At 62.7% G+C, this 909,236-nt stretch carries 820 protein-coding genes, 9 tRNA genes, 13 pseudogenes and 1 riboswitch (2 of these 843 cut by a window edge); of the genes and pseudogenes, 399 read left to right on the top strand and 443 right to left on the bottom strand.

Annotated elements, in window-relative coordinates; translation table 11 throughout:
* The 6 genes from rraA to ACMGGN_RS13995 all read left to right on the top strand — a co-directional run.
* Positions 1-193, top strand: partial view of a ribonuclease E activity regulator RraA gene (rraA, locus tag ACMGGN_RS14020; protein ID WP_012313510.1) — the 3' end only. Its footprint begins 299 nt before the window's first position; 193 of the gene's 492 nt are visible here — the last part of the coding sequence; its start codon lies off the left edge, out of view; its stop codon occupies positions 191-193.
* Positions 194-220: 27 nt separating this feature from the next.
* Positions 221-1,216 (top strand): zinc transporter ZntB, encoded by a 996-nt coding sequence (locus ACMGGN_RS14015; protein WP_046786497.1) that lies wholly within the window; start codon positions 221-223, stop codon positions 1,214-1,216.
* Between the two features lie 112 nt (positions 1,217-1,328).
* Complete coding sequence (locus ACMGGN_RS14010; protein WP_115275429.1) at positions 1,329-1,592, top strand: CrfX protein; 264 nt, start codon at positions 1,329-1,331, stop codon at positions 1,590-1,592.
* 2 nt (positions 1,593-1,594) lie between these two features.
* The gene (locus ACMGGN_RS14005; protein ID WP_012313513.1) at positions 1,595-2,419 is read left to right on the top strand and encodes a mechanosensitive ion channel family protein; all 825 of its coding nucleotides are present in this window, start codon (positions 1,595-1,597) and stop codon (positions 2,417-2,419) included.
* A 113-nt stretch (positions 2,420-2,532) separates the two neighbouring features.
* A complete protein-coding gene (gene sigX, locus ACMGGN_RS14000) occupies positions 2,533-3,099 on the top strand; it encodes an RNA polymerase sigma factor SigX (RefSeq protein WP_039603739.1) in 567 nt (188 codons plus the stop codon).
* A 110-nt stretch (positions 3,100-3,209) separates the two neighbouring features.
* Positions 3,210-4,247 (top strand): OmpA family protein, encoded by a 1,038-nt coding sequence (locus ACMGGN_RS13995; protein WP_039603738.1) that lies wholly within the window; start codon positions 3,210-3,212, stop codon positions 4,245-4,247.
* A 97-nt stretch (positions 4,248-4,344) separates the two neighbouring features.
* Here ACMGGN_RS13995 and cobA read toward each other — a convergent pair whose 3' ends face one another.
* The 5 genes from cobA to ACMGGN_RS13970 all read right to left on the bottom strand — a co-directional run bounded on the left by cobA (position 4,345) and on the right by ACMGGN_RS13970 (position 9,956).
* Entirely contained in the window at positions 4,345-5,085 is a 741-nt protein-coding gene (cobA, locus tag ACMGGN_RS13990; RefSeq protein ID WP_174141795.1) for a uroporphyrinogen-III C-methyltransferase, read from the bottom strand.
* A 27-nt stretch (positions 5,086-5,112) separates the two neighbouring features.
* Positions 5,113-6,780 carry a bifunctional protein-serine/threonine kinase/phosphatase gene (locus ACMGGN_RS13985; RefSeq protein ID WP_237859568.1) on the bottom strand — a complete coding sequence of 556 codons (1,668 nt, stop codon included), beginning with the start codon at positions 6,778-6,780 and terminating at the stop codon, positions 5,113-5,115.
* 9 nt (positions 6,781-6,789) lie between these two features.
* A complete protein-coding gene (locus ACMGGN_RS13980; RefSeq protein ID WP_046786493.1) occupies positions 6,790-8,001 on the bottom strand; it encodes a nitrate/nitrite transporter in 1,212 nt (403 codons plus the stop codon).
* 165 nt (positions 8,002-8,166) lie between these two features.
* Positions 8,167-8,742, bottom strand: coding sequence for an ANTAR domain-containing response regulator (locus ACMGGN_RS13975; protein ID WP_039602393.1), 576 nt, complete (start codon positions 8,740-8,742; stop codon positions 8,167-8,169).
* A gap of 11 nt (positions 8,743-8,753) precedes the next feature.
* Positions 8,754-9,956 (bottom strand): CmpA/NrtA family ABC transporter substrate-binding protein, encoded by a 1,203-nt coding sequence (locus tag ACMGGN_RS13970; RefSeq protein ID WP_115275427.1) that lies wholly within the window; start codon positions 9,954-9,956, stop codon positions 8,754-8,756.
* A 128-nt stretch (positions 9,957-10,084) separates the two neighbouring features.
* On the opposite strand from ACMGGN_RS13970, the gene ACMGGN_RS13965 reads away from it, so the two are divergent.
* Positions 10,085-11,110, top strand: coding sequence for a quinone-dependent dihydroorotate dehydrogenase (locus ACMGGN_RS13965; protein ID WP_115275426.1), 1,026 nt, complete (start codon positions 10,085-10,087; stop codon positions 11,108-11,110).
* A 98-nt stretch (positions 11,111-11,208) separates the two neighbouring features.
* Here the strand turns inward: ACMGGN_RS13965 and rmf are convergent, their stop codons facing one another.
* Positions 11,209-11,424: a ribosome modulation factor gene (gene rmf / locus ACMGGN_RS13960; protein WP_003248687.1), complete on the bottom strand. Its 216-nt coding sequence runs from the start codon at positions 11,422-11,424 to the stop codon at positions 11,209-11,211.
* A gap of 562 nt (positions 11,425-11,986) precedes the next feature.
* Between rmf and rlmKL the strand changes: the two genes are divergently transcribed.
* The gene (rlmKL, locus tag ACMGGN_RS13955; protein ID WP_046786490.1) at positions 11,987-14,179 is read left to right on the top strand and encodes a bifunctional 23S rRNA (guanine(2069)-N(7))-methyltransferase RlmK/23S rRNA (guanine(2445)-N(2))-methyltransferase RlmL; all 2,193 of its coding nucleotides are present in this window, start codon (positions 11,987-11,989) and stop codon (positions 14,177-14,179) included.
* Positions 14,180-14,273: 94 nt separating this feature from the next.
* Complete coding sequence (locus ACMGGN_RS13950; RefSeq protein WP_046786489.1) at positions 14,274-16,664, top strand: diguanylate cyclase; 2,391 nt, start codon at positions 14,274-14,276, stop codon at positions 16,662-16,664.
* 63 nt (positions 16,665-16,727) lie between these two features.
* Here the strand turns inward: ACMGGN_RS13950 and dacB are convergent, their stop codons facing one another.
* Entirely contained in the window at positions 16,728-18,191 is a 1,464-nt protein-coding gene (gene dacB, locus ACMGGN_RS13945; protein WP_414156045.1) for a D-alanyl-D-alanine carboxypeptidase/D-alanyl-D-alanine-endopeptidase, read from the bottom strand.
* 187 nt (positions 18,192-18,378) lie between these two features.
* Here dacB and ACMGGN_RS13940 point away from each other — a divergent pair, with 187 nt between their 5' ends.
* A complete protein-coding gene (locus ACMGGN_RS13940) occupies positions 18,379-18,723 on the top strand; it encodes a YggL family protein (RefSeq protein WP_012313525.1) in 345 nt (114 codons plus the stop codon).
* Positions 18,724-18,762: 39 nt separating this feature from the next.
* Here the strand turns inward: ACMGGN_RS13940 and ACMGGN_RS13935 are convergent, their stop codons facing one another.
* The 6 genes from ACMGGN_RS13935 to ACMGGN_RS13910 form a co-directional block, all read right to left on the bottom strand.
* Positions 18,763-22,365 carry a transporter substrate-binding domain-containing protein gene (locus ACMGGN_RS13935; RefSeq protein ID WP_414156044.1) on the bottom strand — a complete coding sequence of 1,201 codons (3,603 nt, stop codon included), beginning with the start codon at positions 22,363-22,365 and terminating at the stop codon, positions 18,763-18,765.
* Positions 22,366-22,373: 8 nt separating this feature from the next.
* Positions 22,374-22,994, bottom strand: coding sequence for a response regulator transcription factor (locus ACMGGN_RS13930; protein ID WP_046786486.1), 621 nt, complete (start codon positions 22,992-22,994; stop codon positions 22,374-22,376).
* 279 nt (positions 22,995-23,273) lie between these two features.
* Positions 23,274-24,605, bottom strand: a complete 1,332-nt coding sequence (locus tag ACMGGN_RS13925; protein ID WP_046786485.1) for a deoxyguanosinetriphosphate triphosphohydrolase — start codon at positions 24,603-24,605, stop codon at positions 23,274-23,276.
* 162 nt (positions 24,606-24,767) lie between these two features.
* Positions 24,768-25,097, bottom strand: a complete 330-nt coding sequence (locus tag ACMGGN_RS13920; protein WP_046786484.1) for a hypothetical protein — start codon at positions 25,095-25,097, stop codon at positions 24,768-24,770.
* Positions 25,094-25,468, bottom strand: a complete 375-nt coding sequence (locus ACMGGN_RS13915) for a phage holin family protein (protein ID WP_115275423.1) — start codon at positions 25,466-25,468, stop codon at positions 25,094-25,096. Before ACMGGN_RS13915 ends, ACMGGN_RS13920 begins: the two co-directional genes overlap by 4 nt.
* A 9-nt stretch (positions 25,469-25,477) precedes the next feature.
* Entirely contained in the window at positions 25,478-25,792 is a 315-nt protein-coding gene (locus ACMGGN_RS13910; protein WP_012313531.1) for a DUF883 family protein, read from the bottom strand.
* 313 nt (positions 25,793-26,105) lie between these two features.
* On the opposite strand from ACMGGN_RS13910, the gene ACMGGN_RS13905 reads away from it, so the two are divergent.
* The 5 genes from ACMGGN_RS13905 (at position 26,106) to ACMGGN_RS13885 (ending at position 29,480) form a co-directional block, all read left to right on the top strand.
* On the top strand, positions 26,106-27,314 hold the full coding sequence (locus tag ACMGGN_RS13905) for an ammonium transporter (RefSeq protein ID WP_174141792.1): 1,209 nt from the start codon (positions 26,106-26,108) through the stop codon (positions 27,312-27,314).
* 74 nt (positions 27,315-27,388) lie between these two features.
* Positions 27,389-27,628 (top strand): glutaredoxin family protein, encoded by a 240-nt coding sequence (locus ACMGGN_RS13900; protein ID WP_039603811.1) that lies wholly within the window; start codon positions 27,389-27,391, stop codon positions 27,626-27,628.
* 104 nt (positions 27,629-27,732) lie between these two features.
* Positions 27,733-28,164 (top strand): D-Ala-D-Ala carboxypeptidase family metallohydrolase, encoded by a 432-nt coding sequence (locus ACMGGN_RS13895; RefSeq protein WP_115275421.1) that lies wholly within the window; start codon positions 27,733-27,735, stop codon positions 28,162-28,164.
* Between the two features lie 71 nt (positions 28,165-28,235).
* Positions 28,236-28,544: a hypothetical protein gene (locus ACMGGN_RS13890; RefSeq protein WP_039603809.1), complete on the top strand. Its 309-nt coding sequence runs from the start codon at positions 28,236-28,238 to the stop codon at positions 28,542-28,544.
* Positions 28,545-28,595: 51 nt separating this feature from the next.
* Positions 28,596-29,480, top strand: a complete 885-nt coding sequence (locus ACMGGN_RS13885) for a pseudouridine synthase (RefSeq protein WP_046786480.1) — start codon at positions 28,596-28,598, stop codon at positions 29,478-29,480.
* A 40-nt stretch (positions 29,481-29,520) separates the two neighbouring features.
* Here the strand turns inward: ACMGGN_RS13885 and ACMGGN_RS13880 are convergent, their stop codons facing one another.
* Both ACMGGN_RS13880 and acnA read right to left on the bottom strand, forming a co-directional pair.
* Positions 29,521-31,086, bottom strand: a complete 1,566-nt coding sequence (locus ACMGGN_RS13880; protein ID WP_115275420.1) for a methyl-accepting chemotaxis protein — start codon at positions 31,084-31,086, stop codon at positions 29,521-29,523.
* A gap of 260 nt (positions 31,087-31,346) precedes the next feature.
* Complete coding sequence (acnA, locus tag ACMGGN_RS13875) at positions 31,347-34,088, bottom strand: aconitate hydratase AcnA (RefSeq protein WP_115275419.1); 2,742 nt, start codon at positions 34,086-34,088, stop codon at positions 31,347-31,349.
* A 223-nt stretch (positions 34,089-34,311) separates the two neighbouring features.
* On the opposite strand from acnA, the gene rlmM reads away from it, so the two are divergent.
* The 3 genes from rlmM to pdxB all read left to right on the top strand — a co-directional run bounded on the left by rlmM (position 34,312) and on the right by pdxB (position 37,692).
* Entirely contained in the window at positions 34,312-35,379 is a 1,068-nt protein-coding gene (gene rlmM, locus ACMGGN_RS13870) for a 23S rRNA (cytidine(2498)-2'-O)-methyltransferase RlmM (protein WP_046786477.1), read from the top strand.
* 867 nt (positions 35,380-36,246) lie between these two features.
* Positions 36,247-36,489, top strand: coding sequence for a sulfurtransferase TusA (tusA, locus tag ACMGGN_RS13865; protein WP_414156043.1), 243 nt, complete (start codon positions 36,247-36,249; stop codon positions 36,487-36,489).
* A gap of 60 nt (positions 36,490-36,549) precedes the next feature.
* The gene (gene pdxB / locus ACMGGN_RS13860; RefSeq protein ID WP_046786476.1) at positions 36,550-37,692 is read left to right on the top strand and encodes a 4-phosphoerythronate dehydrogenase PdxB; all 1,143 of its coding nucleotides are present in this window, start codon (positions 36,550-36,552) and stop codon (positions 37,690-37,692) included.
* Between the two features lie 68 nt (positions 37,693-37,760).
* On the opposite strand, the gene ACMGGN_RS13855 is transcribed toward pdxB, so the two are convergent.
* Positions 37,761-37,934, bottom strand: a complete 174-nt coding sequence (locus ACMGGN_RS13855) for a PA1571 family protein (RefSeq protein WP_174141787.1) — start codon at positions 37,932-37,934, stop codon at positions 37,761-37,763.
* A gap of 203 nt (positions 37,935-38,137) precedes the next feature.
* On the opposite strand from ACMGGN_RS13855, the gene ACMGGN_RS13850 reads away from it, so the two are divergent.
* From ACMGGN_RS13850 to ACMGGN_RS13840, 3 genes and pseudogenes are all read left to right on the top strand, one after another.
* Positions 38,138-39,901 (top strand): ABC transporter transmembrane domain-containing protein, encoded by a 1,764-nt coding sequence (locus ACMGGN_RS13850; protein ID WP_174141786.1) that lies wholly within the window; start codon positions 38,138-38,140, stop codon positions 39,899-39,901.
* 123 nt (positions 39,902-40,024) lie between these two features.
* Positions 40,025-40,822: pseudogene (locus ACMGGN_RS13845) on the top strand (methyl-accepting chemotaxis protein); the annotation flags it as partial.
* A gap of 117 nt (positions 40,823-40,939) precedes the next feature.
* The gene (locus ACMGGN_RS13840) at positions 40,940-41,707 is read left to right on the top strand and encodes a methyl-accepting chemotaxis protein (RefSeq protein WP_414156836.1); all 768 of its coding nucleotides are present in this window, start codon (positions 40,940-40,942) and stop codon (positions 41,705-41,707) included.
* A 53-nt stretch (positions 41,708-41,760) separates the two neighbouring features.
* Here ACMGGN_RS13840 and ACMGGN_RS13835 read toward each other — a convergent pair.
* Together ACMGGN_RS13835 and ACMGGN_RS13830 are read right to left on the bottom strand one after the other, a co-directional pair.
* Positions 41,761-41,837, bottom strand: a tRNA-Pro gene (locus ACMGGN_RS13835).
* 82 nt (positions 41,838-41,919) lie between these two features.
* Positions 41,920-42,141 (bottom strand): YgdI/YgdR family lipoprotein, encoded by a 222-nt coding sequence (locus tag ACMGGN_RS13830; RefSeq protein ID WP_046786473.1) that lies wholly within the window; start codon positions 42,139-42,141, stop codon positions 41,920-41,922.
* Positions 42,142-42,317: 176 nt separating this feature from the next.
* Between ACMGGN_RS13830 and moaB the strand changes: the two genes are divergently transcribed.
* Positions 42,318-42,857, top strand: a complete 540-nt coding sequence (gene moaB / locus ACMGGN_RS13825; RefSeq protein ID WP_039604205.1) for a molybdenum cofactor biosynthesis protein B — start codon at positions 42,318-42,320, stop codon at positions 42,855-42,857.
* On the top strand, positions 42,841-44,067 hold the full coding sequence (gene glp, locus ACMGGN_RS13820; RefSeq protein ID WP_080952126.1) for a gephyrin-like molybdotransferase Glp: 1,227 nt from the start codon (positions 42,841-42,843) through the stop codon (positions 44,065-44,067). The genes moaB and glp overlap by 17 nt, the downstream gene beginning before the upstream one ends.
* Here the strand turns inward: glp and ACMGGN_RS13815 are convergent.
* Complete coding sequence (locus ACMGGN_RS13815) at positions 44,056-45,303, bottom strand: glycosyltransferase family 4 protein (RefSeq protein WP_115275415.1); 1,248 nt, start codon at positions 45,301-45,303, stop codon at positions 44,056-44,058. The genes glp and ACMGGN_RS13815 overlap by 12 nt on opposite strands.
* Before the next feature lie 457 nt (positions 45,304-45,760).
* On the opposite strand from ACMGGN_RS13815, the gene yegS reads away from it, so the two are divergent.
* The gene (gene yegS / locus ACMGGN_RS13810; protein ID WP_217433355.1) at positions 45,761-46,642 is read left to right on the top strand and encodes a lipid kinase YegS; all 882 of its coding nucleotides are present in this window, start codon (positions 45,761-45,763) and stop codon (positions 46,640-46,642) included.
* On the opposite strand, the gene ACMGGN_RS13805 is transcribed toward yegS, so the two are convergent.
* From ACMGGN_RS13805 to ACMGGN_RS13795, 3 genes are all read right to left on the bottom strand, one after another.
* Positions 46,626-47,285, bottom strand: a complete 660-nt coding sequence (locus ACMGGN_RS13805; protein WP_046786470.1) for a response regulator — start codon at positions 47,283-47,285, stop codon at positions 46,626-46,628. The two genes, yegS and ACMGGN_RS13805, sit on opposite strands and share 17 nt — an antisense overlap.
* Positions 47,282-48,172, bottom strand: a complete 891-nt coding sequence (locus tag ACMGGN_RS13800) for a sensor histidine kinase (protein ID WP_115275414.1) — start codon at positions 48,170-48,172, stop codon at positions 47,282-47,284. Before ACMGGN_RS13800 ends, ACMGGN_RS13805 begins: the two co-directional genes overlap by 4 nt.
* Before the next feature lie 461 nt (positions 48,173-48,633).
* Positions 48,634-49,059 carry a hypothetical protein gene (locus tag ACMGGN_RS13795; RefSeq protein WP_196997744.1) on the bottom strand — a complete coding sequence of 142 codons (426 nt, stop codon included), beginning with the start codon at positions 49,057-49,059 and terminating at the stop codon, positions 48,634-48,636.
* A 354-nt stretch (positions 49,060-49,413) separates the two neighbouring features.
* Here ACMGGN_RS13795 and ACMGGN_RS13790 point away from each other — a divergent pair, with 354 nt between their 5' ends.
* Positions 49,414-50,349, top strand: coding sequence for a chemotaxis protein CheV (locus ACMGGN_RS13790; protein WP_046786468.1), 936 nt, complete (start codon positions 49,414-49,416; stop codon positions 50,347-50,349).
* A gap of 55 nt (positions 50,350-50,404) precedes the next feature.
* Positions 50,405-51,208: an MOSC domain-containing protein gene (locus ACMGGN_RS13785; RefSeq protein WP_237859542.1), complete on the top strand. Its 804-nt coding sequence runs from the start codon at positions 50,405-50,407 to the stop codon at positions 51,206-51,208.
* Positions 51,209-51,262: 54 nt separating this feature from the next.
* On the opposite strand, the gene ACMGGN_RS13780 is transcribed toward ACMGGN_RS13785, so the two are convergent.
* Positions 51,263-53,191 (bottom strand): transglycosylase SLT domain-containing protein, encoded by a 1,929-nt coding sequence (locus ACMGGN_RS13780; protein WP_046786466.1) that lies wholly within the window; start codon positions 53,189-53,191, stop codon positions 51,263-51,265.
* A gap of 221 nt (positions 53,192-53,412) precedes the next feature.
* On the opposite strand from ACMGGN_RS13780, the gene ACMGGN_RS13775 reads away from it, so the two are divergent.
* On the top strand, positions 53,413-55,341 hold the full coding sequence (locus tag ACMGGN_RS13775) for an ATP-binding cassette domain-containing protein (RefSeq protein ID WP_046786465.1): 1,929 nt from the start codon (positions 53,413-53,415) through the stop codon (positions 55,339-55,341).
* 88 nt (positions 55,342-55,429) lie between these two features.
* Here ACMGGN_RS13775 and ACMGGN_RS13770 read toward each other — a convergent pair whose 3' ends face one another.
* Positions 55,430-55,870, bottom strand: a complete 441-nt coding sequence (locus ACMGGN_RS13770) for a universal stress protein (protein WP_012313557.1) — start codon at positions 55,868-55,870, stop codon at positions 55,430-55,432.
* Positions 55,871-55,978: 108 nt separating this feature from the next.
* On the opposite strand from ACMGGN_RS13770, the gene ACMGGN_RS13765 reads away from it, so the two are divergent.
* The 7 genes from ACMGGN_RS13765 (at position 55,979) to ACMGGN_RS13735 (ending at position 64,156) form a co-directional block, all read left to right on the top strand.
* On the top strand, positions 55,979-56,416 hold the full coding sequence (locus tag ACMGGN_RS13765; RefSeq protein WP_039601787.1) for a hypothetical protein: 438 nt from the start codon (positions 55,979-55,981) through the stop codon (positions 56,414-56,416).
* Between the two features lie 419 nt (positions 56,417-56,835).
* Positions 56,836-58,983, top strand: coding sequence for a fatty acid oxidation complex subunit alpha FadB (gene fadB / locus ACMGGN_RS13760; RefSeq protein ID WP_046786464.1), 2,148 nt, complete (start codon positions 56,836-56,838; stop codon positions 58,981-58,983).
* Between the two features lie 40 nt (positions 58,984-59,023).
* Positions 59,024-60,199, top strand: coding sequence for an acetyl-CoA C-acyltransferase FadA (fadA, locus tag ACMGGN_RS13755; RefSeq protein WP_414156042.1), 1,176 nt, complete (start codon positions 59,024-59,026; stop codon positions 60,197-60,199).
* A gap of 80 nt (positions 60,200-60,279) precedes the next feature.
* On the top strand, positions 60,280-60,531 hold the full coding sequence (locus tag ACMGGN_RS13750) for a DUF1653 domain-containing protein (protein WP_115275412.1): 252 nt from the start codon (positions 60,280-60,282) through the stop codon (positions 60,529-60,531).
* A 100-nt stretch (positions 60,532-60,631) separates the two neighbouring features.
* Positions 60,632-63,241: a type I DNA topoisomerase gene (gene topA, locus ACMGGN_RS13745; RefSeq protein ID WP_046786461.1), complete on the top strand. Its 2,610-nt coding sequence runs from the start codon at positions 60,632-60,634 to the stop codon at positions 63,239-63,241.
* A 115-nt stretch (positions 63,242-63,356) separates the two neighbouring features.
* Positions 63,357-63,872 carry a DUF6586 family protein gene (locus ACMGGN_RS13740; protein WP_119688575.1) on the top strand — a complete coding sequence of 172 codons (516 nt, stop codon included), beginning with the start codon at positions 63,357-63,359 and terminating at the stop codon, positions 63,870-63,872.
* 50 nt (positions 63,873-63,922) lie between these two features.
* Positions 63,923-64,156, top strand: a complete 234-nt coding sequence (locus ACMGGN_RS13735) for a hypothetical protein (protein ID WP_003248777.1) — start codon at positions 63,923-63,925, stop codon at positions 64,154-64,156.
* Between the two features lie 38 nt (positions 64,157-64,194).
* Here ACMGGN_RS13735 and sulA read toward each other — a convergent pair whose 3' ends face one another.
* A complete protein-coding gene (sulA, locus tag ACMGGN_RS13730) occupies positions 64,195-64,671 on the bottom strand; it encodes an SOS-induced cell division inhibitor SulA (protein WP_012313563.1) in 477 nt (158 codons plus the stop codon).
* A gap of 13 nt (positions 64,672-64,684) precedes the next feature.
* Positions 64,685-65,293 (bottom strand): transcriptional repressor LexA, encoded by a 609-nt coding sequence (gene lexA, locus ACMGGN_RS13725; protein WP_012313564.1) that lies wholly within the window; start codon positions 65,291-65,293, stop codon positions 64,685-64,687.
* Between the two features lie 220 nt (positions 65,294-65,513).
* On the opposite strand from lexA (ACMGGN_RS13725), the gene ACMGGN_RS13720 reads away from it, so the two are divergent.
* Genes ACMGGN_RS13720 through nagZ form a run of 3 tightly spaced genes read left to right on the top strand, consistent with a single transcriptional unit; the run spans position 65,514 to position 67,807 of the window.
* On the top strand, positions 65,514-66,221 hold the full coding sequence (locus ACMGGN_RS13720) for a TetR/AcrR family transcriptional regulator (protein WP_119688577.1): 708 nt from the start codon (positions 65,514-65,516) through the stop codon (positions 66,219-66,221).
* A 40-nt stretch (positions 66,222-66,261) separates the two neighbouring features.
* Complete coding sequence (locus ACMGGN_RS13715) at positions 66,262-66,783, top strand: L,D-transpeptidase (RefSeq protein ID WP_115275409.1); 522 nt, start codon at positions 66,262-66,264, stop codon at positions 66,781-66,783.
* Positions 66,784-66,808: 25 nt separating this feature from the next.
* On the top strand, positions 66,809-67,807 hold the full coding sequence (gene nagZ / locus ACMGGN_RS13710) for a beta-N-acetylhexosaminidase (RefSeq protein WP_172655271.1): 999 nt from the start codon (positions 66,809-66,811) through the stop codon (positions 67,805-67,807).
* Between the two features lie 88 nt (positions 67,808-67,895).
* Here nagZ and ACMGGN_RS13705 read toward each other — a convergent pair whose 3' ends face one another.
* The 3 genes from ACMGGN_RS13705 to mfd are packed head-to-tail and all read right to left on the bottom strand — an operon-like array spanning position 67,896 to position 75,255.
* Complete coding sequence (locus tag ACMGGN_RS13705; protein ID WP_237859540.1) at positions 67,896-71,222, bottom strand: DEAD/DEAH box helicase; 3,327 nt, start codon at positions 71,220-71,222, stop codon at positions 67,896-67,898.
* A gap of 1 nt (position 71,223) precedes the next feature.
* Entirely contained in the window at positions 71,224-71,796 is a 573-nt protein-coding gene (locus ACMGGN_RS13700; RefSeq protein ID WP_115275406.1) for a CsiV family protein, read from the bottom strand.
* 9 nt (positions 71,797-71,805) lie between these two features.
* Positions 71,806-75,255, bottom strand: a complete 3,450-nt coding sequence (gene mfd / locus ACMGGN_RS13695) for a transcription-repair coupling factor (protein ID WP_115275405.1) — start codon at positions 75,253-75,255, stop codon at positions 71,806-71,808.
* A gap of 168 nt (positions 75,256-75,423) precedes the next feature.
* Between mfd and ACMGGN_RS13690 the strand changes: the two genes are divergently transcribed.
* From ACMGGN_RS13690 to sthA, 3 genes are all read left to right on the top strand, one after another.
* Positions 75,424-76,887: a glyceraldehyde-3-phosphate dehydrogenase gene (locus tag ACMGGN_RS13690; protein WP_012313571.1), complete on the top strand. Its 1,464-nt coding sequence runs from the start codon at positions 75,424-75,426 to the stop codon at positions 76,885-76,887.
* Positions 76,888-77,111: 224 nt separating this feature from the next.
* Positions 77,112-78,110: an FAD:protein FMN transferase gene (locus ACMGGN_RS13685; protein ID WP_119688579.1), complete on the top strand. Its 999-nt coding sequence runs from the start codon at positions 77,112-77,114 to the stop codon at positions 78,108-78,110.
* Positions 78,111-78,314: 204 nt separating this feature from the next.
* Positions 78,315-79,709, top strand: coding sequence for a Si-specific NAD(P)(+) transhydrogenase (gene sthA / locus ACMGGN_RS13680; RefSeq protein ID WP_012313573.1), 1,395 nt, complete (start codon positions 78,315-78,317; stop codon positions 79,707-79,709).
* Between the two features lie 48 nt (positions 79,710-79,757).
* On the opposite strand, the gene ACMGGN_RS13675 is transcribed toward sthA, so the two are convergent.
* Positions 79,758-80,474, bottom strand: coding sequence for a glycerophosphodiester phosphodiesterase (locus ACMGGN_RS13675; protein ID WP_046786451.1), 717 nt, complete (start codon positions 80,472-80,474; stop codon positions 79,758-79,760).
* 31 nt (positions 80,475-80,505) lie between these two features.
* Complete coding sequence (locus tag ACMGGN_RS13670) at positions 80,506-81,090, bottom strand: PilZ domain-containing protein (protein ID WP_115275403.1); 585 nt, start codon at positions 81,088-81,090, stop codon at positions 80,506-80,508.
* Positions 81,091-81,183: 93 nt separating this feature from the next.
* Between ACMGGN_RS13670 and ACMGGN_RS13665 the strand changes: the two genes are divergently transcribed.
* The 3 genes from ACMGGN_RS13665 to ACMGGN_RS13655 are packed head-to-tail and all read left to right on the top strand — an operon-like array spanning position 81,184 to position 84,423.
* Positions 81,184-82,434 carry a lipoprotein-releasing ABC transporter permease subunit gene (locus tag ACMGGN_RS13665; protein ID WP_115275402.1) on the top strand — a complete coding sequence of 417 codons (1,251 nt, stop codon included), beginning with the start codon at positions 81,184-81,186 and terminating at the stop codon, positions 82,432-82,434.
* Between the two features lie 7 nt (positions 82,435-82,441).
* Entirely contained in the window at positions 82,442-83,125 is a 684-nt protein-coding gene (lolD, locus tag ACMGGN_RS13660; RefSeq protein WP_172655298.1) for a lipoprotein-releasing ABC transporter ATP-binding protein LolD, read from the top strand.
* Positions 83,126-83,181: 56 nt separating this feature from the next.
* The gene (locus ACMGGN_RS13655) at positions 83,182-84,423 is read left to right on the top strand and encodes a lipoprotein-releasing ABC transporter permease subunit (RefSeq protein WP_414156041.1); all 1,242 of its coding nucleotides are present in this window, start codon (positions 83,182-83,184) and stop codon (positions 84,421-84,423) included.
* A 116-nt stretch (positions 84,424-84,539) separates the two neighbouring features.
* Here ACMGGN_RS13655 and ACMGGN_RS13650 read toward each other — a convergent pair whose 3' ends face one another.
* Both ACMGGN_RS13650 and cinR read right to left on the bottom strand, forming a co-directional pair.
* The gene (locus ACMGGN_RS13650; RefSeq protein WP_414156040.1) at positions 84,540-85,877 is read right to left on the bottom strand and encodes a heavy metal sensor histidine kinase; all 1,338 of its coding nucleotides are present in this window, start codon (positions 85,875-85,877) and stop codon (positions 84,540-84,542) included.
* Complete coding sequence (gene cinR, locus ACMGGN_RS13645) at positions 85,877-86,557, bottom strand: two-component system response regulator CinR (protein ID WP_115275399.1); 681 nt, start codon at positions 86,555-86,557, stop codon at positions 85,877-85,879. Before cinR ends, ACMGGN_RS13650 begins: the two co-directional genes overlap by 1 nt.
* Positions 86,558-86,710: 153 nt before the next feature.
* Between cinR and ACMGGN_RS13640 the strand changes: the two genes are divergently transcribed.
* Together ACMGGN_RS13640 and queF are read left to right on the top strand one after the other, a co-directional pair.
* Positions 86,711-87,214 carry a plastocyanin/azurin family copper-binding protein gene (locus ACMGGN_RS13640; RefSeq protein ID WP_046786447.1) on the top strand — a complete coding sequence of 168 codons (504 nt, stop codon included), beginning with the start codon at positions 86,711-86,713 and terminating at the stop codon, positions 87,212-87,214.
* A 68-nt stretch (positions 87,215-87,282) separates the two neighbouring features.
* Positions 87,283-88,113 carry an NADPH-dependent 7-cyano-7-deazaguanine reductase QueF gene (gene queF / locus ACMGGN_RS13635; protein WP_119688581.1) on the top strand — a complete coding sequence of 277 codons (831 nt, stop codon included), beginning with the start codon at positions 87,283-87,285 and terminating at the stop codon, positions 88,111-88,113.
* A 105-nt stretch (positions 88,114-88,218) separates the two neighbouring features.
* Here queF and ACMGGN_RS13630 read toward each other — a convergent pair whose 3' ends face one another.
* Both ACMGGN_RS13630 and ACMGGN_RS13625 read right to left on the bottom strand, forming a co-directional pair.
* Entirely contained in the window at positions 88,219-88,482 is a 264-nt protein-coding gene (locus ACMGGN_RS13630) for a DUF4404 family protein (RefSeq protein ID WP_012313583.1), read from the bottom strand.
* A 123-nt stretch (positions 88,483-88,605) separates the two neighbouring features.
* Positions 88,606-89,169 carry a hypothetical protein gene (locus ACMGGN_RS13625; RefSeq protein ID WP_046786445.1) on the bottom strand — a complete coding sequence of 188 codons (564 nt, stop codon included), beginning with the start codon at positions 89,167-89,169 and terminating at the stop codon, positions 88,606-88,608.
* 188 nt (positions 89,170-89,357) lie between these two features.
* On the opposite strand from ACMGGN_RS13625, the gene ACMGGN_RS13620 reads away from it, so the two are divergent.
* A complete protein-coding gene (locus ACMGGN_RS13620; RefSeq protein WP_012313585.1) occupies positions 89,358-90,065 on the top strand; it encodes a VacJ family lipoprotein in 708 nt (235 codons plus the stop codon).
* A 51-nt stretch (positions 90,066-90,116) separates the two neighbouring features.
* On the opposite strand, the gene ACMGGN_RS13615 is transcribed toward ACMGGN_RS13620, so the two are convergent.
* Positions 90,117-90,416 carry a PilZ domain-containing protein gene (locus ACMGGN_RS13615; RefSeq protein ID WP_346640215.1) on the bottom strand — a complete coding sequence of 100 codons (300 nt, stop codon included), beginning with the start codon at positions 90,414-90,416 and terminating at the stop codon, positions 90,117-90,119.
* A gap of 269 nt (positions 90,417-90,685) precedes the next feature.
* On the opposite strand from ACMGGN_RS13615, the gene rssB reads away from it, so the two are divergent.
* A complete protein-coding gene (gene rssB, locus ACMGGN_RS13610) occupies positions 90,686-91,870 on the top strand; it encodes a two-component system response regulator RssB (protein ID WP_039602919.1) in 1,185 nt (394 codons plus the stop codon).
* Complete coding sequence (rssC, locus tag ACMGGN_RS13605) at positions 91,867-92,349, top strand: anti-sigma factor antagonist RssC (protein ID WP_039602918.1); 483 nt, start codon at positions 91,867-91,869, stop codon at positions 92,347-92,349. The genes rssB and rssC overlap by 4 nt, the downstream gene beginning before the upstream one ends.
* A gap of 67 nt (positions 92,350-92,416) precedes the next feature.
* On the opposite strand, the gene ACMGGN_RS13600 is transcribed toward rssC, so the two are convergent.
* The 4 genes from ACMGGN_RS13600 to ACMGGN_RS13585 form a co-directional block, all read right to left on the bottom strand.
* On the bottom strand, positions 92,417-94,276 hold the full coding sequence (locus tag ACMGGN_RS13600; RefSeq protein ID WP_414156039.1) for an alkaline phosphatase D family protein: 1,860 nt from the start codon (positions 94,274-94,276) through the stop codon (positions 92,417-92,419).
* A gap of 143 nt (positions 94,277-94,419) precedes the next feature.
* Positions 94,420-95,346, bottom strand: a complete 927-nt coding sequence (tal, locus tag ACMGGN_RS13595; protein ID WP_046787893.1) for a transaldolase — start codon at positions 95,344-95,346, stop codon at positions 94,420-94,422.
* Between the two features lie 248 nt (positions 95,347-95,594).
* Complete coding sequence (dusA, locus tag ACMGGN_RS13590; protein WP_414156038.1) at positions 95,595-96,602, bottom strand: tRNA dihydrouridine(20/20a) synthase DusA; 1,008 nt, start codon at positions 96,600-96,602, stop codon at positions 95,595-95,597.
* A gap of 431 nt (positions 96,603-97,033) precedes the next feature.
* Positions 97,034-97,945, bottom strand: coding sequence for a LysR family transcriptional regulator (locus ACMGGN_RS13585; protein WP_414156037.1), 912 nt, complete (start codon positions 97,943-97,945; stop codon positions 97,034-97,036).
* A gap of 65 nt (positions 97,946-98,010) precedes the next feature.
* On the opposite strand from ACMGGN_RS13585, the gene ACMGGN_RS13580 reads away from it, so the two are divergent.
* The 11 genes from ACMGGN_RS13580 to ACMGGN_RS13530 all read left to right on the top strand — a co-directional run bounded on the left by ACMGGN_RS13580 (position 98,011) and on the right by ACMGGN_RS13530 (position 111,486).
* The gene (locus tag ACMGGN_RS13580; protein ID WP_414156036.1) at positions 98,011-99,387 is read left to right on the top strand and encodes an MFS transporter; all 1,377 of its coding nucleotides are present in this window, start codon (positions 98,011-98,013) and stop codon (positions 99,385-99,387) included.
* A gap of 15 nt (positions 99,388-99,402) precedes the next feature.
* Complete coding sequence (locus tag ACMGGN_RS13575; protein ID WP_323614930.1) at positions 99,403-100,899, top strand: M81 family metallopeptidase; 1,497 nt, start codon at positions 99,403-99,405, stop codon at positions 100,897-100,899.
* 303 nt (positions 100,900-101,202) lie between these two features.
* The gene (locus ACMGGN_RS13570; protein WP_119688583.1) at positions 101,203-101,802 is read left to right on the top strand and encodes a DUF2491 family protein; all 600 of its coding nucleotides are present in this window, start codon (positions 101,203-101,205) and stop codon (positions 101,800-101,802) included.
* 12 nt (positions 101,803-101,814) lie between these two features.
* Positions 101,815-102,240 carry a DUF350 domain-containing protein gene (locus ACMGGN_RS13565; protein ID WP_115275394.1) on the top strand — a complete coding sequence of 142 codons (426 nt, stop codon included), beginning with the start codon at positions 101,815-101,817 and terminating at the stop codon, positions 102,238-102,240.
* 26 nt (positions 102,241-102,266) lie between these two features.
* Positions 102,267-102,968: a DUF1190 domain-containing protein gene (locus ACMGGN_RS13560; RefSeq protein WP_177011126.1), complete on the top strand. Its 702-nt coding sequence runs from the start codon at positions 102,267-102,269 to the stop codon at positions 102,966-102,968.
* 2 nt (positions 102,969-102,970) lie between these two features.
* Positions 102,971-104,128, top strand: coding sequence for a glutathionylspermidine synthase family protein (locus tag ACMGGN_RS13555; protein ID WP_125923185.1), 1,158 nt, complete (start codon positions 102,971-102,973; stop codon positions 104,126-104,128).
* Positions 104,129-104,363: 235 nt separating this feature from the next.
* On the top strand, positions 104,364-104,846 hold the full coding sequence (locus ACMGGN_RS13550; RefSeq protein WP_046787901.1) for a formate dehydrogenase subunit gamma: 483 nt from the start codon (positions 104,364-104,366) through the stop codon (positions 104,844-104,846).
* On the top strand, positions 104,840-106,399 hold the full coding sequence (locus ACMGGN_RS13545; RefSeq protein WP_414156035.1) for a formate dehydrogenase beta subunit: 1,560 nt from the start codon (positions 104,840-104,842) through the stop codon (positions 106,397-106,399). The genes ACMGGN_RS13550 and ACMGGN_RS13545 overlap by 7 nt, the downstream gene beginning before the upstream one ends.
* Positions 106,396-109,275 (top strand): formate dehydrogenase subunit alpha, encoded by a 2,880-nt coding sequence (gene fdhF / locus ACMGGN_RS13540; RefSeq protein ID WP_115275390.1) that lies wholly within the window; start codon positions 106,396-106,398, stop codon positions 109,273-109,275. The genes ACMGGN_RS13545 and fdhF overlap by 4 nt, the downstream gene beginning before the upstream one ends.
* Positions 109,272-109,475 (top strand): formate dehydrogenase subunit delta, encoded by a 204-nt coding sequence (locus ACMGGN_RS13535; protein WP_046787904.1) that lies wholly within the window; start codon positions 109,272-109,274, stop codon positions 109,473-109,475. Before fdhF ends, ACMGGN_RS13535 begins: the two co-directional genes overlap by 4 nt.
* Before the next feature lie 193 nt (positions 109,476-109,668).
* Positions 109,669-111,486, top strand: a complete 1,818-nt coding sequence (locus tag ACMGGN_RS13530) for an ABC transporter ATP-binding protein/permease (protein ID WP_115275389.1) — start codon at positions 109,669-109,671, stop codon at positions 111,484-111,486.
* Between the two features lie 16 nt (positions 111,487-111,502).
* Here ACMGGN_RS13530 and ACMGGN_RS13525 read toward each other — a convergent pair whose 3' ends face one another.
* The 3 genes from ACMGGN_RS13525 to ACMGGN_RS13515 all read right to left on the bottom strand — a co-directional run bounded on the left by ACMGGN_RS13525 (position 111,503) and on the right by ACMGGN_RS13515 (position 115,237).
* A complete protein-coding gene (locus ACMGGN_RS13525; protein ID WP_115275388.1) occupies positions 111,503-112,192 on the bottom strand; it encodes an SOS response-associated peptidase family protein in 690 nt (229 codons plus the stop codon).
* 315 nt (positions 112,193-112,507) lie between these two features.
* Positions 112,508-113,374: a copper resistance protein B gene (locus ACMGGN_RS13520; RefSeq protein WP_115275387.1), complete on the bottom strand. Its 867-nt coding sequence runs from the start codon at positions 113,372-113,374 to the stop codon at positions 112,508-112,510.
* 120 nt (positions 113,375-113,494) lie between these two features.
* Entirely contained in the window at positions 113,495-115,237 is a 1,743-nt protein-coding gene (locus tag ACMGGN_RS13515) for a copper resistance system multicopper oxidase (RefSeq protein ID WP_115275575.1), read from the bottom strand.
* A 297-nt stretch (positions 115,238-115,534) separates the two neighbouring features.
* Here ACMGGN_RS13515 and dmeF point away from each other — a divergent pair, with 297 nt between their 5' ends.
* Entirely contained in the window at positions 115,535-116,530 is a 996-nt protein-coding gene (gene dmeF / locus ACMGGN_RS13510) for a CDF family Co(II)/Ni(II) efflux transporter DmeF (RefSeq protein ID WP_115275386.1), read from the top strand.
* On the opposite strand, the gene ACMGGN_RS13505 is transcribed toward dmeF, so the two are convergent.
* Positions 116,454-117,737 carry an arsenic transporter gene (locus ACMGGN_RS13505; RefSeq protein ID WP_115275385.1) on the bottom strand — a complete coding sequence of 428 codons (1,284 nt, stop codon included), beginning with the start codon at positions 117,735-117,737 and terminating at the stop codon, positions 116,454-116,456. The genes dmeF and ACMGGN_RS13505 overlap by 77 nt on opposite strands.
* Positions 117,738-117,979: 242 nt before the next feature.
* Here ACMGGN_RS13505 and ACMGGN_RS13500 point away from each other — a divergent pair, with 242 nt between their 5' ends.
* The 4 genes from ACMGGN_RS13500 (at position 117,980) to ACMGGN_RS13485 (ending at position 122,473) form a co-directional block, all read left to right on the top strand.
* Complete coding sequence (locus ACMGGN_RS13500) at positions 117,980-120,220, top strand: TonB-dependent siderophore receptor (RefSeq protein WP_115275384.1); 2,241 nt, start codon at positions 117,980-117,982, stop codon at positions 120,218-120,220.
* Between the two features lie 125 nt (positions 120,221-120,345).
* The gene (locus ACMGGN_RS13495) at positions 120,346-120,633 is read left to right on the top strand and encodes an iron transporter (protein WP_174141759.1); all 288 of its coding nucleotides are present in this window, start codon (positions 120,346-120,348) and stop codon (positions 120,631-120,633) included.
* Positions 120,630-122,144, top strand: a complete 1,515-nt coding sequence (locus ACMGGN_RS13490; RefSeq protein ID WP_346640210.1) for a PepSY-associated TM helix domain-containing protein — start codon at positions 120,630-120,632, stop codon at positions 122,142-122,144. The genes ACMGGN_RS13495 and ACMGGN_RS13490 overlap by 4 nt, the downstream gene beginning before the upstream one ends.
* Positions 122,141-122,473, top strand: coding sequence for a DUF3325 domain-containing protein (locus ACMGGN_RS13485; RefSeq protein ID WP_046787912.1), 333 nt, complete (start codon positions 122,141-122,143; stop codon positions 122,471-122,473). The genes ACMGGN_RS13490 and ACMGGN_RS13485 overlap by 4 nt, the downstream gene beginning before the upstream one ends.
* Before the next feature lie 52 nt (positions 122,474-122,525).
* Here the strand turns inward: ACMGGN_RS13485 and ACMGGN_RS13480 are convergent, their stop codons facing one another.
* Complete coding sequence (locus ACMGGN_RS13480) at positions 122,526-123,125, bottom strand: biliverdin-producing heme oxygenase (RefSeq protein ID WP_174141608.1); 600 nt, start codon at positions 123,123-123,125, stop codon at positions 122,526-122,528.
* Between the two features lie 141 nt (positions 123,126-123,266).
* Here ACMGGN_RS13480 and ACMGGN_RS13475 point away from each other — a divergent pair, with 141 nt between their 5' ends.
* Positions 123,267-123,806, top strand: a complete 540-nt coding sequence (locus ACMGGN_RS13475; RefSeq protein WP_046787914.1) for a histidine phosphatase family protein — start codon at positions 123,267-123,269, stop codon at positions 123,804-123,806.
* A gap of 57 nt (positions 123,807-123,863) precedes the next feature.
* Here the strand turns inward: ACMGGN_RS13475 and ACMGGN_RS13470 are convergent, their stop codons facing one another.
* The 4 genes and pseudogenes from ACMGGN_RS13470 to ACMGGN_RS13455 all read right to left on the bottom strand — a co-directional run bounded on the left by ACMGGN_RS13470 (position 123,864) and on the right by ACMGGN_RS13455 (position 127,710).
* A complete protein-coding gene (locus ACMGGN_RS13470; protein WP_012313625.1) occupies positions 123,864-124,649 on the bottom strand; it encodes a sulfite exporter TauE/SafE family protein in 786 nt (261 codons plus the stop codon).
* Positions 124,650-124,810: 161 nt separating this feature from the next.
* Entirely contained in the window at positions 124,811-125,551 is a 741-nt protein-coding gene (locus ACMGGN_RS13465; protein ID WP_371316843.1) for a methyl-accepting chemotaxis protein, read from the bottom strand.
* A gap of 117 nt (positions 125,552-125,668) precedes the next feature.
* A pseudogene (gene mcpA / locus ACMGGN_RS13460) lies at positions 125,669-126,691 on the bottom strand (methyl-accepting chemotaxis protein McpA); the annotation flags it as partial.
* 140 nt (positions 126,692-126,831) lie between these two features.
* Complete coding sequence (locus ACMGGN_RS13455) at positions 126,832-127,710, bottom strand: LysR family transcriptional regulator (RefSeq protein WP_115275378.1); 879 nt, start codon at positions 127,708-127,710, stop codon at positions 126,832-126,834.
* 100 nt (positions 127,711-127,810) lie between these two features.
* Between ACMGGN_RS13455 and ACMGGN_RS13450 the strand changes: the two genes are divergently transcribed.
* A complete protein-coding gene (locus tag ACMGGN_RS13450) occupies positions 127,811-128,239 on the top strand; it encodes a PACE efflux transporter (protein WP_012313628.1) in 429 nt (142 codons plus the stop codon).
* A 14-nt stretch (positions 128,240-128,253) separates the two neighbouring features.
* Here the strand turns inward: ACMGGN_RS13450 and ACMGGN_RS13445 are convergent, their stop codons facing one another.
* The 7 genes from ACMGGN_RS13445 to ACMGGN_RS13415 all read right to left on the bottom strand — a co-directional run bounded on the left by ACMGGN_RS13445 (position 128,254) and on the right by ACMGGN_RS13415 (position 135,991).
* On the bottom strand, positions 128,254-129,315 hold the full coding sequence (locus tag ACMGGN_RS13445) for a hypothetical protein (RefSeq protein ID WP_012313629.1): 1,062 nt from the start codon (positions 129,313-129,315) through the stop codon (positions 128,254-128,256).
* Positions 129,316-129,390: 75 nt separating this feature from the next.
* The gene (locus ACMGGN_RS13440) at positions 129,391-130,071 is read right to left on the bottom strand and encodes a GntR family transcriptional regulator (protein ID WP_046787918.1); all 681 of its coding nucleotides are present in this window, start codon (positions 130,069-130,071) and stop codon (positions 129,391-129,393) included.
* Between the two features lie 16 nt (positions 130,072-130,087).
* Positions 130,088-130,792 carry a FadR/GntR family transcriptional regulator gene (locus ACMGGN_RS13435; RefSeq protein WP_046787919.1) on the bottom strand — a complete coding sequence of 235 codons (705 nt, stop codon included), beginning with the start codon at positions 130,790-130,792 and terminating at the stop codon, positions 130,088-130,090.
* A gap of 44 nt (positions 130,793-130,836) precedes the next feature.
* Positions 130,837-132,147, bottom strand: a complete 1,311-nt coding sequence (locus tag ACMGGN_RS13430) for a C4-dicarboxylate transporter DctA (RefSeq protein WP_046787920.1) — start codon at positions 132,145-132,147, stop codon at positions 130,837-130,839.
* A 288-nt stretch (positions 132,148-132,435) separates the two neighbouring features.
* The gene (locus ACMGGN_RS13425) at positions 132,436-132,921 is read right to left on the bottom strand and encodes an Lrp/AsnC family transcriptional regulator (RefSeq protein ID WP_046787921.1); all 486 of its coding nucleotides are present in this window, start codon (positions 132,919-132,921) and stop codon (positions 132,436-132,438) included.
* Positions 132,922-133,025: 104 nt separating this feature from the next.
* A complete protein-coding gene (locus ACMGGN_RS13420) occupies positions 133,026-134,090 on the bottom strand; it encodes an ornithine cyclodeaminase (RefSeq protein ID WP_346640209.1) in 1,065 nt (354 codons plus the stop codon).
* Between the two features lie 143 nt (positions 134,091-134,233).
* Positions 134,234-135,991 (bottom strand): sigma-54-dependent Fis family transcriptional regulator, encoded by a 1,758-nt coding sequence (locus ACMGGN_RS13415; RefSeq protein WP_346640208.1) that lies wholly within the window; start codon positions 135,989-135,991, stop codon positions 134,234-134,236.
* 223 nt (positions 135,992-136,214) lie between these two features.
* On the opposite strand from ACMGGN_RS13415, the gene ACMGGN_RS13410 reads away from it, so the two are divergent.
* From ACMGGN_RS13410 to ACMGGN_RS13385, 6 genes are read left to right on the top strand one after another with little or no spacing between them, the layout of a single operon-like run.
* On the top strand, positions 136,215-137,309 hold the full coding sequence (locus tag ACMGGN_RS13410) for an ABC transporter ATP-binding protein (protein WP_125923204.1): 1,095 nt from the start codon (positions 136,215-136,217) through the stop codon (positions 137,307-137,309).
* On the top strand, positions 137,309-138,406 hold the full coding sequence (locus ACMGGN_RS13405) for an ABC transporter ATP-binding protein (RefSeq protein ID WP_281868528.1): 1,098 nt from the start codon (positions 137,309-137,311) through the stop codon (positions 138,404-138,406). The genes ACMGGN_RS13410 and ACMGGN_RS13405 overlap by 1 nt, the downstream gene beginning before the upstream one ends.
* Positions 138,403-139,266, top strand: a complete 864-nt coding sequence (locus tag ACMGGN_RS13400; RefSeq protein WP_039603432.1) for a carbohydrate ABC transporter permease — start codon at positions 138,403-138,405, stop codon at positions 139,264-139,266. Before ACMGGN_RS13405 ends, ACMGGN_RS13400 begins: the two co-directional genes overlap by 4 nt.
* A 3-nt stretch (positions 139,267-139,269) precedes the next feature.
* The gene (locus ACMGGN_RS13395; protein ID WP_039603433.1) at positions 139,270-140,070 is read left to right on the top strand and encodes a carbohydrate ABC transporter permease; all 801 of its coding nucleotides are present in this window, start codon (positions 139,270-139,272) and stop codon (positions 140,068-140,070) included.
* Positions 140,071-140,082: 12 nt separating this feature from the next.
* Positions 140,083-140,355 (top strand): DUF2160 domain-containing protein, encoded by a 273-nt coding sequence (locus ACMGGN_RS13390; RefSeq protein ID WP_281868531.1) that lies wholly within the window; start codon positions 140,083-140,085, stop codon positions 140,353-140,355.
* A gap of 38 nt (positions 140,356-140,393) precedes the next feature.
* Complete coding sequence (locus tag ACMGGN_RS13385; protein ID WP_119688604.1) at positions 140,394-142,133, top strand: ABC transporter substrate-binding protein; 1,740 nt, start codon at positions 140,394-140,396, stop codon at positions 142,131-142,133.
* Positions 142,134-142,231: 98 nt separating this feature from the next.
* Here ACMGGN_RS13385 and folD read toward each other — a convergent pair whose 3' ends face one another.
* Positions 142,232-143,086, bottom strand: a complete 855-nt coding sequence (folD, locus tag ACMGGN_RS13380) for a bifunctional methylenetetrahydrofolate dehydrogenase/methenyltetrahydrofolate cyclohydrolase FolD (protein ID WP_039603436.1) — start codon at positions 143,084-143,086, stop codon at positions 142,232-142,234.
* A gap of 259 nt (positions 143,087-143,345) precedes the next feature.
* Here folD and ACMGGN_RS13375 point away from each other — a divergent pair.
* From ACMGGN_RS13375 to ACMGGN_RS13325, 11 genes are all read left to right on the top strand, one after another.
* Positions 143,346-143,422 (top strand) — tRNA-Arg (locus tag ACMGGN_RS13375).
* 42 nt (positions 143,423-143,464) lie between these two features.
* Positions 143,465-143,540, top strand: a tRNA-His gene (locus tag ACMGGN_RS13370).
* Positions 143,541-143,594: 54 nt separating this feature from the next.
* Positions 143,595-143,679, top strand: a tRNA-Leu gene (locus ACMGGN_RS13365).
* Positions 143,680-143,715: 36 nt separating this feature from the next.
* Positions 143,716-143,791 (top strand) — tRNA-His (locus ACMGGN_RS13360).
* 239 nt (positions 143,792-144,030) lie between these two features.
* The gene (locus ACMGGN_RS13355) at positions 144,031-144,330 is read left to right on the top strand and encodes a DUF6388 family protein (protein ID WP_046787928.1); all 300 of its coding nucleotides are present in this window, start codon (positions 144,031-144,033) and stop codon (positions 144,328-144,330) included.
* A 246-nt stretch (positions 144,331-144,576) separates the two neighbouring features.
* Positions 144,577-145,890 carry a trigger factor gene (tig, locus tag ACMGGN_RS13350; RefSeq protein ID WP_046787929.1) on the top strand — a complete coding sequence of 438 codons (1,314 nt, stop codon included), beginning with the start codon at positions 144,577-144,579 and terminating at the stop codon, positions 145,888-145,890.
* 91 nt (positions 145,891-145,981) lie between these two features.
* A complete protein-coding gene (gene clpP / locus ACMGGN_RS13345; protein ID WP_009683825.1) occupies positions 145,982-146,623 on the top strand; it encodes an ATP-dependent Clp endopeptidase proteolytic subunit ClpP in 642 nt (213 codons plus the stop codon).
* A 108-nt stretch (positions 146,624-146,731) separates the two neighbouring features.
* A complete protein-coding gene (clpX, locus tag ACMGGN_RS13340; protein WP_012313645.1) occupies positions 146,732-148,015 on the top strand; it encodes an ATP-dependent Clp protease ATP-binding subunit ClpX in 1,284 nt (427 codons plus the stop codon).
* A 156-nt stretch (positions 148,016-148,171) separates the two neighbouring features.
* On the top strand, positions 148,172-150,568 hold the full coding sequence (gene lon / locus ACMGGN_RS13335) for an endopeptidase La (RefSeq protein ID WP_046787930.1): 2,397 nt from the start codon (positions 148,172-148,174) through the stop codon (positions 150,566-150,568).
* Positions 150,569-150,720: 152 nt separating this feature from the next.
* Positions 150,721-150,993 (top strand): HU family DNA-binding protein, encoded by a 273-nt coding sequence (locus ACMGGN_RS13330; RefSeq protein WP_012313647.1) that lies wholly within the window; start codon positions 150,721-150,723, stop codon positions 150,991-150,993.
* A 183-nt stretch (positions 150,994-151,176) separates the two neighbouring features.
* Complete coding sequence (locus tag ACMGGN_RS13325; RefSeq protein WP_125923208.1) at positions 151,177-153,048, top strand: SurA N-terminal domain-containing protein; 1,872 nt, start codon at positions 151,177-151,179, stop codon at positions 153,046-153,048.
* A gap of 80 nt (positions 153,049-153,128) precedes the next feature.
* Here the strand turns inward: ACMGGN_RS13325 and ACMGGN_RS13320 are convergent, their stop codons facing one another.
* Entirely contained in the window at positions 153,129-154,169 is a 1,041-nt protein-coding gene (locus tag ACMGGN_RS13320; protein WP_046787954.1) for a patatin-like phospholipase family protein, read from the bottom strand.
* A gap of 153 nt (positions 154,170-154,322) precedes the next feature.
* Here ACMGGN_RS13320 and ACMGGN_RS13315 point away from each other — a divergent pair, with 153 nt between their 5' ends.
* The 3 genes from ACMGGN_RS13315 to ACMGGN_RS13305 all read left to right on the top strand — a co-directional run bounded on the left by ACMGGN_RS13315 (position 154,323) and on the right by ACMGGN_RS13305 (position 156,269).
* Positions 154,323-154,601, top strand: coding sequence for a hypothetical protein (locus ACMGGN_RS13315; protein ID WP_012313650.1), 279 nt, complete (start codon positions 154,323-154,325; stop codon positions 154,599-154,601).
* 14 nt (positions 154,602-154,615) lie between these two features.
* The gene (locus ACMGGN_RS13310; RefSeq protein ID WP_414156034.1) at positions 154,616-155,395 is read left to right on the top strand and encodes a CHAD domain-containing protein; all 780 of its coding nucleotides are present in this window, start codon (positions 154,616-154,618) and stop codon (positions 155,393-155,395) included.
* Between the two features lie 76 nt (positions 155,396-155,471).
* Entirely contained in the window at positions 155,472-156,269 is a 798-nt protein-coding gene (locus tag ACMGGN_RS13305; protein ID WP_046787934.1) for an acyl-CoA thioesterase, read from the top strand.
* 3 nt (positions 156,270-156,272) lie between these two features.
* Here ACMGGN_RS13305 and ACMGGN_RS13300 read toward each other — a convergent pair whose 3' ends face one another.
* The 3 genes from ACMGGN_RS13300 to ACMGGN_RS13290 all read right to left on the bottom strand — a co-directional run bounded on the left by ACMGGN_RS13300 (position 156,273) and on the right by ACMGGN_RS13290 (position 159,108).
* Positions 156,273-156,641, bottom strand: coding sequence for an Mpo1-like protein (locus ACMGGN_RS13300; RefSeq protein ID WP_046787935.1), 369 nt, complete (start codon positions 156,639-156,641; stop codon positions 156,273-156,275).
* A 75-nt stretch (positions 156,642-156,716) separates the two neighbouring features.
* Positions 156,717-158,195 carry a methyl-accepting chemotaxis protein gene (locus ACMGGN_RS13295; protein WP_046787936.1) on the bottom strand — a complete coding sequence of 493 codons (1,479 nt, stop codon included), beginning with the start codon at positions 158,193-158,195 and terminating at the stop codon, positions 156,717-156,719.
* Positions 158,196-158,310: 115 nt separating this feature from the next.
* Entirely contained in the window at positions 158,311-159,108 is a 798-nt protein-coding gene (locus tag ACMGGN_RS13290; protein ID WP_281868536.1) for a TatD family hydrolase, read from the bottom strand.
* A 158-nt stretch (positions 159,109-159,266) separates the two neighbouring features.
* Here ACMGGN_RS13290 and ACMGGN_RS13285 point away from each other — a divergent pair, with 158 nt between their 5' ends.
* From ACMGGN_RS13285 to greB, 4 genes are all read left to right on the top strand, one after another.
* A complete protein-coding gene (locus ACMGGN_RS13285; protein WP_115275364.1) occupies positions 159,267-160,673 on the top strand; it encodes a transglycosylase SLT domain-containing protein in 1,407 nt (468 codons plus the stop codon).
* Positions 160,674-160,787: 114 nt separating this feature from the next.
* Positions 160,788-161,222 carry a DoxX family protein gene (locus tag ACMGGN_RS13280; RefSeq protein WP_046787939.1) on the top strand — a complete coding sequence of 145 codons (435 nt, stop codon included), beginning with the start codon at positions 160,788-160,790 and terminating at the stop codon, positions 161,220-161,222.
* 214 nt (positions 161,223-161,436) lie between these two features.
* Complete coding sequence (locus ACMGGN_RS13275) at positions 161,437-161,745, top strand: hypothetical protein (protein ID WP_046787940.1); 309 nt, start codon at positions 161,437-161,439, stop codon at positions 161,743-161,745.
* Between the two features lie 11 nt (positions 161,746-161,756).
* Complete coding sequence (gene greB, locus ACMGGN_RS13270; protein WP_115275363.1) at positions 161,757-162,230, top strand: transcription elongation factor GreB; 474 nt, start codon at positions 161,757-161,759, stop codon at positions 162,228-162,230.
* A 56-nt stretch (positions 162,231-162,286) separates the two neighbouring features.
* Here the strand turns inward: greB and ACMGGN_RS13265 are convergent, their stop codons facing one another.
* Together ACMGGN_RS13265 and ACMGGN_RS13260 are read right to left on the bottom strand one after the other, a co-directional pair.
* Positions 162,287-164,794, bottom strand: a complete 2,508-nt coding sequence (locus ACMGGN_RS13265; protein WP_414156033.1) for an ABC transporter permease — start codon at positions 164,792-164,794, stop codon at positions 162,287-162,289.
* Positions 164,794-165,477 carry an ABC transporter ATP-binding protein gene (locus ACMGGN_RS13260; protein ID WP_012313661.1) on the bottom strand — a complete coding sequence of 228 codons (684 nt, stop codon included), beginning with the start codon at positions 165,475-165,477 and terminating at the stop codon, positions 164,794-164,796. The genes ACMGGN_RS13265 and ACMGGN_RS13260 overlap by 1 nt, the downstream gene beginning before the upstream one ends.
* A gap of 10 nt (positions 165,478-165,487) precedes the next feature.
* On the opposite strand from ACMGGN_RS13260, the gene ACMGGN_RS13255 reads away from it, so the two are divergent.
* From ACMGGN_RS13255 to ACMGGN_RS13245, 3 genes are all read left to right on the top strand, one after another.
* Positions 165,488-166,093 carry an arylesterase gene (locus ACMGGN_RS13255; protein WP_237859939.1) on the top strand — a complete coding sequence of 202 codons (606 nt, stop codon included), beginning with the start codon at positions 165,488-165,490 and terminating at the stop codon, positions 166,091-166,093.
* Positions 166,094-166,151: 58 nt separating this feature from the next.
* A complete protein-coding gene (locus tag ACMGGN_RS13250; protein WP_039601335.1) occupies positions 166,152-166,433 on the top strand; it encodes a hypothetical protein in 282 nt (93 codons plus the stop codon).
* A gap of 131 nt (positions 166,434-166,564) precedes the next feature.
* On the top strand, positions 166,565-167,542 hold the full coding sequence (locus ACMGGN_RS13245; protein WP_046787321.1) for a L,D-transpeptidase family protein: 978 nt from the start codon (positions 166,565-166,567) through the stop codon (positions 167,540-167,542).
* 139 nt (positions 167,543-167,681) lie between these two features.
* On the opposite strand, the gene ACMGGN_RS13240 is transcribed toward ACMGGN_RS13245, so the two are convergent.
* Positions 167,682-167,933, bottom strand: coding sequence for an Lpp/OprI family alanine-zipper lipoprotein (locus tag ACMGGN_RS13240; protein WP_003250288.1), 252 nt, complete (start codon positions 167,931-167,933; stop codon positions 167,682-167,684).
* Positions 167,934-168,450: 517 nt separating this feature from the next.
* On the opposite strand from ACMGGN_RS13240, the gene ACMGGN_RS13235 reads away from it, so the two are divergent.
* Positions 168,451-168,732, top strand: a complete 282-nt coding sequence (locus tag ACMGGN_RS13235; protein WP_046787320.1) for a GNAT family N-acetyltransferase — start codon at positions 168,451-168,453, stop codon at positions 168,730-168,732.
* Between the two features lie 62 nt (positions 168,733-168,794).
* Here the strand turns inward: ACMGGN_RS13235 and ACMGGN_RS13230 are convergent, their stop codons facing one another.
* Positions 168,795-169,871 (bottom strand): 3-deoxy-7-phosphoheptulonate synthase, encoded by a 1,077-nt coding sequence (locus ACMGGN_RS13230; protein WP_046787319.1) that lies wholly within the window; start codon positions 169,869-169,871, stop codon positions 168,795-168,797.
* A 233-nt stretch (positions 169,872-170,104) separates the two neighbouring features.
* On the opposite strand from ACMGGN_RS13230, the gene ACMGGN_RS13225 reads away from it, so the two are divergent.
* The 3 genes from ACMGGN_RS13225 to cysB all read left to right on the top strand — a co-directional run bounded on the left by ACMGGN_RS13225 (position 170,105) and on the right by cysB (position 172,758).
* Positions 170,105-171,052 carry a putative 2-dehydropantoate 2-reductase gene (locus tag ACMGGN_RS13225; protein ID WP_237859941.1) on the top strand — a complete coding sequence of 316 codons (948 nt, stop codon included), beginning with the start codon at positions 170,105-170,107 and terminating at the stop codon, positions 171,050-171,052.
* A 104-nt stretch (positions 171,053-171,156) separates the two neighbouring features.
* Positions 171,157-171,654 (top strand): universal stress protein, encoded by a 498-nt coding sequence (locus tag ACMGGN_RS13220; protein WP_012313668.1) that lies wholly within the window; start codon positions 171,157-171,159, stop codon positions 171,652-171,654.
* 129 nt (positions 171,655-171,783) lie between these two features.
* Positions 171,784-172,758, top strand: coding sequence for an HTH-type transcriptional regulator CysB (gene cysB, locus ACMGGN_RS13215; protein WP_119688611.1), 975 nt, complete (start codon positions 171,784-171,786; stop codon positions 172,756-172,758).
* Between the two features lie 103 nt (positions 172,759-172,861).
* Here the strand turns inward: cysB and ACMGGN_RS13210 are convergent, their stop codons facing one another.
* The 5 genes from ACMGGN_RS13210 to ACMGGN_RS13190 all read right to left on the bottom strand — a co-directional run bounded on the left by ACMGGN_RS13210 (position 172,862) and on the right by ACMGGN_RS13190 (position 178,248).
* Entirely contained in the window at positions 172,862-173,596 is a 735-nt protein-coding gene (locus ACMGGN_RS13210; RefSeq protein ID WP_046787316.1) for a phosphoadenylyl-sulfate reductase, read from the bottom strand.
* Positions 173,597-173,715: 119 nt separating this feature from the next.
* Positions 173,716-175,059, bottom strand: a complete 1,344-nt coding sequence (gene pabB, locus ACMGGN_RS13205; RefSeq protein ID WP_174141620.1) for an aminodeoxychorismate synthase component I — start codon at positions 175,057-175,059, stop codon at positions 173,716-173,718.
* A 131-nt stretch (positions 175,060-175,190) separates the two neighbouring features.
* Entirely contained in the window at positions 175,191-176,171 is a 981-nt protein-coding gene (locus ACMGGN_RS13200; RefSeq protein ID WP_115275358.1) for an alpha-L-glutamate ligase-like protein, read from the bottom strand.
* Positions 176,171-177,706 carry an inactive transglutaminase family protein gene (locus tag ACMGGN_RS13195; RefSeq protein WP_012313673.1) on the bottom strand — a complete coding sequence of 512 codons (1,536 nt, stop codon included), beginning with the start codon at positions 177,704-177,706 and terminating at the stop codon, positions 176,171-176,173. The genes ACMGGN_RS13200 and ACMGGN_RS13195 overlap by 1 nt, the downstream gene beginning before the upstream one ends.
* A 5-nt stretch (positions 177,707-177,711) precedes the next feature.
* Entirely contained in the window at positions 177,712-178,248 is a 537-nt protein-coding gene (locus ACMGGN_RS13190) for an ATP-dependent zinc protease (protein ID WP_046787313.1), read from the bottom strand.
* 294 nt (positions 178,249-178,542) lie between these two features.
* Between ACMGGN_RS13190 and ACMGGN_RS13185 the strand changes: the two genes are divergently transcribed.
* The 6 genes from ACMGGN_RS13185 (at position 178,543) to prpD (ending at position 187,001) form a co-directional block, all read left to right on the top strand.
* Positions 178,543-179,247 carry a GntR family transcriptional regulator gene (locus tag ACMGGN_RS13185; protein WP_046787312.1) on the top strand — a complete coding sequence of 235 codons (705 nt, stop codon included), beginning with the start codon at positions 178,543-178,545 and terminating at the stop codon, positions 179,245-179,247.
* An 8-nt stretch (positions 179,248-179,255) separates the two neighbouring features.
* Positions 179,256-180,146, top strand: coding sequence for a methylisocitrate lyase (prpB, locus tag ACMGGN_RS13180; protein WP_012313676.1), 891 nt, complete (start codon positions 179,256-179,258; stop codon positions 180,144-180,146).
* A gap of 84 nt (positions 180,147-180,230) precedes the next feature.
* Entirely contained in the window at positions 180,231-181,358 is a 1,128-nt protein-coding gene (gene prpC / locus ACMGGN_RS13175) for a 2-methylcitrate synthase (protein ID WP_119688613.1), read from the top strand.
* Between the two features lie 101 nt (positions 181,359-181,459).
* Positions 181,460-184,048, top strand: a complete 2,589-nt coding sequence (gene acnD, locus ACMGGN_RS13170; RefSeq protein ID WP_119688614.1) for a Fe/S-dependent 2-methylisocitrate dehydratase AcnD — start codon at positions 181,460-181,462, stop codon at positions 184,046-184,048.
* A 139-nt stretch (positions 184,049-184,187) separates the two neighbouring features.
* Positions 184,188-185,378 (top strand): 2-methylaconitate cis-trans isomerase PrpF, encoded by a 1,191-nt coding sequence (gene prpF, locus ACMGGN_RS13165; protein ID WP_414156032.1) that lies wholly within the window; start codon positions 184,188-184,190, stop codon positions 185,376-185,378.
* A gap of 138 nt (positions 185,379-185,516) precedes the next feature.
* Positions 185,517-187,001 carry a 2-methylcitrate dehydratase gene (gene prpD, locus ACMGGN_RS13160; RefSeq protein ID WP_115275354.1) on the top strand — a complete coding sequence of 495 codons (1,485 nt, stop codon included), beginning with the start codon at positions 185,517-185,519 and terminating at the stop codon, positions 186,999-187,001.
* Between the two features lie 63 nt (positions 187,002-187,064).
* Here the strand turns inward: prpD and acnB are convergent, their stop codons facing one another.
* Complete coding sequence (acnB, locus tag ACMGGN_RS13155) at positions 187,065-189,674, bottom strand: bifunctional aconitate hydratase 2/2-methylisocitrate dehydratase (protein ID WP_414156835.1); 2,610 nt, start codon at positions 189,672-189,674, stop codon at positions 187,065-187,067.
* Between the two features lie 405 nt (positions 189,675-190,079).
* Between acnB and ACMGGN_RS13150 the strand changes: the two genes are divergently transcribed.
* Together ACMGGN_RS13150 and ACMGGN_RS13145 are read left to right on the top strand one after the other, a co-directional pair.
* Positions 190,080-190,547: a DUF1289 domain-containing protein gene (locus tag ACMGGN_RS13150; RefSeq protein WP_046787307.1), complete on the top strand. Its 468-nt coding sequence runs from the start codon at positions 190,080-190,082 to the stop codon at positions 190,545-190,547.
* Positions 190,548-190,615: 68 nt separating this feature from the next.
* Positions 190,616-191,377, top strand: coding sequence for a hypothetical protein (locus ACMGGN_RS13145; protein WP_161872220.1), 762 nt, complete (start codon positions 190,616-190,618; stop codon positions 191,375-191,377).
* A gap of 27 nt (positions 191,378-191,404) precedes the next feature.
* Here ACMGGN_RS13145 and queD read toward each other — a convergent pair whose 3' ends face one another.
* Both queD and ACMGGN_RS13135 read right to left on the bottom strand, forming a co-directional pair.
* Complete coding sequence (queD, locus tag ACMGGN_RS13140; RefSeq protein WP_012313684.1) at positions 191,405-191,761, bottom strand: 6-carboxytetrahydropterin synthase QueD; 357 nt, start codon at positions 191,759-191,761, stop codon at positions 191,405-191,407.
* 51 nt (positions 191,762-191,812) lie between these two features.
* Positions 191,813-192,892, bottom strand: coding sequence for a hypothetical protein (locus ACMGGN_RS13135; protein WP_196997787.1), 1,080 nt, complete (start codon positions 192,890-192,892; stop codon positions 191,813-191,815).
* A gap of 154 nt (positions 192,893-193,046) precedes the next feature.
* On the opposite strand from ACMGGN_RS13135, the gene ACMGGN_RS13130 reads away from it, so the two are divergent.
* The 5 genes from ACMGGN_RS13130 to ACMGGN_RS13110 all read left to right on the top strand — a co-directional run bounded on the left by ACMGGN_RS13130 (position 193,047) and on the right by ACMGGN_RS13110 (position 197,019).
* Positions 193,047-193,355: a PepSY domain-containing protein gene (locus ACMGGN_RS13130; protein ID WP_046787304.1), complete on the top strand. Its 309-nt coding sequence runs from the start codon at positions 193,047-193,049 to the stop codon at positions 193,353-193,355.
* Complete coding sequence (locus ACMGGN_RS13125; RefSeq protein WP_115275351.1) at positions 193,355-193,669, top strand: PepSY domain-containing protein; 315 nt, start codon at positions 193,355-193,357, stop codon at positions 193,667-193,669. The genes ACMGGN_RS13130 and ACMGGN_RS13125 overlap by 1 nt, the downstream gene beginning before the upstream one ends.
* Positions 193,670-194,338 (top strand): response regulator transcription factor, encoded by a 669-nt coding sequence (locus ACMGGN_RS13120; RefSeq protein ID WP_115275350.1) that lies wholly within the window; start codon positions 193,670-193,672, stop codon positions 194,336-194,338.
* Positions 194,335-195,654: a sensor histidine kinase gene (locus tag ACMGGN_RS13115; protein ID WP_115275349.1), complete on the top strand. Its 1,320-nt coding sequence runs from the start codon at positions 194,335-194,337 to the stop codon at positions 195,652-195,654. Before ACMGGN_RS13120 ends, ACMGGN_RS13115 begins: the two co-directional genes overlap by 4 nt.
* A gap of 207 nt (positions 195,655-195,861) precedes the next feature.
* On the top strand, positions 195,862-197,019 hold the full coding sequence (locus ACMGGN_RS13110) for an HPP family protein (RefSeq protein ID WP_115275348.1): 1,158 nt from the start codon (positions 195,862-195,864) through the stop codon (positions 197,017-197,019).
* Here ACMGGN_RS13110 and ACMGGN_RS13105 read toward each other — a convergent pair.
* Complete coding sequence (locus ACMGGN_RS13105) at positions 196,993-197,859, bottom strand: LysR family transcriptional regulator (RefSeq protein WP_039602801.1); 867 nt, start codon at positions 197,857-197,859, stop codon at positions 196,993-196,995. The genes ACMGGN_RS13110 and ACMGGN_RS13105 overlap by 27 nt on opposite strands.
* A gap of 180 nt (positions 197,860-198,039) precedes the next feature.
* Between ACMGGN_RS13105 and ACMGGN_RS13100 the strand changes: the two genes are divergently transcribed.
* Positions 198,040-199,929: a propionyl-CoA synthetase gene (locus ACMGGN_RS13100; protein ID WP_414156834.1), complete on the top strand. Its 1,890-nt coding sequence runs from the start codon at positions 198,040-198,042 to the stop codon at positions 199,927-199,929.
* 34 nt (positions 199,930-199,963) lie between these two features.
* Here the strand turns inward: ACMGGN_RS13100 and zapE are convergent, their stop codons facing one another.
* Entirely contained in the window at positions 199,964-201,046 is a 1,083-nt protein-coding gene (gene zapE, locus ACMGGN_RS13095) for a cell division protein ZapE (RefSeq protein ID WP_115275347.1), read from the bottom strand.
* Positions 201,047-201,151: 105 nt separating this feature from the next.
* The gene (locus tag ACMGGN_RS13090; protein WP_039602799.1) at positions 201,152-201,394 is read right to left on the bottom strand and encodes a hypothetical protein; all 243 of its coding nucleotides are present in this window, start codon (positions 201,392-201,394) and stop codon (positions 201,152-201,154) included.
* 269 nt (positions 201,395-201,663) lie between these two features.
* Here ACMGGN_RS13090 and ACMGGN_RS13085 point away from each other — a divergent pair.
* Positions 201,664-201,738 (top strand) — tRNA-Gln (locus tag ACMGGN_RS13085).
* Between the two features lie 125 nt (positions 201,739-201,863).
* On the opposite strand, the gene ACMGGN_RS13080 is transcribed toward ACMGGN_RS13085, so the two are convergent.
* From ACMGGN_RS13080 to ACMGGN_RS13070, 3 genes are read right to left on the bottom strand one after another with little or no spacing between them, the layout of a single operon-like run.
* Complete coding sequence (locus ACMGGN_RS13080; RefSeq protein ID WP_115275346.1) at positions 201,864-204,251, bottom strand: hybrid sensor histidine kinase/response regulator; 2,388 nt, start codon at positions 204,249-204,251, stop codon at positions 201,864-201,866.
* Positions 204,252-204,265: 14 nt separating this feature from the next.
* Entirely contained in the window at positions 204,266-204,727 is a 462-nt protein-coding gene (locus ACMGGN_RS13075; protein WP_046787299.1) for a response regulator, read from the bottom strand.
* A gap of 15 nt (positions 204,728-204,742) precedes the next feature.
* Positions 204,743-207,013, bottom strand: coding sequence for an ATP-binding protein (locus tag ACMGGN_RS13070; protein WP_281868553.1), 2,271 nt, complete (start codon positions 207,011-207,013; stop codon positions 204,743-204,745).
* A gap of 318 nt (positions 207,014-207,331) precedes the next feature.
* Here ACMGGN_RS13070 and ACMGGN_RS13065 point away from each other — a divergent pair, with 318 nt between their 5' ends.
* The 7 genes from ACMGGN_RS13065 to ACMGGN_RS13035 all read left to right on the top strand — a co-directional run bounded on the left by ACMGGN_RS13065 (position 207,332) and on the right by ACMGGN_RS13035 (position 213,631).
* Positions 207,332-207,805 carry a spore coat U domain-containing protein gene (locus ACMGGN_RS13065; protein WP_239539370.1) on the top strand — a complete coding sequence of 158 codons (474 nt, stop codon included), beginning with the start codon at positions 207,332-207,334 and terminating at the stop codon, positions 207,803-207,805.
* A gap of 29 nt (positions 207,806-207,834) precedes the next feature.
* On the top strand, positions 207,835-208,371 hold the full coding sequence (locus tag ACMGGN_RS13060) for a spore coat U domain-containing protein (RefSeq protein WP_115275343.1): 537 nt from the start codon (positions 207,835-207,837) through the stop codon (positions 208,369-208,371).
* A gap of 19 nt (positions 208,372-208,390) precedes the next feature.
* The gene (locus tag ACMGGN_RS13055) at positions 208,391-208,924 is read left to right on the top strand and encodes a spore coat U domain-containing protein (RefSeq protein ID WP_115275342.1); all 534 of its coding nucleotides are present in this window, start codon (positions 208,391-208,393) and stop codon (positions 208,922-208,924) included.
* A gap of 9 nt (positions 208,925-208,933) precedes the next feature.
* Positions 208,934-209,437, top strand: coding sequence for a spore coat U domain-containing protein (locus tag ACMGGN_RS13050; protein ID WP_414156031.1), 504 nt, complete (start codon positions 208,934-208,936; stop codon positions 209,435-209,437).
* Positions 209,438-209,480: 43 nt separating this feature from the next.
* Complete coding sequence (locus ACMGGN_RS13045; protein ID WP_115275340.1) at positions 209,481-210,257, top strand: molecular chaperone; 777 nt, start codon at positions 209,481-209,483, stop codon at positions 210,255-210,257.
* 81 nt (positions 210,258-210,338) lie between these two features.
* Positions 210,339-212,663, top strand: a complete 2,325-nt coding sequence (locus ACMGGN_RS13040; RefSeq protein ID WP_414156833.1) for a fimbria/pilus outer membrane usher protein — start codon at positions 210,339-210,341, stop codon at positions 212,661-212,663.
* On the top strand, positions 212,660-213,631 hold the full coding sequence (locus ACMGGN_RS13035) for a spore coat U domain-containing protein (RefSeq protein ID WP_414156030.1): 972 nt from the start codon (positions 212,660-212,662) through the stop codon (positions 213,629-213,631). Before ACMGGN_RS13040 ends, ACMGGN_RS13035 begins: the two co-directional genes overlap by 4 nt.
* A gap of 58 nt (positions 213,632-213,689) precedes the next feature.
* Here ACMGGN_RS13035 and ACMGGN_RS13030 read toward each other — a convergent pair whose 3' ends face one another.
* Positions 213,690-214,838 (bottom strand): M14-type cytosolic carboxypeptidase, encoded by a 1,149-nt coding sequence (locus tag ACMGGN_RS13030; protein WP_119688621.1) that lies wholly within the window; start codon positions 214,836-214,838, stop codon positions 213,690-213,692.
* A gap of 328 nt (positions 214,839-215,166) precedes the next feature.
* Between ACMGGN_RS13030 and ACMGGN_RS13025 the strand changes: the two genes are divergently transcribed.
* Positions 215,167-216,342 (top strand): MFS transporter, encoded by a 1,176-nt coding sequence (locus ACMGGN_RS13025; RefSeq protein WP_115275570.1) that lies wholly within the window; start codon positions 215,167-215,169, stop codon positions 216,340-216,342.
* Positions 216,343-216,385: 43 nt separating this feature from the next.
* Here ACMGGN_RS13025 and ACMGGN_RS13020 read toward each other — a convergent pair whose 3' ends face one another.
* Both ACMGGN_RS13020 and ACMGGN_RS13015 read right to left on the bottom strand, forming a co-directional pair.
* Complete coding sequence (locus ACMGGN_RS13020) at positions 216,386-216,901, bottom strand: DUF4880 domain-containing protein (RefSeq protein WP_174141627.1); 516 nt, start codon at positions 216,899-216,901, stop codon at positions 216,386-216,388.
* Positions 216,902-217,337: 436 nt separating this feature from the next.
* On the bottom strand, positions 217,338-217,649 hold the full coding sequence (locus tag ACMGGN_RS13015; RefSeq protein ID WP_046787295.1) for a DUF6124 family protein: 312 nt from the start codon (positions 217,647-217,649) through the stop codon (positions 217,338-217,340).
* Positions 217,650-217,779: 130 nt separating this feature from the next.
* Between ACMGGN_RS13015 and ACMGGN_RS13010 the strand changes: the two genes are divergently transcribed.
* A complete protein-coding gene (locus ACMGGN_RS13010) occupies positions 217,780-218,442 on the top strand; it encodes a LexA family protein (RefSeq protein ID WP_046787294.1) in 663 nt (220 codons plus the stop codon).
* Positions 218,443-218,475: 33 nt separating this feature from the next.
* Here ACMGGN_RS13010 and ACMGGN_RS13005 read toward each other — a convergent pair whose 3' ends face one another.
* From ACMGGN_RS13005 to ACMGGN_RS12990, 4 genes are read right to left on the bottom strand one after another with little or no spacing between them, the layout of a single operon-like run.
* A complete protein-coding gene (locus tag ACMGGN_RS13005; protein ID WP_414156029.1) occupies positions 218,476-220,428 on the bottom strand; it encodes a biotin carboxylase N-terminal domain-containing protein in 1,953 nt (650 codons plus the stop codon).
* The gene (locus ACMGGN_RS13000) at positions 220,425-221,240 is read right to left on the bottom strand and encodes a gamma-carboxygeranoyl-CoA hydratase (protein WP_414156028.1); all 816 of its coding nucleotides are present in this window, start codon (positions 221,238-221,240) and stop codon (positions 220,425-220,427) included. The genes ACMGGN_RS13005 and ACMGGN_RS13000 overlap by 4 nt, the downstream gene beginning before the upstream one ends.
* A 3-nt stretch (positions 221,241-221,243) precedes the next feature.
* Positions 221,244-222,851 carry a carboxyl transferase domain-containing protein gene (locus ACMGGN_RS12995; protein WP_119688625.1) on the bottom strand — a complete coding sequence of 536 codons (1,608 nt, stop codon included), beginning with the start codon at positions 222,849-222,851 and terminating at the stop codon, positions 221,244-221,246.
* Positions 222,852-222,870: 19 nt separating this feature from the next.
* Entirely contained in the window at positions 222,871-224,034 is a 1,164-nt protein-coding gene (locus tag ACMGGN_RS12990) for an isovaleryl-CoA dehydrogenase (protein WP_012313713.1), read from the bottom strand.
* 216 nt (positions 224,035-224,250) lie between these two features.
* On the opposite strand from ACMGGN_RS12990, the gene ACMGGN_RS12985 reads away from it, so the two are divergent.
* Positions 224,251-225,933 (top strand): AMP-binding protein, encoded by a 1,683-nt coding sequence (locus ACMGGN_RS12985; RefSeq protein WP_414156027.1) that lies wholly within the window; start codon positions 224,251-224,253, stop codon positions 225,931-225,933.
* Positions 225,934-226,019: 86 nt separating this feature from the next.
* On the opposite strand, the gene ACMGGN_RS12980 is transcribed toward ACMGGN_RS12985, so the two are convergent.
* On the bottom strand, positions 226,020-226,181 hold the full coding sequence (locus tag ACMGGN_RS12980) for a hypothetical protein (protein ID WP_012313715.1): 162 nt from the start codon (positions 226,179-226,181) through the stop codon (positions 226,020-226,022).
* Positions 226,182-226,320: 139 nt separating this feature from the next.
* Here ACMGGN_RS12980 and ACMGGN_RS12975 point away from each other — a divergent pair, with 139 nt between their 5' ends.
* The 3 genes from ACMGGN_RS12975 to glgB are packed head-to-tail and all read left to right on the top strand — an operon-like array spanning position 226,321 to position 233,910.
* Positions 226,321-228,339 carry an alpha-1,4-glucan--maltose-1-phosphate maltosyltransferase gene (locus ACMGGN_RS12975; RefSeq protein WP_046787290.1) on the top strand — a complete coding sequence of 673 codons (2,019 nt, stop codon included), beginning with the start codon at positions 226,321-226,323 and terminating at the stop codon, positions 228,337-228,339.
* Positions 228,340-228,381: 42 nt separating this feature from the next.
* Complete coding sequence (treS, locus tag ACMGGN_RS12970) at positions 228,382-231,699, top strand: maltose alpha-D-glucosyltransferase (RefSeq protein ID WP_281868565.1); 3,318 nt, start codon at positions 228,382-228,384, stop codon at positions 231,697-231,699.
* The gene (gene glgB, locus ACMGGN_RS12965) at positions 231,700-233,910 is read left to right on the top strand and encodes a 1,4-alpha-glucan branching protein GlgB (RefSeq protein ID WP_115275329.1); all 2,211 of its coding nucleotides are present in this window, start codon (positions 231,700-231,702) and stop codon (positions 233,908-233,910) included.
* Between the two features lie 56 nt (positions 233,911-233,966).
* Here glgB and ACMGGN_RS12960 read toward each other — a convergent pair whose 3' ends face one another.
* The 12 genes from ACMGGN_RS12960 to ACMGGN_RS12905 form a co-directional block, all read right to left on the bottom strand.
* A complete protein-coding gene (locus ACMGGN_RS12960) occupies positions 233,967-235,043 on the bottom strand; it encodes an autotransporter outer membrane beta-barrel domain-containing protein (protein ID WP_046787287.1) in 1,077 nt (358 codons plus the stop codon).
* 418 nt (positions 235,044-235,461) lie between these two features.
* The gene (gene glgX / locus ACMGGN_RS12955) at positions 235,462-237,615 is read right to left on the bottom strand and encodes a glycogen debranching protein GlgX (RefSeq protein WP_046787286.1); all 2,154 of its coding nucleotides are present in this window, start codon (positions 237,613-237,615) and stop codon (positions 235,462-235,464) included.
* 144 nt (positions 237,616-237,759) lie between these two features.
* Complete coding sequence (locus ACMGGN_RS12950; protein ID WP_046787285.1) at positions 237,760-238,044, bottom strand: DUF2934 domain-containing protein; 285 nt, start codon at positions 238,042-238,044, stop codon at positions 237,760-237,762.
* A 14-nt stretch (positions 238,045-238,058) separates the two neighbouring features.
* Complete coding sequence (locus ACMGGN_RS12945; RefSeq protein WP_281868569.1) at positions 238,059-240,833, bottom strand: malto-oligosyltrehalose synthase; 2,775 nt, start codon at positions 240,831-240,833, stop codon at positions 238,059-238,061.
* On the bottom strand, positions 240,830-242,899 hold the full coding sequence (gene malQ / locus ACMGGN_RS12940) for a 4-alpha-glucanotransferase (RefSeq protein WP_119688632.1): 2,070 nt from the start codon (positions 242,897-242,899) through the stop codon (positions 240,830-240,832). Before malQ ends, ACMGGN_RS12945 begins: the two co-directional genes overlap by 4 nt.
* On the bottom strand, positions 242,896-244,638 hold the full coding sequence (treZ, locus tag ACMGGN_RS12935; protein ID WP_414156026.1) for a malto-oligosyltrehalose trehalohydrolase: 1,743 nt from the start codon (positions 244,636-244,638) through the stop codon (positions 242,896-242,898). Before treZ ends, malQ begins: the two co-directional genes overlap by 4 nt.
* A gap of 14 nt (positions 244,639-244,652) precedes the next feature.
* The gene (gene glgA / locus ACMGGN_RS12930) at positions 244,653-246,212 is read right to left on the bottom strand and encodes a glycogen synthase GlgA (protein ID WP_115275324.1); all 1,560 of its coding nucleotides are present in this window, start codon (positions 246,210-246,212) and stop codon (positions 244,653-244,655) included.
* 535 nt (positions 246,213-246,747) lie between these two features.
* On the bottom strand, positions 246,748-247,578 hold the full coding sequence (locus tag ACMGGN_RS12925) for an alpha/beta hydrolase (RefSeq protein ID WP_046787361.1): 831 nt from the start codon (positions 247,576-247,578) through the stop codon (positions 246,748-246,750).
* Between the two features lie 13 nt (positions 247,579-247,591).
* Positions 247,592-249,919, bottom strand: coding sequence for a TonB-dependent siderophore receptor (locus ACMGGN_RS12920; RefSeq protein WP_256345791.1), 2,328 nt, complete (start codon positions 249,917-249,919; stop codon positions 247,592-247,594).
* Positions 249,920-249,984: 65 nt separating this feature from the next.
* On the bottom strand, positions 249,985-250,914 hold the full coding sequence (locus ACMGGN_RS12915; RefSeq protein WP_414156025.1) for a DUF4880 domain-containing protein: 930 nt from the start codon (positions 250,912-250,914) through the stop codon (positions 249,985-249,987).
* The gene (locus ACMGGN_RS12910) at positions 250,911-251,420 is read right to left on the bottom strand and encodes a sigma-70 family RNA polymerase sigma factor (protein ID WP_046787278.1); all 510 of its coding nucleotides are present in this window, start codon (positions 251,418-251,420) and stop codon (positions 250,911-250,913) included. Before ACMGGN_RS12910 ends, ACMGGN_RS12915 begins: the two co-directional genes overlap by 4 nt.
* 127 nt (positions 251,421-251,547) lie before the next feature.
* Positions 251,548-251,715 carry a DUF6026 family protein gene (locus ACMGGN_RS12905; protein WP_168216561.1) on the bottom strand — a complete coding sequence of 56 codons (168 nt, stop codon included), beginning with the start codon at positions 251,713-251,715 and terminating at the stop codon, positions 251,548-251,550.
* A 167-nt stretch (positions 251,716-251,882) separates the two neighbouring features.
* Between ACMGGN_RS12905 and gnd the strand changes: the two genes are divergently transcribed.
* From gnd to ACMGGN_RS12885, 4 genes are all read left to right on the top strand, one after another.
* Complete coding sequence (gene gnd / locus ACMGGN_RS12900) at positions 251,883-252,902, top strand: phosphogluconate dehydrogenase (NAD(+)-dependent, decarboxylating) (protein ID WP_323613676.1); 1,020 nt, start codon at positions 251,883-251,885, stop codon at positions 252,900-252,902.
* Positions 252,899-254,404: a glucose-6-phosphate dehydrogenase gene (gene zwf, locus ACMGGN_RS12895; RefSeq protein ID WP_115275321.1), complete on the top strand. Its 1,506-nt coding sequence runs from the start codon at positions 252,899-252,901 to the stop codon at positions 254,402-254,404. The genes gnd and zwf overlap by 4 nt, the downstream gene beginning before the upstream one ends.
* Positions 254,405-254,451: 47 nt before the next feature.
* The gene (locus tag ACMGGN_RS12890) at positions 254,452-256,248 is read left to right on the top strand and encodes a glycoside hydrolase family 15 protein (protein ID WP_119688637.1); all 1,797 of its coding nucleotides are present in this window, start codon (positions 254,452-254,454) and stop codon (positions 256,246-256,248) included.
* Between the two features lie 120 nt (positions 256,249-256,368).
* A complete protein-coding gene (locus tag ACMGGN_RS12885) occupies positions 256,369-256,989 on the top strand; it encodes a TetR/AcrR family transcriptional regulator (RefSeq protein WP_012313733.1) in 621 nt (206 codons plus the stop codon).
* 77 nt (positions 256,990-257,066) lie between these two features.
* On the opposite strand, the gene preA is transcribed toward ACMGGN_RS12885, so the two are convergent.
* The 3 genes from preA to hydA all read right to left on the bottom strand — a co-directional run bounded on the left by preA (position 257,067) and on the right by hydA (position 261,310).
* Positions 257,067-258,341: an NAD-dependent dihydropyrimidine dehydrogenase subunit PreA gene (gene preA / locus ACMGGN_RS12880; protein ID WP_414156024.1), complete on the bottom strand. Its 1,275-nt coding sequence runs from the start codon at positions 258,339-258,341 to the stop codon at positions 257,067-257,069.
* Positions 258,342-259,709, bottom strand: coding sequence for an NAD(P)-dependent oxidoreductase (locus ACMGGN_RS12875; RefSeq protein WP_046787273.1), 1,368 nt, complete (start codon positions 259,707-259,709; stop codon positions 258,342-258,344).
* A gap of 161 nt (positions 259,710-259,870) precedes the next feature.
* Positions 259,871-261,310, bottom strand: coding sequence for a dihydropyrimidinase (gene hydA, locus ACMGGN_RS12870; RefSeq protein ID WP_046787272.1), 1,440 nt, complete (start codon positions 261,308-261,310; stop codon positions 259,871-259,873).
* A 616-nt stretch (positions 261,311-261,926) separates the two neighbouring features.
* On the opposite strand from hydA, the gene ACMGGN_RS12865 reads away from it, so the two are divergent.
* Positions 261,927-263,429 carry an NCS1 family nucleobase:cation symporter-1 gene (locus ACMGGN_RS12865; protein WP_119688639.1) on the top strand — a complete coding sequence of 501 codons (1,503 nt, stop codon included), beginning with the start codon at positions 261,927-261,929 and terminating at the stop codon, positions 263,427-263,429.
* Between the two features lie 13 nt (positions 263,430-263,442).
* On the top strand, positions 263,443-264,726 hold the full coding sequence (locus ACMGGN_RS12860; protein ID WP_115275315.1) for a Zn-dependent hydrolase: 1,284 nt from the start codon (positions 263,443-263,445) through the stop codon (positions 264,724-264,726).
* A gap of 76 nt (positions 264,727-264,802) precedes the next feature.
* Here ACMGGN_RS12860 and ACMGGN_RS12855 read toward each other — a convergent pair whose 3' ends face one another.
* Positions 264,803-265,768: a ribonuclease Z gene (locus ACMGGN_RS12855; protein ID WP_237859992.1), complete on the bottom strand. Its 966-nt coding sequence runs from the start codon at positions 265,766-265,768 to the stop codon at positions 264,803-264,805.
* A gap of 62 nt (positions 265,769-265,830) precedes the next feature.
* Positions 265,831-266,397: a lipocalin family protein gene (locus tag ACMGGN_RS12850; RefSeq protein ID WP_080952155.1), complete on the bottom strand. Its 567-nt coding sequence runs from the start codon at positions 266,395-266,397 to the stop codon at positions 265,831-265,833.
* Positions 266,398-266,603: 206 nt separating this feature from the next.
* Here ACMGGN_RS12850 and ACMGGN_RS12845 point away from each other — a divergent pair, with 206 nt between their 5' ends.
* Complete coding sequence (locus ACMGGN_RS12845) at positions 266,604-267,416, top strand: crotonase/enoyl-CoA hydratase family protein (protein WP_115275314.1); 813 nt, start codon at positions 266,604-266,606, stop codon at positions 267,414-267,416.
* A 33-nt stretch (positions 267,417-267,449) separates the two neighbouring features.
* Complete coding sequence (gene nudC / locus ACMGGN_RS12840; RefSeq protein ID WP_119688642.1) at positions 267,450-268,280, top strand: NAD(+) diphosphatase; 831 nt, start codon at positions 267,450-267,452, stop codon at positions 268,278-268,280.
* On the opposite strand, the gene ACMGGN_RS12835 is transcribed toward nudC, so the two are convergent.
* The 9 genes from ACMGGN_RS12835 to yegQ all read right to left on the bottom strand — a co-directional run bounded on the left by ACMGGN_RS12835 (position 268,248) and on the right by yegQ (position 277,050).
* Positions 268,248-269,027, bottom strand: coding sequence for a TSUP family transporter (locus ACMGGN_RS12835; protein WP_115275313.1), 780 nt, complete (start codon positions 269,025-269,027; stop codon positions 268,248-268,250). The genes nudC and ACMGGN_RS12835 overlap by 33 nt on opposite strands.
* Positions 269,028-269,235: 208 nt before the next feature.
* On the bottom strand, positions 269,236-270,066 hold the full coding sequence (locus ACMGGN_RS12830; protein ID WP_174141642.1) for an alpha/beta fold hydrolase: 831 nt from the start codon (positions 270,064-270,066) through the stop codon (positions 269,236-269,238).
* 118 nt (positions 270,067-270,184) lie between these two features.
* A complete protein-coding gene (locus tag ACMGGN_RS12825; RefSeq protein WP_174141643.1) occupies positions 270,185-271,537 on the bottom strand; it encodes a glutamine synthetase family protein in 1,353 nt (450 codons plus the stop codon).
* A gap of 9 nt (positions 271,538-271,546) precedes the next feature.
* Positions 271,547-272,098: a helix-turn-helix domain-containing protein gene (locus tag ACMGGN_RS12820; RefSeq protein ID WP_012313746.1), complete on the bottom strand. Its 552-nt coding sequence runs from the start codon at positions 272,096-272,098 to the stop codon at positions 271,547-271,549.
* Positions 272,091-273,380 carry an NAD(P)/FAD-dependent oxidoreductase gene (locus tag ACMGGN_RS12815; RefSeq protein WP_237859994.1) on the bottom strand — a complete coding sequence of 430 codons (1,290 nt, stop codon included), beginning with the start codon at positions 273,378-273,380 and terminating at the stop codon, positions 272,091-272,093. Before ACMGGN_RS12815 ends, ACMGGN_RS12820 begins: the two co-directional genes overlap by 8 nt.
* A 252-nt stretch (positions 273,381-273,632) precedes the next feature.
* On the bottom strand, positions 273,633-274,631 hold the full coding sequence (locus ACMGGN_RS12810; RefSeq protein WP_115275309.1) for an alpha/beta fold hydrolase: 999 nt from the start codon (positions 274,629-274,631) through the stop codon (positions 273,633-273,635).
* 75 nt (positions 274,632-274,706) lie between these two features.
* A complete protein-coding gene (locus ACMGGN_RS12805; RefSeq protein WP_039604685.1) occupies positions 274,707-275,144 on the bottom strand; it encodes a YqaA family protein in 438 nt (145 codons plus the stop codon).
* Positions 275,144-275,572, bottom strand: coding sequence for a DUF411 domain-containing protein (locus tag ACMGGN_RS12800; RefSeq protein ID WP_115275308.1), 429 nt, complete (start codon positions 275,570-275,572; stop codon positions 275,144-275,146). The genes ACMGGN_RS12805 and ACMGGN_RS12800 overlap by 1 nt, the downstream gene beginning before the upstream one ends.
* A 116-nt stretch (positions 275,573-275,688) precedes the next feature.
* Complete coding sequence (gene yegQ, locus ACMGGN_RS12795; RefSeq protein WP_115275307.1) at positions 275,689-277,050, bottom strand: tRNA 5-hydroxyuridine modification protein YegQ; 1,362 nt, start codon at positions 277,048-277,050, stop codon at positions 275,689-275,691.
* A 128-nt stretch (positions 277,051-277,178) separates the two neighbouring features.
* Here yegQ and ACMGGN_RS12790 point away from each other — a divergent pair, with 128 nt between their 5' ends.
* Entirely contained in the window at positions 277,179-278,243 is a 1,065-nt protein-coding gene (locus tag ACMGGN_RS12790) for an AI-2E family transporter (protein ID WP_046787253.1), read from the top strand.
* A gap of 27 nt (positions 278,244-278,270) precedes the next feature.
* Here the strand turns inward: ACMGGN_RS12790 and ACMGGN_RS12785 are convergent, their stop codons facing one another.
* Entirely contained in the window at positions 278,271-280,337 is a 2,067-nt protein-coding gene (locus ACMGGN_RS12785) for a TonB-dependent receptor family protein (protein WP_119688647.1), read from the bottom strand.
* Between the two features lie 230 nt (positions 280,338-280,567).
* On the opposite strand from ACMGGN_RS12785, the gene ACMGGN_RS12780 reads away from it, so the two are divergent.
* On the top strand, positions 280,568-280,816 hold the full coding sequence (locus ACMGGN_RS12780) for a response regulator transcription factor (RefSeq protein WP_119688648.1): 249 nt from the start codon (positions 280,568-280,570) through the stop codon (positions 280,814-280,816).
* A 7-nt stretch (positions 280,817-280,823) separates the two neighbouring features.
* A complete protein-coding gene (locus ACMGGN_RS12775; protein ID WP_196997821.1) occupies positions 280,824-281,186 on the top strand; it encodes a hypothetical protein in 363 nt (120 codons plus the stop codon).
* Here the strand turns inward: ACMGGN_RS12775 and ACMGGN_RS12770 are convergent.
* Positions 281,183-281,569 (bottom strand): helix-turn-helix domain-containing protein, encoded by a 387-nt coding sequence (locus tag ACMGGN_RS12770; protein WP_119688649.1) that lies wholly within the window; start codon positions 281,567-281,569, stop codon positions 281,183-281,185. The two genes, ACMGGN_RS12775 and ACMGGN_RS12770, sit on opposite strands and share 4 nt — an antisense overlap.
* Positions 281,570-281,770: 201 nt before the next feature.
* Between ACMGGN_RS12770 and ACMGGN_RS12765 the strand changes: the two genes are divergently transcribed.
* A complete protein-coding gene (locus ACMGGN_RS12765) occupies positions 281,771-282,046 on the top strand; it encodes an ogr/Delta-like zinc finger family protein (protein ID WP_080952154.1) in 276 nt (91 codons plus the stop codon).
* A gap of 74 nt (positions 282,047-282,120) precedes the next feature.
* On the opposite strand, the gene nuoN is transcribed toward ACMGGN_RS12765, so the two are convergent.
* From nuoN to ACMGGN_RS12675, 18 genes are all read right to left on the bottom strand, one after another.
* Positions 282,121-283,590 (bottom strand): NADH-quinone oxidoreductase subunit NuoN, encoded by a 1,470-nt coding sequence (gene nuoN, locus ACMGGN_RS12760; RefSeq protein ID WP_115275303.1) that lies wholly within the window; start codon positions 283,588-283,590, stop codon positions 282,121-282,123.
* 7 nt (positions 283,591-283,597) lie between these two features.
* Positions 283,598-285,130, bottom strand: a complete 1,533-nt coding sequence (gene nuoM, locus ACMGGN_RS12755) for an NADH-quinone oxidoreductase subunit M (RefSeq protein WP_046787247.1) — start codon at positions 285,128-285,130, stop codon at positions 283,598-283,600.
* 40 nt (positions 285,131-285,170) lie between these two features.
* On the bottom strand, positions 285,171-287,024 hold the full coding sequence (nuoL, locus tag ACMGGN_RS12750) for an NADH-quinone oxidoreductase subunit L (protein ID WP_046787246.1): 1,854 nt from the start codon (positions 287,022-287,024) through the stop codon (positions 285,171-285,173).
* Positions 287,021-287,329 (bottom strand): NADH-quinone oxidoreductase subunit NuoK, encoded by a 309-nt coding sequence (gene nuoK / locus ACMGGN_RS12745; protein WP_003251446.1) that lies wholly within the window; start codon positions 287,327-287,329, stop codon positions 287,021-287,023. The genes nuoL and nuoK overlap by 4 nt, the downstream gene beginning before the upstream one ends.
* Before the next feature lie 3 nt (positions 287,330-287,332).
* Complete coding sequence (nuoJ, locus tag ACMGGN_RS12740) at positions 287,333-287,833, bottom strand: NADH-quinone oxidoreductase subunit J (RefSeq protein ID WP_012313764.1); 501 nt, start codon at positions 287,831-287,833, stop codon at positions 287,333-287,335.
* A gap of 10 nt (positions 287,834-287,843) precedes the next feature.
* The gene (gene nuoI, locus ACMGGN_RS12735; RefSeq protein ID WP_003251442.1) at positions 287,844-288,392 is read right to left on the bottom strand and encodes an NADH-quinone oxidoreductase subunit NuoI; all 549 of its coding nucleotides are present in this window, start codon (positions 288,390-288,392) and stop codon (positions 287,844-287,846) included.
* An 11-nt stretch (positions 288,393-288,403) separates the two neighbouring features.
* Positions 288,404-289,411, bottom strand: coding sequence for an NADH-quinone oxidoreductase subunit NuoH (gene nuoH / locus ACMGGN_RS12730; protein WP_012273297.1), 1,008 nt, complete (start codon positions 289,409-289,411; stop codon positions 288,404-288,406).
* Positions 289,408-292,122 carry an NADH-quinone oxidoreductase subunit NuoG gene (nuoG, locus tag ACMGGN_RS12725; protein ID WP_046787245.1) on the bottom strand — a complete coding sequence of 905 codons (2,715 nt, stop codon included), beginning with the start codon at positions 292,120-292,122 and terminating at the stop codon, positions 289,408-289,410. The genes nuoH and nuoG overlap by 4 nt, the downstream gene beginning before the upstream one ends.
* A 132-nt stretch (positions 292,123-292,254) precedes the next feature.
* Positions 292,255-293,616 (bottom strand): NADH-quinone oxidoreductase subunit NuoF, encoded by a 1,362-nt coding sequence (gene nuoF / locus ACMGGN_RS12720; protein WP_039602696.1) that lies wholly within the window; start codon positions 293,614-293,616, stop codon positions 292,255-292,257.
* The gene (nuoE, locus tag ACMGGN_RS12715) at positions 293,613-294,110 is read right to left on the bottom strand and encodes an NADH-quinone oxidoreductase subunit NuoE (protein ID WP_012313767.1); all 498 of its coding nucleotides are present in this window, start codon (positions 294,108-294,110) and stop codon (positions 293,613-293,615) included. The genes nuoF and nuoE overlap by 4 nt, the downstream gene beginning before the upstream one ends.
* Positions 294,111-294,112: 2 nt before the next feature.
* Complete coding sequence (gene nuoC, locus ACMGGN_RS12710; RefSeq protein ID WP_115275302.1) at positions 294,113-295,894, bottom strand: NADH-quinone oxidoreductase subunit C/D; 1,782 nt, start codon at positions 295,892-295,894, stop codon at positions 294,113-294,115.
* A gap of 79 nt (positions 295,895-295,973) precedes the next feature.
* On the bottom strand, positions 295,974-296,651 hold the full coding sequence (locus ACMGGN_RS12705; protein WP_012313769.1) for a NuoB/complex I 20 kDa subunit family protein: 678 nt from the start codon (positions 296,649-296,651) through the stop codon (positions 295,974-295,976).
* Positions 296,652-296,661: 10 nt separating this feature from the next.
* On the bottom strand, positions 296,662-297,075 hold the full coding sequence (locus ACMGGN_RS12700) for an NADH-quinone oxidoreductase subunit A (protein ID WP_003251427.1): 414 nt from the start codon (positions 297,073-297,075) through the stop codon (positions 296,662-296,664).
* Positions 297,076-297,803: 728 nt separating this feature from the next.
* Positions 297,804-298,913 carry a hypothetical protein gene (locus tag ACMGGN_RS12695; RefSeq protein ID WP_196997822.1) on the bottom strand — a complete coding sequence of 370 codons (1,110 nt, stop codon included), beginning with the start codon at positions 298,911-298,913 and terminating at the stop codon, positions 297,804-297,806.
* A gap of 163 nt (positions 298,914-299,076) precedes the next feature.
* Positions 299,077-299,541 (bottom strand): DUF1348 family protein, encoded by a 465-nt coding sequence (locus ACMGGN_RS12690; RefSeq protein ID WP_414156818.1) that lies wholly within the window; start codon positions 299,539-299,541, stop codon positions 299,077-299,079.
* A 124-nt stretch (positions 299,542-299,665) separates the two neighbouring features.
* Complete coding sequence (locus ACMGGN_RS12685; protein ID WP_115275301.1) at positions 299,666-300,847, bottom strand: MFS transporter; 1,182 nt, start codon at positions 300,845-300,847, stop codon at positions 299,666-299,668.
* Between the two features lie 75 nt (positions 300,848-300,922).
* Positions 300,923-301,726 carry a 2,5-didehydrogluconate reductase DkgB gene (gene dkgB, locus ACMGGN_RS12680; protein WP_174141647.1) on the bottom strand — a complete coding sequence of 268 codons (804 nt, stop codon included), beginning with the start codon at positions 301,724-301,726 and terminating at the stop codon, positions 300,923-300,925.
* 199 nt (positions 301,727-301,925) lie between these two features.
* Positions 301,926-303,503 carry a hypothetical protein gene (locus ACMGGN_RS12675; protein WP_119688651.1) on the bottom strand — a complete coding sequence of 526 codons (1,578 nt, stop codon included), beginning with the start codon at positions 303,501-303,503 and terminating at the stop codon, positions 301,926-301,928.
* 151 nt (positions 303,504-303,654) lie between these two features.
* Here ACMGGN_RS12675 and ACMGGN_RS12670 point away from each other — a divergent pair, with 151 nt between their 5' ends.
* Positions 303,655-308,889 (top strand): NEL-type E3 ubiquitin ligase domain-containing protein, encoded by a 5,235-nt coding sequence (locus ACMGGN_RS12670; RefSeq protein WP_414156817.1) that lies wholly within the window; start codon positions 303,655-303,657, stop codon positions 308,887-308,889.
* Between the two features lie 72 nt (positions 308,890-308,961).
* On the opposite strand, the gene ACMGGN_RS12665 is transcribed toward ACMGGN_RS12670, so the two are convergent.
* Both ACMGGN_RS12665 and ACMGGN_RS12660 read right to left on the bottom strand, forming a co-directional pair.
* The gene (locus ACMGGN_RS12665) at positions 308,962-309,456 is read right to left on the bottom strand and encodes a DUF934 domain-containing protein (protein WP_115275297.1); all 495 of its coding nucleotides are present in this window, start codon (positions 309,454-309,456) and stop codon (positions 308,962-308,964) included.
* The gene (locus ACMGGN_RS12660) at positions 309,440-311,092 is read right to left on the bottom strand and encodes a nitrite/sulfite reductase (RefSeq protein ID WP_046787237.1); all 1,653 of its coding nucleotides are present in this window, start codon (positions 311,090-311,092) and stop codon (positions 309,440-309,442) included. The genes ACMGGN_RS12665 and ACMGGN_RS12660 overlap by 17 nt, the downstream gene beginning before the upstream one ends.
* 215 nt (positions 311,093-311,307) lie before the next feature.
* Between ACMGGN_RS12660 and ACMGGN_RS12655 the strand changes: the two genes are divergently transcribed.
* A complete protein-coding gene (locus ACMGGN_RS12655; protein ID WP_115275296.1) occupies positions 311,308-312,384 on the top strand; it encodes an ABC transporter substrate-binding protein in 1,077 nt (358 codons plus the stop codon).
* Between the two features lie 266 nt (positions 312,385-312,650).
* Here the strand turns inward: ACMGGN_RS12655 and ACMGGN_RS12650 are convergent, their stop codons facing one another.
* Entirely contained in the window at positions 312,651-312,869 is a 219-nt protein-coding gene (locus ACMGGN_RS12650; RefSeq protein ID WP_115275295.1) for a DUF2970 domain-containing protein, read from the bottom strand.
* A 77-nt stretch (positions 312,870-312,946) separates the two neighbouring features.
* Entirely contained in the window at positions 312,947-316,654 is a 3,708-nt protein-coding gene (metH, locus tag ACMGGN_RS12645; RefSeq protein ID WP_174141649.1) for a methionine synthase, read from the bottom strand.
* 169 nt (positions 316,655-316,823) lie between these two features.
* Between metH and ACMGGN_RS12640 the strand changes: the two genes are divergently transcribed.
* The 5 genes from ACMGGN_RS12640 to ACMGGN_RS12620 all read left to right on the top strand — a co-directional run bounded on the left by ACMGGN_RS12640 (position 316,824) and on the right by ACMGGN_RS12620 (position 322,225).
* Complete coding sequence (locus tag ACMGGN_RS12640; RefSeq protein WP_414156816.1) at positions 316,824-319,124, top strand: fatty acid cis/trans isomerase; 2,301 nt, start codon at positions 316,824-316,826, stop codon at positions 319,122-319,124.
* Positions 319,125-319,237: 113 nt separating this feature from the next.
* Positions 319,238-320,272 (top strand): acyltransferase family protein, encoded by a 1,035-nt coding sequence (locus tag ACMGGN_RS12635; RefSeq protein ID WP_161871547.1) that lies wholly within the window; start codon positions 319,238-319,240, stop codon positions 320,270-320,272.
* A 58-nt stretch (positions 320,273-320,330) separates the two neighbouring features.
* Entirely contained in the window at positions 320,331-320,915 is a 585-nt protein-coding gene (gene nfuA / locus ACMGGN_RS12630) for a Fe-S biogenesis protein NfuA (protein ID WP_012313787.1), read from the top strand.
* A gap of 213 nt (positions 320,916-321,128) precedes the next feature.
* Positions 321,129-321,737, top strand: coding sequence for an SCO family protein (locus ACMGGN_RS12625; protein ID WP_012313788.1), 609 nt, complete (start codon positions 321,129-321,131; stop codon positions 321,735-321,737).
* The gene (locus ACMGGN_RS12620; protein WP_046787231.1) at positions 321,737-322,225 is read left to right on the top strand and encodes a copper chaperone PCu(A)C; all 489 of its coding nucleotides are present in this window, start codon (positions 321,737-321,739) and stop codon (positions 322,223-322,225) included. Before ACMGGN_RS12625 ends, ACMGGN_RS12620 begins: the two co-directional genes overlap by 1 nt.
* Before the next feature lie 33 nt (positions 322,226-322,258).
* Here the strand turns inward: ACMGGN_RS12620 and ACMGGN_RS12615 are convergent, their stop codons facing one another.
* The 8 genes from ACMGGN_RS12615 to ACMGGN_RS12580 all read right to left on the bottom strand — a co-directional run bounded on the left by ACMGGN_RS12615 (position 322,259) and on the right by ACMGGN_RS12580 (position 327,866).
* Positions 322,259-322,486 carry a hypothetical protein gene (locus ACMGGN_RS12615; protein WP_012313790.1) on the bottom strand — a complete coding sequence of 76 codons (228 nt, stop codon included), beginning with the start codon at positions 322,484-322,486 and terminating at the stop codon, positions 322,259-322,261.
* Between the two features lie 40 nt (positions 322,487-322,526).
* On the bottom strand, positions 322,527-323,360 hold the full coding sequence (locus ACMGGN_RS12610) for an AraC family transcriptional regulator (RefSeq protein ID WP_174141651.1): 834 nt from the start codon (positions 323,358-323,360) through the stop codon (positions 322,527-322,529).
* On the bottom strand, positions 323,357-323,671 hold the full coding sequence (locus ACMGGN_RS12605) for an AzlD domain-containing protein (protein ID WP_039605278.1): 315 nt from the start codon (positions 323,669-323,671) through the stop codon (positions 323,357-323,359). Before ACMGGN_RS12605 ends, ACMGGN_RS12610 begins: the two co-directional genes overlap by 4 nt.
* Positions 323,668-324,369 (bottom strand): AzlC family ABC transporter permease, encoded by a 702-nt coding sequence (locus tag ACMGGN_RS12600; RefSeq protein ID WP_046787357.1) that lies wholly within the window; start codon positions 324,367-324,369, stop codon positions 323,668-323,670. The genes ACMGGN_RS12605 and ACMGGN_RS12600 overlap by 4 nt, the downstream gene beginning before the upstream one ends.
* A 96-nt stretch (positions 324,370-324,465) precedes the next feature.
* Complete coding sequence (locus ACMGGN_RS12595; protein ID WP_414156832.1) at positions 324,466-325,119, bottom strand: sel1 repeat family protein; 654 nt, start codon at positions 325,117-325,119, stop codon at positions 324,466-324,468.
* Between the two features lie 198 nt (positions 325,120-325,317).
* A complete protein-coding gene (locus tag ACMGGN_RS12590; protein WP_115275288.1) occupies positions 325,318-326,412 on the bottom strand; it encodes a hypothetical protein in 1,095 nt (364 codons plus the stop codon).
* A gap of 42 nt (positions 326,413-326,454) precedes the next feature.
* Positions 326,455-327,081 (bottom strand): LysE family translocator, encoded by a 627-nt coding sequence (locus ACMGGN_RS12585; RefSeq protein ID WP_039604614.1) that lies wholly within the window; start codon positions 327,079-327,081, stop codon positions 326,455-326,457.
* A 2-nt stretch (positions 327,082-327,083) separates the two neighbouring features.
* Positions 327,084-327,866, bottom strand: coding sequence for a YqcI/YcgG family protein (locus ACMGGN_RS12580; protein ID WP_115275287.1), 783 nt, complete (start codon positions 327,864-327,866; stop codon positions 327,084-327,086).
* 159 nt (positions 327,867-328,025) lie between these two features.
* On the opposite strand from ACMGGN_RS12580, the gene ACMGGN_RS12575 reads away from it, so the two are divergent.
* The 3 genes from ACMGGN_RS12575 (at position 328,026) to ACMGGN_RS12565 (ending at position 332,178) form a co-directional block, all read left to right on the top strand.
* Complete coding sequence (locus tag ACMGGN_RS12575; RefSeq protein WP_046787225.1) at positions 328,026-328,946, top strand: LysR substrate-binding domain-containing protein; 921 nt, start codon at positions 328,026-328,028, stop codon at positions 328,944-328,946.
* 73 nt (positions 328,947-329,019) lie between these two features.
* Entirely contained in the window at positions 329,020-331,380 is a 2,361-nt protein-coding gene (locus tag ACMGGN_RS12570; protein WP_115275286.1) for a DNA polymerase II, read from the top strand.
* A 246-nt stretch (positions 331,381-331,626) separates the two neighbouring features.
* The gene (locus ACMGGN_RS12565) at positions 331,627-332,178 is read left to right on the top strand and encodes a DUF4174 domain-containing protein (protein WP_115275285.1); all 552 of its coding nucleotides are present in this window, start codon (positions 331,627-331,629) and stop codon (positions 332,176-332,178) included.
* A 73-nt stretch (positions 332,179-332,251) separates the two neighbouring features.
* Here ACMGGN_RS12565 and ACMGGN_RS12560 read toward each other — a convergent pair whose 3' ends face one another.
* From ACMGGN_RS12560 to ACMGGN_RS12545, 4 genes are all read right to left on the bottom strand, one after another.
* Entirely contained in the window at positions 332,252-332,755 is a 504-nt protein-coding gene (locus tag ACMGGN_RS12560; RefSeq protein WP_414156815.1) for a DoxX family protein, read from the bottom strand.
* 15 nt (positions 332,756-332,770) lie between these two features.
* Positions 332,771-333,391: a ferric reductase-like transmembrane domain-containing protein gene (locus ACMGGN_RS12555; RefSeq protein ID WP_251962221.1), complete on the bottom strand. Its 621-nt coding sequence runs from the start codon at positions 333,389-333,391 to the stop codon at positions 332,771-332,773.
* Between the two features lie 169 nt (positions 333,392-333,560).
* Positions 333,561-334,847: a sensor histidine kinase gene (locus tag ACMGGN_RS12550; RefSeq protein ID WP_046787221.1), complete on the bottom strand. Its 1,287-nt coding sequence runs from the start codon at positions 334,845-334,847 to the stop codon at positions 333,561-333,563.
* Positions 334,844-335,584 carry a response regulator gene (locus tag ACMGGN_RS12545; RefSeq protein ID WP_039603377.1) on the bottom strand — a complete coding sequence of 247 codons (741 nt, stop codon included), beginning with the start codon at positions 335,582-335,584 and terminating at the stop codon, positions 334,844-334,846. The genes ACMGGN_RS12550 and ACMGGN_RS12545 overlap by 4 nt, the downstream gene beginning before the upstream one ends.
* A gap of 217 nt (positions 335,585-335,801) precedes the next feature.
* Here ACMGGN_RS12545 and ACMGGN_RS12540 point away from each other — a divergent pair, with 217 nt between their 5' ends.
* Positions 335,802-336,077, top strand: coding sequence for a DUF2790 domain-containing protein (locus ACMGGN_RS12540; protein WP_115275282.1), 276 nt, complete (start codon positions 335,802-335,804; stop codon positions 336,075-336,077).
* Positions 336,067-336,603: a thioredoxin family protein gene (locus ACMGGN_RS12535; RefSeq protein WP_115275281.1), complete on the top strand. Its 537-nt coding sequence runs from the start codon at positions 336,067-336,069 to the stop codon at positions 336,601-336,603. Before ACMGGN_RS12540 ends, ACMGGN_RS12535 begins: the two co-directional genes overlap by 11 nt.
* Before the next feature lie 51 nt (positions 336,604-336,654).
* Here ACMGGN_RS12535 and ACMGGN_RS12530 read toward each other — a convergent pair whose 3' ends face one another.
* The 4 genes from ACMGGN_RS12530 to ACMGGN_RS12515 form a co-directional block, all read right to left on the bottom strand.
* A complete protein-coding gene (locus ACMGGN_RS12530; protein ID WP_115275280.1) occupies positions 336,655-337,503 on the bottom strand; it encodes a shikimate dehydrogenase in 849 nt (282 codons plus the stop codon).
* Positions 337,500-337,949, bottom strand: a complete 450-nt coding sequence (gene aroQ / locus ACMGGN_RS12525) for a type II 3-dehydroquinate dehydratase (protein WP_115275279.1) — start codon at positions 337,947-337,949, stop codon at positions 337,500-337,502. Before aroQ ends, ACMGGN_RS12530 begins: the two co-directional genes overlap by 4 nt.
* Before the next feature lie 186 nt (positions 337,950-338,135).
* Positions 338,136-339,473, bottom strand: a complete 1,338-nt coding sequence (locus tag ACMGGN_RS12520) for an MFS transporter (protein WP_115275278.1) — start codon at positions 339,471-339,473, stop codon at positions 338,136-338,138.
* 192 nt (positions 339,474-339,665) lie between these two features.
* Positions 339,666-340,349 carry a FadR/GntR family transcriptional regulator gene (locus ACMGGN_RS12515; RefSeq protein WP_414156814.1) on the bottom strand — a complete coding sequence of 228 codons (684 nt, stop codon included), beginning with the start codon at positions 340,347-340,349 and terminating at the stop codon, positions 339,666-339,668.
* A gap of 278 nt (positions 340,350-340,627) precedes the next feature.
* On the opposite strand from ACMGGN_RS12515, the gene ACMGGN_RS12510 reads away from it, so the two are divergent.
* From ACMGGN_RS12510 to ACMGGN_RS12495, 4 genes are read left to right on the top strand one after another with little or no spacing between them, the layout of a single operon-like run.
* On the top strand, positions 340,628-341,413 hold the full coding sequence (locus tag ACMGGN_RS12510) for a transporter substrate-binding domain-containing protein (protein ID WP_046787215.1): 786 nt from the start codon (positions 340,628-340,630) through the stop codon (positions 341,411-341,413).
* Positions 341,414-341,435: 22 nt separating this feature from the next.
* Positions 341,436-342,101 (top strand): amino acid ABC transporter permease, encoded by a 666-nt coding sequence (locus tag ACMGGN_RS12505; RefSeq protein WP_039604080.1) that lies wholly within the window; start codon positions 341,436-341,438, stop codon positions 342,099-342,101.
* Positions 342,102-342,749 (top strand): amino acid ABC transporter permease, encoded by a 648-nt coding sequence (locus ACMGGN_RS12500; protein ID WP_046787213.1) that lies wholly within the window; start codon positions 342,102-342,104, stop codon positions 342,747-342,749.
* A complete protein-coding gene (locus tag ACMGGN_RS12495; protein ID WP_414156813.1) occupies positions 342,736-343,470 on the top strand; it encodes an amino acid ABC transporter ATP-binding protein in 735 nt (244 codons plus the stop codon). Before ACMGGN_RS12500 ends, ACMGGN_RS12495 begins: the two co-directional genes overlap by 14 nt.
* A gap of 21 nt (positions 343,471-343,491) precedes the next feature.
* On the opposite strand, the gene ACMGGN_RS12490 is transcribed toward ACMGGN_RS12495, so the two are convergent.
* The 3 genes from ACMGGN_RS12490 to ACMGGN_RS12480 all read right to left on the bottom strand — a co-directional run bounded on the left by ACMGGN_RS12490 (position 343,492) and on the right by ACMGGN_RS12480 (position 346,514).
* Positions 343,492-344,268 carry a ParA family protein gene (locus ACMGGN_RS12490; protein WP_414156812.1) on the bottom strand — a complete coding sequence of 259 codons (777 nt, stop codon included), beginning with the start codon at positions 344,266-344,268 and terminating at the stop codon, positions 343,492-343,494.
* A 96-nt stretch (positions 344,269-344,364) separates the two neighbouring features.
* Positions 344,365-345,948 carry a sensor domain-containing diguanylate cyclase gene (locus ACMGGN_RS12485; RefSeq protein WP_046787210.1) on the bottom strand — a complete coding sequence of 528 codons (1,584 nt, stop codon included), beginning with the start codon at positions 345,946-345,948 and terminating at the stop codon, positions 344,365-344,367.
* An 86-nt stretch (positions 345,949-346,034) separates the two neighbouring features.
* Positions 346,035-346,514 carry a hypothetical protein gene (locus ACMGGN_RS12480; RefSeq protein ID WP_115275274.1) on the bottom strand — a complete coding sequence of 160 codons (480 nt, stop codon included), beginning with the start codon at positions 346,512-346,514 and terminating at the stop codon, positions 346,035-346,037.
* Between the two features lie 117 nt (positions 346,515-346,631).
* Between ACMGGN_RS12480 and ACMGGN_RS12475 the strand changes: the two genes are divergently transcribed.
* Positions 346,632-347,132, top strand: a complete 501-nt coding sequence (locus tag ACMGGN_RS12475) for a GNAT family N-acetyltransferase (RefSeq protein WP_115275273.1) — start codon at positions 346,632-346,634, stop codon at positions 347,130-347,132.
* A gap of 86 nt (positions 347,133-347,218) precedes the next feature.
* Here ACMGGN_RS12475 and ACMGGN_RS12470 read toward each other — a convergent pair whose 3' ends face one another.
* From ACMGGN_RS12470 to ribBA, 11 genes are all read right to left on the bottom strand, one after another.
* Positions 347,219-348,556 (bottom strand): OprD family porin, encoded by a 1,338-nt coding sequence (locus ACMGGN_RS12470; RefSeq protein ID WP_115275272.1) that lies wholly within the window; start codon positions 348,554-348,556, stop codon positions 347,219-347,221.
* Positions 348,553-348,987 (bottom strand): pseudoazurin, encoded by a 435-nt coding sequence (locus ACMGGN_RS12465; protein ID WP_115275271.1) that lies wholly within the window; start codon positions 348,985-348,987, stop codon positions 348,553-348,555. Before ACMGGN_RS12465 ends, ACMGGN_RS12470 begins: the two co-directional genes overlap by 4 nt.
* 16 nt (positions 348,988-349,003) lie before the next feature.
* A complete protein-coding gene (locus tag ACMGGN_RS12460) occupies positions 349,004-349,792 on the bottom strand; it encodes an ABC transporter ATP-binding protein (protein ID WP_119688668.1) in 789 nt (262 codons plus the stop codon).
* A complete protein-coding gene (locus tag ACMGGN_RS12455) occupies positions 349,789-350,805 on the bottom strand; it encodes a FecCD family ABC transporter permease (RefSeq protein WP_119688669.1) in 1,017 nt (338 codons plus the stop codon). Before ACMGGN_RS12455 ends, ACMGGN_RS12460 begins: the two co-directional genes overlap by 4 nt.
* Complete coding sequence (locus ACMGGN_RS12450; RefSeq protein ID WP_115275268.1) at positions 350,805-351,815, bottom strand: ABC transporter substrate-binding protein; 1,011 nt, start codon at positions 351,813-351,815, stop codon at positions 350,805-350,807. Before ACMGGN_RS12450 ends, ACMGGN_RS12455 begins: the two co-directional genes overlap by 1 nt.
* 110 nt (positions 351,816-351,925) lie before the next feature.
* A riboswitch (cobalamin riboswitch) is annotated at positions 351,926-352,124 on the bottom strand.
* A gap of 28 nt (positions 352,125-352,152) precedes the next feature.
* Positions 352,153-353,319, bottom strand: a complete 1,167-nt coding sequence (locus ACMGGN_RS12445; protein ID WP_115275267.1) for a DUF1624 domain-containing protein — start codon at positions 353,317-353,319, stop codon at positions 352,153-352,155.
* Positions 353,320-353,740: 421 nt separating this feature from the next.
* Positions 353,741-354,889 (bottom strand): ABC transporter ATP-binding protein, encoded by a 1,149-nt coding sequence (locus ACMGGN_RS12440; RefSeq protein ID WP_115275266.1) that lies wholly within the window; start codon positions 354,887-354,889, stop codon positions 353,741-353,743.
* Between the two features lie 19 nt (positions 354,890-354,908).
* Positions 354,909-355,718 (bottom strand): ABC transporter permease, encoded by an 810-nt coding sequence (locus tag ACMGGN_RS12435; protein ID WP_046787199.1) that lies wholly within the window; start codon positions 355,716-355,718, stop codon positions 354,909-354,911.
* A 6-nt stretch (positions 355,719-355,724) separates the two neighbouring features.
* Complete coding sequence (locus ACMGGN_RS12430; RefSeq protein ID WP_414156811.1) at positions 355,725-356,642, bottom strand: ABC transporter permease; 918 nt, start codon at positions 356,640-356,642, stop codon at positions 355,725-355,727.
* Positions 356,639-357,664 carry a polyamine ABC transporter substrate-binding protein gene (locus tag ACMGGN_RS12425; protein ID WP_046787197.1) on the bottom strand — a complete coding sequence of 342 codons (1,026 nt, stop codon included), beginning with the start codon at positions 357,662-357,664 and terminating at the stop codon, positions 356,639-356,641. Before ACMGGN_RS12425 ends, ACMGGN_RS12430 begins: the two co-directional genes overlap by 4 nt.
* 289 nt (positions 357,665-357,953) lie before the next feature.
* Positions 357,954-359,069: a bifunctional 3,4-dihydroxy-2-butanone-4-phosphate synthase/GTP cyclohydrolase II gene (ribBA, locus tag ACMGGN_RS12420; protein WP_125923280.1), complete on the bottom strand. Its 1,116-nt coding sequence runs from the start codon at positions 359,067-359,069 to the stop codon at positions 357,954-357,956.
* 78 nt (positions 359,070-359,147) lie between these two features.
* On the opposite strand from ribBA, the gene ACMGGN_RS12415 reads away from it, so the two are divergent.
* Together ACMGGN_RS12415 and ACMGGN_RS12410 are read left to right on the top strand one after the other, a co-directional pair.
* Positions 359,148-359,441 (top strand): DUF1330 domain-containing protein, encoded by a 294-nt coding sequence (locus ACMGGN_RS12415; RefSeq protein ID WP_125923281.1) that lies wholly within the window; start codon positions 359,148-359,150, stop codon positions 359,439-359,441.
* 100 nt (positions 359,442-359,541) lie between these two features.
* Complete coding sequence (locus ACMGGN_RS12410) at positions 359,542-360,288, top strand: SDR family oxidoreductase (protein WP_119688675.1); 747 nt, start codon at positions 359,542-359,544, stop codon at positions 360,286-360,288.
* A 10-nt stretch (positions 360,289-360,298) separates the two neighbouring features.
* Here the strand turns inward: ACMGGN_RS12410 and ACMGGN_RS12405 are convergent, their stop codons facing one another.
* From ACMGGN_RS12405 to ACMGGN_RS12395, 3 genes are all read right to left on the bottom strand, one after another.
* A complete protein-coding gene (locus ACMGGN_RS12405; protein ID WP_414156810.1) occupies positions 360,299-362,374 on the bottom strand; it encodes a PAS domain-containing protein in 2,076 nt (691 codons plus the stop codon).
* A 101-nt stretch (positions 362,375-362,475) separates the two neighbouring features.
* Entirely contained in the window at positions 362,476-363,885 is a 1,410-nt protein-coding gene (gene mapR / locus ACMGGN_RS12400; protein ID WP_115275260.1) for a GntR family transcriptional regulator MpaR, read from the bottom strand.
* Between the two features lie 123 nt (positions 363,886-364,008).
* Positions 364,009-364,248 (bottom strand): DUF3203 family protein, encoded by a 240-nt coding sequence (locus tag ACMGGN_RS12395; RefSeq protein ID WP_046787191.1) that lies wholly within the window; start codon positions 364,246-364,248, stop codon positions 364,009-364,011.
* Between the two features lie 192 nt (positions 364,249-364,440).
* Between ACMGGN_RS12395 and ACMGGN_RS12390 the strand changes: the two genes are divergently transcribed.
* Positions 364,441-364,956 (top strand): MgtC/SapB family protein, encoded by a 516-nt coding sequence (locus ACMGGN_RS12390; protein WP_414156809.1) that lies wholly within the window; start codon positions 364,441-364,443, stop codon positions 364,954-364,956.
* Between the two features lie 531 nt (positions 364,957-365,487).
* Here ACMGGN_RS12390 and ACMGGN_RS12385 read toward each other — a convergent pair.
* The 3 genes from ACMGGN_RS12385 to ACMGGN_RS12375 all read right to left on the bottom strand — a co-directional run bounded on the left by ACMGGN_RS12385 (position 365,488) and on the right by ACMGGN_RS12375 (position 367,795).
* Positions 365,488-366,387 (bottom strand): hydroxymethylglutaryl-CoA lyase, encoded by a 900-nt coding sequence (locus tag ACMGGN_RS12385; RefSeq protein ID WP_174141666.1) that lies wholly within the window; start codon positions 366,385-366,387, stop codon positions 365,488-365,490.
* A gap of 20 nt (positions 366,388-366,407) precedes the next feature.
* The gene (locus tag ACMGGN_RS12380) at positions 366,408-366,806 is read right to left on the bottom strand and encodes a MerR family transcriptional regulator (RefSeq protein ID WP_046787188.1); all 399 of its coding nucleotides are present in this window, start codon (positions 366,804-366,806) and stop codon (positions 366,408-366,410) included.
* A gap of 110 nt (positions 366,807-366,916) precedes the next feature.
* Positions 366,917-367,795 carry a helix-turn-helix domain-containing protein gene (locus tag ACMGGN_RS12375; RefSeq protein WP_115275258.1) on the bottom strand — a complete coding sequence of 293 codons (879 nt, stop codon included), beginning with the start codon at positions 367,793-367,795 and terminating at the stop codon, positions 366,917-366,919.
* A 130-nt stretch (positions 367,796-367,925) separates the two neighbouring features.
* On the opposite strand from ACMGGN_RS12375, the gene pobA reads away from it, so the two are divergent.
* A complete protein-coding gene (gene pobA, locus ACMGGN_RS12370; protein WP_115275257.1) occupies positions 367,926-369,113 on the top strand; it encodes a 4-hydroxybenzoate 3-monooxygenase in 1,188 nt (395 codons plus the stop codon).
* A 132-nt stretch (positions 369,114-369,245) separates the two neighbouring features.
* On the opposite strand, the gene ACMGGN_RS12365 is transcribed toward pobA, so the two are convergent.
* Positions 369,246-369,428, bottom strand: a complete 183-nt coding sequence (locus tag ACMGGN_RS12365; protein WP_039604431.1) for a hypothetical protein — start codon at positions 369,426-369,428, stop codon at positions 369,246-369,248.
* A 155-nt stretch (positions 369,429-369,583) separates the two neighbouring features.
* Here ACMGGN_RS12365 and ACMGGN_RS12360 point away from each other — a divergent pair, with 155 nt between their 5' ends.
* Positions 369,584-370,327: a peptidase C39 family protein gene (locus ACMGGN_RS12360; protein ID WP_046787185.1), complete on the top strand. Its 744-nt coding sequence runs from the start codon at positions 369,584-369,586 to the stop codon at positions 370,325-370,327.
* Positions 370,328-370,387: 60 nt separating this feature from the next.
* Here the strand turns inward: ACMGGN_RS12360 and ACMGGN_RS12355 are convergent, their stop codons facing one another.
* Positions 370,388-371,671: an NAD(P)/FAD-dependent oxidoreductase gene (locus tag ACMGGN_RS12355; RefSeq protein WP_012313845.1), complete on the bottom strand. Its 1,284-nt coding sequence runs from the start codon at positions 371,669-371,671 to the stop codon at positions 370,388-370,390.
* 201 nt (positions 371,672-371,872) lie between these two features.
* Between ACMGGN_RS12355 and ACMGGN_RS12350 the strand changes: the two genes are divergently transcribed.
* From ACMGGN_RS12350 to ACMGGN_RS12335, 4 genes are all read left to right on the top strand, one after another.
* Positions 371,873-371,949, top strand: a tRNA-Val gene (locus ACMGGN_RS12350).
* A gap of 160 nt (positions 371,950-372,109) precedes the next feature.
* Positions 372,110-372,186, top strand: a tRNA-Val gene (locus tag ACMGGN_RS12345).
* Positions 372,187-372,338: 152 nt separating this feature from the next.
* Complete coding sequence (locus ACMGGN_RS12340; RefSeq protein WP_046787184.1) at positions 372,339-372,911, top strand: SPOR domain-containing protein; 573 nt, start codon at positions 372,339-372,341, stop codon at positions 372,909-372,911.
* Between the two features lie 197 nt (positions 372,912-373,108).
* Positions 373,109-373,534: a bifunctional (p)ppGpp synthetase/guanosine-3',5'-bis(diphosphate) 3'-pyrophosphohydrolase gene (locus tag ACMGGN_RS12335; protein WP_046787183.1), complete on the top strand. Its 426-nt coding sequence runs from the start codon at positions 373,109-373,111 to the stop codon at positions 373,532-373,534.
* Between the two features lie 13 nt (positions 373,535-373,547).
* Here the strand turns inward: ACMGGN_RS12335 and ACMGGN_RS12330 are convergent, their stop codons facing one another.
* Both ACMGGN_RS12330 and ACMGGN_RS12325 read right to left on the bottom strand, forming a co-directional pair.
* Positions 373,548-373,790: a DUF1654 domain-containing protein gene (locus tag ACMGGN_RS12330; RefSeq protein ID WP_039602925.1), complete on the bottom strand. Its 243-nt coding sequence runs from the start codon at positions 373,788-373,790 to the stop codon at positions 373,548-373,550.
* 169 nt (positions 373,791-373,959) lie between these two features.
* A complete protein-coding gene (locus tag ACMGGN_RS12325; protein WP_046787182.1) occupies positions 373,960-375,048 on the bottom strand; it encodes an asparaginase in 1,089 nt (362 codons plus the stop codon).
* 341 nt (positions 375,049-375,389) lie between these two features.
* Here ACMGGN_RS12325 and ACMGGN_RS12320 point away from each other — a divergent pair, with 341 nt between their 5' ends.
* The 7 genes from ACMGGN_RS12320 (at position 375,390) to ACMGGN_RS12290 (ending at position 382,348) form a co-directional block, all read left to right on the top strand.
* The gene (locus tag ACMGGN_RS12320; RefSeq protein WP_046787181.1) at positions 375,390-376,346 is read left to right on the top strand and encodes a sugar ABC transporter substrate-binding protein; all 957 of its coding nucleotides are present in this window, start codon (positions 375,390-375,392) and stop codon (positions 376,344-376,346) included.
* Between the two features lie 18 nt (positions 376,347-376,364).
* Complete coding sequence (locus ACMGGN_RS12315) at positions 376,365-377,918, top strand: sugar ABC transporter ATP-binding protein (protein ID WP_414156808.1); 1,554 nt, start codon at positions 376,365-376,367, stop codon at positions 377,916-377,918.
* A complete protein-coding gene (locus tag ACMGGN_RS12310) occupies positions 377,915-378,910 on the top strand; it encodes an ABC transporter permease (protein ID WP_125923343.1) in 996 nt (331 codons plus the stop codon). Before ACMGGN_RS12315 ends, ACMGGN_RS12310 begins: the two co-directional genes overlap by 4 nt.
* 4 nt (positions 378,911-378,914) lie before the next feature.
* Positions 378,915-379,937 carry a LacI family DNA-binding transcriptional regulator gene (locus ACMGGN_RS12305; RefSeq protein ID WP_115275255.1) on the top strand — a complete coding sequence of 341 codons (1,023 nt, stop codon included), beginning with the start codon at positions 378,915-378,917 and terminating at the stop codon, positions 379,935-379,937.
* Positions 379,938-379,946: 9 nt separating this feature from the next.
* A complete protein-coding gene (gene rbsK, locus ACMGGN_RS12300) occupies positions 379,947-380,855 on the top strand; it encodes a ribokinase (RefSeq protein WP_115275254.1) in 909 nt (302 codons plus the stop codon).
* Entirely contained in the window at positions 380,852-381,250 is a 399-nt protein-coding gene (rbsD, locus tag ACMGGN_RS12295; RefSeq protein ID WP_012313857.1) for a D-ribose pyranase, read from the top strand. Before rbsK ends, rbsD begins: the two co-directional genes overlap by 4 nt.
* A 90-nt stretch (positions 381,251-381,340) precedes the next feature.
* A complete protein-coding gene (locus tag ACMGGN_RS12290) occupies positions 381,341-382,348 on the top strand; it encodes a nucleoside hydrolase (protein WP_174141670.1) in 1,008 nt (335 codons plus the stop codon).
* On the opposite strand, the gene ACMGGN_RS12285 is transcribed toward ACMGGN_RS12290, so the two are convergent.
* Entirely contained in the window at positions 382,320-382,532 is a 213-nt protein-coding gene (locus tag ACMGGN_RS12285) for a hypothetical protein (RefSeq protein ID WP_012313859.1), read from the bottom strand. The two genes, ACMGGN_RS12290 and ACMGGN_RS12285, sit on opposite strands and share 29 nt — an antisense overlap.
* 285 nt (positions 382,533-382,817) lie before the next feature.
* Between ACMGGN_RS12285 and ACMGGN_RS12280 the strand changes: the two genes are divergently transcribed.
* Positions 382,818-383,138 (top strand): I78 family peptidase inhibitor, encoded by a 321-nt coding sequence (locus tag ACMGGN_RS12280; protein WP_174141671.1) that lies wholly within the window; start codon positions 382,818-382,820, stop codon positions 383,136-383,138.
* Positions 383,139-383,452: 314 nt separating this feature from the next.
* On the opposite strand, the gene ACMGGN_RS12275 is transcribed toward ACMGGN_RS12280, so the two are convergent.
* Positions 383,453-383,665, bottom strand: a complete 213-nt coding sequence (locus tag ACMGGN_RS12275) for a cold-shock protein (protein WP_012313861.1) — start codon at positions 383,663-383,665, stop codon at positions 383,453-383,455.
* A gap of 159 nt (positions 383,666-383,824) precedes the next feature.
* Positions 383,825-384,127 carry a hypothetical protein gene (locus ACMGGN_RS12270; RefSeq protein WP_115275249.1) on the bottom strand — a complete coding sequence of 101 codons (303 nt, stop codon included), beginning with the start codon at positions 384,125-384,127 and terminating at the stop codon, positions 383,825-383,827.
* A 335-nt stretch (positions 384,128-384,462) separates the two neighbouring features.
* Here ACMGGN_RS12270 and thrS point away from each other — a divergent pair, with 335 nt between their 5' ends.
* From thrS to ACMGGN_RS12225, 9 genes are all read left to right on the top strand, one after another.
* Positions 384,463-386,385: a threonine--tRNA ligase gene (thrS, locus tag ACMGGN_RS12265; RefSeq protein WP_046787173.1), complete on the top strand. Its 1,923-nt coding sequence runs from the start codon at positions 384,463-384,465 to the stop codon at positions 386,383-386,385.
* Positions 386,385-386,936: a translation initiation factor IF-3 gene (infC, locus tag ACMGGN_RS12260; RefSeq protein ID WP_174141673.1), complete on the top strand. Its 552-nt coding sequence runs from the start codon at positions 386,385-386,387 to the stop codon at positions 386,934-386,936. The genes thrS and infC overlap by 1 nt, the downstream gene beginning before the upstream one ends.
* Before the next feature lie 60 nt (positions 386,937-386,996).
* Positions 386,997-387,191 carry a 50S ribosomal protein L35 gene (gene rpmI, locus ACMGGN_RS12255; protein ID WP_012313865.1) on the top strand — a complete coding sequence of 65 codons (195 nt, stop codon included), beginning with the start codon at positions 386,997-386,999 and terminating at the stop codon, positions 387,189-387,191.
* 28 nt (positions 387,192-387,219) lie between these two features.
* Positions 387,220-387,576, top strand: coding sequence for a 50S ribosomal protein L20 (rplT, locus tag ACMGGN_RS12250; RefSeq protein WP_003250671.1), 357 nt, complete (start codon positions 387,220-387,222; stop codon positions 387,574-387,576).
* 110 nt (positions 387,577-387,686) lie between these two features.
* Positions 387,687-388,703, top strand: a complete 1,017-nt coding sequence (gene pheS / locus ACMGGN_RS12245; protein ID WP_046787172.1) for a phenylalanine--tRNA ligase subunit alpha — start codon at positions 387,687-387,689, stop codon at positions 388,701-388,703.
* Between the two features lie 31 nt (positions 388,704-388,734).
* A complete protein-coding gene (pheT, locus tag ACMGGN_RS12240; protein ID WP_414156807.1) occupies positions 388,735-391,119 on the top strand; it encodes a phenylalanine--tRNA ligase subunit beta in 2,385 nt (794 codons plus the stop codon).
* A 4-nt stretch (positions 391,120-391,123) separates the two neighbouring features.
* Positions 391,124-391,426 carry an integration host factor subunit alpha gene (ihfA, locus tag ACMGGN_RS12235; RefSeq protein WP_003250679.1) on the top strand — a complete coding sequence of 101 codons (303 nt, stop codon included), beginning with the start codon at positions 391,124-391,126 and terminating at the stop codon, positions 391,424-391,426.
* The gene (locus ACMGGN_RS12230; RefSeq protein ID WP_008100384.1) at positions 391,407-391,763 is read left to right on the top strand and encodes a MerR family transcriptional regulator; all 357 of its coding nucleotides are present in this window, start codon (positions 391,407-391,409) and stop codon (positions 391,761-391,763) included. Before ihfA ends, ACMGGN_RS12230 begins: the two co-directional genes overlap by 20 nt.
* A gap of 98 nt (positions 391,764-391,861) precedes the next feature.
* A tRNA-Pro gene (locus ACMGGN_RS12225) sits at positions 391,862-391,938 on the top strand.
* A gap of 108 nt (positions 391,939-392,046) precedes the next feature.
* Here the strand turns inward: ACMGGN_RS12225 and ACMGGN_RS12220 are convergent.
* The 5 genes from ACMGGN_RS12220 to ACMGGN_RS12200 form a co-directional block, all read right to left on the bottom strand.
* A complete protein-coding gene (locus tag ACMGGN_RS12220) occupies positions 392,047-392,289 on the bottom strand; it encodes a DUF3077 domain-containing protein (protein WP_174141679.1) in 243 nt (80 codons plus the stop codon).
* A gap of 70 nt (positions 392,290-392,359) precedes the next feature.
* Positions 392,360-392,629: a DUF3077 domain-containing protein gene (locus ACMGGN_RS12215; RefSeq protein WP_046787113.1), complete on the bottom strand. Its 270-nt coding sequence runs from the start codon at positions 392,627-392,629 to the stop codon at positions 392,360-392,362.
* A gap of 165 nt (positions 392,630-392,794) precedes the next feature.
* Entirely contained in the window at positions 392,795-393,037 is a 243-nt protein-coding gene (locus ACMGGN_RS12210) for a hypothetical protein (protein WP_346640119.1), read from the bottom strand.
* Between the two features lie 438 nt (positions 393,038-393,475).
* On the bottom strand, positions 393,476-394,198 hold the full coding sequence (locus tag ACMGGN_RS12205; protein WP_046787111.1) for a FadR/GntR family transcriptional regulator: 723 nt from the start codon (positions 394,196-394,198) through the stop codon (positions 393,476-393,478).
* A gap of 269 nt (positions 394,199-394,467) precedes the next feature.
* Positions 394,468-396,201 (bottom strand): IlvD/Edd family dehydratase, encoded by a 1,734-nt coding sequence (locus ACMGGN_RS12200; RefSeq protein ID WP_012313885.1) that lies wholly within the window; start codon positions 396,199-396,201, stop codon positions 394,468-394,470.
* 186 nt (positions 396,202-396,387) lie between these two features.
* Here ACMGGN_RS12200 and ACMGGN_RS12195 point away from each other — a divergent pair, with 186 nt between their 5' ends.
* From ACMGGN_RS12195 to ACMGGN_RS12175, 5 genes are all read left to right on the top strand, one after another.
* On the top strand, positions 396,388-397,695 hold the full coding sequence (locus tag ACMGGN_RS12195) for an MFS transporter (RefSeq protein WP_414156806.1): 1,308 nt from the start codon (positions 396,388-396,390) through the stop codon (positions 397,693-397,695).
* Positions 397,696-397,723: 28 nt separating this feature from the next.
* Entirely contained in the window at positions 397,724-398,713 is a 990-nt protein-coding gene (gene araD1, locus ACMGGN_RS12190) for an AraD1 family protein (RefSeq protein WP_251962309.1), read from the top strand.
* A 165-nt stretch (positions 398,714-398,878) separates the two neighbouring features.
* On the top strand, positions 398,879-400,453 hold the full coding sequence (locus tag ACMGGN_RS12185; RefSeq protein ID WP_237860468.1) for an aldehyde dehydrogenase (NADP(+)): 1,575 nt from the start codon (positions 398,879-398,881) through the stop codon (positions 400,451-400,453).
* A gap of 88 nt (positions 400,454-400,541) precedes the next feature.
* Positions 400,542-401,873 carry an MFS transporter gene (locus ACMGGN_RS12180; protein ID WP_174141685.1) on the top strand — a complete coding sequence of 444 codons (1,332 nt, stop codon included), beginning with the start codon at positions 400,542-400,544 and terminating at the stop codon, positions 401,871-401,873.
* A gap of 9 nt (positions 401,874-401,882) precedes the next feature.
* Complete coding sequence (locus ACMGGN_RS12175; RefSeq protein WP_012313890.1) at positions 401,883-402,839, top strand: 2-hydroxyacid dehydrogenase; 957 nt, start codon at positions 401,883-401,885, stop codon at positions 402,837-402,839.
* A 74-nt stretch (positions 402,840-402,913) separates the two neighbouring features.
* Here ACMGGN_RS12175 and ACMGGN_RS12170 read toward each other — a convergent pair whose 3' ends face one another.
* From ACMGGN_RS12170 to ACMGGN_RS12150, 5 genes are all read right to left on the bottom strand, one after another.
* A complete protein-coding gene (locus ACMGGN_RS12170) occupies positions 402,914-404,077 on the bottom strand; it encodes an AAA family ATPase (RefSeq protein WP_012313891.1) in 1,164 nt (387 codons plus the stop codon).
* A 112-nt stretch (positions 404,078-404,189) separates the two neighbouring features.
* Positions 404,190-404,459 (bottom strand): DUF3077 domain-containing protein, encoded by a 270-nt coding sequence (locus ACMGGN_RS12165; RefSeq protein ID WP_414156805.1) that lies wholly within the window; start codon positions 404,457-404,459, stop codon positions 404,190-404,192.
* Between the two features lie 167 nt (positions 404,460-404,626).
* Positions 404,627-404,869, bottom strand: a complete 243-nt coding sequence (locus ACMGGN_RS12160) for a hypothetical protein (RefSeq protein ID WP_254467535.1) — start codon at positions 404,867-404,869, stop codon at positions 404,627-404,629.
* Positions 404,870-405,298: 429 nt separating this feature from the next.
* Positions 405,299-405,739, bottom strand: a complete 441-nt coding sequence (locus ACMGGN_RS12155; RefSeq protein ID WP_251962311.1) for a hypothetical protein — start codon at positions 405,737-405,739, stop codon at positions 405,299-405,301.
* 168 nt (positions 405,740-405,907) lie between these two features.
* The gene (locus ACMGGN_RS12150; RefSeq protein WP_251962312.1) at positions 405,908-406,450 is read right to left on the bottom strand and encodes an AAA family ATPase; all 543 of its coding nucleotides are present in this window, start codon (positions 406,448-406,450) and stop codon (positions 405,908-405,910) included.
* Between the two features lie 200 nt (positions 406,451-406,650).
* Here ACMGGN_RS12150 and ACMGGN_RS12145 point away from each other — a divergent pair, with 200 nt between their 5' ends.
* Positions 406,651-410,157, top strand: a complete 3,507-nt coding sequence (locus tag ACMGGN_RS12145) for an AAA domain-containing protein (RefSeq protein WP_414156804.1) — start codon at positions 406,651-406,653, stop codon at positions 410,155-410,157.
* Positions 410,158-410,360: 203 nt separating this feature from the next.
* The gene (locus ACMGGN_RS12140; protein ID WP_080765855.1) at positions 410,361-410,933 is read left to right on the top strand and encodes a nucleotidyltransferase family protein; all 573 of its coding nucleotides are present in this window, start codon (positions 410,361-410,363) and stop codon (positions 410,931-410,933) included.
* A 604-nt stretch (positions 410,934-411,537) separates the two neighbouring features.
* On the opposite strand, the gene ACMGGN_RS12135 is transcribed toward ACMGGN_RS12140, so the two are convergent.
* The 12 genes from ACMGGN_RS12135 to ACMGGN_RS12080 form a co-directional block, all read right to left on the bottom strand.
* Positions 411,538-412,413 (bottom strand): alpha/beta hydrolase, encoded by an 876-nt coding sequence (locus tag ACMGGN_RS12135; RefSeq protein ID WP_012313894.1) that lies wholly within the window; start codon positions 412,411-412,413, stop codon positions 411,538-411,540.
* 157 nt (positions 412,414-412,570) lie between these two features.
* Positions 412,571-413,914, bottom strand: a complete 1,344-nt coding sequence (locus tag ACMGGN_RS12130; protein WP_237860475.1) for an OprD family outer membrane porin — start codon at positions 413,912-413,914, stop codon at positions 412,571-412,573.
* An 84-nt stretch (positions 413,915-413,998) separates the two neighbouring features.
* Positions 413,999-414,928 (bottom strand): alpha/beta hydrolase, encoded by a 930-nt coding sequence (locus tag ACMGGN_RS12125; RefSeq protein ID WP_251962314.1) that lies wholly within the window; start codon positions 414,926-414,928, stop codon positions 413,999-414,001.
* 67 nt (positions 414,929-414,995) lie between these two features.
* Complete coding sequence (dmpG, locus tag ACMGGN_RS12120) at positions 414,996-416,015, bottom strand: 4-hydroxy-2-oxovalerate aldolase (protein WP_115275229.1); 1,020 nt, start codon at positions 416,013-416,015, stop codon at positions 414,996-414,998.
* Between the two features lie 2 nt (positions 416,016-416,017).
* Positions 416,018-416,965: an acetaldehyde dehydrogenase (acetylating) gene (locus ACMGGN_RS12115; RefSeq protein ID WP_115275228.1), complete on the bottom strand. Its 948-nt coding sequence runs from the start codon at positions 416,963-416,965 to the stop codon at positions 416,018-416,020.
* 64 nt (positions 416,966-417,029) lie between these two features.
* Positions 417,030-417,461 carry a RidA family protein gene (locus ACMGGN_RS12110; protein ID WP_012313899.1) on the bottom strand — a complete coding sequence of 144 codons (432 nt, stop codon included), beginning with the start codon at positions 417,459-417,461 and terminating at the stop codon, positions 417,030-417,032.
* Positions 417,462-417,464: 3 nt separating this feature from the next.
* Complete coding sequence (locus tag ACMGGN_RS12105; protein ID WP_039601368.1) at positions 417,465-418,235, bottom strand: 2-keto-4-pentenoate hydratase; 771 nt, start codon at positions 418,233-418,235, stop codon at positions 417,465-417,467.
* A gap of 10 nt (positions 418,236-418,245) precedes the next feature.
* Entirely contained in the window at positions 418,246-419,028 is a 783-nt protein-coding gene (locus tag ACMGGN_RS12100) for a 2-keto-4-pentenoate hydratase (protein WP_115275227.1), read from the bottom strand.
* Entirely contained in the window at positions 419,025-420,497 is a 1,473-nt protein-coding gene (locus ACMGGN_RS12095) for a 2-hydroxymuconic semialdehyde dehydrogenase (protein ID WP_046787100.1), read from the bottom strand. The genes ACMGGN_RS12100 and ACMGGN_RS12095 overlap by 4 nt, the downstream gene beginning before the upstream one ends.
* Positions 420,498-420,721: 224 nt before the next feature.
* Positions 420,722-421,540, bottom strand: coding sequence for a tRNA U-34 5-methylaminomethyl-2-thiouridine biosynthesis protein (locus ACMGGN_RS12090; RefSeq protein ID WP_414156803.1), 819 nt, complete (start codon positions 421,538-421,540; stop codon positions 420,722-420,724).
* Between the two features lie 38 nt (positions 421,541-421,578).
* Positions 421,579-422,496: a tRNA U-34 5-methylaminomethyl-2-thiouridine biosynthesis protein gene (locus ACMGGN_RS12085; protein ID WP_046787098.1), complete on the bottom strand. Its 918-nt coding sequence runs from the start codon at positions 422,494-422,496 to the stop codon at positions 421,579-421,581.
* Between the two features lie 28 nt (positions 422,497-422,524).
* Positions 422,525-422,953 (bottom strand): RidA family protein, encoded by a 429-nt coding sequence (locus ACMGGN_RS12080; RefSeq protein ID WP_115275225.1) that lies wholly within the window; start codon positions 422,951-422,953, stop codon positions 422,525-422,527.
* A gap of 130 nt (positions 422,954-423,083) precedes the next feature.
* On the opposite strand from ACMGGN_RS12080, the gene ACMGGN_RS12075 reads away from it, so the two are divergent.
* Complete coding sequence (locus ACMGGN_RS12075) at positions 423,084-423,692, top strand: MarR family winged helix-turn-helix transcriptional regulator (protein ID WP_251962317.1); 609 nt, start codon at positions 423,084-423,086, stop codon at positions 423,690-423,692.
* A gap of 144 nt (positions 423,693-423,836) precedes the next feature.
* Here ACMGGN_RS12075 and ACMGGN_RS12070 read toward each other — a convergent pair whose 3' ends face one another.
* Complete coding sequence (locus tag ACMGGN_RS12070) at positions 423,837-424,391, bottom strand: TetR/AcrR family transcriptional regulator (RefSeq protein ID WP_119688711.1); 555 nt, start codon at positions 424,389-424,391, stop codon at positions 423,837-423,839.
* Positions 424,392-424,520: 129 nt separating this feature from the next.
* On the opposite strand from ACMGGN_RS12070, the gene ACMGGN_RS12065 reads away from it, so the two are divergent.
* The 5 genes from ACMGGN_RS12065 (at position 424,521) to ACMGGN_RS12045 (ending at position 427,995) form a co-directional block, all read left to right on the top strand.
* A complete protein-coding gene (locus tag ACMGGN_RS12065) occupies positions 424,521-425,360 on the top strand; it encodes an alpha/beta fold hydrolase (protein WP_281868695.1) in 840 nt (279 codons plus the stop codon).
* Positions 425,361-425,423: 63 nt separating this feature from the next.
* The gene (locus ACMGGN_RS12060) at positions 425,424-426,425 is read left to right on the top strand and encodes an NADP-dependent oxidoreductase (protein ID WP_414156802.1); all 1,002 of its coding nucleotides are present in this window, start codon (positions 425,424-425,426) and stop codon (positions 426,423-426,425) included.
* Positions 426,426-426,542: 117 nt separating this feature from the next.
* A complete protein-coding gene (locus tag ACMGGN_RS12055; RefSeq protein WP_414156831.1) occupies positions 426,543-426,956 on the top strand; it encodes a thiol-disulfide oxidoreductase DCC family protein in 414 nt (137 codons plus the stop codon).
* Positions 426,941-427,501, top strand: a complete 561-nt coding sequence (folE, locus tag ACMGGN_RS12050; RefSeq protein WP_012313911.1) for a GTP cyclohydrolase I FolE — start codon at positions 426,941-426,943, stop codon at positions 427,499-427,501. The genes ACMGGN_RS12055 and folE overlap by 16 nt, the downstream gene beginning before the upstream one ends.
* A 35-nt stretch (positions 427,502-427,536) precedes the next feature.
* Complete coding sequence (locus tag ACMGGN_RS12045) at positions 427,537-427,995, top strand: DUF3429 domain-containing protein (RefSeq protein WP_115275222.1); 459 nt, start codon at positions 427,537-427,539, stop codon at positions 427,993-427,995.
* A gap of 36 nt (positions 427,996-428,031) precedes the next feature.
* Here ACMGGN_RS12045 and ACMGGN_RS12040 read toward each other — a convergent pair whose 3' ends face one another.
* The 7 genes from ACMGGN_RS12040 to galB all read right to left on the bottom strand — a co-directional run bounded on the left by ACMGGN_RS12040 (position 428,032) and on the right by galB (position 433,737).
* Positions 428,032-428,418 carry a cupin domain-containing protein gene (locus tag ACMGGN_RS12040; protein WP_046787094.1) on the bottom strand — a complete coding sequence of 129 codons (387 nt, stop codon included), beginning with the start codon at positions 428,416-428,418 and terminating at the stop codon, positions 428,032-428,034.
* Positions 428,419-428,489: 71 nt separating this feature from the next.
* A complete protein-coding gene (locus ACMGGN_RS12035) occupies positions 428,490-429,314 on the bottom strand; it encodes an AraC family transcriptional regulator (RefSeq protein ID WP_414156801.1) in 825 nt (274 codons plus the stop codon).
* Positions 429,315-429,338: 24 nt separating this feature from the next.
* Positions 429,339-430,862 carry a Fic family protein gene (locus ACMGGN_RS12030; protein ID WP_046787092.1) on the bottom strand — a complete coding sequence of 508 codons (1,524 nt, stop codon included), beginning with the start codon at positions 430,860-430,862 and terminating at the stop codon, positions 429,339-429,341.
* 74 nt (positions 430,863-430,936) lie between these two features.
* Positions 430,937-431,176 carry a hypothetical protein gene (locus ACMGGN_RS12025; protein ID WP_148708313.1) on the bottom strand — a complete coding sequence of 80 codons (240 nt, stop codon included), beginning with the start codon at positions 431,174-431,176 and terminating at the stop codon, positions 430,937-430,939.
* Positions 431,160-432,245: a 4-oxalomesaconate tautomerase gene (locus ACMGGN_RS12020; protein ID WP_115275218.1), complete on the bottom strand. Its 1,086-nt coding sequence runs from the start codon at positions 432,243-432,245 to the stop codon at positions 431,160-431,162. Before ACMGGN_RS12020 ends, ACMGGN_RS12025 begins: the two co-directional genes overlap by 17 nt.
* Before the next feature lie 2 nt (positions 432,246-432,247).
* Positions 432,248-432,964 (bottom strand): 4-carboxy-4-hydroxy-2-oxoadipate aldolase/oxaloacetate decarboxylase, encoded by a 717-nt coding sequence (locus tag ACMGGN_RS12015; protein WP_115275217.1) that lies wholly within the window; start codon positions 432,962-432,964, stop codon positions 432,248-432,250.
* Positions 432,961-433,737: a 4-oxalmesaconate hydratase gene (gene galB / locus ACMGGN_RS12010; RefSeq protein ID WP_414156800.1), complete on the bottom strand. Its 777-nt coding sequence runs from the start codon at positions 433,735-433,737 to the stop codon at positions 432,961-432,963. The genes ACMGGN_RS12015 and galB overlap by 4 nt, the downstream gene beginning before the upstream one ends.
* A gap of 118 nt (positions 433,738-433,855) precedes the next feature.
* On the opposite strand from galB, the gene ACMGGN_RS12005 reads away from it, so the two are divergent.
* On the top strand, positions 433,856-435,040 hold the full coding sequence (locus tag ACMGGN_RS12005) for a LysR family transcriptional regulator (RefSeq protein ID WP_115275215.1): 1,185 nt from the start codon (positions 433,856-433,858) through the stop codon (positions 435,038-435,040).
* A gap of 167 nt (positions 435,041-435,207) precedes the next feature.
* On the opposite strand, the gene ACMGGN_RS12000 is transcribed toward ACMGGN_RS12005, so the two are convergent.
* Together ACMGGN_RS12000 and katB are read right to left on the bottom strand one after the other, a co-directional pair.
* Complete coding sequence (locus tag ACMGGN_RS12000; protein WP_174141713.1) at positions 435,208-435,768, bottom strand: ankyrin repeat domain-containing protein; 561 nt, start codon at positions 435,766-435,768, stop codon at positions 435,208-435,210.
* Positions 435,769-435,824: 56 nt separating this feature from the next.
* On the bottom strand, positions 435,825-437,366 hold the full coding sequence (gene katB, locus ACMGGN_RS11995; RefSeq protein ID WP_174141715.1) for a catalase KatB: 1,542 nt from the start codon (positions 437,364-437,366) through the stop codon (positions 435,825-435,827).
* A 417-nt stretch (positions 437,367-437,783) separates the two neighbouring features.
* Here katB and ACMGGN_RS11990 point away from each other — a divergent pair, with 417 nt between their 5' ends.
* Positions 437,784-438,857, top strand: a complete 1,074-nt coding sequence (locus ACMGGN_RS11990) for an aldo/keto reductase (protein WP_115275212.1) — start codon at positions 437,784-437,786, stop codon at positions 438,855-438,857.
* A 7-nt stretch (positions 438,858-438,864) separates the two neighbouring features.
* On the opposite strand, the gene ACMGGN_RS11985 is transcribed toward ACMGGN_RS11990, so the two are convergent.
* The 8 genes from ACMGGN_RS11985 to ACMGGN_RS11950 form a co-directional block, all read right to left on the bottom strand.
* Complete coding sequence (locus tag ACMGGN_RS11985; RefSeq protein ID WP_281868700.1) at positions 438,865-439,830, bottom strand: carbohydrate kinase family protein; 966 nt, start codon at positions 439,828-439,830, stop codon at positions 438,865-438,867.
* Between the two features lie 41 nt (positions 439,831-439,871).
* Entirely contained in the window at positions 439,872-441,362 is a 1,491-nt protein-coding gene (gene xylB / locus ACMGGN_RS11980; protein WP_174141719.1) for a xylulokinase, read from the bottom strand.
* Positions 441,363-441,377: 15 nt separating this feature from the next.
* On the bottom strand, positions 441,378-442,853 hold the full coding sequence (locus ACMGGN_RS11975; RefSeq protein WP_414156799.1) for a mannitol dehydrogenase family protein: 1,476 nt from the start codon (positions 442,851-442,853) through the stop codon (positions 441,378-441,380).
* An 11-nt stretch (positions 442,854-442,864) separates the two neighbouring features.
* Positions 442,865-443,977: an ABC transporter ATP-binding protein gene (locus tag ACMGGN_RS11970; protein WP_046785651.1), complete on the bottom strand. Its 1,113-nt coding sequence runs from the start codon at positions 443,975-443,977 to the stop codon at positions 442,865-442,867.
* Positions 443,978-444,041: 64 nt separating this feature from the next.
* Positions 444,042-444,875, bottom strand: coding sequence for a carbohydrate ABC transporter permease (locus ACMGGN_RS11965; RefSeq protein ID WP_012313928.1), 834 nt, complete (start codon positions 444,873-444,875; stop codon positions 444,042-444,044).
* A 10-nt stretch (positions 444,876-444,885) separates the two neighbouring features.
* Positions 444,886-445,809: a carbohydrate ABC transporter permease gene (locus ACMGGN_RS11960; RefSeq protein WP_046785650.1), complete on the bottom strand. Its 924-nt coding sequence runs from the start codon at positions 445,807-445,809 to the stop codon at positions 444,886-444,888.
* 80 nt (positions 445,810-445,889) lie between these two features.
* A complete protein-coding gene (locus ACMGGN_RS11955; protein ID WP_115275206.1) occupies positions 445,890-447,200 on the bottom strand; it encodes an ABC transporter substrate-binding protein in 1,311 nt (436 codons plus the stop codon).
* Positions 447,201-447,342: 142 nt separating this feature from the next.
* Entirely contained in the window at positions 447,343-448,248 is a 906-nt protein-coding gene (locus ACMGGN_RS11950) for an AraC family transcriptional regulator (protein WP_046785648.1), read from the bottom strand.
* A gap of 122 nt (positions 448,249-448,370) precedes the next feature.
* Here ACMGGN_RS11950 and ACMGGN_RS11945 point away from each other — a divergent pair, with 122 nt between their 5' ends.
* Positions 448,371-449,084 carry a GntR family transcriptional regulator gene (locus ACMGGN_RS11945; RefSeq protein ID WP_115275204.1) on the top strand — a complete coding sequence of 238 codons (714 nt, stop codon included), beginning with the start codon at positions 448,371-448,373 and terminating at the stop codon, positions 449,082-449,084.
* Between the two features lie 6 nt (positions 449,085-449,090).
* On the opposite strand, the gene ACMGGN_RS11940 is transcribed toward ACMGGN_RS11945, so the two are convergent.
* The 3 genes from ACMGGN_RS11940 to ACMGGN_RS11930 form a co-directional block, all read right to left on the bottom strand.
* The gene (locus tag ACMGGN_RS11940; protein WP_204917671.1) at positions 449,091-450,041 is read right to left on the bottom strand and encodes a PDR/VanB family oxidoreductase; all 951 of its coding nucleotides are present in this window, start codon (positions 450,039-450,041) and stop codon (positions 449,091-449,093) included.
* 12 nt (positions 450,042-450,053) lie between these two features.
* Positions 450,054-451,121: an aromatic ring-hydroxylating oxygenase subunit alpha gene (locus ACMGGN_RS11935; RefSeq protein ID WP_204917673.1), complete on the bottom strand. Its 1,068-nt coding sequence runs from the start codon at positions 451,119-451,121 to the stop codon at positions 450,054-450,056.
* A gap of 148 nt (positions 451,122-451,269) precedes the next feature.
* A complete protein-coding gene (locus ACMGGN_RS11930; RefSeq protein ID WP_046785644.1) occupies positions 451,270-451,740 on the bottom strand; it encodes a MarR family winged helix-turn-helix transcriptional regulator in 471 nt (156 codons plus the stop codon).
* Between the two features lie 199 nt (positions 451,741-451,939).
* On the opposite strand from ACMGGN_RS11930, the gene ACMGGN_RS11925 reads away from it, so the two are divergent.
* The 5 genes from ACMGGN_RS11925 (at position 451,940) to ACMGGN_RS11905 (ending at position 459,246) form a co-directional block, all read left to right on the top strand.
* Positions 451,940-452,770, top strand: coding sequence for a p-hydroxycinnamoyl CoA hydratase/lyase (locus tag ACMGGN_RS11925; protein ID WP_039604652.1), 831 nt, complete (start codon positions 451,940-451,942; stop codon positions 452,768-452,770).
* 75 nt (positions 452,771-452,845) lie between these two features.
* Positions 452,846-454,294 carry an aldehyde dehydrogenase gene (locus tag ACMGGN_RS11920; protein WP_174141728.1) on the top strand — a complete coding sequence of 483 codons (1,449 nt, stop codon included), beginning with the start codon at positions 452,846-452,848 and terminating at the stop codon, positions 454,292-454,294.
* A 76-nt stretch (positions 454,295-454,370) separates the two neighbouring features.
* The gene (locus ACMGGN_RS11915) at positions 454,371-456,254 is read left to right on the top strand and encodes a feruloyl-CoA synthase (protein ID WP_119688726.1); all 1,884 of its coding nucleotides are present in this window, start codon (positions 454,371-454,373) and stop codon (positions 456,252-456,254) included.
* Complete coding sequence (locus ACMGGN_RS11910) at positions 456,251-457,492, top strand: thiolase family protein (RefSeq protein ID WP_237860495.1); 1,242 nt, start codon at positions 456,251-456,253, stop codon at positions 457,490-457,492. The genes ACMGGN_RS11915 and ACMGGN_RS11910 overlap by 4 nt, the downstream gene beginning before the upstream one ends.
* 14 nt (positions 457,493-457,506) lie before the next feature.
* Positions 457,507-459,246 (top strand): acyl-CoA dehydrogenase family protein, encoded by a 1,740-nt coding sequence (locus ACMGGN_RS11905; RefSeq protein ID WP_414156798.1) that lies wholly within the window; start codon positions 457,507-457,509, stop codon positions 459,244-459,246.
* Here ACMGGN_RS11905 and ACMGGN_RS11900 read toward each other — a convergent pair.
* Together ACMGGN_RS11900 and ACMGGN_RS11895 are read right to left on the bottom strand one after the other, a co-directional pair.
* Positions 459,227-460,237, bottom strand: a complete 1,011-nt coding sequence (locus ACMGGN_RS11900; RefSeq protein WP_414156797.1) for a formylglycine-generating enzyme family protein — start codon at positions 460,235-460,237, stop codon at positions 459,227-459,229. The two genes, ACMGGN_RS11905 and ACMGGN_RS11900, sit on opposite strands and share 20 nt — an antisense overlap.
* Positions 460,234-461,904, bottom strand: a complete 1,671-nt coding sequence (locus tag ACMGGN_RS11895; RefSeq protein ID WP_414156796.1) for an arylsulfatase — start codon at positions 461,902-461,904, stop codon at positions 460,234-460,236. Before ACMGGN_RS11895 ends, ACMGGN_RS11900 begins: the two co-directional genes overlap by 4 nt.
* Positions 461,905-462,152: 248 nt before the next feature.
* Between ACMGGN_RS11895 and ACMGGN_RS11890 the strand changes: the two genes are divergently transcribed.
* Both ACMGGN_RS11890 and mhpT read left to right on the top strand, forming a co-directional pair.
* Positions 462,153-463,544: an alginate export family protein gene (locus ACMGGN_RS11890; RefSeq protein WP_119688731.1), complete on the top strand. Its 1,392-nt coding sequence runs from the start codon at positions 462,153-462,155 to the stop codon at positions 463,542-463,544.
* Positions 463,545-463,580: 36 nt separating this feature from the next.
* Positions 463,581-464,786 (top strand): 3-(3-hydroxy-phenyl)propionate transporter MhpT, encoded by a 1,206-nt coding sequence (gene mhpT, locus ACMGGN_RS11885; RefSeq protein ID WP_046785637.1) that lies wholly within the window; start codon positions 463,581-463,583, stop codon positions 464,784-464,786.
* A 79-nt stretch (positions 464,787-464,865) separates the two neighbouring features.
* Here the strand turns inward: mhpT and ACMGGN_RS11880 are convergent, their stop codons facing one another.
* A complete protein-coding gene (locus tag ACMGGN_RS11880) occupies positions 464,866-465,375 on the bottom strand; it encodes a nucleoside deaminase (protein ID WP_115275193.1) in 510 nt (169 codons plus the stop codon).
* Between the two features lie 34 nt (positions 465,376-465,409).
* Positions 465,410-466,744 (bottom strand): nucleobase:cation symporter-2 family protein, encoded by a 1,335-nt coding sequence (locus tag ACMGGN_RS11875; RefSeq protein WP_237860501.1) that lies wholly within the window; start codon positions 466,742-466,744, stop codon positions 465,410-465,412.
* Positions 466,745-466,930: 186 nt separating this feature from the next.
* Here ACMGGN_RS11875 and ACMGGN_RS11870 point away from each other — a divergent pair, with 186 nt between their 5' ends.
* The gene (locus tag ACMGGN_RS11870; RefSeq protein WP_125924833.1) at positions 466,931-467,845 is read left to right on the top strand and encodes a LysR family transcriptional regulator; all 915 of its coding nucleotides are present in this window, start codon (positions 466,931-466,933) and stop codon (positions 467,843-467,845) included.
* 98 nt (positions 467,846-467,943) lie between these two features.
* Positions 467,944-468,429, top strand: coding sequence for an anti-virulence regulator CigR family protein (locus ACMGGN_RS11865; protein ID WP_115275191.1), 486 nt, complete (start codon positions 467,944-467,946; stop codon positions 468,427-468,429).
* Positions 468,430-468,448: 19 nt separating this feature from the next.
* On the opposite strand, the gene ACMGGN_RS11860 is transcribed toward ACMGGN_RS11865, so the two are convergent.
* Entirely contained in the window at positions 468,449-469,435 is a 987-nt protein-coding gene (locus tag ACMGGN_RS11860) for a 5'-nucleotidase (RefSeq protein ID WP_046785633.1), read from the bottom strand.
* 173 nt (positions 469,436-469,608) lie between these two features.
* Between ACMGGN_RS11860 and adhP the strand changes: the two genes are divergently transcribed.
* A complete protein-coding gene (gene adhP / locus ACMGGN_RS11855; RefSeq protein WP_414156795.1) occupies positions 469,609-470,619 on the top strand; it encodes an alcohol dehydrogenase AdhP in 1,011 nt (336 codons plus the stop codon).
* Between the two features lie 104 nt (positions 470,620-470,723).
* Here the strand turns inward: adhP and ACMGGN_RS11850 are convergent, their stop codons facing one another.
* The 7 genes and pseudogenes from ACMGGN_RS11850 to ACMGGN_RS11820 all read right to left on the bottom strand — a co-directional run.
* Positions 470,724-471,470, bottom strand: a complete 747-nt coding sequence (locus tag ACMGGN_RS11850; protein WP_251962333.1) for an SDR family NAD(P)-dependent oxidoreductase — start codon at positions 471,468-471,470, stop codon at positions 470,724-470,726.
* 12 nt (positions 471,471-471,482) lie between these two features.
* On the bottom strand, positions 471,483-472,169 hold the full coding sequence (locus ACMGGN_RS11845; protein ID WP_012313957.1) for a type 1 glutamine amidotransferase domain-containing protein: 687 nt from the start codon (positions 472,167-472,169) through the stop codon (positions 471,483-471,485).
* Between the two features lie 450 nt (positions 472,170-472,619).
* Entirely contained in the window at positions 472,620-473,243 is a 624-nt protein-coding gene (locus ACMGGN_RS11840; RefSeq protein ID WP_119688739.1) for a glutathione S-transferase family protein, read from the bottom strand.
* 277 nt (positions 473,244-473,520) lie between these two features.
* Positions 473,521-473,925: a hypothetical protein gene (locus ACMGGN_RS11835; RefSeq protein WP_414156794.1), complete on the bottom strand. Its 405-nt coding sequence runs from the start codon at positions 473,923-473,925 to the stop codon at positions 473,521-473,523.
* A gap of 6 nt (positions 473,926-473,931) precedes the next feature.
* Positions 473,932-474,099, bottom strand: coding sequence for a hypothetical protein (locus tag ACMGGN_RS11830; protein ID WP_158621119.1), 168 nt, complete (start codon positions 474,097-474,099; stop codon positions 473,932-473,934).
* A 127-nt stretch (positions 474,100-474,226) separates the two neighbouring features.
* Positions 474,227-474,982, bottom strand: a complete 756-nt coding sequence (locus ACMGGN_RS11825) for a methyl-accepting chemotaxis protein (protein WP_371316831.1) — start codon at positions 474,980-474,982, stop codon at positions 474,227-474,229.
* 102 nt (positions 474,983-475,084) lie between these two features.
* Positions 475,085-476,050: pseudogene (locus ACMGGN_RS11820) on the bottom strand (HAMP domain-containing protein); the annotation flags it as partial.
* Positions 476,051-476,587: 537 nt separating this feature from the next.
* Here ACMGGN_RS11820 and ACMGGN_RS11815 point away from each other — a divergent pair.
* Positions 476,588-477,907, top strand: a complete 1,320-nt coding sequence (locus ACMGGN_RS11815; protein WP_125922854.1) for a Na+/H+ antiporter family protein — start codon at positions 476,588-476,590, stop codon at positions 477,905-477,907.
* A 4-nt stretch (positions 477,908-477,911) separates the two neighbouring features.
* On the opposite strand, the gene ACMGGN_RS11810 is transcribed toward ACMGGN_RS11815, so the two are convergent.
* Positions 477,912-478,922, bottom strand: a complete 1,011-nt coding sequence (locus tag ACMGGN_RS11810; protein ID WP_177010267.1) for a FecR family protein — start codon at positions 478,920-478,922, stop codon at positions 477,912-477,914.
* Between the two features lie 243 nt (positions 478,923-479,165).
* Between ACMGGN_RS11810 and ACMGGN_RS11805 the strand changes: the two genes are divergently transcribed.
* From ACMGGN_RS11805 to ACMGGN_RS11770, 8 genes are all read left to right on the top strand, one after another.
* Complete coding sequence (locus ACMGGN_RS11805; RefSeq protein ID WP_039603231.1) at positions 479,166-479,639, top strand: MarR family winged helix-turn-helix transcriptional regulator; 474 nt, start codon at positions 479,166-479,168, stop codon at positions 479,637-479,639.
* 28 nt (positions 479,640-479,667) lie between these two features.
* Entirely contained in the window at positions 479,668-480,861 is a 1,194-nt protein-coding gene (locus ACMGGN_RS11800; RefSeq protein WP_046785624.1) for an HlyD family efflux transporter periplasmic adaptor subunit, read from the top strand.
* Entirely contained in the window at positions 480,858-482,393 is a 1,536-nt protein-coding gene (locus ACMGGN_RS11795) for a DHA2 family efflux MFS transporter permease subunit (RefSeq protein WP_046785623.1), read from the top strand. The genes ACMGGN_RS11800 and ACMGGN_RS11795 overlap by 4 nt, the downstream gene beginning before the upstream one ends.
* Before the next feature lie 84 nt (positions 482,394-482,477).
* A complete protein-coding gene (locus ACMGGN_RS11790) occupies positions 482,478-482,879 on the top strand; it encodes a hypothetical protein (RefSeq protein ID WP_046785622.1) in 402 nt (133 codons plus the stop codon).
* Positions 482,880-482,991: 112 nt separating this feature from the next.
* Positions 482,992-483,213, top strand: coding sequence for an MbtH family protein (locus tag ACMGGN_RS11785; protein ID WP_012313972.1), 222 nt, complete (start codon positions 482,992-482,994; stop codon positions 483,211-483,213).
* The gene (locus ACMGGN_RS11780; RefSeq protein ID WP_125922856.1) at positions 483,210-483,929 is read left to right on the top strand and encodes a thioesterase II family protein; all 720 of its coding nucleotides are present in this window, start codon (positions 483,210-483,212) and stop codon (positions 483,927-483,929) included. Before ACMGGN_RS11785 ends, ACMGGN_RS11780 begins: the two co-directional genes overlap by 4 nt.
* 57 nt (positions 483,930-483,986) lie before the next feature.
* Positions 483,987-484,538, top strand: coding sequence for an isochorismatase family protein (locus ACMGGN_RS11775; protein ID WP_414156793.1), 552 nt, complete (start codon positions 483,987-483,989; stop codon positions 484,536-484,538).
* A gap of 26 nt (positions 484,539-484,564) precedes the next feature.
* The gene (locus tag ACMGGN_RS11770) at positions 484,565-485,617 is read left to right on the top strand and encodes a DUF1615 domain-containing protein (RefSeq protein ID WP_115275181.1); all 1,053 of its coding nucleotides are present in this window, start codon (positions 484,565-484,567) and stop codon (positions 485,615-485,617) included.
* 58 nt (positions 485,618-485,675) lie between these two features.
* On the opposite strand, the gene ACMGGN_RS11765 is transcribed toward ACMGGN_RS11770, so the two are convergent.
* The 9 genes from ACMGGN_RS11765 to ACMGGN_RS11725 all read right to left on the bottom strand — a co-directional run bounded on the left by ACMGGN_RS11765 (position 485,676) and on the right by ACMGGN_RS11725 (position 493,234).
* Complete coding sequence (locus ACMGGN_RS11765) at positions 485,676-486,545, bottom strand: metal ABC transporter substrate-binding protein (protein ID WP_174141401.1); 870 nt, start codon at positions 486,543-486,545, stop codon at positions 485,676-485,678.
* The gene (locus tag ACMGGN_RS11760) at positions 486,542-487,441 is read right to left on the bottom strand and encodes a metal ABC transporter permease (protein WP_046785616.1); all 900 of its coding nucleotides are present in this window, start codon (positions 487,439-487,441) and stop codon (positions 486,542-486,544) included. Before ACMGGN_RS11760 ends, ACMGGN_RS11765 begins: the two co-directional genes overlap by 4 nt.
* Entirely contained in the window at positions 487,441-488,187 is a 747-nt protein-coding gene (locus ACMGGN_RS11755) for a metal ABC transporter ATP-binding protein (protein WP_046785615.1), read from the bottom strand. Before ACMGGN_RS11755 ends, ACMGGN_RS11760 begins: the two co-directional genes overlap by 1 nt.
* A complete protein-coding gene (locus ACMGGN_RS11750; RefSeq protein WP_012313979.1) occupies positions 488,184-489,086 on the bottom strand; it encodes a metal ABC transporter substrate-binding protein in 903 nt (300 codons plus the stop codon). The genes ACMGGN_RS11755 and ACMGGN_RS11750 overlap by 4 nt, the downstream gene beginning before the upstream one ends.
* A gap of 16 nt (positions 489,087-489,102) precedes the next feature.
* Positions 489,103-489,672 carry a DUF6162 family protein gene (locus ACMGGN_RS11745; RefSeq protein WP_115275567.1) on the bottom strand — a complete coding sequence of 190 codons (570 nt, stop codon included), beginning with the start codon at positions 489,670-489,672 and terminating at the stop codon, positions 489,103-489,105.
* Positions 489,673-489,683: 11 nt separating this feature from the next.
* Positions 489,684-490,004, bottom strand: coding sequence for a hypothetical protein (locus tag ACMGGN_RS11740; RefSeq protein WP_039601114.1), 321 nt, complete (start codon positions 490,002-490,004; stop codon positions 489,684-489,686).
* The gene (locus ACMGGN_RS11735; RefSeq protein WP_046785613.1) at positions 490,001-490,540 is read right to left on the bottom strand and encodes a hypothetical protein; all 540 of its coding nucleotides are present in this window, start codon (positions 490,538-490,540) and stop codon (positions 490,001-490,003) included. Before ACMGGN_RS11735 ends, ACMGGN_RS11740 begins: the two co-directional genes overlap by 4 nt.
* Positions 490,537-491,730 carry a PepSY-associated TM helix domain-containing protein gene (locus ACMGGN_RS11730; RefSeq protein WP_119688747.1) on the bottom strand — a complete coding sequence of 398 codons (1,194 nt, stop codon included), beginning with the start codon at positions 491,728-491,730 and terminating at the stop codon, positions 490,537-490,539. Before ACMGGN_RS11730 ends, ACMGGN_RS11735 begins: the two co-directional genes overlap by 4 nt.
* Before the next feature lie 169 nt (positions 491,731-491,899).
* Complete coding sequence (locus ACMGGN_RS11725) at positions 491,900-493,234, bottom strand: lysine N(6)-hydroxylase/L-ornithine N(5)-oxygenase family protein (protein WP_414156792.1); 1,335 nt, start codon at positions 493,232-493,234, stop codon at positions 491,900-491,902.
* Between the two features lie 200 nt (positions 493,235-493,434).
* On the opposite strand from ACMGGN_RS11725, the gene ACMGGN_RS11720 reads away from it, so the two are divergent.
* A complete protein-coding gene (locus tag ACMGGN_RS11720) occupies positions 493,435-493,866 on the top strand; it encodes a hypothetical protein (RefSeq protein WP_046785610.1) in 432 nt (143 codons plus the stop codon).
* Between the two features lie 59 nt (positions 493,867-493,925).
* Here ACMGGN_RS11720 and pbpG read toward each other — a convergent pair whose 3' ends face one another.
* Complete coding sequence (gene pbpG, locus ACMGGN_RS11715; protein WP_042111355.1) at positions 493,926-494,852, bottom strand: D-alanyl-D-alanine endopeptidase; 927 nt, start codon at positions 494,850-494,852, stop codon at positions 493,926-493,928.
* A gap of 241 nt (positions 494,853-495,093) precedes the next feature.
* On the bottom strand, positions 495,094-495,276 hold the full coding sequence (locus ACMGGN_RS11710) for a hypothetical protein (protein ID WP_012313987.1): 183 nt from the start codon (positions 495,274-495,276) through the stop codon (positions 495,094-495,096).
* Between the two features lie 220 nt (positions 495,277-495,496).
* On the opposite strand from ACMGGN_RS11710, the gene ACMGGN_RS11705 reads away from it, so the two are divergent.
* Positions 495,497-496,318, top strand: a complete 822-nt coding sequence (locus ACMGGN_RS11705) for a shikimate 5-dehydrogenase (protein WP_046785608.1) — start codon at positions 495,497-495,499, stop codon at positions 496,316-496,318.
* Positions 496,319-496,376: 58 nt separating this feature from the next.
* Here ACMGGN_RS11705 and ACMGGN_RS11700 read toward each other — a convergent pair whose 3' ends face one another.
* The 3 genes from ACMGGN_RS11700 to ACMGGN_RS11690 all read right to left on the bottom strand — a co-directional run bounded on the left by ACMGGN_RS11700 (position 496,377) and on the right by ACMGGN_RS11690 (position 497,840).
* Positions 496,377-496,619 carry a hypothetical protein gene (locus ACMGGN_RS11700; protein ID WP_039601125.1) on the bottom strand — a complete coding sequence of 81 codons (243 nt, stop codon included), beginning with the start codon at positions 496,617-496,619 and terminating at the stop codon, positions 496,377-496,379.
* Between the two features lie 109 nt (positions 496,620-496,728).
* Complete coding sequence (gene gloA, locus ACMGGN_RS11695; protein WP_046785607.1) at positions 496,729-497,256, bottom strand: lactoylglutathione lyase; 528 nt, start codon at positions 497,254-497,256, stop codon at positions 496,729-496,731.
* A gap of 224 nt (positions 497,257-497,480) precedes the next feature.
* A complete protein-coding gene (locus ACMGGN_RS11690) occupies positions 497,481-497,840 on the bottom strand; it encodes a histone-like nucleoid-structuring protein, MvaT/MvaU family (RefSeq protein WP_046785606.1) in 360 nt (119 codons plus the stop codon).
* 354 nt (positions 497,841-498,194) lie between these two features.
* On the opposite strand from ACMGGN_RS11690, the gene ACMGGN_RS11685 reads away from it, so the two are divergent.
* Together ACMGGN_RS11685 and cobF are read left to right on the top strand one after the other, a co-directional pair.
* Positions 498,195-499,484: an OprD family porin gene (locus ACMGGN_RS11685; RefSeq protein ID WP_414156791.1), complete on the top strand. Its 1,290-nt coding sequence runs from the start codon at positions 498,195-498,197 to the stop codon at positions 499,482-499,484.
* Positions 499,485-499,549: 65 nt separating this feature from the next.
* Positions 499,550-500,305, top strand: coding sequence for a precorrin-6A synthase (deacetylating) (cobF, locus tag ACMGGN_RS11680; protein WP_414156790.1), 756 nt, complete (start codon positions 499,550-499,552; stop codon positions 500,303-500,305).
* A 44-nt stretch (positions 500,306-500,349) separates the two neighbouring features.
* Here the strand turns inward: cobF and ACMGGN_RS11675 are convergent, their stop codons facing one another.
* Positions 500,350-500,700, bottom strand: a complete 351-nt coding sequence (locus ACMGGN_RS11675) for a response regulator (protein WP_115275172.1) — start codon at positions 500,698-500,700, stop codon at positions 500,350-500,352.
* 249 nt (positions 500,701-500,949) lie between these two features.
* Here ACMGGN_RS11675 and ACMGGN_RS11670 point away from each other — a divergent pair, with 249 nt between their 5' ends.
* From ACMGGN_RS11670 to ACMGGN_RS11630, 9 genes are all read left to right on the top strand, one after another.
* Positions 500,950-504,417, top strand: a complete 3,468-nt coding sequence (locus ACMGGN_RS11670) for a response regulator (protein ID WP_404601168.1) — start codon at positions 500,950-500,952, stop codon at positions 504,415-504,417.
* On the top strand, positions 504,414-505,235 hold the full coding sequence (locus ACMGGN_RS11665; protein ID WP_414156789.1) for a CheR family methyltransferase: 822 nt from the start codon (positions 504,414-504,416) through the stop codon (positions 505,233-505,235). Before ACMGGN_RS11670 ends, ACMGGN_RS11665 begins: the two co-directional genes overlap by 4 nt.
* Complete coding sequence (locus tag ACMGGN_RS11660) at positions 505,232-505,807, top strand: chemotaxis protein CheB (RefSeq protein ID WP_115275170.1); 576 nt, start codon at positions 505,232-505,234, stop codon at positions 505,805-505,807. The genes ACMGGN_RS11665 and ACMGGN_RS11660 overlap by 4 nt, the downstream gene beginning before the upstream one ends.
* Positions 505,801-507,027 carry a hybrid sensor histidine kinase/response regulator gene (locus ACMGGN_RS11655; protein WP_119688754.1) on the top strand — a complete coding sequence of 409 codons (1,227 nt, stop codon included), beginning with the start codon at positions 505,801-505,803 and terminating at the stop codon, positions 507,025-507,027. Before ACMGGN_RS11660 ends, ACMGGN_RS11655 begins: the two co-directional genes overlap by 7 nt.
* Positions 507,028-507,074: 47 nt before the next feature.
* Positions 507,075-507,452 (top strand): response regulator, encoded by a 378-nt coding sequence (locus ACMGGN_RS11650; RefSeq protein ID WP_012313999.1) that lies wholly within the window; start codon positions 507,075-507,077, stop codon positions 507,450-507,452.
* A gap of 126 nt (positions 507,453-507,578) precedes the next feature.
* Positions 507,579-508,553 (top strand): porphobilinogen synthase, encoded by a 975-nt coding sequence (gene hemB, locus ACMGGN_RS11645; RefSeq protein ID WP_046785599.1) that lies wholly within the window; start codon positions 507,579-507,581, stop codon positions 508,551-508,553.
* 91 nt (positions 508,554-508,644) lie between these two features.
* Positions 508,645-510,147: a glycine betaine/L-proline transporter ProP gene (proP, locus tag ACMGGN_RS11640; protein ID WP_046785598.1), complete on the top strand. Its 1,503-nt coding sequence runs from the start codon at positions 508,645-508,647 to the stop codon at positions 510,145-510,147.
* A 34-nt stretch (positions 510,148-510,181) separates the two neighbouring features.
* Positions 510,182-511,072 (top strand): LysR substrate-binding domain-containing protein, encoded by an 891-nt coding sequence (locus ACMGGN_RS11635; protein ID WP_119688755.1) that lies wholly within the window; start codon positions 510,182-510,184, stop codon positions 511,070-511,072.
* Positions 511,073-511,186: 114 nt separating this feature from the next.
* A complete protein-coding gene (locus ACMGGN_RS11630) occupies positions 511,187-511,891 on the top strand; it encodes an SDR family oxidoreductase (protein ID WP_119688756.1) in 705 nt (234 codons plus the stop codon).
* Here the strand turns inward: ACMGGN_RS11630 and ACMGGN_RS11625 are convergent, their stop codons facing one another.
* The 3 genes from ACMGGN_RS11625 to ACMGGN_RS11615 form a co-directional block, all read right to left on the bottom strand.
* A complete protein-coding gene (locus ACMGGN_RS11625; protein WP_046785597.1) occupies positions 511,892-512,509 on the bottom strand; it encodes a riboflavin synthase in 618 nt (205 codons plus the stop codon). It lies immediately after the preceding gene.
* Positions 512,510-512,630: 121 nt separating this feature from the next.
* Positions 512,631-514,697, bottom strand: coding sequence for a maltose alpha-D-glucosyltransferase (gene treS / locus ACMGGN_RS11620; RefSeq protein WP_174141407.1), 2,067 nt, complete (start codon positions 514,695-514,697; stop codon positions 512,631-512,633).
* 88 nt (positions 514,698-514,785) lie between these two features.
* Positions 514,786-515,703: a LysR family transcriptional regulator gene (locus tag ACMGGN_RS11615; protein WP_046785595.1), complete on the bottom strand. Its 918-nt coding sequence runs from the start codon at positions 515,701-515,703 to the stop codon at positions 514,786-514,788.
* Between the two features lie 119 nt (positions 515,704-515,822).
* On the opposite strand from ACMGGN_RS11615, the gene ACMGGN_RS11610 reads away from it, so the two are divergent.
* From ACMGGN_RS11610 to ACMGGN_RS11600, 3 genes are all read left to right on the top strand, one after another.
* A complete protein-coding gene (locus tag ACMGGN_RS11610; protein ID WP_119688758.1) occupies positions 515,823-516,581 on the top strand; it encodes a 5-oxoprolinase subunit PxpA in 759 nt (252 codons plus the stop codon).
* Positions 516,582-516,672: 91 nt separating this feature from the next.
* The gene (locus ACMGGN_RS11605; RefSeq protein WP_174141408.1) at positions 516,673-517,560 is read left to right on the top strand and encodes a 5-oxoprolinase subunit B family protein; all 888 of its coding nucleotides are present in this window, start codon (positions 516,673-516,675) and stop codon (positions 517,558-517,560) included.
* Complete coding sequence (locus tag ACMGGN_RS11600; protein ID WP_174141409.1) at positions 517,557-518,528, top strand: biotin-dependent carboxyltransferase family protein; 972 nt, start codon at positions 517,557-517,559, stop codon at positions 518,526-518,528. Before ACMGGN_RS11605 ends, ACMGGN_RS11600 begins: the two co-directional genes overlap by 4 nt.
* A gap of 75 nt (positions 518,529-518,603) precedes the next feature.
* Here ACMGGN_RS11600 and ACMGGN_RS11595 read toward each other — a convergent pair whose 3' ends face one another.
* The 3 genes from ACMGGN_RS11595 to ACMGGN_RS11585 all read right to left on the bottom strand — a co-directional run bounded on the left by ACMGGN_RS11595 (position 518,604) and on the right by ACMGGN_RS11585 (position 522,991).
* A complete protein-coding gene (locus tag ACMGGN_RS11595) occupies positions 518,604-520,772 on the bottom strand; it encodes a TonB-dependent siderophore receptor (RefSeq protein WP_012314010.1) in 2,169 nt (722 codons plus the stop codon).
* Positions 520,773-520,937: 165 nt separating this feature from the next.
* On the bottom strand, positions 520,938-521,780 hold the full coding sequence (locus ACMGGN_RS11590; RefSeq protein WP_174141410.1) for a TIGR03915 family putative DNA repair protein: 843 nt from the start codon (positions 521,778-521,780) through the stop codon (positions 520,938-520,940).
* Complete coding sequence (locus ACMGGN_RS11585) at positions 521,771-522,991, bottom strand: putative DNA modification/repair radical SAM protein (RefSeq protein ID WP_115275162.1); 1,221 nt, start codon at positions 522,989-522,991, stop codon at positions 521,771-521,773. The genes ACMGGN_RS11590 and ACMGGN_RS11585 overlap by 10 nt, the downstream gene beginning before the upstream one ends.
* Positions 522,992-523,222: 231 nt before the next feature.
* Between ACMGGN_RS11585 and ACMGGN_RS11580 the strand changes: the two genes are divergently transcribed.
* A complete protein-coding gene (locus tag ACMGGN_RS11580; protein ID WP_115275161.1) occupies positions 523,223-524,269 on the top strand; it encodes a class I SAM-dependent methyltransferase in 1,047 nt (348 codons plus the stop codon).
* A 157-nt stretch (positions 524,270-524,426) separates the two neighbouring features.
* Here ACMGGN_RS11580 and ACMGGN_RS11575 read toward each other — a convergent pair whose 3' ends face one another.
* Both ACMGGN_RS11575 and ACMGGN_RS11570 read right to left on the bottom strand, forming a co-directional pair.
* Positions 524,427-525,671: a saccharopine dehydrogenase family protein gene (locus ACMGGN_RS11575; protein ID WP_039602482.1), complete on the bottom strand. Its 1,245-nt coding sequence runs from the start codon at positions 525,669-525,671 to the stop codon at positions 524,427-524,429.
* Positions 525,672-525,703: 32 nt separating this feature from the next.
* Positions 525,704-526,801 (bottom strand): carboxynorspermidine decarboxylase, encoded by a 1,098-nt coding sequence (locus ACMGGN_RS11570; protein ID WP_414156788.1) that lies wholly within the window; start codon positions 526,799-526,801, stop codon positions 525,704-525,706.
* Positions 526,802-527,037: 236 nt separating this feature from the next.
* Between ACMGGN_RS11570 and ACMGGN_RS11565 the strand changes: the two genes are divergently transcribed.
* The gene (locus ACMGGN_RS11565) at positions 527,038-527,496 is read left to right on the top strand and encodes a metallophosphoesterase family protein (protein WP_046785586.1); all 459 of its coding nucleotides are present in this window, start codon (positions 527,038-527,040) and stop codon (positions 527,494-527,496) included.
* A gap of 51 nt (positions 527,497-527,547) precedes the next feature.
* On the opposite strand, the gene ACMGGN_RS11560 is transcribed toward ACMGGN_RS11565, so the two are convergent.
* From ACMGGN_RS11560 to ACMGGN_RS11535, 6 genes are all read right to left on the bottom strand, one after another.
* Entirely contained in the window at positions 527,548-528,465 is a 918-nt protein-coding gene (locus ACMGGN_RS11560; protein WP_125922874.1) for a pyridoxal-phosphate dependent enzyme, read from the bottom strand.
* 89 nt (positions 528,466-528,554) lie between these two features.
* Positions 528,555-529,781, bottom strand: a complete 1,227-nt coding sequence (locus tag ACMGGN_RS11555; protein WP_414156787.1) for an MFS transporter — start codon at positions 529,779-529,781, stop codon at positions 528,555-528,557.
* A 185-nt stretch (positions 529,782-529,966) separates the two neighbouring features.
* Positions 529,967-531,229: an aspartate aminotransferase family protein gene (locus ACMGGN_RS11550; protein WP_414156786.1), complete on the bottom strand. Its 1,263-nt coding sequence runs from the start codon at positions 531,227-531,229 to the stop codon at positions 529,967-529,969.
* 71 nt (positions 531,230-531,300) lie between these two features.
* Positions 531,301-532,206, bottom strand: a complete 906-nt coding sequence (locus ACMGGN_RS11545) for a LysR family transcriptional regulator (protein WP_046785582.1) — start codon at positions 532,204-532,206, stop codon at positions 531,301-531,303.
* Positions 532,207-532,303: 97 nt separating this feature from the next.
* The gene (locus ACMGGN_RS11540; protein WP_046785581.1) at positions 532,304-532,840 is read right to left on the bottom strand and encodes a 2,4'-dihydroxyacetophenone dioxygenase family protein; all 537 of its coding nucleotides are present in this window, start codon (positions 532,838-532,840) and stop codon (positions 532,304-532,306) included.
* Between the two features lie 122 nt (positions 532,841-532,962).
* A complete protein-coding gene (locus ACMGGN_RS11535; RefSeq protein ID WP_414156785.1) occupies positions 532,963-534,372 on the bottom strand; it encodes an amino acid permease in 1,410 nt (469 codons plus the stop codon).
* A 258-nt stretch (positions 534,373-534,630) separates the two neighbouring features.
* On the opposite strand from ACMGGN_RS11535, the gene ACMGGN_RS11530 reads away from it, so the two are divergent.
* Entirely contained in the window at positions 534,631-534,882 is a 252-nt protein-coding gene (locus tag ACMGGN_RS11530; RefSeq protein WP_115275156.1) for a hypothetical protein, read from the top strand.
* A gap of 106 nt (positions 534,883-534,988) precedes the next feature.
* Here ACMGGN_RS11530 and ACMGGN_RS11525 read toward each other — a convergent pair whose 3' ends face one another.
* Positions 534,989-535,255, bottom strand: a complete 267-nt coding sequence (locus ACMGGN_RS11525; RefSeq protein ID WP_346640096.1) for a hypothetical protein — start codon at positions 535,253-535,255, stop codon at positions 534,989-534,991.
* A gap of 307 nt (positions 535,256-535,562) precedes the next feature.
* Here ACMGGN_RS11525 and ACMGGN_RS11520 point away from each other — a divergent pair, with 307 nt between their 5' ends.
* On the top strand, positions 535,563-536,201 hold the full coding sequence (locus tag ACMGGN_RS11520; protein ID WP_414156784.1) for a TetR family transcriptional regulator: 639 nt from the start codon (positions 535,563-535,565) through the stop codon (positions 536,199-536,201).
* Between the two features lie 16 nt (positions 536,202-536,217).
* Here the strand turns inward: ACMGGN_RS11520 and ACMGGN_RS11515 are convergent, their stop codons facing one another.
* The 4 genes from ACMGGN_RS11515 to ACMGGN_RS11500 form a co-directional block, all read right to left on the bottom strand.
* Positions 536,218-539,781: a molybdopterin cofactor-binding domain-containing protein gene (locus ACMGGN_RS11515; protein WP_414156783.1), complete on the bottom strand. Its 3,564-nt coding sequence runs from the start codon at positions 539,779-539,781 to the stop codon at positions 536,218-536,220.
* A gap of 15 nt (positions 539,782-539,796) precedes the next feature.
* Positions 539,797-540,264 (bottom strand): (2Fe-2S)-binding protein, encoded by a 468-nt coding sequence (locus tag ACMGGN_RS11510; RefSeq protein ID WP_046785575.1) that lies wholly within the window; start codon positions 540,262-540,264, stop codon positions 539,797-539,799.
* Between the two features lie 167 nt (positions 540,265-540,431).
* The gene (locus ACMGGN_RS11505) at positions 540,432-540,908 is read right to left on the bottom strand and encodes a MarR family winged helix-turn-helix transcriptional regulator (RefSeq protein ID WP_174141416.1); all 477 of its coding nucleotides are present in this window, start codon (positions 540,906-540,908) and stop codon (positions 540,432-540,434) included.
* A 68-nt stretch (positions 540,909-540,976) separates the two neighbouring features.
* The gene (locus tag ACMGGN_RS11500) at positions 540,977-542,029 is read right to left on the bottom strand and encodes a 2,5-dihydroxypyridine 5,6-dioxygenase (RefSeq protein ID WP_046785574.1); all 1,053 of its coding nucleotides are present in this window, start codon (positions 542,027-542,029) and stop codon (positions 540,977-540,979) included.
* A 327-nt stretch (positions 542,030-542,356) separates the two neighbouring features.
* On the opposite strand from ACMGGN_RS11500, the gene ACMGGN_RS11495 reads away from it, so the two are divergent.
* The 6 genes from ACMGGN_RS11495 (at position 542,357) to ACMGGN_RS11470 (ending at position 548,683) form a co-directional block, all read left to right on the top strand.
* Positions 542,357-543,505 (top strand): FAD-dependent monooxygenase, encoded by a 1,149-nt coding sequence (locus tag ACMGGN_RS11495; RefSeq protein WP_012314029.1) that lies wholly within the window; start codon positions 542,357-542,359, stop codon positions 543,503-543,505.
* Positions 543,502-544,308 carry an N-formylmaleamate deformylase gene (gene nicD / locus ACMGGN_RS11490; protein WP_414156782.1) on the top strand — a complete coding sequence of 269 codons (807 nt, stop codon included), beginning with the start codon at positions 543,502-543,504 and terminating at the stop codon, positions 544,306-544,308. The genes ACMGGN_RS11495 and nicD overlap by 4 nt, the downstream gene beginning before the upstream one ends.
* 13 nt (positions 544,309-544,321) lie before the next feature.
* The gene (locus ACMGGN_RS11485; protein ID WP_115275151.1) at positions 544,322-545,074 is read left to right on the top strand and encodes an Asp/Glu racemase; all 753 of its coding nucleotides are present in this window, start codon (positions 544,322-544,324) and stop codon (positions 545,072-545,074) included.
* Between the two features lie 14 nt (positions 545,075-545,088).
* Positions 545,089-545,730, top strand: coding sequence for an N-carbamoylsarcosine amidohydrolase (locus ACMGGN_RS11480; RefSeq protein ID WP_046785571.1), 642 nt, complete (start codon positions 545,089-545,091; stop codon positions 545,728-545,730).
* A 209-nt stretch (positions 545,731-545,939) separates the two neighbouring features.
* Positions 545,940-547,253 (top strand): MFS transporter, encoded by a 1,314-nt coding sequence (locus tag ACMGGN_RS11475; protein ID WP_115275150.1) that lies wholly within the window; start codon positions 545,940-545,942, stop codon positions 547,251-547,253.
* Positions 547,254-547,390: 137 nt separating this feature from the next.
* Positions 547,391-548,683: an OprD family porin gene (locus ACMGGN_RS11470; protein ID WP_115275149.1), complete on the top strand. Its 1,293-nt coding sequence runs from the start codon at positions 547,391-547,393 to the stop codon at positions 548,681-548,683.
* A gap of 12 nt (positions 548,684-548,695) precedes the next feature.
* On the opposite strand, the gene ACMGGN_RS11465 is transcribed toward ACMGGN_RS11470, so the two are convergent.
* Complete coding sequence (locus tag ACMGGN_RS11465; protein WP_115275148.1) at positions 548,696-550,408, bottom strand: FAD-dependent oxidoreductase; 1,713 nt, start codon at positions 550,406-550,408, stop codon at positions 548,696-548,698.
* Between the two features lie 185 nt (positions 550,409-550,593).
* On the opposite strand from ACMGGN_RS11465, the gene ACMGGN_RS11460 reads away from it, so the two are divergent.
* From ACMGGN_RS11460 to ACMGGN_RS11450, 3 genes are all read left to right on the top strand, one after another.
* Complete coding sequence (locus tag ACMGGN_RS11460) at positions 550,594-551,370, top strand: IclR family transcriptional regulator (protein WP_012314036.1); 777 nt, start codon at positions 550,594-550,596, stop codon at positions 551,368-551,370.
* Between the two features lie 164 nt (positions 551,371-551,534).
* Positions 551,535-552,587: a Gfo/Idh/MocA family protein gene (locus tag ACMGGN_RS11455; protein WP_115275146.1), complete on the top strand. Its 1,053-nt coding sequence runs from the start codon at positions 551,535-551,537 to the stop codon at positions 552,585-552,587.
* A 51-nt stretch (positions 552,588-552,638) separates the two neighbouring features.
* The gene (locus ACMGGN_RS11450) at positions 552,639-553,454 is read left to right on the top strand and encodes a sugar phosphate isomerase/epimerase family protein (RefSeq protein ID WP_119688770.1); all 816 of its coding nucleotides are present in this window, start codon (positions 552,639-552,641) and stop codon (positions 553,452-553,454) included.
* A gap of 93 nt (positions 553,455-553,547) precedes the next feature.
* Here the strand turns inward: ACMGGN_RS11450 and ACMGGN_RS11445 are convergent, their stop codons facing one another.
* From ACMGGN_RS11445 to ACMGGN_RS11430, 4 genes are read right to left on the bottom strand one after another with little or no spacing between them, the layout of a single operon-like run.
* Entirely contained in the window at positions 553,548-555,239 is a 1,692-nt protein-coding gene (locus tag ACMGGN_RS11445; protein WP_346640091.1) for an FAD-dependent oxidoreductase, read from the bottom strand.
* Positions 555,240-555,260: 21 nt separating this feature from the next.
* A complete protein-coding gene (locus ACMGGN_RS11440; RefSeq protein WP_119688772.1) occupies positions 555,261-555,581 on the bottom strand; it encodes an NIPSNAP family protein in 321 nt (106 codons plus the stop codon).
* Positions 555,566-557,299 (bottom strand): FAD-dependent oxidoreductase, encoded by a 1,734-nt coding sequence (locus tag ACMGGN_RS11435; protein ID WP_119688773.1) that lies wholly within the window; start codon positions 557,297-557,299, stop codon positions 555,566-555,568. The genes ACMGGN_RS11440 and ACMGGN_RS11435 overlap by 16 nt, the downstream gene beginning before the upstream one ends.
* 4 nt (positions 557,300-557,303) lie before the next feature.
* The gene (locus tag ACMGGN_RS11430; RefSeq protein WP_414156781.1) at positions 557,304-558,113 is read right to left on the bottom strand and encodes a shikimate dehydrogenase family protein; all 810 of its coding nucleotides are present in this window, start codon (positions 558,111-558,113) and stop codon (positions 557,304-557,306) included.
* A gap of 176 nt (positions 558,114-558,289) precedes the next feature.
* Between ACMGGN_RS11430 and ACMGGN_RS11425 the strand changes: the two genes are divergently transcribed.
* Positions 558,290-559,078, top strand: a complete 789-nt coding sequence (locus ACMGGN_RS11425; protein WP_115275140.1) for an IclR family transcriptional regulator — start codon at positions 558,290-558,292, stop codon at positions 559,076-559,078.
* Positions 559,079-559,111: 33 nt separating this feature from the next.
* Here ACMGGN_RS11425 and ACMGGN_RS11420 read toward each other — a convergent pair whose 3' ends face one another.
* The 3 genes from ACMGGN_RS11420 to ACMGGN_RS11410 all read right to left on the bottom strand — a co-directional run bounded on the left by ACMGGN_RS11420 (position 559,112) and on the right by ACMGGN_RS11410 (position 560,781).
* Complete coding sequence (locus ACMGGN_RS11420) at positions 559,112-559,327, bottom strand: TIGR02450 family Trp-rich protein (protein WP_012314044.1); 216 nt, start codon at positions 559,325-559,327, stop codon at positions 559,112-559,114.
* Between the two features lie 214 nt (positions 559,328-559,541).
* Positions 559,542-559,721 carry a CsbD family protein gene (locus ACMGGN_RS11415; protein WP_012314045.1) on the bottom strand — a complete coding sequence of 60 codons (180 nt, stop codon included), beginning with the start codon at positions 559,719-559,721 and terminating at the stop codon, positions 559,542-559,544.
* A gap of 73 nt (positions 559,722-559,794) precedes the next feature.
* Entirely contained in the window at positions 559,795-560,781 is a 987-nt protein-coding gene (locus ACMGGN_RS11410; protein ID WP_414156780.1) for a hypothetical protein, read from the bottom strand.
* Between the two features lie 195 nt (positions 560,782-560,976).
* On the opposite strand from ACMGGN_RS11410, the gene ACMGGN_RS11405 reads away from it, so the two are divergent.
* On the top strand, positions 560,977-562,452 hold the full coding sequence (locus tag ACMGGN_RS11405) for a PAS domain S-box protein (protein ID WP_115275137.1): 1,476 nt from the start codon (positions 560,977-560,979) through the stop codon (positions 562,450-562,452).
* A 95-nt stretch (positions 562,453-562,547) separates the two neighbouring features.
* On the opposite strand, the gene ACMGGN_RS11400 is transcribed toward ACMGGN_RS11405, so the two are convergent.
* On the bottom strand, positions 562,548-562,796 hold the full coding sequence (locus tag ACMGGN_RS11400; protein ID WP_012314048.1) for a CsbD family protein: 249 nt from the start codon (positions 562,794-562,796) through the stop codon (positions 562,548-562,550).
* A gap of 138 nt (positions 562,797-562,934) precedes the next feature.
* On the opposite strand from ACMGGN_RS11400, the gene ACMGGN_RS11395 reads away from it, so the two are divergent.
* Complete coding sequence (locus ACMGGN_RS11395) at positions 562,935-564,476, top strand: gamma-glutamyltransferase family protein (RefSeq protein ID WP_414156779.1); 1,542 nt, start codon at positions 562,935-562,937, stop codon at positions 564,474-564,476.
* Between the two features lie 74 nt (positions 564,477-564,550).
* Positions 564,551-565,246, top strand: coding sequence for a GntR family transcriptional regulator (locus ACMGGN_RS11390; protein WP_039601266.1), 696 nt, complete (start codon positions 564,551-564,553; stop codon positions 565,244-565,246).
* Here the strand turns inward: ACMGGN_RS11390 and ACMGGN_RS11385 are convergent.
* From ACMGGN_RS11385 to ACMGGN_RS11370, 4 genes are read right to left on the bottom strand one after another with little or no spacing between them, the layout of a single operon-like run.
* The gene (locus tag ACMGGN_RS11385; RefSeq protein ID WP_046785561.1) at positions 565,215-566,462 is read right to left on the bottom strand and encodes an amidohydrolase family protein; all 1,248 of its coding nucleotides are present in this window, start codon (positions 566,460-566,462) and stop codon (positions 565,215-565,217) included. The two genes, ACMGGN_RS11390 and ACMGGN_RS11385, sit on opposite strands and share 32 nt — an antisense overlap.
* A complete protein-coding gene (locus ACMGGN_RS11380) occupies positions 566,459-568,945 on the bottom strand; it encodes an ATP-binding cassette domain-containing protein (RefSeq protein ID WP_414156778.1) in 2,487 nt (828 codons plus the stop codon). Before ACMGGN_RS11380 ends, ACMGGN_RS11385 begins: the two co-directional genes overlap by 4 nt.
* Entirely contained in the window at positions 568,942-569,811 is an 870-nt protein-coding gene (locus ACMGGN_RS11375; RefSeq protein ID WP_046785559.1) for a branched-chain amino acid ABC transporter permease, read from the bottom strand. The genes ACMGGN_RS11380 and ACMGGN_RS11375 overlap by 4 nt, the downstream gene beginning before the upstream one ends.
* A 15-nt stretch (positions 569,812-569,826) precedes the next feature.
* Positions 569,827-570,999: an ABC transporter substrate-binding protein gene (locus ACMGGN_RS11370; RefSeq protein WP_177010296.1), complete on the bottom strand. Its 1,173-nt coding sequence runs from the start codon at positions 570,997-570,999 to the stop codon at positions 569,827-569,829.
* Positions 571,000-571,182: 183 nt separating this feature from the next.
* Here ACMGGN_RS11370 and ACMGGN_RS11365 point away from each other — a divergent pair, with 183 nt between their 5' ends.
* Together ACMGGN_RS11365 and ACMGGN_RS11360 are read left to right on the top strand one after the other, a co-directional pair.
* Positions 571,183-571,581: a nuclear transport factor 2 family protein gene (locus ACMGGN_RS11365; protein WP_046785557.1), complete on the top strand. Its 399-nt coding sequence runs from the start codon at positions 571,183-571,185 to the stop codon at positions 571,579-571,581.
* 102 nt (positions 571,582-571,683) lie between these two features.
* Positions 571,684-572,613: a LysR family transcriptional regulator gene (locus ACMGGN_RS11360; RefSeq protein ID WP_119688778.1), complete on the top strand. Its 930-nt coding sequence runs from the start codon at positions 571,684-571,686 to the stop codon at positions 572,611-572,613.
* On the opposite strand, the gene ACMGGN_RS11355 is transcribed toward ACMGGN_RS11360, so the two are convergent.
* Positions 572,604-573,047, bottom strand: coding sequence for a GlcG/HbpS family heme-binding protein (locus ACMGGN_RS11355; RefSeq protein WP_115275132.1), 444 nt, complete (start codon positions 573,045-573,047; stop codon positions 572,604-572,606). The genes ACMGGN_RS11360 and ACMGGN_RS11355 overlap by 10 nt on opposite strands.
* Positions 573,048-573,049: 2 nt before the next feature.
* Entirely contained in the window at positions 573,050-574,393 is a 1,344-nt protein-coding gene (locus tag ACMGGN_RS11350; RefSeq protein WP_046785554.1) for a metal-dependent hydrolase family protein, read from the bottom strand.
* Positions 574,394-574,650: 257 nt separating this feature from the next.
* Between ACMGGN_RS11350 and ACMGGN_RS11345 the strand changes: the two genes are divergently transcribed.
* Complete coding sequence (locus ACMGGN_RS11345; protein WP_115275131.1) at positions 574,651-575,031, top strand: nuclear transport factor 2 family protein; 381 nt, start codon at positions 574,651-574,653, stop codon at positions 575,029-575,031.
* 74 nt (positions 575,032-575,105) lie between these two features.
* Here the strand turns inward: ACMGGN_RS11345 and ACMGGN_RS11340 are convergent, their stop codons facing one another.
* Entirely contained in the window at positions 575,106-576,263 is a 1,158-nt protein-coding gene (locus ACMGGN_RS11340; RefSeq protein ID WP_414156777.1) for an alpha/beta hydrolase family protein, read from the bottom strand.
* A gap of 182 nt (positions 576,264-576,445) precedes the next feature.
* Complete coding sequence (locus ACMGGN_RS11335) at positions 576,446-577,384, bottom strand: LysR family transcriptional regulator (protein WP_046785551.1); 939 nt, start codon at positions 577,382-577,384, stop codon at positions 576,446-576,448.
* Positions 577,385-577,663: 279 nt separating this feature from the next.
* Between ACMGGN_RS11335 and ACMGGN_RS11330 the strand changes: the two genes are divergently transcribed.
* The 13 genes and pseudogenes from ACMGGN_RS11330 to ACMGGN_RS11270 form a co-directional block, all read left to right on the top strand.
* Positions 577,664-578,605, top strand: a complete 942-nt coding sequence (locus tag ACMGGN_RS11330) for a VOC family protein (RefSeq protein WP_237858203.1) — start codon at positions 577,664-577,666, stop codon at positions 578,603-578,605.
* Positions 578,606-578,617: 12 nt separating this feature from the next.
* Entirely contained in the window at positions 578,618-578,956 is a 339-nt protein-coding gene (locus ACMGGN_RS11325; protein ID WP_371316833.1) for a Rieske (2Fe-2S) protein, read from the top strand.
* Between the two features lie 140 nt (positions 578,957-579,096).
* Positions 579,097-580,221, top strand: a complete 1,125-nt coding sequence (locus ACMGGN_RS11320; RefSeq protein WP_046785548.1) for an FAD-dependent oxidoreductase — start codon at positions 579,097-579,099, stop codon at positions 580,219-580,221.
* A gap of 84 nt (positions 580,222-580,305) precedes the next feature.
* The gene (locus ACMGGN_RS11315; protein ID WP_046785547.1) at positions 580,306-581,976 is read left to right on the top strand and encodes a DUF1302 domain-containing protein; all 1,671 of its coding nucleotides are present in this window, start codon (positions 580,306-580,308) and stop codon (positions 581,974-581,976) included.
* 14 nt (positions 581,977-581,990) lie between these two features.
* Positions 581,991-583,358, top strand: a complete 1,368-nt coding sequence (locus ACMGGN_RS11310; protein ID WP_046785546.1) for a DUF1329 domain-containing protein — start codon at positions 581,991-581,993, stop codon at positions 583,356-583,358.
* Between the two features lie 54 nt (positions 583,359-583,412).
* Positions 583,413-584,474 carry a WD40/YVTN/BNR-like repeat-containing protein gene (locus ACMGGN_RS11305; protein ID WP_251962364.1) on the top strand — a complete coding sequence of 354 codons (1,062 nt, stop codon included), beginning with the start codon at positions 583,413-583,415 and terminating at the stop codon, positions 584,472-584,474.
* Positions 584,475-584,477: 3 nt separating this feature from the next.
* On the top strand, positions 584,478-586,976 hold the full coding sequence (locus tag ACMGGN_RS11300) for an efflux RND transporter permease subunit (RefSeq protein WP_115275125.1): 2,499 nt from the start codon (positions 584,478-584,480) through the stop codon (positions 586,974-586,976).
* Complete coding sequence (locus ACMGGN_RS11295; protein ID WP_414156776.1) at positions 586,966-588,156, top strand: MFS transporter; 1,191 nt, start codon at positions 586,966-586,968, stop codon at positions 588,154-588,156. The genes ACMGGN_RS11300 and ACMGGN_RS11295 overlap by 11 nt, the downstream gene beginning before the upstream one ends.
* Before the next feature lie 70 nt (positions 588,157-588,226).
* Positions 588,227-588,799: a cupin domain-containing protein gene (locus tag ACMGGN_RS11290; RefSeq protein WP_046785541.1), complete on the top strand. Its 573-nt coding sequence runs from the start codon at positions 588,227-588,229 to the stop codon at positions 588,797-588,799.
* Positions 588,796-589,788 carry a fumarylacetoacetate hydrolase family protein gene (locus tag ACMGGN_RS11285; RefSeq protein ID WP_046785540.1) on the top strand — a complete coding sequence of 331 codons (993 nt, stop codon included), beginning with the start codon at positions 588,796-588,798 and terminating at the stop codon, positions 589,786-589,788. Before ACMGGN_RS11290 ends, ACMGGN_RS11285 begins: the two co-directional genes overlap by 4 nt.
* Positions 589,779-590,762: an NAD-dependent epimerase/dehydratase family protein gene (locus ACMGGN_RS11280; RefSeq protein ID WP_414156775.1), complete on the top strand. Its 984-nt coding sequence runs from the start codon at positions 589,779-589,781 to the stop codon at positions 590,760-590,762. Before ACMGGN_RS11285 ends, ACMGGN_RS11280 begins: the two co-directional genes overlap by 10 nt.
* Positions 590,759-591,541, top strand: coding sequence for a cyclase family protein (locus ACMGGN_RS11275; protein ID WP_115275122.1), 783 nt, complete (start codon positions 590,759-590,761; stop codon positions 591,539-591,541). The genes ACMGGN_RS11280 and ACMGGN_RS11275 overlap by 4 nt, the downstream gene beginning before the upstream one ends.
* A 297-nt stretch (positions 591,542-591,838) precedes the next feature.
* Positions 591,839-591,979: pseudogene (locus tag ACMGGN_RS11270) on the top strand (DUF6021 family protein); the annotation flags it as partial.
* A 34-nt stretch (positions 591,980-592,013) separates the two neighbouring features.
* On the opposite strand, the gene ACMGGN_RS11265 reads toward ACMGGN_RS11270, so the two are convergent.
* Genes ACMGGN_RS11265 through ACMGGN_RS11255 form a run of 3 tightly spaced genes read right to left on the bottom strand, consistent with a single transcriptional unit; the run spans position 592,014 to position 597,123 of the window.
* The gene (locus tag ACMGGN_RS11265; RefSeq protein ID WP_414156774.1) at positions 592,014-593,774 is read right to left on the bottom strand and encodes a S8/S53 family peptidase; all 1,761 of its coding nucleotides are present in this window, start codon (positions 593,772-593,774) and stop codon (positions 592,014-592,016) included.
* A gap of 3 nt (positions 593,775-593,777) precedes the next feature.
* Positions 593,778-595,631 (bottom strand): ABC transporter ATP-binding protein, encoded by a 1,854-nt coding sequence (locus tag ACMGGN_RS11260; RefSeq protein WP_046785535.1) that lies wholly within the window; start codon positions 595,629-595,631, stop codon positions 593,778-593,780.
* A gap of 16 nt (positions 595,632-595,647) precedes the next feature.
* Positions 595,648-597,123 (bottom strand): MFS transporter, encoded by a 1,476-nt coding sequence (locus tag ACMGGN_RS11255; RefSeq protein ID WP_204917735.1) that lies wholly within the window; start codon positions 597,121-597,123, stop codon positions 595,648-595,650.
* A gap of 215 nt (positions 597,124-597,338) precedes the next feature.
* Between ACMGGN_RS11255 and ACMGGN_RS11250 the strand changes: the two genes are divergently transcribed.
* Positions 597,339-597,719, top strand: coding sequence for a termination factor Rho (locus ACMGGN_RS11250; protein WP_404601146.1), 381 nt, complete (start codon positions 597,339-597,341; stop codon positions 597,717-597,719).
* A gap of 24 nt (positions 597,720-597,743) precedes the next feature.
* On the opposite strand, the gene ACMGGN_RS11245 is transcribed toward ACMGGN_RS11250, so the two are convergent.
* The 13 genes from ACMGGN_RS11245 to gspE form a co-directional block, all read right to left on the bottom strand.
* Positions 597,744-598,868: a mechanosensitive ion channel family protein gene (locus ACMGGN_RS11245; protein ID WP_414156773.1), complete on the bottom strand. Its 1,125-nt coding sequence runs from the start codon at positions 598,866-598,868 to the stop codon at positions 597,744-597,746.
* Positions 598,869-599,067: 199 nt separating this feature from the next.
* Entirely contained in the window at positions 599,068-601,200 is a 2,133-nt protein-coding gene (gene mtlD / locus ACMGGN_RS11240) for a bifunctional mannitol-1-phosphate dehydrogenase/phosphatase (protein ID WP_119688787.1), read from the bottom strand.
* Positions 601,201-601,599: 399 nt separating this feature from the next.
* Positions 601,600-603,837 carry a type II secretion system secretin GspD gene (gene gspD, locus ACMGGN_RS11235; RefSeq protein WP_414156772.1) on the bottom strand — a complete coding sequence of 746 codons (2,238 nt, stop codon included), beginning with the start codon at positions 603,835-603,837 and terminating at the stop codon, positions 601,600-601,602.
* Entirely contained in the window at positions 603,834-604,343 is a 510-nt protein-coding gene (locus ACMGGN_RS11230) for a general secretion pathway protein GspN (RefSeq protein WP_119688789.1), read from the bottom strand. The genes gspD and ACMGGN_RS11230 overlap by 4 nt, the downstream gene beginning before the upstream one ends.
* Positions 604,340-604,951, bottom strand: a complete 612-nt coding sequence (gene gspM, locus ACMGGN_RS11225) for a type II secretion system protein GspM (protein WP_115275113.1) — start codon at positions 604,949-604,951, stop codon at positions 604,340-604,342. Before gspM ends, ACMGGN_RS11230 begins: the two co-directional genes overlap by 4 nt.
* Positions 604,935-605,984: a type II secretion system protein GspL gene (locus ACMGGN_RS11220; RefSeq protein WP_237858238.1), complete on the bottom strand. Its 1,050-nt coding sequence runs from the start codon at positions 605,982-605,984 to the stop codon at positions 604,935-604,937. Before ACMGGN_RS11220 ends, gspM begins: the two co-directional genes overlap by 17 nt.
* Positions 605,972-606,685: a type II secretion system protein GspK gene (locus ACMGGN_RS11215; RefSeq protein ID WP_237858241.1), complete on the bottom strand. Its 714-nt coding sequence runs from the start codon at positions 606,683-606,685 to the stop codon at positions 605,972-605,974. The genes ACMGGN_RS11220 and ACMGGN_RS11215 overlap by 13 nt, the downstream gene beginning before the upstream one ends.
* The gene (locus ACMGGN_RS11210) at positions 606,682-607,287 is read right to left on the bottom strand and encodes a prepilin-type N-terminal cleavage/methylation domain-containing protein (RefSeq protein ID WP_174141440.1); all 606 of its coding nucleotides are present in this window, start codon (positions 607,285-607,287) and stop codon (positions 606,682-606,684) included. Before ACMGGN_RS11210 ends, ACMGGN_RS11215 begins: the two co-directional genes overlap by 4 nt.
* Complete coding sequence (locus ACMGGN_RS11205; protein WP_174141441.1) at positions 607,284-607,646, bottom strand: type II secretion system protein; 363 nt, start codon at positions 607,644-607,646, stop codon at positions 607,284-607,286. Before ACMGGN_RS11205 ends, ACMGGN_RS11210 begins: the two co-directional genes overlap by 4 nt.
* Positions 607,643-608,083, bottom strand: coding sequence for a GspH/FimT family pseudopilin (locus ACMGGN_RS11200; protein ID WP_046785526.1), 441 nt, complete (start codon positions 608,081-608,083; stop codon positions 607,643-607,645). The genes ACMGGN_RS11205 and ACMGGN_RS11200 overlap by 4 nt, the downstream gene beginning before the upstream one ends.
* A gap of 2 nt (positions 608,084-608,085) precedes the next feature.
* On the bottom strand, positions 608,086-608,508 hold the full coding sequence (gspG, locus tag ACMGGN_RS11195) for a type II secretion system major pseudopilin GspG (RefSeq protein ID WP_046785525.1): 423 nt from the start codon (positions 608,506-608,508) through the stop codon (positions 608,086-608,088).
* Positions 608,509-608,518: 10 nt separating this feature from the next.
* Complete coding sequence (locus tag ACMGGN_RS11190) at positions 608,519-609,718, bottom strand: type II secretion system F family protein (RefSeq protein WP_414156771.1); 1,200 nt, start codon at positions 609,716-609,718, stop codon at positions 608,519-608,521.
* Between the two features lies 1 nt (position 609,719).
* Positions 609,720-611,411, bottom strand: a complete 1,692-nt coding sequence (gene gspE / locus ACMGGN_RS11185) for a type II secretion system ATPase GspE (RefSeq protein WP_115275109.1) — start codon at positions 611,409-611,411, stop codon at positions 609,720-609,722.
* A 481-nt stretch (positions 611,412-611,892) separates the two neighbouring features.
* Here gspE and ACMGGN_RS11180 point away from each other — a divergent pair, with 481 nt between their 5' ends.
* Complete coding sequence (locus tag ACMGGN_RS11180) at positions 611,893-612,135, top strand: hypothetical protein (RefSeq protein WP_115275108.1); 243 nt, start codon at positions 611,893-611,895, stop codon at positions 612,133-612,135.
* Between the two features lie 76 nt (positions 612,136-612,211).
* Positions 612,212-614,866: a beta-glucosidase gene (locus tag ACMGGN_RS11175; RefSeq protein ID WP_346640221.1), complete on the top strand. Its 2,655-nt coding sequence runs from the start codon at positions 612,212-612,214 to the stop codon at positions 614,864-614,866.
* Between the two features lie 8 nt (positions 614,867-614,874).
* Here ACMGGN_RS11175 and ACMGGN_RS11170 read toward each other — a convergent pair whose 3' ends face one another.
* The 6 genes from ACMGGN_RS11170 to ACMGGN_RS11145 form a co-directional block, all read right to left on the bottom strand.
* A complete protein-coding gene (locus tag ACMGGN_RS11170; protein WP_125922909.1) occupies positions 614,875-615,519 on the bottom strand; it encodes a TetR/AcrR family transcriptional regulator in 645 nt (214 codons plus the stop codon).
* A gap of 72 nt (positions 615,520-615,591) precedes the next feature.
* A complete protein-coding gene (locus ACMGGN_RS11165; RefSeq protein WP_281868750.1) occupies positions 615,592-616,932 on the bottom strand; it encodes an MATE family efflux transporter in 1,341 nt (446 codons plus the stop codon).
* 138 nt (positions 616,933-617,070) lie between these two features.
* Complete coding sequence (locus tag ACMGGN_RS11160) at positions 617,071-617,538, bottom strand: DoxX family protein (protein ID WP_119688797.1); 468 nt, start codon at positions 617,536-617,538, stop codon at positions 617,071-617,073.
* Between the two features lie 10 nt (positions 617,539-617,548).
* Positions 617,549-618,304: a DNA-binding domain-containing protein gene (locus ACMGGN_RS11155; protein WP_414156770.1), complete on the bottom strand. Its 756-nt coding sequence runs from the start codon at positions 618,302-618,304 to the stop codon at positions 617,549-617,551.
* Positions 618,301-619,134, bottom strand: coding sequence for a DUF692 domain-containing protein (locus ACMGGN_RS11150; RefSeq protein ID WP_414156769.1), 834 nt, complete (start codon positions 619,132-619,134; stop codon positions 618,301-618,303). Before ACMGGN_RS11150 ends, ACMGGN_RS11155 begins: the two co-directional genes overlap by 4 nt.
* Before the next feature lie 16 nt (positions 619,135-619,150).
* Positions 619,151-619,429 carry a DUF2282 domain-containing protein gene (locus ACMGGN_RS11145; RefSeq protein ID WP_039602319.1) on the bottom strand — a complete coding sequence of 93 codons (279 nt, stop codon included), beginning with the start codon at positions 619,427-619,429 and terminating at the stop codon, positions 619,151-619,153.
* 199 nt (positions 619,430-619,628) lie between these two features.
* Here ACMGGN_RS11145 and ACMGGN_RS11140 point away from each other — a divergent pair, with 199 nt between their 5' ends.
* A complete protein-coding gene (locus ACMGGN_RS11140; protein WP_414156768.1) occupies positions 619,629-620,213 on the top strand; it encodes a sigma-70 family RNA polymerase sigma factor in 585 nt (194 codons plus the stop codon).
* Positions 620,203-620,844 carry a DUF1109 domain-containing protein gene (locus tag ACMGGN_RS11135; RefSeq protein WP_414156767.1) on the top strand — a complete coding sequence of 214 codons (642 nt, stop codon included), beginning with the start codon at positions 620,203-620,205 and terminating at the stop codon, positions 620,842-620,844. The genes ACMGGN_RS11140 and ACMGGN_RS11135 overlap by 11 nt, the downstream gene beginning before the upstream one ends.
* A gap of 36 nt (positions 620,845-620,880) precedes the next feature.
* On the opposite strand, the gene ACMGGN_RS11130 is transcribed toward ACMGGN_RS11135, so the two are convergent.
* Genes ACMGGN_RS11130 through ACMGGN_RS11120 form a run of 3 tightly spaced genes read right to left on the bottom strand, consistent with a single transcriptional unit; the run spans position 620,881 to position 623,521 of the window.
* Positions 620,881-621,462, bottom strand: a complete 582-nt coding sequence (locus ACMGGN_RS11130) for a TetR/AcrR family transcriptional regulator (protein ID WP_012314083.1) — start codon at positions 621,460-621,462, stop codon at positions 620,881-620,883.
* Positions 621,463-621,474: 12 nt separating this feature from the next.
* Complete coding sequence (locus ACMGGN_RS11125; RefSeq protein ID WP_281868755.1) at positions 621,475-622,323, bottom strand: 3-hydroxybutyryl-CoA dehydrogenase; 849 nt, start codon at positions 622,321-622,323, stop codon at positions 621,475-621,477.
* Positions 622,324-622,336: 13 nt separating this feature from the next.
* On the bottom strand, positions 622,337-623,521 hold the full coding sequence (locus ACMGGN_RS11120; protein WP_281868756.1) for an acetyl-CoA C-acyltransferase family protein: 1,185 nt from the start codon (positions 623,519-623,521) through the stop codon (positions 622,337-622,339).
* Positions 623,522-623,689: 168 nt separating this feature from the next.
* Between ACMGGN_RS11120 and ACMGGN_RS11115 the strand changes: the two genes are divergently transcribed.
* Entirely contained in the window at positions 623,690-624,700 is a 1,011-nt protein-coding gene (locus ACMGGN_RS11115; RefSeq protein WP_414156766.1) for an AraC family transcriptional regulator ligand-binding domain-containing protein, read from the top strand.
* A gap of 232 nt (positions 624,701-624,932) precedes the next feature.
* Here the strand turns inward: ACMGGN_RS11115 and ACMGGN_RS11110 are convergent, their stop codons facing one another.
* The 5 genes from ACMGGN_RS11110 to glcD all read right to left on the bottom strand — a co-directional run bounded on the left by ACMGGN_RS11110 (position 624,933) and on the right by glcD (position 629,655).
* Positions 624,933-625,271 carry a hypothetical protein gene (locus ACMGGN_RS11110; protein ID WP_115275095.1) on the bottom strand — a complete coding sequence of 113 codons (339 nt, stop codon included), beginning with the start codon at positions 625,269-625,271 and terminating at the stop codon, positions 624,933-624,935.
* Positions 625,272-625,464: 193 nt separating this feature from the next.
* Positions 625,465-625,866, bottom strand: coding sequence for a heme-binding protein (locus tag ACMGGN_RS11105; RefSeq protein WP_046785513.1), 402 nt, complete (start codon positions 625,864-625,866; stop codon positions 625,465-625,467).
* Positions 625,859-627,094 (bottom strand): glycolate oxidase subunit GlcF, encoded by a 1,236-nt coding sequence (gene glcF, locus ACMGGN_RS11100; protein WP_414156765.1) that lies wholly within the window; start codon positions 627,092-627,094, stop codon positions 625,859-625,861. Before glcF ends, ACMGGN_RS11105 begins: the two co-directional genes overlap by 8 nt.
* Before the next feature lie 9 nt (positions 627,095-627,103).
* Positions 627,104-628,156 carry a glycolate oxidase subunit GlcE gene (glcE, locus tag ACMGGN_RS11095; protein WP_414156764.1) on the bottom strand — a complete coding sequence of 351 codons (1,053 nt, stop codon included), beginning with the start codon at positions 628,154-628,156 and terminating at the stop codon, positions 627,104-627,106.
* Positions 628,156-629,655 carry a glycolate oxidase subunit GlcD gene (glcD, locus tag ACMGGN_RS11090; RefSeq protein WP_046785510.1) on the bottom strand — a complete coding sequence of 500 codons (1,500 nt, stop codon included), beginning with the start codon at positions 629,653-629,655 and terminating at the stop codon, positions 628,156-628,158. Before glcD ends, glcE begins: the two co-directional genes overlap by 1 nt.
* A 196-nt stretch (positions 629,656-629,851) precedes the next feature.
* Between glcD and glcC the strand changes: the two genes are divergently transcribed.
* Positions 629,852-630,619 carry a transcriptional regulator GlcC gene (glcC, locus tag ACMGGN_RS11085; RefSeq protein WP_115275091.1) on the top strand — a complete coding sequence of 256 codons (768 nt, stop codon included), beginning with the start codon at positions 629,852-629,854 and terminating at the stop codon, positions 630,617-630,619.
* A gap of 56 nt (positions 630,620-630,675) precedes the next feature.
* On the opposite strand, the gene ACMGGN_RS11080 is transcribed toward glcC, so the two are convergent.
* From ACMGGN_RS11080 to ACMGGN_RS11070, 3 genes are all read right to left on the bottom strand, one after another.
* On the bottom strand, positions 630,676-631,908 hold the full coding sequence (locus tag ACMGGN_RS11080) for a M20/M25/M40 family metallo-hydrolase (RefSeq protein ID WP_174141453.1): 1,233 nt from the start codon (positions 631,906-631,908) through the stop codon (positions 630,676-630,678).
* 122 nt (positions 631,909-632,030) lie between these two features.
* The gene (locus ACMGGN_RS11075; RefSeq protein WP_012314094.1) at positions 632,031-632,348 is read right to left on the bottom strand and encodes a DUF2388 domain-containing protein; all 318 of its coding nucleotides are present in this window, start codon (positions 632,346-632,348) and stop codon (positions 632,031-632,033) included.
* 126 nt (positions 632,349-632,474) lie between these two features.
* Positions 632,475-632,996, bottom strand: coding sequence for a GNAT family N-acetyltransferase (locus ACMGGN_RS11070; protein WP_174141454.1), 522 nt, complete (start codon positions 632,994-632,996; stop codon positions 632,475-632,477).
* A 146-nt stretch (positions 632,997-633,142) separates the two neighbouring features.
* On the opposite strand from ACMGGN_RS11070, the gene ACMGGN_RS11065 reads away from it, so the two are divergent.
* The 5 genes from ACMGGN_RS11065 to ACMGGN_RS11045 all read left to right on the top strand — a co-directional run bounded on the left by ACMGGN_RS11065 (position 633,143) and on the right by ACMGGN_RS11045 (position 638,571).
* Positions 633,143-633,772, top strand: coding sequence for a glutathione S-transferase family protein (locus ACMGGN_RS11065; RefSeq protein WP_174141455.1), 630 nt, complete (start codon positions 633,143-633,145; stop codon positions 633,770-633,772).
* A gap of 240 nt (positions 633,773-634,012) precedes the next feature.
* Positions 634,013-635,278 (top strand): cytosine permease, encoded by a 1,266-nt coding sequence (gene codB / locus ACMGGN_RS11060; protein WP_174141456.1) that lies wholly within the window; start codon positions 634,013-634,015, stop codon positions 635,276-635,278.
* Positions 635,275-636,492, top strand: a complete 1,218-nt coding sequence (locus ACMGGN_RS11055) for a PucR family transcriptional regulator (protein ID WP_414156763.1) — start codon at positions 635,275-635,277, stop codon at positions 636,490-636,492. The genes codB and ACMGGN_RS11055 overlap by 4 nt, the downstream gene beginning before the upstream one ends.
* A gap of 4 nt (positions 636,493-636,496) precedes the next feature.
* Positions 636,497-637,738 (top strand): cytosine deaminase, encoded by a 1,242-nt coding sequence (gene codA / locus ACMGGN_RS11050; RefSeq protein WP_119688811.1) that lies wholly within the window; start codon positions 636,497-636,499, stop codon positions 637,736-637,738.
* A gap of 98 nt (positions 637,739-637,836) precedes the next feature.
* Positions 637,837-638,571, top strand: a complete 735-nt coding sequence (locus ACMGGN_RS11045; protein WP_414156762.1) for a hypothetical protein — start codon at positions 637,837-637,839, stop codon at positions 638,569-638,571.
* Between the two features lie 16 nt (positions 638,572-638,587).
* Here the strand turns inward: ACMGGN_RS11045 and ACMGGN_RS11040 are convergent, their stop codons facing one another.
* The 3 genes from ACMGGN_RS11040 to ACMGGN_RS11030 all read right to left on the bottom strand — a co-directional run bounded on the left by ACMGGN_RS11040 (position 638,588) and on the right by ACMGGN_RS11030 (position 643,296).
* A complete protein-coding gene (locus ACMGGN_RS11040) occupies positions 638,588-639,130 on the bottom strand; it encodes a WYL domain-containing protein (protein ID WP_251962384.1) in 543 nt (180 codons plus the stop codon).
* 880 nt (positions 639,131-640,010) lie between these two features.
* Complete coding sequence (locus tag ACMGGN_RS11035; protein ID WP_414156761.1) at positions 640,011-641,330, bottom strand: S-type pyocin domain-containing protein; 1,320 nt, start codon at positions 641,328-641,330, stop codon at positions 640,011-640,013.
* 541 nt (positions 641,331-641,871) lie between these two features.
* Positions 641,872-643,296: a PLP-dependent aminotransferase family protein gene (locus ACMGGN_RS11030; protein ID WP_039601970.1), complete on the bottom strand. Its 1,425-nt coding sequence runs from the start codon at positions 643,294-643,296 to the stop codon at positions 641,872-641,874.
* 325 nt (positions 643,297-643,621) lie between these two features.
* Between ACMGGN_RS11030 and ACMGGN_RS11025 the strand changes: the two genes are divergently transcribed.
* Positions 643,622-645,031 carry an amino acid permease gene (locus ACMGGN_RS11025; RefSeq protein ID WP_046785499.1) on the top strand — a complete coding sequence of 470 codons (1,410 nt, stop codon included), beginning with the start codon at positions 643,622-643,624 and terminating at the stop codon, positions 645,029-645,031.
* 3 nt (positions 645,032-645,034) lie between these two features.
* Here the strand turns inward: ACMGGN_RS11025 and ACMGGN_RS11020 are convergent, their stop codons facing one another.
* Positions 645,035-645,214, bottom strand: a complete 180-nt coding sequence (locus ACMGGN_RS11020) for a hypothetical protein (RefSeq protein WP_115275082.1) — start codon at positions 645,212-645,214, stop codon at positions 645,035-645,037.
* A 102-nt stretch (positions 645,215-645,316) separates the two neighbouring features.
* On the opposite strand from ACMGGN_RS11020, the gene tam reads away from it, so the two are divergent.
* Positions 645,317-646,093, top strand: coding sequence for a trans-aconitate 2-methyltransferase (gene tam / locus ACMGGN_RS11015; protein WP_046785497.1), 777 nt, complete (start codon positions 645,317-645,319; stop codon positions 646,091-646,093).
* Here the strand turns inward: tam and ACMGGN_RS11010 are convergent.
* Together ACMGGN_RS11010 and ACMGGN_RS11005 are read right to left on the bottom strand one after the other, a co-directional pair.
* Positions 646,083-646,457 carry a DUF2784 domain-containing protein gene (locus ACMGGN_RS11010; RefSeq protein WP_251962386.1) on the bottom strand — a complete coding sequence of 125 codons (375 nt, stop codon included), beginning with the start codon at positions 646,455-646,457 and terminating at the stop codon, positions 646,083-646,085. The genes tam and ACMGGN_RS11010 overlap by 11 nt on opposite strands.
* Positions 646,458-646,557: 100 nt before the next feature.
* Entirely contained in the window at positions 646,558-647,427 is an 870-nt protein-coding gene (locus ACMGGN_RS11005) for a LysR substrate-binding domain-containing protein (protein WP_115275080.1), read from the bottom strand.
* A 240-nt stretch (positions 647,428-647,667) separates the two neighbouring features.
* On the opposite strand from ACMGGN_RS11005, the gene ACMGGN_RS11000 reads away from it, so the two are divergent.
* From ACMGGN_RS11000 to ACMGGN_RS10980, 5 genes are all read left to right on the top strand, one after another.
* Positions 647,668-648,984: an MFS transporter gene (locus tag ACMGGN_RS11000; RefSeq protein WP_414156760.1), complete on the top strand. Its 1,317-nt coding sequence runs from the start codon at positions 647,668-647,670 to the stop codon at positions 648,982-648,984.
* Between the two features lie 14 nt (positions 648,985-648,998).
* Positions 648,999-650,390 (top strand): FAD-dependent oxidoreductase, encoded by a 1,392-nt coding sequence (locus ACMGGN_RS10995; RefSeq protein ID WP_115275078.1) that lies wholly within the window; start codon positions 648,999-649,001, stop codon positions 650,388-650,390.
* 95 nt (positions 650,391-650,485) lie between these two features.
* Positions 650,486-651,196 carry a YebC/PmpR family DNA-binding transcriptional regulator gene (locus tag ACMGGN_RS10990; protein ID WP_039603624.1) on the top strand — a complete coding sequence of 237 codons (711 nt, stop codon included), beginning with the start codon at positions 650,486-650,488 and terminating at the stop codon, positions 651,194-651,196.
* A 136-nt stretch (positions 651,197-651,332) separates the two neighbouring features.
* On the top strand, positions 651,333-652,277 hold the full coding sequence (locus ACMGGN_RS10985; protein WP_119688816.1) for a LysR family transcriptional regulator: 945 nt from the start codon (positions 651,333-651,335) through the stop codon (positions 652,275-652,277).
* Between the two features lie 200 nt (positions 652,278-652,477).
* Entirely contained in the window at positions 652,478-653,890 is a 1,413-nt protein-coding gene (locus tag ACMGGN_RS10980) for a DOPA decarboxylase (RefSeq protein WP_119688817.1), read from the top strand.
* 35 nt (positions 653,891-653,925) lie between these two features.
* Here ACMGGN_RS10980 and ACMGGN_RS10975 read toward each other — a convergent pair whose 3' ends face one another.
* Complete coding sequence (locus ACMGGN_RS10975) at positions 653,926-655,299, bottom strand: MFS transporter (RefSeq protein WP_046785490.1); 1,374 nt, start codon at positions 655,297-655,299, stop codon at positions 653,926-653,928.
* 493 nt (positions 655,300-655,792) lie between these two features.
* Between ACMGGN_RS10975 and quiC the strand changes: the two genes are divergently transcribed.
* Both quiC and ACMGGN_RS10965 read left to right on the top strand, forming a co-directional pair.
* The gene (quiC, locus tag ACMGGN_RS10970) at positions 655,793-657,700 is read left to right on the top strand and encodes a 3-dehydroshikimate dehydratase QuiC (protein ID WP_012314114.1); all 1,908 of its coding nucleotides are present in this window, start codon (positions 655,793-655,795) and stop codon (positions 657,698-657,700) included.
* Positions 657,701-657,873: 173 nt separating this feature from the next.
* Entirely contained in the window at positions 657,874-658,545 is a 672-nt protein-coding gene (locus ACMGGN_RS10965; protein WP_012314115.1) for a TetR/AcrR family transcriptional regulator, read from the top strand.
* 7 nt (positions 658,546-658,552) lie between these two features.
* Here ACMGGN_RS10965 and ACMGGN_RS10960 read toward each other — a convergent pair whose 3' ends face one another.
* On the bottom strand, positions 658,553-659,560 hold the full coding sequence (locus tag ACMGGN_RS10960) for a GlxA family transcriptional regulator (RefSeq protein WP_046785488.1): 1,008 nt from the start codon (positions 659,558-659,560) through the stop codon (positions 658,553-658,555).
* Between the two features lie 139 nt (positions 659,561-659,699).
* Between ACMGGN_RS10960 and ACMGGN_RS10955 the strand changes: the two genes are divergently transcribed.
* From ACMGGN_RS10955 to ACMGGN_RS10940, 4 genes are all read left to right on the top strand, one after another.
* On the top strand, positions 659,700-660,179 hold the full coding sequence (locus ACMGGN_RS10955; protein WP_046785487.1) for a hypothetical protein: 480 nt from the start codon (positions 659,700-659,702) through the stop codon (positions 660,177-660,179).
* Positions 660,180-660,232: 53 nt separating this feature from the next.
* Positions 660,233-660,445, top strand: a complete 213-nt coding sequence (locus ACMGGN_RS10950) for a PLDc N-terminal domain-containing protein (RefSeq protein WP_012314118.1) — start codon at positions 660,233-660,235, stop codon at positions 660,443-660,445.
* 121 nt (positions 660,446-660,566) lie between these two features.
* A complete protein-coding gene (locus tag ACMGGN_RS10945) occupies positions 660,567-661,061 on the top strand; it encodes a GNAT family N-acetyltransferase (RefSeq protein ID WP_115275073.1) in 495 nt (164 codons plus the stop codon).
* A 136-nt stretch (positions 661,062-661,197) separates the two neighbouring features.
* Positions 661,198-663,297 carry a putative bifunctional diguanylate cyclase/phosphodiesterase gene (locus ACMGGN_RS10940; protein WP_414156759.1) on the top strand — a complete coding sequence of 700 codons (2,100 nt, stop codon included), beginning with the start codon at positions 661,198-661,200 and terminating at the stop codon, positions 663,295-663,297.
* Between the two features lie 26 nt (positions 663,298-663,323).
* Here ACMGGN_RS10940 and ACMGGN_RS10935 read toward each other — a convergent pair whose 3' ends face one another.
* Positions 663,324-664,148 (bottom strand): aldo/keto reductase, encoded by an 825-nt coding sequence (locus ACMGGN_RS10935; protein ID WP_115275071.1) that lies wholly within the window; start codon positions 664,146-664,148, stop codon positions 663,324-663,326.
* A 227-nt stretch (positions 664,149-664,375) separates the two neighbouring features.
* On the opposite strand from ACMGGN_RS10935, the gene ACMGGN_RS10930 reads away from it, so the two are divergent.
* From ACMGGN_RS10930 to ACMGGN_RS10915, 4 genes are all read left to right on the top strand, one after another.
* Positions 664,376-665,254 (top strand): DMT family transporter, encoded by an 879-nt coding sequence (locus tag ACMGGN_RS10930; RefSeq protein ID WP_012314122.1) that lies wholly within the window; start codon positions 664,376-664,378, stop codon positions 665,252-665,254.
* Between the two features lie 312 nt (positions 665,255-665,566).
* Positions 665,567-667,825 (top strand): catalase/peroxidase HPI, encoded by a 2,259-nt coding sequence (gene katG, locus ACMGGN_RS10925; RefSeq protein ID WP_119688822.1) that lies wholly within the window; start codon positions 665,567-665,569, stop codon positions 667,823-667,825.
* A gap of 238 nt (positions 667,826-668,063) precedes the next feature.
* Positions 668,064-669,275: a M24 family metallopeptidase gene (locus ACMGGN_RS10920; RefSeq protein ID WP_115275069.1), complete on the top strand. Its 1,212-nt coding sequence runs from the start codon at positions 668,064-668,066 to the stop codon at positions 669,273-669,275.
* A gap of 114 nt (positions 669,276-669,389) precedes the next feature.
* Positions 669,390-670,724, top strand: a complete 1,335-nt coding sequence (locus ACMGGN_RS10915; RefSeq protein ID WP_237858284.1) for an MFS transporter — start codon at positions 669,390-669,392, stop codon at positions 670,722-670,724.
* A gap of 4 nt (positions 670,725-670,728) precedes the next feature.
* Here ACMGGN_RS10915 and ACMGGN_RS10910 read toward each other — a convergent pair whose 3' ends face one another.
* Complete coding sequence (locus tag ACMGGN_RS10910) at positions 670,729-671,721, bottom strand: GlxA family transcriptional regulator (RefSeq protein ID WP_414156758.1); 993 nt, start codon at positions 671,719-671,721, stop codon at positions 670,729-670,731.
* Between the two features lie 156 nt (positions 671,722-671,877).
* Here ACMGGN_RS10910 and pssA point away from each other — a divergent pair, with 156 nt between their 5' ends.
* Both pssA and ACMGGN_RS10900 read left to right on the top strand, forming a co-directional pair.
* On the top strand, positions 671,878-673,206 hold the full coding sequence (gene pssA / locus ACMGGN_RS10905; protein WP_414156757.1) for a CDP-diacylglycerol--serine O-phosphatidyltransferase: 1,329 nt from the start codon (positions 671,878-671,880) through the stop codon (positions 673,204-673,206).
* 82 nt (positions 673,207-673,288) lie between these two features.
* Positions 673,289-674,455 (top strand): GGDEF domain-containing protein, encoded by a 1,167-nt coding sequence (locus ACMGGN_RS10900; RefSeq protein WP_281868779.1) that lies wholly within the window; start codon positions 673,289-673,291, stop codon positions 674,453-674,455.
* Positions 674,456-674,558: 103 nt separating this feature from the next.
* Here the strand turns inward: ACMGGN_RS10900 and ppnN are convergent, their stop codons facing one another.
* Positions 674,559-675,932, bottom strand: a complete 1,374-nt coding sequence (ppnN, locus tag ACMGGN_RS10895) for a nucleotide 5'-monophosphate nucleosidase PpnN (RefSeq protein WP_046785477.1) — start codon at positions 675,930-675,932, stop codon at positions 674,559-674,561.
* A 50-nt stretch (positions 675,933-675,982) separates the two neighbouring features.
* On the bottom strand, positions 675,983-677,044 hold the full coding sequence (locus ACMGGN_RS10890) for a YeiH family protein (protein WP_125923010.1): 1,062 nt from the start codon (positions 677,042-677,044) through the stop codon (positions 675,983-675,985).
* Between the two features lie 110 nt (positions 677,045-677,154).
* Here ACMGGN_RS10890 and ACMGGN_RS10885 point away from each other — a divergent pair, with 110 nt between their 5' ends.
* Positions 677,155-678,024, top strand: coding sequence for a LysR family transcriptional regulator (locus tag ACMGGN_RS10885; RefSeq protein ID WP_237858289.1), 870 nt, complete (start codon positions 677,155-677,157; stop codon positions 678,022-678,024).
* Between the two features lie 22 nt (positions 678,025-678,046).
* Here the strand turns inward: ACMGGN_RS10885 and pncB are convergent.
* A pseudogene (gene pncB / locus ACMGGN_RS10880) lies at positions 678,047-679,245 on the bottom strand (nicotinate phosphoribosyltransferase).
* Entirely contained in the window at positions 679,242-679,892 is a 651-nt protein-coding gene (locus tag ACMGGN_RS10875; RefSeq protein ID WP_039602273.1) for a nicotinamidase, read from the bottom strand. The pseudogene pncB and the gene ACMGGN_RS10875 overlap by 4 nt, the downstream one beginning before the upstream one ends.
* Before the next feature lie 138 nt (positions 679,893-680,030).
* On the opposite strand from ACMGGN_RS10875, the gene ACMGGN_RS10870 reads away from it, so the two are divergent.
* The 6 genes and pseudogenes from ACMGGN_RS10870 (at position 680,031) to ACMGGN_RS10845 (ending at position 684,759) form a co-directional block, all read left to right on the top strand.
* Entirely contained in the window at positions 680,031-680,735 is a 705-nt protein-coding gene (locus ACMGGN_RS10870) for an NUDIX hydrolase (protein ID WP_046785474.1), read from the top strand.
* A gap of 134 nt (positions 680,736-680,869) precedes the next feature.
* On the top strand, positions 680,870-681,127 hold the full coding sequence (locus tag ACMGGN_RS10865) for an RHS repeat-associated core domain-containing protein (RefSeq protein ID WP_286010437.1): 258 nt from the start codon (positions 680,870-680,872) through the stop codon (positions 681,125-681,127).
* Positions 681,128-681,244: 117 nt separating this feature from the next.
* Positions 681,245-681,763 (top strand): annotated as a pseudogene (locus ACMGGN_RS10860) (transposase); the annotation flags it as partial.
* Between the two features lie 24 nt (positions 681,764-681,787).
* Entirely contained in the window at positions 681,788-683,041 is a 1,254-nt protein-coding gene (locus ACMGGN_RS10855; RefSeq protein WP_231386205.1) for an MFS transporter, read from the top strand.
* A 170-nt stretch (positions 683,042-683,211) separates the two neighbouring features.
* Positions 683,212-683,397: pseudogene (locus tag ACMGGN_RS10850) on the top strand (acyl-CoA synthetase); the annotation flags it as partial.
* A gap of 42 nt (positions 683,398-683,439) precedes the next feature.
* The gene (locus tag ACMGGN_RS10845) at positions 683,440-684,759 is read left to right on the top strand and encodes an OprD family porin (protein ID WP_414156756.1); all 1,320 of its coding nucleotides are present in this window, start codon (positions 683,440-683,442) and stop codon (positions 684,757-684,759) included.
* A gap of 342 nt (positions 684,760-685,101) precedes the next feature.
* Here ACMGGN_RS10845 and ACMGGN_RS10840 read toward each other — a convergent pair whose 3' ends face one another.
* The 5 genes from ACMGGN_RS10840 to ACMGGN_RS10820 form a co-directional block, all read right to left on the bottom strand.
* Positions 685,102-685,392, bottom strand: a complete 291-nt coding sequence (locus tag ACMGGN_RS10840; RefSeq protein ID WP_119688893.1) for a c-type cytochrome — start codon at positions 685,390-685,392, stop codon at positions 685,102-685,104.
* A gap of 21 nt (positions 685,393-685,413) precedes the next feature.
* Positions 685,414-686,205, bottom strand: coding sequence for a hydroxyacylglutathione hydrolase (gene gloB, locus ACMGGN_RS10835; RefSeq protein WP_119688894.1), 792 nt, complete (start codon positions 686,203-686,205; stop codon positions 685,414-685,416).
* Entirely contained in the window at positions 686,202-687,770 is a 1,569-nt protein-coding gene (locus ACMGGN_RS10830) for a GMC family oxidoreductase (RefSeq protein WP_414156755.1), read from the bottom strand. Before ACMGGN_RS10830 ends, gloB begins: the two co-directional genes overlap by 4 nt.
* A 10-nt stretch (positions 687,771-687,780) precedes the next feature.
* The gene (locus ACMGGN_RS10825; RefSeq protein WP_119688896.1) at positions 687,781-688,341 is read right to left on the bottom strand and encodes a tat (twin-arginine translocation) pathway signal sequence; all 561 of its coding nucleotides are present in this window, start codon (positions 688,339-688,341) and stop codon (positions 687,781-687,783) included.
* Between the two features lie 119 nt (positions 688,342-688,460).
* Positions 688,461-688,853, bottom strand: a complete 393-nt coding sequence (locus ACMGGN_RS10820) for a VOC family protein (protein WP_119688897.1) — start codon at positions 688,851-688,853, stop codon at positions 688,461-688,463.
* A 210-nt stretch (positions 688,854-689,063) separates the two neighbouring features.
* On the opposite strand from ACMGGN_RS10820, the gene ACMGGN_RS10815 reads away from it, so the two are divergent.
* Positions 689,064-689,366 carry a ribbon-helix-helix domain-containing protein gene (locus tag ACMGGN_RS10815; protein ID WP_119688898.1) on the top strand — a complete coding sequence of 101 codons (303 nt, stop codon included), beginning with the start codon at positions 689,064-689,066 and terminating at the stop codon, positions 689,364-689,366.
* A gap of 80 nt (positions 689,367-689,446) precedes the next feature.
* Here the strand turns inward: ACMGGN_RS10815 and ACMGGN_RS10810 are convergent.
* The 3 genes and pseudogenes from ACMGGN_RS10810 to ACMGGN_RS10800 form a co-directional block, all read right to left on the bottom strand.
* A pseudogene (locus tag ACMGGN_RS10810) lies at positions 689,447-689,921 on the bottom strand (MMPL family transporter); the annotation flags it as partial.
* A gap of 202 nt (positions 689,922-690,123) precedes the next feature.
* Positions 690,124-690,903, bottom strand: coding sequence for an enoyl-CoA hydratase-related protein (locus ACMGGN_RS10805; protein WP_414156754.1), 780 nt, complete (start codon positions 690,901-690,903; stop codon positions 690,124-690,126).
* Between the two features lie 13 nt (positions 690,904-690,916).
* The gene (locus ACMGGN_RS10800) at positions 690,917-692,440 is read right to left on the bottom strand and encodes a 3-hydroxyacyl-CoA dehydrogenase (protein ID WP_119688900.1); all 1,524 of its coding nucleotides are present in this window, start codon (positions 692,438-692,440) and stop codon (positions 690,917-690,919) included.
* A 191-nt stretch (positions 692,441-692,631) separates the two neighbouring features.
* On the opposite strand from ACMGGN_RS10800, the gene ACMGGN_RS10795 reads away from it, so the two are divergent.
* From ACMGGN_RS10795 to ACMGGN_RS10765, 7 genes are all read left to right on the top strand, one after another.
* Positions 692,632-693,390 carry a GntR family transcriptional regulator gene (locus ACMGGN_RS10795; protein WP_196914430.1) on the top strand — a complete coding sequence of 253 codons (759 nt, stop codon included), beginning with the start codon at positions 692,632-692,634 and terminating at the stop codon, positions 693,388-693,390.
* Entirely contained in the window at positions 693,387-694,013 is a 627-nt protein-coding gene (locus ACMGGN_RS10790; protein WP_414156753.1) for a glutathione S-transferase family protein, read from the top strand. The genes ACMGGN_RS10795 and ACMGGN_RS10790 overlap by 4 nt, the downstream gene beginning before the upstream one ends.
* A 124-nt stretch (positions 694,014-694,137) precedes the next feature.
* Positions 694,138-694,779: a glutathione S-transferase family protein gene (locus ACMGGN_RS10785; protein WP_119688901.1), complete on the top strand. Its 642-nt coding sequence runs from the start codon at positions 694,138-694,140 to the stop codon at positions 694,777-694,779.
* A gap of 16 nt (positions 694,780-694,795) precedes the next feature.
* Positions 694,796-696,007 carry a CaiB/BaiF CoA transferase family protein gene (locus tag ACMGGN_RS10780; RefSeq protein ID WP_119688902.1) on the top strand — a complete coding sequence of 404 codons (1,212 nt, stop codon included), beginning with the start codon at positions 694,796-694,798 and terminating at the stop codon, positions 696,005-696,007.
* Positions 696,008-696,010: 3 nt separating this feature from the next.
* Positions 696,011-696,652 carry a carboxymuconolactone decarboxylase family protein gene (locus ACMGGN_RS10775; protein WP_414156752.1) on the top strand — a complete coding sequence of 214 codons (642 nt, stop codon included), beginning with the start codon at positions 696,011-696,013 and terminating at the stop codon, positions 696,650-696,652.
* On the top strand, positions 696,652-697,539 hold the full coding sequence (locus ACMGGN_RS10770) for an amidohydrolase family protein (RefSeq protein ID WP_119688904.1): 888 nt from the start codon (positions 696,652-696,654) through the stop codon (positions 697,537-697,539). Before ACMGGN_RS10775 ends, ACMGGN_RS10770 begins: the two co-directional genes overlap by 1 nt.
* Positions 697,539-698,303 carry an enoyl-CoA hydratase-related protein gene (locus ACMGGN_RS10765; protein WP_119688905.1) on the top strand — a complete coding sequence of 255 codons (765 nt, stop codon included), beginning with the start codon at positions 697,539-697,541 and terminating at the stop codon, positions 698,301-698,303. Before ACMGGN_RS10770 ends, ACMGGN_RS10765 begins: the two co-directional genes overlap by 1 nt.
* Positions 698,304-698,355: 52 nt before the next feature.
* On the opposite strand, the gene ACMGGN_RS10760 is transcribed toward ACMGGN_RS10765, so the two are convergent.
* A complete protein-coding gene (locus ACMGGN_RS10760) occupies positions 698,356-699,207 on the bottom strand; it encodes an alpha/beta fold hydrolase (protein ID WP_174141475.1) in 852 nt (283 codons plus the stop codon).
* 89 nt (positions 699,208-699,296) lie between these two features.
* Positions 699,297-700,571, bottom strand: coding sequence for an OprD family outer membrane porin (locus ACMGGN_RS10755; protein ID WP_119688907.1), 1,275 nt, complete (start codon positions 700,569-700,571; stop codon positions 699,297-699,299).
* Positions 700,572-700,769: 198 nt separating this feature from the next.
* Between ACMGGN_RS10755 and ACMGGN_RS10750 the strand changes: the two genes are divergently transcribed.
* Both ACMGGN_RS10750 and pcaF read left to right on the top strand, forming a co-directional pair.
* The gene (locus tag ACMGGN_RS10750) at positions 700,770-702,146 is read left to right on the top strand and encodes an MFS transporter (RefSeq protein WP_414156751.1); all 1,377 of its coding nucleotides are present in this window, start codon (positions 700,770-700,772) and stop codon (positions 702,144-702,146) included.
* Positions 702,147-702,178: 32 nt separating this feature from the next.
* Entirely contained in the window at positions 702,179-703,381 is a 1,203-nt protein-coding gene (gene pcaF / locus ACMGGN_RS10745) for a 3-oxoadipyl-CoA thiolase (RefSeq protein WP_196914427.1), read from the top strand.
* A 52-nt stretch (positions 703,382-703,433) separates the two neighbouring features.
* Here pcaF and ACMGGN_RS10740 read toward each other — a convergent pair whose 3' ends face one another.
* The gene (locus tag ACMGGN_RS10740) at positions 703,434-703,631 is read right to left on the bottom strand and encodes a hypothetical protein (RefSeq protein ID WP_147405252.1); all 198 of its coding nucleotides are present in this window, start codon (positions 703,629-703,631) and stop codon (positions 703,434-703,436) included.
* Between the two features lie 178 nt (positions 703,632-703,809).
* Positions 703,810-704,382: a LuxR C-terminal-related transcriptional regulator gene (locus ACMGGN_RS10735; protein WP_119688910.1), complete on the bottom strand. Its 573-nt coding sequence runs from the start codon at positions 704,380-704,382 to the stop codon at positions 703,810-703,812.
* A gap of 305 nt (positions 704,383-704,687) precedes the next feature.
* Between ACMGGN_RS10735 and ACMGGN_RS10730 the strand changes: the two genes are divergently transcribed.
* The 7 genes from ACMGGN_RS10730 (at position 704,688) to ACMGGN_RS10700 (ending at position 712,197) form a co-directional block, all read left to right on the top strand.
* Positions 704,688-706,037 carry an MFS transporter gene (locus tag ACMGGN_RS10730; RefSeq protein ID WP_119688911.1) on the top strand — a complete coding sequence of 450 codons (1,350 nt, stop codon included), beginning with the start codon at positions 704,688-704,690 and terminating at the stop codon, positions 706,035-706,037.
* A gap of 97 nt (positions 706,038-706,134) precedes the next feature.
* Positions 706,135-706,911 (top strand): SDR family NAD(P)-dependent oxidoreductase, encoded by a 777-nt coding sequence (locus tag ACMGGN_RS10725; protein ID WP_119688912.1) that lies wholly within the window; start codon positions 706,135-706,137, stop codon positions 706,909-706,911.
* 87 nt (positions 706,912-706,998) lie between these two features.
* Positions 706,999-708,399, top strand: a complete 1,401-nt coding sequence (locus ACMGGN_RS10720) for a GntP family permease (RefSeq protein ID WP_119688913.1) — start codon at positions 706,999-707,001, stop codon at positions 708,397-708,399.
* Positions 708,400-708,469: 70 nt separating this feature from the next.
* On the top strand, positions 708,470-708,940 hold the full coding sequence (locus ACMGGN_RS10715) for a cupin domain-containing protein (protein WP_119688914.1): 471 nt from the start codon (positions 708,470-708,472) through the stop codon (positions 708,938-708,940).
* 91 nt (positions 708,941-709,031) lie between these two features.
* Positions 709,032-709,334, top strand: coding sequence for a DUF1330 domain-containing protein (locus ACMGGN_RS10710; RefSeq protein WP_119688915.1), 303 nt, complete (start codon positions 709,032-709,034; stop codon positions 709,332-709,334).
* Between the two features lie 322 nt (positions 709,335-709,656).
* Positions 709,657-710,919 (top strand): OprD family porin, encoded by a 1,263-nt coding sequence (locus ACMGGN_RS10705; RefSeq protein ID WP_414156750.1) that lies wholly within the window; start codon positions 709,657-709,659, stop codon positions 710,917-710,919.
* Between the two features lie 504 nt (positions 710,920-711,423).
* Positions 711,424-712,197 (top strand): transporter substrate-binding domain-containing protein, encoded by a 774-nt coding sequence (locus tag ACMGGN_RS10700; protein ID WP_254467726.1) that lies wholly within the window; start codon positions 711,424-711,426, stop codon positions 712,195-712,197.
* A gap of 63 nt (positions 712,198-712,260) precedes the next feature.
* Here ACMGGN_RS10700 and ACMGGN_RS10695 read toward each other — a convergent pair whose 3' ends face one another.
* Both ACMGGN_RS10695 and ACMGGN_RS10690 read right to left on the bottom strand, forming a co-directional pair.
* Positions 712,261-713,673 (bottom strand): purine-cytosine permease family protein, encoded by a 1,413-nt coding sequence (locus tag ACMGGN_RS10695; RefSeq protein WP_119688918.1) that lies wholly within the window; start codon positions 713,671-713,673, stop codon positions 712,261-712,263.
* Positions 713,674-713,960: 287 nt separating this feature from the next.
* Positions 713,961-714,413, bottom strand: coding sequence for an Lrp/AsnC family transcriptional regulator (locus ACMGGN_RS10690; protein WP_039604202.1), 453 nt, complete (start codon positions 714,411-714,413; stop codon positions 713,961-713,963).
* A 109-nt stretch (positions 714,414-714,522) separates the two neighbouring features.
* On the opposite strand from ACMGGN_RS10690, the gene ACMGGN_RS10685 reads away from it, so the two are divergent.
* Both ACMGGN_RS10685 and ACMGGN_RS10680 read left to right on the top strand, forming a co-directional pair.
* The gene (locus tag ACMGGN_RS10685) at positions 714,523-715,137 is read left to right on the top strand and encodes a LysE family translocator (protein WP_237858297.1); all 615 of its coding nucleotides are present in this window, start codon (positions 714,523-714,525) and stop codon (positions 715,135-715,137) included.
* A gap of 117 nt (positions 715,138-715,254) precedes the next feature.
* Positions 715,255-717,420 (top strand): response regulator, encoded by a 2,166-nt coding sequence (locus tag ACMGGN_RS10680; RefSeq protein WP_204917796.1) that lies wholly within the window; start codon positions 715,255-715,257, stop codon positions 717,418-717,420.
* Between the two features lie 6 nt (positions 717,421-717,426).
* Here ACMGGN_RS10680 and ACMGGN_RS10675 read toward each other — a convergent pair whose 3' ends face one another.
* The 10 genes from ACMGGN_RS10675 to ACMGGN_RS10630 all read right to left on the bottom strand — a co-directional run bounded on the left by ACMGGN_RS10675 (position 717,427) and on the right by ACMGGN_RS10630 (position 727,070).
* Positions 717,427-719,610 (bottom strand): response regulator, encoded by a 2,184-nt coding sequence (locus ACMGGN_RS10675; protein WP_204917798.1) that lies wholly within the window; start codon positions 719,608-719,610, stop codon positions 717,427-717,429.
* Positions 719,611-719,715: 105 nt separating this feature from the next.
* Positions 719,716-720,279, bottom strand: coding sequence for an NUDIX hydrolase (locus ACMGGN_RS10670; protein WP_046785469.1), 564 nt, complete (start codon positions 720,277-720,279; stop codon positions 719,716-719,718).
* A 2-nt stretch (positions 720,280-720,281) separates the two neighbouring features.
* Complete coding sequence (locus tag ACMGGN_RS10665) at positions 720,282-721,046, bottom strand: GntR family transcriptional regulator (protein ID WP_012314143.1); 765 nt, start codon at positions 721,044-721,046, stop codon at positions 720,282-720,284.
* Positions 721,047-721,134: 88 nt separating this feature from the next.
* Entirely contained in the window at positions 721,135-721,524 is a 390-nt protein-coding gene (locus ACMGGN_RS10660; RefSeq protein WP_012314144.1) for a carboxymuconolactone decarboxylase family protein, read from the bottom strand.
* 201 nt (positions 721,525-721,725) lie between these two features.
* Positions 721,726-722,211, bottom strand: coding sequence for a flavin reductase family protein (locus tag ACMGGN_RS10655; RefSeq protein WP_039605333.1), 486 nt, complete (start codon positions 722,209-722,211; stop codon positions 721,726-721,728).
* Between the two features lie 13 nt (positions 722,212-722,224).
* Positions 722,225-723,706 (bottom strand): aldehyde dehydrogenase, encoded by a 1,482-nt coding sequence (locus ACMGGN_RS10650; RefSeq protein WP_115275057.1) that lies wholly within the window; start codon positions 723,704-723,706, stop codon positions 722,225-722,227.
* Positions 723,703-724,536, bottom strand: a complete 834-nt coding sequence (locus tag ACMGGN_RS10645; protein ID WP_046785467.1) for an alpha/beta fold hydrolase — start codon at positions 724,534-724,536, stop codon at positions 723,703-723,705. Before ACMGGN_RS10645 ends, ACMGGN_RS10650 begins: the two co-directional genes overlap by 4 nt.
* Before the next feature lie 68 nt (positions 724,537-724,604).
* Positions 724,605-725,201, bottom strand: a complete 597-nt coding sequence (locus tag ACMGGN_RS10640; protein WP_414156749.1) for an amino acid synthesis family protein — start codon at positions 725,199-725,201, stop codon at positions 724,605-724,607.
* 273 nt (positions 725,202-725,474) lie between these two features.
* Positions 725,475-726,518 (bottom strand): LLM class flavin-dependent oxidoreductase, encoded by a 1,044-nt coding sequence (locus tag ACMGGN_RS10635; RefSeq protein WP_115275056.1) that lies wholly within the window; start codon positions 726,516-726,518, stop codon positions 725,475-725,477.
* 66 nt (positions 726,519-726,584) lie between these two features.
* Positions 726,585-727,070: a flavin reductase family protein gene (locus ACMGGN_RS10630; protein WP_012314149.1), complete on the bottom strand. Its 486-nt coding sequence runs from the start codon at positions 727,068-727,070 to the stop codon at positions 726,585-726,587.
* A gap of 316 nt (positions 727,071-727,386) precedes the next feature.
* On the opposite strand from ACMGGN_RS10630, the gene ACMGGN_RS10625 reads away from it, so the two are divergent.
* The gene (locus ACMGGN_RS10625) at positions 727,387-728,790 is read left to right on the top strand and encodes a purine-cytosine permease family protein (RefSeq protein WP_115275055.1); all 1,404 of its coding nucleotides are present in this window, start codon (positions 727,387-727,389) and stop codon (positions 728,788-728,790) included.
* A 109-nt stretch (positions 728,791-728,899) separates the two neighbouring features.
* Here the strand turns inward: ACMGGN_RS10625 and ACMGGN_RS10620 are convergent, their stop codons facing one another.
* Positions 728,900-730,510, bottom strand: coding sequence for a methyl-accepting chemotaxis protein (locus ACMGGN_RS10620; RefSeq protein ID WP_414156830.1), 1,611 nt, complete (start codon positions 730,508-730,510; stop codon positions 728,900-728,902).
* 239 nt (positions 730,511-730,749) lie between these two features.
* On the bottom strand, positions 730,750-731,949 hold the full coding sequence (locus ACMGGN_RS10615) for an NAD(P)/FAD-dependent oxidoreductase (RefSeq protein WP_046785463.1): 1,200 nt from the start codon (positions 731,947-731,949) through the stop codon (positions 730,750-730,752).
* A 265-nt stretch (positions 731,950-732,214) separates the two neighbouring features.
* Between ACMGGN_RS10615 and ACMGGN_RS10610 the strand changes: the two genes are divergently transcribed.
* Entirely contained in the window at positions 732,215-732,754 is a 540-nt protein-coding gene (locus ACMGGN_RS10610; protein WP_414156748.1) for an RrF2 family transcriptional regulator, read from the top strand.
* Between the two features lie 55 nt (positions 732,755-732,809).
* Here the strand turns inward: ACMGGN_RS10610 and ACMGGN_RS10605 are convergent, their stop codons facing one another.
* Positions 732,810-733,496: a GNAT family N-acetyltransferase gene (locus ACMGGN_RS10605; RefSeq protein ID WP_115275052.1), complete on the bottom strand. Its 687-nt coding sequence runs from the start codon at positions 733,494-733,496 to the stop codon at positions 732,810-732,812.
* A gap of 78 nt (positions 733,497-733,574) precedes the next feature.
* On the bottom strand, positions 733,575-734,516 hold the full coding sequence (gene argC, locus ACMGGN_RS10600) for an N-acetyl-gamma-glutamyl-phosphate reductase (RefSeq protein WP_115275051.1): 942 nt from the start codon (positions 734,514-734,516) through the stop codon (positions 733,575-733,577).
* Between the two features lie 125 nt (positions 734,517-734,641).
* Here argC and ACMGGN_RS10595 point away from each other — a divergent pair, with 125 nt between their 5' ends.
* Positions 734,642-735,523, top strand: coding sequence for a LysR family transcriptional regulator (locus tag ACMGGN_RS10595; RefSeq protein ID WP_046785459.1), 882 nt, complete (start codon positions 734,642-734,644; stop codon positions 735,521-735,523).
* A gap of 107 nt (positions 735,524-735,630) precedes the next feature.
* On the opposite strand, the gene ACMGGN_RS10590 is transcribed toward ACMGGN_RS10595, so the two are convergent.
* Together ACMGGN_RS10590 and ACMGGN_RS10585 are read right to left on the bottom strand one after the other, a co-directional pair.
* Positions 735,631-736,281: a TIGR04211 family SH3 domain-containing protein gene (locus ACMGGN_RS10590; protein ID WP_115275050.1), complete on the bottom strand. Its 651-nt coding sequence runs from the start codon at positions 736,279-736,281 to the stop codon at positions 735,631-735,633.
* Between the two features lie 258 nt (positions 736,282-736,539).
* Entirely contained in the window at positions 736,540-737,757 is a 1,218-nt protein-coding gene (locus ACMGGN_RS10585) for a hypothetical protein (RefSeq protein WP_119688924.1), read from the bottom strand.
* 243 nt (positions 737,758-738,000) lie between these two features.
* On the opposite strand from ACMGGN_RS10585, the gene ACMGGN_RS10580 reads away from it, so the two are divergent.
* A complete protein-coding gene (locus ACMGGN_RS10580) occupies positions 738,001-738,480 on the top strand; it encodes a VOC family protein (RefSeq protein ID WP_046785456.1) in 480 nt (159 codons plus the stop codon).
* A 24-nt stretch (positions 738,481-738,504) separates the two neighbouring features.
* On the opposite strand, the gene ACMGGN_RS10575 is transcribed toward ACMGGN_RS10580, so the two are convergent.
* Complete coding sequence (locus ACMGGN_RS10575) at positions 738,505-739,476, bottom strand: AbrB family transcriptional regulator (RefSeq protein ID WP_237858964.1); 972 nt, start codon at positions 739,474-739,476, stop codon at positions 738,505-738,507.
* 216 nt (positions 739,477-739,692) lie between these two features.
* Here ACMGGN_RS10575 and ACMGGN_RS10570 point away from each other — a divergent pair, with 216 nt between their 5' ends.
* Positions 739,693-740,595, top strand: a complete 903-nt coding sequence (locus ACMGGN_RS10570; RefSeq protein ID WP_414156747.1) for a LysR family transcriptional regulator — start codon at positions 739,693-739,695, stop codon at positions 740,593-740,595.
* A gap of 57 nt (positions 740,596-740,652) precedes the next feature.
* Here ACMGGN_RS10570 and ACMGGN_RS10565 read toward each other — a convergent pair whose 3' ends face one another.
* Positions 740,653-741,858: an NAD(P)/FAD-dependent oxidoreductase gene (locus ACMGGN_RS10565; RefSeq protein ID WP_161872965.1), complete on the bottom strand. Its 1,206-nt coding sequence runs from the start codon at positions 741,856-741,858 to the stop codon at positions 740,653-740,655.
* 82 nt (positions 741,859-741,940) lie between these two features.
* Positions 741,941-742,996 (bottom strand): GlxA family transcriptional regulator, encoded by a 1,056-nt coding sequence (locus ACMGGN_RS10560; protein ID WP_119688927.1) that lies wholly within the window; start codon positions 742,994-742,996, stop codon positions 741,941-741,943.
* Between the two features lie 241 nt (positions 742,997-743,237).
* On the opposite strand from ACMGGN_RS10560, the gene ACMGGN_RS10555 reads away from it, so the two are divergent.
* The 4 genes and pseudogenes from ACMGGN_RS10555 to ACMGGN_RS10540 all read left to right on the top strand — a co-directional run bounded on the left by ACMGGN_RS10555 (position 743,238) and on the right by ACMGGN_RS10540 (position 745,299).
* Positions 743,238-744,125 (top strand): O-acetylserine/cysteine exporter, encoded by an 888-nt coding sequence (locus tag ACMGGN_RS10555; protein WP_012314236.1) that lies wholly within the window; start codon positions 743,238-743,240, stop codon positions 744,123-744,125.
* A gap of 96 nt (positions 744,126-744,221) precedes the next feature.
* A complete protein-coding gene (locus ACMGGN_RS10550; RefSeq protein ID WP_012314237.1) occupies positions 744,222-744,542 on the top strand; it encodes a YbjQ family protein in 321 nt (106 codons plus the stop codon).
* 142 nt (positions 744,543-744,684) lie between these two features.
* Positions 744,685-744,873, top strand: a complete 189-nt coding sequence (locus ACMGGN_RS10545; protein ID WP_115275044.1) for a hypothetical protein — start codon at positions 744,685-744,687, stop codon at positions 744,871-744,873.
* 143 nt (positions 744,874-745,016) lie between these two features.
* A pseudogene (locus tag ACMGGN_RS10540) lies at positions 745,017-745,299 on the top strand (hypothetical protein).
* A 57-nt stretch (positions 745,300-745,356) separates the two neighbouring features.
* On the opposite strand, the gene ACMGGN_RS10535 reads toward ACMGGN_RS10540, so the two are convergent.
* Positions 745,357-745,689, bottom strand: coding sequence for a hypothetical protein (locus ACMGGN_RS10535; protein WP_012314240.1), 333 nt, complete (start codon positions 745,687-745,689; stop codon positions 745,357-745,359).
* Positions 745,690-745,987: 298 nt separating this feature from the next.
* Complete coding sequence (ampC, locus tag ACMGGN_RS10530; RefSeq protein ID WP_414156746.1) at positions 745,988-747,127, bottom strand: class C beta-lactamase; 1,140 nt, start codon at positions 747,125-747,127, stop codon at positions 745,988-745,990.
* A 118-nt stretch (positions 747,128-747,245) separates the two neighbouring features.
* Here ampC and ACMGGN_RS10525 point away from each other — a divergent pair, with 118 nt between their 5' ends.
* A complete protein-coding gene (locus ACMGGN_RS10525; protein ID WP_115275041.1) occupies positions 747,246-748,238 on the top strand; it encodes a bile acid:sodium symporter family protein in 993 nt (330 codons plus the stop codon).
* A 15-nt stretch (positions 748,239-748,253) separates the two neighbouring features.
* Here ACMGGN_RS10525 and ACMGGN_RS10520 read toward each other — a convergent pair whose 3' ends face one another.
* Complete coding sequence (locus ACMGGN_RS10520) at positions 748,254-748,847, bottom strand: DUF4157 domain-containing protein (RefSeq protein WP_414156745.1); 594 nt, start codon at positions 748,845-748,847, stop codon at positions 748,254-748,256.
* Entirely contained in the window at positions 748,834-749,397 is a 564-nt protein-coding gene (locus ACMGGN_RS10515) for a TetR/AcrR family transcriptional regulator (protein WP_237858966.1), read from the bottom strand. The genes ACMGGN_RS10520 and ACMGGN_RS10515 overlap by 14 nt, the downstream gene beginning before the upstream one ends.
* Positions 749,398-749,486: 89 nt before the next feature.
* Between ACMGGN_RS10515 and ACMGGN_RS10510 the strand changes: the two genes are divergently transcribed.
* Both ACMGGN_RS10510 and ACMGGN_RS10505 read left to right on the top strand, forming a co-directional pair.
* The gene (locus ACMGGN_RS10510; RefSeq protein ID WP_115275039.1) at positions 749,487-750,218 is read left to right on the top strand and encodes an SDR family oxidoreductase; all 732 of its coding nucleotides are present in this window, start codon (positions 749,487-749,489) and stop codon (positions 750,216-750,218) included.
* 26 nt (positions 750,219-750,244) lie between these two features.
* A complete protein-coding gene (locus tag ACMGGN_RS10505) occupies positions 750,245-750,838 on the top strand; it encodes a 2-hydroxychromene-2-carboxylate isomerase (protein WP_115275038.1) in 594 nt (197 codons plus the stop codon).
* A gap of 57 nt (positions 750,839-750,895) precedes the next feature.
* Here the strand turns inward: ACMGGN_RS10505 and ACMGGN_RS10500 are convergent, their stop codons facing one another.
* The 4 genes from ACMGGN_RS10500 to ACMGGN_RS10485 form a co-directional block, all read right to left on the bottom strand.
* Positions 750,896-751,441 carry a cupin domain-containing protein gene (locus ACMGGN_RS10500; RefSeq protein WP_012314247.1) on the bottom strand — a complete coding sequence of 182 codons (546 nt, stop codon included), beginning with the start codon at positions 751,439-751,441 and terminating at the stop codon, positions 750,896-750,898.
* 76 nt (positions 751,442-751,517) lie between these two features.
* Complete coding sequence (locus tag ACMGGN_RS10495) at positions 751,518-752,720, bottom strand: MFS transporter (protein WP_115275037.1); 1,203 nt, start codon at positions 752,718-752,720, stop codon at positions 751,518-751,520.
* A gap of 84 nt (positions 752,721-752,804) precedes the next feature.
* Positions 752,805-753,338, bottom strand: a complete 534-nt coding sequence (locus tag ACMGGN_RS10490) for a cytochrome b (RefSeq protein ID WP_281868798.1) — start codon at positions 753,336-753,338, stop codon at positions 752,805-752,807.
* Entirely contained in the window at positions 753,335-754,381 is a 1,047-nt protein-coding gene (locus ACMGGN_RS10485; protein ID WP_115275563.1) for a catalase family peroxidase, read from the bottom strand. The genes ACMGGN_RS10490 and ACMGGN_RS10485 overlap by 4 nt, the downstream gene beginning before the upstream one ends.
* Positions 754,382-754,510: 129 nt before the next feature.
* Here ACMGGN_RS10485 and ACMGGN_RS10480 point away from each other — a divergent pair, with 129 nt between their 5' ends.
* Complete coding sequence (locus ACMGGN_RS10480; protein ID WP_046785443.1) at positions 754,511-755,032, top strand: sigma-70 family RNA polymerase sigma factor; 522 nt, start codon at positions 754,511-754,513, stop codon at positions 755,030-755,032.
* Complete coding sequence (locus ACMGGN_RS10475; protein ID WP_046785442.1) at positions 755,029-755,781, top strand: anti-sigma factor family protein; 753 nt, start codon at positions 755,029-755,031, stop codon at positions 755,779-755,781. Before ACMGGN_RS10480 ends, ACMGGN_RS10475 begins: the two co-directional genes overlap by 4 nt.
* Before the next feature lie 159 nt (positions 755,782-755,940).
* Here the strand turns inward: ACMGGN_RS10475 and xthA are convergent, their stop codons facing one another.
* Positions 755,941-756,753, bottom strand: coding sequence for an exodeoxyribonuclease III (gene xthA, locus ACMGGN_RS10470; RefSeq protein WP_115275035.1), 813 nt, complete (start codon positions 756,751-756,753; stop codon positions 755,941-755,943).
* 163 nt (positions 756,754-756,916) lie between these two features.
* Here xthA and ACMGGN_RS10465 point away from each other — a divergent pair, with 163 nt between their 5' ends.
* From ACMGGN_RS10465 to ACMGGN_RS10455, 3 genes are read left to right on the top strand one after another with little or no spacing between them, the layout of a single operon-like run.
* Positions 756,917-757,567: a GNAT family N-acetyltransferase gene (locus ACMGGN_RS10465; protein WP_119688933.1), complete on the top strand. Its 651-nt coding sequence runs from the start codon at positions 756,917-756,919 to the stop codon at positions 757,565-757,567.
* 51 nt (positions 757,568-757,618) lie between these two features.
* Positions 757,619-759,361 carry an autotransporter assembly complex protein TamA gene (locus ACMGGN_RS10460; RefSeq protein ID WP_046785655.1) on the top strand — a complete coding sequence of 581 codons (1,743 nt, stop codon included), beginning with the start codon at positions 757,619-757,621 and terminating at the stop codon, positions 759,359-759,361.
* Positions 759,358-763,032, top strand: a complete 3,675-nt coding sequence (locus ACMGGN_RS10455) for a translocation/assembly module TamB domain-containing protein (protein ID WP_414156744.1) — start codon at positions 759,358-759,360, stop codon at positions 763,030-763,032. The genes ACMGGN_RS10460 and ACMGGN_RS10455 overlap by 4 nt, the downstream gene beginning before the upstream one ends.
* A 10-nt stretch (positions 763,033-763,042) precedes the next feature.
* Here ACMGGN_RS10455 and ACMGGN_RS10450 read toward each other — a convergent pair whose 3' ends face one another.
* The 4 genes from ACMGGN_RS10450 to ACMGGN_RS10435 form a co-directional block, all read right to left on the bottom strand.
* A complete protein-coding gene (locus ACMGGN_RS10450) occupies positions 763,043-763,600 on the bottom strand; it encodes a DUF2589 domain-containing protein (RefSeq protein WP_115275033.1) in 558 nt (185 codons plus the stop codon).
* 73 nt (positions 763,601-763,673) lie between these two features.
* A complete protein-coding gene (locus ACMGGN_RS10445) occupies positions 763,674-764,330 on the bottom strand; it encodes a DUF2589 domain-containing protein (protein ID WP_115275032.1) in 657 nt (218 codons plus the stop codon).
* A gap of 65 nt (positions 764,331-764,395) precedes the next feature.
* Complete coding sequence (locus ACMGGN_RS10440) at positions 764,396-764,776, bottom strand: transcriptional regulator (protein WP_115275031.1); 381 nt, start codon at positions 764,774-764,776, stop codon at positions 764,396-764,398.
* Between the two features lie 275 nt (positions 764,777-765,051).
* Positions 765,052-765,510 (bottom strand): hypothetical protein, encoded by a 459-nt coding sequence (locus ACMGGN_RS10435; RefSeq protein WP_046785436.1) that lies wholly within the window; start codon positions 765,508-765,510, stop codon positions 765,052-765,054.
* A 151-nt stretch (positions 765,511-765,661) separates the two neighbouring features.
* On the opposite strand from ACMGGN_RS10435, the gene ACMGGN_RS10430 reads away from it, so the two are divergent.
* Positions 765,662-765,850, top strand: coding sequence for a hypothetical protein (locus ACMGGN_RS10430; RefSeq protein WP_012314261.1), 189 nt, complete (start codon positions 765,662-765,664; stop codon positions 765,848-765,850).
* Positions 765,851-765,886: 36 nt separating this feature from the next.
* On the opposite strand, the gene ACMGGN_RS10425 is transcribed toward ACMGGN_RS10430, so the two are convergent.
* Positions 765,887-766,261 (bottom strand): fe2+ zn2+ uptake regulation protein, encoded by a 375-nt coding sequence (locus ACMGGN_RS10425; protein ID WP_115275028.1) that lies wholly within the window; start codon positions 766,259-766,261, stop codon positions 765,887-765,889.
* Between the two features lie 223 nt (positions 766,262-766,484).
* Here ACMGGN_RS10425 and ACMGGN_RS10420 point away from each other — a divergent pair, with 223 nt between their 5' ends.
* A complete protein-coding gene (locus ACMGGN_RS10420) occupies positions 766,485-768,776 on the top strand; it encodes an acylase (protein ID WP_115275027.1) in 2,292 nt (763 codons plus the stop codon).
* Positions 768,777-768,894: 118 nt separating this feature from the next.
* On the opposite strand, the gene ACMGGN_RS10415 is transcribed toward ACMGGN_RS10420, so the two are convergent.
* Both ACMGGN_RS10415 and ACMGGN_RS10410 read right to left on the bottom strand, forming a co-directional pair.
* Positions 768,895-769,617 (bottom strand): UDP-2,3-diacylglucosamine diphosphatase, encoded by a 723-nt coding sequence (locus ACMGGN_RS10415; protein WP_115275026.1) that lies wholly within the window; start codon positions 769,615-769,617, stop codon positions 768,895-768,897.
* Positions 769,614-770,114 carry a peptidylprolyl isomerase gene (locus tag ACMGGN_RS10410; RefSeq protein ID WP_039603152.1) on the bottom strand — a complete coding sequence of 167 codons (501 nt, stop codon included), beginning with the start codon at positions 770,112-770,114 and terminating at the stop codon, positions 769,614-769,616. The genes ACMGGN_RS10415 and ACMGGN_RS10410 overlap by 4 nt, the downstream gene beginning before the upstream one ends.
* A 249-nt stretch (positions 770,115-770,363) precedes the next feature.
* On the opposite strand from ACMGGN_RS10410, the gene ACMGGN_RS10405 reads away from it, so the two are divergent.
* Entirely contained in the window at positions 770,364-772,067 is a 1,704-nt protein-coding gene (locus ACMGGN_RS10405; protein WP_115275025.1) for a glutamine--tRNA ligase/YqeY domain fusion protein, read from the top strand.
* Between the two features lie 9 nt (positions 772,068-772,076).
* The gene (gene cysS / locus ACMGGN_RS10400) at positions 772,077-773,459 is read left to right on the top strand and encodes a cysteine--tRNA ligase (RefSeq protein WP_039603150.1); all 1,383 of its coding nucleotides are present in this window, start codon (positions 772,077-772,079) and stop codon (positions 773,457-773,459) included.
* 192 nt (positions 773,460-773,651) lie between these two features.
* On the opposite strand, the gene ACMGGN_RS10395 is transcribed toward cysS, so the two are convergent.
* The 6 genes from ACMGGN_RS10395 to ACMGGN_RS10370 form a co-directional block, all read right to left on the bottom strand.
* Complete coding sequence (locus ACMGGN_RS10395) at positions 773,652-775,043, bottom strand: sensor histidine kinase (RefSeq protein WP_414156743.1); 1,392 nt, start codon at positions 775,041-775,043, stop codon at positions 773,652-773,654.
* Positions 775,021-775,701 carry a response regulator transcription factor gene (locus ACMGGN_RS10390; protein ID WP_046787707.1) on the bottom strand — a complete coding sequence of 227 codons (681 nt, stop codon included), beginning with the start codon at positions 775,699-775,701 and terminating at the stop codon, positions 775,021-775,023. The genes ACMGGN_RS10395 and ACMGGN_RS10390 overlap by 23 nt, the downstream gene beginning before the upstream one ends.
* 239 nt (positions 775,702-775,940) lie before the next feature.
* Complete coding sequence (locus tag ACMGGN_RS10385) at positions 775,941-776,960, bottom strand: branched-chain amino acid aminotransferase (RefSeq protein WP_039602754.1); 1,020 nt, start codon at positions 776,958-776,960, stop codon at positions 775,941-775,943.
* 122 nt (positions 776,961-777,082) lie between these two features.
* The gene (locus tag ACMGGN_RS10380) at positions 777,083-778,675 is read right to left on the bottom strand and encodes an ATP-binding cassette domain-containing protein (RefSeq protein ID WP_414156742.1); all 1,593 of its coding nucleotides are present in this window, start codon (positions 778,673-778,675) and stop codon (positions 777,083-777,085) included.
* Between the two features lie 168 nt (positions 778,676-778,843).
* Complete coding sequence (locus ACMGGN_RS10375; protein ID WP_414156741.1) at positions 778,844-779,203, bottom strand: hypothetical protein; 360 nt, start codon at positions 779,201-779,203, stop codon at positions 778,844-778,846.
* Entirely contained in the window at positions 779,200-779,577 is a 378-nt protein-coding gene (locus ACMGGN_RS10370) for a glyoxalase superfamily protein (RefSeq protein WP_414156740.1), read from the bottom strand. The genes ACMGGN_RS10375 and ACMGGN_RS10370 overlap by 4 nt, the downstream gene beginning before the upstream one ends.
* A gap of 329 nt (positions 779,578-779,906) precedes the next feature.
* On the opposite strand from ACMGGN_RS10370, the gene ACMGGN_RS10365 reads away from it, so the two are divergent.
* The 8 genes from ACMGGN_RS10365 to ureG are packed head-to-tail and all read left to right on the top strand — an operon-like array spanning position 779,907 to position 785,466.
* A complete protein-coding gene (locus tag ACMGGN_RS10365; protein ID WP_125923039.1) occupies positions 779,907-780,740 on the top strand; it encodes an urease accessory protein UreD in 834 nt (277 codons plus the stop codon).
* A 9-nt stretch (positions 780,741-780,749) separates the two neighbouring features.
* Positions 780,750-781,052, top strand: a complete 303-nt coding sequence (locus ACMGGN_RS10360; RefSeq protein ID WP_046787702.1) for an urease subunit gamma — start codon at positions 780,750-780,752, stop codon at positions 781,050-781,052.
* 19 nt (positions 781,053-781,071) lie between these two features.
* Complete coding sequence (locus ACMGGN_RS10355) at positions 781,072-781,389, top strand: urease subunit beta (RefSeq protein WP_039602758.1); 318 nt, start codon at positions 781,072-781,074, stop codon at positions 781,387-781,389.
* The gene (gene ureC, locus ACMGGN_RS10350) at positions 781,386-783,089 is read left to right on the top strand and encodes an urease subunit alpha (protein ID WP_012314277.1); all 1,704 of its coding nucleotides are present in this window, start codon (positions 781,386-781,388) and stop codon (positions 783,087-783,089) included. The genes ACMGGN_RS10355 and ureC overlap by 4 nt, the downstream gene beginning before the upstream one ends.
* A 10-nt stretch (positions 783,090-783,099) precedes the next feature.
* Entirely contained in the window at positions 783,100-783,591 is a 492-nt protein-coding gene (gene ureE / locus ACMGGN_RS10345) for an urease accessory protein UreE (protein ID WP_039602760.1), read from the top strand.
* Between the two features lie 20 nt (positions 783,592-783,611).
* Positions 783,612-784,157, top strand: a complete 546-nt coding sequence (locus ACMGGN_RS10340; protein ID WP_046787700.1) for a HupE/UreJ family protein — start codon at positions 783,612-783,614, stop codon at positions 784,155-784,157.
* A complete protein-coding gene (locus ACMGGN_RS10335) occupies positions 784,157-784,831 on the top strand; it encodes an urease accessory protein UreF (protein ID WP_046787699.1) in 675 nt (224 codons plus the stop codon). Before ACMGGN_RS10340 ends, ACMGGN_RS10335 begins: the two co-directional genes overlap by 1 nt.
* Before the next feature lie 11 nt (positions 784,832-784,842).
* A complete protein-coding gene (gene ureG / locus ACMGGN_RS10330; protein WP_119688944.1) occupies positions 784,843-785,466 on the top strand; it encodes an urease accessory protein UreG in 624 nt (207 codons plus the stop codon).
* Here the strand turns inward: ureG and ACMGGN_RS10325 are convergent.
* The 3 genes from ACMGGN_RS10325 to ACMGGN_RS10315 all read right to left on the bottom strand — a co-directional run bounded on the left by ACMGGN_RS10325 (position 785,429) and on the right by ACMGGN_RS10315 (position 788,648).
* A complete protein-coding gene (locus ACMGGN_RS10325; RefSeq protein WP_231386202.1) occupies positions 785,429-787,009 on the bottom strand; it encodes a sensor domain-containing diguanylate cyclase in 1,581 nt (526 codons plus the stop codon). The two genes, ureG and ACMGGN_RS10325, sit on opposite strands and share 38 nt — an antisense overlap.
* Before the next feature lie 131 nt (positions 787,010-787,140).
* Positions 787,141-787,863, bottom strand: a complete 723-nt coding sequence (locus ACMGGN_RS10320; RefSeq protein WP_115275016.1) for a DUF899 domain-containing protein — start codon at positions 787,861-787,863, stop codon at positions 787,141-787,143.
* A 119-nt stretch (positions 787,864-787,982) separates the two neighbouring features.
* On the bottom strand, positions 787,983-788,648 hold the full coding sequence (locus ACMGGN_RS10315) for an HAD family hydrolase (protein WP_174141488.1): 666 nt from the start codon (positions 788,646-788,648) through the stop codon (positions 787,983-787,985).
* A gap of 93 nt (positions 788,649-788,741) precedes the next feature.
* On the opposite strand from ACMGGN_RS10315, the gene lexA (ACMGGN_RS10310) reads away from it, so the two are divergent.
* The 4 genes and pseudogenes from lexA (ACMGGN_RS10310) to ACMGGN_RS10295 all read left to right on the top strand — a co-directional run bounded on the left by lexA (ACMGGN_RS10310) (position 788,742) and on the right by ACMGGN_RS10295 (position 794,480).
* A complete protein-coding gene (lexA, locus tag ACMGGN_RS10310) occupies positions 788,742-789,359 on the top strand; it encodes a transcriptional repressor LexA (protein ID WP_174141489.1) in 618 nt (205 codons plus the stop codon).
* Positions 789,359-789,979, top strand: coding sequence for a translesion DNA synthesis-associated protein ImuA (gene imuA / locus ACMGGN_RS10305; protein ID WP_414156739.1), 621 nt, complete (start codon positions 789,359-789,361; stop codon positions 789,977-789,979). The genes lexA (ACMGGN_RS10310) and imuA overlap by 1 nt, the downstream gene beginning before the upstream one ends.
* Before the next feature lie 6 nt (positions 789,980-789,985).
* Positions 789,986-791,404, top strand: a complete 1,419-nt coding sequence (locus tag ACMGGN_RS10300) for a Y-family DNA polymerase (protein WP_115275014.1) — start codon at positions 789,986-789,988, stop codon at positions 791,402-791,404.
* Positions 791,401-794,480: pseudogene (locus ACMGGN_RS10295) on the top strand (error-prone DNA polymerase). Before ACMGGN_RS10300 ends, ACMGGN_RS10295 begins: the two are co-directional and overlap by 4 nt.
* A gap of 55 nt (positions 794,481-794,535) precedes the next feature.
* Here ACMGGN_RS10295 and ACMGGN_RS10290 read toward each other — a convergent pair.
* Positions 794,536-795,357, bottom strand: a complete 822-nt coding sequence (locus ACMGGN_RS10290; RefSeq protein WP_414156738.1) for an aldo/keto reductase — start codon at positions 795,355-795,357, stop codon at positions 794,536-794,538.
* Entirely contained in the window at positions 795,345-796,250 is a 906-nt protein-coding gene (locus tag ACMGGN_RS10285; RefSeq protein ID WP_125923048.1) for a LysR family transcriptional regulator, read from the bottom strand. Before ACMGGN_RS10285 ends, ACMGGN_RS10290 begins: the two co-directional genes overlap by 13 nt.
* Before the next feature lie 139 nt (positions 796,251-796,389).
* Between ACMGGN_RS10285 and ACMGGN_RS10280 the strand changes: the two genes are divergently transcribed.
* The 4 genes from ACMGGN_RS10280 (at position 796,390) to ACMGGN_RS10265 (ending at position 800,267) form a co-directional block, all read left to right on the top strand.
* The gene (locus ACMGGN_RS10280; RefSeq protein WP_046787715.1) at positions 796,390-797,088 is read left to right on the top strand and encodes a CoA transferase subunit A; all 699 of its coding nucleotides are present in this window, start codon (positions 796,390-796,392) and stop codon (positions 797,086-797,088) included.
* A 35-nt stretch (positions 797,089-797,123) separates the two neighbouring features.
* Entirely contained in the window at positions 797,124-797,780 is a 657-nt protein-coding gene (locus ACMGGN_RS10275) for a CoA transferase subunit B (RefSeq protein WP_046787689.1), read from the top strand.
* Between the two features lie 148 nt (positions 797,781-797,928).
* A complete protein-coding gene (locus tag ACMGGN_RS10270; protein WP_241805762.1) occupies positions 797,929-799,347 on the top strand; it encodes a short-chain fatty acid transporter in 1,419 nt (472 codons plus the stop codon).
* Positions 799,348-799,490: 143 nt separating this feature from the next.
* Positions 799,491-800,267 carry a helix-turn-helix domain-containing protein gene (locus ACMGGN_RS10265; RefSeq protein WP_196998082.1) on the top strand — a complete coding sequence of 259 codons (777 nt, stop codon included), beginning with the start codon at positions 799,491-799,493 and terminating at the stop codon, positions 800,265-800,267.
* A 19-nt stretch (positions 800,268-800,286) separates the two neighbouring features.
* On the opposite strand, the gene ACMGGN_RS10260 is transcribed toward ACMGGN_RS10265, so the two are convergent.
* Positions 800,287-800,868 (bottom strand): LysE family translocator, encoded by a 582-nt coding sequence (locus ACMGGN_RS10260; RefSeq protein WP_125923049.1) that lies wholly within the window; start codon positions 800,866-800,868, stop codon positions 800,287-800,289.
* A gap of 256 nt (positions 800,869-801,124) precedes the next feature.
* Between ACMGGN_RS10260 and ACMGGN_RS10255 the strand changes: the two genes are divergently transcribed.
* On the top strand, positions 801,125-802,696 hold the full coding sequence (locus ACMGGN_RS10255; protein WP_125923050.1) for a TerC family protein: 1,572 nt from the start codon (positions 801,125-801,127) through the stop codon (positions 802,694-802,696).
* Here ACMGGN_RS10255 and rarD read toward each other — a convergent pair.
* A complete protein-coding gene (gene rarD / locus ACMGGN_RS10250; protein ID WP_115275009.1) occupies positions 802,659-803,546 on the bottom strand; it encodes an EamA family transporter RarD in 888 nt (295 codons plus the stop codon). The two genes, ACMGGN_RS10255 and rarD, sit on opposite strands and share 38 nt — an antisense overlap.
* Before the next feature lie 32 nt (positions 803,547-803,578).
* The gene (locus tag ACMGGN_RS10245) at positions 803,579-805,165 is read right to left on the bottom strand and encodes an EAL domain-containing protein (RefSeq protein ID WP_414156737.1); all 1,587 of its coding nucleotides are present in this window, start codon (positions 805,163-805,165) and stop codon (positions 803,579-803,581) included.
* Between the two features lie 297 nt (positions 805,166-805,462).
* Between ACMGGN_RS10245 and hppD the strand changes: the two genes are divergently transcribed.
* Entirely contained in the window at positions 805,463-806,539 is a 1,077-nt protein-coding gene (gene hppD, locus ACMGGN_RS10240) for a 4-hydroxyphenylpyruvate dioxygenase (protein ID WP_046787683.1), read from the top strand.
* Between the two features lie 16 nt (positions 806,540-806,555).
* Here hppD and ACMGGN_RS10235 read toward each other — a convergent pair whose 3' ends face one another.
* Together ACMGGN_RS10235 and ACMGGN_RS10230 are read right to left on the bottom strand one after the other, a co-directional pair.
* Positions 806,556-807,362 (bottom strand): CSS-motif domain-containing protein, encoded by an 807-nt coding sequence (locus tag ACMGGN_RS10235; protein WP_115275007.1) that lies wholly within the window; start codon positions 807,360-807,362, stop codon positions 806,556-806,558.
* Positions 807,363-807,496: 134 nt separating this feature from the next.
* Positions 807,497-808,180: a type 1 glutamine amidotransferase domain-containing protein gene (locus tag ACMGGN_RS10230; RefSeq protein WP_115275006.1), complete on the bottom strand. Its 684-nt coding sequence runs from the start codon at positions 808,178-808,180 to the stop codon at positions 807,497-807,499.
* Positions 808,181-808,514: 334 nt separating this feature from the next.
* Between ACMGGN_RS10230 and ACMGGN_RS10225 the strand changes: the two genes are divergently transcribed.
* The gene (locus ACMGGN_RS10225; RefSeq protein WP_204917844.1) at positions 808,515-810,503 is read left to right on the top strand and encodes a PAS domain-containing sensor histidine kinase; all 1,989 of its coding nucleotides are present in this window, start codon (positions 808,515-808,517) and stop codon (positions 810,501-810,503) included.
* Between the two features lie 5 nt (positions 810,504-810,508).
* Here the strand turns inward: ACMGGN_RS10225 and ACMGGN_RS10220 are convergent, their stop codons facing one another.
* The 5 genes from ACMGGN_RS10220 to mexE form a co-directional block, all read right to left on the bottom strand.
* Complete coding sequence (locus tag ACMGGN_RS10220) at positions 810,509-812,122, bottom strand: response regulator (protein WP_119688950.1); 1,614 nt, start codon at positions 812,120-812,122, stop codon at positions 810,509-810,511.
* Between the two features lie 92 nt (positions 812,123-812,214).
* The gene (locus ACMGGN_RS10215; RefSeq protein WP_115275003.1) at positions 812,215-813,270 is read right to left on the bottom strand and encodes a tetratricopeptide repeat protein; all 1,056 of its coding nucleotides are present in this window, start codon (positions 813,268-813,270) and stop codon (positions 812,215-812,217) included.
* Between the two features lie 200 nt (positions 813,271-813,470).
* Positions 813,471-814,886 carry an efflux transporter outer membrane subunit gene (locus ACMGGN_RS10210; RefSeq protein ID WP_115275002.1) on the bottom strand — a complete coding sequence of 472 codons (1,416 nt, stop codon included), beginning with the start codon at positions 814,884-814,886 and terminating at the stop codon, positions 813,471-813,473.
* Entirely contained in the window at positions 814,883-818,062 is a 3,180-nt protein-coding gene (locus ACMGGN_RS10205; RefSeq protein ID WP_012314307.1) for an efflux RND transporter permease subunit, read from the bottom strand. The genes ACMGGN_RS10210 and ACMGGN_RS10205 overlap by 4 nt, the downstream gene beginning before the upstream one ends.
* Positions 818,063-818,074: 12 nt before the next feature.
* Complete coding sequence (gene mexE, locus ACMGGN_RS10200) at positions 818,075-819,316, bottom strand: multidrug efflux RND transporter periplasmic adaptor subunit MexE (protein ID WP_115275000.1); 1,242 nt, start codon at positions 819,314-819,316, stop codon at positions 818,075-818,077.
* 230 nt (positions 819,317-819,546) lie between these two features.
* Here mexE and ACMGGN_RS10195 point away from each other — a divergent pair, with 230 nt between their 5' ends.
* On the top strand, positions 819,547-820,668 hold the full coding sequence (locus tag ACMGGN_RS10195) for an MFS transporter (RefSeq protein ID WP_414156829.1): 1,122 nt from the start codon (positions 819,547-819,549) through the stop codon (positions 820,666-820,668).
* Between the two features lie 139 nt (positions 820,669-820,807).
* On the opposite strand, the gene ACMGGN_RS10190 is transcribed toward ACMGGN_RS10195, so the two are convergent.
* Positions 820,808-821,287 carry a GNAT family N-acetyltransferase gene (locus tag ACMGGN_RS10190; protein WP_046787675.1) on the bottom strand — a complete coding sequence of 160 codons (480 nt, stop codon included), beginning with the start codon at positions 821,285-821,287 and terminating at the stop codon, positions 820,808-820,810.
* Between the two features lie 128 nt (positions 821,288-821,415).
* On the opposite strand from ACMGGN_RS10190, the gene ACMGGN_RS10185 reads away from it, so the two are divergent.
* From ACMGGN_RS10185 to ACMGGN_RS10175, 3 genes are all read left to right on the top strand, one after another.
* Entirely contained in the window at positions 821,416-822,045 is a 630-nt protein-coding gene (locus tag ACMGGN_RS10185; RefSeq protein ID WP_237858323.1) for a LysE family translocator, read from the top strand.
* A gap of 21 nt (positions 822,046-822,066) precedes the next feature.
* A complete protein-coding gene (locus ACMGGN_RS10180; protein ID WP_414156736.1) occupies positions 822,067-822,939 on the top strand; it encodes an alpha/beta fold hydrolase in 873 nt (290 codons plus the stop codon).
* 281 nt (positions 822,940-823,220) lie between these two features.
* Entirely contained in the window at positions 823,221-823,481 is a 261-nt protein-coding gene (locus ACMGGN_RS10175) for a DUF1652 domain-containing protein (protein WP_046787672.1), read from the top strand.
* Positions 823,482-823,560: 79 nt separating this feature from the next.
* Here the strand turns inward: ACMGGN_RS10175 and ACMGGN_RS10170 are convergent, their stop codons facing one another.
* Positions 823,561-823,848 carry a hypothetical protein gene (locus ACMGGN_RS10170; protein ID WP_046787671.1) on the bottom strand — a complete coding sequence of 96 codons (288 nt, stop codon included), beginning with the start codon at positions 823,846-823,848 and terminating at the stop codon, positions 823,561-823,563.
* A 313-nt stretch (positions 823,849-824,161) separates the two neighbouring features.
* On the opposite strand from ACMGGN_RS10170, the gene mnxG reads away from it, so the two are divergent.
* The 19 genes from mnxG (at position 824,162) to ACMGGN_RS10075 (ending at position 845,477) form a co-directional block, all read left to right on the top strand.
* Positions 824,162-830,041, top strand: a complete 5,880-nt coding sequence (mnxG, locus tag ACMGGN_RS10165; RefSeq protein WP_414156735.1) for a manganese-oxidizing multicopper oxidase MnxG — start codon at positions 824,162-824,164, stop codon at positions 830,039-830,041.
* Between the two features lie 18 nt (positions 830,042-830,059).
* Positions 830,060-832,042 carry a cytochrome D1 domain-containing protein gene (locus ACMGGN_RS10160; RefSeq protein WP_174141508.1) on the top strand — a complete coding sequence of 661 codons (1,983 nt, stop codon included), beginning with the start codon at positions 830,060-830,062 and terminating at the stop codon, positions 832,040-832,042.
* Complete coding sequence (locus ACMGGN_RS10155) at positions 832,039-832,695, top strand: SCO family protein (RefSeq protein ID WP_414156734.1); 657 nt, start codon at positions 832,039-832,041, stop codon at positions 832,693-832,695. Before ACMGGN_RS10160 ends, ACMGGN_RS10155 begins: the two co-directional genes overlap by 4 nt.
* Positions 832,692-833,357 carry an SCO family protein gene (locus ACMGGN_RS10150; protein ID WP_046787667.1) on the top strand — a complete coding sequence of 222 codons (666 nt, stop codon included), beginning with the start codon at positions 832,692-832,694 and terminating at the stop codon, positions 833,355-833,357. Before ACMGGN_RS10155 ends, ACMGGN_RS10150 begins: the two co-directional genes overlap by 4 nt.
* A 110-nt stretch (positions 833,358-833,467) precedes the next feature.
* Positions 833,468-834,994, top strand: a complete 1,527-nt coding sequence (locus ACMGGN_RS10145) for an ABC transporter substrate-binding protein (protein ID WP_119688959.1) — start codon at positions 833,468-833,470, stop codon at positions 834,992-834,994.
* Between the two features lie 12 nt (positions 834,995-835,006).
* Positions 835,007-835,648 (top strand): SurA N-terminal domain-containing protein, encoded by a 642-nt coding sequence (locus ACMGGN_RS10140; protein WP_119688960.1) that lies wholly within the window; start codon positions 835,007-835,009, stop codon positions 835,646-835,648.
* A gap of 237 nt (positions 835,649-835,885) precedes the next feature.
* Positions 835,886-836,419, top strand: a complete 534-nt coding sequence (locus tag ACMGGN_RS10135; protein ID WP_042111969.1) for a response regulator — start codon at positions 835,886-835,888, stop codon at positions 836,417-836,419.
* Positions 836,420-836,476: 57 nt separating this feature from the next.
* Complete coding sequence (locus ACMGGN_RS10130) at positions 836,477-838,186, top strand: GspE/PulE family protein (protein WP_119688961.1); 1,710 nt, start codon at positions 836,477-836,479, stop codon at positions 838,184-838,186.
* Positions 838,167-838,961: a hypothetical protein gene (locus tag ACMGGN_RS10125; protein ID WP_046787663.1), complete on the top strand. Its 795-nt coding sequence runs from the start codon at positions 838,167-838,169 to the stop codon at positions 838,959-838,961. The genes ACMGGN_RS10130 and ACMGGN_RS10125 overlap by 20 nt, the downstream gene beginning before the upstream one ends.
* A 1-nt stretch (position 838,962) precedes the next feature.
* Positions 838,963-839,505: a PilN domain-containing protein gene (locus ACMGGN_RS10120; protein WP_012314325.1), complete on the top strand. Its 543-nt coding sequence runs from the start codon at positions 838,963-838,965 to the stop codon at positions 839,503-839,505.
* On the top strand, positions 839,492-840,058 hold the full coding sequence (gene pilO / locus ACMGGN_RS10115) for a type 4a pilus biogenesis protein PilO (protein WP_119688963.1): 567 nt from the start codon (positions 839,492-839,494) through the stop codon (positions 840,056-840,058). Before ACMGGN_RS10120 ends, pilO begins: the two co-directional genes overlap by 14 nt.
* Complete coding sequence (locus tag ACMGGN_RS10110; protein ID WP_367903874.1) at positions 840,055-840,552, top strand: hypothetical protein; 498 nt, start codon at positions 840,055-840,057, stop codon at positions 840,550-840,552. The genes pilO and ACMGGN_RS10110 overlap by 4 nt, the downstream gene beginning before the upstream one ends.
* The gene (locus ACMGGN_RS10105) at positions 840,549-842,426 is read left to right on the top strand and encodes a secretin N-terminal domain-containing protein (protein WP_125923071.1); all 1,878 of its coding nucleotides are present in this window, start codon (positions 840,549-840,551) and stop codon (positions 842,424-842,426) included. Before ACMGGN_RS10110 ends, ACMGGN_RS10105 begins: the two co-directional genes overlap by 4 nt.
* Positions 842,423-842,896 (top strand): type II secretion system protein, encoded by a 474-nt coding sequence (locus tag ACMGGN_RS10100; protein ID WP_039601768.1) that lies wholly within the window; start codon positions 842,423-842,425, stop codon positions 842,894-842,896. The genes ACMGGN_RS10105 and ACMGGN_RS10100 overlap by 4 nt, the downstream gene beginning before the upstream one ends.
* 5 nt (positions 842,897-842,901) lie before the next feature.
* Entirely contained in the window at positions 842,902-843,276 is a 375-nt protein-coding gene (locus tag ACMGGN_RS10095) for a type II secretion system protein (RefSeq protein ID WP_039601767.1), read from the top strand.
* Entirely contained in the window at positions 843,251-843,778 is a 528-nt protein-coding gene (locus ACMGGN_RS10090) for a type II secretion system protein (RefSeq protein ID WP_046787659.1), read from the top strand. The genes ACMGGN_RS10095 and ACMGGN_RS10090 overlap by 26 nt, the downstream gene beginning before the upstream one ends.
* Complete coding sequence (gene csgE / locus ACMGGN_RS10085; protein ID WP_046787658.1) at positions 843,775-844,182, top strand: curli production assembly/transport protein CsgE; 408 nt, start codon at positions 843,775-843,777, stop codon at positions 844,180-844,182. The genes ACMGGN_RS10090 and csgE overlap by 4 nt, the downstream gene beginning before the upstream one ends.
* Positions 844,179-844,592, top strand: coding sequence for a curli assembly protein CsgF (locus ACMGGN_RS10080; protein ID WP_012314333.1), 414 nt, complete (start codon positions 844,179-844,181; stop codon positions 844,590-844,592). Before csgE ends, ACMGGN_RS10080 begins: the two co-directional genes overlap by 4 nt.
* Before the next feature lie 33 nt (positions 844,593-844,625).
* Positions 844,626-845,477, top strand: a complete 852-nt coding sequence (locus ACMGGN_RS10075; RefSeq protein ID WP_046787657.1) for a CsgG/HfaB family protein — start codon at positions 844,626-844,628, stop codon at positions 845,475-845,477.
* A gap of 90 nt (positions 845,478-845,567) precedes the next feature.
* Here the strand turns inward: ACMGGN_RS10075 and ACMGGN_RS10070 are convergent, their stop codons facing one another.
* The 4 genes from ACMGGN_RS10070 to ACMGGN_RS10055 all read right to left on the bottom strand — a co-directional run bounded on the left by ACMGGN_RS10070 (position 845,568) and on the right by ACMGGN_RS10055 (position 848,153).
* Positions 845,568-846,290, bottom strand: coding sequence for a ribonuclease T2 family protein (locus ACMGGN_RS10070; RefSeq protein WP_115274981.1), 723 nt, complete (start codon positions 846,288-846,290; stop codon positions 845,568-845,570).
* 113 nt (positions 846,291-846,403) lie between these two features.
* Positions 846,404-847,048 (bottom strand): DNA oxidative demethylase AlkB, encoded by a 645-nt coding sequence (alkB, locus tag ACMGGN_RS10065; protein ID WP_414156733.1) that lies wholly within the window; start codon positions 847,046-847,048, stop codon positions 846,404-846,406.
* A gap of 41 nt (positions 847,049-847,089) precedes the next feature.
* Positions 847,090-847,443 (bottom strand): cupin, encoded by a 354-nt coding sequence (locus tag ACMGGN_RS10060; protein ID WP_046787655.1) that lies wholly within the window; start codon positions 847,441-847,443, stop codon positions 847,090-847,092.
* Between the two features lie 98 nt (positions 847,444-847,541).
* Positions 847,542-848,153, bottom strand: coding sequence for a LysE family translocator (locus ACMGGN_RS10055; protein WP_414156732.1), 612 nt, complete (start codon positions 848,151-848,153; stop codon positions 847,542-847,544).
* A gap of 106 nt (positions 848,154-848,259) precedes the next feature.
* On the opposite strand from ACMGGN_RS10055, the gene ACMGGN_RS10050 reads away from it, so the two are divergent.
* The gene (locus ACMGGN_RS10050; protein WP_119688966.1) at positions 848,260-849,255 is read left to right on the top strand and encodes a GlxA family transcriptional regulator; all 996 of its coding nucleotides are present in this window, start codon (positions 848,260-848,262) and stop codon (positions 849,253-849,255) included.
* Here the strand turns inward: ACMGGN_RS10050 and ACMGGN_RS10045 are convergent.
* The 3 genes from ACMGGN_RS10045 to ACMGGN_RS10035 all read right to left on the bottom strand — a co-directional run bounded on the left by ACMGGN_RS10045 (position 849,222) and on the right by ACMGGN_RS10035 (position 851,905).
* The gene (locus tag ACMGGN_RS10045) at positions 849,222-850,073 is read right to left on the bottom strand and encodes a CAP domain-containing protein (protein ID WP_115274977.1); all 852 of its coding nucleotides are present in this window, start codon (positions 850,071-850,073) and stop codon (positions 849,222-849,224) included. The two genes, ACMGGN_RS10050 and ACMGGN_RS10045, sit on opposite strands and share 34 nt — an antisense overlap.
* A 254-nt stretch (positions 850,074-850,327) precedes the next feature.
* Entirely contained in the window at positions 850,328-850,939 is a 612-nt protein-coding gene (locus ACMGGN_RS10040; protein ID WP_196998102.1) for a cell wall hydrolase, read from the bottom strand.
* Positions 850,940-850,987: 48 nt separating this feature from the next.
* On the bottom strand, positions 850,988-851,905 hold the full coding sequence (locus ACMGGN_RS10035) for an AEC family transporter (RefSeq protein WP_046787648.1): 918 nt from the start codon (positions 851,903-851,905) through the stop codon (positions 850,988-850,990).
* Between the two features lie 206 nt (positions 851,906-852,111).
* On the opposite strand from ACMGGN_RS10035, the gene sodC reads away from it, so the two are divergent.
* The gene (sodC, locus tag ACMGGN_RS10030) at positions 852,112-852,627 is read left to right on the top strand and encodes a superoxide dismutase family protein (RefSeq protein ID WP_046787647.1); all 516 of its coding nucleotides are present in this window, start codon (positions 852,112-852,114) and stop codon (positions 852,625-852,627) included.
* Positions 852,628-852,633: 6 nt separating this feature from the next.
* Here the strand turns inward: sodC and ACMGGN_RS10025 are convergent, their stop codons facing one another.
* The 6 genes from ACMGGN_RS10025 to ACMGGN_RS10000 all read right to left on the bottom strand — a co-directional run bounded on the left by ACMGGN_RS10025 (position 852,634) and on the right by ACMGGN_RS10000 (position 857,392).
* Positions 852,634-853,233, bottom strand: a complete 600-nt coding sequence (locus ACMGGN_RS10025) for an START domain-containing protein (RefSeq protein ID WP_046787646.1) — start codon at positions 853,231-853,233, stop codon at positions 852,634-852,636.
* Positions 853,234-853,322: 89 nt separating this feature from the next.
* Positions 853,323-854,159: a bifunctional allantoicase/(S)-ureidoglycine aminohydrolase gene (locus ACMGGN_RS10020; protein ID WP_012314347.1), complete on the bottom strand. Its 837-nt coding sequence runs from the start codon at positions 854,157-854,159 to the stop codon at positions 853,323-853,325.
* A gap of 200 nt (positions 854,160-854,359) precedes the next feature.
* Entirely contained in the window at positions 854,360-855,031 is a 672-nt protein-coding gene (locus ACMGGN_RS10015; RefSeq protein WP_174141517.1) for a class I SAM-dependent methyltransferase, read from the bottom strand.
* A gap of 44 nt (positions 855,032-855,075) precedes the next feature.
* Positions 855,076-855,627 (bottom strand): YbhB/YbcL family Raf kinase inhibitor-like protein, encoded by a 552-nt coding sequence (locus ACMGGN_RS10010; protein ID WP_174141518.1) that lies wholly within the window; start codon positions 855,625-855,627, stop codon positions 855,076-855,078.
* Positions 855,628-855,675: 48 nt separating this feature from the next.
* Complete coding sequence (locus tag ACMGGN_RS10005) at positions 855,676-855,987, bottom strand: hypothetical protein (protein WP_174141519.1); 312 nt, start codon at positions 855,985-855,987, stop codon at positions 855,676-855,678.
* 112 nt (positions 855,988-856,099) lie between these two features.
* The gene (locus ACMGGN_RS10000; RefSeq protein ID WP_414156731.1) at positions 856,100-857,392 is read right to left on the bottom strand and encodes an MFS transporter; all 1,293 of its coding nucleotides are present in this window, start codon (positions 857,390-857,392) and stop codon (positions 856,100-856,102) included.
* 534 nt (positions 857,393-857,926) lie between these two features.
* On the opposite strand from ACMGGN_RS10000, the gene ACMGGN_RS09995 reads away from it, so the two are divergent.
* Complete coding sequence (locus tag ACMGGN_RS09995) at positions 857,927-858,802, top strand: AEC family transporter (protein ID WP_414156730.1); 876 nt, start codon at positions 857,927-857,929, stop codon at positions 858,800-858,802.
* Positions 858,803-858,837: 35 nt separating this feature from the next.
* On the opposite strand, the gene ACMGGN_RS09990 is transcribed toward ACMGGN_RS09995, so the two are convergent.
* From ACMGGN_RS09990 to ACMGGN_RS09895, 20 genes are all read right to left on the bottom strand, one after another.
* On the bottom strand, positions 858,838-859,470 hold the full coding sequence (locus ACMGGN_RS09990; RefSeq protein WP_115274972.1) for a hypothetical protein: 633 nt from the start codon (positions 859,468-859,470) through the stop codon (positions 858,838-858,840).
* Between the two features lie 128 nt (positions 859,471-859,598).
* Entirely contained in the window at positions 859,599-860,732 is a 1,134-nt protein-coding gene (locus ACMGGN_RS09985) for an HlyD family secretion protein (protein ID WP_115274971.1), read from the bottom strand.
* Positions 860,729-862,378, bottom strand: a complete 1,650-nt coding sequence (locus tag ACMGGN_RS09980) for an MFS transporter (RefSeq protein ID WP_115274970.1) — start codon at positions 862,376-862,378, stop codon at positions 860,729-860,731. The genes ACMGGN_RS09985 and ACMGGN_RS09980 overlap by 4 nt, the downstream gene beginning before the upstream one ends.
* A gap of 119 nt (positions 862,379-862,497) precedes the next feature.
* Positions 862,498-865,014, bottom strand: a complete 2,517-nt coding sequence (gene uvrA / locus ACMGGN_RS09975) for an excinuclease ABC subunit UvrA (RefSeq protein ID WP_414156729.1) — start codon at positions 865,012-865,014, stop codon at positions 862,498-862,500.
* Between the two features lie 62 nt (positions 865,015-865,076).
* A complete protein-coding gene (tssA, locus tag ACMGGN_RS09970) occupies positions 865,077-866,171 on the bottom strand; it encodes a type VI secretion system protein TssA (protein ID WP_404602206.1) in 1,095 nt (364 codons plus the stop codon).
* Positions 866,172-866,265: 94 nt separating this feature from the next.
* Positions 866,266-866,784: an Hcp family type VI secretion system effector gene (locus ACMGGN_RS09965; RefSeq protein WP_012314358.1), complete on the bottom strand. Its 519-nt coding sequence runs from the start codon at positions 866,782-866,784 to the stop codon at positions 866,266-866,268.
* A 143-nt stretch (positions 866,785-866,927) separates the two neighbouring features.
* Positions 866,928-869,423, bottom strand: coding sequence for a type VI secretion system membrane subunit TssM (gene tssM / locus ACMGGN_RS09960; protein WP_414156728.1), 2,496 nt, complete (start codon positions 869,421-869,423; stop codon positions 866,928-866,930).
* The gene (tagF, locus tag ACMGGN_RS09955; RefSeq protein ID WP_414156727.1) at positions 869,420-870,328 is read right to left on the bottom strand and encodes a type VI secretion system-associated protein TagF; all 909 of its coding nucleotides are present in this window, start codon (positions 870,326-870,328) and stop codon (positions 869,420-869,422) included. Before tagF ends, tssM begins: the two co-directional genes overlap by 4 nt.
* The gene (locus ACMGGN_RS09950; protein WP_414156726.1) at positions 870,325-874,131 is read right to left on the bottom strand and encodes a type VI secretion protein IcmF/TssM N-terminal domain-containing protein; all 3,807 of its coding nucleotides are present in this window, start codon (positions 874,129-874,131) and stop codon (positions 870,325-870,327) included. Before ACMGGN_RS09950 ends, tagF begins: the two co-directional genes overlap by 4 nt.
* 30 nt (positions 874,132-874,161) lie before the next feature.
* Complete coding sequence (gene icmH / locus ACMGGN_RS09945) at positions 874,162-874,878, bottom strand: type IVB secretion system protein IcmH/DotU (protein ID WP_012314362.1); 717 nt, start codon at positions 874,876-874,878, stop codon at positions 874,162-874,164.
* A complete protein-coding gene (gene tssK / locus ACMGGN_RS09940; protein ID WP_012314363.1) occupies positions 874,875-876,218 on the bottom strand; it encodes a type VI secretion system baseplate subunit TssK in 1,344 nt (447 codons plus the stop codon). The genes icmH and tssK overlap by 4 nt, the downstream gene beginning before the upstream one ends.
* A complete protein-coding gene (gene tssJ, locus ACMGGN_RS09935) occupies positions 876,215-876,937 on the bottom strand; it encodes a type VI secretion system lipoprotein TssJ (RefSeq protein ID WP_039603565.1) in 723 nt (240 codons plus the stop codon). The genes tssK and tssJ overlap by 4 nt, the downstream gene beginning before the upstream one ends.
* A gap of 25 nt (positions 876,938-876,962) precedes the next feature.
* Positions 876,963-879,560 (bottom strand): type VI secretion system ATPase TssH, encoded by a 2,598-nt coding sequence (gene tssH, locus ACMGGN_RS09930; RefSeq protein ID WP_414156725.1) that lies wholly within the window; start codon positions 879,558-879,560, stop codon positions 876,963-876,965.
* A complete protein-coding gene (gene tssG / locus ACMGGN_RS09925; RefSeq protein ID WP_414156724.1) occupies positions 879,557-880,627 on the bottom strand; it encodes a type VI secretion system baseplate subunit TssG in 1,071 nt (356 codons plus the stop codon). The genes tssH and tssG overlap by 4 nt, the downstream gene beginning before the upstream one ends.
* Positions 880,591-882,411, bottom strand: coding sequence for a type VI secretion system baseplate subunit TssF (gene tssF, locus ACMGGN_RS09920; RefSeq protein ID WP_414156723.1), 1,821 nt, complete (start codon positions 882,409-882,411; stop codon positions 880,591-880,593). Before tssF ends, tssG begins: the two co-directional genes overlap by 37 nt.
* Positions 882,411-882,893 carry a type VI secretion system baseplate subunit TssE gene (gene tssE / locus ACMGGN_RS09915; protein ID WP_012314368.1) on the bottom strand — a complete coding sequence of 161 codons (483 nt, stop codon included), beginning with the start codon at positions 882,891-882,893 and terminating at the stop codon, positions 882,411-882,413. The genes tssF and tssE overlap by 1 nt, the downstream gene beginning before the upstream one ends.
* A 26-nt stretch (positions 882,894-882,919) precedes the next feature.
* On the bottom strand, positions 882,920-884,422 hold the full coding sequence (tssC, locus tag ACMGGN_RS09910) for a type VI secretion system contractile sheath large subunit (protein ID WP_012314369.1): 1,503 nt from the start codon (positions 884,420-884,422) through the stop codon (positions 882,920-882,922).
* A 14-nt stretch (positions 884,423-884,436) separates the two neighbouring features.
* Complete coding sequence (gene tssB / locus ACMGGN_RS09905) at positions 884,437-884,970, bottom strand: type VI secretion system contractile sheath small subunit (RefSeq protein WP_012314370.1); 534 nt, start codon at positions 884,968-884,970, stop codon at positions 884,437-884,439.
* Between the two features lie 62 nt (positions 884,971-885,032).
* Positions 885,033-885,782: a hypothetical protein gene (locus ACMGGN_RS09900; protein ID WP_414156722.1), complete on the bottom strand. Its 750-nt coding sequence runs from the start codon at positions 885,780-885,782 to the stop codon at positions 885,033-885,035.
* A gap of 742 nt (positions 885,783-886,524) precedes the next feature.
* Positions 886,525-887,076: a hypothetical protein gene (locus tag ACMGGN_RS09895; protein WP_046787629.1), complete on the bottom strand. Its 552-nt coding sequence runs from the start codon at positions 887,074-887,076 to the stop codon at positions 886,525-886,527.
* A 130-nt stretch (positions 887,077-887,206) separates the two neighbouring features.
* On the opposite strand from ACMGGN_RS09895, the gene tri1 reads away from it, so the two are divergent.
* Positions 887,207-888,322, top strand: coding sequence for an ADP-ribosylarginine hydrolase Tri1 (tri1, locus tag ACMGGN_RS09890; RefSeq protein ID WP_414156721.1), 1,116 nt, complete (start codon positions 887,207-887,209; stop codon positions 888,320-888,322).
* A gap of 565 nt (positions 888,323-888,887) precedes the next feature.
* Here tri1 and ACMGGN_RS09885 read toward each other — a convergent pair.
* The gene (locus ACMGGN_RS09885; RefSeq protein ID WP_414156720.1) at positions 888,888-889,430 is read right to left on the bottom strand and encodes a hypothetical protein; all 543 of its coding nucleotides are present in this window, start codon (positions 889,428-889,430) and stop codon (positions 888,888-888,890) included.
* An 871-nt stretch (positions 889,431-890,301) separates the two neighbouring features.
* Positions 890,302-891,318, bottom strand: a complete 1,017-nt coding sequence (locus tag ACMGGN_RS09880) for a hypothetical protein (RefSeq protein ID WP_012314376.1) — start codon at positions 891,316-891,318, stop codon at positions 890,302-890,304.
* Between the two features lie 211 nt (positions 891,319-891,529).
* Here ACMGGN_RS09880 and tssI point away from each other — a divergent pair, with 211 nt between their 5' ends.
* The 6 genes and pseudogenes from tssI to ACMGGN_RS09850 form a co-directional block, all read left to right on the top strand.
* Positions 891,530-893,383, top strand: coding sequence for a type VI secretion system tip protein TssI/VgrG (tssI, locus tag ACMGGN_RS09875; RefSeq protein WP_039602380.1), 1,854 nt, complete (start codon positions 891,530-891,532; stop codon positions 893,381-893,383).
* Positions 893,384-893,393: 10 nt separating this feature from the next.
* Entirely contained in the window at positions 893,394-893,978 is a 585-nt protein-coding gene (locus tag ACMGGN_RS09870; RefSeq protein ID WP_039602379.1) for a DcrB-related protein, read from the top strand.
* 36 nt (positions 893,979-894,014) lie between these two features.
* Positions 894,015-894,482, top strand: a complete 468-nt coding sequence (locus ACMGGN_RS09865) for a DcrB-related protein (protein WP_039602378.1) — start codon at positions 894,015-894,017, stop codon at positions 894,480-894,482.
* Positions 894,483-894,488: 6 nt separating this feature from the next.
* The gene (locus ACMGGN_RS09860; protein ID WP_414156719.1) at positions 894,489-898,745 is read left to right on the top strand and encodes an RHS repeat-associated core domain-containing protein; all 4,257 of its coding nucleotides are present in this window, start codon (positions 894,489-894,491) and stop codon (positions 898,743-898,745) included.
* Between the two features lie 10 nt (positions 898,746-898,755).
* Positions 898,756-899,340 (top strand): imm11 family protein, encoded by a 585-nt coding sequence (locus ACMGGN_RS09855; protein ID WP_174142642.1) that lies wholly within the window; start codon positions 898,756-898,758, stop codon positions 899,338-899,340.
* A 290-nt stretch (positions 899,341-899,630) separates the two neighbouring features.
* A pseudogene (locus ACMGGN_RS09850) lies at positions 899,631-900,152 on the top strand (DUF6531 domain-containing protein); the annotation flags it as partial.
* Between the two features lie 46 nt (positions 900,153-900,198).
* Here the strand turns inward: ACMGGN_RS09850 and tnpC are convergent.
* Positions 900,199-901,779, bottom strand: coding sequence for an IS66 family transposase (gene tnpC / locus ACMGGN_RS09845; protein WP_414156366.1), 1,581 nt, complete (start codon positions 901,777-901,779; stop codon positions 900,199-900,201).
* Positions 901,780-901,797: 18 nt separating this feature from the next.
* Positions 901,798-902,157 carry an IS66 family insertion sequence element accessory protein TnpB gene (tnpB, locus tag ACMGGN_RS09840; protein ID WP_033697337.1) on the bottom strand — a complete coding sequence of 120 codons (360 nt, stop codon included), beginning with the start codon at positions 902,155-902,157 and terminating at the stop codon, positions 901,798-901,800.
* Between the two features lie 86 nt (positions 902,158-902,243).
* On the opposite strand from tnpB, the pseudogene ACMGGN_RS09835 reads away from it, so the two are divergent.
* From ACMGGN_RS09835 to ACMGGN_RS09815, 5 genes and pseudogenes are all read left to right on the top strand, one after another.
* Positions 902,244-904,721 (top strand): annotated as a pseudogene (locus tag ACMGGN_RS09835) (RHS repeat-associated core domain-containing protein); the annotation flags it as partial.
* A 410-nt stretch (positions 904,722-905,131) separates the two neighbouring features.
* A complete protein-coding gene (locus tag ACMGGN_RS09830) occupies positions 905,132-905,800 on the top strand; it encodes an Imm26 family immunity protein (RefSeq protein WP_231386199.1) in 669 nt (222 codons plus the stop codon).
* A 297-nt stretch (positions 905,801-906,097) separates the two neighbouring features.
* Entirely contained in the window at positions 906,098-906,262 is a 165-nt protein-coding gene (locus ACMGGN_RS09825) for a hypothetical protein (protein ID WP_231386198.1), read from the top strand.
* A 124-nt stretch (positions 906,263-906,386) separates the two neighbouring features.
* Positions 906,387-906,983: a hypothetical protein gene (locus ACMGGN_RS09820; RefSeq protein WP_174141382.1), complete on the top strand. Its 597-nt coding sequence runs from the start codon at positions 906,387-906,389 to the stop codon at positions 906,981-906,983.
* Between the two features lie 187 nt (positions 906,984-907,170).
* A pseudogene (locus ACMGGN_RS09815) lies at positions 907,171-909,236 on the top strand (RHS repeat-associated core domain-containing protein); its annotated part runs 643 nt beyond the window's last position; the annotation flags it as partial.

Below are 909,236 nucleotides of genomic sequence, written 5' to 3'. Positions count from 1 at the left end.
CGATGTGCTGATCCAGACCAGCGTCGGTGTGCAGGCGCTGGCCAGCCATCCGATGAAGACCGACAAGCGCGGTATCGGCGACCTCAATGTGGCTGTGACCTTCGCCGGCGTGACGTTCCGCCCTGGCGAGTATGTGTATGCCGACAACAATGGTGTGATCGTCTCGCCAAGCCCGCTGGAAATGCCGCAGTGATGCGCCGCACGCGCTGATGGAGCTTTGATGTTCGAGGAAGACAACGCGCAGTGGGGGCTGGTGCACGCCCTGGTGCTCGATGGTAAAGGCGGTGCGCGCTCGATCCCCCGGACCGAGCTGGACGATCTGCAGTTGCAGCCACAGCAAAGCCTGTGGCTGCACTGGGATCGCAGTCATCCCCAGACCCGTACCTGGCTGCAGCAAGAGAGCGGCCTGAGTGAGTTCGCCTGCGACCTGCTGCTGGAGGAAAACACCCGTCCGCGCCTGTTGCCGCTGGCCGATGAACAGCTGCTGTTGTTCTTGCGTGGGGTGAACCTCAACCCGGGCGCCGAGCCTGAAGACATGGTATCGGTACGTATTTTCGCCCAGGCGCGGCGGGTCATTTCGCTGCGCTTGCGGCCTTTGCGCGCCAGTGACGAAATTCTCCGTCTGCTGGACGAGGGCAGGGGGCCCAGATCGGCGTCCGAGTTGCTGCTGCTGATGGGCGAATTGCTCACCGAGAAAGTGCAGGGTTTGGTCAACGATCTGTCGGAGCTGGTCGATCTGGAGGAAGAAAAGGTTGAATCCGACGAACGGTACAGCCCTGAGCACGGCAGCTTGCAGCAGATTCGTCGCCGAGCCGCCGGCCTGCGGCGTTTTCTCGCCCCGCAGCGGGAGATCTATGCCCAGCTGTCGCGCAGCCGCTGGAGCTGGTTCGCCGATGCGGACGCAGACTACTGGAACGAGCTGAACAACAGCCTGATCCGCTACCTGGAAGAGCTGGAGCTGGCCCGTGAGCGGGCCGCGCTGGTGCTGGAAAGCGAGGACCGGCGGCGCAGCGAGCGGATGAACCGGACCATGTACCGCTTCGGCATCATCACCTGCATTTTCCTGCCCATGAGCTTCGTCACCGGGTTGCTGGGGATCAATGTCGGCGGCATTCCGGGGGCGGAAAACCCCTATGGTTTCCTGTTTGCCTGTATCGTCGTGCTCGGGCTTGCGGTGGGGCAGTGGTGGCTGTTCCGACGGCTGCGGTGGGTTTGAATGCTTATTGGAATTCACCGGCCCTGTCGCTGGCAAGCCGGCCGCAACATGAGCCGAAGTGTGACCCGGTGTCTGTCGCTCTCGTCTCTGACTGACATTGCGCGAGGTGCACATGCACGATCCGTTTGAACAATCCCTGCGTGACCTGCTCAACGCGTCGCCGTCCGGTGAGGACCGTGACGACGCTGCGTGCCTGGGTCGCGTGCTGAAAACCGCCAACCGCCAGGTTGGCGCCGGTGACCTGTTCAGCCTGCTTGGCCGCTGGAGCCAGGCGCTGCTGATCGCCGTGAACAATGGCTCGGCGCATGTCGCGCCGGTGCGCCGCACTTCTGCCCGTAACGCTGCCGACGGCAGCAAAGCTGATAAGGCCGATTGAATATGGAACTCGATCTCTGGACCCAGAGCCTGGTCACTGCCATGACCGCCCTATGGACCAAGGTGGCGAACTTCATCCCCAACCTGTTCGGCGCGCTGGTCGTGGTGCTGCTCGGTTTCGTGGTGGCCAAGCTGCTCGATACGCTGTTGTCCAAGCTGCTGGCCAAGTTTGGTCTGGATCGCCTGATGGCCGGTACCGGCTTGACCAAAATGCTCAGCCGTGGCGGCATTCAGGTGCCGATCTCGACCTTGATCGGCAAGATCGTCTACTGGTTCGTACTGCTGATTTTCCTGGTCTCTGCTGCCGAATCGCTAGGCCTCGAGCGCGTCTCCGCAACCCTCGACATGCTTGCCCTCTACCTGCCAAAGGTATTTGGTGCGGCCTTGGTGTTGCTGGTTGGCGTGCTGCTGGCGCAAGTGGCCAACGGCCTGGTGCGTGGCGCTGCCGAAGGTATCGGCCTTGAGTATTCCGCAGGCCTTGGGCGCATTACCCAAGGCCTGGTGATCATCATCAGTATTTCGGTGGCGATCAGCCAGCTCGAGGTCAAGACCGACCTGCTCAACCACGTGATCGTGATCGGGCTGATTACCGTTGGTCTGGCCGTTGCGCTTGCGATGGGGCTCGGCAGTCGGGAAATCGCTGGGCAGATTCTGGCCGGTATCTATGTGCGTGAGCTTTACCAGGTCGGCCAGCAGGTGCGGATTGGAGAGGTCGAGGGGCAGATCGAGGAGATCGGCACGGTAAAGACGACGTTGCTGACCGATGATGGCGAACTGGTGTCGTTGTCTAATCGTGTGCTGCTCGAGCAACGCGTCAATAGCCGCTAATTGTCCAAAAGCTGTTAATGTATGCCGCCGCAGAAATCCGCCCACGTGGCCGAGCGGCGACATTGACCTGACTGTCGGCCAGATCCGTTTTGAATAAAGTTCATTCGCCGCCCATGCGTTACGACCCGCGCGAGCTCACCGACGAGGAGTTGGTGGCGCGTTCGCATGAGGAGCTGTATCACGTTACCCGCGCCTATGAAGAGCTCATGCGGCGCTACCAGCGGACCCTGTTCAACGTGTGCGCGCGTTATCTGGGGAACGACCGGGATGCTGACGATGTCTGTCAGGAGGTGATGCTCAAGGTGCTTTACGGTCTGAAGAACTTCGAGGGTAAATCCAAGTTCAAGACCTGGCTCTACAGCATTACCTATAACGAGTGCATTACCCAGTACCGCAAGGAGCGCCGCAAACGTCGGTTGATGGATGCCTTGAGTCTTGACCCTGTTGAAGAGGCGTCTGAAGACAAGGCACCCAAACCCGAAGAAAAGGGTGGCCTGGACAAGTGGCTTGTGTATGTGAACCCGATCGACCGGGAAATTCTGGTGCTGCGATTTGTTGCGGAACTGGAATTTCAGGAGATCGCGGATATCATGCACATGGGTCTGAGCGCAACGAAAATGCGCTACAAGCGCGCGCTGGACAAGCTTAGAGAGAAATTTGCAGGTATGGATGAAACTTAGCCCCTTGCGAATATCTCTAACGAATCGGCAAGTTCTGCTAGACTTGCCGTCGAGTTGTCCGCCGGATTTTGGTGGGACTGCTTAACTATCACCAGATGGGGATTTAACGGATGAAATTGAAAAACACCTTGGGCTTGGCCATTGGCTCGCTCGTTGCTGCTACTTCGTTCGGCGTTCTGGCACAAGGCCAAGGCGCTGTCGAAATCGAAGGCAACGTGACCAAGCAGTACTACGACAGCGAGCGTAACTTCCAGAACGACGGCACCAACCCTGGTGTTCGCCTCGGTTACTTCCTGACCGACGACGTCTCCCTGGACCTGGGCTACAACGAGACCCACAACGCTCGTGGCGAAGTCTTCAACAAAGACATCAAAGGTTCCAAAGCCAAGCTCGACGCTACCTACCACTTCGGTACCGTAGGCGACGCGCTGCGTCCGTACGTTTCCGCTGGTTTCGCTCACGAGAGCCTGGGCCAGGCCACTCGTAGCGGCCGTGACCACTCCACCTTCGCCAACGTTGGCGCTGGCGCCAAGTGGTACATCACCGACATGTTCTTCGCCCGTGCCGGCGTAGAAGCCATGTACAACATCGACAACGGCAACACCGAGTGGGGCCCGACCGTTGGTGTGGGTCTGAACTTCGGTGGCAGCGGTGGCAAAGTTGCCCCGGCTCCTGCTCCAGTTGCTGAAGTCTGCTCCGACAGCGACAACGATGGCGTTTGCGACAACGTCGACAAGTGCCCAGACACCCCAGCCAACGTTACCGTTGACGCTGATGGCTGCCCGGCTGTTGCCGAAGTCGTTCGCGTTGAGCTGGACGTCAAGTTCGACTTCGACAAGTCGGTCGTCAAGCCTAACAGCTACGGCGACATCAAGAACCTGGCTGACTTCATGAAGCAGTACCCACAGACCACCACCGTGGTTGAAGGTCACACTGACTCCGTGGGCCCAGACGCTTACAACCAGAAGCTGTCCGAGCGTCGTGCCAACGCCGTCAAAGACGTGCTGACCCAGCAGTACGGTGTTGAGTCGACTCGTGTTGACTCGGTTGGCTACGGCGAAACCCGTCCGGTTGCCGACAACGCCACCGAAGAAGGCCGTGCTGTCAACCGTCGCGTTGAAGCTCAGGTAGAAGCCCAAGCCAAGTAATTGGTTGAAGCTTCACTGAAAAACCCGGCCTCGGCCGGGTTTTTCGTGTCTGGAGCATGTAGTTTCCAGGCAAGGCATTAAGCCGATGAACACCGCGTCATCCGGCTGCCGCCATCCGCTGATGGACCTCCAGGTTCCCTGCCACCTCGCCAATCACCAGGATTGCCGGGCTGCGCAAGCTGAACGCCCGCGCATCCTCCAGCATCCCCCGCAAGTCGCTGCGGCACTCGCGTTGCCCGGGCAGTGACGCATTCTCGATCATCGCCACCGGCATCCCCGGCGCCATGCCGCCGTCCAGCAAGCCCTGGCGAATCTGCTCCAGCCTCGCTACCCCCATGTACACCACCAGGGTCGTGCCACCCTGTGCCAGCGCCGTCCAGTTCAGCTCGCTGTCATCCTGGGTGTGCGCGGTCACCAGTGTCACGCCACGGCTGATCCCGCGTGAGGTAAGCGAAATGCCACACTGGGTCGCGCCTGCCAGGCCTGCAGTAATACCGTTTACCACCTCCACCTCGATGCCATGCCCTTGCAGCCACAAGGCCTCCTCACCGCCACGGCCAAAAATGCACGGGTCGCCGCCTTTGAGCCGCACAACGCAGCGGCCCTGCCGTGCGTGGCGCAGCATCAGGCGCTGAATGAACGCCTGGGGCGTGGAGCGGCAGCCACCCCGTTTGCCCACGGCGATCACCCGTGCCTGCGGGCAGTGTTCCAGCACGGCCGGGTTGACCAGGTCGTCGATCATCACTACATGGGCCTGTTGCAGCGCACGCACGGCTTTCAGGGTGAGCAGTTCGGGGTCACCAGGGCCGGCACCGACCAGCCAGACTTTCGCATTCATCAGGGTTTCCTCATCGGCAAGGCGTGCTCAGCCCTTGAACAGGCTGAGCAGCAGTATCAGGTTGAGCAGCAGGGACAGCAGGGCCAGGGTGCGCCAGACCTTCAGTGGCTCCCGTTCAAGCAGTGGGCGTGGATGGCTGTTGAGCGCCTGGCGGTCACCCCGTTCGAGCAGCAGCAACCACTGTTCAGCGGTTTCGAAGCGCTGCGCCGGGTCCGTGGCCACGGCTTGCTGCAGGTTGTGCTGCAGCCATTCCGGCAAGTCGGGGCGATAGCGCGCGGCATTGACCGATTGGCCAAAGCGCGGGCGCTGGAAAGCTTCGACCTCGCCATAGGGGTAATGCCCGGTCAACAGGTGGTAGAGCGTCACACCCACTGCGTAGAGGTCTTGGCGCGGGCTCGGCGGCTGGCCGTCGAAGGCTTCCGGGGCGATGTACGAAGGCGTGCCGGGGAGTTCGTGGCGCGGGTCCTCGGACAGCCCTGGGCAGTACGCCAGGCCGAAGTCCAGCAGGCGCAGTTGGCCGTCTTCGCCCAGGTGCAGGTTGTCGGGCTTGATGTCACGGTGCAGCAGGTTGCGTCGGTGCAGCACACCAACGGCCTGCAGTAACTGGCGGGCCACTTCCAGCCACTGTGCCAGTGGCAACGGGCCCTGCTCGGCCAGCTGGGCGGCCAGGGTTCGGCCGCTGTGCTCGCGCATCACGTAATACAGGTGCTGGCGCTGGCTGGCGGCGTGCAGTTCGGGGAAATGGCGGCCGGCTACGCGGCGCAGGAACCATTCCTCAAGCAACAGCGCCTGGGCAGCGCCCGGCTCTTGTTCGCGTTCCGCGGGCAAGGTTTTCAGTAGCCACGGCTGGCCCTGGCTGTCGCGCACGCGGTACAACAGCGATTGGCGGCTTTGTGCCAGGCGCGCCTCGATCTGCCAGCCATCGATTGCCTGGCCTTCGCGCAGTTCGCGGGGTAAGGGCCATTGCTGCAGTTGAACCAGGGTATCGCCAAGGTTGGCCGTGCCCACGCGCTCGACCCGTACCAGCAGGGCGCTGGCATTGTCCTGGCTGCCATTGTGGTGGGCGCTGGCGACCAGTGTATCGGCGGCCAGTTGCAGGTCGGGCTGCTCGCGCAGTACGGCCTGGATGTGCTGGTCACCCAGGCTGGCCCAGACGCCGTCACTGAGCAACAGGTAGCACTCGCCGGGCTGCAGCTCACCGTCCAGGTAGTCCACCAGCAGGTGCTGGTCCAGGCCCAGTGCGCGTTTGAGCACATGCTGCATGCCGGGTTGGTCCCACACATGGTCTTCACTCAGGCACTGCAGGCGGCCGTCGTGCCAGCGATAGGCGCGGCAGTCGCCGACGTGTGCCAGGGTGAAGCGGCGTCCGCGCAGCACCAGCGCGCTGAGCGTGGTCAGGAGCGGCTGGCTGCCCTGAGCGCGCAGCCAGCGGTTCTGTGCCGACAGCAGGCGGTCCAGTGCCTGCGCCACGCCCCAGGTGGCGGGGGTGGCGTAGTAATCCATGGCCAGGGCCTGCAAGCTGGCACGTGCTGCAAGGCCGCCGTCAGCACATTGGCTGACGCCGTCGGCAAGGGCGAACAGGTAACCCTTGCTGGCGGCAAGCTCCGGCGCCGGGGTGACCAGGCGCAAGGCGTCCTGGTTCTCCTCGCGCGGCCCCGTGGCGCTGGCCTGGGCGAAACTCAGTTGCAGGCTCATCGGTTCGCCTCAGACCCGCGCCGCGGTGACCGCTGCAGAACCCCAGGTGGTGCGCCAGCGCTGCTTGACCCCGTGCAGTCCGAACCAGGCCAGCAGGCCCAGGCTGGCAAACAGCCACAGGCCCATCTGGTAGTCACCGGTGTGCTGCTTGATGGTGCCGAGCCCGGCTGCCAGCAGGAAGCCGCCGATGCCGCCGGCCATGCCGATCAGCCCGGTCATCACGCCGATCTCCTGGCGGAAGCGTTGGGGGACCAGCTGGAACACCGCACCGTTGCCCGCGCCCAGGCCGAGCATGGCGCTGACGAACAACGCCAGGGCCGCTGTGGCGCTGGGCAGGTTGAAGCCGACGGCAGCGATGCAGATGGCGGCCACGCTGTACATGCCAAGCAGGGTGCGGATACCGCCGAAACGGTCGGCCAGGGCGCCGCCCAGCGGGCGCATCAGGCTGCCGGCGAACACGCAGGCGGCGGTGTAGTAGCCTGCCGTGATCGGGCTGAGGCCGTACTGGTCGCTGAAATAGCCGGGCAGGGCGCTGGCCAGGCCGATGAAGCCGCCGAAGGTGACGCTGTAGAAGAACATGAACCACCAGCTGTCACGATCACCCAGCGCCTTGAGGTAGTCGGCCATGGCCTTTGGCTTGGGCCGTTGTGGTGCATTGCGCGCGAGCAGGGCGAACACCACGACCGTCACCAGCAGCGGGATCACGGCGAAACCGAACACGTTGTTCCAGCCAAAGCCTGCGGCCAGCACCGGGGCCAGCAACGCGGCGAAGACGGTGCCGGAGTTGCCCGCGCCAGCGATGCCCATCGCCTTGCCCTGGTGTTGCGGCGGATACCATTGCGAGGCCAGCGGCAGCGACACGGCGAACGAGGCGCCGGCAACACCGAGAAACACACCGAGCAGCAGGGCTTGCTCGTAGGTGTGCACGCCCAGGTACCAGGCACAGGCCAGGGCGACAATCACGATGACCTGGCCGATCAGCCCGGCGGTTTTCGGTGAGAGGCGGTCGACCAGCAGGCCCATGACAAAACGCAGCACGGCACCGGCGAGGATGGGTGTTGCGACCATCAGGCCCCGTTGCTGTGCACTCAGTTGCAGGTCGGTGGCGATCTGTACGGCCAGCGGGCCGAGCAGGTACCACACCATGAAGCTCAGGTCGAAATACAGGAACGCAGCGAACAGCGTGGGCACATGCCCGGATTTCCAGAAGCTGGTACTCATCGAACACCTCACTCGGCAATGCAACGGAAACGAAAAGACGCCGCTACCCGGTCCACTGGCATGGAGGGGTGAGCGACGTCTTTGTCGGGGTTTGTGGGCAACCGCCGTTGGCTACCGGTGCGATATCTTCAGCAAGAGCTGGGCCAACATTGTACGGTCGCCTGCTTACCCCAGCATCTCGTGCATGGCGATGATCTGCTCAGCCACCTGGATCAGCTTCTGCTGGCGGCTCATGGCCTGCCGGCGCATCAGGGTGTACGCCTGTTCTTCGTTGCAGTCTTTCATTTTCATCAGCAGGCCTTTGGCCTGCTCGATGCGCTTGCGCTCGGCCAGTTGCTGGTCGCGGGCCTGCAGCTGGGCCTTGAGCGCCTGGTCGCTCTCGAAGCGGGCCATGGCCACGTCCAGGATTGGCTGCAAGCGGGCGGCGTGGATGCCCTCGACGATGTACGCGCTGACCCCGGCCTGGATCGCCTGGCGCATCACCCCGGGGTCATGCTCGTCGGTGAACAGCACGATCGGCCGCGGCTGGTCGCGGCTCACCATCACCACCTGTTCCATCACGTCACGGTCGGGTGAGTCGGTATCGATCAACACCACGTCCGGGTGCACCATCTCGACGCAGGCGGGCAGGTCGATGGTCAGGTCTGGCGCCTCGATCACCTCGAAGCCGGCTTCGCGCAGTGCAGCCTTGAGGCGGCCGAGCTTGTTCTGGGTATCGTCGATCAGCAGGATGCGCAGCATGTTGGTGACCCTCACAGACCGATACGGGCATCGGGCGTATCGCCCAAGGCGTGCAGGCTGAAGCTGCGGGCGTAGCCGTATGGGTCGCTGCCATCCCAGCGGATACCGTCGATCAGCAGGCTGCTGCGCATGGGCGTGCCAGGGCAAGCCACGCCCAGCGCCTCGGCGGCTTCTTGGTAAAGCGCCAGCTGCTGGACCTGGCGCGCCACGCCGAGGTAGTCGGGATCATCGCGCAGCAGCCCCCAGCGACGGAACTGGGTCATGAACCACATGCCGTCGGACAGGTAAGGCACATTGGCCCGCCCCTGATCGAACAGGCGCAGGGCATGATGGTCCTGCCAGTGGTTGCCAAGGCCGTCCTGATACACCCCGAGCAGCCGCGGTTCGATGTTTTCAATGGGCGTATCCAGGTAGGCGCTGCCGCTGAGCAGTTGCGCGGTGCCGTGGCGATTTTCCTGGCTTTGTTCGATGAAGCGGCTGGCGGCGAGGATCGCTTTGACCAGCGCCCGGGCGCTGTTTGGGTACTGCTCGGCAAAGGTGCGGGCGCAGGCCAGGACCTTTTCCGGGTGGTCGGGCCAGATCGACTGGCTGGTAGCCAAGGTAAAGCCCTGGCCCTGCGCTACGGCGGCGCCTGCCCAGGGTTCGCCGACGCAGAAGCCATCGATCCGGCCAGCCTGGATGTGCGCCATCATTTGCGCCGGTGGCACCACCACGCTATTGACGTCGTGCAGGGGGTGAATGCCTTGGCTCGCCAGCCAGTAATACAGCCACATGGCATGGGTGCCAGTGGGGAATGTCTGGGCGAAGGTCAGTTTTGCACCCTGCTGGTGCACGTGACGTGCCAGTGCTTCAGGTGTGGTCACAGCCTTGCGCTGAAGGGCGGGGGAGAGGTTGATGGCCTGGGCATTCTGGTTCAGCCCCATGAGCACCGCCATGTCGCTGGCCGGCACCCCGCCGATGCCCAGGTGCACGGCATAGACCAGGCCATAGAGGCAATGAGCGGCATCCAGTTCACCGCTGGCCAGTTTGTCGCGCAGGCCGGCCCATGAGCCCTGGCGTTTGAGGTTGAGTGTCAGGCCGTGTTGCTGGGCGAAGCCCTGGGTGGCCGCTACCACAACCGAAGCACAATCGGTCAGGGCCATGAAACCGATATCGAGGCTGGGTTTTTCTGGCGCATCGCTGCCGTTGACCCATGCCAGGGGTGATGTATTCACGTAGATCCTCGCCTGTACTGAATAGGCTGTGTGCAGGCGATGTAGCAACGCATGTGCCAAGGCGCTGTCATGCCGGCCGCACGCTGGCTATAATCGCAACCTCACTCACCCCTGAGCCTTGCCCGCCCATGTATACCCTGGCCCGCCAGCTGCTGTTCAAGCTTTCCCCGGAAACCTCCCATGACCTGTCCCTGGACCTGATCGGCGCCGGTGGCCGCCTCGGGCTCAACGGCGCGCTGTGCAAGCAGCCGGCGGCATTGCCGGTGTCGGTGATGGGCTTGAACTTCGCCAATCCGGTCGGCCTGGCGGCAGGCCTGGACAAGAATGGCGCGGCCATCGATGGCTTTGCCCAGCTGGGCTTCGGTTTTGTCGAGATCGGCACCGTGACCCCGCGAGCGCAGCCGGGCAACCCGAAGCCGCGCTTGTTCCGCCTGCCAGAGGCCACGGCAATCATCAACCGCATGGGCTTCAACAACCTGGGCGTCGATCACTTGCTCGAGCGGGTGCGCGCCGCGCGTTATGACGGTGTGCTGGGCATCAACATCGGCAAGAACTTCGACACCCCGGTAGAGCGCGCGGTCGACGATTACCTGATCTGCCTGAACAAGGTCTATGGCCACGCCAGCTACATCACCGTGAACATCAGCTCGCCCAATACCCCAGGCCTTCGCAGCCTGCAGTTCGGCGATTCGCTCAAGCAGCTGCTCGATGCCCTGGCCGAGCGCCGCGAACAACTGGCCGGCGAGCATGGCAAGCGTGTGCCGCTGGCGATCAAGATCGCGCCGGACATGAGTGATGAAGAAACTGCGCTGGTGGCGGCAACGCTGATGGAATCGGGCATGGATGCGGTGATCGCTACCAACACCACCATGGGCCGTGAAGGTGTGGAAAACCTGCCGTATGGCGGGGAGGCGGGCGGCCTTTCCGGTGCACCGGTACTTGCAAAGAGCACCCATATCGTCAAGGTGCTGTCGGCCGAGCTGGGCGGCAAGATGCCGATTATTGCTGCTGGGGGTATCACCGAAGGCCGGCATGCCGCAGAGAAGATTGCCGCTGGCGCGAGCCTGGTGCAGATCTACTCAGGCTTCATCTATAAAGGGCCGGCGCTGATCCGTGAGGCAGTGGATGCGATCGCCGCAATGCCGCGGGCATGATCACGCAGGCATAAAAAAGGGCCCCGTCAAGGGGCCCCTGGGCCTTAGCCCGCCGCCCGGATGGGGCGTGCATGGTGACTCGAATTCAGTGTCCTCGTTCAGCCAACGGCGTGATTTTCGTTGAGTCTATGGATGCCAGCGGTGCCAGTCATTCCGTCCCAGTTATCACCGCGACCTTCACGCCAGCCGTTGATCCAGGCTTGGCGAACAGAAGGAAGATTGAAGGGGCAAAGTTCGCGGGATTTGCCGGTGACCCCATATTGGTAGCCACGTGAATATGCTCTTTCCAACGGATCACGCTTAAGTCTTCTCATAGGGTGTTGCCCTCACTTGTTGACTGTAATGTCCCGTCGGCCTCTCCGAGGCCGGGCAGAGTCTTTCTGCCGGTTTGCGCCCGCTGCCGGCGTGGCGGGCTGAAAGTGCCACTTCGTTGCGAAGCGGCCTGAGACCAGTTCTAACGAATGCGAGTCACCGAGGGAATGATCGATTTGTCATAAGCACGTAACGTTTCCAAGGGTGAAGGGATAAGTAAATAAATGCGACTCAACCTTGTTTGGCGTTGAGCCCGCTATGGCCGGGGTTTGCTGAACCTTGACGTCATTTCGCCAGCGTTGCGCTGCGATGAAAGAAATATTTGGTAATGCGACGAAGGGTCACATCGACCCTGAAGTCGACAGAAATTTTTTGTACTGCCTGATGATCTAAGCTGTCTCTGCCACTGGCGAGAGCAGATCGATCAGGCGGCCCGGCCCTTCAGCTGCTGCATACTGCGCAGATCAAGGCCACTCGGACGCTTGCTGGAAGGGCGTTCGGGCAAACATCGGCGGGGCGATGCGTCGCTTCGTCACTCAAATAGCCCAAGGCTCTGGAATACACATGTCGGACCGTTTCGAACTTTATCTCACCTGCCCCAAAGGCCTGGAAGGCCTGCTTGCCGAAGAGGCCAAGGGCCTGGGCCTTGACGATGTGCGCGAGCACACCTCGGCCATCCGCGGCGCGGCCGACATGGAAACCGCCTACCGCCTGTGCCTCTGGTCGCGTCTGGCCAACCGCGTGCTGCTGGTGCTCAAGCGCTTCAACATGAAAAATGCCGACGACCTTTACGATGGCGTGAACGCTGTCGACTGGGCCGATCACCTGGCGGCCGACGGTACCCTGGCGGTCGAGTTCAGCGGCCATGGCTCGGGCATCGACAACACCCACTTTGGCGCGCTGAAGGTCAAGGATGCCATCGTCGACAAACTGCGCAATCGTGAAGGTCTGCGCCCATCGGTAGAAAAAGTCGACCCGGACGTGCGTGTTCACCTGCGTCTGGACCGGGGCGAGGCGATTCTTTCGCTCGACCTCTCCGGCCACAGCCTGCACCAGCGCGGCTATCGCCTGCAGCAAGGTGCTGCGCCGCTCAAGGAAAACCTGGCCGCGGCGGTGCTGATCCGTGCCGGCTGGCCACGCATCGCCGCCGAGGGTGGCGCCCTGGCCGACCCGATGTGCGGTGTAGGCACCTTCCTGGTCGAAGCGGCGATGATCGCCGCCGATATGGCACCTAACCTCAAGCGCGAGCGCTGGGGCTTCAGCGCCTGGCTTGGCCATGTGCCGGCCACCTGGCGCAAGGTTCACGAAGAGGCTCAGGCCCGTGCACAGGCCGGCCTGGCCAAACCGCCGCTGTGGATTCGCGGCTACGAGGCAGACCCGCGGCTGATCCAGCCGGGGCGCAACAACGTCGAACGCGCAGGCCTGAGTGAGTGGGTCAAGATCTATCAGGGAGAAGTCGCCAGCTTCGAGCCGCGCCCGGATCAGAACCAGAAGGGCCTGGTCATCAGCAACCCGCCCTACGGCGAACGCCTGGGTGACGAAGCCAGCTTGCTGTACCTCTACCAGAACCTCGGCGAGCGCCTGCGCCAGGCGTGCATGGGCTGGGAAGCTGCAGTGTTCACCGGTGCGCCGGAGCTGGGCAAGCGCATGGGCATCCGTAGCCACAAGCAATATGCGTTCTGGAACGGCGCGCTGCCGTGCAAGCTGCTGCTGTTCAAGGTGCAGCCTGACCAGTTCGTTACCGGTGAACGTCGCGAGGCCCAGGCCGATAGCGGTGATACCCGCCGACCGCTGCCGGTAGCCAGTGAGCCTGCACGCCTGTCCGAAGGCGCTCAGATGTTCGCCAACCGCCTGCACAAGAACCTCAAGCAACTGGGCAAGTGGGCCCGCAAGGAACAGATCGGCTGCTACCGCGTATACGATGCCGATATGCCTGAATATGCCTTGGCGGTCGACCTCTATCAGGATTGGGTACACGTACAGGAGTACGCTGCGCCGCGCTCGATCGACCCGGAAAAGGCCCAGGCGCGCCTGCTCGATGCCTTGTCGGCGATCCCCCAGGCGCTGGGCGTCGACCCGCAGCGCGTGGTGCTCAAGCGCCGTGAGCGGCAGAGCGGCACCCGCCAGTATGAGCGCCAGGCCACCGAAGGGCGCTTCCATGAGGTCAGTGAAGGCGGCGTCAAGCTGCTGGTCAACCTCACCGACTACCTCGACACTGGCCTGTTCCTCGACCACCGCCCAATGCGCATGCGCATTCAGCGCGAGGCCGCCGACAAGCGCTTCCTCAACCTGTTCTGTTACACCGCTACGGCCAGCGTGCATGCCGCCAAGGGCGGTGCGCGCAGTACCACCAGCGTCGACCTGTCCAAGACCTACCTGGACTGGGCGCGGCGTAACCTGTCGCTGAACGGCTTCTCCGAGCGCAACCGCCTGGAGCAGGGTGATGTCATGGCCTGGCTGGAAGCCAATCGCGACACTTACGACCTGATCTTCATCGACCCGCCGACCTTCTCCAACTCCAAACGTATGGAAGGCGTGTTCGACGTGCAGCGTGACCACGTGCAACTGCTCGACCTGGCCATGGCGCGCCTGGCGCCCGGTGGTGTGTTGTACTTCTCCAACAACTTCCGCAAGTTCCAGCTCGACGAGCATCTGGCTGCGCGCTACGTGGTAGAGGAAATCACTGCGCAGACACTGGACCCGGACTTCGCCCGCAACAACCGTATCCACCGCGCCTGGCGCCTGCAATTGCGCTAAAGCGACAGGCAACATTGCGTCGCTAATGGCCAATAGCTATAACTCAGCACAGGGCCATGATTTTCGCAGGACGCTGACGTGACGAGATCGATCTATGTCGAAGTATGGCGTGCGTGCGAAGGTGCTGGGCCTGTGCAGCGAGGCGATGGCTGCCTGGGCAGTGGCATTGGTGGCGTTGGTGGCCGGCAGCTTGCTGTCGATTGCCCTGGCGCTGGCCACGCATGCGTTTTACAAGCAGCAGCTGCGCCAGCGCTTCGAGCTGCTGGCCAGCGAGCGCTATAGCCGTATCGCCGAGCGCTTCGACGACCAGGAACAGCGCCTGGACAGCTTGCGGCGCTTTTTCAGCTTCTCCAACGACATCACTCCACGTGAATTCGACGGCTTCGCCCGCCCCCTGCTGCGGCGCACCCAGGCTTACTCCTGGGCGCCGCGGGTCGAGGGCGCGCAGCGGCGCGACTTCGAGCGCAAGGCCAGTGCCGCCTTGGGGCAGGCCTACCTAATCCGTGACCTGGACGAGCGCGGTAATTGGCACCCGGCGCCGCCGCGCGATCACTACTTCCCGGTGCTTTACACCCAGGCAACCCAGATGCAGGGGCAACCCTACGGGCTGGACCTGCGCGGCCAGGCGGTACGTGACCAGGCCCTGATGCGTGCCTTGGAACCCGGCAGCATGGCAGTGTCCGCGCCGCTGGACATGATAAGTGTGGCACCGGGCTACGCCCGCGGGCTGTTGATGGTGGCGCCGGTATTCTACAGCGCGCAGGCCGGCAACCCCGCAGGGTATGTCATGGCGCTGCTGAACGTGCGGCAACTGATCACGGACGGCTTGCCGGCCATTGCCCAGGACAATCTGGTGGTGCGGATCGTCGATCCAAGTGGGCGCAATGGCCATGAGCTGTTGTTCGACTCGCAGAACCCGGCCGCGCCGTTGGCGTTGGTCAGCACGCAGCTGTTGCACCTGGCCGACCATCATTTCCAGCTTGATATCCGCCCAAGCCAGGTGTTCATGCAGGCCAACCGCTCCTCTGCGGCGCTGGCGGTGGGCTTGCTCGGTGGCCTGCTAAGCCTGTTGCTCAGTGCCTTGCTGTACAACCTGTTCAGCCAGCGGCAACGTGCGCTCAAGCTGGTGGAGCAGCGCACCGCTGAGTTGCGCGTCAGTGAGCAGTCGTTGCGCGAGACGCATAATCAGCTGCGCAGTGTGCTCGATGCCGCTACCCAGGTCGCTATCATCGCGACCAGCCTGAAGGGTGTGGTCAGTACTTTCAATGCCGGTGCCGAGCGCATGCTTGGCTACGCGGCCAGCGAAGCGGTCGGGAAACTGCAACTGGAAGACTTGCTTCTGCCAGAGGAGCTCAGCCTTCGCGCCCATGCCTTGGGCCTGCGCTACGGGCGCCACATCGATGGTGGCCAGGCGATGTTCGCCGAGACCATACAAGAGGGTGGCGCGCAGCCAGGCGAGTGGACTTTGGTGCGCAAGGATGGCAGCCAGTTGTTGGCCAACATGCTGGTGACCGCGGTGCTTGACGAGCAGGGGCTATGGGTAGGTTACCTGGCGATTTGCATCGATGTCACCGAGCGCCGTCGAGTGCACGAGGCGTTGGCAATGCGTGATCGGCTGCTGGAGAAGCTCAGTGCCGAGGTGCCGGGCGGCATTTATCAGTATCGCCTCGACGCTAATGGCAATTCGTGTTTCCCCTATGCCAGTCAGGGCCTGTTCGATATCTACGAGGTCGACCTGCAGTTGCTGCGCGAGGACGCCACAGTGGTGTTCGAGCGCATCCATGCCGATGACCTGGAGCGCGTTCAGCGCTCCGTGCGCTACTCGGCCGAACACCTGTCCCCTTGGCGTGAAGAGTACCGTGTGTGCCTGCCCAGGGCCGGGTTGCGCTGGGTGCGCGGGGAGGCGACGCCGGAAGTCGGTGAAGACGGTTGCACGCTTTGGCATGGCTACCTGACCGATATTTCCGACCTCAAGGGCGTGGAGGAGGACTTGCGGACCTTATCGGTGACCGATGCCCTGACCGGTATCCACAACCGCCGCTACTTCCAGGAGCGGCTGAAGGCCGAACTGGACCGCGCCCAGCGTGATGATCAGGAACTGGCAGTGATCATGCTCGACATCGACCATTTCAAGAGGATCAACGACCAGTACGGTCATGCCGTGGGGGATCATGTATTGCGCAGCCTCTGCCAGCGTATCGGCCAGCGTCTGCGGCGTACGGACGTATTCTGCCGGCTTGGCGGTGAAGAGTTCATGGTGCTTTGCCCTGGTAGCAATGCTGAGCAGGCGCGGCTCCTGGCGATGGAACTGTGGCAAGGGGTGCGCAATGTGCCTGTCGACGGGGTTGGCAAAGTGACTGCAAGTTTTGGCGTGGCCGGATGGCGCCCGGGGGAGGGGGCCGATGCCTTGTTACTGCGGGCTGATGCCGGCGTCTATGCGGCCAAGCAGGCAGGCAGGGACCGTGTCGAGGCAGAGTTGAGCTGAGCGGGCAGTGCGGGCCTCATCGCCGGCTTGCCGGCGATGAAGTTGGTATTTGCCCAAGTCAGATCATGGGTTGACGCCTACCGTCCGGTTAGCGGCTTTGGGCTGGCGATACAGGTCCAGCAGTACCTGGTCGAGTACCTGCGATGCCCCCCAGGGTTTCGGGTCGTTGAGAATCGCCGCCACTGCCCAGGTATTGCCGTTGCTGTCACGGCTGAAGCCGGCAATGGCGCGCACGGTATTCAGGGTGCCGGTCTTGATGTGGCCTTCACCGGCCAAGGCGGTACGCTTGAGGCGCTTGCGCATGGTGCCGTCCATGCCCACCAACGGCATTGAACTGATGAATTCGGCGGAGTAGGGGCTATTCCACGCCGCCTGCAGCAGTGCGGCCATTTCGCGCGTGCTTACCCGTTCAGCGCGCGACAGGCCAGAGCCGTTTTCCATCACCAGGTGGGGCGCGGTGATACCTTTCTTGGCCATCCACTGGCGAACCACGCGCTGGGCTGCGCGGGCATCGTCGCCATCGGCATCGGTACGGAACTGTGCGCCGAGGCTCAGGAACAGCTGCTGGGCCATCGTGTTGTTGCTGTATTTGTTGATGTCACGGATCACCTCCACCAGGTCGGGCGAGAAGGCCCGTGCCAGCAGGCGAGCGCCCTTGGGTACGTTTTCGATGCGGTCACGGCCCTGAATGCTGCCCCCCAGTTCGTTCCAGATCGCGCGCACGGCACCGGCGGCGTAGGTGGGGTGATCGAGCAGCGCGAGGTACGTCTGCGAGTTGCAGCCATCGCCCAGCTGGCCGCTGACCACGACATTCATGCCATCGGCTTGAGGCACCGGGTTGTAGCGTACATCGCCAGTGCATTTTCTGGAGGCAACTGCCTTGACCTGATTGTCGATGCGAATGCTCGCAATGGGTGGCTCGACGGCGACGGTCACCTTGCCGCCATCGTTGCGGGCGACGAAGCGCAGGGCCTTGAGGTTGACCAGCAAGGAGTCGGGCTTGACCAGGAAGGGCTTGTTCACGTCACCGCCGTCATCATTGAAGTGCGGCAGGTTGGGCTGTACGAAGTGGCTGCGGTCCAGCACCAGGTCACCGGTAATGGTGCGAACGCCGTTGGCGCGCAGGTCACGCATCAGCAGCCATAGCTTCTCCATGTTCAGCTTCGGGTCACCGCCGCCCTTGAGGTACAGGTTGCCGTTGAGCACGCCGTTGCTCAGGGTGCCATCGGTGTAGAACTCGGTCTTCCACTGGAAAGTCGGGCCGAGCAGTTCGAGGGCTGCATAGGTGGTGACCAGCTTCATGGTCGAGGCCGGGTTGACCGAGACATCAGCGTTGAACACGGTCGGCGTGCCGGGGCCATTGAGCGGCAGCATCACCAGCGACAGCGCTGTGTCCTGCAGTTTGCTGGCTTTGAGCGCCTGCTGAACCTTGGGGGGCAGCGTGGTGTTGACGGCTGCGGCCTGGATGGGCAGGGCGAACGGCAGGAGCATGCCGGCGAGAACGAGGGGGCGGAGCGATTTGATCATATGAGATTCATACCCTGCGGACGAGGGAAAAAGACATAGGGGCTGTATGAGATGATCGCCCCTCTACGAAATATAGTGCGCATTATGCCCCAAGCGCCGCGCTCATGCGCCACGTTCGACGGAAAAGCGCCGTTGTACTGCGGAAACTGTTAAAGTGCCGCGCGTTATTACTCAAGAGGATTGTTTCATGGCTACCAACCGTTCCCGTCGTCTGCGCAAGAAGCTGTGCGTTGATGAATTCCAGGAGCTGGGTTTTGAATTGAACCTGGGTTTCAAGGAAGACCTGTCCGACGAAGCCATCGATGCCTTCCTCGACGCCTTCCTGGCTGAAGCCATGGACGCCAACGGCCTGGACTACGTCGGTGGTGATGATTTCGGCCTGGTCTGCCTGGCAGAGCGTGGCTCGGTCAGCGAAGAGCAACGCGCCACTGTCGAAGCCTGGCTCAAAGGCCGTAGCGAACTGACCTCCATCGAAGTCAGCCCGCTCTTGGACGCCTGGTATCCGGAAAAGCCGATCAACCCGGCTTCCTGATGCATGGCTGAAGCGGCGCCCGCTCGGGCGGCCGCTTCATCAAGGCTTGGTCAGTTCTCTGGCCAAGGCTTTCTCTACGCGGCGCATGTGCCGTGCCAAAGCCTGTCGCCGCAGTTTCAGCTGTGATGCGGGCAACCCGCTTTGTTCAAGGGCCTCACAGGCCGCCATCAAGTGCTGCGCTTCCAGCATCCGCGCCGCGCTGAGGATCTTGTGTGCCTGCTCGCCGACGGCCTCAGCCTCGAGGTCAGGGTCCAGGGCCATGAGTTTTGTCAGGTCCTGCTGCAGGCTCATCAGCAAGGCCTTGAGAAACAGTTCACGGTCGTTGGGGTTGTCGCCAACGATACTGTTCAGACCTTTGATATTGAATGGTACCTTCGTTGCGGCCTGCTCCCGTTTGGGAGCGATATTCGCCAGGCGTTGGCTGAGTGTGCGCAGGCTGATGGGTTTGAGCAGGCAGTCGTCCATGCCGACACTGAGGCATTTTTGCCTGACTTCGGGCTGGGCGTTGGCGGTATAGCCCAGGATCACGCAGTGAGGGCGCCCGTTTTGGCGTTCTTCGGCGCGCACGGCGGCCGCGAGCTGATAGCCGTTCATGTGCGGCATGTTGCAATCGAGGACGATCACGTCGAATTGCCCTTCACGCCATTTTTCCAGGCCTTCGCGGCCATCGCTGGCAGTGGCCTGGCTCAGGCCCAGGTACCCCAGCTGTTGCGCCATCAGCATCAGGTTGGCCGGGTGGTCGTCGATCACCAGCACCTTCAACCGGGCATCGGGTACATCCATGTCATCGGCTTCCAGCACCTGCGGCGGCAGTGCGTCGACACGTTGCAGCGGTACGCTGAAGCGAACCTGCGTGCCGAAATCCGGCACGCTCTTGATACTCAGGCTTGCGCCCATCATTTCGCACAGGCTACGGCAGATGGCCAAGCCCAGGCCCGTGCCTGCGCGAGCCCCCTGGCTATGCGGGTTGGCCTGAACGAAGGGGTTGAACAGGCGTTGCAGGTCATCGTCGTGAATGCCAATGCCGGTGTCACGCACTTCCAGGTCAAGGCTTGGGGGCGCTGACGGGGCTTCTTCGCGCAGGCTGAGGCTGATGCGCACCTGGCCCTGCCCGGTGAACTTGATGGCATTGCTGATCAGGTTGGACAGGATCTGCTTGAAACGCAGTGGGTCGAGCAGGACGTGGCAGCGTGCGCTGGAGTCGATGACGACGTCGAAGGCCAGGCCTTTTTGCCGTGCCTGGCCATCGAACACGCGGCTCACCGATTCGACCAGCGCCGCAAGGTCGACAGGCTCGGGCGCAAGGGACAGGTGGCCGGACTCGATACGCACGATATCCAGGATGTCACCGATCAGGCCCAGCAGGTCCTTTGCCGAATGGTGGGCGACTTCCAGCGAGGTGCGATCGATCTGCCCTTGATGGGCACGCTTGACCGCCAGTTCGAGCATGCCGATGACCGCGTTCATCGGGGTGCGAATCTCATGGCTGATGGTCGCCAGGAAGGTACTCTTGGCGCGGTTGGCATCATCAGCCAGTTGCTTGGCCTCGCGCAGCTCCTGCACCAGCTTGCGCCGCTCGCTGATGTCGATCCAGCCACCGATGATGCCCTGGACTTCACCGAGTGAATCACGGTACGGCAGTATCCAGTGGTAGATCGTGATTTCGCGATCCTTGAGCCGCAAGGGGCGGTCGATGATCAGCGGAACCCCGGCCGCCATCACCTGCAGATAATCGGCATGGATCTGCCGGGTACTTTCCGAACCCGCGAACAGACTGTCTTCCAGGCGCCTGCCTATGACCTCGTCGTGGGTCGCCTGCACCGCTTCCAGATAACTGGCATTGCAGCTTTGCAGGCAGCCCGCCCTGTCCCGCACGTACATGGGGTGCGGCGTGCCATTGAGCAGTGCGCCCATGAACTCCAGCTGATCGTTCAGGGCGCGCTCGGCGTGCTGGCGCTGTTTGATCTGGCGGCGCAACCGGGCGTTCCACAGCAGCGCCGCCAGCAGGAGCAAAGCGGTCCCCAGCAACACTTTCAAGGCAAGGCGCCTGAAGCCTAGCCAATTGCTGTCATCATGCTGGCTGTAACCACTCCAGCGGTTGTTGATCACCCCCAGTTCTTCCGGCGAAATGCTCAGCAGGGCCTTGTCCAGAATCGATGCCAACTCTGTTGCCTGTGCCGAGGTGGCCATGGCGAAGCTCGCAGGATCGGTACCTACCGTGCTGCGGATGACCAGTTTGGCGTTACCTGCTATGGCGTGGTTGGCATCGATCAAGGTCGTGATGACGGCATCGACTGCGCCACTGCTCAACAGTGCCATGGAATAGTAGGGGCTTTCGGTCTCGATCCAGCCGGTTTGCGGATACCGGGTCGCCAGCAGTTCGGACATCTCGCTGTAGCGGGTAATGGCGATGCGGCGGCCCTGCAGTTGTTCCAGTGAAGTGTACTGGGGCGTTTCGGTGCGCGTGACCAGCACATAGGTGCTTTCCAGGTAAGGTCGGCTGAGTTGCAAGTGCTCCTCGCTCATGTCATCCACGGCAAGCGCTGCGATCATGTTCACGCGCCCGTCCTCAAGCCGGGCGATCATCTCGGCAATGCCGTTGGCACGCTGAACGTCGAAGCGCAGCCCTGTGCGCAGGCGGATCAGATCCAGCAGGTCGGCGGTAATCCCGCGAAAATGGCCATTGCCGTCGAAATAGGACAGCGGTGCGGCCGTCTCGTCGATAGCCACCTGCATCACAGGATGGCGGCGCAACCACTGCTCCTCTTCGGTCGTGAGCTGCAGCTTCCGGTCGCTCAACAGTAGGTCGCTGCCGGCGCTCCAGCGTTTGAAGATGCTGGCGCGCACGGCGGCTGGCTGGCGCTCCAGGGCCAGGTTCACCAGGTCCTTGAGATGGGTATCCTGGGCGCGCATTGCAAAACTGAAACCGACGCTCTCATGTTTGCCGAAGCTTGCCATGCGCAGGCGCGGCAGGTGACCGCGGTTGAGCTGATAGTGAGTGGATATGGTATCGCCGATGAATACGTCAGCCTGCCCGAACGCGACGGCATTGAGGGCTTGGGAAGACGAGCCGAAGGCCAGCAGTTCGGCTTGGGGATATAAAGTGCTGACTTCTTCTCGGGGCAGGTAGTGATACAACATGCCCAGACGCATGCCGTCCATGCCGCGATTGAGCGTGCGGCGTTCGTCTTCGCGGGTCACCAGCACCGGCTGGTCGACGGCATAAGGGTGCGAAAGCGCCAGGCCTTCGCTCGCTGCTTCATAGCCATTGGCGCTGCCGAGCAAGTCGATATCCCCCTTCTTGAGCGCCTCTACTGCGGCTTGCCGATTGGGATAGCGCAACACTCGAATCGGCACTTGCAGTACCTTGCCGATCAGGCTGGCATATTCGGCGGTGAGTCCTTGATAGTCGCGCCCGCCACTGGTTATGTCGAAGGGCGGGTAATCCGGTGCTGACGTGCCCAGCTTCAGGTATTGCCGGCCCATCAGCCATTCCCTCTGTGGCGCGGTCAGTGGCGGCGTTACCGGTGAGGCAGAAGAGCGGGCAAGAAGGGAATACGGTACCGCCTCAAGCTGAGAAGCCTGCGCTGCGCAGCAGGCCAATGACAGTGCAAGGGCCAGCCAGGCAAGGAGTTGCGCCATTTGACACCTCAGACCAGCGCGTTGCGTTTGGCCATCTCGATAAGGTCGACCAAGGTGTCGACCTGGAGTTTCTGCATCAGGCGCTTCTTGTAAGTGCTGACGGTTTTGTTGCTGAGAAACATGCCTTTGGCAATTTCCTTGTTGCTGCGCCCTTGGGCGAAAAGTTGCAGCACCATGAGTTCGCGATCGTTGACCTGCCGGAAAAGCCTGAGATCGGTGTCTGCTGTTTCGTGGCCCGTGTGGATGGCCTGGCTGGGAAAGTAGTTGTATCCGGCCAGTACCGCCTTGATAGCGCTGAGCAGTTCGCTCAGGTCTTCCTGTTTGCATACATAGCCTGCCGCACCTGAGTGCATGCAGCGCACGGCGAACAGCGCAGGCGATTGCGCGGTCAGGATCAGTACCTTCAGCGGCAAGGCCATGGTCTGAAAGCGCGAGAGGACCTCGAGGCCATCAAGCTTGGGGATGCTGATATCCAGAATCACGAGGTCGGGCATTGTTTCGCGGATCATCTGCATGGCGTCCACGCCATTGTCCGATTCGCCTACGACTTTGTAGTTCTGGTTTTCAAGCAGCATACGGACAGCCAGGCGGATGACCGGGTGGTCATCGACAATAAATACGGAGTGCATGTTCAACTTCCCTGCGGCGGATGACGAGGCAGGGGGCACATTAACCCAGTTGCATCTGACATGGGGTGTGAAGTGTGGCGATTAAACGTATATGGGAAATGGCTTACAGCAGAAAGCAATTAGAGCTACGAAGTGTAATGATCTGAATCAGTGTCAAAGGACTCTTGGTAACTTTTTGTTTTGTAAATATTCGTTCTGTTTAACAAGTGGCGGCAGTTGTAGGAAATATCCCTCAATATAATGGGCCGCATGCGCAAAGGCATGCGGCAGTACCCAGGTTCAGGTCGGGCTGGATCGCCCGGTCATCTCGCGGGCCATTTCGCTGGCATAGCTGTCGGTCATGCCGGCGATGAAATCGATCATGCGCAGGTAGGCTTTGTGCAAAGAATCATGCGGGTGTGGGGCGTTGTTACCAATCAGATCGAGTACGCGGCGGCTCTTGAAGGAGGGGGTGCGCCCGCCATGCTGCTCAAGGGCCGCAGCACAGAACGTGTTGAGGAGGATTTCCAGGGTGGTGTAGGCACCGATTTCGTGCAGCGTCTTGCGCTTGTCCTGGAATATCTTGTTGCGTGCCATGTCCTTGGCCTGAAGCACGCAGCGCTTGGCCGGGCCGTGCATGTGCTCGACCAGGTCGCCACTCAACTGCCCGGCAAGCAATGCCTGCTGTTGCTCGACGAAGGCGCTCGCGGCGGCGTTGGTCAGGTGCTCGATGGCTTTGCCACGCAAGATGGCCAGCTTGCGTCGCCGCGAATCTGCAGGGCCAAGCTGGCGATACGTTTCTGGCAAGTCATCGCCCACCAGGTCGAGCAGCAGCGCCTCCACTTCGGCGTACTGCAGCAACTCCATCTCCAGGCCGTCTTCCAGGTCGATCAGGCCGTAGCAGATGTCATCGGCTGCCTCCATCAGGTAGACCAGTGGATGGCGCGCCCAGCGCTGCTCCTCAAGTAACGGCAGGCCGAGCTTGTGCGCGATCTGTTCGAGCAGCGGCAACTCGCTCTGGTAGCAGCCGAACTTATGCTTCTTGTACCCCAGGGCATCAGCGTGCCGGGCGGTCCAAGGGTATTTGAGATAAGTACCGAGGGTCGCGTAGGTCAGCCGGGTACCGCCGTCGAACTGGTGATACTCAAGCTGGGTGAGCACGCGAAACCCTTGGGCGTTGCCTTCGAAGTTGAGGAAGTCGCCGCGCTCGTCATCCGTCATGTCATCCAGCCAGCCGCGCCCTGCAGCCTGCTGGAACCAGTGGCGGATGGCATCTTCGCCTGAGTGGCCGAACGGCGGGTTGCCGATGTCGTGGGCCAGGCAGGCGGACTGCACGATCATGCCCAGATCACTGGGTTCACACCAGTCTGGCAGGCTGTCGCGCAGCGTTTCGCCGACGCGCATGCCCAATGAGCGCCCTACGCAACTTACCTCGAGGGAATGGGTCAGGCGCGTGTGAATATGATCGTTGCTGGAGACGGGGTGGACCTGGGTCTTGCGCCCCAGGCGGCGGAACGCGCCTGAGAAGATGATCCGGTCGTGGTCTTTGTGGAAGGGGCTGCGCCCCAGTTCATCGGGGCTGTACAGGGCTTTGCCCAGGCGCTCGCGGGTGAGCAGGGTGTGCCAGTCCAAGGCTCGCTCTCCTGTAGGTCGAATGGCGTAGCTTCCGGTGTCGCGCAGGGCTATGCAAGCGGAAAATCGATACCGGCCTGATCGTCGGCAAGCCGTCTCTCACAGGTGCTTGCCACGCTTGAAACGCGTGGGTCACCTGCGAGTGAAGACTCTGGAGGTGGCTCAGGAGCGCCGCGAGCCTTGCAGATACACCTTCAACAGCGGCAGCAGCGTAGTGCCCAGGCGCACCAGGCGTGACAGGTTGCCGCTGCGCACCCCCTTGCCGGTCAGAAAGCCCAGCGCAACCACCGCACCAATGCCCCATAGGGGAGCGTGTTTGATGCCCAGGCCATCTTGCAATGAGCCGCCCATGCCACGCAGGCGGTGCAGTGGCTGCAGCATTTGCCCGGACTCCTGGCGGATCTGCTGGCGATGCATTTCCATGCGCAGGCGCAGCAGGGCTTTGCGCAGCTCCCGAGGGTTACGCGTATTGGGTAGTTCAGGCAGGCTCATGGCAGCAGGCGCTCCCGGTCCTTGGCAAGTTCTTCGAGGGTGGCGCCAAACGGCGAGGACTCGTCGAATACCGCCGCCCTCAGCCGTAGGCCGCAATACAGCGCAGCCACACCATAAAACACACACAGGCCGATGATCCCTGCCAGGCGGTAGCTGTCCCACAGCAACACCAGCAGCAGGCCCGACAAGGCTGTCAGCAGCAGCAGTGCGAACACCAGCGCCAGGCCAGCGAACAGCAAAAGGCTCAGGGTGCGTCCTTTCTGCTCCTGCAGTTCGATACCGAACAGTTCGATATGGCTGTGCAGCAGCCCCAGTATCGCGGCGCCCAGGCGCCTGCCCGAGGCACCGGTGCCAATGGCGTCATTCTCCATGGAGGCTCCTTAGCGCCGATTGGCCAACAGGCCGATCAGCAGGCCGACACCTGCGGCTATGCCGATGGCCTGCCAAGGGTTTTCCTGAACGTAGTGCTCGGCACTACCCAAGGCCGCCTGGCCACGCTCACGCACCGATTCCTGAGTCAGTTGCAAGGTTTCGCGGGCCTGCGTGAGGCGCTCGTGGATCTGCTCACGCAGCTCATCGGCCTGGTCGCCCGCCAGATTGGCGGTGTCGGCCAGAAGCTTCTCGGTGTCACGGACCAAAGCCTGGAAGTCCGCCATCAATATCTCTTGTGCAGTCTTTGCCGATTTGCTGGCCATGGTGCTCTCCCTGTGTAGGTGTGTAGGTAATTCGAGTTTCGCTGTGCGCTGAAGGTTCACTTCGTCGCTGGTATGGGCCTTGCTAATGAAGATTGCCACAACGCGGGGCGTAGACCGGAGCGATGCGCCGATACAGGGCGTCGACCCCGGCAGATACCGATAAACCTTAACCCAATCCACGACAAACCCAAGAAAAAACCACGCAGGCTTCGCTCGGTCCACCGTACCCGGGCAATGGGCTGGCACCGATCCGGTGCATGGATGCAGGTTCTTGAACTGTCCTGGTGCCTTTTTTCAGTAGGTCTGCCTTTTCATGGACAACATGCACAGCGCCATGGACTCCCTGGTCCACGGTTCCAACACGCTCTTCATCCTCATGGGCGCCATTCTGGTGCTTGCCATGCACGCGGGCTTCGCGTTTCTCGAAGTGGGCACCGTGCGCCACAAGAACCAGGTCAATGCCTTGTCGAAGATACTCAGCGATTTCGCCATCTCGGCGCTGGTGTACTTCTTCATCGGTTACTGGGTTGCCTATGGTGTGAGTTTTCTGCACCCGGCATCCCAGCTGGCCGCCGACCACGGCTATGCCCTGGTCAAATGCTTTTTCCTGTTGACGTTCGCGGCAGCGATACCGGCAATCATCTCCGGGGGTATCGCCGAGCGTGCGCGGTTCGTGCCTCAGCTGTGCGCCACAGCGTTGATCGTAGCCTTCATTTATCCGTTCTTCGAGGGCGTCGTATGGAATGGCAACTTCGGCGCACAGGCATGGCTGCAGGCGCGTTTTGGTGCGCCTTTCCATGACTTTGCAGGGTCTGTGGTGGTGCATGCGATGGGCGGCTGGCTGGCACTGGTGGCAGTGCTGCTGCTGGGTGCACGGCGTGGGCGGTACCGTGATGGTCGGCTGGTGGCCTTCGCTCCGTCGAGCATTCCGTTCCTGGCACTGGGCTCGTGGATCCTGATCATCGGCTGGTTCGGCTTCAATGTCATGAGCGCGCAGACCTTGCAAGGCGTCAGTGGCCTGGTGGCGATCAATTCGCTGCTGGCCATGGTAGGCGGCACCCTGGCAGCGTTGTTGGCCGGGCGTAACGACCCTGGATTTTTGCACAACGGGCCGCTGGCGGGCCTGGTGGCGATCTGTGCAGGTTCGGACCTGATGCATCCGATCGGTGCACTGGCTACTGGCCTGGTGGCCGGTGTTCTGTTCGTGTGGAGCTTCACCGCCGCGCAAAACCGCTGGAAGATCGACGATGTGCTGGGCGTGTGGCCATTGCATGGGCTATGCGGCGTATGGGGCGGGATAGCCTGTGGCATCTTCGGCCAGGCAAGCCTTGGCGGTATGGGGGGCGTCAGCCTGACCAGCCAGTTGATCGGGAGCCTGGCAGGGGTGCTGATCGCGCTGCTTGGGGGCTTTGTCGTGTACGGGCTGATCCGCGCGGTACTCGGCCTGCGCCTGAGCCATGAACAGGAGTTTCAGGGCGCCGACTTGTCGCTGCACCGCATCGGTGCCACCAGCCAGGATTGAACCAGGTCAGGTGCACATGGGGCGGTAGCGACCTAGAATAGGCTTCTCATCCATGCCAAACCGGGTCCCGCCCCATGCTGCCTGAATGCCAACTCTTCGGCACCGTCGGGTGCCACTTGTGTGAAGTGGCCGAAGCCGTTCTCATGCCTTTCGTCGATCATGGCCTGCTGGTAGAACTGGTCGATATCGCCGAGAGCGAGGCGCTGTTCGAGCGTTACGGGCTTATCATTCCCGTGCTGCGTCGTTGCGATACCTCGGCCGAACTGCACTGGCCGTTCGATCCTGAACAGGTTGTAGCCTTTCTCGCGCAATGACAGCGGCAGGGGAAGCATCGCCTGCCTGCATGAGCTGAACTGTTACCCGAAGATGCCGTGCCGGCGACACACGCCGGAACCTCATCATCGTCGAGAATGCAGTCATGTTCATCACACCAAATTTTACCCTGGAAGAGATGATTGTCTCGCAGGTCGCCGCTCGGGAAGGGCTGGATAATACGCCCTCGCAGCAAGTCATCAGCAACCTGCACCTGCTGTGTGAAGCCCTTGAGCGGGTGCGGGCCCTGTTTGGCCTGCCGGTAATCATCAGCAGTGGCTACCGGTCCCCCGCGTTGAACAAGCGTATAGGCGGCTCCCCGCGCAGCCAGCACCTGCACGGCTTGGCCGCGGACTTCGAGATATTCGGCATCAGTAACCGGGAAGTGGTCCGCCGGGTGAGCGCAAGCGCAGTGAATTTCGACCAGATGATTCTGGAGTTCGACAGTTGGGTCCACCTGTCGGTAACGCCGAGCGTCCCGCGCCGTCAAGTGCTGACCATCCGCAGGGGTACAGGCTACCTGCCAGGTTTGCAGTGAGCAGGGGGTGAATTGACGGCGGGGTATGCAAGTTCGTATGCTGTATATAAATACAGTATCGAGGTAAGCCCATGCTCAATGTCGAGCAACTCAAGTACAGCGTCAACCGCATGCCGGTGGAGCGGGTATGTGACGCCGTGCTGGAACTGCGCCTCGAAGGCTTGGTCACCGATGACCGTACGCCGTTCGGCAAGGTTCATTTCAATACCTGCTTCGCCGAGATCGAGGCGCTGTTCCAGCGGGCCGGCTACCATCGAGGGTTGGATGTGGTGGGTTACCAGGGCTTGCTGTATGCGCTCTATGATCCCGGCCGCTGGGAGCCCGTGCAGGTTCTGCGCTGGCTGAAGGCGCGCAGCGAGGCCATGGTCCAGGCTGGTTGAGCTGGCGGGGTTGGGGGATAATGCCCGGCCCTGCCTGCCCCGAGTCTCGCCATGACCACGCCTTTCGACCCCGCCCGCCAGCAAGCCAGCACGGTCTGCCTGCCACCTGGCAACTGGGCGACGGTACTTGATTGCCTGTGCGACCATTTCAAGGCAATCGAGCGTGCGCAGTGGCTTGACCGCTTTGCTCGTGGCCGGGTGCTCAACGCCGAAGGCCAGGCGATCGCTGCCGACCTGCCTTACCGTCGCGGCATGCGCCTGCACTATTTTCGTGAGGTGCCCAACGAGCGGCCGATCCCGGTAGAGGAAGCCATCCTGCATGTGGATGAGCATCTGGTGGTGGCCGACAAACCGCATTTTCTGCCGGTTACGCCAACCGGCGAGTATGTCGAACAGACGTTGCTGCGCCGTTTGATCCGGCGCCTGGATAACCCGCACCTGGTGCCGTTGCACCGCATCGACCGGCATACCGCAGGGCTGGTGTTGTTCTCGGCCAACCCGCAAACCCGCAGCGCGTACCAAAGGCTGTTCCCCGAGCGCCGCATCGACAAACGCTACCACGCCATCGCCCCGGCCTTGCCCCAGCGTGATTTTCCGCTGGTGCATAAAAGCCGTCTGGTGCATGGCGAGCCGTTTTTCCGCATGCATGAGGTACCGGGCGACGATAACAGCGAAACCCTGGCCGAGGTGCTGGAGAAGCAGGGTGAGCTATGGCGCTACGGCCTTTCGCCGGTGACCGGCAAGACGCATCAACTGCGGGTGCACATGGCGGCACTGGGGGCAGGGATCTGTAACGACCCGTTCTATCCTGAGTTGCTCAAGGTAGAAGATGATTACCAGCGGCCATTGAAGCTGCTGGCACACAGCTTGCGCTTTGCCGACCCGTTGACGGGGGAGGAGCGCTATTTCGAGAGTCGTCTGACCCTCGGTTGGTAGTGCCCCTTCGCGGGCAAGGTCGCGAAGGGGCGCTGGGTTGTCAGCGGTTGAACCGCTCCACCAGTGAGTACTGGCCACCGGCGGTGGTGGTCAATGCTTCGCTGAGCAGCGCCGAATGCTGCGCCTGCTCGGCTGTCTGGTCGGCCAGTTCGGCGATCGTGCTGATGTTGCGGCTGATCTCGTCAGCCACGGCAGTCTGCTCTTCAGTGGCGGCAGCGATCTGGGTCGCCATGTCGGTAATGTTGGCCACCGCCTCGCTGATCCCCATCAATGCCTGGTCAGCCTGCATCACTCGTTCTACACCTTCCTGAGCCTGGCGATGGCCAGATTCCATGGTGAGCACGGCGTTGTTGGCTGTCTGTTGCAGCTTGGCAATCAGGCCATGGATCTGCCCTGTGGACTCAGCGGTACGCTGGGCCAGCTGGCGCACTTCGTCGGCCACCACGGCAAAGCCACGGCCCATTTCGCCAGCGCGGGCTGCTTCAATGGCGGCGTTCAGGGCCAGCAGGTTGGTCTGGTCTGCAATGCCCTTGATCACATCGACCACGCCACCGATTTCGTCGCTGTCCTTGGCCAGTTGCGTCACGGTCTCGCCGGTTTCACCCACGGCCGCCGACAGGCGCTCGATGGCGTCGCGGGTTTCACCGGCGATCTGCCGGCCCTGGCTGGTCAGGCGATTGGCTTCCTGTGTGGCATCGGCGGTGCGCTGTACATGGTTGGCCACTTCCTGGGTCGTGGCGGCCATCTGGTTGACGGCGGCGGCAACCTGCTCGGTCTCGACCCGTTGGCGCTCCAGCCCCGAAGAGCTCTGGTGGGCCAGGACGTCGGACTGGCGTGCCTGGTCGCTGAGGTGTTCGGCGCTGTCCTGCAGGCGGGTCAGGCAGGTTTTCATGCGCGCATCCTGGCTGAGCAGGGCCATTTCCAGGCGTGCCTGCACGCCTCGGCTGTCGGTGTACATCTGCGCGATCAGTGGGTCGGAAGTGGTCTGTTCGGCCAGGCGCAGCAGGCGCTTGAGGCCGCGTTGTTGCCAGCTAAGGCCGAGCAGGCCGAGCGGCACCGACAGGCCGGCGGCCAGGGCGAAGCCCCAGGAATGCCCGAGCCAGTTGCCGATCAGGAAACCGATCTGGCTGACCAGGATGAAGGGCAGCCAGTCCTGCAGCACTGGCAGCCACTTGTCACGGCGCGGAACGGCGGGCTTGCCCTGATTCAGGCGCTGGTACAGGGCTTCGGCGCGGCGGATCTGCTCGGCGGTGGGCTTGACCCGCACCGACTCGAAACCGCTCACCTGGTTGTTGTCGAAGATCGGCGTGACGTAGGCGTTGACCCAGTAATGGTCACCCGACTTGCAGCGGTTCTTGACGATGCCCATCCAGGGCTGGCCTTGCTTGAGGGTCTGCCACATGTGAGCGAACACCGCAGGCGGCACATCAGGGTGGCGTACCAGGTTGTGCGGTGCGCCGATCAGCTCCTCGCGCGTGAAGCCGCTGATCTCGACGAACGCATCGTTGCAATAGGTGATCACACCCTTGGCATTGGTGGTCGAGATCAAGCGTTGTTGGGCAGGGAAAGTCCTTTCCCGTTGGGTAATCGGCTGGTTGTTCCGCATGGGCTGAGTAATCCGCAAGGCTTTCGACAGATATCGGCAAGCCAGTACTTTTATTGAATGGATATTTAACTTCGTTGATCTGGCGCAGGAACGGACTGCGGGGATTACGCTAGCAGGCCCGCACGTTCGCGAAAGATGGCGTCACTATTGCAGGTTTATTGCAGGGAGTGACGTGCAGGTCAAATCATGACTCATTGGCTGGCCAAGAGCCAGCCTCCGGCACAAAAAAGGGGCGCTTTTGCGCCCCGGTCAGCTGGCTTTCAGCTGGCGATCAACTGCCTCAACACATAGTGCAAAATCCCGCCGGCTTTGAAGTATTCCACTTCATTGACCGTATCGATCCGGCACAGTACCTCAATGTCTTGCTGCTGCCCGTCCTCACGGGTGATGCGCAGTTGCAGGCTCATGCCTGGCTTCAACTGAACCCCGGCCAACCCCAGTACGTCGATTCGCTCTTTGCCGGTGAGCCCCAGTTGCTTGCGATCGTGCCCGGCTTTGAACTGCAACGGCAGTACGCCCATGCCGACCAGGTTGGAGCGGTGGATGCGCTCGAAACTCTCCGCCAGTACCGCCTTGACCCCCAGCAGGTTGGTGCCTTTGGCTGCCCAGTCGCGGCTGGAGCCGGTGCCATATTCCTGGCCGGCGATCACCACCAGCGGCGTGCCTTCAGCCTGGTAGCGCATGGCCGCGTCGTAGATCGAGAGCTTTTCCCCAGTGGGCACGTACAACGTGTTGCCGCCTTCTTCACCGGCGAGCATCTCGTTGCGGATGCGGATGTTGGCGAAGGTGCCACGCATCATCACCTCATGGTTGCCCCGCCGTGAACCGTATGAGTTGAAGTCGTGAGGTTCGACGCCTTTTTCGCGCAGGTAGCGCCCGGCCGGGCTGTCGGCCTTGATGTTGCCGGCCGGGGAAATGTGGTCGGTAGTCACCGAATCGCCAAGCAGGGCGAGAATGCGCGCACCCTGGATGTTCTCGATCACCGGCAATGGGCCGCCAATGCCGTCGAAGAAGGGAGGGTGCTGGATGTAGGTGGAGTCGTCCTGCCACACGTAAGTGGCCGCCTGCGGCACTTCGATGGCTTGCCACTGGGCGTCACCGGCGAATACCTCGGCGTACTCCTTGTGGAACATCGCCGTGTCGACCTTGGCCACGGCGTCGGCGATTTCCTGCTGGCTGGGCCAGATGTCACGCAGGTACACCGGCTGCCCGTCCTTGCCGGTGCCCAGCGGGTCACGGGTAAGGTCCAGGCGAACGCTGCCGGCCAGGGCGTAGGCCACCACCAGTGGCGGCGAGGCCAGCCAGTTGGTCTTGACCAGCGGGTGCACCCGGCCTTCGAAGTTGCGGTTGCCTGACAGTACCGAGGCGACGGTCAGGTCGGCGCTGCCGATGGCGGTCTCGATGGCTTCGTCCAGTGGACCGGAGTTGCCGATGCAGGTGGTACAGCCGTAGCCGACCAGGTCGAAACCCAGTTGGTCGAGGTAAGGAGTGAGCCCGGCGGCATTGTAATAATCGGTGACCACTTTGGAGCCGGGCGCCAGCGAGCTTTTTACCCATGGCTTGCGCTGCAGCCCTTTCTCCAGGGCCTTTTTCGCCACCAGGCCGGCCGCCATCATCACACTGGGGTTGGAGGTGTTGGTGCAGGAGGTAATTGCGGCGATTACCACGGCACCATCGCGCAGGGTATAGGTCTGGCCTTGGTGGCTGTAGTCGATCTCGCCGGCCTGGTCGGCATTGCCCACTGCCACACCACCACCGCCTTCGCTTTCCAGGCGGCCGACCTCTTTGGCCAGGGGTTTGGGCTGCAGTTCGATGAAGTGGTCGAACGCCTGGCTGACTTGGCCGAGCGCAACGCGGTCCTGGGGGCGTTTTGGCCCGGCCAGGCTAGCTTCGACTTCGCCCATGTCCAAGGCCAGGGTATCGCTGAACAGCGGTTCCTGCCCCGGCAGGCGCCACAGGCCCTGTGCCTTGCAGTACTGTTCGACCAGTTGCACCGTCTGCTGCGGTCTGCCCGAAAGGCGCAAGTAGTCCAAGGTGACCTCATCGACCGGGAAGAAGCCACAGGTCGCGCCGTATTCCGGTGCCATGTTGGCAATGGTGGCACGGTCGGCCAAGGGCAGGTCGGCCAGGCCGTCACCATAGAACTCGACGAACTTGCCGACCACGCCTTTCTTGCGCAGCATCTGTGTCACGGTCAGCACCAGGTCGGTGGCGGTGATGCCTTCGCGCAGCTTGCCGGTAAGCTTGAAGCCGATCACTTCCGGGATCAGCATCGACACCGGCTGGCCGAGCATGGCAGCTTCCGCTTCGATCCCGCCAACGCCCCAGCCGAGCACGCCCAGGCCGTTGATCATGGTGGTGTGCGAATCGGTGCCGACCAAGGTGTCGGGGAACGCATAGGTGCGCCCATCGGCCTCACGGGTCCATACCGTGCGGCCCAGGTACTCCAGGTTGACCTGGTGGCAGATGCCGGTGCCCGGCGGCACTACGCGGAAGTTGTCGAACGCGCTCTGGCCCCAGCGCAGGAAGGCATATCGTTCGCCATTACGCTGCATTTCGATGTCGACGTTTTCACCGAACGCCTGGGGGGTGGCGTAGCGGTCGACCATCACCGAGTGGTCGATCACCAGGTCCACGGGCGACAGCGGGTTGATCCGCTGCGGGTCGCCCCCGGCCTTGGCCATGGCAGCGCGCATGGCCGCCAGGTCGACTACCGCCGGTACGCCGGTGAAATCCTGCATCAATACCCGCGCCGGGCGGTATTGGATCTCGCGATCGGAACGACGGTCTTGCAGCCAGTCGGCGAGGGCGCGCAGGTCGTCGCTGCTGACCGTCTCGCCATCTTCCCAGCGCAGCAGGTTTTCCAGCAGTACCTTGAGCGACATGGGCAGGCGCTGCAGGTCGCCTAGTTGTCGTGCAGCCTCGGTAAGGCTGAAGTAATGGTAGGTCTGGTCGGCCACCTTGAGGGTCTTGAGGGTTTTCAGGCTATCGAGCGAGGGCATTGCCAACTCCTTATGCACCGGTGCCCGGCATTGGCTGGATGATGCCGGTGTCACCGCTCTGTTTCGGCCCGCACGGTACGGACCTGGCTGAAGAGTCAGGTTAGACCGGTTTGTCTGCCCTGACCCTATTCTGGACCGGCGGGGCATGTCGCAGGTTCCGATCTTCCTTTATCATCGCCGCCCTGCCGGCGCCTGTGGTGCGCCAGCCGTAGTGGAGTGAGAGATGAATACCCTGTTCATGCATTGCCGGCCCGGGTTCGAGGGCGAGGTCTGCGCCGAGATCAGCGAACACGCTGCCCGCCTGGGGGTTGCCGGTTATGCCAAAGGCAAGCCGCAGAGCGCCTGCGCCGAGTTTGTCTGCGCCGAAGCCGAAGGTGCCGAACGGTTGATGGCGCAGCTGCGCTTTGCCCAACTGATCTTCCCGCGCCAGTGGGCGCGTGGCGGCTACATCGAACTGCCTGAGACCGATCGGATCAGCGTGTTGCTCGAGCATCTGGCAACACTGCCGGTGTTTGGCAGCCTGTGGCTGGAGGTGCTGGACAGCAACGACGGTAAGGAGCTGTCGACGTTCTGTCGCAAGTTCGAGGTGCCGCTGCGCAAGGCTTTGGAAAAAGCCGGCCGCTTGGTCGATAACGCCAGCCTGCCTCGCCTGTTGCTGACCTTCATCAGTGGTCGTCGGGTATTCGTTGGCGTTGCCGAGGCGAACAACAGTGCGCTGTGGCCGATGGGAATTCCTCGCTTGAAATTCCCGCGTGAAGCGCCGAGCCGCTCGACCTTGAAGCTTGAAGAGGCCTGGCACCAGTTCATTCCACGGGAGCAGTGGGAGCAGCGGCTGGGCGATGACATGACCGGGGTGGACCTTGGGGCATCGCCGGGTGGCTGGACTTACCAACTGGTGCGCCGTGGCATGCTGGTCACTGCTATCGACAATGGGCCGATGGCAGAGAGTTTGATGGACACCGGGCTGGTTCAGCACCTGATGGCCGACGGCTTCACTTGGCAGCCCAAGCAACCGGTGGACTGGATGGTCTGCGATATCGTCGAGAAGCCGGCGCGCACCACTTCGTTGATCGAGACTTGGTTGGGGGAGGGCTTGTGCCGGGAGGCGGTGGTCAACCTTAAGTTGCCGATGAAGCAGCGATATGCCGAGGTGCGTCGCTTGCTGGACCGCATGGAGGCGACCTTCAAGGCGCGCAAGGTCAAGGTGTCGATTGCCTGCAAGCAGCTGTATCACGACCGCGAGGAAGTGACGTGCCATCTGCGCAGGCTGGACCTGAAACCACGAAAGTAAGCCGTTGCCGTTGCCGTTGCCGTTGCCTTGCTTTTGCTTTTAAGCGCGCGATAGTTCAGACGCCGCAGATTGCGACTTCAGGAGGCCGAGCGCAGGTCTTGCGAAGGGAGGTGACGGGCATGGATGCCCGTCAAGCGCTGCGGCCCATGGATGGGCCGTCAGCGCGGTCCTCCCGGGAGCAAGGCCGGAGCGAGGGAACCCCGGAGCGTAGCGTAGGGGCCGGATGATGGGAGCGGGCGGTTTTTGGTTCCTTTTTGCCAAGACAAAAAGGGACCCGCCGTAAGGGCGGAAAGGTGAGTGAGCGCCGCCACGGCAAATGGATATTCACGCTAGCTGAAAGCCAGAAGCCAGAAGCCAGAAGCCAGAAGCCAGAAGCCAGAAGCCAGAAGCCAGAAGCCAGAAGCCAGAAGCCAAAGCTCATGCGGGGGGGTTCATTCATCCGGGCATATCCATTTGCTGTAGCGACGCTCACCCACCTTTCCGCCCTTACGGCGGGTCACTTTTTGGCAAACGCCCCAAAAAGTAACCAAAAAAGGCTGGCTCCTATCATCCGGCCCCTACGCTACGCTTCGGGGTTCCCTCGCTCCGGCCTTGCTCCCGGGAGGACCGCGCTGACGGCCCATCCATGGGCCGCAGCGCTTGACGGGCATCCATGCCCGTCACCTCCCTCCGCAAGACCTGCGCTCGGCCTCCTGAAGTCGCAATCGGCGGTGCCTGGCATACCGCGCACTTAGAAGCAAAAGCAAAAGCAAAGGCAAAGGCAAAGGCAAAGGTAAAGCAAGCTGTGCTTGCGGCGCAGGGCGTGCAGGTGACTATTGGTCCGCGCCACGCTATGCGCCACAATAGCGATCATTTGCGGAGCACCCCATGACTGACTTCACCCCCGACGCCATCCTTGATGCCACCGGCCTGAACTGCCCAGAACCGGTGATGATGCTGCACACCCACGTGCGCAATCTGGCCGCCGGCGGCCTGCTCAAGGTCATCGCTACGGATCCCTCGACCCGGCGCGACATTCCCAAGTTCTGCAGCTTCCTCGGCCACGAACTGCTGCAGCAGCAGGAAGAGGCCGGTACCTACCTGTACTGGATTCGCAAGAAAGCCGACTGATCCACGCTGGATCGTGCCGGGCATAGCACCTACACTGCGTTCCCCAGACAGGAGAGCGCCATGCTGATAGTTGCCGACGAGAATATCCCGCTGCTCGATGCCTTCTTCGAAGGTTTCGGCGAGATCCGCCGTTACCCTGGCAGGAGCATGGACGCCGCCAGCGTCAAAGAGGCTGATGTGCTGCTGGTGCGCTCGGTGACCAAGGTCGACCGGCAATTGCTCGAAGGCAGCAAGGTGCGCTTTGTCGGCACCTGCACCATCGGCACCGATCACCTGGACCTGGATTACTTTGCCGAAGCCGGCATCCACTGGAGCAGCGCGCCGGGCTGCAACGCCCGCGGTGTGGTCGACTACGTGCTGGGCAGCCTGCTGACCCTCGCCGACCTGGACGGTGCAGCGCTGCCCCAGCGCACCTACGGCGTGGTGGGTGCAGGGGAGGTCGGTGGCCGGCTGGTGCGCGTGTTGCACGGCATGGGCTGGAAGGTGCTGGTCTGCGACCCGTTGCGCCAGGCGGCTGAGGGGGGCGATTTCGTCAGCCTGCAAACTGTGCTCGAACAATGCGATGTGATCAGCCTGCATACCCCATTGCAGCGTGGCGGCGAGCACCCGACCTGGCACCTGCTGGGCCAAGCGCAGCTCGCACAGCTGCGCCCTGGCGCATGGCTGATCAACGCCAGCCGTGGGCCGGTGGTGGATAACGTCGCCCTCCGTGAGTTGCTGTTGGACCGTGAAGACGTGCACGCTGTGCTCGATGTATGGGAGGGCGAGCCGCAGGTCGACCTGCAACTGGCCGACCTCTGCACCCTGGCTACGCCGCACATCGCCGGCTACAGCCTGGATGGCCGCCAGCGCGGCACGGCGCAGATCTACCAGGCGTTGTGCCGCTTCCTGGGTGAGGCCGAGCGCGTGCAGTTGCAGGATCTTCTGCCCAAACCGCCACTGGCGCAGATCGAGTTCGATGGCGAAGCTGACCTTGGCTGGGCCTTGGCGACGTTGTGCCGGGCGGTGTACGACCCGCGCCGCGACGATGCCGATTTCCGTCGCAGCCTGAGCGACGATGCGGCCGAGCAGCGCGCGGCGTTCGACCTGTTGCGCAAACAGTATCCGCCACGCCGTGAAATCGAAGGGTTAGCGGTGCGGTTGCGGGGCGAGGCTCCGCAGTTGGTGCAGATGGTCAATGCCTTGGGTGCAGTGGTCGTTTGACGAGCAGGCAGAACATTCCGGGCAAATAAAAACCCGGCGCCAGCGCCGGGTTTCAAGCAATTCTTCATTCAGCCCTTGCGCACCTTCTTCACCCGGCTTTCCTCGAGGTCCTTGCAGGCCTGCTGGATCATTTGCTCGGTGATCGGTACTTCACGGCCCTGGGCATCGATGATCGATCCGCAGACCTTCGGTTGTGGGGTGCTCTGGGGCTTCTGGGTGTCGCTGCCATGCTGCAAGCTCATCTACAGTCTCCTCATCAGGTCCAATATCAAGGTAAACCTGTGCCGTGACTGGCCTGTGACAGCGGCTCTTGGAGGTCACGACAGCTACAGTCCACCAGAAAGTGCGGCAAACCTCCAGAGGCGTTTTAGAACGATGGGCTATAGGCACTGCCATGCTGGATGAATGGTAGGCTGCTGTTTCACTGTCATTGTGGTCCATCGCCATGCCCGAACCGGTTTCTTCACGTCAGCGTCGCGCCTTGTTTCTCTGCTGGCAATTCATGCGCCCATACCGTCGCCAAGCGCTGTTGGCGTTGCTGGCTCTGGTAGTGACCGCCGGCATTACACTGTCCATGGGGCAAGGCATTCGCCTGTTGGTGGACCAGGGGTTCATGACCCGTTCGGCTCACCAGCTCAATCAGACCATCGGCCTGTTCCTGCTGTTGGTGCTGGCGTTGGCGATAGGGACATTCAGCCGCTTCTATCTGGTTTCCTGGATCGGTGAGCGGTGCGTGGCCGATATTCGCCGCGCCGTATTCGATCACCTGATAGGGCTGCACCCTGGCTTTTTCGAAGACAACCGCAGCTCGGAAATCCAGTCCCGGCTGACCGCCGATACCACATTGCTGCAGGCGGTCATCGGCTCATCACTGTCGATGTTCCTGCGCAACGCCCTGATGGTGATCGGCGGTGTCGTGCTGCTTTTCATCACCAACCCCAAACTCACCAGTATCGTCGTGGTGGCCCTGCCTTTGGTACTGGCGCCGATCCTGCTGTTTGGCCGGCGCGTGCGCAGCCTGTCGCGCCAGAGCCAGGACCGGGTGGCGGATGTGGGCAGCTATGTGGCCGAGACGCTGGGGCAGATCAAGACCGTGCAGGCCTACAACCACCAGGCATTAGACCGCCAACTGTTCGCTGGAACGGTAGAGGCGGCCTTCGCCGTGGCGCGCCAGCGTATCGCGCAGCGGGCCTGGTTGATCACTCTGGTCATCGTGCTGGTGCTGGGCGCGGTGGGGGTGATGTTGTGGGTCGGCGGCATGGATGTGATCGCCGGGCGCATCTCCGCAGGCGAACTGGCAGCCTTCGTGTTCTACAGCCTGATCGTCGGTAGTGCCTTCGGTACTTTGAGCGAAGTCATCGGCGAACTACAGCGCGCCGCCGGCGCGGCCGAGCGTATCGCCGAACTGCTGGCGGCGCGTAGCAGCATTCTAGAGGCCGAGCAGCCGTTTGCGCTGCATCGCCAGCGCGCTGGTGGGCGTATCGAGCTCAAGAACCTGGTATTTGCTTACCCTTCCAGGCCATCGGTTGCCGCCATCGACAACCTGAGCCTGGTCATCGAGCCAGGCCAGACCGTGGCGCTGGTGGGGCCATCCGGCGCGGGCAAATCGACATTGTTCGACTTGCTGCTGCGCTTCTACGACCCCCAGCAGGGGGGCATCCTTCTGGATAACCAGCCAATCACCAGCCTGGCGTTGGGCGAACTACGCCGCCAGTTCGCCCTGGTAGCGCAGAACCCCTCACTGTTCCGCGGTACGGTCGAGGCCAATATCCGCTATGGGCGCCCGCAGGCGAGCCTGGCCGAGGTCGAAGCGGCGGCGCGTGGCGCACATGCCGATGAGTTCATCCGGCAACTGCCGCAGGGTTACCAGACACCGCTGGGCGAGGGTGGTATTGGCCTGTCGGGCGGGCAGCGGCAACGTCTGGCGATTGCGCGGGCGTTGCTGGTGGATGCGCCGATCCTGCTGCTCGACGAAGCCACCAGCGCCCTCGATGCGCAGAGCGAGCACTTGATCCAGCAGGCGCTGCCGAGCCTGATGGCGGGCCGCACTACGCTGGTCATCGCCCATCGCCTGGCCACGGTGCAGCATGCCGACCGCATCGCGGTCATCGACAAGGGGCGCCTGGTGGCGGTGGGCACCCACCGTGAACTGATCGAAAAGAGCCCGCTGTACGCCAGGCTGGCCTCGCTGCAGTTCAACGCAGGTTGACGCATCGAAGGCTTGTAACATTTTTGTAGCAATTGCTTGAGACTATCCCTTCAACTGTTGCGTAAGTGCTCGACCTGGCTGCTATCGATTGATGGCAGCTTTTTTTGGCCTGCGAACGAGGACATGGATGTCTGTGGCGGCGCTGCCAGCGGCACGCTGTTTCCTAAATCCTTGTTCCCGAGATCTGCGATGTTGCGTAAATCCCTCAGAGTACAAATTCTTACCCTGCTCGGCGGCAGCCTGGCGGCGATGCTGCTGATTGCCTTGGTGTGCTTCCAGTTTCTGTCCTCCAGCGTGCGCAGTTATGCCACGCTGGTCGATGGACCACTGCAGGCCTCGCAATCGATCGACGAAGCCAACCTGCAGTTCAAGATCCAGGTGCAGGAGTGGAAAAACGTGCTGCTGCGCGGCCGCCAGCCGGCTGAGCTGGAAAAGTACTGGCAGCAGTTCCAGGCCCGGGAGCAGCAGGTTCAGCAGTTGCTTGGGCAACTGATCGACAGCAGTGATCAGAAGCTCAAGGAGCCTTTGCAGCAACTGCGTGACAGCCATCGGCAATTGGGTGTGGCCTACGCGCAGGGGCGCCAGGCGTTTCTGGCCGCAGGTGGTGACCCGGTCGCCGGCGATCTGGCTGTCAAAGGTGTCGACCGTGCTGCCAGCGAGCAGATGAGCGCGTTGGTCGAGCAGTTGCGCGCCGACGCCCGTGAACGCGCCGACAGCATCAATGCCAGGGCCGAGCGCACGGTATGGCTGGGTATGCTGGTGATGCTCGGGTCGGCACTGCTGGTCGGTTTGCTCAGCCTGTGGCGGGTCAACCGTAGCCTGATCGAGCCGATCAGCCAGTTGATCGAGTACGTAGCGCAATTGAGCCAGGGCCGCTTTGGCGCTCGGGTCGACAGCCGTCGCGAGGATGAACTGGGCCGCCTTGCGCGGGCGGCCAATACCTTGCGTGATTTCCTTGCCGAAACCGTTGGCCGGCTCAAGGACAATGCCCAAGAGCTCGAAGGCGCCAGTGGCCAGCTGCGCAGCATCGCCGGTGACATGGCGCGCGGTACCCATGACCAGTTCCAGCGCACCGATCAGGTGGCCACGGCGATGCACGAGATGTCCGCCACTGCCCAAGAGGTTGCCCGTCACGCCGCCGAAGCCGCGCGCGCGGCCGATGAAGCCGACCACAGTGCCCAGGCTGGCGAGCGGGTAATGCAGCAGACCATCGACATCATTGGCGTGGTCAACCGGGAGATCGCAGGTACTGCGGCGGTAATCCGCGATCTTGAAACTGACAGTTCGCGCATCGGCAAGGTGCTGGAAGTGATCCGTGGTATCGCCGAGCAGACCAACCTGCTGGCGCTCAATGCGGCCATTGAAGCAGCCCGTGCGGGTGAGGCCGGGCGCGGCTTTGCGGTGGTCGCCGACGAGGTGCGCAGCCTGGCTCAGCGCACGGCGGCGTCGATCGCCGAAATCCATCAGATCATCGAGGCGGTACAGTCTGGTGCCTTGGACGCGGTCAAGGCCATCGAAAGCGGGCAGCAGCGCAGCGAGGAGGGGGCCGAGCAGGTGCAGCAGGCTGGGCAGATGCTGCAGCGCATCACCACGGCGGTTGAGGCCATCCGTGACATGAACCGGCAGATCGCCACGGCCGCTGAAGAGCAGACCAGCGTGGCCGAGGACATCTCGCGCAACCTGGTCGAGATTACCCGCATCGCCACAGCCAACCAGGAGGCAGTGCAGCACACCGAGCAGGCAGGCCAGCGCCTGCATGGGCTGTCGGGGCAGTTGGGTGAGGTCACTTCGCGGCTTACCGCGTAGTGCTTATCGCGCATGACAAAAAGCCCGCACAATGGCGGGCTTTTTGAAGGATTTGGTCGGAGAGACAGGATTCGAACCTGCGGCCTTCTCGTCCCGAACGAGACGCGCTACCTGGCTGCGCTACACTCCGATGAACGAAATCCTACTGCATGGTTTTTTCGAACGCAAGCCCTTGTTGTTAAAAGGGCTTAGGCTCAAAACAGGGCGCTCGATCAGAGCTCCTTGACGGTACGAACCTGGTCTTTGTTCAGGCGCGTACGCTTGCCATCAAGTTGCTCGAACTCGTAGAAGCCAGAGTCCTCGTCAAAGGACGGAGTGTCCACAGCCTGGATCTCACGACCGTCGTTCAGGGTGATCACGGTTGGCGAGGCGCAGCCAGCGAGGGCGCCCAGGCCCAGGGCGAGCAGAAAGGCGGGAAGGGTCCGTTTAATCATCGTGTTTCTCCAGTGCGATGGTGCTAGATGACGTTAAGACGCAAGGCGTCTGCGCAAGTTCCTTCTAGAGTGCAGCATAGCGCCAATCGCTGAGTATTGACCTGGGTCTGTCAAGGTTGCCGCAGGGCAGCCTGTGATATAAATGCGGCCATCCCTTTCCCCTGCGATGAACACTCATGAAAGCCAAGGCAGATACCCCCTTCGTGGCCCTGAATATTGCCGTGCTGACGGTCAGCGACACCCGTACCTTTGAAACCGACACCTCCGGGCAGATGTTCGTCGACCGCCTGACTGCGGCGGGCCACCAGCTGGCTGAGCGTAAGCTGCTCAAGGACGACCTCTACAAGATCCGCGCCCAGGTTGCCACCTGGATCGCCGATGACCGCGTGCAGGTCGTGTTGATTACCGGTGGCACCGGCTTCACGGGGCGCGACAGTACGCCTGAGGCCGTGGCCTGCCTGCTGGACAAGCAAGTGGAAGGCTTCGGCGAGCTGTTCCGGCAGATCTCCGTTGCCGACATCGGCACGTCGACCGTTCAGTCGCGCGCCTTGGCCGGCCTGGCCAACGGCACGCTGGTGTGCTGCCTGCCGGGCTCGACCAATGCTGTGCGCACTGGCTGGGACGGTATCCTTGCCGAGCAGCTCGATGCCCGCCATCGCCCGTGCAATTTCGTTGCGCACCTGAAGCAGGCAGCGGCTTGTGAAAGCCGTGGCTGAGGCGCCGCAGGCCCGGCCATTGATGCCGGTGGAAGAAGCGCTGGAGCGCCTGCTGGCCTTGGCCGAGGCCGCGCCGATCAAGGACACCGAAACCGTCCCGCTGGCCGAGGCCGAAGGCCGGGTGCTGGCGACCGACCTGGTTGCCTCGCTCGACCTGCCGCCCTGGCCCAACAGTGCCATGGATGGCTACGCACTGCGCCTGGCCGATTGCCAAGGCCAGCCGTTGCCCGTCAGCCAGCGCATTTTTGCCGGGCACGCGCCCGAGCCGTTGCAGCCCGGCACGTGCGCGCGGATCTTCACCGGCGCCCCGCTGCCGGCCGGTGCCGACTGCGTCGAGATGCAGGAAAACACCGAGGTGCTGGAGGATGGCCGGGTGCGTTTCCTCGAACCGATCAAGCCTGAGCAGAATGTCCGTCCCCAAGGCCAGGAAACACGCCAGGGCGAACAGGTGATGGTCGCAGGAACGCGCCTGGGCCCGATCGAACTGGGGTTGGCCGCAACCTTGGGGCATGCTCAACTGCAGGTGGTGCGTCGGGTACGGGTGGCAGTGTTGTCCACCGGCGACGAGCTGGTCGAGCCAGGTTTGCCACTGGGCCCAGGGCAGATCTACAACAGCAACCGCCGCCTGCTGGTCAGTTGGTTGCAACGCCTGGGCTGTGAAGTGCGCGACATGGGCATCCTGCCTGATGACCTGGTGCGGACTCGCCAGTGCCTGGCCAGCCTGGGTGATGTCGACCTGATCCTGTCCACCGGGGGAGTTTCCGTGGGCGAGGCCGATTACCTGGGCGCGGCGCTGCGTGAGGCGGGCGAGCTGGCCTTGTGGAAGCTGGCGATCAAGCCAGGCAAGCCGCTGACATTCGGGCATTATCAAGGTGTGCCGGTGATCGGCCTGCCAGGCAACCCTGCGTCGACGCTGGTGACCTTCGGCCTGCTCACGCGCCCTTACTTGCTGCGCCGCCAAGGGGTTGCCGAAGTCACTCCGCTACGTTTCGACGTGCCTGCGGGTTTCGATTGGCCCAAGGCCGGAACCCGTCGCGAATACCTGCGGGCGCGGATCGACAACGGCCGGGTGCGCATCTACAAGAACCAGAGCTCAGGCGTGTTGCGCAGCGCCGCCTGGGCTGAGGGCTTGGTGGAGGTGCGCGAAGGCAGCACGCCGCAGCAGGGTGACAGCGTACCGTTCATACCGTTGAGCGAACTACTTGGTTGATCGCCCTAGCCACGGGTCTATAGGTTGCGGGGCGGTGGCAGGCGCTGACTGGGTCAGGCGCATGTGCACGTTCTCCAGTTGCTGCGCCGCCACGCTCCAGTCATGACGATGCCGGGCAAACTGGCGGCCGGCCTCGCTCAGTTGGCACATGCGCCAGGGTTGGTTGAGCAGTTGGGTAATCAGCAGTGCCAACTGGTCACCGTCATCGCTGCCCAGGTAATGCTCGCCGTTGTTCACGGCAAGGCCTGAAACGCCCTTGCTGGTGGTGATCACCGGCAGCCCGGCAGCCATGGCTTCGAGAATCTTGACTTTGGAGCCGCCGGCGTATCGCAGAGGGGCGAAGAACAGCGCCGAGCGCCGCTGCAGTTCGCGAAGGTCAGGGCGATAACCCAGCCATTCGATGCGGGGATCGTTCCAGTGCAGCTTCCATGAGGCCGGCATGGCATGCCCGGCTATGGCCAGGCGCACCGCAGGGTTGCTCATCCACACCTGCGGCAGGATTTCTTCCAGCGCCCATTCGATGGCCTCAAGGTTCGCACCGTATTCGAAGTTGCCGACGAACAGCAGTCGCTGACTGTGCAGTGCGGGACATACCTGTTGGTAATACTCGCAATCCACACCGTTGACCACTACGTTCACTGGGCGCCCGCTGATCTGGCTTATCAGTTCGGCGTCATGGGTGCTCACCGCAACCACTTCGGTGGGCTGGCAGAGTACGCGTTGCTCCCAGCGACGATAGCGCCAACGGTCGAACGCATTGAGCGGGCGCAGCCAAAGTGGCAGGCGATCATGGCAGGCGGCGCCCATCACCGATTCGAGTGTGTGTTCGCTGAGCATGTAGGGCAGGCCGCGGGCCTGCAGGGCTTTTTCGAAGGGTTGGAAGCCGTAGCTGTGCTCGATCTGGATGACATCCCAGGGCTCGTCCAGCAACTGCTCGAAGCGGTGGCGCAGGCAGGGCGCCAAGCCATTGATGATTGCCCGCATGGGGTAGTCGATGATCGGTGAGGCCAGCAGGTTGAGCGGGCTGTGCAGCGCCCGGCGGGGTAGCACGATCAGCCGCTCGACCAGTGGCTCCAGCGTTTCGCGGGTGGCATCGTTCAGCGGGACTTTCGACTGCACCAGCAAGGTGATCCGGTGCCCGTGCTGCGCAAGGGCGCGCAGCAGGTGGTATTGCCGGGTCTTGCTGCCGCTGGTGGTTGGCCAGGGTAGGTAGGGCAGCGTCCAGAGTATGCGCATGAACCACAATCCTCGCTAAAGGCTGCAGACAAAAAACGCGCCCGTGGGCAGTCAGCCAATGGCTACAACCGGGACGCGTCCATACATTTGAGTAAAGCCCACGCTATCGTCTTCGCCCAGGTACTCGCTTGTGTCGATCATGCAGGGGATGAGAACGCTCATTTCACAGTCTCGACTCGGGCGCTGCACGTAGCGCTAATGGGCAGCTTGCGAACTGCCAAGGCTCTGGCGGCAAAAAGTCAAAAAACCGACTTGTTTATTGTGCCTTATCGGTTTTGGCCAAATATTTGTCGATCATGCGCCTGATGGCCGAAGCTTTCAATCCTGTTGATGTGGGCCTGACCGGTTTTTGTTCACATGGGTGTCTGGCGTTGGCGCATGATCAGCCGGTGCATGCAGCAATCTGCCTGCGCCTGTGGTCGAGATCTGCAATGAGCGGTCCCTTGGGAGAAGCGTGATGGGTAAGGCAATGGTGATCCTGCACGGCAAGCAGGCGATGAACGAAGATGTGCGCAAGGCCGTCCTCGCCCAGCGTGAGCGGGGCTGGACGCTGGATGTGCGGGTGACCTGGGAAGCAGGTGATGCCCAGCGGCTGGTTGCCGAGGCGCTGGCGGCTGGCTACACCCATGTGGTCGCAGGAGGCGGCGACGGTACTTTGCGCGATGTGGCCGAAGCCATGGGGCAGGCAAATACTCAGGCCAGCCTGGCATTGCTGCCTTTGGGTACCGCCAATGATTTCGCCAAAGCCGCTGGTGTGTCATTGCAGCCGGCTGAGGCGCTGGCGCTGCTGGATATGCCGGCACGGCCAATCGACTTGGGCAAGGTTGGCGACCAGATGTTTCTGAACATGGCCACGGGCGGGTTTGGCAGTCAGGTCACGGCAAACACCTCCGAGGACCTCAAAAAAGTGCTGGGCGCAGCGGCCTACCTGTTCACCGGGCTGTCGCGCTTCAGTGAGTTGCAGGCCGCGTCGGTGGAGCTGAAAGGCCCGGACTTCCACTGGCAGGGTGACTTGCTGGCGCTGGGCATCGGCAATGGCCGCCAGGCAGGTGGCGGTCAGGTATTGTGCGCCGATGCCCTGGTGGATGACGGCCTGCTCGACATCGCTATCCTGCCGGCACCGCAAGAAGTGGTGGGGGCGCTGCGTGAGCTGCTGGCCGGCGAAGGGCTGTTCGTTCGTGCGCGCTTGCCCTGGGTAGAGATCAAGAGCTCCCAAGGCCTGGACATCAACCTCGATGGTGAGCCGTTACAGGCTGACAGCCTGCGCTTCGAGGCCCTGCCTGCGGCGCTGCGCCTGCATCTGCCGCCAAACTCGCCGCTGCTCAGTCATCCAGGCTGATGATTTTCTCGCGCACGGCAAACAGTACCAGCCCGGCGACATCGTAGATCTGCAGGCGTTTCATGATCTGCGAGCGATGGGTTTCCACCGTTTTGATCGAAAGGGCAAGCCCGGCAGCGATTTCGCGAGTGGATTTGCCCCGTACGATCAGGCGCAGGATTTCCAGTTGCCGTGCAGTGAGGTTATGGCGGTCGATGTTTGGCTGCTTGCCCTGCTGCGCACGCATCAGCGCCTGGTTGATCACCGTGTGGGCGATGGCCGGGCTGAGGTAGCGCTCGCCACTGCGTAGTGCGGCCAGTGCCTGCTCCAGCTCCTTTGCGGTGGCGTCTTTGAGCAGGTAGCCGTGGGCGCCGCTTTCCAGGGCGCGCATGATCAGGTCCGGGTCGGTGTGCATGGACAGGATCAGTACTTTGCAGGTGCTGCCAGAGGCGCGCAGCAGGGTGAGGGCATCGAGGCCGCTGGTCGAGCGCATGGAAATGTCGAGCAGCACGATGTCGGGCGCCAGTTGCTGGGCTTGCTCGAGCAGTTGGCCGCCATCGTCGGCTTCGCCGACCACGGTGTAGCCGGGTATGTCAGACACCAGGGCACGGACCCCGGCTCGAATCAGCGAATGGTCATCGACCAGCAGCAGTCTACAGGTCATCGGATAGCAGGTGTCCTGGCGCGTTCATGGGTGCGTGGTGGCCATGGGAACAAGACCTCGATCCGGGTGCCGAGGCCAAGCTGGCTGGTAATTTTCAGTGTGCCCTGGAGCGCTGTGGCACGCTCCTGCATGCCAGCCATGCCGCGCTGGCCTGCCTCAGCCGGATTGGCGGCGGGGATGAAGCCTTGGCCATCGTCCTCTATCGACAAGCTCAGGCCGGTGGGGCTGCGCTGCAGGCGGATGGTCAGGTTGCGCGCCTTGGCATGGCGCAATATGTTGGTGACCGCCTCTTGCGCGATGCGAAAAGCAGCCATGGTCACCTCCTCGCAAATGCCACCCAGCCTTTGATGGCATTCCAGGCTCCAATGCATGTCGGTGCTGCCTAGCGTGCGCACCAGATGGGCACGCAGGCTGGCTTCCAGGCCAAGGCTGACCAACTGCCGGGGATTGAGGATGGCAGAGACGTCACGCACCTTGCTCAGGGTGTCATCGAGTGTGCTGTGCAGGGCGCCGCATTGCGTCTGCAAATCGCTTGGCAGCCGCCGCTGCAACCACTCCAGCTGCAATTTGGCAGCGGTCAGCAGTTGGCCGATGTCGTCATGCAGTTCGCGGCTAAGGTGCTGGCGTTCGCTTTCCTGGACTTTGAGCATGCGATCGGCCAGTTCTGCCGGGCGCAAGCTGATAGACCTGGCACCCTGGCTCAGGTGCCAGCCGACCCCGAACATTGCTATCAGATGCAACAGCATCAGGCTGGCCGGTATGGCATGGCCGCCGGTGAACAGCAGCAGGTTGGCAAACAGCGACGCCACGCACAGCAATGCAGTCGCCCAGCGCAGCACAGTGGCGAGGGAGCGGCAACGCAGAGCATTCTTCAAGCGTGGGAGCATAGAGGGGAAGCCACTGTAACCTTGCTGATGGAGGCCTTGCGCATGTCTTGCCGCAGGCTTTGGCGTGGTGCTTTCAATATTTGCCAAGTGCGCGTTGAGGCGATCCATATACGGGTGACCGGTATTTGTTAGTGCGCATGGTATCACTTCAGGCCGGTTTGGTCGCGAGCGGGGAATGCTTTGAAACCTCAAGGTTTGCGGGGCGATCAGGGGGGAGCGATGCCTGATTTGAGCAGCAAATAGCCACCATCGATTGGCCTGCTCGGTTCAACTTGCGCGAATCCCGGTAGAACAGGGTGTGGCAACTTTCAGCCCTTCACAAGTTGGATCCTGATTCGGTAAAGCACCGTCGCCTTAGTTGCAAACCGTCAATGACTGCTAGTGCGTTTATCTGCGCAAGTTGGGCGACTGGCCATGGGGCCGGCCTGGTGCGTGCCAGCACATTCGCTACGGGTTTCCTGTCAAGGCGCACACGTTTGCGGCAATGGCTGGTCCAGTGCTTTTGCCAGTTCGGCAAGCAAGTTGGTTTGTTCGCTGGCATCAAGGGCGAGCCGCCCGGTGTGCGCATCGACAAGCTCCAGTTGCCAGGCCAGCAGGGTCAGGCAGGCCGCCAATGCAGGCAAAGCATGATTGTGCAGGTGCAACTGCCTGCAGGCTGGAGCGAGCAGTTGCTGCAAGGCAGAGGCGTATTGGGCGACTTCAAGCAGCCCCAGGCCGCTGGCGCGCCGGGCAAGAGTATCGAGGGTGTTGATGAGGCAATGGCAGGCGTCGGGGTCATTGGCGATCAGTTCCAGGTGCTGAAGGCACTCCTGGGACTGGGTCAGCAACACTTGCGCATCCAGCAGAAAGTCCTGCAGGGCGCTGCTGTCGAAAGCTGAACTGTCCATCATGAGGCCCCGGGCCGCAGCGCGGGAGCGGGTGATGGCCAAGCCGTGTCGTTCGCTAGCAAAAGCCTGACTCCATTCATGCAGTGAGAATGGCGTCACATTAATGGCTAAAGGATAGCGCGAACATCAGGTTGCACCCGGTTGACGCTAAGGGTTTCCCTGATATTGCTCTAGGGGGGCGACAGCTGCTCCAGGCAATGGGCCCAAGGTTGACTGGCTGCAGTAAAGCATGATGTTAATGTGATATCAATTGGCCCGCGAAGCATTTTCGCTCAAGGGTCAAGCTGCGTACGCAACCGCCGATATAGGGTGGATGAACTCACATTATTCCGACTTGAGCCTGGGGGTTTTCCAATGGCTGGCATTCTCGACACGGTAGACCAACGAACGCAACTGGTGGGTGAGAACCGCCTGGAAATCCTGATGTTCCGCCTGGCCGGGCGCCAGTTGTTCGCCATCAACGTGTTCAAGGTGCAGGAAGTGCTGCAGTTGCCCAAGTTGACCTTGATGCCGCAGCGCCACGCGTTTGTCTGTGGCGTGGTCAACCTGCGTGGGCAGACCTTGCCGGTCATCGACCTGTCCCAGGCAATCGGCATGCGCCCGCTGCAGCCGGGGCCAGACAGCACCATCATCGTCACCGAGTACAACCGCTCGGTGCAGGCGTTCCTGGTAGGTGGGGTCGATCGCATCGTCAATATGAACTGGGAAGCCATCATGCCGCCGCCTTCCAGTGCCGGCCGTCAGCATTACCTGACGGCAATCACCAAGGTGGACGAAAAGCTGGTGGAGGTCATTGACGTCGAGAAGGTGCTGGCCGAGATCGTGCCTTACAACGCGAAGGTCTCCAACGACAAGCTCGCTGACCCGATATTGGCTCGCGCCCGTGGCCGCGAAGTGCTACTGGTGGATGATTCCAGCGTGGCGCTGGCGCAGCTGCGTGACACCCTTTCGCAACTGGGGATGAAACTGCATGTTGCCAGCGACGGCCTGAAGGCCTTGCGCATGCTCAAGGGCTGGGCCGATGCAGGCGAAGATGTGTGCGAAAAACTGCTGATGGTGTTCACTGACGCGGAAATGCCTGAAATGGACGGTTATCGGCTGACCACCGAAATCCGCAGTGATGCGCGCCTACGCAAGCTGTACGTGGTGTTGCACACCTCGCTGTCAGGCAGCTTCAACGAATCCATGGTCAAGAAAGTCGGCTGCGACAATTTCCTTTCCAAGTTCCAGCCTGATCGTTTGGTCGAAGTGGTCAAGCAGCGTTTGCTACTGGATTCGACCACTGCGTGATCCTTGCGGCTGCCGGGTATAATCTGGCATTTGGCATGGCACGAGGCAGGCAGGGATGTTTCTGAGCGAGCTGTATCGGTATCCGGTGAAGTCGGGGCAGGCGCAATGTCTGCAGTCTTCACTGGTCGATAATCTGGGTTTGTCGGGTGACCGGCGCTGGCTGGTGGTCGAGCAAGACAACGGACGCTTTCTCACCCAGCGCGCCTGGCCGCAGCTCAGCCAGCTCAAGGCTGGCGAAGGGGCGGCAGGTACGCTGCTGCTGGAGGCCCCGGGCCTGCCAGCTCTGCAGGTGGCGGTGCCGCCTGCAGATGACGGCCTGCGCGGTGTGACCATCTGGCGTGACACGTTGCGTGTGCCGGATGCCGGCGATGAGGCCGCAGCCTGGCTATCGCAATTGCTCGGCAAGCCAGTGCGACTGGTCCACTGCCCCGAGCATCGGGCGCGCTACCTGCCCAGCGGTTATGGCTTGAACAGCGACAGGGCGGCTTTCCCCGATGGTTTCCCGTTATTGCTGATTGGCCAGGGGTCGCTGCAGGAGTTGAACCGGCGCATTGGCCGGCCCATGGAGATGCTGCGTTTTCGACCGAACCTGGTGGTGCAGGGTGCAGAGCCGTTTGCCGAAGATGGCTGGAAGCGCATTCGTATTGGCGGGCTTGAGTTACGCGTGCTCAAGCCGAGCGTGCGGTGCATCTTCACCACGCTGGACCCTGAAACCGGAGAGCGCAGCCCGGACCGGGAGCCGTTGGCCACGCTCAAGACCTTTCGCGAGCGCGAAGGTGACATCCTGTTCGGGCAGAACCTGGCGGTGGATGGCCGTGGTCGGCTTGAGGTGGGGATGGAAGTCGAAGTGCTGGAGTAGTGGTAGCAAGTACCTGCCTCTTCGCGAGCTGGCCCGCGAAGAGGCGGCATTGCTTCACATGTCGTCGAAATACCGCTCGTGCCAATCTACCAACGGCTGGGGTGCATTGAGCTTCTGCCCGTAGATCACCGAGTAAGACAGCACGTTCTGTACATACTGACGCGTCTCGTCGAACGGAATCGACTCCACCCACACGTCAAAGCTTAGGTGCTTGGCACCTTTGAGCCATTGGCGCACGCGCCCGGGGCCGGCGTTGTACGCCGCCGACGCCAGCACCCGATTGCCGTTGAACTGGCCGTGTACCTGGCTCAGATAGGCTGCGCCCAGCCGAATGTTCGTGTCCGGGTTGAGCACCTGGCGCGGTGACGCCAGCGGAATGCTGAACTTGCGCGCGGTTTCCTTGGCTGTGGCCGGCATCAACTGCATGAGGCCGCTGGCACCTACACTGGAGCGCGCATCCTCCATGAAGGCACTCTCCTGGCGTGTGATTGCGAACACCCAGCTTGAGTGCAACCCGCGCACCTTGGCTTCACGCACCAGCGTATCGCGGTGGGCCATCGGGAAGCGGATATCGAGGTCGTCCCAGTACTTGGCCAGGCTGATGGTGCGAATGGCCGGGAAATACCAGCGCAGGTCATAGGCCAGGCGCGCCTGGGCAACCATTTCGTCGCGGCTGAAGTGTCGGCTGACGTGATACCACTCGCGGCGACCGTCGACGATCTGGCCGCGGGCATGGAATTCCAGGGCACGCTGGATTCCAGGAGTGTTACGCACCTTGCTGACCAGTTGCGGGCTCAGCACCAGTGGCCGGTTGTTGAGCTGGTAGGGCGTTTGCGCCCGGTCGGCGGCGAGAAAGCCATAGAAGTCCCGTTCGCGTGCCACGTTCCTGTACAGCAGAAGGCTTTGCGGGTTGTTTGGCTGGGCCAGTTCCAGGCTGCGTGCTTGCCAGTATTGCCAGCGGCTGGTACTGGCCAGGTCCTGCGGCAGGCGCTTGGTCAGTTCGTAGGCATCTTCCCAGCGGCCCAGGCGCAGCAGCAGGCGCAGACGCCATTCGCTGACCGTATTGTCCCGCAACTGCGGGTCGTAGCGCGTCATCAGGTCAAGGGCACGCGGGTCGTAGCGGCGTGCCAGTGTCAAACCGATTTCGCGGGCGATCGCGACTTTTTCGTCCGAGGAAAAGTGCATGCGCTGTGCATAGTCGTCGAGCAGCGCCATGGCACGCTGCGGGTCCTGGCGAGCCAGGCGGCGCAGGCCCAGGCTGACGACATCGGACATGGCCTCGTTGACCGGTGTGAAGCGCGATGGCTGGTTGAGCAGTTCGGGCTTTTGCGCCACATCGATTAACAGGCGGCCTTGCGGGCCAAGCGTGGTCAGCGATTTGACCAGGCTGTTGGCCAGGGAGTAGTTACGCGCCTGCGCTGCCAGTTTGGCGCGGTTCCAGCGCTTGGCCTCGGTCAGCTGACCTTCGGCGGCCCACATGCCGAACAGGGTGTCGCAGGCGGCCGGTTGCGACTTGCCCACGTTCCACAGCTTTTCGGCGCTGGCATAACCTTCGGCGCGCAGGCCATGGCTCAGCTGGTACTGGCCGTTGAGGCAGTCCAGTTCGGTGAAGTTGAGCTTGGGGTCATAGTATTTGACGAAGGTGTTCCACTCGCCGCGTTCGGCCAGCCAGCGCAGCCAGCGCAGTTTCATCCAGTTGGCCTGGGGAAGGTCGCCATGTTTGGCCAGGAACGCTTCTATTTCCTGGTTGCTGGCGCTTTTCAGCCGAGCGGTCAGTTCGTCGTAGGCCAGGTAGGGCGTCAGCGGGTAGTCGCGCAGGGCCTGGGCATAGCGCAGGTACGGGCCCTTGTCGCCCTTGGCCAATGCACGCTTGGCCTCGTCGTAGTACTGACGTTGCTGGGAGAGGTCGATGGCCTGTGCCGCGCTGGCGGTGGCGGCGGTAAGCAGCAGGCAGGAAGCAATCTGTAACAGGCGGCTGCGCATGATACGTCCGGGCAGTTGAACCATGGGAAAGTGACGGCGGAGCCAGCACTGTTGGAAGCTATTGTTCTAGCTTAGCTGTTTGCCGGCAGCGGGTGAAAGCGCTGTGCTTGTATCAAGGCATTAAGTTCGACCGGATGTCGCAATGCCCTGGCAGCGCGGTCAACTTAATGCCGGAACGGGCCAACTCAGGTAGAATGCGCGCCCGCTTTCTGGAGACGAACATGACCCTGCTCAAATTCAGCGATGTGTCCCTCGCATTCGGCGCGATGCCGCTGCTGGACAAAGTGTCCTGGCAGATCGCCCGTGGCGAGCGGGTGTGCATCATCGGCCGTAACGGCACCGGCAAGTCGAGCATGCTGCGCCTGGTCAAGGGCGAGCAGAAGGGCGACGACGGAGAGATCTGGCGCGCACCTGGCCTGAAGATCGGCGAACTGCCGCAAGAACTGCCAGTGGCTGACGAGCGGACAGTGTTCGACGTGGTGGCCGCAGGCCTGGATGGCGTTGGCGAACTGCTTGCCCAATTCCACCACCTGAGCCAGAACATCCAGGGCGACGATGACCTGGAAAAACTCATGCATGTTCAGCACGAGCTCGAAGCCCGTGACGGCTGGCGCCTGCAGCAGGTGGTGGAGAGCACCTTGAGCCGCCTGCAACTGCCTGCCGACAAAACCCTGGCCGAGCTGTCCGGTGGCTGGCGCCGCCGCGTGCTGCTGGCGCAGGCGCTGGTGTCAGAACCCGATCTGCTGCTGCTCGACGAGCCGACCAACCACCTGGACATCGGTGCCATCGCCTGGCTCGAAGAGGCCCTGCGCGGTTTCAACGGGGCGGTGCTGTTCATTACCCACGACCGTTCCTTCCTGCAGAACCTGGCAACCCGCATCCTTGAACTGGATCGCGGCGGGCTGATCGACTGGAACGGTGACTACGCCAGTTTCCTGGTGCACAAGGAAGCGGCGCTGGCCGCCGAAGAGACGGCCAACGCGCTGTTTGACAAGCGTCTTGCCCAGGAAGAAGTGTGGATTCGCCAGGGCATCAAGGCCCGCCGTACCCGTAACGAAGGCCGCGTGCGCGCACTCAAGGCCTTGCGTGTCGAGCGCAGCGAGCGGCGGGATCGCCAGGGCAAGGCGAACATCCAGATCGAGGCCGCCGAGAAATCCGGCAAGCAGGTGATGGTGCTGGAGAATGTCAGCTTCCACCACGCTGGAGGGCCGATGCTGGTCAAGGACTTCTCCATGGTCCTGCAGCGCCAGGACCGCATCGGCCTGCTGGGCGCCAACGGTACCGGCAAGACCACGCTGCTCAAGCTGATGCTCGGTGACCTGGAGCCTACCTCGGGCAAGGTCGAGCGCGGCACCAAACTGGAAGTCGCCTATTTCGATCAGATGCGCCACCAGCTCGATCTGGAAAAAACCGTGATCGACAACCTGGCCGAGGGCCGCGATTTCATTGAAATCGACGGCCAGAACCGTCACGTGCTCAGCTACCTGGGCGATTTCCTGTTCAGCCCCCAGCGTGCGCGCACGCCGGTCAAGGCGTTGTCGGGCGGTGAGCGTGCGCGCCTGCTGCTGGCCAAGCTGTTCAGCAAACCGGCCAACCTGCTGGTGCTGGACGAACCGACCAACGACCTGGACGTCGAAACCCTCGAGCTGCTTGAAGAGGTGCTGTGCAATTACAAGGGCACCGTGCTGATGGTCAGCCACGACCGGGCCTTCCTCGACAACGTTGTCACCAGCACGCTGGTGTTCGAGGGCGAGGGCAAGGTGCGTGAATATGTTGGCGGCTACGAGGACTGGATCCGCCAGGGCGGTTCGCCGAAGCTGTTGGGCGTGACCGAGAGCAAGGGTGGCAAATCCGAGCTCAACAGTGCGGTGGTGGAGAAGCAGGACGAGCAGGTGGCTCCGGCGCCAGCCGCAGCCGCAGCGGATGCCTCGAAGAAGAAGCTCAGCTACAAACTGCAGCGCGAGCTGGAGATGCTGCCTGGGCAGATCGATGCGGTCGAGCAGCGTATGGCGGCGGCCCAGGAAGAGGTCAACGCGCCGGGCTTCTATCAGCGGCCGATCGAAGAGACCTCGGCGGTGCTGGCCAAGCTGGAGCAGATGCAGGGCGAGCTGGATGCCTTGGTAGAGCGCTGGGCCGAGCTGGAAGGCTAAGTCAGTCCTGGCCTCATCGCCGGCAAGCCGGCTCCCCCAGGATCTCTGTGGGAGCCGACTTGCCGGCGACGAGGCCGGGCAGCCTGGATCATTCCTTCTTCTGCAACCGCACCGCCAGTACATCGCACGGCGCGCCATGCAACACGTCATTGGCCGTTGAACCCAGCAGCAACGCCAGGCCATGGCGGCCATGGCTGCCAACCACGATCAGGTCGCAGTTCTGCTCCTTGGCCAGCTGATGAATTTCTTGGCGCGGTTGGCCATAGGTCAGGTGAGAATCACCGCGGTTGATCTCGGGGTATTTGTTGAACAGGCGTTCCATGCGCTCCTTGGCCTGGTCGAACTGTTGCTGTTGCAGCTGCGACAGGTCCATTGGCACGTCACCGCCAAAGGCCATGGCCATGGGTTCGACGATATGCACCAGCGAGACCTTGGCGCCTGTGGGCTCGGCGAGCTTCATGGCTCGCTTGATCACCGGGTCGCACTCTTCGGTGAGGTCGACGGCGACCAGAAGATGTTCGTAAGGCATGAGCTGTACTCCTGACAATCGCGATAGTAGAAGTATGGTCGCTTCGGGCGGGTCTTGCGTGAAACCGAGTAACCCGCTCATTTGCAACGCTTTATGGGATCTACAGATATGACGGTATTGCTGGTGGTGTCAATCCTTGCGCTGATTCTCAGCCCGTTTGCCTGGCTGCGCCAGTCGCGCAAGCAAGGCGAGCAGATGAGCCTGCGCCTGGAGGCGCGGCGCATGGGACTGGCCATGCAACTGGCACCGCAGCAGTGGCCGCACTGGCTGGAAAAAGAGCCGCCCAGCCCCTGCCCGCAGTATCACCGGGCGCGCCGGCGTGGGCGTGAAGACAGCTGGTGCTACTGGCAGGTCAGCCCTGGTGTGTGGTGGAACCAATGGCGTGAAGTGTGTGAGGAACCGCGCCTGAATGATGTTTTCTCACGGCTGCCGGGGACTGTTTACAAGGTCGAAGCCGACAAGCGCATGCTCGCGCTGTACTGGAGCGAGCGGGGTGACAAATCTGTGTTGCAGGATATTGCCTACGCCTTCGAAACCCTCGCCTGACATCGTTTCTGCAGAGCAGAAAAGGCCAGGCAGGCCGGGAAATTCTTGAAGCCAGTCGCAGTGTAGCCAACCTGCAGCGGTGTGCATCGAAAAATGCTGCGGTGTACTTCTTGTGGTCAATCGCTGACATGAATGATCAGCAATCACTGTCATCATGATTTATACCCAGACGCTAGAAAATGACCGGAAAGTCGCGTTTCCACCATGCCTGTGAGCATTTGACAACGCCGACCTTTTCGGAGAATGTGTGCATACCCAAATCAAACGGGCGTATGAATTGAGCGTTTGTATGTCACAGCGCTCATCCAGAATCCCGACTAGCGCGCTGACGGGTGTGCCTGGGCAAGAGCAGCGAAGCGCTGCTTTTCCACCAGCGATCGGCGTGTACAGTTCAGCTTCCATATCGTGGAGATCAGTTGATGATTTACGAAGGTAAAGCCATCACGGTTAAGGCTCTTGAAAGCGGCATCGTCGAACTGAAGTTCGACCTCAAGGGTGAGTCCGTCAACAAGTTCAATCGCCTGACCCTGGACGAGCTGCGCCAGGCCGTCGATGCCATAAAGGCCGACGCCTCGGTGAAGGGCGTGATCGTCAGCAGTGGCAAGGACGTGTTCATCGTCGGCGCCGACATCACCGAGTTCGTCGACAACTTCAAGCTGCCCGAGGCCGAACTGGTTGCCGGCAATCTGGAAGCCAACCGCATCTTCAACGCGTTCGAAGACCTCGACGTGCCGACCGTTGCCGCGATCAACGGCATCGCCCTGGGCGGCGGCCTGGAAATGTGCCTGGCGGCCGACTATCGGGTCATGTCCACCTCTGCCAAGATCGGCCTGCCGGAAGTCAAGCTGGGTATCTACCCTGGCTTCGGCGGTACCGTGCGCCTGCCGCGTCTGATCGGCTCGGACAACGCCATCGAGTGGATTGCCGCCGGCAAGGAAAACCGCGCTGAAGACGCCCTGAAAGTCGGTGCGGTCGACGCCGTCGTCGCCCCTGAACTGCTGCAGGCCGGTGCCCTCGACCTGGTCAAGCGCGCCATCAGCGGTGAGCTGGACTACAAGGCCAAGCGCCAGCCCAAGCTGGAAAAGCTCAAGCTCAATGCCATCGAGCAGATGATGGCCTTCGAGACTGCCAAGGGCTTCGTCGCTGGCCAGGCCGGCCCGAACTATCCGGCGCCGGTCGAAGCCATCAAGTCGATCCAGAAGGCCGCCAACTTCGGTCGCGACAAGGCGCTGGAAGTCGAGGCAGCAGGCTTTGCCAAGCTGGCCAAGACTTCGGTTGCCCAAAGCCTGATCGGCCTGTTCCTGAATGATCAGGAGCTCAAGCGCAAAGCCAAGGCCCATGACGAAATCGCTCACGATGTGAAGCAGGCTGCCGTGCTCGGCGCCGGCATCATGGGTGGCGGCATCGCTTACCAGTCGGCGGTCAAGGGCACCCCGATCCTGATGAAGGACATCCGCGAGGAAGCCATCCAGCTGGGCCTGAACGAGGCGTCCAAGCTGCTCGGCAACCGCGTCGAAAAAGGCCGCCTGACTCCGGCGAAGATGGCCGAGGCACTCAATGCCATTCGCCCGACACTGTCCTACGGTGATTTCGCCAACGTCGACATCGTCGTCGAAGCCGTGGTCGAGAACCCGAAGGTCAAGCAGGCAGTGCTGGCTGAAGTGGAAGGCCAGGTGAAAGAAGATGCGATCCTTGCGTCCAACACCTCGACCATCTCCATCAACCTGCTGGCCAAGGCGCTCAAGCGCCCCGAGAACTTCGTCGGCATGCACTTCTTCAACCCGGTGCACATGATGCCGCTGGTCGAAGTCATCCGTGGCGAGAAGTCCAGTGAAGTGGCGGTCGCCACCACCGTGGCCTACGCCAAGAAGATGGGCAAGAACCCGATCGTGGTCAACGATTGCCCGGGCTTCTTGGTCAACCGCGTGCTGTTCCCGTACTTCGGCGGCTTCGCCAAGCTGGTCAGCGCTGGTGTCGACTTCGTGCGCATCGACAAGGTCATGGAGAAGTTCGGCTGGCCGATGGGCCCGGCCTACCTGATGGACGTGGTCGGCATCGACACCGGCCACCACGGCCGCGATGTGATGGCCGAAGGCTTCCCGGACCGCATGAAGGACGAGCGCCGCTCGGCCGTCGACGCCCTGTATGAGGCCAATCGCCTGGGCCAGAAGAACGGCAAGGGTTTCTATGCCTACGAAACCGACAAGCGTGGCAAGCCGAAGAAGGTCTTCGACGCCACCGTGCTCGATGTGCTCAAGCCGATCGTCTTCGAGCAGCGTGAAGTCACCGACGAAGACATCATCAACTGGATGATGGTCCCGCTGTGCCTGGAGACCGTGCGCTGCCTGGAAGACGGCATCGTCGAAACCGCTGCCGAAGCGGACATGGGCCTGGTATACGGCATTGGTTTCCCTCCGTTCCGTGGTGGTGCGCTGCGTTACATCGATTCGATCGGTGTGGCCGAATTCGTTGCCCTGGCTGATCGGTACGCCGATCTGGGGCCGCTGTACCACCCGACCGCGAAGCTGCGCGAAATGGCCAAGAACGGCCAGCGCTTCTTCAGCTGAGCAGCCAACGCCTTTGAGAGAGTAGAGCGAGATTATTGATATGAGCCTCAATCCAAGAGACGTGGTGATTGTCGACTTCGGTCGCACCCCGATGGGCCGCTCCAAGGGTGGCATGCACCGCAACACCCGTGCTGAAGACATGTCTGCGCACCTGATCAGCAAGCTGCTGGAGCGCAACGGCAAGGTCGACCCCAAAGAAGTCGAGGACGTGATCTGGGGCTGCGTCAACCAGACCCTGGAGCAGGGCTGGAACATCGCCCGCATGGCGTCGCTGATGACCCAGATCCCGCACACCTCGGCCGCCCAGACCGTCAGCCGCCTGTGCGGCTCGTCGATGAGCGCGCTGCACACCGCCGCCCAGGCGATCATGACCGGCAACGGCGACGTGTTCGTGGTCGGTGGTGTCGAGCACATGGGGCACGTCAGCATGATGCATGGCGTGGACCCCAACCCGCACCTGTCCTTGCACGCTGCCAAGGCTTCCGGGATGATGGGCCTGACTGCCGAGATGCTCGGCAAGATGCACGGCATCACCCGTGAGCAACAGGACCTGTTCGGCCTGCGTTCGCACCAGCTCGCACACAAGGCGACGGTCGAAGGCAAGTTCAAGGACGAGATCATCCCGATGCAGGGCTATGACGAGAACGGTTTCCTGAAGGTCTTCGACTTCGACGAGACCTTTCGCCCGGAAACCACCCTTGAAGGCCTGGCATCGCTCAAGCCTGCGTTCAACCCCAAAGGTGGTACGGTCACAGCCGGTACTTCGTCGCAGATTACCGATGGCGCTTCGTGCATGATCGTCATGTCTGGCCAGCGTGCGATGGACCTCGGTATCCAGCCGTTGGCGGTGATCCGCTCCATGGCAGTGGCTGGTGTGGACCCGGCGATCATGGGCTACGGCCCTGTGCCGTCGACCCAGAAAGCCCTGAAGCGTGCCGGGCTGACCATGGCCGATATCGACTTCATCGAGCTCAATGAAGCCTTTGCTGCACAGGCCCTGCCAGTGCTCAAAGATTTGAAAGTGCTCGACAAGATGGATGAGAAGGTTAACCTGCACGGCGGCGCCATTGCCTTGGGCCACCCGTTCGGTTGCTCCGGGGCACGCATTTCCGGCACCCTGCTCAACGTCATGAAGCAAAATGGCGGTACGTTGGGCGTGGCCACCATGTGCGTCGGCCTCGGTCAGGGCATCACCACTGTCTTCGAACGCGTCTGATCGCGTAGCGGGACAGCAGCCGGGGCCTTGTGCCCCGGCTTTTGTTTTTTTACAGAATTTGTTTCAAGAGGGAAGGCGACATGCAGATACAACCAGGCGTATACCGGCATTACAAAGGGCCTGAGTACCGTGTCTTCAGTGTCGCACGGCACTCCGAAAGCGAAGAGTGGATGGTTTTCTACCAATGCCTGTATGGTGACCACAGCTTCTGGGTACGACCACTTTCGATGTTCCAGGAGTCGGTCGAGGTTGACGGCGAGCAGGTGCCACGCTTTGCTTTGGTCAAGGCCGAAGAAGGGTTGCCTGAACGGCTTGGCAAGGCGCACGAGTGAACGACCGCGCTTGACCTCACTCTATTGCCACTATATATAGCGGTGCCGCGTCCGGCACCTGACGCGTTTTTCATCTTCAGATTCAGGAATACTCCGATCCATGGGCAAATCGCTGGTCATTGTGGAATCCCCGGCCAAGGCCAAGACCATCAACAAGTACCTGGGCAACCAGTACGTGGTGAAGTCGAGTATCGGCCACATCCGTGACCTCCCCACCAGCGGTTCGGCCAGCGCCAGCAAAGAGCCGGCCGCCAAGCGTGGCAAGGCTGCGGGTGAGGCGCCGGCCCTGTCGCCGAAAGAGAAGGCCCGTCGCCAGCTGGTGGCGCGCATGGGCGTCGACCCCGAGCACGGCTGGAAGGCCAAGTACGAGATCCTGCCTGGCAAGGAAAAGGTGATCGAAGAGTTGCGCCGCCTGGCCAAGGATGCTGACACCATCTATCTCGCGACCGACTTGGACCGCGAAGGGGAAGCCATCGCCTGGCACCTGCGCGAGGCCATCGGTGGCGACGACACCCGCTACAAGCGTGTGGTGTTCAACGAAATCACCAAAAAAGCCATCCAGGATGCGTTCTCGAAGCCCGGCGAGCTGGATATCGATCGTGTCAATGCCCAGCAGGCGCGCCGTTTCCTTGATCGCGTGGTGGGCTACATGGTCTCGCCACTGCTGTGGGCCAAGATCGCCCGTGGCCTGTCGGCCGGGCGTGTTCAGTCGGTGGCCGTGAAACTGGTGGTCGAGCGTGAGCGCGAGATCCGTGCCTTCATCCCCGAAGAGTACTGGGAGGTGCACGCCGACCTTGGCACTGCCAAGGACGCCAAGGTGCGTTTCGAGGTGACCCGCGAGAAAGGCGAGGCCTTCAAGCCGCTGAACGAAGCGCAGGCCATGGCTGCACTGAGCAAGCTCAAGGCGTCCAGCTACAGCGTGCTCAAGCGTGAAGACCGCCCGACCAGCAGCAAGCCGTCGGCACCGTTCATCACCTCCACCCTGCAACAGGCTGCAAGCAACCGCCTGGGCTTCGGCGTGAAGAAGACCATGATGATGGCTCAGCGGCTATACGAAGCGGGCTACATCACCTACATGCGTACCGACTCGACCAACCTGTCGGTCGACGCGCTGGACATGGCGCGCAGCTACATCGAGCGTGAGTTCGGCAAGCAGTACCTGCCCGAAGCACCGCTGGTGTACGGCAGCAAAGAAGGCGCTCAGGAGGCCCACGAAGCGATTCGTCCTTCCGACGTCAATACGCACCCAACCAAGCTCAGCGGCATGGAGCGTGACGCCGAGCGCCTGTACGAGCTGATCTGGCGCCAGTTCCTCGCCTGCCAGATGCCGCCTGCGCAGTACCTGTCCACCAGTGTGACCGTGGCTGCCGGTGATTTCGAGCTGCGTGCCAAAGGTCGCATCCTCAAGTTCGACGGTTATACCCGTGTGCTGCCTCAGCAGAGCAAGCCGGGCGAAGATGACGTGTTGCCCGAGATGGTCCAGGGTGAAGCGCTCAAGCTGATCCAGATCGACCCCAGTCAGCACTTCACCAAGCCACCTGCGCGCTTTACCGAAGCCAGCCTGGTCAAGGAAATGGAAAAGCGCGGTATTGGCCGCCCGTCGACCTACGCAGCCATCATTTCCACCATCCAGGATCGCGGTTACGTAACACTGCACAATCGCCGCTTCTACTCCGAGAAGATGGGCGACATCGTTACCGAGCGCTTGTCGGAAAGCTTCGCCAACCTGATGGACTACGGTTTCACCGCCGTCATGGAGGAGAGCCTGGATGACGTGGCGCAGGGCGAGCGTGACTGGAAGAACGTTCTGGACGAGTTCTACGGCGACTTCAGCAAGAAACTGCTGACGGCAGAATCAGCCGAAGGCGGCATGCGTGCCAACCAACCGACCATGACCAACATTCCGTGCAAGGAATGTGGGCGGCCGATGATGATCCGGACGGCCTCCACTGGCGTGTTCCTGGGTTGCTCGGGTTACAGCCTGCCGCCCAAAGAGCGCTGCAAGGCCACGGTCAACCTGGTGCCGGGCGATGAAATCGCTGCGGACGACGAAGGTGAATCGGAGTCGCGCGTGCTGTTGGGCAAGCACCGCTGCCCGATCTGCGCCACGGCCATGGATGCCTACCTGCTCGACGAGAAGCACAAGCTGCATATCTGCGGTAACAACCCTGATTGCGTCGGCTACGAGATCGAAGAGGGCAGTTACCGCATCAAGGGTTACGAAGGGCCGAGCCTGGAGTGTGACAAGTGCGGCAGCGAGATGCAGCTCAAGACCGGCCGGTTCGGCAAGTTCTTCGGTTGCACCAACCCTGCGTGCAAGAACACCCGCAAGCTGCTCAAGAGTGGCGAGGCGGCACCACCGAAGATGGACAAGGTGGACATGCCAGAGCTCAAGTGCGAGAAGGTCGACGACACCTACGTGCTGCGTGACGGTGCTTCTGGGTTGTTCCTGGCAGCCAGCCAGTTCCCCAAGAATCGCGAGACCCGTGCGCCGCTGGTGCTGGAGATCGTGCCGCACAAGCATGAGATCGACCCCAAGTACCACTTCCTGTGCGATGCGCCGCAGAAAGACCCCGAGGGTCGCCCGGCAGTGATCCGCTACAGCCGCAAGACCAAAGAGCAATACGTGCAGTCCGAGGTCGATGGCAAGCCTACCGGGTGGAAGGCGTTCTACGACGGTAATGCCTGGAAGGTTGAAGACAAGCGCTGATCGTGTCAGTGATGTAATTGGGGCCGCTTAGCGGCCCCAATTCATTGGTGACAAGTACACGCCGATCCCTGAAACTGCAGGTATTCGCCTTGCAGCCTTAGGGAGGTCACTCAAGATGGCCCAGGAACTCTACACCCGCACCAACCAGAAGCTCTTCTTCGCCGGCCTTGCCCTTGAGTCCATGGCCAAGGCTGTCGACAGCCAGGCCATGAATGCACAAGGCCTGGTGCAGGCCGAGCGCGAATCTGCGCTGTTCCACCTGTATGGCGCGCTACTGGGCTTGTGTCACGAGATTGGCGGCTTTTACCGCCTGCCGGCCGCGCCCAGTGTCGAGCAATTGCTCGCCGATGACGCCCTGAATGACATCGCCATTCCCGAGGTGGCTGAGTTGCTGGAACTGGCCAGGCAGCGGGAAACCTGGCTGGCACAATTGCTCACCGCTTATGCCGATTTGTTCCGACCACCGGTCGCGAAAAAAACCGCGAAAACCGATGTCACTCAGCCACTCATCCAGGCCGTCAACCTCGACGAACCCGAGCAGGCTGCGCTGTCGCGTGAAGAGCTGGAAAGCTGGCGCAACAACCTCAAAGGCCTGGTGAGACGATTCCGTGACGCGTTGAGTGAGTGCTGATATTCGCCTTGGCTGGTACAATACTGGCCTTTCGCGGAGAACAGCCCTTTATGTCTACGTCTTTTCTAGAAATTGTCGAGTTGCCTGATGGCCGAATCGAACTGCGTCGTGCCGAGGACGAAGGCTCCCTGGTAACCCTGGATTTCTCGGAAGACGCCAAGGTATTCCTGCAGGGGCAACACGTTGAGGTTGCCAAGGCCATGCTGAGCGTGGGCGTGCAGATGGCGGGGCGCCTCATGGATGGCGAACTCGAGCGCGACGAAGGGCCGCGCGTACTTCACTGACACCCAGGTTGTTTCGGGTTACAGGCAAAGCCTGAACATCAGCCGAGGCGGATGTTCAGGCTTTGTGCGTTTCCGGCACTGGCTGCACGCAACAGTTGCTGTCGCGCGGTGGCATTTACGCTGCCAAGCCAGCTGACAACCGTGTGGCTACGGCCAAGGCGCAGGGCGTCACAGGCCAGTTGCAGTGCGCTCTGATTGCCGCGCGGCTGCAGCAGCAGAATGCGCTCGCGGTTGAGGCCGGCATCGCGCAACCAGGCCTGGGTCAGGCTGCCCGGCGGTGCGATAAGCGTCAGCCAGCGGGCCTCTTGCTCTTCGCTCAGTTCGCGTAGCACCGGTGCCAGCAAGGTCTGGCAATGTTCGGGTGCGCCACGCAGGGACAGTTCACTGAACAGGTCCGGTTCGCTGTTCTTGCGCGCCTGCTCGCTGGCCTTCAGGCCTGGCAGTACCGGTTGGGCGAGGAAGGCTTCGAACAAAGGAAGCTGTACCTGCTGTTGTGCTTGGACGAACTGTTGCATGACGCCTCCTGGTTCAGCGGCGAATTACGCCGACACTCAAACCTTCGATCACCATTTCCTGCTCTTTCAGGTCGACTTCGATGGGGGCGAAATCGGGGTTTTCGGCGATCAGCCAGACCTTGCTGCCTTCGCGTTTGAAACGTTTGACGGTCACTTCGTCGCCGATACGGGCGACGACGATCTGCCCGTTACGGGCCTCGCGGCAGGTGTGCACGGCCAGCAGGTCGCCGTCGAAGATGCCGACGTCCTTCATGCTCATGCCGTGTACGCGCAGCAGGTAGTCGGCGCGGGGGTGGAAGAAGGATGGATTGATGTTGCAAGATTGTTCGATGTGCTGCTCGGCAAGGATCGGTGCACCGGCTGCTACCCGGCCGATGATCGGCAGGCCGTTTTCTTCGGCCTTGGCTTCAAAACCGGGGATGCGGATGCCGCGGGATGCGCCTGGGGTCATCTCGATCGCGCCTTTGCGCGCGAGGGCCTTGAGGTGCTCCTCGGCGGCGTTGGGCGACTTGAAGCCCAGCTCCTGAGCGATCTCTGCGCGCGTCGGCGGGAAGCCGTTGTCTTCAAGGCAGCGTTTGATGAATGCCAGGATTTCGGCTTGGCGGGGCGTCAGTTTCAACATGGCGGGCGCTCTGTCTTTTTATACAGTGACTGGGATTATATACAGTACTGGATGAGCTGCAAGCTCCACGCGACAAGAAAAAGCGGCGCGCACACCTCTTGCGGCTTGCAGCTTGCAGCTCTGGGCTTTCTAATGGCGACCGCACAGTCACCGAGCCTTGACATCCGTAGGCCTGAAACGTATGTTTCAAACACCTGTTTGTCTGTCTGGCGGAGTAGTCATGGCCCAATCGGAAACCGTTGAACGCATTCTCGATGCTGCCGAGCAATTGTTCGCGGAAAGGGGGTTCGCGGAAACCTCGTTGCGGCTGATTACCAGCAAGGCCGGGGTCAACCTGGCGGCGGTCAATTACCATTTCGGCTCCAAGAAGGCGCTGATCCAGGCGGTCTTTTCCCGTTTCCTCGGGCCGTTCTGCGCCAGCCTCGAACGTGAGCTGGAGCGTCGCCAGGCCAAGCCGGAACAAAAGCCCAGCCTCGAAGAACTGCTGGAAATGCTCGTGGAGCAGGCACTGGTGGTGCAGCCACGCAGCAACAACGACCTGTCGATCTTCATGCGCCTGCTGGGCCTGGCCTTCAGCCAGAGCCAGGGGCACCTGCGGCGCTACCTGGAAGACATGTATGGCAAGGTGTTCCGCCGCTACATGTTGCTGGTCAATGAAGCCGCGCCACGCATCCCTGCGCTCGAACTGTTCTGGCGCGTGCACTTCATGCTCGGTGCCGCGGCGTTCAGCATGTCCGGCATCAAGGCATTGCGCGCCATTGCCGAAACCGACTTTGGTATCAACACCTCCATAGAGCAGGTCATGCGCCTGATGGTGCCGTTCCTGGCCGCTGGCATGCGCGCCGACAGCGGTGTCACCGACGAGGCGATGGCCACCGCACAGTTGCGCCCGCGCAGTAAAACCGCCAGCACCACCGCCAAGGCCTGAAGGCTGGGCGGGGCAGGGCGCTTGGGCTAAGCTAGCGCCCATGCCCGACCTCGATCTCCTGCACATTTCCCTCGCTGACCAGCGCCTCTATGGCTTTGCCAATGGGCAGTTGTGCGTGCGCCTGGCGGTGTCGACCGCACGCAATGGCGCCGGTGAGCGCAATGGCTCCGGCTGCACGCCACGCGGCCTGCACCAGGTGCGAGCGAGGATCGGGGCGGGCTTGCCGCTCAATGCCGTGCTGCGTGGGCGGCGCTGGACCGGTGAGGTCTGGTCGCCGGCGTTGCACGCACAGCATCCCGGGCGTGACTGGGTGCTTACCCGCATCCTCTGGCTCAGCGGTTGCGAGGCCGGGGTCAACCGTCTGGGCGCCGTGGACACGTTCCGTCGCTATATCTATCTGCATGGCACGCCCGACACGGAACCCTTGGGCATACCGCTGTCCCATGGCTGCATTCGCCTGCGCAACACCGATCTGCTTGGCCTGTTCGAGCGCGTACCGGCGCATTGCCCGGTGCGTATCGAGGAGGCCGCATGCCCCCAGTGGGCTTCTTTAAGTCTGTAATGAAGGATTGCCTATGACCGTCAGCCTGCAAGGCTCCCTGATGGTGGATATCGCCGGTAAATGGCTGACCGCCGAAGACCGCCAGCTCCTGCGCCAGCCGGAAGTGGCTGGCCTGATCATCTTTGCCCGCAACATCGACAGCCCGCGCCAGGTGCGTGAACTGTGCGCGTCCATTCGCGCCATTCGTCCCGATCTGATTCTGGCCGTCGACCAGGAAGGTGGGCGTGTGCAGCGTTTGCGTCAGGGCTTCGTGCGCCTGCCAGCCATGCGCGCGATCGCCGATAACGCCAATGCCGAGTACCTCGCCGAGCAGTGCGGTTGGTTGATGGCCACTGAGGTGCTGGCGGTTGGCCTGGACCTGAGCTTCGCCCCTGTGCTCGACCTGGATCACCAGCGTAGCGCTGTGGTCGGCAGCCGCGCGTTCGAAGGCGACCCGCAACGTGCCACGCAGCTGGCCGGCGCCTTCATCCGCGGGATGAATGCAGCGGGCATGGCTGCCTGTGGCAAGCATTTCCCCGGGCATGGCTGGGCGGAGGCGGACTCCCACGTGGCCATTCCGACGGACGAGCGCAGCCTCGAGCAACTGCGCCAGGCAGATCTGGTGCCGTTCTCCCGCCTCAGCGGGCAGCTGGCGGCAGTGATGCCGGCGCATGTCATCTATCCGCAGGTAGACAACCAGCCGGCCGGGTTCTCGCGCCGTTGGTTGCAGGACATCCTGCGTGGCGAACTGGGCTTTGACGGGGTGATCTTCAGTGACGACCTGTCGATGGCCGGTGCGCATGTGGTCGGCGATGCGGCCAATCGGATCGAGGCGGCGCTGAGTGCGGGTTGTGACATGGGCCTGGTGTGCAATGACCGGGCGGCAGCAGAGCTGGCTTTGAGCGCGGCGCAGCGGCTGAAGGTAAAGCCATCGCCGCGGATTGCACGCATGCGCGGGCAGGGTTTTGCGCGGACCGATTATCGCCAGCAGCCGCGTTGGCTGGAGGCGCTAGGGGCGTTGCGCGAGGCGCAATTGGTCGATTGACTGTGCCGGCCCCCACAGGTATCTCGCTGCTGTCCAAGGCAGTGAAAGTCCTGTGGGGGCTTGCCAGCGAAGTAGCCGGGACTGACTGCTAGCGCGCCCGCTTTCCGGGTAGCGGAGCAAACAACGCTTCGATTTCCTCATCCCCCAGACGCCACTGCCCAGCCTCTGCCCCGTCGAGCAAGCTTGCTGCCAGCGCTGCTTTTTCCTGCTGCAGCTGCTGAATCTTCTCTTCAACGGTACCGCGCGTGATCAGCTTGAACACGAACACCGGCTTGTCCTGGCCGATGCGGTACGCGCGGTCGGTGGCCTGGTTCTCGCTGGCCGGGTTCCACCACGGGTCGAAGTGAATCACGGTGTCGGCAGCCGTCAGGTTCAGCCCCACGCCGCCGGCCTTGAGGCTGATCAGAAACACTTCGCTCTCGCCCTGCTGGAACTGCTGCACCGGTGTGCGCCGGTCACGGGTGTCGCCGGTGAGCAGGCTGTAGCGGATCTTGCGCTTTTCCAGCTCTTGTTCGATCAGTGCCAGCATCGAGGTGAACTGCGAGAACAACAGCACCCGGCGCCCTTCGCTGAGCAGTTCTTCGAGCATGTCCAGCAGCGCGCCGAGCTTGCCCTTGTCAGCCTGATTGCCCTTGGTCTCGACCCCTTTGACCAGGCGTAAATCGCAACATACCTGGCGCAGCTTGAGCAGGGCATCGAGGATCACGATCTGGCTGCGTGCCGCGCCATTGCGCGCGATTTCGTCGCGCACTTTCTTGTCCATCGCCACGCGTACGGCCTCGTAGGTATCACGCTGGGCGTCGCTGAGCTCGACCCAATGGACCATTTCGGTCTTGGGAGGCAATTCGGTCGCTACCTGCTCCTTGGTGCGGCGCAGCAGGAACGGGCGGATGCGGGTGACCAGGTGCGCCAGACGTTCCGCGTCGCCATGGCGTTCGATAGGCGTACGGTAATCCTGATTGAAGCGTTTGAGCTCGCCCAGCCAGCCGGGCATGAGAAAGTGGAAGATCGACCACAGCTCGCCCAGGTTGTTCTCCATTGGCGTGCCGGTCAGGCACAGACGCTGGTTGGCCTGCAGCTCGCAGACAGCCTGGGCGGCCTTGCTGGTGCTGCTCTTGATGTTCTGCGCCTCGTCCAGCACCAGTACGCTCCACTGCTGCGCGCGCAGGTGCTCGAGGTCGCGCGGCACCAGGGCGTAGGTGGTCAGTACCAGGTCGTATTCGTGCAGCTTGGCGAAATGCTTGCTGCGGCCGGGGCCGTGCAGGGCCAGGACGCGCAGGTCGGGGGCGAAGCGTTGGGCTTCGTCGAGCCAGTTTGGCACCAGGCTGGTCGGCATCACTGCCAGGGCAGGGTGGGCGAGGCGCCCGTTCTGCTTTTCCAGCAGCAGGTGGGCCAGGGCCTGCAAGGTCTTGCCCAGGCCCATGTCGTCGCCAAGGATGCCGCCGGTGCCCATTTCGCGCAGGGCCTGCAACCAGTTCAGGCCCTGCTGCTGATAGGGGCGCAGGGTGGCGTTGAGCGCTGCGGGCGGCGCGACCTGCAGGTCGCGTGCATCGCGCAGGCGCCGGCCCAGGTCGCGCACATGGGCGCCACCTTCCCAGTGCAGGGGCAAATGTTCGATGTCGTTCAGGCGTGCCGCGTCGGCGCGGTCCATGCGCAGGGTGGGGCCGACGTTGTCCTCGTGCAGGTACAGTTCACCCAGGGTGCCCATGACCGACTTGATTCGCCCGTAGGGCAGGGCGACGCGCAGCGCGGGGGCGTCCAGCCGGCCGCGGTTGAGGTCGATCAGCAGGTGTTCGTCGTCGCTGCGCCGGGCCAGCTCGCTGGGCCGCAGCAGCTCGGGGTTGCTGCGCAGCAGCTGCAGCACGATGGGCAGCAGGCTGTGGCGCTGGCCTTCGACGACGATGCCCAGCTCCAGGTCGAACCATTCATGGCCTGGTGCTTCCTCGATGCTGGCGTACCAGTCGTCCACCTCATGCAGGTTGAAGGCGAAGTCGCGGTGGATGTCGACTTCCCAGCCTGCCTCGCGCAGGCGCGGCAGGCCGTCGCGGGCGAAACGTAGCCAGGCTTCGTCGTCGGGCAGCTGAAGCATCTCGCCCGCGCTGTCTGGCAGCGCCTTGCTTTGCCGGGTGGCGGGCTTGAAGCCCAGCTCGCGCAGTGCCTTGCGCAGTGCCTGCTCGGCCGGGGGCTGGCGGCGGATGCGCTGGCTGGTGGTATCCACCAGTCGGGTCAATGGTTTGTCGTCGCTGCCACTGGCGCGCAGCCCATCGTAGTCGAAGGAAAGGGCGGCGCGGTGTTGCATCTGGCGCTGCATACGCCCGGTCTTGGGCATGTAGGCGCTGAATTCGAGACTGCCAAGGGTCAGCCGGCCCTTGGGCTGGATGTTTTCGATCTGCTCGGTGACCACGGCGGTGGGGGTCGGGACTTGCCGGTTCAAGGCGTTCAGTCGATGACTCAAAGGTACTACCAGGTGTTCAGGTACGGTTGGCGCGCGTGCGAGCTGGCTGGCGATGAAGGGGTCGAGATCATGCTGCAGCTCGCCGGTCTGATGCGAATGCCGGTCGATGTAGTGCAAAGGCTCGATGGGCAGTACCTGCAGCTGCAGGTGCTGGTCATGGTGCCAGGCGCCCCTGTAGCTGCCGTTGTCCAGCCTGACCCAGCGGAACTCGGCATGCAGTTGCGGCCCGGCATGCAAAGGCGTGGGGTCGTCTTCATACAGCAGGCGCCCGGTCGCCAAGGCGTAGCTCAAAAGCTCCGCCCCTTGCTTGCCTTCCAGTTGCGCCAGGGGCGTCAGCGTTTTGCTGCGGGCATCGATCAGGCGCAACAGCCGAGCGTCATCTTCCGTAACGTAACGGGGTGTGTAGTAGATCATCTCCGGCATTGAGGTGATGCGGCCGATTTTCAGCGTACCGTCGGTTTGTAGCGTGCCCTTGATCGGCTCGAGCTGAAAGTGTTCGCTATCGCTGTGAATGCGGTAGTAGATGGCCGGACCTTTGCGTGCCGGTTCGCTACTGGCTGCAGCCTTGGAGGGCGATTCGAGCCCCTGCACCCACAGGTTCAGGTCGGGCGGCAGCGACAGCGCGGCTTGCTCCTGAGTTGCGGCTGCCTCAAGGTTTCCACCTTCGAGCTCCAGTTGCAGCAACGCAGCGACGCAGTGCTTGCAATTCAATCCTACCGGGCAGGAGCAGCTCCCAAAGACGCGCAGGTCGCCGTAATTCAACACCAGCTTGATATCCTGATGGTAAATCTGGCCCGCCGAGCCCTCGCACCTCGCCTCGATGGAATGGCCCTGCAGCGAAAGGATTCGCGTTCGTTCCTGCGCTGCATATTTACGGCCTCGGGCCAGTGCGCCCGCGTCGATAAAATCGACCCAGTCCGGATGGGCTCTGAGCAGTTGCCGTGCGTCGCCCTCAGTCACATCACTGCTCCATCATCTCCGGGTCCATCACCGGCATCTTCCGTGTACCTGGCGGGGTGACCTTCAGCAGCACCGCCAGGTGGCCGCCATCGAGGAAGGTCAGCTGGCCGCCCTTGATGGTGCTGTTGCTCTGTTTGAACTGCTCGCTCTTGAGCACATTGCCGTTGCTGTCGAGCTGGTTGACCCAGAAATTGGCCTCCACGGCGATGAAGCGCCCTTCGGTGATGCTCAGGTTGCCTTCGATCGGGAAGTGGCCGAACTGCTCTTGGCCATCACCCAGGGCGATGCGGCTTGGCGTGTCGCCGACCTGCTGCTGCCAGGCCTTGTGCAGCAGCACGGTGTAGTCGGCCGTGGCTTGCAGGCGGGTGGCTTCATCTTCCAGCGCCAGTGGGCGTTCGGCGCTCTTTTCCAGGCGCAGGGCGCCGGCGCTCCAGTCCTCAGGGGCGTACGGGCTGGTGAAGGCCGGCACGCTGTTTTGCCGCACAAGGATCATTTCCACCTGATAAAGACCTTCAGCGAAGGCGGCCGGCGCGAACAGCGCAAGCAACAAGGTCAGGCAACGGATGGCACGCATGGATCTTCCTTAGGCTGTCTGTGGGGTCAGGCGCTCGAACAGCGCCTCCAGAGTGTTGAAGCGTTCGTCGGGCCGTTCCATCGGTACCAGGAAGCGGAACTGGGTTGCGCCTTCGAACTTGTAGCGTTTTGGCTGGCCCTGGATCAGCTTGATCAGGGTCAGCGGGTCGACTGGGGTTTCGGCCTCGAACTCGAGCTTGCCGCCGTTCGGGCCGGCATCGACTTTCTTGATGCCGAGCTTTTCCGCCTGCAGCTTGAGCTGGGTCAGGCGCATCAGGTTCTTGGTCGGCTCGGGCAGCAGGCCGAAGCGGTCGATCATCTCCACCTGCAGGTCCTTGAGGCCCTCTTCGTCAGTCGCCGAGGCGATGCGCTTGTAGAGGATAAGCCGCGCATGCACGTCGGGCAGGTAGTCCTCGGGGATCAGTGCCGGCAGGCGCAGGTTGACTTCCGGGCCGCCGCCCAGCGGCTGTTCCAGGTTCGGCTGGGTGCCCTTGCGAATGGCCTTGACCGCCCGTTCGAGCATTTCCATGTAAAGGGTAAAGCCCACGGCCTGGATCTGCCCGCTCTGGCCTTCGCCCAGCAGCTCGCCGGCGCCGCGGATTTCCAGGTCGTTGGTGGCCAGCACGAAGCCGGCGCCCAGGTCCTGGGTGTTGGCAATGGCTTCCAGGCGTTTCTCGGCGTCGGCGCTCACTTTTTGCCGCGCCGGTGTCAGCAGGTAGGCGTAGGCCTGGTGGTGGCTGCGGCCGACCCGGCCACGCAACTGGTGCAACTGGGCCAGGCCGAACTTGTCGGCGCGCTCGATGACGATGGTGTTGGCGCTGGGCACGTCGATGCCGGTCTCGATGATGGTCGAGGCGATCAGCACGTTGAAGCGCTTGTGGTAGAAGTCGCTCATCACCTGTTCCAGCTCGCGCTCGCGCATCTGCCCATGGCCGATGCCGATACGCGCTTCGGGGACCAGTTCGGCAAGGTCGGCGGCGCATTTTTCGATGGTTTTCACATCGTTGTGCAGGTAGTACACCTGGCCGCCGCGCAGCAGTTCACGCAGCAGCGCTTCTTTCACCGTGCTGTTGTTGTGCTCCATGACGAAGGTGCGCACCGACAGGCGCCGGGCCGGCGGCGTGGCGATGATGGACAGGTCGCGCATGCCGGCCACGGCCATGTTCAGTGTTCGCGGAATCGGTGTCGCGGTCAGGGTGAGGATGTCCACCTCGCTGCGCAGGGCCTTGAGCTGTTCCTTCTGGCGTACGCCAAAGCGGTGCTCTTCGTCGATCACTACCAGGCCCAGGTCCTTGAAGCGCACATCGTCCTGCAGCAGCTTGTGCGTGCCGATCAGAATGTCGATCTTGCCTTCGGCCAGGTCCGCTGCAGCGCTGGCCACTTCCTTGGCCGATTTGAAACGGCTCATCACCTCGACCGTCACCGGCCAGTCTGCGAAGCGGTCGCGGAAGCTGTTGTAGTGCTGCTGTGCAAGCAGGGTGGTAGGCACCAACACCGCTACCTGGCGGCCGCTGTGCACGGCGATGAAAGCCGCGCGCATGGCGACCTCGGTCTTGCCGAAGCCTACGTCGCCGCACACCAGGCGGTCCATCGGCTTGGCGGCGAGCATGTCGGCGCGTACCGCTTCGATGGCATTCTGCTGGTCGGGGGTTTCTTCGAAAGGGAAACCTGCGCTGAAGGTGGCATAGTCGGCAGCCGGGTCGGCGAATGCGTAACCCTTGCGCGCGGCGCGGCGGGCGTAGATGTCGAGCAGCTCGGCGGCCACGTCGCGGACCTGTTCGGCGGCTTTGCGCTTGGCCTTCTGCCAGGCTTCCGAGCCCAGCCGGTGCAGCGGCGCCAGGGCGTCATCGCTGCCGGTGTAGCGGGCAATCAGGTGCAGGTTGGCCACTGGGACGTAGAGCTTGGCGCCCTCGGCGTACTCCAGGGTCAGGAACTCGGCGGCCTGGCCGTCGATCTCCAGCGTGGCCAGGCCCAGGTAGCGGCCCACGCCATGGTCGATGTGCACCACCGGGGCGCCTTCGCGCAGCTCGGTAAGGTTCTTGATCACTGCATCATTGGCGGCCTCGCCGCGCTTGTCGCGGCGCCGGCGCTGCATCACGCGCTGGCCGAACAGTGGGCTTTCGGCGACCAGGGCGATGGCAGGGTCTTCGAGCAGCAGGCCTTCGTCCAGCGGGGCGATGGTGATCGCAAGGCGCTGGCTGCCGGTGATGAAGTCAGCCCAGCCCTCGACTGTCTGCGGCCTCAGCTTGAGGCGCTCGAGCAGCTCCAGCAGCACCTCGCGACGGCCCGCCGATTCGGCGGTGAACAACACCCGGCCGCTGAACTGGTCGAGGAAGTCGGACAATGCCGCCAGCGGCTGGTTGGCCTTGGCTTCGATGGCCAGGTTGGGCAGGGTGCGGGCGGGGAAGCGCTCACGGCCGGTACCAGGCTCGACATCATCGGCACTGACCACCACGCGCGGCCACTGCTTGAGCTGGGCGAAGCAGTCTTCCACCGGCAGGAACAGTTCAGAAGGCGGCAGCAATGGGCGGCTCAAGTCGCCGCGGCGGTCTTCGTAGCGCCCGCGCACGTCGTTCCAGAAGTGCTCGGCAGCCTGCTCGACGCCCGGCAGCGAGAACACCTGGGTGTCGCTTGGCAGGTAGTCGAACAGGGTCGAGGTTTCTTCGAAGAACAGCGGCAGGTAGTACTCGATGCCGGCGGGGATGATGCCGCTGGCCAGGTCCTGGAAGATCGCGCTGCGGCGGAAGTCGACATCGAAACGCTCACGGAAGCGTGCCTTGAAGCGCGTCACTTCCTCTTTCTGCATGGGGAATTCGCGTGCCGGCAGCAGGCGGATCGAGTCGACCTTGTCGATCGAGCGCTGGGTCTCCGGGTCGAAGGTGCGCAGGGTCTCGATCTCGTCGTCGAACAGGTCGATGCGGTAGGGCAGCTTGCTGCCCATCGGGAACAGGTCGATCAGCGCGCCGCGTACGGCGAACTCGCCATGTTCGTAGACCGTGTCGACGCAGCGGTAGCCAGTGGCCTCCAGGCGTGAGCGCATCTGCTCTACATCGATGGTCTGGCCGACGTCCAGCACCAGGCTGCTGCCGAGCAGGAAGCGCGTGGGGGCCAGGCGGTGCAGGGCCGTGGTGATCGGTACCACGAGGATGCCGTGGCTCAACTCCGGCAGCCGGTAGAGACTGGCGATGCGCTGGGAAATGATGTCCTGGTGTGGCGAGAACAGGTCGTAGGGCAAGGTTTCCCAGTCTGGGAACGGCAGCACCGGAAGGCCGGGGGCGAAGAAGCGCAGCTCCTGCTCCAGACGGTCGGCAGCCTGGCTGTCGGCGGTCAGCAGCAGGGTGAAGCGGCCAGCACTGCTGGCGGCCTCGGCGATGGCAAGGCTGAGGGCGGCACCGGGCAGGTTGCCCCAGGTTTGTTTGCCGGCCGTGGCCGACATTTGCGGTAGGCGCAGAACTGACACGGGAGATTGCACTCCAAGCGTTGCGGCAAAGAGACCGATTGTACCGGTGCCGGTGCGTGCTGTCAGGCTCGGAAAGGGCATGAGCACGGGCTTTGGCTCCCACGACAGGCGCTCATTGCCGGTTACGCGTTGGGGCGTCATAATGTAGCCCCTTTTTTCTCCCCCTACATGTGGAAGGTTCCCGTGACTCAGAAGCCCGACCAGTGTCTTGGTGAGTGGATCGATCGTGAAGCTCTGGCTGAAGCGATGATCCCGCTTATCGGTCAGCTCTACCGCAACAACAACGTGGTGAGCTCGATCTATGGCCGCAGCCTGATCAACCGTTCGGTTATCTCGATCCTCAAGGCCCACCGCTTTGCGCGTCACCGTCAGACCGACGAAACCGAACTGTCCGTCCACGAGACATTCCCCCTGCTCAAAGCCATGAGCGAGCTGAAACTGGGCGCCGCTTCGGTCGACCTGGGCAAGCTGGCCAACAAGTTCAAGCAGGAAGGCAACGGCAAGACCGCCGAGCAGTTCGTGCGTGAAGAACTGGCCGACGTGGTTGGCCAGCAGAACGCTTCGGCGCGCAAGGGCACCGACGTTGTCCTGTACGGTTTCGGCCGCATCGGCCGCCTGCTGGCGCGCATCCTGATCGAGAAGACCGGTGGTGGCGACGGCCTGCGCCTGCGTGCAATCGTTGTGCGCAAGGGTGCCGAAAACGACCTGGTCAAGCGCGCCAGCCTGCTGCGCCGTGACTCGGTGCACGGCCCGTTCGATGGCACCATCACCATCGACGAAGCCAACAACACCATCACTGCCAACGGCAACCTGATCCAGATCATCTACGCCAAGAGCCCGAGCGAAGTCGACTACACCCAGTACGGCATCGACAACGCCCTGATCGTCGACAACACCGGCGTATGGCGTGATGCCGACGGCCTGGGCCAGCACCTGGCCTGCCCGGGCGCTGCCCGCGTGATCCTCACCGCACCTGGCAAGGGCGCGCTGAAGAACATCGTGCACGGCATCAACCACGGTGACATCACCGCCGAGGACAAGATCATCTCGGCAGCTTCGTGCACCACCAACGCCATCGTGCCGGTGCTCAAGGCCATCAACGACCAGTACGGCATCGTCAATGGTCACGTCGAAACCGTTCACTCGTTCACCAACGACCAGAACCTGATCGACAACTTCCACAAGGGCAGCCGTCGTGGTCGCGCCGCGCCGCTGAACATGGTCATCACCGAAACCGGTGCTGCCACTGCTGCCGCCAAGGCGCTGCCGGTGCTCAAGGGCAAGCTGACCGGCAACGCCATTCGCGTACCGACGCCGAACGTGTCGATGGCCATCCTGAACCTGAACCTGGAAAAGGCCACCAACCGCGAAGAAATCAACGAGTACCTGCGCCAGACCGCCATGCACTCGGAGCTGCACAAGCAGATCGATTACGTCAGCTCGCAGGAAGTGGTTTCCACCGACTTCGTAGGCTCGCGCCACGCGGGTGTGGTTGACGCCGAAGCGACCATCGCCAACGATAACCGCGTTGTCCTGTACGTCTGGTACGACAACGAATTCGGTTACAGCTGCCAGGTGGTTCGCGTGATGGAAGACATGGCTGGTGTGAACCCGCCAGCGTTTCCACGCTAATTCGCTTGTAAGGCAATGAAAAAACGGGAACCTTCGGGTTCCCGTTTTTTATGGCTGCACCGGCCAGCAATTTGTAGGAGCGGCCTTGTGTCGCGAAAGGACCGCAAAGCGGCCCCAGGTCTCAGCTGAGCAACACAAATTGCTGGGGCTGCTGCGCAGCCCTTTCGCGACACAAGGCCGCTCCTACAAGGTCGCGCCGGTGCTGGCAACCGAGAACTCAACTTTTGCGCACAGCCCTCCTGTTCATCCTCATGCTGCTGACCGCCTGCAACCAAGGCCCCACCCTGGAGCGCCTCGGTGGCCCTGCCATGGGTAGCAGCTACAGCATCCAGTACGTCCGCGAGCCAGGCGGGCCGGCGCCTGTCCAGGTACAGGCGGCGGTCGAAACGATCCTGCAGGGCATAGATCAGCACTACTCGACCTACCGCGGCGACTCTGCGGTGAGCCAGTTCAATCAGCTCCCCGGCAACCAGTGCCTGGCTTTGCCGTCAGACATGCTCGAACTGGTCACCTTCGGCCAGCACTTGTCCGAACAGAGCGATGGTGCCTTTGACCTCACTGTCGAGCCGCTGCTCGACCTCTGGGGTTTCGGCCCCCAGGCCCGCCATGAGCAGGTGCCAGAACCGCAGGCGCTGGCCAATGCCCGCCTGCGTGTGGGCTACCAGCACTTGCGCATCGAGGGCCAGGCATTGTGCAAGGACGCCCCGGTGCAACTGGACTTCAACAGCATCGCCGCTGGCCACGCCGTGGACCTGATTGCTGCACGCCTGCGTGCCATGGGTATCGCCAGCTTCATTGCCGAAGTTACCGGCGAGCTCAAGGCGGTGGGCGGCAAACCCGATGGCAGCCCATGGCGCATCGCCCTGGAATTGCCCCGCGAAGACCGTCAGATCGCCCGCCAGGTAATACCGGTCAACGGCCTGGGTGTATCGACCTCGGGTGACTATCGGCACTATTTCGAGCAGAATGGCCGGCGCTATTCGCACACCTTCGATGCTCGCCTTGGGCGCCCGGTCGATCATGACCTGGCTGCCGTCACCGTGCTTGATGCCTCGGCGCTGCAGGCCGACGGCTACTCGACCCTGTTGCTGATCCTCGGGCCCGAGCGCGGCTGGGATTTTGCCATCGCTCATGACCTGGCGGCGGTATTGGTGACTCGGGCAGAGGGTGGCTTCGTCTCCCGAGCTACGCCCGCTTTCGAGCGGGCGCTCAAAGGCAGGTGAAAGCGAAAGCAGGGACGGTAGCTGCCAGGGAATCGGTGGATGCACATGTAGTGCAGGCAAAATTGGCCTACGACGCGACCAAGGGTTAATGTGCGCGGCGTTCACGCTTGATTAGACTGCACCCGAATTTTCTCATGGCGCCCCGGCGGCATGATCGAGTCCCGCGGCGACCGTGGCCAGCGGGCCAGTTCTGAAGGAGTACGCATGGCTGTCTACAACTACGACGTAGTGGTGTTGGGTTCCGGCCCGGCCGGAGAAGGTGCGGCAATGAACGCCGCCAAAGCAGGGCGCAAGGTGGCGATGGTCGACAGCCGTCGCCAGGTCGGTGGCAACTGCACCCACCTGGGCACCATCCCGTCCAAGGCACTGCGTCACTCGGTGCGGCAGATCATGCAGTTCAACACCAACCCGATGTTCCGAGCCATCGGTGAGCCGCGCTGGTTCTCCTTCCCGGACGTGCTCAAGAGCGCCGAGAAGGTGATTTCCAAGCAGGTCGCTTCGCGTACCGGCTACTACGCCCGCAACCGCGTCGACCTGTTCTTCGGTACCGGCAGCTTCGCCGATGAGCAGACCGTCGAAGTGGTCTGCCCCAATGGCGTGGTGGAAAAGCTCAACGCCAAGCACATCATCATCGCCACCGGCTCGCGTCCGTATCGCCCGGCCGACATCGACTTCCATCACCCGCGTGTCTATGACAGTGACACCATCCTGAGCCTCAGCCACACCCCGCGCAAACTCATCGTTTACGGCGCCGGCGTAATTGGCTGCGAATACGCCTCGATCTTCAGTGGCCTGGGCGTGCTGGTCGAACTGGTCGACAACCGCGGCCAGTTGCTGAGCTTCCTGGATTCGGAAATTTCCCAGGCGCTGAGCTACCACTTCAGCAACAACAACATCACCGTGCGCCACAACGAAGACTACGAGCGGGTCGAGGGCCTGGACAATGGTGTGATCCTGCACCTGAAGTCTGGCAAGAAGATCAAGGCCGACGCCTTGCTGTGGTGCAACGGCCGCACCGGCAATACCGACAAGCTGGGCCTTGAGAACATCGGCATCAAGGTCAACAGCCGTGGCCAGATCGAAGTCGACGAGGCTTACCGCACCAGCGTGCCGAACATCTACGGTGCCGGTGACGTGATCGGCTGGCCGAGCCTGGCCAGTGCCGCCCATGACCAGGGCCGCTCGGCGGCAGGCAGTATCGTCGACAACGGCAGCTGGCGTTTCGTCAACGACGTGCCGACCGGCATCTACACCATTCCGGAGATCAGCTCGATCGGCAAGAACGAGCAGGAGCTGACCCAGGCCAAGGTGCCGTACGAAGTGGGCAAGGCATTCTTCAAGAGCATGGCGCGTGCACAGATCGCCGGCGAGCCGCAAGGCATGCTGAAGATCCTGTTCCACCGCGAGACCCTGGAAATCCTCGGCGTGCATTGCTTCGGCTACCAGGCTTCGGAAATCGTCCACATCGGCCAGGCGGTGATGAACCAGCCGGGCGAACTGAATAACCTGAAGTACTTCGTCAACACCACGTTCAACTACCCGACCATGGCCGAAGCCTATCGGGTAGCTGCCTATGACGGCCTGAACCGGCTTTTTTGAGCGGCTCCGGCCGGTGGCCTGAGCCGGTCGGGGAGACCGATTTCAGCCCTACCCGAGGGTGGTCTTGGCCAAACCGGGAAAGTCTGTAATCAGGCTGTCCACGCCAAAATCAGCGAGCCGGCGCATCAGTGCCGGCTCGTTGACCGTCCACACCGACACATGCAAACCCTGGCCCTGTGCTTTGAGCAGGCGCTCGGGAGTGCACAATGTCCAGTTCAAGGCCAGCAGATCGCAGCCATAGTTCTGCGCGACCTTCAGCGGGTCGAGCCAGGCGTACTCGGCGACCAGGCCGCGCTTCACGTCAGGCACCAGTTCCAGCGCAGCACCCAGTACTTCCCGCGAGCTTGAGGTGATGGTCACCTTGTCCAGCAGGCCGTACTGCTGTGCCAGTTCCCGAATCGCCAGCACCGTGGTGGCGGCACGGGTCCGCGAGGCGCTCTTGACCTCCAGTTGCCAGTGCTCGAAGGGGCATTTTTCGAACAGTTCTTCCAGCCGTGGGATAGGGCAGGGCTGCACATGGCCCGGGCCGCCCTTGCGTGCGTCGTAGGTGACCAGGTCGGCTGCCGGGTGTTCGACCACCTTGCCGCGCCGGCCGGTGGTGCGCTTGAGGGTAGGGTCGTGGATGACCATCAGCTCATTGTCGGCCGACAGGTGCAGGTCCAGTTCGCAGCGGGTCACGCCGTGGGACAGGCACTGACGGAAGCTGTGCAGAGTGTTCTCGGGCGCTTCGCCCTTGGCGCCGCGGTGGCCATAGATGAGGGTCACGTTCGTTCCTTCAGGTCAAAAATGAAAAGGCTCAGGAGGCAGGGTCGCCCTGTTCCAGCTGCTGGCGCCGTTGCTGCTGTTGGCGCTGCAGGATGTAGCGGGCCAGCAACTGGCGCTGGGCATCGGTCATGTCGGTGAATTCGGTGCCGAGTTCGAAGCTGCCATCGGCGCGCGGGTCGCAGTGGGTAACCTTGCCGCGCAGCAGCAGGCCGTGGGCGCGGGGCATCAACACCATCTTCACTTTGACCCGGGTGCCCGGGGCGATTTGCTGGGCTTGTGCGAATTCGATGCCGCCTTCGGAGATGATCACCCGCTGGGGCTGGCCGATCTCGCCGATCAGGGTTTGCGCGACCACCGCGCTGAGCAGGTCCAGGCGCTTGTTCTGCGCCCGCAGGAACGCCGCCAGGGTGCGGTCCTTTTCGCTTAGCTGACGCAACAGGTGCTGGGACTCGAAGTCGGACAGGTGCAGCTCGCTGAGCAGGTTGAACAGTGGTGAATCATCCTGCAACAGTTCTGGCTCAAGGGCTTCGGCCGCGCTCAGGGGGCTGATTTCCAGTGCGATCCGATCTTCGATGCGGTAGTATTCGCGGCGATCTTCTTCGTCTAATGTCGTCATGGCGAACCCATGGTAGCGGCGGTGGTCCGAGTGTAAAGCCGCCGCAGGCGCCTCGCCACAAGGACGTTCCCTTTCATCCGAACAAGCCCCGACATGTTCAGACCTCTTTTCGCATTCATTGGTACGCGCTACACCCGTGCCAAGCGCCGTAATCACTTCGTCTCGTTCATTTCCCTGACCTCGATGATCGGCCTCGCCCTGGGCGTGGTAGTGATGATCGTGGTGCTCTCGGTAATGAACGGTTTCGACCACGAGATGCGTACCCGCGTGCTGGGCATGGTCCCTCACGCCACGCTCGAGAGCGGCCAGCCGATCAACGACTGGCCTGCCCTTGCCCAACAAGTAAAGCAGAATCCGCAGGTGCTGGCCGTTGCGCCCTATACCCAGATGCAGGGCCTGCTGACCCATGATGGCAAGGTGCAGAAGGTGTTGCTCAACGGTATCGACCCAGGCCGCGAGCGTGAGGTGTCGATCATCGACAACTTCATTCAGCAAGGCCGCCTCGACCAGCTGGCGCCGGGCGAGTGGGGCATCATGATCGGTGACAAGGCGGCCGCCAAGCTAGGGGTGGCCATCGGCGACAAGCTGACCTTCGTCGCCCCTGAGGTCAGCGTGACGCCGGCCGGCATGTTCCCGCGCATGAAGCGCTTCACCGTGGTCGGCACCTTCCACGTCGGTGCCGGCGAGATCGACGGTTACCTGGGCCTGACCAACATCGCTGACCTGTCACGCCTGCACCGCTGGAAGCCGGACCAGGTGCAGGGCCTGCGCCTGAAGTTCGACGACCTGTTCCAGGCACCACGCGTGGCCTGGAGCATCGCCCAGCATTTGGGTGAGCAGGAGTACTACAGCCGCGACTGGACCCGTACCCACGGCAACCTGTACCAGGCGATCCGCATGGAAAAAGCCATGATCGGCCTGCTGCTGTTGCTGATCGTTGCGGTGGCGGCGTTCAACATCATTTCCACCCTGGTGATGGTGGTCAACGACAAGCGCGGTGACATCGCCATCCTCCGTACCCTGGGCGCCACGCCCGGGCAGATCATGGCCATTTTCATGGTCCAGGGTACTGTGATCGGGGTGATTGGCACCCTGATCGGTGCAGTGGTCGGTATCCTCGCTGCGCTCAACGTCAGCGCGGCGATCGCCGGCATCGAGAAACTGATCGGGCACAAGTTCCTCAACGCTGACGTGTATTTCATCGATTACCTGCCCTCGCAGATCCAGGCCCAGGACGTGTACATGGTCTGCGGTGCGGCGCTGGTCCTGAGTTTCTTCGCCACCCTGTACCCGGCCTGGCGTGCGGCCCGCACCCAGCCTGCAGAGGCGCTACGTTATGAGTGAGTCGCGCATGAGTGATAAAGCCGTTCTGAGTTGCCGCAACCTGGGCAAGTCCTACGACGAGGGCCCGGAGTCGGTACAAGTGTTGGCCGGGCTCAACCTCGAACTGCACGCCGGGGAGCGGGTGGCCATTGTCGGCAGTTCGGGTTCGGGCAAGAGCACCTTGCTCAACCTGCTGGGCGGCCTCGATCGGCCGACCCAGGGCAGCGTCTGGCTGGCCGGCGAAGAGCTGTCGGCGCTTGGCGAGCGCGCCCGCGGCCTGCTGCGCAATCGCGAGCTGGGCTTTGTCTATCAGTTCCACCACCTGCTGCCCGAGTTCACCGCCATGGAGAACGTGTGCATGCCGCTGCTGATCGGCCGCACCGCGATCCCCGAGGCGCGTGAGCGCGCCGAGGCACTGCTCAAGCGTGTCGGCCTGGGCCACCGCCTGCACCACAAGCCGGCCGAGCTGTCCGGTGGTGAGCGTCAGCGGGTGGCCATTGCCCGGGCGCTGGTAAACCGGCCGGGCCTGGTGATGCTCGATGAGCCGACCGGCAACCTCGACCACCACACCGCCCAAGGCATCCAGGAATTGATGCAGGAACTGTCCAGCGCATCGCGCACGGCATTCCTGGTGGTGACCCACGACCTCAACCTGGCGCGCCAGATGGACCGCGTGCTGAAACTCGACGACGGTCATCTGGTGGCGATCTGAGCCGCTTGCACGGGGTGGCCTGAGCCGCCCCGCAACTTTTTCAGTGGGTGTTTTACATGTTCAGACCCTTGCCCTTGTTCATCGGTGCGCGCTACACCCGTGCCAAGCGCCGCAACCATTTCATCTCGTTCATCTCGATGACTTCGATGATCGGCCTGTCCCTGGGTGTGCTGGCGATGATCGTGGTGCTGTCGGTGATGAATGGCTTCCAGCGCGAAATGAGCTCGCGCATCCTCGGCCTGGTGCCACACGCCAGCATCCTCGGTGTGCAGCCGCTGGACGACTGGCGCAAGGCTGCCGACGCGGCGCTACAGAACCCGGCAGTGATGGCCGCTGCGCCGATCACCGAGATGGAGGGCATGCTCTCCTACAAAGGTGCGATGCAGCCCATCCAGGTCAGCGGTATCGACCCGGCCGAAGAGGGCAGGGTCTCGATCGTCGGCCAGCACATCGTGCAGGGGCGCCTGCAGGCCCTGCAGCCGGGTGAGTATGGGGTGGTGATCGGCGAGCTGACTGCGCGCCGGTTCCGCCTCAATACCGGCGACAAACTGACCCTGATCGTGCCGGAAATCAGCAAGGAGCCGGGCGGCATCACCCCGCGCATGCAGCGCCTGACGGTGGTCGGCATCTTCAAGGTGGGTGCCGAGCTGGACGGTTCGCAGGCTTACATGCACGTGGCCGATGCCGGCGAGATGCAGCGCTGGGCGCCAGGCCAGGTGCAGGGCGTGCGCCTGAAACTGCACGACCTGTATGCCGCACCGCAGGTGTCCAAGGCCATTGCTGCCAGCCTGGGCGATGCCTACCGCGCCGATGACTGGTCGCACACCCAGGGCAGCCTGTTCAGTGCCATGAAGATGGAAAAGACCATGATCGGCCTGCTGCTGCTGATGATCATCGCCGTGGCGGCGTTCAACATCATCGCCACCCTGGTGATGGTGGTGAACGACAAGGGGCCGGACATCGCCATCCTGCGTACCCTGGGCGCCACCCCGGCACAGATCATGGGCACCTTCATGGTCCAGGGCAGCCTGATCGGTATCGTCGGCACATTGATCGGTGGCGTGCTCGGTGTGATTGCTGCGTTCAATGTCAGCCAGATCGTCGGCTGGCTGGAGCGGGCGAGCGGGCAGCACATCTTTACCTCGGATGTGTACTTCATCAGCAGTTTGCCGTCCGAGCTGCAGTGGGGCGATGTGGCGATCATCTGCACCGCCGGGCTGGTGATGAGCTTCCTGGCGACCATCTACCCGGCATACCGCGCTTCGCAGGTGCAGCCGGCGATCGGGCTGGCTGGTTGATTGCACTGTGGGGCGCTTTGCGCCCCTTTCGCGACACAAGGCCGCTCCTACCGCGATCACGTCAGCTTTGTGAGTGGCCTTGTGTCGCGAAGGGGCTGCAAATCAGCCCACGCGATCTAAAGCGGCTCGCTGAACTCGATTACAAACCGCGTCCAGCCGTCCTTGCACTGTGCCCGGATGCTCCCGCCATGGGCCTGGATGATCGACCGGGTGATTGCCAGGCCCAGCCCCGCATGTTCGCTACTGCCCTCGCGCCGCGCCGGGTCCACCCGATAAAACCGGTCAAACAGCCTAGGCAATGAAGCAGCTTCGATCGGCTTGCCGGTATTGGCCACGCAAACCTTCCCCCCAGGCTCCAGCGTCACGCGTATTTGCCCGCCTGCCGGCGTAAACCGCAGTGCATTGTCGAGCAGGTTGGACAGTGCCCGGCGCAGCATATGCCGGTCGCCCTTCAATGTCGCCTCACCCTCACGCAGCAGCTGCACTTCGTTGTCCTCGGCGAGGGGGGCGTAATACTCCAGCAGCGCGTCCACCTCTTCATGCAACGCCAGCATCGCCTGCCCTGGTGCCAGCAGCCCATGGTCGGCCTTGGCCAGGAAAAGCATGTCGTTGATCATCTGTGCCATCCACTGCAGCTCCTCAAGGTTGCCGTGCAGTGCTTCGCGGTATTCCTCGAGGCTACGGGGGCGGGTGAGGGTGACCTGGGTGTGGGTCAGCAGGTTTGACAGCGGCGTGCGCAGCTCGTGGGCGATATCGGCCGAGAACGCCGACAGGCGCTGGAAGGCGTCGTCCAGGCGCTGCAGCATGGCGTTCACGGTGCTGCCCAGTTCCGCCAGTTCTTCCGGCAGCTGCGCCACCGGCAGGCGGGTGGTCAGCGAGCGCGCCGACACGCTGGCGGCCACCTGGCCCATCTGCCGTAACGGCTTTAGCCCACGGCGCGCGGCCCAGGCGCCGAGCAGTGCCGTGGCCAGCGCGGACAGGCCGACGGTGAGCCAGATGAGGCGTTGCATGCCCTGCAGAAAGTGCTGGTGATGGGTGATGTCGAGAAACAGCGTCAGTCGGGCGCTGTCGTTCAGTTGCACGGCCAGGCTGCGGTAATCGACACCGTCGGCATGCACCGTTGCCAGTCCTGGGCCGGCCGGCGCGTCTGGCAGCGCGTAGCGGCTGGCGTACCAAGGGCTGCCATCGCTGCCATTGATGCGCAAGGCCAGGTCGGCCTGGTGGCTGAGCTCGTTGCGCAGGGCTGCCAGCTGTGCTTGCAGGTCGGCAGGGCGTTGCAGGCCGGAAAGCCGGGTGCGTAAAAGCGACACGCGTGATTCGAGCAGTTGCTGGTCCAGCTCGACGAAATGTTGCTCGCTGGCGCGGTTGAACAGCAGGCCCGCCCCCAGCGAAACGGCAGCGGTACATGCGGCGAACAACAGGGCCAGGCGGCTGCCAAGGGAAAGCCTGCGCATCAGTCGTGGCGCTCCTCGAGCACATAGCCCATGCCGCGCACGGTGTGAATCAGCTTGTTGCGGTGCGGGTCGTCGATTTTCAGGCGCAGGCGGCGGATGGCGACCTCGATGACGTTGGTGTCGCTGTCGAAATTCATGTCCCAAACCTGCGAGGCGATCAACGATTTGGGCAACACTTCGCCTTGGCGGCGCAGCAGCAATTCAAGCAGGGCGAACTCCTTGGCGGTCAGGTCGATGCGTTGGCCTGCACGCTCTGCCCGGCGACGGAACAAGTCCAGGCGCAGGTCGGCCAAGGTCAGCTGCGTCTCCTGGCTGGGGCTGGCACCGCGGCGTAGCAGGCTGCGCACCCGGGCCAGCAGTTCGGAAAAGGCGAAAGGCTTGACCAGGTAATCGTCGGCACCCAATTCCAGGCCGCGCACGCGGTCCTCCACTGCATCGCGAGCAGTGAGGAACAGCACCGGCGTGTCCAGGCCGGCCTGGCGCACCGCCTGGAGGATCTGCCAGCCGTCGCGGCCTGGGAGCATCACATCAAGGATCAGCAGGTCGTGATCGCCGCTCAGGGCCAGGTGCTGGCCGGTTTCGCCATCAGCGACCAGCTCAGTGGCGAAGCCGGCCTCGCTGAGGCCCTGGCTCAGGTACTGGCCGGTGCGGGCCTGGTCTTCGACGATCAGCAGTTTCATGCGGTGTCCAGAATGGGCGCTGTAATGGCTGAAATGATACGTGACTATCCCGGCCTCCACCCAAGCTGACAAAGTTGTAATCTTGCCGTCAGGTAGCTGCCAGTCAGCCCTTTCTAAAGTGGCCTCATATCCGTTGCAAGTACTGGAGTCATCATGAAACACCTGTTCGTCGCCGCTACGCTTGCCCTGTTGAGCCTGCCCACCCTCGCGGGCACCGGCAAAAGCTTCGCTTTCGGCGAGCCGGCCCCGGCGGCCAAGGCCACGCGCACTGTCGAGGTCGTGCTCAAGGACATCGCCTTCGAGCCCGGGAACCTGCAGGTCAAGGCGGGCGAGACCGTACGGTTTGTCCTGATCAACGAAGGCAAGCTGCCCCATGAGTTCAACCTGGGTGACAAGGCCATGCACGCCCAGCACCAGAAAGAAATGATCGCCATGCAAGGCAAGCTGTTCACCGCCGGCATGAGCCACGAGGGTATGGGCCATGGCCAGATGGACCACGGTGCCCATGGCCATGATGCTGGCAATACGGTGCTGTTGCAGCCCGGCCAGCGCGCCGAGCTGACCTGGACCTTCCGCCAGTCGGCGCCCATCGAATTCGCCTGCAACGTACCTGGGCACTACCAGGCTGGCATGGTCGGGGCATTGACCATCGAGTGACTGGCGCTCCAAGGCGGGATGTAAAACCGGTAGACTAAGGGTATTTCCGAACCTTCAGGTCAGTTTCCATGCATCCCGCCGCCGAACATTCCCCGCTGGGCAAATCCAGCGAATACATTGCCACCTACACGCCTTCGTTGCTATTCCCCATCCCGCGCACGGCCAAGTGGGCCGAACTGGGTGTGACCGCCCAGACCCTGCCTTGGTACGGCGTGGATTACTGGAACTGCTTCGAGCTGTCCTGGCTGTTGCCGTCCGGCAAACCTGTGGTGGCGATAGGGGAGTTCGCCATCCCTGCCGATTCGCCGAACATCATCGAGTCGAAGTCGTTCAAGCTCTACCTGAACTCACTGAACCAGACGGTGTTCGCCACCATCTGCGAGTTGCAGGCATGCCTTGAGAAAGACCTGTCGGCTGCCGCTGGCAAGCCTGTGAGCGTGCAGGTGCGCACGTTGGCAGAAGTGGAGGCGCAAGGTGTGGTTGCGCTGCCGGGCCAGTGCATTGATGCATTGGATGTGACCATCAGCAACTACGAGCAGCCGCAGCCAGAGTTGCTGCGCTGCAACCCCGAGCGGGTGGTGGAGGAAACCCTGCACAGTCACCTGCTCAAGTCGAACTGCCCGGTGACCGGCCAGCCGGACTGGGGCAGTGTTGTGGTTGAGTACAAGGGTAGGGCGTTGGACCATGCCAGCCTGCTGACCTACCTGATCAGCTTCCGCCAGCATGCGGACTTTCATGAGCAGTGCGTGGAGCGGATCTACCTGGATTTGAAGAGCCTGCTGCAGCCGGAGCATCTGACCGTGTACGCGCGTTATGTGCGCCGGGGTGGGCTGGATATCAATCCGTACCGTAGTACTGGGGCGATCAGCCCTGAAAACGTGCGGCTGGTGCGTCAGTAAGGTTCGAGTGATTGGGGCCGCTTCGCGCCCCTTTCGCGACACAAGTCCGCTTCTGTAGGAGCGGCCTTGTGTAGCGAAAGGGGCGCGAAGCGGCCCCAGCTATTACTAAATACCCATACTGTGCAGCGAGTTGGCAATGCTGCGCAGAGTGGCGGTGAGGTCGGGATGGTCGGCCTCGAAACGCTCTATGGCCAGGTTCACACCATCGACCAGGTTGTTGTCTGGCGTAGCTTCCTCAAGCTTCAGTTGCGCCTCGATCTGTCTGGCTTCCTCATGCAGCGCGGCCAGCTCCTCATCCGTAAGCGGTATGTTTCGATCCAGTTGCTCGCGCAAGCTGTTCAGGCGCTCTTGCAATTCGCGGGCAGGCATTGGCTGTTCTCCATCAATGGCTTGGCAAGGCATGGACCTCAGCGAAGCGGCAAAGGTTCGCACCTGTCTTCTAGCGTAATCCACTCGCCGTTGCTTTGCATGATCCGTATCAACGCTGCTGTGTCAGGGTTTTTCGCCTTTGCGCCGGCGCAGGGCGATGTCGGTCAGGCAGGTGTCCAGCGCTTCGAGGTGGTCGATCACCGAGTGCACGCCCAGGCGAAACAGGTCCAGCGTGGCCTTGCCCCGTGCCAGCTCCTGCTCCTGCGGGGTCATGGCTTGCCATTGCTGTGAGCCGAGGTCGCAGGACGGGCTGCAGGCGGCCAGGCCGATGGTCCATAGCCCGGCGTTGAGGCCTGATTGCAACAGCCGCGGCTCGCCGCTGACCAGCACGCAGCCGTCCAGGCGTTGGCTGTCCAGCGCCATCAGTGCCTGCCAGCAGGCGTTGGGCGCGGGCAATCGCACGCCATTGGCGGTGTGCCCCGGCAACCACTCCGGCAGCACGCTGGCCAGGCGTTTGCCCTGGGGGCTGCTAAGGTCATCGAGCCAGATACATGGCACCTGTCGGCGGCGCAGGCCGGCCAGGGTTTCGAGGGCGCCGGGGGCGGGCAAGGGGCTGCCGTTGGCAGCCTGGACCAGGCAACCGCGCAGGCCGAACAGCACAGCGGTGAAGGCAGGTGCATCATGCATGGCAGCGTCCCTAAATACACCGCAGGCTATTGGGCGATTGTTACGTCTCTGTGACTTGTAATAGCTGCTCACAAATATTTAGGAAAAATGTGTAAAGGTGTTTATCAGCTCGCAAGCCTCTATACTGCCGCCTTACCTGCGGCGCATGCGTTGCGCCAGCGGCCGAGAAATTCGATGGAGAAACATCTATGCGTAGGATCGGTGCCGGTGTGATCGAGCGAGTCACCCAGGCCTGTGTCTGTGCCAGCTTGCTGCTGGCACCTGTGGCGGCTACCCAGGCTGCCACCGAGGATGATCCCTGGGAGGCGGTCAACCGGCCGATCTTCCGCTTCAACGATGTCCTCGACACCTATGCCCTCAAGCCTTTGGCCCAGGGCTATCAGGCTGTCACGCCCCAGTTCCTCGAAGACGGTATTCACAATATCTTCCGTAACCTGGGCGATGTCACCAACCTGGCCAACAATGTGCTGCAGCTCAAGCCGCATGCGGCGGGTGTTGATACGGCGCGGCTGATCGTCAATACCACCTTCGGCCTGGGCGGCTTCTTCGATGTGGGCACCAAGATGGGCCTGCAGCGCAGCGACGAAGACTTCGGCCAGACGCTCGGTTACTGGGGCTTGCCCAGCGGCCCGTACGTAGTCATTCCGCTGCTGGGCCCGAGCACCGTGCGCGACGGCCTGGCGAAGTACCCGGACGGCTACACCAAGCCGTACCGCTACATCGACCATGTGCCGACCCGCAACTCTATCTTCGCCCTGGATGTGGTCGATACCCGTGCCAGCCTGTTGTCGGCAGAAAAGCTGATTCAGGGTGACAAGTACATCTTCATTCGCAACGCCTACCTGCAGAACCGCGAGTTCAAGGTCAAGGATGGCGAGGTCGAAGACGACTTCTGATTCATGCGTGCACGAAAAAGGCGACCTTCGGGTCGCCTTTTTCGTAACAGATCAATGCATGGCCAGGATGCGCAGGCCAAATTTCTGCTGCCCGCCGGGTTGGTCGGCGATCCAGACTACTTCGGTGCTGGCATGCAGGCCTTTGAGGGCAGGGTGGTCGGAGTCGATCCGTACCTCCAAGGTGTCGCCTACCTGAAAGCGCTGCGGCGCCTGCACCTGCATGCCGCTACTGGACAGGTCCAGGCATACCGCTGCGATCACCTGGCCGGCATGCAGCAGGCTGACGTCGGTGTCGATGCGCATGCGAATGAAGTCGCGTTTCTCACTGTGGTTGGAGGGCGTGTTTGGCATGCTGCATCCTTCTCATCGGGTTGCACAGGTCGCATTCTTATAACTCTCGGTGATTTAGCCTGTAAAGAGCACCAGACTCGACCCATGCATGCTTGAAACGCCTGGCGGATGGGAGTACCGTCTGCGCCTTACACAGTACCTCTGCCGGTTGCCTGGGCCGTGTTCTTGGCCTACAACTCAAGTAGAGTGTTACCACAGAGTATTCCAGCAGTTGGATGTCAGCCTTGCAGACGCCCCTGCACCAACCCAAATCGGCGCCGTTCGCCCACATGCAGAAAATCAGTGCAACGCTGCTGATCATCGATGATGACGACGTGGTCCGTGCGAGCCTCGCCGCCTATCTGGAAGACAGTGGCTTCAGCGTCCTCCAGGCCGGTAATGGCCAGCAGGGGCTCCAGGTCTTTGAAGAACACCAGCCCGACCTCGTGATCTGCGATCTGCGTATGCCGCAGATGGGCGGCCTGGAATTGATCCGCCAGGTCAGTGAGCGCGCGCCGCAGTTGCCGGTGATCGTGGTATCGGGTGCCGGCGTGATGAGCGATGCAGTCGAGGCCTTGCGCCTGGGCGCCGCCGACTACCTGATCAAGCCGCTGGAAGACCTTGCCGTGCTCGAACATTCGGTGCGCCGTGCGCTTGACCGTTCGCGCCTGGTGGTGGAAAACCAGCGTTACCGCGACAAGCTCGAGGCAGCCAACCGGGAACTGGAGGCCAGCCTGCACCTGTTGCAGGAGGACCAGACTGCCGGTCGCCAGGTGCAGATGAACATGCTGCCAGAGAGCCCCTGGGTTGCCGGGGAGTTTGCCTTCGAGCACCAGATCATCCCGTCGCTGTACCTGTCGGGCGACTTCGCCGACTATTTCCGCGTGGATGAGCGGCGCATTGCCTTCTACCTTGCCGACGTCTCCGGGCATGGCGCGTCGTCGGCTTTCGTCACCGTGCTGCTGAAGTTCATGACCACCCGGCTGATGTTCGAATTCAAGCGCAGCAGCAAGCTGCGCGAATTCAAGCCTTCGGAAGTGCTCAGCCACATCAACCGTGGCCTGATCAACTGCAAGCTGGGCAAACACGTGACCATGGTCGGTGGTGTGATCGATGAAGAAACCGGCCTGCTGACCTATGCCGTGGGCGGCCACTTGCCACTGCCGGTGCTGTATACCCCAGGCCAGGCCCGCTACCTGGAAGGCCGCGGCCTTCCGGTGGGCCTGTTCGATGAGGCAACCTACCAGGACCTGGTGATGGAACTGCCACCGCAGTTCAGCCTGACCCTGATGTCAGACGGTATCCTGGATCTTTTGCCAGGGGACACGCTCAAAGATAAAGAGGCCGCCTTGCCGGACATCGTCAAGGCAGCGGGTGGTAGCCTGGATGGGCTGCGCCAACGATTTGGATTGGCTACGCTTGGGGAGATGCCGGATGATATCGCCCTATTGGTGTTAAGCAGGAACCTTCAATGAGTACCGGTAGAATCCAGTTCGCCGAGCAAAGTGGTACCTTCGTGCTGAAATTCGTCGGTGAAGTGCGCCTGACCTTGTGTTCGGCGCTGGATGCGACGATCGAGAAAATCTTCACTGCGCTGAATTTCTCGGCCATCGTCATCGACCTCACCGAAACCGAGAGCATCGATAGCACCACCCTGGGCCTGCTGGCCAAGCTGTCGATCCTGTCGCGGCAAAAGGTCGGCCTGCTGCCGACCGTGGTCACCACCAACCCGGATATTTCGCGCCTGCTGCAATCGATGGGCTTCGATCAGGTGTTCAACATCGTCGATCGCCCGGTGCCGTGCCCGGAATGCCTGACCGACCTGCCATCCCAGGACCAGAACGAAGAGGTGGTGCGCTCCAAGGTGCTGGAGGCGCACAAGATCCTCATGGGCCTGAATGACTCCAACCGTGAAGCGTTCCATGACCTGGTGAACGCGCTGGAGCGGTCCTGATCTACCGCCTCCCTGGGCCTCTTGGCGGTTAAACCCGCGAAGCGGCCCGCAACGGCAACCCTATCGATTAATCCGGCCGCGCAAACTCCGTAGCTTCACCCCCCCGGGCATCCAACTGAAGCACTCGTGCCGGCCGCCCCTGCTCATCGAAAAACACTTGCCCCAGCCCCGCCCCATTCCACAGACGTTCCCCGGCCTTGCTGTGGCTGGGCGTACGCGGCACCACTTCCATCTCCCGCCGCCGGGTAAACCAGTTCAGCGGCGAGCGCGGTGAGTAAAGCCAACGGTTGAGCCGGTCCAGCACGTCCAGCAAGCGGCGGGGAAACTCGTTCTTGATCCCGCTGCTGGTTATCTGCCACAGGTGCGGGCTGCGCTGGCGATGGCGGATCAGCACCTCGTACACGAACGAATAATGCACGTCCCCTGACAGGATCACGTAATGCCCCGGCGTGCGCGAGTGGCGGAAGATATTCAGGATCACCCGGGCGGCACCGCGGTGTGCCATCCAGTTCTCGGCATCCACCAGCAGCGGGTGGCCCAGCCAGCTGAACACTTTCTGCACCGTCTCGATCAGCTTTACCCCGAAGATCGGCGCCGGTGACACGATGATCGCCGAAGGGTGGTCCAGCAACGCTTGCTGCAGTTCGCACAACGCCTCCCAGTCGAGCAGGCCGGAAGGCTTGGCCAGGTCGCTTTCGCTGCGCCAGCGGCGTGTGCGGGTGTCCAGCACCAGCAGGGGCGGGTTGCTGGGCAGGCTGAACTGCCAGCCCTGAAAGCGCAGCAGTTCACCGATCAGATGGTCCTGTTGCTCGCTGTCCAGTTGTGGGCTGGCCAGCGCCTGGCACTGCCCGACCATAGCCTTGCAGCCTTGCGGGTCGTTGCCCCAGGCCTGGCACAGCAGGTAGCCAAGCAGGGCATTGCCGATGATTCGTCGCGAGAATGGATGGCCGTAGGCTGTTTCTTCCCACTGCGCCGAGAGGTTCCAGTCATCGGTGATGTCGTGGTCGTCGAAGATCATCAGGCAAGGCAAATGCGCCATTACCCGCGCCACCTGGCCCAAGTCGTCGGCGAACGCCTGAATCAGCGGCAGTTCCTTGCGGTAGCGCGCCTGGTGCGGGTCGGCAAGGCCCGCAGGCATGTCGAGTGCGACCAGTTGCCAAGGTGTTGGTGACCAGACCAGCAGGTACATGGCCATGATCTCGGCGAAGGTCACCAGATGGTTGTCGGCATTGCTTGAGGAGAAGATCGGTTTGCGCTTGCCGCCGAAGAATCGCTCACGCAGGGTTTCATTACGTTCCTGGGCAGGCAGCAAGTCGGCGCGGTGGTAATAGCTGGCCGGGTGGTCATAGAGCGACCTGCTGTCGGCCACGACCGCGCCGTCCAAGTGTTCATCGAACAGGCCAAGGCGCTCGATCAGCGAATGAATCGCCCGCAACATCGGCCCTGCGACATCATCGGCATAGACTTGGTCGCCGGTCATCAACAGCACGGCCGGGCGCTCTTCGGGGCGCGTACAGGCCTGCAGCAGCCGGTCGGCGCAAAGTAGGCCATCGGCAGCGGGGTGGTGCGGCTTGCGGCAAGAGCCGTGCAGCAACTGGTCCAGGCGGTCGCGCAGCACCAGGCTCGGGCGCCGGCGGCCTGGGTAGAGCAGGTGCGGCGCCCAGCCAGCGATACCTTGGCCATTGATCAGCAGGTCGTATTCGAGTTCGACGTTGCTGGGCAGCGGCTGGGCAAAGTGGATGTCCAGCAGGTGGATGAAGGCGTGCTGGCCGATCGGTACGACCTGGCAATCCACCTTGGCCGCGCCGTCCAAGGTGAACTCGGGCTGCAAGGGTTGGCTGCCGACCAGCCAGATGGCCAGGCGCTGAGGCTCCAGGCGGCGCAGTACAGGGCCGGCGAGAACAAGGGGCAAAGGGGAGGAAGTCATGGACAGCTCTGGTGGCTAATCGGCCCATTCGCGTCGAACCGTCGCGAACAGGCCCTTGAATTCAAGACGCTTTTTGAACGGCTAAAGCAAAGCGGGCGGAAAATGCTGAACATTCACCGCCCGCCTGGCAAACCGGATATGTATCAGGCTTTGTCAGCCATCAGCTTTTCCAGCTTCTCCTGGTCACGGGCGAACTGGCGAATGCCCTCGGCCAGCTTCTCGGTACCCATGGCGTCTTCGTTCATGGCCCAGCGGAACTGGCTTTCGCTGAGCACCTGCTTGGCCTCGCCGGCATTGCCCGGCTTGAGCACCTGCGGCAGCTCGCCCTGGTCATCGCTCAGCTGCTGCAGCAGCTCCGGGCTGATGGTCAGGCGATCGCAGCCTGCCAGTTGTTCGATCTGGCCGATATTACGGAAGCTGGCGCCCATGACCACGGTGTTGTAGCCGTTGGCCTTGTAGTAGTTGTAGATGCGCGTGACCGACTGTACGCCCGGGTCTTCGGCACCCACGTACTCCTGACCGGTGCTTTTCTTGTACCAGTCGTAGATACGGCCCACGAACGGCGAAATCAGGAATACACCGGCATCGGCGCAGGCCTGGGCCTGGGCGAAGGAGAACAGCAGGGTCAGGTTGGTCTGGATGCCTTCCTTCTCCAACTGCTCGGCGGCGCGGATGCCTTCCCAGGTGGAGGCCAGCTTGATCAGCACGCGGTCTTTGGAAATGCCGGCGGCCTGGTAAAGCTCGATCAGTTGGCGTGCCTTGCTTAGCAGTGCCGGTTCGTCGAACGACAAACGCGCATCCACTTCGGTGGAGATGCGCCCAGGGATCACTTTCAGAATGCCTGCGCCCACCGCCACGGCGAACTTGTCGCACGCCAGGTCGACATTGCCCTTGGCATCGCTTTTTACCTGCTTTAGCAGGTCGGCATAACCTGGGATGGCGGCAGCTTTTAGCAGCAACGAGGGGTTGGTGGTGGCATCGACCGGCTTGAGGCGGGTGATGGCGTCCAGGTCCCCGGTGTCGGCGACCACGGTGGTGAACTGCTTGAGTTGTTCCAGCTTGGAAGTCATGGCGTGCTCTGTCCTGTGCGATGTTTCGACATTACCCGAGCCCCGACGGCCGCTCAAGGGGCCAGTGGGGCGGTGGCGAATTGTCTGGGGTGATGATTCGAGTCACCAGCCAGCACGAGGTTCCCCACCGCCCTTGAAAGCTTCCCCCACCCTCTGTGGGAGCGGGTTCACCCGCGAAGCAGACGCCACAAGAGCAGTGCGGCCCCTGTGGCAGCCGGCTTGCCGGCGATAGGGCCCGCCAGACCACCTTACCGCCCCTGCAACAACTCCGCCGCTTGGTCAAACACCACCAGCGGCTCCGGCGCCTTGTGAATATCCGCCGACAGCAACTGCCGGAACCGCCGCGCCCCTTTGAAGCCCTGGCCCAACCCTAGAATATGCCGGGTGACGTGATGCATCGCACCGCCACTTTCCATATGCGCCACGATATAGGGCCGCAACTGCGCCATCGCCTCGCTACGGCTGACCACCGGCGCATCACTGCCAAACAGCAGCTGATCCACCTCAGCCAGCACATACGAGTTGTGGTACGCCTCGCGCCCCATCATCACCCCATCGAACGTCTCCAAGTGCATCTGGCACTCGGCCACGGTCTTGATGCCACCGTTGAGCACAATCTCAAGGTCCGGGAAGTCCGCTTTCAACTGCGCGGCCACGTCGTAACGCAGCGGCGGAATCTCACGGTTCTCCTTCGGCGACAACCCCTCCAGAATCGCGATGCGCGCATGCACGGTGAAACTGCGGCACCCGGCGTCACGTACCTGCCCGACGAAGTCGCACAGCTCGGCATAGCTGTCACGGCCATTGATACCAATGCGGTGCTTGACCGTCACCGGCGTCGACACCGCATCACGCATGGCCTTGACGCAATCGGCCACCAGCGCCGGGTGGGCCATCAGGCAAGCGCCGATCATGTTGTTCTGCACCCGGTCGCTCGGGCAGCCGACGTTGAGGTTGACCTCGTCATAGCCCGCTTGTTCGGCCAGGCGCGCACAGGCTGCCAGGTCGGCCGGCACACTACCGCCCAGCTGCAGGGCAAGCGGATGCTCGGACACATCGTGGCGCAGGAAACGGTGCGCGTCGTTGTGCAGCAGGGCGCCAGTGGTGACCATTTCGGTGTAGAGCAGGGTGTGCCTGGAGAGCAGGCGCAGGAAGAACCGGCAGTGGCGGTCGGTCCAGTCCATCATGGGGGCAACGCTGAAGCGGCGGGATGGCTCAGGGCGCGTGGTTTGTGGGGTTGCGATATCTAGGGGCATTCAGGTCTACGCATTTTGGTACCAATCATTTCAGGCTTTTGGTGTGACGTGGGAGCCGATGTACCGCTTGCTCACGTGTGTAACGCTGAAAAAATGGCGAGTCATACAAGCAAAGAACAAGGCCGATGGTGCGGTGGGCTTCACCGTCACAATCAGCCTCAGAAAAAGGATGGCCTAGTTTACCAAGAGTGCTGGATGTTCGCCCGCCCAAAGGACGTTTGGGGCAAGGTGCAGGGACGAAGGGGCCGGCGGGTAGAAACTGCTGTGGTTTTACTTACCCGCTGCAGCGATAAAGCCTCATCTCTGGGCTCGCGGGCTGGATGAGCCGACTTCGACCGAGTACACGCTCAACGAACTGTGTTGCCAGCGACGACGAGTTGGCGTGCGGCCAGCTTGTTTCATTCATTTGCTTAGGTTGCGGGGTCGCGTGTTCATGTGCGGAATATTGAAATCCTGTTCTTGATCCATTTTATGAATTCTTCAGCCCCTAACGATAGAATGCCGTCTTTTTTTACAAGTAGCCTGGCGCTGATATTGTTGAAAAGTTCATGTTTTAGCTTCAGCGTGGCCAGATCACCCAAGCGAGTATCATTCAGTGCTGAGAACTCCCCCATAAAAGTGACGGCATCACTGTTGATGACAAAGCGACGCAGCGCAATCAGGGAGTTGGTAACCAGGGCAGGGGCTATCACCAGGTTTTCCAAATGAGCGATATGTTGGAGGGCTTGTCCAATTCCGAACTGCAGCGGCATTATCGCCAACGGGTACTGCATCAAGTCGACCAGTTCAATGGGCTCCCTCAGGTTGGTCAGAGGATGATCTGACCTTATAAGCAAGCGCAGCGGCTGCTGAGCCGAGGCAATGTATTTTATGTCTGCATGAGCAGGAGGGTTGTAGGCTATCCCCAGGTGCGCTTTACCACTCGCTACCTCCTCTAGCACCGCGCTGACCGGAAGCACGTCGAGCGTCATTCTGATACCAGGGTATGCGCTGCAGAAGTCACCGAGCACCTCGTCAATCAGCACGTCAACGAACCCCTCGCTCAGTACAACCCGCACATCGCCTTCCTGAAGACCTTTCAGTGCGCCCAAGCGCTCCTCAAGCTGCTGCTGTTGAGCCTGGCATCCTCTCCAGAAGTCCAGCAGCAAGTGAGCGGCTTCGGTTGGCTTGACCCCCCGCGCTTGACGCTCGAAGAGAATCGAGCCTATCTCATCCTCGAGTAGTTTGACTTGCCTGGTGATGACGGAGGGGGAGGTGTTCAGGCTCTCTGCGGCGCCGCGTACGGAGCCTTGGGTGAGCACCTCGTAGAAATACCTGACGCGCCGCTGATTCAGCTCTCTCATGGTGCTGGGATGCTCCCGAATGGTGCTGTTGCCCAAAAGGCAACGATACAGTAAAAAAGTTGCTCTTGCTGCTCTGGCTGGTTGCTTCAGAATCGAAAAAAACAACAGACCGTGGTGTCGGCGCGATGAAAAAAACAAACGTTCGAACACATGATGTTTCCGCTATCTATAAAAAGATTGATCTAAGAGTTCTACCTTTCTTGCTCTTGTGCTATCTGGTTGCGTACCTCGATCGTGTCAATGTCGGTTTTGCGAAGTTGCACATGCAAAGTGACCTTGGCCTCTCGGACGCAGCCTATGGTCTAGGGGCAGGGATTTTTTTCATCGGTTATGCAATTTTTGAGACCCCCAGTAATTTGCTGCTGACTAAGATTGGTGCCCGCAAAACACTCAGTCGGGTGATGGTGCTCTGGGGGGGCACCTCTTCCTGCATGCTCTTCGTGAATAGCGAGACGTCATTCTATGTATTGAGATTCTTGCTCGGTGTATTCGAAGCAGGCTTTGCACCTGGGATGATTTACTACTTGACCCTTTGGTACGGGCGTGAACGCTTGGCGCGGGTTATGGCGGTAGTGATGTTGGCGGGTCCTATCGGCAGCATCATCGGCTCGCCGCTCAGTACGTGGATCATGGCCGAATTCGAGAGCGTGGGAGGCTTGAGGGGCTGGCAGTGGATGTTCCTGCTCGAAGGCCTCCCTGCGGTTGTGCTGGGCGTGGTTGCGCTTAAGGTGCTTAGTGATACACCAGCCGCTGCTCCTTGGCTGACGGACGCGGAGAAGACGCTGCACTCGACGCTCGTCCAAACTGAAGCGAGTGATCATTCATCGCTCAGAACGGCCCTCAAAGATCCTCGGATCTATCTGATGGCAGCGGGCTATTTCTGCCTGATCAGCGGAATTTACGCGATGAGCTTCTGGCTCCCATCGATCATCCGTGACAGTGGGGTAGATGACCTGATGACGATTGGGTTTTTGGCGGCGATCCCCTACGTCGGGGCGATCATCCTCATGCAGATTCTGAGTCGTAGTTCCGACCGCAGGAATGAGCGCAGATGGCACACCGCGATTCCGGCAATCCTCGCTGCTGCGTGCTTGGCTGGCTCGACGGTTTTCAAAGATAACCTGGCCGCCGCCCTTACCTGCCTGTCATTCGGCACCGCACTTATGTGGGCTGCCTACACGGTGTTCTGGGCTATCCCCCCTCAGTACCTGAAGGGCACCGCTGCGGCAGGTGGTATTGCGGTTATCAATACGATCGGCCTGATGGGGGGATTCGTCAGCCCTACCTTGATTGGCTACCTCAAATCGCTCACAGGTACTACGGAGGCGGGGATCTTCGCAATGGTCCTCCTGGTTGCTGTCGGGGCCTTGCTACTGGCTGCGAACCGGCCTCCGAGCACAACACGACCCGCCAATTCCAATGCGGCTGCGGCTCAAGAATAGGAGATTGAAACTAGCATGGCTCTACGTATATTGGTCGCTGGCTTCCAGCACGAAACAAATACATTTGCGCCTACAAAGGCTGCTTACGAGAACTTTGTTCGAGGGGAGGGGTTCCCTCAGATGGCTCGCGACGTCGAGCTGTTTGAACTGAAAAATGTAAACATCCCGGCGGGTGGCTTTTTGCTGGAAGCTGAGCGCTTGGGCTTCGAAATCATTCCCGTCGTCTGGGCAGGCGCCAGCCCGTCAGCCCACGTTACTGAAGATGCTTACGAGCGCATCGCAGGTGAAATTGTTCAAGCGGCGGCAGCGGCCAAACCCGATGGCATTTACCTGGATTTGCACGGTGCAATGGTTGCCGAAAATACAGATGACGGTGAGGGAACATTACTCGAACGGTTGCGCGCCGTCGTGGGGGACAGCACACCGATCGTCGCGTCCCTGGATCTTCATGCGAATGTCACAGAGCGCATGCTCAGCAATGCTGATGCTTTAACGGCGTATCGCACATACCCCCACATTGACATGGCTGAAACAGGGGCTCGTGCAGCACGGCTGCTGAAGAAACGTTTTGAGGTAGGAGCCCTTCATCGCGTGAGTCGACGCCTGCCATTTCTGATTCCGATCAATGGCATGTGTACCATGGTCGAGCCCGCGTTGAGTTTCTATGAGGAATTGGCCAGTCATGAGAGTGATGCGACGCACCTGTCATTCGCTCCAGGTTTCCCCGCTGCAGATTTCGGCGAGTGTGGCCCGGTCATTTGGGGGTACGGTACTGATGAAGGTGCGTTGCTAAAAGCAGTCGAGGCGCTATGCCAAAAGATTGTTCAGGAGGAATCTCTCTGGGAGGTCTCATTCCTCTCTCCGGATGAGGCGGTGCAGTTAGCCATGTCGATTGCCAAGACTGCTAGCAAGCCAGTCGTGATTGCCGACACTCAGGACAACCCTGGCGCCGGGGGCGATTCGAACACTACCGGAATGATCAAAGCGCTACTACGCAATGGCGCAAAGCGTGCGGCTGTTGGGCTTATGTTCGATCCTGCTGCCGTGCAGGCCGCAATGGCAGCCGGCATTGGTGGTCACATTGAGATCTCGCTTGGCGGTCAATCGGGCGTGCCTGGCGATTCACCGCTCGAAGCTGAGTTCGAAGTGGTGCATTTGTCTGATGGCCGCTGCCGCTTTGATGGGCCGATGATGAATGGGATGTTGGCTGACGTTGGCCCGGTCGCCTGTCTGAAGGTAGAGGATGTGCTCATTGCGGTTAGCTCGAGCAAAAGCCAGATGCTCGATCGGAATTTGTTTCGGGTCGCTGGCATACAGCCAGAAGACATGGCCATTGTCATCAACAAGAGCTCTGTTCATTTTCGAGCGGATTTTAGCCCCATCGCAGCGAGAATCCTCGTCGCCAAGGCGCCTGGACCGATGAACGCGGACCCCGCGGATTTGCCCTGGAAGCACCTTCATGAAGGGCTCAGGCTCAAGCCCAATGGGGTTCCTTTTAAACGTATCGCCTAAAATCAGGCAAGGGCAGCGCCTCGTTTGGGCCATGTTTCAAAGCTGCCTGTTCAGGTCAATAAACCCGCGTACTTAGGTGTGGCGGGTTTTTGTTGGCCCTACAAAAGGCATCAGATTTTTACCTTTGGCTTGTAGTTCTTTTCTGAATCACCCTTTCCTCGCCCTTAAGCCATTGCGATGGGAAACCCAGCCCCCTAGTCTCGCCGGGCCGCTGCAAAAAACAGCGGCCGTGCCTGCAGTCTCGAAAAACTCGCTAATATGTCGCCCCCCAGCAAGGAAAGCCGCGACCCCAAGGAGTATTCGATGTCGCTTTTACACCAGGCCAGCCTGCCATTTGGCCTGCGCAGTGGCAGCAACTTCACGCCTGCCCATTCACTGAAACCGTTGCTGGACGGCATCTCTGAGCTTCAGGTGCCTGGCCCGGAAGCGGTCTGGGCCATTGGCGAGGTCGACCTCGGCCAATCGGTGCGCCTGTTGCGTTTCTACCTGGACAACGAAGACTACTGGTTGCAGGTGCTGATGAACGGCGCCGTACCGGGCGATATCGTGCTGTTCGGCTACCACAGCGCAGTACCCGTCCATGACCAGGCGCACCTGCAACGCCTGACCGGCAGCGTGCCCAAGGCCGGAATGCCGATCTTCGAGCACGAAGGCAGTTTGTACTCCCGGCAATGGGGCCGCGAAGCGGGGCTCGCCGAATGGGTTGCGCTATGCGAAGCGGTTACCAGCCCCGAGGCACGCTACCGCATCCAGCACCGGTCCATGCTGTATGCCCGTGACACCGGTTTGCCAGGCCGGCGCGAATTTCTGCTGCTCTCGGTCGAAGAAGATGAGCACGGAGCGCTTACCTACACCACCTCGCTGGGTATCACCCTGTTCCCCACGGACTTTCACGTAACCTGACAAGGATCTCCCATGCTCGACGCTTTGCGCCTGTCCCTCAACGCCTCGGCGGTGACGGGCTTCATCCTCTATATCAGTGTGGCCCTGCTGATGTTCTGGCTGTTCCAGTTCATCTATACCCGCCTCACGCCGCACCGCGAGTTCGCCCTGATCCGCGAAAACAACCCGGCGGCCGCTATTGCGCTGGGTGGTTCGCTGATCGGGTTTTCGCTGCCGGCCAGCAACATCATCGCCTACAGCGTCAGCATTCTCGATTTTGTCGCCTGGGTGGTGATCGCAGCTGTGGTGCAGTTGATTGCCTTCGGCCTCACCAGCCTAGTGCTGCGTGGCCTGTCACGGCGCATCGCCCAGGGCGAGATGGCAGCTGCCATCTACGCCGCCAGCGTGGCGATCAGCGTGGGCTTTCTGAACTCGGCCTGCATGACGCCTTCGGCCTGAGCGGGAGGATGCCAATGAAATCGCCGATGAAACGTAGCTCCTTCAAGCTGGTACTGGCCGGTTCGTTACCACTGGCGCTGACGGCCTGTGGTCCGCAGGAACAACTGTATACGGTCAGCCAAAAGGTCAATTACGACACCGTCGCTGCCTGTGTAGATGACAGAGTGCCGAACGCTATCTGCACCGATGCCTACCAGCAGGCGCAGAGCGACTATCAACGCCAGGCGCCAACGTTCGCGTTCCAGAGCGAGTGTGAGGCGCAGTTCGGTGCAGGCAATTGCCAGGCCACCGTCGGTGGGCGATACATGCCGCTCATGAATGGGTTCGAGTTGGAAAGTGCCGCTGAGGTGACCCAGTCACAACTTGACGCTGGCTACGCTCAGGGCGGGGGCTATGGGCATGTGGCCAGCGCAGCGGTGGCCGGTATCCTGCTCGGGCAGGTGGTCAGCAACAGCGACCGTCGTTTTCGCGCACAGCCTTTGTATGCCAACCGCAGTGGAACGCGCCTTGGGCCGCACAATGGGGCCTTGGGTGGAATCCAGCGAGCCAGGGAGGATGAACAAAACAGCAGTGGAGGTTCGTCCGGCGGTGGCGGCGGTGGCGGCAGATGGAGCCGCAAGGAATCTCATCCAGCCTCGTCGGCATCGATCACCCGTGGTGGTTTTGGCAGCCAGGCCACAGCCCGTAGCGGCTGGGGTGGCAAGTCCGGCAGCTTTTTCGGGGGGTGAGCATGCGCAAGGTCGAGCTGGCAGAGCGCCCCGACTGGCGCGCGACTGCCGAGCGTGAGGGGTTCGCCTTCCACACCATCGATGGCGAGCGTTACTGGGACGAGCGCGGTTACTACCAATTCAGCGAAGCCCAGGTGGTGCGCGACCTGCAAGCACCGACCGAAGCGCTGCACGCCATGTGCCTGGAGGCGGTCGGGCGCATTGTCGACAGCGAAGCGCTGATGGCCCGCCTGGCCATCCCGCCGGCCTTCTTCGACCTGGTGCGCAGGTCTTGGAAGCAGGCACAGCCCCACCTGTACGGGCGCTTCGACTTCAGTTACGACGGCAATGGCCCGGCGAAACTCATCGAAGCCAATTACGATACGCCAACCTCACTTTACGAGGCGGCCGCTTTCCAGCTGATCTGGCTGGAGGAGCAGATAGCGCGTGGGCTGCTGCCTGCACACGCCAGCCAGTTCAATACCCTGGCTGAAGACCTGGTGCAGGCGTTTGCCGCTATGCCGGGGCAGGGCGCGTTCTATTTTTCGACCATCTCAGGCTCGCTGGAAGACCGTGGCACCACGGATTTCCTGCGCAGGATGGCCGAGCATGCGGGTGTTCGCACACGGCATATCGACCTGGAAGACATCGGCCTGCACGACAACGGCCGGTTCGTCGACCTGCAGGGCCAGCCCATCCAGCGCCTGTTCAAGTTGCATGCCTGGGAGCATATCTTTCATGAGGACTTCGGCCAGGCGATCACCGGCTGCGACACGCAGTTCGTCGAGCCGCCGTGGAAGGCACTGATCTCCAACAAAGGCATCCTGCCGTTGTTGTGGGAGTGGTTCGAGGGGCATCCGAACCTGCTGCCGGCCTTCGTCGACGACAACCCGCAGGCCCCGGTGCCCAAAGGCTGGGTGCGCAAGCCGTACTTCTCCCGTGAGGGCGCCAACGTGGATATCCGCACCGAGGATGGCCGGCGGGTTTTTGAAGACGGGCCTTATGACGATGCGCCCTATATTCTGCAGGCTTTTGCACCTTTGCCGAAGTTCGCTGACAGTTACACGCTGATTGGTTCGTGGGTGATTGGCGACAAGGCCTCGGGGCTTGGCATTCGTGAAGATGATTCGCTGATCACCAAGGACAGCTCGCGCTTCTTGCCGCATGTGGTATTGGGCTGACCGGCCCTCTGGTCGGTTTCAGGATGCGCCTGGTCGTTCGCGTGCATCCCTTCGGCGCCACAAGTGCCATGCTTGTGGAATGCCCCTGAGCCCAGTGCGCGCAGACGCACGGCCACCGGCAAGGAGGCCACCGACAACCACGCAACCGTGACGTGGGCGGTGTGCCGCAGCAGAACACGCCGGTCACCTGCCCACTACAACAACAGGCGGGGGCCGTGATGCCGAGGTCCGCTGTATGCCTGATCAATTGCCCCACCTGCCCGTGATCCACAGTATCCTGAGTCGCCACCAGGACACCCCCGGCGCGCTCTTGCCGATCCTGCATGCCGTGCAGGAAAGCATTGGTTTCATCCCCGATGCCGCCGTCGCTGACATTGCCCATGCCCTCAACCTCAGCCTGGCCGAGGTGCGCGGGGTAATCAGCTTCTACCACGATTTCCGCACCGCGCCGCCGGCCCGCCATACCCTGCGCCTGTGCCGCGCCGAGTCGTGCCAGAGCCGTGGCAGTGAAGCACTGGCCGCGCAGCTGCGCGAACAGTTGGCGCTGGATGACCATGGCACCAGCGCCGATGGCGCCATCAGCCTGCGCCCGGTGTACTGCCTGGGCGCGTGCGCCTGCTCGCCGGCACTTGAACTCGATGGCCAGGTGCATGCGCGCCTGACCCCTGAGCGCCTGCGCTCGCTGGTCAACGGTTGCCTGGAGGACACAGCATGCTGAAGCTGTTCATCCCCTGCGACTCGGTGGCCCGCGCCGTGGGCGCAGATCAGGTTGTCGAGGCGTTGCAGCGCGAGGCCGAGCAGCGCCAGTTGGCGCTGGACATCCAGCGCACCAGTTCGCGTGGCCTGTATTGGCTCGAACCACTGGTAGAGTGCGAGCGCGCTGGAGGGCGGCAAGGCTTCGGCCCGGTCACCCCTGAGGATGTGCCTGCGCTGCTCGATGCATTGGCGGCAGAACCCGGCAGCCATCCATTGGCGCTCGGGCCGGTGGAAGCGCTCCCTTACCTCAAGACCCAGCAACGTCTGCTGTTCGCCCGCGCCGGCATCACCCGGCCATTGTCGCTGGAGGACTATCGCGCCCACGGCGGCTTTGCCGGCCTTGCGCAAGCCGTTGCGCTGGGCGGCGCCGAAGTGGTCGCCGCCGTGCTCGATTCTGGCCTGCGCGGCCGCGGCGGCGCAGCGTTCCCGGCAGGTATCAAATGGCGCACCGTGCGTGACGCCGGGGCAGGGCAGAAGTATGTGGTGTGCAACGCCGACGAAGGCGACTCGGGTACCTTCGCCGACCGCATGCTGATGGAAGGGGACCCCTTCTTGCTGATCGAAGGCATGATCATCGCCGGCCTCGCGGTGGGTGCCGACAAGGGCTTTATCTACGTGCGCTCGGAATACCCCGACGCCATCCGCGTGCTCGATGAGGCCATCGTCATCGCCCGCGACGCCGGTTATCTGGGTTTCGACGTGGCCGGTAGCGGTCAGGCCTTCGACCTGGAAGTACGCGTGGGCGCGGGTGCCTATATCTGCGGTGAGGAAACCGCGCTGCTCGAATCCATCGAGGGCAAGCGCGGCATCGTCCGTGCCAAGCCACCGCTACCGGCCCTGCAGGGCCTGTTCGGCCTGCCGACGCTGGTGCACAACGTACTCACCCTGGCCTCGGTGCCCACCATCCTGGCCAAGGGCGCAGCGTTCTACCGCGACTTCGGTATGGGCCGTTCGCTTGGCACCATGCCGTTCCAGCTGGCCGGCAACATCCGCCATGGCGGCCTGGTAGAACGTGCCTTCGGCCTGACCCTGCGCGAGCTGGTGGAAGGCTACGGGGGCGGCACCGCCAGCGGCCGGCCGCTCAAGGCTGCCCAGGTCGGTGGCCCGCTGGGTGCCTGGGTGCCGCCCAGTCACTTCGATACCCCACTGGACTACGAGGCCTTCGCTGCCATGGGCGCGATGCTGGGCCACGGCGGCGTGGTGGTGGCTGACGACACCCTGAACATGGCCAGCATGGCGCGTTTTGCCCTGCAGTTCTGCGCCGAAGAGTCGTGCGGCAAATGCACGCCTTGCCGCATCGGTTCTATCCGCGGCATGGAGGTGGTCGACCGCCTGATCGCCAGCAGCGACCTCACCGACCGCCATGACCAGGCCCTGCTGCTGCGCGACCTGTGCGACACGATGCAATACGGCTCGCTATGCGCCATGGGCGGCATGACCGCCTACCCGGTGGCCAGCGCCCTGAAGTACTTCCCGGCCGATTTCGGGCTGACCACCACGGAGGCCGCGCAGTGATCAATTACTTCGACCCCGAGACCGATCTGGGCACCCCTGAACGCTACGGCGATGTGCAGATCAGCCTGAACATCGACGGGCGCAGCGTGAGCGTGCCGGCGGGCACCTCAGTGATGCGCGCCGCCGCCCTGCTGGGTACCAGCATCCCCAAGCTGTGCGCCACCGACAGCCTGGAGGCCTTTGGCTCCTGCCGCATGTGCATGGTCGAAATCGACGGCATGCGCGGATACCCGGCGTCCTGCACCACGCCTGTCAGCGAAGGCATGGTGGTGCGCACGCAGACACCACGCCTGGCCGACCTGCGTCGCAATGTCATGGAGCTGTACATTTCCGACCACCCGCTCGACTGCCTGACCTGCTCGGCCAATGGCAACTGCGAACTGCAGACGGTCGCCGGCCAGGTCGGCCTGCGCGAGGTGCGCTACGGCTATGACGGCGCTAATCATCTGGCTGAGCAGAAGGACGTGTCCAACCCGTACTTCGATTACGAGCCCAGCAAGTGCATCGTCTGCAGCCGCTGCGTGCGTGCCTGTGAGGACATCCAGGGCACCTTCGCCCTGACCATCACCGGGCGCGGCTTCGAGTCGCGGGTGGCGGCAGCCGGTGGTGACAACTTCCTCACCTCCGAATGCGTGTCGTGCGGCGCCTGCGTGCAGGCCTGCCCGACGGCTACCCTGACCGAAAAAAGCCTGGTGCAGAGCGGCCAGCCGGAACGAGCGGTGATCACCACCTGCGCCTACTGCGGCGTGGGTTGCTCGTTCCGTGCGGAAATGAAGGGTGACCAGTTGGTACGCATGGTCCCGGACAAGAACGGCGGCGCCAACCACGGCCATGCCTGCGTCAAGGGCCGCTTCGCCTGGGGCTATGCCACCCACCCTGATCGCATCACCAGACCGATGATCCGCAAGCATGTGGATGACCCGTGGCAGGAAGTCAGCTGGGACGAGGCCGTCACCTACGCGGCCAGCGAGTTCCGGCGCATCCAGCTCAAGTACGGGCGCGACTCCATCGGTGGCATCACCTCCAGCCGTTGCACCAACGAAGAAGCCTACCTGGTGCAAAAGTTGGTGCGCACGGCGTTTGGCAACAATAACGTCGACACCTGCGCGCGGGTTTGCCATTCGCCCACCGGCTATGGCCTCAAACAGACCCTCGGCGAGTCGGCGGGTACCCAGAGTTTCGATTCGGTGATGCAGGCCGACGTGATCCTGGTGATCGGTGCCAACCCTACCGATGCCCACCCGGTGTTTGGCTCGCAGCTCAAACGCCGCCTGCGCCAGGGGGCGCGGCTGATCGTCATCGACCCGCGGCGCATCGACCTGGTGGATTCGCCCCACGCCCGTGCCGAGTTGCACTTGCAACTGCGCCCTGGTACCAACGTGGCCATGCTCAACGCCTTGGCCCATGTGATCGTTAGCGAGGGGCTGCTGGCCCAGCGCTTCATTGACGAGCGCTGCGAGAGCGAGGCCTTCGCCCGCTGGCGCGACTTCGTCAGCCTCGCGCAAAACGCCCCTGAAGTGCAGGGCCCCGTGTGCGGCGTGCCCGCCGAGCAGATCCGCGCCGCCGCCCGCCTGTATGCCACAGGCGGCAACGCGGCGATCTACTACGGTTTGGGCGTGACTGAACACAGCCAGGGCAGCACGGCGGTGATGGGCATCGCCAACCTGGCCATGGCCACCGGCAATATTGGCCGCGAAGGGGTAGGGGTAAACCCCCTGCGTGGGCAGAACAATGTGCAGGGCTCGTGCGACATGGGGTCGTTCCCGCATGAGTTGCCAGGCTACCGGCATATCTCCAACGAGGCCGTGCGTGCCGAGTTCGAGCAGGCCTGGGGTGTGACTCTGCAGCCCGACCCGGGCCTGCGCATCCCCAACATGTTCGAAGCGGCGCTGGACGGCAGCTTCAAGGCGCTGTACTGCCAGGGTGAGGACATCGCCCAGAGCGACCCCAACACCCAGCACGTCACTGCCGCGCTGCGGGCCATGGAATGCGTGGTGGTGCAGGACATCTTCCTCAACGAGACGGCCAAGTTCGCCCATGTGTTCTTGCCGGGTAGCTCGTTCCTGGAAAAGGACGGCACCTTCACCAACGCCGAGCGCCGTATTTCGCGGGTACGCAAGGTGATGCAGCCGCTGGCCGGCAAGGCTGACTGGGAGGCCACCGTGGCCTTGGCCAATGCCCTGGGCTACCCGATGAGCTACCGCCACCCGTCCGAGATCATGGACGAAATCGCCCGCCTGACACCAACCTTTCACCGCGTCAGCTACGCCGAACTCGACCGCCATGGCAGCCTGCAGTGGCCGTGCAACGACGCAGCGCCCGACGGCACGCCGACCATGCACATCGATCAGTTCGTGCGGGGCAAAGGGCGCTTCATGCTCACCGGCTATGTGCCCACCGACGAGAAGGTCAACAGCCGCTACCCACTGCTGCTGACCACCGGGCGCATTCTCAGCCAGTACAACGTCGGTGCCCAGACCCGGCGCACCGCGAACGTCGCCTGGCATGCTGCCGACTGCCTGGAGCTGCACCCCACCGACGCCGAAAGCCGCGGCATCCATGACGGCGACTGGGTCGGCATCGGCAGCCGCGCCGGGCAGACGGTCCTGCGTGCCAAGGTGAGTGAGCGCGTGGCGCCGGGGGTGGTGTACACCACCTTCCACTTCCCCGAGTCCGGCGCCAACGTGATCACTACCGACAATTCCGACTGGGCCACCAACTGTCCGGAGTACAAGGTCACGGCGGTGGAGGTGGTCAAGGTGTTCCACCCGTCGCAGTGGCAAAAGCGCTACCAGGACTTCAGCGATGAACAGCGGCGCCTGCTCAAGGAGCGCCGCACGGCCGACAAGCCCGAGCAGGCCGAGGTACGCCGATGAGCATCGAAAACCTGGTCAAGATGGCCAACCAGATTGCCCATTACTTCGACAGCGAGCCTGATCATGCGTTGGCGGTGAAAGGGGTGCAGCAGCATTTGCAGAACTTCTGGACCCCGGCGATGCGCAGGCAGTTGGGGGAATGGGCCCAGGCCCATGCAGGGGAGGGTTTGGACCCCAAGGTGGTGGAGGCCTTGGCTTAGCGTTTGTCTGCGCTGCCCCCGTCGCCAGCAAGCGGTGGGACTCCGGGACTGCCCTCGAATCGAGTGCAATTCCTGTGGGGCCGGCTTGCCGGCGATAGGGGCGGTGCCGACAAAATGAAATGTCCGTCATGAATGCCTGACCAAAGCCGGCGCAATGCTACGCTCGCGTAAACACTCGTCACGGATACCCACCATGGACATGAACTGGCACCAGGCCCTGCAAGAGAGCCTGAGCTGGCTTGCAATCGCTTCGTTCATCACCCTGATCGGCTTCACTGCCGCCGCTGCGCTGGCTGTGCGCTACACTCGCTGGGGTAGCCAGTTCTGGCAGCTTGCCGGGCCCTATTTCTCCTTCAGGCGCAGCTGGCGACCGCTGCTGGTGTTTGCCGCACTGCTGGTGCTGACCCTGTTTTCGGTACGCATGAACGTGCTGTTCTCGTTCTGGTACAACGGCTTCTACAGCGCCCTGCAGGCCCTCGACCAAACCGCCTTCTGGTACTTGCTGGGCGTGTTCGCGGTATTGGCCACCCTTCATGTGCTGCGTTCGCTGTTCACCTTCTACGTGACCGAGGCCTTCAGCATCCGCTGGCGGGTCTGGCTGACCGAGCGCCTGACCAACGACTGGCTCCACGGTGACGCCTATTACCGCGGCCAGTTCCTCGCCGAGCCTGTAGACAACCCCGACCAGCGAATCGAACTGGACGTCAACGCCTTCGTCACCAATTCGGTAACCCTGGCGCTGGGCGCGGTCAGCGCGCTGGTGTCGCTGGTGGCGTTCACCGCCATCCTCTGGGGGCTGTCGGCGCCGCTGGCGGTAGCAGGTGTGGAAATCCCCCGGGCCATGGTGTTTGCCGTGTATGTGTATGTGCTGATCGCCACCTGGATCGCCTTCCGGCTCGGGCAGCCGTTGATCCGCCTGAACTTCCTCAACGAAAAACTCACCGCCAACTTCCGTTATGCGCTGATGCGCCTGCGTGAGAACGCTGAGAACATCGCGTTCTACCAGGGCGCGCAAGTGGAGCGGGGGACCTTGCTGGGCCGCTTCGGTGCATTGATCGTCAATGTCTGGGCACTGGTGTTCCGCAACCTGAAGTTCAGCGGTTTCAACCTGGGCGTCAGCCAGGTGGCAGTGGTGTTCCCGTTCATCCTCCAGGCGCCGCGCTTCTTCAGTGGCGCGATCAAGCTGGGCGATGTCATGCAGACCTCCCAAGCGTTTGGCCAGGTGCAGGATGCGTTGTCGTTCTTCCGCGAGTCCTACGACACCTTTGCCCAGTACCGCGCCACGCTCGACCGTCTGACCGGGTTTCTCGATGCCAACCAGCAGGCCAGCACCTTGCCGCGGGTCAGCACCCAGGAACAGGCGCAGGCCCTGGATATCTCGGGTTTGCAGGTGATGCGCCCCGACGGCCACGCGTTGATCGCCGACCTCGACTTGCGCTTGCAGGCCGGCCAGGCGCTGCTGATCAAGGGCCCGTCGGGCAGTGGCAAGACCACCTTGTTGCGCGCCCTGGCGGGGCTGTGGCCTTACGCCGAGGGTGAGGTCAGGCGGCCCACCGGCACCGAGGCGCTGTTCCTCTCGCAGCGCCCGTACCTGCCCCTGGGGGACCTGCGAACCGCCATCGCCTACCCGGCTGACAGCAAGCCGGAGGACGAGGCGCGCATGCAGCAGGCGCTGCGCCAGGTCAACCTGGCCCACCTGGCTGAGCGGCTGGCGGTCAGTTGCGACTGGTCGCATATCCTCTCGGTCGGTGAGCAGCAGCGGCTGGCGTTTGCCCGGGTGCTGTTCAACCGGCCGCAGGTGGTGTTCCTCGACGAGTCCACCTCGGCGATGGATGAAGGCCTGGAGCATGCGTTGTATTCGCTGCTGCGCAATGAAATGCCGCAAACCTTGCTGGTGAGTGTCGGCCATCGCAGTACGTTGGCCGGGTTCCATACCCACCGGCTGGAAGTGGACGGGCAGGGTGGTTGGTCGCTGCTGGAGCAAAAGCCGGAGGTAGCGTTGCAGGTCTAGGAGGCCTGTACCCTGTTCAGGGCTGCATCACGATCAACTGCGCGCCTTCATTACGGACATTCCCTACGGCCTCGCCCACCGCAAACCATTCAAAGGCTTCTACCGGAAGGCACCGCTCGCGTGCCAACCGCTCGGCCTCCTCGGCAGGCACTTCCAGGTCGATCCACGCCCGCGCATCCGCCGGCCCCAGTACCAGTGGCCGGCGGTCATGGATATCGACCATTCCTGCATCACTCGCTGCGGTAATGATCACGAACCCATCCCCTTCGTTCGGCTCCAGCCCTGAACGTACCTGAGCCAGCGCGGCCATGAACATCGGTGCCTGGCTTTTCAGGCGGATGAAGTAGGGCTGCTTGCGCCTGGGGTCGTGCGGGTCGCTCACCCATTCGTACCAGCCGTCTGCCATGACCAGGGCCCGGCCTTGAGGCCAGAGTGCCTTGAAGAAATTGCCGGCGGTCACGGTTTCCACCCGTGCGTTGATCGGCGCAGGCCTCGGGCCCTTGGCCCAGAACGGTGCCCAACCCCAATGGCAGGGGTCGATGCGCAGGCCATCGGCGGTGTTGTGCAAAACCTGTACGCCGCTGCCAGGGGCCACGTTGTAACGGCCAATGGGCACGTTGTCGTAACCGCTGATCACGTCCTGCCCGGCGTCCAGTTCACGCAGGTAATCGGCCTGGCCCTGATACTGGGCGAAGCGTCCGCACATGGCATGTCCCCCACTCGTCGAAATGTCTTACGCCCGATCGACCCTACAACGGCCCCAGTGTTATCTGTTCATTCATACAAATGCCCGCCGTCGGCCGCTGATCACAAGGAGCATTCCATCTCGCTGGTTGCGTTGTTCAACCTGCGTGCGCTGCACAGGTACTTGGTCAGGATAGACGGCGACAGCATGAAGGGTGCCGGCATCTTCAAATACCGACCAGTTCACCAGGCCGATGTAGGGCGCGCCCAGAACTGCCGCTTTACCTAAAGCCCCCGCCGACACCAGCGTTGGAGTTGTTCTTTGTATGTCGAGTTCTCAGAACCACATGCGAATGCCGGCAACGAAGCGCGCTTCGTCCACGTCCCCGCCTTCATCACGGATGAAGTCGGCGGTTTTGCCGTAGGAACGACTCCAGGTAACGCCTATGTAGGGTGCAAACTGGCGGACAATTTCGTAGCGTAAGCGCAGTCCGGCTTCCGTGTTGGCCAGACCAGTGCCGACCGCGCGTTGCGGATCGTTCTTGCCATAGAAGTTGGCCTCAGCGGTTGGCTGAAGGATCAAGCGATTGGTCAGCAGTATGTCGTACTCACCCTCCAGGCGGACGGCAGTCTGACCGTTCTCACCTATGAAAGCCGTCGCTTGCGCTTCGAAGTCGTACAGCGCCATGCCCTGAATACCGAAGGCTGCCCAGGTCTGGGGCGATTCCGGCTCGAAGTCCTGCCGCAGACCGGCGACTACGTCCCACCATGGGCTGATCGAGCGGCCGTACAGGAGCTGCAGCTGCGCATCTTCAGTTACCCCGTTGGTGCGCTCGCCCTCCGCGCGAATCCAGAGCCGGTTGACGTCGCCGCCCACCCATCCTGATGCATCCCAGGCAAGCGTGCTGCCTTCATCGGCGTTCTGGTATTCCAGCTGGTCCAGCAAGAAAAACCCGTTGATCCCGCTGTCATCCATTTTGTGCCCGTCAAGCGGGGGAAAGGCAGCCTGGCGGTCGGCGTCGGTCAGCACTGGGATCGGCGTGCGGGCGGTCGAGGCGGGGGTGGCTTTGGGCTGGCTGTGACCCATTGCCGAGTGATCCATCCCGGAATGATCCATTTCAGCGGCGATGCAGGGCGAAACGGCCAGCACGCCAAGAGAAACGGTCAGTGCCAGCAACGATGGTCGTGCAAAGCTATCGGCCATTTTTCCCTGCCTCAGCTATGTCGCTACCCTGTGATTCCAGCATCATGCTGGGATTGATGCCTTCATGGTTCAGGGAAAAGGCGCTTCGCTTCATTGGTTTGCTCATCTCGTCTCTCCTGTTCATTCGTCTACGCGCACTTCTCGGAACATGCCCGTTTCCATGTGGTACATGAGGTGGCAGTGATAGGCCCAACGCCCTAGCGCATCGGCGGTTACCCGATAGCTTCGTTTCGCGCCGGGAGGCATATCGATCGTGTGCTTTCGGACCATGAAGTTGCCATTCTCATCCTCCAGGTCGCTCCACATGCCGTGCAGGTGGATGGGGTGAGTCATCATGGTGTCGTTGACCAAGGTGATGCGCAGGCGCTCGCCGTATTTGAGCCGCAGCGGCTGGGCATCAGAGAACTTGATGCCGTCGAACGACCAGGCGAACTTTTCCATATGGCCGGTGAGGTGCAGTTCGATAGTCCGGCCCGGTTCACGGCCATCCGGGTCGATGAAGGTGCTTCGCAAATCCGAATAAGTGAGCACACGACGGCCATTGTCACGAAGCCCGATTCCTGGGTCGTTCAGCTTGGGCGTCGGGGTCATGGTCTGCATGTCGACCAGCGGGTTGTTTGTTTCCGAGGCGGGATGGCTTTGCATGGCACTGCCAGTCGTCATGCTGCCGTGATTCATGCCGGCCATGCTGTCATGGTCCATACCCGCCATATTGTTGTGCTCCATGCCGGCCATGTTGCCGTGGTCCATCCCCATGTCGCTCATGGAGATCAAAGGCCTTGGGTCTAAAGCAGGCACCGGGCCTTGCATGCCCTCGCGAACAGCCAGGGTGCCTCTGGAATAGCCAGTGCGATCCATGGATTGGGCAAAGAGGGTGTAAGCCTGCTCGTTTTCAGGCTCGACAATGACATCGTAGGTTTCGGCAACCGCGATGCGGAATTCATCGATCGACACAGGCTTGACGTACTGCCCGTCGGCTGCGACAACCGTCATCTTCAAGCCGGGTATACGCACGTCGAAATAGGTCATGGCGGAGCCGTTGATAAAGCGCAGCCGGATTTTCTCGCCTGGCTTGAATATTCCAGTCCAATTGTCATTGGGCGCCTTGCCGTTCATGAGGTAGGTGTAGGTATACCCACTCACGTCAGCAAGATCGGTTGGGCTCATCTTCATCTCAGCCCACATCTTCCGATCGGCTACAGCGCCAGACCAGCCTTTCTCACTCACGTCATCGACGAAATCGCCAACCGTCCGCTTGTGGAAGTTGTAGTAGTCCGACTGTTTTTTGAGCTTGGACAGGACCTGCGCCGGATCTGCGTCGGTCCAGTCGCTGAGCATGACGACGTAGTCACGGTCGTAGGTGAAAGGCTCTGGATCCTTCGCATCGATCACTAGCGCACCGTAAACACCGATCTGCTCCTGCAAGCCCGAGTGGCTGTGGTACCAGTAGGTGCCGTTCTGGTGAACCTTGAACCTGTATTCATACATGCCATCCGGGGCGATGCCATGGAAGCTCAGGCCCGGTACGCCGTCCATGTTTGCCGGCAGAATGATCCCGTGCCAGTGGATGGACGTATCCTGTTTCAAGCGATTGCGCACGCGCAGCGTGACCGTGTCGCCCTCTCGCCAGCGAAGAATCGGTCCCGGCAGCGAGCCGTTGATGGCCATTGCCGTACGCGCTGCGCCGGTAATGTTCACCGGGAGCTCCCCGATGTACAGGTCAAAATCGGTGCCGGTCAGTACGTTGGGTTGGCCAGGGCTGGTCACGGCCCAGACCGGCGTGCGCCACATGCCCAGCCCACCCAGTAGTCCGGTAGCAGCGAGGCCCGTGACGAATGAGCGTCTCGTGGTTTTGCTTTGCATGCCGTTGCGTCCAGTCAGGTAGATCACTGATATCCAGGCTGCGACTTGGGCAACCATCCCGTTTCAATTGAGCTCTCACTCCGCCTGATAGGCGCTGGTCTCGGGTTCAGGCTAGCTACCGGGCGCTGTCAGCAAGCTGAGCCCGACATTACTTTTCCGTCAGCTTCTGGTTGAGTGCCATTCTTGTTGCACACTGAAGGGCAACCAAGGGGGGAAAGGTCTGACCTAACTGGAGCGCGCACAAAACGTTGAAGACCCATTCGATGCCGATTCGGCGGTATTCAAAGTGAGCAGGCCATGAGCACGACTGATTTCGAACATAGCCACAACTTCTTGGGCACCGCCCACGATGACAATGCCAAACGAACATTGTGGGTAGTGATGCTCACCGTGGTGATGATGGTCGGTGAGATTGCCGCAGGCTATGTCACGGGATCGATGGCGCTTTTGGCAGATGGTTTCCATATGGCAACCCATGCGGGCGCGCTGGGAATTGCCGCTGCGGCCTATGCTTACGCCCGCAAGCATTCGGCAAGTGCTGCCTACAGCTTTGGCACCGGTAAAGTGGGTGACCTTGGAGGGTTCGCTTCTGCGTTGATTCTTGGTTTTGTCTCGTTAGGCATCGGTATCGAGTCGGTTCTGCGACTATTTCAGCCTACCCAAGTGCAGTTCGGGATGGCGACCCTGATTGCGATCGTTGGTTTGCTGGTCAATATCATCAGCGCCCTTCTTCTGGCCGGCGGCGGTCATGATCACAGCCATTCGCATGGGCATCACACCCATTCGCATGGAGATAACAACTTGCGGTCGGCTTACGTCCATGTGCTCGCCGATGCGGTCACGTCGGTCATGGCGATCGTCGCGCTGCTGGCCGGTAGATACCTTGGCTGGATATGGCTCGACCCGGTCATGGGGATCATTGGCGCTGTTGTGATTGCACGCTGGGCGTGGTTGCTGATGAAGGATACTGCGGCCGTATTGCTTGATAAGACCGATAACCCTGTCGCCGAAGAAATCAGGGAGTTGCTTGGCCAAGCCGGCGATTTGCAGATCACCGACCTGCATGTCTGGAAAGTGGGGCCTCAAGCGCATGCTGCCATCGTCAGTGTGCATGGCCCAGAGGTGCTCTCTGCCGATGACGTTCGGGCTGCGTTGACGCCTGTACATGAGGTCACTCACCTCACGGTCGAATACAGGGCAGTGGCCTGCGGCGTTTTCAAAGGCTCAGGCGCACCGCCAACGCTGCCAAGGTCACCAGCAACACCGGCACCGTCAACAACACCCCAACCTTGAAGTAATACCCCCAGCCGATGGTCACGCCCTTGCGCGCCAGCACATGCAGCCACAACAGCGTGGCCAGGCTGCCGATCGGGGTGATCTTCGGCCCCAGGTCGCAGCCGATCACGTTGGCATAGATCATCGCTTCGCGCACCACACCCTGCGCCTCGCTGGCATGAATCGACAGCGCCCCGATCAGCACGCTGGGCATGTTGTTCATGACCGACGACAGCAGCGCCGCGATCAGGCCGGTACCCAGCGAGGCTGCCCATAGCCCGTGCCCGGCCAGCCAGCTCAGCACATTGCCGAGCGAGTCGGTGAGGCCGGCATTGCGCAAGCCGTAGACCACCAGGTACATCCCCAACGAAAACACCACGATCTGCCACGGTGCCTCGCGCAGCACGCGGCGGGTGGAGATCACATGGCCCCGGGCGGCAACGGCGAACAGTACCGCCGCGCAGGTTGCGGCCACGGCACTGACCGGGATGCCCATGGGCTCGAGCACGAACAGGCTGGCCAGCAATGCCAGCAGCACCGCCCAGCCGACACGGAACGTTGCGCGGTCGCGCACGGCCATTGCCGGCACCTTGAGGTCCTCGGTGGCATAGCGCAGCGCAATGTCGCGGCGAAAATACAGCCACAGCACCAGCAGCGTGGCTGCCACTGCTACCAGGTTCACCGGCACCATCACCGCGGCATAGGCGTTGAACCCCAGATCGAAGTAGTCCGCCGAGACGATGTTCACCAGGTTGGATACCACCAGTGGCAGGCTGGCGGTGTCGGCGATGAAGCCTGCACCCATGACGAAGGCCAGGGTCGCCGCCGGGGAGACGCGCAGCGCCAGCAGCATCGACATGACGATCGGGGTGAGGATCAGCGCCGCGCCGTCATTGGCGAACAGCGCCGACACCGCCGCGCCCAGCAGCACCATGAAGGCGAACAGGCGGCGCCCATCCCCTCGTGCCCAGCGCGCCACATGCAGCGCCGCCCATTCGAAAAAGCCCGCTTCGTCCAGCAGCAGGCTGATGACGATCAGGGCGATGAAGGTGGCGGTGGCGTTCCAGATGATGGCCCATACCGTGGGGATGTCATGCAGCGATACCACGCCGAACACCAGGGCCAGCACGGCGCCGAGTGTGGCGCTCCAGCCAACGCCGAGGCCTTTGGGCTGCCAGATGACCAGGGTCAGGGTGAACAGGAAGATCAGAGCGGCTGGGAGCATGGAAACGCTGTCTCATCTCAGGGGAGAGGGGCAAAAGTGACTGTACACGGGCTGGCTACGCGTCGGAAAAGTTCCGGTGCAAACATGTAAGTTTCGTAAATAAGATTTAAACCCATTTGAGAATAACTATATTTACCAACCCTGTTGGCCCCCGAATAGTGTTTGCGAGGCCGGTGGGCGCGGGCCTTCCGGCTTCCTGGCAGGGATGTGCCCTTCGCTTACCCATCGCAGGAGATGTGTCAATGCAGTGCAGAACTTCACCCAACAGCCTGGCCCTGGCGTTTGTCGCGTTGGCGTCACCGGCCATGATGGCGACCGCCGCTGAAACAGTGGAGCGCAGCCCTGGTGAGGTGCTGGAAATGCCGGTGGCCGACGACGCACTGGTGATCCAGGACACCCTGGTCACTGCAGAGCGCGAGGCACGTCAGGCGCTGGGTTCGTCGATCATCACTGAAGAAGACATCAAGCGTCGCCCGCCGGCCAACGACCTGTCCGACATCATCCGTCGGGAGCCGGGGGTCAACCTGACTGGCAACAGCGCCAGTGGTGCGCGTGGCAACAACCGGCAGATCGACCTGCGCGGCATGGGCCCGGAGAACACCCTGATCCTCATCGACGGCAAACCGTCCAGCGCGCGCAACGCCGTGCGCTACGGCTGGAACGGCGACCGCGACACCCGCGGCGAAACCAACTGGGTGCCGGCCGAGGCGGTCGAGCGCATCGAAATCCTGCGCGGCCCCGCGGCGGCGCGCTACGGTTCGGGCGCCATGGGCGGGGTGGTGAACATCATCACCAAGCGGCCCTCCGAGGCGTTCAAGGGCAGCCTCAACCTGTTCACGCAAATGCCGCAAGACAGTGCCGAGGGTGTCAGCCGTCGTGCCAACTTCAACCTCAGCGGTGGGCTTACCGACAACCTCGGTTTCCGTATGTACGGTGGCCTGGCCAAGACCGACGCCGACGACCTGGACATCAACGCCGACCACGCCAACAGCGCGCTGGTCGCCGGCCGTGAGGGCGTGCGCAACAAGGACATCAACGGCCTGCTGAGCTGGCGGCTCAACGACGAGCACCGCCTTGAAGCCAGCGCCGGTTACAGCCGCCAGGGCAACCTCTATGCCGGCGATACCATGAACAGCAACGGCGGCAGCAATGTCGACCTGATCTCCAGCCTGTATGGCCACGAGACCAATGTCATGCAGCGCAACACCTATGACCTGACCCACCTTGGCGATTTCAGCTGGGGCACCAGCAAGACCAGCCTGGCTTACGAATACGTACGCAACTGGCGTCTCAACGAAGGCCTGGCCGGTGGCCCGGAAGGTGCGATCAACGACAGCGGTGCAGCCATGTCGCGGCTGCGCAACACTCGCCTGAGCAGCGAGGTGAACCTGCCGTTTGCCATGGGCAGTACTGAACATGTGCTGACCCTGGGCGGCGAGTACCTGTACGAATCGCTCAACGACCAGGGCTCGTTCCGCCCCCAGAGCTTCGACCCCAGCGGCGGTGGCAGTGACGTCATCAGTGGCTTCGACCGCAGCAACTCGAAGATGACCGCCAAGAGCTACGCGTTGTTCGTCGAGGACAACATTGTGCTGGGCGACACCACCGTCACCCCGGGCCTGCGCTTCGACCACCACGAAACCTTTGGCGACAACTTCAGCCCCAGCCTCAACCTGTCGCACAAGCTGACCGATGCGCTGTCGGTCAAGGGCGGTATCGCCCGGGCCTACAAGGTGCCGAACCTGTATCAGTCCAACCCCAACTACCTGCTCTACAGCCGTGGCAACGGTTGCAGTGTGCAGCAGAGCAACTCCGGGGGCTGCTACCTGCAGGGCAATGCCGACCTCAAGCCGGAAATCAGCGTCAACAAGGAAATCGGCCTGTTGTACGACCGCGGCACCTGGCGTACCAGCGCGACGTACTTCCGCAACGATTACAAGAACAAGATCATCGGTGACACCGATGTGCTTTACACCATCAACAGCGGCCGCCGCGTGACCCAGTGGGAGAACGCCGGCGAGGCACGTGTGGAAGGCATCGAGGGCAACCTGTTCGTCGAACTGACCCCGGTACTGGACTGGAACACCAACCTGACCTGGATGCTCGACAACGACAACCGCGAGACGGGCGAGCCGCTGTCGGTGATCCCCGAATACACGGTCAACAGCACCCTGGACTGGCGCGCCACCGACAAGCTTTCGTTCCAGGTGGCCGGGACCTACTACGGCAAGCAGAAGTCGCCGACCTACAACTACCGCACCCAGGAAGACTACGACGCCGAGGCGCAGCAGGATGTCGAGGCTTACGGGCTGGTGGATGTCAGCACCGGGTACAAGTTCAACGCCAACTATGACGTGCGGGTGGGCGTGAACAACGTGTTCGACAAGCAGATCTATCGCGGTGGCAATGCCAGCAGCTCGGGTGCCAACACCTACAACCAGCCGGGACGTGCGGTGTTTGCTTCCTTGAATATCTCGTTCTGATGCAGGGGCCGCGCTGCGGCCCATTCGCGGGGCAAGCCCGCTCCTGCAGATACCCCACGGGCGCAAGCGCAGTGGTGTACCTGGGGAGCGGGCTTGCCTCGATGTGACTACCAGGAAATACCCCAATGAACACTAAGACCGCCTGGTTGCAGATCCTCTCGCGCAGCAGCGCCGCGCTGTTGGGCGGCTACGCGCTTACCTATGCCGCCACCGCCTGCCTGGCGCGGCTGCTGCCCCTGTCACCTGCCGATGCGGTCATCGTCGCGACCCTGCCGGCCTTCATTTTCTACACCGCAGCCATCCTCTGGGCCTTTGCCAGCCGTGACGCGGTGCGCGCCTGGCTACCGCTGGCCCTGGCTGCGCCCCTGGCGTTGATCGGCTTCTGGCCCCAGGCGCTGGAGTGGCTGGCATGAAGAACACCTTCACTCAATCGATGGCCTGGCTGCACACCTGGGGCGGGCTGATCTTCGGCTGGCTGCTGTTCGCCATCTTCGTCACCGGCACCCTGGCGGTGTTCGACAAAGAACTGAACCACTGGATGCAGCCGGAAATCCCGGCCAGTGAAGTGACCCAGGCCGATGCCGCGCGGCGCGCCATTGCCTACCTGCAAGCCCATGAGCCGCAGGCCGGCAACTGGGGCGTCAGCCTGCCCACCGATCGTTCGCCCGGGCTGCGGGTGTCTACCGGTGAGCGGCGCCATGGCGGCGGCGTACAGCTCGACCCGCAGACGGGCGAGGCCATCGAGGTACGCGACAGTGTCGGCGGCAATTTCTTTTTCCGCTTCCATTTCACCCTCGACCTGCCGCGCAACTGGGGCATTTTCGTGGTCGGTGCACTGGCGCTGGTGATGCTGGCGGCGCTTGTCACCGGCATTGTCATCCACAAGAAGATCTTCAAGGAGTTCTTCACTTTCCGGCCGAACAAGGGCCAGCGCTCCTGGCTGGACTTTCACAACGCCAGTGCAGTGCTGTTGCTGCCATTCCACCTGATGATCACCTACACCGGGCTGGTGATCTTCATGCTCATCTACATTCCTGCAGGTGTCGATGCGCTGTTCGCCGGGGACAACCGGGCCTACTTCAAGGCCCAGGGCAACGCCCGCCTGGAGCAGCCAAGGGGCATGGCCAGGCAGCCCGCGGAGCTGGCCGATGTGGTACCGCTACTGGCCCAGGCGCAGGCACGCTTGGGGCCCATAGCCGGTTTCAATATCCGCAATCCCAACACTGCCGGGGCACGGATCGAGGTCCGCCCTGAACTGGGTAATCGCATCGCCCTGTCCAAGGGGCAGGCCATGGTATTCGATGGTGTCAGCGGCCAGTTGCTCAGCGATGTGACTGAGTGGCGTGCGCCCCCCTTGACCCAGCGGGTCATGGTCGGCCTGCATTTTGCCCAGTTTGGCGGGTACCCGATGCGTTGGTTGTACTTCGTTTGTGGCGTCATCAGCTGCGTGATGATCGCCAGTGGCCTGGTGCTGTTTTGCGTGAAGCGTGGGCGCAAGTACGCCAGCGCGCAGTTGTCGGCGCGGCGTTGGTACCGGGTGGCCGAGGTGTGCAATGTCGGTTTCGTTGCCGGTTTGCTGCTGGCCTGTGCCGGCTTGCTCTGGGCCAGCCGCCTGCTGCCGGTCGAGCTGGTACAGCGCGAAGCCTGGGAGGTGCGGGCGTTCTTTGGTGTATGGCTGCTGGCGCTGTTGCATGCGGGTATCAGGCCTGCGCGCCGGGCGTGGGTGGAGCAGTTGGGACTGACGGCACTGCTGTGCATGGGCCTTGGGCTGTTCGGTGGGCTGGCGGATGCCTTGCGCCTGGGCGTGGCAGCTTGCGCACTGGTGCTGGGGGTATTGCTCGGTGTGGTGGCGTGGCGCGTGCAGAATGCCGAGCCGGCGCCGCTTGCACGCAAGGCAGGGCGCAGCGTGGAGGCAGGCGCATGATGATGCTGATCGCGGGCGGCACGCTGTTCGCCTATGCCGGCATGCTTGGCCTTTGCCAAGGCCTGGAGCGGCACTACAAGCAGGTATGGCAGCGGGCTTGCCCGCGGCCATTGCGCGTGGTGCTGCGTGGCGCTGGCTGGCTGGCACTGATGATCAGCCTGTTGCTCTGTGCCCAGGCCTGGGGCTGGGCCATGGCGCCGGTGGCCTGGTTGGCGATGATGTCGCTGGGGGCAATGCTGCTGGTCGTGCTGTTGCCGTATTGGCCGCGGCTGGCGGTCGGGCTGGCGGGGTTGGTGCCGGGGTGGGTGCTGCTGCAGCTGTTTGCCTGAGCGGGCCCCATCGCCGGCTTGCCGGCGACAGGGTCAGAGCGAGCAGGCCTCTTTAGCCGGGTTTTTGGTTCAGCACGTTGCGTTGCCCAAGCCAGCGCTCGAAGCACTGGAATGTTTCGATGGCCGCCTGCACGGTGGCGGCCTGCGCTGCAGGTGCTGTCGAGGCCTGGCCAAGGCGGTCGAGGAAGCTGCGCCAGTAGTTGCCGGTCCGCGCACCGTATACATCTAAAAAACCTGTGCCGCTGGCCGGGTCGAGACCCAGGCGTTCGGACATTGCCTTTTTGAGTACCTGGCCGCCCAGGGTCGAGCCTTCCATTACGTACATCACACCCAGCGCGCTTGCCTCATCTTTGATGGCAGGCAGCGCCTGGCACAGGGGCAGGGCATCGATGTCGGCGGCGCTCAGGTGCAAGGCTTGCAGGTCCAGGGTGAGAGCCGGTGTCTTGGCCCTCACGGGTTCCTGATAATCGCCCAGCCGCGCTTCGAGAGGGGCGTGGAACCCGTAGTAGGCTTGCAGTAGCCGGCTGTAGGCAGCGGCATCGAAGTTCGCTGCAAAAAATGGCAGGCGTGCTTCGAGCGACTTGTGGCAGTCGCGTGTGCCCTCGCGCAGGGCTAGCAGCAACGGGCTGGGAGAGGAGGAGCTGGCTGGCATTCGGGTCGGCTCTAGTGGCATTTCGCCTAATTTGGACTGGCCATCGTAACGCAGTGTTCCTCCAGGGCTGCGACATTGTTGCGGAAAAAATAACCTCGGCGTGCTAAACCAGTCGGCCGTCCCCTGCGAAGAAGCCGCCTGGTGAAAGCCGTACACCTGACCTTGATCTGTCATGCCCTGACAACGGCCCAGAAGACCGGGCGCTTGCACCGCCCTGACGACAGCATCTTGCCGCTGCACGCCCAGCCGTTCGCCGTGGCGCCTGAAACGCGCATGCTGACCGCGCCGGAGCAGCGTGCGAGGGCAACGGCGGCAGGTTTTTCGATGCCGGTGCAGGTCGAGCCAGCGTTGGCCGATTGCGACCTGGGGTGCTGGCACGGGCTGGCATTGAAACAATTGCAGGCTGAGCAACCGCAGGCGCTGGCGTTGTGGCTGGACGACCCGCACAGTGCGCCGCATGGTGGTGAGTCGTTTGCCGAGCTGTGCCAGCGCATGGCGGGGTGGCTGGCGGCATTCGATAAACCGGGCGAGTGGGTGGCGGTGACCCATCCCATGGTGATTCGCGCGGTGCTGGTGCAGGTGCTTGGTTGCCCCCTGGCTGCCCATCGGCAGATTGATGTGCTGCCTTTGTCACGTGTGCAGTTGAGCTTTACCGGGCGATGGCGCTTGCGGCTCGGGTGAGGTGTGGCTTGTGATGGCGTGAGGGCCGGCTAACCCGTCTCACGCCAAACCCTTTCCTCAAAACGCCAGCTTGTACCCGATCAGCAACAGCATCCCCGCCAGGCAGGGCCGCAGCACGCGGTCGGAGATCCGCCCGGTGAGGTGGCTGCCCAGGTAGATGCCGGGCAACGAGCCGAGCAGCAGGTAGCCCAGCAGCGACCAGTCCATGTTGCCCATGCCGGCGTGGCCCAGGCCTGCGACCAGGGTCAACGGCACCGCGTGGGCGATCTCGGTGCCCACCAGGCGCCGGGTGACCAGGAACGGGTAAAGCAAAAACAGCGCCACGGTGCCCAGGGCGCCGGCACCGATCGAGGTGAGGGTGACCATGACACCCAGCACCACGCCGGTGAGTACGGTAAGGATGTTTAGGCTACGGTCGCTGAGTTGGTAATGGTCACCGGCATGGCGGTTGGCGAACGCTTGCAGCCGCGACTTGAACAGGATTGCCAGTGCAGTGAGGATCAATACCACCGCCAGGCCCTGCTTGATGATGCCATTGAGCGCCGAGGTGTCGGTGTGCAGGGTGCTCAGGAACCACAGGGTCAGCGCTGCTGCCGGGACGCTGCCCAGGCTGAGCAGGCCGGTGATTCTCCAGTCGATGTTCTTGTTGCGGCTGTGCACCCACACGCCACTGGCCTTGGTGATGGCGGCGTAGAGCAGGTCGGTGCCGACAGCGGTGGCCGGGCTGATGCCAAACCACAGCAGGATCGGCGTCATCAGCGAACCGCCACCGACGCCGGTCATGCCGACGATGAACCCCACAACCAGCCCGGCTATGGTGAAACCGAAAGAACCTACATCCATACGCTACTCGACTGCCCAGCTTTGCCCGTGATCGGATGGGTGCCAGCATATAGGTAGTTTATATAGCCAAATAGACTTGTTCGTTATTAGGTTATAACTGCCTGAGCTTCAGCGCCGGCACGCTCATCCCCTGCAGAAGGCGAGCGTGCCGGCACATCCCCTCAGATGCGGAAGCTGCCCACCAGTTGCTTCAAACGCCCGGCCTGCTGCGCCAGCGCATCGCAATGCTGCAGTGTCTGGTTGAGGTTCTCTACCCCTTGCTGGTTGAGCGCATTGATCTGGGTGATGTCCAGGTTCAGGCTCTCGACCACGGCGGTCTGCTCTTCGGTAGCGGTGGCCACCGACTGGTTCATGCCGTCGATCTCGCCGATGCGCTGGGTCACGCTGGCCAGGCGAACACCGGCCTGGTTGGCGACCTGCACGGTCTGTTCGCTGGACACCTGGCTGGTGTTCATGGTGTGCACCGCCTCACGCGAGCCGACCTGCAGGCTGGTGATCATGCGGTGGATCTCTTCCGCCGATTCCTGGGTGCGGTGCGCCAGGTTGCGAACCTCGTCGGCGACCACGGCAAACCCGCGCCCGGCTTCACCAGCACGGGCCGCTTCGATCGCGGCGTTGAGCGCCAGCAGGTTGGTCTGCTGGGAGATGCCCTTGATCACGTCGAGGATCTTGCCGATTTCGTCGGTGCTGGCATTGAGCGTTTCGATCTGTTCGCAGGATTCGCTGATGCGCTGCGACAGGGCGGTCATGGCGTTGATCGCTTCTTCCACCACTTCGCGCCCGCCATTGGCCTGCTCGCTGGCGCCGCTGGCGTGCTGCGAAGCGTCGGCAGCGTTGCGTGCGATTTCCTGAGTGGCGGCACCCAGCTGGTTGATGGCCGCAGCGACACTGTTGGTGCGCATGCTCTGCTCTTCGGAACCGATGATCGAGGCATTGGAGGCGTTGACCACCTTTTCCGACAGGTCGTGCACCAGCCGCGTGGCCGACGAAACTTCGCTGATCGAGGTGTGAATGCGTTCTACAAAGTGGTTGAACGAGGTGGCCAGCTCGCCGAACTCGTCCTTGCGCTGCACGTCAAGGCGGCGGGTCAGGTCGCCTTCACCTTCGGCGATGTCGCGCATGGCGCGGCCCATGGTGGTCAGCGGGCGCATCAGCACCGGGATCAGCAAGCCCAGCAGCCCGGCGATGGCCGCCACGGCAATGACCATGGCGATGATCGCCGAGGTACGGAACTGGCCCAATGCGGCGTAGGCCTTGTCCTTGTCGATCGACAGGCCGATATACCACTGGGCAGACGGCAAGCCGGCCACCGGGGCAAAGGAGATCAACCGCTGTTGGCCATCGAGGGTGACATCCTGCATGCCGGGCTCCACGCGCAAGCCAGCGCCTGGGTAGATGTCCTTGAGGTTCTTCATCACCTGGTCTTTGTCGGGGCTGACGATCACTTGGCCGCTGCTGTCGGCGAGGAAGGCGTGGCCGATGCCGCCGAAGTCGACCGAGTTGATGATCTGCACCAAGGTATCGAGGGTCAGGTCGCCGCCGACCACTCCGAGCATTTCGCCGTCACGCTTCACCGGCGTGGCGATGGTCACCATCAGGCCACCGACGGCGCCCTGGTAAGGGGCTGTTAGCACGGTCTGCCCGGCGTTTGCGGCGGCGCCGTACCACGGGCGCTGGCGTGGGTCGTAACCGGCCGGCATCTGGGCATTGGGGCGCTGGGTGAACACACCATTGGCCTGGCCCAGGTAGGTGAACAGGAAATTTTGCGTGTAGGAAGGCTGCTCGATCAGCCCGGCCAGGGTATCGCCCGTCCCTTGTTCAGCAATGTCCTGTGCCAGGTTCTCCAGCACCAGGATGCGCCCGCTCATCCAGTTCTGCACGCTGCTGGCAGTCAGCGCACCGGACTGCTGCACCGACGACTCGATGTTCTGGGCGATGGTGTTGCGTTGCAGGTAATCGTTGTAGAGCGTGAACAGGGCAAAAGCCAGTACCACCACGCCGCACGCGCTGAGGAGGATTTTGTGGCGAAATTTCAGGTTCATGTTTCGAGACCTTGAGCCATGGAGGGAAGGGCACTGCGCGCTTGTGGCGCGATGGGCCTGTCCACTCTGATATCGGCAAATCTCTTAAAAAATTGAAGCACTTACGTCATCAGGCTGAGGCGATTTCGACGGACGGTGCGCTAGCAGTTGGCTAGCTGTTCGATCAGCAGACGCGCCGCTTGGCGCAGCGGTTGCTGCCTGCGCCAGAAGGCGTGAATCGGCAACTGAAGTTCGTTGCGGGTATTGCCAAAACGCAGGCGCACCAGGCGCCCTGCCTCGATCAGCGGCGCCACCCTGGCCAATGGCAAATCGCCCCAGCCAAGGCCTGCTTCGACCATTTGCACGGCGAAGTCGAAGCTGTCGGTGGACCAGTGCGTGGCGCCGATCAGCGCGCGCGGGTCGGCCAGCGGCAGGTCGCGGCTGCGCACCAGGATCTGGCGCACGTTGATCAGGTCTTCCAGGTAGCGGATGCGCCCGTCGCGCAGTGCCGGGTGCGCCGGTGACAGGGTGGCAACCAGCGATTCTGTACCAATGTGCTGGAACCCCCGGCGGGCATCGACATGCAGGCCGGCGAAGGCCAGGCACAGGTCGGCACGGCCGCTGTCGAGCAACTGCAATGCGTCTTCCTGCGGGGCGCTGAGCAGCTGGATGTCCAGCAGCGGGTAGCGCTCGCCCAGGCTGGCGATGGCGGCAAACAGCGGGCGCTGATCGATATCCGGGACCACGGCGAGGGTCAGGCTGCTTTCCAGCCCTTGCGACAGCTCCAGTGCGTGCACTTGCAGAAGCCCCAGTTGCTCGGCGATCAGCCTGGCGTGTGGCTCTAGGGCCAAAGCCTGGGCGGTAGCGTGAACCTCGCGCGGGCCGCGCTCGAACAGGGGGTAGCCCAGTTCGGCTTCAAGGTTGCCGATGGCCATGCTGACAGCGGATGGTACCCGGCCAAGGGTGCGTGCCGCAGCGGAAAACGAACCCCGGTCGAGCACGGCGAGGAACAGCTGGATGTTGTCGCTGGAAAAGTTCATGTCGGCCTCCTATCAGTGAATCTGAAAGCTACCGACTTTGTCTGTCAATAAATTTGAAGCATCCTTTCGCCCTTCGCTTGATTCCACATGAGGTAAACCCGTGCAGGGACTGAAACGCAAACTGGTCTACGTGACTTTCTACGAGCTGATTGGCTTGTGTATGTCGACGCTGGGGCTGGCTTACTTGTCCGATACTCAGGCTTCGCATACTGGACCGCTGGCGGTGATGATCACCACCATCGCCATGCTCTGGAACCTGATTTACAACAGCTTGTTCGAGTACTGGGAGAGCCGCCAAGCCAAGCGCGGCCGCAGCGTGGCGCGGCGGGTGGTGCATGCTGTCGGTTTCCAGCTGACCCTGGTGGTGTACCTGATCCCGCTGATTGCCTGGTGGCTGGGCATGAGCCTGGTCGAGGCGTTTCTGGTGGACCTTGCCTTTATCATCCTGGTGCCTTGCTACACCTTTGCCTACAACTGGGCGTTTGACCGGATATTCGGGTTGCCGGCATCGGCCATGGCCACCGCCTGAGGGTGTCGGTACCGCTATGGCGGCAGGCGAATCAACAAGGGTTCCTGCCGCGCAGGTTGTTCCGGTTGCACTGCCTGGTCCACTGGCCGCGGCGCACTGGCCAGCAAACTGTCCTCGACCTGCCCTGACAGGTAGTACACCCCCGCCATGGCGCCGCTCTGGCGGTTCTCCATCAATTCTTGCCATTCCTGATTGAGCGCCACGTTGAGGATCACCCGCAATTGCTCGACCATCTCCGGGTGATCGCGATCATGAGTGATCATGCCGTAGCCTGCCGCCGCCACCGAGATCATTGCCCCGGCCACCTTGCCTACCGCACTGGCCACTGCGCTGGCAATGCCGCGAGGGGCCAGGGTGGCGCCAAGCTTCTCGCTGGCGCGGGTGGCCACCGACGACAGGCCTACGTCGGTCTGCCCGGGGCCCTTGGCCGCTTGCCGGTGCAGGTGGTCGCGCAGGGCGAGCCAGGCGGGTTGCTGATCGAGCGGCTTGGCTTTGAGCAATTGATAGAGGCTGGCGTTGCGCGCCGGCGGCGGCCCCAGGGCAATGGCCGGGACCCGGTTCAGGCGCTGGCTGAGCTGATCGGGTGGGGCGTTGTAGCGCTGGATGATGGCCGGCAGTTGCTGGCCAAAGAGTTGCAGGTACAACTCGCAGGCGCGGTCGCGGATGACTTCGGGGTTGATCTGCTCGGCCACCGGCTCGATCACCCGGTTCTGGTACTGTTCCTGCAGGTACAGGGCCAGGCGTTTTTCCGCAGGCTCGCGGCCCTCACCGCTGTTGAGCTTGTACCAGGCGACCTTGAGGGTCAGCCATTGCTGGGTCCAGTAACCGGTGAACCAGGGAATGAAGTCGCTTTCGGTACGTTGCTGTACCTGTTCTTTCCATACCCGCATCGAGCGCCGCGCATAGTCGTTGGCCGAGCCTGCGGCGCCTACCGATGCATCGATCAGTTCCTGGTCGATGCGTTGCCAGGCGGCGGGGGTCAGCACGGCGGGCGGTGGCGGGGCAGGCGGGCGCTTGCCGGCGCAGCCGCCGAGGGCCAGCAGAAGGCAGAGCAGCACGAGGATGCGTGGGTTCACACGACCGCCTCCCGGGTTTCGAGGCTGGGTGGTTAACCGAGTATAGGGCCGGTGATCGGCTGCGCATGCGCCCTGTCAGGCGAGGTCGAGTTTTTCTTCCAGGCGGTCCAGGTGCTCATCCATCAGTGCAAGCGCGGCTGCCGCGTCACCAGCCTCCACGGCATCGATGATCGCCGCGTGCTCTTGCCAGGCACAGTGGTCGCAGCAGGGCGATTCATAGCGGGCGATGATCAGTGAGGTCATCGGCACCAGACCGTTGAGAAAACGTGCCAGCGGTGCATTGGCGGCCACCTGGGCAAGCTTGAGGTGGAATTCGCCGCCCAGGCGGATTGCCGCGCAACGTTCGCCCCGCTCGTGGTGCTGGCGCTCGCGCTCCACCAGCGAACGCAGTTGGCGGATCTGCGCCGGCCGCGCGCGTTGCGCTGCCAGGCTGATCAGGGTGGTTTCGGCCAGGCGCCGGGCGCTCAGCACCTGGCGCGCCTGTTGTGGATCAGGGGCGGCCAGGTGCGCGGTGTGGCTGGGGCGCTGTACCACCACTTGCTGGTCCGAGAGGCGCCCGAGTACCCGGCGGATCACCGTGCGGCTGACGCCGAAGGCGTTGCCCAGTGCCTGCTCGGGCAGCAGGCTGCCGGGTGGCAAGCGCTGCTCGAGAATCGCGTCGAACAGGCGGGGGTAGATCTGCTCGGCCGACAGGCGGGTTTCGCCGGCCCCGAGCAGGGCAGGCAGGTGGGGGGCGGCGTGGGCGCAGGCGGTCATGGTCGCTCTCCTGGGGTCATTGGCGCGGATGGTCATCCGGGATGTTCAGTTCGATGCCCATCCGCTGCCCTTCGGCAAGGATGTGCTGGCGCATCTGGGCGCTGGCCTGGGCGCTGTTGCGGTCGCGAATGGCGCGTACCACGGCTTCGTTTTCCTTGAGCCGAGCAGCAAGGTGTTCGGGTGAGTTGCGCAGCATGTTGGCGCTTTGCTTGAGGGCATTGCCGGTCTGCTGTACCACGCTCTGGAAAATCGGGTTGGTGGTCAGCGCGAACAGCGCCTCGTGGAAGGCGATGTAGGCCTTGGCCCCGGCATCGCTGTCATCGGCATCCAGCGCTTCGCGCATGTCCATCAGGGTCAGGCGTAGCTGGCCGATGTCCTGGCTGTTGGCCGATTGCGCCACCAGGCCGACGATGAACGGTTCGAGGGTGTAGCGCAGCTCCAGGACATCGGCCAGGCTCGCCGCAGCGCTGCTGTCGACGCCTGGCTCCAGCACGGCCGTTTCGGCATCCAGCACCAGCACGCCCTTGCCCGGCATGGAGCGCACCAGGCCGAGGGTCTCCAGCACGGTCACGGCTTCGCGCAGGCTGGGGCGGCTGATGCCCAATTGTTCGGCCAGCTCGCGCTGGCCAGGCAGCATGTCGCCGGAGCGCCACTGGCCGCGGGCCAGGGCCTGGCGCAGTTTTTCCACCACTGAGTTGACGACGGTCGATGAGCTGATCACGGTTTTCTCCTGAAAGGGCCGGCGTCAGCGCCGGCCACGTGGGCTCAGAATTCCTGTTGATGGGCGTTGGGCTGCTTGCGAGGTGCATGGGCAAAGCCGGGTTTGCCATCGAGCACGTTCTGCGCACGCTCCAGATCGATGTCTTTTTCCCAGCGGGCAATGGCCACGGTAGCCACGCAGTTGCCGATCAGGTTGGTCAGCGCCCGGCCGATGCCCATGAACCAGTCCACTGCCAGCACCAGCACCAGGCCTACCACCGGGATCGCCGGCACGGCGGTGAGGGTGGCGGCGAGGATCACCAGTGCCGAGCCTGGGATGCCGTGAGCGCCTTTGGACGTCACCAGTGACACCAGCAGGATGGTCAGCAGGTCGGTCATCGCCAGCGGCGTACCGGTGGCGTTGGCGATGAACACGATGGCCAGGGTCAGGTAGATGGAGAAGCCGTCAAGGTTGAACGAGTAGCCGGTCGGGATCACCAGGCCAACGGTGGAGCTGCCAATGCCCAGGTGCTCGAGCTTGCGCATGATCTGCGGCAATACGGCATCGGAGGAAGCGGTGCCCAGGACGATGGTCAACTCTTCGCGCAGGTACTTGATGAAAGGCAGCAACTTGAGCCCCGACACGCGCATCACGGTGCCCAGGATGATCAGCACGAAGCCCGCACAGGTCAGGTAGAACAACGCTACCAGGCCACCCAGGTGCTGCAGCGACTCCAGGCCATATTTGCTGGTGGTGAAGGCGATGGCGCCGAAGACGCCGATCGGCGCCAGGCGCACGATCATGCCCATGATGCGGAAAATCACGTGGCTGAGTTCGTTGATCAACCGCGAAATACCGGCGGCCGAGTCACCCACCAGGTTCAGCGCGCTGCCGAACAGCACCGAGAACAGCAAGACTTGAAGGATGTTGTTGTCGGCGAAGGCGCCCACCACGGAGGTGGGGATCAGGTCCATGAAGAACGCGGTGGCGCCATGGATATGCTGGCCGCGCTCGGCCAGGCCGCTGGCGTCGGCAGCAGAAAGCTGATCCAGGTGGATGTTGGCGCCGCTGCCGATGCCACTGGTAAAGGCGAACACCAGGCCGATCACCAGGGCGATGGTGGTCAACACTTCAAAGTAGATCACCGATTTCAGGCCGATGCGCCCGACTTTCTTCAGATCGCCGGCACCGGAAATGCCGCTGACCACCACGCAGAAGACGATCAGGCCGATAAGCATCTTGATCAGCTTGATGAAGCCGTCGCCGAGGGGTTTGAGCTGCAGGGAAAGGTCGGGAAAACTGAGGCCGCAGGCGATGCCGAGGGCAAGGCCGAGCACAACTTGCAGGAAGATCGAACGCGAGCACCATTTGAGCATGGGAGTGATCTCTGATCGGTGTCCTTGCTTCGGTGCCGCACGGGGCGAAAGAGCGCAGGACTTATTTATTTTTGTGGTCTTACCGGTTTGTTCAGCGCGAAGTCATAAAAGCGCGAAAAATCCGAATATGCAAGGTTTTTTGGCCTTACCGGTCTGACCAGTTGTGGGGCATTTCGGCTTGCCAGGCTCTAGTTCGGTGCGTGCTGCAGATTGAGGTGATGCGCCGTTGGCCGGCATTTGCCAATACCTGCAGGGTGTTAGCAATCTGCCTGCCAACTTCTTGCCCGATCAGGGCGGCGGGGCGATGCTCTTGACCGAAGCCAGTTCAGGGTGGGCCACCAGCTTGTCGATGTGCAGGGCGTCGTCGTTCATCCAGCTTTCGCTCAGCACCCGATAGTGCTCCATGTCGCGACAGCGCACGCGCAAGCTGTAGTCGAAATGGCCACTGATCAGTTGGCATTCATGAACGTCAGGGCAGGCCAGCATGGTTGCCTCGAACGCCTTTTGTGCGGACCGCCCGCGCAGGTTGGAAAGGGCTACGAGTACCAGCAGTGACAGCCCTGGTGCGAGCTTCTGCGGGTCGATGATTGCGCCATAACCGCGGATCACGCCGCGCCGTTCCAGCTTGCGTACGCGTTCCAGGCAGGGGCGCGGAGTAAGATGCACCAGGGTCGAGAGCTTTTCGAAGGTGATGCGGCCATCGACGCGCAGTATGTCGATGATGGCTTGGTCGATGCGGTCCAGCGGGGCAGAGGTGGCGTCCTTGGTGTCCATGCGCGGTGCTTCTTTTTTCAAGGCGGGGCATGGACAGGTTAGGCGGTTATCGGGTGATCGTCCTCACGCGCCGGCGATTGGGCTGCGCAGCAGCCCAAGGTCCGTCAGGCGCAGGCGCTGTCGGCCCGGTGCACTGAACGAACCGCCACCACCCGCGGTTGCAGCAGTGCATACAAGTCCTTGGGGTTTTCCAGAACCGGCACCAGCCCGATATCCTGGCCGATCCCTAACGTGAGCGCTGTATCGAGCACATAGCGCAGCGCCGAATAATCTTCCAACGCAAAACCTACCGAATCGAACAGGGTCACCTGATCGGCATTCTCACGGCCCTGAACAAGGCCTGCGACCACCTGCCAGAAAGCGAAGACTGGCGAATCGGCCGGCATTTGCTGGATTTCGCCTTCGACCCGGCTTTGCGGCTCGTACTCAACGATCACCCGGGCCCGCTCGACGATGTCGCGGTGCAGCTCGGTCTTGCCCGGGCAGTCGCCGCCCACGGCGTTCAGGTGCACGCCCGGTTCGATCATGTCCGGCGTGAGGATGGTCGCGTACGTCTTGTCCGCCGTGACCGTGGTGACGATATCGGCACCGCGCACGGCATCGGCGACGCTGTGGGCGACGATCACCTTGAGCCCTGGGCGGCCCGTCAGGTTGGCCACCAGCTTCGCCGTGGCTGCAGGGTCGATGTCGAACAGGCGGATCTCGTCGATGCCCAGCAGGGTCTTGAAGGCGATGGCCTGGAATTCGCTTTGCGAGCCGTTGCCGATCAGCGCCATGCTGCGGCTGTCTTCACGCGCCAGGTAGCGGGCGGCGAGTGCCGAGGTGGCGGCGGTACGCATCGCTGTGGTCAGGGTCATCTCGCTGAGCAGCAGCGGCGCGCCGGAGCCGACGTCGCTCAAGGCGCCGAAGGCCATCACCGTGGGCAGGCCGAGGCGGGTGTTCTTCGGGTGGCCGTTGACATACTTGAAGGCATACCGGCTGGAGTCGGAAACCGGCATTAGTTCGATCACGCCGTCCGCCGAATGATTGGCCAGGCGCGGGCACTTCTGGAAATCGTGCCAGCGCAGGTAGTCCTGACGAATGTACTCGGCCATCTCCACCAGGCAGCTGGCCAAGCCTTTGCGGTTGACCAGGCGGGCGAGGTCTTGCACATCGATGAAGCGGGTCATGGCATCTCCCTGCAACTTGCGGGTTGGGCTGTAGGGATATTGTCGGGCGATCAGGGCGGGAATGCCGGCCGAAAAAGGCGGTGCGGGCAGCGGGTCCGGCTGACTTCAGGGCCCGGGCAGCCGAATCGGCTGTCGGCCCCCGGTCATTGCTCGCGAAGGCGTTTATACAGTGTCGTTCGGCTGATCCCCAGGCTCCGGGCCACGGCCGAGAGGTTGCCATTGGCCCGTTTCAGCAGGCTTTGCAGGTCCGCCTCATCGTCACTGCAGTCGCTCGCCACCGCGCATCCTTGTGCTTCAGCCAGAAAGCCGGCGGGCAGATGTTCGACGCCGACCGGCCTATCGCCTGCCAACGCCAGGGCCACCTGCATCACACTCACCAGCTCGCGCACATTGCCCGGCCAGGGGTGGCGATCAAGCAGCTCAAGGATAGGCTGCCCCAAGCGCTGGGGTTGGTGAGGGTCGCGATAACGTGCGTGGATGCGCTCGATCAATGCTCGCCGGTCAGTGCGCTCGCGCAGCGCCGGCAACACGACCGCCATTGCCGCGATGCGGTAGTAGAGGTCTTGGCGAAAGCGCCCCGCACGCACCTCTTCGGTCAGGTCCCGATTGCTTGCCGAGACCACGCGGATATCCACCGCTACCGGTTCGCCGCTGCCCAGTGGCTGAATGCTGCGCGATTGCAGCACGCGCAGCAGGCGGGCCTGGGTCGGCAGCGGCATGTCGCCGATTTCGTCGAGGAACAGGACGCCCTTGTCGGCCTTGCGGATCAGCCCGGGGTTGCCCTTGTGATGAGCACCGGTGAAGGCGCCCTTGTCATAACCGAACAACTCCGATTCCACCAGTTCTGCAGGAATCGCCGCACAGTTGACCGCGATCAACGGCTGGCGGGCACGGCTGCTGGCGCGGTGCAGGGTCTGGACGAAGACTTCTTTGCCGACGCCGGTTTCACCCTGGACCAGCAGCGGGATGTCTTTTTCCAGCATCAAGCTGGCCTGGGCCAAGGCCTTTTCCATGCGTGGATCGCCACTGTGAAGTGTTGAGCGTGGGGGGCTTTGCCGGGGTGCTTGCCACTGGCAGTGGAAGCGGTTGCGCCCGGCTGCCTGCAAAGCGAAGGGTTGCTGCTGGGGGTGGGCAAGCAACTGGCACAAGGGGATCTGGAACAGTTGCTCGACGTTTTGTTGCAGCGGGTTGCCGCCCAGCAGGCTGTCGGCTCGATGATTGGCGGCGAGTACCTGGCCACGCTCATCGAATACCAGCAGCCCGGCCCAAGGGCTGTCGAGGTTGTCGCAAGCGCTGTTGAACAGCAACTGCGCGTGCTGCTCGGCATGCTGCGCAAGGATCAGGCGATTCTCCAGGCTTTGGCCCATCATGCGTACCAGGCCGAGGGTCTGGGTGGCTGGCAGGTAGCCGTCGCTGGCCACGTCGAGTACCCCGACCAGTTGCCGCTGGGCATCGTACAGCGGGGCTGCGGCGCTGGACATGTAGCGGTTCTGGCGCAGGAAGTGTTCGTCCTGGCCAACATGGACGGGCTCGGCGCAGACCAGCGCGGTACCCAGCGCATTGGTGCCCACGCCCCGTTCGTGCCAGTGGGCACCGGCACTGAAACCGTGCTGGTGCTGGGGGCAGACGAAGCGTCGCGAACCCCAGGTCTCGAGCAGGCAGCCGTTGGCGTCGGCGAGCATCACCAGGTAGCTGGCATTGCCCAGCAGGTGCGCGTACTGCGGCAGCACGCCATCGCGGGTGTGTTGCAACAGTGCCTGGCGCCGCTCCAGCAGGGCGCTGAGTTCGGCCTTGGTCAGGCAATCGAAGTCGGGGGCGCTCTGTGGCTGCAGGCCGTGATCGCGGCAGCGCGCCCAGGAGGCCTGGATCAGTTGGGCATGGGTCGAAGTGGCGGTGGCCATGGGCCTGTCCTGTGTGATTGTTGTTATCAGCCGACCGCTGTTGAGTGTCGTCCACCGTTGTTCATTGTCAAACCCGCCACTGTTCAGGTGTTCAGCGAAAGTGTTCAGTTGTGAATCGCTGCTGGCCTGTCGGCACCGTCAAAGCCGCAGGCCAGAGGGCCAGAGTGGAACTGGCACGGAACTGGCTGTCTGTGCCGGACAACCACAATAACAAGGTCCTGCCATGTCTCTGGTGCTGGAACAGGTCAGCCGCAGCGTCGATAACCAGCCCTGGATCATCGACGCGTCCCTGCAGTTCGAGCCTGGCTCGTTCAACGTGCTGCTTGGCCGGACCCTGGCCGGCAAAACCAGCCTCATGCGCCTGATGGCCGGGCTCGACCACCCCGACCGTGGCCGCGTGCTGATGGCGGGTGAAGATGTCACTGGTGTGCCGGTGCGCCGGCGCAATGTGTCGATGGTGTATCAGCAGTTCATCAATTACCCGACCCTGAGCGTGTACGAGAACATCGCCTCACCCCTGCGCCAGGCGCGCCTGGCCGAGCCGGACATCCGTCGGCGCGTGCAGGAAACTGCCGAAATGCTGCGTATCGAACCCTACCTGCAACGCTTGCCGCTGGAGCTGTCTGGCGGCCAGCAGCAGCGCACGGCGATGGCCAGGGCGCTGGTCAAGGATGCCGGGTTGATCCTGTTCGATGAGCCGCTGGTCAACCTCGACTACAAGCTGCGCGAAGGGCTGCGCCAGGAGCTGCGCGAGTTGTTCGCCGCGCGCAACTGCATTGCCGTGTATGCCACCACCGAGCCCAACGAAGCGCTGGCACTGGGCGGCACCACCACCCTGGTGCACGAGGGGCGAATCGTCCAGAGCGGGCCGACGGCCGAGGTCTACCAGCGGCCCGGCAGCGTGCTGGCCGCCGAGTTGTTCAGCGAGCCGCCGATCAACCTGATACCGGGGCGTATCAGTGGCAATGAGGTGAGCCTGGCCCAGGCGGTGCACTTCGCCCGCAATGTCGACCTGCACCGCCTGGGCGACGGCGATTACCGCTTTGGCGTGCGCCCCAGCCACCTCACCCTGGTGCCGGCGCACGATGACGACCTGGAACTGGCGGTGCGGGTGGAACTGGCCGAGATCAGCGGTTCCGAGACATTTCTGCATGTGCGTAACGAGCACTGGCCGATGGTCCTGCACCTGCCGGGGGTGCACGAGTATCAGGTGGATACGCCGATCCGTGTCTTCATACCCACCCACAAGCTGTTCGTCTTCGACAGCGCCGGGGCACTGGTACAGGCACCGGGCCTGCGCCAGGCAAGGAGCGCCTGATGGCCGAAATCCGCCTGCGCCAACTGGCGCACAGCTATAGCCGACAACCCGCCACCGAGGGCGACTACGCACTGCATCAACTGGAGCACGTGTGGGAGCAGGGCGGCGCTTATGCGTTGCTCGGGCCTTCCGGGTGTGGCAAGTCGACCTTGCTGAACATCATCTCGGGGCTGCTCACGCCCTCCCATGGCCAGGTGCTGTTCGACGGCAAGCCGGTCAATGACCTTTCGCCGCAGCAGCGCAACATTGCCCAGGTGTTTCAGTTCCCGGTGGTGTACGACACCATGACGGTGTTCGACAACCTGGCGTTCCCTTTGCGCAACCAGGGCCTGGACGAAGCCAGGGTGCGCACGCGGGTCGAGGAAATCGCCGAAGTGCTCGACCTGGGCGCAGTGCTGAAGAAAAAGGCGCGCAACCTCAGCGCCGACGAAAAGCAGAAAGTGTCCATGGGCCGTGGCCTGGTGCGCGATGACGTCTCGGCCATCCTTTTCGACGAGCCGTTGACGGTGATCGACCCGCACCTGAAATGGAAGTTGCGGCGCAAGCTCAAGCAGATCCATGAGCAGTTCAACATCACCATGATCTACGTGACCCACGATCAACTGGAGGCTTCGACCTTCGCCGACAAGATCGCGGTGATGCATGGCGGGCGCATCGTCCAGTTCGGCACCCCGCGTGAGCTGTTCGAGCGGCCACGGCATACCTTTGTCGGCTACTTCATCGGCAGCCCGGGGATGAACCTGATCGACGTGCGCGCCGACGCGGCGGGGGTCGCGTTCGGCGATGTGCACCTGATACTGCCCGACGGCCTGCGCGAACGCTTGGCGGGCACGCGCGGCGGGCGCCTGCAAGTGGGCATTCGCCCGGAGTTCGTGCAACTGTGGGACAGCCCATTCGAGGGCGCCTTGCCTGCGCGAGTGCTGGACGTCGAGGACCTGGGCACCTATCGCATCGTCACCCTGGTGCTTGGCGGCGTGGCGCTCAAGGCGCGCCTGGCAGAAGATCGCCCGGTGCCGGTGGCACATGCCTGGGTCAGCCTGCCGACGCAGTGGCTGCTGCTGTACGTCGACGATCTGCTGCTGGAGGCCATGCCATGAACAAGGTGCCGAACAACAAGGCCTGGTGGCTGGTGCTGCCGGTGTTCCTGCTGGTGGCGTTCAGTGCCGTGATGCCGATGATGACGGTGGTCAACTATTCGGTGCAGGACATTTTCGACCAGTCCAGCCGCTACTTCGTCGGCGCCGACTGGTACCGCCAGGTGTTGCGCGACCCGGCATTGCACGATGCCTTGCTGCGCCAATTCATCTATTCCGCCTGCGTGCTGCTGATCGAAATTCCGCTGGGCATCGGCATCGCCCTGACCATGCCGACCAAGGGGCGGCTGGCTTCGGTATGCCTGATCGTCATGGCCATCCCGCTGCTGATCCCGTGGAATGTGGTCGGCACCATCTGGCAGATCTTTGGCCGCGCCGATATCGGCCTGCTCGGTGCCACGCTGGCCAAGCTTGGCGTCAGCTACAACTATGCCGGCGACCCGTTCGACGCCTGGCTCACCGTGCTGGTGATGGACGTCTGGCACTGGACATCACTGGTGGCGCTGCTGTGCTACTCGGGCCTGCGCGCCATCCCCGACGTGTACTACCAGGCCGCGCGCATCGACCGGGCATCGGGCTGGGCGGTGTTCCGGCATATCCAGTTGCCCAAGCTCAAGAACGTGCTGCTGATCGCGGTGATGCTGCGCTTCATGGACAGCTTCATGATCTACACCGAGCCGTTCGTGCTCACCGGAGGCGGGCCGGGTAACGCCACCACCTTCCTCAGTCAGACCCTGACCCGCATGGCGGTCGGGCAGTTCGACCTGGGCCCGGCGGCGGCGTTCTCGCTGGTGTATTTCCTGATCATTCTGCTGGTGTCGTGGCTGTTCTATACCGCCATGACCCACGCCGACAAGGACTAGGCCATGAGTACACGCAAGACGCTGGCCCTGCTGCTGTACTTCTTCTTCCTGCTGGTGCCGATCTACTGGCTGCTGAACATGTCGTTCAAGAGCAACACCGAGATACTCGGTGGCCTCACCCTGTGGCCGCAGGCGTTCACCCTCGACAACTACCGGGTGATCTTCACCGATGCCAGCTGGTACAGCGGCTACATCAACTCGCTGTACTACGTGTGCCTGAACACGCTGATTTCACTGCTGGTGGCGCTGCCGGCGGCCTATGCCTTCTCGCGCTACCGCTTCCTCGGTGACCGCCACCTGTTCTTCTGGTTGCTGACCAACCGCATGGCGCCGCCTGCGGTGTTTCTGCTGCCGTTCTTTCAGCTCTATTCGTCCATCGGCCTGTTCGATACGCACATTGCCGTTGCCCTGGCCCACTGCCTGTTCAACGTGCCGCTGGCAGTGTGGATTCTCGAGGGGTTCATGTCGGGCGTGCCGAAGGAGATTGATGAAACCGCCTACATCGATGGTTACAGCTTCCCGCGTTTCTTCGTGAAGATTTTCATTCCGCTGATCGGCTCCGGCATCGGCGTGACGGCGTTTTTCTGCTTCATGTTTTCCTGGGTCGAACTGTTGCTGGCGCGCACCCTGACTTCGGTGAACGCCAAGCCGATTGCCGCCGTGATGACCCGCACGGTGTCTGCTTCGGGCATCGACTGGGGCGTGCTGGCGGCGGCAGGGGTGTTGACCATCCTGCCAGGCATGCTGGTGATCTGGTTCGTTCGCAACCATGTGGCCAAGGGCTTTGCCCTGGGCCGGGTGTGAGGAGGGCAACGCATGGAGTGGATGGCCTGGACCTTGCCCACGGCGCTGTTCTTCGCCGCCGTCGGCGTACTGCTGCTGTGCATGACCCTGTTCGAACTGCACCGCCCCTGTGTGGAGCGGCGTGGCTTTCTGCCGATCGTCACCAGCCGTGGCGACCGGTTGTTCATCGGCCTGTTGGTCAGCGCCTACCTGCACTTGCTGGTAGTCGGGGTCAGCGACTGGCCTTTATGGGTGGCCTCGCTGCTGTCGCTGGGCTGGCTCGTGGTGGTGCTGCGCTGGGGCTGAGCGACGGCTCCGGGGAATAACTCAAACGGGAGAGCACAATGTTCCATAACAAACACAACCGGCGACATTTGACCCTGGCCGCGATGCTGGTACTGGCGGGCGTACACGGTGCGGCGTGGGCCGACCAGTACGAGGATGCGGCGTCGAAATGGATCACCAGCGAGTTCAAACCGTCGACCCTGACGCCGGAGCAGCAGTTGGCCGAACTCAAGTGGTTCATCAAGGCCGCCGAGCCGTTTCGCGGGATGAAGATCAATGTGGTGTCGGAAACCATCACCACCCATGAGTACGAGTCCAAGGTGCTGGCCAAGGCCTTCAGCGAGATCACCGGGATCCAGCTGACCCACGACCTGCTGCAGGAAGGCGACGTGGTGGAGAAGCTGCAGACGCAGATGCAGTCGGACAAGAACATCTACGACGGCTGGGTCAACGACTCCGACCTGATCGGTACGCACTTTCGCTACGGCAAGGTGGAGTCGATCACTGATCTGATGGCCAACGAAGGCAAGGACTACACCTCGCCGACCCTGGACCTGAAGGACTTCATTGGCATTTCGTTCACCACCGCGCCGGATGGCAAGGTTTATCAGTTGCCCGACCAGCAGTTCGCCAACCTGTACTGGTTCCGCGCCGACTGGTTCGAGCGGCCCGAGCTCAAGGCCAGGTTCAAGGAAAAGTACGGTTACGAGCTGGGCGTGCCGGTGAACTGGTCCGCCTATGAGGACATCGCCAAATTCTTCACCGAAGACGTCAAGGAAATCGATGGCAAGCGCGTCTATGGCCACATGGACTATGGCAAGAAGGACCCTTCGCTGGGGTGGCGCTTCACCGATGCCTGGTTCTCCATGGCCGGTGGTGGCGACAAAGGGCTGCCCAATGGCTTGCCAGTGGACGAGTGGGGCATCCGCGTGGAGGATTGCCACCCGGTAGGGTCCAGCGTGACCCGCGGCGGCGACACCAATGGCCCGGCGGCCGTCTATGCCACGCAGAAGTACGTCGACTGGATGCGCGCCTATGCGCCCAAGGAAGCGCAAGGCATGACCTTCTCCGAGGCCGGCCCGGTGCCTGCGCAAGGCAACATCGCCCAGCAGATCTTCTGGTACACCGCCTTTACCGCCGACATGACCAAGCCGGGGCTGCCGGTGGTCAACGCTGACGGCACGCCGAAGTGGCGCATGGCGCCCTCGCCCAAGGGGCCATACTGGGAGGAGGGGATGAAGCTGGGCTATCAGGACACCGGCTCCTGGACCTTCTTCAAGTCCACCCCCGAGAAGCAGCGCCTGGCCGCTTGGCTATACGCCCAGTTCGTCACCTCCAAGACCGTGTCGTTGAAAAAGACCATCGTTGGCCTGACGCCGATCCGCGAGTCGGACATCAACTCCCAGGCCATGACCGACCTGGCGCCCAAGCTTGGCGGGCTGGTGGAGTTCTATCGTAGCCCGGCACGGGTGCAATGGACCCCGACCGGGACCAACGTGCCGGACTATCCTCGCCTGGCACAACTGTGGTGGAGCCATATCGCCGAAGTGGCCAGTGGCGAGAAAACGCCGCAAGAAGCGCTGGATGGCTTGGCCCGGGATCAGGACCGCATGATGGAGCGGTTGCAGCGCTCCAATGCCCAGGCCACCTGCGCGCCTAAGCTGAACCCTGAAAAAGACGCACAGTACTGGTTCGACCAGCCGGGGGCGCCAAAACCGAAACTGGCCAACGAGAAGCCCAAGGGCGAGACGGTCAGCTATGACGAGCTGCTGAAATCGTGGGAGGCGGCGCGCAAGTGACCGGCTAGGGACCCAAATGGGTTCATCGTCGGCAAGCTGCTGAATCCAAGGCAAAAAAACGGCACCTGCCAGAGGTGCCGTTTTCATTTCACGCAAGCTTACTTATGCAGCTCTTCTGCCGCATACAGCGTGTTTTCCAGCAGGCAGGCCCGGGTCATCGGCCCTACGCCGCCCGGCACCGGCGTGATCCAGCCCGCGCGGGGCAGGGCGGTCTCGTAGACCACATCGCCGACCAGCTTGCCGTCTTCCTGGCGGTTGATGCCCACGTCGATGACGATGGCGCCTTCCTTGACCCACTCACCCTTGACCAGCCCCGGCTTGCCGGCAGCCACGACCACCAGGTCGGCACGGCCGACATGACCGGCCAGGTCCTTGGTGAAGCGGTGGCAGACGGTCACGGTGCAGCCGGCCAGCAGCAGCTCCATGGCCATCGGGCGGCCAACGATGTTGGAAGCGCCGACGATCACGGCGTCCATGCCATACAGGTCCTGACCGGTGCTTTCGAGCAGGGTCATGATGCCTTTAGGGGTGCACGGGCGCAGCAGCGGAATACGCTGGGCCAGGCGACCGATGTTATACGGGTGGAAGCCATCGACGTCCTTGTCCGGACGGATGCGCTCGAGCAGCAGCGATGCATCCAGGTGTGCAGGCAGCGGCAGTTGCAGCAGGATGCCGTCCACTGCCGGGTCGTCGTTGAGGCGGTCGATCAGCTCGGTCAGGGCTTGCTGCGTGGTTTCGCTGGGCAGATCGAAGGCCTGCGAAATGAAACCGACCTCTTCGCAGTCCTTGCGCTTGTGCGAGACATAGACTTGGGAGGCGGGGTCGGTGCCGACCAGGATCACCGCCAGGCCCGGCGTGCGCAGGCCTTGCTGGCGACGCTCCTCGACACGTTGAGCGATCTGCTTGCGCAGGTTGGCGGCGATCGCCTTGCCATCGATTAGGTGTGCAGTCATAGACGCGTGATTAACCATCGAGAAAGGAACAATAAAGAGGGCGCATTCTCGCACGACACGGCCCGAGGGCAAAGGCGGGTGGTCGGGCAAATGCCCTAACCCCTTAAATAATTTAAATTTTTTATAGAAAGGTGTTGACGCTTATACGGGTCGCCTATAAGATTCGCCGCACTTGTCGGGCACAGCCTAGCACTGGTTGGCGAAGTCGGGCAGAATGAGTGGTTTTAGTATTGCTCGTTCGGTTAGGCTTTACGCTTATGCGCCCGTAGCTCAGCTGGATAGAGCATCCGCCTTCTAAGCGGATGGTCGCAGGTTCGAGTCCTGCCGGGTGCGCCATTAGGCAGCTTGGGCAAGCAAGTGAGGCAGTAAAGCGATATGGTGGGCGTAGCTCAGTTGGTAGAGCGCCGGATTGTGATTCCGGTTGTCGTGGGTTCGATTCCCATCGTCCACCCCATATTCTTCAGAGGCGCCTTGATTGTAGATCTGGCGCCTTTGTTTTAAGCGTTATGCGGACGTGGTGAAATTGGTAGACACACTGGATTTAGGTTCCAGCGGCGCAAGCTGTAAGAGTTCGAGTCTCTTCGTCCGCACCATGTTTATGTAAGGTTGTACCGTAACACCGCAATATGGTGGGCGTAGCTCAGTTGGTAGAGCGCCGGATTGTGATTCCGGTTGTCGTGGGTTCGATTCCCATCGTCCACCCCATATTTTCGAAGGCGCCTTGATTGTATGATCAGGCGCCTTTGTTGTTTCTGCGTTATGCGTACGAGCGTGTAACTATGCAGCCTCGTCGGCAAGCCGACTCCTGCAGGGGCGCGCAGTTCTTGAGGCCTGCGCAATACCTCTGACAGCCCTTGCAATCCTCTGGCGACACCCCAATAAAAGCTGATAGATTTCAGTCGGTTGAAATACCGGCTGGATTAGGCCAGCAAAGGATTAATCCAATGATTGCAAAAGAAGCCCGTCAGGCGCTGGCGCTTCAGCGCTTCGCCGAGGCCAATCCGCAACTGCTCGAGGAAATCCGTGGGCTGGATGCGCGCGAACAGGCCCAGCAGATCGAATGGGCGTTCGAGGATGCCGCCGACCAGCAGGGCATCCAGCCTTGGGAGCTGGCGCTGCAGTTGATCGCCGAAAGCCCCGAGCAACTGCAGGCCATGCGCCTGGAGACCCATCGCGAAGTGGCCCAAGCGCTGGGTATGGCTTGGGAAGAGTACTGCCAGTTCAATGAAATCGACCCTGAATAAGGGCGTTTTTGCGGGCTGTAGTTGTTTGACAAAGTATTACGGTTGCGTGCCGCCGACGGCGTTGCGCAGCCTGCATATATATAGAGGCCCGGCGATACGCCGTGCGGGCCTTGCAAGCTAATCGACCGGCGTGGTTTCCCGTCGTCCCGGGTGGGGTGACTTCTGGTGCGTGACTCACTAGAATGCTTGCCCTTGATTCTGGAGTCGGGCTAACGCCGGCTAACGTCTGTGCAACGAGGAATATCCATGCAAGTTTCTGTTGAAAACACTTCCGCTCTCGAGCGCCGCATGACCATCGCCGTTCCGGCCGAGCGCGTCGAGAACGAAGTCAACAAGCGTCTGCAGCAGACTGCCAAGCGCGCCAAGGTCGCGGGCTTCCGCCCAGGCAAAGTGCCGATGAGCGTGATCCGCCAGCGTTTCGAAGCCGATGCCCGTCAAGAGGCTTTCGGTGACCTGGTCCAGGCTTCCTTCTACGAAGCCATCGTCGAGCAGAAGCTGAACCCGGCTGGCGCGCCTGCTGTAGAGCCGAAGTCCTTCGAAAAGGGCAAGGACCTGGAGTTCGTCGCCATCTTCGAAGTGTTCCCAGAGTTCGCCGTTGCCGGCCTGGAGTCGATCAGCGTCGAGCGCCTGAGCGCCGAAGTGGCTGATGCCGACCTGGACAACATGCTGGAAGTGCTGCGCAAGCAGAACGTGCGCTTCGAGGCCGTCGAGCGCGCTGCCGAGAAAGACGACCAGGTCAACATCGACTTCGTCGGCAAGATCGACGGTGAAGCCTTCGCCGGTGGTTCGGCCAAGGGTACCCAGCTGGTACTGGGCTCCGGCCGCATGATCCCAGGCTTCGAAGACGGCCTGGTTGGCGCCAAGGCTGGCGAAGAGCGCGTTGTCAACGTGACCTTCCCTGAGGATTACCAGAACCTGGACCTGGCTGGCAAAGCTGCCGAGTTCACCATCACCGTCAACAGCGTTTCGGCACCTCAGCTGCCAGAACTGAACGAAGAGTTCTTCGCCCAGTTCGGCATCAAGGAATCGACCCTGGAAGGCTTCCGCGCCGAAGTTCGCAAGAACATGGAGCGTGAACTGCGTCAGGCGATCAAGACCAAGGTGAAGAACCAGGTCATGGACGGTCTGCTGGCCGCCAACCCGATCGAAGTGCCGAAGGCTCTGCTGGAAAATGAAGTCAACCGCCTGCGCGTCCAGGCTGTTCAGCAGTTCGGTGGCAACATCAAGCCTGAGCAGCTGCCGGCCGAGCTGTTCGAAGAGCAAGCCAAGCGCCGTGTGGTGCTGGGCCTGATCGTCGCCGAAGTGGTCAAGCAGTTCGAACTGAAGCCGGACGAAGGCAAGGTTCGCGAAATGATCGAAGAAATGGCTTCGGCTTACCAGGAGCCTGAGCAGGTCATCGCTTGGTACTACAAAAACGACCAGCAGATGAACGAGGTACGTTCGGTTGTACTGGAAGAACAAGTTGTAGATACTGTTCTGCAGAAAGCGACTGTGACCGACAAATCGGTCTCGTACGAAGAAGCCGTAAAACCAGCGCAGGCTCCTGCCGAAGCTGAGTAAGGCGGCCCTCTCGTAGGAAACCCCCACAAGCCAGCCTTCGCGCTGGCTTGTGCGTATTCAAGCCATGACTATTTGGGAGTGAGCGCAGGACATGTCCCGCAATTCTTATATTCAGCAGAGCTCTGACATCCAGGCCGCAGGCGGCCTGGTCCCGATGGTTATCGAGCAGTCCGCCCGTGGCGAACGTGCCTATGACATCTACTCGCGCCTTTTGAAGGAGCGAGTGATCTTCCTGGTCGGCCCGGTAGAGGACTACATGGCCAACCTGGTAGTGGCGCAGATGCTGTTCCTTGAGGCGGAAAACCCGGACAAGGATATCCATCTTTACATCAACTCCCCAGGCGGCTCGGTAACGGCTGGCATGTCGATCTACGACACCATGCAATTCATCAAGCCGGACGTCTCGACCATCTGCATCGGTCAAGCCTGCAGCATGGGTGCCTTCCTGTTGGCCGCCGGTGCCAAGGGCAAGCGTCACTGCCTGCCTAACTCGCGGGTGATGATTCACCAGCCGCTCGGCGGCTTCCAGGGCCAGGCGACCGATATCGAGATCCATGCCCAGGAAATCCTCAACATCAAGGCGCGTCTGAACGAGCTGCTGGCCTACCACACCGGCCAGGATCTGGAGACCATCAAGCGCGACACCGAACGTGACAATTTCATGAGCGCCTCGCGCGCGGCCGAGTACGGCCTGATCGACTCGGTATACGACAAGCGGCAACTGGCCTCCTGAACCCAGGTGCCAGAGCAGGCAGGCGCCCAAAGCGCCTACCTGCGGACTTGAAAAAGCCCGCAATTGCCTTCATCTTGTGTTGCAAGCCTACCGGATTGGATCGATCGAATGACTGACACCCGTAACGGCGAGGACAGCGGCAAATTGCTTTATTGCTCCTTCTGCGGCAAAAGCCAGCACGAAGTGCGCAAACTGATTGCCGGGCCCTCGGTATTTATCTGCGACGAGTGCGTCGACCTGTGCAACGACATCATCCGAGAGGAGGTGCAGGAAGCCCAGGCCGAAAGCAGCGCGCACAAATTGCCTTCGCCGAAAGAAATCAGCGGCATCCTGGACCAGTATGTGATTGGTCAGGAGCGCGCCAAGAAGGTGCTTTCGGTAGCGGTGTACAACCACTACAAGCGCCTGAACCAGCGTGACAAGAAAGGTGACGAGGTTGAACTCGGCAAGAGCAACATCCTGCTCATCGGGCCTACAGGCTCGGGCAAGACCCTGCTCGCCGAAACCCTGGCTCGCCTGTTGAACGTGCCGTTCACCATTGCTGACGCCACCACCCTGACCGAAGCCGGTTACGTGGGTGAGGACGTCGAGAACATCATTCAGAAACTGCTGCAGAAGTGCGACTACGATGTGGAAAAGGCCCAGATGGGCATTGTTTACATCGACGAGATCGACAAGATTTCGCGCAAGTCGGACAACCCGTCGATCACCCGTGACGTTTCGGGTGAAGGCGTGCAGCAGGCACTGCTCAAGCTGATCGAAGGCACCGTTGCTTCCGTTCCGCCGCAAGGGGGGCGCAAGCACCCGCAACAGGAATTCCTGCAGGTGGATACCCGCAACATCCTGTTCATTTGCGGTGGCGCCTTCTCAGGCCTGGAAAAGGTCATCCAGAACCGCTCCACCAAGGGTGGCATCGGTTTTGGCGCTGAAGTACGCAGCAAGGAAGAGGGCAAGAAGGTTGGCGAGTCGCTGCGTGAAGTCGAGCCGGATGACCTGGTCAAGTTTGGCCTGATCCCCGAGTTCGTCGGCCGTCTGCCGGTTCTGGCAACCCTCGACGAGCTGGACGAGGCTGCGCTGATGCAGATCCTCACTGAGCCGAAGAACGCCCTGACCAAGCAGTACGCCAGGCTGTTCGAGATGGAAAGCGTTGACCTTGAGTTCCGCAGTGATGCGCTCAAGGCCGTCGCACGCAAGGCCCTGGAGCGCAAGACTGGCGCCCGCGGCCTGCGTTCGATCCTCGAGGGCGTTCTGCTCGACACCATGTATGAAATTCCTTCGCAGAAGGAAGTCAGCAAAGTGGTGATCGACGAGAGCGTCATCGAAGGCACTTCGCAGCCGTTGCTGATCTACGAGAACAGCGAGCCGCAAGCCAAGGCCGCACCCGACGCCTGAGTCGGTCAGGTGGCAGCAAGCAAGAAAGGGGCCCATGCGGGCCCCTTTCTGCTTTTCCTGTGCAAGCGCTTGTAATTTCCCAGGCGTGCCCCCACATTAGGTCCAAGCATCATTTTCACCGGTTTCCGGCCATAAGGCCGCTGTAGAGGCGAAATCATGAAGACCACCCTCGACTTGCCTCTTTTGCCATTGCGCGATGTCGTTGTTTATCCGCACATGGTCATCCCACTGTTCGTGGGGCGTGAGAAGTCCATCGAGGCCCTTGAGGCTGCGATGACTGGCGAGAAGCAGATCCTTCTGCTGGCCCAGAAGAACCCCGCCGACGATGATCCGGGCGAAGACGCCCTGTATCGCGTCGGTACCGTCGCTACCGTGCTGCAACTGCTGAAGCTGCCTGATGGCACCGTCAAGGTGCTGGTCGAGGGCGAGCAGCGGGGTGCAGTCGAGCGCTTTACCGAAGTTGAAGGGCACATCCGTGCCGAAGTTTCCCTGATCGACGAAACCGACGCCGCCGAGCGCGAGTCGGAAGTCTTTGTGCGCACGCTGCTGTCGCAGTTCGAGCAGTACGTGCAGTTGGGCAAGAAAGTCCCTGCCGAAGTGCTGTCGTCGCTGAACAGCATCGAGGAGCCTGGGCGCCTGGTCGATACCATGGCCGCACACATGGCCCTGAAGATCGAGCAGAAGCAGGAAATTCTCGAGATCGTCGATCTGTCCACCCGTGTCGAGCATGTGCTTGCGATGCTGGATGCTGAAATCGACCTGCTGCAGGTCGAGAAGCGTATCCGTGGCCGGGTCAAGAAACAGATGGAGCGCAGCCAGCGCGAGTACTACCTGAATGAGCAGATGAAGGCCATTCAGAAAGAGCTCGGCGATGGCGACGAAGGCCACAACGAAGTCGAAGAGCTGAAAAAGCGCATTGAAGCCGCTGGCCTGCCGAAAGATGCCCTGGCCAAGGCTCAGGCGGAGCTTAACAAACTCAAGCAGATGTCGCCGATGTCGGCCGAGGCCACCGTGGTGCGGACCTACCTCGACTGGCTCGTGCAGGTGCCGTGGAAGGCCCAGAGCAAGGTTCGACTGGACCTGTCCAAGGCTGAGGAAATTCTCGATGCGGACCATTATGGCCTTGAAGAGGTCAAGGAACGCATCCTCGAATACCTCGCCGTGCAGAAGCGCGTGAAGAAAATTCGCGGCCCGGTGCTGTGCCTGGTTGGCCCGCCAGGCGTGGGCAAGACCTCGCTGGCCGAGTCGATCGCCGCTGCGACCAACCGCAAGTTCGTGCGCATGGCCTTGGGTGGCGTGCGTGACGAGGCCGAGATTCGCGGCCACCGTCGGACATACATCGGTTCGATGCCAGGCCGCTTGATCCAGAAGATGACCAAGGTGGGTGTGCGCAACCCGCTGTTCCTGCTCGACGAGATCGACAAGATGGGCAGCGACATGCGTGGCGACCCGGCCTCGGCGCTGCTGGAAGTGCTCGACCCTGAGCAGAACCACAACTTCAACGACCACTATCTGGAGGTCGATTACGACCTCTCTGACGTGATGTTCCTGTGCACCTCGAACTCGATGAACATCCCGCCGGCGCTGCTTGACCGCATGGAAGTCATTCGCCTGCCGGGTTACACCGAGGACGAGAAGATCAACATCGCGGTCAAATACCTGACACCCAAGCAGGTCAAGGCCAACGGTTTGAAGAAGGAAGAGCTCGAGATCGACACCTCGGCGATCCGCGACATCATCCGTTACTACACCCGCGAAGCCGGCGTACGTGGCCTTGAGCGGCAAATTGCCAAGGTTTGCCGCAAGGTCGTCAAGGAACATACCGGCCAGAAGCAGGTCAAGGTCAAGGTCACCAGTGAGCAGCTCGAGCACCTGTTGGGTGTGCGCAAGTTCCGCTACGGCCTGGCCGAGCAGCAGGACCAGATCGGCCAGGTGACCGGCCTTGCCTGGACCCAGGTGGGTGGCGAATTGCTGACCATCGAGTCGGTGGTCATCCCTGGCAAGGGCCAGCTGATCAAGACCGGTTCGCTCGGCGACGTCATGGTCGAGTCGATCACCGCAGCGCAAACCGTAGTCCGCAGCCGCGCCCGCAGCCTGGGGATTGCCGCCGACTTCCATGAGAAGCACGACGTGCACATCCACATGCCCGAGGGTGCTACGCCCAAGGATGGCCCGAGCGCTGGTATCGGCATGTGCACCGCGCTGGTGTCGGCGCTGACGCAGATTCCAGTGCGTGCAGATGTTGCCATGACCGGTGAAATCACCTTGCGTGGGCAGGTATTGGCCATTGGCGGGTTGAAGGAAAAACTGCTGGCGGCACACCGTGGCGGGATCAAGACGGTGATCATTCCAGAGGAGAATGTTCGCGATCTGAAGGAGATTCCGGAAAATATCAAACAGGATCTGCAGATCAAACCGGTCAAATGGATTGACGAAGTCCTGCAAATTGCGCTGCAATACGCCCCGGAGCCCTTGCCAGATGTGGCTCCTGAGATTGTCGCGAAAGATGAAAAGCGCGACGGCGATGCTAAGGAACGAATTAGCACGCATTAGTAGTTTTTGGCTGGGGGGCTTTCCTTGACAGTATTTTCGGGGCCTTGCTATAAAGCGGCACGCTATTGTCACCAGGCCACCCAGCGCACGTTTCATAAGCTTTTCATTACATACTTAGAAACAAACTCAATAGAGAAATAAGGGGACTTAGAGTGAACAAGTCGGAACTGATTGACGCTATCGCCGCATCTGCTGACATCCCGAAAGCTGTAGCCGGCCGCGCGCTGGATGCAGTAATTGACTCCGTGACTGGTGCCCTGAAAGCAGGCGACGACGTCGTTCTGGTTGGCTTCGGTACCTTCTCGGTCAAAGAGCGCGCAGAGCGCGATGGCCGTAACCCGCAAACTGGCAAGACCATCAAGATCGCTGCTGCCAAGGTTCCAGGCTTCAAGGCTGGCAAAGGCCTGAAAGACGCCGTCAACTAAGTCGTCTCTTTCAGCCGGACCCGGCCTGGCCAGGTCCGAGCACGCTGAAGGCGGGTCGCAAACGTTCCCGCCTGACACGTTTGCTAAGAAAAGGCGCATCCTCGGATGCGCCTTTCTTTTATCAGGATTCTACCCACGCTCCGCGGTTGTCGACGCAGTGGTACAGCCGTTTCTGGGGGACGCATGCTGCAAAATATCAGGGACAATTCACAAGGTTGGATTGCCAAGACCATCATCGGCCTCATCGTCGTGCTGATGGCGTTGACGGGCTTCGAGGCCATTTTCCAGGCCGCCAGCCATAGTCAGGACGCCGCCAAGGTGAACGGCCAGACCATCAGCCAGAACGAGCTGAGCCAGGCGGCCGACATGCAGCGCCGCCAGCTGATGCAACAGCTGGGCAAGGATTTCGACCCGGCACTGCTGGACGAGAAATTGCTGCGCGATGCCGCGCTCAAAGGGCTTATCGAACGCAAGCTGCTACTGCAGGGTGCCGAAGATGCCAAGTTCGCCTTCAGTGAGGCCGCGCTGGATCAAGTGATCCTGCAGACGCCGGAATTCCAGGTTGATGGCAAGTTCAACGCTGACCGTTTCGATCAGGTCATCCGCCAGATGGGCTATGGCCGCTTGCAGTTCCGCCAGATGCTCGCCGAAGAAATGCTGATCGGCCAGGTACGCACGGGTATTGCCGGCAGCAGCTTCGTGACCGACCAGCAGGTCGACGCCTTCGCTCGCCTGGAAAACCAGACCCGCGACTTCGCTTCGTTGACCTTCAAGGCCAACCCGGCTGCGGTCAAGGTCAGCGATGACGAGGTCAAGGCCCATTATGAACAGCACGCCAAGGAGTTCATGACGCCGGATCAAGTGGTCATCGACTATGTCGAGCTGAAGAAGTCGGCATTCTTCGATCAGGTGAAGGTTACCGACGACGAGCTCAAGGCCCAGTACGAGAAGGAAATCGCCAACCTGGCCGAACAGCGCCACGCTGCGCACATCCTTGTCGAGGTCAATGACAAGGTCACCGATGCCCAGGCCAAGGCCCGCATCGAAGAGGTCGAGCAACGCCTGGCCAAAGGTGAAGACTTCGCCAAACTGGCCAAGGAGTTCTCCCAGGACCCGGGTTCGGCCAACAGTGGTGGCGACCTTGGCTTCGCCGGCCCGGGTGTGTATGACCCGGTCTTCGAGGACGCGCTGTACAAGCTCGACGATGGCCAGGTGTCTGCACCGGTGCGTACCCAGTTCGGTTATCACCTGATCAAGCTGCTGGGCAAGCAGGCGCCGGAAGTCCCGAGTTTTGCCAGCCTGAAGGACAAGCTCACGCGAGACCTGAAGACTCCGCTGGTCGAGCAGCGCTATGTCGATGCCAGCAAGCAGTTGCAGGATGCTGCCTACGAGGCTGCCGACCTGGCCCAGCCCGCCCAGGACCTGAACCTCAAGGTGCATACGTCGGCGCCATTCGGCCGTGAGGGCGGTGAAGGCATCACGGCCAACCGTGCCGTGGTCCAGGCTGCGTTTTCCGAGGAAGTGCTGGAGGAGGCTGCCAACAGCACCGCCATCGAGCTGGACCCGGAAACCACGGTGGTATTGCGCGTCAAGGAGCACCGCAAGCCGGAGCAGATGCCGCTCGAAGCCGTGGCCAAGAAAATCAGCGAACACCTGGCCAAGGAGAAGGCAACCGCCGAGCTCAAGGCCAAGGCGGACAAGCTGATCGCCGGCCTGCGTGACGGCTCGGTCGCTACCGATACTGCCCAGGAAGGCCAGAGCTGGAAGGCCTACGAAGCAGTCACCCGCAGCCAGGACGGTATCGACCCGGCCGAGTTGCAGGCACTGTTCCGCCTGGCCAAGCCGCAAGCCAAGGGCAAGCCGGTATATGGCAGCGTGGTTCTGGCCGATGGCAGCCTGGTCGTGCTGCAGCTCAAAGGTGTCAACGAAGGTGCCGCCGCCAGCGCTGAAGAGAAGCAGCAGATCCGCCGCTATCTCGCTTCGCGTGCGGGCCAGCAGGACTTTGCGGCATACCGCAAGCAGCTCGAAGGCAGTGCGGACATCACTCGCTACTGAGTGACTGTCTGGTAATGAAACAGGCCGCATGATGCGGCCTGTTTCGTTTCTGTGGCACGGGCGTAAGCGCCGGGTTCGCCTCAGCGCTTTTCCCCCTCATAGTTATCCAGCGTATCCCGCGCAATCTCCCGGCCCAAGGCAATCAGCTCCGGCGCCTTGTAGAACTCGAAGAAGCGGCATACCCGCTTGGGCACGTTGATCAGCACGTCCGGTGGATACCCCGCGATCTTGTATTGCGCCAACGACGTCTGCATCACCTCGAAACTCTGGTTGATCAGGTCCAGCAGCGAAGCTGGCCCCACGTTGTCGACGATGATCGACCCTGTGGCTGATTTTGGGGCGCCCTCGCTCTGCGGTGCCGCCGCCGGTTGCTGCGCTTCGGGGTCGGCCGCATCGGTCAGCCAGGGGTTGGGTGGAATCAGGCCCTCGCCGGTGATCTCCTGCTCGATGCGCATCAGTTCCTCGACGGGCTTGCGCCGAAACGGCATGCGCGACCCCAGCGAATTGATCAGCGCGTCAAAGCGCATCCTGAATGCTGCCGGCCGCTCGATGACAGGCAACTGGTATTGCTTCTGGTTGGTGGAGTTGAGGTTCACCGCAATGATCATGTCGCAGTGGCTGGACACCACCGGCACGATCGGTAGCGGGTTGAGGATGCCGCCGTCGACCAGCATGCGGTTGCCTTGCATTACTGGCGTGAACAGGCTTGGAATTGCCGCCGAAGCGCGCATTGCCTGGTGCAGGCAGCCTTCCTGGAACCAGATCTCCTGCTGGTGGGTCAGGTCGGTGGCCACTGCCGTGTAGGGGATGCGTAATTGCTCGATATTGATTTCGCCAACGATCTTGCGGATTTGCCCAAACACCTTGTCGCCGCGAATGGCACCAAGGCGGAAGCTGACATCGACCAGACGCAGTACGTCCAGGTAATCCAGGCTTTCGATCCAGTTGCGGTATTCATCGAGTTTGCCCGCCGCGTATATGCCCCCGACCACCGCGCCCATCGAGCAACCGGCAATGCAGGCGATCTCGTAGCCGCGCCGTTCGATTTCCTCGATCACGCCGATATGGGCGTAGCCCCGAGCGCCCCCCGATCCCAATACCAGTGCTACACGTTTGCTCATGATCATCCCCGGCTTTTGCATCCATGGTCCTACAATGCACCGAGCGTTGCCTGTGCTTCAATGTAGACTCTAGGCAAAACGTGCCGGGCGCGGCACTTTTCAGGTGCCCACGCGTCGAACAGCCACTCTATTTGAACCTCTGAGGTATTACCGATGAAAGCCTGGATCTGCCTTCCTCTGATTGCCCTGGCCCTTGCCGGCTGTGCGGGCAAGACGGCTTACCGTGACAGCTGCGCGTCGCAGCTCGATGCCGCCTGGAAGGAGCTTGACCTGGCCAAGGCTGAAGGCTTTGCCGGTACTGTCAGCTATTCCAAGGCTTTGTCGCTTTTGACCGGGGCCAAGACCCAGCAGCAGTTCGAAGGCTTCGAAGGTTGCACCAATAAAGCCGAAAAGGCGCGTTTCTACATTCGTGAGTCGCGCGCCGGGCGCTGACCGAGGAGCGCTGTATGTCCAGCATGCTCGACCATGTGGTTGCCCAGGTAGTGGCCTTGCAGGTGCGCCTGCTGGCTTGTCGCGAGCGCCTCGCTGCCGATACCGACAGCGAAGCCTTGCACGATCTGCGCATAGGCCTGAGGCGTTTGCGCAGCCTGTTGCGACCGCTGAGGGGCTTGCCGGGGGTCGAGCAGTTGGAGGACGCTGCGAAAGCCCTTGGTACCTTGACCACACCGCTACGTGACCGTGAGGTACTGGCGGCCGAGTTGATCAAGCGCGGCGTTGCCCAAGCGGGGCAGCGGCGTCTGCAAGGGCGCACTGCTACCTTTGCCGGCGTGGCCACCAGCCCGCAACTGAGCCGGGTACTGGCAATCCTCGATGCCTTCCCGCTATTTCTGCGCGCAGCGGGCCGTGAAGGGTTGGCCAAGTCACTGCGCAAGCGTGTCGACAAACGCCTGGTCAAGCAATGGCGCAAGCTGCAGGAAGCCTTGCAGGACCCGGCCCACGACCGCCACCGCCTGCGCCTGTTGATCAAACGTGTGCGCTATGGCGACCAGGCCTATCCGCAACTCGATCATGCCGGCAAGCCGCTGCAGCGCATGCTAAAACAAGCCCAGGGCGATTTGGGTAACTGGCATGATCGCTTGCAATGGCTGTTGCAGGCTCAATCGCATGCGGATCTCGCGCCCTGCAAGGTCGATTGGGAGCAGGAGCTGGATGACGCCGAACGCCAGTCCGACGTGACACTGGATGCCTTGCAGGCAGCGCTGCAGCGGCGCAAGCCCGGCAAATGACCGATATGCGGGCTGTTCGACGCAAGGTTGCTCGCTAGTATTGGCTGACACCTTTCGCTGCTGCAGGAGCCGGCCCATGAATTTCAACCAACTGCTCGACGCCGTGCGAGCACACCCCGACGGCGTCAGTGTTCCGCCCAACTGGGCCCAAGGGCGTGCCGCATTCGGTGGCCTGATGGCCGCGATGGTGTATGAGGCCATGCGCCTGAAGCTCGCCGATAGCCGCCCGGTGCGTTCCCTGGCCATCAGTTTCGTCGCCCCCGCCGCTCCCGACGTGCCAACCCGTTTTGAAGTCGAAGTGCTGCGCGAGGGCAAAGCCGTCAGCACCCTGCTTGGTCGAGCGATTCAGGATGGCCAAGTGGTGACCTTGGTACAGGGCAATTTCGGCGCCGGGCGGGCATCGGTGGTGAATGTTCCTGCAGTGCCGGCCATGGAGATGAAGGCGCTTGAGGATGCCGCTCCTGAGCTTCCTTACATCAAAGGCGTCACACCTGAGTTCATGCGCCATGTTGCCCTGCGCTGGGCGGTTGGTGGGTTGCCGTTCAGTGGCAATCAGTCACGGCACATGGGCGGCTGGGTGCGCTTGCGGGATGTTGCCCAGGAGCAGGTCAACGAGGCCCACCTGTTAGCGCTGGTCGATGCCTGGCCGCCCAGCCTCATGCCTTACCTGAAGCAGCCCGCAGCAGGCAGTACGCTGACCTGGACCATCGAATTCATCCAGCCGGTAGCCAGGCTGTCGACGTTGGACTGGTGCCGCTACTGCGTCGAGACGGAACACGCCCGCGATGGTTACGGGCATGCCGCAGCTGCCCTGTGGACGGCTGAAGGTGAGTTGCTGGCATTGAGCCGGCAGACGGTCACAGTGTTCGCTTGAGATTCAACGCCGATGTTTGTGCCGTTCGCGCCAGGCGCGCCACCAGGCACCACTGAGCACAAAACGGGGGAAGGTGATGAATTGCTCGGTCAGCAGGCGCTGCACGGCGTCCTTGCGGTTGGCGAACGGTTCTGGCTGCTCGGCCTCCAGGCGGTGGCCCTGACGCTGCAGGCCCAGGCCGGCGATCAGGGAAATGATGCCGACAGCAATCTGGCCAAGGTCCAGGGCGAACAAGCCTGACAGCACCAGTAGAGCGCCAAGGATGAACAGCGGCACGGCAATCAGGTGCAGCACCAGGTTGGTCGGGTGGCGGTGGTTGTGGTGATAGCCGCGCCATTGCCAGGCGGGCAAGTTGGGCAGTCGTTTGCTCATGGGCAGTTCCTCGCGGTCATGCCCAAAGCTTAGTGCGGCCCTGTGTTCACAGCCAATCGAGGCTGGCTATGGTGACTATAGTTTGAGCTGGCCGATGGCCTTGTTCAGCTCGCCGGCCAGGGTCGCCAGTTCGCTGCTGGTGGTGGCCGAATCGACAGTCTGCTGCACGGTTTCCTCCGTGACGTCACGGATGCTGACTACTGCCCGGTTCATTTCTTCCGCCACCTGGCTCTGCTGCTCGGCGGCGACGGCTATCTGGGTGTTGCTCTCGCGCATCTGCGCCACGGCGCCGGTAATTTCGGCGAGCGCTGCGCCGGCTTCCTTGGCCTGGCGCACGCAGTCGTCAGCTTTGTAAGAGCTTTCCTGCATGAACTCCACCGCATCGCGGGTACCGGCCTGCAGGTCTGCCACCATGCCGGTGATCTCGTCGGTGGAGGTTTGCACGCGTTTGGCCAGGCTGCGCACTTCATCGGCGACCACCGCAAAGCCACGGCCCATTTCGCCGGCGCGCGCTGCTTCGATGGCGGCATTGAGCGCCAGCAGGTTGGTCTGTTCGGCAATACTGTGGATGACGTTGACCACGCCATTGATCTTCTGGCTGTCCTCGGCCAGTTGGCGGATCATTTCGGCGGTCTGCTGCACACCGCTGGATAGCCCGGCAATCGAATCCTGCACCCGGTTGACCACATTCTTGCCGCTACCAGCGAGGGTGTCGGCGGTCTGCGACAGGTCGCGGGTGGCACCGGCATGCTGGGCGATATGGTGCACGGTGGCGGACATCTCGTTGATCGCCGTGGCTGCCTGGTCGGTCTCGCTTTGCTGGCCGAGCATGCCGTGGCGAACTTCGTTCATGCTCGTGGCCAGGCGCGCGGCGCCCGAATCGAGTTGCGCGGCTGTGCGTGCCACGGTGCTGACCACGCGGTGGTAGGTCGACTGCATGGCGTTGAACGCGCCTGCCATCTGGCCCACTTCGTCTCCGCAAGCCAGAGGCACGCGGGCCGACAGGTCACCGGTTTTTTCCACGTGCAGCATGACGTCCTTGAGGGTGTTGAGTTGGCTCAGCAGGAAGCGGATCAAAAGTTGCGAGGCGCAGAGCATGGCCAGCATCAGGATCAGCACACAAACCGCGTAGTTGGCAAAACGCTCGAAGAACACCTGGCGCACGCTCGGTGCCTGGGCCAGTACCGCCACCTGCTCGTCGCCATGGCGCAGTACCTGAGCACCCCGCAGCGGGTTGTTACCGAAGAGCCAGGCGGCCGGGAGTGCTACCCAGCCTTGTGCATTACGCAGTGCATCCAGGCTTTGGCCGGCAAAGGTCGGGGTTTGGCCGGGTTGCCAGGTGATCACGTTGGCCTGGCGGGGCAGGGCAAGCCCTTGCGGCCAGGCGGCCAGCAGCTGTGCCTGGGATTGCGCCTGGATCTGCACAGCTTCGGCGCGGGCTCGCTGCTCCAGGTGCACGGCATAAAGCACCAGCATCAAGGTGGTGACAAAGGCCACTGCGTTGACGGCCCAGAACTTGTACTTCAGGGAAATATTGCTAAGCCAGGCACCCATGGGTAGGTCTTCTCTGAGTTGAGCGGAAACATTATTGGCAAGGTGCCATCATTGTGCCCGCTCACGCCTGGGAGGTTTTGACGTGTATCAACAAACCGTTTATGCCCGATCAAGCTCAGGTCAGCTGGAAAAATGCCCGAGCCGTTGCAGTGGTGTGCGCCGCGGTATCTTCAACACGTTCACCCCGGTGCAACGCTACCTCCCGCAGCACCTCTGGCAAAAAAGCCGGCTCGTTGCGCCCGCTCTTCGGTTTCGGTCGCAGACTGCGCGGCAGCAGATACGGGGCATCACTCTCCAGCATCAGGCGCCCTTGTGGGATATTGCCCACCAGCGGATGCAGGTGCGTGCCGCGGCGTTCGTCACAAATCCACCCGGTGATGCCGATGTGCAGGTCCATGTCCAGGTAGGCGAACAGTGCGTCGCGCTCGCCGGTGAAGCAATGCACCACGGCGGCTGGCAGGTGGTCGCGGTAGTCCTTCACAATCGCCAGCAAGCGCTCGCTGGCATCACGCTCATGCAGGAACACAGGCAGGCGCAACTCGGCGGCCAGCGCCAATTGAGCTTCCAAGGCTTTTTCCTGGAGTGGGCGAGGGGAGAAGTCGCGGTTGAAGTCCAGCCCGCATTCGCCTACGGCGCGCACACGCGCTTCATTCAGTAACTGGCGCAGTCGTTGGTCGCTGTTGGCGTCCCACGCTTTGGCGTCGTGCGGGTGTACGCCGGCTGTGGCGAACAGGTGCTCGCTTGCGGGGTCCAGCTGCTGGCACAGCTCTAGCGCCTGCTCGCTGACCGCGAGGCTGGTGCCGGTAAGGATCATCTGCACTACGCCGGCTTCGATGGCGCGCTCGACGATGGCGGCCTGCTGGTTGTGGAAACTGCTATTGGTCAGGTTGACGCCGATATCGATCAGTTGCATGGTGCTACCTCGTGCCGCGGGACGGCCAGCATAGCAAAAAGCGCGATTTCCGGGAAAAAGCCAAGAACTTCAGGCTTTTGCGATGGTCTTTTGCCGTCATTTATCACGAGTTGCTCGCACACATGGATGCTGCCCACCGACCTCGGATACGTCTTCGCATGCTGCGATACCTGCTCGCCCTGCTGCTGGCGCTTGGCCTGATGAGCGTCGGTCCCGCCTACGCACGCCTGCCGGGGCCGCAGCAGAACGTGCCGGTGAGCAAGGCCCGTGACCTTGAACAGATCCGCAGCAGCAAGGTGCTGCGGGTACTGGTCAACCAAAGCCGCAACAGTTCCGGTGAGGTCAAGGGCGAGCCCGTCGGCATCGAGTACTACCGCTTGCGTGCGCTTGAGCATTACCTCAACGCCCGGGCCGGCGACGGGCAACAGGTGCGGCTCAAACTCATCCCCAGAGCCAAAGAGCAACTACTCGGGGCCCTGCAGCGCGGTGAGGGCGACCTTGCCGCCCCGGGCGAATTGCTCGACCCGAGCCTGGTCGGTGGCGTGAACAGCAGTGCTCCGGTCCTGGACCAGGTGCCGTTGTGGCTGGTCGGGCGCAAGGGCGAGCGCAGTTTCACCCGCGTCGAGCAGTTGTCCGGGCGCACCGTGGCGTTGACCAGTGCCAGTGCCGCCGGCGCGCTGATCCAGCAGATCAACCAGCACCTGGCGCTGCGCAAGCGCCCGCCCGTCAAGATCGAGTGGGTCGATTCGACCCTGGCGGTGGAGGACGTGCTGGAGATGGTCCAGGCCGGCATCTATCACCTGACCGTGGTGGAGCGGCCGATCGCGCTGCGCTGGGCCCGGGTAATGCCACGCCTGCGCCTGGATAGCCGACTGCAACTGGGCCCGCCGCAAGCCATGCGCTGGTATGTGCGCCGAGATGCGACGCTGCTGCAGGCCACGGTCGATCGTTTTCTGCAGGGCTACCGCGCGCCGGAGAACCAGGACGCTGCCTTCGAGCGCATCTACCGGCGCCAGTACCGCGTGCACAACCCGCTTGCGCGCAAGGACCGTCAGCGCCTGGCTTCTGTGCGCGCGGTGCTGCAGAAACATGGCCAGGCGCAACAGATCGACTGGCTGAACCTTGCTGCGTTGGCCTTCAAGGAGTCGACCCTCAACCCGGCGGCGCGCGGCAGTGGCGGGGCGCATGGCCTGATGCAGATCACTCCTGCAGCTGCCCAACGGGTCGGGGTCAGCAATACCGCAACGGTGGATGGCAATGTCCAGGCCAGCGCCCGTTACCTGGCGTTGATCCGCCGCAAGTTCTTTGCCAGCCCGAAGATCAACGAGCGTGAGCGCATGGCCTTTGTGCTGGCCGCCTACAACCTTGGGCCCGAGCGGGTCCAGGCCATGCGTGTCGAGGCTCGCAAGCGTGGCCTCAATGGCAATCAATGGTTCTTTCAGACTGAACGGGTCGCGATGGAGCAGGTGGGCATGGGGCCGGTGAACTTCGTCAACAGCGTGAACAAGTACTTCCTGGCGTTCAACCGTGAGCGTGCGGTGCTGGAGCGGAGGGGGAATCGCTGATAAATCGATTTATTTGATTGGTATGCTGGGTTTTTTGCGATTTATATATCTCTCATGTCGATTATTATGGCGCCCATCCCAACACAACATCCCAGCTTTCAAGGAAGTCACCCAATGAACAACGCAATCATTAAACTGCTCTCCACCCACGCTGGCCTGGGCCTGAGCGTGGTTCGCATCCTGGTCGGCATCATCTTCATGGCGCACGGTGCGCAGAAACTCTTCGGCCTGTTCGGCGGCTACGGGTTGGAGGGCACCGGCCAGTGGATGGAGAGCATCGGCCTGGCCCCCGGCTACCTGATGGCCCTGCTGTCCGGCAGCGCCGAGTTCTTCGGCGGCCTGGCCCTGGTGATCGGCCTGCTGGCTCGCCCGGCGGCGCTGGCACTGAGCGTAACCCTGGTGGTGGCAATTTTCTCGGTACACATCGGTAACGGCCTGTTCATGTCCAACAATGGCTATGAGTTCGCCCTGGCGTTGCTGGCGGGTACCGTCGCGGTACTGATCGAAGGCGCTGGTCGCTTCTCCGTAGACCGATTGATCGCCCGCTGACAGCTCATGCTGCAGGCCTCAAGTTGATGACTTTCAGCTTGGGGCTTGCAGCTTGCCGCGTGTAGCTCTAGCATACCGCTTGCGCCGATTTAAACAGCTACTTGCGGGGCGCAGGAAAACCCAGCCCCGGGTCATCCGAAATACCGCTAAAGCGCTGGTTCGGTGACGCCTCCCACCGCTGCCCAGCGGGATTTGCGAGGCGGAGAAACACTCCATGAGTTGCCCACGTACCAGTGTCTGCTTGAGCCCACTGCCTGCCAGCCAGGCCACCCGCACACCGCGCATTCTGCTCGGTGGCCAGCATCAGCCTACTCTTTTGCGTCATCTCGAAGGCTTGTCCCGTCGCAAAGGCCAGGCCCGCGCCTTCCTCATCCAGTTTGCCGAAACCGCGTGCCGGCTGGAGCAGTTTGGCAACGACCGCTTCGATCTGGCGGTGATCCAGGCACCTGCCGCGCAAGACGCTGCCGAAGTGATCGGCCACCTCACCCGCATCGCACGCCAGGGCCTGATTACCCGACGCTGAGGAACCCGCTGTTGAGTACCAATATCATCACGACAGAAGGCCATGAAGCTCTGAAGAAAGAGCTGGACCATCTGTGGCGGGTGTATCGCCCGGAAATCACCCAGAAGGTGGCTTGGGCTGCCTCGCTGGGGGATCGCAGCGAGAATGCCGACTACCAGTACAACAAGAAGTTGCTGCGTGAGATCGACCGTCGGGTCCGATACCTGCGCAAGCGCCTCGAAGACGTCAAGGTGGTTGCCTATTCGCCGCAGCAGGAGGGCAAGGTCTTCTTCGGTGCCTGGGTGGAGATCGAAAACGATGACGGCGAAGCCCTGAAGTTTCGCATCGTCGGGTACGACGAGATCTATGGACGCAATGACTATATCTCGATCGATTCGCCCATGGCGCGGGCCCTGCTCAAGAAAGAGGAGGGTGATGAGGTGCTGGTGCATACACCTACTGGCGAAGCGACCTGGTATGTAAGCAGCATAAGTTACGAGCAGTAAGCGTTCAGCTGCAAGCCGAGGCGTATCTGCTCATGCTTGCAGCTTGCAGCTTAAGGCTATCCCTCCCGCAGCACCGCCAACGGGCTGGCATTAAGCGCCCGCCGAGTCCCCAACACACCAGCCCCTCCTACCAGTAGCGCGCCCGCTAGCGGCAGTATCAGCAGCCACGGATGCGGGCCCCACTGCAGGTCGAACGCATAGCGGTAAAGCACCAGGGTAATCAACTCACAGCCTAGCGCTGCCAGGGCGCCACTGGCCGCACCCAGCAGCCCGAACTCGATACGCCGCGCTTTCACCAGCAACGGTCGAGCAGCGCCAAGCGCGCGCAGCAATGCGCCTTGGCGAATGCGTTCATCCAGCGTTGCCTGCAAACCTGCGAACAGCACGGCCAACCCCGCTGCCAGGACGAACAGCAATACATATTCCACCGCCAGGGTAACCTGGGCGAGGATGCTGCGCAGCTGCTCCAGCAAGGCATCGACTTGCAGGATGGTCACCGCCGGGAACGCCCGCGACAGGGCCACCACATCCAGGTCATGACCCGGCGCGAGGTAGAAGCTGGTCAGGTAGGTGGTCGGCAGCCCCTGCAGGGTGCCGGGCTGGAAAATCATGTAGAAGTTCGGCTGGAAGCTGTCCCAGTGCACGCTGCGCAAGCTGCTCACTCGCGCCTGGCGTTGTTCGCCGCCAATGTCGAAGGTCAGCAGGTCGCCCAGTTGCACCTTCAGGCTGGCGGCAAGTTCCGCCTCGACCGAAACGCCGGGGATTTCATCACCAGCCGGTAGCGCCCGCCACCAGTTGCCGGCGGTCAAGGCATTGCCTGCGGGCAGGTCGGCGGCCCAAGTCAAGCTGAGGTCGCGCTGAACGGCGCGCTCGCCGGCGGAATCCTTGCTGACGATCTGTTGCACGGGTTGCTCGTTGATCTGGATCAGCCGGCCAGGCGTCACCGGGTACAGCGGTGCGGAGGCTGCGTTCACCTCGTGCAGGCGCTGGGCGAAAGGCTCACGGTCGTCGGGCAGGATGTTCAGGGCGAAATGGTTGGGTGCGTCCTTGGGCAGTTGTGCCTGCCAGGTGTCGAGCAGCTCGGCGCGCAGCAAGGCGACCAGGGCCATGGCCAGCAGGATCAGGCCAAACGCCAGTGCCTGGCCCGCGGCAGCCATGGGGTGGCGCAGCAACTGGCCCAAGCCCAGGCGCCAGGGCAGCGGGGCGCCTGCCAGCAGTTGCCGCAGGCTACGTAGCCCAAGCAGCAGCAGGCCGCCCAGTGCCAGCGCGGCAAGCAACCCGCCGCCTAGCAGGGCGAAGGTCAGCAGCAGGTCGAGGCTCAGGCGCCACATGATCAGGCCCAGGGCGAACAGGGCGGCGCCGTAGACCAGCCAGCTGCTGGGTGGCACGGGCAGCAGGTCGCGGCGCAGTACACGCAGTGGCGGCACCTTGCCCAGGGCGGCGAGCGGGGGCAGGGCGAAACCGGCCAGTGCGACCAGCCCGGTGGCGATGCCGGCCAATGCCGGGAGGATGCCGCCAGGCGGCACCACGCTCGGCAGCAGGCCGTGCAACAGGTGGAACAGGCCCAGTTGCGCCAGCCAGCCGAGCAGGGCACCGACCAGCGCGGCCAGCAGGCCGAGCATGGCCAGTTGCAGGCAGTACAGGCCCAGCGCTTGGTGGCGGGACAGCCCCAGGCAGCGCAACAGTGCGCTGGCGTCCAGGCGCCGCGCCGCATAGCGGCTGGCCGACAGTGCCACGGCGACGCCTGCCAGCAGCACCGCTACCAGGCTGGCCATGTTCAGGTAGCGTTCGGCCTTGCCCAGGGCACCCCCGATCTGCCGGTTGCCATCGCGGGTGTCGAGCAGGCGCTGGTTCGCCGCCAGGTTCTTCTCCAGCCCCTGGCGGTACTGCGCCAGGGCCTGTGCATCGCCGCGCCACAGCTCACGGTAGCTGACCCGGCTGCCGGGCTGAATGACCCCTGTGGCCTCCAGGTCGGCGAGGTTCATCATCACCCGCGGGGTGAGGCTATAGAAGTTGTTGGCACGGTCCGGTTCGTAGGTCAGTACGCGGCTCATGCGCAGGGTCTTCATGCCGACGTCGATGCTGTCGCCGATGCTCAGGCCAAGGGCAGCCAGCAGGCGCGGTTCGACCCAGGCCTCGCCCGGCGGCGGGCCGCCACCGGGTGTTTCCATGGCATACGGCGCCGGTGCACTGCGTACCTGGCCACGCAGGGGGTAGGCGCCATCGGCGGCCTTGATGCTCGACAGCTGGATGCCGGCATCACCACCGACCACGCTGGTGAACTCCACCACCCGGGCGTGGCGCAGGCCCAGGGCGGTGCCGGCGTCTACCTGTTCCTGACGCGCCGGCGCACTGCCTTGCAATACCAGGTCGGCGCCAAGGAACTCGCTGGCGCGCAACTGCATGGCGCCGTTGAGGCGGGCACCGAAATAGCCGATGGCGGTGCTGGCGGCAACAGCCACCAGCAGGGCGAAGAACAGCACGCGCACTTCGCTGGCGCGGATGTCGCGCAACAACTGGCGCAGCGCCAGGCCGCACAGGCGGGAAAGCGGCATGTGCTTCATCAGGCCTCCACCGGCGCCACCAGGCGGCCTGCTTCGAGTCGTATCAGGCGCCGGCAACGGCTGGCCAGGCGTTCGTCATGGGTAACCAGAACCAGGGTGGTGCCGCGCTCCTTGTTCAGGTCAAACAGCAGGTCGCTAATGCGCTCACCGGTATGGCTGTCGAGGTTGCCGGTAGGTTCGTCAGCGAACAGCACCGCCGGTTGGGCGGCGAAGGCGCGGGCGATCGCCACCCGTTGCTGCTCGCCACCGGACAGCTGGCGTGGCGTGTGGGTCAGGCGCTTGCCCAGACCGACCCGTTCAAGCAAGGTGCGGGCTTGTTCGCGAGCATCGCGACGGCCGTCCAGCTCCAGTGGCAACATGACGTTTTCCAGTGCATTGAGGCTGTCGAGCAGCTGGAACGACTGGAACACAAAGCCGACATGTTCGGCGCGCACCCTGGCGCGTTGGTCTTCGTCCAGTGGGCCCAGGTCGTGTCCGGCGAGTATCACCTTGCCGGCGCTGGGGCGGTCCAGGCCGGCCAGCAGCCCGAGCAGGGTGGATTTGCCTGAGCCCGAGGCGCCGACGATGGCCAGGCTGTCGCCTTGGGCGAGGTCCAGGGACAGTGCGTGCAGGATGGTCAGATCACCTTCCGCACTGGGGACCACTTTGCTAAGGTTCTGCGCAACGAGAATGCTGGGGCCCATGGAGAATCCAATGCGAGTGTGGTGGTTGAGTGCCGGTCTGGCCCTGTATTGCCTGACCCAGAGCGCGGCGGCGGGAACGTTGCTGGTTGTCGGCGATAGTATCAGCGCCGGTTTTGGCCTGGATACCCGCCAGGGGTGGGTCTCTTTGTTGCAGACCCGGCTCAGGGACGAAGGTTTCGATGATCGGGTGGTCAATGCGTCGATCAGCGGCGACACCAGTGCAGGGGGCCAGGCGCGGCTGCCGGCGCTGCTTGCAGCGCACAAGCCCAGCCTGGTGGTGCTGGAATTGGGCGGCAACGACGGGCTGCGCGGGCAGCCTCCAGAGCAATTGCAACAAAATCTTGCCTCGATGATCGAGCGGTCACGCGAGTCCGGGGCCAAAGTGGTGCTGTTGGGCATGCGCCTGCCGCCCAATTACGGGGTGCGCTACACCACGGCGTTCGCCAAGGTTTATGAGCAGTTGGCAGCGCAGAAACAGGTGGCACTGGTGCCGTTTTTCCTCGAGGGCGTAGGGGGTGTGCCGGAGATGATGCAGGCCGATGGCATCCATCCGGCGCAGGGTGCCCAGCAGCGGTTGCTGGAAAATGCCTGGCCGGCGATAAAACCCTTGCTGTGACGCTTTAAACGGGGCCGGCTTTCGGCTAATGTTGCGCCCCCCGTTTCGAGAGCCCCCAATGCCGCGCCCTGCCTGGTCCTTGTATGCCTACCAACTGATCGAGCCCGATGAGCAGCTCGATCTGTTCGCCTGCCAGGAAATCCGCGTCCACCTTGTCGCCCGCCAGCTCGAACTGGGTGTGCCGGTCGACCGAACCCTTTGTGGGGGCTTGCTGCCTGCACAGCCACGGTGGTCCGGCGTGCCGCGTTCGATCTATCGTGACGGCCGCCTGTGCGACCTCTGCCGGGCGATTCTCGACGCCCAGCGCCGCGGCATGCGTCCGGTATGGCCACAGCTTTGACACGGCCCTGGGCCTGAAACTCCGAGCGCCTTTCATCATCTGAAACGCATGGAAACCGCCAGTGGCTCCCGCTTGGCACGGTGCGGGTGTACAATCGATTCTCTTGACCCACCTTTCGAAGGATTTACCGGATGTTGCCGCGCTTTCCCGCCGTCACCCGCTGCCTGACCCTGGCCGGCCTGCTGGCAGCAGGCCCCGCCGTTGCACTGGAGCTGCCGCTGCCGCCTCCGGGAGAAGACGTCGTTGGCCAGGTACAGGTGATCAAGGCCAAGTATGAGGACACCTTTGCCGACATCGGCACTGCCAACGACCTCGGCTACCTGGAGATGATCGCCGCCAACCCGGGTGTCGACCCATGGCTGCCGGGCGCCGGTACCGAGATCATCCTGCCGACCCGCTACGTGCTTCCGCCGGGCCCCCGCGAGGGCGTTGTCATCAACCTTGCTGAATACCGGTTGTACTACTTCCCGAAAGGGCAGAGCGTGGTGTACACCTTCCCGCTGGGGATCGGTCGTGAAGGCTGGGGTTCCCCCATCGCCAACACCAAGATCATTGCCAAAACCCCAAACCCGACCTGGACGCCACCGGCTTCGATCCGTGCTGAGCACGCCGCCGACGGTGACATCCTGCCAACCGTGGTGCCGGCCGGGCCAGACAACCCGCTGGGGCCTTACAAGTTCACTCTGGGCGTGCCGGGTTATCTGATTCACGGTTCGAACAAGAAGTTCGGCATTGGCATGCGCACCAGCCATGGTTGCTTCCGCATGTTCAACAATAATGTGCTGGAGCTGTCGAAGATGGTCCCGGTCGGTACGCCGGTGCGCATCATCAACGAGCCGTACAAGTTCGGAATCAGTGGTGGCAAGGTATACCTCGAGGCGCACACACCGCTGGACGATCACGGCGACCCTTCGGTGGTCGATAAGCACACTGCTGTCATCAACGCGCTGCTCAAGCGCGAAGACCTGGCCAACAATGTGCGCATGAACTGGGACATGGTCCGCGACGTGGTCGCTGCCGAAGATGGCATGCCGGTGGAAATTGCCGTGCCCGTCGATAACCAGGGTGCAGCTCCCATGGTGTCGAGTATTCCTCCAGAACTGCAGTAAGCCCTTGAGCGATAGGGCTGAAGCCTGCCCAGGTCAAACGCCTGGGCAGGCTTTTTCATTTGTGCTGTTTGCTTTTGTAGCGGCAATAAAAAAGCCGACCCCACAAGTGGGTCGGCTTCTTAACAATCCGTGAGGACTATTACTTGCGGCTGGCTTTGTCCAGCATACGCAGAGCGCGCTCATTGGCTTCGTCAGCGGTCTGCTGAGCCTTCTGAGCGGCTGCCATTGCATCGTCAGCCTTACGGTAGGCTTCGTCAGCACGGGCCTGAGCGCGAGCTGCTGCGTCTTCAGTCGCAGTCAGACGAGCTTCGGTTTCTTTGGATACGCTGCTGCAACCGGTAGCCAGAACTGCGGCCAGAGCCAGAGCAGAGAATTTCAGAACGTTGTTCATCGTGTTCCCCTTCAAGGACTTTCTATTAAATAGCCATCTCTCAGGAAAGAGAAACTGGCCGGCGTACATAGTACCCATTACTTGTAGTAAGTAAACTGACTCAGCGCAAGAACGGTAAAAAAAATGTTGCCCAAGGGTGCTTGACGAGATTTTCAGGCTTTTTGTGAGCACGCTGTGCAGGCGGCGCAAGCGATTGTTGTATGGGAACTTTTTTGTTGAACTAACGGTGACTTTAAGGGTCGTTGTACGTCTAAAGCCCAAGAGTGTCCGGCTGAGTTTGCAGGTCAGTTCGTACAGGGGTTCGAGCTCATTGCCGTGACTTTTAACCGATGCCACCTTGAGCAATCCGGGGTGTCGCGCCTACTATTTGATGGCCCGGTCCGGCAGAACCATTGCAATCGGCCTGCGGTCCAAGGGGCAAGAGGTGGCATAGGCGCTGCACGCATTGGTTCCTCTGCCGGATACATCACCATCGATTAAGGTAAAGGTCTGCCCAAAAGGCCTGCGAGGAGTAGTGATGAGTGAAGCGCTGACCATCCACCATGACCAGGCCGGTCATCAGTTCGAGACCAACGTGGACGGTCATCGTGCCTACCTGACGTACATGGATCTGGGCAAGCAGACGCTGGATATCTATCGCACTTTCGTCCCCAACGCCTTGCGCGGCCGCGGCATCGCTGCAGCACTGACCGAAAGGGCCTTGGAGTATGCGGACCAGATGGGCTACACGGTGATTCCTTCCTGCTCGTACGTCGAACGCTACATGGAGCGCAAGCAGCGTCATTCGAGTAAAGCCTGAACCTGCTGACTGCACATGCGAAAACGCCGGGCTAAGCCCGGCGTTTCATTTTGTGGCCACGTTCAGCCGCGCTTGCGCTTGGGCAGTACATCCTTGAGCTTGGCGTGCATGCTGCGCAGGGTGTTCTCTGTGGCAGACCAGTCGATGCAGGCGTCGGTGACCGATACGCCGTACTGCAGATCTTCCAGGTTCTTCGGGATCGACTGGGCGCCCCAGTTCAGGTGGCTTTCGACCATCAAGCCAATGATCGACTGGTTGCCTTCGAGGATCTGGTTGGCGACGTTCTCCATGACCAGCGGCTGCAAGGCCGGGTCCTTGTTGGAGTTGGCGTGGCTGCAGTCGACCATGATGTTGGCCTTGATCTTTGCCTTGGCCAGGTCCTGTTCGCACAGGGCGACACTTACCGAATCGTAGTTCGGCTTGCCGTTGCCGCCACGCAGCACTACGTGGCCGTAGGGGTTGCCCTTGGTAGTGACGATGGATACGCCGCCTTCCTGGTTGATGCCCAGGAAACGGTGCGGCTTGGATACCGACTGAAGGGCGTTGATGGCCACGGTCAGGCCGCCATCGGTGCCGTTCTTGAAGCCGACCGCCGAGGACAGGCCCGAGGCCATTTCACGGTGGGTCTGGGATTCGGTGGTGCGCGCGCCAATGGCCGACCAACTGATCAGGTCTTGCAGGTACTGCGGCGAGATCGGGTCGAGCGCTTCGGTGGCGGTTGGCAAGCCCATTTCGGCCAGATCCAGCAGCAGTTGGCGGCCGATGTGCAGGCCGTCCTGGATCTTGAACGAGTCATCCAGATAAGGGTCGTTGATCAGGCCTTTCCAGCCGACCGTGGTGCGCGGCTTCTCGAAGTAAACACGCATTACCAGATACAGCGTGTCGGAAACTTCCTCAGCCAGCACCTTGAGGCGCTCAGCGTATTCGTGAGCGGCCTTGATGTCGTGGATCGAGCACGGGCCGACCACTACGAACAGGCGATGGTCTTTCCCGTCGAGGATATTGCGCACCACTTCGCGGCCGGCAGTAACGGTCTGCAAGGCTTTGGCGCTGAGGGGGATTTCCTTCTTGAGCTGATCGGGAGTGATCAAGGTCTCGTTGGAGGCAACGTTAAGGTCGTCGATCGGTAAATCAGCCATCGTGTTACTCGTCAGGTCACGGTGCCGGCCGCCAGCAATCCCCGTGCGGCCCAGCAGCAAGAATGTTCGCAGCGGGGAGCCGAACCTTAGCGCGTTACTGGGGGCGCGACAATGGGCTGCAGTGCGCCTGTGCAGGGTTTTTCCCTGGTGCAACAGGCTTGTCCTGCTATTTGGGTGCGCAAAATGCCTCAACAGGTGTAGAAAAGCACACCGACATTTATCAGGAGATCAGCATGGACCCTCGCAAACCACGCATTGGCATTATTGGCAGTGGTGCCATCGGCGGCTTTTATGGCCTGATGCTGGCGCGGGCCGGGTTTGACGTGCATTTTTTGCTGCGCAGTGAATTTGCGCAGGTTCGGGAGCATGGCCTGAGGCTGGAAAGCGCCGTGCACGGCGACTGGCGCATGCCGGTGCAGGCTTATGCCAGCGCTGCCGACATGCCGCCGTGCGATTGGTTGCTGGTGGGTGCAAAGGCGACCAGCAATGGCGAATTGGCGGCGCTGATTGCGCAGGCATCGGCACCCGATGCCAAGGTGGTGCTGCTGCAGAACGGGTTGGGTGTCGAGGAGCAGTTGCGGCCAGCGTTGCCCGGCAATCTGCACCTGCTCGGTGGCTTGTGCTTTATCTGTGTCAACCGGGTGAGCCCTGGTGTGATACGCCATCAGGCGCTGGGTGCGGTCAACCTGGGCTATCACAGCGGGCCCGCCAGCGACGGGGGGCTGAGCATCGTAGAGGAGGGCGCCAGGCTGTTCCGCGCCGCGGGTATCGACTCCCAGGCCATGGACGACCTCGGTCAGGCTCGCTGGCAGAAGCTAGTGTGGAATGTCCCCTACAACGGCCTTTCGGTGTTGCTTGGTGCCAGTACCTTACCGCTGATGGCAGATGCCGACAGCCGTGAGCTGGTTCGGGCGTTGATGGCTGAGGTGGTCCAAGCGGCCGCCGCCTGTGGTCACGAGTTGCCTGCCGGTTATGCCGAGCACTTGTTCCGGGTCACCGAGCAGATGCCCGACTACTGGCCGAGCATGTACCACGATCACGTCCAGCAGCGACCGCTGGAGCTTCAGGCTATCTATGCCGAGCCTCTGGCCCGGGCGCGCGCTGCGGGGTGCAGCGTGCCGCGCATGCAGATGCTCTACCAGGCACTGGCCTTCGTCGATCGCGCCAATCGCGCCGGCTGAAACCTCTACAGCCCGCATTGGCAGTGCGCCGGGCGGCCGAGCGAGCGCCCGGCGCGCTGCTAAGCTGAAGCTTGCTCTGCCGCCACGGCAGTCGAGGAGGTCGAATGATCCGCTCCATGCTGTACGCCACCGACCTCGGTGTCTACGCCCCTTTTGTCATGCAGCATGCCTTGGCCCTGGCCCGCACGTTCGGCGCGGAACTGTATGTGATTCATGCCGTAGAACCCATGGGGCAGTTCGCCGAATCCCTCCTGCAAAGCTACCTCGATGAGCAGACGCTCGATGCGTTGCATAGCGAGGGCGTCAATACGGTGATGGCCAACATCGAGCAGCGTGTGCTGGAGAACTTTCGCGAGGAGCTGGGCGAGGACGCGGACCTGGCGGTGATCAAGGCGGTCCGGGTGCGCCAGGGTGATCCGGCGCAGGTCATCCTGGAACAGGCGCAACGTTTGAGCGTGGACTTGCTGATTTTCGGCAGCCACAGCGCCGGTGCTGGGGTAGATGTGCCGATTGGCCGAACGGCTGTGCGCTTGCTGCAGTTGTCTGCGGTGCCGGTGTACATGGTGCCGCTTTCGCAGCATCTCGGCCGTAGGAAAACGTGAAGCTGATGGTGGGCAGTTTCGGAGCGGCATGTAACAAAATAGTTCTAGTTTTATTTCGAGAACCACTAATATAGTTATATCCCGTCGCTGCCTGCTGCCGCTGACTTACCGCTGATTCGAGGGAAACCTATGAAGCTTCAACAACTGCGCTACATCTGGGAAGTGGCGCACCACGACCTCAACGTCTCCGCGACGGCGCAGAGTCTGTACACCTCTCAGCCGGGGATCAGCAAACAAATCCGCCTGCTCGAGGATGAACTGGGTGTTGAAGTCTTTGCCCGCAGCGGCAAGCATCTGACCCGTGTCACTCCGGCAGGTGAGCGCATCATCAACACCGCTGGTGAAATCCTGCGCAAGGTCGAAAGCATCAAGCAGATCGCCCAGGAATTCTCCAACGAGAAGAAGGGTACGCTGTCCATCGCTACCACCCATACCCAGGCTCGCTATGCGCTGCCGCCGATCATCAGTAGCTTCATCAAGCAGTACCCGGAAGTCGCCCTGCATATGCATCAGGGTTCACCCATGCAGATTGCCGAGATGGCTGCGGACGGTACCGTCGACTTTGCCATTGCCACCGAGGCGCTGGAGCTGTTCGGCGACCTGATCATGATGCCGTGCTACAAGTGGAACCGCTGCGTGGTGGTGCCGCAGGGTCACCCGCTGGCCAAATTGCCGAAGCTGACGCTGGAAGCTGTAGCCGAATACCCGATCGTCACCTATGTATTCGGGTTCACTGGCCGCTCCAAGCTGGATGAGGCCTTCAATCACCGCGGCCTGACGCCGAAGGTGGTGTTCACTGCTGCTGACGCCGACGTGATCAAGACTTACGTGCGCTTGGGGCTGGGCGTGGGCATCGTGGCCAAGATGGCGGTGGACAGCAAGCTGGACAGCGACCTGGTGGCGCTTGATGCCAGTGAGCTGTTCGAGGCCAGTATCACCAAGATCGGCTTCCGCCGCGGCACCTTCCTGCGCGGTTTCATGTGCGATTTCATTGAGAAATTTGCGCCGCACCTGACGCGTGAAGTGATGGCCAAGGCGATCCAGTGCCACAACAAGCAGGAGCTCGAAGAGCTGTTTGCCGGTGTCGAGTTGCCGGTGCACTGAAAAAGTAGCTTCAAGCTTCAAGAAAGAGCAGAAAGAGCAGCCCATGTGGGCTGCTCTTTCTTCTTGGGACTTGCAGATTATAGCTTGAGGCTTGCAGCTGCCTTCAGGCCTTGCTGATCAGGTTGCCGGCGTGCAGCCCGCATTCCTTCTGGGTCGACTCTTCCCACCACCAGCGGCCTTCACGTTCGTGCTGGTTCGGCAGTACCGGGCGGGTGCAGGGCTCGCAACCAATGCTGATGAAGCCGCGTTCGTGGAGGCTGTTGTACGGTAGCTCGAGCATCCGGATGTAGCCCCAGACTTCCGCGCTGGTCATCTGCGCCAGCGGGTTGAATTTGTACAGGGTGCGTTCCGCTGTGGAGAACGCGCTGTCGATTTCCAGTGCTGCCACCTGGCTGCGGGTGCCTGGGCTCTGGTCGCGGCGCTGGCCGGTGGCCCAGGCGCTGACAGTGGCGAGCTTGCGCCGCAGTGGCTCGATCTTGCGGATGCCACAGCACTCGCCATGGCCGTCCTTGTAGAAACTGAACAGGCCCTTTTCCTGAACGAACGGGTCGAGTTTGGCACGGTCCGGGCTGAGGATCTCGATTGGCAGACTGTACTGCTCACGCACCTGGTCGATGAACCGGTAAGTCTCAGGGTGCAGGCGGCCGGTGTCGAGGCTGAACACCTTGACCTGCTTGTTCAGCTTCCAGGCCATGTCGACCAGCACCACGTCCTCGGCACCGCTGAAAGAAATCCACAGGTCGTCGCCGAAGTGCTCGAAGGCGAGCTTGAGAATGTCCTGCGGGGATTTGCTGGCGTAGGTCGCGGCCAGGGCGGCGACGTCGAAGGGTTGGCTCATCAGGCGGTTTCCATCTTGGCTGTGGCGCTGTGCGCTCGTAATGAGGTGATGGTAACAAAAAATGGCAGGCTAGACGCTGTGCCTGCACCGGCCCTGGGCCGGCGCAGGCAAACGCTGGGTCACAGGCTTTGCAAGGTCTCCATCAATACCCGTACCTTGGCGATCGATTCTTCGTATTCCGATTGCCAGTCGGAGTCCGCCACCACCGCGCCGCCGCCCCAGCAGCTGACCTGCCCATCCTTGACCAGCAGGCTGCGAATGGCGATGGAACTGTCCATTTCACCGCGCACATCCACGTACAGCAAGGACCCGCAATACAGCGCGCGGCGGCTGGGCTCCAGCTCGTCGATGATCTGCATGGCGCGAATCTTGGGGGCGCCGGTGATCGAACCGCCTGGGAAGCTGTCGCCGATCAGGTCCAGGGCGTCCTTGTCGGTGGCCAGTTGCCCGGTGACGCTGCTGACCAGATGGTGCACGTTGGGGTAGCTTTCCAGGCTGAACAGCTCTGGCACCTTCACCGAACCGATCTGGCAAGTGCGGCCCAGGTCGTTACGCAGCAGGTCCACGATCATCAGGTTTTCCGAGCGGTCCTTGGGGCTGTGGCGCAGCGCCTCGGCATTGCGGGCGTCTTCTGCCGGGTCGGCAGAGCGCGGGCGGGTGCCCTTGATCGGGCGGGTCTCCACTTGCCCCTGGCTGACGCGGATGAAGCGTTCTGGAGAAAAGCTCAGCAGTGCGCTGCCGTCGGCCAGTTGCTGGTAGCCAGAGAACGGCGTCGGGCAGGCCTTGCGCAAGGCCTGGTAGGCGCGCCAGGGGTCGCCCTGGCAAGGTGCGCGGAAGCGTTGGGTCAGGTTGATCTGGTAGCAATCGCCGGCCTGAATGTAGCGCTGTACCTGATCGAATGCTGCCTCGTATTGCCCTGGCTGCAAATCACCCGTCATGGCGGCGAGCAGGCGGAAATCGCCGCTTGCAGCGTTGTCGGTGTCTTCAAACAAGGCGATGAGGCGCTCGCGCTCGTCATCAGCCAGCTGGGGGTGGAACACCAGTTGGCTGGTGCCATGCTGGTGGTCGGTCACCAGCGCCCAGCCATACAACCCAAGCTGGGCGTCGGGCAGGCCGAGGTCATCCGTGGCGAGGCAGGGCAGGTGCTCCAGGCGTCGGCCGAAGTCGTAGCTGAGGTAGCCGATCAGGCCGCCGGCAAATGGCAGCTCGACACCACCGGGCAACTGCGCAGGGCCCAGTTGTTTCAGGCTGGCGCGCAGCCGTTGCAGGAAGGCCCGGCCATCTTCGTCGGGCAGCACCTGCAAGTGTTGCAGCGGCCAGGCGCTGAGCAGGTCGAAGCGGCCGCGCTCGGCGCCTGGGCGGGCGCTGTCGAGCAGGATCGCCCCGGGCGCCTGGCGCAGGCGGGCGAAGTACGCGGCGGGGTCGGGCTGATAGGGCAGGGGGTAGAGCGTACAGGTCGGCATCAGTGTGGACGGCGATGTAAAAGCGAGGAGGGCGATTGTAGACCTGCGCAGGAAATGCGCCTAGCGCCAGTGTGACTTTCAGGCAGTGGGTTGAAGCCATCGCCGGCTTGCCGGCGATGGGGGCAGAGCTATCAGCCCGGATGCACGTGCCCGAACAGGCTTTGCGCGACCCGGACACGCTGTTCGGCATCCTCGGTCACGCCGTCCTTGGCCAGCGCCTCGATGTGCGCCTCGATGGCATGGGTGCGTTGGGTCAGCCCGGTGTCGTTGGCGATCTGGATGTTCAGGCCAGGGCGGGCATTGAGTTCGAGAATCAACGGCCCCTTGTCCTGGTCCAGCACCATGTCCACACCGATGTAGCCCAGGCCGCACAGCTCATAGCAGCCGGCTGCCAGCTTCATGAAGCCGTCCCAGTTCGGCAGCTGTACGCCATCCACCGCATTGGTGGTGTCCGGGTGCTTGCTGATGATGTTGTTCAGCCAGGTACCGCGCAGGGTCACTCCGGTGGCCAGGTCCACACCTACGCCGATGGCGCCCTGGTGCAGGTTGGCCTTGCCGCCGGACTGGCGGGTCGGCAGGCGCAGCATGGCCATTACCGGGTAGCCCATCAGCACGATGATGCGGATGTCCGGCACACCTTCGTAACTGATGCTCTTGAAGATCTGGTCGGGGGTTACCCGGTACTCGATCAGCGCGCGGTCGCGGTGCCCGCCGAGTGAGTACAGGCCGGTCAGGATGCTGGAGACCTGATGCTCGATCTCTTCATGGCTGATGATTTTGCCGGAAACGGTGCGGTAGCGGTCCTCGAAGCGGTCGGCAATCACCAGGATGCCGTCACCGCCGGCCCCCTGGGCCGGCTTGATGACGAAGTCGTTGCGCCCGCCGATGATCTCGTGAAGCTTGTCGATCTGCTTCTCGGTCTCGATGATGCCGTACATTTCAGGCACGTGAATGCCCGCTGCCAGCGCACGCTCCTTGGTGATGATCTTGTCGTCGACGATCGGGTACAGGTTGCGCTTGTTGTACTTGAGCACATAGTCGGCATTGCGCCGGTTGATACCCATGATGCCCCGGGCCTCCAGGGCTTTCCACGTCTTGATCAGGCCAAACATCAGGCGTCAGCCTTCTTCAGGAATGCCTTGAAGCGCACCAGCTCGGTCAGGCGGTAGCCGCGGTAGCGACCCATCGCCAGCATGAAGCCCACCAGGATCAGCAGTACCGCCGGGAAGGTGAAGACGAAGTACACCAGCTCCGGCACCATCATCAGCAGGTGGGCAAGCGACGCTGCGAACAGGGTGCCGATCGCCACTTTCATGGCATGACCGCCGCCACGTTCTTCCCAGGTGATCGACAGGCGCTCGATGGTCATGGTCAGGATCACCATCGGGAACAGCGCTACCGACAGGCCGCGTTCCAGCCCCAGCTTGTGGCTGAACAGGCTGATGGCGGCAATCAATACCACGACGAAGGTCAGTACCACCGAGAGGCGCGGCAGCATCTGCAGCTTGAGGTGCTCCAGGTAGGAGCGCAGCGACAGGCCCAATGCGGTGATCACGGTGAACAGCACGATGCCGAAGCCCAGCTGGGTCTCGCGGAACGCCAGGGCGATCAGTACCGGTGTGAACGTGCCCAGGGTCTGGATGCCGATCAGGTTGCGCAGGACCAGGATCACCAGCACGCCGATCGGGATCATCACCATGATCATGAAGGTCTGCTGGGTCTGCAGCGGCAGGCCGTACAGCGAGTACTCGAGGAAGTCGGCGTCGGTGTTCTCGTCGGTCAGCTTGGCCAGGCGGATGGCGTTCATCTCGCTGTTGTTCATGCTGAAAGTGACGTTGGCTTTCTTGCCGCCATCGACGGTGACCAGGTTGTCATCACCGGTCCACCACAGCAGGCGGTCGCTGGGCAGGCCCTGCTCACCGGTGTCCGGGTTGAAGTACAGCCAGTCGCTGCCGTTGAAGCTGCGCAGCCAGAGCTCGGGGGACTGCGGCGTATCGGCCACCAGGCGGATGGTATGGACCTTTTCCATCGGTACATGCGCGATCGACAGCAGCAGGTCGATGACCTGGGCCTTCTTCATGGGCGAGGTATCGCCGGCCAGCAGCAGCTTGACGTTGTCGTCGTTGAGGTTGTTCACCCGCTTGATGGTTTCGCTGACGAAGGTCTCGACGTCGGCCGAGTGCTGGCGGATCGGCGCCATCAGGGCTTCGGCGGCGATCTTCTCGGGGCCTTCTACGGCAAGGCTGTCACGGAAGGTCGGGCCTTTGATGGCGGCCTTTTCGCTGCTGTAGCGCTTGGTCAGCACCAGGCGGTAGTAGAGGGTCTGGTTGCCGCTGGCGCGGCGGGCCGACCAGGTTACCTTGCGGTTGCCATCGGCGCGGTTGACGCTGACCCCGTAGTTGTTGGAGATGAAGCTCTCGTTGAGGCTGACATAGTCGCGGTTCAGCGGCGGTACGAACATTTGTACCTTGACCGGGTCCTTGCTGCTGGCGACGAACTCGACCTTGGCGTCGATGTTCCAAAGGTCGTCGGTTTCGTCTTCGGTCACCGGGATGCCGAGGAAGAAGATCTGATAGGCCGTGACCGCCACGCCCAACAGCACCAGTACGGTGATCAGGACTTTCAGATGGAGGGTAAGAGAGCGCATCGGGATTACTCTGCTTTGGGAGCGTCGGTGGCACAGGCAGGTTTGCCGGCCGCGTATTTAAGGCTTGGGTCGACCAGCGCGTCGAAGTGCTTGAGCGCCTCGGAACCGATCAGCAGCGGGAACTGGAACGCGCTGCGGTCGGTGAGGTTGACTTCGATGGTGCGCAGGGCCTGGCCCATGCAGATTTCGAGTTCGATGACCGGGCGGGCGGTATAGGCCTTGCCCGATTCGGCATCATAGTCGCCTGCGCGGCGCTTGATCTTGCTGACCCGCGCCAACGGGCGTTCGATGGGGTGCGAATGGGCGGCATCTATCGCCAGGTAGAAACGCACCCAGCTCTCGCCGTCGCGCTTGAAGCGCTTGATGTCGCGGGCACTCAGGGATGCGGTCTTGGCGCCGGTGTCGAGTTTGGCGGCCACTTCCAGGTCGAGGTCCCCGAGGCGGGCGTATTCGTTAAGACCGTACACGGTCTTGCCCGCCGCCTGGCCAAGGGCCGGCAGCAGGGTGAGGCATGACAGCAATAAAACGGGTGTAAGTCTCATAGTCCTGGCGCGGTGCTGTGCAAGGTTCGGGGCAAGGCGACTGGCAGGTACTGCGCAAGCTTCCTCGGTTCGTCTGTCAACAACATGAATGGATGACAGAAACGCTATCCATACTCCGTTGGAGGCGCGGCATTCTATCACGCCGATGCCTTGGCGCCAGCGCGTCGCGATCTGACAACGCCATCACTCACTAAGTTCGCGCTCAGACAATTGTCGACAATGTTCATTTTCTCTTTGACTGAATGGGCTTGTTTCGCTAGTTTCTCCTCAATGGCTTATCAAGGTGTCAACAATATGCTGGACCTCATTACCCCCAGCCCTTCAGCGCCGGATGAAACGGAAACCTTGTCCGAGCATGTCTTCCGGCGCATCCAGGCCGCGATCGTCAAGGGGGAAATAGCCCCGGGCAGCAAAATCTCCGAGCCGGAGCTGGCGCGCACCTATGGCATCAGCCGTGGCCCGCTGCGTGAGGCCATCCATCGTCTGGAGGGCCAGCGCCTGCTGGTGCGTGTGCCACATGTAGGTGCGCGCGTGGTGTCGCTCAACCATGCCGAGCTGATCGAGCTGTACGAAATCCGTGAGTCGCTGGAGGGCATGGCTTGCCGCCTGGCGGCCGAGCGCATGAGCCAAGGCGATATCGACGAGTTGCGCCGGGTGCTGGACACCCACGAACGCGACGCGGCGTTCCAGGCGGGGGTGGGTTACTACCAGCAGGAAGGCGATTACGACTTCCATTACCGGATCATCCAGGGCAGCGGCAACCAGACCCTGGTCAAGATGCTCTGCGGCGAGCTGTACCAGCTGGTGCGCATGTACCGCATCCAGTTTTCCGCCACGCCCAACCGCCCGCGCCAGGCCTTCGCCGAACACCACCGCATTCTCGATGCCATCGCCGATCGTGACGGCGAGCTGGCCGAACTCCTGATGCGCCGCCACATCGGTGCGTCCAAGCGCAACATCGAGCGTCACTACCTGGACGCCAACAATAATAGCCTTTGAGGTGAGAAATGACTGTGAAGAGCACCCCCGGTCAGCGTTTTCGCGATGCCGTTGCCGCCGAACATCCACTGCAGGTGGTCGGCGCCATCAACGCCAACCATGCGCTGCTGGCCAAGCGCGCCGGCTTCAAGGCCATCTACCTGTCCGGTGGCGGTGTCGCCGCCGGTTCGCTGGGCTTGCCGGACCTGGGCATCACCGGTCTTGATGACGTGCTGACCGATGTGCGGCGCATCACCGACGTCTGCGACCTGCCATTGCTGGTAGATGTCGACACCGGCTTCGGTGCCTCGGCCTTCAACGTTGCGCGCACGGTGCGTTCGATGAGCAAGTTCGGTGCCGCCGCCATCCATATCGAAGACCAGGTAGGCGCCAAGCGCTGCGGCCACCGGCCGAACAAGGAAATCGTCTCCCAGCAGGAGATGGTCGACCGCATCAAGGCTGCGGTCGATGCCCGTACCGATGACAGCTTCGTGATCATGGCACGTACCGATGCCCTGGCCGTGGAAGGCCTGAACGCAGCGCTCGACCGCGCCGCCGCCTGCATCGAGGCCGGCGCCGACATGATTTTCCCTGAGGCCATTACCGAACTGCAGATGTACAAGACCTTCGCCGACCGGGTGAAGGCGCCGATCCTGGCCAACATCACCGAGTTCGGTGCCACGCCGCTGTTCACCACCCAAGAGCTGGCTGGCGTGGACGTGTCGTTGGTGCTCTACCCGCTGTCGGCGTTCCGCGCCATGAACAAGGCGGCCGAGAATGTCTACACCGCGCTGCGTCGCGACGGCACGCAGAAGAATGTGATCGACACCATGCAGACCCGCATGGAGCTCTACGATGCCATTGGCTACCACGCATTCGAGCAGAGCCTCGATGCCTTGTTTGCGCAGAAAAAAGGTTGAGCCAATGCCGGCGATAGGGCCGGTACAGGCACCCTGATTTAGCCAGAACGATATCCATAACAAATTCAAGAAAGGAGAAACACCATGGCCGAAGCAAAAGTACTCAGTGGCGCAGGCCTGCGTGGCCAGGTGGCCGGCCAGACCGCTCTGTCGACCGTCGGCCAGGCCGGCGCCGGCCTGACTTACCGGGGTTATGATGTGCGCGACCTGGCAGCAGGCGCCGAATTCGAAGAAGTGGCCTACCTGCTGCTATACGGCGAGTTGCCCAGCAAGGCAGAACTTGCCGATTACAAACACAAGCTCAAGGGCCTGCGCGACCTGCCGCAGGCGCTGAAGGAAGTGCTCGAGCGCATCCCGCGCGACGCGCACCCGATGGACGTCATGCGCACCGGCTGCTCGGTGCTGGGTACGCTGGAGCCGGAGTTGACCTTCGACGCCCAGCACGACAAGACCGACCGCCTGCTGGCGCTGTTCCCGGCGGTGATGTGCTATTGGTACCGCTTCACCCACCATGGCGTACGTATCGACTGCACCAGCGATGAAGACACCCTGGGCGGGCATTTCCTGCACCTGCTGCACGGCAAGAAGCCGAGCGAGTTGCATGTCAAGGTAATGAACGTTTCGCTGATCCTGTATGCAGAGCACGAGTTCAACGCATCGACCTTCACCGCCCGGGTCTGCGCCTCGACGCTATCGGACCTGTACTCCTGCATCACCGCGGCCATCGGCTCGTTGCGCGGCCCACTGCACGGCGGTGCCAACGAGGCGGCGATGGAGCTGATCGAGCGCTTCCAGAACCCGCAGGAAGCCACCGCAGAGTTGCTGCGCATGCTCGAGCGCAAGGACAAGATCATGGGCTTTGGCCATGCCATCTACAAAGAGTCCGATCCGCGCAACGAGGTGATCAAGGATTGGTCGAAGCAGCTGGCCGACGCAGTCGGTGACAAGGTGCTGTTCCCGGTCTCAGAAGCCATCGACAAGACCATGTGGGAGCAGAAGCGTCTGTTCCCCAACGCCGATTTCTACCATGCCTCGGCGTATCACTTCATGGGCATCCCGACCAAGCTGTTCACCCCGATCTTTGTCTGCTCGCGCCTGACCGGCTGGGCAGCGCACGTGTTCGAACAGCGCGCCAACAACCGCATCATCCGCCCGAGCGCCGAGTATGTCGGCGTCGAGCAGCGCCAGTTCGTGCCAATCGAGCAGCGCTGAAACAACAGGCCCTATAGCGACCCTGTGGGAGCTGGCTCCCACAGTGATTGCAGGGCCTGTGCGTTCATCCACGACCGTACCGTGACCGAGCCGATAATTTTATGAACACTGCATACCGCAAAGCCCTGCCAGGTACTGACCTGGACTATTTCGATGCCCGTGCCGCGGTCGAGGCCATCAAGCCCGGTGCCTACGACAACCTGCCTTATACCTCGCGCGTGCTCGCCGAAAACCTGGTGCGCCGCTGCGACCCTGCAACCCTGAACGCCTCGCTCGGCCAGCTGATCGAACGCAAGCGCGACCTCGACTTCCCGTGGTTCCCGGCTCGCGTGGTGTGCCACGACATCCTCGGCCAGACCGCGCTGGTCGACCTCGCCGGCCTGCGTGACGCCATCGCCGAGAAAGGTGGCGACCCGGCGGCAGTCAACCCGGTCGTGCCGGTGCAACTGATCGTCGATCACTCGCTGGCCGTCGAGTGCGGTGGCTTCGACCCGCAGGCCTTTGACAAGAACCGCGCCATTGAAGACCGTCGCAACGAAGACCGCTTCCATTTCATCAACTGGACCAAGAAGGCGTTCAAGAACGTCGATGTGATCCAGCCCGGTAACGGCATCATGCACCAGATCAATCTGGAGAAAATGTCGCCGGTGATCCACAGCGATCGCGGTGTGGCCTACCCGGACACCTGCGTGGGCACCGACAGCCATACCCCGCATGTCGACGCGCTGGGCGTGATCGCCATCGGCGTCGGCGGCCTGGAAGCTGAAAACGTCATGCTGGGCCGGGCCTCGTGGATGCGCCTGCCGGAAATCGTCGGCGTGGAGCTGCGCGGCAAGCTGGCGCCCAACATCACCGCCACCGACCTGGTGCTGGCCTTGACCGAGTTCCTGCGCAAGCAGAAGGTGGTTGGCGCCTACCTTGAGTTCTACGGCGAAGGTGCACGCGCCCTGACCCTCGGCGACCGTGCGACCATCTCCAACATGGCACCGGAATATGGTGCAACCGCTGCAATGTTCGCCATCGACCAGCAAACCATCGACTACCTGAAACTGACCGGCCGTGAAGATCAGCAGGTGAAGCTGGTGGAAACCTACGCCAAGGCCACGGGCTTGTGGGCTGACGCGTTGGCCACGGCCGAATACGAACGCGTGCTGAACTTCGACCTGTCGAGCGTGGTGCGCAACATGGCCGGGCCGTCCAACCCGCATGCCCGTGTTGCCACCAGTGAGCTGGCAGCCAAGGGCATCGCTGGTGCCTGGGACGAGATACCGGGGCAGATGCCTGACGGCGCAGTGATCATCGCTGCGATTACCAGTTGCACCAACACCAGCAACCCGCGCAACGTGATCGCCGCTGGCCTGCTGGCGCGCAATGCCAACAAGCTCGGCCTGGCGCGCAAGCCGTGGGTCAAGTCGTCGCTCGCGCCCGGCTCCAAGGCCGTGCAGCTGTACCTGGAGGAAGCGGGGCTGGAGAAGGAGCTGGAGCAACTGGGCTTCGGTATCGTCGCCTTCGCCTGCACCACCTGCAACGGCATGTCCGGTGCTTTGGACCCGGTGATCCAGCAGGAAATCATCGACCGTGACCTCTACGCGACGGCGGTGCTCTCGGGCAACCGCAACTTCGATGGGCGCATCCACCCGTACGCCAAGCAGGCATTTCTCGCTTCGCCGCCGCTGGTGGTGGCCTATGCCATTGCCGGCACCATCCGCTTCGACATCGAGAAGGATGTACTGGGCGTAGTCGATGGTCAGCAAATCCGCCTCAAGGACATCTGGCCAAGCGACGAAGAGATCGACGCGGTGGTGCGCGCTGCGGTCAAGCCGGAGCAGTTCCGCAAGGTCTACATCCCGATGTTCGCTATCGAGCAAGACCGTGGGCCGAAAGTGGCGCCGCTTTACGAGTGGCGCCCGATGAGTACCTATATCCGCCGCCCGCCCTACTGGGAAGGCGCCCTGGCCGGTGAGCGCACGTTGCGCGGCATGCGTCCGTTGGCGGTGCTGCCCGACAACATCACCACCGACCACCTGTCACCTTCCAATGCCATCCTGCTCGACAGCGCGGCGGGTGAATACCTGGCCAAGATGGGCCTGCCGGAGGAGGACTTCAACTCCTACGCCACGCACCGCGGCGACCACCTGACGGCGCAGCGTGCCACCTTTGCCAACCCCAAGCTGTTCAACGAGATGGTGCGCAAACCCGATGGCAGCGTGCAGCAGGGTTCGCTGGCGCGCCTGGAGCCGGAGGGCAAGGTGACCCGGATGTGGGAAGCCATCGAAACCTACATGCAGCGCAAGCAGCCGCTGATCATCGTTGCCGGTGCCGACTATGGGCAAGGCTCGTCCCGCGACTGGGCGGCCAAGGGCGTGCGGCTGGCGGGCGTCGAGGCGATCGTGGCCGAAGGCTTCGAGCGCATTCACCGCACCAACCTGGTGGGCATGGGCGTGTTGCCGCTCGAATTCCTGCCGGGCACCGACCGCAAGACCCTGGGCCTGGATGGCAGCGAGACCTATGACGTGGCAGGTGAGCGCAAGCCGCGTGCAACCCTGACGCTGGTGGTCACGCGCAGCAATGGCGAACGGGTCGAGGTACCGGTGACCTGCCGGCTCGATACCGCCGAAGAGGTGTCGATCTACGAGGCGGGCGGGGTATTGCAGCGCTTTGCCCAGGATTTCCTCGAAGCCACCGCCTGAGCTTGAAAAGCGGGGCCGCGTTGCGGCCCTTTCGCGACGCAAGGCCGCTCCAACCGGGGTTGTAGGAGCGGCCTTGCGTCGCGAAGGGCTGCAAAGCAGCCCCAAGGGTATTTCGCCGGACTATCAGGACAGCACAACCATGGCACACGCACCACAAATCAAGATCCCCGCCACCTACATCCGCGGCGGCACCAGCAAAGGCGTGTTCTTCCGCCTGCAAGACCTCCCTGAACGAGCCCAAGTCCCAGGGCCGGCCCGTGACGCACTGCTCCTGCGGGTCATCGGTAGCCCCGACCCCTACGCCAAGCAGATCGACGGCATGGGCGGCGCCACCTCAAGCACCAGCAAAACCGTGATCCTGTCGCAAAGCGCCAAGCCCGACCACGACGTCGACTACCTGTTCGGCCAGGTAGCCATCGACAAGGCCTTCGTCGACTGGAGCGGCAACTGCGGCAACCTGTCTGCTGCTGTCGGTTCGTTCGCCATCAGCAGTGGCTTGGTCGAGCCGTCGCGCATCCCGCGTAATGGCGTTGCCACCGTGCGTATCTGGCAGGTCAATATCGGCAAGACCATCATCGCTCATGTGCCGATCACCGAGGGCGAAGTGCAGGAAACCGGCGACTTCGAACTCGACGGTGTGACGTTCCCGGCGGCTGAGGTGCAACTGGAGTTCCTTGATCCGGCGGCCGATGAGGGCGAAGGCGGCGGGGCGATGTTCCCTACCGGCAACCTGGTGGATGACCTGGAGGTGCCCGGTGTCGGTACCTTCAAAGCCACTTTGATCAACGCGGGGATCCCGACCATTTTCGTCAATGCCACCGATATCGGTTATGCCGGTACCGAGCTGCAGGATGCGATCAACGGCGATGCCCAGGCGCTGACGCGTTTCGAGGCGATCCGTGCCCATGGCGCCGTGCGCATGGGGCTGATCGAGCATGTCGACCAGGCGGCCGGGCGTCAGCACACGCCGAAGGTGGCTTTCGTTGCGCCGCCAAGCACCTACACTGCGTCCAGTGGCAAGGCTGTCGAGGCGGCTGACATCGACCTGCTGGTGCGTGCACTTTCCATGGGCAAGTTGCACCACGCGATGATGGGTACTGCTGCGGTGGCCATCGGTACCGCTGCTGCCATTCCAGGTACGTTGGTCAACCTCGCTGCTGGCGGGGGCGAGCGCAGTGCCGTGCGCTTCGGCCATCCCTCCGGCACTTTGCGGGTCGGGGCTCAGGCCAGCCAGGTGGATGGTGAGTGGACGGTCACCAAGGCAATCATGAGTCGTAGTGCCCGGGTGTTGATGGAAGGCTGGGTAAGGGTGCCTGGCGACAGCTTCTGACGCACCATTGGCGCTTGGCTTTGAATCAGCAGGGCCGCTGCGCGGCCCGTCGCTGGCAATCCGGTTCCTGCATTGACCGTGTGGGAGCCGGTTCACCGGCGATGGGCTGCGTAGCAGCCCCAATCAAAGGAGCTGCAAATGAGCGCCAACGTGGACCTGAACGAGCGTCCTGACTACGACGGGGTGCTGCAAACCCTTGCCGATTACGTTCTCACCTACCGCGTCGAATCCCTCGAGGCGCTGGACACCGCGCGCAATTGCCTGATGGACACCCTGGGCTGCGGCCTGTTGGCCCTGCGCTTTCCAGAGTGCACCAAGCACCTCGGCCCGCTGGTGGAGGGAACAGTGGTGCCCAATGGCGCCCGGGTGCCCGGCACCAGCTACCGGCTCGACCCGGTCAAGGCCGCCTGGGATATCGGCTGCACCGTGCGTTGGCTGGATTACAACGACACCTGGCTTGCCGCCGAGTGGGCCCACCCTTCCGATAACCTTGGGGGGATCCTCGCGGTGGCCGATCACCTGTCGCAAAAACGGGTGGCCAAGGGTGAAGGCCCGTTGCTCATGCGTGAAGTGCTCGAGGCGATGGTCATGGCCCATGAGATCCAGGGTGTGCTGGCGCTGGAAAACGCCTTCAATCGTGTCGGCCTCGACCACGTGCTGTTGGTCAAGGTGGCCTCCACGGCCGTGTGCGCCAAGCTGATGGGGGCCAATCGTGAACAACTGCTGTCGGCCCTGTCCCATGCCTTTGTCGATGGCCAGGCGCTACGCACCTACCGCCATGCACCCAACGCTGGCTCGCGCAAGTCGTGGGCCGCCGGCGATGCTTCGAGCCGTGGTGTGCGCCTGGCCGATATCGCGCTGCGTGGCGAGATGGGGGTACCCGGGGTGCTGACCGCGCCGCAGTGGGGCTTTTATGACGTGTCGTTCAGCCATACCAACAAGGACCTGGCGCTCAAGCCGTCTGCCCAGCAGACGCTGCGGGTACCGCAGGCGTTGGCCAGCTACGTGATGGAGAACGTGTTGTTCAAGGTCAGTTTCCCGGCCGAGTTCCACGCCCAGACCGCCTGCGAAGCCGCGGTCAGCCTGCACCCGCAAGTGCGCAACCGCCTGCACGAAGTCGACCGTATCGTCATCACCACCCAGGAATCGGCCATTCGCATCATCTCCAAGGTCGGCCCGCTGGCCAATGCTGCCGATCGCGACCACTGCCTGCAGTACATGGTGGCGGTGCCGCTTATATTCGGCCATCTGGTGGCCGAGCATTACGAAGATGCCTTCCACGCCGCCCACCCGAGCATCGACCGTCTGCGCGAAAAGATGGAGGTGGTCGAGGACCCTCGTTTCAGCCGTGAATACCTGGAGCCGGACAAGCGCTCGATCGCCAATGGCTTGCAGGTGTTCTTCAAGGATGGCAGCAGTACCGAACAGGTGGTGGTGGAGTACCCGGTCGGGCACCGGCGCCGGCGCGGCGAGGGCATCCCTTTGCTGGAGGCCAAGTTCAGGGACAACCTGGCGACGCGGTTTGCGCCTCAGCGTTGCCTGGAGATTTTCGAGCTGTGCGAGGATCAGCAGCGGCTGGAGGGTGCGGCGGTGCACCGGTTTGTGGATTTGTTCGTGATCTGAGGCGAGCAAAAGCAAAAAACCCCGGCATTGATGCCGGGGTTTTTTCTTGTAGCGTACCGCTGATTACGCTTGAACAACCGGGATCTTGGCGTTGGCCGCAGCTTCGCGGAACTCGGCGATCTGGTCGAAGCTCAGATAGCGGTAAACGTCGGCAGCCATGCTGTCGATGTCTTTCGCGTACTGCATGTACTCCTCGACGGTCGGCAGCTTGCCGATGATCGATGCGACAGCAGCCAGCTCGGCCGATGCCAGGTAGACGTTGGTGGCGTCGCCCAGGCGGTTCGGGAAGTTACGGGTCGACGTGGAGACCACGGTCGAACCGGTCTGCACACGTGCCTGGTTACCCATGCACAGCGAGCAGCCTGGCATTTCCATGCGCGCACCGGCCTTGCCGTAGATGCCGTAGTAGCCTTCTTCGGTCAGCTGGTGGGCGTCCATCTTGGTTGGCGGAGCCAGCCACAGACGAGTCGGAATACCGCCCTTGACCTTCTCCAGCAGCTTGCCGGCAGCGCGGAAGTGACCAATGTTGGTCATGCACGAACCGATGAACACTTCGTCGATCTTCTCGCCCTGTACCGACGACAGCAGGCGGGCGTCGTCCGGGTCGTTCGGCGCGCAGAGCACAGGCTCCTTGACGTCGGCCAGGTCGATTTCGATGATTTCGGCGTATTCGGCATCGGCGTCAGCCGACAGCAGCTCAGGCTTGGCCAGCCAGGCTTCCATGGCCTGGGCGCGACGCTCCAGGGTGCGGGCATCGCCGTAGCCTTCGCCGATCATCCAGCGCAGCAGGGTGATGTTCGACTTCAGGTACTCGGCGATGGCCTTTTCCGGCAGCTTGATGGTGCAGCCGGCAGCGGAACGCTCGGCCGAGGCGTCGGACAGTTCGAACGCTTGCTCGACGGTCAGTTCGTCCAGGCCTTCGATTTCCAGGATGCGGCCGGAGAAGGCGTTTTTCTTGCCTTTCTTCTCGACGGTCAGCAGGCCCTGCTGGATGGCGTAGTAAGGGATGGCATGCACCAGGTCACGCAGGGTGATGCCTGGCTGCAGTTTGCCCTTGAAGCGCACCAGGATCGACTCTGGCATGTCCAGCGGCATGACGCCGGTGGCGGCGGCGAAGGCCACCAGGCCGGAACCGGCCGGGAACGAGATGCCGATCGGGAAACGGGTGTGCGAGTCACCACCGGTACCGACGGTGTCAGGCATCAGCATACGGTTCAGCCAGCTGTGGATGATGCCGTCGCCTGGGCGCAGCGACACGCCGCCACGGGTGCGGATGAAGTCTGGCAGGGTGTGGTGGGTAGTGACGTCGATCGGCTTCGGATAGGCCGCGGTGTGGCAGAACGACTGCATCACCAGGTCAGCGGAGAAGCCCAGGCACGCCAGGTCTTTGAGCTCATCGCGGGTCATCGGGCCAGTGGTGTCCTGGGAGCCGACGGTGGTCATCTTCGGCTCGCAGTAAGCACCTGGGCGCACGCCCTGGCCTTCGGGCAGGCCGCAGGCACGGCCGACCATTTTCTGAGCCAGGGTGAAGCCCTTGCCGGAATCGGCAGGCTGCTCTGGCTTCTTGAACAGGTCGGATGCACCCAGGCCCAGCTCGGTACGGGCTTTTTCGGTCAGGCCACGGCCGACGATCAGCGGGATACGGCCGCCAGCGCGGACTTCATCCAGCAGTACTTCGGTTTTCAGCTCGAAGCTGGTGACCAGCTCGTCGCTGTCGTGACGGCGTACTTCACCTTTGTATGGGTAAACGTCGATGACGTCGCCCATGCCCAGGTTGGTGCAGTCGCATTCGATCGGCAGGGCACCGGCGTCTTCCATGGTGTTGTAGAAGATCGGGGCGATCTTGGTGCCGAAGCAGAAGCCACCGGCGCGCTTGTTCGGCACGTACGGGATGTCGTCGCCGAAGAACCACAGCACCGAGTTGGTGGCGGATTTGCGCGAAGAACCGGTACCGACCACGTCACCGACATAGGCGACCGGGAAGCCTTTGGCCTTGACCGCTTCGATCTGCGCCAGCGGGCCGACCGAGCCCGGCTGCTGCGGCTCGATGCCGTCGCGGGCCATTTTCAGCATGGCCAGGGCGTGCAGCGGGATGTCAGGGCGCGACCAGGCGTCCGGGGCAGGGGACAGGTCGTCAGTGTTGGTTTCGCCGGGCACCTTGAACACGGTCAGGGTGTACTTGTCGGCGATGGCCGGACGCGAGGTGAACCACTCGCCGGCAGCCCAGGATTCCAGCACGGCCTTGGCGTGAGCATTGCCCGCCTTGGCTTTTTCGGCCACGTCGTGGAAAGCATCGAACATCAGCAGGGTGTGCTTGAGCTTTTCGGCCGCGACGGCGCCCAGTTCGGCGTCATCCAGCAGCGCGACCAGCGTTTCGATGTTGTAGCCGCCCTGCATGGTACCCAGCAGCTCGGTGGCGTGCTTGCGGTCGATCAGTGGCGAGTTGGCTTCACCCTTGGCCACGGCAGACAGGAAAGCGGCCTTGACGTAGGCAGCTTCGTCGACTCCTGGTGGAACGCGGTGGGTGATCAGGTCTACGAGGAAGGCTTCTTCGCCGGCCGGCGGGTTTTTCAGCAGCTCGACCAGGCCTGCGGTTTGTTCGGCGTTCAGCGGCTGGGGCACGATACCCAGGGCGGCACGCTCTTCGATGTGTTTGCGGTAGGCTTCAAGCACAGTTATTACCCTCATCAGTGGTCCCTAAAGGGAGTCCGGGACGCTCATCCAGCATTCTCTGCACCCATGCGCCATCACGGCTTCTTGGGCCGCCCAGCCAGGGTCGCAGAGAATCCTTACAGAAGCTGCTTTCAAAGTTTTACGCCTGCAGAACGGGGGCTGATGAGGGCTGGCGCGGGCATGCGAGGGGTGCATGGCCCGGGCCAACGCCGTTCTACCGGATCAACTGTGCTCGTGACGCTTTGAAAACAGCTTCCAACGGACATTGTTGCCTTGAAAAGGCGGGATGATTCTACGGCAAATTGTCGCAGAAGGTAAGGCGGCGAACATGACTTTAACGAGTGACCCTGGTTAGACAAAGGGCTAACATGGGCCTGTGTTCCACCGCCAAGCCGTTGTTTTTCCATGCCCAACCAGTCCATCAAGACCCCTTGCGTCGGCCTTTGCTCCACGGTGTATGGAGACACGGTGTGCCGTGGCTGCAAGCGTTTCCATCACGAAGTCATCCACTGGAACGCTTACGACGACGATCACAAGCGTGCCGTTTTGCTGCGCCTGGAACAGTTGCTGGTGCAGGTGATGATGGCCAAGCTGGAAGTGTTCGATACGAACCTGCTGCGTCAGCAGCTGCAGCAGCGCTCCATCCGCTTTGTCGAGCAGCAGTCTGAGTATTGTTGGGCGTATCAGCTGATTGCACGCGGTGCCCGCCTGATTCGCGACCTGGAAGCGTACGGGATGGCGTTGCTGCCCGAGTTTCGGGACTGGGAGCTGCCGCAGTTGCGCGATGCCATCGACCGCGAATTCTTTTTATTGTCCGAGGCGCATTACCAGCGCTATATCGCGCCGGGGTTCCTGCGTACCGAACTGAGGTAAGCCTTCTTCCTGCCCCCTGCCTTGAAAAGGCGCCACTGTGCGTTTTTTATCGAGCGTAGGGAGTATGGATGATGGCGGAGCTTTGTTTTGAGCCGCTGCTGAGTTTTACCGCGACATGCCGCTGGCAATTGCTGGATGCACCGTTGCGGGCCGCCCAGATTGACGATGATGAAATCACCCGGCCGTTCTGGGTCGAATTCGATGACTGGAACGGTGACGATGGTTGGCTGATGACCAGCCTGGACTACGGCGAGGAAATGTTGCAATCGCTCCTGATTGACTCGCTATGGGGGCGCGAGGCTCGTAAGCGTGCGTTTTGTGACGCTTTCTGGTTTGGTGTCTATCGACTTGCAACAGGCTTCGTTTACGAGATCCGCCCGGCATATGAGGGCAATAACGTCGACCGTTGGCCTTCACTGGAATACTGGCTCGACGTCAGTCGGAACGGTTATCTGGGCTTTTACCCGGCGCGTTCGGATGCCGGTGTGTGCAAGGACGACCCCGCCAGTCTGGCGTTGCGAGACCCCTTCGGGACATCCGTGGTGCTACCCGCCGACCCGCCTGTCGATCTGGAGACGGCACTGTACAAGCTGACCGCCGGGCGGCGAACGCCACTGTGGCACATCCCTGGCCTGGATCCACAGGAGTTGCAAGAAGGGCAAGTGCTGTTGAACCTGAAGCTGTATAGCGCAGACGGTCGGCAAGTGAGGCGACGGGTGGAGCGGGTTGCATACCTCAACAACCGTCGAGGCGAGCGTGGCCAGTTCAGCCTGCAGGTGTCTAACCCTTGTGTGCCGCCTCACCCTCGTCCGCTCGTTGCCAAGGCTTGACCCCGTGCTCGTGTAGCGCAGCGCCAGTCAATCGCCGCTGTATTCGCAGCCGCTGGTGCAGGTTTCATGAATACGCACCTTGGACAGCTCCGGCAGCAGCGGCTTGACCTGCTCCCAGATCCACTTGGCGATGACCTCGCTGGTGGGGTTTTCCAGGCCTGGAATATCGTTGAGGTAGTTGTGATCCAACTGCTCGTAGATCGGCTTGAAGATCGCCTTGATCTCGGAAAAGTCGCGGATCCAGCCGGTATGCGGGTCAAGCGGGCCGGTCAGATGCAGGCCGACCTTGAACGAGTGGCCATGCAGGCGGCCGCATTTGTGCCCGGCCGGGACGTTAGGCAGGCGGTGGGCCGATTCGAAGGTAAATTCCTTAAAGATTTCCACGGTCAGAACTCTGTGTGTATCGAAGATGCGCGCAGTCTACCAGCATGGTCGCTACAAGGCTTGCAGGCGTTCGTGCAGCCGCCCGGTGGCGATCAGCTCCAGCAGTTCGTCACCCAGCCGCTGGCTTTCGGCAATGGCCTGGTACCAGTAGCGTTTGCGGCTGGGTGCATCGCCCATGAAACGCTTGAAGTCGTTGCGGTCGGGCAGCTTGCCGAAGGGCAGTGCGGCCAGGTACTGCGGTGACGGCGTCACCAACAGCACATTGCGCAGGCGCGTGGCATCGCCCTTGCGCCATGGCAGCGCCTTGTCGAACCAGCCAGGCACGACCTTGTCGGTGAAATGCGGGTAAAGCACCAGGTCGTCGCCGCGGTATGGCAGGTCGAGGTGATAGTCGAGCAAACCGCCGTCGCGGTAGGTGCCCGCACCCGCACCGGGGATGTCGCGCACGCCTTCCATGACCATCGGGATCGAGCCGGACGCGAGCAGGGCGTGGCGCAGGTTGCCCTGGCCCAGTGGCAGGTAGCGTGAGGGAAAGTCTGTGAGTTGATCCAGCGGCGGGGCGGCACGCTCATCGTGCAGGATGACCCGTTCGAAATGCCGGCCCAGGCGTGAGCGCCCCAGCAGATTGCTGGCGATCACCGAGCCCAGCCCCATCCCCAACCGGCCGCGGTGGTCGTGGGCAAGATGGCCGTGGCTCTTCACCACCAGGATGTTCAGGCGGTAGTGCGGGTTTGCCAGGATCTGCCCATCGCGCCCTTGCAGCAGGTCGTCGAGCATTTGCTGGCAGCTGCGGCTGATCTGGGCTGCGGTCACACCTTTGGCGAAGTCCTGTTCGGTATACAGTTCACCGAGGCGGCGGATGCCAGCGATCGGGTCATCGAGGCAGGCGCTGGCGAAGCGCCAGGAGCCGATCGATGCACCGATCAATGCCCGTTGGCGGGGCGCCGATGGCAGCCACTCGCCGAACAGCGCCAGGTCCAGCCCCTGAATCCCCAGTGGTTTGGGCCCGCCAGCGGCACCCGGTACCACACCGACATCCGCTGCCTGCAGCCCGCGTTCACGGATCTGCTGCAGGGCACGTTTGCCGGCCTTGAAGGTCAGAGCCGGGTACTTGATATGGATGGCGCTCATGGGCGGCCTCGCAATTCACAGGTGGGCCATTATAGGGAATCGCATGGTGGATGCGCTGCGCTATCATGGCGCCAGCTGTTTTCAGGTTGAGTTAAGGACCGGTGGATAATCTTAACTCCGTAGACAAATTGCACACCTCGATGGAGAGAACCTGATGAAAACCCTGACTGCCTTGTTCACTGCCGCTGCGCTTGCTTTCGGTGCCAACGTCGCCCTGGCCAAGGACGTCCAGCCTGACGAAGTGGTCAAGCTGGTGAATGCCAAGACCATCAAGTCGCTGGATGAGCTCAAGGCCACTGCCGTTGCCAAGCACCCGGGCGCCACCGTCACCGATTCGGAGCTGGAAAACGAATACGGTCGCTACATCTACAAGGTCGAGATGCGTGACACCCAGAACGTCGAATGGGACGTTGACCTGGACGCCAAGACCGGTGAAGTGCTGAAGGACGAACAGGACCGCTGATGATCCACTTGACCCGGTGGGCGCGCTACCTGGCGCTCTCGCTGCTGGCCGTCTGCTCCTTGGCCGTTGCTCGCGACCTGGATCAGGATGAGGCCCTGCAGTTGCGCCAGAAAGGCGTGATTCTGCCGCTCGAGCAATTGCTCGAGACCGCCCTGGGGCGCCACCCCGGGGCGCGGTTGCTGGAGGCGGAGCTGGAAGAAGACGATGATCGCTACGAATACGAAGTCGAGCTGCTGACCACCGAAGGCGTGGTGCGCGAGATCAAACTCGATGCCAGCACCGGTGCCCTGCTCAAAGACGAGGAAGACGACTGAATGCGCCTGTTGCTTGTCGAGGACAACGTTCCCCTGGCTGACGAGTTGATTGCCGGCCTGCAGCGCCAGGGCTACGCCGTGGACTGGCTGGCCGACGGCCGGGACGCGGTATACCAGGGCCAGAGCGAACCCTACGACTTGATCATTCTGGACCTCGGCCTGCCGGGGTTGCCGGGGCTGGACGTGCTGGCGCAGTGGCGTGCAGCAGGTCTGGCCACGCCGGTGCTGATTCTGACCGCACGGGGGTCATGGGCCGAGCGCATCGAGGGGTTGAAGGCTGGCGCCGACGACTACATGAGCAAGCCCTTCCACCCTGAAGAGCTGCAGTTGCGCATTCAGGCGCTGCTGCGCCGGGCGAAGGGCCTTGCCAACCAGCCCCGTCTTGAAGCCGCCGGGTTGCACCTGGACGAAAGCCGCCAGTGCGTGAGCCGCGAGGGGGTGGACATCCAGCTGACCGCTGCGGAGTTCCGCCTGTTGCGTTACTTCATGCTGCACCCTCAACAGATCCTCTCCAAGAGCCACCTGGCCGAGCACTTGTACGACGGTGAAACCGAGCGTGACTCCAACGTGCTCGAAGTGCACGTCAACCATTTGCGCCGCAAGCTGGGCCGCAGTGTCATCGAGACCCGCCGCGGGCAAGGCTACATCTACGCCGGGAGCACCGGGTGAAATCGATTCAGGCACGCTTGAGCCTGGGCCTTGTAGCCGTATTGGTGGTGGTCGGGGTGGTGCTTGCGCAGCTTACCTTGTGGTTGTTCGAGGCCGGTTTGCAGCGCTATCTGGAAAACGGCCTGCGCAAGGAAAGCGAGAACCTGCTGGTGGCGCTGGTGCGCGGGCCTTCGGGGTTGCAGTTGGATGAGCGGCGCATTTCCGCCGCCTATCAACGGCCGTTTTCCGGTTACTACTTCCGCATCGATTTCGACAAGGGCACCTGGCGCTCGCGCTCTTTATGGGACCTGGACATGCCGAAACCGGCCGCGCCCGGTCTCTCCGATAGCCACGAGCTGGGCCCGGAAGGCCAGCAGTTGCTTGCGCTGCGTGCCGATTACCGGCGGCTGGGCCAGGACATTTCGATCAGCGTCGCCCAGGATTACTCGCCTGTGCGCGAGGGGTTCCGGCGCCTGCAGCAGATCGGCCTGGGGATGGGCCTGGTGGCGCTGATCCTGGTGCTGGTGCTGCAGCGCATCACCGTCACCCGTTCGTTGCGCCCGCTGGAGCGGGCGCGTCAGCAGATTGCTCAGTTGCAGCAAGGCCAGCGCTCGCAGCTCGATGCCCAAGTGCCCAGCGAACTGGCACCGCTGGTAGGTCAGATCAATCATCTGCTCAGCCATACCGAAGACAGCCTGCGCCGTTCGCGCAACGCGTTGGGCAACCTGGGTCATGCATTGAAGACGCCATTGGCGGTGCTGCTGAGCCTGGCGTCCAGCGAGCGCCTGAATGGCTTGCCCGAAGTGCGTGCGCAACTGCGCGAGCAACTGGAGCAGATCCAGCAGCGCCTGGCACGCGAACTGAACCGGGCGCGCCTGGCCGGGGATGCGCTGCCTGGCGCTCAATTCGACTGCGATACCGAGCTTCCGGGGTTGCTCGCCACCTTGGGAATGATCCATGGCGAAGGCTTGCTGCTCGAGCGCGATGTACCGCCAGGGTTACTGCTGCCTTGGGACCGGGAGGACTTCCTGGAGCTGCTTGGCAACCTGTTGGATAACGCCTGCAAATGGGCTGACAGCGAAGTGCGCCTGGGCATAGCCCCGACCACCGAAGGCTATCAGGTGTGGGTCGACGATGACGGTCCGGGCATACCTGAAAGCCAGCGCCTGCAGGTGCTGGAGCGCGGTTCGCGGCTGGATGAGCAAGTGGATGGGCATGGCCTGGGGCTGGGGATCGTGCGGGATATCGTCGATGCCTGGGGTGGGTCTTTGGCCTTGCTCCAGAGCCCTTTGGGCGGGTTGCGGGTGAGTATCGATTTACCGCGCAAGGTGCGCTGACCCTCTCTGGCCCTGTCGCCGGCAGCAGCACTGCAAAAAAACTGCAGTACAGCCGCATTTTTTTGAATTGGCCCAAGCCCGACACTGGGCGGCACAATCCCCTGACGAAACCCTGCGGTTTCCATCTCTCCACGGACGGAGCCCCTAGGGCCCAGGCCAGTTCGGCTGGGCTTTCTTTTGATCAGAACCACAAACACGATTACTTGAATGACTGCCTTGCGTTCCGAAAGTCGCCTGCAGCGGCTGTTGCCGTCGCCCCTGAATATTCCTCCAAAACAATGGCTGCGTGCCGGCATCGGCGCGCTGCTCGGTTTGTTCCTCGCCGGCTGGTTGACCGGTATGGCCTACGGGCCTGGTATCGCCTTGCACCTGCTGGGCCCTCTTGCGGCTTCGGCAGTGCTGGTGTTCGCCGTGCATTCCGGGCCGTTGGCCCAGCCCTGGCCAGTGCTGGGCAGCTATGCGCTGGCGGGCGCAGTGGGCCTTGCCATGCGCGAGGGGTTCGGCCCCCACCTGTGGGTTGCGGCGGCTGCCTTGGGCATCTCGCTTTTGCTGATGTGCCTGTTGCGCTGCCTGCACCCGCCGGGTGGCGGTGTTGCGGTGAGCGCGGTGCTGGCCGATTCAGGGCTGACGGCGCTGGGCGACCACCTGCTGGAGCCCGTGTTGCTCAACGCGCTGATTCTGGTGACGGTGGCAGTGGTCTACAACCGTTTGACCGGCGTGCATTACCCCAAGGGCGCTGCGCCACGCAAGGACCAGCACCACACCCACGACCCGTTGCCCAGCGAACGGGTCGGGGTCAGTGGTGCGGACCTGGATCAGGCGTTGGAAGAGTTGGGTGAGTTCGTCGACGTCACCCGCGATGAACTGGAGCGCATCATCCTGGCCACCGAGCAGCATGCCCTGCAGCGCAGCCTCGGCGGGATCACCGCAGCTTCGGTGATGTCCCGCGATGTGCAGTTCGCCGCCCCCGACACCACCCTGGAACAGGCCTGGAAGATGCTCGCCAGTCATCACCTGAAAACCCTGCCGGTGCTGCAAGAGGGCAAGCTGGTGGGTATCGTCAGCCTTAGCGATCTGCTCGGTCCGGCCATGCAACGTGGCCGGTTCAGTTGGCGGGGGCTTTTCGCGGGCAAGGCCGTGCGTATGGAGCAGGTGATGAGCCGGCAGGTCATCAGTGTCAGCAGCCAGCACCCATTGCAACGCCTGCTGCCCCTGCTGTGCGAGCAAGGGCTGCACTGCCTGCCGGTGATCGATGGCGACCAGTTGGTCGGTGTGATCACCCAGACCGACCTGATCGCCGGCCTCAAGCGCCAGCTGCTCAGTGGCGCTGGCAGCGTTTCAGATCAGCGGGTCCCAGCGTTGTGACCAATCGCTGGCGCCGGAGGCCACCAGCCGGCGCAGCACCGCGAAGGCCTGTTGCAGGGCCTCGCTGTCGCGTTTGCGCGGGTAGACAAGGAAGGTCGGGTAGGTGAACTCCGGGGCTTGCGGTACCCGCTCGAATACCCCGCTGTCCAGATACGCCTGCACCACGCGGGTACGGAAATAGCCGCTGCCGCCTTTGTCGAGAATGAACTGCAGGGCCAGCGGCCCGAGGTTGAAGCTCAGCGCCGGTCGCGCGCAGTCGGGCAGGGCGGCGTCGTGCTGGCGGCGGAAGGCCTCGCCCCAGTCGATGTAGATGTACGGGTCGGGTTGCTCGACCCGGCGTATGCGGATCAGCTTCTCTTCCATCAACTGCTCTACCTGCAGGCCCGGGCCGTAGGTGGGCTGATAGACCAGTGCGGCGTCCAGCAGGCCCATCTCTACCTTGCGCAGCAAGGACTCACCGTCGCTGACCTCGCTGCGGATGGCGTGGCTGGGTAATGCGCAGTGCAAGGCGCTGACCCAGTCGAGCAGCATCGGGTTGCCCAGGCTCACTTCTGCCCCTACGTGCAGCACTTGCTGGCAGCCCTCGGGCAGCGGCAGGTCACGGCGCGCCGCCTCCCACGTCTGCACCAGCTGGTTGGCATAGCTGACGAAGGCTTCGCCATCACTGGTCAGGCTGGCGCCGTTGCGGCTACGCACGAACAGCTGGCAGCCCAGTTGCTGCTCGAGGCGCTGCACGCGTGCGGTGATGGCGGTCTGTGACACGAACAGGCGCTCGGCGGCGGCGACGAGGCTGCCGCACCGTACGACTTCCAGAAACGTTCGGGCCTGCTCGATATCCATGGGCTGCTCTGTGGCGGGAAGGGTTGCCTATTCTAGAGGCTTTGCACCGTTATGGGGCGCTTTCGCCAGCGCTGCAAATCTGCATATGCGTTGTGACTTTAGTCCCATGGCGGCCGGTGCGTGGCGGTCCATACTCAAGGCTCGCCCTTCAATAACAACAAGTACCGGGTTGCCATCAACATGACCTACCAGCACAGCTACGCCCATTCCATTGCCGACCCTGCTGCCTTCTGGGCCGAACAGGCCGAACATCTGGCCTGGTACCGCAAACCCACCCTGACGCTGCAGGAAAACCCGGACGGCACCCATCGCTGGTTCGCCGACGGCCGCCTGAACAGCTGCTACCTGGCCCTCGATCGGCAAATCGAGCTGGGCCGTGGCGAGCAGATGGCGTTGATCTACGACTCCCCCGTGACCGGTGTGCAGCAGGCGTTCACCTACAACCAGCTGCGTGACGAGGTGGCGCGCCTGGCCGGGTTGCTACGCCAGCTGGGGGTGGGCAAAGGCGATGGGGTGATCATCTACATGCCGATGGTGCCGCAGGCGGCCATGGCCATGCTCGCCTGCGCGCGTATCGGTGCGGTGCACTCGGTGGTGTTCGGTGGCTTTGCAGCCAACGAGCTGGCCCTGCGTATCGATGATGCGCGGCCAACGCTGCTGCTGACGGCGTCCTGCGGCCTGGAATTCGACCGGGTGATCGAGTACAAGCCGCTGGTCGACCGCGCGCTGCAACTGGCTCACCATCAGCCGCGCCACGTGCTGGTGCTGCAGCGGCCCCAGGCCAGCGCCCGGTTGCAGCCAAACCGCGACCTTGACTGGCAGCAAGCGCTGGTAAATGCCGAGCCGGTGCCTGCGGTCGAGCTGGAGTCGGCAGACCCGCTTTACATCATGTACACCTCCGGTACCACGGGCAAACCCAAGGGCATCGTCCGTGAGAACGGTGGCAACGCGGTCGCCCTCTGTTATGCCATGCGCCACATCTACGGCATGCAGGCCGGTGATGTGTGGTGGGGTATTTCCGATGTGGGCTGGGTGGTCGGCCATTCGCTGATCGTCTATGGGCCACTGATGAGCGGCTGCACCACGGTGTTCTACGAAGGCAAGCCGATCCGCACCCCGGATGCGTCGGCCTATTGGCGCGTGGTCGAGCAGTATGGGGTCAATGCCTTGTTCTGTGCACCGACCGCCATGCGGGCGATCCGCAAGGAGGACCCGGATGGCGAGCTGATCCGCCGGCATGACTTGAGTACGCTGCGCCAGTTGTTCCTGGCCGGGGAAAAGCTCGATTCCAGTACCCACCAATGGCTGGAACGGGTTACCGGCAAGCCGGTGCACGACCATTGGTGGCAGACCGAGACCGGCTGGCCAGTCACCGCGCCATGCGTGGGGCTGGAGGGCAGCGCGGCGCGTCCGGGTTCGAGCAACCGCGCGGTGCCGGGTTATCACGTGCGTGTGCTGGATGACGATGGGCACTTGCTGGGCCCGAACCATCAGGGCGCCATCGTCATCGCTCTGCCGCTGCCGCCCGGTTGCAGCCAGACCTTGTGGGGCGATCATGAGCGCTACCTGCAGGCTTATCTGCAGACTTACCCGGGTTACTACCACACCGGTGATGGTGGCTACCTGGATGACGATGGCTTCGTCTACATCATGGGTCGAACCGATGATGTGATCAACGTCTCCGGCCATCGCCTTTCCACCGGCGAGATGGAGGACCTGGTGGCGTGCCACCCTGCGGTGGCCGAATGCGCGGTAATCGGTGTGCATGACGAGATCAAGGGCCAGGTGCCCTTGGCGCTGGTAGTGCTCAAGGACGGGGAGGGCATTACCGAGGCGCAACTGTTGGTGGACTTGGTGGGCAGGGTGCGTGAAGCGATCGGCGCGTTGGCCTGCTTCAACCGGGTGCGCTTGGTGAAACGGCTGCCCAAGACCCGCTCGGGCAAGATCCTGCGGGCGGTGCTGCGCAAAATTGCCGATGGCCAGGCGTATGTGCCGCCCTCGACACTGGATGATCCGGCGGTGCTCAGAGAGATCGAAGCGGTGCTGGCGGATCTGCCCAGGGCAGGCTGACCGGTTGGCCTGGCTAGCGCGTGAATGCGAGGGTTCAGCCGATGAAGTCCTCCGGCCCCACCTGATGCAACTGCCCCAGCCGGCTGCGGGTGCGCATCAGGTCGGCAATGGTGCCGCCAAGGCTCTCTTCCAGCCGCCGCTGCCCGATCACCGTCACCTGGCAGTCCTGATCGTACAGCACATCCACCAGGTTGACGAAGCGCTGCTGCGCTGCCAATGAGCACTCCGAGAGGTCATCCAGCCCGTCGATGATCCAGGCATCATATTGCTGGGCAAGCTGCAGATAATCGATCACTGCTGTGGGCTGCTCGCACAGGTCGTCAAAGGCGAACATCACCAGCCTGCCGTGACTGGCGAGCGCGCGAAGGTTGCGTTTGTTCACCTCAAGCGTGAGCGGGTGCGCGGGCGGCACCTTCAGCGCAAGGCGCTGGGCCGCATCGCCCGGCCATACATAGTGGCCCTGGGTAAAGCGCTGGTGTTCGCGGTTGGCCGGCAGGCTGCGAAAGTCTGTGTCGCCGCCCACTTCAAGGACCTCCATGCGGCCATGGATCAGGCGGATCACCGGCAGGAATCGCTCGTGATACAGCGGGTTGGGCAGCAGGCCCTCGGGGGCGTAGTTCGAAGTCACCAGCACGAAGATGCCACGCGCGAACAAGGCATTGAACAGGCGGGTGAGCAGCATGGCATCACCGATGTCATGCACATGGAATTCGTCGAAACACAGCACCTTGCAGTCGCCCAGCAATGCGTCCAGCGTGGCGCCCAGGGCATCGTCCAGCAGCCTGTGACGGTGCATGCCCTGGTGCAGGCGGGCAAAAAAATCATGGAAGTGCAGGCGTTTTTTCGCCTCGATCGGCACTGCCTGGAAGAAACCGTCCAGCAGCCAGCTCTTGCCGCGGCCAACCGACCCGTACAAGTAAAGGCTGCGTGGTTCGCCTGGCAAGCGGGCAAGCTGCTCGGCCATGGCCTGGATGACCCGGCGCTGGCCCGCGCTGAGCTGGTAGCCACGGCTGCGCGCCTTGTCTTCGAACCATGCGAGCAGATCGCTCTGGCTGGAGGTGGCGGGTCGCAGGCGTTGGCCCAGTTGGCGCAGGGGGGAGGGGATCCAGGCAGACAAAAGCTAAGTTCCTTGGGCACAGGAAGGTCAGTGCGCAGCTTGCCCCAGGTCGGCCCTTTTAACCAATAGAAAAAGTGCGGGGCTTCTATCAGTTGGCCGGATAACTCAAACCTTGCGTTCCAGTTGACGCTCGATCATGTACTTGATGGCCAGCCGACGCTCCTTGAGGTGGCGCAGGTCGTCGTCCTGAAAGTTACCTGCTGAAATCGCCTCGGCAGCCAGTACCTGGTTGTCGATGTCGACGTACTCGTCGAGCATTCGGTCAAGGGTCTTGTCCTGTTGACGGCGCTGCTGGACGATCTCGCGGGGGTAGTGCAGGTCCTGGTACAGGTCGTGGGAAACGGGCATGGCATCCTCCTTGGTCAATGCAAATGGCTTATCTGATTGGAAGGGCGCGATGCGATTGTGTTGAAGCCAAGCGGATTAAATGCGACGGATGGTCGTTTTGCGGCGTGTGAACGGCCCGCAAAACACTAACCTGCTGTTTTAAAGCATTTTTTTTGCGCAAGGGGCTTCCCAGGTGCAAAGAATGTTGTTAAAGTGCCGCGCATTCCAAGACAACAACCCAGTTGTCACTCAGTTGGAATGGTCAGAGCAGCTAACGCTGCATCCGATACAGGGGCGTCGCCAAGCGGTAAGGCAGCAGGTTTTGATCCTGCCATGCGTTGGTTCGAATCCAGCCGCCCCTGCCATTTTCTCGTTAAACATCCATTCCTGATTCAGTGCAGATGATATCGGCGCTGGGTTTTTTCGTTTCTGGCGTTTGCGCAGGCCCATCGTCGACTGACGACAATGGGCCCTGTCAGCTACAGCGCGATTACCTGTTCACCCGCAGCAGTTCATCCAGCACGCGGGCCAGTTCCTCAGCCTGCACCGGCTTCTGCATCACCAGGCTGTCCGGCAAATCCAGCCCTTCCAGCTCGGCATACCCGGTCAGAAACACCACCGGCAAGCGCGGATGCCGTTCACGTGCGGCCAAAGCCAGTTGGGCACCGTTGAATTCGGGCATGGCAAAGTCGGTCAGCAACAAGTCGATCTCGTCGTCCAGCTGGGCCAATGCCTGTTCGCCGCTGTGTGCCTGGCGTACCTGATAGCCGTACTGGCGCAACACATCGCCGAGCATGTCGCGCACCAGGTGGTCGTCATCCACCAGCAGCACCGTGCGGTCGCGGCCACTGTCGCTGATGGACTGCGACGCAGCCGGGATCACCGGGTCCGCCGCCAGCTCATGCTTCACTGCGGGCAGGTAAACGGCAACCTGGGTGCCATGCCCAGGCGCGGTGTCGATGCGCACACCGCCACCAGACTGCTTGGCAAAGCCGAACACCTGGGCCAGCCCCAGGCCCGAGCCTTTGCCGATGTCCTTGGTGGTGAAGAAGGGTTCGAACACCTTGGCCACCACCTCTTCGCTCATGCCGCAGCCGGTGTCGCGGATGCTCAGCATCACGTACTCGCCCGGCTCCGGGTCTTCCGGCCGCTGCGGGCGGGCCTTGATCCGGGTATTGCGTGTGGCCAGCGTCAACTGGCCACCGTCGGGCATGGCGTCGCGGGCGTTGATCGCCAGGTTGAGAATGATCATTTCGGTCTGGGTCGGGTCGGTCAGCGCTTGCCACAGGCTGTGGTCCAGGTCCAGGCGCACAGAAATGCTCCCGCCCAAGGTGCGGCGCAGCAATTCCTCCAGGCCGCCCAAGGTGCGGTTGAGGTTCAGCGGTACCGGTTCCAGGCGCTGGCGGCGGGAGAAGGCGAGCAGCTGTGAGGTCAGCTTGGCGCCGCGTTCACCCGCCTCGCGGATATGCGTCAGGCGTTTGCGCGCTTTTTCCAGGTCACCTTTGTCCAGGTCGCGCTCAAGGAAGCTTGAGCCGGTAAGGATGACTGTCAGCAGATTATTGAAGTCGTGTGCAACACCCGCCGTGAGCTGGCCGACCGCCTCCAGCCGTTGCATCTGCTGCAACGCTGCCTCTATGCGCTCGCGCTCGGTGATCTGTTCGCGCAGGCGGTCGTTGGCGTCGGCCAGGCCCATGGCTGCTTCGCGCTCGCTGGTGATGTCGCGGGCTACCACATAGAGCAGCGTGTCTTCCGGTACCACCACCCATGACAGCCAGCGCAACTGGCCGCCTGCATGCTGGATACGGCCGACGAAGCGCGCGCTGGTGCGGCCATGGGCGAGGGCGGCGAGTTCGGTCAGCAGCGCTTCTTGGTCCGGTTCGGGCAGCAACTGCAATAACGAGGTCTGGCTCAGGCGTTCGCGCGAGAAACCCAGGCTGGCCTCCCAGGCAGGGTTCAGTGCGACCGGTGTGAGGTCTTTGTTGAGCACCGCGAGCAAGTCCTGGGAAAGCTCCCAGGCCCGGTCACGCTCGCGGGTACGGCGCTCGACCCGCTCGCCGAGCATTTCGTTGAGCTGTTTGAGCGCCTGGGTCGCCAGGCGCTGGGCGTGGATGTCCTGCAATACGCCCGAAAAGCGTGTGCAGCGGCCATCGACAAACTGGCTCTGACCGCTGCTGAGCAGCCAGCGCGGTTCCAGGCCGTTGGGTTGGGCAATGCGAAATTCGGCCCGGTAAAGCCCGTCGCTGTCCGGGCGCATGGCGTATTCCACCGTTTCGCGCACCCGTTGCACGTCTTCTGGATAGATGCCGGCATAGAAAACGTCAAGGCTCATCTCGGTGTCTACCGGCAGACCGAACAGCGTCTTGCAGCGGTCGTCCCAGATCAGCAGCCCTTCTTCCGGGCGAAAGTCCCAGGTACCCATGCCGGCTGCATCGATGGCAATCCGGGCGCGTGCCTCAAGGTCCGCAAGGGCTTCTTCGGCACGGCGCCGACGCTGACGTTCCTGCACTTCGGTAAGCGCCCTGCGCACTGCCTTGGGCAGCAACGACAGGTTTTTCTTCAGTACATAGTCGGTGGCACCCAGGCGGATCATTTCCACCGCGTGCTCCTCACCGTATATGCCCGACAGGAAGATGAACGGCGTATCCGGCGCCAGGCGCTGGGCGATGGCCAGCACGTCGGTACCGGACGAGCCGGGCAGCACGCAGTCGCAAAGGATCAGGTCATAGCTGGCTTCGTGCAGGGCATGCTCGGCGGCAACATGATCGAATACCAGCTGCGACTGCAGCTGCAGTCCGCTGCGCTCCAGGCTCAGCAAGGTCAGCTCGGCATCCAGCGAGCTGTCTTCGACCATCAGTAATTTGAGCGGCGTTGGCAGCATGTTCGCGGCGGGCCTCAGTTGCTGCCACGCCGGTTAAGGCGTAGCGAGCCAGGTGGTGGTTCGTTGAGCACGGCCCAGAACACGCCGAGGTCGGAAATCGCCGCGACGAACTCCTTGAACTCCACGGGCTTGACCACGTAGGCGTTGACCCCCAGTTCATAAGCCCGCAGCAAGTCGGGCTCTTCCCGCGACGAGGTCAGCATCACCGTCGGGATGCTGCGCAGCTCGGGGGTGGCACGCACCTCCCTTAGCACTTCCAGGCCATCGACCTTGGGCAGTTTCAGGTCCAGTAGCAACACGGCGGGGTTGCCGTCGTCGCGCGCGGCATAGGCGTTACGCCGTAGCAGATAGTCGAGGGCATCAGCGCCGTCGCGCAGAACGATGACCTCGTTGGCCAACTGGCTACGCTCCAGGGCCAGGAGCGTCAGCTCCAGGTCCCGGGGGTTGTCTTCTACCAGCAGGATAGGTTTGAGCATGATTGAACCGGTGCCTCAGTTTGTTTCTGGATGACGTGGAAGAGTGAAATGGAAGCTGGCGCCCTGGTCGACCTGGCCTTGGGCCCAGACTCGTCCATCATGACGTTCGATGATCCGCCGCACGCTGGCCAGGCCGATCCCGGTGCCCTCGAAGTCCTCCATGCGGTGCAGCCGCTGGAACACCCCGAAGAGTTTGTTGGCATAGGCCATGTCGAAGCCCACGCCATTATCGCGAATATAGACTTCGATTTCCTCCGCGTGCTGGTGTGCGCCGATTTCGATGCGCGCAGGTTCGCGGCCACGGGTGTACTTGATAGCGTTGGCGATCAGATTATGCAGCGCCAGGTTGATGAACGCCGGGTCACCGATCACCTTGGGCAGCGGTGCGACGTCCCAGACGATCTCGCGCCCTTCATAATCGGGCGCCAGTTCCTGGCGGATGGCTTCTACAAGCGCATTGAGGTCAACATCCGACAGGCGTAGGGCCGAGCGGCCCATCTGCGAGAAGTTGAGCAGGTTATCCACCAGGCTGCCGGCGAACTGCGCAGCTTCCTCGATGTGCTTGAGAAAGCGCCGGCCGCGTTCACTCAGGCCCTGGCCTTCGATCTCGCCTAGCAGTTCGGTGTAACCGGCGATATGCCGCAACGGTGCGCGCAGGTCGTGGGACACGCTGTAGCTGAAGGCTTCGAGCTCCTTGTTCGAACGGCGCAGCTCGTTGGCCAGTTGCGCCAGCTCTTCGGCCTTGCGCAGGACAATGCCGAGCACGGCGGTGCGCAGTTCGACCACGCCTTCGATCGTCAGCGGGTCCCACGGCTCGCAGTAACCGCCCAGCTGTTCCTGCCAGTGTTCGAAGCTGTGCCGCGGGTTTAACGCCCCCTGCGGGCCTATCTGTTTGTCGGGCCGCCCGGCCCAGTTGACTATGCGTACCTGTTCGGGCCGGAACCACAGCAGGTAGTGCGAGTGGATCTGGGAAATGGCCACTGCCAGCACGCCACCGGCATGCTCGGCCAGCTCGGGCAGTTCGTCGATGTCGCGGCGCACATTGTCACTGTGGAACACCGTCTCATCATCACGCTGGGCCAGCCAGTGCACCAGCGCAGTGACCTGTGCTGCCGGCGGCGTCTGGCCAATCAGGTCGCAGCGCTCGGCGGAAATGACCGCCGCGCCGCTCGCCCCGGCGAAGGCCAGCAGCACCTCGGGCAGGGCGCGCAGGCCCTCGCTGACACTGTCATGGTCGGCCATCGAGGAGATCATGCGTACGATGTGCTGGCGCAGGTCGAGCAGCTTCCGGGTATTGGCGTGGGCCTCACGCGACTCGATCTGCAGCGACAGCACACTGGCCAGCAGCTCGCAGGCTGTGCGGGTGCGCAGGTCGACCGGTCGAGGTTGCTCGTGGTGGCACGACACCAGCCCCCACAGTTGCCCATCGACCACGATCGACAGTGACATCGACGCCAGGGTGCCCATGTTGCGCATGTACTGCAGGTGCACCGGCGATACGCTGCGCAACGCGGCGAAGCTCATGTCCAGCGGTTTGCCGGTGCGCGGGTTGGCCGCCGGCACCAGCGGTGAGGCCTGGTAGTCGGCATCTTCGATCACGCGAATGCGGTTGACCCGATAGAGCTCGCGGGCCTGGCGGGGAATGTCCGACGCGGGGAAGCACAAACCCAAGTAGCGTGGATAGCCGGCATCAGCCACTTCAGCGAGCACCTGGCCATTGCCCTCTTTATCGAAGCTGTAGGCCTTTACCCGGCCAAAACCGGTGATTCGCTTTATCTGCAATACAGTCTGCTGCAGCAACGCTTCCAGGGTTGCGGCGTTGTTCAGGCTACTGACGAAACCCCGCACCAGGGGGTAATAATCGCCTTGGTCGACCGGGCCGACAGGCTGACGAACGGGCTCGAACTCAGCGATCAGTACCTGATCATGGCGATGGGTCAGCAGGCGCAGCCGGTCGTTGCAGGGTGCCCCATTGCGCAGGAGCACATCGCCGATGTGGAAGGGGAATACATCGTCGCCGGGCAGGCGCTCAAGATGGGAACGCAGATCGAAACTGTCGCTGACCACGTCGGCGAAGGTGCATCCCACCAGCTCAAGGGCGGGCACACCGAGCCAGCGTTCGACATTGTCGCTGGCCTGGAGGATACGCAGGTCCTGTTCATCCAGCACCAGCAGAAAACCATGTGGCTGGATGCTGCCGGGTACCTGGATCGGCTCCTGGGCGCAGCGTTCCACGGCTTCGGCGAGTGCGATGTCGGTGGTCGTCAATGGATACGCTCCTGTCATGTTCGTCCATGCATGGCGCGCATGCGTCTGATGCGGGCTCGGTGGCTGCTGCGCACCGTAACAGAATGCGCACTGCTTTGCCGGCCTATGGCCATTGGAGGTACTGGAGGCGCTTGGGTTCGATGCCAGCCGAAAATTTCTTTGCTGTGACCGGCTAACGGTCTAACCCTTTGTTGTTACTACCAAAGAATGGCGTGGAGTGGGCACAGGCAGGCCACCGGCTGCTACGCTCAGACTCAGGACGGAAAAACTAGGGACGTGTCAGTGAAGGGACGCTTTGTGGCCGTACTGTGGGGCCTGTTGTTGAGTGGCAGTGCCATGGCAGCGGACTTCCTCGTGGAGGTGCGGGTGCAGGTGCAACGGGGCTGCATGCTGGTCAACCAGCAGCGTGAGGCGGGGGCGCAGGCCCTTGGCCGGATCGACCTGGGCGTTGCCGCACGCCTGGACGGGCCTGATATGCCCTTGAGCGGGGTGCTGCTAAACCAGCGCCCACCGCGACTGGAATGCAACCCCGACACGCCCTACCAGGTACGTGTCGACGGTGGCCAGCACGGTGGTGCCGGTGAACTGCGCTTCTTGGCCAGTAGCGACGCCAGGGCCCGGCCGATTCCCTATCGCCTGTACCGCGACGCGGCCTGGCGCGAGCCTGTGGTCGTGGGCCAGCCCCACGCCGCACGTGTGCCGGACAGCGGTACGGTCGAACTGCCACTGTACGCCCGGATCGACAAACTGGCCTGGGTGCCGCACGCCGGTGTGTACGCCGACCTGCTCAAAGTCACGGTCACCTGGTAGCGGGCCACTATGCACAAGGACGTCACGCCATGAACCGTACATCCATCCTGTTGCTCAGCCTGGGCCCGTTGCTGTTGCCCAGTGGTGCAGCACATGGCACGACCACCGGCTTTATCCAGGCGCGTCTGGTGATCAGCGCAGCGTGCCAGATCAGCAGTGGCGACCAGCCCCCGGCCACACTCGGCAACCCGGGGCTGATGGACTTCGGCGAGCGTGGTCCGAACTGGGACCAGCCGCTGCGCAGCCGGGTTGACGAGGCAGGCGGCGAGGGCAGCTTGCAGATCAGCTGCACGCCCCAGGTCAGGGCCTTCAATGTGCGCATCGACGGCGGCCTCAATGGCAGCGATGGCGTACGGCGGCTCAGCAATGGCCGTGAAATGATCCCCTATCAACTGGCGCTCGACCCAGGCGGTAACAGCCGTTATGGCATCGGCCAGGCGCGTGCCTTCACGATCAGCAGCACCGAACAGATTCCGATTCCCATCTTCGGCGTAGTGGTAGCGCAACCGCGTGCGCTGCCGGCCGGGCTGTACCGCGACACGCTTAGAGTGACTCTGGACTGGTAATTCACGCAAGGAGACCCCGATGCGAACGAACCTCACCCACTGGATGCTCGCTGGCCTTGGCCTGGCGATGGCATGCCACGCCCAGGCCGCTACGGTGACCGGGACCATCAGCTCCACCCTGACATTGACGTCGGCGTGCCAGGTCAATGGCACCACAGGCACCTCGGGGTTGAACTTCGGTACCCTCAGCTTCGGCACCCAAGAGGCGCTGTTCACCACCGCCAACGGTGAGGTGCTCGGTGGCGGCGGCGGTGCGATGAGCATCCTCTGCTCCGCAGGTACGGTGCCAGCCATTCGCGTGCGAGCGGGGGCCAACGACGGTGCATCGGATGGCGGCACCCGGGCGCTGGCAGACGGCAACGGCAACTTCGTGCCTTACGACTTCTATACCGACACCGGGCGCACCCAACTGTTGGACATCGACGGCACCATCACGCTGCCGACCAGCACCGGGGTTGCTCAGACCGTCAACCTCTACGGTCAGGCACGCGGCAAGGCGGGGCTGCCGGCAGGGGTATACACCGATACGGTGGCCGTCGAGCTGTCGTTCTGAGCCGCGGCCATGCGCTATTGGCTGGGTGGCTGCCTTGCAGGCCTGGGTGCGCTGCTGGCGACGCCACTGAATGCCGCAACCAGCAGCACCTTCCAGGTCACGGCGACGATCACCGCAGGCTGCCTGGTGGTGGGCGGCGTCACCCAGTATGGCGTGCTCGACTACGGGACGCAGTCGGCCTTGTCGACCGGGGTCCTCAGTACCTCATTGGGGGGCGCCACAGTGACCTTCCAGTGCACGCCCGGCGTGAGCCTGAGCATGAGCCTGGACGGTGGCCAGAACGTGGTGACCGGCACGCGCTTCCTCAAACGCAGCGGCGGCACGCAGCTGCTGGCCTACCAACTGTACCAGGACGCGGCCTACAGCCAGAGCATCGCAGTGGGCCAGAGCGTGACGCTGAACAACAGCGACCCGACGACGATCAAGCTGTCGGTGTATGGCCGCACGCAGCTCACCGGCCTTGTGCCGGCCGGGACTTACACCGACGTCGTGCAAGTGACGGTGACCTGGTGAAACACCGGGGCCCCTGACAATAAAATAAATCAAGGAGAGCGGTATGCGGGCAAGCGCGAAGTGGGCGCGGGGTTTGATCGGGTCATTGCTGCTGGCGAGCTTGCCGGCGGGGGCTGCCACCTCGGTGCTGATCTGGCCGATAGACCCGGTGCTGGAGGCTGACCAGAAGGCCGGCGCGCTGTGGCTGGAGAACCGTGGCAGCGCTCCGGCGAGCCTACAGGTGCGGGTTTTCGCCTGGCGTCAGGGCGACATGCAGGAGCAGTTCCAGGCCCAGCGGGAGATCATCGGCAGCCCGCCGGTAGCCACCATCGCCCCCGGCCAGAAACAACTGATCCGCCTGACCCGCACTGGCAGCTCACCGGCCGGCCAGGAGCAGGCTTACCGCATCATCATCGACGAAATTCCCTCGCCACTGCCCTCGGACAACGCCAGTCAGGGCGCTACCGCAGCCATCCGCCTGCAGATGCGCTACTCGGTACCGTTGTTCGTCTATGGCGAAGGCTTGTGGGGCAAGCCGGACCCGGAGGGCAAGCGCAGCGCCAGCGGCGTAGGCAAGCCGCAACTGAGCTGGCGGCCGGTGACGGTGCAGGGCAAACCCTATGTAGAACTGCGCAACACCGGCCCGGTGCATGCCCGGCTGACCGATGTGGTGGTGCAGCAGGGCGGCCAGGCAAGGCCACTGGCCGAGGGGCTGCTTGGGTATGTATTGCCCGGGGCCAGCATGCGCTGGCCGGCACCGGTTGCACCGAACAGCAGTGGCGTACTCAAGGGCAGGGTGAACGGTCAGGAGGTGGCCGAAGCGATCCGCCAAGGGCAATGAAACCACTATTGAATGAATGTCAGGGGCCAGGGAGGACCCGGCGATGGTCGGAATGCGTGTGTGAAATGGCTGTCGCAGGCGATGCGCCGCTGGTGCCTGGGGCTCGCGGTAATCGGCCCCGGCCTGGTGGTGGCCGACGAGCTGCCGCCGCCGCCCACCGAGGCCGCCGCCATTGCCGACGCCACACTGTATCTGGACCTGCTGGTGAACCAGGTGCCCAGGGCTGAGCTGGTGCCGGTGCAGCAGCGCGCCGGCGGGCTGTTCCTCGACAGCCAGGTGCTGCGCGCTGCCGGCATCGCCCTGCCGGGCAATCCGCAAGGCGAGGTGGCCCTGGATACCGTCGCGGGCCTGCACAGCGACTACGACAGCCAGAACCAGCGCCTGCTGCTGCAAGTGCCACCGGCCTGGCTCCCGGACCAGCAAGTCGGCGACCGTAACCTGTACCCGGCCAGCGATGCGCGCAGCAGTTTCGGCGCGTTGTTCAACTACGACCTGTACCTCAACGACACCGACGAGGGTGGCACTTACCTGGCTGCGTGGAATGAGCTGCGCCTGTTCGACAGCTGGGGCACCTTTGCCAGCACCGGCCAGTGGCGGCAGTCGTTCAACGGCGCCGCGGCCGACGACAGCCGCCAGGGTTTCCTGCGCTACGACACCACCTGGCGCTTCACCGACGAGCAGCGCCTGCTGACTTACGAAGCGGGCGACTTCGTCACCGGTGCGTTGCCCTGGACCAGTTCGGTGCGGGTAGGCGGCCTGCAGTTGTCGCGTGACTTTGCCGCCCGCCCTGACCTGGTCACTTATCCGTTGCCTGCTTTCGCGGGAGAGGCGGCGGTGCCGACCTCACTGGATCTGTTCATCAACGGCTACAAGTCCAGCACCGCCGAGTTGCAGCCAGGCCCCTACACCCTGACCAACGTGCCGTTCATCAACGGTGCCGGCGAGGCCGTGGTGGTTACCACCGACGCACTTGGGCGCCAGGTTTCCACCACGTTGCCGTTCTACGTCACCAGCAGCCTGCTGCAAAAAAGTCTGTCGGATTTCTCGATGGCCGCCGGCAGCCTGCGCCGAGACTATGCAGTGCGCGACTTCAGCTACGGGCCCGGCGTCGCCTCGGCCAGCCTGCGCCATGGCGTCAGCGATTTCTTTACCCTCGAAAGCCATGTCGAAACCGCAGAGTCGTTGCTGCTTGGCGGTGTGGGCGCGAATGTGCGCCTGGGCACGTTCGGTGTACTGAACGCTGCGACGGCGCAGAGCCAGTACGATGGCGAAAAGGGCCACCAGGTCGCCCTCGGCTATCAGTACAACAGCCAGCGCCTGGGTTTCAGCTATCAGCGCTTGCAGCGTCATGGTGATTACGCCGACCTGAGCCGGGTCGACAGCCTGGACATGCAATTGAGCCAGCGCAGCGAGCAGGTCACCCTGAGCCTGAACCTCGACCGCTTCGGCAGCCTCGGCGCGGGCTACTTCGATGTGCGCGCCGGTGACGGCTCGCGCACCCGGCTGATCAACCTGAGCTGGAGCAAACCGCTTTGGGGCAATAGCAGTGTCTACCTCTCGGCCAACCGTGAGGTCGGCGACAGCCAATGGGCGGTGCAGGCGCAATGGGTGATCCCGATCGACTTCAGCGGCACCCTGGCCGTGAGCATGGAGCGCAGCAAGGAAGGCGAGGATTTGCAGCGGGTCAACTACAGCCGCGCGGTGCCGGTGGGCGGTGGTGTTGGCTACAACCTTGGCTACGCCACTGGGGGTGATCGCGATGCCTACCGCCAGGCCGACGCCACCTGGCGCTTGCAGTCGGTGCAATTGCAGGCCGGCGTGTACGGCAGCAGCGGCGAGATGACCCGCTGGGCCGACGCCAGCGGCTCGCTGGTGTGGATGGACGCCGGGGTGTTCGCCGCCAACCGTATCGACGATGCCTTTGTGGTGGTCAGCACCGGCGGCTATGCCGATGTGCCCGTGCGTTACGAAAACCAGGAGATCGGCCGCACCGACCGCAACGGCCACCTGCTGGTGCCGTACAGCAGCGGCTACTACCGCGGCAAGTACGAGATCGACCCCATGGACCTGCCACCCGATGTGCTCGCGGCGCAGGTGGAGCAGCGGGTCGCGGTACGCCGTGGCAGCGGCTACTTGCTGGAATTCCCGCTCAAGCGCGTGCTGGCGGCGAGCGTCGAGCTGGTCGATGGCAACCAGCAGCCGCTCAAGCTGGGCAGTACGGTCAGCCATCGTGAAAGTGGCAGCCAGGCGGTGGTGGGCTGGGACGGACTGGTGTATCTGGAGAACCTCTCAGCGCACAACCACCTGCAGGTTGGGCTGGAGGGAGGAGGGCAGTGCCAGGTCGAGTTCGACTTGCCGCAGGCAGAAGGCTCCATCCCGTTGATCGGCCCGTTGGTATGCCGATGAGGAGGGGGTTGCTCGGCCTGGTGATCGCAATGCTATGGCTGCCGGCGGGTTCGGTCTGGGCGCTATGCTCGTCCGTCGCGACCGCGCCAGCGGCGTTCGGCACCCTCAACTCAACGCTGGTGCGCACTGCCATCCAGAGTGCTTCCACCATCAATGCGGGTTTGCAGTGCACCGGGTCGTTGTTGTCCCTGCTAGTGAGCAGTGACCACTTCTACCTCACCATTACATCAGCTACCAGCGGGCTGGTGGGGCCGACCGGGGATGTCATCCCGTATACGATCTATGCCAATAATACGACCAGCTACCCCATCACCCGCAGCGCGCAGTTCGACTTCGCACGCAATGGCCTGATCGACGCCCTGGGCCTGCTCAATGGCAATTCCCCTAAGTCTGTGCCGCTGTATCTGAAGACTACGGTTGGCGCCAACGTGGCCGCCGGCGTCTATACCGAGACGCTGAACCTTGCCTGGGTCTGGAACTATTGCTCGGGCATTGGCCTGGGCAATCTCTGCCTGGGGCGCGACACGGGCGCGGGGAACCAGACCCTCACGGTGACCCTGACGGTAAGTAATGATTGCCAGATCACAACGCCGACCATCAGCTTTGGCAGCGCACCGGTAGTGGCGGGGTTCGGCACGGTTAACCAGAGCGTGAACCTTTCCTGCACCAAGGGCAGTAGCTACACGGTCGGGCTGGATGACGGGCAGAACGCATCTGGCGGGCGTCGGAGGATGAAGTCTGCTGCCAACGACTACCTGGCCTACGACATCTTCAAGAGCGCGGGCGCGGTACGTTGGGGAGCAGTGGGTGGCGCGCGGCGTTCCAGCAGCGATGCCAACGTCAACCCTGGGGTGGGGACTGGCACCGGTAGCCAGGTGTTCAACTACAACGCCAAGGTCTATACCGACCAGGCGACACCGCCGGCGGCGACCTATACCGACAATGTGATACTCGATGTGCAGTTTTGACCGGGTATGTCTGCGCCGGCCTCTTCGCGGGCTTGCCCCGCGAAAAGGCCGGCACTGATCAGCGCAAATCGTCAGCCATCTTCAGCAAGGTCTCCAGCACCGCCCCTGCCAATGCCTTGGACCGCTCTCCCGACCAGCCGGTCACCGGGTTGGGCGCATCGTCATGGTCCTTGAACGGCATCTCAAGGGTCAGCGACAGGCAGTCGTACGCCATGCCCACCGCATTGCACGCCAGTGTCGTATTGGCCTGCCCAGGCTCATCGCGGGTATAGCCATACTTGGTCTGGAAGTCAGGCGTAACGCTGCACAAGGTGCTGCGGAACTGCTCCTCAAGCTTGGCCAGGCGTGGCGTGTACCCCGGGTTACCCTCACACGCTGCGGTGAACACGTGCGGGATTTCTTCATCCCCATGCACATCGATGAACGCATCCACCCCGTACTGCTTCATCTGCGCCTGGGCAAAGAACACCTCCGGGCTAGCCTCGACGCTGGCGTCCTGCCAGGCCCGGTTGAGGTCCTGGCCTTTGAAGTTGGTGCGTAGGTGGCCGAGGAAGGCGCCATCCGGGTTCATGTTTGCGATCAGGTACAGGTCAGCCTTGGCCAGCAGTTGCTGGACGACGGCGTCATTGGCTTGAAGACGGTCGATCACCCCCTCCATGAACCACTCGGCCATGTGCTCGCCCGGGTGCTGCTGGGCGATCAGCCATAGCTTGCGTTTGCCTGCGGCTCCGTCGCCTGCGCGCAACAGCGGAATGTCGCGGCCCTGTACGCTGCGGCCATGGGCCAGCAGTTCGACACCGGGAATCTGCTGGGCACGCTCGATCAACTGGTTGTGGCGCGCACGCGGGTAGGGCTCGAAGTAGGCGAACCAGATCTGCTCCTGCTCGGCTTTCACTTCGAAGGCCAGTGCCTTGCCATCGAACTGGCTGGGCACACGGAACCAGGTTTGCTGGTCGTAGGAAGCCACGGCGTTGTAGCCGGCCCAGGCGTTCTTGTAGGAAGACTCGCTGGCGTTGTCCAGGCTGAAGCGATGGGCCTGACCGGGCGTGAGGCCGCTGACCTTGAAGTGGAACCACTGGAAGTGGCCGCTGTGGGTGTCCGGGCGAATGGCCAGGTGGACCTGGGCAGGGTTACTGGCATCCAGTACCTGGATGTTGCCGGAATCGAAAGCGCAGTCGATCTGCAGAGGGGACAGCGTCACGGTCATTGGCGTGGCTCCTTGGGCTTTGTTGTGGGGGTACTGTACACCCCTCGTGGGGGAGGCTGTGTACAAAAAACAGCACCCTCAATGATTTCCTATTGTTGGGAAGTTAATTGCAGGCTGATTAAGCAGTTGATAGATCGAACTGGAATGGGCGGGTCAGGACGGACTAGTACGATGTTGGGTTCAAGAATCCTACACGTTTTTAGGGTATTTCATTCAGTAATCCCGCTTGTGTGTATTGCCTGTGTGGGTTCGTATATGCATTGAAAAAATAGTGGAACGGTTAGGCGTGTTGGCCAGCGCCCTGTCGTCAGTAACCGGAGTGGGTGGCGTGCCTGCAAAAACTTCTTTCCTGTCGATTTTGCTCATTCTTATCAGTCTGCTGGGTGTATTCCCACTCGACGTCATTTTGCCTTCTGTTCCGCAGATGGCTGAGTATTTTGCAGTCGATACAAAGCGCATTGCCTATTCAGTGAGTTTATTTGCGCTGGGTGTGGCTCTATCCCAAGCGGTGATCGGCCCGCTTTCCGATTGTGTGGGAAGAAAACGCTTGCTGATCGCTGGGCTCTTGGTAGGCATCGCAGGGGCAATCGGCTGCATACGCACCACTCACTATGAGACCTTCATGGTGTTTCGCCTGTTGCAGGCCATGGGCTGTGGCTGTTTCGTACTAAGCCAAGCGCTGGTGCAGGATAGTTACAGTGGCCAGCAGCGCAATGCGATGCGAATTCTGCTGACCAGTGCAAGCGGCGTCTTTATCGCGTTGTCGCCGTTAGCAGGCAGCGTGCTTCAGCAATATTGGGGGTGGCAGGGGAGTTTTCAGGTATTTGTCATGCTGGCAGTATTGGTGCTGTTACTTTGTTTGATGTTATTGGGTGAAGATAGAGCCTCTCGCTATCGGGGAGGTTTTTTGCCTGGCTATTGCCAGATTCTGAAGGACAGAAAGTTTCTTGTGTATTCGATCTTCTCCTGTTTGGCATTTGCCTGTCACTTTTCATTTGTTGTCGTATCCCCCTTGTTGCTGATGGGGCCGCTAGGGTTGACGGAGTTCGCCTTCTCCATGGTGTTCCTCTTGTATGGGTTGGCCTACATGGTCGGCGGTGTAGTTGCCAATTCGCTGAATCGAAGTATGAGTACACAGGCGCAGATTGGTTGTGGATTTGCACTGATAGGCACCGCTGGCGTAGCCCTGCATCTTGCCATTTCAAGCGGTGAACTGGTGCTCATCGATCTTGTATTGCCATTAACCTTATGCACAATCGGCACGACGATCGTCCGCCCGGCTGCAACCACGTACGCACTCAGTCGGCATCCCGATCGCGCAGGGGCTGCTGCATCGGTCAGCAACACATTGCTCTATGCGTGCGGTGGGGGCGTTAGCCTGCTGGTGGCTTCATCAGGAGAGGTGAGTTTGGCAATGCATCTGGCAGTGAGTTTTATAGCCTCTTGCCTATCAGGCTGGTTGCTCCTTGCCTGCGTGTCCGGGCTATTCGGACATAAGCCTTGATTTGGCAGGGGTACTGGCTTTGCATCCTGCCGACCCTGACGGCTTACGCCCAGTAGCCAAACAGCACCAGCGCCGCCACGCCCAGCCCTACTGCAATCGAACACCCACCCAACGAAATCGCCGCTCGCCCTTGCCGATACCAGCCATCGTGCCCCAGCTCCCTCGCTGGGGCGAGCAGGCTGCGCCAGCGCAGTTCGGTGTCATGGAAGGCTTGCAGGTGCGCTGCATCGGCGTCCAGCCAGCGCCGAAAATCAATGCGCTCGCAGGTGGTGACCTCAGGGCTCTGCAACCGTACATACCATTGGCTGGCAGCGCTGGCCACAGCATCACCGTGCGGGCGGGCCGTTTGCAGGGCCTGGTTCATGTGCCGTTCGATGCTCAGCAAGGGCAAGTCGAGGCGCCTGGCGATAACGGCGAAGTCCAGCTGGTCCAGGCGATTGAGCAGGAACACTTGCTGAACGCGGCGTGGCAAGCGCTTGAGCCCGTGCAGCAGGGCATCCTCGGCGTCGTGGCCGGTAGCGGGCGTTGGGTGCTCAAAAGGCAGCAGCAGGCGGCTCATGGTCAGCTCCTTGCTCAAGAGTAGGGGTGGGGGCATCTTCCGTGATGCGAAACCAGCTTAGTAGAAACGAGATTGATTCTCAAGTGCTGATTCCGCAAAGTTTTGTAATGAGCGTTCACGCCCTGACACACTTTTGCTATCATCGCGGCCATCAAAGATCTTCATTAGCCTGAAGAGCCAAAAAAAAGACCCGGCAAAAAGCCGGGTCAAAAACCGTGATTAGCCTGATGAGGAGATAATCTGAGAGCGACCTAAGCTCCAGGTTATCCAGCAGATCTCGCGATCAGCTGAGTGCAATAATAATCGTTATCATTTGCCAGTCAAATGATTTTTCACCTATCCGGTAAAAACTTTTGCTGGAGCACTCCCTTGTCCCGGCAATCGGGGCCCCTTGCCGTTACCTGGCCACCACGTCTCTCCCTATTCCAGTTCCAGTCTAAAGACCGCTCTGCACGGTCCGCTTGTGCTCCAGCAGCGCCCTGGCCATGTCCATCATGTGCATCAGTGCAAAGGTCAGCTCGCGGTGGCTGCCTTCCTGATGGGTGGCGGTTTCATGGGCGGTGGCGGCCGCGCAGCGCAGCAGCGCGATGGCGTGCTCCTGGGCCTGGTCTGCGGTGACGCCTTCGTGGAGTGTCCAGATCTTGTTGTCGATGCTGGGGCGCGGCGGGTTGGGGTTGAGGTAGTAGTCGAGGGCGCGGCGGGCTGCTTCGCTGTCGAGTTCTGTTTCGTCGTTTTTCGGTGGTTTCATCGCGATACCTTCTGATTTCCCTTCAAACACAATGAAATCAGAGCATAGGTCAATCTGTACTATTAATCCTGTCACAAATAATTCAGAGTGTGTATTGAAGCGGCTAATACAGTCCGTATTGTTGCCGCTCATGGAAAACTGGAACGCATTTCTCAAGCGCTACAAGCGCGAACATAATCTCAGCCAGCTCAAGCTGGCCGAACGTCTGGGCATGACTCAGGGCGGCGTGGGCCATTGGCTGCGTGGGACGCGGCGGCCAACGCTGATCACCATCAACGAGAAACTGGAAAAGCTCGGGTTGGTGTACCTGGAGGCCCAGGTCATGGTGGTTGAACGTGAGGTCAATGACCTCACGCGTGAATCCAGGGGCACCTACGGCCCCGCACGGCCTTTGTCGGTTGAGGCGCTGCGTTATGCAAGCTTCCGTTTCCCTGTGCTGAGCTGGGCTGATCTGCAGGGGCCTTTACCTGAAAAGAGCGACCTGCACGAACAGACTGACTATATGCCGGCGGGTAATGCATTTTGGCTGGCAGTGGAAAACGACTCGATGAACGCCGCCAGTGGCAAGAGCGTGCCGGAAGGTATGCGTATCCTGATCGATACGGGGCTCGAGGCGCAGCCGGGCAAGTTGGTGATTGCCAGGCAGCCGGGGCGCTTGGCGGTCTTGCGGCAATTGATCGAAGAGGGTGGGGAGCGGATGCTCAAGCCCCTGAATACCCGTTATCCGACGGTTTTGTGTGAGCCAGGGTGTGAGTTTCTCGGGGTGGTTGTGCGGGTGCACGGCTCCTTCTAGATTGCCGGGGCCGCAAAGCGGCCCTTGCTTGCATCACTCCACCAGTTCGACCAGCACCGTCCCTTCGCTGACCATATCCCCTTCCTGGCAAAACAACGCCTTCACCGTCCCACCCTGCGGAGCGCGGATGCTGTGTTCCATTTTCATCGCCTCCAGCACCACCAGCGCAGTCCCTGCTTCCACCGCCTGGCCCGGCTCCACCAGTACCCGCACGATGCTGCCATTCATGGGCGCGCCCAGCCCGCCCTGATGGCTGTGGCTGGCTTCGGCCTCGGCGATCGGGTCGAAGGCCTCGATGGCATGCATTTCACCATCCCAGCGCAGGTATAGCGTGCCACCGCGGCGCACTGCCAGGTAACGCCTGCGCACGCCGCCTTGATCATGCCCGAGCTGTTCGCCGTCCAGCTGCCAGGCCAAAGTAGCGCCGTGCTCAAGGGTAACTGCCTGGCTTTCGCCGCCGCTGCGCAAATGCAGGCTGCTGTGCGCTGGCAGGCCCAGGCGCAAACCCGTGCGCCCAGCCCAGGGGGAGCGGTTATCGTCGTCACGCTGATGCGGCGCCTGGCCCTGCAGCCAGGCTTCTCCTGCGGCTTGCCAGAAGCCTGCGGGCAATGGCTGCGGTACCGGCAGCAGTACCTCCTGATGACGTGGAATAAAGCCTGTATCCAGCTCGGCCGCCGCGAATGCGGGATGGGCGAGGATGCGGCGCAGGAAGGCAATGTTGGTCTTCAGCCCGCCGATGGCGAACTCGTCCAGCATCGCCAGCAAGCGCAGGCGTGCCTGTTCACGGTTTTCGCCCCAGGCGATCAGCTTGCCCAGCATGGGGTCATAAAAGGATGAGACTTGGTCTCCCTCGCTTACCCCGCTGTCCACCCGGCGACCTTCGCCAGGTGCCGACTCGCGGTACAGCGTCAGGGTGCCTGTAGCCGGCAGAAACTCATTGGCCGGGTCTTCGGCATACAGGCGCACCTCGATAGCATGGCCGATCAGCGGCACCTGCGCCTGGGTAATCGGCAGCGGCTCGCCGCAGGCGACGCGGATCTGCCAGGCCACCAGGTCCAGGCCGGTGATAGCTTCGGTCACCGGGTGCTCTACCTGCAGGCGGGTATTCATCTCCATGAAGAAGAACTCGCCACGGGCATCGAGCAGAAACTCCACGGTGCCGGCACCGACATAACCGATGGCCTGGGCGGCGCGCACCGCCGCTTCGCCCATGGCCCGCCGCAATTCAGGGGAGAGCCCCGGCGCAGGCGCTTCCTCGACTACTTTCTGATGGCGGCGCTGGATCGAGCAGTCGCGCTCATTAAGGTACAGGCAGTTGCCGTGCTGATCGGCGAACACCTGGATCTCGACGTGGCGGGGCTTGAGCACGTACTTTTCCACCAGCATGCGCGCATCGCCGAACGACGACTGCGCTTCACGCTGGGCCGAGGCGAGGGCGTCGGCCAGCTGGCTTTCTTCCTCCACCACTTTCATGCCCTTGCCACCACCCCCGGCGCTGGCCTTGAGCAGCACCGGGTAGCCGATGCGCTCTGCGGCGGCGCGGAAGGTTTCCAGGTCTTGGGCGTCGCCGTGATAACCCGGCACCAGCGGTACGCCGGCCGCTTCCATCAGCGCCTTGGCTGCCGATTTGCTGCCCATTGCATCAATGGCGCTGGCCGGCGGGCCAAGGAAGATCAGCCCGGCGTCCTCGATGGCACGGGCAAACCCTGCGTTCTCCGAAAGAAAGCCGTAGCCTGGGTGAATGGCCTGGGCGCCGCTGGCTTTGGCCGCTGCGAGCAGCTTGTCGATCACCAGGTAACTGTCAGCGGCCTTGCTGCAGCCCAGGTCGACACGGATATCCGCCTCGCGGCTGTGGCGGGCGTCGCGGTCGGTGGCGCTGTGCACGGCCACGGTGGTCAGGCCCATGGCCTTGGCGGTGCGCATCACCCGGCAGGCGATTTCCCCACGGTTGGCGACCAGCAGGGTGGTCAATGGCGTGCGGCTCATGGGCGCGGCTCCTTGTTGGGCTCGGTTTGCCAGGCGGGGCGACGTTTTTCCAGGAAGGCGCGCAGGCCCTCCTGGCCTTCGGCGCTGACACGGATACGAGCAATGGCGTTTTCACAGTAGCGGCGCAGGGCAGGGCTGAGCTCACCGTCATCGACTTCGCGCAGCAGGTCCTTGGTGGCGCGCAGTGCCTGCGGGCTGTTTTGCAAGAGGTTGTCTACCCAGGCCTGTACCTGCACTTCCAGCTCACTGGCCGGGTACACCTCTGCCAACAGGCCCAGTTCCCGGGCCCGTACGCCGCTGAAGCGTTCGGCGGTCAGGGCATAACGGCGCGCGGTACGCTCACCGATGGCCTTGACCACGAACGGGCTGATCACCGCCGGGGCCAGGCCGATGCGCACTTCGGACAGGCACAGCTGCGCATCCTCGGCGCCGATGGCCATGTCGCAGCAACTGATCAACCCCAAGGCGCCGCCAAAGGCCGCCCCCTGGACAACGGCCAGGGTGGGTACCTTCAGGCGATGCAGGGCGTACATCAGTTCGCCCAGTTCACGGGCGTCATCCAGGTTGGTGTTGAAGTCCAGTTGTGCCGATTGCTGCATCCACGCCAGGTCTGCGCCAGCGCTGAAATGGCGGCCACGGCAGCGCAGCAGCATGAAGCGCAGGCTGGCGTCGTCGGCCAGTTGCCCGAGGGCGACGATCAGCTCGCGGATCATCTGTGCATTGAATGCGTTGTTCTTGTCCTCGCGGCTCAGCCACAGGGTGGCGAAGCCGCGCGGGTCACGGATCACTTCGAGGGTGCTGAAATCGCTCATGGGTCACATCCGGAAAATGCCGAAGCGGCTCTGTTCGATCGGTGCGTTCAGCGCGGCGGACAACGCCAGGCCAAGCACGTCACGGGTCTGCGCCGGGTCGATGACGCCGTCGTCCCATAGCCGGGCGCTGGAGTAGTAGGGGTGACCCTGGTGTTCGTACTGGTCGAGAATCGGCTGCTTGAGCCTGGCCTCATCCTCGGCGCTGAAGGCCTGGCCGCTGCGTTCGCTCTGCTCGCGCTTGACCTGGGCCAGCACCCCGGCGGCCTGTTCGGCCCCCATCACGCCAATCCGCGCATTGGGCCACATCCACAGGAAGCGCGGATCATAGGCGCGGCCACACATGCCGTAGTTGCCAGCGCCAAAGCTGCCACCGATGATCACCGTGAACTTCGGCACCTGGGCGCAGGCCACGGCGGTGACCAGCTTGGCGCCGTGCTTGGCGATGCCGCCTTCTTCGTACTTCTTGCCGACCATGAAGCCGGTGATGTTTTGCAGGAACAGCAGCGGGATGCCGCGTTGGCAGGCCAGTTCGATGAAGTGCGCGCCTTTTTGCGCGGCTTCGGCGAACAGGATGCCGTTGTTGGCCAGTATCGCCACCGGGTAGCCGTGCAGGTGGGCAAAGCCGCACACCAGTGTGGTGCCGAACAGTGCCTTGAATTCATCGAACACCGAGCCATCGACCAGCCGCGCAATGACCTCGCGTACGTCGAACGGTTGCTTGGCATCCGCCGGTACCACGCCATACAACTCGTCGGCGGCATACAGTGGCGCCACCGGGGCCAGGCACTGCAGCTTGCCCAGCTTGTGCCAGTTGAGGTTGGCCACGCTGCGCCGGGCGATGGCCAGGGCGTGCTCGTCATTGTCGGCATAATGGTCGGCCACGCCGCTGGTGCGGCAGTGCACATCGGCACCGCCGAGGTCTTCGGCGCTCACCACCTCACCTGTGGCGGCTTTCACCAGTGGCGGGCCCGCCAGGAAGATGGTCGCCTGCTGGCGGACCATGATCGCTTCGTCGGCCATGGCCGGCACATAGGCGCCGCCTGCGGTGCACGAGCCCATGACCACGGCGATCTGCGGGATGCCCAGCGCGCTCATGTTGGCCTGGTTGAAGAAGATCCGCCCGAAATGTTCGCGGTCGGGGAACACTTCATCCTGGCGCGGCAGGTTGGCGCCGCCGGAGTCCACCAGGTAGATGCATGGCAGACGGTTCTGCTGGGCGATGGTTTGCGCACGCAGGTGCTTTTTGACCGTCAGCGGGTAGTACGAACCGCCTTTTACGGTGGCGTCGTTGGCCACGATCATGCATTCCACGCCTTCGACACGGCCGATGCCCGCGATGACGCCGGCAGCGGGCACGTCTTCGCCGTACACCTCATGGGCGGCCAGCTGGCCGATTTCGAGAAATGGCGAGCCCGGGTCCAGCAGGCGATCGATACGCTCACGCGGTAGCAGTTTGCCCCTGGAGGTGTGCCGTTCTTGGGCCTTGGGCCCGCCGCCTTGGGCAATGTGGGCGAGCAGGCCGCGCAGGGCCTGGACCTGTTCGAGCATGGCCGCGCTGTTGCCGGCGAATTCCGCCGAACGCGGGTTGATCTGGGTGTGCAAGGTAGCCATGTGCGCCCGTCCCTTGTGCTCAGCGGGTTTCGTTGAACAGTTCGCGGCCGATCAGCATCCGGCGGATTTCGCTGGTGCCGGCGCCGATCTCGTACAGCTTGGCGTCGCGCAGCAAGCGGCCCGCCGGGAATTCATTGATGTAGCCGTTGCCGCCGAGAATCTGGATCGCTTCCAGGGCCATCTGCGTGGCGCGCTCCGCCGTGTACAGGATCACCCCGGCGGCGTCCTTGCGTGTGGTCTCGCCACGGTCGCAGGCCTGGGCCACGGCGTACAGGTAGGCGCGGCTGGCGTTCAGTTGGGTGTACATGTCGGCGATCTTGCCCTGTATCAACTGGAACTCGCCGATGCTCTGGCCGAACTGCTTGCGGTCGTGGATGTACGGGACCACCAGGTCCATGCAGCTTTGCATGATGCCGGTGGGGCCACCGGAGAGCACCACGCGCTCGTAGTCCAGGCCGCTCATCAGTACGCGCACGCCGCCGTTGAGCTGGCCGAGGATGTTTTCTTCCGGCACTTCGACGTCATCGAAAAACAGCTCGCAGGTGTTGGAGCCGCGCATGCCCAGCTTGTCGAACTTGTTGCTGCGGCTGAAGCCTTGCCAGTCGCGCTCGACAATGAACGCTGTGATGCCGTGGGCGCCCTTGTCCAGGTCGGTCTTGGCGTAGATCACGTAGGTGTTGGCATCCGGGCCGTTGGTGATCCAGGTCTTGCTGCCGTTGAGCACGTAGCGGTCGCCGCGCTTTTCGGCGCGCAGTTTCATCGACACCACGTCGGAGCCGGCGTTTGGCTCGCTCATGGCCAGCGCGCCGATGTGTTCACCGCTGATCAGCTTTGGCAGGTACTTGAGCTTCTGCTCATGGGTGCCGTTGCGGTTGATCTGGTTGACGCACAGGTTGGAGTGGGCGCCGTAGGACAGCGCCACCGAGGCTGAGCCACGGCTGATTTCTTCCATCGACACCACGTGGGCCAGGTAGCCCAGGCCGGCGCCGCCGTATTCTTCCGGTACCGTGATGCCCAGCAGGCCCATGTCGCCAAACTTGCGCCACATGTCGGCAGGGAACAGGTTGTCGTGGTCGATCTGTGCGGCGCGTGGCGCCAGCTCGGCGGCGACGAAGGTGCGCACCTGGTCACGGAGCATGTCGATGGTTTCGCCCAGGGCGAAGTTCAGGGAGGGGTAATGCATGGGGCACCTTCTTGTTCTTGAAATTAGGAAACACCGTAGCTCAGCAAGCGGTAGCCATTGGCTATGAGCGCTATGTCGTTTTCACCTTTACGTTAACGTAAACCTGCGATCCGTCGGTGTCAATCCGGTCATCACCTTTACGTAAACGTAAATCTGCGCCACAGTATTTGTCGCTTGCTTGAGCCGTGCCCAGAACAACCACAAGAAGGGACACCCATGAGTCAACCCAGCTACACCCAAGGTCGTCAGGACCTACCCTTGCTGACCCTGACCATTGGCCAGGCCTTCGATGCGACCGTGGCCCGTTACGCCGATGGCGAAGCGTTGGTGGTGCGCCAGCAGGGCCTGCGTTTCACCTGGCAGCAGTTGGCCGAACAGGTCGATGTCCATGCCCGGGCGTTGATGGCCCTGGGTGTCGACAGGGGGGACCGGGTCGGCATCTGGTCACCCAACTGCGCCCAGTGGTGCATCCTGCAGCTGGCCAGCGCCAAGGTCGGTGCGATTCTGGTCAATATCAACCCGGCCTACCGGGTGGGCGAGCTGGAGTACGTGTTGCGCCAGTCCGGCTGCCGCTGGCTGGTGTGCGCCGATGCCTTCAAGACGTCCGATTACCATGCCATGGTCAAGGAGCTGATACCGGGGCTGGCTGCAGTGCTGCCCGGTGACTTGGCCAGCGAGCGCCTGCCCGAGCTGCGCGGGGTGATCAGCCTGGCCGGCAACCCGCCCCCAGGTTTTCTGGCGTGGCATGCGCTGGGCGAGCGGGCAGGGGAGACGGCTGTTGAGGCTTATCAGGCTCGCCAGCGCAGCCTGCAGTTCGATCAGCCGGTGAACATCCAGTACACCTCCGGCACCACTGGCGCGCCCAAGGGGGCGACGCTCAGTCATTACAACATCCTCAACAACGGTTTCATGGTTGGCGAAAGTCTGGGCCTGACCAGCACCGACCGCATGGTGATCCCGGTACCGCTGTACCACTGCTTTGGCATGGTCATGGCCAACCTTGGTTGCATCACCCATGGCAGCACCATGATCTACCCCAGCGACGCCTTCGATGCCGAGCTCACTCTGCGTGCGGTCGCCGAAGAGCGCGCCAGCATCCTCTATGGCGTGCCGACCATGTTCATCGCCATGCTCGACCACCCGTCGCGCCAGCACCTGGACCTTTCGACCCTGCGCAGCGGCATCATGGCCGGTGCCACCTGCCCGATCGAGGTCATGCGCCGGGTCATCGACCAACTGCACATGGCCCAGGTGCAAATTGCCTATGGCATGACCGAAACCAGCCCGGTGTCCCTGCAGACCGGCCCCGACGATGACCTGGAGCTGCGCGTGACCACGGTTGGCCGCACCCAGCCCCAGCTGGAGACCAAACTGGTGGATGCCGACGGCTGCATCGTGCCCAGGGGCGAGATCGGCGAATTGTGCACCCGTGGCTACAGCGTGATGCTCGGTTACTGGGATAACCCGCAGGCCACGGCGGATGCCATCGATCCTGCAGGGTGGATGCACTCGGGCGACCTGGCGGTGATGGATGAAGATGGCCATGTGCGCATCGTCGGGCGCAACAAGGACATGATCATTCGCGGTGGCGAAAACATTTATCCGCGCGAGCTCGAGGAGTTCTTCTATACCCACCCTGCAGTGGCGGACGCCCAGGTGATCGGCATCCCGTGCGATAGGTATGGCGAGGAAGTGGTGGCCTGGATCAAGTTGCATCCCGGCCACAGCGCAACGGCTGAAGAGTTGCAGGGCTGGTGCAAGGCGCGCATCGCGCACTACAAGGTGCCACGGCACTTCTGTTTCGTTGACGAGTTTCCCATGACGGTGACCGGCAAGGTGCAGAAGTTCAAGATGCGCGAAATCAGCGCGGCCTCGCTTTCAGCAGTACCGGCTGGGTAATTCAGCCAGGGCGCTGGCCGCGCCGAGTGATACCCGTGCACGGCCGGCAGCACCGTTGCAGGTGCATCGCTTTCCCTCGTCTATCCTTAAGCCTTCACCGGTGGCTCCTGGCTCGGCGGGTCGCCGACCGTCGGCGGCTCGGTCGGCTTGATCGGCAGCTCGTCCGGGTCCTCTTCCGGCACGGGCGGCGGCAGGCTCGGGTCGTCGATGTTGGGGTCGGGTGTCTCTGGTGGAATGGGAATGTTCATGGCCTGACCTCGCAGGGTGAATGAGAGGGTGGTGCAGGCTTTGATACGTGGCTGCGCCGTTTGCTCAATTTTTTTGAACCCCCTGCGTGGACGATGGCTCTGAACCCTTACCGCCAATGCCAACAGGGAGCCAGGACCGATGTCGCGCAACGAGCCCTTCGAAAGCGTACCAATGGCGAACGATCACCCCGACCAGGCCATCAGCCTGTCCCAGGCGCTGCTGGCGCCGCGCATCGTGATCGAGGATACCCAGCCCGCACTTGACGGTGGCGGTTTCGCCGTCAAGGCCATCAGCGGCCTGCCGGTTGCAGTCAGCAGCAAGGTCTACAGCGATGGCCACGATCGCCTGGCTGTGATGCTCAAATGGCGGCAGGCCCATGGCCGGCGCTGGCACTGCGTGCCCATGCATTCGCCGGGCAACGACCTGTGGCTGGCCGAATTCACCCCCACCGAACTCGGCCCGCACCTGTTCAGTATCGAGGCCTGGATCGATCCGTTCGCCACTTATTGCCACGACCTGGAGAAGAAGTTCCACGCCGGCGTCGACGTGAAGCTGGAACTGGAAGAGGGCCGCCAGCTGCTCGGCAAAGGCGCAGAGCGCAGCGAGGGCGAACTGCGCAAGCAGATCGAGGCACTGCAGGCTCAGTTGCCCACGTTGGCCCAGGCTGACCAGGTGGCGCTGCTGCTGGATGCGCAGGCGTCGCGCCTGATGACCGAGGCCGAGCACCGCAGCTACCTCACCTGCAGCCGCGAATTCCCGGTCGATGTCGACCGCCCGGCCGCGCAGTTCGCCAGCTGGTACGAGCTGTTCCCGCGTTCGATCACCGACAGCCCTGAGCGCCACGGTACCTTCAACGACGTTCACGAGCGTTTGCCGATGATTCGTGACATGGGCTTTGACGTGCTGTATTTCCCGCCCATTCATCCGATCGGCAAGCAGCACCGCAAGGGCCGCAACAATGCCTTGCGTGCTGAGCCCAACGACCCGGGCAGCCCCTACGCCATCGGCAGCCCCGAGGGCGGGCACGATGCCATACACCCGCAGCTGGGCACCCGGGAGGACTTCCGCCGCCTAGTGGCCGCCGCCGCCGAGCACGGGCTGGAGATCGCCCTGGACTTCGCCATCCAGTGCTCCCAGGACCACCCGTGGCTCAAGGAACATCCCGGCTGGTTCAGCTGGCGCCCCGACGGCACCATCCGCTATGCCGAAAACCCGCCGAAGAAGTACCAGGACATCGTCAACGTCGATTTCTACGCCGCTGACGCCGTGCCGTCGCTGTGGCTGGCCCTGCGCGATGTGGTGGTGGGCTGGGTCGAGGAGGGGGTAAAGACCTTCCGCGTCGACAACCCGCACACCAAACCGCTGCCGTTCTGGCAATGGTTGATCGCCAATGTGCGCAGCCAGTACCCGGACGTGATCTTCCTGGCTGAAGCCTTCACCAAACCGGCGATGATGGCGCGCCTGGGCAAGGTGGGTTACGCCCAGAGCTACACCTATTTCACCTGGCGCAATACCAAACAGGAACTGCGCGAGTATTTCGAGCAGCTCAATCAGCCGCCCTGGAGCCTGTGCTACCGGCCCAACTTCTTCGTCAACACGCCGGACATCAACCCGTTCTTCCTGCACACCAGCGGCCGTGCGGGGTTTCTGATCCGCGCCGCGCTGGCGACCATGGGGTCGGGGCTGTGGGGCATGTACTCGGGCTTCGAGCTGTGCGAAGGCACACCCCTGCCGGGCAAGGAAGAGTACCTGGATTCGGAGAAGTACGAGATCCGCCCGCGCGATTTTACCCAGCCCGGCAACATCATTGCCGAAATCGCCCAACTCAATCGCATCCGCCGGCAGAACCGCGCCCTGCAGACGCACCTGGGCGTGGCGTTCTTCAACTGCTGGAACGACAACATCCTGTATTTCGCCAAGCGCACGCCCGAGCGCGACAACTACATCCTGATAGCGGTCAGCCTCGACCCGCACAACGCCCAGGAGGCCAGCTTCGAACTGCCGCTGTGGGAGCTGGGGCTGGACGATGACGCCGACACCCTGGGCGAAGACCTGATGAACGGCCACCGCTGGACCTGGCATGGCAAGACCCAATGGATGCGTATCGAACCGTGGCATCAGCCATTTGGTATCTGGCGCATAGAAAAGGCCCGATAAGCCCCTGGGCGGCGCTGAACCCGCAATTGAAAGGAGTCGCACATGGCCAAGCGTTCCCGCCCGGCAGCCTTCCTCGACGACCCGCTGTGGTACAAGGACGCCGTGATCTACCAGCTGCACATCAAGTCGTTCTTCGATGCCAACAACGACGGTATAGGTGACTTCGCCGGCCTGATCAGCAAGCTCGACTACATCGCCGATCTTGGCGTCAACACCCTCTGGCTGTTGCCGTTCTACCCCTCGCCACGGCGCGACGACGGTTATGACATCGCTGAATACAAAGCCGTACATCCCGACTACGGCAGCATGGCCGATGCCAAGCGTTTCATCGCCGAGGCGCACAAGCGCGGGTTGCGGGTGATTACCGAGCTGGTCATCAACCACACCAGCGACCAGCACCCCTGGTTCCAGCGCGCCCGCCATGCCAAGCGCGGCAGCAAGGCCCGCGACTTCTACGTGTGGTCGGATGACGACCAGCAATACGACGGTACGCGGATCATCTTCCTCGACACCGAGAAGTCCAACTGGACCTGGGACCCGGTGGCCGGCCAGTACTTCTGGCACCGCTTCTACTCGCACCAGCCGGACCTGAATTTCGACAACCCGCAAGTGCTCAAGGCCGTGATCGGGGTGATGCGCTTCTGGCTGGACCTGGGCGTCGACGGCTTGCGCCTGGACGCCATCCCCTACCTCATCGAGCGCGATGGTACCAACAACGAGAACCTCCCCGAGACCCACAAGGTGCTCAAGGCGATTCGTGCCGAGATCGATGCCAATTACCCCGACCGCATGCTGCTCGCCGAGGCCAATCAGTGGCCCGAGGACACGCGCCCGTACTTTGGCGAAGGCGATGGCGACGAGTGCCACATGGCCTTCCACTTCCCGCTGATGCCGCGCATGTACATGGCCTTGGCCATGGAAGACCGCTTCCCAATCACCGACATCCTGCGCCAGACCCCGGAAATCCCGGCCAATTGCCAGTGGGCCATCTTCCTGCGCAACCACGATGAGCTGACCCTGGAGATGGTCACCGACCGCGAGCGCGACTACCTGTGGAACTACTACGCCCAAGACCGTCGCGCGCGCATCAACCTGGGTATTCGCCGCCGCCTGGCGCCGTTGCTGCAACGCGACCGCCGGCGCATCGAGCTGCTCACCAGCCTGCTGCTGTCGATGCCCGGCACGCCGACCCTGTACTACGGTGACGAACTGGGCATGGGCGACAACATCTACCTGGGCGACCGTGACGGTGTGCGTACCCCCATGCAGTGGTCGCCGGACCGCAACGGCGGTTTCTCCAAGGCCGACCCGCAGCGCCTGGTACTGCCGCCGATCATGGACCCGCTGTACGGCTACCAGACTGTCAACGTCGAGGCGCAGGCCCACGACCCGCATTCGCTGCTCAACTGGAACCGCCGCCTGCTGGCGGTGCGCAACCAGCAGAAAGCCTTCGGCCGCGGCACCTTGCGTACGCTCACCCCGAGCAATCGCCGCATCCTGGCGTACATCCGCGAGTACACCGATGCCGAGGGCAACAGCGAAGTCATTCTGTGTGTTGCCAATGTGTCGCGTGCGGCGCAGGCCGCAGAACTTGAATTGTCCCAGTACGCCGACAAGGTGCCAGTGGAGATGCTCGGCGGCAGCGCCTTCCCGCCGATCGGCCAGCTGCCGTTCCTGCTGACGTTGCCGCCTTATGCCTTCTACTGGTTCTTGCTGGCAGCGCACGACCGCATGCCCAGCTGGCATGTTCAAGCTACCGAGGGGTTGCCGGAATTGACTACGCTAGTGCTGCGCAAACGCATGGAAGAGCTGCTCGAAACGCCTTCGAGCGATACATTGCAAGGCGCGATTCTGCCGCAATACCTGCCCAAACGGCGCTGGTTCGCCGGCAAGGAAGGGCCTGTCGACCAGGTGCGCCTGTGTTACGGCGTGCGCTTGGGCACCGCCACGACACCCGTGCTGCTCAGCGAAATCGAAGTGCTGGGCGATGGCGTGGCCAACCGTTACCAGTTGCCGTTCGGGCTGCTGCCTGAAGACCAGATCAGCAGCGCGTTGCCGCAACAACTGGCGCTGTCGCGGGTACGCCGTGGCCGTCAGGTGGGCCTGATCACCGATGCCTTTGTGCTCGAACCCTTCATTCGCGCTGTGCTGCGCGCCTGCCAGGACGGCCTGCGCCTGCCCTGTGGCAATGGCCAGGGCGAGCTGCGCTTCCACTGCACCGAACCGCTGGCCAGCCTGGGCCTCGATGAAGACAGCGCTGTGCGCTACCTGAGCGCCGAGCAGTCCAACAGTTCGGTAGTGGTGGGCGATCGCGTGGTGCTCAAGCTGATCCGCCGGGTCAACCCGGGGGTTCACCCGGAGCTGGAAATGAGCGCCTACCTCACCGCCGCCGGGTTCGCCAATATCTCGCCACTGCTGGCCTGGGTCAGCCGGGTGGATGAAATGGACGCACCGCACCTGCTGATGATCGCCCAGGGTTATCTGAGTAACCAGGGCGACGCCTGGGCCTGGACCCAGAACACGCTGGAGCGGGCCATCCGCGACGAGATGGAGCCATCCAGCAACGATGGTGAAGCGCATACCGACGCACTGGCCGAGCTCAACGGTTTTGCTGCCTTGCTTGGCCAGCGTCTGGGCGAGATGCATCTGTTGCTGGCCGCCCCGACCGACGACCCCGCCTTCCGGCCGCGCAGCAGCGATGGCGAAGACAGCGAGCGCTGGGCACAACAGATCAGCAGCGAGCTCTGCCATGCCCTGGACTTGCTGGCGCAGCACCGCGACAACCTGGACAACGACAGCCAGGCGTTGGTCGACGACCTGCAACAGCAACGGGAAGGCCTTGCCCAGCACATCGCAAACCTGGCCAGGCAGGCCCAGGGTGGCCTGCTGATGCGGGTTCACGGCGACCTGCACCTGGGTCAGGTGCTGGTGGTGCAAGGGGATGCCTACCTCATCGATTTCGAAGGCGAGCCTTCGCGTGCGCTGCAAGAGCGGCGGGCCAAGCACAGCCCGTACAAGGATGTCAGCGGCGTGTTGCGATCCTTCGACTATGCTGCTGCGATGATCCTGCGCAGCGCCTCGGCGGTAGACGCTTCCGAGGCGGCACGGCAGGCTCGTCAGCGGGTCGCCCGGCAGTACCTGCACCAGTCGCGCCATGCCTTCGTCGAAGCCTATGGCCTGGCCACCGCCGCCATGCCTCACGCCTGGCAACAGGCCGAGGGCGAACGCGCCGCACTGGAACTGTTCTGCCTGGAAAAGGCCGCCTACGAGATTACTTATGAAGCCGAAAACCGGCCAAGTTGGCTGGCCGTGCCTTTGCATGGCTTGCATGGATTGATCAGTACCTGGGGAGAGTCATAGATGAATGCAACCACGCGTGATAACGGTGGCCTTCGGCAGCGGGAGCTCGATGCCCTTGCCCGCGCCGAGCACGCCGATCCTTTTGCAGTACTTGGCCCCCATGGCGATGGCGCGGGCGGGCTGTGGGTCCGCGCCTACCTGCCAACTGCCCTGAGCGCCCGGGTGCTGGCCCGCGATGACGGGCGTGTGCTTGCCGAAATGCAGCAGGGCAGCTTGCCCGGGCTGTTCACCGCGCACCTGGATGATGCACAGCCGTACCTGCTGCAGATCGTCTGGGCCGGTGGCGAGCAAGTGACCGAAGACCCGTATAGCTTCGGCCCGCAATTGGGCGACATGGACCTCCACCTGTTTGCCGAGGGCAACCACCGCGACCTGTCCGGGCGCTTCGGCGCCCAGCCCATTGAGGTCGACGGCGTCCATGGCGTGTGCTTTTCGGTATGGGCGCCCAATGCGCGGCGCGTGTCGGTGGTGGGCGACTTCAACAATTGGGACGGCCGTCGTCACCCGATGCGCCTACGGCACAGTGCCGGGGTGTGGGAACTGTTCGTGCCGCGCCTGGGCGTAGGCGAAACCTACAAATTCGAGGTGCTGGGCAAGGAGGGCGTGCTGCCGCTGAAGGCCGACCCGCTTGCCCGCGCCACTGAGCTGCCGCCCAGCACCGCATCGAAGGTGGCCGGCGAACTCAGCCATTCATGGCAAGACCAGGAGTGGATGGAACACCGCGCCCAGCGCCATGCCTACAGTGCGCCGCTGTCGATCTATGAACTGCACCCAGGCTCCTGGCAGTGCGAGCTGGATGACCTGGGTGAAGTGTCACGCTTCTACAATTGGCGCGAACTGGCCGAGCGCCTGGTGCCCTATGTGCAGAAGCTCAACTTCACCCACATCGAGTTGCTGCCGATCATGGAGCATCCGTTCGGTGGCTCCTGGGGCTACCAGCCCTTGTCGATGTTCGCGCCGACCTCGCGCTACGGCACGCCAGAAGACTTTGCCGCGTTCATCGACGCCTGCCACCAGGGCGGTATCGGTGTGATTCTCGACTGGGTGCCGGCGCATTTCCCTACGGACGAGCATGGCCTGGCGCGCTTCGACGGCACCGCTCTTTACGAGTACGACAACCCCCTGGAGGGCTTCCACCAGGACTGGAACACGTTGATCTACAACCTGGGCCGCAACGAAGTACGCGGTTTCATGCTGGCTTCGGCACTGCACTGGCTCAAGCACTTCCATATCGATGGCTTGCGGGTCGATGCGGTGGCCTCGATGCTGTACCGCGACTATTCGCGCAAGGCTGGCGAATGGGTGCCCAACCGCCATGGTGGGCGCGAGAACCTGGAGGCCATCGATTTCATCCGCCACCTCAACGGTGTGGCCGCCCATGAAGCGCCGGGCGCGCTGATCATCGCCGAAGAATCCACTGCCTGGCCGGGTGTCAGCCAGCCCACCCAGCAAGGTGGCCTGGGCTTCGCCTACAAGTGGAACATGGGCTGGATGCACGACACCCTGCACTACATCCAGAACGACCCGGTGCACCGCAGCTATCACCACAACGAGATGAGCTTCGGCCTGATCTATGCCTATTCCGAACATTTCATCCTGCCCATTTCCCACGATGAAGTGGTGCACGGCAAGCATTCGCTGATCGACAAGATGCCCGGTGATCGTTGGCAGAAGTTCGCCAACCTACGGGCTTACCTGACCTTCATGTGGACTCACCCGGGCAAGAAGCTGTTGTTCATGGGCTGTGAGTTCGGCCAATGGCGGGAATGGAACCATGACCACCAGTTGGACTGGTACCTGCTGCAGTACCCCGAGCACCAGGGCGTGCAACGCCTGGTGGGTGACCTGAACCGGCTGTACCGTGACCTGCCGGCATTGCATGAGCAAGATTGCCAGCCGCAAGGTTTCCAGTGGCTGATCGGTGATGACGCGCAAAACTGTGTGTATGCCTGGCTGCGCTGGAGCAGCAACGGTGAGCCATTGCTGGTGGTGGCCAACTTCACCCCGGTACCGCGCGAGGGGTATCGGATTGGTGTGCCGTTCGGTGAGCGCTGGCAAGAGCTGCTCAACAGCGACGCCGAGTTGTATGCCGGGTCGAATGTGGGCAACCTTGGCGCGGTGGAGAGTGACGAGGTCGCCAGCCACGGGCAACCGCTTTCGCTGGCCCTGAACCTGCCGCCGCTGGGTGTACTGGTGATGAAACCCGCCTGATCCTTGGGCCTGAGTTGGCCTCTTGGCGGGCTTGTCCCGCGAAGAGGCCACACTGATCACCAGCGCATCCTGACCCCCAGGCTGCCGATCAACCCATTCAGATCGTTGTCATCCACATCACTGCTGTAATCGGCACTGACAAACAACGCCATGGAAGGTGTCACCCGCGCCACCAGGCCCAACCCCAGTTCCACCGTGGTCGAATAGCGCGAGCCGGATATCTTGTCGACCTGGTCCAGCTTGACCTCGTCGGCATCGCTGAAGTCATACCAGACGTTGGTCCGCACATACGGTTCGATGGGCATTCCCCGCACTTCGTAGCGCCCGGACAACTTGGCACCGACCCGGCCGCTCCAGGTTGGCTGGCTGTCGAACGCCTGCAGCGTCTCTTCCTGCACCTGGTTGCCAGGGAAGAACTGCTGGTTGATCAACTGTGCCTGGGGTTCGATCACCCAACTGCCACCCAGGCGGATCGGGTACCCCCCCTCCACGGAAAACGTCATCGCATGGCCGCTGTCGTTCACCCGCTGGCCCGTCTCGCCCCGGCCCAGCACATCGATGCGCGTGCCCATGGCTACAGCGTCCACGTGCCAGCCCTGATCATGGGTCATGCTCCAGTACACCCCCAGGCTCTCGCCGCTGAGGTTCACTGCATTGCGCTGCTTGTCGCCGAGCATCACACGGCTGCCCTTCAAGCTGCTTTGCAGATTGTTATGCCCCACGAAAATGCCCGCGCGGTGCACATTGCCGCCGCTGGTTTCACGCACGAACAGGTCCGGGCCAATCGTCAGTTGCTGGCTGGGTGCTTCCAGCTGCTCGGGGGCCTGCGCACCCGGGCGAGGTGTGCCCGGGAAAAACTGCGCCCATTGGCTGGCTATCAGGTCGGGCGCCAGCGGGCCATGGCGTTCGGCCATCTTGTTGCTGAAGGCTGTCAGTGTACCCAGGCTCAGGCCGCTGGCGCTGACGGGGTCAAGCGACAGCTGAGCCATTGCCGGCTGCTGCAGGAACAGGGGGGAGCTGGGGTCGTCCAGCAATGGGGAGGCGAAGGTTTCCACCGGGGTTGCCAGAAGCATCGACGTGGAAACCGCGTAGAAAATACGGTCGAAGCGCAACGGGTTCGAGGTGCTTTTCATGGCGGATCTCCTGTGTTTTTGTTGTACAGCCCAAGGACCTGGCCTGTTGTCACGAGCTGTACGGCTAAACACAGGGCGACCCAAACCAGTACGCCAGCTTTCTCAAGCACGCACGAAGGCGCGAGCTAAAGGCCCGGCGCAATTTTTTTACGACTAGATAATCTTTAGCTAAGGAGAGGTAAGGGCTTGCGTCAAGAAAGTGTTAAACAGGCGGGGAGCTTCAGGGCGCAGAGTTAACATCATGATTTCTGGCGAAAACACTACGCGCATAGCGGCGTTCGCTATTTCCTGCACCCTGGCTATGCCGAAACATTGCTAGCGCCGCTGTTACGCCGGGTGCGAGCCGTGCGTCCAAGGTGGCCAGGCGCAGCCGGCCCTGAGATCCGTTCGGTCCAGGGCCGGTTGAGCCAACCCCGGTTCAGTCCTCCTCGCGCTGCAGCACCATCAGCAGCAACGAGCGCCCCTGGACCTGGAACGTGCTGTCGAATGGCAAGTGTTGCCCTTTGCGCAGTTCCGGCCGGTCGGTGTCCACCAGGCAGCTCCAGTAGTCACCGTCCGGTACCGTCGGCAGCAGGAACGGCACCACATCGTGGTGCGCATTGACGATCAGCAGCACCGTCGCCTCCGAACCCGGCCGGGCGATGCCGCTGACCTGGGCGCGGCCGTCGATCAGCATGCCCAGGCAGCGCCCATGCGGGTCTTCCCACTGCTCCACACTCATCTCGCTGCCGTCGGGCGCCAGCCAGGTCACGTCCTTGACCCCGATCGCCTCGTTGTAGTCGCCGACCAGAAAGCGTGAGCGGCGCAGCACCGGGTAGGCCAGGCGCAGGCGGGTCAGGCGCTTGACGAAGGCCAGCAGGCCTTTGCCTTCTTCGTCCAGGTCCCAGTTGACCCAGCCGATCTCGCTGTCCTGGCAGTAGGCATTGTTGTTGCCGTGCTGGGTGCGGCTGAACTCGTCGCCAGCGACGATCATAGGGGTGCCTTGGGCCAGCAGCAGGGTGGCGAAGAAGTTGCGCATCTGGCGCATGCGCAGGGCATTGATTTCAGGGTCGTCGGTGGGCCCTTCCGCGCCGCAGTTCCACGACAGGTTGTTGTCGGTACCGTCCTGGTTGTTCTCGTCGTTGTCTTCGTTGTGTTTGCCGTTGTACGACACCAGGTCGCGCAGGGTGAAACCGTCGTGGGCAGTGACGAAGTTGACCGAGGCATAAGGGCGCCGGCCGCGGTTGTTGAACATGTCGCCCGAGGCGGTCATGCGCGAGGCGAAGTCGGCCAGCTGGCCTTCGTCGCCTTTCCAGAAGGCGCGCACGGTGTCGCGGAAGCGGTCGTTCCATTCCGCCCAGCCCGGTGCGAAGTTGCCCACCTGATAGCCGCCTGGGCCGCAGTCCCATGGCTCGGCGATCAGCTTGACCTGGCTGAGCATCGGGTCCTGACGACAGGCGACGAGGAACCCGTGGCGTTCGCTGTAGCCGTCGTGGTAACGGCCCAGGATGGTCGCCAGGTCGAAGCGGAAGCCGTCCACGTGCATCTCGCCAGCCCAGTAGCGCAGCGAGTCGGTCACCAGTTGCAGCACGCACGGGTGGCTGAGGTCCAGGGTGTTGCCGGTGCCGGAATCGTTGATGTAATAGCGTTTGTCATCGGGCATCAGCCGGTAGTACGAGGCATTGTCGATACCGCGCATGGACAGCGTCGGGCCACGCTCGTTGCCCTCGGCGGTGTGGTTGTAGACCACATCGAGGATCACTTCGAGGCCGGCGTCGTGCAGGTGCGCGACCATTTCCTTGAACTCGGCGATCTTGCCGCTGGCCAGGTAACGCGGGTGCGGGGCGAAGAAGGCGATGCTGTTGTAGCCCCAGTAGTTGTTCAGGCCTTTGTCCAGCAGGTGCTGGTCATTGACGAAAGCGTGGATCGGCAACAGTTCGATGCTTGAAACGCCAAGGTCCTTGATGTGCTTGAGCAACTCGTCGTTGGCAAGGCCGGCGAACGTGCCGCGCAGTTTTTCCGGCACGGCAGGGTGGCGCATGCTGATGCCGCGGGCATGCGCTTCATAGAGGATGGTGCGCTCCCAGGGGATCTGTACGCGCTGGTCGCGGCCCCAGGTGAAGGCCGGGTCGATGACTTTGCATTTGGGTACGAAGGGCGCGCTGTCGCGCTCGTCGAACGACAGGTCGCCGTCGGGATGGCCGATGGTGTAGCCGAACAGTGCCTCGGACCATTTCAGGCTGCCGACCAGTTGCTTGGCGTAGGGGTCGATCAGCAGTTTGTTGGGGTTGAAGCGGTGGCCGTTCTCTGGCTCGTAGGGGCCGTAGACACGGTAGCCGTATACCAGGCCTGGGTGGGCGTCAGGCAGGTAGCCGTGGTAGATCTCGTCGGTGTACTCCGGCAGCTCGATGCGCTCGAGTTCCTGCTCGCCTGTGGAGTCGAACAGGCACAGCTCGACTTTGGTGGCGTTGGCTGAGAACAGGGCGAAGTTGACCCCCAGCCCATCCCAGGTGGCGCCGAGCGGGAAGGGCATGCCCTCGCGCAGGCGGGATGGTGCGATGGAGCGGGTTTTCTTGGGAATGCGGGGGCTCATGGCGGTCCTCGGATGGCCGTAGGGAAGGGGACGGATGGTCCTTCAGTCGCGGCCCCATCGCCGGCAAGCCGGCTCTCACCGCAATCCCAGGGTCTTTGAGATCTTTGTGGGAGCCGGCTTGCCGGCGATAGGGCCGGGACCGGCTTAGCCAGCAGCCGGCTTCTTCACCGTCTTGGGCTTTTTCGCAGCGGCCGGTTTCACCCCTGGCAGCGCCGCAGCCTTGGGCTCGGCAGGTGCTTTTGGCGCCGCCGCGACCTTGGGCTTGGCGGCGGCCTTCTTGCGCGGCGCAGCCTTGGGCGCCAGTGCCTCGGCCTCGGCCAGCTTGCGGGCCATGTCCCAGTGGCGCTCTTCCTCGCCTACAGGCTTACCTTCAGACTCCCAGATCTGGTAGGCAAATTCGCGAATACGTTTTTCATCGACACTCATCATGACGCTCCTGATGCTCAAGATTGTTGTATCAACACATTGACCGGAAATTCCGACAGCACGGCGCTCAACATCAGCTCCTTTGAAGGGCTGACCACCGCACTTGGGAAAAGTCCCATCGAGTTGGCAGGCGACAAGGCAAACGGCAGAATCACCCGGGTGTCGTCCCAGTTCTGTGCCGGGATCAACGGTGTAGCAGCGCCGCCCAACAGGCCGCTGGCCAGGCGCGGGGCGACGACGATGGCGCGGTGTTCCTCACCCAGCCGGGCAAAGGCCACGACCTTGTCGGCATGGCGGCCCTGCACGTTCAGCGGCAGGTAGGCACCGCGGCGGAACAGCTCGGCGTGGGCCTGCCGGCAATCCAGCAGCCGCGCCAGCAGCGCCTGCTTGATGCGGCCGTCGCGCCAGTGCGCCAGCAGCTCTGCCACGGGCAGGGCGTCGTCCAGCGTGCGACGCCTGCAAGCGTAGTCCACGGGGCGGCGGTTGTCGGGGTCGACCAGGCTGAAATCCCAGTACTCATTGCCCTGGTAAAGGTCTGGCACGCCGGGCACGGTGCTGCGCAGCAAGGCCTGGACCAGGCCATTGAGGGCGCCGGGGGTGGCGATCGACTGCGCCGCGTCGGCCAGGGACTGGCGTAACTGCTGGTTCTCGCGGCCGAGTAACAGGCCATCGACATAGGCGGCGCAGGCGGCCTCGTAGGCTTCGTTCGGCGCGTTCCAGCTGCTACGCAGCTTGGCTTCGCGCAGCGCCTTCTGCTGCCATTGGCGGATGCGCCCGGCATAGTGCTGCAGGGCGTTATCGTCGTGCAGGTCAAGGTCCAGGGGCCAACTGCCCAACAGCGTCTGCAACAGCAGCAACTCGTCGCCCGGGCTCGGCGCAACGCCGTCGTCCAGCTGTTCACGCAGCGGAGCAGCCAGCTCGCGCCAGTGCTCCACGCGGCTGGCGAACCAGGGGCCGCGTTCGCTCAGCACGGCCAGCCGCGCGCGGGTGTCTTCGCCGCGTTTGTGGTCATGGGTGGCGGTGGCCAGCAGGTTGTCGGGGAAGTCGCGCAGGCGGCGCTGGGCCTCGTTGTGGAAGTGTTCGGGGCCGGCACTGAAGCGCTCGGCCTCGAAGCCTACGTCATTGCGCGACAGCAGGCGGGCCGAGCGATAGAAGGTGGTGTCCTCCACGGCTTTGGCGGCGCTGGGCGCGGTGAGCTGTTGAAAGCGCACGCAGGCATGGCGCAGGTGCTTGCGCGGCCGGCCGGGGGGCAGTGCGCGCCATGCCTGGCCGCCGAGCCATTGTTCAAGCTGCTCGAGCAGCGGCCAATCGGCTTCGCTGAGGTCGTGGCGGGCATTGGCCAAGGCCTGCTGGAAGAATTTCTCGTCTTCGGCCGGGCGGCCGCAGGCATTGAAATACGTGCGGTACACCGGGTAGTGGGCAACCAGCGCCTGCAACGCGCGGCGGATCGCCCCAAGGGTCAGGTCGCGGGTCATCAAGTCGTCGCGCGCGACGTGCAGCAGCGCCTGGGCCACCGACTCGCAGTCGCCGGCCAGGCTGGCATTGAGCACCAGATGCCGGGCCTGGCGGACTTCCTCCGGAAAGTCCGGGCGCTCGCTGACAGTGGCCCACAGCTCGGTCAACGGCGCTTCGCCGGCGGGGTCGTGCTGCAGCAGCGAGACCTGGTTCATGAACTCGTAGCCGGTGGTACCGTCGGTGAGCCAGTCGCGATGCAGGTGTTCATCGGTGCCGAGAATCTTCTCGACGTAGATCGGGAAATGCTCAAGCGCCGCATTGAGGGGGCGCCTGGCAAGCAGACCGTCGACCCGCCGGCGCAGCTTGCGGCAATAGCCGCGTGGGTCGGCCAGGCCGTCGATATGATCGATACGCAGGCCATCGACCAACCCTCGCTCAATCAGCTCGAACAGCTTGGCATGGGTCGCCTCGAATACCACCGAGCGCTCTACGCGCAGACCGCCCAGCTCGTTGATGTCGAAGAAACGCCGCCAGTTGATGTCGTCGGCGGCAGTGCGCCAGCTGGCCAGGCGGTAGGTTTGGCGTTCCAGCAGCAGGTGCAGGCGTTTGAAGCCGCTTTCGGTGCGGCTGTCGAAGGCGAGCAGTGCAGACTGCAGGTCGGCGCCCTCGCGCACCAGGCGGGCCAGTTCGGCTTGCACCGGCAAAGCCGCTGCCAGCGGGTCGGCTGCATCGTTCAGTGCGGTGAAGTGCTCGGCCAGGCGCTGCAGGGCAGGCTCGGGGCTCAGGGAAAGAATCCAGCCATAGTCAACCGGGCAGATCGGGAAGCGGTGCTCGTAATGGGCCACCTGCAGCACGCCGTGTTGCTCGTCGAACTCCAGCGGAATTTCGCCATTTTTCAGCGCCGCGCCATAGTCACAGCCCAAAAACGGCAGCAATAGCTGGCCGGCCAGCAGGGGGTCGCTGGAGTGCCACTGGATATCGAAGAACTCGGCGTAGGGGCTGCGCCGGCCCCACGCCAGCAAGCTCTGCCACCAGGGGTTGTCGGCGCCGCCGACGGCCATGTGGTTGGAGACGGTGTCCAGGATCAGGCCCATGCCGTGCTGGCGCAAGGCGGCCACCAGTCGCTCCAGGGCGGCCTCGCCACCGAGCTCCGGGTTGACCTGGGTCGGGTCGACCACATCGTAACCGTGGCGCGAGCCGGCGCGGGCCTTGAGGATCGGCGAGGCATACAGGTGGCTGATGCCCAGCTGGGCAAAGTAGGGCACCAGCGGCAGTGCATGGTCGAGGGTGAAATCGCTGTGCAACTGCAGACGCAGGGTGGCGGACAACGGCTTCATCGGTCACGCTCCCAGGCTTGTTCGCGGGCCTGGGCCAACAGCTCCAGGCGGCGCGCGGCATCTTCATCGTCGAGCAGTTCGCGCACCGGGGGCGCGAACCGCCGGCGCCAGTTGGGGTGGCCTTCGGTCGTGCCAGGGAGGTTGGGTTGCTCTTCACTGCCGAGCAGGTCTTCGAGCGGGATCAGCACCAGCGGTGCGCGGGTGTGACCAACGTAACGGATGGCAGCATCGATCAAGTGGTCGTTGTCCTTTAGTGGGCCGTAATTGGCTTGCAGGGTGCGGCGCAGGCCGTCACGCTCTTTCTGTCGCGCCTGGCGCCAGTGCAGCTCGGTGGCGTCATCGATCAGTTGCAGGCGCTGGCTCCAGTCGATGTCGCGGCTTTGCAGCCAGCCGGCCAAGGGCGCCAGGTCGTGGGTGCCGGTGGTGGCCAAGGCTTTGTCCGGCCAGTCGAGAATCGGCGTGAAGTGGCCGGGCTGGGCCTGCTCGAAAGGCAGCACGCGCATGCCCAGCACGGCCTTGTCCGCCAGTTGTTCGCGCAGGCCTTCAGGCACGGTGCCCAGGTCTTCACCAAGGATGATTGCCTGGTGCCGCACCGACTCCAGGGCCAGCAGGCGCAGCAGGTCCTCCAGCGGATACTGCAGGTAGGCCCCTTCGTCGGGCTTGCAGCCACGGGGGATCAGCCACAGGCGGCGCAGGCCCATCACATGGTCGATGCGCAGGCCGCCGGCATGGGCCAGGTTGGCCCGCAGCATTTCGATGAAGGCGCGGTAGCCATTGCGTTTGAGGCCTTCGGGCGAGAACGCGCAGATGCCCCAGTCCTGTCCGCTGCGGTTGAGGATGTCCGGCGGGGCGCCAACCTTCAGGTTGGCCAGCAACTCGTCCTGGCGGCTCCAGGCCTGGCTGCCGGCACCGTCGGCGCCCACCGCCAGGTCGGCGATCAGGCCGACCGCCATGCCGTTGCCACGGGCGGCTTCCTGCGCGCGCTGCAGGCTGCGCTCGGTCAGCCACTGGCAGAACGCATGGAACTCGACCTTGGCGGGATACGCGCTGGCGAAGGCCTCCACTTCTGGGTGATAGGGGTCGTGCCAGGCGCTCGGCCAGTTGCGCCAGTCGGCGCCCAGGCCGTCGTCCACGGCTTGTGCCTGCAGCACTTCAAAGCGGCAGTGGTGCTCCAGCGCCTGGCCACCGGCCTCGCGGAAGCTCTCGAAGTCTTTGCGCAGGGGGTGATCAGCCTGGATGAAATTCTGGTACAGGGCGTCGAGCAGGCGCAGGCGGGCGTCGGCGGCGCGTGGCCAGTCGACCAGCGGGCGTTGCTCGAGGTCTTCCAGGGTTTGCTCCAGGCCACAGGCCACGACGGCCATGCGCACGGCACGTTCACCGAGCACGGCAGCGGGGCTGGCATACAAGGGGTTGAGCAGCAGGCGGCTGGAGGGTGAGTAGGGGCTGTAGTGTTGCTGGTCGAACGCCGACAGGGCGTGGATCGGGCTGATGGCGAGGGCGTCGGCACCACGCTCTGCGGCGCTGCGCGCCAGTTGCTCCAGGGCCAGGCAGTCGCCGTAGCCGCCATCACCTGGGCGGCGCAGGCTGTAAAGCTGCACCGCAATGCCCCAGCAGCGCGGTGGCGGCTGTTCGACAGCGTCCTCCAGGCTGTGGCAACGCAGCGGCGCCACGGCCACTGTGAAAGTACGGCCATCGATATCGACGCGGTGATAGCCCAAGGGCAATGCGCCAGGCAGTTGTGCCTGGTTGTCGAGGGTCAGGTCGAGCTGGCTGTGGTCTTCCAGGGTGCAGCGGGCGGCGCTGCCTGCGCTGAAGTAGCGCGCCAGTGCCAGTGGCCGGCCCAGGTCGGCAGTCAATAGCGGCGGTAAGTGTTCGCTGTCTTCGGCGGCGTCCACGGCGCGCAGGCTGTCCTGGAGGGCGCGGTCGTCACTGGCCGGGTGGCCAAGCGCTTCAAGGACCTTGCGCAGCACGTCGTCGCTGACCTGTTGTGGCCTGTTGTTGGCGTCGATCCAGTCGCGGGCCAGCCCTACGCGGGCGGCCAGGCGGTGTAATGCAGTTTCACTCATGGGCGCTCCTGGCCAGGTGCAAGCAGGCTGACCACGCAGCTGTACGCAGACAGTGCGGTGTCGGGGTGCGTGGTATCGCTACTGTCGAACAGGCGGTGTTCGGCTGCGGGCAGTTCGACCGGCTGTGGCGTGGCGGCCAGGTTCAGGTCGATGCGCAGGGTGTTGCCATTGCCCAGGCGCCAGCGTGCGGTCAGTGCCTTGTCGCCCAGCACGTCGGTGCCCAGCGCACGGCTGCCAGGCAGGTACGGTATGACATGGCGCCGGCGCAGTTCGAGCAGTTGCTGATAAAGGCCGTGCCAGCCGGCGATCACTTCCTGACGCTGTGGCCGTGAGGCCTGGAATGTCTGCTCGGCATTGGGGTCGGGGATGCGCTCGCGCTGCTCGGGATCGGCAAACGCGGTGAAGTGGGCGAATTCGCCACGCCGACCTTCGCGCACGGCATCGGCCAGCTCGTCATGGAAGTCGGTGAAGAACAGAAACGGCCGGCAACTGCCATCCTCGTCACCCATGAACAACAGCGGGATCATCGGCGACAGCAGCAACAGGCCGGTAGCGGCGCGCAGGGCAGGGACCGGGCACAGGCGTGTCAGGCGTTCGCCCAGGGCGCGGTTGCCGATCTGGTCGTGGTTTTGCAGAAACAATACGAACGAGCTGGGCTCAAGGTGGCCACTTGGTTCGCCGCGCGGCTGGCCATGGCGGTTGGCCTGGCCCTGGAACACGAACCCTTCGGACAGGCAGCGGGCCAGCTTGTTGATCGGCAGGTCCTGGTAGTCGGCGTAGTACCCTTCGGTTTCACCCGTGAGTAGCACGTGCAGTGCATTGTGGCCATCGTCGTTCCACTGGGCGTCGAAGCCCTGTTCCAGCAGGAACGCCTGATTGTGCTCATTCTCCAGCATCAGCCACACCTGGCGGCCAGGCTCCACCGCAGCGCGTACCCGTTGCGCCAGCTCGACCAGGAAGTCGGGCTGGTCGATGGCATGCACTGCATCCAGGCGCAGGCCGTCGCAGCGGTAGTCGCACAGCCACATCAGAGCGTTCTGGATGAAGAACTCACGCACCTCTGGCCGGCGGAAGTCGATGGCTGCGCCCCAGGGCGTCTGCCGGTCCTCACGGAAGAACGGGCTGGCGTACTGGTGCAGGTAGTTGCCGTGCGGCCCAAAGTGGTTGTAGACCACGTCCACCACTACCATCAGGCCCTGGCCGTGGGCGTTATCGACCAGCGCGCACAATTGCTCAGGGCTGCCATAGCTGTGTTGCGGCGCGAATGGCAGCACGCCGTCGTAGCCCCAGTTACGCTCGCCAGGGAACTGCCCCAGCGGCATCAGCTCGATGGCGCTGATGCCAAGCTCTGCCAGGCGCGGCAGATGCCGGGCGACCCCAGGGTAGCCCTCGAGCACGCCGACGTGCAGTTCCTGAATCACCGCTTCGTGCCAAGGGCGGCCTCGCCAGGGGTGTTGCCAGGCGTAAGCCTGGGTATCGACCACCTGGCTCGGGCCCTGCACGCCTTCGGGCTGGTAGCGCGAAGCCGGGTCGGCCACCCGCAGCTCGCCGTCGATGCGATAGTGGTAACGGTCACCGGCCTGGCACGGGGCAACGCCGGTATACCAGCCATCTGCGTCGGGCAGCAGCTCGATCGGCGGCTGCTGCTCCAGTTCCAAGCTCACGCTGCGCGCATCCGGCGCCCATAGGGCGAAGCGCGCCGACGTGGCGTCCAGTAGGTGTGCGCCATGCCTGTGCATCTTCGATTCCCCGCTCAGTAGTGGCTCAACTGTGCCTGTTTGACCAGGTCCTCGTAGAGGCGGGCGTAGGGTTCGACCGCCTGGCACCAGTTGAACGGCTGGGTCATCGACAGGCAGCGCATGGCGTTGAGCAGGTTTTTCTTGCCGTAGACATAGAAGGCACGGCTCAGCGCTTCGCGGTAACTCTCCACGGTCGACTCATCGAACAGGAAACCGGTGACGCCATTCTCGATCGTGTCGGCCAGGCCTCCGGTGTTGCGCGCTACGGGCAGTGAGCCAAAACGCTGCGCATACATCTGGCTCAGGCCGCAGGGCTCGTAGCGTGATGGCATCAGCAGGAAGTCGCTGCCGGCGAACATCCGCCGCGCATCGGTTTCGTTGAAGCCGATACGCACGCCGATGCGGCCGGGATGGCGCAGGGCCAGCTCGCGCATGGCCTGCTCTTCTTCAGGCTCGCCACGGCCGATGATCGCGATCTGCCCGCCCTGTTCGACGATGTAGTCGGCCACGCCCAAGGTCAGGTCCAGGCCTTTCTGGAACACCAGCCGCGAGACTACGGCGAACAGTGGCCCTTCGCTTGGCTCGAGTTCGAACAGGCGGCGGACTGCTTCGGCATTGCGCGCCTTGCCATCCCAGTCGTTGATGCTGAAGTTGTGCTGCAGATGCTGGTCGGTGGCCGAATCCCAGCTTTCGTCGATGCCATTGGGGATGCCGCCGAGCAGGCCTTGCTGGGCCTTGCTGGCGAGGAAGCCATCCAGGCCGCAGCCGAATTCCGGCGTGGTGATTTCGCGGGCGTAAGTGGCACTGACGGTGGTGATGTGGCTGGAGTAGGCCAGGCCGGCCTTGAGGAAGGACAGCTTGCCGTAGAACTCCATGCCTTCCTGCTGCATGGCATGGTCAGGGATCGCCAGCTCCGGGCTGCAGGCGCGGCTGTACACACCTTGGTAGGCCAGGTTGTGAATGGTGAACAAGGTCGGGGTGCTCAGGCCGCGCCAGTGCATGTAGGCCGGGGCCAGGCCTGCGGGCCAGTCATGGGCGTGCACCACTTCGGGCTTCCAGTGGATCTTGCCTTCACCGGCGGCAATCTCGGCCGCGGCAAGGCCAAGGCGGGCGAAGCGGATGTGGTTGTCGGGCCAGTCGCGACCGTTGTTGGCACCATAGGGTGTGCCGTCGCGCTGGTACAGTTCAGGGCAGATCAGCACGTAGATGACCAGGCCGTCAGCCATGTCCATGCGGCCGATCTTGCACGGCGGCAGGGCCGCATGGCCGCCGAGTTCGCCGACGATATGAATGGGGTTGTCGCTTTCCATCACCTGGCTGTAGCCGGGGATCAGCACACGGACATCGTGCAGGTGCGCCAATGCCCGCGGCAGTGCTGCCGAAACGTCACCCAGGCCGCCGGTCTTGATCAGGTCGGCAATTTCGGAGGTGACGAACAGGATCTTGCGTTTGTTGGGGTTGTGCTGGCGCTGGGCGCCGGGTGCCTTGACTGTCGTGGCGAAATCCGGGGTGAGCGGTTCGCGGTTTTCCGGTTTGAATGAATCTACGTGAGGTTCGACAGCGGCACTGATCATACTTCTCTCCGTCCCTATGGTGTGGCCGAGTGCTGGCACCCGTTTGCTTTATTTCGTGCTGGTTATCTCTGTTTCGTGTCTTCGTAGTGCGGTCCTTGCCCCAAGGTCGTGCGCGCAGGCACGGCGCGATCGGCATTCCCGCCGAAAGCGTTTGGTCTGGAAGGAGTGAGCGGGCTGCAGCGAGGGGTATCCCATTGCTTTGGCCTACTTAAAGTTCCTGACCCGTCGCCTTTTGCAAAAGTTCGACTTTTTTCATGTCGCCTCTTCCCTGAGCAAATCGCGGGCCGAAAGCTGAGTGTAGGAGACCGGAAGTAAAAAAGGTGACCCACTGGTCACTTTCGTTATGACGCGAGATAGACGCAAACGTTGGCGTGTGTCATCGCTTTGAGAAGGGGTGTTCCAAGAGAGGGCGCAGGCAAAATTCGGGGGGCCATTTTGTGGCGAAAAAGGGTGTATGCACCGTTAGGGTGCACGGTGGGGCTTACCCATTTTGGCCTTCTCGCAGGTCGATCTGCGAAAAGGCCGACACCTGCAGCTAGAACCTGCGGGTACTGATCAATTCATCCAGGACCCGTGTCGGCACCCTGAACGGCACCGACATGTGATCTTCCCCAGCCTCGAGCTGGAAATCACTGCGCAGCCCGTACTGCGACAGTGCCTCCAGGCGCAATTGCAGGGCCCGGGCATCCTGAATCTCCTGGGGCATCTCGCGGTCACCGATCAATAGCGTAAGGCTGCTATGGGTCAGGTCCAGTTGCCCGGCGTGGGCACGCTGCATGAATGTCCGCTCATGGGCCATCAGGTAGCGGTCACGCCACCACAGGCTCGGGCTGATGGCGATCACGTGCTGGAACAGTTGCGGTCGGGTAAACAGCGCATACACGCCGAACATGCCACCGAACGAATGCCCGACCAGGCTGCGCTGGTCCTGATCGACCTTGAAACGGGCATTGACCTTTGGCATCAGGCGTTTTTCGATGAAGTCCAGGAACAGGTCCTGGCCACCTTGGGGTGGTTTGTTGCGCTCGGCAGGTTGCGGTGGCGACAGGTCGAAGGCGCGGCGTTCGAAGTCCAGTGGGGTGTCGCTGGGGTAGCCGATGGCGACCAGTATCGCGCCGCGCAGCCGGTCTTGAGCGCGCTTGGCGGCATGAAACGCCGGGAAGTAGGCGTTGCCGTCAAGCAGGTAGATCACCGGGTAGCCGCCGGTCCAGGGCACATCGCCCTCCGGCAGGCTGATCATGATCCGGTATTCGCGGCCCTCGGCACTTTTCATCGACCATTGCTCGGTACCGTCCAGCGTCACCGGCGCGGCGTGGGCCAGGCTGGCAAGCAGCGCAGTGCCCAGCCAGATCATCAATGTGCGCATTTTCATCCCCCCTTTACCAGCGATAACTCAGGCTGGTGACCACGCTGCGCGCTTCACCCCGGTAGCAGTAGCCCTGCTGGCAGTTGATATAGCGTTTGTCGAACAGGTTGCGCGCATTGAGCGCCAGGCGAACGCCGTCCAGGCCGCCGCCGAAGTCGTAGTGCACGCCGGCATCGACCAGTGTGTAGCCTTCGTTCTTCACGGTGTTCTGTGCATCGCCGTAGTTGCTGCCGGTGTAGCGGGCACCGCCAGAGACGCCTACGCCCATCGGCAGGCGGTAGTCGAGCCAGACAGAAGCAAGATGGCGGGGAACGTCCAGTGGCTGCTTGCCTTCATTGCCATCGTTGCTTTCAGTCACTTCGGGGTCGTTGAAGCTGTAGCTGGCGGTCATCTTCAGCCGGTCGCTGAGGTCGGAAACGGCTTCCAGTTCCAAGCCCTTGGAGACCTGCTCGCCAGTGGCGATACTGTTGATCGGGTTGGCCAGGTCGCGGGTCAGCACGTTCTTCTGGGTCAGGTGGTACAGCGAGGCGGTGAGCATCGTTGCGCTGCCTGGTGGCTGGTACTTCAAGCCCACTTCGTATTGTTCGCCTTCGGTGGGTTTGTAGGCACCGCTGCCACTCTGTGGCTGGAACGAGGTGGCGTAGCTGGCGTAGGGTGCCAGGCCGTTGTCGAACAGGTAGAGCGCGCCGACCGAGCCAGTGGTGGCTGAGTCACTGGTCTTGCGGTTGATGCCGCTGAGGTTGTCGCTGCGCCGCACGTGCACGAAGTCGCGGCGCAAGCCGGCCGAAAGCCGCCAGCGGTCGAGGTCGATCTGGTCCTGCAGGTACAGGCCGGTGCGTTGCTCCAGGCCATCTTCGTCCGCCAGCGGCGTACCCGGTTTGGCCACCGGTTGGTGGTAGTCGGGCGCGAAGCGGTCGATCGACGGCGCCGGGCCGCTGGCATACGACAATGAGGTGTCGATCCAGCCGTAGTCCACGCCGGTCAGCAAGGTGTGGTGCAGGGTACCTGTTGCAAAGCGGCTGACCAGGCGCGTGTCGGCCGAGACACTCGACATGTCTTCGTACACACCGATGGCATCGCGATCGAGGATGTGCCCCTCGCGCTCCTGATAGGGTTGCAGGTACTGGTTGGTGGTATCGACCTGGCCGTAACGCAGGTTCTGCTGGAAGCTGAAGGTGTCGTTGAAGGTGTGCTCGAATTCGTAGCCGAAGGTCCATTGGCGCTGTTGCAGCTTGTCGAAGTACTCGTCACCCTGCCAGAAATCGGTCAGGTGATCGCCCTGCTGGTAGAGCATCGGTGAGGCGGCTGTCTCGCGTTCCTGGTATTGCGCCAGCAGTGTCAGGCTGGTGTCTGGGTCGATCTGCCAGGTCAGCGAGGGTGCGATCAGGCGCACGTCGTTGTTCAACTGCTCGATATAGTTTTCGGCATCGCGGTACACACCCACAACGCGGTATAGCAGGTCGCCGGACTCGTTCAGCTTGCCACCCAGGTCGAATTGCCCTTGTTGGTGGTTGTAGTTGCCCGACTGGATCTGCACTTCGTTTTTTGCCTGCAGGCCAGGGCGTTTGCTGACCCGGTTGACCATGCCGCCGGGGCTGATCTGCCCGTACATCACCGACGACGGGCCTTTGAGCACTTCGATGCGCTCCAGGTTGTAGGCTTCGGTCTGGTACAGCGACAACCAGCCGCTGCCGGGTTGGCGCAGGCCATCGAGAAAGTCCGCGCCCATGGTGGTTTCGAAGCCACGGATGCTGATCATGTCGAAACGTGGGTCCAGGCCTGATGCGCCTACCCGTACACCGGCAGTGTAGGCCACGGCATCCTCGACGCGGTCGACCTTGCGGTCGGCGATCTGCTCGGCGGTGACCACGCTGATGCTCTGCGCGGTTTCCAAGATGGGCCGGTCGGTCTTGGTGGCGCTGCTGGCGTTGCTGGCGAAGTAGCCCTCGACGGGCGCGAAGGCGCTTTGCGAGGCGGTTGCGTCGATGCTTATCGGCTCCAGTTGCAGGCTGGCGTCGCCCTGGCCTGGCAGCACGACATAGCCGGCGCTGGACTTGTGCAGTTGCAGGCCACTGCCACTGAGCAGTTGGTTCAGCCCGTCTTCCAGCGGGCCGCCACCGGCCAGCCCTGGGCTGTTCAGGCCGCGCACGGCCTCCGGCGAGAAGGACAGGGTGATCCCGGCACGTTCAGCGAAGGTGCTCAGCGCCTGCCCCAAGGGGCCTGCCGGGATGCTCGGCGCGGTCGCTGTAGCGGCCAGCGCAGCGCCGGCGTGCAGGGCCAACGCAAGGTACACGGCACGTGACAAGGTTCGGGAGCAGCGGGGCGGTCGGGCAGGCAGCATGAAGCGATCCATTCGAGGGGGTGATCATCCCTAACCGGATGAGCGCGTGAAGTCCGACAGTTTTTTCATGCCTGGGATGAAATACGCACCCACCAGCGTGTGCGTTGGTCGATACGCACAGGCAGCAGGTGGGCGATGTTGTCCAGCAGTGCCCCCGGCTGGTCGAGGTGGAACACGCCCGACAGGCGCAGGTCGGCCACTGCCGGGTCGCAGCGCAGCCAGCCACGGCGGTAGCGAGCGGCCTCGGCGAGGAAGTCGGCCAGGGGTATATCGTTGACGATCAGCAGGCCGCGGCTCCAGGCGAACGGATCCAGGGCGCCGCCGCCCAGAGGCGCCAGTCGCGAGGGGTAGAGCGCAAGGCCGCTGCCAGCCTGCACCCGCTGCGAGCCCGCAGCGGCAGTCACCAGCACTTCACCGCGTTCGACGTGCAACTCGCTGTAACCAACGCGCTCGCGCAGCACGGCGCGCGCCTGGTGGCCTTGGCAAACGCCCTGCTGGCAGCGCACGCGCCAGTCGGCGCCATCGACCAGCATTTCGCCACTGCGCAGGCGGATTTCCCTGCCATGCAGGTCAACGGCGCTGTCAGTGTTCAATTGCAACTCGAGGTCGCCGTTCAGGCGCAACTGCCGCTGTTCGCCGACACCGGTGGTGAAGTCACTGCGCCACGCGGGGGGCGCAGTGCCGATCAGCAGCGTGGCGCCGCCCGCTGTCAGGCCCAGGCCCAGCAGCTTGAGGGTGCGGCGGCGGCTCAGGTCGACGTCGGCCTGGCGCAGCACGGCAGCCGTGCAAGTGGCATCGGGCAGGTGCCCGTTGTGGAAGTGCCCGCTGACCTGCTGCATGCGCTGCCAGGCCAGGTCATGCCGTGTATCACGCAGCCGCCAGGCATTGAACTGGCTGAACACCTCGACATTGCCCGGGCTGGCCCGCAAGCGCATCTGCCACTCGATGGCCGTACGCACGATGGCTTCAGGCAGCCGCTCTGGCGCGGCGGTCACTCGAAGCACAGCCGGTAGCAGTGCAGCAACGCGTTGGCCACGTGGCGCTCTACCGTGCGGCTGGAAACCCCCAGCCGTTCGGCTATTTGCGCATGGGTCAGGCCGCCCAGCTGGTACAGCAGGAAGGCGTCGCGCACGGTGGGTTTGAGGCCATCGAGCAATTGCGCGATGCGCTCAAGGCACTGCATGGCCTCGTGGCGCACGTGCGGGGACGGGTAGCTGGCCTCGGGCAACTGCGCCAAGGTTTGCAGGTAGGCGCGCTGCAGTGCATCGCGCCGCCAATGGTCGACCACAAGGCCGCGGGCGATGCGTACCAGCAGAGCGCGGGGCGCCTGGGTACTGATCGGCTGGTTGCGCACCAACAGGCGTACGAACGTGTCCTGGGCCAGGTCTGCGGCCTGTTGCGAGCAGCCCAGCGAACGCTTCAGCCAGCTGTGCAGCCAGCCGCGCTGGGTGTCGTACAGGACCTCAAGCGGAATGATCGCATCCGTTTCATGCACTGCCATGCAACGCCCCGGGCCAGGTGAATGGAGAAAGCGCGCACGATAAACGCGAATCGTTCCCAATTCAAACTTTTTTCTGTGGGGGCCAGCAGTGTGGGAGCGTTAACGCTCCCACCAGGGGGAGAATGAATCAGAGGCTTACAGGTTCATCGCCGGAGCGCGCCCGCTCCAGCTGCATGTGCAACTGAGCGACTTGCTGGCGCAGTTGGTCGCGTTCGTCCTTCAATTTACGCAGCTCATCACGGCGCACGGAGACATAGAGGGTCTGGGTTGGAGTGGCAGGCATCAAGGTACCCATGTAAACACCTCGCGGTTTTGGCTGGTGACAATCAAAGCGTAGTCGCTTCACGCGGCGGGCATTCTGAATTCTTTCACTGCTCATTGGAACTTTTTTGTTTAACGTTGTCTCGCCGTTCGTCGCTGAACCCTCGGGCGGTGTGCTGGACTAATCTGAAACGCTGGACTGTGTTGTCATTCATTTTTCAAGGGGAGCATCGGCTCATGCAACTGGGAATCGTCGGGCTGGGCCGCATGGGCGGCAATATTGCAAGGCGGCTGATGCGCGCCGGGCACCGCACGGTCGTGCACGACCGTAACCGTGATGCAGTCGTCGGGCTGGAAGGCGAGGGCGCCCAAGGGGCTCACGACCTTGGCGCGCTGGTGCAGAAGCTCAAGGCGCCGCGGGCGGTATGGGTAATGCTGCCGGCGGGCGAACCTACCGAGCAGACCATCGCGCAGCTGGCCGAACTGCTGGAACCGGGCGATGCGATCATCGACGGTGGCAACACCTTCTACAAGGACGACATGCGCCGCGCCGCCGAGCTGGCCAAGCGCGGGCTGCATTACCTGGACGTCGGTACCTCTGGCGGTGTGTGGGGCCTGGACCGTGGCTACTGCATGATGATCGGCGGTGAGAAGGACGTGTTCGAGCGCCTAGAGCCTTTGTTCAAGGCGCTGGCCCCGGGCGTTGGCGACATTCCGCGCACCCAGGGGCGCGAAGGTGAGCACGACCGCGCCGAACATGGCTACATCCATGCAGGCCCGCCCGGCGCCGGGCACTACGTGAAGATGGTGCACAACGGCATCGAATACGGGTTGATGCAGGCCTACGCGGAAGGCTTTGACCTGCTGCGCAGCAAAGGCGGCGATGAGCTACCGCAAGAACAGCGCTTCGACCTGAACGTCGCCGAAATTGCCGAGGTATGGCGCCGTGGCAGCGTGGTCACCTCCTGGCTGCTCGACCTCACCGCCGATGCCCTGGTGGCCGACCCGCACCTGGCGCAGTTCAGCGGCTCGGTATCGGACAGTGGCGAAGGCCGCTGGACGATCGACGCAGCAGTCGAGCAGGCCGTGCCGGTACCTGTCCTGTCCAGTGCGTTGTTCGCCCGGTTCCGCTCACGCCAGCAGCAGGGCACCTACGGCGACAAGGTCCTCTCGGCCATGCGCCTGGGCTTCGGTGGCCACGTCGAGAAGAAAGGCCAATGACCCGACAGACCACTCCTGCAGCCGGCCCTTGTACCTTGTTCCTGTTCGGTGCCAACGGTGACCTGGTCAAGCGCCTGCTGATGCCGGCGCTGTACAACCTGGGCCGGGACGGCCTGCTCGACCGCAACCTGCGCATCGTTGGTGTGGACCATAATGCCGCCACTGCCGATGAATTCGCCGAACGCCTGCACGCGTTCATGCGTGAACGCGACAAGGGCGGCGAGGGCGCGGCCAAGTGCCTGGACGAAAAACTTTGGGCGCGCCTGGCCAAGCGCCTGGACTACCAGACCGGCGACTTCCTGGACCCGGCCACCTATACCGCGCTGGCCAAGCGCATCGACAAGACCAGCCATGGCAACGCCATTTTCTACCTGGCCACCTCGCCACGCTTTTTCCCCGAGGTTGCCCAACGCCTGGGGGATGCCGGCTTGCTCGACGAGTCTGGTGGTGGCTACCGCCGGGTCGTGGTGGAAAAACCCTTCGGCACCGACCTGGCCAGTGCCGAGGCGCTCAATGCCTGCCTGCTCAAAGTGATGAGCGAGCGGCAGATTTACCGCATCGACCATTATCTGGGCAAGGAGACGGTGCAGAACATCCTGGTCAGCCGTTTTTCCAATGGCTTGTTCGAGTCGTTCTGGAACAACCACTACATCGACCATGTGCAGATCACGGCCGCCGAAACGGTGGGCGTCGAGACTCGCGGTGGGTTCTATGACCACACCGGTGCCTTGCGCGACATGGTGCCCAACCACCTGTTCCAGTTGCTGGCGATGGTTGCCATGGAACCGCCTGCAGCCTTTGGCGCAGATGCCGTGCGCGGCGAAAAAGCCAAGGTGATCGGCGCTATCCGTCCCTGGTCGACGAAGATGGCCCTGAAGAACTCCGTGCGCGGCCAGTACACCGCGGGCAAGCAGGGCCGCAAGCGCCTGGCCGGGTATCGCCAGGAGGACAGGGTGGCGGCCGACAGCCAGACCGAAACCTACGTGGCCCTGAAGGTGATGATCGACAACTGGCGCTGGGCCGGCGTGCCGTTCTACCTGCGTACCGGCAAACGCATGAGCGTGCGCGACACCGAAATTGCCATCTGCTTCAAGCCTGCGCCCTACGCGCAGTTTCGCGAATCGGAGCTGGAGCGGCCCAAGCCCAACTACCTGAAGATCCAGATCCAGCCCAACGAAGGCATGTGGTTCGACCTGCAAGCCAAGCGCCCGGGCCCGGAACTGGTGATGGAAAACGTCGAGCTGGGGTTCGCCTACAAGGACTTCTTCAAGATGACCCCGGCCACGGGGTACGAGACCTTGATCTACGACTGCCTGACCGGCGACCAGACCTTGTTCCAGCGTGCCGACAACATCGAGAACGGCTGGCGTGCGGTGCAGCCGTTTCTGGATGCCTGGGCGCAGGACGGCGAGGTGCATGAGTACCCGGCGGGCGAGGATGGGCCAGCGGCCGGCAATGAGTTGCTGGCCCGTGACAAGCGCGAGTGGCACCGGTTGGGATGATCGCACGGCCCACTGTGTGGGCCAGACAGTTGCATTAAGGAGATCCAATGCCTGCCCACATCGAAGACTATGCGCTGCTCGGCAACTGCCGCAGCGCCGCCCTGGTCAGCCGTGACGGTTCCATCGACTGGCTGTGCCTGCCACGCTTCGATGCCCCCGCCGTGTTCGCGGCGCTGCTGGGCAATGAAGAAAACGGTCGCTGGCGCCTGGCCCCCAGCGACTCCATCGAGCATGTCAGCCGGCGCTACCAGCAAGATACCCTGGTGCTGGAAACCACCTGGGTGACTGCCAGCGGCCGCGCCCGTGTGCTGGACTTCATGCCGCTGGACGACGTCAATTCGGTCGTGCGCATCGTCGATGGCATTGCCGGCGAAACCAACTTTGAAATGGACCTGGTGATGCGCTTCGACTACGGGCGCAGCGTACCCTGGGTGGAAAAGCTCGACCCGCTGACCCTGAGCGCCGTCGCCGGCCCCGACCGGCTGATCCTGTGCAGCACGGTGGCCTCGCACGCCCGCGACCACCACACTGTCGCGCGCTTTCGGGTGTGCGCCGGTGAGCGCCAGGTGTTCAGCCTGCGCCATCAACCTTCGCACCTGCCGGTACAGCCCGACTGCGATATCGAACATGCCCTGGCGCATACCGTCAGCCAGTGGCAGGCCTTTGCCGCCCGCTGCCCGGATGTCGGCCCTTACAGCGCGAGCGTGCGCCGTTCATTGCTCACCCTCAAGGCCATGACGTATGCCCCTACCGGCGGCATCGTTGCGGCCGTCACCACCTCGCTGCCCGAAAGCATCGGCCACGAGCGCAACTGGGACTATCGCTTCTGCTGGCTGCGCGATGCCACCATGACCCTGCTGGCGTTCATGAACCTGGGTTACTTCGACGAAGCGCAGGCCTGGCGTGAGTGGCTGCTGCGTTCGGTGGCCGGCAACCCGGAGCAGATGCAGATCATGTACGGCCTGGCAGGGGAGCGAGACCTGCAGGAATACACCCTGCCGTGGCTGGCCGGGTATGAGCACTCGCAGCCGGTGCGGGTGGGCAACGCTGCCGCTCAACAGCGGCAGCTGGACATCTACGGCGAGGTCGCCGACGCCATGGCCCAGGCGATAAAGGGCGGGTTGCCCAGGCACCCACGCAGTGCGGCGATTTCCCGCCTGATCATGCCCTACCTGGAGCGCATCTGGCGTGAGCCGGACGAAGGCATCTGGGAGGTGCGTGGTGGCAGGCAGCACTTCGTGCATTCCAAGGTCATGGCCTGGGTCGCATTCGACCGCGCGGCAGGGTTGGCTGAGACCACCGAGGAGGGCAGCGAGCGCGGGCAGTATTACCGGCAGGTGGCAGATGAAATCCGCCGCGAGGTGTGTGAGCAGGGGCTCGATGCCAAAGGCCTGCATTTCGTCCAGGCCTATGGCTCGAGCGAAATGGACGCCAGCCTGCTGCAGATCGCCCTCACCGGGTTCCTGCCGGCCCAGGATGAGCGGTTTCTGCGCACGCTCGAACAGATCGAGCAGCGCCTGCTGAAAAACGGTTTGCTGATGCGCTATGACAGTGACCGCTGCAGTGACGGCCTGACGCCGGGTGAAGGGACGTTCCTGGTCTGTTCGTTCTGGTTGGCCGATGTGTATGTGCTGTTGGGGCGCCAGGGCGAGGCGCAGGCGCTGTACGAGAAGCTGACCGGGCTGTGCAATGACGTGGGTTTGCTGGCCGAGCAGTACGACCCGGCAGGCAAGCGCATGCTGGGCAACTTCCCCCAGGCGTTCAGCCACATCGGCATCATCAACACGGCGCTGAACCTGCACCGGGCGCAGTGCCCGGCAAGGGATCGGGCCCAGTGTGGTTGAAGGGCATGGCTACTCGTATTCAGCGAAATGACCGGAGTAGACTAGTGCCAAGAGCAATCGACAAGGAATACGCATGAGCGTTCGTCGCCATGAGCTGGCAGCCAGGGCATCGCAATTCTGATGGCCAACCACAAGATCGAAATTCGCCGTCGCAATATCGAGAAGATCCTCGTGGCCGCAGAAAAAGTGTTCGCCGAGAAGGGCTACGGCGCAACGTCCATGGGTGATATCGCCGAACAGGCCGAGCTGCCGCGCTCCAACCTGCATTACTACTTCAGCACCAAGGATGAGCTGTTCCGCGCAGTGCTGCAGGACCTGCTGGATGTGTGGAAGCAGGACGCACTGTGCTTCGAGAACTTCGACGACCCCCGGGTGGTGCTGACCAGCTACATTCGCGCCAAGATGGGCCATTCGCGCTCACGGCCGCTGGGCTCGAAGATCTGGGCCGAAGAGATGCTGCATGGCGCGCCGCTGCTTGGGGTGAGCCTGGATGACAGCCTGGTGCCCTGGGCGAAGCTGAAGGTAGACAAGATTCGCCGCTGGGTGGAGGAGGGGCGCATCCTGCCGGTGGAGCCTTCGGCGCTGCTGTACATGATCTGGGCTTCGACCCAGCACTATGCCGACTTCGGCTACCAGGTGGCGGTGCTCAATGGCGGAGAACCGCTGTCGGACCTGGCGTTCGAGAGTGCGGTACAGACGGTGACGAGTGTGATCCTGCGCGGTATCGGCCTGGAGCCTTGATAAGTGCATCGCGGGTCGTGTAGGAGCGGCCTTGTGTCGCGAAAGGGCCGCAAAGCGGCCCCGGCGATTCCCAGGCGTCAGCTCGCTTCGCGGTAGGGGTTGCGCGGGTCCTGCGTCCAGTTCAGGTATGGCTTGCCGGTATCCTGCGCCACCATCTCGATGCAATCTTCCACCGGGCAGGTGATCTGGCACAGGTTGCAGCCCACACATTCGTCTTCGATCACGCTGTAGGCGTGGGTTCCGTCAGCCTTCAGCGTACTGGCAATGGCCTGGTGCGAGGTGTCCTCACAGGCGATATGGCAGCGCCCGCAACCGATGCAGGCATCCTGGTCGATGTGCGCCACCGATTTGTAGTTGATGTCCAGGTACTTCCAGTCGGTGGTGTGCGCCACGGCCTGGCCGCAGAATGCTTCAAGGTTGTGGTGCCCGTGCTGGTCCATCCAGCGCGCCAAACCGTCCTTCATGTCCTCGACAATACGAAAACCGTGCAGCATCGCCGCAGTGCACACCTGCACCGCGCCACTGCCCAAGGCAATGAATTCGGCCGCATCACGCCAGTTGCCGATACCCCCGATGCCACAGATCGGTAGCCCGCGCGTTTGCGGGTCGCGGGCAATCTCGGCGACCATGTTCAGGGCGATGGGTTTGACCGCCGAGCCGCAGTAGCCACCGTGGGTGCTCTGATCGCCGACGATCGGGTGGGCGACCATGCGGTCCAGGTCGACGCTGGTGATGGAGTTGATGGTGTTGATCAGCGACACGGCATCGGCGCCACCGCGATGTGCCGCACGCGCCGACTGGCGGATGTCGGTGATGTTGGGCGTGAGCTTGACGATCACCGGCAACGCGCAGTGCGTCTTGCACCAGCGGGTGACCATTTCCACATACTCCGGCACCTGGCCGACCGCCGCGCCCATGCCGCGCTCGGGCATGCCATGCGGGCAGCCGAAGTTCAGTTCGATACCGTCGGCACCGGTGGCTTCCACCAGCGGCAGGATGAATTTCCATGATTCTTCGATGCACGGCACCATCAGCGATACGATCAGCGCACGGTCTGGCCAGTCCTTCTTCACCTGGGTGATTTCGCGCAGGTTGATTTCCAGCGAACGGTCGGTGATCAGCTCGATGTTGTTGATGCCCTGCACCAGCCGGTTGGCGCCGTAATGCGCCGAGTAGCGCGACGACACGTTGACCGCTGCCGGGTCCTCGCCCAGGGTCTTCCAGACCACGCCGCCCCAGCCGGCTTCGAAGGCGCGGACCACGTTGTAGGCTTTGTCGGTTGGCGGTGCGGAGGCCAGCCAGAAGGGGTTGGGCGCCTTGATGCCGGCGAACACGATAGACAAGTCGGCCATTTATGCAGCCTCCACATTGAGCATGAGTTGGGCATGGATAGCTTCGGCGGCCAGCTTGCCATGTTGCACGGCCTGGACGGTGAGGTCCTGGCCCAGGGCGGTACAGTCGCCACCGGCGTAGACGCCCGGCAGGCTGGTGCGCATGCCCTCGTCGACGCGAATGCGCTCGCCGTCGCGGGCCAGTTGCGCAGCCAGCGGGTCGTTAAGGCTTTGTTCGTCGAAGCGTTGGCCGATGGCTTTGAAGATGGCATCGGCGGCCAGCTCGAAGGTCTCACCGGTGTCGCGCAGGCGGCCATCGGCCAGTTCGGTGCGGGCGAAGCGCATGCCCCGCACGCGGTTGTCGTCGTCCAGCAGCACGGCGTCGGGGCGCGCCCAGGTGTGCAGACGCACCTGGTTGGCCTTGGCGATGTCCTGCTCGTGGCCGGTGGCGCCCATGTCGGCGTAGCCGCGGCGGTATACCAGGTTGACATCGCGGGCACCCAGGCGGCTCATCTGTACGGCCATGTCGATGGCGGTGTTGCCTGCGCCGATCACCAGGCAACGCTCTGCCAACGGCAGTTGCGAAAGATCATCCGCCTGGCGTAGCTCACGGATGTAGTCGGTGGCGGCGAGCATGCCGGGCGCCTCTTCGCCAGGCAGGCCGAGCTGGCGTATGGCGTTCAGGCCAAGGCCGAGGAATACCGCGTCGTACTGATCACGCAGCTCTGCCAGGCTCAGGTTGTCGCCCAGGCGGTGGCCGTGGCGCATTTCGATACCGCCGATCCCGAGCAGGAATTCCACTTCGCGCTGGGCATAGTCGTCCACCAGCTTGTAGCGGGCGATGCCGTACTCGTTCAGGCCGCCGGCCTTGTCGCAGGCCTCGAACACCACCACCTCGTGGCCATGCATGGCCAGGCGATGTGCGCAGGACAACCCGGCGGGGCCTGCGCCGACCACGGCGATGCGTTTGCCGGTGGCTGGCGAGCGTTTGAACGGGTGCTCGGTGAAACCGGCATTGTCCAGGGCATAGCGCTGTAGCTGGCCAATCAGTACCGGTGCGCATTCCTGGGCGTTGTTGCGCACGCAGGCCTGCTGGCAAAGGATCTCGGTGGGGCACACGCGGGCGCAGCTGCCGCCCAGGATGTTGGCCGAAAGGATGCGCTCGGCGGCACCTTGCAGGTTCTCGTCGCTGATACGGTGAATGAACGAGGGGATGTCAATTTCGCTCGGGCATGCGTTCACGCAGGGCGCGTCGTAGCAATACAGGCAGCGGGCGCTTTCCACTGCGGCCTGGCGGGCGGTGAGGGGTGGCGCGAGGTCACTGAATTGCTCGGCCAGCTGGTCGGCGCCGGCCCGGGGGCGCGGCAAGTGGTTCAGGGCATCGATCACGGTTGTAGCCTCTCTTTTTTTTAGGGCTTGGGCGGGGGGGCGCCATGCGCCCCAATCGCCGGCAAGCCGGCTCCCACAGGTACAGTGATGTCCCTGGGAGTGATGCCGCCCCTGTAGGAGCTGGCTTGCCGGCGATGGGCTGCGCAGCAGCCCCAACAGCTTCAGCGCTGGACGGGTATCGGGCGCTGCTGCTCGGCGCGGCGGCCCAGGACCTCGTACACCGAGGGATACGCCGGGCGCTCCACGTAACGCCCCGCGCCAGGTTCGGCACGCAGGTCGCCATCGGCCCAGACCACGCGGCCCTGGCTGATGGTGTGGCTGGGAATACCGCGCACGGTGCGGCCTTCGAAGATGTTGAAGTCAACACGCTGGTGGTGGGTTTGCGCGCTGATGGTGCGCGTGCCCTGTGGGTCCCACAGCACCAGGTCGGCATCGGCGCCGACGCGGATGGCGCCCTTGCGCGGGAACAGGTTGAAGATCTTCGCGGTGTTGGTGGAGGTCAGCGCGACGAATTCATGCATCGACAGCCGCCCGCTGTTGACGCCAGCGTCCCACAACACCGCCATGCGGTCTTCGATGCCGGCGGTGCCGTTGGGGATGCGGCTGAAGTCGTTGCGGCCCATGGCTTTCTGCTCGGCGCAGAAGCAGCAGTGGTCGGTGGCCGTGGTGTGCAGGTTGCCCGATTGCAGGCCGCGCCACAGGGCTTCTTGATGCTCGCGCGGGCGGAACGGTGGGCTCATGACATAGCCTGCGGCGGTGGCCCAGTCCGGGTCGCGGTAGACGCTGTCGTCGATCAGCAGGTGCCCGGGCAGCACTTCACCGTAGACCGGCTGGCCCTTGGCCCGGGCATAGGTGATTTCGTCCAGCGCTTCACGGCTGGAGATGTGTACCACGTACAACGGCGTACCAATGGTTTCGGCGATGCGGATGGCACGGCTGGCAGCCTCGCCTTCGACTTGCGAAGGGCGCGACAGCGGGTGCGCTTCGGGGCCGGTCAGGCCTTGGGCGAGCAGTTTTTGCTGCAGGTGGTAGACCAGCTCGCCGTTCTCGGCGTGCACGGTGGGTACCGCGCCCAGTTGCAGGCAGCGCTCGAAGCTGGCGACCAGGGTGTCGTCGGCCGCCATGATCGCATTCTTGTAGGCCATGAAGTGCTTGAAGCTGTTCACGCCATGTTGGGTGACCAGCTCGCCCATTTCTTCGGCGACCTGCTCACTCCACCAGGTGATGGCAACGTGAAAGCCGTAATCGGACGCGCTCTTTTGCGCCCAGCCGCGCCAGGTGTGAAAGGCCTCCAGCAGCGATTGCTGCGGGTTGGGGATAACGAAGTCGATGATCGAAGTGGTGCCGCCGGCCAGCCCGGCGGCAGTGCCGCTGAAGAAGTCCTCGCTGGCCACTGTACCCATGAAGGGCAACTGCATGTGGGTGTGCGGGTCGATGCCGCCGGGCATCAGGTACTGGCCGCTGCCGTCAAGGATCTCGCAGTCGGTAGGGGCTTGCAGGTCTTTGCCAATGGCGCGGATCTGGCCATCGACACACAGGACATCAGCGGGGTAGCTCTCTTCGTGGGTGACCACGGTGGCGCCACGGATCAACAGGGACATGCCGTCTTCCTCGCAGGCTGACCGGTCTGTGCCGGTTCTTCAATTGTTATGCGCCAGTGGCTGGAGGATGAATTTCAATCCTGTCAGGCCTGACAAGAATGGAATTTAGATGCTCATTGTGGATTGTTCAAGAAAATAATTTATGAGCTTATAACTTCTATAACTAATTGTTTTTTAACGATTAATTTCAATAATCACCAAAATGGTGAGGCCTTTCACCATTTTGACGCACTTGACAAGAAGCCAAATTGGTCAAGATTTTCCATGCAAAATCAGCTGCTTGAAACCTGGCCGGGAGGCGCAAGGCGCGCCACTGAAAAACCAGGCTGCACCAGTTTGAAACCTGATGCAGGGGCCAGGGCCGGCCCATGGCGCTGACAGCGGCAGGCGAAGGCATGACCGTGCCATCGCGGCAAGCGGATCAATGCCTTGCAGATCAGTTGATTACCTGCGGTCGGCGGCGGCCGGCCGGGCAGCCGAAGGCCAGCCCGGCACGTATTTTGAGTACGGCCACAACCGCCAGGCCGGACCGCAGGAGCAGTACTGGTGGTGTATGTACTCCGGCCATCGCGTTAGCCCGATGAGCAGACAATTAGAAAAATCTGGAGAAGGCCCCATGCAACAGAGCAGATCGCAAGTGATCGAGCAGGATGGCCTGTTCGAGCTGTCCGCAGGCAGTGACGTACTCGACAGCCCGCGCTACAACCACGACATCGCGCCCACAAAAGTGCACCAGCGCACCTGGAACACATGGCACATCACCGCATTGTGGGTGGGCATGTCCATCTGCGTGCCCACCTACACCCTGGGCGGCGTGCTCACGGCCTACTTTGGCCTGAGCGTGGGCGAGGCGTTGCTGGCGATCCTGCTGGCCAACCTCATCGTGCTGATCCCGCTCACCCTCAACGCCTTCCCCGGCACCAAGTACGGCATTCCCTTCCCTGTGTTGCTGCGTTCATCGTTCGGTATCTTCGGCTCCAACGTACCGTGCCTGATACGCGCGGTGGTTGCCTGTGGCTGGTTCGGCATCCAGACGATGTTCGGCGGCTTGGCCATTCACCTGTTCCTGGGCTCGATCTTCGATGACTGGAAAGCGCTCGGTGGCACCGGTGAAGTGATCGGCTTCATGGTGTTCTGGGCCCTCAACCTGTGGGTGGTGTTGCGCGGCGCCGAATCGATCAAATGGCTCGAAACCCTGTCGGCGCCGCTGTTGGTGGCGGTCGGCTTCGGCCTGCTGTTCTGGGCGTTGCCGCACATGTCGATGACCGAGCTGCTGGCCCAGCCGCCCAAGCGCCCGGAAGGGGCGAGCGTAGTGAGCTATTTCTGCGCCGGGCTTACCGCGATGGTCGGTTTCTGGGCCACTTTATCGCTGAACATTCCGGATTTCAGCCGCTACGCCAAGAGCCAGAAAGACCAGATCCTCGGGCAGATCTTCGGCCTGCCACTGACCATGTTCCTGTTCGCCTCCCTGGGCGTGGTGATGACCGCCGCCTCGGCGTCGCTGGTGGGTGAAACGGTGTCCGACCCGGTGAGCCTGATCGGCAAGATCCAGAGCCCGGGCTGGGTGGCACTGGCCATGGCGCTGATCGTCATCGCTACGCTGTCGACCAACACCGCGGCCAACATCGTCTCGCCGACCAACGACTTTCAGAACATTGCCCCGCGCCTGATCGGGCGTACACGTGCCGTGTGGCTGACAGGTTTCATCGGCCTGGCGCTGATGAGCCACGAGCTGCTGAAAAAACTCGGCTGGATCGTTTCCGACATCAGCCTGGAGAGTGTCTATTCCAACTGGCTGCTGGGGTACTCCAGCCTGCTTGGGCCGATTGCCGGGATCATGGTGGTGGACTACTTCCTGATCCGTCGGCAGAAGCTGGATCTGGCCGGCCTGTACCGTGATGACGTTTACCCGGCCTGGAACTGGGCAGGGTTTGCTGCCTTTGCGCTACCTGTGGCACTGACCGTGATGGCCATTGGTAACAGCAGTTTCAGCTGGTTCTACGACTATGGCTGGTTCACCGGGTCGCTGCTTGGCGGGGCGTTGTACTACGCCCTGGGCGGCTTGGCGGTGCGTGGGCCAGTGCAGCCTGTGATCAATGCAGACAACAAAAACGCCTGAGGAGGCCTGACCCATGACCGCAGCCCAACAAGCCCTGCTATCGACTGAACGCCACGTTAACAGTGACCGCCTGTGGCAATCGCTGATGGACCTCGCCCGCCTCGGGGCCACACCCAAGGGTGGTGTCTGCCGCCTGGCGCTGACCGACCTCGACCGCCAGGCCCGCGACCTGTTCGTCGAGTGGTGCGAGGCGGCCGGTTGCAGCGTCAGTGTCGATGCCGTCGGCAACATCTTTGCCCGCCGCCCTGGGCGCAATCCCAAGCTGCCACCGGTGATGACCGGCAGCCACATCGACACCCAGCCCACCGGGGGCAAGTTCGATGGCTGTTTCGGGGTGATGGCGGGCCTTGAGGTGATACGCACCCTCAATGACCTGGGCATCGAGACCGAAGCACCGCTGGAAGTGGTGGTATGGACCAACGAGGAAGGCTCGCGCTTTGCGCCCTGCATGATGGGCTCGGGGGTGTTTGCCGGCAAATTCACCCTGGAGGAAACCCTGGCCAAGCGTGACGCCCAGGGCGTGAGCATGGGCGAGGCGTTGACTGCCATCGGCTACGCCGGCCAGCGGGCAGTGCTTGGCCACCCGGTAGGCGCGTATTTCGAAGCCCATATCGAGCAGGGACCGATCCTTGAAGACCAGGCCAAGACCATCGGTGTGGTGCTTGGGGCGCTGGGGCAGAAGTGGTTCGACCTGACCTTGCGCGGCGTTGAAGCCCATGCCGGCCCTACGCCGATGCACCTGCGCAAGGATGCACTGGTCGGCGCTGCGGCGGTGGTGGAGGCGGTCAACCGGGCGGCGCTGGGCCATCAACCGCATGCCTGTGGCACGGTCGGTTGCCTGCAGGCCTACCCGGGTTCACGCAACGTGATCCCGGGCGAAGTGCGCATGACCCTGGACTTTCGTCACCTCGAAGGTGAGCGGCTGGACGCGATGATCGCCGACGTGCGGGCAGTGATTGAAGCCACCTGTGACAAGCACGGGCTGAGCCATGAACTGGTCCCCACGGCCGACTTCCCAGCGCTGTACTTTGACCGCAGTTGCGTGGATGCCGTGCGCGATGCTGCGCAGACCTTGGGCCTGCCGCACATGGATATCGTCAGCGGGGCAGGGCATGACGCGATCTTCCTGGCCGAGTTGGGGCCGGCGGGGATGATCTTCGTGCCTTGTGAAAACGGCATCAGCCACAACGAAATCGAGAACGCCACCCCGCAAGACCTGGCAGCGGGCTGTGCGGTGTTGCTGCGGGCCATGCTGGCGGCGTCGGAGGCGATCGCCAGCGGGCGGCTGGCGGCTTGATGCCTGAGCGTCCCATCGCCGGCCCGCAGATCACAAAACCGATGGAGAACAGCGCGATCATGTCGCTTGGGATTTGCTAGGTACCCGTGACGCGGCCCAGGCACCCATCGCGCCCGATATGGTAACGCTGCAGGTCCTGGGCCAGGGTCAGGTTGCCGCTGTAATGGGCCTGCGCCTCTTCCCTTACCTCGTCGATGCATGGGCTGCGCCGAGGGTCCGGCTGATAGCGGGCACTGAAGTGCGTCAGCACCAGGTTGCGCACACCGGCCGTTTCGGCGAAGCGCGCCACCGCTGCCGCACTGCTGTGGCCGAAGCTGACACCTGTGCGGGCGATGATCGGTTGTGTGAATGTCGCTTCGTGCACCAGTACATCAACGTCTTTTGCCGCCTCGGCCAAGAGGTCGGGGTTGTCATTGTCGCCGCAGACGATCACCCGCCGTGCCGGCCGCGAGGCGCGCAGGTAGTCGCGGCCATGCAGCACGTGCCCGGCATGCTCCACCGTGAGGCCCTTGGCAAGGTCGCCCCACAGCGGGCCGCGCGGGATACCTTCGGCAGCCAGGCGCTGCACGTCAAGGCGCGGCTCGGGGTTGAGCTCGGTGAACACGAAAGCGACGCTGGGCACCCGGTGCGATAGCTGTACGGTGCTGACGGCAAGGGTATCGCTGCGCCATTCGCCCAGTTGCTCGACCGCCAGCAACCGCAGTTCGAACGCCAGGAAGGTATCACTGGCAGCCAGGCTCAGGCGCACCCAGTCGTGCAAGGCGGCCGGCAGCACCAGGTCCAGCGGCGCCGTGCGCCCGCTCATGCCGGCGCTGGCCAGCAGGCCTGGCAGGCCGAAGCAATGGTCGCCGTGCACATGGGTAATGAAGATGGCGCGCAGGTCGCGGACCGACAATGAGGTATGCAGCAGTTGATGCTGGGTACCTTCGCCGCAATCGACCAGGTACCAGTGGCTGCCGCTGGCTTCGATCACGGCGGTGGCGCTGACGTTGCGCGCCTTGGTGGGCACCCCGGCCGAGGTGCCCAGAAACAGCAGGTCCAATGACTGACTCCAAGTTTGATTAGGCGCTCACCCTGGCCCGAGCGAACCAGGGCGTCGATGAATCAGGGTTTTACTGCATCATCGCCCTGCCGCCAGATCAGCTCGCTGGTGTCATAACCCTGTTTCTGGGCAATGGCCAGCATCTGTTCGCGGGTCTGGTCGTTGATGACCGGGGTGCGTGACAGCAGCCACAGGTATTCGCGGTTGGGGTGCCCGACCAGCGCTACGCGATAGTCCTTGTCGTGATACAGCACCCAGTATTCACCCTTGGTCAAGCCTGGCGCCAGGCGGCTGAACCAGTTGTCGAAGGTGACCCACAGCTTGTCGGTCTTGCCCGGCTGCTGCGCCTCGGCGATGCCCTTGGCCTCGTTCCATTGGCCGTCCTTTTCCTTGCAGCGGTTGGTCACATCGATGCGACCGTCTTCGCGCAAGCCATAGTTGGCTTCGGACTGCACGCAGTTGCGCTGGAAGAACATCGGCAAGCGCGCCTGCTCGTACCAGGTGCCCTGGTAGCGCTGCAGGTCGACCTGCTGTGTGGCCGGTGGCGCACGATGCTCATCGCTCGAACCGGCGCAGCCCGCCAGGGCCAGTGTCATGCAGGAAACAATCAGGGCTGTACGCATCGCCATGGCAAACCTCTTGGGAAGGGATGAAGAGCTTACCTGTGTTTCGATGCGTGTGCGGGGCAAAAGTTGTATGGGTTTTTTTGTGCAGGGCAAACCTCTGTCGCAGGCGCCTGAGCAACCCGGGCAAGTCCCGCTTTTGGCACAAGTACGGCAACCAGGCTGGGTTAACATCCGCGCAGTGAACCTTTATCCCCGCAGGAGTGCAGCCCGTGACCGAGTACAGCGCATTCAAGGTCGAACTGACCGACAACATCGCCCATGTGCAGATCAACCGCCCTGAGAAGATCAACGCCATGAATGCTGCCTTCTGGGAAGAGATCGTCGATATCTTCCAGTGGGTCGACGACACCGATGCGGTGCGCGCCGTGGTCATCAGCGGCGCGGGCAAGCATTTTTCCTCGGGTATCGACTTGATGATGCTGGCCTCGCTGGCCGGCCAGATGGGCAAGGACGTTGGCCGCAACGCGCGCCTGCTGCGCCGTACCATCCTGCGCCTGCAGGCCTCCTTCAATGCCGTGGACAACTGCCGCAAGCCCGTGCTGGCGGCCATCCAGGGCTACTGCATTGGCGGTGCCATCGACCTGGTGTCGGCCTGCGACATGCGCTATTGCAGCACGGACGCGCAGTTCTCGATCAAGGAAATCGACATGGGCATGGCCGCAGACGTCGGCACCCTGCAACGTTTGCCACGTATCATCGGCGACGGCATCATGCGCGAGCTGGCCTTCACCGGGCGTAACGTTGCGGCCGACGAGGCGCTGCGCATCGGCCTGGTCAACCGGGTCTATGATGATCATGCTGCATTGCTCGACGGGGTCTTTGCCATTGCCCGCGAGATTGCCGCAAAATCACCGATCGCTGTAGCGGGCACCAAGGAGATGCTCAGCTACATGCGTGACCATCGCATCGATGATGGCCTGGAGTACATCGCCACCTGGAACGCCGCCATGCTGCAGTCCGAAGATTTGCGCGTGGCTGTGGCGGCGCACATGAGCAAACAGAAACCGACGTTCGCCGACTGACCGGGCCGGGGGACGCAGTAAAGGAACCCCGACATGTCAGCACGCTGGACTAGCGCAGTACTCGACCCGCAGATCACCGGGGGCTGGGCTGTCGCCCGCAGCCCGGAAGGGTTTTTGGTGGACGCCAATGGCGCGCTGTTCCCCCGCGACTGGCTCAAGCGCCAGGACCTGGATGTGCTGGCCGAGCACGGCATCGGCCATTTCGACGGCGAGCCGGTGTTCCTGCTGGAGCTGCGCAGCGCCGCCGAGGTGCCCGGTTGCGGCTGGCGCGGCTTGCGGGCATTCATGCTCGAAGGTGATTTCGATCTTTATAAAGTGCTTGGCTACGCCGCGCAGATCGGCACCTGGGCGCGTGAGCACCGTTTCTGTGGCAGCTGCGGCCAACCGATGATGCAGATCCGCTGGGAGCGGGCGATGTACTGCCAGCCCTGCGACCTGCGCAGCTACCCACGCATTTCGCCGAGCATGATCGTGCTGGTGACCCGTGGCGACGAAATCCTGCTGGCCCGGTCGCCGCGCTTCGTCACTGGCGTTTACAGCACCCTTGCAGGCTTTGCCGAACCAGGCGAATCGGCCGAGGACTGCCTGGTGCGCGAAGTGCGCGAAGAAGTGGCGGTGGAGGTGCGCAACATCCAGTACGTCGGCAGCCAGTGCTGGCCGTTCCCGCATTCGATGATGCTGGGCTTCCACGCCGAGTATGCCGGCGGCGAGATCGTCATGCAGCCGGACGAGATCGAAGACGCCAGGTGGTTCAACGTGCACGACCTTCCACCGCTGCCAGCCGGGCGCTCCATCGCCCGGTACCTGATCGATCTGTATGTCGCCAGGCGTTCAGGCCTGCCCGAACCAGTGTTGCCACGCTAGGCGCACGGTCAGCGCCAGCACCACGGTGATGAACACCGGGCGGATGAACTTGCTGCCGCCGCTGATCGCCGTGCGTGCGCCGAAGAACGCACCCACCATCACCGAAAGGCCCATGCACAGGCCGACGACGTAATCCACCTGCCCGGAAATGATGAACACCGTCAGCGCCGCGATGTTGCTGACGAAGTTCATGCTGCGCGCCACGCCGCTGGCGCGGACCAGGTCGATGGGGTAGAGCAGCAGCGTGCTCACGGTCCAGAAAGCACCGGTGCCGGGCCCGGCCACGCCATCGTAGAAGCCCAGGGTGAAGCCCTGCGGGAACTGCCACTTCTTCTTGATCGGGGCATCGGCATCCAGCGGCGCTTTGGGCGTACCCCCGAACAGCAGGTAGATGCCGCAGGCGAAGACGATCACCGGCAGCATCTTGTTCAGCCATTCGGCCGGCATGTAGTGGGCGACGACCGCGCCGATCAGCGCGCCGACCAGGGTGGCGAACAAGGCCGGGCGCCATTGCGCCGGGTGGAACAGCTTGCGTTTGTAGTAGGTGAAACCGGCGGTGGCCGAGCCGAAGGTCGAGCTGAGCTTGTTGGTGCCCAGCACCAGGTGTGGCGGCATCCCGGCGGTGAGCAGTGCCGGGGTGGTGAGCAGGCCACCGCCGCCAGCGATGGCGTCGATGAACCCGGCGACGAAGGCGACCAGGGCGAGGATCAGCAGGGTGAGTGGTTCTACGGTGAGTTCGAAGGGCATGGGTGTCTGGCAGGCAGGAGGCAGGCAGGGTGCGGCAAACTGCCGCGCTAGAAGGGCACCATGGTAATCCCGGGCGGGATGCGTTGCCAGTGCCGGCCTCTTCGCTTGGCAAGCCCGCCCTCACAGGTTTTGCACAGTACTCAAGACCGGTGATAGTCCTGAGGGAGCAACTGTCTTGCCGGCGATGAGGCCAGCGCGGAAGATCACGTCAGCTTCGGATAAAGGCCAGCAAGTCCGCATTGATCACATCGGCATGGGTTGTCGGCATACCGTGCGGGAAGCCCTTGTAGGTCTTCAATGTGCCGTTGGGCAGCAGCTTGGCCGACAGCGGGCCGGAATTTTCATAGGGAACGATCTGGTCATCATCACCATGCATCACCAGCACGGGCTGCTGGATCTTCTTCAGGTCTTCGGTGAAGTCAGTCTGGGAAAACGCCACGATCCCGTCGTAGTGCGCTTTGGCGCTGCCGATCATGCCTTGGCGCCACCAATTGGCAATGACCCCTTCGGCCGGCTCGGCACCGGGCCGGTTATAGCCATAGAACGGGCCGGTCGGCACATCGCGGTAGAACTGTGCCCGGTTACTCGCCACCTGTGCCTGGAACCCGTCGAAAACCGACTTGGGCAAGCCGCCAGGGTTGTCTGGCGTTTGCACCATCAAGGGCGGTACGGCGGCGATCAGCACCGCTTTGGCCACCTTGTCGCCTGGGTAGCGGGCCATGTAGCGCACCACTTCGCCGCCTCCGGTGGAGTGACCGACATGCACCGCACCCTGAATACCCAGGTGCTCGACCACGGCGGCCACGTCATCGGCGTAGTGGTCCATGTCATGGCCGTCCCATACCTGGCTGGAGCGGCCGTGGCCACGGCGGTCGTGGGCGACCACTCGAAAACCTTGGCCAAGGAAGAACAACAGCTGCGTGTCCCAGTCGTCTGCGCTGAGCGGCCAGCCATGGTGGAAGTGGATGACCGGCGCATCGCGCGGGCCCCAGTCCTTGTAGAAGATCTGAACGCCATCCTTCGTGGTCACGTAGCTCATGGTCGTGTCTCCTCTGTGCAGGGGGATTGCCGAGTGAGCTATTCAGAATAGGAGAGTTTTCTGTCTTGTCAGTACCGGCCTCTTCGCCGACAAGCCGGCGATGAGGCCAGTATCTGTCTCAAAGGAACCACCGGTACTCGCGGGCACTCACCTCCTGCATGAACGCCAGGTGGTCCTGGCGCTTGTTCTCGCAATACACCATCACGAACTCTTCCCCCAGCCCTTCATTTACGGCCGGGTGCCCACGCATGGCTGCGACTGCGCTGGGCATGTCCTTGGGAAAGTCGACCCCGCTGGCGCGATCGTCATTGAGCGGCGCAATTGGCTCCAGCGCGGCATCCAGCCCATGCTCCATACCGCACAAGATGGCCGCCAGCACCAGATACGGGTTGGCATCTGCCCCCGCCAGGCGGTGCTCGATACGCACATTGCAAGCATCCGACTCGGGGATGCGCAGGCACGCATCACGGTCCTCGAAGCCCCAGCTGGCGCGGCTGGCGGCATTGACCATGGCGCCGTACCGGCGAAACGCATTGTGGTTGGCGGCGAATATCGGCATGCAGTGCGGCAGCAAGGCCAGGCAACCGGCCACTGCATGGCGTAGCGGGCGCTGCTGGTCGGCCGCCAGCAGGTTGTTGCCGGCCTTGTCGTACAGGCTGACATGCACGTGCATACCGCTGCCTGGCGCCTGCAGGTAGGGTTTGCTCATGAACGAGGCGCGCAGCCCGTGCTTGAGCGCCACGCCACGCGTGCTGCGGCAGAACAGGGCGGCCCAGTCGGCGGCACGCAGGCCGTCGTCGCAGTGGCCGAAGTTGATCTCGAACTGGCCAGGGCCGAGCTCGGCGGTGATGACGTTGGCGTCGACCCCTTGCGCGTTGGCGGTTTCGACCATGTCGCGCAGCACGTCGCTGAACCGCGACAGCCGTTCGATGTGCATGTTGGGCTGGTCGTCCGCGTCATCGCTGAACGGGTCGCGGGGGAACTGCGGCAGCCCCTGCTTGAGTGCCCGGTCGAACAGGTAGAACTCCAGCTCGAACGCCACCACCGGGCGAATGCCGCGCCGTTCCAGGCGCTGCAGCACACGGGCGAGCACCTCCCTGGGCTCGAACTCGATGGGTGAGGCGGTGCCGTCGGAGCTGATCAGCATCTGGCCCAGCGGTTCGCGCTCCCAACTGACCGGCTTGAGTGTGCCGGGCACCAGGCGCCGCAGGGCGTCCGGGTCGCCGTCGTTGAAGCAGTAGTCGCCAATCGGGAACAGCCCGCCTTGCACGCCCAGCAGCACGCAGTTCTGCGGCAGTTTCAGCGGGCAGCCGGCGGCAACCTTTTCGAGCATGTCGATGGGGTAGCGCTTGCCGTAGAAATGCCCGGGGATGTCCAGGCTCAGCAGGTCGACGTGGCGTACTTCGGGGTAACGGGCGCGGAAGGCACGTACTTCGCTGAGCAGATCGGCAAAGCCTGTCGTTGTTGTCATGCTGTGCTCTCATCGGAAGACCCAGAGGACACGGGTCGTCTGGTCAGTCAGGTTGGCGTAGCGGAAATGGCTGTGCGCAGGGAGCTGGAAGCTGTCGTTGGGGCCGAGTGTGACGGCGTCCGGGTGGCCATCCAGCCACAGGGTCAGTGCGCCTTCGAGAACGAAACCGCCTTGCTCGGCGCTGTCGTCCAGGTGCCCCTCGCCACTGCTGGCGCCGGGTGCCAGGTGGCTTTCGAGCATCGCAAAGCTGCCGTTGAGGGTCGGCGAGACCAGCACATCGCTGATGCCTTCGGCGTAGTAGATCGTGCGCCGTTCACCGGGGCGGGTGACCCAGTCGAGTTCGCGCGGTTGGCTGGCCTGGTAGAAATAGGTGGTGGGCACGTGCAGCGCTTCGCTGATCGCAGTGAGGTCGGCCACGGTCGGCTGCGACAGGCCGCGCTCGACCTGGGACAGAAAGCCCAGCGAGCGCTTGACCTTGATCGCCAACTCGCCGAGGGTCAGCCCGCGGTGCTTGCGCAGGCCACGAATCAGCAGGGCCAGGCCCTGGGCGTCTTCAGACATGATCGCGCATCCGGTACCAGGCCTTGGCTGCGGCCTCCAGCGGGGCAGCCAACAGGTCACCGCCCGGGAAACGGCCATTGTCGATGCCCTGGTACAACGCCAGCAGGTCGTCGTCGCCCAGGATCGCGTCGCTGACCGCGCGCGCCGCTGCCAGGGTTGGCAGCACGCCATGGCCGGAAAAGCCCTGCAGCCAGTAGCGCTGGCCGTCGCGGCCGATGTCCGGGGTGCGCTGGATGCTGCAGTCGATATGCCCGCCCCAGGCATAGTCGATGGCAACGCCCGCCAGTTGTGGGAACACACGCTCAAGGTAGGGGCGGGTGGCGCTGGCCACGTCCTTGGGAATGCCGCCCAGGTAGGTGCAGCCGCCGCCGAACAGCAGGCGGTGGTCCGGGGTGAGGCGGAAATAGTCCGGTACGAACTGGTTGTCGATCACGCAACTGTTGCGTGGTAGCAGCGACCGGGCGAAATCCGCGTCCAGTGGCGTGGTGGCCACTTGATAGGAGCCCACCGGCAGCAGCCGGCGCGACAGGTTGCGGTCAAGGCGGTCGATGTAGGCGTTGCAGGCCAGCACCAGCACCTCGCCGTGCACTTCGCCATGGTCGGTGCGGGCGATATAGCCATTGGCGCTCTGCTGGTAGTCGAGTACCTGGCTTTGCTCGAAGATCTGCCCGCCGGCAGCCTCGATCGCGCTGGCCAGGCCTTGGGCCAGTTTCAGCGGGTTGAGGTGCGCGCCCTTGGCGTCGTACAGGGCAGCCTGGTAGCGCGGGCTGTCGATCCACTGGGGCAACTCGTCACGGCCGATAAGGCGCAGGGCCTGGTAGCCCCATTTCTGTTCGGCATCAAGCAGGGCTTGTTCCAGCATTTTCACCCGGCGTGGCAGCACCGAGGTCCAGAGGCTACCGGCCCGGTAATCGATATCGAAGCCGTGCCGCTGCGGCAGTTCACGCATTTCGTCGGCAGCCCAGCACATGCTGTCCCACAGGCGTCGGCTGCGTTCCACGCCCAAGGCTTTCTCGATGGGCGGCATGTCGCACGACCAGCCCAGCAGCGCCTGGCCACCGTTGCGACCGGATGCGGCCCAGGCCACCCGGCTGGCTTCCAGCAGGGTCACACGCTTACCCGCCAGGGCCAGGCGCAGGGCAGTGTGCAGGCCGCTGAAGCCGGCGCCGATGATGATCACGTCGGTGTCGTGCCGGCCTTGCAGGGTAGGGCGCAGGGGAATGCTGGCAGGGTAGGTGCGGGCGTAATAACTGGCGACGTGCTGGGCGGATTGCCTGAACATGCCTTGGCCTCATGAAATTTTTTATGATTATTTTCATGAAAATTTAGCAGGGAATTTTCATTGCGCCAGTCGATGAATCGCACCCACCAGGCAAGGCATGGTAACCATCGCCTATCATCAGTGGCGCGCTGCAACAAATGCGCGGGGGTGCCCGCGATGCGCCGCGACGGCTGCGTTCAATCCAAAGGGCGCAGCAAATGCCCGTGGCATGCCCCCGGCAGCCCCCGACACCCAATGCGCCCCATCATATCCTCAGCGCCCAAGCCACTCGATCAGGGTGTTGTTGAAGCGCCGTGGCTCCTCGATCTGCGGCGCGTGCCCCATGCCCTCGAAGGTCACCAGTTCGCCTTGTGGAATCAGCTTGGCCACGTGCGGCCCCAGCTCCTTGTACTTGCCCAGCCGCGCCTTGACCTCGGGCGGTGCGATGTCACTGCCAATGGCCGTGCTGTCCTGGTCGCCGATCAGCAGCAGGGTTGGCATCTTCAAGTCTTTGAACTCGTGGTACACCGGCTGGGTGAAGATCATGTCGTAGATCAGTGCCGAGTTCCACGCCACGGCTTCATGCCCAGGGCCCTTGTTCAGCCCCGCCAGCATCTGTACCCAACGCTCGTACTCAGGTTTCCAGCGCCCGGCGTAATAGGTCTTGCGCTCGTATTCACGCACGCCGTCGGCATCGAGCTTGAGTTCGCGGGCATACCACTGGTCCACCGTGCGGTAGGGCACGCCGAGGGCCTTCCAGTCTTCCAGGCCGATCGGGTTGACCATGGCCAGGCGCTCGACCTGTTGTGGGTACATCAACGCGTAACGGGTGGCGAGCATGCCGCCGGTGGAATGGCCGAGGATGATCGCTTGCTTGACGCCCAACTGCTCCAGCAGGGCATGGGTGTTGCTGGCCAATTGCTGGAAGCTGTATTGGTAATACCCTGGCTTGCTTGAAGTGCAGAAGCCGACCTGGTCGGGCGCGATGACCCGGTAGCCGGCCTGGCTCAACGCATCGATGGTGGTTTCCCAGGTGGCGGCGCAGAAGTTCTTGCCATGCATCAGCACCACGCTATGGCCGTTGGCCTGGCCTTTGGCAGGCACGTCCATGTATCCCATCTGCAGGCTCTGCCCCTGGGACTGGAAGTCGAAATGCTTGAGGGGGTGCGGGTAGCTGAAGCCTTCGAGCTGCTTGCCGTAGGTGGGTGATTCGGCGGCGATGGCGGGGGCGCCGATGAGGCAGGCAAAGGCCAGGGCGGTTGCGCGTAGCATGGGGGCACTCCGTGTAGGACCATGTAGGAATTGGCGACTTTAGCAGCCGCACAGGCACCTTAAACGTTAAAGGTGTTACCAGGCATGAAACCAACCCAGGGTAATCACGGCTACGACCATGTAACGCCCGCCCTTTGCCAGCGTGACCAGCAGCACGAAACGCCAGAACGGCTCACGCATGATCCCGGCAATCAGGGTCAACGGGTCGCCGATCACTGGCATCCAGCTCAGCAGCAACGACCATTGCCCCCAGCGCTGATAGCGTTGCTGGGCGCGTTCGAGTTGACGGGCGCTGAACGGGAACCAGCGCTTGTCGCGCAGGTGTTCGATGGCCCGGCCCAGCAACCAGTTGACCACCGAACCGAGCACGTTGCCCAGGGTGGCGACCAGCAACAGGGTCAGCCAGGCGTCGGGTTGACGCAGCAGCAGGCCCACCAGTACCGCCTCCGATTGCAGCGGCAGCAATGTGGCGGCGCCAAAGGCGCTGAGAAACAGCGCCCAGAGGCTCAGCATCAGTAGTTGGCGACTACGGTGTCCTGGCCATCCCGGGTTACCCCGATGACTTGATAGGCGTCCTTGCGATCACCCATTTCCATGCCTGGCGAACCCACCGGCATGCCAGGCACGGCCAGGCCCTTGAGGTCGTTGCGCTTGGCCAGCAGGCGCACCTGCTCGGCCGGGACGTGGCCTTCGACGAACTTGCCGTCGATCACCCCGGTGTGGCATGAAGCCAGCCGCGGCGCCACGCCGAGCCGCTGCTTGACGGCGCTCATGTTCGGCTCGACGTGGTCGTTGACGGTAAAGCCATTGTCACGAAGGTGGCTGATCCAGGCCTTGCAGCAGCCACAGTTGGGGTCGCGGTAGACGTCGATGGTCTCGCCAGCCTGTGCCAGGCCGGTGATGGCCAGCAGGCCGAGTGCGATCAGGTGTTTATGCAGCATGGTCGAACGACTCCTATGGGTAGGCAGGCGCCCCGCCCGCCATGCAAATGAGCTGCAGGATAGCGCAGGCGGCTTGCAGGCGCGATGTGCGCTGGCATGCTATCGGCCAGCAACTGTCAGCTGGCTGAACTGGACATTACACCTTTGTCAGCCAGTTCGTCCTGGCACAGGTCGCGCATCAGCAAGCCGTATTCCAGCGCTACCTGCTCCGGGATCGGCAGGTAGACCACATGGCCGTCCCCGGGCGCCACGTCGATGGCCTGCTGCTGACGACCGTACAGGTTGTGCAGGTCGAAATGATAGTTGCCGCGCGGGGTCATCAGCTCCAGATGATCGCCTACTGCGAAGCGGTTCTTCACCTTGACCTCGGCCAGGCCGTCCACCCGTGCACCGGTCAGTTCGCCGACGAACTGCTGGCGCTCGGACAGCGAATTGCCCCGCTGGTAGTTCTGGTACTCGTCATGCACATGGCGGCGCAGGAAACCCTCGGTGTAGCCACGTTGGGCCAGCGATTCGAGGTTGTCCATCAGGGCCCTGTCGAAGGGGCGCCCGGCAGCGGCATCGTCAATGGCCTGGCGGTACGACTGCACCGCACGGGCGCAGTAGAAGTGCGACTTGGTGCGGCCCTCGATCTTGAGGGAGTGCACACCCATGGCAGCCAGCCGCTCGACGTGCTGGATGGCGCGAAGGTCCTTGGCATTCATGATGTAAGTGCCGTGTTCATCTTCGAAGGCGGGCATTTCTGTACCGGGGCGATTGCTTTCGTGCAGCAGGAACACCTGATCGGTCGGTGCGCCCAGGCCCAGCGTCGGCTCGACCTCGCGCACGATGTCGCCGGCAGCGTTTTCGGTAGCGGGAGTCGCGTTGTACTTCCAGCGGCAGGCGTTGGTACAGGTGCCCTGGTTGGCATCACGCTTGTTGAGGTAACCCGACAGCAGGCAGCGCCCAGAGTACGCCATGCACAGGGCGCCATGGACGAACACTTCCAGTTCCATGTCAGGCACGTGCTGGCGGATTTCGCCGATCTCTTCGAGCGACAGTTCCCGCGACAGGATCACCCGGCTCAGGCCAAGTTGCTGCCAGAACTGCACGCTGGCCCAGTTGACCGTATTGGCCTGTACTGAGAGGTGCACTGGCATCTGCGGGAAGTGCTGGCGCACCAGCATGATCAGGCCGGGATCGGACATGATCAGCGCATCGGGCGCCATGTCGATCACCGGCGCCAGGTCCTTGAGAAAGGTCTTGAGCTTGGCGTTGTGCGGCGCGATGTTCACCACCACGTAAAAGCGCTTGCCCTGTGCATGGGCCTCCTGGATGCCCAGCGCCAGGTTGGCATGGTCGAATTCGTTGTTGCGCACCCGCAGGCTGTAGCGGGGCTGGCCGGCGTAGACCGCGTCGGCGCCGTAGGCGAATGCATAGCGCATGGTCTTGAGGGTGCCGGCAGGGGCCAGCAGTTCAGGCTTGGCGGGGATGTTCATGTGCGCACCGGGCAAAGGCGCGGATGCTAAGGCCGGCCTGCGTTGCGCGTATTGATTTGAATCAAGGTGGGCATGGCACTTTTACCAAAGTGGTGTGCACTAATGTTCAGCACTCACGAGGAACCGCCATGAACCAAACCGCTTTGCAGAACAAGGCCCTGGCAGTATTGCTGGCGCTGGTGACCATTGCCTTCGGCTGGATCCTGCTGCCGTACTATGGCGCCATCTTCTGGGCGGTGATCCTCGGCATCCTGTTCGCGCCGCTGCAGCGAAACCTGCTGATGCGCTTTGGCAGGCGGCGTAACCTGGCGGCGGCGACCACCTTGCTGATTTGCCTGTTGGTGGCCATTTTGCCAGTGATCATCACCAGCGCCTTGCTGGTGCAGGAGGGCGCCACCCTTTACCAGCGGATCGAGAGCGGGCAGCTGGATATCGCCGGCTATGTCGAGCGCGGCATGAACATGCTGCCGCCTTTCATGCAGCACAGCCTGGACAGCATGGGCATGGGCAACCTGGAGGGGCTGCGCGACAAGATCACCAAATGGGCCACCCAGGGCAGCGAGATGCTGGCCACCCAGGCCTTCAGTTTCGGCCAGGGCACCTTCGAGTTTCTGATCAGTTTCGGCATCATGCTTTACCTGTTGTTCTTCTTTCTGCGTGAGGGCGCGGACGTGGCGCGGCGGGTACGCCTGGCCGTGCCGCTGCCAGAGCACCAGAAGCGCCGCCTGCAGTTGAAGTTCAACCGTGTGGTGCGCGCCACGGTGAAGGGCAATGTGCTGGTGGCGATCACCCAAGGCGCCTTGGGTGGTTTCATCTTCTGGGTGCTGGATATTCCCAGCGCGCTGGTCTGGGCGGTGATGATGGCGTTTCTGTCACTGCTGCCGGCAGTGGGCGCGGGGATCGTCTGGGCGCCGGTGGCGGCGTATTTCCTGTTGACCGGGGCGATCTTGCAAGGGGTGATCCTGACCGCGTTTGGCGTGCTGGTGATTGGCCTGGTGGACAACCTGCTGCGGCCGATCCTGGTGGGCAAGGATACGCGTATGCCCGACTACCTGATCCTGGTGTCCACCTTGGGTGGGTTGGCCGTATTCGGGCTCAACGGGTTTGTGATCGGGCCGCTGATCGCGGCGCTGTTCATGTCGAGCTGGGGGATTTTCGCCGCGACCAAGCCGCAGGTGCAGTTGCCTCAATAGGGGCTGCCACGCAGCCCTTGCAGCGTTTCAACGCAAGCTGTACGAAACCCCGGCGTATACGCCAAACCCTTCCCCTGGCGTCGACCGGGCAATGTCTTGCCCTGCATCGTCGTACCCCGGCGTTACCGTCGCCGCATAGCGCTTGTTGGTCAGGTTGCGCAGGTCCAGCCAGGTCTGCCAGTCCTGTTTCGGCGAGTCCCAGCCCAGGCGCGCACCGAGCAGGGCGTAGGCGTCGGCGTGGTAACTGTTGGCGTAATCGACTTGCACCTTGGACGCCATCTGCGTGTTGACCCCGGCATGGAAGCCGCTTGGCCAGTCGTAGCGCAGTTCGGCCTGGTAGTAATGCATGGGAATGCCAGGCAGGCGGTTGTCGCCGAAGGTGTCATCGTCCCGGTAGTGGAAATCACTGAACGTGTAGGCCTGGCGCAAGCTGAGCTTGCCAGTGCCAGGGTGCTCCCAGAGGGTGCTGTCCAGGCCGGCTTCGACGCCCTGGTGCACGGTGGCGCTGGCATTGACCTCCTTGGCCGGGAGGCCTGCCTCGATTTCAACGGCCAACAGTTCATGGCGCACTTGCGAGTAGTACCAGGCCAGGTCCCAGCGGCCCAGGGCCGAATCGCCGCGCGCGCCCAGTTCCAGCGTGGTGGCTGTCTGGTTTTGCAGTTCGATCGGCTGCGTGGCGACCGTGGAGCTCCAGATCAGTGACCATGGGTGGGGTGGCTCGACGGACCGGCTCAGGTTGCCATACACCTGCAGTTGCGGGTTGATGTCGTAGCGCAGGCCCAGGCGCGGTGCGTAGTCCCAGTCATGCTGGCTGACCTTGCCACCGTTCTGTGGATAGGTGACTGCGCTTTCACGGCGGGTATAGATCATCGCCAGGCCAGTGGTCAGCCACAGGTCTGGGATCAGCTCCAGATCGTTGCCGACATGCAGGACAGTATCCGACCCCTGATAGCTGAAGTCGCGGCTGCGTGCGCCGAAGTTGTCGCCAGTGGTACGGGCAAATTGCGAGGCGCCGCTGTTGGGCAGGTGCTTGGTGGTTCGCCAGCCCACGGTGGTGTTGCTCTGATGGCCCAGCAAGGTGTCGCGGCGCATGTAGTTCAGGGTGCCGCTGACATCGGTGTAGGCGACCTTCAGGCGCATCGGGCCTTCGCGCAGGTCCATGGGGAAGTCGTGGTACACCAGCCCGGCTTCCACCCGGGCATCGTCCTCAAGGTAGAAGGTGGTCTTGTTGGCCACCCAGGTACTGCCCGGTTGCGGCCGGCTGTCGTCGCGCGCCAGGTAGGCGGCGTTTGCGGCACGCGGGTCGTGCTTGATCTGGTCCTTGGTCAGGCGCCCGGCCAACTCATTCTCGGTTTCCCGGTAGCGCAGGTAGAAGCGCGTTTCCAGGTTGGGGTTGAAACGATAACCCACGTTGGCGGCGATGCCTTTGGCGCTGCCGCTGCTGTGCGCCTGGTAGCCGTCGTATTCCGAATCGGTGAGGGCCACGTAGTAGTCGAGGTTGCCCAATACCTGACCCGAGCTGACGTGCCTGTGCTGATAGCCGCGGCTGCCGGCCTCGTACCGCACCTGCAATGGCGCGGCGTCGTAACCGGTAGGCGTCACATAGTTGATTGCGCCACCCAGTGCCAGCGCGCCCTGATCGAAACCGTTGGCCCCTCTCAGCACTTCGGCGCGGCTCAGCCACAGCGGCTCGAACAGCTCGTAAGGTGTACCGCCCGGGCCGGTCAGCGGCAGGCCGTCGAACATCGTGTACACCCCTGAACCGTGGGCTCCGGGCGCACGGTTGATGCCTGACCCGCGGATGGACAGCTTGATGCCATCGTTACCTGCAGACTGTGCGAACACCCCAGGCTGGTAGGCCAGCACGTCCTGGTTGCTGGCCACCCGTCCTAGCCCCACACGCTGCATGTCCACCAGGTTGCTGGCGCCGGGTACTGCCTGCAGGCGCGCGCGGGCGTCTTCCAGTTCGCTATGTGCTTCGTCACTGATCAGCACTTCGCCCAGTTCGACCGCAGGTGCAGCTGACGCGTGCTGGGCGACTGTGAAAAGGGCCACAAGGCCAAGGCAAGGTGAGGGGGGCAACACGGGGCGCATCGTACAACTCCAGGTGAAAAGGGCAGGCAACGGCGTTGTGACGAGCGAAACGCCGTGCAGAGCACGGAGAGTTTCACTTAATTGAAAGCAGCCATTTGAGGACGGGTGTGTAGGACGGCGATTTACAAACCGTATGAATGGAACACGTGTTTTGGGATTCGTAAGGTGGAGTCCTACCGCGTCAGCCTGATAGCTGACGTGAACTGGCGATGATTTTTTGGAGTTCGGTGATGAGTGCCAACACGCAACAGATCGAAGATAGCCATGCGGATACGCCTATTCGCCTGACCCCCAGAGAGCAGCAGGTATTGCTGTGGTGTGCCTATGGCAAGAGTTCGTGGGAAATCGGTCGGATCCTGCAGTGCCAGGAGTCGACGGTAAATTTCCATGTGGGCAACATCATGCGCAAATTCGATGTATCCACGCGGGTCGCCGCCGTGATCAAGGCCATTCGCTACGGCATGCTTGCAGAGCAGTGAGGCACTCATGAGTGAAGTCGCATTGATTGATGGTGCCCTGTCCTGCGTTGTGGAGTGGCTCGAGCGCGACGGGCGGGTGCTTTTCGGTGCAGTGTTGGGCGCTTTACTGGTCAGCGCGGCACGTGATCGGCTGGTCATCGTTTCGCGCAAGCGGCTTACGTTGGGCAAGCAAGCCTTGCTGGCCCTTCTCACCGTTGGCGTGGGCTACCTGTTCGAGCCGCTGTTGCAAGCTTTGGCCCCCATGCTTTCGCGGGGCATGGCTGCTTTCGTGGCGGCGGTCGTGGTGGTCCCGATCAGCCTCAAGGTCATGGTGTGGCTGGACTCGGTGGACCTTCGGGAAATCGTGCAGCGTTGGCGCCGGCGCAGTTAGCCTTCGGAGGTATCCGGCACACGGTAGGCAAGTGCATCCAGTTTCTTCTCCAGCTCCTGGATGCGCTGTTTGTCCTTGATGTACAGCAGCGTGGCCTCGCGGTCGGCGAATGAAAGGCTGCGCAAACGTTCGAGGATGTCATCTTCCCAGCTTTCACCTGTGTGCAAGGTACGCTCGCGCTCACCCATCAGCAGCCAGTCCAGCGAGCAGGCATGCTGCCGGGCCATATCTACGCATAATGAGTATGGAATGCTCTCGCGTACCTTCCAGCTGCTCAGTGTCTGCGGGCTTATACCAAGCGCTCGGGCCAGCTGAGCGTCGCTTTCGGACTGGGTAAGTTGCTTGAGGCGGGCCAGCACCGAGGCGAAAAAACGGCTACTCATAACAGATATCCATTGCTGGTTTAATGACATTCCCTGGGCTTAAACTACTCGTTATGAATAATAACCCTGCAATATGAGGAACTTTATCGGCATGAACAGCAGTTTGATGAAAAGCCTTTCTTATACAGTAGGCAATACTGACACAAATGGACGATCAACCTTACAGCTTCTGCCATTGCTCGGCCTTAACAGGTATCTACCGTGAGTACTTACAAACTGGTCTGCCCTCACTGCCATAGCCGGATGCGCATACGCACCAGCGAAGGTCGCCATATTTTCCTTAGAGTGGCCTATTTGCAATGCACCACGGAGGCGTGTGGCTGGTCGGTGAGGGCCGAGTTCGAAATGACCCATGAACTGTCACCCAGTGGAATGCCTAATCCGGATGTGTACTTGCCATCGGCCAGCAGTGATTTACGCAGGACGGCACTGCGCCGCAGTGACGATGTTGCGTCAGGCAGGCAAGCGGAACGGTAGCGTAGCCGGCACGGTTTGCAGCGCAGATAAAAAAACACCCCGCATGAGCGGGGTGTTTGCTATTGCCTGTTCGATCAGCCGATCAGTTGCAGGCCAGCCTGCTGGACCATTTCCAGCAACGGCTGCGGGTAGACACCCAGTACGAAGGCGAGAATGGCGATCGCCAGCAGCATGACGCCGCCAGTGCGCTGTTCCCACTTCAGCGGCGCATCGTGGCGGCGCAGGTTCGGCTCGACCAGGTACAGGGTGACCATCACACGCAGGTAGTAGTAAACGCCGATGGCGCTACCGATCACCAGGGCACCGACCAGCCACCACAGGTGCGACTCGACGCCAGTGGCGATGATGTAGAACTTGCCGATGAAGCCAGCGGTCAGCGGGATACCGGCCAGCGACAACATCATCACGGTCAGCACTGCCGTCAGGTACGGGCGGCGCCAGAACAGGCCGCGGTACTCGTACAGGGCATCGGCGTCACGGCCGCCGTAAGGCGAGGACATCAGGGTGATGACACCGAACGCACCCAGGCTGGTGATCACGTAGGTGACCAGGTATACGCCCATCGCTTCCATGGCCAGGCCCTTGCTGGCGATCAGGGCGATGAGCAGGTAGCCGAAGTGGGCGATGGACGAGTAACCGAGCAGACGCTTGAGGTTGCTCTGGGTCAGCGCCAGCAGGTTACCGACCAGGATCGAGGCGACTGCGATCACCGCCAGAACGGTGCTCAGCACGCCGCTGCTGGCAGCAGGGGAGAGCATGAACAGGCGTACGACCACGGCGAACACCGCGACCTTGCTCGCGGTGGCCAGGAACGCGGCGACTGGCGCCGGGGCGCCTTCGTACACGTCCGGGGTCCACAGGTGGAAAGGTACCAGCGACAGCTTGAAGGCCAGGCCGACCAGCATCATGCCCAGGCCCAGCTGAGCCACCAGGCTTGGCATGCTGGTGGCGGCCAGGGCTTTGCCGATCTGGTCGAAGCTCAGGCTACCGGCATCGGCATACAACAGCGCCATGCCGAACAGCAGGAAGGCCGAGCCTGCGGCCGACAGCACCATGTACTTGATACCGGCTTCCAGCGAACGCTTGTTGAAGAAGGCGTACGCCACCAGGCCGTAGACCGGCACCGACAGCAGCTCCAGGCCGATGAACAGGCCGGCCAGGTGGTTGGCACTGACCAGCACCAGGCCACCGAGGGCCGACATCAACAGCAGCAGGTAGAGTTCTTCACGGTTGCCGGGGAAGCCCTTGGAGCCTTCACCGAGATAGGCGTGAGCCAGTGTGACGCAGGCCAGCGTGGCCACCAGTACGATGGCCATGTACAGGCAGGCGAACTTGTCGATGGTGATTAGCGAAGTGACCGCCAGCGGCGCGACCTTCAGCGCCGGCAGGATCGACAGCAGGGCCAGGTTCAGGCCCACGGTGGACAACAGGAAGGTCTGCGAGTGGTTGCGCTTCCAGGCGATCGCCAGCATCACCACCACCGTGGTGATGGTGGTGATCAGCATCGGCGCCAATGCGATGAAGTGTTGAGTGGTGAATTCCATAGCGCTCTTACCGGGCCGAAGCGAGTTGAGTGAAAGCGGAGCCAAGCCACTGCTGCACACCGCTCATGGTGGCGGCAGAAGTGTCGAGGAACGGCTGCGGGTACACACCAAGCACGATCAGCAGCACCGCAAGGCCCAGCACCATGATCAGCTCGCGGCCGTCCATACCGGCCAGCACGGTGTCGCTCTTGCTTGGACCGAAGTAGGCACGGTGGATCATGATCAGCGAGTAGACCGAGCCGAAGACCAGGCCGGTGGTTGCGATCACGGTGATCCATGGCACGCTGGCGAAGCTGCCGATCAGGATCAGGAACTCGCCGACGAAGTTGCCGGTGCCTGGCAGGCCCAGCGATGCAGCGGCGAAGAACAGGCTGATGGCGGGCAGGTAGGCAATGCGGTGCCACAGACCACCCATCTGACGCATGTCACGGGTGTGCAGGCGCTCGTACAACTGGCCGGACAGGATGAACAGCGCGGCAGCCGACAGGCCGTGGGCCAGCATCTGGATCACCGCGCCTTGCAGGGCCTGCTGGCTGCCGGAGTAGATGCCGATCAGCACGAAGCCCATGTGCGAGACGCTGGAGAAGGCGATCAGGCGCTTGATGTCGGTTTGCGCGAAGGCCAGGAAGGCACCGTAGAAGATACCGATCAGGCCCAGGGTCATGGCGATCGGGGCAAACTCGGCCGAGGCGTTCGGGAACAGCGGCAGGGCGAAGCGCAGCAGGCCATAGGCCGCGGTTTTCAGCAAGATGCCCGCCAGGTCCACGGAACCTGCGGTCGGTGCCTGGGCGTGCGCATCAGGCAGCCAGGAGTGGAACGGCACCACCGGCAGCTTCACCGCGAAGGCGATGAAGAAGCCCAGCATCAGCAGGTATTCGACGCCAGCCGGCAGTTCGGCCTTGAGCAGGTCGCTGTAGTTGAAGGTGAGCACGCCGGTGGTGTTGTAGTTGACCAGCACCAGGCCAAGGATCGCCACCAGCATGATCAGGCCGCTGGCCTGGGTGAAGATGAAGAACTTGGTGGCGGCGTAGATCCGGGTCTTCTTGCCGTCTGCCGAGCTGTGACCCCAGAGCGCGATGAGGAAATACATCGGCACCAGCATCATTTCCCAGAAGAAGAAGAACAGGAACAGGTCCAGGGCCAGGAATACACCGACCACGCCGCCCAGGATCCACATCAGGTTGAGGTGGAAGAAGCCGACGTGGCGCTGGATTTCTTTCCAGGAGCACAGCACCGAGAGCACACCGAGCAGGCCGGTGAGCAGGATCATCAGCAGCGACAGGCCATCGAGGGCCAGGTGGATGCTGATGCCGAAGCGCTTGATCCACTCGACTTTGTATTCGAGTGCCCAGGCAGGTTCGGCGCCCGGTGCAGGGGCCAGGGTGTAGTCGCCGGTGCCCCACAGCCACAGGCCGATGCCGAGCAGCAGGGACATGGTCAGCAGCGCGATCCAGCGCGGCAGGGTGGAGCCGAAGCGCTCACCCAGCCAGCACAGGAAGCCGCCGATGAAAGGGATCAGGATCAGCCAAGGCAAAATCATGACGGGTTGGTTTCCTTTGGCAAAGTCGCAAGATTCATAGTCATACCGCAGCCACTACCACAGCGCCGAGTACCAGCACGGCGCCGACGGCGATCGAGGCGGTGTACCAGCGCAGCTGGCCGGTCTCGGTCTTGCTCATGGCGACGTGGCCGCCACGGGCCATCCGAGGGATCAGGCCGATGCTGCGGTCAACCGGGTCCTTGCGCAGGATGTGGCTGATCAGCAGGTAAGGTTTGACGAAGAGCTTGTCGTAGATCCAGTCGAAGCCCCAGGCGGCGAACCACCAGGCCGAAAGGACGCGGCCGATGCTGCTGTTGGCGACGGCGCTGGCGAAGCGGCGCTTGCCCAGGAACAGCAGGGCCGACAGCAGGATACCGGCGATGGCGATGGCGCCCGAGGCGATCTCCAGCGAGTGCTTGGCTTCACCGCCGGCATGGCCGGCGCTTTCAGGCAGCACGCCTGCCAGCGGTGGGTGGATCCAGGCGCCGACGAAGGTCGACAGCACGATCAGCACGCCCAGCGGCAGCCAGTGGCTGATGCCGTGGCCGGCGTGGGCTTGGGTCTTGGCTTCGCCGTGGAAGGCGATGAAGATCAGGCGGAAGGTGTACAGCGAGGTCATGAACGCACCGACCAGGCCGGCGTACAGCAGGCCGGTATTGCCGCTGGCGAAGGCTTCCCAGAGGATCTCGTCCTTGGAGTAGAAGCCTACGGTCAGGATCGGCAGGGCGGCCAGGGCGGCACCACCGACCACGAAGCTGGCGTAGGCCAGCGGCAGTTTCTTCCACAGGCCGCCCATCTTGAAGATGTTCTGCTCGTGGTGGCAGGCAACGATCACCGCACCCGAAGCAAGGAACAGCAGGGCCTTGAAGAAGGCGTGGGTCATCAGGTGGAAGATTGCCGCGTCCCAGGCACCCACGCCCAGCGCCAGGAACATGTAGCCGATCTGGCTCATGGTCGAGTAGGCGAGGATACGCTTGATGTCGGTCTGCACCAGCGCGGCGAAACCGGCCAGCACCAGGGTCACGCCACCGACCACACCGACCAGGTGCAGGATGTCCGGGGCCAGCAGGAACAGGCCGTTGGTACGGGCGATCAGGTACACGCCTGCGGTCACCATGGTGGCGGCGTGGATCAGTGCCGAAACCGGGGTAGGGCCTGCCATCGCATCGGCCAGCCAGGTCTGCAGCGGCAGCTGGGCCGATTTACCGACCGCGCCACCCAGCAGCATCAGGGTTGCCAGGACCATCCAGGTGTCGCCCGCCTGGAATTTCTGCGGTGCCAGCACCAGCAGCTCCTGCACGTTCAGGGTGCCGAGCTGGACGAACAGGATGAACAGGCCGATGGCCAGGAACACGTCGCCGATACGGGTGACAATGAAAGCCTTGAGTGCTGCATTACCGTTGTTGCGGTTGCTGTAGTAGAAACCGATCAACAGGTAAGAGCACAGGCCCACCCCTTCCCAGCCGAAGTAGATGAACAGCAGGTTATCGCCCAGGATCAGGAACAGCATGCTGGCGATGAACAGGTTGGTGTACGAGAAGAAGCGCGAGTAACCGGCTTCGCCACGCATGTACCAGGAGGCGAACAGATGGATCAGGAAGCCTACGCCGGTGACCACGCCAAGCATGGTGACCGACAGGCCGTCCAGGTACAGGGTGAAGTTCGGCGCGAAGCCGTCCACCGACATCCACTGCCACAACAGCTGGCTGTACGCGCCGCCTTCAGGCGGGGCGACATTGAATTGCCAGATGACGTAGGCCGCCACGGCGGCCGAGAGGCCGACCGAGCCGACGCCGATCAGGGCGGACAGGTTCTCCGAGAACCGCCCGCGCGAGAACGACAGCAGCAAAAAGCCGATCAGGGGGAAGACGAAAGTCAGGAAGAGAAGGTTCATCCGCGCATCTCACTGGCAGCATCGATGTCGAGAGTGTGGAAGCGGCGATACAGCTGCAGCAGGATCGCCAGGCCGATACTGGCCTCGGCGGCTGCCAGGCTGATCACCAGAATGAACATCACCTGGCCGTCGGGCTGGACCCAACGGGCACCGGCGACGACGAACGCCAGGGCAGAGGCGTTCATCATGACTTCCAGGCTCATGAGCACGAAGAGGATGTTGCGGCGGACCATCAGGCCAACCAGACCTAAGCAGAACAGGATGCCGGCGACCGCCAGACCATGCTCGAGAGGGATAGCACCCATGATTTACTCCTTCGCCTCGTTGCGGCCCAGGTGGAAGGCGGTGACGGCTGCGGCGAGCAGCAGCATCGAGGCCAGTTCGACCACCAGCAGGTACGGGCCGAACAGGCTGATGCCCACTTCTTTCGGGCCCACGGTGGTGCCGCTGATGCCGGCCCCGCTCGGGGTGACGAACAGCACGTACAGCAGCTCAAGCAGCAGCAGGGTGCCGAGTATCACCGGCCCTGCCCATATGCCGGGCTTGAGCCAGCCGCGTTCCTGGGCGACCGAGGCCGGCCCGAGGTTGAGCATCATCACCACGAAGACGAACAGCACCATGATGGCGCCGGCGTAGGCGATCACTTCCAGGGCGCCGGCGAACGGCGCACCCAGGGCGAAGAAGATCATTGCCACGGAAATCAGCGAAATGATCAGGTAGAGCAGGGCGTGCACGGGGTTGGTGCCAGTGACCACCCGAAGGGTGGAGACCACGGCGATCCCGGATGCGAAGTAGAAAGCGAATTCCATCTTTCTGTCCTTATGGGAGCAAGCTCTTCACGTTGATCGGCTCGGCTTCGTTCTGTGCAGAGCCTTTCGGCTTGCCAGCGATCGCCATACCCGCAACACGGTAGAAGTTGTAGTCAGGGTTCTTGCCGGGGCCGGAGATCAGCAGATCTTCTTTTTCGTACACCAGGTCCTGACGCTTGAACTCGGCCATTTCGAAATCCGGAGTCAGCTGGATTGCGGTGGTCGGGCACGCCTCCTCGCACAGGCCGCAGAAAATGCAGCGCGAGAAGTTGATGCGGAAGAACTCCGGGTACCAGCGGCCGTCCTCGGTCTCGGCCTTCTGCAGCGAGATGCAGCCGACCGGGCAGGCCACCGCGCAGAGGTTGCACGCTACGCAGCGCTCCTCGCCGTCGGGGTCGCGAGTGAGGACGATACGGCCGCGGTAGCGCGGCGGCAGGTACACGGGTTCTTCGGGGTACTGCAGGGTGTCGCGCTTGCGGAACCCGTGGGAGAACACCATTGCCAGGCTGCGCAGCTGAGTGCCGGTGCCCTTAACGATGTCGCCGATATATTTGAACATGGGTCAAATCCTCACTGGGCCGCGACGGCTGGCGTGTTGTAAAGCACGATCGCAGCGGTCACCAGCAAATTGATCAGGGTCAGCGGCAGGCAGAACTTCCAGCTGAAGTCCATCACCTGGTCATAGCGTGGGCGCGGGATCGAAGCGCGCAGCAAGATGAACAGCATGATGAAGAACGCGGTTTTCAGCGCGAACCACAGGAACGGCACTTGCGGCAGGATGCCGAACGGGCCGTGCCAGCCACCGAAGAACAGGGTCACCAGCAGCGCCGAGATGAGGATGATGCCGATGTACTCACCGACGAAGAACATGCCCCATTTCATGCCGGCATACTCGATGTGGTAGCCGTCGGCCAGTTCCTGTTCCGCTTCTGGCTGGTCGAAGGGGTGACGGTGAGTCACGGCAACGCCGGCGATGAAGAAGGTGCAGAAGCCGAAGAACTGCGGAATGATGAACCACAGGTTCTGGGCCTGGTATTCAACGATGTCACGCATGTTGAACGAGCCCACCTGTACCACCACGCCCATCAGCGCCAGGCCCAGGAACACTTCGTACGACACGGTCTGTGCCGAGGCGCGCAAGCTGCCCAGCAGGGCATACTTGTTGTTCGACGACCAGCCGGCAAACAGCACGGCGTAGACCGACAGGCCGGCCATGGCGAAGAAGAACAGCAGGCCGATGTTCAGGTCGGCAACGCCCCAGCCCGGCGTGATCGGGATGATCGAGAAGCCGATCAGCAGCGCGCTCATGGCCACGACCGGCGCCAGGGTGAAAATCATCTTGTCGACGAAGGGCGGGTTCCAGTCTTCCTTGAAGAACATCTTCAGCATGTCGGCGGCGATCTGGAACATGCCGAACGGGCCGACGCGGTTAGGACCGTAGCGGTCCTGCCACCAGCCCAGCAGGCGGCGCTCGACGAAGCTGAGCAGGGCGCCGCAGACCACTACGGCCAGCAGCACCACGATAGCCTTGACGACCTGGATGATCACATCGATCACTTCGGGGGTGAACCAGCTCATTGTGCTGCCTCCTGCAGACCTTCGACGGATGCACCGAAGATGGCCGGCGGGATGCCGGCCAGGCCTTTGGGCAGCGCGACCAGGCCAGCGCCCAGTTCTTCATTGATGCGCAGCGGCAGGCGCAGGGCCACACCGGCCACGTTCAGGCTCAGCAGCGCGCCTTCGTTGACGCCCAGGCGGTCGGCCTCGGACTTGGCCAGTGCCACGTAGGCGGCAGGGATGCGCTCTTGAACCGGTGCAGCGCGCGAAGAGCTTTCTTCGCTGCCGAACAGATGGAAGAACGGTACTGCGGTCCAGGTGCCACGGGCCGGGTTGAAGGCGCCCGGAATGGTGTTGAACCAGGTCAGGCGATCGCCTTGCGATTCGATCAGGCGCACGCCCGGGTCACCGGCACGCAGGTGGCCACCGACCTCGTCCTGGAACTTGTTCCAGGCTTGCGGCGAGTTCCAGCCCGGCGACCAGGCGAACGGCACCTGCTGGCGCGGTTCGGCGGAGCCCGAGTAGCCTTCCATGGAGAAGGCGAACGCGGTGTCCTTGTCCTGCGGGGTGCGTGGCTCGTGCACGCTGATGTTGGCGCGCATCGCGGTACGGCCGGAGTAGCGCAGCGGCTCACGGGCCAGCTTCATGCCCTTGATGCGGAACGCCGCAGAAGGCGCCGCGTTGACGATGCCGGCCAGTTGCGGGGCAGCTTCGGCGCAGGCGCTGGTGACGTGGTCCAGCTGGGTCCAGTCGACCGGCTTGTTCAGCAGGGTGGCACGCAGGGCGTGCATCCAGCGCCAGCCTTCGTGGACCAGGATGCTGCTGTCCAGGTACTGCGGGTCGAACACCTGGAAGAAGCGCTGGGCACGGCCTTCCTGGCTGACCAGGGTACCGTCGCCTTCGGCGAAGGAGGCCGCCGGCAGCACCAGGTGGGCGCGCTCCAGGGTGGCTGTGTTGGAGTGGTCGGCGACGATCACGACCTTCGCAGCTGCCAGGGCGGCATCGACCTTGGCGGCCGGTACGCGGGTGTACAGGTCGTTTTCCAGCACCACGATGGCGTCGGCCTTGCCGCTGATGACCGCATCCAGCGCGGCATCGGCGGACTCGCCACCGAGCATGGCCAGGCCGAGGCTGTTGGCCTCAGGTACCACCAGGCTCAGCGAGCCGTTTTTCTCGCGCAGCTTCAGGGCCTTGGCGATGTTGGCGGCAGCCTCGATCAGCGCCGGGTCGGCCAGCGAAGTACCGGCAACCACCAGCGGACGCTTGGCGGCGACCAGGGCGTCGGCGATGCGCTTGGCCAGGGCCAGGGCTTCGTCGTCCAGGCCTGCAACGGCCGGGGCACTCGGGTCGATGGCGTGGGCCACAGCGAAACCGATGCGGGCCAGGTCGGCGGGGGCGGCGTGCACGCATTCTTCGGCAACGTCGTCCAGCTTGGTTTCAGCCAGGCTGGCGATGAACAGCGGGTACAGCGCGTGCTGGCCGATGTTCTTCACCGCGGCGTCGAGCCAGGGCTGCACTTTCATGGCCTCGGCCATGGCTTCAGCCTTGCCTTTGGTGGCCTGGCGCACGGCCAGGGCAACGCGGGCGGCGGTCTGGGTCAGGTCTTCGCCGAGCACGAACACCGCGTCGTGGTCTTCGATGTCGCGCAGAGTCGGCACTGGCAGCGGGCTGTTGTTCAGCACGTCCAGGGCCAGACGTACGCGGGCCAGCTCACCGGCTTCCATACCCGAGTAAAAGTAGTCGGCACCGACCAGCTCGCGCAGGCCGTAGTTGCTTTCCAGGCTGGCGCGGGGCGAGCCGATACCTACGATGGTACGGCCGCGCAGCAGGTCGGCGGCCTTGTCCAGGGCGGCGTCCAGGCCCAGTTTGGTGCCATCGGCCAGGCGTGGCTGGCGTGGGCGGTCGGTGCGGTTGACGTAGCCGTAACCGAAGCGGCCACGGTCGCACAGGAAGTACTGGTTGACCGAACCGTTGAAACGGTTTTCGATCCGGCGCAGCTCGCCGTAGCGCTCGCCCGGGCTGATGTTGCAGCCGCTGGAGCAGCCGTGGCAGATGCTCGGGGCAAACTGCATGTCCCACTTACGGTTGTAGCGCTCGGAGTGGGTCTTGTCGGTGAACACGCCGGTCGGGCAGACCTCGGTCAGGTTGCCGGAGAATTCGCTTTCCAGCACGCCGTCTTCAACGCGGCCGAAGTACACGTTGTCGTGGGCGCCATAGACACCCAGGTCGGTGCCGCCTGCGTAGTCCTTGTAGTAGCGCACGCAGCGGTAGCAGGCGATGCAGCGGTTCATCTCGTGAGCGATGAACGGGCCGAGGTCCTGGTTCTGGTGGGTACGCTTGGTGAAACGGTAGCGGCGCTCGTTGTGGCCGGTCATTACCGTCATGTCCTGCAGGTGGCAGTGGCCGCCTTCCTCGCACACCGGGCAGTCGTGCGGGTGGTTGGTCATCAGCCATTCGACGACGCTGGCGCGAAATGCCTTGGATTCGTCATCGTCGATGGAAATCCAGGTGCCGTCGGAGGCAGGGGTCATGCAGGACATGACGATACGACCACGGGTGTCGTTCTCGTCGGTGTACTGCTTGACCGCACACTGCCGACAGGCGCCAACGCTTCCAAGCGCCGGGTGCCAGCAGAAATAGGGGATGTCGAGGCCGAGCGACAGACACGCCTGTAACAGGTTGTCTGCACCGTTGACTTCGAGCGCTTTGCCGTCTACGTGGATAGTGGCCATTGTTCAAAGTTCTTCGTTGGCCCGCGTGAGCGGGCGTGGCTAATGGAAATCTGTAAGCCTGCGGCCTGCCGCGAATCGTTCGGGCCGGCCTGCAGGCTGGCGGGTGGCACGGACCACCCGCGTTCTATCTTTTTATGCGCCGACTACAATCGGCTTTGCCAGGTTCGGGCGCAGGGTGCCAGCGCTTTCAGGCGCCACACCGGCCTCGAACTCCGAGCGGAAATATTTGATGGCACTGCCCAGCGGCTCGACGGCACCGGGTGCGTGAGCGCAGAAGGTACGGCCTGGGCCGAGGAAGTTCACCAGACCCAGCAGGGTCTCGATGTCTTCGGCACGGCCCTGGCCATTTTCCAGGGAACGCAACATTTTCACGCTCCACGGCAGGCCGTCCCGGCAGGGGGTGCACCAGCCGCACGATTCGCGGGCGAAGAACTCTTCCATGTTGCGCAGCAGCGAAACCATGTTGACGCTGTCGTCGACCGCCATGGCAAGGCCCGTACCCATGCGGGTGCCGACCTTGGCGATGCCGCCGGCGTACATCTGCGCGTCGAGGTGCTCGGGCAGCAGGAAACCGGTACCGGCGCCGCCTGGCTGCCAGCACTTGAGCTTGAAGCCGTCGCGCATGCCGCCGGCGTAGTCTTCGAACAGCTCACGGGCGGTCACGCCGAACGGCAGCTCCCACAGCCCCGGGTTCTTCACCTTGCCGGAGAAGCCCATCAGCTTGGTGCCGTGGTCCTCGCTGCCTTCGCGGGCCAGCGACTTGTACCAGTCGTTGCCGTTGGCGACGATGGCCGGCACGTTGCACAGGGTCTCGACGTTGTTCACGCACGTCGGCTTGCCCCACACACCCACGGCGGCAGGGAAGGGCGGCTTGGAGCGCGGGTTGGCGCGGCGGCCTTCCAGCGAGTTGATCAGTGCGGTTTCTTCACCGCAGATGTAGCGCCCGGCACCGGTGTGCACGAACAGCTCGAAGTCGAAGCCCGAGCCGAGGATGTTCTTGCCCAGCAGGCCGGCAGCCTTGGCTTCATCGATGGCGCGGTTGAGGTTCTTCGCCGCAGTGGTGTACTCGCCACGCAGGAAGATGTAGCCGCGGTAGGCCTTCAGGGCGCGGGCGCTGATCAGCATGCCCTCGACCAGCAGATGGGGCTGTTGCTCCATCAGCATGCGGTCTTTCCAGGTGTTGGGCTCCATTTCGTCCGCGTTGCACAGCAGGTAGCGGATGTTCATGGATTCGTCTTTGGGCATCAGGCCCCACTTCACGCCAGTGGGGAAGCCCGCGCCGCCACGGCCCTTGAGGCCGGAGTCCTTGACGCTCTGCACGATGTCGTCGGCGGACATTTCTGCCAGTGCCTTGCGGGCGGCAGCGTAGCCGTTCTTGGCCTGGTACTCGTCGAGCCATACCGGCTCGCCGTCGTCACGCAGGCGCCAGGTCAGCGGGTGAGTTTCGGCCGAACGCGCGATGCGGTTGGCCGGGCCGAAGGAAGTGATGGTCATACGTAACCCTCCAGCAGCTTGGAAACGCCAGCAGGCTGCACGTCGCCAAAGGTATCGTCATCGATCATCAGCGCCGGGGCCTTGTCGCAGTTGCCCAGGCAGCACACCGGCAGCAGGGTGAAGCGACCGTCCGCGGTGGTCTGGCCCAGGCCGATGCCCAGTTCGCTCTGGATCTGGCTGACCACCGACTCGTGGCCGCCGATGTAGCAGACCATGCTGTCGCACACACGAATGATGTGGCGGCCGACAGGCTGGCGGAAAATCTGGCTGTAGAAGGTGGCCACGCCCTCGACGTCGCTGGCAGGGATGCCGAGCACTTCGCCGATGGCGTAGATGGCGCCGTCCGGCACCCAGCCGCGTTCCTTCTGGACGATCTTCAGGGCTTCGATGGACGCCGCGCGCGGGTCCTCGTAGTGGTGCATCTCGTGCTCGATGGCCGAGCGCTCGGTTTCGCTCAGGGCGAAACGGTCTGTCTGGATAAGCGTGCTGTTCATGCTTAGCGGTCCACGTCAGCCATAACGAAGTCGATACTGCCCAGGTACGCGATGAGGTCCGCGACCATGCTGCCTTTGATCACCGAAGGGATCTGCTGCAGGTGCGGGTAGCTCGGGGTGCGGATCCGGGTGCGGTAGCTCATGGTGCCGCCATCGCTCGTCAGGTAGTAACTGTTGATGCCCTTGGTCGCTTCGATCATCTGGAACGACTCGTTGGCCGGCATGACCGGGCCCCACGAGACTTGCAGGAAGTGCGTGATCAAGGTTTCGATGTGCTGCAGGGTGCGCTCTTTCGGCGGCGGCGTGGTCAGCGGGTGATCCGCCTTGTACGGGCCTTCCGGCATGTTGCGCAGGCACTGGTCGATGATGCGGATACTCTGGCGCATCTCCTCGACACGGACCATGCAGCGATCGTAGGCATCGCCGTTGTGGGCCAGCGGCACTTCGAACTCGAAGTTCTCGTAGCCGGAGTACGGGCGCGCTTTGCGCAGGTCGAAGTCGCAGCCGGTGGCGCGCAGGCCGGCACCGGTGGTGCCCCATTCCAGCGCTTCTTTGGTGTTGTACGCGGCAACGCCAATGGTACGGCCCTTGAGGATGCTGTTCTGCAGGGCAGCCTTGGTGTATTCGTCCAGGCGCTTGGGCAGCCAGTCGACGAAGTCCTTGACCAGCTTGTCCCAGCCACGCGGCAGGTCGTGAGCGACGCCGCCGATGCGGTACCAGGCCGGGTGCAGGCGGAAACCGGTGATCGCTTCGATCACGGTGTAGGCGCGCTGGCGGTCGGTGAAGGTGAAGAACACCGGAGTCATGGCGCCGACGTCCTGGATGTAGGTACCCAGGAACAGCAGGTGGCTGGTAATGCGGAAGAACTCGGCGAGCATGATGCGAATCACGTCGACCTTCTGCGGCACCTGAATACCTGCCAGCTTTTCTACCGCCATTACGTACGGCAGGTTGTTCATCACCCCGCCCAGGTAGTCGATACGGTCGGTGTAGGGGATGAAGCTGTGCCAGGACTGGCGCTCGGCCATCTTCTCGGCACCACGGTGGTGGTAGCCGATGTCCGGTACGCAGTCGACGATCTCTTCGCCGTCCAGCTGCAGGACGATACGGAACGCACCGTGGGCAGACGGGTGGTTGGGGCCCAGGTTGAGGAACATGTAGTCCTCGTTGGCGCCCTGACGCTTCATGCCCCAGGCTTCCGGGTTGAAGCGTGCCGATTCCTCTTCAAGCTGCTGCTTGGCCAGGGTCAGGCTGTAGGGGTCGAACTCGGTGGCGCGGGCCGGGTAGTCCTTGCGCAGCGGGTGGCCTTCCCAGGTCGGCGGCATCATGATGCGGCTCAGGTGTGGGTGGCCGGCAAAGTCGATGCCGAACATGTCCCAGACTTCGCGCTCGTACCAGTTGGCGTTTGGCCAGATGCCGGTCACGGTCGGCAGGTTCAGGTCGCCTTCGCTGAGCGACACCTTGATCATCACGTCGCTGTTACGCTCGACCGACATCAGGTGGTAGAACACACTGAAATCGGCGGCAGGCAGGCCGCGACGCTGTGTGCGCAGGCGTTCGTCGACACCGTGCAGGTCGTACAGCATGCTGTATGGCTTGGTGACGCCGCGCAGGAAGCTGAGCACCTCTTTGAGCTGGGCGCGCTTGACCCACAGCACGGGCATGCCGGTGCGGGTTTCCTGGGCGACGAATGCTTCGGCGCCAAAACGGTTGTGCAGTTCGACGACCACATCCTGGTCGTCAGCCTTGTAAGGCGGAATGAAAATAGCGTTGTCCGCTGTCATGGTCTCGGTCGCTTTGGGTCAACGTTAAGAATGAAGCCAGGCCGCCGGCTCCTTCGGGAGCGGGCGGCAGGTCGCTGGATCAGACTTCGTCGGGGCTGCGCAGGTTGGTTACGGCAATGCGCTGCTCACGACGCAGGTCTTTCTGGGCTGGCATCTCGGCACGGTAAATACCTTGATCACCAACGACCCAGGAAAGCGGGCGTCGTTCTTGGCCGATCGACTCCTGCAGCAGCATCAAGCCTTGCAGGAAAGCTTCAGGGCGTGGCGGGCAGCCAGGCACATAGACGTCCACAGGGAGGAACTTGTCGACCCCCTGAACGACCGAGTAGATGTCGTACATGCCGCCGGAGTTGGCGCACGAGCCCATGGAGATGACCCATTTGGGTTCGAGCATCTGCTCATACAGGCGCTGGATGATCGGCGCCATCTTGATGAAGCAGGTACCGGCGATGACCATGAAGTCGGCCTGACGCGGCGAGGCCCGGATGACTTCGGCGCCGAAGCGGGCGATGTCGTGGGGCGCCGTGAAGGCCGTGGTCATTTCCACGTAACAGCAGGACAGGCCGAAGTTGTACGGCCAGAGGGAGTTCTTGCGCCCCCAGTTGACCGCGCCACGCAGCACATCTTCGAGTTTCCCCATGTAGATGTTCTTGTGGACCTGGTCCTCTAGCAGCTGGTCGGTAACGGTTTCCCGTTCGCCGACCGGGTACTGCTCGTTGGGCGCATCCGGATCGATTCTGGTGAGATTGTATTGCATTGCCAAAGCCTCATTGTTTCAGCTTCGCTTGCCGCTTGCGGCGACCTTCGGGAGCCCAATCAAGTGCCCCGACGCGCCAAAGGTAGACAAGACCTGCCAACAGAATTGCTATGAAAACGAGCGCTTCGACGAATCCGGTCCAGCCGCTTTCGCGGACGGACACAGACCATGCAAAGAGAAAGAGGGCTTCGATATCGAAGATCACGAACAGCATCGCGACCAGATAGAATTTGGCGGAAAGGCGCAGGCGGGCGCTGCCGACGGGCAGCATGCCGGATTCGAAGGGTTCGTTCTTGGCGCGGCCCCAGGCCTTGCTACCGAGCAGGCTGGACAGGCCGAGCATGAAGGCGCACAGGCCGACGACACCCAGGAGGAAGATGGCAAAGCCCCAGTTGTGGGCGATGAGTCCTGCCGAATCGGACATGCTAGAGATCCTTATACAGAGACCCAGCTCTGCAGTCTGAAATAAGTAGAGCGGCGACGTGGTGTCGCAGGTGCAGTGACCAAATGTCGCAGCTGAATCAATCGCGCTGATTTTATGGGTAAACCCGGTGCAAGTAAAATTTCTGTCGCAAATTTATTCGTAGGATTAAGAACAAAATCCGCTCGTAACTGGCTGAAAGCCTTGAAATTCGGGCATTGCGTGCGTTTTTGCCAATTATGTTTCTTGCAAAGAGTAACGAAGTGCAACTTTAGTAATGATAATTAATAGCATTTGTTCTGGTGCTTTTGATTGACTGTTCCGTGGCTTGTAAAGCTCGTCTGGCAATTTCCCTCTGCTTGCAAATGCGAAAGGCTCGTGTTCTAGCAGCTTGCGGTGCGGCTTGTGCCGCTCTGGGTCAATACTTTATCGATTTAGCGATGACCGGCTGATGAGCGGGTGGGGCAGGCGGCTCGACAGTACCAGGAGGCAGGCGCCGGGTGCAGGCAGCCTGCCACACGCCAGGGCGCGTCAGCGCATGGCACTGATGGCCAGGCGTACTGCTGCGCTGTCGCAAGCGTAGACCTTATTTTGCGGTTTGTGCTGATGCCTTTGGCGCTTGAGGGCGCCGTTGGAGGCATAGCGAATGGAATGCGGCGCCCGCCCACATCGTCAAGGGCGTGAAAACCTCAAAAAAGGCCTCCCGGCGTCAGGGTAGGCCAAGGGTGGGTTTACGGGAAAATGATCTTGCTGTAGGCAAACTCATTATCACCCCGTTTGATGCCTGCCTCGGAGGTTGTCACCTCAACGCGGTCATCGTCGTGAACAACGATGATCTGGTGCGCATCCAGGACCTCTACACCTTCGGGCTTGTTGCTGAACACCAGCGCACTGCCGTCTTCGCGTGTCAGAAGTTTGGGCGTGCCCGGCTTCCCCGCTGTGAACGGTACGGCCCATAGAAAACCACCTATTTCAGTGGATTTTTTGCCCGCAGCATCAACGGATTGCTGCTCGAAGCTGGTCACCGCGTAGAGTCTGTCTTTGTTGAACCGGTCATACTCGATACCTGATAGCCCGAGTGTCTTGCCTTGCGCCTGGAGGTTGAAGTTCTGGATGGTTTTGAACGCCTCCACAAGCTCCATGGTTCCATTATTGAACTTCACATGCGCTGAAATAAGTAGAAAGCCGAAATACGAGTCAGCACTGCTGTTTCCCTGTTTGCGAATGCCGATGATCAGTTGGCCATCTGCCGCTTTTTCGTGCGCCGGTTCGCTCGGCGCCATGGTAATGCCTTCGATTTGAAAGTAAGGCGCACCAATGGCTTCGCTGATCTGTTTGCGCAGTCTAATTGAGCTTGTTACCCCGCCTCGTGATGAGGGCGACAAGGGTTTTGCAGCTTCAGGATCGTCCACGGGCCAGTACAAGAGGGTGCTGAGTGTGTCAGCACGTGGATCTTGTTGGGTACCGGCTTTGTTGAAGGCGGTGCTGGCGATGATGTATCGGCCATCCAGCGTCTTCGTCAGCGCCTCGTATTTATCGGCTTCTTTTAACGCATCCCCAGGCAGCACCGCAGGCTCACCACTGATTTTGCCCTGCTCAAGGTCAAGCGTGAACAGGGCCGGCCCCCCCGTGGCAGGCAAGCGTTTGTCGTTGGCCAAGAGCAGTTTTCCATTGCTCTCAACCACTGCCGATACTTCACAGTTGACGGAGGTTTCAGGGGTAAAACACGCTGCAGTGTGATGTTCGACGGTTGCAATGCGTCCTGGCAGTTCAGCTGCCGGTGCGTGGGGCGCTGCGCCGGCGAGGCCGGCAACCAGCATGATAATTGCTCGCTTTTCCATGGGCACTGTCCTTGTGGGAGTGGGAACGTTGCGCAGAAAAGCGTAATGGGAGGGAGAGAAGCCGGAAACTGGCATTTTTGGCAGTAGCCGTTCGACATGATCCACACGCGGACGACCTGATGTCATTGCCAGCAGGCGCATCGACCCTCTGCCCCCAAGGCGGTCAGAGCCCCAGTTCGCTGAGCCCCGGATGGTCGTCCGGGCGACGTCCCAAGGGCCAGCGGAACTTGCGGTCCGCTTCGGCGATAGGCTGCTCGTTGATGCTCGAGTGGCGATTGTGCATCAGGCCATCGGCGGCGAATTCCCAGTTTTCGTTGCCATAGGCACGGAACCACTGACCGCTGTCGTCGTGGTATTCGTAGGCATAGCGCACCGCAATGCAGTTGTCGGTGAATGCCCACAACTCCTTGATCAGTCGGTACTCCAGTTCATGGTTCCACTTGCGGGCCAGAAAGGCTTGGACCTCGGCACGGCCCCGCGGGAACTCGACACGGTTACGCCATACGGTATCGGGGGTGTATGCCAGCGATACCTTGGCCGCGTCACGGCTGTTCCAGCCATCCTCGGCCAGGCGGACTTTTTCGATGGCGCTTTCGCGGGTAAAGGGAGGCAATGGAGGGCGGGACATGGGGGGGCTCCTTGGCGGTGGTTGGCGTAGAGGAGAGTACTGCTGTAGCGGCATTGGGGGGAATGGCTGCAACGGGCACTTCATAATTGCGCCCGTTGCAAGAGTGCAGCGCTTGCGCCAGCGGCTAAACCGCGGCGCCCAAGGCCTTGTCGACAGCCTTGCCGCGCCCGCCCAGCCATACCAGCACCAGGGCCGCCGCCGCCAGCACGCCGCCGGCCATGGGCACTGCGGCATAGCCCAGGTCCAGGCTGATCACCGTGCCACCCAGTGCCGCGCCAACGGCATTGCCAAGGTTGAATGCGCCGACGTTGATTGACGATGCAAGCCCTGGTGCCTCGATGGCGGCAGTCATGACGCGCATCTGCAAGGGCGGCACCACGGCGAAGGTGAACACGCCCCAGACCAGCAGCGCGACGGCCGCACCAATGTGGCTGCCCAGTAGCAGCGGCATCAGCAACATGATCAGCGCCAGAGCACCGAGGAAGATGCGCGCAGCGCCGTCCAGCGACCAGTCGGCCAGGCGCCCACCCAGGCTGTTGCCCAAGGTGAAACCGACACCGATCAGCACCAAGCCGAGGGTGATGAAGCTGTTTGAAGCGCCGGTCAGTTCCGCCAGCACCGGCGCTACGTAGGTGTACAGGGTGAACATGGCACCGGCGCCAAGCACGGTGGTAGCCATCGCCAGCAGCACGCTGGGGCGGGCGATGACCGCCAGCTCTTTGCGCACGTGGGGCACGCTGCCACGCTCACCTTTGGGCAGCGCGTACCACAGGGCGGCCATGGCCAACAGGCCGAGTACTGCAGTACCGGCAAAGGCCATGCGCCAGCCGACCTGCTGGCCGACCCAGGTCGCCGCAGGTACGCCGCCGATATTGGCGATGGTCAGGCCCATGAACATCGTTGCCACGGCACTGGCCTGTTTGTCCTTGGGGACCACGCTGGCGGCGACCACTGCGCCCAGGCCGAAGAAGGCACCGTGGTTGAGGCTGGTGACCAGCCGCGAGGCGAGCAAGGTGTAGTAGTCCGGGGAGAGTGCCGAGAGCAGGTTGCCGAGGGTGAAGATGGCCATCAGCGCCATCAGTGCGGCGCGTTTGCCAAAGCGGCTGAACAGCAGGGTCATGATCGGCGCACCGACCATCACGCCGATGGCATAGGCGGTAATCAGCATGCCCGCGCTGGGGATGCTCACATCGACGCCTTGCGCGATTACCGGCAGCAGGCCCATGGGCGTGAATTCGGTGGTACCGATGCCGAAGGCGCCGATAGCCAGGGCAAACAAAACCCGTTTTGGGGAAAGCGTGCTCATCAGGAGCTCCGGTTCAAAGGTCAATGAGCAGTGGTACCGGCCAGGAACAGGCCGGTACCGACATGCAGCGGGTAATCAGTCCCAGGCGGGCGCCAGGCCATCCGGGCTGACTTCACGGCCATTGCGCTCGAGCGAGGCGATGCGCGCCATGTCGTCGGCATCCAGTCTCAGGCTGCAGGCGAGCAGGTTGCTGGCCAGGTTCTCGCGCTTGGTGGAGGAGGGGATCACTGCGTATCCCTGCTGCATGGCCCAGGCCAGGGCCACCTGGGCGACCGTGGCCTTGTGCTTGGCGGCGATCTCGGCCAGCACCGGGTCCTTCAGCACTTTGCCGTAGGCCAGGGTCATGTACGAGGTGAGGGTGATGCCCTGATCCTTGAGGTAGGCAGCCAGTTTGGCGTTTTGCAGGTAGGGGCTGAGCTCGACCTGGTTGGTGGCGATTTCGTCTTTGCCGACCACCTCGATGGCTTGGCGGGTGAGTTCGATATTGAAGTTTGACACGCCGATCTGACGGGTCAGGCCGAGTTTTTTGGCTTCGGCCAAAGCTGTCATGTACTCGGCCAGTTCGATGCCCTTGCCTGGGGCTGGCCAGTGGATCAGCAGCAGGTCGACGTAGTCGGTACGCAGCTTGGCAAGGCTCTCGCGCAAGCTTTGGGCAAGCTTGTATGCGCCATGGTTGTCGACCCAGATCTTGGTGGTGATGAACAGCTCGCTGCGCGGTACGCCGCTTTCGGCAATGGCCTGGCCTACGTCGGCTTCGTTCTTGTAGATCTGCGCGGTGTCGATGGCGCGGTAGCCCAGCGCCAGGGCGGACTTTACCGAGTCGATGACGGCCTGGCCGGTGAGGCGGTAGGTGCCAAGGCCGAAGGATGGAATGCTCATGGGGCTGCTCCTGCTGAGTGATTGAGGTTGAACCAGAGCTTGGGCGCCCTGCTGCCGACCTCGTTCGAATGGGGAGCAGTGTGCAAGTTTTGCAGGGCTTGATTAAGACGGCACAACGCCAAGGTCTTTTGACCAGAAATCACGAGTCATCCCTGGGCTCGTGATTCGAACGCCGTGAATAAGCCCTGTCAGTCTCGACTCACGTGGTGATCTGCCCAGGAGCCGACTGCAGTCGCCACAGATGGCCCATGCCAGCCACTTGCTCTTGCAGCGTAGAGGCCAGCCCTGCACGCCGTGCAGCCCGATCCTGGCTGAGCATCTCGTCAAGCATGTCCAGCAGTTCACGAGACTGGGCTGCCGCTGCGCTATGGGTCGTATCGTCCTGCAGCACGCCCTCCTGATAGGTGCGCACGCGCTCTTTCTGGCTGGCCTCTTGAGTCGCGGTCGCCTCGACCAGGGCGTTGTCGGCGAACGCCAGGCGAGTGCTGCTGCGGGATTGGTCGTCAATCGTGTGATAGCTGTAGTTCTGCGTTTTGTTGTCGCGGGTCAGGGTCAGGCCGACGAGCGGGTTCAAGCCTTCATGCCAGGCGGCTTTCATGCTTGCCTGTTGCGCCTGCTCCACGGCCAGGTTCGCTGCCGGGCCTTGCAGAGTGGTCGATTGCGAAACCTTGTAGTCGAAGTGGTCCACTTCTTCAGGCCGCATCGGATTGATCTTCTGTTCGGTCTGCGTGATCGCGGCATCGAAGTCGGCCAGGCCGCTCAACAGCAGGCGGCTGGCCGTGTTCTGCGCCAGGTCATGGCCTGCAGGGCGCTTGCTGGTATCGTCCACGCTGTTGAGCTGGCTGAAGGCATCCTTGAACAGTGCCATCAGTTGCGCGTCACCATGGCCGCGCTTTTGTGCTGCGTCGAACTGGGTCAGGTAATTGGCCACAGCTGCCTGACGCTGAGCCTGGCTGCCCAGCAGCGCGCCGCCCTGGGTGTCGAGGTTCATCCTGACCGTGCCGTTGGCGCCTTGCAGTGTGAGGTTGCGGGAATCTTCGTTCAGTTGCAGGTCGAAGGTTTGCTGGTCGCCGCCGGCATTCTGCAATTTGGCATTCAACTGCAAGCCGGTGAACAGCGCCGGGTCGAGCTTGACCAGTGCGCCCAGCTGCAGGCTGGGTGGTTCCTGGGTCAGCCCGTTGAGGGCAGCCTGGAAGCTGTTCGCAAGCGCTGCCAAGCCTTTGAGCTCGTCAGTGGTCAACGTACCGCCTTGCACGTCGGCATCCACGGCCAGGCCGTTGGTGCTGCTGTAGAGCCCCACCGTCACGGTGGCGCCTGAGCCGGTAGTGAGGTTGAAGCTGACGCTGCTGGTGGCGTGTTCGCGCAACCTGGCCTGCTGCATGGCCAGCAGCAACGGGTCGGTTGTCGCGCCATCATCGATCGCCAGCCCGGATTGCGAGATACGCTGGCCACCGCTGGCCGCCAGTTGCTCCAACAGGGCAGCGCCAAGCCCTTGGAAGCGCGCTGCTGGGGAGGAAGCCTGAATGGCGCTCAGCATGTACATGCTGAGTTTGTCGATGCCGTCCTGCTCCCACACATACTGTGTCTGCGCTTTACCGAGGGTACCTTTGGCCGTGTAGGTCTGGGTGTCGACGCGGCTTTCTTGCTGGCCAAGGCTTACCGCCGTGCTCGGGGATGTCATCGGCGCTTCTGTCGGCAGGGTGGCTGGTACCTGAGGTGCACGGTGGGTGATGTGGGCGACAGGGGTCAGGCGCACCACTGAGGTGATCGGGTTCATCGCCAGCTTCCTTTCTGGTCAGCAGTTGTAACTGTTATCGGCAGGGCTTGTGCAAACGTGAACGTCTGTCACGTAGGCAGGTTGCAATAGTTAACGCAAAAGCCTCGTCACGCGGTGGTGCAATCGCTGTTTTGCGCCCTAGGAGCCCGCGATGCCCAGTCAGCCGTTCACTGATGACTCCACCAATGCCTTGATTGCCAGTCGCTTGCCCGCCTGGCTGACCGAACTTGCGTCCGACACCCTCAACAGCTTGCTCCAGAGCCAGCAGCGACAACAGCAGCTACAGCATCAGTTGCACGAATGGCTGGCGCGGATCACCCCACTCGATGCATTTGCCGAGCCGCTGCTGCGAGAAGCTCTGCAGGCGGAACATCAACTTGGTGTCGATGTGCGTCGGGCCACGCTGCGGCGCAGAACCCTGCAGCGATATCCCTCGCATGTTGCGCAAGTGCCGGATGGGGTCAAAGAGCAGATCTACCAGCACAGCCTGCTGCAATCGGCGTTGCATAACTTTACCGAAGGTGAAACGTTCGCCACCAGCATCATGCAGGGCACTGCGGTGCTGGATGCATCAGGGAATGCTTGCGCGCTCTCGCCCAAAGCATTCTTTGCCCTGTGCCGCTCGCTCGACCTGGGGGGGCGTTACCAGGCGTACCTGCGCGCGCAGTTGACGCCCGGTGGTGAAGCGGGGAAACAACTGAGCACGCTGATCGAGGCAGGTTATCGCACGAGTCTCGAGGCGGCGCTGAGGCTGGCACTGGTCAATGGTGAAATAGCAAGGCATGCCTATGAACACTGTGCCCCGCTGATTGACTTGATCTCAGCTACACCCCCCTCCATCTCTGGGCTGCGGCCCATGCAACTGCGTGTGTTCGGCCGGCTGGTGCGGGGCGCGGTGGCGTTCGAGATAACCCATCAGCGCGCGACCGGTGACGAGTTCGAGGGCATATTGTGCTGGATCCCTGATGATCCTCAAGGCCCGCTGACCTGGTATACCTCTTGGGCATCGCTGTTCATGACGTTGGGTAAACAGTTCCGTTTGCCCGGTTACGTCGAATTCTTCGAACGCTTTATCGGTGAGCGTGACCGGAGTGCCTACACCCGTGCCTTGACCCAGGCGCTGAGTGATACTGCCGAGAATGTGCCGGTCCAGCTCGATGGTCGTTACGAGCCTATCGAGCAGCCGTTGTTCGAATACCTGCGCCGCCAACTGATCGACACCCTTTTGGACAATGCCAAAGTGCACGCCATACCCACTGCCGAAGTGGACGCGCAGCAGCGCGACAGGCGCCTGCATTTCTACCTGAGCTTTGCCATCGATGCGTTGGGCCTGGCGAGCTTCGCGCTACCTGCACTGGCTTTGCCATTGCTGGGGATCACCGCGTTGCAGGTGGCTGACGACGTGTACGAGGGCTATGCCGATTGGCGCTTGGGGGACCGCCAGAGCGCGCTGGAGCACTTGTATTGCGTAGCGCAAACCGTGGCTATGACAGCAGTCAATGCCGGCGCAGGCGCGGCTTCGCACCGCCTGGTGGAGGATGCTCGCGTCGCAGATCTAGTGCCGGTCTACACGGATGAACATACATTGAAGTTGAGTGACCCCAGGCTGCCAGGCTATGCCGTCCGAGACCGAGGAGCAGTCGGTGAGTTGATCAGTCTGCAAGGTGCAGAGTATGTGCGTACACCCTTGGCCAGCCATTTGACCTACCTGGAAGCTCAAACGCAGCAGCGTCGCATCCGCCATCCCGTGCGTCCCAATGCTTATGCGCCGCTGCTCGAGGGCAACGAGGGCGCTTGCTGGCAGCATGAACTGGAGACGCCCCAGGAATGGCACGCCAGCGCTGAGCTGTTTCAGGACCTCGACGCGGGCTGGGGGCACCTCGATGAGCAGGCCATACACGCGGTGATGCGGGCAACGGGGTTCAACCAGGACCAACTGCGCCGTTTGCATGTGGAACAGGCACAGGCGCCGGCGCGCTTGCACGATGCGGTGCAGAGGCAGCAGTTGCACGCTCAGCGGCCAGAGCTGAACGGGGAGGCCTTCGAGCGGCAGCTGCAGGCTCAGCAGCCCATGCCCGGCGAAGCCGAAACCCTGCTTCGCCGGGACTTTCCCGGCCTGTCGGTAATGGGTGCGCGTGAGATCATCGAACATGCGCCCGAGGACCAGGTGGAGCATATGCTCGCGCACCAGCGTGTGCCGTTGGCCTTGGCCGAGCAGGCGCGCTGGTACGTGCGCGATACGCGCCTGGACCGCGCTTGTGCGGGCCTGCTTCAAACCGCAGCAATCAATCGTGATACCGAGCAACTGGCATTGGGCATGATCGCCGAGCGCGCACCGTGGCGAGGAGTGCGCATCGAGCTGCGCGGTGACACGCTGTCGGGTGAAATGACTGCGTCGGCCGGAGCGCAAGCGGCCAGCGAGGTACGCACCGTGCTTCGAACGGCCCAGGGGTATCAGGCGCTGGATGCGCGTGCAAACCCGTTGCCATTGGCCAGAGCTGACGACAGCCTGTTCCAGGCCCTGTTGCTGCAGCTCGATCCCTGGCAGAAACGAATGTTGGGCGATGCCAGCGACGCCCCCGAAACACTGGCCCAGGCCATGTCGCAATGGGCCAGCGAAGAACGCGAGCTCGCCGCTTCACTGTTGCGCATGGCGCCAGTCGGCCTTGGTTTCAGGCCGCCGGTACGGCTGGGCGACGGGCGCCTGGGTTACCCCTTGAGTGGCCGTGGCGAAAGCAGCAATCGCGCATTGCGTCGGGGTATTCAACGGCTGTTCCCCGATTTCGACGAAAGCGCGATGGAGCAGTTTGAGCAGAACGCCCGCACGCTTGGGCTGACACCTTGGAATCACTACCTGCGCCTGTGTGAAGAGCTGCGAACGCTTGATCAGGCGTTGGGGCTGTGGCGTCGGCAATCGTCGGGGCCGATTCAGTTGATCCGGCGGGCGCGCATGGCACGGCGGATTCGTCACGCCTGGCAACGTCGCACTCACGACACTGACGGCCATCCTGCGTTGATTCTGGAGGGTTCACGCCTGGGTAGTCTGCCCGAACTGCCGGAGCGCGTTCACTTCGACCATGTGACTTCCCTGGTACTGCGCAATCTTGATCTGACGGCGCTCAGCGAGGGCTTGCTCGCCCGCTTTCCCAATGTACGGCGCCTGGACTTGTCTTCCAACCGGCTGACCTCGATACCGGATACCAGTGCACTGGCACAGCTGGAACAGCTCGATTTGCGTAACAATCGCATCGTCGACATCAGTGAAGCGCAGGCCGGCTGGTTACGCGCCAACCCCGGCTGCGCAAGCTTGCAGGGCAATCCGCTATCACCGGTTGCACTCGAGCGGCTGGCGATCGAGCCTGAAGCGATCGGCCAGCAGGGCGCAGAGGGCATTGCCCCGTGGCTCGAAGGGCTGACCGAGCGCGAGGCTGCGCCGCGTCGCAGGTACTGGCAGGCGCTGGCGCAAGAGCCAGGCTGCGAAGAGTTCTTTGCTTTTCTCACAGCGTTGCTGCAGACCGAAAAATTTGCTCTTGAAACCGAAGACATGCGGCGTCGTGTGGGTGAGCTGCTTTATGCCATGTACAACCATGCTCATATTCGACGGGCGGTATTCCATCAGGCAGCGGTACCAGGCGCAGGCGCCGACCTCGATGCCTTGATCGTCCACCTGCAGGTGGCGTTGCGCACCGATGGCGTGCGCGGTAGGCAAGTCGAGCAAGCGCTGCGCAGCCTGGGCCGTGAGTTGTTCAGGCTTGATCAGGTGAACCGCTTCGCTGAGCGGTACATCGAAAGCCTGAGCCAGCGCTCGGTGCCCTTCAAGCCAAGTGAGATTTACCTGGCCTTCCGGGTACAGCTTGCAGAGTCGCTGGGTATCTACGGCCAACCGACCTATCTGAGTTTCAAGCATGTCGCCAACGTGGCGCCGGACCAACTGGTCGCAGCCGAGGCCGCGGTGTACGAGGCCGAAACAGCTGAGGCGCTGAGCCAGTTCCTGGCTCAGCAGGCATTCTGGCAGGATCATGTACGGCTCGCGTACGCCGATCAGTTCGCGGCCATACGGCAAGCCTACACAGAACGGCAAGCCGCACTAGCGGCCAATGGCGAGCAAGAGCAGGCACCGAGCAATGCAGGCGCTGGAATTGCAGAGCAGCGCACGCAGGAGGAGGTCGCGTTGACGCTGGCGCTGGCCCGCGGCAACTACCGGACGTGGTATCGACTCGAGCTACCTCATGGTCCTGGCTCGCGCGCGTTTGCCCATCTGTCGAGGCGTCTGGACAGTAGCCTGGCGATGTGGTGCGGGGAGCCTGGCGACCCGGAATATCTGGCGCGGTCCTATCTGGCGGGTGTCCTGCGCCATTTCTGGCAGTCGGATTACAGCAATGATGTCCCGCCCCGGCGTTCGAGCAGCGAAGGGTGGACCGTCAGTTCTTTACCCGTGCTGCCCCCAGGCATCATGTTTGAACAAATACGTGACCTGTCAGTGTGCAACCATCAGATTACGGTTATCGAGGCTGATTTCCTGCGTCGTTTTCCCAATCTGGAAACAGTCGACTTCTCTGGCAATTGCTTGCGAACGCTTGATGGACTTGAGCACTTGCCGCGGGTGCGCACATTGAACCTTGGCGGCAACATGCTCGAAACGGTGCCGGGGTTGCAGTACTTGAGCGAATTGAACGCTCTGGACCTCAGTGGCAATCAACTTGCCGATCTACCGGCTGGCATCGAGCAGTTGACCGAACTGACCCATCTGGACCTCTCCTTCAACCAGATCGCTGCGCTTGATGGGCGGATTGGGCAACTGGCAAGCCTTGAAAGCTTGCAATTGAGCGGTAATCTCCTGAGTGCGTTGCCGGACAGTATTGGCAACCTTGTGCAACTGAGCACTCTCGATGTCGCAGCGAACCGCTTGCTCACTGTCCCGGCACAGTTGAATCTTCTGGGCAGGTTGACCCAGCTCTTCATGCAGAACAATCTCATAACACTCGACGCGCAAAGCCAGTTGCGGCTGGAATGGTTCTCCAGGCTGGAGGTGCTAAACCTTGACGCTAACCCATTAGGGGTAGCGCCACAGTTGCGCTACAACGTTCACCTGCAGTACGTGTCGTTGCGTGCCACGGGCCTTCGCAGTTTTCCTCTGGCGTTGCTGCAGCGCCAGCCAAACCTGGTCGTAGACTTGCGTGGCAACCGGATCGTGACATTGAGCGAGGAGGCGTTGAGCTGGGTCGAAGCGCACCCGCACACGGTCAACCTCGAACAGAACCAGCTGAGTGAGGCGGTCATGGAGCGCGTGCGTGAAGCAATGGCTCGGCTGCGGGCAGAACGGGACGGGGCTGCAGAACTGGATCCCTGGGGGGTAAGCAGAAGGCCCATTGACCGCAGGGGTTGAAAAGCCGTGCAGCGAGGTGGCTGCATGAACTGGAGCATGGCCCACCGTGCGGTGGGCCATGCCGGGAGACGATCAACGGCGGCGGAACAGCGGTAGCGGCTCGTCGGTGGCGGCCTGGTAGGTCACCGAGAAGTCCTTCAGCCCTTGCAGGGCATCTTCCGGGTCCTTGTCGGCACGGATGGCGAAGGCATCGAAACCGCAGCGGGCCAGGTAGAACAACTGGTCACGCAGTACGTCGCCAATGGCGCGCAGCTCGCCCTTGAACTGGTAGCGGTCGCGCAGCAGGCGCGCATTGGAGTAGTTGCGCCCATCGGTGAAGGCCGGGAAGTTCAGGGCGATGACCTGAAAGTACTGCACGTCATCACCGATCTCTTCCGCTTGTTCATCGCTGTCCAGCCACACGCCCAGGCCACCGTCGCGAGCCTTGAGCATATGGGCATGGTCACGCCACAGTTGCAGCGGGACGATGTAGTCGTCGCAGTTGGTCAGTTCGTCGATCGTGGTTTCCTTGGGCAGCAGGTGCCAGGTTTCGTCGACGATCTGGTTGTTCTTAATGATTCGCTGCATAGACGCGTTCCTTGAAAGGGTCGATGCCGATACGCTGGTAGGTGTCGATGAAGCGCTCTTCCTCGGTACGTTGCTCCACGTACACGGCGATCAGCTTCTCGATCACGTCGGCCATGTCGTCCTGGGCGAAGGACGGGCCAAGGATCTTGCCCAGGCTCGCGTCGCGCGCGGCGTTGCCGCCCAGGGACACCTGGTAGAACTCCTCGCCCTTCTTGTCCACGCCGAGGATGCCGATGTGGCCGACGTGGTGGTGGCCGCAGGCATTCATGCAGCCGGAGATGTTCAGGTCGATCTCGCCGATGTCGAACAGGTAGTCCAGGTCGTCGAAGCGGCGCTGGATGGATTCGGCGATCGGGATCGACTTGGCGTTGGCCAGCGAGCAGTAGTCACCGCCAGGGCAGCAGATGATATCGGTCAGCAGGCCGATGTTCGGCGTGGCGAAACCTCCTTCGCGCAGCTCCAGCCACAGGGCGTGCAGCTGACGCTGCTCGACGTCGGCGAGGATGATGTTCTGCTCGTGCGAGGTGCGCAGGAAGCCGAAGCTGTAGCGCTCTGCCAGGTCCGCCACGGCGTCCAGCTGCTTGTCGGTCAGGTCGCCCGGGGCAACGCCGGTGGGCTTGAGCGACAGGGTCACGGCCACGTAGCCAGGGCGCTTGTGGGCGCGGGTGTTGCGCGAGCGCCAGCGGGCGAAGCCTGGGTATTCGGCGTCCTGGGCGCTGTAGTCGACGTTGTCCAGGGCCAGGTAGTCCGGGTCGATGAAGTGGCGCGAAACACGCTGTACTTCTTCTTCGGTCAGGGTGGTGCTGCCGCCACGCAGGTGGGCCATTTCGGCCTCGACCTTCTCGGCGAACACTTCCGGGGTCAGGGCCTTGACCAGGATCTTGATCCGCGCCTTGTACTTGTTGTCACGACGGCCGTAACGGTTGTACACACGCAGGATGGCGTCCAGATAGCTGATCAGGTCTTGCCACGGCAGGAATTCGTTGATGAATGAACCGACCACCGGGGTACGGCCCAGGCCGCCACCGACCAGCACGCGGAAGCCCAGCTCACCGGCAGCGTTGCGCACCGGCTCCAGGCCGATGTCGTGCACTTCGATGGCCGCGCGGTCTTCTTTCGAGCCGTTGATCGCGATCTTGAACTTGCGCGGCAGGTAGGCGAATTCCGGGTGGAAGGTGGTCCACTGGCGGACGATCTCGCACCAGGGGCGCGGGTCGATGATTTCGTCTGCGGCAACACCGGCGAACTGGTCGGTGGTGGTGTTGCGCAGGCAGTTGCCGCTGGTCTGGATCGCGTGCATCTGCACGGTGGCCAGTTCGGCAAGGATGTCCGGGATGTCTTCAAGTGCCGGCCAGTTGTACTGCACGTTCTGGCGGGTGGAGATGTGGGCATAGCCCTTGTCGTAATCGCGGGCGATCTTGGCCAGTGTGCGAACCTGGCGGGCGTTCAGCTGGCCGTAGGGCACGGCGACGCGCAGCATCGGGGCGAAACGCTGGATATAGAGGCCGTTCTGCAGGCGCAGAGGGCGGAATTCTTCTTCGCTCAGCTCACCGGCCAGGTAGCGGCGGGTCTGATCACGGAACTGCTTGACGCGGTCCTCGATGATCCGCTGATCGTACTCGTCGTATACGTACATAAAAGTCCTGTCTCAGGCTGCATGCAGCTATTCGCGCGCACGGCCGCGCACTCCGGTTCGGAGCGGGGAAACGATATCAGGTTGCGTTTATGCGCTAAAGTGATGTTTTTGCATATGAAAAGAACCAAACGAACTAAGTGAGATTGACTGGCGTTTATCCGTCACTCAGCGCCGCAGGTTTATACTCGCGGGTTTGTTGGTAAGGATGTAACCGCATGCTCAAGGCATTGTGCTACAGCTTGTGCCTGAGCCTGCCGCTGGCAGCCAGCGTTCAGGCCGCTTCGGTGGTTTTCCTCAATCCGGGCCTACCCGCAGAGACGTTCTGGGTCAGTTACTCGCGCTTCATGCAAGCGGCGGCTGATGACCTGGGCATGGCGCTGCAGGTGCAATACAGCGCCCGTAATCCCGAGCGCGCCCTGAGCCAGGCCCGGGCGGTGCTCAAGGGCCCGCAGCGCCCGGAATACCTCGTGCTGGTCAACGAGCGGTACGTTGCGCCGCAGATCATTCGCCTGGCGCAAGGTAGCGGGGTCAAGCTGTTACTGGTCAACAACGGGCTGACCGCCAGCCAGGCGAGCAGCATTCAAGCCCAGCCCGCAAAGTACGGCGCTTTGTTAGGGGCCTTGACGGCCAATGACGAGCAGGCCGGTTACCAGATGCTGCACCAGATGGTCGCTTTGCTGCCGCCCAGTAACGAGCCGGTGGACCTGGTGGCTTTCGCCGGGCTCAAGACCACGCCCGCCTCGCAGTTGCGTGAAGAAGGCATGCGTCGCGCTTTGGCCGACTTCCCTCAGGTGCGCCTGCGGCAGGTGGTTTACGGTGGCTGGAACCGCCAGCGCGCCTTTGAACAGGCGCAGCAGTTGCAGCAGCGCTACCCGGATATCAAGCTGGTGTGGTCGGCCAACGACGAAATGGCCTTTGGCGCCATGCGCGCGTTCGAGGCTGCGGGGCGCAAGCCTGGGCAAGATGTAGTGTTCAGCGCCGTCAACAGCTCCCCCGAGGCCTTGAGAGCGCGTATCGAAGGGCGCCTGGGGGTGCTGATGGGTGGGCATTTCAGTCTCGGCGGCTGGGCCATGGTCATGCTGCATGACGATGCCTATGGTGTGGATATCGCACGGGATGGTCAGCGCGACCATGTGATGCCGGTTTTGCAGTCGATCGATCCAGACAAGGCAAAGCGTTGGCTCAAGCTGGCGGAACAGGACGACTATGGTGTCGACTTCCAGCGTTTCAGCGCCCAAGGACGCCCGCCGACTTACCGGTATCCCTTCCTGACGTCACCTGTCGACTACTGAAAAACCCTGCTTGAGAGAAGGGCATTGCTCGTCTTAACTGCTGGTTGTGAAGTGCATTCCCATAACCACTACAAGAGGCAATGCAATGGGAAATACAACCAAGGTCCGCAAAGCTGACAGCAGCGTCGATGCCTGGGCGATCCTCTGCCTGATCGTCCTGGTGGTGGTCACTGCCGTGTACTGGGTCAGCCACCAATAGCCTCAGCTCCAGGCCGTGATGCAACTTGAGCCGCCCGCGCAAGGGAATTACGCGGGCGGGTTGCGTTTCAGTGGGCGGTCAGGTGCAGCGCCAGTCGTACCAGGCCGATCAGGATCAGGATGAACACCAAGGTGAACAGTGCGCCCAGCGCGATGAAGTGGCTGGCCTTGCCATGGGTAAAGTCGCGCGCGCGGTTCTTGCCGCTCTGCACACCCAGCGCGGCGGCCAGGATGCTGTGCAGCATCTGCCAGAAGGTAGGGGGTTTGCCTTGACTGGAATCGTCCATGCTGGCTCCTTGGATATTCAGAGGCAATCAGGGACAGTGTAGATGGCAAATGGGGCCGCAAAGCGGCCCCACGAACGTCAGCTGTCGTACCCCAGGTTCGGTGCCAGCCAGCGCTCGCTGACGCTGACATCCTGGCCCTTGCGTGCGCTGTAGCTGTCGATCTGGTCCTTGTCGACCTTGCCCACGGCAAAGTACTGCGCTTTCGGGTGAGCAAAGTACCAGCCGCTGACCGCCGCAGCCGGGAACATGGCGAAGTGCTCGGTGAGGAACACGCCGCTGGGGCCGGTTTCACCAATGGCTGTGCCGTCGAGCAGGCGGAACAGCGTTTCTTTTTCGGTATGGTCCGGGCAGGCCGGGTAGCCTGGGGCAGGGCGGATGCCGCTGTACTGTTCCTTGATCAGTGCCTCGTTGTCCAGGTGCTCGTCGCGCGCATAACCCCAGTGCTCTTTACGCACCTGCTCGTGCAGCCACTCGGCGCAGGCCTCGGCCAGGCGGTCGGCGAGGGCCTTGACCATGATCGAGCTGTAGTCGTCGCCCTTGTCCTGGTAAGCCTTGGCCACTTCCTCGGCACCAATGCCGGCGGTGGTGATGAAGCCACCCATGTAGTCGGTGACGCCGCTGTCTTTGGGCGCGACAAAGTCGGCCAGGGAGAAGTTCGGCTTGCCATCGGGCTTGATGGTCTGCTGGCGCAGGTGGTGCAAGGTGGCCAGGGGCTGACCGTTGTCGTCGTAGACCTGAATGTCGTCATCGGCAACCTGGTTGGCTGGCCAGAAGCCGAACACGGCGCGCGCACTGATCAGCTTCTCGTCGATCAGTTTGTCGAGCATCTCGCGGGCATCCTTGTACAGCGAGGTTGCCGCTTCACCCACCACTTCATCGGTGAGGATGCGTGGGAACTTGCCGGCCAGGTCCCAGGAAATGAAGAACGGCGTCCAGTCGATGTACTCGGCCAGGGTGCGCAGGTCGATGTTGTCCAGCACCTTGACGCCTGTGAAGGCAGGGACCGCCGGCTGATAAGCGGCCCAGTCGTATTTCGGCTTGGCCGCCACGGCCTGCGCGTAGCTCAGGCGCTCGGTGCGGGCACTGCGGTTGGCAGTGCGTTCACGCACTTCGATGTAGTCCAGGCGGGTTTTTTCAACAAAGTCGGGCTTGAGTTCCTTGGACAGCAACTGGGTGGCCACACCTACCGCGCGGGAGGCGTCGGTCACATAGATCACCGCATCGTTGCTGTACTTGGGCTCGATCTTGACTGCGGTATGGGCCTTGGACGTGGTGGCGCCGCCGATCATCAACGGCAGCTCGAAGCCCTGGCGCTGCATTTCCCGGGCAACATGAACCATCTCGTCCAGCGACGGGGTGATCAGGCCGGACAAACCGATGATGTCGCACTTCTCGTCGCGGGCGGTCTGCAGGATCTTCTCTGCCGGTACCATCACGCCGAGGTCGACGATGTCATAGCCGTTGCAGCCCAGGACCACGCCGACAATGTTCTTGCCGATGTCGTGCACGTCGCCCTTGACCGTCGCCATGAGAATCTTGCCCTTGGCTTCGGGCTTGTCGCCTTTTTCGGCCTCGATGAACGGGATCAGGTGGGCCACGGCCTGCTTCATCACCCGCGCCGACTTGACCACCTGCGGCAGGAACATCTTGCCGGCGCCGAACAGGTCGCCAACCACGTTCATGCCGCTCATCAGCGGCCCTTCGATGACTTCGATCGGGCGCGCACATTGCTGGCGGCACTCCTCGGTGTCTTCGACGATGTGTGCGGTGATGCCTTTGACCAGCGCATGTTCCAGGCGCTTGCCGACCGGCAGTGAGCGCCAGGCTTCGTTCTCTACTTCCTTGGTGGCGCCGCCGCCTTTGTAGTCGTCGGCGATGGCCAGCAATGCATCGGTACCTTCGGGGGTGCGGTTGAGCACCACGTCCTCGACCCGCTCGCGCAGCTCGGCCGGGATCTCGTCGTAGATTTCCAGCTGGCCGGCGTTGACGATACCCATCGTCAGCCCGTTGCGGATGGCGTGGAACAGGAACACCGAGTGGATCGCCTCGCGCACCGGGTTGTTGCCGCGGAACGAGAACGACACGTTGGACACGCCGCCCGAGCTCAGCGCATGTGGCAGGTGGTCACGGATGTAGGCGCAGGCCTCGATGAAGTCCACGGCATAGTTGTTGTGCTCTTCGATGCCGGTAGCGACGGCGAAGATGTTCGGGTCGAAAATGATGTCTTCCGGCGGGAAGCCGACTTCATTGACCAGGATGTCGTAGCTGCGCTGGCAGATTTCCTTCTTGCGCGCGGCGGTGTCGGCCTGGCCGACCTCGTCGAAGGCCATCACCACCACGGCCGCGCCGTAGCGTTTGCACAGGCGGGCGTGGTGCTTGAATTGCTCGACGCCTTCTTTCATGGAGATCGAGTTGACGATGCCCTTGCCCTGAATGCATTTGAGGCCTGCTTCGATCACTTCCCATTTCGACGAGTCGATCATGATCGGCACGCGAGAGATGTCCGGCTCGCCTGCAATCATGTTGAGGAAACGGACCATGGCGGCCTGGGAGTCGAGCATCCCTTCGTCCATGTTGATGTCGATTACCTGAGCACCGGCCTCTACCTGCTGCAGGGCGACCTCCAGCGCTTCGGTGTAATTCTCTTCGCGGATCAGCCGGGCGAACTTGGCGGAGCCGGTGATGTTGGTGCGCTCACCGACGTTGACGAACAGCGACTGGCGGTCGATGGTGAACGGTTCCAGGCCCGACAGCCGGCAGGCCTTGGCGATTTCCGGGATCTGGCGCGGCTTGTATTTGGCCACTGCCTCGGCGATGGCCTGGATGTGCCCGGGCGTGGTACCGCAGCAACCGCCGATGATGTTGAGGAAACCACTGGCCGCGAACTCTTCGACCACGGCAGCCATCTCGGCCGGGGTTTCGTCGTACTCGCCGAAGGCGTTCGGCAGGCCGGCATTGGGGTGGGCGGAAACGTGGGTGTCGGCCTTGGTCGACAGCTCTTCAAGGTAAGGGCGCAGGTCCTTCGCGCCCAGCGCGCAGTTCAGGCCGACGGAAATCGGCTTGGCATGGCGTACCGAGTTCCAGAACGCTTCGGTAGTCTGGCCGGACAAGGTACGGCCCGAGGCATCGGTGATGGTGCCGGAGATCATGATCGGCAGTTCGATGCCGTCATCTTCGAACACCTGCTGCACGGCGAAGATCGCTGCCTTGGCGTTGAGCGTGTCGAAGATGGTCTCGATGAGGATCAGGTCGGCGCCACCCTCGATCAGCCCGCGGGTCGCCTCGATGTAGTTTTCCACCAGTTCGTCGAAGGTGACGTTGCGGTAGCCGGGGTCGTTTACGTCCGGGGAAATCGAGCAGGTGCGGCTGGTCGGGCCGAGCACGCCGGCAACGAAGCGTGGCTTGTCCGGCGTTTCCAGGGTCTTGGCGTCCGCCACCTGGCGGGCGATGCGTGCGCCCTGGACGTTCAGCTCGTAGACCAGCGACTCCATGCCGTAGTCGGCCTGGGAAATCTGCGTGGCGTTGAAGGTGTTGGTTTCGAGAATGTCGGCGCCAGCGTCCAGGTACGCCTTCTCGATGGCAGCGATGACATCGGGGCGGCTGAGCAGCAGCAGGTCGTTGTTACCTTTTACATCGCTTGGCCAATCGGCGAAGCGCGTGCCACGATAGTCGTGTTCCTCGAGGCGGTAACTCTGGATCATAGTACCCATGCCGCCGTCGAGGATCAGAATGCGCTCATTGAGTGCGTGCTGGAGTGCTTGGAGACGAGCGCTGCGGTCGGACATAGGAACTACCTGGTCGGGCGAATATCAGAAGGTGCGGAATCATAACAAAGCTGCGCGGTTTTTAGGCGCATTGGCCATTCGCATGAATTTCGTTCATGTTGCGCCGTGAAGCACCCATGGTCGACCAGGCAAACGTGATGGCTTTTCTAGAACCCAGGACTTTCGGCACATGGTGCATCGTTTTCTTGTCGGCGCTTTCGCGCTGCTGCTCAGCAGCGTCGCGCTCGCACAAGCCCCCCAATCGAGCGCGGTAATTTCCTACACCCGGGACATTCAACCGATTTTCACCGAGAAGTGCGTGGCCTGCCATGCCTGCAACGACGCCGCCTGCCAGCTGAAGCTGGAGAGCCCCGAAGGCGCAGTGCGTGGTGCAACCAAGGTACCGGTGTACCAAGGTGAAAGGAGCAAGGCAGTCCCGACCACGCGGCTGTTCTACGATGCGCACAGCGAAGAGCAGTGGCGCAAGAAGGGCTTCTATTCCGTGCTAGACGGCCAGGGCAGCCAGGCCGCATTGATGGCACGCATGCTGGAGCTGGGGCACAAGGCGCCGCTTACCCCCAACGCCAAGCTGCCCGACGATATCGTCCTGGGGCTCGCGCGCAACAACATGTGCCCGTTGCCCCATGAGTTCGATGCCTATGCCGGCGCCCACCCCAAAGAGGGTATGCCGCTGGCGGTCACTGGCCTGACCGATAAGGAATACCAGACCCTGCAGGGTTGGCTGGCTGCAGGTGCGCCGGTCGAGTATGAGCCCATTCAACCCAGCGCGGCCGAGGCCAAACAGATTGCCGACTGGGAAGAACTGCTCAATCGACCGGGCTCTACCGAGGCCTTGGTCGGGCGCTGGCTGTACGAGCATCTGTTCCTGGCGCACATCCATTTCGTCGGCGGCGAGCAGGGCCACTTCTTCCAATGGGTGCGCTCGCGCACGCCCAGCGGCCAGCCGGTCGACCTGATTGCCACGCGCCGCCCCAACGACCCGCCGGGTACCGACTTTTATTACCGGTTGATTCCGGTGCAGGGTGTGATCGTGCATAAAACCCACATCACCTACCCGATGGGGCCGCAAAAGCTCAAGCGCGTGAAGCAGCTGTTCTATGCCGGTGACTGGCACGCCAGCGCGCTGCCGGGGTATGGGCCGCGCCACCGGGCCAACCCGTTCGAGACCTTCGAGGCGATCCCGGCGGTGGCGCGCTACCAGTTCATGCTGGACAACGCCGAGTACTTCGTCCGCACCTTCATCCGCGGGCCGGTGTGCCGTGGGCAGATCGCTACCGATGTGATCCGCGATAACTTCTGGGCGCTGTTCCAGGAACCGGCGCACGACCGCTACGTCACCGATGCGGCGTACCGTGGCCAGGCCACACCGTTGCTCGCCATGCCGGGCCAGATCGATGACGTGGGCAGTGTGCTCAACCTCTGGCATGCCTACCGTGACAAGCGCAACGAGTATGAAAAACTGCGTCGCGAGGCCTACGCCGAAATGCCGGCGCCGGGCTGGTCGACCCTGTGGGCCGGCAACGACAATGCGCTGCTCAGCATCTTCCGCCACTTCGACAGCGCTTCGGTGACCAAGGGCCTGGTCGGCGATGTGCCGCTGACGGTGTGGCTGTTCGACTACCCGCTATTCGAACGCACCTATTACCAGCTGGCGGTCAACTTCGATGTATTCGGCAATGTCTCGCACCAGTTGCAGACGCGGCTGTACTTCGACCTGATCCGCAATGGTGCCGAGGTCAACTTCCTGCGCCTGATGCCAGCGGACCAGCGTGGTGCAATTCTCAGCGACTGGTACCAGAACAGCGGCAAAGTGAAGATGTGGCTCGACTATGAAGACATCGACACTGACACGCCGAGCGGCATCAGGCTCGACCCACGCGACCCCAAGCGCGACTTCGGCCTCAAGCTGCTGCAGCGCACCGGCAGCCTGAACGCTGCGCCCGACCCGATCAACCGCTGCCAGGGTGCTTACTGCTCGCGGCCGCAGATGAATGAAGAATTCCGTAACGTCGAGCAGTCGCTCAGCCGTCTCGTATCACGCCCGGCCGCAGGCCTTAAGGTGATCAACCAGTTGCCTGAAGCCACCCTGCTGCGCATCGAAGGGCAAGGCGGCCAGCGTCAGGTCTACAGCCTGCTGCGCAACCGTGCACACAGCAATGTCGCGTTCCTGCTGGGCGAGGCCGCGCGCTACCAGCCGGGGCTCGATACCCTGACCTTGTACCCCGGGGTGCTCAGCAGTTACCCGAACTTCATCTTCAACATCCCGGCGGCGGATGTGCCGGAGTTCGTCGAAGACATGGAATACGCGCGCGACGATGCCGCCAGGTTTGAACGTATCGTCATGCGCTGGGGCGTGCGCCGCAGCCACCCGCAGTTCTGGCGTTACTTCCACGACCTGAGCACCTATATCAAGGAAACCCAGCCGTTGGAGTCCGGGGTGCTGGACATGAACCGCTACGAGAACCTCTGATCGGTTGCGCTGACCTTTCCGGCACACCTGCGGTCGGAAAGGTTGGGTGGTCCGGGGCTGCCAGGCAGCCCCCACTGTGGCCTCAATGCACCAAGGCAATCGCAGGGTGATCCATGCTGTATTCGCTTCAGGCACTGCGGGCGTTCGCCGCCTGGGTGGTGGTCTGCCACCATTTCATGCAGATCTTTTTCGACTTCCATGCCACTGGCCCCATCGGCCAACTGCTCACTGACCGCGGCGCCGTGGGCGTCGACATCTTCTTCGTCATCAGCGGGCTGGTAATCTACCTTTCGACCCGAGACAAGCCCGTTGAGCCGCGTCGGTTCCTGCTCAACCGCGCGTTGCGCATCGTCCCTGCCTACTGGTTCTACACCCTGTTGATGGCGCTACTGCTGCTGGCCTTCAGCCAATGGATGCCACACCAGGCATTCACCTGGCATCACCTGCTGCTCTCGATGCTGTTCATTCCGGCAGAGAACCCCGGTGGCTACGGCCTGTACCCGACCTTGAACGTTGGCTGGACGCTGAACTTCGAGATGTTCTTCTACCTTTTGTTTGGCCTGGCATTCCTTGTCCGGCAGCGCCACCAGTTGCTGCTGGTGACCGCTGCACTGCTGCTGGTCAGCGAAGTGCTGGGCCGCCTTGGCGTGCTCAGCCGCTTCTACAACAACGGCATCATCTACGAGTTTCTGCTCGGTATCGGCATCGGTGTGCTTTATCGCCGCGGCCTGGTGCGCGAGGGGTTGTGGTTGCCGCTGGCGGTGCTGGGCGTGGCGGGCTACGCGATCTACCACCTGGACGCGTCCCAACGGCTCTTGCATTGGGGCCTTCCCGGTGCACTGATAGTGCTGGCATTTGTAGCGCTTGAGCCGTACTTCCAGGGCAACCGGCTGCTCAAGGCATTGGGGGACTGCTCGTACTCGGTGTACCTGATCCACGTACTGGTGCTGTACGCGGGCTGGTTCGCCAGCCAGCGCCTGCACTTGAACCCCTACCTGGTCTTTGCGCTGTGCGTGCCGTCCATTGGACTAATGTCGTGGTTCAGCTACCAGTGGCTGGAGCGGGGCCTGTACCGGCGGATGCAGGCGTGGCTGGCGGCACCGCGGGAGCAAACGCCGGCGTTTGCTCTTTCCCGAGTCAAATGCTAGGACTTTGTTCGAAGGCCAGCTTGGCGTACACTTGGCCGCAAGTCTGTGAGGAACTTCCATGAGCGCTATAACCATTACCGACGCCGCCCATGATTACCTGGCCGATCTGCTTTCCAAGCAGAACACGCCTGGCATCGGCATCCGCGTTTTCATCACCCAGCCGGGCACCCAGTACGCCGAAACCTGCATTGCCTACTGCAAGCCGGGCGAAGAAAAGCCTGACGACACCGCCGTGGGTCTGAAGAGCTTCACTGCCTACCTGGATGCCGTCAGCGTGCCGTTTCTGGAAGACGCGCTGGTCGACTACGCCACCGACCGCATGGGCGGCCAGCTGACCATCAAGGCGCCGAACGCCAAAGTACCGATGGTCAACGAAGACAGCCCGATCAACGAGCGTATCAACTACTACCTGCAGACCGAGATCAACCCAGGTCTGGCCAGCCACGGTGGCCAGGTCAGCCTGGTGGATGTGGTCGACGACGGCATTGCCGTGTTGCAGTTCGGTGGTGGTTGCCAAGGCTGCGGTCAGGCCGACGTAACCCTGAAGGACGGCATCGAGCGGACCCTGCTCGAACGCATTCCGGAGCTCAAGGGCGTGCGGGATGTGACTGACCACACCCAGAAAGAAAACGCGTACTACTGATCGGTAGTTCGGCGACCGGCTGGCCACAAGCTCCTAGCAACAAACTGTTACGGATTCAACCCCTGCGACAACAGGCCGCAGCCCGTGTTTAAAGGGCTGCAAGCCATCACCGCCTTGGTCGGGTAGAAGCGCTTGGGGCGTCATGCCAGAATGCCCCGGTTTTTCGGCCGGCCCGTCCCGAGGGTCGGCACCTTCCCTTTAAAGGATGGTTCCATGAATGATCTGTTGACCCGGCGCGCAGTCGTCGCCGGGATGGGCGTTCTCGGGCTCGGCCTGCTGGCAGGCTGCAACCCGGCCCGAGGGCTCGAGTTCAAGTACGGCAAGAACATGAGCAACGAAATCCTGGGGCGCAAGTTCCGTCTCAAGGATACCAAGGGCAACGACGTCACCCTGTCGAGCTTCTACGGCAGCATGCCGATGATCTTCTTCGGGTTCACCCAGTGCCCGGCAGTCTGCCCGACCACCCTGGCGCGAGCGGCGCAAATCCGCAAGCAGCTCCGGGGCCGCGACCGCGATCTGTTCCAGGTGGTGTTCATCACCCTGGACCCTGAGCGCGACACCCCCGAAGTGCTCGACGCCTACGTCAAGGCCTTCGACCCCTCGTTCATGGCCCTGACTGGCACCCCGGAGGAAATCGCCGAGGTGGCCAAGGAGTTCAAGGTGTTCTACGAGAAGGTCCCGGCCGGTGATACTTACACCATCTCACATTCGTCCACCAGCTACGTCTACGACACGCGTGGCACCCTGCGCCTGAGCCTGGGCCATTCCCTGAACGCCAAGGAATGCGCCGAGGACCTGGTCACCCTGATGGAGATCTGCTAATGGCTGTTTCACTGCACCCGTTCAAGCGCGGCCTGGCCGCTATTGCGCTGCTGGGCCTGGCGCTGCCGGCTTTGGCCCAGACCACCGTCAGTGATGCCTGGGTACGTGCCAGCGTACCGCACCAGCAGTCCACCGGTGCGTTCATGACCCTGACTGCCAGCAGCGACAGCAAGCTGATAGGGGTGGCATCGCCTGTGGCCAAGACTGTGCAAGTGCATGAGATGACCATGAACGGTGATGTGATGGGCATGAAACAGGTCGAGGCCGTGCAGCTGCCAGCCGGCAAGCCGGTAAGCCTGGACCCCAATGGCTATCACGTGATGTTGATGGGCCTGACGCAGCAGGTGAAGGAGGGTGACAAAGTCCCGCTGACCCTGACCGTGGAAGATGCCAAGGGTGGCAAGGAAACCTTGGAAGTGCAGGCAGAGGTACGGGCGCTCAACGCCGAGATGGGCGGTGGGCACGACCACATGCACATGAAGCACTGATTGACCCGGGGCCGCTAAGCGGCCCCACTTCATTCAGCTGCGAAAACGCGGCAGCGGCCTTTCCAGGGTCAGCGAGGTCAAGGTCTTGCGGACCTGGGCTTCGTCGGCCTCCAGGGCCTTGAGGCTTGCGCGGATCTTGCCAGCGGCGGGCACGTCACCCTGCCGGTCGATCCAGTCGGCGATCTCTTTGCAGGCACTGCTCAGGCAGGCCTGGCGCTGGTTCATCAACGATATGAGGGTGGTGAGCTCTCTTTCGGACATGGCAGGATCCTCCAATTCAGCCATGTCAGTGTAGCAGCAGTTACCTTTGCAGGCAGGCGGTGCGATAGGCCCCTGGCGTCACGCCATAGGCCTGTTTGAATTGCCGGCTTAAGTGGCTCTGGTCAGCGAAGCCCAGGTTGAAAGCCACGTGGGTCGCAGCCACGCCGCTCTTGAGCATTTCCCGGGCACGGGCCAGGCGCCGTTGCTTCAGCCAGGCATGCGGTGGCAGGCCGGTGGCCTGGCGGAACACCCGGGCGAAATGGAACGGCGATAGATTAACCGCGCCCGCCAGTGCTTCGAGCGATGGCGGTTCTGCCAGTTGGCTCTCCAGCAGCTCGCGGGCGCGGGCTACGGCCAGTGGTTCGTGGCCAGGGGGAGCGGGTTCAGCGCATTGCCCGTGTCGTTGTACCAGGGCCAGAACCGCCTGGCGCCAGGCGGTCTGTTGCTGCAGGGCACTGGCGCTGGCTTCGGACAGCTGATGCAGCTTGCTGAAGGCCATGGCCAGGGCCGGGTCCTGGATCACGCTGTCCTTGAAGCAGGGCATGCCGTGGCGGCCCAGTTCCAGCTCGTCGAGCACGCCGGTCACCCGTTCATGCTCCGGATAAAACCCGCGGTAGCGCCAGCCAGCCTCATGGGCTGTGGCGCCGGTATGCAGTTCGTCAGGGTTGATCAGCACCATGCTGCCCACGGGCGCCAGGTGCTCGCTGCCGCGGTGCCAGAAGCGCTGGGCACCCGACTCGATCACGGTGAACACGTAACCCTCGTGAACATGTGGGGCGAAGCGTTGCTGAATGTAGCGCGCATGCAGCATCTCGACATCGCCCAGCGCGGGCGCCTGCCAAAGGTGGGTTTGTTCGCGCAGGGGCGTGCTCATGTCAGCCAGCTGCGCAGCAGGAAGAAGATCAACATGCTCACCAGCATGCTCAGCAATACACTGCGGGTCAACAACACCAGAACGATGGCCACTACAGCCCCCAGCAGGTAGGGGTTGAGCGGGCTCAGGTCCAGCTGGTGGCCGGGCAGGAAGACGATAGGCCCGCAAATGGCGGTGAGCATGCCCGGCACGGCAAAACCCAGAAACTGCCGGGCATTGGAGCTCAGGCGCAGCGGTAGGCGCGGTTCCAGGAAAGCGTAGCGATTGAGGAACACTACGGCGCCCATGGCAAAGATCAGTAGCCAGGTCATGCGCGGCCTCCGGAAAATTTCTGGCAGACAAATCCGGCAGCCATGCCCAGCAGGCCAGCGGCTACCAACGCGGTTTCCCAGTGCCAGTAGCTGAAAAGCACTGAACAGAACAGCGACACCGCCACGCACACTACCGTGGCGAGGTTGCGCACCAGTGGGGCGATCAGGGCGACAAAGGTGGCGACAATGGAAAAATCCAGACCCAGCTGGTCCAGATGCGGGATGTTCTGGCCCAGCACGATCCCGGCCAGGGTGAACAGGTTCCAGGCCACGTAGAAGGTCAGGCCGACACCTAGCGCGTACCAGCGGTTGAATTGCTGTTGGTCATAGTGGCTGGTCAACGCGAAGAACTCATCGGTCAACAGGAAACCCAGGCCCAGGCGCCAGCGCAGCGGCTGGTTCGACAGCACCGGGCGCATCGACAAGCCGTAAAGCAGATGCTGCGAGGTGAGCAGCAGTGTGGTCAGCAAAATCGACAGCAGGTTGGCGCCGCCCTTGAGCATGCCGATGGCTACCAGTTGCGCGGCGCCAGCGAACACGATCGCCGACAAGCCCTGACCCTCCCAGGCACTGAGGTTGGCCTCGATGGCCATCGAGCCAGCAAGCAGGCCCCAAGGGGCAACGGCCAGCGATAACGGAACAATGGCGATGGCGCCGTGCAGAAAAGCTTGGCGGGCAATAGGCGGACTGCTTTGCATGATGGCTGCAACACTGTTGTTCGGCAGCGCAGCATGCCAGAGGGCGGGGCAGGTGGCTTGAACGATCTTGCTGGTTTGCCACTGCCAGAACAACGTTCAACGCTGGCTGGTCAACCGCCGTTGTGCTGCTGCGCAACCATTGATTTCCACCGCCTTTTGCAGCAAGTCCCGGCGGTGCTGCGGATCGAGGTCGCCCAGCAACCGATACACCTCGGCCTGATAGTCGCGTTGACGCCCCCACTGCATTTCCAGCCCTTGTGGCTGGCTGCGGCTGCAAGCCAGCCGAGTGGCCGGTTGCGGGTAGTAGGGCGCATACAGCGTGGCCATGCCCGGGATCGCTTCGAGCGCTTTGCGGTAACGGGGGCTGGCGTTATACGGTGGGCACCAGGTGGCGATCGCCGTCGCGGGTGGGGCAAAGCCCTGTTGTAGGCTGGCCTCGAGCAAGGGGCATGCAGCATCAGGGATTTGCGCCGCTGGCAGGTAGGTCGTGTAGTACAGCGCCAGGCGGTATTGGGCCACGGGATGGCCGAGTTCCACTGACTTTTCAAGCAGGGCTACCGCAGTTGGAAGCGTACGGGCCATGGCCTGGCCCTGGCGTTTGAGTTCCGGATCGCCGCCAATGGCAGTGCGCAGCGTGTTGGCGTTATCGTCCTGGTTATCGGCCTGCTCCAGCAATGGCAGGGCTTGGCGATAAAGCAGGTCGGCATGCGGGTCGATACGCACGTCGAGCGCTTGTGCGGCAAACGGCATCAGCGAGATGAGTAGTGCGGGCACGCGGGCGAAACCACTCACAGGCAGGCCTCACTGGCACCACAGCCCGGATAAGTGGAAAGGTACTGGTAGACGGCTCGGGTGTTCATGACAAGTACACGTTCGCCTCTGGCGTATCGGAACGACGGCCTATTCTAGCCAACCGGAAGCCCCGACCGAAAGGGCAACGCACATTTGTCAGACGAGCTTGATCGGTGTGACCTTGCGTTGAGCATGTTTTTCCTGGGCCAGGCCCAGTTTGGCGGTGATCACCTTGGCCAGCGCATTGTTGCCCAAATCGTTCAGGTGCAAGCGATCAATGAACAGCTCGGCCCCGAATACAGGGGAGCTGCTGAGCATGCTGTTCATGTCGTAACACGGCACCGGATCTGCCTGGCTCTTGATGCGCCTGAAGAAGGCCATGTGCAGTTGACTGTCGAAGGCGCCTTCAAGCAGTCGGTCGAAGTTGGTCGGTTGCTGTTCCAATGCCGACAGCATGGCTCGCTCTCCGGCAGGCAGCGTTTCACGGCACCATGGCAGCAGCGGTTGAAGAATGAAGGTAAGGGTGGCGTGGCTGTCGGCAAGCATGCGTTCCCACTGGCGCAAGGTGCGGCCAATGCTGTCGGCAGCATGCGCCAGGCGCTTCTGCGGGGCGGACAAGGGCCAGGCGGGCACCGGCGTGGGCCGGCGCGGGGCAAGGGCCTGGCCGAGGCGTTGCCACAGCGAGTCCCGGCGTGCCGGGCCGGTAGGCAGCATGCCTTCGTTGAAACTGTTGAGGTATTGCTGATAGGCCTTGGCGTGCAGTGCAGCGTGTGGGCCGCCCAGCACCTCACCCAGGCCCTCGTGGGCCAAGGTGTTGATCCCGCTGAGCACCACCACGTGGCCGACTTCGCCAAAACGGTGCTGATGGGTGAGAAACAGCAGCAGTTCCTGGCTGGCATTGAGCCCACAGCCAGCCAGGCTCAACCACACTTCCCCGGTGAGCATCGACAGCTGTGATGCCACCGTATTCTCATCGGAACTGGCACCGATGCCCAATGCGGTCGAACCGCCGACGAGCAAGTTGACACGGCCGGTGCTGCCATACTCGGCGGCCGAGAATCGCTTGCCGGCGCAATGGCTGTAGCGCAAACCGAGCGCATCGGTGTTGATGGTGCCGGAACGGTAGCCGCTTTCGTGCACGTGCAGGGTGTGCGGGGCACGGCGGCTGCCCAGTTGCAGGAAGCGCTGGTAGTCGAGCGACAGTGGCGCAGGGAGGCCCGGGCCGAATGTTGCGGTATTGGACGGGCTCATGGGCGCTCCTTGTTGTCCGGCGTGGCGTCTCGCACCGAGGCGTCAGCCCGCCAGCTCTTTGATGTTGTAGGCCAGGCCGCCGACGGCGATCAGCAACAGGGCAACCCCCGAGGCCAGCGAAATCATCCGGTTGCTACGCTGCGAGGCGATCTTGCCGATGGCAAAGATGTAAAGGCTGAGCACGGCGAAGTCGATGGCTACCCACAGCAGGGACAGCACCATCATGCTTTTGCCGAACGATTCGGTGATCTGGATGAACTGTGGGAAGAAGGCGATGAAGAAGATGATGTCCTTGGGGTTGGAAATACCGACCATGAAGCCTTGCCACAAACCGCCACGCCCGGCTTTGGGCGTTTGCGCCAGCGTCTCGCAGGCAGGCGCCTGCAGGCATTCGCGCAGGGTGCCTACGGCGATGTAGCCGATGAACAGGCAGCCGAGCAGGCTCATGCCGCTGAGCCAGGCCTTGTCGATGGCTGCACTGGTGAGGATGACCCAGGCCGCGGCGCCGATCAGTACCAGGGAAGCCCAGTTGGTGCCCACGGCGGTGAACATGGCCTTGCGCGAGCCAGAGGCTGCGGCGGTGTTGACGATCAATGCCACCACCGGGCCTGGTGTGGCGATCAGCAGCAGTACGGTCAGGGCGTAGGTAGCGGTCAGTGCGGTATTCACGGTCAGTTCTCGATCTGGGTGTCGGTTGTTGCGTGGACGTGGGCATGAAAGGGGCAGCGCGACGGGTTGAGCGAGCCTGCTTCCTGCAGTTGGTATTGCTTCCATTCGAAGTTGTCGGCCTGGCCGAAGAAGCCCAGGCTGTCGGGCATCACGCCGTCGTTGTAGTGCTGCACGCGTTCGCGGATGCGTGCACGGATGCGCTTGCCGCTCTCGGTGCCGGCATTGGCCACTTCGTCGAAGTTTTCCCGCGGGTTGATGACGAAGGTGATGTGATTGCCCAGGTTGCGACTTTTCATTTGATGGTGGCCGGGAAAGTTCATGTTGATGAACAGTGCCATGCCGGCGTAGCAGAACGACCAGCCACTGTCGTGTGGGTCGGCCGGGATCGCTTGCGGCCATGGGTGCGGGTCACGGGCATGGACGCCGCGCAGCACCTTCCAGGCCAGCGCCTGCTGTTCGGCCAGGCTGCTGTCGGCGGCCGTTTCGAGGAACACCACCAGTGGGCTGCCAATGCGTTGCTTGACCGGCACCGTTGCTATGGTGCGCACGTATTCGGCCAAGCCTTGTGCGATGTCATCGGCGAGCTGTTCGGCGCGGGCGAAAAGGATGTGGCAGGATTCACCGGCCACCGCCTTGCGCCCGAACAGGCACGGAAAGTCAGGGTTTGCGAGGATGTTGCGAAAATGCTGTATGGTTTTGTGCGTCCAGTGATGCGTGTTCCGGACATGTTCAGCGGCCAGCTCTAGCGCATCCAGGCGATAGCAGTTTCCATAACCCGTAAACATGATTTCCCCAGGCGTGAATTAGCAGAAAGTTCAAGACACATGCAGGCAGGTTATTGGCTTATCTTGGTTGTTTACCTGCATTTTCTGAGGCGTACCTTACGTTGTAAAACGCGTGGTACTATGACCTACTATTAGTCTCACTCATGCTTCGGGGGAATCATGTCGGAACGGATCCAGGCGTTGCACGCTCTGCGTGCCTTCGAGGTCGCCTCACGTTACGGGTCGTTCACCCGTGCGGCCGAAGAGCTGGCACTGACCCAAGGCGCCGTCAGCCACCACATCAAGACCCTCGAGGGCCTGTTCGGCTGCGACCTGTTCGAGCGACGTGGGCCCAAGTTGAGCCTCACCGAACATGGGCGCCTGCTGGCCCAGGAGCTCAAGGTCGGCTTCAAGATCATCGAAAACGCCTGTGCACTGCTGCGCCAGGACCGCTACGGCCTGCGCTTGAAGGCGCCCTCGACGCTGACAGTTCGCTGGTTGTTGCGGGCGCTGGATGCCTTCAAGAAAGTCGATGACAGCTGCAGCGTGCAATTGTCGAGCGTCTGGATGGACATCGACACGGTGGACTTTTACTCCGAGCCCTACGATTGCGCCTTCCTCTTGTCCAACGGCCGGTTTGCCGCCGACATCGAGAGTTTCAAGCTGTTCGACGAATGGCTGATTCCGGTGTGCCACCCGGACTACATGGCGCATGAGCAGCCGGCACTGGGTGACCTGCGCCAGTGTGAACTGCTGCATCCTTCGTCGGATCGGCGCGACTGGCGGCGCTGGCTGGCGCGCATGGATGCCCTGGACATCAGCATCGATCAGGGCCAGGTGTTCGACACCCTCGATCAGGGCATTTCTGCGGCCCAGCAGGGCTTGGGGATTTCCGTGGTCGACCTGGTGCTGGCCAGTGCCGACCTGACCGCAGGGCGCCTGGTCACCCCGTTCAAGCATGCAGTGGCGACCGGAGACGGGTATTACATGACCTGGCTCAAGTCCAGCCCCAAGGCGCGGCAGATGCACAAGCTGCGCGATTTTCTGCTGGGGCAGGTGCCGCCATTGGCCTACAAGGACATCAACTACCTGTATGGCTGATTGCCCGCACAGGCCCCCCGCGCAAGGGTAGAATCGTCGCATCCGACCTATCCGTCGCACCGAGGACAACGCAGTGGAGTTGCAGCAGGGCTTTGTCCTGACCCGGCATTGGCATGACACGCCCCAAGGCACCTGCGTGGAGTTCTGGCTGGCCACCGACCAGGGGCCGCGGCTGTTGCGCCTGGCCCCGCAGGAGTCGGTGGCGTTCATCCTGCAGGCGCAGGTCGAGCATGCGCGGCTGTTGCTGGCGGGCGAGGCCGGTGTCGAAATCAGGCCCCTGCGCCTGCAGGATTTCCAACATCGTCCGGTGCTGGGCGTGTATTGCCGTCAGCACCGGCAACTCATGCAACTGGAACAGCGCTTGCGCGGTGCCGGCGTCGAGGTGTTCGAAGCTGATATCCGACCCCCCGAACGCTACCTGATGGAGCGCTTCATCACCGCCGCCGTGCAGTTTACCGGCCAGCCTGATGCCCAGGGTGTCATCTGCGAGGCTCAGCTCAAACCCTTGGCGCACTACCGCCCGCCGCTGCGCCTGGTATCGCTGGACATCGAGACCAGCGAGCGCGGCGAGTTGTACAGCATTGCGCTGGAAGGCTGCGGCCAGCGGCAGGTGTTCATGCTAGGGCCCGCCAATGGCCAGCCCGACGCCGTGGATTTCGACCTGCACTACTGCAACGACCGGGCGGCACTGCTCGACTGCCTGAACCAGTGGATGGCCAGGCATGATCCGGATGCGATCATCGGCTGGAACCTGGTGCAATTTGACCTGCGCCTGTTGCATGAGCACGCCAAGCTGCTTCAGGTGCCGTTGAACCTGGGGCGTAACGGTGCGCCCATGACTGTGCGCGCCCACGCCAACCGTAGCCATGTGTTCGCCGATGCGCCCGGCCGCTTGTTGATCGACGGCATCGAAGCGCTGCGCTCGGCCACTTGGAGCTTCCCTTCGTTCAGCCTGGAAAACGTCGCTCAGGCATTGCTGGGGGAAGGCAAGGCGATCGACACGCCTTACCAGCGCATGGACGAGATCAACCGCATGTTCGCCGAGGACAAGCCGTCGTTGGCGCGTTACAACCTCAAGGACTGCGAGCTGGTGACGCGTATTTTTGCGCATACCCGGCTGCTGGAGTTTCTGCTGGAGCGCTCATCGGTGACCGGGCTGGCGGTAGACCGCAGCGGTGGCTCGGTGGCAGCGTTCTGTCACCTGTATATCCCGCAGATGCATCGGCTGGGCTTCGTCGCGCCCAATCTGGGCAGTCGCCCGGATGAAGCCAGCCCGGGTGGTTTTGTCATGGACTCGCGCCCGGGGCTCTATGACTCGGTGCTGGTGCTCGACTACAAAAGCCTGTACCCCTCGATCATCCGTACTTTCCTGATCGACCCGGTAGGCCTGGTCGAAGGCCTGCGCCAGCCGGATGACACGCACTCCGTCGAAGGCTTTCGCGGCGGGCGTTTCTCGCGCAGCCGGCATTGCCTGCCCGCGATCGTCGAACGGGTCTGGCAGGGCAGGGAGGAGGCCAAGCGTGAAGGCAACGCGCCGCTATCGCAGGCACTCAAGATCATCATGAATGCGTTTTACGGGGTGCTCGGCTCAAGCGGTTGCCGCTTCTTCGACCCGCGCCTGGCGTCTTCGATCACGATGCGCGGGCACCAGATCATGCGCCAGACCCGCGCGCTGATCGAGGCACGAGGTTACGACGTTATCTACGGCGACACCGATTCCACCTTCGTCTGGCTCAAGGGTGCACAGGGTGAAGAGGCGGCGGCGCGCACCGGCCACGCGCTGGTGGCCGAGGTCAACCTGTGGTGGCAGCAGCACCTGCGTGAAACCTGGGGCCTGGAAAGCGCGCTGGAGTTGCAGTTCGAGACCCATTATCGGCGGTTTCTGATGCCGACCATCCGCGGCGCCGACGAGGGCAGCAAGAAGCGGTACGCCGGCCTGGTTCAGCGCGCCGACGGCAGCGAGGACATTGTGTACAAAGGCCTGGAGTCGGTGCGCACCGATTGGTCGCCCTTGGCCAGGCAGTTCCAGCAGGCGTTATATGGGCGAATCTTCCGTGGCGAGCCGTACCGTGACTATGTACGCGGGTTCGTCCAGCAGACCCTGGCCGGTGAGCTGGATGAGCTGCTGATCTACCGCAAACGCCTGCGCCGCCCGTTGGCCGACTACCTGCGCAATGTCCCGCCGCATGTACGCGCAGCACGCCTGGCCGATGAGTACAACAGCCGCCTGGGGCGTGCCCGGCAATATCAGAATGGCGGCTGGATCAGTTACGTGATCACCACAGCCGGCCCTGAGCCCATGGAAAACCTGCAGTCGCCGATCGACTACGACCACTACCTCAGCCGCCAGTTACAGCCTGTGGCCGATGCCATCCTGCCCTTTGTCGGTGATGACTTTGCGGCGTTGACCGACCGTCAGCTGTTGCTGTTCTGAGTGCCGGCTCAAGCGCCCCCTTCAGGCGAGCGAGAAGGAGCGCAGGTTGCCGTTAGTGGCTTTGGGCTATGCTGAGTTTGGGTATCGGCCGTTTCCGAAAAGGCTGCCATCCTGGTATCGGTCACCATTGGAAACCGCCAGTTACTTTTCCCTGGCCCTCTGATGTTCGAAGTGGTTTAGGCTCCGGGTCGGATTTTTCTCCGTGATCTGTAGTCACTGTTTTATCGAGACAATAAGGAGATGCGTATGCTCGTCCGGTCACTGACCCTCGCCACCCTGCTCGCCGTCACTGGCCCTCTGTTCGCCGCCGACAGCGACGCTCCGCTGGCCAAGGAACTGGGCAAGGCACGACCATTGGTGATCATTGCCCCCAGTTCCGCCGACCCGACCTTGCGGGGGTTGAACGATGCCTTGAAAGACCCTGCCACCCAGGCTGCGTTCAAGGAGCGTGGCCTGGTGATCTACAGCGTCGCCAACATGATGGGCAAGCGGGAGGACAAGAACCTCGAGCAGCAGACCACCATGGCGCTGATACGTGAGCTCAAGCTTGGCGCCAGCAAGGGCACCAAGGTCATCCTGGTGGGTAAAGACGGTGAGCGGCACATGCTCAAGGATGACGAAACAGGTGAAAAGATCGACCCGCAGGCCATCATCAAAGCCGTCGATGAGCTGCCGGCCAGCGAAAAGGCCGTGACTGCACCGGAGCCTGTCGCTGCGGCAGCAGAGCCCAAGGCCAAGGACAGCAAACCCGCCAAACCGGCCAAGCCGGCAGCGCCGCCCAAGCCACTGGAAGACTGACGTCAGCTACGCGTATCACCCCTGGTAGGACAGCAAAGGGCTCGTGGGCTGTACGCTCCGGGCCCTTTGCATTTCATGCTGTTCGGGCCTGGACCGTGATCTGCCGTTTGATCCAGTGATCAATGCTTAGCTTCCCGGCACCTTTGAGCAGCAATGGCAGCAGTGCAACCAGGTAGATCAGGGGCAGCTTGTAGTTGCCGAACCCTAGATCGGTGATGGCGTAACCCTTCGCCAATTCTGCCAGGTCCGACCAGTGCGCAGGCCAGTGCACCGCTGCGATCGCTACGACGGTTACCACCGCCAGCCCCGCCGCCGCCAGCCGTGTGCCAAGGCCCAGTAGCAGTAGCAGCGGCAGGACCAGTTCAGCCCACATCGACAGTTGCCAGTTCAACTCCGCTGGCAGCAGGCTGAAGGGCAGTGGGAAGCTCCCCTGTATATCGCCGAACCAGTTGCTGCCGTTGAATTTCTCCAGGCCGGATTCGAAGAACTCCCAGGCCAGAAACATCCGCAATGGCAAATCAGCGCCCCAATCTGCGAGACGGTCGAGGGGAGTCAGGGTGCGAGTCAGCGTGGTCATGGTCTGTTCTCTTCTTCAGGAAAGGGCCGTGGCGTTACGACGCTTGTACAGCGCCAGCTTGGCGGTGAGCTTGAGGGCGATGGCGGTGAACATCAGGGCAAAGGCCAGCGGATACCAGCCACCCATGGGAATGCGGTTGTAGAACGACAGGCAGAACACGCCGGCCAACACCCACATGCCGGTGCTGTGCAAGGCTTTCCAGGCACGGCCGCCGAGCAGGCGCATGCTCGGCTTGAAGGAGGTAAGGGCCAGCAACAGCAGGAACAGGTAGCCGATGCTGCCTGGCAGGCTGGAGGTAGCGGTGCGGCCGGCCCAGAACAACTCGGGAAAGTGCTGGGCGTAGCGGTAGATCAGCAGGCCGTGCACGGTGTGCGAAAAGGCAAAAGCCAGCCCCAGGAAGCGCCGCTCGCGCAAAACGCGACGGCTGCTTGGGCCGGGCAGCAAGGCCACCAGCGTCGAGGCCAGGAACGTCATCAGGAACAGGGCGAAGGAACTGCGTGCGGTAGCGCGGATAGCGCTGCGCAGGCCATCGGAACCGAGCGGGTGGCTGGCCAGGACCACGGCGGTCATGAGCAGAGTAAGGCCGGCCAGGACGGTGAACAGCTTCCAGCCGGAGGGAAGGGCGATGGCTCTCATCGAAGAGGCTCCCGGTGTGTCAAAGTGTGACCGGGAGTGTGGCGGTACGGCGTATCTGCAGTGTGTCGGCGCAGGCTGTATTGTGTATCGGAATGTAGTGACAGGTGGTGTAGGCCAATTTCACCCGTGCAGGCGCGGCGCGCAGCACCGCGTCAAGGACGGCAGCGTTTCACTTCAGCTCGATTTGTGCGCACAGGCCTCCGCCCTGGCGATTGCTGAGGACCAATTGCCCGCCCATGGCCTGCATCAGTTGGTGGGCGATTGCCAGGCCCAGGCCGGTGCCCCCGGTACTGCGGTTGCGCGAGCTTTCCACCCGATAGAAGGGTTTGAGCACTTCGCCGAGCTCTTGCTGGGGGATGCCAGGGCCTTCGTCCAGCACGCGTATCACGATACGTCCCTGCTCACGGCTGACCTCCAGTTGCGCCTTGCCGGCGAACTTCAGGGCATTGTCCAGCAGGTTGACCAACACCCTGCGCAGCGCATGCGGGCGCGTTTCCAGCAAACTGCCGGTACTGCCGTGGCGCTCGACCTGCGCGCCGCTGTCCTGGTAATCGAACACCACGCTGTCGAGGAACGCGTCGAGGTTGATGCGGCAGGGCGGCTCGGTGTTGATATCCATGCTGCGGGCATAGGCTACGCCTTCGCGGACCAAGTGCTCCATGGCATCCAGGTCATGCCACAACTTGTCCTTCTCGACTCCCTCGTCCATTACCTCGACCCGGAGTTTCATACGCGTGATCGGGGTTTGCAGGTCATGGGAAATCGCTGCCAGCAACTGCATGCGTTCCTTGAGGTAGGCAGCGATGCGCGCCTGCAAGGCGTTGAAGGCGACGGCGGCGAATTTCACTTCGCGCGGGCCGCTTTCGTCCAGCAACATGCCGGGCTTGTCCGGGTCGAGGTCGTCAAGCGCCTTGACCAGGCGTGTCAGCGGGCCGATGGCCAGGCGCACGGCCAGCCAGGTACAGAACAGCAGCACGGCAAGCTGAATGAGCAGCACCAGCGGCAGCCAAGTGGCGATCGGCACGGGGGCCGGGGTGACATCGATGGTCAGCGGGGCGCCGTCAGCCAGACGCAGGTGGGCCTGGAAGTGTGCGTTCGGGCCAGGTATCTCCTGGAAGGTCAGGCGATACTGGCTACCGATGGCCTTGACGATCGAGTCGGCGGCCATGGGCGGGTCGTCGCTTGGCATCGCCGCACCCGTTACGCCAGCGTCAAGCCGATAGCGGTAGGTGCGCCGCTCCAGGCGGGGCAGCCAGGCCGGGCGTTCAGCGGCGGGCAGGCGGTCGAGGATGGCCACCGAAGTGGCGACGTCCTGTTCCAGATTGCTGAGCATCATCGAGCGGCTGCTGATATAGCGCTCATAGGCCTGCAGGCTGAACGACAGCCCGTAGGCCAGCACCAGCCCGGTGATGAAGATCAGTGCCAGGCGCGAGGCGAGGGTGCGCGGCCACTTCATGATGGCGACTCGAGCAGTTGCACTGGCAGCGAGAACACATAACCTTCGCTGCGCACCGTCTTGATGCAGCTGGGCTCGCGCGCGTCGTCGCCCAAGCGCTGGCGCAGGCGGCTGACCAGCAGGTCAATGGAACGATCGAAGATATCGGCCTCGCGGCCCTGGGTCAGGTTGAGCAACTGTTCGCGGCTGAGCACCCGTTGTGGGTGGTCGAGGAACACGCGCAACAGGCGGTATTCGGCGCCACTGAGGGCCACCAGCGTGCCTTCGCTGTCGAGCAGGTGGCGCGCGGTGGTATCCAGACGCCACTGGCCGAAACGGATCAGGCGGCCGCTTTCGCTGATGGTCAGGTTGGGCGGCAGCATGCGTGTGCGGCGCAGCACGGCATTGATGCGAGCCAGCAGTTCACGGGCTGAGAATGGCTTGGTCAGGTAGTCATCGGCGCCCATCTCCAGGCCGATGATGCGGTCGGTCTCGTCGTTGCGCGCGGTCAGCATCAGCACAGGCGTATTGCGGTGCTTGCCGGCGCGCAGTTCGCGGCACAGCAGCAGGCCGTCATCGCCCGGCATCATGATGTCGAGGACGATCAGGTCGACGCTGTTGGCTTCGAGGAAGGCGCGCATCTGCCGGCCGTCGGCGACGATGCTGGTGCGCAGGCCGTTCTTCTTCAGGTAATTGCCGACCAGTTCGCGGATTTCGCGGTCGTCGTCGACGATCAGGATGTGATCGACATGTTCCATCGGTGGGGTCCTGTGCAAGGGGAATGGGCGCAGTGTACCGAGCAGGTATGAGCTTGCCTGCAGAGGTTTGTATTGCAGTGTATCTGGTGGCGCATCAGATACAGCAGGAGGCAGGGCGCAGGGTCAGGCGACACATGCCCGATACCTGGCGAGCGTGAAATGGCTCTCACCGGGGAACACAACTCCCCACCCTCAGAAGATCCACAGGAGAGATGCCATGAACATGAAAACCCTCGCCAGCGCCAGCCTGTTCGCCGTGCTCAGCCTCGGCACCCTGGCTGCCCAGGCATCCACGCAGCCGATGGAGGATGCCAGCGTCATGCAATACCGCTACGGCGACCGGCTGGATATACAGAAAGTGCTGTCGGTGAAGGATGATCAAAGCGATGCCTGTGGCCTGGTCAACACCCGTATGGATTACATCAACTCCCAAGGCCAGCGCCAGAGTGTGCAGTACCGCACCTATGCCACGAGCGGTTGCCATGACAACTGAGCGCCGCTCGTTGTTGAAAGTGGGCGGCGTCGCCTTGGCGCTCTTGGGCCTGGGCCTTGCCGGCCACCTGGCAGCCCGCGACAGTTACGGCGCGATGCCATCGCTGTCCGGGGCCAGTGAGTGGATCAACTCGCCAGCGCTGGATACCAAGGGGCTAAAGGGCAAGGTAGTGCTGGTGGACTTCTGGACGTGGGACTGCATCAACTGCCAGCGCAGCCTGCCGCACGTCAACGACTGGGCCCGGCGGTACGCCGATCAGGGGCTGGTGGTGGTGGGCGTGCACACGCCGGAGTACGACTACGAGCATGATGTCAGCCAGTTGAAACGCAAGGTGGCCAGCCTGGGGATCGCTTACCCGGTGGCGGCGGACAACGATTATCGGGTGTGGAATGCCTGGGGTAATCAGTTCTGGCCTGCGCATTACTTTGTCGATCGCCAGGGCCAAGTGCGGCATGTGCACTTTGGTGAAGGTGACTACGACGGGCAGGAGAAGGTGATAAAGGCGTTGCTGGATGAAAAAGGCTGAGGTGTTTACCGTTCCTTTCGCGAGTAAACCCGCGAAAGGAACGGCACGGGCTCAACCGAAGCTGGCGAAATGTGCCTGCATGCGCTCGGCATTGGCCTGGCGGCCACTGAACAGTTCGAACGCTTTCACCGCCTGGAACACAGCCATGTTGCTGCCATCCAGGGTCCGGCAGCCCAGTGCCCGTGCGGCGCGCAGCAGCTCGGTTTCCAGCGGGAAATAGATGATCTCCGCCACCCACAGCCGGGCATGCAGCAGCTCGACCGGCAGCGGTGTGCCCGGCAGTTTGGCCATGCCGACCGGCGTGGTGTTGACCAGCCCGTCCGCTTCGGCAATCTCAGCCGCGAGGTCCGTGCCCACAATGGCTCTGCCTGCGCCGAAATGGCCGTTGAGGTTGTCGACCAGCGCCTGGGCACGCGCTGCATCGACTTCGAACAGCACCAGCCGCTCGACCCCTTCGCCCAGTAATGCATGGGCCACTGCCGAGCCAGCACCGCCGGCACCCATCTGCACCACCTGCCGGCGCGCGACGTCGGGCAGGCCGCGGCGCAAGCCCTCGGCGAAGCCCAGGCAGTCGGTGTTATGGCCTACACGCTTGCCGTCCTTGAGGACCACGGTGTTGACCGCACCGATACCCCTGGCCTCATCGGACAGCTCGTCGAGCAGCGGCAGGATCGCCTGCTTGAACGGGTAGGTGATATTGAGCCCGGTGAAGCCTGTGTGCTGGGCCGCTTCGAGCAATTGCGCCAAGGCGCTGTCTTCCAGTTGCAACTGGTCGGCGTCTATCAGGCGGTAGAGGTAGCGTAAGTCCTGCGCATCGCCTTCATGTTCATGCAGGGCAGGGGTGCGCGACAGTTGAATACCACGGCCGATCAGGCCGGCAAGGATGGCCGGCTGAGTCATGCTGCCTGCTCCTGGAGCATTTCGGCGAAGTGCGCCAGAGCCATGCGGTAGCCGTGGCTGCCCAGGCCGCAGATCACACCAACCGCGATCGACGAGACGAACGACAGGTGGCGGAACGGCTCGCGCTTGTGCACGTTGGAGAGGTGCACTTCGATCACTGGCACCTCGCTGGCGACCAGCGCGTCGCGGATGGCCACCGAGGTGTGGGTCCAGGCACCGGGGTTGATCACGATACCGGCGCAGCGACCACGGGCAGCGTGGATCCAGTCGATCAGATCGCCTTCGTGATTGGTCTGGCGGAATTCGATTTCCAGGCCGTGGGCCTGCGCGGTGTCTGCGCAGCTCTGAGCCAGGTCAGCAAGGGTTTCACGGCCGTACTGGGCAGGCTCGCGGGTACCCAGCATGTTCAAGTTGGGGCCGTTGAGCACGAGGATAAGGGGCTTCATGGCGGGCATCACTTTGTTGTTGTTGAATGCCCGTATGTTTGTACCACCTGGTTAGTTTCGTCAATTGGGTTGGCTGTCGCATCGTGGAAAGTGGGCGATTATCGGACCCGGAGTATCGCGTTCTCAACGCGGGTATGCCCTTTGAAGCGCCTTTTGTTGCGAAAGGGCTGCAATGCAGCCCCACTCTCAAACGGTGCTGGCGGCCGCGCGACCCACTTCATCCCCGGCTGTTTCTTCATGCAACGATATTCGCGAGGTTTCTGGCAGCGCCAGCCCACCCACCAGCGCCACCAGCGCGATGACCACCAGGTAGAACGCTGGCGCCAGGCTGCTGCCGGTCTGTCCGATCAGCCAGGTCGCCACCAGCGGTGCGGTGCCGCCAAACAGCGTATAGGCCACGTTGTAGGTAATCGCCGATGCGGTGTAGCGCGTACGGGTCGGGAAACTCTCCGAGAGCAACGCGGCGGTCACCACACCACTGCAAAGTGCGCCTACCGCCAACAGGATGACCCCCACCAGCGCAGCCGTCACCGACCCGGAACTTGCCAGCCAATAAGCCGGGAATACACAGACCATTACCCACAGGCAGGTGAAACCAATGGTCTTGCGCCGCCCGACCCGGTCCGAGAACGCGCCGGCCAGCGGACAACCGATGGCGGCGAACACCAGCGCTACCGTTGTCACCAACAGCGACTGGGCGCGTGTCAGGTTGCCGACCATTTGCAGGTAGGTGGCGAAGTAGGTAGTGAACATGTAGAACGACAACGCTGTAAGCGAGATGAAGGCACCCAGATTGCGGATGGCCCGGCCGTGGTTACGCAACGTGTCCTTGAGCGGCGAATGCTCATGGGTCTTGCCTTGAGCGATGGCCTCGCGAAATGCCGGGGTTTCCTCCATGCGCCAGCGCAGGTAAAGGCCCACCAGGCCCAGCGGCGCCGCCACCAGGAACGGTATGCGCCAGCCCCAGGCCGCCATCGCTTCGGCCGACAGGCTTGCCTCAAGGCCGTAGGCGATCACCGCCGCACAGGCGAAGGCAGAGAAGGTCGACACGGGCACGAAGCTGCCATAGAAGGCCCGCTTGTTTTGCGGTGCGTGCTCCATCAGGTACGCACAGGCACCTGCATACTCACCGCCTGCGGAGAACCCCTGCAGGCAGCGCGCAAGGGTCAGTAGCGCGGGGGCGGCAAGGCCGATGCTGGCGTAGGTCGGCAGCAGGCCGATCAGTGTGGTGGAGCCGGCCATCAGCAGGATGGTCAGTGACAGGATGCGTTTGCGTCCCAGCCGGTCACCCAGCGCCCCGAACACGATCCCGCCCAGTGGCCGCAAGGCGAAGGCCACGGCGAAAACGGCAAAGGTCTTCAGCAAGGCCACGCTGGCATCGCCGCTGGCGAAGAACTGGCTGGCGATGATCGTTGCGAGAAAGCCGTAGACGGCAAAGTCGAACCATTCGACGAAGTTGCCGATGGCCGAGGCGGCGATGACCCGGCGCAGAGTGGCGGGGGATACCTCGTGAGATGCGGACATAGGGAAACGCTCCGGTTTCAAAGGCAGCCTGGCGGATTAGCGAAGCGGTCTGGCCGCTTCGTCGTTGTTGTTGCAGGCAGTAAACCGGCGCGGGCGCGAGGGCGCTTCTTCGAGGGCGACGCCCAGATATCTGTTTTGACCGCGTGCGCCCATTCGTGGCCAAGCCGCGGTCAGCCCGGCAATGAGTGGGTGTTATACCGAAAACACCACCCCGGTACGCGAAGCCGCGTTGCGAATATGCTCCTGCATCGCCTTCTGCGCCGCCGCCTGTGAACGGCGAGCCAGGGCGCGCAGGATCTTGCGGTGCTCCTGCCAGGTTTCCATCGCCCGTTCCGGGCGGATGAAGGGCAGCTTCTGGCTTTCCAGGAAAATCTCCTGGCTGGCGGTGATCGCCTGCAGCATGGCGTGGTTGCCGCAGGCTTGCAGCAACTGCTGGTGAAAGGCGAAATCCAGCCGTGCGGCGGCTTCGAAGCGGCCCGCGCGCAATTCCTGATGCATCGCCTCTACATTGACTTCCAGGCGATCGATGTCGTCCGCAGTCAGTGCCAGTGCCGCCTGCCCGGCAGCGAAACCTTCCAAGGCGTAACGCAGCTGGAAGGTGTCGCTTGCAGAGACCTGTTCGGCATACGGCCAGGCAAATGCCGAAGGCGCTGGCGCCTGCACGAACACACCCTTGCCCGGCTGCACGCTCACCAACCCCAGAGCGCTGAGGGAGGACAGCGCTTCTCGCAGAGAGGCCCTGCTGACCCCCAACTGCTCGGCAAGGTCGCGCTGCGAGGGCAGGGCATCGCCGGGCTGATAGCCGCCGTCTTCGATCAATTTGCGGATGCCTTGCAGGGCCTGTTCGGGGACGGCGCGGGGTAGGGTGTCGAGCATGCTGTTCAGACCGGTCGGAGGGCGATGACCTTGGCTTTTTACGGCCATTGTCAGGCGCTTGCAAGCATTGCTCCGCGCTGATGCAGGCAAATGCGGCCTTGCACAAAAGCGGGGCGTGACGGCGGCGGGGTAAGCGGGCAGGCAAGCAACTGTTCAGACCAGTAAGACCGTTCAGCTCAGGGCTTGCGCACGTCAAGCCGGTGCCAGCACGGACGTTGGCATGGCCCGTGCACTGGCCAGCCAGCACTCTTTTCCCTGGTTACCTGCGAGGCCACACCATGAAGACATTCCGCACCTTGTTCCTGGCCAGCCTGTTCTGCAGCAGCGCCCTTGTGCTGCCAACCGCCCAGGCTGATGCCCTGGCCGACATCAGCGCCCGTGGCGTGCTCAAGGTGGCAGTGCCCCAGGACTTCCCGCCTTTCGGCTCGGTCGGGCCAGACCTCAAACCCCGTGGCCTGGACATCGACACTGCACAACTGCTGGCAGACAAGCTGGGTGTGAAGCTGGCCCTGACCCCGGTAAACAGCACCAACCGCATACCGTTCCTCACCACAGGCAAGGTCGACCTGGTGATTTCCAGCCTCGGCAAGAACCCGGAGCGTGCGGCAGTGATCGATTTCTCCCGGCCCTATGCGCCGTTCTACCTGGCCGTATTCGGCCCGGCCGAGGTGGACATCGCGGGCATCGACGCCGTCGCTGGCAAGACCATCAGCGTCACCCGCGGCTCGATCGAGGACATGGAACTGAGCGCCGTAGCGCCAAAGGGGGCGGTGATCAAGCGCTTTGAAGACAACAACTCGACCATCGCCGCCTACCTCTCTGGCCAGGTCGAACTGATCGCCAGCGGTAGCGTGGTAATGGCCGCCATTGCCCAGAAGAACCCGGCCAAGGTGCCGGTGGTCAAGGTCAAGCTCAAGGACTCGCCGGTTTATGTGGGCCTGGCCAAGAACGAGCCGGCGCTGCTGGACAAAGTCAATGCCACGCTCGAAGCCGCCAAGGCCGACGGCAGCCTCAACCGCAATGCCGAAAAATGGCTGAAGCAGCCGCTGCCGGCCGACCTCTGAGCTGTACCCGGAGTTTGCCACCATGGCCTATGAATTCGACTTCGCCCCCGTGCTGGCCCAGGCCCCCCTGTTGCTCAAGGGCGCCTGGTTCACCCTGCAGCTGACGGTGGTCGGCACCTTGCTGGGCGTGGCCATCGGCGTGCTCGGCGCGGGGGTTCGCGCCTGGCGTGTGCGCCCCTTCGACATGCTGTTTGGCCTGTACGTGGAACTGATCCGTAACACGCCCTTCATCGTCCAGCTGTTCTTCATCTTCTTCGGCCTGCCGGCGCTGGGCATTCGCCTGACCGAGTGGCAGGCGGCGGTGCTGGCGATGGTGATCAACCTGGGTGCCTACTCCACCGAGATCATCAGGGCGGGCATCCAGGCCATTCCCAAAGGCCAGCTGGAAGCGGCAGCAGCCTTGGCCATGAGCCGCTTCGAGGCGTTTCGCCATGTGGTGTTGCAGCCTGCCCTGGCCAAGGTATGGCCGGCACTGACGAGCCAGATCGTGATCGTCATGCTCGGCTCGGCGGTGTGTTCGCAAATCGCCACCGAGGAGCTGTCGTTCGCCGCCAACTTCATCCAGTCGCGCAATTTCCGTGCATTTGAAACCTACCTGCTGACCACCGTGCTGTACCTGATCATGGCCATCGCCTTGCGCCAGTTGCTGGCATGGGTTGGGCAACGTCTGCTGATGGGGAGACGCTGAATGGACTTCACCTTCTGGGACATCCTGCGCAACCTGCTGATCGGCCTGCAATGGACCTTGCTGTTGTCGCTGGTGGCCTTCTTCTTCGGTGGCCTGGCCGGGCTGCTGGTGCTGGTCGCACGCATTTCTCAATGGCCGTGGCTGCGTGGCCTGGCGCGGGGCTACATCGAGCTGTTTCAGGGCACGCCATTGCTGATGCAACTGTTCATGGTGTTTTTCGGCATTGCCTTGTTCGGCCTGGATGTGTCTGCCTGGATGGCGGCTGCCATCGCCCTGACCCTGTTCACCAGTGCGTTTCTCGCAGAGATCTGGCGCGGCTGCGTCGAGTCCATTCCAAACGGCCAGTGGGAAGCGTCCGGCAGCCTGGCGCTGAGCCGCATGGAGCAGCTGCGCCACGTGATCCTGCCACAGGCGTTGCGCATTGCCGTGGCACCGACCGTGGGCTTTTCGGTGCAGGTGGTCAAAGGCACGGCGGTCACCTCGATCATCGGTTTCACCGAGTTGACCAAGACCGGCGGCATGCTGGCCAACGCCACCTTCGAGCCGTTCATGGTCTACGGCCTGGTTGCGCTGGGCTATTTCATCCTCTGTTACCCGCTCTCGCTGAGCGCCCGTTATCTGGAAAGGAGGCTGCATGCCCCTGCTTAGAGTGTCCGCGCTGCACAAATACTACGGCGACAACCATGTACTCAAAGGCGTTGACCTGAGCATCGAAGAGGGCGAGGTGGTAGCGATCATCGGCCGCAGCGGTTCGGGCAAAAGTACCTTGTTGCGCACGCTCAATGGCCTTGAGTCGATCAGCGATGGCGTGATCGAAGTGGACGGTGAATACCTCGATGCCGGCCGCGCCGACTTGCGCGCGCTGCGCCAGAAAGTGGGCATGGTGTTCCAGCAGTTCAACCTGTTCCCACACCTGAGCGTGGGCGAGAACGTGATGCTCGCGCCCCAGGTGGTGAAGAAGGCCAGCAGGGCCCAGGCGCGGAAACTGGCTGAACAGATGCTGGCGCGGGTGGGCCTGGCGGAAAAGTTCGATGCCTACCCCGACCGGCTTTCCGGTGGCCAGCAACAGCGGGTGGCGATCGCGAGGGCGCTGGCCATGTCGCCCAAGGTGCTGCTGTGCGACGAGATCACCTCGGCGCTCGACCCCGAACTGGTCAACGAGGTGTTGGGCGTGGTGCGCCAGCTGGCCAGTGAAGGCATGACCCTGATCATGGTCACCCATGAAATGCGCTTTGCCCGCGAAGTGGGCGATAAACTGGTGTTCATGCACCATGGCAAGGTGCATGAAGTGGGTAACCCGCGTGAGGTGTTTGCTGCACCGAAAACGGCCGAACTGGCCAATTTCATAGGCTCAGTGGTATCGGCCTGAGCCTTTCTCGGTCGGTGCAGCTCAGGCAGCCCGCTCCAGCGCATCGAGCAGGTCGACGAACTCCATCGCCAGTTTGTGCCGTGGCGCCAAGTGTACCAGCGGTACCGACGCCAGGTGCGACTCTCGCATCTTGATCGAGCTGCTCAAGTACACCGGCAGCACGGGCATGCCCTCGCTGCGCAGTTGGTCAACCAACGTCTTGTGCAACGCGGTGCGGCCGGCGAACTGGTTGACCACGACGCCTTCCACTTGCAGCGCCGGGTTGTGGTCCAGGCGCAGCTCCTCGACCTCGGCCATGACACTGTGCAGCGCCTGGCGCGAGAAGCTGTCGCAGTCGAACGGGATCAACAGGCGCTCAGCCGCCACCAAGGCGCTGAAGGTATAGAAGTTGAGCGCAGGTGGGGTGTCGATGTAGATCCGTTCGTAGTCCTCGTCCAGCTCCAGCAACAGCTTGCGCAGCTTGTTGATCTTGAACTTGCTCTCAAGCTTGCTCTGCAAGTCGCTGAGGTCGGGGCTGGCGGTCACCATGTGCAGGTTGCGGTAGCGGGTTTCGGTGATGGCCACCCGGTGCTTCTTGCCAGCAGCGGTGACGGGCGACAGCGTCTGGCGAAAAAAGTCGGCGATGCCGGCGGGGATGGCGTCGTTGGTGAGGCCAGTGAGGTAGTAGGTGGCGTTGGCCTGTGGGTCGAGGTCGACCAGCAACGTGCGATAACCCTCCGCGGCACTGGCGGCGGCAAGGTTGCAGGCGATGCTTGACTTGCCCACGCCACCTTTCTGATTGAAAACCACACGACGCATGAGACGCTCATCCATGAAGAAGGGAAATGTCAGGTTGGGGTCAATCCTATGACCAATACACGACAGTTTTATGACAATACTTGTTACATCTTTCCTTCAGTGCCCGCCAGCTTCGCTGCACACCTGATTTCGCCCTCCGCGCTTGGCCCGGTACAACGCGCTATCCGCCTGGCTGAGCGCTGCACCCGGCTCGCGATCCTGCTTGGCGTGCCAATGCGCCACCCCCAGTGAGATGGTCACAGCGCCTACCGGTTCTATCGCGGTGTCCTGCACCATCACGCGCAGTCGCTGCGCCACCGTTGTCGCGACTACCAGGCCGGCCCCCGGCAGCAGCATCAGGAACTCCTCCCCACCGGTCCGGCACAGTAGGTCACCTTCACGGCAACAGCCGCGCATGATTGCGGCCAGGCGCTGTAGTACCTGGTCCCCGACATCATGCCCATGCCCATCGTTGATCCGTTTGAAGTGGTCGATATCCAGCACGATGACCGAAAACGCGCGGCCTTCGGCCTCCAGCAGCGACAGCTTGAACTCCAGGCTGCGGCGGTTGCCCAGGCCGGTCAGCGGATCGGTCTGGGCATCGCGGTTGAGCCGGCCGATGCGCTCTTGCAAGAGGTTCAGGCCGAACAGCATGGCCCGCTTTAGTTCCGCAGCCTCGAAGTACCAGGCATGTACCCTGTGCAGCCGTTCGGCGTTGCCGGTGCGGTCCATGGTGCGGGCGCCGGCGGCCAGTTGCCAAAGTGGCCTGGCGATGGTCAACGCCAGCCACCACAGCAGCAGGCTGCCCACCAGTGCCAGGGGGGCCGAGATGCCCATGACAGTGAGAATCAGATGACTCAACGGCGCCACCGTTTGCGCCAGCGGTTGTTGCGCCACCACGCCCCAACCGGTACTGGGCACTGTGGCGAAGCCCGCCAGCATGGCTACCCCTTGGCTATTGATGACCTGCCGCGTGCCGTGCTGCAGTTCGGTCAGCTGGTCGATCAGGGTATTGCCTTCGACCACGCTGCCTACCCGTTCGGCATTGGGGTGATAGAGCAGGCGGCGGTTGCGATCGACCACATAGAGGTAGGAGCCGTCCTTGTAGAAATGCTCGCCCAGCAGGCTGTTGAGTATGTTGCGTTCGCGCAGGTACAGGCTGCCGCCGACATAGCCCAGGTAGCGGCCGTTGGCATCGAAGATCGGCTGCGACAGCGCCACCACCAGGTTGTTGGCCGCCGACAGGTAGGGCGTCGACACCAGGGGCCGGCGCTCGCGCAATGCCTCTTCAGTACCGGGCGTCTGTACCTTGCGGCCAAGGTAATGGCGCAGCGCAGCGGGTGAAATCGCCCTCACGATACCTTCGGCATCGACCACGAAGGTGGAGTTGAAGGCCATGCTCTGGCGCAGCAACCGTGTGGTTTCTGCTTCCAGCGCAGCGCCGTCGGCCAGTTGCCGCCCCTGCACACTGGCGCTGAATGACAGCTGTTGCAAGGCAGTGGCGATGAAGGTTTCGGTGATTGCCGCCAGCTTCGCCGCATATACCCGGTTGGCCTCCAGGGCGTTATCGATCAGCAACTGGCGCTGCACCCGGTAGCTGGCGAAGTAGCTGGCACAGAGCATCACCAGGGCTGTGAGTGTGCAAAGGCTGAGGATCAGCGTGCGCAAGTCCAGGCGCAGTCCATGCTTGGCGTGTGGCAATCCAGACCTCACTGACGCAAAAGAAATAACCTTACTCGTTATGGGCTTGCACCGCTACGGGAGGGATGTGGGGCTGTCGCAATCGTTCAGGAACCGGCGTTTTCCAATGCGTCCAGCTCGTCCTGCACCCGTTGCAGGCGCTGCGCTGCGAGTGCCTGGGCCTTTTCATCGCGTGCTGTCTCGCGCATCAGCCGGGTAAGTTTCGCGCTCAGTTGCTGGCCGTCCTCGGTCTGCTCCAAGGCCTTGGCCTTTGCCGGGTCCCGAGTCACCTCGACGATAGTGGCGAACTCGGCGTCACTGAAGTTCTTTTCGCTGTAGAGCTTGAACAGGTCCTGGCGCTGATCCTCGACCGTGAGGTGCTTGCGCAGCACGCTGCGGATTGTTTCTTCGTCGAGTTGCGGGTGGCTGCGGGTCAGCAGCAACGCCATGCGGTCGATGTTGTGCTCATAGGCCTCCTGCAAGGGCAGGCTGGCCACGATCTGCTCTTCTCGAGTCGGTTTCTGGTCGCAGGCGGTGAGGGCAGCGGCGAACAGCAGGGGCAGCAACAACTTGCAGAGGCGGGGCATGGGCTGGCCTTGGGCGCGTTTCAGGCCGGGGATTATAGCGAGGTCGGGCCGACCATGCATTGCGCCGTCCGATGCTGTAGGGTAGAAACACGTTCCCCAGGCCATCGCTTCAACCCCATGCCCGACTGGACCTTGCAATCACCCGGCCGTGACGCCATCGATGAAGTCGTTGCCTTCGTCGACAGTGCCCGACGCGAGCTGTTCCCCATGCTCGCCCATTCGCCTTTGCCCAAAGACCTGGCCCATTTCGAGGCGACTTACCTGGATGGCGACGGGCACTTTCTGGAAGCCCGTGATCGTGGCACGTTGATCGCAGTCATTGGCTACCTGCCCTATGACCATCGCTTCCACCAGCTCGACTACCACGGCAAACGCGTCGTCGAAATCGTGCGCCTGTTCGTGCTCCCCGAATACCGGCGCAACGGCCTGGCCGCGGCATTGTTCCAGGCCTTGCGTGAGCACGCCGTCGAGGCAGGCGTTGAGTGTCTGTACCTGCACACCCATCCGTTTCTGGCAGGGGCGATCCGGTTCTGGGAGCGGCAGGGCTTCACGGTGATCAACGTAGAGGATGACCCGGTGTGGCGGACTACGCACATGGAGCAGTACCAGGTCATTTAGGAACTTTCCTGCTTTGCAGTGACGAGGGTGGATACCCGCAACGCCAAGGGCCTCATCAAACCGGCGCACAAGGAGGATGAAACCACTCAGAGCCCGCCCGACAACGGCCACTCCACGGCCAGGCGGATCTGGTTGCCGTCCAGTTCCGCCTGCGCCGTATCCCCGCGGTGCACATTGTGCCTCAGTGAAAACGCCGTGCCCTTGGCCTTGCCACTCTGTACCACATACCGCGCCTCAAGGTCCCTCTCCCAGTGTTTGCCACCCTTGCCATAGCCCAGGTACGCATACCCGCCGTTGGGGTCCACGTGCGTGCCATCGATATCGAACCCGCGCACATACAGCGCCGTCAGGTTCAACCCCGGCACCCCATAAGCGCCCATGTTCAGGTCATAGCGCGCTTGCCAGGACTTTTCGTTGGGTGCGTTGAAGTCAGACATCTGCACGGCGTTGGCAATATAGATTGCACCGCGGGTCACGTAGTCGAACGGCGTGTTGCCATCCACCTGCTGCCAGCCCAGGCTGAAAGCATGGGGGCCTTGGCTATAGCGCGAGACCAGGCTCCAGGTGGTGTTGTCGATGCGCCCGGACAGCGCTTTGCCGGTGTCGGTGGTGCGGTACAGGTTGAGGTCCAGGCTCAGGCTGCGCCGGTCATCCAGTGCATGGGTGAGGGTGCTGCCCAGGTAGTGCTGGTTCCAGGTGTCTTCATAGCGGGAGGTGTACAGGCTGGCGCTCAAGGCAGCGCTGGGGTTCCACACCGCACCGGCGAGGTCGAAGCTGTTGCCCTGGCGGGCGTTGGAGTAGTTCACCACGAAGCCCTGGTCATGGCTTGAAGCATTGCGGTCGGTGCTTTCGTTGAAGTGCCCGGCAACCAGCTTGACCTTGTCGATTTCATTGCTGGTGAGGAAAAAACCGGTGGCGGTTTCGGGTAGCAAACGGCTGTCGGAAGAGCTGAATACCGGCGTTTTCACTCGCTGCTCACCATAGGAAAGCACTGTGTCGGACAGGCGAAGCTTCAGAGCGGCACCGCCGCGGCTGTATTCGTTTTTAGGGTGGCCATCGTTGTCCACACCGAGTAGGCGAGCCTTGCCGGTTCGACCTCCACCGCTGTCGAGTTGTACGCCAAGGTAGGCATGGGCATCGACGCCAACACCGATCAGGCCCTGGGTAAAACCGGACTGGAATGTACCCATCAAACCGTAGGCCCATTCCTCGGCCAGGCCATTGCGTTCACTGCGGGGTTTGTAGGCATTGCGGGCGGCACTGTTGCGCCCGCCATGCTTGTAGTCACGCTGGTCGTAGACCGTGCGGTTGAGGATGCTCCAGCTGCTGTCTTCGACCAAGCCGTTGCTCTGCGACTGTGCGGATTCAGCCAGCGCCAAGGGCGCCAGGCCCAGCAGTGGCAGGGCCAGAAGCAAACGGTTCATTGGCCGGCCTCCAACTGCTGCAGTTGGGCTGCCAGGCGCGTACGTGCCCGCGCAGGCAAATCCGCTGGCAATTCGGTCAAGCCGGTATCGCCCACCTGGATCAGCATCACCATACCCATGGCCAGGTGTGGGATGCACTGGACGCCGTACACCCCTGGCACCGTAAAGGTCTGCTCGAAGGGCTGGTTCAGCTTGCTCTTGAAAGCCTCGGCGCCTACCGGCAGCAACCTGGGCAGGCTGGCCGCGTTGTGGCCGCTCTGGGTCGGCACGAAACGTACCGTATCACCCGGTGCGATACGCAGGTGGTCGGGCTCGTAGACCATGGCACCGGCCGCGCCGCGGGTGAGCATCTTCACTTCGTGCACGTCGGCCAGCGCAGCGTGAGGTAGCAGAGCGTTGGCGAGCAGCAGGACGGTAGTGCGCAACAGCATGCGGGAGCTTCCTGGTTCAGGGGGCGCGAAAGCGCAGGATGCGCGCGCCGTCGAAGGGGTCGGTGAGGTAGTGGGCATGTACGCCGAAGGTGCTCAGCAAACGCTCGGGGGTCAGTACCTCCAGCGGCTTGCCGAGGGCCACCAGACGGCCGTGTTCGAGCACCGCCACGCGGTCGCAGGTCAGCGCCTGGTTCAGGTCGTGCAGGGCCACCAGGGTGGTTACCGGCAGCGCCTGTACCTGTTGCAATAGGCTCAGCTGGTGCTGGATGTCGAGGTGGTTGGTCGGCTCATCGAGCAGCAATACCTGCGGGCGCTGGGCAAGAGCGCGGGCAATGTGTACGCGCTGGCGTTCGCCACCGGACAGCGAGCTCCAGATGCGCGTGCGCAGGTGCGAGGCATCGAGGTCGGCCAGGGCCTGCTCGACGACCGCGCGATCCTCCTGGGAAAACGGCGCCAGGGCGGACAACCAAGGGGTACGCCCTAGCGCCACGGCGTCGAACACGCTGATGGCGTCGAGGGTGTCGGCCTGTTGCTCGACCAGCGCCAGGGCCTGGGCGATGCGCCTGCGCGGCAGGCGCGCAAGCGGCTCGCCGAGCAATTGCACGCTGCCGCTATGCGGCGTGCGCAGCCCGGCCAGCAGTTTGAGCAGGGAGGATTTGCCGGAGCCATTCGGGCCAACGATACCAAGGGTTTCACCTGCGGCGATCGTCAGGTTGATATCGCGCAGCACGGGGGTGCCCGACAGTTGCAAACCCAAGCCCTGGCAGGCGAGCGGGGCGACCTTTGGGGGTGTCATGGCCGTCATGCGCGCCCCCTGCGGCTGACCAGGATCAACGCAAACACAGGTGCGCCGATCAGCGCTGTGACCACGCCCACTGGAATCACCTGGCCGGGGATCAGCGTGCGTGAAAGCATGTCCGCAGCGATCAGGAACAGCGCACCGCCCAGGGCGCTGGCCGGCAGCAGGCGGCTGTGGCCTGGGCCGAGCATCAGGCGCAGGGCATGCGGGATGACCAGCCCGACAAAACCGATGGCGCCGACGATGGACACCATCACCGCCGTCACCAGCGCCGCGCAACTGATCAGCAGCAACTGGCTGCGCCGCACTGCAATGCCCAGCGACGCCGCCGAATCGGTACCGAAGGTGAAAGCGTCCAGTGTGCGCCGGTGCCACAGGCACACCACCAGCCCGAACAGCGCCACCGGCAGCGCCAGCCATACTGACGGCCAGCGCACGCCACTGAGGTTGCCCAGCAGCCAGAACAGGATGCCGCGAGCCTGTTCGGCCGTGGCCGATTTGGTGATCAGAAACGCCGTCAGGGCGTTGAACAGTTGCGAGCCGGCAATCCCTGCCAGGATCACTTGGGCGTTGTTGCTGCTCGGGCCGGCTGCGCGGGCCAGCACCAGGACCAGGGCGAAGGCCGCGACGGCGCCGACAAAGGCGCCGCCCGACATGCTCAGGGCAACACTGCCCAGGCCCAGCAGGCCTACCAGCACGGCGCCGGTCGAAGCCCCGGCCGACAGGCCCAGCAAATAGGGTTCGGCCAGCGGGTTGCGCAGCAGCGCCTGCAGGATCACCCCACAGGTCGCCAGCCCTGCGCCACAGGCTGCGGCGACCAGCGTGCGGGTCAGGCGGTAGTTCCAGACGATACCGGCGTCGATCGGGTCGACCGGGTAACCGGCCTGCCACAGGTGGTTGGCCAGTACCTGGTACACCACGCTGGGTGACACGGTGGTCTCGCCAATGGCGGTGCCGGCAAGCAGCGCGCCGAGCAGGGCAACCAGGGCCAGGGCGCAGCAGGGCAGCTTACGGTTCATCACGGCGCCGCTTTACCGCTGGCGAAGGCTGCCGACAGGGTCTGCAGGCCCCGGAACAGGCGGATACCGGCCTGCATGGCATCGGCGTCGAGGATGATGATGCGGTTGTTCTTCACGGCATCCATGTGCTGGGTTACCGGGTCGCTGCGCAGGAATTCGAGCTTCTTCTGGTAGTCGTCGGCCGGAAAGCGGCGGCGATCCATGCGGGCGATGATCAGCCACGTAGGGTTGGCCTTGGCGATGGTTTCCCAGCCCACCGTGGGCCACTCTTCGGTGGACTCGACCACGTTGCGTACACCCAGGGTGCGCAGCATGAAGTCCGCCACGCCCTGGCGGCCCGCAACGTAGGGGTCGATGTCGAGGTCGGCGCTGGAGAACCAGAACAGTGCCGAAGTCTGGCTCAGGTCTTTGCCGGCCAGTTGTTGCCTGGCGCTGTCCAGGCGCGCCTTGAGGTCGCTGTTCAGTGCCGCGCCGCGGTCCTGGACGTCGAAGATTTCCGCCAGCTGGCTGACGCTCTTGTAGATGCTCTGGACCTGAAACGCCTGTAGTCGCGTGCCATCGGCCCCCACCAGGTTGTCCTTGCCTTCGCAGTCTGAGGGCAGCAGATAGGTGGGGACCTTCAGTTCGTTGAACTGCTCACGGGTCGCGACCACGCCCTGGGCGCCGACCATCCACTCGAACTGCACCGCCACCAACTCTGGTCGCTTGCCCACCACTGCTTCGAAGCTCGGGTCGTTGTCGGCCAGGCGCGGCACCTTGTCGTTCTGCGCCTTGTATTCGGGCAAGACGTTGTTGAACCACAGCGATGTGCCGGCCAGTTTGTCGCCCAACCCCAGCGCGTAGAGGATTTCGGTGCCGGCCTGGCCGATGGTGACTGCGCGCTCGGGGGCGTGGGTGAAGGTCTGCGGCATGCCGCAGTTGTCCACGGTCAGCGGGTAGTGCGTGGCGGCGGCCTGGGCAGCGCCGGTGAGGCTCAAGCCGGCGAGCAGGGTGGCGAAACGGGACAGCATGCGGGGCGATCTCCTATCGGACAGTTCACGGAAGGAACGCACGGACAGGCATCGCCGCGCCCCTGCAGGCGACAGGGGCAACTCTGATGGCCAATCCCGGACACCCCGCCGGTTGGTGAATGTAAGCCGGCAGGTCTCCTGACTGGTGCGTCATCACCCGGCTCCGGCCTTCCCGGATCGGCTGATCCAGTGGCATCGATGGAGCGGGCTCGGCACCTACAGTTGCGGGGGCAGTTCCGTTTGGCGCGCCTGGGCGGCCTGGGATTCCCTATTATTTCCGTGGTGGAAACCGGCGGCCCGCATGGTAGACCATCAGGCAGCCGGTGAAAACGCTAAATCAGAAGTACTTGAGCCAGGTGATGTCGCGTCGGCGCGCCTTGAGCCTGGCGAACCAGCGCACCGGCAGGTACAGCGCCATGGCCAGCAGCACAGCACCCAGCCACACCGCGCCAATGCCGTCAAAACCGAAGTAGTCGCCGTGATTGCGGCCGAACAGGGCGACGCTGGCCAGGTACATCAGTTTCAACACGTACAGGTGCAGCAGATAGAAGAACATCGGTGCCGCGCCAAACACCGCCAGGGCACCGATCCAGCGGGCTTGCCCTGCGCGCTCAAAGGCGCGCAGCAACAGCAGGCCGCAGCCCAGGGTCAGGGCCAGGAACAACAACGAAGGCGGGTATTTGGTGATGTTGAAGAAACTCATCACGGTCTGGGTAAGCGTCGGGTAGCCGCTCCACGGCGCTTCGCCGTAGCCATTGAGCATGCGCAGCGCCATGAAGCCGAGCAGGGCGATGACCCCTGCCAGCAGCAGGCGGTACTGACGCTGGCCGGCATCGCTGCCACGGGCGAACCAAGGGCCCAGGCCATAGCCCAAGGCAATGACGCCGATCCACGGCAGTACCGGGTAGGAGGTGCGCAGGCGCAGGCTTTCAGAGAGCTCCAGCCAGCCACGGTCATGCAGGATCGCCCACGGCACATGCATCGCCGACTCAGCGCCAAAGTGCAGGCTGTCGAGCAGGTTGTGCCCGGCGATGATCACTGCGCCCAGCACAACCAGCGCCGGGCGCGGCAGCCATACCAGCAGCGACAGGGCGATCATGCTGACCCCGATGGCCCAGATCACCTGCAGGTAGATGACACTGGGCGGCAGCTGGAAGGTCCAGGCGAAATTCACCAGGGTGAACTCCAGCACTACCAGGAACAGGCCGCGCTTGAACAGGAACGCCGAGACATCGCTGCGGCCCTGATACTTCTCGCCGTACAGCCACGCTGACAGGCCAGTGAGCAGTACGAACACTGGTGCACATAGGTGGGCCAGGGTGCGGCTGAAGAACAGGGACGGGTCGGTGGCGTCGATGCTCATCGGGTCGCTGACTTGGCGGTGCAGGAAAAATGTCTCGCGGACGTGGTCGAGCAGCATGAACAGGATCACCAGGCCGCGCAGGGCATCGATGCTCTGCAGGCGTTGGGTGAGCTGAGTGGGGGTGGCGGCGGCACTTGTCATGGAGGGGTCGCAGGCAGGAATGGATGTCAAATGAAACGTTATCTTATAACTATTTCATTTGTGCCGGGTAGTGGTTTTTGCAGTGGCGGTTCAGCCGTCATCGCCGGCAAGCCAGCTCCTACTGGGTTTGCGCTGAGCTCGAGAGCAGCGGGGTCCCTGTGTGGCCGGCTTGCCGGCGATGAGGCCGATACAGTCAGCTCAAATCTGAAGCTGTAAGCCACCGTCGCCAAGTGCGACTGCGGCACGCAGTCGCCTCCAGGTACAAACACCACGGGCTTGAGAGGGCAGCGCCGGACTTGTCGTGGCCCCCGACGCACCGGCTCCCGTTTCACCCCGCGCGCGGCGGCGCAGGATGCCTGAAACTGGCGCGCGTATGACTATTGGGCGGGATGCGCGTCAATCATTTACCTGCTGCTGATGCTCAGTGCGCGCCGGCCGACTTGCTCAGGTCGCTTTGCGCCCATTCGGTGTAGATGCAGGCATCTGCAACCGCCCAGCGGACCTTCACGGTGTCTCCGGGCTGCATGGACATACCCGCAGCCGACAGTGCTTTCACGGTCAGTTCAGTACCGCCCGGGGTCATTACATGGCAGGTCTGGCTTTCGCCGAGGAACAGCACCTCGCCGACCTTGGCAAGCACTTCGTTCCAGCCCGCGGGCAACGGCTCGCGTGCAGCCTGGTCGGCGGTGAGTGCCAGGGCCTTTTCCGGGCGTACCATGATCAGCGCATCCTGGCCCGCCGCCAGGCCAGGCGTCAGGCGGATCGCTACTGGCTGGCCTTCGAAACTGCCGGCACCGTTGCTGCTGGCCGTGATGCGCAGGAAGTTGGAGTTGCCCAGGAACGAGGCGACAAAGGCGTTGGGCGGGTTCTGGTAGAGGTCATAGCCGGTGCCCAGGCCGACGATCTTGCCGTGGCTGAAGATGGCGATGCGCTGGGACAGGCGCATGGCTTCTTCCTGGTCGTGGGTGACGTAGACGATGGTGATGCCCAGCCGGCGGTGCAACTGGCGCAGTTCATCCTGCAGGTCTTCGCGCAGTTTCTTGTCCAGCGCGCCGAGTGGCTCGTCCATCAGCAGGATGCGTGGTTCGTACACCAGGGCGCGGGCAATCGCCACACGCTGTTGCTGGCCGCCCGACATCTGCGAGGGTTTGCGATGGGCGAACGCCTCCAGTTGTACCAGCTTGAGCATGGCGTCGACCCGCTTCTTGGTTTCTGCCGCGCCGAGCTTGCGGATGGCCAAGGGGAAGGCGATGTTGTCACGCACATTCAGGTGCGGGAACAGCGAGTAACGCTGGAACACCATGCCGATGTCGCGCTTGTGCGGTGGCACATTCACCAGCGACTGGCCCTCGACCAGAATCTCGCCGCTGCTGGGCGTCTCGAACCCGGCCAGCATCGACAGGGTGGTGGACTTGCCCGAGCCGCTGGAGCCGAGGAAGGTGAGAAACTCGCCGTCCTGGATTTCCAGGTCGAGATTATCCACGGCGGTGAAGTCACCGTAATGCTTGTTCAGGCCGCGCAGGCTGACCAGGGTCTTGTTGTGCGCGTTGTCTTTGATCACTGCACTCATTGTTGTTTTCTCCGGGCGCTCAGGCGTTCGTTTCGGTGCGCCGGCGCAAGGCGGCGGCAATGACCATGACCATCAGCGACAGGCCGATCAGCAGCGTCGAGGCGACGGCGATCACCGGGCTCAGGTCCTGGCGCAGGGTGGTCCACATCTTCACGGGCAAGGTTTGCAGGTCGGGGCTGGCCATCATCACGCTCAGTACCACCTCGTCCCACGAGACCAGGAAGGCAAACAGGCCGCCGGCGATCATCCCCGGGCGAATGGCCGGGAAGGTCACCTTGAAGATCGCTTGCAGGCGTGAGGCGCCGCAGATCACCGCGGCATCCTCGATCGACTGGTCGAACAGCTTGAGCGAGTTGATGATCGAAATGATGGTGAAGGGCAGGGCGACGATCACGTGGCTGACCACGAAGGCGAACAGCGTGCCGGTATAGCCGAGCTTCAGAAACAGTGCATACACCGCCACGGCAATGATCACCAGCGGCACGATCATCGGCATGGTGAACAGCCCGTAGAGCATTTCGCGGCCGGGGAAGCGGCCACGCACCAGGGCGAATGCAGTAGGCAGGCCCAGCAGCACGGCGGCGATGGTGGTCAGCACGGCGACCTTGAAGCTGGCCAGGGCGGCGTCCATCCACTCCGGGTTGGCGAAGAACTGCGCATACCACTTGAAGGTCCAGCCTGGTGGCGGGAAGACCAGCCACTGCGATGAGCCGAACGACAGCAGGATGATGAACACTACCGGCAGCAGCAGGAACGCAGCAATCACGCCGGTGGTCAGGTACAGGCCCGTGCGCAGCGGGCGCCCCATGGCATTGGGAGACAGAAGCATGGCGGTTTACCTCGCGTTGCCGACCGGTGATTCCGGTTGCAGCTTCAGGTACAGGTAGAAGAGCACCAGGGTGATGACCACCAGCAGTGCGGCGGCGGCGCTGGCCATGCCCCAGTTAAGGAACGATTGCACCTGCTGGATGATGAATTCGGGCAGCATCATGTTTTGCGCGCCACCAAGCAGTGCCGGGGTGACGTAGTAGCCCAGCGACATGACGAACACCATCAGCGCACCGGAGAACAGCCCCGAGCGGCACAGTGGCAGGAACACCTTCCAGAAGTTGGTCCAGGGGCTTGCGCCGCAGATGGAGCCGGCCTGCAGGACCATCGGGTCGATGGCGTGCATGGTCGCCTGCAGCGGCAGCACGATGAACGGGATCATGATGTAGCTCATGCCGATCACCACGCCGGTCAGGTTGTGCACCATTTCCAGCGGGGCATCGATGATGCCCAGCGCCATCAACGCCTTGTTGATCACCCCCGAGCCCTGCAGCAGCACCAGCCACGAATAGGTACGCGCCAGCAGGCTGGTCCACATCGACAACAGCACGATGTTCAGCAACCAGCGGCCCCAGCCGTTGGGCACCAGGGTGATTGCCCAGGCCAGCGGGAAGCCCAGCAACACGCTGATCAGGGTGACGACGCCGGCCACCGAAAAGGTGTTGAACAGTACCCGCGCATACGCCGAGTTGGCGAACAGCTGCTCGTAGTTGCCCAGCCCCGGCACCGGCTCCAGCACGCCGCGCAGCAACAGGCCGATCAGCGGGGCGAAGAAGAACAGGCCAAGGAACAGCAGGGCGGGCAACAGGTTGCGGCTGCCTTTCCAGCGCTGGCCGAGGCTCACGCGGCGCGGGGCCGTCCCCGGAGCGCCGGTGCCCGTGGGGGCACCTTGCGCGTTTTGCAGGGCATTGATGGCGACTTTCATTTCACCAACCACTCATTCCAGCGCGCGGCGATGGCCTGGCCGTTCTTGGCCCAGTAGGCGAAGTCCAGGGTGACCTGGTCCTGGGCGTAGGCGGTCGGCAGGTTCTGCGCGAGGTCTTTGTCGAGTTTGGCCACGCTGTCCAGGTTCACCGGCGCGTAGGCGGTCTTGTTGGCGAACTCGGCCTGGCCTTCGGCGCTGCTGGCCTGGGCCAGGAACTTCATGGCCGCGTCCTTGTTCTTGGCGCCCTTGGGGATGACCAGGAAATCGGCCATGACCAGGTTCTGCTTCCAGCTCACGCCCACCGGCGCTCCATCTTGCTGCAGGGCGTAGACGCGGCCGTTCCAGAACTGGCCGAGCGAGGCTTCACCGGAGGCCAGCAGCTGCTGCGACTGGGCACCACCGCCCCACCAGACGATGTCTTTCTTGATGGTGTCGAGTTTCTTGAAGGCGCGGTCCAGGTCCAGCGGGTAGAGCTTGTCGGCTGGCACGCCGTCGGCCAGCAGGGCCAGTTCCAGTACGCCGGGGCTCGGCCACTTGTACAGGGCGCGTTTGCCGGGGTAGGTCTTGGTGTCGAACAGCGCGGTCCAGTCCACCGGCTTGTTGGCGCCGAGCTTGCCTTCGTTGTAGCCGAGCACGAACGAGAAGAAGAACGAACCGACGCCATGGTCGGAGACGAAGCGTGGGTCGATCTTGTCGCGCGCGATGGTGTTGAAATCGAGGGGTTCGAGCAGGCCTTCACTGGCGGCACGCAGGGCAAAGTCGGCTTCCACGTCGACCACGTCCCACTGCACGTTGCCGCTCTCGACCATGGCCTTGAGCTTGCCGTAGTCGGTCGGGCCGTCCTGCACCACTTTGATGTTGGTCGATTTGCTGAAAGGTACGGCCCATGCTTCTTTCTGGGCGTCCTGGGTGGTACCGCCCCAGCTGACGAAGTTGAGGCTGTCGGCGGCCTGGGTGGCCTGACATGCCAGGGTCAGCAGGCTGGCGGACAGCACTGCGGTTACACGTTTGCTCAACAGCATGGTTACGCCCTCGTTGCTTTTTGTTATTCGAGGCGGGCTGGTAGTGCGCCCGCCAACAGTATTCGGGGAGCAGCTAAAACAATGTGTCGGTGGCCGTTTGGTGAGTGTAGGTGGCGGCCTGTGATTTCAAGGTCTACGGGATATCATATTATGGTATTCCAAGATTTTGGCAAGAGCGGGAGGCTACCGGCCATCACTCTTTCTCGCCTCGAAGCTGCAAGCCTCAAGCTGCGAGCTTCAGGTCAAAGCAGATCGCGTTGCGCCGCAGATCCGCTTTAACTTGCAGCTTTCAGCCCTGGGGCTCGAAAGGTATGCTCTGCACCACTTCCAGCTCATACCCGGCCAAGCCCGCATACTTGAGCGGTGGGCCCAGGTGGCACAGCTTGCCAACGCCCAGGTCCTGGAGAATCTGCGCGCCGGTGCCGACTTCCGAGTACACCTTCGATTGCCCACGCTGGTAGGGGCGCAACGGCTGGGTCAGTTGCGGTATGCGCTCAAGCAGCGCCTGCGACGATTCATGGTTGGCCAGGATCACCACCACCCCGGCACCTTCCTCAGCGACCTTCTGCAGCGCAGCCCACAAGGTCCAGTTGGCCGGCCCGGCATATTCGGCACCGACCAGGTCGCGCAGCGGGTCGATTACGTGCACGCGCACCAGGGTCGGCTGTTCGCGGTGGATATCGCCCATCACCATGGCCATGTGCACACCGCCTTCGATACGGTCTTCATAGGTCACCAGGCGGAAGGTGCCGTGCACGGTCGGCAGTTCGCGTTCACCAATGCGCTTGATGGTCTGCTCGGTGCTCAGGCGGTAGTGGATCAGGTCGGCGATGGTGCCGATCTTGATGCCATGCCGGGCGGCGAACACTTCCAGGTCCGGTCGACGGGCCATGGTGCCGTCGTCGTTGAGCACCTCCACGATCACCGACGCCGGGGCAAAACCGGCCAGGCGTGCCAGGTCGCAACCCGCTTCGGTATGGCCGGCGCGGTTCAGCACACCGCCTTCGCGGGCGCGTAGCGGGAAGATGTGGCCGGGCTGCACCAGATCCTCCGGGCGGGCATCGGCGGCCATGGCTGCAGCCACCGTGCGTGCCCGGTCGGCCGCAGAAATACCCGTGGTAACCCCCGTAGCGGCCTCGATCGATACGGTGAAGGCGGTGCTGAACGCACTGCCGTTGGCCGGTACCATCTGCTCAAGCCCCAAGCGCTGACAATGCTCGTCGGTCAGTGTCAGGCAGATCAGGCCCCGCGCTTCGCGGGCCATGAAGTTGATGGCCTGAGCGTCGCAGCGCTCGGCGGCGATCAGCAGGTCGCCTTCGTTCTCCCGATCCTCGTCGTCAACCAGCAGCACCATCTTGCCTTGGCGGTAGTCCTCGAGGAGTTCTTCGATCGTGTTGAAAGCCATGCTGCACGCTCACTGTGAATGGGTGATTATTATGGTATACCATCATACACAAATAGTTTTGCAACAGGAGAGTAGCGGATGAAAGCGTATTGGATTGCCCACGTGGACGTGACCGACCCGGAGCAGTATCAGCAGTACACCCAACGTGCGCCCGCCGCCTTTGCCGCATTCGGCGGGCGGTTCCTCGCCCGGGGCGGGCGCAGCGAGGCGCTGGAAGGGCGGCCAACCCCCCAGCGCAGTGTGGTGATCGAGTTCCAGACCTACGAGCAGGCGCTGGCCTGCTATCGATCCGAGTTGTATCAGCAAGCGTGCAGCCATCGCCAAGGGGTGGCCAAGGCAGAGGTGATCATCGTGGAAGGGTTCGAGCCCTGAGCTCGGGCTGATATCGCCTGACCTGTTGTGCTGGGTCATTCCCAGCGGCTGGCTTTTCCCCTATTGTCGACGCTATCTTTCCAAGCGATTTGGCAGGGCCATGGAGAAAGTCATTGTCATCACCGGCGCCAGCCGTGGCATCGGCGCCGCCACCGCCATGCAGGCCGCCCGCGAGGGTTACCGCATCTGCATCAACTACCACGCCGATGACCAGGCCGCGCAAGGCATTCTTGCCCAGGTGCGCGCACTCGGCGCCCAGGCCATCTGTGTGCGTGCAGACGCCAGTGTCGAGGACGAGGTGATCCAGCTGTTTCATCGCGTCGATGAAGAGCTAGGCCCCGTCACCGCACTGGTGAACAACGCCGGCACCATCGGCCAGCAAAGCCGTGTCGAAGGCATGTCGGAGTTCCGCCTGCTCAAGGTGATGAAAACCAATGTGGTCGGGCCGATGCTTTGCGCCAAGCACGCATTGCTGCGCATGGCACGCCGCCACGGCGGCCAAGGCGGGGCCATCGTCAATGTGTCATCGGTCGCTGCGCGCCTGGGCTCACCCAACGAATACGTCGACTACGCCGCCTCCAAAGGTGCCCTCGATACCTTCACCATCGGCTTGGCCAAGGAGGTGGCAGGTGAGGGGGTGCGGGTCAATGGCGTGCGCCCAGGCTACATTCATACCGCCTTCCACGCCCTGTCCGGCGACCCCGACCGTGTCGCCAAGCTCGAGCCTGGCTTGCCCATGGGACGCGGCGGCCGCCCGGAAGAAGTGGCCGAGGCGATTCTCTGGCTGCTGTCAGACAAGGCGTCTTATTCCACTGGCAGTTTTCTCGACCTGGGCGGCGGGCGCTGAGCGCCACCGCTCACGGCTGCCTGGCCGCCAGCAGTTGATGGACGCACTCGGCCAGCGCATCCAGCTCGAACGGTTTGCCCAGTACATGGCTGCCTTGCAGCAACTGATCGTCTCCCAGCGCCACACTGTTGTCATAGCCGGTGATGAACAGCAGTTCAAGGCCGGGATACTGTTGCCGGTAGCGCTCAGCCACCTGGCGACCGTTGGGGCCGTCGGGCAGGCCGATGTCGCTTAACAGCAGGTCCGGCCGCTCGCTGCCTTGCAAGTGTGCCAGGGCGGCAGCGCCAGTCTCGAAGGCTTCGACCTGATAACCCTGTTCTTCCAGCACCTCGCGGATCACCAAGCGCAGAGCTAGCTGGTCTTCCACCAGCACGATGCGCTGCCCGCCCGCACGGTGCCTATCCAGTGAGCCGGTCTTGGAGGGCAGGGCCTGCTGCACGGGCTGTGCGTGATGGCGCGGAAGGTACAGTTCAACGCGTGTGCCCTTGCCGGGTTGAGAAAGCAAGCGTAACTGCCCGCCAGACTGGCGCACGAAACCGTAGGTCATCGACAACCCAAGGCCGGTGCCCCGGCCGATGGGTTTAGTGGAGAAGAACGGGTCGAAGGCGCGTGCAACCACTTCCTCGCTCATACCGCAGCCGTTGTCGACAACGCTGAGGCGCACGTAGTCGCCGCAGGGCAACCCTAAAGGGCGTGCCTGATCGCTGTCGAGCGCCACATTGTCGCCATGAATGCTGATGACACCACCGTCAGGCAGCGCGTCGCGGGCATTGATGCACAGGTTGAGCAATGCGCTTTCCAATTGTGGCGGGTCGATAAAGGTTGGCCAGAGTTCAGGCGCGAACCGGCTGTGCAGGGAAATGGAAGGGCCGATCGTTCGGCGCACCAGCTCTTGCATGTCGCCCAGCAGCGCCGCCACCTCGGTGGAACGTGGTTGCAGGGTTTGCTGGCGCGAAAATGCCAGCAGTCGGTGCACCAGCGACGAGGCGCGTTTGGCCGTACTGTTGGACAGTTCGAGTAAGTTTTCAAGCCCGGTATAGCGCTGTTGTCGCAGGCGCAGCTGGATCAGTTCCTGGGTATTGAGGATGCTGCCCAGCAAGTTGTTGAAGTCATGTGCGATGCCGCCGCTAAGCTGCCCGACGGCCTCCATTTTTTGCGCCTGACGCAGGGCCTGCTCTGCGTTGGCAAGGCGTTGCTGCTGCTGTACCCGCTCGCTGATGTCGTAGGCGAACAGGTAAGCACCCATCGGGGTACCTGCAGCATCGCGCAGGGCATTGAAGCGCAGTTCATAATGGCGCTGGTCCGGCGGCTGGCCGAATGCACCGGTTGCGGTGAACTGCTCGCCCTGCAGTGCCCGTCGCCACAAGGGCAGGATCGCATCCCGGTCTGCGGCATTGTCACCCATCAGGGGGGGCATGCAGGCGCCGACTACCGGTGTCTGACCATACAGGAACCGGAAGTCCTCCCTGGCCTTGCGATTGACGGCCAGCCAGTGCATGCCGCTATCGAGCACATGCACGTTGGCTGCGCTCTGGTCGATAAGCTCTGCGAACAGGCTGCGCTGTGCCAGGGCTTCGCTGACCCTTTGCTCCAGGTGCGCATTGAGCTGCTCGAGGGCCTGCTCGGTCTTGCGTCGCTCGGTGACATCCTTGAACAGAACCGCAACCTGCCGGCGCTGCGCCGGCTCGACGCGAAAGCTGCTCACTGACAAAACGCGGCCGCTGGCTCGCAATTCCTGCTCGAATTGCAGGGGGGTGCCTGTATGCAGCACTGGACCGTAGCGGGCAACCCAGGCGTCGGCTTCATCAGGCAATATGTCGCGCATTTTCTGGCCGGTCACGTCAGCGATGCCGGCATGCCTGGCATAGGCCGGGTTGACGAGCACGTGCACGTAATCACTCAGCGGGCCATGCGGGCCGTCAATGAATTCGATGATGCAGAAGCCTTCATCCATGCTCTCGAACAGAAAGCGGTAGACATCGAGGCCCAGATGCGGGTGTTGCTGCAGTTCGGCTTCAAGCTGCGCGTTACGGCGGCGCAGGGTTGCGATTTCCTCGCGCAGGGCGAGCATCTCGTTCAGAGGCATTGGCGACGTCCGGCAGCGGTGCGTGGCCAGACTTTAACGCGACGGCTCTGGTACGCCTAGCCGCCATCTCGCCAGATTGCGCACGAGTGGGCAGTTTGCCGTCAGAATGAGCGGATGATGCGGCCCAGGGTTTCCATGGCCCGTTCGGCGGTGTCGCCCCAAGGGGTGCCGTAGTTCAGGCGGATGCAGTTGCCAAAGCGGCGGGTGGGCGAAAATATAGGGCCCGGAGCGATGCTGATGCCTTGGGCCAAGGCCATGTGGAACAGTTTGAGTGCATCTATCCGTTCGGGCAGTTCCAGCCACAGAAAGTAGCCGCCAGAAGGCTGGCTGACTCGCGTCTGCGGCGGAAAATACCGCGAGATGGCGGCGAGCATGTTGGCTTGCTGGCCCTCCAGGGCATAGCGCAGTTTGCGCAAGTGGCGGTCATAGCCGCCGTGTTCCAGGTAGTCGGCAATGGCGGCCTGGGCCGGCATCGAGGCGCACAGCGAGGTCATCAGCTTGAGCCGTTCGATCTTCTGGGCAAAGCGCCCGGCGGCTACCCAGCCAATGCGGTAACCGGGCGCCAGGCTCTTGGCGAACGAGCCGCAGTGCATCACCAGGCCTTGCGTGTCGAAGGCCTTGGCGGGCTTGGGCGCCTGCTGCGAGTAATACAGCTCGGCGTAGACGTCGTCCTCGATCAGCGGCACCTGATGGCGCTGCAGCAACGCCACCAATGCCTGTTTCTTCGCCTCGGGCATGCTCGCGCCCACCGGGTTCTGGAAGTTGGTCATGCACCACACGGCTTTGACCGGGTGCTTTTCCAAGGTCTGGGCGAGCGCGGCCAGGTCCATGCCTTCGCGCGGCTGCACGGGTATCTCCACTGCCTTGAGCTTGAGCCGTTCCAGCACCTGGAGGCAGGCGTAGAAGGCCGGTGCTTCGACCGCCACCAGGTCACCCGGCTCGGTGACCGCCTGCAGGCACAGGTTCAGTGCTTCCAGCGCGCCGTTGGTGATCAGCAATTCCTCCATGGGCAGCATCAGCCCGCCGACCATGTAGCGCAGGGCGATCTGCCGGCGCAGTTGCGGGTTGCCCGGTGACAGGTCGGTGACCACCATGCGCGGGTCCATGGCCCGGCTGGCGCTGGCCAGCGAGCGCGACAGGCGCTGCAGCGGGAACAGTTCCGGGCTGGGGAATGCCGACCCGAACGGCACGGTGTTCGGGTCCTTGATCGACTCGAGTATCGAGAACACCAAGGCGCTGACATCCACGTCAGTCGATTCGCTCAACGGCTCCATTGGCTGTGGCTCGCTGAACTGACGCGGTGCATGGGCAGTGACGAAATAGCCTGAACGCGGCCGTGCGCGGATCAGCCCGCGGCGTTCAAGCAGGTAGTAAGCCTGGAACACGGTCGACGGGCTGACCCCGTGCGTCTGACTGGCGTAGCGCACCGAAGGCACGCGCTGGCCGGGGCCGAGCACGCCGGAGCGGATCAGTTCGGCAATGTCATCGGCAAATCGTTCGTAGCGTTTCATGAGGGCTCGGCAAGCAGGGTGAACAGGCAATTCACCCACACTATGGCCCCGAAGCGGTTTTCAGTACAGGCTCAGGCCATGCACCAAAAACCGGATCAGTTGCCGGGCAGTGCTTCTGCCGCGCTAGATTACCGAGCCAGGAACGCTCGCCTTCAAATGCTTTCGGCTGTCCACGGCACCGGCGACGGTCAGCGCGTCGGCTTCGGCTTCGGTGATCGGGACACGCTGGCCTGCGAGCAGTGCCACAGACATGTGCAACTGCTCATCTGTAACGATCTCGATGTCCGGGCCATCGCCTTCGATGCGCAGGTCTTCGCCTATGAGGGTGCAGCGGCGGGTGCTTTCTTCGATTTCGACGGGCATGGGATGGTCCTCCGGGTTGCGGTTACAGGTGTGACCGCGAGCGGTAGCAGGTTGCTGCATCAAGCTGCTGCACGGCACTTTATCGGGTGTGCACGGGTCAACCCACAAAGGCGCCTCTGCCGGCCTTTTCGCCTGCATTGCTCGTGAATGGAAGGTGGGGGCAGCACACAGCTTGCGTCTGAGAAACGACCCATGGACCTCATCTGGCAAACCATTCAAGCAGAATTCGCCGACATCACCGAAGTGCGCGACGTCACCCGTATCATCCTGCGCCTTTTGATGGCAGCCATTCTGGGGGCCGTTCTGGGCTTCGAGCGCGAGCACAAAGGCAAGTCCGCTGGTGTGCGTACACATATGCTGGTGTCGATGGGCGCTGCATTATTCGTGCTGGCGCCAAGCATGGCCGGTGCCGATGAGCAGGCCTTGAGCCGGGTGATCCAGGGTATCGTCGCCGGTATCGGTTTCCTCGGTGCCGGCACCATCCTCAAAGGTAATGGCCGCGATACCAGCCACGTCAAAGGCCTGACCACGGCCGCCGGCCTGTGGATGACGGCGGCAATCGGTACCGCTGCAGGCATGGGGCGTGAGGCGACGGCGCTGATCAGCACAGTGCTTGCGCTGCTGGTGCTGGCCACGATGCCGATAGTGGTGGAGAAGGTCGAGGGGCAGGACGAGGAGAAACAGCAGGAGGAGGGCAGGAAGCACTGAGGGGAGCCGAAGCTCCCCTCAAAGCGTTGTTGCCTGCTCTTTTCTTATTATTGAGGCCGGCCTTTTGTTGTTTTTGTAGGCCTGCCTTGGTGTTGCGGGTGACCCCCAACCGGGGTCAAGAGCAAACGTATTTTTTTGAGCGCTGACCTGCTTTCATCCTGGGGATCCGATGCTGACTGCCGCTACCTTGAGGTAGTTTTATTGTTCTGTGCCAGACCGCGGGGCGAACCCCTGAAAAGCGTGTCTACTCCAAAAAAATCTGCTTGCTGCGCCTCTGCCGTGTTGTTCTTGTTATGTCAGAGCCGTTACATGTTGTTTTTATTGGGTATCGCATTTTTTGTTGTTGTTGTACCAAAGATATAGCAGGTGCCGTGCCAACTTTTTAAAACCCTTGAAAATCAATGGTTTGGCCTGATTCGCATGATTTGGGTGCCGTGAAATTCTGTCGAATTGTTTCCCTGTTACCCGATTTTTTGCTGACGGCTGTGGGGGCGGTAACACTCACCCACACATACGTGACAACCGTGTGAATCACTGTGCGCTGCGTGCCCGCGCCACACGAGAGCCGTTGGCCCGGCCCAGCACCTTGCTGATCCGCTGCCCGGCGGCGATCAAGCGGCCCAGGTCGATGCCGGTTTCAATCCCAAGCCCTTGCAGCAGGTACACCACATCCTCGCTGGCGATATTGCCCGTTGCGCCCTTGGCATAGGGGCAACCCCCAAGGCCGGCCACCGAGCTGTCGAACACGCTGATGCCTTCGAGCAGGCTGGCATACACGTTGGCCAGCGCCTGGCCGTAGGTATCGTGGAAGTGGCCGGCCAGTTGCTCGCGCGGCACGTGCGCCGAAACTACCTCGAACAGCCTGCGTGTATCGCCTGCGGTGCCAGTACCGATGGTGTCGCCCAGAGAGACTTCGTAGCAGCCCATGTCATGCAGGGCCTTGGCCACAGGGGCGACCTGTTCGGCACTGACCCTGCCTTCATACGGGCAGCCGAGCACGCAGGAAACGTAACCGCGCACCCGCACACCGTGGCTGCGCGCCGCCTGCATGATCGGCTCGAAACGCTGGAGGCTCTCACTGATCGAACAATTGATGTTGCGCTGGGAGAACGCTTCGGAGGCGGCGGCGAACACTGCCACTTCCTTCACCCCGGCCGCCAGGGCGTCTTCGAAACCCCGCAGGTTGGGCGCCAGGGCCGCATAGGTAACACCCGCGCGTTGCTCGATAGCGGCAAACACGTCGGCAGAGCCGGCCATCTGCGGCACCCATTTGGGCGAAACGAAACTGCCGACTTCAATGTAGGCCAGCCCGGCGTCGGTAAGGTCGTCGACCAGGCGCACCTTGTCCGCGACACTGATGGGCTGGGCTTCGTTCTGCAGGCCGTCGCGAGGGCCGACTTCGACCAGGCGGACTTTTTCGGGCAAAGGCATGGTGGGGTTCCTGTGGCGGGTCAGCGGTTGTCGTTATTGTTCAATGTTGCGGCCAGGGCCTGTTCGCAACGTTCCTGGGCGGTGTCCAGCTCCAGTTGCATCTGGTGAATATCGAGCATCTGTTGCTCAAGCTGGGCGCGGCGCTCGGCGATCTTTGCCAGCATGCTGTTGAGTTGCTTGAGGTTACCGCTGCTGGGGTCGTAGAGCTCGATCAGTTCACGGCATTCGGCCAGCGAGAAACCGATGCGCTTGCCGCGCAGTATCAGTTTCAGGCTGACCTTGTCGCGTGCCGAATAGATGCGTTCCAGGCCGCGGCGCTCGGGGCTGAGCAGGCCCTGTTCCTCATAGAAACGTATGGCGCGGGTGGTGATGTCCAGCTCGCGGGAGAGGTCGGAAATGCTGTAGGTCTGGCTGCTCATGCGTGGGCTCGGCGTGGAGTATGGCGGTATCCTGAATGCAGGTTGACGTATACGTCAAGCAGGGTGTTGCGGGTGTGTCGCTCTTTGCTGTCCAGTACAGGCATTGCCAATCAATCAGGCTGCACCGAGCGACGATAACCATTGGGTGTCCGCCCACTCAAGCGCTTGAAGAACCGTGCAAAGTAGGTCGGATCACTGAACCCCAGGCTGTCCGACAACTGCCCGATGCTCATGCGTGTGTAGATCAGGTTTCGCTGTGCCTCCAGCAGCAGCCGCTGGTGCACCAGTTGCAGTGCGCTCTGCCCGCTCAATGCCCGGCACAGCTGGTTGAGCTGCAGGCTCGGGATCTTCAACCGCGCGGCAAAGTCCTCCACCGACAGGTGCTCACGGTAGTGCGCTTCGACCAGGCGCAGGTATTGCCCCAGCAACTGACGGTCACGTTCGTCGCGGTTGCGCGGCGCCTGGCCCAGTTGCTGGCGACGGCTGATCCACACCATCAGTGCGGTCACCAGGGCTTCGAGCAGGGGCGCGCGTGCCGGAGCATGGCCCTGGTATTCCTGCTGCAGCGTGTCGATCAGGCTGCGCAGATGCACACGGTCCTTGCCCAACGGGTAACAGGCAGGCTTGGCCAGCACCCCCAGCGGTGCACCCAGGCGTTGCTCGAGGTTGGCTACCAGCGCGGTGCCGAAGGTCAGCACATGCCCCTGGATATCGGCACTGAAGCGAAAACCGTGCACGGTCAGCGGTGGCACCACCTGGATTGCCGCTTCGCCAATGGCACTGCGCACGCCCTCGATCTCTACCTGAGCCTGGCCACGTTGCACATACAGCAACTGAAACAGTTCGGCGTGCTGGTGCGGTTTGATTTCCCAGTGGTGCAGGCGGCTGCGGGCCGGGATCGACTCGCAATGCAGCAGGTCCGTACCGGGCCATGCCTGGTTTTCGCCATACAGCTGAAACAGCGGGACGCCGGGGAGTGACGATTTCATGAGCGGCTGGCCTGTCCGTTAATCGAACGCTTTTTATAAAAGTGCAGGTTTTGCATCGGATAGCACAGCTATTGCGCCTGTGCTGCCCGTAAAAATGCAGCTAGAAATCTAATAACACGAGAGAACAACAATGAAAACTCAGGTTGCAATCATCGGTGCAGGTCCGTCTGGGCTTCTGCTTGGTCAACTGTTGTACAAGGCCGGGATCGACACCGTCATTCTTGAACGTCAGACGCCTGACTATGTACTTGGCCGCATCCGTGCCGGTGTGCTCGAACAGGGTACCGTCGACCTGCTGCGTGAGGCAGGTGTTGCCGAGCGCATGGACCGCGAAGGGTTGGTGCACGAAGGTGTCGAGCTGCTTGTAAGTGGCCGCCGCCAACGCCTGGACCTCAAGGGCCTGACCGGAGGCAAGACGGTCATGGTCTATGGCCAGACCGAAGTGACTCGAGACCTGATGCAGGCGCGCGAAGCCAGCGGTGCGCCGATCATCTATTCGGCCAGCAATGTCCGGCCCCACGAGCTCAAGGGCGAACGGCCGTACGTAACCTACGAGAAGGACGGCCAGACCCATCGCCTGGACTGCGACTACATCGCCGGCTGCGACGGCTTCCATGGTGTTTCCCGCCAGAGCATCCCCGAAGGTGTACTCAAGCACTACGAATGTGTTTACCCGTTCGGCTGGCTAGGAATGCTGTCCGATACGCCGCCAGTGAACCACGAACTGATCTACGCCCATCACGAGCGTGGCTTTTCGCTGTGCAGTCAGCGTTCGCAGACACGCAGCCGCTACTACCTGCAAGTACCGCTGGATGAACGCGTGGAGGACTGGTCCGACGAGCGTTTCTGGACCGAACTCAAGGCCCGTTTGCCTGAAGACGTGGCAGCGCGCCTGGTCACCGGCCCGGCGCTGGAAAAGAGCATTGCTCCCTTGCGCAGCCTGGTGGTCGAACCCATGCAATATGGGCACCTGTTCCTGGTCGGTGACGCCGCACACATCGTCCCGCCCACCGGGGCCAAAGGCCTCAACCTGGCGGCTTCGGACGTGAATTATCTGTACCGCATCCTGGTCAAGGTCTACCGCGAAGGGCGCACCGACCTGCTGCAGCAGTACTCGCCCTTGGCGCTGCGCCGCGTGTGGAAAGGCGAGCGCTTCAGCTGGTTCATGACCCAGTTGCTCCATGACTTTGGTGAGCACAAGGATGCCTGGGAGCAGAAGATGCAGGAGGCGGACCGTGAGTATTTCCTGTCCTCACCTGCGGGGCTGGTGAACATTGCCGAGAACTATGTGGGGTTGCCGTTCGAGGATGTGGTTTAGGGGCAGTGCATTTAGAGCGCTTGCGATCAAAAAAGAGGCCTGCAGGTTAATACCGGTCAGTTAGCGTTAGCAGGGCTGCTATGCAGCCCAATCGCCGGCAAGCCGGCGATTGGGCCTCGGAAATTGCGAAGATCAATGCGCCTGCGCGTGACGGCGCACCCGATTGACCGGCTGCTGCTTGGCCGGAACCTGCGGTGGCAGGTGGTGATGGTGCTGTGCATGACGCCGCACGATGCGTAGTACACCCCAGAGCATGGCGGCAGCGACGCTAAGCCACATACCTACCAGCATGAGGATTGCCATGGTCAGGCTCATGTCTACCTCCTTCTCTTGGGCCAGCTTTCGGCTCACCCTCCAGATATTGCTTAGTCTAGCTCCCCCCGCGTGACGTTCCATCTATCGCAGGTCTATTGCTTGGTTCGTTTGGTTCCAAGCCCGCACCGGGCTATACCCACGTCGCCTGGCGCCCTATGATCGTGGGTCAAGGCCGGGCGTTGCCAGCCTGGCGCCAGAACAAGCGAGTGTCCATGGTGCAAATTTCCTTCAAGTCCCGGGTTTTCGAGCCACGCCGCCTGATGGTGGCCTGCCTGCTGGCCGCGAGCCTCTCAGGCTGTGCCAGCGCGCCACCGGCCGCCGTCAAGGGCGTTGCGCAGCGGGTCGAGATCAGCAGCGTGCCGTTCTACCGAGGCAACGCCAACCACAGTGGGGCCATGGCGCTGGCGGCGTTGCTCTCGCAGCAGGGCGCGCCGATCACCCCAGGGCTGCTGGACAAGCCACTGAACCTGCCGCAGGGCGCCGAGTCGCTGGGCACCGGCATCCCGCGCGTGGCGCGCGATTACGGCAGGGTCGTATACCCGCTGGACAAACAGCTGGACGCCCTGTTGACCCAAGTCGCTGCAGGCAACCCGGTGCTGGTGCGTTTTCAGGAAGGTTCGGCGTGGTGGAGCGAGCCGCGCTATGCGGTGCTGATCGGTTTTGACCGTTACAAGCAGCGGGTGCTGCTGCGTTCAGGGATGCACCGGCGGCAGATGATGCCCTTCGATGATTTCACCTCGGCGTGGGCGCAAGAGGGGAGCTGGGCGATACTGGTACAGCCGCCACGGCAACTGCCGGCCCAGGTGGACCGGCAGCGCTGGCTGCAGGCTGCCGACGAGTTGGCCCGTGCGGGCCAGGAATTGGCGGCTAAGCAGGCCGTGGACAGCCTGGAAAGGTAAGCCACCCGTACTGGCCTGATCCGCGGCAAGCAGGCGATCAGGCCAGTGCTGGCAACATCATCAGAAGCCCAGACGGTCGCGCAAGCTGTAGTACCACGCACCCAGGGCGCTGAACGGTACGCGCAGCATCTGGCCACCCGGGAACGGGTAGTGCGGCAGGCCGGCGAACGCGTCGAAGCGCTCGGCCTGGCCGCGCAATGCCTCGGCCAGCACCTTGCCCGCCAGGTGGGTGTAGGTGACGCCGTGGCCCGAGCAACCCTGCGAGTAATAGATGTTGTCGCCGATACGGCCAACCTGTGGCAGACGTGACAGGGTCAGCAGGAAGTTGCCGGTCCAGGCGTAGTCGATCTTGACGTTCTTGAGCTGCGGGAAGGCCTTGAGCATCTTCGGGCGGATGATCGCTTCGATGTTGGCCGGGTCGCGTGCACCGTAAACCACACCACCGCCGAAGATCAGGCGCTTGTCGCTGGTCAGGCGGTAGTAGTCGAGCAGGTAGTTGCAGTCCTCGACGCAGTAGTCTTGCGGCAGCAGGGTGCGGGCCAGTTCCTCGCCCAAGGGCTCGGTGGTGATCACTTGAGTCCCGCATGGCATCGATTTGGCCGCCAGTTCCGGCACCAGGTTGCCCAGGTAGGCGTTGCCGGCGACGATGATGAACTTGGCGCGCACCTTGCCCTGCGGGGTGTGCACAACCGGGTTGGCGCCACGCTCGATGCGGATGGCCGGGGTCTGCTCATAAATGATGCCGCCCAGCGACTCGACCGCGGCAGCTTCGCCCAGGGCTAGGTTCAGCGGGTGGATGTGGCCGCCGCTCATGTCCAGCATGCCGCCGATATAGCTGTCGCAGGCGACCACTTCACGGATGCGCTTCTGGTCCATCAGCTCCAGCTGATTGTGGCCGAAACGTTCCCACAGGCGCTTTTGCGATTCCAGGTGGCCCATCTGCTTGGAAGTCAGCGCAGCGAACACGCCGCCATCCTTCAGGTCGCACTGGATGTTGTACTTGGCTACACGCTCACGGATGATGCGGCCGCCTTCGAAGGCCATGTGGCCCAGCAGCTGTGCCTGCTTGGGGCCGACTGTGCGTTCGATGACGTCGATGTCACGGCTGTAGCTGTTGACGATCTGGCCGCCGTTGCGGCCCGATGCGCCGAAGCCGACCTTGGCCGCTTCGACGATGCTCACCTTGAAGCCGTTTTCCAGCAGGAACAGGGCGCTGGACAGGCCGGTGTAGCCTGCACCGATGATGCACACATCGGTTTCCACCTCACCCTGCAGCGCCGGACGTGGCGGCACCGGGTTGGCCGAGGCGGCGTAGTAGGACTGGGGGTAGGGGGTATTGGCCATGCTCGAGAAACCTCGTGTTTTATATTTTTAACGAATGTACCGATGCTATCAATAATAATAAACACCCGCTAGTCGTCCGTTGAAAATCCTTTACTGCTCCTTGGCCGGCGCTTCTCTATAAAGAGGTTAAGATTCAGTAGGTTAGCTCGAAAAAAAGTGTTGACAGCGGTTTTGGATTGCGTAGAATGCGCACCACACGACAGGCACATAGCTCAGTTGGTTAGAGCACCACCTTGACATGGTGGGGGTCGTTGGTTCGAGTCCAATTGTGCCTACCAAATCTCAGAAAGGGCGATCCGAAAGGGTCGCTTTTTTTGTTTGTGGCTTCTAAAGAAGGCCGCGCGCCACAGGTGGGGCAGGCTTCTGAAAGTTTTTGATTTTTTTGAAAAAAACGCTTTACAGGTACGCATGCGGTGACTAATATGCGCACCACACGACAGGCACATAGCTCAGTTGGTTAGAGCACCACCTTGACATGGTGGGGGTCGTTGGTTCGAGTCCAATTGTGCCTACCAAACATCAGAGAGGGCGATCCGAAAGGGTCGCCCTTTTTGCATTGTGCGCGTCCGGTGGGTGGCCGGTATGTAGCAAGGTGTAACGTATGGTCGCGGTCCGGGCCATGGGCCGCCATGCTAGAATCCGCCGCTTCGAAACGGGAGGTACACGCGTGCGCAAACTGGCAGTGGTAATGGCAGTGCTGGCCCTGGTGGGCTGTGAGAACGAGGTCGAAGGTGTGCACAAGCAGGTGGCTGAGCACCTGCACAACCCCAAGACCGCCAAGTTCGGCAACGTGCGGATCGACACCAAAGGCACCATTTGCGGTCAGGTGCGTGGCAAGGACGATGCCGGGCAGTACGAAGCCTACCGCAGCTACGTCGCCGTCAAGGGTGAGGGTGGCCAGTACGACATTATTGTCGACGACAATGGCAACAACCTGCGCATCCGCGAAATCTGCGGCGGCGCCGAGTTACAGCGCCGCGCCGAGGCCTTGGCCGATCAGCCTGCCCCCCAAGGCTGGGATGTCGAGGTGATCCAGGGCGCCAACATGGGTGCATTGAGCGACATGACCGCCCGCCTGATCGAGAAGGGCATCCCGTCCTCGGTCGAATATCGCAATGGCAAGCCGGTGGTGCTGCTGGGGCCGTTCCCTACCAAGGAGGAGGCCGAGGCACGCAAGGCAGAGGTCATGGCCAAGCTGGGCACGGATTCGGTTGTCATTCAGCACGGTGCGCAGCGCTGACTTTGTAGCATGGCCTCTAGTGTGGGAGTCGGCTTGCCGGCGATCACCGGCGCAGCCGATGCCATGCACTGAGGTGCCTGCATAGAGGCGAGCCGCCTTTTCCCGCTGGCTGTGAAAGCGCCGGAACAGACGCCTGTCATCTGTAACCCGACCCGTCTATGCTTGCTCTGTGAGACGGCTGAAACGGGGAGGGCCTCATGTCTACACTGGAGCGGGCCATCGTGGTAGCCACCAGAGCGCATGAAGGGCAATACGACAAAGGCGGTGCGGCGTATATCCTGCACCCCCTGCGGGTGATGATGCAGGTGTCCACGCCCGAACAGCGCATCGTCGCCGTGCTTCACGACGTGATCGAAGACACGCCGCTGACACTTTCCGATCTTGCCCGCGAGGGCTTCACGCTAAAGATCCTGGCCGCCTTGCTGGCCTTGAGCCGGCGTGATGGCGAAAGCTACGAGGATTTCGTCGTGCGCCTTGGCTGCGACCCGCTGGCGCGTACCGTCAAAATGGCCGACCTGGCCGACAATAGCGACCTTTCACGCATCGCCTGCCCAGGCCCGGCCGACCTGGCACGGCTGGCCCGTTATCGGCAGGCCAGCGCCTACCTGCAGGCACTGGCCTAGGCCCCTTGCGCGGTCAATCGTCCTTCGGCACCGTCCAGAAAATCTGCACACCGCCATCGTCGCGGTGGGCGAGGGTGACGTTGTCGTTCTCGGCGATCTCCTCGAGCAGGGTTTCCCAGTCGTCGGGCGACTCCTGTTCCAGGCGGAAGATCAGGGCGGCGCGGCTACGTTGAGCGATGGGGCTGTTGATGATTTTCTGGATACGCGTACCCAGTTGTTCATAACTGCTCGGCGTTGCAGGGGCGGTACTGGCCACGGGGCTTTTCCTTGTTTTGCTGTATGCGCGTACAGTATTTCACTGTCAGGTATTTCGCAACTGCGTGTAAGGTAAAAAAGCGGAGGGCTGTGGGTGGCCGATCCGTGGCGAGTTAAACCGCGAAAAAGGGCCGGTGTAGCCAGCACACCAGCCCCTTGTCATGCAGCAATCAGTATTCCCAGAAAATCCGCTGCAGCTCTTTGCTGTCCTGGGTCTTGGTCATTGCCACCATTGCCAGGATCCGCGCCTTCTGTGGGTTCAGGTCGTGCGCCACAACCCAATCGTTCTTGTCATCCGGCTGCTCGGCGTTGCGCAGCACGAAACCGCCCTGGTTGACGTGCGACGAGCGGATGATCTGCACGCCATCCTTGCGCAGCTCCTGCAGTGCCGGCACCACGCGCGACGACACCGATCCGTTGCCGGTACCGGCATGAATCAGCGCTTTCGCGCCGTTCTGTGCCAGTGCCTTGTAGGCCGTGTCGGTCACGTTGCCATAGCCGTAGGCGATGTCGACCTGCGGCAGGCTGCTGATCTGCTTGATGTCGAATTCCGAGTTGACGGTGTGACGCTTGGCCGGCAGGCGGAACCAGTACGATTTGCCTTCCACCACCATGCCCATCGGGCCCCAGGCGCTCTTGAACGCTTCGGTCTTGATGTTGACCGCCTTGCTCACGTCGCGGCCTGACTGGATCTCGTCGTTCATGGTCACCAGTACGCCCTTGCCGCGGGACTGCTTGTCGCTGGCCACGGCCACGGCGTTGTACAGGTTGAGCATGCCATCGGCCGACATGGCGGTGCCCGGGCGCATGGAGCCCACCACCACGATCGGCTTGTCGGTCTTCTCTACCAGGTTGAGGAAGTAGGCGGTTTCTTCCAGGGTGTCGGTGCCGTGGGTGATGACGATGCCGTCGACGTCCTTGCTTTCGGCAAGTTCGGCGACGCGCTTGCCCAGCTTGAGCAGGTCGTCATTGCTGATGCTTTCGGAGGCGATCTGCATCACTTGCTCGCCGCGCACGTTGGCAATGCCGGCAAGCTCCGGCACGCCGGCGATCAACTTGTCGATGCCCAGCTTGGCCGCTTGGTACGTGGCACTGTTGGCAGCACTTGCACCGGCGCCGGCAATGGTGCCGCCGGTTGCGAGGATGACCACGTTGGCCAGCTTCTGTTGGGTTTGGGCTTCTTTCGCCGAAGCAGCGGTTGGCAGGATAAGCAGCAACGCCAGGGCGCTGGGTGCGAAGGTCTTCAGTGCAGCATTCATATTATTGTTCTCTCTTCCTAAAGGAGATTTTGCTGTGTCGCACAGGGTGCAAGGCAGTTTTCGTACCATCCTTGGTAGGGCGCTGTAATTTCCTGTATGCCGCTGTGGCTGTGGGCCGGGCTTGACATGAAGAGCGTGCAGGCGGCCCCTCGAATTCGGCAATCCGAACAAACATAGGAAAACCTGTTCGGTTTTTCGGAAGAATCCAAGATAATCTGCGCCAGAAGCAACGCAGCCCCCGGCAGCGAAACGGATTTGACAAAACCTCATCCTGTTTCCATAGTTAGCCAACGCAAACGTTTGCGATCCGATAAAAACCACAAGATTCGGAGTCATCTCCCATGAAACTGCCGTTCCCCGGTCGTCTGCTGGCGCTCGCCGTCATTTCATCGCTGTCGCTTGCCCTGCCTCTGTCCGCCGCCCATGCCGAAGACAAACCCAAGGTCGCCCTGGTGATGAAGTCGCTGGCCAACGAATTCTTCCGCACCATGGAGGACGGCGCCAAGGCCTACCAGAAAGACCACGCCAACGAATTCGACCTGGTGGCCAATGGCATCAAGGACGAGACCGACACCGGCAACCAGATCCGCATCGTCGAGCAGATGATCGCCACCGGCGCCAAGGCGCTGGTCATCGCACCGGCCGACTCCAAAGCCCTGGTGCCAGTGATCAAGAAGGCCATGGACGCCGGCATCACGGTGGTCAACATCGACAACCGCCTGGACCCCGACGTACTCAAGAGCAAGAACCTCAGCGTACCCTTTGTCGGCCCCGACAACCGCAAGGGCGCCCGTCTGGTGGGTGACTACCTGGCCAAGGAAAAGCTCAAGGCCGGTGACCAGGTCGGCATCATCGAAGGCGTGCCGACCACCACCAATGCCCAGCAGCGCACCGCCGGCTTCAAGGACGCCATGGAGGCGGCGCAGATGAAGATCGTCTCGGTGCAATCGGGCAACTGGGAAATCGACAAAGGCAACGCCGTCGCCGCCGCCATGCTCAACGAGTACCCCGACCTCAAGGCGCTGCTGGCCGGCAACGACAGCATGGCCCTGGGCGCTGTCTCGGCGGTGCGCGCCGCCGGCAAGACCGGCCAGGTGCAAGTGGTGGGCTACGACAACATCAACGCCATCAAGCCCATGCTCAAGGATGGCCGCGTGCTTGCCACCCTCGACCAGGCGGCCAGCCAGCAGGCGGTGTACGGCATTCAGGCGGCATTGCAGATGCTCCAGGGCCAGAAGCCGAACGTGGACGCCGACAACGTCATCCAGACCCCGGTCGAACTCATCACCAAGCCTTGACGGCCAGGAGACATGGCCATGCCTGTAACGGCCAATGAAGTGCTGCTCACTGCCAGCGGCTTGGGCAAGAGCTACGCGCAACCGGTGCTGGGCGACGTCAGCCTGGCCCTGCGCGCCGGCGAAGTACTGGCCCTGACCGGCGAGAACGGCGCTGGCAAGAGCACCCTGTCCAAGCTCATCAGCGGCCTGGAAACGCCCACCACCGGGCATATGACTTTCCGCGGCCAGGCCTATGCGCCTGGCAGCCGCAGCGCCGCCGAGCGCCTTGGCGTGCGCATGGTCATGCAGGAGCTCAACCTGCTGCCGACCCTGACCGTGGCCGAAAACCTGTTCCTCGACAACCTGCCCAGCCGCTTCGGCTGGATCAGCCAGAAGCGCCTGCGCCAACTGGCCACGGCCGCCATGGCACAGGTTGGCCTGGACGCCATCGACCCGGACACCCCGGTGGGCGAACTGGGCATCGGCCACCAGCAGATGGTGGAGATCGCCCGCAACCTGATCGGTGACTGCCATGTGCTGATCTTCGACGAACCCACCGCCATGCTCACCGCCCGCGAGGTGGAGCTGCTGTTCACCCAGATCGAGCGCCTGCGCCAGCGCGGCGTGGCCATCGTCTACATCTCCCACCGCCTTGAAGAACTCCAGCGTGTGGCGCAGCGCATCGTGGTGCTGCGCGACGGCAAGCTGGTGTGCGACGAGCCGATCCAGCGCTACAGCAGCGCCGAGCTGGTCAACCTGATGGTCGGCCGCGAGCTGGGCGAACACATCGACCTGGGCCGCCGGCAGATCGGCGCGCCGTTGCTCAAGGTCGACCGGCTGTGCCGCGGCGACAAGGTGCGTGACGTGTCGCTGCAGGTCAGGGCAGGGGAGATCTTCGGTATCTCCGGGCTGATTGGTGCCGGGCGCACCGAGCTGCTTCGCCTGATCTTCGGCGCCGACCGCGCCGACAGCGGCAGCATCGAAATCGGCCAGCCACTCACGGCGGTGAACATCGACTCGCCCAAGGCGGCGGTCAAGGCCGGTATCGCCCTGATCACCGAAGACCGGAAGGGCGAAGGCCTGCTGCTGACGCAATCGATCAGCGCCAACATCGCCTTGGGCAACCTCGCCGCGCTGTCCCGCGCCGGGGTGGTCGACGGCGACGCCGAAAAGGCCCTGGCCGAGCGCCAGATCAATGCCATGCGCATTCGCAGCGCCAATGCCGCCCAGGCGGTCGGCGAACTGTCCGGTGGCAACCAGCAAAAGGTGGTGATCGGCCGCTGGCTGGAGCGTGACTGCCAAGTGTTGCTGTTCGACGAACCCACCCGCGGCATCGACGTGGGCGCCAAGTTCGACATCTATGGCTTGCTGGCCGAGCTGGCACGCCAGGGCAAGGCCCTGGTGGTGGTGTCCAGCGACCTGCGCGAGCTGATGCTGATCTGCGACCGTATTGCCGTGCTGTCGGCCGGCCGCCTGATCGACACCTTCGAGCGCGACCACTGGAGCCAGGACCAGCTCCTTGCCGCCGCTTTCGCCGGCTACCAGAAACGTGACGCCCTGCTGCACGACGCAGCGCCCAGGATGGATGCATGAAAACCACACCTCTCGACACACAGGCCGGCGCCCCCGCGCGCCGCAGCGGCACCTACTTCGGCCTCGGCACCTACCTGGGCCTGGCGGGCGCCTTGCTGGCCATGATCGTGCTGTTCTCGTTGCTCAGCAGCCACTTCTGGTCGTACGCCACCTTCAGCACCCTCGCCAACCAGATCCCCGACCTGATGGTGCTGGCCGTGGGCATGACCTTCGTGCTGATCATCGGCGGCATCGACCTGTCTGTGGGGTCGGTGCTGGCGCTGGCGGCATCGGCAGTCAGCGTGGCCATCCTCGGCTGGGGTTGGAGCGTGCTGCCGGCCGCCTTGCTCGGCATGGCTGTCGCCGCACTTGCCGGCAGCATCACCGGTGCAGTCACGGTGGCCTGGCGCATCCCGTCGTTCATCGTCTCGCTGGGCGTGCTGGAAATGGCCCGCGGCTTGGCCTACCAGTTCACCGACTCGCGCACCGCCTACATCGGCGATGCCTACGCCTGGTTCTCCAACCCGATCGCCTACGGTATCTCGCCGGCCTTCATCATTGCCTTGCTGGTGATCATCCTCGCCCAGCTGGTGCTGACCCGCACCGTGTTCGGCCGCCACCTGATCGGCATCGGCACCAACGAAGAGGCCGTGCGCCTGGCCGGCATCGATCCGCGCCCCTACAAGGTGCTGGTGTTTGCCCTGATGGGCCTGCTGGCAGGCTTGGCCGCGCTGTTCCAGATTTCCCGCCTGGAAGCCGCCGACCCCAATGCCGGCGCCGGCTTGGAACTGCAGGTGATCGCCGCCGTGGTGATCGGCGGCACCAGCCTGATGGGTGGGCGCGGCTCGGTCATCAGTACTTTCTTCGGTGTGTTGATCATCTCGGTGCTGGCCGCAGGCCTTGCACAGATCGGCGCCTCAGAACCCACCAAACGCATCATCACCGGGGCGGTCATCGTCATCGCCGTGGTGCTCGACACCTACCGTAGCCGGCGAGCAGGCCGGCGGAACTGAAAACATGGCAACCATCAAAGACGTCGCGGCACTCGCGGGCATTTCCTACACCACAGTGTCCCATGTACTGAACAAGACCCGCCCGGTCAGCGAACAGGTGCGGCTGAAGGTCGAAGCGGCCATCGTCGAGCTCGACTACGTGCCCAGCGCCGTGGCGCGTTCGCTCAAGGCACGCACGACGGCCACCATCGGGCTGCTGGTGCCCAACAGCGTCAACCCTTACTTCGCCGAGCTGGCGCGCGGCATTGAAGATGCCTGCGAGCGCAACGGCTATTGCGTGATCCTGTGCAACTCCGATGACAACCCGCAGAAGCAACGCAGCTACCTGCGCGTGCTGCTGGAAAAACGCATCGACGGCCTGGTGGTGGCGTCGGTGGGCGAGGACAGCGACCTGCTGCAGAGCCTGGCCTGCGTGCGTACCCCGATGGTCATCGTCGACCGCGCGCTGGAAGGCGTGGACGCCGACCTGGTGCGCATCGATCATGAGCAGGGCGCGTACCTGGCCACCCAGCACCTGCTGGAGCTTGGCCATCGCGACATCGCCTATATCGGCGGCCCGGCTGCGACCGGGGTCAGCCAGCTGCGCCTGGCCGGCTTCCACCGCGCCATGGCCGAGGCGCAGGTAGCCGTGCAGGGGGCGCACATCCTGCAATGCGACTTCACCAGCCCAGGCGGCCATGCGGCGGCCGGGCAGCTGCTCGACGGCCAGCGGCCCACGGCGATTTTCGCCGGCAACGACATGATCGGCTTCGGTGTGCTGCGTGCGGCTGCCGAGCGCAACATCAACGTGCCGGGCGAGCTGTCGGTGATCGGCTTCGACGACATCGAGCTGAGCCGCTACGTGTACCCACCGCTGACCACCGTCGGCCAGTCGATCCGCGAGCTCGGCGAAAGTGCAGCGGCGCTGTTGCTGTCACGTATCGCTACGCCCCGCCGCGATGGCGCAGAGCAACGCATCGTCGCCCCGCGCATCGTGCTGCGCGAGTCCACCGGGCCGCGCCCGGACCTGTTCAATGATTACCGCTAAGGAATGCCCATGAGTGCCAAGGTAGTGGTGGTCGGTAGCCTCAACATGGACCTGGTGGCCCGCGCCGAGCGGCTGCCACGTGCAGGCGAAACATTGGCCGGCGAAAGCTTTTTCACCGTGCCGGGGGGCAAGGGCGCCAACCAGGCGGTGGCCGCAGCACGCCTGGGCGCAAGCGTGGCCATGATCGGCAACGTCGGCGCTGACGCCTACGGCCAGCAGTTGCGCCAGGCCCTGGAAGTGGAGGGTATCGATTGCCAGGCGGTGAGCGAGTGCCCAGGCGTCTCCAGTGGGGTGGCGCTGATTACCGTGGATGCCGCCAGCCAGAACTGCATCGTCATCATCCCCGGCGGCAACGGCCAGCTTACCCCGGCAAGCGTGCAGCGTTTCGACGCGCTGCTGCAGGCTGCCGAGGTGATCATCTGCCAGCTCGAAGTGCCTGCCGACACCGTGGCCTGGGCCTTGGCGAGGGGGCGTGAGCTGGGCAAGACGGTGATCCTCAACCCGGCCCCGGCCACCGGCCCGTTGCCCGCGCAGTGGTTCGCCCATATCGATTACCTCATCCCCAACGAAAGCGAGGCCGAGGCGCTGGCCGGTGAGCCGGTCAACGACCTGGCCAGCGCCCGCCGTGCCGGCGAGCGCCTACTGCAACTGGGCGCCGGCAAGGTCATCGTCACCCTTGGTGCGCAGGGCGCGGTGTTGGTCAGTCGAGATGGCAGCCGGCACTTCCCGGCGCCGCAGGTCAAAGCGCTCGACACCACGGCAGCGGGCGACACCTTTGTCGGCGGTTTTGCAGCCGCGCTGGTGCGCGGCCTGGAGGAGGGCGAAGCGATCACCTTCGGCCAGCGCGCTGCGGCGCTGTCCGTCACCCGCGCCGGTGCACAGCCTTCGATCCCGACCCTGGCGGAGGTGGCCCCATGAAAAAGACCGCGCTGCTCAATATTGCCCTGTCGCGCACCATTGCCGGGCTGGGCCATGGCGATATCCTAGTGATCGGCGATGCCGGGTTGCCCGTGCCGCCGGGGGTCGAACTGATCGACCTGGCCTTGACGCCGGGCATTCCCGACTTCGCCAGCGTGCTGCGCGCTGTGCTCAGCGAGATGCAGGTGGAGCGCCATGTGCTGGCCGAAGAGATGCAGAAGGTCGTGCCGCCCGGCCTGGTCGAGATCGAGCGTCTGCGCGGCAAGCTCGGCAAGCGTGAATGGCTGAGCCATGAGCAATTCAAGGTGTTGTCGCGCAGTGCGCGCGCCGTGGTGCGTACCGGCGAGTGCCAGCCCTACAGCAACATCGCCCTCATAGCTGGCGTAACCTTCTAGTTCCCAGTCCAGTCTGTGGGGGGCGGCTTGCCGGCGATGGGCCGCCAAGCGGCCCCGACCGCTTCACCACCAAGGCAACAGGAGTGCCCCATGCTCAAACCTCTGCTACAAGGACTCGCCCTCATGGCCGCAGCCGCCACCACCACGCTCCAGGCCGCACCCCGCGACCTGATCATCGACACCGACCCCGGCGCCGACGATGTGGTCGCACTGTTCCTGGCCATGGCCTCGCCGGACGAACTCAATATCCGCGCCATCACCACCGTCGCCGGCAACGTGCGCCTCGACAAAACCTCGCGCAACGCCCGCCTGGCCCGCGAGTGGGCCGGCCGCGAAGACATCCCGGTGTACGCCGGGGCAGGGCGCCCGCTGGTGCGCACGCCCATCTACGCTGCCGAAGTGCATGGCGAAGAAGGCCTGACCGGTGTCCCGGTGCATGAACCGAAAAAGCCCCTGGCCCCGGGCAATGCCGTGCAGTACCTGGTCGATACGCTCGGCGCTGCCGAACCCCGCAGCATCACCGTGGCCATGCTCGGCCCACAGACCAACCTGGCCCTGGCTCTGATCCAGCGCCCGGACATCGCCAAAGGCATCAAAGAGGTGGTGGTGATGGGCGGCGCCCACTTCAACGGCGGCAACATCACCCCGGCGGCAGAATTCAACCTCTACGCCGACCCGCACGCTGCCGAGGTGGTGCTGGCCAGTGGCGTGCCACTGACCTACCTGCCACTGGACGTCACCCACAAACTGCTCACCAGTGACGCCCGCCTCAAGCAGCTGGCAGCCGTGAACAACCAGGCCAGCAAGCGCGTGGTGGACATCCTCAATGCGTACATCAAGCACGACATGGACTTGTACGGCATGCCCGGCGGCCCGGTGCATGACGCCAGCGTCATTGCTTATCTGCTCAAGCCCGAGCTGTTCGGCGGGCGGCGCATCCACATGAGCGTCGACAGCCGCGAGGGCCCGACCTTCGGCCAGACCGTCGCCGACTGGTACGGCGTGCTCAAGCAGCCGGCCAACGTGATGTGGGTGGGCGAGGGCGATGCCCAGGGCTTTTTCGACCTGCTCAGCGCGCGCCTGGCTCGATTGCAATAGCGGCGTGCGGTGCGTAGCGCTCGAACACCTGGTCGATGAAGTTGCGCGCCGCCTCGCTGCCCAGGTCGCGCACAAGCAGGTCCAGGGCGATCAATACCAGCTCTTCTGGCGTGCTGGGGCTGTAGGCGCTCTGGCCCTCCGCCCATTTGACCTTGATGTCGGCGTCGATGCTGTGGTGGCTCATGAAAGGCTCTCGTTTGGGCCTGTGGCGGAGGGGCGAACACCTGACCCTGGTGTTCGCAGCAGGCACTGTGCCTGCACTTCTTAAAGTAAATCATCACTTTGCGTCAATGGCTCTTCGACTTAAGAATAAAAAGCCTGCCCAAGCAAACCAACTGCGTGGTGCAAAATCCGGTCACGATTGCCTTTCGCCATGCGCGGTGAGTTCGGGCAGACTTGTGCGGTTTTGCAACGAATTCAGGGTGGAACTGTCGGAACAGGCAGTTCCCAGATCTATTTAGGAGGATTCATGTTCCGTACCCGTGCTTCCCTGGCAACCTTGCTGGTCGCTGCTGTGCTGGCTGGTTGCAGCACTGGTGGCAACTCTGACGGCGGCAGCGCCCCGGCTGCAGCTGCAGGCAACGACGGGCGCTGCGAGGCCAGCGGTGCCGATTTCGCCATTGGCAAGCAAGGCAGTGCCGACCTGCTCGAGCAGGCGCGCAAGGCCAGTGGCTCACAGATTGCCCGTATTCTCAAGCCACATGACATGGTGACCCTGGAGTACCGCTCCGAGCGCCTCAACCTGAATGTGGACGAGCAGGGCAAGGTGACCCGCGTCAACTGCGGTTGATGCAGCCCCTACGAGGTGCAGGCGTGTGCTGCCCTGGTTAATGCCCATGCATCTATTGATGAAGCCTCAGCCTTCTCATCTGTCGGCGATAATGCAGCTCCAAATACGGCACGCCCCCCGTAGGAGCGGCCTTGTGTCGCGAAAGGGCTGCGAAGCGGCCCCAGGTTTCTAGCTCCGCCGCTTGAAATGCCGGGGCCGCTTTGCGGCCCTTTCGCGACACAAGGCCGCTCCTACGAAGGGCAGGCGTATGCTGCCCTGGCAAACGCCCATAAAAAAACCCGCCACAAGGGCGGGTTTTTTTACAGCTATCCGAATTACTCCGGACGAACCTGCGCAGCCTGCATACCCTTCTGGCCTTTTTCGGCAACGAAGGAAACAGTCTGGCCTTCTTTCAGGCTCTTGAAGCCGTCGGATTCGATGGCTTTGAAGTGAACGAACAGGTCGTCGCCGCCGCCTGCTGGGGTGATGAAGCCGTAGCCTTTCTCATCATTGAACCATTTGACGGTGCCTTGTTGGCGATTGGACATGGGTGAATCTCCAGAACATTTAATTTTCAGTGGTGCAATGTGGCCGAGGCTACGGAGCACGGACACCATAATAGTCTAATTCTGCGCCTGTAGCGTCTTTTACCTTCGCAGGATGCTGATCCAGGGCAAATAAAGCCCGGAAAGCCCTCTGCGCATGGCTCATTTCGGCTTGCAGGCCGCTTGCACGACGGTCTGTGCCTTCTGCATCAGCTTGGCGTCAACGCCGTCATTGCTGTCCAGGTCTTCGATCTCCTTATCAGTGAAATTATCTTTGATGGCTTGCGCGCCGCACGAACAATGCTTGTCTGCAGTTGCAGCGTCGACACCTTGACCTTGCGCCACCTGTTTGCATTGCGTCATGTAGGCACCCTCCTTGCCGGCAGGGAAGTTGCCAGCGGTGGCTGCCATGGGCAGCAGCAGGGCGCCAGCGGCCGCCAGGGCCAGAAGAGACGGAACTCGCATAACCAGACACTCCTTGGGTTAAGGTCTCATCAAGAGTAGGTTGCTTCCCAAAGTCTGATAGGAAATTTTCCGTGTAAGTTCACCGCTACCGCGTAATTTCCAAATATTTCTGCGCTGCCATGCAACCCCCGTGCTAGCATGCCCGGCTTGCACCTGCACACGTGCAGCGTGCAACTATCTTTTTACTTTCCAGTCACTCAGGTCCCCCTGGCAAGCCGAAAGGCTCCTGCCACTGTGAGGCAGGCTTCCTTCAAGGAAGGCAGGTCGGATCTTGTACTGGCTCATCCCAACCCATGTGACCTTTGGTAGGGGTCACCACTAGGAGAGGAGGCGCCATGCCCACTATTACTCTTCCCGATGGCAGTCAACGCGCGTTCGATCACGCGGTATCCGTAGCCGATGTCGCCGCTTCGATCGGTGCCGGCCTGGCCAAGGCCACCGTTGCGGGCAAAGTCGACGGCAAGCTGGTCGACGCCTGCGAGCTGATCACCCACGACGCCACCCTGCAGATCATCACCCCTAAAGATGAAGAGGGACTGGAGATCATCCGTCACTCGTGCGCCCACCTGGTAGGCCACGCAGTGAAACAGCTGTACCCGACCGCCAAGATGGTCATCGGCCCGGTCATCGACGAAGGCTTCTATTACGACATCGCCTACGAGCGCCCCTTCACCCCTGAAGACTTGGTCGCCATCGAAAAGCGCATGCAGCAGCTGATCGAAAAAGACTACGACGTCATCAAGAAGATGACCCCGCGCGCCGAAGTCATCGACGTGTTCAAGGCCCGTGGCGAAGACTACAAGCTGCGCCTGGTCGAGGACATGCCCGACGAGCAGGCCATGGGCCTGTACTACCACGAAGAATACGTCGACATGTGCCGTGGCCCGCACGTGCCGAACACCCGTTTCCTCAAGGCATTCAAGCTGACCAAGCTGTCCGGCGCCTACTGGCGTGGCGATGCCAAGAACGAGCAGCTGCAGCGCGTGTACGGTACCGCCTGGGCTGACAAGAAGCAGCTGGCTGCCTACATCCAGCGCATCGAAGAAGCCGAAAAACGCGACCACCGCAAGATCGGCAAGCAGCTCGACCTGTTCCACCTGCAGGAAGAAGCGCCAGGCATGGTGTTCTGGCACGCCAACGGCTGGACCGTCTACCAGGTGCTCGAGCAGTACATGCGCCAGGTCCAGCGCGAAAACGGCTACTCGGAAATCAAGACCCCGCAAGTCGTCGACCGCATCCTCTGGGAGCGTTCCGGCCACTGGTCCAACTACGCCGAAAACATGTTCACCACCTCGTCGGAAAGCCGTGATTACGCGGTCAAGCCGATGAACTGCCCGTGCCACGTGCAGGTGTTCAACCAGGGCCTGAAGTCGTACCGCGACCTGCCGCTGCGCCTGGCCGAATTCGGTGCCTGCCACCGTAACGAGCCTTCCGGCGCCCTGCACGGCATCATGCGCGTACGTGGCTTCGTGCAGGACGACGCGCACATCTTCTGTACCGAAGACCAGGTGAAGAAAGAAGCCGCCGACTTCATCAAGCTGACCCTGGACGTGTACAAGGACTTCGGTTTCACCGACGTCGCCATGAAGCTCTCCACCCGCCCCGCCAAGCGCGTGGGTTCCGAAGAGCTGTGGGACCGCGCCGAAGGTGCACTGGCCGACGCCCTGAACGAATCCGGCCTGGAATGGGAATACCAGCCAGGTGAAGGTGCCTTCTACGGCCCTAAAATCGAATTCACCCTGCGCGACTGCCTGGGCCGTAACTGGCAGTGTGGTACCCTGCAGTACGATCCGAACCTGCCAGAGCGCCTGGACGCCAGCTACATCGCCGAAGACAACGCGCGCAAGCGCCCGGTGATGCTGCACCGCGCCATCCTCGGCTCGTTCGAGCGCTTCATCGGCATGCTCATCGAGCACTATGCCGGCGTGTTCCCGGCGTGGCTGGCACCGACCCAGGCCGTGATCATGAACATCACCGACAAACAGGCCGATTTCGCCCTTCAGGTTGAGAAATCTCTGAACGGTAGCGGTTTCCGTGCCAAGTCGGACTTGAGAAATGAGAAGATCGGCTTTAAAATCCGCGAGCATACTTTGCTCAAGGTCCCGTACCTTTTGGTTATAGGGGACCGCGAAGTCGAAACGCAAACCGTCGCTGTGCGTACTCGCGAAGGTGCAGACCTGGGCTCCATGCCCGTCGCCCAGTTCGTTGAGCTTCTGACACATGCGGTTTCCCGGCGTGGTCGCCAAGAATCGGAGTAATGACTATTAAGCGTGAAATGAGAAACGATAAACGTGCTGCACCGAAGGCCCCGATCAACGAGAATATCTCGGCCCGCGAGGTTCGGTTAATTGGCGCAGACGGCGAGCAGGTTGGCATCGTCTCGATTGATGAAGCGCTGCGTATCGCTGATGAAGCGAAGCTGGACCTGGTTGAAATCTCTGCAGACGCGTTACCGCCTGTCTGCAAGGTCATGGACTACGGCAAGCACCTCTTCGAAAAGAAGAAGCAGGCTAACGAAGCCAAGAAAAACCAGAAGCAGATCCAGATCAAAGAAATCAAGTTTCGTCCAGGGACGGAGGATGGGGATTACCAGGTAAAACTACGCAACCTGGTACGTTTCCTTACCGATGGGGACAAGGCCAAGATCTCTCTGAGATTCCGTGGTCGTGAGATGGCCCACCAGGAGCTGGGCATGGAGCTGTTGAAGCGGGTTGAAGCTGACCTCGCCGAATACGGCACCGTTGAGCAGCATCCGAAGATGGAAGGACGCCAGCTTATGATGGTCATCGCCCCCAAGAAAAAGAAGTAATCTCCCGGGCACGGCAGGCCTGATGATTATGTGTAATTTTATCGAATGCGGAGTTCCAACATGCCAAAAATGAAAACCAAGAGCGGTGCTGCAAAGCGCTTCCTGAAGACCGCTACCGGCTTCAAGCACAAGCACGCTTTCAAGAGCCACATCCTGACCAAAATGTCGACCAAGCGTAAGCGTCAACTGCGTGGTAGCAGCTTGCTGCACCCGTCTGACGTCGCGAAAGTCGCGCGCATGCTGCGCGTTCGTTAATTCTGGTCAAAGATAGAGGAAGTTACTCATGGCTCGTGTAAAGCGCGGCGTTATCGCTCGTAAGCGTCACAAAAAAATTCTGAAGCTGGCTAAAGGTTACTACGGTGCACGCTCGCGCGTATTCCGCGTAGCCAAGCAGGCAGTCATCAAGGCAGGCCAATACGCCTACCGCGACCGTCGCCAGAAGAAGCGTCAGTTCCGCGCACTGTGGATCGCTCGTATCAACGCCGGTGCCCGCACCAACGGTCTGTCTTACAGCCGTCTGATTGCTGGCCTGAAAAAGGCGTCGATCGAAATCGACCGTAAGGTTCTGGCTGACCTGGCAGTGAACGAAAAAGCGGCGTTTGCTGCAATTGTCGAGAAAGCTAAAGCCGTTCTGGCTTAAGTACCCACGACAATCATCCGGCAGCGTTCTGCGCTGTCGGGTGTAAAACGTCATCGATAGGGGAAGAGCCTTCAAAGCTCTTCCCCTATTTTCGTATCTGGAGTCTGTACATGGAAAACCTGGACGCGCTGGTCTCCCAAGCCCTTGAGGCCGTGGAGCGCGCTGAAGACATCAATGCCCTGGAACAGATCCGGGTTCAGTATCTTGGCAAAAAAGGCGAACTGACCCAGGTGATGAAGACCCTGGGCAACCTGCCAGCCGAAGAGCGCCCGAAAGTCGGCGCGCTGATCAATGACGCCAAAGAGCGCGTCACCGAAGTGCTCAACGCACGCAAGGCAGCCTTTGAAGAAGCCGAACTCAGCGCTCGCCTGGCCGCCGAATGCATTGATGTGACCCTGCCAGGCCGTGGCCAGGCCACCGGTGGCCTGCACCCGATCACCCGTACCCTCGAACGCATCGAGCAGTTCTTCACCCACATCGGCTACGGCATCGCCGAAGGCCCCGAGGTCGAAGACGACTACCACAACTTCGAAGCGCTCAACATCCCCGGCCACCACCCGGCCCGGGCGATGCACGACACCTTCTACTTCAATGCCAACATGCTGCTGCGCACCCACACCTCGCCGGTGCAGGTGCGGACCATGGAGTCCACCCAGCCGCCAATCCGCATTGTGTGCCCGGGCCGCGTTTACCGCTGCGACTCGGATATCACCCACTCGCCGATGTTCCACCAGGTCGAAGGCCTGCTGATCGATCGCGACATCAACTTTGCCGACCTCAAGGGCACCATCGAAGAGTTCCTGCGCGTGTTCTTCGAAAAAGAACTGGCCGTGCGCTTCCGCCCGTCGTTCTTCCCCTTCACCGAGCCGTCCGCCGAAGTCGATATCCAGTGCGTGATGTGTTCCGGCCAAGGCTGCCGCGTGTGCAAGCAAACCGGCTGGCTGGAAGTGCTGGGCTGCGGCATGGTGCACCCGGACGTGCTGCGCATGTCCGGCATCGACCCTGAAGAATTCCAGGGCTTCGCCTTCGGCATGGGCGCCGAGCGCCTGGCCATGCTGCGCTACGGCGTCAACGATTTGCGTCTGTTCTTCGACAACGACCTGCGGTTCTTAGCCCAATTCCGCTAGGCCCAATCGACGCAACTTTCAGGAGAACAGCATGAAATTCAGTGAACAGTGGCTGCGCGGTTGGGTAAACCCGCAAGTCTCCCGTGACGAACTGGTCGCCCGCCTTTCCATGGCCGGCCTTGAAGTCGACAGCGTAACCCCCGCTGCCGGCCAGTTCAGTGGCATCGTCGTGGGCGAAATCCTCGCCACCGAACAACACCCCGACGCCGATAAACTGCGCGTCTGCCAGGTCAGCAACGGCCAGGAAACCTTCCAGGTCGTCTGCGGCGCCCCCAATGCGCGCCCGGGCATCAAAATCCCGTTCGCCATGATCGGCGCCGAACTGCCGGGCGACTTCAAGATCAAGAAGGCCAAGCTGCGCGGCGTCGAGTCGTTCGGCATGCTGTGCTCGGCAGCAGAGCTGCAGATCAGCGAAGAAAACGACGGCCTGCTCGAACTGGCTGCCGACGCCCCGGTAGGCGAAGACATTCGTCAGTACCTGAACCTGGACGACGCCAGCATCGAAATCGGCCTGACCCCCAACCGCGGTGACTGCCTGTCGCTGGCTGGCCTGGCCCGCGACGTCAGCGCCCTGTACAACGTCCCGGTCACCCGCCCGGTGGTGCCGGCCGTACCGGCTGCCCACGACGAAGTGCGCCCGGTCGAAGTCAGCGCCCCGGCCGTGTGCCCACGCTACTTGGGTCGCGTCATCCGCAACGTCGACCTCAGCAAGCCCACCCCGCTGTGGATGGTTGAACGCCTGCGCCGCAGCGACGTGCGCAGCATCGACGCCGCCGTTGACATCACCAACTACGTGATGCTCGAGCTCGGCCAACCGATGCACGCCTTCGATCTCGCCGAAATCAACGGCGGCATCCGCGTACGCATGGCCGAAGAGGGCGAGAAGCTGGTGCTGCTCGACGGCCAGGAAGTCGCCCTGCGCGCCGACACCCTGGTCATCGCCGACCACACCCGCGCCCTGGCCATTGCCGGCGTGATGGGTGGCGAGCACAGCGGCGTCAACACCGAAAAAACCCGCGACCTGTTCCTCGAAAGCGCCTTCTTCGAGCCGATCGCCGTTGCCGGCAAGGCCCGTTCCTACGGCCTGCACACCGACGCCTCGCACCGCTACGAGCGCGGCGTCGACTCGCAACTGGCCCGCGAAGCCATGGAGCGCGCTACCGCACTGGTGCTGGAGATTGTCGGCGGCGAAGCCGGCCCCATCATCGAAGCCGTCAGCGAACAGCACCTGCCGCAAGTCGCCCCGGTGACCCTGCGCGCCGAACGCATCACCCAGATGCTCGGCATGGAGCTGCAGGCCGCCCAGGTCGAGCAGATGCTCAACGCCCTGGAGCTGACCACCACGGCCAACGGGGCAGGGGAGTGGACCGTCAAGGTGCCAAGCCACCGCTTCGACATCAGCCTGGAAGTCGACCTGATCGAAGAGCTGGCCCGCCTGTACGGCTACAACAGCCTGCCTGTGCGTTACCCGCAAGCGCGCCTGGCGCCCAAGGCCAACCCGGAAACCCGCGGTGAGCTGCCCAACCTGCGCCGCCTGCTGGTCGCCCGCGGCTACCAGGAAGCCATCACCTACAGCTTCATCGACCCGAAGCTGTTCGAGCTGTTCACCCCAGGCGTAGAGCCGCTGCTGCTGCTGGCCAACCCCATCTCCAGCGACATGGCCGCCATGCGCGCCTCGCTGTGGCCGGGCTTGGTCAAAGCCATGCAGCACAACCTCAACCGCCAGCAAGACCGCGTGCGCCTGTTCGAAAGCGGCCTGCGCTTCGTCGGCCAGCTGGGTGACCTGGAGCAGCAGCCCATGATCGCCGGCGTTGTCACCGGCAGCCGCCTGCCAGAAGGCTGGGCCAACGGCCGTGACAGCATCGACTTCTTCGATGTGAAAGCAGACGTCGAAGCCCTGCTGGGCTACTCGGGCGCCCTGAGCGACTTCACCTTCGCCGCCGGCAAACACCCCGCCCTGCACCCAGGCCAGACCGCTGTCATCCAGCGCGACGGCAAGGAAGTCGGCTACCTCGGCGCCCTGCACCCGGAAGTTGCCAAGGCCCTGGGCCTGGACCGCCCGGTGTACGTCTTCGAGCTGGTGTTGGGTGATGTGGTCGAAGGCCGCTTGCCGAAATTCAGCGAACTCTCCAAGTTCCCGGAAACCCGTCGCGACCTGGCCCTGATCGCTGGCCGTGACGTGGCCGCCAGCGCCGTGCTTGAAGTAATTCGTGACAATGCAGGCGAATGGCTTACAGACCTCAGGCTGTTTGACGTCTACCAGGGTAAAGGTATTGATCCTGATAGAAAAAGCCTGGCCGTCGGCTTGACCTGGCAGCATCCATCGCGCACTCTTAACGACGATGAGGTGAACACTACCCTGCAAAACATCCTCACCTCGCTTGAACAAAGGTTGAACACCACGTTAAGGAAATAACGGCATGGGTGCTCTGACGAAAGCTGAGATGGCCGAAAGGCTGTACGAGGAGCTGGGGCTTAACAAGCGTGAGGCCAAGGAGTTGGTCGAGCTGTTTTTTGAAGAAATTCGGCACGCACTTGAAGAGAACGAGCAGGTCAAGTTGTCCGGTTTCGGCAACTTCGACCTTCGCGACAAACGCCAGCGGCCGGGCCGCAACCCCAAAACAGGGGAAGAGATCCCGATCACCGCACGGCGCGTCGTCACCTTTCGTCCAGGGCAGAAGTTGAAGGCCCGGGTTGAGGCCTATGCTGGAACCAAGCCATAACGACGAACTGCCCCCCATACCGGGCAAACGCTACTTCACCATTGGTGAAGTCAGCGAGTTGTGTGCCGTAAAGCCACACGTGCTGCGGTATTGGGAGCAGGAGTTCCCTCAGCTCAACCCCGTGAAGCGGCGGGGCAATCGGCGGTATTACCAGCGCCAAGACGTGCTGATGATCCGCCAGATTCGCGCGCTGCTTTATGACCAGGGGTTCACCATTGGCGGGGCGCGGTTGCGGCTCTCCAGTGATGAGGTGAAGGATGAGTCAAGCCAGTACAAGCAGCTGATTCGGCAGATGATTGTTGAGTTGGAGGATGTGCTGGTGGTGTTGAAGAAGTGAGCTAGAGCCGATGAATGGAATTTTTTGAAAAAAAGCTTCCATTTATCAAAAGGTTAGGGTAGATTTCTCATCGTTCTCAGATGTTATGAGAATGTAGTCGGGGCGTAGCGCAGCCCGGTAGCGCACTTGCATGGGGTGCAAGGGGTCGAGTGTTCGAATCACTCCGTCCCGACCAAAAATCCCCAAAAATCCAGTTACTATCTAGTAACTGGATTTTTTTATGCGTGAATTTTGGCTCAACTTTCGAGATAGTTTAGTTTCAGCTTCAAGCGATCGTTCCCATTCACCTCTTCAGGTTCAGCTCAATCTTTTCCAACAGCGCCCTGACCATCGCACTCAGGTGATACGAAGCCCAGATCATCTGTCGGTTGCCAATCATCACGCCGGTGATATTCAAATGCCGTGCACAGTCCATCAACTTGGTTGCTTGCTCGATGGCGTAGCTGGGCGGTATTCCCGGTGCGATGGTGAACATGTTGCGACGCGGCGTGCCGATCTGGTCGCCTTTGTGTTTAGCTGCCGTCATGAGTGATTTTCCGCAATCGTTTCGACTTGAACTGGCCCCTTCCAAGAGGCCAGTAGCGGCACTCGAATATCTACTGCTGCATCCCCAGCTCGGCATCATCGAGCAGCGCCTTTGCCAGAGCACTTAGGTAGTAGGATGCCCAGATCAATTGCGGGCTGTCTTCCATCAAGCCGGTTATGGTCAGGTCACGCACACAGCCCATCAACTCTGAGGCTTGCTCCCTGGCATTCTGGCAGGGGATACCAGGTGCGATGCAGAACAGCGGCTGAGTTTGGCCTTCTGCCTGATAGAACATGGTTTTGCCGGGTGTGGTTTTTTCGGTTGTGCTGTCTTTCGGCATGAGTTGGTTCCCTGAAAATACGGGTGCCTGGGCTGGCCCTATCGCCGGCAAGCCGGGCTCCCACAAGTTCACCGGGCCCCTGAGGGTCGTCTACAACCTCAGGGGCGGTGCCGTGTGGGGGCGCTAGCCTTCGAAAGAACCAGGCCAGACTTAACGTGATGCGGCTTAGTGCAGCGTTCCTTGCTCTGTCGGCATTTGCACTTGCGCCAACGCGACCTCAAGCAATTTGCGCAAGGTTTCGAGCTCGTGCATGGAGGTCATGATCAACAAGGAGGAGGGCGACTTGGGTTGCATCATCATCGCCTGCTGGGCCACGGCTTCGGCGCAAAGTGCGTAATCTGCAGCCAGCATCAGCGTATCTTCGAGGGCGTGGAGACTGTGGGGTGGATCGGGCACTATCTTCAGCATTATTTGGTCCTCAATGAAGCGACCAGCGCTTGCTGTCAAACAAGTGGAGGCAGCTGTGTATGGGTTGACAGACCGGTGAAGACCAAACCGGCGCACACGGGGTGCCCCACACACAGCCGCCATAGGCATCGCTGCGTGTTTGGTCGTCATCAGCCTGTCAAAGCTAGTCGTTGATATGCAACGACTGGCCGAGACTAAGATGCTGATAAAACGACCGCAACGAAAAACAGGCGGCGGCAGTATCTTTGGGAAATACCCTACAGGAAAGGGGTTAAATCTGATCTTTTCAGGTGCTCGCTGTAACAGCTTGTAAGTGCAGGCAGCCGAAATTCAGGGTTGTGCCTAGTGAGAAATGCGCACGATGGGAGTTCCTTGCCTGCAACTGACTCCACCGCCCCTTGTACTGGGTAACCAGCGCCAGCAATCAGCAGCTTTGCTTCAGCTAGTCGGGTCTTGCCCCAACACCTTGCTCAACGCCACACGCGCATCTTCAAGCTGCACCAGCGAAGCATGCCGTGCACCCAGCGCGTCGCCGTTCTGGATAGCCGTGAGAATCGCCTTGTGCCGGGGCAGGGCGAGTTGGTTGAAGTTCGGCCGCTGGTTGGAATAGCGCACCGATTCGCGCAGGGCCATCGAGAGCATGTTGCACAGGTAGGCCAACAGGTCGTTGTGGGTGGCGTCGGCGATGCGGGCGTGGAAGTCCAGGTCGGGTTGCAGGCGCTCTTCATGGGTGCGCGCGGCTTCCATGCGCTGGTAGGCCTCGGCGATCGACTCGACATCCTCGGGGGTGGCGTTGGTGGCGGCCAGCGCGGCGGCGGCGGGTTCGATAACCCAGCGCACGCTGGACAGGGTGTTGAAGAAGTCCTTTTGCGGGGTGGCCTGCATCAGCCAGTGCAGCACGTCGGGGTCGAGCATGTGCCAGTCATGGCGGGGCCTTACCAATGTGCCGACCCGTGGGCGGGCTTCGACCAGGCCCTTTGCGGTCAGGGCGCGCATCGCTTCGCGGAACACCGGCCGGCTGATCGCGTAGCTTTCGCACAGGCTGGCCTCGGAGGGCAGCTTTTGCCCGGGTGCGAGTTGGCCGGATACGATTTGCAGGCCGAGGTCCTGGACCAGGGTGGCGTGCATGCTTTTGCGCGTGGTGGGCTGGCGGTAGTTCATGGGGGGCGCGGGAGGTCCTTCGAGCGAGGTGGGCATCATAGCATTAGTGGGTGGCGGGGGGCCTGTGGGGCAGGTGTCATGCAGGCAGTTGCAGCCATCGGTTTGCACTGCTTCAAGGTATGCGTGGGATGTGTAGGAGCGGCCTTGTGTCGCGAAAGGGGTGCGCAGCGCCCCCGGCAATATCAGCCTGATGCATGAATTGTGGGGGCGCTGCGCACCCCTTTCGCGACACAAGGCCGCTCCTACCGGGGGGAGGTGTTGAGAGTTGGTTAGTGCGAATGCTTGGGCACCGCCGCGCCACGGCAGCCAACCAGGAAGTCGAAATCGCAACCTTCGTCAGCCTGCATCACATGGTCCAGATACAGCTTCGCATAACCGCCACTGATCAACTGTGGCGGTGCTTGCAGGTCGGCCAGGCGGCCAGCCAGTTCCTCGGCAGAAATGTCCAGGTGCAGCCGGCCTTCCTTGCAGTCCAGCTCGATCCAGTCACCTTCGCGCACGGCTGCCAATGGGCCGCCCGCAGCAGCCTCGGGTGCCACGTGCAGCACTACGGTGCCGTAGGCAGTACCGCTCATGCGGGCGTCGGAGATGCGCACCATGTCGGTCACGCCCTGGGCCAGCAGCTTGGCGGGCAGGCCCATGTTGCCGACCTCGGCCATGCCCGGGTAGCCCTTGGGCCCGCAGTATTTCATCACCAGCACCGAATTGGCGTCCACGTCCAGCTCAGGGTCGTTGATGCGCGCTTTGTAGTCCTCGAAGTTTTCGAACACTACGGCGCGGCCGCGGTGCTGCATCAGCGCTGGGGTGGCCGCCGACGGCTTGAGCACCGCGCCTTTGGGCGCCAGGTTGCCGCGCAGGATGCAGATGCCGCCATCGGCCACCAGCGGTTTGTCGAGCGGGCGGATGACTTCTTCGTCATACAGCGGCGCGGCCTGGCAGTTGTCCCACAGGCTCTTGCCGTTGGCGGTCAGTGCGGTGGGGTTGGGCAGCAGGCCATGCTCGCCCAGGCGGCGGATGACTGCGGGCAGGCCGCCGGCGTAGTAGAACTCTTCCATCAGGAAGCGGCCCGATGGCTGCAAGTCGACCAAGGTCGGTGTGCCGCGGCCGACGCGGGTCCAGTCTTCCAGTTGCAGGTCTACGCCAATGCGCCCGGCAATCGCCTTGAGGTGGATCACTGCGTTGGTCGAACCACCGATGGCGGCGTTGACGCGGATGGCGTTCTCGAAGGCTTCGCGGGTGAGGATCTTCGACAGGCGCAGGTCTTCGCGCACCATGTCGACAATGCGCATGCCTGACAGATGGGCGAGTACGTAGCGGCGGGCATCCACCGCCGGGATGGCGGCGTTGTGCGGCAGCGAGGTACCCAGCGCTTCGGCCATGCAGGCCATGGTCGAGGCGGTGCCCATGGTGTTGCAGGTGCCCGCCGAGCGCGACATGCCGGCCTCGGCCGAGAGGAACTCGTTGAGGTCGATCTGGCCGGCCTTATAGGCCTCGTGCATCTGCCAGACGATGGTGCCGGCGCCAATGTCCTTGCCTTTGTGCTTGCCGTTGAGCATCGGCCCACCAGTGACCACGATCGCCGGCACGTCGCAGCTGGCGGCGCCCATCAGCAGCGCCGGGGTGGTCTTGTCGCAGCCGGTCAGCAGCACCACGGCGTCCACCGGGTTGCCACGGATCGCTTCTTCCACATCCATGCTCGCCAGGTTGCGGGTGAGCATGGCGGTAGGGCGCAGGTTGGACTCGCCACTGGAAAACACCGGGAACTCCACCGGGAAGCCACCAGCCTCCAGCACGCCTTTTTTGACGTGCTCGGCAATCTTGCGGAAGTGGGCGTTGCACGGGGTCAGCTCCGACCAGGTGTTGCAGATGCCGATGATCGGCTTGCCCTGGAATTCGTGGTCGGGGATGCCTTGGTTCTTCATCCAGCTGCGGTACATGAAGCCGTTCTTGTCGGCGGTACCAAACCATTGGGCGGAGCGCAGGGGGCGTTTGTTATCAGACATAAGCGGGGCACCTAATTAGTATTACTATTTGTCGTTATGAGGCTGACTCTAGCGGCTAAAAAGGCATCTGTGAAGGGTTGTTGTTTTAAATAGTAATACTATATGATCGATTCGCCAGGTTAGCGGTCTGCCAAAAAGCCCCGGCCAGGTGCTGTGCCCATTACAAGAACAATTGGAGACATCGCCATGATTCAGGAGCAGCGGCTCGTCCGCCTGATCACACTGAAACTCATCCCTTTTCTGGTTCTGCTTTACCTTGTGGCCTATGTCGATCGTTCGGCGGTGGGCTTTGCCAAGCTGCACATGGGCGCCGACATAGGCCTGGGTGACGCGGCATATGGCCTTGGCGCCGGGCTGTTCTTCATCGGTTATTTTCTTTTCGAAGTGCCGAGCAACCTGTTGCTCGACCGCTTCGGTGCACGTCGCTGGTTCGCCCGCATTTTGCTGACCTGGGGCGCGATCACTGTCGGCATGGCGTTTGTCACCGGGCCCAACGGCTTTTATGTGATGCGTTTCTTGCTGGGGGCCGCTGAGGCGGGCTTCTTCCCGGGGGTGCTGTACTACATCACCCAGTGGTACCCGGTGCGCCATCGCGGCAAGATCCTCGGTTTTTTCATTCTCTCGCAGCCGCTGGCCATGCTGATCACCGGGCCGCTTTCGGGTGCGCTGCTGGGGCTTGAGGGCATCTACGGCCTGCATGGCTGGCAGTGGTTGTTCATCTGTATCGGTACCCCGGCAGTGCTGTTGGCCTGGCCCACCTTGTGCCTGCTGCCGGACGGCCCTGCCAAGGTGCGCTGGCTCAGCGACGAGCAACGCAACTGGCTGCAGGAGCAGTTGGCCAACGACCTGCGCGAGTTCGGCCAGACCCGCCATGGCAACCCGCTGCATGCCCTTAAAGATGGCCGGGTGCTGTTGCTGGCGCTGTTCTACTTGCCGATGACCCTGAGCATCTATGGCTTGGGCCTGTGGCTGCCAACGCTGATCCACCAGTTTGGCGGCAGTGACCTGGTCACCGGTTTTGTCTCGGCGGTGCCCTACCTGTTCGGCATCATCGGCCTGCTGATCGTGCCGCGAAGCTCCGACCGCCTGAACGACCGCTATGGCCATCTGGGCCTGCTGTACGCACTGGGTGCCGTCGGCCTGTTCTTCAGCGCCTGGCTGACGGTACCGGTGCTGCAGTTGGCCGCGCTGTGCCTGGTGGCGTTCGCGCTGTTCTCCTGCACGGCCATCTTCTGGACGCTGCCGGGGCGGTTCTTCTCCGGTGCCAGCGCTGCTGCGGGCATCGCCTTGATCAACTCGATCGGCAACCTCGGCGGTTACCTGGGCCCGTTCGGCATCGGCGCGCTGAAGGAGTACACCGGGCAGCTGTCGTCGGGCCTGTATTTCCTGGCGCTGGTGATGCTGTGCGGGGTGCTGCTCACGGGCGTGGTCTACAACCGCCTGGAGCGCCGCCAGCGCCTGGCTTCCACGCGGGCGGCCGAAGCCTCCCGCTAACCTTTGCAACCGACAAGCGAGCACAAGCATGCGACTGATCCAATTCGAAACCGCCGCCGGCGCGCGCCGCGTGGGCGTGGTGGAAGGCGAGTACGCCCTTGAAGTACTGGGCGCCGCCAGCACCCGTGAGCTGGCCCTGCAGGCCATAGCCGCTGGCCGTGACCTGGCCTGCGAAGTGCAGGCCGCCGGGCTGGGCGAGCGCCATGACTACCTGGCCCTGCTGGCCGAAGGTCGCGTACTGCCACCGCTGGACCACCCGGACTCTGCCCACTGCCTGGTGACCGGTACCGGCCTGACTCACCTGGGCAGCGCCGCCACCCGCGACAAGATGCACCAGCAGCAAGCCGAAGGCGCCGTCACTGACAGCATGCGCATGTTCCAGTGGGGCCTGGAGGGCGGTCGGCCGCCAGCGGGCGAGGAGGGCGCGCAGCCGGAGTGGTTCTACAAGGGCGACGGCGGCATCGTCGTGCGCCCCGGCGCCGACCTGCCGCTGCCGGCCTTTGCCGAAGATGCCGGCGAAGAGCCGGAGCTGGTCGGGCTGTACCTGATCGGTAGCGACGGCACGCCATACCGCCTCGGCTACGCCTTGGGCAACGAGTTTTCCGACCATGTGATGGAGCGGCGCAACTACCTGTACCTGGCGCATTCCAAGCTGCGCGCCTGCAGCTTCGGCCCGGAGCTGCGCCTTGGGGCATTGCCGGCTCACCTGGAAGGTACCAGCCGCATCCTGCGCGATGGCCAGGTGCTGTGGAGCAAGCCGTTCCTGTCGGGTGAGCAGAACATGTGCCACAGCTTCGAGAACCTCGAGTTCCACCACTTCAAGTACGACCAGTTCCTGCGTGCTGGCGATATCCATGTGCACTATTTCGGCACCGCCACGCTGTCGTTTGCCGACGGCGTTCAGGCGCGCCCGGGCGATACCTTCGAGGTCAGCCTCGATGCCTTTGGCCAGCCGCTGCGCAATGGTATTGGCGCAGCGTCCGGGCAGCGTCGCCCAGGTGTAGTGAAAAGCCTTTGAGCGTGTTGCCGGTCAGTCGATGAAGTCGGGACGGCTGTGCGGTCCATCGCCGGCAAGCCAGCTCCCACAGGTACCGCGCAAACCTCAAGATTTTGCGCGGCCCCCTCTGCCCTGACTGACCGCCATGCGCCACTGAGCCCTCTTTCTTTGTTACAGGAGTCAACCATGTCTGGAAGCAACTTCATTGGCGGCCAGCGCAGCGCTGCCGGCAGCGTACGCCTGCAAAGCCTGGATGCACGCACCGGCGAAGCATTGCCGGTGGTCTTCACCCAGGCCACCCCTGAGGAGGTGGCCGCCGCCGCCCAGGCCGCCGAAGCAGCATTTGCCGAATACAACGCCCTGGCGCCAGAGCGCCGCGCGCAGTTTCTGGAGGCCATTGCCGACCAGCTGGACGCGCTGGACGATAGCTTCGTCGCCACGGTGTGCCGCGAAACTGCGCTGCCGGCTGCACGCATCCAGGGCGAGCGTGGCCGCACCAGCAACCAGATGCGCCTGTTCGCCAAGGTACTGCGCCGTGGCGACTACCTGGGGGCGCGCATCGACCGCGCGCAGCCACAGCGCCAGCCACTGCCACGCCCTGACCTGCGCCAGTACCGCACCGGCCTTGGCCCGGTGGCCGTGTTCGGCGCCAGCAACTTCCCGTTGGCGTTCTCCACGGCCGGCGGCGACACCGCCGCAGCACTGGCTGCCGGCTGCCCGGTAGTGGTCAAGGCCCACAGCGGCCATATGGCCACTGCCGAGCTGGTGGCTGAAGCCATCGAGCGTGCGGCGGTGGCTACCGGCATGCCCGCTGGCGTGTTCAACATGATCTATGGCGCCGGTGTCGGTGAAGCGTTGGTGCGCCACCCGGCGATCCAGGCGGTCGGTTTCACCGGTTCGCTCAAGGGCGGCCGTGCCCTGTGCGACCTGGCCGCAGCGCGCCCGCAGCCGATCCCGGTGTTCGCCGAAATGAGCAGCATCAACCCGGTGCTGGTGTTGCCTGCGGCGCTGCAGGCCCGCGGCGAGCAGGTGGCCAAGGAACTCGCCGCATCGGTGGTACTGGGTTGCGGGCAATTCTGCACCAACCCCGGGTTGGTCATTGGCATTGCCGGTGAAGCGTTCGGCACCTTCGTCGCGGCACTGGCTGCGCAAATGGCCGACCAGCCAGCGCAGACCATGCTCAATGCCGGTACCTTGCGCAGCTATGCCAGCGGCGTACAGCGCCTGCAGCAACACCCGGGCGTGCGCCATCTGGCCGGTGCCGAGCAGGTTGGCGACCAGGCCCGGGCACAGCTGTTCCAGGCTGATGTGAGCTTGCTGCTCAACGGCGACGAGCTGCTGCAGGAGGAGGTTTTCGGGCCAGCCACGGTGGTGGTCGAAGTGGCCGACGAAGCCGAACTGCGCCGCGCCCTGCAAGCCCTGCATGGGCAACTGACCGCCACCCTGATCGCCGAACCGGAGGACTTCCAGCGCTTTGCCGCGCTGGTGCCGCTGCTGCAGCGCAAGGCCGGCCGCCTGCTGGTCAACGGCTACCCGACTGGCGTCGAGGTGTGCGATGCAATGGTGCATGGCGGGCCTTACCCGGCCACCTCCGATGCCCGTGGTACCTCGGTCGGCACCCTGGCCATCGACCGCTTCCTGCGCCCGGTGTGCTACCAGGACTACCCGGATGCGCTGCTGCCTGACGCCCTGAAAAACGCCAATCCACTGGGCCTGCAACGCCTGGTCGACGGCCAGCACAGCCGTGATGCGCTGAGCTGAGGCAGGGTGCTAGCGCTGTATACCCGCCGGGCTATGCCCCGGCGGGCTTTCGACCGACACCGTAAAACAACAAAAAGAGGTTGCAGCCATGCCGAGTCGTTCCCTGCCCGCCGACCAGGTCGCGTGGGAGTCACTGGATAGTCGTCTGTTTCGCAAGATCAGCTGGCGCATTGTGCCGTTGTTCATCGTGTGTTTCCTGTTCGCCTACCTAGACCGGGTCAATATCAGCTTCGCCAAGCTGCAGATGCAAAGCGCGCTGGGTTTCAGTGACGCTGTGTACGGGTTGGGTGCGAGCCTGTTCTTCGTCGGCTACTTCCTGTTCGAGGTACCGAGCAACGTGCTGCTGCACCGCATCGGCGCACGTATCTGGATTGCCCGCATCATGATCAGTTGGGGTTTGACCTCGGCGGCAATGATGTTCGTCACCAGCGAAACCTGGTTCTACGTACTGCGTTTTCTGATCGGTGTCATGGAAGCCGGCTTCGTGCCCGGCGTGCTGTACTTCTTCACCCAGTGGTACCCCAGCGACCGCCGTGCGCGCATCAACGCCTATTTCAAGAGCTCGATCTGCCTATGCGGCATCGTTGGCGGTCCGTTGGCCGGGTTTATCCTCGGCCACTTCGACGGGGTAAACGGCCTGGCCGGGTGGCAGTGGCTGTTCCTACTCGAAGGCCTGCCATCGGTGCTGCTCGGCCTACTGGTACTGTGGCTGGTCACTGATCGCATCGAAGATGCCCGGTGGCTTGACGGCGAAGAGAAACGCTACCTGCGAGAGCGTCTGGACGCCGAGCCCAAGCCCAGCGGTGGCAGCTCGATCAGGGCGATTCTGCGTGAGCCCGCTTCGCTGGCGCTGTCGGCGATCTATCTGTGCCTGGTCATGGCGCTGACCGGGTTACTGTTCTGGATGCCCCAGTTGATTCGCAACGCTGGGGTGGACGATGCACTGGATATCGGCCTGCTGACCATGATCCCGTACCTGTTGGCAGTGGTGGGCAACCTGCTGATCGGCCGCAGCTCCGACCTGCGCGGCGAGCGCCGCTGGCACATGGCGGGTTGCGCAGCCATGACTACCGTTGGCTATGCCTTGTGTGCCGGTTTCAACGCCCAGCTGTTGGTACTGATGCTGGGCATGAGCCTTGTCATGACCGGGATCATCGCCTGGATGCCGATCTTCTGGACCTTACCGCCGAAATACCTGGCCGGGTTGGCCGCAGCGGCGGGTATCGCGTTGATCAACTCGATCGGCCAGCTCGGCGGCATCATTGCGCCTTACATGGTGGGCAAGGTCCGCGATGTCAGCGGCTCGGCGACGCCCGCATTGTGGCTGCTGACGGCGGTCAGCCTGCTGGCGGTGGTGCTGATTGTCTGGGCCGTGCCACGCCGCTTGTATGCGGTTCAACCTGAATCGCGCACCCACTGAGGAGGTTGCATGCAACGTGTCGTTTCTTTCGGGCCTATTTCCAGCGCCGAGGTGCTGGCCGACCTCGAACAGCGTTACCACTTCCGGCGTTTCGACCAGCCGTTGGCTGACCGCGACGGCTTCCTTGCGGCCTTGGCCACTGCCGACGGACTGATCGGCAGTACATTACCGCTGGATGCTGAGCTGCTCGACCACGCGCCTTCGCTCAAGGTGATTGCCAGCGTGTCTGCTGGCTTCGACAACTACCCCTTGGGCTATCTGCGCGACCGCGGCATCTGTTTGACCAATACCCCCGATGCGGTGACCGAAACCACCGCCGATACCGGGTTCATGCTGCTGATGATGGCCGCGCGACGCGCATGCGAGCTGGCGCAACTGGTGCGTGACGGCGGCTGGACTCAGGGCATCGATGCCTCGCGCTTCGGCATGGATGTACACGGCAAGACCTTGGGCATCGTCGGCCTTGGCCGGATTGGTGCGGCCGTGGCCAGGCGCGCGCACTTTGGTTTTGGCATGCCGGTGCTGTACAGCGGCAACAGCGCCAAGCCCGAGTATGAAGCGGAGTTTGCGGCAAGGCGTGTGCCGCTGATGCAGTTGCTGGGCGAGGCGGACTTCGTCTGCGTCTGCGTGCCGCTGAGTGCGGCCACCCATCACCTGTTCGGCCGCGCGCAGTTCGCCGCTATGCGCGCCGATGCCGTGTTCGTCAACATTGCCCGTGGCGCGGTGGTCGACGAGCGCGCGCTGCTAAAGGCGCTGGCCGAAGGGCAGATCCGCGCGGCTGGGCTGGATGTGTTCGAGCTAGAGCCGTTGCCCGCGAGTTCGCCATTGCTGGCCTTGCCCCAGGTGGTTGCCTTGCCGCACATTGGTTCCGCCACCGTCGAGGCACGTGCGTTGATGGCGCGTACCGCAGCGGCCGAACTGGCGGCGGTGCTCGAAGGTAGGGCACCAAGGCATCCAGTGCGATAGGGAGCGCGCAGGAGCGGCCAGCTCCTGCGTTGCACGCCTTGGCATTCGGGGCTTGAGGCTGGGTGCCGTCGTGGTCAGTCAACCCACCGCCACAGCGGTTCATCCAGCAACCCAACCCCGCGTAGCTGTGTCTGCCCCTGAACCTTCTCCAGCTCCAGCACATTGCACCCGTCACACGCCGACAGCGCCTCAATCAGCGGCGCACTGTGCGACACCACCCAAACCTGGCTCCGCCTCGAAGCGCGAATGATCAACCGCGCCAGCGCAGGCAGCAGGTCGGCATGCAAGCTGGTTTCCGGCTCGTTAAGCACCATCAGTGACGGCGGCCGTGGCGTCAGCAACGCAGCCATCAACAACAGATAACGCAACGTACCATCCGACAATTCACCCCCACCCAGCGGGCGCAACAGCCCATGCTGATGCAGCCGCACGCTGAACAGCCCACCCGGCGGCGCATCAATCTCCAAGCGGCTACCGGGAAACGCGTCATCCAGTGCCGCTATCAGGTCTTCAACCTCGCCAATCTCGATGATGGTCTGCAACGCCGAGGCAAGGTTACGCCCGTCATGATGCAGCACCGGCGAGCGCGTCCCCAGCTGCGGTTGGCGGCAGGGTGCGTCGCGGTCGATGCGGAAGTGATCGTAGAAGCGCCAGCTGTTGATGAACGCCCGCAGCTCACCAATCTCCGGCGCCTGCCGTGGCCGGCCCACGATGTTGAAAAAGCTCTCGCAGCTGTCGGCATGTTGATCGAGCACCGTCCAACTATTGCCTTCCCGCGCACGAACCATGGCGTTCTTGCGCTCAACCAATAAGGACGATGGGCGATAAGCCCCAGCGCCCCAGATGGCTTCGCACTTGATCTCGGGGTCGAGCATGAATGCGGTGGGATAGGGCAGGGGTATCGGCAAGCCCAGCGAGATGGCAAAGCCGAAATCCTCGGTGGCGAAGCCCAGGCGCAGGCGTTTGGCCTCGCTCGGATGCTGGCCTTGGATGGGCACTTCACCGCGCTTCATGCGCGCACTCATCTCTGGCCCAGCCCACCAGGTCGAATCCAGCCCGCCTTCGCGGGCAAGCGCTTCGATCACGCCGCCCTGGGCGGTCTCGGCGAGCAGGCGCAGGGCTTTGTACAGATTGGATTTGCCGCTGCCGTTGGCGCCGGTCACCAGGTTGAGTTGGCTTAAAGGCAACACAAGGTGGTTGATGGAGCGGTAGTTGCCGATGGCGAGGGTGGTGAGCATGCGGTGCGTCCCAGGTTTAACTCAGTGCCTGATTGTGGGCGAACTGCACGTGCCTTACTACCGTTCAGCACGGTTTCGGGAGGGCGGCGTGGGCCTGCAGGTAGGGGTGTGTTCACGGGGTTTTCATCATGCCCAGTTCGGCATCATCGAGCAGGGCCTTGGCCAGGGCGCAGAGGTAGTGCGAGGCCCACAGCAGCTGGGGCTTGTCTTCCATCAGGCCGTCGATGGTCAGGTCGCGGGCATAGCCCATCAGTTCCGAGGCCTGTTCGCGGGCGCTTTGGCAAGGGATGCCGGGCTCGATGCGGAACAGGGGGTGGGTCTGGTTTTCACCTTGGTAGAAGGTGGTTTTGCCGGCGGTGAATGCGGTTTCTTCGGTGGCCATTTTTTGATCTCCCTGAAGGTGTAGCTGCCTGGGCTGGCCCCATCGCCGGCAAGCCGGACTCCCACAGGTTTCACCGGGCGTCTGAGGGGCGTCTACAACCTCAGGGGCGGTGCTGTGCGAGAGAGCTAGCCCGTGAAAGAGCCAGGCCAGGCAGATCATGATGAGGATTAATGCAGCGTCTGCGGGTCGGCTGGCTTTTGTATTTGGGCCAGTGCTGACTCGAGCAATTTGCGCAGGGCATCGAGCTCGTGCATCGAGGTCATGATCATCACGGACACGGGTGATTTCGGCTGCATCAACATCGCGTGTTGGGCAACGACTTCGGCGCAGAGCGCGTAGTCGGCAGCCATCATCAGTGTGTCTTCGAGGGAGTGGGGATTGTGAGGCGGATCGGGAACGATCTTGAGCATGATGAAACTCCAACGTCGAACGGTGGAGCTACCACGGCCTTGCTGTCAAACAATGAGGTGGCAGCTGTACGCGGGTTGACAGACCGAGACGTTGGCACTCGGCGCACCAGAGGGTGCCCGCACGTACAGCCACCATAACAGTGTGCACATGTGGACAACGAAGACGGTCTGTCAAAACCGGTCGCTGAATTGGCAGCGACCGGCCGAGACTAGAATCCACATTGGCCATGTGCAACGAAAAATGGGCGGCGGCAGTATCTTTGGGAAATGCCCTACAGGAAAGGGGTTAAATCTGATTTTTCCGGCTGTTCGATGTAACAGCTTGTAACGCGGTGGCAGTCAAAATTCAGGGCTGGGCAGAGTGGGCGGCATGCCAGTCAGCGCTCATTTCTCTTTTTCCACCCGTGCCCCGAGAAAACTGAAGAGGCCTCATTCAGCTGCTGCCACAATACCCTCTTCTGAAGCCTGGCGCGCTCTTCGGTGAGTCACAAGGAGCATGACCACCGCAGTCAAACCAGGCATTGGGTAGAACAACACAAAAACTGAATACCACTCCAGTTCATTCAATTCGCTGACCCAGCCCAAGCCCCCTGCCAAGATCAGCCCCCAGACCAGCGCAATGATGACTGCAGCCATAACTCGCCTGTCCTTGGGTAGTTTCGGCTCGCGAACCATGGCTGCCGCATAGGCCTTCCAGCACCCCCACAGACCGAACGTGGAAATCAAGAAGACGGGTACCACAAACTCCGGCACCTTGAAGAGCATTACTGCCAAAAACAGCGTGGCCCCGATGAAGGAGTAGGTGACCGGCGCGATGCCAATGAGCGCGCCCAGTGTCAGAAAAATTCGAAGTTTGGTGAGCTTGGTCATGCCAGTCCTTGAGTGATTACGGCAGCTGCGTCCGGGTAGCCACATTGAGCGGGGAGCATAGGGGCACGCGCTACAAAATCAAAGTGTGGGGTTTGACAGGCCGCACGCACGATCACCAAGCGCTACGGCTCTGCGTATGTGATATCCATCGAGTATGGGGTAGGCGACTTAAACTCCACTGATCATCGAGCCAGGTTCGCGCCGGGCTGCTGGCAGCCTATCGAGAAACGCCCTGATTCCTCGCTTCCCTCGCAAGTGAATTGTAGGCACCTGTGCCCCGAGCTTAAGGCGAACTGCTTCGATACCAGGTCGGTAATTCCGGTCGAACGTCCACACGAACTTGAGAAATTCCAGGTCGAACCTTTCCTCACAACCTTCCGCACGATCAGGCCGTGGCTGGATGCGAAGCAGGCGTAACAGCACCCGAATGAAACAGGTGAGCTTGGGCGTGTCGAGCCAGATGATCAGGTCCGCTCGCGGCAAACGCAGGTCGAAGGTACGGCGCGCATAGTTGCCTTCACACACCCAGGCGTCACCAGCAACGGCATCGCGTACACGGTCACGGAACTGTTCGGCGTCAGGTTCCGCCCAGCCGGGCTCCCAGAAGAGTTTGTCCAAGTGAACGACGGAAAGCTCCAGGTGTTCTCCCAAGGCGCGGGCAAGGGTGGACTTGCCGCTGCCGCCGTTGCCCAGAATGACGATTCGTTGCATGGTGACTTCCTGTCGTAGGCAAAAGAACGATTGTATGGCGGTGGTTGAGCAACCCCAAGGCTAATGGATGGCAATCAGCCATTGACAGCCTTCCATTCGCTAAAGACCATCCGGATCCAGGCGCGCTTCACCAATGTGCAGCGTTACCCCATCCGCTTTCGACCGCAACATTGAGTGCCGGTCCGTAACAGATCAGGACGATGAACGACTACGCCCTAAAACTCGCCAATTACTGGCGCACCTCCCTCGCCGACGCTGAAAACGGCAATGGCGCGCTCAACTCCAGGCAAGCCGAAGCGCTCACCCCGGTCGGGATGGAGCATGTGCAGAAGGGTGGTTTGCCAGAAGAACTTGCAGCCAAGCTGTTTGCCGATGAGGCGCCAGACGCTTCGACCATAAAAGTCACGCTGCGCCCTTGGGTTTATCTGTCACAGCGCGAGCACGGCAAGGTTCGGACGGGCTTGCCTGCAGCGGTCACCCCGCTGATCTGTACCGTATTGGTGTGCCGTGATGGGCGCCTTTACCCGACCACACAAGCTTTAGTGCCGCGTGACATTCTTGAGCCGCTGGACAAGGACACTTTCTTCATCGGGGCACAGTCTGCGCTGGATGACTTTTTGTCGGTCGAAGAGGTGCCCGCTTTCACACCGCCGGGTGAGGGGGAAATAATCGACATTGAGCAGCATCTTGAACAGTGGCGTAAGTTTTACGCGTTCTGCCTGCGGATGGCCCGTGAGGTCGGTAAGGGGTGGGATGCGGCCGAAGACGGCATGAAGCCGGCCAAGTACAGCTTGCTGTTCAAAGAAGACAAACCTGACGGCTTCAGCAAGAACATCGTCAACCTCTACGACTACCTGCGTCAGCATAAGCCCGATGCCCCGTTGTTCGAGCGCTTCGCCCAACGTCACCCAAGCCCGGACGAGCCTTGCTTGCCCGCTGGTAGCCTTTTTGCCGCGCGCTTGGGCCACGCTGGTGACGAATACGCACTGGCCCCTGCCCAGCGTGATGCCTTGGCGCATCTGGTGGCCGGGCAGGCGGGCGATGTGCTGGCAGTCAATGGTCCACCGGGCACGGGCAAAACCACACTCGTGCTGTCGGTGGTCGCCTCGCTTTGGGCGAAGGCCGCTGTGGCAGGTGGCGAGCCTCCGGTGATTGTCGCCAGTTCCACCAACAACCAGGCGGTGACCAATATCATCGCGGCTTTCGGCAAAGACTTTGCCGAGGGCACCGGACCGTTGGCGGGCCGTTGGTTGCCTGGCATCAATAGCTTTGGCGCCTACTTCCCGAAGGCATCGGCCGAAGCGGAGCTTTCCGGTGTCTACCAGACCAAGAGCTTCTTTCATGAGTTGGAGTCTTGCGCCTATCTGGACAAGGCCAAGCACGCCTACTTGGTACAGGCGGCAGCGGCTTTCCCGGGTGTTCAAGACCTCGATGTCGAGCGTACGGTCGGGTTACTGCAACAGCAAATCAAGGCGCGCCAGCAGCAACTTGCCGATATCGAGCAGGCGTGGGCGGCGCTCGTCCGCGCTCGGGAGGCGCTTCGCGTTGCGTTGGGGGATGACCCACAGGCCACTCTGCAGGCCCGACAAACCGCTCAGCTCGACCAGCTGCAGCAACTGGGCACTGCACAGAAGCGGCTCAAAGATTTCAAGCATTACCTGGCACATGAGTCACTGTTCTACAGCCTGTTCAGCTGGATTCGCCCCATTGCCGCCAAGCGCCTTCGCCTGGCCAAATTGCAGCTCGATGGCGCCGATGCCGAGCTGCAGAACGCTGCGACTTTGGGCGAAATCGAAACGCGGCTTGAAGCTGCGCAGGCCCAAGCGGGCCAGGAGCATCAGCGGCTCACCCAACTGCTGCAAACCGCTCAGCAACTGTTCGAGGCTGAACAACAGCGGCTGCACGGTTGGCATGGCGCGATCAGCTCGCTGGCTGATGCGGCCGGCCAGCCTGCTGCCCAGGCCACTCTGGAGGACTGCGACCGCTGGGCCGATACGTCACTGCGTTTCGAAATATTCCTGCTGACTACCCACTATTGGGAAGGGCGTTGGCTATTGGAAGTCAGCGAGGAGCTGCAGGAGATACTCGACAGCCGCAAGAAAACCGGTGCCAAGACGCTGATCAAGAACTGGCGCCGTTGGATGAAGCTCACGCCTTGTGTGGTCTCGACCTTTTTCAGGCTACCCAAGGAGCTGTCGTGCAAGCGCTACGACGACGGTGATTACATCGACGACTATCTGGTCAACTTCATCGACTTGCTGATCGTCGACGAAGCTGGGCAGGTGTTGCCGGAGGTCGCCGCGCCGTCGTTTGCCCTTGCTCGCCAGGCGCTGGTCATCGGCGACACCCAACAGATCGAGCCAATCTGGTCGATCCCGGCCAAGGTGGATATCGGCAACCTCACCAGTGCTGGGCTGGTTTCGCACACCCATGCCGAGGAGGACTACGAGGCCTTCTGCAAAGCCGGGCGCAGTGCCGCAAGTGGCAGCGTGATGGCCATCGCTCAGTCTACCAGCCGTTATCACTACGATCCCGACCTTGCCCGGGGTATGTACCTGTACGAGCATCGCCGCTGCTATGACTCGATCATCGCCTTCTGCAATACCCTTTGCTACAAGGGCAAACTGCTGCCTCGCCGGGGGCGGGCAGCGCAGGAAGGCTTACCGGGCCTTGGCTACCTCCATATCGACGGCTTGTGTGAGCAAAACAGCCATGGCAGCCGCCAAAACCTGTTCGAGGCGCAGACCATTGCTGCGTGGCTTCACGCCCATGCAGATGAGCTGAAGCAGTGCTACCCGCAAAAATCGCTTCACGAGATCGTTGGGGTGATAACGCCATTCGGGGCCCAAAGCCGCGCCATCGCCGAGGCATGCCAGGCATTGGGCCTGAACGCTGGAAAAGGGGCAGACCAGATCACTGTCGGTACAGTGCATTCGTTCCAGGGCGCAGAGCGGCCGGTAGTGATTTTCTCGGCGGTATATTCCAAGCATGCCGATGGCGGTTTCATTGATCGTCGCGACGGTATGCTCAATGTGGCAGTGTCCCGGGCCAAGGACAGCTTCCTGGTGTTTGGTGACATGGATCTGATGGGTCAGGTGCCTGTCAGCAAACCGCGCGGGCTACTGGCGAAGTACCTGCTGGCCGACCCTGCCAGTGAGTTGCAGTTCGAGCATCAGCCCAGGCAAGACTTGCACACCGCGAGCACGGGATTAAGTCATTTGCACGACTGGTGGCAGCATGACCAGTTCTTGAAAGACACACTGCAAACGGCCAGCCACCAGGTTCAGATCATCACGCCGTGGGTCAAGTTGGATTGCCTGTTCACTACAGGGGCGCTTGAGCAAATGCGTGCAACGGTGGATCGCGGCGTCAAGGTCGAGGTGTTCACCGACCTGCAGCTCAATACTGAAATTTCAACCCGAAAACCTCAGGGTGAGCCGCAAAAGGTCGCGGCGTTCAACGCTACCTTGGCGGAGTTGAAAACCCAGGGTATTCCTGTTCGTATCGTCAATAAGGTACACAGCAAGATCGTCATGGCCGATCAGAGTCTTTTGTGTGTCGGTTCATTCAACTGGCTGAGTGCTCAGCGTGAAGGGGATTACGTCCGTCACGAGACTTCAATGGTTTATCGAGGTGTCGACGTGAATGACGAGATCGAACTCAATCGCACCAGCCTGGCCAGAAGAACGGCATCTTATTCGGGTTGAAAAAGGTTTTTCACGGATTGTCGGGGGGATTGAGAGCTGGGGCTTTGACGCCCCGGCTTAGTGATCCAGGACGGTTGGAAGGACGCTTAAATTCTTACCTGAAGCGCGTGTTGACGCGCTTACCGACACAGAGGGCAAGTGGGATCGGGGAGTTGCTACCGCATCTGTGGATGCCGACCTAGCTTCGATAAGGTGATTTCAAGGTGGACTATATTTCAACAATCCAAGCAGTTATTTCGGATGACCCTGTTCGGCGAAGGTTGCTCGAAATTGTACGCTCCTTAAACTTGCCCGACTGCTGGATAGGAGCAGGTTTCGTTCGAAACGCGGTTTGGGATCATTTGCACGGTAACGCAGCATCTCCGGTTTCAACAGACGTTGACGTTATCTGGTTTGACGGCATGAACTGCACCCCCGAACAAGATGATGCTTTGGAAGCAATCCTCAGAGGCCAATACTTGAACGTACAGTGGTCTGTGAAAAACCAGGCGAGAATGCATGTTCAGAACGACGACGAGCCCTATCAATCGGCGACCGATGCAATGCGTTACTGGCCAGAAACCGCCACGGCGGTAGCGGTAAGACTACGAGAGGACGGAACATTCGAAATCGCTGCGCCGCTGGGGCTCGACGATCTTTTTGACTTGACCATCCGGCCAGTAGGGAGGTTCGCCACGGATAAAGCAGCTATCTATCAAGACCGCGTCAAGTCCAAAAGCTGGTTGGATGTTTGGCCAACGCTGACGCTCTGGGAGCCGCCTCCAGGTTCTACCTAGAAGGTGGTTTTGCCCACGGTGAATACGGTTTCTTCGGTGGCCATCATCAGCGTGTCTTCGAGGGAGTGCGGATTGTGAGGCGGATCGGGAACGATCTTGAGCATGATCGAACTCCAACGTCGAACGCTGGAGCTATCACGGCAATGCCGTCAAGCAATTGGGGTGGCAGCTGTACGCGGGTTGACGGACCGAGACGTTGGCACTCGGCGCACCAGAGGGTGCCCGCACGTACAGCCACCATGACTAGTGTGCACATGTGGACAACGAAGACGATTTGTCAAAACCGGTCGCTGAATTGGCAGCGACCGGCCGAGACTAGAATCCACGTTGGCCATGTGCAACGAAAAATGGGCGGCGACAGTATTTTTGGGAAATGCCCTACAGGAAAGGGGTTAAATCTGATTTTTTCGGCCGTTCGATGTAACAGCTTGTAACGCGGTGGCAGTCAAAATTCACGGCTGTGCAGCGTGAAAAATGACCACCGCGGCGGGCTTTCTGTTGTGGTGTCTTTTGACGTGGATTGGCTTCCTGGAAGTACGGGCGCCAATGCTGGCCCTATCGCCGGAAAGCCGAATCCCGCAGGGTTCACCAAGCTGAGTACTGCCTACAAACCCAGCCATCGAATGATCCGCTGAAACATTGGTCCGCTTCCTGCTGCCAGATCGTCGAGGATATTGAAATGGTCCAGATCCAGGGCCAGCAGCTCCACCGGCACGCCTCCCTCGATGCAGGCCTGGGCATAGTCGATGGTCTGGCGACGGAACTCGGCGGTCTCACGAAGCCCGTAGGGCAGCATCAGAGGTGCCAGTTTCCGGGGAATGTGCAGGATCGGGCTCAGAGCCTCGGCCGACTGCCAGGTAAAATCCAGCGTCTTGGCCAGAAAGGTGTGCGGCAGTGGGCGCAGGTCATACACCCCGCTGACCGCGATGGCGCCCAAGTAGGGCTGTGCGGGCAAGCCATAGTCGCCGACCCAGTCGGTGGCCAGCAGCTCGACGACACCATGGGCGCCTGCCGAATGGCCGACCACGACGATGCGCTCACGGTCGATGCCGAACCGTTCGGCGTTGCGCCACATGAAGCTGAACGCCGCGCGGTGCTGGCGCACGATCTCGGCGATGGCGACCTTCGGCGCCAAGGTGTAATTCTCCACAACCGTGACCACGCCTTGCGCGGCCAGGCCCTTGGCGACGTAGCTCCACTCCTTGCTGGTGGTCGCTCGCCAGTAGCCGCCATGGACAAAGAAGACCGCCGGGCGCAGGGCCTCGTTGACGTCCTGTGGCGGGAAGAACACATCGAAAGTCTCGTCCAGGGTCGGGCCGTAGGGCACGTCCAACTGGTTGGGCAGTTCGGCGCGCACGGCCTGGCTTTGCGCGATGAACTCCCGCACATAGCCGTCGAAATCCGTCACCGAGGCCTCGATGTCGTATTGCTCGTCGAGTTGGGCGGTGGTGGTGAAGTCGTTGTAAAGAAAGGTTGTCATGCAGGCATGCTCCAGGCACGAACTCTCGGAGGCCAGCCCCTTGGTAATGGGCCCGCCAGGGTCACGGAAATACCCGCTTGAGCCTGTACGCGCCGCTTTAGGCGCGTACAGGCCCTGCGCAAGATAACGCCAGCGAGCAATAGGGCAGCGTTATCACTTAGAAAATAGAAAAGGGCATTCTGAGAATAACCCTCAGCTCATCAAAGTTACCCTCGGCCTGGTGGCTGCTTGCGCGGTGCCAAGCGTAACCTGCAAGAATACTTCCACCCTTTAATTCGCCAGATTGAAATGTGTAACTCCCTAAAAGGCCGGTTTCGTTATGGCGTTCGTTGTCCTGAAGCAGCGAAGCCGTGTAAACCCCCTTTGGGCCCCCGTCATAGCCCGTTCCATCAATACCCCAGCCCCGGGTGTGCCAGAGTATGCTTTTAAATCCAGGAACGCCGTAAGCAGCCCAGTCATTTATATATTTGACCTGAAAGGAGGTTTCGTTCGGGCCGTTAAAGTAAGAAACCATGGTGTTCGGTAGCTCAATGGCATTTGACTCTTTCACGAAGTCAAAGAATTCATCACCCACAATTTTCTGAAGGCCGAATTCCACTGAGTGGTTCTTGAAGCGCGGGGTGATGGCCAGACCAAATGCCTGCTGATCGATAGGGCCAGCTTCTTCCTTCCCGCTTGATTTTGTATTGTACATCGATAGCTTCACCGATGTGGTGAGCCCTTTCGATTGGAATGTCTGTGCCAGGCCAAAATATTGCCTGTCCCAAATATCCTGAATGCGCGAAATATAAACACTGGTTTTCAGGCCGTTCGCGCTAGTGTGGTCCCCGCCAAAATAAGCGGTCCAATCACTGGTGACCGGGCGCATGGCGTATTGCAGTCCGATGTCTTCGGTGCCTGCAGCATAACGTGGCGCCATTTTTGAGAAGTAACCAGACTTTAACACCAGGCCATCAAAGGATGAGTTTTCAACCGACAGCCCGTCGAAAGAGGCAGGAACAGTACGAGTATCCGAAAAATTCATGACAGGCGTGGCCACCTGGTGACGGCCGATTTTTACGTCGGTCTCGGCGGCTCGCAACTTGACTGCGGCAACGCCCAAGCGACTCCATGTAGGTTGTACATCACCATCGCTGTTCACCAGCATTCTGTTACTGCCCCCCGCAGCGTCACCCGTGTCGCGTTCTAACGCGACGACAGAATAGGCAGCAAGATCCAGTCCTACCCCCACGGGCCACGAGGTGTAGCCGGACTCGAATCCCAATTTGAAACCTTGCTGCCAGGCCACTCGGTCATGCGAAGCCTGCGGGCCTTCGTCCGTTTTATACCGATATACGGTGTTGCGTCTCCCGATTTCCTTGGAATACCACTGGCGGGTATCAAGTGTAAGAGAGCTTCCCTCGAAGAAACCGCTTTTCGCCTCGGCCAGTGCTTCAAAGCAACAAACCACTCCAGGTAAAAAGCATGACATGGCGACCACGTTTTTTATGCGGACAGACATAGAGGTAGCCCTCGATTGTTATTGTTTGGAAAGGCAGGGGAGGTGGTTATCCCGGCGTGCGATTGCGCCGGGCTAATGCTTTTTTTATTGGGCGAGTTCGGTCGTGTATTCGATGATCTTTTTTGTCACTTCGCCATTGGATGTGTCTACGGGCACAAAATGATTGGAAGAACACAGGGCATCATACTTCGAGTTGGCTCCAGCGGCGGTGGCACGCTTCACGTAATCAAGAACGGACGGGAAGCGGTCGCTTTGGTTTGTAATGAAAACCTGCGGTACCTTTATGATTGGCATCTGGGTGGGCGATACTTCCTGAAGTCGCGCCTGCAACTCCTTTCCCTGAACGTGGCCTAGCACTTTCGGCTGTATGTCTTTGCCGCGAGGGAGTTGAGCATGCCATGCCAGGTCAACAACCCCGTCCAGCACCAGCACGCCGCTGATCGACAAAGGGTTTTTCACATAGAGCTCAGACTGCGCCTTTAACAGATTTCGCCCAGCCAACCATAAAGCGTAATGCCCCCCCGAAGAATGGCCGAGTGTCACGGTTCTTCTGAGATTCAAGGGGTATTTTTTGGCCAGTTCGCGTAAATGATCAGCAGCCCCCGCAACGGATTTGAAGGAGTTGGGCCATTCGCCATAGCTGCCTACCCGGCTGTATTCGATGTTCCACGTTGCAAAACCCGCCTTGGTCAGCATATCAGCGACTGGCGCCATGTAATCCAGGCCTACATCAGCGCTCCAACGCCCGCCATGGATAACAATCACCACGGGGAAGGGCCCTTCGCCCTGCGGCAAACGAAGGTCCCCAAAGTTGTCCAAGCCTTTTCCATAAAACTCACGGTGGACGTCACCCATCACCGCAGGTGCACGCTTTACCGTATCTTGGAACAGCGACCATTCCTCCTGCGGGGCAGGTACAGGCAGTGGGCTTTTACAAACAATATTATGTTCTGCCGCGCTGATATTCATGGCGACAGAAGCCAGCAACAAAGAAATAGCGGTCTTGTTAATCATTATAAGCCTTTCCTGTCATGCGCATTGATGTTCACAAGTTCATTGAATTTTTGCCAAGTGGCAGTGTTCATCCTTGATTGAGCAAATCCAGGGCGACATCGACGATCATGTCTTCCTGGCCACCGATCATGCGGCGCTTGCCCAGTTCAACCAGAATGTCGAAAGTCGACAGGCCGTATTTGGCCGCGGCCGCCTCGGCATGGCGCAGGAAACTTGAATAGACCCCTGCATAACCCAAGGCCAGCGTTTCCCGGTCTACCCGCACCACCCGTTCCTGCAGGGGACGGACAATGTCTTCAGCGGCATCGATCAGCTTTTTCACGTCGCAGCCGTGGTTCAGGCCCATGCGCTCGGCGGCGGCGGCGAATACCTCGAGCGGTGCGTTGCCGGCCCCGGCGCCCATGCCGGTCAGGCTGGCATCGACGCGATCGCAGCCGTGCTCCAGGGCGACCAGGCTGTTAGCCACGCCCAGGCTGAGGTTGTGGTGGGCGTGCATGCCGGTCTGCGTCGCTGGGTCAAGCACGTCCTTCAAGGCCTTGAAGCGCTCGGCGATGTCCCACATGTTCATCGCGCCACCGGAATCCACAACGTAGATGCATTGTGCACCGTAGCTTTCCATCAGTTTGCCCTGCCTGGCGAGGCCAGCCGGGGTCTGCATGTGGCTCATCATCAAGAAGCCCACGGTGTCCATGCCCAGGGACCGGGCGTATTCGATGTGTTGGCGCGAGACATCGGCCTCGGTGCAGTGGGTGGCCACGCGCACGATCCGCGCGCCAGCATCGTAGGCGGCCTTGAGGTCGTGCACAGTGCCAATGCCCGGTAGCAGCAACGTGGCGATGCGGGCGCGCTGCACCACTGCGGCTACCGCGGCGATCCACTCAAGGTCGGTATGGGCACCGAAGCCGTAATTGAAGCTCGAACCCTGCAGGCCATCGCCATGGGCGACCTCAATGCTGTCGACGCCGGCTTGGTCCAGGGCCTGAGCGATGCACGCGACCTGTTCCAGGCTGTAGCGGTGACGCACGGCATGCATACCGTCGCGCAGGGTCACGTCTGAGATATGGATCTTTTTGTTCGTGTCGATCATCTTCACAACCCCTGATCAGTGAACTGCGCCTGGGCGATACGTTCAGCGACGGTCAGCGCCGCGCTGGTCATGATGTCCAGATTGCCGGCGTAGGCCGGCAGGTAGTGCCCGGCACCTTCCACTTCGAGATACACCGCGACTTTGATGCCGGTGCTCCAGCCAAGGCCAGGGATGTTCTGCCGGTTGTTCTCGGTGAAGTGCTCGAACTGAACGTGTTGTTTGAGGCGGTAACCCGGCACGTAGCGGTTAACCTCGGCCACGCGCTGCTCGACCGCGTCTACGATGGCTTGGGTGTCGGCGTCCAACGGCACGAAGCAATACACCGTGTCGCGCATGATCAATGGCGGCTCGGCCGGGTTGAGCACGATGATCGCCTTGCCGCGCGCCGCGCCGCCGACCTCGACGATGGCGCGTGAGGTGGTCTCGGTGAATTCGTCGATGTTGGCACGGGTGCCGGGGCCGGCCGACTTACTGGAGATTGCCGCGACGATCTCGGCATAATGCACCGGCGCCACGCCCGCCACCGCATGCACGATCGGGATGGTCGCCTGGCCGCCGCAGGTGACCATGTTCAGGTTCGGCTCGTGGGCATGCTCGGCGAAGTTCACCACCGGGACGACATACGGGCCGACGGCTGCAGGGGTGAGGTCGATGATGCGTACCCCATGGGCACGCAGCTTGCTGTCATGCACCTTGTGCGCCCCAGCGGAGGTGGCATCGAAGGCGATGCGGATTTCCTTGAAATTGGGCAGCGCGAGCAGCCCGTCGATCCCGCCTGCGGTGGTGGGTACACCGAGGCGCTCAGCGCGGGCCAAACCGTCTGAGGCCGGGTCGATACCCACCATGGCTCCCACCTCAAGCGTATCGGAGCAGCGAAGGATCTTGATCATCAGGTCGGTGCCAATGTTGCCAGAGCCGATGATCGCTACCGGTATGCGAGCAGATGACATCTGTTCTTCTCCTTTGCAGTGCAGACAACCGTATCGGGTGATATCTGCACATCTACGAGTTGGTTCAGCGCAGCGGCTTGTAGGCCACAGCCTTGATTTCGATGACCAGATGCGGGTGCGGCAGCTGGTGCACGGCGACGGTGGTGCGGGTCGGACCGTCGGCATCGAAAAACTGCCCGTACACTTGGTTGTATTGGGAGAAGTCGTTCATGTTGACCAGATAACTGCACACTTCCACTACGTCCTCCAGGTCGGCACCGACACTGCGCAGGATGTCGCGGATGTTGTTCAGCACCTCGCGGGTCTGTGCTTCGATGCATGGGCGTATGCGCCCAGAGGCGTCCGGCTCTGCACCGGCGATGCTGTTGTCCGGGCGCCGCGAGCTGGTGCCAGAGACGAACAGGAAGTCACCGGCACGCTTGACGTGGGGGAAGGCCCCAAGCGGTGTGGCTTTGCCGTCTACTACCCGGGCGTGGGTCTGCGATTTGTCGCTCATGGCTTATTCCTCGCGCAGCGTTTCAAACGCTACGCTTCCCAAGTCCTGAAATTCGCAGCGCACCGCTACGCCTGGGCGAAGCGCCACGGCCGCCGTCGCCGCACCGGCCAGTACCAGGCTGCCGGGCTCGAGCGCCTCGCCTTGTTGCGCCGCCAGGCGCGCTGCTGCTACCAGTGCGCGTACCGGCGCGCCGAGGATCGCCGCCGTGCTGCCCATCTCCACCGCGCGGCCATCGAAACTCATCACAAGCCCCAGGTTGCCCAGGTCAGTGTCCGGGCGCTGCCAGCCGCCGACCACGAAGCCGGACGATGAGGCGTTGTCGGCCACCACGGCGGGCAGCGAGAACTTGAAGTTGCAATAGCGCGAGTCGATCACCTCCAGTGCCGGCGCCACCGCTTCCACAGCGGCCAGGGCCTGCAGCGGCGTAACGTGCCCTTCAAGGCGCTTGCCCAGCAAGAAACACACCTCTGGTTCGACGCGCGGGTGCACGTAGCGAGACAGGTCGATGCTGCCCCCTTCCTCGATCCACATATCTGAGGTCAGCCGCCCCCAGATCAGGTCGGACACGCCCATCTGCGCCATCTTGGCGCGGCTGGTAAAGCCCATTTTGACGCCCACCTGGCGCGCCCCACGGGCCAGGCGCTTCTCGATCAGCAGGCGTTGAACCGCATAAGCCTCTTCCAGGGTCACGGTATCTTCGCCGCCTAATTGCAACGTGGCCTGGGCGTACAGGGCGGCATCGTCGAGGCGCTTGGCAATACGTTCAATTTTCATGCAGATCACCTCAGCTAGCGGAATCGAAACAGGCCCGGACACTGCCCAAACCTTGGATACGTGCCTCGAAAACATCACCGGGCGCAACGCTTACCATTGGCCCCAATGCACCGCTGAGCACCACGTCGCCGGCCCGCAGCGGGGTGCCCGCCTCGACCAGGGTACGGGCCAGCCAGAGTGCAGCATTGAGCGGGTGGCCAAGGCACGCGGCCCCTACGCCGAATGAAACCGGCTCGCCTCGGCGCTCCATGACCATGCCGGCCAGGCGCAGGTCCAGATCACCGAGCTTCACTGGCCGCTGGCCGAGCACGTACAGCCCTGCCGAGGCGTTATCGGCGATGGTGTCGAGGATGCTGATGTTCCAGTCGGCGATGCGGCTGCCGACCACTTCTATGGCCGGCAACACATAGGCGGTAGCCGCCAGCAGGTCGCTGAGCACGATCTGCTCGCGGTCCAGGTCGTGTTCCAGTACCAGCGCCACCTCAGCCTCACATTTGGCCTGCATGAGGCGGGGCCAGGCGATCGTCTCGCCGTCGCTGACTTCCATGCTATCGAGCAGTGTGCCGAAGTCAGGCTGATTCACACCCAGCTGCTGCTGCACCGAGTGCGAGGTCAGACCGATCTTGCGCCCGGTGATACGTCGCCCGGCACTCACCTGGCGTTGGGTATTGAGCTGCTGCACCTTGTAGGCGTCGGCGATGGCATCAAGCTGATCGCGCACCGGCGACACCGGTTCACCACTTCTTGCCGCTTGGTCGAGCAGGTCGGCCACCTGTTGATGTCGTTCGGTCATTGTTCGCTCTCCTGGTCAATGCGCACGCAGACGTTGGTCAGTTCCGAATAGAAATTCAGCGAATGCATGCCGCCCTCGCGGCCGATACCGGACAAGCCGGCGCCACCGAACGGCGTGCGCAGGTCGCGCAGGAACCAGGTGTTCACCCAGCTGATGCCCACCCGCATGGCTTCGCTGACGCGGTGCGCGCGGCTCAGGTTGCTGGTCCATACCGTCGCGGCCAGGCCGTAGCGGGTGTCGTTGGCGCGGGCGATGACTTCGCGCTCGCTGTCGAACGGGGAAATGTGGCAGATGGGCCCGAAGATCTCCTCGCGCACGCAGCGCGCATCATCCGGCAGGCCCGTAATTACCGTCGGCTCGACCCATGCGCCGTTGTCGCGCGCGTCACCAAAGCGTGGCACGCCGCCACCGGCAATGAAGGTCGCGCCTTCCTGGCGGGCCAGTTCGAAGTAGCTCAGCACCTTGTCGCGGTGTTTGGACGAGATCAGCGGCCCCATCTGGGTCGCGGCTTCGTGAGGCCAGTCAACCTTCATTGTCTTGATGCGCTCTGCAAGGGCAGTGCAGAAGCGCTCGAACAGCGGGCGTTCGACATACACCCGCTCAGAGCACAGGCAGACCTGCCCGCTGTTGAGGAACAGCGCGCGCATCATGCCGTCGATCATCTTGTCGAAGTCGCAGTCGGCGAAGATGATCGCCGCGTTCTTGCCACCGAGCTCGAACGACACCGGCTTAACCCCTTCGGCGGCGGCGCGCATGATGGTGGTGCCGGTACGCGATTCGCCGGTGAAGGTGATGGCGCTGATGTCCGGATGGCGCGAAATGAATTCGCCCGCCGAATTCGGGCCGAAGCCATGTACCAGGTTGAACACACCATCCGGTACGCCGGCGGCTTGCATCACCTCGGCCAGTAGTGTTGCGGTGCCAGGGGTGTCTTCCGAAGGTTTGACCACCACGGCGTTGCCACAGGCCAGTGCGGGCGCAACCTTCCACGTCAGCAACAGCAGCGGCAGGTTCCAGGGCGAGATCACCCCGACCACACCCAAGGGCTTGCGGGCTGCGTAGTTGAGCGCGTAGGCGCCATCTGGCAGGTCCAGGCGATGGCTGTCCAGCGGTGCGGTAGCGAGTATGTCTGCGAAGGTGCGGAAGTTGGCGATGCCACGCGGCACGTCGATCACGGAGGCCATGGACAACGGCTTACCAGTGTCGGCCATCTCGGCGGCAAGGAAGTCCGCCTGGCGGCGTTCCATTTCGTCCGCAATTTTGCGCAGCACGGCCACACGGTCGGCCGCAGTGGTACGGCCCCAGGCGCCGGCAACGGCACGATGCCCGGCTTTGACCGCTTCGTCTACAAGGTCCCCGTCAGCCTCATGGACCAGGGCTACCAGGGAGCCGTCGACCGGGCTGATATCTTCGAAGGTATTTGGGCTCTCGACCCAACGACCATTTACGTAATTGCGATAGTGTTTCATGACTGACCTCGATGACACGGCTGACAGCGAGCTGTGGCGGGCTCGCGTGATTGCTGCAGGCCTGGCCCGGCGAATCGCGGGCGCAGGCGAGCGCTGCTTGCGTTGCTCGGGCAACGCAAACGGTCCTGGGTGAATGGTTCGATCAGTACGCTTGACGGCCGTGGCTACCGCCGGGTCGGCGCACTTGGCAGGGCAGCGCTAGCGGCTGCGCTGCTGCATACAAGTCAACAGGGGTAAAACTGCACCACGGCGGCACCACTGCCATACAACGCGCCGTAGTGATGAACCTTGGCTCCCTGGAAGCGCCCGCCTAGCGCACCGAGCAGCCAATGGAAATGCTTGAAGCCCATATCGACTCGGGCCTGTGCAGCGTAGGTGGGCAGCGCCTCCCGCAGCCCATCGACGTCACCGGTCTCAATCAGCGCCAGCACCTGACGATTCCAGGCATCTTCCTCGGTGTGTACGATGCGGTCGTCGCAGGGTTCGATTGGCTTGGTGAACAGGCTGCCGGACAAGCCGCCAACCCCCACCACTGCCACACGCTTGTCCTGCTCGGCAGCGCAGGCCACGGCGATCGCCGCCAGTTTTTCGGTGGCTTGGGCGTTGTCATAGAGATTGTTGGACGCCACCACCAGTGGCAGCCCTTCAGTGCCCACACACAGTGCGGTGCTAGCGACGATCGTGCCAGTGTCAATCGGGAAGCCTTGGTAGTCAGCGCCACGGGCATTCACGCCTTGGGCACGGCATGCTTCGATGCAGGCGTTGGCCAGCGTCACATCGCTGTAAAGGTCATAGGGCAGCTCACCGAATTCGTGCCAGTTTTCGTCGACGTGAATGTCTTGGCTGCGTCGACGGGTCAGCCAGATTTCATCCAGCACTGCGAACCACTGGGTGGAGTAGACAAGCACCACGTCCGGCTCAGAGGCCTTCAACGCGACACCTGCCTGTTGCATTGCACGCTGAAAACGCTGCCAGTTGGGCACGTCGGGGCACAGCTGGGGCAGTGGGCTGCCAGGAACCAGGAAGGCCGATACAACAGTCATGGTCGTTTCACCTGAGAAATAAGACGGGATTGAAGCGTTCAGATGGCTTGGGTCGCGGCACGAGCGAGGCCGGCCTTGACGAGGTTCCACTCCATCACCGCGTTGCCGGTGCCGATCACCGTCCCGTAGCCGTGCAGTTGCGCCGCCAATTCCGGGTACTGCATGGCTGCGTGCATCCAGGTGAACGCGCCGGACTTCAGTTCGGCGAAGGCCTCGTCAATGAACTGCGGCAGCAGGCGGAACACTTCTTTCATCTCCCCGCGGCGCATGAGGTCAATCATGCGCATGTCCCACTGGTAACCCAGCTGGCTCTGCGGATGCTCCTTGGTCATGTCTTCCGGTGGCTCTGGCTCTTGGTGGAAGTGCCAATGCGACAGGGTATTGGAGGCCAGCAGCACCGCGCGTTTGCCAGACTTGATGATTGCTTCGCGGGTGGCCTTGCCCAGTAGATCCATCTCCACCTGGCCTTCTTCCATGCTCAGGTAATACGGCGTGTTGTTGGCCGAAACCGATACCACCGGGATGTCCCACTGCGGGCGGATCATGTGCAGCGTGGTGATAGTGCCGTAGTCGACGCGAAATCGCGGGTTGCGCATCATCTTGGTCTGCAGGCCCACCTTGCGTCCTTCTTCGCAGCAAGCCTCGGCCAGTTCCACATCGAACTTTATCGAGTAGTCGAAGCGGAACAGGTTGGGGAATATGGGGTCGACCGAGCGGCCGGCCAGGTGCTCGACCCCAATGAAGTGGTGTCCCACAGAGGTAATCCAGTGTGGCGAATGCACCAACAGCACATCCGGCTTGAGCGCCTCGACACTCGCGCGCGCCCGTTCGTAGGCCCAGCGCAATTGTTCCCAGCCCCCCTTGGCACGCGGCTCGTTCTGCACAGGGTTTTCTGCATAGAGGATATGGGGTGGGTGGGGGGCCAGAAACCCGCTGATAATTTCACCGTTTGCCATGTGGCTTCTCCTGGTTTTATTGTTTGTATCAGGGCAGTGAAGGATCGACCGCGAATTGGAATTCCATCTCGACCAGCGCACCCAGCGGAAGCGCCGTTACCCCTACACTGGTACGTGCAGGAGGGGTCGCACCCTGGAAAAACGCCTCCCAGTGCTGATTGATCAGGCCGAATTGGCCAAAGTCGGCGCAGTAGATCCGCGCCAGCATCAATTGCTCCAGGGCTATTCCCAATTCATTGCACAGGCCTTTGAGGTTGGCCAGGATCTGCCTAACTTCTGCGGCCATGCCGCCAACCACCAGGCCGCCATGGGCTGGGTCGAGCCCAACCATGCCAGAAACGTGGATGAAGCCACCTGCCGATACCACGGGGCTGTAAGCAAAATGCGGTGCGGGTAGCGTCCGGCTGATCAGGGGGGTCCACGCGCTATGTGTTGCCGCAGAGGTCGAGGAAGACATTTTTTGTTCTCTTTAAGTACGTATACGTCCTAAACGAGATAAATCCTATGGCTGGAAAGAGATGCTGTCAATCGATTTGTAGGACAATTCCTCGGCTAAAATCGTACGTGCACTGGCATTTTGCTCAGGCTTGAATCCTCCTGGCGAAGCGCCAATACTTAACTGGCTGATTTGCCAGATAAATAGTACGTGCACGTACACAGTCATCGATCCCAAGGATCGCAACCCGCAAGGAATGACCGGACAACCAATGCCGCCCATACGCACGCCTTCTCCCGCAAAACTCTCCCCGCAAAGCCAGGCGCTTGTCGATCAATTTCACCTTGAAGACATCGTTTCCCACCTGCTGCGGCGGGCTCACTTCATGGCGGAGGAACGGTTCAACACAGCGTTCGCCGGAGAGTCGATCACCCCCAGACAGAAAGCCGCATTGATTGTGGTGTCGCAGCACCCCGGCCTGACCCAGAACGCACTGGCCGGCCATTTGTTCATGGATCGCAACACTGTTGCCGAAATGGTCAAGAGGCTGTGCGCCAGCGGCATGCTGGTGCGCACCAGCGCCAAGAGCGACCAGCGTGCGTACCAGTTGTATTTGGGCAATGAAGGCGCTGAACTGCTGGAGCGCGTACTGCCGCGTGATGCTGAAGTGGAAAGGAAATTGCTGGAACGGTTGCCTGATGAATACCGGCCGCTGTTCCTGAAGTGCCTGAAGCTGATTGTCTCGCCTGAGGAGGCGTGAGCCGCCCCAGGTTCACCTAGTACCTGAGGTGCCTTGCAACCTCAGGGGCGGCCTTGGAGACCGCTACGGCAATCGCTCGACGCCCGTCGCCAGCCAGAGGGTGGTGAACAATCGGATCGAAATGGCATGGAGTCCGCAACAGCCTCAGGACCCCAGCTTGCCCAGAATCTTCTCACGACAAACGCTGAGCACCTCATCAGCCAGTGGAGAGTCGTCCGGGCAGGCGCGAGACAGAACCAAGGCGCCGAGGGCATGTGCGAAGGTATCGATGATTTCAGCACGGCTTGCGCCAGGCTCTTCATTTTTGCCTTGTAAAACCTCCAGCAATTCTTCGATCCCAGCGCCGTAAGCAGCTTTGATCTCATTGGGCTGGCGTGCAGCGTCTGCGCCCAGCGCCGCTAGCGTGCAACCTTTGCCTTTCTCATCGCGGTGCTCGCGGGACAGGTAGAAATTGACGAAGTCGGCCAGCTGGATGCCCTGCATCTGCTCGACCGTCTTGTTGATCCCGCAAGTGGCTGCTTCGCCCATCAAATCTGCCTTGGACTTGAAGTGCTTGTAAAACCCGCCATGGGTGAAGCCGGCGGCAGCCATGAGGTCTGCAACACCGACGCCGTCATAGCCGCGCTCGCGAAACAGCCTGGAAGACGTTTCCACGATATGCGCTCGGTTAGCTTGTGCCTGGGCCTTTGTGACCTTCATTTCGTTGCTCTCTCTGCTATCAAGCCAACCAATAGCATACATTGATGATGTTCATCATCAAAGGCGTTGACGGTTTCGATTACGATCATCATCATTAGGTCGTATCTTCCACTGAAAGAGCAAACCGTCATGAGCCATACCCATCTCACCGTTCCGACCCGCACAGTTGAAATAGGCGGCGACACGTTCACCTACCGCCGCTGGGGCAACCCTTCTGGTGTGCCGCTGGTCTTCATCGCCCATTTCCGTGGCGGGCTCGACCACTGGGATCCGATCATCACTGATGGTCTGGCGGCGGGGCGCGAAGTGATCCTGCTGAACGGTAGAGGTGTGGCTTCATCGTCGGGCACTCCGGCCACCACCATTGAGCAAATGGCGGATGACATTGCAGCAGCCATCAAGGCCTTGGGGCTGACGCAGGTCGACCTGCTCGGTTTCTCCATCGGTGGCTTGCAGGTTCAGGAAGTGGCACTGCGTCACCCTGGGTTGGTGCGCAAGCTTGTGCTGCTCGGCACCGGTCTGCGCGGTGGTGATCCGAGCATGGCAGAGGGTGTGAGAGAGGCCGCTTCGAACCCCGTCCCCACCATCGAGAACTTCCTGTTCCTCTTCTTCGGTCGCTCGGAAGCTGCCAGGAAAGCGGGCCTGGCGTTCTGGGAACGGCGCAACCAGCGTGCCGATCAGGACACCCCAAGCTCGGTTGAGCTCGCAATGGCTCAGGGCGCTGCATTTGCAGCCTATGTCCAGTCGGCACAGGGTGAGAACCGCTTTTCTTACCTCAGCGAAATCAAGCAGCCTACCTTGGTGGTCAATGGCGTCGACGACGTCATGATCCCTTCGATCAATTCGTGGCACCTGGTACAGAACATTCCAGATGCCCAGTTGCTGATCTACCCCGACTCCGGTCACGCCGCGCACTTCCAGTTCCCTGAGCGCTTCCTGAAACACGCCCTTCAGTTCCTGGAAGAGTAAGGCAGCGCCTTGCCCGATGACCCAGCCCATCGGGCACGTCTATATTTTTGGAATTTTAAGAACATGAAAGCGTTTCTGATCGATCGCTACGGCAAAGACGTCGTTGGTGATATCACTGAAGTTCCAGAGCCCCAGGTGGATGATTTCGACGTTCTGGTTGAGGTTCATGCCGCAAGCGTGAACGTCCTCGATATCAAAATCAGGAAGGGCGAGTTCAAGCTGATCCTGCCGTTCAAGATGCCTCTGATCCTGGGTAACGATGTTGCTGGCACTGTGAAACGTGTCGGAGGGAAAGTCAGTCGTTTCCGGGTAGGGGACGAAGTCTACGCACGGGTAGACCAGGCGCGTATGGGTGGCTTCGCCGAGTTCGTGGCGGTCAGCGAATCTGCTGTTTCACTCAAGCCTGCCAACCTGAACATGGAAGAAGCGGCCTCGCTGCCATTGGTGGCTCTCACGGCCTGGCAGGCGTTGGCGGAAATGGCCAAGGTTCAACCGGGCCAGAAGGTTCTGATCCAGGCCGGCTCCGGTGGCGTCGGTAGCATCGCCATTCAGGTCGCCAAGCACCTGGGAGCATTCGTTGCCACAACCACGAGTACCGGCAACGTGTCGTGGGTCAAGGCGCTGGGTGCGGACGTGGTGATCGATTACAAGACGCAGCGCTTCGAGTCGCAGCTGAGTGATTACGATGTCGTGCTCAGCGGACTGGGCGGTGACGTTCTCGAAAAATCTCTCCATGTATTGAAGCCGGGTGGTTTGTTGATTTCCATCTCAGGCCCACCCACCCCCGAGTTCGCAGAACAGCTTCGCCTTTCCTGGCTGTTCAGGCAGGTCGTTCGTTTGATCAGCCGAGGGATCAGGAAAAAATCGGAGCACAAGGGCGTCAACTACAAGTTTCTGTTCATGAGGGCGAGTGGTGCGCAACTGGCTGAGCTGGCCAGGCTGGTTGAAGCCGGGGTCATCAAGCCCGTGATGGATCGCGCCTTCGCGTTGGGCTCGACAGCTGATGCACTGGCATACGTGGCCGAAGGTAGAGCCAAAGGTAAGGTCGTGGTGAAGGTGAAGTGATCACCTGAGTAAAGGTCAGTGACAGCGGCGCGCGACAGCCAGGTGTACGGCTGTATTGCGATTTTCCTGGTTTCGGCTAACTTATACAAAAACCTGTACAAAGATGAGAGGTTGTACATGTATTATCAGTGGCCCCTGACGCTGTACTTCGATGGCGCCTGCCCTTTGTGCGCCAGAGAGATCGCGTTCCTGCGCAGGAAATCGACCGAGGCAAAGCTCATTCTGGTTGACATCAGTGCTGGTGATTTCGATGCAGAGGCATTGAGCTTGACGGTTGAGCAACTGAGGTCATGCCTGCATGCAAGGTTCGTGAACGGGCACTGGGTCACAGGCTTGGACGCCACCTTGTGGAGTTGGCGGGCTGCCGATGTGGGAGGGTGGGTCGCGCCACTGTCCTGGCGCACGTTACGCCCCCTGTTTTCAGTTTTCTACAGGCTGTTCTGCCGTTTGAGGCCACATCTGGCCTGGCTACCACATCCCGATGGCGGGCACCGCTGTAGCGGTGAGGAGTCCAAATGTCACATTCGTTAGCCGAGCACTATCATGAAATCCTCGTCGGCGTTGGTGAAAACCCGCAGCGCGAAGGGCTCCTGGAAACGCCCAAGCGTGCGGCCAAAGCGATGCAGTACTTGTGCAACGGGTATGGCCAGAATCTTCAAGAGGTCGTGAACGGCGCTTTGTTCGAGAGTCAAAACGATGAAATGATTGTCGTTCGTGACATAGAACTCTACTCGTTATGCGAACACCACATGTTGCCCTTCATTGGCAAAGCTCATGTCGCGTACCTGCCAACAGGGCGCGTATTGGGGCTTTCCAAGGTCGCGCGCGTTGTTGACATGTTTGCCCGTCGTTTACAGATACAGGAAAACCTGACGCGGCAAATTGCCTATGCCATTCAGGAAGTCACGGATGCCGCAGGGGTTGCAGTCGTGATTGAAGCCAAGCACATGTGCATGATGATGCGCGGTGTAGAGAAGCAGAACTCGGTGATGATTTCATCGGTGATGTTGGGTGAGTTTCGCGACTCCGCTTCGACTCGCCACGAATTCCTCAACCTCATTGGCCGACACAATTGACACGCGATGCTGAGCCGTCGCCAAGGGGTGTCCAAATGAGTTCAGTTACTGCTGCTTTACCTTCAAGCCGCTTTGCAGTGCTGGGTTACGGTGGCTTGCTGCCGTTTGTTGGTTTGACGCTGCTCATCGTTTTTTTTGCTGAATACCGAGGTTTTGCCTCGATCATGCTGGTCAGCTATGGCGCTGTGATATTGAGCTTCGTTGGCGCTCTGCACTGGGGTTTCGCCATGACGTTAGAGGGTTTGCCCGCGAAGCAGCGTCGCGAGCGGCTCGTGTGGAGCGTCATACCGGCCCTGATCGGTTGGGTTGGCACGCTGCTACCTGTGCCATTGGGTTGTTTGGTGTTGACCTTTGGTTTTATCGGGCATCTTTGGCAGGATCGCCAACTGGCGCAAGCTGTGCCTGGGTGGTTCATGCCGATGCGAGTCCATTTGACGGCGGTCGCAAGCCTCTGTTTGCTGCTCAGTGCACTTGCGATAGCAATGGATTTTTGAAACCAGAAGCACTCCTTGATGAGTGATTTCCAGCGCTCATATCCAGACGTCGTTCACAGCGGTGCGCTCCCCACCTTCATGGCCGGTATTCAGAACGCCTCGCGGCTCGATCATCATCAGTTTTGCTTCTCCCTGCGCCGCTGTCCTGTGCTCCACCCCACGGGGCACCACATACAACTCGCCTGGGTTCACATAAACGCAGCCCTCCGGTAAATCGATGCGCAAGGTGCCTTCGAGCACAAGAAACGCTTCGTCGGTTTCCGGGTGTGAATGCCAGATGAATTCACCTTCTATTCGCACAACCTTGAACTGGTAGTCGTTCATTTCGGCGACCACTCTCGGGCTCCACTGCTGGTCGATCAGCGAAGCTTTCTGGGCAAGGTTTACAGGGCATGTTGCAAGTTGCGGGTTGGAGTTGGACATGGCGGATCCTCATGGGTTGAAGTGGCCAGCCTATCGAACCTACACCAGGCGTTCTTGTACGATCCTGCACGTCAGCGGGCAGGTCGCAAGCGCTCCAGCCAGCGCAACGGTGGCACGCCATAGCTACGTGTGAAGTGGCGTGTCATGTGGCTCTGGTCGTGAAAGCCTGCCGCCAGGGCTGCATCAACCAAGGTGAAGCCATCGAGCATCAGCCTGCGCACAGTGTCCAGGCGCCGCAGGGTCACAAAGCGGTAGGGGCTGGTGCCGTAGAGGGCGCGAAAGTCGCGGGACAGGCTCCATTGTTCGCGGCCGCTTGCCTGCTCCAGCATCTGCAGGGTGATGCCCAGGTGGAGGTGCTCCATGATGAATGCCCTGGCGCGCTCGGCCGCGCGGTAATCCAGGCGTTTGCGGCCGCGTGGCTTACCGCCCACCGCACGCAACGCCATCGCCAGGTCGTACACGGCGTCCTGCTCCTCCAGCGTATCCAGCGGGTGGTCCAGTGCCTGCACGAAGGCTTCACTGGCGCGGTACAGGCGCGGGTCGCTGGACAGCCCGCCAGCAATGAAGGGCAACGGCTCACCGCCGAGCACGTTCTGGATCAGCGCGGGGTCGATGTAGGCCATACGGTAGCGAAAACCCGCTTCAGTCCCGGCCATGCCATCGTGCACCTCGTCAGGGTGCAGGACCAGCGTATTACCCGGTAGGCCGTGGCACAGCGCCCCTTTGTAGTGAAAGCTCTGCACGCCGGCGAGGGTGCGGCCGATCGAGTATGTGTCGTGACGGTGAGGGTCGTAGCCGTGGCTACCGAACCACGCTTCGATCCGTTCCACACTGCCAGGGTGAGCGCTACGGATGACCCAGACGGGGGTGGCTGCGTGGCTTGCTTTTCGTTCCATGAATAGACGCTCTGCGACCCAACACTATGCATCCGTCTGTGGCTCTGCGCCCTGTTGCGGCTGAGCGGCTGAGCGTTGGGCGGCAAGCACCTGTTGCGCCGTCAGCTCGATATAGTCGAACACTGCCTCGGGGACCCTGTACAGGTACTGCTTACGCCGATTGTTCGACACGCTCCCGCCATTGCTCAGGCACATCATCACCAGGTTTGCGAGGTCGCTGCCGCGAACATCGAATCGCTCATCTACGGCCCTGTAGACGGCGTCATAGTTTTCCAGAAAGGCCGTCTCATCGCGCAGCTCGACCTCTAGCGCCCGCTTTGCCATCAGGCAGGTGAATACAACGCACTGCGTTGCATCCCAGAATCGATAGATCGCGTCAGCGCCGATGAACTCAAATGTAAACTGCTCGTGATCGATCCAGTGCACTTGCCAGTATTCACGCACGGGCCCGGAGTATCCTTGAAGTGTCTCCAGATACAGGCGCTCTTCGCGTTTCATCGCAACCGAAACTGGGAGCAACAGGCCGTTTTCAAGCGCCCCGGAATGGCAAAGAGCCTGGTGGATCAAAAAGCGCGACAAGCGCCCGTTTCCATCCATGAACGGGTGGAGGAACACGAACCCAAATGAAATGATGCTTGCCGCCACAAGCGGATCGATTTGGGTAGGGCCTTCATTAGCGAAGCGCATCAGGCTTTCCATCAACTCGCGGCACAGGCCCGGGGGAGGGGGTACATAGGTCACCCCGGCTGCTCCATGCATGCCATTGCTAAGGTGGTTCTGCTCGTGTCGAAATGCCGCCGCAAGGTCCAGAGGGTTTGCCACAGTGGCGTTCTGTAAAGTAACCAGATAATCCTCAGTCAGTGGGTGGCGCTCATGGGCCTGGCGCAAGAGCTTGATGAAGCGGCGGGATTTATCTTCGGTTGGGGCTTCCTTCTCGATTGCAAACGAGTCCTGGGTCTCGTGCAGATACGCCCAGTTGATAGCCCTGTCCATCATCAGCGGAGGGAGTGAACCGATGAAGTTCTTCGCCTTGCCGAGAATGTCATGCTCGAGAAGCTCTGTAACTTGCGCAGTGCGCTCTACGGTCGCGCAGTAAGTCAGATCTCCGAGCCCGTTGAACTCCACCCGCCACTTCGAATTTCGCTCACCTGGTCGCGTAATGTACTGTTCTGGGTCGAATAGCTGAGCGAAGCCGCCGCGTACAGGTGAAGGCTGCTCAATGTCTTCACCGGTGAAGGCTTCCCGGAGATAGCAGGCCTTACGGATATAAACGCCATTGGGTGATGCTTCCAGCGCTTGCGAAAAACGTTCAGCTGGGATCTGTGGCAGAGCCTGGGCGAGAATTGAAAGGTTGATACCTTCGTGCTTGAGCGCAAAAAGCACATTCCCAAGCAGGTCGTCCTCTGAGGGCGCCATTCGATGGGGCACCGCGAGCGTGTTCCCGATTTTCTCAATCCGGGTGACCGGTTGTACGATCGCAGGGCGCTTGAGTGCGACCGCAGAGATCTGCAGCCTATCGAGTAGTAGCGAATATCCCGCTGCCCGCATGTACCTTTCCTTCAGTTTGGGCGTGAGCGCTGTGTTTTTTTTAAGTCAGCTCACAAAATCTTCAGATTTCGCGATTATGCCGTTTTTTTCTTCACTTTCCACAGGGCATGTGAGGTGGGCTCGCAACGTTCGAAATCTGTGCTTGGGTTTTTCTTCAGTTCTGACCAGTGTGGCGAAATTTTCTTGCCGAGGATGCAAAAATCTTCAGTTATGCAACCGAAGCAGTTTTTTTCTTGAGTTTTTGATGCGCCGCGCGGGCGGCGCTCGACCTCAAGGGTGCTGAAGAAACTGTGGCAATCACTGCTGCGGCCCACCCCATACATCCCGACCAACACACACAACCCCATCAAACAGCAAACGCGCCGTCCTCACCAACCCGCACCCCGTGATCACGCCACGTTCCAAGCTGATCTCCACTGTAAATTCGCCGCTAGGATGCTCCACCGCCAAACGCTGGATATCACCGCCGCACGTGCTGGCAAGCCCCTGTGCAACCGACCCTTCGATCAAACAGGCCGTGGCGACACTCACCGCGCCAAACACCCCGATGGACGCATGGCAACGGTGCGGAATGAACGAGCGGGTGTTGACCGTGCCGCCGTTGCGCGGTGCCGACAGCAGGCACATCTTTGGCACATTGCGCTGGCTGACATCACCCAGGTTCATGCGTGGGCCCAGCTGCAGGCGGATGGCTTCAAGGCGCGTTTTCAGTGCACTGTCGGCATCCAGCGTTTCGCACGGCTCGTAGCCGGTCACGCCAAGGTCTTCGGCACGCAGCAGCACCACCGGCATGCCGTTGTCGATGCAGGTCACTTCCACGCCATCGACCCGGTCGCGGCTGCTGCTGGTCGGCAGCAGGGCTCCACAGCTGGCGCCGGCCACGTCGGCAAACGTCACCACCAGCGCCGCCGCCCGGCCCGGCACGCCATCGATACGGGTATCGCCGGCATACTCCACCTGGCCATCGGTGGTCGGCACCTGGGCCACGGCGAGCTGCCCGGTGTTTTCCATGAATATACGCACCGGTGTGCTCGCGCCGCTGGCGGCCACTAGGCCGCGCTCGATGGCGAAGGGCCCGACGCCGGCCAGGATGTTGCCGCAGTTCTGCCCGTAGTCCACCCGCGCTTCGTCCACTACCACCTGCGCGAACAGGTAGTCGACGTCGACGTCCTCGCGCTGCGAGGCGCGGATGATGGCGACTTTGCTGGTGAGCGAGTCGGCGCCGCCAATCCCGTCGATCTGCCGGGCATCGGGCGAGCCCATCACCGCCAACAGCACGCGGTCACGCAGCGGGCCAGGGGCGGGCAGGTCGTCATGCAGAAAATAGGCACCCTTGGAGGTGCCGCCACGCATCAGCAGGCAAGGTATGCGGGTCTGGCCCATGTTCAGCCTTCCAGGTCAGTGAGGTGCTCGACATAACGCAGGCCCTTGGCTGCCAGGCGCGGGCGCATCTCGTAAATGTCCAGGCCAAGCTCGCCGGCGGCCAAGCGCAGGCGTTTGCGTTCTTCCAGGTCGGCGCGTTGGGTGGCGGCTTCGAGTACCCCCTGGGCTTCGCCATGGCGCACCACCACGACGCCGTCGTCATCGGCAACCACGATGTCGCCGGCATTGACGAGCTGCCCGGCGCACAGCAGCGGCAGGTTCACCGAACCCAGCACTTCCTTCACCGTGCCTTGGGCGTTGATGGCGCGCGACCACACGGCAAAGCCCATGTCGCGCAGGGTCTGGCTGTCGCGCACGCCCGCGTCGATCACCAGGCCGCGCACGCCGCGGGCCTGCAGCGAGGTCGCCAGCAGGTCGCCGAAATAGCCATCGCTGCACGGCGAGCTGGGCGCCACCACCAGTACATCGCCCGGCCGGCACTGCTCCACGGCCACATGGAACATCCAGTTGTCGCCAGGGGCCACCAGCACCGTAACCGCGCTGCCGGCCACTGCCACACCTTGCTGGATGGGGCGCACGGCGGTACTGAGCAGCCCTTTGCGACCTTGGGCCTCATGCACCGTGGCCACGCCCAGCCGGCCCAAGGCATCGATCAGTTCCTGCTCGACGCGCGGGATATTACGTACCACGATGCCGGTCTTTCCGATCAGCCCGCTCATGCCAGGTTCTCCGTCACCCGTGGGAACACGCTCTGCAGGCCTTCGGCGTAGACGATGTTGCGTGCGCTGGTGATGCCCACGTTACGCTTGGCCTGCACGCCGCGCTGCAGGGCCACGCGGGTGTAGTACTCCCAGAGGTGTTCCTGGCCGGCCATGCACTGGATGGCGGCAAACTTTTTGTCCCACACCGGGGTGATGTCCAGGAAGGTGTCCGGGCGCCATTCGCACTGCTCGGGCTGGTGCGGCTCAAAGGCGTACACGGTCGGTGCACCAACGATCTTCTCGCCCGGCTTGTAGCCTTCGGCCTGGGCGATGATGCGGGCTTCCTGGGCCAGGTTCATGGCCAGCGGGTGGTCGTAGTTGTAGGGGTCTTTCAACGAATGGCTGAGCACGAACTCCGGTTGTACCCGGCGATACACATCGGCCAGGCGGAACAGGGTGTCCTTGTCGGCGCGCATCGGGTAGTCACCGATATCGAAGAACTCCACGCTGGCGCCGAGGATTTCGGCCGCCGCCATGGCTTCCTCACGGCGTGCGTCCTTGACCTTGGCTTCGGTCATTTCACCCTTGCGCCACAGTTTGGCAGACTCGCCACGCTCACCGAACGACAGGCAAACCACGTGCATGGCATAGCCTTGCTCAGCGTGCAGCGCAATGGCGCCACCGGCACGCCAGACAAAGTCGGCCGAATGTGCACTGACCACCAGGGCGGCTTTTTGTGGGGTATTCATTGTTCGTAGGCTCCTGCAGTGGGGGTTGACGCAGGATGTCATCGGCCTGCGCACTGCACTAATGCGTTCACTTGCAACGGCTATGCGTTTTATTTATTGCCTGGCAAGCGGGGTAGGGGCATAGTCGCCCCAGTCACGAGCCGAGCGCCGGGGAAGCCTTATGATCGACGTCGAACTGCCCAACCTGATGCAAGTACGTGCGTTCATCCGGGTCGCCGAGTTGGGCAGCGTTTCGCGGGCAACGCAGGTGTTGTTCCGTGCTCAGTCCGTGGTCACCCGCGCCATCGCCGAGCTGGAGGCGCGGTTGGCTGTCCCGCTGTTCGAGCGCCATGCCAATGGCATGCGCCTGACCGACTATGGCGAATGCCTGCTGCCGCGTGCACAGCGGGTGCTGGCGGAACTGGACGGTGTGCCGGGGTTGCTGGGCACCGCGCAGGGCGAGCCCCTGTATCTGTTTCAGGCGCGGCGCCTGCAGGTGTTCGTGAAACTCTGTGAAACACGGCACATGCAAACCGTGGCGCGGCACTTCGGCCTTAGCCAGCCGGCCGTCAGTGCTGCGTTGAAAGTGCTCGAAGGCGGGTGCGGGCAGCCCTTGTTCGTGCGCACGTCGCGCGGCCTGCAGCCCACTGTGGCCAGCCGGGACATTCTTTTCCCCATCCGCCGGGCGCTGAACGAGTTGCGCCACATGGACAGTGACCTGAGTGCGATGCAAGGCACCCTGCGCGGGGTGGTGCATGTCGGCGCGTTGCCGTTGGGCCGCTCGCGCATTCTGCCGGAGGCCATTTTGCGTTTTACCGCCCAGCATCCACAGGTCCGGGTGGTGACCAACGAAAGCCCGTTCGACCTGCTGGCAACCGAATTGCGGGTGGGGGATGTGGACTTCGTGCTGGGCGCCTTGCGGCCTCACGACTATGCCAGCGACCTGGTGGGCGAGCCGCTCATCAAAGAGGAAATGGTGCTGCTGGCCCGCCGGGGGCACCCGTTGCTGCACACACACCTGACGCTCAAGGGCGTGCACCAGGCGCGCTGGGTGTTGCCGCGGGCCGGTTCGCCGGCGCGCGGGCTGCTCGACAACTGCTTCGCCGCTGCAGGCCTGGCAGCACCGTGGCCGGTGGTGGAAAGTGCTGATCTGGCGGTTATCCGTGGCCTGCTGGTGCGTTCAGACATGCTGGCGGCGGTGTCTGCGCACCAGTTGGCTTACGAGATTGCCAGCGGCGAGCTGCAACGCCTGCCGCTGGCACTGCCCGGTACTGCCCGCGCCATCGGCCTCATGCAGCGCAGTGGCTGCCTGCAGTCACCGGCGGCGGCCGCGCTGATGGCTTGTATCCGCCAGGTGATCACCTAGCATGCCTGAGCCGGACTGGGGGCCTGGAGCGCGCTCAACGGGCGACGTCGGTCAGTTTGGCGCTTTCCCGGCGACCGAGTAGCGGAATTATCTTACGCAATATCCAATTTTCTTATCGCAGCTCCCTGGCGGTGTGCTGGCAGGTGGCATTGCAGAATGCGCAGCCCTCAGCGTTGCGCCGATACGCCGTTGAGCTCACCCTGTTGCAGGCTTTGCACGCTGTTGCCCAGTGCATCTGTTGCTTCGATATCGGCGCCATGGGTGGTCAGCGCGTCGAGCAATTCCTTGCGCTGAAACATGGCCGCATACATGGCGGCCGTCTGTCCCGCGCCATTGCGCTGGTCAGGGTTGCACGTGGCGTCGATCAGCCGCCTGGCAATGCGCACCTCGCCTTTGAATATCGCCCCCATCAGTGCGGTGTTGCCCCGCTTGTCCTGGGCGCATGGGTCGGCGCCGGCCGCCAGCAGTTGTTCCACGGCTGCTTGCTGGCCGTGGTAGGCCGCCAGAATAAGGCCGGTGTAGCCCTTTTCATCAGGGGTATCCAGGTTGTAGCCCGCCTGGATGAATGTCTTGAGCATTGCTTCATCCCCGCGGCGTGCGGCCCCGAAGAAGTAGTCGCGCAACCGCTGCTCGGTGTTGGTGTCTTGCCCTTGGGGCGGCAGCGGCTCTTGTGCCTGGGCGGTGAGAATCAGCAAGCCACACACGGCTGCCATCATCCATTTGTGCATGGTGTTTACCTGCGTATAAACGAAGAGCGGGCCGTCGGCCCGCTCAGTCATGGCACTCAGTCCTGCAGCTTCGCTGCCAGCTGCTGAACGCGCTTGAGGTCTGCCTTGGCCACTTTGGCCAGGCCTGCACCGTAGTCGCTATCGGCCTTGTAGAAGAACGACAGCATGATGTAGCGGCTTTCCTCGTCAGTCACTGCCAGGGCCTGGCCCAGGCTGTTGATCAGGTCGGTCTGTTCCTTCTTGTTGTAGGAGCGGAACAGCTCGCCGGTCTGCTTGAAGTTCTGCTCGCGCTGGATCTTCGCCTGCTGGGTGCTGCCCACCAGCGCGGTCGGCACATAGCGGGCGCTGGTCTGTTCTTCACGCGGCTGCAGGCGGCTTGGCTGGTAGTTGACCCCCGTGGTGGTGTGGCCCGCGTTGGCCTGGCCATCCTGGTTGACGTTATTGACCGGGATGCGCGGCTGGTTGACCGGCAAGCTCAGGCCGTTGGCGCCAATGCGGTACATCTGGGTGTCGGCATAGGCGAACAGGCGTCCTTGCAGCAGGCGGTCTTCAGACGGTTCGATACCTGGCACCAGGTTGGACGGCGCCATGGCGACCTGCTCGGTTTCCTGGAAGAAGTTGTCGACGTTGCGGTTCAGCACCATCTGGCCGATCTTGCGCTCTGGCACGTTCGGCCAGATCTTGGTGGCATCGAGCGGGTCGAAGTCGAACGTGGCCAGGTCTTCGGGCTTGAGCACCTGGATGTACAGGTCCCATTTGGGGAACTTGCCGTCCTTGATCGCGCTGACCAGGTCGTTGGTCATGTGGCTGTAATCACGGCCCTGGACCTGCTCGACTTGTTTGGGGTCAAGGTTTTTCTGGCCTTGCAGGCTCTTCCAGTGGAACTTCACGTAGTGCACTTGGCCTTCGCTGTTGACCAGCTTGTAGGCGTGCACGCTGTTGCCGTCCATTTCGCGGTAGCTGGCCGGGGTACCCTCGTTGGAGTACAGCAGCGTCAAGGTGCGGGTGGCTTCTGGTACGTGGGAGAAGAAGTCGAAGCGGCGGGAGTCGTCATCGAGGTTGGTGCGTGGGTCAGGCTTGAACGCGTGCACCATGTCCGGGAACTTGATGGCGTCGCGGATGAAGAAGGTCGGGAAGTTGTTGCCTACCAGGTCCCAGTTGCCGTCTGCGGTGTAGAACTTGGTGGCGAAGCCGCGTGGGTCACGCAGGGTTTCGGGCGAGTGGTTGCCGTGCACCACGGCAGAAAAGCGCACGAACACCGGCGTTTTCTCACCTGGGCGGAAGACTTTGGCGATGCTCAGGTCGCTGATGTCGGCGCTGGCGGTGAACTCACCGTGCACCCCGGTACCACGGGCGTGCACCACCCGCTCTGGAATGCGTTCGCGGTCGAAGCGCTGCAGCTTCTGCAGCAGGTTGGCGTCTTGCAGCAGCACCGCGCCGTTGGCGCCGGCCGTTTGCGAATTCTGGTTGTCACCAACCGGTGCACCGCTGTCGCGGGTCAGGGTCGCGGCCTGGACGGACATCGTCAGCAGGCTGGCGGCCAGGCTTGCTGCAACCAGCAGGCGGCCGGGTTGGAAATGCTTTAGCACAGGGGTCATCGAGAAGCTCCATAGGCTCAATCGGGCGTTTTTGAATGCGCCCGCAGAGGATAATGAGCGTGGGATGCCCTCCTAAATTGATCCTGCGCATCAGCACGATTGGCAATTTCAATGCAGCTTTTTATGCCTTTTTTGCTAGATGAGAGCTGACGGTACGTCGGCCCCGGTATCCCGTCTGGCGCTGAGTGAATCCTGGACGTTAAGCGATTTGGGCCCGCTTTGCGGCCCATCGCCGGCAAGCCAGCTCCCACAGTCCAGCGCAGGCCTCCTGAACTGCGCGGTCCGTGTAGGAGCCGGCTTGCCGGCGATGGGCTGCGTAGCAGCCCTGAAACGCTTAAGGGTAACCAATCAGATTGAACGTTTCAGCAATCCATCCCGTCGGTACTTCCAAGTCGTTCGCATTTGGAGGCACTACCCATGAAGTACCGCGCACTCGGCAACACTGGCCTGCTGGTTTCTGAACTGGTGGTCGGCACGGTCCCGTTCGGCGGGCGTGGCGCATTCGAGAAAACCGGCAGCGTGGACGTGGCACTGGCCCGGCGCATGTTCGACATGGCCTTCGACGCCGGGGTCAACCTGGTCGACACGGCAGACCTGTACTCCCACGGCCTGGCCGAAGAAATCGTCGGCCAGGCGCTGGGTGAGCGGCGCCAGTCGGTCATCCTCGCCACCAAGGCGCGCAGCCCGATGGGGGACAACCCCAACGACAGCGGCGCCTCGCGCTATCACCTGATCCGTGCCTGCGAGGCCAGCCTCAAGCGCTTGGGCACCGACCATATCGACCTCTATCAGATCCACAACTGGGACGGCATCACGCCTGTGGAAGAGACCTTGGCCGCCCTTGAGCACTTGGTGCAAAGCGGCAAGGTGCGTTACTTCGGCACGTCCAACTACACCGCCTGGCAGATGATGAAAACCCTCGGCAGTGCTCGGCTCAACGGCTGGCAGCAGCCGGTTTCCCAGCAGATCTACTACACCCCCGAAGCCCGTGAAGCGGAGTACGAACTGCTGCCGATGGCACTCGACCAGGGCCTTGCCACGCTGGTGTGGGGGCCGCTGGGGGAGGGCTTGCTGACCGGCAAGGTGCGGCGCGGGCAACAGACGCCGGCCGGTACCCGCCAAGGCAACGATTGGCCGGAACCCTACGTGCATGACAAGGAGCGGGCCTACGACATCATCGAGGCGCTGATCGAGGTGGGGCGCCGGCATGGCTGCTCACCGGCGCGGGTGTGCCTGGCCTGGCTCAAGGACCGACCAGGCATCACCAGTGTCATCACGGCCGGGCGCACGGCCGAGCAGTTGCACGACAACCTGCAGGCGGTGGAGCTGGTGCTGACAGGCCAAGACCTTGAACAGATCGAGCGGGTGACGCGGATCGCGCCGCAGTATCCGTACTGGCATCGCATCGCCGCGAAAATGGACCGCATCGACCCGGCGGAGGCGCCGTTCATTGCCCTGCATCGGCAAACGATGAAGCAGCACAAACCCTGATCCGCAATCAGCCCGATGTACCGCTGGCCTGTGGCATGCACGAAAGCTCGCCTGCAAACGGCAGGTCCGGCCCGGCCCTGGAACAGGTCACCGCCGCCGCCCCAATGGCGTAGGCCAGCATCGCATCGACCGTCTCGCGCGCCAGCATCGCCACACCCATCGGGCTGTCCGCACCCAGCCGAGCCAGGCAGGCCAGCACGGCCGCCTGGAACGTATCCCCGGCCCCCACGGTGTCGCGAACCGGCAGTGAGCTGTCCGCCGGCCGGTGCCACGACCCGTGCGCACAATGCACGCTGGCACCCTCAGCCCCGTGGGTCACGAACACCAGCCGGCAGCGCTCGTTCAACCAGCCACGGGCTACCTCGCCAGCGTCGCGCCCCGGGTACAGCACCTGCAGGTCTTCCTCGCTGGCCTTGATCAAATGTGCATGCGCAGCAAACGCTTCAACGCGCCTGCGCCACAGCGCCACATCAGGCTGCGGATTCAGGCGTACGTTCGGGTCCAGGCTGATCAGCCGCTGGTCGCGTTCGCGTTCCACCAGTGCCAGCAACGTGTCGGCCACGGGTGTCACCACCAGTGTGTACGATCCCACGTGCAGCCCGCGCACGCGCTCATCCAGTACCGGCAGATGCTCAAGCCGCACCTGCCGGTCGGCGCAGCCTTCGCCGCGGAACTGGTACTGCGCCGAGCCGTTGGCATCCAGGCCGACCATGGCCAGGGTGGTGGGTGCATCGCTGGTCACCAGGTGCTGGCAATTTACGCCTTCTTCCTCCAGTACCCGGCGCAGCCGTGCGCCGAGGTGGTCGCTGGACAGCCCGCCGAACAACCCTGCGGCAACGCCCAGCCTGCGCAGGCCGACGGCGACGTTGAACGGCGAACCGCCGGCAATCGCGGTAAAGCCCAGTTCTGCGCTGCGCGTGCTGTTTTCCAGGCTGAACACATCGAACAATGCCTCGCCACATACCAAATACATGAAGTTCTCCCAAACAGAAAAGCGTAAGGACAGTACCGCGATCAATGCGCAGGCAGGTGATCCAGGTAGCGTCTGTAGGCCACACCATAGGCGGCCTGCTGCGCCAGACGTGGCAGGGTGCGGGTGCTTTCGTCCAGCTCGACGCAGCGTTCGCACAGGGCCTGCAGGCTGTCGCCGTGGCCCAGTTGGCGGCCAAGGCTCCAGGCAGCCTGAATTGCCGCCCCCAGCGCGGCGGCTTCGGTCTGGCGCGGGCACACCACCGGCAGGCCGAGCAGATTGGCCAGTACCTGGCGCCACAGCTCGCTTTTTGCCGCTCCGCCCACCAGGCGGATTTCGCTGCCCTGCAGGCCGCTGGCGTGCAGCAGGTCCAGGCCATAGCGCAGGCTGAAGCAAGTGCCTTCGAGCACGGCCCGGCACAGGTTGGCGCGTGTCAGGTTGGCGCTGGTCATGCCATGCAGGCTGGCGCTGGCAGTGGGCAGCGCGGGTACCCGTTCGCCATCGAAGAATGGCAGCATCAACAGGCCTTCGGCACCGACCGGGGCTTGGGCGGCGAGGGCCGTGAAGCGGGTGAGGTCCAGCTCCAGCAGGTCACGTACCAGCGCGCAGGCGTTGGTCAGGTTCATCGTGCAGACCAAGGGCAGCCAGCCACCGCTGGAGGCGCAGAAGTTCGCCACCTCACCCTTGGGGTTGAACTGGGCATGGTCGGCGTAAGCTGCCAGGGTACCCGAGGTGCCCAGGCTGAGGGTGATCATGCCAGGGCTGATATTGCCGGTACCGATGGCGCTGAGCATGTTGTCGCCGCCGCCGGTGGCCACCCAGGCGTGAGGGTTCAGCCCCAGGCCTGCGGCGGCCTGCTCGCGCAGCGGGCCGACGCAGTCGCCAGGGGCGAGCAGCTCGGGCAGTGCCGCCAGCAGGCGCTCGCCCGGTTCGATGTGTTGCAGCACATCGGTTGCCCAGCTGTTGTGGTGCACGTTGTAGTAACCGGTGCCAGACGCATCGCCCGGCTCGCTGCAGGCGCGGCCTGTCAGCCAGTAATTGAGGTAATCGTGGGGCAGCAGCACATGGGCCAGGCGGGCGAACAGGTCGGGGAAGTGCCGTTTGCTCCACAGCAGCTTGGATACGGTATAGCCCGGCGCAATCACCAGCCCCAGGCGTTCGATCGAGCCTTGCGGGCCGCCGAGCGCGTTCAGCAGTGCCTGGTTTTCTGCCGTGGTTTCGGTGTCGCACCAGAGCTTGGCCGGGCGCAGTACCTGGCCTTGGGCGTCCAGCATCACCAGGCCATGCTGCTGGCCGGATACCGCCAGCGCACGGATGGCCTGGCCATCGACGCCGGCCTCATGCAGCGCGCCAGCGACTGCCGTGTGCAGGGCGGCGAGCCAGTCGGCCGGGTCCTGCTCGCGGCGCCCGTCGCGGCCCCGTGCAGGCGCGTGCGCGGCACTACCAAGGCCCAGCACCCGGCCACTGCCGGCGTCCAGCACCAGCGCCTTGGTACCTTGGGTACCGCAATCAATGCCGAGAAACAGTCCGTCCATTGCGTGTGCTCCAGGTCAGTCGCCAAGCACTCGGCGCAGCGTCTCGCTCACGCCAACCTCACACAGGCTGTCATACAGGCGCTCGAAAGCGCTGACGAAGGCACCGGAGGCGGGGATGACCGTGCCAAATATCGTTTCGTCGCCCAGCACCCGGGCAGCCAGCCCGTCACGCTGCACCACCCGTGCCTGGCACTGGCCCGCGCGTGGGTCGGGGATGGCATAGGCGCTGCCCTGTTCGTCTACCCCACCCAGGTACAGGGCCCAGGCCGCTGCCACCAGGGCCACGCGGTCCAGCGGCTGGCCCTCGGCAATCAGCTGGTTGGCGGTGGGGACGATGTACTTGGGAAACTTCGATGAGCCGTCCGAGCACACCCGCTCCAGCTGGTCGGCGATGGCGCGGTTGGCGAAGCGCTCGGTGAGGCTGTCCTTGTAGCGTTCCAGGTCGATGCCCGGCGCCGGGGCAAGTTGCGGGGTCACGTCCAGGTCCATGAACGTGCGCATGTAGCGGCGCAGCAGTGGGTCGGCAAGGGTTTCGTGGACCAGGCGGTAGCCCTGCAGGAAGCCCAGGTAGGTCAGTGCCAGGTGGCTGCCGTTGAGCAGCTTGATTTTCATTTCTTCATAGGGCGTGACGTCGTCGGTGAACTGCACACCGACCTTTTCCCACGCCGGGCGCCCGGCTACGAATTTGTCTTCCACCACCCACTGCAGGAACGGCTCGCACACCACCGGCCAGGCATCCTCGACGCCGTGGCGCTCGAACAGTCGTTGGCGGTGGTCGCTGCTGGTCATTGGCGTGATGCGGTCGACCATGGCGTTGGGGAAGCTCACGTGCTCGCCTATCCAGTGGGCCAGGTCCGGGTCGAGCAGCCGGGCAAAGGCCAGCAGGGCCTTGCGCGCGACCGCGCCATTGTGCGGAAGGTTGTCGCAGGACATCACCGTGAACGGCCCCACGCCGGCCTCGCGGCGCCGCCGCAGGGCTTCGCAGAGAAAGCCGAACACGCCTTGCGGGGCCTGCGGGTTGGCCAGATCGTGCCGGACCTGCGCCAGGTCGGCGCGAAACTCGCCGGTGCTGTCGTCGATGCAGTAGCCGCCTTCGGTGATGGTCAGCGAGACGATGCGGACGCCGGGCTCGGCCAGTTTGGCCAGCAGCGCTTGGGCATCGTCCTCGGCCAAGAGCATGTCATTGAGGGCACCGATCACCCGCACTTCGGTGTCGGGTCGGTCGTCCAGCACGAACAGGGTGTACAGGTAGCCCTGCGCCGCCAGGGCGTCGCGCATGGCGCGGTCTTCGCTGCGCAGGCCGGCGCCGCAGATGGCCCAGTCCAGGCCTTCGCCGCGGTTCATCAGGGCGTCGGTGTAGGCCGCCTGATGGGCACGGTGAAACCCACCTACGCCAATGTGCACGATGCCCTGGCGCAGCTGCGAGGGCGCGTAGGAAGGGCGGGCGACCGTGGGCGCCAGCAGGTCGAGGTGGTGCGGGTCGAGTTTCATCGTGTACGTCCTCAGGCCGCTTGCTGCAGGCGTTTGTCCAGGGCTTGGCCGTTGCTGTCGAACAGGTGGCAGTGGCCTGGGTCGAAGGCCAGTTCCAGGGGCTCGCCGAAGGCCGGCGCAAAGTCGCCGCGCACCCGTACGGTGAGCATTTCCCCGGAGCCGGCACGTACATGGCAGTAGCTGTCACTGCCCAGGCGCTCACTGACGTCGGCGGTCACCTGCAGCAAGCCGGGTGTGCCGTGCCCGGCGCTGGCGATGTTCAGGTGCTCCGGGCGGATGCCCAGCGTCACGGGGCTGCCAGCGGGCAGGCCGTCTGTGCACAGTGCCAGGCTGACACGGGCGCCGCATTCAAGGGTGACCTCGCACGAGGTGCCCTGGCTGTGGCTCACGTGGCCGCGCAAAAAGCCCATTTTCGGGGTGCCGAGAAAGCCTGCGACGAACAGGTTGGCCGGGTGGTGGTACAGCTCCAGCGGCGAGCCGACCTGCTCGATGCGCCCGCCGTTGAGCACCACCACCTTGTCGGCCAGGGTCATCGCTTCGACCTGGTCGTGGGTCACGTAGATCATGGTTGCAGCCAGCTCCTGGTGCAGGCGCGCAAGCTCCAGGCGCATCTGCACGCGCAGGGCGGCGTCAAGGTTAGACAGCGGCTCGTCGAACAGGAAAATCTTTGGGTTGCGCACGATCGCCCGGCCGATCGCCACCCGCTGGCGCTGGCCGCCAGACAGTTGGCGGGGTTTGCGTTCAAGCAGCGGTTGCAGTTCTAGGATGCGCGCGGCGTTGTCGACTTTGGCCTGCACCTCACGCTTGTCCACGCCGGCCAGGTCCAGGGCGAACGACAGGTTCTTGCGTACGGTCATGTGCGGGTAGAGCGCGTAGGTCTGGAACACCATGGCCAGGTCGCGTTTGGCCGGGGCGGTGTCAGTGATGTCGACGCCGTCCAGGGTGATGTGGCCGCCGCTGACCTCCTCAAGGCCGGCGATCAGCCGCAGCAGTGTCGACTTGCCACACCCGGACGGGCCGACGAACACCACGAACTCACGGTCGCGCACCTCCAGGTCGATGCCCTTGATGATGGCGTGGCCATCGAAGCCTTTGTGCAGGTTGCGGATCTTCAGGTCAGCCATGGCGAATGTCCTCTGCGGCGGCCCGCAATAGGGGTGATTGAGCAGGTGTCGTGTGGGGGGCGGTTCATTTCACGGCGCCGAACGAAAGGCCGCGCACCAGCTGCTTCTGGCTGATCCAGCCGAAAATCAGGATGGGCGCGCAGGCCAGGGTCGAGACGGCCGAGAGCTTGGCCCAGAACAGCCCCTCCGGGCTTGAGTAGGAGGCCACCAGCGCGGTCAGTGGGGCGGCAGCCGAAGAGGTCAGGTTGAGCGACCAGAACGCCTCGTTCCAGCACAGGATCAACGACAGCAGCACGGTCGAGGCCAGCCCGCCGCGAGCGATCGGCAGCAACACGCGGACGATTTCCTGCCAGGTGCCGGCACCGTCCAGGCGCGCGGCTTCAAGGATGTCCACCGGGATGTCCTTGAAGTAGGTGTACACCATCCACACCACGATCGGCAGGTTGATCAGGGTGTAGACGATGATCAGCGCCAGGCGCGAGTCGAGCAGGCCGAACTGTTTGGCCAGCAGGTAGATCGGCATCAGCACGCCCACCGGTGGCAACATCTTGGTCGACAGCATCCACAGCAGCGTGCGCTTGGTATGGCGGGTTTCGAAAAAGGCCATGGAGTAGGCCGCCGGCACAGCGACAAGCATGCACAGCGCGGTCGCCGAGAAGGCGATCAGCACCGAATTCCAGGCGTAGGCGAAGTAGTCGCTGCGCTCGTTGATGTGCAGGTAGTTCTCCAGCGTTGGCGCGAAGATGAACTGTGGCGGTGTGGCGAAGGCGTCGAGCTCGGTCTTGAAGCTGGTCAGCAGCATCCAGAAGATCGGGAAGAAGATCACCAGGGCGATGCCCCAGCACAGCAGGCCGATCAATGCGTCGCGCAGGCGGCGGGTTTGCTTGAGTGGCAGCATGGCGGGCTCCTCAGCGGCGCTCGGTCAGGTTCTTGCCGATCATCCGTATCAGCACGATGGCGGCGATGTTGGCGATCAGCACGGCGATCAGGCCGCCGGCCGAGGCCATGCCGACGTCGAACTGCAGCAGCGCCTGGTTGTAGATCAGGTAGGCGAGGTTGGTGGACGCATAGCCCGGGCCGCCGCTGGTGGTGGTGAAGATTTCGGCGAACACCGACAGCAGGAAGATGGTCTCGATCATCACCACCACGGCAATCGGGCGGGCCAGGTGCGGCAGGGTCAGGTGCCAGAAGATCGCCAGCGGACCGGCGCCGTCCAGGCGCGCGGCTTCTTTCTGTTCCAGGTCCTGCGACTGCATGGCGGTCATCAGGATCAGGATGGCGAACGGCAGCCACTGCCAGGAGACGATCAGGATGATCGAGAGCAGCGGGTAGTGCGCCAGCCAGTCCACCGGCTGCGCGCCGAACAGCCGCCACACGGCCGCGAGAATGCCCGACACCGGGTGCAATATCAGGTTCTTCCACAGCAGCGCGCTGACCGTGGGCATGATGAAGAACGGTGAAATCAGCAGCACCCGCACCACGCCGCGCCCCCAGAACTCGCCGGCCTCCAGCAGCGCCGCGATGAGCACGCCGAACACCACGCTGATCGCCAGCACGCTGCCGACCAGGGTCAGGGTGTTCAGGGCGCCGGGCATGAAGCCTGGGTCGGTGACGAAGTACGCGAAGTTCTCCAGGCCTACGTACGCATTTTCGCCCGGGTACAGCAGGTTGTAGCGGATCAGCGAAAAATACAGGGTCATGCCCAAGGGTACGACCATCCACAACAGCAGCAGCGCCACCGAAGGGCTGACCAGGAACCAGCCCGGCCCGACGCGGCGTTTGCCGGGGCGTGCGGTGGCGAGGGTCGGGGTATCGAGGGCCGAAGTGTCCATGGCGACTCCGTGTGCAGCGAAAAGGGCGGACGGCAGCCGTCACCGCGCCAGGCGTTGGCGCGGCTCAGGCCACGGGTGGGCTACTTGGGATAACCGGCGCGCTTCATCTCGCGTTCGGTGGACTGCTGGGCGGCGGCAAGCACCTGGTCGACCTTCATCTGCCCGGTCAGGGCGGCGGAGAACAGCTTGCCGACCTGCGTCCCAATGGCCTGGAACTCGGGAATGGTCACCAACTGAATACCCACGTACGGCACGGGCTTGAGCGTGGGGTGGTTGGGGTCAACGCGCTTGAGCGACTCCAGCGTCACCTTGGCGAACGGCGCTGCGGCCAGGTAGGCGTCGCTGTAGGTAGAGGCGCGGGTGCCTGGTGGCACGTTGGCCACGCCTTCCTTGTCGGCCACCAGTTTGCCGTAGGCTTCAGACGTGGCCCAGGTGCTGAAGGCCTTCGCCGCGTCCTTGGCCTTGGAGCTGCTGGGGATGGCCAGCGCCCAGGAATACAGCCACGAGGCGCCCTTGTCGGTGACCTCTTTTGGCGCAAAGGTGAAGCCGACCTGGTCGGCGACCTTGCTCTGGGTCTTGTCGGTGACGAACGAGCCGGCAACGCTGGCATCGACCCACATCGCGCACTTGCCGCTGTTGAACAGTGCCAGGTTTTCGTTGAAGCCGTTGCTCGACGCGCCTGGCGGGCCGTACTGCTTCAGGGTGTCGACGTAGAAGTTCAGCGCGTTCTTCCACGCGCTGCCGGTGAATTCCGGCTGCCACTGTTCGTTGAACCAGCGTGCGCCAAAGGCATTGGCCACGGTGCCGATCAGCGCCATGTTCTCGCCCCAGCCGGCCTTGCCGCGCAGGCAGATGCCGTACTGGCCCTGGTCGGGGTGGTGGAGTTTGGCGGCAAATTCACCCAGCTGGGTCCAGGTCGGTTGCTCGGGCATGCTCAGCCCAGCGTTCTGGAACAGGTCCTTGCGGTAGTAGGTGATCGAGGCCTCGGCGTAGAAGGGCAGGGCGTACAGCGTGCCGTTGGCCGACAAGCCATTGCGCACAGACGGGAACACGTCGTCGAGGTTGTAATCGGCCGGCAGGTCCTTCATCGGCTCCAGCCAGCCTTTGGCGCCCCACAGTGCGGCTTCGTACATGCCGATGGTCAGTACGTCGAACTGCCCGCCTTGGGTGGCGATGTCGGTAGTCAGGCGCTGGCGCAGCACGTTCTCTTCAAGCACGACCCACTTGAGCCTGATGTCCGGGTGCTGCTCTTCGAACACCTTGGCCAGGCGCTGCATGCGGATCATGTCGTTGTTGTTGACCGTGGCGATGGTCAGCGTTTCGGCGCCCTGGGCCATTAGCGGCAGGCTGAGGCAGGCAGCGGCCAGGCAGGCCTTGATCGCGTCGTTCATCTATGAACTCCCTTACCGGGCCGGCTGACGGCACGGAAGACATTATTATTTTTGTGTCGCTGGCGCTGATTACACCCCCGCGTGGCGCAGCCCACAAAGCTTGGGCTGCACGCTGGCTGATACTTTTTTGCAGTTGTTGCGCTCAGTGATGGTTCTGCTCGGTCAGCCGCTGGATCACCAGGCTGCGATAGTCGGAGGGGGTCATGCCTTTGAGCTGTTGAAAGCGCCGGTTGAAATTGGACAGGTTGCTGAAGCCTGATTCGAAGCACACCCCGGTCACCGGCAGGTCGCTTTTGGCCAGCAGTTCGCAGGCCTTGCTGACCCGCAGGCGGTTGACGAACTCGACAAAACCGCGCCCGGCCGCCTGTTTGAAGAAGCGTGAGAAGTAGGTGGGGGTCATGCCCAGGTGCTCGGCCACTTCGTTCTGGGTCAAGTCCTGGGCGTAGTGCTGGAAGATGTAGTTCACCGCCCGGTTGATGCGCTCGACGTTGTGCTCGTCAGCCAGGTGCGAGGAGGTGACCGTGGACAACAACTGGTAGTCCTCGCAGCCGGCCAGCTGTTCCATGAGGATAAAAAAGTATCCAAGGCGGGTCATGCCGCGGCTGTGCGCGATGCGTTGCAACAATCGGCGGCTCTCGGCGATCAGCGCGGGGTCACGGAACTCGATGCCGTAGTGTGCGCGGGCCAGCAACGGGCTGAGCTGGTGCAGTTCAGAAAATGCCCGGCTGCCGCTGTGCAGCACCTCGTCCGTGAAATTGACCAGCATGTCGCGCTGGCTGAATACCTCCCCAGGGCCGGCCTGGCTGATCCAGTTGTGCGGCAGGTTGGGCCCTGTGAGGAAAAGCGTGTTCGGCGCGAAGCTGCCGATGTAGTCGCCGATGAACACTTTGCCGGCGCTGGCCACGATCAGGTGCAGTTCGTATTCCTTGTGGAAATGCCAGCGCACCAGCGGGCTGGGAAAGCCATGCTGGCGGTAGATCAGAGAGTCGCCCTCGTGATCGTCCATCAACTCGTAGGACGGGTCGCTGACTTTGCTCGTTCTGGGCATGGCGCTGCTGGGCTCCGAAGGACGAAGTATCATCGTAGCCTGAACAGGGCAGGTGTCACAGAGCGCCAAGCGCGCCCGCGCTTGCGGTAAGATGCACGCTTCTGTCTCTGGAACCTCCCTGGATGAGCAAGCCCGGTCAAATGGTGCTGATCGCGTTGCGCAAGATGATCGCCTCGGGCGAACTGGCGGCTGGCGCGCGGCTGATGGAAGTGCCTACCGCCGAACGGTTCGGCGTCTCACGCATGCCCGTACGCATGGCGTTTCGTACCCTGGAGCAGGAGGGCTTGCTGGTGCGTTGCGGCGGCCGTGGCTTCCAGGTGCGTTCGGTCAGCGCCGACGACATTGCCGGCGCGGTGGAGGTGCGCGGTGTGCTCGAAGGCCTGGCTGCCCGCCAGGCCGCTGAGCGCGGCCTGCTGCCCGCGGCGCGCGAGGCGCTGCAGCGCTGCCTGGTCGAAGGCGACCTGTTGTTCGACAAGGGGTATGTGACCGAAGAGGACTTGCACGCCTATCACGACCTGAACATGCGCTTTCACCAGGTGATCGTCGAGGCCAGCCACAACCCGGCCATCGCCGATGCCCTGGCGCGCAACGACCACTTGCCGTTCGCTTCGGTCACTGCGCTGGCGGTGGACCGTCACGACCTCGCCCGTGAATTCCGGCGCTTCAACTTCGCGCACATGCAGCACCATGCGGTGTTCGATGCGCTCACCCACGGCCAGGGTGCCCGCGCCGAGGCGATCATGCGCGAACATGCCAATGCCACGTTGCGCTATGCCGAAACCTTTGGCGCGGCCACGGCGGACGAGGGCATGAAGGTGATCCTGCCCCCGTCCTGAGGCGTTTTACAGGTCCAGTACCAGCAGGGGCGTCTTCGCCCGCGAACAGCACGGCGTGAATTGGTCGTTCAGGGCCTGTTCCTGCTCGGTGAGGAACAGGTCGCGGTGCTCTGGCGTGCCCTGCAGCACACGCGTCAGGCAGGTGCCGCAAATACCCTGTTCACAGGAGACGGCGATCTCGATGCCGTGGCGTTCCAGCACCTGCACCACGCTCTGGTCGGCCGGCACCTCGAACACTTGGCCGGTGCTGCCTACCTGCACCGAGAAGCTGCCGTCGTCGCTGTTTGCAACCGGCGCTGCGGCGAAGTACTCGCGGTGCAGGTTGGCCTGCTGCCACCCCAACTGCTTGGCAGTGTCCAGCACGTGCTGCATGAAGCCGCCAGGCCCGCACACGTAAAGGTGCACATCGCCCTGCGGGCTGCCCAGCACTTGGGCGATGTCCAGGGCGGTCTCCGGCTGCTCGTCAAAATGTACGAACAGGCGGTCAGCGAAGGGTGCGGCGCTCAGGCGCTCGACAAAGGCTGCGCGGTCGCTGGAGCGTGCACAGTAGTGCAATTCGAAATCGTCGCCGTTGCAGGCCAGTTGCTCCGCCATGCACAGCAGGGGCGTTATGCCGATGCCACCGGCGAACAGCAGGCTGCGCCGGGCGCCCTGGGCCAGCGGGAACAGGTTGCGTGGGGCGCTGATGCGCAGGCGGTGGCCAGCCTGCACCTGCTCGTGAAGGCTGCGCGAACCGCCGCGTGAGGCGGGGTCGTTGAGCACGCCGATCAGGTAGCGGTGGCGTTCTGCTGGGTGGTTGCACAGGGAATACTGGCGCACCAGCCCGTCCGGCAGGTGCACATCGATGTGCGCGCCGGCGCTGAAGGGCGGCAGTGGGCTGCCATCGGCGGCCGCCAGCTCGAAGCTGCAGATGCCCTGGGCTTCGTCGTTGCGGGATACCACTACGGCATCGATCATGGCGCGGGCTCCTCAGGCGGGGGTGGTGTGGGTGGCGATCACGTGCGGTTTGGGCGCGTGCTCTTTGGCGATCAGCCGCTCCAGCACCTTGCGCGCCTGTACGCCGCCGGCGTCGATGTTGAGCTTGAGCAGGTTGCGCTCGGGGTAGGCGAGCAGGTTCTGCTGCTGGCGTTCGAGCATTTCCAGGTCTTCGCTGAAAATCTTGCCCTGGCCTTCGCGGATGCTCGCGGTCAGGGCCTGATCGTGGGCGGCAAAATTGCGCGCCATGCCCCAGAAGTACCAGATCGAGGTGTCGCTCTCGGGGGTGATGAAATCGACCACGATGCTCGAGGCCTTGTGCTCGGCCGGGGCGTGGTAGCCGCCGTGGCCTGCATGGGCCACGCCCACCTCGATCAGTACATGGCTGGGCGGGGTGAAGCGGCAGATCTGCCAGCGGTCCACCGGCACGTCATCGGCCAGGCCGTTGCCGCGCAGGGCCATGCGCCAGAAGGGCGGCGGCATGATGTTTTCCATGTGCCGGGCGGTGACCACTTCGTCGCCGCTCACCGTGGTGGCCGGGGGCGCCTCGTCGATTTCCTTCTGGCCGATGCTGGAGGCGTGCACATAGGTTTCATGGGTGAGGTCCATGAGGTTGTCGATCATCAGGCGGTAATCGCAACCGATGTGGAACAACCCGCCGCCATAGGCCCATTCGTCGCTGGCCGCCCACGGCAGGTGCGGGATCAGGGCCGGGTCAGCCTGGGTTTGGTCACCGGGCCAGACCCAGATGAAGCCATGGCGCTCGACCACGGCGAAGGCCTTGTTGCAGGGGAAGCCCCGCACCCGTTGGCCAGGCATGGCGACGGCTTTGCCATCACAGCCCATGACCAGCCCGTGGTAGCCGCACACCAGGTTGCCGTTTTCGACAAAGCCCAGCGACAAGGGCGCGCCGCGGTGCGGGCAAAAGTCTTCTACGGCGGCGACGCGGTTTTCGTTACCACGGTAGAACACGATCTTCTCCCCGCAAATCTGCCGGCCCAAGGGCTTCTCGGCGATTTCGTCAGGGGTGCAGGCGACGTACCAGGTGTTTTTCGGGTACATGAAGGACCTCCAATTGTTGTTGTTATTTAATGGATCCATTAAGGCCTGAGCTGAAAGGCTGGTCAATGGTTAATCCCAACAAAAATTGGAGGCTGTGCGATTATCGTACGCTTAATGGATCCATTTGGCGGATTGGGGATGAATGGCCCTATTCCTTGTAAATTTTCGTCAGCAGCCGCAGCAGTTCTGTGCGCTCGGCTTCTTCAAGGCTGCCAGTAGCCTCCCGATCGCTGTCGCTGGCGATCTGTTTGAGCTCCTTGAGCATCGCTTCGCCCGACTTGCTCAAGAAAATCCCGTAAGAGCGCTTGTCCGGCTTGCACCGCACTCGCACGGCCAGCGCACGCTCTTCCAGTTTGTTCAGCAGCGGCACCACCTGCGGCGGCTCGATCGCCAAGGCGCGCGCCAGGTCCGCCTGCATCAGGCCCGGGTTCTGCTCGATGATCGCCAGCGCAGAGAACTGCGCCGGGCGCAGGTCGTAGGCCGCCAGCCGGCTGATCAGGTGCTGGAACAGCTTCAGCTGGGCGCGGCGCAACGCGTAACCGAGCAGGTCCTCAAGGACCGTGTCGCCAGGGGGCGTGGGCAGGGAAGCGGTGTCGTCGGTTCGGGCAGACCTTGCCATCGGATTGCATGCTCCTGTGTCATGAGTAAGAAAGTTACCCAGTTTGCCTGCGCTGGCTCAATCCGGCTAGTGAAGCTCAGGCTAAAAAGCTTCTCAACCGGCTGGAAGGCAAAGATAATTTTCATAATAGTTAATTGACATAACTAATTTGCCGGATTAGTTTGATGGTCACCACCTCGAACAACAAGAGTGCAGAACCATGAGCAAATACGAAGGCCGCTGGACCACCGTGAAGGTCGAACTGGAGTCGGGCATCGCCTGGGTAACCCTCAACCGCCCGGAAAAACGCAATGCCATGAGCCCCACCCTGAACCGGGAAATGGTCGACGTGCTGGAAACCCTGGAGCAGGACGCCGACGCCGGCGTGCTGGTGCTGACCGGGGCCGGTGAGTCGTGGACTGCAGGTATGGACCTCAAGGAATACTTCCGCGAGGTCGACGCCGGCCCCGAAATCCTTCAGGAAAAAATCCGCCGTGAAGCCTCGCAATGGCAATGGAAGCTGCTGCGCATGTACGCCAAGCCGACCATCGCCATGGTCAACGGCTGGTGCTTCGGCGGCGGTTTCAGCCCGCTGGTGGCCTGCGACCTGGCCATCTGCGCCGACGAGGCCACCTTCGGCCTGTCGGAAATCAACTGGGGCATCCCGCCCGGCAACCTGGTCAGCAAGGCGATGGCCGATACCGTTGGCCATCGCCAGTCGCTGTACTACATCATGACCGGCAAGACCTTCGGCGGTACCAAAGCCGCCGAGATGGGCCTGGTCAACGAGAGCGTACCGCTGGCCCAGCTGCGCGAGACGACCCGCGAGCTGGCGCTGAACCTGCTGGAGAAGAACCCAGTGGTGCTGCGTGCAGCCAAGAACGGCTTCAAGCGTTGCCGCGAACTGACCTGGGAGCAGAACGAAGACTACCTCTACGCCAAACTCGACCAGTCCCGCCTGCTGGACACCGAGGGCGGTCGCGAGCAGGGCATGAAGCAGTTCCTCGACGACAAGTCCATCAAGCCGGGCCTGCAGGCTTACAAACGCTGAGGGCCGGGGCGGGCTGTGCCGCCACTGGCCACAGCCTGCGGATATTTCTCTACAACCACAACAAGAGGGATGAGCATGTTGCAGGTGCCTTTGCTGATTGGCGGGCAGTCGCGCCCCGCCAGCGATGGACGAACCTTCCAGCGTTGCAACCCGGTCACCGGTGAGGTGGTGTCGCAAGCCGCTGCCGCCACGCTGGCCGATGCCGATGCCGCGGTGGCCGCCGCCAGCGCAGCGTTCCCGGCCTGGGCCGCGCTGGCGCCCGGTGAGCGGCGCAGCCGCTTGCTGGCCGGCGCCGACCTGCTGCAGGCGCGGGCTGCCGAGTTCATCGCCGCGGCCGGCGAAACCGGGGCCATGGCCAACTGGTATGGCTTCAACGTGAAGCTGGCCGCCAACATGCTGCGCGAAGCTGCGGCCATGACCACGCAGATTACCGGTGAGGTCATCCCCTCGGATGTGCCCGGCAGCTTCGCCATGGCCCTGCGCGCCCCGTGCGGTGTGGTGCTGGGCATCGCGCCGTGGAACGCCCCGGTGATCCTCGCCACGCGGGCCATCGCCATGCCGCTGGCCTGTGGCAACACCGTAGTGCTCAAGGCCTCCGAGGTCAGCCCGGCGGTGCACCGATTGATCGGCCAGGTGCTCCACGATGCAGGCTTGGGCGATGGCGTGGTCAATGTGATCAGCAATGACCCGGCCGATGCGCCCGCCATCGTCGAGCGGCTGATCGCCAACCCTGCGGTGCGCCGCGTCAATTTCACCGGCTCCACCCAGGTGGGGCGCATTGTCGGCGAGCTGGCTGCACGGCACCTGAAACCTGCCTTGCTCGAACTGGGCGGCAAGGCGCCGCTGTTGGTGCTCGATGACGCCGACCTGGACGCCGCCGTCGAAGCTGCAGCGTTTGGGGCCTACTTCAACCAGGGCCAGATCTGCATGTCCACCGAGCGCCTGGTGGTCGACAACCGCATCGCCGACACCTTCGTCGACAAGCTGGCGGCCAAGGTCGGCGGGCTGCGCGCAGGTGACCCGCAGGTGAGCACGTCGGTGCTCGGTTCGCTGGTCAGCGGTGCGGCCGGCGAGCGCATCAAGGCGCTGATCGACGATGCCGTGGCCAAGGGCGCACGCCTGGTATGCGGCGGCCAGCTGGACGGCAGCATTTTGCAGCCCACCCTGTTGGACAACGTCGACGCAAGCATGCGCCTGTACCACGAAGAGTCCTTCGGGCCGGTGGCAGTGGTGCTGCGCGCCGAGGGCGATGAAGCCTTGCTGACGCTGGCCAACGACTCCGAGTTCGGTTTGTCGTCGGCCATCTTCAGCCGCGACACCAGCCGTGCGCTGGCCTTGGCCCAGCGTGTGGAGTCGGGTATCTGCCACATCAACGGCCCGACCGTGCATGACGAGGCGCAGATGCCCTTCGGTGGGGTCAAGGCCAGCGGCTACGGCAGCTTCGGCAGCCGCACCGCCATCGATCAATTCACCCAGCTGCGCTGGGTCACCCTCCAGCATGGCCCCAGGCATTACCCCATCTAGGCAACGCGCACCATCGGCCGCCGCCCGCACCGCCGGGCGGCGGCAGGCTGTACAACAATAACAAGGAGCAACCTGCGTGAATAACCAAGCCCGCACAGGGGCGACCGCCCCTGGTCAAAGCCCGCGCTACCGGCAGGTGTCCATCGGGCATCCCCAGGTGCAGTTCAGCGAGGCCGACGGCATCCTGCGCATGCAGGCCGTCGAGCCCCTGGCGCCGCTGCCGGCGCGCCTGCTTGACCGGCTGCTGCACTGGGCCGCACAGCGCCCGGACACCACCTTCATTGCCGCGCGTCAGCCCGACGGTGCCTGGCGCACAATCACCTACGCGCAGATGCTCGTGCAGGTACGTACCATCGCCGCCAACCTGCTGGGCTTTGGCCTGAGCGCCGAGCGGCCGCTGGCGCTTTTTTCCGGCAACGATATCGAGCACCTGCAGATCGCCTTGGGCGCCATGTACGCCGGCATCCCGTATTGCCCGGTGTCGCCGGCCTACGCGCTACTGTCCCAGGACTTTGCCAAGCTGCGGCATGTGTGCGAGGTACTGACGCCGGGGTTGGTGTTCGCCACCGACACCCAGCCGTTCCAGCGTGCCTTCGACGCCGTGCTGGACCCATCGGTGGCGGTGGTGAGCGTGCGCGGCCAGGCCGCCGGCCGCCGGCACCTGAGCTTCGACAGCCTGCTGCAGCCGGGCGACCTTGCACCAGCCGATGCGGCGTTTGCCGCCACCGGGCCCGACACCATCGCCAAGTTCCTCTTCACCTCCGGCTCCACCAAGCTGCCCAAGGCGGTCGTCACCACCCAACGCATGCTGTGCGCCAACCAGCAGATGCTGTTGCAGACCTTCCCGGTGTTCGCAGAAGAGCCGCCGGTGCTGGTGGACTGGCTGCCGTGGAACCACACCTTCGGCGGCAGCCACAACCTGGGCATCGTGCTGTACAACGGCGGCAGCTTCTACCTGGACGCCGGCAAGCCCACCCCGCAAGGCTTCGGCGAAACCTTGCGCAACCTGCGCGAGATTTCCCCCACAGCCTACCTGACCGTGCCCAAGGGCTGGGAAGAACTGGTCAAGGCGCTGGAGCAGGACGCACAGTTGCGTGAAGTGTTCTTTGCCCGCATGAAGCTGTTCTTCTTCGCCGCAGCCGGGCTTTCACAAAGCGTGTGGGACCGCCTGGACCGCATTGCCGAGCAGCACTGTGGCGAGCGTATCCGCATGATGGCTGGCCTTGGCATGACCGAAGCGGCGCCATCCTGCACGTTCACCACCGGGCCATTGTCGCTGGCAGGCTACGTGGGCTTGCCGGCACCGGGGTGCGAAGTGAAGCTGGTGCCGCTGGACGGCAAGCTGGAGGCGCGCTTTCGCGGCCCGCACATCATGCCCGGCTACTGGCGTTCGCCGCAGCAAACGGCCGAGGCGTTCGATGACGAGGGCTTTTACTGCTCGGGCGATGCCTTGAAGCTCGCCGATGCGCAGCAGCCCGAACAGGGCCTGATGTTCGATGGGCGTATTGCCGAAGACTTCAAGTTGTCGTCGGGGGTGTTCGTCAGTGTCGGGCCGCTGCGTAACCGTGCGGTGCTCGAAGGCTCACCCTATGTGCAGGACATCGTGGTGGCTGCGCCGGACCGCGAATGCCTGGGCATCCTGGTGTTCCCGCGTCTGCCCGAATGCCGGCAACTGGCCGGGCTACCGGCTGCGGCCAGCGATGCCGAAGTGCTCGGCAGCGGCGCGGTGCGCAGCTGGTTCGCCGCTTGGCTGGAGCGCCTGAACCGTGACGCCCAGGGCAACGCCAGCCGGATCGAATGGTTGTCACTGCTGGTAGAGCCGCCATCGATCGACGCCGGGGAGATCACCGACAAAGGCTCGATCAACCAGCGTGCGGTGTTGCAGCGCCGGGCTGACAAGGTAGAGGCGCTGTACCGTGGCGAAGACCCAACCGTGCTGCCCGCGCAGGCGCGCCCGTGAGCAGCGCCGGGCTGTGCACTGTGTTCGACGATGTGGCCATCGTGCAGATGGTGCGCACGCCGTGGGTCGACCTCGGCGGTGCGCTCGCCGCGGTTTCACCGATCGACCTGGGCATCAAGGCCGGGCGGGCGGTGCTGGCGCGCGCCGGCATCAGCCCGCAGGCGGTGGACAGCGTGCTGGCCGGCAGCATGGCCCAGGCCAGTTTCGATGCGTACCTGCTGCCGCGCCATGTCGGGCTGTACTGCGGGGTGCCGCAAGCCGTGCCCGCGCTGGCAGTGCAGCGCATCTGCGGCACCGGTCTCGAGCTGCTGCGCCAGGCCGGGGAGCAGTTGCGCAGTGGTGTGCAGCAGGTGCTGTGCGTGGGCGCCGAGTCGATGTCGCGCAACCCGATCGCGGCGTATGAACACCGTGGCGGCTTTCGCCTTGGCGCGCCGGTAGGGTTCAAGGATTTTCTCTGGGAGGCGCTGTACGACCCGGCTGCCGGGGTGGACATGATCGGTACCGCAGAAAACCTGGCACGCGCGCATGGCCTTGGCCGAGAGACCGTGGATGCTTGGGCGCTGCGCAGCCATCAGCGTGCGCTGCAAGCCCAGCAGCAGGGCTGGTTCGACGAGGAAATCGTCGAGGTCACGGCAGAGGCTTTCAGTGCTGAAGGCTGCCTGCCACGTGGCATCGAACTGCCACGCGGCGTGGCCCACGTCAGCCACGACAGCCACCCGCGGCCGACCGATGCCACAGCGCTGGCCCGCCTGCGTGCGGTGCACGCCGGTGGCGTGCAAACCGCCGGCAACAGTTGTGCAGTGGTCGATGGCGCGGCGGCGGCGTTGGTGACGCGTTTTTCCGCGTGCACCCAGCCACCGTTGGCACGCTTGCTGATGGCCACGGCCGTGGGCGTGCCCCCCAGCACCATGGGCATTGGGCCGGCCCCGGCCATTGCCTTGCTGCTCGAACGCAGTGGCCTGCGCCTGGAGCAGATCGACCGCTTCGAAATCAACGAAGCGCAAGCCGCCCAGGTACTGGCAGTGGCCCAAGCGCTGCAACTGGATGTGGAAAAACTCAACGTGCATGGCGGTGCCATCGCCCTGGGCCACCCCTTGGCTGCCACCGGCCTGCGCCTGGTGCACACCCTGGCCCGTCAGTTGCGCCAGGGCAACCTGCGTTATGGCATCGCTGCGGCCTGCATCGGCGGCGGCCAAGGCATGGCGGTGCTGATCGAAAACCCCCACTTCGCGGCTTGAATCCGAGGACTCCCATGGCTTGGAAGGCTCCCCTGCAGGACATGCAATTCGTGCTGGAGCATTGGCTTAGGGCCGAACAGGAGTGGCAGCACCTGCCAGCCTACGCCGACGTCGATCTCGAGCTGGCCCTGCAAGTGCTGCAGGAGGCCGCCCGCTTCAGCGAACAGGCACTGGCGCCGTTGAATGCACCGGGCGACCGCCAGGGCTGCCGCCTGGAGCAGGGCAGGGTGCGCACACCGGACGGCTTTGCGGCGGCCTATCGGGCTTACGTGGACGGCGGCTGGCCGGCGCTGGCCTGTGAGCCCCGGTTCGGCGGCCAGGGCTTGCCGTTGGTGCTGGATGCGGCGGTTCAGGAGATGCTCTTTGCCAGCAACCATGGCTGGGCCATGTACACCGGCATCGCCCATGGCGCCTACCTGTGCCTTAAGGCCCATGGCAGCGACCAATTGCAGGCGCGTTACCTGCCCGGCATCGTCAGCGGCGCAAGCCTGCCCACCATGTGCCTGACCGAGCCGCAGGCCGGCAGTGACCTTGCCTTGCTGCGCTGTCGTGCCGAACCGCTGGGCGACGGCAGCTACGCGGTCACCGGCAACAAGCTGTTCATTTCCGGGGGCGACCACGACCTGACCCGCGACATCCTGCACCTGGTGCTGGCGCGTTTGCCCGATGCACCGGCAGGCAGCCGTGGGCTGTCATTGCTGCTGGTGCCCAACGGGTTGGAGGGCGGTGTGGGCAACGGGGTGCAGTGCGATGGCCTTGAGCACAAACTGGGCATTCGCGGCAGCGCCACCTGTGCGCTGCGCTTCGAGGGGGCCAAGGGCTGGCTGGTGGGGCAGGCGCACGGTGGCCTGGCGGCCATGTTCGTGATGATGAATTCCGCCAGGTTGCACGTCGGCCTGCAAGGGTTGGGGCACGCCGAAGCGGCTTGGCAACTGGCCCGTGACTACGCACTGGAGCGTCGCCAGATGCGCGCCCCCGGGCATTCGCCGGGCGCCGCTGCCGACCCCATCCACCTGCACCCCGCCATGCGCCTGACGCTACTGGAGTTGCGGGTGCGCACCGAAGGCATGCGCAGCCTGGGATACTGGACGGCGCACTGGCTGGATGTGGCCGACGCCTCTAATGACCCTGCCCAGCGTGCCAAAGCGTCGACCCTGGCGGCGTTGCTGACGCCGATCATCAAGGCGGCGTTCACCGACTATGGTTTCAGCCTGTCGAGCAAAGCGCTGCAGGTGTTTGGCGGCTATGGCTACACCTGCGAATTCCCCATCGAGCAGGTGCTGCGCGACAGCCGGATTGCGATGATCTACGAAGGCACCAACGAAATTCAGGCCAACGACCTGTTGTTGCGCAAAGTGCTGGGCGATAGTGGTGAAGGCTTTGCGCTGCTGCTGGGCGAGCTGCGTGCCGAGGCCGGGGCCGGCCAGGGCGGCGCTGCCGAGGCGCTCGGTATGGTCTGCGACCGGTTGCAAGGGGTGGTTGCCGAGGTCGAGCGTAGTGCTGCGCACGGCCCGGAATACCCCTACCGCGCGGCCGGGGCGTTCCTGCAGTTGTGCGCCACGGCACTGCAGGCCTTTGCCTGGGCCCGCACCGTTCGCTGCCTCGAGGCGTTGCCGGCCGATGCGTCGCTACGGCGCGAGAAGCACGAAAGCGCCACCTTCTTTTTCAACTATCTGCTGCCAGACTTCGACCGGCAGGTGGCAGCCGTCGAGGCGGCCGCCTGCCCATTGCCGTTCATTGGCGAACCGTTCTGAACCCCACGTGCGAGGTCGCGATAAAGGCCGGCTGAGGCTGGCGCGCCGAGGGCCGGTAACGCATGCACAGGTCTGCCGAGCACAGGTGCGAGCCGCCTTTGATCACCGCCACCGGTATGCCCGGCTCGGCGGGGTCGTAGCTTTCGCTCAAGGCGGGGCCGGGCGGGTCCAAGGCCGCGTCGCGTTGCGCATCGTGGCCCGGGCGATAACCGGTGCGGGTCAGCTCCCAGACATTGCCCCCCGCATCGAACACGCCGAACCGGTTGGCCGGGAAGCAGCCCACCGGTGAGGTACCGGTGAAGCCGTCAGCGGCCGTGTTGTTGTAGGGGAACTGGCCCTGCCAGGTGTTGGCCATCAGCTTGCCCTTGGGCAGCTCAGTCTTGCCCCAACTGAAGTCGGCATCTTCCAGCCCGCCACGCATGGCGTATTCCAGTTGCGCTTCGCTGGGCAGGGCACGGCCAGCCCAGCGCGCGTAGGCTTGTGCATCTTCCAGTGTCACTTGCACCACCGGGTGGTTTTCAAGCCCTGCCAGGTCACTGCCAGGGCCCTGCGGGTGTCGCCAGCTGGCCCCTGGCACAAACTGCCAGCCCGGGTTGAGCACCTTCGGCCCCTGCTGGAACACCATTGCGCCCGGCACGCGCAGCGTGTCGGGCAGGGTGGGGTCCACCTCGGCGCTGATGCCCCGTTCGGCCTGTGTAAGGTAACCGGTAACTGCCACGAACCGGGCGAACTGGGCGTTGGTGACCGGGTGCCTGTCGACCCAGAAGCCCGACACCTTTGCCGCGTGTGGCGGGCCTTCTTCATCGTAGAAACGGTCGGAACCGAAGATGAACGCGCCGCCCGGCACGTGCACCATGCCATCGTGCCTGGCGGGCAAGCCGCTGTAGCCCTCGCACAGCAGTACCGGCGCCGGGGCTTGTGGCCAGGCGCCGTAGGCCACGGCGAGTAAGCCGGCGGCGACCAACGCGCAACCGGCTACCCGCGCAATCATGGCTTGCTGGCCAGGGGCATGGCGGGGCTTGCCGGGCGCCCGTCAGCGTCGATGGCGATATTGCTGCGTTGGGCATAGGCCTTCCAGTCGCGCAGCAGGTCGCTCACCTGCCGGGGGTGTGCGGCTGCGATGTCATGGTGCTCGCCAGGGTCGTTGCTCAGGTCGTACAGGTGCCAGGCCGGGGTGCCATCGGTGGCATCCCACAGCAGTTTCATCGGCCCTTTGCGCAACGAGGCGCTGCCGTTGATTTCCCAGCCCAGGGCCTCGTCATGGGCGTGGATCCGGGTGTCCTTGCCTTGCAGGTAGTCCAGCGCCGAGGTGCCCTGCGGCGGAACGATGGCGCGGTCGCGGTAGTTGATGCCGGGCATCGGCGCGCCGGCCAGTTGCAGCAGCGTCGGCATGATGTCCCTGACACTGGCCAGTTCATCGCTGCGCCCGGCCTTGATGGTGGCCGGGTGGTAAACGAAGGCGGGCACGCGGATGCCGCCCTGGTAGGTGGTCATCTTGTAGCGGCGGCTGGGCAGGGCGCTGACCTGGGCCCAGGCCGAGCCGATCATCAGGAACGAATCACGCCGCCCGTAGTTGGCCAGGCGGGTATCGAAGTTTTCCTTGATCCAGTTGGGGTCGACGCGGGTGGCATTTTCCGGCCCGTTGTCGGACATGAACAGCACCAGTGTGTTGTCCAGTTCACCGGTTTTGCGCAGGTGGTCGACCAGGCGCCCGACCTCGGCATCCAGGGCCGCCACCATGGCCGCGTAGACCTCCATGGTGCGCGCCGATTGCTGTTGCTGCTGTTTTGTCAGTGATGCCCAGCCCGGTACGCCCTCCAGTTGCGGCTCCAGCGGGAAGTCCGCTGGCACCAGCCCGGCCTTGCGCTGACGCGCCAGGCGCTCGCGGGCAATCACCTCATAACCTTGGTCGTAGCGGCCGCGGTATTGCGCCAGGTATTCATCCGGTGCCTGCAAGGGCCAGTGCGGCGCGGTGTAGGCGGCAAAGGCAAAGAAGGGTTTGTTGCTGGCCTTGCCGTCGTCGATGGCGGCGATGAGGCGGTCGGTGAACCAGGTCGTGGAGTAGAAGTCGTCGGGCAGTTCGATGGGCTCGCCATTGTGGCGGAAGGTCGAGCTGTAGTTGGGCTGCAGCGCCATGTTGGCCTGCTTGAAATGCGCGGCGCCCCCTTCGAGCAGCACGTAGGCCTGGTCGAAACCACGGTTCTGGGGCTGCTGCGCGGGCTGCATGCCCAGGTGCCATTTGCCGGAGATGTAGGTGCGGTAGCCAGCATCGTGCAGCAGTTCTGCCAGGGTGGCGACATTGCTGCCCAGGACCCCTTCGTAACCGGCGCGCACCTGAGCGCCGGCCGGCAAGCGTTTGCGTGCTTCGGCCATCATGCCCAGCCCGGCCAGGTGCGGGTCGTTGCCAGACATCAGCATGGCGCGGGTAGGGGAGCAGCTTGGCGCGGCATGGAAGTCCAGCATCAGGCGGCCGTCGGTCAGCAGTTTGTCCAGGTTGGGCGTCTGGATTTCGCTGCCCAGGGCCGACAGGTCCGAGAAGCCGAGGTCATCGGCGACGATCAGCAGAATGTTTGGTTGTTTAACGGTTGGCGTGGCCATGGCCTGGCTTGCGCCGAGCATGAGCAAGCCGAGAGCGGCAAGAGGTTTGAGGCAGTTCATGGGGATGCTCTTTTTGTTTTGATTAGAGTCGTGGCGGCGTGCCCGCAAGGTAGAGAGCCCGCAACGTCCATGGTAACGGCCATTTCTACGGCTGCGCAGGCGCCTGTGAAAAAAACGTTCGATAAACGAACGCTGGATCTGCCTGATATCAGGTAGTTTCAATCACCCTATTGACGGCAAGATGGTTAACAAAAATAATCGTTAACAGAGTTATCCAATTTCATAAAAACAAGTAAAGGGAAATTCTGATGACCAGGCCGTTGAACCGGTGGTGGGTGCCCGTTGTACTGCTTTCGATAGGCCAATGCGTGCAGGCGGCCAGTCCGCTTGAACAGAGCCGGCCAGGCCGGCCCGGCGCGCCTCGCTGGGTTGAGGACTATCGGTTCCTGGATGCCCCGGCCAAGGCCAGCGACCCATTCGATGGGGTGCGCTACCATCGCTTGTCCGAGTCGGCCTGGCTGCAGCTGGGGGCCGAAGCCCGTTACCGGGCCGATGTATTCAACAAGCCTTTTTTCGGCTTGCGCGGGTTGAACGACGACTCCTATTTGATGCAGCGCTTGCAGGCGCACGCCGACCTGCATCTGTTCGATGATGCTGTGCGCACCTTCGTCCAGGTGGAGAACACCCGGGCGTTCGGCAAGGACCTGTACTCCCCAAATGATGAAAGCCGCAATGAAGTGCGCCAGGCCTTCGTCGATTTCAACCATGATTTTGCCCAGGGGCGTTACACCACCCGCATCGGCCGCCAGGAGATGGGGCTTGGCGACCAGGCTTGGGTCACCTACCGGGACTCGCCCAACATCCGCTTGAGCTTCGACGGCGTGCGCGCCAGCCTCAACCTCAAGGACGGCCGCAAGCTCGACGCCTTCGCGTTTCGGCCGCTCAAGACCGGCGAGGACAGCTGGGACGATGGCAGCAACAATGCAGTCAAGTTCTATGGCCTGTATGGCACCTTGCCGCTGACGGCGGCCTGGAACATCGACCTGTTCGCCTTCGGCCTTGAAACCGATGACCGCAGCCTGGCCGGTGAAGCGGGCGACGAGCAACGCTATACCTTTGGCACGCGGGTGTTTGGCCGCCAGCAGGCGCTGGACTGGAGCTGGAACCTGGCCGGGCAGACCGGGCACCTGGGCAATGCCTCGATTCGTGCCTGGGCGCTGTCCAGCGATACCGGCTACACCTTCGCGCACGCCTGGCAGCCCCGGCTGGGCATGCGCATCGACGCCGCCAGCGGGGACCGCGAGCTGGGCGATGGCAAGGTCAACACCTTCGACCCGCTGTTCCCGCGCAACGGCGTTTATGGTGAGGCCAGCCTGACCACCTTGAGCAACATCATCGTGGTGGGGCCGACGTTCGGCTTTTCACCTTGGCGTACCTTGCGCTTCGAACCGGGCGTCTTCGAAGTGTGGAAGCAGCGTGCAGAAGACGGTGTGTACATGCCCGGCATGAGTATGTTGGCCAATACCCGTGGCACCGGGCGCCATGTGGGCACCATCTACCGTGCCAACACCCGTTGGCTGGCAACACCCAACCTGACCCTGGACGTCGACCTGAAGTACTACGACGTCAGTTCCGCCATCAAGGACGCCGGAGGGGAAGATTCTTCGTTCATCTCGTTACGTGCCACGTTCAGGCTTTGATCCTAACCCAACGCATAACAACAAAAGGGCTTACCCATGCGTGATTCATCCCCTTCTTCAAGCAAGCCGGTGCTTACCATCGGCCTGTGTTTTCTCGTGGCATTGCTCGAAGGCCTCGACCTTCAGGCTACCGGCATCGCCGCACCGCACATGGCCAAGGCGTTCGCGCTGACGCCGGCGATGCTTGGCTGGGTGTTCAGTGCAGGGCTGCTGGGGTTGCTGCCCGGTGCATTCATCGGCGGTTGGCTTGCCGACCGGCTGGGCCGCAAGAACATCCTCATCGTGGCGGTGCTGTTGTTCGGCGGCTTTTCGCTCGGTACCGCCCTGGCCGACAGCTACGCCTCGCTGCTGGTCGCTCGACTGATGACGGGCCTGGGCCTGGGTGCCGCGTTGCCCATCCTGATCGCCCTGGCCAGTGAAGCGGCGCCCGAGCGGCTGCGCAGCACCGCGGTGAGCATCACGTATTGTGGCGTGCCCCTGGGCGGCGCCATCGCTTCGATCATCGGCATGGCGCCGTTGGGCGAAGACTGGCGTGTGGTGTTCTACGTGGGTGGTATCGCACCGATCGTCATCGCTCTGGTGCTGGTGGTATGGCTGAAAGAGTCCCAGGCGTTTCGTGCTCAAACCGGTGAGAAGGTTGCCGGCCAAGGCATGCTGGCCCAGCTGTTCGGGCCGGGGCATGCAAGCCGCACCCTGCTGCTGTGGGTGGCGTGCTTCTTTACCCTGACCGTGTTGTACATGCTGCTCAACTGGTTGCCGTCGTTGTTGATCGGGCAAGGTTTCAGCCGCCCACAGGCAGGCACGGTGCAGATCCTGTTCAACCTCGGCGGTGCGGCGGGCTCGTTCCTGACCGGGCGGATGATGGACAAGGGCCACGCCCGCCGCGCAGTGTTCATTGCGTACATCGGCATGCTGGCGGCGCTGGCGGGGTTGGGCCTGTCGACGAGCTTTGCCTTCATGCTGGTGGCCGGGTTCATTGCCGGCTACTGCGCCATCGGCGGCCAACTGGTGCTGTACGCACTGGCGCCGACCCTGTATTCGACCCAGGTGCGGGCCACTGGGGTGGGCGCTTCGGTTGCCATCGGGCGCTTGGGTTCGATGGCCGGGCCGTTGGCGGCGGGGCAGATCCTGGCCGCAGGGACGGGCGTAGGCGGGGTGCTACTGGCGGCTTCACCAGGCCTGGTGGTGGCTGCTGTGGCCGCACGGGCATTGCTGGCCAAACGTAACCGCCAACCGCAGTAAGCTGCCTGCAGGCGGTTCAAGGTGCCAGGCAGTTCGGTGACCCTGCCTGGCACTTCTTGGGCTCAGTGTGCGGCCATGCTCATTTCCAGAACCCCTTGTGCGCAGCCGCTGCTTCGTCCTCCAACAGCGGGCCGTGCACGATCACATCACGCTGACCACGGGCGAACACCTCACGGCACGGCAAGGAAAACGTCGGATTTTCCGGGTGGTCCCCGGTCAGCCCGAGCAGCGTATGTTCCGACAGCGCATACACCACCCGGCCAATACCGGTCCAGTACACGGCACCGGCGCACATGCAGCAGGGTTCGGCGCTGGTGTAGAGCGTGCAGTTGGCCAGTGCTTCGGGCGGCAGGGCCTTGGCTGCCAGGGCCGCAGCGACCAGTTCGGCGTGTTGGGTGGGGTCGCCTTCGGGCGGCATGGAGTTGTTGCCAGCGCTGGCGATCACCCGGCCTTCGGCATCGGCGACGATGGCCGCGAAGGGGTGGCGACCGCGAGCTTTGGACTGCTCTGCCAGGCGCATCGACTGGCGTAGCAGGTCCAGGTCGAGGGCGGACAGGTCGGTGGCAACTGGCGTGTAGGGAGTGGTCATGGATGCTCCTGGGGATAGGCAGGGGTAAAAGGGCTCACTTGGCCACGCTGGCATCGGCGCGGTCCGGGTCTGTGGTCTTGTCGTCATTGAGCAGCAGGTTGAGCGTGATCGCCGTGATCGCGCCGAGGAAAATGCCGCTCTCCAGCACCAGCTTGAGCGGGCCGCTCAGGTGATGGAAAAGCGCCGGGAACGACATTGGCAACACGCCGACGCTGATCGAAACGGCGACGATGATGCCGTTGCGGGTACCTTCGAAAGGCACGCGTGAAAGCGCCTGGATACCGGCCACCGTGGTCATGCCGAACATGACGATGGCGCACCCGCCCAGCACCGGCGTGGGCACGGCGGCGATCAGCGCGCCCAGTTTAGGAAACAGCCCCATCAGCACCATGATTGCGCCGGCAGCGGCGACCACGAAGCGGCTCTTGACGTTGGAAAGCGCGATCAGCCCGGTGTTCTGGGTGAAGGCGTTGTACGGGAAACTGTTGAACAGCCCGCCGAGCATCGTCGACAGGCCGTCTGCCCGGAAAGCGTTGCCTAGTGTGCTGGTATCTGTGGGCTTGCCGACCAGTTTGCCGATGGCCAGGCAGTTACCCGTGGTTTCGGCCATGATCACCAGCATCGCCAGCACCATGATGAGGATTGGCGTAGTGGAGAACTGCGGCGCACCGAAGGCCATGGGTGGGCTCAGCTCGAACCAGGCGGCTTCGCTGACCTTGCCGAAGTGCGTCATGCCAAAGGCTGCGGCCAGCAGGCTGCCGCACAGCAGGCCGATCAGCACGCTGAGGTTGCCGATAAAGCCCGAAAAGCGCGCATACACCAGCAGCGTGATGGCGACCGTCGCCATGCCCAGCAGCAGGTTGGCGGGGTTGCCGAAGTCCGGCGCCCCCGGGTCGCCGCCACCCAGCCAGATGGCCGCTGCGGGCATCAGCGAGATACCGATGATGGTGATCAGGCTGCCGATCACCACCGGTGGGAAGAAGCGCAGCAGTCGGCTGAACAGCGGCGCGAGGCCGATGGTGATGGCGCCGGCGGCAATCACGGCGCCAAACACCTCCTGAAGGCCGAACTGCTTGCCGATCATGATCATCGGTGCCAGCGCGATGAACGAGCAGCCTTGGATCAACGGCAGGCGCGCCCCGAAGCGCCAGAAACCTAGGGTCTGGATCAGTGTGGCGATGCCCGAGGTGAACAGGTTGGCGTTGATCAGCGTCACGACCTGCGCCTGGGTCAGGCCCAGTGCGCTGCCGAGGATGAGAGGCACCGCGACCGCGCCGGCATACATCACCAGCACGTGCTGCAGGCCAAAGGTGAACAGTTGCCGCAGCGGTAATACTTCGTCTACAGCGTGGACCTTGCTTGGGCTCATGGCGTGAATCTCCTGAAGGTGCGGCTCTTTTCGTTGTTTTCGGCGCCTGGAGTGACACGCAGCGCAGGGTTCGAACAGGGCAGCTGCAAGCGTGGTCGAGGCCGATGATCCGGCGAAATGAACGATGGAACAAATGAATAACCATCGTTAGCATCGATGGATCATGTGGCAGGGCAGGGGGTTGGGATGCGCTTTTCGCTGGAGCAATTGCAGGTGTTCGTCGCCGCAGTACAGGCGGGCTCGTTTTCGGCAGCGGCGCGGCGCCTGGGGCGTACCCAGTCCACCGTCAGCGCTGCAATCAGCAACCTGGAAACCGACCTGGGCGTGGAGTTGTTCGACCGCAGCAGCCGCATTCCGGCATTGACCGCCGCCGGGCATAAACTGCTGCTGCGGGCCGAGGGCATCCTTGAGCGTTGCTATGCCCTGGAGGGCAGCGCCGACAACCTGGCGCAGCAGGCCGAGCCTGCGCTCACGCTCGCCATCGAGGTGCCGTATGGGTCACTGATCCCGGTGTTCAAAGCGTTCGATCAGGCGTTCCCCTTCGTCGACTTGCTGATTCGCCACCCGGTGCACGGCGATGTCAGCGAAATGGTGCTTAAGGGTGAGGCAGACCTTGGCATCGCTTTTTCCCAGCCGGGCTACCCGCCTGCATTGGCCTTCCAGCAGCTGGGCAAACTGATCATGGCTCATGTCTGCCACGCCACCCACCCGCTGGCGCAACTGCAAACCTGCACCTTCGCCGACCTGCACGCCCACCGCCGCCTGGCCTTCTTCGCCCACGCGCAAAAGCTGCCCAGCAGCGAATACTTGCGTACCGCGCAGCTCTGGCAGGCCGAGAGCTACCTGGCGCTGGTGGAAATGGTGCGCGGTGGCCTGGGTTGGGCGACCCTGCCACGGCAGTTGGTGCAGCGGGAGCTGGGTGCCGGTGAGCTGATCGAGTTGCAGCTGCAGGCCTATCCGCACACCGACTGGTTGGTCGGCGTCGACCTGCTTTGGCATCAGCAGCGCCGGCCGGGCAGGGCTGCCCTGTGGTTGCGCGATTGCCTGCAGCGCACCAAGGTGTTCGAGCTGGACCGGCGCGGCATGCCTACCACGTTGTAGGCGCCATGTGCTGAGCTTCCCAGGCGCGCTGGCCTGCTATCGATGATTGCAATGTCGTCTACATTTCAACAAACCTCTACACCGCAAAGGATGCTCTCATGGCCAAGTTGAACGCTCTGATTGCCGCTGTAACGTCAGTGGCATTGCTCGCGGCGTCGGGCGCTGCGCTCGCCGACCCGGGTAACGGCAAAGGCAACGGTAATGGCAACGATAAGGGGCATGGGCAAGGCAAGGGGCAGGCCCCGCATGCCCAAGGGCAAGGCAACGCTGGCGGCAAAAAGGGTGGCTCGGGTAGCGATGACTGGCATGGCGGGCCGTCGATCGACCGGGGGGATGTGCTGGGCATTCTGGGTGGCCACCGCAGCTATTGGAGCCCGGGCCCAGCATTACCGCCGGGCATCCAGAAAAACCTGGCGCGCGGCAAGCCACTGCCGCCTGGTATCGCCAAGAAGCTCGATGGCCGGCTGCTTGGGCAGTTGCCTCATTACGACGGATACGAGTGGATGCAGGCCGGGGTTGACCTGATCCTGGTAGCTGTCGCCACGGGGATCATTTATGAGGTGGTGAACGGGGCGTTCGATTGAAGTGGCTGAAGCGGCGCTTTCAACCCATCTTCAAGCGTGCCGTGGTCGTGTTGACCACCTCGCTCGGGCGCCGCTCTAGCGTTTTGTTGGCTACCCCAAACGGCACATGCACCATCGGCAAATCCCCTGCCGCCGACATCAGATGGCTGCGCTGGTCATCGAAGAACATGTGTGGTTTGAGAATCGACAGCACGCGGCTCTTCTCCATTCCCCCAAGAAAGAACGATTCATCCGGTGAAACACCCCAGTCCTTCAAGGTCGTCACCACCCGTTCATGTGACGGGGCATTGCGCGCGGTGACGATGGCGATACGCAGGATGCGTTTGTATGCCGGGTCCTGCACCAGCTTCTGATCTTCGAGCGTGCGAATCAGCGAAAGCTTGCGATACAGGTCCGCCAACGGCCCCGGCTGGTGCGGAATGGCCTTGTGCGCATGTTCATGGGCCTGGAATTCATTCAGGTCCTGGCGCTCTTTGTACACGCTCTCCGCTTCGTCATCGGCAATCACCCCATCGAAGTCGAAGGCCACCCGCAATTCGGTGTCGATCTCGTCATCATAGATCTTGCTCGGCAGCACCAGGCCGGCGGGGTAGTCGGCGTCGATGGCACGCTGCACGTCGCCTTCGTGGGCGCTGAGAAACAGCGAGGCGTTGAAGGCGGGGATGTATTCGTAGGGCGAGCGGCCGGACATGAATGCGGCACGGGTGATATCCAGGCCGTAATGGGCGATGGAGCGGAACACCCGCAGGCCGGTTTCGGGTGAGTTGCGCGACAGCAGCACCACTTCTACCGGCAACTGCTCCGGGAAGGCCTTGTTGATGCTCAGGAAGCGGCGGATGAAGGGGAATGCCACACCTTTGGGGAAGGGCACGTCGAGGTTGGCTTCCTGGTGTAGGCGGTAGGCTTCCACGCCATCTGTCTGGTAGATATCGTCCGAGACGGTCAGGTCGAACAGTGCACTTGAGGCGACGCCGACGACGAGTTTCTGTTCGATGGGGTAGGGCATGGCGGGCTTCCTGGTGATGGTGCAGGGGCGCCTTGTCAGCAGGCTAGGCTCGAATCCTAGCAAACCCGGGCACCTACCGTCTCAGACCCTGACCTGCAGCAAGTCCTGCGGCCAAACCACCACTATGCTGAACCCTTCAACTCAAGCTCACTCAAGTAATCAAGGAGGCATTCATGAAAGCTGCAGTTGTTGCAAAAGGGCGCCGTGTGGACGTGGTGGAAAAAACCCTGCGCCCGCTTGCGCACGGTGAAGCGTTGCTGAAGATGCAGTGCTGTGGCGTGTGCCACACCGACCTGCACGTCAAGAATGGCGATTTCGGTGACAAGACCGGTGTGATCCTCGGCCACGAAGGGATTGGCGTGGTGGTGGAGGTAGGGCCGGGCGTCACTTCGCTCAAGCCGGGCGACCGGGCCAGCGTGGCGTGGTTCTTCCAGGGCTGTGGGCACTGCGAGTACTGCAACAGCGGTAACGAAACGCTGTGCCGTGAGGTGAAGAACTCGGGCTATACCGTCGACGGCGGCATGGCAGAGGCGTGCATCGTGGTGGCCGACTACGCGGTAAAGGTGCCCGAGGGGCTCGACTCGGCTGCCGCCAGCAGCATCACCTGCGCCGGTGTGACCACCTACAAAGCGGTGAAATCGTCCAACATCCGCCCCGGGCAGTGGATTGCGGTTTACGGCCTCGGTGGGCTGGGCAACCTGGCCCTGCAGTATGCGAAGAATGTCTTCAACGCCCGGGTCATCGCGATCGATGTGAATGATGAGCAACTGGCGTTCGCCCGTGAAATGGGCGCCGACCTGGTGGTCAATGCGCGCCGTGAGGATGTAGCCAAAGTCATCCAGGCGCAAACCGGTGGCGCGCATGCGGCCGTGGTGACGGCGGTGTCGAAAAGCGCGTTCAACTCTGCAGTCGATGCGCTGCGTGCCGGTGGCCGGCTGGTGGCTGTCGGGCTGCCGCCGGAGGCCATGAGCCTGGATATTCCGCGGTTGGTGCTCGATGGCATCGAAGTGGTCGGGTCACTGGTCGGTACCCGCCAGGACCTGGCTGAAGCCTTTGAATTTGCCGCGCAAGGCAAGGTGGTGCCGAAGGTGACGCTGCGGCCGATCGAAGACATCAACGACATTTTCGAAGAGATGCTGGCAGGTAAGATCAAGGGTCGGATGGTGATCAACTTCGCGGATTGAGCAGTGCCCTGTCAGGTGCATGGGGCGGGGTTTTCAGCGCTGTCTGGATCGAGCGCCAGAACACCCGAGCCATGCACCCGTCACTGTCTTCAACCTTGGCAACATCACCAGGTGATCGGCTGACCGTCCCACGCCCAGAAGCTGCCACTGTCCGCCGGCCCAAGCCGGCCAATCTGCTCCAGGATGCACTGCGCCGCGAACGCAGGTTCAAACAATTGCTCGGCGGGCACATTGGCCTGAAACGGTTGGGAAAGCTGCGTATCGGTGGTGCCGGGGTGCAGCACCAGCACCGTGGAAGCTGGGTTGATGCGTTTGAGTTCGATGCTTGCCGTATGCAGCAACTGGTTCAACGCGGCCTTGCTGGCGCGGTAGCTGTACCAGCCGCCCAGGCGATTGTCGCCGATGGACCCGACCCTGGCCGACAGCGCGGCAAAGGTGCAGGGCTGCTTGCGCAGCAGCGCCAGCAGGTGCTTGAGCAGCAGCACCGGCGCGAACGCGTTGGTCGCGAAGCTGGCCTGCAGGCCAGCCAGGTCGAGTTGGGCCAGGGCCTTTTCCGCCTTGGCACCGTCGCGCTGCAGAATGCCCAAGGTGCTTATGACCAGATCAAGGTGCGTGCAGGTGCGGCCGACCTCACGGGCCAGTGCTTCAAGGGACTGTTCGTTGCGGGCGTCGCAATCGATGCACACCAGGCGCTCGCCATGTGCAGCGGCGAGCGCGGCCAGGGCTTCGCTGCCCCTGGCCTGGCGCGACACCGCCCACACCCGCGCCATGTCATCGCGTGCCAGCAGCTGTTTACAAAGCGCCAGGCCGATGCCCTGGCTGGCGCCGCAGATGAGTGCGTTCAGCGTCATGGTGCAGCGGCCCTATTCGCTTGCCAGGCGCTTGAGCAGCGCCGTGGCCACCGCCTCGGACGATGCCGGGTTCTGCCCGGTGATCAGGTGCCCGTCCTCGACCACATGGCTTGCCCAGTCCGGGCCCTTGGAATACTCACCGCCATTGCGCTTGAGCATGTCCTCGACCAGAAATGGCACTACATCGGTCAGCCCGACCGCGTCTTCCTCGCTGTTGGCGAACCCGGTCACTTTCTTGCCCTTGACCACAGGATGGCCGTCTGGCGCGTTGACGTTCTTGAACACACCCGGCGCATGGCACACGGCGGCAATCGGTTTGTTGGACGCATAGAAGGCTTCGAGCAGCGTCTTGGAGTCCTTGTCCTCGGCCAGGTCCCACAGCGGCCCATGGCCACCGGGATAAAACACGGCGTCGAAGTCGTAAGGGTCGATTTCGCTCAGCGGTACTGTGTCGGCCAATGCCATCTGCCCCTCGGTGTCACTGCGAAAACGCCGGGTCGCATCGGTTTGCGCATCGTCCTCGTCGCTCTTGGGGTCCAGCGGCGGCTGCCCGCCTTTGGGCGAGGCGAGCGTGACGTCTGCGTTGGCGTCGATGAACACGTAGTAAGGTGCGGCGAACTCCTCCAGCCAGAAGCCGGTTTTTTTGCCGGTATCGCCCAACTGATCGTGGGATGTCAGCACCATCAGGATCTTTTTCATCTGAGCCTGTTCTCCAAACATGAATGGGCAGCGCGCCGTTCGCCCTGCATTACTGTGGGAGGGCGCAGCAGGGCAGACGTTCCCTGCGCAGCAGCATCCTGTGTTGTCAGCTTCGCGCAGTCTGCGGCCATACCACGGCCTGGCAAAGCAAGTATGTCCGATATCCTGCGGCAGAATGCAGCATCGCCCTTGCTGGTGATGCAGGCGCTGCGGTGTATGGCACCGGCTTTGCCGGTGATCGCCGGCAAGCCGGCTCCTACAGGAGTGGCGTCAGCTGTAGAAATTGGATAAGCCAGTGCCCCGCAAGGTGGTGAAACGGGTTGGATGCCATGCCTTATGGCCGGCGCCGTACCTCGTGTGTGTGCCGGCTTGCCGGCGCTCACCGGCGAAGCCGGTGCCTGTCGAGCTTCAGCCGTTACGCCGGCCTGGCCCTCGTGGTTGACGCTACCCCTACGCCATCCCGTTGCGCCCATGGGCCAGGAAGCCTGCACGCTCGCTCAACCGTTGGTAGTAATCCCGCACCGCCGGCAGGTGAGGGTGCTCGAAGGGCGTTTCGAACCAGCGATTGACCGAAAGCCCGATGGGGATATCGGCCAGCGTAAAGCTGTCACCGGCCACATAAGCACCGGTCGCAGCCAACTGCTGCTCGAGGATTCGCATATGGCGCGACCAGTCTGCGCACCCGGCGGCCAGCGCCTGGGCATCCTGGTGCGCGGGTGAGTGACGCACCAGCGACATGAACGCATAGCTCCACGAGCGGTTCAGGTCCGAGGCCTGCCAGTCGATCCATTGATCCACCCTGGCCCTGACCGTGGCCTCGGTGGGGTACACCGGCGCATCGCCATAACGCGTGGCCAGGTAGCGGATGATGGTGTTGGACTCCCACAGCGTGAAGTCGCCGTCCTGAATCACCGGGACCATGGCGTTGGGGTTCAGGGCCAGGAAGGCGGGCGTGTCGGTGGGCTGGAAGCCTGCGCCCCAGTCTTCGCGCTCGAAGGGAATATCGAACTCGATGCAGGCCCAGAGGACCTTGCGCACGTTGATGGAAGAATCCCTGCCCAATATCCGTAGCATGCTGTAGTCCTTTTCCGGGAAGAGCCGATCGTCAACCACGGCACTTCTTCGGTCAAGCGTAAAGCGCAATGGGCAGTAGCGGCCATGCACCCCCACCTAGGCACCGATTCGGTCCCCGGCGAGACGGCCGTTACCGAGGCCTTGCAGCCTTGGTGTTACGCCCATTCTGGCGTTTAGCATTTGGATGGATCGCGGGCAAGAAACCCGGCAGCCGGCTACGCTCACTACTTGAGAAACATTCTGCAACATTAGGCCAGCAGGCCCTGAAGGATCACGTTCACCGCTGCTGATGGATGGTCGCGCTGGTTTGGCAGGTCGCCCCATGGGGGGCCGCAAAACACAGGTTGCCGCAAGCAATCTGTGCAACTCCAAGCGGAGGATCATCATGCTCAGGAAATGCTTGTTGGCTTTGGCCATCGGGGCTGTGTTGTCGGCTTCGGCGGTATTGGTGCCTGACACTATCGGCAATACTTCGAATGCGTATGCGAAGGATGGTGGTGGTGGTGGTGGTGGTGGTGGTGGCGGTGGTGGCGGCCACGGTGGGGGTAGCGGTGGTGGTGGCCACGGCGGTGGGGGAGGTCACGGAGGCGGCGGTCACGGCGGTGGGGGGCATGGAGGCGGCAGCGGTGGCAGTGGCGCAGGCCACGGCGGTAGCGGCCACAGCGGTGATGGCGGCGGTCATGCTAGCTCAGGTCGCGGTGAAAGTGGCCGCAACGGGGCGGATGATGGGGCCAACCATGAAGCGAATCACGAAGCCAGTCATGGTGTGGGTGAGGCCCACGGCGTAGGGCATGGTGCTGATGATGGGGTCAATCATGATGTCGGGGATGATCATGGAGGTGATCGGACCTGACATTCACTCACCTCATGCAGCCCGATCCTGTCGCCGGCAACCCGGCCACAGGCACCCCGCTGCATGTCAGCTGTTGCAGGCCTCATCGCTGGAATGTTTGCGTAGCCATGCCAGTGATGAGAAGCACCCGTCAGACGCGGAACTGGTCCATCAACCCCTGCTGCTGGTTGGCCAGGCTGTTGAGCGACTGGCTGACCCGCGCCGACTCGTTGGCCTGCCCGGACAACGACTCGGTGACATCGCGGATGGTCGCGACATTGCTGTTGATCTCTTCGGCCACTGCGCTCTGTTCTTCGGCGGCGGAGGCGATCTGCAGGTTCATGTCGGTGATCACGGTCACGGCCTGGCCGATGCGCTGCAGCGCGGTGACGGCCTGGCCGACCTGCTCCACACCGCCCTGGGCCTGGCGGTGGCTGTTGTCCATGGCGCCGACCACCTCGCGGGTGCCGGCCTGCAGGGCTTCGATGACCTGGCGGGTTTCTTCCACCGACTCCTGGGTGCGCTGGGCCAGGTTGCGCACTTCATCGGCGACCACGGCGAAGCCACGGCCGGCCTCACCGGCACGGGCGGCTTCGATGGCGGCATTGAGTGCCAGCAGGTTGGTCTGCTCGGCGATCGAGCGGATCACCTCCAGCACCGAGCCGATCTTCTCGCTGTTGTGGGCCAGCCCTTCGACCTCGGCCATCGCATGGCTCATGTCTGCTGCCAGTGTGTCGATGCTGCGGGTGGTGCGGTCGATCACCGCCAGGCCTTCGCGGGTCGCCTGGTCTGCTTCACGGGCGGCCTGTGCAGCCTGTGCGGCGCTGCGGGCGACATCCTGGGCCGTGGCGCTCATTTCGTGCGAGGCGGTGGCCGCCTGGTCGACCTGGCGGTATTGCTGTTCCATGCCGGCGCTGGTTTGCGTGGCAATCGCCGAGGACTGGTCGGCGGTGCTGCGGGCCGCCTGCACCGAGCGTTTGACCTCGGCGATGGTCGGCTGCAGTTTGTCCAGGAAGCGGTTGAACCAGCCGGCCAGTTCGCCGAGCTCGTCCTGTTTGTCATAGGTCAGGCGGCGGGTGAGGTCGCCTTCACCACTGGCGATGTCCTTGAGCATGGCCGCCACCCCGAGGATCGGCCGGGTCACGCCACGGGCCATCAGCCACACCAGCAGCAGGCCGGCAATCGCAGCGCCCAGGCCAAGGCCCAGCTCCAACAGGGTGCCGCTGGTGTTCAGGGCGTCGAGCTCTTGTTTCAGCGCCTCGGCCGGCCCGGTCAGGGCGTTTTCCGGCACATCCAGCAGCACACCCCATGGCTGGGCGCCAGGGATCGGCTGGAACGCCGCGAGTACCTTGAGGCGTTGCTGGTCGTGGTGGACGCTCAATTTACCTTCGGCCAGCTTGCGTACCAGTTCGGCGCCTTTGCTGGTGTCGACCTGGTCGAAACGCTGGGCCAGCTTGCTGGCATCGGCACTGTAGCCGGCCAGCAGGCCCACGGGGCTGAGAATGCCGACCGTGGTGCGGCCCTCGTACAGGCTGCGGCTGGCTTCCTGGCTCAGGGCCTGCAGGCTGTTGAGGTTGATGTCGATGGACAAGGTGGCGATCACCTTGCCGTTGACCGCCAGCGGGAACACGATGCTGGTCATCAGCACGCGGTGGCCGTCGATGTCGTAGAAGTACGGCTCCACCACGCAGACCTTGCCGCTGCTGCGCGGGCACACCCACCAAGTGTTGGCGGGCTGGCCGCTGGGGCCGATCTCGGTGTTGGCCATGTCGTGCTCGGGCAGGGCCATGGCGGTCAGCTGGCCCACGCGCGGCTGCGACCAGTACAGGGCGAAGCGGCCGGTCTCGTTGCTGCCAAGCTCGGCTTGGCCGGTGAAGAGGCTGTCCTTGCCGTCCAGGGCATTGGGTTCGAACACCAGTGACAGGCCCAGCAGGTCGGGGTTGGCCTGCAGGGCTGCACGAACCTGGCGGGTCATGTCTTCGCGCAGGTCGTAGGCATCCAGGAAGCGCTTTTCCGCCTGTTCACGCAGGAACAGCACCTGGCGGGCGAACCCGGCGCCGTACTGGTAGGCATCCATGAACTGGCGGCTGATGTTCAAGGCCTGGACCTCGCCTTGCGACTCGATGCGCGCCTGCGCTGCCTCACTGAGCATCTTCTCGCTGCTGGCTTTGACCAGGTCCGAGCTGTGGTCCATGCGGTACAGCGAAAGGCCGACGAGCAGTGTGACGATGCTGGCCAGGCACAGGCCGGCAAGCAGGGTGATCTTCCACTGGATGGAAAGTTGTCGCAAAGGCATGGGGCGTCCCTTTTTTGAGGGTAAGGGTTTGGCTTTGGATCTTGGGTGGGGCTCAATCCCTCTGCTATATCGGCGGCCCCGGTTTTTTCTTTATTCAAACATTCAATTTAAATTTGCCGGCCCGCGTAATACGCCGCCGCCTGGCGCTTTTGACATCTGTGCGCCAGTGCTGCAGAGTGCGCGCTTTTTGTCTGCAGCTACGAGGAAAGCCAAACCATGAATGCAGTGATTGCCGCGGTAGGCATCATGCTGATACTCAGCCTGTCGCGCGTGCACGTGGTCATCGCCTTGATCATCGGCGCCCTGGCCGGTGGCCTGGTCGGTGGCCTGGGCATCGAGGGCACGCTCAAGGCCTTCAACGGCGGCCTGGGCGGTGGCGCCACGGTGGCGTTGTCCTACGCCTTGCTCGGCGCCTTTGCCGTGGCGATTGCCAAGTCCGGTCTGGCCCACGCCCTGGCCGACCGTGCGCTGGCGATGATCGACCGCCAGGGCCATGCCAGCGGCGGCAAGGTCAAGTGGCTGCTGATCGGCCTGATGCTGGTGGTGGCGGTGTCGTCGCAGAACATCCTGCCCATCCACATCGCCTTCATCCCGCTGCTGGTGCCGCCGCTGCTGTACGTGCTGACCCGTCTGCGCATCGACCGCCGGCTGATCGCCTGCGTGATCACCTTTGGCCTGATCACGCCGTACATGTTCCTGCCGGTAGGGTTTGGCAACATCTTCCTCAACGAGATCCTGCTGGCCAACGTTGCCCGCGCAGGCGTGGACGTGAGCGGTGTCAACGTCACCCATGCCATGGCCATTCCGGCGGCGGGCATGCTGGCCGGCTTGCTGCTGGCGGTGTTCTTCAGCTACCGCAAGAAGCGTGACTATGACCTGGCGCGCATCGAGCAGGTCGAGCAGGCCAGCGTGCAGTACAACCCGCTGACCCTGCTGGTGGCGGGGCTGGCGATCGCTGCGGCGTTCATCGTCCAGCTGTGGCTGGACTCGATGATCATAGGCGCCATGGTCGGTTTCCTGATCTTCTCGCTGTCGGGCATCGTGCGCTGGAAAGACACCGACGGCCTGTTCACCGAAGGCATGAAGATGATGGCCATGATCGGGTTCATCATGATCGCAGCTTCGGGGTTCGCCGAGGTGCTCAAAGCTACTGGCGAGGTCAACGGCCTGGTACAAACCTCGGCGCAATGGATCGACCACAGCAAGGGCGTGGGTGCCTTGCTGATGCTGTTGGTGGGGTTGCTGGTGACCATGGGCATCGGTTCGTCGTTCTCGACGGTGCCGATTCTGGCGGCGATCTTCGTGCCCCTGTGCGTGCAGCTGGGCTTCGACCCGCTGGCCACGGTGTGCATCGTCGGCACCGCCGGTGCTCTGGGCGATGCAGGCTCGCCGGCATCGGACTCGACCCTTGGGCCAACCTCGGGGCTCAACGTCGATGGCCAGCATCACCATATCTGGGACACCGTGGTACCGACGTTCATCCACTACAACCTGCCACTGATGGCGTTTGGCTGGCTGGCGGCGATGACGCTCTAGCGCATCAGCCCTTGTCGGGCGGCGGGGAAATGCGGTTGAGGACGGTGCTGCCGTCCTTGCTGCGGGTCAGGTACACCGGCAGCACCTTGGGCAGGTTGTCCACCAGGCGCTTGACTTCACGGGTGTTGTAGATGCCGCTGATGCGGATGCGGCCGGTGCTGGCATCGGCCAGCAGCAGGGGCGCATCGAGGTAGCGGTTGATCACTGGCAGTGCCTGTTCGAGGCTGAGGTTGTCGAGCACCAGCTTGCCGCTGCGCCAGGCCAGGCTGTTGCCATAGTCTTCGCTCTGGGCCAACTGCGGCTCGAAGTCGCCGGTGCGATAACTGGCCTGCATGCCTGGGCCAAGGCGGTAGCCGCCGGTGCTGCCGTCGCTGCTGACCAGCACCGAACCCTGTACCAGGGTGACCTTGACCTGGTCCTGATACTTCCACACGTTGAACTGGGTGCCAGTGACCCGGGTCTGGCCGTGGCCGGCACGGACGATGAAGGGGTGGGTGCTGTCATGCTGCACCTTGAAGAACGCCTCGCCTCGCTTGAGCGTGACCTGACGCTGGTCCTTGTAGTTGAAGTAGGTCAGTTCGGTGTTGAGGTTGAGCTCCACCGTGCTGCCGTCGCTCAGTTGCACGGTCCGCGCCTGGTCGCCTGCTTCAACGTGCTGGTAGTGGTTGGGTAGCCAGCCCTGCTCCCAGCCAACCCAGCCCGCCAGCGGCAACACCAGCAGGGCGATGGCTGCTGCCGAGGCCATGGGCCGCCAGTGGCGGCGTTGCCGCGCCATAGTGCGTACAGGTGGGTTGAAATCGATGACCGTGGCGTTGCGCGGCAGCAGGTCGGCGGTCTGCCAGATTTCCAGCATCGCCTGGTATTCATCAGCGTGGCGCGGGTCCGCTGCCAACCAGCGTGCGAATGTTTCACGCTCGGCCTGGGTGCAATCGTCGGCGTGCAGGCGCATGCACCACTGCGCGGCGGCGTCGGTGATGGCATCGTCTGGGCTGGGACTGAGGCGGTCTTGGTTCATTGCGGCTCCGGGTTTTGCGCATTCTACCCCTGCGAGGGGCCTCCCGAGAACCAAGGTAATGGCGAATGACTATCAGTTATGTGTATTTTGATCGGTTTCGCCAGGATTTTCCAGCGTTTGAGAACCCTTCCCGGCACCCACCAGGCGTATGGTCCTGGGCTATTTCCATAGCCCCCTAATGAAAGCTTTGACATTTGCTGCCTAGGCAGTAATATTTTTACACAATTGCCCGAGCTGCTGCCGATGTCCCATTTCACCCCGCAAAACTTCCAGTCCTGCGCCATCGGCATGCTGCTGGGCCGTGCGGCGATCCTCAAGGACCGCATTCTCGACTGGCACCTCGAATCAGAAGGCGTTACCGCCGCGCAGTTCAAAGTGTTGATCATCGTCACCCAGTACCAGGTGGATACGCCGGCCGAGCTGTGCCGCTACCTGGGCCTGGACAGCGGCTCGATGACCCGCATGCTCGACCGCCTCGAGCACAAGGGCCTGATCTTGCGCAACCGCTGCGCCGACGACCGTCGCCAGGTACGCCTGGCCCTGACCGCCGAAGGCCAACGCCTGGCCGACCGCTTGCCCGAGATCGGCGCGGCGGCGATGAACGAACTGGTCGGCGTGCTGCAGCCTGACGAACTCAAGACCCTTGAAGGCCTGCTGGCCAAGGTCCTGCTCGGTGCCGGCGACCCTCTGACGATCCGCCGCTTCGGCGATCGTTGATTCCTGTTTCATATTCCAAGGTATTGTCATGGCCAATAACGCAGACACCTCAACTCCCTCCGCCGCACCCGAACCGTCGCGCAAGCGCAAAGTCTGGCTGCTTGGCCTGTTGCTGGTGGTGCTGCTTGCCGGCGCTGGCGCCTGGGCCTGGTACAGCCTGATCGGGCGCTGGCACGAAAGCACCGACGACGCCTACGTCAACGGCAATGTGGTGGAGATCACCCCGCTGGTCACCGGCACCGTCACCAGCATCGGCGCCGATGACGGCGACCTGGTGCATGCTGGCCAGGTGCTGTTGCAGTTCGACCCGGCCGACAGCGAGGTGGCCCTGCAGGCCGCGCAAGCCAATTTGGCCCGTACGGTGCGCCAGGTGCGTGGCCTGTACAGCAACGTCGATTCCCTCAAGGCCCAGTTGCAGACACGCCAGGCCGAGCTGCAGAAGGCCCGGCAGAACTACAACCGGCGCAAGGTGCTGGCTGACAGCGGTGCGATCGCTGCTGAAGAAATCTCCCATGCCCGCGATGACCTGACCGTGGCCCAGGCCGCCGTCAACAGCGCGCGCCAGCAGCTCAATACCAGCACGGCGCTGGTGGACGACACGGTGGTGTCTTCGCACCCCGAGGTCATGGCCGCCGCCGCCGACCTGCGCCAGGCTTACCTGGACCACGCACGCACCACGCTGGTGGCGCCAGTCACCGGTTACGTCGCCAAACGTACCGTGCAGCTCGGCCAGCGTTTGCAGCCGGGCACCGCGACCATGGCAGTCATCCCGCTGGACGAGGTGTGGATCGACGCCAACTTCAAGGAAACCCAGCTGCGCGACATGCGTATCGGCCAACCCGTGGAAATCAGCGCCGACCTGTACGGCAGCGACGTGAAATACAGCGGCACCGTCGACAGCCTGGGCGCCGGCACCGGCAGCGCGTTCGCCTTGCTGCCGGCACAGAACGCCACCGGCAACTGGATCAAGATCGTCCAGCGTGTACCGGTGCGCATTCACCTCAGCCCGGACCAGCTCAAGGCCCACCCGCTGCGCATCGGCCTGTCCACCGTGGTCGAGGTCGACTTGCACGATCAGAGCGGCCCGGCCCTGGCCCAACAGCCGCCGCAGCAGGCCAGCTACACCACCCAGGTGTACGACCGTCAGTTGGACGAAGCTGACCATCTGATCGCTCGGCTGATCCACGACAACAGCGCCCCTGGCAAGACGGCGCAACGATGAGCAACAACGCTGCGGCGCAGTTCACCCCGCCGAGCCTGCTGCTGACCACCATAGGCCTGTCGCTGGCGACGTTCATGCAGGTGCTCGACACCACCATCGCCAACGTGGCCTTGCCGACCATTTCCGGCAACCTGGGGGTGAGTTCCGAGCAGGGCACCTGGGTGATCACCTCGTTTGCGGTGAGCAATGCCATCGCATTGCCGCTGACCGGTTGGCTCAGCCGGCGCTTCGGTGAGGTCAAGCTGTTCATCTGGGCCACGCTGCTGTTCGTACTGGCGTCTTTCCTCTGCGGTATCTCGCAGTCGATGCCGGAGCTGGTGGGCTTTCGTGTGCTGCAGGGGGTGGTGGCCGGGCCGCTTTACCCGATGACCCAGACCTTGCTGATTGCCGTCTATCCGCCAGCCAAACGGGGGATGGCACTGGCGTTGCTGGCGATGGTCACGGTGGTGGCGCCGATTGCCGGGCCGATCCTGGGCGGGTGGATAACCGACAGCTACAGCTGGCCGTGGATCTTCTTCATCAACGTGCCGATCGGCTTGTTCGCGGCCGCAGTGGTGCGTCAGCAGATGCGAGCACGGCCGGTGGTGACCAGCCGCCAGCCCATGGACTACATCGGCCTGCTGACCTTGATTGTCGGTGTGGGCGCATTGCAGGTGGTGCTCGACAAGGGCAATGACCTGGACTGGTTCGAGTCGTCGTTCATCATCATCGGCAGCCTGATTTCGGTCGTGTTCCTGGCGATATTCATCATCTGGGAGCTGACGGACCGCCACCCGGTGGTCAACCTGCGGCTGTTCGCGCACCGTAATTTCCGCATCGGTACCATTGTGCTGGTGGGGGGCTATGCAGGCTTTTTCGGCATCAACCTGATCCTGCCCCAGTGGCTGCAGACGCAGATGGGCTACACCGCCACCTGGGCAGGCCTGGCAGTGGCACCGATCGGCCTGCTGCCGGTGATCATGTCGCCGTTCGTGGGCAAGTACGCGCAGCGTTTCGACTTGCGGGTGCTGGCGGGGTTGGCGTTCCTGGCCATCGGTGCCAGCTGCTTCATGCGCGCGGGCTTCACCAACGAGGTGGACTTCCAGCACATTGCCCTGGTGCAGCTGTTCATGGGGATTGGTGTGGCGCTGTTCTTCATGCCGACCTTGAGCATTCTGCTGTCGGACCTGCCGCCGCATCAGATCGCCGACGGGTCTGGCCTGGCGACGTTCCTGCGCACGTTGGGCGGCAGTTTTGCGGCGTCGTTGACCACGTGGATCTGGATCCGCCGGGCGGACCAGCATCATGCCTACCTGAGCGAGAACATCAGCCAGTTCGACCCGGCGACGCGGCACACGCTGGAGCAACTGGGCGGGGCAAACCCGCAAAGCTATGCGCAGCTGGAGCAGATACTCAACGGGCAGGCCTACATGATGTCGACGGTGGATTACTTCACCTTGATGGGCTGGGTGTTTGCCGGGTTGATTCTATTGGTGTGGTTGGCCAAGCCGCCGTTTGCTGCCAAGGCGGGGCCGGCTTCAGCGGGGCATTGAGCAGGCGCGGTTTTGGGGGCGGCGCTCAATTTTGCGCAAGCGGTTGGCGCACGCTCTTTCGCCGCGACGCGCTATGCTTGGCCCATGAGCACAGCACTTGCCTTACGCCAACCTTGCCCACCTGGCGCCTGTGACTGCGGCCGCGAGCACCTGGCCGCGCAGCCGCCTGCGGCCCAGCGCATCCTCCTGCTCACCCGCCAGGAGGAGAAGCGCCTGATCGAGCGGCTGGAAAACCTCAAGGACCTTGAAGACCTGCAGCGCTTGCAGGCCAGGCTGTACGAGAACCTGGGCATTCGGCTGCATATCGCGCCCGGTTACAACGAGGTGCGTACCATGCGCGGGATAGTCATCGAACTCGATGACCAGCCTGGGTTATGCCGCAAGACCCGCCAGTCGATTCCGGCGGCTATACGGCGCGGGTTGGAGCGCAATCCGCAGGTGGCTTATCGCTTGCTGGATACCCATGACTTGCTTAGGGATGCTTGAGGCCCAGAAGTTGTCATGCCCAAACGCTAATTTTTCGGATGTTTCCTACGTCTACCAGAGAGCCGCCCTACGCCAAGCGCGTACCGGCATCCATCACTCAAGGAGACAGGCAATGACTTCCGTTTTCGACCGCGACGATATCCAGTTCCAGGTAGTGGTCAACCACGAAGAGCAATATTCCATCTGGCCCGACTACAAGGCGATCCCCAACGGCTGGCGCGCTGTGGGCAAGAGCGGGCTGAAAAAGGACTGCCTGGCCTACATCGACGAAGTCTGGACCGATATGCGCCCGCTGAGCCTGCGCCAGAAGATGGCGGACGCTGCCGCACAGTGACCGCGCTCAACCTGCTGTGCCTGCCTTATTCCGGGGCCAGCGCCATGGTCTACAGCCGTTGGCGGCGCAAGCTGCCAGCCTGGCTGCAGGTACGCCCGGTCGAGTTGCCCGGGCGCGGTGCGCGCATGGGCGAGCCGCTGCACACCGACATGCAGGCCTTGGCCCGGCAACTGGCAGCCGAACAGCGCCAGGCCGCTGCTGCGCCGTATGCGCTGCTTGGCCATAGCCTGGGGGCGCTGCTGGCCTTCGAGCTGGCCCACGAGCTGCAGGCGCTGGGGTGCCCGCTACCGGTGGCGCTGTTCGCTTGCGGTACTGCGGCGCCCACCCGGCGTGAGGACTATGACGGCAAGAACTGGCGTGAGCCCAAGACCGATGACGAGCTGCGCAATGAACTGCGGGAACTCAATGGCACGCCGGAGGAGGTGCTGGCCAATGCCGAGCTGATGAGCCTGACGTTGCCGATCCTGCGGGCGGATTTCCTGCTCTGTGGCCGTTACAGCTACCGACCAAGGCCTGCCTTGGCGTGCCCGCTGCATGTGCTGGGCGGGCAAGACGACCGCGCCAGTGAAGAGCAACTGCGGGCCTGGGGCCAGGAAACCCAGGGTGCATTCACCTTGCAGATGTTTCCGGGCAGCCACTTCTTCATCCATGAGCAGGAGGACCGTGTGCTCACGGCGCTGGCTGCAGCATTGGAGCCCCATCGGCTTTGCGCCTGATTGACGTTGCCGCTTGCCTTGGGGATGCTAGGCGTTTTCCCAGGCAAGAGGCAGACAATGCTGATCGATCCTAACCAGGCCACGTTGCTGGTCGTCGACATCCAGGAAAAGCTCATTGGCGCGATGAGCGACGCCGAGGGCACCCGCGCCCGGGCACGCTGGCTGCTGGCAGCATGCGCCGATCTCGCACTGCCGATCGTCATCAGCGAGCAATATCCCAAAGGCCTGGGGCACACCCTGCCCGAGCTTCTCGCCGCCGCCCCTGCAGCTGAAATCGTGGAAAAGACCCATTTTTCCTGCGTTGCGGCCCAGTGCCTGCCAGCCAGCCTGTTGGCGCGCGAGCAAGTAATCGTGTGCGGCATGGAAACCCACGTCTGCGTGCTGCAGACCGTGCTCGGCCTGCTGGGCCTGGGCAAGCAGGTGTTCCTGGTCGAGGATGCCTGCGACAGCCGTACCTTGGCCAACAAGGCTGCAGGGCTTGCGCGGATGCGGCACGCCGGGGCGCAGGTAGTCACCCGCGAAATGGTGCTGTTCGAGCTCATGGGCAACGCCAGCCACCCGCAATTTCGCCACATCAGCAAGACCTATCTGGTCGGGGAGCAGCCCTGAACGGCCGGCTGCTGGCTGCCGGGTTGATGGCCCTGGCGCTGCTGCAGGGCTGCGCCGGGCGTCGTGAGGAAGAGCCTGAGGCCGACCCTGCCAAGGTGCGTGCCCAACTGGTGCGCTTGTTGCCAGCCCAGGCCAGGGACCGCGAGGGCTGGGCCAGGGATATCCAGGTGGCGTTCGAAGCCCAGCGCATAGCCCCGAGCAAGAGCAACCTGTGTGCGGTGCTGGCGGTGACCGAGCAGGAATCGACCTTCAATGCCGACCCGCAGGTCCCCAACCTTGGGCGCATTGCCCGTGCCGAGGTCGACCGCCGCGCGGCGAGCCTGCATATCCCGCGGTTGCTGGTGGACGGTGCACTGAATACGGCTTCTGGCAATGGCCAGACGTATCAGCAGCGGCTGCTTGCGGTGCGCAGTGAGAAGCAACTGAGTGCGCTGTACGACGAATTCATTACCGGCCTGCCGCTGGGCCGGACCTTGCTGGGCGGGCTGAACCCGGTGCACACCGGTGGGCCGATGCAGGTTAGCGTCGAGTTTGCCGAGCAGCATGCCAAGGATTACCCCTACACCTACGACGGCACCATACGCCAGGAGGTCTTCAGCCGTCGTGGCGGCATGTATTTCGGTATCGGCCATTTGCTGGGTTACCCCGCGCACTATGAGCGCCAGCTCTATCGCTTCGCCGACTTCAACGCGGGCTGGTACGCCAGCCGTAATGCCGCGTTTCAGGCGGCCCTGAGCAAGGTGACGGGCGTGCCCTTGGCCCTGGATGGTGACCTGATCGCCCCCGGCGCGATCATGCCCGGCAGCACCGAGCAGGCGGCGCGCAAGCTGGGTGTGAAGCTGGGGCTGCGTAACCCGCAGATCCGCAGCCAGCTGGAACTGGGTGACAGCCTGGCCTTCGAGGACAGCAAGCTGTACAGCGGGGTGTTCGCCCTGGCTGACGCAGCCGCAGGCAAACCGGTGCCGCGCGCCAAGTTGCCGGGGATCGAACTGAAAAGCCCGAAAATCACCCGCAAGCTGACCACGGCGTGGTTTGCGGGGAGGGTGGATGAGCGGTATCAGCGGTGCATGAAACGCTAGGGCTGTCTGCCCTGGCCCGATCGCCGGCAAACCGGCGATCGGGCAGGTACAGGCTGCATCACCCTTTGCTCAGCGCCCCGACCACCTGATCGACACTGGCCTTGAGCCCGGCCACGGCGTCTTGCGGGTCACTTTCCACCACGAGCAACGTGGCCCCCGAGGCCTTGATCACCTCGGCCACTGCCGCATCCGGCTGCCGATGGTCCAGCACCAGCGCCACATCCTGGTTCTTGAGGTTCTCGCCCAGTGCCTTGAGCGCGGCGTCGTCCCACTTGCCCTCGGCCGGCAGTGCCTGTTCCACCACATCCAGGTTCAGGCCGCTGGCCAGGTAGCCCAGGCGCTCGGACAGGCTGACCACGCTGAGGTTGTCGATTTGGGCAAGCTTGGTCTGGCTGCTGGCGGTCAATTCCAGCAACTGGCGCTTGAGCCCCGCCAGGTTGCCCTGGATCTTCGCCTTGTCGGCGGGCGCCAGGCGTTCCAGGTCGTTGGCCAGCACGTCGGCCATGCGCCCAAGGTTGGTCGGGTTCAGCCAGGGGTAGGCGTTGTAGGCGTCATCGCCACTGACCGCGATGCCCGGCAGGGCACCGTCCACCGGCCGCGCTGCATCGATTTCGACGATGCGGATATTGCTGCGCCGGGCCATGGGGTACAGCGGGTCGTCACGCCAGATCGAGCGCAGGCCAATCACCGCATCGGCCTGCTGCGCCGCTTTGGCAAGGCTCGCGCCGCCACGGCTGCTGAAGTACGAAGGCTGGCGGCTGGCCGGCAGGTTGGCCGGCGCGGCGCGCTTGAGCTGCACGGCGGTGCCGTCGAGCAAGGCCGCAGCCAGGCTGTGGGTCACCGGCAGGGTGGTCAGCACCTCGGTGGCGAGGGCGAACGAGGGCAGGCCGGTGAGGGCCAGCGCCAGGGTGAGCTGTTTCAGGTTCATGCCGGGTTTCCTTGCAGGCGTGGGACGAGGGCGCGGGCCAGAGCCGCGAGGGCGAAGCAAATGCCGGCAACCAGGATGATCGCGGCACCCGACGGTACCGGCAGGTCAAAGACGATCGGCATCAGGATGCCCAGCAGCGTGCTCAGGGTGGCGATCAGAACCGAGATGAAGAAAAAGCCTTTGAGCGACTGGCTGACCAGGCGTGCGGCAGCGGCCGGAATCACCAGCAACGCACCGACCAGGATTGCCCCGATCACCTTCACCGACGCCACCGTTACCAGCGTCACCAGCACCACGAACAGGTAGTCCAGGGTCTTCACTGCCACCCCGCGTACGGCTGCCAGTTGCGGGTTGAAGCTGGCCAGGATGATGCGGTTGTACAGCGGCAGGGCCAGCGCCAGCACCAGGGCAGCGACGATGCCCAGCACCACCAGGTCCTGCGCGCTGACCGTCAGTACCGAGCCGAACAGCACGTTCTCGAGGATGTGCACGTTGATCTTGCCGGCCAGCATCAGCAGCAGGCTTGCCCCGAGTGCCAGCGACACCGAAAGGAACACCCCGATCAGCGTGTCCGGCGACAGCCCGGTGCGGTTGCGCAGGAAGTTGAGCAGGATGCCGAACAGCAGGCAGTAGCCGAACAGGCTGCCGTAAGGCCCGGTATAGGGTTCGCCGAGCAGGATGCCGATGGCCACCCCGGTCAGGGCGGCATGCCCGACCGCTTCGGAGAAGAAGGCAAAGCGCTTGACCACCACCAGGGTGCCCAGGCCGCCCAGTACCGGGCCGATCATCAGGCCGGCGAGCAGTGCGTTGATCACGAAACCGTAGGCCAGTGCCTCGGGCAGGTAGCCAGCGCCGGCCCATTCCTGGACCAGTTGGCGGAATGCTTCGTAGCTCATCAGGTGCGGCCCTCGCTGCGCGGGTGGACGGAGAACAGGCTCAGCAGGCGCTCCGGGGTAAGGGCTTGGGCAGGTGGGGCGTCGAACAGTACCTGGCGGCTCAGCCCGGTGACCCGGTCGGCCAGGCGCAGCACCGCTTGCAGGTCGTGTTCGATCCACAGCACGGTGGTGCCGGCCTGGCGCCAGCCCTGCAGCAAGTGCTCGAACACCCGGATGCCGGCTTCATCGAGCGCCGACATGGGCTCGTCGAGCACCAGCAACTGCGGCTCAGGGATCAAACCCTGGGCCAGCAGCACGCGCTGGCGTTCGCCGCCCGACAAAGCGCCCATGCGCCGCTTGCGTTTGTCGAGCATGCCGACCTGCGCCAGCGCTGCGTCGATGGCCGGTTGCACGCGGCGCGAAAGGCCGAGAAAGGCTGGGCGGCGTTGGCACATTGCGGCCATGAAGTCGTCCACGGTCATCGGCAGGCCACGGTCGAACTCCAGCGCCTGGGGGACGTAACCGATCACCTGCTGCTCGCCCGGCCAGTGCAGGGTCAGTTGGCCCTGGTGTGGCATCTGCCCGAGCAGGGTCTTGATCAGCGAGCTTTTACCGCCGCCGTTGGGCCCGACGATGGCATGTACGCTGCCGGCGGCGACGCTGAACTGGACCTGTTCCAGGATGCGCGTGCGGCCAAGCGTCAGGTCTATGCCAGCGAATTCGATGCCGGGCCCGCCGCGCACCATGAGGTTGGCGGCCGCGGTCATGCGCGGTTCTCCTGAATGGCGCGGACCACGGTGTCGAGGTTGCGCTTCATCTCTACTTCGTATTTGTCCTTGGTGTACTCGCCGTAGGAAATGTGCGTCAGCGGATACAGGCGCACACCGGACTCACGCTGGATGGTCTCGACATAGGCCGACGGGAAGTCCATCTCCGAGAAGATCACCTTGACGTCCAGCGCCTTGAGCTGGTCGATGGTTTTCTTAAGCTGTGCCGGGCTCGGTTCGATGCCGTGGGCCGGCTCCACCACTGCCGTGACCTCCAGGCCGAAATCGCGCACCAGGTAGTCGTAGGCTGCATGAATGGTGGCCACACGGAAGTTGGCGCCGGGTGCCTCGGTGACCTTGGCCAGCGCCTCGGCGCGCAAGCCGCGCAGGCGCTTGGCATAGGCGCGGGCGTTCTGGGTGTAGAACCTGGCGTTGTCCGGGTCGAGCTTGCCCAGTTCACGGGCGATGTTGTTGACCTGGGCAATGGTGGTGCTGATCGACAGGAAGGTGTGCGGGTTGACCACTTTGCCGGCACCGCGGGCGGCGATGCCGGTGGCCGCCAGCAGCGGCACGTTCTGGTTGGCTTCGATGGTCTTGATGTCGGGCTTTTCACTGGCAGCGATCATGCGGTCGGCGAAATCGTCATGGCCGACGCCGTTGAGCACCACCACGTCCAGGCTGCCGATACGCTTGATGTCCTCGGCGCGTGGCTCGTAGGCGTGCGGGTTGAAGCCTGCGGGAATCAGCGGTACCACTTCGGCCTTGTCGCCGACGATATTGCTCACATAGCTGTAGTACGGGTGCAGGGTAATGCCGATGCGCAAGGGCTTGCCGGTGTCGGCCAGGGCCAGGGCCGGTAACGCGAGGGCCAGGAGCAGGGTGAGGGCGGAGCGCAACATGGGGAATTCCTTGGGTTCAGTGACGGTGTTCGCGGGTGACCCCGGCGTCGTAATGGCTAGCCACTTGCTGCCAGCCAGCGGCGATCAGGGCTGCCTGGCCAAGGTCGTCCGGCATCACCGCGGCGCTGTCGCGGCGCAGCCAGACGTCAGGCTGGGCGCTGTGCTCGTGCGGCACGATCAGCAAAAAGCTGCCGGCGACCTGCGGGGCCTGGCTGCGACCCAGATAGGCGCCAGCCTCCAGCCACTGCCATTGGTGGCTGCCACGGCTCTGGCTGCCGGCGTCTACCACGAACGGTGGCAAGCCTTCCTCGGCCAACGACGCCACACTGGGTACGGCGGCGGTTTCTTCGCGCAGCAACTGAACCTCGTCGAATGCGACGCGAAGGTCGGTATAGATGCCTTGTTCGGCGGGCGTCAGGTCGCGGCGGGCGTCGATCTGGTGGCTGGCGATGGCCTGCTCGTCTTCGCGTTCACCGCGCAGCAGCACCACGCAGGCGGCGACGATGACGATCAGCAGGCTGACCAGCAGCACGTAGAGGGTTTCGTGCCCGGCGCCGGCGGGGCGCACCACCTGGGTACGGCTCAGGGTAGGGCCGCTCATGGTTGCGTGATGTCGGCGTAGTCGACTTCCACCACGTGGCCGGGGCCGGCATCGAACAGCACGTAGAACTCGCCGTCGGGGCGCTTGAAGGTAAGCGTCGAGTCATCGCCCAGCTTGCCGCCGACCAGTACCTGTTCGTCATAGCCGATCACGTCCAGGGTCACGCCCGGGGCGCCGCTGCCGTCCGAGAAGCCACCGGTGCATTTGACCTGGCCGCCATCGAGCTCTTCGCACTCGCACATCGGGTTGTGGGCCAGGGCCGGGCCTGCGGCCAGCACCAGCAGGGGCAGGGCGAGCCTGCGCATCATGTGCTTCATTTCTTGCCTCCTTGTTTTTCGAGCCAGGCCACGGTGGCTGGCGAAGCCTTGCTCAGCGGGACCGATGCCTGATGCATGCTGCCGTCCCAGCCTTCGAGGGTGATCCAGATCTGCGCGTCGGGCTTGGTGCGCGCAGGGATCGGCAGGTTGGTACCCATGCGGTAGGGCGCGCCGAAGAAGATGGTGCCGGCGGCGCGCAGGCTGCGGGGTTTGCCGATGCGCAGGTACACGGCTTTGACGTCGTTGATGCAGGCTTTGCAAAGCGCGGCGTTGAAGGGCTTGAAGTAGCCCGCCGGGCCGTCGGCGCGGGGCGCTTCGCTGCGCAGTTCGGCCAAGTCCAGGCTGTAAGGGCCGACCTGAATATCGCTGATCTGGTTCACGCCCAAGCCGGCATCACCGCGAAACAGCTTGGCGTCGGCGAAATACTTGGGCATGAAGCCCAGCGGGATGAGAATCAGCAGAATGTTCAAGTGAAAGCGCCACTTCAGCCACCACTGCTTGAGTGGGCGGGTGGGCAGGGCCTGGGCCTGGCTCATGGGCGGATCTCCACGGGGGTGTCGCTGGCGGTGGCGCGGGGCGCACGCTCGCTGCGCTTGAGGGCGGCGGCAGTCGCCTGGGCGGTACGTTTGGTCCAGATCAGCAGGCCGCTGAACACCATCAGCGTCAGGACCAGGCCGAAGAAGAACCAGATCAGTTTGACCGGCAGGCCGCCAAAGTCGCCGGTGTGCAGTGGGCGCATGGATTCGGTGACGAACTCCAGGGCGGAGCGGTCGCTGATCAGGAACTGGCTGTCGACGTTGCGCGTATAGGGGTTGATGTTGGCACTCTGGAACATCAGCGGGTACCAGCCCGGGCCGTTCAGGGTGATATGGCTGTAGGCCGTGGCGGGCAGCGAGATGGCGTTGATTTCAAGGCCCGGAATGGCCAGGCCGGCGATGCGCGCCGCTTCGTCCAGGTCGATCCGTGGGGCAGGGCTGCCATCGGCGGTTTGCGGTACATCTTCCCGGGCGATCACAGGTGTGATCGGTTGGCTGGAGATCGTGATGTGGTTATCGAACAGGATCGCCTGGATCAGGAACCAGGTGCCGGTGATGGCAATGACCGCGATGAACCAGATCGACCAGACCCCGGCCAGGCGATGCAGGTCGCCCCAGAAAATGCGCGAGCCGTGGCCGGTGCGAATGGGCTTGAAGAAGCCTTTCCAGAACTTCTTGTACACCACCAGGCCAGTCACCAGCGAAGCGAGCATCGGCAGGCCCAGCAGCGAGACCAGGTACCAGCCCCAACTGAAACCGTTGGTGAAGGGCACCAGCCACCAGCCGTGCAGGGCACGGGTGAACGCCTCGAAGTTGAAGTCCGGGACCTTGCCCTGGATGGCCCCGGTGTAGGGGTTGACGTACAGCGTCGGGCTGCTGCCGTCGGGCAGGGTAACCCCGGCGTTGAGCGCAAAGTGCGAACCGTCCGGCTGCCTCAGTGTGCGCACCACCATATCCGGTTCGGCCTTGTGCAGGGCGTCGAGCACTTGCTGGAAACTCAGGCGTTCGGCGCTGTCGTCGGGCTTGTTGGCGCGCACATCGGCGTTGGCCAGCCAGACGATTTCCTGGCTGACCACGGCAAGCATGCCGGTGAAGCAGACGATCAGCACGAAGAACCAGATCGGCAGGGCGAGCCAGCTATGGACCAGGAACCACAGCTTGGACTTGGATTTTTTGGTTGATTTGGCCATCGGTCGGTCTTCTGAAAATGAGGGTCGAGCATATGCCCAACCACAGGGGCTGCATCTATAAAGACGAATGAGAATGGAAATCCTGCCTATTTAAATGCAAGCAAATGTTTCAGAAAAGCAAAAGCCGACAGGGCGCGGGGCGCCGTGTCGGCTTGAAGGCCGCAGAGGGTCAGGCGCTGGTGAGGGCGACCGGCGGTTGCGCTTTGCCGTGTCGGCGGGCGAGGTCCTGGTACAGCGCCTGGCCGATTTCGGCGGCACGGGACGGCAGTACCGACAGCAGGGTGTCGCTCAGGCCATGGCTGCCCTCGCAGAAACCTTGCAAGTAAACCGACGCTTCGAGGTCCGGGCTGGACAGTACCCGGTAGTTGCGGTCGACGTTGAAATCCTTGAGGTAACCGGCCAGCGGTGCCAGCAGGTCGCGATGCGAGCGGCGCTCGTAGCCGGTGGCCAGGATGACAGCATCGTAACGGTGGGTCTGATGCTGGTCGGTGGCCAGGTCGCGCAGGGTGAGTTCGATGCCGTCGCGGGTGGCGACAACCGCTTCCACCTGGCGACGGCACAGCACGTTGTGGCGCACCTGATGCGAAACCTTCTGGCGGTAGAGGATGCCGTAGATGCGCTCGATCAGGTCGAGGTCGACCACTGAGTAGTTGGTGTTGTGGTATTCACCCAGCAGCTTGGCGCGCTGCTCGGCCGGCTCGTTGTAGACCAGGTCGGTGTAGTCCGGCGAGAAGATCTCGTTGACGAACGGGCTGTCGTCCGCAGGCTTGAGCGCTGAACCGCGCAGTATCATGTCGACCTTGACCGACGGGTAGCTGTCATTGAGGTCGATGAATGCTTCTGCGGCGCTCTGGCCAGAGCCGATTACCGCGATGCGCATCGGTTTGCCCTCGGCGCATGGCAACTTTTGCAGGCTGCTCAGGTACTGGGAGTGGTGGAAGACGCGCGGGTCGTCCTTGAAGGCGCCGAATTTTTCCGGGATTTTCGGCGTACCACCCGTGCCGACCACGACCGAACGGGTACGCCGGGTGTATTCACGGCCTTGCGCATCTTGAGAGACCAGGCGCAAATGCTCGACACGGCCAGCCTTCACTTCCGGCTCGATGCGCAGCACTTGCTCGCCATAGACGGCTTGAGTGGCGAAATGCTCGGCTGCCCAGCGCAGGTAATCGTTGTACTCCAGGCGGCAGGGGTAGAAGGTGCCCAGGTTGATGAAATCGGCCAGGCGCTGCTTCTGGTGCAAGTAGTTGACGAAACTGTAGGGGCTGGTGGGGTTGCGCAGCGAGACCAGATCCTTGAGGAAGGATATCTGCAGTTCGCTCTGGGTCGCCAGCGTTTCACCATGCCAGCGGTATTGCTTCTGCTTGTCGATGAACAGCGCGTCGAGGGCGCGGCCTTGGGTGTGGGCGAGTTCCTCCAGGGCGATGGCCAAGGCCAGGTTGGAAGGGCCAAAGCCCACGCCGATCAGATCCTTGATGGTTTCCGGGTTTGAAGACTGGCTCATGGCTGCGATCCCATAATGGTCGAATGTGTGCGCCCGCCGGGGCTCCGGCGCCTGCGTGAGTACATTGGTTGGAACGAGCCATGTACCGGGGAATTTACTGGGGGCATTGCGCACAGCTCGTGCAGCCGGGCTAAAGAAGTGCGCCGCGTGGCCGATAGGCAGGTCAACGCAAGGACCTATTTCAAGGCAGGGACCGGAACATGGCAGGTATCGCGGCAATCACCATCAACAACGTTTCGGCGCAGGCCGCCGGCAGTGCTGAAACGGTAAAAAGCGAAGACGCACAGAAAAGTGGAGCGTCGGCCGCGTCGGCAGAAACGCCCAAGGCTCAGGGTGGCGGCGGTGCGCAAGGTGCGCAGCAAAGCGATGAGAGCTCGGAGCCTGCGCACATCAAGCAATTGCGCGAGATGATCAAGCAGCTGCAAAAGCAGTTGGCCGAAGAGCAGAAGCAGTTGGCCAACCTGATGGCGCAGAAAATGGAAGAGACAGCCAAGACCGCTGCCGTGAGTGCCAGGCAGGCGAGCATTACCACGCTCAATGGCCAGATCATGACCGCCACGTCGCAACTGCTCGAAGCGTTGCAGGAGACGGGTGGCAGCACTGCGGGTACGGTCGTCAGCACTCAGGCCTGAGCCTATGTGAGCCGGCCCGCCTGCGGATAACGCCGCAAACGGGCCAGCCCCTTGAGGCGTTACTCTGCGGCCAGGCGGCTCTTGTTCTGCCGGTCCGACTTGTACTGCATCGCCACTGCCGGTGCCGGCTTGGCTGTGCCGGTCTCCAGCCACTGGCGCATGCGGCTTGCATCGGCAAAGTGGGTGTACTTGCCGAACGCATCGAGGATCACCATGGCCACCGGGCGGTTGTCCATGCGCGTCAGCAGCACCAGGCAATGCCCGGCCTCATTGGTGAAGCCGGTCTTGGTCAGCTTGATGTCCCAGTTGCTCTTGTTGACCAGGTGGTCGGTATTGCGAAAGCCCAGTGTGTAGTTGGGTTTGCGGAAGGCCACGGTTTTTTCGCGGGTGGTCGACAGCTCGCTGAGCATCGGGTATTTGCGCGACGCCATCAGCAGCTTGGCCAGGTCGCGGGCGCTGGAGACGTTCTGCGTCGACAGGCCGGTCGGCTCGACATAGCGGGTGTGCGCCATGCCCAGGCTGCGGGCTTTGGCGTTCATTGCCTTGATGAAAGCCGGATAGCCCCCTGGATAGTGGTTGGCCAGGGAGGTGGCGGCGCGGTTTTCCGACGACATCAGGGTAATGAGCAGGGTTTCGCGGCGGTTGAGTTGGCTGCCCAGGCGCACGCGCGAGTACACCCCTTTCATGTCCGGGTTGTTGGCGATGGTCATGGTGAGCATCTCATCCATGGGCAGCTTGGCGTCCAGCACCACCATCGCGGTCATCAGTTTGGTCACCGAGGCAATCGGCACCACGCGGTCGGCGTGGCTCGAATACAGTTCCTTGTTGGTATTGAGGTCGATCAGCAGGGCGCTGCCGGAAGCCAGATGCAGCTTTGAAGGGTCGCGTTGAATCTGGGCTGGGGGTTGTGCAGCAGCGGTCGACGGTAGGGTCGCGGTACCTGTGAGCAACAGCAGCAGGCTGAGGATGGACAGGGATGTTTTCACGTTCAGGCTCACTAAAAGTTGGTATGTCGTTGGCTGTGCAAGGGTTTCCCCCAAAAACCGCTCGCATTCTGGAGTATGGCTCAGCGGCTGTCGAATGCTCGTGGAGCCACCCGGTCGAAATGAAAAAACCTTCATGCTGTAACGGTTATTCTGCCTCCGTTCGTCGGTTTCGCGCCGGCAAAAAAAGACCCGCCAAAGGCGGGCCAGAACAGGGCAAAGAGCAACGCACAACACATTCGTTTCAAGCGAGCAGGCAATCGTCCTTCAGTCGATCGGCAAGGGCCTGGGCTGATGCACGGGTGGCCAACGGTCCGCTCACCGCTTCACCGTTACGCACCAGGTACCAGCATGCCAGCAGGCCCTGCTCACGCAGAGTAGAGGGAACGGCGCTGCCGACGACGGACATGATCTGGATAGTGGCCATGTGGACCTCCTGTAAAACATGCCGCTACCTTACGCAGTGGCCGGCTCGGTTTGAAATCGACTCGCTCAATAGTGCTCATCAGCTTTATCAACTGTTCACTACTATGGCTCTTGCCTCTGTCAGCTGAGCGCAGGGAAACGGTAAAGGTTGTGTAAGGGACGATGAACGGGTGGGTCTGTTACGCTGAACAAACGTTTCAGTTACGAACAAGGAGCAGGTCATGACGGCAACTCCCAGCAGGGACACCGTGCTGTGCATTTCCCTGGCCGGCCGGCCAGGTCACTTTGGCGTTCGCTTTCATAACCACCTGTACCGGCAGTTGGGCCTGGATTACTACTACAAGGCGATGAGCACCGATGACTTGCCGGCCGCTGTGGCGGGTATCCGCGCGCTGGGCATCCGCGGCTGTGGTGTTTCCATGCCGTACAAGGAGGCCTGCATGGCCTTGGTCGATGAGGTTGACCCGTCAGCGGCAGCCATCGAGTCGGTCAACACCGTGGTCAACACGGCTGGTCATCTGAAAGCCTACAACACCGACTACCTGGCAGTACGGCAGTTGCTCGAACAGCATCGTGTCGACCCGTCTACAGCCTTTGCCCTGCGCGGTAGTGGTGGCATGGCCAAGGCGGTGGCCAGTGCGCTGCGCGATGCCGGGTTCAAGGAGGGCATCATCGTCGCCCGCAACGAGCAGGCGGGGCGCCAGTTGGCCGACGTTTGTGGCTATCGCTGGGTCGCTGAGCTGGGTGACCGGTGCCCGCCGATGCTGGTGAACGTGACGCCGATCGGCATGGCGGGCGGGCAGGAGGCCCATGAGCTGGCGTTCAGCGAGAACGCCATTGCTGCGGCGCAGCGGGTCTTCGATGTGGTGGCGATGCCGGCGCAGACGCCCTTGATCCAGCGGGCGCAGGCGCTTGGCAAGCCGGTGATTACCGGCCTGGAGGTGATCGCGTTGCAGGCACTGGAGCAGTTCGTGCTGTATACCGGCGTGCGACCTGCCCGAGAGCAGGTCGAGGCTGCAGTGGCGTACGCCCGGGACGTCTAGATCCTCTTCTGCGGCCTCCTCGCGGGCAACCCGGCGAGAAGGCCGTCTGTGCGCAAAATCAGAACGCCTTGTGCCCCTTGTCCAGCTGCTCGTCCACCAGGGCCCGGCCATGGGCCAGCGACACATGCTGAGCGTTTTCAAGGTCAGAGAAGAACTTCATCGGCATGGATAAACGCTTGCTGGTATGGCCTTGCGGATCGGTGATCAGGCAGCCCGCAGAATAGGGCAGAGGGGAGTCGGGGTGAGGCATCACGCTGGCGGTGATGGTGTGGTCGCGGTATTCACAGTGAAGAGATTGCATCGTCCTTACCTCGCTGTGGCTAGTGAAGCTGTTACTTCCATATACCACAGCGAGGGGCCGGGAGTTCCCGGCCTGACGAGCGCGAGCCGACGAAGCTCACACTTTCGGATCAGCCCTTGAGCTCAGAGGGCTGAATCACTTCGACCCAGTAACCGTCCGGGTCCTTGACGAAGGCCAGATGGTTCATGCGCCCGTCTGCCAGGCGTTTCTGGAACGGCACGTTCAGCTCTTCGAAGCGGGCGCAGGCAACACGCACGTCCGGCACCGAAATGCAGATGTGGCCGAAACCACGTGGGTCGGTGTTGCCGTTGTGATAGGCGAACGCGGGGTCGTTCTCTGTACCGTGGTTGTGGGTCAGCTCAAGCACGCCGGGGATCGATTTCATCCACTGATGGCGCTCGGCGTCGTCGGCTGGAATCTGCGCCGGGTCTACCAGGGCCAGGAAGTACAGGCTGAATTCCGCTTCCGGGAAGTCGCGCTTGTCGACCAGGCGAAAGCCCAGCACACGGGTGTAGAAGTCCAGCGACTTCTCGATGTCCTTGACCCGCAGCATGGTGTGGTTGAAGACGAATTGGGCAGTGGCGGCGTCGGGCTGTGCGGTGACGCCAGGCAGGTTTTGCAGATCGTGCAGGCTCATGGGTACTCCAGAGACGAGGCTGGCACCGGGGCCAGCGGAACAGACAGGAGGGCCATGATACGGCAGTGAACCGATTGCGCAAATGAAAGCGCCCTGCACGAGTGCAGGGCGCTGGAATTAGAGGCCCGCGTGTGCGGGCGCGTGATGGGGTCGCTAGTCCTTTAGCTGTCTCGATATTGAGCCAGCCCTTGTGAAAAAAGTGTGAAGCAAGCGTTGACGTTTCATCAGCGCAGCCAACTTTCCACCGTGCCGGCCCCGTACTGTTCTTTCCACGCCTTCAGCCCGCGATGGTTACCACCTTTGGTCTCGATCAGCTCGCCGGTGTGCGGGTTTTCATACACTTTCACCACGCGTGGGCGGCGTTGTTGCTTTGGCGCATTGGTTGCGCCCCGGGTGACGGCCTTGGGGTCGAGGATGGCGATGATATCGCGCAGACTTTTGTCATAGCTTTTCATCAGGCCGACTAGTTTCTGCTCGAATTCGATTTCACGTTTTAGGCCGGTATCCTTTTTCAGCGCCTCCAGTTGAGCCATCTGTTCCTGGAGCGCTTTTTCGGCAGCACGAAACTCTGCAAGTCTGGACACTGTAATCACTCCTGTACGTCATCTGTGGCGGGGCGTGACGAACATTGAAGAGAAATAACGCCGGCCACGCGGGTGGGTTAAACTGTTCGCTGATGACGAGTGTAGACACTTGTGACAATTGGGTAAACCGCAAACTTTTCCAAATAAGACGGGAACTTTACAAGTTTTCCGGGCGCATAATTCCGGTGGGTACAGGCCGTCGGCCCGGCGCATCTAGACCATGGTCCAATGGTGCGCGCCAGAGCCTTTTCGCGATTATTTCTGATGATGGCCGAGCATTGTTCGGCCGCGTCTGGTCTGCGCCGCGTGCGTTCGCCGTGCATTGTTTCTGTCTTTCTCTGGATGTTCCCTCGCATGTTTGCCTCTTTTCCTCTCGCCCCCGGGCGCCGAGTTGCCGGCCTGTTGCTGATGTGTGCCGGCACGCACGCCCAGGCCGCCGGTTTTCTTGAAGACAGCCGTGCCAAGGTCGAAGCACGCACTGTTTATTTCAACCGGGACTTTCGTGACGGCCACAGCACTTCCAGCCAAGGTGCGTCCAAGCGCGAAGAGTGGGCACAAGGCTTCATTCTCAATGTGCAGTCGGGTTATACCCAAGGCCCGGTAGGCGTTGGTGTGGATGCTGTGGGCATGTTCGGTATCAAGCTGGACTCCAGCCCGGCGGACAGTAACAGCGGTTTGTTGCCTTCTTCCGGCCATGACCCCAGGCGCGCTGCCGACCAATACGCGAAGATGGGCCTGGCTGCCAAGGCCAAGGTGTCCAATACCGTGCTCAAATACGGCTCGATGATGCCGGATGTACCGTTGTTGAAATACAACGACGGTCGCCTGTTGCCCACCCTGTTCCACGGCGCCATGCTCACTTCAGAAGAAGTGCACGACCTGAAGTTCACACTGGCCCGCCTGAACAAGTACACCGCGCGCGACTCCACCGACCGCCAGGACATTCGCGTGCATTGCAAGAACAAGCGCTATGCCTGCGATACCCAAGCCGACCACTTCGACCTGGCAGGGCTGGATTACCGGTTCAATGACCGGTTCAGTGCTCAATACCAAGTGGCCAGGCTGGAAAACATCTACCGTCAGCACTTTCTCGGCCTGATCGCCAGCCAGCCGCTTGCGCTGGGCAGCCTGTCGGCCGACCTGCGCCTGATCAAGAGCGATGACATCGGTAACGCCCGAGCAGGCCAAATCGACCATCGCGCCTTCAGTGGCATGCTCGGCTATAGCCTTGGCGGCCACAAGGTCAGTGCAGGCTGGCAGCGCATGTATGGCGAAAACGCCATGCCGTACCTCGATGGCAGCAACCCGTACCTGGTCAACTATGCGCAGGTCAACGACTTCGCCGCCGCGCAGGAGCGCTCATGGCAGTTGCGTTACGACTACGACTTCAAGGCCCTGGGCGTGCCGGGCCTGACGTTCTTCACCCGCTATATCAATGGCGACCACATCAAGGTCCCAGGCAGTGACGCCCAAGGCAAGGAGTGGGAGCGCGACACCGAGCTCAAGTACCAGGTACAGAGTGGTACCTTCAAAGATGTCAGCGTGCGCCTGCGCAATTCTACCTACCGCAGCAACTACGAAAAGTGGGCGCGTGACATGGACGAAACACGGGTCATCGTCAGCTACAACTTCTCGCTCTTCTGAGTGCGCTTTGCCAAACACCGGCGGTCGGCCGACAATGGCTGCTGGTTTTTGTTCAGGGCCAAGCCATGAGAGACCTGTTGTTGATTGGTATCGGCCCAGGCGACCCGCGCCAGGTGACCTACGAGGCTGTCGAGGCGTTGCGTCGCGCCACCGTCTTCTTCGTACTGGACAAGGGATCGGACAAAGACGAGCTGGTTAGCCTGCGCAAGGCCATTGTTGAACGCTACAGGCCGCAGGGCGGCTACCGCCTGGTACAGGTGGCGGACCCGCAACGCGATGCTGAAGCGGCCGACTATGTGGCTGCGGTCCAGGACTGGCATCGCCAGCGCGCGGCGCTGTATGCCCGGCTGATAACCGATGAAATGTGCAGTGAGGATATCGGCGCCTTTTTGCTGTGGGGCGAGCCTGGCTTGTATGACAGCACCCTGCGCATTCTGCAGTTGGTTCGCGAGCGTGGTGTGGCACTGCGCCTGCAGGTCATCCCAGGCATCAGCAGTGTGCAGGCGCTGGCGGCGCGGCATCAGGTGCCGCTGAACCGTATAGGCGAGCCATTGGTGGTTTTACCGGGGCGGCGCCTGGCGCAACAGGGGCAGATTGACAACGTGGTGGTGATGCTCGACGGGCAATGCGCATTTGCCCAGGTCGACGACCCTGGGCTGCTCATCTACTGGGGGGCTTACCTGGGAACGGAGGACGAAGTGCTGATCGCCGGGCCTTTGCAGGCGGTGAAGGGGCGGATTCTGCAGGTGCGCGAGGAGGCGAGGGCGCGCAAGGGGTGGATCATGGATACCTATCTGTTGCGGCGCGAGTCATGGACTTGAGCCGGCCTCTTCACGGGTAAAACCGCGAAGAGGCGCCACCGATGTCACGGCGTACCCAAAATCCCCACCACTTTATCGCGCAACTGCTCGATGCTGAACGGCTTGCCAATCATGTGCATCCCTTCGGGCACATCGAGGCTTTCGGCGTAGCCGCTGGCAAACAGCACTGGCAGCGCTGGCCGGATGGCGCGGGCCTGTTTCGCCAGTTCTTCGCCGCGCATGTCCGGCAGGCCTACATCGGTCATCAGCAGGGCCAGCGCCTTGTCTGGGTCTTGAAGGATCTTTAGCGCGGCACTGGCGCAGTCCGCCTCGAGGGTCTCATAGCCCAGTTCGTCGAGCACATCGACCATCAACATACGGACGATGTCGTCATCTTCGACTACCAAGAGGTGCATTTTGTGATCCTGTACCAGAAGAATGTCTTTATTCTGTGCGCCGGCCAGCGTCAGAAGTTCCGTGAGGATACCGATCGTTGCGATTGGATGGAACGATTGCTGAAGGTAACCTTCAAATACTGGCTAAATGCCCTGTCGCGGCCAGCAAAGCTGGTTAGACTCGCTGTTAACCGGTGAGCGCGGCGGCATACAAGAACAGGCTTTATCCGCCACACCGTTCAATGGACTTTTTCGCTCGGGCGTTTTCAAATGATTCAAGCAGCCTCGATGGACCAGCAAAGCTTCCGCAAGCTGTTGAGCCGCAACATTGGCTTGCCCCTGGGGGTGGGCCTGCTCGGTGCCGTGGCTTTCGTCGCGGTGATCAACTACCTGCTGTCGGCCATGCAGTGGGTCGAGCACACCGATCGGGTGATCGGCAATGCCAACGAAGCGGTCAAGCTGTCGATCGACATGGAAACCGGCATGCGCGGGTTTCTGATCACCGGTGACGAGCGCTTCCTGGACCCTTACGAGGTCGCCAAACCGAAGATTCAGGGTAGCCTCAACAGCCTGCGCGGTATGGTCGAGGACAACCCTCAGCAGGTCGACCGCATCGACCGCTTGATCGCCCTGCAGCATGCCTGGAATGAGTTTGGCGGCGAGATGATCAACCAGCGCCGCGATGGCGGGGATTACCGACAGTCGGTCATCAACGGCCGCGGCAAGCGCATCACCGACGAGATCCGCAAGGAATTCGACGACCTGATCGGCACTGAACAGCAGCTGCGCATGGCCCGCAACGAGAAGGTCAGCAACGTTACAGTGACCGCCATTTCAGCGTTCGTGCTGTTGATCGTTGGCCTGAGCGCCTTGTTGGCTTACCTGGGCCGCCGCGACCTGATGGCGCTGTCGACCAGCTACGATGACAACCTCAAGGCCCAGCAGCGCTCGGCCGAGCGCCTGGAACACCAGGCCTGGTTGCGCAACGGTCAAACCCAGCTGGCCGAACAGGTGCTGGGGCAGCTGACCCTGCCGATGCTTGGCGAAAACATCCTGCGCTTCTTCGCCAGCTACCTGGGCAGCGTGGTGGGTGCGCTGTACGTGCGCGACGGCCATGGGCGCCTGGTGCGCGTCGCCAGCTATGGCCTGGACGCCGAGGAGCAGGGCCGCGAACAGGTGCTGGCCGCCCACGATGGCCTGCTGTCTCAGGCAGTGCGCGAAGGCCGCCTGCTGCGCCTGGATGACCTGCCCGAGGACTACTACCGCCTCAGTTCCGGCCTGGGGAGCGGCTTGCCGCGCAGTGCCTTGCTGATGCCGGCCATCGACGATGGCCAGATCAACGGTGTGATCGAACTGGGCTTCCTGCGCCCACTGCAGGAGCGGGACGATGAGCTGATGGAGCGGGTTGGTGGCAACCTCGGCATGTCAATCGAAAGCGCCCGTTACCGCCAGCGCCTCCAGGAAGTGCTGGCCGAGACTCAGCAGCTCAACGAAGAATTGCAGGTGCAGCAGGAAGAACTCAAGACTGCCAACGAGGAGCTTGAAGAGCAGTCCCGCGTGCTCAAGGAGTCCCAGGCCCACCTGGAGACCCAGCAAGCCGAGCTTGAGCAGACCAACGAGCAACTGTCCGAGCGTACCGATGCCCTGGACCGCAAGAACGACGAGCTGATGCAGGCCCAGCAAGAGTTGCAGGCCCGCGCCGATGAGCTGCAGCGTTCGAGCAAGTACAAGTCCGAGTTCCTCGCCAACATGTCCCACGAGTTGCGCACGCCGCTCAACAGCTCGCTGATCCTGGCCAAGCTGCTGGCGGAGAACGGCGAGGGCAACCTCAGCGCCGAACAGGTCAAGTTCGCCGAGTCCATCTATTCGGCCGGCAATGACCTGCTCAACCTGATCAACGACATTCTCGACATCGCCAAAGTCGAGGCCGGCAAGCTTGAAGTGCGCCCCGAGACCACTCAGCTGGAGCGCCTGGTCGAGGGCCTGCGCGGCATGTTCCTGCCGCTGGCCGAGCACAAGGGCCTGGCTTTCGAGGTCAACGTCGAGCCCCATGTACCGGTGACACTGTTCACCGACCGCCAGCGCCTGGAGCAGATACTCAAGAACCTGCTGTCCAATGCGATCAAGTTCACCGACCACGGCCAGGTCAGCCTGACCATCAGCCACCAGGCAGGCACCGGCATTGTCTTCGCCGTGCGCGATTCCGGCATCGGTATCGCCGCCGACCAGCAGCAGGCGATCTTCGGTGCCTTCCACCAAGTCGATGGCAGCAGCAACCGCCGATACGGCGGCACCGGGCTGGGCCTGTCGATTTCCCGCGACCTGGCGCATTTGCTGGGTGGACAGATCAGCGTCGACAGCAACCCTGGCCAGGGTAGTGTGTTCAGCCTGACCATGCCGGAGCGCTACGAAGCCGAGGTCGAGGAGGTCGAGGCCCACAGCCTGCGCCCGGCAGTCGACACCTTGCCGCCGGCGCCCAAGGTCGCCACGGCAGCATCGCCGAAACTGCCTGCACCGACCTTCGCCGATGACCGCGAGCACGCCCCGTTCGGCAACCGCTGCATCCTGGTGATCGAGGACGAGCCGAACTTCGCCCGTATCCTCTTCGACCTGGCTCACGAACTGGGCTACAGCTGCCTGGTGGCCCAGGGCGCCGACGAGGGCTTCGCGCTGGCCGCCCAGTACATTCCCGATGCGATCCTGCTGGACATGCGCCTGCCCGACCACTCCGGCCTCACCGTGTTGCAGCGCCTGAAGGAGCTGGCTGCCACCCGGCACATCCCGGTGCACATCATATCGGTGGAAGACCGCGTCGAGGCGGCCATGCACATGGGCGCTGTGGGTTACGCGGTCAAACCGACCAGCCGCGAAGAGCTCAAGGAAGTGTTCGCTCGCCTGGAAGCCAAGCTCACGCAGAAGCTCAAGCACATCCTGCTGGTGGAGGATGACGACCTGCAGCGTGAGAGCATCGCCCGCCTGATCGGCGACGACGATATCGAGATCACCGCCGTGGCCCTGGCCCAGGACGCCCTGGCGTTGCTGCGCGAGAACATCTACGACTGTATGATCATCGACCTCAAGCTGCCCGACATGCTCGGTAATGAGCTGCTCAAGCGCATGACTGCAGAAGATATCCGCTCCTTCCCACCGGTGATCGTCTATACCGGGCGCAACCTCACCCGCGAAGAAGAAGCCGAGCTGCTCAAGTATTCACGCTCGATCATCATCAAGGGGGCCCGCTCGCCAGAGCGTTTGCTCGACGAAGTGACGTTGTTCCTGCACAAAGTCGAATCGCAGCTGTCCCATGAACGCCAGCGCATGCTCAAGACCGCGCGCAGCCGTGACAAGGTGTTCGAAGGCCGCAAGGTGCTGCTGGTGGACGACGATGTGCGTAACATCTTCGCCCTCACCAGTGCCCTGGAGCACAAGGGCGCCATCGTCGAGATCGGCCGCAACGGGCGTGAGGCCATCGAACGCCTGGAGCAGCATGACGATATCGACCTGGTGCTGATGGATGTGATGATGCCGGAAATGGACGGCTTCGAGGCTACCCGCCTGATCCGCCAGCAGCCGCGCTGGCGCAAGTTGCCGATCATCGCCGTGACCGCCAAGGCGATGAAGGATGACCAGCAGCGCTGCCTGCAGGCTGGCGCCAATGATTACCTGGCCAAACCGATCGACCTGGACCGCCTGTTCTCGTTGATCCGTGTGTGGCTGCCGCAACTGGAGCGAATTTGATTAGCGAGCGCAACACCGACATCGAGATCAGGCTGCTGATCGAGGCGATCTACCTCAAGTACAGCTACGATTTTCGCAACTACTCCGGCGCTTCGATCAAGCGCCGGATCCTCCATGCCCTGCGCCAGTTCGATTGCCTGACGGTGTCGGCCCTGCAGGAGCGGGTGCTGCACGACCCGGGCATGTTCATGCAGTTGCTGCAGTTCCTGACGATCCCGGTCAGCGAGATGTTCCGCGACCCTAGCCACTTCCTTGCCCTGCGCAACGAAGTGGTGCCGCTGTTGCGCACCTGGCCGTCGATCAAGATCTGGATCGCCGGCTGCAGCACCGGCGAGGAGGTGTACTCGATGGCCATCCTGCTGCGCGAGGAAGGGCTGCTCGAGCGCACCATCCTGTATGCCACCGATATCAACCCGCGTTCCCTGGACCGGGCCAAGCAGGGCATCTACTCGATGCAGAGCATGCGCGAGTACGAAGCAAACTACCGCCTGGCCGGCGGGCGGCGCGATTTTGCCGAGTACTTCACCAGCGCCTACGGTAACGCCATCATGGACAGCAGCCTGCGCGACAACGTGACCTTCGCCGACCATAGCCTGGCCACAGACAGTGTGTTCTCCGAAACCCAGCTGGTGTCCTGCCGCAATGTGCTGATCTACTTCAACAAGGAGCTGCAGGACCGCGCCCTGGGGCTGTTCCATGAGTCCTTGTGTCACCGTGGCTTTCTGGTGCTGGGCAGCAAGGAATCGGTGGATTTCTCCGCTTACAGCGACCGCTTCGAGCCGCTGGTCAAGCCCGAACGGATCTTCCGGAAATCATGAAGGGCGTGAGCGCGGTGGTGATCGGTGCCTCGGCGGGCGGCGTGCAGGCGCTGTTTCAGGTGCTCGGCGGCCTGCCGCCGGCATTCGTGACGCCTGTGCTGTGCGTGCTGCACCTGCCCGATGACCGCCACAGCCATCTGGCCGAAGTGCTGCAGCGGCGCCTGCACAGGCCGGTACGTGAGGCTCGGGACAAAGAGGCCATCGCCCCTGGCCAGATCTACGTGGCGACGCCTGGTTATCACCTGTCGGTCGAGCAGGATTTGAGCCTGTCGCTGAGCCAGGAGGAGCCGGTGCATTTCTCGCGCCCGGCCATTGACTTCCTGTTCATCTCGGCTGCCGATGCCTATGGCGCGGGCCTGCTGGGTGTATTGCTCACAGGCGCCAACGAGGACGGTGCCAAAGGCCTTGCCTACATCAAGAACAGCGGCGGCCGGACCGTGGTCCAGGACCCCCGCGACGCCCAGGTGGCGCTGATGCCGGAGGCCGCATTGGCGCTCCACCAGCCCGACCTTATTCTTTCTTTGAGCGGCATCGGGCAATTGCTCGCCAACCTGGAATCCAGCGCATGCTAAGCCACATCCCCGCCAAACTGCTGATCGTCGACGATCTGCCGGAAAACCTCCTGGCCCTGGACGCCCTGATTCAGGGCCAAGACCGTGAGGTGCACCAGGCCCAGTCTGCGGAAGCCGCCTTGTCGTTGCTGCTGGAGCACGAGTTTGCCCTGGCCATTCTCGACGTGCAGATGCCGGGCATGAACGGCTTTGAACTGGCCGAACTGATGCGCGGCACGGAAAAGACTCGCAATATCCCGATCGTCTTCGTCACCGCTGCCGGGCGCGAGATGAATTACGCCTTCAAGGGCTACGAAAGCGGCGCGGTGGACTTCCTGTACAAGCCGCTAGATACCCTGGCGGTGAAAAACAAGGTCACGGTGTTTGTCGACCTTTACCGCCAGCGCAAAGTGCTCGACAGGCAGTTGCAGGCCCTTGAGCGCAGCCGCCAGGAGCAGGAGCTGCTGCTGACGCAGTTGCAGGTGGCGCGCAGTGAGCTGGAGCATGCGGTACGCATGCGCGACGACTTCATGTCGATCGTAGCGCACGAGGTGCGCACGCCGCTCAATGGCCTTATCCTCGAGACCCAGCTGCGCAAGATGCACTTGGCCCGCGGCAGCCTGGAGGCGTTCAGCGCCGACAAGCTGCAGGCCATGGTCGAGCGCGACGAACGGCAGATCAATAGCCTGATCCGTCTGATCGAAGACATGCTCGATGTGTCGCGCATCCGCACCGGCAAGCTGTCGCTGCGGCCAAAGCTGTTCGACCTCGGCCAGCTGGTGCGTGGCCTGGTAGAAAACTTCACCGCCCAGGCCACCGCGCTGGGCACGCATATCGATCTGCAGCGCTGCGATGGCCTGCAGGGTGAGTGGGACGAATTCCGGATTGAACAAGTACTGGCCAACCTGTTGTCCAATGCCTTGCGTTATGGCGAACGCCAGCCGGTCGAGGTTCGGGTATTCGAGCAGGCGGGCATGGCCTGCGTGCAAGTGCAGGATCACGGCATTGGCATCAGTGGCGTGAACCAGCAACGGATCTTCCAGCAGTTCGAGCGCGTGGCCACTCAGCAGGCCAGCGCCGGGCTGGGGTTGGGGTTGTATATCTCGGAGCAGATCGTCCAGGCCCATGGCGGGCAGATCCAGGTGCAGAGCGAGGAAGGCAAGGGCGCCACCTTCAGCCTGCAATTGCCGCTGACGCGGCTGACCGAACAAAACGACCAGGTGCGGGCAACCTCTGCCTGAGCCTGGGGTCCGATGGCCAACTGTATGAATTTCAAGGCGCTGTTGTCATGAGTGAAGATGCACAAGATGTGGTTTTGGTGGTCGAGGATGAACCGGCAATCCGGATGATCCTGCGTGACTACCTGGCAGGCGAGGGCTATCACGTACTGGTGGCCGAGGACGGTGAACAGGCGTTCGCCATCCTGGCGAGCAAGCCGCACCTGGACCTGATGGTCACCGACTTCCGCTTGCCCGGCGGCATTTCCGGCGTCGAGATCGCCGAGCCTGCGGTGAAACTGCGACCGGACCTGAAGGTGATCTTCATCAGCGGCTACCCGGCGGAGATTCTCGAGTCGGGCAGCCCCATCGCCCGCAAGGCGCCGATCCTGGCCAAACCGTTTGACCTGGATACCTTGCACAAGCAGATCCAGGACCTGTTGCGCTGAGGCCGTGTACCGGGGCTGACCGCCCCGGCTATTGCCCCTGATGCAAGGCACAATCTCGTCATTGAGCCTTTTCACTGAAGCTCAACAGGCATATGGTGTACGCCGTCCATATTCCCTGGAGCTGTCATGTCCAATCTTTTTCCTTCCGTTCGCCCCCGCCGCCTGCGCCAGAACGAGTCGCTGCGCACGATTTTCCAGGAGACGGAATTCCGCCTCGAAGACCTGATCCTGCCGATCTTCGTCGAGGAAGGCATCGACGACTTCGTACCGATCAGCAGCATGCCGGGGGTCAACCGTATTCCCGAAAAACTGCTGGCCCAGGAAATCGAACGCTACGCCCGCGCCGGCATCAAGTCGGTGATGACCTTCGGCGTTTCGCACAACCTCGATGCCACCGGTAGCGATACCTGGAACGAGAACGGCCTGGTGGCGCGCATGGCACGCATCTGCAAGGACAGCGTGCCGGAAATGGTGGTGATGTCCGACACCTGTTTCTGTGAGTACACCAGCCACGGCCATTGCGGCGTGCTGCACGACCATGGTGTGGACAACGACGCCACCCTGGCCAACCTGGGCAGGCAGGCGGTGGTCGCTGCCGCGGCCGGTGCCGATTTCATCGCACCGTCGGCGGCGATGGACGGTCAGGTTCAGGCCATCCGTGGTGCGCTGGATGCCGCGGGCTTTCACGACACCGCGATCATGGCCTACTCCACCAAGTTCGCCTCGTCGCTCTATGGCCCGTTCCGTGAAGCCGGTGGCACCACGCTCAAGGGCGACCGCAAGAGCTACCAGATGAACCCGATGAACCGCCGCGAAGCGGTGCGCGAGTCGCTGCTCGACGAGCAGGAAGGCGCCGATGTGCTGATGGTCAAACCGGCGGGTGCCTACCTGGACGTGATCGCCGACATTCGCGCTGCGTCGCGTTTGCCGCTGGCGGCTTACCAGGTCAGCGGTGAGTACGCGATGATCAAGTTCGGCGGCTTGGCCGGCGCCATCGACGAAGGGCGAGTGGTGCGCGAGAGCATCGGCGCGATCAAGCGTGCCGGTGCCGACCTGATCCTGACCTACTTCGCCATGGACCTGGCCCGCGAAGGCATCTGAGGCCAATACACGCGAGAAATCGCTGAGTGTGGAATTATTTTGTGTCCCTGTGTATCTGATGCCAAAGAGCCTCAGTGACAGGGACACAGGGATGAAATCACGCAAGAAAACCGTCAAGCCGATCGGCTTGAAAGACATCACCATCGTCGACGACGCCAAGATGCGCAAGGCGATCACTGCCGCTGCACTGGGCAACGCCATGGAGTGGTTCGACTTCGGCGTTTACGGCTTTGTCGCTTACGCCCTGGGCAAGGTGTTTTTCCCCAACGCCGACCCCAGCGTACAGATGATCGCGGCCTTGGCCACCTTCTCGGTTCCGTTCCTGATTCGCCCGCTGGGCGGGCTGTTCTTCGGTGCCCTGGGCGACAAGTTCGGCCGACAGAAAATCCTCGCCGCGACCATTGTGATCATGTCGCTCAGTACCTTCGCCATCGGCTTGATACCGTCCTACGCCTCTATCGGCATCTGGGCGCCGATCCTGCTGCTGCTGGCGAAAATGGCCCAGGGCTTCTCGGTGGGTGGTGAATACACCGGCGCCTCGATCTTCGTCGCCGAATACGCACCCGACCGCAAGCGCGGCTTCCTCGGCAGCTGGCTGGACTTTGGCTCGATCGCCGGCTTCGTCCTTGGCGCGGGCGTGGTGGTGCTGATTTCGACCTTCCTGGGCGAGGAAAAATTCCTTGAATGGGGCTGGCGTCTGCCGTTCTTCCTGGCCTTGCCGCTGGGCATCATCGGCCTCTACCTGCGCCATGCGCTGGAAGAGACCCCGGCGTTCCAGCAGCATGTCGAAAAACTTGAACAGGGTGACCGCGAAGGCCTGGCATCGGGGCCCAAGGTGTCGTTCAAGGAAGTCGCCACTAAACATTGGCGCAGCCTGGTGACGTGCATTGGCGTGGTGATCGCCACCAACGTCACGTACTACATGCTGCTCACCTACATGCCCAGCTACCTGTCGCACAACCTGCACTACAGCGAAGACCACGGTGTGCTGATCATCATCGCGATCATGGTCGGCATGCTGTTCGTGCAGCCGATCATCGGCCTGCTCAGCGACAAGTGGGGCCGCCGCCCGTTCATCATCGTCGGCAGTGTCGGTCTGTTCGCCCTGGCCATCCCGGCCTTCATGCTGATCAACAGCGGTGTGCTCGGGGTGATCTTCGCCGGCTTGCTGATCATCGCCGTGTTGCTCAACTTCTTCATCGGCGTGATGGCTTCGACCCTCCCAGCGATGTTCCCCACCCACATTCGTTACAGCGCCCTGGCCAGCGCCTTCAACATTTCGGTGCTGATCGCCGGTCTGACCCCAACCCTGGCTGCCTGGCTGGTAGAGAGCACCGGCGACCTCTACATGCCGGCCTACTACCTGATGGTGGTTGCCGCCATCGGCCTGATTACCGGCCTGACCATGAAAGAAACCGCCAACAAGCCACTGCGTGGCGCCGCCCCGGCGGCATCGGATATCGATGAAGCGCGTGAGCTGCTGCAGGAGCACCACGACAACATCGAGCAGAAGATCGAAGACATCGACGAACAGATTGCCGAGCTTGAGGCCAAGCGCAAGTCGCTGGTGCAGCAACACCCGCGCATCGAGTAAGGTACAAGGCCAGTTCTCCCAGTAGATAAACTGTATGGCCGAAGGGTTTTCCGCGCTGCCGCCGCTCAATGGGCTACGTGTTTTCGAGGTGGTGGCGCGCCACCTCAATTTCCGCCTGGCAGCCGACGAACTTGGTGTAACTCAGGCCGCCGTGGCGCAGCAGATCCGCGGGCTTGAAGCGAACCTGGGGATCAAGCTGTTCGAGCGCTTGCCCAGGGGCCTGAGCCTGACAGGCGCCGGCCAGCGTTACAGTGTCGATATCCGCAGCGCCTTTGCCTTGATCGGCAGCGCCACCCAGGCGTTGCGCCCGGATGCGTCGCACCTGACGGTGAGTGTCACACCGACCTTCGCGGCAAAGTGGCTGATCCCCAGGTTGTCGTCTTTTGCGCAGCAGCACCCGGACATCGATCTGCAGGTGCTGGCCACCGACCGGCTTTGCCAGTTCCGTCCAGAGGGCGTGGATATTGCCGTACGTTACGGCGTGCCACCGTTCGGGCCGGCACTGCATACCGAGCTTTTTCTGGCCCAGCGCGTGGTAGCTGTCGCCAGCCCGGCGCTGCTCGAGCAACTGGGCAAGCCCGAGGATCTGGAGCAGTTACAGCGTTACCCGTTGCTGCATGATGCCCACAACTTCTGGCCGGACTTCATCGCCGAGGTATTCCACCGGCATTTGCCGCCGGGTGCGAAGAATGTGCGGTTCAACCAGACGTCACTGGCCATCGATGCAGCGATTGCCGGGCAGGGCCTTGCCCTGGCCAGCGAGTTTTTCGTCCACAGCGACCTGCGCGCCGGGCGCCTGGCCCTTGCCTTTGACCAAGTGTTGGACTTGCAACGGGCGTTTTACCTGGTGTGGCCGCGTAATGCCCACCAACCGCCGGCACTGGCAACGGTGCGGGCATGGCTGCTGGCGCAGGCGATGCTTTAATACAGTAGAAAATCTATCGTTTAGTCGAAGCTTTTCTGGCTCTCTGGCAACGCAGGCCTGGTGCTAGTCTGGGCCCATTACCCATGCACACCGCAGGGTTGACCCGGAGGCTTCATGTCCAACGAAAAAGTAGCAATCGTGATCGCCGGCGGCAGCGGTATGGGCGCCGCGGCAGCCAGGCGCCTGGCTGCCGACGGCTTCAAGATCGGTATCCTGTCGTCGTCTGGCAAAGGCGAGGCGTTGGCCGAGACGCTGGGCGGGATTGGCGTGACCGGCAGCAACCAGTGCAACGACGACATCAAGCGCCTGGTCGATGCCGTAGTCGCCAAATGGGGCCGTATCGATGTGCTGGTCAACAGTGCAGGCCACGGCCCGCGCGCGCCGATCCTTGAAATCAGCGATGCAGACTGGCACCAGGGCATGGAGACCTACCTGCTCAATGTCATCCGCCCGACGCGGCTGGTCACGCCAATCATGCAGCGCCAGCAGGGTGGGGTAGTGATCAACATTTCCACCGCCTGGGCCTTCGAGCCGAGTGAAATGTTCCCCACCTCGGCCGTATTCCGCGCGGGCCTGGCGGCGTTCAGCAAGATCTTCGCCGACACCTATGCTGCGGACAACATCCGCATCAACAACGTACTGCCGGGCTGGATCGACAGCCTGCCGGCCACAGACCAGCGTCGTGGCAGCGTGCCGCTCAAGCGCTATGGCAGCAGCGAGGAAATCGCCGCCACCGTGGCCTTCCTGGCCAGCGATGGCGCGGCGTACATCACCGGGCAGAACATCAGGGTCGATGGCGGTATTACCCGCAGCATCTGATCAGGCACGGGCCAGCGTGGCTTTGAGTGTGCGCTCCACCACATCGACCAGGACCATGGTCTGGTGGTCCACTTCGATGTTGATCAGTTCACCGGCCTGGTAGTTGGCGAAAGTGGTCTGGCGCAGGGTTTCCGGGATCAGGTTGATGGTGACCAAGGTGTCGTCCACGTCGGCGACGGTCAGGCTGCAGCCGTTGACCCCGAGAAACCCGCGTGGGAACACGTATCTGGCCCACTGCGGCGGCATGCGGAAGGTGATGAAGGCGCCGGTTTCCTTGATCGACAGCTCGACGATCTCGGCGGTGGTGGCGACGTGGCCGGCCATCAGGTGGCCGCCGACTTCGGCGTTCATTTTCGCCGAGCGCTCGATGTTCACGCCTTGGCCTGCCTTGAAGCAGCGCAGGTTGGTGCGCTCCAGGGTGGCAGTCATGGCGTCGAACTTCACGTGGGTGCCGTCAATTTCGGTGACCGACAGGCAGGTGCCCTCGACACTCACGCTGGCGCCGATCTTCAGGTCGTCGAGCAGTTCCGGGGTAAGGTCGATGGTGAACTCGTTGTGGCCCGGGTAGGTGGTCACAGCAAGCAGGGGGCGGACGGCCTGGACGATGCCGGTGTACATGGAATTTGCTCCTGGGCGCGGTAAATGATGCCCGGAAACTATGCCCCTGGAGCTTTAAAAGCAAGCCGGGCGGACCGTGAGCGCCGGCAACCCGGCGCCCACAGGTGTAGCTGATACAGCCTCAGACGTGCCCACTGCTGTTGACGATTCTCAAGCACAAGGCTTCATACGGGTCCAGGTTGATCATCAGCCGCCCATCCTCGGTCAGGTCGCCTTCGACCGTCTCGTTGATCATGTCCACCACCGTCCCGGGCGTGAAGCCGGTCAGCAGCAGCTCTTCAGCGATCACCTCCTGCCCGAAGTTCAGCGCACTGATCTGGATGCCACGCCCGGCCGGCAGCTCGTGCACCATCACCAGCAACCCCGGGCTGCTGACCTCGGGCACCAGTACCTGGCGGCTGCTGGCAATACCGTAGGCCTGGCGCACGGCGAGCAGTTTTTTAACTTTGCTGGCGAACGAATCGCTGCTTTCCAGCTGCTGGTCGAGGCTGCCGTACAGTGCGCGTGCGCGCGGCATGCCACGCACCGATGCCTCGGCCTGCGCATCGAGCCCGGCCAGGTCGTAGCCGCCACGGTGGATCCAGCGGGTATCGCCATCGGCCATCTTTTGCGCCACCGCCTCGGCCGGCAGCGGCAGGGCGCCGACCAGGTCCCAGCCCGACAGTGCGACCACACCGGGCTGCATGGCGTTGTACATCACCAGCAACAGGTGCACCTTCTGGATCAGCTCGACATCCGCCGGGCCAATCTGGTCCAGGTCACGGATGCCCAGCGCCGCCGTGATCAGGCTGGCGGTGGTGCAGGAGATGCCGTTGGTGACAAAGCGCAAGTTGTAAGGGGCGTGTTCGCCCGAGAGGCGTTCGTAGATTTCCTCGCGGATATGTTCGCGCAGGATGTTGCCGGGCAGGGTCTGGCCCCGGTACAGGTACATGTCATGGGCGTGCAGGGTCCAGAAGTGCACCAGCTCGACGGTGAGTTCGTCGTGGTTCTGCAGGGCGTGAATCAACGACGCCGGGTCGATGCCGAAGCCGTGCATTTCCTTGAGCATCAGGCGCAGGAACTCGGTATCGCCGGTCAGCAGCGCATGCTGGTAAGCCGGGCGGGTGATGAAGTCATAGGACAGGTCGGCGCCGCCCTTGGACATCTGCGCGATGTCGTCCAGGGTCAGGTTCAGCTCCTGGAAGCTGAACCCGCCGGCCTTGCGGATCATGCCACCGATCAGTTGGTTACCGACGATCGACAGCGGGTGGCTTTCTGACCAGGCGGTACCACTGGCGCAGGTCTCGACCCCGAGAAAACCGTTGGCATCCAGGCGTAGGCCGCGCGCGCCCAGGCAATCCAGCGCGTGCAGGGCGTCGCCGATGATCATTTGCTGGGCGGCAAAGCTTGGGTCCAGCCAGTTCAGCGACGGCTGGCCATCCTTGAAGTAGTGCAGGTAGACCCAGCGCCGCGTCTTGCCATCGACACCGGTGATCGGTGGCGTTGCGCTCCAGTCGGTCTCCTTCACGCCAGGCTCGAAGAAGATCACCCGTTGCAGCTGGCCGACGATGTAGTGGTGTGCCTTGAGTTCGTCGCACTGTGCGGGCAGCAGGTTGACCGAGTCGCGGCCAGGGGGCACGTCTGGCAGCAGCGGCCAGTCTTCCTCGCGGATCTCGACCATGTGGTACAGCCCTGGATAGGCGCCGTGGGCCAGCTCGGCCAGGCGGAAATCGGCGCCCTTGCCGGTGTGCGAGGGGATCAGGTCATCGATGGTCACGGCATTGTGCGCCGCCGCCATGCGGCTCATCTGCACCAGCTCTTGTTCACTGCCGTAGAGCGGGTCGATGTCGAAGCTGATGCGGTCGAAGTTGCCGTCCACGCTGGGGGTGAAATCGCGCCCGCTGACACCGCCGGACTGTTTGATGGGGCCGGTATGAATGCCCTGCACGCCAATTTCCGACAGGCGCTTCCACAAGGCTTCGTGGCCCAGCGCGCCGAGCACCGAGCAGCCTTCAGGCGCGATGATCGCGTCGGGGTAGACGGTGAGCCATACCGACGCAATGTCGGTGGCGCGGCGTGGCTGCGTTTCGGCGTAGGGGTTCATCCACAGGCGCGATTGCCCGGAATACAGTCGGGCCCGCTCCTGCGAGGCCTTGAGCATGGAACGCTCTTCGAGCCATTTGACGTATGACGGGTCTGGTTGAGTCATTTCGCGTCCTCTCTGCGTGGCGGCACCGGCCAAGTTATGACGACGACGGCGCCGGAACGTTCGGCTCAGGTCTCAAGGCCCTGGCCATTCAGCGCCGAGCCGACAACTGTTGCGGCGCCAGGAAAGCACCATGGAAGTAGTCGCGCAAGGCCTGCATCGCCGGGCTGAATGCCCGCTCGCGGTGCCAGGCCAGGCCCACGCTCATGGGCGTTACCGGGTCGCTGATGGTCACGGTCTCGATGCGCTTGCCTTCGAGCGACCAGGGCCGGTGCACCAGGTCCGACAGGATCGCCACGCCGCTGCCATTGGCGACCATGCTGCGCACCGCCTCGACCGAACTGGTGCGCACCCGCACGCTGGGCCGCTGGCCGGCCAGCTCCCAGTAACGCATGGCGCTCTGCTCGGCTTCGTCCACGGTCAGCAGGATGAACGGCTCACGCGCAACATCGGCCAGGCTGACCGTAGAGCGCTCGCACAATGGATGGTGGCTGGGCAGCCACAGCCGGCGCTCGGAGTTGAACAGGGTTTCGGACACGATATCCGGGTGGGTGAGGTTGGCGGTGAGCACCACCGCCATGTCGAAGCGGCCTTCCAGCAGGCCTTGCTCGATGGCGCTGCGCTCCTGCTCGTGTACCTGCAGGTTTACGTCCGGGTGCCAGTGTTCCAGGCGTTGCAAGTGGTGCGGCAGGAAATAGCCGATCACCGTGTAGCTCGCCGCCAGGCGCAGCAAGCCACTGGCGCGCACGTCCGGCAGCGGGCTGTTGAGTGCGTCATCGACACTGCGCAGGATCACATAGGCGCGGTTGAGAAAATGCCGGCCCGCATCGGTCAGGCTCATGCCTTGCGCCGAGCGCTGGAACAACAACACCCCGAGCATTGCCTCCAGTTCCTTGATCGCGGTAGTGACCGCTGATTGGGAAATGTTGAGGTGGATGGCGGCCTGGGAGATCTGGCCGATCTCGGCGGTGGCGACGAAGTAGCGAACCTGGCGCAAGGTCAGTGACACGGGAGACTCCTGGGTATCTGTTTTTCAGAAGACACCTTATCTGTTTATAGATCTTCCCAAGGGGGTTGTGGAGAATCTAACGTGACCTTCACACCGTCACAAGCACCGGGAGCGTAGGCATGCAGGCAGTAGACTTCAATTCTGACATGGGCGAGGGTTTCGGCCCGTGGACCATCGGCGACGGCGTCGACAACGAACTGATGGCCTTCATCAGTTCGGCCAACATCGCCACCGGCTTTCATGCCGGCGACCCTGGCACCATGCGTCGCACCGTCGAGCGGGCCAAGGCGCTGGGCGTGGCGGTAGGCGCTCACCCGGGGTTTCGTGACCTGGTCGGGTTCGGCCGCCGGCACATCAACGCGCCGGCCCAGGAACTGGTCGACGACATGCTCTACCAGTTGGGCGCGCTGCGTGAAATCGCCCGTGCGCAGGGCGTGAAACTGCAACACATCAAGCCCCATGGTGCCCTGTACATGCACCTGGCCCGTGATGAGGAAGCCGCCCGGTTGCTGGTGCAGAACCTGCAGGTGATCGAGCCGCAGCTGTTGCTGTACTGCATGCCTGGCTCGGTGATCTGCCGGGTTGCGCAGGCGCTCGGCCAGCCGGTGGTGCGTGAGTTCTATGCTGACCGCGAGTACGACCTGAGCGGCTCCATCGTGTTTACCCGCAATGTGCGTGGCCATGAGCCGCAGGCGGTCGCCGAGCGCGTGCTGCGGGCTTGCCGCGAGGGCGTGGTACGCACGGTCGAGGGCCAGGACCTGGCCATCGAATTCGACTCGATCTGCCTGCACAGTGATACTCCCGGCGCGCTCGACCTGGTCGAAGCCACACGCGCAGCGCTTGACGCCGCCGGCATCGAGGTGCGCACGCCCCGTTGAGGTTCAAGGCACCCGGTGCCCAGACACCGGTGCCGCTGCACTGCATTGTTTTTGCCTGCCTTACGATAAAGATTCCAAAAAAGGAGCAGACATGGCCGAGCCGCTTGCCAGTACCCCGATCCGCTACAGCTTTGGTGCCGACGAGCACCTGTTTGCCGAGGTCAGCGACAGCATGTCGCTCCAGGCCTTCTTCAAAGGCATGGCCGTCACCCGGGCGGTGGAGCGCCTGGCGCTGGAGGGCGTGCTGGACATTTGCCTGGCCAACGCCTCGTTCCAGATCCGCTTCGACCCCGACCGCATCGCCCCCGATGTGCTGCTTGCAGCGGTGCGCGGTGCAGAGGCCGAGGCGGTTGCCGAACGCGCGTTGCACACCCGGATCATCGAGATCCCGGTGCTGTACAACGACCCCTGGACCCATGAAACCCTCATGCGCTTTCGCGACCGCCACCAGGACCCGAACAGTACCGACCTCGAATACGCGGCGCGCATCAATGGCCTGACCGATGTCGATGCGTTCATCGCCGCGCACAGTGGCGCGCCTTGGTTCGTGTCGATGGTCGGCTTCGTCGCCGGCCTGCCGTTCATGTTCCAGATGGTCGAGCGCGAGCGCCAGTTGCAGGTGCCCAAGTACCTGCGCCCACGCACCGACACGCCAAAGCTGACCTTGGGCCACGGCGGTTGTTTCGGTTGCATCTATTCGGTGCGCGGGGCAGGGGGCTACCAGATGTTCGGCGTTACCCCGGCGCCGATCTACGACCCGCAGCAGGGCCTGAACTACCTGAAGGAGCACATGGTGTTCTTCCGCCCAGGGGACATCGTGCAGTTCAAACCCATCGACCGTCAGGCCTACGACCAGGCGGTGGCGGATGTCGAGGACGGCCGTTTCGACCTGCGCATTCGCCCGGTAGAGTTTTCCCTCGATGCTTTCCTGGCCGACCCGGTCGGCTATCCCAAGTCGTTGCAGGAGGTGCTGGCATGATCAAGGTACTCAAACCTGGCCTGGCAACCTCGGTGCAGGACCTGGGCCGGGAAGGCTATTACCACCTGGGTATCCCGCCCTCCGGTGCGCTTGATCAATATGCGTTGCGCGCCGCCAATCAGCTGGTCGGCAACCCGGCGGGTACTGCTGGCCTTGAATGTGCGCTGGTGGGGCCGGAGCTGGAGTTTCTGCAGGATGCCGTAGTGGCGGTGTGTGGCGCACAGATGCCGGTGCTGCTCGATGGCCGCGAACAGCGCCCTGACACTTCGTTTGCAGTCAGGGCAGGCCAGGTGCTGCGCTTCGCCTTCCCCACAGCCGGGGCACGTGCTTACCTTGCAGTTGCGGGCGGCATCGATGTGCCAGAAGTGCTGGGTAGCCGGTCCACTTACGCCCTGGGCGCGCTGGGCGGTTTTCACGGCCGTAAGCTGCTGGCAGGCGATGTATTGCCGGTCGGTGTACCCAGCGCCAAAGCCCGTGCAGGAGCCAGTTTGCCAATGGCGCTGCGCCAGGCACTGGGTGGGGAAGTGGTATTGCGCGTGGTGCCGGGGCTGTACTTCCACCGCCTGACTGATGCTGCGGCGAAAAGCTTTTTCACCGATGCCTGGACGGTGGGCTCAGAGGCCGACCGCATCGGCTACCGCTACAAGGGCGGCAACGCGCTGAGTTTCCAGCCGCGAGAGCAGCCATTCGGCGCAGGATCGGACCCGTCCAATATCGTCGACAGCTGCTACCCGATCGGTTCGATACAGGTGCCAGCCGGGCTGGAACCGATCATTTTGCACCGCGATGCGGTGTCTGGCGGTGGGTACGCCATGATCGGCACGGTGATCAGCGCCGACCTGGACCTGATCGGGCAGATGCAGCCGAACCAGCAGGCGCGGTTCTTGCCGGTGAGCATGGAGGATGCGCTTGAGGCGCGGCGGTCTTACAAGAAGAGGCTGGGGTATCTGAGCAAATTGTTCGGCTGATTCGTGGGGTGCCTGTACCGGCGTCTTCGCGGGTTGTGCTGCGAAGCGTCCGGTACAGGCTGGCAACCCGTCAGGTCAGAAGCTGTACTTGGCCGTCAGCATCATGTTGCGCGGCGCGCCCCAGGTGTCGCCGGCATAGTTGACCGAGTTGGCCACAGCCGAGTAGTACTTGCGATCGAACACGTTGTTGGCGTTGAGTTGCAGGTCGAGGTGCTTGTTGACCTGGTAGCCGGCCATCAGGTCGGTGACCGCGTACGACCCCTGGACCAGGCGGTACTCGCTGCCATCGGCAACGGTGAAGTCGTTGTAGATGCGGCTCTGCCAGGAGATGTTGCCACCGATGCGCAGCTTCTCAAGCGGGCCCTCGAAGCGGTAGGTGGTGGTCAGCTTGAACAGGTGCTCGGGGGTATCGGTGTCGAAGCGCTGGTTGACGTTGCCTGGGTTGGCGGCGTCCTTGAGGGTGTGGACGCGGGCATAAGTGTAGCCGGCACCGACCTGCCAGTTGCGGGTCAGCGCACCTTGCAGCTCCATGTCGATACCTTGGCTGCGTACCTCGCCAGAGGCGACGTAGCAGTTGGTCGGGTCGCTGCAGCCGGCCAGGTCGGTCTGCGAAACGCCACGGTTTTCCTGGTCGATACGGAACAGCGCCACGCTGGCATTGAGGGCGCCATCGAAGTACTCGCCCTTGACGCCGATTTCATAGTTCTTGCCCTCGACCGGCTTGAGCGGGCTGCCGGAAGCGTCCTTGTACTCCTGCGGGTTGAAGATGTCGCTGTAGCTGACATACACCGAGTGATGATCGTCCAGGTCGTAGATCAGGCCCGCGTAGCGAGTGACGTTGCGCGTGACTTTGTAATCGGCGCTGGCACTTTCCTTGTTGTCATAGTCATACCAGTCCAGGCGGCCGCCCAGGATCAGCTTCAGCGGATCGGCCAGGCTCAGCCGGGTGGTCATGTACACGCCTTCCTGGGTGGTGACTTCGCGTACGTTGTTGGTGTGCACGAAGTTCGGCTTGCCGCCATCGATCGGCCAGTTGGTGTCGTACGGGCTGTAGTTGCGTGTGTCCATGTCGTAGATGCGCTTGCTGGCGCCCACCACCAGCTCGTGGGTGCGGCCAAACGCTTCGAACGGGCCGCTGACGAAGCCGTCAAGGCCGGCCTGGTTTTCCTGGTGCTTGGACTGGTAAGCGGTGCGGGACAACGGCTTATTGAGCCCGGCCCAGCGCGACTGGTAGGAGCCGGTGAAGGTGCCGTCTTGCTGGGAATAGTTGGCGTTGACCTGAAGTTTCCAGTCATTGGCCAGGCGCTGCTGCACTTCGGCGAATACGGTGTTGATCTCCTGATCCTTGTTTTCCCAGTCACTGCCTGGGTTGTAGGAACGCGAGAAGTCCATGTGGTGGCCGTTCAGGGCGGTTGGCATGGCGCCCCAGAAGTTGTTGGTCTGGTCTTTCTGGTGAGAGAAGCCGAGGGTCAGTGTGGTGTCTTCGGACAGGTCCGCCTCGGTGATTGCATAGAACAGGCCGTGGTCTTGTTCGACGTCATCGATGTAGCTGTTGGCCCCCCGGTATGACGTCACCACGCGGCCGCGCAGTGTGCCACTGTCGTTGAGCGGGCTGGAGGCATCGATTTCGCCGCGGTAGTCGTCCCAGCTGCCAGCGGCGCCGGTCAGGGTGACCTTCTGTTCGGCCAGCGGACGCTTGCGTACCAGGTTGATGGCCGCCGAAGGGTTGCCGGAGCCGGTGATCAGGCCGGTCGCGCCGCGGACGATCTCGACGCGGTCGAACATGGCCAGGTTAGGCTGGGCGCCTACGGTATACGGCTTGTAACCGCTCGGAATGCCGTCGTACATCAGGTTGTCGATGTCAAAGCCACGCGAGATGTAGTTTTGCCGACCTGGACCGCCGGAATAGTCAAGGAACAGCCCTGGCGTGGCCTTGACCACGTCGTTGATGCTGGTCATCGCCTGGTCGTCCATGCGCTGACGGGTAATCACGGTCACCGCCTGCGGTGTTTCACGCAGGCTCAATGGCAGCTTGGTGGCGGTGGCCATGGAACCTGTGGTGTAGGACTGCGAACCCTCGGTGGTGCTGCCCAGCCGATCGGAGCTGATCTCGGTGGCGCCCAACACCAGCGTGGTGGGCTGGTCGTCTTCGGCCAAGGCCGGTGTGACGATGGCCATGCACACGGCCATGGCGAGCAGGTTGCGGGCAGGGAGATGGCGCGAGGGCGCGAGTGGCGACGGCATTGGGGGTGGGTTCCTGTACATTGTTAAACGTTATTGAAAGTGTGTATGAGAACGATTAACAATAAGTTTGTCAGGATTTGCCTGCCCTTGAAAGATTGGGATGCAGGAATTTTTACCTTTTTTTCACATTTGTGGCGGTGGCCGGGCGGCTTCGTGCAGAGGGGATCAGGGTTCAGTGCGGTTTATCGTCTTGCCCTGCTGCACAGCCACTTCCGCAGCCTGGCCATCACGTTGCTTGCCTTGGCGCGCCAACCCTTCCAGTTGCGGGATCAGCATGCCTTCGGGCAAATGTCGCCAGAAACGCCCCGGCATGTGCAGGCGCAAGGCATCCGGGTTGAGGCGGGCGGGGTTGAAGGTATGGCGGTAGTAGGTCCGCCACAGCTCGGCACCCGGGTCATCGGCATTGCGCGCCCACTGCCGCCAGGCGTCCGGGCAGTGCCGCTGGTAATCGAAACCCTGGCCGTCGAAGCGAATACCGTCCTGCGGTGTGGCGATCAACCAGCGCTGGCGCCCCAGGCGGTCGGCGAAGTGCGCGCTGGCACTGGGCAGAATGTCATGGGCCGGCTCGTGATAGGCCACCAGGTCCAATTGCAGCTGCTCGGCAAGTGCTGGCGGCAAGGGTACGAAACGCACGAATGCATGCAGGTGATGTGCTTCACGGCTGACCTGCTTGATACGCCGGTGCAGTTCACTGCCCAGGCGGTCGCCCGCAAGCATTGCCGTGCGGTCACCGTGGGCCACGCGCCAGAGCACTTCGTACAGCAGGTTCCAGCGTTGCTCGCCCCGGTAGCGCGATGCCTGTTCCAAAAGGCTCAACAGCGCTGCCGGTACCTTGGCGCGGAACGGGCCGGGCCCGTCTGGCAGGGGGGCAGGCACCGCCAGCAGGTCGTCGATCGGCCCTTGCGACCAGGTCACTTGCGCCGGGTCGATGCCGTGCCCGAGCAGCGTGCGGGCCTGGTCGCGCCAGGTGCTGAAGTGCTCGTCACAGTCGAGCGCGATCACCCCCACAACCCCATCTGCACCGGCGCCTGTGGTTCACGCAGGCGCTCGCGCAGCAGGCCGCTGCGCAGCTCCGCCTGGCCTGGGCGGTAGTCGCTGGTGATGATGAATGGCCGGGCCTTGTCGAGCACGCAGCGCAGCTGGATCAGGTCGTCGTAGCGCACGCGCCGTTCACGGCGCAGCGCCACCAGCCGCTGCACACTGCGCAGGCCGATGCCGGGGATGCGTGCCAACAGTGCGGGCTCGGCACGGTTCACATCCAGCGGAAACACCTCACGGTTGGCCAGCGCCCAGGCAAGCTTGGGGTCTATGTCCAGCGCCAGGTTACCCTCCTGGCCAAGCAACTCACCCGCTTTGTAGCCATAGCCGCGCAACAGGAAGTCTGCCTGGTACAGGCGGTGCTCGCGCAGCAGCGGTGGGGCTGCCAGCGGCACGCTGCCGGGGCTGTCGGGTATCGGGCTGAAGGCTGAGTAATACACGCGCTTGAGGCCGTAACCCTGGTACAGCGACTCGGCGTTGCGCAGCAGTGTGCTGTCGTCAGTGGCGTCGGCGCCGACGATGACCTGGGTGCTTTGCCCGGCCGGGGTGAAACGCGGTGCCTTCGGTTCGCCCGCCACGGCTTGCTGCCCCTGGTGGATCACGCCCATGGCCTGGCGAATGGTGTGAGCGTGTTTTTCCGGTGCCAGGCGCTTGAGGCTGGCATCGGTGGGCAGTTCGATATTGACGCTGAGGCGGTCGGCCAGGCGCCCGGCTTCCTCGATCAGCAGTGGGTCGGCGTCGGGGATGGTCTTGAGGTGGATGTAACCCCGGAAGTTGTGCTCCTCACGCAGCAGGCGCGCCACGCGGATCAACTGTTCCATGGTGTAGTCGGCCGAGCGGATGATGCCGGAGCTCAGGAACAGGCCGCTGATGCAGTTGCGCCGGTAGAAATCCAGGGTCAGACGCACCACCTCCTCGGGCGTGAAACGTGCCCGCGGCACGTTGCTGGAGCGGCGATTGACGCAGTATTGGCAGTCGTACAGGCAGAAGTTGGTCAACAGCACCTTGAGCAGCGAAACGCAGCGCCCGTCCGGTGTATAGCTGTGGCAGATGCCCATGCCATTGGTGGCGCCCAGGCCCTCGCTGCCGCGCGAGCTGCGTTTGGGCGCGCCACTGCTGGCACAGGACGCGTCGTACTTGGCGGCATCGGCGAGGATGCCAAGCTTGGCAATGAGCTGCATGGGGGTGTCTCGTGATACTGAATATTCATACAGTATTTTGAGAATGGACTGAATGCAAGTGGCGCAGCAGCCCTATCAAACGTTCCGACCCGCTCAGTCAGGACATCTAAACTTACAAACAGCCCGCTGCGGTTTCCATAACGGCGGGCTCTCACACCTTAATCCGACCACCGCGACCCCGGATCAGACATCCCTCGCTGACGGTGGCCTTCTTGCAGAGGAGGGCAGGTCATGGACGAGGCAAAGCTTCAGGATTTCATGGGCAAGCTGGTGGGAGACATGGGCGCTGCGGCGACCCTGGCCAATGTGATACTCGGCGACGAACTGGGGTTGTACCGGGCCATGGCTGATAGTCAGCCGGTCACCCCCGAGGTGCTGGCGGCCCGGACCGGCTGCCACCCACGGCTGGTGCGCGAATGGCTCAACGCCCAGGCCGCGTCCGGCTATATGGTCCATGACCAGGGCAGTTTCGTGCTGCCCGAGGAACAGGCCATGGCACTGGCGCTGGAGGACTCACCGGCCTATATGGCGGGTGGCGCGGCGGTGGTGGCCGCGCTGTTCCACGACAAGGACAAGCTGGTGGCTGCCATGCGCGGTGATGGCGGGCTGGCCTGGGGCGACCATCACCCCTGCATGTTCAGCGGTACCGAGCGTTTCTTCCGGCCCGGCTATCGCACCTTCCTGGTGGCCGACTGGCTGCCGGCGCTTGACGGAGTGGTGGCCAAGCTGCAGGCCGGCGCCAAGGTCGCGGATGTCGGTTGCGGGCATGGCGCTTCGACGCTGGTCATGGCTCAGGCGTTTCCGGCATCGACCTTCATCGGCTATGACTACCATGCGCCGTCCATCAGCACGGCCCGCGAACGCGCCAGTGAGGCCAGCTTGACCCAGCGGGTGAGTTTCCAACAGGCGTCGGCCAAGGATTACCCGGGCAGCGATCATGATCTGGTGTGCTTCTTCGATTGCCTACACGACATGGGCGACCCCGTTGGCGCTGCACGGCATGCCTACCAGGCGTTGAAGCCCGGCGGCACGGTGATGCTGGTGGAACCCTATGCCGAGGACACGCTGGACGGCAACCTGACGCCGGTCGGTCGCCTGTTCTATGCCGCGTCGACGTTCATCTGTACACCGAATTCGTTGTCCCAGGAGGTTGGGCTGGGGCTGGGTGCACAGGCCGGGGAGGCGCGCTTGCGGGCGGTGTTCGAGGAGGCGGGGTTCACGCAGTTCCGGCGGGCGACACAGACACCGTTCAACCTGATACTGGAAGCCAGGAAGTAGGCGTAGATCAATGCTGGCCTCATCGCCGGCAAGCCGGCTCCCACTGGCTAACCACTGCTCTGAAGGCCAGTGGTGTTCCTGTGTGCCGGCTTGCCGGCGATGAGGCCGGTGCAGACAAAAAGAAGGGGCGCCCTGTTGGCGCCCCTTCTCTTGCTGCTTAGGCTTCAGCGTCCCAAGGACGATCGCCTTTTTCATCTTTCACGCGGGTCGGCAGGCCCATGACGTCCAGCGCCTTGAGGAACGGCTCGGCTGGCAGCTCCTCGACGTTGACCATGCGCTTGGCATCCCACTCGCCACGGGCAACCAGCAGGGCTGCAGCCACTGGCGGTACACCGGCGGTGTAGGAGATACCCTGGCTGTCAGTCTCGGCGTAGGCCTCTTCATGGTCGGCCACGTTGTAGATGAACACTTCACGCGGCTGACCATCCTTGGTGCCCTTGACCAGGTCACCGATGCAGGTCTTGCCGGTGTAGCCCGGGGCCAGCGAAGCCGGGTCAGGCAGCACGGCCTTGACCACTTTCAGCGGCACCACTTCCAAGCCTTCAGCGGTCTTGACCGGTTGCTCGGAAAGCAGGCCAAGGTTCTTCAGCACGGTGAACACATTGATGTAGTGCTCGCCGAAGCTCATCCAGAAGCGCACGTTCGGCACGTTCAGGTTCTTCGAGATCGAGTGGACCTCGTCGTGACCGGTCAGGTACAGGTTCTGCGAACCCACGACCGGCAGGTCGTCGGTACGCTTGACCTCGAACATGGTGTTGCTGGTCCACTGGCTGTTCTGCCAGCTCCATACTTGCCCGGTGAACTCGCGGAAGTTGATTTCCGGGTCGAAGTTGGTGGCGAAGTACTTGCCGTGGGACCCGGCATTGACGTCGAGAATATCGATCGAATCAATGCTGTCGAAATACTGTTGCTGCGCCAGTTTTGCGTAGCTGTTCACCACACCCGGGTCGAAACCGACGCCGAGAATGGCGGTGATGTTCTTCTCTTGGCATTCTTCGAGGTGTTTCCACTCGTAGTTGCCGTACCAGGGCGGCGTCTCGCAGATCTTGCCCGGTTCTTCGTGGATCGCGGTGTCCAGGTAGGCGACACCGGTATCGATGCAGGCACGCAGCACCGACATGTTGAGGAAGGCGGAGCCCACGTTGATCACGATCTGCGATTCGGTCTCGCGGATCAGTGCCTTGGTTGCCTCGACATCGAGGGCGTTGAGCGAGAAGGCCTGGATGTCGGCGGGTACCTTGAGGCTACCCTTGGCCTTGACGCTGTCGATGATGGCCTGGCATTTGGAGATGTTCCGCGACGCAATGGCAATACGACCGAGTTCGTCGTTATGCTGCGCGCACTTGTGGGCCACCACCTTGGCGACACCTCCTGCACCAATGATAAGAACGTTCTTCTTCAATTTATCCCTTGCTCCTTACTTGATAGCCGGTCTTACGACAGGCTGGAAACGTAGTCTTCGAAACCGAACTCGCGCACCACTTCGACGCTGCCGTCGAGCTGCTTGACCGCGATGGATGGCATCTTCAAACCGTTGAACCAGTTTTTCTTGACCATGGTGTAACCCGCCGTGTCGATGAACGACAGGCGATCGCCGATGGCCAGCGGACGATCGAATTGGTACTCGCCGAAGATGTCGCCGGCCAGGCACGATTTGCCGCAGACCATGTAGGTGTGCTCGCCATCGTTGGGGGCCATCTTGGCGTTCAGCCGGTAGATCAGCAGGTCGAGCAGGTGTGCTTCGATCGAGCTGTCGACCACCGCCAGGTGTTTGCCGTTGTACAGGGTGTCGAGCACGGTCACTTCCAGCGAGGCGCTGTTGGTGATGGCCGCTTCGCCCGGCTCCAGGTAGACCTGCACGCCATACGTCTGCGAGAAGGCTTTCAGGCGCGCGCAGAACGCATCGACGGCATAGTCTTCACCGGTGAAGTGAATGCCGCCACCCAGGCTGACCCACTCGACCTTGTGCAGCAGGTGGCCGAAGCGCTCTTCGATGTGCGTCAGCATCTTGTCGAACAGGCCGAAGTCACCGTTCTCGCAGTTGTTGTGGAACATGAAGCCGGAAATCTGCGAGATGACCTTCTCGATCTTCTCCGGGTCCCACTCACCGAGGCGGCTGAACGGGCGGGCCGGGTCGGCCAGCAGGTAGTCGGAGCTGCTGACCTGCGGGTTGACGCGCAGGCCGCGGACCTTGCCTTCGGACTGCTCGGCGAAGCGCTGCAGCTGGCCGATCGAGTTGAAGATGATCTTGTCGCAGTTCTCGAGCATTTCCTCGACCTCGTCGTCGGCCCAGGCCACGCTGTAGGCGTGGGTCTCGCCGGCGAACTTCTGGCGGCCGAGCTTGAGCTCGTACAGCGACGAGGACGTGGTGCCGTCCATGTACTGCTGCATCAGGTCGAAGACCGACCAGGTGGCGAAGCACTTGAGGGCAAGCAGAGCCTTGGCACCGGAGTGTTCGCGCACGTAGGCGATCTTCTCCATGTTGCTCAGCAGCTTGGTTTTATCGATGAGGTAATACGGCGTCTTGATCATTTAAAGGCCCCCGGCCAGGCCGGCCAAAAAAAGGACACGCATTGTGCCTTCACTTGCTGCATACCGAAAGGGCGAGATATGCATTTCGTCGAGGTCGTTGCCGACAGGCCGGAATTTTTCCGATTGCGGCGAGCTCATTGGAACAGGCCAGTATGACCATCCTAATCACCGGCTGCGCATTTGAAGGAGAATCCGATGAGTAGCTGCAACGCAGCAGACCCGCACAGGAGCCATGAATGAAAACTGGCGTCATCTCCGACACCCACGGCTTGCTGCGGCCCGAGGCGCTTGATGCGCTGGCCGGTTGCGAACTGATCGTGCATGCCGGTGATATCGGCAAGCCTGAAATCATTGAGGCACTCCAGGCGTTGGCGCCCGTGCAGGTGGTGCGCGGCAACAACGACCTGACGCTGCCCTGGGCAGCTCGATTGGCCGATCAGCGATACTTCGACATGCAGGGGTGGCAGACACTGCTGGTGCACGACATTGCCGATGTACCGGCCGAACTGGATGAGGCGGTGCGCGTGGTGATCACTGGGCATTCGCACAAGCCATTGATCGACTGGCGGCAAGGGCGCTTGTACCTGAACCCCGGGAGTGCCGGGCCGCGGCGGTTCAAGTTGCCGGTCACGGTGGCGGTCATTGACATCGAGGGCGAGCACCTGGCGCCGCGCATCATTCAATTGCTTGGGTGATGCTCTGCCCTGATCGCTAGCCTGCCGGCGATCAGGGCCGTGAAGGCAACCTCAGGCGACCTGCTTCAACCAGTCCTGAATCTGTTTCAGCGTGGCCGTAGCCCCCCCACAAACGACCACCAGCACATTCTGGTAACCGTCCAGCTTCGCGGCCTCATAAGCCAACGCCAATGCCGCCCCGCAGGCAGGCTCCACCAGCACCCGATGGTCCGCCAGAAACCGTTCGCATGCTTCAAGCGCCGCGCGATCACTGACCAGAACGCTGTGCACCGGGTGCTCCTGCACGCACGCCAGGGCCTGGTCGGCAACACGCTTGGCGCCCAGCGAGGTCGCCACCGATGTGAGGCGCTCCAGCTCTACCGGGTGACCTGCCTGTACCGCCGCGTGCAGCGAGGCCGCCCCGTCGGTTTCCACCGCCAGCACAGGGACATCGTTCCAGCCGTTGCGCCTGAGCCCTTCGACCACGCCACTGAGCAGGCCGCCGCCGCCCACCGACAGCACCACCGCATCGGGCTTGTACCCGGTTGCCGCAACTTCATCCACCAGGCTGGCATGCCCGGCCCACAGCAGCGGGTCATCGAAGGGGTGAATGAAGGCATCGTCCGGCCCGACCAGGGTTTGCGCCAACGCGTTGGCCTCCTGCCACGAGCTGCCATGCACCACCACCTTGGCACCCTCCTGGTGCAACAGTTCCTTGGCGCGTTCGGTGGTGGTCTCAGGCACTACCACCGTGACCGGCACACCCAGCTGGCGCCCGGCGTAGGCTACCGCCAGGCCGGCATTGCCACCGGACGAGGACACGAAGTGGCGGGCGCCCCGGGCATGGTGCACTTCGCAGGCATGGCCCACCCCGCGCAGCTTGAACGAGCCACAGGGCTGAAGCGCGTCGAGCTTCAGCCAGATCGAGCGGCCAGCGGCCAGTGACAGCGGGCGGGATTCGATCAGAGGGGTGTGGATATGCAGGGTCATCGCGTAGCTCCATGCTTCGGGTAGGGGTCAATGGTAACGCGGGATGCCAGGTGTATGTCGTTGAATTCGTGGTGATTGCACCCTGCCTGTCAGCAAGCCTCGGCCACAGCGCTATTGCTGACGCTGCGCCCCAGCACCAGCACCGTGACGAACCCGCAGCCCACCAGCGCCGTGGCCAGACTCAGCAGCACCGAGCTGCCCAACTGGTCGACGATCTGCCCGCCGAAGAACGAGCCCAGCGCGATGATCACCTGGAACATGGCGACGAACAGTGGCATGCCGCGTTCGACATCCTTGGGTGCAACGACAAACATCCAGATGCTGGCACAGGCCGGGAAGGCGCCGAAGGCGAAGCCCCAGAGCGCGATCAGCATCGCCGCGCCAGTCATGCCAGTGGCGAAGTGGGGGAACAGGGCGGTGCTGATGCCGATCATCAACGCGACCAGCAACAGGGTGTGACGCACGCTTTGGTTGGCGGCGAAACCGGCAAAGATATTGCCCATCACCCCGGCCACGCCAAACAGCAGCAACAGCGAACCGATGGTCGGCCCATCGAAACCGGAATTCTGTTTGAAGAAGGGCGCGACGTAGGTGTACGCGGCAAAATGCGCCAGGCCGATCAGCAATACCGCAATCAGGCCCACCCGGGCTTGTGGGTTGATGAACAGCGCCGGCAGGTCACTGATGCGGATGGCCTTGTCCGGGTTGAGCCGCGGCAGCAGCAGGATCTGCGCCAGCAGCACCGGTACGCCTACCAGGGCGGTGACCAGAAAAGTCATGCGCCAGCCCAGCAGGCCACTGAGCCAGGTGCCTACCGGCACGCCCAGCACAGTGGCCAGGGTCACACCGACCATGATGATCGAGGTGGCCTGGGCAACGCCCACCCCCTTGGGTGCCAGGCGGCCGCTCAGGGCAATGGCGGTAGCCCAGAAACCGCCGATGCTGATGCCCAGCAAAACGCGGCCGAACAGCAGCAGGTTGAAGTCGCTGGCGTAGGCCACCACCGCATTGGCAATGATCATGATCAGCGTCAGGCCGATCAGCAGATAGCGCCGGTCCAGTGCACCGATGCCCACCGACAGCAAGGGCGCGGCGAGGGCGGCCATGATGCCGGGCAGGGTGACCATCAGGCCGGCGTGGCCTGCACTTATGCCCAGGTCACTGGCGACATCGTTCAATACGCCTACCGGCAGAAACTCGCTGGTTACCAAAGCGAAGGCACCCACGGCGACCGAGAGTATCGCCAGCCACTGCTGTTTGACGCTTTGCTGACTGTGTTCGGGGAGGCCACTTGGGGCCGGGCTGGTATTTGACATGGTGCGGGGTTCCAGAAGGGGAGTGTCGCCTTGAGCAGGCGCGTGGAGCGGGGAGAATTCGGGGAGGAGTATACGGGGCCTGTCTGCCAGGCCGACAGGCGGGTCTTTCGATAGTGATCATCAGTGCGATTGATAAGGCGCCCATGCAGGCGCCTTTCTGATTGCTTGTGTGCTGCACCCTCACGTCATCGGGTGTTGACGCCACCCTTTGCAAAACGTGGAGCCAGGCGAGCTGCCGCCGCTTCGAACGCGTGCTTCATCTGTTCGACGACTTCATCGCTGTGCTCGAACGACAGGTAGATACGGCCATACGGCGAGGGCATCACCAGCACGCCCTCGGCACGTAGCGCCAGGTGCAGCGCCTGGCTGAACGCGGCGTCGGCGAACGCGGCGGCTTCTTCATAATCGGAGGGCGCGCGTTCGCATGGCCAGATGGCGAACACGTTGCCGTAGCCACTGGTGCTGATGGTGATGCCCTGGGCCTTGAAGATCGCCTGCACGGCGTGGCGCAGCTTCTCGCCACGCTCGATCAGTTGTGGGTAAGCGGCGCTGTCCAGTGTTGCCAGCGTGGCGAGCACCGCTGCGCAGGCCATCGGGTTGCCGCTGAAGGTTCCGCCGCGCAGCACCTTGCCCTCTTCGAAGCCCGCCAGAATGTGCGGTTTGCCGACGATGGCCGATACCGGCACGCCGTTGCCGATGGCTTTGCCGACGCTGGCGATGTCCGGGTCAAGGCCTGCCTGCAAGCTGGCCAGGCCGGCATGCAGGCGAAAGCCCATCAGCACTTCGTCGCTGATCACCAGTGCGCCATGGCGATGAGCCACGGCCTGCACATGCTGCAGGTAACCTGGCGCCGGCATGATGCAGCCGGCATTGGCGAGCATCGGCTCCAGCAGCACGGCAGCGATGTCCTGGTCCTGCGCGAACAACCGCTCCACATCGTCGAAGTCGTTGAAACGCAGCAGTGTGGTACGGCCTGTCGAGGGGCGCTCGCCATTTGCGAACGCGGCTTCGGGCGAGCCGACGTTGCCGAAACTGACATCGTCGAACCAGCCGTCGAAACCGGCTGCCATCTTGGCGATTCGCCCGCGCCCGGTGTAAGCGCGGGCAGCGCGGCAGGCCAGGTGCACGGCCTCGCTGCCGGAGTTGGTGAAGATCACGCGGCTGAGTGCGCCGGTGTGCGCTGCCAGCGCACTGGCAGCAGCATGTTCGCGCACGTGGGCCCAAGAGGGCGATGCGGAGTCGCCCAGGGCCTGGGCCACCTGCGCATTGACGCTGTCATCGGCATGGCCGAGCAGTACGGCGCCGAAGCCCAGTGCGGTATCGATGTAGCGCTGGCCCTGGTCATCCCACAGGTACGGGCCTTTGCCGTTGCGGATGAACAGGGCCTGACCGTCGAGTGCCGGCAGGATACGGGCGGCGCTGGAAACATCGCCTACGAGATTGCGCATGAGTACCTCTGTGTAATGGTGCGCAGCAGGGCTGACGGCGGGTCAGGTTCTGCTGGCAGGATTTCGTCCCCTCAGCGGGTGTTCCACGGGCTGCTGGCGAGCTTCTGTTCGAGAAAGTCGCGGAACACGCGGATTCGCGGGCTGAGGTGTTTGCGATTGGTGTAGATCATGTAGAGCGGTTCGACGCTGTCCTGGGCGTATGCCTGCAGCAGAGGGACCAGGCGGCCCTCCTGGATGTCCTGGCCAATATGAAACTCCGCCAGGCGCACGATGCCGGCGCCGCCCAGCGCCAGGTCGCGCAGCAGGTCGCCCTGGGCGAACGTGGCCTTGGGAACCACCGGTACGGTGATGGCCTGGCCATCGACCACGAACCCCCAGGTGTTCCACACGCTGCTGAAACCAAAGGAAAAACAAGTGTGCTGCAACAGCTGCCCAGGGTGTGCAGGTGTGCCGTGCGCGGCCAGGTAGGCGGGCGATGCACAGAGGATCCAACGGCTCTGGCCGATCTTGCGGGCGATGCGCGAGGAGTCGGGCAGCACGCCACTGTGGATCGCCACGTCCAGCCCTTGGTCGAACTGGTCGCTGAACTGCGCGCCAACCTGGATATCCACGGTCAGCCCCGGGTAGGCGGCAAGGAACTCCGGCAGCCAGGGGATGATCTGGTGCTTGGCGAAGGTGGTCATGGTGTGGACCCGCAACGTGCCACTGACGCGGGTGGGAAAGGCTTCGGCCAGCGAGTCGGCTTCGGCCATGGCATTGCTGACTGCCCGGGCGCTGACCAGGTAGGCGGCACCTTCCTCGGTCAGCGTCAGGCTGCGGGTGCCACGCTGAAACAGGCGCACCTGCAGGCGGTCTTCCAGGCGCGAGATCAGCTTGCTGATGGCCGACGGGGTCATGCCGCAAGCACGCGCCGCAGCAGAAAAGTTGCCGTGTTCGGCAGCGCCGAGGAAGGCCAGCAGTTGTGAGTAGTTGTCCATGTTCTGCCTCCGGTGATCAGCAGAATGCTGGCAGCGCCGCGTCGGGGTGGCAACCCGCGTGCATCGGGATACGCGGGTCGGGTGGCGTGGTGGCCGTTCAGCGAATGAACTGCTCGATGTAATCGTCCGGCAGGCCGAGCGCCTTGTAGTGGGCGCGGGCGGCCTCAAGCTTGGTGAACACGTCCTCGTACCCCACGGCGACCCCTTGTGGGTCGACATAGGTGTAACCGCCTTGCACGTGGAACCAGGTGATCATCTCTTCGACGTCCTGCGGCACGAACAGGGTGTGCGTTTCGCCTGGTGGCTCGAAGGCGAACGAGCCTTCCTCGGCGACCCAGTCGTGCTCCAGGTAGTACCAGCGGCCCTTGAGCACCAGTGCGTGCACGCCGCCGGTGTGGCGGTGACGCGACAGCACACCGCTCTGGCGCACCCGCAGCAGGTTGATGTAATAGCCGCCAGAGACGCTCAGCAGCAAGGGCTTGAACGATACCGAAGCGGTCACCGGGACCCACAGTTGGTCGTCTTCGAGCCACTTGCCGAGTACACCGGGGTGGACCATGTCGGGGGACATGAACGGTACTTGCGGCAGTTGATAGGGGATGGCCAGTTCGTCGGGTTTGGGGGCAATGCTCATGAGGGCTTCCACAGTTGAGTTTCTTGAATCCCCGGCCCGTTCAGGGCCGGGGTTGCAGGCAGCTTAGGGATGCGCTGCAGGGCGAAAAAGGGCTTGCTCGGCACAGCTGCTGTGACGCGGGGTCACGGCTGGCAGGCCTCGAACTGCAAGGCGCTGCGCTGGGCCGACAGCGCCGGCTGGCGCTTTTGCAGGTAGACGCCGATGGCCACCAGCACGGCCGTCAGCCCCAGGGTGCTGAGCAACTCGGCCCGCTGGCCGGGGAACGCCGCCATGATGGCGAACACGCTGACGATCAAGGCGATGGTGAACAGGGTCAGCCAAGGGAACAGCCACATGCGCACCGCCAGTGGCCTGCCCAGGGCAACCAGCTTGCGGCGCATGCACAGTTGGGTGATGGCGATCACCAGGTACATCAGCAGGGCCAGTGCACCGCTGGTGGCCAGCAGGAACTGGAACACCTGGGCCGGCAGCAGATAGTTGGCGGCCAGCGCCGCCAGTGCGGCCGCCGAGGTCAGGGCCACAGCCAGTAGCGGCACGCCCTGGGCGGTGGTGCGGGAAACAGCGTCGGGCGCATCGCCGCGGCGCGCCAGTGAATAGACCATTCGCGACGCCGTGTAGATGGCCGAGTTCAGGCAGCTGGTGACGGAAACCAGCACCACGATGCTCATGATGCCCGGCGCCCAAGGGATGTTCATCGCGTTCAGCACCGCCTGGTACGAGCCCTGGGCCAGGCCCGGGGCGTTCCACGGGATCAGGCACACCACCACGAACATCGAGCCGAGGTAGAACAGGCCCAGGCGCCACACCACGGCCCGGATGGCCTTTTTGATGTTGGCTTTGGGGTCGGGTGATTCGGCGGCGGCGATGGTCACCACCTCGCTGCCCTGGAAGCTGAACATCGCGGTCAGCAGCGCAGCGACGATGGCCACGTTGCCGTTGGGGGCGAAGCCGCCGTTGGCGTACAGGTTGCTGATGCCGCTGGTGGCCGAGCCGGGCATCAGGCCCAGGATCGCCAGCACGCCGAGCCCGATGAAGCTGACGATCGACACTACCTTGAACAACGACAGCCAGTACTCCAGCGTACCGAACGAACCGACACTGAGGCTGTTGCACAAGACCAGTACCAAGGTCATGGCAAAGGCGGTGAGCCAGTGCGGCAAGCCCAGCCAGTCACCCAGGATGTTGCCGGCAACGATGGCCTCGATGGCGATCACCAGCACGTAGAACCACCAGTACAGCCAGCCAATCGAAAACCCGGCCCAGCGCCCGATGGCCTGGTCGGCGTAGGAGGAAAACGAGCCGGTGTCTGGCCGCGCCGTGGCCATCTCGCCGAGCATCTGCATGACCAGCACCACGATCGCTGCGGCAATCAGGTACGCCACCAGTACCGCCGGCCCGGCGGTGACGATGGCGTTGCTGGAGCCCACGAACAGGCCGGCGCCAATTACCCCGCCGATCGAGATCATCGTGACCTGCCTGCCTTTCAAGCCCGTCCCCAGCTTGTTGTTTGTATTGCCTTGATCGCCACGCATCGGCTTGCACCTCGGTTGCTCGCTTGTTGTTGTCATGGGCCGTCTGCGCAACGGCCGTGCAGGGTCACCTTAAGCGGCAAACGTGTGTGGGATTAGCCGGCCAGGCGTCACACCGGGTGTGAACACAGTTCATAGTTGAGCAGGGCAATACCCGGCAGGCAGGGCATGGCCACGCAGTCGGTCCGATATAACCCTGTTGCCGGATGGGAAGGCGCACACTCGAAACAGCCCAGGACTTCTGGGCGTTGAGAGGTGCGTATGACCACTGGCAAGCGCTTCACGGATAACGATGCCCCAGGTGCCAAACCCCATGAGGACGCAGACTGGCCAACCGGGGAAGACGACGAGGACAGTGAGCAGGACGAGCGCTCCAAAGCACAGGCTTCTGATGACCATAGGGATGAGAAGGCGCGCACGGAAGGCGAAAGAGGTTCGGGTCGGCCGGACCCGTCCAGGGCTTCTGAGGCTGAACGGTACAGCTATCAGCCTTGGCAAAAAATCAAGCCGTGATGGCCCCGGCCCAGGGTCAGGCGCCCTGGGCCTCTGTATACCCGATGGGTTCACACCGGTGCATCAGCGCCTGCCTGCTCGAGCAAGCCACTGGTCTGCAGGTGTCTCAGTGCTTGTCGGTGAAGTGGTGAGGGTAAAGCACCCGGTCAAGTTCCAGCTTTTCAGCATCCCCCACGCGCTTGCGTACTTCAGCGTAGAACTGCTGGCTCTGGTTCTGGAACCTGATGTAATCGCGGCTACAGGCCTTGAGCGCTGAGCTGAGCTGCTCGCCGGTCAGCCCCTGTGCGTGCTTTTGCGAGGCAAGATAAGCCTGCCAGCTGTTTTCCACCTGCTGCAGCCCCTGAGCGAGCGCTGTTGTCTCGATTGTCGCCATTGCTGCACCCTCTTTGAGCCGTTAACGGCCCGTCGGTGTGGATCGCCCGAGCGACGATGGACCTGCGATGCTTTGCCGGGCACTGGTGTGGCCTCGGAAACCCGAGCTTAGCCTGTTTTCACGAGGGCGCCTGCACCGTGCGCCAAACGGCGGCGGGCGCACGCGGCACGTAGGCGAGCAGCCGGCATCGTGATGATGCGTCCGGGCGCAGTGCTGTCGATGGTTGGCGCTGCACCTGAAAAAGCCGCGCAAAGGCCCAACGTCTGTGGCAGTGTTAGGCATCTGGCCAGCCCTACAGTGGTTCCACATGCAAACTCGCAAAACCGGTGTTCGCGCCCAGCAGGCAGACCGCACCAGGCACAACATTCTTCAGGCGGCGGTGAAGGTCTTCAGCAAGGAAGGCTTCACTGGCGGGCGCATCGAGCAGATCTCCTCACTGGCAAACTCCAATGACCGGATGATCTACTACTACTTCGGCAACAAGGAAAAGCTGTTCATCAGCGTGCTGGAGCACATCTACGCAAGCTTCAACCAAGCTGAAGCCAAGCTGCGACTGGACCTTTCCGACCCCGAGGCGGCACTGCGCGAGCTGGTGGCGTTCATCTGGGACTACTACGTGCGCCATCCCGAATTCGTCACCCTTCTGGCCACGGAGAACCTCCATCAGGGCAAGCACGTCAGGCAGTCGCAAAACCTGAAGGGGCTGTCCGGCGAGGCGGTCGGCGTACTGCGGCCGATCGTCGAGGCGGGCCAGGCCAAGGGCGTGTTCCGCACGGATATCGACATCAGGCACACCTACCTGATGATTGCCTCGCTCTGCTATTTCTATAACTCCAACCGCTACACGCTCAGTTCGTTTCTTGGCGTGGACCTGGCCGATAAACAGGCCAAGTCCGACTGGCTGGCGTTCATCAGCGACCTGGCCTTGCGCGGGCTGCGCTGCTGACGGGCAAGCGCACGGGTCAATGGCTGCCGGGGTTGGCGCGCACCTGAGCGCTCTTGGCCACCAGCCCCTCCCAGGCCGGCTTTTGGGCCGCGAAGCGCTGGCGCAGGTAAGCGGCAAGGTCCGCCACCTGGCGGTTCGACAAACTGTCCTTGAACCCTGGCATGTAGCCCAGCTCACGTGTCGCCGGCGCCGGTATGCCGTGCAGTATCACGCGCAGCAGGTTGTCCGGCAGGTCGCTGTGAACATTGCTGTTCACAGCCATGGACGGGCTGACCCCGAACAGCTTCGGCCCCAGCCCGTCGCTGTGGCAGGCCATGCACGCGCCCTTGAACACCCGCTCGCCATTGCTCAGGGACACCTGGGTGTCGACTTGCGCTGGCGCCTTGGCTGCGACCGCTTGCGGCGTGCCGTCCAGTGAGGCCAGGTAATGGGCAATGGCGCGTACATCGCTTTGCGGCAAAGTCGCCAGTTCGCTGACCACCGGCCCCATGGGGCCGGCAGCCACGCCATGCTTGTCGGAAAAACCGGTGCTCAGGTAGGTGAACAGTTCATTCTCGCTCCAGGGTGTCGATGACTTGCCCAGGGCATTGAGTGCAGGCGCTTCCCAGCCATCGACCATGCCGCCGGCAAGGTAGCTGTTGCCGCTTTTCTCCGCGCCCATCAGGTTGCGTGGCGAGTGGCACGCCGCGCAGTGGCCGAGCCCGTCGACCAGGTAGGCGCCGCGGTTCCATTGCTCGCTGCGCTGCGGGTCGGGCTGGTATTCGCCGCGCTTGAGAAACAGCGCGTTCCAGCCGGCCATCAGGGGGCGCTGGTTGAACGGGAAGCGCATCTGATTGGCCGAGGGCGCCTGGTATACAGGCGTTTGCGACATCAGGTAGGCGTACAGGGCCTGCATGTCGGCGTCAGTGATGTTGCGAAATGAGGTGTAGGGGAAGGCCGGGTACAGGTGCCGGCCGTCGCGGCTGATGCCTTCGCGCATGGCCCGCTCGAAGGCGGCGAACGACCACCGGCCGATACCGGTATCCGGATCGGGAGTGATATTGGTGCTGTAGAGCGTACCGAACGGAGTCTCCATCGCCAGGCCACCGACATTGACCTTGCCGCCTTGTACCGTATGGCAGACAGCACAGTCGCCGGCAGCAGCCACTTGGCGCCCGCGCTCGAGCATCGAGGCCGACCAGCTGCCAGCAGCAGGTGGTGTCACCGGGGCGATTTCAGCGCGCCAGGGCAGGGCGGTAGCGGCCATGCCCAACGCGGCGCCGAACACTCCGGCGATCGAGCCGAACCACCATTTCGAGCGCTTCGGCGCGGGCTGTGCCGGCGCCGGCCCGTCGGAGCCCTGGCCATCGCCACTCAGTGCCTCGCGCACCCGCTCAGCCGTGATCGGCAGCTCGCGGAAACGAATGCCGGTGGCATCGAACACGGCGTTGGCGATGGCTGCTGCACTGGGTACCGAGGCTGATTCACCGCTGCCCATCGGCGGCTCGTGTTGGCGCGGCAGCATCATTACATCGATGGCCGGCACCTCGGGGAATGTCAGGATCGGGTATCCGCCCCATTCCTTGCTCGCCACCGTCGATTCTTCGAAGCTCACCTGCTCCTTGAGCACGCGGCTGGTGGACTGAATCACATTGCCGTGTATCTGGTGCCGCACCCCGTCGGGGTTGACCATCATGCCGGCGTCATGGCCGATGACCACACGTGTCACGGCGACCTCGCCGGTGCGCCGGTCCACTGCAACATCGGCGACCCAGGCCGCCCACGCAGCCCCGAAGCCCGGGAACTTGCTGTGGATGTAGCGTGCATAGGCGAAACCGCGTCCGCGCAACACATCACCTTTGGCGGGTGTCTGCATGGGCTCGGTGCGCGGCTGCCAGCCGGCGCGCTCGGCCGTGGCTTTGACCAGGTCGATGGCGCGCGGATCGCTGAGGTGCTTGAGGCGGTACTCGACCGGGTCGACGCCTGCTGCAAAGGCCAGTTCGTCGATGTAGGACTCATGGGCGAAGCTGTTGGGCATGGCCGACACACCACGCATCCACGAGGCGCGCACCAAGGGCGTCATGTCATTGATGGTGACGCGCATGTGTTCGTAGTCATAGGGTGGGATGGAGGTGCGGTCGCCCATTTCGAACAGTGCCGGTACCGGCTCCACGGCGCCTGTGAGCAGCAGGGCGAGTGTAGGTGCACCGTTGGAGGGGTAGCTGGTCTGGAAGTCGTAGGCGGCGACCGTGCCGTCGGCATTCAGGCCGCCATCGATTTCCATCAGTTGCGCGGTACCCTTGGGTTCCCAGGCATGCTCCTGCTCGCGGGTCAGCTGCACCCGCACCGGGCGGCCGACTGCACGCGACAGCAGCACTGCATCGGCGCAGACGTCGTCCGCGCAGTTTCGGCCATAGCAGCCGGCCGCTTCCATGCGTATGATCTCGATGCGTTGTTCGGCACAGTCCAGCAGCCAGGCCAAGTCTGCGCGCAGCAGGTGCGGGTTCTGGGTGCCCGACCAGACGCGGATCTGCCCGTCGGTGTAGTCGGCGAGCGCGCAGGAGGGGCCAATCGAGCCATGCAACTGGTAGGGCCAGAGATAGCTGCGGCTCAGGCGCTGGCTGGCGTTGGCGATGCCGGCGTCGACATCGCCCTGGTCCAGCACGGTGCGTTGCACACGGGGGTTGTCGCGGATTGCTTGAGCGACATCGCTGAGGTCGGGCAATTTGCCGGTGAGCGGCTTCCAGCTGAGCTTCAAGTCGTGGGCGGCGCGGATCGCCTGCTCCTCACGCTCGGCAACCACACCGACGAAGTCACGGATGACCACCACCGCGACCACCCCCGGCACATGGGCAATAGACGATTCGTCCACTGCCAGCAGGCTGTTGCCGACGAACTCGCCACTGTCGTGGCCTGCATAGGGCGGGCGGATCACCCGGCCATGCAGCATGTCGGGCAGGCGCATGTCGTGGACGTAGGTCAGCTCGCCGGTCGCCTTGCCAGGGATGTCCACCCGTGCCGCGCTGCGACCCACCAGGCGGTAATCCTCGATGGCCTTGAGCGGCGCATCGTCGGCAATGTGCAGTTGATGGCGCTGCCCGCCGACCAGGTCGGCAAAGCTCAGGGTGCGGCCATCTTCGGTAATCAGCATGCCGGCCTCCATGCGCAACGCCTGCACCGGGCAGCCCAGGCGCAGGCTGGCCTGTTCCAGCAGGAAGCGCCGCGCCGTTGCTGCGGCCTTGCGCAGCGGCACGGCGGAAATCTGCAGGGTCGCGCTGGCGATGGTGGCGCCCTGGTTCGGCGCCCGCTCGGTATCACCCAGCACCATGTGCACCTGGTCCATGCGCAGGTCGAGTTCTTCGGCAACGATCTGAGCCAGCGAAGTGCGGATGCCGGTGCCCAGGTCAACGTGGCCATTGAAGGCGTAGACCATGCCGTCATCGCTTACGGCAAGAAACAGCGCCAGCTCACGCGCCTTGACCGTGGGTGTCACACCCTTGGCCACAGGGCCCGAGGGCGGCGTGATCTGGTCGACGATCAGCAGAACGCCGGTTTTGCTCATGAGCTGGTCGCGGGTGGGAACGTGTTGGGAGTGGTTCATGTTCTGCTCCGGGTCTCAGGCCTGGCGGCCGGCAGCGCGGCGCACTGCGCGCAGGATTTCGACATGGGTGCCACAACGGCACAGGTTGCCTGACAGTTCGTTGCGGATCTGTTCGTCACTGGCGTCGGGGATGCGGTCGAGCAGGGCCTTGGCGGTCATGATCATGCCGTTCATGCAGTAGCCGCACTGGGCGGCCTGCTCATCGATGAACGCCTGTTGCACCGGGTGTGGCGCGGCCTTGCTGCCCAGGCCTTCGAGGGTGGTGATGTCGCGGTTGGCGGCGCCGGACAGCGGGATCACGCAGGCGCGTGCGGCCACGCCGTCGATGATCACCGTGCACGCCCCGCACTCGCCCAGGCCGCAGCCGTACTTGGGGCCGTTCAGGCGCAGGTCGTTGCGCAGGACCAGGAGCAAGGGCGTGTCGGCCATGGCGCTGACTTCGACATCCTGGCCGTTGACCCGCAGGGGGAGGGTGATTTGCATGGTTGGCTCATCTCTGGAAGTTTGCATGCCGTTCAAAAGCGAGTACCTGCGCTACCAAACCACTCAAGTGGTGCGCTTGTTTAGGTAAGTACTCACTACATGAAATGTTCAGGCAAGAAGCAGGCCAGGGACGATTCCGTAGGGGTTGCTCGGGGTATTGGGCGCGCTCAGCCCGCCTGATCGTCCCCGTCGATCATCTTGCGCAGCAGAAACAGGATCGCCACCCGCTCTGCGGCGTTCAGGCAGCCCATGCTCAGTTCACTGATTTGCCGGGCGCAGGGGATCATCGCATCGAGCAAGGCTGCGCCACTGTCGGTGAGCCCGACAATGACCTTGCGCCGGTCATCCGGGTCTGGTGACAGCTCGATCAGCCCGCGTGCCTTGAGGCGTTCGACAATGCCGCGGATGGTCGCCTGATCGACGGCGGTGGCCTTGATCAGTTCGGCTTGGGAGCTGGGGCCGTGGTCGCGCAGGGCGCACAGGGTGACGAACTGGATCGAGGTCAACTGCGGGTCGCACGCCTGTTGCTGGAAAATCGCGGTGTGCCGTTGGTAGGCCTTGCGTAAAAGGTGGCCGACCTGTTCGGTCACGTCGTAGGGGGTAGTGTCGGGTGCAGCGGGAGCGGGGGTGTTTTTATTCGACATGGGTTGGCTTGGGCTGTGTGGGTTGGCTGGCCGGCCCCCCGGAACGGGGCGCCGGGCCAGTATAACCACTATCGCGCCTTGGACTCCTCAGGCGCGACCACATCACCGGCCAGCACCACGGCCTGGTCATCCAGGTAGATATCGCAGTTGCGCAGCGGAATATCCAGATGGCAGGGGGTCTTGCGCTTGCCCCCGACTTCGGTGTTGGGGCCGGTGGAGAACAGGAAGTTGCCATAGAACGCGCGGGCATCCATGCACATGCCGTCGTTGCGGTCGTGCAGCCCCATGGCGGTCCACTGGGCACGCGGCTGCAGGCCCCAGCCGATATGGGAGATGCCGTAGACCTCGGGGTCGTTGAAGTACTTCATGTAGTCGCGCAGGTACTCGGCCTCGAAGCCGCCATGGATGCCGGTAATGAAGCCTTTCTCGATCTCCAGGGTGATGCGCTCGCGGCAGTAGTTCTTGAACGGCAGGATGATGTCGCCAACATCCAGTACCAGCGTGCCTTCGGCGCTGTCCTCGTTCGGCCAGGTGAACAAAAAGCCGCTTGGCCAGTGGTCCCAGCGGCCGGGCTCGTCGGCATAGCCGTATTCGGTAACGGCCGGGTATTGGCCCAGTGGGGCGTGGAAATCACTGCCGGCCCTGGAACGCACCTGCATCGTGCGGGCTTGCTTGAGCTGGGTTTCGGCGGCCAGCACGCGGCGCTTGTCGTCTTCGCTGGGCAGCATGCGCGCCAGGACTTCCGGGGGTTCGACCGCCAGCAGTATGCGCGTTCCGGTCTTCAGGATCTGCTCCTGCTCGGGTGAGTGCAGCAGCATCATGGTGTCGACGACCAGGTCGGCGGCTTCCAGCGCCCGCTGGGCTGCCAGGTTGCCGGTCAGGGCGGTGTCGCCGCAGTAGGCGGTCATGTCGTTGCCCATGGCCGTGGGGTGGTTGAACGCGGGCAATTCCACGGCGTAGACCTTCGCCTTGAGCCGCTGCGCCGCTTCCATCGCGGCACTGACCGTACGCGGGTCGGAGTAGTGGCTCTTGAGCACGGCGACGCTCTGCGTTTCGTCCACCCGGGACAGTTTGAGTACGTGTTCGAACATCTGGGTCAGTTCTGCGTTGCTAACCGGCATCAGCTTTCTCCTGGCAGGCCTCGATGAAACCGAAATGCCGCACCGCAGTGGTGCGGGGCGCTTTATCTCGGTGCGAATTAATAGTGTGTACGCCCTATATGCATTGATGAAAGCGTATCCGGCCTGCAAGCGCAAGTGGTGCGTTGAAACGTTACGAATCCACACATAGCCTAGATAATGCGGTGACATCTAGCCGACTTGCCGATTTCGATCACCCGTTTGAATTTTTTTGAATATTCCCCTTCCCAATAAAAAAATACAGCGTATACACTCTAATTCGTCAGGCGGTTCGGCTGACCACATCACAGAACAAGAGGGGACATACCTATGCGGGGCAGGCAGAAAATCGCAATCGTCGGTGCAGGATTGGGCGGGGCAGCCGCCGCCACTTTGTTGCAGCAGGCCGGCTTTGAGGTCGACGTGTACGAGCAGGCACCGGAGTTCACCCGCCTTGGCGCGGGTATTCACATCGGCCCTAACGTGATGAAGATATTCCGCCGCATGGGGTTGGAGCAGAAGCTGGAGCTGATGGGGTCGCACCCGGATTTCTGGTTCAGCCGCGACGGCAACACCGGTGACTACCTGGCGCGCATCCCGCTGGGTGATTACGCCCGCCGTGAATACGGTGCCTCGTACATCACCATTCACCGTGGCGACCTGCACGCCCTGCAGATCGATGCGATCAAGCCGGGCACCGTGCACTTCGGCAAGCGGCTGGAGAAGATCCTGGACGACGGCGATCAGGTACGCCTGGACTTCGCCGACGGCACCCACACCGTGGCCGACATCGTCATCGGTGCCGACGGCATCCATTCGCGCATCCGTGAAGCGCTGCTGGGTGTCGAGGCGCCGATCTACAGCGGCTGGGTGGCTCACCGCGCACTGATCCGCGGCGAGCATCTGGCGCAACATGCCGACGTGTTCGAGGACTGCGTGAAATGGTGGACCGAAGACCGCCACATGATGGTCTATTACACCACCGGCAAGCGCGACGAGTACTACTTCGTCACCGGCGTCCCGCACGAAGCGTGGGACTTCCAGGGCCCGTTCGTGGACAGCAGCCAGGAAGAAATGCGTGCTGCGTTCCAGGGCTACCACCCCACGGTGCAAAAGCTGATCGACGCCACCGAATCGATCACCAAGTGGCCGTTGCGCAACCGCAACCCGCTGCCGCTGTGGAGCCGTGGCCGCCTGGTGCTGCTGGGGGATGCCTGCCACCCGATGAAGCCGCACATGGCGCAAGGCGCGTGCATGGCCATCGAGGATGCGGCGATGCTCACCCGTTGCCTGGAAGAGACCGGGCTGTCCGACCACCGCACCGCCTTCGCTCTGTACGAGGCTAACCGCAAGGAACGCGCTTCGCGGGTGCAGGCGGTCTCCAACGCCAACACCTTCCTCTACACCCAGGAAGACCCGGCATGGGTCTATGGCTACGACCTCTACGGCCAGGCGCTCAAGAGCGGGGAGGCAGCATGAGCACCTTCGTCGCCGGCGGCAACGTCAACGCCAACGGCATCCGTCAGCATTACCTGCGTTACGGCGGCAAGGGCCCTGCACTGATCCTGGTGCCGGGCATCACCAGCCCGGCGATCACCTGGGGCTTCGTCGCCGAGCGCCTTGGGCAGCAGTTCGACACCTATGTGCTGGATGTACGCGGCCGCGGCCTGTCCGCGAGCGGGCCTGCACTGGACTATGGCACCGATGCCTGCGCTGCGGACATTCCGGCGTTCGCAGTGGCGCTGGGCCTGGCCAGCTATCACCTGGTCGGCCATTCGATGGGCGCGCGTTTCGCCATCCGCGCCGCCGCGCAAGGGGCGCCCGGGCTGCAGCGCCTGGTGCTGGTCGACCCGCCGGTATCCGGGCCGGGTCGGCGCGAATACCCGAGCAAGCTGCCGTGGTACGTCGACTCTATCCGGCAGGCCTGCAGTGGCATGAGCGGTGACGACATGCGCGCCTTCTGTGCAACCTGGACCGACGAGCAGCTGGCGCTGCGCGCCGAGTGGCTGCACACCTGCCACGAGCCTGCGATCGTGCGTGCCTTCAACGATTTCCACCAGGTGGACATCCACCAGGACTTGCCCCACGTGCGCCAACCGGCATTGCTGATGGTGGCGGGGCGAGGCGGGGTGATCCAGCCCCAGGACATCGCCGAGATCCGTGAGCTCAAGCCGGACATCCAGGTCGCTCACGTCGACAACGCCGGCCACATGATTCCCTGGGATGACCTCGAAGGCTTCTTTGCCGCCTTCGGTGATTTCCTGGGCCACCCCCTTGTCTGAAGGAGCACGCGACATGACCAAGCCCTACCGTATCGGCCAGATCGTGCCGAGTTCGAACACCACCATGGAAACCGAGATCCCGGCGATGCTCCTGGCCCGCCAGGCGATCCGCCCGGAGCGCTTCACCTTCCACTCCAGCCGCATGCGCATGAAGCAGGTGAAGAAGGAAGAACTGGCGGCGATGGACGGCGAGTCCGACCGCTGCGCAGTGGAACTGTCAGACGCCAAGGTGGACGTGCTCGGCTATGCCTGCCTGGTGGCGATCATGGCCATGGGGCTGGGGTACCACCGCCAGTCAGAGAAGCGGTTGCAAAAAGCCACTGCCGACAACGACGCACTGGCGCCGGTCATCACCAGTGCCGGTGCGCTGGTGGAAGCCCTGCACGTGATGAAGGCCAAGCGCATCGCCATCGTCGCGCCCTACATGAAGCCGTTGACCGAACTGGTGGTCAACTACATCCGTGAGGAAGGCTTCGAGGTGCAGGACTGGCGCGCGCTGGAAATCCCCGACAACCTCGCCGTGGCCCGTCACGACCCGGCCAACCTGCCGGGCATCGTCGCCGGCATGAACCTTGAGGGCGTCGATGTGGTGGTGCTTTCAGCCTGCGTGCAGATGCAGTCGCTGCCGGCAGTCGCCAAGGTCGAGGCGCAAACCGGCAAACCGGTGGTCACCGCTGCCATCGCCACCACCTACGCCATGCTCAAGGCGCTGGACCTGGAACCGGTGGTTCCGGGCGCTGGCGCCTTGCTGTCGGGCGCCTACTGAATCGGGAGACGAACATGAGCGACGCACAAAGCGCCAGCGACAACTACCAGGGCGTATGGGGTCAGCGTATCGGCTTCGGGCGCAAGGCAGCCCTGCTGATGATCGACTTCATGCAGGGCTACACCACCCCCGGTGCGCCGCTCTACGCCCCCGGCGTGGTGACGGCGGTCGAGCAGGCTGCCGTGCTGCTGGCATTGGCCCGGGACTGCGGTACGCTGGTGGTCCATACCAATATCCGCTACCAGGCCCCGCATTTTGCCGACGGCGGCGTGTGGGTACGCAAGGCGCCGGTAATGAAGGACATGGTCGAAGGCAACCCGCTGGCGGCGTTCTGCGAGGCCGTCGTGCCACGGGCTGATGAGCCGGTGCTCACCAAGCAGTACGCCAGCGCGTTCTTCGGCACCAGCCTGGCACCGCTGCTGCATGCACAAGGGATCGACACCGTGGTGCTGGCCGGCTGCTCCACCAGTGGCTGCATCCGCGCCAGTGCGGTGGATGCGCTGCAGCACGGCTTGCGAACCATCGTGGTGCGTGAGTGCGTCGGTGATCGCCACCCCGCGCCGCACGAAGCAAACCTGTTCGACATCGACAGTAAGTACGGCGATGTCGTCAGCCTGCAGGAAGCCATGGCGCAACTCCAGCGCCTGGCCAGCTGAAACCGCACACCTTGCACCCATAACAATCAAGTAACGGCGCGGGAAGCCCGTTGCATGACCGTCCGCTGTGCGGGCGGCCACCCCGCAGGAGCACCCGGGGTCTTGTGACGCCATCCTCAAACGCCGCGTATAGTGCGCGGCGCGCCCGGAGCGTCGAAAACTGCTGGCCTGAAAACAAAACCACAAAGTCACCCGCCAGGAGACAGGAAATGCCAATTGCGAATGCAACAGCGGTCCACAGCGACATCGACCAATCGACTCAAGCGCTTTACCGCAGGATCACCTGGAGGCTCATACCGTTCCTGTGCTTCTGCTACCTTGCGGCCTACCTGGACCGCATCAACGTCGGCTTCGCCAAGCTGCAGATGCTCGAAGACCTGCAGTTCAGCACCGCAGCCTATGGCTTGGGGGCGGGCCTGTTCTTCGTCGGCTACATCATCTTCGAGGTGCCAAGCAACCTGGTCCTGCAGCGCGTCGGTGCCAAGCTGTGGATCGCCCGCATCATGATCACCTGGGGCCTGCTCTCGGCCTGCACCATGTTCGTCACCACCACCACGCAGTTCTACGTCCTGCGCTTTCTGCTTGGGGCGGCCGAAGCGGGCTTCCTGCCGGGGGTGCTGTTCTACCTGACCATGTGGTACCCGACCTATCGGCGCGGGCGCATCATCGCGCTGTTCATGATCGGGCTGCCGCTGTCGAGTGTGATCGGCGGGCCGATCTCGGGCTGGATCATGGGTCACTTCGACCAGGTGCATGGCCTGCAGGGCTGGCAATGGCTGTTCCTGCTGGAGGCGATCCCCAGTGTGCTGCTGGGTGTCCTGACGTTCTGGGCATTGCCGAACAACTTCCAGCAGGCCAAGTGGCTGTCCGCAGACGACAAGGCACAACTGGCCGCCGACCTTGCCGCCGACGATGCCGAAGGCAAGGGCAGCAAGCACAGCTTCCGCGACGGTTTCTTCAACCTGAAAGTGTGGATGCTCGGTGGCATCGATTTCTCGATCCTGCTGAGCGCCTACGCCATGGGCTTCTGGATGCCCACCTTCATCCGCGACGCCGGTGTCAGCGATACCTTCCATATCGGCCTGCTCACGGCGATCCCGAGCCTGGCGGCATTGCTTGGCATGTTGATGATCGGTGCCAGTTCCGACCGTCATCGCGAACGCCGCTGGCACATCATCGTGCCCTTCATCATCGGTGCAATTGCCATGGCCAGCAGCACCCTGTTCAGCCAGAACCTGGTGATGACCGTGCTGCTGTTCGCCATCGCCTCGGCAGCCATCATCGGTGCGGTGCCGGTGTTCTTCAGCCTGCCGGCGACCTTCCTCAAAGGCACCGCTGCGGCGACCGGTTTCGCCCTGGCGTGTTCGCTGGCCAACATCGCGGGGCTGGTGAGCAACTCGCTGATGGGGATGGTCACCGACCTGACCGGCACCTCCCATGCGGCGCTGTGGGTGTTCGCCCTCTGCTTGCTGCTCAGCTGCTTCCTGGTCATCGCCTTGCCGGCCAAGCTGGTCAACCGATAACGGCCTGACCCTTCGCGTCACGGCAGTGCAAGCGGGCCAGCCAGCCCGCTTGAAGACCCTTCCAAAAACACTCCGCGCGGGTGGCCTCAAGGCCACTGCGGCGGGGAGCTGTTGCCCGAATCCAGGAGTCGTTTCAAATGCCCGTTAACATGCCACAGCGTCATTCCCCGACCGCGCGCCTGGCTGGCGGCTGTATCGCCGCAGCCCTCTGTGCTGAAGCGACGGCCGAAGAGGCCGGTTTCATCGAGGGCGCCAGTGCTACGCTGCAAGCGCGCAATTATTTCTTCAGCCGCGATTATGCCGATATCAAAGGCGCGAGCACCCAGTCGCGCACCCAGGAGTGGGCCCAGGGCTTCATCCTCAATGCCACCTCTGGCTACACCCAAGGCCCCATCGGCGTTGGCATGGACGTCACCGGGCTACTGGGCCTCAAGCTCGACAGCAGCCCCGCGCATGCCAGGTCAGGGCTGTTGCCCAGCCTTGACAGCGGCCAGTCGGCAGACGATTACAGCCGCCTTGGCGCGGCGGTGAAATTCAAGGTGTCGCGCACCGAACTGAAGGTGGGCGAATTGATGCCCAACCTGCCGGTGCTGCTGTTCAGCGACCTGCGCCTGCTGCCGCCGACCTACCAGGGCGCCATGCTCGAGTCCCGCGAGTTTGCCGGGTTGACCTTGAGCGCCGGGCAGTTTCGCTCCACCAGCCTGCGCGACTCCTCCAACAGCCAGAAGATGTATGCCCTGGTCAATGACCCGATCAACCCTTCACGGTTGGCGCGATTCACCAGTGATCGTTTCAACTATGTCGGCGCGGACTATGCGTTCAACGACAACCGTACCCAGGTCGGCGTGTGGCAAGCGCAACTGGAAGACATCTACCAGCAGCGTTTCTACAGCCTCAAACACGCCGAACCTTTGGGTGACTGGACCCTGGGGGTGAATGCCGGCTACTTCGATGCCCAGGAGGATGGCCGGCAGATCGCAGGCCGTTACGACAACCATGCACTGTTCAGCCTGTTCTCGGCCAAAACGGGTGGGCATACCTTCTATGTGGGGTACCAGCAGATCGGCGGGGACGACGGGTTCATCCAGGTTGGCGCCAACACCAACCCGATGGGCAATACCCTGCCCACCTATGAGTTCGCAGCGCCCGGTGAGCGTTCGTGGCAGGTTCGTCACGATTACAACTTCGTTGCGCTGGGGATACCCGGGCTGACCTCGACGCTGCGCTATGTAAAGGGGCGTGACGTGGAGACCGGCCTGGGCTTCGAGGGGCGTGACCGGGAGCGCGATCTGGACCTTGCCTATGTGGTGCAGAGCGGCCCCCTGGCCGGGCTGGGGGTGCGGGTTCGCAACGTGACGGCCCGCTCGAACTACCGCACGGACATTGACGAGAACCGGTTGATCCTCAGTTATACGGTAAAGCTGTTCTGACCCCGGGCTGGCTTACTCCTGCGCCTGGGCCCCGGCGATATGCCGACCGGCCACATAACCGAACGTCAGCGCCGGGCCCAGGTTGATACCCCCGGACGGGTACCAGCCGCCGAACACGCTGGCCATGTCGGTGCCCGCTGCATACAGGCCGCCGATGGGCTGGCCGTGTTCATCCAGCACACGTGCGTGGCCGTCGGTGCGCAGGCCGGCGAAGGTGCCGAAGCAGCCGGGCTGCACCTTGACCGCGTAGAACGGGCCTTGCTCGATCGGCGCGACGCAGGGGTTGGGCCCCTTGTGTTGGGGGTCGCCCTGTTTGCGGTTGAACGGGGTGCTGCCGCGCCCGAACTCAGGGTCCTGGCCTTGGCGCGCGTGGCGGTTGTACTCGGCCACCGTGGCACTCAGCCCCGCAGGGTCGATGCCGCAGGCGCGGGCCAGCAGTTCCAGGCTGGCACCGCGCTTGAGGTAGCCGCTGCGCAGGTGTGGCCACACCGGCAGCGGGGCGGGGCGGGCGTGGCCAAGGCCATACCGGCGCAGGAAGCGGTGGTCACAGATCAGCCAGGAGCAAGCTTGCTCGTCTTGCGGTACGGCGTCGAGCATGGCGGCGACATAGTCGTAGTAGCCGTGCGCCTCGTTGACGAAGCGCTTGCCGTTGGCCAGCACACCGATGATGCCCGGCTTGCCGCGTTCGATGATGTGCGGGAAGTGGCCGACGCTGCCATCACGGTGCGCTACCTTGGACACCGGGGCCCAGGCGACCGCCGACTTCAGGTCGGTGGCTACCACGCCGCCGGCTGATTCGCCCAGGCGCAGGCCGTCGCCGGAGCACGACGGCGGCGGCAGTGCGAGGTTGTCGTGGCCACTGGCATCGCGCGGGAACAATTGCCGGCGCCGCACGGGGTCGTGAGCAAAGCCACCAGCGGCCAGCACCACGGCTTTGGCGCGAAGCGTAATGTCGCCCTGCGCTGTACCGATCACCGCGCCACGCACCTGGCCGTCCTCCATCAGCAGGCGTTTGGCTGGCGCAGACTCAAGCAGGCGCACGCCCAGGTCTTCGGCCGACTTGGCCAGGCGCGCCACCAGTGCCACACCGTTGACCAGGTGCATGGCCCGGCCATGGCGGGCAAGGTGGTACAGGTGGCGACTGAAGCGCTTGCACACATGCCAGAAGGCGCGGGGCGAGCGGGTCATGTTGAGAAAGGCCGCAAGGTCGGCGCCAGCCATGATCGGCATGCCCATGAACGAGGTTTCGCGCAGTGTCCTGCGCAAGCGTGGCAACAGCGCACCGAGTTCGCGGGCGTCATAAGGGGCGGCGATGACCTGGTGCCCACCGGTGGCGGCGCCAGGAGTGTCGCCGTGCATGTCGGGGATGGCGTTGCCCTCAGCGAACTGCAGGGCCGTGTGTTTCTCGAAAAAGGCGACCATGTGCGGGCAGGCTTCGAGAAAGGCGTCGATGCGCTGCGCATCGTAATGCGCGCCCAGTTCGTTGCGCAGGTACGTGCGTGGCTGCTCGATGTCTTCTTCGATACCGGCGCGGCGCGCCAGCGGGTTGCGCGGCACCCAGGCCCAGCCGCCGGACCAGGCCGTGGCGCCGCCGAACACCGGGTCTTTTTCCACAAGGGTAACCCGCTGCCCATGCCAGGCAGCCGTGACCGCAGCAGCCAGCCCGGCGGCGCCGGAGCCAATGACCAGTACATCGCATTCGGCTTGCAAGGTGTCGGTGGGCATTGCGGGGTCTCCGGTATTATTATTGGAACAAGGTTCCATATTCTTCTTGGTTGACCCGCCGGGATGCAAGTGACGCCAGCAAGTAGTGGTCGATAAACGGACACTTCAGCGCTGGTCAGCTGCGGTGGCCAACGAGATATGGAATCATCTTCCAGAATTTGCCTTCTTTATCAGGAAACCCTGTCATGGCCGGTAGTCAGATCGAACGCGCCTTCAGTCTTGTAGAAAGCCTTGCCGCCGAGCCCCAGGGCCTGGGCCTGCAAACCCTGGCTGACCAGCTTCAGATCCCCAAGAGCGCAGCCCATCGCATGCTCGCTGAACTCGCGCGCCTGGGCTACGTACGCCAGAACCGTGACAACAGCCGCTACCAGTTGTCCGCCAAGCTGGTGGCGCTGGGCTTTCGCTATCTGTCCAGCAGCGGCGCCGACATCATTCAGCCGATACTCGACCGCCTGGCCCAGGAAAGCGGCGAGCTGGTACGCCTGGGCGTGATCGACGGTGCCCGCCAGACCTGGATCGCCAAATCCCAGGGCGCGCGGTCCGGTTTGCGTTACGACCCGGACATGGGCCGCGATGCGCCCCTGTTCTATACCGCCTCCGGGCATGCCTGGCTGGCCAGCCTGAGCGATGACGAGGCGCTGCAGATGGTCCTGCGCCAGGGCATTGCCGACCCCGAGCAATTCGGCCCCAACGCGCCGCGCTCCACTGAACAGTTGCTGAGCTACCTGGCGGGCGCCCGTGAGCGGGGTTATGCCTGGGTCGAGCAAACTTCGGCAGTCGGTACCTCGGCCCTGGCTGCGGTGGTGCGTCGGCCGCAGGGTAATGAGGTCATTGGCGTGCTGAGCATTGCCGGGCCCAGTGCGCGCCTTTCGCAAGCACGCCTGCCGGAGCTGGCGCCGTTGTTGTTGGCGGCGGTGGAGGAGTTGTCGGCAGCCAGTCAGGCGAGTGAGTTGTTTGCCTGACATGCACGGCAGCACGGGCCTGCCTCTGAACTTTCCGGTCGATTACCGCCCACTCTATGCCCAGCGTCCTTTTGCAAAGCGGACCGCAGTTCTAAATTAGCGATAGCTGATTTTGGAACTGGGTTCCGAAGTTGCCAGAACAACAATGAAAAGAGGACCGCCCGTTGAACGCACCCCTTCGCATCGCCCTTATTGGCGCCGGCATCATGGGCCGCCAGCATTACCAGCATCTGAGCCAGGTGCCGCAAGCGCAGTTGTGCGCGGTGGCCGACCCCGGCCCCCAGGCTGAAGCCTTCGCCGCCGAGTGCGGGGTGGCGTATTTCGCCGATCACCGGCAGATGCTGGAGGTTGTGCGCCCCGAGGCCGTGATCGTGGCCAATCCGAACAACCTGCACGTGGCCACCGCCCTCGATTGTGTCGAAGCCGGCGTGCCGGTATTGGTAGAAAAACCGGTGGGAGTGCACCTGGATGAAGTGCGGGCGCTGGTGGAGGCGTCGCGCCGCTGCGGCGTGCCGGTGCTGGTCGGCCACCACCGGCGGCACAACCCGCTGATCGCCAGCGCGCGCGGCGTGATCGCCGAAGGGGCCTTGGGCCGGTTGGTCAACGTCACCGCGCTGTGGCAGTTGCAAAAGCCCGACAGCTATTTCGACACACCGTGGCGCCGCGAGCCCGGCGCCGGTTTCCTGCTGACCAACCTGATCCACGACCTCGACCTGCTGCGTTACCTGTGCGGTGAGGTGGTACAGGTGCAGGCGTTCACCCGTAACCAGGTGCGCGGCTTTGCCAACGAGGACAGCGCGGCAGTGTTGCTGGAGTTCGCCAACGGCGCGCTGGGTAGCCTGACCGGCTCCGATGCGGTGGCAGCGCCGTGGAGCTGGGAGCTGAGCTCGGGAGAAAGCCCGGTCTATCCGCGCCAGGCGGACCAACCCTGCTACCTGCTGGCCGGCACCCGGGGAGCGCTGAGCATCCCGCAGCTCAAGCACTGGCAGTACGCCGAGGCAAACTCGGGTTGGCATACACCGTTGCTGCAGAGCGAGGCGGGCATCCCGGCGGGGGAGGCATTGACCCTGCAGTTGCAGCACTTTGTCCGTGTTGCCCGTGGGCAGGAAGCGCCACTGACCGATGCCGCTGACGGTGGCCGCACCTTGGCGTTGATCGAGGCGATCCGCCAGGCGGCCGCCACCGGCCGGGCTTGCGCGCCAGAGACAATCGTGTGAGCCGCGTGAGCGTTCTTTCGCCCCGTACCCATTTGCCCGCAGGTAACCCGCATGACTGATCGAATCTTTTCCCTGGCCGCGCTCACCGTACTGGAGCTGTCACCCCCGGCAATGGTCGAAGCCGCCGCCCGTGCCGGTTACAGCCACGTTGGCCTGCGCTTGCTGCCAGCGACCAGCGAAGAGCAGCACTTCCCGCTGGTTACCGATGCCGAGCTGCGCCGCCAGACCCAGGCGCGCCTGCGCGACACTGGCATCAAAGTCCTGGACCTGGAAATCCTGCGTCTCAAACCCGACACCTGCGTGGCCGATTTCGAGCCGATGCTGGCGGTCGGTGCCGAGCTTGGCGGCAGCGAACTGCTGGTTGCCGGCAACGACCCGAGCGAGGCGCGCCTCACCGAGCGCTTCGCTCAATTGTGCGACCTGGCTGCCGGCTACGGTATTCACCCGCATCTGGAGTTCATGCCCTGGACCGACGTCCGTGACCTGCAACAGGCCATGCGCATCGTTGCCAACGCAGACCGCCCGAACGCTTGCGTACTGGTGGATGCCTTTCATTTCAACCGCTCCGGGTCGTCGCTCGACGACCTGGCGCGCCTGGCCCCGCAGCGCATGCGCTACGCCCAATTGTGTGACGTGGCTGGGCCGGTACCGGCTGACATGGATGAAATCCTGCGCCAGGCCCGTAACGAGCGGCGTTTTCCGGGGGAGGGTGATGCCGACCTGGCGGGCCTGTTGCGCGGGTTGCCAGCGAGTGTTCCGTTAAGCCTGGAGATCCCCACGCGGCAACTGCTGGAGCAGGGCGTCAGTGGCGAACAGCGTGCGCGTATGGCACTGGAAAAGGCCCGGGCGGTATTGGCATTGATTTGAGCCAAGGGGCCGCTTTGCGGCCCATCGCCGGCAAGCCGACTCCCACAGGTAAAGCGCAGACCTCAAGAACTGCGCGGTTCCGGCAGGAGCTGATCAGGCCTGTCCGGGCTGCGGTGATCCGCACAGCGCCAGGCCCGCGAGGTACCCAAAGGTCATCCCGGGCCCCAGTGTGATACCGCCACTGGGGTAGTGCCCGCCCATAACGCTGTGCATGTCATTGCCCACGGCAAACAGCCCCGGTATGGCTTGCCCTGCACCATCGAGCACCCTCGCCGAAGCATCGGTGCCCAGCCCGGCAAAGGTGCCGAGGCTGCCCGGCAGCAACTTCACTGCATAAAAAGGGCCGCGCAGCAGGGGCCGCAGCGAAGGGTTCGGCGCCTGTTCAGGCTCACCCTGCGCCCGGTTGTACGCCGAGGCGCCGCGGCCAAAGTCAGGGTCCACGCCCTGCGCCGCATGCTGATTGAAACGCGCCACAGTGCCCTGCAATTGCTGGCCATCTATGCCACAACGCGCGGCCAGTTGCGCCAGGTCGTTGCCGCGCAACAGGTAGCCACGCCGTTCATAGAAGCGGGCAGGGAAGGGAAACGGTTTGGCCCAGCCGATGCCATAGCGACGCTGCGCGGCGTGGTCGCAGATCAACCAGGCCTCATAAGGCTCGCCCTCTGGCGTAGCGGCGAACAGCGCATTCATGAAGTCGTGGTAGCAGTCCGCCTCGTTGACAAAGCGTCGGCCGTCACTGCGCACTGCAATGAAACCAGGCTTGGCGCGGTCGATCAGGTGCGGGAAATGCCCAGCGCGGCCATCGCCGCGCGGCACCTGCGATACCGGCGCCCAGGCACCGGCATGGGCCAAGGTGGTAGCGACCTGGGCGCCAGCCTGCTCTCCCAGGCGCAGGCCATCGCCGCTGTTTTCCGGCGGCGCGGCAGAGTAATGGCCAACCCCGTCGGGCGCGTGCGGCATCAGTTGCGCGATGCGCTGGCGGTCATGGGCAAAGCCGCCACAGGCCAGCACTACGCCACGCCGCGCCTGGATCAGCTGGCCATCGGCACACTGCGCGCCGCTGATGCGTGCCCCTCCCAGCAAGGCAATGGCCGCTTTGTCGGTCAGCAGCGTGACGCCCAGGTCCAGGGCACTGCGTAGCAGGCCGGCCACCAGCGCGTTGCCGTTGACCAGTTGCAGACCGCGCCGGTGCCGCAACAGGTCGCGCCCGTGACGCAACAGGCGTTTGGCCACATGCCAAGCCGCCCTGGGCGATTGGCGAGCATTGAAGAAAGCCGCCATGTCCGTGCCACCGGCGATGCCCATGCCGGCCAGGCTGACGATGTCCAGCGGTGGCCGCAGCCTGTGTATCCAGGGCCCGAGCAGGCGGCCGTCATAGGGCAGTGCACACAGTGCTCGCCCGCCGTGGGCGCTGCCGTCGCCTTCACGCATGTCGGGGAGCTTCGTACCGCACTGGAACTTCACGCGGGTGTGCTGCTGGAAGAACGCCACCATTGCGGGGCCATGGCGCAGGAACGCCAGTTGGCGTGCGTCCAGTTCAGCGACGCGGGTCTGGGCACGCAGGTAGCGCTCTGGTGCATCGTCGGTTTCGACCAGGCCTTCGGCCACGGCCAGCGGGTTGCGCGGTATCCATAGCCATCCGCCCGACCAGGCGCTGGTGCCGCCAAGCCGGGGGGCTTTTTCCGCCACGATCACCTTCAGGCCGTGGTGCGCGGCGGTAACCGCCGCAGCCAGGCCGCTGGCACCGGAGCCGATGACAAGTACGTCACACTCAAGGGGTTGCATGGGTGCACTCCGGTTCCGTTTTCACTGCAGCGGCGAGAAGCCTGTAGGCCGCAGCAGGCGTGATTGCAGCCGCAGTACGGCGCCCAGTTCACGGTTGCGCCGTGAAAACTCCGCCCAGCGCGGGTCTGCGGCCATCGCCGCACGGCGTTCGCTGCGTTGGTCCAGGCTGGCATAACCCCAGATGTGCACCACCTGGTTCACCTCACCGAATTCGCTGGTGAAGAAGCCGACCAGGTTGCCCAGGTGTTCGCACTGCACCGCCAGTGCGTGGCTTTGGTAGAGAGCCAGCCAGTCAGCCATTTTCAGTGGGTCGAGGGTGTAGGTTCTCATTTCGTAGTACATGGGAGCGTCTCCATTTCAGGGCTGTGGGCTTGCAGGCGTTCAGCGATATGGCTGGCAGCGATCCAGCCGAAGGTGAGGGCAGGGCCGAGGGTGATCCCTGGGCCTGGATAGGTGCCATTCATCAACGCGTTCATGTCGTTGCCGGCGGCATACAAGCCTACGATCGGCGCACCGGCGCGGTTGAGTACATTGGCGTTGGCGTCGGTCACCAGGCCGCGCGCGGAGCCAAGGTCGCCGGTGTGAATACGGATGGCGTAGAACGGGGCCTTGGCCAGTGGCGCCAGGCACGGGTTGGGCTTGTGCTGCGGGTCGCCCATGTAGCGGTTGTAGCTGTTGCCGCCCTTGTCAAATTGCCGGTCGATGCCGCTGCGGGCGTCGGCGTTGAAGCGCTCCAGTGTTTCCTGCAGCACCTGCGTGGCCACGCCCATGGCCCGGGCCAGCTCTTGCACTGAGCCGGCGCGGTGCAGGTAGCCGGCTTCGATCAGGGCCGTGTTGTCCACCGGTTTGGGCCGTGCCAGGCCCAGGCCGTAACGGTTCATGGCCTGGGCGTCACAGACCAGCCAGCAGGTGCTGATGCCGTTGGCGAACATGGCCTGGACGAAGTGGTGATAGGAGTTGGATTCGTTGACGAAGCGCCGCCCGGCCGGGTCGAGCGCAATGACCCCTGGCTTGGCGCGGTCGGTGACCAGGTGCGGGAAGCGCTCGCGCTCACCACTGGCATGGCGCCGCTCGGAAACCGGCGCCCAGAAGAAGTTGGCGACCAGGCCCTCGCCCTGGGCTGCATCCACCGCCTGGGCAAGGCGCAGAGCAGCACCGTCGTTGCTGGGCGGGGACATGCTGAGGTGTGGCGCGTCAGGGGCCGGCCGGTAGGCCGCAGCCAGCGCACCCGCAGCAAACCCGCCCATGGCGCAGACCACACCGCCGCGGGCATGGACCTGGGTGCGGCGGCCCTCATGCTGTACTTCCACGCCGGTGACCGTGCCGTGCTCGACGATCAGTGCCTGCGCTTCGCTGCGCAACCACAGGTGCGCGCCGTGGGCAAAGGCTGTGCTGGCCAGGCGGGCGACCAGCGCGTTCCCCGTGGTCAGGCGCGTGCCACGGTGGTGGCGAACACGGTCCAGTGCGTAGCGCGCCATCAGTTTCAGGCAATGCCACAGTGACCGGGGTGAGCGGCGTAGGCTCAGGAAGTGCTGAATGTCCTCGCGGTTGACCATCATTGCGCCGAACAACAGCATGCCCGGTGGTGGCATCTTCAAGTCCTTGAAGCGCGCGCCGAGGCGGCGGCCGTCATACTCGACCATTTCCAGCGCCCGGCCGAACGCCGTGGCGCCGGGTGCGTCCGGGTAATAGTCCGGGGAGTGCGGGCGCAGTGCGTAGCGCAGTTCGGTGTTGTGCTCCAGCCAGCGCAGCGCCTGGTGCCCGCGCGCGATGAAGGCGTCCACCAGTTCGGCGTTGTAGCCGGTACCGATGATGGTTTTCAGGTAGGTCCTGACGGCCTCGGGCGAATCCTGGGCACCGGCGGCGCGCGCCTGATCGGAGCCATACAACCATGCTGCTCCGCCGGAGATCGCCGAGGTACCGCCAAAGTGTTCGGCCTTTTCCACCACCAGGACCTTCAGGCCCAGGCGTGATGCCGTGGCGGCGGCAGCCAGGCCACCGGCGCCGCTGCCGAGCACGACCAGGTCGTACACCGGTTGCGCGTTTTCGATAGGGGGCATGGTCTCAGATCTCCAGTGGCGTGACGCCCATGAAGGCGCCCAGGTGGCCAAGCTGCGCAAAGGCCATTTGCGCGCCAGTCTGGACTGCGCAGCCGCGTTCGCGCGCCTGTTCCAGCAGCGGGGTGATTTCTGGCGAAGTAACAACGTCGGCCACCAGAGTGGCGGGTTTGAGCGTGCCCAGCAGGGCAGCGGGCAGCGGCAGCTCGCCCGTGCCGCCCATGCCCACGGGCGAAGCGTTGACCACCAGGTCGAAGGCGTCCAGCGCGCTGTATGCAGTGGTGATGCCGACGCCAGGGAAGGCCTTGCCCAGCAGCTCGGCAAGTGCTGCAGCGCGCGACGTTTCCGGGTCGCTTAGGGTGACCTGGGCGACCCCGGCCTCACCCAGTGCGTAGGCAATGGCACTGCCGACGCCGCCGCAACCAATGACCAGCACTCGCTTGCCCGCAGGGTCGAAGCCGTGCTTGCGTGCTGCGCCCAAAAAACCTGCGCCGTCTACGTTGTCGCCATACAGGCGGCCATCGTTTTCGCGCCGTACCACGTTCACCGAGCCCAGGGCTGCTGCACGTTCGCTCAGGCCGTCCAGGCGGGTGGCAAATGCCTGCTTGTAGGGCACGGTCACCACGCAACCGCGCAGGTTGCGCCAGCCGCGCAGGGTGTCGATAAAAGCGTCCAGCGCGGCGTGCTGCAAGTCGATGGGCAGCATGGCCAGGTCAAGGCCATTGTTGCTGAACCAGGTGTTGAAGTTTTCAGGCGATTTCACCTGGGCGATGGGCGAACCGACGATGGCGACCAGCGCTGTCGAACCTTTGATCATGGTGACTTCCGTTTGGGGTGTTGTTATGGAAGTCAGGGTGATGCGGCAGCGGCGTTGTCACAATGCGCTTGCCAACGGTTTGATGCGATAATCGCATTGATAAAGCGATATTCGCAGCATAGGCGCTGTTTAGCACTGCTCAGCGGCACGATTCTCCCCACTCACGAGTGCAGCCAATGGACAAACCCCAGACTCACCCCCGCGACCTGATTGCCGGTTTACAGAAAGGCCTGGCGCTCATGCAGCTGTTCAACGCCGAGCAGCCACGCCTGACAGTGCCCCAGGCCGCCAGGCAAGCAGGCCTTACGCCCAGCGCAGCGCGCCGTTTTCTGCTGACCCTGGTGCATGAAGGCTTCGCCGAAACCGACAACCGTCACTACTGGCTGACCCCCAAGGCCCTGCGTATCGGCCAGGCCTATGTGGACTCGGCGCAGTTGCCACGCATGCTGCGCCCGATCGTCGAGCAAGTGGCGCGCCAGACCCAGGAGCATGTCTCGGTGGGCACACGCGACGATGATGAAATCATCCACTTGGTGCGCAGCCGCTACAGCCACATCGCATCACTGTCGATACGGCCCGGCTCGCGGGTGCCGATGTACTGCACTGCCGGCGGGAGGGTCTGGCTGGCGGCTTTGGACCAAGCGCAGCGCGATGACTATTTCGCCCGTAACCCGCTACACCCGCTGACGCCCTACACCCAGACCGACAGGGCGCTGCTGGACGCGACGTTGCAGCAGGTGAGCGAGCAGGGCTACTGCATCGTCGATCAGGAGTTCGAAGTCGGCATGCGCGTAATCGGCGTGCCGTTACTGGACCGGGCGGGGCAGCTCAAGGCGACACTGACCATCACTACCCATGCATCGCGGCTGAGCATGGATGAGATACGGCTGCGTTACCTGCCACCGCTCTATGAGGCGCAGGCCTTGCTGAAACCGGTATTTGGCTCACCGGGGAGCGTGTGTTGAGCACGATCGGGGCCGCAGCGGATCAGGCCGTTTTCACTGCCAGCCCATCAGCCATACCTCGGGGTCGCGCAGTACCCGCCAGTCCAGCCACTGGCTGCGCTTGCTGTGTACCGCTTCCAGTTCCACACGCAGCACATGCCCCTCTTCATCCAGCTCCAGGTCGGTCACCAGAAAGTGCTTTTCGCGGTTCTCAGGGTGTCGCGCTGTCCATTTCGAGAGTTTCAATTTGCCAGGGTTGAAGCGGTTCATCATTGCTCCTTGGGCGAGAGTGCGGCCTGCATGCTGATCGTTATACAAACAGACAAGTAGCTGATGATACTTGCACGGGAAGCATTTGGTCGGTCGATCGCTGTGCGCAATGGAGTGCTCGCGTCATGGCTCGGCCGTTGGCCGAGAAGGGTATGCCGCCAAATAGCAAACGGCCGCCCTCAGGCGACCGTTTGTATAGGCTCAAGCGCAATGGTCAATCCTTGCTGACCGCGTCCTTGACATCAGCGACTACCTGCTGAGCTTCGCCTTTTTTCTCCTGCACCTTGCCTTTGACCTCCAGCTCCGTGTTGCCAGTGGCTTTGCCTACGGCTTGTTTAACCTTGCCGACGGCTTCGTTGGCCAAGCCTTTTACTTTGTCCGAAGTGCTGCTCATGGTCGTTCTCCTTCAACAGACATCAGTGAAACGTGGGTTGGGTGAAGCGTTCATACAGCGTTTGCGTTGCGACTCACACCGTGGCGACGCGGGTCTTGCGAGACGTCAGCGCGAAGCGGCCTACGCCAAAACTCAAGGCGGCACCGATCAGCAGGGTTACCAAGGTGCCCCAGGCGGCTTTCGATACGTTGCTGGCGGCTACCTGGGCGGCTTCGCGAGCCTGTTGCTCGGCCTGCTCTTTGAGCACTTTCACTTGCTCGGCGGCCTGTTGGTAGGCACGGGCGTAGTTATCGACCACCTGCTGGGCCTCCTGCTGGCTCTTGCCGGTGCGCGTAGCGACGATGTTGACCAAAGCTTGCTTGTCTGCCGCGCTCAGGGCAGGTTCACCGGCCTTGCGCACCCGCTCGAACCACTGCTTGAGCTGGTCGACGGCCTGGGTCGGGTCCTCGGCCGCGACGCGCCCTGCCGACTCTCCCTGAGCCTGGGCCTGATCGGCCTGCTGCTCCAGGGACGAAGGGGCCAGTTCAGCCTTGCCGGACTGCGCCAAGGTTTTGTTCAACTCCGCTTCCAGGTTGTCCCAGTCCAGCGAGATGCCATTCTTGTTCAGTTGCTCCTTGATGCCCTGGCTCACACTGGGTGCGGCGGCGGCGACACCGTCAGCTGCCAGCGACAGGCCTTTGCCAGCGATATTGCCGGCAGTGCCAACCACGGTGCCGGCCAACGAAGCCAGCAACCAGGTAGCCAGCAGGGTGGTCACCGTCCAGCTCAACAGGCCATGCAGGCCGCCGCGGGTGGGCGCGGTACGCCCGGCGACCCAGGCACCGGCTGCGACCGAGAGCAGGGTGCTGATGAACAGCCACACCCCAGCGCCGGTCCCAAAGCCCTGCAGCGGATTGCCGTCGGCCATCGGGTTCATGGCTCCGGCGCCAATGGCCGTGCCCAGTACGCTGAGTACCAGGTAGCTGGCCAGGGCGATGGCGCCGCCTGCAAACACGGCGCTCCACGATACCCGTAGCGGGCTGACAGCGTTGGTTGGGGTGGTCACATACGATTCAGTCATCTATGCATCCTCGTGGGTAAGTTCCGGCAGCACCGGCAACACAGGCCAGGTGCAACGTCAGGGCCAGTTTGCAGGTCACATGCAAGGCTGTATTGGCGCATCCGCACCTGATCGATTAGTGCATTCGCACCAACCCTGGCCCGCCTGCAGCGTTTAAGCTCCAGGCCATGCAGAACTACCGATTGGAGACACTCTATGAGCGACGCCGTGCTTGCCCGCGAGACCAACCGCCGCCAGCTTCAGCAAATCATCGCCGGGCTGTCCGATGGTGTGATCCTGCTGGAGGTCGACCAATCCATCATCTGGGCCAACGAAGCGGCTTTGCGCATGCACGGGGTCGACAGCCTGGAGCAACTGGGCAGCAACGCTGAGGGTTATCGCGAACGCTTTGCCCTGCGCTACCGCAACAATCACCCCCTTGAAGCCGAGCAGTACCCTATCGCCCGCGTGGCTGCGGGGGAGGTGTTCAGCGACGTGATGGTAGAGGTGCTTGCTGTTGGCGACGATGAAGCGCGCAGCCGCGTGCACCGCGTGCGCAGCATGGTGCTGGAAGACAGCAAGGGCGAGGCCGAATCGCTGGTGCTGATCCTGGCCGATGCCACCGAGTGGGCCAGCGCCGAGCAGCGCTTCGAAAAAACCTTCAATGCCAACCCGGCCCCTGCAGTCATCTGCAGGCTCAGCGACCTGCGCTTCATCAAGGTCAACCAGGGCTTTCTGGAAATGACCGGCCATATGCGGGAGAACGTCATTGGCCGTTCGGTCTACGAAGTGGATGTGCTGGAAAACGCCGAACGCAAGGAGTTGGCTATCGAACGCCTGATGGAAGGGGCGACCATCCCGCAGATGCAGGCTGAACTGCGCTTGCCCGATGGTGGCAGCAAACTGGTGATCGTTGCCGGGCAACCGCTGGACATGCATGAAGAAGATTGCATGCTGTTTTCATTCACCGACCTGGAGCCCCGGCGCAAGGCGGAAAATGCCCTGCGCCAGAGTGAGGAGCGCTTTGCCAAGGCCTTTCGCCTGAGCCCTGTGCCCACCCTGCTGTGCAGCGCCGACAGGCAGCAACTGATCGATGCCAATGAAGCCTTTCTGGACACCTTGGGTTACGCCGCCCAGGAGCTGATAGGCAAGACAGTGGCCGAAATCGACTTCATGGATGATCGGCGTGTGGCTACCCAGGTGTTCGATGCGCTGGAAAAGACCGGGCGCATCGAAGGGCTGGACCTTAAGCTGCGAAAAAAAGGCAATGACCGGCTCGACTGTGTACTGCAGGCGGACACCGTCAGCTTGCAGGACACCCCGTGCTACCTGTTGGTACTGATGGACATTACCGAGCGCAAGCGTTCTGAGCTGGAGTTGGTCGAGGCGATAGAAACGGTGATGCAGGATGCGTCATGGTTCAGCCAGACCTTGATCGAGAAACTGGCCAATGCCAAGCGCATCAACACAGGGCGTTTACCAGATGCATCGTTTACCGACCTGACCCGCCGTGAGCGCGATGTGCTGGCGCTGATCTGTGAAGGCCTTGCCGACAAGGAAATCGCAACGCGGCTTAACCTGGCGCTCAATACCGTGCGCAACCATGTGGCAACGGTGTACTCCAAGCTCGATGTTCACAGCCGCAGTGAAGCCATTGTCTGGGCGCGCGAACGACGGCTGTTCACCCATTGATTCGCCTCGGTACAGTCTGCTCTCGCGCTTGCCGAGGCTGCTTGATGCCAAAGGGCTTCAGATGCCTCGAAGCCCTTGGACCGACCTTTTGCTTATCAGCGACGCAGCAGGCGGCTCACCACCAGGGTGAGCGCGGCGCCGATTGCCAGGGCGGTGATGGGCTTCTCTTTAACGAAGGTGGAGACGTTGTTCAGTGCGTCACCATAGGTTTTGGTCAGTTGGCCTGCGACCTGGCGGCCATCACCCTCTGCCTCCAGGGCCGGGTCCTCGAACAGCCGGCCCACTGCGCTCTGCGCCTTGCCAGCGACTTTCTGTGCAACACCTTCAACTTGTTCGCTTTTCATAGTGATCAAACCTTCCTAGTGAGTGGCAATGGGAACGCACAAGGTTAGGGAGCGGGGGGTGGGGATTAGTTCAAAGCGGTTTTGGCAAATGGGAACGATCCTTGCTGATTGCTAGCAATATCAGAAAAGGAGCTAGCAATGAACGAGTCCCTGGTCGCCCACTCCCGCGGTGGCGTGCTGTGCACCCCGCACCCCTTGGCAAGCGCGGCGGGCCTGGAGGTGCTCGACGGCGGGGGGAGCGCAATCGATGCAATGCTCACCGCCAGTGCCGTGCTGGCGGCGGTGTACCCACACATGACGGGCCTGGGCGGTGATGCACTGTGGTTGCTCCATGACGATCAGGTACGCACCATCATCGGGATCGGCCAGGCCGGGATGCGCTTGCCCGCAGCAGGCGCGATCAGCCTGCGCGGGCCTGGCTCCGTCGGGACCACGGCCGGGGCCATGGCCAGTTGGGCGCAGGCCAAGGCAATCAGCGAGCAGTGGGGGTCGCGGCTGGGCTGGGCCGACCTGCTGACTGGCGCCGCAGGGTTGGCCCGCGACGGGGTTGAGGTATCCCCCTCGCAACTGTTCTGGCAAGGGCAGCGCGCCAGCCTGATCAAGACACTGCCCAGCCTGCAGCCATTGTGTACGCCCCAGGGTGGCCGTCTGCGCCAACCCGCGCTGGCCAACAGCCTGGAGCACCTGGCGCGGCGTGGCCCAGGCGACTTCTATCATGGGGAACTGGCAGAAGCCTTTGGTGTGGCGTTCGACGCGCTGGGCTGCGGCCTGAGCGTCGAAGACTTGCGCGCCACCCGGGCCTGCCTGGCGGCGCCTATCTCCATACGCTATCGCAATGGCCGGCTGTACAACGTCGCGCCACCCACCCAAGGCCTGTACACGCTGCGCGCCATGGCTGCCCTGCAGGCTGTGAACCTGGGCGAAAACGGCACGCCGCGCTACTACCACCTGTTGGTCGAAGCCATCAAGCAGGGCCTGCTGCAGCGCAACGCTCAACTGCATGACCCGCTCGCCAGCGGCTGGGACTTCGAGCACGCGCTTGCTCAGCCTGCCGCGACCCTTGACGAGCAGCGTGCGACGCTTTGGGGCGAGCCTGGGCAACCTGCCGACACTGTGTGGATGGCCGCCACCGACCGCGCCGGGCGCAGCGCCTGCCTGATCCAAAGCCTGTTCCATGATTTCGGTTCCGGTTGCATCCTGGGCGATACCGGCATCCTTTGGCACAACCGCGCGGCAGGTTTCAGCGCCCAGCCGGGGCACCGCAATGCCTGGGCGCCCGGCAAGCGGCCGGCGCACACACTCAACCCGTCGGCCTACCTGGCCGATGATGGGCGCCGCTGGTTCTTCGGCACCCAAGGGGGTGACGGCCAACCTCAGACGCAGATGGTGCTTGCCACCCAGTTGATCGACTATCAGCAGCCTGCCGAGGTGGCGTTGCGTGCACCGCGGTTTCTGCTTGGGCGCAGCTTCTTCGACAGCACCGACAACCTCAAGCTGGAGGCCGATATCGGCGAATCGGTGGTACAGGGGCTGGTCGACCGGGGCCATCAGGTCGAGACCACGCCTGCGCTCAGCCCGTTGATGGGCCTGGCCGGCGTGATCGCCATCGGCCCTGACGGCCAGCGCACTGCTGCCTACGACCCGCGCAGCCAGGGCAGCGCCCTTGGCCAGCAGGACTGAACCGCGCCGATTGCCGCAATGCCTGGCCCGGCGGATAATGCCGGCCCAATGCGTTTGAGGGTTTAGAGGTCTCGATGAAAGGCAAGACGGTCAGTAGCAAGCAACAAGAAGTCCAGCGCATCGCCGAGATGCTCGCCAAGGCCATTGCCCAGCATCGCCTGCGCCCTGGCGTGCGGCTGGTGGAGGCGCACATCGTCGAAACCCTGCAGGCCAACCGCAACCACGTGCAGGCTGCGCTGCAACGCCTGGCCATGCAGCGCATCGTCGACATCGAGCCCAACCGCGGCGCCACCGTGGCCCAGCCCAGTGCCCGCGAAGCACGGGAAATCTTCGCCGCACGCCGCGCCGTGGAGCGGGCGATCGTCGAGGCCATCACCCCGGCCCATGTCGCCGAGCATCAGGTGCGCATCGAACAGCACATGCACAACGAGCGCGCCGCCACAGCCAGCACCGATCGCCGCGCCATCGTCCGCGAACTCAGCGAGTTTCACCTGTTGCTGGGGGAGGTAAGCGGTAACCAGGTGCTGGCCGATATCCTCGGTAACCTGATGGTGCGCAGCTCGCTGATCGTCGCCCTGTACCAGCGTGGTGACAGCCCGCCCTGTGCCTCGGACGAGCACCAGGCGATCATCGATGCGTTGCGCGCCGGTAATACCCAGGCGGCCGTGGACGAAATGATCGCGCACCTGGACGAACTCGAGGGCCAGTTGGCCCTCGAGGATGTAGCTGCGCCTGAGGTCAACCTGCGTCAGGCACTGTCAGGGCTGTGAGCTGTGCCGGGAACAGCTCGGCGGGTGGCCGGCTGAAGGTCTGCCGGCCCTGTTTGAAACCCATCAGCGGCGCGGCGATACGGCCGATCACCTCGGCCGGCGAGGGTGCATCGAACACCACGAAGTCGGCTCGGCAACCCGGTTCCAGGCCATAGTCGGCAAGGCGCAGCAGGCGCGCCGACTGGCGTGAGATCCAGCCCAGGCACAGCAGTAGTTCCTGCGGCGTGCCCAGTTGGGCGACGTTGGCGTACAGGTTGGCCTGACGCACCAGAGAGGCATCGCCGTAGGGCGTGAAGGGGTTGCCGATGTTGTTGCTCGACAACGAACAGGTCACCCCGCACTGATGCAACTGCGCCAGCGGTGCCAGCCCCCGGGGCTTGTCATGGAAGCGGTCACGGCCGGTGAGGAACAGGTCGGTGGCCGGCAGGCAGGTGACCTGCACGCCGGCTTCGGCCAAGGCGTGGCCCATACGCATCAGTTCGGCCTGCGGCAGTGCCGAGAGCTTGGTCACATGGCCAACGGTGACCCGGCCCTGCCAGCCATGCTGGTGGGTGCAGCGGATCACCTCGCCCAGGGTCATGCCGGCGACCTGCAGGTCGAAGTCCAGGTGCAGGTCCAGGTCGCGATCGTAGGCCACCGCCAGTTCGAACAGCCGGCGGATCTGTGCAGGCGGGTCGGCGTCGGTGTAAGGGCAGCCGCCCAGCACTTCGGCGCCTTCGTCCAGGGCCTGGCACAACAGGGCTTCGGTCCCGGGGTTGTCGAGCATGCCTTCCTGCGGGAACACGCAGATCTCCAGGGTCACGGCCCAGGCGTAATCAGCCTGCAGCCTGCGGATGGCGCGCAGGCCGGTCAGGCCGATGCCGGGGTCGATCTCGACATGGGTACGCATGTGCGTGGTGCCTTGCACGATGGCTTGCTCCAGCACTGCCGCGCCGCGCGCGTACACATCGGCCTCGGTGAAATCGGCTTTGGCCAGGCGGGTCTGGGCGATGGCTTCGGCCAGCGTGCCTTCGCGCAGCTGGCAGCGCGAAAGGATGCAGGCCTTGTCCAGGTGGATATGGGTTTCGATCAGGCCGGGCAACACCAGCCGGCCGCCGAGGTCGAGTTTGGGCGCCGGCCGGCTCAGCCGGGCCACGAACCGGCCGTCTTCGATCAGCAGGCGGCTCAGTGCCGGGCCGTCGCCCAGGCGCACATTGATCAGTTCCAGGTGGTTCATGCGGCGGCTCCTGCGCCCAGGTAGGCGGCTTCCAGTTGTGGGTCGCCGCGCAGGTGCTCGGCGCTGCCCTGTTTGACGATACGGCCTGTTTCCAGCACGTAGGCACGGTCGGCCACCTGCAGTGCCAGGTTGGCCATCTGATCGACCAGCAGTAACGTCACCCCTTCGTCGCGCAGGGCGGCGAGGGCGTCGTACAGCTCGCCGATCATCGCCGGGGAGAGGCCCAGGGACGGTTCGTCGAGCAGCAGGATGCGCGGCTTGGCCATCAGCCCGCGGCCGATCGCGACCATCTGCTGCTCACCGCCCGAGAGCAGCCCGGCCGGGCTGTCGATACGCTCGCGCAGGCGGGGGAAGCGTTTGAGGATCGCGGCAATCTCGGCGTCGGCATCGACGGCATCCTGGCGCACATTGGCCCCCAGCAGCAGGTTCTCACGCACGCTCAACTGGCCGAACAGCTGCCGGCCTTCAGGGACCAGGGCCAGGCCAAGGCGGGCGATCTGGCTGGCATCCAGGCTTTCGATGCTGCGGTTGTCCAGCACGATGCTGCCGCCACGCGGCCTGTGCAGGCCGGCAAGGGCCTGCAGGATGCTCGATTTGCCGGCGCCATTGGCGCCCAGAATGGCGATCAGCTCGCCCGGGTTGACCACCAGGTCGACGCCTTCGACCACTGGCGCCGCGCCATAGTCGATGCACAGGTCGCGCACGTGCAGCACGGCATCACGCGAGCCTGCCCAGGCCTGCGCGCGCGGCTGGGCCTGGTACTCGGTGCCACCCAGGTACGCGGCAATCACCCGTGGGTCAGCGCGCACCTGTTCAGGCGTGCCCCAGGCGATCGGTTTGCCGGCGTCGAGCACCAGTAGCTTTTGCGACACTGCCATCACCAGCGGCATGTCGTGCTCGACCAGGATGATCGCCAGGTTGAAGGCGGCCAGGCGTTGCAGCAGCGTGGCCAGGCGGTCGGTGTCCTGTCGGCCGAGGCCGGCGGCAGGCTCGTCGAGCAGCAGCACCTGCGGCCGGCTGGCCAGGGCCCGGGCAATCTCGACCAGGCGGCGGTCGACATGGGGCAGGTCATCGGCGGCGACGTGCAGGTTGCCGCGGTAGCCGACCAGTGCCAGCAACTCAATGGCCATGCCTTTGCGTGTGGCTTGCTGGCATGGCCAGGGCCGTTCGATGGCCCCTTGCTGGAAGGCCAGCAGCAGGTTTTCAAGCACGCTCAGCTCACCGAACAGTTGGGTGGTCTGATACGTACGGGCGATACCGGCGCGGGCGATGCGCCAGGCCGCTTGCCCGGCCAGCTCCCCGCCCAGGTGGATCGACCCGGTGTCGGTGCGGTAGAAACCACTGATCAGGTTGAGCACCGTGGATTTGCCCGCACCATTGGGCCCGATCAGGCTGGTGATGTTGCCAGGCAAGGCCTGCAGGCTGACTTGCTGTGCGGCCTGCACCCCCCCGAAACGGATGCCGATGCCCTCGACCTTAAGCCCATGCCGCGCACCACCGGCGAAGAACGCCCGCAGCGCCGCCGTGTCGGGCTGTGCCGTGACCGGCTCGTGTCGCGGCCGCCAGAAGCGCTTGGCCAGGCTGCCCAGCACACCGCGTGGTGCAGCCCACAGTACTGCCAGCAGCAAAACCGAAAATGCCAGCAAGCGGTACTCGGCAAAGTCGGCCAGCAATTCGGGCAGCAGCACGATCACCAGTGCACCGAGCACTGGCCCGAACAGCATGCCGGCGCCACCCACGATCACCGCCAGGACGAACAGGATCGACTGCGAGAACGGGAACGCCGCGGGGTTGATGAACATCAGCACCGGCGCTACCAGTGCCCCGGCCGCCCCCGCCAGGCCTGCCGACAGGGCAAAGGCCAGGGTCCGCGTCTGCACCGGGTTGATCCCCAGTGAACGCGCGGCGATCTCCGAAGCCTTGACCGCACGCATTGCCAGGCCCCAGCCGCTGCGTTGCAGGCTCCAATAGAAGACCAGTGCGGCCAGCATCAGCAGCACCGAAGCCAGTGCCAGCAGTAGTGCCGGGTCCAGCGTGCCGAGTTCAGGCAGCGGGATGCCCATCAGGCCATTGGCCCCTCCGGTGACGCTGCGCCACTCGATCAGGCCGTTGTGCACCACCAGCGCAAAGGCAATGGTGATCATCGCAAGGTAAGGCCCGCTGACCCGTAGCGCCGGGATCGCCAGCAAGCCACCCAGCACCGCGCAGCCGAGGCCGGCCAGGGGCAGGGCGGCCGAAAGCGGCAGGCCGGCCAGCGTCAGCAGTGCCGACAGGTAGGCACCGATGGCATAGAAGGCGATGTGCCCGAAGGACATCTGCCCGGACAGACCTATCAGGATGTTCAGGCCCACGCCGACGGTGACCGCCAGCGCGTACAAGGTCAGGATCAACAGCCAGTAGCTGTCCAGGCCCAGTGCCAGGCCAAGGCAGGCGACCCCGAACAGGGCCAGGCCGAGGGGGGCGAGTCGCTCGCGCATGGTCATACCTTTACCCAGAGTTTGCGGCCGAACAGGCCGTCAGGACGTGCCGCGAGCACCACGATCACCAGTGCAAAGCACAGCAATTGCGTGAACGCAGAGCCGAAATACAGCGTGACCACCGCCTCGAGCAGGCCAAACAGCAGGCCTGCGGCAAACACCCCACCGGCACTGGCGATGCCGCCCAGAATGGCCACGGCGAAAGCCTTCAGACCGAACAGCGTGCCCATGTCCGCGTGCACGCTGTACAGCGGTGCGATCAGCAGGCCCGCCAGCGCCGCGAACACGGTCGACAGGGCAAAGGCCGCCGCCACCACGCGGTTCACTTCGATGCCCATCAACCGCGCTGCCCGTGGGTTCTGCACGCAGGCTTCCAGGCGCAAGCCCAGTTGCGTGCGTCTGCGCACCCAGTAAAGCGTGGCCGCCACCGCCGCACCGGCCAGCGGGATGGCCAGTTGCACGGCATTCAGGCTGCTGTCGCCCAAGTCCAGGCGCAGGCTGGTCAGGGCACTGCCGAACTGCCGCGGCTCCTTGCCGAAGGTGAACATCGCCAGGTTGTCCAGCAGCAGCCCGCCCGCCACCGTCGCCATCAGCCAGGCGTCCGAGCCACGGGCATGGAACGGCCGCACCAGAAAGCGCTCGATGGCCAGGCCCAGCACCGCGCACAGCAGCAGGGTAGTGGGCAGTGCCAGCCACAGCGGCCAGCCCCAGGTCACCGCCAGGCTGTAGCCCAGCACGGCGCCGACCATCATCGCGCTGCCCTGGGCAAAGTTGACCGTGCGCGACACGGCATAGGTGAGGTGAAAGCCCAAAGCCAGCAGCGCATACATGCTGCCCAGGCCCAGGCCGCTGACCAGTGCGGTGGTGATCATGTCGAGGGCCTCCGCTCAGGGCGTCACGGGCACGATGGTGTCGCCATCGAAGCGGCTGAAGATGTAGTCGTCAGGGCCCAGGGCATCGTGGCGGTCAACGCTGAACGGCTGCTGGTAGTGTTTGATCAGCCCGTCGTAGTCGCTGATGGCATAGAAGCCGTCACGCACCTTCGTGCCTTGGGTGTCCTGGGCCTTGTCGATCGCCAGGCCCACCAGGTGCATGGCGTCGTAGGCGTTGGCGATGCCCACGGCCGGGGTCACGTCGGCCAGGGTCTTGACCTGTGGGTAGCGCTGCTTGAGTGCGGCCAGCAAGGCATCGCCGCGGGCGCTGTTGTGGGCGCTGAAGACAAAGGTCTGGATGAAGTGCACGCGCCCGGCGTCTGGCCCGGCCAGCTCGCCAAAGCGGCCGCCGGCCGGGCCCCAGTGCGACACCACCGGCACGTTCCAGCCCATCTGCTGGAGCGACTTGACCACCTGCGCCGACGGGCCGACGTTGCCGACCAGCAGCAGGGTGTCGACACCTGCGCTTTTCAGGCGGATGAGTTGCGGCACCATGTCCAGGTCGCTGTCTTCAAAGCGCTCGGCCGGCGCCTGGGCCATGTCGCGGCGGGCCAGGGCCGCGTTGAGCCCTGCCAGGTTCGACTCGCCCCAAGGGTTGTTGGCCAGGATCAAACCCGGTCGTTTCATGCCCTGGCGCAGGCCATAGGCGACCAGCGCTTCATCCACCTGTTCATCCACCGCCGACACGCGGAACACGTAGTTGTCCTTCGCGCCGTTCTCGGTGATCTTGGTGCCTGCCGCCCAGATGCCCATGAACGGCGTTTTCAGTTGGTTGGCCAACGGTACGATGGCCAGCGACACCGGGGTGTCGAGGCCGCCGAACAGCACGCTGACCTTCTCCCGCTGGATCAGCTCGCGCGCCGCCAGCATGCCCTTGGCCGGGTTGCTTTCGTCATCGCGGCGCACCAGCTCCACCGGGCGGCCCAGCAGCCCGCCTTTGGCATTGATTTCGTCGATGGCCAGGGTGAGGCCCCGGGTAAGGGCCTCGCCGGACTTGGCCGACTGCCCCGACAACGCGGCCACCAGGCCCACCTTGATCGGCTCGGCAGCCTGTACCCAGCCTGTGCAGCAGGCCAGGGAAAAGGCTGCGCAGGGCAGCCAGCGACGTAGCAAGGAACGGCTGAACATGGTTCGAACTCCTGATTGCTAGCAATTTATAAAAATGTGCTAGCAAAACAGGTGCCATTTGGAAAATACTTCGGGCACCCCGTGTTTTGGGGCTTGCGCCTTGGCTTCAGCGCCCTCGCGTGCACTGCATCAAGGCATCGTTCGGGGCCGACGCCCCGTTCTGGACACCCTCGGAGACTTGCAATGACCGAAAGCAACAGCGCCGTACAGATCGTGCGCGACTTCCTCGCCGCCTCCATGGCCCCCGACCCGGTGCGCGCCGCCACGTTCATGAGCGACGACGTGCGCATCACCTTTACCGGCGGCCGCGCCATGCCCACCCCCACCGACATCACCGCGTTCAACGGCGCGCGTTACACCTGGGTGAAGAAGCAGCTGGGGCAGTTCGACTGGTGCGAGCGCGAGGACCACACCGTGGTGTATTCCAATGGCACGCTGTACGGGCAGTGGCCGGATGGCCGCAGCTTTTCCGGCAACCGTTACCTGGACCGCTTCGAAGTGAAGGCGGGCAAGATCGTGCGCATGGATGTGTGGAACGACAGCGCGGAGTGGATGCTGGTGCCGGAGATTGGCAAGGCTTGAGCGCGGCTACTGCTGCGATGCAGCCCGATGTATCGCGCAGGGCGATACCTGGTAGTGCGAAAACCGCATCGTGAGCGCACCCCTGTCGGGTATAAGTTGCCCATGCGCTATCGACGTCTTGATCTCAACCTGCTGGTCGCCCTGGATGTGCTGCTCGAGGAGTGCAGCGTCAGCCGGGCGGCGCAGCGCCTCAACCTTGGCCAGTCTGCCACCAGCGCTGCGCTGGGGCGCCTGCGCGAACATTTTCAGGACCCCCTGCTGATCCCGCTCGGGCGCGGCCTTGAGCCCAGTGCCTTGGCGCGGCAGCTGGCACCCAGAGTGCGAAAGGCACTAAGCCTGGTCGGGGAGGTGGTGCAGACGTCCCTGGACTTCGACCCCGGCCGCTGTGAGCGGCGCTTTACCCTGGTGGCGTCGGACTATGTGGCGGCCACTGTCATGCCTGCGCTCAGCCGTGTACTGGCGCGCCTGGCGCCCGGCATATCGCTGACGGTTCGCGACCTGCCGCTGTCGCGTGACGGTGACGTGGTTGCCGAGGCACTGGACTATCGCCGCAGCGACCTGGTGGTCGTGCCCCAGCGGCGCATAAACCCGCGCTACCCCCACTCAGTGTTGCTCGAGGATGAGCTGTGCTGCGTTGTTTGCGCGCATGCAGTGGCTTACCAGGCGGGCCTTGACCTGGCTGAGTTCTGTGCAGCCGCGCATGTCGTGCGCGAGTTCACCGATGGCCAGAACCTCTCGCTCGACACCCAGCACCTGCGTGAAATCGGCATCGAGCGGCGTGTGGCCGTGGCGGTGCAGAGTTTCGCGCTGATGGGCGACTTCGTCGCCGGTACGCCGCGCATCGCTACGTTGTTTCGGCGCCAGGCCCAAGGGCTGGCGCGTCATCATCAGCTACGGGTACTGCCATCGCCCATCGCCTTCCCGGTGGCTGTGCAAGTGGTGCAATGGCACCCGCAACAAGCATCCGACCCGGCCCTGAGCTGGCTGCGACAGGTGCTGACCGAGCAGGCGGCCGGGGTAGATCACGCCTGAAGGTCGCCCGTGTCACCGACAAGGCCCAACTCTTCGATGGCCAGCAAGGCGCAACGCTCATCGTTGTCCGAGGTGTCACCGCTGACGCCGATTGCCCCCAGCAGGTGCCCCTCGGTGTCGCGCAGCAGAACACCGCCGGGTACTGGGATCACGTGGCCTTGGGTCAGGCTGTTGATCGCGTCGAAGAATGCTGGCATCACCTGAGCGCGCCTTGCCAGCTCCCGGCCACCGAAGCCCATACCCAGGCAGCCGCTGGCTTTTGCGGTGGCGATCTGTGGGCGCAAGGCGCTGGCCTGCTCATCGCGCAACAGCGCCAGCGGGTGGCCTGCAGCATCGAGCACGGCGGCTGCCAAAGGCCGCACGCCCAAGGCCCGGGCGTGTCGCAGCGTAGACGCGGCAAGCCGCGCGGCGGTTTCGAAATCGAGTGTCTGCATGGTCACTGGCTCCATTTGCCAAGTTCGGCTACACGGTCGCGGGTGTAGAGTTCGGTCCATTTCAGGGAGTTGAAGTCCGAGACCTGCTTAGGGTTGTAGGGCGTGCGTTGCAGGCGCACCGGCTGGCCTGCCTTGTACACCGCCTGCAGGCGGTTGCGGTCTTGCAGGATGCGGATGTCGTCAAGCGGCGAGCCGTCGAGGATCAACAGGTCGGCCTGTTTGCCTGGCTCCAGGGTGCCGAGCGTTTCACCGCGTGGCATCAGGCGTGCGCCGACATTGGTCGCAGCGTGCAGCGCTTGTGCCGGGGTGAAGCCCAGGCGCGTGACCAGCAACTCCAGTTCACGCGCATGCCACTCACCGTAAGGGGTAACGGCAAAACCGCTGTCGCTGCCGCAGGCGAACGGAATACCGGCCGCCTTGGCGCGCTTGAGCACCGGCGTGCCCAGTTCCAGCGTGCGGGCACAGTAGCCGGCGTAGCCTGTGGTCACCGCCGGGTCGTGGGGCTGGCAGAAATCTACGGTGTTCTGTGGGAAGGTCATGGTGGGCGCCAGCACGCTGCCTGCCTCCAGAAGTGCTTCGATGCAGGCGTCGTCCATGTAGAAGGCATGAAAGACCAGATCGACGCCTGCCTTGGCCGCGTACATCACGGCTTCGCGGCCGTAGGCATGCGTCGCTACCCGGCAGCCGAGGCGGTGCGCTTCGTCGACCATTTCGCGGGTTTCATCGGCTGTGAAGGCGGCGATGATTTCACCGTTGGGGCGGCGGTGCGTACCGTCCATGGCGATCTTGATCAGGTCGACGCCATCCTTGGCCTGTTTGCGGATCTGCGCGATGGCTTCGGTACGGCTGGTGACCAGCGCAGCGGTGAAGTATTCCGGTGCGCCGACGCGGCTGGGAAACCAGTCGTTGAGGCTTTGCCGGTTGGTGATCACGCGGCTGCTTGCCGCGATGCGCGGGCCTTCGAAGAGCCCGGCGTTGACCGTGTTGCGCACGGCGATGCTGAGCTGGCCGCTGTCACCCGGGCAGACCATCGAGGTGACCCCGGCAGCCAGCACGTGCTGGGCGAAGAACATGCCGCGCAAGGCGCGGAATTCGTCGCTGGTCCAGATGTCGATGTCTTCCTCGCTCTGGGCGTTGCCGAACGCCAGGTGGGTGTGCACGTCTACCAGCCCCGGCATGACGAAGTCGCCGCGCACTTCGCGGTCACCGGGCAATGGGCGTGGCGCCTGGGCCGTCGCGCCAACATGGCGTATCAGGCCGTTTTCGATGATCAGCGTCTGTTGCTGGCGTGCCTGAAGGCTGGCGCCATCGAACAGGGTGGCGCAGTGAAGGTGCAGGGCGCTCATGGTCGGGTTCTACTCGTCTTGTTGTTTCCGGCAGGCTATGTGCCTGCGGCGGCAGGCACCATCAGATCCTGTCGTTGGCCACCCATCGATGGCATCGATACCTGCCGCAACCCCTGTGGCTGCCGGGTTGCCCGGGCCGGCAGGGGGCAATGGCCAGGTATCGTCAGTGTCGATGGCAGGCATGGATATCCACGATTGTTCCTTGTGCTGGGGGTGAGGTGAGGATGTGCCGCTCAATCAATCCTGAAGGAAGTACCATGAAGGCTATTCGTGATGAGTTGCTGAGCCTTGAAGCCGAACGCCAGCGCGCCTTGGTCCACGAGGACCATGAGCAGCTCGAGGTGCTGTTCGACGATGATCTGCTTTATGTCCACACCACGGGGCTGGTGCAGGACAAAGGACAGTACCTGGATTATGCCCGCAATGCCGTGCGCTACCTGGCCGTGGATCGCGGTGAGCTGACGGTGCGGGTGTTTGCCGACGGGCTGGCGCTGATGAGCGGGGTGCAATGCAACCTGCTGCAAAAACGCGGCGGCGGCGAACCGGTGCGCGCCGAAGGTTTCGCCACGCAGCTTTGGGTCAAACGGGAGAAGGGGTGGCGGATCGCATCATTCCACGGTACGCGGGCACCGGCCTGATGACGGCATGAACCGCTGACAGGCACCGGGGCAGTCGCCATAAAGGCTGCCCCGGCACCTTCACCAGCAAGGGTTCAGGCGGTATGCCCGCCGAGCGTTTGGGCAACCCAGTCGGCGATGAACTGGCCGGCATTGATGCTGTTGTCGAAGCTTGAATGCTGCACGCCGCCTTCGCGCTCAGTGAAGACCTTCAATTCGCGCTTGGGGCTGTTGACCAGCTGCTCGTAGGTGCGATGGGCCCACTTGAGCGGGATCTGCGAGTCCTTTTCGCCGTGGGTCACAAGGAAGGGGACGCGAATGCGGTCGAGCACGCCATCAAGGTGCACGTTTTCGGCAATGGTCATGAATTCGTCCATATCCTTGGCGCCCCAGACCCAGCACACGTGCGCCCAGTAATGCGGCACCGGCAAGTCGCCTTCCTTCTCCAGGCGACGCTTCTGTACATCCCGCCAGTCGTGGTTGGCGCCCCACACCACACCGCAGGCGAAGCGCGGTTCGAAGGCCACCGCACGTGGGCAGTAGTAACCCCCCAGCGATACCCCTTCCATACCGATGCGCTTGGGGTCGACTTCCGGGCGGGTTTCCAGCCAGTCCACTACGCGGCTGGCCCAATGCTCGCTGTCGTAACGCGCGGTCAGGCCTTGCAGGCGCAACGCCTCGCCCGTGCCGGGTTGGTCGATGATCAGCGAGGACACGCCACGTTTGGCCAGCCACGCTGGCAGACCGACGCGGTACTTCATCTCTTTGGTCGAATCCAGCCCGTTGACCTGCACCAGCAGTGGTGCCGGGCCGGTCGTGCCTTCGGCGCGCACGAGCAGCCCGCTCAGATGCTGGCCTTCGTAGGGGATTTCCACCCGCTCGCAGTTTTCCCTGGACAGGTCGATGCCGCGGGCGAAGGTCTCGAGAAAACGCTGGTACAAGGCCTCGCGCCCTGGCGCACCATGCGCCTGCAGGCGTTCGCAGGTCAGGTAGTAAGTGGCGGCGCGGTTGTATTTTTCGCCAGCGGACAGGCATCGGCCTGCGGCCTCGTCTTCTTCAGCCAGGGCGCAGAGCTTGTCGGCCATCTTCGACCAGGTTTCGCGAAACGCCTGGGTGCCGGCTGCGTCGGGTTGCAGGGCCGCCTCCTGCAGCGGCGCGCACATCGCTTCGATCTCGCCCAGGCGGGCGCCCATTTCGATGGCCAGGTCCACCGAGAGATTCCAGACATAGTTGGTGGGGAAGTAACGGAACATTGTTGTTGTCCTTCTGCGGTCGTTGAGTCCGGCGCCTGACAATTGCGACAGGTACGCAAGGCGCTGTCCGAAGGCAAGGTACGCAGACACGGCGAGGTGGGGCCAATCGTGAACAGGGATGCGAGGTATCGCCAAACGCGATGCCCCGGCGACGTTGCGCCGGCCGGGGCGATGGCTGCCGGTCAGGCGCTGGCGAGCAGGGCGTCGGGTTGCTGGTCGACATGCTGAATGAAGTCGCTGATGCGTTCACGCAACCAGCGGTGCATGGGGTCGCCCTCCATGCTGCGGTGCCAGAGCATGAATTCGCGCATCACCGGGATCTTCACCGGTGGCGGCAGGATGCGCAGGGGCAGGTAGCGGGCATACAGCTGCGCCAGGCGTCGGTGCATGGTGGCCACGCGGGGGGTGCCTACCAGCAGCTGCGGCAGGGTGTTGAAGTCGTTGGTAATCACTTCCAGGCGGCGGTTGAAGCCGTACTGGTTCATGAACCAGTCCTCGATGCTCAGGTGCCGGTTACGGCCAAAGCCCACCGAGATATGCCCCATCTGCATGTACTGCTCCAGCGTCAGGCTCTCGCCGACCTGCGGATTGTCGCGCCAGACCACGCACACGTGGTCTTCCTCGAACAACAACTGCGACGGGTGGCCATCGATGAGGTAACGCTCGGGCACGATCATCATGTCGACTTCGCCGCGCATCAAAAGCTCGGCGCTGTTGTCACCGGGGCTGATCATTTCAAAGGTGATGTGCGGCGCCTGAAGGTGGATTTTCTGGATGACCTGGGCAAACAGCACGCTGATCAGGTAGTCCGAGGTCACCAGGCGCAGGTGCCGTTTGCTGCTCGAGGGGTCGAACACCGGCTTGGCGGTAATCGAGGAGCGGATGGTCAGCAGCACCTCGCGCACCGGCTGGGCCAGCTCCAGTGCATAGGGTGTGGGCTGCATCTTGCGGCCGACCTGCACCAGCAGTTCGTCCTCGAAAAACGTTCTCAAGCGGCCCAGCACCCCGCTGGTGGCCGATTGCGTCATGTGCAGGCGTTCAGCGGCACGGGTGATGTTCTGCTCTTCGAGCAGGACATCCAGTGCGACCAGCAGGTTCAGATCCAGGTGGTGAAAGCGCATGGTGATAGCTCACGGTTCTTGTAGTTATTTTCGCGATACCTTCCCGCCGCATTGCCGATACGTCAAGGCCAATCCGCTGTCCACCCGAGCCAACGCCAGGCGCCATGGGCTTGCGCACAGGTATCGCGATTACCGATGCCTCGCATCCTGACTCGCGATTGGTCAGCCTGGCCGATCAGCCAGCAATCTGCCCTCCAGTCGAGCGGCCTGCCCGCCGCGCCGACCTGCTACCGGTGACCCTGGCTGGCACCGAACAACAATTTCAATGGAGTGGTAGCCATGAACATTCTTGGACTCGACGCACTGGTATTCGGCGTCGACGATATCCAGGCCTGCGCCGATTGCCTGCGTGATTACGGCCTCACAGCCGTACAACTGGATGCCGACGGTGGCCGTTTCGAAGCACTCGACGGCACTGCGATCATCATCCGTCACGGCGATGACCCCCACCTGCCGCCGGCGCTGGGCCCGACCCCATCGCTGCGTGAAACCGTTTACGGCGTGGCAGCGACGCAGGACCTTGAGGCCATCGCCGACGAGCTGGGGCGCGACCGCGAGGTGCGCCGTGACGAGCAGGGTGTGCTGCACAGTGTCGACGACCTGGGCTTTGCCATCGCCTTCCAGGTCTCCTGCAGACGCAGCTTCCAGGCGCCGGCCGACCTCACCAACGCTCCCGGTAGCGCGCCGCAGCGCCCCCTCAACCAGTTGGGCATCACGCTGGACATGCCAGCGCAGCCGCGCACCTTGTCTCATGTGGTGTACTTCGTGCCCGATGCGGCCAAAGGCGAAGCCTTCTATCGCGACCGCCTGGGCTTCGTCACCACTGACAGCTTCATCGGCGTCGGCCCGTTCATGCGCACCGCTGGCATGGACGATCACCACTGCCTGTTCATGATCCAGACGCCGCCACACATGCAGGGCTGCGAGCATTTCACCTTCCATATGGGCAGCGGCACGGAAGTGCTGCTGGCCGGCAATCGCTTCCAGCAAAAGGGCTGGACCAGTTTCTGGGGCCCGGGCCGTCACCTGCTGGGCTCGAACTGGTTCTGGTACTTCAACAGCCCGCTGGGCTGCCACATCGAGTACGACGCCGACATGGACAAGCATGACGATGAGTGGGCGGCGCGCCAGGCACCGATGTCGGCCGACAACTCGCAGCTGTTCCTTTTCGCTTCGCGGGAGAAGTGGGCGCCCGGTGGCCCACCGCCAAAGCAGCCCTGAGCTGTGCCTTGCGTGGCGCTGTGCCCGCTCGCGGAACTGAGCGAGGGCAAGGCACGCGGCTTCGACCCGCAGGGCAGGGGGGCAGACAGCCTGTTCGCCCTGCGGCACCGCGGCGTTGTGCGTGTTTACCGCAACCTGTGTCCGCACCTGCTGGTACCGCTGGAGTACCGCAAGGACCGCTTCCTCAGTGCCGATGGCCAGTGGGTGGTCTGCTACGCCCATGGCGCACGCTTTCGGCCTGACGATGGCACCTGCGTTCACGGCCCTTGCCGTGGCGATGCGCTGCAGGCGCTTGATCACCGCGAGGTGGACGGCTGGCTGGTAGTGCCGCTGCAACAGTTGCACCCCTGAGGTATCGCGCCGCGTGATAGGTCGCATCCCAGGACTCGATTGGTCAAAGCCCGGCGCTGCCGGGAAGCTGTGCCCAAGGCACAGGAAATGCCCGCCGCCCACGCTGCGGCGAACAACAAGAACAAGACGTGAGGGATGCCATGAATACTGTGAGCAACGTACTGATCGTGGGCGGCGGGATTGGCGGGCTGTGCGCCGCCATCGCGCTGCGCCGCAAGGGGATGGCGGTCGACCTGGTCGAACTCAAGACCGAGTGGACCGTCTACGGCGTCGGCATCATCCAGCAGAGCAACGTGGTGCGCGAGATGCACCGCCTGGGGGTGCTCGATGCCTACCTGAGCGCGGCCTACGCCTTCGAGGACGTAGCCATCTACACCACTGAAGGCCACCAGCTGGCGCGTATTCCGGGGCAGCGCCTGGCCGGCCCGCAGTACCCGGCCAACGTCGGTATCTCCCGCCGTGCCTTGCACAAGGTGCTGAGCGAAACCGCCATCGAACTCGGTACCCAAGTGCGCCTGGGCACCTCTGTGGAGAGCTTCGAGCAGGATGCCACTGGCGTGGACGTGCTGTTCAGCGATGGCCGCCAGGGGCGCTATGCGTTGGTGGTCGGTGCCGATGGCCTGTACTCGAAGATCCGTGGTTTGCTGTTCGGTGATGCCTACCAGCCGCAATTCACCGGCCAGTCGGTATGGCGTCACAACTTCCCGCGCGCAGCCGGTATCGACCACCTGGCCAATTACCAGGGCCCCTCGGGCAATGCTGGGCTGGTGCCGCTGGCCGACAACCTGATGTACCTGTTCACCACTTCCCACGAACCGGGCAACCCGTGGATGGACCCGGCCGGGCTTGCTGCTGGCCTGCGCCAGCGCCTGGCGGGGTTTGGCGGGTTGATCGGTGAGCTGCGCGAACAGATCCGTGACAGCGCAGAGGTCGTCTACAAGCCACTGGAGGCGGTGTTCGTCGACGAGCCCTGGTACCGCGGCCGCGTGCTGCTGATTGGCGATGCGGCCCATGCCACCACACCGCACCTGGGGCAGGGTGCGGGCATGGCCATCGAAGATGCCGTGGTGCTGGCCGAAGCGCTGACCGCCGGCGGCAGCCTGGACGAGCAGTTGCAGTGCTTCATGGGCCGCCGTTTCGAGCGCTGCAAGTTCATCAGCGACATGTCGCTGCTGGCGGGCGAGAAAGAGGTCCAGCGTGACCCGTCCTTTGACCGCATCGGCCTGGTCAAGCAGATGCTGGAGGTCACGGCCCGGCCGATCTGATACCTGTGCCCGGCGCACCCTGCCTTGCTGGCGCGCCGCGACGCATGCCAACACCGACACAAGAACAAGAAAGAGGAAACCACGATGTTGACTCGTAAAGGTGCAACCGCCCGGCCGTTGCCGCCGCTCAAACCCCTCACCCTGGCGATTTTCGCGCTGGCGGCCAGCCAGGCCCAGGCGCTGCAATTCGATACTGGCAACCCGGACCTGAGGGTACGCTGGGACAATACCCTCAAGTACAGCGCCGCCTGGCGCACCCAGGATGCCAGCAGCAAACTCACCGAGGGGCAGACGGCACTGAACCTGGATGATGGTGACCGCAACTTCGACAAAGGCCTGATTTCCAACCGGCTGGACCTGCTGTCAGAGCTGGATGTGACCTACGGCAACGTCGGCGCCCGGGTCAGTGGCGCGGCCTGGTATGACGATGTCTACAACCAAGGTACCGACAATGGCGACCCCAGCCGCGCCAACAGCTATTCGGTAGATTTCGACGAGTTCACCGATGACACCCGTACCTTGCACGGGCGCAAGGGCGAGCTGCTCGATGCGTTCATCTTTGGCAAGGCCGAGATCGGTGAGCTGCCGGTGTCTGGCCGCCTGGGCCGTTACGCCATGCAGTGGGGCGAGAGCCTGTTCTACGGCATGAACGGCATCGCCGGGGGCATGGCGCCGGTGGATGTGGTCAAGGGCCTGTCGGTGCCCAACACCCAGTTCAAGGAGCTGATCCGCCCGGTGCAGCAGATTTCCGGGCAGTTGCAGCTGACGCCGGATGTTTCCCTGGGCGCCTACTACCAGTTCGAGTGGGAGGCCAACCGCCTGCCGGCAGCCGGTAGCTATTTCTCCAACGACGACTTCTTTGGGGACGGCGCAGAGCGCATGTTCGTTGGCGCGCCGGTGTTCCCTGGTGGCCAGCCACTGGCCTTCTATCATGGCAACGACAAGGAAGCCAAAGACTCGGGGCAGGGCGGTGTGCAGTTGCGTTGGCGCACCGAGACCGTGGACTGGGGGCTCTATGCCATTCGCTTCCACGACAAGTCACCGCAGCTCAACGTACGCCCCGACTTCGCCAACCTCGACCCGGTCAGTGGCAAGGCCGGCGAGTTCTACTGGGTGTACCCCGAGGGCATCGAGGCACTGGGCGCCAGTTTTTCCACCACCCTGGGCAACTTCAACGTCGCGGGCGAGCTTTCCACCCGTTGGAACCAGCCACTGGCCTCGACCAACCAGCATGCACTGGCGACGGGCGAGGTGATCGACAACGACGACAACCCGGTCTACGCCACCGGCCGCACGCTGCATGCCAACGTCTCCTGGCTGGCGAGCCTGGAGCCTAACTTCATTGCCGCCGAGTCTACTTTCCTGGGCGAGATTGCCTGGAACCGGGTGATGAGCGTGAGCAAGAACGCCGACGCCGTCGACCCCAACGCCGACCGTGACGCCACCAGCCTGCGCCTGGTCTTCGAACCGATGTACCGGCAGATCTACCCAGGCCTGGACCTCTCGGTGCCGATCGGGGCGAGCTACACCAACGGTGCCTCCATGGCCTTGGGTACCGGCTTTGGCACCGACCATGGCGGCGACCTGAACATCGGCCTGAAGGGCAACTATCTCAATACCTGGAGCCTTGGCCTGACCTACACGCACTACTACGGCCCCGAAAACACCTTCCTCGATGCCGACAACAACTACACCTTCGAACAGTCGCTCAAAGACCGCGACTTCATCGCCTTCACCGTCAGCCGTACCTTCTGACCGAGGACTACCCGATGAAACACAACAATAAAGTCGTTTCCCTGTTCACTGCCCTGAGTGCCTCGCTGCTGCTCGCCCACGGCGCTTTTGCCGCGGTGTCCCCCGAGCAGGCGGCAACGCTCAAGACCACACTGACCCCATTGGGCGGCGAGCGTGCCGGCAATGCCGACGGCAGTATCCCCGCCTGGACCGGCGGTTACACCCAGGTCGACGCCGCTTACAAGGACGGCGGCAAGCGTGGCGACCCGTTCGCCGCTGACAAGCCGCTGCTGACAATCACTGCGCAGAACATGACGCAGTACGCTGACAAGCTGACCCCAGGCATCCAGGCGATGCTCAAGAAGTACCCCGACAGCTACCGGTTGGACGTGTACCCGACCCACCGCAGCGCTGCCGCACCGCAATCGGTGTATGACGCAACCTTTGCCAACGCCACCAGCGGCAAGTTGGTGGACGGCCCTGCCGGCGCCATGCCCGAAGGCGCCTCCGGGGGCATTCCGTTCCCGATCCCGGGCAATGGCGTAGAAGCCATGTGGAACCACCTGCTGCGCTGGCGCGGGGCCTCGTGGCACGCCAGCTTCAACCAGTACCTGACCACCGCCGACGGCAAGCACGTGCTGACCAACGATTCGCGCGCCGATTTGCAGATGCCCTGGTATCTGCCTGGGGGCAGTGGTGACAAAGGTGTGTTCTGGTCCATCCGCATGACCAACGATGGGCCGCCATTGCGGGCGGGCGAGGCCATCACCGGCCTTGAAAACCTCAATGCCGATAAAGCGGCGGTGTGGACCTACCTGCCTGGTCAGCGCCGCGTGCGCCGCCTGCCCAATGCCTGCTGCGACACGCCGACCCCAGCTACAGCGGGGGTGATGAGTTTCGACGAACTGTACGTGTTCAACGGCCGCCTGGACCGCTTCGACTGGAAGCTGGTGGGCAAGAAAGAGATGTACATCCCCTACAACGCCAACAAGGTGTTTACCGCCGCCAACGCCGAAGCGCTGCTCGACCCGCATCACCTCAAGCCACAAGCCATCCGCTGGGAACTGCATCGGGTGTGGGTGGTGGAGGCGACGCTCAAGGAGGGCCAGCGTCACGTGATGCCCAAGAGCACCTACTACCTCGATGAAGACACCTGGGCGGCGGTGCTGGGTGAGCGATACGACGCACGCAACCAGTTGGCCAAAGTGGTCTGGACCTCGCCGGTGGTACTGCCTGACCTGCCTGGCGTGGTGACCCTGACCAACGGCTTCTATGACCTGCTGTCCGGCGCGTGGTTTGCCGGCGATCTGTTTGCCGGCAAGCAGGAGCAGTACCGCATCGTGCCGCCCTACAAGGACTCGGTATTCACCGCCGATGCCATGGCGGGTGAGGGCGTGCGCTGAGCAGGCGCATTGCACCTGGGCTGTATCGACTACAAGAACAAAAGGTTGCGTGCGATGAACAAGATGCTCCATGGCTGGCTGCTGGCCGCCTGTTGCGCGCTGCCCCCGGCCTACGCCGGCGGTAGCGTGGATGTGCTCTCGCAGCCCGCAGTGCAGGGCCCCCAGGCCTTGCGAGCGGTGTTGCAGGATGTGGCCCGTGCCGGCACGCGCCTGGTGTCGGTGGGCGAGCGTGGCGTGGTGCTGCTCTCGGATGACAACGGCAAGGCCTGGCGCCAGGCCAAGACCGTGCCGGTGAGTGTCAGCCTGACCGCGGTGCAGTTCGTCGACGAGCGCAACGGCTGGGCGGTTGGCCACGCCGGCGTAGTGCTGCGCAGCGAGGATGGCGGCGAGCACTGGACTTTGCAGCTCGACGGCAAGCGCGCCGCTGCGCTGGAGTTGCAGGCAGCCGAGGCATCTGCTGATGAGCGCCGTTTGGCCGCGGCACAACGGCTGCTGGCCGACGGTGCCGACAAGCCGTTGCTGGCGCTGAGCTTTGCCGATGCGCAGCACGGCCTGGTCGTGGGCGCCTACGGCCTGGCCATGATCACGGCCGACGGCGGGCGCAGCTGGCAGTCCGGCATGGGCCTGTTGCCCAACCGCCGCGGCCTGCACCTGTATGCCTTGGCACGTCAGGGCGCTGACGTGTATGTCGCCGGCGAACAGGGCCTGCTGCTGCGTTCGCGCGATGCCGGTGCTCATTTCGAGGCTTTGCAAGGCCCTTATGACGGGAGCTACTTCGCTGCCAGCGTGCTGCCCAACGGGCGGCTGCTGGTCGGCGGGTTGCGCGGTTCGTTGTTTGCCTCCGATGACGGCGGTGCCAGTTTCCAGGCGTTGGCCAACCCGATTCCTGCTTCGCTCAACGGCATCCGCGTCGCCGGTGATCAAGTGTTGCTGGCCAACCAGGCCGGGATGCTGCTGCGCAGCAGCCTCAGCGACTTTGCCGCGCATCCCTTGCCGGTCTCCGATGGCCTGCCACTGACTGCCGCCACCACTGCCGCCGACGGTTCCATCGTCGCCGTCGGCATGGCCGGTGCACGCCGCCTGGCACCTTCTTCTTCCTCTTCCACGAAGGACTGAGCCATGCATGCCATGAATCCGCCCGCGCCTTGCAGCGGCCGTCTCGATGACTTCGACAACATGTCCGGGTCGCTGCTGGAGCGTGCGCTGTTCAACCACCGGGCGCTGGTCCTGCTGTTGTGCCTGGCCGCGACCTTGCTGCTTGGCTGGCAGGCCACGCGCCTGACGCTCAACGCCAGTTTCGAGAAGACGATTGCGCGCGATCACCCATTCGTCCACAACTACCTGGAACACCGCCAGGAACTTGCCGGCCTGGGCAACGCGGTGCGCATCGCCGTGGCCAACCCCAGTGGCAGCATCTACGACAAGGACTATCTGCACAGCCTGCAGCAGCTCAACGACGCGGTGTACCTGCTGCCGGGCGTCGACCGTGCGGCGATGAAGTCGCTTTGGACCCCCTCAACCCGCTGGGCCGGGGTGACCGAGGAGGGCCTGGAAGGCGGCCCGGTGATCCCCGACGGCTACGACGGCGGCCTCGCGAGCCTCGAAGCGCTCAAGCGCAACGTCGAACGCTCCAACGAGATCGGCCAGTTGGTGGCCTTCGACCAGCGTTCGAGCATCGTCTACGTGCCGCTGCTGGAAACGACGCCGGACGGCAAGGCGCTTGACTACACCGCCTTCGCCAGCGAACTGGAAACCCTGCGTGAACGCTTCCAGCAGCAGGGTGTGCAGATTCACATCACCGGCTTCGCCAAGGTGGTGGGCGATCTGATCGATGGGCTGAGGCAGATCCTGCTGTTCTTCGCCGCCGCCATCGCCATCACGGCTGTCGTGCTCTATTGGTACACCCGATGTGCGCGCAGTACGGCGCTGGTGGTGACCTGCTCACTGGTGGCAGTGATCTGGCAAATGGGCCTGCTGCCGGTGCTGGGATACGAACTGGACCCGTACTCGGTGCTGGTTCCGTTTCTGGTGTTCGCCATCGGCATGAGCCATGGCGCACAGAAGATGAACGGCATCATGCAGGACATCGGCCGCGGCATGCACCGCCTGGTGGCGGCGCGCTTCACCTTCCGCCGGCTGTTCCTGGCCGGGCTCACTGCGCTGTTGTGTGATGCAGTGGGTTTTGCGGTGCTGATGATCATCCGTATCCAGGTGATCCAGGACCTTGCCGTCATCGCCAGCCTCGGCGTGGCGGTGCTGATCTTCACCAACCTGATCCTGCTGCCGGTGCTGCTTTCCTATGTCGGCGTCAGCGCCCGAGGTGCGCGCCGTAGCCTGCGCGCCGAAGAAGCGGAGGCGAGCGGGGCGCAGAAGCACGCGATGTGGCGCCTGCTGGACCACTTCACCCGGCGCCGCTGGGCGGCGTGGTGCATTGCACTGGCGGTACTGATGGCCGCTGGCGGATTCGCCGTGAGCCTGCACCTGAAGGTCGGTGACCTGGATGCTGGCGCCCCCGAGCTGCGTGCGGACTCGCGTTACAACCGCGACAACGCCTTCATCACCGAGCATTACGGTGCCAGCAGTGACGTGTTTGCGGTGATGGTGCGCACGCCAGCCGGCGGCTGCTCGGCCTACGATACCCTCAAGCGTGTGGACGACCTTGACTGGCAGTTGCGCGGCCTGCCGGGCGTGGACTCGACCAACTCACTGGCGCTGCTCAACCGCAGGGTACTGGTTGGCCTGTCTGAAGGCAGCCCGAAGTGGTACGAGCTGGTGAACAACCAGGCGACCCTGAACATGGTCACCGCCAACGCCCCGCGCGGGCTGTACAACGATGACTGCAGCCTGCTCACGCTCTATGCCTACCTCACTGACCACAAGGCCGACACGCTTGCGCGGGTGGTGGACAGCGTGCAGACCTTTGCCCGCGACAACGACAGCGAACAGGCCACCTTCCTGCTCGCTGCCGGCAGCGCCGGCATCGAGGCCGCCACCAACCAGGTGGTGAAACAGGCCAACCGCGACATGCTCTGGTGGGTTTACGGGGCCGTCATCCTGCTTTGCCTGGTGACCTTCCGCTCCTGGCGTGCGGTGCTTTGCGCGGTGTTGCCGCTGGTGCTCACCTCGATCCTTTGCGAAGCGTTGATGGTGGCGTTGGGCATCGGCGTGAAGGTGGCGACCTTGCCTGTGATCGCGCTCGGCGTCGGCATCGGAGTGGACTACGCGCTCTATGTGATGAGCATCGTGCTGGCCCAGCTGCGACAGGGGGCGAGCCTTTCCCAGGCGTATTACCGCGCGCTGCTGTTCACCGGCAAGGTGGTGATGCTGACTGGCGTGACCCTGGCCATTGCGGTGGGCACCTGGATCTTCTCGCCGATCAAGTTCCAGGCAGACATGGGCGTGCTGCTGGCCTTCATGTTCGTGTGGAACATGGTCGGGGCACTGGTCCTGCTGCCGGCACTGGCCTACTTCCTGCTGCCGCAAGGCCAGGTGCGTTCGCAGGCGGATCCGGTGTTGCCTGCTCGTGAGCCTTTGTCGCAACAGTGCCTGGCAGGCGCTGAACTCACCCCGCGCCAGGCGAAGCTTCATTCGCTGGAGGAGGTGAGCCATGGCCGCTGAACGTATCGCCGGCAGTGTTCAGGCGCTGCTATTGCTGTTCGGCAGCTGCCTGCCGGTGCTGGGGGCAGTGCTGATCGCGCCTGTGCTGCCACGCATGCAGATGCATTTCACCGAGACGCCCGGCGTCGCGGTGCTGGTACCGGTCGTGCTGACGCTGCCTGCGCTGGTGATTGCGTTGGCGGCACCATGGGCCGGGATGCTGGCGGACCGTGTCGGCCGACGGGCTTTGCTGCTCGCCAGCATGCTGCTTTACAGCGTCTGCGGGGTGCTGCCGCTGTGGCTGGATTCACTTGGCCTGATCATCGCCAGCCGCGCCGGCATTGGCCTGGCCGAAGCCGGGATCATGACCTGCTGCACCACATTGATGGGTGACTACTTCGATGGCCAGCGCCGGGAGCGACTGTTTGCCCTGCAAATGGTCGCCACCTCGCTGTCAGCGGCCCTGTTCATGGGGCTGGGCGGGGCACTGGGCGAGAACAGCTGGCGTACGCCGTTCGCGCTGTATGCAGTCGGCGTGCTGTGCCTGCCGCTAATGGCCTTGCTGTTGTGGGAACCTAAGGCCCGCCGTGTCGAACCTCAACACGCCCAGGCTTCACGCTTTCCCTGGGCCGCCTTGGCGCCGATCTACCTGCTGACCGGCCTGGCGGGTGTGAGCCTGTTCATCGTACCGGTGCAGGTTGGTTACCTGCTGCAACTGCTGCAGGTGGATGCGCCCCAGCAGGTGGGCATGACCATGGGCGCCAACCAGCTCGGCGTGCTGGCCGGCGCACTGGCCTTCCGTTTGCTGGCCCGCCAGCCTGCTGGCCGCCTGCTGGCGCTGGGGTTTGCCACGGCGGGGCTTGGCGGCGGGCTGATGGCGCTTTCCACCAGCCACGCAATGGTGGTGTTGGCCGTACTGGGCAATGGCCTGGGCGTGGGCCTGTTGCTGCCCACCCTGATCAGCCAGGTCATGCAGCACGTCGGTTTCGACCAGCGCGGCCGGGCCACGGGCGGCTTCACCGCAGCGATTTTTGCCGGTGAATTCATCAGCCCTTTGCTGGTGCTTGCGCTGACCGGCGGCGCGGCGCCGCATCTGCCCCAGGCGCTGCTACTGGTTGCCCTCAGCCAACTGATCCTGGCGCCGCTGTGCCTGCTGCTGTTGCGTCGCGCCCGCGCGGCGGGCGCAGTGGGGGCGCTGTGAACGATCAGCTTTACAACACAGGCCCAGGTGCCGCCCCTGGCACCGGCCACGGTAATTGACAGGAGACAGCATGCAGTCACTTGCAACCTTCAAACGCGTCGTCACCGGCCACGACTCCCAAGGGCAGGCGGTAGTGGCCAGTTGTGGCCCTACGGCGCATGACTTTGCGCTCAAGGCGGTGCCTGGCACGGTGTTCTACGAAGTGTGGAACAGTGCCGGCAGCCCGGCGCTGCTGGATAACGGCGACGACCCGACCGCCCGGCCCCTGCAATTGAGCCCCGGCCCGTTGGGCAGTGTGATCCGCGTGGTGGATATCCCGCCGGACAGCCTGCAGAACCAGGTCAGCGCTGAGCAGGCGGCGGCCGCCTTCGCCGAAATCGGCGAAGCGCATGCCGGCACCGGCAACGCTGATTCAAAGCACAAACTGATGCACCGCACAGAAACCCTGGATTACGGGATCGTCACTGAAGGTGAGGTGTGGCTGGTGCTGGACGGCGACGAGGTACACCTCAAGCGGGGTGACATCGTCGTGCAGCGCGGCACCAATCATGCCTGGAGCAACCGCACCGCGCAGATGGCCCGCATGGTATTCATCCTGCTTGACGGTCGTTACGCCGAGCAGCTCAAGGAGGTGCTGCCATGAAGCTCGCCACACTCAATGACGGTAGCCGCGCTGGCCGCCTGCTGGTGGTTGCCCGCAACCTGGAGCGGGCGGTGGAGGCCAGCAGCATCGCCGCTACGCTGCAGGCTGCCCTGGACGACTGGGCGCAGGTCGAGGGCGACCTGCAGCAATTGTATGAGCAGCTCAACGCCGGGCAGGCCCCGGGTGCGTTCGACCTTGACCTGGCACTGCTCGCCGCGCCGCTGCCCCAGGCCAGGCAGTGGCTGGACGCTTCATCCTTCCTCAGCCACGGCGAGCTGATGCAGAAGGCCTTCAACCTGGACCCCATCGATGGCGTCGAGCACATACCGTTGATCTATCAGGGGGCCGGCGACGACTTTCTTGGGCCGCGGGCCGACATTCCCTTGCCCAGCGAGGCCCACGGCATCGATTTCGAGGGCGAGTTCGCGGTGCTGGTCGACGACGTGCCCATGGGCTGCCCGCCGGACCGGGCCTTGCAGCATGTGCGTCTGGTGCTGCAACTCAACGACGTCAGCTTGCGTGCACTGGCGCCCAGGGAAATGAAGACCGGCTTCGGTTTTGTCCAGGCCAAGCCCGCCAGCAGCTTTGCTCCGGTGGCGGTTACCCCCGACGAACTCGGCGACGCCTGGCGCGACGGTCGTGTGCACCTGCCGCTGAACGTGGAGTGGAACGGCGAGTGGTTCGGCCACCCCCATGGCGGAGCCATGCATTTCGGGTTCCACCAACTGATCGCTCACGCGGCGCTGACCCGGCGCCTTAGCGCCGGGACCTTGATCGGCTCGGGTACCGTGTCCAACGCGGACCGTTCCGTAGGGTCGGCGTGCATCGCTGAGCGCCGTGCCATTGAAACCATCGCCCACGGTGCACCGCGCACGGCCTTCATGCGCTTCGGCGACCGCGTGCGGATGGAGGCACGGGACACCTCAGGCGAGGTGCTGTTCGGCGCCATCGAGCAGCGTGTGGTGCCGGGAGGTTGGCAATGCGCGTGATGGTCAGCGGGGCCAATGGCTTCCTCGGTCGCCAGCTGGTAGGGCGCCTGCTGGAGGCGGGGACGCTGCGCGGGCAGCGTATCCAGGCGTTGCTGGTGCTGGACCAGCAACTGGACGGGTTACCCGACGATGCGCGGCTACGGCGCCATTATGGCAGTGTCACCGACCCTGCCTTGTTGCGCCGGGCGCTGGCCGATGGTGTGGATGTGGTGTTCCACCTGGCCAGTCTGCCCGGGGGCGCCGCAGAGGCGCAGTACGAGCTGGGTTACCAGGTGAATCTGCAGGGCAGCCTGGAGCTGCTCGACCAGTTGCGCAATGCCCGGCGACCGCCAGTGCTGGTGTACGCCAGCAGCGTTGCGGTGTATGGCGGCGATCTACCCCAGCGCATGGATGAAGACCAGCCGGCCTCGCCGCAACTGTCCTATGCGGCCCACAAACGCATGGTGGAAATCGCACTGCAGGACCTGGCGCGGCGCGGCGAGGTGGATGGCCGCGCGCTGCGCCTGCCCGGCATCGTCGCCCGGCCGCGCGAGCCGAACGGCCTGCGCTCGGCGTTCATGAGCGACTTGTTGCACGCCTATGCGGCTGGCGAACCCTATACCTGCCCGGTCTCGGCTCAAGCAAGCGCCTGGTGGATGTCGGCGCGCTGTTGCGTGGACAACCTGCTGCATGCCGCCGAACTGCAAGACCCGGGCTACGGGCGGATCTGGCAGTTGCCCGTGCTGCACTTGTCGATCGCCCAGGTGCTTGCCGGGCTGCAGGCCTGCCTTGGCGACGAGAACCATGCATGCATCAGCTTCGCTCCCGAGCCACACCTCGAAGCGCTGTTCGGTCGTTATCCACCCTTGCGCACAACCCAGGCCCGCAAGCTGGGCTTCTGCCATGACGGCTCAGTGCTTGGCCTGCTGCGCAACGCCCTTGATCTGCCACCGCGCCGCAGCATTGCGGCAACCCGTAAAGGAATGTGTGCATGAACGTGAACAAGCGTCGCTTGCTGGACCTTTCTGTAACCCTGGACAACAACCCTTACACTGACCCACCGCCTTTGCTGCCAAAGATCGACTACATGGACCACCAGCAGGGCTGGCCGGAAATGGCCGCGATGTTCCCTGGCCTGCGCAAGGAAGACCTGCCGGGCGATGAGTCGTGGGCAGCTGAACGGCTGCAGATCACCACCCACAGCGGTACGCACATGGATGCGCCCTGGCATTATGCGTCCACCACCAATGGCGGCGAGCGGGCGTTCGGCATCGATGAGCTGCCTTTGGAGTGGTGCCTGCAGCCGGGTGTGAAGCTGGATTTTCGCCACTTGCCGGACGGCCACGTGGTGACGGCGGCGCAGGTGGAGGCCGAACTGGCTCGCATCGGCCATCAACTGCAGCCGCTGGACATCGTGCTGGTCAATACCCGCGCAGGCAGCCTGTTTGGCCAGCCCGGCTACCTCGAAGCCGGGGTTGGCATGGGCCGCGAAGCGACGCTTTACCTGTTGGAGCGGGGGGTAAGGGTGGTCGGCACCGATGCCTGGAGCTGGGATGCACCGTTCAAGTACACCCGTGAACGTTTCAGCGCCACGGGCGATGCGTCGATCATCTGGGAAGGCCACAAGGCTGGCCGCGACATCGGGTATGGGCAGATGGAGAAACTGGCCAACCTGGAGCAGCTTCCGGCCTATGGCTTCATGGTCAGTTGCTTCCCCTACAAGATCCGCCAGGCATCCGCCGGGTTCGTTCGAGCAGTGGCCATCTTCGATTAGCAAGGCTGGCGGCCAGCCGCCGAGCTGGCCGCCCATCCCGGCACAACGATGGCGAGGTGAACTTTATCGGGCGTCCAGGCTTCCTCTGTTACAGCAGCGGTTGCCCCGGTGGGGCAGCCAGCGCTGCATCACGCCAAAGGTTGAGGAGGGGCAATGAAGACGCAAAGCACGCTAGCGCCTGAAAAAGCAGGCCAGGCAAAGGGCCAAGGTGAAGTAGAGCGGGACAACGATGCCCGTCGGCCAGACGGCTCAAGCGGTACGGCGCATGATTCCACCGCGCAGCAAACCGCGCGAGGCAAGGGGCCGCACTCGTCCGAACACGCCGACACCGAGGATGACCTGGGCTTTGACCCGGACTCACCGGATCTGGACGACCCGCAGGTCGATCCCCAAGGGCCGGCCAAGCCGCCCAGGGATGTGGAGAAAAAGGCAACATGATCGAGGCCGTGAGCGCGGATGTGCTGGGTGATGCTCAGCGCACCCGCTCACGGCTTTGTACCGAAAGCTCCAGGGCTTTTTGCATGTCCAGCCGCGCAGAACGCCCCACGTCCCGGTCATGCAACTGAAAGTTGCGCTCGGAGGGCAGGATCGGTGCGGTGAGGTCTTCGGCGTCCTCTCGCTCGAAGTCGTGATTGCCGCCAATGGTCATGGCGCTACGGCGCAGCAGCATGCGCAGCTGCTCGGGCTGCAACTGCGGGTTGATCGACAGCATCGCGGCCACAAGGCCTGTGACCATCGGGGTGGCATAGGACGTGCCGCAATGCACCGCGCCGGGCTGGCCTGCCTGGCGGGTCGAGGCGTGGGCGCAGGCTGCGGCGGTGATGTCGACGCGCATGTCTACATTCGAGGTGCTGCGCTTGACGGCGTAGTTCGGTGACTCGACAGGGGCAGAAGCCTGCCCGCTACGTTGATGGCCGCCCACCACGAGCAATTGTTCGGTGATGAAGGAGGAGGGCAGGCGATACTCGTCGGTGCCCGAGAACGAGGCGCCGTTGCCGGCCGAGTTGACCACGACCACATCCGGATGGGCCTTGCGCAGCCAGAGAAAGAACTCCTCGAGCAGCTCTTCATAGCCGCCCATGGCAATCCCGGAGCGCAGCAGGGAATCCACCTCATCGCCTTGCACGTTGCGCGCACCGACGCGGTGAATGCCCCAGCTCCAGTTGAGTACGCGCACGCCGTCCTCGACCAGGTTCACCGATGCGGCGATGTTGGCGGTGATGCCGGCATCGGAGTTGCGTTCGACAATCACCTCGAAACCACCTGCCGCCTTGTCCAGCCCCCGCAGGAAGCCGGTGTTGCCCCCGTCATCCCAGCCGGCGGCAAGAATGCCGGCGACGGTTGTGCCGTGGTTGTCCGGTTTGCTGGCATCCTGGGCATACACGCAGGTGCGGTGCCCCTCGCAGGCGCCCAGGTAGTCGGCGAAATCTGCGGTATCGAAGTCGACATTGCGTTCGATCACCCCGACCCGAACCGGGGTGGGCAGCACCGGCACCTGGCGGCCCGGGATGCGCCGCTGATAGTAGTGCACCGCATCGAGGAAGCGGTTGGCAGCCCATTCGTCCGAGCCTTGCGCAGGCTTGCTGGCCCCCGGTGCCTTGGGGGCGGCGTGTTCTGCCTCTTCGGCCGCCGATTCCTCCACCACCACCGCATCCACGCTGGTTTCACCGCCCAGGCGCAATACCAGCGCGTCACGCTGCACCAGGTCCTGGGCGGGCAGGCGCAACTGATACAGGTTCAGAGGAGCGATGCTGCCCACCACCTTGGCCCCGTATTTGCGCGCCAAACGTTCGGCTTCCTGGCGGCCGTCGTGGTCCTCTTCTATCAGCACGCTGACCAGATCGACATAGGTGGTCAGGCCATCCATGTTCCTGGCCACTTCCTTGGGCCCTGCGGCCAGCACATGGTTGTTGTGCAGGGTAAGCCAGGCGGCATTGCTGGCACGCGGGCCGTCCTGCAACCACAGCGGGCCGCTTTGCACGGCCGTGCCGTCCAGTTGCAGGCGCAAGGTATCCCCCTGGCGCTGGACACGCTCCGGGGCCACTGCCTTGCCGCTGAGCAGCAGCTGCGGCGTGGCCTGGCCAAGCCCTTGCACGCGCAGGCACCAGGTTTGCTGCTGGTTGTCCATCAAGTCGCCGCAGCGTTTGAGCTGTTGCAGGCGCAACGGCTGCTCGGCGAGCGCAGCGGTGCTGACAGCCAGCGCCAGGGCAAGGGCAATCCGTGAATGGCCCATGGCTTACTCCATGGCCTCGGCCACGCCCTGATCCTCACCCAGGAAACCACCGCTCTGGTGCTGCCACAGCCTGGCATAGGTGCCGTTCCTGGCGAGCAGTTCGCTGTGGGTTCCCTGTTCTATGATGCGCCCCTCGTCCATGACGATAAGCCGGTCCATGGCGGCGATCGTCGACAGCCGGTGGGCGATGGCGATAACCGTCTTGCCTTCCATCATTTCATTGAGGCTTTCCTGGATGGCGACCTCGACTTCCGAATCCAGCGCGCTGGTGGCTTCATCGAGCAGCAGGATCGGGGCGTTCTTGAGCATGACCCGGGCGATGGCGATGCGTTGGCGCTGCCCGCCTGAAAGCTTGATGCCGCGTTCACCCACCAAGGTGTCATAGCCGCTGTGGCCTTGCCGGTCGCTGAGCTGCTCGATGAATGCGTCGGCCTGGGCGTTGGCTGCGGCGCGGCGGATCTGTTGCTCGGTCGCATCTGGGCGGCCGTAGGCGATGTTGTCGCGGATGGAACGGTGCAGCAGGGAGGTGTCCTGGGTGACCATGCCAATGGCGCTGCGCAGGCTGTCCTGGGTGACCTTGGCAATGTTCTGCCCATCGATACGGATTTCGCCGCTGTCGACGTCGTAAAAACGCAGCAGCAGGTTGATCAGCGTGGACTTGCCCGCACCGGAACGGCCCACCAGGCCGACCTTTTCGCCTGGGCGAATGTGCAGCGTCAGGCCATCGAGTACCTGACGTTCGCCGTTGTAGTTGAAGCTGACATTGTCGAAGTCCACCGCACCGCCAGTGGTCTTGAGCACCCCGGCGTTCGGTGCATCCTGCACCTTCGGGCCGCGCGTGAGGGTTTCCATGCCATCCTGCACGGTGCCGATGTTCTCGAACAGCGAAGTCATCTGCCACATGATCCAGTGCGACATGCCGTTGACCCGCAGTGCCATGGCGGTAATCGCCGCAACGGCGCCCGTGCCCACTTCGCCCTGGTGCCAGAGCCACAGGGCATAGCCGCCAGCGCCAGCGATCAGGCCGACCACCAGCGCCTGGTTGACGATCTCGAACTGGCTGACCAGGCGCATCTGGCGAAAACCGGTGAGCTTGAAGTCTTCCATTGCCGCCCGCGCAAAGTGCGCTTCACGCTTGGAGTGCGAGAACAGCTTCACCGTAGTGATGTTGGTGTAGGCGTCCGACACTCGCCCGGTCATCGACGAACGCGCGTGGGCCTGCTCCTGCCCCACTTGCCCCAGGCGCGGCACGAAGTACAGCATGGCCAGCCCGAACAACGCGACCCAGGCAATGAAAGGCAGCATCAGCTTGAGGTCGAAGCCGCCGGCCAGGGCGATGATCGCGATGAAATACACGCCGATGCCCGGTGCGATCTCGATGATGGTGAACAGCACCTCGCGCACCGCCAGGGCCGTCTGCATCACTTTGGTGGTGACCCGGCCGGAAAACTCGTCAGAGAAGAACGACAGGCTCTGACGCAGCATCAGCCGATGGAAGTCCCACCGCAGCCGCAGCGGCAGGTTGATTGCCAGTACCTGGTGCTGCACCATCGTGCGCAGCGCCACCAGGCCTATGCTGGTCAGCAATACGATGGCGATGCCCCACAACACCCGGGTTTCCTGCCCATCGGCTGCGCCGCCCGCCTGCCAGGCCGAAAGCAGGTCGACGACCTGCCCCAGGAAGGAAAACAGCCAGGCTTCATAGATCGACACCCCGGCGCTTAGCAGCGCAAGCGCAAGCACATAGCCACGCGCGCCTCGCGTGCAGGCCCACAGGAAGCGCAGCAGGCCAACCGGGGGTGGTGGAGCCTCGTCGGGTGGGAAAGGGTCGAGCCGTCGTTCAAAGGCGCGCAGCATAAAGTCTCCGAATGGGTCAGGTGTCGCTCACTTGCGACAGGGGTCTGGCCACGTGTTCAAGTGGCCGTTGTTCTGCCGCCACGCCCCACAGCGCCTGGGCCAGTGCCGCGATGATCATCAACGCTGCGCCGATCAGGTAGCCGTACAGGACATTCAGGCGCTCACCGGTCTCGATCAGCGCGCCGAACAGGGTCGGGCCGATCAGGCCGCCAAGCCCTGTGCCGAATGCATAGAATACGGCAATGGCCAGCGCGCGGATTTCCAGGGGGAAGGTTTCTGCCACGGTAAGGTAGGCCGAACTGGCGGCTGCCGAGGCAAAAAAGAAAATCACCATCCAGGCAATCGTCTGCTCGGTCACATCGATCAGTTGCTGCTGGAACAAGTAACCGCTGCCGGCCAACAATACCCCGGAAAGCAGATAGGTCGAGCTGATCATGATGCGCCGCCCGACCACGTCGAACAGCCGGCCCAGCAGCAACGGCCCGCAGAAATTGCCCAGAGCGAACGGCAGGATGTACCAGCCCACCTGGGCAGCCGGCACGTTGTAGAAGTCGGTCAGCACCAGGGCATAGGTGAAGAAGATCGCGTTGTAGAAAAAGGCCTGGGCGGTCAGCAGTGTCAGCCCGACCAGTGCCCGCCGCCGGTGCACCACGAAGAGGCTGTGGAACACCTCGCGCAGGGGCGTGTGATCGCGTGCGCGCAGGCGCAGGGCCGGGCTTTGCAGCGGGGGAATGGCGATGCCGCGCTGGTGGTAATGGCGCTCGATGGCGGCGACGATGCGTTCGGCCTCTTCCGGCTGATTGTGAATCATCAACCAGCGTGGGCTTTCCGGTATCCACAGGCGCATCAGCAGGATCAGCAAACCGAGTACCGCGCCGATGCCGAAACACAGCCGCCAGCCCAGTTCGCCGCCCAGCACCGCCGGGTCGAGCAAAATTACTGCGCCCACCGCACCCAACGCTGCACCGATCCAGAACGTGCCGTTGATGGTCAGGTCGACCCAGCCGCGATAGCGCGCCGGGGTGAATTCCTGGATGGTCGAATTGATGGCGGTGTACTCACCGCCGATGCCGGCCCCGGTGAGCAAGCGAAACAGCAGAAAGCTCCACAGGTCCCAGGCGAACGCCGTGGCAGCCGTTGCGCCGATGTACAGCACCAGCGTGATGAAGAACAGCTTGCGCCGCCCCAGGCGGTCGGTTAGCCAGCCGAACAGCAATGCACCCAGTACGGCTCCGGCGATGTAGGCTGCGCCTGCCAGGCCGATCTGGATATTGGTCATTGCCAGCGTCGGGCTGGCCTTGAGGGCGCCCGACACCGAGCCGGCCAATGTCACCTCAAGGCCGTCGAGCAGCCAGGTGATGCCCAGCGCCATGACCAGCAAGGTGTGAAAACGCGTCCACGGCAGCCGGTCGAGGCGGGCCGGAATGTCGGTGCTGTAGAAGCGCTCCTGCGCAGAAGCGCCGGCTGGTTGCTGCAAGGCGTGGGTCGTCATGGCACGTCCTGTTGGCTGACGGGGCAGGGCTGTTGGGTCAGCGTCTTTCAGAAGAGCCCATAGGCGGATAAAAGTTTGATTCGTTTCGCTCGGGGCAGGCCATCAGCCCAGTTTGGCATGCCACGGTGAACATTCACGGCCCCACGCCCTCAAAATCACAGGGTCTCAAGGTTGTGCCTGCAGCCCGGTATTCCATCCACAGAGGAGTAAATGTCATGCCACGTGGAGACAAGGACAAATACACCGAAAAGCAAAAGCGCAAGGCTGAGCACATAGAAGAAAGCTATGAGCATAAGGGGGTCTCCAAGGATGAGGCCGAGGCTCGCGCATGGGCTACCGTCAACAAGCAGTCTGGAGGTGGCGAGAAAGCTGGGGGCTCAGGCAAGAAGACCACGCCCGGCGAAAAGAGCACCGCGCGTTCTGATTCCGCCAGGCGTGCGGCCAAAACCCGTCAGGGCCATGCCCGCGCATCAGGCTCGTCCCTGGAGACCCAGACCAAGGAAAGCCTGATGAAGGAGGCCCGCAGCAAGGACATCAAGGGCCGCTCCAGCATGACCAAGGCCCAATTGGTCGAAGCCCTGCGCAGGCACGGTTGAAAGCGGCCAGAGCCCAAGTGCCGCTCAGGCCTCCTTGAAGCCCCGCCCCTCGATGCCCTGGCCCAGGGCATCGGCCCCTTGCGGCAGCGCTGTGACCTTGATCGCCCGCACCGGTACCGCGAATGTTGCGCCGATTCTGGAGAACCGTTCGAGCAGGCGGAAGTTGATGGCCTGCTGGATGTCCATGTAGAGGTTGTAGCCTGGGTCCTTGACGATGTAGACGCATTCGAACTCCAGCGCCTCCTTGCCGAAACCGCGCAAGTGGGCGCGGTCGAAACGCGCCTGCTCTTGTGCCTTGATCGCTTCCTCGACAATGGCCGGGGCTTTTTTCACGGCCTCGGTCGGGGTGTCGTAAGACAGGCCGAACTCAAAGACGATGCGCCGCTCCTGCAGGCGCTTGTAGTTCTGGATGGTGCTGCTGATCATGCTGGCGTTGGCCATGACGATCTGCTCACCGCCCAGGCTGCGGATGCGCGTGGTCTTCAGCCCGACCTGTTCGACGGTGCCGGCCAGTGCGCCGATGACGATGAAGTCGCCCACCTCGAACGGCTTGTCCACGGCAATCGCCAGCGAGGCGAACAGGTCGCCGAGGATGTTCTGCACGGCAAGCGCAACGGCAATGCCGCCCACGCCCAGGCTTGCGACGAAGGCGGTGATGTTCACGCCCAGGTTCGACAGCATGGCCAGCAGTACCACCGACCACAGCAGCACCCGTGCGCCCCACCCCGCCAGGGTGGCCAGGGCGCTGCCCTGATTCAGGCCCGCGGTGCTGTGCCGGGCGAAGTAACGGTTAAGGCCCAGGCCGATGGCGCGGTTGACCCACAAGCCGATCTGCAGCGCCGCCACCACGAACCAGAGGCTGCCCACCCGGCTCAGCCAGCGCTCGGGCAGGTCGAGCATGCTCAGGCCTACCAGAACAGAGGCAAGGAACAGCAGGAAGTTGCTGGTGCCGGACAGCACTTTGGCCATTACCTGGCTCAGTGCGCCGTCATGCTCGGACCAGCGTTGCACCCGCCTGAGCAAAAAACTGATGGCCGCCCGGGTGGCCAGGAAGGTCAGGGCGGCGACAGCCAGTGCCAGCAGCAGGTTGAGGATGGAAATACCGAACACGGTGGTGTCGGTGAAAAATTCGATGATGCGATCGTTCATGAGCGATTGGCCTCCTGGTTGCCCTTGAGTGAATTCGCACGTGCAGTTCATCGGACGCCGACAGGGCGTGAGAGGTCGATCGGATTTTGGGTTTTTCTCGGCCTTTGCATGCCTTGAGCGCTTCGACGCCCTTGAGAGCGAGCGCCGCGCGGGCGGCGCTCGCTCTCAAGGGCGTCTGCCTATCACGACGAACCAGGCCTCACTGCGCCGCGTACATCACTGAATCCTGCTCCTGCTGCAACTGCCTGAAATTCCCTGCAATGGCCTCGATCAGCGCCGCGTCGCCAACCGGGTCCAACCCCGGGTAAGGCTTGCCGTTGTAATCGCCCTTGTGGGTAAGCACAGCCTCGACGCTTTCGCCATTGTCCTGGTAAAGCCGCTTGATGGTCTGCGCTTCCAGGTCTTTGCTGTCTTTGCAGCGCAACGCATAGTGAATGCCAAGTGCTGCCCCGAATGCCAGGCCGGGGGTTTCGATGCCGTGCTTGTGGGCAAGGTCGATGCTGCTCAGGATGCGCTCGTTGCGCTGAAGCTTGCGCAGTGGGTCGCGCCCCACACGGGCGCAAGGGTCTTTGAACGACGTTTTGCAGCGCTCCAGGAAGGTGCTGGCAAAATCGCGCACCGCCTCTGCCATGTCGGCATTCTCAGCCACCAGTGCTGGCGCGACTTCCTGGCCGATCAGGCGCTCGGCCAGTTCACTGACCCGGTCGTCGCCCATGGCCTGGCCAACCCAGTCATAGCCCAGCAGGCTTGCATACCAGGCAATGATGGCGTGAGGGCCGTTCCACAAGCGGTTCTTGATGACCTGGATCTGGGCGATGTCGGCGACCGTTTTCACCTGGCGCAGACGCTCCAGCAGGTCACTGCCGCGCTCCACATACAACGGCATGTCCGGCTCGCTGTTGAACAGGATCAGGTGCAGCTGGCTCATCGCGTTGCTGGACTGCGCGAAAGGCCGGAATCGACAGATCAGGCGCTCGTATTCAGGTACCGGCGCGGATGGTTTGCTGGCCGGTGCAGGCTCGTCGTCGAGGCTGTTCTGGAACATTTGCGACTTGATGCGCAACTGGCGGACCAACGCCTCGTTGCTGAGCTTGGACACGATGCGGCTGACCACCGTTTCAGCGAAATGGGTCTTTTGCAGGATCTGTTGAGTGATGTCCGGCGTGCACAGCAACTCCAGCTCCGCCTGCACGTGCAGGCGCACGAACGCGGCGCCACCGATCTTGTTCAGCACGATCAGGATGGTCAGGTCACGGCCCCGGCGCTCGAAGCGTCGCAGCAAGCCTTGGGCAATCACCTTGGCCTGTTTGCGGATGGCCTGCTCCGGCAGGCTCAGGCCGATGATTTCTGCCGCGTTGTACATGTCGATCACCGCCTCGGCATCGTCCATGTCGATCATGCGCACATTTTCGATGGTCTGGTCGAACGAGGTGGCGCCGTAACGCACGCTGTAACGGCCAAACGCAGAAACGGTCTCGCGCAGCATGCGCGAACGGGTGGCGGCGATGATTTCACATGGCCGGGTGTAGCCGTCCCAATGGGAAAATACCTGGGTCAGGTAACCGCCGCCGATGGCGCCGAACCCGTGAATGCCGACACGGAACTGGTTCAGCGACGCTGGAAAGGGCTCTTCAAGCTGCGGCATGCCCAGGTCAGGCACGCACTCGCTCAAGTCGGCGAGGAATTCATTCATGCTGCGGTAGGCTTTCAGCGCGCCCGCTTTGACTTCAGCGGCCGGCGGCTTGATGTCTTCGATCAGGATCGCCTGGCCTTCGGCACGGATGGCCGAAAGCATGCCGTTTTCCGAGTCTTCGACCATGAAGCACTGGCTCGGCTCGCAATTGAGTGCGGTGGCGGCGCGCAGGAAGATTTCGGGGTGGGGCTTGCCTTGGCTGACTTCGTCGCCACACACGGTGATGTCGAAATACTTGAGTACATTGGCATTGATCAGGTACTCCTCGGCGATGGCGCGGCGGCTGGAGGTGGCGACCGCCATGGTCAAGCCAGACTTGCGTAGCCGCTCCAGCACTTCCAGCAAGCCGGCCTTGATCGGTACGCCGTGATTGCGCACGTACTCCAGCTCAAGCTCATCGGCGCGCTGGCGGATCTGGGCGTACGGGAAGCCGTCACCGTTGTGGGCCTTGGCGAGGGCCTCGGCTTTCTTCGCGCTCAGGCCCAGCGAGCCGATCAATGTTTGCTCGCTCAGCGCCTTGCCGGCAATTTCCAGCGACGCTTGTTTCAACGTCTTGAAGCGCAGGCGCTCGGTATCGAACATGGTGCCATCCATATCGAAGATGGCGCTGAAAATGCGTTTGCCCTGAAAAAAGATCATTCGGTATTGCCCCTTGGTGAATCGTGATTCATCTCGGCTTGCAGACGGGTACAAGCGAGCATTGCGAAAAAAACCGCTGCTTGAGCTGTCAGGTAGGGGGCATGCGATCGACAGGGCCGCGCACCGGCGCGACGTAGAAATAAGGGGGGACAGAGCGGGGAGTGCAGAGGATGTCTGCGAGCTTCGAGGCAGCTCGGGCGCCTTGTTTGACTTCACGCCCACTGGCTGCAGATCGGTTTGCAGACAGTGAGCGCAAATAGCGATGGATACGTGTGATTCCTGGCATGGGGTACTTCGCTTCCTTTGTTTGTAACTGGGATTCCTTTTTTACCCTTGCACGGATGCGCAGTCACATGCAACCGGCAAGGGCGGAGCAGGGTGCCATGCACGCTTTGTTCTTTACTTGTTCAGCGCTGCTTGCTCCCTGAGCACCTGCATCTGCTGGCGATAATCTGCGGTGACCTGGCGCGCCTGTTCAGGGTTGTTCACGACCCTTGGCGTGATCAGCACGATCAACTCGGTACGGTCACGGCTTTTGGAGGTGCTGCCGAACAGCCAGCCCAGCCCGGGTATGCTCGACAGGCCCGGCACACGGGTATCGGATTGGCCGTTGTCCTGCTTGATCAGGCCCCCCAGCAGTACCGTCTGGCCGCTTTGCACTGCCACTTGGGTCGATACCGCACGGCTGGAAATGCGCGGGTTGGGCTGGGTGGTGGTGACGGCGCTGTCGTCGGCGTCGCTCACTTGCTGTTGAATGTCCATGTACACCAGGCCACCGGGGTTGATCCGGGGCACGACATCGAGAATGACACCGGTCTGCACGTATTCGACACTGCTCAGGGTGGCATCGGAGTCGCTGGTGTTGACGGTGGTCTGGCTGATCGGAATGTTGTCGCCGACCTGGATCTGCGCCTGCTGGTTGTTCAGCACCACCAGCGAGGGGGCCGAAAGCACCTGTGTCAGGCCGCGTGTTTCCAGCGCGCGCAGGGCCACCTGCAGGTTGCTGCTGACGAAGGAGTAGAACATCGAGGCGCTGCCCAGCGCGACGCCACCGGCACCCAGTGCACCTTGGCTGCCGCTTTCGTTGGCGACGGTGGTGCTGGACGAATTGCCCGCCAGGCGGCCCAGGTACCACTGCACGCCCAGGTCCAGATCGCCGGTGAGCTTGACTTCGAGGATGCGTGTTTCGATCTGCACCTGCAGCGGCGGGCTGTCCAGGCGCTTGATGGCCGATTCGATCTCTTTCCACTGGGCTGGCCGCGTGCGTACCAGCAGCTGGTTGCTGCTTTTCTGCGCGGTGATGCGCACCGACTCTTCAAGGCTCTTGGCCGAGCCGTCGCCCGGCTCGGCGCTGCTGGCCTGGGTTTGCTCAGTGTCCTCGTAGTCATCCTCCGATGGCGCCTGGCCGATACTGGCCCGGGTGCTCATGCCAGTGCCGCCCAGGCCTTGGGCCGACTGGCCGCCGGTGCCGTTGAGCGAGGTCAGGCTGGTGGTCTTGAGCCCTGGCGCGACGCTGGCCGCCTTGTCGTCGGTTATCTGCCCCGAGCCATAGATCTGGCGCAGATAACGGGCAAGGTCAGTTGCTTTCATGTTGCGTACGTCGTACACGAACAGCTGTGGCTCGTTGCCACCGCCTTCATCGATGGTGCGGATCCAGTCGCCGACTTCCTGCAAGTACTCCGGTTGCGCAGAGATGGCGACGATCGAGTTGGTGCGTTCGTTGGGCATGAACCTGACCATGTCCGACAGTGGCATGCCGCTGTCGGGCCCGAACAGCTTCTGCAGCTGCGGCATGAGCTCGGCCACCGAAGCGCGTTGCAGGCCGTAAACGCCAATCGACATGCCCTTGAGCCAGTCGACGTCGAAGGTGTCGATGGTGTCCTGGTAGTTGGCCAGTTCATCGGGGGTGCCCGCCAGGCTGATCACGTTGCGGGCCGGGTCGACCAGCAGGAAGGCATTTTCACGCACGAAGGGCTTGAGCAGCTTCTGCATCTCGCTGGCACCGATGTAGCGCAGCGGGTAGAGCCGGGCGGCGAGGCCCGTGGCAGGCTGGGCGACCGGCACCTGTGGCACCAGTTTGCCGGCGACGGCCTTGTCGGCCGGCAGGATCACATAGCGCTCGCCCTGGCGGATCATGGCGTTATCGGTCCACGACAGCAGCGTTTCCAGAATCGACAGTGCCTGCTGCTTGGTGACCGGCTTGGAGGTGGAGAAACTGACGCTGCCTTTGACACCTTGGCTGATGCTGTAGTTTTCATGCAGCAGGTCGCCCATGACGCTGTTGATCACCGCCTCGATGGGCTGGTCGGTGAAGTTGAACACGATATCGCCTTGCTCATCCTTCGCGGCGGGGGGCGTTGCCGAGGCCTTGCGGATGAAACGCTGGTTGCCGGTGATGATCTGCCGGCCAGGCGCGGTGCGCGGGGCCGTAGCAGCGGGCGGGGCAGCGGGCTCGAGGCTGGTGACCACAGGTGCTGGGGCGTCGGCGCCGTTGAAGGCTTGCTGCAGCAGCGCCGGGTCGGTGTGCAGGTCACGTTGCGTGGTGGCGCAACCGGCCAGGGCGACGGCGACACTCAGGCCGAGCAATGGCGCACGCAGAGTAGGGAATGGGTGGCGTGAAGGAGCTTGCATGGTCATGGGGTTTCAATACGCGGAAGAGTGATGGCGGAGGCCTTGGACGGCGGCGGCAGGCGCAGCAGTGGCATGCTCAGGGTGTGCTGTTGCCCGGCACGGGTGAAGGTTGCGCTCAGCGCGGTCAGCCGGGTGAGGGTCCAGCCGCTTGCCAGCGTGCTGCCCAGCGCAACCTTGCTGGCTGGTTTGCGGCCTTCGCGCAGGTAGGCCCAGCGCGACTGCCCGTCGAGTACCACGCCGGTCAGCGTCAGGTTGGCCAATGCAGGGCTGTGCTGGCCTTGCTGCTGTGGGTCGGGCTGACGGTCAACGCTGAAGATTGGGTGCGCCCAGGTGGCGGCACGCACTGGCTGGGCAAGCTCGACCAGTGGCGCGGGTGGCTGGTGGGTGGGGGGTGCTGACGGCTTTTGCGCCGGCAGCCACTGCGGTGGGTTTGGCGCGACAAGCATCCAGGCGACCACGGCGAGGGCACTGACATTGGCAGCCAGCAGCACCAGATGAGCGGCACGCATCATGAGTCGCTTCCTTCTGCTGGCTGCGCGTGCAGGTAACCGCGTATCAGCAGGTGAACTTCCAGGCGCCCGGCAGGCCCCTTGGCTGGCGCCGCAGCACTGCGGCGTATGCTCAGCTGGTCGATGAACAGGCTGGGCTGGCCGTACTCCAGTGCATGCAGCAGGGCCGCCAGCGGTTCGATGGCGCAGGCCAGCGTCAGGCTGACCTTGACCGGGCGATAAGGCTCGGCCTGGCCCTGCTCGGCGGGGGCGATGGGCATGCGCTGGGTGATGTCGCAGCCGGGGCCGACGTGCGCCTGCGCCTTCACCTGATCGACGGCACGCTGCATCAGGTCGGCGGCTACGGCGTTGGGGTCTTCGCCCGGCAGCAGGCTGTTGCGTTGGGCGGGGTCGTTGCGGCTGCGCTGCAACTGGGCCTGCAGTTCAGGTTGCTGAAGCATTAGGCTGGCATAGCGCCGTTGCTGCTCGCGCAACGTCTGGGCTTGCGCGTCCAGGCTGCGCAGGGGGGCGAGCAGCAGGCATTCGAACACCAGGTACCAGGCCAGCCAAAGCAACAGCGCGAGCACGCCCAAGGCGCAGAGCTTGCGTTCTCTGCTAGTGAGCGGGCGCATGCGGCACCTCCTGGCTGAGCTGGGCGGTGATGGAAAAGCGCTCGCGGCCCGTGGTTTTGTCTGCCTGGATGATGCCTTTGAACTGCGCGTGCTCAAGCGTGGTGCAGGTCTTTACCTGCGCCAGCAAGGCACTGGTGCGTTCGCTTTGGCCAGTGAACGTCACCTGCGTGCCATCGCTCACTTCCAGCTGCTCTATCCAGGTGTCGTCGCCCACGCAGGCGGTGAGGTCGGCCAGCAGCGCCGTGACAGTGGGGCGTTGTGCCTTGAGGCTGGCCAGGTAAGTCGAGGCGCCCAGCGTGGTGTCCAGGGCCTGGCGCAAGTGCTGCACCTGCTGGGCGGCCTCGCGTTGTGCCGCCACTTCGCGCTGCATGGCCTGGACCTCGCCTTGGCGGCGCTCCAGCCAGGCTGCGCCAAGCATTACGCAACAGGCTGCGCAGCCAAGCCACAGCCACCGGCCCAGCTGGCCTGGGCGTGACCGCGTGCGGGCGCTTTCGGCCGGCAGCAAGTCGATCATCAGGCGTTCGCCGCGGGCGTCCAGTGCATCGATGCCGACCAGGTGCACACCCTGTTCGCCACAGGCAACCAGCAGGGTGTCCAGGGTACTGCGTGCGATGGCCACCAGTTCAACCTGGGCCTGTGGTGCGCGGCGCTGCGCCACGCGGGCGACAAAATGGACCTGGTCGGCGGTATACGGCGTGTAGCGATCGATTTCGTAGGCCAGCACCTGCATCAGGTTGCGCGTGGCGGCAACGGGCAGCTCGATGTGCTGCGTCAGCACGTGCGAGGCAGGCAGCAGCAGAACGGCAGGCTGACCGTGCTGGCAGTCGGCAGGCAACGGCCATGGCAGCACCTGCGGCGTATTACCGTTGCCAAGGCGCGCGGCGACCGCCTGCGGGAGCATGCCCAGCAGCTCGGCCCGCCATGCGCTGAGCCAGTGCCGGGCACGGCTGGCCCGCCAGCGTGCCTGGTAAAGCTGCTGTTGGCTGCCCCAGCGTGCCGCACAGTGTTTTGCCAGGCGGATCAATCCTGCCACCTCAATACCCGGTAAGGCTTGCCACCGGCGTAGGCCGGCAGCAGCACGAAGGTTGCCTTCAGGCGTGACTGAAAGCCGCCGGGCAAGGTGGCCTCGCTGGTGACGGTGAGGATCGGCCCGCCATCCGGCGCGGGGCCGTGATAGTGGGGCAGGCCCAGCACACTGGCCAGTGTGGGTGATGCCAGGCTGGGGTCGGGCTGGGTATTGCCCGACCAGACGGTGATGAAGGGCAGGGCACGGTCATAGACGGCGTAGCTCATGCCGGGCAGTTCGCGAAATTCTTCGAGCATTCGCAGGGGTACCTGGTTGCGCCTCGTCCTTAAAGCCTGAGTGATGATTTTCGAGCGTTCGGCGGTGGCGCCACTGGCACGCAGCAGTTTTGCCAGGCTCGTTGAAGGTGTTGCGTTGAGGTCCAGCTTGCCCCGTTCGCTGACCACACTGATGTGCAGCGTGCTGCCTGCAAAGTGGGCCACGTGGACTTGGCCATCGGCGAGCCAGCGCGCCTGGCCGTCGCGCAGCAGGTTGGCCACGGCCAGGTTGAAGCCTGCCTGGGCGGCGAGCCCGGCCTGGGTCTGGTTGCCTTGCCAGCGGGCCTGGCGCTGCTGCAGTTGGACCGATACCGCCAAACCGCCGAGCAGCACGCTCAGCAAACCGACGACCCAGAGCACCAGCAACAGGGCCGCGCCGCGCTGGCGGCTCATGGCCGGCCACCGTCGCCGGACAGGTCAAGCAGCAGGTTGACCTGCAGCAGTGGCCAGGCCTGAGTGCCTTGCAGTTGCACCGCCACGCGCACTGCCTGGGGCAGGCGCTCTGGCCACGGCCACTGGGGCATCCAGCCGGTGGCTTTGCCCAGCGGGGAGTAGCCGCGGTAATTCAGGTGCAGCCCTTTGACCCCCTCCAGCAAGCGCTGGGGTTCGCCCCAGGCCTGCAGGCGTTGACCTTGCAGCCTGGCCAACCGGATCTCCAGGCGCCCTTGACGCAGTTGCAGACGCTGGCGGTAGATCCCCCCGCCTACAGAGCTTGGCAGCGGGGCGAAAAACACTACCGTGTCGTTTTGCCCATCGAATGTTGCGGTGTGGGCGCCCTGGCCGGTCGCTGCGGTCAATGGCAACACCTGGCCCAGTGCCTGGCGCAGGAACCGCTGGGTTGCACGCAGTTCATCGAGCCGGGCGCTGTAGCGCTCGGCCTTTGCCACTGAGCGGTGGGCCGCCACCAGGGCGCTACCGACCAGGCCCAGCAGCAACCCCAGCAGGCTGATGACCACCAGGATCTCCAGCAGGGTAAAGCCTGCCTGGCGCTTCATGTTCCACTGCCTGGCGCGCGTGCGCGCAGGGTGCTGTAGCGCCAGGTGTGCCCGCTGTCGATCAGGGTCAGGTCCAGCCGGTACAGTTCGAGGCGTGTGGGCACTGCCTGTTCCAGGGTGACGTCCAGCACCCAGTCGATGCCCTGCCAGCTACCCCGTTGCTGGCCTACGGCAAGCGGGCCCAAGTCGAAGTCGTCCAGCAGCGAACGCGCCGCCGCATTGTGGCGGTCACTGCGCTCTACCTGCGCCAGTGAGCGGCTGCTCTGGGCGAATGCGCCCAGCAGGATGCTCGAGGCCACCACCAGCAGGGCAATTGCTGCCAGCATCTCCAGCAGGGTGAAACCGCGCTGACGGTTCATGGCAACTCCCGCACTTGCACACTGCCGGTGAGCCAGCTGACGTCGATGCGCCAACGCGCCTGGCCGCGGCTGATCAGGATGTTGCCGCCGCTGGCCGCGCCATCGGGGTAGAACTCAAAGCCCGCCCCCAGGCCGCGGGCCGTCTGCAGGCGCACGGTGAAGTCTTCGGGCCAGCCCTGGGGCGTGCGCCCGGGTGCCTGCACCTGCCTGCGCTGCAGATCGAAGCTCGCGCGCACCGGTTGCCCGCTGGCGATGGCTTGCACACGGGCGCTACGCAGCGCCGACACCATGTTTGCCAATGCACTGCGCTCATGGGCCACCAGCATGCCCCGGCCAATGCCAACGGCCAGGATCGACGTGGCAACGCCGACCAGGACGATGACGATCAGCAGTTCGAACAGGGTAAAACCGCGTTCGCGGGGCGGGCGGGCTGCCATGGTTATTCCCAGTTGCCCACGTCGGCCTTGTAGCCTTCGCCACCGACCGCGCCATCCTGGCCGAGGAAGATCAGGTCGAAGCTGGCGTGGCTACCGGGGAAGTGGTAAGCGAAACCATGGCCAAAGGGGTCGACCAGGTCCGAGGGCTTGGCATACGGCCCGGCCCAGCGGCTGGCGTTGGCCGGCTTTTTGAGCAGTTGTTCAAGGGTTGCCGGCGGCGCCCCGACATCCAGGGCATAGCTTTCGACCTTCATGCTCAGGCTGGCCAACTGCGCCTTGCCGGCACCGTACTTGCCCTTGTCGACATTACCGCCGACCTGGCGCACCACGATGGTCGCGACAATGCCCAGCAGCACGATCACGGCAAGCATTTCGAGCAGGGTGAAGCCCGCTTGGCGGGCGTTGAAGCGTTGCTTGGAGGGCATGGGCGGTTTCCTAGATATTGCTGGTAAGGCTCATCAGCGGCAGCATGATGGCGAGCATGATTGCCGCCACCATCACCGCCATGACGATGGTCAGGGTGGGCACCAGCGCCGCGAGCAGGCGGTCGATGGTGCGTTTGGCTTCAAGGTCATAGACATCAGCGACTTTGAGCAGCATCGCGCCGAGGGTGCCCGACTGCTCACCGACTTCGATCATCTGCAAGGCAAGCTCCGGCAGCAGGGCCTCTGCCGATAGCGCAAGGCTCAGGCTGCTGCCTTGCCTGACCTGGTCGGTGGTGCGCTCCACATGCTCGCGCAGTGCATGGTTGGCACTGACTTCGCGGCCGATCGCCAGTGAACCGAGCAGGGTGACGCTGTTGCTCAACAAGGTGCCCAAGGTGCGCGCCAGGCGTGCGGTTTCCAGGCGCTGCAGCAGCGGGCCGAACAGGCGGTTGCGCCACAGGCGCAGGTCCTGGGCGATGCGCCTGCGCGGGTCACGCCGTGCGGCCAGGCCAAGCCATCCGGCGCCGAGCAGCGTCAGCAGGCAGGTCAGCCCCCAGGCATTGACGAATTCGCCCATGGCCAGCACGGCGCGGGTCACCAGCGGGATGGGCACGCCCAGGTCCTGGAAGATCGGTACGAATTGCGGCACCACATAGGCCAGCAGCAGCGCCAGCGAGCCGACCACACCGATCACCAGGAAAGCCGGGTAGATCAGCGCGTTGATCACTTCGCCACGCAGTTTGTGGCTTTGTTCCAGGTAGCCGGCAAGCTGGGCCAGGGTCACTTCGAGTACACCGCCGGCCTCGCCGGCCCGCACCAGGCTGGTGTAGAACGGTGAGAAACTGCCGGGGTGTTCTTCAAGCGCCTGGGACAGCGGCAAGCCGGCTTTGACCTGCTCGCGCACCCGCTCCAGCACGGCCTGGGCGGCGGGCCTGCGCACGTTCTTCAGTACGGTGCGCAGCGCCCGGTCCAGGGGTTGCCCGGCGCTGAGCAGGGTAGTGAGCTGCTGGGTGATGGTGATCAGTTCCACCGGCTGGAACACGCTGCGCGCCTTGCCCGAACGCAGCAGGCGGCTGCCCTGCCTGAGCTGCAGGATGAGCAGGCCGCGCCGTTGCAACTGGCGAGCGGCGTGGTCACGGTCACTGGCGTCCAGTTCGCCTTGCTGCTTGCGGCCTTCGCTGTCGAGCGCGGTATAGGAAAAGGTCGGCACCTCAATCACCACCCGTGACGCGCAGCACTTCTTCAAGCGAGGTGACGCCGGCCAGGGCCTGGCGCAGGCCGTCCTCATAGAGGGTCACCAGCCCGTTGCGACGGGCGTGGGCCTCCAGTGTGGCGGCATCGGTCTGGCGCATGAGCATGCCGCGCAGGTCTTCGTCCATGACCAGCAGTTCGGTGATCGCGCTGCGCCCATGGTAACCGCCGCCCGGCGCCTGCTCGTCTGGGCGGTACAGCATGATCGGACGCTGTTGCGTATAGCGGGCCAGTTGGTGGCGTTCGACCAGTTCGGCCGGTGCCTGGAAGGCGATACGGGTGGCCGGGTCGAGGCGGCGCACCAGGCGCTGGGCAAGGATGCCCTGCAGGGTGGAGGCGAGCAGGTAGCCTTCGACGCCCATGTCCAGTAGGCGGGTGATGCTGGCGGCGGCGCTGTTGGTGTGCAGGGTCGACAGTACCAGGTGCCCGGTCAGCGATGACTGGATGGCGATGCGGCAGGTTTCCAGGTCGCGCATTTCACCGATCATGATCACGTCCGGGTCCTGGCGCACGATCGAGCGCAATGCCGTGGCAAACCCCAGGCCGATGGCAGGCTTGACCTGGATCTGGTTGATGCCGGTGAGCTGGTATTCGACCGGGTCTTCCACGGTGATGATCTTGCGCTCGGCGGTGTTCAGGCCCGACAACGCGGTGTAAAGGGTGGTGGTCTTGCCCGAACCGGTGGGCCCTGTGACCAGGAAGATGCCATGGGGGCGCGCCAGCAGATGCTCGATGCTGTGCAGGGTGGGGCCACGGATGCCCAGGCTGGCGAAGTCGAAACTCACGGTTTGCCGGTCCAGCAGGCGCATCACCACCGACTCGCCGAAACTGGTCGGCACGGTCGAGACCCGCAAGTCCAGTTCGCGGCCCTGAATGCGCAGCATGATCCGCCCATCCTGCGGCAGGCGGCGCTCGGCGATGTCCAGCCGGGCCATGATCTTCAGCCGCGAGATGACCGCCGCGGCGTAGCCGGCCGGTGGTGCTTCGCCTTCGACCAGTACACCGTCGACCCGGTAGCGCACTTTCAGCTGGGTTTCGAAAGGTTCTACGTGGATATCCGAAGCGCGACGGTCGACGGCGTGTTGCAGCATCAGGTTGACCAGGCGGATCACTGGCGCCTCGGAGGCCATGTCCTTGAGCTGTTCGATGTCGCCTTCGTCGATGCTGTCGTCGTCCAGGGTCTGGATCAGCGCGCCCATGGCCGAGCGGCCTTCGCCGTAGGCCTGTTCGATCAGGGCGGTGATCTCGTCGCTGGTCCCTACCACCAGCTCTACCTGTTTTGCCGCCTGGTAACCGAGTGCGTTCAGCGCGTAGGCCGAAAGCGGCACGGCGGCGGCGACCTGCAAGTGGCTGCTGCTTTCGCTGAGGGTGACCACGCCGTAGTGGCGGGCAAAGCGTTCAGTGGCCACAGGCGGTGAGTCGACACGCTGCCTGTCCAGCCTGGGCACGCCCAGCAACTCGGCGTAGGCCGCGGCCATTTGCTGCTCTCTTACTGCACCCAGGCGCAGCAAGGTGCGCAGTTTTTCATGTTCGCCCATTGCCTGCGCCACGCCCAGGCGTGCGGCACGATTCATATCAGCCGGTTGCAATGCGCCAGCATTGAGCAGCCACTCACATATATCGTCAGCAGAGGGGATAGTTGATTTCATCATGATGGCTTAGTGCAAGTGCTGGCTATATAGCGGCACTTTACTACTTGTCAGGCCTGAGGTGGCCCGGAGAATACTTTGGAATTTTAACCGTTGCAACAGCCTATATTTTTGGTTTGTTCAGTATGAATTAGCTGGCTGTTTTCAACGGTCTCGGAAGCATATCACCCCGCTAAACCTAATTGCAACTAGGTTTAATAGAAGGTTGATTCTTGCTGTAAATTCTCAAAAAAAGCATGAAAAAACCACGATAACAATAAATATTGGAATCTACGAATACATTTGTGCTCTTAGCATGTGTTTAATGTAATTCTATTCTTTATATTTCGATGTTATTTGGCGTGGTTTTTTTGGTTTTTTGATGCGTTGCCCACTGTGCACTTCATGAGCGCTTGAACTTTTCACTTAACTGCCCAGACTTACGCGCCGGCCGGGCGCTGTTTGCGGCCCGCTAATCCCTGCATTCTTTTTTGAGAACTATTCGATGAATAGACTACTGCTGCCGTTCGCCTGTTCGGCACTGCTGGCCACTGTGCCAAATGCCTTCGCAGATACAAACGGCGCCACTTCTGGTACAGCGGCTTATGAAGCCCGTGAACAACTGGACAGCCAGCGCGAGCAACTGTCCGGTGTCAGCGATGTTGCAAAGGGCGCCACTGATGCCAATGCCTTTGTCGACGCGCCGGTAGACACCGCTGATGCGCCGGCGCTGGTCAGCCAGCCGTAAGGCCGCAGGTTTGCCTGCTCCCATTCTGTTCTTGAGGATTCAACCCGTGAAACATTTCAAACAGGCCGTGAGCCTGATGGCGCTCGGCGTCATGCAGGCCTCGGGCGCTTTGGCGGCCGGGCCGGCCACCGGCAACGAGGTGGAGGCCCGGGTCAGCTCCATCCTGGACAACATGAACCAGGCCGAGAAGATCAACTTCACCCGGGTCAACGACGGCCACATGATCCCGTCGCTGCTCAAGTGGGGGATCCAGGGCACGGTGGCGTACGACTCGTCCATGGGCGTGCACGTGAATAACGCCACCTTTGGCGCACAGTACCCTTCGCAGTCGGCCCTGGCCGCCACCTGGAGCATCAACCGGGCCAAAGAGTTCGGCCTGGCCATTGCCTATGAAACGCGTATTTCCGGCGGCCAGCAGATGCTCTCGCCCGGGGTGAACCTGTACCGCACGCCCTACAACGGGCGTTCGGCCGAATACGTCAGTGGCGAGGATCCGTTCCTTGGCGCGGTGCTGGCGCCGGCCATCGTCAACGGCATCCAGGCCCAAGGGATCCAGGCCAGTGGCAAGCACTACCTGGCCAACGAGCAGGAGGCCAATCGCCAGGCGGTCAATGTCGTGGCCGATGAGCGCACGCTGCGTGAGCTGTACTTGCCCGGCTTCGAGTCGATGGTCAAGAACGCCAACGTGGCGTCGATCATGTGCGGGTTCAACAAGGTCAACGGCGACTACGCCTGCGAAAACCACCACCTGATCACCGAGGTGCTCAAAGGCGAGTGGGGTTATCAGGGCACCGTTATCAGTGACTTCAATGCCATTCACGACCCGTTCAAGGGCGCATGGGCCGGCACCGACCTGGACATGCCTTCGGGCCTGCAGTTCACCGAGGCCAACCTGCTGCCGTACCTGTGGAGCGGCCAGCTGACCCAGAACGTCATCGACGACAAGGTCAAGCGCAACCTGCGCGCCGTGGTCAGCTACGACTTCCAGGAAAACCTCAACACGGCAAAGACGCTGGAGCACACCGAGTATGGCCAGCGCGCCTCGCTGAACGCTGCACGTGAAGGCATCGTGCTGCTGCGCAACGCCGATACCGCTGCTGGCAAGCCGCTGCTGCCGCTGGCGCGTACCGCCAGAATCGCAGTGATCGGCGACTGGGCCAACCAGGCGCCTGCCTCGCCGTTCGGTACCGCCAACTCGCCACCCAACAGCTACGTGACCGAACTCAGCGGGCTGCAGCAACTGGCGTCGAACAGCGCCAATGTCACTTACCTGTCGGCGTTGAGCCTGAACCCCAAGGCGGCAGTCTGGTACCAGCCGACCTCGTCCGGCAGCGGCGTCAGCAATGCCGGGGTGAAGGCCGAATACTTCAGCAACACCAGCCTCAGCGGCAACCCGGTACTGACCCGCATCGAGCCGGGCGTGAACCTCAACTGGACCACCAGCACCAATGAAACCAGCACCGGCACCACTGCCGTGTCCGGCTTCAGCCCGACGGCGGGGGCGTTCTCCGCACGCTTCAGTGCGACGATCAAGCCGACCGTCTCGGGTGCGCATGTGTTCAAGGTGCGCGCCGACGGCCCTTACAAGCTTTGGGTCGATGGCAAGCTGGTGGTGCAGAGCGACGGCGTGCCGTACTCCTCTGATGTGGTCAACGCGCTGACCACCTCGGGCAAGAGCGCTGCCCTGGTGGCGGGCAAGTCCTACAACGTCAAGCTTGAGTACCGCCGTGTGCAAGGCAACTTCACGCCGGCACTGGGCGGCCTGGCAGGCGTTCAGATGAGCTGGGCGTCCCTGCGACCGCCGAAGGATATCGCCAGCTACGACGCCGTGGTGATCGCCGCAGGCACCAACTACGAGAACGAGGGTGAAGGCTCCGACCACGACTACGCGCTGCCGGACCAGCAGGCCGAGTTGATCAAATTCGTCACCAAGGCCAACCCGAACACCATCGTCGTCACCCATGGCGGCGGCGTGGCCGACATGCAGCCGTGGGCCAAGAAGGTTGGCGCAGCGTTGCATGCCTGGTTCCCGGGGCAACAGGGTGGCCAGGCACTGGCTGAAATCCTGTATGGCAAGGTGAACCCGTCGGGCAAGCTGCCGGTGACCATCGACAAGAAGATCGAAGACAACCCAAGTTACGCGTCCTACCCGGACCCGGCCGCCTACCGTGGCGACAACCCGCTGACCGAGATCGACTACAGCGAGGGGCTTTACATGGGGTACCGCGGCTATGACAAGAAGCACGCCAAACCGCTGTACCCGTTCGGCTTCGGCTTGTCGTACACCACGTTCGGCTATTCGGACTTGAAGCTCTCGACCAATGTGATGACCCCAGGCAACACCGTGAACGCCACGTTCACCCTGACCAACACGGGTGACAAGGCGGGCTTTGAGGTCGCGCAGCTGTACATTCAGCCGATCGACCCGCAAGTCGACCGCCCGAAGAAGGAGCTCAAGGGCTTTACCAAGGTGTACCTGGAGCCGGGCCAGAGCAAGACCGTGAGCTTGCCGATCGACTCGCGCTCGCTGGCGTACTTCGTGCAGAACACCGACAGTTGGGACGTCGATGCCGGCAAGTTCAAGGTGTGGGTCGGCCCGGACTCGGAAAACCTCACGCTGCAGCGCACGCTGGTCACGCTCATGCCGCAACACTTGACCACGCGTGACAGCAACCCACTACCGGCACCGCTGCAAGCGGCGGTGCAGGTCAGCGACAGCCAGGCTTACTGACCGTCGCACTAGGCCTTGATGCAAGAGGCAAGGCGTAGCAGGTAGGCGTCGAAGACCGCTTCGACGTCGACCTGGTCCGGGGCGCGCAGCCACTGGATCTGCAGGCCATCCATCACGGCGAAGATCTCGGTCGCCAACGCCTTCGCATCAATGTCCTTGCGCACTTCGCCATGCTCGACCAGCGCCGCCAGGTGCGCCTGGGCGTGGGCGTGGGTCAGCGCGAATTTCTCCTTGTACCAGGGCCAGGCCGGGTGCTGCTCGGACAGGCTTTCGACGCTGATCATCATCGAAGCCTGGCATTCAAGCAGGTTCTGCACGCTGAAATTCATACTCATGCGCACGAAGGCCAGGAAGTTCGCAAGCGTCGGCGCCATCTCCAGCTCGGCAAACTTCTCCGTCACTCGCCGATCGCGCCGATCGAGCAAGGCCTGCAGCAACGACACCTTGTTGGGGAAGTGGTGCAACAGCCCGACCGTGGTGATGCCGGCGATTTCGGCCACATCGCGCATGGAGGCCGCCGCATAACCGTCTTTGGCGAACACGGCGGTGGCCGCATCCAGCAGGGCGGCGCGGCGCATCTCGCCCTTAGGGGCGCGGCGGCGTTTGGTGACCGGTGTGCTGGACGCTTCGCTTTCGTGATCCTGACCTGACATAAACCAACTTCAAGCTGTGGTGGGTGGTGTGCCGGTTCCGCTGAAGCGGCGAGGGCGATTATGGCAAAAGTTCTAGGGTTCGTGCGCCCGGTATGCGCCTGGGCGGTTGATCAGGATGGCCGTGGCGACGCTGGCCAGTGCGACCAGGGCATTGCCGACCCACAGCCCGAGCATGACGCCGCTGGCACCCTGCAGCGCTGCGCCTGCGGTGACGAAGGGCAGGGTGCCCAAGGTGGCGCGAAGCCAGGCGTAGAAGGCCACCCACCCTGCCTGGCCACGGCAGATGAACAGCGAAATGGCGATGAAGTCCAGGCCCATGATGACCCACAGCCCCGGCCCGTACCGGCACAGGTCCTCGATCAGCGCCTGCCCCGGGCCTGACAGCGCGAAGGCATGGCCAAGCCACGGCGCGGCGCTTGCCAGCACTGCCCAGGCGACCAGGCCGTACACCACCACCAGCCTGGCGGCGCTGTGCAAGGCTGCCTGTGAACGCGCATGCCGGTGCGCGCCCAGGTTCTGTGCCAGGATCGGCACCAGCGCGCCCGGCAAGGCGAAGTACAGGCAGTAGGTAATCTGCAGCACTCTGTCCATCACCGCCATGCCGGCCATGACCGAGACCCCGAACAGCGCCAGTTGCGCCATGGTGTAGGTCAGGGCAACGGGCATCGCCAGATTAGCGAGGGTGTAAGGCAAGGCAATGCGCATGATGCGTGCGCCATACAGCCGCAGCAGGCGTAGGCGTATGCGCGTGGCAAGGCCGACATGGGCCCTGACCAGGTACAGGCCCGTCAGGCTGCCTGCTGTGGCGGCCACCAGGCAGGAAAGGCCGGCGCCCAACAGTTTCAGGTCCAGACCAAAGATCAGTATCGGGTCGACGATGGCCAGGCAGGCGGCACTGGCCAGCACCACTGCCAGCGCGCGCCCGCTCAAACCTTGCGCCCGGAGCACTTGGGCCGTGGCCTGAGTGAGTGCCATCAGCACCGACGCCACCAGCGTCATGGCAATGAATTGCCGGGCAAGCGGTGAGGCGGGCGCATCGGCCCCCACCAGGCCGGCGAAGAAGTCCAGGTTGTACCACTGCAGTGCAGACACACTGGCCGAGACCAGCGCGGCGAGGATCAGCATGTGGCTGGTCAGCACAGGCACCGAGGCGCTCGAACCCTGGCCGACCCTGCGGGAGATCATGGTGCCTGCAGCGACGACAATGCCTGCCACCAGGCTTGAATTGAAAAAGGCCAGGGTCTTGGCGATGCCTACCGCAGCAATGAGTACTTCGTCATGCAGCAGGGCGACATACGTGAGCGTGAGAATGTCGGTCAGGAAAATCGCCAGCAGGCTCAGCGCACTGGTAAACGCCATTACCCGTACGTGGTGGGTCAATGAACCTTGGGTGAATGTGGCGGGGTGCTTCATCTTGGGGGGGACCGCTAGGGTGGGTGCAACAGTGCGGTACCAAGACAACGTGGGCTGCGAAGAGTTTAATGGAAAAGCCGCGTGAGTGTTCTTCAGCCGACACGCTGCAACTGCCAAGTGGTAGCTGGCCGGTTGGGCTCAATGCAGCCGTAGCAACCGGTCCAGTGACAGAGCGCCGGCACCCCGGCCTATCAGCAACAGCAGCAGGCCAGCCCACGACAGGTGGGTAGGCCAGGCGTCCGGGTAGACGAATATCTGGATGACCGCTGTCATGCCGAGCAGGGCAAGCGCTGAAAGCCGGGTGAACAGGCCCAGCACCAGTAGCAGTGGGAACAGGTGCTCGGCGTAGGTTGCCAGGTGGGCTGCGAGCCAGGGCGAAAGCAGCGGCAAGGCATACTCGCTCTGGAACAGCTCGTAGGTACTGGGCGTGATGCTCAGCAGACCCTCGACCTTGGTGCGGCCTGACAGGAAGAATATCGAGGCGATGCCCAGCCGCGCGACCAGGCACAACGCACTGTCGTTGAGCAGCCGTTGCAGGCAGTCGGCAAGGCCGTTCCAGCGTTGGCGCAGGCCAATGGGTGGAGCTGGGGGGCGCAGGGTGTCCATGGCCGTTCCTTCAATCGAATGAAAGCGGGAGAAAGACCCGGGCCTGCATCAGGCGACCGAGCAGGCTGGTGAAGTCGAGGCCAGGCTGGCGTTGCAGGGCAAGTTGCGAGGCGCCTTCCAGTGTGTGACCGGCTGCGCAGGCATCCAGGAACGTGCAGCCACCGGCCTCGAGTGGCTGATGGTTCACGCCGTCCTGGTCGGCGCTCAACAGTGCGCCTTCTGCCACCCAGGGTTGCGACTGTGGCCATGGCAGGCCTTCGCGGCTGCAGCGCCACAGGCTAAGGGCCGGGTTAGCGGCGAACCACTGCCAGCGCACGTTCTGGCGCGGCCGCAGGTGGCTGCGACCCAGGTCACTGGCCGTCATGCCTGCCAGGTCGGACAGGGCCAGGCAAGGTTGCTCGGCGGCGGCGAACACTTCGCACCAATACCAGTCCAGGCGTGCGACATCGGCCAGGTAGGGCAGGCCGTGGCTGGCCTGGCTGTCTTGCAGAAACGCCGCGAACGTCGCACCGTAGCGGATCAGCCGTGCGTCGTCAGGTGGGGTGTGTTGTGCGTAGGCGGCAGCGGCTTGCTGCATCCAGCCGGCGCCGACCAGAGTTTCGACACTGGGGAAGTTGGCGCGCAGTGCGTCCACGCAGCCGGCCATCACGGTATTGCGGTAGACCGCGAACGCCGGCTGGCGTGTCAGGTTGTGCAGCAGCGGAGCAGGGCGCAGGTAGAGTGCGTCGATGAAGGCATCCTGGAACTGGCCAAGTGGCAGGTTCATGGCAAGGCTCCTGCGTGGTCGAGGGTCGACTGGGCAATCGCCCGTTCGGCAAGCAGTTCATCGAAGGCGGGGAGGTTGCCGTCGCGTTCGATCAGTGTCGGGCGCGCGCCGATGCGCGCGATCAGCCGGCGGTACAAGGCCCAGACCGGTTCGGCAATGGCTGTATCGTGCGAGTCGATGAGCAGTGCGCCTTGGTCGTCGTGGCTGTGGCCGGCCAGGTGCACTTCGCTGATGGCATGGGCCGGGAAGCGGTCGAGGTAGCCCTGGGCGTTGAAACCCAGGTTGTGGGCGCTGACATGAACATTGTTGATGTCCAGCAACAGCGTGCAGCCGGTGCGGCGCACCAGCTCGCCGAGGAACTCGATTTCGTCCAGGTCGTGCCCTTGCAGCTGCAGGTAGTGGCTGGGGTTTTCGATGGCGATGCAGCGCCCCAGGGCATCCTGGGTGCGCAGGATATTGTCACTGATGCGTGCCAAGGCTTCGTGGCTGCGGGGGAACGGCAGCAGGTCGGGGTGATACTGGTCACGCCAGGTGGACCAAGCCAGGTGCTCCGACACCAGCACCGGGTTTACCTGGTCGATCAGCACGCGCAACCGGCGCAGGTGGGTGATGTCCGGTTCGGCGTCCGCTGCCAGTGACAGCGCAACGCCGTGCAGCGACAGCGCATGGCGTTCGGCCATGCGCTGCAGCCACGCCAGGCGCGGCCCGCCGACCATGTAGTTCTCTGGATGCACCTCATACCACAGGCCTTCTGCATCGCAGGCCAAGGCCTGGGCAAAGTGTTCAGCCTTGAGCCCGAGCCCGGCGCCCAGAGGGGCAGTTCGGTTCATGGTCGGCGGCCTCTGCTCAAGACTTGATCGGGGTCAGTGAACCCATGCCATTGGGCGTCTTGATCGAGGTGCAGGTGCCGGCCGGGACGTTTTTCCAGGCCATGCCGTCGTAGTCTTTTTTGGAGCTGCCTGCGCAGCTGGTGCCGGCACCGGCTTTGCAGTCGTTCTTGCCGGCCATGGCGACGCCGTAGCATTTTTCCATGGCTGCACCGTTGCTGGTGGTATCGGCGGCGGTGGCGACGCTGGCCATGGAAGCAAGGGCCAGGGCGGCAGTGGTAAGGGCGAGGGTATTCATGGGGGTGTCTCCAGAGAATGGGGCCGTGGTGATGTACCGAAGGCTCATGGACTAGTTCGCGGTGGCCGCTGCTGCGGTTACAGGCCCGCGAAAATATTTTCAGGTTGCTGCATTTCACCTGACTCATGCGCTGAAAAGCGCAGCAGCGGCTAAGGTTCGATAAAAGAAAAAACTACAGACGGTGTAACCTTGGCCCCCCATGCAGCGAACTAACTCTCAGGACCACCTCGGCGCACGCGAGTCGCAGTTGCAGGGCTTGCTGCTGCGCGGGCTGGCGGGCGATGCACGGGCCTACCGCGAATTCCTTGCGGCGCTGGCGCTGCATGTGCGTGGGTTTCTGCGGCGGCGGCTGCAGCGGCGCCCGGCCGAAATCGAAGACTTGCTGCAGGAAGTGTTGCTGGCCGTGCATAACGCACGTCATACCTACCAGCCGCAACAGCCGTTGACGGCGTGGGTACAGGCGATTGCCCGTTACAAGCTGGCAGATTACCTGCGCCGCTATGCGCACCACGACGCGTTGCACGAGGTGCTGGAAGACGACAGTGACTTGTTCGCCACCAGTGATGAAGCGCCTGCCCAGGCCAGCCGCGATCTGGGCAAGCTGTTGGGGCGGTTGCCGGCGCGCCAACGCTTGCCCATTGTCCACGTCAAGCTGGAGGGGCTGTCGGTGGAGGAGACTGCGCGTATCACCGGGCTTTCCTGTTCGGCGGTCAAGGTGGGGATACACCGGGGGCTCAAGGCGCTGGCCAAGCTGATTCGAGGCAGTGAAGAGCATGAAGACTGATGAACTGATTACCCTGCTGGCTGCTGGTGAAGCGCCGGTGGGCCGTCATGCGCTGGCACGGCGCCTGGCGCTGGCGTTGCTAGCAGGCACACTGGCTGCAGTGCTGATGACGGTGGCCGTCTATGGCGTGCGCAGTGACCTTGCCGAAGTGGCGCGTACGCCGCTGTTCTGGGCCAAGCTGGCCTTGCCCGCCAGCTTGGCGCTGCTAGGGCTGTGGTTGACGCAGCGCCTGGCCAGGCCCGGTGTACGCGGCGCAGTGGTGTGGCAACTGCTCGGGCTACCGTTGCTGCTGGTCTGGTTGGGAGCAGCGATCAGCCTGTTCGGGGCTCCGGTCGAAGCCCGTGCCGATTTGATCTTTGGGCGTACCTGGCGCACCTGTGCGTTGAACATCACGCTGCTGTGCGTGCCGGTGTTCATCACCCTGTTCTGGGCATTGCGTGGCCTGGCACCGACGCGGCTGCGCCAGGCTGGCGCAGCCGCGGGCCTGCTCGCCGGTGCGACCGCAACCTTGGTTTACTGCCTGCACTGCCCGGAAATGCAGGTGCCGTTCTGGGGGATCTGGTACGTGCTGGGAATGTCGGTGCCCACGTTGATGGGAGCAGTGCTTGGCCCGCGTTTGTTGAGGTGGTGAAGATGTAGAGCCTGGCTGATCGAGCGATACGGTGGGCTAGCGCAATGTTCGCTCAATTCCCCCAACCAGCAGGCTTTCCATCAACCCCAACCCTTGTTCCTCAGGCAAAGCCTTCAGCATCCCAGGCAACTGGTTGAGCAACGTCGCCACCACCTGCGCCGTCGCCGCCAATGCTGCGTCGGGCAGTTTCGCCTGTGGTGCGATCAACCGCAGCAACCCTGTCTCGTAACGTTTGCGCAACAACGCCAGGCGCGTTTGCTGCGCTTCGCTCAGGCAGCAGAAATCCCGGGCGGCCAGGCGAAACTGCAGGGGCCGTTCGGCATGCAGTTGCCAGTGCGCTGCAATCAGGCAAGCCAACGCCGAACCCCCGCGCGCCATAGCGCGGCGGCCAGGCTCCAGGGTTGCCTGCAGCTCCTCGTACAACTCTTCGATCAGGTCGTACAGCAAGTCCTGCTTGCTCGGGAAGTGGTGATACAGCGAACCTGCGGTCACGCCCAGATGTGCCGCCAGTTCGCGCATGCTCACCTGGCCGAAGCCCTTCTCGGCGAACAGCGCCATGGCCCGGTCACGTCGCTCTTCAAAATTGGCACAGCGCATCGCGGCATTGACCGGGGGCATGCTGTTAGCTCCTCAGTAGGTGAAGAAGCCGCGGCCGCTCTTGCGCCCCAGCCAGCCGGCCGCGACCATTTCCTTTAGCAGTGGGGCAGGGCGGTACTTGCTGTCGTTGAAACCCTCATGGAAGGCTTCCATGATCGCCAGCAAGGTGTCCAGGCCAATCAGGTCGGCCAGCGCCAGCGGGCCGATCGGCTGGTTGCAACCCAGGCGCATGCCGGTGTCGATGTCCTCGGCACTGGCCAGGCCCTCCTGGCGCACGAAGATCGCTTCGTTGATCATCGGCACCAGGATGCGGTTGACCACGAAGCCCGGGCGGTTCCCGGCAGTGATCGGTGTCTTGCCGAGCTTCTCGGTGACCAGCAGCGCCTGGGCATAGGTGCTGTCGCTGGTTTGCAGGCCACGGATGATCTCGACCAGGGCCATCATCGGCACCGGGTTGAAGAAGTGCACGCCGATGAACCGCGCAGGGTGCTCGATACTGGCCGCCAGCTGGGTCACCGACAGTGACGAGGTGTTGGTGGCAATCAGGCAATCGGGCGCCACGTTGGCAGCCACTTGCTGGAGGATGCGTTGCTTGAGCTGCAGGTTTTCGGTCGCCGCCTCGATCACCAGTTGCGTAGTGCTCAATTGCGCGTAATCGGTGCTGGTGCGGATGCGCGCTTTGGCTGCGCTGGCACGCTCGGCATCGAGGGTACCCTTGTTGACCTGGCGCTCCAGGTTTTTGCTCAGGGTGGCTACGCCGCGCTCTAGTGCGGCCTCGGCGACATCCACCAGCAGCACCTGATAGCCGGCCACCGCGCAGACTTGCGCGATGCCGTTGCCCATGGTGCCGGCGCCGATCACGGCGATCTGTTCAATGCTCATGTTGCAAGTTCCCTCAGACGCGCTCGAAGACGACGGCGATGCCCTGGCCGCCGCCAATGCACATGGTGGCCAGCGCGTAACGGCCCTGGACACGCTGCAGTTCATGGATGGCCTTGGTGGCGATGATCGCCCCGGTGGCACCCACCGGGTGGCCCAGGGAAATGCCGGACCCGTTCGGGTTGACCTTCTCCGGGTCGAAGTCCAGCGCGCGGGCTACGGCACAGGCTTGGGCGGCGAAGGCTTCATTGGACTCGATCACGTCCAGGTCGCTGATGTTCAGGCCGGCCTTTTCCAGCGCTTTGCGTGTTGCCGGGATAGGCCCCAGGCCCATCAGCTCGGGCTCGACGCCGGCATGGGCATAGGCTACCAGGCGCGCCAGCGGCTTGAGGCCCAGGCGGCGTACGGCGTCACCGGTCGCCAGCACCAGGCCGGCAGCGCCGTCGTTGATGCCGCTGGCGTTGCCGGCGGTAACGGTGCCGTCTTTCTTGAAGACGGTCTTCATGCCGGCCAACTGTTCGGCGGTCACATCGCCGCGTACGTGTTCGTCAACGGCAAACTCGACGGTGCCTTTGCGGGTTTTCAGTTCCAGCGGCACGATCTGGCTAGCGAAGCGGCCTTCAGCGATGGCACGGGCGGCGCGGCGCTGGCTGGTCATGGCCAGTTCATCCTGCATCTGGCGGGTGATGCCGTGCTTGGCGGCGACATTTTCCGCCGTGATGCCCATGTGGAAGTGTTCGAACGGGTCCTGCAGAACGCCGACGGTGTAGTCGATGCCTTGCAGGTCGCCCATGCGTGCACCCCAGCGGGCCTGTGGCAGCAAGTAAGGGCCACGGCTCATGGACTCGGCACCGGCGGCCAGGGCTACATCGGCATCACCCAGCAGCAGGCACTGCGTAGCGGAAACGATGGCCTGAAGGCCCGAACCGCACAGGCGGTTGACATTGAACGCCGGGGTTTCCTTAGGGATACCAGCGTTCATCGCGGCGACCCGCGACAGGTAGGCGTCGCGTGGTTCGGTGGGGATGACATTACCCATGACCACATGGCCGACCTGCTCTGGGGCTACGCCCGAGCGCTCGAGGGCGGCGCGGCTGATGGCGGTGGCGAGGTCTGCCAGCGGCAGGTCCTTGAGCGAGCCACCAAAACCACCGATGGCGGAACGGACGGCACTGACGACGTAGATTTCTGCGCTGCTCATAGAGGCTCCGATTGCGAAGGCATGGCGGGAGCGGGCCAGGCTCTGCGAGAATGGCCGGCGCTCCCTCGTTGAGTCCGAGTCTAGGCAAAGGCCCTGTTCCAGCCTATGCCGGATCTGTTCAGTCAACCTGGCACTTTTTGCCACTCAGCATAGACAGCGAATAACGCCATGCGCGATAGCGATTCGGTCGCCGTGTACTTTCTCAATGCCATGTTTCATGCCCTGCGCGACCAGCCCTTGGTGCGTGACGCCCATCTGCGTGCGGTGGGCATCGACCCGGCGCTGCTCGATCAGCCACAGGCCCGCGTACCGGCCAAGGCGTTCGCCCAACTATGGCTGACGCAGATCCAGCTGCTGGACGATGAGTTCTTTCGCCTCGACAGCCATGGCATGCCGCTGGGGAGCTTTGCCCTGATCTGCCGCGGCCTTATCCAGGAGCCGAACCTGGACAAGGCACTGCGCCAATGCTTGGGCAATTTCAGCCTGTTCCTGCATGACCTGCGCGGCAGCCTGACGGTGCGCGCCGGGCGCGCGGTGATCAGCGTGCACTCGGACATTGCCGACCCGTTGACCCGGGTTTATGCCGAAGAAACCTATCTGGTGCTGGTGGTTGGCCTGCTGTGCTGGCTGGCCGGGCGCCGTCTGGCCATTGACCGCACCGAGCTTGCAGTGGCGCGTCCGGCCCAGGACGACGACCTGCTGCTGTGGGGGCCGGACTTACGCCTGGGTAGCGGGCGCACCGAGGTTGAGTTCGACAGCGCCTACCTGCGTCTGCCGGTGGTCCAAGACTTGGCCGGCCTTAAAACTTTCCTGCGTAGTGCGCCCCAGGGCCTGGTGATCCGCTTTCGCAACCAGAATGGGTTGGTGGCCCAGGTATACCGCCACCTGCGCGCCCGGCGCTACGGGCAATGGCCGACCCTGGCGGCCCTGGCTGAGCAGCAGGGGATCAGTGCCAGCACTTTCCGCCGCCAGTTGGAGCGCGAAGGGCGTTCGTATCAGCAGATCAAGGATGAGGTGCGTCGCGCCATGGCGTTCGAGCGTTTGCGTGAGGGGGTGATGAGCATTGCTGAAATCGCCGAGCAGGCGGGGTTTCAGGAGCCCAGTGCGTTTCATCGGGCGTTCAAGAAGTGGACGGGGCAAAGCCCGGGGAGATATCGGGCTAGGTTGGTTGGGCAGTAGCGTTGGCCCAGCCTGGCCGGCCTCAGCGCCTGCACGGCCCAGCCATGGGCCGAAGCGCTTGACGGGCATCCATGCCCGTCACCTCCCTGCGCAAGACCTGCGCTCGGCCTCCTGAAGTCGCAATCGGCGGTGCCTGGCATACCGCGCACTTAGAAGCAAAAGCAAAAGAAAAACAAAGCAAGGCAAACATGAATCAACGGCACCGCAGCAGCGTCCCAGTCGCCTGCTGGCTTCAGAATCGTGCGGTACTCACCGTGATATAGCCCTTGTCCAGCAGCGCAATGCGGATCACCGTCTCATCGGCTGGCGCCTTGCGCTTTTGCTTGATGCAAACGCCCTCGACACCAATGGCACGGATGCGGTGCGCGATGAGGCGGCCACATGCGTCGAAAAACAACTCGCTGGCCAGCAACTCGATGCGTTCGATCAGCCCCCGCGTGCGCTCGTCGGTGGCACAAAAGAACAGTACTCCCGACCAGTGCGGGTCGTCGTCAGGGTTGCTGACATCATGGGCCAGCAGCTCGCGCAGGGCGCTGCGCAACTCGGCAGTGGTGCGGGTGTGTGGATGCATGCGCAGCTTCCTCTGGGACACAAGTGCCGATCATGTTTTCCATGGTGGTGCGCGGCAAGTAGGACGCTTCCGAGAGGTTGGGTAGGAATTTTCTGAACGTGTAGAGAGGGGTCGGGTGGCTTGCAAGCGGTCGACCTGCAAAAGCCAACCGCGGCCCGGCTCTTCTGTTGGCGGGGAGCTGTCAAGGCGCGGATTACGTGATGGCCGCCGCCCCGGCCTTGGCCACCTGGGCATCCTGTTCAGGCTTGACCCCGGATACACCGATGGCGCCGACCACCTGGCCATCCACCCGCAACGGCACGCCGCCCTCCAGGCTGGTCAGCAGCGGCGCGGTGACGAACGCGGTGCGCCCGCCGTTGACCATCTGTTCGTAATCGCGCGTTTCCTTGCGGCCCAAGGCCGAGCTGCGAGCCTTTTCAACGGCGATGTAGGCGCTGGCTGCCGCGCAGCCGTCCATGCGCTCCAGGCCAAGCGGATGGCCGCCGTCGTCGACCACCGCGATGGTGACCTTCCACTGGTGCGCCAGGGCCTCCTGGCGGGCGGCTGCAAGCAGGCGGGCAACTTCGACCTGGCCGATCACGGACTTGCTATGCATGGCTGTTCTCCTGGTTCAGGGCTGCTTCGACGATTTCGATCCAGTGCCGTACCGGTGTGCGTCCGGCACCGTCGAGGTGGGTCTGGCAACCGATGTTGGCGGTGGCGATGAGTTGCGGCTTGCCGCTTTCCAGCGCGTTGAGTCGGTTGTCGCGCAGTTGCCGCGACAGTTCGGGCTGGGTCAGCGAGTAGGTCCCGGCAGAGCCGCAGCACAAATGGCCGTCGGGCACTGCGGTGAGGGTGAAGCCAAGCCGGGCCAGCAGGCTCTCCACCTGGCCGCCGAGCTTGAGGGCGTGCTGCAGGGTGCACGGGCAATGAAAGGCCAGGCGTTGTTCGGCGCACACGCCCAGTTGCTCGACCGGCTCGTTGCGCAGCACTTCCACCAGGTCGCGCGATAGCGCGCTGACCCGCGCAGCCTTGGCCGCGTAAAGCGGATCCTTCTCCAGCAGGTGGCCGTAGTCACGCACGAAGGCGCCGCAGCCGCTGGCGGTCTGCACGATGGCTTCGGCACCCGCTTCGATGGCGGGCCACCAGGCATCGATGTTGCGCCGGGCACGCTGCAGGCCTTGCTCCTGGGCACTGAGGTGGTAATCCACTGCGCCACAGCAGCCAGCTTGGCGTGCTGGCTCGACGCTGATGCCCAGGCGGTCCAGCAACCGCGCGGTGGCGGCGTTGGTGTTGGGTGACAGGGCCGGCTGTACGCAGCCTTCAAGCAGCAGCACGCGGCGCGCGTGGCGCACCGCCGGGCGCTTGCCAGGGGAGGCCACCTGGGCGGGCAACTTGCTCTTGAGTGCGCCCGGCATCACTGGGCGCAGGGTTTGGCCTGCGCGGGTCAGCGCCTTGAACAGCGCCGGGCGCGGCACCACTGCGCGCAAACCTAGGCGCAGCAGGCGCTGGCCGACCGGGCGGGGCACTTGCTGCTCGACCACGGCGCGGCCGATGTCCAGCAGGTCATGGTATTTGACCCCTGACGGGCAGGTGGTCTCACAGTTGCGGCAGGTCAGGCAGCGGTCCAGGTGCAGTTGGGTACTGGCGGTGACCGGCGCACCTTCGAGCACTTGCTTGATCAGGTAGATGCGCCCGCGCGGTCCGTCCAGTTCATCGCCGAGCAACTGGTAGGTGGGGCAGGTGGCCGTGCAGAAGCCACAGTGCACGCATGCGCGCAGGATGCTCTCGGCCTCTTCGGCGCGGGCCAGGCGCTTGGCGGTGTCGCTCAGGTTGGTTTGCATGGCGTGGCCTCACAGGTCCGGGTACAGGCGGCCAGGGTTGAACAAGCCCTGGGGGTCGAGTTGGCGCTTGAGGGCGTGGTGATAACGCATCAGCGCGGCCGGCAGTGGTGCACTGCTGTGCTCGCCTTGGGCATAGCCGGTGGCGTGGCCGCCGGCCTTGGTCACCTGCTCGCGGATCGCCGCTGCGGGGGCGTTGGACTTCAGCCAGCGCTGCGCGCCGCCCCAGTCGATCAGCTGGCGCCCCGGCAGGTCCAGTTCGGCGGTGGCAATGGGCACCGATAGGCGCCACAGCGGTTCGGGGCCCTCGAAGAAGGCCAGGCGCTGCTCGCGCAGGTCACTCCAGAACGGGCTGTCGAGCACGTCGCCGCCCAGGCGCTGGCGGGCCGATTGCACCGAGCCCTCACCGCCTTCCAGGCGCAGGTACAGTGCTTCACCGTCGTGGCAGGCTGCGCTGATCGGCAACGGCTGCTGACCCCATTCGGCCAGTTCGGCCAGGGCCTGATGGCGGTCCATCGGCAGGCGCAGGCTCAGGCATTGCCGGGGCCGTGGCAGCACCTTCAGCGACACTTCGGTCAGCAGGCCCAGGCAGCCGAAGCTGCCGGCCATCAGCCGCGAGACGTCGTAACCGGCGACGTTTTTCATCACCTCACCGCCAAAGCGCAGCAGCTTGCCGTGGCCGGTAATGACCCGCGTGCCGAGTACATAGTCGCGTACCGACCCGGCCCAGGGCCGACGGGGCCCGGACAGCCCCGCTGCTACCATGCCGCCCAGGGTCGCCCCGGCGCCGAGGTGGGGCGGTTCGCATGGCAGCATCTGCCCGGCCTCGAACAGCGCCGCCTCGATCTCTTGCAGTGGCGTACCGGCGCGAGCGGTGAGCACCAGCTCGGTCGGGTCGTAACTGACGATGCCGCGGTGGCCGCGGGTATCGACGAGCTCCCCGACCACCGGGCGCCCCAGCATGGCTTTGCTGTTGCTGCCCTGAATGCGCAGCGGGGTGTTCAGGTTCAAGGCCTGGTTGACCTGTTCGAGCAGGTCCTGGCTCATATCGCGGTCCAGGCTCATCAGAAGCGCTCCAGGTCAGGGAAGGGCAGTTGGCCGTGATGCACATGCATGGCACCGAACTCGGCGCAGCGGTGCAGGGTGGGGATGTTCTTGCCCGGGTTGAGCAGCCCTTTGGGATCGAACGCTGCCTTCACGGCATGGAACAGGGTGATTTCGTCGCTGTTGAACTGCGCGCACATCTGGTTGATTTTCTCGCGGCCCACGCCATGCTCGCCGGTGATGCTGCCGCCCACTGCCACGCACAGTTCAAGGATGCGTCCGCCGATGGCTTCGGCGCGTTCCAGTTCGCCGGGCAGGTTGGCATCGAACAGGATCAGTGGGTGCATGTTGCCGTCGCCGGCGTGGAACACGTTGGCAACGCGCAGGCCGTACTGCGCGGACAGTTCGCTGATGCCCTTGAGCACGCGCGGCAGTTCGCGGCGCGGGATGGTCCCGTCCATGCAGTAGTAGTCCGGCGAGATGCGCCCCACCGCAGGGAATGCGTTCTTGCGGCCTGCCCAGAAGCGCACGCGCTCGGCCTCGTCGCAGGCCAGGCGCACCTCGCGTGCGCCGGCCTGCTGCAGTACCGCTGCCACACGCTCGCAGTCGTCCTGCACGTCGGCCTCGACACCATCGAGTTCGCACAAAAGGATCGCCGCAGCCTCGACCGGGTAACCAGCGTGGATGAAGTCTTCGGCGGCGCGGATCGCCAGGTTGTCCATCATTTCCAGGCCACCGGGGATGATCCCGGCAGCAATGATTTCGGCCACGGCCCGGCCGGCGTCTTCCACGCTGTCGAAACTGGCCAGCAGGACCCGGGCGACCTGGGGCTTGGGCAGCAGTTTGACGGTCACTTCGGTGACGATCCCGAGCATGCCTTCGGAACCGGTGAACAGTGCCAGCAGGTCGAAGCCTGGGCTGTCGAGGGCATCGCTGCCCAAGGTCAGGCGTTCGCCTTCGACGGTGAGGATCTCCACCTTGAGCAGGTTGTGTACGGTCAAACCGTACTTCAGGCAGTGCACGCCTCCGGCGTTTTCAGCGACATTGCCGCCGATGGAGCAGGCGATTTGCGAAGAGGGGTCTGGCGCGTAGTAAAGGCCATAGGGCGCCGCTGCCTGGGAAATGGCCAGGTTGCGCACCCCCGGCTGAACCCGGGCGAAACGGCCTTGCGGGTTGACTTCAAGAATGCGGTTGAAGCGTGCCATGACCAGCAGGATGCCCTTGGCCAGTGGCAATGCGCCGCCTGACAAGCCCGTGCCGGCACCACGCGCCACGACGGGCACGCCGCGTAGGTGGCAGAGCCTGAGCAGCGTCTGCACCTGCTCCAGACGCTCGGGCAGCACCACCATCAGGGGCACGGTGCGGTAAGCAGAGAGGCCGTCGCATTCGTAAGGTGTGAGGTCTTCGCCCCGATGCAGGATCTCAAGGTCGGGCAGCGCTTCACGCAAGGCCTGCAGCAGGGCCGGCTGGTCCACGGCAGGCAGCGCGCCATCGACCCGTTCGTCGTAGAGAATGTTCATCAGGCTCACTCAACGGCAGTTTTTGTTGTTGTGGGTAAACCGTTCACCCCCGCAGCCTGCGCGCCCCGTTGCCTCAGGTCGAGCCTGCAGCGCACTGGTCCTACCAGTTTTTCCGGCAGGTGCTGGTTATTTACCGGTTGGGATGCGTAGATTGGCGCAGGCTATGGAAGTGGTCCTACCAGTTGAGGGGGTGCACATGGTTGCTGAAGGCAAGGCCAAGGTCGCCGACCAGGTTGCCGAGCGGGTCGAACGGTTGATCGTCGAGGGTGTGCTCAAGGTGGGGCAGGCCTTGCCTTCGGAGCGACGCCTGGTGGAAAAGCTCGGCTGTTCACGCTCGGCACTGCGTGAAGGCCTGCGCATCCTGCGCGGGCGCGGCATCATCGACACCGAGCAGGGGCGCGGTTCGTTCGTCGCCGACCTGACCGGGCAGCAGGTGGGCGTCACCCCGCTGATGCACCTGTTCAGCTCGCAACCGCGCACCTTGTTCGACCTGTTGGAAGTGCGCGCGCTGCTCGAGGCCGAGTCCGCACGCCTGGCAGCGTTGCGTGCCACCGATGTTGATCGCCTGCTGATCCGCCGTCGCTACGAAGACATGCTCGCCGCCCACGCAGCGCCCGAAGGGCTGGATGCGCGTGAGCACGCCCACCGCGACCATGCATTCCACCGGGCAATCAGCGAGGCCTCGCACAACCCGGTGCTGGTGCACACCCTGCAGTCGCTCAGCGACCTGACCTTGAGCACGGTGTTCGCATCGGTCAACAACCTGTATTGCCGCCCCGCGCAGAAGCGCCAGATCGACCGCCAGCACGCGCGGTTGTATCACGCAGTGATGGAGCAATTGCCGGAGCAGGCGCAGCGGGCGGCGCGAGAGCACATCAACGGGATTCGCGACAGTTTGCGCGAGATCGAGCAGGAGGAGCAGCGGCTGGTGCGGGCGACCATGCGCATGGACGGGTGGGGGTGAAGTGACCCTGAGGGCGCCGGTTTGCCGGCGCCCTCAGGGTCGTGACAGAAATACCTTTATTGCGCCAGATGCCGGATCATCGCGACCGTCAAGTACAAGCGCGGCGCCACACTGTTCAGCTCGATGTACTCATCGTCCCCATGCAGCCCCGCGCCGACCACGCCCAGGGTTTCCAGCACCGCAGGCTTGTCGCTGCCCGGTACGTAGGCATAGCCGGCATCGGTGCCGAAGCGCATGGCAATCGGCTCAATCTTGTGGCCGACTTTGGCGTACAGCTGCTGGGCAGTCTGGGCCAGCTTCGCCGATGCGTCATTGCGTGCCAGGGGTGGGCGGCCTTTTTCGACGGTGACGGTCGCTTGGGTATCGGCGACCAGCAGTTTTTTCACGATGCGCTGAGCGTCGCTCTGCACCCGGTCGGTCTCGCTCAGGTCCGAGTAGCGCATGTCCGCTTCGGCAGTGGCCAATGCCGGGATGATGTTGGCCTTTTCGCCGGCTTTGGCCAGGGTCCAGTTCACCGTGGTGCCTTTGCTGGCATCACCCAGGTCTTTGAGCTGGAGCAACTGGTGGGCCAGTTCGGTCAACGCGTTGCGCCCCTCTTCGGGGGCCGAGCCTGCGTGCGAGGCACGGCCCTTGACCTCGAGCCTGAGGCGGTTGATGCCATTGGTGGCGACCGTCACGGCGTCCTTGTCCGGTGGCTCGTAAGAGAACACGTAGTCATGCTTGCGCGCCAGTTCGGCGATGATCTGTTTCGACCCGGCCGAACCCATTTCCTCGTCCGGGTTGAACAGCACGGTGAGCGTGCGGTAACCCTTGAACTCTTGCTGTTGCAGCAGTTTGAGTGCATGCAGGATCATCGCCACGCCACCCTTGGCGTCGGCAACGCCCGGGCCGTAGGCGCGTGGGCCATCCACGCGGAACGGGCGCTTGGCCACGGTGCCAGGGACGAAGACGGTGTCGTAGTGGACCATGAGCAGGAAATCTTTGCTGCCGGTACCTTTGAAGGTGCCGACGATGTTGTCGCCCACTGACGGTTTGGCGGAGTGGGTTTGCACCTGGGCACCCAATGCCTCGAGGCGCTGGACCAGCGCGGCGCTGACTTGTTCAAGGCCGGGCTCGGTGCCGGTACCGGTGTCGACCGAAACCAGGCTCTTGAGGGTTTCAAGGTAGGCTGCCTGTTCGCCTTGGGCTTGCTTGAGCAGGTCCTGGGGAGAAGGTTGGGCAGCGGTTGCCTGGGTACAGGCGATCAAAAGCGCCAGGGCGATGGCGTGGGGAGGGCGGGGCAAAGGCATCGGTTCTTCCTTGTCGTGGTGGACCGTTGAGCCTAGCCCCTCAAGCGTGTACCTGCCCGGGCAAATGCAGCCTTTTCGCGGGCACGCCCCGGGGGGCGGCCCGCGAGAAAGTCATACAGGCCTCAGTGGTGAGCCATTGGGTCGTCTTGGGACAATATGGCTCGAGCCAGCTCTTCATCGCTGGCCTGCAAGCCAGGATTGTCCTTGCGTGCCTGTTCCAGCGCCGATTCCACGTAGGCGCCTCGAATAGCACCACCGCTGGCGACGAATGCAGACAACTCGTCACGGGCGGGGATGATCCGTTTGTCATCCTTGAAAGTCGAATACAGCGAGGCGGATACACCGGCCGAGGTAGCGACGTCGCCCGCATCGACGCGGGCCATGGCAGCACCGGCAGGCAGCAGGAGCAGCAATGCAGGTGCGAGGAATAGGTGGCGCATAGCGTGTTCTCCAATAGCGTGAAGCCCAAGGGAAATACCACTCAGTGAGTAAGATGGCGCAACTGGGGTGGTAGTTCCCTTGGTGGAACATTACCGTCGAGCGCGGATTGACAAAGCTTCCAGCCCTTATGCTGGTGAGCGTCGATACAGCGGGCGTGGCATGCTCGGATCGAGTTCGGTGAGCCTGGAGCCGGCTATGACGAAACCGGCGCGCTCTGCCAGGCGCTGGCTGGCCTGGTTGTCGATATCGGTGGTCAGCCACACCGGCGTTGCGATGGCATCGAGCAGGCCGGTCAATGCTTCGCGCATCAGCCCCTTGCCACTGAACGCCTGGCTGGCCCAGTAACCTACCTCGTACTCTGCGTTGCCCGGGCGCAGACCGATGCAGCCGATGACTGCGTCACTGTCCGCGTGCAGCACGAAGTACCGCTTTTCGGCTGCGGGGTCGAGAAATTCACCGGCACTCAGTTGCAGGCTCTCGCGTACTTCCTGCAGCGTCCAGTCAGGTTTGGCCCAGGCCAGGAAGGGTTGGTGCAGGGTGTAGCTTTCGAGCAGGGCCTGGCGCAGTTGCGCTGCAAGGGCCGGGTCGGGGCGCACCAGGCGGGTGCGCGGGGTGCTCAGGGAGCAAGGGAGTGTGGGGTAGGGCATACGGGCCATCCTGGCATGAGGGGGTATCACTCTACTTTGCGCGTATTGCATTGACCGTGTCGAGCGGGCGTGGTCTGCTCGGCTTGACGACCCATTTGCGATCCCCACCAACAGCGCCATCGACCCTGGGAAAATGAAGGACCACCATGCCCGACTACAAACTGCACTGCTTCGCCGAATCCGGTAATGCTTATAAAGCTGCCCTCATGCTCGAACTCACCGGCCAGGCCTGGCAGCCGGTGTTCGTCGATTTCTTCAACGGCCAGACTCGTGAGCAAAGCTGGCGTGATGAGGTCAACGAGCAGGGCGAGGTGCCGGTGCTGGAGCATGCGGGCCAGAAGATCACCCAGTCGGCGCTGATCCTTGAATACCTCGCCGAACGCACCGGCCAGTTCGGCCCGCGCGATGACAACGAAAAGCGCGAAATCTGGCGCTGGATGCTGTTCGACAACCACAAGTTCACTGCCTATTACGCGGCGCTGCGGTTCATTTTCTGCCTGAAGAACGCTGGCGAAACACCGGTAACCCAGTTTCTTCGCGAGCGCGCCACGGCTGCTTACCGGGTGGTCGATGCGCACCTGGCGAAAACGCCCTATATGGTCGATGGGCGCCTGACCATCGCCGACCTGTCGCTGGCGGGCTATGTGTTCATGCCGGAAGATACCGGCATCCCGTTGGCACAGTTCACCCATATTGAAGCGTGGAAAGCGCGTATCCAGGCGCTGCCGGGCTGGAAGCATCCCTATGAACTGATGCCACGCACAGCGCCGGTCTGATCGGCCGCGTCGTACTTGAGGGCGGCCGGGTGAAAACTACCCAGCCGCGTCCTGCTTTGGTGCGCGGCGGCCTCAAATTGAGTCAACAGGCACATAAAAAACCATCAAGAACGGACCATTCTGTGCAACCTGCACACTATTTGTCATGCCGTGCGCCTGCTATTTCGCCGTACATCGGCCAGCAAAAAGCGGCCCGTATATTGCTCTAGCTGCTCCAACCTAAACCCGGAGCACCTGACAATGAGTTCCCCCTCCGAATTCCCGCTTTGCGAGGCGCCGCAGCACGCCCGCAAGGGCCTTTTGCCAATCGCCATGGTCCTGTTCAGTTTCACCTTCTTCACCGGCACGATGTTCGCCGGGGGCAAGCTGGGCATGGCCTTCGGGTTCATCGACATGCTCTGGATCGCCACCCTCGGCAACACGCTGCTGGCCCTTTACGCCGCCGCGCTGGCGTTCATCGCTTCGCGCAGCGGGCTCAACACTGTACTGATGGGCCGCTTCTGCTTCGGCGAGGCCGGCAGCCGGCTGTCGGACTTCCTGCTCGGTTTCGCCGAACTGGGCTGGTATGCGTGGGGCACGGCCACTGTGGCGATCGTGCTGGTAAAGCTGCTTGGGCTGGCCGAGGGCTTCACCGTGCCGTTGATGGTGCTGTTCGGGTTGGGCTTCAGCATCACGGCATTGGTCGGTTTCAAGGGGCTGGACCTGTTGTCGCGGGTATCGGTACCGCTGATGTTCGCCCTGTTGATCGTCTCCATGGTAATCGCCACCCGCGACGTGGGTGGCCTGCAGCAACTGGCGGCGCTGGTGCCGCATGAGACCATGACCTTCTCGGCAGCGGTGACCATGGTCTTCGGCACCTTTGCCAGCGGCGCCACCCAAGCCACCAACTGGACGCGCCTGTCGCGCAGCGGGCGGGTGGCGGTGACGGCCAGTGTGGTGGCATTTTTGCTCGGCAACGGGCTGATGGTCGTGGCCGGCGCATGGTGCGCGATGGTCTACCAGCAGGCCGACATCGTCGAGGTGATGATGCTGCAGGGGCTGTCGTTCGCAGCGGTGGTCATGCTCTGCCTCAACCTGTGGACCATCCAGGGGCCGACCATCTACAACGTTGCCGCCGCAGCGTGTCACCTGGTGCGTAGCGAACGCCGGCGCACGGCAACGCTGGTGGCGGCAGGGGTGGGCATCGTGTTGGCGATCGGTGGCATGTACGAGTTGCTGATTCCCTTCCTGGTATTGCTGGGTTCGATCATCCCGCCGGTGGGTGGGGTGATCATGGCCGACTTCTGGTACCGCCACCGTGGCAAGTATCCGGCCCTGGCCACGGTCAGCCTGCCGCGCTATAACCTGCTGGGGCTGTTCGCCTATGGGGTCGGTGCGCTGGCGGCCTATGCCTCGCCCTGGGTGGCGCCATTGGTGGGTATCGGCGCCTCGGCGCTGTGCTACATCGTGCTGCTTGAACTTGGCGGCCGACGCCGGGCACTGGGCCAGGCGCGGGCCGAGCCGTGAGCCTGGCCCTGGAAGAGATCCTGCACCTGCCCGGCCTGCACGAGATGAGCGTGCGGGCTGGTGCACGCAACCTGCAGCGCCGGGTGCGCTGGCCCTACGTGGCGGAGAACGAGGGCATCGCCGAATGGGTGATGGGCGGTGAGCTGGTGTTCGTCACCGGCATCAACCACCCTCGTGGCGAGGGCAACCTGCTGAGCCTGGTCGAAGACGGCGATGCGGTGGGTATCGCCGGCATGGTGATCCTCACGGGCGGTACCTTCATCCAGTGTATTCCGGCCGCGGTAATCGAGCGCGCCGAGCAGTTGGGGCTGCCACTGATCGAGCAGCCCTATGCCCTGAAGATGGTGGTGGTCACCCACCTGATCGGTACCGCACTGGTACAGATGGCCCAGGTGCGCCGCTCGCGCAACGACATCCTCGGGCAACTGCTGACCGGTGACTATCCAAGCCTGGCCATCGCCCGCCAGCGGGCCGCGCACCTGCAGCTCGACCTGGACGGGCCGCGGCGTTTGGTGGCGTTGCGCTTGTCGGCGGTCGACGGGCTGTTCGAGCGGCATGGCCTGGCCAAAGGCGAACGCCTGTGGCAGGACACCCGCCAAACCCTGGAAGACCGGCTTGAAGCCTGGTGCCGGGCCCGGGCCGGCGCGGTCACCGCGCAACTGGCCGGTGACCTGTTCGTGTTGCTGCTGCCCGATACCCCGGACTTGCGTGCAGCCTTGGCCGGCCTGCACCGGCAGTTGGCCGCGCAGGCAGGTGAGATGGGGCTGTTCATGGGCCTGTCGAGCCTCGCCGAGGACTGTGGCCATTACCGCCAAGCCCTCAACCAGGCGCGTCAGGCCCTGGAGGTTGCGCAAAACCTGCGCCCGGCCACCGGCTTGTGCGACTTCAGCGAGCTCGGTGTATTGCGCCTGCTGCAGGGCATCGTCGACCGTTCGCTGATCGATGACTTCGTCGCCCAGACCCTCGGCCCGCTGCGCGCCCCCGGGCGTAAACAGCCCAACGCACTGCTGCACACCCTCGACGCGCTGCTCAAGGAAAACGGCAACGGTCTCAAGGCCGGGCAGCGCCTGGGTTTGCACCGCAACACCATCAACCAACGGATGCAACGCATCGAGCAACTGAGCGGGCAGTCCCTGGACGACCCGCTTTTCCGTATGAACGCTGCGGTCGCTATGCTGATATGGCGCATGACCGAAGCCCAAGGCAAGGAGTAACTCCATGAACATCATCAACGCACGACTGCGCGGTAAGCCCGGCCTGATGCGCATCGAACTGGACGGCGAGCGTATCGCCGCCATTGTGCCCCAGGCCAATGCCGTCATGCCCGCCAGCCCCGACGACCTGGACGCCCAACAGAACCTGGTGGTGCCCCCCTTCGTCGAGCCGCACATTCACCTCGATGCCACTTTGACCGCCGGTGAGCCGAACTGGAACATGAGCGGCACGCTGTTCGAGGGGATCGAGCGCTGGGCCGAGCGCAAGGCAATCACCACCCACGACGACATCAAGACCCGCGCCAAGAAGACCATCGGCATGCTCGTGGACCATGGCATCCAGCATGTGCGTACCCATGTGGATGTGACCGACCCCAAGCTCACGGCGCTCAAGGCGATGGTCGAGGTGCGTGAGGAGGTGCGCGAGCTGATCGACCTGCAGATCGTCGCGTTCCCGCAGGAAGGCATCGAGTCGTACGCCAACGGCCGTGCGTTGATGACCGAGGCGGTAGCGATGGGCGCCGACGTGGTCGGCGGCATTCCCCATTTCGAGAACACCCGCGACCAGGGCGTGTCGTCAGTGAAATTCCTCATGGAGCTGGCCGAGCGTACGGGCTGCCTGGTGGACGTGCATTGCGACGAGACCGACGACCCGCAGTCGCGCTTCCTCGAGGTGCTGGCCGAAGAAGCGCGGGTGCGCGGGATGGGGGCACGGGTGACCGCAAGCCACACCACGGCCATGGGTTCCTATGACAATGCCTACTGCTCCAAACTGTTCCGCCTGTTGAAAATGTCGGGCATCAATTTCGTTTCGTGCCCGACCGAGAGCATCCACTTGCAGGGGCGCTTCGACAGCTACCCCAAACGCCGCGGGCTGACGCGTGTGGCCGAGATCGACCGGGCAGGCATGAACGTGTGCTTCGGCCAGGATTCGATCGTCGACCCCTGGTACCCGCTGGGCAACGGCAACATCCTGCGCATACTCGAGGCAGGGCTGCACATCTGCCACATGCTGGGCTACGAAGACCTGCAACGTTGCCTGGACCTGATCACCGACAACAGTGCGCGCACGCTCAACCTTGGCGAGCGCTACGGCATCGAGGTGGGGCGCCCGGCGAACCTTTTGTTGCTGTCGGCGCCGGACGACTATGAGATGGTGCGCAGCCAGGGCCATGCGCTGGTGTCGGTGCGCCACGGCAAGGTGCTGATGCGCCGTACACAGGCGCAGGTCGAACGGTTCGCCTGAAGCGGGAAGGGGCCACTGAGTGCTTGCCTGGCGACGCTGAACTTGGCACCCTTTGTGGCCGCCGAACCGTCCATGCCGTGACAGAAGGAAACCTACCGTTGAGTTGGGACAAAATCGGGAAACTGCTCGTAGCCCTGTTGCTTGGCCTGATGGTCTGGCTGGTGGCCTACGTGGTGCTCAAGGACAACGCCCGCCTCGAAGCTTCCCTGACCTATTCCTACCTCACCTACCCAAGCCAGTTCAGCGAGCGCATCAGCAAGACCAACGAACAGCTCAAGTACGAGCGGCTGCAGCCTCGCATCGCCGGCATTGGCCAGGGGGCGCTGAGCCAGGATCAGGTCGACAGGCTGATCGACCTGGCCCAGGCACCCTACGCCCAACTGTTCGCCAAACCGTTCGAGGCCGGGTTGGTGGACCACCGTACCGGCTTGCTCATAGAGCTGCGCAACACCGGTCACACCGAGGTGCGCGAGGTCAAGGTGCGCCTGCCGGCCAAGGGTTTGGTGCAAGTGCGCGACGGCTCAGGCAACGACACCCTCTACGAGGCCCCCACGCCCATGGTCGAGATCCCGGTCATCGAGCAAGGCCGGGCGTGCAAGGTGTGGGTGTATTTCGATGCCGACTACACGCAGATCCGCCAGGGGGGTATCAGCATCAGCCATGCCGACGGTGTGGCGGATGTGCAGGTGTATCGAGAATTCATCGGTTTCCCGGCGTTGGTGGCGCGCTACAGCCGGGAGCTGATGGTGCTGCTTGGTGTGCTGGGGCTCAGTGTGCTGGGCCTGGGCTACGCCTGCCTCGCGCGGTCACGCAAGCCTATATTGCCCTCCTGATGGCGTCACCTGGCGCTTAGTGGCCGCCGTCGTGCAGGGCCAGGCTTTGGCGCAACTGCTCGATCACGGCTGTGCGCAATGCCTCTGGCGCCTGTACACGTATGGAGCCCGCCTGGGACAGCAGCCAGCCCATCAACGCGCGGCTGTCGTCGACAGTGGCATCCAGGGTCGCCCCGCCGTTGCCGTGCGGGGCCAGGCGCATGTCATCTGACAAGGGCTGGTCTTCCAGGCGCCGCGCGAGGGCGTCATCCACCCAGGCGCGCAATTCGATCTGCCGGGCAGGGCAGAGCGCATCCGGCTGCAGCAGTTGAGCCTCACCCAGGTTGCGGCCTGGCTGCCAGTACCAGCCGTAGGGCATGCCCTTGTTGTTGCAGCGTAAATGGAACAGCGACGCAAGCTCATTGAGGTCACGTTCCACCGTGCGTTTGCTGGTCTTGTAGCCGACCTTGGCCAACGCGGCCTGCAACTGTGTGGAGCTCATGCCCGGATGGCGGTCGGGCAGCAATTTGAGCAGTTGCCACTGGCGGGCGATCGTGTGGCGGGTAGAGTTGCTGGGCAAAGGGCTCGTCCTTGAAGTTCAGGCGTGGTGCATGCCTGAATGATGGCAATTGGCTATTGCCGCGAGCATACCCGTTCAGTGAATAGGATCCAAGTTCAGCAGGATGAGTGGCCTGTGCACTTGTTTCACGATTCGGCGCCACCCCATGCTCAGGCAGGCAGGCAGGCAGGCAGGCAGGCAGCCGCTGCCAAAGCCGGCGATCACCATGCAGCGCACTATTCAGCTTGAGGTTGTGCTGGATGCGGGGAAGGACTTTGGCGCCAAGGTGCCGGTGTTGTCGCGCTCTAATTTGGCAGCCGGCGCCGTGTTGTGACGTCAAGCTGCCCAGTTCAACTTGTTAGAGTTGCTATTTTTAATTAGAGGGCAGTCGCATTCATCGACCTCGTGCTCAAGGCTGAGTGAATTTGTATTTTTTCTCTAGGAAAAATTGGGGAGGGGTCCATTTGGGGCCTTTCGAGTACCCGCCGCCTTTTTGTACTATTAATCCATCGGAGTGCATCTTTTTTATTAGATCGATCAGGCCGAGGCAGTTGCCAAGAGAAACCCAGTTGTTACGCTCGTATAATCTGTCTATTTGCGGGTGGGAAATGCTGTTTCCTCGAGTGAGGAATAAAATGACGTCCCTAGGTGCTTCGTTTTGTACTATGTCGTCTATGGTGTTCATTAGTAATCTCTTTGAAGTTGTTTTCGGTCTGCTTCCAAAGCCTCTGGTGTATATAGTAGTTCGGCTTCTGAGCTAAGTTGGTAGTCTTCTAGAGTGGCGGCGTGAGTGTTGTTCCACGCCTCTCCATGATCGTTTGGCAGAATTCTATCAGCGATACCGAGGGCGCGGAAGCGCTCAAGCTCCCTCAGTTCATGGGTGACAAATCGCTTGTCTGTGTCAGATAGGTGCTATCTTGCCGTGTAAGATTTTTTCAAGCCTATCTATCATGACGACATTAGCTTCAGATGGATCGAAGCGACTTATGTGTAATTTTACAAGGTCGACTCCCGCTTGGGTGAAGGTGGCTTCTCGCCAGTCCAGGCGTTCGATAGGCCCGCCTGCTTTGTCTGGATTGTAGGCCCTGCCGCTGTATGTGCCTATAGTTGTAGCGCCGGGATACGGCGAATTGAATACGATATATAACGGCGGCAGGCCAGACTCTACCGGGAAGCAGTAAATGCAATCTCTGGGATTTTGGGGTTCATTTGCGGGGAAGGGCGTCGCCGCGCTGCTGGCCGTTTCGAGATTTACACCCTTATAGGGGTTGGGCTTGACGGGTATGCCTGGAGATGTGGTCGAAGAGCCACCAGCGACATGAATGGGGAATGTAAGTCGTATCGGGAAGTCCCTTGATGGGGCCGAGACGTAACTGTTACTCGCTTCATCGAATATGAGGGCGCGCACGGGTATCTGGTGCGCTGCATCTGCTGTATTCAGATGCCTCGTAAGGATGTAGGTGTCGAGGTCAGTGTGGATTCGAAGCGGGGACTCAAGGAGACCTTCGGTTGTAGCAAGCTCATTAAGGTTCTCGGGTAGGTCAGGGATCAGCAGCTCTGCCGGGATGCTCAAGGCCGAATCATGGTACAGGTCAGAGTTCCCTAGTTCGGGGGAGTAAAGGACACCGCCGATACCCAGTCTGAAAATTCGCAATGCTGCAGCTTCGGCCATGTTAATCAGTCTACGTCCTGCATACTTCAGTCCGAATTCAATGTATCGACTTATTGCTATGGGGCCTTGGGTTGTGCCTAATTGAATTGTTGGGTTCGTCGTCAGGATGATGGTGTTGCTGTGAGGGCGCTCCTGGTTTCTGTTTTGTAGAACTGATGTTGCTGTATGGTGAGTTTTTTCCAGCTCTCTCAAAACCTTCTTCAGGCAACGCTTCAGCACAATTTCGATTTGGGCGGCAGTGAGGCTGATTGCGAGTTTGTACAATGCCTCTTCAATTATGAAGAATTCGCTTTCTTCTTCGATGTATACGTATGCCGTGACCTCGAAAAACTGGGCCAAGGTCTGGTCGTTTGGGGCGTAAACATGAATGCCGTTGTAGAGGTCTGTGTGCTGGCCTGCCTGACGACGAATTTCGCTGTAAAGAAGCAGGAGCAGTGCCTTTTTTGCAAAGAGCTTGCCGGCGGTTTCGCTGTGAGTCTGGTCAATGTCTAGATACTGCTTTTCCAAGTAGGTTGCAAGACCGGGTTCCCCCGCAGGAAGACGTTTCAATGCTGTTGATCACATTCTGCGCAATACTTTCAGCACTCTCCAAAAGCGCATTGTCAGTAAGCGCTGTTATGTCTGGCGGCGTTATTGGTATTGTGAAAGGCTGTTTCCATGAGAGCAAGGTTCCGAAGTCATAATCAAAAGGCGCGGAGGAGTATATTTCGTCAAGTTCAGGGTTTGTTATGGTTCTGCGGGCAGTCATTTCTCTTTCCTGTGATGCAGGTTTGGAGAGAAATATGATGTGACTGTTGTCACCCAAGACTAAGATGGAATTGGTTCTTAGGCCACTTTCATGGCCCTGACTTTATTCGCCCAGGCATTGGGAGTGGCGCCGCAGCGACTGAGGGTGCGTTCGAAGACTGGGCAGCGAGGCATGAGCAGGGCTGTGGTTATCGGCCCCGGTGTTTACCTACGCAGAGGTATTGTGTGAACACACGATGTGCCTGCTCATAGCACCCTGCGGATAGAGCGCCGCGCGCGGCGCTCGCTGTCGCAGACGCTGGAAATGCCGCGGCGAGCAGCCCCACAGCACAATCCCTGAGCCCTAAATCCCCGCCCGGCGCACGTGCTTCACCAACACCTTCTCCAACAACTCCCACATCGCAGGGTCGGTACTGAACGCCACGTTGAACCGCATCCACCCGGTCGGCTTGGCATCGACCATGAACAACTGCCCGGGCCCGAGCATGATGCCTTTCTCCAGCGCATCATCCAGTAGCGCTGCGCTGTCCGGGATGGCCGGGTGGCGGGTCCAGATATACATGCCTTCATCCGACTCGATGAACAGCTCGAAACCCAGCCGGTGCAGGTGCCGGCCAACTTCCTGGTGGGCCTCGGCCAGGCGCTGGCGCAGGCGCTTGAGGTGCTTGCGCCAGCGGCCGTCGATGATCGCGGCATACACCACACGCTCCATCACCTGCGAGGTGGTCAGGCCCGAGCGCATCTTCAGGTGCAGCAGCTTCTGCGCCAGTTCCGGGTTGGCCAACAGGTAGCCGACCCGCACGTTGGGCGAAATGCTCTTGGAGTAGCTGCCCACGTACACCACCTGCTGCAGGTGGTCGAGGCTGGCCAGGCACGGCTGCGGCTCGGCGACCATGTCGGCGTACAGGTTGTTTTCCACCAGGCGAAAGCCGTGCTGGCTGGCCAGTTGCAGCAAGCGGTGCAGCTGCGCCAGCGGGGTGCGCGAGCAGGTCGGGCTGTGCAGGTGCGGCTGAGTGAAGAAAGCCGTCGGGCGGTGGTGCGCCAACAGCTGCTCGAGGTGGTTGAGGTCGTAGCCGTTGGGGGTGCGCGGCACGCCGATCAAGGTGGCGCCCTGGGTGCGCAGGATGCTCATCAGGTTGGGGTAGCCGGGGTCGTCCACCAGCACCACGTCACCGGGGCGCACAAGCGTGCGCACGGCCAGGTCCAGAGCCTGGCTGGCACCGTGGGTGAGCATCAGCTGGGCGGTGTTGGCGACGATCGACAGTTCCTGCTGCAGGTTCTGCGCGGTCAGCGCGCGCAATTCCGGCAGGCCCATCGGGTCGCCATAGCCGGACAGCTCCAGCGGGCTGCCGGCAACCTGGCGCAGGCCGCGGCGCAGGCCTTCTTCGTACATCCAGTCGTTGGGCAGCCAGCCGCAGCCCGGTTTGAATGGCAACTGACGGGTCTCGAAGATCTGCTGCAGGTACCATTCGGAGTTGAACGATGGTCGACTGGCGTCGGCCTCGGCGCTGTGGTTGTCCAGCAATTCGGCCGCCGCGCGGTTGACGAAGAACCCGGCATTGCCCTTGCTCACCAGCAGCCCCTGGGCGACCAGGCGGTCGTAAGCCTCGACCACGGTGAAGGTGCTCACCGAATAGGTCGCGGCAAACGCGCGGATCGACGGGACCTTGGCACCTGGCTTGAGGGTCTGGTTGTCGATCAGCTCACGCAGCCCGTCGATGATCTGGTTGACCAACGGCGTCGAGGAGTCTGGGTGTAATTCAAGCATTCGGGGGCCTTGAGGGTGCGTAACGGCAGGCGCCTGCAGGGTGTATTGCATCGGCGACCTGTACAGTGCAGTGCGACTTTCATGCCACTGTGCATGGCTCTATGTGTCGGACATTTTTACATTAGGTGTCAGATAGCGCCACATAAAGCATGTTCAGTTCGCTCCAGGGGCAAACCCAGGGGCGCGTCAGCAGGCCGCCATGGAAGGCCTGCGTGTGTAACAGCACACCTCCTGCCCGCATTAGCACTGATGTACAGGTGAGGCCGATGACCATCGCGGTCTTACAGTTTTCCTTGGATAAAAAGAAGCACGGGGTACACAACTGATGGACGCAACATCCACAACCACCACCGCGAACAGCGGGCACGAGAGCAAACTCAGTGCCTCGCTCAAGTCGCGCCACCTGACGATGATGTCGATCGCCGGGGTTATCGGCGGCGCCTTGTTCGTCGGCTCCGGCAGCGTGATCCACAGCGCCGGCCCGGCTGCTGTCCTGGCCTACCTGGCAGGCGGCATCCTGGTGGTACTGATCATGCGCATGCTGGGTGAAATGGCGACTTCGTCGCCCGACACCGGTTCGTTTTCCACCTACGCCGACCGCGCCATTGGCCGTTGGGCCGGTTTCACCATCGGCTGGCTGTACTGGTGGTACTGGGTCATCCTCATGGCCTGGGAAGCTTATGTGGCAGGCAAGATCCTGCATGGTTTCTTCCCTGATGTAAGCGTCAACGTGTTCGTGCTGGCCACGACCCTGGTGCTGATCACCGTCAACTTCTTCAACGTCAAGCACTACGGCGAGTTCGAGTTCTGGTTCGCGTTGATCAAGGTGATCGCGATCGTCTGCTTCCTGATCGTGTGTACCGCAGCGGTGATGAACATCTGGCAGTTCGGTGAAGTGCGCGGCATCACCCACCTGACCGCCGAAGGCTTCATGCCCAATGGCATCACCACGGTGATCGGTGCGTTGCTTGGCGTGATGTTCGCCTTCCTCGGTGCCGAAATCGTCACCATCGCCGCATCCGAAGCCAAGGACCCGGCCACCCAGATCGTCAAGGCCACCAACTCGGTGGTGTGGCGTGTATGCCTGTTCTACGTCGGCTCGATCTTCCTGATCGTCTGCCTGGTGCCGTGGAACGACCCGCACCTGGGCGTTTCCGGTTATGGCGCCTACCGCCGCACCTTGGAACTGCTGGGTGTGCCGTATGCCGAGCTGTTGATGAACTTCGTGGTACTGACGTCGGTGAGCAGCTGCCTGATCTCGGGCCACTACACCGCTTCGCGCATGCTGTTCTCGCTGGCACAGCGTGGCGATGCGCCGTCGTTCTTCAAGACAACCCGCGCCGGTACCGGCGTACCGGTGAACGCGATTATCGGTTCGTGCGCCGTGGCCGTGGTGTGTGCGCTGATCAACTTCAGCGAGACCCTGCGCCCGAAAGACGTGCTCGATACACTGATGAACACCACCGGCATGATCGCTTTGCTGGTGTACCTGGTGATTGCCTTCTCGCAGCTGCGCATGCGCCGCAAGCTGATCGCCGAGGGCAAGGAAGTACGCCTGAAGATGTGGCTGTTCCCGTGGCTGACCTACCTGGTGATCGCCTTCATCGTCGCCGCACTGGTGACCATGGCCTTCATGCCTGACTACCAGATCCTGGTGATCTCCACCGGCATTGCTGCCGCCGTCGTGGTGGCCATGGGTGTGGTGCACCAGATGCGCAGCGCCCGCAAGCACTAAGCGCTAGTGGTTGCCCGAAGCGGCCGGCTCCCTCGTGGACCCGGCCGTTTCGCGTTGATGGGCGGGAGTTTTGTCCGCTGGCATGTGAAAGCGCCCGTTCATCCACGGTGAGCCGAGGAGGGCGGCGGCGCTGATCAGGGCCAGTAGGGCCAGGGCGAGGAATGGTTTCATGGGCATGCGCATAAGGGGCTGACTTCAAGGATGAGCTAACAGTTCCCGCGACAGGGCCCGTACAGGCGACAGATGGCTTATGCTGAGCACATTGCCCGCCAAAAGGAGCCCCTCATGGCCTGGTCCGCCACCCAGTATTCCCTGTTCGAAGACGAACGCACCCGTGCGGTGCGCGACCTGCTTGCCGCGGTGCCTCCCCGCCCGGTGCGCCACGCTACCGACCTGGGTTGCGGCCCTGGTAATTCCACCGAAATACTGCTGCAGCGCCACCCCGATGCCCAGGTGACTGCCCTGGACAGCGACCCGGACATGATCGACAAGGCGCGCGCACGCCAGCGCCTGCGCATCCCCAGGGTGCGTTGCGAAATTGCCGATATCGCCCACTGGACCGCCCCCGAACCGCAGGACCTGATCCTGGCCAACGCTTCGCTGCAATGGGTGCCCGACCACGGTTCGCTCTACCCGCACCTGGTGCGCCAGCTGAGTGAAGGTGCAAGCCTGGCCGTGCAAACCCCGGACAACCTCGACGAGCCGGCCCACCGCCAGTTGCGCGAGATTGCCGGCCGCGGCCCCTGGGCCGAAAAATTCGCCGACCTGAGCTTGCCGCCCCGGCATAGCGCAGCGTTCTACTACGACCTGCTCAGCCCGCTGTGTACGCGGGTGGATGTGTGGCGCACGACCTACCATCACCCGTTGACCGGTGGCGCCGAGGCCGTGGTGGAGTGGTTCAAGGGCTCGGCCCTGCGGCCTTATCTGGCAAGGCTGGACGAGCAGGAGCAGGCGAGCTTCCTGCAGATGTACTTGCAGGCCATGCAGCACGACTACCCGGCGGCCACCGACGGCAAGGTGCTGCTGCCGTTCCCGCGGCTGTTTGTGATTGCTACGCGGTAGGTGAATGGCGCCAGCGCCAGATCACGTAGCTATAGATGCCGAGGTTGACCAGCAGCACGACGCCGCCCAGCAGCCACTGGATCTGCGGCGTCAACCCGGCGGGGTAGATCAGCGGCCAGATGTAGTGCTCGACGAAGCCGCCGTGGTAGCCGGCATCGCCTGCGGCGAAACGCATGCGGTTCTCCCAGCCGGTCAACGGGCACTCCAGGTGCAGGCCCTCAACCGCCAGGCCCCAGGCCAGGGCGGGCAGGTGGATGAGCAGGGCGGGGCGCCATCTGAGCGTCAGCAGGCCGCCGAACAGCACCAGCAGGATGAAGGCCAGGTGCAGCAGCACCAGCGTGTCGGCGGCTAGACGGAAAAACATGGGATGCACATTAGAGAGGAATGTATACCCAGCATAGTTATGAAGGCTCAGCGCAAAACCAGTGGGAGCTGGCTTGCCGGCGATAGGGCCGGGAAGGCCCCTACAAGCTCTCCTGCACCACCTGCAGGAACGTCGCGACCACCCGCCGCGTACGCTGCTCGCTCAAACACACCAGTGTCTCGGTGAGGTGCCGCTGGCAATCGACAATGGGCAGCGCGCACACCCGCGCATCGGCGCCGAACTCGGCGGCCGACACCACCCCCACGCCAATCCCCACCACCACCGCCTCGCGCGCGGCCTCGCGGCCTTCGACCTGGATTGCCGCGCGTATTCGCAACCCGGCGCGTTGCATTTCTTCCTCCAGTGTCTGCCGGGTCACCGAGCCAGGCTCGCGCAGCACCAGCGGCGTGTCGTCCAGGTCCGCCAGGCTGATCGAGCCACGGCTGGCCCAGGGGTGGTTGTGCGAGACGAACGCCACCATCGGGTCGCGGCGCAGCGGCATGCAGTGCAGTCGCTCATCGTCGACATCGCGCCCTAACAGTGCCAGGTCAGCCTGATAGCTGAACAGCCGGGCCAGGGACTCGTCGGTGTTGCCGGTCTCGACCTTGACCTGGATGCCCGGGTAGCGCTGGCAGAAGCGTGCGATCTGCGGCAGCACATGCACCGGCGCATCCACCGCCAGCACCAGGCTGCCGGTGTGCAGGGCGCGGGAGTCCTGCAGCAGTTCGTGGGCTTCGGCCTCACAGGCGAACAGGCGCTTGCTGATGCCCAGCAGGCGTTCGCCCAGGTCGGTCAACTGCACCGAACGCTTGTTGCGGTGGAACAGCAGCACCCCGAAGCGCTCTTCGAGCTTGCGCACCTGGTCGGACACGGCCGGCTGGGTCAAAAACAGCTTTTCTGCCGCCCGGGTGAAGCTGCCGTGCACGGCCACTGCGTGGAAAGCCCTGAGTTGAGCGTGGGACACCGACATGTGGACTCCAGTAACAAGCTGAGCTTATGTGTGAAATACGATAAATCGATTTTATTTATCAGTCACCACCTGTTTCCATACTGACCAACCCAGCGCTGCCACAAGCGGCCGCCGGGCATGGCGCGCACCCCTGCGCCATCTGACCAGATGACGAGCCACGTCATGCAGTGCGCAACACAAAAACAAGACAGGCGTTTATTCACATTCTGCCGGCACACTTGAGCAAGAGGTCAGACGCACATGAATCACTCCCTAGCCGCGCTGAAACGCTGGCGCATTCAGATATTCGCTATCACCTGGCTGGCCTACGCCGCCTTCTACTTCACCCGCAAGGCTTTCTCGGTGGCCAAGCTCGGCATTGGTGAAGACCCGGCATTCATGCTCGACAAGGCCTCCATGGCCAACCTCGACGCCATCTACCTGGCCGCCTATGCCGTGGGCCAGTTCACCTGGGGCATGCTGGCGGACCGCTTCGGCCCGCGTGTGGTGGTGCTCGGTGGCTTGTTGATCTCGGCGGCAGCAGCAGTGGTGATGGGCAGTTACGCGACCTTCCCGATCTTCGCCACCTGCATGCTGATCCAGGGCCTGGCGCAGTCCACCGGCTGGGCCGGGCTGTGCAAGAACATCGGCAGCTTCTTCCCTGCCGTTCAGCGCGGCCGGGTACTGGGGTTGTGGAGCTCGTGCTATGCATTTGGCGGCCTGGTCGCCTCGCCGTTCGCCGGCTGGTGGGCCTATACCCTGATCGGCAGCTGGCATGCGGCATTCTTCTCCAGTGCCGCGGTGGTGGCGGCGGTGGCGGTGCTGTTCTTCTTCCTGCAGCGCAACAAACCCGAGGATGTGGGCTTGCCGGCGGTCGAGCCCGAGCCGCAGAGCATGGCCCCGGCCGGCAGCCTGTGCAGTGTGTGGACGCCGCTGCGCGAGATCTTGCGCAACCGCACGGTACTGACCCTGGGCCTGGCGTACTTTCTTCTAAAACCGGCGCGTTACGCGATCTTGCTATGGGGGCCGGTGATCGTCTTCGAGCAGATGCCCACCGTCGGCAAGGTAGGTGCTGCGATCATCCCCACGGCCTTTGAACTGGCCGGGCTGCTGGGCCCCATCATCATCGGCCTGGCATCGGACAAGCTGTTCGGCGCCCGGCGCATGCCGGCCTGTGTGATCAGCCTGGTGCTGCTGACCGTGGCCCTGGCGGCGTTCATGGCAGCCATGCACAGCGGCAGCATCGCCATGGTGGTTGGCCTGCTGTTCTTCATGGGCCTGACCCTGTACGGGCCGGACTCGATGATCAGCGGCGCGGCGGCCATCGACTTCGGCACCGCCAAGGCCGGTGCCACGGCAGCCGGTTTCGTCAATGGCTGCGGTTCGGTGGGCGCGGTGCTCGGCGGCCTGTTGCCCGGTTACTTCGACAGCGTCACGGTGTTCATCGTGTTCGCTGGCTGCGCACTGTTCTCGGCTCTGGTGCTGCTGCCGCACTGGAACAGCCGCCCGGCCAGCGCAGCCCAGGCCAATGATGTGGCGCCCAACACCAGCATGGCGATCAAGCCACTGCGTACCTAAAGGAAAGCGAGCGAATGAGACCCTTCTGGCTGCAACAGGCCCTGGATTGTGAACAGGACGCGGTATGCCCGCCACTGCAAGGCGATGCCCGCTGCGACGTGTGCATCGTCGGCGGCGGCTACACGGGCCTCTGGACCGCGCTGATGCTCAAGGAGGCGGTGCCGGCGCTGGACGTGCTGCTGATCGAGGCTGACATCTGCGGTGCGGGCGCCAGTGGGCGCAACGGTGGTTGCGCGTTGTCCTGGTCGGCCAAGTACTTCACCCTCGAGCGTCTGTTCGGGGTGGCCGAAGCGGTGCGCCTGGTAAGCGAGTCAGAGCGCAGCATCGGTGCCATTGGCGCGTTTTGCGCGGCCAATGGCATCGAGTGCGACTACCGCCTGGACGGCACACTGTACACCGCCACCAACCAGGCCCAGGTGGGTGCAACCGATGCGGTGATCGCTGCGCTGGAGCACAAGGGGATCAATTCATTCGAGCGTTTGCCGCTGGATGAGGTGCAGCGCCTGGCCGGCTCGGCGCGGCACCTGGAGGGCTGGTTTTCGCCGGCCGCCGCCACCGTCCAGCCTGGCCGGTTGGTACGCGGCCTGCGGCGTGTGGCATTGCAGCGCGGCGTGCGCATTCATGAAGGCACGGCCATGACCGGCCTGGAGCACGGCGCTCCGGCGCTGGTGCGCACGGCCCACGGCACGGTGCGTGCCGACCGCGTGGTGCTCGGCCTCAATGCCTGGATGGCGCGTGCCTTCCCGCAGTTCGAGCGCAGCGTGGCGATCGTCTCCAGTGACATGGTGATCACCGAACCGTGCCCCGAGCTGCTGCACGAGATCGGCCTGAACAACGGCATCAGCGTGCTGGACTCACGGATCTTCGTGCATTACTACCACAACACCTCCGATGGTCGCCTGATGCTCGGCAAGGGTGGCAACACCTTCGCCTATGGCGGGCGCATGCTGCCGGTGTTCGATCAACCCTCGCCATACCGGCCGCTGCTGCGTGAGAGCCTGGCCGATTTCTTCCCTGCCTTGGCCCAGGTACCGCTGGCGGCCAGCTGGAACGGCCCCTCCGACCGCTCGGTGACCGGGCTGCCGTTCTTCGGGCGGTTGGACGGGCAGGGCAACGTGTTTTATGGCTTCGGCTACTCTGGCAGCGGGGTAGGGCCGTGCCACATGGGCGGGCAGATCCTCTCGTCGCTGGCGCTGGGGCTGGACAACCCGTGGACCCGCTCGCCACTGGTCAAGGGCCCGTTGGGGCTGTTCCCGCCGGAGCCGATCCGTTACCTGGGGTCGCTGATGGTGCGCAATGCAATCCGGCGCAAGGAGCGCGCCGAAGACCGGGGGCTGCGGCCACGCCACCTGGACGTGCGGCTGGCCCGGTTCGCAGCGGCGGCGGGCAAGGCCGACAAAGCGTGAGATTTCTTGTCGAACACTGGCCCGAGGGCGTATAAACTGCTCCCACTTTTTGGCCGGTCGCTTCCTGAACCGGCCGCTGAAACAAGAGAGTCGACATGGGCGCACAGTGGAAAGCCAAGCATAGAGAAACAGCTGCCAATGCCAAGGGCAAGATCATGGGCAAGCTGTCCAAGGAAATCCAGATCGCAGCCAGGTCGGGCGCCGACCCCGACATGAACCCACGCCTGCGCCTGGCCATCGTGCAAGCCAAGAAGGCTTCCATGACCCGCGAGACCCTGGACCGGGCAATCCGCAAGGGCGCGGGCCTGGACGGTGATGCCGTGCAGTACCAGGCGGTGACTTACGAAGGTTTCGCGCCGCACCAGGTGCCGCTGATCGTCGAGTGCCTGACCGACAACGTCAACCGCACCGTCGCGCAGATTCGCGTGCTGTTCCGCAAGGGCCAGCTGGGTGCCAGCGGTTCGGTGGCCTGGGACTTCAACCATGTGGGCCTGATCGAAGCCATGCCCGACGGCGATGCCGACCCGGAAATGGCCGCCATCGAAGCCGGTGCCCAGGACTTTGAAGAAGGTGAAGAAGAGGGCTCGACCCTGTTCATCACGGACACCACCGACCTGGATGCAGTGCAGAAAGCCCTGCCCGAGCATGGTTTCACCGTCTCTTCGGCCAAGATCGGCTACACCCCGAAGAACCCGGTGAGCGCTGCCAGCCTCAGTGCCGAGGCACTGGCTGAAGTCGAGGCGTTCCTCGAAGCGATCGACGAGAACGACGACGTACAGAACGTCTACGTTGGCCTGACCGAGTAAAAGCCGGGGCCGCTTTGCGGCCCAATCGCCGGCAAGCCGGCTCCCACAGGTACAGTGCAAAGCTCAGGTTCTGCGCGGTACTTGTGGGGGCCGGCTTGCCGGCGATTGGGCCTGTGTTCAGCCTGGGGAAGCCTGTATGAACCCAACCTTCGCCTCCCTCAGCCTCGCCCACCTGCGTACCCTCGACTGTCTCCTGCAGCTGAAAAACCTCAGCCACGCCGCCGAGCGCCTGGGCGTCAGCCAGTCGGCGTTGAGCCGCCAGCTGGCACACCTGCGCGAAGCCTTCGACGACCCATTGCTGGTGCGCCAGGGCCGTGGCTACGTGCTCAGTGAGTACGCCCAAGCCCTGGTCGAGCCGCTGCGCCAGGTGCTTGAAGAGCTTCAGGCCCTGCGCCAGCCGGCCGCGTTCGATCCGGCCCGTTGCGAGCGGCGCTTCTGCCTGGCCGCGTCCGACTATGTTGCAGAGCACATGCTGCCGCTGCTGGTGGCGGCGCTGGAGCAGGAAGCACCGGGCGTGAGCATCGACTACCGCACCTGGCAGGCCGGGCAATACGCTTTGCTCGCCAGCGGCGAGATCGACCTTGCGACCACGCTGTTCGACGAATCGCCGGCCAACCTGCACGGTCGCCTGCTTGGCGAGGACCGTGCGGTGTGCCTGATGCGCCGGGACCATCCGCTGGTGGCCTGCGAAGTGCTGAGCCAGGACGACTACCTGGCCTTCAAGCACGTGCGCATCTCCGGCGGTGGCGACAAGGACAGCTTCATCGACCGCCACCTGCGCACCCAGGGGCTGCAGCGGCGCATCAGCCTGGAAGTGCCGTTCTTCTCGGCCACCGTGCAGGTCATTGGCAACAGCCAGGCGCTGGCGACGGTGCCCGAGCATATTGCCCGCCAACTGTGCCGGCTGCATGGCCTGGCCTGGCGGCCGCTGGGATTTGTGGAGCATACCCAGCGCTACTGGGTGGTGTGGCACCAGCGCCTGCAGGCGTCGGCCGAGCACCGCTGGTTGCGCAACCGGGTGTTCGAGCTGTGGCGCCAGTCACAGTTCGGCGTGCAGGGTGGGCATGCGGCTTTGCCATAGCAGGTATGCGCCAAGCGGGGTTATTGGCGTGGCGGCAGGCGCCTAGACTGGGGCCCTTGTGCTGTTGGTGATGCCCCCATCGCCGGCAAGCCGGCTCCCACAGGTGCCCAGAGCCTTCAAGCCCAGTGCAGTACCTGTGGAAGCCGGCTTGCCGGCGATGGGGGCGGGCCTGACAGCGGACAACCCACAGGAGACCGCGCGTGACCCCAGAACAATTCCGCCAGTACGGCCATCAATTGATCGACCTGATCGCCGATTACCGCCAGACGGTCGGTGACCGCCCGGTGATGGCCCAGGTCGAGCCCGGCTACCTTAAAGCTGCCTTGCCTGCCGGCGCCCCGCAACAGGGCGAGCCGTTCGAAGCGATCCTCGATGACGTCAACACGCTGGTGATGCCAGGCCTGTCGCATTGGCAACACCCCGATTTCTATGGCTACTTCCCGTCCAACGGCACCTTGTCCTCGGTGCTCGGCGATTTTCTCAGCACGGGCCTGGGTGTGCTGGGCCTGTCATGGCAATCGAGCCCTGCGCTGAGCGAGCTGGAGGAGACCACTCTGGACTGGGTACGCCAGTTGCTGGGCCTGTCGGGGCAGTGGAGCGGCGTGATTCAGGACACAGCGTCTACCAGCACCTTGGTCGCGCTGATCTGTGCCCGTGAACGTGCCACCGACTACGCCCTGGTGCGTGGCGGCCTGCAAGCCGAAGCCAAACCGCTGATCGTGTATGTCAGCGCCCACGCCCACAGTTCGGTGGACAAGGCCGCGCTGCTGGCCGGTTTCGGCCGCACCAACATCCGCCTGATCGCCACCGACGAGCAGTTCGCCATGCGCCCCGATGCCTTGTTGGCGGCCATCGAACAGGACCTGGCTGAAGGCAACCAGCCCTGCGCAGTGGTCGCTACCACCGGCACGACCACCACTACGGCGCTGGACCCCTTGCGCCAGATTGGCGAAATCGCCCAGGCCCAGGGGCTGTGGCTGCACGTTGATTCAGCCATGGCCGGCTCAGCGATGATCCTGCCCGAATGCCGCTGGATGTGGGACGGCATCGAGCTGGCCGACTCTGTGGTAGTCAACGCGCACAAATGGTTGGGGGTGGCGTTCGACTGTTCTATCTACTACGTGCGTGACCCGCAGCACCTGATCCGGGTGATGAGCACCAACCCCAGCTACCTGCAGTCGGCGGTCGATGGTGAGGTGAAGAACCTGCGTGACTGGGGCATCCCGCTGGGGCGTCGCTTCCGCGCGCTGAAGCTGTGGTTCATGTTGCGCAGCGAGGGGGTCGAGGCGTTGCAGCAGCGCTTGCGGCGCGACCTGGACAATGCCCGTTGGCTGGCCGAACAGGTTGAGGCGGCAGGGGAGTGGGCGTTGTTGGCGCCGGTACAGTTGCAGACCTTGTGCATTGTGCATCGGCCTGGGGGGCTGGAAGGGGAGGCGCTGGATGCGCATACCAAGGCATGGGCTGAGCGGCTCAATGCCTCCGGTGAGGCTTATGTCACGCCGGCGACCTTGAACGGGCGCTGGATGGTGCGGGTTTCGGTGGGGGCGCTGCCCACTGAACGCGAGCATGTCGAGCGGTTGTGGCAGCGCTTGCAGGCAGTGGTCAACGGCTAAAATGCTTGGGGCCGCAGTGCGGCCCCTTGCGTCTGTCAGTGGCTCACTGTCTGAAGGCTACCCTTGCGGCTGGCCTCATAGGCTTCCTTGTCCATCGGCTTGGCCTGCGGGTTGCCCAGGTCTTCCATCGCCAGGCGATGGGTTTCCGGCGCGACATACGCTGCCAGGGCACATACGCAGGTGATGAAGAACGCCAGGCCGCCAACCACCAGCGGAATGTTATCCGAGCCTGGTGGCGCTACCAGGGCGAACAACGCCGGCAGCATCGCAGTCAGCATGGTGCCGATGTTCTGGGCAATGGCCATGGCCGACACGCGGTAGCGGGTGTTGAACAGCTCAGGGAAGAAGCTTGGGAACACCGCGTTGTAGCCTTGGTAAACCATGCCCCACATCAGGATCGAGGTAGCGAAGGCCAGCGGCACGTTCTGGATGCTGATTGCATACAGGTAAACGAAGGCCAGCAGGCCCGAGCCCAGGCAACCGGCGATCATGGTCGGGCGACGGCCGATCTTGTCGGAAAGATTGCCCACGAACGGGATAACCAGCACTGCAACGATGTTGCCCACCACTGGGATCCACAGGTACACGCTCTTGTCGAAGCCGATGCCGTAGGCCGGCTGTACCGCGTAGGCCGCGCCGAAGATGGTGGCAACTACCGGGATCACGTTCATCAAGGCCATGAACATCACCAGCACCATGTGCTTCCAGCTGTGGCGGAAGGCCTCGCTGATTGGCGACTTGGCAACCTTGTCCTGCTTCTCTTCCTTCACGAAGGCCGGAGTTTCGTGCACTTCCTTACGGATGATGAAGCCTGCGATCAGCACGATGGCGCTCATCAGGAACGGAATGCGCCAGCCCCAGTCATTGAACGCCTCGCTGGGCATGAAGTAGGCCAGTGGCAGGAACACCGCCGCCGCCATTACCTGGCCGGCCTGCACGCCCTGCAAGGTAAAGCTGGCGAAGTAGCCGCGCCGCCCGAACGGTGCGTGCTCCATGATCATCGAACTGGCCCCGGAGATTTCGCCGGCCACGGCAAAGCCCTGGACCAGGCGCAGCAGCACCAGCAAGGCCGGGGCGAGCATGCCGATATCGTGGTAGGTAGGCAGCAGGCCCACGGCCATGGTCGAAATGCCCATCAGGAACATGCACAGCAGCAGCACGTTCTTGCGCCCGCGGGTATCACCCCAGTGGCCGAGCACGAAGGCGCCGACCGGACGGGCCAGGTAACCCACGCCGTAGGTGGCCAGCGAGGCGATGATCGCCATCTTGGGGTCGGTGTTGGGGAAGAAGATCTGCGGGAAGATCAGTGCCGCAGCCTGGGCATAGATGAAAAAGTCGTAGTACTCGAGTGCCGAGCCTATCCATCCGCTGGCGGTCGCTTTCTTGGCTTGAGAGCTGGAGTTAGCCATCGTTGTCTCCGTTGTTTTTGTTGGTCGCCGCACAGCCGGTGCCGTCAGGCGGCAAGCCAGTGGGTGTGCGATCGCTATCGGGAGTATGTGGGTGCTTAAAGGGCCGACGATCGCGAGCCAAGTCTGTTTGAAGACAACGATCGAGCAGGTGCGGGTTGCAAGGCGAGGGATGTTTGCATAGGTCTGTACCCGTTTTATTGAACTTATTATGTCGTGGCGCTGGGCTTGTGAGCGCAGGTTGTGCCGAACGGCCACTGGGCAGAAAGTGGTGGTCGGTGTGCCTGCGTCTGGTCTCATGGTTGCGCAGGGGTGGCAGTGAATCAATTCGCCAAAACGGGTTTTGTGCGGTAATCGAACGCAAAACTAACCGTTCCGTACAAAGTGATTGCTGCCATGACTTTACCTGCGAATAATTCATCATGCCAAGAAGTCTGATGGTGTGTTGCTTAGCCCCAGCTTCCAGCCCAGTAGCCCCATAACAAGGAATTCCACCATGCAGCGTTCGATAGCCACCGTGTCCTTGAGCGGCACACTGCCGGAAAAGCTCGAAGCCATCGCCGCCGCCGGGTTCGACGGCGTCGAGATCTTCGAAAATGATCTTCTCTACTATGCCGGCAGCCCGCGCGAGGTGCGCCAGATGTGCGCCGACCTCGGCATCGCCATCACCCTGTTCCAGCCGTTCCGCGATTTTGAAGGCTGCCGCCGCGACCGCCTGCAGAAGAACATCGACCGCGCCGAGCGCAAGTTCGACCTGATGCAAGAGCTGGGCACCGACCTGGTGCTGGTGTGCAGCAACGTGCAGGCCGACGCCCTGGGCGAAGAACAACTGCTGGTGGACGACCTGCGCCTGCTCGCCGAGCACGCCGGCCAACGCGGCATGCGCATCGGCTACGAAGCCCTGGCTTGGGGCCGTCACGTCAACACCTACCAGCAAGTGTGGAACCTGGTGCGCCAGGCCGACCACCCGGCGCTGGGCGTGATCCTCGACAGCTTCCACACCCTGTCGCTCAAGGGCGACCCTGCCGCGATCCGCGATATCCCCGGCGACAAGATCTTTTTCGTGCAGATGGCCGACGCGCCGATCCTGGCCATGGATGTGCTGGAGTGGAGCCGCCACTTCCGCTGCTTCCCGGGGCAGGGCGAAATGGACCTGGCCGGTTTCCTCGCGCCGATCCTGGCCACCGGTTATCGCGGCCCGCTGTCGCTGGAAATCTTCAACGACGGCTTCCGCGCCGCACCACCGCGCCAGAACGCCGCCGATGGCCTGCGTTCGCTGTTGTACCTGGAGGAACAGACCCGCCTGCGCCTGCAGCAGGAGGGCACCGCGATCGAGCCGGGTGTGCTGTTCGCACCGCCCGCCGCCAGTACCTACGACGGCGTGGAATTCCTCGAATTTGCCGTGGACGAAGCGGTCGGCGCGCGTCTGGGCAGCTGGCTCAAGCGCCTGGGTTTTGCCGACGCCGGCAAGCACCGCAGCAAGGACGTACGCCTGCTGCGCCAGAACGACATCAACATCGTGCTCAATGCCGAGCCCTACTCCTTTGGCCACAACTTCTTCGAGGCCCACGGCCCATCGTTGTGCGCCACCGCGCTGCGGGTCAAGGACGAGCACGCGGCGCTGCAACGCGCCACCGACTTCCGCGGCCAGCCGTTCCGTGGGCTGGTCGGCCCCAACGAATGTGAGGTGCCTGCAGTACGCGCCCCGGATGGCAGCCTGATCTACCTGGTGGAGCAGGGCAAGGAAGGCCCGTCGCTGTACGACACCGACTTCCGCCTGGACCAGAGCGCCAGCAGCACCGGTGGCCTGCAGCGCATCGACCACATGGCCCTGGCCTTGCCGGCCGAGTCGCTGGACAGCTGGGTGCTGTTCTACAAGAGCCTGTTCGACTTTGCCGCAGATGATGAAGTGGTGTTGCCCGACCCGTACGGCCTGGTCAAAAGCCGCGCCCTGCGCAGCCAGTGCGGCAGCCTGCGCCTGCCGCTGAACATCTCGGAGAACCGCAACACCGCCATCGCTCATGCGCTGTCGAGCTATCGCGGGTCGGGCGTTCACCATATCGCCTTCGATTGTGCCGACATCTTCAAGGAAGTGGCGCGGGCGAAGGAAGCCGGTGTGCCGTTGCTGGAAATTCCGCTCAATTACTACGACGATCTGGCGGCGCGTTTCGATTTCGACGACGAGTTTCTCAGCGAGCTGGCGTACTACAACGTGCTGTATGACCGCGATGCCCAGGGCGGCGAGCTGTTCCACGTGTACACCGAGGCGTTCGAGGACCGGTTCTTCTTTGAAATCATCCAGCGCAAGGGGGGGTATGCCGGGTACGGTGCGGCCAACGTTCCTGTGCGGTTGGCGGCAATGGCCAAGCGGCGCAGCGGAGCGGCGCGCAAGCCGGTGCTGTAACGGCCCAAGGGTTCACGGCCTGTGAGATCGGGCGCTGCCTGTGCAGCGCTTGATCAAGGGGCTCAGGCTGGGCCCCCGCCAATCCTGCCCACCCGATCAACAGCGCGCTTCCTTCCAACCCTCCACTCACGGATAATCCCGTCCAAATCCCAATAAATACCCCGTGAGCAGCTATGAGCAATCCCGTTGCCCCCCTCGGCCAGCCCGAGATCGAAGGGACACGCAAGTCGCGCAAGAACAACCCTGAAAAAACCCGCGAGGACATCCTCCAGGCCGCCATCAACGAGTTCGTCCAGCAAGGCCTGGCGGGCGCGCGGGTGGATGCCATCGCCGAGCGCACAGCCACCTCCAAGCGCATGATCTACTACTACTTCGGCAGCAAGGAGCAGCTGTACGTCGAGTGCCTGGTCAAGCTGTACGGCGACATCCGCAAGACCGAGCACCGCCTGGACCTGGAGTCGCTGCCGGCCGAGCAGGCCATCCAGCGCCTGACCGAGTTCACCTTCGACCATCACGACCGCAACGTCGATTTCGTGCGCATGGTCTGCACCGAAAACATCCACTACGGCGAGTACGTGAAGAAAACCCCGGCCATCCGCGAGATGAGCAGCCTGGTGCTGCAGGCGCTGGGCCGCACGCTGGAGCGGGGCGTGCAAGAGGGGGTGTTCCGCCCAGGCATCGAGGTCATCGACCTGCACATGCTGATGAGCGCGTTCTGCTTCTATCGGGTCTCGAACCGCCATACTTTCGGCGATATCTTCCAGATCGACCTGCTGGATGAGCAGGTCAAACTGCGCCACAAGGCCATGATCTGCGAAGCAGTGATGCGTTACATCCAGGCCTGAGTGCCGTTCACTCGCCCAGCCGTTGCTCACGTGACGGCGGGTAGCCGAAGTAGGCCGCGTAGCACTTGCTGAAGTGCGACACCGAAACAAAGCCACAGGCCACCGCAACCTCCATCACCGACAGGTCGGAGTACTGCAGCAGGCGGCGGCTCTTGGTGATGCGCAGTTCCATGTAGTAGCGCCGCGGCGAGGTGCCCAGCTGGGCCTGGAACAGGCGGTCGATCTGCCGCCGCGAGCGGCCGCTGTAGGCCGCCAACTGGTCGAGGCTGAGGGTTTCCTCGAGGTTGTTCTCCATCAGCTCGACGATGGTGCGGAGGTGCAGGCTCATCGACTTTTTCGCCCCCGGGCCGACCTGCCGGTAGCGGGCGCCAGAGAACGACAGGATTTCTTCGACGCCTTCTGCCAGGCCGTCACCGTAAAGGCGGCGGACCAGGCCGAGCATCAGTTCCATGGCGCCATTGGGGCTGGCGGCGCTGAGCCGGTCACGGTCCAGGGTGAAGCTGGCCGGGGTGATGCGTGTCTGCGGGCTGCGCTCGGACAGGCTGGCGCGCTGCTCGGGGTGGATACTGCAGCCATAGTCATCCAGTACCCCGGCGCGGCCAAGAAACCAGGCGCCGTTCCATAGCCCGCCCAGGGCCTTGCCGTGGGCGGCGCAGTCATCCAGCAGGCGGTCCAGTTCGGGGTACTTCAGCGGTGTGCGCAAGCCTCCGCAGATGATCAGCAGGTCAAGTGCTTTCAGTTCGCTGGCAACAAGGTCAGTGGCCACCAGTTCCAGGCCCAGGTCGCTCAGTACCCGGTCGCCGTCCAGCGACAGTGGGGTGAAGCTGAAGCTGTCGGCGCGCAGCAGGTTGGCGGTGACCAGCACGTCCATGGCCACGGTGAAACTGGCCATGGAGAAGTGTTTGAGCAGGACGAAGTCGACGCGGTAGGGCGCCTGGGGGCTGCCCGCGGTGGCCTTGAGCCGCAGCATGTTGGTGGTGCTGGTCTTCTTGCTGAACTGGCGTGGGGTGGGCACTCTGGACTCCGCTTCCTGGATGGCCTGGCGAGTGTGGCCGGTAGCCAGGGGAAAGACAATCGCCTGGGTGGGCCTGTGGTATTGGAGGTCGTATTGAGGCAACTGGGCTATGCTGGCGCCTCCCACCTGGAGAACCTCGATGAAATACGCCGTCGCCCTGTTGTTCAGCCTGCTGCCACTGGTGGCAAACGCCCTGCAAACCGGGGAAAAGCTCGCACCGTGGACGCTGCTCGACCAGCATGACCAGCCCTATACCCTGGACGCCGGCACGCATGTGCTGCTGGTGGCCCGCGACATGGACGGCGCCAAGCTGGTGAAGGCGGCCCTGGCTGAACAGCCCAAGGGCTACCTGGAGTCGCGCGATGCGGTGTTTGTGGCGGATATCCAGCGCATGCCGGCGCTGATCAGCAAGCTGTTCGCCATCCCGGCCATGCGTGATTACAACTACCGGGTTATGCTTGATCGTGAAGGGCAGGTGGCCAGCCGCTATCCTGGGCAGGAAGGCAAGGTGCTGTGGTTGCAGCTTGAGCAGGGTGCGTTGGTCAGCCAGCAGGAGTTCGCTGATGCGAAGGCTTTGAAGGCTGCACTGGAGAAGGCCCAGGCAAGTAAATCCGAATGAACCCTTGCCGCTGGCAGTAACCCAACCCTTTACATGCCAACGGGAGAGTGCTCATGGAAATCGGAACGATCTGGATCATTGTCGCGGCCTTGGTCATCTTGCTGGAGATCTTCGCCATCTGGCACATCATCGGCAGCGAACGGCGCGCGGAGCGCAAGATGCTATGGATCGTCTTCGTCGTCTACGCCCCGTTCCCCGGGTTGCTGTTCTGGGCCTGGCGCGGGCCGCGGGCAGTGAAGGGCAGGGCGGTACTGCAAGAAAAGTGAGGGGCACGGCATCAGGTGCGGGGCGCCTGATGCCGTTCATGGCGCTGAGTTGAGCCATAATCTGGGGGCCGGTACTTTCAACATGAAAGCCTTTCAACCACCCCAGTGCCCGAGCCCCCCCATGCTGCCCATCGAATTGCTCACCACTACCCGCGACCAGGCCGACCTGATCCGTAATCTCTATCAGTTCTATGCCTACGAGTCCTCTGACTGGGAGCAGGAAGACGTCGAGGTAGACGGGCGCTTCTACATTCACGAAGAGCACCTGCAGCGCTATTGGCTTGCAAACGGTTGGAGCGCAAACCTGGTACTGGTGGATGGTTTCATTGCCGGTTTCGTGCTGGTCGAGCGCAGCGAGCTGCCTGGCATCAATGCCAGTGAGCTGGCCGACCTGTTCATCCTCAAGCGCTACCGCCGGCAGGGTATTGGCCGTGCGGTCGCGCTGCAGTTGCTCAGCGGTGCCGGAGACTGGCTCCTGCGCTGCTATGCGCCGGACCCCACAGCCGTTGCCTTCTGCAAAGCCGTCGTGGCCGACTTGCCGCGGCCGGTGCAGCAAATCGTGCTGGGTGATGACCCGGACCTGCTCACCTACAAGGTTACGTCCGCTTACCACTGAGCGGCGCTGGCAAAAAACTGTGAACCGCTTCACAAAATCCATTCAAGCGGCATAATGCCATTACCTCGTATTCAAGACCCGGTCGCTCTGGCCTGGGGTTCCTTTTCGTGCGCGTTGCAGGTTCAGGGAAATTTTCATGTCGCTAGTCGCAAGCCCCGACATCATGTATCGGCTGTTGATCCAGAGCGTGGTGGACTATGCCATCTACCTGCTCACCCCCGACGGTATCGTCGCCAACTGGAACCCGGGCGCCCAGCGGGCCAAGGGTTACCTTGCCGACGAAATCGTCGGCAAGCACTACTCGCTGTTCTACAGCGAAGCCGAGCGCGTCGCCGGCCTGCCCGAGCAGAACCTTGCGCAGGCGCGCGACACGGGCCGCTTCGAAGAAACCGGCGCACGCCTGCGCAAGGACGGCTCGACCTTTCATGCCCACGTGGTGATCGAGGCGGTGCGCGATGACAACGGCCATCTGATTGGCTTCGCCAAGGTCACCCGCGACATTTCCGAGCGGCGCCAGCAGGAACTGGAGCTGTTGCAGGCCAAGGAGCTGGCTGAACAGTACAGCCAGGAGATGACCAAGCTCTCGCAGTTCCTTGATTCGGTGATCGCCAACATTCCCGCCAGCGTTATCGTCCAGGACCTGGAAAGCCAGCGCATCCTGTTGGCCAACCAGCAGGCCGAACGCCTGTTCGGTGGTCGCGGCAGCAGCATGATCGGCCAGTTGCCGGGTGAGTGCCTGGCACCGGCTGCGGCTGACTACCTGGAACAGCAGCTCGCCCGTGGCGCGCGCAACCCCAAGGGTTATGCTGCTGAAACCCGGGTCGATACCGCCTGTGGCCCGCGTACCTTGCGCAGCCGCGCACTGCTCAGCCAGAACCGCGAGGGCCAGGCCGACTATGTGTTGTTCGTGGCAGAAGACGCCACCGAGGAACTGGCCGCCCACGCCCAGATCCATCACATGGCGCACCACGACGCGCTGACCGGTTTGCCCAACCGCACACTGTTCAACGAGCGGCTCAAGCAGGCACTGGTGCGCGGCCAGCAGAGCGAAAAGCTGACCGCAGCGCTGTGTCTGGACCTGGACAACTTCAAGAACATCAACGACTCCCTCGGCCATGCTTTCGGCGACAAGCTGCTGCGCGCCCTGGGCAAGCGCCTGCGCCGCGAGCTGCGCGAGCAAGACACCCTGGCCCGTTTGGGCGGCGACGAGTTCGCCGTGGTGCTGACTGGCCTGGACGGCCGCGAGGCTGCCTGCAATACGGCGAAGCGCCTGATTGACGCGATTTGCCCGCCGTTCCAGATCGAAGGCCACCAGTTCACGGTGGGTGTGAGCATCGGCATCGCCATCGCCCCCGATGACAATGAACAGGCCGAACAGCTGCTCGGTTACGCCGACATGGCCCTCTACGAAGCCAAGCGCAATGGCCGTAACCGCTTTGAGTGCTTCCACGTCGAACTGGATGTCGCCGCCCGCCAGCGCCGCCTGGTCGAGACCGACCTGCGCACTGCGCTGCACCTTGGGCAGTTGCACCTGCATTACCAGCCGATAGTGGACCAGCAGACCAGCAGCGTGACTGGCTACGAGGCGCTGTTGCGCTGGGAGCACCCGACCCGTGGCATGGTCATGCCCATGGACTTCATTCCCATTGCCGAGGAGACCGGGCTGATCCACGAACTCGGCACCCGTGCGCTGAACCTGGCGTGCCAGGAGGCGGCCAGTTGGGACAGTGAGCAGACGGTGTCGGTCAACCTGTCACCGGTGCAGTTCAAGAACGCCAACCTGGTCCATACCGTGGCGCTGGCCCTGGCCGACTCGGGCCTGGCGCCCCAGCGCCTGGAGCTGGAAATCACCGAATCGGTACTGCTGGGCAACAGCGAGGAGAACGTGCGTACCTTGCGCGCGCTGAAAGACCTGGGGGTGTCGATTTCGCTGGATGACTTCGGCACCGGGTATTCGTCGCTCGGTTACCTGCGCTCGTTCCCGTTCGACCGGATCAAGATCGACAAGTCGTTCGTGCATGACATGTGCGACAGCCGCGAGGCGATGTCCATCGTCCGGGCGATCACCGAACTGTCCAACAGCCTGATGATCAAGACCACGGCTGAGGGTGTGGAGTCCGAGGAGCAGATGCAGCGCCTGGCGGCGGAGGGGTGCTCGCACTTTCAGGGTTATCTGTATGGGCGGCCGGTGCCGGCGGGGGAGCGGTTGAAGCAGGTGGCTGTGGCGGTGGGTTGAAGGGGCCGCAAAGCGGCCCCTGGCATTCAGCTGTTCCAGTCCGGCGCAAAGTCTGGGTTCACCACCCGCTGATCCTTTGGCAACCCGGCAATCAGCGCCCGATCCTGATCATCCAGGCGCACATCCAGCGCCGCCAGGTTGCTCAGCTGGTTCTCGCGGCTGCTGGCCTTGGGGATCACCGCCACGCCGTCCTGGTCCAGCAACCACTTGAGCGCCACTTGGCTCGGCAACACACCATGCTTGCGGGCGATGTCCTGGATCACCGGCTGCGCCGCCGCCCGCCCGCGGGCCAGCGGGGTATACGCCGTTAGCAGCAGGTCGTGCTGGCGGGCGTAGTCGAGCAGCGGTTGCTGGCTGAGCAGCACGTGGTATTCCACCTGGATCGCCGCCAGCGGCGCGCCCAGCGTTTCGATCACTTGGCGCAGCAGGCCGAGGGGGAAGTTGGCCACGCCGATGCTGCGTACCTTGCCCTCGTCACGCAGGGCCACCAGCGTCTCGATGCTGCGGGCCAGGTCCCAGTCCTTGCCGGGCCAGTGAATATGGAACAGGTCGACCTGCTCGGTGCCCAGGGCGCGCAGGCTGTTCTCCAGGGATTGGCGCATGGCCTCGGGCGCCAGGCGGTCCCACCAGACCTTGGTGGTCAGGTGGATCTGTTCGCGTGGCACGCTGCTGTCGCGCAACGCCTGGCCAACAGCAGCTTCGTTGTCGTAGGCGGTGGCGGTATCGATGTGCCGGTAACCCAGCTCCAGTGCCTGGTGAACTGCACGCGTGCACTCGGCGCCGGTCATCGGCCAGGTGCCCAGGCCGATGCTGGGTAGGTCGAGGCCGTTGCGGGTGGTGAGCCTATGCATGAAAACTCCTTGTTCGGGTTCGAGGGCCACGTTCGATGGTGCGCGTTTCGCCTGTCAGGGACCACGAGTAGGGAGCTGAAAGTGGTCGATCAGCGAACGGAAAACACATTGGCTTGAACCGGCGTGTCAATTGACCTTCCTTAAGTCGTCGTATCTCTTCTAGAATCCCTGTTGTCGCACTGCCTTCACCTGGCGCTGCATGCCGCAGCGCCGCCATCGAGAACGCCATGAGTTCCAGCACACCGCTGTCCGGAGTCAACCACCCCCTGCGCGGTATCGCCCTGGTGGTGGTGGCCACGTTCCTGTTCGCCAGCCACGATGCCTTGTCCAAATTCCTCGGTGGGCTATACCCGATCATCATGGTGGTGTGGGCCCGCTACCTGGTGCACACGCTACTGATGGCCGGCATATTCCTGCCCAAATCCGGCCTGAATGTGCTGCGCACCCGGCGCCCGGTGCTACAGACGTTGCGCGCGTTAAGCTTGCTAAGCACCAGCCTGCTGTTCACCACCGGCTTGCAGTACCTGCCGCTGGCCGAGGCGACCTCGGTCAACTTCCTGGCCCCGGTGCTGGTCACTGCGCTGTCGGCGCCGCTGCTCAAGGAGCGGGTCACGCCAGGGCAATGGGTTGCGGTGGTGCTGGGCTTCATCGGCGTGCTGGTGGTGGTGCACCCCGGTGGCGCGATGTTCACCCCGGCAATCCTGTACCCCTTCGGCTCGGCGCTAGGCTTTTGCTTCTACCAGTTGCTCACGCGCATACTCGCCGCCCATGACAGCCCCACCACCAGCAACTTCTACGCCGGGCTGTGCAACACGCTGGTGATGAGTGCGTTGGTGCCGTTTTTCTGGGAGCTGCCGCGCTGGGACCACGCGCTGCTGATGCTGGCATTGGGCGGTTTCGGCATGAGTGCGCACCTGCTGCTGACCCAGGCCTTCCGCCACGCCGCGCCGGCTCTGCTGGCGCCGTTCAGTTATTGCCAGATCGTGTTTGCCGGCTTGCTGGGGTTGCTGATCTACGGGCAGGTGCCCGATAGTACCACCTTGCTGGGTATCGCCATCATCTGCCTGAGTGGGCTTGGGGCTGCCTGGATGCAACGCAGGAAGTGAGCCGGTGGCAGGGGGCGCTGTCGCCTGCCCGGCAATCCTGACAGAGCCTACCTATCACCCTCCAATAGCCACTCTATTAGAAGTCTGCCCAAGCTCGACTAGTCTTGATCGTGGCCCTGCGAATTCCCCTGCGGGCGGCGTCAGAGCACCTGGGTGCAAGACCCTGCCGCCACGCCGTGACAGCTTCGCAAGCCCCTGTCGGAACGTGACCGACCTGACCTGATGAGGGGTAGGCATGAGCCCATGTGCTCGGCTCAAAGAACACCTGGCATAGACCGGAAATCTGGATAACCGACCCAAAGGTAACCGCAGATGTCGAACGAATCGAAATGCCCGTTCCATCAAACCGCAGGTGGCGGCACCACCAACCGAGACTGGTGGCCTGACCAGCTCAACCTCAGGATTCTCCACCAACATGGCGCCAAGTCCGACCCGATGGACCCGGACTTCGACTACGCCAAGGCGTTCAAGAGCCTCGACTTCCAGGCGCTCAAGCAAGACCTGACCGCCTTGATGACCGACTCCCAGGACTGGTGGCCGGCCGACTTTGGCCACTATGGCCCGTTGTTCATCCGCATGGCCTGGCACAGCGCCGGCACCTACCGCATCGGTGACGGCCGTGGCGGCGCCGGCTCTGGTCAGCAGCGTTTCGCGCCGCTCAACAGCTGGCCCGACAACGTCAGCCTGGACAAGGCGCGGCGCCTGCTGTGGCCGATCAAGCAGAAGTACGGCAACAAGATCTCCTGGGCCGACCTGATCGTGCTCACCGGCAACGTCGCCCTGGAATCGATGGGGTTCAAGACCTTCGGTTTCTCCGGCGGCCGGGCGGATGTGTGGGAGCCGGACGAAGACGTGTACTGGGGTTCGGAAAAGGTCTGGCTGGGCGGCGACACCCGCTATGGCAAGGACCAGGTCAAGGCCCAGGCGCCCGGGCAGGGGGACCTGGTGGCCGAACCCGCCAAGCATGGTGAAGAACAGAACCGCGACCTGTCGGCCGAGCGCAACCTGGAAAACCCGCTGGCCGCCGTGCAGATGGGCCTGATCTACGTCAACCCGGAAGGCCCGGAAGGCAACCCCGACCCGGTGGCTTCGGGCAAGGATATCCGCGAAACCTTCGGCCGCATGGCCATGAACGATGAAGAAACCGTGGCCCTGATCGCCGGTGGCCATGCCTTCGGCAAAACCCATGGCGCAGGCCCTGCTGATAACGTCGGCCCCGAACCGGAGGCCGCCGGCCTTGAACTGCAAGGCCTGGGCTGGGCCAACAAATTTGGCACCGGCAAGGGTGGCGACACCATCACCAGCGGCCTGGAAGTGACCTGGACCTCTACGCCAACGCGTTGGAGCAACGAGTACTTGAACAACCTGTTCAACTTCGAGTGGGAACTGACCAAGAGCCCGGCCGGTGCCCATCAGTGGCAGCCCAAGGAGGGCAAAGGCGCTGGCACCGTGCCGGATGCCCATGACCCAGGCAAACGCCACGCACCGTCCATGCTCACTTCTGACCTGGCCCTGCGCTTCGACCCGATCTACGAGCCGATTGCCCGGCGCTTCAAGGACAACCCCGACCAGCTGGCAGACGCCTTCGCCCGTGCCTGGTACAAGCTTATCCACCGCGACATGGGCCCGCTGGCACGTTACCTCGGGCCGGAAATGCCCAACGAGGAACTGCTCTGGCAAGACCCGCTGCCCAAGGCCGATCAAGCGTTACCCAGTGAGCAGGACATTGCCGCGCTCAAGAGCAAGATACTGGCGTCGGGATTGAGCGTCGGTGAGCTGGTATCCACCGCCTGGGCGGCCGCCTCGACGTTCCGTGGTTCCGACAAGCGCGGTGGCGCCAACGGTGCGCGCCTGCGCCTGGCGCCGCAGAAGGACTGGCCAGCCAACCAGGGCACGGGCAAAGTGCTGGCGGCACTGGAGCAGATCCAGGGTGAATTCAACAACGGTGGCAAGCACATCTCTCTGGCCGACCTGATTGTGCTGGCCGGTACCGCCGCTGTGGAAAAGGCCGCCAAAGATGCCGGCTACGCTGGCAACGTGCAATTCCGCCCGGGCCGTGTCGACGCCTCCCAGGAACAGACCGATGTCGAGTCGTTTGCTGTGCTCGAGCCACTGGCTGACGGCTTCCGCAATTTCACCAAGGCGCGTTACAGCGTCAAGGCCGAGAAACTGCTGCTGGATAAAGCCCAGTTGCTGACCCTCACCGCGCCGGAACTGACCGTGCTGATCGGCGGCCTGCGGGTGCTCGGTGCCAACCATGGCGGCAGCAAGGACGGCGTGTTCACCGACCAGCCTGGCACCCTGAGCAATGACTTCTTCCGCAACCTGCTGGACATGGGTGTGGAGTGGAAGGCCACCTCGGGCGACAACGAAAGCTTCGAAGGCCGCGACCGCAAGACCGGGCAGGTGAAGTGGACAGGCACCCGTGTGGACTTGGTGTTCGGCTCGCATGCGCAGTTGCGGGCGCTGAGCGAGGTGTATGGCAGCAGCGATGGCAAGGACAAGTTCGTCAAGGACTTCGTTGCGGCTTGGGTGAAGGTGATGGAGCTGGATCGTTTTGATTTGAAATAAACGCGATGACTGGGGCTGCTTTGCAGCCCAATCGCCGGCAAGCCGGCCCCCACAGTTACACCACAAAGCCTGAAGGCGGTGGAGTGCTTGTGGGGGCCGGCTTGTTTGCAATGGGGCAGTGGCCATCGCGCCAATTCCAGGTCGGATAGGTACAAAAGCGTCCTCGTTCGTTCTGCTGCAATGCATCTCAGGCGGCCGGCCTGAAACAGCGTGCTCACAACGACAAGGAACACCGACCATGCAAATGCCCCAGACCCTGAAGATCCGCAACGGCAACAAGGCTAAACCGACCTTTTCCGCACAGGAATACGCCGCCCGCCATGCCCGGCTGCGGGCCTACATGGCCGAGCAGGATATCGAGGCGGCGATCTTCACCTCGTACCACAACGTCAACTACTACAGCGACTTCCTCTACTGTTCGTTTGGCCGCCCTTATGCACTGGTGGTGACCCACGACAAGGTGGTGTCGATCAGCGCCAACATCGACGGTGGCCAACCTTGGCGTCGCACGGTCGGTACCGACAACATCGTCTATACCGACTGGCAGCGCGACAACTATTTTGTGGCCATCCAGCAGGCGCTACCGCTGGCGTCGCGTATCGGCGTGGAGTACGACCACCTCAACCTGCAGAACCATGCCAAGCTCGCTGCCTGCTACCCAAGGGCCGAGCTGCTGGACATCGGTGCGCCCTGCATGCGCATGCGCATGATCAAGTCCGCCGAAGAACAGGCGCTCATTCGCCATGGTGCGCGGGTGGCCGACATTGGCGGTGCGGCGGTGGTCGAGGCGCTGCAGGACCAGGTGCCGGAATATGAAGTGGCACTGCATGCCACCCAGGCGATGATCCGCGAGATCGCCCGCAGTTTCCCCGACAGCGAGTTGATGGACACCTGGACCTGGTTCCAGTCCGGGCTCAACACTGACGGTGCGCACAACCCGGTGACCAGCCGCAAGGTAAACCCGGGCGACATTCTCAGCCTCAACTGCTTCCCGATGATCGCCGGCTACTACACCGCACTGGAGCGTACGTTGTTCCTGGGCCACTGCCCGGACGAGCATTTGCGCCTGTGGCAAGCCAACGTCGAAGTGCACGAGGCAGGGCTCAAGCTGGTGCGCCCGGGCATGCGCTGCTGCGATATCGCCCGCGAGCTGAACGAGATCTTCCTGCGCCATGACCTGCTGCAGTACCGCACCTTCGGCTATGGCCACTCATTCGGCACCCTTAGCCACTACTACGGCCGTGAGGCAGGGCTGGAGCTGCGCGAGGATATCGATACGGTGCTGGAACCGGGCATGGTGGTATCGATCGAGCCGATGATCATGCTGCCCGAAGGGCTGCCGGGGGCAGGGGGCTACCGCGAGCATGACATCCTGATCGTCAATGAAACGGGTGCCGAGAACATCACCAAGTTCCCGTATGGACCGGAGCGCAACATCATTCGCAAATGATGACAGGTGCCGGCCTCTGCGCGAATGAAGAGGCCGGCACAAACAACACAATAACAACTAACTGTATGACCTTCAGACCCTGCCTCCAATTAGAAGAACCAGAGGGTATCCGTCATGTCCAGCACCACCCTGAATGCTCCCACCCTCGCCGGTGCCAACCAAGGCGCCGAACGCCAGGCCCTGCGCAAGGCCGCCCGTGCCAGTTTCATGGGCAACTTCGTCGAATGGTTCGATTACGCGGCCTACGGCTACCTGGCGACCATCATCGCCGCCACCTTCTTTCCGCAAACCGACAAGACCAGCGGCCTGCTGGCGACGTTCGCGGTATTCGCCCTGTCCTTCCTCGTACGCCCGCTGGGCGGGGTGGTGTGGGGCCATTTTGGCGATCGCCATGGGCGGCGCAACGCGCTGTCACTGTCGATCCTGATCATGTCGATCTCGACCTTCTGCATCGGCCTGCTGCCGGGGTATGCGCAGATCGGCCTGTGGGCACCGTGCCTGCTATTGCTGATCCGCCTGGTGCAAGGTTTTTCCGCTTCGGGCGAGTATGCCGGCGCTGCGGCGTTTCTCGCCGAATACGCACCGCCTGGCCGACGGGGGCTGTACACCAGCATCGTGCCGGCCAGCACCGCAGCCGGGCTGTTGTTCGGTGCGGCATTCGTCGCGGCCTTGCATGAGCTGCTCAGCACTGAAGACTTGCACAGCTGGGGCTGGCGCCTGCCATTTTTGCTGGCGGCGCCGTTCGGCCTGGTGGGGCGTTATATCCGCATGAGCCTGCAGGACACACCCAAGTTCCTGGAGATGGAACAGCGGCTGGAAAGCAAGGCCTGCATGACCCCGGCGCCGATCCGCGAACTGCTGAGCCGGCACCGCCGCAGCCTGGCCATCGGTATCGGGGTTACCTGCCTCAATGCTGTGGCGTTCTACCTGCTGCTCAGCTACATGCCCACTTACCTGTCGAATGAAATGGGCATGAGCGAGCGTGACTCGTTCATCGCCTCGACGGTTTCCCTGGCCACCTACATCGGCCTGATCTTCCTGATGGGACGCCTGTCTGACCACTTTGGCCGCAAGACCATGCTGGTAGTTGCTTCACTGCTGTTCCTGGGGTTGACCGTGCCGCTGTTCAAGCTGCTCGATGGCCAGCCCCTGCTGGTGGTCCTGGCGATCCAGATCTTCTTCGGGGCGATGCTGGCGATGAACGACGGCACCTTGCCGTGCCTGCTTGCGGAAATCTTCCCCACCCGCGTCCGTTTCAGTGGCTTTGCCTTGAGCTTCAACCTGGCCAACGCCTTGTTTGGCGGGACGGCACCGTTCATCGCCACCTGGTTGATTCATGTAACCGGTAGCAAACTGGCGCCGGCCGGGTACCTGCTGGCGGCGGCGCTGGTGGCGCTGGTGGCCATGTTGATGTGCCGGGAAACGGCCCATGACGAACTGAAAGACTGAGGTATCAGTGCAACGATGCCTGCCGCCGTTCCCCCAGCGGCGACAGGCCAAAGAAGCGGCTGTAGCTCTTGGAAAAATGCGCCGGCGAACTGAACCCGCATGCCAGCGCCACCTCCCGCACTTGCACGTCGCTGCGCAACAGCAATTCCCGCGCCCGCGACAGCCGCAACTCCAGGTAATACTGGCTGGGCGTGCGCTGCAAATACTTGTGGAACAGCCGCTCTAGCTGGCGCACGGTCACCTCGTTGAGGCTGGCCAGTTCCTCCAGCGCCAGCGGCTCCTCCAGATTGGCCTCCATGATCGCCACCACTTGGCTAAGCTTGGGCTGGGCACTGCCCAGCAAGGTGCGCAACGGTACGCGCTGCCGTTCGCGCTCGCCGCGCACACGGTCGCACAGCAGCAACTCGGCCGCCTTGGCGGCGATGTCCTGGCCGCCGGCTTCGCGGGCGACCAGTTGCAGCATCATGTCCATGGCCGCAACGCCACCGGAGCAGGTGTAACGGTCGCGGTCCAGTTCGAACAGTTGGCTGGATATGACGATCCCGGGGAAATGCGTCTGCAGGGCCTCGATGTCCTCCCAGTGGATGGTGCAGCGATAGCCTTTGAGCAGGTCGGCTTTGGCCAGCAGGTAGCTGCCGGTACAGATGCCCCCTAGCGGTACGTGCTGGCGGGCCAGTTGGCGCAACCAGTCGATCAGGGGCCGGTTACCTCGGCTGCGGTCGATCGGGTTGGCCCCGACCACGAACAGGGCATCCAGCGGCGGGGCGTCGGCGATGGCATGGTCAGGCAGGATGCGCATGCCATTGCTGGCCATCACCGGCGCCTCGTTGGCAGCGAGCAATACGGTGCGGTAGAGGGGGCGGCGGGCGGCCAGGTTGGCCATGCGCAGGGTTTCCACCGCCGACGCCAGGCCGATGGTGGTGAAGTTGGGCAGCACCAGAAAACCGAAGGTCTTGGCTGGGCAAGGCGAGACGATTGCAGAAACGGGGTGGACCATTGCGATCTTCCTGTGCAAGCTGAGGCGTGATTCGTCGGGGGCAGTGGAAAACAGGCCTCGCATGTTTCTTGTTGTTATGGGTCGTTGCCCGGTCGATCTTACACCCCGGCGTGATGGCCAGGAATGGACCTGAATGCAGACAGAAGGTGAAGCTATTTGAACCCCGAATCCATGCTGGCGGCGCTGCCAGGTTTCGCCATCGCGCCGCAGGCCATCCAGGTGTTGCCCGATGCCGCGGCCTATCGCGCCTGCTTGCTCGAGCGCATCGGCGCTGCGACCCGGCGCATTGTCATTGTCGCCTTGTACTTGCAGGAGGACGAGGCCGGGCAGGAAGTGCTGGATGCCCTGTACCAGGCCAAGGCGGCGCGGCCGGGCCTGGAGATCGTCATCGTGGTCGACTGGTTTCGCGCCCGCCGTGGCCTGCTGGGCGCCGGGCGCCAGCCGGGCAATGCCGCCTGGTACCAGGCCCAGCGGGAGCTGCGTGGGTTGGACGTGGTGATTCATGGCGTACCGGTGCAAACCCGGGAGTTGTTCGGCGTGCTGCACCTCAAGGGCAGCGTGATCGATGACTGTGTGATCTATACCGGCGCCAGTTTGAACAACGTCTACCTGCACCGTTTCGACCGTTACCGCCTGGACCGTTACCACCTGTTCCAGTCGCCTGCGCTGGCCGATGCCATGGTCGGCCTGGTACGGCGCCTGTTGCACCACACTGCTACACCGCGCCTGGACCTGCCGGCGCCACCGACCAACCGCAGCCTGCGCGGCGATATTCGCCGCCTGCGTGCGCGGCTGCGGCGCATGGCGTATGACGCACCGGCTGCCGTTGCAGGGCAGGGCCTGCGGGTGGTGCCATTGCTCGGCGTTGGCCGTGGCAACCCGCTTAACCGCGCGGTGTGCGCGCTGCTGGCTGCGGCGCGGTCACAGATCATCATCAGCACGCCTTATTTCAACCCGCCCCGGGTGGTGATGCGCGAGATCGACCACGCCCTGGATCGCGGCGTGCGGGTGGAACTGATTGTCGGCCACCGTACGGCCAATGATTTTTATATCGCACCCGGCGAGCCATTCAGCGCCAGTGGCGCGTTGCCCTATCTGTATGAGGATAACTTGCGGGCCTTTGTCCGGCGGCGCCACGCTGGCATCGTCAGCGGCCAACTGGTGGTTCGGATCTGGAACGACCCTGGGCATACCTTTCATGCCAAAGGCGTCTGGGTCGACCAGCGTTACTCGTTGCTGACAGGCAACAACCTCAACCCGCGCGGGTTCAACCTGGACTTGGAGAACGGGCTGCTGATCGACGACCCGCAGGGCGAATGGACGGTGCCGCGGGAAGTGGAACTGGAGGGCATTCGCCGGTTTGCACCGAAGATCGGCTCGGCGCATGAATTGGGCGTCAAGGCAGAGCACCCCAAAGAAGTGCGCAGGTTCTTGCGCCGCTTGCGTTTCAGTCGCCTGGAGCCGTTGATCAAGCGGGTGTTGTGAGCCGTTTTTACCTCTCTGAAAAGTCATGGCAAACGAATACAATCAGCCGTTTTCCACGTTAACCAGACAGGCCAACACTTTCATGGCGCTTGATCCACCCACGATGCTGACCATCACCATCGCCCTGGCTGCCGCCGCAGCCTTGTACCTGGCGATCGAGTGGCGCAGCGTCCGCGAACCCTCGCTGCTGTTCTGGAGCGCGGGTTTCGCTACCATCACCATCGGCTCCACCCTGGCCCTGCTGCGCGGGATCGGCCTGCTGTTGATCGGTATCTGGTTCGCCAACGGTTTGCTGGTGGTGGCGCATGCGTTCTTCCTGCTGGGGGTGCTGCGCTTTACCCAGGCCCGCCTGTCATGGGGCTGGCTGCTGATCGTCGTCGCCTGGTTTGCCTTGCTGCTGCTGCCCGTGGGGCCTCAGTGGTCGAAGGTCATGCTGATGGTCAATTCGCTGCTGGTGGCGCTGCTCACGCTCAAGGCCAGCCTGCTGTTGCGCCCGCACGGCAAGTCGTTGAGCGTGGGGGCGGTGCAGTTGCGTTATGTGCTGCTCATCCATGGCCTGTTCTATGTGGTCAAGGCGGTCATCGCGGTGACGCCTGGCACGCTGATCGACCTGGCAACCTTCGGTGGCCTGATCATTCAGGTGTCGCTGGTCGAGGGGGCCATGGCGATCATGCTGATCGCCCTGTCGATGACCGGTACTGTGCGTTATCGCCGTGAAGAGCGGATCGCCCGGCTGGCTGCCCGCGATCCGTTGACGGCGTTGTACAACCGCCGGGCGCTGGAAGTCCGCGCCACGCACCTGTTCAAGGACGTGAGCCCGGCCCGGCCTGGGGCGCTGCTGCTGATAGACATCGACAATTTCAAGCTGGTCAATGACCTGCATGGCCACGCGGCGGGCGACCGGCTGCTGGTCACGCTCAGCGAGATGATCCGTGCGGTGTTGCCGGAGCGGTCACTGGCGGCGCGGCTGGGCGGGGATGAGTTCGTCATTCTGCTCAGCGATGCCAGCAGTGAGCGGGTGGTGGAGCTGGGCGGTGTTTTGCGTAGCCAGTTCCAGCAATTTGCCGAGCAGGCAATGCCGACCCCGCAGGCCGTGACCCTGAGTATTGGCGCCAACCTGTTCGACCATCCGCCGGCGAGCCTGGCGGCGTTGATCGAGCAGGGTGATGTGGCGCTGTATCAGTCCAAGCGTGGCGGGCGTAACAGTATTCGCCTGGTTGACCGCAGCGAGATGAACCCGGTCAGGTAGCGTTTCAACCGGCCCTCACAGGTACCCCGCTGCTCTCAAGCTCAGCGCAAACCCAGTGGGGGCCGGCTTGCCGGCGATGGGCCGCAGTGCGGCCCTGTTGTCTTCAGGTCACAACCTGATAGCAAGGCACATACTCCGCGCCACCCGGCAGCTTCATCCGGTGCTGGTCGACAAACGCCTGCAACAGGCGCCCCAGCGGCTCCAGTACCGCACTTTCCCCGCGGATCTGATAGGGCCCGTGCTCCTCGATCAGGCGGATGCCCTTGTCCTTGACGTTACCGGCAACGATGCCGGAAAACGCCCGACGCAGGTTGGCGGCCAGTTCATGCGGCGGCAGGTCGCGGCGCAGGGCAAGTTCCGCCATGTTGGCGTGGGTCGGGTCGAACGGGTGCTGGAAGCCGCCGTCGATCTTCAGCAGCCAGTTGAAGTGGAACGCGTCGTTGCGCTCACGGCGGAACTGCTTGACCTCCTTGAGCCCTTCGACCATCTGCCGCGCGACCTCGGCCGGGTCATCGATGATGATCTGGTAGTGGCGCTGGGCGGCCTCACCCAGGGTGGCACCAACGAAGGCATGTAGCTGCAGCAGGAACGGCTCGGCGCTGCGCGGCCCGGTCAGCACCACCGGGAAGGGCAGGTCCTGGTTGTCCGGGTGCATCAGAATGCCCAGCAGGTAGAGGAATTCCTCGGCAGTACCGGCGCCCCCTGGGAAGATGATGATGCCGTGGCCGACCCGTACGAAGGCTTCCAGACGCTTCTCGATGTCCGGCAGGATCACCAGTTCGTTGACGATCGGGTTGGGCGCCTCGGCGGCAATGATGCCCGGTTCGGTCAGCCCCAGGTAACGGCTGCCGTGCATGCGTTGCTTGGCATGGGCGATGGTGGCGCCTTTCATCGGCCCCTTCATCACGCCCGGGCCGCACCCGGTGCAGATGTCCAGCTTGCGCAGGCCCAGTTCGTGGCCGACCTTCTTGGTGTACTGGTATTCCTCGCTGCTGATCGAATGGCCGCCCCAGCACACCACCATTTTCGGCTCCACGCCCGGGCGCAGGGTGCGTGCGTTGCGCAGCAGGTGGAAGACGTAGTCGGTGATGCCCTGGGAGCTTTCCAGGTCGATGCGCTGGCTGGCCAGCTCGCTTTCGGTATAGACGATATCGCGCAGGGCGCTGAACAGCATCTCGCGGGTGCTGGCGATCATTTCGCCATCGACGAAGGCATCGGCGGGTGCATTGAGCAGCTCCAGGCGCACGCCGCGGTCTTGCTGGTGGATGCGTACCTCGAAGTCCTTGTAGGCCTCGAGGATGGTCTTGGCATTGTCGACATGGGCGCCGGTGTTGAGGATGGCCAGGGCGCACTGGCGGAACAGGGTGTAGAGGCTACCGGTGCCGGCTTCACTCAGTTGCTGGACTTCACGTTGCGACAGCGTCTCCAGGCTGCCTTTGGGGCTGACGGATGCATTGATGACATGGCGTTGGGGCATCTAAGTCTTTCCTGTGCAGGTAAAACATCCTTCTTTGACAACACCATAAGTCATGCGAAGAGCTTTTGCACACCCAGCGTAATCGCCAGCCCGCCGCCGAGCAGCCACAGGTTGAGAATCGCCCCGGTCACCAGCGCCCGCGGGCCGGCCTGGCGGATCTGGCTCAAGCGTGTCTCCATGCCCAGTGCGGTCATGGCCATGGTCAGGGCGAAGGTGTCCAGGCTGTTGACCGCTTGGGTCACGCTGCCTGGCAATACCTGCAGCGAGTTCACCAACACCAGCGCGAGGAAGCCGAAAGCGAACCAGGGCATGGCGATGCGGCCGTTGCCTTGTGCCTGGCCCGGCAGCCGGGTACGGCTGATCCAGACACCCACCACCAGCAGTACCGGCACCAACAGCATCACCCGGGTCATCTTGACGATGGTAGCGATGTGCGTGGCCTCGGGGCTGACATTGCTTGCCGCGCCCACCACCTGCGCGACTTCATGAACGGTGCCGCCCAGGAACAGGCCGGCACCCAGGGTATCGAGCGGCAACCAGCCGCTGTTGATCAGTAGCGGGTACAGGAACATCGACAGGGTGCCGAACAGCACCACGCTGCCCACTGCCATGGCACTCTTGTGCGGTGCGCTGCGCAGCGCCGATTCGAAGGCCAGCACTGCTGCGGCGCCGCAAATGGCGCTACCGGCGGCGGTCAACAAGGCGGTATCGCGGTCCAGTTTGAGCAGCTTCATGCCGCACCACAGGCCGATCAGCAGAGTGCTGACCACCACCAGCAGCGAGACCGCAAGGCCTGACCAGCCGACCTCGGCGATTTCCTGCAGGCTGACACGCAGGCCGAAGAAGGCCACCGCGATGCGCAGTAGCCCGCGGGCAGAGAAATTGATGCCCGCCGCCCAACTGGCCGGTACGCCATCACGCAGGGCGTTGCCGTAAAGGGCACCGGCGACGATGCCGACGATCAGCGGGCTGATGCCCAGGTTGGCGATAACGGGCATGGCCGCCAGTTGGGTGACGGCGAACGCGAACAACGCGACGAACAGGATGCCGTTGAGCCGCCCTCGGGTAGAGAGGGTAGGGGCAAAGGCAGGGTTGGACGGTACCGTGGCCATGTGAGTCCTCCGGACGGTGAATCGACAGGGCCTACTTTAATTTGGTTATAAGCTTATAAAAAATCGTAATTCAGGATGGAAAATATCCGTTTAGCTGATATTTTGCATTCATGACCCCGGAACAGCTGATAACGTTTGCCACCGTTGCCGAGCATGGCAACATCAGCCATGCGGCGTTGGCCTTGCATCTGTCGCAGCCGGCTGTCTCTGGCCAGCTCAAGCTGCTGCAGGACGCATTCGGCGAGCCTCTGTACCAGCGTGCCGGCCGCGGCGTGCGGCTTACTGCGGCCGGCGAGCAGCTGCTGGCCCATGCCGAACGCCTGCGCGAAACCTTTCGCCAGGCCCAGGCACTGCGCGACGCCCTGCGCGCTCTGGAGCGCGGCACCTTGCGCATCGGTGCCAGCACTACGCCCGCCAGCTACCTGCTGCCTTACCTGATCGCCGACTTCCATGCGCAATACCCCGAGGTGCAGGTGAGCACCTTGCACGGCAATACCGCAGAGATCGTCTCGGCGCTGGGTAGTGTGGACATTGCCCTGATCGAAGGCCCGCCCGGGCAGGAACTGCCGCTGGGCACGGGTGTCACGCCGTGGCGTGAGGACGAAATCGTCGCCATCGTGCCAAGCGCTCACCCGTTGGCCAATCAGGCGGGCCAGACGCTGGAAGCCTTGGGCAGCTACCCCTTGGTGCTGCGTGAAAGCGGCTCCGGGGTTCGGCAGATCGTTGAACGGGCGTTTGCGCGCAGTGGCGTGGCCATGCGCGTAGCCTTGGAAATTGCCGGCGTCGAAGGGGTGAAGGAGGCCGTACGGGCGGGGATGGGCATCGGCTTCGTTTCGGCGATGTCGATCAGGCATGAGGGGGGCGCACTGCAGCGATTGCACATCGCCCCGCAGCCGTTGGTCAGGCACTTTTCCATCCTGCTGCCGCATGCGGCCACGCCCTCGCGGGCGGCGGCACGGTTCATGGCGCTGTGTACGTGACACTCATGATATATGACAGTGCTCAAGCCACTTTGAAGACATGTTTAAGGTACGCCACGAAGTTCTCATCGCGGCATTGGGTCTTGCCTGGGCTGTCACTGATCTTGGCTACCGGCGCGCCGTTGCAGGCCGTCATCTTGATCACCATGTTCATTGGCTTGACGCCGGGGATATCGCAGGTCAGGTTGGTGCCGATGCCAAAACTCACATTGATGCGCCCGTGCAAGGCGCGGTACAGCCCAAGCGTCTTGGCGAAATCCAGCCCGTCGGAAAATATCAGCGTCTTGCTTTGCGGGTCGATGCCCAGTTTCTGGTAGTGGGCGATGGCCTTTTCGGCCCAGGCCAGCGGGTCGCCCGAGTCGTGGCGCAGGCCATCGAACAGCTTGGCAAAGTACAGGTCGAAATCGACCATGAACGCGTCCATGGTGATGCAGTCGGTCAGCGCGATGCCCAGCAACCCACGGTATTCGCGTACCCAGCACTCAAGCGCGGCAGCCTGGCTGTCGACCAGGCGCGGGCCGAGTTGCTGGTGGGCCATGAACCATTCGTGGGCCATGGTGCCGATGGGCTTGAGCTCGTATTCGCGGGCCAGGTGCACGTTGCTGGTGCCGACGAAGCGCCCCGGGAAATCGCGTTTGAGGGTATGTACCACGGTTTCCTGTACACGGTACGAGAAGCGCCGCCGGGTGCCGAAATCGGCTAGCTGCAAGCCCGCCAGCTCATCGGCACTGGCATGGGCCTTGAGCCAGTCCAGTTTCTGGTCAGCCGCTCGCCCACCTGTTCCATCACCACTTCGCGATAGCGGTAGCGGTTGCGTACCTCGCTGATGATCGCCAGCAGCGGGATCTCGTAGAGAATTACATGCAGCCACGGCCCGCGCACGCGGATCGCCAGTTGCCCGGCGTCATCCAGGCCGACCTGGACATAGCGCAGGTTGAAGCGGAACAGGCTGAGGAAGCGGATGAAGTCCGGCTTGATGAACGGGATTTTCTCCAGATACGCCAGTTGGTCGTGGGTGACTGTGACGTCTGCCAGTTGCTCCACCTGATAGCGAATTTCAGCCAGGTAAGGCGAGAGGTCCTCGCCGTTACGGCAGCGAAACTCCCATTCCACTTCTGCGTTGGGGTAGTTGTGCAGCACCGCCTGCATCATGGTGATCTTGTAGAAGTCGGTGTCCAGCAGGTTCTGGACGATGCGTGGGCCGAAAACGCTTTCGCTCATGGGCGGTCTTCCTTGATCAGAGAGAGCTGGTGGTCGAGCGCGGCCTCGTCGCCGCAGAGGATGACGCCCTCGGCTGCCAGTGCGCCGCACGCGCTGATGGCGCCTTCCTGGGTCAGGGCGCGGCAGGCAGGCAAGTACAGGAGTACCTGGAAGCCCGCCTGGCGCAGCTGCCGGGCGGTGGTCTTGACGCAGTAGTCCAGGGCCAGGCCACCGACGATCACCGCGCCCACCTGCTGCACCTTGAGGTATTCGATGACGCCCGTTGAGCGGCGCTCGGCCAGGTCGTGGTAGCAGGCACCGTAAGGGTGCAGGTCGGGTTCGACGCCTTTCCACACGAAGTAGTCGTAATCGATGGGGGCGGGCAGGCCTGGCAGCAGTTCGAAGCCCGGCGTACCTGGCACGCAGTGGCTGACCCAGGTCAGGTCGGCATTGGCCAGCGTCAGCGGTTGCAGCATTTGCCCAGGTTCTGTGACCACCCACGCGGCATTGGCCGGGTGCGCGTCCTTGCTGCCCAGGCGCAGGTCGGCGCGCAGGGCCATGGTGTTGAGGTCGGCGGCGATTTCATTGCCTTCGGGCACCGGCAATTCCTGTGGGGCATTGGCGGTGAAGCCGTTTTGCGCGTCGACATCGAAACTGGCGATTTTCATGGGGCTCTCCTCGCTGGGCTGGTTATATAATTCACCTGGTGATATAAGTGTGTCAAGCACACGTCCTGCAGTTATCGATGCTTGCCCCAGTTAAGCGCTCTGGTGGAATATTGCGTCATTGAGCAGTGGAGCCTTTTAGTGAGTACAGCCGAAGTCCTGGCCAGCGTCGATATCGTCGCGCTGCGCCTGGCCCCCGAAGCCCAGCATCTGCAAGTGTTGTTGCATCGCCGCGAGCGCGAGCCCCATGCCGCTCAGTGGGCTCTGCCCGGCGTGCTCGTCAATGGCCGCACCCCGGACACCAGCCTGGAGGCCGCCGCCGAGCGCGCGCTGGGCGAGAAGGCCCGGGTGCTGCCGCGTTACCTGGAGCAGGTAGGCACCGAAGGCAATGCCTTCCGCGACCCGCGCGGTTGGTCGTTGAGCACCTATTACCTGGCCTTGCTTGACCCTCGGCAGCAGGTCGAAGGTGACCAGTTGGCCTTTTTTGACCTGGACAGTGTGTTGGGCCGCAAGGTGCTGCTGCCGTTCGATCACAACCTGCTGGTGGAGCGCGCCCGCGAACGGTTGGCGAGCAAGACGGTGTACAGCAGCCTGCCGCTGAACCTGCTGGCCGAGAAGTTCACGGTGCTCGATGCATTGGGGGCGGTGCAAGCGTGCCTGGGCCAGGCCGTGAACAGCACCTCGCTGCGCAAGCGCCTGGAGCGCCTGCGTGAGCTGGGTTGGGTGCGCGATACGGGGGAGAAGAATCAGCCGCGGCTCGGCAGGCCCCAGCAGTTGTATCAATATACGCCGCAGGGAGATCGGCCGTTCATGTTCGACCGTAGCTTACTGCCGGAAGGTGCCTGATGGCCTGGACCGTTCTGTGATTGTGAACTTGGCTCACTTATGGCGGACGGGAAGAGCGACCTGATAAAACTGCCAGTGGGCAGTTCGTTGAACTTCGGAGTAGCTTGAATAACTCTGCACAGTCTGACGCCAGAGTGAACGACCTTGATCGAAAACAGACGCTGGCATCGGATGGCGGCGAGACTTGCAAGATAACCTACTCGCCTTATGGCTCTTCCGCTATTGTCCAACGGGCGCCGATGATAGGGTTCGTTGGGCAGAAGCTTGATCCCGCGAGCGGTTTCTATCCGTTGGGCAATGGCCATCGATGGTATGCACCACCAATCAGAAGATTCACCAGCCCTGACGCCTTGAGCCCATTTTGGGCGGTCATGACCCGGGAAGTGGTGTAACTGAACCAACCGAAGGCGCCCTGCGGGCGATAGAGAATGGTCATCGTGGTTCGTGGCTAACGTTGAGTTTGCGGACTTTACCTTAACCAAGAGAACCACGATGACCAAGCCCGCTATGACGCCCACGAAGGGCTCAAGGCGGCTGTTTCCAAGGTATTCAACGCGACCAGGCAGCGCTGCCGTGTGCATTTCATGGGCAATGCCATGGCCCACGTCGGCAAAGGTCACCGCACCATGGTAGCGGCGCTGCTGCGCACGGTCTTCGCCCAGGACAGCCGTGCCGAATGCCATCAGCAATGGCGGTTGGTCGCCGATCAACTGCGCGAAAAGTACCCGAAGATCGCGACGCTCATGGACGGCTGTGAGGATGAAGTGCTGGCTCACATGGCGTTTCCCAAGGCACACCGGCAGCAGTTACACAGCACCAACCCGCTTGAACGGCTCAACGCTGAAATCAAACGCCGCACCGATGTCGTGGGGATTTTCCCCAACGATCCGGCCATCACACGGCTGGTAGGCGCGATGCTGCTGGAGCAGAACGACGAGTGGTGCCTGCAAAGACGTTACATGCAGTTGGAGGCCTTCGAAGCGGTCAGCGATAATCCACAAGCCAAGCTGTCAGCTGTGATCAACTAAACGGCGAACTCAATGGCCAGAGCCATGATGAGTTACACCACTTCCTGGGACACGATCCCAGCCATCATGGCTGACATGCAAATTGACGCAACCAGTGCCGGCGTGATGGCTGGCTCAGCACTGTTTGGCACAATGCTGGGGGCAATTTTCTTGGGCACTCTGGCAGACCGTATTGGTCGGCCAAAGATGATCGCAATCTGTGTAGCTCTCTTCAGCATATTCACCGCTGCAGCAGGTTTCACTGACAACCCGCTGACCTTCAGTATCATGCGCTTCATCGCCGGCCTGGGGATCGGCGGCGTGCTGCCTATCTGCACGGCGCAGATGGGAGAGTTCTCGCCCTTGAAAGTTCGCACCCGCCTGGTGACCATCGTTTTCGCGGGCTATTCGGTGGGAGGAATTTTGGTAGCGCTCACTGGTAAGCAACTGATCGAAAGCTACGGTTGGCAATATGTGTTCTACGTGGCAGCCCTACCAGTAGTTTTGATTCCCTTTATACTGAAGACCATGCCCGACTCTATCGGCTTCATGTTGAAACAAGGTCGGGATGACGAGTTGAAAGTCATTGCCCGTCGCCTCCGTCCTGACCTTATGATCAAGGATGACACTCAGCTCGTCGGCAACCCTCAAATTGTCTCTGCCCAAGAGAAGCCTGTACGAAGCCTTTTCCAGGAAGGGCGTGGATACAGCACCGTCATGATTTGGATGGCATTCATGACCGGGCTTTTCATGGTGTACGCGCTCAACTCATGGCTCACCAAGCTGATGGCCATGGCGGGCTTCAGCCTCGGCTCCGCCCTGAATTTTGTTATCGTGTTCAATCTCGGTTCGATCTTCGGTGCAATTTTCGGTGGCTGGCTCAGCGATAAATTCAGCATCAAGCACGTCTTGGTGGTGTTCTACGTAGTGGGCGCGGTTGCACTCACGCTACTGGGTTATACGCGCTCTACTGAACTGCTCTTCGTCGTAGTGTTCATCGTGGGTGCCTCGACGCTCGGTACCCAGCTTCTGGCCTATGCATACGCCGGAGATTTCTATCCCTCCACCATCCGCTCCACTGGGGTCGGCTTTGCGTCGGGCGTCGGTCGCATCGGGGCGATTGTCGCGCCTGTTTTGATTGGTGCACTCGTATCGATGGCCTTGCCTCTGGAGCAGAACTTCATGGCAATCGGTCTCGCCGGACTGATAGGTGCTGTTGCTGTGACCATGATCAACCAATCTCGCGCGGACTCCGCTGTGGTGAGGAAGAAGGCCACTGTTTCACACGATCTGACCTAACCGTAAATCTGAGAGACAGGTTCAAATGCTTACTCATCGCTTGTGCCAATCATCGGTAGGTTCGGACGAGACGGCTCTACAGCCTGTTGGGGAGCAGTCGAAGCGATAAGCAAAGGATTGCATGAGCTGCATGGCCGGAATTATCGTTTCTCGTTTAATTAAAGCCGGGCCATGTCCAACCCTCGGAGCGTGCAATCATTGAGTTCTGTCAGGAGCGATTCGCGCGGTTTAAGTGTCCTCGTCGAGTGATTGTCCAAGAGCTTCTAAAAACTGCAACTGGCAAGGTTCAGAAATGCATGCTTCGAGAGTTGGCCGGAAGTCGGGATGCAATCACTGGATTGGTGATAAATGGTTAATTCGTCAGCAGCGCTTTGATCCTATCCAAGGGCAGAATCTACATGAGGCGCTGGTGGGCGGCTCATGCTCAAGCACACAACAAGAACAAGGTGCCTGTGATGTCTATTTTTTCTCAAAAATCGTTGGTTTGTTCGGTAGTACTGTTAGTCGCGCCTTATGCTTCTGCCGCGTTCGTGGACGACTTCAAAGGCAATTTCGAGCTTCGGAATTTCTATTACAATCGCGATTTTCGCAATGATGGAGCTGCGCAGTCCAAGCGCGATGAGTGGGCACAAGGCTTTATTCTGAACCTGCAGTCTGGCTTCACAGAAGGGCCAGTGGGTTTCGGTATCGATGCCATGGGCTTGTTGGGGGTTAAGCTTGACTTTAGCCCTGACAGAACGGGGTCTGGGCTGCTTGCCTACGATTCCGGCAGGAATGTGGAAGACGAGTACGGAAAATTTGTGGCTACCGCTAAAGCGAGGGTAGGCAAGACTGAGTTGAGGGTAGGAGGGGTGAATCCTCTAATGCCTCTCCTCTGGAGCAATAATAGTCGCCTACTGCCTCAGGTTTTTCGCGGGGGGTCTTTGACCGTCAACGATATCGATAAATTGACGGTAACGGCTATCAGGGTAAACGCCGTGAAGCAGCGTAATTCCACCGATTTCGAATCCCTCACAGCTACTGGCTATGCTCCGGTTGAGGCTGATCACTATAACTACATGGCATTGGACTTCAAGCCAGCAAAGGACATGACATTCAGCTTGCACGCCGCCGAGCTTGAAGACCTCTACAAATCCTACTTCGCGGGGATTAAAGTTATCCAGCCAGTTTCGGAAGGCAATGTGATCGCGGATGTTCGCCTGTTCGATGCTAGCGAAACCGGCTCCAAAAAATTAGGTGAGGTGGACAACCGGACGCTGAGTAGCTATTTCGCCTACAGCATTAAAGGGCACACCATCGGCGGCGGTTACCAAAAGGCTTGGGGCGACACGCCATTTGCGTTTGTAAACGGCACAGATAGCTACCTATTCGGCGAATCGCTGGTCAGCACATTCACTGCCCCCAACGAGCGCGTCTGGTTCGCGAGGTATGACTTTGACTTCGCTGCTTTGGGTGTGCCTGGCTTGCTGTTTACCACCAGGTACATGAAAGGGGATGATGTTGATCCTACTCTGCTGACAAGCCGCCAAGCCGCTTCTCTGCGTCTAAACGGGGACGATGGCAAAGAATGGGAGCGGGTCACTGACATCTCTTATGTCATCCAGAGTGGGCCTGCAAAGGGCGTTTCGTTCCAATGGCGTAACTCTACGAACCGATCGACCTATGCGGATAGCGCTAATGAAAATCGATTGATCATGCGTTATACCTTTAACTTCTAAAGTGGTGTAACGGGCCGAACCTGCTAATCGGCCCTTTCCACATCATCCCCAGGCGAAGGCTTCGTTCCCTCCTGTGGAATTGATCCAGCGGCTCGTGAAAAGCGAGGTGCAGGCGCTTCATGGAGAACGCCATCAAGGAGAAGCTGCATATCAGTTATTTCTCAAGCGGCGAGGCGTTCGTCCCGTAGAGGCTTTGGGACGATAAGTCACCGGAACACCAACGCTGGGAATTGCGGGGGAAGGCACCCTTTGCCCAAGTGATGCTCGATAGATGCTTTGGGTGCTCTACTTCAGCGTTGCCTACAGAAATGACTCTTTTCAAAGCACAGCTCCTTTCAGTCCTCAGCGAGACATCCAGCCTATCGTTGCCATGAGGTCTTCGTCGCTGCAGTCACTGCAGAGTCCACGTGGTGGCATGACACTCAATCCTTTCACCACATTTTTGAGCAGTACGTCTTGCCCTTGAGCAAGGCGGGGTTTCCATGCAGTGGTATCACCTTTTTTGGGCGCGTTTGGGAGTTGTCCGTTGTGGCACATGGCGCAGGATTTTGCGAATACGACCTCAGGCTCTTGAGCCGCTTGGGCAGTAGCAATCATGAAGGCTGTCAGGGTAATCAGCAGTGTTTTTTTCATAGGTGATCTTCTTCTTGTTGTTCAGAAATTGTCTTTCCACTTGCGTAAGGCTGCAAAGCATTCCTCGGCAGATGTGATCTTCAGTCCCGCGTAGCGTTGGACAGCCTCAACGATTCCCGCTTCCCGCACACGCAAGAACGGGTTAGATGCGCGCTCAACGCCAATTCGGGTAGGTAAGGTGCACTGTCCACGGCCTCGGACTTCGCAGGCTTCAGCCAAGAGCTCGGCGATTTGGTGATTGTCTGGGTCTACAGCCAAAGCAAAACGCAGGTTGGAGAGGGTGTACTCGTGTGCGCAATATACCTGCGTCTCCTCCGGTAGCGCTGCGAGACATTCGAGCGACGTCAGCATCTGCATAGGCGTACCCTCGAACAGGCGGCCACAGCCGGCGCTAAACAGCGTGTCGCCGCTGAACAGCGCTTTCTCATCAACCAGGTGATAGGCCACGTGCCCTGAAGTATGGCCAGGCACTGCGATCACATTGATGGTTCGTCCTAATACCTGAATCAGATCGCTGTCCTTGAGTGGCCGATCCCTGTAAGGGATCGGCTCGTTCTCGGGGCCATGGACGCGAAGATCGAATGCAGACTTCAGTTTTTTCACACCACCCACATGGTCGCTGTGATGGTGAGTGATCAGTACATCGGTGAGCGCCCAACCGGGATGTTCTTCCAGCCAAGCTTGAACGGGTCCGGCATCGCCTGGATCTACAACTGCACAGGCCTGGCTTGAGTGATCGGCCAGAAGCCAGATGTAGTTGTCGGTAAATGCTGGGAGAGCGTAAATCTCGAGGCGCTTGGCGGAAGTAGTCATGCCGCATGCGTCCTCAAAGCATCGGCAATGTACTCAGCCTGACGAATCGCAAGGCTAACGATTGTCAGAGTAGGGTTCTCGGCTGCGCTGGTGGTGAACTGACTGCCATCCGAAATGAACAGATTCGGGACTTCATGGCTTTGCCCGTATTTGTTGCAGACGCCATCGGCTTCCTTGTGGCTCATGCGACAAGTGCCCATGTTATGAGTCGAGGGGTAGGGGGGGACGCGGTGAGTCTTCAGTGCGCCGACAGCTTCATATACGGCGCTACCTTGCCGATAGGCGTGCTCTCGCATTGCGATATCGTTGGGGTGGTCGTCGTAGTGCACGTTTGCTACTGGAATGCCGAAACGGTCTTTGACGGTATCGCTTAGGGTGATGCGATTGCTTTCCCGGGGCATGTCCTCACCGACCAGCCACATGCCAGCCAGATGCGTGTAGTTGTCCATAACTCGGGTAAAGTCGCGCCCCCAGGCACCAGGGTTGAAGAACGCTGCCATGAAGGAGGGGCCGAGCGAGATGGTTTCCATTTCGTAGCCACCGACAAAACCTCTGTCGGGATTGAAGTGCACCTCGTCACCTATAAGCCCGGCCATGATGGTGCCCCGGTAGAAATGCACCGGATCTTTGAATTCCGCGAATACTGAACCGGTGGTGTGGCGCATGTAATGTTTGCCGACCATTCCGGAACCGTTGCCAAGGCCATGAGGGAACAATGTGCTGGTCGAATTGAGCAGCAAGCGGGGAGTTTCGATGGCGTTACCTGCTACTGCTACAAGGCGCGCTTTTTGGCGTTGCAGTCGCCCTTGCGCATCTGCGTAGACCACACCAGTCGCGCGACCCTTTGCATCATGTTCGATTTTCACCGCGTGAGCCTGTGTGCGAAGCTCAAGCTTGCCAGTGGCCTCGGCCGCCGGAATTTCGGTGTAGAGTGTTGACCATTTTGCCCCCATTTTGCAGCCTTGGAAGCAGAAGCCGAGTTGCATGCATTGAGCACGCCCTGCGCGGGCGCGGCTGTTGATCGCCATGTGGCCGGTACTGCATTTCTTGTAGCCAAGCTTGCGAGCACCGTTATACATCACCTGAAAATTGTTGTTCCCCGGCAGGCCTGGAATCTCGTTGGTGCGCGTCACGCCCATCTTGTCTTCTGCCCTTGCATAGAAGGGTTCTAGGTCTGCGAGCGTCAGTGGCCAGTCGAGCAGGTTCGCGTCTTTGATGTCACCATAGGTTTGGCGCGCTCGAAATTCGTGTTCTTGGAATCGCAGGCTGGCACCTGCCCAGTGGGTAGTCGTTCCGCCCACGGTCTTGCAGATCCAAGCTGGAAGGTTTGGAAAGTCCTTGGCGATTTGCCATGAACCCGAAGTCGTCCGTGTATCGCTCCAGGACAATTGCTCGAACGAAGGCCATTCGTCATTGATGAAGGTTGCTGAGGATTGCCGCTGGCCGGCTTCTAGTAAAACGACCGGGATTCCCTTCTGACACAACTCATTGGCCAGAGTCCCGCCACCCGCGCCAGAACCGATGATCACCACTACCGAGTCGTCGTCAAAGCTGAATGTAGTCATGTGCGGATCCTCAGGAAAACGCGGGGGGGCTGGCTTCGGTAGGGGCTGCAGGCAGCCATTTCAGATCGTTGAAGCCGCGCATCAAGTAGCCACCTTTGGGGAAGGAGGCTCCCTCGTAGCCAAAGTGCTGGTAGGCGAGTTCGTTGCTATAAAGGGCATTGACCGACACTGATCTGACCAAAGTGAAAAAAGGGGTGTTCTGGATGGACTCAAGCGCGGCCAATTGGCGCCCCTCATCCAGATCCAGCCAGGCGCCACCTGCTGATTTGTCTAGCTCGCTCAGGCCTTGCTCAAGCAGGGGAAGAATGGAGGGGTCAGTCATGGCGCGGTCGTCCAGCGCCTTGATCGCGAAAGCGTACACAGCATCTTCCATCCGATCGTGAGGATAGATGCGGCGTACCATAACGATTAGTCGCGCGGCCACAGTGTTGTTCAGCATTTTCATTTCGAGCGCCCAGGTTGTACTGGGAGCAAGGAGAGCTATGGGGCCGGACGTGAAAAGCAGTGTACCCAAAAGAATTCCGCCGCTGCCTTTGAGGAAGCCACGGCGGCTGGCTTGTAGATCGTTCATGCGGTTCTCCTTTTTGTTCTTATTAGGAGCCTGACATCACGGGTGCTGCGTGAGAGGGGGGCGCGTTTTTCAGACGGTATTGATCGACTACATCTGAACGTCAGATGCTCGAGATTGGGCTATTCATAGTGGCCGGCGCGCTGCAACACTTCGATCTTGTAGCCATCAGGGTCTTGAATGAAAAAGAAGCGAGCGAGCATCTCTTCACCGCGCTTGAATTCCTTGATGGGGGCAGGGGAAAGTCCCATTTCGTTCAACCGAGTGTGATGCTGATCGAGGTCATCTACTGCGAAGGCCACATGGCCATATCCGCTACCGTGGGTGTAGCCGTCCTGGCCCTTGTTCCAGGTCAGTTCTATTTCGGTGCCGCTCTGCTGATCGCGCAGGTAGACGAGGGAAAAGTCGTCGAACTCGAGGCGATGGGATTCCTGCAGGTCGAATGCTTGTCCGTAGAAACGCATGGAGGCATCCAGGTCACCTACGCGGATCATGGTATGGAGGAATTTCGGCATGATCAGGCTTTCCTGTGGTGTTGTTATGCACTCAGGATGGCAGCATGAAAATCTGGCGGGTAATAAGTGGCTATTACGTAGCCCCCCCGGCAGCAAAATGGGCGCGTGTAATAGCGGTTTATTACCCGCGTGCTGCTTTGGGGAGGTACCTTCAGGCTTGGGCCTATTCCCTCGATTGCGACTTAACCAGGTAGATCCAGCGGAGGCGTTATGTGTGAGCTGTATGTGAAGGCAGACCCGATTCTCTATGAGTCGCGCTCGCGCTCCTTGCGTATTCGGGGCGTAGTCACCACCTTGCGTCTGGAAAACCAGTTCTGGGACATCCTGACTGAGATTGCTGAAACGGATGGTGTCAGCACCAACCAGCTCATCGCAAAGCTGTACGAGGAAGTCATGGATTATCGCGGAGAGGTAGTGAATTTTGCATCCTTCCTGCGGGTAAGCTGCACCCGATACCTGAATCAGAAGCAAGCGGTAAATAAAGTAGTTCCATTCTCTATCGCTGCCGGTTGATTCTATCGGTAGCCGAGCAACTCAGCTGTCCGTTGGGCGGTCTTGAGATACCGACCCGCTGTGACACGGGTCGGTGGTGATCAAAGCAGCACCTGTCCAGTTTTTGAATGAGCACCAAGGTGGTGATTTGTTAGGAATAGCCTTGCCAGAGCTGGAGTCAGGATAAGAGCGCCCAGCATGTTCCAGATGAACATGAAGGCCAGCAGTATGCCCATGTCCGCTTGAAATTTGATGGGCGAGAGTGCCCAGGTAGCCACCGCAATTCCCAGCGTGACGCCGGTCAGGATCACGACCTTTCCAGTCGACAACAAGGCATGGTAATAGGCGCGCGATAGCGTCTCACCATTGCGTAGGTTTGATCATCAACATCTGCACATTTGCCTTCTTCACGACGATGTTGGTTGCGGCCTCAATCCCGGCATTACCTGCTGCGGACATGAACTGAAGGGTTTCGCTGTTGTTCGCTGCTGCGAAAGTCTCAACTGTATTCACCACGCGGGTGAGGGTGTCTGCTTTGTGGTCAGCGAGGAAGACATTGATGGTTAGCAGATCACAGTTCTGATTGAACAGTTCTCTTGAGGCGCGCGTAATGATGGCGTTGAGCAGGCCTTGGTTTCGAGGAATTTCGTACCAGGTGAGGCTACCCTCATTCATTCCTGCAGCAGCCTGCTTGCTCAACGCAGCGAGGGAGGTAGTCGTAAAAAGATGCACTTTACCTATCATTTCCAGGGGCAAGGAAGAGATCGAAGTGATCAAGTCAGCGTCCTTGATATACCGGTTTCCGCTTTTCCATGAATGCAGCCATTCCTTCCTTTTGGTCGTTGCTGTCGAATAATTGCACGAATGCACTCCGCTCCCGCTTTAACATGCTATGGAGTGGTGCATCCTCACCTGTTGCGAGTAATTCCTTAATAGCGAGCACTGCAAGCGGAGGTTGAAGTGCTATTCGGGCAGCGATAGAACATGCCCGTTCTAGCGCAGCCCCTTCTTCACACAATTCTGAAATCATTCCGGCACTGAACGCCTGCTCGGCAGTCAGTGGATCACCTGTGAGGGTAAGCAACGCTGTACGGTATTTACCAATTGTCCGGAGCAATCGCTGTGTGCCACCTGCTCCCGGCATGATGCCTACGTTAATCTCTGGCTGACCCAGGCGCGCTGTTCTCGAGGCGATAATGATATCGCATGCTAAAGCGAGCTCGCATCCGCCACCAAGCGCATACCCCTCGATCGCGGCTATAACAGGCTTTTTGCAGTAGTCCACGACTTCGAATAGTCGCCCAGTTTTCAGTTCAATGTGTTGAGTCGGGGTCATGTCTCGCATCTCGGCGATATCTGTCCCAGCAACAAAATACCCCCCGGCTCCCGTTATTACCAAAGCATGAACGCGAGAGTCGGCTGCGAGTGTCTCTACAGCTAGTGCTAGTAGTTGTTTGATTTCCAGGTTCAGAGCATTTCGACGCACTGGTCGGTCTAGGGTGATGATGGCGTAGCCATCCTCGTGAATTTGCTGTCGAACTGGGTTTGAGGAAGTCATGTGGGGCCTCAATTCAGAGTTGTTTCCAGAAAGTGTTTGTCTGCGCCTTGCGGCGGAGTAGTGCACTGGCGCGATAACGTCCATCTGGGTAAGCGCGTGCCAAGTTGTCTAAAACTGTGACCACATTCTGATTGCCAAAACCGTCCGCCCAGCACAGTGGGCCGACTGGGTAGTTGACGCCTTTGAGCATGGCGAGGTCGACATCCTGCGAAGAGGCAATGCCATGACTAACGGCTTCCGCAGCCTCGTTCGCAAGCATGCAAAGTGTTCGAGTGACGAGCATCCCCGCAGCGTCGTCAATCACTACAACCTGCTTACCTAGCGCTTGGAAAAAGCCAATCGCGCTATCCAAGGAAGCTCGCTCACATGTTTCTGCTTTGCTGAGAACGACGAGGGATGCAGCTTCGTGACCGGTGGAGGCGTCGAACAATACGACTTGATCCAGGTTTTGGCTGAGGGCTATTTCGGTTGCGGTCAATCCGAGGCAAGGTCGTATCTGGACGCCATCGACGATTAGATAGCCTTCACCATTGTGTGTTTCGATGCGGCAACCATGCCTCTCAGCCAGGCGCCCCAAAATTTGAGCACCAGGGAAATCGCCAAATTGCTGCACCAGGTTTGGCGAAGAGCAGGTAGGTTCGAATACGATCTCATTCTGGCTGGTCGATTCGTCGTATCGGTAGAATCCCCGTCCACTTTTCCGACCGAGCCATCCCGCGTCTACCAGTGCTTTCTGGATAAGTGAAGGGCGGTAGCGAGGGTCTTGGAAGAAGGCATCGTAGATGCTTTGGGTCACTGCGAAATTGGTGTCGTGACCAATAAGATCCATCAGTTCCAACGGCCCCATGCGAAAACCACCCGCATCGCGCAAAGCGGCATCAATGACACCAATGGAAGCGACATTGTCCTGCAAGGCGAGGAGGGCTTCAGCGTAGAACGGGCGGGCGACGCGGTTAACGATGAAGCCTGGAGTTGATTTGCACTCAACAGGGCTTTTGCCCCATTTCACTGCGAGCTCGCTGATCTGGGCTACCACTGTGGCACATGTGGCTTCGCCTTTAACCACCTCTACCAGCGGTAGCACTGTTGCTGGGTTGAAGAAATGCATGCCGATCATCCGCTCCGGCTTTTGCAACGTAGCCGCGATCGCTGTGATCGAGATTGATGAGGTGTTGCTGGCCAGGATCGCACCCTCTCCAACGATTCCCTCAAGCGCTCGGAAAAGCTCTTGCTTGATTTCAAGGTTTTCAACAATGGCTTCAACCACTAACGAACATGAAGCAAGCTCGGTCAAGCTGGTTGCAAGGGTCAGGCGTCCTAGGCATGCGTCGCGTTGATCAGCAGTTAGGTGCCCACGTTTGACCCAGCGATCAAGCGATGATGTCACCGTCTCGGCCCCCTTGGTTAACGCTTGTTGGCGAGTATCGTGCAGGTAAACTGGATGTCCCGCTCGTAACGCCACCGCGACGATGCCCGCACCCATAGTGCCTGCCCCTATGATGCCAATGCTGGCTGATGTACTCAGTGCGGTGCTCATGACTGATATCCGTTTGACAGTGTGAGTGTTGCGTCACTGTACGGACATGGCGCCATAAAGGTCAATAGGATGACCTATGGAATTATAGGGGCTTAGGTTGAAAAGGCTAATAATGTAACTCTATGGTTTATGCGATACTGCCCTGACGCGATTGACGCATGCCCTGAGGGGCTCACAGGTGAGACGAATTGATGAAAGACATGGATGCATTGGCTGGCAAGTCAGGCATTGATTTCAGCCGAAGTGGGGTTGCTCGTTACATCCAGCTGGCCACATTATTCCGGCGTAGAATCGAGCAAGGTTTGTGGCCGGTGGGAGATCAGATTCCCACCGTCGATGACCTTGCAGCGGAATGTAGCGTCGCACGCGCTACGGTAAGGCAGGCATTGGACATCCTCGAAGAGGACAAGCTGATACGTCGCTTCCGTGCGAAAGGAACCTTTGTTATCCAGCAGCCACAAGAGCAAATGTGGTGTGAAGTCCCCACTGACTGGTCGGGGCTTCTGCTCTCTCCCGAAGGGGTTACGACTGAGGTGCTGTCCTTCGACGTCAAGGCTCAACCCGTTAATGTGCAGCACAAAATCGGTGAAATGGCGCCGGAATACAGGTGCTGGAGACGCCGTCATCTGCGAGACGGCAAGCCGTACTACATTGGGAACGCTTTCATTGATTCGCGGCTGGTGCGCAAGATCCCAGCGAAGCTGCTCGAAACCCACACTACCTTGCGGATCCTCAAAGATCTGCCGGGCCTTACGCTCAAAGAAGTGCACCAGACCATCACCATTGGCACTGCTGATTTGGCAACTGCAGAAGCTCTAGAGATCCCACTCAATGCGCCTGTCGCCTACTGCTACCGGTCTGCCATAGATGATCAGGGTCGTCTGGTCTTCGTTGGGGATGGGGTCTATCGGGGTGACGTGGTCAGGCTCGACGTCAAGGTTAGCGTATGACTGCCTTGATGACCCTTCATTGGTCGCCACTTTCGCCTTTCGTCCGGAAGGTTATGTGCGTGATCCATGAGCATCAGTTGCAGGACGAGGTGCGCTGCGTGCGCACCAAGGTCTCGCGGCACACACCCAATGACTCACTGACGACGATCAACCCGTTGTTGCGCATTCCAACGTTGGAGCTGAGCGATGGCATGGCCTTGTTTGACTCGGTAGTGATCTGTGAATACCTGGATACCCTGGGGCATGGCCCACGGCTTTACCCATACTCGTCCGATGCGCGCTGGCAGGCGCTGCGCTGGCAGGCGTTGGGGGACGGTTTGTGTGACACGCTGATCCTTTGGCGACATGAGCGTGACCGACCTGACTCTCAGCAACAACAGGACTTTCTGAAAGCCTCCGCACTTAAGCTCTCGTCAACTTTGCAGATGCTGGAGAAGGAGGTCGAACAGCTGGACGCTGCTCGTTACGGTATCGGACATATCGCAATCGGATGCGCCCTGGGCTACCTTGCAGTTCGGTTTGACGACCTGGTGTGGCGCGACAAATACCTTCTCCTGGCCCACTGGCAGCAACGCTTTGAGGCGCGCGATTCCAGTCGTTTGACTGCACCTCTTCAACCCTGAAAAAAATCGATGAATTAGGGATGGTAAGCTCTTTTCAGATGAGTCTATACTGAAAAGGTCATAAAGATAGCACATAGGATCAAAAGTGACCTTTGCCCCCTCTTCAAGCAGCGCAAGCCAGGTTATGACTCTTCACTGGTCACCTCGCTCTCCGTTCGTACGTAAGGTGATGATCGTACTTCACGAAACGGGTCTTCTCGACCGCGTCACCTGCGTGCGGAATGTGGTCGGTATGAGTCAGCTCAACGAGCAGGTCATGCACGACAACCCCCTGAACAAGATCCCGACATTGGTTCTGGAGGATGGCCGAAAGCTGTACGACTCTCGTGTCATCTGTGATTTTCTGGACGAGCTTCACGGCGGAGCCAAGTTAATACCCGCAGATCGCGCTCGGTATATACAAGCTATGACCTGGCAAGCGTTGGGCGACGGTTTTATCGATGCGCTGTTGTTGTGGCGCAATTGGTATATCGACCGTGGCTTGTCATACGACTGTACAGACGATCCCTTCCTCAATGCGTTCAACCTGAAATGCATTGCGGTGCTAGCTGCGTTGGAAGCCCAGGCAGCAGAGCTTGAGGCCGCGCCATTCGGGCTTGGCCATATCTCTATCGGATGTGCTCTTGGCCAACTCGATTTTCGATGGGCCTTCATTGATTGGCGCTCCGACCACCCAGCCCTCGCGCAGTGGTATCAGCGCTATCAATCTCGACCCTCCGTCATTGCGACCATGATTCGTGACGACAACGCGCCCAGCGCGCCCTAACTCTGGAGTCCATAACATGGCAGGCCCACTTTCACATATCCGTGTACTCGATCTGAGCCGAATCATGGCAGGCCCTTGGTCAGGGCAGGTTTTGGCTGACCTTGGCGCAGATGTAATCAAAGTCGAGCGTCCCGACGTCGGTGATGATACCCGTACCTGGGGGCCTCCTTTCTTGACAGACAAAGAAGGCAAAGCGACGAAAGAGGCGGGTTACTACCTTTCGGTCAACCGTGGTAAACGCTCCGTCACCGTCGATTTGGCTGACCCGGCTGGACAAGAAGTCGTGAGGCAGCTTGCCGCAGCTTCGGACATCGTATTGGAGAATTTCAAGGTAGGTACGTTAAGCCGTTACGGCCTTGGTTATGAAGACCTCAAGGCCGTCAAACCCGATATCATTTACTGCTCCATCACCGGTTTCGGTCAAACAGGCCCGAAGCGTGACAATGCCGCATACGATTTCATGATTCAGGCCATGGGCGGTTTGATGAGCGTGACAGGGGAGCGAGATGATCTTCCTGGCGGCGGCCCGCAAAAAGTCGGTATTCCGATTGTCGATATCATGACCGGCATGTATGCCACCGTATCGGTTCTGGCCGCACTCGCTCACCGCGATCGCACAGGTGAAGGTGAGTACATCGACTTGGCCATGTTGGATGTGCAAACAGCTGTACTGGCCAACCAGGCCATGAATCACCTGGTATCGGGTAAGACGCCGCAGCGTGCAGGCAATCGCCATCCGAACATCCAACCACAAGATGTTTTCAAGTGCGCTGATGGCCATATCGTTCTGGCGGTAGGTAACGACGGTCAATTCCGTCGGTTCTGCGAAGTCATTTCAGAACCAACGTTGGCCGATGACCCGCTGTACGCTACCAACCAGGCTCGGGTCGACAATTTGCCTTCGTTGCTCCGCATCATTTCTAAACGGCTTGCTGAGCGTCCACTGCAGGAGTGGCTGCTCGCTTTGGAAGCGGCAAAGGTGCCGTGTGGCCCCATCAATACTGTGCCGATGGTTTTCGCTGACGAACAGGTCAAATCACGAGAAATGCTACGGGAACTTCCCCACCCACTGGCAGGTGTCGTACCTCAAGTGGTCAGTCCGATTCGCATGCGCAACTCCACCTTGGATTTCAACCGTGCTCCGCCATTGTTGGGCGAGCACACGGTTGAGGTGTTGAGTGAGCTGGGAATCAAGATAGATGTCCCATCCGCCGTCTCGCAGGAGTGAGTCATGGCCAGAATTCCGTTGTTTGATGCTCGCACCATGTCTGAGGCGCAGGCTGAGGTTTATGAAGCCGTTGTACGTGGCCCTCGCGGGCGACTCGTAGGGCCTTTGCGGGCAGCTATGCATAACCCAGTTTTGGCTGACCGCTGGCAGCGCTTGGGTGAAGTGTTGCGTTACGACACTGTTCTCCCGAAGCGCCTCAGTGAGCTGGCTATCTTGGTGACTGCCCGCCGCTGGAACGGGCAGCTGGAATGGCATATCCACGCCGGTGATGCTGCCACTGCCGGTTTGGAGAGTCCGATCATTGAAGCAATCGCTGCGGGTGATGCTCCAGTCTTCGAAGACTCGGAGGCTTGGGACATCTATACATTCGCTCGACAGATGCAGCTTCACGGCGATGTGCAGGAAGATGTGTACGAGCGCATACATGAGCGCTGGGGGACGGTTGGGGTGGTCGAGTTGTCATCGGTGATTGGCTACTACACGCTGGTAGCCATGACCCTGAACGTCCACCGCATTCCGCTACCTGATGGCGTCAAAGCCCCCTTGGATGTGCCAACCGATACCCACTGCGGATTGCCCAGTCTGACAGCGCCTGCGCCGGCCAGATTCCAGGATTGCGCGCAGCCCGCGACGGGGGAGTGCTGATGGATACGATTGAGCCGCGCATGCCGGCCCGTACATCTCGAGTAGTGCCCGCTGGTGCGTGTGACGTTCACAGTCATGTTTTTGGCCCTCTCGAACGCTTTCCAACTGGTGCGGCGACCTATGCGATCCCGTTGGCGACGCCGTCGGTCTATCGACAGATGCTGGACAGCGTCGGGTTGGACAGGGGCGTCCTTGTTCAGCCGGCGCCTTACGGAACCGATACTCGCGCCTTGGTTAATGCACTTGATGCGCTGCGTGGCCGTGCGCGAGGCATCGCTGTAGCTGATTCAGGTATCAGTGATGCCTCCCTGGATGTTCTGCATCGTGCTGGGGTGCGCGGATTGCGCTTCATCGAGATGCTCGACCCCAGTAGTGGGAAGCGCTACGCAGGCAGCATTGGCGTAGATACTCTGCGCCAACTGGCTCCACGCATGCGCGAACGCGGCTGGCACGCACATATCTGGGCCAAGGCTCAGGACTGTCCAGATGTCTACGAATCAGTCAAAGATCTCGATATGCCGATCGTGTTCGATCACATGGGGCAATTTGACGTAACGACTGGGGTCGATGGGGCCGCTTTCCAGCGCTTCCTGGGCCTGCTCGAAAGTGGACAAGTTTGGACAAAGCTGTCGCTGTGTCGTGTGTCTCGGCAGTCCCCTGTATATGCCGAGCTAGAGCCGTTTCATCGGGCCTTGGTGAGCAAACGTCCCGACAGACTGCTGTGGGGATCTGATTGGCCATTTGTTCGCATGGCTGATGCATCGCCGGATGTTGGACAGTTGCTGGATGTCTTCATGAATTGGGTAGGAGATGAAGCAATCATTCGTCAGATTCTGGTAGATAACCCTGCCCATCTTTTCGGTTTCGATATTGAGGGAAGAGAGTGATGCAAGACTTGAAGCTTGAGATCAACGATGGCGTTGCCGTAGTCACTTTGGATCGCGCGCCGGTGAATGCAATCACCCTGGCCCACTACCAAGCCATCGGGGAACTGTTCACCCAGCTGGGTGACGATCCGTCAGTCAACTGCGTGATCTTTACTGCTGCCGGCGATCGTGCATTTTGTGCTGGCCTGGATTTGCATGAGTTCCTTGCTGCCACCGTTGATGAGGATCCTGCTCGTGCCGCTGTAGTCCGGCAATGCTTTGCTGCTGTGCGGCAGTGCGCGGTGCCGGTGATTGCTGCAGTGAATGGCCCAGCGCTGGGAGCAGGAACGGTACTTGCTGCCGTATGTGATATCCGCCTGGCATCGGAACGAGCCAAGTTCAGCATGCCGGAGATCAACGTTGGGCGCTGTGGCGGCGGCGCGCACCTCGGGCGTTTGATCGGTCAGGGTAACCTACGCAAAATGTTCTTCACTGGACTGCCAATTGATGCGGCTGAGGCACTGCGCATTGGCCTGGTAGAGGAAGTTCTACCTCATGAGGAATTGTTGTCGCGTGCGCTGGAACTGGCTCGATTGATCGCAAGCAAGAGCCCACTGGGCCTGCGTATGGGCAAGGCTTCACTGAACGAGATCGAGTTCATGCAAGTGGAAGATGGATACCAGGTAGAGCAGAGCTACAGTACACGCCTGATGGCGACCGAGGATGCTCGTGAAGCTACACGGGCAGTAGTGGAGAAGCGAGCGCCGGTATTTGTCGGGCGCTGATTGCACTGCGTAAAAAAGGGAGATCAGCAATGATCTCCCTTTTTTATCAACGCTACTTAGGTAACCCATCAGCCCAATCAGCAATAGCATCGGCTGTTTCCAAGGGCTTCTCTGCCGGTAACGCATGGCTCGCATTTGGAATGACCTTGACGGTCACACGATCTCCAAACTCATCTTTGGTTTCCATGCGGGAGCTCTCGGGACGAAACGGATCCGAGCCAGCCTGTAAGTCCAGAATCGGGGCGCTACCTCCCGCCCAATAGCTTTCTTTAGGTGTGTTGGCTCGCGCTTCACGCTGGCTCCAAGTGACTTCTGGATGCCAGCCGGTAAGCCAGTGGCCGGGATCATTGCCTTCGGCGAAGAACGCCAAGCGCAAAGCAGCGAGCTTTTCATCACGGGATGTTTCCTCAGAATTTATCCGGGTAACTGCCTCTGAAAGCTCACTCGGCCACTGACGAGCGCCACCAGCGAGCAGCACGATCCCGCGAACATCCCCTGGGTGGTCGCTCGCGACGGTTTTAGCTATCCATTGTCCGTACGCATGCCCTGCAACAATTGCAGGGCCTCCCTCGGCGGCAATGACTTTGGCAAAGTCATTGCCAAAGTCGTGAAAAGTCACGTTTTTCATCGGCCCACTACTGCCTGCGATACCCCTAGGTTCAGGCAAAACGACTCGATAACCCCGTCTCACCAGTTGCTTGGCTAATGGAGCAAATTCGGCGCTGCCCCGTCCGGTGGATGCCAGGATCATGACCAGCGGGCCTTCGCCTTGTACTGAGTAAGCGATCGTGGCGTCTGCATTCTGGATTGAACGGTGTTGGAGATTATCCTGCGACCAGGCAATTGGTATGAGCGCAATGGCCCAGATAGAGCTTAGTGATGCGACTGATTTCGACAGTTTCATTGTTACACCTTCGTATGGTAACGGGGCACGAGCGCTCCCATCCCGACACTAGGTGGTCAGGATGGGGGAGGGGGCCGAGTGCCGAGTGCTTAGAACTTGAAGCTGTAGTCGACGATCAGCCGATCCTGGTCGCTGTTTCGCTGGTAATTGCTACGCATCACGCCATGGCGCCAACGCACGCCGAGGTCTCTGAATGTTCCGCTTTGCACCACATATCCAATATCGGTATCGAGCTCACGCTCGCGACCTTCTTGCTGGAAACCCACCACTTCTGCGTCATCGCTCTTCACATAACGCACGGTTAGCATCAGCCCTGGGATGCCTGCGGCAGCAAAGTTGTAGTCATATCGAGCTAGCCACGAAGCTTGGTTCTGCTTTGCGAAATTGGTGATCATCATTTCTGTATGCAGATAGGTCGCGGTACTTTCGAGCTGAGGGTATGCGCCCTTGCCATCTACCTTCTGATACCCGGCTTGCAGCGTGTGGCCATTCCACTCGTACCCAAACAGCCCACTGTAGATCCAGTTGTCGATAGACCCTGCGTCGCCGGAGCCAGCTTCTTCAGAGGCAAACAACCTTATGTCACTGACAATGCGTCCTGGCCCTGCCGGCAATTTGCCTTTGATTCCGATGAAGTGTTGGCGATAAACGTCCTGCAGCTCTCCGATGTTGTAGCTGAGCACCACATCCTTGCTGACTGCGTAGTCTGCAGCTGCATATTTGAAGTCACCGTCATCGGTGCGTGGGTACTGTCCATTTGCGTAGGCAATACCGATTCCCTGGTAATCGGTCGAGTCGCGATGACGAGCTCGATCAAGCTTACCGGCTCTGAGCGTCAGGCCAGATATCGAGGTATTTGTTACTTGGGTACCCTGAAAATCTTGAGGGAACAGCCGCGTGGTGCTTGGTTGCAGCACTCCCAGGTTGGGGTTGATAGTGCCGAACAGCACTTCAGTATCTCTGTAGAGCCTGAGCTTCGCTGTCAGCGCGAGTTTGCTGTACTCGTCTTGGGACTCTCGAGCATAGCTGGGGCCTCCAGGGCGGCTTTCGGCGTTACGCGGCAGCAGTCCGGAGCCGCTTCGCTCAGGACTTGAGTCGAGCTTGAACCCCGCCATCAGGGCAGCATCCAGCCCCAGGCCAATATCTCCATCCGTATATCCAGACTGGAACCGAAAGGTCAGACCCTGTGCGGCTTCTTCTACGCGGTTTTGCCCGGTTCCATCGCGGTAATCATTTTGAAAGTAGAACGTTTTTGAGTCGATCGAGGTTTTGCTGTCCTCGAGAAACGCGGCTTGTACGCCTGAGGATGCGGCCAAGGTGAGCGTGGTCAGCGTCAGCAGCTGCCGGTTCAGGTTTGTTGTCATTGTTACCTGTCCTATGTGGGGGCGTTTCTGTCAGCTGACGTTGAGTCAGCTCTCGACAATTACCGGCGAGGACGACCAAAAAGTCAATAGGCTATAGGAATGACCTATTGACTTTTAGGCGTTGCGGGGGTCTCATGCAACACAGCAAGCGCCCAAGGCTTGGCTGATAGCCGTACACTGAGCTGGCACGCTCATGTGATGGCAAAACTGATAACAACAACAGGGCAACCCACAATGATCACAGCGCGCAATAGTGCAGATGCCGTCCAGGCGTTCACCGACGAACAGTTCGCTCAGCGGACGTTCGCACGAGTGAAATGGAAGATCCTGCCACTGCTCATGATCTGCTACGTCTTGGCACTGATTGACCGGAATGTCATCGGCTTCGCCAAGCTCGGCTTCATGACTGACCTTGGTTTCGGCGAGATGGTGTTCGGCATTGGTGCCGGAATCTTCTTCGTCGGATACATCCTTTTTGAAATTCCGAGCAACCTGATGCTCCAGCGCATCGGTTTCCGCAAGACGGTACTCCGCATCATGATCATGTGGGGAATCGCCTGCGCGGCGTTCTCAATGATGCAAAACGAGATGCTGTTCTACATTCTGCGCTTCGCGCTGGGTGTGGCTGAGGCAGGCTTCTTCCCCGGTGTGTTGTTGTTCCTGACACTTTGGGTTCCGCGCAACCGCCGAGCCAGTGTCACTGCAATGTTCATGGCTGCAATCCCTATCTCGGGAATGATCGGTGGCCCATTGGCGGGCGGCATCATGCAGCATCTGGATGGTTTGTTCGGCCTCAAGGGTTGGCAGATCCTGTTTCTGGTAGCCGGCCTGCCTGCCTGCGTCATGGGTGTCGTCACCTACCTGTTGCTCGATAACTCGCCCAAAGAAGCCAAGTGGCTTTCTGATCAAGAGCGCAAAGTCATTCTTGATGAGTTGGCTGCAGATGACACCAGCAACGCCAATGAACACCATTCACTCTGGGGGGCGTTCAAAGACAAGCGTGTCTATGTACTGGCGTTCACCGCGTTGGCGGTTTTCAGTGGCGCGGTTGCCGCTGCATTCTGGGTGCCAACAATCATTCGCAAGACTGGCGTAACTGATCTGTTCCATGTCGGTCTGCTGTCTGCGCTTCCCTTCATGGTCGGCATGATCACTCAGTATTTGGTAGGTAAGCATTCGGACAAAGTGATGGAGCGCCGCTGGCATGTAGCGATTTGCTTGAGTGTCTCGGCGATTGGTTGGTTGACGCTGGCCATTCTCCAACCCAATACCACAGCCTCGGTAATTCTTCTGGTAATCGCCACAGCATCCGTTCTTGGCGCGACCGGCCCGTTCTGGACACTCCCCGGCAGCCTGCTTACTGGCAAGGCAGCAGCAGGCAGCATCGCCTTGGTAACCACTTTGGCAGGTGTTGGTAACGTATTTATGCCAGCCATTGTAGGTGCATTGATTGACCTCACTGGCAGCATGGCCGCGTCGCAGGCTGCTTATGGCGTTCTGATGCTCACAGGCGCCGCAACAATCGTGTTGGGTACTCCGGCTGAAGCTGGTAGGCCAGTCACCAAAGCCAACTGATTCGATTCGAGACTTGAACAGGAACCATCCACATGCATGATGTTTTCATATGCGATGCCGTTCGTACCCCAATCGGGCGTTTTGGTGGGGCCTTAGCGGGAGTGCGAGCGGATGACTTGGCAGCTGTTCCTCTCAAAGCCTTGATTGAGCGCAACCCTGGAGTAGATCTGAACGCTATCGAGGAAGTGTTCTTGGGTTGTGCAAATCAAGCCGGCGAGGACAATCGCAATGTTGCGCGCATGGCGGCGCTCCTGGCCGGGCTGCCTGAGAGTGTGGCCGGGGTGACGCTGAACCGGCTGTGTGCTTCAGGACTTGATGCTGTTGGCACTGCATACCGAGCTATTGCTTGCGGCGAGATGGAGCTGGCTATTGCGGGTGGCGTCGAGTCGATGTCCAGAGCTCCATTCGTGATGGGGAAGGCTGAGACAGCTTTTTCTCGTGCCATGAGTATTGAGGACACAACGATTGGTTGGCGCTTCGTCAACCCTGCGATGGCCGAGCATTATGGCGTCGATAGCATGCCGCAGACAGCTGACAACGTCGCTGCGCAATATGGCGTTTCCCGTGAAGAACAGGATGCATTTTCTAGCCGTAGTCAGGCACGCGCGGCGGAGGCTCATCGCAGTGGGTTCTTCTCTGAAGAAATCGTCCCTGTAGTAGTCCGTCACCGGAAGGGCGAGCGGATCGTTGACCAGGACGAACATCCGCGTCCAGAGACCACCATCCAAACATTATCAGCGTTAAAGCCGGTTAACGGCCCTGGCAACACTGTTACCGCAGGCAATGCGTCGGGAGTCAACGATGGTGCAGCCGCCATGTTCCTCGCAAGCGCTGCTGCGGTCGAGCGCCATGGCCTCATCGCTCGCGCACGTGTACTGGGTATGGCTAGCGCAGGGGTCGCTCCACGGGTGATGGGTATTGGGCCAGTGCCAGCTGTTCAGAAGTTGCTTGCCAGAATCAATCTTGAAATCAGCGACTTTGATGTCATTGAGCTCAACGAGGCCTTTGCCAGTCAAAGTCTTGCCGTGGCCAGGGCGTTGGACATCGCAGATGATGCCAAGCAGCTAAATCCTAATGGCGGCGCCATCGCCCTTGGTCATCCACTTGGCATGAGTGGTGCTCGCCTGGTGATGACGGCGGTGCATGCCTTAGAAAAACAGGGTGGACGGCGTGGCTTGGCGACAATGTGCGTTGGAGTAGGCCAAGGCTTGGCGCTTGCGCTAGAACGCGTTTGATAGGTATCTCAAGCCAGGCTTGCCTGGCTTTCCTGCAAGAAGAATTGTAGCGCTATACAAAAGCTCGCGCTGCTTCACTGTCTTGGGTTAGTAAATACCTGAACCAAGCGGTCATGTAGCCATCTCCCTTGTACAGCATCTCGCCGTGATCTGCCTGTTTTCGGCGTGCCATTACACTTAAACCATTTCCTTTCAGGCTTTGATACTGCGCATAACTGTTCTCAAGCTTGGCGGGAAAATTGCTGTCCAATTTTCCAGTCCCGGCTATACCATTGGTGAAGTAAGAAAGCTAGGCTTATTGCAAGCGGAGATGCATGCTGCCGCTCAGGTAATTATTGCAAATCCGAGTTTCATCTGACGTTTCCCTTGCGGCTTACTGTAATACAGCTTTTCCTTGATGCAAATAACAGTTTTGGAAATTTGCAGTGTCAGTCCAGTACGATAATTTTGGAGACAAGTTCCGCGCTGTTCTTGGCCTTGAGCTTTTTCATCAGGCGAGCACGGTGAACCTCTACAGTGCGATGAGAGATATTCAGTCTGCGGCCAATCTCTTTGCACGTAAGCCCGTTCACAATGTCTACCGAAATCTCACGCTCTCGGGGCGTGAGGTTTACAGCCGTGCGGATAGCACGATCAACCCGCTCGAAGTGCCAGACCATCAGTTGGAATGGATCCTCCGGTGTCAACGTGAAACCGCTTGCCCGGGCCCAGAACACTTCCCCGTTGCGGTGTTGCATGAAGCGCTCATCTGAGTAAGCGCCGTTCTTCGCGTGCCTCAGCCAGTTCAAGCTCCGCTCCCCTATATCGCGGAAATCGGTCTGCGAAGGATAGAGCTTGAGCAGGAGCTCTCCGATGAGTTCCATCCGCTCAAAGCCAAAAAGGCTGCCGAAAGCCTGGTTCACCTCCAGGATGCGGCGATTCGATGTGATCACCTGTGGGGCCGGAGAGACTTGAAAACCAATCCGTTCAAGATCTTGTGGCTGAAGTAAGTGATCACTCATCGGGGGCCTTCTAAACGCTTAGGGCGAACCCACATCGTAACACGCATGGCGCTACTCGTACGTGTACGTAGTTGCACGAATAGCGGTGTCCTGGTGGGTGATGCAGTCTAAAGCCAGCTCTCGGACTTGAAAAATGACCGGTGCCATCGTCGGTTATCTGCATGAATCAGGTCGGCCGAGAGGACGCCGCCCCATTTCAGAGGAGAAGGAAGTTAAGGCTGCAAGAGGCCGCCGGCCGATAGCAGGCCTCTCAGAAAATAATTTACGTGTGTAGTCCATGAATAAAAATAAAAGAGGATACAACGATGAGTGATGGATCTGAAGGTGTAGTTCGACAACGTAGGCGTGCTTTCATCGGTGCTACCTCGGGGCACCTCATCGAGTGGTATGACTACGGTGTCTATGGCTTCCTGGCTGTTTACATCGGCCAAGCTTTCTTCGTATCAGATGATCCAACAACAAGCTTGCTGAGCAGCTTCGCAGCCTTCGCATTGAGCTTTTTCATTCGGCCACTGGGCGGTCTCTTTTTCGGGCCGCTCGCGGACAAAATCGGACGGCGGCGTACCTTGATCACGGTCTTGGTAATGATGTCCGGATCCACCTTCCTGATCGGTCTTGCTCCAACCTACGAATCAGTGGGTATCGCTGCACCCATCTTGCTAATACTGATTCGCTGCATTCAAGGTTTTTCAGCGGGTGGAGAAATCGGCACGATTACGAGCTTCATCTCCGAATACGCTGGGCCTGGCCGTAGGGGGTTCTCAACTTCCTGGTTGATGGTAACTGCTGTATTGGGCTTGGTGTTGGGCGGAGTCGTAGCCAACGGCATGACCTACCTCGTTGGTGCGGAGTCGATGCAGAACGGGGGATGGCGGATCCCATTCCTGCTTGCCGGCCCTATGGGTTTGGTATCGATGTATATTCGGCTAAAGCTGGAAGACAGCCCTGAATTCCTGGCTCTACTTCACTCTGGTGGAACGTCCAAAGCACCGCTGCGGGATGTGTGGCAGTGGAAGCGCTCGATCGCGTTGGTTTTCTTCATTATCTCCCTTCACAGTTCGATTTTTTACTTGGTACTCACGTTTGCCTCGACGTATATGTCGAAAATTCTGGGTTTCAGTAGTGGGGTGACGCTTCTTTACGTTTTCAGCGCTAGTATCACTTCGGCTGCTGTGATGCCTCTAGGCGGTATGTTTACTGATCGCTATGGTCGGAAAGGCTTTCTCTTGGTTGTGGCTGTTCTTGCAACCTTGGCAATGTATTGGCTGTTCCATTCTGCTAAAGGTGCGACCCCGCTCACCTTCCTTGTACCACTAATGGCCGTAGCGATTTTGTTCGGGCTTTATGCCTCATCGACCTATGCCACAATGAGTGAGTTACTGCCGACAAAGGTACGCTCAACCGGTATAGCTATCGCTTACAACCTACCGGTAGCAATGTTCGGCGGAAGCGCGCCCTTGATCTCTACGTGGTTGATTCAGTCGACAGGCGATCTTTCGTCCCCATGGTACTTCTACGTATCCACAGGTATTGCTTCAGTCGCCGCGTTGTTGTTCTTGCGAAAGAGTGATTTTGTAGGTGACAAAGCTGTTGCGCAGTCAGAGCCGAGCCAGCAAGCGCACGTTTTGCTGCGTGGACAAGGTATCTCTGGTTAGGGTGTAGCATTCGGAATGCATGGTGTAGTTGTTTTATGTTCGCACGGGCAAAGCTCACCCGTGGCTGTAAATTGAAGAGTAATTTGAGGAGACTGTCATGGGTTTTGAAAATAAAACTGCGTTTGTTACCGGCGCCGGGTCTGGCATTGGTGAGTCTGTGGCTGTAGCGCTCGCTGCTGCAGGCGCTAAGATCGCAGTTGCTGATGTAAATCTGGAAAACGCTGAAAAGGTAGCTTCTGCTATTCGTAATAGCGGCTACCAAGCAAAGGCAATCTCCGTTGATGTATCTAATCCAGAATCTGTAGAGAAAGCATTTTTCTTAGCGGAATCTTGGTACGGAGAAAGCACGAATATTCTTGTCAACAGTGCTGGCATATTAGGTCTTCACAGCTTCATTGACTACCCCGCTGACCTGTTCGTAAAGGTTTTGGCAGTAAACGTCACTGGGGCATTTCTTTGCGCACAACGAGCGGCAAAAAGCATGGTCGCACTCGGCTGCGGCAGAATCATCAACATCGCGTCGATAGGTGCTGAGCGAGCAGGTATTGGCCGAACGGCTTACGGGACGTCCAAGGCAGCCATGGCTGGCCTTACCCGTCAACTCGCAATGGAGCTGGGGCCGCACGGCATTTCCAGCAATGCCATTGCTCCCGGGCCGGTGCTTACGCCTCTCACTCAGGAAAGCTATACACCTGAAACCATCCAGGCTTACAGCTCAATGATTCCAGCTGGACGACTTGGAATGCTGGAAGAAATGACCTCAGCAGTCTTGTACCTTGCATCTGATGCAGCAGCTTATATTAACGGTGTTCTGCTTCCTGTTGATGGTGGTTATCTCGCAAGCGGTGTTGCCAAAACCGGCAAGCTGGGGTAGTCCCTGCACGCTAGGGGGATGAGCATCCCCCTAGGCGTTTAAGCCTAGTGTGACCCGTACAATAAAAATAATGCAGTGAGGTACTGAATGTCCGTTTTTATAGCACTGGCTGCCTTAGTGTTCTTAATGGTTATGGCCTACCGAGGCTACAGTGTAATACTCGTAGCTCCTGTTGCAGCAATGGGAGCAGTATTTCTGGTTGACCCATCTTCTGTGGCGCCAGTCTTCTCCGGTGTATTTGTGGAGAAGGTTGCTACGTTTGTTAAGTTGTATCTCCCTATTTTCTTGCTGGGTGCTGTTTTCGGGAAGGTAGTCGAAATTTCCGGCTTCTCGGAGGCCATCGTTTCCTCCGCTATTCGTCATTTTGGTAAGTCAAAGGCGAATTTGGTGATTGTCGCTGTATGCGGCTTGATGACCTATGGAGGTGTTTCTGTCTTCGTGGTCGTTTTTGCCGTATACCCATTTGCAGCGGAGCTATACAAGCAGAATAATATTCCTAAGCGGCTGCTGCCAGGAGCGCTTGCGCTTGGCTCATTCTCATTCACCATGGATGCGATGCCAGGTACTCCACAGATCCAAAACATCATCCCAACCACATTCTTCAATACAACCTCGTGGGCGGCACCGATCCTAGGTATATGCGGATCACTGTTCGTTGTCACTATAGGTCTCCTTTACCTTGAGTATCGTCGCAAGTCGGTTACGAAGACAGGTGAAGGTTATGGCGAGGGACACATAAATGAGCCTGAACGGACTCAGTTGGCATCCCTTCCAAGCCCTGCATTGGCCATCATCGCGCTGCTGATCGTGGGTGTTACCAACTATCTGTTGTCCACCTACATACCGCATTGGTTTGAGTCGTCATTCACAGTGGAGAGCAGCCTGTTCCCTGGCGCTACAGGCACGATAGCCGGGAAAACTTCGAGTGTTGCGGCCATCTGGGCGGTAGCGGGAGCTTTGCTCTGTGGAATTTTGTTCGTCTGCATCGTTGCTTTCAGACAGGTCAGCACTCGCTTCGCCGCAAGCACAAAGCAGGCGGTATCTGGCGCTTCCTTGGCGGCACTGAACACAGCCTCCGAATATGGCTTTGGCAGTGTCATTGCTATTTTGCCTGGCTTCGTTGCTGTGAGTGGTGCTTTGCAATACCTCACTGATCCGTTGATCAAAGCCGCAGTTTCTGTAAGCACACTAGCTGGGATTACTGGCTCTGCGTCTGGAGGCTTAAGTATCGCCCTCGCGGCGATGGGCGATCAGTTAACCAATGCTGCAAATGCCGCCGCTATACCCTTAGAAGTTATGCATCGAATAGTATCTATGGCCAGTGGTGGTATGGACACATTACCCCATAATGGCGCGGTTATCACCTTGCTGGCTGTTACCGGATTGACCCACAAGCAGTCGTATCACGAAATTTTCGGCATAACAATTATCAAAACGCTGGCTGTGTTTTTTGTGATCGCTCTCTATTACGGTTTTGGTCTGGTGTGAGTGCTCTAGTTCAGGGGATCTTTTAAATGATTGGGCGTTAGCCCTGGCTGTCAAAGGTGAGGAGAAAGTAATGAGCAATATTGATCCGAGTTCAATTCCTCAGGTAGGAATTCCTGATGAGGTTGCCGAGCTGCTGCAGAAGCTTACCCACGCTACTCCCGAGAATGCACCATTTGTCGCAGGACGTCGGCATTTTTTCAAATACCGAGACTTGGGGCTGACTGATGCTACTGGAGGATTGGCGCGTGCTCAGGTTACTTGTGCGACGGATGTGATGGAGGAGACTGGTTGGCACTATCACATCTGCGATGTGCATTTTGTCTATGCGCTGCGCGGATGGATCGATCTACAGTTCGAAGACGGGCGTACCATCCGGGTGAACACAGGTGAGTCACTGTTCATTCCACCAGGGCTCAAGCACAACGAGACAGCGATTTCGCCTGATTTGGAGCTTTTTGAAATGTCTGTGCCGGCCAAGATGGGCACTGTAGCTTGCGACCCGCCGGCCCACCTGCCAAAGGGTGCTGCTGAAGGCGTCTAGGTATAAGGAGTTCAAAGCGGGGCGAAATAGGTAGGGACTGCCCCGCTTAGAAACTTTTAATTATGATTGCTAAATACCCGAGGTTTTTAGTATGGGTGCTAAGGGCTACCTTTTTGCGGAGCTCACCGTTCACGACCATGAAGTCTTTTACCATGAGTATATGGAGAAGGTGCGTCCGATCCTAGAAAGCTGGGAAGCCAACTTCCTCATATCGACTAACTCTCCTGAAGTCATCGAGGGCAAGCGTTTAGTGCCCAGGGTGATTCTACTTGAGTTTTCAACTTTGAAAAAGGCTCGAGACTTTTACTACTCAGAAGAATACCAATCCATCATTCAGCTCCGGTTTGACGCTTCAGTAGCACACCTTTACATCATGGAAGGATGTGCGGGCTAGGCCTGAGCAGAAAGGACAAATATCGGTACTGGAGGTAGGCTAGATTCGATCCTCGGGACTCGCCATGATCGAGCTTTGTCAGGTGTGATTTGTGCGATTCAAGTGTCCTTGCGGGCTGGTTCCTGAGGATCTACTAATAACTGCAGACGATATTGTTTTAAGGGTTACTCTCCCGGGGATAGCTGGAAGCCGAGATGAAATTGCTCTATTGGCTTCTAATGAGCAAGCTGTCGGCGGGTATAACTCTATGTAGGGTTGGAATTGTTTGGGTCGTTTATCGATGATCCATGCTCAAGCACAAAACAATAACAAGGTGCCTGTGATGTCTGTTTTTTCTCAAAAATCGTTGGTTTGTTCGGTAGTACTGTTAGTCGCGCCTTATGCTTCTGCCGCGTTCGTGGACGACTTCAAAGGCAATTTCGAGCTTCGAAATTTCTATTACAATCGCGATTTTCGCAATGATGGAGCTGTGCAGTCCAAGCGCGATGAGTGGGCACAAGGCTTTATTCTGAACCTGCAGTCTGGCTTCACAGAAGGGCCGGTGGGTTTCGGTATCGATGCCATGGGCTTGTTGGGGGTTAAGCTTGACTCTAGCCCTGACAGAACGGGGTCTGGGCTGCTTGCCTACGATTCCGGCAGGAATGTGGAAGACGAGTACGGAAAATTTGTGGCTACCGCTAAAGCGAGGGTAGGCAAGACTGAGTTGAGGGTAGGAGGGGTGAATCCTCTAATGCCTCTCCTCTGGAGCAATAATAGTCGCCTACTGCCTCAGGTTTTTCGCGGGGGGTCTTTGACCGTCAACGATATCGATAAATTGACGGTAACGGCTATCAGGGTAAACGCCGTGAAGCAGCGTAATTCCACCGATTTCGAATCCCTCACAGCTACTGGCTATGCTCCGGTTGAGGCTGATCACTATAACTACATGGCATTGGACTTCAAGCCAGCAAAGGACATGACATTCAGCTTGCACGCCGCCGAGCTTGAAGACCTCTACAAATCCTACTTCGCGGGGATTAAAGTTATCCAGCCGGTTTCGGAAGGCAATGTGATCGCGGATGTTCGCCTGTTCGATGCTAGCGAAACCGGCTCCAAAAAATTAGGTGAGGTGGACAACCGAACGCTGAGTAGCTATTTCGCCTACAGCATTAAAGGGCACACCATCGGTGGCGGTTACCAGAAGGCTTGGGGCGACACGCCATTTGCGTTTGTAAACGGCACAGATAGCTACCTATTCGGCGAATCGCTGGTCAGCACATTCACTGCCCCCAACGAGCGCGTCTGGTTCGCGAGGTATGACTTTGACTTCGCTGCTTTGGGTGTGCCTGGCTTGCTGTTTACCACCAGGTACATGAAAGGGGATGATGTTGATCCTACTCTGCTGACAAGCCGCCAAGCCGCTTCTCTGCGTCTAAACGGGGACGAGGGCAAAGAATGGGAGCGGGTCACTGACATCTCTTATGTCATCCAGAGTGGGCCTGCAAAGGGCGTTTCGTTCCAATGGCGTAACTCTACGAACCGATCGACCTATGCGGATAGCGCTAATGAAAATCGATTGATCATGCGTTACACCTTTAACTTCTAAAGTAACGAAAAGGGCTGGCTCTGCCGAGTCGGCCCTTCCTTCGGTGACCGCCTCACCACTGAAGCTGATAACAACGTCACTGGCAGCGGCGAATTTTTCAATGGCGCTAGCCAGAGTACCCGCCGAGATACTGTAAGCAACAGGCTCTGCCCAAACAGTGGCTTTGTTCAGCAGCGAGCCGGAGAGGTTAACTTCGAGCGCAGCTTGGTGGGTGCTGATGGTTGAGCAAGCCAAGCGAGCGGACATCCATTGACTCTCGTTCAATGTAATGCGCAGGCTCCCCTTAAAAAATGTATTTTTAATAGGATTTTTCGCATAATCCGCTAGAAGCAAGTGCTTCAGATGTTATCGAGCTGGCTGTGGAGTTATCGAATTCAGAATATGGTTACTGGAGCAGCAGCAGGAAAGTAGAGGGCTGGTGGCCCTAATTTTCATTGACGTTCCCCACCCTCGCTCTGCCCAGACCAATGGCGGCAGCGACCATGCTCACAAGGACCCGACCGCATGAAAGCTCCTTTGACCTTCTGCCTATTGGCAGCCATGACCGGTAACGCAATTGCCGCGCCCACCGCTTCGCGCCTCGATGAGGTCCTTCAGCGCGGTACGCTCAGGGTCTGTACGACTGGAGACTACAAGCCTTATTCGTCCCTGCGCGCGGATGGCAGCTATGAAGGTATCGACATTGCCATGGCTCAGTCTCTGGCCAAGAGCCTCGAGGTGAACATCCATTGGGTGCCCACTACTTGGAAAACCCTGATGCCGGACTTTCTGAGCCAACGCTGTGACATTGCGGTCGGCGGCATTTCAGTGTCACTGGAACGGCAGAGGAAGGCATTTTTCAGTGAGTCACTGGGCGTCGACGGCAAGATCCCGCTGGTACGCTGCGCCGATGTGCGGCTTTATCAGACGGTGGCGCAAATCAACCAGCCCCAGGTCAGGGTGATCGAACCCGCCGGCGGCACCAACGAGGCGTTCGCACGCGCGCATCTTGGCCAGGCGCGCATACGTCTGCACGATAACGTGACGATTTTTGACGAGCTGCTGTCTGGCAAGGCCGATGTAATGATTACCGACGCCAGCGAAGCGCGTTATCAGCAAAAGCTCAAACCCGGGCTGTGTGCGGTCAACCCGGAACGCGCCATGCAGTACAGCGAAAAGGCCTTCCTGCTGCCTCGTGATGATGTGGCCTGGAAGGCCTACGTCGATCAGTGGTTGCACCTGAGCGTAGCCAGCGGAAGCTACGACAGCATCACTGAGCCGTGGCTGGCGGCGCCCTGAGCTGTCACAACCGCCCGTTTCCAGGCGATTGTCATTGCGCCAGGCCCTGGCGCATCTGCCTGATCAGCTTGCGGCCGCGAGCTTGGCGCTGGTCTGGCGACGGCGATAGGCACTGTCGCGGCTCGCCAGCCACCAGTACAGCGGCGAAGTGATCAGCAGGCCCACCAGCCAGGACAGGTCGGCACCGTTGATGTGCTCGGAGATCGGCCCCACGTACAGCGGCGTGTTCATGAACGGAATCTGCACCACGATACCCACTGCATAGGCGGTCAGCGCCTGCGGGTTGTAGCGCCCGTAGATACCGCCATCGACCTTGAAGATCGACTGGATGTCGTAGTCGCCCTTGTGAATCACGTAGAAGTCGATCAGGTTGATCGCGGTCCACGGCACCAGCACCACCAGCAACACCAGCACCATGTCGACGAAGTGGCCGATGAAGTCCGCCGAGGCGAACACCGCCACCACGCAGCAGGCCGCCAGCACGATCAGCGACAGTACCGCACGGCTCTTGGCTGTGGGGATCCAGCGGTAGGCGAAGGTCTGGATCAGGGTGATGATCGACAGCACTGCGCCATAGAGGTTGAGGGCGTTGTGGCTGATCACGCTGAGCAGGAAAAGCACCAGCATGATCGGGCCGAGGGTGCCGGTGGCGAGTTTGACCGCGTCCATGGTGTCCATGCCGGCGGGGATCGCCAGCACCGCCACGGCGCCAAAGATGAACGACAGGCTCGAGCCCAGTGCCGACCCAAGGTAGGTGGTCCAGAAGGTCGATGAGACCTTCACGTCAGCCGGCAGGTAACGCGAATAGTCCGACACGTAGGGAGCAAAGGCGATCTGCCACAGCGCCGCCAGCGACACGGTGGCCAGCCAGCCGGCCAAGTTGAAGCCCCCGCGGGTGAGGAAATCGTCGCTCTGCACGTGGGTGAAGATGTAGCCGAAACCGATCACGATGCCGATGCCCAGTACCCAGGTGCCGATGCGGTTGAGCACGTGGATGAAGCGATAGCCGATGATGCCGATGATCCCCGAGCCCAGCGCGCCGATGACGATACCTACCGGTACCGGCACGCTGTCTACCACGCCATGCAGCGATTTGCCGGCCAGGACGATGTTGGAGGCGAAAAAGCCGATGTACATCACGCCGGCGATCACCACCACGAGGAGTGCCCCGAGCGAGCCGAACTGGGCGCGGCTCTGGATCATCTGCGGGATGCCCATTTGCGGGCCCTGGGCCGAGTGCAGCGCCATCAGCACTCCGCCGACCAGGTGGCCAACCAGAATGGCGACGATGCCCCACAGCAGGTTCAGGTGAAACAGCTGCACGCCGAGCGCGCCGGTGACGATGGGCAGCGGCGCGATGTTGCCGCCGAACCACAGCGTGAACAGATCCCTTACCTTTCCATGGCGGTCTTGCGGGGGCACGTAGCCGATCGTGTGTTTTTCTATGAGGGGTGCCGAATTGGCTGCACTGGTCATGACTGACTCCAAGGCAAGGTTGGGCATCGGGTGCTGCCCGGGTGCGTGCCGGCGAAGGGCGACGCGTTCTTGTTGGAGCGATGATGCGGGGTGCGGGGGGAAGGAGAAATTAGTAAATATGTGCCCATAAACCTTAAAAAACCTAAGGCTGACAAAAGGTTAAGGGGCCAGTGGTTGCAAGGAGCGGGCCACCGGGCTGGGAGGCCCGGGTTTGGCAGGTTTGGGCTGGTACGGGTTCAAACGGGTGTGTGGTGTTGGTGCGAGCTGCCCGATTGAAGTGCATGCAGTTACATCGGCAGCATCCGGTCCTGAATCACCTCTTTCATCACCAGGGTCGAGCTCAAGCGCTTGACGTTGGGAATGCTGGTCAGCTGTTCGTCATACAGTTTCTGAAACGCCGGCAGGTCTTTTGCCACGACATGCAGCAGGTAATCCGGGTCGCCGAAAAGCCGCTGCGCCTCGACGATCTGCGGTATTTCGCCCAGTGCCGCCTCGAAATCCGCGACCGGCTGGCGGGTGACTTCGCGCAACGTGACGAACACCAGCGCGGCGAAGTTCAGCCCCAGGGCGCTTGGTGCCAGGCGAGCGTGGTAACCGAGGATGGCTCCCGATTCTTCCAGTGCCTTTAGCCGCCGATGGCAAGGCGACAGGCTCAGCCCCACGCGATCAGCCAGTTCGGTAACCGACAAACGACCATCTTTTTGCAGTTCGGCAAGTATCTTGCGGTCTGTCCTGTCCACGGAGAAGAATCTTCCATCAATAAGGCTTGAAAGGGAAATATACGAAAGATAATTCCTTGATGGAATCCGTACGCTTTCCTCACTCCAAATCCACTGAAGGAAGATTCAAGTGGCAATCAGTGTGCTGACGGCGTTCTGGGCCGTGTCATTGCTGTTCGTGATCACCCCCGGTGCAGACTGGGCTTACGCCATCTCGGCCGGCATGCGCGGGCGCTGGGTGATGCCTGCGGTGGCCGGCATGCTGTCCGGGCATTTTCTGGCAACCCTGATCGTTGCAGCTGGCGTGGGTAGCCTGGTTGCCGGGCATCCGCTGGCCTTATTGTTGCTGACCTTGGCTGGCTGCACCTATCTGCTCTGGCTGGGCGGCAACCTGTTACTGAGCCCGGCGGTACCGCAAGGAGGGCAGGGTGATGCAGGCGATAGCGGCTCGCGCTGGGCGCTCAAGGGTTTCTGCGTGAGCGGGCTCAACCCCAAGGTGTTCCTGCTTTTCCTGGCCTTGCTGCCGCAATTCACCGACCCACAGTCGAGCTGGCCGGTGCCTGTGCAGATCCTGCTGCTCGGCCTGGTCCACCTGTGTAGTTCGCTGGTGATCTATCTGCTGGTCGGCTATGGCGCCAAAGCCGTCCTGAGTACCCGGCCGGAGGCGGCGAAGTGGGTCGGGCGGTTATCGGGAACGGCGATGATCCTGGTGGCGCTGGGGTTGATGATCGGGCAACTCGGCTGATGCTGCGCATGCTCGCCTGAGCGGGGGAGTAATTAACGGCCAATCCCTGGGAACGAACTGTTTATTGCACATCTCTTATCATCAGATGGATGGCAATATGCCCGGGACTTCCCAGACATGAAACCGCTTCAACGACACGAAACCCCCAATCCGCTACCACACTTCCTGCTCAATGGCGGTGCCATCGGCACACTGCTGCAGACGATGGACTGGAGCGACTCGCCGCTCGGCCCGCCTGAAGCATGGTCGCCCCACTTGCAGGCGGTGATGGCCACATTACTGCCGGCCCAGGCGCAGTTCGTGCTGTTCTGGGGTGAGGCCTTTGCTGCGCTTTACAATGACGCCTATGCGCCGACCATTGGCAGCAAGCATCCCCACGCACTGGGGCGTCCAGGCAAGGAGTACTGGCGCGAACTGTGGCATGACCTCGAGCCGTTGCTGCGCGGTGTGCGTGAGACTGGCCAGACCTTCGCGGCTAAGGATCGCCCCTTTTATATAGAACGCCACGGATTGGGCGAGACGGTGTACTTCGATGTGTCTTATTCCGCGGTGCGTGAGGCCGATGGTACTGTCGGCGGCGTGTTGTGCCTGGTCACCGAGACCACCGAGCGGGTGCGCCTCCAGCAGAACCAGGCGTTCTTGCTGGAGTTGGGCCGCACGTTGCCCGGGCTGGGCGAAGCAGACCGCATCGAAGCCTATGTGGTGAGCCGCCTGGCCGAGCACCTGGGGGCGGCGCAAGTCTGTTTTGGCGAAGATCAGGGCGATGGCGCAGGTTTCAAGGTCGCGCACGATTGGGCTGAGGGCGTGCCATCGCTCGTCGGCCAACACCACTATGCGACTTACGGCGCATCGCTGCATGAGCAGTTGGCGGCAGGGCAGGTGGTGCAGCAAGCGCATGACAGCGCAACGTCACCCCTGAGCGGCCTATGTTCCACGCTGCATGTACCGGTGCTGCGTGGCGGTCGCCTGGAGGCCATGCTTGGCGTGCACTTTCATAGCCCGCGCCAGTGCCTTGAAGAGGAATGCCAGTTGGTGGCGGAAACCGCCAAGCAAGGCTGGGCGGCCATTACCCATGCCCGCGCAGAACGCGCCCTGCACCTGCTCAACGACAGCCTGGAGGAGCGCGTCACGGCGGCACTCGCCCAGCGTGAGGCTGCGATGCTGCAGTTGCACGAAGCGCACAAGCTGGAAATGATCGGGCAGTTGACTGGCGGCATCGCCCATGACTTGAACAACATGCTCACGCCTATCATCGCCTCTTTCGAGCTGCTGCGCCGGCAGCCGCACTCCGAACGTGCCCCGCGCCTGATCGACGGGGGGCTGCAGGCTGCCGAGCGTGCGCGCAATCTGGTCGGGCGGTTGCTCAGCTTTGCCCGCCGACAAACGCTCAAGCCACAGGCCGTGTCGTTGGCCGCTCTGGTAGAGGACATGCACGAGCTGCTGGCCCGATCACTGGGGCCGACAGTTGCCGTGCAGGTACAGATTGACCCAGCCCTGCCTGCAGTCCTCGTAGACCCCCATCAACTGGAACTGGCGCTGCTCAACCTTGCGGTCAACGCCCGCGACGCCATGGGCGACGGTGGCACCTTGAGGATCTGCGCAGGGCTTGAGGCCGACGGGCCCCCAAGGCCTGCGGGCCTCACTGAAGGGACGCTGGTGTGGCTGCAGGTTCGCGACAGTGGCAGTGGCATGGACGAAGATCAGTTGCGCCGCTGCGTCGAACCGTTCTATTCCACCAAAGGCGTGGGAAAGGGCACTGGTCTTGGCCTGCCGATGGTCCAGGGGCTGGCCGTACAGTCTGGTGGCGGCTTCCAGATACGCTCGCAGCAAGGGGAGGGTACCGTTGCCACGTTATGGCTGCCGAGCAGCGATGTGGCTGCGGTGTGTCGTGACAGTGAAATGGCCGAGGTGCCGCTTGCCGACGGTGCACTTCGGGTGCTGCTGGTGGACGACGAGGAGATCGTGCGCCATGCCACAGCGCTGCAGTTGCGTGAACTGGGTTATCAGGTGACCGAAGCCGCCAGTGCCGCTGCAGCGTTGCAGCTGGTGGAGAAGGGCTGGTGGCCGGATGTTCTGGTGACCGATCATGTCATGGCTGATATGACCGGGGTGCGGTTCGCTCAACGGATGCGCGAGCGTCAGGCTGACCTGCCAGTGCTGATCATTACCGGCTACGCCAACCTGACACCGCGCGAACTCAAGGGCTTCGAGGTGTTGCGCAAGCCGTACCGGCGCGCAGAACTGGCGCAGAGTGTGGCGCGCTTGCTTACCGGCAAGCCTTGACAGCCATCAGGGCCCCAGCACCTTCCCAAGCAGCAGGCATACCTGCTCTGCCGAATAGGGCTTTGCCAGGAATGTGAACCCCTCATGGCCGCCTTCGGCAATCGCGTCGCTGTAGCCGGAGGTGAGGATCACAGGCAATTGCGGGCGCTGGCGGCGTAGCTCGCGGGCCAGGGCCAAGCCGCCCATGCCGGGCATCATCACATCGGAAAATACCGCATCGAAATCTTCCGCCGCGCCGTCCAATTCCCTCAAGGCCTCTTCCGCAGAGTTCACCCAGCTGATCCGGTAGCCGTGGTCTTCGAGGATCTGTGCGGTGAAAGTGCCCAGGTCCGGGTCGTCCTCCACCACCAATATTCTTCGCCGCGCGCCACTCACCAGCGGTTGGCTGGCCTCTGCGGCCGCATTGGCCTGCTCGGCAGGCTGTTCCACTTGTGGTAGGTACAGCGTAAAGGTGGTCCCTTGGCCCTGGATGCTGGCTACCTCTACATCGCCCCCTGATTGCTTGGCGAAGCCGAACACCTGCGACAGTCCAAGCCCTGTGCCTTCGCCGGGCGCCTTGGTGGTGAAGAACGGGTCGAAGATACGGTCGAGCAACTCGGCGGCGATGCCGACACCGCTGTCCACCACCGAGATGGCGGCAAACGGCCCTGGGTGCTCTTGATGATCGCGCAGGCCAGACATGCTTTGGTTGGGCAGCAGGCGCAGGTGCAAGGTGCCTTCGCCAGCCATGGCATCACGGCCGTTGAGCATCAGGTTGATCACTGCGGTTTCCAGTTGGCTGAGGTCGGCGCGGATGTGGCATGGCGTCGATGGCAACTCCAGTTTTACCTGGACCCGCGCGCCCGTAGCGGCATCAAGCATGTCGGCCATGGCCTGCAGGCGCGATCCGGCTTCGAGTACTTGGGGGCTCAATGCCTGACGACGGGCGAAGGCCAGCAGCTGGCCGGTCAGCTTGGCGCCGCGGTCGACCGTGTCGGTCATGGTCTTGAGATAGCGTTCGCGACGGCTTTCGTCGAGGTTCGGCCGCTGCAGGAAGTGCAGTGACGAGCGAATGATCGTCAGCAGATTGTTGAAGTCATGGGCCACGCCACCGGTCAGTTGGCCGATGGCTTCGAGCTTCTGTGCCTGTCGCAGTACCGCTTCGGTATGCAACAGCTGAGCGGTGCGTTCTTCGACCCGGTGTTCCAGGCTGGCGTTGAGCGATTCCAGTGCGGCCAGCGCCTCGCGCACTTCGGCATGGGCCTGGACCCGCTGAATATGCGCCCAGCAACGTTCCGTCACTTCTCCGATCAGCGCCTGCTCGTAAGGCGACCACCGCCGTGGCGCCTTGTCGTGGATGGCCATCAGCGCGGTGAGTCTGCCTGCCTTGATCAATGGCATGCAGATGGTTGCGGTAATGCCAATGGCCTGAAAGGTGGCGGCTTCCTCACTGGGCAGTTCGCTCAGGTTGTCGGTTATAACCAGCGGCAGGCCATTGCGCAGCCGGCTGACCGCCAGGCGGCCAAAGTCGCCCAGGCGGTAGTGGCCCACCAACCGTGGCGAGCCGGGTGCTACAGAGTCGCCGCAGATGGTGAAGCCATCTTGGTCTGCATCCATCACGGCGTACGCACAGCTGGACAGCTGCAGGTGCTCCACCAGCATGCCGGTGGTGATGGTCATTACCCGGTCCGAGTCGGTGGCATTGGCCACCGCCCGGCCCAGGTCGTCCAGAAACGCCAGCCGCTGGTTGGTGACCACGCTGGCGGTCGTTTCGGTGACTGTGTCGAGCATGCCCACCACTTCGCCGTTCTGGTCGCGGATAGGGCTGTAGCAAAAGGTGAAGTAAGCGCACTCCGGGCCACCGTTGCGGTCGATGGTCAGCGGGAAGTCCTCGATATAGACGGCTTCACCGCCCAAGGCGCGTTCGGCCATGGCCTCGATGTCGGCCCAGGCTTCCTGCCATACTTCGCGAAACGGCTTGCCCAACGCTTGCGGTTTTTTGCCAAGAATTGGCAGAAATGCGTCGTTGTGCAGGGTGAGCAGGTCTTGCCCCCAGAGAATTGCCTGAGGAAAGCGCGAGGCCAGGCACAGGGCCACGGTGGTCTTGAGTACGTCAGGCCAGGTCTCGATCGGGCCCAGGGAGGTGGTGCTCCAGTCGTGATTGCGAATGCGTTCGGCCATCAGCCCGCCGCCGTCCAGCCATTTAGCCATGTGTGCTCTGCCCATCCTTCTGCCGGGGATGATAAGGGTGCACCGAGAATAGCGGATTGGCGAGGGCTTTATGCAGCCTGCACCGGTGATGAGGCCGCAGCAGGCTCAACGAATGAAGTGCACCTTGCCGGTGTCGTCATTGCCCATGTAGATCCCGTACACCCCAGCCTGCCGCTCGAGGATGTAACGCTCGAGAATCTGCCGTATCGCCGGGTAGTAGATCTCTTCCCAAGGGATCTGGTCGGGTTCGAAGAACGTGTAGGTCAGCGTCTCGGGCCCGTACTGCCCGGTTTCCTCGGTAGCGATGGCGCGAAAGATGATGTACACCTCGCTGATTTTCGGCACGCTGAAGATCGAGTAGGGCGAGACGATTTCGGCACGCACACCGCTTTCCTCCCACACCTCACGCAGCGCTGCCTGCTCGGTGGTTTCGCCGGCCTCCATGAACCCGGCCGGCAATGTCCAGGTGCCTGGGCGGGGCGGGATCGCCCGCTGGCACAGCAGGTACTTGCCATCGCGCTCGATGATGCAGCCGGCGATGATCTTCGGGTTGATGTAGTGGACATAGCCGCACCCGGTACAGTGCAGGCGCTCGTGGGTGTCGCCGTCGGGAACGCCCCGGGCCAGTTCTGTGGTGCAGTGCGGGCAGTAGCGCGGGGCGTTGGGCATGGTCAGCGGCCTATGCGGGGTTCTATACGGGGTTCCTTGAGGGCCAAAGGCTCGACCATGTCGCGCACCTTGGTGTTGTCGTCCTGCTTCTGGCGCAGGTAGTCCAGCGCCACCTTGGCGGCGGCCCGCACATGATCGACCGAGGCCTGGTGGGCGACCAGCGGGTCGCCACTCTTGATGGCGTCGACGATTTTTTCCATTTCAAGGTTGCTGGCGCCACGGCGGTTTTGCTGCGACACCGAGGTGGCGCGCAGGTAGCTGATGCGGGCCTGCAGCTGGCGCAGCTGTTGCGCTGCGACCTGGTTGCCGGAGCCTTCGAGCAGCACTTCGTAAAAGCCTTGCACCGAGTCCAGCACCTGTTGCAACTCGCCTTCCTCGAGAGCCTCGCGGTTGACCTCCAGCGCCCGCTCCAGGGCCCGGATGTCCTTGGCTTTGGCATTGAGGGTGAACAACTGCACGATCAGGCCTTCGAGTACACAGCGCAGCTCGTAGATATCGCGGGCGTCTTCCAGGGTGATGATGGCCACGCGTGGGCCCTTGGCATCGGCGAATTCCACCAGGCCTTCGGACTCCAGGTGGCGCAGGGCTTCACGCACCGAGGTACGGCTGACGCCGAGGCGGTCGCAGAGGTCGCGCTCGACCAGGCGATCGCCCGGGAGCAGGTGGAAATTCATGATCGCGCCGCGCAGTTTGTCGAGCACGATTTCACGCAGTGTTACGGGGTTGCGGTTGACCTTGAAGCTGTCGTCGAGTGGCTGGCGTTTCATCAGGTGCGCTCTTTATGAGGCTGTTTCGCCAACATCGCGGAACACCCCGAACCGAGGTGCTCCCTGCAGTGGTTCGAACAGCCCGTTGTTAACGGGTTGACTCCGCATCGGCTTCGGCGAACGCCTCGCGGGCCAGGCGGAAACTGTCCACCGCCGCGGGCACGCCGCAATAAATGCCGACCTGGAGCAGGATCTCGCGAATCTGTTCACGGCTCAGGCCATTACGCAAGGCGCCGCGAATATGCAGCTTGAGCTCGTGGGGCCGGTTGAGCGCGGAAATCATGGCCAAGTTTATCATGCTGCGCTCTTTGAGCGACAAGCCATCGCGGCCCCAGACATGGCCCCAGCAGTACTCGGTAACCAGCTCCTGCAAAGGCTTGGTGAAGTCGTCGGCGTTCTGGATCGAGCGGTTGACGTAGTCCTCGCCCAGCACCTGCGTACGGATCTGCAGGCCTTTTTCGTACTTTTCGTTGCTCATTGCCTAGCTCCGAATCAAAAGAGGGGCCGCAACCAAGGGTGAGAGGGTCGCGCGGCCCCTGAAAAAGAAGTATCGGGGCCGCTTTGCGGCCCAATCGCCGGCAAGCCGGCTCCCACAGGTACAGCACAGGCTTTCATCACAGTGGAGATCCTGTGGGAGCGGGCTTGCCGGCGATCGGGCTGCGCAGCAGCCCCAAGGGCATCAGCCCAGCGGCGGCAGGGCGCCCAGTTTGCCTCTGTGATAGACCATCGGGGTCACCGGGTCAGCGGGCAGCACCAGGTTTTTCACCGCGCCGACGATGATCGCGTGATCACCGCCGTCGTATTCGCGCCACAACTCGCACTCGATGATCGCCGTGGCCTTGGCCAGCAGCGGGTTGCCCAGCTCGCTCAGGTGCCACTCGATGCCCTTGGCCTTGTCCTTGCCTTTGCCAGCGAAGGCATAGGCCTCGGCGGTCTGCTCGGCGGACAGCAGGTGGATCGCGAACTGCTTGCTGTCCCGCAGGATCGGGTAAGTATCAGAGGCGTAGTTGGGGCAGAACAACACCAGCGCCGGGTCTATCGACAGCGCACTGAACGCGCTGGCGGTGATGCCGACAATGGCGCCGTCGGCGTCCAGGGTGGTGACCACCGTGACCCCGGACGGGAAGGAGCCCATCACGTCTTTGTAGATGCCTGGTTCGATCATCGTGTATTACCTCTTAGCGCATCACAAACGGGTCGGGCATCGGCGCGGTGGACAGGTTGATCCACACGGTCTTCAGCTCGGTATAGGCCAGCACCGAATCGATGCCGCTTTCACGGCCGTAGCCGCTGTTCTTGAAGCCGCCGATCGGTGCCATGGCCGACACTGCGCGGTATGTGTTGACCCAGATGATCCCCGAACGCACGTCACGGGCCAGGCGGTGGGCACGGCCCAGGTCGCGGGTCCAGATGCCGGCAGCGAGGCCGAACTGCGAGTCGTTGGCAATGGCCAGGGCCTGTTCCTCGGTCTTGAAGCGGATGACCGCAGCGACCGGGCCGAACACTTCTTCCTGCATGATGGTCATCGAGTTGCTGTCGCACTCGAACAGCGTCGGCTCGTAGTACCAGCCTTCGCCCTCGACTTCGGCACGCTTGCCACCCATGTGCAACTTGGCGCCTTCAGCCTTGGCCGCAGCAACCAGGCCTTCGACCACGGCCAACTGCTGGGCGGTGGCCATCGGGCCCATTTCGCTGGCTTCGTCCTGGGGGTTGCCGATGCGGATGCGCTTGGCCCGCTCGATCAGGCGGGCAACGAACGCGTCGAAGATCTCGTCCTGTACCAGCAAACGTGAACCTGCCACGCAGCTTTGCCCGGAGGCGGCATAGATGCCGGCCACAGCGCCGTTGATGGCACTGTCCAGGTCGGCGTCGGCGAAAATGATGTTCGGCGACTTGCCGCCCAGCTCCAGCGACAGTTTGGCGAAGTTTTCGGCACTGCTGCGCACCACGTGGCGAGCGGTGGCGGCGCCGCCGGTGAAGGCGATCTTGCGCACCAGCGGGTGGCGGGTCAGCGCAGCGCCGGTGCTGGGGCCGTAGCCGGTGACCACGTTGACCACGCCCGGCGGGAAGCCAGCTTCCAGGGCCAGGCGGGCCAGCTCGAGGATGGTCGCCGAGGCATGCTCGGAAGGCTTGAGCACGATGGTGTTGCCGGCGGCCAGGGCTGGCGCCAGCTTGATCGCGGTGAGGTACAGCGGGCTGTTCCACGGGATGATCCCGGCCACCACGCCGATTGGTTCGTGCACGGTGTAGGCGAACAGGTCCGGCTTGTCCAGCGGCAGGGTGCCGCCTTCGAGTTTGTCGGCCAGGCCCGCGGTGTAATGGAAGAACTCCGGCAGGTAACCGACCTGGCCACGGGTTTCGCGGATCAGCTTACCGTTGTCACGGCTTTCCAGCTGAGCCAAATGTTCTTTGTTCTCGGCAATCAGGTCACCCAGCTTGCGCAGCAGTTTGCCCCGCGCAGTGGCGGTGATGCTGCGCCAGGCTTTGCTGTCGAACGCACGCTGGGCGGCCTGGACGGCCAGCTCCACATCGGCTTCATCAGCGTCGGGCAGTTGCGCCCAGGCCTGGGCGGTGGCCGGGTTGAGGCTGTCGAAGGTCTTGCCGCTCTGGGCATCGAGCCATTGGCCGTCGATGCACATCTGGAAACGAACGAGGGTCATGCAACAATCCCCTTGGCGGATTCGGTGAGGGTGCGGGCTTGGCTGAGGAAATCCAGAAGCATCTTGTTGACTTCACGGGGTGCCTCCACCGGCATCATATGCCGTTGCTCGGCGAGGACCACACTTTGCGCGCCAGGAATGCTGGCAGCGAGCTGGCGGGTCATGGCCGGGGTGGAGCCCGAGTCGAGTTCGCCGGTGGCGATCAGTGTCGGCACCTGAATGCTGCCCAGGTCACCAGCGCGGTACATGTCCTGGGTGGCGAACAGCGAGTAAGTGGTGTGGTAACCCTGCGGGTCGTTGCTCGCCAGCACCTGGCGAATCGCGGCGACCTGCGCCGGGTTGGCTGCCTTGTATTCCCGGCTGAACCAGCGGTCGAGCGCGGCGTCGACGTTGGCGTCGGGGCCTTGCTGGGCAGCCTGGGCCGCGCGTGCGATGACGCCGGCGCTCTGTTCCGGGCTGCGGTTGAACACGCTGTTGAGTACCACCAGCGCAGACAAACGCTGCGGGTAGTTCAGGGCAAAGGCGCGTGCGACCAGGCCACCCATGGAGAAGCCGATCACGGTCGCCTGGGCGATCTGCAGGTGGTCGAGCAGTTCTGCCAGCTGGGCGGCGTAGCCTTCCAGGCCGGTGTCGGCGGCAGGCAGTGCGCTCTGGCCATGGCCGAGCATGTCGTAGGCAATGACGCGGTAGTCGTTGGCAAGGCCCACGAACTGCCCGCCCCACATTTCCTTGTTCAGGCCCACGCCGTGGATCAGCACCACGGGTTGGCCCTGGCCTTGGGCCAGGTAACTGGTCCCGGCCGGTGTACGTTCAGCGACAGGCTGAATCATGGAGGGCGCTCCTTGAAGGTCGGGCGCGGCGGGTAAGCACGCCACGCCCCGGCCCGTCTTGGTTGTTGTTATTGAGCGTTGGCTTTTTCGGCAGCCAGTTCTTCCAGGTCGATATAACGGTTGCCGATGCGCGGGTGCAGGCGGCCGCCGTCGGCAGCGCCCAGTACCACGACGATTTCGTCGGCACGCGGGGCGTCTTCGATCTGCATTTCCAGGGTGATGTAGTGCGAGCGCAGGCCTTCGTCGTCCTTCTGCATCATCGGGATCTGGATCGAGGTGCCCGGGCCGCCGCGCTTGTTGGTGAAGCTCAGGTAGCTCTTGGCTTGTACGGCTTCGCGGTAATGGTTGCCGAAGCGCAGGGTGTGGATCACCGCCGAAGCGTGCTCGATCTCGCCATCGGCGCCGACCACGGCAGCTTTACCGTAGGCTTCGATCTTGTCGGCGCCACCGCTGGCAGCTGTCAGGCGCTCGACCATCAGCGCACCCAGCTCGGAGCAGTTGGCGCGGATTTCCGGCTTGAGGTCTTCAACGAAGCCGCGGCCGGCCCATGGGTTCTTGATCACCACGGCCAGGCCGACCATGGTCACCGGCTTGTCGGTGGCCTTGCCGCCTTCGATGCGGGTCTCTTCGGAGTAGGTGACGATCTTGCGGATTTCGAAACTCATGAGGGGCTCCTGGTGAGGGTTATCAGCTCTTGTTGTCTGATGGTATACCATAATATTTGTTGTGCAAGAGGCCGCTGGAAATTTCTCTGATGAGGAGACGAAAGGCGGCGTGAGCAGGCCTCGAGCCACAAGCGGCAAGCTCCAAGCCACAAGCACGCGGACGAGCACGTACGCCCTTGCTTGCAGCTTGCAGCTAAAAAAACGCCCGCTCGCGAGGGCCATGACGGCCCCCGGGAGCGGGCTGATCCCGCAACGCTTTCAGGCAATGGGAATTCAGGCGAACGCCGGCACCACTTCCTTGATGAACAGCTCGAGCGACTTCTTCTTCTCGGCGTGGGGCAGGCTGTTGTCGCACCAGAAGCTGAACTCGTCGACGCCCAGTTCCTGGTAGTACTTGATGCGCGCGATGATTTCTTCCGGGGTGCCGATCATGGTGTTCTTACGGATGTTCTCCAGCGCGAAGGCCGGCACCTCGGCGAACTTCGATTCGGGGCTTGGCTCCAGGAAGCCGTTGACCGGGACCGTCTTGTTGCCGAACCAGGCATCGAAGGTGCGGTAGAACCGCGAAATGGCCTGGGCGCCGACTTTCCAGCCATCGGGCTCCGACGGGTTGTGCACGTGGGTGTGGCGCAGCACCATCAGTTGCGGGCGCGGCACCTCGGGGTTGTTGTCCAGCGCAGCCTGGAACTTGTTTTTCAGGTCCAGTACTTCTTCATCACCCTTCATCAACGGGGTGACCATCACGTTGCAACCGTTTTTCACCGCAAAGTTGTGTGAGTCCGGGTCGCGCGCAGCGATCCACATCGGCGGCATGCCCTGCTGCACCGGCTTGGGCACACTGGTGGAGGTGGGGAAATTGTAGACTTCGCCTTCATGGGCGTAGTCGCCTTCCCACAGCTTGCGTACCGCTGGGACCATTTCGCGCAGGGCCTTGCCGCCGTCGGTGGCTGGCATGCCATTGGCCATGCGGTCGAACTCGAACTGGTAGGCGCCACGGGCCAGGCCCACTTCCATGCGGCCGTTGCTGATCACGTCGAGCAGGGCGCACTCGCCGGCCACGCGGATCGGGTTCCAGAACGGTGCAATGATGGTGCCGGCGCCCAGACGGATCTTTTCGGTGCGGGCGGCCAGGTAGGCCAGCAGCGGCATCGGGCTTGGCGAAATGGTGTATTCCATGGCGTGGTGTTCGCCGATCCACACGGTGCTGAAACCGCCGTTTTCGGCCATCAGGGTCAGTTCGGTGAGGTCTTCGAACAGCTGGCGGTGGCTGACCTGTTCATCCCAACGTTCCATGTGTACGAACAACGAAAATTTCATGGGGCATTCCTCGCAGCTTGAAAGTCTCGCCTGGCGTGCCAGGCGTCAGTAATAACGTTAGGCGTCTCAGGCGAAGGCGGGCAGGCTGGCCATTTTGCCGCGGCAGTAGACCATCGGCCGTGGGGCCTGCTCGGGAACGATCAGGTTGTGCACCTTGCCGACCATTATCGCGTGGTCGCCACCTTCATATTCACGCCACAACTCGCATTCGATCACCGCAGTGGCCCCCGCCAGCACCGGGTTGCCCAGTTCACTCAGGGTCCACTCGATGCCGGCGGCCTTGTCCTTGCCCTTTTTGGCGAAGGCGTAGGCTTCAGCCTGCTGTTCACCGGAGAGCAGGTGAATGGCAAAGCGCTTGTTCTTGATCAGCACAGGGTAGGAATCGGAACTGTAGTTGGGGCAGAACAGCACCAGCGGCGGGTCCATCGACAGGGAAGAAAAGGCGCTGGCGGTAAGGCCGACGATCGAGCCGTCGTCGTCCAGGGTGGTGATGACGGTGACGCCTGAGGGGAAGGAGCCCAAGACGTTCTTGTAAACGGTTGCGTCGATCATGGCGTGTACCTCGAAGGGGGTAGCGGTGGGCCGCTTTTTATCGTTGATGTGTCTGATGGTATACCGTAATACTCGTTTTGCAAGCGGAATTTTTAGTGCTGTAAAAAACATGATGAATGGCTCAAGGCCGCATGAAATGGGGCTTTGCTGAAATAATCAGGGCGTGGCCTCGGCTGCTGAACCGGATCAGTAAGGGTTTTTAAAACCGAATCAGTGTTGTCAAAAGCTTGGAATACCATAATATGGTCCGCAGCTGAGAGGCCGCCTAGACGCGGTTTCCTTACAAAGATAAAAACGACCTTTCGAGCTGAAAACCATGTCCCAACCGTCATCGCAACACCAGTTTGTCGAGAATCACACGGTCGATTACGTTCCACCTGCCGAGCGCCATGGGAAGGCGCGCGACCTGTTCACCCTCTGGTTCAGTACCAACATCGCGCCACTGCCTATCGTCACCGGCGCCATGGTGGTCCAGGTATTTAACCTGAACCTGCTGTGGGGCCTGATCGCCATCGTGCTGGGCCATCTGATCGGGGGCGTGGTCATCGCCCTGGCCTCTGCACAGGGACCGCAACTGGGCATCCCACAGATGGTGCAGAGCCGCGGCCAGTTCGGCCGGTACGGTGCCCTGCTGATCGTGTTCTTCACGGCGTTGATCTATGTTGGTTTCTTCATTTCCAACATCGTGCTGGCAGGCAAGTCGATCCACGGCATTGCCCCAAGCGTGCCGATGCCCACGGCGATCGTCATCGGGGCCCTGAGCGCGACGGCGATCGGTGTTATCGGCTACCGCTTCATTCATAGCCTGAACCGCATTGGCACCTGGGTGATGGGGTCGGCATTGCTGGCCGGTTTCATCATGATGTTTACCCAGGAACTGCCCGCCGACTTCTTCAGCCGAGGCGCGTTCAACCTGTCCGGCTTCATTGCCACCGTATCGCTGGGCACCATCTGGCAGATCAGCTTCTCCCCGTACACCTCCGACTACTCGCGCTACCTGCCCAAGGAAGTCGGTATTGCCAAGCCGTTCTGGGCCACGTACTTCGGCGCCACCCTGGGCACCATCCTGTGCTTCAGCTTTGGTGCGGTGGCGGTGCTGTGCGTGCCCCAAGGCACCGACGCGATGGATGCGGTCAAGCAGGCCACCGGCTGGCTGGGCCCGATCCTGATGGTGCTGTTCCTGCTCAACATCATCAGCCACAACGCCCTCAATCTCTACGGCGCGGTGCTGTCGATCGTCACCGCCATCCAGACCTTCTTCGCCCAATGGACGCCCAGCATCAAGGTGCGGGTAATGCTGGCTGCAGTGATCCTGGTGGCGTGCGGGATGGTTGCGCTGAATGCCTCGGCGGACTTCATCGGCCACTTTATCGGGCTGATCCTGGCGCTGTTGCTGGTGCTGGTGCCGTGGGCTTCGATCAACCTGATCGACTTTTACCTGATCAAGAAGGGTGAATACGACATTGCTTCGATCTTCCGCGCTGACGGCGGAATTTACGGGCGCTTCAACCCCCACGCGATCATTGCCTATGCGTGCGGGATTCTGGTGCAGTTGCCGTTTGCCAACACGTCGCTTTATGTAGGGCCCTATTCGAACATTGTCGAGGGCGCGGACTTGTCCTGGCTGTTCGGCTTGATCGTGACGGTGCCGTTGTATTACTGCCTGGCTACGCGGGGCAAGGCCGAGAAGGTTGTGCGGGCTGTCAGCGCCAAGGGGTAGGTGCCCCGGGGCTGCGTTGCAGCCCTTTCGCAACACAAAAGCTCAAACGTTTGCGTAGGAGCGGCCTTGTGTCGCGAAAGGGCCGCAACGCGGCCCCAGCAGTTTCAGCTCAGACTTTGAACTGCGCGACCATGCCGTTCAAATCAACCGCCAGGCGCGACAAATCCTGCGCCGCCGCACTGGTCTGGTTGGCGCCCGCCGAGGTCTGCATCGCCAGGTCGCGGATGTTGACCAGGTTGCGGTCCACCTCCCGCGCCACTTGTGCCTGTTCTTCCGAAGCACTGGCGATCACCAGGTTGCGCTGGTTGATCGAAGCGATCGCCTCGGCAATCACTTCCAGCGCCTGCCCGGCACCCTGTGCCACTTCCAGCGTACCGGTGGCACGCCCTTGGCTGCTGTGCATGGCCGTCACTGCCCGCTCGGTACCGTTCTGAATCCCCGCGATCATCTGTTCGATCTCTGCGGTGGACTGTTGGGTGCGGTGAGCAAGGGCGCGCACTTCATCGGCGACCACGGCAAAACCACGGCCCGCCTCACCGGCACGTGCGGCTTCGATGGCCGCGTTGAGGGCCAGCAGGTTGGTCTGGCCGGCAATCGCGCCAATCACATCGAGCACGCGGCTGATCTCGTTGGCATTGCTGGCCAACTGCTCGATTTCGGCAGAGGTGCCGGTAACGTCATCGACCAGGTGCTGGATCGAGGCCAGCGCCTGGTTGACCTGCTCGCGGCCATCGCGTGTGGTGCGGTCGGCGCCCTGGGACGCATCGGCGGTGCTCACCGCGTTGTTCGCCACTTCTTCTACGGCGGCGGTCATCTGGTTGACGGCCGTGGCCGCCTGGTCGATCTCCGCGCTCTGCTGGTGCAGGCCACGGCTGGTATCTTCGGTAACCGTGTGCAGCTCTTCCGAAGCCGAGGCCAGCTGGTCGGATGAGGCCGCAATTTTGCGAATGGTATCGCGCAGGCTTGCCTGCATGCGGCTCAGGGCACGCAGCAGCAAAGCCGGCTCATCGCGGCCGGTAACCGTGATGTCCTGGGTCAGGTCGCCGGTGGCGACACGTTCGGCCACGGCCACGGCATCTGCCAATGGCACGACGATGCTGCGGGTAAGCACGGTGGCAATGGCCACCAGGGCGATCATGATCACCAGCAGAGAGCCGATAATGGCTGCGAAGGCTTCGTCGGCCACGTCACTGCTGCGCTGCGAGGCTTGTTCGGCACCGTTGCTGTTGTAAGTGATCAAGGCCGACAGGGCTTTCATCATGGTGTCGGCGTACTGGGTGAGCGGGCCGCTGATCTGCTGCTTGGCCTCGGCCATGCGGCCGGCGGCAATGTCTTTGAGTACCTGTGACTGCAGGCCGAAGTACTGTCGATGGGCGGCGATCAATGTGTTGAACAGGGCACGGTCATCGGCGGCGATGATGGTGGCTTCATAGTCCTTCAGGCCGTTGTTGAGTTGTTCATTGATGCCTTTGAACAACTCGATGTTGCGCATGCGCTCGGTGGGGCTGTCATCCAGCGCGGCGCGCAGGGTGATGGCGCGGGCGCGGCCGAGGTTGGTACTGATGTCACCGAGGGCGACCACGGCGGGCATCCAGGTGACCCGGATTTCGTCCGTGGCCTTGTCCATCTGCCGGGTTTCATAGAGTGCGATAAGGCCCATGACCAGGACCAGGGCGCCCAACAGGGCAAATACGCTGGCAGCGCGAATGCCGATCTTCATATTCCGTAACTGCATGGAATGTTCCTTGACGGTGGTGCGCAATCAAGCAAATGGGCACACACCCGGTTCACCGGGGCGATGCCAAGCGCTCAATGTGCTGCAATATAGTTATGTGCCTCACCTCTGATTATTGTTTTTCAGAATAGTGCCATATTGCCATCATTGTTGACCAGACATTCAATGCAGCGTCATCTGCTGACAAATCCGTCATTTATTGACGGATCTGTCAGGAAGTTACGTCAAACGATCGGAATCAATGGGTCGGCGGCCGCCAGGGCCAAGGCACGGTCAGCGGCTGGCGGGTAGATCCATACGCTGTTGATCTGGCGCTTGAGGGCCTTGCCTTCCTGGCCCTGCAATTTAAGTTCGCGCTCCCAGCCTTCACTGAACGCCGCGCCCCAGCCGCCCAAGTCCAGGCAGGTGACGTACTTGGGTTGGCGATACACCACCGGCTGTTCGCCGAGCAGGTCGGCCATGGCATTGTTGCCTGCGTAGCGGCCCATGGGGATGGCGTGCTGGCAGGTCATCAGCGCATGGTTGCCCAGTTCGTCGACGGCTGCCCAGGCGGTGTCACCCGTGGCGTAGATGTGTGCCTGGCCAACCACCTTGAGGTGGTCGTCTACCTTCAGACGGCCGAAGGTGTCGCGCTCGCCCGCTACCTGGGTGGTCAGCGGGCTTGCCTTGACGCCCACGGTCCAGATTATGGTCTTGCTGGCGATATACTCGCCGTTGTCCAAGGTGACGCCACCGGCATCGACGGCAACCACCGAGGTGCCGGCCAACCACTCGACGCCCGCCTGTTCGCAAGCCGCGACAATCGACGGCGTGATGCCCTTACCCAGCGCGGCGCCAACCTGGGCACCTCGATCGACCACCAGCACGCGCACCGCAGCGTCACCGAGTACGGCACGCAGGCGGGCAGGCATTTCAGTAGCGGTCTCGATGCCCGTGAAACCACCGCCGCAAACCACCACGGTGTTGCGTGCCGGTGAGGCGGGCAGGGCGGCCAGGCCCGCCAGGTGCTGCTCGAGACGCACGGCCGACTCCATCTGGTCGACGTCAAAGGTGTGTTCGGCCACGCCTGCTATCGCCGGGCGTGCCACCTGGCTGCCGGCTGCCAGGATCAGGCGGTCATAGGCGATCTGCTGGGGCAGGCCGCTTGCGTCGGTGTAGCTCACGCTGCGCCCTTGGGCGTCGATGGTCTGCACATGGCCTGCGAGGAACTGCACACCCACGGCTTCGAACAGCTCACCCACTGGCGCCTTCATGCCATGCACGTCGGCTTCGTAGAAGCGTGGCCGGATACGCAGTTCAGGCTGGGGCGCCAGCACGCTGATGCTCAGGTCGTCGCGCCGGGCCTGGTCGAGCAGGCGGGCGGCGCTCAAAGCGCTCCATACACCGGCAAAGCCGGCACCGATGATCAAAACGTTAGATTTCATGAGGATGCTCCGTGGGTAAGGGGGGCTTCGACGGGTGTGTGTCTGTGCGAAACAACTACGACTGTATTGATCGTAGTTCTATCGTGCAACTCTTTTTTCCAGCCGAGCCTTGGCCGAGAAGTCGCCCTGAGCGCTGAAAGACTTATGAATAAAGGGTTGGATAGGTATTCTCAGGGAGCACGACTAGCGACCAATGGCATTTCATGGCTTTGCCATTGCACGCCGGTAAGCGTAATATTGGCGACAAGTTTGGTCGGAGATTTATATGTCGCTCTACAGTGCTGGCGTTGAATACGGCATCCATTGCCTGCTGTACCTGGTGGACGAGCGCGGTGACACCCGCGAGTCGAGTGTTCGCGACCTGGCGCAGTTGCAGGGGGTGCCGCAGGAATACCTGGCCAAGGTATTCACCAAATTGGCCCGGGCCAATTTGGTGGCAGCGACCGAAGGCGTGCGGGGGGGCTTTCGACTGGCCCGGCCGTCGGACGAGATCACCGTGCTGGACATCGTCAATGCCATTGACGGGCCGAAGAAGATCTTCGACTGCCGCGAGATCCGCGAGCGTTGCACGCTGTTCGAAGGCTCACCGCCCGGTTGGGCCACCGAGGGCACCTGTGCGATCCATGCAGTAATGCTGGGGGCGCAAAAGCGGATGGAAGAGGCCCTGGCGCAGCAGACTATCCTCGACCTGGCACGGCGCTTCGGGCGCAAGGCACCGGCGCAGTTCGGCCAGCAGGTCAGTGACTGGATTGGGGAGCGGCGCGATGGCAAGGGTGGGGGAGATATTCCGGTGAGTCAGGTCTAGCTCAAGTGCTTGTTCAGGCCTGATCGCGGGGGCGCCCGCGATCAGGCCCCCACGGTCAATGCACCGTCTTGCGTTGCCTCACACAGGCGCGGGCCTGCTCCGTCAGCTCATCCAGCCACTCATCGCGCTGCTGCTCGGCTTCGATCATCGCATCTTCACCCTGCTGATTGAGCAGGTAGGTATGAATCTGGTGCACTTCAGTGGCCTGGTAAATCGGCGCGATATCCAGGCGGCCGATCAGCGCGCCGCTGGCTTGGCCGGTGCTGCTCATCAACACTTGCGGCCCACTGGCGGCCACCACCTGCATGCCCCTCGCTTCGAACCATGGCACCTGGTTGGCAAAGGCGTTCAGTTCGACGCTGGCAAAGCGTGCCTGCACATCGGCCAGCAAGGCGCGGCCGATACCTTGCCGGCGATGCCCGGGCACCACGGCGAGAAAGGCCAGTGCACAGGCCTGCGCATTGTCCTGGGCCGGTAATGTAAGGGCGAAACCGAGCATCTGGTCCGGCGCTTCGGCGTCCAGTGCCAGGGTCAGCTCCACGGCAAGGCCGCGAGTACCGTCCATGGCCTGCAGGTACTGATGCACCTCCATGCCGACGCCGTATTGGTACAGAGGGTACAACGGGTTGTCGGCACGAATGGCGACGCTGCTCAGTTCGCCGACATGGTGGATCACCAGTTCACGGATCTGGTTCTGGAAGGATTCGGGCGGCACGCTGTCGAGGCGGCTCAGAATGAACATCGGTGGACGGGCTCCGGCGGCTGTTGTATCGCCCCGCACCGGTTGATGCGGGGCGCACAGTCTACCCCTTTTTACCTGTCAGCCGTGTGCCTGCGGTGCTGCGACCATCAGCTCGAGGTTTTGCACCGCCGCGCCCGAAGCGCCCTTGCCCAGGTTGTCGAATACTGCCGTGAGCAGTACCTGGCCGTGTTCGGGGTTGGCGTACAGGGCCAGGCGCAGGTCGTTGCTGTCGTTCAATGCCTCAGGATCCAGCGGCGAGGCCGCCCCCTGCTGGTGCAGTGGGGACACCATCACGTGGCGTGCGCCCTGGTAGTGCCGTTCAAGGCATGCCTGCAATTGCTCGGCGCGGATCTGGCCTGGCAGCAGGCGCAATTGCAGCGGGATGCTCAGGACGATGCCCTGACGATAGGCCGCATAACCAGGCAGGAACATCGGCCGGGCTGCCAGGCCGGCATGCAGCTGGATTTCCGGTACATGCTTGTGCGCCAGCTCCAGGCCGTACATCTGCAGGGTGGGCGCCCGCTGCGCCCCGGGCTGCTCATGGCGCTCGACCGCCGCACGGCCACCGCCGGAATAGCCGGAGATGGCATGGATGCTCAGCGGGTAGTCGGCGGGCAACAGGCCAGCCTGCACCAGCGGGCGCAGCAGGGCGATGGCGCCAGTGGGGTAGCAGCCGGGGTTGCTGACCCGCTTGGCCAAAGCAATGCGCTCGGCCTGCCGCGGGTCCAGTTCAGGCAGGCCGTAGACCCAGCCGGGGGTGGTGCGATGCGCGGAGCTCGCATCGATCACCCGCACCGCCGGGTTGCGGATGGCCGCCACGGCCTCGCGCGCGGCGGCGTCGGGCAGGCAGAGCAGGGCGATGTCAGCGCTGTTGATAGCGTCGCTGCGCCGTTGCGGGTCCTTGCGTTCGGCCTCGGGCAGGGTCAGCAGTTGCAAATCGGTGCGCCCTTGCAGGCGGGCATGGATCTGCAGGCCGGTGGTGCCTTGGTCGCCGTCGATGAAGACAATAGGGGTGCGCATGGTCGGGTCCGTTCAAAAGGAAGATGGCCTATGCTCGCCTGTCGTCTTGGTAAATAAAATTTGAATATCATGATGCAGACGTTCATATTTTCTGAACGAAATGTACCCTGAACCGGCCCACCCCCATGCGTGAAATCAGCCTCGATCGCCTCCGCACCCTTGTGGTCATTACCGACCTGGGGTCATTCGCCGAGGCTGCGCGCCAGCTCAACCTGGCGCCGCCTACCATCAGCCTGCACGTGGCCGAGCTCGAGGCGAGGGTCGGTGCGCCGCTGTTGACCCGCAACCGCAACCAGGTGCGCCCCACCGCCATCGGCGAAACCCTGTTGGTACGTGCCCGCCGGCTGTTGGCCGATGCCGACCTTGCCTTGGATGAAGTGCGGCGCCAGGTCGAAGGCCTGACCGGTCGGGTGCGCCTGGGCGCCTCGACCGGCGCCATTGCCCACCTGTTGCCCCAGGCATTGGAGCACTTGCGGGTGGCACATCCAGGCATCGATGTGCAGGTGCAGGTGCTGACCTCCCAGGCTTCCCTGCTGCGGCTGCGCGAAGGCGCCCTGGATATCGGCCTGGTGGCTTTGCCGCAGGTGGCGGGCAAGGGCATCAAGGTCACCGCCTGGCGGCGCGACCCGATCCTGGCCTACGTGCCGGCCGACTGGCAGCCGCCGGCCAGGGTTACACCGGCCTGGCTGGGGCAGCGAGCGCTGATTCTCAATGACAGCAGCACCCAACTGTCGCGGGTGACCGCAGAGTGGTTCGCTGCCGCCGGGTTGTATCCTGAGCCGCGGATCGAGTTGAACTACAACGACGCGATCAAGAGCCTGGTGGGTGCCGGTTATGGCGCTACCTTGCTGCCCCAGGAAGGCGAGATGGCCGAACTGGACCGGCGCATTGCGCGCCGGCCGCTGCGCCCTGGCTTGTGGCGGCAACTGGGGATTGCCTGCCGGGAAGGCGAGACCGAACGGGCGACGAGGTTCGTACTGCAGGCGCTGGAGCGGTTGCGGCAGTAAATGGCGCGGGCAAGCCCGCCGTTCAGGAACCTCGTTCTGGGGCTTATGGAGCCGGCTCGCCGGCGATCAGGCCGGTACTGGCAACCCGTTGCCTGGCCGGACAAGCCTCAGAACCAGCGGTCGTTCTTCTTGCGACCACGGGTCAGCGCCGGCAGGATCAGCCCCGCCAGCAGGCCCGCGCCGGCAATGCTGCCGCCGTAGACCATGTAACGCATCATTACCTGTTTGTTCTCATCGCCTAGGCGTGCCTGAGCGTCGCGCAGGTTCGACTGGGTCTGATCAAGCTGTTCGTTCAATGCCTGGTTGCGTGCTTGCAGTTCGTCGACCAGCTTTTTGCGCGAGTCGAGGGTTTCCTGCATGCCCTGCACGCGGTTCTTCCAGCTGTCGTCGATGGTTTTCAGCTGCCCGGACAACTGCGCTACCTGTGCGTCAAGTTCAGGCAAGCGCTCACCCTGGCCCGGGACCGATTGCAGGTCGCTGGAGAGGATCCACACCAGGTCACCGTTCTGCCCGCGCACCTGGCTGTAGTTGCCCTGACTGCCGATGAGGGTCAGCTTCTGTCCGGATTTGAGTGTGCCGACGATGCGATGGCCGTCGGTAGGGCCGCTGCGTACATAGGTGCTCAGGCTGTCACTGACCCAGCGCGCATCGCTGGCCGGCTCTTGGGCATGCACGGGGGCGGCGAGAGCCACCAGAGCGGCGATCAGGGTGCCGCGCAGGGCAGGGAGGGCGAGGGAGGCTGGGCGGGATTCAGGCATGTTGGGTCTTCGCTGCATCAGGAAAAATAGGCCCGGTGACGCTGGAACGTTGGCTGGGCCGGCGAACCGGTCGGTGGATTGACCGTCAGCGAAAGACCGCATTTTTGCAAGCAGGTTCACTGCTGGGGGTAGGAATTGTCTGCAGGATGTTGCAAAGGGCGGGCTAGAGCGCCTCGGCGAACAGGCTGCTTCGCGTGTCGGAAGCGGCCTGTTCGCGGGATCGTCAAGGGCCTGGAAAAAACCCTGAAGTGATTGCCGTTATGCGCCACGACAGGGAAGCTGCTCGATGTACTCGGCAATCCTGCGCCGCAGGCCGTGATCCGCCTGTCGCAGGAGTACATCGAACAGCACACGGCTGTAGTGGTTGAGCACTGCGTTGCTGGCGTAGCTGCACGGGCTGAACTGCCACTGCTCCCTCACGGCCCGTTCAGCCGCCGCCAGCATGTTGGCGGGAATGGTGCTGCTGGCATGAAGCGGCGTGACATGGCTGCGCGCCCTGTAGGCAAGCGCGCCGTGCACCGCGCCGTCGACAAGCGACCAGGCAGACGCTACTGGCAGCATACCGAGCAGTTGCGCGACAACCCGCTCGGCCTTTGCGCTAGCTTCGAACGGCAGGCCATGCGCAGCGCAGCGCGAAGCAATGCAGGCAAACACCTCTTCAATCGCCAAGGTTGTGATTGCCTCGCTGAGCTCTTCGCGCCACTCGGGCCGGGGGCCTGCGCCCAGCAGCTCAAGCAGCGCGCGATGCAGCGGCGTCAGGCGGGCACGTTGGTGCCCGTGCAGGCTTACATTGACCACCCAGTACACTTTGTCACGCCATGCCTTGGGCGTTGGGTCATTGCTGAAACATACCGGCGGCGAATCAGGGTCGACCAGCAGGATCAGGTCTTCTTGCAAAGCCTGCAGCAGGTTTGCATCCATGGTCTTGGACGGGCTGAGACATTCATCGCCAGTGGGATGCTCTGCCGGGAGCAGGCGGTCAAGCTGTTTGTCCATTCGCACCTCGAGCAGGGCCAGCAGTTGCAGCTTGCGGGTTATCGAAAGGCTGCGCAGAGGTATCGGCCGGCGTCTGGCCAGTGACCAGTGCTCCCTTATGCGTTGGCGCTGTTGTGCTTGCAGCTCCAGCCTGGCCTGTTGGCGCGCCGCCAGGCACGGTTGGCACGCGCAATCGCGGCGCCACTGGGTACGCCCGGGGAAGTAATGGCGATGCTCGCAGGTTTTGCAGAAGGCCATGTTTTCGTGGCAGCTCGAAGCTGTGCGGCTTTTGCGCCGCTCGAACAGGCTGGTTTTGCAGTAGGGGCAACGCAGGGCAGCGCAGGGCAGGGGCGGGAACGCCTTGATCAGGCTGCTGGGTGCCACGTCAATGGCGTAGCGCTTGAGCAGGTGTGCAATCTTTTCACCGCTGATGTATTCGCTGTACAGCGCCTCGACCTGTTCAGCGGTAAGGTGCTGCAGCTTTGCTTGGAAGTCCGACAAACCTGAATCTCCCTGAAAAAAGTCGGTTATAGGCCGCTTTGGAGATGATCGTGCTTGCCGGATGGATAAGTGAAGCGTGCGAAGACTCGATAATTCTCCGCTGCGTGTAGGGATTTTCTGATTTGGCCAGGCATCGGCAATCACTGCGCTTGACGCACTCCGATCAAGCGTGCGCCCCGCCCATCGCCGTGCCGTGCCCAGGGGCTAGACTGAAAGGTCCCGGCCTCTCCCTGGAGCCTTGCCATGACTGCCAAGAACACGATTTGCCTGTGGTTCGACCACGACGCGCAAGACGCTGCGAACTTCTACGCCAGCACTTTCCCCGACAGCAAGGTGATCGCGGTGCATCAGGCACCGAGTGATTACCCCTCAGGCAAGGCGGGTGATGTGATCACGGTCGAATTCACCGTCATGGGCATCCCTTGCGTGGGGCTCAATGGCGGCAAGGCGTTCAGCCACTGCGAGGCATTTTCGTTTCAGGTCAGCACTGAGGACCAGGCCGAGACCGACCGACTGTGGCACGCCATCGTCAGCAATGGCGGACAAGAAAGCGTCTGCGGCTGGTGCAAGGACAAGTGGGGAATATCCTGGCAGATCTGCCCAAGGATCCTGATCGAAGCCATCGGCAACCCGGACCGGGCGGCGGCAAAGCGGGCGTTCGAGGCGATGCTGGACATGGGCAAGATCGATGTGGCCGCAATCGAGGCGGCGTTGCGCGGCTGACCGTCAGCGCAAGGCGCGATCAGGTCATGCCTGTGTCATTCGAATGATCTGCCGAGCACAGAAGGCCCCGGTAAGAATCACGCCAAACAAGCGCAAGGTCTGCATCGCCAGCACCAACCCGACGTCGGCATGCGTCTCGACCGCGATGATCGCCATGGCATCCAGCCCCCCGGGGCTGGTGGCCAGGTACATCGACAGAAAGTCGGTATCCATGGCCATTGCCAGTACCCAGGCACAGGCGGCACACAGGATGATCAAGGCCATGGCGCCTGCAATCATCGTCGGCAAGCGCTTCCACACATAGCGCACGGTCTGCCGGTCAAAGCGCAGGCCTATGTAGCAACCGATGGCGCCATAGGCGAAGGCCAGCAGCGGTGCGGGCAGTGTGATCGTCAGCACGCCGCCCAGTTGCAGCGCACCGCCGAGCAACAGCGGCATCAGCAGGGCGCCGGCCGGCATGCGGCTACCCACCAGCATACCGAACAGCACCACGCCAACGCTGAGTGCCGTGTCGAACAGGTTCGGGCTTTGCATCACCGCCGGTGAACTGGCCACGGCGCCGTTGCCCGGCGTAGCGCCCAGCAGGTGGCTGACCAGCGCACCGATCATCACCACGCACACCACCCGCACATATTGCATGGTCGCCACCACCCGGGCGTCGGCGCCGTTTTCTTCGGCCATCGATACCATGGCCGAGGCCGCACCGGGCGCGGTTCCCCACGCAGCCGTGCTGCCAGGTATGCCACCGAAACGCACGGTACCGAGCCCGACCAGAGCGCTCAGGGCAACGGTGATGAAGGTGGCCACCAGCATCATGTGCCAGGAGTGCGCCATGCAGACCAGCACAGCCCAGGTCACCGAGTGTGCGACCAGCAGGCCAACACAGCCTTGGCCGAAGCGGAACACCTGGCGGTGCATGCTCAAGCGTGCTCCGGATACGCCAAACGCAATGGCTACCAGCATGGGGCCGAGGAACAAGCCGGCCGGTACGGCCATGGCATGCAGCAGCTGGCCGCAGGCACCGGCGCAGGTCAGCAGGGCTAGCCACAGGATGGGGGTTCTGGAAGAGCCTGGGAGGGCAGTCTGCAACGGGGATACTCCTTGCGTAGCGACAACGCGGGCTGGCAACGCCAGCGCAGAAAATTATCGACTGCGTAATCGATCAAGTCTATTTTCTACTTTTGATGAATCCATAACTGAAATTCATGAATCATGGGCCTGCGCGATCTCACCTACTTCGAAACCATCGCCGAACTCGGCCATCTGGGCCGAGCCGCAGAAAAGCTCAACCGCAGCCAGCCGGCACTGACCAAGAGCATTCAACGGCTTGAAGAGTCGCTGGGCACCCGGTTGTTTCAGCGCGACGGCCGCCGCATCAAACTCACCGATGTCGGCAAGCTGTTGCTGGCACGGGGCAGGCAACTGCAGCTGAACATCGCCGAAACCGAGCGTGAGGTGCGCGATTTTGCCAATGGGCTGGTGGGTAACATTCGCCTGGGCTGCGCGGCGAGCATGGCCGACCACTTGCTGCCCCACCTGACCGCCGCCTTGCTCGAACGGGCGCCTGAGGTAACCCTGAAGCTGTCTATCGCGCAGGACGATGTACTCAAGGAGTCGCTACGGGCGGGGCGCCTGGATGTGATCATTTCGCCGCAGCTTGCCGATGACCCGCAGTTCACCACGCATGCCATCCTTGAAGATGAGGCGATCGTGGTGGCCAGCGCCGAGCATCCGGTGTTCTGCGGGCCCATCGAGCTAAAGGACCTCTGCCAGTACCGCTGGGTGCTGGCAGGGCCGACCGTTACAGCGCGGCGCTGGATCGACAATGTATTCATCAGCCACCAGTTGCCGGCGCCGCAAGTGCAGGTGGAAACCAACGCGATTTCACTGTTGCCACGGCTGATCGCCCGAACGCGACTGCTCAGCTTTGTCGCACGGGAAACGCTGGAACACGGGTTGGGGATGACGTGGTTGCGCGAGGTGCCTCTGCAGCAAACCACCATGCGCCGGACCGTGGCGGTGTCCGTGCGCACCGACGGCTACCTGTCGCCGGCAGCCGGGGCGCTGGTAGCGCTGCTGAAGGAAAAGGGCCCAAGCTTCTTCGAGCGGGATTGAACTGCTTGCGCGGCGCAGGTGTTGCCGCGCTGCCAAGCGTGGGCCATGGATGCTGGGTCAGGCCACTGGTATGGTCGGGTCCGCCGCCGCCAATGCTGCCTGACGGTCCGTGGCCGCCGGCGGATAAATCCAGATCGAGTTGATCTGCGACTTCAGCACCTTCGCTTCGGCCTTGTCCGTGGGCGGGGAAACCGTGCGTTCCCAGCCTTCGGTGTATACCGCGCCCCAGGCACCCAGGTCGAGGCAGGTCACATACTTGGGCTGGCTGTAGGGCATGGGCGCCACGCCAATGAGTTCGGCCACAGCGTTGTTGCCCGCGTAACGCCCGAGCGGGATGGCATGCTGGCAGGACATCACCGCGTAGTTGCCCGCCTCATCGCAGGCTGCGTAGGCCACGTCACCGGCGGCATACACCGCATCATTGCCCTTGACCTTGAGGTTGCCATCCACGTGCAGGCGGCCTTGGCGGTCGCGTTCGCCGCTGATCTGCTCGGTCAACGGGTTGGCCTTGAAGCCCACGGTCCAGATCACTGTACCGGCCTCGATGCGCTGGCCGTTGTCAAGCAGTACGCCTTCGGGGTCGACCGAGGCCACGCTGGCCGCGCAGATCCATTCGATACCCAGTGACTCGCAGGCCTGCTCGATAGAGGGGCGAATGCCGTCGCCCAAAGCTGCACCGATTTTCACGCCGCGGTCGACCACCACCACGCGCAGCCGTGCCTGCTCGCCAAGGATATTGCGCAAGCGCGATGGCAGCTCGGTCGCGGTCTCGATGCCGGTGAAGCCGCCGCCCGCCACTACCACGGTATTGCGTGCAGGGGTGTCGGGCAGGTTGGCCAAGGACTTGAGGTGGGCCTCAAGGCGTGCGGCACTGTCGATCTTGTCGACATCGAAGACATGTTCGATGCCGACCATGTCCGGGCGGTTGAGAACGCTGCCGCAGGCCATGATCAGGCGGTCGTAGGGCAGGCTGCACTCGGTGCCGCTTTGGGTGCGGTAGCTCACACGCTTGCCGGCTTCGTCGATGTGGAACGCCGTGCCCTGCACGAAACGCACGCTCACCGCCTCGAACAACGCCTGCAACGGCGCAGCCATGGTGTGCACGTCGGGCTCGTAGAACCGTGGGCGCACATGCAATTCGGGCTGAGGCGCGAGCAGCGTCACCTCGATATCCGTACGGCCATGCAGGTCCAGTTGGCGGACAGCGCTCAGGGCGCTCCACAGGCCGGCGAAACCTGCGCCAATGATCAGGATGTTTTTCATCGTTGTGCTCCTGGAAGGTCCGGATAGAACAAGGTAGCCCTTGTTTGCGATCAACGATGCTACGGGCGACGAAGCGCGGGCCCTAGGCCAAAGAACCCTGAATTTCGGCCAGCGGCACGCTGCGGGCGAAGCGCGCACGGTAGTCGCGCGGGGTGACGGCCAGGTGGCGCTGGAAGGCAAGGCGCATGCGTTCTTCGCTACCGAAGCCGCACAGGCGGGCGACCTGCTCGATGTGGCTGTCGGTGTTTTCCAGCTGGCGCCGGGCCGCCTCCAGGCGGAACACCTCGATCGCCTTGGCCGGTGTGCGGCCGGTCTTCAGTTTGTACACCCGGGTGAAATTGCGCAGGCTCATGTGCGCCTGTTCGGCCAGGCACTCCACGCTCAAGCGTGGGTCGCCCAGGTTCTCATTGAGCCACAGGTGCAGGGCTTCGAACTCCGCGCAGTCCTGGCCTTGCAGCTTGAGCAGTTCGCTGAACTGCGCCTGGCCGCCCGGGCGCTTGAGAAACACCACCAGTTCGCGCGCCACCTGCATCGCGACGTCGCGGCCGCAGTCCAGCTCGACCAGCGCCAGTGCCAGGTCGATCCCTGCACTCACACCCGCCGAGGTCCACAGGGTACCTTGCTGAACGAAGATCGATTCGTGGTCGACCTGCACGGCCGGGAAGTCGCGCCGCAACACCTCGCACATGGCCCAGTGGGTGGCAGCACGACGGCCGTCGAGCAGGCCGGCACTGGCCAGCAGGAACGTGCCGCTGCAGACCGATGCCGTGCGCCTGGCGTGCTGGCTGGCGCGGCGCAGCCAGGCCACCAGCGGACCGTGCTCGGGAAGGCTGCGGATGATGTCCGGCGCGCCGGGTACGATCAACGTGTCGACGGCCTGGGCCATGGCATCATCCAGGCGCTCGGTGGCCACCACCAGGCCTTCGGCGGTTGGCTGCAGGCCACCGTCGAGGCTGGCAGTATGCAGGCGGTAGCCGGGCAGGCCGCGCTCGGCCATGGCCTTGGTGGCTGCCCAGAACACGGTCTGCGCGCCGCTGAGGTCGAGCAGGCCCATGGCGGGGTAGGCAACGAAGACCACCACCCGAGGCTGGTCGACGGGTAACAGGGGAGGGTCGAGTTGCCCTGCGATATCGGTCATGGTGTGGCCTGATTGAAACGAAAAGTGGCGCTTGACTATTGGGTCACCGGGCGCCCCAAGGTATGAGTTGGTCGCGCTGTGCAACGTTACAGGGAGGTTGAGTCAGGGTGAACGCCCGAGCCCGTTCCAGAATATCTGTACTGTTGCGCAAGGCCGAAGCCTAACTGTGCCGGTCCAGCATGTGCAAATGGCTTTATGCTGTAACGAAATATGTCTAGAACGCCTGAAGAAGGAAGCTGCAATGCCGCTCAAGGACCTGCTGATTGCCCTGGTGGTGATCGTCGCCTGGGGAGTCAATTTCGTGGTCATCAAGGTGGGCCTCGATGGCCTGCCGCCGATGCTGTTGGGGGCGTTGCGCTTCTTGCTGGTTGCGTTCCCGGCGATCTTGCTGGTCAAGCGGCCGAAACTGCCGTGGCGCTGGCTGATCGCCTATGGCGCCACGATTTCCCTGGGGCAGTTCGCCTTCCTGTTCCAGGCCATGTATAGCGGCATGCCGCCAGGCCTGGCGTCACTGGTGTTGCAATCCCAGGCTTTCTTCACCCTCGGGTTCGCTGCGCTGTTTCTGGGTGAGCGCTTGCGCCTGGCGAGCCTGCTGGGTTTGCTGGTTGCAGCCAGCGGGCTGGCGCTGATCGGCAGCGAGGACAGTGGCCACGTGCCGATGGTGGCGCTACTGCTGACCTTGTGCGCAGGCGCAATGTGGGGCATGGGCAATATCATCACACGGCGGTTTGGCTCGGTCGACCTGGTGGCGCTGGTGATCTGGGGCGGGCTGATCCCGCCGCTGCCGTTTTTGGCCCTGTCTTGGTGGCTGGAAGGGCCCGAGCGTATCGGCCATGCGCTGGCCAATATCAGCTGGAGCTCGGTGCTGGCGCTGATCTACCTGGCGTTCGTAGCCACCATGCTCGGCTACAGCTTGTGGAGCACGCTGCTGTCGCGGCACCCGGCGGGTAAGGTCGCGCCGTTTTCGTTGCTGGTGCCGGTGATTGGCTTGAGCTCTTCCGCCTGGTTGCTGGGTGAGCGGCTGACGGCAGTGCAGGGGTGGGGGGCGCTGTTGGTGATGCTCGGGCTGCTGGTCAATGTGTTCGGACCCAAGCTTGGCCAGCGGTTACGGGCTGCGAGCGCTCAATAATGGTTGTGTAGAGCCGTTCGGCCCTCTCCCGGGTAAACCCGAAGGGCCGATGCTTTGTTAGACTCGGGCTCTTTTGTCACGCCACCGGAGCCTGCGATGATCATATCCACCACCAGCCAGCTCGAAGGCCGGCCGATTGCTGAATACCTTGGCGTAGTCAGCTCCGAATCGGTGCAAGGCATCAACTTCGTGCGCGATTTCTTTGCACGCTTTCGCGACTTCTTCGGCGGCCGCTCACAGACGCTGGAGGGCGCACTACGCCTCGCCCGCGAGCAGGCAACCGAGGAACTGAAAGCACGGGCACGGCAGTTGCAAGCCGATGCAGTGGTGGGTGTGGATTTCGAAATCAGCATGCCCTCAGTGCAAGGCGGCATGGTTGTAGTGTTCGCCACGGGCACCGCTGTGCGCCTGAAATAAAGGCATTGTGCCACTTGTCGGCTCCGGGTGGTTTGCCCGAGCAGTCCGTAAATGACCGGCTAGTCTCACTTTCACAGGCTGCGTTTTTCCAGGCAAAACCCTTCACTTGCCGGCGCGGTCGCCACTGAAATGGAGACAGGGCATGAGTGAGTCCTTTTTCGAAGACATGAATGATGCGTTCCCTATCAACAGCCAGGTGCGCTGCGGTCAGGCAGCGTTTCGCCTGGGCTTTGCCCACATGACGCTGGATGATTCGCAGCAGCTGCAACCGGCACATCTGCAACGCAGCAAAAAGGGCCGCTTCACGCCGAGGGTTGCGCCGAGAAAGTGACCCCGTTCACATAACCCCGCACCCTTCGCGGGGTTTTTTTGTTCCTTGTTTGATCTTGCTCATGGTAACGCTGGGTTGTGCTCGCCGAATCGATGCAGCTGTGGTCTTCTGCCTGGGGATCTCAGGAAAGGAGCACTGTTTGCATGCGGGTCAGGGAAGAGGCTTACTGGCAGTGGGCCGATGCGCAATTGCACTGCCGCAGCCACGATGAAGCACTGAGCGATGGCACCACCATCGATGTACAGGTGCGCCTGTCACGGCTGGGCGCCACGCAACTGTTCCTTGGGCTATACGGCCAGGACGGCAAGGCGTTGCTGGAAGAGTATTACCCGGCACGCCCGGGTGAGACCATGACACGTGCTTTGGGCCAGGGCGCTGGCGACCGGCGCATTGGCATTGCCGCAGCGACAGCGTCGCCAGGCATGAAAAAGCCCGGCCTATGCGGGCCGGGCTCAGGAAGTGGTGTGGCAGCTCAATGAAGGGTCAGTTGAGCGGCTCGATCACCTTGACTGCCTGCCGCTCACGGGCGGCGGGCCATTCTTGTTGCAGGGTCTGCAGCACGCGGCCAACGAACTCGGTGTCGGCGGCGGCCTTCTTACCGACGTAGCCCTGGCCACGGCGGTAGACCTTGAAGCGGGCACGCATGCTGGGCAGGTGCTCTTCGAATTCATCTTCGATGGTGTTCGGCGGCAGGCGGTCGAGGCGCACTTCGCCGGTTTGGCTGACCCACAGCAGGTGGTCGTCGAGGCTGTCCTTGCGCATGGCAAACAGCTGGGCCAGTTGGTCAATTGTGGGATTGTTGTTCAAGTTCATCATAAAGCCCCCATTACCCATTTTTGTTGGTGATTTTCACAGTTGGCGCTACAGCATGTAGCGCACTACCAAGGCTGCTACAGCAGCATCGCAACAGGGGCTTTCTCACGCTGCCTTTTGGACAGTTCCCTCTCCACGGACGGCCTGCGTTACCGCGCAGGCCATCTGGAACACCCTTGCCACCGCTCCCGATCAGGGAGACGGCTTCATCATGCCCAAGCGCGATGAATGGCGTCAACCGTTTTGTAGTGAATATTTTTTTCCACTACATCTTGTCGGACAATCCTGCTCGGGGTGCCTTTCAGCGGTCAATGCCGGAGAGGATCCGGTAGGCCGCACGCACGCGTTCTTCGTTGGGATAATTGCGGTTTGCCAGAAGAACGATGGCCTTGCCTTCGGCCGGAATGAACGCGGCATAGGCGCCAAAGCCGCCCGTGGCGCCGGTCTTGTTGTACCAGGCCTGGGGCAGGGCGGGGCGTGTCGGGTTCAGACGCTGGGTGGCCTGAGGCTCCCGAACCATCCGTGAACCGTTGCCATCGACCAGCGTATCGAGCGCTGCGGGGTAGGGGTAGCGTTCCCATCCCAGGCCTTGGGTCATTGCACCGACCTGGAAATAGCCCGCCTGGGTAATGGCGGCCGCCTTTCTCAACGCAGGCGACAGCTCGGCTGGCTGCATGTGCAGGCGCACGTAGCGCAGCAGGTCGCTGGCGCTGGTCTTGATTGCGTAGGCCTCATCGGCATATGGGCCCGGGCTGACGTGCACCGGCCGGTTTTGTGCGTCATACCCTTGGGCATAGAGGCCCTGCGCGCTGGCAGGTACCTGCAGGTAGGTGTGTTTCAGGCCCATTTGTGGCAACAGGCTTTTGGTCATCAGTTCTGCGAATGGCTGCTGCTGCGCGCGTGCTGCCAAGTCGCCGAACAGCCCCAGGCTTGGGTTCGAATAGCAGCGCTGGGTACCATGTTCAGCACGGGGCTTCCAGGTTCGGAAGAACTCCAGCGCTTGCTCGTCAGTCTGGACAGCGTCAGGGAACTGCAGGGGCAGGCAGTCGGCGCTGTACGCCCCCAGTTCGAGCACACTGGCTTTACCCAGCGACGTGCCGGCAAGGGCTGGCTGGTAGCGTTGGGCCGGTGCGTCGAGATCAAGCTTGCCTTCGGCGCTGGCCAGCGCGGCAAGGGTAGCGGTGTAGGTTTTGCTCAATGAACCGATCTCGAACAGCGTATCGGCGGTGACGGGTTTGTTGTCGGCCTTGCTGGCCACGCCGTAGCTGAAGTAGTGCGCCTGGCCGTTTACGTACAGGCCTACGGCCATGCCGGCGATGTCCTGGTCATGCATCAGTGGGCGAATGATCTCGTCGACCTGGGCCTGCAGGGGGGCGGCTGCGTTTGCCGTGGCGGCGATCAACGCCAGCGCGGTAGCTGCAGTGAGGGGAGCGAAGTGCATGCAACGATCCTTTTCAGTCTGTGTCCGTTGAGCGACACCGGTGGGGGTTCCAGCGTTAGCGGGAAAAAGCCCAAGACCTTATCGTCTGTCATTGCACAACGACAAGACGGAAACTGTTATGAAGTATTTGCGCATGTTGTTCGACAACTTCACCCTGGCCTTGCTCGGGGTAGTGCTGATCGCCACCGTGTTGCCCTGCTCTGGTAATGGCGCGGTGTATTTCGGCTGGTTGACCAACCTGGCCATCGGTCTGCTGTTCTTCCTGCACGGTGCCAAGCTGTCGCGCGAGGCGATCATCGCCGGTGCCGGGCACTGGCGCCTGCACTTGCTGGTGTTCTCCTGCACCTTCGTGCTGTTCCCGTTGCTCGGCCTTGCCTTCAAGCCACTGTTCGTGCCGCTGGTGGGCAACGAGTTGTATCTGGGCGTCCTCTACCTGTGCGCTTTGCCGGCCACTGTGCAGTCGGCCATCGCCTTCACATCGTTGGCCCGCGGCAACGTGCCAGCTGCCATTTGCAGTGCAGCGGCGTCCAGCCTGATCGGGATCTTCCTGACGCCGCTGCTGGTGATGCTGCTGTTGGGGGCTGGGGGCGATACCGGGTCGGGCCTGGATGCAGTGCTGAAAATCACCCTGCAGCTGTTGGTGCCCTTCATCGCCGGGCAGATTGCGCGGCGCTGGATTGGCGCATGGGTCAAGCGCAATGCGCGCTGGCTCAAAGTGGTGGATCAGGGCTCGATCCTGCTGGTGGTCTACACCGCGTTCAGCGAGGCGGTAGTGACGGGCTTGTGGCACACGGTATCGCCGCAGCACCTGGCGGGCTTGTTCGCCGTATGCGGGATTCTGCTGGCTGTAGTGCTGTACGGTACCCGCTTGCTGGGCAAGGTGTTGGGCTTCAGCCTGGAAGACCGCATCACCATCCTGTTTGCCGGCTCCAAGAAGAGCCTGGCCACAGGTGTGCCAATGGCGCAAGTGTTGTTCGTGGGCAGTGGCATCGGCGCCATGATCTTGCCGCTCATGCTGTTCCATCAAATCCAGTTGATGGTGTGTGCGGTGCTGGCGCAGCGGTATGCCAGCAGGGTGGAAGAGGGTGAGGGGGCTACTGCTTCCTCCTGATGAGGCCGGTGAAGGCTAACGAGCCTGCCCCGAACTGCGCTGGCGCAAGGCCTTGCCGACCTCGGCCTCGATCTTGTAGGCCGGCTCTTCGAGCGCCTCGTAATTGCGCGTATAGCGACGGGCGAATTCCTCTACCCCCAGTTCCTGATACTGCTGCACATGCTTGAGCTCATGCGCCCACAGTGCCACGTTGTCCTCTGCATCACTGGCATGGCGGAAGATGATCGTGTCGATCAGCGTCACCGCATTCACATCCGGGTTCTGCAGCAGGGCATTGGCGGCGCTGATCTGCTGCTCGTCCCCAACCCGATAGCGCGCTGCATCGAGCACGGCAAAGTCATACCAGCCCTCAAGCTGGGCTCGGATGTGCAAGGGGATCGGTTCACTGCCGTTGGCGGTAGCTTCATCGCGGGCCTGGCGCAAGGCGAAGGCCAGGCTGCTGGAGGCCATGACCTCGACGTCCTTGAGCACCTGGCCGGCCTGGCCAAGGTCGATCGGCGCGCAGAAGCAACCCATCAGGCAGACCTGATACTGCCCTGGTGGGCAGGCCGGCTCGGCCGAGGCCGTAGTGCTCAGCAACATTGCACACAGCAGGCTAGCAGCTCTCATTCAGAGCCCTTTCGACGCAACTTCGATTGGCTTGCAGAAGCTGGGTCTGGACCGACTCGCTGGCCAGCATGCGCCCGATCACCAGCGCCCCGACACACTGGCTGATCAGCACCCAGGCCAGGGCTTCATCCTCCAGCGTCTGGCTCCACGCACTGTGCAGGCTCACCAGCCAGTGCTCGGCTTCTTCACGCACCGGCCGTTCGGCGCGGGCGATCTCCACGCCCAGTGGCGGCAGCGGGCAACCGCCTTCGGGATTGTGCAGGTGCGCCAGGCTCAGGTACTGCTGCAGGCAGCGCACCAGGCGTTCGCGGCTGGCGCCCTGATTGGCCAGGCGTGCCAGCGGGCTGTTGCACAGCTCTTGGCGGACCACTTCGGTAAACAGGTCGTCCTTGGACGGGAAGTGGTTGTAGAAGGCGCCGCCGGTCAGGCCGATGGCTTTCATCAGCCCGGCCACGCCGGTGCTGGCAAAACCGCCGCGCTTGGCCAGCGCACCGCTGCTGGCTAGCAGCTTGTCACGGGTTTGTTGCTTGTGTTCAGTTGAGTAGCGCACCTGAAAAACCTCGCGGGCGGGCTTGACGATGCCGGTGATCGTAACATAGCGTTCGTTTACTAAACGATCGTTCATCAATTGAGGCGCGCATGACAGAACAACAAAAAGTGGTGCTGGTGATCGGTGCGGGAGATGCCACTGGCGGCGAAATCGCCAAGCGCTTTGCCCGTGAGGGGTACATCGCCTGCGTCACACGGCGTCAGGTCGAGAAACTGCAACCCTTGGTGGAAGAGATCCGTGCTGCCGGCGGGCAGGCACACGGTTTCGCCTCCGATGCACGCAAGGAAGATGAAGTCGCCGAGCTTGTCGAAACCATCGAGCGCGATATCGGGCCGATCGAAGCCTTCGTTTTCAATATTGGCGCCAATGTCCCCTGTAGCATCCTTGAGGAAACCCCGCGCAAGTACTTCAAGATCTGGGAAATGGCCTGCTTCGCAGGCTTTCTCACCGCCCAGGCGGTGGCACGGCGCATGGTCGTGCGTGAGCGCGGCACAATCCTGTTTACCGGTGCCACCGCGGGCACCCGTGGCGCAGCCGGGTTTGCGGCCTTCGCCGGAGCCAAGCATGGCCTGCGGGCTTTGGCGCAAAGCATGGCGCGTGAGTTGGGGCCGCGCAATATCCACGTTGCCCATGTGGTGGTGGATGGCGCCATCGACACCGCATTCATCCGTGACAGTTTCCCCGAACGCTACGCCCTCAAGGATCAGGACGGCATTCTGGATCCGGCGCACATCGCCGACAGCTACTGGTTCCTGCACGCACAGCCACGCGACGCCTGGACCTTTGAACTCGACCTGCGCCCGTGGATGGAGCGCTGGTAAGCCCTACCCTTAAAGGAGTGCGTTGCATGAGCAAGACCGTGGAGTTCTTCTTCGACCTGGGTAGCCCCGCCAGTTATCTGGCCTGGACCCAGCTACCGGCGCTGTGCGCCCGCCATGGCGCAGCATTGCGTTACCGGCCGATGTTGCTTGGCGGCGTGTTTCAGGCCACAGGCAACGCGTCGCCAGTGATGATCCCCGCCAAGGGGCGCTACATGTTCACCGACCTGGCGCGGTTTGCCGCGCGCTATGGCGTGCCGTTCGGGCTGCCGCCTGGCTTTCCCATCAACACCTTGGCCTTGATGCGTGGCCTGGTGGGCACGCAGTTGCGCGCGCCGGAACGCTTCGACGCTTTGCTCGCGGCGCTGTTCAACGGGTTATGGGTACAACGGCGCAACCTTGGTGATGTCACCGTATTGGAGCAGGTGCTCGCTGAAGCCGGTTTTACCGCCGCTGAATTTCAGCTGCTGACTGGCGACGAAGAGGTGAAGGCGGCATTGAAACAGGCGACAGAAGAGGCTGTGGAGCGCGGGGTGTTTGGTGCGCCGACCTGTTTTGTCGATGGCCAGATGTACTTTGGCCAGGATCGTCTGGACTTCGTGGCGGATGCACTGAAGCTTTGAGCGCTGCGGGCTGTTCGCGGTGCTGGCCGCGATCAGCCCGGCCCATTGGGCCTTGAATCAGAAATTGGCCGGCGTGTTGGCGCTGATGATCTCCGCCTCGTCCTGACCAATGTTCTTGAAGCTGTGCGGCAGGGTAGTGGGGATGTAGTAACCATCGCCGGAGTTCAGAACGCTGACCTGGCCATCGACCCACAGTTCCACGGTGCCCCGTGTGACCAGTCCGCATTCTTCGCCTTCGGCATGCACGATCGGCTCACCCGAATCGGCACCCGGTGCATACAGTTCACGCAGCATGCGCATCTGCCGTGCCTCGACGCTGGCACCGACCAGCAGCATGCGCAGGCCATTGCGGCCCAGGTCGGGCTGCTCGCTGGCGCGGAACACGAAGCGCTCTTCCCGTACCGGCTCGTCGAAGCTGAAGAACTCTGCCAAGGTCATCGGGATGCCTTCGAGCAGTTTTTTCAGGGAGCTTACCGATGGGCTGACGCGGTTCTGCTCGATTTGCGAAATGGTCGAGTTGGTGAGCCCGCTGCGGCGGGCCAGTTCGCGTTGGGAAAGGTTGTTGCGTTCACGCACCAGTTTGAGTCGTGTCCCCGTGTCCATAGCCGCCTTGTAATCAGAGGTGTTAAAAATAATGGGCGCATTAAAACACACTCTGCACGCTCGCGCGCTGTGCTTGTCAGGCGCGTGAGCGCGGCATAGGCCACAGCCCGACCAGCAGCAACAGCACAGCCACCACCAGGAATGGCAGGCGTGGGTCGAGGGCGTAGATCAGTGTCCCGGCCAGCGGGCCGATCACCGCGCCCATACCTTGAGCTGCGCCGATGGAGCCGGCGGTGGCGCCCTGTTCTGAAGCGTGCATGGCATTGGCGGCGAGTGCCGAGAACGCCGGGAAGACAAAGCCCATGCCGGCGGCAGCGACAAAATAGCACCCCCACAGCCACGGCGCGCTGGTAGCCAGCGAACCGGCGGCAAAGCCCAGTGCCGAAACGCTGGCGCCAACGCGGATCATCTTCAGCGGTGGCCATTCCAGCTGGCGCAGGATGACTTGTGACAGGATCAGTGCCACCCCGACGGTGGTCAGGGCGATGCCGGCAGCCTGGGCGGCCTCTGCCGGCCCCAGCTGCAGGCGGTCAAGGGCGAAGAAGCCGACGATGATCTGCGACACCGTCACGCTGAGCATCGCGCTGAATGCCACCAGCAGCGGCCGGCGCAGGCGCGGGTCGCTCAAGTGCACCGGGCTGGGCGCATGGCGATGGGCCAGGGGTTGTGGCTTGAGTTTGAACAGCAGGACCAGAAACGCGCTGGCAGGCAGCAGCGACATCACATGGAAGGGCAGGCTCAAGCTGTACCGTGCCAGCAATGCCGCCAGCGCCGGCCCGAGTACCAGGCCCACGGCATTCGCTGCACCCAGCGATGCCATGGCACGGGCGCGCTGTTGTGGCCCGACATGATCGGCGATCAGCGCATTGCAGCCCACCGGGATGGCCGCGTAGAAGGCACCGATGCAGCCGCGCGCGAGCATCAGGCCGACGAACGCCAAGGTAGCCCCGGGCAGCCAGCGCAATGCGCCTTCGACGAACAGGCACAGCAGCCAATACGCCACCGTGAAGCCGGCACTGCCCAGCAACAGGATGCGTCGGCGGCCCAGGCGGTCGGCTGCGCGGCCCCAGGGGCGGGCCAGCAGCACCCAGACCACACCTGACACAGTCACCGCAGCGCCAGCTTGCCAGGTGGCCATGCCGAGCAGTCGGGCGATGGGCCCGATCAAGGCGACGAATGCCATCATCGCCATGGTGCAGGCCATGTTGGCCAGCAGCAACGGGCGCGTGTCCAGTGTACTGGCGGTGGTCAAGGGGGCAGGGTCCTTTGCGACATTCATTGGGCAGTCCAGGGCAGTTGAACAGACGGCGTGCAGATCGATGAGACATTCAGCGTTGCGGGCCAGCCCATGCACCGCATGCCGTCAGTCACTGCGGCGCAGCGGCCCTGGCCACATGCTACGCAATACCCCGTCCCGGCGCACCAGTGCATGCATCAGCGCCGCGCCCAGGTGCACCAGTACCGTAGCGAACAACAGGTAGCCGGCCCAGCCATGCGCCTGGCGCAACATTGCGTACAGTTGCAGGTCGTGCGGGGCGATCGCGGGCAGTTGCAGCGGGCGCGGATACCCGCCTGCCGACAGCATGGCCCAGCCCAATAGCGGCATTGCCAGCATCAACGCGTAGAGCAACAGGTGCGATGCGCCTGCGGCGAGCCGCTGCAGCGCGGGCAGGTCTTGTGGCAGAGGGGGGTGAGGAAGGCTCAGGCGCAGACCGATACGCACGATCACCAGAAGCAGCAGCGCCAGGCCCGTGGCCTTGTGCAACCCTACCAGCACCGGGTGGCGCAGCGACAGGTCGCCAACCATGCTCACGCCAATGAACAGCATGGCGATGATCAGAATCGCCATCAGCCAATGCACCAAGCGGGCAAGGGGGTGGAAGGCTTCGGGTTTCATGGGCGGGCTCCTGCGCCGAGGGATTCGCGGCTGCGGCGGTTGAAGGACTCCGAGTAGGCCGCCGAACGGGCAGCGAGAATCGGGTCATTGGAAGGCTGGATGCCGCTGGGCAGGATCAACGGGTCGAAATTCAGGTCACGGCAAGCGCCTTGCTCCGGTGCATCCACCTGTTCGATGACCAGGGTGCCGGCATCTACGCTGCGCCGTTCGGCGGGCCAGGGCTGGGCCGGGTTGTCCTGTGCATCGCCGGGGTTGGCCAGTACAAGCCGCAAGGTCCAGCGCAACGGCCCCTGGGTCAGGCGTTGCTGCAGGTCATGCTGCAGGAACTGTTTGTCGTCGACCTTGCCGGGCAGGGCAGCGAAAGGCGTTTGTGGCTCGAGCTGCCAACGCACCGGGTGCGCAGTGCCACTGGCGTCGATCAGGCGGAAGGCATTGATGCTGTGGTACTGGGTGTTGGCGAAACTGTCGCTGGGTTTGTAGCTTGCGGCCCATTGGCGGAAGGCAGCGCTTTCCGGGTGGGCGGCAAAGAAGGCCTGCTGCTTTGCCGGGTCCGGCTTGCCGGTGGCAGGGTCTGGCGCGTTGGCCAGCACCTGGTCGTAAAACCCTTGTGGTGTGCTGATCGCCAGCACAGGGGGGTTGTTCATCCCGGTGCGCCAGACTTGGCCGTCGTCGGTGCTCAGCTCAATTGCCAGGCTGCGCACCGGTATGCCCGTATCGGGGGCGAACGGGTTGGCGCCACCGATGGCGAAGCGGCCGATTACCGGTACCCGATCCTGGGTGAACGCGCGTGCTGTCGACAGCGTGGCGGCCTGGCCGCTGGGCTGGAAGTAGCCGCTGACGCACAGGCCTTTCGCGTGGTTCTTGCGATAGCCCGGGTAGTGGCCGGCCTGGGCTTCGAAGGTGTCGATGATGCGTTGCGGAGTCAGCTGCGGCCCGCCGATCCAGCCTGCGGCGTAGGCAAAGCCTGCGCCCAAAGCCAGCATCACGGCGCCAATGCCGGCCAGGCGCAGGGCCTTGTCCGGGCCGTGCAAGGGTGAGTTCATGGTGTTCATCCGGTTCAGTGAAGATGCCGGTACGACGGGGCAGGGAACTATTTATTCCATCGATGGGAATAAATTTTGTGGCGGCGCGTCTGCCCCCTACACTGACAACCCCCGAGCCGGTACCTTGCCATGCACGACCTGGACGAACAGCAGTGGCGCGAGTTGCTGCAGCGCCTGCGCCGCTTTGCCTTGTGGCTGAGCCGCGAACCGGGCAGCGCCGACGACCTGGTGCAGGGCACTGTAGAACGTGCCCTCAGCCGCAGCAGCCAGCAACGTGATGCCGATGCGCTGCGTGCCTGGTTGTTCACCATTCTTTACCGGCTGTTTCTCGACGGTAAACGCCGTGAGCGCCTGCATAACCGCTGGCTATCGTGGTTCGGCCGCGCGGAGCAGGAAAGCGAAGCGCTCGGCGGTAACATCGAGAGCATCGTTCTGGCCCAGGCCGACCTGCAGGCCTTTGCCCGGCTATCGACCGAACAGCGTGCCTTGTTGCTGTTGGTGAGTGTCGAAGGGCTGAGCTACAAGGAGGCGGCCCAGGCACTGGGCATCCCCATCGGCACAGTGATGTCGCGCCTGTCACGTGCCCGTGCCGCCTTGCGTGAACTGACTGAGGGCAACCCCCAGCCCCCGGCCTTGCGGAGACTGAAATGACGCGCCTGATACCCAGCGAAGACGAACTGCATGCCTATGTTGACGATCGACTCGAGCCGACGCGGCGTGCCGAGGTGCAGGCCTGGCTGACGGCCAACCCTGAGCAAGCTGCACGTATCGAGGCCTGGCGCAACGATGCTCGACGCTTGCGCACGGCCCTGGCCGGGTTTGGCGATCAACCTAGGGCGGCGCAGTTGGATCGGGGCCAGTTGCAGCGGCGTGTGCGTCAACGGCGCCAACGCCGCCTGGCTTCGGCTGCGGTTTTGCTGCTGGCACTGGGCATAGGCGGGGTGGGTGGTTGGCAGGCCCGGCAGGTCACGCTGGCAGGGAACGAGTTGCCCATGGCTGACGCCGTTCAGGCGCACCGCTTGTTCGCCGGCAGCGAGGCGCTGGATATCCAGGCCAGTGACCCGACGCAGTTGCGCGACTGGCTGGGCAGGCATTTCAGCAGGGTGGGGCAGCTGCCTGACCTCACCGGCTACGGGTTCCAGCCTGTGGGCGCACGATTGTTGAGCAATGAGCAAGGGCCAGCGGCGTTGCTGGTGTTCCAGGACCGCCAAGGGCAGCGCATCAGCCTGTTCCTGCGCTCACCTGGGGAGCGTTTCGAGCGCATGCCGCAAGGGCAGCGTGTCGATGGCCAGCTGGAGGCGAGGTATTGGTCGCATGGGGCCTATAACTTTGCCCTGGTCAGTGCGGCGGATGATGTGCGCGGGGCGGGTGTGGGGGAGGCCTTGCGGTTGGGCCTTTAGTGTCGGTCAGCCCCCCCGTCGCGACGCGTCCGCTGTGGGGGCCGGCTTGCCGGCGATCACCGGCAAAGCCGGTGCCATGCACCGCAGTGCCTGCATCGCTGCGAGCCGGTTCACACGACAAGCGTTGGGCTGCCTCACTCGTGAAGGCGCCGGAGCCTGTCAGCTCAATTCAAGCCAGATCGGCGCGTGGTCCGAGGGTTTTTCCATTGCGCGCAGCTCATAGTCCACACCTGCGGCCTTGATCCGCGGCACCAGGTGCTGCGAAGCCATGATCAGGTCGATGCGCAGGCCACGCTTGGGCTCGTCCTCGAAGCCGCGGCTGCGGTAGTCGAACCAACTGAAGCGGTCCGTTACTTCTGGATGCAGGTGGCGGAAACTGTCCACCAGCCCCCAGCCCTTGAGGCGCTCCATCCACTCGCGTTCCTCGGGGAGGAAGCTGCATTTGCCTGTCCTCAGCCAGCGTTTGGCGTTGTCCGGACCGATACCGATGTCGCAGTCCTGGGGCGAGATGTTCATGTCGCCCATTACCAGCACCGGTTGGTCCTGCTTGAACTGCCCCTCCAGCAACGCCTGCAGGTCGCTGTAGAAACGCTGCTTGGCCGGAAACTTGGTGGGGTGGTCGCGGCTTTCGCCCTGCGGGAAGTAACCATTCATGATGGTGATCGGCGTGCCATTGGCATCAGCGAACGTGCCCCAGATGAAACGGCGCTGGGCGTCTTCTTCGTCTGTGGCAAAGCCTTTGAACAGGCTCAGCGGCGCCTGGCGCGAGAGCAGGGCGACGCCGTAGTGGCCTTTCTGGCCATGGTAGTGCACGTGGTAGCCCAGGGCCTGAACGTCGGCCAAGGGGAACTGATCGTCGCTGACCTTGGTTTCCTGCAGGCCGATCACGTCCGGCTGGTGCTTTTCGATCAGCGCCGCCAGCTGGTGCGGGCGGGCCCGCAGGCCATTGATGTTGAAACAGACGATCTTCATGGAAAGACAATCCCGGTAAAAGGCCGGATGCTAGCCGACATCGTCCCTGATCACCAGCGTGGCGGCTTCGCGAAGGCGCTGCTAACGTGCACTCAAGGGGGGAACGATGCGCCGTGGGGCTCCTCCAAGGCACTGTATGCCCATTCCAGGAGGACTGCCCGCAATGCCCGAAGCCACTGCCGCCCAGGCTCGCATCTGCACACTCGATGATGGCTACAGCCGTGAGGCACGCTCACTGCTGTACAACGCCTACCTGAAAGAGCCCACCTTTGCCTACATCTTCGAGGCCCAGCGCCCTGGCTATGAACGACGCTTGCGCGTGATGGTGCGCGAGTGGGTACGACAGCATTTCTACCTGCAGTTGCCGGCCATTGGCCTGTTGCTGGATGACCGCCTGATAGCGTTGGCGCTGATCGTACCGCCGCAGCGCCGGTTGGGCGTGGCCGACAGCTGGGCCTGGCGCCTGCGCATGCTGCTGGGCACCGGGCAACGCTGCACCCGACGCTACATGGATTATCAGGCGGCGCTGGTCGGTTGCCTGCCGACAGAACAGGTCCACATGTTGCCGCTCCTGGGTGTGCACCCAGCATTTCGCGGTCAGCACTATGGCGAACAATTGTTACAGGCCGTGCACGACTGGTGCGCAGAAGACCCCAACACACAAGGCGTGGTGCTGGATTCGGGCAACGAGCATTACCTCCCGTTCTATGAGCGCCAGGGGTATGAGGAGATTGGCGAGGTGGCTGTAGGGCCAATCCGAGAAAGAGTGTTTTTTCATCCCTGTCCGGTATCTTCAATTCCCCCGACAGCATGAAAGCCCGCCAGGCGGCTCCCTTGAGCGCCTGGCTCTGGTAGCATGCGCCGCATGACGTATTCAGGAAGACTGACTTGGGGCCTGGTTTTCTGGGCCGCCAGTTTCACAGCATGGGGGCAGAGCGAATTGCTTGTGCAGGTAAACCCTGCCAACAAAGCGCTCAAAGCCAATGTCGAAGGCTACATAGGTACCCTGGGTGACCGCGATGAAGAGGCGCTTTTGCGCTTCAGCCGCGGGGCGCAGGAGCAGGCGCGAAAAGCGGCGCAAGCGCTTGGCTACTATCAGGCGCAGATCGATAGCGAGGTCAGGCCGCCTGCCAAGGCCGACCAACCGGCGAAGCTGATCCTTCATATCGACCCGGGTGAGCCTGTGCGCTTGCGCAACGTAACCGTGCGCATCGAAGGGCCTGCCAGCGAGATGAAAGCGTTTCGCGTACCCGACAGCAAAGCCCTGCGCGCCGGTGAGCAACTCAACCATGGGCTGTACGAGGACGCCAAACGGTTGATCCAGAACCAGGCGTCGCGCTACGGCTTCTTCAGTGGGCATTTCAGCCGCCAGCGCCTTGCCGTCGACCCGCAGGCCGGGGTGGCCGATATCGAACTGGTGTATCAGAGCGGCCCACGCTATCGCTTGGGTGCGGTCAGGTTCAGTGGCGACACGCCGCTGGACGAAGAACTGCTGCAGCGCATGGTCTCGTTCGAACCGGGCACGCCATACGACTCCGAACTGATCGCTGAGCTGAACAACGACCTGCAGTCCAGCGGCTATTTCGAGGGTGTGCGGGTCGATGCTGCGCCCACTGCCGCAGTGGCTGAGCAAATCCCCGTGGACGTGCGCCTCGATACCCGCAAGCCGCGGACAATGGGGCTTGGCCTGGGTTACTCGACGGATGTCGGGCCGCGCGGCAAAGCCAATTGGACACGCCACTGGGTCAACCCCCAAGGTCACAGCTACGGCTGGGAAACAGAACTTTCAGCCCCACGGCAAAACGTGGGGCTGTGGTACGACGTGCCCCTTGACCCGCCCCTGACCGACAAGTTGCGTTTCGCTGGCGGCTATCAGAATGAAGAGATCGCCGGTACAGACACACTCAGCAAGCTGCTGACCGTGGGGCCGGAATGGCACAGCAAGCTGCCCAGTGGCTGGCAACGGGTGATCTCGCTCAAGTACCAGCGTGAAGAGTATCGCCTTGGCGACGATTCGGGCCTGAGCAACCTGCTTATGCCGGGCGTAAGTTTCTCCTACCTGCGCAGCGACAACCGCATCGACCCGCACAATGGCTACCGCCTGCAGTTCGATACCCAGGTGGCCAAGGAAGGGCTGGTGTCCGACACCAACCTGTTGCATGGCAACGTGCTGCTCAAGGGCCTGACCACGCTCGGGCACAACCACCGCTTGCTCGGCAGGGTGCAGTTCGGTGGCAGCGCCACCAACGGTTACAAGAACAACATCCCGCCATCGCTGCGTTTCTTCGCCGGTGGTGACCAGAGCGTGCGCGGCTACGACTATCAGACGCTGTCGCCAAAGAACAGCGACGGCGACCGTATCGGTGGCCGCTACTTGGTGGCAGGCAGCGTCGAATACCAGTATTCGCTGACCGAGAAGTGGCGTGTGGCGACATTCGTCGACCAGGGCAATTCGTTCAACACGCTGGAGCTGCCGAGCCTCAAGACCGGGGTCGGTATCGGCGTGCGCTGGGTTTCGCCGGTCGGGCCATTGCGCCTTGACCTGGCCAAGGCCCTTGATGACGACGGTGGTATCCGCCTGCACTTCTCCATGGGGCCTGAGCTGTGATACGTGTGTTCAAATTCATTCTGCTGGGCCTGCTTGGCAGTGTGTTACTGGTTGTTCTGGCGCTGGCAGCGTTACTTGGTACCGAAAGCGGCAGCCGTTGGGTACTTGGGCGCGTGCCAGGCCTGCAGGTCGATAACTTTCAAGGGCGCCTTGCGGGCAGGTGGCAGGCGAGCCAATTGACCTGGGCTGACGGCGGCAACCGCGCCGAAGTGCTGGCTCCGCTGCTGAACTGGACACCTGGCTGTTTATTGCGGGCAACGCTGTGCATCGATCAACTGCATGCCCAGCGTATCGACATGCTGTTCGCGCCGAGCGAACAACCTGCCGACAGCGGGCCGCTGCAGTTACCGGTTTTGCGGCTGCCGGTGGCCATCGAGCTGGGTGACGTCAAGGTTGGCCAGGTGCGCCTCGATGGCAGCGACCTGCTCGGCGATCTTCACCTGGCGGCGCACTGGACTGCCACAGGGCTGCAGATCGACAGCCTGCAACTGCAGCGCGATGACCTGCAATTGAATGTGCAGGGCGATCTGCAACCCGAGGGTGACTGGCCGGTGCAACTGCAGGGGCAGGTGCACCTGCCTGCGGTGCAAGGGCAGGCCTGGCAACTGGCACTGACCGCCAAAGGCGAGTTGCAGAAAACCCTTGAACTGGATGCGACCAGCAGCGGTTATCTCAACGCGCGTCTGACCGGTGAGTTGCAGGCACTGGCCGAGCACTTGCCAGCCAGGTTGCAGCTGCGCTCCGATGCCTTCAAACCCGCGCAAACGCTGCCGGACACGCTGCAGCTCAATCAGCTCAAGCTCGACGCCGAGGGCGATTTGCTCAAAGGTTATCAGTTGTCTGGTAGCGCCAGCCTGCCGGCAGAACAGGCACCGATCGCCCTGCTGCTCAAGGGCAAGGTAGATGCCAAAGGGGCGAACGTTCAGGCGTTGGACCTTTCTGCCAGCGACGCTCAGCACGTGAAGCTGCAGGCCAGCGCCGACTGGCAGCAAGGCCTGGTGGCCGATGCTCAGCTCGACTGGCAGGATTTCCCGTGGCTACGTCTGTACCCGTTGGACGCGCCGCCAGATGTCACGCTCAAGCGCTTCAACGCGCAGGTGCAATACCGCGATGGCAGTTACCAGGGTACTTTCAATGGCGACCTCGACGGCCCAGCCGGAGCCTTTACGTTGGCCAGCCCTTTCGAGGGTGACCTTGGCCAGGTGCGCCTGCCGCAATTGGCCCTGACCGCCGGGCAAGGCAAGGCAGCCGGCAGTGTCGCGGTGCGCTTTGCCGATACCCTGGCCTGGGATGTCGACCTGCAGTTGTCGGCACTCGACCCCGCCTACTGGCTCGCCGAACTGCCCGGTACCCTGGCCGGTCCGTTGCGCAGCAAAGGTGAAATGAAGGGTGAGCAGCTCACCCTCGATGCCCAGCTTGATCTAAAGGGCCGCCTGCGCGGCCAGCCTGCGATGCTCAAGGTACAGGCCGAAGGCGCCGGGCAGAACTGGACCCTCGGTGCGCTGGCCGTGCAGTTGGGTGACAACCGCATCAACGGCAGTGGCAGCCTGCAGCAGCGCCTGGCCGGGCGTGTCGACCTCGACCTGCCCCGGCTCGGGCAACTGTGGCCCGGGCTGCGAGGCCAGGCCAAAGGGCGGCTGGATGTCAGCGGCACGCTGAGCGCTCCCCAGGGTACCCTCACCCTGCAAGGCCAGCAGTTGGCGCAGGAGCAGAACCGTATCCAGCGGCTTGACCTCAATGCACGCCTGGACAACGCCCAGCGTGGCGTGATCAACCTCAAGGCCAATGGTATTCGCCTGGGCGATACCGCGTTGGGCACCTTGCAGGCCAACGGCAAGGGCGATATCCGCCAGCAAGCCCTGACCCTGGGCCTCGATGGCCCGCAGTTGAAGCTTGACCTGGGGCTCGACGGCCAGTTGAACAAGGGGGATTGGCGTGGCCGGCTGGCCAGCGGCAGAGTCCAGGCCGGTGGCCAGGACTGGCAGTTGCAGGCGCCGGCCCGCCTGCAGCGCCTGGCCAGCGGCCAACTGGACTTCGGTGCCCACTGCTGGCGCTCCGGTCAGGCCAGCCTGTGTGGCGAGGATCAACGCCTGGCACCAGAGCCACGCCTGCGTTATCACCTCAAACAGTTCCCGCTGGACAGCCTGGCCCAATGGCTGCCGAAGGATTTCGCCTGGCAGGGGCTGCTCAATGCTGACGTCAATCTGGACATTCCAGCCAGCGGCCCCAAGGGTGTCGTGCGTATCGATGCCAGTGGCGGCACCCTGAGGGTGCGGGACAATGGGCGCTGGATCGATTTCCCTTACCAGGCGCTGCGCCTGGACAGCACCCTGGCGCCTCGCCGCATCGATACACGGCTGAATTTCCGTGGCGAGCGCCTCGGCGAGTTGAGCCTGAACGCCCGTCTCGACCCGCTGGGGAAAGACAAGCCGCTGTCGGGTGACTTCCGCCTCGCCGGTCTGGACCTGTCGGTTGCCCGGCCTTTCGTACCGATGGTCGAGCGCCTGGCAGGCCAATTGAATGGCAGTGGCCGATTGTCCGGCACCTTGCTGGCGCCAAAGGTCAACGGCAACCTGATGCTCAGGGGTGGCGAGGTCAGTGGTGCTGAGCTGCCCGTCAGTTTGCAGGACCTGTCGCTGCAGGCCTTGATCGCTGGCGAGCAGGTTCAGCTCAACGGTGGTTGGCGCAGTGGCGAGGCGGGCCGTGGCCGGCTGAGCGGAGACCTGACCTGGGGCCAGGCCCTGGGCATGAACCTGCGCCTGCAGGGCCAGCAGTTGCCGGTTACCGTCGAACCCTACGCAACACTTGAGGTAGCGCCGGACCTGAGCCTGCGCCTGATCGACGACAAACTGGCGGTGACCGGCAAGGTGCTGGTGCCCAAAGGCAAGATCACGGTGCGCGAACTGCCGCCGTCGACCGTGAAAGTATCGGACGACACCGTCATCGTCGGCCACCAGACCGAAGAAGGCAAAACGCCCATGGCGATGGCCATGGACATTGATGTAGAGGTTGGGCAAGACAAACTGTCGTTCAGCGGTTTTGGGCTTACCGCCAACTTGCTCGGTCATGTACACATCGGCGACAACATGGACACCCGTGGTGAGTTGAGCCTGGCTGACGGACGCTACCGCGCCTACGGTCAGCGCCTGACCATTCGCCGTGCGCGCTTGCTGTTCGCCGGGCCCATCGACCAGCCTTACCTGGACATCGAAGCCATTCGGCAAGTTGATGACGTGATCGCCGGTATTCGCCTGAGCGGCAGTGCCGAGCAGCCTACTACCAAGGTGTTTTCGGAGCCGGCGATGAGCCAGGAACAGGCGCTGTCCTACCTGGTGCTGGGCCGACCGCTGGGCACTTCGGGCGAGGACAACAACATGCTTGCCGAGGCGGCCCTGGGCCTGGGCCTGGCTGGCAGCGCAGGAATCACCGGCAGCCTCGCGTCAAGCCTGGGTATTGACGATTTCCAGTTGGACACTGAGGGCTCGGGCAACTCCACCAGTGTGGTGGCTAGCGGTAACCTGACCGAGAAACTGAGCTTGCGATATGGGGTAGGGGTGTTCGAGCCGGCCAATACCATTGCGTTGCGCTACAAGCTGAGCAAGAAGGTCTACCTTGAGGCGGCGAGTGGCCTGGCCAGTTCGCTGGATATTTTCTACAAGCGCGACTTCTGAAGGGGCGCCATCACCGCACGGTGGCGGCCTCGATGAACTCATTGGTTTCAGGGGCAGGCGCAGTGGGCGGCTTGCGGGTGGGGTTGATCAGCTTGGTATATTCCTCGATCAGCCGGTTGAGCGCCTCGGGTGGCTCGCTGGCTTGAAACTGCATGCGGATCTGTACCTCGTCCGGGTCTCGCGTTTCCCCCTGGCGGCCCTGGGCGCCAATGGTGACCTTGAAGGCCGCAGCGCCGCCGGCCTCCTCATTCGCCTGCATCGCACGCAGCGCCTCCGTGCCATTGACCCGCACAGAGAGGTCGACCTGCATGCGCTCCAGAGCCAGCCCCTTGGGTGAAACCAGGGCGAACAACGGCACGCGTATCACATGCTTGTCGTCCATGGCGACCTCGACCATCTTGGCTTTCATAGGAGCCCCGAGCGCCTGCGGATCGATGTCGAAAAAGTGATCGAACAGATTGATGTACTGCTGGGCAATCAGGCTATTGGTTGCCGCAGCGGCTTCCTGCAGGCCACGGGTGATATCCCGCAGGTCAATCGCGGTCATGGGGGCAGGGTGGTTGTCCACTCACTTGTCTCCTTGGTACACGGGGAGCCCCGCTGTGTTCAGCGAGGCGGACATTTTGAGACAGGGCGAAGGATCAGGGAGTGGTGGCACCTGCAGAGGCGGTGCTCGCTGTATCGTCCTTCAGTACGTCAGCATCGGAAATCGCATCCGTGCTTATCAGGGTCGAGTTGGGTACCACCGTCGGTTTGGTGGCAGCATCGGTGAGGAAATCGATGACCCTCATCACCGCCTCTGGTGGATCCTGGCGGCGCAAGGTGGTGTTGAATGCATAGCGGGCACGGGTATCGGACTTGCGGGTCTGCGTGGACTTGTGGCTGATACTGCCCTTCATGTCCAGCTTGAAAGGGCCCCAGCCCAGCGAGGCGGCCATGTCACCACCTTTGCTGGACTCACTGAAATCCTCGGCCGCTTGGCTGATGGTCAGTTCGAACTCGACCTTGCCTTCTTCAATGACAATGTTCGGGTGGGTAATGGCCGCCAGCAGCGGGACCTTCATGGACTTGCTGACGACGCCTTTGTATTCGCCCTGTTCGTTGACGATGGTCTCGTCATAGTCGAACTGGATGGCAACCGCTTTGCCATCCTGTACGCAGACCTGCATGAGGAAGTCCGCATAGGATTTGCTCGCAGTGACCTGAGCCTGAACCATGGCTTGTAGCGGCCCGGCGATCATACGGTCCATGGGCAAGGCGTTGATGACCGATCCGATAAGGCTGTTGTCTAGGGACATTGCTGGATTCTCTTTCTCTGTTGGATGATGCAAATACGGCCGTCAATGCGGCCGGGTGGGGGTCGTCAGCGCGTGCAAGGCTCCTGGCGACGGATATTGCCGATCTGGCGCAGGCTCAGGCCGTACTTGTCGGCCAGCAGGCTGCGTGACAGCCCTTCAGCGCTTTCTTTCTGGATTTGCAGGTTGCGCAACTGCCGCAGGAAGTGGTCTGGCTTGGGGATTTCCAGTGCTACACCGGCAAACCGCTTGATCAGGGCGTCCAGAGCTTCGCCAGGGAGCACGTCGGCGAGCTTGGTGCGCTCACGATGCTTGGGGATGTATTTGGGCCTTCCGCCGAAGGCGCAGGTCAGTTGGTAGGCGTTTTCTATGCCGATACATTCGATCAGTGACTGCAACGAGTGCGGCAGAAGGCTGATGTCGATGGCTGTGAGATCTGGCAATTCCATGTGGTGCTCCCTCGCGGTAGATGGGGCGCGATGCTTTGATGAGCCGCAATGGCGGGTCAGCGATTACCATCGGCGTTCTGTCGTTGGCGTGAGAGGATTGTCAGTGAGTGACGAATAACGTCGCTAGGCGCCAAGTGGTCCAGCTGTTGTAGCCTCGGGGAGCAAGATTTGAAGGCAACGATTTCGCGTGTTGTAGGACATCGCTCTGGCGTTGCCCTACAGCCGTTGATACTCAGGGGGGCACTTTTCCGTGAGGCAACTGGGTGCCAGTACCCTCAACCGCAGGGGTAAACATGCATCAAGCTCACGTTGCGCAGGTAGGCGTGGGGCCAATCGGCCATTGTTTGAGGCAGACTGCGCCAGTCGACCACGAGGCAGAGGGCACTGAGAGATTGCTTATCGTGCCGGCCCAGCACTTTACCGGGGAAGGATCGGCGATAGAGCGCAAGGGTCTTGCCCACTGCTTCGACTTGTCCGGCGTTGGCCAAGGTTTCGTAGGCGAGCCTTGGCAACTGCGGCTGCTCGATTGTGAAATGGGCGTGGCCGGGCCTTGCGAGCAGGTGCCCGGCTGCCCTTGTTCGATGCCATAACTGTTGCCATTGGTTGCTGCCGGCGTAGTCCGCCAGTTCGCGGCCCATTTTGAGCAATTGCTCAGGTGGTATCTGGCGGATATCCAGGGCGTGGGTGGGGAGAGAGGGCAGTAACAACAGAATGAGCAGGGCGGGCTTGAGCATGGAGCCTCCAGCATGGGCGGTAGGGAGGCCAATGCTTTCAGGCTTGAGGTGCCACGCTAAGCAGGAAATGCAGCGCCGAAAGCCATGGGCGTTGTATCATTGGCCCGGCTCGTTGCGAGCCATTTGCCCCCGATGTTGCAAGGAACTATCGATGACACACGTGCAGCGCCTCAAATATTCGATTCTTATCATCCTGGTGGTGCTGGGCCTCATGCTGGGCCTGTCACATCTGCAAAAACAGGGCACCATCAGTGAACAGACTTTCCAGCTGCTGGCCATCGCCATTGCGGTAGTGGTGGTCGTGATCAACGGGATCCTGCGGCGCAAGGTCAAGCCCTGACCCGTACCGGCCGGCCAGGTATGGCCGGCCATGCGCTCAGCGTGCAGAGGGTTGCTCGAGCACGGCGCGCGCTTGCGGGTTGAGGCTGTAGCACTTGTCGTTGCCCAGGTTGATCACGCCCTCTGCGCACAGCCGCTTGAGCACCTCCCGCACACTGAGAAACGACAGCGGAATATCCAGTTGTTCCAGATGCGCGTGCACACCGCGCACGCCAATGCTGCGGCCGGAGCGGCCGGCGCTGTGCAGGGCGTCGATCACTTTGAGACGAATCAGGCTGGTACGCAGCCCATAGGTGCGCAGCAACTCGCGGATCTGTTCGTTGCCGACACGCTCTTCCCCGCAGGCGTCCTGTCCATTGGCCGCTTTGGCCGGGGTTCGCCCGGTCTGAAGTGAGGATTGCGGGTTGTACATGTGAATGCTCCTTTTCGTGGACTTTCCCGAAATATGGGTGCCTCACTTACTAGGACGAATGAGAACGGAGAATCTGCAGCCTTTGCGCAAAAAAAAGATTCTCTGCCGGTCTCATGAAGACGAATCTGTTTCTCCTTGTGCGTAAAATTTTCATGTGGGCGTTCGTCTGATTGGGAATGATCCCAGAAGCCGAGGAGTGCCCGTGCTCTCAATTTCACGTCCCATGACCTGCGCTGGCCTTGCGGCCGCGCTGGTTGTCTCCAGCATGGCCGCGCAGGCGTTGGAACCCAAGTCTGATGCCACTGCGCAAATTCGCCGTACCAGTTTCGGCGTGCCGCATATCGTGGCCAAGGATGAGCGCGGCCTGGGTTACGGCATCGGTTATGCCTATGGCCAAGACAATCTGTGCCTGCTGGCCAATGAAGTGCTGACGGTCAACGGTGAACGTTCGCGCTTTTTTGGCGCGCAGGGCAAAACCCTCGAGCAGCGCGATAACCTGACCAGCGACCTGTTCTTCACCTGGTTCAATACGCCGACTGCGGTCAACAGCTTCCTGCAGGCCCAACCTGCTCAGGTGCGTGATTTGCTGGAGGGCTATGCCAGTGGTTTCAACCGCGCCTTGGCCGAGCGTCGTAGCCAAGGGCTGCCGGCAGAGTGCGGGGATGGTCAGTGGTTGCGGCCGATCACCAGCCTGGACCTGGTCAAGCTGACCCGCCGTCTGCTGGCTGAGGGTGGGTTGGGCCAGTTCGCCGAAGCGCTGGCGGCTGCCCGGCCGCCGCAGTTGGCGAGCCAGCAGGCAGCGCCCACGTTTGGCGAGGCACTTGCCCAGCAGCAGCGCTTCGCTTCGGAGCGCGGCAGCAACGCCGTTGCAGTGGGTGCGGAGCGTTCGGCCAACGGCCGCGGGCTGTTGCTGGCCAACCCGCATTTCCCCTGGATGGGCGGGATGCGCTTCTACCAGATGCAACTGACCATCCCTGGCCGACTGGACGTCATGGGCGCCGCACTGCCTGGCTTGCCGGTAGTGAACATCGGTTTCAACCGTCACCTGGCCTGGACCCACACGGTCGATACGTCCAAACACTTCACCCTCTATCGACTGCAACTGGACCCCAAGGATCCGACCCGCTACCTGCTCGATGGCAAGTCCCTGCCGCTGACGCGCCAGGCTGTGAGTGTCACGGTCAAGGCTGAGGATGGCACGCTGAGCCAGGTGCAGCGCCAGGTCTATAGTTCGAGCTTCGGGCCCGTGGTGCAGTGGCCAGGGCGCCTGGACTGGGACAGCAAAGCGGCCTACAGCCTGCGCGACGCCAATCTGGAAAATACCCGCGTGCTGCAGCAGTGGTATCGCATCAACCGGGCCGATAGCCTGGCGGCACTGAAGGGCTCGGTCGAGCAGTTGCAGGGCATCCCCTGGGTCAATACCTTGGCCGTCGATGCCGGTGGCCAAGCGTTGTACCTTAACCAGTCGGTGGTGCCTTATGTGGACCAGCAGATGCTGAGCCAGTGCAGCAACCCGGCGGCGCAAGGGCCGCTGGTGGTGCTCGACGGTTCGCGCAGCGCCTGCCAGTGGAAGGTCGATGCACAGGCAGCGCAGCCTGGCATCTTCCCGGCGCATCTGTTGCCCAGCCTTGCGCGCAACGATTTCGTGCAAAGCTCCAACGATCCGGCATGGATGACCAACCCCGCCCAGCCTTTGACGGGGTACTCGCCGCTGATCAGCCGCAGCGACCAGCCCTTGGGCATGCGCGGGCGCTTCGCGCTGGAGCGCCTGCAAGGCAAGGCCAAGCTGGGCATGGAGGACCTGCAGCGTATGGTGATGGATGACGAGGTCTACCTGGCCAGCCTGGTGCTTCCAGACTTGTTGCAATGGTGCAAAGGCGCTGAGGCCGATTTGCAGGCACTGTGTACGAGCCTGGCGAGCTGGGATGGCAAGGCTGACCTGAACAGCGGCATTGGCCTGGTGCACTTCCAGAACATCGTCGACGCCTTGGCCAGGTATCCGCAAAGCTGGCGTGTGGCCTTCGACCCGGCAGACCCGCAACACACGCCGCGTGGGTTGGCAGTGGAGCAGGCGGCGGTGCGCAAGTTGCTGCGCGAAGCGGCGCTGGCCTCACTGCAGCAGGTAGCCAAAGCCGGCGTTGCTGAAGACAGCCGTTGGGGGCAGATCCAGCAGGCGGCCGATGGCACACCGGTGCCGGGCGGCCCGCAGGGCTTGGGGGTGTATAACGCGATCTACAGCGTCCCGCATGGGCCGGGCAAGCGGCTGGTGGTCAGTGGCACCAGTTACTTGCAACTGGTCAGCTTCACCGATAAGGGGCCCCAGGCGCGCGGGTTGTTGGCCTTCTCGCAGTCCAGCGAAGCCGCATCGGCGCATGCGAGCGACCAGACCAAAGCGTTCTCGGCCAAGCAGTTGGCGCACATCCCGTTCACCGAGGCGCAAATCAAGGCTGACCCCGAGTATCGGCAGTATGTGATCAGTGAGCGGGACAAGGGGGCAGTGGCGAGCCAGCCTTAAGTTACAAACCTGTACCGGCCTCATCGCCGGCAAACCGGCCCACAGGTATCAAGGATAGTGGCGTACCTGTAGGCGCCGGCTTGCCGGCGATGAGGCCGGTATGGCGAAGCTATCAGTTTCAGGAAAACTCGAACGGCTCCAGCTGAAAGCCCTGCGCATCCACCTGCAGGGTCCAGCCGCGACGGTCCCAATCGCCCAGCACGATGCGCCGGGCAGGCTCCCCGTTCACCACCAGCTTGTGGATCGCCGGCCGGTGAGTGTGGCCATGCACCAGCGTTTTCACGCCATGTGCCGCCATCACCGCTGGTACTTCTTCTGGTGTGACATCGACAATTTCGGTGGCCTTCATGCGCGTTTGTGCACGGCTTTCGTTACGCAGCTTGCGCGCCAGCTTTTGCCGGGTGGCAAGCGGCAAGTGCCGCAGAATCCACAGGCTCAACGGGTTGCGCAGATAACGGCGCATTTTCATGTAACCGATGTCGCGGGTGCACAGGGTGTCGCCATGCATCAGCAAAACCTGCTCGCCGCCCAGGCTGATCACGCTGGGGTCGGCCAGCAGGGTGCAGCCGGCGGCCTTGCAGAAAGCCTCGCCAATCAGGAAGTCACGGTTGCCGTGCATCAGGTACACGGCGGTGCCGCTGTCGCTCAGCTGGCGCACGGCCTGGCAGATCGACTGCTGGAACGGCGTCATGGCATCGTCGCCGATCCAGGCTTCGAAGAAGTCGCCGAGGATGTACAGCGCCTTGGCATGGCGTGCGCGGCCGTCGAGCAGATCAAGAAACGCCCGGGTAATGTCCGGGCGTTCTTCTTGCAGATGCAGATCAGAGATCAGCAGTATCACTCAACGATCTCGGCTTTCTCGATGATCACGTCGTCTTTTGGTACGTCCTGGTGGCCAGCCTTGGAACCGGTGGCGACCTTTTCGATGGCGTCGACGATTTCACGGCCTTCGGTCACTTCGCCGAATACCGCGTAGCCCCAGCCCTGGGTGTTCTTGCCGCTGTGGTTGAGGAAGTCGTTGTCGGAGGCGTTGATGAAGAACTGGGCCGAGGCGGAGTGCGGCTCCATGGTGCGGGCCATGGCAATGCTGTACTTGGTGTTCTTCAGGCCGTTGTCAGCTTCGTTCTGGATGCTGGCGCGGGTTTTCTTCTGGCTCATGCCCGGCTCGAAGCCGCCGCCCTGGATCATGAAACCCTTGATCACACGGTGGAACACGGTGCCATCGTAGTGACCGTCCTTGACGTACTGAACGAAGTTTTCCGTGGTGAGCGGCGCTTTCTCGGCGTCCAGTTGCAGGACGATAACGCCGTGGTTGGTGGTCAGTTTGACTTTGGACATGCTGGAATTCGCTCTTTCAAGGCATTCGGGAATTAGGGTGCGCAGTGCGCCTGTAGTCACCTGACGCAGGATCGGGCGACCGCGACACATGGCGCGCACTGGCCATTTTGCCAGGCCGCGACAAAAAGCTGCGATAAAATCACGGCAGTTTGTCCGAGCCTGGCTGTCAGCAGCTTGACTGCTTCGGCTATGATAGGCCCTTTGATTCAATCGGCCTACCCAGGCCGGACACGTGCATTCAAGGATCCTATGAGCAAGCCCACTGCCGACAACGCGCCCAACGCCGCTGCCAAAGGCGCCCCCGCCGTCCCTGCGAACTTCCTGCGGCCGATCATCCAGGCCGACCTGGACTCGGGCAAGCACAGCAGCATCGTCACTCGTTTTCCGCCGGAGCCCAATGGCTACCTGCACATCGGCCATGCCAAGTCGATCTGCGTCAACTTCGGCCTGGCCAAGGAGTTCGGCGGCGTCTGTCACCTGCGCTTCGACGACACCAACCCGGCCAAGGAAGACCAGGAGTACATCGATGCCATTCAGCGCGACGTCAAATGGCTGGGCTTCGACTGGGCCGGCGACGTGCGTTATGCCTCGAACTACTTCGACCAGTTGCACGACTGGGCCGTTGAACTGATCAAGCGTGGCAAGGCCTATGTCTGTGACCTGACCCCTGATCAGGCCAAGGCCTACCGTGGCAGCCTGACCGAGCCAGGCAAGAACAGCCCGTTCCGTGAGCGCAGCGTCGAAGAGAACCTCGACCTGTTCGCGCGCATGAAGGCCGGCGAGTTCAAGGATGGCGAGCGCGTGCTGCGCGCCAAGATCGACATGGCCTCGCCGAACATGAACCTGCGCGACCCGATCCTGTACCGCATCCGTCATGCCCACCACCACCAGACCGGTGACAAGTGGTGCATCTACCCCAACTACGACTTCACCCATGGTCAGTCCGATGCCATCGAAGGCATCACCCACTCGATCTGCACCTTGGAGTTCGAAGGCCATCGGCCGCTGTACGACTGGTTCCTGGACAACCTGCCGGTACCGGCGCATCCGCGTCAGTACGAGTTCAGCCGCCTGAACCTGAACTACACCATCACCTCCAAGCGCAAGCTCAAGCAGCTGGTCGACGAGAAGCACGTCAGCGCCTGGGACGACCCGCGCATGTCGACCCTCTCGGGCTTCCGCCGTCGCGGCTACACCCCGGCCTCGATCCGCAACTTCTGCGAGATGGTCGGTACCAACCGCTCCGACGGTGTGGTCGACATGTCGATGCTCGAATTCAGCATCCGTGACGACCTCGACCGCACCGCGCCGCGCGCCATGTGCGTGCTGCGCCCGCTGAAGGTGGTCATTACCAACTACCCTGAAGGCCAGGTCGAGCAGCTCGAGCTGCCGCGCCACCCCAAGGAAGACATGGGCGTGCGCGTGCTGCCCTTCGCCCGCGAGCTGTACATCGACCGCGACGATTTCATGGAAGAGCCGCCAAAGGGCTACAAGCGCCTGGAACCGGCCGGTGAAGTGCGCCTGCGCGGCAGCTACGTGATCCGCGCCGACGAAGCGGTCAAGGACGCCGAGGGCAACATCGTCGAGCTGCGCTGCTCCTACGACCCGGACACACTGGGCAAGAACCCCGAGGGCCGCAAGGTCAAGGGCGTGATCCACTGGGTGCCGGCAGACGCCAGTGTCGAATGCGAAGTGCGCCTGTACGATCGCCTGTTCCGCTCGCCGAACCCGGAAAAGGCCGAGGAGGGCGCCAGCTTCCTCGACAACATCAACCCGGACTCGCTGCAAGTGCTGACCGGCTGCCGTGCCGAGCCGTCGCTGGGCCAGGCGCAGCCTGAAGACCGCTTCCAGTTCGAGCGCGAAGGCTACTTCTGCGCCGACCTCAAGGACAGCCAGCCGGGCCGCCCGGTGTTCAACCGCACCGTCACCCTGCGTGACTCCTGGGGCAGCTAAGGAACCACCGTGCTTACCATTTACAACACGCTGAGCAAAACCAAGGAAGTCTTCAAGCCGCTCGATGGCAACAAGGTGCGCATGTATGTGTGCGGCATGACCGTGTACGACTATTGCCACCTGGGCCATGGCCGCAGCATGGTGGCCTTCGACCTGGTCACCCGCTGGCTGCGCAAGAGCGGCTATGAGCTGACCTACGTGCGCAATATCACCGACATCGACGACAAGATCATCAACCGGGCCAACGAGAACGGCGAAACGTTCGACGCGCTGACGGCCCGCATGATCGATGCGATGCATGAGGACGAACGGCGCCTGAACATCCTCAAACCGGACCAGGAACCGCGTGCCACCGACCATATCGCCGGCATGCACGCGATGATCCAGACCCTGATCGACAAGGGCTACGCCTACGCGCCGGGCAATGGCGACGTGTACTACCGGGTCGGCAAGTTCGTCGGCTATGGCAAGCTGTCGCGCAAGAAGATCGAGGACCTGCGCATCGGTGCCCGCATCGAGGTCGACGAGGCCAAGCAGGACCCGCTCGACTTCGTGCTGTGGAAGGGCGTCAAGCCGGGCGAACCGTACTGGGATTCGCCCTGGGGCCCAGGCCGTCCGGGCTGGCACATCGAGTGCTCGGTGATGTCCACCTGCTGCCTGGGCGAGAGCTTCGACATCCACGGTGGCGGCAGCGACCTGGAGTTCCCGCACCACGAGAACGAAATCGCCCAGAGCGAAGCGGCGACCGGCAAGCAGTACGCCAACGCCTGGATGCACTGCGGCATGATCCGCATCAATGGCGAGAAGATGTCCAAGTCATTGAACAACTTCTTCACCATCCGTGACGTGCTCGATGTGTATCACCCGGAGGTGGTGCGCTACCTGCTGGTGGCCAGCCACTACCGCAGTGCCATCAACTACTCCGAAGACAGCCTGCGTGATGCCAAGGGCGCCCTGGAGCGCTTCTATCACGCGCTGCGTGGCTTGCCACGTGTGGCGGCCAAGGGTGGTGAGGCATTCGTCGAGCGCTTCAGCGTGGCGATGAACGACGACTTCGGCACCCCCGAAGCCTGCGCCGTGCTGTTCGACCTGGTGCGCGAAATCAACCGCCTGCGCGACAGCGACCCGGATGCGGCTGCCGGCCTGGCCGGTCGCCTGCGTGAGCTGGGTGATGTGCTGGGTGTACTGCAGCTGGAGGCCGATGACTTCCTGCGTGCAGGGGCCGAGGGCAAGGTCGATGCGGCTGAAGTGGAAGCACTGATCCAGGCGCGCCTGCAGGCGCGTGCCGACAAGAACTGGGCAGAATCCGACCGTATCCGCGACCAGCTGACCGCCATGGGCGTGGTGCTGGAGGACAGCAAGGGCGCGACTACCTGGCGTCTGGCTGACTGATGATGTGAAGGGGCCGCTTTGCGGCCCCATCGCCGGCAAGCCGGCTCCCACAGGTATTGTACAGGGCTTGAAGGTTGCGCGGTCGTAGTGAGAGCCGGCAAGCCGGCGACAGGTATTGCGCAGGGCTTGAAGGTTGTGCTGTCGTGGTGGGAGCCGGCTTGCCGGCGATGGGCTGCATAGCAGCCCCCGCTTTTACCTGGGCAACCCCGGCAACGGGCAATGCAACACCAGCTTAGCCCCACCCAGCTCACTGTCACCCACCTCCAGCCCAAACCCATGCAGGTCGACGATCGCCGCAACGATCGACAAACCCAGCCCGAACCCCGGGTGGCGGTGGCCTTCCTCGCTGCGATAAAAGCGCTTCAGCACGGCAGTGCGCTCTTCTTCCGCAATCCCAGGCCCACTGTCCTCGATAGCGATATGCACGCCTGCTTCGTCCTGCGTAGCCGTAATGGCCACCTGGCCACCTTCTGGCGTGAACTTGATGGCATTGCCCACCAGGTTGGCCAGCGCTTCGAACAGCAATTCACGGTCCCCATGCAGCGCCGGCAAGTGCTCAGGCTGTTGCAGGTGCAGGCGAATACCGCCATCTTCGGCCAGGGGCAGGTAGAAATCATGCAACTCCACCAGCAGCTCACGCGGGGCCAGCTGAACGAAGCCAGCGCGGCGCTGGCGATCCTCCAGTTCACTGATGCGCAACAGGCCGCGAAAACGTGCCATCAGGGTATCGGTTTCGCCGATGGCCTGGTCCAGTGCCTCGGCTTGTGCCGAGTCCAGCCCGGTCTGCTGGCGGATGCGGTACAGCTGTGCACGCAGGCGAGTGAGTGGTGTGCGCAGGTCGTGGGCAATGTTGTCGCACACGCCCTTGACCTCATTCATCAGCCGTTCTATCCGGTCAAGCATGGCGTTGACGATGGCGGCCAGCATGTCCAGCTCGTCGCGCCGGGCCGACAGCGGCAGGCGGTGGGTGAGGTCGCCGGCGACGATCAGCTCTGCCTGCGCCTGTATGGCCCGAATGCGTTTCAAAGGCCTGCGGCGCAGCAGGTACCAGCCGGCGAAGCCTGGGATCAGGGTCAGCGAGATGCCCCATAGCAAGGCGTGCAGGATGATGCGTGTCACCACGAACAACGAGCCGTTGTCGCGCAGCAGTACCAGCCAGCGGCCGTCCTGAACCTTGATTGCCACCGCGTCGCAGCTGTCACGCGGCATGTGCGGGTCATCGGCGTCCAGGCACCGCTCGAGTTCATGCACCTTGCCGTCCAGGCCGAGTTCCGGCGGAATTGCACGGATACGCCCGCCGATCGGGTTGAGCTGGGCGTCGAACAGGCCGTAGGCATCAAAGGCGCGCTCCTCGAACGCCTGGCTGGCGATCAGCGCGTCGTCCAGCTGCTTGCCGCTCATGTGCGCGAACAGGTGCTGGCGCTGCAGCATGGAGTGGCGGGTCAGCTTGTTCAGGTAGCTGGACACCTCGAAGTACAGCACCCCCATGAGGATGCTGCTCCAGGCCACGAAGAGGAAGCTGTACAGCGCCAGCAGGCGGCTGGTCGAGGAGCTCCAGCCCTTAGACGGGTTCAGCAATGGCATAGCCGGAGCCCCGTACGGTACGGATCAGCGGCGACTGCCCGGGGGCATCGATCTTCTTGCGCAGGCGGCCGATATGCACATCGATCAGGTTGGTGCCAGGGTCGAAGTGGTAGCCCCAGACTTCCTCGAAGATCATCATCCGCGTGATCACCTGGCCGCTATGGCGCATCAGGTACTCCAGCAGCTTGTACTCGGTGGGCAGCAGGTTGAGCGTCTGTTCGCCGCGGCGGGCCTCATGGCTGATCAGGTCCAGTTGCAGGTCGGCGACCTGCAGTCGGGTCTGGGTCATCGGCACGCTATTGCGCCGCAACAGCACTTCCACCCGTGCGGCCATCTCGTCGGAGGCGAACGGCTTGGTCAGGTAGTCGTCGCCACCGGCACGCAGGCCTCGCACACGCTCATCGACGTCGGACAGCGCGCTGATCATCAGGATGGGCGTTGCGATTTTCAGGTTGCGCAGGGTGGTGACGATGGTCAGGCCATCGACCTCTGGCAGCATGCGGTCCAGGGTGATCAGGTCGTAGCCGCCGCCGATGGCCTTGGCCAGGCCTTCACGGCCATTGTCAGCCCAATCCACTTCCAGACCGTGGCTGGTGAGTTCGGCGACGATTTCCTGGCCGGTGACGGCGTCGTCTTCGATGGTCAGTACGCGTGGCATGCTGGTTCCTGGGCGTCTAGTGGAGGCTTGATTGTGCCAAAGAATAGACTGCCGGGAATTTAAGAAAAATTCATCTGGCTGCAGTTTCTTTGTTGCGGGGCAAACTCGCTTGCTCAATGTCTAAAGATGACGCAATCCCTGTGGTAGCGGGCTTGTCGGCGATGGGGCCGTAACGCTCAGCCAAAAAAAGGGGCATGCCAGCGTCTGGCATGCCCCGTGGTTCAGCGTGGCGCGATGGCTCAGGCGACCTTGACGATCCAGCCCGCCGGCGCTTCGACGTCGCCGCTCTGGATACCGGTCAGCTCGTTGTAGAGCTTCTGGGTGACCGGGCCAACCTTTTCCAGGTCATGGAACACGTGCAGCTTGCCGTTGTACTCGATGCCACCGATCGGGGTGATCACCGCGGCGGTACCGCAGGCACCGGCTTCGATGAAGCGGTCGAGCTTGTTGATTTCAACGTCGCCTTCGATCACGGTCAGGCCCAGGCGCGAGGACGCCAGTTCCATCAGCGACAGGCGGGTGATGCCTGGCAGTACCGAAGCTGATTTCGGGGTGATGAATTCGTTGTTGGCGGTGATGCCGAAGAAGTTGGCCGAACCGACTTCCTCGATCTTGGTGTGCGTCAGCGGATCGAGGTAGATGGCGTCGGCGAAGTTGGCTTTCTTGGCTTCAGCACCTGGCTGCAGGCTGGCCGCATAGTTGCCGCCGACCTTGGCCGCGCCGGTGCCTTGCGGCGCTGCGCGGTCGAAGCTGGAAATCTGGAAGTTGTGCGGCTTCATGCCGCCTTTGAAGTAGGAGCCAACCGGGATGGCGAATACCGAAAAAATGAACTCCGGGGCGGTGCGCACGCCGATGTTGTCGCCGGTGCCGATCACGAACGGGCGCAGGTACAGGGCACCCTTGCCGTGTGGCGGGACGAATTTCTCGTTGGCCTTGACCACTTGCTTGCAGGCCTCGATGAACACATCGGTCGGCACGTGCGGCATCAGCAGGCGAGCGCAGCTGCGCTGCATGCGGGCGGCGTTCTGGTCAGGGCGGAACAGGTTGATCGAACCGTCCTTGCAGCGGTAGGCCTTGAGGCCTTCGAAACACTGCTGGCCATAGTGCAGGGCAGTGGAGCCTTCACTGATGTGCAGCACGTTGTCTTCAGTCAGGGTGCCTTTGTCCCACTCACCATTGCGCCATACGGACAGGTAGCGCTTGTCGGTCTTGATGTAGTCGAAACCCAGCTTGTCCCAGTTAATGCTTTCGTTACTCATGACACCCTCGATTGTCTTGCAAGTGCCCGATCGCTCGGGCTGCTGTTATATGCGCACCTCGCCACGATAATACATCCGCTGCGGATCGGGAACGGCCAGTCACGAATTGGCGGCTATCTGGGTCATGGTGACGCCGATGGCAGGTGCAGGTAAGCGTCCAGCGCCAGTTGCTGGAGAAACACTGAATCATGGGAAGCCACCAGCATCGCCCCCTGAAACTGCCGTAGCATGGCCTCCAGCGCTTCCAGCGACGGCAGGTCCAGATGGTTGCCGGGCTCATCGAGCAACAGCAGGTCCACGCCGCGTTTGCGATAAAGCACGCCAGCCAGCGCTGCCTTGAGCCGCTCACCGCCGCTGAGCAAACTGCTCGGCAGCTCGATGCGTGCGGCATCGAGGCCTAGTTGAGCCAGCCGTATGCGCAGAACGCCGGATGGCAGTGTCGGGTTAGCCTCGCGCAGGTGTGCCAGAACGGTCTGCTGCCCAGGTAATGAACTGCAGTGCTGGTCGAGCATCGCGACTTCGCCGCTCATCCGAGCGCTGCCGGCCTGGATGGGCAGCGCTTCGCACAGCACCTGAAGGAGTGTTGACTTACCACTGCCGTTGGGACCGACCAGTCCGAGCCGTTGGCCCAGGCAAAGGTGCAGGTCGATCGGTTCGGTACTGCCGCGAGGCAGCACAAGCCCCTGCAGTGCCAGCACTTCACGACCAGGGTGCGATTGAGGTGTTGGCGCATGAAGAATGATCGCGCTGTCGCGCTCTACCTGGCGCGCCGCTTCCTGCACCTGCGTTTGCAGGGCCTGCAGGGCATCGTTGTGATTGCGACGCTGTTTGCCAGCCGTGGCCTGGCTACGTTGCTGCTGGCGGTCGATGAGTATCTTGGCCTGGTTGGCGTGCTTGGCGTGGTGGCTGGCACGTGACTGGTGGCGTTCAAGGCGCTCCCGTTGTTCGTGCAACGTTTTGGCGGTGAGTTGGCGCTCATGCTTTGCGCGGACCAGTTGTTGCTGAGCCTGTTCGCGCTGTTCGGCCTTGCGCTGGGCATAGAAGCTGTAAGGCCCCCCGAATGCCTGCAAGCCAAGGCTCGACAGTTCGACGATGCGCGACATGTGTTCGAGCAAGCTACGGTCATGGCTGATAACCAGCAAGCCCCGGTCCCAAGCCGTGATCATGGCCAGGAGCTGAGCGCGGCCTTCGCTGTCCAGGTGGTTGCTGGGCTCATCCAGGATCAGGTAATCGCTATCGCTGAGCCAGGCACCGAGCAGGGCGACGCGCATAGCCTGGCCGCCGCTGAGCTCGGCAGCGGGGTAATCGGGGGTGAGGTGACCCAGGCCGTGGCGATCCAGCAGGATGTGCAGCCGCTCACGAATGTCCCATTGATCGCCCACAGTGTCGAAATCGTAAAGGTCGATGCTGCCTTTTTCGATACTTTGCAACGCAGCGATCACCTGCCCGACCTGGGCTAGATCGGCGACGGTGGTACTGTGCCGGATCACTTGCTGGCCCAGGTGATGAACCCTGCCATGGCGCGAGCAACGGCCGCTGCTGGGCAAACGCTGGCCGGCGAGTATCTGCCCGAGCAGGCTTTTGCCCACGCCATTACGCCCGACCATGCCGGTCGGGCGTTGGTCAAAGCACGCGTTGAGGTTGGTAAACAGTGGCTTGCCATTGGGCAAAACCAGGGAGACGCTGTCCAGCGTCAGGAACGACGTATTCGTCATGCACAACTCCACTCATGCCGCGACATCTCCGGAGCAAACCAGAGGCTGAAGGCTGGCCGTCGAAGGGACGGCGGCATCAATGGCGCATTGGACGAATACCTCCTGTAGTGAGATGCAAGAGCCTAGCGCAAAGGCGAGGGGAGGTAAATCACCGCTCGCCGGTTGGCCTCAACGCCCCTGCAAGCGCTTGTTCCAGTCGCCTGCGTGGCTTCGTTCGCAGGCTTCTTCACTGTCGAAGCGCACATGCCATGCTGGGTGATCCAGCCTTATACCTGCCTCGTCCAGCGCCTGGGCCGTCAGCTTGAGCATGCGTACCTTCGCATCACCCGCCAGCGCTGCGGCCTTGTCGACCTCGCGCTCGAATACCCAGGTAATGCGCAAGCTGGCAGGGAACTGATCAGGGTCCAGGCGATGTGTCAGCCAGCTGAACCCGACGATTTGCGCCTTGGCCGTTTCGCAGGCGTCGGTCAGGCACGCCACCAGTTCACGCTCAAGGCGCGCCAATTCGCGTTTGCCCAATGCTTTCATTGCGCGGCCTCGTCATCGATCTGCTGGCAGAAACGCAACAGGTTACCGAACGGGTCACGTATCTGCATCTGCAGGCCCCAGTCGACACGCTCGGCCTGAGGGCGGGCGTAGCTGTACTGTTTGTCCAGCAGTTCACGTTCCAGCGCCAGCAGTTCATCGGTACGGGCAAACACCGTCGAACCTGGGCAGGCGTCGCCGTGATGCTCGCTCAAGTGCAGGACCAGGCCGTCGCGGTGGATTTGCGCATACCAAGGCAGGTCCGGGCTGAAGCGGTGCTCCCAGTCCAGGGTGAAGCCGAGGAAATCGAGGTAGAACTCCTTGGCCTTTTCGACCGAGAAAATGCGCAGGATGGGGATGGCTGGGGCGAGAGGCATGGCTGTTCCTTGGCCGTGGGCGGTACTCAAGTGGATTGCCAGTCTACTGATTGTCACGGCGGACTGTCTTGTTCGCGGCGCAATACCCTGGCTAATTCGAGCACCGAAACAGGGCTGGTGAGTGCCCTCGTGTCGTGCGTCATGACCCGGCATGCCCCACGCCAGAGCCTCGCGCAATATGTTTCATGTGGCTTCACCTGCGTAGTTGGCCCGCAAACTGCTATATCCCAGCCAATCGAATTTGATCGAGTGGTCAAGCCTGCAGCACGTCAGTGCGCGGCGGTGATCCTTTTAACGGCCGCCAGGCCGTGGATATCAGGGGCTATAGGATGTTGCTGGCCGAGCGCGTCGAACAATCTGAACAGGATGCAGGCTGGAGTGCCCACCTGCAGTTGCGCTTTGTCGAGCGTGGTGGTGTGACTCGTCTTGGTGCGCGCCGCCATTTCGGCCCGCTTTTGGTGCAGCGACCGTTCTACCCGGAAGGTGCGCCGTGCCACGTCTATGTGCTGCACCCGCCAGGGGGCATCGTTGCCGGTGACCGCCTGGAGCTGGATATTCAGCTAGAGCCTGGCAGCCATGCATTGCTGACCATGCCCGGCGCCAGCAAGTTTTATCGAAGTATCGGCCCAACCGCGTGGCTGACCCAACGTTTCCATCTGCAAGCGGGCAGCACCCTGGAGTGGCTGCCCCAGGACAGCATTTTCTTTTCCGGTGCTCGCGCCAGCCTCGACAGCCGCTTCACCCTTGAGCCCGGTGCCCGCCTGCTGGCTTGGGAAACGCTGTGCCTGGGCCGCCCGGTGATGGGCGAACGATTCGATCAGGGCGCGCTGGACAGCCGTCTGAGCATCGAGTTGCCCGATGACCCTGGCTTGTGCGAACGCCTGCGCATCACCGGTGGCCAGCTCGACAAGCTCGGCGGCCACCCGTTGCTCGCTACCTTCTGTGCGTCCCCGGCAGACCCATCCGTGCTGGAAAGGGTGCGGCCTCTGCTCGAGGAACTGAAAACGCCCGCCGGCGCCACCTTGCTGGGTTCGCTGCTGGTGATTCGCCTGCTGGACCACGACAACCAACATCTGCAACACACCCTGCAGCGCCTCTGGCACGTGCTGCGGCCGGCCGTTCTCGGCCTGCCGGCGTGCCCGCCGCGCATCTGGGCCACCTGAGAGAGCGCCATGGAGCTGACCCCGAGAGAGAAAGACAAACTGCTGCTGTTCACCGCCGCACTGTTGGCGGAACGGCGCCTGGCCCGTGGCCTGAAGCTCAACTACCCGGAGGCGGTGGCGCTGATCAGTGCCGCCGTGCTCGAAGGCGCCCGTGATGGCCGCACGGTAGCCGAGCTGATGAGCCTGGGCCGCGAAGTGATCGGCCGCGATCAGGTCATGGACGGTGTTCCCGAGATGCTCCATGACGTGCAGGTCGAAGCCACCTTCCCTGACGGCACCAAGCTGGTGACCGTACATGACCCCATCGTCTGACCTGGCCGAGGAGCCCAGCATGATCCCAGGTGAAATCCAGGTCGCCGCCGGCGACATCGAACTCAACGTCGGCCGTGCAACGGTCAGTGTCAAAGTGGCCAATCATGGCGACCGGCCGGTGCAGGTGGGCTCGCATTACCATTTTTACGAGGTCAACGAGGCGCTGGTGTTCGACCGCGAGCCTAGCCGCGGCTTTCGCCTCGACATCCCGGCCGGCACTGCCGTGCGCTTCGAGCCGGGCCAGGCGCGTACCGTGCAATTGGTAGCCTACGCCGGCAAGCGCGAGGTGTATGGCTTTCAGGGCAAAGTGATGGGCGCACTGGAGGGCCAGGCATGAGCCGCATTTCGCGTCGGGCCTATGCCGACATGTTCGGCCCTACCGTCGGCGACCGCGTGCGCCTGGCCGACACTGCCCTGTGGGTGGAGGTCGAGAAGGACTTCACGGTTTACGGCGAAGAGGTCAAGTTCGGCGGCGGCAAGGTCATCCGCGACGGCATGGGGCAGGGCCAGATGCTTGCAGCCCAGGCCATGGACCTGGTGCTGACCAACGCCCTGATCATCGACCACTGGGGCATCGTGAAAGCCGATATCGGCGTCAAGCACGGGCGCATCGCTGCCATCGGCAAGGCCGGCAACCCTGACGTGCAACCGGGCGTCACCGTGCCGGTCGGCCCGGGCACCGAAGTGATCGCGGCCGAAGGCAAGATCGTCACCGCCGGGGGCATCGATTCGCACATTCACTTCATCTGCCCGCAGCAGGTGGAAGAGGCGCTGACCAGTGGCGTCACCACGTTCATCGGCGGCGGCACCGGGCCGGCCACCGGTACCAACGCCACCACCTGCACCCCGGGGCCCTGGTACCTTGCGCGCATGCTCCAGGCGGCCGACAGCCTGCCGATCAACATCGGCCTGCTGGGCAAGGGCAATGCTTCGCGACCTGAAGCGCTGCGCGAGCAGATCGCTGCAGGCGCGGTGGGCCTGAAGCTGCACGAGGATTGGGGGTCTACCCCGGCAGCCATCGACTGCTGCCTGAGCGTCGCCGAGGAAATGGACATCCAGGTGGCGATCCACACCGATACCCTCAACGAATCCGGTTGCATTGAAGACACCCTGGCCGCCATCGGTGATCGCACCATCCATACCTTCCACACCGAAGGGGCCGGCGGCGGCCATGCACCCGACATCATTCGCGCGGCGGGGCAGGCTAACGTGCTGCCGTCCTCGACCAACCCGACCCTGCCCTATACGGTCAACACCGTCGATGAACACCTCGACATGCTGATGGTCTGCCACCACCTGGACCCGAGCATCGCCGAGGACGTGGCGTTCGCCGAATCGCGCATCCGCCGTGAAACCATCGCCGCCGAGGACATCCTGCACGACATGGGCGCCTTCGCCATGACCTCGTCCGACTCCCAAGCCATGGGCCGCGTCGGCGAGGTGGTGCTGCGCACCTGGCAAGTCGCCCACCAGATGAAAGTGCGCCGCGGCCCGCTGGCGCCGGACAGCAGCTACAGCGACAACTTCCGGGTCAAGCGCTACATCGCCAAATACACCCTCAACCCTGCGCTCACCCATGGTATCGCCCATGAGGTGGGTTCGGTGGAGGTGGGCAAGCTGGCTGACCTGGTGCTGTGGTCGCCGGCTTTCTTCGCGGTCAAGCCGGCGCTGGTCATCAAGGGCGGGATGATCGTCACAGCGCCCATGGGCGACATCAATGGCTCGATTCCGACGCCACAACCAGTGCATTACCGGCCTATGTTCGGCGCGCTCGGTGCGGCCCGCCATGCCACGCGCATGACCTTCCTGCCCCAGGCCGCCATGGACCGTGGCCTGGCCCAGGAACTGGGTTTGCAGAGCCTGATCGGTGTGGCCCACGGCTGCCGCCGGGTGCGCAAGGCCGACATGGTCCACAACACCTTGCAACCGGTGATCGAAGTCGATTCGCAGACCTACCAGGTGCGCGCCGACGGCGAACTGCTGGTTTGCGAGCCGGCCAGCGAACTGCCGCTGGCCCAGCGTTATTTCCTGTTCTGAAGGAGCGAAGATGATTGTCCTGAACCGCCGGATCGATGCATCCGACACTATCACCGGCACCGTTACCCTGGACGTCGACAGCCGTATCAAGAGCCGCCTGCGCGTAACCCTCGACGATGGCCGCGAGGCCGGCCTGATGCTCGAACGCGGCCACCTGCTGCGCGGTGGCGAACTGCTGGCCGACGCCGCCGGCAGCCAGGTGGTGCGCGTACTCGCAGCGCCCGAGGCAGTATCGACCGTGCGTTGCAGCGACCCGCACCTGCTGGCGCGTGCCGCGTACCATCTGGGCAACCGCCACGTCCCCCTGCAGATCGAGCCGGGCCTGCTGCGTTACCAGCACGACCACGTACTCGACGACATGCTGCGCGGCCTGGGCCTGACGGTCGAGGCCGAGCAGGCGCCGTTCGAGCCGGAAGCCGGTGCCTACCAGAGCGCACCGCATAGCCACAGCCACAGCCATGCGCATGATCACCCCTTCGTGCGCCTGCCAGCCCACTCCTGAACTGCCCCTTGGAGCCCACAATGAAAAAAACGCTCGCCCTTGCCCTGCTGCTGGTTGCGCTGCCGGCCTTCGCCCACCCGGGCCATGACAGCAACCCGCTGCACGATGGCCTGCTGCATCCGCTGACCGGCCTTGACCACTTGTTGATGCTGTTGGGGACTGGCGTGCTGGCGGCCTTGACCCGGCGCAACCTGGCCTTGCCGCTGGCAACCCTGGCAGCAATGTTCGCTGGTGCGCTATGCGGCCACCTGTTCGGTGATGTGCTGGGCATGGAAACCATGATCGCCGTGTCGGTGCTGGTGGCTGGCGTTGCCGTACTGCTGCCTAGCCGGCAGTTGCTGCTGGCGCTGGCCATGCCGGTGTTTGCCCTGTTCCATGGCTGGGCCCACGGCGTGGAAGCCACACCCAGCGCCTTCTGGCTGTTCAGCGCCGGTTTCGTCACCGTGAGCGGCTTGCTGCTGGTAGTGGGCTTCGCTGTCGGTTGCCTGCTGCGCCGCCATAGCGCCCTGCAGAAAGCCTTTGGCGGCGGCATGCTTGCCGGCGCCGCTGTTGTGCTGGCCGGTTGATGAACAGCGATCTGGCACTGCTGCGCTTGTTGCAGCTGGCCAGCCCCGGCTTGCCGGTGGGTGGCTTTACCTACTCGCAAGGCCTTGAATGGGCCGTCGAGGCGGGCTGGGTGCGTGACATCAAAAGCTTCAGTGCCTGGCAGCGCGAGCAGATGCACGACACCCTCGCTTACCTGGACTGGCCGGTGCTGGCGCGCCTGTACCACGCGTGCAAGGCCGATGATGCCGACGCGTTTGCGCGCTGGAGCCGCTTTCTGCTGGCCAACCGCGAAACCGCCGAGCTGCGCCTGGAAGAGCAGCAGCGTGGCGCGGCCCTGGCACGCTTGCTCGATGGCTGGCAGCTGGGCCAGGCCCCGGCCTGGCGCCCAAGCCTTGAGCTCAGCCAGTTGGGCGGCATGGCCTGGCTGGCCGTGCACTGGTCGATCCCGTTGCGCCAGCTTGCCCTCGGGCATGCCTTCGCCTGGCTGGAGGGCGCGGTCATGGCTGGGGTCAAACTGGTGCCCTTCGGCCAGCAGGCGGCCCAGACCCTGCTGCGCGACCTGGGCGAGATACTGCCCGGCGTCATCGACCAGGCCCTGGCGCTTGGCGACGACCAGCTCGGTGGCGGCCTGCCGCTATTGGCCATTGCATCATCGCGTCACGAAACCCAATACACCCGTTTGTTCCGTTCCTGAGGACTGCCTTAATGCAAAGCTATCAGCAACCCCTGCGCGTCGGCGTCGGCGGCCCGGTCGGCTCCGGCAAGACCGCGCTGCTCGAATGCCTGTGCAAAGCCATGCGTGATCACTACCAGATCGCCGTGGTCACCAACGACATCTACACCAAGGAAGACCAGCGCATCCTCACCGAGGCTGGCGCCCTGGAGCCCGAGCGCATCGTTGGCGTCGAAACCGGTGGCTGCCCGCACACCGCCATCCGCGAGGATGCCTCGATGAACCTTGCAGCAGTGGAGGCGCTGGCGAGAAAGTTCGGCAACCTTGAAGTGATCTTCGTGGAAAGCGGTGGCGATAACCTTAGTGCTACCTTCAGCCCGGAGCTGGCCGACCTGACCATCTACGTGATCGATGTCGCCGAAGGCGAGAAGATCCCGCGCAAGGGCGGCCCCGGCATCACCAAGTCCGATTTCCTGGTGATCAACAAGACCGACCTTGCGCCCTACGTCGGCGCCTCGCTGGAGGTGATGGAGCGCGATACACAGCGTATGCGCCCGGAGCGCCCTTGGACTTTCAGCAACCTGAAGAAAGGCGAGGGCCTGCAGGCGGTGATCGATTTCATCGTGGAGCGGGGGATGCTGGGGGTGAGGGGCTGAGGTCAAGCACTTCGACGCGGTTGCGGCCGCTGTGCTTGGCCTTGTATAGCTGCTCGTCGGCTTGCTTGAGCACGCTGTCGGCCTGTTGTGTATCGGGCCGGCGGCAGGCTACGCCAATCGACACGCTAAGCTTGCCCACATGGGGTGAGTCAGCCTGTTCGACTGCGCTGCGTATCCGTTCGGCAATGCGCCGGGCATCGGCCAGGCCAGTGTCCGGCAGCAGCATGGTGAATTCCTCGCCGCCGACCCGGCAGGGCAGATCATCCTGGCGTGAATTGTGACGCAGCAGCTCGGCGAGGTGCTTGAGCACCTCGTCGCCGGCATCGTGGCCAAAGGTGTCGTTGACCCGTTTGAAGTGGTCGATGTCCAGGGCCAGCACGGCGAATGCTCTAGAGCTTTGCATCAAGGCATCCAGCGCCAGCTGCATGGCACGCCGGTTGGCAAGGCCGGTGAGGGCATCACTCTGAGCCTGCTGGCGCAGCTTGCCGAATTTTTCCTGCAGCAATTGCTCCCCAGTCAGCAAGGCGCGGCGGATGGCTGCGACCTCTACGTACCACGCGTCGATACGGCGCAGCTGTTCGCCGGTCTGGGTGGCGGACAGGTGACTGGCGCTGTGTGCCAGTTGGCGTAACGGCAAGGTCAGGCGGTAGGTCATCCATAGCATCAACAGCAAGCCGATAATGCTGACCGGCAGGATATAAAGCAGCACCTTGCGGGTCATTTCGCCCAGTGGTGCCAAGGCCAGATCCCGCGGTGTCTGGACCACCACTGCCCAGTGCGCTTCAGGCACCGGGGCAAAGCCTGCGAGCATGGGAACGCCGATATAGTTGGGCACTTCAAGGGTGCCTGCCTCGCCACGCAAGGCCGCGCTGATCGTCGGGCTGCTGCTGACCTGGGTGCCAATGCGCGCATGGTCGGGGTGGTGCAGCAGGCGTCGATTGGCGTCGGCGACGAAAGCGAAGGTACCGTCCTGCTGGTAGTGCAGGCCAATCAACGTATGCAGTGCGCTTTCTTTCTTGAGGAACACCGAACCGCCGACAATGCCCAGGTAACGGCCATCGGCGGCAAAGACCGGCTGCGAAACGAATATCACCAGTTCGCCCCCCCGCGAGGTGTAGGCGGAACTGACCCACGGCTGACGGGCTTGCACGGCTTGGCGGATTTCACCGGAGTGCTGGTGGTGGCTGGTGACCTGTTCAATGTTCGGATAAGCCACCAGCACCTGACCTTGGGCGTTGACGATGACGATGGAGTTGAAGTCCTTGTCCTGCACCTGCAGGCGCTTGGCTTCCTTTTTCAGCATGGTCATGTCGTCCAGGCCACCGTCCAGTTGCCCGGCGGTGTAGGACAGGTGGTTGTGTGCAGAGCGCAGGAACTCGTTGATATCCGATGCCAGTTTGCTCGCATAGGCTTGGTTGGCCTTCAGCTCAAGGTCTACCAAGGCGTGGTGCTGTACCCGGTAGGCGACAGCGAGGGTGTTGCACAGGGTTGCCAGGCACGCCAGCACGACAATGCCGACGACCAGGGTTCGTAGGTGGAACATGGGCAAGCGCTTGAGCATGGGGGGCCTGTAATGCAAGGGCGACGGGCTCAAGTATGGCCGTATTCTGCCGAACTGCAGCCATTGTGCCGCCCGGGCTGCTCAGCCATGGCGCAGGCGGCACGGTGGCGTGTTCAGTCATGGCAGCAATGAGGTTTGCCGGGTTGGCCTTCGTAGCGATCGTGATGCCGCACCCAATCCATGGTACCAGCCTCGTTGCGCCCCAATGGCGCGATGTCGAGGAAATTGTAGGTATTGACCAGGATGTCGAGCCCGCGGGCATAGGTGGAGTAGGTATGAAATATTGTGCCGTCCGGCTCCCGGTAGAAGGCGCTCAACCCAGGCAGCTCGCTTTCGTTGCCGGTATAGGGTTCGTAGTTGTATTGGCTGTTGCCTCCAGTGGCGACACTGACGCCGAAATCTTCATTGAAACTGCTGCCGTTTGACGAGTACCAGGGAAAGCGCCAGCCCATGCGCTGGCGAAATGCCTGGAGCTCAGCGTGGGGTGCGCGCGAAACGGCGACCAGCGAAACATCGTGATGCGCCAGGTGCAGGTTGGCACCGTCGAAATGGTCGGCGAGGAACGAGCAGCCCGGGCAACCTTCGCTCCAGCCTTCGGCGAACATGAAGTGGTAGACCAGCAATTGACTGCGCCCGGCGAACAGGTCGGCGAGGCTCAGCTGGCCGTCCGGGCCTTGAAAACGGTAGGGCTGTTCCAGCTTGACCCAGGGCAGGGCGCGGCGGGCGGCGGCCAGCTCGTCGCGCTGGTGGGTGAAGGCCTTTTCATGCAGCCATAGCTGACGGCGGGCGGCCAGCCATTGGCTGCGCGAGACGATATCGGGCTTTTGAGGGTTCATGAGGGTGACTCCGCACGGGGGTTCAAGTGTGGTCGAGCGGGGCGGGGTGAGATCGACATCAGGCCCAGTTGCTGCGACGAATGGTTGTGCGCCGCGCCACCCCAGTCACACCATGAGGCTCAATCGCCACACTGCATCGCTTCAATGACCTCCCACAACCGTGGATCGTCAAAATCATCCACCACCAGCCTGGCCCCCGCAGCCATCAGCCGTTCTGCCGTCTGTGTAGTCGCCACCCCCACGGTGAAGATCCCGGCACCGCTCGCCGCGTTCACGCCCGGCAACGAATCCTCGAACGCCAGCGCTTGCTCGGCCGTTGCCCCCAGGCGCTGCAGGCCGGTCAGGTACGGCAGCGGGTCAGGCTTGGGCCGTTCCAGCTCTTCGGCCACCAGTACATGCTCGAAGTGTGCGCCAAGGCCCATTGCATTGAGCATGTGCTCGGCATTGAGCCGGGGTGCATTGGTCACCACGCACATGTCGATACGGCTCGCCTGGGCATAGTCCAGCAGGCGCAGCAAGCCCGGCATGGGTTCAAGGGCAGGGGCCAGCTCGCGGAACAGTGCTTCCTTGCGATCAGCCAGCGCCAGGCATTCATGCGCGCCGGCGTTTGGAAACAGCTCGGCAAACAATGGCCCATTGGCCCGGCCACTGATCTGCGAATCGAACTGGGCCTGGGTCAGTTCACGGCCGTCATGGTCGCGCAACAACTGACGGAAGGCCTGCAAATGCAGGGTGTCGGTGTCGGTAAGGGTCCCGTCGAGATCGAACAGCAGTGCAGTCAGCATCAGGCATCCAGGCAGTAGAAAACTCATGTCAGGGGATGATAACCAAACCTGGCGACGAAGGGGGCTGTTCAGCCTTCGACGAAAAGAGTACAAATGTGCTCCATGGACAATCTCACCCCCAAACGCCGCGCAATCCTCGACTTCATCCGTGAACGCATCACCGATCATGGCCAGCCGCCGAGCCTTGCCGACATCGCCATCCGCTTCGGCTTTGCCTCACGCAGCGTTGCGCGCAAGCACATCACTGCCCTGTGTCAGGCCGGCTACATCGACGTCACGCCCAACCAGGCACGGGGCATCCGCCTGGCCGCACCCTTGCGCCGCCCGGAAATTCTCGAAGTGCCCGTGTTGGGCCAGGTGGCTGCAGGCGCGCCGATTGGCCCCGACCTTGGCATTCACGAGCAGTTGCTGATTGACCCCAGCCTGTTCCGACGCACACCGGACTACCTGCTCAAGGTGCGCGGCGACTCCATGATCGATGACGGTATCTTCGACGGTGACCTGGTGGGCATCCGCCAGCAAGGCGAGGCCCGTGATGGCCAGATCGTGGTCGCCCGCCTCGACGGTGAGGTCACCATCAAACGTCTGCAACGCCAAGCGGGCGGCTACCGGCTGCTGCCACGCAACCCTGCCTATGCGCCGATCGATGTGGGGCCTGAGCGCGAATTCTTCATCGAAGGCGTGTTCTGCGGCCTGTTGAGGCGCGACTGATGGGCGCGGTGGTCGATCTTGACCGGTTGCTGGACCAGCGCCAGGTCTGGCGCGGCCGGCAGGCCCGGGTACGGCCGACCGGGTTGCAGCCCACTGGCCATGCGGCGCTTGATCAACGGTTGCCGGAGGGTGGCTGGCCCGCGGCTGCGCTGAGCGAGTTGCTGCTGGCCAGCCCCGGGTGTGGCGAACTGCAACTGCTGTGGCCCTCGTTGGCCCGGCTGACCGCCGATAGCGGGCGAGTGGTGCTGGTGGCGCCCCCTTTCATTCCCTACGCACCGGCCTGGCAAGCGGCCGGGGTGGACTTGCGCTGGCTGGTCCAGGTCGATGCCGAACAGGCCGACGCGCTCTGGGCTGCCGAGCAGTGCCTGCGCTCTGGCAGTTGCGCCGCCGTGCTGTGCTGGCCGGAGCGTGCCGATGACCGTGCGCTGCGGCGCTTGCAGGTGGCGGCAGAAACCGGGCAGGCGCTGGCTTTTGCCTGCAGGCCGCAACAGGCCGCGTACAATCCATCACCGGCCGCGGTGCGCATCGCCATCGACGCGCGGCCCGCACAATGGCGTGTGCTCAAGTGCCGGGGCGGTTTACCGCCGGCTGCAGCCATAGCCTGTGCCGGGCAGGGTTGATGCAACATGCTCTGGGCCTGCATCTTATTGCCACAGTTGGCGCTGGACTCGATCCTGCGTGAACGCGATGACGCCGATGCGCCACTGGTGCTGATTGGCGGGCCTGTGCAGCGGCGTGTGGTGCAAGCCGTAAACCCCGCTGCGGCGGCGCTCGGTCTGCGCGCTGGGCTAACCCTGACGGCCGCCCGCGCCTTGGCCGACGGTTTCACCTGTGTTGAAGCAGACCCGGCGCGCATCGAGCAACTGCAGCAATTGCTGGCGGCCTGGGCCTACCGCTTCAGTGCCCAGGTCAGCCTGCACTACCCGCGTGCCTTGTTGCTGGAAGTGGGCTCCAGCCTGCAACTGTTCGGCCCCTGGCCGGTATTCGAGGCGCGCCTGCGCGGGGAACTCGCAGCCCTGGGGCTGCGTCAGCGGATTGTCCTGGCCACCAACCCGGTGGCGGCGCGCATGCTTGCCAACGGCCATGACGGGCTGGCATTGAGCTGCCCGCAAGAAACCCGGGCGGCGCTTGCGCGCATGCCCATTGCGCGGGTGGGTTTACCGCAGGACGCCGCCGAAGCGTTCGCCCGCATGGGGCTGCATCAGCTCGGCCAGGTACTGGCCTTGCCGCGTGATGCATTGGCCAGGCGCTTCAGTGCCCAGGTCCAGTTGCACCTGGACCAGTTGCTGGGCCTGCGTACGCTTGGCTTGGGTTTCTATCAGCCGCCGGACCGTTTCGAAACGCGACTGGAGCTCAACTTCGACGTCGAATCGCACCAGGCGTTGCTGTTCCCGTTGCGGCGCATGCTCAACGACCTGGCCGCTTTCCTCGCCGGGCGAGACTGCGGTGTACAGCGGTTTTGCCTGTACCTGGAGCACGCCGAGGGGCCGGACACGCAACTGCAGGTCGGCTTACTGGCTGCAGAACGTGATGCGGCAATGCTCTTCGAGCTGGCGCGCGGGCGCCTGGAGCCTCTGCGCATTCCGGCACCGGTGCGTAAACTGCGCCTGGTGGCCGATGACTTGCCGGCTTTCGTGCCCCAGCACCACGCGCTGTTCGACCCACGCGCCCAGCAGGCCCAACCCTGGGAGCAACTGCGTGAGCGCTTGCGTGCCCGGCTTGGCGACGACGCGGTCAAGGGCCTGCGCGCTGAAGCCGACCACCGCCCCGAATGTGCCTGGCAGTCCGCCGAGCAAGGCGGGCAGGGCAGCCTGCCCGCCTTGCCTGGGAGCCGCCCAGGCTGGCTGTTGCCCCAGCCAATGGCACTGGACGCCAGCGTTCACAGGGTGCTGGGCCAGGCCGAGCGTATCGAGTCGGGCTGGTGGGATGGCGGTGATGTGCGCCGCGACTATTACCGCATCGAAACCCGAGAAGGCCTGCGCGGCTGGGCCTATCGCGACCTGGCCCAGCCCGGCCCCTTGTGGCTGCAGGGCTGGTTCGCATGAGCGCACCGGGCTACGCCGAACTGCATTGCCTGTCCAACTTCAGCTTCCAGCGCGGTGCATCCAGCGCCGAAGAGCTGCTGCGCCGGGCTCGGGAACAGGGTTACCGAGCCCTGGCGATTACCGATGAGTGCACCCTGGCCGGCATCGTGCGTGCCTGGCAGGCTGCCAAAGCGCAGCAGATACGCTTGATCGTCGGCAGTGAAGTGCGCCTGCACGACGGCCCGAAGCTTGTGTTGCTGGTACAGGACCTTAGTGGTTACCAGAACCTGTGCGCCTTGATTACCCGCGCCCGTCGGCGAGCGGAGAAGGGCAGCTACCAATTGTTCCGTGACGACCTGCGCGAACTGCACCAAGGGCTGCTGGCGTTATGGCTTGCCGAGGACTCCAGCGACCTGGTCACCGGCCAGTGGCTGCATGCCCTGTTCGGCGAACGCTTGTGGCTGGGTGTGCACCTGCATCGGGGCAGCGATGACCAGGCCCGCCTGGCCCGGCTGCGCGGCCTGGCTGGGCAACTGGGCATTCGCGCCGTGGCCTGCGGTGATGTACACATGCACATACGCGGCCGGCGGGCCTTGCAGGATTGCATGACCGCTATCGGCCAGCATTGCAGCGTCGCCGAGGCAGGTCGGTTTCTCTTCGCCAATGGCGAGCGTCACCTGCGTACGCTGGAGCAACTGGCCGAGCTTTATCCGCCCGACCTGCTGAGCGAAACACTCTGCATTGCCGAACGCTGTCAGTTCGACCTCGGTGAATTGCGCTACCAGTATCCGCGTGAACTGGTGCCCGAGGGGCAAACCCCGGCCAGTTGGTTGCGCCAGCTGTGCGAGCGTGGCCTGGCGCAACGCTGGCCGTCGGGGCCGAGCGACAAGGTGCGCGAGGTGCTGGCCAAGGAGCTGGCCTTGATCGCAGAGCTTGGCTACGAAAGCTACTTTTTGACCGTGCACGATATCGTCGCCTTTGCCCGCAGCCAGCACATCCTTTGCCAGGGCCGCGGTTCGGCAGCCAACTCGGTGGTGTGTTTCGTGCTGGGTATCACCGAGCTCGACCCGATGAAGCATCGTCTGCTGTTCGAGCGTTTTCTGTCACGCGAGCGCAACGAGCCACCGGACATCGACGTCGACTTCGAGCACGATCGTCGCGAAGAAGTGATCCAGTACGTGTTCCGGCGTTATGGCCGGCACCGCGCAGCGCTCACCGCAGTGGTCAACACCTATCACGCCGCTGGCGCGGTGCGTGATGTCGCCCGTGTGCTGGGTTTGCCTGCCGATCAGGTCGATGCCCTGGCCAAGTGCTGTGGCCGCTGGAGCGATCGCATCCCGGACGAGCAACGCCTGGCCGAGGCCGGCTTCGAGCCCGGCAGCCCTTCGTTGCGCCGCATTCTGGTGCTGGCCGCGCAGCTGATAGGTTTTCCACGTCATCTGTCTCAGCACCCAGGCGGCTTCGTCATTTCCGAGCAACCGCTGGACCACATGGTGCCGGTCGAAAACGCCGCCATGGCTGAACGCACGGTCATCCAGTGGGACAAGGACGACCTGGACATGGTCGGCCTGCTCAAGGTCGATGTGCTCGCCCTGGGCATGCTCAGTGCCTTGCGCCGCTGTTTCGACCTGTTGCAGCAGCACCGGGGTCGGCACCTGACCCTGGCGACGATCCCCCCGAAGACCCGGCCACCTACGCGATGATCAGCCGCGCTGAGACCATGGGCGTGTTCCAGATCGAATCACGCGCTCAGATGGCCATGCTGCCGCGGCTCAAGCCCACCACCTTCTATGACCTGGTAATCGAAGTCGCCATCGTGCGCCCGGGGCCGATTCAGGGCGACATGGTCCACCCCTACTTGCGCAGGCGCTTGAAGCAGGAGCCGGTGACCTACCCATCGCTCAAGCTCAAGGAAGTCTTCGAGCGCACCTTGGGCGTGCCGCTGTTCCAGGAGCAGGTCATGGAACTGGCCATGGTGGCGGCAGACTACAGCCCCGGCGAGGCTGACCAGTTACGCCGCAGCATGGCCGCCTGGAAGCGCCATGGCGGCCTGGAGCCACACCGCGAACGGCTGGTGCAGGGCATGCTGCGCAACGGCTACGACCTTGCGTTTGCCGAGCGCATATTCGAGCAGATCAAGGGTTTTGGCAGTTATGGCTTCCCGGAATCGCACGCGGCCAGTTTCGCCTTGCTGTGCTATGCCAGCAGTTGGCTCAAATGCCATGAGCCGGCGATTTTCACCTGTGCGCTGGTCAATAGCTGGCCGATGGGCTTCTACAGCCCCGACCAACTGTTGCAGGAGGCACGCCGCCAAGGGATCGAGGTACGGCCGGTGGATGTAGGCCACAGCCAGTGGGATTGCACACTGGAGCCAGTCGCCGAGGGTGCCTTGGCCATCCGCCTGGGGTTGCGGCAGATCCGCGGTTTCGCCGAAGCCGATGCTCGGCGGCTCGAAGCGGCGAGGGCGGTCAGGCCGTGGCGCGATGTCGAGGACCTGTGCTTGCGTGCCGGCCTCGACAGCAAAGCCCGCGCCCGGCTGGCCGATGCCGGTGCGTTGCGCGCCCTGGCACATGACCGCCACCAGGCACGCTGGCAGGTCGCGGCGGTGCAGCCGCAACTGCCCCTGTTCGCCGAACTGCAGGCAACGCCCGAAGCCGCGGTGGCATTGCCTGTGCCTACTGTCGGCGAAGACCTGGTGGCCGACTACGCCACCTTGGGCACCACGCTGGGGCCCCACCCGCTGACGTTGCTGCGCCAGCGCCTTCGGGTGCTGGGCTGTCGCAGCTCGCAGGAACTGGCGGGCGTTGAGCATGGCGATGCAGTCGCCGTGGCTGGGCTGGTGGTGGGGCGGCAACGGCCACAGACCGCCAGCGGGGTGACGTTCGTGACCCTTGAGGATGAATTCGGCATGGTCAATGTGGTGGTTTGGCGCGAGCTGGCCGAGCGGCAGCGGCGCGCGCTGGTGGGGTCTCAATTGCTCAAGGTGAGTGGCCGCCTGGAACAGGCGAACGGGGTGCGGCACCTGATTGCACGGCGGTTGGAGGATGTCAGTGTGTTGCTGCAGGGGCTGGATGTGAGGAGCCGGGACTTCCATTGATTTGGCCGGCGAACGGGCTGCAAAGCAGCCGCAGTCGCCGTTGTTGGCCGAGTTGTCAGACCATTGCCAGGTGCTGTTTGCGTGTTGGCGCCGGGAATGCCCTGTCAATGGCCCGCAAGTCCTCACTGGTCAAAGTCAAGCCTGCGGCGGCCGCATTCAACCGTACGTGCTCCGGCGCCACCGCCTTGGGAATCGCTATGACCCCGTCTTCGCGCGTCACCCAGGCCAGGCAGACCTGCGCCGGGGTGGCCCCATGGCGCTCTGCAATCTCGTGCAATAGCGGATGCTGCAGCAGCTGCCCGGCCTGGGCCAACGGGCAATAAGCCATGGTCGGCAGCCCGCGTTGCCGGCTCCAGGGCAGCAGGTCGAACTCGATGCCACGCTGCATCGGGTTGTACAGCACCTGGTTGGTGGCGCAATCAGGGTTGTCCAGCTCGCGCAGGTCGTCGACATCGAAGTTGGAAACACCCCAGTGGCGAATCTTGCCCTGTTCGCGCAAGCGCTCGAACGCCTCGACGGTTTCTTCCAGCGGGTATTGGCCACGCCAGTGCAGCAGGTACAAGTCGATGACATCGGTGCCCAAGCGAGTGAGGCTGCGGTCACAGGCAGCGGGTACGCCGCGCCGGCTGGCATTGTGCGGGTACACCTTGCTGACCAGAAAGACCTGATCGCGCCGCCCGGCAATGGCCTGCCCGACCACTTCCTCGGCGCCACCTTCGGCATACATCTCGGCCGTATCGATCAGGTTCATGCCCAGGTCGATGCCTTGTTGCAGGGCGGCCACCTCGTCAGCCCTGCGTGCCGGGTCTTCGCCCATGTACCAGGTGCCTTGGCCAATGGTCGGCACATTGCAACCTGCCAGTTTCATGTAACGCATGTCACCTCCGGAGTCTGTGTGTGGGAAAGCAGTACCTCGAGCAGCGCCTGCGCTGCAGTGGAAAGTTTATGGTCGCTCAAGGCAATTACGCCGATCCGCCGTTCTACGGTGGGCGCTACCAGGGTAATGCAACGCGCGCCAAGCTCCTGCATCTGGTTGATGCACAGCGCCGGCACCGCACTCACGCCCAGCCCACTGGCGACCATGCGGCCAATGGTCGAGAGCTGGTGGCTTTCGAACGCCACCGCCAGCTTGCCGTGCAGTGCCGCCACGTTCTGCTCCAGCAGCAGGCGCACGGCCGAAGGGCGCTGCAGGGCGATGAAATCCTCGGCCAGCAACTGCGCCCAGCTGACTTCGGCCAGCTCGGCCAACGGGGAGTCGGTGGGCACCACGGCAACGAAACGGTCCAGGTACAGCGGGTGGAAGCTCAGGCCGTCTGTGTTTTCCGGTTCGAAGCCGATGCCCAGTTCGACGCGGCGGTGGCGCACCAGTTCCAGTACCTGCTCGTTGATCACGTCGTGCACCGTGACGTTGACCTTCGGGTAACGTTGGCGAAACACCTTGAGTGAGTGGGGCAGCAGGTTGCCGGCAAAAGCCGGCATGGCCGCCACCGACACCCGCCCCAATTGCAGGGTGAAACGCTGGCGCAGCATCTCCTCGGTGTCGTCCCAGTCGGCCAGCAGGCGCCGGGCCAGTGGCAGCAGTACCTCACCTTCGGCCGTCAGGCTGACGCTGCGCGTGGTACGGGTGAGCAGGGCGCCGCCAAGGTTGTCCTCCAGCGCCTTGATGGTAAGGCTCAATGCCGGTTGCGAGACATGCAGGTGTTCGCCGGCCTGGGCAAAACTCTGGTACTTGGCCACGGCGACGAAGGCGCGTAGTTGCTTGACGTTCATGGCGGGCTCACAGGTTGTTTTGAAAAAGTTATCAATCGATGACGAAAACAAAATTAACAAATCAGTCGCCAGCGGTGAAGATGCCTGCACACGCTCACCGACAGCCTCGTCGGTCAACAACTACAAAAGGCGGATCAGCATGGCCGGACTGGACAAGCGCGTAGCAACCTATGAACAGGCCCTTGAAGGCCTGACCGACAACATGACGGTACTGGCCGGCGGCTTCGGCCTGTGCGGCATCCCGGAAAACCTCATCGCCGAAATCAAGCGCCGTGGCGTCAAGGGCCTCACCGTGGTTTCCAACAACTGCGGCGTCGATGGCTTCGGCCTGGGCGTACTGCTGGAAGAGCGGCAGATCCGCAAGATGATTGCCTCCTACGTAGGCGAGAATGCCGAGTTCGAGCGCCAGTTGCTCAGTGGCGAGCTGGAAGTGGAACTGACCCCGCAAGGCACCCTTGCCGAAAAAATGCGCGCCGGCGGCGCCGGCATTCCGGCCTTCTATACCGCCACCGGCTATGGCACGCCAGTTGCCGAAGGCAAGGAAGTGCGCGAGTTCAAGGGCCGCAAATACATCCTGGAAGAATCGATCACCGGTGACTTCGCCATCGTCAAAGGCTGGAAGGCTGACCACTACGGCAACGTGGTTTACCGCAACACTGCTCAAAACTTCAACCCGCTGGCTGCCACCGCCGGCAAGATCACCGTGGTCGAAGTGGAAGAGATCGTCGAGCCAGGCGTGCTGCTGCCCAGCGAGATCCACACCCCCGGCATCTTCGTCGACCGGGTCATTGTGGGCACCTTCGAAAAACGCATCGAAAAGCGCACCGTCAAGGCCTGAGCGCCGTCCTCCAGAACAACAAAGAGATTCTCACCATGGCACTGACCCGCGAACAGATGGCACAACGCGTCGCACGTGAACTGAAGGACGGCTTTTACGTCAACCTCGGCATCGGCATCCCCACCCTGGTGGCCAACTACGTCCCTGCTGACATGGATGTGATGCTGCAGTCGGAAAATGGCCTGCTGGGCATGGGCGAATTCCCCACCGAGAGCACGATCGACGCCGACATGATCAACGCCGGCAAGCAGACCGTCACCGCCCGCCGCGGCGCCTCGATCTTCGATTCGGCACAATCGTTCGCCATGATCCGTGGCGGCCATGTCGACCTCACCGTGCTCGGGGCCTTCGAAGTGGACGTCGAGGGCAACATCGCCTCGTGGATGATCCCGGGCAAGCTGGTCAAGGGCATGGGCGGCGCCATGGACCTGGTAGCCGGGGCCGAGAACATCATCGTCACCATGACCCACGCCTCTAAGGATGGCGAGTCCAAGTTGCTGCCGCGCTGCAGCCTGCCGCTGACCGGTGCCGGCTGCATCCGCAAGGTGCTCACCGACCTGGCCTACCTGGAAATCGACAACGGCGCCTTCATCCTGCGCGAAACCGCGCCCGGGGTGAGTGTTGAAGAAATCATCGCGAAAACCGCCGGCAAGCTGATCGTGCCGGATGATGTGAAGGAAATGACCTTCTGATACACCCCCCCAGCCCTGTGGCAGCGGCGGCAGCTGCGAATGCGATGGTCAATGCACCAACGCTTTCGCCGGAGCCGTCGTTGCCACAGGGTTTTGTGCGTTGTGCTTGAAACGTAGCCCCCCATAAAACCAATAAAAGGAAGTTACCGTGGCCGCTGAAATCCAAGACAGCCGCTCCGCCCGCTTTGCCCTGCGTTGCTCCAACTGGGCCGAGCGCTGGTTCCCTGATTCCTGGGTGTTCGCTGCCCTGGCAGTGGTGCTGGTATGCCTCGGCGCCATGGCCATGGGCGCCAAACCTACCGATACCGCCAAGGCCTTTGGCGATGGCTTCTGGAGCCTGATCCCTTTCACCATGCAAATGGCCTTCGTGGTCATCGGCGGCTACGTGGTGGCCAGCTCACCCCCTGCCGCACGGTTGATCGACCGCCTGGCGCGGGTGCCGAAGAACGGCCGTTCGGCGGTGTGCTGGGTGGCGCTGATCTCGATGCTGGCATCCTTGCTCAACTGGGGCCTGTCCTTGGTGTTCGGTGGCCTGCTGGTGCGCGCGCTGGCACGGCGCAGTGACCTGAAGATGGACTACCGCGCCGCCGGTGCCGCTGCTTACCTGGGCCTGGGTGCGGTCTGGGCCTTGGGCCTGTCGTCTTCAGCGGCGCAGTTGCAGGCCAACCCGGCCAGCCTGCCGCCGTCCATTCTGTCGATAACCGGCGTGATCCCGTTCACCGAGACCATCTTCCTCTGGCAGTCCGGGGTGTTGCTGGCCGCGCTGGTCATCGTCTCGCTGGTGATCGCCTACGCGACCGCACCCGGCCCGAACAGTGCGCGCAGTGCCGAAGACTGCGGCGTCGACCCCAGCTTTACCGCGCCGCCCGCACCCCAGCGCACTCGCCCGGGTGAATGGCTGGAATACAGCCCGATCCTGATCCTGCTGATGGTGGCACTGGCCGGCGGCTGGCTGTACCAGGAGTTCGCCACCAAACCGGCCATTACTGCAATCTCCGGGCTCAATACCTACAACTTGCTGTTCATCATGCTCGGTGCCTTGCTGCACTGGCGCCCACGCAGCTTCCTCGATGCCGTGGCGCGTGCGGTGCCGACCACCACCGGGGTGTTGATCCAGTTCCCGCTGTATGGCTCGATCGCCGCCATCCTCACCCAGGTGAAGGGGGTCGACGAGCAGACCCTGGCCCACCACATCTCGCTTTTCTTCACCCAGATCGCCACCCATGACACCTATGCCGTGCTCATGGGCGTGTACTCGGCGGTGCTGGGGTTCTTCATCCCCTCGGGCGGTGGCAAGTGGATCATCGAGGCGCCCTACGTGATGCTGGTGGCCAACGACCTGCAGTACCACCTGGGCTGGGCAGTGCAGATCTACAACGCCGCCGAAGCGCTGCCGAACCTGATCAACCCGTTCTACATGCTGCCGCTGCTGGGGGTGCTGGGCCTGAAGGCGCGTGACCTGATCGGCTTTTCGTTCGTGCAACTGCTGGTGCATGTGCCGCTGGTGCTGGTGCTGCTGTGGGCGTTGGGTACGACTTTGCAGTACGTGCCGCCGGTGATGCCTTGAGCTGAACTTTCATAGAAGGCGCGGCTGAACACACCTTTTACGGGTGTGTATCATGGCGAGCCGGGCACGAAGCGTGGCTCTTGTCGCGCAGGCGTTAGCGTCTGAGCACAGGCCCGGCTACAGCAGCAGGTGAGGGCAGGGCGATGATCGAGGTGTCGGGGTTCTGGCGGGATTCGGCGTTGCCTTTTGTAGAAGCAAGGCGCGTTGGGGATGGGCGTCAGGTGTGCTATGCCGCCCATTCCCATGAGAGCTTTTCGCTCGGCGTGATCACCGGGGGGCGCAGCACCTACCTGAGTGGGACCAGCCAAGTCGAAGTGGGCGCTGGTACCACGGTGCTCATGAACCCCGGTGTGGTCCACACGTGCAATCCGATTGCAGGGCAGGGGTGGTCGTACCTGATGCTGTTCGTCGACATGCCGTGGCTGAAGGCGCTGGGTTTCAACTTGCCGGCGCAAACCTGCAGTACCTCGCCGGCACTGTACAGTGCCGTGCTGCAAGTGTTTGCCGACCTGTTCGACGGCAACCTGGATGACCGAGAGGCCCGGCTTGCGTGTTTTTTCAATGCACTGCCAGACTACCTGCAGGCTGCTACCGGCAAAACGCAAGCCCATCACCCGCAGCTGGAGGCGGCAGCTGCGTTCATCCGGGCCCACCGCACCGACCCGCTGACGCTGCAAGACATCTGTGCTGCCAGCGGGTTGTCCCGCTCTTATCTGATCCGTGCCTTTGCCCAGCGTTTCGGCTTGACGCCGCATGGCTACCTGCTGGATCAGCGCGTGCAGTATGCCCGCGCGCAACTGCGCACGGGGCGGGCGATTGCCGAGGTGGCACTGGAGGCAGGGTTTGCCGACCAGGCGCATCTGCAGCGTGCGTTCAAGCAACATCTGGCGGCGACACCCGGGCATTATCGCAAGGCCTGAAGGCCCGGCTCAGCGAGCATCAAGCGAGCAGATACAGCGCACTGATCACCAGCAGTAACGCCAAGCCTCGGTTGAACATCTGCAGGTAGCGCGGCTTGCGCAAGTACTGCTGAATCATGCTGCCTGCCCAAGCCCAGCTGGCCACCGAAACAAAACAGATCGGCCCATAGATCCAGGTGAACAGCCACAGCATTTGCTGCTCGCCACCGGTATAGGCAGCCACGCCCGCCACCGCCGCCAGCCAGGCCTTGGGGTTCAGCCACTGCATGGCTGCGCCCTCCCAGGCCGAAGGTGCACGTTGCTGCTGCTCACCACCCAACTGGCCGTCATCACTGGCCAGCTTCCACGCCAGGTACAGCAGAAACGCCACGCCGCCCCAGTGCAGCGCCACGCCCAGCAACGGCCAGCGCAACAACAGGGCGTGCAAGCCCAGGCCCACCAGCACCAGCAGCAGGCAAAAGCCCAGGGTCGCCCCGGCAACATGCGCGAGGCTGGCGCGCAGGCCGTGACGTGCGCCGCTGCCAAGGGCGACGATGTTTACAGGGCCGGGGGATATCGATGCTGCCAGCGCAAACGCAGCCATTGAAAGGTACAGGCTCATCGGGAATGTCCGTGTGAAGGGGTGTTTGCCATGCTGCCCAGAAGCCAAACCAAGATATTGAAGAAAAGTCCCCCAAAACTGCGTACAGGTTTTGTAATAGTTTGGCGCTATCAGAATAATGTTCTGCTCTTGTAGGATCATTTTCCCTATTTTCTATCCAGGTCCCCATGAGCACCTTCGCGGAACCCCCCAGTTTTCGGCCGTCCTGGCCATCCTTTCCCCGTCTCCGTGACGCTTCCTTCGTGAGTACCCGCTAATGGAATGGCTAGCCGACCCCACGGCCTGGCTGGGCCTGTTGACGCTTATCGTCCTCGAGCTGGTGCTGGGTATCGACAACCTGGTGTTCATCGCCATCCTGGCCGACAAACTGCCGCCGCATCAGCGCGATCGGGCGCGGGTGATCGGTCTGAGCCTGGCGCTGATCATGCGCCTGGGCTTGCTGGCCAGTATCTCGTGGATGGTCACCCTGACCGCGCCGTTGTTCGAGGTGTTCGGCAAGAGCTTCTCCGGCCGTGACCTGATCATGCTGTTCGGCGGTGTGTTCCTGCTGTTCAAGGCCACCATGGAATTGCATGAACGCCTCGAAGGCCATGTCACGCAGGCCAGTGGCGCGGTGCGCCATGCCGCGTTCTGGCCCATCGTGGCGCAGATCGTGGTGCTCGACGCCGTATTCTCGCTGGATGCGGTGATTACCGCAGTCGGCATGGTCGAACACCTGTCGGTGATGATGATCGCAGTGATCTTCTCGATCGGTATCATGATCGTCGCCAGCAAGCCGCTGACCCGCTTCGTCAATGCCCACCCGACGGTCATCATGCTGTGCCTGGGCTTTTTGATGATGATCGGCTTCAGCCTGACCGCCGAAGGCTTGGGCTTCCATATCCCCAAAGGCTATCTGTATGCGGCCATAGGTTTCTCGATCCTCATCGAGCTGTTCAACCAGCTCGCCCGTGCCCGCCGCAAGCAAAGCCTGCAGCAGCATCGGCCATTGCGTGAGCGTACCGCGCACGCCGTGCTGCGCTTGCTCGGCGGGCGCAGGGTGGAGGCTGACGAGGTCGGCGAGGAGATCGCTGACCTGGTCGCCGGTGGTGAAGAACATGTGCTGTTCGACCGCCGCGAACGGGTGATGATCAGTGGGGTGCTGAACCTGGCCGAGCGGCCGATCCGCACGGTAATGACTGCCCGTACCGAAGTCGACGTCCTCGACCTGGCGCAGCCTGCTGCAACCATTACCGAGGCGTTGGCCAACTCACCTTACTCGCGCCTGCCGCTGATTCGTGACGGCCGCATCGATGAGCCGCTGGGCTTCGTGCACAAGAAGGAGCTGCTCAAAGAGCTGCTCTCGGGCAACCAGCCGGACCTGGAACGCATGGCCCGGGCACCGCTGAACCTGCTGGAGAGCTTCAGCATTCTCAATGCGCTGGAGCAGATGCGCGGGCAGTCGACGCACATCGCCTTCGTGGTGAACGAGTTCGGTGACTTCACCGGCCTGCTGACCATGACCGATATCCTCGAGTCGATCGCCGGTGAGCTGCCTGATGCCAGCGAGGTGGAAGGCCCGGCGATCATCGAGGACGGTGACGGCTTCGTCGTCAGCGGTGCGCTGAACCTCAGCCAGGTGCAGGCGCGCACCGGCTTCAGCGCGCGTGCCACCGAAGACTATCAGACCCTTGCAGGCCTGGTGATGAGCCTGCTCGACCGCCTGCCGGTGGTCGGTGACCACCTGGCCTGGAACGGCTGGAGCATGACTGTGGTGGCGGTGGAGGAGCGGCGGGTGCGCCAGGTGCGGCTCAAACCGAACGGCGACGTTGGCGCAGCAGGTGCCTGAAACCCTCAAGCACCAGCACCAGGACCGCGGCCCAGATCGGCAGGTAAGTCAGCCACTGATCCGGGCCGATGGTTTCGCCCAGCAGCAGCGCCACGCCCACCAGCAGCACCGGTTCGACATAGCTGAGCAGGCCGAACAGGCTGAACGGCAGCAGTCGGCTGGCCAGCACGTAGGCGATCAGGGCTGACGCGCTGATCGCACCCAGCAGCGGAATCAGGCCGTAAAGGCCTGGGTGCGTGAGCAGGTCAGCGCTGGACAACGGCCCCTGGATGACGAAGTACAGGGCCCAGGGCAGCAACAGGCACATGTCGCACCACAAACCGCCCAGGTGGTCGGTGCGGCAGCGTCGGCGCAGCACGAAGTAGACGGGGTAGCCGACCATCACCAGCATGGTTTCCCAGGCAAAGCTGCCGTGCTGGTAAAGCTCATGCGCCACGCCCAGCGCAGCGCAGGCCACTGCCACTTTTTGCAGGCGTGACAGGCGTTCGCCGTAAACCAGGCGGCCCGTCAGCACCATCGCCAGCGGCAGCAGGAAGTAGCCCATCGAGACCTCGAGGCTGCGCCCGTGCAGGGGCGCCCAGAGGAACAGCCACAGTTGCACGCCCATCAGCCAAGAGGTGCCGACCATGCCCAGCAGCAGCACTGGGGTCTGGCGCACGCGCGCCAGCAAGTCACCGACCCGTTTCCAGTCTTTGCTGGCCAGCATGAACAGCGTCAGGCAGGGCAGCGTCAGCAGCGTGCGCCAGCCGAAGATCTCTTCGCCATCGAGCGGGGTTAGCAGGGAGGTATAGAAGTACATCACGGCGAACAGGCAGGAGGCCATGACCGAACAGAGAATGCCTTTTGACACGAATGCCTCGAATAGCGGGATGGGCGGCTGGATCAGCCGCGCATGATCTCAGGGGCCGCGTCATGCGGCAACTGTCTCGCGCCGGGGCGCGTGGCCAGTGCCTGAAGAAATTGCGCGGCCGGCATTGGCCTGGCGAACAGATAGCCTTGCTGAAAGTCCACGCCATACCGGGCCAGATAGTCGCGCTGCACTTCGCTTTCCACGCCTTCGGCGACGATGCCCAGGCCTAGCTTCGCCGACAGCTCGATGATGCTGTCAAGGATGTGTTGCGACAGTGCATCACCTCCGATCATTGCCACGAAGCTCTGGTCGATTTTCAGGTAGTCGACCTTGAACTGGCGCAGATAACTGAGGCTGGACTGGCCGGTGCCGAAGTCATCCAGTGCGATCATCACGCCCATTTCGTGGAGTTTTTCGAACAGTTCGAGGGTTACCCCGGTGGCCTCGATCAGTTTGCGTTCAGTCAGCTCCAGCGTCAGCACCACGCGCCCGGGGGGGAAGTGCTCGAGGAATGAGCGGCAGTCGTCGATCAGGGCGAGGTCACGGCAGTGATCGGCCGTAATGTTGATGCCGATATGGAAGCCGTCTTCCAGCAACGCAGCGTAAGGCGCCAGGCTGTGCGCCGTGTGCTGCATCAGCGCACGGGTCATGTCGACGATCTGGCCACTGTGTTCGGCATAGGGAATGAACAGGTCGGGGCGCACCAGGCCCTCGTGCGGGTGGTTCCAGCGCATCAGCACTTCGGCGCCAGCCCAGCGATAATCGCCTTTGCGCACCACCGGCTGGAAGTACGGCAGGAACTCGTCAGCTTCCAGCGCACGGCGCAGTTCGGCGCGTGGTGAGTTGGCGCGGCGGATCTGCCAGCGGCATGCGCAACCTGCCGCCATGCCGAGCAACAGCAGCAAGCTGAGCAGTGCCGGGTAGCGGCTGCGCAGCACTTCGCCTCGCTTGTCGGCGGCATAACCGCCGTGAACGCTGAAAGGGTAGTGCGTCGATCCGAGCGTCACGTCGCCAATGGCTGCGGTGGGCGGTAGGCCTTGATGCACCACGCCATCCTTGCCCATCCACGCCGTGCCGACACGCAATTGCAGCGCCTCGCTGGGGCCGATAAGGCGCAGTGCGGTCAGCAGATGGTCGCCATCCACGGTGGTGATGGCGCCTCGGTCGCCGTCACTGGCCCGATACACCAGCAACGGGTGCCCGGGTGTCACCGAATTGCCGTCCATCAGCCACAGCTTGCCATCGGTGTAGTCGCGGGCGTCTACCGGCTCGTCGAACTCGCCGAACAGAGAGGTGCAGTACAGCGTGTCTTGCCGGAACAGGTTGGTCGAACGCACAAAGGCGTTGCGCGTCACTTGCCCACGCAAGGCCAGTTCGACTTGCCCGCACGGGCTGCCAGCCAACGGCAGCAAGGCCTGAGCGGCACCGGAAAGGCTGTCGAGAATATGCTCGACCTGTTCGACCACTTGCCGCGTGGTGGCCTGGCTGCTGGCGCGCAGTTCGCGCTCGATTTGCCAGTTCATCACGATCAGGCCGAACGCCAGAGGCAAGATGCCAACGCCCCAGGGGAGAAGGGTGCGCCAGCTCCAGCGGGCGGGACTTTTACTGCGCAGGGGCATGTTGGCGTAATCTTTACATGAAATGACTGAGGATAGCCGTTTGTCGGCGCGGGCGGAGAACTAATGCGCGACAAAGAAATTTACGCACTGTAGAATCGGTTTACGATTACAACAATAAGGTCTTTCTTCATTGAAGGATCAACCCCACCGAGAATGGGACTATATGACAAACCAAGGGTTCAAGCTGATCATTGGTGACTTCCTCGCCAGAAGCGTGCGCGGCATCCCCTGCTCGCCGCCATTTTCGTACCACATCCCACGCACTCAATAATTTTCGCTGCAGATGAGGACACGAACATGGCTGATATCTTCGACAATCCTATGGGCCTGATGGGCTTTGAATTCATTGAACTGGCTTCGCCAACCCCTGGCGTTCTGGAGCCGGTGTTCCAGATGCTCGGTTTCACCAAGGTGGCGACACACCGCTCCAAGGACGTGCACCTTTATCGTCAAGGTGGCATCAACCTTATTCTCAATAACGAGCCGAAAAGCATCGCCTCCTACTTTGCAGCCGAGCATGGTCCGTCGGTGTGCGGTATGGCGTTCCGGGTACGCAACGCTCATGAAGCCTATGCCCGTGCCCTGGAGTTGGGCGCCCAGCCAGTCGAGATCGAAACCGGCCCGATGGAACTGCGCCTGCCGGCGATCAAGGGCATCGGCGGCGCTCCGCTGTACCTGATCGACCGCTTCGAAGAAGGCAGCTCGATCTACGACATCGATTTCAACTTCATCGAAGGCGTCGACCGCCACCCGGCGGGCGCAGGCCTGAAGATCATCGATCACCTGACCCACAACGTGTATCGCGGCCGTATGGCTTACTGGGCCGGCTTCTACGAAAAACTCTTCAACTTCCGCGAGATTCGTTACTTCGACATCAAGGGCGAGTACACCGGCCTGACCTCCAAGGCCATGACCGCTCCGGATGGCATGATCCGCATCCCGCTCAATGAAGAATCGTCCAAAGGGGCGGGGCAGATCGAAGAATTCCTGATGCAGTTCAACGGTGAGGGCATCCAGCATGTGGCCTTCCTCACCGATGACCTGCTCAAGACCTGGGATGCGCTCAAGGGCTACGGCATGCGCTTCATGACTGCGCCGCCGCAGACCTATTACGAAATGCTCGAAGAGCGCCTGCCAGGGCACGGTGAACCGGTCGACCAATTGCAGGCTCGCGGCATTCTCCTGGACGGCGCTTCCGAGGCAGGCGACAAGCGCCTGCTGCTGCAGATTTTCTCTGAAACCCTGCTCGGGCCGGTATTCTTCGAGTTCATCCAGCGCAAAGGCGATGACGGCTTTGGCGAAGGCAACTTCAAGGCGCTGTTCGAGTCGATCGAACGCGACCAGGTTCGCCGAGGCGTGCTCGACGTTCAATAAGTGAAGTGTACCGCCGTCATGCTTTTCGGGCGGCGGTACAGTCACGCTTACCCCATTGCCTGAACAGCCCCCAGTAGAAGATCGAACCTGTGATGATGCCGATCAACGCAAGTGACGGCAGGATCTGCATCAGCATCTGGCGCCTTTCATCAGCGGCAAAGCCGTCGGGATAGCCGACCTTCACGGTGTAGCCGTACTTGTCCGATTTCCCGCTCATGAAGAACTCGGATTGAGAGGGGCGGGCAGGGTCTCGGCTGTCGCCATCTGCCCAGATGTAAAAATCTTGGAACTCCAGCAGCAACACCAGCCCGGTTTGAAATGCACGCAGTTCGTTGCGCAGCTCCATGCCGTAGGTTGACGCTATCACACCCAGATTTTCGCGGCGAAGCTGGTAGGCGACAAGCACTGCATTGGGCGCTGCAGGAGAATCGAAGATCAGTTGTACCGGTGCCTCGGAGCCAGTCGCAAACCTGTTTTTCGCACGGGGAGGAACCAGGGTGTCACAGTAGATACGGGCATCGGTGGTCAATGCCAGCGCTCGCAGGTAACGGACGTCTTGAACCTGTTTCAACAGGTGCGCCTTGGCTGTCTCGCAAGCGCTGCCAGCCAGCGGCATTGCCACCAAAGCAGCGTCGTGCAAGCGGTTAAGGGACATATCAATGGAAAAGATGGCTTCCTTCAACGATACGCGAGCCGTCTCTTTGAGCTTGTTGTCATGCTGATAGACCATCACCATCAAGCCTGACGCAACAGGTATCAAACTGATCGCCAGTGTCAGCAGCAGTGCCATCATGCTGCGACCGAGAACCCTGAATTTTGACATGGGACTGCAGCCCTCCTGATCCGAGTTGTCCGGGATGGACAGTTGACCGAAGAGCCTATGTATTCAGGGGTGCCCCTACTGTAATCCGCAACCGTGTCTGACTGAGGATTTGCATTGTCGAGACGTAAGAAGGATTACCCATTGAGCGTCTGAATTACCTTCTCTGCCAGTAAACGCGTAGAGGCGGGGTTTTGTCCCGTGATCAGGCGGCCGTCACAGACTACAAAAGGCTTCCAGGGATCATCATGCTTGCTGTAAATACCCCCTCGTGCTCCCAGTTCGTTCTCGGTGAGAAACGGCACCACCTCCTCGAGTTCGGCAAGCTTTTCTTCAGTATTGGAAAAACCGGTGACCTGGCTGTCCTTGAGCAGCAACTTGTTATCGCTGAGCTTGATGTTCAGCAGGCCTGCCACCCCGTGGCAGACAGCGGCCACAACGCCATTCTTTTCGTATATCTTGCGCGCCAGCTCCTGCAATTGCGGGTTGTCAGGGAAGTCCCACATAACGCCATGGCCACCGGTGTAATAGATGGCACAGTATTCGTCTGCTGTGACCTGGCCGGGGCTTAGCGAGGCGCCCAGCCGGTTCATGAAGGCCTTGTCGTTGTAATAGCTCCAATCCAACTCGGGGGCCATCTGCAGGCTGTGCGGATCGATTGGCACGTAGCCGCCGCCGGGGCTGACGTAGTCGACCGTAAAACCTGCCTGCTGAACCACATCGACAAAATGCACGGCTTCACCCAGCCATAAACCGGTTGCCCTGCTCAGGGTCGGATATTTGGCGGTATTGGTCAGCACCACCAGAATTTTCTTGCTCATTACTACACTCCTGCCTGTAATCAAACGGGAAGTCAGCTCATGGCACGCAAAGCCTATAGAGCATAGCTGGCGTTTGCGGGCAAGCGTATGGGGAGTGGCCTTGTGCTGCTTCCTGCGCTGGCCGATGTTGTTTGCACTGCCCGCTCTTGGGTGCCAGAGTGCAGGCGTGGTGCCAAAGGCCTATTGCAGCAGTTAACCGGGGAGCCGATGATGCAGGATCACTTCGTCAGTCTTGAGCAACAGTGGAACCATCACCTTGGTCGCTAACAGCACACCTTACGATCCCTCGCCGAACGGCGTATTACTGACCCCTACAAAAGAGTCGGCTGGTGGCATGAGGGAGAGGATCGTGCAGTTCGACTGGCGGCATACGGACCTTGGGCCCTTGCCGCACTGGGAGCCTTCGTTGCGCATTGCGATCGACATGATGCTCCTTTCCTCTTTCCCCAGTGCCGTGGTCTGGGGGCCCAATATGACCGTTGTTCACAACGATTCCTATGTGGCGCTGCTGGGTGGCCTGGATCAGGCACTGGGCAGGCGCTTCGATTCGTTGTGGAGCAACGTTTGGGACGATATCGGTCCATGGGTGTTCAAGGCACTGCAGGGTGGTACCAGTTTTGTCGATGATCAGCCTTATGAGATCAAGTGCGCAAAGACGGGGGGGCAGGCGTGGTACGTCTTCAGTTATGCGCCAATCCGTGACGAGCACCATGAAGTTGTAGGTATGCTTCACACCGTGATCCAGAGCTCCGCCGGTGTGACCGCACATGGCAAGTGGCGCGAGCAGGCGCAGACATTCGAGCGTCAGATAGCGCGATACATGGCTGACCGCGACTACATGTGGCGCCTGTCGCGCGATGCCATGATCACCGTGAGCCTGGACCTGAAGATGCTGGCAGCCAACCCGGCCTGGCATCGCGCCCTGGGCTGGAGCGAGGTTGAGGTGCGGGGCATGTCGATCCTGGAACTGGTTCATCCGGCCGACAGGGATGAAGTTGAAGCGGCTGCAATCGATTTCGTCAACGACAGAGGGCCTGCAGAGCTCGAAACACGTGTGCGCCATGTCGACGGGCATTACCGCTGGTTCCACTGGAGTGGCAGCTTCGACGGCTCGGTGCTGACTGCCGTTGGGCGAGACATTACAGGCGACCGTGAGGCGGCCATGCGTCAGTCTCAGGTCCTGCTGCGCAACACCCAGAGGCTGGAGGTGGTCGGTCATCTGGCCGGGGGCATGGCCCATGAGATGAACAACCTGTTGTCGGGTATTGGCGGCAGCCTTGAATTGTTGCAGCGGCGTTTGAGCCAGGGGCGCATGGAGCGTATTGACAGTTACGTGGCGTTGGCGCGCGACTCGGTGCAGCGGGCCATGAACCTGACCCACCGCCTGTTGGTTTTCTCCCGCCATCAGCCTTTGGCCCCGGCACCGCTGGACATGAACCGCCACCTGGCTGCCATGGAACCGATGTTGCGCCATGCAGTTGGCACTGAAATGAGTTTGTCCTGGGAACTGGATGTCGACCCATGGACCGTGTGTCTGGATGTCGGCCAATTGGAAAGCAGCCTGATCAACCTGTGCGCCAATGCGCGAGAAGCCTGCCTGGGCCGCGGCAACGTTGCGATTCGCACGATCAACACCAGGCTGGCCTCGGCCTTCCCTGAAGAGGGCGGTCTGGCGCCAGGTGACTATCTTGGCTTGCAGATCATGGACGATGGCCATGGCATGCCGGCCAAGGATGTGGCCAAGGCCTTCGAGCCATTTTTTACCACCAAGCCCACTGGGCGCGGCTCAGGGATGGGGCTGGCGATGGTGCATGGCTTCGTCGGCCAATCTGGCGGTTACGTATGGATCGAGTCGTCACCGGGCCAAGGTACGAAGGTCTGCATGCTCTTCCCCCGATGCCTGGAAGCGATACCGCAAACGCCTGCTGCGGCGATGCCCCAGGTTTCCCTGGCCAGTGGGCGGCGTGTGTTGTTGATCGACGACGAGCATAACCTGCGCACGGTCATGGGCGAGTATCTGCGCGAGCGAGGTTTTACGGTGAGTGATGTGGCCGACGCCAATACCGCGATGGAGCGCTTTCGTCACGATGGCCCGTACGATCTGGTCATCACCGACATCGGGCTACCTGAAGGCTTCAGTGGGCAGCAATTGGCCAAGGTCATGCGTACGGTCAACCCTTGCCAGAAGATGCTGTTCATCACCGGCTATACCGATCAACCGCTGGAACCTGGCCTGTTGCAAGTGCCAGGCACGGCGCTGCTGATCAAACCCTTTGAATTGTCGACCTTGGCCAACCAGGCACTGCTGTTGCTGGACGACTGAGCCCGTCAGGTCTCACCGAGAATCTGCATTACTCGGGCATGAAATTGCGCCAGTTCGAATGGTTTGCACATCAGTTGCATGCCGGCACCGAGAAAACCCTCCCGGGCCATTGCCGTTTCGGTGTAGCCAGTGATGAACAATATGGGCAGGTGAGGGTGCAAGGTACGGGCGATCTCTGCCAGTTGCCGCCCGTTCATCCCCGGCAGGCCAACGTCACTGACCAGCAGGTCGATTGCCTTGGATGAGCGCAATACCTGCAGGGCCTCACTGGCATTGCAGGCACTGCAACACGGGAAACCCTGCTCCTGCAGGGTCTGGCACAACAACTGGCGCACATCCGGATCATCCTCGACCACCAGTACCGTGCGGCCGCCACCCTGTGAACGTGGTGGGGCTGCTTGCACCTGGGTTTGCTCCTGCTCCAGGTGGCGCGGCAGGTAAAGGTCCACGCGGGTACCTTGGCCTATCTGGCTATGCAGTACCACATGCCCCTGGGACTGTTTGCTGAAGCCGTAGACCATCGAAAGGCCCAGGCCGATACCTTGGCCCACCGGCTTGGTGCTGAAGAACGGCTCGAAGGCATGTTCGAGCGTGCTCTGCGACATGCCTTGGCCTTCGTCAGTGACGCTCAGGCACGTATAGTCGCCCACCGCCAGGCTGCCATCGGCGAACTGCGTCGCTGCTACCTCTCGATTGCTGGCTTCTACACGCACCTTGCCACCGTTGGGCATGGCTTCGCAGGCATTGAGCAGCAGGTTGTCCACGGCTTCTTGCAATTGTGTGTCGTCGCCGGCCACTGGCCAGGTGTGTTCAGGTATTTGCAGTTGCAGTAATACGCCATGCTGCAGTACGGCCTCCAGCCGTTGTGGCTGCAGCAGCGCCCGTAAGTCGATGCGACGGCTGTGCAGCGATTGTCGGGACGAAAACGCCAACAGCCGATGGGTGAGGCGCGCTGCACGCGAAACGGCTTCCTGCCCCCTGCTGAGCAGGCCTTCCAGCCCCTTGGTGCTGCCTTGTTTCAACCGCCTGTCGATCAGTTCGAAGCTCCCCCCGATACTGGTCAGCAGATTATTGAAATCGTGAGCCACCCCCCCGGCCAATTGCCCGATGGCGTCCATCTTGCGGGTCTGGTGCATAGCCTGCTCGGTGCTGTGCTGTGCCTCGCTGTGTCCATCCAGGCGTTGCTGCAGATCGACTAACTGGTCGCGAGCCAGGTATTGCCGGCGACGTTGACGCAGCGCCAACTTGATCAGTTCAAGCAACTGTTCATCTTCGAACGGAATAGCCAGCAGTGTCAGGTTACCCAGTGGATGGTCGGCGGGCGTACAGGGGCTGGCTGAGGCTTGTGGGGTTTGCGTGAGCAGCACGATGGGGAGGTCCGACCAGGGCGGTTGCTGGTCGATAAAAGCCTGCAGCAGTTCATTTTGGCTGCTGTTGAGCGTGTGTTCGTCGACGACCAGCAAGCCTGCGCCTCTGTCCAGCCCGTCCCGCAGATGGGTGATGTCGCGCGAACACACGCAATCGATGCCAGCGCTCGTCAGAAACGTCGAGGTGTGCGTGGCAAGTTGCCTGGGTGCCAGAATCAAGGCACGTTCGTCCAGCGACAGCGAGCTGGCCAATGTGATTCTCCTTAAGGGCTGCCATGCCTGGCCAAGCCGTGAGTGGTCCGTTACCCACTGGACCGCAGGCAAACCCCCAGGGTTCAACGTATCTAAAGTCCTTGCTGCAGAAATGGGTCATCCGGGTTTTGCCGCTCCAGTTCGGCAAGCAGCACCTGAACGTTCTGCAATTGACCTGTTTCTTTCCAGTATCGAATCAGCAACACCCGTGCCCGCCGGTTGGCCGGTTGCCGGCTGAGCAGGGTTTCAAGCTGCTTTTGCGCTGCATCGGACTGTTCCAGGTCGTGCAGGGTCACTGCCAGGTTATAGCGATAGTCGGCATTGTCCGGCTCCAGCTCGACCGCGCGGGACAACGCGAGCAGGGCGAATTCGCGCTGGCCATGGCGGATCAGCCAGCGCCCCAGTTCGTGTTGCAGGAAGGCCGAATCCGGTCGCAGCGCCAGTGCCTGGGCCAGTACCTGCCGGGACTGGTCGTGATGGCCTTGACGTTCGAGCAAGCGTACCTGGGTCGCCAGGGCGTCGAGGTTGTCCGGATTTGATGCAAGGCTGCGGTGCAGGGCGGCTGCGGCCTCGGTGTAGTCATTCTCATGCAGATACAGGCGTGCCAGGTGCACCTGGGCCGCCGCATCCTCAGGTTGTTTTTCCAGCGTTTGCTGGTATTGCTCCAGTGCCGCCTGCAGTGGGCCGAAGTACAGACCAATGGCGTCGGGGTCCAGGCCAAGCAAGGCATCGACGGCGGCAAAGCGTACACTTTGCTCGTCATCATCGAGCAGGGGGCCAAGAACCAGGCTGCGTTGTGCGGCGGGCAGCAGGCGGCGGATGCTGGCGATGGCCGCGCGACGGACCAAGGGCTCATCGTTTTCCAGGTCCATGCGGGCCAGTTTCAGCGCTTGTGGCGAGGGGTAGTTGGGCAGCTCTGCGTACAGGGCTGCGCGGCGGATCGGCGCCAGGTCGTTGCGTTGCAGTTGCTGGTAGAGCACCCGCGCAGCGCCCGGTTGGCCTTCATGCGCCTGGCGCAGGGCTTTGGCGTAGCTGTGCGGGGGTAGTGTCGGTTGTGCTGGCGGGGTATCGCGGCGCAGGTAGGCGATGCCGACTGATACCAGAATCAGCAGTAAAGCAGCGATCAGGTAGCGGTGGCGTGTGGGCATCGGAGGGGGCCATGGCAGGGGAAGTGGAAGCTTGGGGCAGATTGGCGTGGGCTGCAAGGGCAGTACAGCAATCAAGGCATGCGCCCGGCCGCACCATCAGCGACCTGTAAACAAACCAAAAAAAGCCCCGCAAGCCAAGGCCAGCGGGGCAAACGGTTGGGGGAGGAGCCAACCAAAGGAGTCGTTTAAAAAGTGGGAAATCAGCGCACGCTGGCCACCGAGTCCGGCTGCCAGCCGCCGCCCAGCGCCTTGTAGATCGAGACAATGCCGCGATACAGGTCAACCTCGCCCTGCGCCTGTGCATCTTCGGCGCTCAGCCGCTCACGCTCGGCATCGAGCAGCACCAGATAATCCACCGTACCTTCGCGGTAACGCACCGAAGCCAGGTCAGCCGCCTTGCGGCTGGCCTCGCTCTGGCGCATCAGCGACAGCAGCCGCTGCTGGGTCTTGTCATAGTCGCTGAAGGCGTTGGCCGACTCTTCCAAGGCCAGCAGTACCTGTTGCTCATAGTTGGCCAAGGCCCCTTCGGCATCGGCTTTGGCACCGCGCAGTCGGGCCCGCACGCTGCCCAGATCGAACGCAGCCCAAGTGATGCTTGGCCCCAGCCCCCAGGCGTTGGCTGCCGACGAACCGATCTGCGAACCGCGCGCGGCGGTAAAGCCTAAAAAGCCGCTCAGGCTCACCCGCGGGAACAGGTCGGCAGTCGCCACGCCCACATTGGCGGTGGCTGCGGCCAGTTGGCGCTCGGCACTACGGATATCCGGGCGGCGGCGCAGCAGCTCACCCGGATCGCCCACCGGCAGGGCCTTGGCGATAGCCGGCAAGGCCTTGGGCGAGAGGTCCACGCTCAGGGCATCCGGGCGCTGGCCGAGCAGGGTGGCAATCCGGTGGCGAGCCCGTGCCTGCTCGGCCTGCAGTTGTGGCACGGTGGCTTCGACCCCGGCCAGGCGGGCGTCGGCGCGCACCACATCGAGCTCGTTGCCGACCCCGGCGTCGCGCAGGGTCACCGTGATGCTGCGCGACTCCTGCTGGGTCTTGAGGTTGGCCACGGCGATCTTCTCGCGCAGTTGTGCACCCCGCAGTTGGCCATAGGCATCGACCAGTTCGGCGATCAGGCTGACCTGCAGCTGTTGCAGGTCGGCCTGGGCGGCCGCTGCCTGAGCGTCGCTGGCCTCGATCTGGCGCTGGATACGGCCGAACAGGTCGAGCTCCCAGGCCATGTCCAGGCCCAGGTCGTAACGCTCGCTGTTGACCCGTTGATCGGTCTGGCCGGGTACCTGGCCCTTGCCGATCTCACTGCTGGCGCGGCTGGTGACCACCGGCAACTGGTCATTGGCGGCATCATCGCGGATCGCCCGCGCCGACTTGAGCCGTGCAAAGGCCACGCGCAGGTCGCGGTTGCCGTCCAGCGAAGCCTGCACCAACTGGTTGAGTACCGGGTCATCGAACTGCTTCCACCACACGCTTTCGAAGCGGCTACGGTCGAAGGCCTTGGCCTGCACGTCGCTGGCCAAACGCGCAGGCTCAGTGTCCGGCGCTTTGTAGTCCGGGCCTACCGCGCAGGCCGCCAGGGCCAGGGCCAGCAGGCTCGGGGTCAGGGGTTTGAGCAGCTTCATGCGTGGTTCTCCAGCGATTGAACGCGTTCGGCCTTGCGGGCCTGGCGACGTTCGACGAAACGGCGAATCAGGAAGAAGAACACCGGTGTCAGGAACAGGCCGAACACGGTCACGCCGATCATCCCCGAGAACACCGCGACGCCCATCGCATGGCGCATTTCCGAGCCGGCACCGGAGGAGAACACTAGCGGCACCACGCCCATGATGAACGCAATCGAGGTCATCAGGATCGGCCGCAGGCGCAGGCGGCAGGCTTCCAGCACCGCAGCCAGCGGGTCGAGGCCCTTGGCCTGTTCGTCCTTGGCGAACTCGACGATAAGGATGGCGTTCTTGCACGCCAGGCCCACCAGTACGATCAAACCGATCTGGGTGAAGATGTTGTTGTCGCCACCGGAGACGATCACTCCGGTAATCGCCGACAGCAAGGTCATCGGCACGATCAGGATCACCGCCAGCGGCAGGCTCCAGCTTTCGTATTGGGCCGCCAGCACCAGGAACGCCAGCAGCACGCACAGCGGGAACACCAGCAGCGCGGTGTTGCCGGAGAGGATCTGCTGGTAGGTCAGGTCTGTCCACTCGAAGGTCATGCCGTTGGGCAGTTCCTCGTTCAGCAGTTTCTCGATGGCCGCTTCGGCCTGGCCGGAACTGTAGCCCGGGGCAGCCGCGCCGTTGATTTCCGCAGTGATGAAGCCGTTGTAGTGCATCACGCGATCAGGCCCGGAGGTGTCGCTGACCTTCAGGAAGGTCGCCAGCGGGATCATCTCGCCCAGGTTGTTGCGCACCTTCAACTGGCCGATCTGCTCGGCATCGAGGCGGAACTGCTGCTCAGCCTGGACGTTGACCTGGTAGGTGCGGCCGAAGCGGTTGAAGTCGTTGGTGTACAGCGAGCCCAGGTAAACCTGCAGGGTGTCGAAGATGTCGGTGATCGCCACGCCGTGGGTCTTGGCCTTTTCCCGGTCGATGGCCGCATCGACCTGCGGCACGTTCACCTGGTAACTGGTGAACAGGCCAGCCAGCTCCGGCACGTTGTGGCTCTTGGCGATGATGTTCTGGGTTTCCTTGTACAGCGCTTCGTAGCCCAGGTTGCCACGGTCTTCGATCTGCAGGCGGAAGCCGCCGATGGTGCCCAGGCCTTGTACTGGCGGTGGGGGGAAGATCGCGATGTAGGCATCCTGGATGTCGGCGAACTGGGCGTTCAACGCCGCAGCGATGGCCGCTGCCGACTGGCTCGGGTCCTTGCGCTCATCGAACGGCTTGAGCGGGGTGAACACGATGCCGCTGTTGGGGCTGTTGGTGAAACCGTTGATCGACAGGCCCGGGAAGGCTACCGAGTCGGCCACGCCGGGTTGCTTCAGGGCGATTTCGCTCATGCGCTTGATCACCGCCTCGGTGCGGTCGAGGCTGGCGGCGTCAGGCAACTGGGCGAACGCCACCAGGTACTGCTTGTCCTGCGCTGGCACGAAACCGGTCGGGGTGGACGAGAAACCCAGGTAGGTCAGGCCCATCAGACCGGCATAGACGAACAGGGCGATGCCGCTGGAGCGGATGACCCGGCGCACGCCACCGACGTAACTGTGGCTGGCGCGGTCGAAGAAGCGGTTGAACGGGGCGAACAGCCAGCTGCCCAGCAGTTTTTCCAGCAGCCGCGAGAAGCGATCCTTAGGTGCGTGGTGGTCCTTGAGCAGCACGGCGGCCAGGGCCGGCGACAGGGTCAGCGAGTTGAACGCCGAAATCACCGTCGAGATGGCGATGGTCAGGGCGAACTGTTTGTAGAACTGCCCGGTAAGCCCGGAGATGAACGCGGCGGGCACGAACACTGCGCACAGCACCAGGGCGGTGGCGATGATCGGCCCGGTCACTTCGCCCATTGCCTTTTGCGTGGCCTCCAGCGGTTTGAGGCCCAGCCCGATGTTGCGTTCGACGTTTTCCACCACGACGATGGCGTCGTCCACCACGATACCGATGGCCAATACCAGCCCGAACAGCGACAGGGCGTTGAGCGAGAAGCCGAACAGGTGCATCACCGCGAAGGTCCCGATCAGCGACACCGGTACAGCCAGCAGCGGGATGATCGAGGCGCGCCAGGTCTGCAGGAACAGGATCACCACCAGCACCACCAGCACCAGCGCTTCGAACAGGGTGTGCACCACCGCTTCGATGGAGCCACGCACGAAGATGGTCGGGTCATAGACGATGCTGTAGTCCATGCCTTCAGGGAAATCTTTCTTCAGCTCGGCCATCTTCGCCCGTACTTCGTCGGAGATCTCGATGGCATTTGAGCCCGGGCGCTGGAAGATCGGAATGGCCACCGCCGGCTGGTTGTTCAGCAGCGAGCGCAGGGCGTACTGGCTGGAGCCCAGCTCGACCCGGGCGATGTCCTTCAGGCGAGTGATTTCGCCATCGGCACCGGCGCGGATGATGATGTTCTCGAACTCTTCCTCGTTCACCAGCCGGCCCTGGGTGTTGATCGACAGCTGGAAGCTGGTCGAACCGGGGGCGGGCGGTGCACCCAGCTGGCCCGCGGCAACCTGGCGGTTCTGTTCGCGGATGGCCGCGACCACGTCACCGGCGGTCAGGTTGCGCGAAGCGGTCTTGTTCGGGTCGAGCCACACCCGCAGCGAGTAGTCGCCCATGCCGAACAGTTGCACATCGCCCACGCCGCCCAGGCGCGCCAGTTCATCCTTGATGTTGAGGATGGCGTAGTTGGACAGGTAGAGCATGTCGTAGCGGTTGTCCGGCGAAGTCAGGTGCACCACCATGGTCAGGTCGGGCGAAGCCTTGTCGACGGTGATACCGATACGGGTCACTTCTTCCGGCAGCTTGGGCTGGGTGCGTGTGACGCGGTTCTGTACCTGCACCTGCGCGTTGTCCAGGTCGGTGCCCAGGGCGAAGGTGATGGTCAGGGTGAGCTTGCCGTCGGCGGTGGATTGCGAGGACATGTACAACATGTTCTCGACACCGGTGATGGCCTGCTCCAGCGGTGCGGCGACGGTTTCGCCGATCACCTTGGGGTTGGCGCCCGGGAAGTTGGCGCGCACCACCACGGTAGGCGGCACCACTTCCGGGTATTCACTGATCGGCAACTGGAACAGCGAGATGGAACCCGCGATCAGCAGCACCAGCGACAGCACCGCGGCGAAGATCGGCCGGGTAATGAAGAATTTCGAAAAGTTCATCGGTGTTGTCCCTTAACCGCGCGGCGCTTGGGCGCCGGCGACTTTTGCATGGGTGCCGGCAACCTTCGGCGCCGGGTTGCTGGCTTCCAGAGCCTGGCGCTGCTGGGCGAGGGCGGCGAGGGTCTGCTCGCTGGCCATGGGCGTTTCTTGCGGGGTGACTGGCGAGCCAGGGCGTACCCGCTGCAGGCCCTTGACCACGATGCGGTCATCCTTGCCCAGGCCGCTGCGTACGATGCGCAGGCCTTCGAGCTTGGGCCCCAGTTCCACGGTGCGGTAGGTCGCCTTGTTGTCCTTGTCCATGACCAGTACGAACTTCTTGCCAAGGTCAGTGCCCACGGCTTCATCGTTGATCAGTACCGCGTCGTACTGGGCGCTGCCCACCAGTTTCAGGCGGGCATACAGGCCAGGGGTGAACTGGCCGTCGCGGTTGTCGAACACGGCGCGGCCACGGATGGTGCCGGTGCGCGGGTTGACCTGGTTGTCGACGAAGTTCATGTGGCCCAGATGCGGGTTGCCGGTTTCGTTGGTCAGGCCCAGGTAGACCGGGGTGGCCTGGCCGCGCTGGCCTTCACGCGCCAGCTGGGTGTACTTGAGGTACACGCGCTCGTCGGTATCGAAGTAGGCATAGACCTTGTCGGTGGAGACCACGCTGGTCAGTGGCGTGACATCGGCAGTGACGATGTTGCCGGCGGTGTACTGGGCGCGGCTGACACGGCCGCTGATCGGCGCGGTGACGCGGGTGAAGCTGAGGTTCAGGCGGGCCAGGTCAAGCTCGGCCTGGATCGCATCGACCCCGGCGCGGGCCTCGGCGGCAGCGCTGCTGCGCGACTCGGCAAGCTCGGCGGAGATGGCGTTGCTGTCACGCAGACGCTCGCCACGGCGAGCTTCATTGGCGCTGCGGATGGCGGTGGCCTTGGCCTGTTGCAACTGGGCTTCGAGGCGGCGCACTTCAGCCTGGAACGGGCGTGGATCGATCTGGAACAGCAGGTCGCCTTTCTTGACCTGGGCGCCTTCGGTGAAGCCCACCAGGTCGATCTGGCCGGACACGCGCGGGCGCACTTCGACGGTTTCCGGGGCCTCGAGGCGGCCAGTGAATTCGTCCCATTCGTTGATCGGCTGCTCGATCACCTTGGCGACGGTGACCTTGGGCGCGGCGGGAGCCTGCACGGCATCTGGGGTGCGGCCACAAGCGCTGAGCACCACCACTGCCAGGGCAGCGAGGGGGAAGCGCAAGGGTTTGAGTGAGTGGTCCATGGAGAACTCCGCCAAAGTATTAGTAGTGGGCGGAGTGTGAGTGCCTTGCGCGTGACGCACGAATCGAACGCAGCGAAGGTTATTATCACGCGCAATGATATGTCGGGATATTTCATCGATGGCGGGCATGGTAGGGTGCCAGCTTTGATCCTCCCGCGCATGTGACCCAAGGCCCGATAGTGAACAGCTCCCCTCAACTCCCCGGGCCCTTTGGCATCGTCTGCCTAGGCATCCTGCAAATACTGGTCTGGGGCGGTTCGTTCTTCCTCATGGCTGTGATGGCCGAGCCCATCAGCCGCGACACTGGATGGCCCAGCCAGTGGGTGTACGGTGCGCTATCGCTGAGCTTGATGGTCTCGGCGCTGCTTGCCCCGCTGTCCAGCCGCCTTGTTGCACGCTACGGTGGCCGTCCGCAGATGGCAGCCAGTGGCGCCGTGGTTGCGGTGGGCTTGCTGATCATGGCAGCCAGCCAGGGCCTGGGGCTGTTTTTGCTGGCTTGGGTGGTGATCGGGGTCGGCATGGCGATGGGGCTGTACGAGGCACTGTTCGCCACCCTTGGCGGGTTGTATGGCGAGGGTGCGGGCAAAGCCATTACGGGTATCACCCTGATCGCCGGTTTCGCCTCGACCCTGTCTTGGCCGACCGTGGCCTTGGCCATCGAACACCTGGGCTGGCGCACCACTTGCGGCTGCTATGCGCTCGTGTTGCTGTTGGTGGTGGCGCCTCTGTATTGGCGCGTGTTGCCGGCCGGAGGGCGGGTTGAGGTACGCAAGGCACAGGATCAAGGCACCGCGACCGGGGTCGACCGCCAGCTTTACCTGCTGTTGACCAGCATGTTCGCTATTGGCGCGATCATCATGACGGCAATTGCCGTGCAACTGGTAGCCGTGCTCCAGGGCCTTGGGCACTCGCTGCCGGTGGCAATTGGCCTGGCGGCGATGCTCGGTCCCAGCCAGGTGGCCTCCAGGGTGTTGCAGATTCTGGCCGGCCAGCGCCATCCGATCTGGACGGCCTTGGCTTGGGTCAGCCTGGTGCTGGTCGGTCTGCTGCTGGTCACGCTGGTGCCGGCGGCCACGGCCGTGGGCCTGCTGGTGTTCGGTTGTGGTAATGGCTTGCGGGCGATCGTGCGCGGGCTGTTGCCCTTGGCGATGATGCCGCCTGCGCAATACGTGCTGTTGATGGGGCGCATGTCGCGGCCGTCGCTGATCGGCCAAGCGTTGACGCCGGTGGTGGGGGGCTACCTGTTCGAGCACTTTGGCGCGATGGGGGTGCTGGTGACCTTGTGCCTGTTGGCGCTGGTCAATGTGGTGCTGGTGGGGGTGGTGATGCATCGTGTGCGCAGCGGCGCGTGACGGCCGGCTCCCACTGGGTTAGCGCTGAGCTTGAGAGCAGCGGGGTACCTGTAGGAGCCGGCTTGCCGGCGATCACCGGCAAAGCCGGTGCCCTGCGCCGCAGCGCCTGCATCGCCGGCAAGCCCACACAGGTTACCGATCAACCGCGGGCAAACTGCAGCAGCCTGTCCCCATCCAGCCGGTACCGCACCCACTCATCCTGCGGCTCGGCCCCCAGCGATTTGTAGAACCCGATCGCCGGTTCATTCCAGTCCAGCACACTCCATTCCAACCGCCCGCAGCGGTTCTCTACGGCTTCGCGGGCAATGTGCCGCAGCAGGTCGCGGCCCGCGCCACCGCCGCGCTGTTCAGGCGTGATATACAGGTCTTCCAGGTAAATACCGTTGCGCCCCAGCCACGTCGAATAGCTGTAGAAATACACGGCAAACCCCACTGCCTGGCCATCGCGTTCGCAGATCAGGCTGTGCACCGTGCTGCCCTCATCGAACAGGCTGTGCTCGATATCGGCAAGGGTGGCGACCACTTCATGGCGCGCACGCTCGTACTCGGCCAGTTCGGTGATGAATGCAAGAATCTGTGCGGCGTCAGTGCGTACTGCGGGGCGAATGGTAAGGCTCATGCTGGGCTTCCTTGATAAGCAATGCGTCGTATCGATACAGTCATGTGTATCTGCGTAATTTAAGGTAACTGTACCGGTTGTACGGAAGGCGACTGCCGTAGTGTGACAGCACTCATTACCATTCTGGAATGCCTGCCATGCTTGCCTCTTTCGACCTGCTGATGGCCTTTGTGCTGTTTGCCTTCGTTTCCTCGATAACCCCAGGCCCCAACAACACCATGCTGCTGGCCTCTGGGGTGAACTTTGGCGTGCGTCGCTCCATCCCTCACGCCCTGGGCATCAGCATCGGTTTCATGGTCCTGGTGCTGGCCGTTGGTCTGGGCCTTGGCGAGGTGTTCAAGGCCTGGCCTGCGTTGTACACCGTGCTGCGTTACGTGGGCGCTGCCTATTTGCTCTACCTGGCCTGGAAGATCGCCACCTCCGGCCCGTTGAGCGCCGATTCGTACAATGCCCGCAAGCCGCTGGGCTTCTGGGGGGCAGCAGCGTTCCAGTGGGTCAACCCCAAAGCGTGGGTGATGGCGGTAGGGGCGATCACCACCTACACACCGGCCCAGGGCTATGTGCTGAACGTGATCGTCATCGCGGCCGTGTTCGCCCTGGTCAACCTGCCCAGCGTCGGCGTGTGGGTGATGTTTGGCAGTGCGCTGCGCAACCTGCTGCAGAAACCGCGCTGGCTGATGCTGTTCAATGTCCTGATGGCCTTGCTGCTGGTGATATCGCTTTACCCGCTGCTGTTTGTAGAATCGGCGTTTTCGTAACGCGTCGAGTACGGCAAACCCATGCAGTTGATCCCCTGGTCTCACCAATGCTCCGAAGGTTTCACCCTGCGCGGCTGGCGCTCGCCGGCCAGCGGCAAGCCGCTGCTGCATTTTTTGCACGGCAATGGCTTTTGCTGCCTGGCCTACCAGCCGATGCTGGCGCGCCTCGGCGAGCAGTTCGACCTGTGGCTCAGTGATGTTCAGGGGCACGGCGACAGTGACCATGGCGGGGTGTTCCGGGGCTGGAACCGCACGGCTGAGTTGGCAGTGGAGGCGTTCGAAGCGGGCCGTGGCGAGTATGGCGACGTACCTCGCTATGCACTGGGGCACAGTTTTGGTGGCGTGCTCACCGGGCTGATCCTGGCCAGCAGGCCTGGGTTGTTCGAGCGCGCCGTATTGCTTGACCCGGTATTGTTCAGCCGGCGCATGATCGGGGTCATGGGGGCTGCTGCGCTGGTGGGCCTGCACCGCCGGCATGCCCTGGCGCGCAAGGCCGCCAACCGCCGCAGCCATTGGCCCGACCGCGAAGCGGCAACGGCTTCGCTGCAGGGGCGGGGCATCTTCAAGGGCTGGAGCGATGCAGCGCTGCAGGCCTACATCGAACACGCAATCGGCGATTGCGGTGAGGGCGTGGTGCTCAAGTGCCGGCCCAGCCGTGAAGTGGAAATTTTCAGCTCCTTCCCTGCGCGCATGTGGGCGCATCTCGCCGCCATCCAGGTTCCGACCTGTGTGTTGTATGGCGAACAGACCTATCCTTTCGTGCCGCATTCGGTGCAGCGGCTGGCCGCGATCAACCCCAAGGTCCAGGCTCGTCAGGTCGCCGGAGGTCACTGCTTCATGCAGGAGGATCCGGCCGCGGCGGCGCAACAGGTACTGGAGCACCTCAAAGGCTGAGCAACGATCACATGGGCGGGGGCGCTCGACGTCATTGGCACTGTTTATGCGCTACCCGCCCCGCGGTCGCCAGCGCTGACCGCCTGTCGTGAAGTGCCTCGATTGGATCGAACGGTAAGAGGGCTTGCCGGTTCTTCCACTAAGGTGCTAGTTGATCTTGCGCATCATCAATTGCCCCGGCGCATGGACGGCCGCCCGGGCATGGGTATTATCAATTGGCACCCTGCCTGCCAAAGGCGTACTCCGATAAACAGGCCATCCACTCAAGAGAGGGTCTTAACATGTCGTTGATAGGTGTTTCGATGCTGGAAATGCGCCAACTGATCGAACAGGCCTGCCTGCCTGATCTTTGTGAAGTGAGTTGCCTGGATGGCACAAGCCTGACCATTCGCTTGGGTCAGGGGCCAAACATGGAGCAGGGTGTGACGCTTACAGGCGTTCCATTGCAGAACCTGAACAGTTGCCGTGACGTGGTGAAACTGGTTGACCAGTTGCATGCGCTGCGTGACAGCCAGCCAGCGTCGCTGAAGGCGATCGCCTGACCACCCAGGGGCACCGGTCAGCCGAAGCTGGCCGGGCGCCATATTCTGCCGTCAGCCCACCTCGCCGTCGTTGATCGGCTCATTGCAGCTCCAGCAGCAGGTTCAGCCCGCCATCACCACACTTGCCTTGGTCACGGACCACACCATGGTAACTGCGGCCATCCCACACGAAGGCCACGCTGTGCGCCCGCTCGACTTTGTCCGGAAGCGGCGGGCAGATGTGCAGGCGCAGGGCAGGGCGCCCCTGCACGTTCAGTGCAGCGAGTTGGCACTGGCATTCAACGCTCATGGCAATCGGGCCGAACAGCGTGTCGCGCACATAGTCCAGTTGCACGTTGGCGTTGGGGGCACGGCCGGGCATCTTCATCGTTGCGGGGCTCCTGGAAGTTGACGTCGATCAGCATGTGGAAAGCAACTGAGTGCGGACGTTCAACTTTTTATGGGGCCTGTTTACAGGTCGTTTACCCACCCCTGCGGCAAACCATGAGTACCCCATTTTCTGGTGACCCACACCCCCCGCAATGACAACGAATACCATCCCCTGATGTGGGGGGCGCAGCGGGGAATCCACCCCAATCCGGTTCGATTGATCGTCCAAGCCATTGAATAAAAAGGATATTTGCTTCTGGCATACACCTTGCTGACCCTCTTGCACAGTTCCTGTGTCCCGGAGGTGCAGCATGTCGACCCCCAACAAAGGCCCCGTCCTCACATCACTTGTACTGGCCCTGCTGGGCTGGACAGCGACCAGCGAGGCGGCTGTGCAATGCCAGCGCACCTTGGTGGCCAACGTGATCGCCCTGGACCAGCCCCTGATGTTCAACCGCCTTGGCGCGCAAAACGCCAACGGCATGATGTTCGCCCTGCGTCAGGATGTGGTGGACGAGCACTTGGTACCCTTGAGCAAGGGGGGCGCCGCAGTGCCGGGCAAGGTGACCCTGCGCCCGGACAAACGCCCACGTCCCATCGTGCTGCGGGTTGCCGTCGGTGATTGCCTGACGGTCAACCTGACCAACCTGTTGGCTTACCAGGCCAATCCCAACAAACACGGTATCGACCATGATGAAAACGAGGTTGAAGGTGTAGAGGGAGAAGAAGGCGAAGAAGCCGAAGAAGCTGCAGAAGTGGAAAATGACGGGGGCGAGAACTTCGTCGCCGACGAGCAGGTCACTGATCGCCACATCGGCTTTCAGGTCAACGGCCTTCAGGCCGTCAACAGCATCGGCGACATTGCCGCCAACACCGGCCGCAATGGCAACTTCCTGATCGCACCGGGCGCTACCCGCAGCTACACCCTCTACGCCGAGCGCGAAGGCGCCTTTGCCGCCACCAGCCAGGGTGCCACGTTCGGCGGCCAGGGCAACGCCGGCAACGTAGCCAATGGCCTTTTTGGCCAGGTGGTGGTGGTGCCCAAAGGTGGGCGCACCTATCGAAACACCCTGACCGAAGAGGAAATGCGCCTGGCCAGTACCGGCCGTGCCGCCACCGGCCAGCCCGTGGTCGACTACGAGGCCCGCTACCCACAAGTTGAGCCGTGGATAGCCGAAGGCAAGGCCGGCAAGCCGATCATCGCGATGGTCGACGGCAACGAAATCCTCAGCAGTGAAACCGACGCCATTGTCATGGGGCCCAACCCGGACGGCAGCTTCCCGCGTTCCACCTACCCACTGGAAAGCATCAACAAGCGCAACCCGGCCTTGCCCAACCGCTTGGAAGCGTTCCGCGATTTCGCCTCCCAGTTCGCTGATGAAGTGGCGGCCACCCAGGCCTTCCCCGGCTACTGGGCCGACCCGGTGATGGGGCATGTGCTGGAGCCTGCGCGCGACGCGTTCATGATCAACTACGGCTCGGGGGGCATGGGCGCGGAAGTCGTGGCAAACCGCCTGGGGGTCGGGCCGATGCATGATTGCCTGTCCTGCGCCTATGAAGAGTTCTTCCTCAGCGCGCACACCGTGGGTGATATCGGCACCCTGGTGGATGTGCCGGCCAACATCGGCCTGGAACACATTCGCCCAGGCGAAACCCCACCGGCAAACGCCATTGGCGTCAAGGCCAGCATGGCCCTGTACCCGTCGGAGCCTGCCAACGTGCACCACAGCTACATTGGCGACTTCACCAAGTTCCGCAACACCCACAACGGCCATGAGCAACACATTTTCCACCTGCACGGCCACCAGTGGCTGTTCAACCCCAATGACGACAACTCCGACTACATCGACGCCCAGGGCATAGGCCCAGGTGTGGGGTACACCTACGAGATCGCCAATGGTGGCTCGGGTAACCGTAACCGTGTGGCGGGTGATGCCATCTACCATTGCCACTTCTATCCGCACTTCGCCCAAGGCATGTGGGCCATGTGGCGGGTGCACGATGTGTTCGAAGAGGGCACCCGCCTGGAAGTCAGCGGGCAGGGTGAGAATGGCTTCCATGACACGCCATTCGCCTTGCGCAGCGGCAAGCCGGCGGCCGGCGCACGGGCGCTGCCGGACGGCGAAATCATCGCAGGTACGCCGATCCCGGCGATCGTGCCGCTGCCAGGCAAAGCCATGGCGCCGATGCCGGGCAAGGTCGTGGTCGTGCCGAAACTGGCGCAAGAGCTGATCGCCGAAGATGACGATGATCACGAAGACCCAGAGCACGGCGATGCCGATCACAGCGACGCGCCAGGCGCAGCCAAGGCTGTAGGCTCGCTGGCGCTAATCGACCGCAGCGAAACCAACCGCAACGCTGATGGCACCCTGAAAAACCCAGGTTACCCCTTCTGGATCGGTGGTATGGAAAGCAGCGTCGGCCAGCGTCCGCCGACCCCGCCGCTGGACATGCTCGACCCGGCCATGGCGCGCCAGCTCAAGGACAGCGGCGCAGCACTGTGGGCCAACCTCGATGGCAACCAGGTCGACGGTTGGGACGGCGGCCTGGGCCGTCATGCGCTCGATGGTGTGTCCGCTGGGGGTGAAGCCGTGACCACCACCACCAAGCTGGATTTCTCCAAGGTGGTAGAAAAGGCCAAGCCGATCTACCTGCCCGAGGAGGGCACCGACGTCGAGCAGGCCGCCATGCAGTTCCACGCCAAGGCCGAGCACCCAAGCTTTGCCCTGATCCCTGGCAGCCAACCGGTGGCCAAGGCGTTTCGCACCAATGGCGCACTGCCAACCGCCGGCGCCCCCTTCTTCGAACCCTGCATGGATGACCGCGGCAAACGCCTTACCCAGGCCTCGTCCACGGGCGAATACTTCAGCGGCGAGAGCCTGGGCGGTATCAACTTCCGTGGTGCCTCCACGTTCACTGCCGACCGGCCTCGTATCTACAAGGCGGCCAACATCCAGTTCGACGCGGTGTACAACAAGGTCGGCTATCACTTCCCACAGGCGCGCATCCTTGCGCTGTGGGAAGACGCATGGCCGGTGATCACCAAGCAGCGCCCACCAGAGCCGCTGGTGATGCGCATGAACACCTTCGACTGCACCATGTACCAGCAGACCAACCTGATCCCGGCGTTCTACGAAATGGACGACTACCAGGTGCGTACACCGACCGATGTGATCGGCCAGCACATCCACCTGCCCAAGTGGGACCTGACCGCAGCCGACGGTTCGGCCAACGGCTGGAACTACGAGGACGGTGTCCTCTCGCCCGGCAGCGTGGTGGAACGTGTGAACGCAATCCGTGCTTTCAATGGCTGTTCACAGGGCGACAGCCGCGACGGCACTGCCGCCTGCCCGACGGCCAAGCTGCACCCGTACTTCGGCCGCTTTGGCCGGGCCGACTGGGTGGGCGCGCGCACAGCCATGCAGCGCTGGTTCGCCGACCCGCTGGTCAACGTGCACAACGTCGACCGCGGCCTCGGCACCATCTTCACCCATGACCACTTCGGCCCATCGACCCACCAGCAGTTGGGCCTGTATGCCACTGTACTGGCCGAGCCTGCCGGCTCCACCTGGCACCACGCCGAAACCGGCGAGCAGCTGTACAACCCTGCACTGCGCCAGGACGGTGGCCCGACCTCGTGGCAGGCGGTGATCAGTACCGGCGACAACGACGGTGATGGCAAGAACGACAGCTATCGCGAGTTCTTCCTTGAGTACAGCGACTTCCAGCATGCCTATGAAGCCGGCGTGTATGTGGGCGCCGGTCCCGATGGGGTGCCCAACGCCCAGGCCTATCCAGCCACGGCCGACAGCTTCCGCTACGCCATCAACCCACCCGTGCGGCAGAAGGCCTCGAACCTGCTGGAGTCGATCGTCGAATCGCGCGGTGGCCTCAATCCCGGTTGCCCGACCCGGCCATGCCCACAGGCGATCTCCGTGGATGATCCGGGCATGTTCGTCGTCAACTACCGCAACGAGCCGTTGGCCTTGCGCGTGTTCGACCCGAACAAGGTCGCGCCGGACGGCAAACGCGGCATGCAGGCCGACGGCCTCGGTGGCGACCTGGGATATGCCCTGCAGAGCCGGACCGACCGTGCCATCCCGGCCATGAACCTGGCGCCCTCGGCGATCAACTCTGCGGTCGGCCCTACGGGTGGCACCACCTTGTTCCCGCCGCACATCAACACGGCAGGCAGCGAGCCAGGCGACCCGTTCACCCCGATGCTGCGCACCTACTCTGGCGACAACGTGCGGTTGCGTATGCACGCTGGCGGCTACGAGGAGGAGCACAACGTCACGATGCACGGCGTCAAATGGCTGCAGAACGGTACCGGCTACGGCAGTAGCTCCAACTCGGGGTGGAAGGCCTCGCAGATGATCGGCATATCCGAGCAGCTGGGCTTCCTGGCGCCGGTGTCGATGATCTCCAGCTCCGCGGCCACCAATGGCGACTACCTGTATTCGCTGGACGCGGCCCTGGAAGGCTACTGGAACGGTATCTGGGGCGTCATGCGCAACTACACCACGCAACGTGCCGACCTGTTCGCGCTGCCGAACAACCCGCAGCCGGTGGCCATGCGCAACACCATCAACTTCGATGGCATCTGCCCGAGAACCACGGCCAATCCCAGCGGCGTCGGCAGCCGGCCAACGGTCAAGCGCAACTACGAAATCGTTGCCGCGCTGGCCAACGACATCCTCGAAAACCGCAACGGTGTCAGCATCAACGATCCGGCCGGTATCGGCCAGCACGTCGGCGGCCCGCTGAAGGCCAATGGCGGCACCCTGGTGTTCAACAGCCGTACCACCAGCATCCCGCAGGTGACGGTGACCGACGAGGAGGATGGCACCACCTTCACCGTTGGCGGGCACAGCGCGCCACTGCACGACCCGACCGCAGTGCTGTACGTGCGCAAGGCCGACCTGGATACCAGCACCGGCAAGCTCAAGGCCGGGGTGCCGGTCGAGCCTCTGGTGCTGCGCGCCAATGCCGGCGACTGCATAAGCATCACCCTGGAGAACCGCCTGCCGCTGGTGATGCCGGACCTGCCCAGCACGGCGGTGATGCAGAACGTGGTCAAGCGCGATCGCAACGACAGCGAAGGCGCCACCGCCTTCAACAACAACCTGATACGGCCCTCCAGCCACGTTGGCCTGCACGCACAGCTGCTGGCCTATGACATCACCAAGTCCGATGGCGTCAACGTCGGCCTCAACCCGGAGCAGACCGTACCGCCGCGCAGTGGTAACAGTGGTGCCTACCCGACCAGGGTGTACCAGTACTATGCCGGGCACCTGGAACGCGAAGGCAAGCCGGTGCTGCAACTGGGCCGCACGGTGGACAACATCCGCACCACGGCAATCGAGTTCGGCGCCCTCAACCTCACCCCGGCGGATGTCATCAAGCAACCGCAGAAAGGCCTGGTCGGTGCCATGAGCATCCTGCCGCAGACCGCGACCTTTACCGAGGACGTGGCCAGCCGGACCCAGGCCACGGTCAAGGTCAGTGGCCAGCCCGACTACCGCGACTTCGTCACCGTCTGGCAGCGTGCGCTGAACATGCGTTGGGCCGACGGCCGCCCGGTGGAGGGGATCGCCACCGAAGGCAACGGTGTGCCAGGTGACCCGAAAGACAACGGCAACATGGCCATCAACTACAAGACCGAGCCGCTGTGGTTGCGCTTCGGCCTGGCACCGGACGCTCCGTTTGGCCGTGCCGATGGCTTTGGCTTCGCTGATGTACCCAACGCGCACATGGCCTACAGCAATGCCCTGGTGGGCAGCGACCCGCAAACTCCGGTGCTGTATGCCAAACCCGGTCAACCCGTGCGCAACCATGTGGTGATGCCCAGCGGCGGCAGCCGTGGCATCACCTACCAGCTTGACGGGCACCTGTGGCCACTGCATGCCTACCAGGCCGAGAAAAACGACCTCGACGGCTACCCGATGAAGCAGCCTGGTATCGGTTCGGTGCGCTTTGGCTACAACCCGATGTCGATGTACATCGGTGCCCAGGAGAGCGTGCTGCCCGCCGCGCACTTCAGCTTCATGTTGCCCAGCGCCGGGGGCGCCAACGCGGTGCCGGGCGACTATCTGTTCCGAGACTACGCCGCATACGGCAATACCTCGGGGCTGTGGGGGATTCTGCGGGTTACCGACGACGTACCGCCGGCAACGGCGCCGGCACAATAAGAAAAGGGGCGCACCAATATGCATAACAGGAAAATCCGCCCCGCCGTGCTGGGGGTATTGCTGGGCACGGCGTTGATCGGCCTGGGCGTGGCCTACGAGGAGCTCTGGTGCGACCCGCGCGAGCTGCTGCAGGAGCCTGCCGACCCGCAGGCGCTGCACCGGCTCAGCCGGGATGGGGTGACCGTGGAGTTCGAAGCCCGGCCCCTGGCCGGCAGCGAGCTGCGCGAAGGCGCCTTCGCCAATATCCGCTTCAAGGTCACCGACCAGAACAGCGGCCAACCGCTGTCGGGGATGGCGCCAGGGGCGTGGATCGACCCGGCGCAATCGGCCCCGCTGGAAAGCAGCCGTGACCAGAGCTGCAAGGCCCGGGTGGCGCTGTTTCTCAAGAGCAGCATCGGTGCCAGGCCGCTACTGGACCTGAACAGCTACTTCCTTTTGGTGCTGAACAAGGATGCCAGCCTGACCGTGATCGACCCGACAGTCTCGGTGGGCGGTGTTACCAGCACCCTGGCACGCATCGATTTGCCGGGTCGGCCCATGGACTGGGTGGCTACCGGCGATGACAAGCAGGTATTCGTGTCGATACCCGAGCGCGGCGAGGTCGCGGTGATCGACACCGAAACTTTTACCCGCGTGGCCACCCTGGAGGCCGGCGAGATGCCGTTGCGCGTGGCCCTGCAGCCGGACCAGCGCCGCTTGTGGGTTGGCAACAACAGCGATGACCCGGCCAAGGGCGGGGTGACGGTGATCGATGTGCACAGCCGCAGCACGCTGAAAAGCTTCGCCACCGGCTCCGGGCATCACGAAATCGCCTTCAGTGCCGATTCGCGCTACGCCTTCGTCAGCAACCGCGACGGCGGCACCTTGAGCATCATCGACATCCCCGAGATGCGCCTGGTGAAAACACTCGACGTTGGCCCGCATCCGTTGGCAGTGGCCTACTCGGCGCTATCCCAGGCGGTGTACGTGAGCGACGGTTCAGAGGGCACGGTGCGGGTGTACGATGCCCGCAGCCATCAGTTGCGCCATACCGTCCAGGCCGAGCAGGGCCTGGGGCCGATGCGCTTTAGCAGCGATGGCCGTTACGGCATCGTCCTCAACACCCTGGAAAACCAGGCGCTGGTGATCGATGCCAGTACCGACAGGTTGATCCACCGCATCCCGGTGGCGGCCGAGCCGTACCAACTGACGTTCACCAAAGGTTATGCCTACGTGCGCGGCCTGGCGTCTTCGAAGGTCAGCATGATCAACCTCAGCAGCCTGGGCGAAGGCCGCCAGCCGATCATCCAGGGCTTCGATGCCGGCCCCGCCGCGCCGCGCCAGGCCGGGGACCTGCCATTGGCCCAGGGGTTGTCGGTGTCACGGGACGACAATTCGGTATTCGTGGTCAATCCGGTGGACAACACCACGTACTTCTATACCGAAGGCATGAATGCCCCGATGTCGGGTTACAACAACCGCGGCCACCAGGCCCGCGCCGCCATCGTCATCGACCGCAGCCTGCGCGAACTGGCCCCGGGGGTGTATGGCTCGACGGTGAAAATGCCGGCGTCGGGCAAGTTCGACGTGGCGTTCCTGCTCAACCAGCCGCAGATCATCCACTGTTTCAGCACCGACGTGGCTGCCGCCCCGGATGCGGTCAAGCGCAAGGGCGCGCATGCCGAGTTCATCGGCCTGGACCAGCCCTTGCCACAGCACCGCGCCATCACCGCCAAAGTGCGCATCCTCGGTGACGACGGCCGCCCGCGCCTTGGCCTGGACGACCTGACCCTGCGCTACTTCCTGGCGCCGTCATCGATGCCGCGCAACCTGCGCCTGGAAGAGGTGGGCGAGGGTATTTACCAGGCTGCACTGATGCTGCCTGAAGCCGGCGCGTGGTACCTGCATGTGCAGTCGCCGTCGCTGGGGCACAAGTTCGCCGAAGAAAACTACACCAGCCTGCGTGTCCTGCCGGCTGCAGCGTCTACTGCTTCCCAGACTGAAGTGAGGAATGTGCAATGAACGCCAGACATTCTTGCAAGCTGCTCGCACTTTCCATGGCCATGGCCAGCCAGCTCGCCCTGGCCCACGCGGGCCATGACCACAGTGGGCATGCTCCGCAGCCGCCAGCGGCACATCAGGAGAAAGCCAGTGTGCGCTTTGCCGATGTTTCACTGCTCGATCAGGATGGCATGCCGGTGCGCCTGGAAAAGGACCTGGTCGGCGATCATCTGGTGGTGATGGGCTTCATTTACACCAGTTGCACCACGGTGTGCCCGGTAGTGTCTTCGATCATGGGCAAGGTCCAGCGGCAACTGGGTGGCCGGGTAGGCGAGGAAGTCCGCCTGGTGTCGATCAGCGTGGATCCGCAGCGTGACGACTCCAAACGCTTGCAGAGTTACGCCAAGGCCTTCCAGCATGGCCCCGGCTGGAGCTGGCTGACCGGCTCGCCCTATGCCATCACCGAGACCCTCAAAGGCCTGGGCAGCTTCAGTGCCGACCTCAGCCAGCACCCCCCGATGATCATGGTGGGTGACGGGCACAGCGGCCACTGGACGCGTTATTACGGCTTCACCGACCCGGCCGTGCTGATCGACGAGATCAACCGCCTCAGCGCCCGTCGGGTGCATGCCAAGAGTACGGCCATAGCCGAGCACCAGGAGGTGCAACCATGAGCAGCCAAGCGTCCTGTCGCGTCGGCATGCGCAGCTTCGACTGGCTGGCCCTGGCCGGTTGCCTGTGGATCTTCGCGTCGGTCGCCATGGCCCACGAAGGCCATGCACCGAGCGCTCCCAGCCCGCAGCCTTCGCCCCCGGTGATGGCCAGTGGCGAAGGCACCCGCGATGCGCACACCTGGTTCACCGACACCGTGCTCCAGGACCAGAATGGCCGCGCGCTGCGCTTTTACAGTGATGTGCTCAAAGACAAGGTGGTGATGCTCAACGTCATCTTTACCCACTGCACCGATGCCTGCCCGCTGATCACCCGCAAGCTGCGTGAGGTGCGCGAGGCCATGGGCCCGGAGCTGGCCAGCCAGGTGACCTTCGTGTCCATCAGCAGCGATCCGCTCAACGACACCCCGGCAGCGCTCAAGGCCTTTGCTGAAAAACAGGGGGTGGACAGCGCCAACTGGCTGTTCCTGACCGGCGACAAGGCCAGCGTCGATCTGGTGCTGGGGCGTATCGGCCAGTTCCTGCCCAGCCCCGAGCAGCACTCGACCCAGCTGATAGCCGGTGACGTGGCGGGCAAGCGCTGGAGCAAGATCCGCCCCGATGCACCGCCAGCGGCCATTGCCCAGCGCATGCAGTTGCTGACCCAGCCGTTGGCCGGACGATAAATGCACTCACAGGATCTGCGCAGCTGCGCAGAACACAGTGGCAGCACTGACAGGATCTGCGCAGCGGCGCAGAACACAGTGGGAGCCGGCTTGCCGGCGATGAGGCCAGAATGAACACAGCGAGATTGCTTTGCTTGGCGCTGGGCCTGACCTGCTGCGCTCAGGCGCTTGCCCTTGACCTCACCGCCCACGAGCAAGCCGGTAAACGCCTGTACCGCCAAGGCCTATCCAGCAGCGACGCGCAATTGCTGGCCCGCGTAGGTGCCAGCGACATGCGCGTGCCCGCCAGCGTGTTGCCCTGCGCCAGTTGCCACGGCAATGATGGCCGTGGCCGCGCCGAAGGCGGGGTGCGCCCGCCCAGCCTCGACTGGCAGCGCCTGGCCCAGGGCCAGGGCGCACGCCAGAGCAACGGGCGCAGCTACCCGGCTTACACCGACAACAGCCTGGCCCGCGCCATCCAGCACGGCCTGGACCCGGCCGGCAACCGCCTGGACCCGGCCATGCCTCGCTTTGAACTGACCCTGGCCGACCAGCGCAACCTCACCGCCTACCTCAAACGCCTGGCTGATGAGCGCGACCCTGGCGTGGAAGAAGGGGTGCTACGCCTGGGTACCCTGTTGCCCGCCAGCGGGCCGTTGGCCGAGGCCGGGCAGGTGGTGCGCGCGGTGCTCGAGGACGGGGTGGCCCAGCTCAATCAGCAGGGCGGCGTTCATGGCCGGCGCCTGGAACTGGTGGTGATCGACCCCGGCAGCGACCTGGCCAGTGCCGAGCATGCGCTGCAGCAGTTGCTCGAGCAGCAGCGGGTATTTGCGCTGATCAGCCCGCTGGCACCGATGCTCGACCCGCGCCTGGCCCTGCTGCTCGAACAGCACGGCGTGCCACTGGTTGGCAGTACACCGCGCGGTGGCGGCAGTGCGCAGATATTCGACCCCATGCCAGGTATCGCCACGCAATTGCTGAGCCTGGCCGTGCATGCCCGCGATACCTTGGGCCTGGCGCCAGATGGCTTGCGTGTGGTGTATGCCGGCGATGACCAGGCGGCGCAAGCCGAACAGGTGCGCGAGCGCCTGCAGCAGCTGGGTTGGGCGCCAGCACCGGTCGAGGCCTTCAAAGGCCAGCCGGTGCAGGGGCAGGGCATTGTTTTTCTAGGCCGCGCCCAGGCCTTTGCCGAGCTGGCCACGGCGTTGCAGGCGGCAGGCCGTGCCCCCTATCTGTTCGCCACCTCCAGCCAGGTGGCCGGTGCCGTGGCCTCGCTACCGGCCCAGTGGTCGCAGCGGGTGTTCCTGGCCTATCCGTTCGTGCCCGCCGACTGGACCGAACAGGGCATGGCGACCTTGGCCGGCCTGCAGCAGCGTCAAGGCCTCGACACGCGTCAGGCCTCGCTGCAAGTCAACACCCTATGTGCCCTGCGCCTGCTTGGCGAAGCCCTCAAACAGATCGGCCGTGACGCCAGCCGCGAGCGCCTGGTTGCGGCGCTGGAGGGCCTGCATGGCGTCGATACCGGCCTGACCCCGCCGCTGGGCTTCGGGCCGGGCCAGCGCCAGGGCCTGGCCGGCGCCCATGTGGTCGCGGTGGCGCTGCCTGGGCCACGCTTTACAGCTGTCGCCCCGTATCGGCCTGTACCGGTCAGCCCTTGAGTGGAGGTTGCCATGCGTATTCTGTTGCTGTGCCTGTTGCTGCTGGTCGCCAAGGCGGGCTGGGCCGATAGCCCGGCGGCGCGGGTCAATGGTGTGGACATCGGGCTGCTGCGCCTGGAGCGCTATTTCAGCGAGTATCTGCAGGCACAGGGGCGGGCGGTGACCAGTATCCGCAACCCTGCGCTGTACAAACGTCTGCGCAGCCAGGCCCTGGACGAACTGATCGACAAGGAGTTGCTGTGGCAAGAAGCCCAGCGCCGCGGCATCGCCATCAGTGATGAACAGGTGTCTGCGCAGCTAGGTGAAGTCGAGGCGGCATTCGCAAGCCCGGCGCTGTTTGAAAGACGGCTTGCAGAGGCAGGGTTCGACCGCGCAGCATACGCTGACTACCTGCACCGGGAGCTGGCAGCGCAACAGGTGTATGCCCAGCTCAGCGCGGTAGCCGAACCCACCCAGGCCGAGGTGGAAGCGTTTTATCAGGCCAACCAACAGAGACTGCAAGGAGCGCAGAACCAAAGTGATAATTCTTCGGTCATACGCGAACAGGGCCTGGTGCTGGCCAGGGCCTCGCTCATCAGCCAATTGCAGGCACAGTCCCGGCAAGCGGCGCGCCAACGTTTGCGCGAATCCGCTAAAGTGGAAATCGCTGACTGAAGCCTGCGATGGCGTTTCCCCAAAGCTGGGGAATAACGGCTTGGCAAAGTGCCATCAGGTGCCCCGGATGTGGGGCAGCGAGCCTGAGCCTGTTCGTAGCGCTATCAAAGGTGCCAGCAAAATCAATAACTTGACGTGGTGCAACATGACTATTCATGCCTGGCACGAAGCCTGCTCAAGCCTTACCAAGGCCGCACTTCGCAGACCGGGGAACCGGGCAGTTCTTGGGAGTCGACCTTGGTGAACAGAGTATTGGTAGTCGATGACGAACAGACCCTTGCGCAAAACCTGCAAGCGTACCTGCAGGCGCAAGGCCTGGAAGTCCATGTTGCCCACGACGGTGCCAGTGGTATCGGCCTGGCTGAGTGCCTGGCACCGGATGTGATCGTGCTGGATTACCGCTTGCCCGATATGGAGGGTTTTCAGGTCCTGGAGACCGTGCGCAAGAACAGGCAGTGCCACTTCGTGCTGATCACCGCCCACCCGACCGCCGAGGTCCGTGAGCGAGCCGCCGAACTTGGCGTGACCCATGTCCTGTTCAAGCCGTTCCCGCTGTCGGAACTGGCGCGCCCGATCTTCGACCTGATGGGCATCGAGCGCCGGCGCAGGGCCACGGACAACCCGGCAGAAGGGTTCGTCGAACGACGCCAGAACAGGAACGAATCGTTCCCCTTGCAGTTGTACGATGGTAGCTGGGTACTGGCCGACCGCCGCCGTAATGGCGCCAAGCCCCCTGGACCCGACGACGACCAACTGCTCACTGGGGAATAGCGGCGCCCGCAGCCCTCACCGAGCCTGCGACGCGCCCCCTGAGCGGAGTCGCAGGCCATGTCCGATGTATTCGACCACAGCGTTTCGGCCTCATCGCCAGTACAGGCTCCGCCAGCCTCAAGCTACCCCCGCGATCTCATGGCCCAGGCCCGCCTGCAAGCCAGCGGCGAGCGCCTGCTCAACTGCCTCGAACGCCTCGCCTGCGACACCCCCGACACCTTCATCCGCCGCCTGGGCAGCACCCTGCATTACCCGGTACTGGACAGCCAGAGCCTGTTGGCCAGCACCCCTCGTTTCGACAAGATCAGCCTGGCCCAATGCCTGAAGCGCGAGTTCGTGCTGATAGAGCAGGGCGGTGAACTGCTGGGTGTGTTCGCCGACCCCTTCGACCACGCCCGCCTGGCCTGGATCGACGATGTGCTGCAAGGCGCGCCTTTGTACCTGGCCCACGCCGCTGACCTTGCCACCTTCCTGGCCCGCCACGAAGAAAGCTTTCACGCCGTCGATGCCCTCGATCACGATGCCGAAGCCAGCAGCGAAAGCGACCCGCTGCAACGCCTGTCGCTGACCAGCATCAGCGAAGACCAGAGCAAGGTGGTCAAGCTGGTCAACTCAACCCTTTACGACGCCCTCAAGCAGCACGCCAGCGATATTCACCTGGGCATGACCGGCCAGGGCCTGACCATCAAATACCGCATCGACGGCGTGCTCAACGCGGCCGGCAAGGCCAGTGGCAGCGCCTTCGCCGACCAGGTGATTTCGCGCATCAAGGTCATGGCCGAGCTGGATATCGGTGAAAAGCGCGTGCCCCAGGATGGCCGCTTCAAGGTTGCCGTAGGCGAGCGCCAGATCGACTTCCGGGTGTCGATCATGCCCAGCATCTTCGGTGAAGACGCGGTGCTGCGGGTGCTCGACAAACAGGACCTGTCCGACCGAGTCAGCGGCGTGCAGCTGCAGGCCCTGGGCTTTGCCGATGAAACCCTGCGTGCCTTGCGCCGCCTGGCCGCCGAGCCCTACGGCATGATCCTGGTCACCGGCCCCACCGGCAGCGGCAAGACCACCACGCTGTACGCCATGATCAGCGAGATCAACCACGGTGTGGACAAGATCATCACCATCGAAGACCCGGTCGAGTACCAGTTGCCCGGCGTGCTGCAGATCCCGGTCAACGAGAAGAAGGGTTTGACCTTCGCCCGTGGCCTGCGCTCGATCCTGCGCCACGACCCGGACAAGATCCTGGTCGGCGAAATCCGCGACCCCGACACCGCGCAGATCGCCGTGCAGTCGGCACTTACCGGCCACCTGGTGTTCACCACCATCCACGCCAACAACGTTTTCGATGTGATCGGCCGCTTCAGCCAGATGCAGGTCGACCCCTACAGCTTCGTCTCCGCCCTCAACGCTGTGCTGGCCCAACGCCTGATCCGCCTGGCCTGCCCGCATTGCTGCACGCCGTGCGAGGCCGATGACGAAACCCTGGCCGCCTCCGGCCTTACCCGTGACGCCGTGCAGGGCTGGACGTTCGTCCGCGCCCAGGGCTGTGGCCAGTGCCGCGGCAGTGGCTACCGCGGCCGCAGCGCCATCGCCGAACTGCTGCACCTGGACGACGACCTGCGGCAGATGATCGTTGAACGTCGCCCGCTGGCGCAGATCAAGGCGCTGGCTTGCCAGCGCGGCCTGCGTCTGCTGCGCGCATCCGCCCTGGACCTGGTCCGCGAGGGCCGTACCACGCTTGAGGAGATCAACCGTGTCACATTCATTGCGTGATCATGCCTCTACCCGTTACTGCGCCGTGCTCGGCGCCGAAGGCGTCGGCCTGGGCCGCTGGCACGGCAACCAGCACCAATGGCTGGGCAGCCGCGCCTTCACCGGTGACGCCGGGCAACCGGCCTGGGATGCAGCCCTGCAGGCCCTGGCCGCGCTGCTGGGCGAGCATGCCGTGCGCGGTGGCCAGTGCCAGGTGCTGCTGTCGGCGCGCTACAGCCGGTTCTGCCTGGTGCCTTGGAGCGCTGCCATCAGCCATCCACGCGAGCTTGAGGCCTACGCCCGGGCCTGCTTCGAGAACCTCTATGCCCAGCCGCTCGACGACTGGCGCATCGCCCTTTCGCCAGAGCCGGCCGGCGCTGCGCGTATCGCCACAGCGCTGCCTGAGGCACTGCTGCAGGGGCTGCAGGCACTGGCCCGGGAAAATCGCTTGCGCCTGCGTTCGGTGCAGCCGTACTTGATGGCTGCCTACAACCGCTGCTCATCGCAGCTGCAGGCGGGCGATTTCCTGTTTGTCCTCGCCGAGCCACGGCGCAGCGTGCTGCTGCTGGCCGCCGGTGGCGCCTGGCAGCAGGTGCTGACGCAGGGTTGCGCCGACAGCGACCAAGCCCTGCAGGCGCTGATCGAACGGACCTGTGAGCTGTATGGCGAGCACATGCCGCAGGTCTACCTGCATGCCCCGGGCCGGGGCGACGTGCCGCAACTGGCGGCGGTGCAGCTGTGCCAGCCGGCCAGCGAAGCCGACCCGCTGTGCGCCATGTGGCGGGCGGTGGCCTGACATGCGCCGCCTCGACCTGGAATTCCAGCCCCGGCGCAGCAGCCCGCTGGCCTGGTCGCTGCTGGCCCTGGGCGGCGCGGTGGTGGCCGTGCTGGTACTGCTGCAACAGCACCTGCAAGCCGAGCAGGTTCACCTTGAGGCCCGGCTGCACAGCCTGGAGCTGCAACTGGGCCGCCGCCCGGCCACGGTCGCCCCGCAGAACAGCGCCGCCAGCCGCGAGCAGGCCGAACGCCTGGCGCAGATGCGCAGCGTTTCCCAGCAACTGCAACGGCCCTGGCAGCAACTGTTCGCCATGCTTGAAGCGCAACCCCAGGAAGACGTGGCCCTGCTCAGCCTGACGCCTGATGCCCGCAAGGGCCAGGTGCGCATTGCCGCCGAGGCCCGCAACCTGGAAGCGATGCTGCAGTACCACCACCGCCTGGAACAGAGCACCGAGCTCAGCGATGTATCGCTGCTCAACCATGAGGTGGTGGCGGGCCAACCCGAGCACCCGGTGCGCTTCACCCTTACCGCCACCTGGGAGACCGGCCATGCGCGCCCCTGACTCGATAAACAGCCTGATCCTTCAGGAGCAGTTGCGCCGTATCGGCCCGGTCGGCCTGGCCGGCGCCGCAATGGCCGTCCTGGCAGTCGCTGTAGCGCTGGCCGGGGTGCTGCCGCAGTGGCAGGCCCTGCGCGAGCTGCGCGCCAGCGAGGCCGATGCCAGCGCCCAGGTCGAGCGGGTCAGGCGCGGCGAACTTAAAGTCGCCGTCAAGCCTGAACAGCAAGCGCTGGACAGCCTGCGCCAGCAACTGCCAGGGCAACCTGAAGCCAGCGAGCTGATCGAGCGCCTGTACCACCTGGCCAGCGCCCAACGAATCAGCCTGGCCCGTGGTGAGTACGCCCTGGGTGTCGACCCCAAGACCCAGCTGGCGCGTTACCAGATCGTCCTGCCGGTACGTGGCAGCTATCCGCAGATCCGCGGCTTTGTGCGCGGCCTGCTGGGCCAGTTGCCGACCCTGGTGCTGGAAGACCTGGAGCTGCAGCGCAAGCGCATTGGCGACAGTGAACTCAATGGCCGCCTGCGCATGACCCTTTACCTGTCGAGGTCGTCATGAACACTCAGCGTGCAGTGGTGTGGGCGGGGTTTCTGGGGCTTGCCGGGGCGTTGGCCTGGGCGCCTGGGCACTGGTTCGGCGAGGGCAGCGAGGAGGCCCTGATCGCCGGCAAGCCGGCGCCCACACAAGCGGTTTCTGAGAGTGCCGGCGTACCGGTGATGAAGCCAGAACAGGCCACGCGCGACCTGTTCCCCCGCCAGCAATGGACTAAACCCAAGGCCCTGGCCACGGTCACCGAACAACCTGTGGTCGCCACCTCGGTGGTAGCCGCTGCCCCCGCAGCCCCGGCGCTGCCTTTCCAGTTCGTCGGCCGCCTGGGCGATCGCGATGACCTGCAGGTCTTCCTGCGCAGCGGCGAAAAACTCTACGTCGTGCGTCAGGGCGACGTGATTGACGACACCTACCGTCTCGATCGGGTTTCGGCCAATGAGCTGGGCCTGGTCTACCTGCCTTTGCACCAGTCACAGACTCTGTCTGTCGGGAGCGCACCATGAAGCCATCGAAGTTGTGCAAGCCTGCTCCGTTCATGCTGCTGGCGCTCTGCGTGGCCATTGCCGGCTGCGGTTCGAGCGCGGTGCGCAAAGACAGCCAGGCGCTGATGAAAGAAGGCCAGTACGAGGCCGGTATCGCTCGCCTGGAAGAGGCGCTGCGCGACGACCCGCGTGACACCGACCTGAACATTGCCCTGGCCCAAGGCCGCCAGCACGCGGTCGAGGCGCTGCTTGGCCAGGCCGACAGCGACCGCATCCGCCACGACTTCGCCGGCGCGCGCCTTGGTTATGGCCGCGTGCTCACCCTGGAACCGAACAACCGCCGCGCGCATGAGGGCATCCGCCAGCTGGAACTGATGCGCACCCTCGATGACCGTGTTGCGCTGGGCCAGGCTGCGCTGCGCCAGGGCGACCTGTTCGGTGCCGAGCGTTACATGCGTGAGGTGCTGCGCCTGGACCCGCAAAACCAGAAGGGCATCATGCTGCGCAGCGATATCGAGAACGTCCAGGCCCGCACGGCGCAGCCCTTCCCGCAACTGCGCAGCAAGCTGGAACGCCCGGTGACCCTGGAGTTTCGCGATGCCGAGCTCAAGGTCATTTTCGAAGTGCTGTCCCAGGTGGCCGGCATCAACTTCATTTTCGACAAGGACCTGCGCCCGGACATGAAGGCCACCATCTTCGTACGCGAGGTGCGCATCGAGGATGCCATAGCCCTGTTGCTGGAACAGAACCAGCTGCGCCAGAAGATCGTCAACGACAACACCTTGCTGGTCTACCCCGACTCGCCGCAGAAGACCAAGGACTACCAGGAACTGGTCATGCGCACGTTCTACCTGACCAGCATCGATGCCAACACCGCACTGAACATGGTCAAGACCATGCTCAAGACCCGCGATGTATTCGTTGATGAGCGCCTCAATACCCTGACCATGCGCGACACCCCCGACGCCGTGCGCATGGCCGAGAAGCTGCTGCAGTCGCAGGACCAGTCCAACCCTGAAGTGGTGCTGGAAGTGGAGGTGATGGAGGTGGCCCGCTCGCGCATCCTCGACCTTGGCCTGCAATGGCCCAATACCTTCGGGGTGCTGAGCGATGAGGGCAACCCGGTCAGCGTGCTGGACCAGTTGCGCGGCATCAACTCCGGGCGTATCAGCATCTCGCCGGCGCCCCAGGCCAAGATCAACGCCCAGGACAAGGACATCAACACGTTGGCCAGCCCGGTGATCCGCGTCAGCAACCGCGAGCAGGCGCGCATCCACATCGGCCAGCGTGTGCCGATCATCAGCGCCACCTCGGTACCTTCCACCCAAGGGCCGGTGATCACCGAAAGCGTCACCTACCTGGATGTCGGTCTGAAGCTTGAAGTGCAGCCTACCGTGCACCTGAACAACGAGGTGGCGATCAAGGTGGCGCTCGAGGTCAGCAACGCCACCCCGCTGGAGCCGACCCGCCAGGGCACCATCCCGGTCCAGGTCGACACCCGCAACGCCCAGACCAGCCTGCGCCTGCACGACGGCGAAACCCAGGTGCTGGCGGGGCTGGTGCGCAACGACAAGACCTCCAGCGGCAACAAGATCCCGGGCCTGGGCGACATCCCTGGCCTGGGCCGGCTGTTCGGCAGCAACCGCGATGACATGAGCAAGTCCGAACTGGTACTGGCGATCACCCCGCGGATCGTACGCAACCTGCCTTACCAGAGCCCCTCGGACATGGAGTTCGCCACCGGTACCGAATCGAGCATGCAGGTGCGCCAACTGGCCCTGCCTTTGCCAGCCGGCGCGCTGCCGGCCGATGAGCCGGGCCAGGCGCCTGGCGATGCACCGGTTGTCGACAGCCAGATGGCGGTGGTACCTGCCGGCAAGGGCCCACGGCCATGAAACGCCGCGTGCAAGGCTTCAGCCTGATCGAGGTGGTGCTGACCCTGGCATTGCTCGGGCTGCTCGCCAGCATGGCTGCACCGCTGACCGAAACCGTGGTGCGCCGCACCAAGGAGCAGCAATTGCGTCAGGCGCTGTACCAGATCCGCGATGCCATCGATGCCTACAAACGGGCCTTCGACGCAGGTTTCATCGAAAAAGGCCTGGATGCCAGTGGCTACCCGCCAAACCTGCAGGTACTGGTCGACGGGGTGCGCGATGTACGCAGCGCCAAGGGCAACAAGTTCTACTTCCTGCGGCGCATCCCGCACGACCCGCTGGTAGCGGCAAAAGACGATGACGGCGGTGGCTGGGGCTTGCGCGCCTATGACAGCGGGCCGGACAACCCGCGTGACGGCGAAGACGTTTACGACGTGTACTCCAAGGCCCGCGGCAAAGGCCTCAACAACATCCCCTACGGGCAATGGTGACGGCCATGAAACGCAGCCGAGGTTTCACCCTGATCGAACTGCTGGTGGTGATGGCGATCATCGCCACGCTGATGACCATTGCCATGCCACGTTACTTCAACAGCCTGGAAAGCTCCCGTGAGGCTGCCCTGCGCCAGAGCCTGGCGGTGCTGCGTGAGGCGCTGGACCACTACTACGGCGACACCGGCCGCTACCCCGACTCGCTGGAACAACTGGTCGAGCAGCGCTACCTGCGCAACACCCCGATCGACCCGATTACCGAACGCGGTGATGCCTGGCAACTGGTGCCGCCGCCAGAAGGGGTGGCCGGAGGCGTGGCCGACATCAAGAGCGGTGCGACAGGGAGGGCACGTGATGGCAGCCACTTCGCACAATGGTAAGGCCTGCAACGGCTTCACCTACCTGGGTGTATTGCTGCTGATCGCAGCCAGCAGCGTGGCCCTGGCGTCCAGCGGCACGCTGTGGTCCAGCGCGGCGCAGCGCGAAAAGGAGCGTCAGTTGCTGTGGGTGGGTGGCCAGTATGCCCAGGCACTGCGCAGCTATTACCGCGCTTCGCCAGGCCTGGCGCAGTACCCGCAGGCGCTGGCCGACCTGCTTGAGGACAACCGTTTTCCCGAGCCGAAACGGCACATCCGCCGGTTGTACCCGGACCCAGTCACCGGCAGTGATGAATGGGGGCTGTTGCGTTCGATCGACGGGCGTATCACCGGGGTGCACAGCCGCTCCGACGCCACCCCGTTCAAACGCAGCGGCTTCGACACGCAGTGGTCCGGCTTCGAAGGCCTCGAGCACTACAGCGACTGGCAGTTCGTCGCCGAGCAGGCTTTCAACGAAAGCGCCAGTGGCGCACAGACCCACAGCAGCCCGGGGGACGCGCCATGAAACGCCTGAACGTGTTTTGCCTGAGCCTTGGCCTGCTGCTGGCCGCCGGGGTATCCGATGTGGCGCAGGCCGATGCCGAAGACGAGATGAAGGGCTTTATCGTCGACAACACCATCTCGCACATCGGCCACGACTTTTACTACTACTTTGCCGACCGCCTGCGCGCCACCAGCCGCTTGGATTTCAACCTGGTGGTGCGCGAACGCCCGGATGCCCGCTGGGGCAGCCTGATCACGGTGGAGTTCGAGCGCGACGTGTTGTACCGCCGCTTTCTGCCACCCAACGTCACCCAACTGAAAGAAGAGGCCGTTGCGGCCGCCGACCTGGTCAAGCAGGAGGTGATTCAACGCAAGCTGCAACGCCTGCTGCAAGACACCACTGATCTGGAGAGGGACGAGCTATGAACACGCGTATACCCCACTGCATCGCCGCCTGTCTCGTGGCCTGCGCCGTTACCGCCCAGGCCACGGAGCTGGTGTACACCCCGGTCAACCCGGCGTTCGGTGGCAACCCGCTCAACGGCACCTGGTTGCTGAACAATGCCCAGGCGCAGAACGACTATGACGACCCCGACCTCAAGGACCGCACCTCCGCCTTTGGCGGTACCTCGGCCCTGGAACGCTTCAGCAACCAGCTGGAGTCGCGGATGTTGTCGCAGTTGCTGGACAACATCAGCAATGGCCAAACCGGCAGCATGGCCACCGATGCCTTCCTGATCGATGTGATCGATGACTCCGGTGCCCTGAGCATCAAGGTCACCGACCGCGTCACAGGAGAAATTTCGATCATTGAGGTCAGCGGCCTGAACCCCTGAGAGGGACGGGTTGTTATCTGGGGAGAGAACACCATGAAACGTCTGCTGAGCACTTTGCTGATCCTCGCCGCCCTGCAAGGCCTCCAAGGTTGCGGCCTGCGCGAACCGATGTCGGCCGAACAGGACTCGGAAAGCCCGACCCTGACCCCGCGCGCGTCGACTTACTACGACCTGATCAACATGCCACGGCCCAAGGGCCGGCTGATGGCGGTGGTGTATGGCTTCCGCGACCAGACCGGGCAGTACAAGCCGACCCCGGCCAGCTCGTTTTCCACCAGTGTCACCCAAGGGGCGGCGAGCATGCTGATGGATGCCCTCAATGCCAGCGGCTGGTTCGTGGTGCTGGAGCGTGAAGGCCTGCAGAACCTGCTGACCGAACGCAAGATCATCCGCGCCTCGCAGAAAAAGGCCGACGTACCGGAGAACATCCAGACCGAGCTGCCGCCGCTGCAAGCGGCCAACCTGATGCTCGAAGGCGGCATCATCGCCTACGACACCAATGTGCGCAGCGGCGGGGAAGGGGCACGCTACCTGGGCATCGACATCTCCCGCGAGTACCGGGTCGATCAGGTCACGGTCAACCTGCGGGCGGTGGACGTACGCACCGGGCAGGTACTGGCCAACGTGATGACCAGCAAGACCATCTACTCGGTGGGGCGTAGCGCCGGGGTGTTCAAGTTCATCGAGTTCAAGAAGCTGCTCGAAGCAGAAGTGGGCTACACCACCAACGAACCCGCGCAGTTGTGCGTGCTGTCGGCTATCGAGTCGGCGGTAGGGCATTTGCTGGCACAGGGGATCGAGCGGCGGTTGTGGCAGGTGGCGGGGGATGCAGGGGATGGCAAGGCTGGGGTGGACAAGTACCTGAGCCAGTCTCAGGCGCAATGACCATGGAGACGAGATCGTCCCTCGCCGGTACAGCGGCGTCCGAGCGCGCTGTACCTCGAGGTGCCATCCTTGTCCACGTACAGCCTGCCTTCAGGACGTCGCCTTGGCAGGCTCCGGGATCCATGTTTTCTGCGCTTCACACTGAACGCCGATCTGCAGGTTGGTTTCGTCCCTATACGGGTTCCCTTTTTCGTCGATCAGGTAGAACACCTCATGCAGGTACTGCTTACCCTGCTTATCCCGGTAACATCTGAACGCCGTGTTCTCAGGGAAGACCTCGCGAATCTTCGAAAACTCGGTAGCGTGCCCTACCATCGCCTGGAACGCGTCATTGTCAAAACTGACCACCTTTCTCAAGTCGACGAAGTCCTGAAAGTACGCCTGCATATCCTTGCCCGAGCAGGTGCCGTGTTTTTGCCATTCATGCGCCAACATACCCTTGGGCTCGCGGGTAACGATGTCCCGCAGGGCTTTGTTGGCAAGCACTGCACTCATCTCATCGGCCCTCATTGCACAGGCTTCGCCGTTGGTGCAGTCAGGGGACTTGGTGCAGTACTGGGGGTGACGATTGGTGAGGTTGCCAATGCTTTCGCTGTAGGGCCAGACACCGTGGGTGAGAAAGCGTTGCGGTGCCTGGTCACAGCCTGGCGTTGAGGGCCGCATGATGCAGAACGTGGGTTGCCAAGTGACGGAGTAGACCAGGTACTTGGCGGGCGGCGCATCGGCATAGGCCTCTTCATTGGCATCGAGCGCCATGACGCGGCTTGCCCCGAAGAGGGTCAGCACTAGCAGGATTGTGATCAACATGCGCATGGGTTCACTCCCTTGAACGAGGCCGCTCTGGTAGTGGCGGCGTCAGCCCAATTAACCGGGAACAGGAGGGCGCGCGTCTACTGGCAAAAATGTCGGGTGGCTATTTGACTGCATCACCCCGCCTTGCGCAAAGTCAGGTTGATCCGCCGCTCACCCATCCGCGGATGCACGCCCGGCTTGATCGGCAGTACGCCATGAAAGCGCAACCGGTCCTCACCTCCCCAGACCAGCACATCGCCATGGCTCAACGCTATTCGCCGGGTCTTGTCCGAGCGCTGGAAACCACCCAGCAGGAACACCGCCGGCAACCCCAGAGATACCGACACGATCGGCTGGCCGAAGTCCGCTTCGTCGCGATCCTGGTGCAGGCTCAGGCGGGTACCGGGCAGATAGTGGTTGACCAGGCAGGCATCAGGTATGAACGCGTCGAAGCCTGCCGCGGCCGCAGCACGCCCGGCCAGGTCAAGCAGGGCTTCAGGCAGGGCTGGCCAAGGTTCGCCGTTGGCTGGGTCGGTCGGGCTGTATCGGTAGCCCTTGGCGTCGCTGACCCAACCCAGCGAACCGCAGTTGGTCAAGGCCACCGCCATGTGCAGCCCGCCAGGCGTACGCATGTGCCGGAAGGGGGCTGCGCGAAGCACAGGGCGCAGAGCGTCGAGCAGCCGCTCGACTTGCGCAAGGGCGAAGCCGGGCAACAGCACGGTGTGGCTGGCCAGCCGTTGTGGCTGGGGGCCGAACAGGTCGAGATCGGACTGGATCATGGTCGTGATGTCGAGGGATGTGTGTGGCCATTCTAACCCGCTCAGCAGGCAGGCCAGGGTTTTTCACTGCTATAGAACACGGCGAGCCACACGGTATGGGTGCCTTGTGCGGTCCATTCCACGCGATGGCGGCAATGGGCCGGGATGTCCAGGCAATCACCCGGCGCCAGCAGCCGTGTGTAGGCCTCATGCTCGAGGCGCAGGCCGGCACTGCCGCTCAGCAGCACGATCCATTCGCCTTCGGGCTGGTCGTACCAGAAGCCGGGAGGGCTGCACTGGCCGCTTGAAACAATGCGCTCGATACGCAGGCCCGGGCGTTGCAGGAGGTCATCGACCCGTTCCGGTGTGGCAGGGTCACATGGTGGGAGGGTGGTCAGCACGTTGGCAGGTGTCATAGCGCATCTCGCTGTATGGGAGGTATTTCACTATGGACTGGATCGAAAGGTCGCGCGCTTCTTGACCACCTATCTCGAATGTAGGGATTTTCTGAGATTTATCGGCCGAACGGCAACGCCACTCCGATCAACGCGAACAAGCCCCCGCAGCACCGATTGAAACCCTTGCCACCTTTGGCCAGCCAAGGCCTGATACGGAACGCCAACCGAGCCAGCAGGTATTCGACCACGAACTCCACGCTGGCGAAGGTGGCGGCCATGATCACAAACTGCGTGAGCAAGCCGCGCTGCGGGTCGATGAACTGTGGCAGGAATGCGCCATAGAACAGCAGCACCTTGGGGTTGGCCATGGCCGACAGCAGGCCCTGGCGGAACAGACCGGCATTGCTCAGCTTTGCGGGGCGCGTGTTCATTTCAAGGTGCAAGGGCGGGCTGCGCCAGAGCGCAATGCCCAACCACACCAGGTAGGCGCCACCTACCCACTTCAATACCGTCAGCAATGCCGCTGACGTTTGCAGCAGGGCCGTCAGGCCGAACATGGCCAGGGCGATCAGCGCGCTGAAGCCGAACACACCGCCAACGATGGTGAACAAGGTACGGTGAGCGCCATACAGCGCGCCATGGGTCAACGCCAGTAAGCTGTTCGGCCCTGGGGTCAGCGACAGGCCGATGCTTGCCAGCAGGTAAATGAGCCAGGTATCCAGAGCCATGCAACGCGCCTTTTTCGATCAGTGTTCAGGTGTCCAGTCTAAGCGACGGCGTGGCTGGGGCAGGGTATGATCTGGACATTCGAAGGTACTTTCTGGACATCCTCGCATGGCCCCCGATATTCGCCTGCTGATCCTGCCCTTGCCGGATTTCGCATTGCTGCCCTTTGGCGCATTTCTGGACAAGCTGCGTTTCAGCGCCGATGACGAAGATTACAGCCGCCAGCGCTACTGCAGCTGGACACTCGGCGGGCTGACCGGGGAGCCTGTGGTTTCCAGCAGCGGCGCGGTGGTGCAAGTGGCGGCGATTACCGATTCGCTGGCGCTGGAGGGTTTCGATTACCTGGTGCTGTTCGGCAGCCGCAACGCGCAGGCAACTGCCGGGTTGGCTCCTCGCTACAAGAGCCTGCTCAAGCGCGCAGCCAGGGCTGGGGTGAAATTGGTCGGCGTCGACAACGCGGTTTTCCTGCTGGCGGCCTGTGGTTTGCTGGAGGCGCACAGGGTGGTTGTGCACTGGCGTCACGAAACCGAGTTCCGCGCATTGTTCCCGCACCTTCAGGTACTGCGCGAGCAGCTGTACTGCATCGACGGGGCCCGTATTACATGCGCCGGTGGCACGGCAGCCATCGACCTGGCGGTGGCGCTGTTGTCAGAGGCCTGTGGCCGCGCTCGCGCGCTCAAGGGGTTGGCCGACATGCTGGTGGATGAGACCCGTGACAGCCGCCATGCCCTGCGCTCGCTGGAGGCCGGCGCAGGGCAGGGGCGCCAGGTGCAGCGTGCGCTGGCGTTGATGCGCCACCATATGGGGGCGCGCCTGTCCATCGAGCGATTGGCGGCAGAGCTGGGGATCAGCCGGCGGCAACTGGACCGCCAGTTCCAGGCCAGCCACGGCATGAGCGCCAAGGCCTGGTGGCTGGAAATGCGCCTGCAACAGGCCCGCTGGCGGCTGTGCAACTCCAGCCATGGTCTGGCACAGATTGCCGAGGAAGTAGGGCTTGGAGATGCCAGTTACCTGGGCAGGCGCGTGCGACAGCGCTTTGGTTGCACCGCGCAGGCGCTGCGCAAGGCGGCTCATTGCGGTGTGCCGAACAACGCCGTCCAATAGATGCCCGCATCGCTCTTGGGGTCCACTGCATAGGCAGCCCCCATTTCGCGGAAGTCTGGGTTCATCAAGGTTGCGCAATGCCCAGGGCTGGCCAGCCAGCCATCTACCACCTTTTGTGCCGAGTCACGCCCGGCTGCGATGTTCTCGCCAATCTGCTGGTACAGGTAGCCGGCCAGTTCGGCACGGTCACCCGGCGTGCGGCCGTCGCGGTCGATGTGGTCGAAGAAATTCTGGTTGGCCATGGCCCTTGTATGGTTGGCCGCCACCCCCGCCAGCACGGTGCTCCAGCCAAGCGCGGGTGCTGCGGCAAAGGGTTGGCCGCCGCATTGTCGTGGGGCCTTGCGCGCAGCGTTGATCGCCTGCAGCACATTTTGCCCCTCTGCCTGCCAGTCGCCCAGGCGCCCGCTGAGCAATGGGCGCGCCAGTACGATGCGCCAGTCGCGGCCTTCCTGGCTGACGCCAATGTCGACGAACTGGGGGTCGAGCACCACCTGGCAGAAGCTTTCCTGGATGGCATGCATCGCGGCGCGGGCGTCGCGCGGGCCGGACAGGCTGATCGCCTGTACGTTGACCATGGGGTATGCCGCGCGGGTCATGGCCTGCTGCAGGTCGCGCGTACCTTCGGGCGACAGCGCCAGGCGGGTGTCGCTGTTGAGCGGCGGCAGCTCGAGCGATGCTCCATCGCCGCAGGGTTGGGCCTGGCTGCGGTAGGCATTGATCGAATCGATCAGTTGCGCCTCTTCGCCGTTGGCAGCCAGGCTCGAAGTCGAAACGGCCAGGCTTAACGACAAGGCGGCAACGGATGACAGGACGCGCATGTGGATCTCCCTGTGACTGGCAGCGTCTTGGTATGCGCTGCTCATCCTACACAAGCCCAAGGCTTTTGGCCCGGTGTCGTGCAAAGCAATGAAAACAAAACACCAGCAATGGCTTGCAGGCGACAAAAGAGGTGGTAGACCGCGGGTTGCCTGAAAAGTGCGATGCGTTGCCCATCATTGTCGGGGCTTGAGTTTGACTGCGCGCTGTGTGCAAACGTTCGCCGGTGTCAGGGGCTGCGCAACAGTCACCCGGCTCAGCGCGCCAACGCCGGGTTGGGTTTGTAGAACAGAAAGAGCCTTGTCTGGGCGGTCCTGCGGTAGGCTTTGGCCCAGTCGGGGCGCACTGTGCGGTCATGGAAGTAAAGCGCGCCGCCGGTGGTGTCTTTGAGCTGCTGGTTGAGCGCCTTGCGCGCGATCTCCTTGGCGATGTCGTAGCGCTGCGGCTCCTCGACCTGGTCGGAGCGCCCGTCACACCACCAGGAAAACTGGCAGGACTTGCTTTCAACCCCTTGCTTGACCACACCACAGATGGTGTCGGGGAAACCGTCCTTGCCAAGGCGGTTGAGCACCACGCTGGCCACAGCGCTCATGTCTTTTTCATCGGCACCTTTGGCTTCCCAGTAGATCGTGCGTGCCAGGCAGGTGATGCTGTCGTCCAGCGGCGCCTGGCCTGCGGGGTCGACTGCCTTGACTTCACTGGGCGTCAGGGTTTCGGCTTTTTTCGGTGCTGGCGCATCGTCGGCCACCTTCTCTTCAAGCACCTCGGCCTTTTCCTCGGCAACAGTGGCCTTGGCAGTGTCGGCGGCATTCAATGGGCCTGCGAGCAGGGCCGAGGTGAAGCCGATCACCATCCACGATAGGCGCATGGTCCAGGTTCCGAAGTGTTTGCTGATCCTCAGTCTAGCCAAGCGTTTTCAATTGAGCGAAAGCATTAACATCAAGGGTAGGGTCACCGCGGCGGCCACGGTCTGCAAGGCGATGATGGTCGCCATCAACGGTGCGTTGCCGCCCATTTGCCGCGCCATGACATAGGACGACGATGCTGTAGGCAATGCCTGGAACAGCACCGCCACCACCGCCGCCTGGCCGCTCAGGCCGAGCAGGCGGCACAGGCCCCAGGTGGTCAGCGGCATGACCAGGAACTTGAACGTCGAAGCTGCCAGCAGCGGGCGTACCTGTTGGCCGACGCTGGCGCCGCCCAGTGCTGCGCCGACACACAAAAGGCCCAAGGGCAGGGCGGCCTGGCCCAGCGCCTTGACTGTTGGCTCGATGCCGGCAGGGAGCCCCAACCCGGTGACGCGCAGCAGCAGCCCGCCAGCACACCCCACGATCAACGGGTTGGCGAAGATCGCCCGCAGCACGGTGACCGGGGAACTGTGGCGTGCACTGAAACGGGCGAACACCAGCACGCAAAGCAGGTTCACCAATGGCACGATGGCGGCGTTCGCCACCGCAGCCAGGGCAATGCCCGCACTGCCGTAGAGCCCGGCGGCCAGGGTGGCGCCAATATAGTTGTTGAACCGCACGCCACCCTGGAACACCGAGGTGAAGTCTGCGCCATCGTGGTTCACCGCACCTTGATACAGCACCAGCAGCGCGGCGCCGAGCAAGGTAGAGAGCATCAGCACGCCGACCATGCCCAGCACCGGCACCCCGTCCAGGTTGGCGGTGGCCAGGCCATGAAGGAACAGCGATGGCAGCAGCACGTAGTAGCTCAGGCGCTCGGCACCAGGCCAGAAGGTTTCAGCCAGAAAACCGCGTACGCGCAAAAATGTGCCCAGGGCGATCAGCAGGATGATGGGAGCCAGCGTGGTCAGCAGGAGGTGGAGCATGGGCGGGGTCCGTGGCCGGGTAACGGCCACAGGTTAGCGCGGCTGGTGGGTTGGTAAAAACGCTTATTTGGGCTTTGCAGAATACGCTGACCGGTTCTGGTAGGAAGTATTTCATTCTGTGGCTGGATTGAATGCCTGCCAACCTGTGCAGTCCCACCTGTTATGTGGGTATGACACCCGCTCACCTCAAACCATGGAGATACATCATGAAAGCACTGGTATTCAGCGCCTTGCTGGCCTCGGCCGGCCTCGCCCAGGCAGCGCAGACCGTGGAACTGAAGCTGGCCGCCGCGGACGGCCCGGGCAAAGTGATCGGCACCGTCAGCATCGAGCAGAGCAAGTACGGCGCCGTGCTCACCCCGGACCTCAAAGACTTGCCACCGGGTGTGCACGGCTTCCACCTGCACCAGAAGCCTTCTTGCGCACCTGCCGAGGAAAATGGCAAACCTGTGCCTGCAGGTGCAGCGGGCGGCCACTGGGATCCGGACTCGACCAATGCACACAAGGGCCCTTACGACGATAGCGGCCACCGCGGCGACCTGCCGGCGCTGTATGTGGGCGCAGATGGCAAGGCCACCTACCCGGTACTGGCGCCACGCCTGAAGGCTTCGGACTTCAAAGGGCACGCGCTGATGGTGCATGCAGGGGGCGACAACCACAGTGACCACCCCGAGAAGCTCGGTGGCGGCGGTGCACGGGTCGCTTGCGGGGTGGTTCAGTAGGCTGCCTCAAGGCTGGCGCTCGGCCACAGCCCGAAGAGTGCGCAGCGTCACTACCGGCGCATCCACCACGAAGCGGTTGGCCAGCCAGCCTGGCACATCCCCGGCCGGATCGGCCTGTAGCTGATAAGTGACCTCGGTCGTGCGCTCGCCCAGCGGCTTCATGACCCACTCGCCACTGAGGTGCTGCACACGGATCAGCCCCGGCTGCTCCGGCAACTTGTTCGGCTCGGCACTCAAATGGCGTACCAGGGTGCCGTCGTCGAGCCGTTCGCTGGTGACTTTGAGAATGACGTCGCGCGGCAGGGTAGGCCATGGCAAGTCGGTGGTCAGGTAGACCCAGGTGCTGTCGCCCGCGACTTCCAGCAGGCGCATCTGCGCGCAGGCATACAGCCATTTACAGGCGACACGTAGATTTTCCTGCAGGTCGGTGAGGGTGCGCACGCTGGCCTGCATGGTGCTGACCCCGCGGAACTGCTGATAGGGTGAGCCGGTCACGCCGCGCAGGTACACGCGAATGCCTTCGCGGTCGTAAGCCAGGCTCCAGTCATCAGCAGCTTGCACGCAGGTGAAGGCCAACAGGGCAGCAAACAGGGTACTGCGGTTCATGGCGTGCACCGCGAAGTGGGTAGGCCCTTGAGTATGTGCGGCAAACACAAAGCCCGCCAGGTGGCGGGCTCTGCTACAGCATTCAGGCCTTAACGCTGCGGGTTCAGCGTCAGGTGCACGTGACGGTTCACGTCTTTGTACAGCAGGTAGCTGAACTTGCCTGGGCCGCCGGCGTAGCAGGCTTGCGGGCAGAATGCGCGCAGCCACATGAAGTCGCCCGCTTCCACTTCAACCCAGTCCTGGTTCAAGCGATAGACCGCCTTGCCTTCCAGCACGTACAGGCCGTGCTCCATGACGTGGGTTTCAGCGAACGGAATCACACCGCCCGGCTGGAAGGTCACGATGTTGACGTGCATGTCGTGGCGCATGTCGGCCATGTCGACGAAGCGGGTGGTGACCCAGCGGCCTTCGGTACCCGGCATTTCGATGACGGTGGCGTTGTCGCGGTGGGTAACGAACGACTCAGGGATATCCAGGCCTTCAACCTTCTGGTAGTGCTTGCGCAGCCAGTGGAAGGTGACGTTGGACTTGCTGTTGTTGCGCAGGCTCCACTCGGCGCCCGGGGCAAGGAATGCGTAACCGCCCTGGCCCAGGGTGTGGTGCTTGCCTTCGACGGTGATGTCGATTTCGCCTTCGACGACGAATACGACGGCTTCGGCATTGGGGTCCAGTTCAGGACGCTCGCTGCCGCCTTCCGGGGCCACTTCGACGATGTACTGGGCGAAGGTTTCGGCAAAGCCGGTGAGTGGGCGGGCGATGACCCACATGCGCATCTTGTCCCAGAACGGCAGGTGGCTGGTGACGATGTCACGCATCACGCCTTTGGGAATGACGGCATAGGCTTCGGTGAACATTGCACGGTCAGTCAGCAGCTCGGTTTGAGCCGGGTGCCCACCGTGGGGGGCGAAGTAGGAGTGATTCGACATGAACGATCTCGACTTGTTGTTCTCTCCCCATGCCTTGGACCACACCGGCCGGTGCGTGCAGGGGATGCACTGACAGCATAGGGGCCAGCCCCACACATCCACAAATTAAATGTTGGAATGCTCGGTATTTGGTTGCTGAATGCCAGGCCGCTACGCTGTGCTTGCCCTTGCCCAGGGTTTCCCCCGGGCTGTCGGCACAGTCAATCAACCCGCTCAGCCACCAGTAGCAATGACTGCGGCCCTGTACTCTGTGGGTGTTGCGGCTCCTGCAGGCTCGCCAACCTGAAACCTGCCATTTCCAGCGCGTTCAACCAGCTGGCCAGGGTGCGGAAGTACCAGGGCATCGGCTGCCACTTGCCGGCAACACCGGCAAACGATTCCTCGCGCCAGCCATCCTGGTAATCACCGTGCGCCTCACTCCAGGGGTGCAGTGTCTGGATCACCAGCGCACCGCCGGGTGCCAGCAGTGCGCCAAGCGCCGCCAGCAGGGGGATGATGTCTTGTTGCAACAAGGCGAAGTTGCTGCAGATCAGGTCGTAACCGCTGCCAATCTCCACCGCGCGATTGCACAGCTGCTCATAGCTTGCCAGGTGCACCTGTGGCGAGCCGGCTACCCGTGCCGCCTCGACCAGCGAAGCATCGCCATCCACCCCGGTGGCGTCGATGCCACGCTCGGCCAAGGCGCGCAGCAGCCACCCTTCACCACAGCCCAGGTCGAGAACATGTTCGGGCTGGCGGCCGAGTATGGCCACAAGGATGGCTTGATCGGTGACTTGCCGGCGGCTTTCGATGGCGCCGCTGCGCACGGCTTCGATCCAGCTTTTGGCGTTTTGCTGCCAGCTGAGGCGCAGGGCTGTTTCAGGTGAGGGCATGGTGGCCTCCGGGTTTGCCTGCGAAAAGACCGGTGCTTACCACCTCAATGTCCATACTTGCCAACAAGGCTCTGCGCACCTAACGCATGCCCTTGCAGCAACTCCATCAGACCATTGCGGTCCAGCCCATCGGGCAATACGCCGATGGGTATGTCAGTGGCTATCAGTGTCAACGCATAGTGGTGCGGGTTATCCCCGGCTGGCGGGCACGGCCCACGGTAGGTGAGGGTGCCGCGCGAATTGCGGCCCACGGTCACACCCTTGGTGGTCAAGGCGTACTTGCCTTCTTCCAGGCTACCCAGTTCAGGGTCGATGTTATAAGCGACCCAATGCACCACCCCGATACCCTTGCCGCCGTCCGGGTCGAACATCACCAAGGCCAGCGAGCGCGTGCCGGCAGGCAAGTTCGTCCAGCTCAACTGCGGGGAACGCTGCTCGCCAGCACCGCAGGCCGGGTCGGGCCCGACCTGCTGCAGGGCGATGACACCACCATCGGTGAAGGATGACGAGCTGATCGACAGTGCACCGGAGCCGCTGCCCGCGGCCAGTACAGTGCAAGGCAGCAGCGCGGCGAACAGCCAGGGTTTGAGGTTCATGGCGATTCCTTGGCAGGGCGATTCGCCGCAGTGTAGCCCAGGCTGCCTTCAGCGGCTGTCCTGGTCCTCGGCAGTGCCACCGGTATGCCCGGCGCCAGACCCCGTTGCTTCGCCAGTGCTGTTGGAGCCGCCTGCGGCGCCATCGGCCGCATCGCCGCCGGTGTCGGCGCTGTCGTTGTCCTGGCTGCTGCCGGGGCTGTTGACGCTGCTGCCCTCACCGGCAGTCTTGCCGCCTTGCTGGTCGGTTTTCGGGTAGGTGTCGGTATTGGTGTTCGAGGTATCGGAAGCAGCGAAACTGGTTGCCGAGCCCAGGCCCAGGGCGAGCGTGAGGAGCAGGGGGAGGGGACGAATGCGGATCATGGCGAATCTCCTGTGCGGATGATCTGTCATTCGTTTGGCTGGCCGGTGATTGCGGGGTGCCCTTGGGGCGACGGGCGGTCACCATAGAGGGCTGCCCGGCAGCCCCCTGGGTTCAGTGTGCGTTGACGCTTGGCGCCTGCGCCTCTGCCGGCTCCAGCGGCGGGTGCTCCTGCGCCGCCTGCTTCAGGTCTTCGGTCACCCGTAATTCGGCGCCAGTCGGCGAGAACGTGGTCGAGGCGGTGAACGGTGCCGGGTGCTCCGCCGCCGGGCGTTTGCCCCGGCGCCACAGGAAAAAGCACACCATGCCCAGGTTGACCACTGCAAAGGCCCAGAACAGCCCCGCCTCGCCAAACTCGGTCATGGCCGGCGAAATCGCCAGCGGGGCCATGGCCGAACCCAGCGAGTTGATCAGCAGCAGGCCCTGGATCATCGGCACCAGCGCATCGGACGGGGCCCGGTCGGCCGCATGGCTGACCGCCACCGGGTACAGCGTGAACACCCCACCACCGAGCAGGAACAGCATCACCGGCAGCAACGATGACTGCGACGGCAGGAACACGGTGATCAGCGACAGCACCACGCAAAGCGCTGCCAGCGCGATCAGCACATCCTGGCGGTCCTTGCGGTCGGACCAGCGCCCCACCGGATACTGCAACAGCATGGCGCCGAGGATTACCCAGGCCATCATGTTGCCGACTTCGCCCACGTCCAGGCCGATGCGCTGCAGGTACAGCGGCAGCAAGGCGTAGATCCCGGCAATGGCCACGCCCGAGCCGAAGCAGCCGACCAGCCCGGACGGCGCCACACCGAGCAACTGGCGCGGCTTCAACGGTTCGACCTGGTCCAGCAGCGGCGATACCCGCGGCAGGATCACGATCGGCAGCACCGACAACGCGGCGAGCATCCCGGCCAGCATGAACGGAGCGCTATCACCCAGGTGAGTGATTTCGCCCAAACCGGCCTGGGCAATCACCCCGGCGCCGTAGAAGGCAATCATGTACAGCGCCAGCAACCGGCCGCGGATTTTCGCGTCGCCGGCCAGCAGCAGCCAGCTCTCGATCACCAGGAACACACCGACCGCCGCCCAGCCGTTGATCAGGCGCAGGATCGACCACCAGGTGGTGTCGTAGAAAAGGCCCTGCAGCAGGATGGTCGCGGCGATCAGCGCGGCGAAGCTTGAGTAGGCGCGGATATGGCCGATGCGCAGGATCAGCCGGTCGTTGAAGATTGCGCCCAGGGTCAGGCCCAGGAAGTAGCTCGACGAGACGATACCGATCATCAATGCCGATTCACCGGCAGCGCCAAGGCGCAGGGTCGTCAGGGAAGACATGAAACCGTTGCCCAGGGCAATGATGAACAGCCCGAGCAGGGGCGCCAGCGCCATGGCCAGCAAACGCGCAGACATACAAACCTCAAGTTGGAGTGGCGGTTGGGAGCGCCTTTTCGAACGCGCACGCCAAACAGGCCCAATGAGGGCCGCAAGGCTGCACGGGTGTGCCTGGGCTGGATGCGACCTGGGCAAGACTCAACCGCTGGCCGCACAAAGAGCTGGGCCGGGCGGGGTCGGTTGAGCCTATTTCACATGGACGGGCATGTGGTCAGGCACGGACTCTGTCGTTGCTGCCGGTTGCCACCGTTCAAGGCGACGGGCGAAAAGGAGGCGCGATTCTACGGCCTGCGAGGGGTTTGCCCAAGGGGGTGTAGAGTGCGACAGGACGCCGCAGGTCGGAATACTTCGGCTTTGTGTCTGGAGCCGACATTGTGTGGGGCTGCTTTGCAGCCCAATCGCTGGCAAGCCAGCTCCCACCCCGACAGCGTGATCCCAAGCATACTGCTGTCCCTGTGTGCCGGCTTGCCGGCGATAGGGCTGCAAAGTAACCCCGCGATGTTGAAGGCTGCGGCATACTGTCGCCCAAACGCTCCAAGGAAGGCCTACCCCATGCTCGCTTCACTGTTCGCCGTTCTGGCCCCGGTCTTGATCGTCGCCGGCATCGGCTACGCCTGGGCCCGCAAGGGCCTGGACTACCCCACCGCGTTCGTCGCCCGCATGGTCATGACGGTGGGCACCCCTTCGCTGGTGCTGTCGACCCTCAGCCGCACCGAGCTGGACCCGGCAGCCTTCACCAGCATGGCAATCGCCTGCCTGCTGTGCACGCTGGCGATGGCGTTGGGCGGCTGGCTGGTGTGTCGCGCCTCGGGCCAGCACTGGCGCGTGCTGATGCCAGCGTTCATGTTCCCCAATACCGGCAACATGGGCCTGCCCATCAGCCTGTACGCCTTCGGCGAGCATGGGCTGGCGTTGGCGGTAGCGTTCTTCCTTACCCTGTCGATCGTGCAGTTCACCCTCGGCATGGCCATCGCCGGTACGGCGGCCTCGTTCAAGGCGCTGCTGCGCAACCCCATCGTCATCAGCCTGGCTGGGGCCATGCCAATCATCTTCCTGGACTTCGAGCTGCCGCGCTGGCTGGCCAACACGGCAGACCTGCTTGGTGGCATGTCGATCCCGCTGATGCTGCTGACCCTGGGTGTATCGCTGGCGAGCATCCGCGCGCAGCACATCGGCAGCGGCCTGGTGCTGGGCGGCCTGCGCATCGTGCTGGGGGCGGCGGTGGGTTGGGCAGTGGGCATGGCACTGGGGCTGGAGCAGTTGGAGCGCGCGGTGCTGATGCTGCAGTCGGCGATGCCGGTGGCGGTGTTCAACTACCTGATGGCAGTGCGCGCCAACCGGGAGCCGGAGCAGGTAGCCAACCTGGTGATGTGCTCGACAGTGCTGTCGTTTGCCTGGTTACCGCTGGTGCTGGCCTGGTGGCTGTGACGGGACCGGCCCCGCGAAAGGGCCGGTAGGCACCCTCATTTATCAAACAGGCGCTCGTGCACCCAGCCCTTGTTGGTCAGCACCATCGCCCGTGTCTCCTTGGCCGGGGTCTGGTTGGTGGCCACGGCCTCACGCAGCGGGGGGATGTTCGCTTGCACTTCGTTGTTAGCCGCCCAGGCCGGCAGGCCGGTGATCGTGTAGGCATAGGTGACGTTGGAAATCGTCTGGCCCATCACTTCACCCGGCTCGGTGAAACGCTCGATCGCAGTGACCTGCGCCTTGCCGAAACACAGCCCGCCGCGGGTGCTGCCGTTGAGCATCTTCTGCGCATCGGCCTTGTAGTACTTGCGGCCTTCAGCGGTAAGGTCGTAGGCGTAATAGATGTCGGTGCGTGCCGGCTGCCACAGGCGTTCCGGCACTTCGGTGCGGGAGATTTCCTTCTCGCTGACCACGCCGACTTGCGCCAGCGCATGCAGCGCCTTGTTGGTGCCGTTGGTATCGAAGTCCTGGGTCTTGGCGGGGAAAGATGTGACCACGAAGCAATGGGGGTACTGGGTGTCGAGGTAGGCCTGCGCTGCTTTCTGGAAATGGGTTTCGCTGGTGTCCGTGGTGTCCGAGCAGCCGGCCAGAGTGGCCAGTAGCGCCAGCGGTACGAGCTTCCTGTACATGATCAAGCGTCCTTGGATGGCGAAGATAAAACCGGTGGGTCAGAATTAGAACCCACGGGCTAGAGCGGCGCAATCGTGGCAGGACGGCATCTCGACGCGGTTCTCAGATTCACCCCGCGCGGGGCCAGTCATTTTTCATCACGGGTATCGATACTCACCACCACCGACATCCCTGGGCTCAGGCGCCTCGCCGCTGGCTGGTCGGCATCGACAGTGATCCGCACGGGTATCCGCTGGGCGATCTTGACGAAGTTGCCGGTGGCGTTGTCGGCCTGCAGCAAGGCGAACTCGGAGCCTGTGGCCGGTGAAATCTGCTGCACATGGCCCCGCAGCTTCAGGTGGTTGAGGGCGTCCACGGTGAAGGTCACCGGCTGGCCGATGCGCACATTGGCCATTTGGGTTTCCTTCATGTTGGCAATCACCCACACGGTATCGGGCACCAGCGCCATCAGTTGTGCGCCGGAGTTGACGTAGGCGCCCAGGCGGGTGCCGATCTGCCCCAGCTGGCCATCACGCGGCGCAGTGACCCGGGTGTTGTCGAGGTCGATGCGGGCCAGCTCCACGGCCGCCTTGGCGTTTTCAACCGAGGCCTCCAGCGCGGCGCGGTTGACGATGACCGTCTCGCGGTCCTGGCGGGCGATGGCCAGCGCGGCCTTGGCCTGGGCCAGGGTGGCGACGGCGGCAGCCTGGCTGGCGCGGGTAACGTCCAGGTCGCGGCGCGACACCGAGCCATCGCTGACCAGCGCCTGGTTGCGGCTGAGGTCGGCGCGGGCCTTTTCCGCCTGGGCCTTGGCATCGCCAATGGCGGCCTGACGCTGGGCGATGGTGGCTTCGGCGCTATTGCGCTGCTGCAGGTTGTTGGCCAGCGCCGCCTGCTCCTGTTGCAGTTGGGCGATGGCCTGGGCCAGGCGCTGTTTGTAGATGCGGTCGTCCAGTTGCACCAGCAAGTCGCCGGCCTTGACGAACTGGAAGTCATGCACAGGTACATCGACCACATAGCCGCTCAGTTGCGGCCCGATGATGGTGACCTGGCCGCGTACCATGGCGTTTTCGGTACTTTCTATGGCACTGCCGAACGGCGGCAGGCGCCAGGCATAGAGCACCAGCAGGATGCCGGCCAGAGCCACGCAGGCGAACATGACCGAAGACAGGATGCGCACCCGTCGCGTGCGTACCGGGCTGGTCGGTTCGCTGGGCGGTGCGGCGCCTTCCGGGGTTTCGGCAAGGGCAGTGGTGGTGGTTGTGCGGGTTTGGTCGGTCATCGGTTGGCAGTACCGCTGGTGGAGTCGGGTGAAGCGGCCTGGCGGGCTGTGTACCACAGCCAGGAACCGCGGATGCAAATCCAGATCATGGTGAGGATAGCGATGCTGCCGATCAGCATGAACACATCGTTGTAGGCCATGACGTTGGCCTCACGCGTGGCCGCGTTGGCCAATACGCGCAGCCCGGCCTCGCTGCGCAGGGCCGGGTCGGCGAGGATGCCGGCATAACCACCGCCACCGCTTTGCACGCGGGCGTTGACCAGCGGCTCGAGGTAGCTGAGGCGGTCGACCAGGTGGCTGGAATGGAATTTTTCGCGCCAGGTCTGGAAGGTACCCAGCAGCGCGGCGCCGATCAGGCCACCGAGGTTGTTGCAGATGCCGAACAGCACCGAGAAGCTCACCAGGTTGCGCGGGTTGGCGCGCACGTGGCTGATGCCCAGGGCCATGGACGGGCCGAGGAAGAAGGTGCTGCCAAAGGCCAGCAGGAACTGGCTCAGGTACATCTGCGCCGGCCGCGTGAGGTTGCTTGAGCTGCTGTCCATGAACGCCCCGGTGGCCATGGCCAGCAACGAGATGAACAGCGGGATGACCAGGTGGTTGGGGCTGATGGTCAGCGCGCTGCTGGCCAGGCCCGCCACCGCGCCGAGCAGCATCACCCAGTACAGCGTGCGCATCTGCTCGCTGCCCATGTTCAGCACTTGCAGAAAACCCACGGCGCCGGTGGACTGCTCGGAGGTGACCATGCGGATCAGGATCACGCACAAGCCCAGGCGGATGATGGCGCCGCTGCCCAGCCACCGCGTCATCAGCAGCGGGTTCTGGCGGTTGTGCTCGATGGCCAGGCCACTGAACACCAGGGCGATCGACGCTGCCAGGGCGACCCCGATCCATGGCGCCTCCAGCCACCACTCGATGCGCCCCAGCGACAGGGCGGCGCAGAGCAGGGCGGTGCCGCCGGCCATCAGGGTGAAGGTCAGAAAGTCCAGCGGCTCGAAGGTTTTGAAGCGGTCGCCCGGGGGCAGCTTGAGCAGCAGAACGCAACCCAGCGCGGCCAGCGCCAGGCCCAGTTCGAACAGGTACAGGCCGCGCCACTCAGCGATTTGCAGCAGGTCTTCGGAGAAAATCCGTGCCAGCGGCAGGGCCAGCTGCGAGGCGCCCAGGCCCAGCACCATGGCCTTGAGGCGCCACTGCGCCGGGAACGCCTGGATCATGTAGTACAGGCCCAGCGAACTCAGCGCGGCACCCACCATGCCGTGGGCGGCCCGCACGGCGATGGCCGAGTTGAGGTCGTTGACGAACAGGTGGGCGAAGGTGACCAGTGCGTAGAGCACCAGAAACACTTCGGTGAAGGCGCGCAGGCCGAACTGCTGGCGAAACTTGACCAGCAGCAGGTTGATCGACACGTTGGTCATCACGTAGGCGGCAGGCAGCCAGGCCATTTCTGCGGTGGTTGCGCCCAAGGCACCCTGCAGAAACATCAGGTTGGCGGTGACCAGCGCATTGCCCAGGCCGCCGGTGATCGCCACCAGCAGGCCGACCACACCGAAGGCCAGGCGTTTGGCCGGGGTATGCAAGGGCGTGGAAGGGGAACCGGGCAGGCTCGGCTTTTCGTGCGGGAGCCACTGGTGAGGGGTGTATTTATCCATGGCGCAGACTGTACCCACAGGCCCTACGGCCAGCAAGCCGGCTCACTGGGTTTGCGCTGAGCTTGAGAGCAGCGGGGTACTTGTGGGCCGGCTTGCCGGCGATAGGGCCAGTACAGGCGCTATAGGGCTCTGGCCAGAAACTCGGCTGTGCGGCTTTCACCGCACCCCGCAACATCCCGAGGCGTACCACTCACCACCACCGTGCCCCCCGCATCCCCAGCCCCCGGCCCAATGTCGATCACCCAGTCGCTCTGCGCTACTACGCGCATGTCATGCTCGACCACCACCACACTGTGCCCGCCGTCGACCAGGCGGTTGAGCTGCACCAGCAAGCGGTCGATGTCCTGCGGGTGCAGCCCGTTGGTGGGTTCATCCAGCACATACAGCGTGGCGCCGCGGGCGGTGCGCTGCAGTTCGGTGGCCAGCTTGATCCGCTGCGCCTCGCCGCCGGACAGCTCGGTGGCCGGCTGGCCCAGGCGCAGGTAGCCCAGGCCGATGTCCTGCAGCACCTGCAGGCAGCGCCGGGCCGAGGGCTGTTCGGCAAACACTTCAAGCGCCTGGTCGACGGTCAATTGCAGTACCTGGGCGATGGTCATGCCTTGCCATGTCACGGCCAGCGTCTGGGGGTTGTAGCGTGCGCCGTGGCAGGTCGGGCAGGGCGCATAGACGCTGGGCATGAACAGCAGTTCGACACTGACGAAGCCTTCGCCCTCGCAGGCCGCGCAGCGGCCCTTGGCGACGTTGAACGAGAAGCGCCCGGCATCGAAGCCAAGGGCCTTGGCCTGTTCGGTAGCGGCGAACAGTTTGCGCACATGGTCGAACAGCCCGGTGTAGGTGGCCAGGTTGGAACGTGGCGTGCGGCCGATGGGTTTCTGGTCGACCTGCACCAGCCGCTTGATGCGCTCCAGCCCCGCACTCACGCGCCCGCTGCTGGGCTGCTCGGGCGCGTCTTCAAGGCTCTGTTCCTCGGGCTCGGCCGGCTGTGCGGCATGGCCCAGGTGTGCACTCACCAGCTCCAGCAAGGCCTGGCTGACCAGGCTCGACTTGCCCGAGCCGGAAACGCCAGTGACCGCGGTGAAGCAGCCCAGCGGAAACTGCGCACTGAGCTCACGCAGGTTGTTGCGGGTAATGCCTTCAAGCCGCAACCAGGCTTGCGCCGGGCGTGGTGTGCGGCTGGCCGGCTGTTGCCCGGCGAACAGGTAGGCGCCGGTGCGCGACGCCGCAACCTGTGCAAGGCCCGGTGGCGGGCCGCTGTAAAGCACTTGCCCGCCGTGTTCACCCGCCGCAGGGCCGACATCTATCAGCCAGTCGGCCCTGCGCATGGTGTCCAGGTCGTGCTCCACCACATACACCGAGTTGCCCGCCTGTTTTAGCCGCTGCAGCGCCTCGAACAGCGCCTCGCTGTCGGCCGGATGCAGCCCGGCCGACGGCTCGTCGAGCACATAGATGACGCCAAACAGCTGCGAGTTGAGCTGCGTGGCCAGGCGCAGGCGCTGCAGTTCGCCGGAAGAAAGCGTCGGTGTGCTGCGCTCCAGGGCCAGGTAGCCGAGCCCCAGGTCGATCAGCGGCGCGATGCGCTCCAGCAACTCGTGGGCGATGCGCTGTGCGGCCAGGCGTTTTTCCAGCGTCAGGGTGTCTTCATGCTGCTCCAGGTAACCGGGTGCCGCCACTGTGCGCAACACCTCGGCCAGTGCCTGCAGCGGCAGGCGCGACAGCTCGCCGATGTCGCGGCCGGCGAAGGTGACTGCCAGCGCTTCACGCTTCAGGCGTTTGCCCTGGCACAGCGGGCAAGGGCTGGGGCGCATGAACTGGGAGACGCGTTTGCGCATCTGCGCACTCTGCGAATGCATGAACGTGTGCATCACATAGCGCCGGGCACCGCTGAAGGTGCCCTGGTAGCTGGGTTCGAGCTTGCGCTTGAGCGCGGTGCGGGTCTGCGCCGGGGTGAGGCCGGCGTACACCGGTACGGTGGGTGTCTCGTCGGTGTAGAGGATCCAGTCGCGTTGCTCTTGGGGCAATTCACGCCAGGGGATGTCGACGTCGTAGCCCAGGGTCACGAGAATGTCGCGCAGGTTCTGCCCCTGCCAGGCCATTGGCCAGGCTGCCACCGCCCTTTCACGTATGGTTAGCGACGGGTCGGGGACCATGGTCGCCTCGGTCACCTCATAGACCCGGCCCAGGCCATGGCATTCGGGGCAGGCGCCCTGGGGCGTGTTGGGCGAAAAGTCCTCTGCATACAGCATCGGCTGGCCCGCCGGGTAGCTGCCGGCGCGGGAGTAGAGCATGCGGATCGAACTGGCAAGGGTGGTGACGCTACCCACCGACGAGCGTGCACTAGGGGTGCCGCGTTGCTGCTGCAGGGCCACGGCTGGCGGCAGGCCCTCGATGGCGTCGACATCCGGCACGCCGACCTGGTCGATCAGGCGCCGGGCATAGGGCGCGACCGATTCGAAGTAGCGGCGCTGGGCTTCGGCGTAGAGGGTGGAGAAGGCCAGCGAGGACTTGCCTGAGCCAGAGACGCCGGTGAATACCACCAAGGCGTCGCGGGGGATGTCGACGTCGATGTTCTTGAGGTTATGCTCACGGGCGCCACGTACGCGGATGAAGCCTGGCGGGGTGGGGTGGCGTGGTGGCATGGGGCTTTCCTTCGCGGGGGGCAAGCCTCAAGTTTGCACCATTTGTGCGGGTAGTGCAGGCCTCAGGAGCGCTGCTCACGTGTCCCCAGCACGTCGCGGATGTTGTCCACCACATTACTGTCCTTGATCACATCGCTCAGCCAGCCCTCGAGCGGCATGTTGCCCCACTTGATGGCGCGCTCTATCAGATACGGTACCGGGCTTTGCGGCTCGGTCTGTTTGAAGAACTGGGCAATGCCGGCGAGCATCGTGAAGGCTTCGTCGCGGGTCAGTGGCGTGGTGCGCATGGGCGCAGGCGCTGCGGCCTGAACGGGCGTATTCATAGGTTCACCTGGCTCGCTGGCTGCGCTGAGGGTGACGGCAGGCTCTGGCTCTGCGGCGACAGGGTGCAGTTCGACGCCGCGGTCCTTGAGCAGTTTCTCTGCCAGTTGGCTGGCCCGCGACAGCATGTCGGCGAGGCTGGCAAAACTTGGCGCTTCGGTACCGAACAGGCGGTCGGTCGTCGCTTGCAGGCGTTGGCAGGCCTGCAGGCTGGCGGCAATCTGCACCGCTTTGGCCTGCAGGTGCTCGGTGTCGCTGAGCACCACCGAGCGCTGGAAGATCTCGGCGTTGATCTTGCCCTCATTGAGCGCGGTTTGCATCGCCTTTGGGTTCTGCAAGGCAAGGTTTTCTACATGGCGTGATTCGTCGTAACGCAGCACGCCGAAATTCTGCCCTTGGGTAATGGGCAAGCCACCGACAATGTCGGTGAGGGTGGTCTTGAGCCAGGACAGCCGCGCAGCGCGCTCGTCCAGGCCGTCTTCGAGTGACGGGTAGGCACTCTCCCAGAATGTTTCCAGGATGCGTTCGCACAGGGTCAGGCCGAAGGTGATGCCTTGGAAGTGATCGCGCTGGGCCAAGCCTTCGTTGAGCCAGGCGACCAGCATCAGGTCCTTGCTCTGCTGCGCAAGCCCTTGGGCCGACAGGTTGATGACCTTTTCCCAGTCGGCGGTTTTCAGGTCGGTCTGCCAGTCGCCCTGGGTCAGGTAGTCAGGGTCTGCCCGGCGTGCCTCCTTGATCTGGTCGAACAAGGCAGAGAAGCTCAAGTCTTCGCCGCTGCCACCGTCGATCGGCGCGGCCAGCTCGGCCAGCGAAAGGCCGTTGAGGAATTCAGGCATAAAACACTCTGATCAGGGGTAAAGAGCAACGTGCCGGGAGGCCCGGCACGCCGCAGGGTATGGGCCGCTTGCGCGGCCCAGGCCAAACAAGTGCTTAGGCAAACACTTTGTTCGCGGTGCGGTCCCAGCCACCGACGATGTTGCCGCCAGCCTGGCCGTCGGTACGGTTCTGCTGGGTGTAGGTGGTTTTGATGCGGGCGAAGTTGAAGCTGATTTCTTCAATCGGCAGGTCGCTTACCGCCTTGTCTTCGCCGCCCTGGTTGCCACCGGCGACGAACTTGACCGAGGACACCACCACTTCTTCCATGTCGATGGTCAGGTAGGTGACCTTGTCACCACCGGCACGGTTGACGTTCAGCTTCAGCTTGGCGATGTGCTTGCCGGTGCAGCAGTGCTCGAACAGTTTGGCCGAGGCCTTGTCGACTGCCTTGCGGATCTTGAAGTCGGTCAGCGACACGCGCTCGGAGGATGCACCGCCCGAGGAGCTGGCAGTGGCCGAAGTGGCCTGGGTGGCGCCGTACTCGTAGCCCAGCACTTCGATCCAGTCCTTGTGTTTTTCATCCAGAACTTCGCCCGGGATGCCGTCGATTTGGATATACGCGTCAAATGCCATTGTAAAACTCTCCATTAACATCAATTAAAGGCCGCTCATGCGCCCCTTCGTGTTGACCTCGCCGAACCTGTCAGCAGAGGTAGCTTGCCGCCACCCGGGCCTCCTCCTGTGAGGCCCGGGTGGCCGGTTCTTGCAGCGCGGCCTCAGTTGAGCCCGCGCACTTCGATTTCCACCCGCCGGTTGGGCTCCAGGCACTTGATCAGTTGCGCCCGCGGTTGTTGCATGTCGCAGTTGACCAGCGGTTTGCGGCTGCCTTCGCCCTGTGCACTTACCAGCTCGGCGGGTACGCCCTTGCCGACCAGGTAGGTGCGGATCGTTTGCGCCCGTTGCCGGGAAACCTGCAGGTTGCCTTGGGCATCGCCGAGCTGGTCGGCGTGGCCCGAGATGATGATCTTGCCGATGTTCGGGGTGTTCAGCAGTTTGCTGGCGATAGCGCTCAGCTGGTTCTGGCCTTCGCTCTTGAGGCTCTGGAAGTCGGCGCGGGCAAAGGCGAACAGGGTGTCGGACTCCAGCGTGATGGTTTCGATCGAGCGCAACGACTGGGTCAGCAGGCTGTTGATGTAGTTGCGCGAACTGGACATCAGGAACGCGTTGTCGAGGATGCGCGGTACATCGGGTTCACGGATCTGGTCGCTGTAGAACACGATCTGGCGGCTGGCGTACAGGTAGTCCTGGTTGGCAGGGCTTTCGCTGCCGGCGGCGGCCATGCGCTTGCCGGTGTGGCGGGCGATGGCCGGGTACCAGTAGTCCGGTAACCTGGCCTTGAGGAATGCCGGGTCGGCCTTTTCCCGCTGGGCAGGTGACAGCATCACGTAGGTGTCCAGCGCTGCCTTGCCGAAGTCGGCGATCGACTGGGCACGGTTGTCATGGGGCAGGGCTTCTGGCTCGACACTGTCGACACCGGTCACCGGCTGCAACTCACGGGTATTGCGCTGGTAGACCTTCAGTGTAGTCAGCAGGTACAGGGTGCGTGTCAGGTTGTCTGCCGTGGGCTTGAGCATCACGTTCTGCAGGGTGGCGAAGTAGCGCGCACGCACTACCGGCTCGACCGCATGGCCCTGGTACAAGCCCAGGCGCATGCCCAGCGGCACGGCGTGCTCGTGGTGCTGCTGGTAGTAGTGTGCGGCCCAGAAACGCAGGCGGTCGAGGCTGTGCCAAGGGGCGTACTGGCCAGGGTTGGCCTGGTCTTCGCGCTTGGCCTGGGCCAGTTCGGCGGCCATGGTGTCGAGGGTGTTGCGGTTGTTCATGTACGACCAGCCCCACAGGCTGCACAGCAGCAATCCCGCCAGGCTGGCGGCACCCACCCAGGCGGCCTTGCGCTGGCGTTCACGGCGGTTGCTGGTGTACACCGCCACCAAGTGCTGGTCGGGGATGATCACTTTGCGGAACAGGCTGTTGATGAACAGCGGTGCCGGCTGGCTGTTACCCCCGCTAAGGTCCTGGCCGTGCGCCAGGGCGAAACGCTCGGCGACGTGCTGGCCATGGCTGCCCCACAGGGCGTCGTCGGCTTCCAGCGCTGCGGTGAAATAGAAACCACGCAGCAGTTCGGCGTTCTGGTACGGGTTGGCCCGCAGCAGGCTGTCGACGAATTGCTGCAAGCGTGGCTTGAGCGCAGCCAGCTCGAGCGGGAAGCGGTAGGCGGCATTGTTCTGGCGGGTTACCTGAATATCCTGCTGCATCAGTTGCTGGCTCGCCACCTGCTCCCAATAGCCGGTCAGCTCGTCCATGGCCTTGCCGAAGCGCTGGCCCCAGTCGGCTTGTTCATAGCCTTTGTGCGAGAACGTCTTGCCCATCACCTCACCGCGCGCTGCGTCATCCAGCTGGCGGTAGAAGGGTGTGAAGCCTGGGATCAGGTCGCATTTGGTGAACACCAGGTAGATGGGCAGGCGTACTTCCAGCAGGGCGCAGCTTTCCTGGATACGCTCGCGCAGGCGCTTGGCCACACGCTCCTGGTCTTCGGCCGAGCCATGCAGGATATCGGCGATGCTGACGCTGACGATCAGCCCGTTGAGTGGCCGGCGCTGGCGGTGCTGGCGTAGCAGCTGCAGAAAACCACGCCACTTGCCGGCTTCCTCGGGGCTGTTCATGTAGCGGCCGGCGGTGTCCAGCAGCACCGCTTCGGAGCTGAAGAACCAGTCGCAGTTGCGCGTGCCGCCCAGGCCTGCAACCCGCGCACCTTCGCGCTCGGCGTAAGGGAAATTGAGCCCGGACTGCAGGATCATGGTGCTTTTGCCGGCGGCCGGTTGGCCGATCACCAGGTACCAGGGCAGGGCGTACAAGGCGTCCTTTGCAGGGGTGGCGCGTGGTTTGTTGCTGTGCAGGCGCTCGATGCTCTGCAGCAGGCGCTCGCGCAGCAGGCTGATTTCTTCGCGGTCGGCCGGGGTGGCGTTGAGTACCGCCTGGTCTGCGTCATCACGCAGCAGCGCCTCAAGGTTGTGGTGCTGGCCTGCGCCACGGTAAAGCAGCAGTACATAGCCCGCCGACAGCAGCAGGAACACGCCAATGCCCGCGAGCAGGCTGTGCAGTGAGGCAAAACCCAGGGCACGGCCCAGGGCCCACACCACGAAGATCGCCAGGAAGAAGGCCAGCCCCAGCAGGTAAGGTTGATAGCGCAGGCAGTAGTACTTGATCTTGTTCATACAGGCGTCGCATCCAACGCATCGACAAAGCGGTCGATGACGTGTTCTAGAGGTCGGTCGTAGTCGTGCACGGGCGTTTGTGGCGGCAACGGGTTGAGCAGATCCAAGCGTTGGCCGGCTGCGGCCGTGCCGCTGAGCAGGCGATACGCTGTGCCGGTATGGCGCGACGGGAAGCAGTACAGCCGCGGGTGCATGAAATCGTCGGCCAGCAAGGTTACCGCCGGTACGTCATGGCGCCTGGCAATGCGCGTCAGCCAGGTCAGCCACAGGTCGGCGGTGGGGTTTTTCAGGCCACGCTCGGCCGGCAACGGCAGCTCGATACCGCCGTCGAAGTCGCCGTGCAGCGCCAATTGCGTAGCCCGCAAGCGTGCCAGCGCGGTAGCACCGTCGAAGGCCGGCCAGGAGCCCTGCAGCGCACGGGCGATGTCGCTGAAGCTGAAATCATGCAGGAACTTGCCGTGCACACGCCGGAACAGGTCCAGGTCCTGAGCCTGCAGCGGGCGCAGGGCCTTGATGCGTTCGAACAGGCTGGCGCGCTCGGCGCCTTGCACGGCCTGATGCAGCAAAGGCTTGATCTGCGCACTGAACAGCTCGCCGAGGGTGAACGGGTTGAGCAGCGTTTCACCTTCTTGGCCCTTGAGTAGCTGGAAGATGAAGAACGGGTAGCGTCGGGCACTGGCATCACGGGAGCTGAGCAGGCCGCCCAGCAGCCAGTTGCCATTACGCGCGCGGTAGCAGAAGAAGCACATCGGCAGTGCATCGAACAACGCCTGCCAGTCCTCGCGGTGGCGCATTGCCGCCAACGAGGCCTGTAGCCAGGCGTCGAACTCGCAGACTTCCTCCGCCGCGCCATGCAGGCTGACGAAGTCTGCGCTCGACGGCAGCTTGCCGAAGCAGCCGATCATTGTGCGCCCCTGCCAGCGTCGTTGAGGGCGCTCAGCGCCTTGACGTCGCCCAGGTCGGTGAGTTTGACCCCGCCGAAGTTGCGCACCACCAGGCTGACCCGGCCGTTGGCCGTGTTCCAGCTGAAGCGCTGCTGGATGCCGTCCAGGTCATCGACCCGGGCGCTTTCGTTCATGCGCAGCAGGCCCCAGCGCCCCGGGAAGTCGAACACGGTGATGCGTGCACCGCTGAGGGTGACCACGTCCAGGCGTGCGCCCGGTGCGCTGTTGGTGCCTGGCCAGGCAAAGCGGCTCCAGCTGCTGCGGCCGTTGCGGTAGTGCTGCTCCTGGCCATCAAGGGTGAACACGATGTCGGTAAAGTTGGCCGACGGCTCAAGCATGATCTCGAAGCCGTTGTCGCGGTCCGACAGGCTGGCGATCACCTGACCCACGTTGCTGGCCTTGTCGATGCTGTTGAGCATCCCCGGGTTGACCAGCGCCGGCGCCTTGCCGTTGCTCAGGCCCAGGCCTTCACCGCCGGACAGGTTGCCGATTTCGTTGCGCTTGAAGGTCGGCAGCAGGCCGCTTTCGGGGTCGACGAAACGCTGCAGGTCCTTGACCGAAGCTTCGTTGCGGCTGCCGGTGGCGATCGGGTAACGGTGCGCCATGACCTGCTCCCAGGGCTTGGCGATCTGCTGCTTCCAGGCTTTGGCGATCTGTTGGCCGGCCGGGTCGCGCAGGGTTTCCCAGGCGTACTGGATCGGCAGGCTGAACAGGCCCTGCAGCGAACGCGACAGGCCGTCCTGGCTGGTGTCGACGCTGGTTTCCACGTAGTTGCGCACGGTGGTCACCTCGCTCGGCTGGCCTTCCAGGGTTTCGCTGATCAGCTGCTTGCTGCTTTTACCGACATCCTGCGAGCGCTGGATGTTGTTCATGCGCACCTTGAGCTTGCGCAGCGCGGCCAGGTAGCGGTCCATGATGGTGCTGTCGGCGCCTTCGGCGTTGTTGGCCGCGAACACCCGGGCGACCGGCTCGAAACGCTTGGCCAGGCTGCCGTCGTCCACGGCCGGCAGGCTAGGGGCCATGGCGTCAGGCGCTGCGTCCTTGGCTTCGTCGATCAGGCCGGTGACCTTGCTCCAGAAGCCGTCCGCGCGGGCATTGCCCGTGGGCGTGGCGTCGCGCTTGACCGGCAAGTCCCACTGGGTGTTGTCGTTGACCGCTGCCAGCAGGTTCTTCACCGGCGAGTTCTGCACATCGCTGAGCAGCCCGAGGTGTTCTGTGGCCGAGGCCAGGTCGGCGAAGTGGCGCACGCCCACGCTGCTGACCATCTTGTACCAGGCCTGGGTGTAATCGCGTTTGTAGCGGGCCATGAACTCGCGCACGAAGTTGGCTTTCTGCACGATGGCATCGCCGCCTTCGCCGTCGAGCACCCAGTCCGACTCGTTGCGCAGGTTGCCCGACACCAGCTTGATCAGCTCGGGCTTGACGAAGGTGTCCCAGCCCTGGCGGGTATAGATCGCCGGCACGCCGGCAGAGCTGTACAACAGGTTACGGCCAGGCGTTGGCACCAGGTCGTTGAGGCTCAGCGCCGGGAACTGGCGGCTGGACTCCAGTTGCAGGCGCAGGTATTCGCGATCCACCAGCGAGCTGGAAATCATGAATGCCTTGAGGTTCTGCCGGGTTTCGTCGATCAGTTGTTGGTTACGTGGCAGCGACGGCGCCTGGCCTTGCTCCAGCAATTGAACGTACAGAGGGGCGTTTTCGCTGATGACCGCAGCGTCGGTGGGGGAACCTTGGGTTGCGGCGCCTGCCCAGGCCTGCGGCAGGCTGGCGGCGACGAAGGCTGGGTCCGGGTGGGCTTGTGGCTCCGTCAACAGCAGGTACAGCTTGAGGGTGTTGTAGGCCTCGATGATCGACGCCACTTGCTGTTCGTCCAGGCGTCCGAGCATCTCTTCTGACAGTGACAGGCCGCCGGTGGTGGCGGACAACTCGGCCGCGTCGCTGGCCGTGGCCAGGTTGACCTTGGCGGCGTAGGCGCCGGCACGGGTTTTGGTCAGGGCCGCCTGGGCCTTGGCCGCCAGGCGAGGCGTCAACGGTTTGCCATTGCGGCTTTTCGGCGCCGGGGTGAACTCCAGCTCCTGGTTGATGCCGCTGGCAAAGGTGTTGAACGCACGCGTCTGCACCTGCAGGCTGCGGGCAATCGGCTCCAGTGCCTGGCTGCGCAGTTGCGCCAGGTAGGCGTCGCGGGCCACCTGGTGAATCGCCTCGCCGTGGTACAGGCCGGCGCTCAATTGCAGCGGTACACCCTGCTGGCGATGGGCCTCGACCGTCGCCATCTGCCCGCGCAGCACTTCCAGGCCTTTACCGGCAGCCAACAGCTGTGCGCGGTCATCGGCGCGTTCGATCTCGGCCAGTTGGCCACGCAGGCTGTCCAGCCACTGGCGGTTGTTGGCGAACGATAGCGCCTGCCAGCCGATAAAGGCCACCCCGGCGGCAGCGGCCAGGCCCAGCAACATGGGGCTGAAGCCTGCCTTGCGGCCCAGGCGCGACTGGTACAGGGTCAGGTCGCGGTCGGGGAAAATCACCTGGCGGAATGTGTCGGTGATGAAGTAGCTGCGGTTGCCCTGCGTGTGGCTGGCCGGCTGAGGGCCTTCGTCGTGGGCCGCTTGCAGGGCAAAGTCGTCGGCGATGACGTCTTCGTACACCTGGCCCAGTTGCTGCTCGGTCTGCAGCGCACTGGTGAAGTACAAGCCGCGCAACAGCAGCGGGGCACCGCCACCCTGGCCGCGGGTGAAGTGCTCAAGGAACTGCTCCAGCACGCCATTGAGTTCTGCGAAGTACTGGGGGAAGTTGAGCAGTGTGCTGTCGGCATCTGCGCCGAGGCTGATCATCTGCGCATCGACGTGGCGGCGGATGTGGCTTTGCAGGTTTTTCAGGCGAGTGTTGAGCACTGCCTGCAAACCGTTGTTGCGGATTTCCGACAGGCCAAAAGTCATGCCCAGCGGCTGCTGGCGCTGGTGCAGGTCCAGGCCTTCGAAGGCCTGGTTGAAGCCGGGCAACTGGTCGGTCTTGCTCAGCATCAGGTACACAGGCGGGTTGGTGCCCAGGCACTCGGCGTATTCCTCCACGCGCGCCACCAACTGCGCGGCAAGCGCGTTACGCCCGTCGCTGTTGGCCGCCAACAGTTCAGGCAGGCTGACCACCAGCACCAGGCCGTTGATCGCTGCCTTGCCGCGTTGCTTGCGTAGCATGCGCAGGAAGGCTGAAAACTCGCTGGCAGACTGATCGTCGCGCAGGTAACGGCCTGCGGTGTCGATCATCACTGCGTCGGGGCTGAAATACCAGTCACAGTGCTGGGTGCCACTTTCGCTGTCATTGGCGGTGGCGATGCTGGCCGAGAGGCCCGAGTGGGTCAACAGCGAGGTTTTGCCTGCAGCCGACATGCCGATCACCAGGTACCAGGGCAGGTCGGACAGGGCCGCCTTGCCACCGCCACCGGCGGAGCGGTCGGTGCGCAGCATGGCGATGGCATGCTTGAGGCGCTCGCGCAGCACTTGCTGGTCGCGGAATTCACCGGTGGCGTTCCACGAGCGATCGACCTCGATCTGCAGCAGGTTCTCCAGGTTATGCTCGGCGCGGATGCGCTGGTACTGGCGCAGCACGATCACCAGCAGGAAGCAGGCGCTGATGATGGCCAACGCTTCGGGCACATGGTGGCGCAGCCAGGGCACCATCGGTGCCACCAGCCAGCAGATCAACAGGGTCACCAACCACAGCAGTGGCAGGAGAATCCAGAAACTCTTCAACAGACGCAGTAATGTTTTCATGTCTTCCTGACTCGGCTACCTGAGGTGTGCTCAGGCACTGAACAGCTGGCGGATTTGTTCGGAAAGGGCGGCGACATCCTTGTCCAGCAACCAGTCGAGCGTCAGGTACACCGCGACACAGACCAGCGCAATCAACACCAGGTACACCCACAGCGGCACTTCGTGGCGCAGCATCTGCGACACCTGGTCGGGCAGGGCCCAGTCCGGCGAGAGGGTTTTGGGTGGTTTGCGGTAGCGCGCGATGTCTTGGCCCAGGGCGTTGGCCAGGTAGCGCAGCTGGTCTTTCTGGCCGAGGCTGAACTTGCCCTCGAAACCCAGCGCCAGGCACAGGTGGTAGACCTCAAGCACATCGAGGTTCTGTTTGACGTCGGCGCGCAACGCTTCGACCTTCTCGAAGAAGCCTTCACCGGCCAGGTGCACGCCAAAGTAGCGGAACTGCAGCGGTTGCAGCTCGAAGTGCCCGCGCAGTTCGTTGTCGCCGGAGCGCAGCACGCTTTCGTCGAGGAACGCGCACAGGGCGTATTGGGTGTCCTTGACCTGCTCGACGCTGTAGTTGGCGGCGCGGGCATCGCGCTCCAGGTTGGCGAAGAAGCGGTCGACGCTGGCTTCGAAGGCTTGTACCGACGTGACCTGGCGGCCACGGCGGACAATCAGCGCCATGCTGATGAAGTCCTGTACCAGGCCCTTGAGGGTCGGTTTGTCGCTGGCGGGCGCAACGGCGCCCTGTTGCAATACGGCTTCGGTCATTTGAGCACCGCCATCAGTTCAAGCTTGAGGTTGGTAAAGGCGCTGGGCGCATAGAAGCAGATGGTCTGGGCGTTCATCATTCGCTCGTAGACATGGCCATGCGGCTCGATGGCGAAGTACTGGTTGTCCAGGCGTACCGGAATGGCGTTGGGCAACCGCGCAGCATGGTTGAGGGTGACGCCGGGCATGGCGCTGTTGACCACCACTTCGATGTCTTCCGGCGAGCCCACCTTGAACGCCCGTGGCACCAGCTCCAGCAGGCTGGCACCGGGCATGTCGGCGTGTACCGAGATATAGAAGTCGGCCTCGGCCAGGCGCGGGTCGCGCAGTTGCCCCTGCCAGTACGACGGCTTGGTCTGGGTGAGGTTGATGACGATGCACTGGTTGGGCACGACATTGTCGAGCATCACCCGGATCATCTCGTCCAGTTTGACCAGTGATGCCGCCGGGTCGTGGTGATCGTATTCGGGGATATCACTAAGCTGGGTGTCGAGGGTGAACGTCAACAGCCCGCCGGCAAGGTCGGCCAGGAACAGGTACAGGCGCTCGGGGTGCAGCCGCGGGTGGGCCAGCAGGTGGGCCAGTTGAGGGTGCGCACGGTTGACCGTGTTCAGCAACCAGAACAGTGTGACGTCGCTGGAGCCGAATTCGGCGATCTGGTCGGCGCGCTCACGGCGCCGGCCCGACAACGCCTTGCTCTTGGCCTGCAGGGCACCGAGCAGGCGCTTGCCGATGCCGGCCAGGGTCTCGTGGCTGCCCAGGTGCAGGGTGGGGTGGACGAAGTGCGGGTCCAGGTTGAAGCCGCCCATGCTGTTGCGGGTGAGTTTGGCCAACGGGCAATGGCTGTAGCCATCGAGGCTGTCGCCATCGACCAGCAGCACCACATTCAGGCGCAGGCTGGTGATTTCGTTTTCCAGTTCACCTTCGTTAAGGTCCGGCAGGGTGTCGAACTGCTTGCGAAAGCGCCGCGCCGCCTTGTGCTCCTGGCCATCTTCGACATAGTTCAGGCCGAAGGGCTCGGGCAGCTTGAGTGCGGCGTAAACCTTCAGGTCGTTGGCCTTGAGCAGGTCCTTGAGGTCGCGTGCGGCCGGCAACGGGTCGTGCTGCGGGGCGTCGTACAGGCTGCCGTCCGGAAACACCAGTTTCAGGCGCTTGAGCTGCAGCGAACCGTTGGCCAGGGCATCTTCGTCCACCTGCAGCGCCTGCACGCCCCAATGGAACGGGGTGCCGCGCAGGGTGGCCTCGGCCAGCTGGTGCTGGTGGAACTCATCCTGGTATTGGAAGTGCTGGGGCAGCAGGAACATGCCTTCCGACCACATCACCCGGCTCTGCTTACTCATTTGACGCTATCCACTAAAGAGTTGAAGGTTGAATCCATGGCGTTGCTGGCCGATTTACCGGCAGCGTCGGTGGCCTTTTCGATCACGGCGTCCTGCACTTTGTCGGTGAGGGCAGACGGCGTATCGTCGGCCTTTTGCGCAGCAGCCAACTGGTCGGCGGTGGGCGGCTTGTTCAGCACATCGACGCCACGCAGGGCGCTGATTTCGGTGTTGTCCACCAGTACCCGCAGGCCATCGGACGAGAACCAGATACCGTCCTTGCGCAGCGACTCGGCATCGAATGCGACCTTCCAGCGGGCATCCTGCTCATTGCGGAAGAACGCTGCCACGCCGACATAGCGGGCGGTCTTGGCCAGCGGCCACTGGTCGGTCTGGCCGATACCCGGCAGCAGGGTGAGCTCGCGGGCTTCGACCAGCGTGTTGCCCAGGGCTTTTTCCGGTGTGTCCCAAAGCGTCTCGGCGTCGGTGGCTGCAAAGCGCTCGAGGTCGGTCAGCTGGTACACGCGCATCACCACCGACAACGGCTTGCCCTCGGCGTCGGGGTTGAGCTGGTTACCGCCGTCGGAGGTCAGGATGACCTTCTCGCTGTCGGCCAGCATGTCGGCCGCCCAGCTGTCTTCCATGCGCTTGCCGATACGGTCGGTGACCCCGCAACCGGCCAGTGCCAGCAGCAGGGCTGCGACGGTCAGGCGCTTCAGGGCGGTGTGTGTGTGGTACATGACGGCTAAACCTCCGGGTACTCGTTCAGGCCAGGCGATAGGCGAAATCGCCATCGCTGCCCAGCTCGATCGTCAAGCGCTCGATCGGCGCGTCCTGGGCCATGCGCTCGAGAACGTGCTGGGCAAGCTCGGGCATCAGGGTGCGGGACAGGATGTTGTCGATGTTGCGTGCGCCGCTGTCGACCTCGGTGCAACGTGCCGCGATGGCCTTGACCAGGGAGTCGTCGTAGCTCAGCTCAGCCTGGTGGTTGCGGGCGAAACGTTTGGCGATACGCTCGAGCTTGAGGGCAACGATGCGCTCGAGGATCTGGTCCTGCACCGGGTAGAACGGCACGATGTTCAGGCGGCCGAGGAAGGCCGGTTTGAAGACGTGGTTCAGCTCGTCGCGCAGGCCTTCGACGATGGCCTCGGGGGTGGGCAGCGTCTGGGCATTCAGGCAGGTCTGCATGATGCGCTCGGTGCCGGTGTTGGACGTGAGGATGATCACCGTGTTGCGGAAGTTGATCTCGCGGCCTTCGCCGTCGTCCAGCACGCCTTTGTCGAACACCTGGAAGAACAGCTCGAGCACGTCGGGGTGGGCCTTCTCCACCTCGTCGAGCAGCACCACGCTGTAGGGCTTGCGGCGCACGGCCTCGGTCAGCACGCCGCCTTCGCCGTAACCGACGTAGCCGGGTGGCGAGCCTTTGAGGCTCGACACGGTGTGGGCCTCCTGGTACTCGGACATGTTGATGGTGATCAGGTTGCGCTCACCGCCGTACAGGGTGTCGGCCAACGCCAGCGCGGTTTCGGTCTTGCCGACGCCGCTGGGGCCCAGCAGCAGGAACACGCCGATCGGTTTGTTCGGGTCTTCCATGCGGGCGCGGGAAATCTTGATGCGCTTGCCGATTTCGTGCAACGCGTGGTCCTGGCCCAGCACGCGTTCACCGAGCAGCGCAGGCAGGCGCTGCACGGTGTCGATCTCGTCACGCAGCATCTTGCCCAGCGGGATACCGGTCCAGCCGCTGATCACCTGGGCGATGGCGCCGGCATCGACCAAGGCGTGGACCAAGGGCTGGTCGCCCTGCACATTGCTCAGCTCGGCGCGCAGGGCGTTGAGCTGGACGGCGTCGGTGTCCTTGGCGCTGTCCAGGGCTTTGAGTTGCTCGACCAGGCCCAGCTCCTGCTGCCACTGGGCGCTCAGGCGCTGTTCGTGCTCCTGCTCGGCCTGCAGGGCGGCCTGCAGCTCGGCCAGGCGCCGGGCATGGTCGTGGCCCTTGCCGGCTTCGTGGTCGAGCACGGCGATTTCGGCCTGCAGGTTGTCGATATGGCGGCGGCAGTCTTCCAGCGCGCCGGGTTGCGACGACTGCGCCAGGGCGATGCGTGCGCAGGCGGTATCGAGCACGCTGACCGCCTTGTCGGGCAGCTGGCGGCCGGTGATGTAGCGGTTGGACAGGCGCACGGCCTGTACCAGTGCTTCGTCCATCACCGCCACCTTGTGGTGCTCGCGCATCTTGCCGAGCAGGCCGCGCAGCATGTGGATGGCCTTGTCTTCGTCAGGCTCCTCGACCTTGACTACCTGGAAGCGACGGGCGAGGGCGGCGTCTTTTTCGAAGTACTTCTTGTATTCGGCCCAGGTGGTGGCAGCGATGGTGCGCAGCTCGCCACGGGCCAGGGCTGGCTTGAGCAGGTTGGCGGCATCGTTCTGCCCGGCCTGGCCACCAGAGCCGATCAGGGTGTGGGCTTCGTCGATGAACAGGATGATCGGGTGCAGGCTGCGCTTGACCTCTTCGATCACCGCTTTGAGGCGGTTTTCGAACTCGCCCTTGACCCCGGCACCGGCCTGCAGCAGGCCCAGGTCGAGGGTGTGCACGGCGACGTCCTTGAGTGGGGCCGGCACATCGCCCTGGGCGATGCGCAAGGCCAGGCCTTCGACCACTGCGGTCTTGCCGACGCCGGCTTCGCCGGTGAGGATCGGGTTGTTCTGGCGGCGACGGGTGAGGATGTCGACCATCTGCCGCACTTCGAACTCGCGGCCAAGCACCGGGTCGATCCGGCCGTCCCGGGCGCTTTGGGTGAGGTTGACGGTGTACTGGTCCAGGGCCGGGGTCTTGCCGCCAACCTTGCCGGTGCCTGCCACTGGCGCCGAGGGGCTGGCCAAAGGGCTGGCGAGCCGGGATTCGGCACTGCCTTCGACCAGTGCGCTGAGGTTCAGGCGCAGGTCGTCGGCGTTGATCTTCTCAAGCTCCGGTGCTGAGGCGATGACCACCCGGCGCAGTTCGACGTCGTCGAGCAATGCTTGCAACAGGTGCGCACTGCGCACCTGGCCCACACCATACTCGATCGAGGCCAGTACCCAGGCCTGCTCGATCATGCGGGTGATGTGCGGGGACAGCGCCGGGGTGCGGGTGTTGCCCTTCTTGAAGGTACCCAGGGCGGTCACCAGTTGCGCCTGCAGGCGCTCGGCGACCACGTCGTAGTGGCGCAGGATCAGCGGCAGGTCACTGTCGCTGTTGTCCAGCAACTGCAGCAGCAGGTGTTCCACCTCGACGTCGTAGTGGTGCTCCGACAGGCACAGGGCCGCCGCGCTTTCAGTGGCCGTGCGGCTGGTTTCGTTAAGCTTGGCGAACAGAGACTTCAGGTTCACAAGGCGACCCCATCGTAAGGAATGTGGAAGACGGCGCAACGCGAAGGCTCCGCGTCACGGCCAGGGCGTTTGAGCCAGCCCAGCCAGCCCAGCGCGACATTGCCGCTGCGGCCCAGTTGGGCACGGGGCACGGCCTCGCGTTTGAGCAGCGGGGCGATTTCGAAATCGAGCTCGGCGCCTACATAGAAGCGCACCAGCTCGACCAGCTTGCGGTAGTCGTCGGTGCCAGGCTGGAACCGCCGGTAATCGGCCAACGCCAAGGGGCCGAGCTCGATACGGATGCACGACTGGTAGTCCCACACGCGGTTGCCGGCCACGGCGCTGAGGCCGAGCTGGGCGTTCTTGCGGCCAAGCTGGGTGCACTGTTTGGGCTGCAGGTTCAACCAACGGCCGGCGAACTGCCTGACCTTGATCGGCAGGGCGAAATAGAAGCCGAGCATCCGCTCCAGGTTCAGCGCGTTGCGTGGCTTCTGGCTGAGCAGCCCGGCAAAGTAGCTGAACAGCTCGCGGCGCAGCACCGGTTGCTGGCGTTCGAACTTCAGCTGCTGGGCGCGCGGGCCCAGGCCGACCAGGTTGAGCAGGTAGCCATCGAAGCCCGAGGTACCGTTGCGCTCGTGCTCGATATGGAATTTGTACTTCTGCCAGGCTTCGTAGAACAGCGTGGTCATGCGGTGCGAGAAGATGTCGAGAAACGCATGGGCGGCATCGTCGCGGTACTGCACGTGGCGCTCGAGCAGCAGCTCGGTGTACGGGCGAGGCAATACGCCCGACGGGCCTACCAGGCCCATGAAAGTGACCTGGACTTCCGACAGCGGCAGGCCGGCCGTCGACACCTTGCCCTCACGCTCGAACTGCAGGTCGCTGACCTCGCTGGCCGGAAACGCCAGCGACAGCTGAGTGCGGAAACGCAGCGGGTCTTCGTGCGGCCGGGTTGCCAGGTCCATGCGCCCGGTGCGGCTGTAGTGCAGGCGAAGCAGGCGCACCAATTGAAAGAATTCGAATCGGTGCGGCTCGGCTCTGGCTTGATCGATCAGACCAGGGGCTGATCGCCAGTACGTGCTGGCCATTGGACGACTCTCTTTTCTCGTTGTTGGGTACGCAGGGTCAGTTGGGTGAAGCTGTTCATCGAGCAGTACTGGCCAAAGAAGTGGTCTAGCACCATGGCGAACAGGAACACGCCGCTACCGGTGAACTGGCTTTCGTCGAAGGTCAGGGTGATGCCCACGCCGCGCACGAAATTCGGCCGCGGGTGGCCGATGCGCGCTACCACCGGCTCGCTGCTGATTGCCTTGATGCCATTGATCTGTTTGCGGATGGCCGAGACGTTGCGGTAGTTGTAAAGCGACAGCAGCTCGAGCAGCACTTCGCGGCCCTGGCTCACCAGCGACAGGTGGTTGAGCGACAGGTGCGCGATCAGCCGCCAGATCAGGCCTTTGCCCAGCGGGACGCGCACCGTGGCGGTGGGCTTGCGCAGGCAGCGGATGTCTTTGATCACCGAGTTGGCCGGGATGTTGAAATCACCGCGCTCGCCACCGAACGGCAGCAGCAGGGGTATATCACGGTTGCTGCAGGTCAGGCTGATGCTCAGGGTATCGCTGGTGCCGTCGATCAGCTCCAGGTCGCGGTCGACCACGCGGATGCTCATCGCCGTGGCATCGCCCTGGTTGCGCCGGCGGGCAATCCAGAAGCTGTTGTGCGGGTCTTGCTCGCCACGCGGCTCGAAGAACGGCTGGCAGGTGCCGACGTGGTCGATGCCACCGAGCTTGCGTACGCGCCGCACTCGGTCGATCGATACCACTTCCGCCGCGTTGTGCAGGCGAATGTCCGGGGTGACCGGGTATTCGTGCTGGGTGTGGGTGAGCTTGATCGGCTCGGCCTGCTGGCGGAACAGGTTGATGATCGGCGTGCAGTTGAGCTTGAAATTGTTGCGCCCGATGTTCTGGGCCAGCCGCGCCAGGCGCTCGCTGAGGTCGTAATCGTTGAAATAGAAGTTGATCTCGACCTGCTCGATGGCCTTGCCCTGCAGGATGCGGGCAAAACCTGAGAGGTCGAAGAACATGAATTTGTCGGGGAACGTGAAGTACTCGTGCAGCAGGCGGTAACCGAGGAACGAGCGCTCGGAGTAATCCACCAGACCTTCGTCGCGGGCATAACCCACCGCTTTCAGGGCATCGGCGGGCAGTGCGACTTCACGGCTGCGGCCTTCGTCCTGGAAGCTGAGTGTGGCCTTGGCGAGGTTGTTGAACAGCAGCTCGTAGAGCTGGTGCATCAGCGTTGCTTCGCCGTCGAGGAAGAAGCGCAGGCGGTCAAGCTCCATCTGGCCGAACAAGGCGTCGCCGGTGGCTTGCAGGCGGATGCGCAAGCGCGCCACCAGATCGGCGCTGTGGCCGTTGAAGGCCGAGCGTTCCATCTCGGTGAATGATGCCTGCTGCACGGCAACCGGCCACAGCTCCACCGGGTAGCAGGTGCGGAACTTGCAAACCACGCCTTCAACGGCATTGGCATGCATCTCGGTGTGCCGCGCCACGCGGTAGGCTTCGGTGACCTTCTCCTGCTTGCCAAGGCTAAGCTCGGCGATCGACATCGAGGGGGTAGGGCGCAGGTAGTGCGGGTACAGCACCTCAAGGAACGACTCGACAATCTCAGGGAACTCGTCATCGAGCTTTTTGTGCACCCGCGCCGAGAGGAACGAGAACGCCTCGATCAGGCGCTCGGTATGCGGGTCCTCACAGTTGTCGCCCTCGATCAGCAGCCGCGAGGCGATTTTCGGGTACTGCGCAGCAAACTCCTGGCCGAGGAAGCGCAGGTGCGACAGTTCCTTTTCGTAGTAGGGCAGCAGTTCGTCGAGCATCAGTTGAGGTTCTGCACTTTGTATTCTTGGGTGTTGACCTGCAGCACGGCGTCAAACGACACCTGGCGGCTGATGTCCTGCAGACGCAACACGGCGTCCACGCGGAAGGTCAACATGCGATGGCCGTTCTGCTGGGCCAGCAGCTGTACGCGCACCCGGCGAAAACGCCGGTCGCCGGTACTGATCGCGCGCTCCAGCTGTTGCTGGATCAGCCGCCGGTCGTGCGGGTCGAGCACGCTGCGGCTGATGAAGTCGGGCATGCCGTATTCAAGGATGGAGCCACCGAGCTGGCTGAAACCTTCGATCTGCTCGGCGACCAGGGACTGGCGGGTATTCACCAGCACCTCCAGGTCGCGCACGATGCTGGCCTTGTATTCGGCCAGCGAGCAGGTGCGCTGCACAGCCGGCTCGGCCGACTGAAACGGACGGTCGTCCAGCAGCCGGTCGAGCAGCGAGGGCAGCAGGCGGGCCTGATTACTCATGTGTCATCCTTGAACACGCAGGCCGGTCAGCCGCGAGCGCCTTGCGGCAGCTCTGCGACCAGGCGCAGCGAAGCGGTCAGTTCGTCGAGCTGGTAGTGCGGGCGCAGGTAGGTCACGGCCTTGTACACACCTGGCTTGCCTGGCACCTCGAACACTTCGGCACGGGCTTCGCGCAGCGGGAACTTGGCCTTGGCTTCCTGGCTGGCGGTGTCGTCAAGCAGTACATAGCTGGCCAGCCACTGGTTGAGGAAACGCTCGACGTCCATGCGCGAGGCGAAGCTGCCAATCTTGTCGCGCATGATCGCCTTCATGTAGTGGGCAATGCGCGAGGTGGCGAAGATGTACTGCAGCTGCGCCGACAGGCGTGCGTTGGCATTGGCGATGTCGGTGTTGTACTGCTTCTGCTTCTGCGCCGACTGGGTGCCGAAGAACGCGGCGTAGTCGGTGCCTTTGCAGTGCACCAGCGGGATGAAGCCAAGGTCCGACAGCTCTTTTTCACGGCGGTCGGTGATGGCGATCTCAGTTGGGCATTTGAGGGCAATTTCGCCGTCATCGGTCTTGAAGGTGTGGGTTGGCAGGCCTTCTACCAGGCCGCCACCTTCGACACCGCGGATGGCCACGCACCAGCCGTAACGCGAGAAGGCATCGGTGACGCGGGTGCCCAGGGCGTAGGCGGCGTTCATCCACAGGTACTTGTTGTGGTCACGGCCGTCGACGCTTTCGACGAAGTTGAATTCTTCCACCGGGGTGGTATCAGGGCCATATGGCAGGCGGCCGAGCACGTGCGGCAGGGTCAGGCCGACATAGCGCGAGTCCTCCGAGGCGCGGAACGACTTCCACTTGGCGTATTCGACCGTGTCGAAGATTTTCGCCAGGTCACGCGGGCCGGACATGTCGGTGAACGAGTCCCAGCCAAACAGCTCGGGCGATGCGGCCGAAATGAATGGCGCATGGGCCGCGGCGGCCACGTGCGAGATCTCTTCGAGCAGGTACATGTCTTCGGGGTTGCGGTTGAATTCGTAGTCACCGATCAGCATGCCGAACGGGGCGCCACCGAAGGTGCCGTACTCTTCTTCGTATACCTTCTTGAACAGCGCGCTCTGGTCGAATTCGCTGGCGGCCTTGAGGTCGCGCACCAAGTCCTTCTTCGAGGCGTTGAGCAGGTGGATCTTCAGCGTGGTGCTGGTTTCGGTCTGGTCGACCTGGTACTTCAGGCCGCGCCACGAGGCTTCCAGCTGCTGGAATTCGCGGGCGTGCATGATCTCGTTCATCTGCTCGGAGAGCATCGAGTCGATCTCGGCGATGCGCGCGTCGAGCACGGCGATCAGGTCCTTGCTCGGGGTCATCTCGCCCTCGAGCACCTGGTTGACCAGCTCTCCGATCAGGTCACGGGTGCGGTTGCGCTCGGTGTCGGAGCGGGCCACACGGCTTTGCGAAATGATGCTGTCGAGCAGCGAGGCCTGCGGGGCGAAGGTTTCCACCTCGACCAGGTCGGTGTCCTGTTGTGGCAGTGTTTGCTTGTCGGTCATCGTCTGGCTCCTGCTTACTCTTTGCCATCGGCGGCGGGTACGGCGGCTTCGCGACCGAATTCCTTGCCCAGGGTTTTCAGCTTCTCGGTGTTCTGCAGCACGTCCATCAGCAGCTCTTCGAGCTTGTCGTTGCCGCCCATCTTGTTACGCAGGTCGGCCAGCTTGTTGCGCACTTCCAAGAGCTTGCGCAGCGGCTCGACTTGCTTCACCACGTTCTGTGGCTCGAAGTCTTCCATGCTGTTGAAGTTCAGCTCCACGCCCAGCTGGGTGCCGTTTTTGGCCAGGGTGTTGTCGACGCGGTAGGTCAGGCGCGGCTTGATGCCTTTGAGCACGCCGTTGAAATTGTCGCGGTCGATGAAGACGAACTTGCGGTCCTTGAGCTTGGGCAAGGGCTCCAGCGGGTTGCCGGAAAAATCGCCCAGCACGCCAACGACAAAGGGCAGCTCCTTTTTCTCGATCGCATCACCGATGTCCACGTCGTAAGTGATGTGAACCCGCGGCGCGCGAACGCGGTCGAGTTTGTGCTGGGTACTTTCCTTCTTCGCCATCGTGTTCTCCAGTGCGAGCAATTCGCTGCGAATCATGGCGCGGCCCGGCGGGGGCCTGCGCGTTACAGTCCTTCGATCGTCAGCAGCAGGCGCTGACGGATTTCGTCGTTCATTTCCAGAATGTTGTCGCGGCCCACCAGCTCTTCGAAACTGGTGTTGCCGGCAATTTGCGTGCTGCTACGGATGACCGAATCGTCGGGAAGTTCCGAACGCACCGGCGAGCTGATGACGCAGAAGGGCAGGTCACCCATGCCCTTGAGGCGTTCGAAGCTCAAGCCAAAGCGCAGGCCTTCGAACAGGCGGCCAAGGCCAGGCGACTTGCTCAGGCAGTAGAACAGCACCAGGTAGTGCACCACGAAGCGGTACAGCTCGGCTCTGCTGCGGTTGGGGTCGTGGATGACATTGCGAAAGCGCGCCAGCTCAAAGCCCTGAAAACCCACGACCCAGCGCACGGGGCTGGTGATGCGGATGACCTGGCCGCTGGGGACCAGGGCCTTGTCGTATTCCAGGGGGAACAGTTCGGGGGTGGTGCTGATGAGGTTGAGCGGCACTTCCAGCTCGCTGACCAGCTGGAAGGGCGCGGCCGAGCCGATGCGCTCGTAGAGTTCGATAAGCGACTGGAAGTGGCCCTGGGTTTCGCGCCCGCTGCTGCGTTGCGCCCCCTGCAGGTATTCACCGAACAGCGTTTGCGGACGGATCAGCGGCGCCGCGGTGGCGAGGTAATCGGCCGCCTGCGCCTTGAGCGCATCGGAGATTGCCCGCGTTTGGCTACGCAGCTTGATCAGTGCTTCGACATCAAACGTCTGTGTCATCGGTACATCGTCCATGAGCCTTTTTAATCGTCCTGATACGCCGCTGGCGTGGACTGGAAACTCGGTACTGGCACATGAATATCGTGTTGCCAGTAATGCCGTGTAGGGCACCCTGCTGTAGGAGAAGTTCCCGCCGGGGCAGCGATTTTTTCCCTGTTTGTGACGCGGCGCAATGATGTCGTATTGATATTGGCCAGGGGTTTTGGGGGCGTAAAATCTGGGCTTGGGCCCGTGGGGAAGGGGTTTTGGGTGAGGGAAAACAGCTGAAAAAGAGATTGGAAAATATTTTTCAAAAGGTGAAGCAGGTCGCATTTCTGGTTGGGTCGGGCGGTGAAGCAAGGGCTTTACGGCGGGCCTTTCAATGATGGCAATGCGACGGAATACGCCGCATGTAGCAGGCGGTGGCGAGGTTTTTATGATCCAAGAGCCGGCATCTTTGAGCTGCGTGTTCGACAGGATGACTGGCACGGGCTGCGCCCGTGATCGCCGGCAAGCCGGCCACGGGGAGGGGGTGTAGGCTTTGGATATTTGACTCAGGCCGCTATTGGCACGCTGGTCGCAACCGCTTGTGCGTCATCAGCGCCGACGATTGTGGCACCGCTTGCCTGGCGCTTTTCCAGTATTGATGAGATTTATCCAAGGGCAGTCCACACCCCTGTGGGAGCCGGCTTGCCGGCGATCACCGGCAAAGCCGGTGCCATCCCCCCTCGATCGTGTCGTTCGGCGGCAGGTTGGGGCGTTGCTACCTACCGTCCACCTGGACGCAAATAGTCTTGTTCCCGACAACTTTGCATGGCCAATGGTCGTTGATGTAGGAATCGGGCGTAAAGCATATGCGCTCATCGTTCACCCAGAACATCTGCCATGCGGAGCCTGAAATACGGAGCTTTGGGCAAGACCAGTAGCCCTTCGCAGAGAGTGTGGCCGTGGTCGCAATGATCATGGCCGGGGCGGCGCAGCACATTATCGCGAACATCAACTGCAACGACCGGATTTCGAACGTGTGAAGCCTGGACTTTTTGGGCGGGTCGAATTTCTGACCGGTCCATGCCGCGAAGGCGCAGACAACGAGCGAGTAGGGCGTCCCCGGAATCGCCGCGAGTACGAAAAAACTCATGAGCGGCGTTTCCACAACGGGTGCATTTCTGTAGAGGCGGCCATACAGCGGCAGCAGTTCGGCCCACAGTACGTAGAACGCAAGTGCGCACACCGCTAGCATGCACAGCGCAAAGCCGATGGCCACGCAGCGAAAGAGCAGCGGGGATCTGACATGGAGTTCGGGATGAGATTTCATGATGACGTCAGCGTTCCTTGCTGTGCTTGATCGTTGATTATGCCAGCTCCTGTCTGGAGCTGTTGTCAGGGGCTGGCCAGGTCAGCAAAATGGGCCGATGGATGAGAGCAAGCCTTTGCAAGGAGCCAGCATGATCGACCTGAGAAGTCCGGACGCAGTCCTGAGCGAATACGCCCAGCGCTACATCGACCTGGTCCCCGACGTATCCCCCCAGTTACAGCAGCGCATGGAGTACATATACGATCCAGACGCGCCCATATTGCCACGCATCAAGCCAGTCTGGCTTAGCGACAGGCCTTGCACGCTTTCACGCGAACAAGCACTCGACCGCGCACAGGGCGCACTGCTGGGCCTGGCAATCGGTGATGCGGTGGGGACCACACTGGAGTTTCAGCGCCGCGGTCAGGGCCAAGTTACAGACATGGTCGGTGGTGGCCCATTCCGTCTGGCGCCCGGCCAGTGGACCGACGATACCAGCATGGCGCTGTGCCTGGCCGATACTTACGAGGCCAAGGGCAGGTTCGATTTCGCGACTTTTGCAGACGCACTGGTGCGTTGGTATCGCCAGGGCGAGAACAGCGTCAATGGGCGCTGTTTCGACATCGGCAATGTCACTCGGCGCGCGCTCGAAGGGTGGGAAACTGAAGGGCTTGCTTGGCAAGGGAATGCCGAGCCCTCGGCTGCTGGCAACGGTTCGTTGATCAGGCTTGCGCCCACTGCCATTTTTCGGCGCCACTCGCTCTCGGCGACTTGGGGAGAAAGTGTCACGCAGAGCACGGTCACGCACAGCGCGCCCGAAGTGCTGCAGTGCTGTAGCCTGTTCGGCGCGCAGTTGCATCTGGCCCTCAATGGCGCCGACAAACACGAGGCGTTGGCAGCCAAAGTGCGCCCGCTGAAGTCTCGGCCGCGGATCATCAATGCCGGCGAATACAAGCTCAAGTCACGAGAGCAGATTCGCTCTTCCGGCTATGTGGTCGACACCCTCGAAGCAGCGCTCTGGGCGGTTTGGCACACCGACAATTTCAAGGATGCGATTCTGCTCGCGGCCAACCTTGCCGACGATGCCGACAGCGTGGCCGCCACGGCGGGGCAGTTGGCGGGTGCCTTGTACGGGGTATCGGGAATGCCGCCCGAGTGGGTAGCCAAGGTGGCCTGGTCGCAGCGTATATGTCACTTGGCAAGGCACTTGTTTGAGCATTCGCCGGCAACTGACGAACTCGATGAGTTGGTGTATGACGACAACTAATGTTCAAGCCTTCCTATGGTGAACGGCTGGCGGCACGGGATCTCGCGTCACCACGTTGAGGTACGAATCACTACCAGGTTTGCTGCTTTGGACAAGGGGGCTTCGGGGTGTTGCTCAACACCCGGATAGGAGTGTCATTTGCAACCCCGCTGTTGATGATCAGGCAAAATACTTTAGAAATAGTCTTATGTTTACCACGGATAGATTTTTTGCAAAAATTTGGTCGGTCTGGATGCTGACCGTGATAGTCGCCGTGCTTATGATCGGTGTGACTCCAAATTTTTCGCTATACCGGCCGTCGGTGTGATGATAGCGATGACATTGTGGTGCATAAACTGTGCTTATCGCAGTGAACACTAGCGGCCACGTATTCCACCCGCCAGGAGTGCGTCCGAGTTGGTGGGAACTTTTGTTTGAAACCCCCATGAATTGCAGCATGCTACTTTTGCCAGGCCGGTAATATGCCAATCCGTACGCCACCAACGCCAGCGCGGTGGTAGCCAAGCCAAGAGCAAGTGCGGGCCCTGCATCCAGGCAATCGTGCCCGAGGGGCCTCAGGCTTTCGCTACTCGTCCATGTTAATGCAAAGTTTTTTGCCGTCTATATTTTTGCAGCGCCATCGATTTTCGGTATAGCTGTCCGGTTTAAAACAAAAGCCGGGATGGTTTACCCAGTACGTCTGCCATGCCGATCCCGATTTTCTGAGTTGCGGGCAGGTTGTATAGTCTAATGCGTTGAGTGCAATTGTCGTGCTGATAGCAGTGAGTGGTGCAAGGCCTATGAGTGAATAGACTGAGGCCTTCATCAGGCCTGTCTGAAGTTTCGCAAGCGCGGATTTTTCCGGTGGATCAAATCGTTTGCCTGTCCATATGGCGAATGCGCTGGCTACTGTACAGGCAAGCATAACGGGTGGTGCCATGATGAGGCCGAAAGCCATGTATGGGACCTCGATGGCCGAGGCGCGACGCCACATTTGTCCATATATTGGCAGGGCATGTGCAATCAACCAGTACGTAGCGAATACCCCTACTGTCGCACAGAGCAAAAGTGTCAAGGCAGCGAGCAGTCTGAATTTAAGAGAGGCAAATGCCGGGCTGTTAGAATTCATTTCCAATGCTCAGAGCTTGGGAAGGATCATGGTCAGATCAGCGAGAGTCAGCGCTTGGCCATTGCGCCTGAAGCTAGGCGAGTGGGTCGACTATACGAGTACGGCGCTTTGCTTGGCAGCGACCTGCGATGACGAGTACAGGCCCGATTATGCGGTGCGCGAACTGTTCTTGCACAGAGCATTATTGATGCTCGGGCCGCCAACATGAATTTCCCTCGGCTTCCTGCAGGACCTTAAATAGGCGGGTACTTTCCATGGATTATATCTTGAGATACGCCCTCCGGAGCTTCGTAGCCCATCTCAAGAATTAGTTACCGACCCTCAAACTGTACGCATACATTTTTATCCCCGATACGCTTACATGGTTGGTTGTCGTCAGTGTAGGAGTCAGGTTTGAAGCAGTACCGCGCATCGTTCACCCAATACACTTTCCACGCCGACCCGGAGATCAGCAACTTTTGACATGGCGTGTATCCCTTCGCCCATAAACCTAGTGTTACAAGTATCGCCAGTGCCGGCGCTATACAAATCATTGACCATAGTGTCAATTTATAAGATTGATACTGGAATCGGTAAAGGCGAGAGTTGATGGGTGGGTCAAATTTTTTGGCGCGCCAGCATGCGTAAGCGGAGGTTATGATAAGTATTGGGCTAACAGTGCACATGGCAATGAGCATAAACCCCAAATAAGGCGTGACTACAATGGGTGTATCTGTAAATAGACTGCCGAATAACGGCAGTATGTCGCTTGCAAGCCAGCGGGCCGAAAGGAAGCCTAAAGCGGCAGTCAATAGGCAGGTAATAAAAGCCACGAGGCGGAAAATATAGGGTGAGCGCTCGTGAAATTCATAGGGGCGATGTGTGGTCATTGTTAGAACTTTGGTAGATTGAAAGTCGGGAGGGAGGGCATGGACGGTAGCTCAGGCAAAGACGGCCACCCCGGTAAATTGAGGTCTCCAGGTTGCAATTTTCGAAGTGCCCAGCGCTTGGCCTCGCTATAGAGGTTCTCCGCAATCTCACCAACAATGTTGGTGACGGTTTCCTCTGCGTATTTTTGCATGTCCTCAACGCTGATGCGGCTGGCCTGCTGCTGTAAATATTGAATATTATCCACGGCGTAGCGGAGGCCGGCTTTAACAGAATTTTTTATCCCGTATTCGGTGTCGAGTACGTTAAGCCCCCAGCCCACTGCGAACACCACAGCCGCACCCGCGATCACCGGTGCGGCGGCGAAAGTGGCCATTGTGCCAAGGGCCAGTCCAACGGCATATCCCACTGCTGTTGCGATCCCTGCTTTGACCAACTCCACCCCGATACCACCAAACAAGTCACTCATCACGTGCTCGTCGCCAAACACCCACTCCGCCACTTCGATACCGACGGCAACATAGCAGGAGAGCCTGAGCGCCTTGAGGGAGGAACCGCGAACACCGTATTTGCCGATGCCCATGCTGATCAGTTTCGCGTTCTGAATACCATAGCGCGGCGCATTGAGCGTTTTGCGCAATCCAGGGTAACCCGTGATGATCACGTACTGCTTACCCTTGTACACGGTGTGGCGCACCTTGGTGAGTAAGCCACCCATATCTCTAACGAAAGAAGCCGCATTGCGTGCATCCCAGGCGGCCATGGCTGCGGGAACGCCCCATGTGGTATTGACAAACGTGTGAGGCAGCCCGTTGTAGGCTGACTTGACGCTTTGCCCGATGCCGCTCAGCAGGTCGCCCTGTGTGCGAGTGCATACCTGCGGAGGCTGTGTCACGGCGTGTGCTTGTTGTGTGGAGCGGGCCTGAGCCTGGAAAGCTTCTATCGGCATCATCACCACTTCCATGTGGTTAGAATCCATCTCCCGGTCAAGTTGGCTGAGTTGGCTTTCACTCACGCTCATCGCGGTTCTCCCTGAAAAATTCGCTATGTGCTGCCTCATGGCTAAGCGCAGGGAGCCTACACCCCAGACGTGAGCGAGAGCAAACTGATGGTCATGATCTCATGTGGTTTCAGCTTTGGCGAAAGGGAGGTGGCTTAATGGCATCATTTGACAGCACCAGCGAACCACGTTTTCATTGGTAGATTTCCAGCTTGATGCAGGATGCATTGAAATGATTACGGACGCCCTCGAGTCGATGCTCACGCAGAATAAACGCCTGTTCACTTTCGACTCACCTTTGCCTCCCGAACAAGAGCTTCAACTGCTTAGCTTCAGCGGCCGCGAGGCGATTTCGGAACTGTTCAGCTTCCAGGCAGAACTCATCTCCCAAGATGCTCGGATCGAGCTCAAGAAACTCATTGGCAAGAAGGTAACTGTAGGCATCGCGCTTGCCGATGGGAGCACCAGATACCTCAGTGCGCATGTTTCTGACTTCGTGCATACCGGTGCCGATGGGGGCGTTGCTAACTACAGCGCAGAGCTCGTGCCGTGGATCTGGATTCTCAGCCGTCGCCGTGATTCGCGCATCTTCCAAGACAAGACCACCGAGCAGATCGTCAAGGAAGTCTTCGATTACTACCTGACCTTGGCCGACCACGAATTCCGCCTGAGCCAACCGCTCAAACCGATCAGCTACTGTACGCAGTATCAGGAATCTGACCTGAATTTCGTGCTGCGTATGCTTGAGCAGGAAGGGCTGTTCTTCACCTTCGAGCATTCTAAGGAAGGTCATCGCATGATTATCAGCGATGACAGCAGCATTCTTCCGCAGCTGGAGCGTCAGCCGCTGATCCGTTACCACAGTGCTTCGGTTACCGAAACTGCAGATTCGATCACCGCCTGGTCTTCGGCGCGGCGGATGCAGCCAACGCGCTTGGCTCTAAAGTCGTTCGACTACAAGCAGCCTGCCAACCCGCATTTGGTACAGCTCAATTCCGTCAACCAGCAGGGCGAGGTCGGCCAGTACGAAGTCTTCGAATACGAAGGCCTTTACGGTTACGCCGATTCAGACGAGGGCCTGCGCAAGGCTCGGCGTCGGCTGGAGGCAATAGAGGTGGACGGCAAGACATTCCATGGCAAGAGCAATTGCCGCGCCATGGAGCCGGGTCGTTACTTCGAGCTTAGCCAGCATTACGATCACGACAACGACACTCCGGACGATCGCCAGTTTCTTCTGCTGTCCGTCACTCACTGGGGGCGTAACAATTACGCCAATGACGGTGAAGCAGGGTATGGGAACAGCTTTACCTGTATCCGTCGCAAAATTCCGTTCCGCCCCTCATTGAGCACGCCTAGGGCAGGCATCTCCGGGCCCCAAACAGCCATTGTCGTCGGCCCGCCCGGCGAAGAGATCTATACCGACGAACTGGGGCGTGTGAAGCTGCAGTTCCACTGGGACCGCAACGGCGAGTTCAACGACCAGAGTTCCTGCTGGGTACGCGTCGCCCAGTCCGGTGCCAGCGGCGGCTTCGGCAGCATTTTGATCCCCCGCGTCGGCGACGAAGTGGTGGTGGTGTTCCTCGACGGCAATCCCGACCGCCCGCTGATCATGGGTAGCCTGTACAACAGCAGCAACACCCCGCCCTGGTCGTTGCCGGCGAACAAGACCCAGAGTGGCTTCCTGACCCGCTCGATGAAAGGCGACGGCGGTACCGCGAACTTCTTCCGCTTCGAAGACAAGGCCGGCGCCGAGCAGATCATCATGCACGCCGAGCGCAACATGGACACCGAGATCGAACTGGATGAGACCCATGATGTGGGGAACAACCGGACGATCACGGTGGGCGGCGCGCACACTGAGACCATCAAGGACAACACGGTGGTCAACGTCAAGGAAGGGTCATACACCCTGCAGGTAGATAACCAGTTCATTCAGGTGGGCGCCAAGCAGCACATCATCCTCCAGGTAGGGGAAAGCAGCATCAAGTTGACGCCGGAAGGCATAGAAATCAAAGGCAAGGTCATTACCACGACCAGTACCGATACCACGCAGATCACCGGCGCGGCAGTGCGGATCAACGACTGAGGGCAGGCCGATGTACAAACCCTCCATCTACGACCGCATTTCTGCCAAGCGTGAAGCGCAGCAAGAGGCCGCGCGCCTCGCCGAGCTGGCCGAGCTTGCGGCCAACCCTGAGCCAGTGCCAGAGCCCGAACCGGTGCCTGTCGCCTTGCAGGACGTTACCAGCAGCTTCACCTTCGGTGGCTTCAATCTGGCGTTCCCGACGGCTTATCGATTCCGTGATATCCAGACCACCCTCGAGCATGAAGGTGAACCGGTCACGCTCAACATTCGCCGCCGTGATGTGCGCGCCAGGCAAACCTTGGAGCAACTGTTCGACGCCGCGATCCAGGCCTTGCGCGAAATGAACCCGCAGTTGCGGGTGATTCGCCAGCAAGATTGCCGCGTCGCGGGTAACCCGGCCAAGGCCGTGGACTTTCATTTCAACGCTGGGCACGAAACCCGGCACGGTCGCCTGGTGGGGGCGCTGGTACCTGTTACCGGCAGCGACAATCTGCAATGGCTGGACATTTCTTGCGTGATCGACCCGACCAAGCCTGGCCTGAGCCTGTGGCTCGCCGACTTTGACCGCATGCTCGATGGCCTGGCACTGCGCTGACCCATCCCCAATTTTGCTATCAGGAATTTTTATCGCATGGACTATGAGTTGCAAGAAGGCGGGATCTCGCTGCCGGACGGGTTTGATGACCGCACTGTAAACATGTTCGTTCTCGGTGCCAGTGTGCCAGCGCCCTTGAGCATCACCATTTCGCGCGACACGCTGTTGCCCGACGAAGCACTGCAGGCTTACGTCGATCGACAGATCAAGATGCTCACGTCCAAGCTGCGCGGATACACGCGCATGGGCAACAAAGCCGTTGCGCTGTCGACCACCGCACCTATCCCAGGCATCCAGATCGACGCTTACTACATGAACCAGGGCCGCCCGCTGTATCAGCGCCAGGCAGCCTTCCTGATCAGCCCCGGGCGTGCGCTGATCTTCTCGACCACCGCACAGGCAGATTTCAGCCCTCAGCAGAACGAGGACTGGGCAAACCTGCTGGCCAGCTTCACCCCGCGCAACCCCGTCGTGACCAGCGCCGAGCCCGGCGAGCAGGAGTAACCCCTCATGTTCGAAGCGGCCAGGTTCGGCGACGATATTTCGCACACTAGCGCTCTGGGGGGCTTCCTGATCGGGGCTGCCCTGGGCATCGCGCTGGTGGCCACGGTGGCCATCGCCACCTTCACCTGCGGGTTCGGCGTGGCCTTGCTCGCCGGCATGGCGGCCGGTATCGGAGGCAGCTTGCTGACCGCGGCCGGGGAGGCGATAGGCAGTATGTTCTCATCCCCCTCAGGGACGATAACCACTGCCTCACCCAACGTCTTCATCAACAGCCGCAAGGCCGCGCGGGTCGAGAAAAGCATCGGTGCCTGTGACAAGCACCCAGGGCCCGTACAGATCGCCGAAGGCTCGACCAACGTCTTCATCAACAGCGTGGCGGCGGCCCGCAAGGGCGACAAGTTGACCTGCGGGGCGACCATCTCCGGCGGCTCGGACAACGTCATCATCGGCGGGGGTACATTCCGCTATCTGCCGGTGGACGACGAAATCCCCAAATGGCTGCGCACGACCGTAGACGTGCTGATGGCCGTTGCCGGTGCCGCCGGCGGTATCGCCCAGCTGATCAAGGCCGGCACCCAGGCCGGCATGAAAGCCGTCATGCCCTGCGCCCTGAAGTTCACCGCAGGCTTTGTAGCCGGCGAAGTCGCCAGCCGCTACGTAGTTGAACCGGTAGCGCAGCGGGCCATGGGCGCCCTGACCGGTAACCCGGTAGACCTGACCACCGGCCGCAAACTCATCCCCGACGAAATCGACTTCAGCCTGCCCGGCCTGATGCCCATCGAGTGGTCGCGCTTCTACGCCAGCGACCTGACGGTCGACAGCGTGCTCGGCCGCGGCTGGGTACTGCCGTGGGAACAAAGCCTGCGCCGCAAGGGCAGCTTCATCTACCTCACCGACAACCAGGGCCGCGAAGTCCCGTTCGTCTCGCTGCAGCCGGGCGAACGCATCTACAACCCGCACGAGCAGGTGTACCTGGTGTGCACCGAGGGCGGCCACTACATTCTGCAGACACTGGACAACCTGTTCTTCTACTTCGGCGAAGTGCCAGACACCGACACCGACGTGCCGCTGCAGCGCATCGAAAACGCCCTCGGCCACTTCCTGCACTTCACCCGCACCGCCGAAGGCACGCTGACCGACATCAGCGCCACCGGTGGCACCCGCGTGCACCTGCATTACGACAACCCGCTGGGCCGGCTGACCGACATCAAGCGGGTGGTGAACAACGAAGCGGTCGAAACCCTGGCTCAATACCGCTACGACGAACACGGACAGCTCAGCACGGTGATCAACCGCAACGGCGACACCGTGCGCAGCTTCAGCTACGCCGACGGCGTAATGGCAAGCCACAGCAATGCCCTGGGCCTGACCTGCCATTACCGTTGGGAAACCCTCGACGGCCAGCCCCGCGTGGTCGAGCACTGGACCAGCGACGGCGAACACTTCCATTTCCGCTACGACTTCGCCCAGCGCATCAGCTGGGCCACGGACGTACTCGGCCGCGAGCTGGAGGTGCAGTACAACGCCGACCACCGCGTGTTCGCCAGCCGCGACTACGGCGGTGAGCGTTACGCCATCGCGCTGGACGACTACGGCAACATGGTCGGCCTGACCCTGCCGGACGGCAACCAGCTGCACTTCAAGTACGACGAATACGCCCGCCTGCTCGAAGAGACCGACCCGCTGGGCCGCACCATCGCCTACGAATACCACCACCTGACCACCCTGGTAACCAAGGTCACCTACCCGGACGGCAGCACCTGGCAGGCGCGCTACGACGACAAGGGTAACCTGCTCGCCGAAACCGATGCGCTGGGCCAGATGACCGAGTACCTCAACGGCGAAGATGGTTTGCCGCATACCATCATCGATGCGACGTACAAGTCCAAGTACCTGTGGTGGAACACCCTTGCCCAGGTCGAGCGGTATCAGGACTGTTCGGGTAAAAACACCTATTACCGCTACGACGACCGCCAGCACCTGGTGGCCGTGACGGATGCGCTGCACCAAACCACCACGCTGGAACGCAAACCGGACGGGGAGGTGGTCAAGGTCAGCCATCCGGATGGCACCTCAGAGACCTTTACCTACAACCCGTACGGCCAGGTGCTGACCCACACCGACGGTAAAGGCCAGACCACGCGCCTGCTGCGCACGGCACGCGGACTGCCGAGCAGCCGGCAGGATGCCAAAGGGCAGCGGATTCGCTACGAGTACGACAAGGCGATACGCCTTACCGCGCTGGTTAACGAGAACAACGCGACGTACAGCTTTGCTTACGATGCGTCGGACCGGCTGGTGGAAGAAGTGCGGGTGGACAACCTGACGCGGCGCTTCACCTACAACGACGGCGGCCATCTGACCCGGCTGGCCGAAATTGGCTACGGTGAGAACGGTGAACAGCCACAACGTGAAACGCTGTTCGAGCGCGACCCCATTGGCCGGCTGATGGCCAAGCTCAACCGTGATGCCCGTCAGGATTATGTATACGACGAAGTCGACCGGTTGCTGAGCATTGAGCGACACCCAACCAGCATCGGCAAGCAACTGGGAGTGAGCGAAGAAAAGCTGGAGTACAGCTATGACCTGCTGGGCCGACTGACTCAGGAAATCACACCGCAAGGCGTACTCGGCTACGAATACGACCCACTGAGCAACCTGACCACGCTGACCTTGCCGGACGGGCGCAAGGTCAACCACCTGTACTACGGCAGCGGGCACCTGCACCAGCTGAACCTGGACGGCCAGGTCATCAGCGACATGGAGCGCGATGACCTGCACCGCGAGGTGTATCGCACGCAGGGCAAGCTCACCAGTTGCTTTGGCTACGACGCCATGGGGCGCAAGGCTTGGCAGTTTGCGTCTACCCTGCCTGCAGAAAAGCTGTCGCAAGTGCAGAACTCGGGCATCAACACCTCGCTGCTGGTGGAGCACGCCTACAACCCGATTCACCGTCGCTACCAGTACGATCCGGCGGGCGAATTGGTACGCACGCTGGACAAGCTGCGCGGCGAGATCAAGTACGAGTACGAAGCCAACGGCCAGTTGCACAGCCGCGATACCGGCTCGCTTATAGGTAGCGAAGAGTTCCGCTACGACCCGGCCGCCAACCGCCTGGACTTCAATGCGCGGCAGCTGGAGAAGGTCAAGGACAACCGCATCAAGCGCTGGCGGGATCAGGAGTACCGCTACGACCCGTGGGGCAACCTGATTGAGAAGCGCTCGGGGCATAGCAAGCTTCAGAGTTTTGCCTATGACTGCGAGAACCGGCTGGTGCGTGCTGAGACAGTGGTCAACGGCAAGCTGGAAAGTACGGGTGCTTATCGCTATGACAGCCTGGGGCGGCGGATTGCCAAGCAATCTGAATTTAACGGTGTGATAGAGCAAAAGCGCTTTGTCTGGCAGGCTTTCAAGATGCTGCAGGAGGTGGCGCCGGGGCGTACTACGCTCTACTTGTATGAGCCAGCAGGATACATTCCTTTAGCACGCATTGATACCGTTGAAGGTGAAATGCAGCAGATTTATTACTTTCATAACGACCAAATGGGAACACCGTTAGAACTGACGAATAGCGATGGCGAAGTTGTCTGGCAGGTGCGCTATAGGTCTTGGGGGGTAGTTGACGAATTTTCTGTTAGAAAAGTTGAGCAAAACTTGCGCTTCCAAGGTCAGTATTTTGATGAGGAAGCAGTGCTTCATTATAATCTTTACAGGTATTACGATCCTGAAATAGGTCGCTTTATTACACAGGATCCAATAGGGGTCTTGGGTGGGGAAAATCTGTATACATATGCTCCTAATCCAGTTTCTTGGGTAGACCCTGCAGGATTATCACCTAGCAAGCTTCTTGCTGCAGCCATGGCAAAGGCTGGAAATACAGTTCCCTCGGGATATGCCGCTCACCATTTAATTCCTACTAATGTTGTAAATAAGTCCAATCTTATTCAAGAGGCAATGAAGCGAGGTATATATAATCCGAATGGCGCTAGCAATGGATCACCACTCCCTACCACATCTGCGGAATCCCTAGCCTCAGGTAAACCACTGCATAGTGGTGGTCATTTGGGTTCTTACTATGACGCAGCAAGGAACCGTTTATTGATAGCGGAGCAGAAGATTGGCAATGTGGCAACTGCATCTGATAAGACCCTTCTTAAAAAGATCGGCGCTGTCGAACGCAGTATGAGGATGAGTCTTGGTTCAGACACCTTGCGCTTACAAAATACGGACCCTAGGCCGAAAGGCACTAGGTCGACATGTTAGGAGGGAAATTATGAATTATTTTACAATGTTGCATGAAGTAGTTGAAGGGGGGTATACGGATGGCGAGGTTTCATTCTCACCGGAGCTCAATGATTACTATCAAGTAGGAAAATGCATTTCGTTAGAAGGTCTATCAATTACTGTAGTGCTGGATAAAAAGATTCGCAGCCTGAAATCTGATTTTTTCTTAACTGCATGCGGTGCATTTTTTGGGTCGAGGGAATTAAGAGTTGTATTTGAAGAGTTAGGTTCTAACGCTGAATTTGTAAAGGCTGAGGTGAAATATTTTGACGGCAGGCCTGTAGAAAAAGATTACTTTTTAATACATTTGAATCATAAGATCAAATGCTTCGACTATGAACGTTCAGATTACTCTGGTAAAGCTATGATTTTAAAAAAATTTAAGTCGGGTGAGTTGGATGCTGAGTACATGGCCCGAGGTGTAACAAAGCTGTGTGTTGATGAATCAAAAGCAGATGGTTCTCATTTCTTATTTTTGGGTGGCGTCATTTGGATTGATCCGATCGTGTCGGAGGTTTTTGTCAGTAAGGTCGAAAGCAAGAAGCTCGCTATAAGGTTTGTTGCTCTCGGTTGAGTAATTGGCTTGGCGGGTATTTTTACACGTTGATATGCTAAGTATGGGGGTCGATCAAGTTTATTTGTAAGGGATGCTCAAGGTCGCCAACCACAAAATGATCTTTAAAATAGCTGGTTTGGAAGTGGATGCCAACTTTGTCTCATTACGCTTCCAACTTTATATATGCTGCTAGATTTGTATGGCTGGCCGTGATGTTGCATGAGGTTAATTAGTTTTTTTGCATGTTTTTGACAGGGCTGCCCTGTCGCTGGCGGAGGCGCCAGCCGCTACGTGGTCGAACCAGTAGCCCGGTAAACCAGACCACGGGCCGCAAACTCATCCCCGACGAAATCGACTTCAGCCTGCCCGGCCTGATGCCCATCGAGTGGTCGCGCTTTTACGCCAGCGACCTGACAGTCGACAGCGTGCTCGGCCGCGGCTGGGTACTGCCGTGGGAACAAAGCCTGCGCCGCAGGGGCAGCTTCATCTACCTCACCGACAACCAAGGCCGCGAAGTCCCGTTCGTCTCGCTGCAGCCGGGCGAACGCATCTACAACCCGCACGAGCAGGTGTACCTGGTGTGCACCGAGGGCGGCCACTACATTCTGCAGACGCTGGACAACCTGTTCTTCTACTTCGGTGAAGTGCCAGACACCGACACCGACGTGCCGCTGCAACGCATCGAAAACGCCCTCGGCCACTTCCTGCACTTCACTCGCACCGCCGAAGGCACGCTGACCGACATCAGCGCCACCGGCGGCACCCGCGTGCACCTGCACTACGACCACCCGCTGGGCCGGCTGACCGACATCAAACGGGTGGTGAACAACGGAGTGCGATCCATGAACCCCTCCTATCACATGATGGGGCAGCAGGTTACCGTGGCATCTCTGGCGAGCAGTTCCACGGCAGAAGAGCTTCGTAGTCGGCCACCGACGATGCATACGGCAGGTGCTCAAGTACGTGGCGCAGCCACGTATAGGGCTCCTGGCCGTTGACCTTGGCGGTCTCAACCAAGCTGTAGATCTTTGCGCTGGCACTGGCGCCGTTCACGGTGTCGCTGAACAGCCAAGCCTTGCGCCCGATGACAAATGGCTTGATCGCACGCTCCGCAAGGTTGTTGTCGATCGGCAAATGGCCGGCCTCGACATAGCGTTCCAACCGACTCCAGTTGTTAGCCAGATAGTGCACGGCCTTGCCCAGCACACTTTGCGGTGTGACCTGGGAGTACGTCTTGTCCAGCCAGCTTTTCAATTGGCCGAGGATCGGCAGGCTTCGTTCCTGGCGACCGATGAACCGCTGCTCATCGCTGACATCCTTGAGTTCACGCTCGATGCCATACAGCTTGTTGATCATCGCCAGCGCCACATCGGCACGTCCCGTCTTGCCTTTGGGCTGCATCTTTTGCGCCTCGACAAACTTGCGGCGTGCATGAACCATGCACGCCAACCGTTCGACACCGGGCTGTAATGCCAACGCGTTGTAACCGGCGTAATCATCGGTCATGACATAACCGCGATAGCCCTCCAGCAGGCGCAACGGTATCTCCTGCGCACGGCTGGTGGTGTAGTCGAACAACACGACTTGTCGATCAGGTGGCCCGCTGGCCTGCACCCACATCCAGGACTGGCTGGTCGGGTCGCGATCCGGTTCCTTGAGCACCTGCACCCGCGTTTCATCGCAGTGAATCACCGGGCTTTCCAACAACCGCTCACGCATCAGATTCAGCAGCGGCTGGAAGTGTTCGCTGCACTGGATTACCCAGCGGGCCAAGGTTTGCCGGGGGATTTCGATGCCATGCCGGGACAGTACGCTTTCAAAACGGTGTAGCGGCAGACCATCGACATACTTGGTGGTCAGCAGCATGGCCAGCACGCTGGGGCTGGCCATGCTCTTTTCGATCAACTGGGCTGGCTTGTCAGCGGTAACCGGCGCGGTTTCGCAGCCCCGGCACCCGTAAACCTTGCGCACGTGTTTGAGTACGCGGATCTGCATCGGCACGATGTCGAGCTGCTCGCTGGTTTCCTCGCCAATGACATGCTTGCGGCAACCACAGGCGCAGGTCAGTTCGTGCTCGGGCAGGTCGTGGATGACTTCGACCCGAGGCAGATCGGCCGACAGTGGTTTGCGTTTGCCGCGACGTTTGGCAGGCGCAACGACTTCTTCGTCGGCATCGTCAACCACCGCCAGTAGCGGGTCGCTTTCGGGTTCGTTGAACATCGCCAGTTGCGGCGTGTTGGGATCGACAGTTTGCTCAGACTTACGGCCAAAGAAACGGTCACGCCATAACTTGATCTGCTCTTTCAGGTCGTCGATGTGTGTCGTATAAGCCTCCTTGACCTCCTGCTCGCGCACACGGGCAGCCGATTGCTCACACGCACGAGCAGCGTAACTCTCAAGCAGCATTTGCTTGAGCAGAACAGGGTCATCCGGGAGGTTGTCGGGCACTGAAATCATGGCCCGGATTATACCGGGTCAGGCGACGAAACGGGGCGTCAGAACCTGATGCGGACGGTTGCGCCAGAGGTCGAAACCGTCGAGTAGCCAGTTCAGTTCTTGGACGGTCAGGACAATCGCTTCGTCGCTGGCGTCGGGGGAGGTTTTGAAACGTTCGGCTTCGAGGCGTTTGAGCCAAAGACAGAAGCCGTTGCGCTCCCAATACAACACCTTGATGCGATTGCGAGCTTTATTGAGGAAAACGAACAGTACGGGGTCGAACACGGCGACCTTGATATCCAACTCGACCAGCGCGGTGAGGCCGTCGATGGACTTTCGGAAGTCTACGGGCTTGGGATAGAGGTAAACCTTTTCGACTTTGCTGTCGGGTCGCATCATGGCGGGCGGGCTCCAGAAAGAAATCGGGAGCGCAGCATCGGGCATCAGGTAGTCGCTTGGAATGTGGGCTTCATGGAGCGGATACGAACAACGAAGCGGTCGAAACCCTGGCTCAATACCGCTACGACGAACACGGCCAGCTCAGCACGGTGATCAACCGCAACGGCGACACCGTGCGCAGCTTCAGCTACGCCGACGGCGTAATGGCAAGCCACAGTAATGCCCTGGGCCTGACCTGCCATTACCGCTGGGAAACCCTCGACGGCCAGCCCCGCGTGGTCGAGCACTGGACCAGCGACGGCGAACACTTCCATTTCCGCTACGACTTCGCCCTGCGCATCAGCTGGGCCACGGACGTACTCGGCCGCGAGCTGGAGGTGCAGTACAACGCCGACCACCGCGTGTTCGCCAGCCGCGACTACGGCGGCGAGCGCTACGCCATCGCGCTGGACGACTACGGCAACATGGTCGGCCTGACCCTGCCGGACGGCAACCAGTTGCACTTCAAGTACGACGAATACGCCCGCCTGCTTGAAGAGACCGACCCGCTGGGCCGCACCATCGCCTACGAATACCATCACCTGACCACCCTGGTAACCAAGGTCACTTACCCGGACGGCAGCACCTGGCAGGCGCGCTACGACGACAAGGGCAACCTGCTCGCCGAAACCGATGCCCTTGGCCACCTGACCGAATACCTCAATGGCGAAGATGGTTTGCCGCATACCATCATCGATGCGACGTACAAGTCCAAGTACCTGTGGTGGAACACCCTTGCCCAGGTCGAGCGGTATCAGGACTGTTCGGGTAAAAACACCTATTACCGCTACGACGACCGCCAGCACCTGGTGGCCGTGACGGATGCGCTGCACCAAACCACCATGCTGGAGCGCAAACCGGACGGAGAGGTGATCAAGGTCACCCATCCGGACGGCACCTCAGAGACCTTTACCTACAACCCGTACGGCCAGGTGCTGACCCACACCGATGGCAAAGGCCAGACCACGCGCCTGCTGCGCACGGCACGCGGACTGCCGAGCAGCCGCCAGGATGCCAAAGGGCAGCGGATTCGCTACGAGTACGACAAGGCCATACGCCTTACCGCGCTGGTTAACGAGAACAACGCGACGTACAGCTTTGCTTACGATGCGTCGGACCGGCTGGTGGAAGAAGTGCGGGTGGACAACCTGACGCGGCGCTTCACCTACAACGACGGCGGCCATCTGACCAGGCTGGACGAAATTGGCTACGGTGAGAACGGTGAACAGCCACAACGCGAAACGCTGTTCGAGCGCGACCCCATTGGCCGGCTGATTGCCAAGCTCAACCGTGATGCGCGACAAGACTATGCCTATGACGATGTTGACCGGTTGCTGAGCATTCAGCGGCAACCCAGCGGTATCGGCAAACAACTCGGCATCACCGAAGAAAAACTCGAATACGCCTATGACCTGCTGGGGCGACTGACCCAGGAAATCACCCCACAAGGCGTACTCGGCTACGAATACGACCCACTGAGCAACCTGACCACGCTGACCTTGCCAGACGGGCGCAAGGTCAACCACCTGTACTACGGCAGCGGGCACCTGCACCAGCTGAACCTGGACGGCCAGGTCATCAGCGACATGGAACGCGATGATCTGCATCGCGAGGTGTATCGCACGCAGGGCAAGCTCACCAGTTGCTTTGGCTACGACGCCATGGGGCGCAAGGCGTGGCAGTTTGCTTCGACGCTGCCTGCAGAGAAGCTGTCGCAAGTGCAGAACCCCGGCATCAACACCTCACTGCTGGTGGAGCACGCTTACAACCCGATTCACCGTCGCTACCAGTACGACCCGGCGGGCGAATTGGTACGCACGCTGGACAAGCTGCGCGGCGAGATCAAGTACGAATACGAAGCCAACGGCCAGTTGCACAGCCGGGATACCGGGTCACTGGTTGGCAGCGAAGAGTTCCGCTACGACCCGGCCGCCAATCGCCTGGACTTCAATGCGCGGCAGTTGGAGAAGGTCAAGGACAACCGTATCAAGCGTTGGCGTGATCAGGAGTACCGCTACGACCCGTGGGGCAACCTGATCGAGAAGCGCTCGGGACATAGCAAGCTTCAGAGTTTTGCCTATGACTGTGAGAACCTCTGGCAAGGGCTAAGGATGTTGCGTGAGGAGACGCCGGGGCAGAGCATTCTGTATCTCTATGAGCCAGGTAGCTATGCACCGTTAGCGCGGGTTGACCAGGCGGAAGGGGAAGAGCAGAAGATCTATTACTTCCATACCGATCAGATTGGTACGCCGCTGGAGCTGACTGATAGTCAGGGCGGGATTGTTTGGCAGGCGACGTATCGTTCTTGGGGCGCGATCGAGCAGGTGACGATTAATGAGGTGGAGCAGAATCTGCGCTTCCAGGGCCAGTACTTTGATAGCGAAAATGGTCAAAATTACAACACTTTCCGATATTACGATCCGGAAGTAGGTAGATTTACCACTCAAGATCCCATTGGAATTGATGGTGGATCCAATCTTTACTTCTATGCTCCCAACGCTGTAGCGTGGGTCGATCCATTAGGGTGGGTAGCGGAAACTGCACCTGGTTATTTTGTTTACGCTTTGTATGATAAAGGCGTTAAAGATCCCTACTATATTGGGATTACTGATAACGTAACGAGACGCCGTGGTGAACATGCTGTCAGCGGCAGATTGAATGGCGGAAAGATGAAGGTTCTTGATCGTAATGTAACCTACGGGCAGGCGCGTGGCTATGAGCAAGCCTATATTGAGCATCATGGAACTAAAACTGGTGTTGTAGGTGAGGCAATATCGGATAGCAATAGAGGCAACAAAATCAACTCTTATGATCATCAAAGCAAAACAAGATCAGCGAGTCGACAGCAATATTTCGAAAATAGCTACAATGAAAAGACATCTAGTCTCGGTGGTAAGAAGTCAACGTCGAGCGCCGTTGCCTGTTGAGGAGGTTAATGATGGGATGGTGGAATGTGCCCGGAAATAACGAATTAGTTGTCGGAGATATTCCTTTAGACCGAATTGGGAAGCTGATGGAGGAGCTTCAGGAGCTTTATCTCGAATCCTTGGGTAGACGTCCTGCGCTTGGTGAAGTACGTTATATGATTGAGTTATCTCTCAAGGTTAATGGCCCCGGCTTGTTTGATGATATGGAAACTGGCTCAGATAAATGTGAGGATGCTTTAGTGCGCAAAAATAAAACCATCAAATATACTTCGGGCGATATCCTTGCTTTTAAGATTGATGAGAATGAGTATGGGTTTGCGAGGCTGATAAGAAAGATAGAGCTGGGTTATGTCTCTGAAATTTATTGTGAGACTGCTGCGTCGCCCAGTGAGGGGTTATCTGTCATAAAAAAAATAAAAAAATTCCCGGTTATATTAGATACTTTCTCCTTGTTGGAAATGGGAGAGGGGGAATGGTCTGTGATCGGCAATGCGAAAGGAGAAAATGATGATAAAGTAGATGGGTTGAGGTTTGTGTTTGGTACTCCACCATTCGACTTGAAAAGTATTGATGTAAATGAGGATGAGAAAAAAATATCAGAGAATGATTCTTTAGGCCTGCCTCCTTATGAGCAGATGGGCGACGAAGATGTTAAGGAGCTTTTTGAGGTGAGTTGAATTATATTGTTGGCGTGGCGTTTTGAATTATTTCATGGGCGAAATTTAAACTCGAATGCAGTATTGGCCCTGTCTGTAGCTTGATGATGATGGTCTGGTAAATGAGTTGCGATGGTATAAGTTTTTATTTTCTTCACTTCCTGTAAGTCTTTGAGTCTCGGTGTCGATTTAGAGTGATGCTCAGCTGCTGATTAAATACTTGAGTGACGATCTTTAAAATTGTTGAACCGGAGGCGGGTGCCGACTTTGTTTCATTCGCTTCCATTTTTCTTGAGGGCCGTCTGACCGGTCTAACGGGTGGTCAACAAGCAGGCCGTGGAAACCCTGGCTCAATACCGCTACGACGAACACGGACAGCTCAGCACGGTGATCAACCGCAACGGCGACACCGTGCGCAGCTTCAGCTACGCAGACGGCGTAATGGCAAGCCACAGTAATGCCCTGGGCCTGACCTGCCATTAACGCTGGTAAACCCTCGACGGCCCCTGGTTTTGGGTGTTAAAAATATTCAAAGCTGGGCGAGCTCCGGGCTTCAAAACGGGCTGTTTAAGACCGATCCATCTCTTTTAGGTTGCTGTGAGTTCTTATGAAAGAATTTTATCTGCTCAGTGCTGCGGAAGGCGACGATGTTCCGCTTTTCTTTGATGAGAAGTGGATCCCGGAATTGCCGGAGTTCAATCAAGTAATTGCGAATCCTGACGTATTGGATTTTTCAAGCTCCTATGAAATGAAAGCCGACTTGAATAATCTTCACGTCGATGTGATATTTGAGCAGTATCTCGCGTCATCGGAATTCATTCGAATGTGCGAAAATTTTCATTGTAAGTTTCTGAGCATTCCTGTGATGATTTCGCTTCGCGGCTCTGCGAAGCCTAAAAAGGATTATAGATTTTTCTGCGTCCTTAGTAGATGTTCATTGCTAGATGTTGATCGATCTACTTTTGAATTGGTGGGTGACGGACTTTTGCGCCCAGAAAGCGAGCGCCAACATATGTTGCCATTATATGCTCGAATAGATAGGTTTTCCCCGAGATCAGATGTAGAGTATGATTTATTCTACTGTGAAGAATTGAAACAAATGGTCTGTTCTTCTGTGTTTAGAGAGGCATACTTAAAAAATAGTTTCATAGGGCTCTATTTTGAGAAAATTGATGAGGGATTTGTATATGCTCCGTGGGGTTGATTTCGCAAGGTCAAGCACTTCTAAGACCGCACGGGCAGAAGCACCCACTACCGTTACATGAGGAGCTATATAGATTAATTGGAAATGAAAATCATCGCGAGCGTGGAACCTTTAGCATGTAGTGAGCGCGTATTTGATGATGGAGTAACTGAGTTGAAATATGCTCTGGGTACCAGGTCTCCGCTGTAACGAAGACAACCGCGTCGTCGCCAGCCGCGACTTTGGCGGCGAGCGCTACGGCATGGACTTCGATGCGTCCGGCAACATCATCGGCTTCACCTTGCCGGACGGCAATCGCCTTGGGCTCAAGTACGATGACTTTGGCAGGCTCGTCGAGGAAACCGATCCACTGGGCCGCAAGATCAGCTACAAACACCACCTCGCCACGCCACTGGTAACTGAAACCCGCTTCCCCGATGGCAGCATCTGGAAGTCTCGTTACGACGGCAAGGGCAATCTGATTGCCGAGATCGACCCACTTGGCCACAAGACCGAGTACCTCAACGGTGAGGATGGCCTGCCGCACACGATCATCGATGCGAACTTCAAGTCCAAGTACCTGTGGTGGAACACCTTCGCCCAGGTCGAGCGCTTTGAAGACTGCTCGGGCAAGAGCACGTACTACCGCTATGACGAGCGTCAGCACCTGATAGCCGTCACCGACGCGCTGAACCAGACCACCACGCTGGAGCGCAAGCCGGATGGAGAAGTGCTGTGCATCCACCACCCGGACGGCACAGCAGAGAGCTTCACCTACAACACCCTTGGCCAAGTGCTCACCCACACCGACGGCAAAGGCCAGACCACACGGCTGCAGCGTACGTCGCGCGGTTTGCCCAGCAGCCGCCAGGATGCCAAAGGGCAGTGGGTTCGCTACGAGTACGACAAAGCGCTGCGCCTGACCGCCCTGGTCAACGAGAACAGCGCAGCCTACCGCTTTGCCTATGACGCCTCGGACCGCCTGAGTGAAGAAGTGCGGGTGGACAACCTGACCCGGCGCTTCAGTTATGACGCTGGCGGCAATCTGGTTCGCCTGGACGAAATCGGCTATGGCGAAAACGGCGAGCGCCCGGAGCGCGATACCGTATTTGAGCGCGATGCGATTGGCCGCTTGCTGGCCAAGGTCAACCGCGATGCACGCCAAACCTTCGAGTACGACGAAGCCGACCGGCTGCTGAGCATTCAACGCCACCCGACGGGTGCCGGCAAGCAGCTCGGGGTCACCGAGGAAAAGCTGGAATATGCTTACGACTTGCTCGGCCGGCTGACGCAGGAGATAACCTCCAACGGCAAGCTGGGCTACGAGTACGACCCGCTCAGCAACCTGACCACGCTGACCCTGCCAGACGGGCGCAAGGTCAACCACCTGTACTACGGCAGCGGTCACCTGCACCAGCTGAACCTGGACGGCCAGGTCATCAGCGATATGGAACGCGATGACCTGCATCGCGAGGTGTATCGCACGCAGGGCAAGCTAACCAGTTGCTTTGGCTACGACGCCATGGGGCGCAAGGCGTGGCAGTTTGCGTCGACCTTGCCAGCGGAAAAGCTGTCGCAAGTGCACAATCCCGGCATCAATACGTCGTTGCTGGTGGAGCATGCGTACAACCCGATTCACCGCCGTTAATAGTACGACCCGGCTGGGGAGTTGGTACGCACCCTCGACAAATTGCGTGGCGAAATCAAATACGAGTACGAAGCCAACGGCCAGTTGCACAGCCGTGATAGCGGTTCCCTCGTAGGTAGTGAAGAGTTCCGCTACGACCCGGCCGCCAACAGGCTGGACTTCAATGCGCGGCAGTTTGAGAAGGTCCAAGACAACCGCATCAAGCGTTGGCGGGATCAGGAGTACAGGTACGACCCGTGGGGCAACCTGATCGAGAAGCGCTCGGGGCATAGCAAGCTGCAGAGCTTTAGCTATGACTGCGAGAACCGGCTGGTTCGGGCGGAGACGCTGGTCAATGGCAAGTTGGAAAGCACCGGCACGTATCGCTATGACAGCCTGGGGCGGCGGGTAGCCAAGCAATCGGAGATCAACGGCATCACGGAGCAGAAGCGCTTCCTCTGGCAAGGGCTGAGGATGCTGCGTGAGGAGACGCCTGGGCAGAGTATTCTGTATTTCTATGAGCCGGGCAGCTATGCACCGTTGGCTCGTGTTGATCAGGCGGAGGGACAAGAGCAGAAGATCTACTACTTCCACACCGATCAGATCGGCACGCCCCTAGAAATGAGCAACAGCGAAGGTAAGGTCGT

Origin of the sequence: Pseudomonas sp. BNK-30, from assembly GCF_047456185.1 — a bacterium.
Lineage (GTDB): Bacteria > Pseudomonadota > Gammaproteobacteria > Pseudomonadales > Pseudomonadaceae > Aquipseudomonas > Aquipseudomonas putida_E.
Note: the sequence above shows the minus strand (reverse complement) of the source record. Positions and strands in the feature narration are given on the sequence as shown.

Bases quoted from the DNA above. Each gene is read 5' to 3' on its own strand.
- ACMGGN_RS14015 (WP_046786497.1), top strand. From the start codon at position 221: ATGTTCGAGGAAGACAACGCGCAGTGGGGGCTGGTGCACGCCCTGGTG.
- ACMGGN_RS14010 (WP_115275429.1), top strand. From the start codon at position 1,329: ATGCACGATCCGTTTGAACAATCCCTGCGTGACCTGCTCAACGCGTCG.
- ACMGGN_RS14005 (WP_012313513.1), top strand. From the start codon at position 1,595: ATGGAACTCGATCTCTGGACCCAGAGCCTGGTCACTGCCATGACCGCC.
- sigX (WP_039603739.1), top strand. From the start codon at position 2,533: ATGCGTTACGACCCGCGCGAGCTCACCGACGAGGAGTTGGTGGCGCGT.
- ACMGGN_RS13995 (WP_039603738.1), top strand. From the start codon at position 3,210: ATGAAATTGAAAAACACCTTGGGCTTGGCCATTGGCTCGCTCGTTGCT.
- cobA (WP_174141795.1), bottom strand. From the start codon at position 5,085: ATGAATGCGAAAGTCTGGCTGGTCGGTGCCGGCCCTGGTGACCCCGAA.
- ACMGGN_RS13985 (WP_237859568.1), bottom strand. From the start codon at position 6,780: ATGAGCCTGCAACTGAGTTTCGCCCAGGCCAGCGCCACGGGGCCGCGC.
- ACMGGN_RS13980 (WP_046786493.1), bottom strand. From the start codon at position 8,001: ATGAGTACCAGCTTCTGGAAATCCGGGCATGTGCCCACGCTGTTCGCT.
- ACMGGN_RS13975 (WP_039602393.1), bottom strand. From the start codon at position 8,742: ATGCTGCGCATCCTGCTGATCGACGATACCCAGAACAAGCTCGGCCGC.
- ACMGGN_RS13965 (WP_115275426.1), top strand. From the start codon at position 10,085: ATGTATACCCTGGCCCGCCAGCTGCTGTTCAAGCTTTCCCCGGAAACC.
- rmf (WP_003248687.1), bottom strand. From the start codon at position 11,424: ATGAGAAGACTTAAGCGTGATCCGTTGGAAAGAGCATATTCACGTGGC.
- rlmKL (WP_046786490.1), top strand. From the start codon at position 11,987: ATGTCGGACCGTTTCGAACTTTATCTCACCTGCCCCAAAGGCCTGGAA.
- ACMGGN_RS13950 (WP_046786489.1), top strand. From the start codon at position 14,274: ATGTCGAAGTATGGCGTGCGTGCGAAGGTGCTGGGCCTGTGCAGCGAG.
- dacB (WP_414156045.1), bottom strand. From the start codon at position 18,191: ATGATCAAATCGCTCCGCCCCCTCGTTCTCGCCGGCATGCTCCTGCCG.
- ACMGGN_RS13940 (WP_012313525.1), top strand. From the start codon at position 18,379: ATGGCTACCAACCGTTCCCGTCGTCTGCGCAAGAAGCTGTGCGTTGAT.
- ACMGGN_RS13935 (WP_414156044.1), bottom strand. From the start codon at position 22,365: ATGGCGCAACTCCTTGCCTGGCTGGCCCTTGCACTGTCATTGGCCTGC.
- ACMGGN_RS13930 (WP_046786486.1), bottom strand. From the start codon at position 22,994: ATGCACTCCGTATTTATTGTCGATGACCACCCGGTCATCCGCCTGGCT.
- ACMGGN_RS13920 (WP_046786484.1), bottom strand. From the start codon at position 25,097: ATGAGCCTGCCTGAACTACCCAATACGCGTAACCCTCGGGAGCTGCGC.
- ACMGGN_RS13915 (WP_115275423.1), bottom strand. From the start codon at position 25,468: ATGGAGAATGACGCCATTGGCACCGGTGCCTCGGGCAGGCGCCTGGGC.
- ACMGGN_RS13910 (WP_012313531.1), bottom strand. From the start codon at position 25,792: ATGGCCAGCAAATCGGCAAAGACTGCACAAGAGATATTGATGGCGGAC.
- ACMGGN_RS13905 (WP_174141792.1), top strand. From the start codon at position 26,106: ATGGACAACATGCACAGCGCCATGGACTCCCTGGTCCACGGTTCCAAC.
- ACMGGN_RS13900 (WP_039603811.1), top strand. From the start codon at position 27,389: ATGCTGCCTGAATGCCAACTCTTCGGCACCGTCGGGTGCCACTTGTGT.
- ACMGGN_RS13895 (WP_115275421.1), top strand. From the start codon at position 27,733: ATGTTCATCACACCAAATTTTACCCTGGAAGAGATGATTGTCTCGCAG.
- ACMGGN_RS13890 (WP_039603809.1), top strand. From the start codon at position 28,236: ATGCTCAATGTCGAGCAACTCAAGTACAGCGTCAACCGCATGCCGGTG.
- ACMGGN_RS13885 (WP_046786480.1), top strand. From the start codon at position 28,596: ATGACCACGCCTTTCGACCCCGCCCGCCAGCAAGCCAGCACGGTCTGC.
- ACMGGN_RS13880 (WP_115275420.1), bottom strand. From the start codon at position 31,086: ATGCGGAACAACCAGCCGATTACCCAACGGGAAAGGACTTTCCCTGCC.
- acnA (WP_115275419.1), bottom strand. From the start codon at position 34,088: ATGCCCTCGCTCGATAGCCTGAAAACCCTCAAGACCCTCAAGGTGGCC.
- rlmM (WP_046786477.1), top strand. From the start codon at position 34,312: ATGAATACCCTGTTCATGCATTGCCGGCCCGGGTTCGAGGGCGAGGTC.
- tusA (WP_414156043.1), top strand. From the start codon at position 36,247: ATGACTGACTTCACCCCCGACGCCATCCTTGATGCCACCGGCCTGAAC.
- pdxB (WP_046786476.1), top strand. From the start codon at position 36,550: ATGCTGATAGTTGCCGACGAGAATATCCCGCTGCTCGATGCCTTCTTC.
- ACMGGN_RS13855 (WP_174141787.1), bottom strand. From the start codon at position 37,934: ATGAGCTTGCAGCATGGCAGCGACACCCAGAAGCCCCAGAGCACCCCA.
- ACMGGN_RS13850 (WP_174141786.1), top strand. From the start codon at position 38,138: ATGCCCGAACCGGTTTCTTCACGTCAGCGTCGCGCCTTGTTTCTCTGC.
- ACMGGN_RS13840 (WP_414156836.1), top strand. From the start codon at position 40,940: ATGGCGCGCGGTACCCATGACCAGTTCCAGCGCACCGATCAGGTGGCC.
- ACMGGN_RS13830 (WP_046786473.1), bottom strand. From the start codon at position 42,141: ATGATTAAACGGACCCTTCCCGCCTTTCTGCTCGCCCTGGGCCTGGGC.
- moaB (WP_039604205.1), top strand. From the start codon at position 42,318: ATGAAAGCCAAGGCAGATACCCCCTTCGTGGCCCTGAATATTGCCGTG.
- ACMGGN_RS13815 (WP_115275415.1), bottom strand. From the start codon at position 45,303: ATGCGCATACTCTGGACGCTGCCCTACCTACCCTGGCCAACCACCAGC.
- yegS (WP_217433355.1), top strand. From the start codon at position 45,761: ATGGGTAAGGCAATGGTGATCCTGCACGGCAAGCAGGCGATGAACGAA.
- ACMGGN_RS13805 (WP_046786470.1), bottom strand. From the start codon at position 47,285: ATGACCTGTAGACTGCTGCTGGTCGATGACCATTCGCTGATTCGAGCC.
- ACMGGN_RS13800 (WP_115275414.1), bottom strand. From the start codon at position 48,172: ATGCTCCCACGCTTGAAGAATGCTCTGCGTTGCCGCTCCCTCGCCACT.
- ACMGGN_RS13795 (WP_196997744.1), bottom strand. From the start codon at position 49,059: ATGGACAGTTCAGCTTTCGACAGCAGCGCCCTGCAGGACTTTCTGCTG.
- ACMGGN_RS13790 (WP_046786468.1), top strand. From the start codon at position 49,414: ATGGCTGGCATTCTCGACACGGTAGACCAACGAACGCAACTGGTGGGT.
- ACMGGN_RS13785 (WP_237859542.1), top strand. From the start codon at position 50,405: ATGTTTCTGAGCGAGCTGTATCGGTATCCGGTGAAGTCGGGGCAGGCG.
- ACMGGN_RS13780 (WP_046786466.1), bottom strand. From the start codon at position 53,191: ATGCGCAGCCGCCTGTTACAGATTGCTTCCTGCCTGCTGCTTACCGCC.
- ACMGGN_RS13775 (WP_046786465.1), top strand. From the start codon at position 53,413: ATGACCCTGCTCAAATTCAGCGATGTGTCCCTCGCATTCGGCGCGATG.
- ACMGGN_RS13770 (WP_012313557.1), bottom strand. From the start codon at position 55,870: ATGCCTTACGAACATCTTCTGGTCGCCGTCGACCTCACCGAAGAGTGC.
- ACMGGN_RS13765 (WP_039601787.1), top strand. From the start codon at position 55,979: ATGACGGTATTGCTGGTGGTGTCAATCCTTGCGCTGATTCTCAGCCCG.
- fadB (WP_046786464.1), top strand. From the start codon at position 56,836: ATGATTTACGAAGGTAAAGCCATCACGGTTAAGGCTCTTGAAAGCGGC.
- fadA (WP_414156042.1), top strand. From the start codon at position 59,024: ATGAGCCTCAATCCAAGAGACGTGGTGATTGTCGACTTCGGTCGCACC.
- ACMGGN_RS13750 (WP_115275412.1), top strand. From the start codon at position 60,280: ATGCAGATACAACCAGGCGTATACCGGCATTACAAAGGGCCTGAGTAC.
- topA (WP_046786461.1), top strand. From the start codon at position 60,632: ATGGGCAAATCGCTGGTCATTGTGGAATCCCCGGCCAAGGCCAAGACC.
- ACMGGN_RS13740 (WP_119688575.1), top strand. From the start codon at position 63,357: ATGGCCCAGGAACTCTACACCCGCACCAACCAGAAGCTCTTCTTCGCC.
- ACMGGN_RS13735 (WP_003248777.1), top strand. From the start codon at position 63,923: ATGTCTACGTCTTTTCTAGAAATTGTCGAGTTGCCTGATGGCCGAATC.
- sulA (WP_012313563.1), bottom strand. From the start codon at position 64,671: ATGCAACAGTTCGTCCAAGCACAACAGCAGGTACAGCTTCCTTTGTTC.
- lexA (WP_012313564.1), bottom strand. From the start codon at position 65,293: ATGTTGAAACTGACGCCCCGCCAAGCCGAAATCCTGGCATTCATCAAA.
- ACMGGN_RS13720 (WP_119688577.1), top strand. From the start codon at position 65,514: ATGGCCCAATCGGAAACCGTTGAACGCATTCTCGATGCTGCCGAGCAA.
- ACMGGN_RS13715 (WP_115275409.1), top strand. From the start codon at position 66,262: ATGCCCGACCTCGATCTCCTGCACATTTCCCTCGCTGACCAGCGCCTC.
- ACMGGN_RS13700 (WP_115275406.1), bottom strand. From the start codon at position 71,796: ATGCGTGCCATCCGTTGCCTGACCTTGTTGCTTGCGCTGTTCGCGCCG.
- ACMGGN_RS13690 (WP_012313571.1), top strand. From the start codon at position 75,424: ATGTGGAAGGTTCCCGTGACTCAGAAGCCCGACCAGTGTCTTGGTGAG.
- sthA (WP_012313573.1), top strand. From the start codon at position 78,315: ATGGCTGTCTACAACTACGACGTAGTGGTGTTGGGTTCCGGCCCGGCC.
- ACMGGN_RS13670 (WP_115275403.1), bottom strand. From the start codon at position 81,090: ATGACGACATTAGACGAAGAAGATCGCCGCGAATACTACCGCATCGAA.
- ACMGGN_RS13665 (WP_115275402.1), top strand. From the start codon at position 81,184: ATGTTCAGACCTCTTTTCGCATTCATTGGTACGCGCTACACCCGTGCC.
- lolD (WP_172655298.1), top strand. From the start codon at position 82,442: ATGAGTGATAAAGCCGTTCTGAGTTGCCGCAACCTGGGCAAGTCCTAC.
- ACMGGN_RS13655 (WP_414156041.1), top strand. From the start codon at position 83,182: ATGTTCAGACCCTTGCCCTTGTTCATCGGTGCGCGCTACACCCGTGCC.
- ACMGGN_RS13650 (WP_414156040.1), bottom strand. From the start codon at position 85,877: ATGCGCAGGCTTTCCCTTGGCAGCCGCCTGGCCCTGTTGTTCGCCGCA.
- cinR (WP_115275399.1), bottom strand. From the start codon at position 86,557: ATGAAACTGCTGATCGTCGAAGACCAGGCCCGCACCGGCCAGTACCTG.
- ACMGGN_RS13640 (WP_046786447.1), top strand. From the start codon at position 86,711: ATGAAACACCTGTTCGTCGCCGCTACGCTTGCCCTGTTGAGCCTGCCC.
- queF (WP_119688581.1), top strand. From the start codon at position 87,283: ATGCATCCCGCCGCCGAACATTCCCCGCTGGGCAAATCCAGCGAATAC.
- ACMGGN_RS13630 (WP_012313583.1), bottom strand. From the start codon at position 88,482: ATGCCTGCCCGCGAATTGCAAGAGCGCCTGAACAGCTTGCGCGAGCAA.
- ACMGGN_RS13625 (WP_046786445.1), bottom strand. From the start codon at position 89,169: ATGCATGATGCACCTGCCTTCACCGCTGTGCTGTTCGGCCTGCGCGGT.
- ACMGGN_RS13620 (WP_012313585.1), top strand. From the start codon at position 89,358: ATGCGTAGGATCGGTGCCGGTGTGATCGAGCGAGTCACCCAGGCCTGT.
- ACMGGN_RS13615 (WP_346640215.1), bottom strand. From the start codon at position 90,416: ATGCCAAACACGCCCTCCAACCACAGTGAGAAACGCGACTTCATTCGC.
- rssB (WP_039602919.1), top strand. From the start codon at position 90,686: ATGCAGAAAATCAGTGCAACGCTGCTGATCATCGATGATGACGACGTG.
- rssC (WP_039602918.1), top strand. From the start codon at position 91,867: ATGAGTACCGGTAGAATCCAGTTCGCCGAGCAAAGTGGTACCTTCGTG.
- ACMGGN_RS13600 (WP_414156039.1), bottom strand. From the start codon at position 94,276: ATGACTTCCTCCCCTTTGCCCCTTGTTCTCGCCGGCCCTGTACTGCGC.
- tal (WP_046787893.1), bottom strand. From the start codon at position 95,346: ATGACTTCCAAGCTGGAACAACTCAAGCAGTTCACCACCGTGGTCGCC.
- dusA (WP_414156038.1), bottom strand. From the start codon at position 96,602: ATGCCCCTAGATATCGCAACCCCACAAACCACGCGCCCTGAGCCATCC.
- ACMGGN_RS13585 (WP_414156037.1), bottom strand. From the start codon at position 97,945: ATGAGAGAGCTGAATCAGCGGCGCGTCAGGTATTTCTACGAGGTGCTC.
- ACMGGN_RS13575 (WP_323614930.1), top strand. From the start codon at position 99,403: ATGGCTCTACGTATATTGGTCGCTGGCTTCCAGCACGAAACAAATACA.
- ACMGGN_RS13570 (WP_119688583.1), top strand. From the start codon at position 101,203: ATGTCGCTTTTACACCAGGCCAGCCTGCCATTTGGCCTGCGCAGTGGC.
- ACMGGN_RS13565 (WP_115275394.1), top strand. From the start codon at position 101,815: ATGCTCGACGCTTTGCGCCTGTCCCTCAACGCCTCGGCGGTGACGGGC.
- ACMGGN_RS13560 (WP_177011126.1), top strand. From the start codon at position 102,267: ATGAAACGTAGCTCCTTCAAGCTGGTACTGGCCGGTTCGTTACCACTG.
- ACMGGN_RS13555 (WP_125923185.1), top strand. From the start codon at position 102,971: ATGCGCAAGGTCGAGCTGGCAGAGCGCCCCGACTGGCGCGCGACTGCC.
- ACMGGN_RS13550 (WP_046787901.1), top strand. From the start codon at position 104,364: ATGCCTGATCAATTGCCCCACCTGCCCGTGATCCACAGTATCCTGAGT.
- ACMGGN_RS13545 (WP_414156035.1), top strand. From the start codon at position 104,840: ATGCTGAAGCTGTTCATCCCCTGCGACTCGGTGGCCCGCGCCGTGGGC.
- ACMGGN_RS13535 (WP_046787904.1), top strand. From the start codon at position 109,272: ATGAGCATCGAAAACCTGGTCAAGATGGCCAACCAGATTGCCCATTAC.
- ACMGGN_RS13530 (WP_115275389.1), top strand. From the start codon at position 109,669: ATGGACATGAACTGGCACCAGGCCCTGCAAGAGAGCCTGAGCTGGCTT.
- ACMGGN_RS13525 (WP_115275388.1), bottom strand. From the start codon at position 112,192: ATGTGCGGACGCTTCGCCCAGTATCAGGGCCAGGCCGATTACCTGCGT.
- ACMGGN_RS13520 (WP_115275387.1), bottom strand. From the start codon at position 113,374: ATGGCCGATAGCTTTGCACGACCATCGTTGCTGGCACTGACCGTTTCT.
- ACMGGN_RS13515 (WP_115275575.1), bottom strand. From the start codon at position 115,237: ATGCAAAGCAAAACCACGAGACGCTCATTCGTCACGGGCCTCGCTGCT.
- dmeF (WP_115275386.1), top strand. From the start codon at position 115,535: ATGAGCACGACTGATTTCGAACATAGCCACAACTTCTTGGGCACCGCC.
- ACMGGN_RS13505 (WP_115275385.1), bottom strand. From the start codon at position 117,737: ATGCTCCCAGCCGCTCTGATCTTCCTGTTCACCCTGACCCTGGTCATC.
- ACMGGN_RS13500 (WP_115275384.1), top strand. From the start codon at position 117,980: ATGCAGTGCAGAACTTCACCCAACAGCCTGGCCCTGGCGTTTGTCGCG.
- ACMGGN_RS13495 (WP_174141759.1), top strand. From the start codon at position 120,346: ATGAACACTAAGACCGCCTGGTTGCAGATCCTCTCGCGCAGCAGCGCC.
- ACMGGN_RS13490 (WP_346640210.1), top strand. From the start codon at position 120,630: ATGAAGAACACCTTCACTCAATCGATGGCCTGGCTGCACACCTGGGGC.
- ACMGGN_RS13485 (WP_046787912.1), top strand. From the start codon at position 122,141: ATGATGATGCTGATCGCGGGCGGCACGCTGTTCGCCTATGCCGGCATG.
- ACMGGN_RS13480 (WP_174141608.1), bottom strand. From the start codon at position 123,125: ATGCCAGCCAGCTCCTCCTCTCCCAGCCCGTTGCTGCTAGCCCTGCGC.
- ACMGGN_RS13470 (WP_012313625.1), bottom strand. From the start codon at position 124,649: ATGGATGTAGGTTCTTTCGGTTTCACCATAGCCGGGCTGGTTGTGGGG.
- ACMGGN_RS13465 (WP_371316843.1), bottom strand. From the start codon at position 125,551: ATGCGCACCAACAGTGTCGCTGCGGCCATCAACCAGCTGGGTGCCGCC.
- ACMGGN_RS13455 (WP_115275378.1), bottom strand. From the start codon at position 127,710: ATGAACTTTTCCAGCGACAACATCCAGCTGTTCCTCGCCGTGCTCGAC.
- ACMGGN_RS13440 (WP_046787918.1), bottom strand. From the start codon at position 130,071: ATGACCGCCTGCGCCCACGCCGCCCCCCACCTGCCTGCCCTGCTCGGG.
- ACMGGN_RS13430 (WP_046787920.1), bottom strand. From the start codon at position 132,147: ATGCTCAAATGGTGCTCGCGTTCGATCTTCCTGCAAGTTGTGCTCGGC.
- ACMGGN_RS13425 (WP_046787921.1), bottom strand. From the start codon at position 132,921: ATGGACACCAAGGACGCCACCTCTGCCCCGCTGGACCGCATCGACCAA.
- ACMGGN_RS13420 (WP_346640209.1), bottom strand. From the start codon at position 134,090: ATGACCCGCTTCATCGATGTGCAAGACCTCGCCCGCCTGGTCAACCGC.
- ACMGGN_RS13415 (WP_346640208.1), bottom strand. From the start codon at position 135,991: ATGGCCACCGCCACTTCGACCCATGCCCAACTGATCCAGGCCTCCTGG.
- ACMGGN_RS13410 (WP_125923204.1), top strand. From the start codon at position 136,215: ATGTCTCTGGTGCTGGAACAGGTCAGCCGCAGCGTCGATAACCAGCCC.
- ACMGGN_RS13405 (WP_281868528.1), top strand. From the start codon at position 137,309: ATGGCCGAAATCCGCCTGCGCCAACTGGCGCACAGCTATAGCCGACAA.
- ACMGGN_RS13400 (WP_039603432.1), top strand. From the start codon at position 138,403: ATGAACAAGGTGCCGAACAACAAGGCCTGGTGGCTGGTGCTGCCGGTG.
- ACMGGN_RS13395 (WP_039603433.1), top strand. From the start codon at position 139,270: ATGAGTACACGCAAGACGCTGGCCCTGCTGCTGTACTTCTTCTTCCTG.
- ACMGGN_RS13390 (WP_281868531.1), top strand. From the start codon at position 140,083: ATGGAGTGGATGGCCTGGACCTTGCCCACGGCGCTGTTCTTCGCCGCC.
- ACMGGN_RS13385 (WP_119688604.1), top strand. From the start codon at position 140,394: ATGTTCCATAACAAACACAACCGGCGACATTTGACCCTGGCCGCGATG.
- folD (WP_039603436.1), bottom strand. From the start codon at position 143,086: ATGACTGCACACCTAATCGATGGCAAGGCGATCGCCGCCAACCTGCGC.
- ACMGGN_RS13355 (WP_046787928.1), top strand. From the start codon at position 144,031: ATGATTGCAAAAGAAGCCCGTCAGGCGCTGGCGCTTCAGCGCTTCGCC.
- tig (WP_046787929.1), top strand. From the start codon at position 144,577: ATGCAAGTTTCTGTTGAAAACACTTCCGCTCTCGAGCGCCGCATGACC.
- clpP (WP_009683825.1), top strand. From the start codon at position 145,982: ATGTCCCGCAATTCTTATATTCAGCAGAGCTCTGACATCCAGGCCGCA.
- clpX (WP_012313645.1), top strand. From the start codon at position 146,732: ATGACTGACACCCGTAACGGCGAGGACAGCGGCAAATTGCTTTATTGC.
- lon (WP_046787930.1), top strand. From the start codon at position 148,172: ATGAAGACCACCCTCGACTTGCCTCTTTTGCCATTGCGCGATGTCGTT.
- ACMGGN_RS13325 (WP_125923208.1), top strand. From the start codon at position 151,177: ATGCTGCAAAATATCAGGGACAATTCACAAGGTTGGATTGCCAAGACC.
- ACMGGN_RS13320 (WP_046787954.1), bottom strand. From the start codon at position 154,169: ATGAGCAAACGTGTAGCACTGGTATTGGGATCGGGGGGCGCTCGGGGC.
- ACMGGN_RS13315 (WP_012313650.1), top strand. From the start codon at position 154,323: ATGAAAGCCTGGATCTGCCTTCCTCTGATTGCCCTGGCCCTTGCCGGC.
- ACMGGN_RS13310 (WP_414156034.1), top strand. From the start codon at position 154,616: ATGTCCAGCATGCTCGACCATGTGGTTGCCCAGGTAGTGGCCTTGCAG.
- ACMGGN_RS13305 (WP_046787934.1), top strand. From the start codon at position 155,472: ATGAATTTCAACCAACTGCTCGACGCCGTGCGAGCACACCCCGACGGC.
- ACMGGN_RS13300 (WP_046787935.1), bottom strand. From the start codon at position 156,641: ATGAGCAAACGACTGCCCAACTTGCCCGCCTGGCAATGGCGCGGCTAT.
- ACMGGN_RS13295 (WP_046787936.1), bottom strand. From the start codon at position 158,195: ATGGGTGCCTGGCTTAGCAATATTTCCCTGAAGTACAAGTTCTGGGCC.
- ACMGGN_RS13290 (WP_281868536.1), bottom strand. From the start codon at position 159,108: ATGCAACTGATCGATATCGGCGTCAACCTGACCAATAGCAGTTTCCAC.
- ACMGGN_RS13285 (WP_115275364.1), top strand. From the start codon at position 159,267: ATGCTGCGATACCTGCTCGCCCTGCTGCTGGCGCTTGGCCTGATGAGC.
- ACMGGN_RS13280 (WP_046787939.1), top strand. From the start codon at position 160,788: ATGAACAACGCAATCATTAAACTGCTCTCCACCCACGCTGGCCTGGGC.
- ACMGGN_RS13275 (WP_046787940.1), top strand. From the start codon at position 161,437: ATGAGTTGCCCACGTACCAGTGTCTGCTTGAGCCCACTGCCTGCCAGC.
- ACMGGN_RS13265 (WP_414156033.1), bottom strand. From the start codon at position 164,794: ATGAAGCACATGCCGCTTTCCCGCCTGTGCGGCCTGGCGCTGCGCCAG.
- ACMGGN_RS13260 (WP_012313661.1), bottom strand. From the start codon at position 165,477: ATGGGCCCCAGCATTCTCGTTGCGCAGAACCTTAGCAAAGTGGTCCCC.
- ACMGGN_RS13255 (WP_237859939.1), top strand. From the start codon at position 165,488: ATGCGAGTGTGGTGGTTGAGTGCCGGTCTGGCCCTGTATTGCCTGACC.
- ACMGGN_RS13250 (WP_039601335.1), top strand. From the start codon at position 166,152: ATGCCGCGCCCTGCCTGGTCCTTGTATGCCTACCAACTGATCGAGCCC.
- ACMGGN_RS13245 (WP_046787321.1), top strand. From the start codon at position 166,565: ATGTTGCCGCGCTTTCCCGCCGTCACCCGCTGCCTGACCCTGGCCGGC.
- ACMGGN_RS13240 (WP_003250288.1), bottom strand. From the start codon at position 167,933: ATGAACAACGTTCTGAAATTCTCTGCTCTGGCTCTGGCCGCAGTTCTG.
- ACMGGN_RS13235 (WP_046787320.1), top strand. From the start codon at position 168,451: ATGAGTGAAGCGCTGACCATCCACCATGACCAGGCCGGTCATCAGTTC.
- ACMGGN_RS13230 (WP_046787319.1), bottom strand. From the start codon at position 169,871: ATGGCTGATTTACCGATCGACGACCTTAACGTTGCCTCCAACGAGACC.
- ACMGGN_RS13225 (WP_237859941.1), top strand. From the start codon at position 170,105: ATGGACCCTCGCAAACCACGCATTGGCATTATTGGCAGTGGTGCCATC.
- ACMGGN_RS13220 (WP_012313668.1), top strand. From the start codon at position 171,157: ATGATCCGCTCCATGCTGTACGCCACCGACCTCGGTGTCTACGCCCCT.
- cysB (WP_119688611.1), top strand. From the start codon at position 171,784: ATGAAGCTTCAACAACTGCGCTACATCTGGGAAGTGGCGCACCACGAC.
- ACMGGN_RS13210 (WP_046787316.1), bottom strand. From the start codon at position 173,596: ATGAGCCAACCCTTCGACGTCGCCGCCCTGGCCGCGACCTACGCCAGC.
- pabB (WP_174141620.1), bottom strand. From the start codon at position 175,059: ATGCCGACCTGTACGCTCTACCCCCTGCCCTATCAGCCCGACCCCGCC.
- ACMGGN_RS13200 (WP_115275358.1), bottom strand. From the start codon at position 176,171: ATGTTTGGCCTGATCAAGACGTGGAAAGCCCTGGAGGCCCGGGGCATC.
- ACMGGN_RS13195 (WP_012313673.1), bottom strand. From the start codon at position 177,706: ATGCGCTCTCTTACCCTCCATCTGAAAGTCCTGATCACCGTACTGGTG.
- ACMGGN_RS13190 (WP_046787313.1), bottom strand. From the start codon at position 178,248: ATGAGACTTACACCCGTTTTATTGCTGTCATGCCTCACCCTGCTGCCG.
- ACMGGN_RS13185 (WP_046787312.1), top strand. From the start codon at position 178,543: ATGCTGGACCTCATTACCCCCAGCCCTTCAGCGCCGGATGAAACGGAA.
- prpB (WP_012313676.1), top strand. From the start codon at position 179,256: ATGACTGTGAAGAGCACCCCCGGTCAGCGTTTTCGCGATGCCGTTGCC.
- prpC (WP_119688613.1), top strand. From the start codon at position 180,231: ATGGCCGAAGCAAAAGTACTCAGTGGCGCAGGCCTGCGTGGCCAGGTG.
- acnD (WP_119688614.1), top strand. From the start codon at position 181,460: ATGAACACTGCATACCGCAAAGCCCTGCCAGGTACTGACCTGGACTAT.
- prpF (WP_414156032.1), top strand. From the start codon at position 184,188: ATGGCACACGCACCACAAATCAAGATCCCCGCCACCTACATCCGCGGC.
- prpD (WP_115275354.1), top strand. From the start codon at position 185,517: ATGAGCGCCAACGTGGACCTGAACGAGCGTCCTGACTACGACGGGGTG.
- ACMGGN_RS13150 (WP_046787307.1), top strand. From the start codon at position 190,080: ATGCCCAACCAGTCCATCAAGACCCCTTGCGTCGGCCTTTGCTCCACG.
- ACMGGN_RS13145 (WP_161872220.1), top strand. From the start codon at position 190,616: ATGATGGCGGAGCTTTGTTTTGAGCCGCTGCTGAGTTTTACCGCGACA.
- ACMGGN_RS13135 (WP_196997787.1), bottom strand. From the start codon at position 192,892: ATGAGCGCCATCCATATCAAGTACCCGGCTCTGACCTTCAAGGCCGGC.
- ACMGGN_RS13130 (WP_046787304.1), top strand. From the start codon at position 193,047: ATGAAAACCCTGACTGCCTTGTTCACTGCCGCTGCGCTTGCTTTCGGT.
- ACMGGN_RS13125 (WP_115275351.1), top strand. From the start codon at position 193,355: ATGATCCACTTGACCCGGTGGGCGCGCTACCTGGCGCTCTCGCTGCTG.
- ACMGGN_RS13120 (WP_115275350.1), top strand. From the start codon at position 193,670: ATGCGCCTGTTGCTTGTCGAGGACAACGTTCCCCTGGCTGACGAGTTG.
- ACMGGN_RS13110 (WP_115275348.1), top strand. From the start codon at position 195,862: ATGACTGCCTTGCGTTCCGAAAGTCGCCTGCAGCGGCTGTTGCCGTCG.
- ACMGGN_RS13105 (WP_039602801.1), bottom strand. From the start codon at position 197,859: ATGGATATCGAGCAGGCCCGAACGTTTCTGGAAGTCGTACGGTGCGGC.
- ACMGGN_RS13100 (WP_414156834.1), top strand. From the start codon at position 198,040: ATGACCTACCAGCACAGCTACGCCCATTCCATTGCCGACCCTGCTGCC.
- ACMGGN_RS13090 (WP_039602799.1), bottom strand. From the start codon at position 201,394: ATGCCCGTTTCCCACGACCTGTACCAGGACCTGCACTACCCCCGCGAG.
- ACMGGN_RS13080 (WP_115275346.1), bottom strand. From the start codon at position 204,251: ATGCTGCCAACGCCGCTCAAATTACTGATGGTCGAAGACAGCTCGCTG.
- ACMGGN_RS13075 (WP_046787299.1), bottom strand. From the start codon at position 204,727: ATGCTCAAACCTATCCTGCTGGTAGAAGACAACCCCCGGGACCTGGAG.
- ACMGGN_RS13070 (WP_281868553.1), bottom strand. From the start codon at position 207,013: ATGACAGGAGCGTATCCATTGACGACCACCGACATCGCACTCGCCGAA.
- ACMGGN_RS13065 (WP_239539370.1), top strand. From the start codon at position 207,332: ATGGCAGCGGACTTCCTCGTGGAGGTGCGGGTGCAGGTGCAACGGGGC.
- ACMGGN_RS13060 (WP_115275343.1), top strand. From the start codon at position 207,835: ATGAACCGTACATCCATCCTGTTGCTCAGCCTGGGCCCGTTGCTGTTG.
- ACMGGN_RS13055 (WP_115275342.1), top strand. From the start codon at position 208,391: ATGCGAACGAACCTCACCCACTGGATGCTCGCTGGCCTTGGCCTGGCG.
- ACMGGN_RS13050 (WP_414156031.1), top strand. From the start codon at position 208,934: ATGCGCTATTGGCTGGGTGGCTGCCTTGCAGGCCTGGGTGCGCTGCTG.
- ACMGGN_RS13045 (WP_115275340.1), top strand. From the start codon at position 209,481: ATGCGGGCAAGCGCGAAGTGGGCGCGGGGTTTGATCGGGTCATTGCTG.
- ACMGGN_RS13040 (WP_414156833.1), top strand. From the start codon at position 210,339: ATGCGCCGCTGGTGCCTGGGGCTCGCGGTAATCGGCCCCGGCCTGGTG.
- ACMGGN_RS13035 (WP_414156030.1), top strand. From the start codon at position 212,660: ATGAGGAGGGGGTTGCTCGGCCTGGTGATCGCAATGCTATGGCTGCCG.
- ACMGGN_RS13030 (WP_119688621.1), bottom strand. From the start codon at position 214,838: ATGACCGTGACGCTGTCCCCTCTGCAGATCGACTGCGCTTTCGATTCC.
- ACMGGN_RS13020 (WP_174141627.1), bottom strand. From the start codon at position 216,901: ATGAGCCGCCTGCTGCTGCCTTTTGAGCACCCAACGCCCGCTACCGGC.
- ACMGGN_RS13015 (WP_046787295.1), bottom strand. From the start codon at position 217,649: ATGAAACCACCGAAAAACGACGAAACAGAACTCGACAGCGAAGCAGCC.
- ACMGGN_RS13010 (WP_046787294.1), top strand. From the start codon at position 217,780: ATGGAAAACTGGAACGCATTTCTCAAGCGCTACAAGCGCGAACATAAT.
- ACMGGN_RS13005 (WP_414156029.1), bottom strand. From the start codon at position 220,428: ATGAGCCGCACGCCATTGACCACCCTGCTGGTCGCCAACCGTGGGGAA.
- ACMGGN_RS13000 (WP_414156028.1), bottom strand. From the start codon at position 221,240: ATGAGCGATTTCAGCACCCTCGAAGTGATCCGTGACCCGCGCGGCTTC.
- ACMGGN_RS12995 (WP_119688625.1), bottom strand. From the start codon at position 222,851: ATGGCTACCTTGCACACCCAGATCAACCCGCGTTCGGCGGAATTCGCC.
- ACMGGN_RS12990 (WP_012313713.1), bottom strand. From the start codon at position 224,034: ATGCATTACCCCTCCCTGAACTTCGCCCTGGGCGAAACCATCGACATG.
- ACMGGN_RS12985 (WP_414156027.1), top strand. From the start codon at position 224,251: ATGAGTCAACCCAGCTACACCCAAGGTCGTCAGGACCTACCCTTGCTG.
- ACMGGN_RS12980 (WP_012313715.1), bottom strand. From the start codon at position 226,181: ATGAACATTCCCATTCCACCAGAGACACCCGACCCCAACATCGACGAC.
- ACMGGN_RS12975 (WP_046787290.1), top strand. From the start codon at position 226,321: ATGTCGCGCAACGAGCCCTTCGAAAGCGTACCAATGGCGAACGATCAC.
- treS (WP_281868565.1), top strand. From the start codon at position 228,382: ATGGCCAAGCGTTCCCGCCCGGCAGCCTTCCTCGACGACCCGCTGTGG.
- glgB (WP_115275329.1), top strand. From the start codon at position 231,700: ATGAATGCAACCACGCGTGATAACGGTGGCCTTCGGCAGCGGGAGCTC.
- ACMGGN_RS12960 (WP_046787287.1), bottom strand. From the start codon at position 235,043: ATGAAAAGCACCTCGAACCCGTTGCGCTTCGACCGTATTTTCTACGCG.
- glgX (WP_046787286.1), bottom strand. From the start codon at position 237,615: ATGAGCCCCCGCATTCCCAAGAAAACCCGCTCCATCGCACCATCCCGC.
- ACMGGN_RS12950 (WP_046787285.1), bottom strand. From the start codon at position 238,044: ATGATGAGTGTCGATGAAAAACGTATTCGCGAATTTGCCTACCAGATC.
- ACMGGN_RS12945 (WP_281868569.1), bottom strand. From the start codon at position 240,833: ATGAAGCCGTTGTCCGCCACCCTGCGTCTGCAGTTGCACAGCGATTTC.
- malQ (WP_119688632.1), bottom strand. From the start codon at position 242,899: ATGAGTGAAACTGCATTACACCGCCTGGCCGCCCGCGTAGGGCTGGCC.
- treZ (WP_414156026.1), bottom strand. From the start codon at position 244,638: ATGCACAGGCATGGCGCACACCTACTGGACGCCACGTCGGCGCGCTTC.
- glgA (WP_115275324.1), bottom strand. From the start codon at position 246,212: ATGATCAGTGCCGCTGTCGAACCTCACGTAGATTCATTCAAACCGGAA.
- ACMGGN_RS12925 (WP_046787361.1), bottom strand. From the start codon at position 247,578: ATGCGCACATTGATGATCTGGCTGGGCACTGCGCTGCTTGCCAGCCTG.
- ACMGGN_RS12920 (WP_256345791.1), bottom strand. From the start codon at position 249,919: ATGCTGCCTGCCCGACCGCCCCGCTGCTCCCGAACCTTGTCACGTGCC.
- ACMGGN_RS12910 (WP_046787278.1), bottom strand. From the start codon at position 251,420: ATGGCAGTGCATGAAACGGATGCGATCATTCCGCTTGAGGTCCTGTAC.
- ACMGGN_RS12905 (WP_168216561.1), bottom strand. From the start codon at position 251,715: ATGGGTACCTTGATGCCTGCCACTCCAACCCAGACCCTCTATGTCTCC.
- zwf (WP_115275321.1), top strand. From the start codon at position 252,899: ATGACCCGACAGACCACTCCTGCAGCCGGCCCTTGTACCTTGTTCCTG.
- ACMGGN_RS12890 (WP_119688637.1), top strand. From the start codon at position 254,452: ATGCCTGCCCACATCGAAGACTATGCGCTGCTCGGCAACTGCCGCAGC.
- ACMGGN_RS12885 (WP_012313733.1), top strand. From the start codon at position 256,369: ATGGCCAACCACAAGATCGAAATTCGCCGTCGCAATATCGAGAAGATC.
- preA (WP_414156024.1), bottom strand. From the start codon at position 258,341: ATGGCCGACTTGTCTATCGTGTTCGCCGGCATCAAGGCGCCCAACCCC.
- hydA (WP_046787272.1), bottom strand. From the start codon at position 261,310: ATGTCCCTGTTGATCCGTGGCGCCACCGTGGTCACCCACGAAGAGAGC.
- ACMGGN_RS12865 (WP_119688639.1), top strand. From the start codon at position 261,927: ATGCAACAGAGCAGATCGCAAGTGATCGAGCAGGATGGCCTGTTCGAG.
- ACMGGN_RS12860 (WP_115275315.1), top strand. From the start codon at position 263,443: ATGACCGCAGCCCAACAAGCCCTGCTATCGACTGAACGCCACGTTAAC.
- ACMGGN_RS12850 (WP_080952155.1), bottom strand. From the start codon at position 266,397: ATGGCGATGCGTACAGCCCTGATTGTTTCCTGCATGACACTGGCCCTG.
- nudC (WP_119688642.1), top strand. From the start codon at position 267,450: ATGTCAGCACGCTGGACTAGCGCAGTACTCGACCCGCAGATCACCGGG.
- ACMGGN_RS12835 (WP_115275313.1), bottom strand. From the start codon at position 269,027: ATGCCCTTCGAACTCACCGTAGAACCACTCACCCTGCTGATCCTCGCC.
- ACMGGN_RS12830 (WP_174141642.1), bottom strand. From the start codon at position 270,066: ATGAGCTACGTGACCACGAAGGATGGCGTTCAGATCTTCTACAAGGAC.
- ACMGGN_RS12825 (WP_174141643.1), bottom strand. From the start codon at position 271,537: ATGACAACAACGACAGGCTTTGCCGATCTGCTCAGCGAAGTACGTGCC.
- ACMGGN_RS12820 (WP_012313746.1), bottom strand. From the start codon at position 272,098: ATGTCTGAAGACGCCCAGGGCCTGGCCCTGCTGATTCGTGGCCTGCGC.
- ACMGGN_RS12815 (WP_237859994.1), bottom strand. From the start codon at position 273,380: ATGTTCAGGCAATCCGCCCAGCACGTCGCCAGTTATTACGCCCGCACC.
- ACMGGN_RS12810 (WP_115275309.1), bottom strand. From the start codon at position 274,631: ATGCTACGCGCAACCGCCCTGGCCTTTGCCTGCCTCATCGGCGCCCCC.
- ACMGGN_RS12805 (WP_039604685.1), bottom strand. From the start codon at position 275,144: ATGCTGAGCCTCTGGGCGCTGTTTCTCAGCGCCTTTGGCGCCGCCACA.
- ACMGGN_RS12800 (WP_115275308.1), bottom strand. From the start codon at position 275,572: ATGCTGCATAAACACCTGATCGCACTCGGCCTGCTGGCCATCACCGGC.
- yegQ (WP_115275307.1), bottom strand. From the start codon at position 277,050: ATGAACATCCCCGCCAAGCCTGAACTGCTGGCCCCTGCCGGCACCCTC.
- ACMGGN_RS12790 (WP_046787253.1), top strand. From the start codon at position 277,179: ATGAACCAAACCGCTTTGCAGAACAAGGCCCTGGCAGTATTGCTGGCG.
- ACMGGN_RS12785 (WP_119688647.1), bottom strand. From the start codon at position 280,337: ATGCGCCCCGTGTTGCCCCCCTCACCTTGCCTTGGCCTTGTGGCCCTT.
- ACMGGN_RS12780 (WP_119688648.1), top strand. From the start codon at position 280,568: ATGAGTGCCAACACGCAACAGATCGAAGATAGCCATGCGGATACGCCT.
- ACMGGN_RS12775 (WP_196997821.1), top strand. From the start codon at position 280,824: ATGAGTGAAGTCGCATTGATTGATGGTGCCCTGTCCTGCGTTGTGGAG.
- ACMGGN_RS12770 (WP_119688649.1), bottom strand. From the start codon at position 281,569: ATGAGTAGCCGTTTTTTCGCCTCGGTGCTGGCCCGCCTCAAGCAACTT.
- nuoN (WP_115275303.1), bottom strand. From the start codon at position 283,590: ATGGAATTCACCACTCAACACTTCATCGCATTGGCGCCGATGCTGATC.
- nuoM (WP_046787247.1), bottom strand. From the start codon at position 285,130: ATGATTTTGCCTTGGCTGATCCTGATCCCTTTCATCGGCGGCTTCCTG.
- nuoL (WP_046787246.1), bottom strand. From the start codon at position 287,024: ATGAACCTTCTCTTCCTGACTTTCGTCTTCCCCCTGATCGGCTTTTTG.
- nuoK (WP_003251446.1), bottom strand. From the start codon at position 287,329: ATGGGTGCTATCCCTCTCGAGCATGGTCTGGCGGTCGCCGGCATCCTG.
- nuoJ (WP_012313764.1), bottom strand. From the start codon at position 287,833: ATGGAATTCGCTTTCTACTTCGCATCCGGGATCGCCGTGGTCTCCACC.
- nuoI (WP_003251442.1), bottom strand. From the start codon at position 288,392: ATGTTCAAATATATCGGCGACATCGTTAAGGGCACCGGCACTCAGCTG.
- nuoH (WP_012273297.1), bottom strand. From the start codon at position 289,411: ATGAGCTGGTTCACCCCCGAAGTGATCGATGTGATCATCCAGGTCGTC.
- nuoG (WP_046787245.1), bottom strand. From the start codon at position 292,122: ATGGCCACTATCCACGTAGACGGCAAAGCGCTCGAAGTCAACGGTGCA.
- nuoF (WP_039602696.1), bottom strand. From the start codon at position 293,616: ATGACCATCACTTCCTTCGGCCCGGCCAACCGCATCGCGCGTTCGGCC.
- nuoE (WP_012313767.1), bottom strand. From the start codon at position 294,110: ATGAACAGCACGCTTATCCAGACAGACCGTTTCGCCCTGAGCGAAACC.
- nuoC (WP_115275302.1), bottom strand. From the start codon at position 295,894: ATGACAGCGGACAACGCTATTTTCATTCCGCCTTACAAGGCTGACGAC.
- ACMGGN_RS12705 (WP_012313769.1), bottom strand. From the start codon at position 296,651: ATGCAATACAATCTCACCAGAATCGATCCGGATGCGCCCAACGAGCAG.
- ACMGGN_RS12700 (WP_003251427.1), bottom strand. From the start codon at position 297,075: ATGTCCGATTCGGCAGGACTCATCGCCCACAACTGGGGCTTTGCCATC.
- ACMGGN_RS12695 (WP_196997822.1), bottom strand. From the start codon at position 298,913: ATGGAAAAGCGAGCAATTATCATGCTGGTTGCCGGCCTCGCCGGCGCA.
- ACMGGN_RS12690 (WP_414156818.1), bottom strand. From the start codon at position 299,541: ATGTCCCGCCCTCCATTGCCTCCCTTTACCCGCGAAAGCGCCATCGAA.
- ACMGGN_RS12685 (WP_115275301.1), bottom strand. From the start codon at position 300,847: ATGAGCACGCTTTCCCCAAAACGGGTTTTGTTTGCCCTGGCTATCGGC.
- dkgB (WP_174141647.1), bottom strand. From the start codon at position 301,726: ATGAGCATTCCATCCTTCGGCCTTGGCACCTACCGCCTCACCGGCCAG.
- ACMGGN_RS12675 (WP_119688651.1), bottom strand. From the start codon at position 303,503: ATGAACCCGATCACCTCAGTGGTGCGCCTGACCCCTGTCGCCCACATC.
- ACMGGN_RS12670 (WP_414156817.1), top strand. From the start codon at position 303,655: ATGCCCAGTCAGCCGTTCACTGATGACTCCACCAATGCCTTGATTGCC.
- ACMGGN_RS12665 (WP_115275297.1), bottom strand. From the start codon at position 309,456: ATGCAGCGAATCATTAAGAACAACCAGATCGTCGACGAAACCTGGCAC.
- ACMGGN_RS12660 (WP_046787237.1), bottom strand. From the start codon at position 311,092: ATGTACGTATACGACGAGTACGATCAGCGGATCATCGAGGACCGCGTC.
- ACMGGN_RS12655 (WP_115275296.1), top strand. From the start codon at position 311,308: ATGCTCAAGGCATTGTGCTACAGCTTGTGCCTGAGCCTGCCGCTGGCA.
- ACMGGN_RS12650 (WP_115275295.1), bottom strand. From the start codon at position 312,869: ATGGACGATTCCAGTCAAGGCAAACCCCCTACCTTCTGGCAGATGCTG.
- metH (WP_174141649.1), bottom strand. From the start codon at position 316,654: ATGTCCGACCGCAGCGCTCGTCTCCAAGCACTCCAGCACGCACTCAAT.
- ACMGGN_RS12640 (WP_414156816.1), top strand. From the start codon at position 316,824: ATGGTGCATCGTTTTCTTGTCGGCGCTTTCGCGCTGCTGCTCAGCAGC.
- ACMGGN_RS12635 (WP_161871547.1), top strand. From the start codon at position 319,238: ATGCTGTATTCGCTTCAGGCACTGCGGGCGTTCGCCGCCTGGGTGGTG.
- nfuA (WP_012313787.1), top strand. From the start codon at position 320,331: ATGAGCGCTATAACCATTACCGACGCCGCCCATGATTACCTGGCCGAT.
- ACMGGN_RS12625 (WP_012313788.1), top strand. From the start codon at position 321,129: ATGAATGATCTGTTGACCCGGCGCGCAGTCGTCGCCGGGATGGGCGTT.
- ACMGGN_RS12620 (WP_046787231.1), top strand. From the start codon at position 321,737: ATGGCTGTTTCACTGCACCCGTTCAAGCGCGGCCTGGCCGCTATTGCG.
- ACMGGN_RS12615 (WP_012313790.1), bottom strand. From the start codon at position 322,486: ATGTCCGAAAGAGAGCTCACCACCCTCATATCGTTGATGAACCAGCGC.
- ACMGGN_RS12610 (WP_174141651.1), bottom strand. From the start codon at position 323,360: ATGAGCACGCCCCTGCGCGAACAAACCCACCTTTGGCAGGCGCCCGCG.
- ACMGGN_RS12605 (WP_039605278.1), bottom strand. From the start codon at position 323,671: ATGACCTGGCTACTGATCTTTGCCATGGGCGCCGTAGTGTTCCTCAAT.
- ACMGGN_RS12600 (WP_046787357.1), bottom strand. From the start codon at position 324,369: ATGCAAAGCAGTCCGCCTATTGCCCGCCAAGCTTTTCTGCACGGCGCC.
- ACMGGN_RS12595 (WP_414156832.1), bottom strand. From the start codon at position 325,119: ATGCCGTTTGCCGCACAAGCGCTCGACGTGCGTATCGACCCGCATGCC.
- ACMGGN_RS12590 (WP_115275288.1), bottom strand. From the start codon at position 326,412: ATGAGCCCGTCCAATACCGCAACATTCGGCCCGGGCCTCCCTGCGCCA.
- ACMGGN_RS12580 (WP_115275287.1), bottom strand. From the start codon at position 327,866: ATGTTTACGGGTTATGGAAACTGCTATCGCCTGGATGCGCTAGAGCTG.
- ACMGGN_RS12575 (WP_046787225.1), top strand. From the start codon at position 328,026: ATGTCGGAACGGATCCAGGCGTTGCACGCTCTGCGTGCCTTCGAGGTC.
- ACMGGN_RS12565 (WP_115275285.1), top strand. From the start codon at position 331,627: ATGCTCGTCCGGTCACTGACCCTCGCCACCCTGCTCGCCGTCACTGGC.
- ACMGGN_RS12560 (WP_414156815.1), bottom strand. From the start codon at position 332,755: ATGACCACGCTGACTCGCACCCTGACTCCCCTCGACCGTCTCGCAGAT.
- ACMGGN_RS12555 (WP_251962221.1), bottom strand. From the start codon at position 333,391: ATGAGAGCCATCGCCCTTCCCTCCGGCTGGAAGCTGTTCACCGTCCTG.
- ACMGGN_RS12550 (WP_046787221.1), bottom strand. From the start codon at position 334,847: ATGAAGTGGCCGCGCACCCTCGCCTCGCGCCTGGCACTGATCTTCATC.
- ACMGGN_RS12545 (WP_039603377.1), bottom strand. From the start codon at position 335,584: ATGGAACATGTCGATCACATCCTGATCGTCGACGACGACCGCGAAATC.
- ACMGGN_RS12540 (WP_115275282.1), top strand. From the start codon at position 335,802: ATGAACATGAAAACCCTCGCCAGCGCCAGCCTGTTCGCCGTGCTCAGC.
- ACMGGN_RS12535 (WP_115275281.1), top strand. From the start codon at position 336,067: ATGACAACTGAGCGCCGCTCGTTGTTGAAAGTGGGCGGCGTCGCCTTG.
- ACMGGN_RS12530 (WP_115275280.1), bottom strand. From the start codon at position 337,503: ATGACTCAGCCGGCCATCCTTGCCGGCCTGATCGGCCGTGGTATTCAA.
- aroQ (WP_115275279.1), bottom strand. From the start codon at position 337,949: ATGAAGCCCCTTATCCTCGTGCTCAACGGCCCCAACTTGAACATGCTG.
- ACMGGN_RS12520 (WP_115275278.1), bottom strand. From the start codon at position 339,473: ATGTCCGCATCTCACGAGGTATCCCCCGCCACTCTGCGCCGGGTCATC.
- ACMGGN_RS12515 (WP_414156814.1), bottom strand. From the start codon at position 340,349: ATGCTCGACACCCTACCCCGCGCCGTCCCCGAACAGGCCCTGCAAGGC.
- ACMGGN_RS12510 (WP_046787215.1), top strand. From the start codon at position 340,628: ATGAAGACATTCCGCACCTTGTTCCTGGCCAGCCTGTTCTGCAGCAGC.
- ACMGGN_RS12505 (WP_039604080.1), top strand. From the start codon at position 341,436: ATGGCCTATGAATTCGACTTCGCCCCCGTGCTGGCCCAGGCCCCCCTG.
- ACMGGN_RS12500 (WP_046787213.1), top strand. From the start codon at position 342,102: ATGGACTTCACCTTCTGGGACATCCTGCGCAACCTGCTGATCGGCCTG.
- ACMGGN_RS12495 (WP_414156813.1), top strand. From the start codon at position 342,736: ATGCCCCTGCTTAGAGTGTCCGCGCTGCACAAATACTACGGCGACAAC.
- ACMGGN_RS12490 (WP_414156812.1), bottom strand. From the start codon at position 344,268: ATGCGTCGTGTGGTTTTCAATCAGAAAGGTGGCGTGGGCAAGTCAAGC.
- ACMGGN_RS12480 (WP_115275274.1), bottom strand. From the start codon at position 346,514: ATGCCCCGCCTCTGCAAGTTGTTGCTGCCCCTGCTGTTCGCCGCTGCC.
- ACMGGN_RS12475 (WP_115275273.1), top strand. From the start codon at position 346,632: ATGCCCGACTGGACCTTGCAATCACCCGGCCGTGACGCCATCGATGAA.
- ACMGGN_RS12470 (WP_115275272.1), bottom strand. From the start codon at position 348,556: ATGAACCGTTTGCTTCTGGCCCTGCCACTGCTGGGCCTGGCGCCCTTG.
- ACMGGN_RS12465 (WP_115275271.1), bottom strand. From the start codon at position 348,987: ATGCTGTTGCGCACTACCGTCCTGCTGCTCGCCAACGCTCTGCTACCT.
- ACMGGN_RS12460 (WP_119688668.1), bottom strand. From the start codon at position 349,792: ATGACGGCCATGACACCCCCAAAGGTCGCCCCGCTCGCCTGCCAGGGC.
- ACMGGN_RS12455 (WP_119688669.1), bottom strand. From the start codon at position 350,805: ATGAACCGTAAGCTGCCCTGCTGCGCCCTGGCCCTGGTTGCCCTGCTC.
- ACMGGN_RS12450 (WP_115275268.1), bottom strand. From the start codon at position 351,815: ATGCTGTCCCGTTTCGCCACCCTGCTCGCCGGCTTGAGCCTCACCGGC.
- ACMGGN_RS12445 (WP_115275267.1), bottom strand. From the start codon at position 353,319: ATGACAAGTGCCGCCGCCACCCCCACTCAGCTCACCCAACGCCTGCAG.
- ACMGGN_RS12440 (WP_115275266.1), bottom strand. From the start codon at position 354,889: ATGAGTGCAGTGATCAAAGACAACGCGCACAACAAGACCCTGGTCAGC.
- ACMGGN_RS12435 (WP_046787199.1), bottom strand. From the start codon at position 355,718: ATGCTTCTGTCTCCCAATGCCATGGGGCGCCCGCTGCGCACGGGCCTG.
- ACMGGN_RS12430 (WP_414156811.1), bottom strand. From the start codon at position 356,642: ATGAAAGTCGCCATCAATGCCCTGCAAAACGCGCAAGGTGCCCCCACG.
- ACMGGN_RS12425 (WP_046787197.1), bottom strand. From the start codon at position 357,664: ATGCTGTTGAGCAAACGTGTAACCGCAGTGCTGTCCGCCAGCCTGCTG.
- ribBA (WP_125923280.1), bottom strand. From the start codon at position 359,069: ATGGCTTTCAACACGATCGAAGAACTCCTCGAGGACTACCGCCAAGGC.
- ACMGGN_RS12415 (WP_125923281.1), top strand. From the start codon at position 359,148: ATGAAAGCGTATTGGATTGCCCACGTGGACGTGACCGACCCGGAGCAG.
- ACMGGN_RS12410 (WP_119688675.1), top strand. From the start codon at position 359,542: ATGGAGAAAGTCATTGTCATCACCGGCGCCAGCCGTGGCATCGGCGCC.
- ACMGGN_RS12405 (WP_414156810.1), bottom strand. From the start codon at position 362,374: ATGCCTCTGAACGAGATGCTCGCCCTGCGCGAGGAAATCGCAACCCTG.
- mapR (WP_115275260.1), bottom strand. From the start codon at position 363,885: ATGAAACGCTACGAACGATTTGCCGATGACATTGCCGAACTGATCCGC.
- ACMGGN_RS12395 (WP_046787191.1), bottom strand. From the start codon at position 364,248: ATGCCCGTCGAAATCGAAGAAAGCACCCGCCGCTGCACCCTCATAGGC.
- ACMGGN_RS12390 (WP_414156809.1), top strand. From the start codon at position 364,441: ATGGACCTCATCTGGCAAACCATTCAAGCAGAATTCGCCGACATCACC.
- ACMGGN_RS12385 (WP_174141666.1), bottom strand. From the start codon at position 366,387: ATGCCTTTGCCCGAAAAAGTCCGCCTGGTCGAAGTCGGCCCTCGCGAC.
- ACMGGN_RS12380 (WP_046787188.1), bottom strand. From the start codon at position 366,806: ATGAGCAGCCAGACCTACAGCATTTCCGACCTCTCCCGCGAGCTGGAC.
- ACMGGN_RS12375 (WP_115275258.1), bottom strand. From the start codon at position 367,795: ATGAAATCGTCACTCCCCGGCGTCCCGCTGTTTCAGCTGTATGGCGAA.
- pobA (WP_115275257.1), top strand. From the start codon at position 367,926: ATGAAAACTCAGGTTGCAATCATCGGTGCAGGTCCGTCTGGGCTTCTG.
- ACMGGN_RS12365 (WP_039604431.1), bottom strand. From the start codon at position 369,428: ATGAGCCTGACCATGGCAATCCTCATGCTGGTAGGTATGTGGCTTAGC.
- ACMGGN_RS12360 (WP_046787185.1), top strand. From the start codon at position 369,584: ATGATCGTGGGTCAAGGCCGGGCGTTGCCAGCCTGGCGCCAGAACAAG.
- ACMGGN_RS12355 (WP_012313845.1), bottom strand. From the start codon at position 371,671: ATGGCCAATACCCCCTACCCCCAGTCCTACTACGCCGCCTCGGCCAAC.
- ACMGGN_RS12335 (WP_046787183.1), top strand. From the start codon at position 373,109: ATGTCTACACTGGAGCGGGCCATCGTGGTAGCCACCAGAGCGCATGAA.
- ACMGGN_RS12325 (WP_046787182.1), bottom strand. From the start codon at position 375,048: ATGAATGCTGCACTGAAGACCTTCGCACCCAGCGCCCTGGCGTTGCTG.
- ACMGGN_RS12320 (WP_046787181.1), top strand. From the start codon at position 375,390: ATGAAACTGCCGTTCCCCGGTCGTCTGCTGGCGCTCGCCGTCATTTCA.
- ACMGGN_RS12315 (WP_414156808.1), top strand. From the start codon at position 376,365: ATGCCTGTAACGGCCAATGAAGTGCTGCTCACTGCCAGCGGCTTGGGC.
- ACMGGN_RS12310 (WP_125923343.1), top strand. From the start codon at position 377,915: ATGAAAACCACACCTCTCGACACACAGGCCGGCGCCCCCGCGCGCCGC.
- ACMGGN_RS12305 (WP_115275255.1), top strand. From the start codon at position 378,915: ATGGCAACCATCAAAGACGTCGCGGCACTCGCGGGCATTTCCTACACC.
- rbsK (WP_115275254.1), top strand. From the start codon at position 379,947: ATGAGTGCCAAGGTAGTGGTGGTCGGTAGCCTCAACATGGACCTGGTG.
- rbsD (WP_012313857.1), top strand. From the start codon at position 380,852: ATGAAAAAGACCGCGCTGCTCAATATTGCCCTGTCGCGCACCATTGCC.
- ACMGGN_RS12290 (WP_174141670.1), top strand. From the start codon at position 381,341: ATGCTCAAACCTCTGCTACAAGGACTCGCCCTCATGGCCGCAGCCGCC.
- ACMGGN_RS12285 (WP_012313859.1), bottom strand. From the start codon at position 382,532: ATGAGCCACCACAGCATCGACGCCGACATCAAGGTCAAATGGGCGGAG.
- ACMGGN_RS12280 (WP_174141671.1), top strand. From the start codon at position 382,818: ATGTTCCGTACCCGTGCTTCCCTGGCAACCTTGCTGGTCGCTGCTGTG.
- ACMGGN_RS12275 (WP_012313861.1), bottom strand. From the start codon at position 383,665: ATGTCCAATCGCCAACAAGGCACCGTCAAATGGTTCAATGATGAGAAA.
- ACMGGN_RS12270 (WP_115275249.1), bottom strand. From the start codon at position 384,127: ATGCGAGTTCCGTCTCTTCTGGCCCTGGCGGCCGCTGGCGCCCTGCTG.
- thrS (WP_046787173.1), top strand. From the start codon at position 384,463: ATGCCCACTATTACTCTTCCCGATGGCAGTCAACGCGCGTTCGATCAC.
- infC (WP_174141673.1), top strand. From the start codon at position 386,385: ATGACTATTAAGCGTGAAATGAGAAACGATAAACGTGCTGCACCGAAG.
- rpmI (WP_012313865.1), top strand. From the start codon at position 386,997: ATGCCAAAAATGAAAACCAAGAGCGGTGCTGCAAAGCGCTTCCTGAAG.
- rplT (WP_003250671.1), top strand. From the start codon at position 387,220: ATGGCTCGTGTAAAGCGCGGCGTTATCGCTCGTAAGCGTCACAAAAAA.
- pheS (WP_046787172.1), top strand. From the start codon at position 387,687: ATGGAAAACCTGGACGCGCTGGTCTCCCAAGCCCTTGAGGCCGTGGAG.
- pheT (WP_414156807.1), top strand. From the start codon at position 388,735: ATGAAATTCAGTGAACAGTGGCTGCGCGGTTGGGTAAACCCGCAAGTC.
- ihfA (WP_003250679.1), top strand. From the start codon at position 391,124: ATGGGTGCTCTGACGAAAGCTGAGATGGCCGAAAGGCTGTACGAGGAG.
- ACMGGN_RS12230 (WP_008100384.1), top strand. From the start codon at position 391,407: ATGCTGGAACCAAGCCATAACGACGAACTGCCCCCCATACCGGGCAAA.
- ACMGGN_RS12220 (WP_174141679.1), bottom strand. From the start codon at position 392,289: ATGACGGCAGCTAAACACAAAGGCGACCAGATCGGCACGCCGCGTCGC.
- ACMGGN_RS12215 (WP_046787113.1), bottom strand. From the start codon at position 392,629: ATGCCGAAAGACAGCACAACCGAAAAAACCACACCCGGCAAAACCATG.
- ACMGGN_RS12210 (WP_346640119.1), bottom strand. From the start codon at position 393,037: ATGCTGAAGATAGTGCCCGATCCACCCCACAGTCTCCACGCCCTCGAA.
- ACMGGN_RS12205 (WP_046787111.1), bottom strand. From the start codon at position 394,198: ATGAACTACCGCCAGCCCACCACGCGCAAAAGCATGCACGCCACCCTG.
- ACMGGN_RS12200 (WP_012313885.1), bottom strand. From the start codon at position 396,201: ATGTCTGATAACAAACGCCCCCTGCGCTCCGCCCAATGGTTTGGTACC.
- ACMGGN_RS12195 (WP_414156806.1), top strand. From the start codon at position 396,388: ATGATTCAGGAGCAGCGGCTCGTCCGCCTGATCACACTGAAACTCATC.
- araD1 (WP_251962309.1), top strand. From the start codon at position 397,724: ATGCGACTGATCCAATTCGAAACCGCCGCCGGCGCGCGCCGCGTGGGC.
- ACMGGN_RS12185 (WP_237860468.1), top strand. From the start codon at position 398,879: ATGTCTGGAAGCAACTTCATTGGCGGCCAGCGCAGCGCTGCCGGCAGC.
- ACMGGN_RS12180 (WP_174141685.1), top strand. From the start codon at position 400,542: ATGCCGAGTCGTTCCCTGCCCGCCGACCAGGTCGCGTGGGAGTCACTG.
- ACMGGN_RS12175 (WP_012313890.1), top strand. From the start codon at position 401,883: ATGCAACGTGTCGTTTCTTTCGGGCCTATTTCCAGCGCCGAGGTGCTG.
- ACMGGN_RS12170 (WP_012313891.1), bottom strand. From the start codon at position 404,077: ATGCTCACCACCCTCGCCATCGGCAACTACCGCTCCATCAACCACCTT.
- ACMGGN_RS12165 (WP_414156805.1), bottom strand. From the start codon at position 404,459: ATGGCCACCGAAGAAACCGCATTCACCGCCGGCAAAACCACCTTCTAC.
- ACMGGN_RS12160 (WP_254467535.1), bottom strand. From the start codon at position 404,869: ATGCTCAAGATCGTTCCCGATCCGCCTCACAATCCCCACTCCCTCGAA.
- ACMGGN_RS12155 (WP_251962311.1), bottom strand. From the start codon at position 405,739: ATGACCAAGCTCACCAAACTTCGAATTTTTCTGACACTGGGCGCGCTC.
- ACMGGN_RS12150 (WP_251962312.1), bottom strand. From the start codon at position 406,450: ATGCAACGAATCGTCATTCTGGGCAACGGCGGCAGCGGCAAGTCCACC.
- ACMGGN_RS12145 (WP_414156804.1), top strand. From the start codon at position 406,651: ATGAACGACTACGCCCTAAAACTCGCCAATTACTGGCGCACCTCCCTC.
- ACMGGN_RS12135 (WP_012313894.1), bottom strand. From the start codon at position 412,413: ATGACAACCTTTCTTTACAACGACTTCACCACCACCGCCCAACTCGAC.
- ACMGGN_RS12130 (WP_237860475.1), bottom strand. From the start codon at position 413,914: ATGTCTGTCCGCATAAAAAACGTGGTCGCCATGTCATGCTTTTTACCT.
- ACMGGN_RS12125 (WP_251962314.1), bottom strand. From the start codon at position 414,928: ATGATTAACAAGACCGCTATTTCTTTGTTGCTGGCTTCTGTCGCCATG.
- dmpG (WP_115275229.1), bottom strand. From the start codon at position 416,015: ATGATCGACACGAACAAAAAGATCCATATCTCAGACGTGACCCTGCGC.
- ACMGGN_RS12115 (WP_115275228.1), bottom strand. From the start codon at position 416,965: ATGTCATCTGCTCGCATACCGGTAGCGATCATCGGCTCTGGCAACATT.
- ACMGGN_RS12110 (WP_012313899.1), bottom strand. From the start codon at position 417,461: ATGAGCGACAAATCGCAGACCCACGCCCGGGTAGTAGACGGCAAAGCC.
- ACMGGN_RS12105 (WP_039601368.1), bottom strand. From the start codon at position 418,235: ATGAAAATTGAACGTATTGCCAAGCGCCTCGACGATGCCGCCCTGTAC.
- ACMGGN_RS12100 (WP_115275227.1), bottom strand. From the start codon at position 419,028: ATGACCGAACGACATCAACAGGTGGCCGACCTGCTCGACCAAGCGGCA.
- ACMGGN_RS12095 (WP_046787100.1), bottom strand. From the start codon at position 420,497: ATGAAACACTATCGCAATTACGTAAATGGTCGTTGGGTCGAGAGCCCA.
- ACMGGN_RS12090 (WP_414156803.1), bottom strand. From the start codon at position 421,540: ATGACTGTTGTATCGGCCTTCCTGGTTCCTGGCAGCCCACTGCCCCAG.
- ACMGGN_RS12085 (WP_046787098.1), bottom strand. From the start codon at position 422,496: ATGGCAAACGGTGAAATTATCAGCGGGTTTCTGGCCCCCCACCCACCC.
- ACMGGN_RS12080 (WP_115275225.1), bottom strand. From the start codon at position 422,953: ATGTCTTCCTCGACCTCTGCGGCAACACATAGCGCGTGGACCCCCCTG.
- ACMGGN_RS12070 (WP_119688711.1), bottom strand. From the start codon at position 424,391: ATGAAGGTCACAAAGGCCCAGGCACAAGCTAACCGAGCGCATATCGTG.
- ACMGGN_RS12065 (WP_281868695.1), top strand. From the start codon at position 424,521: ATGAGCCATACCCATCTCACCGTTCCGACCCGCACAGTTGAAATAGGC.
- ACMGGN_RS12060 (WP_414156802.1), top strand. From the start codon at position 425,424: ATGAAAGCGTTTCTGATCGATCGCTACGGCAAAGACGTCGTTGGTGAT.
- ACMGGN_RS12055 (WP_414156831.1), top strand. From the start codon at position 426,543: ATGTATTATCAGTGGCCCCTGACGCTGTACTTCGATGGCGCCTGCCCT.
- folE (WP_012313911.1), top strand. From the start codon at position 426,941: ATGTCACATTCGTTAGCCGAGCACTATCATGAAATCCTCGTCGGCGTT.
- ACMGGN_RS12045 (WP_115275222.1), top strand. From the start codon at position 427,537: ATGAGTTCAGTTACTGCTGCTTTACCTTCAAGCCGCTTTGCAGTGCTG.
- ACMGGN_RS12040 (WP_046787094.1), bottom strand. From the start codon at position 428,418: ATGTCCAACTCCAACCCGCAACTTGCAACATGCCCTGTAAACCTTGCC.
- ACMGGN_RS12035 (WP_414156801.1), bottom strand. From the start codon at position 429,314: ATGGAACGAAAAGCAAGCCACGCAGCCACCCCCGTCTGGGTCATCCGT.
- ACMGGN_RS12030 (WP_046787092.1), bottom strand. From the start codon at position 430,862: ATGCGGGCAGCGGGATATTCGCTACTACTCGATAGGCTGCAGATCTCT.
- ACMGGN_RS12020 (WP_115275218.1), bottom strand. From the start codon at position 432,245: ATGGGCCAGACCCGCATACCTTGCCTGCTGATGCGTGGCGGCACCTCC.
- ACMGGN_RS12015 (WP_115275217.1), bottom strand. From the start codon at position 432,964: ATGAGCGGGCTGATCGGAAAGACCGGCATCGTGGTACGTAATATCCCG.
- galB (WP_414156800.1), bottom strand. From the start codon at position 433,737: ATGACATCCTGCGTCAACCCCCACTGCAGGAGCCTACGAACAATGAAT.
- ACMGGN_RS12005 (WP_115275215.1), top strand. From the start codon at position 433,856: ATGATCGACGTCGAACTGCCCAACCTGATGCAAGTACGTGCGTTCATC.
- ACMGGN_RS12000 (WP_174141713.1), bottom strand. From the start codon at position 435,768: ATGCACAAATGGATGATGGCAGCCGTGTGTGGCTTGCTGATTCTCACC.
- katB (WP_174141715.1), bottom strand. From the start codon at position 437,366: ATGACCCCTGTGCTAAAGCATTTCCAACCCGGCCGCCTGCTGGTTGCA.
- ACMGGN_RS11990 (WP_115275212.1), top strand. From the start codon at position 437,784: ATGAAGTACCGCGCACTCGGCAACACTGGCCTGCTGGTTTCTGAACTG.
- ACMGGN_RS11985 (WP_281868700.1), bottom strand. From the start codon at position 439,830: ATGTATTTGGTATGTGGCGAGGCATTGTTCGATGTGTTCAGCCTGGAA.
- xylB (WP_174141719.1), bottom strand. From the start codon at position 441,362: ATGGACGGACTGTTTCTCGGCATTGATTGCGGTACCCAAGGTACCAAG.
- ACMGGN_RS11975 (WP_414156799.1), bottom strand. From the start codon at position 442,853: ATGAAACTCGACCCGCACCACCTCGACCTGCTGGCGCCCACGGTCGCC.
- ACMGGN_RS11970 (WP_046785651.1), bottom strand. From the start codon at position 443,977: ATGGCTGACCTGAAGATCCGCAACCTGCACAAAGGCTTCGATGGCCAC.
- ACMGGN_RS11965 (WP_012313928.1), bottom strand. From the start codon at position 444,875: ATGCTGCCACTCAAGCAAACCCGCCGCCTGCGCGACGCATTGATCGGC.
- ACMGGN_RS11960 (WP_046785650.1), bottom strand. From the start codon at position 445,809: ATGGACACTTCGGCCCTCGATACCCCGACCCTCGCCACCGCACGCCCC.
- ACMGGN_RS11955 (WP_115275206.1), bottom strand. From the start codon at position 447,200: ATGAACGACGCGATCAAGGCCTGCCTGGCCGCTGCCTGCCTCAGCCTG.
- ACMGGN_RS11950 (WP_046785648.1), bottom strand. From the start codon at position 448,248: ATGCCCAGAACGAGCAAAGTCAGCGACCCGTCCTACGAGTTGATGGAC.
- ACMGGN_RS11945 (WP_115275204.1), top strand. From the start codon at position 448,371: ATGAGCAAGCCCGGTCAAATGGTGCTGATCGCGTTGCGCAAGATGATC.
- ACMGGN_RS11940 (WP_204917671.1), bottom strand. From the start codon at position 450,041: ATGATCGATGCCGTAGTGGTATCCCGCAACGACGAAGCCCAGGGCATC.
- ACMGGN_RS11935 (WP_204917673.1), bottom strand. From the start codon at position 451,121: ATGTACCCGAAAAACACCTGGTACGTCGCCTGCACCCCTGACGAAATC.
- ACMGGN_RS11930 (WP_046785644.1), bottom strand. From the start codon at position 451,740: ATGGCAAGGTCTGCCCGAACCGACGACACCGCTTCCCTGCCCACGCCC.
- ACMGGN_RS11925 (WP_039604652.1), top strand. From the start codon at position 451,940: ATGAGCAAATACGAAGGCCGCTGGACCACCGTGAAGGTCGAACTGGAG.
- ACMGGN_RS11920 (WP_174141728.1), top strand. From the start codon at position 452,846: ATGTTGCAGGTGCCTTTGCTGATTGGCGGGCAGTCGCGCCCCGCCAGC.
- ACMGGN_RS11905 (WP_414156798.1), top strand. From the start codon at position 457,507: ATGGCTTGGAAGGCTCCCCTGCAGGACATGCAATTCGTGCTGGAGCAT.
- ACMGGN_RS11900 (WP_414156797.1), bottom strand. From the start codon at position 460,237: ATGATTGCGCGGGTAGCCGGTTGCGCGTTGGTCGCCGCCGGCTTACTC.
- ACMGGN_RS11895 (WP_414156796.1), bottom strand. From the start codon at position 461,904: ATGAACTGCCTCAAACCTCTTGCCGCTCTCGGCTTGCTCATGCTCGGC.
- ACMGGN_RS11890 (WP_119688731.1), top strand. From the start codon at position 462,153: ATGACCAGGCCGTTGAACCGGTGGTGGGTGCCCGTTGTACTGCTTTCG.
- mhpT (WP_046785637.1), top strand. From the start codon at position 463,581: ATGCGTGATTCATCCCCTTCTTCAAGCAAGCCGGTGCTTACCATCGGC.
- ACMGGN_RS11880 (WP_115275193.1), bottom strand. From the start codon at position 465,375: ATGACCACTCCCTACACGCCAGTTGCCACCGACCTGTCCGCCCTCGAC.
- ACMGGN_RS11875 (WP_237860501.1), bottom strand. From the start codon at position 466,744: ATGAGCCCAAGCAAGGTCCACGCTGTAGACGAAGTATTACCGCTGCGG.
- ACMGGN_RS11870 (WP_125924833.1), top strand. From the start codon at position 466,931: ATGCGCTTTTCGCTGGAGCAATTGCAGGTGTTCGTCGCCGCAGTACAG.
- ACMGGN_RS11865 (WP_115275191.1), top strand. From the start codon at position 467,944: ATGGCCAAGTTGAACGCTCTGATTGCCGCTGTAACGTCAGTGGCATTG.
- ACMGGN_RS11860 (WP_046785633.1), bottom strand. From the start codon at position 469,435: ATGCCCTACCCCATCGAACAGAAACTCGTCGTCGGCGTCGCCTCAAGT.
- adhP (WP_414156795.1), top strand. From the start codon at position 469,609: ATGAAAGCTGCAGTTGTTGCAAAAGGGCGCCGTGTGGACGTGGTGGAA.
- ACMGGN_RS11850 (WP_251962333.1), bottom strand. From the start codon at position 471,470: ATGACGCTGAACGCACTCATCTGCGGCGCCAGCCAGGGCATCGGCCTG.
- ACMGGN_RS11845 (WP_012313957.1), bottom strand. From the start codon at position 472,169: ATGAAAAAGATCCTGATGGTGCTGACATCCCACGATCAGTTGGGCGAT.
- ACMGGN_RS11840 (WP_119688739.1), bottom strand. From the start codon at position 473,243: ATGCTACGGATATTGGGCAGGGATTCTTCCATCAACGTGCGCAAGGTC.
- ACMGGN_RS11835 (WP_414156794.1), bottom strand. From the start codon at position 473,925: ATGACCGCCGCCATCACCGCTGTGGCCGCTACCGCCGTGGCCTGCGCC.
- ACMGGN_RS11830 (WP_158621119.1), bottom strand. From the start codon at position 474,099: ATGTCAGGTCCGATCACCTCCATGATCATCCCCGACATCATGATTGAC.
- ACMGGN_RS11825 (WP_371316831.1), bottom strand. From the start codon at position 474,982: ATGGAACAGCAATACCGCCAGGTCGACCAGGCGGCCACCGCCTCGCAC.
- ACMGGN_RS11815 (WP_125922854.1), top strand. From the start codon at position 476,588: ATGAATGCAGTGATTGCCGCGGTAGGCATCATGCTGATACTCAGCCTG.
- ACMGGN_RS11810 (WP_177010267.1), bottom strand. From the start codon at position 478,922: ATGAACCAAGACCGCCTCAGTCCCAGCCCAGACGATGCCATCACCGAC.
- ACMGGN_RS11805 (WP_039603231.1), top strand. From the start codon at position 479,166: ATGTCCCATTTCACCCCGCAAAACTTCCAGTCCTGCGCCATCGGCATG.
- ACMGGN_RS11800 (WP_046785624.1), top strand. From the start codon at position 479,668: ATGGCCAATAACGCAGACACCTCAACTCCCTCCGCCGCACCCGAACCG.
- ACMGGN_RS11795 (WP_046785623.1), top strand. From the start codon at position 480,858: ATGAGCAACAACGCTGCGGCGCAGTTCACCCCGCCGAGCCTGCTGCTG.
- ACMGGN_RS11790 (WP_046785622.1), top strand. From the start codon at position 482,478: ATGAGCACAGCACTTGCCTTACGCCAACCTTGCCCACCTGGCGCCTGT.
- ACMGGN_RS11785 (WP_012313972.1), top strand. From the start codon at position 482,992: ATGACTTCCGTTTTCGACCGCGACGATATCCAGTTCCAGGTAGTGGTC.
- ACMGGN_RS11775 (WP_414156793.1), top strand. From the start codon at position 483,987: ATGCTGATCGATCCTAACCAGGCCACGTTGCTGGTCGTCGACATCCAG.
- ACMGGN_RS11770 (WP_115275181.1), top strand. From the start codon at position 484,565: ATGGCCCTGGCGCTGCTGCAGGGCTGCGCCGGGCGTCGTGAGGAAGAG.
- ACMGGN_RS11765 (WP_174141401.1), bottom strand. From the start codon at position 486,545: ATGAACCTGAAACAGCTCACCCTGGCGCTGGCCCTCACCGGCCTGCCC.
- ACMGGN_RS11760 (WP_046785616.1), bottom strand. From the start codon at position 487,441: ATGAGCTACGAAGCATTCCGCCAACTGGTCCAGGAATGGGCCGGCGCT.
- ACMGGN_RS11755 (WP_046785615.1), bottom strand. From the start codon at position 488,187: ATGACCGCGGCCGCCAACCTCATGGTGCGCGGCGGGCCCGGCATCGAA.
- ACMGGN_RS11750 (WP_012313979.1), bottom strand. From the start codon at position 489,086: ATGTTGCGCTCCGCCCTCACCCTGCTCCTGGCCCTCGCGTTACCGGCC.
- ACMGGN_RS11740 (WP_039601114.1), bottom strand. From the start codon at position 490,004: ATGAAGCACATGATGCGCAGGCTCGCCCTGCCCCTGCTGGTGCTGGCC.
- ACMGGN_RS11735 (WP_046785613.1), bottom strand. From the start codon at position 490,540: ATGAGCCAGGCCCAGGCCCTGCCCACCCGCCCACTCAAGCAGTGGTGG.
- ACMGGN_RS11730 (WP_119688747.1), bottom strand. From the start codon at position 491,730: ATGGCCAAATCAACCAAAAAATCCAAGTCCAAGCTGTGGTTCCTGGTC.
- ACMGGN_RS11725 (WP_414156792.1), bottom strand. From the start codon at position 493,234: ATGAGCCAGTCTTCAAACCCGGAAACCATCAAGGATCTGATCGGCGTG.
- ACMGGN_RS11720 (WP_046785610.1), top strand. From the start codon at position 493,435: ATGGCAGGTATCGCGGCAATCACCATCAACAACGTTTCGGCGCAGGCC.
- ACMGGN_RS11710 (WP_012313987.1), bottom strand. From the start codon at position 495,276: ATGGCCACTATCCAGATCATGTCCGTCGTCGGCAGCGCCGTTCCCTCT.
- ACMGGN_RS11705 (WP_046785608.1), top strand. From the start codon at position 495,497: ATGACGGCAACTCCCAGCAGGGACACCGTGCTGTGCATTTCCCTGGCC.
- ACMGGN_RS11700 (WP_039601125.1), bottom strand. From the start codon at position 496,619: ATGCAATCTCTTCACTGTGAATACCGCGACCACACCATCACCGCCAGC.
- gloA (WP_046785607.1), bottom strand. From the start codon at position 497,256: ATGAGCCTGCACGATCTGCAAAACCTGCCTGGCGTCACCGCACAGCCC.
- ACMGGN_RS11685 (WP_414156791.1), top strand. From the start codon at position 498,195: ATGTTTGCCTCTTTTCCTCTCGCCCCCGGGCGCCGAGTTGCCGGCCTG.
- cobF (WP_414156790.1), top strand. From the start codon at position 499,550: ATGAGAGACCTGTTGTTGATTGGTATCGGCCCAGGCGACCCGCGCCAG.
- ACMGGN_RS11675 (WP_115275172.1), bottom strand. From the start codon at position 500,700: ATGCACCTCTTGGTAGTCGAAGATGACGACATCGTCCGTATGTTGATG.
- ACMGGN_RS11670 (WP_404601168.1), top strand. From the start codon at position 500,950: ATGATTCAAGCAGCCTCGATGGACCAGCAAAGCTTCCGCAAGCTGTTG.
- ACMGGN_RS11660 (WP_115275170.1), top strand. From the start codon at position 505,232: ATGAAGGGCGTGAGCGCGGTGGTGATCGGTGCCTCGGCGGGCGGCGTG.
- ACMGGN_RS11655 (WP_119688754.1), top strand. From the start codon at position 505,801: ATGCTAAGCCACATCCCCGCCAAACTGCTGATCGTCGACGATCTGCCG.
- ACMGGN_RS11650 (WP_012313999.1), top strand. From the start codon at position 507,075: ATGAGTGAAGATGCACAAGATGTGGTTTTGGTGGTCGAGGATGAACCG.
- hemB (WP_046785599.1), top strand. From the start codon at position 507,579: ATGTCCAATCTTTTTCCTTCCGTTCGCCCCCGCCGCCTGCGCCAGAAC.
- proP (WP_046785598.1), top strand. From the start codon at position 508,645: ATGAAATCACGCAAGAAAACCGTCAAGCCGATCGGCTTGAAAGACATC.
- ACMGGN_RS11635 (WP_119688755.1), top strand. From the start codon at position 510,182: ATGGCCGAAGGGTTTTCCGCGCTGCCGCCGCTCAATGGGCTACGTGTT.
- ACMGGN_RS11630 (WP_119688756.1), top strand. From the start codon at position 511,187: ATGTCCAACGAAAAAGTAGCAATCGTGATCGCCGGCGGCAGCGGTATG.
- ACMGGN_RS11625 (WP_046785597.1), bottom strand. From the start codon at position 512,509: ATGTACACCGGCATCGTCCAGGCCGTCCGCCCCCTGCTTGCTGTGACC.
- treS (WP_174141407.1), bottom strand. From the start codon at position 514,697: ATGACTCAACCAGACCCGTCATACGTCAAATGGCTCGAAGAGCGTTCC.
- ACMGGN_RS11610 (WP_119688758.1), top strand. From the start codon at position 515,823: ATGCAGGCAGTAGACTTCAATTCTGACATGGGCGAGGGTTTCGGCCCG.
- ACMGGN_RS11605 (WP_174141408.1), top strand. From the start codon at position 516,673: ATGGCCGAGCCGCTTGCCAGTACCCCGATCCGCTACAGCTTTGGTGCC.
- ACMGGN_RS11600 (WP_174141409.1), top strand. From the start codon at position 517,557: ATGATCAAGGTACTCAAACCTGGCCTGGCAACCTCGGTGCAGGACCTG.
- ACMGGN_RS11595 (WP_012314010.1), bottom strand. From the start codon at position 520,772: ATGCCGTCGCCACTCGCGCCCTCGCGCCATCTCCCTGCCCGCAACCTG.
- ACMGGN_RS11585 (WP_115275162.1), bottom strand. From the start codon at position 522,991: ATGCAGCTCATTGCCAAGCTTGGCATCCTCGCCGATGCCGCCAAGTAC.
- ACMGGN_RS11580 (WP_115275161.1), top strand. From the start codon at position 523,223: ATGGACGAGGCAAAGCTTCAGGATTTCATGGGCAAGCTGGTGGGAGAC.
- ACMGGN_RS11570 (WP_414156788.1), bottom strand. From the start codon at position 526,801: ATGATCAAGACGCCGTATTACCTCATCGATAAAACCAAGCTGCTGAGC.
- ACMGGN_RS11565 (WP_046785586.1), top strand. From the start codon at position 527,038: ATGAAAACTGGCGTCATCTCCGACACCCACGGCTTGCTGCGGCCCGAG.
- ACMGGN_RS11560 (WP_125922874.1), bottom strand. From the start codon at position 528,465: ATGACCCTGCATATCCACACCCCTCTGATCGAATCCCGCCCGCTGTCA.
- ACMGGN_RS11555 (WP_414156787.1), bottom strand. From the start codon at position 529,781: ATGTCAAATACCAGCCCGGCCCCAAGTGGCCTCCCCGAACACAGTCAG.
- ACMGGN_RS11550 (WP_414156786.1), bottom strand. From the start codon at position 531,229: ATGCGCAATCTCGTAGGCGATGTTTCCAGCGCCGCCCGTATCCTGCCG.
- ACMGGN_RS11545 (WP_046785582.1), bottom strand. From the start codon at position 532,206: ATGGACAACTACTCACAACTGCTGGCCTTCCTCGGCGCTGCCGAACAC.
- ACMGGN_RS11540 (WP_046785581.1), bottom strand. From the start codon at position 532,840: ATGAGCATTGCCCCCAAACCCGACGAACTGGCCATCCCCTATCAACTG.
- ACMGGN_RS11535 (WP_414156785.1), bottom strand. From the start codon at position 534,372: ATGCGTGGCGATCAAGGCAATACAAACAACAAGCTGGGGACGGGCTTG.
- ACMGGN_RS11530 (WP_115275156.1), top strand. From the start codon at position 534,631: ATGACCACTGGCAAGCGCTTCACGGATAACGATGCCCCAGGTGCCAAA.
- ACMGGN_RS11525 (WP_346640096.1), bottom strand. From the start codon at position 535,255: ATGGCGACAATCGAGACAACAGCGCTCGCTCAGGGGCTGCAGCAGGTG.
- ACMGGN_RS11520 (WP_414156784.1), top strand. From the start codon at position 535,563: ATGCAAACTCGCAAAACCGGTGTTCGCGCCCAGCAGGCAGACCGCACC.
- ACMGGN_RS11515 (WP_414156783.1), bottom strand. From the start codon at position 539,781: ATGAACCACTCCCAACACGTTCCCACCCGCGACCAGCTCATGAGCAAA.
- ACMGGN_RS11510 (WP_046785575.1), bottom strand. From the start codon at position 540,264: ATGCAAATCACCCTCCCCCTGCGGGTCAACGGCCAGGATGTCGAAGTC.
- ACMGGN_RS11505 (WP_174141416.1), bottom strand. From the start codon at position 540,908: ATGTCGAATAAAAACACCCCCGCTCCCGCTGCACCCGACACTACCCCC.
- ACMGGN_RS11500 (WP_046785574.1), bottom strand. From the start codon at position 542,029: ATGCCGGTTAGCAACGCAGAACTGACCCAGATGTTCGAACACGTACTC.
- ACMGGN_RS11495 (WP_012314029.1), top strand. From the start codon at position 542,357: ATGCGGGGCAGGCAGAAAATCGCAATCGTCGGTGCAGGATTGGGCGGG.
- nicD (WP_414156782.1), top strand. From the start codon at position 543,502: ATGAGCACCTTCGTCGCCGGCGGCAACGTCAACGCCAACGGCATCCGT.
- ACMGGN_RS11485 (WP_115275151.1), top strand. From the start codon at position 544,322: ATGACCAAGCCCTACCGTATCGGCCAGATCGTGCCGAGTTCGAACACC.
- ACMGGN_RS11480 (WP_046785571.1), top strand. From the start codon at position 545,089: ATGAGCGACGCACAAAGCGCCAGCGACAACTACCAGGGCGTATGGGGT.
- ACMGGN_RS11475 (WP_115275150.1), top strand. From the start codon at position 545,940: ATGCCAATTGCGAATGCAACAGCGGTCCACAGCGACATCGACCAATCG.
- ACMGGN_RS11470 (WP_115275149.1), top strand. From the start codon at position 547,391: ATGCCCGTTAACATGCCACAGCGTCATTCCCCGACCGCGCGCCTGGCT.
- ACMGGN_RS11465 (WP_115275148.1), bottom strand. From the start codon at position 550,408: ATGCCCACCGACACCTTGCAAGCCGAATGCGATGTACTGGTCATTGGC.
- ACMGGN_RS11460 (WP_012314036.1), top strand. From the start codon at position 550,594: ATGGCCGGTAGTCAGATCGAACGCGCCTTCAGTCTTGTAGAAAGCCTT.
- ACMGGN_RS11450 (WP_119688770.1), top strand. From the start codon at position 552,639: ATGACTGATCGAATCTTTTCCCTGGCCGCGCTCACCGTACTGGAGCTG.
- ACMGGN_RS11445 (WP_346640091.1), bottom strand. From the start codon at position 555,239: ATGCAACCCCTTGAGTGTGACGTACTTGTCATCGGCTCCGGTGCCAGC.
- ACMGGN_RS11440 (WP_119688772.1), bottom strand. From the start codon at position 555,581: ATGTACTACGAAATGAGAACCTACACCCTCGACCCACTGAAAATGGCT.
- ACMGGN_RS11435 (WP_119688773.1), bottom strand. From the start codon at position 557,299: ATGCCCCCTATCGAAAACGCGCAACCGGTGTACGACCTGGTCGTGCTC.
- ACMGGN_RS11430 (WP_414156781.1), bottom strand. From the start codon at position 558,113: ATGATCAAAGGTTCGACAGCGCTGGTCGCCATCGTCGGTTCGCCCATC.
- ACMGGN_RS11425 (WP_115275140.1), top strand. From the start codon at position 558,290: ATGGACAAACCCCAGACTCACCCCCGCGACCTGATTGCCGGTTTACAG.
- ACMGGN_RS11420 (WP_012314044.1), bottom strand. From the start codon at position 559,327: ATGAACCGCTTCAACCCTGGCAAATTGAAACTCTCGAAATGGACAGCG.
- ACMGGN_RS11415 (WP_012314045.1), bottom strand. From the start codon at position 559,721: ATGAGCAGCACTTCGGACAAAGTAAAAGGCTTGGCCAACGAAGCCGTC.
- ACMGGN_RS11410 (WP_414156780.1), bottom strand. From the start codon at position 560,781: ATGACTGAATCGTATGTGACCACCCCAACCAACGCTGTCAGCCCGCTA.
- ACMGGN_RS11405 (WP_115275137.1), top strand. From the start codon at position 560,977: ATGAGCGACGCCGTGCTTGCCCGCGAGACCAACCGCCGCCAGCTTCAG.
- ACMGGN_RS11400 (WP_012314048.1), bottom strand. From the start codon at position 562,796: ATGAAAAGCGAACAAGTTGAAGGTGTTGCACAGAAAGTCGCTGGCAAG.
- ACMGGN_RS11395 (WP_414156779.1), top strand. From the start codon at position 562,935: ATGAACGAGTCCCTGGTCGCCCACTCCCGCGGTGGCGTGCTGTGCACC.
- ACMGGN_RS11390 (WP_039601266.1), top strand. From the start codon at position 564,551: ATGAAAGGCAAGACGGTCAGTAGCAAGCAACAAGAAGTCCAGCGCATC.
- ACMGGN_RS11385 (WP_046785561.1), bottom strand. From the start codon at position 566,462: ATGAACCACCTGGAACTGATCAATGTGCGCCTGGGCGACGGCCCGGCA.
- ACMGGN_RS11380 (WP_414156778.1), bottom strand. From the start codon at position 568,945: ATGACCATGCGCGAGCGACTCGCCCCCCTCGGCCTGGCCCTGTTCGGG.
- ACMGGN_RS11375 (WP_046785559.1), bottom strand. From the start codon at position 569,811: ATGATCACCACCGCACTGGTCAGCGGCCTGGGCCTGGGCAGCATGTAT.
- ACMGGN_RS11370 (WP_177010296.1), bottom strand. From the start codon at position 570,999: ATGTTCAGCCGTTCCTTGCTACGTCGCTGGCTGCCCTGCGCAGCCTTT.
- ACMGGN_RS11365 (WP_046785557.1), top strand. From the start codon at position 571,183: ATGACCGAAAGCAACAGCGCCGTACAGATCGTGCGCGACTTCCTCGCC.
- ACMGGN_RS11360 (WP_119688778.1), top strand. From the start codon at position 571,684: ATGCGCTATCGACGTCTTGATCTCAACCTGCTGGTCGCCCTGGATGTG.
- ACMGGN_RS11355 (WP_115275132.1), bottom strand. From the start codon at position 573,047: ATGCAGACACTCGATTTCGAAACCGCCGCGCGGCTTGCCGCGTCTACG.
- ACMGGN_RS11350 (WP_046785554.1), bottom strand. From the start codon at position 574,393: ATGAGCGCCCTGCACCTTCACTGCGCCACCCTGTTCGATGGCGCCAGC.
- ACMGGN_RS11345 (WP_115275131.1), top strand. From the start codon at position 574,651: ATGAAGGCTATTCGTGATGAGTTGCTGAGCCTTGAAGCCGAACGCCAG.
- ACMGGN_RS11340 (WP_414156777.1), bottom strand. From the start codon at position 576,263: ATGTTCCGTTACTTCCCCACCAACTATGTCTGGAATCTCTCGGTGGAC.
- ACMGGN_RS11335 (WP_046785551.1), bottom strand. From the start codon at position 577,384: ATGCGCTTTCACCACCTGGATCTGAACCTGCTGGTCGCACTGGATGTC.
- ACMGGN_RS11330 (WP_237858203.1), top strand. From the start codon at position 577,664: ATGAACATTCTTGGACTCGACGCACTGGTATTCGGCGTCGACGATATC.
- ACMGGN_RS11320 (WP_046785548.1), top strand. From the start codon at position 579,097: ATGAATACTGTGAGCAACGTACTGATCGTGGGCGGCGGGATTGGCGGG.
- ACMGGN_RS11315 (WP_046785547.1), top strand. From the start codon at position 580,306: ATGTTGACTCGTAAAGGTGCAACCGCCCGGCCGTTGCCGCCGCTCAAA.
- ACMGGN_RS11310 (WP_046785546.1), top strand. From the start codon at position 581,991: ATGAAACACAACAATAAAGTCGTTTCCCTGTTCACTGCCCTGAGTGCC.
- ACMGGN_RS11305 (WP_251962364.1), top strand. From the start codon at position 583,413: ATGAACAAGATGCTCCATGGCTGGCTGCTGGCCGCCTGTTGCGCGCTG.
- ACMGGN_RS11300 (WP_115275125.1), top strand. From the start codon at position 584,478: ATGCATGCCATGAATCCGCCCGCGCCTTGCAGCGGCCGTCTCGATGAC.
- ACMGGN_RS11295 (WP_414156776.1), top strand. From the start codon at position 586,966: ATGGCCGCTGAACGTATCGCCGGCAGTGTTCAGGCGCTGCTATTGCTG.
- ACMGGN_RS11290 (WP_046785541.1), top strand. From the start codon at position 588,227: ATGCAGTCACTTGCAACCTTCAAACGCGTCGTCACCGGCCACGACTCC.
- ACMGGN_RS11285 (WP_046785540.1), top strand. From the start codon at position 588,796: ATGAAGCTCGCCACACTCAATGACGGTAGCCGCGCTGGCCGCCTGCTG.
- ACMGGN_RS11280 (WP_414156775.1), top strand. From the start codon at position 589,779: ATGCGCGTGATGGTCAGCGGGGCCAATGGCTTCCTCGGTCGCCAGCTG.
- ACMGGN_RS11275 (WP_115275122.1), top strand. From the start codon at position 590,759: ATGAACGTGAACAAGCGTCGCTTGCTGGACCTTTCTGTAACCCTGGAC.
- ACMGGN_RS11265 (WP_414156774.1), bottom strand. From the start codon at position 593,774: ATGGGCCATTCACGGATTGCCCTTGCCCTGGCGCTGGCTGTCAGCACC.
- ACMGGN_RS11260 (WP_046785535.1), bottom strand. From the start codon at position 595,631: ATGCTGCGCGCCTTTGAACGACGGCTCGACCCTTTCCCACCCGACGAG.
- ACMGGN_RS11255 (WP_204917735.1), bottom strand. From the start codon at position 597,123: ATGACGACCCACGCCTTGCAGCAACCAGCCGGCGCTTCTGCGCAGGAG.
- ACMGGN_RS11250 (WP_404601146.1), top strand. From the start codon at position 597,339: ATGCCACGTGGAGACAAGGACAAATACACCGAAAAGCAAAAGCGCAAG.
- ACMGGN_RS11245 (WP_414156773.1), bottom strand. From the start codon at position 598,868: ATGAACGATCGCATCATCGAATTTTTCACCGACACCACCGTGTTCGGT.
- mtlD (WP_119688787.1), bottom strand. From the start codon at position 601,200: ATGATCTTTTTTCAGGGCAAACGCATTTTCAGCGCCATCTTCGATATG.
- gspD (WP_414156772.1), bottom strand. From the start codon at position 603,837: ATGACCATGCAAGCTCCTTCACGCCACCCATTCCCTACTCTGCGTGCG.
- ACMGGN_RS11230 (WP_119688789.1), bottom strand. From the start codon at position 604,343: ATGATGCGTGCCGCTCATCTGGTGCTGCTGGCTGCCAATGTCAGTGCC.
- gspM (WP_115275113.1), bottom strand. From the start codon at position 604,951: ATGCGCCCGCTCACTAGCAGAGAACGCAAGCTCTGCGCCTTGGGCGTG.
- ACMGGN_RS11215 (WP_237858241.1), bottom strand. From the start codon at position 606,685: ATGAGCCGCCAGCGCGGCGCGGCCCTGTTGCTGGTGCTCTGGGTCGTC.
- ACMGGN_RS11210 (WP_174141440.1), bottom strand. From the start codon at position 607,287: ATGAAGCGCCAGGCAGGCTTTACCCTGCTGGAGATCCTGGTGGTCATC.
- ACMGGN_RS11205 (WP_174141441.1), bottom strand. From the start codon at position 607,646: ATGAACCGTCAGCGCGGTTTCACCCTGCTGGAGATGCTGGCAGCAATT.
- ACMGGN_RS11200 (WP_046785526.1), bottom strand. From the start codon at position 608,083: ATGGCAGCCCGCCCGCCCCGCGAACGCGGTTTTACCCTGTTCGAACTG.
- gspG (WP_046785525.1), bottom strand. From the start codon at position 608,508: ATGCCCTCCAAGCAACGCTTCAACGCCCGCCAAGCGGGCTTCACCCTG.
- gspE (WP_115275109.1), bottom strand. From the start codon at position 611,411: ATGATGAAATCAACTATCCCCTCTGCTGACGATATATGTGAGTGGCTG.
- ACMGGN_RS11180 (WP_115275108.1), top strand. From the start codon at position 611,893: ATGAATAGACTACTGCTGCCGTTCGCCTGTTCGGCACTGCTGGCCACT.
- ACMGGN_RS11175 (WP_346640221.1), top strand. From the start codon at position 612,212: ATGGCGCTCGGCGTCATGCAGGCCTCGGGCGCTTTGGCGGCCGGGCCG.
- ACMGGN_RS11170 (WP_125922909.1), bottom strand. From the start codon at position 615,519: ATGTCAGGTCAGGATCACGAAAGCGAAGCGTCCAGCACACCGGTCACC.
- ACMGGN_RS11165 (WP_281868750.1), bottom strand. From the start codon at position 616,932: ATGAAGCACCCCGCCACATTCACCCAAGGTTCATTGACCCACCACGTA.
- ACMGGN_RS11160 (WP_119688797.1), bottom strand. From the start codon at position 617,538: ATGGACACCCTGCGCCCCCCAGCTCCACCCATTGGCCTGCGCCAACGC.
- ACMGGN_RS11155 (WP_414156770.1), bottom strand. From the start codon at position 618,304: ATGAACCTGCCACTTGGCCAGTTCCAGGATGCCTTCATCGACGCACTC.
- ACMGGN_RS11150 (WP_414156769.1), bottom strand. From the start codon at position 619,134: ATGAACCGAACTGCCCCTCTGGGCGCCGGGCTCGGGCTCAAGGCTGAA.
- ACMGGN_RS11145 (WP_039602319.1), bottom strand. From the start codon at position 619,429: ATGAATACCCTCGCCCTTACCACTGCCGCCCTGGCCCTTGCTTCCATG.
- ACMGGN_RS11140 (WP_414156768.1), top strand. From the start codon at position 619,629: ATGCAGCGAACTAACTCTCAGGACCACCTCGGCGCACGCGAGTCGCAG.
- ACMGGN_RS11135 (WP_414156767.1), top strand. From the start codon at position 620,203: ATGAAGACTGATGAACTGATTACCCTGCTGGCTGCTGGTGAAGCGCCG.
- ACMGGN_RS11130 (WP_012314083.1), bottom strand. From the start codon at position 621,462: ATGCCCCCGGTCAATGCCGCGATGCGCTGTGCCAATTTTGAAGAGCGA.
- ACMGGN_RS11125 (WP_281868755.1), bottom strand. From the start codon at position 622,323: ATGAGCATTGAACAGATCGCCGTGATCGGCGCCGGCACCATGGGCAAC.
- ACMGGN_RS11120 (WP_281868756.1), bottom strand. From the start codon at position 623,521: ATGAGCAGCGCAGAAATCTACGTCGTCAGTGCCGTCCGTTCCGCCATC.
- ACMGGN_RS11115 (WP_414156766.1), top strand. From the start codon at position 623,690: ATGCGCGATAGCGATTCGGTCGCCGTGTACTTTCTCAATGCCATGTTT.
- ACMGGN_RS11110 (WP_115275095.1), bottom strand. From the start codon at position 625,271: ATGCATCCACACACCCGCACCACTGCCGAGTTGCGCAGCGCCCTGCGC.
- ACMGGN_RS11105 (WP_046785513.1), bottom strand. From the start codon at position 625,866: ATGCATAGCAAGTCCGTGATCGGCCAGGTCGAAGTTGCCCGCCTGCTT.
- glcF (WP_414156765.1), bottom strand. From the start codon at position 627,094: ATGCAAACCAACCTGAGCGACACCGCCAAGCGCCTGGCCCGCGCCGAA.
- glcE (WP_414156764.1), bottom strand. From the start codon at position 628,156: ATGAGCCTGGACCGCGATATGAGCCAGGACCTGCTCGAACAGGTCAAC.
- glcD (WP_046785510.1), bottom strand. From the start codon at position 629,655: ATGAACATTCTCTACGACGAACGGGTCGATGGCGCGCTGCCTGCCGTG.
- glcC (WP_115275091.1), top strand. From the start codon at position 629,852: ATGGTTGCTGAAGGCAAGGCCAAGGTCGCCGACCAGGTTGCCGAGCGG.
- ACMGGN_RS11080 (WP_174141453.1), bottom strand. From the start codon at position 631,908: ATGCCTTTGCCCCGCCCTCCCCACGCCATCGCCCTGGCGCTTTTGATC.
- ACMGGN_RS11075 (WP_012314094.1), bottom strand. From the start codon at position 632,348: ATGCGCCACCTATTCCTCGCACCTGCATTGCTGCTCCTGCTGCCTGCC.
- ACMGGN_RS11070 (WP_174141454.1), bottom strand. From the start codon at position 632,996: ATGCCCTACCCCACACTCCCTTGCTCCCTGAGCACCCCGCGCACCCGC.
- ACMGGN_RS11065 (WP_174141455.1), top strand. From the start codon at position 633,143: ATGCCCGACTACAAACTGCACTGCTTCGCCGAATCCGGTAATGCTTAT.
- codB (WP_174141456.1), top strand. From the start codon at position 634,013: ATGAGTTCCCCCTCCGAATTCCCGCTTTGCGAGGCGCCGCAGCACGCC.
- codA (WP_119688811.1), top strand. From the start codon at position 636,497: ATGAACATCATCAACGCACGACTGCGCGGTAAGCCCGGCCTGATGCGC.
- ACMGGN_RS11030 (WP_039601970.1), bottom strand. From the start codon at position 643,296: ATGCTTGAATTACACCCAGACTCCTCGACGCCGTTGGTCAACCAGATC.
- ACMGGN_RS11025 (WP_046785499.1), top strand. From the start codon at position 643,622: ATGGACGCAACATCCACAACCACCACCGCGAACAGCGGGCACGAGAGC.
- ACMGGN_RS11020 (WP_115275082.1), bottom strand. From the start codon at position 645,214: ATGCGCATGCCCATGAAACCATTCCTCGCCCTGGCCCTACTGGCCCTG.
- tam (WP_046785497.1), top strand. From the start codon at position 645,317: ATGGCCTGGTCCGCCACCCAGTATTCCCTGTTCGAAGACGAACGCACC.
- ACMGGN_RS11010 (WP_251962386.1), bottom strand. From the start codon at position 646,457: ATGTTTTTCCGTCTAGCCGCCGACACGCTGGTGCTGCTGCACCTGGCC.
- ACMGGN_RS11005 (WP_115275080.1), bottom strand. From the start codon at position 647,427: ATGTCGGTGTCCCACGCTCAACTCAGGGCTTTCCACGCAGTGGCCGTG.
- ACMGGN_RS11000 (WP_414156760.1), top strand. From the start codon at position 647,668: ATGAATCACTCCCTAGCCGCGCTGAAACGCTGGCGCATTCAGATATTC.
- ACMGGN_RS10995 (WP_115275078.1), top strand. From the start codon at position 648,999: ATGAGACCCTTCTGGCTGCAACAGGCCCTGGATTGTGAACAGGACGCG.
- ACMGGN_RS10990 (WP_039603624.1), top strand. From the start codon at position 650,486: ATGGGCGCACAGTGGAAAGCCAAGCATAGAGAAACAGCTGCCAATGCC.
- ACMGGN_RS10985 (WP_119688816.1), top strand. From the start codon at position 651,333: ATGAACCCAACCTTCGCCTCCCTCAGCCTCGCCCACCTGCGTACCCTC.
- ACMGGN_RS10975 (WP_046785490.1), bottom strand. From the start codon at position 655,299: ATGGCTAACTCCAGCTCTCAAGCCAAGAAAGCGACCGCCAGCGGATGG.
- quiC (WP_012314114.1), top strand. From the start codon at position 655,793: ATGCAGCGTTCGATAGCCACCGTGTCCTTGAGCGGCACACTGCCGGAA.
- ACMGGN_RS10965 (WP_012314115.1), top strand. From the start codon at position 657,874: ATGAGCAATCCCGTTGCCCCCCTCGGCCAGCCCGAGATCGAAGGGACA.
- ACMGGN_RS10955 (WP_046785487.1), top strand. From the start codon at position 659,700: ATGAAATACGCCGTCGCCCTGTTGTTCAGCCTGCTGCCACTGGTGGCA.
- ACMGGN_RS10950 (WP_012314118.1), top strand. From the start codon at position 660,233: ATGGAAATCGGAACGATCTGGATCATTGTCGCGGCCTTGGTCATCTTG.
- ACMGGN_RS10945 (WP_115275073.1), top strand. From the start codon at position 660,567: ATGCTGCCCATCGAATTGCTCACCACTACCCGCGACCAGGCCGACCTG.
- ACMGGN_RS10940 (WP_414156759.1), top strand. From the start codon at position 661,198: ATGTCGCTAGTCGCAAGCCCCGACATCATGTATCGGCTGTTGATCCAG.
- ACMGGN_RS10935 (WP_115275071.1), bottom strand. From the start codon at position 664,148: ATGCATAGGCTCACCACCCGCAACGGCCTCGACCTACCCAGCATCGGC.
- ACMGGN_RS10930 (WP_012314122.1), top strand. From the start codon at position 664,376: ATGAGTTCCAGCACACCGCTGTCCGGAGTCAACCACCCCCTGCGCGGT.
- katG (WP_119688822.1), top strand. From the start codon at position 665,567: ATGTCGAACGAATCGAAATGCCCGTTCCATCAAACCGCAGGTGGCGGC.
- ACMGGN_RS10920 (WP_115275069.1), top strand. From the start codon at position 668,064: ATGCAAATGCCCCAGACCCTGAAGATCCGCAACGGCAACAAGGCTAAA.
- ACMGGN_RS10915 (WP_237858284.1), top strand. From the start codon at position 669,390: ATGTCCAGCACCACCCTGAATGCTCCCACCCTCGCCGGTGCCAACCAA.
- ACMGGN_RS10910 (WP_414156758.1), bottom strand. From the start codon at position 671,721: ATGGTCCACCCCGTTTCTGCAATCGTCTCGCCTTGCCCAGCCAAGACC.
- ACMGGN_RS10900 (WP_281868779.1), top strand. From the start codon at position 673,289: ATGGCGCTTGATCCACCCACGATGCTGACCATCACCATCGCCCTGGCT.
- ppnN (WP_046785477.1), bottom strand. From the start codon at position 675,932: ATGCCCCAACGCCATGTCATCAATGCATCCGTCAGCCCCAAAGGCAGC.
- ACMGGN_RS10890 (WP_125923010.1), bottom strand. From the start codon at position 677,044: ATGGCCACGGTACCGTCCAACCCTGCCTTTGCCCCTACCCTCTCTACC.
- ACMGGN_RS10885 (WP_237858289.1), top strand. From the start codon at position 677,155: ATGACCCCGGAACAGCTGATAACGTTTGCCACCGTTGCCGAGCATGGC.
- ACMGGN_RS10875 (WP_039602273.1), bottom strand. From the start codon at position 679,892: ATGAAAATCGCCAGTTTCGATGTCGACGCGCAAAACGGCTTCACCGCC.
- ACMGGN_RS10855 (WP_231386205.1), top strand. From the start codon at position 681,788: ATGATGAGTTACACCACTTCCTGGGACACGATCCCAGCCATCATGGCT.
- ACMGGN_RS10845 (WP_414156756.1), top strand. From the start codon at position 683,440: ATGAGGCGCTGGTGGGCGGCTCATGCTCAAGCACACAACAAGAACAAG.
- ACMGGN_RS10840 (WP_119688893.1), bottom strand. From the start codon at position 685,392: ATGAAAAAAACACTGCTGATTACCCTGACAGCCTTCATGATTGCTACT.
- gloB (WP_119688894.1), bottom strand. From the start codon at position 686,205: ATGACTACTTCCGCCAAGCGCCTCGAGATTTACGCTCTCCCAGCATTT.
- ACMGGN_RS10830 (WP_414156755.1), bottom strand. From the start codon at position 687,770: ATGACTACATTCAGCTTTGACGACGACTCGGTAGTGGTGATCATCGGT.
- ACMGGN_RS10825 (WP_119688896.1), bottom strand. From the start codon at position 688,341: ATGAACGATCTACAAGCCAGCCGCCGTGGCTTCCTCAAAGGCAGCGGC.
- ACMGGN_RS10820 (WP_119688897.1), bottom strand. From the start codon at position 688,853: ATGCCGAAATTCCTCCATACCATGATCCGCGTAGGTGACCTGGATGCC.
- ACMGGN_RS10815 (WP_119688898.1), top strand. From the start codon at position 689,064: ATGTGTGAGCTGTATGTGAAGGCAGACCCGATTCTCTATGAGTCGCGC.
- ACMGGN_RS10805 (WP_414156754.1), bottom strand. From the start codon at position 690,903: ATGACTTCCTCAAACCCAGTTCGACAGCAAATTCACGAGGATGGCTAC.
- ACMGGN_RS10800 (WP_119688900.1), bottom strand. From the start codon at position 692,440: ATGAGCACCGCACTGAGTACATCAGCCAGCATTGGCATCATAGGGGCA.
- ACMGGN_RS10795 (WP_196914430.1), top strand. From the start codon at position 692,632: ATGAAAGACATGGATGCATTGGCTGGCAAGTCAGGCATTGATTTCAGC.
- ACMGGN_RS10790 (WP_414156753.1), top strand. From the start codon at position 693,387: ATGACTGCCTTGATGACCCTTCATTGGTCGCCACTTTCGCCTTTCGTC.
- ACMGGN_RS10785 (WP_119688901.1), top strand. From the start codon at position 694,138: ATGACTCTTCACTGGTCACCTCGCTCTCCGTTCGTACGTAAGGTGATG.
- ACMGGN_RS10780 (WP_119688902.1), top strand. From the start codon at position 694,796: ATGGCAGGCCCACTTTCACATATCCGTGTACTCGATCTGAGCCGAATC.
- ACMGGN_RS10775 (WP_414156752.1), top strand. From the start codon at position 696,011: ATGGCCAGAATTCCGTTGTTTGATGCTCGCACCATGTCTGAGGCGCAG.
- ACMGGN_RS10770 (WP_119688904.1), top strand. From the start codon at position 696,652: ATGGATACGATTGAGCCGCGCATGCCGGCCCGTACATCTCGAGTAGTG.
- ACMGGN_RS10765 (WP_119688905.1), top strand. From the start codon at position 697,539: ATGCAAGACTTGAAGCTTGAGATCAACGATGGCGTTGCCGTAGTCACT.
- ACMGGN_RS10760 (WP_174141475.1), bottom strand. From the start codon at position 699,207: ATGAAACTGTCGAAATCAGTCGCATCACTAAGCTCTATCTGGGCCATT.
- ACMGGN_RS10755 (WP_119688907.1), bottom strand. From the start codon at position 700,571: ATGACAACAAACCTGAACCGGCAGCTGCTGACGCTGACCACGCTCACC.
- ACMGGN_RS10750 (WP_414156751.1), top strand. From the start codon at position 700,770: ATGGCAAAACTGATAACAACAACAGGGCAACCCACAATGATCACAGCG.
- pcaF (WP_196914427.1), top strand. From the start codon at position 702,179: ATGCATGATGTTTTCATATGCGATGCCGTTCGTACCCCAATCGGGCGT.
- ACMGGN_RS10735 (WP_119688910.1), bottom strand. From the start codon at position 704,382: ATGAGTGATCACTTACTTCAGCCACAAGATCTTGAACGGATTGGTTTT.
- ACMGGN_RS10730 (WP_119688911.1), top strand. From the start codon at position 704,688: ATGAGTGATGGATCTGAAGGTGTAGTTCGACAACGTAGGCGTGCTTTC.
- ACMGGN_RS10725 (WP_119688912.1), top strand. From the start codon at position 706,135: ATGGGTTTTGAAAATAAAACTGCGTTTGTTACCGGCGCCGGGTCTGGC.
- ACMGGN_RS10720 (WP_119688913.1), top strand. From the start codon at position 706,999: ATGTCCGTTTTTATAGCACTGGCTGCCTTAGTGTTCTTAATGGTTATG.
- ACMGGN_RS10715 (WP_119688914.1), top strand. From the start codon at position 708,470: ATGAGCAATATTGATCCGAGTTCAATTCCTCAGGTAGGAATTCCTGAT.
- ACMGGN_RS10710 (WP_119688915.1), top strand. From the start codon at position 709,032: ATGGGTGCTAAGGGCTACCTTTTTGCGGAGCTCACCGTTCACGACCAT.
- ACMGGN_RS10705 (WP_414156750.1), top strand. From the start codon at position 709,657: ATGTCTGTTTTTTCTCAAAAATCGTTGGTTTGTTCGGTAGTACTGTTA.
- ACMGGN_RS10700 (WP_254467726.1), top strand. From the start codon at position 711,424: ATGAAAGCTCCTTTGACCTTCTGCCTATTGGCAGCCATGACCGGTAAC.
- ACMGGN_RS10695 (WP_119688918.1), bottom strand. From the start codon at position 713,673: ATGACCAGTGCAGCCAATTCGGCACCCCTCATAGAAAAACACACGATC.
- ACMGGN_RS10680 (WP_204917796.1), top strand. From the start codon at position 715,255: ATGAAACCGCTTCAACGACACGAAACCCCCAATCCGCTACCACACTTC.
- ACMGGN_RS10675 (WP_204917798.1), bottom strand. From the start codon at position 719,610: ATGGCTAAATGGCTGGACGGCGGCGGGCTGATGGCCGAACGCATTCGC.
- ACMGGN_RS10670 (WP_046785469.1), bottom strand. From the start codon at position 720,279: ATGCCCAACGCCCCGCGCTACTGCCCGCACTGCACCACAGAACTGGCC.
- ACMGGN_RS10665 (WP_012314143.1), bottom strand. From the start codon at position 721,046: ATGAAACGCCAGCCACTCGACGACAGCTTCAAGGTCAACCGCAACCCC.
- ACMGGN_RS10660 (WP_012314144.1), bottom strand. From the start codon at position 721,524: ATGAGCAACGAAAAGTACGAAAAAGGCCTGCAGATCCGTACGCAGGTG.
- ACMGGN_RS10655 (WP_039605333.1), bottom strand. From the start codon at position 722,211: ATGATCGAACCAGGCATCTACAAAGACGTGATGGGCTCCTTCCCGTCC.
- ACMGGN_RS10650 (WP_115275057.1), bottom strand. From the start codon at position 723,706: ATGACCCTCGTTCGTTTCCAGATGTGCATCGACGGCCAATGGCTCGAT.
- ACMGGN_RS10645 (WP_046785467.1), bottom strand. From the start codon at position 724,536: ATGATTCAGCCTGTCGCTGAACGTACACCGGCCGGGACCAGTTACCTG.
- ACMGGN_RS10640 (WP_414156749.1), bottom strand. From the start codon at position 725,201: ATGAGTTTCGAAATCCGCAAGATCGTCACCTACTCCGAAGAGACCCGC.
- ACMGGN_RS10635 (WP_115275056.1), bottom strand. From the start codon at position 726,518: ATGAAATTTTCGTTGTTCGTACACATGGAACGTTGGGATGAACAGGTC.
- ACMGGN_RS10630 (WP_012314149.1), bottom strand. From the start codon at position 727,070: ATGATCGACGCAACCGTTTACAAGAACGTCTTGGGCTCCTTCCCCTCA.
- ACMGGN_RS10625 (WP_115275055.1), top strand. From the start codon at position 727,387: ATGTCCCAACCGTCATCGCAACACCAGTTTGTCGAGAATCACACGGTC.
- ACMGGN_RS10620 (WP_414156830.1), bottom strand. From the start codon at position 730,510: ATGAAGATCGGCATTCGCGCTGCCAGCGTATTTGCCCTGTTGGGCGCC.
- ACMGGN_RS10615 (WP_046785463.1), bottom strand. From the start codon at position 731,949: ATGAAATCTAACGTTTTGATCATCGGTGCCGGCTTTGCCGGTGTATGG.
- ACMGGN_RS10610 (WP_414156748.1), top strand. From the start codon at position 732,215: ATGTCGCTCTACAGTGCTGGCGTTGAATACGGCATCCATTGCCTGCTG.
- ACMGGN_RS10605 (WP_115275052.1), bottom strand. From the start codon at position 733,496: ATGTTCATTCTGAGCCGCCTCGACAGCGTGCCGCCCGAATCCTTCCAG.
- argC (WP_115275051.1), bottom strand. From the start codon at position 734,516: ATGCGCACCCCTATTGTCTTCATCGACGGCGACCAAGGCACCACCGGC.
- ACMGGN_RS10595 (WP_046785459.1), top strand. From the start codon at position 734,642: ATGCGTGAAATCAGCCTCGATCGCCTCCGCACCCTTGTGGTCATTACC.
- ACMGGN_RS10590 (WP_115275050.1), bottom strand. From the start codon at position 736,281: ATGCCTGAATCCCGCCCAGCCTCCCTCGCCCTCCCTGCCCTGCGCGGC.
- ACMGGN_RS10580 (WP_046785456.1), top strand. From the start codon at position 738,001: ATGACTGCCAAGAACACGATTTGCCTGTGGTTCGACCACGACGCGCAA.
- ACMGGN_RS10575 (WP_237858964.1), bottom strand. From the start codon at position 739,476: ATGGCCGTACCGGCCGGCTTGTTCCTCGGCCCCATGCTGGTAGCCATT.
- ACMGGN_RS10570 (WP_414156747.1), top strand. From the start codon at position 739,693: ATGGGCCTGCGCGATCTCACCTACTTCGAAACCATCGCCGAACTCGGC.
- ACMGGN_RS10565 (WP_161872965.1), bottom strand. From the start codon at position 741,858: ATGAAAAACATCCTGATCATTGGCGCAGGTTTCGCCGGCCTGTGGAGC.
- ACMGGN_RS10560 (WP_119688927.1), bottom strand. From the start codon at position 742,996: ATGACCGATATCGCAGGGCAACTCGACCCTCCCCTGTTACCCGTCGAC.
- ACMGGN_RS10555 (WP_012314236.1), top strand. From the start codon at position 743,238: ATGCCGCTCAAGGACCTGCTGATTGCCCTGGTGGTGATCGTCGCCTGG.
- ACMGGN_RS10550 (WP_012314237.1), top strand. From the start codon at position 744,222: ATGATCATATCCACCACCAGCCAGCTCGAAGGCCGGCCGATTGCTGAA.
- ACMGGN_RS10545 (WP_115275044.1), top strand. From the start codon at position 744,685: ATGAGTGAGTCCTTTTTCGAAGACATGAATGATGCGTTCCCTATCAAC.
- ACMGGN_RS10535 (WP_012314240.1), bottom strand. From the start codon at position 745,689: ATGATGAACTTGAACAACAATCCCACAATTGACCAACTGGCCCAGCTG.
- ampC (WP_414156746.1), bottom strand. From the start codon at position 747,127: ATGCACTTCGCTCCCCTCACTGCAGCTACCGCGCTGGCGTTGATCGCC.
- ACMGGN_RS10525 (WP_115275041.1), top strand. From the start codon at position 747,246: ATGAAGTATTTGCGCATGTTGTTCGACAACTTCACCCTGGCCTTGCTC.
- ACMGGN_RS10520 (WP_414156745.1), bottom strand. From the start codon at position 748,847: ATGAGAGCTGCTAGCCTGCTGTGTGCAATGTTGCTGAGCACTACGGCC.
- ACMGGN_RS10510 (WP_115275039.1), top strand. From the start codon at position 749,487: ATGACAGAACAACAAAAAGTGGTGCTGGTGATCGGTGCGGGAGATGCC.
- ACMGGN_RS10505 (WP_115275038.1), top strand. From the start codon at position 750,245: ATGAGCAAGACCGTGGAGTTCTTCTTCGACCTGGGTAGCCCCGCCAGT.
- ACMGGN_RS10500 (WP_012314247.1), bottom strand. From the start codon at position 751,441: ATGGACACGGGGACACGACTCAAACTGGTGCGTGAACGCAACAACCTT.
- ACMGGN_RS10495 (WP_115275037.1), bottom strand. From the start codon at position 752,720: ATGAATGTCGCAAAGGACCCTGCCCCCTTGACCACCGCCAGTACACTG.
- ACMGGN_RS10490 (WP_281868798.1), bottom strand. From the start codon at position 753,338: ATGAAACCCGAAGCCTTCCACCCCCTTGCCCGCTTGGTGCATTGGCTG.
- ACMGGN_RS10485 (WP_115275563.1), bottom strand. From the start codon at position 754,381: ATGAACTCACCCTTGCACGGCCCGGACAAGGCCCTGCGCCTGGCCGGC.
- ACMGGN_RS10480 (WP_046785443.1), top strand. From the start codon at position 754,511: ATGCACGACCTGGACGAACAGCAGTGGCGCGAGTTGCTGCAGCGCCTG.
- ACMGGN_RS10475 (WP_046785442.1), top strand. From the start codon at position 755,029: ATGACGCGCCTGATACCCAGCGAAGACGAACTGCATGCCTATGTTGAC.
- xthA (WP_115275035.1), bottom strand. From the start codon at position 756,753: ATGAAGATCGTCTGTTTCAACATCAATGGCCTGCGGGCCCGCCCGCAC.
- ACMGGN_RS10465 (WP_119688933.1), top strand. From the start codon at position 756,917: ATGCCCGAAGCCACTGCCGCCCAGGCTCGCATCTGCACACTCGATGAT.
- ACMGGN_RS10460 (WP_046785655.1), top strand. From the start codon at position 757,619: ATGACGTATTCAGGAAGACTGACTTGGGGCCTGGTTTTCTGGGCCGCC.
- ACMGGN_RS10445 (WP_115275032.1), bottom strand. From the start codon at position 764,330: ATGTCCCTAGACAACAGCCTTATCGGATCGGTCATCAACGCCTTGCCC.
- ACMGGN_RS10440 (WP_115275031.1), bottom strand. From the start codon at position 764,776: ATGGAATTGCCAGATCTCACAGCCATCGACATCAGCCTTCTGCCGCAC.
- ACMGGN_RS10435 (WP_046785436.1), bottom strand. From the start codon at position 765,510: ATGCTCAAGCCCGCCCTGCTCATTCTGTTGTTACTGCCCTCTCTCCCC.
- ACMGGN_RS10430 (WP_012314261.1), top strand. From the start codon at position 765,662: ATGACACACGTGCAGCGCCTCAAATATTCGATTCTTATCATCCTGGTG.
- ACMGGN_RS10425 (WP_115275028.1), bottom strand. From the start codon at position 766,261: ATGTACAACCCGCAATCCTCACTTCAGACCGGGCGAACCCCGGCCAAA.
- ACMGGN_RS10420 (WP_115275027.1), top strand. From the start codon at position 766,485: ATGACCTGCGCTGGCCTTGCGGCCGCGCTGGTTGTCTCCAGCATGGCC.
- ACMGGN_RS10410 (WP_039603152.1), bottom strand. From the start codon at position 770,114: ATGTCCAAAGTCAAACTGACCACCAACCACGGCGTTATCGTCCTGCAA.
- ACMGGN_RS10405 (WP_115275025.1), top strand. From the start codon at position 770,364: ATGAGCAAGCCCACTGCCGACAACGCGCCCAACGCCGCTGCCAAAGGC.
- ACMGGN_RS10395 (WP_414156743.1), bottom strand. From the start codon at position 775,043: ATGCCATTGCTGAACCCGTCTAAGGGCTGGAGCTCCTCGACCAGCCGC.
- ACMGGN_RS10390 (WP_046787707.1), bottom strand. From the start codon at position 775,701: ATGCCACGCGTACTGACCATCGAAGACGACGCCGTCACCGGCCAGGAA.
- ACMGGN_RS10385 (WP_039602754.1), bottom strand. From the start codon at position 776,960: ATGAGTAACGAAAGCATTAACTGGGACAAGCTGGGTTTCGACTACATC.
- ACMGGN_RS10380 (WP_414156742.1), bottom strand. From the start codon at position 778,675: ATGACGAATACGTCGTTCCTGACGCTGGACAGCGTCTCCCTGGTTTTG.
- ACMGGN_RS10375 (WP_414156741.1), bottom strand. From the start codon at position 779,203: ATGAAAGCATTGGGCAAACGCGAATTGGCGCGCCTTGAGCGTGAACTG.
- ACMGGN_RS10370 (WP_414156740.1), bottom strand. From the start codon at position 779,577: ATGCCTCTCGCCCCAGCCATCCCCATCCTGCGCATTTTCTCGGTCGAA.
- ACMGGN_RS10365 (WP_125923039.1), top strand. From the start codon at position 779,907: ATGTTGCTGGCCGAGCGCGTCGAACAATCTGAACAGGATGCAGGCTGG.
- ACMGGN_RS10360 (WP_046787702.1), top strand. From the start codon at position 780,750: ATGGAGCTGACCCCGAGAGAGAAAGACAAACTGCTGCTGTTCACCGCC.
- ACMGGN_RS10355 (WP_039602758.1), top strand. From the start codon at position 781,072: ATGATCCCAGGTGAAATCCAGGTCGCCGCCGGCGACATCGAACTCAAC.
- ureC (WP_012314277.1), top strand. From the start codon at position 781,386: ATGAGCCGCATTTCGCGTCGGGCCTATGCCGACATGTTCGGCCCTACC.
- ureE (WP_039602760.1), top strand. From the start codon at position 783,100: ATGATTGTCCTGAACCGCCGGATCGATGCATCCGACACTATCACCGGC.
- ACMGGN_RS10340 (WP_046787700.1), top strand. From the start codon at position 783,612: ATGAAAAAAACGCTCGCCCTTGCCCTGCTGCTGGTTGCGCTGCCGGCC.
- ACMGGN_RS10335 (WP_046787699.1), top strand. From the start codon at position 784,157: ATGAACAGCGATCTGGCACTGCTGCGCTTGTTGCAGCTGGCCAGCCCC.
- ureG (WP_119688944.1), top strand. From the start codon at position 784,843: ATGCAAAGCTATCAGCAACCCCTGCGCGTCGGCGTCGGCGGCCCGGTC.
- ACMGGN_RS10325 (WP_231386202.1), bottom strand. From the start codon at position 787,009: ATGTTCCACCTACGAACCCTGGTCGTCGGCATTGTCGTGCTGGCGTGC.
- ACMGGN_RS10320 (WP_115275016.1), bottom strand. From the start codon at position 787,863: ATGAACCCTCAAAAGCCCGATATCGTCTCGCGCAGCCAATGGCTGGCC.
- ACMGGN_RS10315 (WP_174141488.1), bottom strand. From the start codon at position 788,648: ATGCTGACTGCACTGCTGTTCGATCTCGACGGGACCCTTACCGACACC.
- lexA (WP_174141489.1), top strand. From the start codon at position 788,742: ATGTGCTCCATGGACAATCTCACCCCCAAACGCCGCGCAATCCTCGAC.
- imuA (WP_414156739.1), top strand. From the start codon at position 789,359: ATGGGCGCGGTGGTCGATCTTGACCGGTTGCTGGACCAGCGCCAGGTC.
- ACMGGN_RS10300 (WP_115275014.1), top strand. From the start codon at position 789,986: ATGCTCTGGGCCTGCATCTTATTGCCACAGTTGGCGCTGGACTCGATC.
- ACMGGN_RS10290 (WP_414156738.1), bottom strand. From the start codon at position 795,357: ATGCGTTACATGAAACTGGCAGGTTGCAATGTGCCGACCATTGGCCAA.
- ACMGGN_RS10285 (WP_125923048.1), bottom strand. From the start codon at position 796,250: ATGAACGTCAAGCAACTACGCGCCTTCGTCGCCGTGGCCAAGTACCAG.
- ACMGGN_RS10280 (WP_046787715.1), top strand. From the start codon at position 796,390: ATGGCCGGACTGGACAAGCGCGTAGCAACCTATGAACAGGCCCTTGAA.
- ACMGGN_RS10275 (WP_046787689.1), top strand. From the start codon at position 797,124: ATGGCACTGACCCGCGAACAGATGGCACAACGCGTCGCACGTGAACTG.
- ACMGGN_RS10265 (WP_196998082.1), top strand. From the start codon at position 799,491: ATGATCGAGGTGTCGGGGTTCTGGCGGGATTCGGCGTTGCCTTTTGTA.
- ACMGGN_RS10260 (WP_125923049.1), bottom strand. From the start codon at position 800,868: ATGAGCCTGTACCTTTCAATGGCTGCGTTTGCGCTGGCAGCATCGATA.
- ACMGGN_RS10255 (WP_125923050.1), top strand. From the start codon at position 801,125: ATGGAATGGCTAGCCGACCCCACGGCCTGGCTGGGCCTGTTGACGCTT.
- ACMGGN_RS10245 (WP_414156737.1), bottom strand. From the start codon at position 805,165: ATGCCCCTGCGCAGTAAAAGTCCCGCCCGCTGGAGCTGGCGCACCCTT.
- hppD (WP_046787683.1), top strand. From the start codon at position 805,463: ATGGCTGATATCTTCGACAATCCTATGGGCCTGATGGGCTTTGAATTC.
- ACMGGN_RS10235 (WP_115275007.1), bottom strand. From the start codon at position 807,362: ATGTCAAAATTCAGGGTTCTCGGTCGCAGCATGATGGCACTGCTGCTG.
- ACMGGN_RS10230 (WP_115275006.1), bottom strand. From the start codon at position 808,180: ATGAGCAAGAAAATTCTGGTGGTGCTGACCAATACCGCCAAATATCCG.
- ACMGGN_RS10225 (WP_204917844.1), top strand. From the start codon at position 808,515: ATGAGGGAGAGGATCGTGCAGTTCGACTGGCGGCATACGGACCTTGGG.
- ACMGGN_RS10215 (WP_115275003.1), bottom strand. From the start codon at position 813,270: ATGCCCACACGCCACCGCTACCTGATCGCTGCTTTACTGCTGATTCTG.
- ACMGGN_RS10210 (WP_115275002.1), bottom strand. From the start codon at position 814,886: ATGAAGCTGCTCAAACCCCTGACCCCGAGCCTGCTGGCCCTGGCCCTG.
- ACMGGN_RS10205 (WP_012314307.1), bottom strand. From the start codon at position 818,062: ATGAACTTTTCGAAATTCTTCATTACCCGGCCGATCTTCGCCGCGGTG.
- mexE (WP_115275000.1), bottom strand. From the start codon at position 819,316: ATGGACCACTCACTCAAACCCTTGCGCTTCCCCCTCGCTGCCCTGGCA.
- ACMGGN_RS10190 (WP_046787675.1), bottom strand. From the start codon at position 821,287: ATGAGCCTTACCATTCGCCCCGCAGTACGCACTGACGCCGCACAGATT.
- ACMGGN_RS10185 (WP_237858323.1), top strand. From the start codon at position 821,416: ATGCCTGCCATGCTTGCCTCTTTCGACCTGCTGATGGCCTTTGTGCTG.
- ACMGGN_RS10180 (WP_414156736.1), top strand. From the start codon at position 822,067: ATGCAGTTGATCCCCTGGTCTCACCAATGCTCCGAAGGTTTCACCCTG.
- ACMGGN_RS10175 (WP_046787672.1), top strand. From the start codon at position 823,221: ATGTCGTTGATAGGTGTTTCGATGCTGGAAATGCGCCAACTGATCGAA.
- ACMGGN_RS10170 (WP_046787671.1), bottom strand. From the start codon at position 823,848: ATGAAGATGCCCGGCCGTGCCCCCAACGCCAACGTGCAACTGGACTAT.
- mnxG (WP_414156735.1), top strand. From the start codon at position 824,162: ATGTCGACCCCCAACAAAGGCCCCGTCCTCACATCACTTGTACTGGCC.
- ACMGGN_RS10160 (WP_174141508.1), top strand. From the start codon at position 830,060: ATGCATAACAGGAAAATCCGCCCCGCCGTGCTGGGGGTATTGCTGGGC.
- ACMGGN_RS10155 (WP_414156734.1), top strand. From the start codon at position 832,039: ATGAACGCCAGACATTCTTGCAAGCTGCTCGCACTTTCCATGGCCATG.
- ACMGGN_RS10150 (WP_046787667.1), top strand. From the start codon at position 832,692: ATGAGCAGCCAAGCGTCCTGTCGCGTCGGCATGCGCAGCTTCGACTGG.
- ACMGGN_RS10145 (WP_119688959.1), top strand. From the start codon at position 833,468: ATGAACACAGCGAGATTGCTTTGCTTGGCGCTGGGCCTGACCTGCTGC.
- ACMGGN_RS10140 (WP_119688960.1), top strand. From the start codon at position 835,007: ATGCGTATTCTGTTGCTGTGCCTGTTGCTGCTGGTCGCCAAGGCGGGC.
- ACMGGN_RS10130 (WP_119688961.1), top strand. From the start codon at position 836,477: ATGTCCGATGTATTCGACCACAGCGTTTCGGCCTCATCGCCAGTACAG.
- ACMGGN_RS10120 (WP_012314325.1), top strand. From the start codon at position 838,963: ATGCGCCGCCTCGACCTGGAATTCCAGCCCCGGCGCAGCAGCCCGCTG.
- pilO (WP_119688963.1), top strand. From the start codon at position 839,492: ATGCGCGCCCCTGACTCGATAAACAGCCTGATCCTTCAGGAGCAGTTG.
- ACMGGN_RS10110 (WP_367903874.1), top strand. From the start codon at position 840,055: ATGAACACTCAGCGTGCAGTGGTGTGGGCGGGGTTTCTGGGGCTTGCC.
- ACMGGN_RS10105 (WP_125923071.1), top strand. From the start codon at position 840,549: ATGAAGCCATCGAAGTTGTGCAAGCCTGCTCCGTTCATGCTGCTGGCG.
- ACMGGN_RS10100 (WP_039601768.1), top strand. From the start codon at position 842,423: ATGAAACGCCGCGTGCAAGGCTTCAGCCTGATCGAGGTGGTGCTGACC.
- ACMGGN_RS10095 (WP_039601767.1), top strand. From the start codon at position 842,902: ATGAAACGCAGCCGAGGTTTCACCCTGATCGAACTGCTGGTGGTGATG.
- ACMGGN_RS10090 (WP_046787659.1), top strand. From the start codon at position 843,251: ATGGCAGCCACTTCGCACAATGGTAAGGCCTGCAACGGCTTCACCTAC.
- csgE (WP_046787658.1), top strand. From the start codon at position 843,775: ATGAAACGCCTGAACGTGTTTTGCCTGAGCCTTGGCCTGCTGCTGGCC.
- ACMGGN_RS10080 (WP_012314333.1), top strand. From the start codon at position 844,179: ATGAACACGCGTATACCCCACTGCATCGCCGCCTGTCTCGTGGCCTGC.
- ACMGGN_RS10075 (WP_046787657.1), top strand. From the start codon at position 844,626: ATGAAACGTCTGCTGAGCACTTTGCTGATCCTCGCCGCCCTGCAAGGC.
- ACMGGN_RS10070 (WP_115274981.1), bottom strand. From the start codon at position 846,290: ATGCGCATGTTGATCACAATCCTGCTAGTGCTGACCCTCTTCGGGGCA.
- alkB (WP_414156733.1), bottom strand. From the start codon at position 847,048: ATGATCCAGTCCGATCTCGACCTGTTCGGCCCCCAGCCACAACGGCTG.
- ACMGGN_RS10060 (WP_046787655.1), bottom strand. From the start codon at position 847,443: ATGACACCTGCCAACGTGCTGACCACCCTCCCACCATGTGACCCTGCC.
- ACMGGN_RS10055 (WP_414156732.1), bottom strand. From the start codon at position 848,153: ATGGCTCTGGATACCTGGCTCATTTACCTGCTGGCAAGCATCGGCCTG.
- ACMGGN_RS10050 (WP_119688966.1), top strand. From the start codon at position 848,260: ATGGCCCCCGATATTCGCCTGCTGATCCTGCCCTTGCCGGATTTCGCA.
- ACMGGN_RS10045 (WP_115274977.1), bottom strand. From the start codon at position 850,073: ATGCGCGTCCTGTCATCCGTTGCCGCCTTGTCGTTAAGCCTGGCCGTT.
- ACMGGN_RS10040 (WP_196998102.1), bottom strand. From the start codon at position 850,939: ATGCGCCTATCGTGGATGGTGATCGGCTTCACCTCGGCCCTGCTCGCA.
- ACMGGN_RS10035 (WP_046787648.1), bottom strand. From the start codon at position 851,905: ATGCTCCACCTCCTGCTGACCACGCTGGCTCCCATCATCCTGCTGATC.
- sodC (WP_046787647.1), top strand. From the start codon at position 852,112: ATGAAAGCACTGGTATTCAGCGCCTTGCTGGCCTCGGCCGGCCTCGCC.
- ACMGGN_RS10025 (WP_046787646.1), bottom strand. From the start codon at position 853,233: ATGAACCGCAGTACCCTGTTTGCTGCCCTGTTGGCCTTCACCTGCGTG.
- ACMGGN_RS10020 (WP_012314347.1), bottom strand. From the start codon at position 854,159: ATGTCGAATCACTCCTACTTCGCCCCCCACGGTGGGCACCCGGCTCAA.
- ACMGGN_RS10015 (WP_174141517.1), bottom strand. From the start codon at position 855,031: ATGCCCTCACCTGAAACAGCCCTGCGCCTCAGCTGGCAGCAAAACGCC.
- ACMGGN_RS10010 (WP_174141518.1), bottom strand. From the start codon at position 855,627: ATGAACCTCAAACCCTGGCTGTTCGCCGCGCTGCTGCCTTGCACTGTA.
- ACMGGN_RS10005 (WP_174141519.1), bottom strand. From the start codon at position 855,987: ATGATCCGCATTCGTCCCCTCCCCCTGCTCCTCACGCTCGCCCTGGGC.
- ACMGGN_RS10000 (WP_414156731.1), bottom strand. From the start codon at position 857,392: ATGTCTGCGCGTTTGCTGGCCATGGCGCTGGCGCCCCTGCTCGGGCTG.
- ACMGGN_RS09995 (WP_414156730.1), top strand. From the start codon at position 857,927: ATGCTCGCTTCACTGTTCGCCGTTCTGGCCCCGGTCTTGATCGTCGCC.
- ACMGGN_RS09990 (WP_115274972.1), bottom strand. From the start codon at position 859,470: ATGTACAGGAAGCTCGTACCGCTGGCGCTACTGGCCACTCTGGCCGGC.
- ACMGGN_RS09985 (WP_115274971.1), bottom strand. From the start codon at position 860,732: ATGACCGACCAAACCCGCACAACCACCACCACTGCCCTTGCCGAAACC.
- ACMGGN_RS09980 (WP_115274970.1), bottom strand. From the start codon at position 862,378: ATGGATAAATACACCCCTCACCAGTGGCTCCCGCACGAAAAGCCGAGC.
- uvrA (WP_414156729.1), bottom strand. From the start codon at position 865,014: ATGCCACCACGCCACCCCACCCCGCCAGGCTTCATCCGCGTACGTGGC.
- tssA (WP_404602206.1), bottom strand. From the start codon at position 866,171: ATGCCTGAATTCCTCAACGGCCTTTCGCTGGCCGAGCTGGCCGCGCCG.
- ACMGGN_RS09965 (WP_012314358.1), bottom strand. From the start codon at position 866,784: ATGGCATTTGACGCGTATATCCAAATCGACGGCATCCCGGGCGAAGTT.
- tssM (WP_414156728.1), bottom strand. From the start codon at position 869,423: ATGAACAAGATCAAGTACTACTGCCTGCGCTATCAACCTTACCTGCTG.
- tagF (WP_414156727.1), bottom strand. From the start codon at position 870,328: ATGATCGGCTGCTTCGGCAAGCTGCCGTCGAGCGCAGACTTCGTCAGC.
- ACMGGN_RS09950 (WP_414156726.1), bottom strand. From the start codon at position 874,131: ATGAAAACATTACTGCGTCTGTTGAAGAGTTTCTGGATTCTCCTGCCA.
- icmH (WP_012314362.1), bottom strand. From the start codon at position 874,878: ATGACCGAAGCCGTATTGCAACAGGGCGCCGTTGCGCCCGCCAGCGAC.
- tssK (WP_012314363.1), bottom strand. From the start codon at position 876,218: ATGAGTAAGCAGAGCCGGGTGATGTGGTCGGAAGGCATGTTCCTGCTG.
- tssJ (WP_039603565.1), bottom strand. From the start codon at position 876,937: ATGTACCACACACACACCGCCCTGAAGCGCCTGACCGTCGCAGCCCTG.
- tssG (WP_414156724.1), bottom strand. From the start codon at position 880,627: ATGGCCAGCACGTACTGGCGATCAGCCCCTGGTCTGATCGATCAAGCC.
- tssF (WP_414156723.1), bottom strand. From the start codon at position 882,411: ATGCTCGACGAACTGCTGCCCTACTACGAAAAGGAACTGTCGCACCTG.
- tssE (WP_012314368.1), bottom strand. From the start codon at position 882,893: ATGAGTAATCAGGCCCGCCTGCTGCCCTCGCTGCTCGACCGGCTGCTG.
- tssC (WP_012314369.1), bottom strand. From the start codon at position 884,422: ATGACCGACAAGCAAACACTGCCACAACAGGACACCGACCTGGTCGAG.
- tssB (WP_012314370.1), bottom strand. From the start codon at position 884,970: ATGGCGAAGAAGGAAAGTACCCAGCACAAACTCGACCGCGTTCGCGCG.
- ACMGGN_RS09900 (WP_414156722.1), bottom strand. From the start codon at position 885,782: ATGACACAGACGTTTGATGTCGAAGCACTGATCAAGCTGCGTAGCCAA.
- ACMGGN_RS09895 (WP_046787629.1), bottom strand. From the start codon at position 887,076: ATGAAATCTCATCCCGAACTCCATGTCAGATCCCCGCTGCTCTTTCGC.
- tri1 (WP_414156721.1), top strand. From the start codon at position 887,207: ATGATCGACCTGAGAAGTCCGGACGCAGTCCTGAGCGAATACGCCCAG.
- ACMGGN_RS09885 (WP_414156720.1), bottom strand. From the start codon at position 889,430: ATGAATTCTAACAGCCCGGCATTTGCCTCTCTTAAATTCAGACTGCTC.
- ACMGGN_RS09880 (WP_012314376.1), bottom strand. From the start codon at position 891,318: ATGAGCGTGAGTGAAAGCCAACTCAGCCAACTTGACCGGGAGATGGAT.
- tssI (WP_039602380.1), top strand. From the start codon at position 891,530: ATGATTACGGACGCCCTCGAGTCGATGCTCACGCAGAATAAACGCCTG.
- ACMGGN_RS09870 (WP_039602379.1), top strand. From the start codon at position 893,394: ATGTACAAACCCTCCATCTACGACCGCATTTCTGCCAAGCGTGAAGCG.
- ACMGGN_RS09865 (WP_039602378.1), top strand. From the start codon at position 894,015: ATGGACTATGAGTTGCAAGAAGGCGGGATCTCGCTGCCGGACGGGTTT.
- ACMGGN_RS09860 (WP_414156719.1), top strand. From the start codon at position 894,489: ATGTTCGAAGCGGCCAGGTTCGGCGACGATATTTCGCACACTAGCGCT.
- ACMGGN_RS09855 (WP_174142642.1), top strand. From the start codon at position 898,756: ATGAATTATTTTACAATGTTGCATGAAGTAGTTGAAGGGGGGTATACG.
- tnpC (WP_414156366.1), bottom strand. From the start codon at position 901,779: ATGATTTCAGTGCCCGACAACCTCCCGGATGACCCTGTTCTGCTCAAG.
- tnpB (WP_033697337.1), bottom strand. From the start codon at position 902,157: ATGATGCGACCCGACAGCAAAGTCGAAAAGGTTTACCTCTATCCCAAG.
- ACMGGN_RS09830 (WP_231386199.1), top strand. From the start codon at position 905,132: ATGATGGGATGGTGGAATGTGCCCGGAAATAACGAATTAGTTGTCGGA.
- ACMGGN_RS09820 (WP_174141382.1), top strand. From the start codon at position 906,387: ATGAAAGAATTTTATCTGCTCAGTGCTGCGGAAGGCGACGATGTTCCG.